This window comes from Coprococcus phoceensis, assembly GCF_900104635.1.
Lineage (GTDB): Bacteria > Bacillota > Clostridia > Lachnospirales > Lachnospiraceae > Faecalimonas > Faecalimonas phoceensis.
Genome location: NZ_FNWC01000007.1, coordinates 631,123 through 1,553,868, shown reverse-complemented (window position 1 = coordinate 1,553,868; position 922,746 = coordinate 631,123). Strand labels below are relative to the sequence as shown.

At 38.6% G+C, this 922,746-nt stretch carries 925 protein-coding genes, 6 tRNA genes, 1 other RNA gene and 9 pseudogenes (2 of these 941 cut by a window edge); 596 read left to right on the top strand and 345 right to left on the bottom strand.

What is annotated here, in order from left to right:
* From BQ5364_RS11310 to BQ5364_RS11290, 5 genes are all read left to right on the top strand, one after another.
* Nucleotides 1-590 carry the 3' portion of a carbohydrate kinase family protein gene (locus BQ5364_RS11310; protein WP_022250609.1) on the top strand. The gene continues 367 nt to the left of window position 1, outside the view, so only the last 590 of its 957 coding nucleotides appear in the window; its start codon lies beyond the left edge, outside the window; it ends in the stop codon at nt 588-590.
* 21 nt (nt 591-611) lie between these two features.
* Nucleotides 612-1,121 carry a YqeG family HAD IIIA-type phosphatase gene (locus BQ5364_RS11305; protein ID WP_044986652.1) on the top strand — a complete coding sequence of 170 codons (510 nt, stop codon included), beginning with the start codon at nt 612-614 and terminating at the stop codon, nt 1,119-1,121.
* Between the two features lie 194 nt (nt 1,122-1,315).
* A complete protein-coding gene (locus BQ5364_RS11300; RefSeq protein WP_071144291.1) occupies nt 1,316-3,319 on the top strand; it encodes an oxidoreductase in 2,004 nt (667 codons plus the stop codon).
* Nucleotides 3,320-3,535: 216 nt separating this feature from the next.
* Nucleotides 3,536-3,982, top strand: coding sequence for a regulatory YrvL family protein (locus BQ5364_RS11295; protein WP_004611366.1), 447 nt, complete (start codon nt 3,536-3,538; stop codon nt 3,980-3,982).
* A gap of 89 nt (nt 3,983-4,071) precedes the next feature.
* Nucleotides 4,072-4,431, top strand: a complete 360-nt coding sequence (locus BQ5364_RS11290; protein ID WP_004611365.1) for a hypothetical protein — start codon at nt 4,072-4,074, stop codon at nt 4,429-4,431.
* A gap of 25 nt (nt 4,432-4,456) precedes the next feature.
* Here the strand turns inward: BQ5364_RS11290 and BQ5364_RS11285 are convergent, their stop codons facing one another.
* Nucleotides 4,457-5,341 (bottom strand): LysR family transcriptional regulator, encoded by an 885-nt coding sequence (locus BQ5364_RS11285; RefSeq protein WP_022250612.1) that lies wholly within the window; start codon nt 5,339-5,341, stop codon nt 4,457-4,459.
* A gap of 183 nt (nt 5,342-5,524) precedes the next feature.
* Here BQ5364_RS11285 and BQ5364_RS11280 point away from each other — a divergent pair, with 183 nt between their 5' ends.
* The 11 genes from BQ5364_RS11280 (at nt 5,525) to BQ5364_RS11230 (ending at nt 14,339) form a co-directional block, all read left to right on the top strand.
* The gene (locus tag BQ5364_RS11280; protein WP_004611363.1) at nt 5,525-6,400 is read left to right on the top strand and encodes a shikimate dehydrogenase; all 876 of its coding nucleotides are present in this window, start codon (nt 5,525-5,527) and stop codon (nt 6,398-6,400) included.
* Between the two features lie 29 nt (nt 6,401-6,429).
* Nucleotides 6,430-7,617: an MFS transporter gene (locus BQ5364_RS11275; protein WP_022250613.1), complete on the top strand. Its 1,188-nt coding sequence runs from the start codon at nt 6,430-6,432 to the stop codon at nt 7,615-7,617.
* Between the two features lie 27 nt (nt 7,618-7,644).
* Nucleotides 7,645-8,406, top strand: a complete 762-nt coding sequence (aroD, locus tag BQ5364_RS11270; protein ID WP_022250614.1) for a type I 3-dehydroquinate dehydratase — start codon at nt 7,645-7,647, stop codon at nt 8,404-8,406.
* Between the two features lie 89 nt (nt 8,407-8,495).
* Entirely contained in the window at nt 8,496-9,008 is a 513-nt protein-coding gene (locus BQ5364_RS11265) for a TRAP transporter small permease (protein ID WP_004611360.1), read from the top strand.
* Entirely contained in the window at nt 8,996-10,285 is a 1,290-nt protein-coding gene (locus BQ5364_RS11260; protein ID WP_004611359.1) for a TRAP transporter large permease, read from the top strand. The genes BQ5364_RS11265 and BQ5364_RS11260 overlap by 13 nt, the downstream gene beginning before the upstream one ends.
* A 12-nt stretch (nt 10,286-10,297) precedes the next feature.
* Entirely contained in the window at nt 10,298-11,287 is a 990-nt protein-coding gene (locus BQ5364_RS11255; RefSeq protein ID WP_004611358.1) for a TRAP transporter substrate-binding protein, read from the top strand.
* A gap of 141 nt (nt 11,288-11,428) precedes the next feature.
* Nucleotides 11,429-11,986, top strand: coding sequence for an elongation factor P (gene efp / locus BQ5364_RS11250; protein WP_004611355.1), 558 nt, complete (start codon nt 11,429-11,431; stop codon nt 11,984-11,986).
* Nucleotides 11,987-12,229: 243 nt separating this feature from the next.
* Nucleotides 12,230-13,111 (top strand): DUF5688 family protein, encoded by an 882-nt coding sequence (locus tag BQ5364_RS11245; RefSeq protein ID WP_022250619.1) that lies wholly within the window; start codon nt 12,230-12,232, stop codon nt 13,109-13,111.
* An 86-nt stretch (nt 13,112-13,197) separates the two neighbouring features.
* A tRNA-Arg gene (locus BQ5364_RS11240) sits at nt 13,198-13,269 on the top strand.
* 42 nt (nt 13,270-13,311) lie between these two features.
* Entirely contained in the window at nt 13,312-14,016 is a 705-nt protein-coding gene (locus BQ5364_RS11235) for an AzlC family ABC transporter permease (protein ID WP_004611351.1), read from the top strand.
* Nucleotides 14,007-14,339 (top strand): branched-chain amino acid transport AzlD family protein, encoded by a 333-nt coding sequence (locus BQ5364_RS11230; protein WP_004611350.1) that lies wholly within the window; start codon nt 14,007-14,009, stop codon nt 14,337-14,339. The genes BQ5364_RS11235 and BQ5364_RS11230 overlap by 10 nt, the downstream gene beginning before the upstream one ends.
* 46 nt (nt 14,340-14,385) lie before the next feature.
* Here BQ5364_RS11230 and BQ5364_RS11225 read toward each other — a convergent pair whose 3' ends face one another.
* The 4 genes from BQ5364_RS11225 to BQ5364_RS11210 form a co-directional block, all read right to left on the bottom strand.
* Nucleotides 14,386-15,168, bottom strand: coding sequence for a hypothetical protein (locus tag BQ5364_RS11225; protein ID WP_004611349.1), 783 nt, complete (start codon nt 15,166-15,168; stop codon nt 14,386-14,388).
* On the bottom strand, nt 15,162-15,860 hold the full coding sequence (locus BQ5364_RS11220; RefSeq protein ID WP_004611348.1) for an ABC transporter ATP-binding protein: 699 nt from the start codon (nt 15,858-15,860) through the stop codon (nt 15,162-15,164). The genes BQ5364_RS11225 and BQ5364_RS11220 overlap by 7 nt, the downstream gene beginning before the upstream one ends.
* On the bottom strand, nt 15,861-16,229 hold the full coding sequence (locus BQ5364_RS11215; protein ID WP_004611347.1) for a GntR family transcriptional regulator: 369 nt from the start codon (nt 16,227-16,229) through the stop codon (nt 15,861-15,863).
* 88 nt (nt 16,230-16,317) lie between these two features.
* Entirely contained in the window at nt 16,318-17,193 is an 876-nt protein-coding gene (locus tag BQ5364_RS11210) for a deoxyribonuclease IV (RefSeq protein WP_004611346.1), read from the bottom strand.
* A gap of 209 nt (nt 17,194-17,402) precedes the next feature.
* Here BQ5364_RS11210 and argS point away from each other — a divergent pair, with 209 nt between their 5' ends.
* Genes argS through BQ5364_RS11195 form a run of 3 tightly spaced genes read left to right on the top strand, consistent with a single transcriptional unit; the run spans nt 17,403 to nt 21,160 of the window.
* On the top strand, nt 17,403-19,169 hold the full coding sequence (gene argS, locus BQ5364_RS11205) for an arginine--tRNA ligase (protein WP_004611345.1): 1,767 nt from the start codon (nt 17,403-17,405) through the stop codon (nt 19,167-19,169).
* Nucleotides 19,170-19,172: 3 nt separating this feature from the next.
* Nucleotides 19,173-20,357, top strand: coding sequence for an alanyl-tRNA editing protein (locus BQ5364_RS11200; protein ID WP_004611344.1), 1,185 nt, complete (start codon nt 19,173-19,175; stop codon nt 20,355-20,357).
* The gene (locus BQ5364_RS11195) at nt 20,318-21,160 is read left to right on the top strand and encodes a CPBP family intramembrane glutamic endopeptidase (RefSeq protein WP_022250626.1); all 843 of its coding nucleotides are present in this window, start codon (nt 20,318-20,320) and stop codon (nt 21,158-21,160) included. Before BQ5364_RS11200 ends, BQ5364_RS11195 begins: the two co-directional genes overlap by 40 nt.
* Before the next feature lie 71 nt (nt 21,161-21,231).
* Here the strand turns inward: BQ5364_RS11195 and BQ5364_RS11190 are convergent, their stop codons facing one another.
* Entirely contained in the window at nt 21,232-21,600 is a 369-nt protein-coding gene (locus BQ5364_RS11190) for a VOC family protein (protein WP_071144290.1), read from the bottom strand.
* A gap of 185 nt (nt 21,601-21,785) precedes the next feature.
* On the opposite strand from BQ5364_RS11190, the gene BQ5364_RS11185 reads away from it, so the two are divergent.
* The 4 genes from BQ5364_RS11185 (at nt 21,786) to tsf (ending at nt 26,039) form a co-directional block, all read left to right on the top strand.
* Nucleotides 21,786-22,826, top strand: a complete 1,041-nt coding sequence (locus BQ5364_RS11185; RefSeq protein WP_071144750.1) for a C40 family peptidase — start codon at nt 21,786-21,788, stop codon at nt 22,824-22,826.
* 123 nt (nt 22,827-22,949) lie between these two features.
* Nucleotides 22,950-24,128: a C40 family peptidase gene (locus tag BQ5364_RS11180; protein WP_044986648.1), complete on the top strand. Its 1,179-nt coding sequence runs from the start codon at nt 22,950-22,952 to the stop codon at nt 24,126-24,128.
* A 159-nt stretch (nt 24,129-24,287) separates the two neighbouring features.
* Complete coding sequence (rpsB, locus tag BQ5364_RS11175) at nt 24,288-25,034, top strand: 30S ribosomal protein S2 (protein ID WP_022250631.1); 747 nt, start codon at nt 24,288-24,290, stop codon at nt 25,032-25,034.
* An 84-nt stretch (nt 25,035-25,118) separates the two neighbouring features.
* Entirely contained in the window at nt 25,119-26,039 is a 921-nt protein-coding gene (gene tsf, locus BQ5364_RS11170) for a translation elongation factor Ts (protein ID WP_004611338.1), read from the top strand.
* 74 nt (nt 26,040-26,113) lie between these two features.
* On the opposite strand, the gene BQ5364_RS18935 is transcribed toward tsf, so the two are convergent.
* Nucleotides 26,114-26,278: a group II intron maturase-specific domain-containing protein gene (locus BQ5364_RS18935; RefSeq protein ID WP_154253351.1), complete on the bottom strand. Its 165-nt coding sequence runs from the start codon at nt 26,276-26,278 to the stop codon at nt 26,114-26,116.
* A 92-nt stretch (nt 26,279-26,370) separates the two neighbouring features.
* On the opposite strand from BQ5364_RS18935, the gene BQ5364_RS11165 reads away from it, so the two are divergent.
* Nucleotides 26,371-26,841 carry a GNAT family N-acetyltransferase gene (locus BQ5364_RS11165; protein ID WP_015554185.1) on the top strand — a complete coding sequence of 157 codons (471 nt, stop codon included), beginning with the start codon at nt 26,371-26,373 and terminating at the stop codon, nt 26,839-26,841.
* Nucleotides 26,842-26,890: 49 nt separating this feature from the next.
* Nucleotides 26,891-27,142, top strand: a complete 252-nt coding sequence (locus BQ5364_RS11160; protein ID WP_005335687.1) for a fatty acid kinase subunit FakA-related protein — start codon at nt 26,891-26,893, stop codon at nt 27,140-27,142.
* A 50-nt stretch (nt 27,143-27,192) separates the two neighbouring features.
* Here BQ5364_RS11160 and BQ5364_RS11155 read toward each other — a convergent pair whose 3' ends face one another.
* Entirely contained in the window at nt 27,193-27,501 is a 309-nt protein-coding gene (locus BQ5364_RS11155) for a hypothetical protein (RefSeq protein ID WP_006426016.1), read from the bottom strand.
* A gap of 113 nt (nt 27,502-27,614) precedes the next feature.
* Here BQ5364_RS11155 and BQ5364_RS11150 point away from each other — a divergent pair, with 113 nt between their 5' ends.
* The gene (locus BQ5364_RS11150; protein WP_005335690.1) at nt 27,615-27,830 is read left to right on the top strand and encodes a helix-turn-helix domain-containing protein; all 216 of its coding nucleotides are present in this window, start codon (nt 27,615-27,617) and stop codon (nt 27,828-27,830) included.
* A 192-nt stretch (nt 27,831-28,022) separates the two neighbouring features.
* Here the strand turns inward: BQ5364_RS11150 and BQ5364_RS11145 are convergent, their stop codons facing one another.
* On the bottom strand, nt 28,023-28,706 hold the full coding sequence (locus BQ5364_RS11145; protein ID WP_071143839.1) for a helix-turn-helix domain-containing protein: 684 nt from the start codon (nt 28,704-28,706) through the stop codon (nt 28,023-28,025).
* A 249-nt stretch (nt 28,707-28,955) separates the two neighbouring features.
* On the opposite strand from BQ5364_RS11145, the gene BQ5364_RS11140 reads away from it, so the two are divergent.
* The 14 genes from BQ5364_RS11140 to trpA all read left to right on the top strand — a co-directional run bounded on the left by BQ5364_RS11140 (nt 28,956) and on the right by trpA (nt 41,871).
* Nucleotides 28,956-29,285: a hypothetical protein gene (locus BQ5364_RS11140; RefSeq protein WP_005335695.1), complete on the top strand. Its 330-nt coding sequence runs from the start codon at nt 28,956-28,958 to the stop codon at nt 29,283-29,285.
* A gap of 58 nt (nt 29,286-29,343) precedes the next feature.
* A complete protein-coding gene (locus BQ5364_RS11135; RefSeq protein ID WP_207646119.1) occupies nt 29,344-30,453 on the top strand; it encodes a replication initiation factor domain-containing protein in 1,110 nt (369 codons plus the stop codon).
* Nucleotides 30,454-30,457: 4 nt separating this feature from the next.
* Entirely contained in the window at nt 30,458-30,637 is a 180-nt protein-coding gene (locus BQ5364_RS17475; protein WP_081445676.1) for a MerR family transcriptional regulator, read from the top strand.
* 82 nt (nt 30,638-30,719) lie between these two features.
* Nucleotides 30,720-31,922, top strand: coding sequence for a site-specific integrase (locus tag BQ5364_RS11130; RefSeq protein ID WP_004846338.1), 1,203 nt, complete (start codon nt 30,720-30,722; stop codon nt 31,920-31,922).
* A gap of 660 nt (nt 31,923-32,582) precedes the next feature.
* Nucleotides 32,583-33,503, top strand: coding sequence for a hypothetical protein (locus tag BQ5364_RS11120; protein ID WP_071144288.1), 921 nt, complete (start codon nt 32,583-32,585; stop codon nt 33,501-33,503).
* A gap of 61 nt (nt 33,504-33,564) precedes the next feature.
* The gene (locus tag BQ5364_RS11115) at nt 33,565-33,801 is read left to right on the top strand and encodes a hypothetical protein (RefSeq protein WP_004615568.1); all 237 of its coding nucleotides are present in this window, start codon (nt 33,565-33,567) and stop codon (nt 33,799-33,801) included.
* Nucleotides 33,802-34,030: 229 nt separating this feature from the next.
* A complete protein-coding gene (locus BQ5364_RS11110) occupies nt 34,031-34,927 on the top strand; it encodes an RpnC/YadD family protein (RefSeq protein WP_022250870.1) in 897 nt (298 codons plus the stop codon).
* 540 nt (nt 34,928-35,467) lie between these two features.
* The gene (locus BQ5364_RS11105) at nt 35,468-36,934 is read left to right on the top strand and encodes an anthranilate synthase component I family protein (RefSeq protein WP_004613994.1); all 1,467 of its coding nucleotides are present in this window, start codon (nt 35,468-35,470) and stop codon (nt 36,932-36,934) included.
* Nucleotides 36,931-37,509 (top strand): anthranilate synthase component II, encoded by a 579-nt coding sequence (locus tag BQ5364_RS11100; RefSeq protein WP_004613993.1) that lies wholly within the window; start codon nt 36,931-36,933, stop codon nt 37,507-37,509. Before BQ5364_RS11105 ends, BQ5364_RS11100 begins: the two co-directional genes overlap by 4 nt.
* Nucleotides 37,506-38,537 (top strand): anthranilate phosphoribosyltransferase, encoded by a 1,032-nt coding sequence (trpD, locus tag BQ5364_RS11095; protein ID WP_004613992.1) that lies wholly within the window; start codon nt 37,506-37,508, stop codon nt 38,535-38,537. Before BQ5364_RS11100 ends, trpD begins: the two co-directional genes overlap by 4 nt.
* Nucleotides 38,534-39,316, top strand: a complete 783-nt coding sequence (trpC, locus tag BQ5364_RS11090) for an indole-3-glycerol phosphate synthase TrpC (RefSeq protein WP_004613991.1) — start codon at nt 38,534-38,536, stop codon at nt 39,314-39,316. The genes trpD and trpC overlap by 4 nt, the downstream gene beginning before the upstream one ends.
* Nucleotides 39,313-39,921 (top strand): phosphoribosylanthranilate isomerase, encoded by a 609-nt coding sequence (locus BQ5364_RS11085; RefSeq protein ID WP_022250873.1) that lies wholly within the window; start codon nt 39,313-39,315, stop codon nt 39,919-39,921. Before trpC ends, BQ5364_RS11085 begins: the two co-directional genes overlap by 4 nt.
* Nucleotides 39,918-41,108, top strand: a complete 1,191-nt coding sequence (gene trpB, locus BQ5364_RS11080) for a tryptophan synthase subunit beta (RefSeq protein ID WP_071144287.1) — start codon at nt 39,918-39,920, stop codon at nt 41,106-41,108. Before BQ5364_RS11085 ends, trpB begins: the two co-directional genes overlap by 4 nt.
* Entirely contained in the window at nt 41,101-41,871 is a 771-nt protein-coding gene (gene trpA, locus BQ5364_RS11075; RefSeq protein ID WP_071144286.1) for a tryptophan synthase subunit alpha, read from the top strand. Before trpB ends, trpA begins: the two co-directional genes overlap by 8 nt.
* A gap of 23 nt (nt 41,872-41,894) precedes the next feature.
* Here trpA and BQ5364_RS11070 read toward each other — a convergent pair whose 3' ends face one another.
* Nucleotides 41,895-42,338, bottom strand: coding sequence for a MerR family transcriptional regulator (locus tag BQ5364_RS11070; protein WP_004613988.1), 444 nt, complete (start codon nt 42,336-42,338; stop codon nt 41,895-41,897).
* Nucleotides 42,339-42,456: 118 nt separating this feature from the next.
* Between BQ5364_RS11070 and BQ5364_RS11065 the strand changes: the two genes are divergently transcribed.
* The 5 genes from BQ5364_RS11065 to BQ5364_RS11045 all read left to right on the top strand — a co-directional run bounded on the left by BQ5364_RS11065 (nt 42,457) and on the right by BQ5364_RS11045 (nt 46,145).
* Nucleotides 42,457-43,668 (top strand): iron-containing alcohol dehydrogenase, encoded by a 1,212-nt coding sequence (locus tag BQ5364_RS11065; protein ID WP_071144285.1) that lies wholly within the window; start codon nt 42,457-42,459, stop codon nt 43,666-43,668.
* Between the two features lie 87 nt (nt 43,669-43,755).
* Nucleotides 43,756-44,178, top strand: a complete 423-nt coding sequence (locus tag BQ5364_RS11060; RefSeq protein WP_004613985.1) for a GNAT family N-acetyltransferase — start codon at nt 43,756-43,758, stop codon at nt 44,176-44,178.
* Nucleotides 44,179-44,194: 16 nt separating this feature from the next.
* Nucleotides 44,195-44,752, top strand: a complete 558-nt coding sequence (locus BQ5364_RS11055; RefSeq protein ID WP_004613984.1) for an HD domain-containing protein — start codon at nt 44,195-44,197, stop codon at nt 44,750-44,752.
* 5 nt (nt 44,753-44,757) lie between these two features.
* Nucleotides 44,758-45,378 carry a uridine kinase gene (gene udk / locus BQ5364_RS11050; protein ID WP_004613983.1) on the top strand — a complete coding sequence of 207 codons (621 nt, stop codon included), beginning with the start codon at nt 44,758-44,760 and terminating at the stop codon, nt 45,376-45,378.
* Nucleotides 45,375-46,145, top strand: a complete 771-nt coding sequence (locus BQ5364_RS11045) for a Cof-type HAD-IIB family hydrolase (protein WP_004613982.1) — start codon at nt 45,375-45,377, stop codon at nt 46,143-46,145. The genes udk and BQ5364_RS11045 overlap by 4 nt, the downstream gene beginning before the upstream one ends.
* Before the next feature lie 3 nt (nt 46,146-46,148).
* On the opposite strand, the gene BQ5364_RS11040 is transcribed toward BQ5364_RS11045, so the two are convergent.
* The 3 genes from BQ5364_RS11040 to BQ5364_RS11030 are packed head-to-tail and all read right to left on the bottom strand — an operon-like array spanning nt 46,149 to nt 48,024.
* Nucleotides 46,149-46,799 (bottom strand): ABC-2 transporter permease, encoded by a 651-nt coding sequence (locus tag BQ5364_RS11040; RefSeq protein ID WP_071144284.1) that lies wholly within the window; start codon nt 46,797-46,799, stop codon nt 46,149-46,151.
* A gap of 3 nt (nt 46,800-46,802) precedes the next feature.
* The gene (locus BQ5364_RS11035; RefSeq protein WP_004613980.1) at nt 46,803-47,648 is read right to left on the bottom strand and encodes an ABC transporter ATP-binding protein; all 846 of its coding nucleotides are present in this window, start codon (nt 47,646-47,648) and stop codon (nt 46,803-46,805) included.
* Between the two features lie 4 nt (nt 47,649-47,652).
* Nucleotides 47,653-48,024 carry a GntR family transcriptional regulator gene (locus BQ5364_RS11030; protein WP_004613979.1) on the bottom strand — a complete coding sequence of 124 codons (372 nt, stop codon included), beginning with the start codon at nt 48,022-48,024 and terminating at the stop codon, nt 47,653-47,655.
* Between the two features lie 175 nt (nt 48,025-48,199).
* On the opposite strand from BQ5364_RS11030, the gene BQ5364_RS11025 reads away from it, so the two are divergent.
* The 8 genes from BQ5364_RS11025 to BQ5364_RS10990 all read left to right on the top strand — a co-directional run bounded on the left by BQ5364_RS11025 (nt 48,200) and on the right by BQ5364_RS10990 (nt 54,699).
* Nucleotides 48,200-48,409: a hypothetical protein gene (locus tag BQ5364_RS11025; protein WP_004613978.1), complete on the top strand. Its 210-nt coding sequence runs from the start codon at nt 48,200-48,202 to the stop codon at nt 48,407-48,409.
* 16 nt (nt 48,410-48,425) lie between these two features.
* The gene (locus BQ5364_RS11020) at nt 48,426-48,815 is read left to right on the top strand and encodes a BlaI/MecI/CopY family transcriptional regulator (RefSeq protein WP_004613977.1); all 390 of its coding nucleotides are present in this window, start codon (nt 48,426-48,428) and stop codon (nt 48,813-48,815) included.
* Between the two features lies 1 nt (nt 48,816).
* Nucleotides 48,817-49,407 carry a GNAT family N-acetyltransferase gene (locus BQ5364_RS11015; RefSeq protein ID WP_004613976.1) on the top strand — a complete coding sequence of 197 codons (591 nt, stop codon included), beginning with the start codon at nt 48,817-48,819 and terminating at the stop codon, nt 49,405-49,407.
* The gene (locus BQ5364_RS11010; RefSeq protein ID WP_004613975.1) at nt 49,404-49,877 is read left to right on the top strand and encodes a pyridoxamine 5'-phosphate oxidase family protein; all 474 of its coding nucleotides are present in this window, start codon (nt 49,404-49,406) and stop codon (nt 49,875-49,877) included. Before BQ5364_RS11015 ends, BQ5364_RS11010 begins: the two co-directional genes overlap by 4 nt.
* Nucleotides 49,878-49,892: 15 nt before the next feature.
* Nucleotides 49,893-51,308 carry a GH25 family lysozyme gene (locus BQ5364_RS11005; RefSeq protein ID WP_071144283.1) on the top strand — a complete coding sequence of 472 codons (1,416 nt, stop codon included), beginning with the start codon at nt 49,893-49,895 and terminating at the stop codon, nt 51,306-51,308.
* A gap of 103 nt (nt 51,309-51,411) precedes the next feature.
* On the top strand, nt 51,412-52,113 hold the full coding sequence (locus BQ5364_RS11000; RefSeq protein ID WP_004613972.1) for an ABC transporter ATP-binding protein: 702 nt from the start codon (nt 51,412-51,414) through the stop codon (nt 52,111-52,113).
* On the top strand, nt 52,106-53,731 hold the full coding sequence (locus BQ5364_RS10995) for a hypothetical protein (RefSeq protein WP_071144282.1): 1,626 nt from the start codon (nt 52,106-52,108) through the stop codon (nt 53,729-53,731). The genes BQ5364_RS11000 and BQ5364_RS10995 overlap by 8 nt, the downstream gene beginning before the upstream one ends.
* A gap of 17 nt (nt 53,732-53,748) precedes the next feature.
* A complete protein-coding gene (locus tag BQ5364_RS10990; RefSeq protein WP_022250882.1) occupies nt 53,749-54,699 on the top strand; it encodes a tRNA-dihydrouridine synthase family protein in 951 nt (316 codons plus the stop codon).
* Between the two features lie 39 nt (nt 54,700-54,738).
* Here BQ5364_RS10990 and BQ5364_RS10985 read toward each other — a convergent pair whose 3' ends face one another.
* Nucleotides 54,739-55,410, bottom strand: coding sequence for a C39 family peptidase (locus tag BQ5364_RS10985; RefSeq protein WP_235837162.1), 672 nt, complete (start codon nt 55,408-55,410; stop codon nt 54,739-54,741).
* A gap of 494 nt (nt 55,411-55,904) precedes the next feature.
* On the opposite strand from BQ5364_RS10985, the gene BQ5364_RS10980 reads away from it, so the two are divergent.
* The gene (locus BQ5364_RS10980; protein WP_004613967.1) at nt 55,905-58,148 is read left to right on the top strand and encodes a DUF4125 family protein; all 2,244 of its coding nucleotides are present in this window, start codon (nt 55,905-55,907) and stop codon (nt 58,146-58,148) included.
* Between the two features lie 13 nt (nt 58,149-58,161).
* On the top strand, nt 58,162-59,730 hold the full coding sequence (locus BQ5364_RS10975) for a chloride channel protein (protein ID WP_022250885.1): 1,569 nt from the start codon (nt 58,162-58,164) through the stop codon (nt 59,728-59,730).
* Between the two features lie 41 nt (nt 59,731-59,771).
* Here the strand turns inward: BQ5364_RS10975 and BQ5364_RS10970 are convergent, their stop codons facing one another.
* Entirely contained in the window at nt 59,772-60,167 is a 396-nt protein-coding gene (locus BQ5364_RS10970; protein WP_004613965.1) for a hypothetical protein, read from the bottom strand.
* Nucleotides 60,168-60,338: 171 nt separating this feature from the next.
* Between BQ5364_RS10970 and pyrH the strand changes: the two genes are divergently transcribed.
* From pyrH to rseP, 6 genes are all read left to right on the top strand, one after another.
* Complete coding sequence (gene pyrH / locus BQ5364_RS10965; protein WP_022250886.1) at nt 60,339-61,034, top strand: UMP kinase; 696 nt, start codon at nt 60,339-60,341, stop codon at nt 61,032-61,034.
* A gap of 23 nt (nt 61,035-61,057) precedes the next feature.
* Nucleotides 61,058-61,609, top strand: coding sequence for a ribosome recycling factor (gene frr / locus BQ5364_RS10960; protein WP_022250887.1), 552 nt, complete (start codon nt 61,058-61,060; stop codon nt 61,607-61,609).
* A 97-nt stretch (nt 61,610-61,706) separates the two neighbouring features.
* On the top strand, nt 61,707-62,420 hold the full coding sequence (locus tag BQ5364_RS10955) for an undecaprenyl pyrophosphate synthase (RefSeq protein ID WP_071144280.1): 714 nt from the start codon (nt 61,707-61,709) through the stop codon (nt 62,418-62,420).
* On the top strand, nt 62,421-63,224 hold the full coding sequence (locus BQ5364_RS10950; RefSeq protein WP_004613961.1) for a phosphatidate cytidylyltransferase: 804 nt from the start codon (nt 62,421-62,423) through the stop codon (nt 63,222-63,224).
* Nucleotides 63,225-63,239: 15 nt separating this feature from the next.
* A complete protein-coding gene (gene dxr, locus BQ5364_RS10945) occupies nt 63,240-64,385 on the top strand; it encodes a 1-deoxy-D-xylulose-5-phosphate reductoisomerase (RefSeq protein ID WP_004613960.1) in 1,146 nt (381 codons plus the stop codon).
* A 1-nt stretch (nt 64,386) separates the two neighbouring features.
* On the top strand, nt 64,387-65,415 hold the full coding sequence (gene rseP, locus BQ5364_RS10940; protein ID WP_004613959.1) for an RIP metalloprotease RseP: 1,029 nt from the start codon (nt 64,387-64,389) through the stop codon (nt 65,413-65,415).
* A gap of 78 nt (nt 65,416-65,493) precedes the next feature.
* On the opposite strand, the gene BQ5364_RS10935 is transcribed toward rseP, so the two are convergent.
* Nucleotides 65,494-66,759, bottom strand: a complete 1,266-nt coding sequence (locus BQ5364_RS10935; protein ID WP_071144279.1) for a peptidoglycan-binding protein — start codon at nt 66,757-66,759, stop codon at nt 65,494-65,496.
* Nucleotides 66,760-66,836: 77 nt separating this feature from the next.
* Between BQ5364_RS10935 and BQ5364_RS10930 the strand changes: the two genes are divergently transcribed.
* The 7 genes from BQ5364_RS10930 (at nt 66,837) to BQ5364_RS10900 (ending at nt 74,020) form a co-directional block, all read left to right on the top strand.
* A complete protein-coding gene (locus BQ5364_RS10930; RefSeq protein ID WP_071144278.1) occupies nt 66,837-68,033 on the top strand; it encodes a transglutaminase domain-containing protein in 1,197 nt (398 codons plus the stop codon).
* A 45-nt stretch (nt 68,034-68,078) separates the two neighbouring features.
* Nucleotides 68,079-68,753, top strand: coding sequence for a response regulator transcription factor (locus BQ5364_RS10925; protein WP_004613956.1), 675 nt, complete (start codon nt 68,079-68,081; stop codon nt 68,751-68,753).
* Nucleotides 68,750-69,745: a sensor histidine kinase gene (locus BQ5364_RS10920; RefSeq protein WP_071144277.1), complete on the top strand. Its 996-nt coding sequence runs from the start codon at nt 68,750-68,752 to the stop codon at nt 69,743-69,745. Before BQ5364_RS10925 ends, BQ5364_RS10920 begins: the two co-directional genes overlap by 4 nt.
* Nucleotides 69,746-69,768: 23 nt before the next feature.
* Nucleotides 69,769-70,674 carry a DNA/RNA non-specific endonuclease gene (locus tag BQ5364_RS10915; RefSeq protein WP_071144276.1) on the top strand — a complete coding sequence of 302 codons (906 nt, stop codon included), beginning with the start codon at nt 69,769-69,771 and terminating at the stop codon, nt 70,672-70,674.
* A 149-nt stretch (nt 70,675-70,823) separates the two neighbouring features.
* Nucleotides 70,824-71,591 carry an ABC transporter ATP-binding protein gene (locus BQ5364_RS10910; protein ID WP_071144275.1) on the top strand — a complete coding sequence of 256 codons (768 nt, stop codon included), beginning with the start codon at nt 70,824-70,826 and terminating at the stop codon, nt 71,589-71,591.
* Nucleotides 71,575-73,551 carry an FtsX-like permease family protein gene (locus BQ5364_RS10905; protein ID WP_318261218.1) on the top strand — a complete coding sequence of 659 codons (1,977 nt, stop codon included), beginning with the start codon at nt 71,575-71,577 and terminating at the stop codon, nt 73,549-73,551. Before BQ5364_RS10910 ends, BQ5364_RS10905 begins: the two co-directional genes overlap by 17 nt.
* 124 nt (nt 73,552-73,675) lie before the next feature.
* Nucleotides 73,676-74,020: a cupin domain-containing protein gene (locus BQ5364_RS10900; protein WP_022250894.1), complete on the top strand. Its 345-nt coding sequence runs from the start codon at nt 73,676-73,678 to the stop codon at nt 74,018-74,020.
* A 64-nt stretch (nt 74,021-74,084) separates the two neighbouring features.
* Here BQ5364_RS10900 and BQ5364_RS10895 read toward each other — a convergent pair whose 3' ends face one another.
* Nucleotides 74,085-75,185 carry a pyridoxal phosphate-dependent aminotransferase gene (locus tag BQ5364_RS10895; RefSeq protein ID WP_071144273.1) on the bottom strand — a complete coding sequence of 367 codons (1,101 nt, stop codon included), beginning with the start codon at nt 75,183-75,185 and terminating at the stop codon, nt 74,085-74,087.
* 108 nt (nt 75,186-75,293) lie between these two features.
* Here BQ5364_RS10895 and BQ5364_RS10890 point away from each other — a divergent pair, with 108 nt between their 5' ends.
* The 15 genes from BQ5364_RS10890 to BQ5364_RS10820 all read left to right on the top strand — a co-directional run bounded on the left by BQ5364_RS10890 (nt 75,294) and on the right by BQ5364_RS10820 (nt 91,588).
* Nucleotides 75,294-78,584, top strand: a complete 3,291-nt coding sequence (locus BQ5364_RS10890) for a DUF5717 family protein (RefSeq protein ID WP_071144272.1) — start codon at nt 75,294-75,296, stop codon at nt 78,582-78,584.
* Nucleotides 78,585-79,880 carry a DUF5716 family protein gene (locus BQ5364_RS10885; protein WP_022250897.1) on the top strand — a complete coding sequence of 432 codons (1,296 nt, stop codon included), beginning with the start codon at nt 78,585-78,587 and terminating at the stop codon, nt 79,878-79,880.
* Nucleotides 79,855-80,631, top strand: coding sequence for a hypothetical protein (locus BQ5364_RS10880; protein ID WP_022250898.1), 777 nt, complete (start codon nt 79,855-79,857; stop codon nt 80,629-80,631). Before BQ5364_RS10885 ends, BQ5364_RS10880 begins: the two co-directional genes overlap by 26 nt.
* A gap of 123 nt (nt 80,632-80,754) precedes the next feature.
* Nucleotides 80,755-81,561 carry an amino acid ABC transporter substrate-binding protein gene (locus BQ5364_RS10875; protein WP_004613944.1) on the top strand — a complete coding sequence of 269 codons (807 nt, stop codon included), beginning with the start codon at nt 80,755-80,757 and terminating at the stop codon, nt 81,559-81,561.
* Between the two features lie 79 nt (nt 81,562-81,640).
* Entirely contained in the window at nt 81,641-82,291 is a 651-nt protein-coding gene (locus BQ5364_RS10870; RefSeq protein ID WP_004613943.1) for an amino acid ABC transporter permease, read from the top strand.
* Nucleotides 82,292-82,303: 12 nt separating this feature from the next.
* Nucleotides 82,304-83,068, top strand: a complete 765-nt coding sequence (locus BQ5364_RS10865; protein WP_004613942.1) for an amino acid ABC transporter ATP-binding protein — start codon at nt 82,304-82,306, stop codon at nt 83,066-83,068.
* The gene (locus BQ5364_RS10860) at nt 83,058-83,834 is read left to right on the top strand and encodes a threonine/serine exporter family protein (protein ID WP_004613941.1); all 777 of its coding nucleotides are present in this window, start codon (nt 83,058-83,060) and stop codon (nt 83,832-83,834) included. The genes BQ5364_RS10865 and BQ5364_RS10860 overlap by 11 nt, the downstream gene beginning before the upstream one ends.
* Complete coding sequence (locus BQ5364_RS10855) at nt 83,831-84,301, top strand: threonine/serine exporter family protein (protein WP_004613940.1); 471 nt, start codon at nt 83,831-83,833, stop codon at nt 84,299-84,301. Before BQ5364_RS10860 ends, BQ5364_RS10855 begins: the two co-directional genes overlap by 4 nt.
* Nucleotides 84,302-84,430: 129 nt before the next feature.
* Nucleotides 84,431-85,723, top strand: coding sequence for an aspartate aminotransferase type Ic (locus tag BQ5364_RS10850; protein WP_022250899.1), 1,293 nt, complete (start codon nt 84,431-84,433; stop codon nt 85,721-85,723).
* A 65-nt stretch (nt 85,724-85,788) separates the two neighbouring features.
* The gene (locus BQ5364_RS10845; RefSeq protein ID WP_004613938.1) at nt 85,789-86,172 is read left to right on the top strand and encodes a CidA/LrgA family protein; all 384 of its coding nucleotides are present in this window, start codon (nt 85,789-85,791) and stop codon (nt 86,170-86,172) included.
* Entirely contained in the window at nt 86,153-86,845 is a 693-nt protein-coding gene (locus BQ5364_RS10840) for an LrgB family protein (protein WP_004613937.1), read from the top strand. Before BQ5364_RS10845 ends, BQ5364_RS10840 begins: the two co-directional genes overlap by 20 nt.
* A 66-nt stretch (nt 86,846-86,911) precedes the next feature.
* Nucleotides 86,912-87,733, top strand: a complete 822-nt coding sequence (locus tag BQ5364_RS10835; RefSeq protein ID WP_022250900.1) for a threonine/serine exporter family protein — start codon at nt 86,912-86,914, stop codon at nt 87,731-87,733.
* The gene (locus tag BQ5364_RS10830) at nt 87,730-88,170 is read left to right on the top strand and encodes a threonine/serine exporter family protein (RefSeq protein ID WP_004613935.1); all 441 of its coding nucleotides are present in this window, start codon (nt 87,730-87,732) and stop codon (nt 88,168-88,170) included. The genes BQ5364_RS10835 and BQ5364_RS10830 overlap by 4 nt, the downstream gene beginning before the upstream one ends.
* A 72-nt stretch (nt 88,171-88,242) precedes the next feature.
* Nucleotides 88,243-89,700, top strand: a complete 1,458-nt coding sequence (gene gltX / locus BQ5364_RS10825; protein WP_004613934.1) for a glutamate--tRNA ligase — start codon at nt 88,243-88,245, stop codon at nt 89,698-89,700.
* 55 nt (nt 89,701-89,755) lie between these two features.
* A complete protein-coding gene (locus BQ5364_RS10820) occupies nt 89,756-91,588 on the top strand; it encodes an ATP-dependent helicase (RefSeq protein ID WP_004613933.1) in 1,833 nt (610 codons plus the stop codon).
* Between the two features lie 72 nt (nt 91,589-91,660).
* On the opposite strand, the gene BQ5364_RS10815 is transcribed toward BQ5364_RS10820, so the two are convergent.
* Complete coding sequence (locus tag BQ5364_RS10815; protein WP_004613932.1) at nt 91,661-91,996, bottom strand: DUF1292 domain-containing protein; 336 nt, start codon at nt 91,994-91,996, stop codon at nt 91,661-91,663.
* 143 nt (nt 91,997-92,139) lie between these two features.
* On the opposite strand from BQ5364_RS10815, the gene BQ5364_RS10810 reads away from it, so the two are divergent.
* From BQ5364_RS10810 to BQ5364_RS10795, 4 genes are read left to right on the top strand one after another with little or no spacing between them, the layout of a single operon-like run.
* Nucleotides 92,140-93,132 carry a sugar ABC transporter substrate-binding protein gene (locus BQ5364_RS10810; protein ID WP_004613931.1) on the top strand — a complete coding sequence of 331 codons (993 nt, stop codon included), beginning with the start codon at nt 92,140-92,142 and terminating at the stop codon, nt 93,130-93,132.
* Nucleotides 93,133-93,160: 28 nt separating this feature from the next.
* Nucleotides 93,161-94,828, top strand: a complete 1,668-nt coding sequence (locus tag BQ5364_RS10805) for an alpha-amylase family glycosyl hydrolase (RefSeq protein ID WP_004613930.1) — start codon at nt 93,161-93,163, stop codon at nt 94,826-94,828.
* A gap of 3 nt (nt 94,829-94,831) precedes the next feature.
* Entirely contained in the window at nt 94,832-95,494 is a 663-nt protein-coding gene (locus BQ5364_RS10800; protein WP_004613929.1) for a TraX family protein, read from the top strand.
* Nucleotides 95,495-95,510: 16 nt separating this feature from the next.
* Nucleotides 95,511-96,041, top strand: a complete 531-nt coding sequence (locus tag BQ5364_RS10795; RefSeq protein ID WP_004613928.1) for a DUF5662 family protein — start codon at nt 95,511-95,513, stop codon at nt 96,039-96,041.
* A 25-nt stretch (nt 96,042-96,066) separates the two neighbouring features.
* Here the strand turns inward: BQ5364_RS10795 and BQ5364_RS10790 are convergent, their stop codons facing one another.
* Nucleotides 96,067-96,546 carry an S-ribosylhomocysteine lyase gene (locus BQ5364_RS10790; protein WP_004613927.1) on the bottom strand — a complete coding sequence of 160 codons (480 nt, stop codon included), beginning with the start codon at nt 96,544-96,546 and terminating at the stop codon, nt 96,067-96,069.
* A 96-nt stretch (nt 96,547-96,642) separates the two neighbouring features.
* Between BQ5364_RS10790 and BQ5364_RS10785 the strand changes: the two genes are divergently transcribed.
* From BQ5364_RS10785 to BQ5364_RS10775, 3 genes are all read left to right on the top strand, one after another.
* Nucleotides 96,643-97,266 (top strand): histidine phosphatase family protein, encoded by a 624-nt coding sequence (locus tag BQ5364_RS10785; RefSeq protein ID WP_004613926.1) that lies wholly within the window; start codon nt 96,643-96,645, stop codon nt 97,264-97,266.
* An 81-nt stretch (nt 97,267-97,347) separates the two neighbouring features.
* The gene (gene trpS / locus BQ5364_RS10780) at nt 97,348-98,352 is read left to right on the top strand and encodes a tryptophan--tRNA ligase (protein ID WP_004613925.1); all 1,005 of its coding nucleotides are present in this window, start codon (nt 97,348-97,350) and stop codon (nt 98,350-98,352) included.
* Between the two features lie 103 nt (nt 98,353-98,455).
* On the top strand, nt 98,456-99,766 hold the full coding sequence (locus BQ5364_RS10775; protein ID WP_022250904.1) for a hemolysin family protein: 1,311 nt from the start codon (nt 98,456-98,458) through the stop codon (nt 99,764-99,766).
* A 72-nt stretch (nt 99,767-99,838) separates the two neighbouring features.
* Here BQ5364_RS10775 and BQ5364_RS10770 read toward each other — a convergent pair whose 3' ends face one another.
* The gene (locus tag BQ5364_RS10770; protein ID WP_004613922.1) at nt 99,839-101,476 is read right to left on the bottom strand and encodes an ABC-F family ATP-binding cassette domain-containing protein; all 1,638 of its coding nucleotides are present in this window, start codon (nt 101,474-101,476) and stop codon (nt 99,839-99,841) included.
* A gap of 167 nt (nt 101,477-101,643) precedes the next feature.
* On the opposite strand from BQ5364_RS10770, the gene BQ5364_RS10765 reads away from it, so the two are divergent.
* Nucleotides 101,644-102,501 carry a patatin-like phospholipase family protein gene (locus BQ5364_RS10765; protein WP_004613921.1) on the top strand — a complete coding sequence of 286 codons (858 nt, stop codon included), beginning with the start codon at nt 101,644-101,646 and terminating at the stop codon, nt 102,499-102,501.
* Nucleotides 102,502-102,552: 51 nt separating this feature from the next.
* On the opposite strand, the gene truA is transcribed toward BQ5364_RS10765, so the two are convergent.
* Nucleotides 102,553-103,296, bottom strand: a complete 744-nt coding sequence (truA, locus tag BQ5364_RS10760) for a tRNA pseudouridine(38-40) synthase TruA (protein ID WP_022250905.1) — start codon at nt 103,294-103,296, stop codon at nt 102,553-102,555.
* A gap of 86 nt (nt 103,297-103,382) precedes the next feature.
* Between truA and BQ5364_RS10755 the strand changes: the two genes are divergently transcribed.
* On the top strand, nt 103,383-103,859 hold the full coding sequence (locus BQ5364_RS10755) for an acyl-CoA thioesterase (RefSeq protein ID WP_004613919.1): 477 nt from the start codon (nt 103,383-103,385) through the stop codon (nt 103,857-103,859).
* Between the two features lie 54 nt (nt 103,860-103,913).
* Here BQ5364_RS10755 and BQ5364_RS10750 read toward each other — a convergent pair whose 3' ends face one another.
* Entirely contained in the window at nt 103,914-104,198 is a 285-nt protein-coding gene (locus BQ5364_RS10750; RefSeq protein WP_004613918.1) for a hypothetical protein, read from the bottom strand.
* Nucleotides 104,191-104,715 (bottom strand): hypothetical protein, encoded by a 525-nt coding sequence (locus BQ5364_RS10745; RefSeq protein ID WP_004613917.1) that lies wholly within the window; start codon nt 104,713-104,715, stop codon nt 104,191-104,193. The genes BQ5364_RS10750 and BQ5364_RS10745 overlap by 8 nt, the downstream gene beginning before the upstream one ends.
* A gap of 100 nt (nt 104,716-104,815) precedes the next feature.
* Here BQ5364_RS10745 and BQ5364_RS18460 point away from each other — a divergent pair, with 100 nt between their 5' ends.
* A complete protein-coding gene (locus tag BQ5364_RS18460) occupies nt 104,816-104,941 on the top strand; it encodes a hypothetical protein (RefSeq protein WP_004613916.1) in 126 nt (41 codons plus the stop codon).
* Nucleotides 104,942-104,983: 42 nt separating this feature from the next.
* Here BQ5364_RS18460 and BQ5364_RS10740 read toward each other — a convergent pair whose 3' ends face one another.
* Entirely contained in the window at nt 104,984-105,244 is a 261-nt protein-coding gene (locus BQ5364_RS10740; protein ID WP_083382817.1) for a chorion class high-cysteine HCB protein 13, read from the bottom strand.
* A 149-nt stretch (nt 105,245-105,393) separates the two neighbouring features.
* Between BQ5364_RS10740 and BQ5364_RS10735 the strand changes: the two genes are divergently transcribed.
* The 18 genes from BQ5364_RS10735 (at nt 105,394) to BQ5364_RS10650 (ending at nt 117,077) form a co-directional block, all read left to right on the top strand.
* The gene (locus BQ5364_RS10735) at nt 105,394-106,305 is read left to right on the top strand and encodes a S8 family peptidase (RefSeq protein ID WP_004613914.1); all 912 of its coding nucleotides are present in this window, start codon (nt 105,394-105,396) and stop codon (nt 106,303-106,305) included.
* A gap of 102 nt (nt 106,306-106,407) precedes the next feature.
* On the top strand, nt 106,408-106,983 hold the full coding sequence (locus tag BQ5364_RS10730; RefSeq protein WP_004613913.1) for a xanthine phosphoribosyltransferase: 576 nt from the start codon (nt 106,408-106,410) through the stop codon (nt 106,981-106,983).
* Between the two features lie 71 nt (nt 106,984-107,054).
* Nucleotides 107,055-107,405: a YlxM family DNA-binding protein gene (gene ylxM / locus BQ5364_RS10725; RefSeq protein ID WP_022250909.1), complete on the top strand. Its 351-nt coding sequence runs from the start codon at nt 107,055-107,057 to the stop codon at nt 107,403-107,405.
* A gap of 1 nt (nt 107,406) precedes the next feature.
* Nucleotides 107,407-108,756 (top strand): signal recognition particle protein, encoded by a 1,350-nt coding sequence (ffh, locus tag BQ5364_RS10720; RefSeq protein WP_004613911.1) that lies wholly within the window; start codon nt 107,407-107,409, stop codon nt 108,754-108,756.
* A gap of 48 nt (nt 108,757-108,804) precedes the next feature.
* Nucleotides 108,805-109,050, top strand: a complete 246-nt coding sequence (gene rpsP, locus BQ5364_RS10715) for a 30S ribosomal protein S16 (RefSeq protein ID WP_004613910.1) — start codon at nt 108,805-108,807, stop codon at nt 109,048-109,050.
* 23 nt (nt 109,051-109,073) lie between these two features.
* Entirely contained in the window at nt 109,074-109,301 is a 228-nt protein-coding gene (locus tag BQ5364_RS10710; RefSeq protein ID WP_004613909.1) for a KH domain-containing protein, read from the top strand.
* 48 nt (nt 109,302-109,349) lie between these two features.
* Nucleotides 109,350-109,856 carry a ribosome maturation factor RimM gene (gene rimM / locus BQ5364_RS10705; RefSeq protein WP_004613908.1) on the top strand — a complete coding sequence of 169 codons (507 nt, stop codon included), beginning with the start codon at nt 109,350-109,352 and terminating at the stop codon, nt 109,854-109,856.
* Between the two features lie 3 nt (nt 109,857-109,859).
* Entirely contained in the window at nt 109,860-110,594 is a 735-nt protein-coding gene (gene trmD, locus BQ5364_RS10700) for a tRNA (guanosine(37)-N1)-methyltransferase TrmD (protein ID WP_004613907.1), read from the top strand.
* 96 nt (nt 110,595-110,690) lie between these two features.
* Entirely contained in the window at nt 110,691-111,038 is a 348-nt protein-coding gene (gene rplS / locus BQ5364_RS10695; RefSeq protein ID WP_004613906.1) for a 50S ribosomal protein L19, read from the top strand.
* Nucleotides 111,039-111,102: 64 nt separating this feature from the next.
* Nucleotides 111,103-111,675 (top strand): signal peptidase I, encoded by a 573-nt coding sequence (gene lepB, locus BQ5364_RS10690; RefSeq protein WP_004613905.1) that lies wholly within the window; start codon nt 111,103-111,105, stop codon nt 111,673-111,675.
* A gap of 11 nt (nt 111,676-111,686) precedes the next feature.
* Entirely contained in the window at nt 111,687-112,538 is an 852-nt protein-coding gene (gene ylqF / locus BQ5364_RS10685) for a ribosome biogenesis GTPase YlqF (protein WP_004613904.1), read from the top strand.
* 25 nt (nt 112,539-112,563) lie between these two features.
* The gene (gene lepB / locus BQ5364_RS10680) at nt 112,564-113,109 is read left to right on the top strand and encodes a signal peptidase I (RefSeq protein WP_004613903.1); all 546 of its coding nucleotides are present in this window, start codon (nt 112,564-112,566) and stop codon (nt 113,107-113,109) included.
* Nucleotides 113,102-113,860 carry a ribonuclease HII gene (locus tag BQ5364_RS10675; RefSeq protein WP_004613902.1) on the top strand — a complete coding sequence of 253 codons (759 nt, stop codon included), beginning with the start codon at nt 113,102-113,104 and terminating at the stop codon, nt 113,858-113,860. The genes lepB (BQ5364_RS10680) and BQ5364_RS10675 overlap by 8 nt, the downstream gene beginning before the upstream one ends.
* Nucleotides 113,861-113,896: 36 nt before the next feature.
* On the top strand, nt 113,897-114,250 hold the full coding sequence (locus BQ5364_RS10670) for a YraN family protein (RefSeq protein ID WP_004613901.1): 354 nt from the start codon (nt 113,897-113,899) through the stop codon (nt 114,248-114,250).
* Nucleotides 114,251-114,260: 10 nt separating this feature from the next.
* Nucleotides 114,261-115,112 (top strand): peptidoglycan editing factor PgeF, encoded by an 852-nt coding sequence (gene pgeF, locus BQ5364_RS10665; protein ID WP_004613900.1) that lies wholly within the window; start codon nt 114,261-114,263, stop codon nt 115,110-115,112.
* A 9-nt stretch (nt 115,113-115,121) separates the two neighbouring features.
* A complete protein-coding gene (locus BQ5364_RS10660; protein ID WP_004613899.1) occupies nt 115,122-116,036 on the top strand; it encodes a mechanosensitive ion channel family protein in 915 nt (304 codons plus the stop codon).
* A 71-nt stretch (nt 116,037-116,107) separates the two neighbouring features.
* Nucleotides 116,108-116,180: transfer RNA gene (locus BQ5364_RS10655), tRNA-Thr, on the top strand.
* A 105-nt stretch (nt 116,181-116,285) separates the two neighbouring features.
* Nucleotides 116,286-117,077, top strand: a complete 792-nt coding sequence (locus tag BQ5364_RS10650) for an HAD family hydrolase (protein ID WP_022250913.1) — start codon at nt 116,286-116,288, stop codon at nt 117,075-117,077.
* A 65-nt stretch (nt 117,078-117,142) separates the two neighbouring features.
* Here BQ5364_RS10650 and BQ5364_RS10645 read toward each other — a convergent pair whose 3' ends face one another.
* Complete coding sequence (locus tag BQ5364_RS10645; protein ID WP_004613897.1) at nt 117,143-117,940, bottom strand: ABC transporter permease; 798 nt, start codon at nt 117,938-117,940, stop codon at nt 117,143-117,145.
* On the bottom strand, nt 117,933-118,700 hold the full coding sequence (locus tag BQ5364_RS10640; protein ID WP_022250915.1) for an ABC transporter ATP-binding protein: 768 nt from the start codon (nt 118,698-118,700) through the stop codon (nt 117,933-117,935). Before BQ5364_RS10640 ends, BQ5364_RS10645 begins: the two co-directional genes overlap by 8 nt.
* A gap of 118 nt (nt 118,701-118,818) precedes the next feature.
* Between BQ5364_RS10640 and BQ5364_RS10635 the strand changes: the two genes are divergently transcribed.
* From BQ5364_RS10635 to BQ5364_RS10570, 14 genes are all read left to right on the top strand, one after another.
* Nucleotides 118,819-119,454: an epoxyqueuosine reductase QueH gene (locus BQ5364_RS10635; RefSeq protein WP_044987825.1), complete on the top strand. Its 636-nt coding sequence runs from the start codon at nt 118,819-118,821 to the stop codon at nt 119,452-119,454.
* Nucleotides 119,455-119,472: 18 nt separating this feature from the next.
* Nucleotides 119,473-120,867 (top strand): argininosuccinate lyase, encoded by a 1,395-nt coding sequence (argH, locus tag BQ5364_RS10630; protein WP_004613894.1) that lies wholly within the window; start codon nt 119,473-119,475, stop codon nt 120,865-120,867.
* Between the two features lie 79 nt (nt 120,868-120,946).
* A complete protein-coding gene (gene asd / locus BQ5364_RS10625; protein ID WP_022250917.1) occupies nt 120,947-122,032 on the top strand; it encodes an aspartate-semialdehyde dehydrogenase in 1,086 nt (361 codons plus the stop codon).
* A 96-nt stretch (nt 122,033-122,128) separates the two neighbouring features.
* Nucleotides 122,129-124,129, top strand: a complete 2,001-nt coding sequence (gene topB, locus BQ5364_RS10620) for a DNA topoisomerase III (protein WP_071144271.1) — start codon at nt 122,129-122,131, stop codon at nt 124,127-124,129.
* A gap of 6 nt (nt 124,130-124,135) precedes the next feature.
* A complete protein-coding gene (locus tag BQ5364_RS10615; RefSeq protein WP_004613889.1) occupies nt 124,136-124,807 on the top strand; it encodes an acyltransferase in 672 nt (223 codons plus the stop codon).
* An 88-nt stretch (nt 124,808-124,895) separates the two neighbouring features.
* Nucleotides 124,896-125,591 (top strand): ABC transporter ATP-binding protein, encoded by a 696-nt coding sequence (locus tag BQ5364_RS10610; RefSeq protein ID WP_022250919.1) that lies wholly within the window; start codon nt 124,896-124,898, stop codon nt 125,589-125,591.
* Nucleotides 125,591-127,159 (top strand): putative ABC exporter domain-containing protein, encoded by a 1,569-nt coding sequence (locus BQ5364_RS10605; RefSeq protein WP_004613887.1) that lies wholly within the window; start codon nt 125,591-125,593, stop codon nt 127,157-127,159. Before BQ5364_RS10610 ends, BQ5364_RS10605 begins: the two co-directional genes overlap by 1 nt.
* Nucleotides 127,160-127,177: 18 nt before the next feature.
* Nucleotides 127,178-127,657 (top strand): methylglyoxal synthase, encoded by a 480-nt coding sequence (locus tag BQ5364_RS10600; protein ID WP_004613886.1) that lies wholly within the window; start codon nt 127,178-127,180, stop codon nt 127,655-127,657.
* A gap of 110 nt (nt 127,658-127,767) precedes the next feature.
* Nucleotides 127,768-129,318, top strand: a complete 1,551-nt coding sequence (locus BQ5364_RS10595; protein ID WP_071144270.1) for a sodium:solute symporter family protein — start codon at nt 127,768-127,770, stop codon at nt 129,316-129,318.
* A gap of 232 nt (nt 129,319-129,550) precedes the next feature.
* Complete coding sequence (gene recA / locus BQ5364_RS10590) at nt 129,551-130,573, top strand: recombinase RecA (RefSeq protein ID WP_022250921.1); 1,023 nt, start codon at nt 129,551-129,553, stop codon at nt 130,571-130,573.
* A gap of 1 nt (nt 130,574) precedes the next feature.
* The gene (locus tag BQ5364_RS10585) at nt 130,575-131,189 is read left to right on the top strand and encodes a regulatory protein RecX (protein WP_004613883.1); all 615 of its coding nucleotides are present in this window, start codon (nt 130,575-130,577) and stop codon (nt 131,187-131,189) included.
* A 72-nt stretch (nt 131,190-131,261) separates the two neighbouring features.
* Nucleotides 131,262-132,815: a ribonuclease Y gene (gene rny, locus BQ5364_RS10580; protein ID WP_004613882.1), complete on the top strand. Its 1,554-nt coding sequence runs from the start codon at nt 131,262-131,264 to the stop codon at nt 132,813-132,815.
* Between the two features lie 73 nt (nt 132,816-132,888).
* A complete protein-coding gene (locus BQ5364_RS10575; protein ID WP_004613881.1) occupies nt 132,889-133,425 on the top strand; it encodes an NUDIX hydrolase in 537 nt (178 codons plus the stop codon).
* Between the two features lie 64 nt (nt 133,426-133,489).
* Nucleotides 133,490-134,032 carry a hypothetical protein gene (locus tag BQ5364_RS10570; RefSeq protein WP_022250922.1) on the top strand — a complete coding sequence of 181 codons (543 nt, stop codon included), beginning with the start codon at nt 133,490-133,492 and terminating at the stop codon, nt 134,030-134,032.
* A gap of 14 nt (nt 134,033-134,046) precedes the next feature.
* Here the strand turns inward: BQ5364_RS10570 and BQ5364_RS10565 are convergent, their stop codons facing one another.
* Nucleotides 134,047-135,378, bottom strand: a complete 1,332-nt coding sequence (locus BQ5364_RS10565) for a putative polysaccharide biosynthesis protein (RefSeq protein WP_044987736.1) — start codon at nt 135,376-135,378, stop codon at nt 134,047-134,049.
* Between the two features lie 136 nt (nt 135,379-135,514).
* Between BQ5364_RS10565 and BQ5364_RS10560 the strand changes: the two genes are divergently transcribed.
* The 10 genes from BQ5364_RS10560 to gpmI all read left to right on the top strand — a co-directional run bounded on the left by BQ5364_RS10560 (nt 135,515) and on the right by gpmI (nt 145,299).
* Nucleotides 135,515-135,970 carry an RrF2 family transcriptional regulator gene (locus tag BQ5364_RS10560; RefSeq protein WP_004613878.1) on the top strand — a complete coding sequence of 152 codons (456 nt, stop codon included), beginning with the start codon at nt 135,515-135,517 and terminating at the stop codon, nt 135,968-135,970.
* An 11-nt stretch (nt 135,971-135,981) separates the two neighbouring features.
* Entirely contained in the window at nt 135,982-137,163 is a 1,182-nt protein-coding gene (nifS, locus tag BQ5364_RS10555) for a cysteine desulfurase NifS (RefSeq protein WP_071144269.1), read from the top strand.
* A 31-nt stretch (nt 137,164-137,194) separates the two neighbouring features.
* On the top strand, nt 137,195-137,635 hold the full coding sequence (nifU, locus tag BQ5364_RS10550) for a Fe-S cluster assembly scaffold protein NifU (protein ID WP_004613876.1): 441 nt from the start codon (nt 137,195-137,197) through the stop codon (nt 137,633-137,635).
* Nucleotides 137,636-137,657: 22 nt separating this feature from the next.
* Entirely contained in the window at nt 137,658-138,746 is a 1,089-nt protein-coding gene (gene mnmA / locus BQ5364_RS10545; RefSeq protein ID WP_004613875.1) for a tRNA 2-thiouridine(34) synthase MnmA, read from the top strand.
* Nucleotides 138,747-138,749: 3 nt separating this feature from the next.
* Nucleotides 138,750-139,556 carry a histidinol-phosphatase HisJ family protein gene (locus BQ5364_RS10540; protein WP_071144268.1) on the top strand — a complete coding sequence of 269 codons (807 nt, stop codon included), beginning with the start codon at nt 138,750-138,752 and terminating at the stop codon, nt 139,554-139,556.
* Between the two features lie 143 nt (nt 139,557-139,699).
* Nucleotides 139,700-140,713 carry a type I glyceraldehyde-3-phosphate dehydrogenase gene (gene gap / locus BQ5364_RS10535; RefSeq protein WP_004613873.1) on the top strand — a complete coding sequence of 338 codons (1,014 nt, stop codon included), beginning with the start codon at nt 139,700-139,702 and terminating at the stop codon, nt 140,711-140,713.
* Between the two features lie 139 nt (nt 140,714-140,852).
* Nucleotides 140,853-142,046 (top strand): phosphoglycerate kinase, encoded by a 1,194-nt coding sequence (locus BQ5364_RS10530; protein ID WP_071144267.1) that lies wholly within the window; start codon nt 140,853-140,855, stop codon nt 142,044-142,046.
* 120 nt (nt 142,047-142,166) lie between these two features.
* Complete coding sequence (tpiA, locus tag BQ5364_RS10525; protein ID WP_022250925.1) at nt 142,167-142,916, top strand: triose-phosphate isomerase; 750 nt, start codon at nt 142,167-142,169, stop codon at nt 142,914-142,916.
* A gap of 111 nt (nt 142,917-143,027) precedes the next feature.
* Nucleotides 143,028-143,657: an NUDIX hydrolase gene (locus BQ5364_RS10520; protein ID WP_022250926.1), complete on the top strand. Its 630-nt coding sequence runs from the start codon at nt 143,028-143,030 to the stop codon at nt 143,655-143,657.
* 103 nt (nt 143,658-143,760) lie between these two features.
* On the top strand, nt 143,761-145,299 hold the full coding sequence (gene gpmI / locus BQ5364_RS10515) for a 2,3-bisphosphoglycerate-independent phosphoglycerate mutase (RefSeq protein ID WP_071144266.1): 1,539 nt from the start codon (nt 143,761-143,763) through the stop codon (nt 145,297-145,299).
* Nucleotides 145,300-145,385: 86 nt separating this feature from the next.
* On the opposite strand, the gene BQ5364_RS10510 is transcribed toward gpmI, so the two are convergent.
* The gene (locus BQ5364_RS10510) at nt 145,386-149,633 is read right to left on the bottom strand and encodes a 2-hydroxyacyl-CoA dehydratase (RefSeq protein ID WP_071144265.1); all 4,248 of its coding nucleotides are present in this window, start codon (nt 149,631-149,633) and stop codon (nt 145,386-145,388) included.
* Nucleotides 149,634-149,890: 257 nt separating this feature from the next.
* Here BQ5364_RS10510 and BQ5364_RS10505 point away from each other — a divergent pair, with 257 nt between their 5' ends.
* The 31 genes from BQ5364_RS10505 (at nt 149,891) to BQ5364_RS10360 (ending at nt 183,280) form a co-directional block, all read left to right on the top strand.
* On the top strand, nt 149,891-150,757 hold the full coding sequence (locus tag BQ5364_RS10505) for a rhomboid family intramembrane serine protease (RefSeq protein WP_004613867.1): 867 nt from the start codon (nt 149,891-149,893) through the stop codon (nt 150,755-150,757).
* A 25-nt stretch (nt 150,758-150,782) separates the two neighbouring features.
* Nucleotides 150,783-152,219 (top strand): pyruvate kinase, encoded by a 1,437-nt coding sequence (gene pyk / locus BQ5364_RS10500; protein ID WP_004613866.1) that lies wholly within the window; start codon nt 150,783-150,785, stop codon nt 152,217-152,219.
* Between the two features lie 208 nt (nt 152,220-152,427).
* A complete protein-coding gene (locus BQ5364_RS10495) occupies nt 152,428-154,518 on the top strand; it encodes a polyribonucleotide nucleotidyltransferase (RefSeq protein WP_071144264.1) in 2,091 nt (696 codons plus the stop codon).
* 92 nt (nt 154,519-154,610) lie between these two features.
* Nucleotides 154,611-155,564 carry a stage III sporulation protein AA gene (gene spoIIIAA, locus BQ5364_RS10490; RefSeq protein ID WP_136017820.1) on the top strand — a complete coding sequence of 318 codons (954 nt, stop codon included), beginning with the start codon at nt 154,611-154,613 and terminating at the stop codon, nt 155,562-155,564.
* A 20-nt stretch (nt 155,565-155,584) separates the two neighbouring features.
* A complete protein-coding gene (locus tag BQ5364_RS10485) occupies nt 155,585-156,103 on the top strand; it encodes a stage III sporulation protein AB (protein WP_022250932.1) in 519 nt (172 codons plus the stop codon).
* Nucleotides 156,104-156,115: 12 nt separating this feature from the next.
* Nucleotides 156,116-156,310, top strand: a complete 195-nt coding sequence (gene spoIIIAC / locus BQ5364_RS10480) for a stage III sporulation protein AC (RefSeq protein ID WP_022250933.1) — start codon at nt 156,116-156,118, stop codon at nt 156,308-156,310.
* 11 nt (nt 156,311-156,321) lie between these two features.
* A complete protein-coding gene (spoIIIAD, locus tag BQ5364_RS10475; RefSeq protein WP_004613861.1) occupies nt 156,322-156,708 on the top strand; it encodes a stage III sporulation protein AD in 387 nt (128 codons plus the stop codon).
* The gene (locus tag BQ5364_RS10470; protein WP_004613860.1) at nt 156,705-157,880 is read left to right on the top strand and encodes a stage III sporulation protein AE; all 1,176 of its coding nucleotides are present in this window, start codon (nt 156,705-156,707) and stop codon (nt 157,878-157,880) included. The genes spoIIIAD and BQ5364_RS10470 overlap by 4 nt, the downstream gene beginning before the upstream one ends.
* 10 nt (nt 157,881-157,890) lie before the next feature.
* Nucleotides 157,891-158,220, top strand: coding sequence for a stage III sporulation protein AF (locus BQ5364_RS10465; protein WP_004613859.1), 330 nt, complete (start codon nt 157,891-157,893; stop codon nt 158,218-158,220).
* Entirely contained in the window at nt 158,210-158,767 is a 558-nt protein-coding gene (locus BQ5364_RS10460) for a SpoIIIAG-related protein (protein WP_004613858.1), read from the top strand. The genes BQ5364_RS10465 and BQ5364_RS10460 overlap by 11 nt, the downstream gene beginning before the upstream one ends.
* A gap of 13 nt (nt 158,768-158,780) precedes the next feature.
* Nucleotides 158,781-159,452, top strand: a complete 672-nt coding sequence (locus BQ5364_RS10455) for a SpoIIIAH-like family protein (RefSeq protein ID WP_004613857.1) — start codon at nt 158,781-158,783, stop codon at nt 159,450-159,452.
* Nucleotides 159,453-159,529: 77 nt separating this feature from the next.
* Nucleotides 159,530-161,119, top strand: coding sequence for a peptide chain release factor 3 (locus BQ5364_RS10450; protein WP_004613856.1), 1,590 nt, complete (start codon nt 159,530-159,532; stop codon nt 161,117-161,119).
* A 106-nt stretch (nt 161,120-161,225) separates the two neighbouring features.
* A complete protein-coding gene (locus BQ5364_RS10445; RefSeq protein ID WP_004613855.1) occupies nt 161,226-161,603 on the top strand; it encodes an Asp23/Gls24 family envelope stress response protein in 378 nt (125 codons plus the stop codon).
* A gap of 134 nt (nt 161,604-161,737) precedes the next feature.
* Nucleotides 161,738-162,136, top strand: coding sequence for a transcription antitermination factor NusB (nusB, locus tag BQ5364_RS10440; protein WP_004613854.1), 399 nt, complete (start codon nt 161,738-161,740; stop codon nt 162,134-162,136).
* Nucleotides 162,137-162,145: 9 nt separating this feature from the next.
* Nucleotides 162,146-163,366 carry an exodeoxyribonuclease VII large subunit gene (gene xseA / locus BQ5364_RS10435; protein ID WP_044987730.1) on the top strand — a complete coding sequence of 407 codons (1,221 nt, stop codon included), beginning with the start codon at nt 162,146-162,148 and terminating at the stop codon, nt 163,364-163,366.
* Entirely contained in the window at nt 163,350-163,568 is a 219-nt protein-coding gene (gene xseB, locus BQ5364_RS10430; RefSeq protein WP_004613852.1) for an exodeoxyribonuclease VII small subunit, read from the top strand. The genes xseA and xseB overlap by 17 nt, the downstream gene beginning before the upstream one ends.
* Complete coding sequence (locus tag BQ5364_RS10425; protein WP_004613851.1) at nt 163,558-164,448, top strand: polyprenyl synthetase family protein; 891 nt, start codon at nt 163,558-163,560, stop codon at nt 164,446-164,448. The genes xseB and BQ5364_RS10425 overlap by 11 nt, the downstream gene beginning before the upstream one ends.
* Nucleotides 164,449-164,461: 13 nt before the next feature.
* The gene (dxs, locus tag BQ5364_RS10420) at nt 164,462-166,330 is read left to right on the top strand and encodes a 1-deoxy-D-xylulose-5-phosphate synthase (protein WP_071144263.1); all 1,869 of its coding nucleotides are present in this window, start codon (nt 164,462-164,464) and stop codon (nt 166,328-166,330) included.
* A gap of 19 nt (nt 166,331-166,349) precedes the next feature.
* Nucleotides 166,350-167,159, top strand: coding sequence for a TlyA family RNA methyltransferase (locus BQ5364_RS10415; RefSeq protein WP_071144262.1), 810 nt, complete (start codon nt 166,350-166,352; stop codon nt 167,157-167,159).
* A 16-nt stretch (nt 167,160-167,175) separates the two neighbouring features.
* Nucleotides 167,176-167,988: an NAD(+)/NADH kinase gene (locus BQ5364_RS10410; RefSeq protein WP_004613848.1), complete on the top strand. Its 813-nt coding sequence runs from the start codon at nt 167,176-167,178 to the stop codon at nt 167,986-167,988.
* Between the two features lie 4 nt (nt 167,989-167,992).
* Nucleotides 167,993-168,442 carry an arginine repressor gene (gene argR / locus BQ5364_RS10405; RefSeq protein WP_004613847.1) on the top strand — a complete coding sequence of 150 codons (450 nt, stop codon included), beginning with the start codon at nt 167,993-167,995 and terminating at the stop codon, nt 168,440-168,442.
* 37 nt (nt 168,443-168,479) lie between these two features.
* Entirely contained in the window at nt 168,480-170,156 is a 1,677-nt protein-coding gene (gene recN, locus BQ5364_RS10400; protein ID WP_071144261.1) for a DNA repair protein RecN, read from the top strand.
* An 82-nt stretch (nt 170,157-170,238) separates the two neighbouring features.
* Entirely contained in the window at nt 170,239-171,303 is a 1,065-nt protein-coding gene (gene spoIVB, locus BQ5364_RS10395; protein ID WP_004613845.1) for a SpoIVB peptidase, read from the top strand.
* Between the two features lie 112 nt (nt 171,304-171,415).
* Nucleotides 171,416-172,207, top strand: coding sequence for a sporulation transcription factor Spo0A (gene spo0A / locus BQ5364_RS10390; RefSeq protein ID WP_022250941.1), 792 nt, complete (start codon nt 171,416-171,418; stop codon nt 172,205-172,207).
* Between the two features lie 84 nt (nt 172,208-172,291).
* Entirely contained in the window at nt 172,292-173,728 is a 1,437-nt protein-coding gene (gene glgA / locus BQ5364_RS10385; protein WP_044987726.1) for a glycogen synthase GlgA, read from the top strand.
* A gap of 29 nt (nt 173,729-173,757) precedes the next feature.
* Nucleotides 173,758-174,624: a methylenetetrahydrofolate reductase [NAD(P)H] gene (metF, locus tag BQ5364_RS10380; RefSeq protein WP_004613842.1), complete on the top strand. Its 867-nt coding sequence runs from the start codon at nt 173,758-173,760 to the stop codon at nt 174,622-174,624.
* Nucleotides 174,625-174,642: 18 nt separating this feature from the next.
* Nucleotides 174,643-175,287: a vitamin B12 dependent-methionine synthase activation domain-containing protein gene (locus BQ5364_RS10375; protein WP_004613841.1), complete on the top strand. Its 645-nt coding sequence runs from the start codon at nt 174,643-174,645 to the stop codon at nt 175,285-175,287.
* Between the two features lies 1 nt (nt 175,288).
* A complete protein-coding gene (locus tag BQ5364_RS10370) occupies nt 175,289-177,682 on the top strand; it encodes a homocysteine S-methyltransferase family protein (protein ID WP_004613840.1) in 2,394 nt (797 codons plus the stop codon).
* A 52-nt stretch (nt 177,683-177,734) separates the two neighbouring features.
* The gene (locus BQ5364_RS10365) at nt 177,735-179,243 is read left to right on the top strand and encodes a 4Fe-4S dicluster domain-containing protein (protein ID WP_004613839.1); all 1,509 of its coding nucleotides are present in this window, start codon (nt 177,735-177,737) and stop codon (nt 179,241-179,243) included.
* Between the two features lie 81 nt (nt 179,244-179,324).
* On the top strand, nt 179,325-179,453 hold the full coding sequence (locus tag BQ5364_RS18455; RefSeq protein ID WP_022250944.1) for a hypothetical protein: 129 nt from the start codon (nt 179,325-179,327) through the stop codon (nt 179,451-179,453).
* 206 nt (nt 179,454-179,659) lie between these two features.
* Nucleotides 179,660-183,280, top strand: coding sequence for a LamG-like jellyroll fold domain-containing protein (locus BQ5364_RS10360; RefSeq protein WP_235837161.1), 3,621 nt, complete (start codon nt 179,660-179,662; stop codon nt 183,278-183,280).
* Between the two features lie 35 nt (nt 183,281-183,315).
* Here the strand turns inward: BQ5364_RS10360 and aroA are convergent, their stop codons facing one another.
* Genes aroA through aroB form a run of 4 tightly spaced genes read right to left on the bottom strand, consistent with a single transcriptional unit; the run spans nt 183,316 to nt 187,745 of the window.
* Nucleotides 183,316-184,584: a 3-phosphoshikimate 1-carboxyvinyltransferase gene (gene aroA / locus BQ5364_RS10355; protein WP_004613836.1), complete on the bottom strand. Its 1,269-nt coding sequence runs from the start codon at nt 184,582-184,584 to the stop codon at nt 183,316-183,318.
* Nucleotides 184,574-185,599, bottom strand: a complete 1,026-nt coding sequence (gene aroF / locus BQ5364_RS10350; protein WP_022250947.1) for a 3-deoxy-7-phosphoheptulonate synthase — start codon at nt 185,597-185,599, stop codon at nt 184,574-184,576. Before aroF ends, aroA begins: the two co-directional genes overlap by 11 nt.
* A gap of 19 nt (nt 185,600-185,618) precedes the next feature.
* The gene (gene aroC, locus BQ5364_RS10345; RefSeq protein WP_071144259.1) at nt 185,619-186,740 is read right to left on the bottom strand and encodes a chorismate synthase; all 1,122 of its coding nucleotides are present in this window, start codon (nt 186,738-186,740) and stop codon (nt 185,619-185,621) included.
* A 15-nt stretch (nt 186,741-186,755) separates the two neighbouring features.
* Nucleotides 186,756-187,745: a 3-dehydroquinate synthase gene (gene aroB / locus BQ5364_RS10340; protein ID WP_071144258.1), complete on the bottom strand. Its 990-nt coding sequence runs from the start codon at nt 187,743-187,745 to the stop codon at nt 186,756-186,758.
* Nucleotides 187,746-187,934: 189 nt separating this feature from the next.
* Here aroB and BQ5364_RS10335 point away from each other — a divergent pair, with 189 nt between their 5' ends.
* On the top strand, nt 187,935-188,711 hold the full coding sequence (locus BQ5364_RS10335; RefSeq protein ID WP_071144257.1) for a shikimate kinase: 777 nt from the start codon (nt 187,935-187,937) through the stop codon (nt 188,709-188,711).
* An 86-nt stretch (nt 188,712-188,797) separates the two neighbouring features.
* Here the strand turns inward: BQ5364_RS10335 and BQ5364_RS10330 are convergent, their stop codons facing one another.
* A complete protein-coding gene (locus BQ5364_RS10330; protein WP_022250951.1) occupies nt 188,798-189,667 on the bottom strand; it encodes a shikimate dehydrogenase in 870 nt (289 codons plus the stop codon).
* Between the two features lie 153 nt (nt 189,668-189,820).
* Here BQ5364_RS10330 and alaS point away from each other — a divergent pair, with 153 nt between their 5' ends.
* The 17 genes from alaS (at nt 189,821) to BQ5364_RS10245 (ending at nt 216,664) form a co-directional block, all read left to right on the top strand.
* Nucleotides 189,821-192,460, top strand: coding sequence for an alanine--tRNA ligase (gene alaS, locus BQ5364_RS10325; RefSeq protein WP_044987719.1), 2,640 nt, complete (start codon nt 189,821-189,823; stop codon nt 192,458-192,460).
* A gap of 131 nt (nt 192,461-192,591) precedes the next feature.
* On the top strand, nt 192,592-192,768 hold the full coding sequence (gene rpsU, locus BQ5364_RS10320) for a 30S ribosomal protein S21 (RefSeq protein ID WP_004613829.1): 177 nt from the start codon (nt 192,592-192,594) through the stop codon (nt 192,766-192,768).
* A gap of 299 nt (nt 192,769-193,067) precedes the next feature.
* Entirely contained in the window at nt 193,068-197,627 is a 4,560-nt protein-coding gene (locus BQ5364_RS10315; protein ID WP_235837160.1) for a sialidase domain-containing protein, read from the top strand.
* 189 nt (nt 197,628-197,816) lie between these two features.
* Nucleotides 197,817-198,872: a peptidyl-prolyl cis-trans isomerase gene (locus tag BQ5364_RS10310; RefSeq protein WP_071144255.1), complete on the top strand. Its 1,056-nt coding sequence runs from the start codon at nt 197,817-197,819 to the stop codon at nt 198,870-198,872.
* A 21-nt stretch (nt 198,873-198,893) separates the two neighbouring features.
* A complete protein-coding gene (locus BQ5364_RS10305; RefSeq protein WP_004613825.1) occupies nt 198,894-201,566 on the top strand; it encodes a discoidin domain-containing protein in 2,673 nt (890 codons plus the stop codon).
* Nucleotides 201,567-201,582: 16 nt separating this feature from the next.
* Nucleotides 201,583-205,365, top strand: a complete 3,783-nt coding sequence (locus BQ5364_RS10300) for a right-handed parallel beta-helix repeat-containing protein (RefSeq protein WP_044987717.1) — start codon at nt 201,583-201,585, stop codon at nt 205,363-205,365.
* 156 nt (nt 205,366-205,521) lie between these two features.
* Complete coding sequence (locus tag BQ5364_RS10295; protein WP_044987715.1) at nt 205,522-206,115, top strand: putative ABC transporter permease; 594 nt, start codon at nt 205,522-205,524, stop codon at nt 206,113-206,115.
* A 95-nt stretch (nt 206,116-206,210) separates the two neighbouring features.
* Nucleotides 206,211-207,416, top strand: a complete 1,206-nt coding sequence (locus tag BQ5364_RS10290) for a D-alanyl-D-alanine carboxypeptidase family protein (RefSeq protein ID WP_004613822.1) — start codon at nt 206,211-206,213, stop codon at nt 207,414-207,416.
* Between the two features lie 107 nt (nt 207,417-207,523).
* The gene (locus tag BQ5364_RS10285; RefSeq protein ID WP_071144254.1) at nt 207,524-208,396 is read left to right on the top strand and encodes a metallophosphoesterase; all 873 of its coding nucleotides are present in this window, start codon (nt 207,524-207,526) and stop codon (nt 208,394-208,396) included.
* Nucleotides 208,393-209,358 (top strand): GTP 3',8-cyclase MoaA, encoded by a 966-nt coding sequence (gene moaA, locus BQ5364_RS10280; RefSeq protein WP_044987713.1) that lies wholly within the window; start codon nt 208,393-208,395, stop codon nt 209,356-209,358. The genes BQ5364_RS10285 and moaA overlap by 4 nt, the downstream gene beginning before the upstream one ends.
* Nucleotides 209,359-209,375: 17 nt before the next feature.
* Nucleotides 209,376-210,173 carry a molybdate ABC transporter substrate-binding protein gene (gene modA / locus BQ5364_RS10275; RefSeq protein ID WP_022250416.1) on the top strand — a complete coding sequence of 266 codons (798 nt, stop codon included), beginning with the start codon at nt 209,376-209,378 and terminating at the stop codon, nt 210,171-210,173.
* Nucleotides 210,174-210,176: 3 nt separating this feature from the next.
* On the top strand, nt 210,177-210,848 hold the full coding sequence (gene modB / locus BQ5364_RS10270; protein ID WP_004613818.1) for a molybdate ABC transporter permease subunit: 672 nt from the start codon (nt 210,177-210,179) through the stop codon (nt 210,846-210,848).
* A 1-nt stretch (nt 210,849) separates the two neighbouring features.
* Nucleotides 210,850-211,884, top strand: coding sequence for a sulfate/molybdate ABC transporter ATP-binding protein (locus tag BQ5364_RS10265; protein ID WP_022250415.1), 1,035 nt, complete (start codon nt 210,850-210,852; stop codon nt 211,882-211,884).
* Nucleotides 211,885-211,972: 88 nt separating this feature from the next.
* Nucleotides 211,973-212,758 carry a segregation and condensation protein A gene (locus BQ5364_RS10260; RefSeq protein ID WP_004613816.1) on the top strand — a complete coding sequence of 262 codons (786 nt, stop codon included), beginning with the start codon at nt 211,973-211,975 and terminating at the stop codon, nt 212,756-212,758.
* Complete coding sequence (scpB, locus tag BQ5364_RS10255; protein ID WP_004613815.1) at nt 212,748-213,317, top strand: SMC-Scp complex subunit ScpB; 570 nt, start codon at nt 212,748-212,750, stop codon at nt 213,315-213,317. Before BQ5364_RS10260 ends, scpB begins: the two co-directional genes overlap by 11 nt.
* A gap of 10 nt (nt 213,318-213,327) precedes the next feature.
* Nucleotides 213,328-214,569, top strand: coding sequence for a D-alanyl-D-alanine carboxypeptidase family protein (locus tag BQ5364_RS10250; protein ID WP_004613814.1), 1,242 nt, complete (start codon nt 213,328-213,330; stop codon nt 214,567-214,569).
* A 103-nt stretch (nt 214,570-214,672) separates the two neighbouring features.
* Nucleotides 214,673-216,664, top strand: a complete 1,992-nt coding sequence (locus BQ5364_RS10245) for a 2-isopropylmalate synthase (protein ID WP_022250412.1) — start codon at nt 214,673-214,675, stop codon at nt 216,662-216,664.
* Nucleotides 216,665-216,726: 62 nt separating this feature from the next.
* On the opposite strand, the gene BQ5364_RS10240 is transcribed toward BQ5364_RS10245, so the two are convergent.
* On the bottom strand, nt 216,727-218,100 hold the full coding sequence (locus BQ5364_RS10240) for a peptide MFS transporter (RefSeq protein WP_004613812.1): 1,374 nt from the start codon (nt 218,098-218,100) through the stop codon (nt 216,727-216,729).
* Between the two features lie 27 nt (nt 218,101-218,127).
* A complete protein-coding gene (locus BQ5364_RS10235) occupies nt 218,128-219,915 on the bottom strand; it encodes an aminopeptidase P family protein (protein WP_071144253.1) in 1,788 nt (595 codons plus the stop codon).
* 227 nt (nt 219,916-220,142) lie between these two features.
* Between BQ5364_RS10235 and BQ5364_RS10230 the strand changes: the two genes are divergently transcribed.
* The 5 genes from BQ5364_RS10230 to BQ5364_RS10210 are packed head-to-tail and all read left to right on the top strand — an operon-like array spanning nt 220,143 to nt 225,344.
* Nucleotides 220,143-221,579 carry an acyl-CoA carboxylase subunit beta gene (locus tag BQ5364_RS10230; RefSeq protein WP_071144252.1) on the top strand — a complete coding sequence of 479 codons (1,437 nt, stop codon included), beginning with the start codon at nt 220,143-220,145 and terminating at the stop codon, nt 221,577-221,579.
* Between the two features lie 26 nt (nt 221,580-221,605).
* Entirely contained in the window at nt 221,606-222,358 is a 753-nt protein-coding gene (locus tag BQ5364_RS10225; protein WP_004613808.1) for an OadG family transporter subunit, read from the top strand.
* Nucleotides 222,359-222,385: 27 nt separating this feature from the next.
* The gene (locus BQ5364_RS10220; protein WP_071144251.1) at nt 222,386-222,754 is read left to right on the top strand and encodes a biotin/lipoyl-containing protein; all 369 of its coding nucleotides are present in this window, start codon (nt 222,386-222,388) and stop codon (nt 222,752-222,754) included.
* An 11-nt stretch (nt 222,755-222,765) separates the two neighbouring features.
* A complete protein-coding gene (locus BQ5364_RS10215) occupies nt 222,766-223,917 on the top strand; it encodes a sodium ion-translocating decarboxylase subunit beta (RefSeq protein WP_004613806.1) in 1,152 nt (383 codons plus the stop codon).
* Nucleotides 223,918-223,934: 17 nt separating this feature from the next.
* Complete coding sequence (locus tag BQ5364_RS10210) at nt 223,935-225,344, top strand: oxaloacetate decarboxylase subunit alpha (RefSeq protein ID WP_022250408.1); 1,410 nt, start codon at nt 223,935-223,937, stop codon at nt 225,342-225,344.
* A gap of 57 nt (nt 225,345-225,401) precedes the next feature.
* On the opposite strand, the gene BQ5364_RS10205 is transcribed toward BQ5364_RS10210, so the two are convergent.
* A complete protein-coding gene (locus BQ5364_RS10205; protein ID WP_022250407.1) occupies nt 225,402-225,593 on the bottom strand; it encodes a hypothetical protein in 192 nt (63 codons plus the stop codon).
* Between the two features lie 226 nt (nt 225,594-225,819).
* Between BQ5364_RS10205 and ahpC the strand changes: the two genes are divergently transcribed.
* From ahpC to BQ5364_RS18095, 34 genes are all read left to right on the top strand, one after another.
* Entirely contained in the window at nt 225,820-226,386 is a 567-nt protein-coding gene (gene ahpC / locus BQ5364_RS10200; RefSeq protein ID WP_071144746.1) for an alkyl hydroperoxide reductase subunit C, read from the top strand.
* A gap of 11 nt (nt 226,387-226,397) precedes the next feature.
* Nucleotides 226,398-227,066 (top strand): thioredoxin family protein, encoded by a 669-nt coding sequence (locus BQ5364_RS10195; RefSeq protein WP_022250405.1) that lies wholly within the window; start codon nt 226,398-226,400, stop codon nt 227,064-227,066.
* A gap of 196 nt (nt 227,067-227,262) precedes the next feature.
* Entirely contained in the window at nt 227,263-227,799 is a 537-nt protein-coding gene (locus BQ5364_RS10190) for a TetR family transcriptional regulator (RefSeq protein WP_004613800.1), read from the top strand.
* 132 nt (nt 227,800-227,931) lie between these two features.
* On the top strand, nt 227,932-229,428 hold the full coding sequence (gene glpK, locus BQ5364_RS10185) for a glycerol kinase GlpK (RefSeq protein ID WP_022250403.1): 1,497 nt from the start codon (nt 227,932-227,934) through the stop codon (nt 229,426-229,428).
* Between the two features lie 31 nt (nt 229,429-229,459).
* A complete protein-coding gene (locus BQ5364_RS10180) occupies nt 229,460-230,170 on the top strand; it encodes an MIP/aquaporin family protein (RefSeq protein ID WP_004613798.1) in 711 nt (236 codons plus the stop codon).
* 130 nt (nt 230,171-230,300) lie between these two features.
* Nucleotides 230,301-231,737: an NAD(P)/FAD-dependent oxidoreductase gene (locus tag BQ5364_RS10175; protein WP_071144250.1), complete on the top strand. Its 1,437-nt coding sequence runs from the start codon at nt 230,301-230,303 to the stop codon at nt 231,735-231,737.
* Nucleotides 231,738-231,754: 17 nt separating this feature from the next.
* Nucleotides 231,755-233,017, top strand: coding sequence for an NAD(P)/FAD-dependent oxidoreductase (locus BQ5364_RS10170; RefSeq protein WP_004613796.1), 1,263 nt, complete (start codon nt 231,755-231,757; stop codon nt 233,015-233,017).
* 8 nt (nt 233,018-233,025) lie between these two features.
* Nucleotides 233,026-233,391, top strand: coding sequence for a DUF1667 domain-containing protein (locus BQ5364_RS10165; RefSeq protein ID WP_004613795.1), 366 nt, complete (start codon nt 233,026-233,028; stop codon nt 233,389-233,391).
* Nucleotides 233,392-233,503: 112 nt separating this feature from the next.
* A complete protein-coding gene (locus BQ5364_RS10160; protein WP_004613793.1) occupies nt 233,504-234,430 on the top strand; it encodes a MurR/RpiR family transcriptional regulator in 927 nt (308 codons plus the stop codon).
* Nucleotides 234,431-235,657, top strand: a complete 1,227-nt coding sequence (locus tag BQ5364_RS10155; protein ID WP_004613792.1) for a BaiN/RdsA family NAD(P)/FAD-dependent oxidoreductase — start codon at nt 234,431-234,433, stop codon at nt 235,655-235,657. It begins immediately after the preceding gene.
* Nucleotides 235,658-235,673: 16 nt separating this feature from the next.
* Nucleotides 235,674-236,330: a (d)CMP kinase gene (gene cmk, locus BQ5364_RS10150; protein ID WP_022250401.1), complete on the top strand. Its 657-nt coding sequence runs from the start codon at nt 235,674-235,676 to the stop codon at nt 236,328-236,330.
* A gap of 8 nt (nt 236,331-236,338) precedes the next feature.
* On the top strand, nt 236,339-236,827 hold the full coding sequence (locus BQ5364_RS10145) for a VanZ family protein (RefSeq protein ID WP_071144249.1): 489 nt from the start codon (nt 236,339-236,341) through the stop codon (nt 236,825-236,827).
* Nucleotides 236,817-237,671 (top strand): 4-hydroxy-3-methylbut-2-enyl diphosphate reductase, encoded by an 855-nt coding sequence (ispH, locus tag BQ5364_RS10140; protein ID WP_004613788.1) that lies wholly within the window; start codon nt 236,817-236,819, stop codon nt 237,669-237,671. The genes BQ5364_RS10145 and ispH overlap by 11 nt, the downstream gene beginning before the upstream one ends.
* Entirely contained in the window at nt 237,652-238,737 is a 1,086-nt protein-coding gene (gene rpsA, locus BQ5364_RS10135) for a 30S ribosomal protein S1 (protein WP_004613787.1), read from the top strand. Before ispH ends, rpsA begins: the two co-directional genes overlap by 20 nt.
* A 109-nt stretch (nt 238,738-238,846) precedes the next feature.
* Nucleotides 238,847-240,166, top strand: coding sequence for an electron transport complex subunit RsxC (gene rsxC, locus BQ5364_RS10130; RefSeq protein WP_044987710.1), 1,320 nt, complete (start codon nt 238,847-238,849; stop codon nt 240,164-240,166).
* A 27-nt stretch (nt 240,167-240,193) separates the two neighbouring features.
* On the top strand, nt 240,194-241,123 hold the full coding sequence (locus tag BQ5364_RS10125; RefSeq protein WP_022250398.1) for an RnfABCDGE type electron transport complex subunit D: 930 nt from the start codon (nt 240,194-240,196) through the stop codon (nt 241,121-241,123).
* Nucleotides 241,123-241,731 carry an RnfABCDGE type electron transport complex subunit G gene (locus BQ5364_RS10120; RefSeq protein ID WP_004613784.1) on the top strand — a complete coding sequence of 203 codons (609 nt, stop codon included), beginning with the start codon at nt 241,123-241,125 and terminating at the stop codon, nt 241,729-241,731. Before BQ5364_RS10125 ends, BQ5364_RS10120 begins: the two co-directional genes overlap by 1 nt.
* Nucleotides 241,724-242,422 (top strand): RnfABCDGE type electron transport complex subunit E, encoded by a 699-nt coding sequence (locus tag BQ5364_RS10115; protein WP_004613783.1) that lies wholly within the window; start codon nt 241,724-241,726, stop codon nt 242,420-242,422. The genes BQ5364_RS10120 and BQ5364_RS10115 overlap by 8 nt, the downstream gene beginning before the upstream one ends.
* A 14-nt stretch (nt 242,423-242,436) precedes the next feature.
* The gene (locus tag BQ5364_RS10110) at nt 242,437-243,012 is read left to right on the top strand and encodes an electron transport complex protein RnfA (protein ID WP_004613782.1); all 576 of its coding nucleotides are present in this window, start codon (nt 242,437-242,439) and stop codon (nt 243,010-243,012) included.
* 13 nt (nt 243,013-243,025) lie between these two features.
* Entirely contained in the window at nt 243,026-243,817 is a 792-nt protein-coding gene (locus tag BQ5364_RS10105) for an RnfABCDGE type electron transport complex subunit B (protein ID WP_004613781.1), read from the top strand.
* 46 nt (nt 243,818-243,863) lie between these two features.
* Nucleotides 243,864-244,322 (top strand): DUF2752 domain-containing protein, encoded by a 459-nt coding sequence (locus BQ5364_RS10100; RefSeq protein ID WP_071144248.1) that lies wholly within the window; start codon nt 243,864-243,866, stop codon nt 244,320-244,322.
* Between the two features lie 62 nt (nt 244,323-244,384).
* Nucleotides 244,385-244,834 (top strand): hypothetical protein, encoded by a 450-nt coding sequence (locus tag BQ5364_RS18330; protein ID WP_004613779.1) that lies wholly within the window; start codon nt 244,385-244,387, stop codon nt 244,832-244,834.
* Nucleotides 244,835-244,956: 122 nt separating this feature from the next.
* Complete coding sequence (locus BQ5364_RS10090) at nt 244,957-245,325, top strand: NusG domain II-containing protein (protein ID WP_004613778.1); 369 nt, start codon at nt 244,957-244,959, stop codon at nt 245,323-245,325.
* Nucleotides 245,326-245,335: 10 nt separating this feature from the next.
* The gene (locus tag BQ5364_RS10085; protein WP_022250395.1) at nt 245,336-245,827 is read left to right on the top strand and encodes a Gx transporter family protein; all 492 of its coding nucleotides are present in this window, start codon (nt 245,336-245,338) and stop codon (nt 245,825-245,827) included.
* Nucleotides 245,828-245,837: 10 nt separating this feature from the next.
* The gene (ruvA, locus tag BQ5364_RS10080; protein WP_004613776.1) at nt 245,838-246,449 is read left to right on the top strand and encodes a Holliday junction branch migration protein RuvA; all 612 of its coding nucleotides are present in this window, start codon (nt 245,838-245,840) and stop codon (nt 246,447-246,449) included.
* An 18-nt stretch (nt 246,450-246,467) separates the two neighbouring features.
* Nucleotides 246,468-247,469 carry a Holliday junction branch migration DNA helicase RuvB gene (gene ruvB / locus BQ5364_RS10075; protein WP_022250394.1) on the top strand — a complete coding sequence of 334 codons (1,002 nt, stop codon included), beginning with the start codon at nt 246,468-246,470 and terminating at the stop codon, nt 247,467-247,469.
* Nucleotides 247,470-247,537: 68 nt separating this feature from the next.
* On the top strand, nt 247,538-247,948 hold the full coding sequence (locus BQ5364_RS10070; RefSeq protein ID WP_004613774.1) for a cell division protein ZapA: 411 nt from the start codon (nt 247,538-247,540) through the stop codon (nt 247,946-247,948).
* Between the two features lie 40 nt (nt 247,949-247,988).
* Nucleotides 247,989-250,361, top strand: a complete 2,373-nt coding sequence (locus BQ5364_RS10065) for a U32 family peptidase (protein ID WP_022250393.1) — start codon at nt 247,989-247,991, stop codon at nt 250,359-250,361.
* Nucleotides 250,362-250,369: 8 nt separating this feature from the next.
* Nucleotides 250,370-251,905, top strand: coding sequence for an FtsW/RodA/SpoVE family cell cycle protein (locus BQ5364_RS10060; RefSeq protein ID WP_022250392.1), 1,536 nt, complete (start codon nt 250,370-250,372; stop codon nt 251,903-251,905).
* Nucleotides 251,906-251,942: 37 nt separating this feature from the next.
* Entirely contained in the window at nt 251,943-253,277 is a 1,335-nt protein-coding gene (locus BQ5364_RS10055) for a peptidoglycan D,D-transpeptidase FtsI family protein (RefSeq protein ID WP_083382964.1), read from the top strand.
* Between the two features lie 17 nt (nt 253,278-253,294).
* On the top strand, nt 253,295-253,633 hold the full coding sequence (locus tag BQ5364_RS10050; protein ID WP_004613770.1) for a hypothetical protein: 339 nt from the start codon (nt 253,295-253,297) through the stop codon (nt 253,631-253,633).
* A gap of 8 nt (nt 253,634-253,641) precedes the next feature.
* The gene (locus BQ5364_RS10045; RefSeq protein WP_004613769.1) at nt 253,642-254,538 is read left to right on the top strand and encodes a DUF2953 domain-containing protein; all 897 of its coding nucleotides are present in this window, start codon (nt 253,642-253,644) and stop codon (nt 254,536-254,538) included.
* Between the two features lie 22 nt (nt 254,539-254,560).
* On the top strand, nt 254,561-254,947 hold the full coding sequence (locus BQ5364_RS10040; protein ID WP_004613768.1) for a GerW family sporulation protein: 387 nt from the start codon (nt 254,561-254,563) through the stop codon (nt 254,945-254,947).
* 54 nt (nt 254,948-255,001) lie between these two features.
* Nucleotides 255,002-255,139, top strand: a complete 138-nt coding sequence (locus BQ5364_RS18095) for a hypothetical protein (protein ID WP_022250390.1) — start codon at nt 255,002-255,004, stop codon at nt 255,137-255,139.
* 56 nt (nt 255,140-255,195) lie between these two features.
* Here BQ5364_RS18095 and rpmB read toward each other — a convergent pair whose 3' ends face one another.
* Entirely contained in the window at nt 255,196-255,384 is a 189-nt protein-coding gene (gene rpmB, locus BQ5364_RS10035) for a 50S ribosomal protein L28 (RefSeq protein WP_004613766.1), read from the bottom strand.
* 207 nt (nt 255,385-255,591) lie between these two features.
* Here rpmB and BQ5364_RS10030 point away from each other — a divergent pair, with 207 nt between their 5' ends.
* The 7 genes from BQ5364_RS10030 to BQ5364_RS10000 all read left to right on the top strand — a co-directional run bounded on the left by BQ5364_RS10030 (nt 255,592) and on the right by BQ5364_RS10000 (nt 261,858).
* Nucleotides 255,592-255,951 (top strand): Asp23/Gls24 family envelope stress response protein, encoded by a 360-nt coding sequence (locus BQ5364_RS10030; RefSeq protein ID WP_004613765.1) that lies wholly within the window; start codon nt 255,592-255,594, stop codon nt 255,949-255,951.
* Nucleotides 255,952-255,969: 18 nt separating this feature from the next.
* Entirely contained in the window at nt 255,970-257,628 is a 1,659-nt protein-coding gene (locus tag BQ5364_RS10025; RefSeq protein ID WP_071144247.1) for a fatty acid kinase ATP-binding subunit FakA, read from the top strand.
* A 59-nt stretch (nt 257,629-257,687) separates the two neighbouring features.
* On the top strand, nt 257,688-259,748 hold the full coding sequence (gene recG, locus BQ5364_RS10020) for an ATP-dependent DNA helicase RecG (RefSeq protein WP_071144246.1): 2,061 nt from the start codon (nt 257,688-257,690) through the stop codon (nt 259,746-259,748).
* A 128-nt stretch (nt 259,749-259,876) separates the two neighbouring features.
* Entirely contained in the window at nt 259,877-260,083 is a 207-nt protein-coding gene (locus BQ5364_RS10015) for an alpha/beta-type small acid-soluble spore protein (protein WP_004613760.1), read from the top strand.
* 92 nt (nt 260,084-260,175) lie between these two features.
* On the top strand, nt 260,176-260,766 hold the full coding sequence (gene rsmD / locus BQ5364_RS10010; RefSeq protein ID WP_004613759.1) for a 16S rRNA (guanine(966)-N(2))-methyltransferase RsmD: 591 nt from the start codon (nt 260,176-260,178) through the stop codon (nt 260,764-260,766).
* Between the two features lie 3 nt (nt 260,767-260,769).
* Nucleotides 260,770-261,261 carry a pantetheine-phosphate adenylyltransferase gene (gene coaD, locus BQ5364_RS10005; protein WP_004613758.1) on the top strand — a complete coding sequence of 164 codons (492 nt, stop codon included), beginning with the start codon at nt 260,770-260,772 and terminating at the stop codon, nt 261,259-261,261.
* A gap of 3 nt (nt 261,262-261,264) precedes the next feature.
* Complete coding sequence (locus BQ5364_RS10000; RefSeq protein ID WP_004613757.1) at nt 261,265-261,858, top strand: hypothetical protein; 594 nt, start codon at nt 261,265-261,267, stop codon at nt 261,856-261,858.
* On the opposite strand, the gene BQ5364_RS09995 is transcribed toward BQ5364_RS10000, so the two are convergent.
* On the bottom strand, nt 261,845-262,783 hold the full coding sequence (locus BQ5364_RS09995; RefSeq protein WP_022250386.1) for a hypothetical protein: 939 nt from the start codon (nt 262,781-262,783) through the stop codon (nt 261,845-261,847). The two genes, BQ5364_RS10000 and BQ5364_RS09995, sit on opposite strands and share 14 nt — an antisense overlap.
* A gap of 107 nt (nt 262,784-262,890) precedes the next feature.
* Between BQ5364_RS09995 and BQ5364_RS09990 the strand changes: the two genes are divergently transcribed.
* From BQ5364_RS09990 to BQ5364_RS09900, 19 genes are all read left to right on the top strand, one after another.
* Nucleotides 262,891-264,339: an aminoacyl-histidine dipeptidase gene (locus tag BQ5364_RS09990; RefSeq protein WP_071144245.1), complete on the top strand. Its 1,449-nt coding sequence runs from the start codon at nt 262,891-262,893 to the stop codon at nt 264,337-264,339.
* Nucleotides 264,340-264,395: 56 nt separating this feature from the next.
* Entirely contained in the window at nt 264,396-265,238 is an 843-nt protein-coding gene (locus BQ5364_RS09985) for a M23 family metallopeptidase (RefSeq protein WP_071144244.1), read from the top strand.
* A gap of 60 nt (nt 265,239-265,298) precedes the next feature.
* The gene (locus BQ5364_RS09980) at nt 265,299-266,681 is read left to right on the top strand and encodes an RsmF rRNA methyltransferase first C-terminal domain-containing protein (protein WP_071144243.1); all 1,383 of its coding nucleotides are present in this window, start codon (nt 265,299-265,301) and stop codon (nt 266,679-266,681) included.
* The gene (locus tag BQ5364_RS09975; RefSeq protein WP_181989657.1) at nt 266,681-267,385 is read left to right on the top strand and encodes a pseudouridine synthase; all 705 of its coding nucleotides are present in this window, start codon (nt 266,681-266,683) and stop codon (nt 267,383-267,385) included. The genes BQ5364_RS09980 and BQ5364_RS09975 overlap by 1 nt, the downstream gene beginning before the upstream one ends.
* Nucleotides 267,379-268,050, top strand: coding sequence for an HAD family hydrolase (locus BQ5364_RS09970; protein ID WP_004613751.1), 672 nt, complete (start codon nt 267,379-267,381; stop codon nt 268,048-268,050). Before BQ5364_RS09975 ends, BQ5364_RS09970 begins: the two co-directional genes overlap by 7 nt.
* On the top strand, nt 268,047-269,951 hold the full coding sequence (locus BQ5364_RS09965; RefSeq protein ID WP_004613750.1) for a YgiQ family radical SAM protein: 1,905 nt from the start codon (nt 268,047-268,049) through the stop codon (nt 269,949-269,951). The genes BQ5364_RS09970 and BQ5364_RS09965 overlap by 4 nt, the downstream gene beginning before the upstream one ends.
* Before the next feature lie 27 nt (nt 269,952-269,978).
* Complete coding sequence (locus BQ5364_RS09960) at nt 269,979-270,737, top strand: SDR family NAD(P)-dependent oxidoreductase (RefSeq protein ID WP_071144242.1); 759 nt, start codon at nt 269,979-269,981, stop codon at nt 270,735-270,737.
* Nucleotides 270,738-270,753: 16 nt separating this feature from the next.
* On the top strand, nt 270,754-271,329 hold the full coding sequence (locus BQ5364_RS09955; protein ID WP_071144241.1) for a hypothetical protein: 576 nt from the start codon (nt 270,754-270,756) through the stop codon (nt 271,327-271,329).
* 9 nt (nt 271,330-271,338) lie between these two features.
* Complete coding sequence (locus BQ5364_RS09950) at nt 271,339-272,310, top strand: RluA family pseudouridine synthase (RefSeq protein WP_004613747.1); 972 nt, start codon at nt 271,339-271,341, stop codon at nt 272,308-272,310.
* A gap of 4 nt (nt 272,311-272,314) precedes the next feature.
* Nucleotides 272,315-272,848, top strand: coding sequence for a Holliday junction resolvase RecU (locus BQ5364_RS09945; protein WP_004613746.1), 534 nt, complete (start codon nt 272,315-272,317; stop codon nt 272,846-272,848).
* Nucleotides 272,849-272,918: 70 nt separating this feature from the next.
* A complete protein-coding gene (hisZ, locus tag BQ5364_RS09940; protein ID WP_004613745.1) occupies nt 272,919-274,175 on the top strand; it encodes an ATP phosphoribosyltransferase regulatory subunit in 1,257 nt (418 codons plus the stop codon).
* Nucleotides 274,172-274,816 carry an ATP phosphoribosyltransferase gene (gene hisG / locus BQ5364_RS09935; RefSeq protein WP_004613744.1) on the top strand — a complete coding sequence of 215 codons (645 nt, stop codon included), beginning with the start codon at nt 274,172-274,174 and terminating at the stop codon, nt 274,814-274,816. The genes hisZ and hisG overlap by 4 nt, the downstream gene beginning before the upstream one ends.
* 1 nt (nt 274,817) lies before the next feature.
* Entirely contained in the window at nt 274,818-276,110 is a 1,293-nt protein-coding gene (gene hisD / locus BQ5364_RS09930; RefSeq protein WP_004613743.1) for a histidinol dehydrogenase, read from the top strand.
* A gap of 11 nt (nt 276,111-276,121) precedes the next feature.
* Nucleotides 276,122-276,715, top strand: a complete 594-nt coding sequence (hisB, locus tag BQ5364_RS09925; protein WP_071144240.1) for an imidazoleglycerol-phosphate dehydratase HisB — start codon at nt 276,122-276,124, stop codon at nt 276,713-276,715.
* Entirely contained in the window at nt 276,715-277,998 is a 1,284-nt protein-coding gene (gene hisIE / locus BQ5364_RS09920) for a bifunctional phosphoribosyl-AMP cyclohydrolase/phosphoribosyl-ATP diphosphatase HisIE (RefSeq protein WP_004613741.1), read from the top strand. Before hisB ends, hisIE begins: the two co-directional genes overlap by 1 nt.
* 70 nt (nt 277,999-278,068) lie before the next feature.
* Complete coding sequence (locus BQ5364_RS09915) at nt 278,069-278,365, top strand: hypothetical protein (RefSeq protein WP_004613740.1); 297 nt, start codon at nt 278,069-278,071, stop codon at nt 278,363-278,365.
* 58 nt (nt 278,366-278,423) lie between these two features.
* Nucleotides 278,424-279,284, top strand: a complete 861-nt coding sequence (rfbD, locus tag BQ5364_RS09910; RefSeq protein WP_044987799.1) for a dTDP-4-dehydrorhamnose reductase — start codon at nt 278,424-278,426, stop codon at nt 279,282-279,284.
* Nucleotides 279,277-280,578 (top strand): dicarboxylate/amino acid:cation symporter, encoded by a 1,302-nt coding sequence (locus BQ5364_RS09905; protein ID WP_071144239.1) that lies wholly within the window; start codon nt 279,277-279,279, stop codon nt 280,576-280,578. The genes rfbD and BQ5364_RS09905 overlap by 8 nt, the downstream gene beginning before the upstream one ends.
* Nucleotides 280,579-280,584: 6 nt before the next feature.
* Nucleotides 280,585-281,859, top strand: coding sequence for a redoxin family protein (locus tag BQ5364_RS09900; protein WP_022250373.1), 1,275 nt, complete (start codon nt 280,585-280,587; stop codon nt 281,857-281,859).
* Nucleotides 281,860-281,907: 48 nt separating this feature from the next.
* On the opposite strand, the gene BQ5364_RS09895 is transcribed toward BQ5364_RS09900, so the two are convergent.
* The gene (locus BQ5364_RS09895; protein ID WP_004612736.1) at nt 281,908-282,861 is read right to left on the bottom strand and encodes a phospho-N-acetylmuramoyl-pentapeptide-transferase; all 954 of its coding nucleotides are present in this window, start codon (nt 282,859-282,861) and stop codon (nt 281,908-281,910) included.
* 212 nt (nt 282,862-283,073) lie between these two features.
* Between BQ5364_RS09895 and BQ5364_RS09890 the strand changes: the two genes are divergently transcribed.
* The 12 genes from BQ5364_RS09890 to BQ5364_RS09835 all read left to right on the top strand — a co-directional run bounded on the left by BQ5364_RS09890 (nt 283,074) and on the right by BQ5364_RS09835 (nt 300,328).
* Nucleotides 283,074-284,225: a double-cubane-cluster-containing anaerobic reductase gene (locus tag BQ5364_RS09890; RefSeq protein WP_004612734.1), complete on the top strand. Its 1,152-nt coding sequence runs from the start codon at nt 283,074-283,076 to the stop codon at nt 284,223-284,225.
* Between the two features lie 151 nt (nt 284,226-284,376).
* Nucleotides 284,377-285,984: a hypothetical protein gene (locus BQ5364_RS09885; RefSeq protein ID WP_022250372.1), complete on the top strand. Its 1,608-nt coding sequence runs from the start codon at nt 284,377-284,379 to the stop codon at nt 285,982-285,984.
* Nucleotides 285,985-286,331: 347 nt separating this feature from the next.
* The gene (locus tag BQ5364_RS09880) at nt 286,332-286,937 is read left to right on the top strand and encodes a hypothetical protein (protein ID WP_022250371.1); all 606 of its coding nucleotides are present in this window, start codon (nt 286,332-286,334) and stop codon (nt 286,935-286,937) included.
* The gene (locus tag BQ5364_RS09875; protein ID WP_083382813.1) at nt 286,897-288,159 is read left to right on the top strand and encodes a hypothetical protein; all 1,263 of its coding nucleotides are present in this window, start codon (nt 286,897-286,899) and stop codon (nt 288,157-288,159) included. Before BQ5364_RS09880 ends, BQ5364_RS09875 begins: the two co-directional genes overlap by 41 nt.
* 131 nt (nt 288,160-288,290) lie before the next feature.
* Complete coding sequence (locus BQ5364_RS09870) at nt 288,291-288,653, top strand: hypothetical protein (RefSeq protein ID WP_136017819.1); 363 nt, start codon at nt 288,291-288,293, stop codon at nt 288,651-288,653.
* Between the two features lie 11 nt (nt 288,654-288,664).
* Nucleotides 288,665-289,213: a hypothetical protein gene (locus BQ5364_RS09865; RefSeq protein ID WP_022250368.1), complete on the top strand. Its 549-nt coding sequence runs from the start codon at nt 288,665-288,667 to the stop codon at nt 289,211-289,213.
* Between the two features lie 28 nt (nt 289,214-289,241).
* Nucleotides 289,242-290,222 carry a hypothetical protein gene (locus BQ5364_RS09860; RefSeq protein ID WP_022250367.1) on the top strand — a complete coding sequence of 327 codons (981 nt, stop codon included), beginning with the start codon at nt 289,242-289,244 and terminating at the stop codon, nt 290,220-290,222.
* A 23-nt stretch (nt 290,223-290,245) separates the two neighbouring features.
* Nucleotides 290,246-291,661: an ERF family protein gene (locus BQ5364_RS09855; RefSeq protein ID WP_071144237.1), complete on the top strand. Its 1,416-nt coding sequence runs from the start codon at nt 290,246-290,248 to the stop codon at nt 291,659-291,661.
* 83 nt (nt 291,662-291,744) lie between these two features.
* On the top strand, nt 291,745-293,067 hold the full coding sequence (locus BQ5364_RS09850) for a hypothetical protein (protein ID WP_071144236.1): 1,323 nt from the start codon (nt 291,745-291,747) through the stop codon (nt 293,065-293,067).
* Nucleotides 293,068-293,180: 113 nt separating this feature from the next.
* On the top strand, nt 293,181-298,583 hold the full coding sequence (locus BQ5364_RS09845) for a SpaA isopeptide-forming pilin-related protein (RefSeq protein ID WP_071144235.1): 5,403 nt from the start codon (nt 293,181-293,183) through the stop codon (nt 298,581-298,583).
* Nucleotides 298,584-298,809: 226 nt separating this feature from the next.
* Nucleotides 298,810-299,544 (top strand): SPL family radical SAM protein, encoded by a 735-nt coding sequence (locus BQ5364_RS09840; protein WP_235837159.1) that lies wholly within the window; start codon nt 298,810-298,812, stop codon nt 299,542-299,544.
* Nucleotides 299,545-299,614: 70 nt separating this feature from the next.
* Nucleotides 299,615-300,328, top strand: coding sequence for a class B sortase (locus tag BQ5364_RS09835; RefSeq protein WP_022250362.1), 714 nt, complete (start codon nt 299,615-299,617; stop codon nt 300,326-300,328).
* A 233-nt stretch (nt 300,329-300,561) separates the two neighbouring features.
* On the opposite strand, the gene BQ5364_RS09830 is transcribed toward BQ5364_RS09835, so the two are convergent.
* The 3 genes from BQ5364_RS09830 to BQ5364_RS09820 all read right to left on the bottom strand — a co-directional run bounded on the left by BQ5364_RS09830 (nt 300,562) and on the right by BQ5364_RS09820 (nt 303,098).
* Entirely contained in the window at nt 300,562-301,755 is a 1,194-nt protein-coding gene (locus BQ5364_RS09830) for a site-specific integrase (RefSeq protein WP_055221872.1), read from the bottom strand.
* 78 nt (nt 301,756-301,833) lie between these two features.
* Nucleotides 301,834-302,037 carry an excisionase gene (locus BQ5364_RS09825; RefSeq protein WP_002610247.1) on the bottom strand — a complete coding sequence of 68 codons (204 nt, stop codon included), beginning with the start codon at nt 302,035-302,037 and terminating at the stop codon, nt 301,834-301,836.
* Nucleotides 302,037-303,098 carry a replication initiation factor domain-containing protein gene (locus tag BQ5364_RS09820; RefSeq protein WP_328585598.1) on the bottom strand — a complete coding sequence of 354 codons (1,062 nt, stop codon included), beginning with the start codon at nt 303,096-303,098 and terminating at the stop codon, nt 302,037-302,039. Before BQ5364_RS09820 ends, BQ5364_RS09825 begins: the two co-directional genes overlap by 1 nt.
* Before the next feature lie 495 nt (nt 303,099-303,593).
* Between BQ5364_RS09820 and BQ5364_RS09815 the strand changes: the two genes are divergently transcribed.
* The 4 genes from BQ5364_RS09815 (at nt 303,594) to BQ5364_RS09800 (ending at nt 306,483) form a co-directional block, all read left to right on the top strand.
* Nucleotides 303,594-304,229 (top strand): type II toxin-antitoxin system RelB family anti-toxin, encoded by a 636-nt coding sequence (locus BQ5364_RS09815; protein ID WP_071144233.1) that lies wholly within the window; start codon nt 303,594-303,596, stop codon nt 304,227-304,229.
* Between the two features lie 198 nt (nt 304,230-304,427).
* Nucleotides 304,428-305,156, top strand: coding sequence for a helix-turn-helix transcriptional regulator (locus BQ5364_RS09810; protein ID WP_083382807.1), 729 nt, complete (start codon nt 304,428-304,430; stop codon nt 305,154-305,156).
* A 216-nt stretch (nt 305,157-305,372) separates the two neighbouring features.
* Nucleotides 305,373-305,612, top strand: coding sequence for a DUF6061 family protein (locus BQ5364_RS09805; RefSeq protein WP_071144232.1), 240 nt, complete (start codon nt 305,373-305,375; stop codon nt 305,610-305,612).
* A 316-nt stretch (nt 305,613-305,928) separates the two neighbouring features.
* The gene (locus BQ5364_RS09800; protein ID WP_071144231.1) at nt 305,929-306,483 is read left to right on the top strand and encodes an ABC transporter ATP-binding protein; all 555 of its coding nucleotides are present in this window, start codon (nt 305,929-305,931) and stop codon (nt 306,481-306,483) included.
* A 3-nt stretch (nt 306,484-306,486) separates the two neighbouring features.
* Here the strand turns inward: BQ5364_RS09800 and BQ5364_RS09795 are convergent, their stop codons facing one another.
* Entirely contained in the window at nt 306,487-307,878 is a 1,392-nt protein-coding gene (locus BQ5364_RS09795; RefSeq protein WP_207646118.1) for a recombinase family protein, read from the bottom strand.
* 242 nt (nt 307,879-308,120) lie between these two features.
* Here BQ5364_RS09795 and BQ5364_RS09790 point away from each other — a divergent pair, with 242 nt between their 5' ends.
* Nucleotides 308,121-308,318, top strand: coding sequence for a helix-turn-helix domain-containing protein (locus tag BQ5364_RS09790; RefSeq protein ID WP_055296883.1), 198 nt, complete (start codon nt 308,121-308,123; stop codon nt 308,316-308,318).
* A 249-nt stretch (nt 308,319-308,567) separates the two neighbouring features.
* Here the strand turns inward: BQ5364_RS09790 and BQ5364_RS09785 are convergent, their stop codons facing one another.
* Nucleotides 308,568-308,951, bottom strand: a complete 384-nt coding sequence (locus tag BQ5364_RS09785; protein WP_071144230.1) for a helix-turn-helix domain-containing protein — start codon at nt 308,949-308,951, stop codon at nt 308,568-308,570.
* Between the two features lie 148 nt (nt 308,952-309,099).
* Here BQ5364_RS09785 and BQ5364_RS09780 point away from each other — a divergent pair, with 148 nt between their 5' ends.
* Complete coding sequence (locus tag BQ5364_RS09780; protein WP_071144229.1) at nt 309,100-309,486, top strand: hypothetical protein; 387 nt, start codon at nt 309,100-309,102, stop codon at nt 309,484-309,486.
* Here the strand turns inward: BQ5364_RS09780 and BQ5364_RS09775 are convergent.
* Nucleotides 309,481-309,747, bottom strand: coding sequence for a hypothetical protein (locus BQ5364_RS09775; RefSeq protein WP_071144228.1), 267 nt, complete (start codon nt 309,745-309,747; stop codon nt 309,481-309,483). The two genes, BQ5364_RS09780 and BQ5364_RS09775, sit on opposite strands and share 6 nt — an antisense overlap.
* A gap of 332 nt (nt 309,748-310,079) precedes the next feature.
* Here BQ5364_RS09775 and BQ5364_RS09765 point away from each other — a divergent pair, with 332 nt between their 5' ends.
* The 48 genes from BQ5364_RS09765 (at nt 310,080) to BQ5364_RS09545 (ending at nt 344,561) form a co-directional block, all read left to right on the top strand.
* On the top strand, nt 310,080-310,265 hold the full coding sequence (locus BQ5364_RS09765) for a hypothetical protein (RefSeq protein ID WP_071144226.1): 186 nt from the start codon (nt 310,080-310,082) through the stop codon (nt 310,263-310,265).
* A 382-nt stretch (nt 310,266-310,647) separates the two neighbouring features.
* On the top strand, nt 310,648-311,604 hold the full coding sequence (locus BQ5364_RS09760) for a rolling circle replication-associated protein (RefSeq protein WP_071144225.1): 957 nt from the start codon (nt 310,648-310,650) through the stop codon (nt 311,602-311,604).
* Nucleotides 311,561-312,283 carry a lytic transglycosylase domain-containing protein gene (locus BQ5364_RS09755; protein WP_071144224.1) on the top strand — a complete coding sequence of 241 codons (723 nt, stop codon included), beginning with the start codon at nt 311,561-311,563 and terminating at the stop codon, nt 312,281-312,283. The genes BQ5364_RS09760 and BQ5364_RS09755 overlap by 44 nt, the downstream gene beginning before the upstream one ends.
* A complete protein-coding gene (locus tag BQ5364_RS09750; RefSeq protein ID WP_071144223.1) occupies nt 312,280-312,588 on the top strand; it encodes a hypothetical protein in 309 nt (102 codons plus the stop codon). Before BQ5364_RS09755 ends, BQ5364_RS09750 begins: the two co-directional genes overlap by 4 nt.
* Nucleotides 312,585-312,728 carry a hypothetical protein gene (locus BQ5364_RS17940; RefSeq protein ID WP_159431684.1) on the top strand — a complete coding sequence of 48 codons (144 nt, stop codon included), beginning with the start codon at nt 312,585-312,587 and terminating at the stop codon, nt 312,726-312,728. Before BQ5364_RS09750 ends, BQ5364_RS17940 begins: the two co-directional genes overlap by 4 nt.
* The gene (locus tag BQ5364_RS09745; RefSeq protein ID WP_071144222.1) at nt 312,700-313,152 is read left to right on the top strand and encodes a VRR-NUC domain-containing protein; all 453 of its coding nucleotides are present in this window, start codon (nt 312,700-312,702) and stop codon (nt 313,150-313,152) included. The genes BQ5364_RS17940 and BQ5364_RS09745 overlap by 29 nt, the downstream gene beginning before the upstream one ends.
* Nucleotides 313,153-313,314: 162 nt before the next feature.
* Complete coding sequence (locus BQ5364_RS09740) at nt 313,315-314,094, top strand: ParA family protein (protein ID WP_071144221.1); 780 nt, start codon at nt 313,315-313,317, stop codon at nt 314,092-314,094.
* Between the two features lie 3 nt (nt 314,095-314,097).
* Entirely contained in the window at nt 314,098-315,081 is a 984-nt protein-coding gene (locus BQ5364_RS09735) for a DNA cytosine methyltransferase (RefSeq protein ID WP_071144220.1), read from the top strand.
* 22 nt (nt 315,082-315,103) lie between these two features.
* Nucleotides 315,104-315,499 carry a hypothetical protein gene (locus BQ5364_RS09730; protein ID WP_021925166.1) on the top strand — a complete coding sequence of 132 codons (396 nt, stop codon included), beginning with the start codon at nt 315,104-315,106 and terminating at the stop codon, nt 315,497-315,499.
* An 18-nt stretch (nt 315,500-315,517) separates the two neighbouring features.
* A complete protein-coding gene (locus BQ5364_RS09725) occupies nt 315,518-316,849 on the top strand; it encodes a ParB/RepB/Spo0J family partition protein (protein WP_071144219.1) in 1,332 nt (443 codons plus the stop codon).
* A 70-nt stretch (nt 316,850-316,919) separates the two neighbouring features.
* On the top strand, nt 316,920-317,255 hold the full coding sequence (locus BQ5364_RS09720) for a hypothetical protein (RefSeq protein WP_071144218.1): 336 nt from the start codon (nt 316,920-316,922) through the stop codon (nt 317,253-317,255).
* 6 nt (nt 317,256-317,261) lie between these two features.
* A complete protein-coding gene (locus BQ5364_RS09715) occupies nt 317,262-317,873 on the top strand; it encodes a type II toxin-antitoxin system PemK/MazF family toxin (RefSeq protein WP_207646117.1) in 612 nt (203 codons plus the stop codon).
* Entirely contained in the window at nt 317,870-318,448 is a 579-nt protein-coding gene (locus BQ5364_RS09710; RefSeq protein WP_021925170.1) for a hypothetical protein, read from the top strand. The genes BQ5364_RS09715 and BQ5364_RS09710 overlap by 4 nt, the downstream gene beginning before the upstream one ends.
* Nucleotides 318,441-318,593, top strand: a complete 153-nt coding sequence (locus BQ5364_RS17935; protein WP_158574746.1) for a hypothetical protein — start codon at nt 318,441-318,443, stop codon at nt 318,591-318,593. The genes BQ5364_RS09710 and BQ5364_RS17935 overlap by 8 nt, the downstream gene beginning before the upstream one ends.
* Complete coding sequence (locus tag BQ5364_RS09705; RefSeq protein WP_071144217.1) at nt 318,568-318,996, top strand: single-stranded DNA-binding protein; 429 nt, start codon at nt 318,568-318,570, stop codon at nt 318,994-318,996. Before BQ5364_RS17935 ends, BQ5364_RS09705 begins: the two co-directional genes overlap by 26 nt.
* 23 nt (nt 318,997-319,019) lie before the next feature.
* On the top strand, nt 319,020-319,394 hold the full coding sequence (locus BQ5364_RS09700) for a hypothetical protein (RefSeq protein ID WP_071144216.1): 375 nt from the start codon (nt 319,020-319,022) through the stop codon (nt 319,392-319,394).
* Nucleotides 319,363-319,806, top strand: a complete 444-nt coding sequence (locus tag BQ5364_RS09695; protein WP_071144215.1) for a hypothetical protein — start codon at nt 319,363-319,365, stop codon at nt 319,804-319,806. Before BQ5364_RS09700 ends, BQ5364_RS09695 begins: the two co-directional genes overlap by 32 nt.
* Before the next feature lie 227 nt (nt 319,807-320,033).
* Nucleotides 320,034-320,543 (top strand): hypothetical protein, encoded by a 510-nt coding sequence (locus BQ5364_RS09690; protein ID WP_235837158.1) that lies wholly within the window; start codon nt 320,034-320,036, stop codon nt 320,541-320,543.
* Nucleotides 320,544-320,620: 77 nt separating this feature from the next.
* Nucleotides 320,621-321,160, top strand: a complete 540-nt coding sequence (locus BQ5364_RS09685; RefSeq protein ID WP_055287242.1) for a phage terminase small subunit P27 family — start codon at nt 320,621-320,623, stop codon at nt 321,158-321,160.
* A 3-nt stretch (nt 321,161-321,163) separates the two neighbouring features.
* On the top strand, nt 321,164-322,963 hold the full coding sequence (locus BQ5364_RS09680) for a terminase large subunit (protein ID WP_071144214.1): 1,800 nt from the start codon (nt 321,164-321,166) through the stop codon (nt 322,961-322,963).
* Nucleotides 322,964-324,355: a phage portal protein gene (locus BQ5364_RS09675; RefSeq protein ID WP_071144213.1), complete on the top strand. Its 1,392-nt coding sequence runs from the start codon at nt 322,964-322,966 to the stop codon at nt 324,353-324,355.
* Between the two features lie 2 nt (nt 324,356-324,357).
* A complete protein-coding gene (locus tag BQ5364_RS09670) occupies nt 324,358-325,185 on the top strand; it encodes a head maturation protease, ClpP-related (RefSeq protein ID WP_071144212.1) in 828 nt (275 codons plus the stop codon).
* Between the two features lie 20 nt (nt 325,186-325,205).
* Nucleotides 325,206-326,438: a phage major capsid protein gene (locus BQ5364_RS09665; protein ID WP_071144211.1), complete on the top strand. Its 1,233-nt coding sequence runs from the start codon at nt 325,206-325,208 to the stop codon at nt 326,436-326,438.
* 50 nt (nt 326,439-326,488) lie between these two features.
* Entirely contained in the window at nt 326,489-326,797 is a 309-nt protein-coding gene (locus tag BQ5364_RS09660; protein WP_071144210.1) for a head-tail connector protein, read from the top strand.
* Nucleotides 326,794-327,111, top strand: coding sequence for a phage head closure protein (locus tag BQ5364_RS09655; protein ID WP_071144209.1), 318 nt, complete (start codon nt 326,794-326,796; stop codon nt 327,109-327,111). Before BQ5364_RS09660 ends, BQ5364_RS09655 begins: the two co-directional genes overlap by 4 nt.
* Before the next feature lie 29 nt (nt 327,112-327,140).
* Complete coding sequence (locus BQ5364_RS09650) at nt 327,141-327,590, top strand: HK97-gp10 family putative phage morphogenesis protein (RefSeq protein WP_055287256.1); 450 nt, start codon at nt 327,141-327,143, stop codon at nt 327,588-327,590.
* A 9-nt stretch (nt 327,591-327,599) separates the two neighbouring features.
* Nucleotides 327,600-327,962, top strand: coding sequence for a hypothetical protein (locus BQ5364_RS09645; protein WP_071144208.1), 363 nt, complete (start codon nt 327,600-327,602; stop codon nt 327,960-327,962).
* A gap of 2 nt (nt 327,963-327,964) precedes the next feature.
* Nucleotides 327,965-328,600, top strand: coding sequence for a major tail protein (locus BQ5364_RS09640; RefSeq protein WP_071144207.1), 636 nt, complete (start codon nt 327,965-327,967; stop codon nt 328,598-328,600).
* Between the two features lie 29 nt (nt 328,601-328,629).
* On the top strand, nt 328,630-328,947 hold the full coding sequence (gene gpG / locus BQ5364_RS09635) for a phage tail assembly chaperone G (RefSeq protein ID WP_071144206.1): 318 nt from the start codon (nt 328,630-328,632) through the stop codon (nt 328,945-328,947).
* Nucleotides 328,944-329,471, top strand: a complete 528-nt coding sequence (locus tag BQ5364_RS09630) for a hypothetical protein (protein ID WP_071144205.1) — start codon at nt 328,944-328,946, stop codon at nt 329,469-329,471. Before gpG ends, BQ5364_RS09630 begins: the two co-directional genes overlap by 4 nt.
* A 16-nt stretch (nt 329,472-329,487) precedes the next feature.
* On the top strand, nt 329,488-332,853 hold the full coding sequence (locus tag BQ5364_RS09625) for a phage tail tape measure protein (protein WP_235837157.1): 3,366 nt from the start codon (nt 329,488-329,490) through the stop codon (nt 332,851-332,853).
* Nucleotides 332,854-332,862: 9 nt separating this feature from the next.
* On the top strand, nt 332,863-333,558 hold the full coding sequence (locus BQ5364_RS09620; RefSeq protein WP_071144204.1) for a phage distal tail protein: 696 nt from the start codon (nt 332,863-332,865) through the stop codon (nt 333,556-333,558).
* A 12-nt stretch (nt 333,559-333,570) separates the two neighbouring features.
* Nucleotides 333,571-335,841 carry a phage tail protein gene (locus BQ5364_RS09615; RefSeq protein ID WP_071144203.1) on the top strand — a complete coding sequence of 757 codons (2,271 nt, stop codon included), beginning with the start codon at nt 333,571-333,573 and terminating at the stop codon, nt 335,839-335,841.
* Nucleotides 335,834-336,088, top strand: a complete 255-nt coding sequence (locus tag BQ5364_RS09610) for a hypothetical protein (RefSeq protein WP_071144202.1) — start codon at nt 335,834-335,836, stop codon at nt 336,086-336,088. The genes BQ5364_RS09615 and BQ5364_RS09610 overlap by 8 nt, the downstream gene beginning before the upstream one ends.
* Before the next feature lie 2 nt (nt 336,089-336,090).
* Nucleotides 336,091-336,387 carry a hypothetical protein gene (locus tag BQ5364_RS09605; protein ID WP_071144201.1) on the top strand — a complete coding sequence of 99 codons (297 nt, stop codon included), beginning with the start codon at nt 336,091-336,093 and terminating at the stop codon, nt 336,385-336,387.
* A gap of 28 nt (nt 336,388-336,415) precedes the next feature.
* Complete coding sequence (locus BQ5364_RS09600) at nt 336,416-337,477, top strand: BppU family phage baseplate upper protein (protein ID WP_071144200.1); 1,062 nt, start codon at nt 336,416-336,418, stop codon at nt 337,475-337,477.
* Between the two features lie 90 nt (nt 337,478-337,567).
* Complete coding sequence (locus tag BQ5364_RS09595) at nt 337,568-337,999, top strand: alanine-zipper protein (protein WP_055287276.1); 432 nt, start codon at nt 337,568-337,570, stop codon at nt 337,997-337,999.
* Nucleotides 338,000-338,002: 3 nt separating this feature from the next.
* Entirely contained in the window at nt 338,003-339,298 is a 1,296-nt protein-coding gene (locus BQ5364_RS09590) for a hypothetical protein (protein WP_071144199.1), read from the top strand.
* Nucleotides 339,299-339,662: 364 nt separating this feature from the next.
* Complete coding sequence (locus tag BQ5364_RS09585; protein WP_071144198.1) at nt 339,663-341,048, top strand: RNA-directed DNA polymerase; 1,386 nt, start codon at nt 339,663-339,665, stop codon at nt 341,046-341,048.
* The gene (locus BQ5364_RS09580; protein WP_136017817.1) at nt 340,957-341,283 is read left to right on the top strand and encodes a hypothetical protein; all 327 of its coding nucleotides are present in this window, start codon (nt 340,957-340,959) and stop codon (nt 341,281-341,283) included. Before BQ5364_RS09585 ends, BQ5364_RS09580 begins: the two co-directional genes overlap by 92 nt.
* Before the next feature lies 1 nt (nt 341,284).
* Nucleotides 341,285-341,437, top strand: a complete 153-nt coding sequence (locus tag BQ5364_RS17470) for an XkdX family protein (protein ID WP_083382803.1) — start codon at nt 341,285-341,287, stop codon at nt 341,435-341,437.
* Nucleotides 341,434-341,679 carry a hypothetical protein gene (locus BQ5364_RS09575; protein WP_071144196.1) on the top strand — a complete coding sequence of 82 codons (246 nt, stop codon included), beginning with the start codon at nt 341,434-341,436 and terminating at the stop codon, nt 341,677-341,679. The genes BQ5364_RS17470 and BQ5364_RS09575 overlap by 4 nt, the downstream gene beginning before the upstream one ends.
* Nucleotides 341,669-341,974: a hypothetical protein gene (locus tag BQ5364_RS09570; RefSeq protein ID WP_071144195.1), complete on the top strand. Its 306-nt coding sequence runs from the start codon at nt 341,669-341,671 to the stop codon at nt 341,972-341,974. The genes BQ5364_RS09575 and BQ5364_RS09570 overlap by 11 nt, the downstream gene beginning before the upstream one ends.
* A gap of 51 nt (nt 341,975-342,025) precedes the next feature.
* Complete coding sequence (locus tag BQ5364_RS09565) at nt 342,026-342,379, top strand: hypothetical protein (RefSeq protein WP_226972216.1); 354 nt, start codon at nt 342,026-342,028, stop codon at nt 342,377-342,379.
* On the top strand, nt 342,376-342,750 hold the full coding sequence (locus tag BQ5364_RS09560; RefSeq protein WP_071144194.1) for a hypothetical protein: 375 nt from the start codon (nt 342,376-342,378) through the stop codon (nt 342,748-342,750). Before BQ5364_RS09565 ends, BQ5364_RS09560 begins: the two co-directional genes overlap by 4 nt.
* The gene (locus BQ5364_RS09555; protein WP_136017816.1) at nt 342,725-343,099 is read left to right on the top strand and encodes a hypothetical protein; all 375 of its coding nucleotides are present in this window, start codon (nt 342,725-342,727) and stop codon (nt 343,097-343,099) included. The genes BQ5364_RS09560 and BQ5364_RS09555 overlap by 26 nt, the downstream gene beginning before the upstream one ends.
* Complete coding sequence (locus tag BQ5364_RS09550; RefSeq protein ID WP_021925226.1) at nt 343,096-343,902, top strand: SH3 domain-containing protein; 807 nt, start codon at nt 343,096-343,098, stop codon at nt 343,900-343,902. The genes BQ5364_RS09555 and BQ5364_RS09550 overlap by 4 nt, the downstream gene beginning before the upstream one ends.
* Before the next feature lie 11 nt (nt 343,903-343,913).
* On the top strand, nt 343,914-344,561 hold the full coding sequence (locus BQ5364_RS09545; protein WP_071144193.1) for a hypothetical protein: 648 nt from the start codon (nt 343,914-343,916) through the stop codon (nt 344,559-344,561).
* Nucleotides 344,562-344,625: 64 nt separating this feature from the next.
* Here BQ5364_RS09545 and BQ5364_RS09540 read toward each other — a convergent pair whose 3' ends face one another.
* Both BQ5364_RS09540 and BQ5364_RS09535 read right to left on the bottom strand, forming a co-directional pair.
* Nucleotides 344,626-345,027 carry a type II toxin-antitoxin system HicB family antitoxin gene (locus tag BQ5364_RS09540; protein ID WP_071144192.1) on the bottom strand — a complete coding sequence of 134 codons (402 nt, stop codon included), beginning with the start codon at nt 345,025-345,027 and terminating at the stop codon, nt 344,626-344,628.
* A 33-nt stretch (nt 345,028-345,060) separates the two neighbouring features.
* A complete protein-coding gene (locus BQ5364_RS09535) occupies nt 345,061-345,243 on the bottom strand; it encodes a type II toxin-antitoxin system HicA family toxin (RefSeq protein ID WP_055055841.1) in 183 nt (60 codons plus the stop codon).
* Nucleotides 345,244-345,604: 361 nt separating this feature from the next.
* Here BQ5364_RS09535 and BQ5364_RS09525 point away from each other — a divergent pair, with 361 nt between their 5' ends.
* Both BQ5364_RS09525 and BQ5364_RS09520 read left to right on the top strand, forming a co-directional pair.
* On the top strand, nt 345,605-347,932 hold the full coding sequence (locus tag BQ5364_RS09525) for an ABC transporter permease (protein ID WP_071144190.1): 2,328 nt from the start codon (nt 345,605-345,607) through the stop codon (nt 347,930-347,932).
* Between the two features lie 13 nt (nt 347,933-347,945).
* Nucleotides 347,946-348,824, top strand: coding sequence for a helix-turn-helix transcriptional regulator (locus BQ5364_RS09520; RefSeq protein ID WP_071144189.1), 879 nt, complete (start codon nt 347,946-347,948; stop codon nt 348,822-348,824).
* A gap of 84 nt (nt 348,825-348,908) precedes the next feature.
* Here the strand turns inward: BQ5364_RS09520 and BQ5364_RS09515 are convergent, their stop codons facing one another.
* A complete protein-coding gene (locus tag BQ5364_RS09515; protein ID WP_071144188.1) occupies nt 348,909-349,364 on the bottom strand; it encodes a hypothetical protein in 456 nt (151 codons plus the stop codon).
* Between the two features lie 65 nt (nt 349,365-349,429).
* Between BQ5364_RS09515 and BQ5364_RS09510 the strand changes: the two are divergent.
* From BQ5364_RS09510 to BQ5364_RS09385, 26 genes and pseudogenes are all read left to right on the top strand, one after another.
* A pseudogene (locus tag BQ5364_RS09510) lies at nt 349,430-349,825 on the top strand (helix-turn-helix domain-containing protein); the annotation flags it as partial.
* Nucleotides 349,826-349,845: 20 nt separating this feature from the next.
* Entirely contained in the window at nt 349,846-350,454 is a 609-nt protein-coding gene (locus tag BQ5364_RS09505) for a GyrI-like domain-containing protein (RefSeq protein WP_009009524.1), read from the top strand.
* 234 nt (nt 350,455-350,688) lie between these two features.
* Nucleotides 350,689-351,108: an RNA polymerase sigma factor gene (locus BQ5364_RS09500; protein WP_020994416.1), complete on the top strand. Its 420-nt coding sequence runs from the start codon at nt 350,689-350,691 to the stop codon at nt 351,106-351,108.
* Between the two features lie 40 nt (nt 351,109-351,148).
* Nucleotides 351,149-351,352 (top strand): helix-turn-helix domain-containing protein, encoded by a 204-nt coding sequence (locus BQ5364_RS09495; protein WP_235837202.1) that lies wholly within the window; start codon nt 351,149-351,151, stop codon nt 351,350-351,352.
* A gap of 592 nt (nt 351,353-351,944) precedes the next feature.
* Nucleotides 351,945-354,341, top strand: coding sequence for a hypothetical protein (locus BQ5364_RS09490; RefSeq protein ID WP_071144187.1), 2,397 nt, complete (start codon nt 351,945-351,947; stop codon nt 354,339-354,341).
* A 55-nt stretch (nt 354,342-354,396) separates the two neighbouring features.
* Nucleotides 354,397-354,699, top strand: coding sequence for a WXG100 family type VII secretion target (locus tag BQ5364_RS09485; protein WP_004612715.1), 303 nt, complete (start codon nt 354,397-354,399; stop codon nt 354,697-354,699).
* Between the two features lie 58 nt (nt 354,700-354,757).
* A complete protein-coding gene (locus tag BQ5364_RS09480; RefSeq protein WP_004612714.1) occupies nt 354,758-355,213 on the top strand; it encodes a type VII secretion EssA family protein in 456 nt (151 codons plus the stop codon).
* Nucleotides 355,182-355,418 (top strand): hypothetical protein, encoded by a 237-nt coding sequence (locus tag BQ5364_RS09475; protein ID WP_004612713.1) that lies wholly within the window; start codon nt 355,182-355,184, stop codon nt 355,416-355,418. The genes BQ5364_RS09480 and BQ5364_RS09475 overlap by 32 nt, the downstream gene beginning before the upstream one ends.
* A gap of 28 nt (nt 355,419-355,446) precedes the next feature.
* Nucleotides 355,447-355,731 (top strand): TIGR04197 family type VII secretion effector, encoded by a 285-nt coding sequence (locus tag BQ5364_RS09470; RefSeq protein ID WP_004612712.1) that lies wholly within the window; start codon nt 355,447-355,449, stop codon nt 355,729-355,731.
* A 1-nt stretch (nt 355,732) separates the two neighbouring features.
* Nucleotides 355,733-356,032, top strand: a complete 300-nt coding sequence (locus BQ5364_RS09465) for a hypothetical protein (protein ID WP_044963412.1) — start codon at nt 355,733-355,735, stop codon at nt 356,030-356,032.
* A gap of 4 nt (nt 356,033-356,036) precedes the next feature.
* Nucleotides 356,037-357,494 carry a T7SS effector LXG polymorphic toxin gene (locus tag BQ5364_RS09460; protein WP_004612710.1) on the top strand — a complete coding sequence of 486 codons (1,458 nt, stop codon included), beginning with the start codon at nt 356,037-356,039 and terminating at the stop codon, nt 357,492-357,494.
* A 25-nt stretch (nt 357,495-357,519) separates the two neighbouring features.
* A complete protein-coding gene (locus BQ5364_RS09455; protein WP_004612709.1) occupies nt 357,520-357,780 on the top strand; it encodes a DUF4176 domain-containing protein in 261 nt (86 codons plus the stop codon).
* 88 nt (nt 357,781-357,868) lie between these two features.
* Nucleotides 357,869-358,423: a hypothetical protein gene (locus tag BQ5364_RS09450; RefSeq protein WP_235837156.1), complete on the top strand. Its 555-nt coding sequence runs from the start codon at nt 357,869-357,871 to the stop codon at nt 358,421-358,423.
* A gap of 28 nt (nt 358,424-358,451) precedes the next feature.
* Nucleotides 358,452-358,907, top strand: coding sequence for a hypothetical protein (locus tag BQ5364_RS09445; protein WP_004612707.1), 456 nt, complete (start codon nt 358,452-358,454; stop codon nt 358,905-358,907).
* A 30-nt stretch (nt 358,908-358,937) separates the two neighbouring features.
* Complete coding sequence (locus tag BQ5364_RS09440; protein ID WP_004612706.1) at nt 358,938-360,089, top strand: type VII secretion protein EssB/YukC; 1,152 nt, start codon at nt 358,938-358,940, stop codon at nt 360,087-360,089.
* Nucleotides 360,086-364,252, top strand: a complete 4,167-nt coding sequence (gene essC, locus BQ5364_RS09435; protein ID WP_071144186.1) for a type VII secretion protein EssC — start codon at nt 360,086-360,088, stop codon at nt 364,250-364,252. The genes BQ5364_RS09440 and essC (BQ5364_RS09435) overlap by 4 nt, the downstream gene beginning before the upstream one ends.
* Before the next feature lie 10 nt (nt 364,253-364,262).
* Nucleotides 364,263-364,697: a DUF5082 domain-containing protein gene (locus tag BQ5364_RS09430; protein ID WP_022250351.1), complete on the top strand. Its 435-nt coding sequence runs from the start codon at nt 364,263-364,265 to the stop codon at nt 364,695-364,697.
* Nucleotides 364,698-364,751: 54 nt separating this feature from the next.
* Nucleotides 364,752-365,573: a DUF5037 domain-containing protein gene (locus tag BQ5364_RS09425; protein WP_022250350.1), complete on the top strand. Its 822-nt coding sequence runs from the start codon at nt 364,752-364,754 to the stop codon at nt 365,571-365,573.
* A gap of 14 nt (nt 365,574-365,587) precedes the next feature.
* Nucleotides 365,588-367,000, top strand: a complete 1,413-nt coding sequence (locus BQ5364_RS09420) for an Mbeg1-like protein (RefSeq protein ID WP_022250349.1) — start codon at nt 365,588-365,590, stop codon at nt 366,998-367,000.
* A gap of 15 nt (nt 367,001-367,015) precedes the next feature.
* Entirely contained in the window at nt 367,016-367,576 is a 561-nt protein-coding gene (locus BQ5364_RS09415) for a T7SS effector LXG polymorphic toxin (protein ID WP_022250348.1), read from the top strand.
* Nucleotides 367,577-367,613: 37 nt separating this feature from the next.
* A complete protein-coding gene (locus tag BQ5364_RS09410; protein ID WP_235837155.1) occupies nt 367,614-367,919 on the top strand; it encodes a DUF4176 domain-containing protein in 306 nt (101 codons plus the stop codon).
* Between the two features lie 33 nt (nt 367,920-367,952).
* Nucleotides 367,953-368,378 carry a DUF5082 domain-containing protein gene (locus BQ5364_RS09405; RefSeq protein ID WP_021739116.1) on the top strand — a complete coding sequence of 142 codons (426 nt, stop codon included), beginning with the start codon at nt 367,953-367,955 and terminating at the stop codon, nt 368,376-368,378.
* Between the two features lie 16 nt (nt 368,379-368,394).
* Nucleotides 368,395-368,649 carry a hypothetical protein gene (locus BQ5364_RS09400; protein WP_004612655.1) on the top strand — a complete coding sequence of 85 codons (255 nt, stop codon included), beginning with the start codon at nt 368,395-368,397 and terminating at the stop codon, nt 368,647-368,649.
* A 59-nt stretch (nt 368,650-368,708) separates the two neighbouring features.
* The gene (locus BQ5364_RS09395) at nt 368,709-370,484 is read left to right on the top strand and encodes an LXG domain-containing protein (protein WP_071144185.1); all 1,776 of its coding nucleotides are present in this window, start codon (nt 368,709-368,711) and stop codon (nt 370,482-370,484) included.
* Nucleotides 370,485-370,498: 14 nt separating this feature from the next.
* Nucleotides 370,499-370,846, top strand: a complete 348-nt coding sequence (locus BQ5364_RS09390) for a DUF7957 family protein (RefSeq protein ID WP_071144184.1) — start codon at nt 370,499-370,501, stop codon at nt 370,844-370,846.
* A 194-nt stretch (nt 370,847-371,040) separates the two neighbouring features.
* Entirely contained in the window at nt 371,041-371,625 is a 585-nt protein-coding gene (locus tag BQ5364_RS09385; protein ID WP_136017815.1) for a hypothetical protein, read from the top strand.
* A gap of 12 nt (nt 371,626-371,637) precedes the next feature.
* Here BQ5364_RS09385 and BQ5364_RS09380 read toward each other — a convergent pair whose 3' ends face one another.
* Nucleotides 371,638-373,017, bottom strand: coding sequence for an IS4 family transposase (locus tag BQ5364_RS09380; RefSeq protein ID WP_071143765.1), 1,380 nt, complete (start codon nt 373,015-373,017; stop codon nt 371,638-371,640).
* A 641-nt stretch (nt 373,018-373,658) separates the two neighbouring features.
* Between BQ5364_RS09380 and BQ5364_RS17465 the strand changes: the two genes are divergently transcribed.
* The 7 genes from BQ5364_RS17465 (at nt 373,659) to BQ5364_RS09345 (ending at nt 379,919) form a co-directional block, all read left to right on the top strand.
* Entirely contained in the window at nt 373,659-375,476 is a 1,818-nt protein-coding gene (locus BQ5364_RS17465; protein ID WP_083382795.1) for an AHH domain-containing protein, read from the top strand.
* Nucleotides 375,477-375,495: 19 nt separating this feature from the next.
* The gene (locus BQ5364_RS09370) at nt 375,496-375,951 is read left to right on the top strand and encodes a DUF4274 domain-containing protein (protein WP_071144182.1); all 456 of its coding nucleotides are present in this window, start codon (nt 375,496-375,498) and stop codon (nt 375,949-375,951) included.
* A gap of 152 nt (nt 375,952-376,103) precedes the next feature.
* Nucleotides 376,104-377,909: a glycohydrolase toxin TNT-related protein gene (locus BQ5364_RS09365; RefSeq protein ID WP_071144181.1), complete on the top strand. Its 1,806-nt coding sequence runs from the start codon at nt 376,104-376,106 to the stop codon at nt 377,907-377,909.
* A gap of 1 nt (nt 377,910) precedes the next feature.
* Nucleotides 377,911-378,141, top strand: a complete 231-nt coding sequence (locus BQ5364_RS09360; RefSeq protein WP_004612644.1) for a hypothetical protein — start codon at nt 377,911-377,913, stop codon at nt 378,139-378,141.
* Nucleotides 378,142-378,182: 41 nt separating this feature from the next.
* Complete coding sequence (locus BQ5364_RS09355) at nt 378,183-378,596, top strand: hypothetical protein (protein WP_004612643.1); 414 nt, start codon at nt 378,183-378,185, stop codon at nt 378,594-378,596.
* A 149-nt stretch (nt 378,597-378,745) separates the two neighbouring features.
* The gene (locus BQ5364_RS09350) at nt 378,746-379,447 is read left to right on the top strand and encodes a hypothetical protein (protein ID WP_022250345.1); all 702 of its coding nucleotides are present in this window, start codon (nt 378,746-378,748) and stop codon (nt 379,445-379,447) included.
* 280 nt (nt 379,448-379,727) lie between these two features.
* On the top strand, nt 379,728-379,919 hold the full coding sequence (locus BQ5364_RS09345; RefSeq protein WP_071144180.1) for a hypothetical protein: 192 nt from the start codon (nt 379,728-379,730) through the stop codon (nt 379,917-379,919).
* On the opposite strand, the gene BQ5364_RS09340 is transcribed toward BQ5364_RS09345, so the two are convergent.
* From BQ5364_RS09340 to BQ5364_RS09320, 5 genes and pseudogenes are all read right to left on the bottom strand, one after another.
* Complete coding sequence (locus BQ5364_RS09340) at nt 379,909-380,673, bottom strand: ATP-binding protein (RefSeq protein ID WP_071144179.1); 765 nt, start codon at nt 380,671-380,673, stop codon at nt 379,909-379,911. The genes BQ5364_RS09345 and BQ5364_RS09340 overlap by 11 nt on opposite strands.
* Complete coding sequence (locus BQ5364_RS09335; protein WP_071144178.1) at nt 380,670-382,226, bottom strand: Mu transposase domain-containing protein; 1,557 nt, start codon at nt 382,224-382,226, stop codon at nt 380,670-380,672. Before BQ5364_RS09335 ends, BQ5364_RS09340 begins: the two co-directional genes overlap by 4 nt.
* Before the next feature lie 150 nt (nt 382,227-382,376).
* Nucleotides 382,377-382,691: pseudogene (locus BQ5364_RS09330) on the bottom strand (winged helix-turn-helix domain-containing protein); the annotation flags it as partial.
* Between the two features lie 14 nt (nt 382,692-382,705).
* Nucleotides 382,706-385,369, bottom strand: a pseudogene (gene mgtA / locus BQ5364_RS09325) (magnesium-translocating P-type ATPase).
* Nucleotides 385,370-385,648: 279 nt separating this feature from the next.
* Nucleotides 385,649-386,500: an AraC family transcriptional regulator gene (locus tag BQ5364_RS09320; RefSeq protein WP_016438570.1), complete on the bottom strand. Its 852-nt coding sequence runs from the start codon at nt 386,498-386,500 to the stop codon at nt 385,649-385,651.
* Between the two features lie 162 nt (nt 386,501-386,662).
* Here BQ5364_RS09320 and BQ5364_RS09315 point away from each other — a divergent pair, with 162 nt between their 5' ends.
* The 16 genes and pseudogenes from BQ5364_RS09315 (at nt 386,663) to BQ5364_RS09245 (ending at nt 406,456) form a co-directional block, all read left to right on the top strand.
* Nucleotides 386,663-389,728, top strand: coding sequence for a glycoside hydrolase family 2 TIM barrel-domain containing protein (locus tag BQ5364_RS09315; protein ID WP_071144177.1), 3,066 nt, complete (start codon nt 386,663-386,665; stop codon nt 389,726-389,728).
* A 6-nt stretch (nt 389,729-389,734) separates the two neighbouring features.
* A complete protein-coding gene (locus tag BQ5364_RS09310; protein ID WP_071144176.1) occupies nt 389,735-391,114 on the top strand; it encodes an MFS transporter in 1,380 nt (459 codons plus the stop codon).
* Between the two features lie 167 nt (nt 391,115-391,281).
* The gene (locus BQ5364_RS09305) at nt 391,282-392,073 is read left to right on the top strand and encodes a helix-turn-helix transcriptional regulator (RefSeq protein ID WP_022251080.1); all 792 of its coding nucleotides are present in this window, start codon (nt 391,282-391,284) and stop codon (nt 392,071-392,073) included.
* Nucleotides 392,074-392,749: 676 nt separating this feature from the next.
* A complete protein-coding gene (locus tag BQ5364_RS09300) occupies nt 392,750-393,013 on the top strand; it encodes a hypothetical protein (protein ID WP_235837153.1) in 264 nt (87 codons plus the stop codon).
* A gap of 950 nt (nt 393,014-393,963) precedes the next feature.
* Entirely contained in the window at nt 393,964-394,116 is a 153-nt protein-coding gene (locus BQ5364_RS17930) for a hypothetical protein (protein ID WP_159431683.1), read from the top strand.
* A gap of 414 nt (nt 394,117-394,530) precedes the next feature.
* A complete protein-coding gene (locus BQ5364_RS09295; RefSeq protein WP_008975335.1) occupies nt 394,531-395,715 on the top strand; it encodes an ATP-binding protein in 1,185 nt (394 codons plus the stop codon).
* Complete coding sequence (locus BQ5364_RS09290; RefSeq protein ID WP_071144175.1) at nt 395,708-396,451, top strand: PD-(D/E)XK nuclease domain-containing protein; 744 nt, start codon at nt 395,708-395,710, stop codon at nt 396,449-396,451. The genes BQ5364_RS09295 and BQ5364_RS09290 overlap by 8 nt, the downstream gene beginning before the upstream one ends.
* 176 nt (nt 396,452-396,627) lie before the next feature.
* A complete protein-coding gene (locus BQ5364_RS09285) occupies nt 396,628-397,038 on the top strand; it encodes a YkgJ family cysteine cluster protein (RefSeq protein ID WP_235837152.1) in 411 nt (136 codons plus the stop codon).
* Nucleotides 397,039-397,062: 24 nt separating this feature from the next.
* A complete protein-coding gene (locus BQ5364_RS09280; protein WP_071144174.1) occupies nt 397,063-398,316 on the top strand; it encodes a Rho termination factor N-terminal domain-containing protein in 1,254 nt (417 codons plus the stop codon).
* A 340-nt stretch (nt 398,317-398,656) separates the two neighbouring features.
* Nucleotides 398,657-399,283 (top strand): RelA/SpoT-related domain-containing protein, encoded by a 627-nt coding sequence (locus BQ5364_RS09275; protein WP_071144173.1) that lies wholly within the window; start codon nt 398,657-398,659, stop codon nt 399,281-399,283.
* Nucleotides 399,252-399,476 (top strand): DUF6718 family protein, encoded by a 225-nt coding sequence (locus BQ5364_RS09270; protein WP_071144172.1) that lies wholly within the window; start codon nt 399,252-399,254, stop codon nt 399,474-399,476. Before BQ5364_RS09275 ends, BQ5364_RS09270 begins: the two co-directional genes overlap by 32 nt.
* Before the next feature lie 505 nt (nt 399,477-399,981).
* Nucleotides 399,982-400,238: pseudogene (locus BQ5364_RS09265) on the top strand (IS66 family transposase); the annotation flags it as partial.
* A 300-nt stretch (nt 400,239-400,538) separates the two neighbouring features.
* A complete protein-coding gene (locus BQ5364_RS09260; protein WP_071144170.1) occupies nt 400,539-401,489 on the top strand; it encodes a ComEC/Rec2 family competence protein in 951 nt (316 codons plus the stop codon).
* Complete coding sequence (locus BQ5364_RS09255; protein WP_071144169.1) at nt 401,489-402,859, top strand: S1 family peptidase; 1,371 nt, start codon at nt 401,489-401,491, stop codon at nt 402,857-402,859. The genes BQ5364_RS09260 and BQ5364_RS09255 overlap by 1 nt, the downstream gene beginning before the upstream one ends.
* Entirely contained in the window at nt 402,856-403,386 is a 531-nt protein-coding gene (locus tag BQ5364_RS09250; RefSeq protein ID WP_071144168.1) for an ABC-three component system middle component 1, read from the top strand. Before BQ5364_RS09255 ends, BQ5364_RS09250 begins: the two co-directional genes overlap by 4 nt.
* A complete protein-coding gene (locus BQ5364_RS09245; RefSeq protein WP_071144167.1) occupies nt 403,370-406,456 on the top strand; it encodes an AAA family ATPase in 3,087 nt (1,028 codons plus the stop codon). Before BQ5364_RS09250 ends, BQ5364_RS09245 begins: the two co-directional genes overlap by 17 nt.
* Nucleotides 406,457-406,812: 356 nt before the next feature.
* Here BQ5364_RS09245 and BQ5364_RS09240 read toward each other — a convergent pair whose 3' ends face one another.
* The 9 genes from BQ5364_RS09240 to BQ5364_RS09200 all read right to left on the bottom strand — a co-directional run bounded on the left by BQ5364_RS09240 (nt 406,813) and on the right by BQ5364_RS09200 (nt 416,911).
* Nucleotides 406,813-406,992 (bottom strand): hypothetical protein, encoded by a 180-nt coding sequence (locus tag BQ5364_RS09240; protein ID WP_071144166.1) that lies wholly within the window; start codon nt 406,990-406,992, stop codon nt 406,813-406,815.
* Between the two features lie 12 nt (nt 406,993-407,004).
* Nucleotides 407,005-409,770, bottom strand: coding sequence for a magnesium-translocating P-type ATPase (gene mgtA, locus BQ5364_RS09235; RefSeq protein WP_071144165.1), 2,766 nt, complete (start codon nt 409,768-409,770; stop codon nt 407,005-407,007).
* Nucleotides 409,771-409,935: 165 nt separating this feature from the next.
* The gene (locus BQ5364_RS09230; protein WP_071144164.1) at nt 409,936-410,247 is read right to left on the bottom strand and encodes a DUF3784 domain-containing protein; all 312 of its coding nucleotides are present in this window, start codon (nt 410,245-410,247) and stop codon (nt 409,936-409,938) included.
* A 15-nt stretch (nt 410,248-410,262) separates the two neighbouring features.
* On the bottom strand, nt 410,263-410,502 hold the full coding sequence (locus tag BQ5364_RS09225) for a conjugal transfer protein (RefSeq protein ID WP_235837201.1): 240 nt from the start codon (nt 410,500-410,502) through the stop codon (nt 410,263-410,265).
* 166 nt (nt 410,503-410,668) lie between these two features.
* Nucleotides 410,669-411,172 carry a winged helix-turn-helix domain-containing protein gene (locus BQ5364_RS09220; protein WP_071144163.1) on the bottom strand — a complete coding sequence of 168 codons (504 nt, stop codon included), beginning with the start codon at nt 411,170-411,172 and terminating at the stop codon, nt 410,669-410,671.
* A gap of 14 nt (nt 411,173-411,186) precedes the next feature.
* On the bottom strand, nt 411,187-413,850 hold the full coding sequence (gene mgtA, locus BQ5364_RS09215; RefSeq protein ID WP_071144162.1) for a magnesium-translocating P-type ATPase: 2,664 nt from the start codon (nt 413,848-413,850) through the stop codon (nt 411,187-411,189).
* A 480-nt stretch (nt 413,851-414,330) separates the two neighbouring features.
* A complete protein-coding gene (gene tnpA / locus BQ5364_RS09210) occupies nt 414,331-414,672 on the bottom strand; it encodes an IS66 family insertion sequence element accessory protein TnpA (protein ID WP_071144161.1) in 342 nt (113 codons plus the stop codon).
* Nucleotides 414,673-415,165: 493 nt separating this feature from the next.
* Nucleotides 415,166-416,236 (bottom strand): acyltransferase family protein, encoded by a 1,071-nt coding sequence (locus BQ5364_RS09205; protein ID WP_071144160.1) that lies wholly within the window; start codon nt 416,234-416,236, stop codon nt 415,166-415,168.
* A 27-nt stretch (nt 416,237-416,263) separates the two neighbouring features.
* Complete coding sequence (locus BQ5364_RS09200; RefSeq protein WP_071144159.1) at nt 416,264-416,911, bottom strand: 4'-phosphopantetheinyl transferase family protein; 648 nt, start codon at nt 416,909-416,911, stop codon at nt 416,264-416,266.
* A gap of 651 nt (nt 416,912-417,562) precedes the next feature.
* On the opposite strand from BQ5364_RS09200, the gene BQ5364_RS09195 reads away from it, so the two are divergent.
* Genes BQ5364_RS09195 through BQ5364_RS09180 form a run of 4 tightly spaced genes read left to right on the top strand, consistent with a single transcriptional unit; the run spans nt 417,563 to nt 421,151 of the window.
* The gene (locus tag BQ5364_RS09195) at nt 417,563-418,540 is read left to right on the top strand and encodes a radical SAM protein (RefSeq protein ID WP_071144158.1); all 978 of its coding nucleotides are present in this window, start codon (nt 417,563-417,565) and stop codon (nt 418,538-418,540) included.
* On the top strand, nt 418,509-419,459 hold the full coding sequence (locus BQ5364_RS09190; protein ID WP_071144157.1) for a radical SAM protein: 951 nt from the start codon (nt 418,509-418,511) through the stop codon (nt 419,457-419,459). Before BQ5364_RS09195 ends, BQ5364_RS09190 begins: the two co-directional genes overlap by 32 nt.
* Nucleotides 419,437-420,690, top strand: coding sequence for a DegT/DnrJ/EryC1/StrS aminotransferase family protein (locus tag BQ5364_RS09185; protein WP_071144156.1), 1,254 nt, complete (start codon nt 419,437-419,439; stop codon nt 420,688-420,690). The genes BQ5364_RS09190 and BQ5364_RS09185 overlap by 23 nt, the downstream gene beginning before the upstream one ends.
* On the top strand, nt 420,681-421,151 hold the full coding sequence (locus BQ5364_RS09180) for an NUDIX hydrolase (protein ID WP_071144155.1): 471 nt from the start codon (nt 420,681-420,683) through the stop codon (nt 421,149-421,151). The genes BQ5364_RS09185 and BQ5364_RS09180 overlap by 10 nt, the downstream gene beginning before the upstream one ends.
* A 183-nt stretch (nt 421,152-421,334) precedes the next feature.
* Here BQ5364_RS09180 and BQ5364_RS09175 read toward each other — a convergent pair whose 3' ends face one another.
* Nucleotides 421,335-421,598, bottom strand: coding sequence for a CD3324 family protein (locus BQ5364_RS09175; RefSeq protein WP_071144154.1), 264 nt, complete (start codon nt 421,596-421,598; stop codon nt 421,335-421,337).
* Nucleotides 421,599-421,994: 396 nt separating this feature from the next.
* Between BQ5364_RS09175 and BQ5364_RS09170 the strand changes: the two genes are divergently transcribed.
* From BQ5364_RS09170 to BQ5364_RS18930, 27 genes and pseudogenes are all read left to right on the top strand, one after another.
* Nucleotides 421,995-422,711, top strand: a complete 717-nt coding sequence (locus BQ5364_RS09170; RefSeq protein ID WP_083382791.1) for a thioesterase II family protein — start codon at nt 421,995-421,997, stop codon at nt 422,709-422,711.
* Complete coding sequence (locus tag BQ5364_RS09165; RefSeq protein WP_071144152.1) at nt 422,698-424,134, top strand: class I adenylate-forming enzyme family protein; 1,437 nt, start codon at nt 422,698-422,700, stop codon at nt 424,132-424,134. The genes BQ5364_RS09170 and BQ5364_RS09165 overlap by 14 nt, the downstream gene beginning before the upstream one ends.
* A complete protein-coding gene (locus BQ5364_RS09160; RefSeq protein WP_071144151.1) occupies nt 424,127-424,885 on the top strand; it encodes a hypothetical protein in 759 nt (252 codons plus the stop codon). Before BQ5364_RS09165 ends, BQ5364_RS09160 begins: the two co-directional genes overlap by 8 nt.
* An 8-nt stretch (nt 424,886-424,893) precedes the next feature.
* A complete protein-coding gene (locus BQ5364_RS09155; protein WP_071144150.1) occupies nt 424,894-426,594 on the top strand; it encodes an ABC transporter ATP-binding protein in 1,701 nt (566 codons plus the stop codon).
* The gene (locus tag BQ5364_RS09150; protein WP_071144149.1) at nt 426,594-428,153 is read left to right on the top strand and encodes an ATP-binding cassette domain-containing protein; all 1,560 of its coding nucleotides are present in this window, start codon (nt 426,594-426,596) and stop codon (nt 428,151-428,153) included. The genes BQ5364_RS09155 and BQ5364_RS09150 overlap by 1 nt, the downstream gene beginning before the upstream one ends.
* Nucleotides 428,146-429,141, top strand: coding sequence for a BtrH N-terminal domain-containing protein (locus BQ5364_RS09145; RefSeq protein WP_071144148.1), 996 nt, complete (start codon nt 428,146-428,148; stop codon nt 429,139-429,141). The genes BQ5364_RS09150 and BQ5364_RS09145 overlap by 8 nt, the downstream gene beginning before the upstream one ends.
* Nucleotides 429,134-430,081: a phosphotriesterase family protein gene (locus tag BQ5364_RS09140; RefSeq protein WP_071144147.1), complete on the top strand. Its 948-nt coding sequence runs from the start codon at nt 429,134-429,136 to the stop codon at nt 430,079-430,081. The genes BQ5364_RS09145 and BQ5364_RS09140 overlap by 8 nt, the downstream gene beginning before the upstream one ends.
* An 8-nt stretch (nt 430,082-430,089) precedes the next feature.
* A complete protein-coding gene (locus BQ5364_RS09135; RefSeq protein ID WP_235837200.1) occupies nt 430,090-430,827 on the top strand; it encodes a PHP domain-containing protein in 738 nt (245 codons plus the stop codon).
* Nucleotides 430,820-432,169, top strand: coding sequence for a class I adenylate-forming enzyme family protein (locus BQ5364_RS09130; protein ID WP_071144145.1), 1,350 nt, complete (start codon nt 430,820-430,822; stop codon nt 432,167-432,169). Before BQ5364_RS09135 ends, BQ5364_RS09130 begins: the two co-directional genes overlap by 8 nt.
* A gap of 1 nt (nt 432,170) precedes the next feature.
* A complete protein-coding gene (locus tag BQ5364_RS09125; RefSeq protein ID WP_071144144.1) occupies nt 432,171-432,809 on the top strand; it encodes an acyl carrier protein in 639 nt (212 codons plus the stop codon).
* Between the two features lie 279 nt (nt 432,810-433,088).
* Entirely contained in the window at nt 433,089-433,844 is a 756-nt protein-coding gene (locus BQ5364_RS09120; RefSeq protein WP_071144143.1) for an SDR family NAD(P)-dependent oxidoreductase, read from the top strand.
* A gap of 39 nt (nt 433,845-433,883) precedes the next feature.
* A complete protein-coding gene (locus tag BQ5364_RS09115) occupies nt 433,884-434,933 on the top strand; it encodes a hypothetical protein (protein ID WP_071144142.1) in 1,050 nt (349 codons plus the stop codon).
* Nucleotides 434,930-436,156, top strand: coding sequence for a beta-ketoacyl-[acyl-carrier-protein] synthase family protein (locus tag BQ5364_RS09110; RefSeq protein ID WP_071144141.1), 1,227 nt, complete (start codon nt 434,930-434,932; stop codon nt 436,154-436,156). The genes BQ5364_RS09115 and BQ5364_RS09110 overlap by 4 nt, the downstream gene beginning before the upstream one ends.
* Nucleotides 436,157-436,178: 22 nt before the next feature.
* Complete coding sequence (locus BQ5364_RS09105) at nt 436,179-436,613, top strand: hypothetical protein (RefSeq protein WP_159431681.1); 435 nt, start codon at nt 436,179-436,181, stop codon at nt 436,611-436,613.
* Complete coding sequence (locus BQ5364_RS09100) at nt 436,594-437,037, top strand: ApeI family dehydratase (protein ID WP_071144139.1); 444 nt, start codon at nt 436,594-436,596, stop codon at nt 437,035-437,037. Before BQ5364_RS09105 ends, BQ5364_RS09100 begins: the two co-directional genes overlap by 20 nt.
* Nucleotides 437,030-437,515 (top strand): nitroreductase family protein, encoded by a 486-nt coding sequence (locus BQ5364_RS09095; RefSeq protein ID WP_071144138.1) that lies wholly within the window; start codon nt 437,030-437,032, stop codon nt 437,513-437,515. Before BQ5364_RS09100 ends, BQ5364_RS09095 begins: the two co-directional genes overlap by 8 nt.
* A 19-nt stretch (nt 437,516-437,534) precedes the next feature.
* Nucleotides 437,535-437,957, top strand: a complete 423-nt coding sequence (fabZ, locus tag BQ5364_RS09090; RefSeq protein WP_071144137.1) for a 3-hydroxyacyl-ACP dehydratase FabZ — start codon at nt 437,535-437,537, stop codon at nt 437,955-437,957.
* Between the two features lie 13 nt (nt 437,958-437,970).
* Nucleotides 437,971-438,534, top strand: a complete 564-nt coding sequence (locus tag BQ5364_RS09085; protein WP_071144735.1) for a nitroreductase family protein — start codon at nt 437,971-437,973, stop codon at nt 438,532-438,534.
* Nucleotides 438,535-439,050: 516 nt separating this feature from the next.
* Entirely contained in the window at nt 439,051-440,550 is a 1,500-nt protein-coding gene (locus tag BQ5364_RS09080) for an acyl-CoA carboxylase subunit beta (RefSeq protein ID WP_235837151.1), read from the top strand.
* Nucleotides 440,531-441,466 (top strand): ACP S-malonyltransferase, encoded by a 936-nt coding sequence (fabD, locus tag BQ5364_RS09075; RefSeq protein WP_083382782.1) that lies wholly within the window; start codon nt 440,531-440,533, stop codon nt 441,464-441,466. Before BQ5364_RS09080 ends, fabD begins: the two co-directional genes overlap by 20 nt.
* A gap of 446 nt (nt 441,467-441,912) precedes the next feature.
* Entirely contained in the window at nt 441,913-442,263 is a 351-nt protein-coding gene (locus BQ5364_RS09070; RefSeq protein ID WP_071144135.1) for a helix-turn-helix transcriptional regulator, read from the top strand.
* 2 nt (nt 442,264-442,265) lie between these two features.
* Nucleotides 442,266-443,000 carry a LytR/AlgR family response regulator transcription factor gene (locus BQ5364_RS09065; RefSeq protein ID WP_071144134.1) on the top strand — a complete coding sequence of 245 codons (735 nt, stop codon included), beginning with the start codon at nt 442,266-442,268 and terminating at the stop codon, nt 442,998-443,000.
* Entirely contained in the window at nt 442,993-444,276 is a 1,284-nt protein-coding gene (locus tag BQ5364_RS09060; protein ID WP_071144133.1) for a sensor histidine kinase, read from the top strand. The genes BQ5364_RS09065 and BQ5364_RS09060 overlap by 8 nt, the downstream gene beginning before the upstream one ends.
* Before the next feature lie 146 nt (nt 444,277-444,422).
* A complete protein-coding gene (locus BQ5364_RS09055; RefSeq protein WP_071144132.1) occupies nt 444,423-444,920 on the top strand; it encodes a transposase in 498 nt (165 codons plus the stop codon).
* A 15-nt stretch (nt 444,921-444,935) separates the two neighbouring features.
* Entirely contained in the window at nt 444,936-445,184 is a 249-nt protein-coding gene (locus BQ5364_RS09050) for a hypothetical protein (RefSeq protein ID WP_071144131.1), read from the top strand.
* Nucleotides 445,185-445,277: 93 nt separating this feature from the next.
* Nucleotides 445,278-445,703 (top strand): transposase, encoded by a 426-nt coding sequence (locus tag BQ5364_RS09045; protein WP_071144130.1) that lies wholly within the window; start codon nt 445,278-445,280, stop codon nt 445,701-445,703.
* Between the two features lie 255 nt (nt 445,704-445,958).
* Nucleotides 445,959-446,171 (top strand): annotated as a pseudogene (locus tag BQ5364_RS18930) (transposase); the annotation flags it as partial.
* Between the two features lie 134 nt (nt 446,172-446,305).
* Here the strand turns inward: BQ5364_RS18930 and BQ5364_RS17785 are convergent.
* A pseudogene (locus tag BQ5364_RS17785) lies at nt 446,306-447,502 on the bottom strand (IS256 family transposase).
* Nucleotides 447,503-448,189: 687 nt separating this feature from the next.
* Here BQ5364_RS17785 and BQ5364_RS09030 point away from each other — a divergent pair.
* The 10 genes from BQ5364_RS09030 (at nt 448,190) to BQ5364_RS08990 (ending at nt 453,475) form a co-directional block, all read left to right on the top strand.
* Nucleotides 448,190-448,603 carry an accessory gene regulator B family protein gene (locus tag BQ5364_RS09030; protein ID WP_071144128.1) on the top strand — a complete coding sequence of 138 codons (414 nt, stop codon included), beginning with the start codon at nt 448,190-448,192 and terminating at the stop codon, nt 448,601-448,603.
* 540 nt (nt 448,604-449,143) lie between these two features.
* Nucleotides 449,144-449,281, top strand: a complete 138-nt coding sequence (locus BQ5364_RS17925; protein WP_159431680.1) for a hypothetical protein — start codon at nt 449,144-449,146, stop codon at nt 449,279-449,281.
* Nucleotides 449,282-449,287: 6 nt separating this feature from the next.
* Nucleotides 449,288-449,842, top strand: a complete 555-nt coding sequence (locus BQ5364_RS09025; protein ID WP_071144127.1) for a hypothetical protein — start codon at nt 449,288-449,290, stop codon at nt 449,840-449,842.
* A 36-nt stretch (nt 449,843-449,878) separates the two neighbouring features.
* Nucleotides 449,879-450,826 (top strand): ParM/StbA family protein, encoded by a 948-nt coding sequence (locus BQ5364_RS09020; RefSeq protein ID WP_071144126.1) that lies wholly within the window; start codon nt 449,879-449,881, stop codon nt 450,824-450,826.
* A gap of 11 nt (nt 450,827-450,837) precedes the next feature.
* Nucleotides 450,838-451,191 (top strand): hypothetical protein, encoded by a 354-nt coding sequence (locus tag BQ5364_RS09015; RefSeq protein WP_071144125.1) that lies wholly within the window; start codon nt 450,838-450,840, stop codon nt 451,189-451,191.
* A 14-nt stretch (nt 451,192-451,205) separates the two neighbouring features.
* Complete coding sequence (locus BQ5364_RS09010; RefSeq protein ID WP_071144124.1) at nt 451,206-451,607, top strand: hypothetical protein; 402 nt, start codon at nt 451,206-451,208, stop codon at nt 451,605-451,607.
* Nucleotides 451,608-451,791: 184 nt separating this feature from the next.
* Nucleotides 451,792-452,235, top strand: coding sequence for a sigma-70 RNA polymerase sigma factor region 4 domain-containing protein (locus tag BQ5364_RS09005; protein ID WP_071144123.1), 444 nt, complete (start codon nt 451,792-451,794; stop codon nt 452,233-452,235).
* Nucleotides 452,216-452,461, top strand: coding sequence for a helix-turn-helix domain-containing protein (locus BQ5364_RS09000; protein WP_071144122.1), 246 nt, complete (start codon nt 452,216-452,218; stop codon nt 452,459-452,461). The genes BQ5364_RS09005 and BQ5364_RS09000 overlap by 20 nt, the downstream gene beginning before the upstream one ends.
* Nucleotides 452,462-452,635: 174 nt before the next feature.
* The gene (locus BQ5364_RS08995) at nt 452,636-452,869 is read left to right on the top strand and encodes a hypothetical protein (protein ID WP_071144121.1); all 234 of its coding nucleotides are present in this window, start codon (nt 452,636-452,638) and stop codon (nt 452,867-452,869) included.
* Nucleotides 452,870-452,980: 111 nt separating this feature from the next.
* Nucleotides 452,981-453,475 carry a hypothetical protein gene (locus BQ5364_RS08990; RefSeq protein ID WP_071144120.1) on the top strand — a complete coding sequence of 165 codons (495 nt, stop codon included), beginning with the start codon at nt 452,981-452,983 and terminating at the stop codon, nt 453,473-453,475.
* Between the two features lie 271 nt (nt 453,476-453,746).
* Here the strand turns inward: BQ5364_RS08990 and BQ5364_RS08985 are convergent, their stop codons facing one another.
* On the bottom strand, nt 453,747-454,193 hold the full coding sequence (locus tag BQ5364_RS08985; RefSeq protein WP_071144119.1) for a hypothetical protein: 447 nt from the start codon (nt 454,191-454,193) through the stop codon (nt 453,747-453,749).
* Between the two features lie 405 nt (nt 454,194-454,598).
* Between BQ5364_RS08985 and BQ5364_RS08980 the strand changes: the two genes are divergently transcribed.
* The 81 genes from BQ5364_RS08980 to BQ5364_RS08595 all read left to right on the top strand — a co-directional run bounded on the left by BQ5364_RS08980 (nt 454,599) and on the right by BQ5364_RS08595 (nt 541,553).
* Nucleotides 454,599-455,000, top strand: a complete 402-nt coding sequence (locus BQ5364_RS08980; protein WP_328585594.1) for a hypothetical protein — start codon at nt 454,599-454,601, stop codon at nt 454,998-455,000.
* A gap of 52 nt (nt 455,001-455,052) precedes the next feature.
* Nucleotides 455,053-456,999 (top strand): hypothetical protein, encoded by a 1,947-nt coding sequence (locus BQ5364_RS08975; RefSeq protein WP_071144118.1) that lies wholly within the window; start codon nt 455,053-455,055, stop codon nt 456,997-456,999.
* Nucleotides 457,000-457,011: 12 nt separating this feature from the next.
* The gene (locus BQ5364_RS08970) at nt 457,012-459,141 is read left to right on the top strand and encodes a transglycosylase SLT domain-containing protein (protein ID WP_071144117.1); all 2,130 of its coding nucleotides are present in this window, start codon (nt 457,012-457,014) and stop codon (nt 459,139-459,141) included.
* Between the two features lie 7 nt (nt 459,142-459,148).
* Nucleotides 459,149-459,895: a hypothetical protein gene (locus BQ5364_RS08965; RefSeq protein ID WP_136017814.1), complete on the top strand. Its 747-nt coding sequence runs from the start codon at nt 459,149-459,151 to the stop codon at nt 459,893-459,895.
* 10 nt (nt 459,896-459,905) lie between these two features.
* Nucleotides 459,906-460,394, top strand: coding sequence for a hypothetical protein (locus BQ5364_RS17780; RefSeq protein ID WP_071144115.1), 489 nt, complete (start codon nt 459,906-459,908; stop codon nt 460,392-460,394).
* 364 nt (nt 460,395-460,758) lie between these two features.
* Nucleotides 460,759-463,035, top strand: a complete 2,277-nt coding sequence (locus BQ5364_RS08955) for a VirB4 family type IV secretion system protein (RefSeq protein WP_235837199.1) — start codon at nt 460,759-460,761, stop codon at nt 463,033-463,035.
* 108 nt (nt 463,036-463,143) lie between these two features.
* Complete coding sequence (locus BQ5364_RS08950) at nt 463,144-463,692, top strand: DUF5697 family protein (protein WP_235837150.1); 549 nt, start codon at nt 463,144-463,146, stop codon at nt 463,690-463,692.
* Nucleotides 463,693-463,765: 73 nt separating this feature from the next.
* Entirely contained in the window at nt 463,766-464,395 is a 630-nt protein-coding gene (locus tag BQ5364_RS08945) for a DUF6100 family protein (RefSeq protein ID WP_083382774.1), read from the top strand.
* 178 nt (nt 464,396-464,573) lie between these two features.
* On the top strand, nt 464,574-465,614 hold the full coding sequence (locus BQ5364_RS08940) for a hypothetical protein (protein WP_071144732.1): 1,041 nt from the start codon (nt 464,574-464,576) through the stop codon (nt 465,612-465,614).
* Nucleotides 465,615-465,659: 45 nt separating this feature from the next.
* Nucleotides 465,660-466,637 carry a DUF6017 domain-containing protein gene (locus BQ5364_RS08935; RefSeq protein WP_071144111.1) on the top strand — a complete coding sequence of 326 codons (978 nt, stop codon included), beginning with the start codon at nt 465,660-465,662 and terminating at the stop codon, nt 466,635-466,637.
* Nucleotides 466,621-468,573 (top strand): VirD4-like conjugal transfer protein, CD1115 family, encoded by a 1,953-nt coding sequence (locus tag BQ5364_RS08930; RefSeq protein ID WP_071144110.1) that lies wholly within the window; start codon nt 466,621-466,623, stop codon nt 468,571-468,573. The genes BQ5364_RS08935 and BQ5364_RS08930 overlap by 17 nt, the downstream gene beginning before the upstream one ends.
* A 6-nt stretch (nt 468,574-468,579) precedes the next feature.
* Nucleotides 468,580-468,867, top strand: coding sequence for a hypothetical protein (locus tag BQ5364_RS08925; RefSeq protein ID WP_083382770.1), 288 nt, complete (start codon nt 468,580-468,582; stop codon nt 468,865-468,867).
* A 171-nt stretch (nt 468,868-469,038) separates the two neighbouring features.
* On the top strand, nt 469,039-470,004 hold the full coding sequence (locus BQ5364_RS08920) for a S1 RNA-binding domain-containing protein (protein ID WP_180958654.1): 966 nt from the start codon (nt 469,039-469,041) through the stop codon (nt 470,002-470,004).
* Nucleotides 470,005-470,093: 89 nt separating this feature from the next.
* On the top strand, nt 470,094-470,612 hold the full coding sequence (locus tag BQ5364_RS08915) for a zinc-finger-containing protein (protein ID WP_071144109.1): 519 nt from the start codon (nt 470,094-470,096) through the stop codon (nt 470,610-470,612).
* Entirely contained in the window at nt 470,563-471,219 is a 657-nt protein-coding gene (locus BQ5364_RS08910; protein ID WP_071144108.1) for a hypothetical protein, read from the top strand. Before BQ5364_RS08915 ends, BQ5364_RS08910 begins: the two co-directional genes overlap by 50 nt.
* A 56-nt stretch (nt 471,220-471,275) precedes the next feature.
* The gene (locus tag BQ5364_RS08905) at nt 471,276-471,767 is read left to right on the top strand and encodes a hypothetical protein (protein WP_136017813.1); all 492 of its coding nucleotides are present in this window, start codon (nt 471,276-471,278) and stop codon (nt 471,765-471,767) included.
* Nucleotides 471,768-471,843: 76 nt separating this feature from the next.
* Nucleotides 471,844-472,083, top strand: a complete 240-nt coding sequence (locus BQ5364_RS08900; protein ID WP_272112042.1) for a cold shock domain-containing protein — start codon at nt 471,844-471,846, stop codon at nt 472,081-472,083.
* Nucleotides 472,084-472,422: 339 nt separating this feature from the next.
* Entirely contained in the window at nt 472,423-473,028 is a 606-nt protein-coding gene (locus BQ5364_RS08895; protein WP_136017812.1) for a hypothetical protein, read from the top strand.
* Complete coding sequence (locus tag BQ5364_RS08890; protein WP_083382768.1) at nt 472,988-474,250, top strand: hypothetical protein; 1,263 nt, start codon at nt 472,988-472,990, stop codon at nt 474,248-474,250. Before BQ5364_RS08895 ends, BQ5364_RS08890 begins: the two co-directional genes overlap by 41 nt.
* Nucleotides 474,251-474,279: 29 nt before the next feature.
* Entirely contained in the window at nt 474,280-474,801 is a 522-nt protein-coding gene (locus BQ5364_RS08885) for a hypothetical protein (RefSeq protein ID WP_071144105.1), read from the top strand.
* Nucleotides 474,802-474,812: 11 nt separating this feature from the next.
* Entirely contained in the window at nt 474,813-475,361 is a 549-nt protein-coding gene (locus tag BQ5364_RS08880) for a hypothetical protein (RefSeq protein ID WP_071144104.1), read from the top strand.
* Between the two features lie 28 nt (nt 475,362-475,389).
* Complete coding sequence (locus BQ5364_RS08875) at nt 475,390-476,370, top strand: hypothetical protein (RefSeq protein ID WP_071144103.1); 981 nt, start codon at nt 475,390-475,392, stop codon at nt 476,368-476,370.
* Nucleotides 476,371-476,393: 23 nt separating this feature from the next.
* Nucleotides 476,394-477,803, top strand: a complete 1,410-nt coding sequence (locus BQ5364_RS08870; protein WP_071144102.1) for an ERF family protein — start codon at nt 476,394-476,396, stop codon at nt 477,801-477,803.
* An 82-nt stretch (nt 477,804-477,885) separates the two neighbouring features.
* Nucleotides 477,886-479,208 (top strand): hypothetical protein, encoded by a 1,323-nt coding sequence (locus BQ5364_RS08865; protein WP_071144101.1) that lies wholly within the window; start codon nt 477,886-477,888, stop codon nt 479,206-479,208.
* A gap of 208 nt (nt 479,209-479,416) precedes the next feature.
* A complete protein-coding gene (locus tag BQ5364_RS08860) occupies nt 479,417-484,726 on the top strand; it encodes a SpaA isopeptide-forming pilin-related protein (RefSeq protein ID WP_071144100.1) in 5,310 nt (1,769 codons plus the stop codon).
* Nucleotides 484,727-484,949: 223 nt separating this feature from the next.
* On the top strand, nt 484,950-485,684 hold the full coding sequence (locus tag BQ5364_RS08855) for a radical SAM protein (RefSeq protein ID WP_226981672.1): 735 nt from the start codon (nt 484,950-484,952) through the stop codon (nt 485,682-485,684).
* Nucleotides 485,685-485,755: 71 nt separating this feature from the next.
* Nucleotides 485,756-486,460: a class B sortase gene (gene srtB / locus BQ5364_RS08850; protein ID WP_071144099.1), complete on the top strand. Its 705-nt coding sequence runs from the start codon at nt 485,756-485,758 to the stop codon at nt 486,458-486,460.
* 58 nt (nt 486,461-486,518) lie between these two features.
* Complete coding sequence (locus tag BQ5364_RS08845; protein WP_071144098.1) at nt 486,519-486,704, top strand: hypothetical protein; 186 nt, start codon at nt 486,519-486,521, stop codon at nt 486,702-486,704.
* Nucleotides 486,705-486,992: 288 nt separating this feature from the next.
* Nucleotides 486,993-488,420, top strand: a complete 1,428-nt coding sequence (locus BQ5364_RS08840) for a type II toxin-antitoxin system RnlA family toxin (protein WP_071144097.1) — start codon at nt 486,993-486,995, stop codon at nt 488,418-488,420.
* A gap of 27 nt (nt 488,421-488,447) precedes the next feature.
* A complete protein-coding gene (locus BQ5364_RS08835; protein WP_071144096.1) occupies nt 488,448-488,813 on the top strand; it encodes a type II toxin-antitoxin system RnlB family antitoxin in 366 nt (121 codons plus the stop codon).
* A gap of 338 nt (nt 488,814-489,151) precedes the next feature.
* On the top strand, nt 489,152-491,419 hold the full coding sequence (locus BQ5364_RS08830) for a YhgE/Pip domain-containing protein (RefSeq protein WP_071144095.1): 2,268 nt from the start codon (nt 489,152-489,154) through the stop codon (nt 491,417-491,419).
* Nucleotides 491,420-492,085: 666 nt separating this feature from the next.
* Entirely contained in the window at nt 492,086-492,364 is a 279-nt protein-coding gene (locus BQ5364_RS08825; RefSeq protein ID WP_071144094.1) for a WXG100 family type VII secretion target, read from the top strand.
* Nucleotides 492,365-492,436: 72 nt separating this feature from the next.
* On the top strand, nt 492,437-492,859 hold the full coding sequence (locus BQ5364_RS08820; RefSeq protein WP_071144093.1) for a hypothetical protein: 423 nt from the start codon (nt 492,437-492,439) through the stop codon (nt 492,857-492,859).
* Nucleotides 492,831-493,085 carry a hypothetical protein gene (locus tag BQ5364_RS08815; protein ID WP_071144092.1) on the top strand — a complete coding sequence of 85 codons (255 nt, stop codon included), beginning with the start codon at nt 492,831-492,833 and terminating at the stop codon, nt 493,083-493,085. The genes BQ5364_RS08820 and BQ5364_RS08815 overlap by 29 nt, the downstream gene beginning before the upstream one ends.
* A gap of 16 nt (nt 493,086-493,101) precedes the next feature.
* Nucleotides 493,102-494,346, top strand: coding sequence for a type VII secretion protein EssB/YukC (locus BQ5364_RS08810; protein WP_159431679.1), 1,245 nt, complete (start codon nt 493,102-493,104; stop codon nt 494,344-494,346).
* Nucleotides 494,347-494,376: 30 nt separating this feature from the next.
* Entirely contained in the window at nt 494,377-494,772 is a 396-nt protein-coding gene (locus tag BQ5364_RS08805; protein WP_071144090.1) for a hypothetical protein, read from the top strand.
* A 12-nt stretch (nt 494,773-494,784) separates the two neighbouring features.
* Nucleotides 494,785-495,072, top strand: coding sequence for a hypothetical protein (locus BQ5364_RS08800; RefSeq protein WP_071144089.1), 288 nt, complete (start codon nt 494,785-494,787; stop codon nt 495,070-495,072).
* An 11-nt stretch (nt 495,073-495,083) separates the two neighbouring features.
* Entirely contained in the window at nt 495,084-495,380 is a 297-nt protein-coding gene (locus BQ5364_RS08795) for a hypothetical protein (RefSeq protein WP_071144088.1), read from the top strand.
* 18 nt (nt 495,381-495,398) lie between these two features.
* Complete coding sequence (locus BQ5364_RS08790) at nt 495,399-500,486, top strand: DUF6531 domain-containing protein (RefSeq protein ID WP_071144087.1); 5,088 nt, start codon at nt 495,399-495,401, stop codon at nt 500,484-500,486.
* A 177-nt stretch (nt 500,487-500,663) separates the two neighbouring features.
* A complete protein-coding gene (locus tag BQ5364_RS08785) occupies nt 500,664-501,128 on the top strand; it encodes a hypothetical protein (RefSeq protein WP_071144086.1) in 465 nt (154 codons plus the stop codon).
* Entirely contained in the window at nt 501,128-501,595 is a 468-nt protein-coding gene (locus BQ5364_RS08780; protein ID WP_071144085.1) for a hypothetical protein, read from the top strand. The genes BQ5364_RS08785 and BQ5364_RS08780 overlap by 1 nt, the downstream gene beginning before the upstream one ends.
* 86 nt (nt 501,596-501,681) lie before the next feature.
* The gene (gene essC, locus BQ5364_RS08775) at nt 501,682-505,893 is read left to right on the top strand and encodes a type VII secretion protein EssC (RefSeq protein WP_071144084.1); all 4,212 of its coding nucleotides are present in this window, start codon (nt 501,682-501,684) and stop codon (nt 505,891-505,893) included.
* Between the two features lie 185 nt (nt 505,894-506,078).
* Nucleotides 506,079-507,383, top strand: a complete 1,305-nt coding sequence (locus BQ5364_RS08770; RefSeq protein ID WP_071144083.1) for an AAA family ATPase — start codon at nt 506,079-506,081, stop codon at nt 507,381-507,383.
* Entirely contained in the window at nt 507,383-508,021 is a 639-nt protein-coding gene (locus tag BQ5364_RS08765) for an RloB domain-containing protein (protein WP_071144082.1), read from the top strand. Before BQ5364_RS08770 ends, BQ5364_RS08765 begins: the two co-directional genes overlap by 1 nt.
* Before the next feature lie 307 nt (nt 508,022-508,328).
* Nucleotides 508,329-513,482 (top strand): DUF6531 domain-containing protein, encoded by a 5,154-nt coding sequence (locus BQ5364_RS08760; protein WP_071144081.1) that lies wholly within the window; start codon nt 508,329-508,331, stop codon nt 513,480-513,482.
* Nucleotides 513,475-513,879, top strand: coding sequence for a hypothetical protein (locus BQ5364_RS08755; protein ID WP_071144080.1), 405 nt, complete (start codon nt 513,475-513,477; stop codon nt 513,877-513,879). Before BQ5364_RS08760 ends, BQ5364_RS08755 begins: the two co-directional genes overlap by 8 nt.
* Nucleotides 513,863-514,297: a hypothetical protein gene (locus tag BQ5364_RS08750; protein ID WP_071144079.1), complete on the top strand. Its 435-nt coding sequence runs from the start codon at nt 513,863-513,865 to the stop codon at nt 514,295-514,297. The genes BQ5364_RS08755 and BQ5364_RS08750 overlap by 17 nt, the downstream gene beginning before the upstream one ends.
* A gap of 22 nt (nt 514,298-514,319) precedes the next feature.
* On the top strand, nt 514,320-516,314 hold the full coding sequence (locus BQ5364_RS08745) for an RHS repeat domain-containing protein (RefSeq protein ID WP_071144078.1): 1,995 nt from the start codon (nt 514,320-514,322) through the stop codon (nt 516,312-516,314).
* A gap of 216 nt (nt 516,315-516,530) precedes the next feature.
* The gene (locus tag BQ5364_RS08740; RefSeq protein WP_083382764.1) at nt 516,531-517,268 is read left to right on the top strand and encodes a hypothetical protein; all 738 of its coding nucleotides are present in this window, start codon (nt 516,531-516,533) and stop codon (nt 517,266-517,268) included.
* 170 nt (nt 517,269-517,438) lie between these two features.
* Entirely contained in the window at nt 517,439-517,897 is a 459-nt protein-coding gene (locus tag BQ5364_RS08735; protein WP_071144076.1) for a hypothetical protein, read from the top strand.
* A 16-nt stretch (nt 517,898-517,913) separates the two neighbouring features.
* Nucleotides 517,914-518,348: a sulfate permease gene (locus tag BQ5364_RS08730; RefSeq protein ID WP_071144075.1), complete on the top strand. Its 435-nt coding sequence runs from the start codon at nt 517,914-517,916 to the stop codon at nt 518,346-518,348.
* Between the two features lie 250 nt (nt 518,349-518,598).
* Nucleotides 518,599-518,793 carry a hypothetical protein gene (locus BQ5364_RS17770; RefSeq protein WP_136017811.1) on the top strand — a complete coding sequence of 65 codons (195 nt, stop codon included), beginning with the start codon at nt 518,599-518,601 and terminating at the stop codon, nt 518,791-518,793.
* Between the two features lie 260 nt (nt 518,794-519,053).
* Entirely contained in the window at nt 519,054-519,713 is a 660-nt protein-coding gene (locus tag BQ5364_RS08725; protein WP_235837149.1) for a hypothetical protein, read from the top strand.
* A 51-nt stretch (nt 519,714-519,764) separates the two neighbouring features.
* Nucleotides 519,765-520,478 (top strand): DUF6710 family protein, encoded by a 714-nt coding sequence (locus tag BQ5364_RS08720; protein WP_071144073.1) that lies wholly within the window; start codon nt 519,765-519,767, stop codon nt 520,476-520,478.
* Nucleotides 520,479-520,495: 17 nt separating this feature from the next.
* Nucleotides 520,496-520,636 (top strand): hypothetical protein, encoded by a 141-nt coding sequence (locus BQ5364_RS17920; RefSeq protein ID WP_159431678.1) that lies wholly within the window; start codon nt 520,496-520,498, stop codon nt 520,634-520,636.
* Nucleotides 520,637-520,764: 128 nt separating this feature from the next.
* A complete protein-coding gene (locus tag BQ5364_RS08715) occupies nt 520,765-521,484 on the top strand; it encodes a hypothetical protein (RefSeq protein WP_136017810.1) in 720 nt (239 codons plus the stop codon).
* Nucleotides 521,485-521,767: 283 nt separating this feature from the next.
* On the top strand, nt 521,768-522,445 hold the full coding sequence (locus BQ5364_RS08710; RefSeq protein WP_071144071.1) for a response regulator transcription factor: 678 nt from the start codon (nt 521,768-521,770) through the stop codon (nt 522,443-522,445).
* Nucleotides 522,429-523,832, top strand: coding sequence for a HAMP domain-containing sensor histidine kinase (locus BQ5364_RS08705; protein WP_071144070.1), 1,404 nt, complete (start codon nt 522,429-522,431; stop codon nt 523,830-523,832). The genes BQ5364_RS08710 and BQ5364_RS08705 overlap by 17 nt, the downstream gene beginning before the upstream one ends.
* A gap of 609 nt (nt 523,833-524,441) precedes the next feature.
* Entirely contained in the window at nt 524,442-525,002 is a 561-nt protein-coding gene (locus tag BQ5364_RS08695; RefSeq protein WP_071144068.1) for a radical SAM protein, read from the top strand.
* A 219-nt stretch (nt 525,003-525,221) separates the two neighbouring features.
* Complete coding sequence (locus tag BQ5364_RS08690; RefSeq protein ID WP_083382947.1) at nt 525,222-525,881, top strand: C39 family peptidase; 660 nt, start codon at nt 525,222-525,224, stop codon at nt 525,879-525,881.
* 89 nt (nt 525,882-525,970) lie between these two features.
* Nucleotides 525,971-526,456, top strand: coding sequence for a hypothetical protein (locus BQ5364_RS08685; protein ID WP_071144067.1), 486 nt, complete (start codon nt 525,971-525,973; stop codon nt 526,454-526,456).
* 44 nt (nt 526,457-526,500) lie between these two features.
* A complete protein-coding gene (locus tag BQ5364_RS08680) occupies nt 526,501-527,688 on the top strand; it encodes an ABC transporter permease (protein WP_235837148.1) in 1,188 nt (395 codons plus the stop codon).
* Nucleotide 527,689: 1 nt separating this feature from the next.
* On the top strand, nt 527,690-528,148 hold the full coding sequence (locus tag BQ5364_RS08675) for a hypothetical protein (RefSeq protein ID WP_071144065.1): 459 nt from the start codon (nt 527,690-527,692) through the stop codon (nt 528,146-528,148).
* Between the two features lie 15 nt (nt 528,149-528,163).
* Entirely contained in the window at nt 528,164-528,823 is a 660-nt protein-coding gene (locus BQ5364_RS08670; protein ID WP_071144064.1) for an ABC transporter ATP-binding protein, read from the top strand.
* Nucleotides 528,824-530,266, top strand: coding sequence for an ABC transporter permease (locus BQ5364_RS08665; protein WP_083382762.1), 1,443 nt, complete (start codon nt 528,824-528,826; stop codon nt 530,264-530,266).
* Between the two features lie 119 nt (nt 530,267-530,385).
* Nucleotides 530,386-531,822, top strand: a complete 1,437-nt coding sequence (locus tag BQ5364_RS08660; RefSeq protein WP_071144063.1) for an ABC transporter permease — start codon at nt 530,386-530,388, stop codon at nt 531,820-531,822.
* 32 nt (nt 531,823-531,854) lie between these two features.
* On the top strand, nt 531,855-533,396 hold the full coding sequence (locus BQ5364_RS08655; RefSeq protein WP_071144724.1) for a RumMC family radical SAM sactipeptide maturase: 1,542 nt from the start codon (nt 531,855-531,857) through the stop codon (nt 533,394-533,396).
* A 65-nt stretch (nt 533,397-533,461) separates the two neighbouring features.
* Nucleotides 533,462-533,653, top strand: a complete 192-nt coding sequence (locus BQ5364_RS08650; RefSeq protein ID WP_071144062.1) for a RumC family sactipeptide — start codon at nt 533,462-533,464, stop codon at nt 533,651-533,653.
* A 16-nt stretch (nt 533,654-533,669) separates the two neighbouring features.
* Nucleotides 533,670-533,861 carry a RumC family sactipeptide gene (locus BQ5364_RS08645; protein ID WP_071144061.1) on the top strand — a complete coding sequence of 64 codons (192 nt, stop codon included), beginning with the start codon at nt 533,670-533,672 and terminating at the stop codon, nt 533,859-533,861.
* 185 nt (nt 533,862-534,046) lie between these two features.
* Nucleotides 534,047-535,855 (top strand): ABC transporter ATP-binding protein, encoded by a 1,809-nt coding sequence (locus BQ5364_RS08640; RefSeq protein WP_071144060.1) that lies wholly within the window; start codon nt 534,047-534,049, stop codon nt 535,853-535,855.
* A gap of 5 nt (nt 535,856-535,860) precedes the next feature.
* Nucleotides 535,861-536,949 carry an insulinase family protein gene (locus tag BQ5364_RS08635; RefSeq protein ID WP_071144059.1) on the top strand — a complete coding sequence of 363 codons (1,089 nt, stop codon included), beginning with the start codon at nt 535,861-535,863 and terminating at the stop codon, nt 536,947-536,949.
* A gap of 141 nt (nt 536,950-537,090) precedes the next feature.
* Nucleotides 537,091-537,282 carry a RumC family sactipeptide gene (locus tag BQ5364_RS08630; protein WP_071144058.1) on the top strand — a complete coding sequence of 64 codons (192 nt, stop codon included), beginning with the start codon at nt 537,091-537,093 and terminating at the stop codon, nt 537,280-537,282.
* 20 nt (nt 537,283-537,302) lie between these two features.
* A complete protein-coding gene (locus BQ5364_RS08625; RefSeq protein ID WP_071144057.1) occupies nt 537,303-537,494 on the top strand; it encodes a RumC family sactipeptide in 192 nt (63 codons plus the stop codon).
* Nucleotides 537,495-537,703: 209 nt separating this feature from the next.
* The gene (locus tag BQ5364_RS08620; RefSeq protein ID WP_071144056.1) at nt 537,704-538,273 is read left to right on the top strand and encodes an RNA polymerase sigma factor; all 570 of its coding nucleotides are present in this window, start codon (nt 537,704-537,706) and stop codon (nt 538,271-538,273) included.
* A gap of 73 nt (nt 538,274-538,346) precedes the next feature.
* A complete protein-coding gene (locus BQ5364_RS08615; RefSeq protein WP_136017809.1) occupies nt 538,347-538,967 on the top strand; it encodes a hypothetical protein in 621 nt (206 codons plus the stop codon).
* A complete protein-coding gene (locus tag BQ5364_RS08610) occupies nt 538,964-539,380 on the top strand; it encodes a hypothetical protein (RefSeq protein ID WP_071144054.1) in 417 nt (138 codons plus the stop codon). Before BQ5364_RS08615 ends, BQ5364_RS08610 begins: the two co-directional genes overlap by 4 nt.
* Nucleotides 539,381-540,370 (top strand): alpha/beta fold hydrolase, encoded by a 990-nt coding sequence (locus BQ5364_RS08605; RefSeq protein WP_071144053.1) that lies wholly within the window; start codon nt 539,381-539,383, stop codon nt 540,368-540,370.
* Nucleotides 540,371-540,456: 86 nt separating this feature from the next.
* Nucleotides 540,457-540,618, top strand: a complete 162-nt coding sequence (locus tag BQ5364_RS18325) for a hypothetical protein (protein WP_235837147.1) — start codon at nt 540,457-540,459, stop codon at nt 540,616-540,618.
* A complete protein-coding gene (locus BQ5364_RS18320) occupies nt 540,590-540,769 on the top strand; it encodes a hypothetical protein (RefSeq protein ID WP_235837145.1) in 180 nt (59 codons plus the stop codon). The genes BQ5364_RS18325 and BQ5364_RS18320 overlap by 29 nt, the downstream gene beginning before the upstream one ends.
* A 297-nt stretch (nt 540,770-541,066) precedes the next feature.
* Nucleotides 541,067-541,288, top strand: a complete 222-nt coding sequence (locus BQ5364_RS08600; protein WP_071144052.1) for a sortase family protein — start codon at nt 541,067-541,069, stop codon at nt 541,286-541,288.
* 67 nt (nt 541,289-541,355) lie between these two features.
* Nucleotides 541,356-541,553, top strand: coding sequence for a hypothetical protein (locus tag BQ5364_RS08595; protein WP_071144051.1), 198 nt, complete (start codon nt 541,356-541,358; stop codon nt 541,551-541,553).
* Between the two features lie 352 nt (nt 541,554-541,905).
* On the opposite strand, the gene BQ5364_RS08590 is transcribed toward BQ5364_RS08595, so the two are convergent.
* Genes BQ5364_RS08590 through BQ5364_RS08570 form a run of 5 tightly spaced genes read right to left on the bottom strand, consistent with a single transcriptional unit; the run spans nt 541,906 to nt 544,871 of the window.
* Entirely contained in the window at nt 541,906-542,247 is a 342-nt protein-coding gene (locus tag BQ5364_RS08590; protein WP_071144050.1) for a response regulator, read from the bottom strand.
* A gap of 56 nt (nt 542,248-542,303) precedes the next feature.
* Complete coding sequence (locus tag BQ5364_RS08585) at nt 542,304-542,600, bottom strand: hypothetical protein (protein WP_071144049.1); 297 nt, start codon at nt 542,598-542,600, stop codon at nt 542,304-542,306.
* 6 nt (nt 542,601-542,606) lie between these two features.
* Entirely contained in the window at nt 542,607-543,371 is a 765-nt protein-coding gene (locus tag BQ5364_RS08580; protein WP_071144048.1) for an ABC transporter permease, read from the bottom strand.
* Nucleotides 543,372-543,384: 13 nt separating this feature from the next.
* Nucleotides 543,385-544,110, bottom strand: coding sequence for an ABC transporter permease (locus tag BQ5364_RS08575; RefSeq protein WP_071144047.1), 726 nt, complete (start codon nt 544,108-544,110; stop codon nt 543,385-543,387).
* The gene (locus tag BQ5364_RS08570) at nt 544,107-544,871 is read right to left on the bottom strand and encodes an ABC transporter ATP-binding protein (RefSeq protein ID WP_071144046.1); all 765 of its coding nucleotides are present in this window, start codon (nt 544,869-544,871) and stop codon (nt 544,107-544,109) included. Before BQ5364_RS08570 ends, BQ5364_RS08575 begins: the two co-directional genes overlap by 4 nt.
* A gap of 148 nt (nt 544,872-545,019) precedes the next feature.
* On the opposite strand from BQ5364_RS08570, the gene BQ5364_RS08565 reads away from it, so the two are divergent.
* The 24 genes from BQ5364_RS08565 to BQ5364_RS08455 all read left to right on the top strand — a co-directional run bounded on the left by BQ5364_RS08565 (nt 545,020) and on the right by BQ5364_RS08455 (nt 570,543).
* Nucleotides 545,020-545,721 (top strand): response regulator transcription factor, encoded by a 702-nt coding sequence (locus BQ5364_RS08565; protein WP_071144045.1) that lies wholly within the window; start codon nt 545,020-545,022, stop codon nt 545,719-545,721.
* A gap of 88 nt (nt 545,722-545,809) precedes the next feature.
* Complete coding sequence (locus BQ5364_RS08560; RefSeq protein WP_328585592.1) at nt 545,810-547,105, top strand: sensor histidine kinase; 1,296 nt, start codon at nt 545,810-545,812, stop codon at nt 547,103-547,105.
* Nucleotides 547,106-547,273: 168 nt separating this feature from the next.
* Entirely contained in the window at nt 547,274-547,417 is a 144-nt protein-coding gene (locus BQ5364_RS08555) for a lacticin 481 family lantibiotic (protein ID WP_071144043.1), read from the top strand.
* A gap of 18 nt (nt 547,418-547,435) precedes the next feature.
* Nucleotides 547,436-547,579 carry a lacticin 481 family lantibiotic gene (locus tag BQ5364_RS08550; RefSeq protein WP_071144043.1) on the top strand — a complete coding sequence of 48 codons (144 nt, stop codon included), beginning with the start codon at nt 547,436-547,438 and terminating at the stop codon, nt 547,577-547,579.
* Between the two features lie 18 nt (nt 547,580-547,597).
* Nucleotides 547,598-547,741 (top strand): lacticin 481 family lantibiotic, encoded by a 144-nt coding sequence (locus BQ5364_RS08545; protein WP_071144043.1) that lies wholly within the window; start codon nt 547,598-547,600, stop codon nt 547,739-547,741.
* Between the two features lie 181 nt (nt 547,742-547,922).
* Entirely contained in the window at nt 547,923-550,667 is a 2,745-nt protein-coding gene (locus BQ5364_RS08540) for a type 2 lanthipeptide synthetase LanM family protein (RefSeq protein WP_071144042.1), read from the top strand.
* Nucleotides 550,668-550,673: 6 nt separating this feature from the next.
* Nucleotides 550,674-552,752: a peptidase domain-containing ABC transporter gene (locus tag BQ5364_RS08535; RefSeq protein WP_083382759.1), complete on the top strand. Its 2,079-nt coding sequence runs from the start codon at nt 550,674-550,676 to the stop codon at nt 552,750-552,752.
* 994 nt (nt 552,753-553,746) lie between these two features.
* Nucleotides 553,747-554,379, top strand: coding sequence for a DUF6973 domain-containing protein (locus tag BQ5364_RS08530; protein ID WP_136017808.1), 633 nt, complete (start codon nt 553,747-553,749; stop codon nt 554,377-554,379).
* Nucleotides 554,380-554,641: 262 nt separating this feature from the next.
* Nucleotides 554,642-555,022, top strand: coding sequence for a helix-turn-helix domain-containing protein (locus tag BQ5364_RS08525; protein WP_071144039.1), 381 nt, complete (start codon nt 554,642-554,644; stop codon nt 555,020-555,022).
* A gap of 19 nt (nt 555,023-555,041) precedes the next feature.
* Nucleotides 555,042-555,767 carry a LytR/AlgR family response regulator transcription factor gene (locus tag BQ5364_RS08520; protein ID WP_071144038.1) on the top strand — a complete coding sequence of 242 codons (726 nt, stop codon included), beginning with the start codon at nt 555,042-555,044 and terminating at the stop codon, nt 555,765-555,767.
* Nucleotides 555,760-557,082 (top strand): sensor histidine kinase, encoded by a 1,323-nt coding sequence (locus tag BQ5364_RS08515; protein ID WP_071144037.1) that lies wholly within the window; start codon nt 555,760-555,762, stop codon nt 557,080-557,082. Before BQ5364_RS08520 ends, BQ5364_RS08515 begins: the two co-directional genes overlap by 8 nt.
* Before the next feature lie 70 nt (nt 557,083-557,152).
* Nucleotides 557,153-557,305, top strand: coding sequence for a cyclic lactone autoinducer peptide (locus BQ5364_RS17435; protein WP_136017807.1), 153 nt, complete (start codon nt 557,153-557,155; stop codon nt 557,303-557,305).
* Nucleotides 557,298-557,912: an accessory gene regulator ArgB-like protein gene (locus BQ5364_RS08510; protein ID WP_071144036.1), complete on the top strand. Its 615-nt coding sequence runs from the start codon at nt 557,298-557,300 to the stop codon at nt 557,910-557,912. Before BQ5364_RS17435 ends, BQ5364_RS08510 begins: the two co-directional genes overlap by 8 nt.
* Nucleotides 557,893-558,276, top strand: a complete 384-nt coding sequence (locus BQ5364_RS08505) for a response regulator (RefSeq protein WP_071144035.1) — start codon at nt 557,893-557,895, stop codon at nt 558,274-558,276. The genes BQ5364_RS08510 and BQ5364_RS08505 overlap by 20 nt, the downstream gene beginning before the upstream one ends.
* 367 nt (nt 558,277-558,643) lie before the next feature.
* Complete coding sequence (locus BQ5364_RS08500) at nt 558,644-559,618, top strand: GmrSD restriction endonuclease domain-containing protein (RefSeq protein WP_071144034.1); 975 nt, start codon at nt 558,644-558,646, stop codon at nt 559,616-559,618.
* 292 nt (nt 559,619-559,910) lie between these two features.
* Nucleotides 559,911-560,693 carry a DUF4313 domain-containing protein gene (locus BQ5364_RS18315; protein WP_226971469.1) on the top strand — a complete coding sequence of 261 codons (783 nt, stop codon included), beginning with the start codon at nt 559,911-559,913 and terminating at the stop codon, nt 560,691-560,693.
* 18 nt (nt 560,694-560,711) lie between these two features.
* Nucleotides 560,712-561,260 carry a hypothetical protein gene (locus BQ5364_RS08490; protein WP_071144033.1) on the top strand — a complete coding sequence of 183 codons (549 nt, stop codon included), beginning with the start codon at nt 560,712-560,714 and terminating at the stop codon, nt 561,258-561,260.
* Nucleotides 561,261-561,356: 96 nt separating this feature from the next.
* Entirely contained in the window at nt 561,357-562,121 is a 765-nt protein-coding gene (gene ssb / locus BQ5364_RS08485) for a single-stranded DNA-binding protein (RefSeq protein WP_071144032.1), read from the top strand.
* 32 nt (nt 562,122-562,153) lie between these two features.
* Entirely contained in the window at nt 562,154-562,801 is a 648-nt protein-coding gene (locus BQ5364_RS08480; protein WP_071144031.1) for a hypothetical protein, read from the top strand.
* A 4-nt stretch (nt 562,802-562,805) separates the two neighbouring features.
* Nucleotides 562,806-565,019 (top strand): SF1B family DNA helicase RecD2, encoded by a 2,214-nt coding sequence (gene recD2 / locus BQ5364_RS08475; protein ID WP_071144030.1) that lies wholly within the window; start codon nt 562,806-562,808, stop codon nt 565,017-565,019.
* A gap of 171 nt (nt 565,020-565,190) precedes the next feature.
* Nucleotides 565,191-566,138, top strand: coding sequence for a hypothetical protein (locus BQ5364_RS08470; RefSeq protein ID WP_071144029.1), 948 nt, complete (start codon nt 565,191-565,193; stop codon nt 566,136-566,138).
* Nucleotides 566,139-566,246: 108 nt separating this feature from the next.
* Nucleotides 566,247-566,447, top strand: coding sequence for a hypothetical protein (locus tag BQ5364_RS08465; RefSeq protein WP_071144028.1), 201 nt, complete (start codon nt 566,247-566,249; stop codon nt 566,445-566,447).
* A 360-nt stretch (nt 566,448-566,807) separates the two neighbouring features.
* Nucleotides 566,808-567,728: a tyrosine-type recombinase/integrase gene (locus BQ5364_RS08460; protein WP_071144027.1), complete on the top strand. Its 921-nt coding sequence runs from the start codon at nt 566,808-566,810 to the stop codon at nt 567,726-567,728.
* Nucleotides 567,729-568,026: 298 nt separating this feature from the next.
* Nucleotides 568,027-570,543, top strand: coding sequence for a hypothetical protein (locus tag BQ5364_RS08455; RefSeq protein WP_071144026.1), 2,517 nt, complete (start codon nt 568,027-568,029; stop codon nt 570,541-570,543).
* On the opposite strand, the gene BQ5364_RS08450 is transcribed toward BQ5364_RS08455, so the two are convergent.
* Together BQ5364_RS08450 and BQ5364_RS08445 are read right to left on the bottom strand one after the other, a co-directional pair.
* Nucleotides 570,534-571,586 carry a D-alanine--D-alanine ligase family protein gene (locus BQ5364_RS08450; RefSeq protein WP_071144025.1) on the bottom strand — a complete coding sequence of 351 codons (1,053 nt, stop codon included), beginning with the start codon at nt 571,584-571,586 and terminating at the stop codon, nt 570,534-570,536. The genes BQ5364_RS08455 and BQ5364_RS08450 overlap by 10 nt on opposite strands.
* Nucleotides 571,587-571,588: 2 nt before the next feature.
* Complete coding sequence (locus BQ5364_RS08445; RefSeq protein ID WP_071144024.1) at nt 571,589-572,722, bottom strand: GNAT family N-acetyltransferase; 1,134 nt, start codon at nt 572,720-572,722, stop codon at nt 571,589-571,591.
* A 594-nt stretch (nt 572,723-573,316) separates the two neighbouring features.
* Between BQ5364_RS08445 and BQ5364_RS08440 the strand changes: the two genes are divergently transcribed.
* The 53 genes from BQ5364_RS08440 (at nt 573,317) to rsfS (ending at nt 624,087) form a co-directional block, all read left to right on the top strand.
* Nucleotides 573,317-573,523: a hypothetical protein gene (locus BQ5364_RS08440; RefSeq protein WP_071144023.1), complete on the top strand. Its 207-nt coding sequence runs from the start codon at nt 573,317-573,319 to the stop codon at nt 573,521-573,523.
* Between the two features lie 372 nt (nt 573,524-573,895).
* Nucleotides 573,896-575,683 (top strand): hypothetical protein, encoded by a 1,788-nt coding sequence (locus BQ5364_RS08435; protein ID WP_071144022.1) that lies wholly within the window; start codon nt 573,896-573,898, stop codon nt 575,681-575,683.
* 14 nt (nt 575,684-575,697) lie between these two features.
* Nucleotides 575,698-577,782: a VWA domain-containing protein gene (locus BQ5364_RS08430; RefSeq protein WP_071144021.1), complete on the top strand. Its 2,085-nt coding sequence runs from the start codon at nt 575,698-575,700 to the stop codon at nt 577,780-577,782.
* A 49-nt stretch (nt 577,783-577,831) separates the two neighbouring features.
* Nucleotides 577,832-578,248: a hypothetical protein gene (locus BQ5364_RS08425; RefSeq protein ID WP_071144020.1), complete on the top strand. Its 417-nt coding sequence runs from the start codon at nt 577,832-577,834 to the stop codon at nt 578,246-578,248.
* A gap of 12 nt (nt 578,249-578,260) precedes the next feature.
* The gene (locus BQ5364_RS18180; protein WP_071144019.1) at nt 578,261-579,520 is read left to right on the top strand and encodes a hypothetical protein; all 1,260 of its coding nucleotides are present in this window, start codon (nt 578,261-578,263) and stop codon (nt 579,518-579,520) included.
* Nucleotides 579,521-579,571: 51 nt separating this feature from the next.
* Entirely contained in the window at nt 579,572-581,734 is a 2,163-nt protein-coding gene (locus BQ5364_RS08415; RefSeq protein ID WP_071144018.1) for a hypothetical protein, read from the top strand.
* Nucleotides 581,697-584,126, top strand: coding sequence for a hypothetical protein (locus BQ5364_RS08410; RefSeq protein WP_071144017.1), 2,430 nt, complete (start codon nt 581,697-581,699; stop codon nt 584,124-584,126). Before BQ5364_RS08415 ends, BQ5364_RS08410 begins: the two co-directional genes overlap by 38 nt.
* A 25-nt stretch (nt 584,127-584,151) precedes the next feature.
* The gene (locus BQ5364_RS18310) at nt 584,152-585,132 is read left to right on the top strand and encodes an Rpn family recombination-promoting nuclease/putative transposase (protein ID WP_235837144.1); all 981 of its coding nucleotides are present in this window, start codon (nt 584,152-584,154) and stop codon (nt 585,130-585,132) included.
* A gap of 95 nt (nt 585,133-585,227) precedes the next feature.
* Nucleotides 585,228-585,419, top strand: a complete 192-nt coding sequence (locus BQ5364_RS17915) for a hypothetical protein (protein WP_159431677.1) — start codon at nt 585,228-585,230, stop codon at nt 585,417-585,419.
* The gene (locus BQ5364_RS08395; RefSeq protein ID WP_071144015.1) at nt 585,416-585,598 is read left to right on the top strand and encodes a hypothetical protein; all 183 of its coding nucleotides are present in this window, start codon (nt 585,416-585,418) and stop codon (nt 585,596-585,598) included. Before BQ5364_RS17915 ends, BQ5364_RS08395 begins: the two co-directional genes overlap by 4 nt.
* 34 nt (nt 585,599-585,632) lie before the next feature.
* Nucleotides 585,633-586,610, top strand: coding sequence for a hypothetical protein (locus BQ5364_RS08390; protein WP_071144014.1), 978 nt, complete (start codon nt 585,633-585,635; stop codon nt 586,608-586,610).
* An 18-nt stretch (nt 586,611-586,628) separates the two neighbouring features.
* Nucleotides 586,629-586,943 carry an LPD28 domain-containing protein gene (locus BQ5364_RS08385; RefSeq protein WP_071144013.1) on the top strand — a complete coding sequence of 105 codons (315 nt, stop codon included), beginning with the start codon at nt 586,629-586,631 and terminating at the stop codon, nt 586,941-586,943.
* A 257-nt stretch (nt 586,944-587,200) separates the two neighbouring features.
* The gene (locus BQ5364_RS08380) at nt 587,201-587,839 is read left to right on the top strand and encodes a TetR/AcrR family transcriptional regulator (protein ID WP_071144012.1); all 639 of its coding nucleotides are present in this window, start codon (nt 587,201-587,203) and stop codon (nt 587,837-587,839) included.
* An 85-nt stretch (nt 587,840-587,924) separates the two neighbouring features.
* Nucleotides 587,925-588,650, top strand: a complete 726-nt coding sequence (locus BQ5364_RS08375; protein WP_071144011.1) for an ABC transporter ATP-binding protein — start codon at nt 587,925-587,927, stop codon at nt 588,648-588,650.
* On the top strand, nt 588,647-589,354 hold the full coding sequence (locus BQ5364_RS08370; protein WP_071144010.1) for an ABC transporter permease: 708 nt from the start codon (nt 588,647-588,649) through the stop codon (nt 589,352-589,354). The genes BQ5364_RS08375 and BQ5364_RS08370 overlap by 4 nt, the downstream gene beginning before the upstream one ends.
* Nucleotides 589,355-589,653: 299 nt before the next feature.
* Nucleotides 589,654-590,796 (top strand): ThiF family adenylyltransferase, encoded by a 1,143-nt coding sequence (locus BQ5364_RS08365; protein WP_071144009.1) that lies wholly within the window; start codon nt 589,654-589,656, stop codon nt 590,794-590,796.
* Between the two features lie 11 nt (nt 590,797-590,807).
* Nucleotides 590,808-591,701, top strand: a complete 894-nt coding sequence (locus tag BQ5364_RS08360) for a hypothetical protein (RefSeq protein ID WP_136017805.1) — start codon at nt 590,808-590,810, stop codon at nt 591,699-591,701.
* A 22-nt stretch (nt 591,702-591,723) separates the two neighbouring features.
* Complete coding sequence (locus BQ5364_RS08355; protein WP_071144007.1) at nt 591,724-592,650, top strand: ABC transporter ATP-binding protein; 927 nt, start codon at nt 591,724-591,726, stop codon at nt 592,648-592,650.
* Nucleotides 592,640-593,401, top strand: a complete 762-nt coding sequence (locus BQ5364_RS08350; protein ID WP_071144006.1) for an ABC transporter permease — start codon at nt 592,640-592,642, stop codon at nt 593,399-593,401. The genes BQ5364_RS08355 and BQ5364_RS08350 overlap by 11 nt, the downstream gene beginning before the upstream one ends.
* A 295-nt stretch (nt 593,402-593,696) precedes the next feature.
* The gene (locus BQ5364_RS08345; protein ID WP_235837143.1) at nt 593,697-594,803 is read left to right on the top strand and encodes a DNA methyltransferase; all 1,107 of its coding nucleotides are present in this window, start codon (nt 593,697-593,699) and stop codon (nt 594,801-594,803) included.
* Nucleotides 594,804-594,816: 13 nt separating this feature from the next.
* Entirely contained in the window at nt 594,817-595,059 is a 243-nt protein-coding gene (locus BQ5364_RS08340) for a hypothetical protein (RefSeq protein WP_071144005.1), read from the top strand.
* Nucleotides 595,060-595,124: 65 nt separating this feature from the next.
* Nucleotides 595,125-595,724, top strand: coding sequence for a hypothetical protein (locus BQ5364_RS08335; protein WP_071144004.1), 600 nt, complete (start codon nt 595,125-595,127; stop codon nt 595,722-595,724).
* 18 nt (nt 595,725-595,742) lie between these two features.
* Nucleotides 595,743-596,129 carry a hypothetical protein gene (locus BQ5364_RS08330; protein ID WP_071144003.1) on the top strand — a complete coding sequence of 129 codons (387 nt, stop codon included), beginning with the start codon at nt 595,743-595,745 and terminating at the stop codon, nt 596,127-596,129.
* Between the two features lie 45 nt (nt 596,130-596,174).
* The gene (locus tag BQ5364_RS08325) at nt 596,175-596,840 is read left to right on the top strand and encodes a Cas9 inhibitor AcrIIA9 family protein (RefSeq protein ID WP_071144002.1); all 666 of its coding nucleotides are present in this window, start codon (nt 596,175-596,177) and stop codon (nt 596,838-596,840) included.
* Nucleotides 596,827-597,366, top strand: a complete 540-nt coding sequence (locus tag BQ5364_RS08320; protein WP_071144001.1) for a DUF7666 domain-containing protein — start codon at nt 596,827-596,829, stop codon at nt 597,364-597,366. Before BQ5364_RS08325 ends, BQ5364_RS08320 begins: the two co-directional genes overlap by 14 nt.
* Nucleotides 597,367-599,517, top strand: a complete 2,151-nt coding sequence (locus BQ5364_RS08315; protein WP_071144000.1) for a PcfJ domain-containing protein — start codon at nt 597,367-597,369, stop codon at nt 599,515-599,517.
* A 15-nt stretch (nt 599,518-599,532) separates the two neighbouring features.
* The gene (locus BQ5364_RS08310; RefSeq protein ID WP_071143999.1) at nt 599,533-600,036 is read left to right on the top strand and encodes a hypothetical protein; all 504 of its coding nucleotides are present in this window, start codon (nt 599,533-599,535) and stop codon (nt 600,034-600,036) included.
* A gap of 154 nt (nt 600,037-600,190) precedes the next feature.
* Complete coding sequence (locus tag BQ5364_RS08305; protein ID WP_071143998.1) at nt 600,191-600,904, top strand: hypothetical protein; 714 nt, start codon at nt 600,191-600,193, stop codon at nt 600,902-600,904.
* 284 nt (nt 600,905-601,188) lie between these two features.
* Nucleotides 601,189-602,298, top strand: a complete 1,110-nt coding sequence (dnaN, locus tag BQ5364_RS08300) for a DNA polymerase III subunit beta (RefSeq protein WP_071143997.1) — start codon at nt 601,189-601,191, stop codon at nt 602,296-602,298.
* Nucleotides 602,299-602,326: 28 nt separating this feature from the next.
* Entirely contained in the window at nt 602,327-602,620 is a 294-nt protein-coding gene (locus tag BQ5364_RS08295; RefSeq protein WP_071143996.1) for a hypothetical protein, read from the top strand.
* Between the two features lie 26 nt (nt 602,621-602,646).
* Nucleotides 602,647-602,988, top strand: a complete 342-nt coding sequence (locus BQ5364_RS08290) for a hypothetical protein (RefSeq protein ID WP_071143995.1) — start codon at nt 602,647-602,649, stop codon at nt 602,986-602,988.
* The gene (locus BQ5364_RS08285) at nt 602,969-605,044 is read left to right on the top strand and encodes a PcfJ domain-containing protein (protein ID WP_071143994.1); all 2,076 of its coding nucleotides are present in this window, start codon (nt 602,969-602,971) and stop codon (nt 605,042-605,044) included. Before BQ5364_RS08290 ends, BQ5364_RS08285 begins: the two co-directional genes overlap by 20 nt.
* Before the next feature lie 87 nt (nt 605,045-605,131).
* Nucleotides 605,132-606,106, top strand: coding sequence for a hypothetical protein (locus BQ5364_RS18030; RefSeq protein ID WP_162493661.1), 975 nt, complete (start codon nt 605,132-605,134; stop codon nt 606,104-606,106).
* Nucleotides 606,106-609,099, top strand: coding sequence for a DEAD/DEAH box helicase (locus BQ5364_RS08275; protein ID WP_071143992.1), 2,994 nt, complete (start codon nt 606,106-606,108; stop codon nt 609,097-609,099). The genes BQ5364_RS18030 and BQ5364_RS08275 overlap by 1 nt, the downstream gene beginning before the upstream one ends.
* A 185-nt stretch (nt 609,100-609,284) precedes the next feature.
* On the top strand, nt 609,285-609,506 hold the full coding sequence (locus tag BQ5364_RS08270) for a helix-turn-helix domain-containing protein (RefSeq protein WP_071143991.1): 222 nt from the start codon (nt 609,285-609,287) through the stop codon (nt 609,504-609,506).
* A 111-nt stretch (nt 609,507-609,617) separates the two neighbouring features.
* Nucleotides 609,618-610,850 carry a site-specific integrase gene (locus BQ5364_RS08265; protein ID WP_071143990.1) on the top strand — a complete coding sequence of 411 codons (1,233 nt, stop codon included), beginning with the start codon at nt 609,618-609,620 and terminating at the stop codon, nt 610,848-610,850.
* Nucleotides 610,843-612,195, top strand: a complete 1,353-nt coding sequence (locus tag BQ5364_RS08260) for a tyrosine-type recombinase/integrase (RefSeq protein WP_071143989.1) — start codon at nt 610,843-610,845, stop codon at nt 612,193-612,195. Before BQ5364_RS08265 ends, BQ5364_RS08260 begins: the two co-directional genes overlap by 8 nt.
* A 379-nt stretch (nt 612,196-612,574) precedes the next feature.
* Nucleotides 612,575-614,440 (top strand): TIGR03960 family B12-binding radical SAM protein, encoded by a 1,866-nt coding sequence (locus tag BQ5364_RS08255; RefSeq protein ID WP_071143988.1) that lies wholly within the window; start codon nt 612,575-612,577, stop codon nt 614,438-614,440.
* Complete coding sequence (locus BQ5364_RS08250) at nt 614,406-615,116, top strand: TIGR03936 family radical SAM-associated protein (RefSeq protein WP_004612613.1); 711 nt, start codon at nt 614,406-614,408, stop codon at nt 615,114-615,116. Before BQ5364_RS08255 ends, BQ5364_RS08250 begins: the two co-directional genes overlap by 35 nt.
* On the top strand, nt 615,116-616,300 hold the full coding sequence (locus tag BQ5364_RS08245; RefSeq protein ID WP_004612612.1) for a ribonuclease E/G: 1,185 nt from the start codon (nt 615,116-615,118) through the stop codon (nt 616,298-616,300). Before BQ5364_RS08250 ends, BQ5364_RS08245 begins: the two co-directional genes overlap by 1 nt.
* Entirely contained in the window at nt 616,297-617,079 is a 783-nt protein-coding gene (locus BQ5364_RS08240; protein WP_004612611.1) for a hypothetical protein, read from the top strand. The genes BQ5364_RS08245 and BQ5364_RS08240 overlap by 4 nt, the downstream gene beginning before the upstream one ends.
* A gap of 13 nt (nt 617,080-617,092) precedes the next feature.
* Nucleotides 617,093-617,575 (top strand): Cys-tRNA(Pro) deacylase, encoded by a 483-nt coding sequence (ybaK, locus tag BQ5364_RS08235; RefSeq protein WP_022251074.1) that lies wholly within the window; start codon nt 617,093-617,095, stop codon nt 617,573-617,575.
* Between the two features lie 111 nt (nt 617,576-617,686).
* Complete coding sequence (locus tag BQ5364_RS08230; RefSeq protein ID WP_004612609.1) at nt 617,687-619,006, top strand: aspartate kinase; 1,320 nt, start codon at nt 617,687-617,689, stop codon at nt 619,004-619,006.
* Between the two features lie 17 nt (nt 619,007-619,023).
* Complete coding sequence (locus BQ5364_RS08225; protein WP_022251073.1) at nt 619,024-619,443, top strand: CBS domain-containing protein; 420 nt, start codon at nt 619,024-619,026, stop codon at nt 619,441-619,443.
* A 38-nt stretch (nt 619,444-619,481) separates the two neighbouring features.
* Entirely contained in the window at nt 619,482-619,745 is a 264-nt protein-coding gene (locus BQ5364_RS08220) for a hypothetical protein (protein WP_022251072.1), read from the top strand.
* A gap of 130 nt (nt 619,746-619,875) precedes the next feature.
* Nucleotides 619,876-620,184: a 50S ribosomal protein L21 gene (rplU, locus tag BQ5364_RS08215; RefSeq protein WP_004612606.1), complete on the top strand. Its 309-nt coding sequence runs from the start codon at nt 619,876-619,878 to the stop codon at nt 620,182-620,184.
* A gap of 12 nt (nt 620,185-620,196) precedes the next feature.
* Nucleotides 620,197-620,529, top strand: coding sequence for a ribosomal-processing cysteine protease Prp (locus tag BQ5364_RS08210; protein ID WP_004612605.1), 333 nt, complete (start codon nt 620,197-620,199; stop codon nt 620,527-620,529).
* A gap of 4 nt (nt 620,530-620,533) precedes the next feature.
* Nucleotides 620,534-620,818, top strand: coding sequence for a 50S ribosomal protein L27 (rpmA, locus tag BQ5364_RS08205; protein WP_004612604.1), 285 nt, complete (start codon nt 620,534-620,536; stop codon nt 620,816-620,818).
* Between the two features lie 114 nt (nt 620,819-620,932).
* The gene (obgE, locus tag BQ5364_RS08200; RefSeq protein ID WP_071143987.1) at nt 620,933-622,216 is read left to right on the top strand and encodes a GTPase ObgE; all 1,284 of its coding nucleotides are present in this window, start codon (nt 620,933-620,935) and stop codon (nt 622,214-622,216) included.
* Between the two features lie 15 nt (nt 622,217-622,231).
* On the top strand, nt 622,232-622,522 hold the full coding sequence (yhbY, locus tag BQ5364_RS08195; RefSeq protein ID WP_004612602.1) for a ribosome assembly RNA-binding protein YhbY: 291 nt from the start codon (nt 622,232-622,234) through the stop codon (nt 622,520-622,522).
* A 23-nt stretch (nt 622,523-622,545) separates the two neighbouring features.
* Nucleotides 622,546-623,178 (top strand): nicotinate-nucleotide adenylyltransferase, encoded by a 633-nt coding sequence (gene nadD, locus BQ5364_RS08190; protein ID WP_044987140.1) that lies wholly within the window; start codon nt 622,546-622,548, stop codon nt 623,176-623,178.
* Nucleotides 623,156-623,734: a bis(5'-nucleosyl)-tetraphosphatase (symmetrical) YqeK gene (gene yqeK, locus BQ5364_RS08185; protein ID WP_004612600.1), complete on the top strand. Its 579-nt coding sequence runs from the start codon at nt 623,156-623,158 to the stop codon at nt 623,732-623,734. The genes nadD and yqeK overlap by 23 nt, the downstream gene beginning before the upstream one ends.
* Before the next feature lie 2 nt (nt 623,735-623,736).
* Entirely contained in the window at nt 623,737-624,087 is a 351-nt protein-coding gene (gene rsfS / locus BQ5364_RS08180) for a ribosome silencing factor (RefSeq protein WP_004612599.1), read from the top strand.
* Between the two features lie 36 nt (nt 624,088-624,123).
* On the opposite strand, the gene BQ5364_RS08175 is transcribed toward rsfS, so the two are convergent.
* Both BQ5364_RS08175 and lexA read right to left on the bottom strand, forming a co-directional pair.
* The gene (locus tag BQ5364_RS08175) at nt 624,124-625,581 is read right to left on the bottom strand and encodes an NADP-dependent glyceraldehyde-3-phosphate dehydrogenase (protein ID WP_071143986.1); all 1,458 of its coding nucleotides are present in this window, start codon (nt 625,579-625,581) and stop codon (nt 624,124-624,126) included.
* Nucleotides 625,582-625,915: 334 nt separating this feature from the next.
* Nucleotides 625,916-626,533: a transcriptional repressor LexA gene (gene lexA / locus BQ5364_RS08170; RefSeq protein ID WP_004612597.1), complete on the bottom strand. Its 618-nt coding sequence runs from the start codon at nt 626,531-626,533 to the stop codon at nt 625,916-625,918.
* A gap of 204 nt (nt 626,534-626,737) precedes the next feature.
* On the opposite strand from lexA, the gene BQ5364_RS08165 reads away from it, so the two are divergent.
* Together BQ5364_RS08165 and BQ5364_RS08160 are read left to right on the top strand one after the other, a co-directional pair.
* Complete coding sequence (locus BQ5364_RS08165; protein ID WP_071143985.1) at nt 626,738-627,088, top strand: LysM peptidoglycan-binding domain-containing protein; 351 nt, start codon at nt 626,738-626,740, stop codon at nt 627,086-627,088.
* Between the two features lie 179 nt (nt 627,089-627,267).
* Complete coding sequence (locus BQ5364_RS08160; RefSeq protein WP_071143984.1) at nt 627,268-628,338, top strand: tyrosine-type recombinase/integrase; 1,071 nt, start codon at nt 627,268-627,270, stop codon at nt 628,336-628,338.
* Between the two features lie 54 nt (nt 628,339-628,392).
* On the opposite strand, the gene dtd is transcribed toward BQ5364_RS08160, so the two are convergent.
* Complete coding sequence (gene dtd, locus BQ5364_RS08155) at nt 628,393-628,839, bottom strand: D-aminoacyl-tRNA deacylase (protein ID WP_004612594.1); 447 nt, start codon at nt 628,837-628,839, stop codon at nt 628,393-628,395.
* A gap of 154 nt (nt 628,840-628,993) precedes the next feature.
* Here dtd and BQ5364_RS08150 point away from each other — a divergent pair, with 154 nt between their 5' ends.
* On the top strand, nt 628,994-629,728 hold the full coding sequence (locus tag BQ5364_RS08150; protein WP_004612593.1) for a tRNA 2-thiocytidine(32) synthetase TtcA: 735 nt from the start codon (nt 628,994-628,996) through the stop codon (nt 629,726-629,728).
* A 45-nt stretch (nt 629,729-629,773) separates the two neighbouring features.
* Here the strand turns inward: BQ5364_RS08150 and BQ5364_RS08145 are convergent, their stop codons facing one another.
* From BQ5364_RS08145 to BQ5364_RS08110, 8 genes are all read right to left on the bottom strand, one after another.
* Nucleotides 629,774-630,418 (bottom strand): cytidylate kinase-like family protein, encoded by a 645-nt coding sequence (locus tag BQ5364_RS08145; protein ID WP_004612592.1) that lies wholly within the window; start codon nt 630,416-630,418, stop codon nt 629,774-629,776.
* A 102-nt stretch (nt 630,419-630,520) separates the two neighbouring features.
* On the bottom strand, nt 630,521-631,438 hold the full coding sequence (locus BQ5364_RS08140; protein ID WP_004612591.1) for an RluA family pseudouridine synthase: 918 nt from the start codon (nt 631,436-631,438) through the stop codon (nt 630,521-630,523).
* Nucleotides 631,439-631,440: 2 nt separating this feature from the next.
* Nucleotides 631,441-631,983, bottom strand: a complete 543-nt coding sequence (gene lspA, locus BQ5364_RS08135) for a signal peptidase II (RefSeq protein ID WP_022251066.1) — start codon at nt 631,981-631,983, stop codon at nt 631,441-631,443.
* Between the two features lie 22 nt (nt 631,984-632,005).
* Entirely contained in the window at nt 632,006-632,761 is a 756-nt protein-coding gene (locus tag BQ5364_RS08130) for a YlmH family RNA-binding protein (RefSeq protein ID WP_022251065.1), read from the bottom strand.
* Nucleotides 632,762-632,771: 10 nt separating this feature from the next.
* Nucleotides 632,772-633,314: a cell division protein SepF gene (locus BQ5364_RS08125; protein ID WP_071143983.1), complete on the bottom strand. Its 543-nt coding sequence runs from the start codon at nt 633,312-633,314 to the stop codon at nt 632,772-632,774.
* 26 nt (nt 633,315-633,340) lie between these two features.
* Nucleotides 633,341-634,036, bottom strand: coding sequence for a YggS family pyridoxal phosphate-dependent enzyme (locus tag BQ5364_RS08120; RefSeq protein WP_004612587.1), 696 nt, complete (start codon nt 634,034-634,036; stop codon nt 633,341-633,343).
* A 15-nt stretch (nt 634,037-634,051) separates the two neighbouring features.
* Nucleotides 634,052-635,434: a biotin/lipoyl attachment domain-containing protein gene (locus BQ5364_RS08115; RefSeq protein ID WP_071143982.1), complete on the bottom strand. Its 1,383-nt coding sequence runs from the start codon at nt 635,432-635,434 to the stop codon at nt 634,052-634,054.
* Between the two features lie 11 nt (nt 635,435-635,445).
* Nucleotides 635,446-636,393, bottom strand: coding sequence for a tRNA modification radical SAM protein MnmL/YtqA (locus tag BQ5364_RS08110; protein ID WP_004612585.1), 948 nt, complete (start codon nt 636,391-636,393; stop codon nt 635,446-635,448).
* Nucleotides 636,394-636,477: 84 nt separating this feature from the next.
* On the opposite strand from BQ5364_RS08110, the gene BQ5364_RS08105 reads away from it, so the two are divergent.
* On the top strand, nt 636,478-636,684 hold the full coding sequence (locus BQ5364_RS08105) for a DUF378 domain-containing protein (protein ID WP_022251062.1): 207 nt from the start codon (nt 636,478-636,480) through the stop codon (nt 636,682-636,684).
* Between the two features lie 17 nt (nt 636,685-636,701).
* Here BQ5364_RS08105 and BQ5364_RS08100 read toward each other — a convergent pair whose 3' ends face one another.
* The 56 genes from BQ5364_RS08100 to BQ5364_RS07825 all read right to left on the bottom strand — a co-directional run bounded on the left by BQ5364_RS08100 (nt 636,702) and on the right by BQ5364_RS07825 (nt 696,246).
* Nucleotides 636,702-637,676 (bottom strand): D-alanyl-D-alanine carboxypeptidase family protein, encoded by a 975-nt coding sequence (locus BQ5364_RS08100; protein ID WP_022251061.1) that lies wholly within the window; start codon nt 637,674-637,676, stop codon nt 636,702-636,704.
* Entirely contained in the window at nt 637,660-638,055 is a 396-nt protein-coding gene (locus BQ5364_RS08095) for a methylglyoxal synthase (RefSeq protein ID WP_022251060.1), read from the bottom strand. Before BQ5364_RS08095 ends, BQ5364_RS08100 begins: the two co-directional genes overlap by 17 nt.
* A 12-nt stretch (nt 638,056-638,067) precedes the next feature.
* Complete coding sequence (locus tag BQ5364_RS08090) at nt 638,068-639,183, bottom strand: FtsW/RodA/SpoVE family cell cycle protein (protein ID WP_004612581.1); 1,116 nt, start codon at nt 639,181-639,183, stop codon at nt 638,068-638,070.
* Entirely contained in the window at nt 639,180-639,410 is a 231-nt protein-coding gene (gene minE, locus BQ5364_RS08085) for a cell division topological specificity factor MinE (protein ID WP_004612580.1), read from the bottom strand. Before minE ends, BQ5364_RS08090 begins: the two co-directional genes overlap by 4 nt.
* 14 nt (nt 639,411-639,424) lie before the next feature.
* Entirely contained in the window at nt 639,425-640,216 is a 792-nt protein-coding gene (gene minD / locus BQ5364_RS08080) for a septum site-determining protein MinD (RefSeq protein WP_004612579.1), read from the bottom strand.
* Between the two features lie 92 nt (nt 640,217-640,308).
* Nucleotides 640,309-643,227 carry a penicillin-binding transpeptidase domain-containing protein gene (locus BQ5364_RS08075; protein WP_207646116.1) on the bottom strand — a complete coding sequence of 973 codons (2,919 nt, stop codon included), beginning with the start codon at nt 643,225-643,227 and terminating at the stop codon, nt 640,309-640,311.
* Nucleotides 643,208-643,726: a rod shape-determining protein MreD gene (gene mreD, locus BQ5364_RS08070; RefSeq protein WP_022251057.1), complete on the bottom strand. Its 519-nt coding sequence runs from the start codon at nt 643,724-643,726 to the stop codon at nt 643,208-643,210. The genes BQ5364_RS08075 and mreD overlap by 20 nt, the downstream gene beginning before the upstream one ends.
* Before the next feature lie 17 nt (nt 643,727-643,743).
* Entirely contained in the window at nt 643,744-644,607 is an 864-nt protein-coding gene (mreC, locus tag BQ5364_RS08065) for a rod shape-determining protein MreC (RefSeq protein WP_022251056.1), read from the bottom strand.
* 1 nt (nt 644,608) lies between these two features.
* On the bottom strand, nt 644,609-645,631 hold the full coding sequence (locus tag BQ5364_RS08060) for a rod shape-determining protein (protein ID WP_071143980.1): 1,023 nt from the start codon (nt 645,629-645,631) through the stop codon (nt 644,609-644,611).
* Between the two features lie 18 nt (nt 645,632-645,649).
* Nucleotides 645,650-646,348, bottom strand: coding sequence for a RadC family protein (radC, locus tag BQ5364_RS08055; RefSeq protein WP_004612574.1), 699 nt, complete (start codon nt 646,346-646,348; stop codon nt 645,650-645,652).
* Between the two features lie 34 nt (nt 646,349-646,382).
* Nucleotides 646,383-646,643: a DUF4321 domain-containing protein gene (locus tag BQ5364_RS08050; protein WP_004612573.1), complete on the bottom strand. Its 261-nt coding sequence runs from the start codon at nt 646,641-646,643 to the stop codon at nt 646,383-646,385.
* Nucleotides 646,644-646,751: 108 nt separating this feature from the next.
* Nucleotides 646,752-648,353, bottom strand: coding sequence for an NAD(P)/FAD-dependent oxidoreductase (locus BQ5364_RS08045; RefSeq protein ID WP_004612572.1), 1,602 nt, complete (start codon nt 648,351-648,353; stop codon nt 646,752-646,754).
* Nucleotides 648,350-649,585, bottom strand: a complete 1,236-nt coding sequence (locus BQ5364_RS08040; protein WP_004612571.1) for a BaiN/RdsA family NAD(P)/FAD-dependent oxidoreductase — start codon at nt 649,583-649,585, stop codon at nt 648,350-648,352. Before BQ5364_RS08040 ends, BQ5364_RS08045 begins: the two co-directional genes overlap by 4 nt.
* A complete protein-coding gene (locus BQ5364_RS08035) occupies nt 649,582-650,865 on the bottom strand; it encodes a methionine gamma-lyase family protein (RefSeq protein ID WP_004612570.1) in 1,284 nt (427 codons plus the stop codon). The genes BQ5364_RS08040 and BQ5364_RS08035 overlap by 4 nt, the downstream gene beginning before the upstream one ends.
* A complete protein-coding gene (gene miaA / locus BQ5364_RS08030) occupies nt 650,853-651,809 on the bottom strand; it encodes a tRNA (adenosine(37)-N6)-dimethylallyltransferase MiaA (RefSeq protein WP_071143979.1) in 957 nt (318 codons plus the stop codon). Before miaA ends, BQ5364_RS08035 begins: the two co-directional genes overlap by 13 nt.
* Nucleotides 651,810-651,817: 8 nt before the next feature.
* Nucleotides 651,818-653,809 carry a DNA mismatch repair endonuclease MutL gene (gene mutL / locus BQ5364_RS08025; RefSeq protein ID WP_071143978.1) on the bottom strand — a complete coding sequence of 664 codons (1,992 nt, stop codon included), beginning with the start codon at nt 653,807-653,809 and terminating at the stop codon, nt 651,818-651,820.
* Nucleotides 653,810-653,830: 21 nt separating this feature from the next.
* The gene (mutS, locus tag BQ5364_RS08020) at nt 653,831-656,482 is read right to left on the bottom strand and encodes a DNA mismatch repair protein MutS (protein WP_331463014.1); all 2,652 of its coding nucleotides are present in this window, start codon (nt 656,480-656,482) and stop codon (nt 653,831-653,833) included.
* Between the two features lie 174 nt (nt 656,483-656,656).
* Nucleotides 656,657-657,073: a putative ABC transporter permease gene (locus BQ5364_RS08015; protein ID WP_022250123.1), complete on the bottom strand. Its 417-nt coding sequence runs from the start codon at nt 657,071-657,073 to the stop codon at nt 656,657-656,659.
* 72 nt (nt 657,074-657,145) lie between these two features.
* On the bottom strand, nt 657,146-658,651 hold the full coding sequence (gene miaB, locus BQ5364_RS08010; protein WP_071144720.1) for a tRNA (N6-isopentenyl adenosine(37)-C2)-methylthiotransferase MiaB: 1,506 nt from the start codon (nt 658,649-658,651) through the stop codon (nt 657,146-657,148).
* On the bottom strand, nt 658,623-658,805 hold the full coding sequence (locus tag BQ5364_RS08005) for a DUF4250 domain-containing protein (RefSeq protein WP_004612562.1): 183 nt from the start codon (nt 658,803-658,805) through the stop codon (nt 658,623-658,625). Before BQ5364_RS08005 ends, miaB begins: the two co-directional genes overlap by 29 nt.
* Nucleotides 658,798-659,346, bottom strand: coding sequence for a 5-formyltetrahydrofolate cyclo-ligase (locus tag BQ5364_RS08000; RefSeq protein ID WP_004612561.1), 549 nt, complete (start codon nt 659,344-659,346; stop codon nt 658,798-658,800). Before BQ5364_RS08000 ends, BQ5364_RS08005 begins: the two co-directional genes overlap by 8 nt.
* The gene (locus BQ5364_RS07995) at nt 659,324-659,545 is read right to left on the bottom strand and encodes a DUF896 domain-containing protein (RefSeq protein ID WP_004612560.1); all 222 of its coding nucleotides are present in this window, start codon (nt 659,543-659,545) and stop codon (nt 659,324-659,326) included. Before BQ5364_RS07995 ends, BQ5364_RS08000 begins: the two co-directional genes overlap by 23 nt.
* Nucleotides 659,546-659,634: 89 nt before the next feature.
* Nucleotides 659,635-660,000 carry a hypothetical protein gene (locus BQ5364_RS07990; RefSeq protein ID WP_004612559.1) on the bottom strand — a complete coding sequence of 122 codons (366 nt, stop codon included), beginning with the start codon at nt 659,998-660,000 and terminating at the stop codon, nt 659,635-659,637.
* Nucleotides 660,001-660,046: 46 nt separating this feature from the next.
* Nucleotides 660,047-660,868 (bottom strand): pyridoxamine kinase, encoded by an 822-nt coding sequence (locus tag BQ5364_RS07985; protein WP_071143976.1) that lies wholly within the window; start codon nt 660,866-660,868, stop codon nt 660,047-660,049.
* A gap of 1 nt (nt 660,869) precedes the next feature.
* Nucleotides 660,870-662,534 (bottom strand): putative polysaccharide biosynthesis protein, encoded by a 1,665-nt coding sequence (locus tag BQ5364_RS07980; protein WP_004612556.1) that lies wholly within the window; start codon nt 662,532-662,534, stop codon nt 660,870-660,872.
* Nucleotides 662,535-662,555: 21 nt separating this feature from the next.
* Nucleotides 662,556-663,050 (bottom strand): rRNA maturation RNase YbeY, encoded by a 495-nt coding sequence (gene ybeY / locus BQ5364_RS07975; RefSeq protein ID WP_004612555.1) that lies wholly within the window; start codon nt 663,048-663,050, stop codon nt 662,556-662,558.
* The gene (locus tag BQ5364_RS07970) at nt 663,050-664,036 is read right to left on the bottom strand and encodes a PhoH family protein (RefSeq protein ID WP_022250118.1); all 987 of its coding nucleotides are present in this window, start codon (nt 664,034-664,036) and stop codon (nt 663,050-663,052) included. The genes ybeY and BQ5364_RS07970 overlap by 1 nt, the downstream gene beginning before the upstream one ends.
* A gap of 53 nt (nt 664,037-664,089) precedes the next feature.
* Entirely contained in the window at nt 664,090-665,298 is a 1,209-nt protein-coding gene (locus BQ5364_RS07965) for a sporulation protein YqfD (RefSeq protein ID WP_071143975.1), read from the bottom strand.
* 12 nt (nt 665,299-665,310) lie between these two features.
* A complete protein-coding gene (gene yqfC / locus BQ5364_RS07960) occupies nt 665,311-665,595 on the bottom strand; it encodes a sporulation protein YqfC (protein WP_004612552.1) in 285 nt (94 codons plus the stop codon).
* 40 nt (nt 665,596-665,635) lie between these two features.
* Complete coding sequence (locus tag BQ5364_RS07955; RefSeq protein ID WP_004612551.1) at nt 665,636-666,973, bottom strand: MATE family efflux transporter; 1,338 nt, start codon at nt 666,971-666,973, stop codon at nt 665,636-665,638.
* Nucleotides 666,948-669,638 carry a translation factor GTPase family protein gene (locus BQ5364_RS07950; protein ID WP_004612550.1) on the bottom strand — a complete coding sequence of 897 codons (2,691 nt, stop codon included), beginning with the start codon at nt 669,636-669,638 and terminating at the stop codon, nt 666,948-666,950. Before BQ5364_RS07950 ends, BQ5364_RS07955 begins: the two co-directional genes overlap by 26 nt.
* Nucleotides 669,639-669,642: 4 nt before the next feature.
* Entirely contained in the window at nt 669,643-670,932 is a 1,290-nt protein-coding gene (locus BQ5364_RS07945; protein WP_004612549.1) for an amidohydrolase family protein, read from the bottom strand.
* A 24-nt stretch (nt 670,933-670,956) separates the two neighbouring features.
* Nucleotides 670,957-671,661, bottom strand: coding sequence for a 3'-5' exonuclease (locus BQ5364_RS07940; protein WP_071143974.1), 705 nt, complete (start codon nt 671,659-671,661; stop codon nt 670,957-670,959).
* On the bottom strand, nt 671,661-672,344 hold the full coding sequence (locus BQ5364_RS07935) for a YkgJ family cysteine cluster protein (protein ID WP_004612547.1): 684 nt from the start codon (nt 672,342-672,344) through the stop codon (nt 671,661-671,663). The genes BQ5364_RS07940 and BQ5364_RS07935 overlap by 1 nt, the downstream gene beginning before the upstream one ends.
* A 14-nt stretch (nt 672,345-672,358) precedes the next feature.
* Complete coding sequence (locus tag BQ5364_RS07930; RefSeq protein WP_022250112.1) at nt 672,359-673,222, bottom strand: MerR family transcriptional regulator; 864 nt, start codon at nt 673,220-673,222, stop codon at nt 672,359-672,361.
* A 61-nt stretch (nt 673,223-673,283) separates the two neighbouring features.
* On the bottom strand, nt 673,284-674,057 hold the full coding sequence (locus tag BQ5364_RS07925; protein ID WP_022250111.1) for a class I SAM-dependent methyltransferase: 774 nt from the start codon (nt 674,055-674,057) through the stop codon (nt 673,284-673,286).
* A gap of 73 nt (nt 674,058-674,130) precedes the next feature.
* Complete coding sequence (locus BQ5364_RS07920) at nt 674,131-676,182, bottom strand: transglutaminase domain-containing protein (protein WP_071143973.1); 2,052 nt, start codon at nt 676,180-676,182, stop codon at nt 674,131-674,133.
* Between the two features lie 115 nt (nt 676,183-676,297).
* Nucleotides 676,298-676,774, bottom strand: coding sequence for an NADH-quinone oxidoreductase subunit NuoE family protein (locus tag BQ5364_RS07915; RefSeq protein WP_207646115.1), 477 nt, complete (start codon nt 676,772-676,774; stop codon nt 676,298-676,300).
* The gene (locus BQ5364_RS07910; RefSeq protein ID WP_022250108.1) at nt 676,758-677,615 is read right to left on the bottom strand and encodes a DegV family protein; all 858 of its coding nucleotides are present in this window, start codon (nt 677,613-677,615) and stop codon (nt 676,758-676,760) included. Before BQ5364_RS07910 ends, BQ5364_RS07915 begins: the two co-directional genes overlap by 17 nt.
* A gap of 16 nt (nt 677,616-677,631) precedes the next feature.
* Entirely contained in the window at nt 677,632-678,111 is a 480-nt protein-coding gene (gene rlmH, locus BQ5364_RS07905) for a 23S rRNA (pseudouridine(1915)-N(3))-methyltransferase RlmH (RefSeq protein ID WP_004612541.1), read from the bottom strand.
* Nucleotides 678,112-678,126: 15 nt separating this feature from the next.
* On the bottom strand, nt 678,127-678,963 hold the full coding sequence (locus tag BQ5364_RS07900; RefSeq protein ID WP_071143972.1) for an MBL fold metallo-hydrolase: 837 nt from the start codon (nt 678,961-678,963) through the stop codon (nt 678,127-678,129).
* Between the two features lie 10 nt (nt 678,964-678,973).
* Nucleotides 678,974-679,723, bottom strand: coding sequence for a ZIP family metal transporter (locus tag BQ5364_RS07895; RefSeq protein ID WP_004612538.1), 750 nt, complete (start codon nt 679,721-679,723; stop codon nt 678,974-678,976).
* Between the two features lie 106 nt (nt 679,724-679,829).
* Nucleotides 679,830-681,218 carry an NADPH-dependent glutamate synthase gene (gene gltA / locus BQ5364_RS07890; protein WP_022250105.1) on the bottom strand — a complete coding sequence of 463 codons (1,389 nt, stop codon included), beginning with the start codon at nt 681,216-681,218 and terminating at the stop codon, nt 679,830-679,832.
* Nucleotides 681,218-682,108 (bottom strand): sulfide/dihydroorotate dehydrogenase-like FAD/NAD-binding protein, encoded by an 891-nt coding sequence (locus BQ5364_RS07885; protein WP_004612536.1) that lies wholly within the window; start codon nt 682,106-682,108, stop codon nt 681,218-681,220. Before BQ5364_RS07885 ends, gltA begins: the two co-directional genes overlap by 1 nt.
* Nucleotides 682,109-682,262: 154 nt before the next feature.
* Nucleotides 682,263-683,444, bottom strand: a complete 1,182-nt coding sequence (locus tag BQ5364_RS07880) for an iron-containing alcohol dehydrogenase (RefSeq protein WP_004612534.1) — start codon at nt 683,442-683,444, stop codon at nt 682,263-682,265.
* Between the two features lie 125 nt (nt 683,445-683,569).
* On the bottom strand, nt 683,570-684,409 hold the full coding sequence (gene folD, locus BQ5364_RS07875; protein WP_004612533.1) for a bifunctional methylenetetrahydrofolate dehydrogenase/methenyltetrahydrofolate cyclohydrolase FolD: 840 nt from the start codon (nt 684,407-684,409) through the stop codon (nt 683,570-683,572).
* A gap of 11 nt (nt 684,410-684,420) precedes the next feature.
* Nucleotides 684,421-686,091, bottom strand: a complete 1,671-nt coding sequence (locus tag BQ5364_RS07870) for a formate--tetrahydrofolate ligase (RefSeq protein WP_004612532.1) — start codon at nt 686,089-686,091, stop codon at nt 684,421-684,423.
* Nucleotides 686,092-686,109: 18 nt separating this feature from the next.
* Nucleotides 686,110-688,584 (bottom strand): DNA translocase FtsK, encoded by a 2,475-nt coding sequence (locus BQ5364_RS07865; protein WP_071143971.1) that lies wholly within the window; start codon nt 688,582-688,584, stop codon nt 686,110-686,112.
* A 64-nt stretch (nt 688,585-688,648) separates the two neighbouring features.
* A complete protein-coding gene (locus tag BQ5364_RS07860) occupies nt 688,649-689,323 on the bottom strand; it encodes a ClpP family protease (protein ID WP_022250104.1) in 675 nt (224 codons plus the stop codon).
* 118 nt (nt 689,324-689,441) lie between these two features.
* Nucleotides 689,442-690,725: an O-acetylhomoserine aminocarboxypropyltransferase/cysteine synthase family protein gene (locus BQ5364_RS07855; protein WP_022250103.1), complete on the bottom strand. Its 1,284-nt coding sequence runs from the start codon at nt 690,723-690,725 to the stop codon at nt 689,442-689,444.
* Nucleotides 690,726-690,753: 28 nt separating this feature from the next.
* Nucleotides 690,754-691,485 (bottom strand): YebC/PmpR family DNA-binding transcriptional regulator, encoded by a 732-nt coding sequence (locus BQ5364_RS07850; RefSeq protein WP_004612528.1) that lies wholly within the window; start codon nt 691,483-691,485, stop codon nt 690,754-690,756.
* A 39-nt stretch (nt 691,486-691,524) separates the two neighbouring features.
* Nucleotides 691,525-692,373, bottom strand: coding sequence for a hemolysin family protein (locus BQ5364_RS07845; RefSeq protein WP_004612527.1), 849 nt, complete (start codon nt 692,371-692,373; stop codon nt 691,525-691,527).
* An 18-nt stretch (nt 692,374-692,391) separates the two neighbouring features.
* Nucleotides 692,392-692,739, bottom strand: coding sequence for a type II toxin-antitoxin system PemK/MazF family toxin (locus BQ5364_RS07840; RefSeq protein WP_004612526.1), 348 nt, complete (start codon nt 692,737-692,739; stop codon nt 692,392-692,394).
* Nucleotides 692,740-692,822: 83 nt separating this feature from the next.
* Nucleotides 692,823-693,989 carry an alanine racemase gene (gene alr / locus BQ5364_RS07835; protein WP_004612525.1) on the bottom strand — a complete coding sequence of 389 codons (1,167 nt, stop codon included), beginning with the start codon at nt 693,987-693,989 and terminating at the stop codon, nt 692,823-692,825.
* A 17-nt stretch (nt 693,990-694,006) separates the two neighbouring features.
* Nucleotides 694,007-695,491, bottom strand: a complete 1,485-nt coding sequence (locus tag BQ5364_RS07830; RefSeq protein WP_004612524.1) for a bifunctional ADP-dependent NAD(P)H-hydrate dehydratase/NAD(P)H-hydrate epimerase — start codon at nt 695,489-695,491, stop codon at nt 694,007-694,009.
* Nucleotides 695,492-695,595: 104 nt separating this feature from the next.
* Nucleotides 695,596-696,246, bottom strand: coding sequence for a redox-sensing transcriptional repressor Rex (locus BQ5364_RS07825; RefSeq protein ID WP_022250101.1), 651 nt, complete (start codon nt 696,244-696,246; stop codon nt 695,596-695,598).
* Between the two features lie 143 nt (nt 696,247-696,389).
* Between BQ5364_RS07825 and BQ5364_RS07820 the strand changes: the two genes are divergently transcribed.
* Nucleotides 696,390-698,312 carry an ABC-F family ATP-binding cassette domain-containing protein gene (locus tag BQ5364_RS07820; protein ID WP_071143969.1) on the top strand — a complete coding sequence of 641 codons (1,923 nt, stop codon included), beginning with the start codon at nt 696,390-696,392 and terminating at the stop codon, nt 698,310-698,312.
* Nucleotides 698,313-698,379: 67 nt separating this feature from the next.
* Here the strand turns inward: BQ5364_RS07820 and BQ5364_RS07815 are convergent, their stop codons facing one another.
* The 29 genes and pseudogenes from BQ5364_RS07815 to mgtE all read right to left on the bottom strand — a co-directional run bounded on the left by BQ5364_RS07815 (nt 698,380) and on the right by mgtE (nt 726,014).
* The gene (locus tag BQ5364_RS07815; RefSeq protein WP_004612521.1) at nt 698,380-699,576 is read right to left on the bottom strand and encodes an NADP-dependent isocitrate dehydrogenase; all 1,197 of its coding nucleotides are present in this window, start codon (nt 699,574-699,576) and stop codon (nt 698,380-698,382) included.
* Nucleotides 699,577-699,594: 18 nt separating this feature from the next.
* Nucleotides 699,595-700,248 (bottom strand): GntR family transcriptional regulator, encoded by a 654-nt coding sequence (locus BQ5364_RS07810; protein ID WP_004612520.1) that lies wholly within the window; start codon nt 700,246-700,248, stop codon nt 699,595-699,597.
* 12 nt (nt 700,249-700,260) lie between these two features.
* Nucleotides 700,261-701,649: a hydroxymethylglutaryl-CoA lyase-like TIM-barrel protein gene (locus tag BQ5364_RS07805; protein WP_071143968.1), complete on the bottom strand. Its 1,389-nt coding sequence runs from the start codon at nt 701,647-701,649 to the stop codon at nt 700,261-700,263.
* A 132-nt stretch (nt 701,650-701,781) separates the two neighbouring features.
* Nucleotides 701,782-702,069 carry a hypothetical protein gene (locus BQ5364_RS07800; RefSeq protein ID WP_004612518.1) on the bottom strand — a complete coding sequence of 96 codons (288 nt, stop codon included), beginning with the start codon at nt 702,067-702,069 and terminating at the stop codon, nt 701,782-701,784.
* A 52-nt stretch (nt 702,070-702,121) separates the two neighbouring features.
* Entirely contained in the window at nt 702,122-702,667 is a 546-nt protein-coding gene (locus BQ5364_RS07795; RefSeq protein ID WP_022250098.1) for a Uma2 family endonuclease, read from the bottom strand.
* A gap of 4 nt (nt 702,668-702,671) precedes the next feature.
* Nucleotides 702,672-703,280, bottom strand: coding sequence for a hypothetical protein (locus BQ5364_RS07790; protein WP_071143967.1), 609 nt, complete (start codon nt 703,278-703,280; stop codon nt 702,672-702,674).
* Entirely contained in the window at nt 703,277-704,224 is a 948-nt protein-coding gene (locus tag BQ5364_RS07785; protein ID WP_052536484.1) for a hypothetical protein, read from the bottom strand. The genes BQ5364_RS07790 and BQ5364_RS07785 overlap by 4 nt, the downstream gene beginning before the upstream one ends.
* Before the next feature lie 3 nt (nt 704,225-704,227).
* Nucleotides 704,228-704,350, bottom strand: a complete 123-nt coding sequence (locus BQ5364_RS18450; protein WP_268874310.1) for a hypothetical protein — start codon at nt 704,348-704,350, stop codon at nt 704,228-704,230.
* A complete protein-coding gene (locus tag BQ5364_RS07780) occupies nt 704,331-705,491 on the bottom strand; it encodes an ABC transporter substrate-binding protein (protein WP_071143966.1) in 1,161 nt (386 codons plus the stop codon). The genes BQ5364_RS18450 and BQ5364_RS07780 overlap by 20 nt, the downstream gene beginning before the upstream one ends.
* A gap of 348 nt (nt 705,492-705,839) precedes the next feature.
* A pseudogene (locus BQ5364_RS07775) lies at nt 705,840-706,622 on the bottom strand (ATP-binding cassette domain-containing protein); the annotation flags it as partial.
* A 100-nt stretch (nt 706,623-706,722) separates the two neighbouring features.
* Nucleotides 706,723-707,082: a hypothetical protein gene (locus BQ5364_RS18305; RefSeq protein ID WP_235837141.1), complete on the bottom strand. Its 360-nt coding sequence runs from the start codon at nt 707,080-707,082 to the stop codon at nt 706,723-706,725.
* Entirely contained in the window at nt 707,055-708,950 is a 1,896-nt protein-coding gene (locus BQ5364_RS07770) for an ABC transporter permease (protein ID WP_235837140.1), read from the bottom strand. The genes BQ5364_RS18305 and BQ5364_RS07770 overlap by 28 nt, the downstream gene beginning before the upstream one ends.
* Nucleotides 708,951-708,965: 15 nt before the next feature.
* The gene (locus BQ5364_RS07765; protein ID WP_071143965.1) at nt 708,966-710,207 is read right to left on the bottom strand and encodes a hypothetical protein; all 1,242 of its coding nucleotides are present in this window, start codon (nt 710,205-710,207) and stop codon (nt 708,966-708,968) included.
* A gap of 100 nt (nt 710,208-710,307) precedes the next feature.
* A complete protein-coding gene (locus BQ5364_RS07760; protein WP_022250090.1) occupies nt 710,308-710,661 on the bottom strand; it encodes a hypothetical protein in 354 nt (117 codons plus the stop codon).
* Between the two features lie 52 nt (nt 710,662-710,713).
* On the bottom strand, nt 710,714-710,998 hold the full coding sequence (locus BQ5364_RS07755) for an accessory gene regulator B family protein (protein WP_022250089.1): 285 nt from the start codon (nt 710,996-710,998) through the stop codon (nt 710,714-710,716).
* 92 nt (nt 710,999-711,090) lie between these two features.
* Entirely contained in the window at nt 711,091-712,119 is a 1,029-nt protein-coding gene (locus BQ5364_RS07750; protein ID WP_159431676.1) for a sensor histidine kinase, read from the bottom strand.
* Between the two features lie 272 nt (nt 712,120-712,391).
* A complete protein-coding gene (locus tag BQ5364_RS07745; protein WP_004612506.1) occupies nt 712,392-712,949 on the bottom strand; it encodes a LytR/AlgR family response regulator transcription factor in 558 nt (185 codons plus the stop codon).
* Nucleotides 712,950-713,131: 182 nt separating this feature from the next.
* The gene (locus BQ5364_RS07740) at nt 713,132-713,608 is read right to left on the bottom strand and encodes a DUF1653 domain-containing protein (protein WP_071143964.1); all 477 of its coding nucleotides are present in this window, start codon (nt 713,606-713,608) and stop codon (nt 713,132-713,134) included.
* Between the two features lie 24 nt (nt 713,609-713,632).
* On the bottom strand, nt 713,633-714,847 hold the full coding sequence (gene ilvA / locus BQ5364_RS07735) for a threonine ammonia-lyase (RefSeq protein ID WP_022250084.1): 1,215 nt from the start codon (nt 714,845-714,847) through the stop codon (nt 713,633-713,635).
* 26 nt (nt 714,848-714,873) lie between these two features.
* Complete coding sequence (gene ftsY, locus BQ5364_RS07730; protein ID WP_004612503.1) at nt 714,874-715,803, bottom strand: signal recognition particle-docking protein FtsY; 930 nt, start codon at nt 715,801-715,803, stop codon at nt 714,874-714,876.
* Nucleotides 715,804-715,814: 11 nt separating this feature from the next.
* Nucleotides 715,815-719,375, bottom strand: coding sequence for a chromosome segregation protein SMC (gene smc, locus BQ5364_RS07725; protein ID WP_071143963.1), 3,561 nt, complete (start codon nt 719,373-719,375; stop codon nt 715,815-715,817).
* 7 nt (nt 719,376-719,382) lie between these two features.
* Complete coding sequence (gene rnc / locus BQ5364_RS07720; RefSeq protein ID WP_022250082.1) at nt 719,383-720,078, bottom strand: ribonuclease III; 696 nt, start codon at nt 720,076-720,078, stop codon at nt 719,383-719,385.
* Nucleotides 720,079-720,134: 56 nt separating this feature from the next.
* Complete coding sequence (gene acpP, locus BQ5364_RS07715; RefSeq protein ID WP_004612500.1) at nt 720,135-720,365, bottom strand: acyl carrier protein; 231 nt, start codon at nt 720,363-720,365, stop codon at nt 720,135-720,137.
* Between the two features lie 29 nt (nt 720,366-720,394).
* Nucleotides 720,395-721,420: a phosphate acyltransferase PlsX gene (gene plsX, locus BQ5364_RS07710; protein WP_022250081.1), complete on the bottom strand. Its 1,026-nt coding sequence runs from the start codon at nt 721,418-721,420 to the stop codon at nt 720,395-720,397.
* Nucleotides 721,421-721,537: 117 nt separating this feature from the next.
* Complete coding sequence (gene rpmF, locus BQ5364_RS07705; protein ID WP_004612498.1) at nt 721,538-721,717, bottom strand: 50S ribosomal protein L32; 180 nt, start codon at nt 721,715-721,717, stop codon at nt 721,538-721,540.
* Nucleotides 721,718-721,720: 3 nt separating this feature from the next.
* Complete coding sequence (locus tag BQ5364_RS07700) at nt 721,721-722,248, bottom strand: YceD family protein (RefSeq protein WP_004612497.1); 528 nt, start codon at nt 722,246-722,248, stop codon at nt 721,721-721,723.
* A 77-nt stretch (nt 722,249-722,325) separates the two neighbouring features.
* On the bottom strand, nt 722,326-723,516 hold the full coding sequence (locus tag BQ5364_RS07695; protein WP_004612496.1) for an acetate kinase: 1,191 nt from the start codon (nt 723,514-723,516) through the stop codon (nt 722,326-722,328).
* A 22-nt stretch (nt 723,517-723,538) separates the two neighbouring features.
* A complete protein-coding gene (gene pta / locus BQ5364_RS07690; RefSeq protein WP_071143962.1) occupies nt 723,539-724,534 on the bottom strand; it encodes a phosphate acetyltransferase in 996 nt (331 codons plus the stop codon).
* A gap of 148 nt (nt 724,535-724,682) precedes the next feature.
* Nucleotides 724,683-726,014 carry a magnesium transporter gene (gene mgtE, locus BQ5364_RS07685; protein ID WP_004612494.1) on the bottom strand — a complete coding sequence of 444 codons (1,332 nt, stop codon included), beginning with the start codon at nt 726,012-726,014 and terminating at the stop codon, nt 724,683-724,685.
* Between the two features lie 144 nt (nt 726,015-726,158).
* Between mgtE and BQ5364_RS07680 the strand changes: the two genes are divergently transcribed.
* Nucleotides 726,159-727,385 (top strand): nucleotidyltransferase, encoded by a 1,227-nt coding sequence (locus BQ5364_RS07680; RefSeq protein ID WP_004612492.1) that lies wholly within the window; start codon nt 726,159-726,161, stop codon nt 727,383-727,385.
* Nucleotides 727,386-727,411: 26 nt separating this feature from the next.
* Here the strand turns inward: BQ5364_RS07680 and BQ5364_RS07675 are convergent, their stop codons facing one another.
* From BQ5364_RS07675 to gpr, 38 genes are all read right to left on the bottom strand, one after another.
* Nucleotides 727,412-728,269, bottom strand: coding sequence for a DegV family protein (locus tag BQ5364_RS07675; RefSeq protein ID WP_004612490.1), 858 nt, complete (start codon nt 728,267-728,269; stop codon nt 727,412-727,414).
* 19 nt (nt 728,270-728,288) lie between these two features.
* Nucleotides 728,289-729,653: a PFL family protein gene (locus tag BQ5364_RS07670; RefSeq protein ID WP_071143961.1), complete on the bottom strand. Its 1,365-nt coding sequence runs from the start codon at nt 729,651-729,653 to the stop codon at nt 728,289-728,291.
* Nucleotides 729,654-729,721: 68 nt separating this feature from the next.
* A complete protein-coding gene (locus tag BQ5364_RS07665; RefSeq protein WP_004612488.1) occupies nt 729,722-729,994 on the bottom strand; it encodes an ACT domain-containing protein in 273 nt (90 codons plus the stop codon).
* A gap of 16 nt (nt 729,995-730,010) precedes the next feature.
* Complete coding sequence (locus BQ5364_RS07660; RefSeq protein ID WP_004612487.1) at nt 730,011-730,808, bottom strand: MBL fold metallo-hydrolase; 798 nt, start codon at nt 730,806-730,808, stop codon at nt 730,011-730,013.
* Nucleotides 730,805-731,407, bottom strand: coding sequence for a dephospho-CoA kinase (gene coaE, locus BQ5364_RS07655; RefSeq protein ID WP_004612486.1), 603 nt, complete (start codon nt 731,405-731,407; stop codon nt 730,805-730,807). The genes BQ5364_RS07660 and coaE overlap by 4 nt, the downstream gene beginning before the upstream one ends.
* A complete protein-coding gene (gene polA / locus BQ5364_RS07650) occupies nt 731,407-734,025 on the bottom strand; it encodes a DNA polymerase I (protein WP_071143960.1) in 2,619 nt (872 codons plus the stop codon). Before polA ends, coaE begins: the two co-directional genes overlap by 1 nt.
* Before the next feature lie 41 nt (nt 734,026-734,066).
* Nucleotides 734,067-734,519: a DUF1893 domain-containing protein gene (locus BQ5364_RS07645; protein WP_071143959.1), complete on the bottom strand. Its 453-nt coding sequence runs from the start codon at nt 734,517-734,519 to the stop codon at nt 734,067-734,069.
* Nucleotides 734,509-735,054 (bottom strand): ECF transporter S component, encoded by a 546-nt coding sequence (locus BQ5364_RS07640; RefSeq protein ID WP_071143958.1) that lies wholly within the window; start codon nt 735,052-735,054, stop codon nt 734,509-734,511. Before BQ5364_RS07640 ends, BQ5364_RS07645 begins: the two co-directional genes overlap by 11 nt.
* Before the next feature lie 17 nt (nt 735,055-735,071).
* Nucleotides 735,072-735,548, bottom strand: a complete 477-nt coding sequence (locus BQ5364_RS18300; protein ID WP_235837139.1) for a 4Fe-4S dicluster domain-containing protein — start codon at nt 735,546-735,548, stop codon at nt 735,072-735,074.
* Entirely contained in the window at nt 735,545-736,123 is a 579-nt protein-coding gene (locus BQ5364_RS18295) for an aldo/keto reductase (protein WP_235837137.1), read from the bottom strand. Before BQ5364_RS18295 ends, BQ5364_RS18300 begins: the two co-directional genes overlap by 4 nt.
* A gap of 63 nt (nt 736,124-736,186) precedes the next feature.
* Nucleotides 736,187-737,902, bottom strand: coding sequence for an asparagine synthase (glutamine-hydrolyzing) (asnB, locus tag BQ5364_RS07630; protein WP_235837136.1), 1,716 nt, complete (start codon nt 737,900-737,902; stop codon nt 736,187-736,189).
* A gap of 95 nt (nt 737,903-737,997) precedes the next feature.
* Nucleotides 737,998-739,689 carry an AAA family ATPase gene (locus tag BQ5364_RS07625; protein WP_004612479.1) on the bottom strand — a complete coding sequence of 564 codons (1,692 nt, stop codon included), beginning with the start codon at nt 739,687-739,689 and terminating at the stop codon, nt 737,998-738,000.
* Nucleotides 739,690-739,876: 187 nt separating this feature from the next.
* The gene (locus tag BQ5364_RS07620) at nt 739,877-740,494 is read right to left on the bottom strand and encodes a DUF5028 domain-containing protein (protein WP_004612478.1); all 618 of its coding nucleotides are present in this window, start codon (nt 740,492-740,494) and stop codon (nt 739,877-739,879) included.
* 19 nt (nt 740,495-740,513) lie between these two features.
* Complete coding sequence (locus BQ5364_RS07615; protein ID WP_004612477.1) at nt 740,514-741,161, bottom strand: ABC transporter ATP-binding protein; 648 nt, start codon at nt 741,159-741,161, stop codon at nt 740,514-740,516.
* Between the two features lie 2 nt (nt 741,162-741,163).
* On the bottom strand, nt 741,164-741,994 hold the full coding sequence (locus tag BQ5364_RS07610) for a hypothetical protein (protein WP_004612476.1): 831 nt from the start codon (nt 741,992-741,994) through the stop codon (nt 741,164-741,166).
* A complete protein-coding gene (locus tag BQ5364_RS07605; RefSeq protein ID WP_004612475.1) occupies nt 741,981-742,844 on the bottom strand; it encodes an ABC transporter permease in 864 nt (287 codons plus the stop codon). Before BQ5364_RS07605 ends, BQ5364_RS07610 begins: the two co-directional genes overlap by 14 nt.
* A 16-nt stretch (nt 742,845-742,860) precedes the next feature.
* A complete protein-coding gene (locus BQ5364_RS07600; RefSeq protein ID WP_159431675.1) occupies nt 742,861-743,349 on the bottom strand; it encodes a DUF5027 family lipoprotein in 489 nt (162 codons plus the stop codon).
* Nucleotides 743,350-743,586: 237 nt separating this feature from the next.
* A complete protein-coding gene (locus tag BQ5364_RS07595) occupies nt 743,587-744,006 on the bottom strand; it encodes a DUF2712 domain-containing protein (protein WP_004612473.1) in 420 nt (139 codons plus the stop codon).
* A gap of 12 nt (nt 744,007-744,018) precedes the next feature.
* Nucleotides 744,019-744,585, bottom strand: coding sequence for an accessory gene regulator B family protein (locus tag BQ5364_RS07590; RefSeq protein WP_004612472.1), 567 nt, complete (start codon nt 744,583-744,585; stop codon nt 744,019-744,021).
* A complete protein-coding gene (locus BQ5364_RS17760; protein ID WP_117787599.1) occupies nt 744,582-744,734 on the bottom strand; it encodes a cyclic lactone autoinducer peptide in 153 nt (50 codons plus the stop codon). Before BQ5364_RS17760 ends, BQ5364_RS07590 begins: the two co-directional genes overlap by 4 nt.
* Nucleotides 744,735-744,954: 220 nt before the next feature.
* Nucleotides 744,955-746,202 (bottom strand): sensor histidine kinase, encoded by a 1,248-nt coding sequence (locus BQ5364_RS07580; RefSeq protein WP_071143957.1) that lies wholly within the window; start codon nt 746,200-746,202, stop codon nt 744,955-744,957.
* Nucleotides 746,203-746,206: 4 nt separating this feature from the next.
* Nucleotides 746,207-746,911, bottom strand: coding sequence for a LytR/AlgR family response regulator transcription factor (locus tag BQ5364_RS07575; RefSeq protein ID WP_071143956.1), 705 nt, complete (start codon nt 746,909-746,911; stop codon nt 746,207-746,209).
* Between the two features lie 72 nt (nt 746,912-746,983).
* Nucleotides 746,984-747,066 (bottom strand) — tRNA-Leu (locus BQ5364_RS07570).
* A gap of 182 nt (nt 747,067-747,248) precedes the next feature.
* Complete coding sequence (locus BQ5364_RS07565) at nt 747,249-748,517, bottom strand: diaminopimelate decarboxylase (protein WP_044987112.1); 1,269 nt, start codon at nt 748,515-748,517, stop codon at nt 747,249-747,251.
* A 158-nt stretch (nt 748,518-748,675) separates the two neighbouring features.
* Nucleotides 748,676-748,942, bottom strand: a complete 267-nt coding sequence (gene rpsO, locus BQ5364_RS07560) for a 30S ribosomal protein S15 (RefSeq protein ID WP_004612466.1) — start codon at nt 748,940-748,942, stop codon at nt 748,676-748,678.
* 134 nt (nt 748,943-749,076) lie between these two features.
* On the bottom strand, nt 749,077-750,012 hold the full coding sequence (locus BQ5364_RS07555) for a bifunctional riboflavin kinase/FAD synthetase (RefSeq protein ID WP_071143955.1): 936 nt from the start codon (nt 750,010-750,012) through the stop codon (nt 749,077-749,079).
* Between the two features lie 17 nt (nt 750,013-750,029).
* Nucleotides 750,030-750,941 carry a tRNA pseudouridine(55) synthase TruB gene (truB, locus tag BQ5364_RS07550; RefSeq protein ID WP_071143954.1) on the bottom strand — a complete coding sequence of 304 codons (912 nt, stop codon included), beginning with the start codon at nt 750,939-750,941 and terminating at the stop codon, nt 750,030-750,032.
* 13 nt (nt 750,942-750,954) lie between these two features.
* The gene (locus tag BQ5364_RS07545) at nt 750,955-751,896 is read right to left on the bottom strand and encodes a DHH family phosphoesterase (RefSeq protein WP_071143953.1); all 942 of its coding nucleotides are present in this window, start codon (nt 751,894-751,896) and stop codon (nt 750,955-750,957) included.
* A 1-nt stretch (nt 751,897) separates the two neighbouring features.
* Nucleotides 751,898-752,269, bottom strand: a complete 372-nt coding sequence (gene rbfA, locus BQ5364_RS07540; protein ID WP_022250063.1) for a 30S ribosome-binding factor RbfA — start codon at nt 752,267-752,269, stop codon at nt 751,898-751,900.
* A gap of 16 nt (nt 752,270-752,285) precedes the next feature.
* The gene (gene infB, locus BQ5364_RS07535; protein ID WP_022250062.1) at nt 752,286-754,763 is read right to left on the bottom strand and encodes a translation initiation factor IF-2; all 2,478 of its coding nucleotides are present in this window, start codon (nt 754,761-754,763) and stop codon (nt 752,286-752,288) included.
* A 14-nt stretch (nt 754,764-754,777) separates the two neighbouring features.
* Nucleotides 754,778-755,107: a L7Ae/L30e/S12e/Gadd45 family ribosomal protein gene (locus tag BQ5364_RS07530; protein ID WP_071143952.1), complete on the bottom strand. Its 330-nt coding sequence runs from the start codon at nt 755,105-755,107 to the stop codon at nt 754,778-754,780.
* The gene (gene rnpM, locus BQ5364_RS07525; RefSeq protein WP_004612459.1) at nt 755,088-755,342 is read right to left on the bottom strand and encodes an RNase P modulator RnpM; all 255 of its coding nucleotides are present in this window, start codon (nt 755,340-755,342) and stop codon (nt 755,088-755,090) included. The genes BQ5364_RS07530 and rnpM overlap by 20 nt, the downstream gene beginning before the upstream one ends.
* 38 nt (nt 755,343-755,380) lie before the next feature.
* Nucleotides 755,381-756,502, bottom strand: a complete 1,122-nt coding sequence (gene nusA, locus BQ5364_RS07520; protein WP_022250059.1) for a transcription termination factor NusA — start codon at nt 756,500-756,502, stop codon at nt 755,381-755,383.
* Between the two features lie 18 nt (nt 756,503-756,520).
* On the bottom strand, nt 756,521-756,988 hold the full coding sequence (gene rimP, locus BQ5364_RS07515; RefSeq protein WP_071143951.1) for a ribosome maturation factor RimP: 468 nt from the start codon (nt 756,986-756,988) through the stop codon (nt 756,521-756,523).
* A 141-nt stretch (nt 756,989-757,129) separates the two neighbouring features.
* Nucleotides 757,130-759,364 carry a DNA gyrase/topoisomerase IV subunit A gene (locus tag BQ5364_RS07510; protein WP_071143950.1) on the bottom strand — a complete coding sequence of 745 codons (2,235 nt, stop codon included), beginning with the start codon at nt 759,362-759,364 and terminating at the stop codon, nt 757,130-757,132.
* Between the two features lie 13 nt (nt 759,365-759,377).
* Nucleotides 759,378-761,300, bottom strand: a complete 1,923-nt coding sequence (locus BQ5364_RS07505; protein ID WP_004612455.1) for a DNA gyrase/topoisomerase IV subunit B — start codon at nt 761,298-761,300, stop codon at nt 759,378-759,380.
* 73 nt (nt 761,301-761,373) lie between these two features.
* Entirely contained in the window at nt 761,374-762,555 is a 1,182-nt protein-coding gene (locus BQ5364_RS07500) for a stage II sporulation protein P (protein ID WP_004612454.1), read from the bottom strand.
* A 57-nt stretch (nt 762,556-762,612) separates the two neighbouring features.
* Nucleotides 762,613-763,581, bottom strand: coding sequence for a GPR endopeptidase (gpr, locus tag BQ5364_RS07495; protein ID WP_004612453.1), 969 nt, complete (start codon nt 763,579-763,581; stop codon nt 762,613-762,615).
* Nucleotides 763,582-763,756: 175 nt separating this feature from the next.
* Between gpr and rpsT the strand changes: the two genes are divergently transcribed.
* Together rpsT and BQ5364_RS07485 are read left to right on the top strand one after the other, a co-directional pair.
* Nucleotides 763,757-764,020, top strand: coding sequence for a 30S ribosomal protein S20 (rpsT, locus tag BQ5364_RS07490; protein WP_022250056.1), 264 nt, complete (start codon nt 763,757-763,759; stop codon nt 764,018-764,020).
* 85 nt (nt 764,021-764,105) lie between these two features.
* Nucleotides 764,106-764,606 carry a DNA-deoxyinosine glycosylase gene (locus BQ5364_RS07485; RefSeq protein ID WP_004612451.1) on the top strand — a complete coding sequence of 167 codons (501 nt, stop codon included), beginning with the start codon at nt 764,106-764,108 and terminating at the stop codon, nt 764,604-764,606.
* A gap of 41 nt (nt 764,607-764,647) precedes the next feature.
* Here BQ5364_RS07485 and ilvC read toward each other — a convergent pair whose 3' ends face one another.
* The 9 genes from ilvC to BQ5364_RS07445 all read right to left on the bottom strand — a co-directional run bounded on the left by ilvC (nt 764,648) and on the right by BQ5364_RS07445 (nt 772,009).
* Nucleotides 764,648-765,664 carry a ketol-acid reductoisomerase gene (ilvC, locus tag BQ5364_RS07480; RefSeq protein WP_004612450.1) on the bottom strand — a complete coding sequence of 339 codons (1,017 nt, stop codon included), beginning with the start codon at nt 765,662-765,664 and terminating at the stop codon, nt 764,648-764,650.
* A 66-nt stretch (nt 765,665-765,730) separates the two neighbouring features.
* On the bottom strand, nt 765,731-766,234 hold the full coding sequence (ilvN, locus tag BQ5364_RS07475) for an acetolactate synthase small subunit (protein WP_004612449.1): 504 nt from the start codon (nt 766,232-766,234) through the stop codon (nt 765,731-765,733).
* Between the two features lie 109 nt (nt 766,235-766,343).
* Nucleotides 766,344-768,131, bottom strand: coding sequence for an ABC-F family ATP-binding cassette domain-containing protein (locus BQ5364_RS07470; protein WP_004612448.1), 1,788 nt, complete (start codon nt 768,129-768,131; stop codon nt 766,344-766,346).
* 60 nt (nt 768,132-768,191) lie between these two features.
* Nucleotides 768,192-768,350, bottom strand: a complete 159-nt coding sequence (locus BQ5364_RS17910) for a hypothetical protein (RefSeq protein WP_004612447.1) — start codon at nt 768,348-768,350, stop codon at nt 768,192-768,194.
* Between the two features lie 116 nt (nt 768,351-768,466).
* Nucleotides 768,467-768,928: a low molecular weight protein-tyrosine-phosphatase gene (locus tag BQ5364_RS07465; protein ID WP_044987106.1), complete on the bottom strand. Its 462-nt coding sequence runs from the start codon at nt 768,926-768,928 to the stop codon at nt 768,467-768,469.
* Between the two features lie 166 nt (nt 768,929-769,094).
* The gene (locus BQ5364_RS07460; RefSeq protein WP_071143949.1) at nt 769,095-770,333 is read right to left on the bottom strand and encodes a site-specific integrase; all 1,239 of its coding nucleotides are present in this window, start codon (nt 770,331-770,333) and stop codon (nt 769,095-769,097) included.
* Nucleotides 770,334-770,413: 80 nt separating this feature from the next.
* Entirely contained in the window at nt 770,414-770,620 is a 207-nt protein-coding gene (locus BQ5364_RS07455; protein ID WP_071143948.1) for an excisionase, read from the bottom strand.
* A 169-nt stretch (nt 770,621-770,789) separates the two neighbouring features.
* Nucleotides 770,790-771,215: a hypothetical protein gene (locus tag BQ5364_RS07450; RefSeq protein ID WP_071143947.1), complete on the bottom strand. Its 426-nt coding sequence runs from the start codon at nt 771,213-771,215 to the stop codon at nt 770,790-770,792.
* A 230-nt stretch (nt 771,216-771,445) separates the two neighbouring features.
* Nucleotides 771,446-772,009, bottom strand: a complete 564-nt coding sequence (locus BQ5364_RS07445) for a hypothetical protein (protein ID WP_071143946.1) — start codon at nt 772,007-772,009, stop codon at nt 771,446-771,448.
* A gap of 322 nt (nt 772,010-772,331) precedes the next feature.
* Here BQ5364_RS07445 and BQ5364_RS07440 point away from each other — a divergent pair, with 322 nt between their 5' ends.
* Nucleotides 772,332-772,763, top strand: a complete 432-nt coding sequence (locus tag BQ5364_RS07440; protein ID WP_071143945.1) for a helix-turn-helix domain-containing protein — start codon at nt 772,332-772,334, stop codon at nt 772,761-772,763.
* Between the two features lie 190 nt (nt 772,764-772,953).
* Here the strand turns inward: BQ5364_RS07440 and BQ5364_RS07435 are convergent, their stop codons facing one another.
* The 11 genes from BQ5364_RS07435 to BQ5364_RS07385 all read right to left on the bottom strand — a co-directional run bounded on the left by BQ5364_RS07435 (nt 772,954) and on the right by BQ5364_RS07385 (nt 787,060).
* On the bottom strand, nt 772,954-773,568 hold the full coding sequence (locus BQ5364_RS07435) for an HNH endonuclease domain-containing protein (protein ID WP_136017803.1): 615 nt from the start codon (nt 773,566-773,568) through the stop codon (nt 772,954-772,956).
* Between the two features lie 129 nt (nt 773,569-773,697).
* Nucleotides 773,698-774,057, bottom strand: a complete 360-nt coding sequence (locus BQ5364_RS07430) for a hypothetical protein (protein WP_071143943.1) — start codon at nt 774,055-774,057, stop codon at nt 773,698-773,700.
* Between the two features lie 15 nt (nt 774,058-774,072).
* The gene (locus tag BQ5364_RS07425) at nt 774,073-775,224 is read right to left on the bottom strand and encodes a cysteine desulfurase family protein (RefSeq protein WP_071143942.1); all 1,152 of its coding nucleotides are present in this window, start codon (nt 775,222-775,224) and stop codon (nt 774,073-774,075) included.
* Nucleotides 775,225-775,228: 4 nt separating this feature from the next.
* Nucleotides 775,229-775,609, bottom strand: coding sequence for a DNA sulfur modification protein DndE (gene dndE, locus BQ5364_RS07420; protein ID WP_071143941.1), 381 nt, complete (start codon nt 775,607-775,609; stop codon nt 775,229-775,231).
* Nucleotides 775,606-777,558: a DNA sulfur modification protein DndD gene (dndD, locus tag BQ5364_RS07415; RefSeq protein ID WP_071143940.1), complete on the bottom strand. Its 1,953-nt coding sequence runs from the start codon at nt 777,556-777,558 to the stop codon at nt 775,606-775,608. The genes dndE and dndD overlap by 4 nt, the downstream gene beginning before the upstream one ends.
* Nucleotides 777,559-777,561: 3 nt before the next feature.
* Nucleotides 777,562-779,058, bottom strand: coding sequence for a DNA phosphorothioation system sulfurtransferase DndC (gene dndC / locus BQ5364_RS07410; protein ID WP_071143939.1), 1,497 nt, complete (start codon nt 779,056-779,058; stop codon nt 777,562-777,564).
* A 3-nt stretch (nt 779,059-779,061) separates the two neighbouring features.
* Entirely contained in the window at nt 779,062-780,138 is a 1,077-nt protein-coding gene (dndB, locus tag BQ5364_RS07405) for a DNA sulfur modification protein DndB (RefSeq protein ID WP_071143938.1), read from the bottom strand.
* 81 nt (nt 780,139-780,219) lie between these two features.
* Nucleotides 780,220-780,903, bottom strand: coding sequence for a hypothetical protein (locus BQ5364_RS07400; protein ID WP_071143937.1), 684 nt, complete (start codon nt 780,901-780,903; stop codon nt 780,220-780,222).
* Nucleotides 780,904-784,011 carry a hypothetical protein gene (locus BQ5364_RS07395; protein WP_071143936.1) on the bottom strand — a complete coding sequence of 1,036 codons (3,108 nt, stop codon included), beginning with the start codon at nt 784,009-784,011 and terminating at the stop codon, nt 780,904-780,906.
* A complete protein-coding gene (locus tag BQ5364_RS07390) occupies nt 784,011-784,799 on the bottom strand; it encodes a hypothetical protein (protein WP_071143935.1) in 789 nt (262 codons plus the stop codon). The genes BQ5364_RS07395 and BQ5364_RS07390 overlap by 1 nt, the downstream gene beginning before the upstream one ends.
* Nucleotides 784,800-784,807: 8 nt before the next feature.
* Nucleotides 784,808-787,060, bottom strand: coding sequence for a helicase-related protein (locus BQ5364_RS07385; protein WP_159431674.1), 2,253 nt, complete (start codon nt 787,058-787,060; stop codon nt 784,808-784,810).
* 129 nt (nt 787,061-787,189) lie between these two features.
* Here BQ5364_RS07385 and BQ5364_RS07380 point away from each other — a divergent pair, with 129 nt between their 5' ends.
* Nucleotides 787,190-788,569 (top strand): IS4 family transposase, encoded by a 1,380-nt coding sequence (locus tag BQ5364_RS07380; RefSeq protein ID WP_071143765.1) that lies wholly within the window; start codon nt 787,190-787,192, stop codon nt 788,567-788,569.
* 32 nt (nt 788,570-788,601) lie between these two features.
* Here BQ5364_RS07380 and BQ5364_RS07375 read toward each other — a convergent pair whose 3' ends face one another.
* Genes BQ5364_RS07375 through BQ5364_RS07355 form a run of 5 tightly spaced genes read right to left on the bottom strand, consistent with a single transcriptional unit; the run spans nt 788,602 to nt 798,214 of the window.
* Nucleotides 788,602-788,826, bottom strand: coding sequence for a hypothetical protein (locus BQ5364_RS07375; protein ID WP_071143933.1), 225 nt, complete (start codon nt 788,824-788,826; stop codon nt 788,602-788,604).
* Complete coding sequence (locus tag BQ5364_RS07370) at nt 788,823-792,197, bottom strand: SNF2-related protein (RefSeq protein WP_071143932.1); 3,375 nt, start codon at nt 792,195-792,197, stop codon at nt 788,823-788,825. The genes BQ5364_RS07375 and BQ5364_RS07370 overlap by 4 nt, the downstream gene beginning before the upstream one ends.
* A gap of 11 nt (nt 792,198-792,208) precedes the next feature.
* Nucleotides 792,209-794,866, bottom strand: coding sequence for a hypothetical protein (locus tag BQ5364_RS07365; protein WP_071143931.1), 2,658 nt, complete (start codon nt 794,864-794,866; stop codon nt 792,209-792,211).
* Complete coding sequence (locus BQ5364_RS07360; RefSeq protein WP_071143930.1) at nt 794,866-797,976, bottom strand: UvrD-helicase domain-containing protein; 3,111 nt, start codon at nt 797,974-797,976, stop codon at nt 794,866-794,868. The genes BQ5364_RS07365 and BQ5364_RS07360 overlap by 1 nt, the downstream gene beginning before the upstream one ends.
* Nucleotides 797,977-797,995: 19 nt before the next feature.
* Complete coding sequence (locus tag BQ5364_RS07355) at nt 797,996-798,214, bottom strand: helix-turn-helix domain-containing protein (RefSeq protein WP_071143929.1); 219 nt, start codon at nt 798,212-798,214, stop codon at nt 797,996-797,998.
* Between the two features lie 348 nt (nt 798,215-798,562).
* On the opposite strand from BQ5364_RS07355, the pseudogene BQ5364_RS18920 reads away from it, so the two are divergent.
* Nucleotides 798,563-798,811, top strand: a pseudogene (locus tag BQ5364_RS18920) (plasmid mobilization protein); the annotation flags it as partial.
* 34 nt (nt 798,812-798,845) lie between these two features.
* Here the strand turns inward: BQ5364_RS18920 and BQ5364_RS07350 are convergent.
* The 3 genes from BQ5364_RS07350 to BQ5364_RS17415 form a co-directional block, all read right to left on the bottom strand.
* On the bottom strand, nt 798,846-799,358 hold the full coding sequence (locus BQ5364_RS07350; RefSeq protein WP_117787842.1) for a DUF3991 domain-containing protein: 513 nt from the start codon (nt 799,356-799,358) through the stop codon (nt 798,846-798,848).
* A gap of 81 nt (nt 799,359-799,439) precedes the next feature.
* A complete protein-coding gene (locus BQ5364_RS07345) occupies nt 799,440-799,946 on the bottom strand; it encodes a hypothetical protein (RefSeq protein WP_022250030.1) in 507 nt (168 codons plus the stop codon).
* 98 nt (nt 799,947-800,044) lie between these two features.
* A complete protein-coding gene (locus tag BQ5364_RS17415; protein ID WP_235837135.1) occupies nt 800,045-800,506 on the bottom strand; it encodes a TnpV protein in 462 nt (153 codons plus the stop codon).
* Between the two features lie 192 nt (nt 800,507-800,698).
* Between BQ5364_RS17415 and BQ5364_RS07335 the strand changes: the two genes are divergently transcribed.
* The 3 genes from BQ5364_RS07335 (at nt 800,699) to BQ5364_RS07325 (ending at nt 802,216) form a co-directional block, all read left to right on the top strand.
* Complete coding sequence (locus BQ5364_RS07335) at nt 800,699-800,983, top strand: hypothetical protein (protein WP_071143927.1); 285 nt, start codon at nt 800,699-800,701, stop codon at nt 800,981-800,983.
* Between the two features lie 74 nt (nt 800,984-801,057).
* The gene (locus BQ5364_RS18290; protein WP_071143926.1) at nt 801,058-801,405 is read left to right on the top strand and encodes a transposase; all 348 of its coding nucleotides are present in this window, start codon (nt 801,058-801,060) and stop codon (nt 801,403-801,405) included.
* On the top strand, nt 801,356-802,216 hold the full coding sequence (locus BQ5364_RS07325; protein ID WP_071143925.1) for an IS3 family transposase: 861 nt from the start codon (nt 801,356-801,358) through the stop codon (nt 802,214-802,216). The genes BQ5364_RS18290 and BQ5364_RS07325 overlap by 50 nt, the downstream gene beginning before the upstream one ends.
* A gap of 548 nt (nt 802,217-802,764) precedes the next feature.
* On the opposite strand, the gene BQ5364_RS07320 is transcribed toward BQ5364_RS07325, so the two are convergent.
* The 8 genes from BQ5364_RS07320 to BQ5364_RS07285 form a co-directional block, all read right to left on the bottom strand.
* On the bottom strand, nt 802,765-803,223 hold the full coding sequence (locus BQ5364_RS07320; protein WP_117787844.1) for a M48 metallopeptidase family protein: 459 nt from the start codon (nt 803,221-803,223) through the stop codon (nt 802,765-802,767).
* On the bottom strand, nt 803,168-803,509 hold the full coding sequence (locus BQ5364_RS07315) for an arsenate reductase family protein (protein WP_004612392.1): 342 nt from the start codon (nt 803,507-803,509) through the stop codon (nt 803,168-803,170). Before BQ5364_RS07315 ends, BQ5364_RS07320 begins: the two co-directional genes overlap by 56 nt.
* A 19-nt stretch (nt 803,510-803,528) precedes the next feature.
* Nucleotides 803,529-804,257 (bottom strand): DUF3307 domain-containing protein, encoded by a 729-nt coding sequence (locus BQ5364_RS07310; protein WP_004612391.1) that lies wholly within the window; start codon nt 804,255-804,257, stop codon nt 803,529-803,531.
* The gene (locus BQ5364_RS07305) at nt 804,251-805,090 is read right to left on the bottom strand and encodes a SatD family protein (protein WP_044987090.1); all 840 of its coding nucleotides are present in this window, start codon (nt 805,088-805,090) and stop codon (nt 804,251-804,253) included. Before BQ5364_RS07305 ends, BQ5364_RS07310 begins: the two co-directional genes overlap by 7 nt.
* A 228-nt stretch (nt 805,091-805,318) precedes the next feature.
* Entirely contained in the window at nt 805,319-806,050 is a 732-nt protein-coding gene (locus BQ5364_RS07300; RefSeq protein ID WP_004612389.1) for an ABC transporter ATP-binding protein, read from the bottom strand.
* 4 nt (nt 806,051-806,054) lie between these two features.
* Nucleotides 806,055-806,981 carry a glycine betaine ABC transporter substrate-binding protein gene (locus BQ5364_RS07295; protein ID WP_004612388.1) on the bottom strand — a complete coding sequence of 309 codons (927 nt, stop codon included), beginning with the start codon at nt 806,979-806,981 and terminating at the stop codon, nt 806,055-806,057.
* Between the two features lies 1 nt (nt 806,982).
* Complete coding sequence (locus BQ5364_RS07290; protein ID WP_022250267.1) at nt 806,983-807,627, bottom strand: ABC transporter permease; 645 nt, start codon at nt 807,625-807,627, stop codon at nt 806,983-806,985.
* Nucleotides 807,628-807,713: 86 nt separating this feature from the next.
* Nucleotides 807,714-808,610 (bottom strand): LysR family transcriptional regulator, encoded by an 897-nt coding sequence (locus BQ5364_RS07285; RefSeq protein ID WP_071143924.1) that lies wholly within the window; start codon nt 808,608-808,610, stop codon nt 807,714-807,716.
* 162 nt (nt 808,611-808,772) lie between these two features.
* On the opposite strand from BQ5364_RS07285, the gene BQ5364_RS07280 reads away from it, so the two are divergent.
* Nucleotides 808,773-810,215: a pyridoxal phosphate-dependent decarboxylase family protein gene (locus tag BQ5364_RS07280; protein WP_071143923.1), complete on the top strand. Its 1,443-nt coding sequence runs from the start codon at nt 808,773-808,775 to the stop codon at nt 810,213-810,215.
* Between the two features lie 3 nt (nt 810,216-810,218).
* On the opposite strand, the gene BQ5364_RS07275 is transcribed toward BQ5364_RS07280, so the two are convergent.
* From BQ5364_RS07275 to BQ5364_RS07220, 12 genes are all read right to left on the bottom strand, one after another.
* On the bottom strand, nt 810,219-810,863 hold the full coding sequence (locus tag BQ5364_RS07275; RefSeq protein WP_004612384.1) for an HAD family hydrolase: 645 nt from the start codon (nt 810,861-810,863) through the stop codon (nt 810,219-810,221).
* The gene (locus BQ5364_RS07270) at nt 810,841-811,623 is read right to left on the bottom strand and encodes a YibE/F family protein (RefSeq protein WP_004612383.1); all 783 of its coding nucleotides are present in this window, start codon (nt 811,621-811,623) and stop codon (nt 810,841-810,843) included. The genes BQ5364_RS07275 and BQ5364_RS07270 overlap by 23 nt, the downstream gene beginning before the upstream one ends.
* Nucleotides 811,620-812,717: a YibE/F family protein gene (locus tag BQ5364_RS07265; protein ID WP_071143922.1), complete on the bottom strand. Its 1,098-nt coding sequence runs from the start codon at nt 812,715-812,717 to the stop codon at nt 811,620-811,622. The genes BQ5364_RS07270 and BQ5364_RS07265 overlap by 4 nt, the downstream gene beginning before the upstream one ends.
* Nucleotides 812,701-813,510 carry a Cof-type HAD-IIB family hydrolase gene (locus BQ5364_RS07260; protein WP_071143921.1) on the bottom strand — a complete coding sequence of 270 codons (810 nt, stop codon included), beginning with the start codon at nt 813,508-813,510 and terminating at the stop codon, nt 812,701-812,703. Before BQ5364_RS07260 ends, BQ5364_RS07265 begins: the two co-directional genes overlap by 17 nt.
* A gap of 8 nt (nt 813,511-813,518) precedes the next feature.
* Entirely contained in the window at nt 813,519-814,757 is a 1,239-nt protein-coding gene (locus BQ5364_RS07255; RefSeq protein WP_004612380.1) for an MFS transporter, read from the bottom strand.
* A 12-nt stretch (nt 814,758-814,769) separates the two neighbouring features.
* Nucleotides 814,770-815,561 (bottom strand): zinc dependent phospholipase C family protein, encoded by a 792-nt coding sequence (locus BQ5364_RS07250; RefSeq protein WP_004612379.1) that lies wholly within the window; start codon nt 815,559-815,561, stop codon nt 814,770-814,772.
* 94 nt (nt 815,562-815,655) lie between these two features.
* Nucleotides 815,656-816,996, bottom strand: coding sequence for an MATE family efflux transporter (locus BQ5364_RS07245; RefSeq protein WP_004612378.1), 1,341 nt, complete (start codon nt 816,994-816,996; stop codon nt 815,656-815,658).
* Nucleotides 816,997-817,111: 115 nt separating this feature from the next.
* Entirely contained in the window at nt 817,112-817,690 is a 579-nt protein-coding gene (locus BQ5364_RS07240) for a dipicolinate synthase subunit B (protein WP_004612377.1), read from the bottom strand.
* Nucleotides 817,691-817,711: 21 nt separating this feature from the next.
* Nucleotides 817,712-818,581, bottom strand: coding sequence for a dipicolinate synthase subunit DpsA (locus BQ5364_RS07235; RefSeq protein ID WP_071143920.1), 870 nt, complete (start codon nt 818,579-818,581; stop codon nt 817,712-817,714).
* Nucleotides 818,582-818,677: 96 nt separating this feature from the next.
* A complete protein-coding gene (locus BQ5364_RS07230) occupies nt 818,678-819,478 on the bottom strand; it encodes a RelA/SpoT-related domain-containing protein (RefSeq protein ID WP_004612375.1) in 801 nt (266 codons plus the stop codon).
* A gap of 104 nt (nt 819,479-819,582) precedes the next feature.
* Nucleotides 819,583-820,212: an SdpI family protein gene (locus BQ5364_RS07225; protein WP_004612374.1), complete on the bottom strand. Its 630-nt coding sequence runs from the start codon at nt 820,210-820,212 to the stop codon at nt 819,583-819,585.
* Nucleotide 820,213: 1 nt separating this feature from the next.
* Nucleotides 820,214-820,480, bottom strand: a complete 267-nt coding sequence (locus BQ5364_RS07220; protein ID WP_071143919.1) for an autorepressor SdpR family transcription factor — start codon at nt 820,478-820,480, stop codon at nt 820,214-820,216.
* Nucleotides 820,481-820,679: 199 nt separating this feature from the next.
* Here BQ5364_RS07220 and BQ5364_RS07215 point away from each other — a divergent pair, with 199 nt between their 5' ends.
* Genes BQ5364_RS07215 through BQ5364_RS07205 form a run of 3 tightly spaced genes read left to right on the top strand, consistent with a single transcriptional unit; the run spans nt 820,680 to nt 823,087 of the window.
* Nucleotides 820,680-820,907 (top strand): hypothetical protein, encoded by a 228-nt coding sequence (locus BQ5364_RS07215; RefSeq protein ID WP_004612372.1) that lies wholly within the window; start codon nt 820,680-820,682, stop codon nt 820,905-820,907.
* 16 nt (nt 820,908-820,923) lie between these two features.
* Nucleotides 820,924-821,826 (top strand): radical SAM protein, encoded by a 903-nt coding sequence (locus BQ5364_RS07210; protein WP_022250275.1) that lies wholly within the window; start codon nt 820,924-820,926, stop codon nt 821,824-821,826.
* 7 nt (nt 821,827-821,833) lie between these two features.
* The gene (locus BQ5364_RS07205; RefSeq protein WP_004612370.1) at nt 821,834-823,087 is read left to right on the top strand and encodes a coproporphyrinogen-III oxidase family protein; all 1,254 of its coding nucleotides are present in this window, start codon (nt 821,834-821,836) and stop codon (nt 823,085-823,087) included.
* Between the two features lie 101 nt (nt 823,088-823,188).
* Here BQ5364_RS07205 and BQ5364_RS07200 read toward each other — a convergent pair whose 3' ends face one another.
* From BQ5364_RS07200 to BQ5364_RS07165, 8 genes are all read right to left on the bottom strand, one after another.
* A complete protein-coding gene (locus BQ5364_RS07200) occupies nt 823,189-824,199 on the bottom strand; it encodes a GGGtGRT protein (protein ID WP_004612369.1) in 1,011 nt (336 codons plus the stop codon).
* 19 nt (nt 824,200-824,218) lie between these two features.
* Nucleotides 824,219-824,911, bottom strand: a complete 693-nt coding sequence (locus tag BQ5364_RS07195) for an iron-sulfur cluster assembly scaffold protein (RefSeq protein ID WP_004612368.1) — start codon at nt 824,909-824,911, stop codon at nt 824,219-824,221.
* Nucleotides 824,912-825,094: 183 nt separating this feature from the next.
* Entirely contained in the window at nt 825,095-825,565 is a 471-nt protein-coding gene (locus BQ5364_RS07190) for a CinA family protein (protein ID WP_071143918.1), read from the bottom strand.
* Nucleotides 825,566-825,572: 7 nt separating this feature from the next.
* Nucleotides 825,573-826,118 carry a CDP-diacylglycerol--glycerol-3-phosphate 3-phosphatidyltransferase gene (gene pgsA, locus BQ5364_RS07185; protein WP_071143917.1) on the bottom strand — a complete coding sequence of 182 codons (546 nt, stop codon included), beginning with the start codon at nt 826,116-826,118 and terminating at the stop codon, nt 825,573-825,575.
* Nucleotides 826,118-827,440 carry a 30S ribosomal protein S12 methylthiotransferase RimO gene (rimO, locus tag BQ5364_RS07180; protein ID WP_004612365.1) on the bottom strand — a complete coding sequence of 441 codons (1,323 nt, stop codon included), beginning with the start codon at nt 827,438-827,440 and terminating at the stop codon, nt 826,118-826,120. Before rimO ends, pgsA begins: the two co-directional genes overlap by 1 nt.
* Before the next feature lie 70 nt (nt 827,441-827,510).
* Nucleotides 827,511-827,753 (bottom strand): DNA-directed RNA polymerase subunit omega, encoded by a 243-nt coding sequence (rpoZ, locus tag BQ5364_RS07175; RefSeq protein WP_022250277.1) that lies wholly within the window; start codon nt 827,751-827,753, stop codon nt 827,511-827,513.
* 3 nt (nt 827,754-827,756) lie between these two features.
* A complete protein-coding gene (gene gmk / locus BQ5364_RS07170) occupies nt 827,757-828,389 on the bottom strand; it encodes a guanylate kinase (protein WP_004612363.1) in 633 nt (210 codons plus the stop codon).
* 18 nt (nt 828,390-828,407) lie between these two features.
* The gene (locus BQ5364_RS07165) at nt 828,408-829,286 is read right to left on the bottom strand and encodes a YicC/YloC family endoribonuclease (RefSeq protein ID WP_071143916.1); all 879 of its coding nucleotides are present in this window, start codon (nt 829,284-829,286) and stop codon (nt 828,408-828,410) included.
* A gap of 329 nt (nt 829,287-829,615) precedes the next feature.
* Here BQ5364_RS07165 and BQ5364_RS07160 point away from each other — a divergent pair, with 329 nt between their 5' ends.
* Complete coding sequence (locus BQ5364_RS07160; RefSeq protein ID WP_071143915.1) at nt 829,616-831,352, top strand: Rqc2 family fibronectin-binding protein; 1,737 nt, start codon at nt 829,616-829,618, stop codon at nt 831,350-831,352.
* Nucleotides 831,353-831,397: 45 nt separating this feature from the next.
* Here BQ5364_RS07160 and BQ5364_RS07155 read toward each other — a convergent pair whose 3' ends face one another.
* Complete coding sequence (locus tag BQ5364_RS07155) at nt 831,398-832,684, bottom strand: ATP-binding protein (RefSeq protein ID WP_022250279.1); 1,287 nt, start codon at nt 832,682-832,684, stop codon at nt 831,398-831,400.
* Between the two features lies 1 nt (nt 832,685).
* On the bottom strand, nt 832,686-833,834 hold the full coding sequence (gene pheA, locus BQ5364_RS07150) for a prephenate dehydratase (RefSeq protein ID WP_071143914.1): 1,149 nt from the start codon (nt 833,832-833,834) through the stop codon (nt 832,686-832,688).
* Between the two features lie 143 nt (nt 833,835-833,977).
* Here pheA and BQ5364_RS07145 point away from each other — a divergent pair, with 143 nt between their 5' ends.
* The 3 genes from BQ5364_RS07145 to BQ5364_RS07135 are packed head-to-tail and all read left to right on the top strand — an operon-like array spanning nt 833,978 to nt 835,921.
* Nucleotides 833,978-834,514, top strand: a complete 537-nt coding sequence (locus BQ5364_RS07145; protein ID WP_004612358.1) for a nitroreductase family protein — start codon at nt 833,978-833,980, stop codon at nt 834,512-834,514.
* Between the two features lie 14 nt (nt 834,515-834,528).
* Nucleotides 834,529-835,449, top strand: coding sequence for an aspartate carbamoyltransferase (pyrB, locus tag BQ5364_RS07140; RefSeq protein ID WP_022250280.1), 921 nt, complete (start codon nt 834,529-834,531; stop codon nt 835,447-835,449).
* Between the two features lie 34 nt (nt 835,450-835,483).
* On the top strand, nt 835,484-835,921 hold the full coding sequence (locus tag BQ5364_RS07135) for an aspartate carbamoyltransferase regulatory subunit (RefSeq protein WP_004612356.1): 438 nt from the start codon (nt 835,484-835,486) through the stop codon (nt 835,919-835,921).
* A 66-nt stretch (nt 835,922-835,987) separates the two neighbouring features.
* Here BQ5364_RS07135 and BQ5364_RS07130 read toward each other — a convergent pair whose 3' ends face one another.
* From BQ5364_RS07130 to der, 13 genes are all read right to left on the bottom strand, one after another.
* A complete protein-coding gene (locus BQ5364_RS07130; RefSeq protein WP_071143913.1) occupies nt 835,988-836,257 on the bottom strand; it encodes a hypothetical protein in 270 nt (89 codons plus the stop codon).
* Nucleotides 836,258-836,433: 176 nt separating this feature from the next.
* An RNA gene (gene rnpB / locus BQ5364_RS07125) (RNase P RNA component class A) lies at nt 836,434-836,785 on the bottom strand.
* Between the two features lie 47 nt (nt 836,786-836,832).
* On the bottom strand, nt 836,833-837,309 hold the full coding sequence (gene rnhA, locus BQ5364_RS07120) for a ribonuclease HI (protein ID WP_004612354.1): 477 nt from the start codon (nt 837,307-837,309) through the stop codon (nt 836,833-836,835).
* Nucleotides 837,310-837,325: 16 nt separating this feature from the next.
* Nucleotides 837,326-839,020: a MutS-related protein gene (locus BQ5364_RS07115; protein ID WP_004612353.1), complete on the bottom strand. Its 1,695-nt coding sequence runs from the start codon at nt 839,018-839,020 to the stop codon at nt 837,326-837,328.
* Entirely contained in the window at nt 839,002-839,718 is a 717-nt protein-coding gene (locus BQ5364_RS07110) for an MBL fold metallo-hydrolase (RefSeq protein WP_004612352.1), read from the bottom strand. Before BQ5364_RS07110 ends, BQ5364_RS07115 begins: the two co-directional genes overlap by 19 nt.
* Entirely contained in the window at nt 839,719-840,162 is a 444-nt protein-coding gene (locus BQ5364_RS07105) for an MOSC domain-containing protein (protein ID WP_004612351.1), read from the bottom strand.
* 6 nt (nt 840,163-840,168) lie between these two features.
* Nucleotides 840,169-841,194, bottom strand: coding sequence for a molybdopterin-binding protein (locus BQ5364_RS07100; protein WP_004612350.1), 1,026 nt, complete (start codon nt 841,192-841,194; stop codon nt 840,169-840,171).
* 3 nt (nt 841,195-841,197) lie between these two features.
* Nucleotides 841,198-842,178 carry a bifunctional molybdenum cofactor biosynthesis protein MoaC/MoaB gene (gene moaCB / locus BQ5364_RS07095; RefSeq protein ID WP_004612349.1) on the bottom strand — a complete coding sequence of 327 codons (981 nt, stop codon included), beginning with the start codon at nt 842,176-842,178 and terminating at the stop codon, nt 841,198-841,200.
* 11 nt (nt 842,179-842,189) lie between these two features.
* Nucleotides 842,190-843,227, bottom strand: a complete 1,038-nt coding sequence (locus BQ5364_RS07090; RefSeq protein WP_004612348.1) for a threonine aldolase family protein — start codon at nt 843,225-843,227, stop codon at nt 842,190-842,192.
* A gap of 108 nt (nt 843,228-843,335) precedes the next feature.
* Nucleotides 843,336-844,808, bottom strand: a complete 1,473-nt coding sequence (spoIVA, locus tag BQ5364_RS07085) for a stage IV sporulation protein A (protein WP_004612347.1) — start codon at nt 844,806-844,808, stop codon at nt 843,336-843,338.
* Nucleotides 844,809-844,891: 83 nt separating this feature from the next.
* Complete coding sequence (locus tag BQ5364_RS07080; RefSeq protein ID WP_004612346.1) at nt 844,892-845,902, bottom strand: NAD(P)H-dependent glycerol-3-phosphate dehydrogenase; 1,011 nt, start codon at nt 845,900-845,902, stop codon at nt 844,892-844,894.
* A gap of 17 nt (nt 845,903-845,919) precedes the next feature.
* Nucleotides 845,920-846,561 (bottom strand): glycerol-3-phosphate 1-O-acyltransferase PlsY, encoded by a 642-nt coding sequence (gene plsY / locus BQ5364_RS07075; protein ID WP_004612345.1) that lies wholly within the window; start codon nt 846,559-846,561, stop codon nt 845,920-845,922.
* Nucleotides 846,562-846,565: 4 nt separating this feature from the next.
* Entirely contained in the window at nt 846,566-847,894 is a 1,329-nt protein-coding gene (gene der / locus BQ5364_RS07070; RefSeq protein WP_022250285.1) for a ribosome biogenesis GTPase Der, read from the bottom strand.
* A gap of 155 nt (nt 847,895-848,049) precedes the next feature.
* Between der and BQ5364_RS07065 the strand changes: the two genes are divergently transcribed.
* Nucleotides 848,050-849,228: a ribose-phosphate pyrophosphokinase gene (locus BQ5364_RS07065; RefSeq protein ID WP_022250286.1), complete on the top strand. Its 1,179-nt coding sequence runs from the start codon at nt 848,050-848,052 to the stop codon at nt 849,226-849,228.
* A gap of 46 nt (nt 849,229-849,274) precedes the next feature.
* Here BQ5364_RS07065 and BQ5364_RS07060 read toward each other — a convergent pair whose 3' ends face one another.
* The 9 genes from BQ5364_RS07060 to BQ5364_RS07020 all read right to left on the bottom strand — a co-directional run bounded on the left by BQ5364_RS07060 (nt 849,275) and on the right by BQ5364_RS07020 (nt 860,926).
* A complete protein-coding gene (locus tag BQ5364_RS07060; protein ID WP_022250287.1) occupies nt 849,275-850,702 on the bottom strand; it encodes a polysaccharide deacetylase family protein in 1,428 nt (475 codons plus the stop codon).
* A gap of 178 nt (nt 850,703-850,880) precedes the next feature.
* Nucleotides 850,881-852,044, bottom strand: coding sequence for a phosphoglycerate dehydrogenase (locus BQ5364_RS07055; RefSeq protein WP_004612341.1), 1,164 nt, complete (start codon nt 852,042-852,044; stop codon nt 850,881-850,883).
* Nucleotides 852,045-852,046: 2 nt separating this feature from the next.
* Entirely contained in the window at nt 852,047-853,129 is a 1,083-nt protein-coding gene (gene serC, locus BQ5364_RS07050; RefSeq protein ID WP_004612340.1) for a 3-phosphoserine/phosphohydroxythreonine transaminase, read from the bottom strand.
* A 22-nt stretch (nt 853,130-853,151) separates the two neighbouring features.
* Nucleotides 853,152-854,828, bottom strand: a complete 1,677-nt coding sequence (ilvB, locus tag BQ5364_RS07045) for a biosynthetic-type acetolactate synthase large subunit (RefSeq protein ID WP_004612339.1) — start codon at nt 854,826-854,828, stop codon at nt 853,152-853,154.
* An 18-nt stretch (nt 854,829-854,846) separates the two neighbouring features.
* Entirely contained in the window at nt 854,847-856,514 is a 1,668-nt protein-coding gene (ilvD, locus tag BQ5364_RS07040) for a dihydroxy-acid dehydratase (protein WP_022250290.1), read from the bottom strand.
* 17 nt (nt 856,515-856,531) lie between these two features.
* Nucleotides 856,532-857,617 (bottom strand): 3-isopropylmalate dehydrogenase, encoded by a 1,086-nt coding sequence (gene leuB, locus BQ5364_RS07035; RefSeq protein ID WP_004612337.1) that lies wholly within the window; start codon nt 857,615-857,617, stop codon nt 856,532-856,534.
* A 156-nt stretch (nt 857,618-857,773) separates the two neighbouring features.
* Nucleotides 857,774-858,055: a preprotein translocase subunit YajC gene (gene yajC, locus BQ5364_RS07030; protein WP_004612336.1), complete on the bottom strand. Its 282-nt coding sequence runs from the start codon at nt 858,053-858,055 to the stop codon at nt 857,774-857,776.
* A gap of 90 nt (nt 858,056-858,145) precedes the next feature.
* A complete protein-coding gene (gene tgt, locus BQ5364_RS07025) occupies nt 858,146-859,279 on the bottom strand; it encodes a tRNA guanosine(34) transglycosylase Tgt (protein WP_004613545.1) in 1,134 nt (377 codons plus the stop codon).
* A gap of 18 nt (nt 859,280-859,297) precedes the next feature.
* Nucleotides 859,298-860,926, bottom strand: coding sequence for a L,D-transpeptidase family protein (locus tag BQ5364_RS07020; protein ID WP_071143912.1), 1,629 nt, complete (start codon nt 860,924-860,926; stop codon nt 859,298-859,300).
* Nucleotides 860,927-861,176: 250 nt separating this feature from the next.
* On the opposite strand from BQ5364_RS07020, the gene BQ5364_RS07015 reads away from it, so the two are divergent.
* Genes BQ5364_RS07015 through BQ5364_RS06995 form a run of 5 tightly spaced genes read left to right on the top strand, consistent with a single transcriptional unit; the run spans nt 861,177 to nt 866,456 of the window.
* Nucleotides 861,177-861,716, top strand: coding sequence for a type II toxin-antitoxin system RelB family anti-toxin (locus BQ5364_RS07015; protein ID WP_071143911.1), 540 nt, complete (start codon nt 861,177-861,179; stop codon nt 861,714-861,716).
* Between the two features lie 17 nt (nt 861,717-861,733).
* Nucleotides 861,734-862,807 (top strand): ABC transporter ATP-binding protein, encoded by a 1,074-nt coding sequence (locus BQ5364_RS07010; protein ID WP_022250295.1) that lies wholly within the window; start codon nt 861,734-861,736, stop codon nt 862,805-862,807.
* Nucleotides 862,779-863,615 (top strand): ABC transporter permease, encoded by an 837-nt coding sequence (locus tag BQ5364_RS07005; RefSeq protein ID WP_044987609.1) that lies wholly within the window; start codon nt 862,779-862,781, stop codon nt 863,613-863,615. Before BQ5364_RS07010 ends, BQ5364_RS07005 begins: the two co-directional genes overlap by 29 nt.
* Nucleotides 863,615-865,519 (top strand): extracellular solute-binding protein, encoded by a 1,905-nt coding sequence (locus BQ5364_RS07000; protein ID WP_071143910.1) that lies wholly within the window; start codon nt 863,615-863,617, stop codon nt 865,517-865,519. Before BQ5364_RS07005 ends, BQ5364_RS07000 begins: the two co-directional genes overlap by 1 nt.
* 28 nt (nt 865,520-865,547) lie before the next feature.
* Nucleotides 865,548-866,456, top strand: a complete 909-nt coding sequence (locus BQ5364_RS06995; protein ID WP_071143909.1) for an RluA family pseudouridine synthase — start codon at nt 865,548-865,550, stop codon at nt 866,454-866,456.
* Nucleotides 866,457-866,484: 28 nt separating this feature from the next.
* On the opposite strand, the gene BQ5364_RS06990 is transcribed toward BQ5364_RS06995, so the two are convergent.
* From BQ5364_RS06990 to pap, 7 genes are all read right to left on the bottom strand, one after another.
* The gene (locus BQ5364_RS06990) at nt 866,485-868,152 is read right to left on the bottom strand and encodes a nucleoside kinase (protein ID WP_071143908.1); all 1,668 of its coding nucleotides are present in this window, start codon (nt 868,150-868,152) and stop codon (nt 866,485-866,487) included.
* 20 nt (nt 868,153-868,172) lie between these two features.
* Nucleotides 868,173-868,949, bottom strand: a complete 777-nt coding sequence (locus BQ5364_RS06985) for a Nif3-like dinuclear metal center hexameric protein (RefSeq protein ID WP_022250299.1) — start codon at nt 868,947-868,949, stop codon at nt 868,173-868,175.
* 13 nt (nt 868,950-868,962) lie between these two features.
* Nucleotides 868,963-869,652: a tRNA (adenine(22)-N(1))-methyltransferase gene (locus BQ5364_RS06980; protein ID WP_071143907.1), complete on the bottom strand. Its 690-nt coding sequence runs from the start codon at nt 869,650-869,652 to the stop codon at nt 868,963-868,965.
* A 9-nt stretch (nt 869,653-869,661) separates the two neighbouring features.
* Complete coding sequence (gene rpoD / locus BQ5364_RS06975) at nt 869,662-870,774, bottom strand: RNA polymerase sigma factor RpoD (RefSeq protein WP_004613558.1); 1,113 nt, start codon at nt 870,772-870,774, stop codon at nt 869,662-869,664.
* Nucleotides 870,775-870,813: 39 nt separating this feature from the next.
* A complete protein-coding gene (gene dnaG, locus BQ5364_RS06970) occupies nt 870,814-872,589 on the bottom strand; it encodes a DNA primase (protein WP_022250300.1) in 1,776 nt (591 codons plus the stop codon).
* A gap of 66 nt (nt 872,590-872,655) precedes the next feature.
* On the bottom strand, nt 872,656-873,663 hold the full coding sequence (locus tag BQ5364_RS06965; RefSeq protein WP_071143906.1) for a deoxyguanosinetriphosphate triphosphohydrolase: 1,008 nt from the start codon (nt 873,661-873,663) through the stop codon (nt 872,656-872,658).
* A gap of 1 nt (nt 873,664) precedes the next feature.
* Nucleotides 873,665-875,161: a polyphosphate:AMP phosphotransferase gene (pap, locus tag BQ5364_RS06960; RefSeq protein ID WP_071143905.1), complete on the bottom strand. Its 1,497-nt coding sequence runs from the start codon at nt 875,159-875,161 to the stop codon at nt 873,665-873,667.
* Nucleotides 875,162-875,331: 170 nt separating this feature from the next.
* Between pap and BQ5364_RS06955 the strand changes: the two genes are divergently transcribed.
* Nucleotides 875,332-875,416, top strand: a tRNA-Leu gene (locus tag BQ5364_RS06955).
* Between the two features lie 111 nt (nt 875,417-875,527).
* Here BQ5364_RS06955 and BQ5364_RS06950 read toward each other — a convergent pair.
* From BQ5364_RS06950 to BQ5364_RS06895, 12 genes are all read right to left on the bottom strand, one after another.
* A tRNA-Pro gene (locus tag BQ5364_RS06950) sits at nt 875,528-875,602 on the bottom strand.
* A 40-nt stretch (nt 875,603-875,642) separates the two neighbouring features.
* Nucleotides 875,643-875,717: transfer RNA gene (locus BQ5364_RS06945), tRNA-Pro, on the bottom strand.
* A 237-nt stretch (nt 875,718-875,954) separates the two neighbouring features.
* The gene (gene rplT, locus BQ5364_RS06940) at nt 875,955-876,311 is read right to left on the bottom strand and encodes a 50S ribosomal protein L20 (protein WP_004613562.1); all 357 of its coding nucleotides are present in this window, start codon (nt 876,309-876,311) and stop codon (nt 875,955-875,957) included.
* Between the two features lie 34 nt (nt 876,312-876,345).
* On the bottom strand, nt 876,346-876,543 hold the full coding sequence (rpmI, locus tag BQ5364_RS06935; RefSeq protein WP_071143904.1) for a 50S ribosomal protein L35: 198 nt from the start codon (nt 876,541-876,543) through the stop codon (nt 876,346-876,348).
* A gap of 34 nt (nt 876,544-876,577) precedes the next feature.
* The gene (gene infC, locus BQ5364_RS06930) at nt 876,578-877,072 is read right to left on the bottom strand and encodes a translation initiation factor IF-3 (protein ID WP_071143903.1); all 495 of its coding nucleotides are present in this window, start codon (nt 877,070-877,072) and stop codon (nt 876,578-876,580) included.
* Nucleotides 877,073-877,579: 507 nt separating this feature from the next.
* Nucleotides 877,580-878,617, bottom strand: a complete 1,038-nt coding sequence (locus BQ5364_RS06925) for an IS30 family transposase (RefSeq protein WP_004612335.1) — start codon at nt 878,615-878,617, stop codon at nt 877,580-877,582.
* Between the two features lie 20 nt (nt 878,618-878,637).
* Nucleotides 878,638-878,991, bottom strand: a complete 354-nt coding sequence (locus BQ5364_RS06920) for a hypothetical protein (protein ID WP_044987085.1) — start codon at nt 878,989-878,991, stop codon at nt 878,638-878,640.
* Between the two features lie 169 nt (nt 878,992-879,160).
* A complete protein-coding gene (locus BQ5364_RS06915; RefSeq protein WP_136017801.1) occupies nt 879,161-880,150 on the bottom strand; it encodes a ParB/RepB/Spo0J family partition protein in 990 nt (329 codons plus the stop codon).
* Nucleotides 880,151-880,264: 114 nt separating this feature from the next.
* Nucleotides 880,265-881,077: a ParA family protein gene (locus BQ5364_RS06910; protein WP_071143902.1), complete on the bottom strand. Its 813-nt coding sequence runs from the start codon at nt 881,075-881,077 to the stop codon at nt 880,265-880,267.
* Nucleotides 881,078-881,225: 148 nt separating this feature from the next.
* Nucleotides 881,226-884,000, bottom strand: coding sequence for a MobP2 family relaxase (gene mobP2, locus BQ5364_RS06905; protein WP_071143901.1), 2,775 nt, complete (start codon nt 883,998-884,000; stop codon nt 881,226-881,228).
* 1,125 nt (nt 884,001-885,125) lie between these two features.
* A complete protein-coding gene (locus BQ5364_RS06900; protein WP_004613499.1) occupies nt 885,126-885,482 on the bottom strand; it encodes a hypothetical protein in 357 nt (118 codons plus the stop codon).
* Complete coding sequence (locus tag BQ5364_RS06895) at nt 885,472-885,756, bottom strand: hypothetical protein (RefSeq protein ID WP_004613500.1); 285 nt, start codon at nt 885,754-885,756, stop codon at nt 885,472-885,474. The genes BQ5364_RS06900 and BQ5364_RS06895 overlap by 11 nt, the downstream gene beginning before the upstream one ends.
* A gap of 429 nt (nt 885,757-886,185) precedes the next feature.
* Here BQ5364_RS06895 and BQ5364_RS18915 point away from each other — a divergent pair.
* Nucleotides 886,186-886,257, top strand: a pseudogene (locus tag BQ5364_RS18915) (hypothetical protein); the annotation flags it as partial.
* Here the strand turns inward: BQ5364_RS18915 and BQ5364_RS06890 are convergent.
* From BQ5364_RS06890 to BQ5364_RS06735, 35 genes are all read right to left on the bottom strand, one after another.
* Nucleotides 886,255-887,280, bottom strand: a complete 1,026-nt coding sequence (locus BQ5364_RS06890) for an LPD29 domain-containing protein (RefSeq protein WP_004613504.1) — start codon at nt 887,278-887,280, stop codon at nt 886,255-886,257. The pseudogene BQ5364_RS18915 and the gene BQ5364_RS06890 overlap by 3 nt on opposite strands.
* 205 nt (nt 887,281-887,485) lie before the next feature.
* The gene (locus tag BQ5364_RS06885; RefSeq protein WP_004613505.1) at nt 887,486-887,614 is read right to left on the bottom strand and encodes a hypothetical protein; all 129 of its coding nucleotides are present in this window, start codon (nt 887,612-887,614) and stop codon (nt 887,486-887,488) included.
* Nucleotides 887,615-887,945: 331 nt separating this feature from the next.
* On the bottom strand, nt 887,946-888,068 hold the full coding sequence (locus BQ5364_RS18440; protein ID WP_004613507.1) for a hypothetical protein: 123 nt from the start codon (nt 888,066-888,068) through the stop codon (nt 887,946-887,948).
* A 25-nt stretch (nt 888,069-888,093) separates the two neighbouring features.
* Nucleotides 888,094-888,477: a hypothetical protein gene (locus tag BQ5364_RS06880; RefSeq protein WP_004613508.1), complete on the bottom strand. Its 384-nt coding sequence runs from the start codon at nt 888,475-888,477 to the stop codon at nt 888,094-888,096.
* A gap of 101 nt (nt 888,478-888,578) precedes the next feature.
* Nucleotides 888,579-888,770 (bottom strand): hypothetical protein, encoded by a 192-nt coding sequence (locus BQ5364_RS06875; RefSeq protein ID WP_004613509.1) that lies wholly within the window; start codon nt 888,768-888,770, stop codon nt 888,579-888,581.
* Between the two features lie 12 nt (nt 888,771-888,782).
* Entirely contained in the window at nt 888,783-889,022 is a 240-nt protein-coding gene (locus BQ5364_RS06870; protein WP_044988540.1) for a type II toxin-antitoxin system RelE family toxin, read from the bottom strand.
* A gap of 135 nt (nt 889,023-889,157) precedes the next feature.
* A complete protein-coding gene (locus BQ5364_RS06865; protein ID WP_071143900.1) occupies nt 889,158-890,048 on the bottom strand; it encodes a DUF5688 family protein in 891 nt (296 codons plus the stop codon).
* Nucleotides 890,049-890,341: 293 nt separating this feature from the next.
* Nucleotides 890,342-890,632: a winged helix-turn-helix transcriptional regulator gene (locus tag BQ5364_RS06860; protein WP_235837134.1), complete on the bottom strand. Its 291-nt coding sequence runs from the start codon at nt 890,630-890,632 to the stop codon at nt 890,342-890,344.
* Nucleotides 890,633-890,769: 137 nt separating this feature from the next.
* Entirely contained in the window at nt 890,770-890,940 is a 171-nt protein-coding gene (locus tag BQ5364_RS18090; RefSeq protein WP_004613511.1) for a hypothetical protein, read from the bottom strand.
* Between the two features lie 57 nt (nt 890,941-890,997).
* A complete protein-coding gene (locus BQ5364_RS06855) occupies nt 890,998-891,294 on the bottom strand; it encodes a hypothetical protein (protein ID WP_235837133.1) in 297 nt (98 codons plus the stop codon).
* On the bottom strand, nt 891,284-892,204 hold the full coding sequence (locus BQ5364_RS06850; RefSeq protein ID WP_071143899.1) for a 3'-5' exonuclease: 921 nt from the start codon (nt 892,202-892,204) through the stop codon (nt 891,284-891,286). Before BQ5364_RS06850 ends, BQ5364_RS06855 begins: the two co-directional genes overlap by 11 nt.
* 5 nt (nt 892,205-892,209) lie before the next feature.
* The gene (locus BQ5364_RS17750) at nt 892,210-892,386 is read right to left on the bottom strand and encodes a DUF3970 family protein (RefSeq protein WP_004613517.1); all 177 of its coding nucleotides are present in this window, start codon (nt 892,384-892,386) and stop codon (nt 892,210-892,212) included.
* A gap of 122 nt (nt 892,387-892,508) precedes the next feature.
* Entirely contained in the window at nt 892,509-892,952 is a 444-nt protein-coding gene (locus BQ5364_RS06845) for a DUF6075 family protein (RefSeq protein WP_004613518.1), read from the bottom strand.
* Nucleotides 892,953-893,038: 86 nt separating this feature from the next.
* A complete protein-coding gene (locus BQ5364_RS06840; protein WP_044987622.1) occupies nt 893,039-893,452 on the bottom strand; it encodes a single-stranded DNA-binding protein in 414 nt (137 codons plus the stop codon).
* A gap of 611 nt (nt 893,453-894,063) precedes the next feature.
* Nucleotides 894,064-894,963: a hypothetical protein gene (locus BQ5364_RS06835; protein ID WP_071143898.1), complete on the bottom strand. Its 900-nt coding sequence runs from the start codon at nt 894,961-894,963 to the stop codon at nt 894,064-894,066.
* 164 nt (nt 894,964-895,127) lie between these two features.
* On the bottom strand, nt 895,128-897,755 hold the full coding sequence (locus BQ5364_RS06830; protein WP_004613522.1) for a DUF3991 domain-containing protein: 2,628 nt from the start codon (nt 897,753-897,755) through the stop codon (nt 895,128-895,130).
* 20 nt (nt 897,756-897,775) lie between these two features.
* A complete protein-coding gene (locus BQ5364_RS06825; RefSeq protein ID WP_235837132.1) occupies nt 897,776-898,009 on the bottom strand; it encodes a hypothetical protein in 234 nt (77 codons plus the stop codon).
* A gap of 55 nt (nt 898,010-898,064) precedes the next feature.
* Nucleotides 898,065-898,367 carry a hypothetical protein gene (locus BQ5364_RS06820; RefSeq protein WP_071144717.1) on the bottom strand — a complete coding sequence of 101 codons (303 nt, stop codon included), beginning with the start codon at nt 898,365-898,367 and terminating at the stop codon, nt 898,065-898,067.
* Nucleotides 898,368-898,382: 15 nt separating this feature from the next.
* The gene (locus BQ5364_RS06815) at nt 898,383-899,438 is read right to left on the bottom strand and encodes a hypothetical protein (RefSeq protein ID WP_071143896.1); all 1,056 of its coding nucleotides are present in this window, start codon (nt 899,436-899,438) and stop codon (nt 898,383-898,385) included.
* Between the two features lie 38 nt (nt 899,439-899,476).
* Complete coding sequence (locus BQ5364_RS06810) at nt 899,477-900,271, bottom strand: hypothetical protein (RefSeq protein ID WP_071143895.1); 795 nt, start codon at nt 900,269-900,271, stop codon at nt 899,477-899,479.
* A gap of 4 nt (nt 900,272-900,275) precedes the next feature.
* The gene (locus BQ5364_RS06805; RefSeq protein ID WP_071143894.1) at nt 900,276-900,554 is read right to left on the bottom strand and encodes a hypothetical protein; all 279 of its coding nucleotides are present in this window, start codon (nt 900,552-900,554) and stop codon (nt 900,276-900,278) included.
* Between the two features lie 2 nt (nt 900,555-900,556).
* The gene (locus BQ5364_RS06800) at nt 900,557-901,105 is read right to left on the bottom strand and encodes a hypothetical protein (protein ID WP_071143893.1); all 549 of its coding nucleotides are present in this window, start codon (nt 901,103-901,105) and stop codon (nt 900,557-900,559) included.
* Nucleotides 901,102-902,166 carry a peptidoglycan DD-metalloendopeptidase family protein gene (locus tag BQ5364_RS06795; RefSeq protein WP_071143892.1) on the bottom strand — a complete coding sequence of 355 codons (1,065 nt, stop codon included), beginning with the start codon at nt 902,164-902,166 and terminating at the stop codon, nt 901,102-901,104. The genes BQ5364_RS06800 and BQ5364_RS06795 overlap by 4 nt, the downstream gene beginning before the upstream one ends.
* A gap of 5 nt (nt 902,167-902,171) precedes the next feature.
* Nucleotides 902,172-904,100 (bottom strand): putative type IV secretion/conjugal transfer ATPase, encoded by a 1,929-nt coding sequence (locus tag BQ5364_RS06790; protein ID WP_004613530.1) that lies wholly within the window; start codon nt 904,098-904,100, stop codon nt 902,172-902,174.
* Nucleotides 904,101-904,138: 38 nt separating this feature from the next.
* Entirely contained in the window at nt 904,139-904,699 is a 561-nt protein-coding gene (locus BQ5364_RS06785; RefSeq protein WP_004613531.1) for a TraC-like domain-containing protein, read from the bottom strand.
* Nucleotides 904,635-904,985 carry a DUF5592 family protein gene (locus BQ5364_RS06780; protein WP_071143891.1) on the bottom strand — a complete coding sequence of 117 codons (351 nt, stop codon included), beginning with the start codon at nt 904,983-904,985 and terminating at the stop codon, nt 904,635-904,637. The genes BQ5364_RS06785 and BQ5364_RS06780 overlap by 65 nt, the downstream gene beginning before the upstream one ends.
* Nucleotides 904,986-906,905, bottom strand: coding sequence for a pLS20_p028 family conjugation system transmembrane protein (locus BQ5364_RS06775; RefSeq protein ID WP_071143890.1), 1,920 nt, complete (start codon nt 906,903-906,905; stop codon nt 904,986-904,988). It lies immediately after the preceding gene.
* Between the two features lie 8 nt (nt 906,906-906,913).
* On the bottom strand, nt 906,914-909,160 hold the full coding sequence (locus BQ5364_RS06770; RefSeq protein WP_004613535.1) for a VirD4-like conjugal transfer protein, CD1115 family: 2,247 nt from the start codon (nt 909,158-909,160) through the stop codon (nt 906,914-906,916).
* A gap of 54 nt (nt 909,161-909,214) precedes the next feature.
* On the bottom strand, nt 909,215-909,445 hold the full coding sequence (locus BQ5364_RS06765; protein ID WP_004613536.1) for a hypothetical protein: 231 nt from the start codon (nt 909,443-909,445) through the stop codon (nt 909,215-909,217).
* Entirely contained in the window at nt 909,433-910,470 is a 1,038-nt protein-coding gene (locus BQ5364_RS06760; RefSeq protein WP_071143889.1) for a hypothetical protein, read from the bottom strand. The genes BQ5364_RS06765 and BQ5364_RS06760 overlap by 13 nt, the downstream gene beginning before the upstream one ends.
* Nucleotides 910,454-911,164 (bottom strand): hypothetical protein, encoded by a 711-nt coding sequence (locus BQ5364_RS06755; RefSeq protein WP_071143888.1) that lies wholly within the window; start codon nt 911,162-911,164, stop codon nt 910,454-910,456. The genes BQ5364_RS06760 and BQ5364_RS06755 overlap by 17 nt, the downstream gene beginning before the upstream one ends.
* Entirely contained in the window at nt 911,145-912,014 is an 870-nt protein-coding gene (locus BQ5364_RS06750; RefSeq protein WP_071143887.1) for a class C sortase, read from the bottom strand. The genes BQ5364_RS06755 and BQ5364_RS06750 overlap by 20 nt, the downstream gene beginning before the upstream one ends.
* Nucleotides 911,983-916,227, bottom strand: coding sequence for a SpaA isopeptide-forming pilin-related protein (locus BQ5364_RS17745; RefSeq protein WP_136017839.1), 4,245 nt, complete (start codon nt 916,225-916,227; stop codon nt 911,983-911,985). Before BQ5364_RS17745 ends, BQ5364_RS06750 begins: the two co-directional genes overlap by 32 nt.
* Nucleotides 916,228-916,290: 63 nt before the next feature.
* The gene (locus BQ5364_RS06740; protein ID WP_071143886.1) at nt 916,291-917,046 is read right to left on the bottom strand and encodes a hypothetical protein; all 756 of its coding nucleotides are present in this window, start codon (nt 917,044-917,046) and stop codon (nt 916,291-916,293) included.
* Nucleotides 917,047-917,317: 271 nt separating this feature from the next.
* Nucleotides 917,318-917,698 (bottom strand): helix-turn-helix domain-containing protein, encoded by a 381-nt coding sequence (locus BQ5364_RS06735; protein ID WP_004613544.1) that lies wholly within the window; start codon nt 917,696-917,698, stop codon nt 917,318-917,320.
* A 272-nt stretch (nt 917,699-917,970) separates the two neighbouring features.
* On the opposite strand from BQ5364_RS06735, the gene BQ5364_RS06730 reads away from it, so the two are divergent.
* Nucleotides 917,971-919,326 carry a sodium-dependent transporter gene (locus tag BQ5364_RS06730; RefSeq protein ID WP_071143885.1) on the top strand — a complete coding sequence of 452 codons (1,356 nt, stop codon included), beginning with the start codon at nt 917,971-917,973 and terminating at the stop codon, nt 919,324-919,326.
* Nucleotides 919,327-919,366: 40 nt separating this feature from the next.
* Here the strand turns inward: BQ5364_RS06730 and BQ5364_RS06725 are convergent, their stop codons facing one another.
* From BQ5364_RS06725 to BQ5364_RS06710, 4 genes are all read right to left on the bottom strand, one after another.
* Nucleotides 919,367-920,233: a putative manganese transporter gene (locus tag BQ5364_RS06725; RefSeq protein ID WP_004613567.1), complete on the bottom strand. Its 867-nt coding sequence runs from the start codon at nt 920,231-920,233 to the stop codon at nt 919,367-919,369.
* Nucleotides 920,230-921,093 (bottom strand): DegV family protein, encoded by an 864-nt coding sequence (locus BQ5364_RS06720; RefSeq protein WP_071143884.1) that lies wholly within the window; start codon nt 921,091-921,093, stop codon nt 920,230-920,232. The genes BQ5364_RS06725 and BQ5364_RS06720 overlap by 4 nt, the downstream gene beginning before the upstream one ends.
* A 121-nt stretch (nt 921,094-921,214) precedes the next feature.
* The gene (locus tag BQ5364_RS06715) at nt 921,215-922,585 is read right to left on the bottom strand and encodes a spore germination protein (protein ID WP_004613569.1); all 1,371 of its coding nucleotides are present in this window, start codon (nt 922,583-922,585) and stop codon (nt 921,215-921,217) included.
* Between the two features lie 70 nt (nt 922,586-922,655).
* On the bottom strand, nt 922,656-922,746 hold the final stretch of the coding sequence (locus BQ5364_RS06710; protein ID WP_004613570.1) for a dCTP deaminase/dUTPase family protein. It continues 422 nt past the right edge of the window; only the last 91 of its 513 coding nucleotides appear in the window; its start codon lies beyond the right edge, outside the window; its stop codon occupies nt 922,656-922,658.

Here is a 922,746-nt window from a genome sequence, read left to right as displayed (position 1 = left end):
AAGAATTTGTAAAAAAGGCAAAGATATTCCATTTTGGAACATTGTCTATGACTCATGACGGAGTGAGAGAAGCCACAAAAAAAGCATTGAAAATTGCAAAAGACAATGGGCTGGTCATTACATTTGACCCGAATCTTCGACCACCTCTTTGGAGCTCATTAGAGCTTGCAAAAGAGCAGATGGAGTATGGATTCGCATATTGCGATGTTTTGAAGATTTCAGATAATGAGATTCAGTTTATCTCAGGAAAAGAGGATTACGATGAGGGAATCCGGTATCTGCAGGAGAAATATCAGATCCCGCTCATTCTTCTGACTATGGGGAAAGATGGAAGTCGTGCTTACTACAAAGATATGAGAGTGGAAGTTGCCGGACGCGTTGTGAAGGCAATCGAGACGACAGGTGCAGGAGATACTTTCTGTGGAAGCTCGATCAACTATGTATTAGAACATGGACTTGAGAATCTGACAGAGGAAAATTTAAAAGAGATGCTTTCGTTTGCAAATGCGGCAGCAGCATTGATTACGACTAAAAAAGGCGCGATTCGTTCAATGCCGGAAAAAGAAGATGTGCTGGCATTTATGGAATAAAAAGAGAAATGGATGAAGATTATGTTTGAACGTTTTTTTCCGGATGACTATGTCGCATCGACCTATGTTATTCCGTTTGAAAAATTATATGAAGAAGGCTATCGGGGACTGATTTTCGATATTGATAACACATTGGTTCCGCATGGTGCACCGGCTGATGAGAGGGCAAAAGCGCTGTTTGCGAGACTGAAGGCGATTGGATTTTCCAGTTGCCTGATTTCGAATAATCAGGAACCCCGCGTAAAGATGTTCAATGAAGAGATTCAGACGAACTATATTTTTAATGCTCACAAACCATCTACAAAAAATTACAAAAAGGGGATGGAGATTATGGGCACAACACCAGAGAATACAATTTTTATCGGGGACCAGCTGTTTACTGATGTCTATGGCGCAAAACGGGCGGGAATCCGAAATATACTTGTGAAGCCGATTCACCCCAAAGAAGAGATTCAGATTGTTCTGAAACGATACTTGGAAAAAATTGTATTACATTTTTATCGAAAAGAGAAAGACAAACGGAAAAAGTAACTGTTCTTTGAGCAGTTACTTTTTTAAATCTATAGAGAAAATTTATCAAAAATGATGAAAATACCAATTTGTTTTATGGATGAAGAGTGCTTATAATAGTAGCTAAGAAAAGACAGAGGCCGGCGCCCAAGGCAATGTCAACAACCTCGTTTCACATGGATCTGAAACAATCATTTAGAAGGAGTTAGGAAAAAATGCAAAGCAAATATACACATATTTTTGAACCGCTTACAATTAAGCACATGACACTGAAAAACAGAATTGTTATGACACCAATGGGAACGAACTATGGAGAACAGAATGGAGAAATGAGTTTTCTTCATATCAACTATTATGAACAGAGAGCAAAAGGCGGAACAGGTCTTTTGATCGTAGAAAATGCAAGTGTAGATTCACCGGAAGGATCTAATGGAACAACACAGCTTCGTATCGACCACGACAGCTATATTCCAAGATTATTCAAATTGAGCGAGACAGTACACAAACATGGTGCCTGTATTGCAATCCAGATCAATCATGCTGGAGCTTCTGCGCAGTCTGCAAGAACAAATATGCAGCCGGTTTCTGCGTCGAATATTCCGTCAAAAGCAGGTGGAGAGATTCCAAGACCGCTTGAAAAAGAAGAGATTTTACGCATTGTAAAAAAATACGGAGAAGCTGCAAAGAGAGCACAGATCGCAGGATTTGATGCAGTGGAGATTCACGCCGGACACTCTTACTTACTCAGCCAGTTCTTGTCACCGATAACAAATAAGAGAACGGATGAATTTGGAGGTTCCCCAGAGAACAGAGCACGTTTTGCAAAAATGGTTATTGAAGAAGTACGTGCACAGGTAGGTCCATTCTTCCCGATTTTTGTAAGAATCAGTGCAGATGAATTTTTAGAAGGCGGAAACACATTGGAAGATACTTTGGATTATCTTCAGTATTTTGAAAAAGAGGTAGATGTATTTGACGTTTCCTGTGGTTTGAATGGCTCTATCCAATATCAGATTGATGCTAACTACCTGGAAGACGGATGGCGTTCTTATATGGCGAAAGCAGTCAAAGAAAGATATGGAAAAATTTGTATCACAATGGGAAATATCAGAGACCCACAAGTTGCAGAAGATATTTTAGAAAGAGGAGATGCAGATCTCATCGGTATGGGACGTGGTCTGATTGCGGATCCGGAATGGGTAAACAAAGTAAGCTTTGGCGATGAAAAAGAAATCCGTAAATGTATCTCATGTAACATCGGATGTGCAGGAAACCGTATCGGAGTAAACCGCCCAATCCGTTGTACAATCAATCCGGCTGTGAATGAAGGAGAAGGATACAAAAAACTTCGCGTGAAGAAATCTTGCAATGTTGTTGTAATCGGTGGAGGTACTGCAGGACTGGAAGCAGCATGTACAGCAGCTGAAGTTGGATGTACAACATTCTTGATCGAGAAAAAGGCAAATCTTGGAGGTCTTGCAGCGGAGATTTCCAAGATTCCGGATAAAAAGAGACTGTCAGATTTCCCGAATTATCTGATTCACCGTGCAAGCAAGCTGAAAAACTTATTTATCTTTAAAAATACAGAAGCAACAATTGAGTTGGTTGAAAGCCTGAATCCGAACATTATTGTCAATGCGACAGGATCGAATCCACTTCTTCCGCCAATCAAAGGATTACACGAAAATATTAACAAAGAAGGCGGAAAAGTATCTTCTATCACAAATATGATCAACCACATTACAGAATATCCGGAAGACTTGACTGGAAAGAAAGTTGTAGTCATCGGTGGAGGAGCAGTTGGTCTTGATGTAGTGGAATTCTTCGCACCAAGACATGCGGATGTGAGTATCGTAGAAATGATGCCGGTTATCGGAAATGGAATTGACCCTGTTTCTAAAGTTGGAACATTTACGATGATGGATCAGTATGGAGTACAACAGCTTCCAAACACAGCTTTGTTAGAAGTAAAGAGCGATGCATTCCTTGTGAAAATGCCGGATGGAGAAGAGAAAGATCTCGCATTTGATTACGGATTTGTATGTCTTGGTATGAGAGCAAATGCTCCGATCTTAGATGCGTTGTATAATACATTTGGACACAGCGGAGATGTAGAGATTATGAACATCGGTGACAGTGTCCGTGCAAGAAGAATTATTGAGGGTACAACGGAAGGGCGTAATATCCTTGAAGTTTTGGAAAAAAGAGATTATTTATAGAATTTAACGCCTGTTTATGAGCAAAAATAGCTGCTTGCAGCGGAAAAGCACTGAAAGTGCGTTTCGCGAATGGCGTGGAGTGAACTGTAACATATAGCCTAGTAAATTGCAAGAAATATTGGACATAATTTAAAGAACAGATTAAAATAGATGTATGAGGTAGAAGTTGAAATAGTATACCTTGTACATCTTTTTTTGTTTGGAAAGGCGTGAAAAATGAGAAAAAAAGTATTAGATTTTTTGGGCTTTATTATTTGCGTGGCAGTTGTTTTAGGTATTGTTTCGGTAATCGCTCTTGTCGGTGGTTCTATTATGAAAATCTTTGGGTTTCGATATGAATCGGTTGGCAAAATTATATTGTTTTTTCTTATTTTTGCAATTGTAGGATTTCCGATGGAAGTGTTTGCACAGGCGTTGCCGAATGCACTGCTGTCATTAGACAGGATTTCTTTTATGAGTGCGAAAGTTTTGTTTGTTTTTTTAGACACTACAGCAACTACGATTGCAATGGTAGTTGTTGATCATTTTATGAAAAGTGTGTCTGCCTCGTTATTATCTATACTTGTGGTCGCATTTTTATTTGCAATCACATCTTTGGATGAGGTTAAGCGAGATTGCGATTGTAAAGATGAGAAGGAAAGATGGGAGGAAAAAGAGTCATGAGAAGTGTTAGGAATCGGAAGTTGTATTGTTGGATTATTATTAGTTGTTTTCGGTAGCATAATGAAAATGAAGGGTTGGAGGTGTATCAAATGAGAAAAAGATCTGTTGTATTAGGTGCCTGTATTTTTGCTGCGTTTTCATTAACAGGATGTAAAGATACGGAAACGCCGAAAGGGAATCCGACATTTAACGCAACTGTTTTGGAAATAGGTGAAAATACGATTTCAGTCGAACCTTTTGAAAATGAAGAGATATCAACAGGTGAAATTACGGTTACAACGGATGTTGTATCAAAGATTGAAGTACCGGAACTTGAAGAGGGAACAGAGGTATGTATCGTATATAATGGAGAAATTTTGGAGACTTATCCGGCTCGGATTAAAACCGTTTTTGCAATTTACCTGTTGGATGAAAATGGCGAAGCAATTATACCAAAGGACAGTGATTAAAGGAAGGAGCGCAAGTTAAAGAATATTAGGTCAGACCGGAATCTTTTTTGATAAATTTGACAAACCGGTTTGTGGCGGGAATCATATATTTGTCTTTCATATGAGCCATGTAGACCGTGTGGATGAGTTCTTCGCCGGCAACCGGAATTTTGGCAATCTTTGCATCGCGTATCGTGTCAACATCGGCAACGAGTGCGATTCCAAAGTCTTCTGCCACAAGTGCTGCGATAGAATATTCGTCTGGACAGTCGATGACAATATCCGGCTGGATCTGGTGCTTACGATATAATTTGTGAGTGTAAAGTCCAAGACCTGAATCACGGTCATATCCGATCACCGGATAATCCTGCAGTACTTGAAAAGGTACTTCTTTTTCATTTGCGAGCGGATGGTTTAACGAGGTGATGAGTAACATCTCCTGATGCAGGATTGGAGTAAACTGTACGGAAGGCTGATCTTCCACATATGCGCCAAAAACAACGTCATACATGTCGTTTTTCAGCCCGCGGATCAGGTCAATTGTATGTGCCTGACTGAAACTGAACGTCACTTGTTTATTTTCCGGAAGATTCAAAAAAGTACGCACCGTGTGCGGAATATAGTGGTTAGCGAGAGGGGATACATAGGCGATGTCGATGTGTCCCCCTTCTTGTGTCAGATGGTACATTTTCTGTTCCGCAGTGCGAACCTCTTCTAAAATGCGGTCAACGTGTTCTAAAAACATCTTACCGTATTTGGTGAGTGTGATGTTTCGTCCGTTTTTTTCAAAAAGAGGAATACCGAGTTCATTTTCTAGCGTATCCATAGAACGACTGAGACTTGGCTGGGAAATATTCAGTTCATTGGCGGCTAAGCGGAAATGTTCCAGCTGGGCAATTTTTTGAAAATATGTTAATTGATTTAATGTCATAGCATGTACTCCTTTCTCTACCTTACAGTATATCACAATTGATAGAAAAAAACTATCAAAAAATAACAAAAGATGTATTGGAAGTATTGATTGAAATCGTATATAATCACAGTAAAGAGGTTGTTTAAAATTTAACAAATGGGCAAAAGAAAAAACAATTCAAATTAAAAGGAGAGAAAAATCATGGCAGAAAGAATTACAGGTCACACAGAATTAATCGGTTTAATGGCTTACCCAATCAGACATTCAAGTTCACCGGCAATGCAGAATGAAGCATTTGCAAAATTAGGATATGACTATGCATACCTTGCATTTGAGGTGGACAACGATACATTAGAAGATGCGATCAAAGGACTTCGTGCATTAAAGATGAGAGGCTCTAACGTATCTATGCCAAACAAAACAGTGGTACATAAATACTTAGACGAGTTGTCACCGGCAGCGAAAATGTGTGGTGCAGTCAATACAATCGTAAATGACAATGGACACCTGACAGGTCACATTACAGATGGTATCGGTTATATGGCAGCATTAAAAGACAACAACATTGATGTTATTGGCAAAAAAATGACAATTGTCGGAGCGGGTGGAGCTGCAACAGCAATTGAAATTCAGGCAGCGCTTGACGGTGTGGCAGAGATGTCTATTTTTAACATCAAAGATAAATTCTGGGCAAATGCAGAAGAGACAGTAAAGAAAATCAATGAAAATACAAACTGTAAAGCGACATTATATGATCTTGCAGATCTTGACAAATTAAAAGAAGAGATTGCAGACAGCTATTTATTTGCAAACGGAACAGGCATGGGTATGAAACCATTAGAAGGTCAGACATACATTCCGGACAAATCGTTCTTAAGACCAGACCTGATCGTAACAGATGTTGTATATGCTCCAAGAGAAACAGCGCTGTTGAAGATGGCAAAAGAAGTCGGATGTAAGACAATGAACGGTCTTGGAATGATGTTATTCCAGGGTTCAGCCGCATTTGAATTGTGGACAGGAGAACCAATGCCGATCGAATATATGAAAGAAATCTTAGATATCAAATACGACTAAAAGAAAAAAGGAGTGCAGAGGAAAAGACGATGAATAAGAAATATTTACCAAGTGCATTGATTTTGTACTTAAACTATTTTATCCATGGTATTGGATGTTCTATATTGAGCCAGCAGGTTGTAAAAGAGATGCTGGCAGATCAGTGGGGAATGAACGATGCGATGAAAGTAACTGCAATCGCAGCCGCATTGGGATTGGGACGTTTGATCTCACTTCCGTTTGCAGGACCGTTATCGGATAAGCTTGGAAGAAGAATTTCGGTATTGATTGGTGTGGCATCTTATGTTATTTTCTTCGTAGGGATTGCTTTTTCACCAAACGTACAGGTTGCATATGTTGCAGCAGTTCTCGGAGGTATCGCAAACTCCTTCTTAGATACAGCTACATATCCGGCAGTTGCAGAGATTATGTACAAGTATACAGGTATTGCGACAATGGGAATTAAGTTATTTATTTCCGTAGCACAGCTTTTAATGCCATTCTTCTTAGGACTTGTGGCAGGAACATCTATGTCATACCTGACACTTCCACTTGTAGCAGGTATTATAATCGCAGTGCTCGGTGTGCTGGCAATTTTTGCACCGCTTCCGGCAGAGTCTGAGAGCGGAAAATCAGAGTCATTTATCAGTAACCTGAAAAATGCAAATTTCTCATTGGAAAGTGTAGCCTTGATTTTAATCGGTTTCACAAGTACAGCTACATTCCAGTTATGGTTAAACTGTGCGCAGACATTCGGAAAAGAAATCGCAGGAATCCCGTCTGAATCGGTATCTGTAATGCAGACATACTACTCAGCAGGAACTTTGGTTGCGTTGTTTGTGACAAGTATTTTGATCACAAAATTCAAACAAGTACGTTTTCTTGTTATCTATCCGGCGATTGCGACAATCATGTTGGTGTTAGTATATTTGATCAAGACACCTGCAATCTGCTACATCGGTGCATTTGTAATCGGTTATGCAGCAGCAGGAGGAGTTCTTCAGATGGCAACAGCTACTGTAAATGAACTGTTCCCGAAGATCAAAGGAACAATCACAAGCCTTGTTATGATTGCATCAAGCTTATGTAATTATACAATTTTAAGTGCGGCTGCCAATATGTCCGCAACAGGCGTTCTTGTAATGAACATTGTCATTACTGTAATCGGTGTGTTGCTTGCGCTGTTGGTAAATGCAAGATATGGAAAATTAGTAGAAAAAGTAAATACAGCAAAATAAATTTTAAAAATCTGTAGGAGGAAGTTTATGAATCCGGTAATCGTAAGAAATGTAAAGATCGGAGAAGGAGTACCAAAAATCTGTGTGCCGATCGTAGGAGTGACAAAGGAAGAAATTATCAATGAAGCAAAAACATTTGAAAATATTCCGGTAGATGTAGTAGAATGGCGTGTAGACTGGTTTGAACATGTTTTTGAATTTGAAAAAGTAGAAGAGGTTTTAAAAGAGCTGAGAGAAGCTTTGGGAGAGACACCATTGTTATTCACATTCCGTACTTCAAAAGAAGGTGGAGAGAAAGCAATCGAGGCAAAAGAATATGCAGAATTAAATAAGAAAGCTGCTGCGACAGGATATGTGGATTTAGTAGATGTGGAAGCATTTACAGGAGATGAGGTTGTAAAAGAAATCATCGAAGCGGCACACGAAGTGAATGTAAAAGTAGTTGCGTCTAACCATGATTTCGACAGGACACCTGAAAAAGATGAGATTGTCTCAAGACTTCGCAAAATGCAGGACTTAGGAGCAGACATTCCGAAGATTGCAGTAATGCCGAACAACAAAAAAGATGTTCTTGTATTGTTATCTGCGACAGAAGAGATGGCATCTGAGTATGCGGACAGACCGATCATCACAATGTCAATGGCAGGAACAGGCGTGATCAGCAGACTTTGCGGAGAAGTATTCGGTTCAGCTTTGACATTTGGAGCAGCAAAAAAGGCATCTGCACCAGGGCAAATGGAAGTGAATAATTTGGAAACTGTATTGCAATTGTTACACAAAAGCCTATAATAAGTGCAAACAGGCTTGACAGCGAGACTGCCAAGCCTGTTTTTAAATCCGTGTTGTGTTAAGAAATAAACGAATGAGAGGAGCAGGCTATGAAAAGAGTATTCACATGGTTAAATAACAGTCTGGAAGAATTTCTAATGGGAGCAGGTCTTATCATGATGACTGCCATTATGGGAATTCAGGTGGTTTTTCGATATGCATTTGGCATGTCTTTGTCATGGTCGGAAGAGATCACAAGATATATTTTTATTTGGGAAGGATTTTTGAGCATCAGCTATTGTACGAAAAAATGTATTTCTATAAAAGTGGAGCAGTTTGTGGCGATGTTTCCGAAACGAGGAAAAGCGTTGTTTAAGCTGGTGAATCATACGATTGAACTAGTATTTTTCTGCTATATGATACCGTATGCCTTTTTGTATCTGCGCTCTGCGATTGAGAGCGGACAGGTCAGTCCGGCGTGTGGAATTCCGATGTATTACATTCAGGCAGCGCCGTTTGTATGCTTTATTCTGGCTGCATTTAGAATTGTGCAGAGATGGTGGATCGAGCTTCAGGTTGTAAGGGCGAAAGAAAAAGGAGGGGAAGAATCATGCCAATCGTAGTTGTATTTTTAATATTTGTAGTTTGCCTGGTGATTGCGATTCCGGTATCGATATCACTTGGGATTGTATCGGTATTGCCGGGAGCATTTGACCCTTCTTTTACGGCGAGCGCCCAGTTTGTCATTCGTTCTATGTTTGGTGGAATCGACAGTTTTCCACTTCTTGCAGTGCCGATGTTTGTGTTCTCCGGAATCGTTATGGCAAAGGGTGGAATCTCGAAAAGGCTGTTTGATGTTTTCGCGTATTTTCTTGGAAAAAGAACTGCGGGAATGCCGTGCGCAGTGATTATTACATGTTTGTTTTATGGTGCAATATCAGGTTCGGGCCCGGCTACTGTAGCGGCGGTTGGAAGTATGACAATACCGATTTTGATGGAACTTGGATATGACAAGAAATTTGTGACAGCAGTGGTTGCTGTGGCGGGAGGACTCGGTGTGATCATACCGCCAAGTATTCCGTTTATCATGTATGGAATGGCGGCGGGAGAATCCGTGAGTGATCTGTTTATCGCGGGAATTATTCCGGGACTTTTGATTGGCGGCCTGCTGATGATCTATGCAATCTATTACTGTAAGAAATATGGAGAAGACAAAGAAAAGATTGCAGAAGAGATTGGAAAATTACATGCGAAAGGCTTTTTGAAAGTGTTAAAAGAGAGCTTTTTTGCCCTGCTTAGTCCGGTTATTATTTTAGGGTGCATTTATTCGGGAATTGCTTCACCGACAGAGGCTGCGGTTATCTCGGTTTTCTATGCGTTGATTATCAGTCTTTTTATCTATCGCACGATTCAGGTGAAGAACATTTGGGGAATCATTGTAGAATCCACAAGAACTTATGCGCCGCTGTTATTTATACTTGCAGCGTCAATTGCGTTTTCGCGGGTGCTTACACTGATGCAGGTGCCACAGGCAGTCAGCGAATGGATTTTGACACACTTTAGTAATCCGATTGTCATTTTAATTGTGATTAATATCTTTTTACTGATTGTGGGAATGGCGATGGATACGACACCGGCGATCTTGATCTTAAGCCCGATTTTATTGCCGATTGTAACAGAAATAGGAATGGACCCGATTCATTTTGGTGTGATGATGGTTGTAAACCTTGCAATTGGTTTTGTGACACCTCCGATCGGAGTCAATTTGTTCGTGGCAAGTTCACTTACGGAGATACCGATTATGGAAATTGCAAAAAAAGCATTTCCGATGATTGTGTTCTTCTTGATTGCGTTACTGCTGATTACATTTATACCAGGTATCAGTCTTGTGCTATTGTAGGAGGGAAATCTGATGAAGAAAAAAATATATATGGCAACAGCGGTGCTGGCTGCTGTACTCTTGTCCGGGTGCGCCAAGGAGAGCGATGTGCAAAGATACGCTTGGCCGCTTGCGACATCCAGTCCGGAAGATACGGTGACACAGTTGTTCTCGGAAAAATTTGCAGAAGAGGTGGATCGGCTAAGTGATGGAAAGATGAAGATTCAAGTATATCCAAACAGTACGCTTGGCGGAGACCGTGAATTGTTAGAAAGCTGTAAAGACGGAGATATTCCGTTTGTCGTACAAAATACAGCGCCGCAGGTTACGTTTATGAAAGATGTCGCGGTATTTGACATTCCATGTGTGTTTGACTCTATTGAAGAAGTCCGCAACAAAGTGGATGATGCGAAGTTCTATGGTCTGATGGAAGATGTTTACAAAGATGCGGGCTATAAGCTGTTGGGGTATGCGGATCAGAGGTTCCGTGTCATGTCCACGAACAAAAATATTACTTCCCTGTCGGATTTTAAGGGGCAAAAGATCAGAACAATGGAGAATCCGTATCATATGGCTTTCTGGAAGTCGCTCAAAGCGAATCCGACACCTATGACTTTCAGTGAGGTGTACATCGGGCTTCAGCAGGGAACAATCGATGCACAGGAAAACCCATATGAGGTTATTGTTTCCAGTCGATTATATGAACAGCAGGATTATGTGGTTGAGACAAATCATCTGCCGCATTTGATTTCTTTGATTGTCAGTGATGAATTTTTTGAAGGGCTTTCAAAGAAAGAGCAAAATGTGATCACAGAGGCTTCTGAGATTGCAAAAAAATACGCAAGAGAGCAGTCGGACACCCGCATTGCGGAAAAAATCAAGGTGATTGAGGAAAGTGGAACGAAGATTGTTCCTATGAGTGAAGAACTAAGACAAGAGGTGCGGGATGCCTCAAAAGGAGTGACAGAAGAGATCTGTCACAGTGTGTCAAAAGACATTGTAGATGCGTATTTGGAACAATAATTAAGTGGATAGAAAAAAAAGGTTGAAAAATCGTACAAACTATTATAGAATGGATAGAAGTGAAGAAGAATATTTATGCTTAAAGGAGCATGTCCCGCAAGATGTAGTGATACATGTGGGAATAATTAAGGAGGATAACAGATGATTTCAGCAGGAGATTTTAAAAATGGTGTAACCCTTGAAATTGACGGGAATATTTATCAGATTTTAGAATTCCAACATGTAAAACCAGGTAAAGGTGCAGCGTTCGTTAGAACAAAATTAAAAAATATTATCAGTGGTGGAGCTGTAGAAAAAACATTTAGACCTACAGAAAAATTCCCAAAAGCTCATATCGAAAGAAAAGATATGCAGTACTTATATTCTGATGGAGAATTGTATCACTTCATGGATGTTGAGACATATGATCAGATTGCATTGAATGAAGATGCAATTGGTGATTCACTCAAATTCGTAAAAGAGAATGAGATGGTGAAGATTTGTTCTCACAATGGCAATGTATTTGCTGTAGAGCCACCATTGTTCGTAGAACTTGCGATTACAGAGACAGAGCCAGGATTTAAAGGAGATACAGCACAGGGTGCGACAAAACCAGCTACTGTGGAGACAGGAGCAGTTGTATACGTACCGTTGTTTGTAGAACAAGGCGATGTTCTGAAGATTGATACACGTACAGGAGAGTACTTATCAAGAGTATAATGGATTCTGTTCAGATATCTGATAACGGAGAGGATGAGTTTATTTATAGGATAGCTCATCCTTTTTTTGTTACAGAGGAAATGTTAGCGTATGGATAAAAATTTCAAAAAGGCATTGTATTTTTCAGAAGCTTCGGTTATAATCAAAAAACCATAATATATTTCAAATCTATTTTCTTTGACAGGTTCATGTCAATTTTTCAAGAGGGATAAAAAGAAAGCAACTCACAGGAAAGGAGTTTATATGAATTATCAGCAATTTGTGAGTGCAGTAGAAGTAAGAATAAAGCAACAGGTGAAAGAAGGGATGTCAGTATGTATTCAGACGACGATGAAAAATAATGGAAAAAACAGAGTCGGAATCATGGTCAGTGAAAAAGGAATCAATGTATCGCCGACGATTTATCTGGAAGAATATTTTGAGCAGTATCAGAAACATCAGTCACTTGACCGGATTGTAAAGAGCATTTTAAAATTGTATCAGGAAGTGCGCATAGAGCATGCGTGGGAGACTTCGGTATTGCAGAGCTTTTCAAAAATGCAGCAAAAAATTGTGTACAAACTGATTCATGCAGAGGAGAATGCAGAACTTCTCGAACAGATTCCACATGTGTGCGTGTTGGATTTGGCGATTGTATTCTATGTGCTGCTGGATGTCAGTAAATCAGGAACAGCCACCATATTGATCACAGATGATATTGTGAAAATGTGGGGTGTGGAAAAAGAGAAAATCTATAACATTGCACATCAGAACACGAAAAAACTCCTGCCGCCGGAATTTCAAACAATGCACTCCGTGGTGGCTGAATTGCTTGGCGAAGAGACAAACGATGAAGAGGAAGAAGATTTTATGTATGTGCTAACCAATGAAATCCGAAGCTTTGGTGCTGCGTGCATTTTGTATGATAAGGTGCTTGAGGATATTGGAAATCAGCTCGGAGAAAATTATTATGTACTCCCAAGCAGTATACATGAAGTGATTATCGTGCCGGAGAGTAAGAGCCCGAACCGTATCGATCTGGAGGATATGATTGAAGAGATCAACGATACGCAGGTGGAAGAGGAGGAAATCCTCTCTTACAGAGCATATTATTTCAGCAGAAAAGAAAACCGACTAATTTTGTGATTTTGTAAATCCAGACAGAATTTCTTTACTTTTGGAGAAAAGTGTGATATTATTTAAAAGTCGTTTACGATGTAAACGACTCTTATACACCTATAGCTCAGGGGATAGAGCACCGCCCTCCGGAGGCGGGTGCGGCGGTTCGAATCCGCCTAGGTGTGTATATTTGAGAATGGTATAAAGTGTAGGATAGAGGAAGAGAAATGTCACAACATAGGCAAGCATTTAAGAAAGCATTTCCTTATACAATTCCGGTGTTGACGGGATATTTGTTTATAGGAATTGCGTTTGGTGTGATGTATGCAGAAAAGGGATATTCTTTCGTATGGGCGATATTAATGAGTCTGCTTGTATATGCAGGTTCTGGACAATACCTGGCAGTGAATTTTTTCGTGCCGGGTATTTCTTTTTTACAAGTCATTTTTTTGACATTTATGGTGAATGTCAGACATGTGTTTTATGGAATCTCTCTTTTGGAAAAATTTAATAAAATGGGCAAATCAAGATGGTATATGATTTTTAGCTTGACGGATGAGACGTACTCATTGCTTTGTACGACAAAAGTGCCTCAGGGAGTAGCGGAAGAAAAGTTTCTTTTGGCGATCGCACTTTTGAATCAATCTTATTGGGTGATTGGTTCTGCAATCGGTGGTTTGGTGGGAAGTCTTCTTCCGATCAATTCAGAGGGAATTGATTTTGCAATGACGGCATTGTTTGTTGTGATCTTTATTGAACAATGGATGGAGAAAAAGAACCGGATACCGGCGGTGATCGGTGTTGTGGGAGCGTTTGTTTGTCTGCAGATTTTTGGCGCGGACAGTTTTGTATTGCCGTCGATGCTTTTGATTGTTCTTATATTGTTTGTGGGGGAAAAGAGATTGGATAAGGAGGAAGAAGGATGCCGGTAAGTGCGGGAATTTCGATTTTGATTATTTTGGCGGTTGCACTGACTACATTTGCAACGAGAGTTACTCCTTTTTTGGTCTTTCCAAAAGGAAAAGAGATTCCAGAGACGATACAGTATCTTGGAAAAGTATTGACACCGGCAGTGATCGGGATGCTTGTTGTATATTGTTTAAAAAGTACACCGGTGCGGGAGGCGCCGCATGGTGTTCCGGAGTTGATTGCTGTGGCCACGGTTGCGGCACTGCATGTGTGGAAACGAAACAATCTGCTCAGTATCGGGGCTGGAACGGTGCTGTATATGTTTTTGATTCAGGTTGTATTTTGATAAAAATAGGGACGAGGGTTTCAAAAAGAACCCTTGTCCCTGTTTTTTAGTTGAGATTTGTTTTTTTCTTTAGTAAGTAGTATGTACCACCGAAGAACAGGAATGTTTCCAGGATACATAGGATGGCGCTTGCCTTATAAGAACTTAAGAATGCTGTTGTGGCAAGCGAATCAGAGGAAGCGCTCAAAAATGGATCATATCCAACTGCAAACATGACGATCAGCATCAATACAGAAAAAACTGTTGAAATTGCAAAGTAAGCAATGATTGCTCCGAGCACTCTGTGCGAAGAAAGGAGCTGCCCGATAGATACTGAAAAATAGTAAAGTGCCACATTCCCAAAACATCCGACAACAGAGATTCCGACAGTTGACCAGAAAAACAGGCTTGGTGACATCTCCAATGCTTTTTCTAGCTCATTAAGCGCCTCTGCAGAGTTTTGATAAACCTGTGGTATGATAACCACGATTGCAAGTCCTGCGATGACGATTGCGAGATCTAAAATACTCCAGACGCATGCTGCAAATGCTTTGGAAAACAGAAGCTGTCCTCTTGTCGCCGGAAGTGTCAGTGTCAGATATCCTTCGTCGGTATACAGGCTTTTATAATAGCGTACTACAATTAAAATAGATGTCGCACATGGTACAACGATCCAGATGGAGATCAGGAATACAAATGAGACAATCAATATCACATTTGGCAGATCCATCATGGCCATCGCCTGAAACATAAATCGTCCAATCAGACAGGCAACCAGCAAAAGAATATGAATCGGAAGTAAAAATCGGGAGAGTGCCCGAAATTCGTGTTTAATTAATTTACTTAACATCTGAATACCTCCCTGAATAATGTATCTACGGATTTTCCGTGCTCAATTCGGATGTCATCTACACTTGTATTGAGTGCAATGTGCCCGTTTTGAAGAAAAAGAACACGGTCTAAAATGTTTTCAATATCTGTGATCAAATGTGTAGAGATCAATATTGTAGCATTTTCATTATAGTTTGTAAGAATGGTGTTCAGTATATAATCACGTGCTGCCGGATCAACACCGCCGATTGGTTCGTCCAATACGTACAAATCTGCATTGCGGCTCATGACTAAAATCAATTGTACCTTTTCTTTTGTCCCTTTGGAAAAGGTGCGGAGTCTTGCATTTGAATCAATCTGCAAATGTGCAAGCATCTCATAGGCACGTTTCTCATCAAAATTCTCATAAAAGTCTTTGAAATAAGAGACAATCTCTTTTACTTTCATCCAGTCGCTTAAGTATGTCCGTTCCGGAAGGTAAGAGACAATATTTCGTGTGGTGACAGATGGTTCTGCCCCGTCGATCAATATGCGTCCATCTGTTGGAACGAGCAGACCGTTGATGAGTTTGATCAATGTTGTCTTTCCGCTTCCGTTTGGTCCTAAAAGACCGATAATCTGTCCTCTGTCCAGAGATAGATTTAAGTTCGATAATGCAGTAAAGCTTCCGTAATTTTTGGTAAGTCCTCTGCACTCCAAAATAGGATTCATCTATTTTTCCCCCTTTATTCTCTCTTCCATAAGTTGTAAAGCTTCTTCTTCTCGAAAACCGAGTTGTTTCATTTTTTCGAAAAATTCTAAGATATGTTCATTGGCAAGATGCTGTTTTAGTTCTTTTATCATAGTTGCGTCCTCCGTAATAAAACGTCCACTCGTTCTCTGTGAGTATACCAAACCAACACGTTCCAGTTCTGATAAAGCTTTTTGCATCGTGTTTGGATTTACAGCAGCTTCTATTGCGAGATCGCGTACAGAAGGAAGCTTGTCACCAGCGTGGTATTTGCCCGATACAATATCCATTTGTATACGTTCCATAAGCTGCAGATAAATAGGTCGGTCATTGCTTAGTTCCCATGGCATTTAAGAATCACCTCACTTTGTATTAAATATATAATACAATATTACAATTAGAAGAAGAGAAAGTCAAGAGGAAGGTAAAATAATCATCTTAAAGGATAGAAGAGAATGTCTTGGTTTTTAACATTTCAATTTCGTGTTTGTAAGGTGCGAAAGATTTTTTGGGATTCTCTGTAGATGGAATATAAGGTGTCTCCAAAATCTTTGGCACTGTTTTGAAGTCTTTGTGATGCACGATATAGGAGAGTGCATCAAAGCCGATTTCGCCGAGACCTATGTTGGCATGGCGATCCTTGGAAGCACCGCGTATATTTTTGCTGTCATTAATGTGAAAGACGGCAATCTGCTCTTTGCCTATGAGTTTGTCAAAATGGTTGATGACTCCGTCAAAATCGTGAATGATATCATAGCCACTGTCATGTGTATGGCAGGTATCAAAGCAGACGCGCAGCTTTTCGTTGTGGACAACACCGTCGTAGATGCGTGCAAGTTCTTCGAAAGACCGTCCGATCTCGGTTCCCTTTCCTGCCATCGTCTCTAAGGCAATATTACAATTCGTGTCCTTGGTCAGGACAGTGTTTAATCCCTTTACGATTTGTGCAATTCCGGCATCTGCTCCAGCGCCTACGTGTGCGCCGGGATGGAGAATCAAAGTGTGACTTTTACAGCTTTCTGTTCGCTCCAATTCTAGCTGCAAAAATTCTACTGCCAGCTCAAAGGTTTCCGGTTTGATTGTATTTCCAAGATTGATGATATACGGTGCATGCACAACGATTTCGTCAATTCCGTGAGCGGACATGTAATCCCATGCCGCGTCAATATTTAATTCACTGACATCTTTTCGGCGCGTATTTTGGGGTGCGCCTGTATAAAACATAAAGGTATTGGCGTTGTATGAGACGGCTTCTTTTGCTGAACCAAGCAGCATCTCTTTGCCACTCATACCTACATGAGAGCCTATTTTCATAATGTTTCCTCACTTTCATAATATAGTATATTTAAGTTTCAATAATAGTAATCGTTCCTAAATATATCATGGAAGAAAAGAAAATACAATAACGAACGAAATCTTTTGCAAATATATGGTTGTTGCAATGAAATCCTTGTGCTAAAATAAGGAAGTATAAGAAAAAATATGAACGAACGAAATAGAGCAGATGCAAAGCAGGAGGAACTATGAAAAAAATAGCAGATATTTTAACATTTGAATTGGAAGCTGCCTTTGAGAAAGCAGGATATGATAAACAATATGCAAAGGTTACATTGTCAAACAGACCGGATTTGTGTGAATATCAGTGTAATGGCGCGATGGCGGCGGCAAAAGCTTATAAGAAAGCACCGATCATGATTGCCAATGATGTGGTTGAAGTATTAAAAGAAAGTGTTTGCATTGAGCAGGTGGAGGCGGTCAATCCAGGATTTATCAATATTATTCTGGACGGTGAGTTTGTCGCTTCTTATTTAGGAAAAATGTCAGAGCAGGAAAAACTTGGTGTGGAAGAGCCGACAAAGCAGAAGACGATCATTGTGGATTACGGCGGAGCGAATGTTGCAAAGCCGCTTCATGTAGGACATCTTCGCTCAGCGGTAATTGGGGAAAGTGTAAAACGAATCGGGAAATATGTCGGACATAAGATGATTGGAGATGTGCATCTTGGAGACTGGGGATACCAGATGGGACTTGTCATCACCGAGCTGAAAAAGAGAAAACCGGAGCTTCCATATTTTGACGATCAGTTTGAAGGAGAATATCCAGAAGAATCACCGTTTACGATCACCGAGTTGGAAGAGATTTATCCGACAGCGAGCGCATACGCAAAAGAACATGAAGATTATAAAGAAGAAGCATTGCAGGCGACATTCTTATTGCAGAACGGGCATAGAGGATACACTGCAATCTGGAAACACATTATGAATGTTTCTGTTGCGGATTTAAAAAAGAATTACGGTGCATTGAACGTGGAATTTGATCTTTGGAAAGGCGAGGCAGATGCGCAGCCATATATTCCGGAGATGGTAGAATATATGAAAAAAGAAGGTTATGCACATATTGATCAGGGAGCGCTTGTCGTAGATGTCAAAGAAGAGAACGATACAAAAGAGATCCCGCCGTGTATGATCTTAAAATCTGACGGAGCGGCATTGTATGATACGACAGATCTTGCCACACTGATCGAACGTGAGAAACTGTATCATCCGGATGAGGTGATCTACCTTGCAGATAAGCGTCAGGAACTGCATTTTGTGCAGGTATTCCGTTGCGCGAAAAAGACAAAGATCATCAATGAGAATATGGAATTGAAGTTCATTGGATTTGGTACAATGAACGGAAAAGACGGAAAACCATTTAAGACGAGAGACGGCGGAGTGATGCGTCTGGAGAGTCTGATCAATGACATCAATGAGGAGATGTATAAAAAAATTGCAGAGAACCGTACGATGTCCGAAGAAGAGGCGAGAAAGACAGCACAGATGGTTGCGCTTTCTGCCATGAAATACGGAGATTTGTCAAATCAGGCTGCGAAGGATTATGTGTTTGATGTGGAAAGATTTATCTCGTTCGAGGGAAATACAGGACCGTACAATTTATATACGATTGTGCGTATCAAATCAATTCTTGCAAAATATGCAGAAAGTGGAAAAGATGCAGCCAAGTGCAAGATGAAAAAACCTCAGACACAGAGTGAAAAAGCATTGATGCTGGAGGTTGCAAAATTTAATAATGTCATTGAGACAGCATTTGAAGAACTTGCACCACATAAAATCTGTGCATACATTTATGATCTTTCGAATGCATTCAATCGCTTCTATCATGAGACGAAGATTCTTTCAGAAGAGAATGAAGACCGAAAAGCAGGATTTATCGCATTGTTGCTGATTACAAAACGGGCATTGGAGGCATGTATTGACATGCTTGGTTTTGAGGCTCCGGAAAGGATGTAGGATATGACAGAAAAGTTATTTTATGAAGATAGTCATATGGTAACCTTTTCGGCAACGGTTGTCTCGTGCGAACAATCAGGGGAAGTATATGAGGTGGTTCTTGACAGAACTGCCTTTTTTCCTGAGGGAGGGGGACAATACGCAGATACCGGGAGACTAGATGATGCAAAAGTGACAGATGTGCAGGAAAAAGCCGGAATCATTTACCATAAGACGAACCAATCTTTGGAAATAGGAAAAACAGTACAGGGCACGATTGACTGGGAAGAACGGTTTTCCAAGATGCAGCAGCATTCCGGAGAACATATTGTATCAGGGATTGTACATGCGGTATATGGCTATGACAATGTCGGGTTCCACATGGGAAAAGATGCCATTACAATGGATTTCAACGGCAGCATTTCTAAAGAAGAATTAAAAGTGATCGAGCGAAAAGCCAATGAAGCAGTGGTGAAGAGTCTGGATATCAAGGTGTTGTATCCCGCTAAAGAGGAATTAGATTCAATTGCTTACAGAAGTAAGATTGAGATTGAAGGGCAGGTACGCATTGTGGAGATACCAGGATATGATGTGTGCGCCTGTTGTGCACCGCATGTCAAAAAGACTGGGGAGATTGGATTGATCAAGCTTTTGAATGTGCAGAATTATAAAGGTGGCGTACGAATTTCCATGCTCTGTGGATTCCGGGCACTTCAGGATTATGAGCAGAAAGCAGAGAGTGTGAAAAAAATTTCTGTTTTGCTGTCAGCCCCGGAGGAGGAAGTCTTTTCAGAAGTCACCAGATTAAAGCAAGAGATTTCATCTGGAAAAGCGAAGGTTTCACAGCTTCAGCAAAAGCTTCTTGTCTATAAGGTGGAGCAGATTCCACAATCCCAAGAAGTAGTCGTTTGGTTTGAGGAAGAGCTTGAGGGAAATGCGCCGAGAGAATTGACAAACCTTATCATAGAAAACGGTGCTTCGATTGGAGCTGTATTTGCGGGAGATGAAAAAGATGGCTATCGCTATGTGATTGGAAGTAAAAGTTGTGATACACGAATATTTTCAAAACGATTAAATGAGAAATTCGGCGGAAGAGGCGGTGGAAAACCAGAGATGGTACAAGGTTCTTTGGCGGGAAGAGAAGAAGAAATTCGAAAGGAAGTGGAACTGTGCAGCAAAGAAGTCCTGGACAGCGGATTTGGAGACTGATCGGTCCGATTATTGTAAAAATGGCGGTTGCATTTGTGGTGGAGGCAGTTGTGATTTTTCTGTATGCGATATTTGTGCATCCGGAGACATTTCAAGCGGTGTCCAGCCAGGAAGAGTTGATGCAAAAGACGGTGGAGCTGACAGATGGTGTTTTGAAATATGCAACACAGATTAGCGCATTGGCTGCGCTTTGTACGATACCGATTCTTGCGTGGATGTTTCGAAAAGACCGGAAGCTGGAAAAAGAAAGTGGAGTTACACCGCAAAAAAAAGCGGCTTTTGGAAAATATATTTTGATTGTCGGAATCAGTATACCGGTTGCGCTAGGGGTTAACAATTTGTTGCTTTTGAGCAATCTCTCAGAAGTGAGTGAGGGCTATAAACAGGCGTCGGAGATGTTGTACACTCCGTCTTTACCGGTACAGATCATATGTCTTGGCATTGTTATTCCGATCATGGAAGAGTTGATTTTTAGAGGACTGCTCTTCAAGCGTCTGAGAGAAGTTATGCCGATGGTTCCGGCAGTGATTTATTCTGCGCTGTTTTTCGGATTGTATCATGGAAATCTGGTGCAGATTATTTATGGAACAATATGCGGTCTTCTTTTGGCATATGTCTATGAAAAATTCGGCTCGTTAAAAGCGCCGGTTTTGATGCATATGACCATGAATATATTAGCTTGTGTAGTGACTGAACTGAACGGATTTGCGTGGATGCTGGAGCAGCCGATGCGAATGGGAATTATCACTGTACTCTGTGCACTAGTGGCATCAGGCATGTTTGTTTTGATAAAAGATATGTAAAATAGAAAAATACAAATTGGGAGCTCTCGTTCATAGCAAACGTGCGCTCCCGATTATTATGGTGTTTTCCGTTATTCGGCTGGAATGATCTCGATCCAATATCCATCCGGGTCAGAAATAAAGTAGATTCCCATATCCGGATTCTCAAAACAGACACATCCCATCTCTTTGTGATATTTGAATGCAGCATCAAAATCAGATGTCTCAAATGCCAGATGAAATTCATTGTCTCCAAGATTATAAGGACGGTCCCAGTCACGAAGCCATGTCAGTTCGAGCTTCTGAGTAGAAGTCTTGTCGCTTAAGAATGCAAGGATAAAACTTCCGTCAGAAGCTTCTTTTTTGCGAACAACTTCAAGACCAAGCGCTTTCTTGTAAAAATCCAGCGATTTTTCCAAATCTAATACATTTAAGTTGTTGTGATTGAATGTAAAATTCATAATTGACCTCCTGATATGTGTTTTTTTGTTTAAATATAGCATATCATATATTACGAAGAAAAGGCAAAAGGAAAATGAATATTACAAAAATATTAAAAAATATTGCAAAAATGTATGAAGTGTTATATAATCGGGGTAATGAGGATTGTAAAGAAAATACTAAAAAATTCAGGATAGGTGGAATAATGAACAAATTTGGAAAGACTTTATTGACCTCTCTACTGGTAAGTTCTCTCACAGTGAGTTCTGTTTTTGCGGCGCCGTCAGTCGATGATTTAAAGCAGAATAAGGAAGCAGCGGAGAAGAAAGTAGAGACATTGCAAGATGAGATGGCAAGTCTGATGGCAGAGATTAATACGTTGGAGGAAGAGCTCGTTCAGACAGGAAAAGAGATCATAAAAGCAACAGATGATCTGCAGAAAGCAGAGGAAAAAGAAAAGACGCAATACGAAGAGATGAAAGCTCGTATTAAGATAATGTATGAGAATGGAACAGGTTCTATGCTCACAAAAGTATTTGAATCAGGAAGTATTGCTGAGATGCTGAAAAAAGCGGAATATGTTCAGGCAGTTCATGATAAAGACAGAAAGTGTCTGGAAGACTATGTTGAGACGAAAGAAAAGATTGCTGACTTAAAAGAATCTTTGGAAGAAGATCAGAAAGAACAGCAGAAAAAGCAAAAAGAATTTGAAAGTCAAAAAGAGACTTTGAATGCGACGATTGAAGAAGCAAAAGCAGAAGTTGATGATTTTGATGCACAGATTCAGGAAGCTGCACAGAAAGCAGAACAAGACAGACAGCGAGCATTGGCAGCAAGCTCTGGTAATCGTGGGAATTCCGGAACAACCTCCAATGGAGGTGGTAGTGATTATGTACCGCCTAGCAACTCTGGCGGCGGACAAGCAATTGTAGATGCGGCATATAGCTTTATCGGAGTTCCGTATGTGTGGGGCGGTGAAAGCTACAGCGGAGTGGATTGTTCAGGACTAGTGCTGATGGCGCACAAGGCAATTGGAGTAAGTTTACCACATAGCTCAGGATCTCAAGGAAGTGGTGGAAAAGCAGTTGCCAATATGGCTGCCGCATTACCTGGAGATGTTGTGTGCTATTCTGGACATGTAGGGATTTACATAGGCGGAGGACAGATGATTCATGCACCGGACTTTGGTCAGACAGTAAAAGTTTCGAGTGTATACGGATCACCTTGGTTCAGAAGATACTGGTAGGAAGAGTGAAAGGGTTATGACTATGTCATAGCCTTTTTTGTTTGGAGAAAATGATTGAAAAGGGGAGGTATTTATAGTATATTAAACTATATAGGGGGAGAAAAAATAGAGAAAGGGACTAAGATGAAAAGAATTACAAAAATACTTGTATCAGCGATTACAGCAAGCAGTTTGATTGTATCACCGGTTTTTGCGGAACCGAGCAGTGTGGACAATCTCGAGACACAGAAAAAGGCAGTACAACAAGAAGTAGACACGCTTCAAGCAGATTTGACAAAGATATTGACAAAGATCAATGACATAGATGCACAGATGACGACAAAGGGGGAGGAGATCATCCAGGCAAAGTCAGATTTAGAGACTGCACAGGAAAAAGAACAGAAGCAGTATGCAGAAATGAAGCATCGCATTAAAGTCATGTATGAGAATGGAACAGGCGCTATGTTGACAAAAATTTTCCAATCAGGCAGTATTGCAGAGATGCTAAAACAGGCAGAATATGTACAGGCAGTTCATGACAAAGATAGAGAATATTTGGAAAAATATATAGAGACAAAAAATGAGGTAGCTTCCTTAAAAAGTAGTTTGGAAAAAGATATGGATAAGTTGAAAGAATTGAAGGCGGAGTCTTCTACCCAGAAAGAAAATTTATCCAAGACATTGGAAGCAAAAAAGACGGAAGTGGCAGATTTAGATGAGCAGCTTCAGATAGCGGCAAAGAAAGCCGCAGAGGAGGCGGCAAAGAAAGCGGAAGAAGAAGCAAAAAAACAGCAGCAACAGGTGGCGTCGAATACAACGTCTGAGAATAGCCAGTCCGGAGGAACATCCAGTGGAAATTCAGGCGGTGGAAACAGTCAGTCAGAAGAAAAACCAAGTCAGCCGGATTCCGGAACTTCGGGTGGCGGAAGCAGCAACAATGACAGTAATAACAATACAGGAAATGGTGATGTAAGTGTCGGACAGGCAATTGTGGCAGCCGCAAGAAGTTATATCGGAACACCGTATGTATATGGTGGGACAAGTTATAATGGCATCGACTGTTCCGGACTTACCATGAGAGCCCATCAGGCAGTGGGAATCTCGATTTCGCGTACATCAGCAGAACAGGCAGTAGGTGGAAAAAGTATAGCAAGTCTTGCAGATGCACTTCCGGGAGATATTATCTGTTATCCTGGACATGTGGCGATATACATAGGCGGTGAGCGTGTAATTCATGCACCGACAGAAGGGCAGACAGTAAAAGAGGCGAGTGTATATATGGGGTCATCACAGCCGATTACAGCAATCAGAAGATATTGGTAAAAAAGACTTGCCATGCATCATTTAGATATGTTATACTATTAACGTTGCAAAAAACACATATATGGTTATCCTTGCAGGTGCCAAACTCTTTTTATGAAAAAGAGCGGTTGCAAGGCGGGAAGTATATGGAAGTAAAAAAACCAAATGGAGGAAAAACACATGAGCGTTATTTCAATGAAACAATTATTAGAAGCAGGTGTTCACTTTGGACATCAGACAAGAAGATGGAACCCTAAAATGGCTGAGTACATCTACACAGAAAGAAACGGAATCTACATTATCGATTTACAGAAATCTGTAGGTAAAGTAGACGAAGCTTACAAAGCAATTTCTGATATCGCAGCTGAAGGTGGTACAATTCTTTTCGTTGGTACAAAGAAACAGGCACAGGATGCAATCAAAACAGAAGCAGAACGTTGCGGAATGTTCTACGTAAACGAGAGATGGTTAGGTGGAATGTTGACTAACTTCAAAACAATCCAGAGCAGAATCGCCCGCTTAAAAGATATCGAAAGAATGGCTGAAGACGGAACATTCGACGTATTACCTAAGAAAGAAGTTATCGAAATCAAAAAAGAATGGGAAAAACTTGAAAAGAACTTAGGTGGAATCAAAGACATGAAGAAAGCTCCAGATGCAATCTTCGTGGTTGACCCGAAAAAAGAAAGAATCTGTGTACAGGAAGCTCACACATTAGGAATTCCGTTGATTGGTATCGCTGATACAAACTGCGATCCAGAAGAATTAGATTACGTGATTCCAGGTAATGATGATGCAATCAGAGCTGTTAAATTAATCGTTGCTAAGATGGCAGATGCTGTAATCGAAGCAAACCAAGGTGTAACAGGTGCTGAGGAAGTATACGAAGAAGTTGCAGAAGAAGTAGAAGCAGCTGAAGAAGCGTAAGATTTCGAACATGAATGCTTCAGCCTTAAGAACAGGTTGAAGCATTTTTTAAAAAGAACACACAATTTTATGGAGGAATGAATCATGGCAGTTACAGCAAAAATGGTAAAAGAATTAAGAGAAATGACAGGCGCAGGAATGATGGACTGTAAAAAAGCTCTTAATGAAACAGATGGAAATATGGATGCAGCAATCGAATATTTAAGAAAAAATGGTCAGGCAAAAGCTGACAAAAAAGCTGGAAGAATCGCTGCAGAAGGTATTGTAAAAGCAGTTGTAAAAGACGATAAAGTAGCAGCAATCGTTGAAGTAAACTCAGAGACAGACTTCGTTGCTAAAAATGCTGATTTCCAAAGCTACGTAGAAGAAGTTGCTAATCAGGCATTAAACACAGAGACAACAGATATCGAAGCTTTCTTGAGCGAAGCATGGGCAGCAGACAACTCTAAGACAGTAAAAGATGTTTTAACAGAAAAAATCTCTGTAATCGGAGAAAACTTAAACATCAGAAGATTTGAAAAAGTTACAACAGATGGTTGTGTAGTATCTTACATCCACGGTGGCGGAAGAATCGGTGTATTAGTAGAAGCTGATACAGATGTTGTAAATGATGAAATCAAATCATGCTTAAGAAACGTAGCTATGCAGGTTGCAGCTATGTATCCAAAGTATGTATCTCGTGATGAAGTAGATGCTTCTTACATCGAACACGAAAAAGAAATCTTATTAGCTCAGGCTAAGACAGAAAATCCAGAAAAACCAGAAAACATCATTGAAAAAATGATTATCGGACGTTTGAACAAAGAGATGAAAGAAATCTGCTTATTAGATCAGGTTTACGTTCAGGACAGTGATTTAACAGTTGCTAAATATGTAGAAAAAGTAGCTAAAGAAAACGGTGCTAACGTAACAGTTAAGAGATTTGTTCGTTTCGAAACAGGTGAAGGATTAGAAAAGAAAGAAGAAAACTTTGCTGAAGAAGTAGCAAAACAGATGGGAAACTAATTTATCAATCGCAAGACTGGTAAAAAGCAAATTAAATAGCGTATTTAAGCGGTTTCTGCCTATTTTGACAAGTGTTATGAACTACTGTAAAATCTCACAAAATATCGTGCTATTTTGGGTACAGATTGGGTAGGGTATTGGGTAAAGAAATTTACCCAACCTCTTAACGAGGAATTTACTTGTTGTTTAAAAATAGAAAGGGAACGCTGTGAGTGTTGAGGGTGTATTGCATTTTGCAATATGCCCTCAAATTTTTTAAAAAAATAATGTTAAAGATTGGGGAATATGCTAGAATAAGAGAAATAAACAAATTAGAATTTGAGGTGGAGATATGTATGAAATACGAAAAATACATAGCAATGAAGTAATGGAAGCCCTTGCTTTAGCATTAGAAGTGTTTTTACAATTTGAAGCACCGGACTATAAACCGGAGGGAATTGAAACATTCAAGCGAGATATAGTTGAAAATGATGAATTTATTTCAAAATGTCAACAAGGTATCTGCCCTATATATGCGGCGTTTGACAAGGGTAAAATGATTGGAATTATCGGTATGTATTCAAACAGGAAGCATATCAACTTAGCATTCACAAAGAAAGAATATCATCGTCAAGGTGTAGCTACTTCAATTTTTCAGTATCTTTTAGCAGATATTTTGAAAGATGCTCCAAAGTTGCACGAGATTACTTTAAATTCGTCACCATACGGTAAGCCATTTTATCTTCATATCGGATTTAAGCCACAATCAGACGAGCAAGAAATAGACGGGATTAGGTTTACCCCTATGAAGTACACAATCTGATAAACTTCAGTTTGTAAAATTGAAAAATGTGAATTTGGAGGATAATAGGATGTTAGAATTTAGATATGATACTCAACTTTTGATTGAAGGCGAAAATCTTGATGAAGATAAAATAAATGAATATTTCACAAATAATTTTAAAGGAGATTGCTTATTGGCGGTTGGAGATGAAGAATTGATTAAAATTCATTTTCATACAAATGAGCCATGGAAAGTGTTAGAATATTGTTCTCAAATCGGAGAAATCTATGATATTGTTATTGAAGATATGGATAGACAGGCGAGAGGGTTAAAGGGGTAAATTCCATATTATTGCAGACAGTTTTTTTATTGACTGTCTGCTTTTTCTTTTTAATTATAATTGATAGTGGTACTATAAAATGGTTCATATCCATTGCGAAAAGACCATTTAGAGTGATACAGATTGATTGTAAGAATAGTAGGAGTTCCGTTGATTTGATTATGTTCTGCTTCGATTTCCGCTATTACTTCATCTGTATTCCAGTATTGATATACAATAACTTGTAGTTCGGTATCACGATTAGCCCCATTGCTGAATGACATACTGTTAAATACAAGATAATCGGGCAAGCTAATGTAATAGAGAATGCCTGCAAGCAAGACTAGAATAATAGTGGCAAATAACAATTTCTTTTTCATTTTGATATACCTCTGTTTCTGTATAGTTATAGGGATAAGTATATAGTACCTCACTATATAGTGAATTACTACATAAAGATTTATTGAATATACTTTTATGTAGAGGTGAGGCAATGAAGTATGGACATTTGGAACTTCACATAGAGGAACTGCTGAAAGAAAAAGGAATTAGTAAGAATACCATTTGTAAGGAATTGGATATACCGAGGTCTAATTTTAATCGTTATTGCAGAAATGAATTTCAGAGATTAGACGCACAACTAATCTGTAAACTGTGCAGTTACTTGGAGTGTGGAATAGAAGAACTGATAGAGTATGTGAAAGAATGAGAGCCTGTCGGATTGAAGAAAATTCGTGCAGGCTTTTGTTGTGGCAAGAAAAAAAGAAAACGTAGTGAGGTCAAGGAACAAGGCGAAGCCGATACGCCGTAGGGCAGTCCTTGACGGAACGGACACAGCCAACAGCACCATGATACAGCAGAGGACTTGAAAGGTCAGAAACCTTGCAAGTCCTCTTGTTTGTTACTGGGCGTTATGTTTTAAGTAAAGTGTTTCTTTCTCCAGTTCCTTTTCAAATGCTTTTATGTGACCGTCTTGTATTCCGTTGTCGATATGAAAGCAGTCGTCAGTCTGTGAGTAGGAGAGCATGGTAACTTTCGGTTCATAGGTTGCTGTATCAATTCCATAATAGTAAATCGTGGCGGTTGTTAATACCATGTGAATGCTTTCAAAATCTCTTGTAAAAATTGTATGCCTGTCGGAATAAAAGAAATCAGACGGGCATTCATAGAATTGGGAACTATCCTCTTTCAAAAATAGTGGCAGTATGTGCATTGCATTTCCAGCACGATTGACAAGGACATAAAAGCGTGGAATGAGGGCGGCATATTGTGTCATCATGGCGATATATATATCATCTAAATCATCAAGAAGATACTCAGAGCAGGAGTTGTTATAAAAGACATATTGCAGGGCGTTATCGTTTTGACTTGTATGTTCCATAGGCACATTTTGTCCGTAAAGCCAACGCAAATCTACATCTAAGGAGTCGGCGATCAGTTCCATTTTATCGGCTTTGGGGTTGTATTGTCCCGAAAGATAGGAACTAAACGCCCCTTTGCTGATACCTGTATCTTTGACTATATCTACTTGTTTTTTATTTTTTGCTTTCATGGCAAATTTAATCCGTTCTGCGATTGTATTCATCTGAAAACCCTCTCTTTCCATATCTCGTTATAACTTTTCATATCTTATCGTCTAAGGACACTATACCACAAGTTCAGAAAAAAGAAAATAAAAAGTTTATAAAAAACTAAACTTCCTATTGCAAAACAAATATGTCTGTGCTAATATACAATTAAGTTCAGAAATAACTGAACCACAAACGACGTCGTAATAAGAAATTGAAAATATGAGAAACTGACCTATCGGTTCAACGGGGAGAAAGGAACGTGTATGCAGATTACATTGACAAAAGAACAGGTAAAAGAAGCATTTGGAGAACTTCGTTTCATGGGTGCGGATAACTGTTACCGCTATGATAAAGACAGTAAGAAGAAAACAGAGGAAGTGGAAGCCTTAAAACTTCATCTTGGAAGCATGAAGCTTGGGAACAGCGTGGATATTCGCTTGGAAGCAACGGAACTTCCGAAGATTGAGCCTTATGCGGTGGTGGAACTGGAAGAACCAGTATATGCCCCTTATGTGCAGAGAGGAAACTTTCCTGTATTAGTGGAGAAGATTACCTGTAAGGGTATCCGCCCTGTTGCAAACAAAAATATGTAGGCGGTCAAAGTTCCTGTCCTCGTTCTGACGTACCAAACGGCAGGTTGAGGGCAGGGCAATGGCAACGCCATTGCAGATAGGAGGTATGGTAAATTTGGAAGAAAGAAGCGGAAGTTTTCTTCCAGAACTCCCCTACACTAACAGGGGAGTAATACGACAGAAAGAAAAATTAAGTGCCTTGATAGACTGGTGTCAGATAACCGTTAAGGAAGTTCCGTTAGAAGCAGTTATAGAAGATGTACTGAGAATACCTTTGGAACTTATGACCGTAACGGGCTATGAAAAGGGGATTGCAGGACATGAGGTTGTGGCAATCTTCGATAATATCAAGGTGCTAAAGCCGACAGGAAACGCACAGTATCAGGGCTTTCAGATTTTGATGAGTGGGAAAGGCTGTCGCAACTATGAGAATTTTTTACAACTCAATGAGGAAACATGGTTTGATTTCTTAAACAGAGTTTGCCAGTATCATATCAATGTTCCTCGGATTGATTTGGCGATCGACGACAGAAAACCGTATTTGAGTATTCCCGATTTGATTGTACGGACAAAAGAGGGATTGCTTTCCACAAAACTAAGGGAGATAGATTTTCACGACTCGGGAGAACTGAAAGAAGAAGTGTTTCAGAGTAAAGGTGGAAGTCTTTATCTCGGCAGTTCAGCCAGTAATTTGAGATTGGTATTTTATGAAAAGGGATATGAACAGAATAAAAAATATGGAACAGAATTAGATGAAAATTGGAACAGATATGAATTGAGATTTCGGCAGGAAATGGCAGTAAGTGTAGTACAGGAATTATTGAAATATAGAGATGTGGCAGGACTGGCAATGGAAATATTGAACAGCAAAATACGATTTTTAGAAAAGCCGACAGATAGCATGACAACACGAAAAAGACTTTATCCAACCTATCAAGCGTGGGCGGAACTGATGAAAGATATAGGCAAGGTGAAACTTACCATGCAACCACAGAAGAAAAGTTTACAAAAGGTGTGGGAGTGGTTGGAAAAATATGTTGCCCCGTCTTTGAAACTGTTTGCAGAGGTTGGGAAGATAGAGCAGAGAGATTATATCGGTAATCTTGTGAAAAATGGAGAAATGAATATCACACAGAAGCAGTTGTATGATGATTACATAAAAGCAAGAAAATTAGGCGAAAGGGGGTAATCGTATCGAGAAAGCATTACTAAATATAAATGAATTTTGTGAGTATATGGGGATTGGGAAAACAAAGGCAAGAGAACTGTTGAACAATCCGAAAAATAGATTTACAGTACGCATTGGTAATCGGTTGTATGCAAATAAGAAATTACTTGATGAATGGCTGGAATATCAATGCAAAAGGGCTTGAAAAGAAAATGGGGTGTGGATATAATGAAAATTGAAATATTTACTTTACCATATTTCTTTCAGTAGAAGAAAGGAAAGTTGGTATGGGTAAAGATTTAAAAGGAAAAGAACTCGGTAAGGGAATTTCACAGAGAGCAGATGGACGCTATATTGCAAGATTTACAAGCAAAACAGGAAAACGTAAAACGCTTTATGATTTTAAACTGAATGAATTAAAACGGAAGTTGCGAGAAGCTGTTTATGAAGATGAACATGGTTTGAATGGCAACGGCGAAAGTATCACTTTAAACGCATGGTATGTAACGTGGACGGAGTTGTATAAGAAGAAAACAGTTAAAATGACTACGATATATAAAAACCACAGTTACTATAACGCAAGAGTGAAGAACTCTATCGGAAAGATGTATTTGCAGGACATTAAAACATATCATGTTCAAAAATTCATAAATGAATTGATAGATAGCGGTCTTGCACATGGAACGGTGTCGAACATCAGATTTATGCTGAGTGATATGTTTGATAAAGCAGTATTGAGTGAATATATTAGAAAAAATCCCTGTATTGCTGTGGAAATGCCCCCAAAAGTGAAAAAAGAAAGACGTGTATTAACAAGAGAGGAACAGAAGAAATTCTTTACATTTGCTTCTTCTTATATACATATCAATGTTCTAAAATTTGCTGTGACAACAGGTTGTCGGATTGGAGAAGTGCTTGGGCTGAAATGGGAAGATTGTGACTTTGAAAAAAGAGAAATTACAATCAATAAGACAATCCATTATTCAAAGGCTTCCAGTCCCGTTGAGGGTTCAAAGTTTTTCTATACGACTGCAAAAACCATATCCAGTAATCGTGTCATTCCTATGACAGATGAGGTGTATGAGATTTTGCAAAATCAGAAGATAAAGCAGACAGAACAGAAGATGTGGAAACGCTCGATATGGAAACAGCATAAAGAATTTCAAAATTTGGTATTTACCTGTTCGGACGGTTCGCCAGTTTATTATTACAACGTCAATAGTGCAATCAAAGACTATGTGGCAAAAATCAACGTGATAGAGATTGAACTGGCAAAGGAAGAAAAGAGAGAGCCGAAGATATTTGAACTGTTTACCTGTCATACTCTGCGACATACATACGCTACAAGGTGTTATGAAAATGGAGTAGACCAACAGGTAGTGCAGAAACTCTTAGGTCACTCTACGTTGGCAATGACAACCGATTTATACACGCACGTTTCAGAAGAAAAGAAAAAAGAAGAAGTAGCCGAACTGAAAATATTGGCTTAAAATTGGAGTAAAAATGGAGTAAATTAGAAGATAGATAGCGAAAAACAGCGTAAAATCAACATTTTCGAGTAGATATAAATATTGTGCAGAAGTAAGCCGTGCGAATAGAAATAAGACAGGACTCCCTATGCTTGCATAAAGGGAGGACTGTCGTTTTCTATTCATAGGGCGACGCCCGTCAACCGACATGAAGCGAAGCGGAATGGAGGTTGAGCGCACGGCTTATGTAGAAGTGTTATATTTTATGGAAAAATGTTTGGAAATATTGAAAAGTTCGCTGAAAATCAAGGTTTACAGGCATTTTTCTTCAAAGAAAAGGTATCGCAGAATACCGCAAAATATCGTAACAGATATTAAAAACTGCTACTTTTTTGAGAGTTAGAGAAGAAGTAGAAACAAATTTCATTTAGCTAGAATCTGTTATTGTGAGCTTATTATATAATTTTTGATTGAAGTTCACATTACATTGTGTTAAGATCAATGTCACAAATCAAAACTTCTAAGAAGTTTCTATTATTTCTAATTTTGTGTGACAATCGTCACAAATAAAATCCAACCTGTAAGATACAAAAGAAAGCCGGTGATGCCTATGGGAGTATTTTCTCTTTTTGTTGATTGATTCGTAAAATGATGTTTGATACAATGAAGGAGGAACAAAGATTGACATTACATAAAATAAATAAGAAGTATAAAGACAGACTATTTCGCCTTATTTTTCAGGACAAGAAAGATTTGCTGGAGCTTTACAATGCGATAAATAACAGTGATTATACCAATCCGGAAGATTTGACAATTACAACGATTGAAGATGTTGTATATATGGGGATGAAGAATGATTTGTCATTTCTGATTGATGATGTGCTGAATCTTTATGAACATCAAAGCTCGTATAGCCCAAATCTGCCATTACGCGGGCTGTTTTATTTTTCATCTCTGTATCGGGAGCAGATTGAGTCGGTAAAACAGCGGTTGTATACGAATTCACCACTTTATATTCCGTTTCCACAGTATCTTGTTTTTTACAATGGGACGAAAGAAGAACCGGAACGGCAGGAGCTGAAGCTGAGTGATTTGTTTATCACAAATGGAAAGGTAGTAACACCAGCATTAGAATGTACTACGTTAGTTCTTAATATTAATCTTGGGCATAACCGAAGGTTGATGGAAAAGTGCAAAGCATTGAAGGAATATGCTCAATTTATTGCGATTATTCGTGAAAATATAGCGGTGGGAATGATATTTGAAGATGCTGTAGAAAATGCTGTGGATGTCTGTATTAAGAAGGGAATACTGTCTGAGATACTTCGAAAAAACCGAGCGGAGGTTATTGAAATGATTTTGACAGAGTATGATGAGAATGAATTTCGAGATTTTTTGAAAGAAGAGGCATGGAATGAAGGTCATAAGGCTGGAATGGAAGACGGAATAGAGCGTGGAATGCGAACTGGATTGATTGAGGGGACGATTAAGACCTGCATAGATTTTCAGATATCCAAAGAACAGACAATGGAGAAACTTAAACAAGATTTTTCAATGTCGGAGGAAGAAGCAGAGCAGTCTGTAGAAAAGTATTGGAAATAAAAATGTAGGCGAAGGAATACTGTCTGAGGTACTTTGGAAAAACCGAGCGGAGGTTATTGAAATGATTTTGACAGAATGTGATGAGAATGAATTTCGAGATTTTTTGAAAGAAGAAGCATGGAATGAGGGGCACAAGGCTGGAATAGAGCGTGGAATGCGAACAGGACTGATTGAGGGAACGATTAAGACCTGCATGGATTTTCAGGTATCCAAAGAACAGATAATAGAGAAGCTTCGAAAAGATTTTTCGATATCGGAGGAAGAAGCAGGGAAGTTTGTAGAAAAGTGTTGGAAATAAAATTGAAGAGAGGTGAGAATTGTTTGGTAGAATTAGAGGGCAGTTCTCTACCTTCAAAATTTTAACATCTAAGAAGTTTTTAACATTTCTAAAATTCTGTGGCGGTCGTCACAAATAAAATCCAACTTGTAAGATACAAAAGAAAGTCGGTGATGCCTATGGGAGTATTTTCTCTTTTTGTTGATTGATTCATAAAATGATGTTTGATACAATGAAGGAGGAACAAAGATTGACATTACATAAAATAAATAAGAAGTATAAAGACAGATTATTTCGCCTTATTTTTCAGGACAAGAAAGATTTGCTGGAGCTTTACAATGCGATAAATAACAGTGATTATACCAATCCGGAAGATTTGACAATTACAACGATTGAAGATGTTGTATATATGGGGATGAAGAATGATTTGTCATTTCTGATTGATGATGTGCTGAATCTTTATGAACATCAAAGCTCGTATAGCCCAAATCTGCCATTACGCGGGCTGTTTTATTTTTCATCTCTGTATCGGGAGCAGATTGAGTCGGTAAAACAGCGGTTGTATACGAATTCACCACTTTATATTCCGTTTCCACAGTATCTTGTTTTTTACAATGGGACGAAAGAAGAACCGGAACGGCAGGAGCTGAAGCTGAGCGATTTGTTTATCACAAATGGGAAGGGAGCAACACCAGCATTAGAATGTACTGCGTTAGTTCTTAATATTAATCTTGGGCATAACCGAAGGTTGATGGAAAAGTGCAAAGCATTGAAGGAATATGCTCAATTTATTGCGATTATTCGTGAAAATATAGCGGTGGGAATGATATTTGAAGATGCTGTAGAAAATGCTGTGGATGTCTGTATTAAGAAGGGAATACTGTCTGAGATACTTCGGAAAAACCGAGCGGAGGTTATTGAAATGATTTTGACAGAGTATGATGAGAATGAATTTCGAGACTTTTTGAAAGAAGAGGCATGGAATGAAGGACATAAGGCTGGTCGAGAAACTGGATTGCTTGAGGGGATGATTAAGACCTGCATGGATTTTCAGATATCCAAAGAACAGACAATAGCGAAACTTAGAAAAGATTTTTCAATGTCAGAGGAAGAAGCAAAGCAGTCTGTAGAAAAGTATTGGAAATAAAAGTAGCGAAATTATGTTGATCGGAGCAGCACTGTCATGCTTTGTGGTATCATATATGGCAATTTTACATGAAGGAATTTACATGAATTTTCAAAATTGTCTTGACACAAAAAAAATCATGTGCTATTGTAATAAAAAATTTAATACGTCAAACCGTTGAAGCGGAGATAACGGCAATGATGCCTTTACAGAGAGTTTGGGATGCTGAGAACCAGATGAGAAACAAGTTGTCAAATGGACCGCGGAGGGTGCAGTCAAATGTAAAGTTTATATTTACAGAGTATTCTGCAACGTGTAGGCATACGTCAGTTGCCGAGGGTATGTTTGTATCCTGCTAAGAGCACGGAGATTCCGTGAATTCAAGGTGGCACCGCGGATTGTGTCGTACCTGTTATACATGTACACTATTCGTCCTTGACAGAAACTATCATTCTGTCAAGGACGTTTTTTTGTGGTATAAAAACGCTATTCAAGAACTGAAAAAATTTTGACAGAATGTAATTGTGACTTGAACAAAGTGTGTAAGAGGAGGTCGTGATTATGAAAATATTACCGGAATTTCGTGAAGTGAAAAAGATTGCAGAGAGCGGACAATACAATGTTGTGCCAATCAGTTGTGAGATTTTATCTGATTTTACAACACCAATTGAGACGATGAAAATATTGAAAAATGTATCCACACATTGTTATATGCTGGAGTCGGCTGTGGCAGATGAACAGTGGGGACGTTATACCTTTCTTGGATTTGCGCCCAAGTTAGAAATCACCTGTATTGACGGGGAAATGCAAATTGGGAATGTCAAAATTGAGACGGAGAATCCTTCAGAGCATATCAGACAGATTCTTGCAGATTACAAAAGTCCTCGATTTGCGTATCTGCCTTCTTTTACAGGAGGACTAGTCGGTTATTTTTCTTATGACTATCTGGGATACAGTGAACCATCTGTGAGATGCAGGGTGGAAGACAGTGAGGCATTTAAAGATGTGGATTTGATGCTGTTTGATAAAGTCATTGCATTTGATCATGTTCGTCAGAAAATCATTTTGATTGTAAATATGTCTCTGGACGATATAGAAGTTGGTTATAACAAGACGGTGCTGGAGTTAAAACAGCTTGTAGAATTGTTGAAAAAAGGTGAAAAAAAGCAGGAAACAAAAGGATGTTTGATGGGAGAAGTCATACCACTGTTTGAGAAAGAGCAATTCTGTGGCATGGTAGAACAGGCAAAACAATATATCCGGGAGGGAGATATTTTCCAGATTGTACTTTCTAATCGTCTGAGTGCCCCGTTTGAAGGAAGTCTGCTGAATACTTACCGCATGCTTCGGACAATTAATCCGTCGCCATATATGTTTTATTTTTCCGGTACGGATGTTGAGGTTGCCGGTGCATCGCCGGAGACTTTGGTGAAACTGGAAAATGGAATTTTGCATACATTTCCGCTTGCAGGAACGAGACCGAGGGGGAAAACAAATGAGGAAGACAGAGCCCTTTCGCAAGAACTGCTTGCAGATGAAAAGGAACTTGCAGAACATAATATGCTAGTTGATCTTGGAAGAAATGATCTCGGAAAAATCAGCAGATTTGGAACGGTGAAGGTAGAAAAGTTTCATACTATCGAATACTTCTCGCATGTCATGCATATCGGATCGACTGTGCGTGGGGAAATTTGCAAGGGAAAAGATGCGCTTGATGCAATCGAGGCGGTACTGCCTGCCGGAACGCTTTCAGGTGCTCCGAAAATCAGGGCGTGTCAGTTGATCGGAGAGTTGGAGAATAACAAACGTGGCATTTACGGAGGGGCAATCGGGTACATTGATTTTACCGGAAATATGGATACCTGTATTGCAATTCGCATTGCATATAAGAAAAACGGAAAGGTATTTGTAAGGTCAGGAGCGGGAATTGTCGCCGATTCTGTTCCGGAAAAAGAATATACAGAGTGCATCAATAAGGCAAAAGCTGTTGTGGATGCATTGAAATTGGCAGAGGAGGGAGAAATATGATTTTACTGATTGATAATTATGATAGTTTTTCTTACAACCTGTATCAGCTGATCGGTGAGATGGAGCAGGATATTCGGGTGATTCGAAACGATGAGATGACAGTGGAAGAAATCAGAGCGTTGAATCCCAAACGCATCATTCTCTCGCCCGGACCGGGAAGACCAGAGGATGCAGGTGTTATTATAGAAGTGGCAAAGACACTTGGAAAAAAGATTCCAACATTTGGTGTCTGCCTTGGGCATCAGGCAATCTGTGCAGCGTTTGGAGCAACGGTCACCTATGCAAAAGAACTGATGCACGGGAAACAGTCGCAGATTACATTTGACAAGGACTGTTTGCTATTTCAAGCTTGTCCGGAAAATATGCAAGTGGCGCGCTATCATTCACTTGCGGCTGAGATGAAAACGATGCCGGAATGTCTGAAAGTGACAGCGAAAACGGAAGATGGAGAGGTCATGGCAGTACAGCATAAAGACTATCCGATTTACGGGGTGCAGTTTCATCCAGAATCAATTATGACGCCAGATGGAAAAACCATGTTAAAAAATTTCTTGCAGGGGGGTATGAGCAGATGATCAAAGAAGCAATTGTAAAAATCGTAAATAAAGAGGATCTTACTTATAAAGAGGCATATGCGGTGATGAATGAGATTATGAGCGGAGAGACAACTGCCACACAGAATGCGGCGTTTCTTGCGGCGCTTTCCACGAAGAGCGCAAGGGCCGAGACGACAGACGAGATTGCCGGCTGTGCGGCGGCAATGCGGGCACATGCCACAAAGGTGGAGACAGATATGGAATTGTTTGAGATTGTAGGAACAGGTGGAGACAATGCCCATAGCTTTAATATTTCGACTACATCGGCGCTTGTCGCAGCTGCCGGTGGAATGAAAGTGGCAAAGCATGGAAATCGGGCAGCATCTTCCCAGTGTGGAACAGCAGATTGTCTGGAGGCGCTTGGTGTGAACATTCAGCAAAGCCCTGAAAAATGCGTGGAACTTTTGCGGGAAGTGGGAATGTGCTTTTTCTTCGCACAGAAATATCATGCATCTATGAAATATGTGGGAGCGATTCGTAAGGAGCTTGGTTTTCGCACAGTGTTTAATATTTTAGGACCACTTACCAATCCGGGGACACCGTCTATGCAGCTTTTGGGAGTATATGACGAATATCTTGTGGAACCACTTGCTCAGGTGTTGATCAATTTGGGAGTGAAACGAGGAATGGTTGTGTATGGGCAGGATAAATTAGATGAGATTTCTATGAGTGCTCCGACAACTGTTTGCGAGATTCGGGACGGATGGTTCAAGTCTTCTGTAATCACTCCGGAAATGTTTGGGTTTGAGCGTTGTACAAAAGAAGAGTTAAGAGGTGGAAGCCCAAAGGAGAATGCGGATATTACGCTCAGTATTTTAAACGGAGAACGCGGACATAAGAGAAATGCAGTTCTGATGAATGCTGGAGCATCATTGTATATCGGGGGTAAGGCGGAAAGTATGGAGGAAGGAATTGCACTTGCAGGCAGACTGATTGATTCCGGAAAAGCACTCGAGACTCTGCGCAGACTGATAGAAATAAGCAATCGTCAGGAGGTGAAAGAATGACTGTTTTAGAAGAACTCGCAGATTATGCAAAAGAGCGTACCAGGCAGGCAAAAAGAAAAATATCGCCTGAACAGATGAGGGGGAGAGCACTGGAACTGCCAAAGGGAATATTTGCATTTGAAAAAGCACTGAAAAAGCCGGAACTCTCTTTTATTTGTGAATGTAAGAAAGCATCTCCATCGAAAGGAGTGATTGCTTCTGATTTCCCGTATCAGAAAATTGCAAGGGAATATGAGGCGGCGGGAGCTGACTGTATCTCAGTGCTGACGGAACCCAGATGGTTTTTAGGAAGTGACAGGTATCTGGAAGAGATTGTAAGTATGGTTAAAATTCCGTGTATCCGCAAGGATTTTACAGTGGATGAATATATGATTTACGAGGCGAAGGTGCTTGGGGCATCCGCAGTACTTTTAATCTGTTCGATTCTTTCAAAAGAACAGATTCGTGAATACATTCAGATTTGTGATATGCTCGGGCTTTCCGCTTTGGTTGAGGCACACGATGAACGGGAAGTGCAGATGGCGGTGGACGCAAAGTCACGCATTATCGGTGTCAATAATCGGAATCTCAAAGATTTTTCGGTGGATACGGACAACAGTCGCAGGCTGCGGGAACAGATTCCAACGGAAATCTTGTTTGTGTCGGAAAGTGGTGTTCAAAGTGCAAAGGATGTAAAAAAACTTCGTGAGATTGGGGCGGATGCTGTACTGATCGGTGAGACACTGATGCGTGCCGCAGATAAAAAGGCAAAGCTGAGAGAACTGCGAGGTGTGATATGACGAAGATAAAACTGTGCGGTTTGAGGCGGGTTTGTGACATTGAGGCAGCCAATGCCCTGCATCCGGAGTATGTTGGGTTTGTATTTGCAGCGAAAAGCAGGAGATATATAAGTCCTGAAAAAGTAGCGGAACTTAGAAAATATTTGCAGACAGGGATACAGGTGGTCGGTGTGTTTGTAAATGAAGAGCCAAAGCAGGTTGCAGGACTTCTAAACAGCGGTGTCATAGATATAGCGCAGCTTCATGGTGAGGAAGACAACGCATATATAAAAATACTTCGAAAGATGTCTGACAGACCGATCATTCAGGCATTTCGCATAAAGATGGAAAAAGATGTTAAGAGGGCAGAGGAAAGTGAAGCGGATATGCTCTTATTGGATTCCGGAGCGGGGACAGGAAAAGTGTTTGACTGGAAGCTGATCCAAACGATAGAAAGACCTTATTTTCTTGCAGGAGGCATTACAAGCCACAATGTATCCGAGGCGATACAAAGATTGCATCCGGATGGCGTGGATGTCAGTTCCAGCATTGAGACAGATGGGAAAAAAGATCAGAAAAAAATGGCGGCATTTGTCGCAGCAGTAAGAAGGGAAGAGAAAATATGACAAATCAAAATGGACGTTTTGGCATTCACGGTGGACAGTACATTCCGGAAACCTTGATGAATGCAGTGATTGAATTGGAAGAAGCGTATAATTATTATAAAAACGACCCGGAATTTAACCGGGAACTTACGGAATTATTAAACGAATATGCGGGGAGACCGTCAAGACTTTATTTTGCACAGAAGATGACAAAAGATCTGGGCGGGGCGAAGATTTATCTGAAACGTGAAGACTTGAATCATACTGGTGCACATAAAATCAATAATGTGCTTGGTCAGGCGCTTCTTGCAAAGAAGATGGGAAAAACACGTTTGATTGCAGAGACCGGAGCCGGTCAGCATGGAGTTGCCACTGCTACGGCAGCTGCGCTTTTAGGAATGGAATGTGTGGTGTTTATGGGAGAAGAAGACACAATCCGGCAGGCGCTCAATGTGTATCGGATGCGGCTTCTTGGAGCGGAAGTGATACCGGTCAGAACAGGAACTGCCACTTTAAAAGATGCGGTCTCTGAGGCAATGCGGGAATGGACTTCACGCATCAGTGACATACATTATTGTCTCGGCTCGGTGATGGGACCGCATCCGTTTCCTACGATTGTGCGTGACTTTCAGGCTGTCATTTCCAAGGAGATTAAGGAGCAGATACTGGAAAAAGAAGGGAAACTTCCGGATGCAGTAGTTGCCTGTGTAGGAGGAGGCTCAAATGCGATTGGCAGTTTTTATCACTTTATTGACGACAAAGAAGTTCGGCTGATCGGCTGTGAAGCGGCTGGAAGAGGAATTGATACGCGCGAGACCGCAGCGACAGTCAATACGGGAACACTTGGAATCTTCCATGGTATGAAATCATATTTCTGCCAGGATGAGTATGGGCAGATCGCGCCGGTATATTCGATCTCTGCAGGGCTTGACTATCCGGGAATCGGGCCGGAACATGCACATCTGCACGATCTTGGGAGAGCAGAATATGTTCCGGTGACAGATGATGAGGCGGTGGATGCATTTGAATATCTGGCAAAGACGGAGGGAATCATTCCGGCGATTGAGTCTGCACACGCAGTTGCCTATGCCATGAAACTTGCACCTGAAATGAAAACAGATCAGATTCTTGTCATTACTGTATCGGGCAGAGGAGATAAAGATTGTGCTGCAATTGCACGCTATAGAGGGGAGGATATCTATGAGTAATATTCGAAAAGCATTTGAACAAGGAAAAGCATTTATTCCGTTTATCACCTGCGGTGATCCGGATCTGGAGACAACCGGGGCTGTAGTTCGGGCAGCGGTGGAAAACGGGGCAGATCTGATTGAACTTGGCATCCCATTTTCAGATCCTACCGCGGAGGGAAATGTAATTCAGGGGGCAAACTTGAGGGCATTAAGTGGTGGTGTGACAACAGATAAAATATTTGCATTTGTGAAAGAGCTGCGAAAAGATGTGAAAGTGCCGATGGTATTTATGACATATGCAAACGTTGTATTTTCTTACGGTGCAGAACGGTTTCTTTCTTCCTGTAAAGAGTGTGAGATTGACGGATTGATTCTGCCGGATCTGCCATTTGAAGAAAAAGAAGAATTTTTGCCGGTTTGCCATCAATATGGGGTAGATTTGATCTCGCTAATCGCTCCGACTTCTGCAAACCGTATTGCAATGATCGCAAAAGAAGCAGAAGGATTTTTATATATCGTGTCAAGTCTTGGAGTGACCGGAGCGAGAAGTGAGATCAAGACAGATTTAGCATCTATTGTCGAGGTAGTACGACAGAATACAGATATTCCTTGTGCAATTGGATTTGGAATATCAACTCCAGAGCAGGCAAAGAAGATGGCGAATATTTCAGACGGTGCGATCGTCGGCTCGGCGATTGTTAAGCTGCTTGAGACATATAAAAAAGAGGCGCCCGAATATGTCGGAGCATATGTGAAAACAATGAAAGACAGCCTGAGATGATTTAGAAGGGAAACATTTCCCTTCTATTGATCATTGTGAGAACGATTGTATATTTTCTGAATGTCTTCTGGGAGACGATCGGGCAGAATGCTTTGGATTCGGTCTTCGTTCCCGTCTTTGACTGCCTGATCATAGTACCAGCATTTGAATTGAAGCATATCCAAAACCTTTTCCAATTTTGCGATTTCTTTTTGTACAATTTCTTTTTGGCGCTCAAATAGTTCTTTGCGTCTTTGGTAGGTAGCGCTTCCTTCAGAACACCATTCCATAAATAATTTTATGTCTTTGATTTCCAGCCCAGATTTTTTCAGACATTCAATCACGCGAAGCGCTTCGATTTCTTTTTCGCTGAACCTGCGAATGCCGGAAGAACGCTCTAAATCCGGAAAAAGTCCTTCTTTATCATAATAGCGAAGTGTGGAAATCGGCAGTTGAAACATTTCAGATATTTGTCCGATTGTATACATGTGAAAAACCTCCTGAAAATTTTGAAAAACCTCTTGACCTAAAGTTAAGTTTAGGTATTAATATGACAGTATCACAAGAAAATAATAATGTCAATGAATTGTTAGGAGGATAAATGTTATGTTAGGTAATTTTTCGTATTGTAACCCTACAAAGCTCTATTTTGGAGAGGACTCTCTGAATTATCTGAATGAGGAGCTCCAAAAGTATGGGAAAAATGTTGTTTTAGTCTATGGTGGCGGTTCAATTAAGAAGAATGGAATCTATGATGAAGTGATCGAAATTCTGAAAAAGAATGGAAAGAATGTGGCGGAAATCGCCGGAGTTATGCCAAACCCAACACTTGCAAAGTTGTATGAGGGTGTTGAGATCGCTAAGAGCCATCAGGCGGACTTGTTGCTGGCTGTCGGTGGAGGATCTGTCTGCGACTATTCTAAGGCAGTATCGGTTTCTGTCAATTGTAAGGAAGATCCGTGGGAAAAATATTTTATCCGTTTTGAGGAGCCGGATTGTGAAGTGATTCCGGTTGGTTGTGTGCTGACAATGGTTGGAACAGGCTCTGAGATGAACGCTGGTTCTGTGATTACCAATCAGGATACAAAACAGAAAATCGGACATGTATTTGCAGATGAAAAAATTATGCCGAGATTTTCAATCTTAAATCCGGGATATACAATGACTCTTCCAAAATATCAGATGGTATCCGGTATTTACGACATATTCAACCATATTTGTGAGCAGTATTTTTCGGGAGAAGATGATAACACCAGCGATTATATGAGTGAAGGGCTGATGCGTTCGCTGCTGAAATCCAGCCGTGTGGCAGTGAAAAATCCACAGGATTATGAAGCGCGAAGCAATATTATGTGGACCGCAACATGGGCATTGAACACGTTGGTGGCAATGGGAAAAAGTGCTGATTGGATGGTGCACATGCTTGGTCAGGCAGTAGGTGGCTACACAAATGCGACACATGGTATGACACTTGCAGCGGTTTCGCTTCCGTATTATCGGTATATCATGCCATATGGTCTTGAAAAATTCAAACGTTTTGCAGTGAATGTGTGGAATGTATCACCTGAAGGAAAGACAGATGAGCAGGTTGCCAGGGAAGGTTTGAAAGCGATGGAGAACTGGATGAACGAACTAGGTTTGGTTATGAATATTTCGGAACTTGGAGCAAATGAAGAGATGCTGGAAAGCATTGCAGATGTAACGTTTCCAATGTCAGGTGGATATAAAGAGTTGAATCGAGACGAGATCCTTAGAATCTTTAAAGAAAGTTTACAAAGAAAGTTTACAAAAAAGTCTCATCAAGAAATGTCTGTATAGACAAAAAGTTCTTGATGGGACTTTTTTATTCAGAAAATATTCCACTTCTTGTGACTTTCGTGGTAAACTAGTCACGGAGGAAAAACTATGATTCGAAAATTAAGGAAAACAGATCTTGACGAAGTGGCGTATATCTGGTTGCATACGAATAAAAAAGCACATGATTTTATTGCGGAAACGTACTGGGATGAGCATTTTGAGATGGTCGAGGGAATGCTTGGAGATGCAGAGATTTATGTGTTTGAAGAGCAGGGTCAAATCAAAGGATTTGTAGGCTTGGATGGCGAGTATATTGCGGGAATCTTTGTAAGAGAGAAAGAACAGTCTTTGGGAATTGGAAAACAGCTTTTGGATTTCGTAAAAAGTCTGAAAGGACAATTGAAGTTGAATGTTTATCAAAAAAATGAACGGGCGATAAAGTTTTATACACGTGAGCAGTTTGAGATACAGGATGAGCAGACAGATGAGGCGACAGGGGAAGCAGAATATCTGATGCTATGGAAGAAATAATAAGGAGGAAGGCTGGATGCAGGCACGAGAACTATTGAATTTATTGACAGTGGCGGAACGACTAAAAGATACAACGAGGCACTGTTACACGTCAAAAGGAAGACGGGAAAGTGTTGCGGAACACAGCTGGATGATGACATTGATGGTGTTTTTTATGAGGGATGAATTCCCGGAGGCGGATATGGACAAGGTCATTCGGATGTGTATCATTCACGATTTGGGGGAAGCATTCACGGGGGATATTCCGGCGTTTGAAAAAACAGCAGAAGATGAAAAAAAGGAAGAAGAACTGTTGTATGACTGGGTGAGAAGTCTTCCGAAATCCTATGCGGAAGAAATGCAGCAACTTTATAAAGAGATGGAAGAACGAAAGACTTTGGAAGCAAAGATCTACAAGGCAATTGATGGTCTGGAAGCCGTAATACAGCATAATTTTTCAGATTTGTCTACATGGATTCCAAAAGAGTATGAGATGAATCAGACATATGCAAATGACAGAGTTACATTTTCGGATTATCTGACAGTGTTGAGGGAAGAAATCAGAAAGGATACGATAGAAAAAATAGAAAGGTAAGAAAAATGAAGAATATCATTATAGGAATCGCCGGAGGAACCGGCTCAGGAAAATCAACATTTACTAGAAAGCTAAAGAAAGAATTTAAGGATGATGTAGCGGTGTTGTATCATGACAATTATTATCGTGATCAGAGTGATATACCATTGGAAGTACGTAAAAAGACGAACTATGATCATCCGGATGCGATGGAGACCGAACTTTTAGTGCAGCAGTTGATGGAATTAAAAGAGGGAAAGGCGATTGAATGTCCGGTGTATGACTATACATTGCATACACGCTCTAATCAGGTCGAGCGTGTAGAGCCAAAAAAAGTGATTCTTCTGGAAGGGATTCTTGTTCTTGCGGATGAGCGACTGCGGAATCTGATGGATATTAAAGTGTATGTAGAGGCGGATGCGGATGAACGAATTTTAAGACGTCTTATTCGTGATGTGAAAGAGCGCGGACGTGACATCGAAGGTGTTGTAGAGCAGTATCTCACAACGGTGAAGCCAATGCATTATCTCTATGTCGAACCGACAAGAAGCACGGCAGATATCGTCATTAACAGTGGAATGAATCCGATTGCGTTTGAACTGGTAAAAAATATGATTCAGAAAATATTGGATGAGGAAAAAAGATGATAAAAGCAGTTTTTTTGGATATGGATGGCACAGTGATATCACATAAACAGGGGAAGGTCCTGGAAAGCACAAAAGATGCCATCTGTCAGCTGCGGGAGCGGGGAATTAAAGTTTTTGCTGCGACAGGGAGGCATATACTGGAGATGGAAGAACTTCCGGTAAAGGGAATTTCATTTGACGGGTATGTGATGCTGAACGGACAGATTTGTCTGGATGGAGAGAAAGAACTTGTGTATGATTTCCCGATTGCTGCGGAAGATACAAAGAGAATGATTACTGTGTTTGAGGAGAAAAAAATTCCTGTTATGCTTGTTGGTCTGAACAGGATGTATATTAATTTTGTGGATGAAAAAGTTCGGGCAGCTCAGAAGGCAATCTCAACAGCGGTGCCGAAGGTAGGCTCGTACAATGGAGAAAATGTGTACCAGTTTATTGTGTATGACAGCGAAGGCAAGGTACAGCAACTGATGGAAAACCTTACAGATTGCAAAGAAAATGTATGGAATCCAATGGCATTTGACATTATTCCGAAAAGAGGAGGAAAGGCTGCCGGTATCAGGCAGATATTGGAGCATTTTAAGATTGGACAAGAGGAAATCATGGCATTTGGAGACGGAGACAATGACATCGATATGCTTCGGTATGCGCACATTGGAGTTGCTATGGGAAATGCCGGTGAGCATGTGAAAACGCATGCAGACTACGTGACTGCATGCGTGGATGATGACGGCATCTATAAGGCGTTAAAAGTGTATGGTCTTTTGTGATGGTTAAAATTCTTTTTTCTCTACAATTTTTATGGCAGCCTGCATAGACAAGAAAAGAAATATAGCTGCAATCAGTGTGATGGCGGCAGCAAAGATCCCGACATGGAGTGCAGAAAGTTTTGCAAGGATGACGGTACCAACGCCTGCGGCTTGAGTGAGCTTGACAAAGATCACTCCGGCTACAAATATCAGTCCGAATGTTCCCATCAGTGCGATTCTTGCCTTTTCAGGACCATATTTTAGCTGAAACGGGAGCATAATCGCCTGTATTATGATGAGGCTTGATAGGATTATCAGTGCAGCCCAAATGATATCCGCAGGAATCGTGTCTCCTTTTAGAAAGCTAGCCACACAGATGATCAGAAGGCCCAAGATCAGAGCACCAAAACCAAGCAGGAAAGAAAGCAGATATTTTTCTTTCACATAATCTTTTCTGCTGATTGGAAGGCTGAATAAAAATGCATTTCCATTGTCAAACTCGTCATAACTGATCGTACTCAAAGAAAAAAGTGATATGACAAATGGCAAAAATCCTAGTGGAAATGATATCTCATTTTGAAAAAACGAGATTGCTATGACGATTGCAATCATCATGAGAAAAAAGTTTTTCTGCATTTTCATTAATTTAAAATCTTTTATGAGTAATCCTTTCATTCTTTATTCCCCCCTGATCATCATTGTAATAACAGCATCAATGGTTCCCTTTTCAATCGTGATATCGGGATAATTTTCTATATAATACTGTTTTTGGTCTGTGAGACAGCTGTATCCGAAAGGCTCTTTTTTGGAGCGCAGAAGATATTGTTTGTCCAGTGCATGATATTGTGTATCATCTAGTTTTAACAGCGCATAATCACCCAATAATACATCGGTATCTTCGTGAAGAATAATTTTTCCGTCATGGATCATATAGAGATCATCACATAGCGTCTCCAGATCACTGGAAATGTGAGAGCTGATCAAGATTGCACGGTCTTCATCTTTTTCCATAAATTCTCTTAACAACTCAAGTAGTTCATCTCTGGCGATGACATCCAATCCGGCAGTTGGTTCATCTAATATCAGCAGTTTTGCATGGTGGGAGATAGCCACAAGCACTTTTAATTTTGCTTTCATACCGGTTGAAAATTCTTTGATTTTTTTATTCAGTGGAAGGTTGTATTTTTTGACCTGTTCCAAAAAGAAATATTTGTCAAATTTATGGTACAAATGTTCCAAAACCGGAACGATATCTCGGATTGTCAGATATCCGCTGAAACCGGAGTCGGATAGGACAACACCCAAAGCTTCCTTGTCTTTTGCTGTAAAATTCTCAATCTCTTTTCCGAGAAGTGTAATGGCACCGCCATCAATAGAAATCAATCCTAAAATAGCCTTAAATGTTGTACTTTTTCCGGCACCGTTTTGTCCTATTAGTCCGGTTACATAGCCAGATTTAATCTCCAAAGAACAATTGAGAGAAAACTGTTTGTATCGTTTTTGCAAATGTTCTACTTTTAACATTGTTTTATCCCTCCATAATTAATTCAAATAAATTTTTCAAATCTTCATCACTAATTCCGTATCGTCTGCCTTTTAGAATTGCCTGTTCGAAATCAGTCTCCACCTCTTTCTTTTGTTCTTCTAATAAAAGGTCGGTGTTGACTGCTTTTACATATGTTCCTTTTCCGTGTACGGTTACGGTAAAGCCTTCACTCTCTAATGTGTCATAAGACTTTTTGACGGTCAGTGCACTGATTTTTAATTCTTTTGACAGTGCGCGGACGGATGGCAGGATATCATTCTCTCTCAGTTCGCCACTTCGAATGAGCAATTTGATCTGATCTACAAGCTGCTCGTAGATGGGAACCATAGAGGAATTGTTTATGATAAGTTTCATACTTGTGTTCCTCCTTTGTGCAAACAGTATATAACAGTTAAAAGCTGTTGTCAAGTGTTATATACTGTTTGCATTGCTGCGATGGGAAAATATTGAAAGCAGAAAAAATAATTGACTTTTTGTTCTACATATGTAGTATGTAAATATACTACATATGTAGAAAGTGAGGGGTTCTATGTATCAGAAACTATTTTTTGATGTGTTGGAAGTATCTATAGATGAAGTGGAAGAGAGAATGTATATCAGAAAAAAAGATGGAAGTTTTTGGGTATGTGGTGAGGAAGTCGGCGCAAAGAAAAAGAAAATTTCTTATGGTCCGGAGGGCGGTGTAAAAGAGCGTATCTGTACAGAACAGCTCATGCCGCTTATTTTAAAAACAGAGTAGAAACGGAGAAGTGAAGATGAAAAAGATTTCAGAGTCAGAACAGGAAATTATGATGGCAATATGGAATGCGGAAAATAAGAATTCCATTACAGCATCCTATCTTGAGGAGGTATTTGGAGAAAAAAAAGGCTGGAAAAAGACGTCGATTTTGACGTTTTTGTCAAGGCTTGTAGAAAAAGGATATCTCTCCTGTGAAAAAAACGGAAAATCTAATTTTTATGAACCGATTGTATCTTACGAAGAATTTTCGAGAAGAGAGAGTAAACATATTTTAGATAAACTATACCGTAATTCCTTAAAAAATTTTGTCGTATCACTATATGATGGCGACGAACTTTCCAGACAGGATGTAAAGGAACTGAGAGAATTTTTGGATGAGATCAGTACAAAATCAGAGGAGGAGTGATATGTCAAAGAGTGTTATCAGAATTGCGAAACCCGAAGATGCAGAGGAACTTTTGAAAATTTATGCACCATATGTGAAGCACACTGCGATTACATTCGAGTATGAGGTTCCGACGGTGGAAGAGTTTCGAGACAGAATAGAACATATTTTAAAGAGGCATCCCTATTTGGCAGCGGAGAGAGACGGAGAACTGATTGGATATGCTTACGCGGGGGTGTTCAATGAGCGGGCAGCATGTGACCGGTCTGTGGAGACAGCCATTTATGTTCGGCAGGATGGGAGAAAAGATGGAATTGGAAGAATGCTGTATGAGGCGTTGGAGAAAATTTTATCGGAACAGAATATATTGAATCTGAATGCCTGCATTGCGTATGTGGATGATGATGATCCTTATTTGACCAAAAACAGTGTAGAGTTCCACAACCATATGGGATATCGATTTGTGGGCAGATTTCGTAGATGTGGGTACAAATTTGGACGCTGGTATGACTTGGTGTGGATGGAAAAATATATTGGGGAACATGTGGAAAAACCGGAGAAAGTTATATGGTTTGATGAGATGAAATATGATAAAATGAAAAGAGGAATATGATGAGAAGAAAAGACAGAGAGATCACAGACATAGAGGAAATCAGAGATATCATAGAGAAATGTAAAGTATGCAGACTTGCCATGCAGGACGAAGAAGGCTTGTATCTGGTGCCGTTAAATTTTGGTTATGAATTTGAAGAAGAATCTTTAGCGCTCTATTTTCACAGTGCAAAGGAAGGAAGAAAGCTGCGTGCAATTCAAAAAAATTTGAAGGTGTGTTTTGAGATGGACTGTGAACATGCGCTGATTGAGGCAAATACACCTTGTGCATATGGTTATGAATATGCTTGCGTGATGGGAAACGGAAAAGCGACGATTCTTGAACATACAGAGGAAAAGCGTTTAGCTCTTTCCAAACTGATGTGGCATCAGACCGGAAAAGAGTTTGAAATCTCAGAACAGATGGCAGATAGTGTGGCTGTGATAAAAGTAATTGCAGAGTCTTACACCGGAAAGACGTGCAGAAGATAAGAGGAGGATACAAAGATGCAGAAAAATTTTTTCAACAAAGACCGTAAAAACAAAAAGATGATCATCGCGATTTCTGTCAGTGTGGCAATCATTGTAATCGGATTGGCTGTTTTTTGTTACTTTCTGTTTGCGAATGAAAAAGAGAACAACGCAAAAAACAAAGCGGAGAATGCGCAGGAAGATCCGCAGGCAAAGATCGAAGAAGAAAAAGAGGAAGCAAAAGTGCAGCTTCCGGACTTGAAGGCATCTCAATATGAGACAGATGAGATCACAACCGGAATCGATGTCTCTGAATTTCAGGGGAATATCGACTGGAAGGCAGTTGCGGACAGCGGAATTGATTTTGCGATGATCCGTGTGGGATATCGTGGTATGAAGAACGGGGAGATTAAAGAAGATGCCTGTGCGAAATACAATCTGCAGGAAGCATCCAAAAATGGGCTGAAAATCGGAGCTTATTTCTTTTCCACGGCAGTGACAGAGGAAGAGGCAAAAGAGGAGGCAGAATGGACGAAGAATCTGCTTTCAGGATATCCGGTGACATATCCTGTTGCTTACAATTGTGAAGGTTTTCAAAATCCGTCCAGCAGACAGTTTGAGCTTTCGGTTGAGGAGCGGACAAAACTGGCAGATGCATTTCTCAAATCTATTGAAGAAGGATCTTACACAGGAATGTTCTATGCAGCGAAAAATGAACTGGATGACAATAATTTGTGGAATGCAGATGATCTTTCTTTAAATTATCGTATCTGGGTTGCACAGTACTCGGATCAGACATGGCCGGAAAAAACAAAATCTGACTATACAGGTGACCATGTAATGTGGCAGTACACCAATCAGGGAAAACTGGACGGAATCAAAGGTGCGGTTGACTTTAATGTCGCTTATTTCGGATATAGTCAGTCCCAGCAGGCGGTAGATGAAAACGGAGCAGAGCAAGTGGAAGCTAATGTAGAGGTGGGAGTCAATTTTACAGAAGTGGAAGAGCAGGTGACGGCAAAAGACGAGGTGAATCTTCGAAGTACGATGGAACAAGGAAGTGATGATAATATCGTAGGAAGCATGAAAAACGGAGAGACAGCAGTTCGAACAGGAGTGGGAAATAACGGCTGGTCGAGAATAATCTACAATGGGCAGACTGTGTACTGTGTCAGCAATTATCTGACAACAGATTTGAGTTATGTGACGCCGCGGGAGACTGAAAGTGAGTTTAAGACAAAGTTTACGGATGTATCTGAAAATGTGACGGCAAAAGAAGTGACAAATCTTCGCAATCGTCCTAGTGTGGAGTCGCCATCAGAAGTTATTGCAGAATTAAAAAATGGGGAAGTCATCGTGCGTACCGGCGTGTCGAACGAAGGGTGGTCCAGAGTAGAATATAATGGACAGACTTTATATTGTATCAGCAGCTATTTGGAAGTTGTACAATAGAGTCGGTACAAAAGAATATATTGACAAATAAAAGAAGAAAAAGTAATATTGTATTAAAATAATAATACAATATTACTTTTTTATTTGGAGAGGAAGTGGAGATATGAGGTTGGAACTCAGAGAAGTGCAGAAGGCATTTGATCAAAAACAAGTTCTGAAAGGTGCAAGTTTTGTGTTTGAAAAAGGAAAGATATATGGTCTGTTGGGAAGAAACGGGGCAGGAAAGACAACACTTTTCAATTGTATCAGCAAAGAGATTTCCTGTGACGGTGAGATTGCGTTATATGACGGAGCGGATGATATTTTGGACTTTTCACAAATCGGATTTACATATGCGCATCCGATTTTACCAGAATTTTTGACAGGATATGAATTTCTCAAGTTTTATATTGATATCAATAAAGATAAGATTAAGGATAAAAAGTCAATTCCGGAGTACTTTGATATGATTAAGATCAAAGAAGAAGACTGGTACCGTCTGATTAAGGATTACTCGCATGGAATGAAAAATAAAATGCAGATGATCTGCTTTTTGATTACGAAGCCTCCGGTGATTCTGCTGGATGAGCCTTTGACTTCTTTTGATGTCGTTGTGGCGCATGAGATTAAGCAGATGTTAAAAGCGATGAAGCAAGATCACATCATTATTTTTTCGACACATATTTTGGAACTTGCAGAGGATCTATGTGATGAGATTGTCATTTTGAATCAGGGAAAACTGGAGGCAATTGACCACAATATGATTGGGGCGCCTGAATTTGAAGAGAAGATTTTTGAGGCGCTGAAGGAGGAACAGCATGATTAATACCATCATTCAGGGAAGGATGCTTGTCTTTGTGCAGCAGGTCAATGTTCTGCTCTATTATGTGAGAAAATTACCGCTTGTCGGAGAGAAAATACCGTACCGTCTGTATGGAGAGACGGATATCAAGAAGGCGATTGGTGCCATACCGGTTGTGTTTTCCGTGATAGGTGCATTTGTTGGTACATTTTTGTACTTTTTGCTGATGATTAAGCTGCCGGCGAATTGGATTCAGGGATTTTGGGAAAAAGAAGGGATTTTTGTAGATCAAAAAGCAGTAATGGTCTACTTGTTTTTAATTTTCTCTTTTTTGCCGGGAAGTTTTTTGGTGTCAAACCTGACGGAAGGGGCAAAAAAGGATTATGTGTTGCTGCATGTGATGCGGATTCCGGCGGCACAGCATTATCGCTCCAAGATGGTACTAAAAGGAGTGAAAGATACCATCTGCTTTTTAGTACCGCTATTGTGGTTTGGATTTGGAGCGGAATCTGCGTTGTTTGTTGTATCATTGTTTTTTACACGATACATTGGGCATGCCGGAATTTTACAACACTATCGACATTCCGAGAAAAAAGGGAAAAAAGTATTTTGGAAATCTTTAGGAAAAACATTTTTAATGTTTGGAATCATATTAGCACTCGGATATGGAGTGGCGGCAGCAGTCCCAAGGTTGTTTTTTGATAGATATGTGATGGCAGAAGTTGTTGTCTTTTTGAGTTTCACGTTAGTAGGAATGTTTTGTTTCTCGAAAGTGTGGAAGTATGGGGGATATACGATTTTTGCGAAAAAGATGGTCAGCCTGAAAGATTTTTTAGAGCAGGATGATGCGGTAAAAGAGGCTCGGGCTGCAGATGTGCAGATTCAGGATAAGGATATTTCCAAAGAGGAACTGCGCTCGAGAAAATACGAGGAAAAAGAAGGGTATGACTATTTGAATGCCATTTTCTTTGAACGCCATAAAAGAATTGTTTCAAGAGCGGTCAAAAGCAGAATCATCATCATCTTGGCAGTTGGACTGATTGGGGCAGTGGCATTGTTATTTGTGGGAGAGCAGATGAAACAAAAGACATTTGAGGCGATGACGCAGATGATGCCGGTCATGGTATTTGTCATGTATTTGGAGTCCACAGGTGGAAGAATTTGTAAGGCAATGTTTTTTAACTGTGATATCAGTCTGCTGAAATATGGATATTACCGGGAAGCAGATGCAATCTTGAAAAATTTTAAGATACGCCTTAGAAAATTATTGATGCTAGATGCAGTTCCGGCGGCTATAATCTGCGGGATGCTTCTTCTTTGGACTCTTCTGTGTGGTGAGATACTAGCTGTTTGGAAAGTGATACCGTTGATGGCAGGCTCCTTGCTATTATCCGCATTTTTCTGTCTGTTTCATCTGTTTATGTACTATATCACGCAGCCATATACAGAAGAAAAGACGGTGAAAAGCCCTATTTTTTCGGTGGTAAATGCACTGGTGTATTTTGGATGCTATCTTTGTCTGCAGATACAGACAGGTTCATGGCTGTTTACATTGGGAGTGCTTGCTGTGACAATCATCTTTATTCCGCTGTCATATTTTTGCGTGTTTCGGTTTGCACCGAAGACATTTAAAATTCGTTAGAAGAGGAGAAGACAATTATGAAATTTTATCTGGCGCCGTTGGAGGGGCTGACGACATATGTTTATCGGAATGTATACCATCATTTTTTCCATCCAATGGATAAATATTTTACTCCGTTTATCGTACCGCATCCAAATCGTGGATTCAAACCGAAAGAGTTGAAAGAAATTCTGCCACAGCACAATCAAGGGCTTTGTGTGGTCCCGCAGATTCTGACTAATAATGCGGAGGATTTTATCCGGACGGCACAGGAGTTTCGGGAGTATGGATATGAAGAAATCAATTTGAATTTGGGATGTCCGTCTGGGACAGTTACCGCAAAGAAAAAAGGATCCGGCTTTTTGGGATATCCGGATGAGCTGGAACGCTTTCTATACGAAATTTTTGAGCGGACAGAATCAAAGATTTCCATCAAGACAAGAATCGGGGTGGAGCATCCAGGAGAATTTGAGCGGCTTTTAAACATTTATAATAAGTTCGAGATGGAAGAACTGATTATCCATCCGAGGGTGAGGGCAGATTTTTATAAGAACAAACCAAATATGGAAGTATTTGGACAGGCAGTGAAAGAAAGCAAAAATCGGCTTTGCTATAATGGGGACCTGTTTATTAAGTCGCATTTTGAAGCGTTTGAAAAGGAGTATCCGCAGGTGGAGCGTGTGATGCTTGGGCGCGGGGTGATGGTAAATCCAGGACTTTTGAATCTGATTTGTGAGGGTAAAAGCTTAGATAAAGAAGTATTGCGTGCATTTCATGATGAATTTTACAGGAAGAATCAGGAAGTTCTTTCGGGAGACCGGGCGGTTCTTTTTAAGATGAAAGAATTGTGGTTTTTCATGATACATTTATTTGAAGGAGCAGAGAAGGCTGCCAAGAAGATCAAAAAGGCAGAAAAACGGCATGTGTATGAGGAATGTATCGAAAGGTTGTTTTCAGATTACCCGCTGAATCAAAAATTAGTAAAATAAAGAATGGAGTCAGAATCAAATTGATCTGGCTCCTTCTTTTTAAATAGAAAATGCCCAAAGATTATTAATCTGTGGAGAAAGTCGTTCGTAGCTCCACAACTTTTCGCTGTTTGCATTGCTGTTTGGGTCCAAGACATGAAACTGTCCATTCTCATATCCGTTCAACACAATAAAGTGTCCGGTAGTAGTAAAATCTCCGGGACGCATACTACAGATAATCGGGTGCCCAGAAGCGAGTTGGTTTGCCATAACAGATTCATCTAATACAAGTTCCTGAGAGGTGATTCCATATTGCTTGGCGCCTATCCGCATCAGTTCCCAGCTGGAACCGGATTCCGGAACATAGAGTCCGTTGGAAGCTGCATATTGTGCAATCTTATATGGGGTGATCGTATTGTCTCCGGTCAGTCCGGAAACTACCATTGCAAGGGAAGTTGGTCCGCAGCCGTTGATGGCTAGAAAATTATCCCCGTAGATTCCGTAGCCCCATCGTGTATCCCATTGAAGAAGGTGCGGAATTACCCCTTTTGTGACATCGCCGATTGTATCGGCGCAAGGCTTGTCCTTTTCAGATGGGTAATTTAGAACGAAATCAGTTGCCTCGGTATTTTTTGAGAGCAGTTCCAGCAAATCAGCAGGATACTGGTCGTAGTGGTTCACAATTTCTGCGACACGCTTGTCGCTTGCGGCCATGTTATTCAAGTTTGTCACGACATCGGAAGGCAATGAAGCAGTGTCAGATGGGATCGGTGTGAATTCAATTTTTTTCTTTGCTTTATTTGCAGAAGTATTGTTCCCTTCGGAAGACGTTATCTTTGGAAATAATTTTTCTTTGATAGAGAATACTGTTTTTCCCAAGAGTATCAGAAAAAGCAGGGCGATGAGAAAAAAGACGCATCTTTGTATGAGAAGCTGCTTTCTTCTGCGTTTTTTTAGCGCGTTTCTTTTAGCGCGTTCTGAATCAGTGTAACTGTAATTTATATGATCTAAATTTCTTGAATCCATAAATAAAATCCTCTCTTGTACATAGTAAAAATATTATAACGCACGTAACAAAAAAAGTGTTTAATGAAAAGTGATAAATTTATTAAAATAAATTAAGATTACATTGCAGAATTTCTGCAGGTTGTGTTACTGCATGAAATTGGCTATAATAAAAAATAGTGTAAAAGAATGCCGAAAGGGGCAGGAAATGAGGAAACAAAATGCAGGAAGAAAACAAACAGATAGATCCAGGAACAATGGAAAGATTGGTTCAGGGAAATGAACAGATTGGTTACTATAGAAGTATCAGCAACTATGAGGAGGCGCTAAAGATTTCAAAAGAGATGCTGGAACTGGTGAAAGAGCTTGGTTTACAGGAGAGTGAGGCGCATGGGACGACACTTTTGAATGCGGCGACCGCATATCGAGCAGCAGGTATGTGCGAAAAGGCGATTGCGATGTACCGGGCAGCGGAACAGATTTTCAAAAATCTTGGAATTCAAGATGAGCGTTTGGCGGGACTTTATAATAATATGAGTATGGCATTTCAGCAAAAAGAAGACTATGGGACGGCAGAGAGCTGTCTTTTGCAGGCGCTTGCAATTGTTAGAAACCTTCCGGATCATAAAGTGGAAGAGGCGACAACCTATGCAAATCTGGCGTCAGTCTGCTATGAAAAGGAAGAATTTGCACAAGGGATTGAATATGTGCAGAGGGCGATTGAACGATTTGAGGAATGTGAAGAAAAAGATGCGCACTATTGCGGTGCGTTGGCACTTCTTGCACAGGGGCACTATGAGCAGGGAGAATTGGAAAAAGCAATTTCGGCCTATACAGAAGCATTGCGGGAGATTTTGGCGCATTTTGGGAAGAATGAGTCTTATGCAATGACTTGTGAAAACTGCGCAATTGTGCTTTCGAAAGCTGGATTTGCAAAAGAGGCAGAGTATCTGAAAAAAGAGGCGAAAGAAACTTATGAGAACATACGAAGACCGAAAAAAGAGATTTCAGGTCTCGAATTGTCAAAATGCTACTATGAGACTTACGGGAAAGCGATGCTAAAAGAGCAATTTCCAGAATATGCAGATCGTGTGGCAGCAGGTCTTGTTGGGCATGGCTCAGAGTGTCTCGGGTTTGACGACATGTGGTCAAAGGATCATGATTTTGGACCGGGATTCTGTCTTTGGCTTACGGAGAAAGACTATGAAAAAGTAGGTCAAAAGATGCAGGAAGCATATGAGGCGCTCCCGAAGGCTTTTATGGGTTATCCGGCACGGAATACTTCAAAGCGAGGAGGCGGACGTGTGGGAGTGCTAAGTATTCCTGAATTTTATGAAGAGTTTACCGGAAACGGTGCATGGAGTGAGATGGAAGACGAAAAACTTGCCATGGCAGTGAATGGGGAGATGTTTGATGACCCATTGGGAGAATTTTCGGCAATTCGGGAACAACTGCAAAATGGAATGCCATTTGCTGTCTGGAAACGAAGACTTGCAAATGCCGTTGCGCTGACAGCACAAGCCGGGCAGTATAATTATGGAAGATGTAAAAAACGAAATGATATTGTAGCAGCAAATCTTGCGCTAGACGAATTTGTGCGGGAAGGAATGCGGACAGCATATCTTTTGAATCGAAGGTATATGCCGTATTATAAATGGGCGTGGAGAGGTCTTGAAAATCTAGAACGCTTAAGTGAATTGAAACCGCTGTTTGAACAGGTACTTTCTTCAGAAGGAGAACGGGAGAGCGTGGTGGAAGAAATTTGTGCAAGGCTGTTAGAAGAACTGAAACGACAAAACCTGACATATGGGGAGGAGACGTTTTTGGAATTGCATGTGGAAAGAATTTTGGAGGCGAAAGAAGAGATGAATCCGATAATAGAACAAATTGTAGAAATGGAGTGGGAGATGTTTCAAAATGTGAGAAATACAGGCGGGCGTGCTGCGTGTCAGGATGATTTTGAGACGTTTGATGTGATGCGCAAAAGCCAGTTTTTGATATGGGATCTGCCTCTTTTGGAGAGTTACTGGCAGGATCTTCAAGAGGGAAAAGCGCAGGGAAGAAATCTGGTGATGGAAAAGTATGCTTATATGATGGAGTCTACAGCTCCAAAAGAATACGAAGCGATTGCCACGGGACTTCCGAAGATTTCAGAAGAAAAACAGGCTATGGTTGAGCAGATTGTGGCGATTCAGGTTGGATGGCGAGAGGAGTTTGCTGAAAAATATCCGCACCTGTCCGGACAGGCAAGAATCATCCACACATCGGAAGATACACTGTATGATATTTCTTTTGAGACTTATCTGCGGGGAGAACTTAAGACATATTCTATGCAGACATTGGTGCTCTATGGAAGACGTATTGTGGCGTTTGTGCAGGAACAAAAAAATATGACAGAAGAAATCATGCGCTATACAACGGCATTTTATGGCTATAAAACGTTGGAAGATGCAGAAATAAAATAGGAGTGAGAGAAAAGTGAAAAAGGATACGTCGTACGTTCTAAACAGAGCGGAACGATTTCATATGGTGTTGATTGGAGAAGGTCTTCTAGTTGGAGCAGTGGCGGGGGGAATTGTGCTGCTATACCGGCTTGTGCTGGCATATGCAGGAGAGTGGCTGCAGATGATTTTGCATTATGCAAAAGGTTCTCCGGTCAAGATGTGTTTGTGGTTCGTTATTTTGGTACTGTTTGCGGTTATTGTAGGCTTGCTTGTGAAGTGGGAGCCGATGATCTCAGGAAGTGGAATTCCACAGCTTGAAGGAGAGATGATCGGGAAACTGAATCAGCGGTGGTATAGAGTGCTGCCAGCAAAGTTCTTAGGAGGATTTTTATCTTTGTTTGCCGGACTTTCTCTTGGAAGAGAGGGCCCGTCCATTCAGCTTGGCGCAATGACGGGAAAAGGAATTTCCAAAATGCTTGACAGGGGAAAGACAGAAGAAAAATTTTTGCTGACTTGTGGTGCCAGTGCGGGACTATCTGCGGCATTTCATGCACCTCTTGCAGGGGTGATGTTTTCACTTGAAGAAATTCATAAGAATTTTTCAGTGTCTGTGCTCGTGTCTGTCATGACCTCATCGATTACGGCAGATTATATTTCTTCAAAGGTATTTGGACTGGATCCGGTATTTCAATTTGATATTGGGCATGCATTACCACAGAGTTATTATTGGATGATTCTGCTGCTTGGTGTCATCCTTGGTGTGATGGGAGCTTTTTATAATTGGTTTACGTTAACTGTACAAGGACTTTATAAAAAGACAAAAGGATTAAACGAAATCACAAAAGTTATGCTCCCATTTTTGTTAGCGGGTGTTTTGGGATTTATCATGCCGGAACTTCTTGGAAGCGGGCATAATCTGATCGATGCTTTGACCCATGGAGAGTTGGCTCTTACAAGTGTTGTTTTTTTGCTTGTCGCAAAGTTTGTGTTCTCTGCCATTTGTTTTGGCAGTGGTGCACCTGGAGGAATATTTTTTCCGCTTCTGGTGTTAGGGGCATTTATCGGCGGTATTTTTGGAATGGTCGGAACGACATATTTCGGAATGAGCCCGGAGTATATCAATAACTTTGTCCTGCTTGCTATGGCCGGGTATTTTACTGCGATAGTAAGAGCGCCGATTACCGGAATTATCTTGATTTTTGAGATGACCGGATCGCTAAGTCAGATGCTGTCGCTGTCAGTTGTCTCGATTGTGGCATATGTGGTCGCAAGTTTGATGAAATCAGAGCCGATTTATGAAAGCTTGCTGGGCAGACTTTTGAAAAATCGGGGGGAAGAGCAGGTGAAAACAACGGGTCAGAAGATATTATCTGAGCATGTTATCATGCATGGCTCTTTGTTGGTACATAAAGCGGTAGCGCAGATTGACTGGCCAAAACACTGCCTTTTAGTTGCGATTAAGCGTGGCGAAAAAGAGATCATCCCAAAAGGAGGGACTATTTTGTCCGCAAGCGATGTGATTGTTACGATAAATGACGAGAGGGATTTTTCTTATGTACATGAGAAAATGGAGGCGTTGTGTGCAGAACAAATACAGGAGTAAAAATAGCATCGGTTCACAGAGTTGTGTACCGATGCTGATTTTTAACTTGTCCGTGTGAATTCTGTCTTACATTTTGGACAGGTAATGCAGATACGTCCTTTTCCTTTTGGAATACGGATCTTTTGTTTACATGTCGGACAAGTATAAATATGATGTGTTTTCCGCTGCTGCATGTGTGATTTTTCACGCTGGAATCTTGCTAAAAGCTTATTCTTTATCTGTAAGAATCTCATATTTTCCTGATACCGTTTGCTATGGTTCTTTGAGAACACACGGTAATAGGTATAAATGAGTAAAAGCAGTGTCCAGGAATTCAAAACGACGCTATGAAAAAACAAATCTATGGCACAGAAGAAAACAGTCACTCCAAGCAAAAATTTGGAAAATGAATCGATGCCATAGCGTCCCATCATAAAATGTTGTAATTTTTCCTTCATATTGTTCACCTCTGAAAGTATCATAGCATGTTTGGATGGGAAAAAATATGGTTTAAATATAAATAAAAGTTAAAATTTTCTAAAAGGATAGCAAAATAGACTGTGCACGAAGAAAGCTTTATGATATAATAATGAAACACAAGAGGAAAAAATAGAATAAGGAGCAGACATATGAAAAGAGTGTTATTAAAGCTGAGCGGGGAAGCTTTAGCAGGAGATAAAAAGACTGGTTTTGATGAGGCAACTTGTATCGGGGTTGCCAATCAGGTAAAGCAGCTGGTAAACGATGGGATCCAGGTCGCAATCGTGACAGGCGGCGGGAACTTCTGGAGAGGAAGAACAAGTGAGACGATCGACCGCACAAAGGCAGACCAGATTGGAATGCTTGCAACGGTTATGAACTGTATTTACGTATCTGATATTTTCAGACATGTTGGAATGAAGACAGAGATTTTCACACCGTTTACATGCGGCGCATTTACAAGTCTGTTTTCAAAAGACGCAGCAGTTGAGGCGTTAAACAGTGGAAAGGTTATTTTCTTTGCAGGAGGAACAGGACATCCATATTTTTCAACAGATACAGGAGCAGTTCTTCGGGCGATTGAGATTGAGGCGGATGCAATGCTGCTTGCAAAGGCAATTGACGGTATTTACGACAGCGATCCGAAGTTGAACCCGGATGCGAAAAAATATGATGAGATCACAATTCAGGAGACGATTGACAAACGTCTTGCGGCTGTAGATCTTGCGGCGTCTATTTTATGTATGGAGAATAAGATGCCGATGTTAGTCTTCGGATTGAATGAAGAAAACAGTATTGTTGAGACAATGAAAGGTACATTCACAGGAACAAAAGTGACAGTATAAGAGAGATTTTGGAGGATATGATTATGAACGAAAAATTACAGGTATATGATACAAAGATGCAGAAAACATTACACAGTCTGGATGCAGAGCTTGCAACAATCCGTGCAGGGCGCGCTAACCCACACATTTTAGATAAGCTGACAGTAGATTATTATGGTTCAGCAACACCGATTCAGCAGGTGGCAAATATCTCTGTTCCAGAGGCTCGTATGATTCAGATTCAGCCATGGGAAAAGAGTATGGTAAAAGAGATTGAAAAAGCAATCCTGACATCAGATATCGGAATCAATCCGACAAATGACGGTACAGTAATTCGCCTTGTGTTCCCGGAACTGACAGAAGAACGAAGAAAAGAACTTGTAAAAGATGTTAAGAAAAAAGGTGAGGCAGCAAAAGTTGCAGTCAGAAATATCCGTCGTGATGGAAATGACGCATTTAAGAAGTTAAAAGGAAGCGATGTTTCTGAAGACGAGATCAAAGGATTAGAAGAAGAATTACAAAAATTAACAGATAAATACATCAAAGAAGTAGATAAATCAGTAGAAGCAAAATCAAAAGAAGTTCTTACTGTTTAAGAGATAAGATGAGCAAGAAGATAAGTGAGGAATGCTAAGATGCAGACTTTGCTTATCTTCTTTGACAGTATGCACCAAAAGAAAAGGAGGACGTTGTATGAACGTACCACAGCACGTGGCGATTATTTTAGATGGAAATGGTCGTTGGGCAAAGAAAAAAGGGATGCCAAGAAACTATGGGCATGCACAGGGAAGCAAGAATGTGGAGCGCATCTGTGAAGAGGCATATAAGATGGGAATCAAATATCTGACAGTCTATGCGTTTTCGACGGAGAACTGGAGCAGACCGAAAAGTGAAGTGGATGCATTGATGAAACTTCTCAGAAATTATATGAAGACCTGCCTGAAAACGGCAGAGAAAAACCGTATGAAAGTCCGGGTGATTGGCGACAAGACCGCCCTGGATGATGATATTCGAAAAAGAATCGATGAGCTTGAGGAAGCGTCAAAGAATAATGATGGATTGAATTTTCAAATTGCATTAAATTACGGAAGCCGTGATGAGATGATCCGTGCGATGAAAAGGATGTGTACAGACTGTGAGGACGGACGCTTGCATGCAGACGAAATCAGCGAAACAGTATTTGAACAGTATTTGGATACACATGATATTCCGGATCCGGATCTTCTGATCCGCACAAGTGGGGAACAGCGGTTATCGAACTATTTGTTATGGCAGCTTGCGTACAGTGAATTTTATTTTACAGATGTATTGTGGCCGGATTTTACGAAAGAGGAATTGAAAAAAGCCATTGAGCATTATAATAGTAGAGACAGACGTTTTGGGGGCGTGAAGGAAGGAGAAGAATAGATGTTTAAGACAAGATTACTGAGTGGAATTTTGCTTGTCCTAATCGCATTGGTGACAATCATCAGTGGAGGTGATATCCTGTTCGCAACAGTGCTGCTGATCAGTCTGATTGGAATGAGTGAATTATATAAAGTGCTGAAAGTGCACAACACATTACTTGGTGTGGTAGGTTATGCGGCGTGTATCGTCTATTATGGGATGATCCGTATGGGAAGAGCTGATATGGTGACATTACTTACGATTGCATTTTTAGTTGCCATTATGGCGGTGTATGTATTTTCATATCCGAAGTATCGATCAGAACAGATTATGATTACGTTTTTCGGACTGTTTTATGTGGCAGTGATGTTATCTTATGTTTACCAGACGCGAGAGCTTACACAGGGGGCATATTTAGTGTGGCTCATTATCCTTTGTTCATGGGGATGTGACACTTGTGCTTACTGTGTCGGAATGCTGATTGGAAAGCATAAGATGGCGCCGAAGCTCAGCCCGAAAAAATCTATTGAGGGCGGTATCGGGGGAATTCTCGGGGCAGCACTTTTGGGAGTAATTTATGCACTTGCAATCAATCAGTTTGCATCAGGAGCGGACGCAAATGCGTTAGAATATGCGGTTATTTGCGGTGTTGGCGGAATGATTTCCCAGGTGGGAGATTTGGCTGCATCTGCTATCAAGCGTAACCATGATATTAAAGATTACGGAAAACTGATTCCTGGACACGGTGGAATTTTAGACCGATTTGACAGTGTGATCTTTACAGCACCGATTATTTATTATATGGCGGTCGCATTGATGCGATAAAAGAAAGGATGTTTCATGAAGAAAATAGCAATACTGGGATCTACAGGATCCATAGGAACACAGACGTTAGAAGTTGTCCGAGAAAATAAGGATATAGAGGTACTTGGACTTGCGGCAGGGAATAACATCAAACTTTTGGAGAGACAGATTCGGGAATTTCATCCGAAGATGGCGGCAGTATGGAGCGAGGAACGCGCAAAAGAGCTGCGTGAGAATGTGAAGGATCTGAATATCAAAATTGTGTCAGGCATGGAGGGACTCATTGAACTGTCTGTTATGGAAGAGAGTGAGATCCTTGTGACTGCGATTGTGGGAATGATTGGGATTCGACCAACAATTGAGGCAATCAAGGCAGGAAAAGACATTGCACTTGCGAACAAAGAGACACTGGTGACAGCGGGACATATCATTATGCCGCTTGCAAAAGAATATCAGGTGGCGATTCTTCCAGTGGACAGTGAACACAGCGCCATTTTTCAGTCTCTTCAGGGGGGACAGGAGAAAGCGCTTCATAAGATTCTACTGACGGCATCGGGCGGACCTTTCCGCCAAAAGACAAGAGAAGAACTTCTCAATATTCAGGTCGAAGATGCACTGAAACACCCCAATTGGGAGATGGGAAGAAAGATTACAATCGATTCTTCTACATTGGTTAACAAAGGTTTGGAAGTCATTGAAGCAAAATGGCTTTTTGATGTGTCACTTGATCAGATTGAGGTCGTTGTGCATCCGCAGAGTATCATTCATTCGATGGTGGAATATGTGGACGGCGCGATCATTGCGCAGCTTGGAACACCGGATATGAAACTGCCGATACAGTATGCATTATATTATCCGGAGAGAAGATTTCTGCCGGGAGACAGATTGGATTTTGCAGCATTGTCAAAGCTGACATTTGAAAAACCGGATATGGAGACGTTCTATGGACTTCGTCTTGCATTTGAAGCGGGAAAAGAGGGAGGGTCACTTCCGACGGTATTCAATGCGGCGAATGAACTTGCAGTTAGTAAGTTTTTGGAGCGAAAGATTAAGTATCTGGAGATACCAGAGATTATCGAGCATTGTATGCAGGCACACAAAACGATAGCAGATCCATCGGTAGATGAGATTTTACAGACGGAACAAGAAGTATATGAACAGATAGAAAGCAGGTGGTGGTAAAATGGGAATTATACTTGCAATATTGGTGTTCGGACTGATTGTGACAATCCATGAACTGGGACATTTTTTGCTGGCGAAAAAGAATGGAATCCATGTGGAGGAGTTTTCTATCGGAATGGGTCCCCGCCTGTTCAGCAAAGTAGCCGGAGATACAAGGTATTCGATCAAACTGCTTCCAATCGGAGGCTCCTGTATGATGGGCGAAGATGATGTAGAGGATATGTCCGAGGGAAGTTTTAACACAAAGCCTGTCTGGGCAAGAATTTCTGTTATTGCAGCCGGACCGATTTTTAATTTTATATTGGCATTTATTTTTGCGGTAATACTGGTTGCGTGGGTTGGCTATGATAAACCGGTGATTTCCGGTGTGACACCAGGATATTCTGCGGAGGTAGAAGGAATGCAGGCTGGAGACCGGATTCTTAAGATGAATGGAAAGAAAATTAATGTTTGGCGTGAGGTGCTTTACTTTAATGTATTCCATCCGGGAGAAACGGTAGACCTCACATATGAGCGAGATGGGGAAAAACATGAGGTGACAATTACGCCTCAAAAAGATGAAAACGGAGCATACAAACTAGGGTTGATGTCTCCTGGCAAGAACGAAGAGGCGAATTTGTTCACGGCGTTGCAGTATGGGGCTTATGAAGTGAAATTTTGGATCTGTACCACTTTAGAAAGTTTGAAGATGCTTGTCACCGGGCAGGTGGGAGTTGATCAGCTATCCGGACCCGTTGGTATCGTTGACATGGTCGGAAATACGTATGAGCAGAGTAAATCATATGGATTATCGGTTGTGATTATAGAATTGATGAATATTGCCATTTTATTATCAGCAAACCTTGGTGTGATGAATCTGATACCATTTCCGGCATTGGATGGCGGAAGACTTGTGTTTTTGTTTATTGAGGCGATACGAGGCAAACGAGTGCCGCCGGATAAAGAAGGTATGGTGCATTTCGCGGGATTGATGCTGTTGTTTGCGCTGATGATATTCGTGATGTTTAACGATATAAAGAGATTATTTTAACAATTGGGGACGTAGTAAAATTGAATTTTACTACGTCCCCAATTGAACATACCCCTGTCCCTAATTGAAGGTGTTGCCTTACACGAGCTCAGCAATTCTGGAGACTCCTACGTAAATTTCGGAGATTTTATACCATGTGCGATAATCGACTGTTCCCGTTTCAGGGAGTCCAAAGACGGATTGGAATTTTCGCACAGAGGCAGCAGTCGCAGGACCATAGATGCCGTCCACAGCAACTTTTGGAATTGCAGGATAGGCACCGGCAATCACATTGAGTTGTTCCTGCATCTGACGAACTTTGTCCCCGGAAGAACCATTGGAAAGGGTATAGCCAGGCCACGAGGAAGGTACGCCGGAAATTTCCTGAGCAGTATTAATGTACATATTGTCACCGTAGTAGTAGCGCAGAATTTCAATAGGTGAGTATCCTTGGTCGCCGAGTGCCTTGGAACCCCACTGTGTCATCCAGTTCGGACATTGGACACGCCTGCCGTCACAGTATTGAGTCAAAATTGGCTGCCTGACATTTGGACGGGACAGATAGCTTGCAAACTGCTCATCTACGATTTCTGAGATTGTATCAAAGACGTTACGCTCCGGAATCCATTTGTGGTCGAAGGCAGTTGAGGAAGTGATTGTAAAGTCGTATCCTTGATTTCTGTACCATTCAGTATAGACGCGGTTTAGTGTAAATGACATAATCGCGAGCACATTTGCACGGATAGTATCCTGTGGCCATGTGGCATAAATTTCGCTGGATGCCACATTTTTGATATAATCTTTATATTTGACATAGTAGTTTTTTGCAGTGCTGTCTCGCGGAGAGCCGTCGTGAACGACAATGTATTCCGGTACGACAACCCGGCTCAGTACAATTTCGCCGGTTTCCTGCAGAGGCTTGATTTCATCTTCTGGAATTTTAGGTGGATATTCTCCATATAATGTGTGAGCGGGAATAACAAATACATCCTCCGGAGGTTCTGGATCGGTCATCGGGTGCATAGTAATATTCTGGATGGCGGTGACGTCCGGAAGGATTTCTGCCCCGGCAATACTTAGTGGTTCGAAACCAGGAGCAGACACGTTCAGAGTGTATTCGGAATATGGCTGGTATTCGATAGTTGGATTTAGGCTGTATTCAAGTGGTGGTGTATCTAATTCCAACACTTCGGTCTGTCCTGAGGAATCGGTTGTCAATTCTTCAATCGGAGATTCTGGAACGCCGGTATAAGTAATGGATATTTTAGCCTCTGAGATTGGATAGGAATTTATGTCGGAGGTGACATTGATCTGAAGTTTTCCTTTATCAGCGTTGTCAATCTGTGCGGTAGTGATACGGTTCATAAAAATACCTCATAGGAAATCTATTACTGTTATGATATTCTGAAAAAAAGGGATCGTGAATAAAAGAGGAGAGAAACATGGCGAGAAAAAAGAAGAGAGGTTGTCTCGGAATGATTTTGGGCATTGGAATGAGTGCAGCGGTCGTTGTTGTTCTGGGGATGGTTGGAACATATGGATTAAAATGGGAAAGAAGCTATGAAAAGCGAAATGAAATTCCGTATCAAAAGGTCAATTTGAAAGAGACGAATCCGGCACAAAAATATTATTATGAATCGTTGTCTGAAGAAGACAAAGTGGTGTATCAGCAAATTTTGCAAGGAGTGTTGGATGGAAATGGAGAAATTTATCTGCACAGTGCAGATGCAAAAAAGAACAATCAGTTGTTTCAATTTGTGCTCAATGATTATCCGGAGATTTTCTGGTGTGACGGAAGAGGGAAGACAACGATTTACCAAAAAGGAACAGAAAGCTATTCTGTTTTAAACCCTGAATATCAGTATGGACAAGAAGAGCGGGAGCGCAAACAAAAAGAGATTGATGCAATAACACAGGAAGTGCTTGATGGAGCGCCGAAGGATGGGGCAGAGTATGAAAAAATTCAATATGTATATGAATATGTGATCAACCATACGGATTACAGGGAAGGAGCCTCAGACAATCAGAATATTTACAGTGTATTGGTTAACGGGGAATCTGTCTGCGCAGGCTATGCGAGAACGACGCAGTATTTATTGGAGCGGTTGAATGTATTTTGCACTTATGTGACAGGGACAGCCAAGCGTCCTGAATCAAGTGAAGAGGTGCCGCATGCGTGGAATTTGGTCTCTTGTGGAGAAGACTATTACTATGTGGATACAACATGGGGAGACCCGGTGTATTTGGAGGAAGTGGACACAAATATTGTTTATGATTACCTCTGTATCTCGGAGGAGGAATTGTTTCAGACCCATAAGCCGGATGATGTGATCGCACTTCCAAAATGCACGGCTAAAGATGCGAATTATTATGTGTTGAATGGGATGTATTATGAGACATATGAAAAAGATACCATTCTTGCAAAGATGAAAGAGAGCATTCAAAATAAGCAAAGCCAGGTCGTTTTTAAATTTGCAAATGAAGCGGTATATGCAGAAGCAAAAGAGCCGATGCTGGAAGAAATGGTGAAAGAGGCCGCGGAGTATTTGGGAAAATTATATCAGTTATCCCGTGTCAAATATTCTTATAAAGATGAAGAAATACTGCATAAAATCAGCATTTTCTGGAGCTATGAATAATCTGTTTTTATGTGTTACAATAGAGAGCGAAGAAGGAGGAGTACCATGTATAAGATATTGATTGTAGAAGATGATATGATGATTGCGAAGACACTGAGCAGTCATTTGGAAAAATGGGACTATGAAGTGCGCTATGTCAAAGATTTTAAAAATGTGATGAATGATTTTTTGGAGTTTGATCCGCAGCTGGTGCTGATGGATATTATATTGCCACTGTTTAATGGGTTTCACTGGTGTACGGAGATACGAAAAATAGCAAAGACACCGATTGTATTTTTGTCGTCGGCATCCGATAATATGAATATTGTGATGGCGATGAATATGGGCGGCGATGATTTTATTGAAAAACCATTCGATCTGAATGTTGTGACAGCCAAAGTGCAGGCAATGCTGCGAAGAGCCTACTCATTTCAGGGAAATTTAAATGTTCTGGAGCATCAGGGACTGTTGCTGAATCTGAATGATGGGATTGTAAGCTATAAAGAAAAAAAGACGGAATTGACTAAAAATGAATTTAAGATTTTGCAGGTTTTGATGGAGCATGCAGGAAAAATTGTGACAAGAGAAGAGTTGATGACGGCACTTTGGGAGAGCGATGCTTTTGTGGATGACAATACACTGACAGTCAATGTCACAAGGCTTAGGCGGAAACTTGCTGAACTTGCTGCTGTAGAGTTTATAAAGACAAAGAAAGGGATTGGATATATTATAGAGACATGAAAGAATTCAGATCATACTGGAAGAAAAATAAAAGATGGATAGGAATTAGCTTTAGTTTCGCTGTGATTTTTACAGTCATTTTAATGTTGTATGATATATCGGCAGACACCGTGTGGTATGCATTTGCACTTTGTTTTAGTGTGGAGGTGATTCTTCTTGCTGTTGATTTTGTGAAATATTATGGAAAATGTAAGCGGATGGAGGAACAGTATCTCAATATCAATATCTGTGTCCCGGAGGATGGAGAACCTGAGGATCTGGTGGAGAGGTATTATCAGGAGATGGTTAATACACTGTTCGAGGGGAAAGCGAAAATAGAGTCTGATAACAATATCGCTAGAAAAGAAATGCTTGATTACTACAGTCTTTGGGTGCATCAGATAAAAACACCGATTGCCGCAATGCGGATTTTACTTCAGGCTGCTGAGGAGATTTCATTTGAAAAACGCACTGAGCTTGAGATGGAGCTATTTAAAATTGAACAGTATGTGGAGATGGCACTGTCTTATATCCGTTTGGGGAATATGGCATCAGACTTAAAGCTGCAGTGGTACCCGATGGATGAGATTATCAAACCTGCAGTAAAAAAATACTCTAAGTTATTTATTCTCAAGAAAATAAAACTGAAATATGAGCCGATTGAGAATAAGATACTGACAGATGAAAAGTGGCTTGGCCTTGTTGTCGAACAGATTTTATCCAACGCACTGAAGTACACGAATGAAGGAACGATTTCTATTTATTTAGAACCAAAGAAAGAGAATGTACTGGTGATAGAAGATACCGGAATTGGTATTTGGCAGGAAGATCTTCCACGTGTGTTTGAAAAAGGATTTACCGGGTATAACGGAAGAACAGATAAGAAATCGACGGGAATCGGCCTATATCTTTGCAAAAGCATCGTCGATAAATTAAATCATAGAATTTATATATCATCGGAAGTGTCAAAAGGAACAAAAATCTTTTTGAATTTGAACCGTGATGATTTTTGATTAGAGTAAAAGGGAGAAGTAAGATGAGTAACATAAGAAAAAAAATAGCGGCTTGTCTGGCAGTAGTACTGGTGTTTTCTGTGACAGGCTGCGAGAACTTGAATAAAACCGTACAAAACGATGGTAAGCAGATTGAAGTGACAAAGCATATTGAGGTTGAGTCAGTACCGGAATATGCGGGAGAACCCTATGTCACGATTCATGATAACAAACCGGATTTTACGGAGGCAGAACTTGATGAAGATGTGTTTGAGTCCTACAGTGAACTGGATGCAAAAGGCAGATGTGGCGTGGCGGAAGCGATGATTGGAAAAGAGTTGATGCCAAATGAGGAAAGAGGAAAAATCGGGCAGATCAAACCATCCGGATGGCATACGGTCAAGTATGATAATGTAGATGGAAAGTATTTGTATAATCGGTGTCATTTGATTGGCTATCAGCTCACTGCGGAAAATGCCAATGAAAAGAATCTCATTACGGGGACAAGATATATGAATGTGGATGGAATGCTTCCATTTGAAAACATGGTGGCAGATTATATAAAAGAGACAGAACATCATGTCCGTTACCGTGTAACACCGATTTATGAGGGGGATAATCTTGTTGCATCCGGCGTGGAAATGGAGGCAGAGTCTGTGGAAGATGAAGGAGAAGGACTTTCTTTTCATGTGTATGTGTACAACGTACAGCCTGGGATTGAGATTGATTATGCAACCGGAGACAGCCATGAAACAGATACAGAACAAACAAATCAGGCTTCAGATAATCAGGTAGAGAGTTACGTTTTGAACACGAACAATAAGAAGTTCCACAAACCAACCTGTTCAAGCGTCAAAGATATGAAGGGAAAAAATAAAGAGACCTATGAGGGAACCAGAGAAGAATTGATTCAAAAGGGATATGAACCATGTGGCAGATGTAAGCCATAAAAAAGCAAATCAAACCAGTCATTTTGAACCTTACAAAAGTGTAAGATTGGATTGCAAAATTGTCACCTGAAATTATGGCAGGGAAAAATCTTTTCTTATACAATAAAGGAGCATTCAAGAAAGAGACAAAGTAGAAAGGTGGAAATGATATGGCATTATTAGAAGTAAAAAATGTAAAAAAAATATATACGACCCGTTTTGGAGGGAACCAGGTGCAGGCGCTCGCGGATGTGAATTTTTCGGTGGAGCCGAGAGAGTACGTGGCAATCATGGGAGAATCTGGTTCTGGGAAAACAACTCTTTTGAACATTTTGGCTGCGTTGGATAAACCGACAGGAGGAAAGGTTCTTTTAAAAGGAAGGGACTTAACTACGATCAAAGAACGTGAGATGGCTGCATTCAGAAGACAGAATTTGGGCTTTGTATTTCAGGATTTTAATTTATTGGATACGTTTTCTTTGAGAGACAATATTTTCCTTCCACTTGTATTGGCAGGGAAAAAATATCCGGAGATGGAAAGCAGACTTCGCCCGATTGTAGAGCAGCTTGGCATCACACATTTGTTGAACAAATATCCATATGAGGTGTCCGGGGGACAGAAGCAAAGGGCAGCAGTTGCAAGAGCGTTGATCACAAAACCACAGTTGATTTTGGCAGATGAGCCGACAGGAGCTTTAGATTCGAAGGCATCGGAAGAACTTTTGAGATTGTTTAACACAATCAATACAGATGGGCAGACGATCTTGATGGTTACACATAGTGTAAAAGCGGCAAGCACGGCAAACAGAATACTATTTATCAAAGATGGAGAAGTGTTCCACCAGTTATATCGCGGAAACCTTTCCAATGAAGAACTTTATCAGAAAATTTCTGATACGTTGACGGTGTTGACAACAGGGGGTGACGGCATTGAGTAGTTCAATTTATGGAAAACTGGCAGTCACAAATTTAAAGAAAAACCGGAAAAGTTATGTGCCGTATATATTTACCTGTGTGGTCACGATTGCAATGTTCTATATCATGCATTCTCTTCTATATAATGAAGGAATCCGGCAGATGCCGGGGTCAGACAGCTTAATGATTATTCTTTCATATGGAACATGTGTAGTTGGAATCTTTGCAGTGATCTTTCTGTTTTACACGAATAGTTTTTTGATGAAACAGCGAAAAAAAGAAATCGGACTTTACAATGTGTTGGGTCTTGGAAAGAGCCACATCGCCAAAATGCTTATATGTGAGACACTGATTGTGGTTGCGATCAGTCTGATTCTTGGACTTGGCGGAGGGATTCTCCTCAACAAACTGATTTTTTTGTTTTTGCTCAAAATGTTACATTTTGACGTAGCGCTGAAGTTTTCAATAGAAATAAAAGCAATTAGCGGGACATTATTTTTGTTTAGTGGGATCTTTGCGGCGAATCTGCTCTTTAATTTGATCCAGATCAAACTTGCCAATCCGATTGAATTGCTCCATGGTGGAAAACAGGGCGAGAAAGAACCAAAAACAAAAGTCATTATGACTATTATCGGCGTGGCTGCACTGGGAGGCGGATATTATATCGCACAGACAACGGAATCACCGCTTACAGCAATGGGTCTGTTTTTTGTCGCCGTGATACTTGTTATCATCGGAACATACGCACTTTTTACAGCAGGAAGTATTGCTTTATTGAAACTGTTAAAGAAAAATAAAAAATTTTACTACAATACGAAACATTTTACATCTGTTTCAGGAATGTTATATCGTATGAAACAAAATGCGGTGGGACTTGCCAACATTTGTATTTTGAGTACGATGGTGCTTGTTATGGTCTCCACAACAGTGGCATTGTATGTTGGGATGGAGGATATATTAAAGACAAGATTTCCGCATGATGTGACAATTTCCGGAACGGAGTTGTCGGAGGAAGAAAAAGCATCCATTGATCAGACCATCACAGATATAGTAGAAAAATATGGGCTTACTTACCGGAATGATGAGCAGTATGAGGCGACACCATTTGCGGTCAACCGAGTACAAAATAAGTTTATCTTGTCTAAAGATGATATGACTTCTGTCAAAGAAGGGTCTTATGGAAGCATGTATTTGATGACTCAGGACACTTATAATAAACTGGAACACAAAAATGTTGAGCTATCTGAAAATGAAGTGCTTTTATACTCAACGAAAAGTAAGAGCAAACCGTCCGAGATCGAGATAGATGGAACCACATATCAAGTCAGAAAAAACCTGAAAGATATGAAGGTGGATAAAGAAACATATATGATGATTGATATCTATTATTTGATAGTACCAAACCAGTCGATAATCGATCATCTCTCAGAAACTTACGCAGACAATATGGGAAATCGTTATTATCGAAATATTGATTTTCGTGAGAGTGTGAAAGACCAGCTTCCGGCATTGGAAGAGATTCGTAATTCATTGGGAAAAATCGATGCATTATCCCCGGTAGAATGCAGGGAATTAGAGCGCGACATGATGTATTCATTTTATGGATCTTTCTTATTCCTTGGCATCTTTTTAGGAGCACTGTTCCTGATGGCGATGGTACTGATTATCTACTACAAACAGATTTCAGAAGGATATGACGATAAAGAGCGATTTGCGATCATGCAGAAAGTCGGTATGAGCAGACGTGAGGTAAAACAGTCGATCCGAAGTCAGGTAATGATCGTATTCTTCCTTCCGCTTGTAGTTGCGGTTGTGCATATAGCGGTGGCGTTTAAAGTAATCACAAAACTTCTTTCACTGATGAATTTGACAAATGTGTCATTGTTTATGACATCCACGATTATTACAGTGATTGTGTTTGCAGTATTTTATGCGATTGTATTTGCGATTACCGCAAAAGAATATTACCGGATTGTAAAATAAATATTGTGAAAAGGCGCAGTGAAATGAAAGAGGTTTTGCTGCGTCTTCTCTGCGCAAAGACATTGTCAAATTGGCTGGAGGGTGCTATGATAGCAAGTAGTGAAATGAAATGGAGGGAACAGTTATGACGACAAAAGAGGAAAGAATTGTAGAACGAATTGAAGGTGCAAGCGGTGGAAAAGGTATTCTCAGAAAAGAAGTTCTCATTGACAAGGAACAGATGGGAGAACACTGTGGATTGTTCGGAGAGGTGACGCTGGAACCAGGAGCGGTACTTGGATATCATGAGCATCATGGAGAGACTGAGACATATTATATCCTTTCCGGAAACGGGGTGTATGTAGACAATGGAGAAGAGATTCCGGCGAAAGAAGGAGATGTATTTTTCTGTAAAGATGGTGATGGACATGGATTGAAAAATACAGGGGAAAGAGATTTGGTGTTTGTTGCACTAATCTTAAAAAAATAGGAGAAAAGACCGGATACGCAGCCGTTTTATAACGAGATGCACATATCCGGCCTTTTTGTATTACTTAGTTTTCCGAAAAAAATGTCTTGAGTGCATGCAGCAGTCGTGTATTCTCTTCAGGACTCATGATACAGAAGCGGATAAATTCGCCATCTAACTGTTCAAAAGAAGAACAATCTCGAATCATTAATTTTTGACGGATCAGATTGTCGAACACATCAAATGAAGTTACGCCTTCATTTAAAATCTGCACCAAAACAAAATTTGCCGAAGGTTTGAATGCTTTCAGTTCTGGTATCGTCTGCAAGGTTTCATATATTCTTGTCCGTTCTGTTTCAATCAATTGTCTTGTCTTTTGAATATAGTCGGTATCTTGTAAGAACAATTCTCCCGCGAATGCCCCGATGCTGTTTAACGACCACGGATTCTGATACTCTTTCAGAATGTTGCGAAAATCTTCATTGCTTGTCATGCCATATCCAAGTCTTAAGCCCGGTGCCGCAAAGAACTTGGACACACCTCTTAATACCATCAGGTTATCGTAATCAGGGACAAGGCAGACAGCGCTGAGCGCTGGAATGGAGGAGGCAAATTCAATATAAGTTTCATCGATCATCACAAAGATATCCAACTTCTGACAGGTCTGAACGATAGTTTTCAAATCTGACACAGAGATTGCAGAAGAAGTAGGGTTATTGGGGTTGCATATGATCAGCAGATCAATAGTATGATTGAGATTTTGACAAAAATCTGATACATCCAATTGAAAATCCTTTGCAGCAGAGAGCGTATAATAGGAAAGCTTGCCGCCGCAAAGAGAGAGCTCTCGTTCATATTCCGAATAGGTTGGACCGAGCAGCAACGCGCTTTTAGGTGTGCGATGTTGAATCAAAAGAGAAATCAATTCGGTGGAGCCATTTCCTACTACGATATAGTTCGGATCGATGTCACAGTATTGCCCGATTGCCTGACGAAGAGAACTGTACTTCCTGTCAGGGTAAGCGGTGATGATATCAAGGTGCTCGGAAAGTTGTTTTTTTACTTGTGCGGACAATCCAAGCGGATTGACATTAGCACCAAAACAGACAATCTCTTCTTTTGGTATATGGTAAATTTTTTCTATTTCTTCTAGATCACTTCCGTGAAATTGTGCATGTTTCTTCATAAAACCCTCCTTTATATTCGCTTGCCAGAAATAGTAGAATGATGCTATAATTTATTATAATGATATTTGGAGAAAATGCAACGAAAGAAACATAAAGCAGGTGACTAGATGAAGAACAAGATAAAGAAATTTTCGAAAGGAGATTTTCGAACCGAGTGTCCGGAGATCGTCTTCCCGGAGACTCATATCCGCATGATGATTGGAGAAGGGGAAGTTTACAGCGGAAGTTTTATGATACAGAATCAAAAAGAGGGGGATATCCGAGGGATTGTCTATCCGTCTTCTTTTCGTATTCAGTGCAGTGAACAAGGATTTGAGGGAAATCCGGTGAAAGTGAATTTTACATACGATTCTGCCGGATTAAAGCCGGGGCAGACAGAACATGGGAAATTTACTGTGATGTGCAACGGCGGAGAATATGATCTTACGTTCACGGCGATGATTGAGAAGCCGTTTATTATGACTTCCTATGGAAAGATACAGAATGTGGAAGACTTTAAGCGGCTTGCGATGAAAGACTTTTCAGAGGCAAGAAGGCTGTTCCGTACGAGACAATTTTATGACGTATTAAAGTATGAAGAATTGAGAATTAAGAATCTTTATGACAATATGCGCAAATGGGCGCTCGATGAGGAGGCATTAGAAGAATTTCTTGTCGGGATCAAGCAGAAAGAAAAGATCTTCCTTACACTTTCCGATGAAGAACGCCAGTTACATGATGTTTTGGAAGAAAAGAAAGACTGGATTGAGATCACGAAAAACACGTGGGGCTTTGTTCCAATCCGAATTTGGGCAGATGGAGCATTTATTCAGATTCGAGATGAGGAGATTACAACGGATGACTTTGTGGGGGACAGTTACCGGCTTGAATACAGTATAAAAGAGAAAAAACTACATGCAGGAAAGAATTATGGACGTATTTTTATAGAGACACCATATGAAGTTTTGCATGTGGATGTTTTGGTATACCAGCATATTTCGAACAGTGGTGCGGGAAGAGAAAAAGAATTACTGGAGGCACAGGGATTAAAAGAATATCTTGCGTACATTTCAGGAAAACTTGACCGAAATGAGTGGGTGGAAAAGGAGATTGAGAAAGCAAAGCAGCTTCGGGATTTGGAACCTGAGAACGAATACTACCTGTTGATACAGGCTCATATTTATTTATATGGAGAGAAAAAAGAAGAAGCAAGATGGATTTTGGAGAATTTCAATTACAATCGATTTGCAATTGGAAAGAAACCGGAGATCAGTGCTTACTACCTTTTCTTGACTGCATTGCTCAGAGAGGATACAAGTCATACGAACCGAGTGCTGGAAGAATTGAACCGACTCTACATTAAATATCCGTATTCCTGGCAGCTTCTCTGTATGCTGGTGAATTTAGATCCGAAATACAAAAGTGACAGTGAACGGTTCCGGATGCTGGAAAGACAGTTCTATAATGGAACGAACCATGTCCTGTTTTATGCAGAGGCATATCTCTGCCTGAAAAACCAAGTGATTCTCCTCAGAAAACTGGGAGATTTTGAGATACAGGTGCTGAATTTTGCAATCAAGTATAAGCTGATCACACGAGAGCTTGCAGAGTATGCGGCGGAACTGATTAGCCATCAGAAAGATTATGATAAACGTCTGTACTATATTTTGGAGCGGCTTTATAAAACTTATGCAGATCAGAAGGTGCTGAATGCAATCTGCATGCAGCTGATCAAAGGAAACCAGACGGGAATTTCCTGCTTTAAATGGTATGAAAAAGCGGTGAAACAGGAACTGAAGATCGCACAGCTTTATGAGTATTATATGATGTCGATTGATGGAAGAAGGCTGCGAAAGGCACTGCCGAGAATTGTATATCTGTATTTTATGCACGGAAATACTTTGGATGAGCAAAAAGCAGCGATTTTGTATGCAAATATTTTAACCTATGAGGATGAGCAGAGTGAGATTTACAGGCACTATCAAGAGGAGATGGAGACATTTGCGTGGGATCAGCTTATAAAAAGACAGATCAGCGAGGAGTTGAGAATTATCTACAATCGCTTTTTGGTGGAAGAGAAGATGACACCGGAGCGATTAGATGCATTATATGATATTTGCCATGCATACTGGGTGAGAGTAAAAAAATCCGGAGTCAAATATGTACTTGTCATTGAAGAGGATGGTTCGATTAGACAGCGAGTTGCGTATTCCAAAAAAGGAGCTAAGATTTATCTTTATGATGAGAACGCACGGATTGTGTGGGAAGCAAAGAATGGACGACACTATACAGAGTCGATTCCGTATGATGCGAGACGTATGTTCTATGAGATCCGTTTTCTGGAGATGTGTAAGAAACGCATGACGGACAGAACACAGAAAGAGCAGGGAAAGAGATCCATACCAGTTACTTTTGAAAATTTGAGGACATATGGGATTGAGGCGTTTGACGAGCAGGAAGTATTCCTGATGTGTACGAAGAAAATTCGTGAAGAGGGGCAGACGGAAGATGATTTCCTTCTGTATCTTACCTTTGAGGTGATGAAACGAGGATATTATGACAAAGCGCTTTTGACCTACCTTGCAACTTTTTATTGCGGGGCAACGCGCGACATGAAATTAGTCTGGAAACGGGCGAAAGAATATGAGGTGGAGACACATGCGCTTTCCGAACGAATTATTTCTCAGATGCTGTTTTCGGAGATGTTGTTTTCGGAGGAAGCGATTTTTCAGGATTATTACGAAGGAAATCCGTATTTCCGCTTAAAACAGGCATATCTTGCCTATGTGGCAAAAGAATTTGTGGTGCATGATCGAGTGACAGGACAAAATGTACTTGCAATTATTATGAAGGAATATCAGGAAAAAGAATATCTTGCGGATATTTGTAAAGTGGCAGTGCTGAAATTTTATGCCGACAGACTTCCTGATCATATGGAATATGAGGAGATACTCCGAGAATTTTTGAGAGAGATGTGCGAAAAGCGACTGGTATTTTCGTTTTATCTGTCGTATCCGGAAAGCTGGCTTCGGGAGGTGCAGTTGTATGATAAGGTGATTGTAGAATATCATGCAGCACCGAACAGCAAGGTAAAGATTGCATATCAGATCAATCGAGGAGAGATGGAGAAACTGGACTATCAGAGTGAATCACTTCTTCCGATGTATGACACTGTCTTTGCAAAAGAATTCATTTTATATAAAGATGAGACATTGAGATACTATTTCAAAGAGACACGAAAAGACAGAAAAATCGTAAGTGAAAAAATGAATGTAAAGCTGGAAAGAGACGTTTGTCCGGTTGGGAAGTTTGGACAGTTGAATGCTATACTTGATTTGAACGAGGAAGAAAAGAAAAGGGCAATGGAAGCATATCAGCAGGAAGAAGAGATTGCCGGGCAGATATTTCAGGCATATTAAATGGGGGATGACAGCGTGACAGGAAATATTTTAGGGTATGATTTAAATGAAAAGAACTGCCAGATCAGTTTTTACAGTGAAGCACAGCAGGAACCGCAGACGATGGAGCTTGTGGCAGATAACTACCAGATTCCACTTGTGCTTGGGCGGAAGGGAGATGTGTGGCTCTTTGGAAATGATGCCAAGCGTCCCGACGTGTTAAAAGAAGGACATACAGTGTCCAATCTGCTTGTGAGGTCGCTTGCAAAAGAAAAAGTTTTGCTGGATGAGGAAACTTATGAGGCAGTCTGGCTTTTGGCAAAATTCATAGAGCTGTCGTTGGACAAGTTTGAACACATTGAGCAGATTGTGTTTACGGTTCCGCGTATGAGCGTGGATATCGGAAAGATCTTAAAAGGAATCGGACAGCGCATCGGCGTGGCAAAAGACTGTATTTATGTGCAGGACTATAAAGAAAGCTTTTGTAATTATATGCTCTATCAGCCAAAGGAATTATGGCATTATGAGGCTGCTTTGTTTCACTGTGACCGCCATGAGGTGAGAGCGTATATGCTTCGAAAGCTCCGCATGGGGATTGGAAAAGGAGCAGATACGTTTGTGACGGTGGATGAAGTGGCAAGCGCACAGATGAAAGAGCTGGCAGCGGTGTATCCGGTTCTGAATGTAGATCGGGCAAAGGCAGCAGACAATCGATTTAAACAGTTTGTGCAGGGAGTGTTTGATAAAAAGCTTGTTTCTTCTGTGTTCTTGACCGGAGAGGGATTTGAAAACAATTGGTATCCGCTCTCTTTGAAAGTACTGTGCAATGGAAGAAGGGCGTTTTTAGGAAACAATCTTTATAGCAAGGGAGCATGTTATACCGCATACAGAAAGAGTTTGGATTATAAAGAAGGTCCGATATATCTGGATGATACAAAGATGACGGAGCAGATCTGTTTGAAGATGCGTATCAACGGACAGGATGAATGGTATCCGATCGTTCCGTGGGGGACGAGATGGTATGAGGCTGATATGCAGTTTGAAGTGCTTTTGGAAGATGCGGACGATATTGAGATGCATATCGAATCACTTACGGGGAATCAGATGCGTGTGGAGACGATATCAATGGCAGGGCTGCCAAAGAGAAAAGATTATGCATTGAGGCTTCAGGTCAAGACGGTGTTCCTGAATGAAAAGACATGTAAGATCAGTTTCCAGGACATCGGATTTGGAGAATTTTTCCCGGCGACAGATTTTTATGAAGAAAAAGAGATACATTTAGGAGGAAATGATGGGCAGTTTAATTCTTTGTTATAAAAAGAAAGCGAAGCAACCATATGAGATTACAAGGATACATCGGAAAATTTATACAATCGAAGAATTGTGTTATTATCTGTGTAATAATTTGTATCTCATCGATTATACGATTATGAATGAACAGCTTTGCGACTGGCTGGAAGAAGAACTGTCATTGACGGAACTTGCCCAGAATTTAAGACAATCCTTAAAACAGCATGGGTCTGTGGAGCAGTTTGTCGTGACAATTCTCGCTTATGCTTCCATTTATACAACTACAGAACTTCGACGGATTCAAAATGTGTTAGAACAGTTGAAGAACCAAAAAGAGATTGAGAGAAAGAAATATAAAGCAGATAATCTTTTAGAGAGCGGCGCAGTGAAACCGGCAATCCTGATCTATCAGTCCATCATACACGGCGCTCATGATGACAGTGTGGATGGAAAATTTTACGGAAGAGTATATGGCTGCCTGGGAGCTGCGTATGGAAAAATATTTTTATATGAAGAGGCCGCTAAGATGTATGAGGCAGCATTTCAGATTTGTGAGGAAGAATCAATGCGCAGGGCATATCTTTATTGCTGTAAAAAATCTATGAGCAGTGAGAAGTATGCAAAGCTGCTTGAAAAAAATGAAATCTATCAATTGGTCGATCAGGAACTGCGCAATGAGATAGAAGAGCTGAAAAAACAGTCAAGACCGATATTGAGCGAAGAGATGCTGGGGGAATGGAAAGAACAATACAGAAGACTTGGGACGGGAGAGATTTAACTTCCGTCTTTTTTTGTGTGCAGGAATTTCTCGTTGACACGTATTGTTTTCTGTGCTATCATTACAAAGTAATTTAGTGTGGTAGAGTAATAATATGATAAAGTGAATGGGAGGATATAAATTATGAAAAAGAAAATAGCACTGATAATGGCTCTTGCGCTTTCTGTGACAACAGTATTTGCAGGATGTGGAGCAAAGGACGATCAGAAGCAAAGAGAGAGTGGGAGTGGTACGCAGAAGACATTTACGGTTGGGTTTGATCAGGATTTTCCGCCGATGGGATTCGTTGGAGATGACGGAGAATACACCGGATTCGATTTGGATCTGGCAAAGGAAGTTGCAGACAGGCTCGATATGAAATTTGTTCCGAAGCCGATTTCCTGGGATGCAAAAGATATGGAATTGAGCTCAGGAGGAATTGACTGTATTTGGAATGGATTTACAATGACCGGACGTGAAGATAAGTATACATGGAGTGAGCCGTATCTCAATAATGAGCAGGTGTTTGTTGTAAAGAAAGATTCCGGAATTAAAACACAGGCAGATCTTGCGGGGAAGGTTGTCGATGTACAGACAGATTCTTCGGCTCAAAAAGCACTGGAACAACAGGAAAAGCTTCAGAAGAGTTTTAAGGAACTGAAGATTGTCGCAGACTATAACACTGCGTTTATGGATCTGGAATCAGGGGCAGTTGATGCGATCGCGATGGATATTGTCGTCGCAAAATACCAGATTGAACAGAGAAAAGCAGACTTTGTACTTTTGGACGATGCATTGGCATCAGAGGAATATGCAGTCGGATTTTTGAAGGGCAATGATGAACTGCGAGACAAAGTACAAAAGACATTAGAAGAGATGGCAGAAGATGGTACAATAAAGAAGATTTCCGAAAAATGGTTTCAGGAAGATATCACGACAATCGGAAAATAATAAAAAAGATAGAGGGCTGTCAAACATGATGGTCCTCTTCTTTCGCAGATAGAATACGAGAAAAGAGAGGTTTTAGATTATGAGTATAGGAATGATGCTCAGCATGATGGCGCAGGGGATGATAAAGTCGTTTTGGATCTTTGCATTCACACTGATTCTTTCGCTGCCGCTTGGAATTGTTGTGTCCTTTGGACGAATGTCAAAAAACGTGGTGATTCGCACGATTGTGAAAGTGTACATATCGATCATGAGAGGGACACCGTTGATCTTACAACTGATGTTTATTTATTTTGGAAGATATTATGTACTGAAGATGCAGATGACACCGGAGTGGATGAACACCGCAGTAATCCTTGGATTTGTGTTAAATTATGCCGCTTATTTTGCGGAAATTTATCGTGGCGGAATTGAATCTATGCCGATTGGGCAGTATGAAGCGGCTGAGATTCTTGGATATACAAAAGTACAGACATTTGTGAAAATTATTTTTCCACAGGTGATGAAACGGATTTTGCCATCGATTACGAATGAGGTGATCACGTTAGTGAAAGATACATCCATTGCTTATGTATTGAGTGTGCAGGAGATGTTCACGGTGGCAAAGGCAATCTCGGCGTCTCAGGCAAGTGTGTCCCCGCTGATTATAGCGGCAGTATTTTACTATGTGTTTAACTTTATCGTGGCATTTGTGATGGAGCGCATTGAAAAGAAGATGGACTATTATCGTTAGGGGGAAGAGCAGATGAATTTATTGGAGATGAATCATATCAGAAAAAGCTTTGGAGATTTGGAAGTGTTAAAAGATATCTCTTTGACAGTAAAAAAAGGAGAAGTCGTCGCAATCATAGGACCTTCCGGTTCGGGGAAATCCACGCTTCTCCGGTGTGCGACAATGCTTGAGACGATGGACAGTGGCGAGATGAGTTATATGGGAGAAAAAGCAGTTTCTATAGGAAATGATGGAAAATCAGTCTATGCAAAAGCCGATCAGCTGAAAAAAATCAAAAGTTATTTTGGGCTGGTGTTTCAAAACTTTAATCTGTTCCCGCACTATTCGGTGATGAAAAATATTACAGATGCACCGATTAAGGTACAGAAAAGAAAAAAGGAAGAAGTGTTTGCCAAGGCAAATGAACTGCTTTTGAAGATGGGGCTGGAAGGACGAGGAGACGCCTATCCATATCAGTTATCCGGCGGGCAACAGCAGAGAGTATCCATTGCGAGAGCGTTGGCTATGAATCCGGAGATTCTGTTTTTTGATGAACCGACTTCTGCGCTTGATCCGGAGCTGACAGGAGAGATTTTAAAGGTTATTCGCAACCTTGCGGCAGAACATATGACAATGGTAATTGTAACTCATGAGATGAATTTTGCAAAAAATGTTGCAGACAAGATCATTTTTATGGATAATGGATATATTGTGGAGCAAGGGACACCGGATGAGGTGTTTGGCTCGCAAAATACGAGGATGAAGGAATTTTTAGGAAAGTTATCAAATGAATCATAAATTACTATTGGATACGGCTGTGCTGGCGGGAGAGATTATGCTGTGTAGCGGTGCGGAGACTTATCGTGTGGAAGATACGATGTATCATATTTTGAAGACCTCAAAGGCAGAGTCGATTGAGGCGTTGGCACTGATGACAGGAATCATGGCAACGATTAACAGTCCGGATATGGAACAGCCCATGACGGTTATAAAGGCGGTCAATAACAGAACGACTAATCTGAATCATGTCATTCAGGTCAATGATATTTCACGAAGATATTGTGGCGGGGAACTTACATTGGAGGAGACCTACCAGGCTCTGAGAAAGATAGGCGGGATGCAGTATAATCGGACACTTTGCAATGCCGCACTGGTAGGAGTCGCAGCAGGATTTGCAATGATGTTTGGGGGAAGTTTTCTGGATGTCGCGGCTACTGCTGTGGTGGGAGTTCTTTTGGCCGCGATCATCACGCTTGGAGAGAAAGTGAAGATGAATGTGATTATCATCGATATTTTGTCTTCGATAGGAATTGCGATACTTGCAATTGCAATGAAAACATATGGAATGAAAGAGATCAACATGGACACTGTAATCATCAGTGCAATTATGCCTCTTGTTCCGGGGGTGGCGATTACGAATGCGATCCGTGATACCTTGCAGGGGGATTATCTTTCAGGAGGGGCTCGTGTTTTGGAGGCCTTTTTAAAAGCGGCATCGATAGCCCTTGGAGTGGGAATCGGTATGGCGTTATTTGGAGCAGTTGCGGGAAGGAGTTTCTTATGATTGTACGAGTATTAGGGGCATTTATTGCAATTTTTACATTTGCAGTTCTGCAGGAGACACCAAAAAAATATCTTGGCTGTGCGGGAATCGTAGGTGCAGTTGGCTGGCTGGCGTATCTTTTGAGCGAACATGCGGGAGCGGATACAGTTCTTGCCACCTTTATATCGGCGATGACGATTACCTTAATCTCCCACACCTTTGCAAGAATTTTTAAAGCACCGGTTACGGTGTTTTTGATTGCAGGTATTCTTCCGACGGTGCCGGGAGCAGGCATGTATCGGATTGTATATTACATTATTCAGGGAGATCGTGCGATGTCCAGCTATTATCTGACAAATACGCTGGAACTTGCCGGAGTGATTGCGATTGCAATCTTTATTATGGACACGTTGTTTCGTCTTTTTCAGAAAGGATGGAAACAAAATTCTTTGAAATATAGTATAAAAATGAATGAAAAGAAAAAGTGAAATTCATAAATACAATTAAAAACTACTAAAAAATAGGAAAAACACAAAAAAATGCAAGAAAGCATTGAAGAAAAATCAAAAATCGTATAGAATAGCAGATAGTGATGAAAATAACAGGAGGTTTTGCAGATGGCGGCGTACAAAGACTTAAGCAGAGATGAATTATTAGAAATGAAAAATGAATTGGAGACACGTTTTGAGGATGTGAAATCAAAAGGACTGAAATTAGATATGTCCAGAGGGAAACCATCCGCAGCGCAGCTTGATTTAGCGATGGGGATGATGGATGTTTTGAGAAGCGATTCTGATTTGAAATGCGAAGAAGGTGTGGATTGCAGAAATTATGGTGTGCTTGATGGAATCCGTGAAGCAAAACAGCTTCTTGCAGATATGATGGAAGTACCGATTGACAATGTTGTTATTTTTGGTAATTCAAGTCTGAATATTATGTACGATACTGTGGCACGTTCTATGACACATGGTGTTATGGGCAGCACTCCTTGGTGCAAACTTGACAAGGTGAAATTTTTATGTCCGGTACCGGGATATGACAGACATTTTGCAATCACAGAACATTTCGGAATTGAGATGATCAATATCCCAATGCATGATGACGGACCGGATATGGATATGGTAGAACAGCTGGTAAACACAGATCCGGCAGTGAAGGGAATTTGGTGTGTACCGAAATATTCCAACCCACAGGGAATTACATACTCTGACGAAACGGTGAGAAGGTTTGCAAGATTAAAGCCGGCTGCAGAAGACTTCCGTATTTATTGGGATAATGCTTATGGAATCCACCATTTATATGAAGATAAGCAAGATTCCCTGGTGGAGATTTTCATGGAGTGTAAAAAAGAGGGAAATCCGGATATGGTATACAAATTCTGTTCTACTTCAAAAGTAAGTTTTCCGGGTTCCGGAGTTGCAGCTATTGCGGCATCAACAGAGAATCTGGTTGCTATTAGAGAACAGATGCAGATACAGACAATCGGACACGATAAACTGAATCAGCTTCGTCATGCGCGCTATTATAAAGATATTCATGGAATGGTTCAGCATATGAAGAAGCATGCAGATATTTTAAGACCAAAATTTGAGACAGTTTTGAATGTGTTAGAAAAAGAATTGGGTGGTTTGGAAATCGGAAGCTGGATTCGCCCAAGAGGTGGCTATTTCATCTCGTTTGATGCGATGGAGGGCTGTGCGAAAGCAATCGTGGCGAAAGCAAAAGAGGCAGGTCTTGTAATGACCGGAGCGGGGGCAACATTCCCATATGGAAAAGACCCAAAAGACAGCAACATCCGTATTGCACCATCGTATCCGACACCGGAAGAACTTGCAGTTGCAGCAGATATTTTTGTACTTAGTGTAAAATTAGTAAGTATTGATAAATTATTAGAAGAGAAATCAGCATAGTAACACAAGCGTGACCGGATTTTGGGTCACGCTTTTCTATGCCGTAAAACGGGAGGAAAAGAAAAATGAAATTGTTGTATCAGTTTGGTGTGATTTTAGCGGTTACTTTTGTGGGGGAACTATTGTATGCTCTGCTCCCACTGCCTATTCCCGCAAGTATTTATGGACTTATAGTGATGCTTATTTGTCTTGGAACAAAAGTTGTGAAACTAAGTCAGGTGAAAATTGCCGCTGATTTTTTGATTGATATTATGCCGCCAATGTTTATTCCGGCGGCGGTTGGTTTGATTGTTGTTTGGGGGGATCTGAAAGAGATTTTGATTCCGGTTGTCGTGATCACCTGCCTGTCGACGGTGATTGTGATGGTATGTACCGGAAAGGTGACACAGACATTGATTCGACGAAAACAAAAGACAGGAGAAATGAAAGATGAAAGAGTTATTAAATAGTTCGCTTTATTTTGGGGTGACAGTCAGTATTGCAGGGTATGGGATTGGATTGTTTTTAAAAAGAAAATTTAAGTGGGGATTTTTAAATCCGCTTTTACTTGCTATTATTTTTGTGATTATTGTATTGCAGGTGTTTGGAATAGATTATGAAGTCTATGATGAGACGGCAAAGTATTTGAGTTATCTGCTGACACCTGCAACGGTCTGTCTTGCAATTCCGCTCTATCAGCAGATTGAGTTGTTGAAAAAGAATTTGACAGCAGTGGTTTTAGGAATTGTGGCAGGAGTGTTCTCAAGCCTTGGGAGTGTATTTGGAATGGCATATCTGTTTGGACTTAGCCATAAGGAATATGTTACATTACTCCCAAAATCAATCACAACAGCAATCGGAATTGGAGTTTCGGAGGAACTCGGAGGGTTTACAACCATTACTGTAGCAGTGATCATCGTGACCGGAGTACTTGGAAATGTGATAGGAGAGCAGATTTGTAAAATATTTCGGATACAGGAACCTGTCGCAGTAGGCTTGGCGCTTGGTACGTCGGCGCATGCGATAGGAACAACAAAAGCTTTGGAGCTTGGTGAAGTACAAGGAGCGATGAGCAGTCTTTCTATTGCAGTTGCAGGTCTGATCACGGTGGTCGGCGCATCGGTATTTGCAAATTTTATGTAGTATGATTGACAAGTGGACAGAGGGAATAGTATCATAGCATTACGATACAAAGGGGAGGCAGAGAAGATGTCTGAAGTGGAAGTAACACAGGTAGATCAGGAAGAATATCCTGAGATGCACAGAGTATTGGAACTTGCGTTAGAAGCAGGGCGTATTTTGTTGAGAAACGGAGCAGAGATTTTCCGTGTAGAAGAGACAATAGAACATATTTGCAAAAGATTTGGTGTGGAAGCAGTGGATTCCTTTGTACTGAGTAATGGAATTTTTTTGACAGCATACAGCAAAGGAAAAGAGAACTTTGCCAAGGTGAAGCATGTGCCAATGGCAGGGATACACCTTGGGATTGTCACGGAAGTCAACGATTTGTCGAGAGAGATCTCAGCGGGAAGAGTTGGGATTGATGAAGCTTTCCGGCGTCTGGAAGAGATTGAGAAACTCCCTCCAAAAAAAAGCTTGTACCTCGTTTTGGCGGCTGGGCTTGGAAGCGGTTCTTTTTGCTATCTGCTGAAAGCGAATATATGGGAGAGCTTAATTGCATTTGTCATAGGGACGCTTTTGTATGTGCTGGTGATTTTTGCACAGAAACACACGATGTCAAAGATTATCATTAATATCGTGGGCGGAGGATTTATTACGATACTGGCACTGATTGCCTCGAATATTAATTTTCCTTTTGCGGTGAGTCTTGATAAGGTGATCATTGGCTCGATTCTGCCTTTGGTACCCGGAGTTGCGTTTACCAATGCGATTAGAGATATTGCCAACAGTGATTTTATTTCCGGAACGGTCAGAATGATCGATGCGCTGCTTGTGTTCGTATATATTGCAATCGGTGTAGGAACAGTGTTGTCGGCCTATAATAGTATTTTAGGAGGTATGGCATTATGATTGCAAATATGTTGTGTTCGTTTTGGGGAACGGTCGCATTTTCCATTCTGTTCAACGTACATAAGCGGTTTTATTTTTGCTGCGGACTGACCGGTATGGCTGGGTGGCTTTGTTACTGTGCGCTCGCACCGCTTGGGTCTGCGCCGATGGCATGCTTTGCGGGCACGATTGTTGTTGTGCTGCTGTCGCGGATTTTCGCTGTGTGGAAGAAATGTCCGATCACGGTATTTTTAGTATCCGGGATATTCCCGCTTGTGCCGGGAGCCGGTGTCTATTATACGGCGTATTATTTTGTTACAGACAGTCTGAGGCTTGCATCTCAGAAAGGAATCGAGTCATTGAAGATGGCGTTTGCCATCGTGCTTGGAATTGTATTTGTGGTATCAATTCCAAAACAATGGTTTCAAGTAAGTTACTGGAAGAATAAGAGAAAATAGAGTTGTAAATACACTGCAACTTGTTATATAATAAAATTTAGCGAAAGCAAAAGAGAATAGGAGTGTTAGAATATGAGTAAAGTAAGAACAAGATTTGCACCAAGTCCAACTGGAAGAATGCACGTCGGAAATCTGCGTACAGCGTTATATGCATATTTGATCGCAAAACATGAAGACGGCGATTTTCTTCTTCGTATCGAGGATACAGATCAGGAACGTTTTGTCGAGGGTGCACTTGAGATTATATACCGCACTTTGGAAAAGACAGGACTGATTCACGATGAAGGTCCTGACAAAGACGGTGGAGTCGGTCCATATGTGCAAAGCGAGAGACAACAGATGGGATTGTATCTGAAATATGCAAAACAGCTGATCGAGCAGGGAGATGCTTATTACTGTTTCTGTGACAAAGAAAGACTGGAATCTTTGAAAACTGAAGTGACAGAGGGAGGAGCAGAGATCGTAGTATATGACAAGCACTGTCTGCATCTGAGCAAGGAAGAGATTGAGGCAAATCTGGCGGCAGGAAAGCCATATGTTATTCGTATTAATATGCCGACAGAAGGTACAACGACATTCCACGATGAGATTTACGGAGATATCACAGTTCCGAATGCGGAGTTGGATGACATGATTTTGATCAAATCAGATGGATATCCGACCTATAATTTTGCCAATGTAATCGATGACCATTTACAGGGAATCACACATGTAGTTCGCGGTAATGAATATTTGTCATCTGCGCCGAAGTACAATCGTCTGTATGAAGCGTTCGGATGGGAAGTGCCGACTTATGTACACTGTCCGTTGATCACAGATGAGACACACAAAAAACTGAGCAAGCGATGCGGACATTCTTCTTATGAGGATCTCATCGAACAGGGATTTTTGACAGAAGCAGTTGTGAATTACGTGGCATTACTTGGATGGAGTCCTACAGATAACAGAGAGATTTTCTCTTTGGAAGAATTGGTGAAAGCATTTGATTATCATCACATGAGTAAGTCGCCTGCAGTGTTTGACACAGTAAAATTAAAATGGATGAACGGCGAATATCTCAAAGCAATGGACTTTGAAAAATTCTATGAATTGGCAAAGCCATACATCAAAGAAGTGATTACAAAAGATTATGACCTGAAAAAAATTGCAGCGCTTGTGAAGACAAGAATCGAGATTTTCCCAGACATCAAAGAACATATTGATTTCTTTGAAGAACTTCCGGAGTATGATACTGCAATGTATACACACAAGAAGATGAAGACGAATGAGGAGACTTCTCTTGAGGTGTTAAAAGAGATTCTTCCTCTTTTTGAGGCGCAGGAAGATTACAGCAATGATGCGCTGTATGCTGTGCTGAAAGGCTATGTAGAAGAAAAAGGATACAAGAACGGTTACGCAATGTGGCCGGTGAGAACAGCTGTATCCGGAAAGCAGAATACACCTGGCGGTGCAACGGAGATTATGGAGATTTTGGGAAAAGAAGAGTCTTTAGCACGTATTCGCAAGGGAATTGAATTGTTAAGTAAATAGTGGGAGAGGGACGGGAATCTGCCCGTCCTTCACTTATCTGGAAAGGAGAAAACGTATGAGTTTGAATCCGTCTCAAGTTCAGGCAGTCATCCACAAGGATGGTCCATGTATGGTTCTCGCAGGTCCCGGTTCCGGGAAAACACTCACAATCACGAAACGAATTGAATATCTGATTGGAAAGCATCACGTGAGTCCGGAAGAGATTCTTGTGATTACATTTACAAAAGCGGCATCAATTGAGATGAAAGAGCGTTTTGTGCGTTTGTGCGGACAGAAAGCAGGTCCTGTCACATTTGGAACGTTTCATGGTATTTATTATGGTATTTTAAAATGGGCATATAGGATGAATGCGTCAAATATTCTTTCTGAGGAACAAAAATACCAGCTGTTAAAACAGGTCATTGGCAGAATGGAGATTGATATTGATGATGAGAAAGATTTTTTGCAAGGGATTGCAGGGGAGATTGGAAATATCAAAAATAATCAGATTCCATTGGCGGAATATGAGTCTTTGAACTGTTCAGAAGAGGTTTTTCGGGAAATTTTCGAGCAGTATGAGAAAGAACGGAAGCGGTTAAAGAAAATCGATTTTGATGATATGCTTGTGCTTGTCTATGAATTGTTCAAAAAGAGACCGGATATTTTGAGCATGTGGCAGAGAAAATTCCGGTATATTTTAATTGATGAGTTTCAAGACATCAATCAGGTACAGTATGATGTGATTCGAATGCTGGCGGCGCCGGAAAACAACTTATTCATTGTTGGAGATGATGATCAGTCAATTTATCGATTCCGCGGCGCAAGACCGGATATCATGCTTGGGTTTAAGAAAGATTACCCTGATACAAAGGAGATTTTGCTGGATGTGAATTATCGCTCTACAAAAGCGATTGTAAATGGGGCGGCACGGGTGATCCGGCACAATGTAAACCGTTATCCAAAGCAGATTATCACAACGAACGAGCAGGGAGAGACCGTCCACATTCAGGAGGTCAGACATCCGATTGAAGAAAGCAAGTATGTGGTCAGTCAGATTCAGGAGGCGAAAAAAAGAGGTATCCCGTCTTCGGAGATTGCGGTTCTGTTTCGCACAAATGTGGAGGCACGTGCATTGGCGGAGACATTTATGGAATACAACATGCCGTTTCGGATGAAAGAACGCATGCCGAATCTGTATGAACATTTTATTGCACAGGATTTGACTACGTATTTGAAGATGGCGTTAGGAGACCGTTCGCGAAAATCATTTTTGGCGATTATGAATCGTCCGAACCGCTATATCGGGCGAGACAGTGTGGAAGGAACCACGATTTCATTTGAGAGTTTGCGAAAATTCTATTGTGACAAAGACTGGATGCTCGACCGGATCGATCAGCTTGAGGTGGATTTTAGAATATTAAAAAATATGGCGCCGTACGGGGCAATCCAGTATATTCGAAAACATATCGGATACGATGAATTTTTAAAAGAATATGCGGCATTTCGAAAAATCAACATGGAAGATTTAAAAGAAGTACTGAGAGAGATTGAAGAGCGGGCAAAAGCCTTTCGTACGATTGAAGAGTGGTTTACACATATTGAAGAATATTCAGAGGAATTAAAGAGACAGTCGCAGCAAAAAGAGACAGATCCGGAGGCAATCACGTTTATGACAATGCATGGATCGAAAGGATTGGAGTTTGATCTGGTATTTATTATCGGGGCGAATGAGACGATTACCCCATATAAAAAGGCGGAGACAAAAGAAGAAGTGGAAGAAGAGCGCAGGATGTTCTATGTGGCTATGACGAGAGCACGAAAGAAATTGATTATCTCTTATACAAAAGAACGTAATGGGAAGTCGATGGCACAATCCCGGTTTGTGGGGGAGCTGTTGACAAGAGGGTAAGGTCATTCAATTTCCTATGTAATAAAAAACAGGCAGCAACATTACGTCACTGCCAATTTAAGGTCTGTTAGATTAGTCTTCTAATTCTTCAAAGTCTTGTTCGTCCAGCCATTCGTCGAAAGCATCGGCAGCCAACTCGTACTCATCGTCATCTTCGATGTTGTCTAAAGTTGGTTCGCCGTTTTCATCTTCTTCAAAACGGTAGATGAATACGTCACCTTCCTCTGTGTCTTCTGCATCCTCTAATGGAAGCAATGCGATATACTGTCTGTCACCAGCTGAGAAAATTGTGAGAACTGCACATTCCAGTACCTCGTCGTTATCAAGTGTCAATGTTACAGTAAGGTTTTCTTCGCCGCAGTTACAGTCGTCATGTCCGCAGCCACAATCATGATTATGTTCACTCATAGTTTTTATCTCCTTTTTTATTGATATACTAACTCTATCAGACTGTGGCAAGAATTGCAAGAGGGAAAACTATTGACATTATTAGAAAAAGGGCTAAAATAAAGGGATGGAATTCATAAGAAAACAGATTATGGAGGAAGCAGATGAAGAAAAAAAGAGTATTAGCATTAACAGCGTTGCTGCTGGTCTGTGTATTTGGCATATCGGCATGTAAAAAAAATGTAGGGACACCGGAGGATAATCCACAGGTGAAAGAGGAAACGGACGAAGAAGAGCAGGAAAAATATACATTTGGATTCAGCGGAATTACGATGGAGAATCCATATTTTATTACGCTTGAGTCGTCAATTCGTGAGACGCTTGAAAAGGATGGACATACATTGATTACAGAAGATCCAAAGCAGGATCCGGATGTACAGGTTGAGCAGATTGAAGATATGATCGATCAGGGAATCGATGCAATTTTTCTGACACCGGTTGACTGGGAGGCAATCACACCTGCATTGGAAGAATTGAAAGAGGCAGATGTGAAGATTATCAATGTGGATACACAGGTAAAAGAATTTGACTATGTGGATGCATATATTGGATCTGATAATAAGAATGCAGGATATTTATGCGGAAAAGACCTTGTTGAAAAACTTCCGGAAGGCGGAAAAGTATTGATATTGGAGTGTCCAACAATGAATTCTATCAATGAGCGCATTACGGGATTTGAGGAGGCAATTGCGGATAAAGGATTTGAGGTTGTCGGACGAAGTGATACAAAAGGAGATTTAAATACGGCGCTGAGTGCGGCTGAGACACTTTTGAAGGAGCATCCGGATGTGTCAGCAATTATGTGCGGCAACGATCCGACAGCGCTTGGCGCACTTGTCGCAGCGAATGCGGCTCAATTACAGAACGTCTATATCTATGGCGTGGATGGTTCACCGGAGATTAAAAAAGAGTTGGAAAAGGAGAACTCTCTCATAGCGGCAACCGGAGGACAGTCTCCGATTGAGATTGGAAAAGAGTCTGCAAAAGTGGCGTTAAGTGTTCTGAACAAAGAGAAATATGCAAGAATTACATATGAAGAGACATTTTTGATCAATAAAGATAATCTCGAGATGTATGGTGTAGATGGCTGGCAGTAGGAAAAGAGAAGATTAGGAGATTGAAGGCATGAGAGAAAAAAAGGGGCATCCATTGCCGCTTGGAGTGACAGAAAATAATGGGTATGTGAATTTTTCTGTAGCTGTAGAGCAAGGAAAACGCTGTTTTTTGTTGATATATGAGAAGGGGGCTAAGCTGCCTTGCCAAAGAATCGAGTTTTTAGAGAAAGACGCGGTGGGAGAAGTTCGATTTCTTGCATTACAAAAAAGCACGATTGAGAATTGTGAGTATAACTATGAAATAGAAGGTAAGGTTGTGACAGACCCTTATGTGAAAGAACTGGTATTACAAGCAGATGGCAGCGAACGAGGAAGAATTTCCATGGAAGCATATGATTGGGAAGAAGATACACCGCTTGAGATTCCCTATCATGAGGTGATTGCCTACAGTCTCCATGTTCGAGGATTTACAAAACACAGCAGTTCGAAAGTAAAAAAAAGAGGAACATTTGCGGGTGTGATGGAAAAGATTCCGTATCTCAAAGAATTGGGTGTGAATCAGATCCAGTGTATGCCGGTATATGACTTTTTGGATAATAAAAAATATACGAATTACTGGGGATATGGAGATGCCTATTGCTTTGCACCAAAAAGACTTTATGCATCTCAAGAAAATACGGGGAAAGAACTTAAAGATATGGTGAAGGCATGCCATCGTGCGGGGATAGAAGTGGTTTTAAATCTTCCATTTTCGGAACACATTATGCCGCAGATGATGGAGGAGTGCCTCCGTTATTATGTGCTGGAATATCATATTGACGGATTTATTTTAAATCCGGTGCTTGCTCCAATGGAAGCAATTTTGGCAGATCCACTTTTAAAGCGAACAAAAATCTTGCAAAACAAAGAAGATTTTCAGATTACGATGAGACGTTTCCTGAAAGGAGATGAAGGGATGGTACCAGGAGTGATGTGGTGGCTGAAACAGCAGTCAAAGGAACAAAGAAGCTGTAATTATATTACGAGCCATAATGGATTCACTCTGGCAGATCTCGTGTCATATGATGGAAAACATAATGAGGCAAACGGCGAAAATAATCAGGACGGTCCGGATTACAATTACAGCTGGAACTGTGGTGCAGAAGGAGCGACTCGCAGAAAAGCTGTTTTGGAACTTCGGAAGAAACAGATGAGGAACGCATTCTTTCTGTTGCTGATGGCGCAGGGGACACCATGCCTGCTGGCAGGAGATGAGTTCGCAAATTCTCAAAAGGGAAATAATAATGTGTATTGTCAGGATAATGAGACAGCATGGCTGAACTGGAAGCAACTTGAAAAAGAAAAAGAATTATTTGATTATGTGAGGAATCTGATCGCGCTGCGTAAGCGTCTGCCTATTTTGCACTCCGAAAAGCCTTTGCTTGGAAGAGATGAGATGAGCTGTGGGGTACCGGATGTCTCCTATCACGGAGAGAGTGCATGGCAGATCCCGCAAAATGTGGCGAGCAGACAGCTTGGTGTATATTATCACGGGGAAGGCGAGAGTGAAGGTGACTGCTTTATTGCATATAATATGCATTGGACAGAGCATAAATTTGCACTTCCTGCACTTTCGAAAGGAAAGAGATGGTATCGCGTTTTTTCGACGGAAGAAGAGTTGAAAGAAGAAATGCTTGTGGAAAATCAGAAAGAGACTGTTGTCAATGAGAGAACGATCATAATGTTTTTAGGAAGGTAGAAGATGGAAAGAATAGCAGAAAAGATAAAGATAGATTCTTTTACACTAAAGATGATAGCGATGCTGTCGATGCTGGCAGATCATATTGGAGCAGTTTTGTTTCCTGAGCAGATTTTATTTCGTGTGATTGGGCGACTGGCGTTTCCAATTTTTGCATATACATTGGTGGAAGGTTTCTTCTACACACATGATATCAAAAAATATATGTGCCGGATTGGTATTTTAGCATTATTATCAGAGATTCCATTCGACCTTACTGTCAGTGGAAAGATTTTGGAATTCGGACACCAGAATATATTTTTTACTTTGTTTATCGGTCTTGTAATGATGTATTTTTTGATGAAATCATCAGGAAAATTTGAGATGGTGACAGTATCTTTGGTATCGTTTTTAATTGCTGATTTACTGAGAACAGATTATGGTGGAGTAGGAGTTCTGATGATATTATGTTTTTATCTGTTCCGGGATGATATGCTTTGGAAAACGATCAGTGTCTTATTTGTTAATATTGCCTTGATGGGCGGAGTTCAAGTGTTTGGGGTACTGGCATTGATTCCGATCTATCTTTACAATGGCACACAGGGAAAGAAGATGAAGTGGCTTTTTTACGGATTTTATCCGGTGCATCTGCTTGCCTTGTTTTTAATAAAAATGATTTTGAGTTAGGTAAAAGGAGAAGCGAATGAAAGCGTGGCAGCATTTTTGTACGATTACACATCATAAAATTCTTGTTATGAAAGGATGTTTCCGAGTAGGGTTGTACAGACAGGGATTGATGCATGATTTGTCGAAATATGGATGGACAGAGTTTCGTGTCGGGGCAAAGTACTATCAAGGGACGAGAAGTCCGAACAACGCCGAGCGTGAAAAGCTTGGATATTCGTCTGCATGGCTTCATCATAAGGGACGCAATAAGCATCACTATGAGTATTGGATTGACTATGGACTGGGCGAACAAAAAGGACTGATTGGGATGTGCATGCCAAAAAAGTATGTGGTTGAGATGTTTATTGATCGAATTGCGGCGTCTAAGATCTATATGAAGGAGATGTATGATGACGGTCAGCCACTTGCGTATTATCAGAGAGGGCTTCCATATACGATTTTACATAAAGATTCCAAGGCGCTGTTGGAGACCCTGTTATATATGTTGGCTGAAAAGGGTGAGAACGCAACCTTTTCATATATAAAAAAAGAAGTTTTAAAACGATAAAAGAAGTTCCCGTGGGAACTTCTTTTTAGTCCGGATAATAGAGTTGATTTTTTTTGATATCTAAAAGGACATCGTTTAGATATTTTTTTGCAAGGTATCTTGCCATTGGAAGATTCATATCCAGATAATTGCCACAGTCTTTTGCAGAAGCACCAGGAATCTCATCATTGAATTCTGCGATAAATGTAAATAATTCTTTCAAAAGCTCGATGATATCTTCTGAGCAGTAGTCACCCGCCAATAACAAATAAAATCCGGTGCGACATCCCATTGGTCCAAAGTAGATGATCTTATTTCCAAATACAGGATGATTCCGTAAAAATGTGGCGGCGAGATGTTCAATCGCATGCATCTCTGCGGTGTTCATAACTGGTTCGTCATTCGGGCTTGTCATGCGAAGATCGAAGGTTGTGATGATTTCATTGCCGATCGGATCTTTTCTGGAAACATACACGCCAGGAACCAATCTGATGTGGTCTATTGTAAAACTAGTGATTTTCTCCATTTTCTTCTCCTCCTAAAAACTATGCATTCATTATACTGATTTTCGTTTCAAAAAACAAGCCAAAGTGTGGTAAAATAAATGTAGGAGGTTTTAGGTATGAAGTTATATATGATTCGACATGGACAGACAGAATGGAATAAAGAAAAAAGGTTGCAGGGAAGAGCGGATATTCCTCTTAATGCATATGGAATACAGCTGGCAGAGGAGACACGGGACGGACTTTTGGGGGTAAGGTTTGATATAGCATTTACAAGTCCGCTTAAGAGGGCGAAAAAGACGGCTCAGATTCTTCTTGAAGGACAGGAGGTTAAGTTGATAGAAGATGAAAGGATTATTGAGATTGGTTTTGGGTCTTATGAGGGACTTTGTTATGCAGAAGAAAATTATAATATACCAGATCCGCATTTTATGAATTTCTTCGAAAAGCCCGAGGTATATCAACCGGCAGCAGATGGGGAGAGTTTTGAACAGCTTCGTGCACGTGCAGCATCTTTTTTGAAAGAATTGAGCAAAAAAGAAGAATATGAGGATAGCACGATTCTTGTTTCTACACATGGTGCCTGTTTGTGCGCACTCTTAAATGTGATCAAGGACAGTACGATCGATCAGTTTTGGGCAGGAGGACTTCATAAGAATTGTGGGCTTTCAATTGTAGAGATAAAAGATGGAAAAGCAGAGATCTTAAAAGAGGCAATTGTATTGTATCCGGAAAACAAATAGGAAAAGAAAAATCGTTATCTTGACGGGAAAGATGTAGAAGTGATACACTAGAAAGAAGATTAGACTTGGAGGAATGGAATCATGATCAATGATAAAAAAGTATTATTCAGTGGGATGCAGGCAACGGGAAATTTGACACTTGGAAACTATCTTGGGGCATTAAAGAACTGGATTACACTGAGTGATGAATATGAGTGCTTTTACAGTGTGGTCGATATGCACTCGATTACAGTGAGGCAGGATCCGGCCACATTGAGAAAACGTGCAAGAGCATTATTGACATTATATATTGCGGCAGGACTTGATCCGGAAAAAAATTGTATTTATTATCAGTCTCATGTCTCAGGACATGCGGAGCTGGCATGGATTTTGAATTGCTATACATATATGGGTGAACTGAATCGTATGACACAGTTCAAAGACAAGTCTGCAAAACATGCGGACAATATCAACGCAGGATTGTTTACTTATCCGGTATTGATGGCGGCAGATATTTTGTTATTCCAGTCAGACGTTGTTCCTGTAGGAATAGACCAGATGCAGCATTTAGAACTGACACGTGACATTGCACAGCGATTTAATGGTGTCTATGGGGATGTATTTACAATTCCGGAAGCATATATCGGAAAAGTGGGAGCGAAGATCATGAGTCTTCAGGATCCTGCAAAGAAGATGTCAAAATCAGATGAGAATGTAAATGGAAGTATTTATCTGATGGATGATCCTGACACGATTATGAGAAAATGCAAGCGTGCAGTTACAGATTCGGAAGCACAGATTTTATATCGTGAAGAGCAACCCGGAGTGAAGAATCTGATTGATATCTACAGTGCATGTATGAATGTGACACCGCAGGATGTTGTCAAAGAATTCGATGGAAAAGGATATGGAGATTTTAAAACGGCAGTCGGAGAGGCAGTTATCTCAGTGCTGAAACCATTGCAGGATGAAGTTGCCAGACTGGAAAAAGATAAGGCATATATTGATTCTATCATCAAGAACAATGCAGAAAAGGCGAATTATTATGCGACAAAGACCTTGAGAAAGGTGCAGAGAAAAGTGGGATTTCCGGATCGTATCCGCTAAATATAAAATAATTATAAAGTATCTTGTAAGTAGAAGCAAAAGATGATATAATCCTCCTAAAATTATGTCAAAAGGCATAGATTAAAGGAGGATTATTTTTACTATGGAAACAGACCCTGACGGGACACAGATTTTAATGCAACTATTCATACTGGTGCTTCTGACACTGGTGAATGCTTTTTTTGCCGGAGCCGAGATGGCAGTTGTCTCTGTCAATAAGAACAGAGTCAAGGTGCTGGCTGAGGAAGGAAATAAAAAGGCGTTACTCATTCAATCTCTTTTTGAGGATTCTACAAAGTTCTTGTCGACGATACAGGTGGCAATCACATGTGCGGGATTTTTCTCAAGTGCATCGGCTGCAACCGGAATATCGCAAGTGTTAAGTCGCTGGCTGGAACAGTTTCAGATTCCGTATTCCGGAACGATTTCTTTTTTTGGAGTGACAATCTTATTAATGTATTTTAATCTTGTATTTGGTGAACTGGTGCCGAAGCGGATCGCACTGCAAAAAGCGGAGGCTTTCTGTTTTTTTACGGTACAGCCGATTTATACGGTTTCAAAAATATTATCGCCGTTTATTAAGTTACTTTCTGTATCAACCAATGCATTTTTACATTTAATTGGTATGAAGACGGAGGATTTAGAGGAGGCGGTCTCAGAAGAAGAGATTAAAGCTTTGCTGGAGATGGGAAACAGCCGTGGGATTTTTGAGGAACACGAGTATGAGATGATCAATTCGGTATTCTCTTTTGATGATAAGAGTGCAAGAGATGTAATGACACCGAGAAGAGAAGTGTTTACGATAGATATCGCTGATTCGTTTGAAGACAATATTGAGGCGGTTTTAGAGTCAAGACATTCTAGAATTCCTGTTTATGAAGAAAGTATAGATAATATTATCGGAATTTTACATATGAAAGATCTTATGATCGCAATGCAGAAAAAGCTTGTGGATCAAGAAGATATACGACCGTTTTTGGAAAAGCCATTTTTTGTGCCAGATAGCAAGGATGCTGATGAATTGTTTCGGGAATTGCAAAGAACACAGAATCATATGGCAGTTTTGATTGATGAGTATGGAGGATTTTCAGGAATTGTCACTGTGGAAGATTTGGTTGAAGAGATTGTAGGAGAGATTAATGAAGAGCATGACTGTGTGACACCGGAGATTGTGCAGATTGAAGAGAAGAGATATATGGTAGATGGAACAATGCTGATTGAAGATTTGAATGAAAAACTAGATTTGAATCTGAAGACAGAGAATTATGATACCGTTTCCGGATTTTTGATTGAAATTTTGGGATATATTCCGGAAAGCTTAAAACATGAAAAGGTTGTTGTGGAGAATGTTTCTTTTGAAATTCGAGAGCTAAAAGATAACCGCATCTCAAAAGTATTGCTGACAATTGAATAGAGATGATCCCAAATAAATAATGGAGCTGATGCAATGCGGATAAAAAATATCCGCAGAGCACCAGCTCTGTTTTTAGTTGTCTTCCTCTGAATTGTCCATAGTGTAAGTCTGACGTTTTCTAGCCATCTCATCACTCTCTAAATATTCATCGTAAGTTGTAATCTTATCAATTAATTTTCCGCCCGGAACAATCTCCATGATACGGTTTGCAGTTGTCTGTACAACCTGATGGTCACGGGATGCGAATAAAAGTACCCCTGGGAATTTGATCAATCCGTTGTTCAGTGCAGTGATAGATTCCATATCAAGATGGTCAGTAGGCTCGTCAAGTACCAATACGTTAGCGCCTGAGATCATCATTTTAGATAAAAGACAACGTACTTTTTCTCCACCGGAGAGTACTTTTACTTTTTTGACACCGTCGTCTCCGGCAAATAACATTCTGCCGAGGAAACCACGTACATAAGTGACATCTTTCTCTTCGGAATACTGTGTCAGCCATTCAACGATTGTATCGTCATTGTCAAATTCACGAGTACTGTCTTTCGGGAAATATGCCTGAGAAGTTGTCACTCCCCATTTGTATGTTCCTTCGTCCGGCTCCATTTCGCCCATTAAGATTTTAAATAAAGTTGTCTTTGCAAGTTCATTGCCTCCGACAAAAGCGACTTTGTCTTCACGGTTGATTGTGAAAGAAAGGTTGTCTAACACTTTTACACCGTCGATTGTCTTAGATAAACCTTCCACAGAAAGCACTTCGTTTCCGATTGTACGGTTTGGACGGAAATCGATGTATGGGTATTTTCTGCTTGATGGTCGGATATCATCTAACTCGATTTTTTCAAGGGCACGTTTACGAGAAGTTGCCTGTTTTGATTTGGAAGCGTTGGCGCTGAATCGAGAAATAAAGTCCTGCAGCTCTTTGATTTTTTCTTCTTTTTTGCGGTTCGCTTCTTTCATTTGACGAATGATAAGCTGGCTTGACTCATACCAGAAGTCATAATTTCCGGCGAATAACTGAATCTTTCCGTAATCAATATCTGCAATCTGTGTACATACTTTATTCAGGAAGTAACGGTCGTGGGATACGACAATTACTGTGTTATCAAAGTTGATCAAAAATTCTTCCAGCCATGCGATGGCATCTAAATCCAAGTGGTTTGTAGGCTCGTCCAGAAGAAGAATATCCGGATTTCCAAATAAAGCCTGTGCAAGAAGTACTTTGACTTTTTCTGAACCAGTCAGATCTTTTAAGTATTTGTAATGCAGCTCGGTATCAATTCCGAGACCATTCAATAATGTAGCGGCATCAGACTCTGCCTCCCAACCGTTCATTGTGGCAAATTCGCCTTCTAATTCACTTGCTTTGATTCCGTCCTCGTCAGTGAAATCTTCTTTTGCATATAACGCTTCTTTTTCTTTCATGATTTCATACAGTCTCTGGTTTCCCATAATAACGGTATCTAAAACAAGGTATTCGTCATATTTGAAGTGATCCTGTTGCAAAAATGAGAGACGTTCTCCGGGAGTGATGATAACCTCTCCTTTTGTCGGCTCTAACTGTCCGGATAAGATTTTTAAAAATGTGGATTTACCGGCGCCGTTGGCACCAATCAAACCATAGCAGTTGCCTTCTGTAAATTTTACATTTACATCTTCAAACAATGCCTTTTTGCCGACACGCAATGTAATATTACTTGTGCTAATCATATATGCATTCCCTCCATGAGATTTCTTTTCTTATTTTAATAAGTTTTCGGTGTTTTCCACCGCCTATCTTACCACGGGAAAGGGAAAATGGCAAGACGAGAACATCTTAATCTGTTAATTTGCGGAAAATAGGTATATAATAAAGAACGGAAAGCGAGGGAAACAGTATGACAAAGGCTAGTTTAGTTTTAGAAGGCGGAGCAACAAGAGGAGTGTTTACATCAGGAGCGTTGGATTATCTGATGGAGAAAAATGTGTACCTGTCACATGTGATTGGGGTATCTGCCGGATCCTGCAATGGAGTCGATTATGTCTCGAAACAGATAGGAAGAACAAGAGACTGTATGATTCACAAAGAAAAAGAGTATGATTATTATATGGGAATCCGAAAATTTATCAAAGAAAAAAGCTTGCTGAACATGGATATGATTTTTGATAAGTATCCGAATGAGATTTTTCCATTTGACTATGATACGTATTTTGCGTCAGATATGGAGTTTGAAGTTGTGACGACGAATTGTATTACTGGAAAGGCAGAATATATGAAGGAAAAAAGTGATAAGGAACGACTGATGAAGATCTGCCGTGCATCCAGCAGTATGCCACTTGTCTCCCCAATCGTCAATGTAGATGGAGTTCCGTATCTGGACGGAGGACTTGCAGATTCCATTCCGATCAACAGAGCAACAAAGCTTGGCAATAAAAAGGTTGTGCTGATACTTACAAGAAATATGAAATACCGAAAGAAACTGATGACAAGAGGGGAACATCGCCTGTATCAGTCTGCATATAAAAAATATCCGAAACTGGTGGAAAGTATTCGAAGAAGACCGATTGTGTACAACCGGACGATGGATTGGGTGGAAAGTTTGGAAAAGAGAGGAAAAATTTTTGTGCTGCGTCCTCAGATCAAACCGGTATCTCGGTTGGAAAAGAACTATGATTCTCTGATGAACTTTTATGAGCATGGATATCATCTGATGGAACGACAGTATGATGCACTGATGGAATATTTGGAAAAATAAAAAGAAGGATGGGATTATGAAAAAACATAGTCCTGTCCTTCTTGACTGTCCCTATTGATAGAGTACTTCCTGAAGGTATAATCCTTTCGGGTCAGCAGGTGCACTTGCTGCCACGTCTGAGTTTGAATCAAAAATCAGTTCAATATCTTCTTTTTTTCGATTGCCGACACCGATATCGAGAAGTGTGCCAAGTATCATACGCGCCATGTTATGGAGAAAATCATTGCCGTGCAGCGTGATCTGAAGTTCCTCTCCGTCATCGTAAACGTCAATGTCATAAATTTCTTTGACAGTAGATTTATTTTTCTTTACCGTAGAAAATTTTTTGAAATCATGTTTCCCAACAAGCAGAATTGCTGCCTGTTTCATCAGATCCACATCAGGTCTTTTGAAAGAGTGATAAACGTATTTGCGTTCGAATACACTTGGAACTTCGCTGACAGAGATGCGGTACATGTATATTTTGGAAGTTGCATTCAGGCTCGCATGAAAGCGCTCAGGTTTCTCCTCAATATCAGTAATCGCAATATCCATCGGAAGATAGCGGTTCAAGTAATGCTGAATCTCGATCAGGGTCATATCTGTTGTAGTCTTAAAACTTGCGACCTGACCGTACGCATGCACGCCAACTTCAGTTCTTGATCCACAGAAAAGCTCGATATCTTCGTTTGTCATCTTTTTGATCACTTCTGTAATCTTGTTCGCAATAGTGTTGGTTGATTCGTCTTTGCCAAGGCGCTGCCAGCCTTGATAACGGCTTCCGTCATATTCGATTGTCAATTTTATATTTCGCATAATGTTCTCCTTGTGTTATACTATGTTTTGTTCAGTATAGCAAAAAATAAGAAAGAAGAAAAGACGTTTGCAAGAAAGGAATCAGGATGAGTATAGAAAAGAAAAAAGTAGAAGATTCTAGAGTGGAGACAGTGCACATTGTAAGACCAAATCATTTGAATGGAGCAAACCGTCTGTTTGGCGGAATTTTGATGCAGTGGATTGATGAGGTTGCGGGACTTGTCGCAAAAAGACATGCCAAAACGAATGTGATAACTGCATCTGTAGATAACTTGAGGTTCCTGAAGGGGGCTTATCAAAATGAAGTGATTGTTTTGATAGGAAAACTTACGTATGTTGGAACTACTTCTATGGAAGTGCGGGTGGACACTTATGTCGAGGATGCAGAAGGTATCCGTCGTCCAATCAACAGAGCATATTTTTGTATGGTGGCATTGGATGAAAATGATAAGCCGGTTAAAGTGCCGGGATTGATTTTGGAGACGGAATCGGAAAAGGCAGAATGGGAGAGTGGAAAAAGAAGGCGACAGATGAGAAATATTCGAAAAATGGAAGGATTTTAAACGAGGACACGAGCCTGGCTTGTGTCCTCATTTAAACATGCGCTGTGAGGAATCTTAGGGATTCTGTTTTTTCAGCATGGACATTACCATTTGAATCGTCCGGTCAATCTGTTCCTTTTCTTTCTGCGTTTTCCCCTCTTTTATCAATTCTAGAATCAATGAAATTTCATCAGGGGAAAACCGGATTCCTTTTTTATTTGCGTTTGTGATAAGTGTCATCAAAACAGGGGCGAGTGCACGACCGGATTTTCCGGACGTCTGGGCGGCAGCTGTCTTGATCAACTCTACCTTTATCGGATCCATATTTTTTAGCATAGGGTCATTTAACCAATCAATCATGTTCTTGTTCTCCTTCTTTGTTTTGGGTTTCGTTTTGAGGTTCTGTTTCAGTTTCGCTTTGGGTTTCTTGTGAAGACATTGTGTTGTACATATCAAACATAGCCTGCTGTTCTGGCGCAAGCATATTTTTCATCATGGCCATCGGATCAAAGTCCGGGTCTGTGTTCCCATCAGAATCTGCAGTTTCATTCATATTTTGAAACACCTCCATCATATCCATCATATTCATGAGCATGTCAAATGTTTCTCCAAACTGTGCAGGAATATAAGGTCGGATTTCCTGAATGATATGAAAAGGAGAGAATGTTTTCTTTTTAAAATCCTGTGAGTAGACATCGCTGTGAAAGCGTTGAAAAAAATCTATGGTGTGCTGCAGTTCCAAAAATTTTGTGTATACAGCTAGAAAGCGTTGGTTTTCCGGAGGGGTATATGGAATCAGCAGCTTCAGGATTTGCAGACTTTGTGTGGAAATCAGTTGATCAAAAGGGGTCATTTTTTCAAAATCATGATCTTCCATAGTCACTCCTAAATCTAACGTTGTAAATATATATGAGGAGAAGGGCGAAATTATGAAATGAACATATAATATAACATAGAATAACTGGAGGTATAGGCAAATGAAACATAAGCTCATTATAGATGGAAATGCAGTTTATGAACTGGATTTGAAATGTGCAGCAAAAAAAGCAGGAAAAAAAACTGTGAAAACAAACAAGGACAAAAATAGGGAGACGAAAAAATAAAATTCCGGCCGGGTTTAAACCAGCCGGAATTTTTTGGAAGGATTAGCAGCAGCCATCTCCGAATCCATTGCCACAGCCACAACCGTTGTTGGATCCGCTTCCAAATCCGCCACAGCAGAATAACAGAAGGATAATCCAGATACAGCTGTCTCCACAGCCGTTGTTGTTGCCGCTAAATCCGTTGCCGCATCCGCCGCAGCAGAATAAAAGTAAAATAATCCATAAGCAGGAATTGTTTCCAAATCCAGATCTTTCGTTTCTTTCACAGCCACATCCACAGTTTGTTGCACTTAAATCACTCATAATTGAGCCTCCATATAATTTGTTTACACTTCATAATATGTAGCAGGGCTTATTTATGTTTCCTGAAAAAAGAAAATATTTAGAGGGGAAAGAAAACGAACAAAAAAAGGACTGTTTCATATTTTAAATTAAAAAGGAAACAGATCCTTATGAAACGGGTAAAGCAAATCGTTCAATATTGGTGTGATGATGTTATAAAGGGAAAATATCTTGGGAAAGGGGTGGTGGCAGTAGTGCTGGATACAGGGATTGCTCCCCATCCGGATTTTCAGAATAAAGTGCTGGCATTTCGAGATTTTGTAAATGGACAGGAAGTCATCTATGATGACAATGGTCATGGGACGCATGTGTGCGGAGTCCTGGCTGGGAATGGAAATTCCTCTGAGGGAATATACGGGGGAATTGCTCCGGAGTGTGATTTGATCGTCTTAAAGGTATTAGATCAAAAAGGAAATGGTAATGTGACGGAAGTGATGAAGGCGTTTCGATGGCTCTTAGAAAATCAAAAAAGATATCATATACGTATTGTAAATATTTCTGTGGGAATGCTGCCGCAATCAGACGAGAGAGAAGAAGAAAGATTAATCAATGGCGTGGAGGCGCTTTGGGATGCGGGGTTGGTTGTCGTGGCTGCTGCGGGAAACTTAGGACCGAAGGAGGGGACGATTACAACACCGGGGGACAGCAAAAAGATTATCACGGTTGGAGCTTCTGATGACCAGTATTATATAGACCAAAGGGGAAGCACGAAGAAACACTATTCCGGGAGAGGACCCACAAAAGAATGTGTATGTAAGCCGGATGTTGTAGCGCCAGGCTCCTATATTCGCTCCTGCAATGCGAAATTTGCGAGGCAGAGAGGACAGCCGTATGTGGTGAAAAGCGGCACATCGATGGCAACACCAATTGTATCCGGTGCGATTGCGGATTTATTGAGTAAATATCCGGAGATGTCCAATGTGGAAGTCAAGCTCAAACTTCGCGAGAGCAGCAGTGATATGGGGGCAGATTACAATCGTCAGGGGTGGGGGCAACTAAATATAAAAAAACTTTTAGAATAATTCCAGTTTTAAATTGACAGTAAAAACATTTTTTTATATGATAGATAGAAATACTTAAAGAAAGTAAGCGAATAAAAAGACAGGTCGAGGAAGGTATCCGATATGAAACTATTAGAAGAAAGAATCAAAAAGGATGGAATAATAAAGGAAGGAAATGTTCTGAAAGTAGACAGCTTTTTGAACCATCAGATGGATATTGATTTGTTCAATGAGATGGGAAAAGAGTTTAAACGTCTGTTTGCAGACAAACCAATCAACAAAATTTTGACAATTGAGGCTTCGGGAATTGGGATTGCCTGTGTAGTAGCACAGCATTTTGGTGTTCCTGTTGTGTTTGCAAAAAAGACACAGAGCATCAATATTGACGGAGAAGTGTATTCTACAAAGATTGAATCGTTCACGCATAAAAAAGTATATGATGTCATCGTATCAAAAAAATACATTGGTCCGGAAGATCATATTTTAATCATTGATGATTTCCTTGCAAATGGGTGTGCAATGGAGGGGTTGATTGACCTGGTACAAAGTGCAGGAGCGACTGTTGAGGGAATTGGAATTGTGATTGAAAAAGGACAGCAAAAAGGCGGGGATATGATTCGAAGCAAAGGGCTGCATTTGGAATCGCTTGCAATCATAGAAGATATGGATTGTGTAAATAAAACGATTACATTTCGTTAAAAAGTAAAGGTGTCAAGAAAAAAAGCTTGACACCTTATTTAAAATCGTTTATGATAGCAAAGGTGATGAAAATGAATGAGATTCTAGAACAGGCACTATTATATGATTTTTATGGTGAACTGCTTACCAGTCACCAAAAAGAAATATACGAGCAATTCGTATTGGAGGATTTATCTCTGAGTGAGATTGCGGAAGATGCAGGAATCAGCAGACAGGGTGTGCATGACCTGATTAAACGTTGCAACAAGACGTTGGAAGGTTATGAAGCAAAACTGCATTTGGTAGAAAAGTTCCTGTCAATCAAAGAAAAGGTTCACCGCATGAATGAGCTTTTGGAAAAGGAAGATGTGAGAAACAGCGGGGAAGACCAATTGATACAGGAAATCAGAAAGATTTCAGGAGAGATAATAGAGGAGTTATAATATGGCATTTGACAGTTTATCAGAAAAACTACAGAATGTATTCAAAAATCTTCGGAGCAAGGGACGTTTGACGGAGAATGATGTCAAGGCGGCGCTCAAAGAAGTGAAGATGGCTCTCTTAGAAGCAGATGTTAACTTTAAAGTAGTGAAAGGCTTTGTGAAGGATGTTCAGGAACGTGCAATAGGACAGGACGTTATGAATGGACTGAATCCGGGGCAGATGGTAATCAAGATCGTAAATGAAGAGTTGATCAAGCTGATGGGCTCTGAGACGACAGAGATTAAGCTGGAACCTGGACAGGCGACAACCGTGATTATGATGGCGGGTCTGCAAGGTGCCGGTAAGACGACAACAACTGCTAAGATTGCCGGAAAGTTAAAATTAAAAGGGAAAAAGCCATTGTTGGTAGCGTGTGATGTGTACAGACCGGCTGCGATCAAGCAGCTACAGATTAACGGTGAGAAGCAGGGTGTGGAAGTATTCTCTATGGGAGAAAATCACAAACCGGCGAATATCGCCAAGGCAGCTTTGGAACATGCGGCGAAGAATGGTAACAATATAGTAATTTTAGATACGGCGGGTCGACTTCATATTGATGAAGATATGATGGCAGAGCTGCAGGAGATTAAAGAAACTGTGACGGTGCATCAGACGATTTTAGTTGTGGATGCCATGACCGGACAAGATGCGGTCAATGTGGCGAGCAGTTTCAATGAGAAAATCGGAATTGACGGTGTGATTGTTACAAAGCTAGATGGTGATACAAGAGGTGGTGCTGCACTTTCCATCAAAGCAGTTACCGGAAAACCGATTCTTTATGTTGGTATGGGTGAAAAGCTTTCCGATTTGGAACAGTTTTATCCAGATAGAATGGCTTCCCGTATATTGGGTATGGGAGATGTCTTGAGTCTGATCGAGAAGGTCGGAGAAGATATTGACGAAGAGAAAGCCAAAGAGATGTCGCAGAAGTTGAAAAAAGCACAGTTCGATTTTGAAGATTACCTTGAGAGTATGAAGCAAATGAAGAAGATGGGTGGCCTTGCGAACATCATGAGTATGATGCCGGGACTTGGCGGAGCTAAGATGAAAGACATTGATTCAGAAGAGAGTGAGAAAAAGATGGCGCAGATTGAGTCCATTATCTACTCGATGACGATCAAAGAACGCCGGAATCCGGATATTTTAAATCCATCCAGAAAGCGCAGAATTGCGAAAGGCGCAGGGGTGGACATCAGTGAAGTGAACCGGCTCGTGAAGCAGTTTGAGCAGTCTAAGAAGATGATGAAACAGCTTCCGGGTATGATGGGTGGCATTGGTGGTAAAAAAGGAAAGTTCAGACTTCCTTTTTAACACATAGATAAAAAAGAAAAAGAAAGTTAAAAGAAGAGGTGACTACAAATGGCAGTAAAAATTAGATTAAAAAGAATGGGACAGAAAAAAGCTCCTTTTTACAGAATCGTTGTTGCAGATGCAAGATCTCCAAGAGATGGTAAATTTATCGAAGAAATCGGTACTTACGATCCAAACCAGGAACCAAGCGTATTCAAAGTAGACGAAGAAGCAGCTAAAAAATGGTTAAACAACGGAGCTCAGCCAACAGAAATGGTTGGTAAGATTTTCAAAGCAGCTGGTATTGAAAAATAGGCTGTACCACGGAGGTGGGTGTAATGAAGGAATTAGTAGAAGTAATTACAAAAGCATTAGTAGATGATCCGGAAAGCGTTGTCGTTACGGAAAAAGTGGAAGGAAAAACTATTATCGTTGAAGTGCGTGTGGCAGATTCTGACATGGGAAAAGTAATCGGCAAGCAAGGAAGAATCGCGAAAGCAATTCGCTCCGTCGTAAAGGCAGCGGCTGCTAAAGAAGATAAAAAAGTAATCGTAGACATCGCGTAATTGCGGTGTCTATTTTATCATAAAACGTAGAGTGGAAAGGAGAATTTCATGGAGCAGTTATTGCAGGTGGGAGTGATTTCCTCCACACACGGTGTGCGTGGAGAAGTAAAAGTATTTCCGACAACTGACGATGTGAAACGATTTAAAAAGTTAAAAAAAGTAATTTTGGATACAGGAAAAGAACAATTGCCGTTGGAAATTGAAGGAGTTAAATTTTTTAAACAATTTGTAATCCTGAAATTCAGAGGGATTGATAATATAAATGATATTGAAAAATATAAAGGGAAGCGTCTTTTGGTTGACCGTGAACATGCAGTGAAATTAAAAAAAGATGAATATTTTATTGCTGATATGATTGGGATGGACGTATTCACGGAAGATGGAGAACTGTTTGGAGCGCTGAAGGATGTGATGGAAACAGGAGCAAATGATGTCTATATCATCGAGATGTCAGATGGCAAAGAAGTTCTTGTCCCTGCAATCAAGCAGTGTATTTTAGATGTAGATATTGAGAATAGAAAGATGGTAATTCATTTACTGGAAGGGCTGGTATAGAGGATGCATTTTCATATATTAACATTATTTCCGGATATGGTGATGAACGGATTGAGCACGAGTATTATCGGGAGAGCAATGGCAAATGAGCTTTTGACGATTGAAGCAGTGAACATCCGAGATTTTGCAGAAAACAAACATAATCGTGTGGACGATTACACATACGGTGGAGGAGCGGGAATGCTTATGCAGGCAGGACCTGTCTACGGCGCTTATCGGTCAGTGGCAGAAAAGGCAAAGAGTAAGCCCAGAGTGATTTATCTTTCACCACAGGGACAGACATTTTCGCAGAGTATGGCGGAAGAATTCGCGCAAGAAGAAGAGCTTATCTTTTTGTGTGGACATTATGAGGGGATTGATGAACGCGTTCTGGAAGAAATAGTAACAGACTATGTATCAATCGGGGACTATGTGCTGACAGGAGGGGAACTTCCGGCGATGGTAATGATCGATGCGGTATCACGATTGATTCCCGGGGTGCTCCATAATGATACATCTGCGGAATTTGAAAGCTTTCAGGACAATCTGTTGGAATATCCGCAGTATACAAGACCGGAAGAATGGCATGGAAAGAAAGTGCCGGAGATTCTGCTTTCCGGACATCATGCAAATATTGAGAAGTGGAGAAGAGAACAATCTGTGATTCGTACAGCGGAAAGAAGGCCTGATTTGTTAGAAAAAGCAGATTTGACACAAAAAGAAAAAGAATTAGTAAAAACACTTGTCAAGGAAAACTAAGTATGGTAGAATAAAGAGCGTTGTGAGAAGAAAGAGATGGTCCTCTGATACAGAATATGTATTAAGAACGTCCAAATTATAAGGAGGTCACACAAGATGAACGATATTATTAAAAAAATTGAAGCTGAACAATTAAAAGCTGAAGTACCAGAATTTAACGTTGGTGATACTGTAAAAGTTTACGGTAAAATCAAAGAAGGAAACCGTGAAAGAATTCAGGTTTTCGAAGGTACAGTGCTTAAGAAACAAGGTGGAAGCACAAGAGCAACATTTACAGTTAGAAAGAATTCTAACGGAGTTGGTGTTGAAAAGACTTGGCCATTACACTCACCAAACGTAGAAAAAGTAGAAGTTGTTCGTAAAGGTAAAGTAAGAAGAGCAAAACTGAACTACTTAAGAGGACGCGTTGGTAAGAGAGCTAAAGTAAAAGAATTAGTAAAATAGTAAATGTGAGGAAGGGACAAGTACATACTGTATATTGTCCCTTTTGTGTTATTAGGGAGAATAGATGGGTCGTTTAAAATTTGGAAAAGAAAAGAAGAGAGTGAATTTTGATCTGCTTCGTGTAGTGGGAATATGGACTTTTCAGATTGCAGTTGTATGTCTGATCGCCTTTGTATTTGTGTGGTATTTTGGACAGAGAGTGAGTACGATCGGAGATTCTATGAAACCGGTATTAGAAAATGGAGATATCACACTCATCAATCGGATTATATATAATGCAAGCAGTCCGAAACGAGGGGACATTATTGCGTTTAAACCGAATGGAAATGAAAATTCGCATTATTATATCAAGCGAATCATTGGGCTTCCGGGGGAGACGGTAGAGATTAAGGACGGAGAGATTCTGATTAACGGAGAAAAGATTGAGGAAGACTATAAGACGACGAAAATCGATGATCCGGGAATTGTAGAAGAGCCAATTACATTGGGCGGTGATGAATTTTTTGTTTTGGGAGATGACAGACAGAATAGTGAAGACAGCCGTATGGCGGATATTGGCAATGTGAAAAGAACAGAGATTGAAGGAAAAGTGTGGTTTGTAATAGCGCCAAAGGATCACTTTGGTTTTGTGAAATAGAGGAGGATAATATGCATTTTCAGTGGTATCCGGGTCATATGACTAAAGCAAAGCGTATGATGCAGGAAAATATAAAGCTGATCGATCTTGTGATTGAACTTGTGGATGCAAGAGTGCCGATCAGCAGCAGAAATCCAGATATTGATGAATTGGGAAAAAATAAGGCAAGATTAATTTTGCTGAATAAATCGGATCTGGCAGAAGATAAACAGAATGACGCATGGGCAGAATACTTTAAGAAAAAGGGATTTGCAGTTGTAAAAGTAAATTCTAAGAAGGGCGGTGGAATCAAATCCATTCAGGGAGTGATTCAGGAAGCCTGTAAAGAAAAGATGGAAAGAGACCGAAAACGCGGTATCTTGAACCGTCCGGTGCGCGCCATGGTTGTTGGAATTCCGAACGTAGGAAAGTCTACATTTATCAACTCGTTGGCGGGGAAGGCGTGTGCAAAGACTGGAAATAAACCGGGAGTTACAAAAGGGAAACAGTGGATCCGTTTGAATAAGAATGTAGAATTATTGGATACACCTGGAATTTTGTGGCCGAAATTTGAAGATCAGACAGTAGGACTGCGACTTGCATTTATCGGCTCTATTAAAGATGAGATTTTAAATACCGAGGAGTTGGCAGCAGAACTGATTCAGTTTATGAAAAAGCATTATGCGGGTGTTTTGGCAGAAAAATATGCTATTACCGAGGTCGAAGATCCGTATGCATGTCTGACTGATATTGCGAAAAACAGACATTGCCTGTTGAGGGGAAGCGAGCTGGACACGAATAAAGCAGCAATGCTTTTGATTGATGATTTCAGAAACGGAAGACTGGGAAAGATTACACTGGAATTTCCGGAAGATTATGAATAGGACAGTCAGAAAAGAGGAGTATTAGATGGAAGAACCAAAGGGAATCTTAAAAGAATTATTAGGTTGGATTGTGTATATCGCGGTTATTATCGGGTTGACATGGCTGATTATAACGTTTGTAGGGCAGCGTACACGAGTAAGCGGGCACTCTATGGAGGCAACTTTACATGATGGGGATAATCTCATTGTGGATAAGCTGTCTTACCGTTTCCGGGATCCGAAGCGATTTGAAATTATTGTATTCCCATATAGACATAAAGAAAATACATATTATATCAAGAGAATCATAGGGCTTCCGGGAGAAACAGTTCAGGTGAAGGACGGATATGTTTATATTGACGGAGAGAAGCTGGATGAAAATTATGGGCTGGAAGTGATGGAAGATGCCGGGATTGCGGCAGAGCCGATTGAACTTGGTGAGGATGAATATTTTGTGCTTGGCGATAACAGAAATCATAGCTCAGACAGCCGTGATCCAAGCGTTGGAATTCTTCACATAGATGAGTTGATTGGAAGGGCATGGATTCGGATCTGGCCATTAGACAGTATTGGGGTGATTCCTCATGAATAAAAAAATTAGTGAAATCAAAGCAGAATTTGAAGCTACAGATAAAGTGATGCTGAACGAGTTGTATGCAAAATATGAGAAGGATGAGCGTACAGGAGTAGTCAATCTGATTCAAAAATATAAAAAACAGGAACAAAAACTTTGTATGGAGCGAGAACGAATTGAGAATATGCGTATTTACGAAAGAAAATACGCACATTTTTCATATATATGCGGCATTGACGAAGTGGGGAGAGGACCGCTTGCGGGACCGGTGGTTGCCGGTGCGGTGATTTTGCCGAAAGATTGTGAGATTCTTTATCTGAATGACTCGAAAAAGCTTTCGGAAAAGAGACGAGAAGAGTTGTATGATGAGATTATGGAAAAAGCGATTGCGACAGGAATTGGCATTGTGAGTCCGGCACGAATTGATGAGATCAATATACTGCAGGCGACTTATGAGGCAATGCGTATAGCGATTCAACAATTAGAGACAGAGCCTGATCTGTTGTTGAATGATGCTGTGACGATTCCGGGAGTGACGATTGATCAGGTGCCAATTATCAAGGGTGATGCGAAAAGTGTTTCTATTGCAGCGGCAAGTATCATTGCAAAGGTTACAAGAGACCGTCTTATGGTTCAGTATGATGATGTGCTGCCTGGATATGGATTTGCGAGTAACAAAGGATATGGTTCTGCGGAACATATCACGGCGTTGAAAACGCTTGGAGCTACACCGATTCATAGAATGAGCTTTATTAAAAATTTTGTTTGAGACTGAAGTGTTAAGTTATAATAGAAGAGATATATAGTGGAAAATAGACGAAAAATAGGAACGAACTATGAGAGGCTTGCAGGAAAATATCTGGAAGCACACGGATATCAGATTATAGAATATAATTTCAAATGCAATGCAGGGGAAATTGACATCATTGCAAAAGATCAGGAGTATCTTGTCTTTTGTGAAGTGAAATACAGAAGGACGGCGAGAGCAGGTTACCCGATGGAAGCAGTATCACTGGCGAAGCGGCGAAGAATTTCAAAGTGTGCACAGTATTACGTTTATAAAAATCAGTGGCATGAGATGCCGTGCCGTTTTGATGTGGTAGGTATTTTGGGAACAGAAGTACAGCTTTTAAAGAATGCATTTGATTTTGTGGAGTGAAAGATAGAATATGAGTATAGGGTTTTCATATAAAAACGATGAAAAAATTTTTACGGAAAAAGTAGAAAATGGTGTTCCGTATTTGGAATACCCACTTCTGGCAGACACCGGATTGGTCCGTCATGGATTTTCGACAAGACTTGGGGGCGTCAGCGAAGGTGTTTGCAGTACGATGAATTTAAGCTTTTCAAGAGGGGATGACGAGTCGGCTGTCCGGGAAAACTATCGGAGGATGGCAAATGCAATCGGTGTAGAGGATGATAGTTTTGTGTTTTCCATGCAGACACACACGACAAATATTCGCGTTGTCACGTCAAAAGACAAGGGAAAAGGCTTGACTACACCGCTTGACTATTCGGATGTGGATGGTCTTGTGACAGATGAACCGGGACTTTGTCTGACAACATTCTATGCGGATTGTGTCCCTTTGTTTTTCTTGGATCCGGTGAAAAAAGTGATCGGTCTAAGTCATTCCGGTTGGAGAGGAACTGTCGGGAAAATAGGGAAAAAGACAGTGGAAGTGATGCGAAGCGAATATGGATGTCATCCAGAAGATATCTTGGCGGCAATCGGACCGTCTATCTGTCAGACGTGTTATGAAGTAAGCGAGGACGTCATTGATGCGTTTAGACAAAATTTTCACCAGCAGTACTGGGAGAAACTGTTTTATAGGAAAACAAATGGCAAATATCAACTGAATCTTTGGAAAGCAAATGAGTTGATATTGGAGGAAGCTGGGATTTTGAAAACACATTTGGCTGTGACGAACTTGTGCACGTGCTGCAACCATGAACTGTTGTTTTCACATCGGGCATCCAATGGAAAGAGGGGAAATTTAGCAGCATTTTTGGCATTGAAATAGGAGGTATATATGATATTACTGGCAGATACAGTAGGAGATGGGGCAGTTACAAAAGAAGTGACGGAAGCTACATCGGAGGCAGTACAAGAAGTCGGAAAGTTTGCGGAATATGTGAATGATAATATTCCGGAACTGATTGGTTTTGGAGTGCGCGTGCTTCTTGCGCTGGTTGTATTTTTTATTGGAACAAAAATTATCAAGCTGCTTCGGAAGATTGTCAGACGCTCTTTACAAAAATCAACGGTAGACAAAGGAGTAGAGCAGTTTGTCGATTCGATGTTAAAGTTTGTATTGTATATTATTTTGATTTTTTCAATTGGAAGTAATTTTGGCATCGACACGACATCGGTAGCGGCATTGCTGGCATCCGGAGGTGTGGCAATTGGTCTTGCTCTGCAAGGCGCACTATCGAACTTTGCAGGCGGTGTTTTGATTTTGATTTTGAAACCATTTGTAGTGGGAGATTATATTATTGAAGACACGAATAAGTGTGAAGGTACTGTAAAAGAAATCCAAATTTTTTATACAAAACTTTCCACTGTTGACAACAAGACTATTGTAATTCCGAATGGTGCATTGGCAAATAACAGTCTTACCAATGTGACTGCAAAGAATGAGCGGAGAATGGATCTTTTGATAGACATATCCTACGAAGCAGATCTTAGAAAGGCAAAACAGTTGATTGAGCAGATCCTAATGGAAGAGGAAGCGGTATTAAAAGAGGAAGAAGTGTTAGTGTTTGTAGATAGTCTTGGGGCAAGTTCTGTAGTGATTGGAACAAGATCATGGGTGAAGACGGAGGAGTATTGGCCGACGAGATGGAGGCTGCTAGAAAGAATTAAGCTGACAATGGACGAAAATGGTATTGAAATACCTTATCAGCAGATGACTGTGCATTTACCGAAAGAAGAGGCTAAACAGTAAATTTTTGAAAAAAGTGTTGCATATTTTTGAAAATGCGATATAATAAAGCTTGTGATTTGTTTTAATCACTTGCTGAAATAGCTCAGTTGGTAGAGCACTTCACTCGTAATGAAGGGGTCGTCGGTTCAAGTCCGATTTTCAGCTGACTAGATTAGAAGTACCGTAACTTCAAGGGAAATCAGTATTTCCAAGAGGGTGCGGTACTTTTTTGTTTAAATGTTTACATGAATGGAGAAGGAGGCAAACAATATGAGTCGAAAAATGCTTTTTTTTGACATTGACGGAACACTTGTGGCAGAGGGAACACATTACCTTCCACAAAGTGCGGTGAATGCAATTCGCAAGGCAAGAGAAAATGGGCATTTGGTGTTTATCAATACGGGACGAACGAGATTTAGTATTGATGATTTTTTAGAAGAGATAGGTTTTGATGGTTATGTCTGTGGATGCGGAACGGCAATTTATGTTGGAGAAAAGACGATTTTTAAAAATACACTTACAAAAGAATATTGTAGGGAAATTATTAAGATGTTAAGAACATGCAATATCACAGCGGTGTTTGAGGAGGAAAATCGTGTGTTCTTTGATGAAGAGCTTCCAGATCATAAAATTCTTCATGATTTAAGAGCAAGGTTCGGTACGAAAGCATTTGATATTCCAAAGTCGCTGGAAGATGGAGAAATTTTATTTGATAAATTTGTAGTATGGGTGAATACAGTGAGTGACTATAAGATGTTCTACAACTATATTTCAGAGAAATTTGATTGTATAGACAGAGGCGCTGGAATGTATGAGATTGTTCCAAAGGGGATTTCGAAAGCGTCCGGTATTCAGATGCTTATGGATTATTATGGAATTTTGCTGGAAGATTGCTATGCGTTTGGAGACAGCACGAACGATCTTCCGATGCTTCAGTTTGTACCAAACAGTGTTGCGATGGGGAATAGCATGAAAGAGATTTTTCCATATTGTGCGTACCGGACTGCAGATTTGGAAGATGACGGGATCGAAAAGGCATTAAGACATTATGGAATTATTTAAAAAATAAGATGAAAAAACAGAGTGCAAGAAGTTGCAGAAATACTTCTTGCACTCTATTTTGATAGTTAGAACTTTTTTAAATACCATTTTTCCAACAGATTAATCAAAGCATACAGCCCCATAGCCATAATACACAAAAGTACAATTGACATGAGTAGCCAGTCTAGCTTAAAGACCTGACTGGAGTAGATAATCAGGTATCCGAGACCATTTCTTGCCGCCAGAAATTCTCCGATAATGACACCCACAAGACATAGACCGATATTGACTTTCATATTGCTGATGATAGCGGGAATGGAGCTTGGCAGTACTACTTTCATCAGTGCATGGAATCTGTTCCCGTGGAGCGTGTAGATCAGTTTGATTTTTTCTTTGTCAGCGTTGATAAATGTTGTGTATAGGTTCAGGATGCTTCCAAAAATTGCGACAGACATGCCGGCGACAATGATTGTAGTGCGAGTTGCACCAAGCCACACAATTAAAAGTGGTGCAAGCGCAGATTTTGGTAGACTGTTTAAAACGACAAGAAACGGTTCTAATATTTCGGAGAGTTTTGGACTGAACCATAAAAGAATTGTCACAAGAAGACTGCACAAAATGACGAGAAAAAAGCTGACAAGTGTCTCGTAAAGTGTGACTGTGATGTGCAGAAAAATACTTTTATCACAGACCATAGACCAAAAACAGGCTGCCACTTTTGACGGACTGCTGAAAATAAAGGAATCAATAAATCCTTTTGAGGCAGTGAATTCCCAAATTCCCAAAAACAAGATGAGAATGAGAAAACGGGAACTGTGAACAATGCGCTTATGCTGTCTCTTTTTTTGCAGAAAATTTTGTTGGGAGACAGAAGTCTCACTCATTGCGGTTCAACTCCTTCCAAATGAGATTAAAATAGGTTTTGAATTCGGGTGCATTTCGTCTGTGGAGCGGCGTGTCTTCTTCGAGAGAGAAGGACAAAGGGATTGTCTGTTGTACGGTGGCAGGTCTTTCGGAGAGAACGATTACCCGGTCTCCCAGGCTGATTGCCTCGGAAAGATCATGTGTGACGAGGATGGCTGTTTTTTGTTCTTTTTTGATAATCTGTCCAATGTCATCTCCTACAGTGAGCCGAGTCTGATAATCAAGAGCTGAGAAGGGCTCATCTAATAGAAGAAGATCCGGTTCCAACACGAGAGTACGGATTAAAGCAGCGCGCTGTCTCATGCCTCCGGACAGTTCAGATGGTCTTGCGTTTGCGAAAGATTCCAGACCATATTGTTCCAACAACTGATGTGCTTTTCTGCGTGTGCGGGCGGTGAGCATATGCTGGATTTCTAAACCTAGAATGACATTGTTATAAATCGTTCGCCATTCAAACAGATGATCTCTTTGTAACATGTATCCAATATTTGTAGTGCTTTCTTTTAATTGTTTTCCATTGATTAGTATTGTTCCGCTTTCCGGAACGAGCAATCCTGCAATGAGTGACAGCAACGTGGATTTTCCACAGCCTGAAGGACCGACAATGCTTATGAATTCCCCCTTTTTCAGGAAGAAAGAAAGGTCTTTTAGTGCAGGTGTTTCTCCTTCTGTATTATGATAAGAATGACTGATGTTTTTCAGTTCAAGAACATGTTCCATAATGCGCCTCCATTTCATATATATCTATTTTATGTGAAAAGGGGAAAAGGGTGCTTGCTAGAAGTAAGAGAAAATAGTATAATCAAGCCTGTGAGGTTACGTGGAAAAGGTGAAAAAGATGAATTATCAAAAAGAACTGGAAAAGCTGATTGTAAAGCTTGAAAAAGAAGAAAAAGTGCCGAGGCTTTTGCTGCACAGCTGCTGTGCACCATGTAGCAGTTATGTCTTAGAGTATTTGAGCAATTATTTTGACATTACTGTTTTCTATTATAATCCTAATATTTTTCCGGAAAGTGAATATACAAAAAGGATTTTAGAACAGCAGATGCTGATCGGAGAGATGAAAGGAAAGCATCCAATCTCTTTTGTTGCGGGCAATTATGACAGGGAGAAGTTTTATGAGCTCGCAAAAGGCTTGGAACACTTGAAAGAAGGCGGAGAGCGGTGTTTTAAGTGCTATGCGCTCCGATTGGAAGAGACAGCGAGAATGGCAAAGGAAGCGGAATTTGATTACTTTACGACGACGCTTACAATCAGTCCAATGAAAAATGCGGAAAAGCTGAATACGATTGGCGCAAAAATAGGTGAAAAATATGGCGTGAAGTATTTACAGTCAGATTTTAAAAAGAAGAATGGATACAAACGTTCCATTGAGCTTTCCAATGAATTTGGACTTTACAGACAAGATTACTGTGGGTGCGAGTTTTCTGTCAGAGACAGGAAACAAGAAAGCACCGGAATCAAGAAAAAATAAACGAAAGAAGGGGACAATATGGCACAGTTATGGGGCGGTCGTTTTACAAAGGAGACGGATCAGCTGGTTTACAATTTCAATGCATCGATTTCGTTTGATCAGAAATTCTATGCACAGGATATGAGAGGAAGTATTGCGCATGTGAAGATGCTCGCAAAACAAGGGATTTTGACCGAGGATGAGCGAGATCAGATCATTGCGGGAATCGAAGGGATTTTGAGTGATGTGGAACGAGGCGTACTTGAAATTTCGGATAAATATGAGGATATTCACAGCTTTGTGGAGGCAACACTTATTGATCGTATTGGAGAACCGGGCAAGAAACTGCATACAGGAAGAAGCCGGAATGATCAGGTTGCACTGGATATGAAACTGTACACAAGGGATGAGATTCAGGTGTTGGATGGACTTTTAAAAGAATTACTGGAAGTTCTTCTTCATATCATGGAAGAAAACACCGAGACATTTATGCCGGGATTCACACATCTTCAAAAAGCACAGCCGATTACACTTGCGCATCATATGGGGGCATATTTTGAGATGTTCCGACGTGATCGTTCCAAACTATACGATATTTACCAAAGGATGAATTATTGTCCGCTTGGTTCGGGAGCACTCGCCGGAACGACATACCCTCTTGACAGAGAGTATACTGCCGAACTTTTGGGATTTGCCGGACCTACATTGAACAGCATGGATTCTGTTGCGGACAGAGATTATGTAATTGAGCTGATGTCAGCATTGTCTACGATCATGATGCATTTGAGCCGTTTTTCGGAAGAGGTGATTATTTGGAATTCGAACGAATATCAGTTTGTGGATATTGATGATGCCTACAGTACGGGAAGCAGCATTATGCCACAGAAAAAGAATCCGGATATCGCAGAATTGGTTCGAGGAAAGACAGGACGTGTCTATGGGGCATTAATGTCGATTTTGACAACGATGAAAGGAATTCCGCTTGCTTATAATAAAGATATGCAGGAAGATAAAGAGTTGGCATTTGATGCGATTGACACAGCAAAAGGATGCCTTGCATTGTTTACAGGGATGCTTCGAACGATGAAATTCCGCAAAGAGAATATGGAAAACAGTGCAAAGAATGGGTTTACCAATGCGACAGATGCAGCGGACTATCTGGTAAATCATGGTGTTGCATTCCGCGATGCACACGGAATTGTAGGACAGCTTGTGCTGTACTGCCTGGAAAAGGATATCGCGTTGGATGACATGACACTAGAAGAATTTAAGGCGATTTCACCGGTTTTTGAGGCGGATATCTATGAGGCAATCAGCATGGAGACATGCGTCAATAAACGTATGACGATTGGCGCGCCTGGAAAAGAAGCGATGGAAAAGGTAATTGCCATCTATGCAAAATATTTGCAGGAATGCGAAAAAACACTTGCATAATCAATTAAAATGCGATAGTATATTTCGAGTAAACACATTTGTTTGCGTGAGAAAGACTTTTGGAAATGAGGAGATAATTATGGAACAGAAATTGAGAGTTGGAATTTTAGGAGCAACAGGTATGGTTGGACAACGTTTTATTTCTCTGTTGGAAAATCATCCGTGGTATGAAGTCGTGACAGTGGCAGCGAGCCCGAGATCAGCAGGAAAGACTTACGAAGAAGCGGTTGGGGATCGTTGGAAAATGAAGACACCAATGCCGGAGGCAGTGAAAAAATTAGTTGTTGCCAATGTAAATGAAGTAGAGAAAGTGGCTGCAGATGTTGACTTTGTGTTCAGTGCGGTGGATATGACAAAAGAAGAGATCAAAGCGATTGAAGATGCATATGCAAAGACAGAGACACCGGTTGTTTCAAACAATAGTGCGCACCGTTGGACAAAGGATGTGCCGATGGTAGTTCCAGAGATTAATCCAGAACATTTTGAAGTAATAGAAGCTCAGAAAAAACGTCTTGGAACAGAAAGAGGATTTGTGGCGGTAAAACCAAACTGTTCGATTCAAAGCTATGCTCCGGTTCTGACAGCATGGAAAGAATTTGAGCCGACAGAAGTAGTGGCAACTACATATCAGGCAATCTCAGGGGCAGGAAAGACATTCAAAGACTGGCCAGAGATGGTAGAAAATATTATTCCGTTTATCGGTGGTGAAGAAGAAAAAAGTGAACAAGAACCACTTCGTATCTGGGGAAAAGTAGTTGATGGAGAGATTGTAAAAGCGGATGGACCGGTAATTACAACTCAGTGTATCCGCGTACCGGTTTTGGACGGACATACAGCAGCTGTATTTGTGAGATTTGCAAAGAAGCCAACGAAAGAGCAGCTGATTGAAAAGCTTGTGAACTTTAAGGGACTGCCGCAGGAATTGGAGCTTCCAAGTGCGCCGAAGCAGTTTATTCAATACTTAGAGGAAGATAATCGTCCACAGGTACAATTGGATGTCAATTTTGAAAATGGTATGGGAATTTCGGTAGGACGTTTGAGAGAAGACAGTGTATACGATTTTAAATTTGTCGGACTTTCTCATAACACAGTACGTGGCGCAGCAGGTGGTGCAATCCTCTGTGCAGAGACACTGACTGCAAAAGGATATATCAAAGCAAAATAAATAAAAATAACATTTGGCGGGGAAGAAGGTTCTTCCCTGCCTTGTTTCTCTTTTTATCCACGGGAGAGGCATTGACGGCAGAGAAAGGAAACCAGGATGGGAAAATCAGTATACATAGCGGAGAAGCCAAGCGTGGCACAGGAATTCGCAAAAGCATTAAAATTGAATACGAGAAAAAAAGACGGATATCTGGAATCTGATGAGGCGATTGTCACATGGTGTGTTGGACATCTTGTGACAATGAGTTATCCGGAGGTGTATGATGAGAAATATAAAAGATGGAGTCTTGAGACGTTGCCGTTTATGCCAAAAGAGTTCAAATACGAGGTGATTCCGAACGTAAAAAAGCAGTTCCAAATTGTGAGTGGCGTGTTGAATCGACAGGATGTGGATACGATTTATGTGTGCACTGACTCCGGGCGTGAGGGGGAATATATTTACCGTCTGGTGGAACAGATGGCAGAGGTGAAAGGAAAGAAAAGAAAACGTGTGTGGATTGATTCCCAGACAGAAGAAGAGATTCTTCGTGGAATCCGTGAAGCGAAAGATCTGGAGGAATATGATAACTTATCCGCATCAGCGTATCTGCGGGCAAAAGAAGATTACCTGATGGGAATTAATTTCTCTAGACTTCTGACGCTGAAATACGGCAATAGTATCTCAAATTATCTTGGTCACAAATACACAGTCCTTTCTGTCGGGCGTGTTATGACATGCGTACTCGGTATGGTAGTGAGAAGAGAGCGGGAAATTCGGGAATTTGTAAAGACGCCGTTTTACAGAGTGCTCAGCAGCATTTCACTGGAAGAAAAGAATTTTGATGGTGAATGGAAGGCAGTGAAGGGTTCTAAATATTTTGAGTCATTGGATCTTTATAAGGAAAATGGCTTTAAAGAGAAGGTGAAGGCAGAAGAACTGATTGCCTATTTAAGCGATGGAGAACCGCTTACTTGCACAGTCACTGCAATTGAAAAAAAGAAAGAAAAAAAGAATCCGCCACTCCTTTATAATCTGGCAGAGCTTCAGAATGAATGTTCCAAACGATTTAAGATCAGTCCGGATGAGACACTTCGGATCGTCCAGGAACTGTATGAAAAGAAACTGGTGACGTATCCGAGAACGGATGCCAGAGTGCTTTCGACAGCAGTGGCAAAAGAGATTCACAAAAATCTGAACGGTCTGTCCAAATATGATATGGTATCTCCTTATCTGAAAGATATTGTTGCGTTTGGAAGTCATAAAGGCTTAGAAAAAACAAGGTATGTCAATGACAAGCAGATCACAGATCACTATGCAATCATACCGACCGGTCAGGGGCTGCAGGCATTGAATAGTGTATCACATACTGCAAGGCAGGTATACGACACGATTGTCAGAAGGTTTTTGAGTATTTTCTATCCTCCGGCTGTTTATCAGAAAGTCAGTATTACAACCAAGATCAAAGAGGAAAGCTTTTTCTCCAATTTCAAGGTTTTGGCAGAGGAAGGATATCTGAAAGTGGTCGGGACCGGAAATGCGGGTAAACAGGATTCGGAAAGTGACATGGACATGAACTTTTTTGAACTGCTTCAGACAGTGAAAAAAGGAACGGTGTTACCGGTAAAGGAATTGACAATCAAAGAAGGAGAGACTTCGCCACCGAAGAGATACAATTCGGGGTCGATTATTCTTGCGATGGAGAATGCGGGGCAGCTCATTGAAGATGAGGATTTGCGCGCCCAGATTAAAGGAAGTGGTATCGGAACGAGTGCAACCAGGGCAGAGATTCTGAAAAAGCTGATTCATATTAAATATTTGATGTTAAATAAAAAAACACAGATCATTACACCGACGCTGCTTGGAGAAATGGTTTTTGATGTAGTGGAACATTCAATCCGCTCACTTTTGAACCCGGAACTTACTGCAAGTTGGGAAAAAGGACTCACCTATGTGGCAGACGGCGAGATTACATCGGATGAGTATATGATGAAGCTGGAACATTTTATTAACAGTCGTACGCAAGGTGTTTTGCGGTTGAGTAATCAGTATCAGCTGAGAGGCTGTTACGATAAGGCGGCAATATTTTATAAAAAAGAAAAACAGACAAAGAAGGGGTAAATTGAAATGGAACAATTAACAGTAAAATCACTTTATAATTTGAAGGAGACAATTGCGAGAGATATTTTTGAAGGAGTGACTTATCCATGGGAGGTTCTTCCGAAAATCAGTTCTTTTATTTTAGAACTAGGAGAGACGTTATCGGAAGAGGAGTATGAAAAAGTCGGTGAGAATGTATGGATTGCAAAATCGGCGACAGTAGCGCCGACAGCTTACATCAATGGACCGGCAATTATTGGGAAAGACGCAGAAGTGAGACATTGTGCGTTTATCCGCGGTAATGCAATTGTTGGGGAAGGAGCTGTGGTAGGAAATTCTACAGAGCTTAAGAATGTAATTCTGTTTAATAAAGTTCAGGTTCCACATTATAATTATGTAGGGGACTCTGTGCTTGGATATAAGTCTCATATGGGGGCTGGCTCGATTACTTCTAATGTGAAATCGGATAAGACATTGGTGACGGTAAAGACACCAAAAGGAGCGATTGAGACCGGACTTAAGAAATTTGGTGCCATGCTTGGCGATGAAGTCGAAGTGGGATGTGGAAGTGTATTGAATCCGGGAACAGTTGTGGGAAGTCATACAAATATTTATCCGTTGTCTATGGTCAGAGAATTTGTACCTGCAGGCAGCATTTATAAAAAACGTGGAGAAGTAATCGAGAAATACGAAAAATAAATATTGACAGTCGGAATAGTCTTGTGTATCATTGTATTAAATCTATAGTACAGATATACAAGACTATTTTTGATGAGGAGGAATGAAGATGCTTGAGATACAAGGACTGAGTAAAAAATATGGTGATTATCTGGCGGTGGATCATGTCAGTTTCACGGTGCCGACGGGAAAGATAGGAATTTTGCTGGGACCAAACGGAGCAGGAAAATCTACGATTATCAAAAGTATTGCAGGTTTGCTCAGGTATGAAGGTGGAATCGGAATTCAGAAGATGGAAGCACATAGCATGGAGGCGAAAAAGATTTTCGCCTATGTTCCGGAATTGCCGGCAATGTTCGATGCATTGACTGTAAGAGAGCATATTGAGTATGTAAGAAAAGCATATGACAGCAACATAACAGACCAAGAGGTGGAAGCAATTCTGACACGATTTGAGTTGGAGGATAAACAGGACAAATTAGGGAATGAGCTTTCAAAAGGAATGATGCAGAAAGTTAGTATTTGCTGTGCGCTGTGTATCAAGCCACAGGTGATTCTTTTAGATGAGCCGATGGTTGGACTCGATCCAAAAGCGATCAAAGAATTAAAAGAAGTGATTTTAGAATTGAAAGAAAACGGAGTTACGATATTGATCAGTACTCATATGCTGGAGATGGTAGAGAATATTTGGGATGTGATGTTTGTGATGGAAAAAGGCCATATTATTGGTTCTTACAGCAAAGAAGAAGTCGGGGATAAAGAACTCGATGCGCTGTTCTTTGAATTGACGGGTGGTGAAAAATAATGAAAGCATTATTGTATATGTCAAAAAGAAAATGGATCAACAAATTAAAGCAGTTAAAGAAAAAGCCGGTGAACCTGATACTTAGCATTGTTTTGGCAGCCTATTTTATTTTTTTGATCACAGTTTCAGTTACGGCTTTAGTAAAAGCAGATTTTCAAACACCATATTGGCTGCTGGCGGCATTGACGGTATGGGGACTTTACAATTTTTTTATTAACTTTGCGACTTATGCAAAACGAAAAGGTGTCATTTTCTATCCAAGCCATGCACATTTTATTTTTACGGCGCCGATTCGCCCCAAAATAATCTTGCTCTATGGCGCAGGATATAATTTTTTGATGACTTTGATTGTGAGTATGGCATTTGTACTTGCTGCAATTCTTGGATTTCATCTTCCGCTTTGGAAAATCGTATCACTGTTTATAGTTCTTGCAGGGGTTGAGTCGGTACTGGAAGGCAGTATTATTATTGGTTTATATGCCAATGAACGATTTTCGCAAAAGACGACTGTTATGCTTACGCGCATGATCTATGTTTTACTTGCAGGTATTACGCTGTTTGGAATTTGGTATTTTCGAACAAAAGGATTTTCGCTGGAAAGTATTATCAATCTGATTGATTTTCCGGGATTGCAGATGCTGCCGATCATTGGATGGAATATTGCAGTTTTTCGACTGATTTTGCTTGGACCTACAACTCTTAATCTTGTATGCAGTGGTTTGTATCTTTTGACTGTAATTGTTATGGCTGTAGTGGCAGTCAAAATGAAATGCAATGGTGGATATTATGAAGATGCGGCAAAATTTGCGGATGATTATGCAGAGATGAAAGCGCGAAAAAATAATGGTGAGATGGTTATGTCCATCGGCAAAAAGAAGAAATTCAAAAGAGCCTCAGTCGAATATAAAGCGTCCGGAGCAAAGGCTATTTTTTACAGACAGTTATTGGAGTATAAAAAAGAAAAATGGTTTATCTTTTCATATATGACATTGTTTTGCATTGGTGCGGATATTTTGTTTTTAAAGGTGATTGATGTTTCGGAATTTGGATCAAAAAGTGCAGTTCTTTTGGGAATTGTGGCCTATCTTGCCATTTTGACAGGAGGATATCTTGGGAAATGGGATAAAGAATTGAAAAATCCGTATCTGTTTCTACTCCCAGATTCTCCGGCAAAGAAAATGTGGTATGCGACTGTGATGGAACATGTGAAAGCGGCGATTGATGGAGCAATTTTGGTGCTTCCGCTTGGGATTGCATGGAAAGTTCATCCGTTTCACATAGTCAGCTGCTGGCTGATCTATGTGTTCCTTCAGGCGATTAAGTTATATACAAAGGTACTGATCGATTCGTTTTTGAGAAACTCTTTGGGAGAAACAGTAAAGCAGCTAGTTCGATTGGGAGTCCAAGGGGGAATTATAGGGATCGGAGTGCTCCTTGCTGTGGTTGCAGTTGTCTTACAGAATTTCAATTTTGCCTTTTTCGTAATTTTAATTTATGGTATGATAATGGCAGTGGTGATTGGACTGTTGACAGTGTCAAGGTTCGCCATCATGGAACAATATGATTAAAAGAAAGAAGGGATCATTGTGTTACAAGATAATTATGTTACATTTGAAATTGGAAAAGCAAAGCATATTGCACTGGTTGCTCATGACGGAAAGAAGAAAGAGCTGGTAGAGTGGTGTGATCAGAATAAGGAGATTTTAAAAAGTCACTTTTTATGTGGAACAGGAACGACATCCCGACTGATTGCGGAAAAAACAGGATTACCTGTAAAAGGTTATAACAGTGGACCGCTTGGAGGAGATCAGCAGATCGGAGCAAAGATTGTGGAAGGACAGATTGATTTTATGATCTTTTTATGGGATCCATTAGAAGCACAGCCACATGATCCGGATGTGAAAGCGTTGCTTCGAATTGCAGTCGTGTATGATATTCCGATTGCAAACAATCTGGCAACGGCAGATTTTATGCTGCATTCTAAATATATGAGTGAGCCATACTGCAGAAAAGTAGAAAATTTTAATAAAACAATTCAGGAACGTGTAGAAAAGATGAAAGAATAAACTATTTGTTGACATCCATATTCGCGTGTGCTATTCTTTAATTATTAAGAAACTTTAGCAGTTTAAAGCGTAACACTTTAAACTGCTAATTTAAAAGAAGGGGGAAGAAGATGGGTGTAAAAGTAATTCTGCTGGTGATTTTTTTTGCAGTGATGGCAGTGGTTGGGATTTATTCTCGGAGACATACAAAAAGTGTAGACGCGTTTGTGCTGGGTGGACGTTCCGTTGGACCCTGGCTCACTGCATTTGCGTATGGGACTTCTTATTTTTCGGCGGTTGTATTTGTCGGATATGCGGGTCAGTTTGGATGGAAATACGGAATTGCATCCACATGGATTGGAATTGGGAATGCAGTTCTTGGAAGTCTTTTGGCCTGGGTTGTGCTAGGGAGAAGGACAAGGGTTATGAGTCAACATTTACGGTCAAAGACGATGCCGGATTTTTTTGGTGAGAGATATCAGAGCAAGAGTCTGAAGATTGTAGCATCGGTCATTGTATTTGTATTTTTGGTTCCATATACCGCATCCATTTACAACGGTCTGTCCCGTTTGTTTGAGATGGCATTTCATGTCCCGTATACATGGTGTGTAGTGACTATGGCAGCATTTACCGCTATATATGTAATTCTTGGAGGGTATATGGCAACTGCGATCAATGACTTTATCCAGGGAATCATTATGTTGATAGGGATTGTAGCAGTTATTATGGCAGTGTTAAACAATCAGGGAGGATTTGTAGAGGCGATTAGAAAGCTTGCACAGATTGAAAGTGATGTGGCATTGACAGCCGGACAACCTGGTGCATTTACATCCTTCTTTGGACCAGATCCAATGAACCTTTTGGGAGTTGTGGTACTGACCTCTCTTGGAACCTGGGGATTGCCCCAGATGATACATAAATTTTATGCTATTAAAGATGAAAAATCGATTAATACAGGAACGGTAATTTCGACAATCTTCGCCATTGTGGTATCGGGAGGATGCTATTTTCTTGGAGGTTTTGGACGTTTGTTTGATGGAAAAGAATTATACGATGAATCCGGAATGATTGTGTTTGACAGCATTATTCCACATATGTTATCTTCTTTACCTGATATTCTGATAGGAATTGTCGTCGTGCTTGTCCTGTCGGCATCGATGTCTACACTGTCCTCACTCGTACTAACATCCAGTTCAACATTGACTTTGGACTTTCTGAAAGATAATATCATAAAAAATATGAGTGAGAAAAAGCAAGTTATTACTATGCAGATTCTGATTGTGTTTTTTATTGTCGTTTCAGTGCTGCTTGCACTTGATCCACCGACTTTTATTGCGCAGTTGATGGGCATCTCCTGGGGAGCGCTCGCTGGAGCATTTCTAGCTCCGTTTTTATATGGGTTGTATTGGAAAGGAGTCACAAAGGCTGCGGTGTGGACAAGCTTTTTTTCTGGAATTGGAATTACAGTATCTAATATGTTCTTTCAATATATCTCATCACCAATCAATGCGGGAGCAATTGCTATGGCAGCAGGTCTTGTCATCGTCCCGATTGTCAGTGTCCTGACTCCCAAAATGGAGAAAGATACGTTAAAGCAGTTATTTGCATGCTATGATGAAAAAGTAGTTATCAGCAAAAAACGTTCGTTAGAAGCCGGAAATAGAGAAAGAAAAGAATCCTGAAAATGGATTCTTTTCTTGTGCAAAGATGAGAATTATGATATTCTAAAAGTGTTCATTCAATAGAGCGTTCGCTCATTATATACATTCATTGGCAGATTCGCTGAAATTACCCACATGGAAATTTGTAAGCAGGAGGTGAGAATAAAAGTATTGACATTTTGAGACAAGTATAATAGTATATTAATTAGAAAAACGAACATAAGTTCGCGGTGTGAAGAAGGAGATACGTAATATGGCAAATGAAGATAAACAAAAAGCGCTGGATGCAGCGATTTTAAAGTTGGAGAAGGATTTTGGAAAAGGTACGGTGATGAAGCTTGGTGATGCAGGGGCGAATGTCTCTGTGGAGACGGTGCCGACAGGTTCTTTAAGTCTTGATATTGCACTTGGTCTTGGGGGTGTACCGAAGGGAAGAGTAATTGAGGTATATGGTCCTGAGTCAAGTGGTAAGACGACGGTTACGTTACATATGATTGCAGAGGTACAAAAAAGAGGCGGAATTGCGGGATTTATTGATGCAGAGCATGCGCTTGATCCTGTCTATGCAAAAAATATTGGTGTAAATATTGATGAATTATACATTTCACAGCCGGATAGTGGAGATCAGGCACTTGAGATTGCCGAGACGATGGTTCGCTCCGGCGCGATGGATATTATTGTAATTGACTCGGTCGCAGCACTTGTTCCGAAACAGGAGATAGAAGGAGACATGGGAGACAGTCATGTCGGTCTGCAAGCGCGTTTGATGTCGCAGGCACTCAGAAAGCTGACTCCTGTTATTAGCAAATCAAACTGTGTTGTGATTTTTATCAACCAGCTTCGAGAGAAAGTTGGTGTGATGTTTGGAAATCCGGAGACGACAACCGGTGGACGAGCTTTAAAATTCTATGCTTCCGTGCGTATGGATGTCAGAAGGATTGAAACTTTAAAACAGAATGGTGAGATGGTGGGAAATCGTACACGTATCAAGATTGTGAAGAATAAGATTGCACCTCCGTTCAAGGAAGCAGAATTTGATATCATGTTTGGAAAGGGAATTTCCAAAGAAGGAGATATTCTGGATCTTGCAACAAAACTTGATCTTGTGAATAAGAGTGGGGCATGGTATGCCTATAATGGAGATAAGATTGGACAGGGAAGAGAGAATGCGAAGATATATCTTGGACAGCATCCGGAAATTATGGAAGAGTTGGAAGAGAAGATCAGAGCGCATTATCATTTGGACGGTTCCGTAGAGAAGGAAGAGGAAGAATAGAATGTATGTCACGAAGATTGAGCCAGTGACAAAGACAAAGTATAAGGTATTCATAGACGGACAGTTTGCCTTTGTATTATACAAAGGAGAGCTGTCCCGATATCATATCGCGCAGGACACAGAGGTGGACGAGAGGCTGGTCAGTCAGATTCTCAGTGAGATTGTGTTAAAACGTGCCAAGCTGCGGGCAATGCATCTGTTGACAGACATGGATCGCACAGAATCGCAACTTCGCACGAAATTAAAGCAGGGATTATATCCGGATGATATTATTGAACAGGCGATGGCTTATGTAAAATCCTTTGGATATGTGGAAGACGAAAATTATGCAAGGCGATTTGTGCTCAGCAGACAGAACAGCAAGAGCAAAAAAGAAATTTATGCATCACTCTGTCAGAAAGGTGTCGCAAAAGAGACGATTGACAAAGTCATGGAAGAGTGTTATGAGATGGAAGAGGAACGGGGAGCAATTCAAAAAATTCTTGAAAAAAAGAGATTTTGTGCAGAGAAGGCGACAGAAGCAGAAAAAGCGAAGATTTGCGGGTATCTGCTAAGAAAAGGTTTCCGTTACGAGGACATCCGTCAAGTAATACAAGTTTCTGAATGGAATACTTGACATAATTGTGAAAAGAGTATAAAATTTAAGTGTTGTATTTGTACAATGAAAATTAAATAAGGAGGTGCTCCTGTGCCAACAATAATTACTATAATTATTGCTGTAGTTGCATTCATTGTTGCAGCGGTCATCACTCGTTTCCTGACGATTTCAAGCCTGACAAAAGACGCAGATTCGAAGATCGGAAGTGCGGAGACTCGGGCGAGAGAAATTATTGATGATGCATTGAAAACTGCTGAGACAACGAAAAAAGAAGCGCTCTTGGAAGTAAAAGAAGAGTCTATCAAGACAAAGAATGAACTCGAAAAAGAGACAAAGGAAAGACGATCTGAATTACAACGCTATGAGAAAAGAGTGTTATCCAAGGAAGAAGCTTTAGACAAAAGATCAGAAGCAATTGAGCAGCGTGAAGCAAACTTTACGGCGAGAGAAGAGCAAATTAAGCAGCGTGAAGCGAAAGTAGAAGAGCTTAATCAGCAAAGAGTACAGGAACTAGAAAGAATCTCAGGATTAACCTCCGAACAAGCAAAGGATTATTTGTTAAAAACTGTTGAAGATGATGTCAAACATGACACTGCGAGGATGATCAAAGAATTGGAAACGCAGGCAAAAGAGGAAGCTGCCAAAAAGGCAAGAGAGTATGTCGTAACAGCGATTCAGAAGTGTGCGGCAGATCATGTTGCGGAGACTACAATTTCGGTTGTACAACTTCCAAGTGATGAGATGAAGGGAAGAATTATTGGTAGAGAGGGACGAAACATTCGTACACTCGAGACAATGACAGGAGTAGAATTGATTATAGATGATACTCCGGAAGCTGTCGTTTTATCAGGATTTGATCCGATCAGAAGAGAAGTTGCGAGAATTGCTCTCGAGAGATTGATTGTAGATGGAAGAATTCATCCCGCAAGAATTGAAGAAATGGTAGAGAAAGCACAAAAAGATGTGGAATTGATGATTCGTGAAGAGGGAGAGGCAGCAGCTTTAGAAGTTGGAGTACATGGTATTCATCCAGAACTGATTCGTCTGTTAGGAAGAATGAAATTTAGAACCAGCTATGGGCAGAATGCATTGAAGCATTCCATGGAAGTAGCGCAGTTATCCGGACTTCTCGCAAGTGAGATTGGTTTGGATGTCAGGGTTGCGAAGAGAGCTGGTCTTTTACATGATATCGGAAAATCAATCGATCACGATGTGGAAGGCTCCCATATTCAGATTGGTGTGGATCTTTGTAGAAAATACAAAGAGTCGCCGGTTGTGATTAACGCGGTAGAAGCGCATCATGGTGATGTAGAGCCGGAATCGTTAATTGCATGTATCGTTCAGGCGGCAGATACAATTTCTGCAGCAAGACCTGGCGCAAGAAGAGAGACATTGGAAACATATACAAACAGATTAAAACAATTAGAAGATATCGCCAACCAATTTAAAGGTGTCGATAAATCTTTTGCTATTCAGGCAGGTAGAGAGATTCGTGTCATGGTAGTTCCAGAACAAGTGTCTGATGCAGACATGGTACTGATGGCTAGAAATATTTCAAAACAAATTGAGTTTGAATTGGAATATCCTGGACAGGTTAAAGTGAATGTGATTCGTGAATCACGTGTTACAGACTATGCAAAATAGTCACAATAAATGAAAACGATTCCCATATATCAAGTTGATATATGGGAATTTCTATATATTGGAGGGATATGAGATGGGTGAAAAAGTAAAAAGGATTAAACGAGAACTGAAATACAGAGGAACGATATTGGATATGTATTGTGATCATGTTGAGGTGAACGGACATATTGCAAAATGGGACTATCTGCAGCATAAAGGTGCAGCTGCGGTGATTCCTGTTACAAAAGAAGGAAAGATTTTGATGGTAAGACAGTATCGAAATGCGTTGGACAGGTATACATTGGAGATTCCGGCCGGAGCTTTGGATACACAGGGGGAACCCGGCAAAGAGTGTGCGGCAAGGGAATTGGAGGAGGAGACGGGATTTCGCTCAGAAGATTTGGAATGGCTGATTACATTGAGAACAGCGGTGGCGTTTTGTAATGAGAGAGTGGAAGTATACGTCGCAAAAAATTTGATACCATCCAAGCAGAATTTAGATGAAGATGAGTCGATTGACGTAGAGGCTTACACAATGGAGGAGTTAAAAGAGAAAATTTTTTCCGGAGAGATTGAAGATTCTAAGACGATTGCTTCGCTGATGTCATATGCAGTAAAAATAAAAGCATAAACGGATGGACCTTGCATATAATGAAATATCCTAAGTTGAAGTGTGAAAGACGGGAGGTAGATATGTGAGGTCATACAGAAGTAAAAATCAATTTTTTGCAATGTTTCTGCTGGGTGGTTTTTTAATTGGTATTTTGTATGCGAATTTGATTTCTGACAGGTATATTATGTCGGGCGGAATTTTCGATGACGGTTTCTTGAAGCAATATGCTAAAACCGATATTGTGGCAGAAGAATATTTGTGGTATATCCTGCGAGCAAGACTTGTCCCTTTTTGTGTGATATGTATTTTAGGATGTATGAAATGGAAGAAAACAGTTGTTGGACTGTGCATTGGCTGGACAGGCTTTTCAGGTGGCGTTGTAGCAGTTTCTTCTGTAATTTCTCTTGGAATGAAAGGAATTCTATTGTGTATTGTGGGAATGTTGCCGCAGATTCTTTTTTATGGGTTCGCATACGTGATTCTGCTATGGTATCTGTACACATATCCGAACGGGAGATGGAATATAAAAAAGACGGCAGCAGCAGGAATTTCTATGGCTGTTGGGATGATTTTAGAAGTGTATACGAATCCCATATTAATGAAATTAGTTATTGGATTATTGTGAAACGAGAGTTTGCCTTAGGTTGCAAACTCTCGTTTTTTTAAATGACAGCTTAAATACAGGATGCTTAGAATACTGACAGAAAGTTGACTTGCAAGGAGTCCCCAAAGATAACCATTCAATCCAATCTGTGGGATAAAAACAATCACTCCGATAATGCGTATGAAGAGTCCAAAAGTATTTATCAGAAAAGAGATTGTTGTATTTCCAAGTCCGTTTATGATACTGATGAGCGTAGAATTTGCATATAGAAATGGACAAATCCAGGAAAGGGTCAGTAAAAAATTTCCGGCAAGCTGACTGTGGAATAAGATGGTTCCAATCCAGTTCCCGAATAGGAGAAAGAGTATACAGCAAAAAAAACCAAGAGAAAAACAATAAAGTATAACCTTTTGGATGAGTTTCTTTAGCTGTTTCCAGTTGTTTGAAGTTTGAATCTCTGTAACTGTAGGAAGAAGCATCGTAGAGACAGCGTTTGTAATTGCGGATGGAAACAGAATACACGGCAAAGCCATTCCAGTGAGAACTCCATAGGCACTGAGTGCATCAGAGGAAGTGTACCCATACTGTTGTAAACGTATGGGAATGGAAATTGCCTCGATGCTCTGTAAAATATTCAGAAGAATACGGTTGGCAGTGAGAGGCACGGAAAGTTTTAGAAGTTCTTTTAAGTGAGAAAAATTGTTTTTTAAGATAAAGTGAATACGGGCAAAGACTTTTCCGTATGTAAAACATTGTATACAAAAGAGTGAAGAAACGATTTCTCCAATGACAAGACCGATTACCGCAAACAGTATTGTGACTGGTTGCTCTTTTTTTAGTGCAATCATATATATGACATATACACTGAAGACTCGTGCAATTTGTTCGATAAGTTGTGCGAGTGCCGGAATTTTTGTCTGCTTTCGCCCGAGATAGTATCCGCAGATACAACTGTGGACAGATGCGAAAGGAAGCGAATAAGAGATCGCAATGAGTAATGGTTCACAGCGTATATCGCCAAGGATATAGATGGAAAAAGCAGAGGCATTTGTCTGTAATATAGCTGCGGTGACCGTAGAGAGCGCAATGGAAAGGAAAAGCCCGACATACAAAAGTTGTCTTGCTTCTTTGTGTCTGGAAAGAGCTACTTTTCTTGCGACGCACCGGGAAAGAGCAACTTCGATTCCGGCTGTGGTGAGCGAAAAGCAAAGTGCGTAGATGGGGAAAATCAGTTGGTAGAGTCCCACGCTTTCCTCCCCGAAAGTATGGCTTAAGAACATACGGTAAAAAAAGCCAATGAAACGGCTTAGAAAGCCAGTGGCAGTGAGAATGAATGTACCTTTCAAAATAGTGTGTTTTTCAGACATGTCTTCTCCTGAATTTTTTGTCTTTATAACATATTCCCAGAATGCCCTTGACAGAACTTGAAGAGAGTGATATTCTACAAAAGAAATAAACCCTAGTAATTCACTAGGAATTAAATAGACCAAAGAAGGTGAAGTTTTGAAAATATCAACAAAAGGGCGCTACGGTCTTCGTGCTTTGATTGATATTGCTCAATATAGTGAGATAGAGCCCGTTCCAATCAGCAGTATTTCGGCGAGACAGGACATATCCGAGCGATATTTGGAGCAGCTGATGGCTTTGCTGAAGAGAGCCGGATTGATTAAAAGCATACGGGGAGCCGGCGGAGGCTATGTGCTTGCGAAAGATGTCAGTGAGATTTCAGTCGGAGATGTATTAAGAGCGTTGGAAGGAAATTTGGAGCCGGTAGAGTGTGCGGCTTTTCACGAAGAAGAATCATGCGAGGCAGCAGGAGGCTGTGTCACAAAGTATGTTTGGAAGAAGATCAATGAAAGCATTAATCGAACAGTCGATGAGATTGATTTAAAGCAGCTCGTAGAAGAAAGTAAGCAGATTCAACAGAATTTGACCATACAGAAAAATTGCAATAATTAGGAGGAAAGAACATGGACAGACTTATTTATTTAGATAATGCGGCGACAACAAAAACAGCACCGGAAGTAGTAGAGGCGATGCTTCCGTATTTTACAGAAAATTATGGGAATCCATCCAGCGTTTACAGTTTTGCAGCAAAGAATAAGGATGCGATTACAAAACAACGCGAGATTATTGCAGACGCACTGGGTGCAAACGCAAATGAAATTTATTTTACTGCAGGCGGTTCCGAATCAGATAACTGGGCGCTGAAAGCAACAGCAGAGGCTTACAAAAATAAAGGAAATCATATTATCACAACAAAGATTGAACATCATGCAATTCTTCACACAGGCGATTACCTGGAGAAAAACGGATATGAAGTGACATATTTGGATGTGGATGAGAATGGCGTGGTAAAACTGGAAGAACTGAAAGCTGCAATCAGACCTACGACTATTTTAATTTCTGTGATGTATGCTAATAATGAGATTGGAACGATTCAGCCAATCAAAGAGATCGGTGAGATTGCACATGAACACGGAATTTTATTCCACACAGATGCGGTGCAGGCATTCGGGCAAGTACCGATTAATGTAGACGAATGTCACGTTGATATGCTGAGCGCAAGTGGACATAAGTTAAACGGTCCAAAAGGGATTGGATTTTTGTATATCCGAAAAGGAGTAAAGATCCGTTCTTTTGTGCACGGAGGAGCACAGGAAAGAAAACGTCGTGCAGGAACAGAGAACGTACCTGGAATTATCGGACTTGGAACAGCGGTTGAAAGAGCGGTGCGCACAATGAAAGAGCGTACATCGAAAGAGATTGAATTGAGAGATCATTTGATTGAACGTGTGCTTGCAGAGATTCCGTACTGCAGGCTGAATGGACATAGAACAGATCGCCTTCCGAACAATGCAAATTTCAGTTTTCAGTTTATTGAAGGGGAATCGCTTTTGATTATGCTCGATATGAAAGGAATTTGCGGTTCCAGTGGATCAGCCTGTACATCAGGGTCTTTGGATCCTTCGCATGTTCTTTTGGCAATCGGTTTGCCACACGAAATCGCACATGGATCGTTAAGACTGACGTTGAGCGAAGAGACAACAAAAGAAGAGATTGACTATGTGGTAGATTGTCTGAAAGAAATTGTGGCGCAACTTCGCAGCATGTCGCCACTGTATGAAGATTTTGTGAAAAAACAGAAATAAATAATAGAAATGAATAAAAGGAGAATCAGATATGTATACAGAAAAAGTAATGGATCATTTCCAAAACCCAAGAAACGTAGGAGAAATTGAAAACGCCAGTGGCGTTGGTACAGTAGGGAATGCAAAATGTGGAGATATTATGAGAATCTATCTTGACATTGATGATAACCAGATCATTCAAGATGTGAAATTCAAAACATTTGGCTGTGGAGCAGCTGTTGCTACAAGCAGTATGGCGACAGAACTTGTAAAAGGAAAAAGCATCTACGACGCACTTCAAGTCACAAACAAGGCGGTTATGGAAGCGCTGGACGGACTTCCGCCTGTAAAAGTACATTGTTCACTGCTTGCAGAGGAAGCAATCCATGCTGCGCTTTGGGATTATGCCGAAAAACACGGAATTAAGATTGAAGGTTTGGAAAAACCAAAATCAGATATTCATGAAGATGAAGAAGAGGAAGAAGAATACTAAGAGGTAGAACAGAGGGAGCCAAATGGAAAAGAAGAAAGTAGTTGTCGGGATGTCGGGCGGTGTAGACTCATCGGTTGCGGCGTATCTTTTAAAAGAAGAAGGATATGATGTGATTGGTGTGACGATGCAGATTTGGCAGGATGAAGACAGAGCCATACAGGAAGAAAATGGAGGATGCTGTGGCTTGACAGCGGTAGATGATGCCAGAAGAGTTGCGAGTGATCTGGGGATTCCTTATTATGTTATGAATTTTAAGAAGGAGTTCAAAGAAAATGTAATTGACTATTTTGTTGATGAATATTTAAATGGAAGGACACCAAATCCATGTATTGCATGTAACCGCTATGTGAAGTGGGAGTCGCTCCTGAAAAGAAGTATGGATATCGGAGCAGATTATATTGCAACAGGTCATTACGCCAGAATTGAAAAACTTCCCAATGGAAGATATAGCCTGAGACGTTCAGCCACACTTGCAAAGGATCAGACATATGCGCTTTACAATCTGACACAGGAGCAGTTGAAGAGAACACTGATGCCGGTCGGCGCTTATGCGAAAGAGGAAGTACGGGAAATTGCAGAAAAAATTGGGCTTCGAGTGGCGAACAAACCAGACAGTCAGGATATTTGTTTTGTGCCCGACGGAAATTATGCGGAATTTATCGAGGAGACAATTGAGAAAAAGATTCCGGAAGGAAATTTTGTGTTGTCGGATGGAACTGTTGTCGGAAGACATAAAGGAATTACCCATTACACAGTTGGACAGAGGAAGGGACTTGGTCTGTCGCTTGGACATCCTGTTTTTGTCTTGGAGATCCGCCCGGAGACGAATGAAGTTGTGATTGGCAGCAATGAGGAATCACTTACGTATACATTGCGGGCAAATCAATTGAATTTTATGTCCATTGAAGATCTGAAAGAGGGAGAGAAAATCCGTGTATTTGCCAAAATACGCTATAATCACAAAGGTGCTTGGTGCGAAGTGGAACGTATTGGAGAGGATGAGGTACGTTGTACATTTGAAGAACAGCAAAGGGCTGTGACACCGGGGCAGGCTGTTGTTTTTTACGATGGAGATTATGTTCTTGGCGGGGGTACGATTATAGGAGAATAGAATATGATAAAAGCAGATTTTCATATGCACACATCGTTTTCGTCTGATTCGGAGACGATGCCGGAAAAAATGGTTGAAGAGGCAATAAGAATGGGACTTAAGACAATCTGTTTTACGGATCATCAGGATTTTGACTTTCCGGGAGAAGAAACTCTCTTCTTATTTGATACTGATACCTATTTTCGGAAAATGAAAAAACTACGGGAAATGTATCAGGACAAGATTGATATTCGAATTGGTGTGGAGATTGGACTTCAACCGCATTTGGGGAATGCATATAAAGAGTATGTTTCGTCGTATCCGTTTGACTTTGTGATTGGATCTGTACACGTTGTGAATCGGATGGATCCGTATTACGGAGAGTTTTTTGAAGATAAGACAGATGCAGAAGCTTACCGTCAGGCATTTTTGGAGACACTGACGGACATTCGGGCAATTAAAGATTTTGATGTACTGGGACACATTGACTATATTGTCCGATACGGAAAAGAAAAAGAAAAATATTATTCTTATACAAAATTTTCGGATGAAATTGACGAAATTTTAAAATATTTGATCGCACATGGAAAAGGGATTGAACTCAATACAGCAGGGTTTAAATATGGATTGGGCTTTTGTCATCCGCATCCTGACATTTTAAAAAGATACTGTGAGCTTGGAGGAGAGATCATCACAATCGGGGCAGATGGACATAAGCCTGAACATATTGCATATGATTTTGAAAAGGTGGCTCCGATCCTGAGAGAATGTGGATTCAAATATTATACAGAATTTAAAGAAAGAAAGCCAGTTTTTAAGCATCTTCCATAAAATTCAAAAATAGACTTGAATTTTTGTACTATCTTTAGTACAATCTTAAATAGGTTGATGATTCTTTAACATAGTAAAGAATATCACTATAGACGCTGTGAAACAGTAATTAATAATTAATTAAACTTTAGGAGGAATTAATCATGGCAGTAAAAGTAGCGATTAATGGATTTGGACGTATTGGACGTCTTGCATTCAGACAAATGTTCGGAGCAGAAGGATATGAAGTAGTTGCAATCAACGACTTAACATCTCCAAAAATGTTAGCTCACTTATTAAAATACGATTCATCTCAGGGAAAATACGCTTTAGCTGATAAAGTAACAGCAGGTGAAGATTCTATCACAGTAGATGGAAAAGAAATCAAAATTTATGCAAAAGCAAACGCTGAAGAACTTCCATGGGGAGAAATCGGTGTTGACGTTGTATTAGAATGTACAGGATTCTATACATCAAAAGCAAAAGCAGAAGCTCATATCAAAGCAGGTGCAAGAAAAGTTGTTATCTCAGCTCCAGCAGGAAATGACCTTCCAACAATCGTTTACAATGTAAACCATGACACATTAAAACCAGAAGATACAGTAATTTCAGCAGCTTCTTGTACAACAAACTGCTTAGCACCAATGGCTGATGCATTGAACAAATTAGCTACAATCAAATCTGGTATCATGTGCACAATTCATGCTTACACAGGTGATCAGATGACACTTGATGGACCACAGAGAAAAGGTGATTTAAGAAGATCTCGTGCAGCAGCTGTTAATATCGTACCTAACAGCACAGGTGCAGCAAAAGCAATCGGTTTAGTTATTCCAGAATTAAACGGAAAATTAATCGGATCTGCTCAGCGTGTTCCAACACCAACAGGATCTACAACAATCTTAACAGCAGTTGTTGAAGGAAACGTAACAGTTGATGAAATCAATGCAGCTATGAAAGCAGCAGCTAACGAATCTTACGGATACAACGAAGATGAAATCGTTTCAAGCGATATCGTTGGTATGAGATATGGTTCTTTATTCGATGCTACACAGACAATGGCTCTTCCATTAGACAATGGTACAACAGAAGTACAGGTTGTTTCTTGGTATGACAATGAAAATTCTTACACAAGCCAGATGGTAAGAACAATCAAATACTTCTCTGAATTAGCATAATCTTATTCTATTCAGAATTATTTAAGATCCAAAAAAGGGGTCCGGTCTTATTGGGGACCGGGCTCTTTTTTTAGAAATAATGGTACATATATGTATAGTTATTTCAATGATAAAATCATATTTTTAAGGAGGCAATACTATGCTTAACAAAAAATCAGTAGATGATATCAATGTAAAAGGGAAAAGAGTTCTTGTAAGATGTGACTTTAATGTGCCATTGATTGATGGAAAAATCACAGATGAGAACCGTCTTGTAGCTGCTCTTCCTACAATTAAAAAATTAATTGCAGACGGTGGAAAGGTTATTCTTTGTTCACATCTTGGAAAACCAAAGGGAGAGCCAAAACCAGAATTATCATTGGCGCCAGTTGCAGTGAGATTATCTGAGTTATTGGGACAAGAAGTAAAATTTGCAGCAGATGCAACTGTTGTTGGTGAGAATTCGAAGGCTGCAGTAGCAGCAATGAATGACGGAGATGTTATCCTTCTTGAAAATACTCGTTACAGAGCAGAAGAAACAAAAAATGGAGAAGAATTCAGCAAAGAGTTAGCTTCTTTATGTGATGTATTTGTAAATGATGCATTTGGTACAGCTCACAGAGCACACTGCTCAAATGTAGGTGTTACGAAATATGTAGATACAGCGGTTGTTGGTTACCTGATGCAAAAAGAAATTGATTTCTTAGGAAATGCAGTAAATAATCCGGAAAGACCATTCGTTGCAATTTTGGGTGGAGCGAAAGTATCAAGCAAGATTTCTGTAATCGAAAACTTACTTGACAAAGTAGACACATTAATCATCGGCGGTGGAATGTCTTACACATTCAGCAAAGCTATGGGCGGAAAAGTAGGTATCTCTTTATTAGAAGAAGATTACTGTGATTTTGCTTTAAACATGTTGAAAAAAGCAGAAGAAAAAGGTGTAAAATTATTACTTCCAGTAGACCATGTTATTGCAGATGATTTCTCTAATGATGCAAATATTCAGGTTGTGAGCAGAGGAGAAATCCCGGATGGATGGGAAGGTCTTGATATCGGACCAGAGACAGCAAAATTGTATGCTGAAACTGTAAAAACAGCAAAAACAGTTGTATGGAATGGACCAATGGGATGCTTCGAGATGCCAAACTTTGCAAAAGGTACAGAGGCAGTAGCAAAAGCATTAGCAGAGACAGATGCAGTGACAATCATCGGTGGTGGAGATTCTGCAGCGGCAGTTAACCAATTAGGATACGGTGATAAGATGACACACATCTCTACAGGTGGCGGAGCTTCTCTTGAATTCTTAGAAGGTAAGGAGTTACCTGGGGTAGCAGCTGCTAACGATAAGTAATAGCATGCATATATGACAAAATGACTGCGTTAGATGCGGCTTGACGTACTTTTTTGTACGACGGCGCCACATTGAACAGTTACAAATAATAAATGAAATAGTAATTGGGAGACGATAAAAATGGCAAGAAGAAAAATTATTGCAGGAAACTGGAAAATGAACAAAACTCCAAGTGAGGCAGTTGCGTTGATCAACGAATTAAAACCTTTAGTAGCTACAGAAGATGCGGACGTAGTATTTTGTGTACCGGCAATCAGCATTATTCCAGCAATCGAGGCGGCAAAAGGAAGCAACATCGAAATCGGTGCTGAAAATATGTACTTCGAAGAAAGTGGAGCATATACAGGAGAGATCGCACCAAATATGCTTACAGATGTTGGGGTAAAATATGTTATCATTGGACACTCTGAGAGACGTGAATATTTTGCAGAGACAGATGAGACTGTCAATAAAAAAGTAAAAAAAGCTTTTGAACACGGAATTACACCAATTGTTTGCTGTGGAGAGACATTAACACAGAGAGAACAGGGTGTTACGATTGATTTCATTCGTCAGCAGATTAAAATTGCTTTCTTAGATGTGACAGCAGATCAGGCTAAGACTGCGGTAATCGCTTACGAACCAATTTGGGCTATTGGAACAGGAAAAGTAGCTACAACAGAACAGGCACAGGAAGTTTGTGCAGCAATCCGTAAATGTATCGGAGAAATCTATGATGAAGCTACAGCAGAAGCTATCCGTATTCAGTACGGTGGTTCTGTTTCAGCCGCAAGCGCTCCAGAGTTATTTGCCCAGGCAGATATCGACGGTGGACTTGTTGGTGGAGCATCATTAAAACCAGATTTTGGAAAAATTGTAAATTACAAATAGTATTTGAAATTTAGTAACTAACAGGGGGTCATTGGCTAGAACAGTCAGTGACTCTTTGCTGTTTTCTGAAAAACAGTGTGATACAAATTTTTAGGGGAGAGTGTGTTTAGCATGCGAAGAGTAGAAAGTATTAAGCAGACAACACAAAACAAGTTTTTGAACATGTACGAGCTAGATATGGAAAGTGATACAGGGAAGCACAGTACCTATTTTGTGGCATCCAGAGCAAAGACGATAGAAGAGTTGAAGATTAAGACAAGAGAAAACAAGGCAGATGGAGTGATTATATATAGTGTCTATCGAGATGAAAAAGAGAAAAAAGAAAAACTGGTCTTAATTCGTCAGTATAGATGTCCTTTGGATGATTATATCTATGAGTTTCCAGCGGGACTTGTGGATGAAGGGGAAGACTTTAAGATGGCTGGCATGAGGGAACTAAAAGAGGAGACCGGACTTGATTTTCAACCGATTGATGCGGCGGATATGTATACAAAGCCGTATTTTACGACGATCGGCATGACAGATGAATCTTGTGGGACTGTGTATGGATATGCGAGCGGAGTTCCTTCCAAAGAAGGGCAGGAGGAGAATGAGGTGATTGAGATTGTACTTGCAGATAAAGCGGAGGTGCGAAGAATCTTAAAGGAAGAGAATGTGGCAATTATGTGTGCATATATGCTCATGCATTTTTTAAATACACCAGAAGGACATGTATTTGATTTTTTACAGGAACGCATCTGAGCTGAGAAATTCATGGGTAAAAACTTGCAACGACAAGGAAAATCATGTAAAATAATTCAGGTAGGATAAAAGATAAAAGTTTAACATAAAGGAGAATGAAAAGATGAGTAAGAAACCAACAGTTTTAATGATTCTTGATGGATATGGTCTGAATGATAAGCATGAGGCAAATGCGGTATTTGAAGGTAAGACACCTGTAATGGATAAATTGATGGCAGAGTATCCGTTTGTAAAAGGAAATGCCAGCGGTATGGCAGTGGGACTTCCGGAAGGTCAGATGGGAAACTCAGAAGTTGGCCATTTGAATATGGGAGCAGGTCGCATCGTATATCAGGATTTGACAAAAATTACAAAGGCAATTCAGGATGGAGATTTCTTTGAAAACGAGGCATTGTTAGAAGCATGCAAAAACGCAAAAGAGCACGATTCAGCGCTCCATATGTTCGGACTGGTTTCAGACGGTGGAGTACACAGCCACAACTCTCACATCTATGGATTGTTAGAACTTGCAAAAAAACAAGGGCTTTCAAAAGTTTATGTACACTGTTTCCTGGATGGACGTGATACACCGCCGGCATCTGGAAAAGACTATGTACAGGAATTAGCGGATAAGATGAAAGAAATCGGAGTAGGTGAGATTGCATCTGTAATGGGACGTTACTATGCGATGGACAGAGATAACAGATGGGATCGTGTAGAATTGGCATACAATGCAATGGTAAAAGGTGAAGGTGAGACTGCAGAGTGTGGACCATGCGCAGTTCAGGCGTCTTATGATGCAGAAAAAACAGATGAATTTGTGTTACCGACAGTGATTGTAAAAGATGGAGCGCCTGTTGCGACAATTAAAGAGAACGATTCTATCATCTTCTTCAACTTCAGACCGGACAGAGCAAGAGAAATCACAAGAACGTTCTGTGATGACAACTTTGAAGGATTTGACAGAGGAGAAAGAGTTAAGACAACATTTGTATGCTTTACAGAGTATGATGTGACAATTGAGAATAAATTAGTTGCTTTCCATAAGACGGAGATTACAAATACGTTTGGTGAGTTCCTTGCAGTAAACGATATGACACAGGCAAGAATCGCTGAGACAGAAAAATATGCACATGTTACATTCTTCTTCAACGGCGGTGTCGAAGAGCCAAATAAGGGAGAAGACCGTATCTTGGTGAAATCTCCAAAGGTTGCTACATATGACTTACAGCCTGAGATGAGCGCATTTGAAGTGTGCGACAAGTTAGTAGATGCAATCAAATCTGAGAAGTATGATGTGATCATTATCAACTTTGCAAATCCGGATATGGTAGGACACACTGGTGTAGAAAATGCAGCAATTAAGGCAATTGAAGCAGTGGACTCATGTGTGGGAAGAGCTGTTGAAGCAATCAAAGAAGTAGACGGACAGATGTTTATTTGTGCAGACCACGGAAATGCAGAGCAATTGGTGGACTATGAGACAGGAGAGCCATTTACAGCTCATACAACAAATCCGGTTCCGTTTATCTTAGTAAATGCAGATCCTGCATACAAATTAAGAGAAGGCGGATGTCTGGCAGATATTGCTCCGACATTGATTGAATTAATGGGAATGGAACAACCAAAAGAAATGACAGGAACATCACTTCTTGTGAAATAATTATAGAGAACATAAAAGACCTTGCATGGAGCGTGAAGCTTTGGCAAGGTCTTTTTTGAATTAGAGGAAATTCCTTTGGAATCCTATTAGTTGTTTTTGCTTAAGTTTTTATTTGCAGTTGACAGCATCAATTTGATACGATTCAACTGGTTTACTTCGCTTGCGCCAGGATCGTAGTCGATGGCAACGACGTTTGCGAGCGGATAACGCCGTCTCAGTTCTTTAATCACGCCTTTTCCGACAACATGGTTTGGAAGGCAGGCAAATGGCTGGGTGCAGACAATGTTTGTCGTGCCGTTATGAATGAGTTCCAACATCTCTCCGGTTAAGAACCAGCCTTCTCCGGTCTGATTTCCGAGAGAAACAATATCTTTTGCCATATCTGCAAGGTCTGTAATCTTCGCCGGCGGATCAAAGTGCTTACTTTGCGCAAATGCTTTTGCGGCAGGGGCGCGGAACCATTCCAGTGCTTTGATTCCCAAGTTTGCCTTGTAGGCAGTTGCTTTTTTCATGCCCAGTTTTTCTGCTTTGAAGTTACTATTGTAGAAACAGTATAAGAAGAAATCCAGCAGATCAGGAACGACTGCTTCGGCACCTTCTTGTTCCAACAGCTCTACAAGATAGTTGTTTGCTGCAGGAAGGAATTTTACAAGAATCTCACCAACGATTCCAACACGCGGCTTTTGGATATCTAACATCGGAAGATTGTCAAAGTCCTCAATGATCTCCTTGCACATTTTGTTGAATTCACGTCTGCCAGGATGCTTTTTCTGTACGAATGCAATACATTTTTTCTTCCATTTTTCATGGAGAGCATTTGCAGAGCCAGGAACCGCCTCGTATGGGCGGACACGATAGAGCGCTCTCATGAAAATATCTCCAAATACAACCGCATACATCCCTTTTAAAACGAGTGGAAGCGTAATCTTAAAGCCGGGGTTTTCTTCCAGTCCGCTTAAATTGATGGAGATAACCGGAATATGTGCATAACCAGCCTTTTCCAATGCACGTCGTATAAATCCGATGTAGTTGGAAGCACGACATCCTCCGCCTGTCTGGGAAATGATCACGGCAATCTTATCTGTGTCATACTTTCCGGAAAGAATGGCCTCCATAATCTGACCAACTACCATCAAGGAAGGGTAGCAGGCATCGTTGTTTACATATTTTAATCCCACATTTACCGCGGATTTATTATCATTTGCAAGCACTTCAATATTGTAGCCGCAAGAGCGGAATGCGGGTTCTACAAGCTCGAAGTGAATCGGAGACATCTGCGGGCAAAGTATTGTGTAGTTTTTTCGCATCTCTTTCGTAAATGGAACCTTCACAATAGAGGATGGCTTGATCTCGCGTGAAGTATGTTTTTCTTCTCTGACGCGGATGGCAGAGAGAAGAGAACGAATACGGATTCGCGCGGCACCTAAGTTATTCACCTCGTCGATTTTCAGTGAAGTGTAGATTTTGCCGGACTTTGTCAAAATATCTGCTACTGCGTCGGTTGTTACTGCATCCAAACCACAACCAAAAGAATTTAATTGAATCAGATCTAAATTATCTTTTGTCTTTACATAGTTAGCGGCTGCATACAATCGTGAGTGGTACATCCATTGATCCATTACGATAAGCGGGCGTTCTACTTTATGTAAATGAGAGACAGAGTCTTCTGTCAGTACGGCAATTCCATAAGAATTGATCAGTTCCGGAATTCCATGGTGTACTTCCGGATCGATGTGGTATGGGCGCCCTGCAAGGACGATACCACGTTGACCGGTCTTATCCAAATATGCAATGGTTTCTTCTCCTTTTTTGCGAATGTCTTCGCGACATTTGGCGAGCTCTGTCCAAGCGAGGTGAACTGCCTGTCGGATCTCATCAGCCGGAATTGAAAATTCTTTGGAAAGCTCCTCAATCAGGCGGGTTGATAAGGTGTCTTCGCTTTTAAACGACATAAATGGATTCTTGAAATTAACCTTTCCGTTTGTGATCTCATCCATGTTATTTTTTATATTTTCGGCATAAGAAGTAACAATCGGACAGTTATAATGGTTGTTGGCATCTTCAAATTCCTGTCGTTCATAAGGAATACAAGGGTAGAAGATAAAAGGAATTCCCTGCTGAATGAGCCATTCTACATGTCCGTGAGCAAGTTTTGCCGGATAACACTCGGATTCACTTGGGATTGATTCAATGCCAAGTTCATAAATTTTTCGATTGGAAGCCGGAGAAAGTACTACGCGGAACTTCAAAGTATTGAAAAATGTAAACCAAAACGGATAGTTCTCATACATATTCAGCACACGTGGAATGCCAACAGTTCCCCGGACTGCTTCAGATTCCTCAAGCGGCTGATAATTGAAATAACGCTGCATTTTGTACGCAAACAGGTTTGGCATACCGTTGTCAGATTTTTCTTTTCCAAGACCACGTTCACAGCGGTTACCGGTAATGAATTTGCGCCCGCCACTGAATTTATTGATCGTCAGACGACAGTTATTCGTACAGCCTTTACATTTTGCCATGCTGGTACTGTACTCTAGATGCTTAATCTCTTCAATGGAAAGCATCGTAGTTCCTTTGCATTCGCTGAAACGTTCGCGCGCAATGAGAGCTGCGCCAAATGCCCCCATGATTCCGGCAATATCCGGTCGCACTGCCTGGCAGTCGGCGATTGTCTCGAAACTTCGAAGAACAGCATCATTATAAAATGTACCGCCCTGCACGACGATCCGCTTCCCAAGTTCAGAAGCATCGGATACTTTGATAACTTTAAACAGTGCGTTTTTGATAACAGAATATGCAAGTCCGGCAGAAATATCAGCGACGGAAGCCCCTTCCTTTTGCGCCTGTTTTACTTTTGAGTTCATAAATACGGTACAGCGTGTGCCGAGGTCGATTGGATGGTTGGCGAACAATGCTTCATGAGCGAAGTCCTCCACGCTGTAATTCAATGATTTTGCAAATGTTTCAATGAAAGAACCGCATCCGGAAGAGCAGGCTTCGTTTAGCTGAACGCTGTCGACGGTCTGATTCTTAATTTTAATGCATTTCATATCCTGACCGCCAATGTCGAGGATACAGTCTACATCCGGCTCGAAGAAAGAGGCGGCATAATAATGAGATACCGTTTCCACTTCGCCTTCATCAAGAAGCAAAGCGGACTTGATCAGTGCTTCGCCATATCCGGTAGAGCAGGAGTGCGCAATCGTGACTCCTTTTGGAAGCTGACGGTAAATATCTTTGATTGCTGTGATTGTCGTACCAAGAGGATCTCCATCATTGCTGTGATAGAAGGAGTAGAGTAAAGTTCCGTCTTCTCCGACTAAAGCAGCCTTGGTAGTAGTGGAACCGGCATCAATTCCAAGGAATGCTTTTCCTTTATAAGAGGAGAGATCAGCAACAGGTACTTGATGTTTTGTGTGTCTGCTTTGAAACTCATCATAGTCTGCTCTGCTCGAAAATAGTGGGGTGAGTCGTTCAACCTCAAAGTCCATGTGGATATGTCCGGCAAGGCGCTCCTGCAACTCCTGAAGAGAAACACTCAGATTTCGCTTGGAGTTCAGTGCAGAACCAATTGCAGCAAACAGATGAGAATGTGTCGGAGCAATAATATGCTCATCATCTAATTTCAATGTTCGGATAAACGCCTCCCGCAATTCAGAAAGGAAGTGAAGAGGTCCCCCTAAAAAAGCGACATGCCCGCGGATTGGCTTCCCGCAGGCGAGTCCACTGATCGTCTGATTCACAACAGCCTGAAAAATAGAGGCGGACAAATCTTCTTTCGTAGCCCCTTCGTTGATCAATGGCTGGATATCTGATTTGGCAAATACACCACAACGTGCAGCAATAGAGTAGAGAGCTTTGTAGTTCTTTGCATATTCATTCAGACCGGTTGCGTCTGTCTGTAACAGAGAAGCCATCTGGTCAATGAAAGAACCGGTACCTCCGGCACAAATCCCGTTCATGCGCTGCTCTACATTACCGCCTTCGAAATAGATGATTTTTGCATCTTCTCCACCAAGTTCGATTGCGACGTCTGTCTGTGGAGCATAGTCTTGAAGTGCAGTAGATACTGCAATGACTTCCTGAACAAATGGTGTCTCTAAGTGTTTTGCAAGTGTCAGTCCACCGGAACCGGTAATGACCGGCGATACGTGGATGGCTCCCAGTTTGTAAATTGCACGTCCGAGCAAATCGGAAAGAGTCTCTTGAATATTTGCAAAATGACGCTCATAGTCAGAGAAGAGCACCTCGTTTTGCTCGTTCAAAATCGCAATTTTTACAGTAGTGGAACCGATATCAATTCCTAAAGTATATAAATTATTGTTACTCATATCTATCTCCTTTTTATGGATAAGAAACAGATAGTTTCTTATTAAAATGGATTTCGTTTTTTTGACAACCTACATTATACGATAAGATGTCGAAAAACACAATTTGAAAATATGTGGAATATTTTAAGCTTTTAGGGTTGAGAAATTGTTAAAATTATGTAAATATAAATAGCCCGATTGACAAACCGAATTAGTGAGGATACAATTACTACTAGTTGTTGAGAAAGTAAAAAAAATAATAAAGGAGCTATATTTTTATGAATTGGATTAGCAAGTTAGAACGGAAGTTTGGACGATATGCAATTCAGAATCTGATGTTTTATGTGATTGCGTTGTATACCGTTGGCTTTGCACTGAGTTTGGTTGCTCCGGAATTCTATTATCAGTATTTGTCACTGAACATAGAAGCGGTGTTTCACGGGCAGATCTGGAGGTTAGTTACATTTTTGATGCAGCCGCCAAATTCGAGTGCGTTGTTTATGGTGTTTGCATTGTATTTATATTATATGATCGGACGTCAGCTTGAATACGCATGGGGAGCTTTTCGATTTAATCTGTATTTCTTTACGGGAGCACTGTTCCACATATTGGCAGCGATTCTCGTGTATGTGATAGCGGGAGTATCCTTCCCACTTGGGACGTTTTACTTGAATTTGTCACTGTTTTTTGCGTTTGCTGCGCTGTATCCGAACGAACAGTTCCTGTTGTTTATGGTGATTCCGATTAAGGTGAAATATCTGGCGTGGCTGGATGCGGCTTATTTTGGATATGCGATTCTGCAGGCATTTTTGCCGGCATATGGAGGAAGCGTATTTGGAATTGTCTATAAGGCAAATGCATTGGCTGCAGTGGTATCCATTTTGAATTTCCTGATTTTCTATGTTTCGACAAGAAATATGAAACGGTATTCGCCGAAGGAAGTTCGTAGGAAAAAGGCTTATAAAAAAGCAGTATATGAGGCAAAAAGAGAGCAGCACTATGAAGGTGGTGCAAAACATAAATGTGCAGTCTGCGGACGCACGGAACTTGATGATGAAAATTTGGAATTTCGTTATTGTTCAAAATGCAATGGGAACTACGAATATTGTCAGGACCATTTGTTTACGCATGAACATGTGAAATAGAAATAAAAAGGCAGGAGAGAACGAGATGAAGAAGACAAAAATTATTTGTACCATGGGACCAAACACAAACGACAGAGAGTTAATGAAAAAATTAGTCGAAAATGGAATGGACATTGCCCGTTTCAATTTCTCACATGGAGATCATGAAGAACAGAAAAGCAGAATGGATATGCTCAAAGCAATTCGTGAAGAAGCTGGAAAACCAATTGCGATTCTTTTGGATACAAAAGGACCGGAGATTCGTACAGGTGTGATAAAAGATGATAAAAAAGTGACACTTGTAGAGGGACAAAAATTCACATTAACTACAAAAGACGTGGAAGGCGATGCAAATCGAGTTTCCATCACATATGAAGGTCTTGTAGAAGATGTTGAAATCGGAAAGAAAATTTTGATTGATGACGGCTTGATTGAGCTGGAAGTAAAGAATATTACGGATACGGATATTATTTGCCGTGTAATTAACGGTGGTGAACTGGGACAGAAAAAAGGTGTGAATGTGCCGAATGTACCGGTGAGACTTCCTGCACTGACAGAAAAAGACCGTCAGGATATTATTTTTGGTGTGGAACAAGGGGTTGACTTTATTGCGGCGTCGTTTGTGCGTTCGGCAGAAGGCGTTCTTGAGATCAAAGCATTGTTAAAAGAGTGTGGAGCACCACATCTTCCGGTTATTGCCAAGATTGAGAATGCAGAAGGAATTAAAAATATTGATGAGATTATCCGCTGTGCAGACGGAATCATGGTTGCACGTGGAGACCTGGGAGTGGAGATTCCGGCGGAAGAAGTTCCATATCTTCAGAAGATGCTGATCCAAAAATGTAACAGTAACTATAAACCGGTTATTACAGCGACACAGATGTTGGATTCTATGATGAGAAATCCAAGACCGACAAGAGCTGAGGTGACAGATGTTGCCAATGCGGTATATGATGGAACAGATGCGGTGATGCTCTCAGGTGAAACTGCACAGGGAAAATATCCTTTAGAAGCACTTCAGATGATGGTTCACATTATCGAGAATACAGAAGAGCATTTGGATTATGAGACACTTCTTGGAAAAGCACAGGCACATCGCAAAAAAGGAATTTCCAGTGCGATCGGCTACTCATCTGTTGCAACAGCAGCAAGCCTGAATGCAAAATGTATCGTCACACCGACGGTATCCGGTGCAACAGCCAGAGTGGTATCAAAATTCAGACCGAAAGCACCTATTATCGGAGTGAGCCCAAGTGCGCTGACGCTTCGCAAAATGCAGCTTTACAGAGGCGTATATCCAATCAAATCAATTCAGTTGGAGACGACAGAAGATATTTGTGAAGAGGCTATTAATCTTGTAAGTGCAAAACAAATTGTGGAACCGGGAGACATCGTTGTATTGACAGCAGGAATTCCGGCAAGAAGCGAAGGAATGGCAAAAGAGGGAATAAGCAATATGATGCGTATTGCCGTTGTAGAGTAGAATAAGTGATCGTATTACAGGGACAGGAGTTTTTTAGAACACCTGTCCCTGATTGACATTTGCCCTGTCTATATGATACAATATTACAGATTACGGACAGGGTAGATTAGCCGAGACCACTGAAAAGGATATTTATCAAAACAAAAAAGTATATTTTTCAGTAGTTTCGGAAAAACCCGTTCAATGTGTAAAGAAAAAGGAGAAGAATATGTTTAAAAAATTTGAGATGGAATTAGCTGGCAGAACACTTCGTGTAGATGTGGGAAGAGTTGCTGCTCAGGCAAATGGTGCAGCACTGATGCACTATGGGGAGACGGTTGTATTATCAACAGCGACAGCTTCAGAAAAACCGAGAGAAGGAATTGACTTCTTCCCACTCAGTGTTGAATATGAGGAAAAATTATATGCGGTAGGAAAGATTCCGGGAGGATTTAACAAAAGAGAAGGAAAAGCCTCTGAGAATGCAATCCTTACTTCGCGTGTCATCGACAGGCCGATGAGACCGTTGTTCCCGAAAGATTACAGAAATGATGTGACGTTGAACAACCTGGTATTATCTGTTGATCCAGATTGCAGTCCGGAACTGACGGCGATGTTAGGATCTGCAATCGCAACAGCAATTTCGGATATTCCGTTTGACGGACCGACTTCCACTACACAGGTTGGTATGATTGACGGAGAGTTTGTATTTAATCCGAATGCCGCTCAGAGAGCAGTATCAGATATGCAGCTTACAGTTGCTTCCACAAGAGACAAAGTAATCATGATTGAGGCAGGAGCAAATGAGGTTCCGGAAGCGAAGATGATCGAAGCTATTTTTGCAGCTCATGAAGTGAATCAGGAAGTGATTAAATTCATCGATACGATCGTTGCGGAATGTGGGAAAGAAAAACATGCTTATACAAGCTGTGCAGTACCGGAAGAGCTGTTTGCGGCTATGAAAGAGATTGTAACTCCAGAAGAGATGGAAGTTGCAGTGTTTACTGATGAAAAACAAGTAAGAGAAGAGAATCTTCGTGTAATTAGAGAAAAATTAGAAGAAGCATTTGCGGAAAATGAAGAATGGCTTGAAATTTTGGGAGAAGCATTGTATCAGTACCAGAAGAAAACAGTTCGTAAGATGATCTTAAAAGATCACAAACGTCCGGACGGAAGAGCAATCGATCAGATCAGACCGCTTGCTGCTGAGACAGATATCATTCCGAGAGTACATGGTTCTGCTATGTTTACACGTGGACAGACACAGATTTGTACAATCACAACACTGGCACCTTTGTCAGAGGCTCAGAGAATTGATGGGCTGGATGAGGCAGAGACTTCAAAAAGATATATGCACCACTATAACTTCCCGTCATACTCAGTTGGAGAGACAAAACCATCAAGAGGACCGGGACGCCGTGAGATCGGGCATGGAGCACTTGCGGAAAGAGCACTTGTGCCGGTACTTCCGACAGAAGAAGAATTTCCATATGCAATCCGTACTGTTTCTGAGACATTTGAGTCAAATGGTTCTACTTCACAGGCAAGTATCTGCGCATCTAGTATGTCACTGATGGCGGCAGGTGTACCGATCAAATCAGCTGTTGCGGGTATCTCAGCAGGTCTTGTAACAGGTGATACAGACGATGATTATCTTGTGCTTACAGATATTCAGGGATTAGAAGATTTCTTTGGGGATATGGACTTTAAGGTTGCAGGTACACACAAAGGTATCACAGCAATTCAGATGGATATCAAGATTCATGGTTTGACAAGACCGATTATTGAAGAGGCGATTGCTCGCACAAAACAGGCAAGAACTTATATCTTAGATGAGGTAATGGCAAAGACAATTGAACAGCCAAGACCGGAAGTTGGACCGTATGCACCGAAGATCCGTCAGATGCAGATTGATCCTGCAAAGATTGGTGATGTTGTCGGACAGCGTGGTAAGACAATCAATGCAATTATTGAGCAGACAGGTGTGAAGATTGATATCACAGATGAAGGTTCGGTATCTGTATGTGGTGTTGACGCACAGAAGATGGACGAGGCGATGAAGATGATTGCAACGATTGTGACAGATTTTGAGGCTGGACAGGTATTTGAAGGAAAAGTTGTAAGCATCAAAGAGTTTGGCGCATTTATCGAATTTGCACCGGGAAAAGAAGGAATGGTTCATATTTCTAAAATTTCTAAAGAAAGAATCAAACATGTGGAAGATGTTCTCACACTGGGAGACAAAGTAAAAGTGGTTTGTCTTGGAAAAGATAAGATGGGAAGAATCAGCTTCAGCATGAAAGACGTTGTAGAAGAATAGAATAAAAGTTAAAAAGAGTTTTCAGTGATGAAAGCTCTTTTTTTGTACTAATTTTGGAACTTGTTCATATACTGTCTAAAGAGGTGAGATGAATGGAGGATATGAAAAAAAAGAATCAAAAAAAGCAGATTATACGAGTGCTTTCGGAATCGGTACAAAAGATTATTGAGCAGGAAAGAATGGACTTTTCAGAACTACAGGAGATACGTTTGAGGATAGGACAGCCTGTGACTGTGCTGTATCAAAATGAGGAACTGATTTTACCGACGATGTATTCCGAGAAAAAAAGGCTCGGGAAACAGGAAATGAAAGAGACGATAGAGCATATCAGTAATTATTCACTTTATGCGTATGAGCATGAATTAAAACAGGGATTTATCACGATTGAAGGAGGACACAGAGTGGGAATGGCGGGACAGGTAATTATGGAAGGGGGAAAAATAAAGAACATGAAGTATATTTCTTCGATTAATATTCGAGTATCACATGAGGTTTTGGACTGCGCAAACAAGATATTTCCCTATATTACATATAATAAACAGATGTATCATACATTGATTATATCACCGCCAAGATGTGGTAAGACAACACTGCTAAGAGATGTGATACGGCAGATTTCTGATGGAAACCGTTGGATTAAAGGCTGTACAGTCGGAGTGGTAGATGAGCGTTCGGAGCTTGGCGGCTGTTATCTTGGAGTCATACAGAATAATCTTGGGATGAGGACGGATATTTTAGACAGGTGTCCGAAAGCGGATGGTATGATCATGCTGATTCGTTCAATGGCGCCACAGGTGGTGGCTGTAGACGAAATCGGTGCGAAGGAAGATGTGCATGCGATTGAGTATGCAATGCACTGTGGGTGCAAAATGTTGGCGACAGCACATGGGGATTCTATGGAAGAAATTTGCAAAAAACCTATTTTTGAAAAATTGATCAGGGAAAAAAGATTTGAGCGCTATGTCATCTTAAGCAACCGATACAGACTTGGATGGATTGAGGCGGTCTATGATGAAAACGGAGATTTAATTTATCGAGAAGCGTGAGCTTAGAAGGAGGAGGCTTTGTGCAAAAAATTATTGGAGCAATCTTGATCATTCTGGCAAGTGGAGGAATCGGAGTGACAAAAGGACTTGAGCTACAAAAGTATTTGAGAGAACTGGAACTGCTAAAGCAGTTGTTTTGGATGCTGAAAAGAGAAATCCAATATACGAAAGCCCCTTTTTCGGAAGCGTTTTCTCACATTGGAAGGCGCATGGAAGGAGCGCAAGGCGAATGGCTGCTCTATTTGGCGGAGCAGATAGAAGAAAAAGCAGGAGCTACCTTCTTTGAGTTGTGGACAGAGTCAATTGACCGTTGTCTGATAAAGTCGCAGTTAAAAAACAAGGATAAGGAAGAACTGAAAGCAATCGGAATGCAGATGGGGTATTTAGATGAGCAGATGCAGCTGGGGACAATTGATTTGTATTTGGAACAGCTTTCGTTCGTAATTCAAAAGACGAGAGAGGAACTGGTTATGAAAAAGCGACTATGTAACTGTCTTGGTGTGATGGGGGGAATTTTCCTTGTAATTATTCTGATATAAGTGGAGGCGAAGATGAGTGTAAATTTAATTTTTAAAATTGCTGCTGTGGGAATATTAGTCTCGGTTCTGAGTCAGGTATTAAAACATAGTGGGAGAGAAGAACAGGCATTTTTGACAAGCTTTGCAGGACTTTTACTCGTGCTGTTTTGGATTGTTCCTTATATTTATGAACTATTTGAATCGATCAAGAGACTGTTTTCATTATAGGGGTGTTTTTAATGAGTATTGTACAAGCCGGGGTTCTTGGAGTGATGGGTGCGCTTCTTGCAGTCCAATTCAAAAATGGAAAAACAGAATATGGAATTTATATGAGTGTGGCAATCAGTGTTTTTATTTTTTTGAGCATTGTCGGACGATTGGAAGAGATTATTAATACCATAAGGCAGATTAGTGGGCACATTAACATGGATACCTCTTATATTGCAACCTTGATCAAGATGCTCGGTGTTACTTATATCGCAGAATTTGCTTCGGGGATCTGTCGGGATACCGGATATCAGACAATTGCTTCTCAGATTGAGATTTTTGGAAAACTGACCATTCTGGTCATGAGTCTTCCTGTTTTACTTGCCCTGCTTCAGACGATACAGGAATTTTTGTCATGAGAGGGAAAGGAATAATACTCTGTATTTTTATAGTGATTTTGGGTTGCTTTTTTTCTCCGCGAACGGTCTATGCGACAGAAATCCGAGACAAGGACGAGCAAGCTGAACTTCAGAAAGAGGCGGAGGAAACAATTTGGAAAGAATTTGAATTCTCAGAGATTGAAGATTTGCTGGATGATATTTTCCCGGAGAAGAAAACAGACTTCCAAGATTTGATAAAAAAGATGTTAAGTGGACAGACTGAACCTTCGCTGCAAGTGATTGGTGAAATGATATCGGATCAATTTTTTTACGAATGGAAGAGCAGCAAAGCGGGAATGGTACACATTCTCCTGATTGTGATTGTGGCGGCAGTATTTACTAATTTTTCCAATGTATTTCAGAATCAGCAGATATCAGAAATCAGCTTTTACGTATTATATCTGCTTTTGATCACAATCGGGCTTAATTCGTTTCGTATTTTGATCGTGTCGGCAAGTGAGAATCTGGAGCGCCTGATCGGGTTTATGAAAGTGCTTGGACCTGTCTACTTTCTGGCGGTCGCTTTTGCGGCAGGAAGCAGCACTTCCATTTTGTTTTACAACCTGGTATTGCTCTTGATTTATCTGGTTGAGCTTGTTATTTTGAATTTTTTGATTCCATTTGTACAAGTCTACATTGTGGTAAAAGTTATGAATAATTTGTCGGAGGAAGACTATCTTTCTAAATTTGCAGAGCTTTGCGAGACGGTGATCGCATGGACGTTAAAGACACTGCTTGCGGGAGTGACAGGGGTAAACATTATACAGGGACTTTTAAGTCCGGCAATTGACTCACTGAAAAGAAGTGTGGTGGGAAGAAGCGCGGAGGCGATACCGGTTGTAGGTGATGCAATCGGAGGGGTGACGGAGGTGATGCTAGGGACCGCAGTATTGATTAAGAATGGAATCGGAGTTGCAGGAGCATTGGTCTGTATTGGAATCTGTCTGGTTCCGATTATACAGATGGCAGTAGTGACCCTGCTCTATAAATTGATTGCCGCAATGATACAACCTGTTTCGGATAAGAGAATAGTAGGCTGTATCAGCAGCATCGCAGATGGATCTCAGATGCTGCTTCGTATTATATTTACGACGGGGGTGCTTTTTTTATTGACAATCGCAGTAGTGACAGCGACCACTATGGCAGGTTAGGAGGGAAAAATTGATTGCGTTTTTTTATCAATGGCTGCAGAATATTGCGTTTTATCTGATTTTGATTACAGCCATCATTCAAATTATTCCGAATCACAGCTACAAAAAGTATATTCGTTTTTTTACCGGATTGATTCTGATCGTGATGCTTTCAGAACCAATCATGAAGGCAATCGGAATGCAGACGACATTTTCGGAATTGTATCATAATGCCTCATATCAGCAAAAGATCAGGGAAATCGAAGAGGCGACCAAGTATCTGGAGGGAATGTCGCTTGAAGATGTAGGAAAAGAAGAGACAGATGAAATCGAGGTGGAGGAGATTCAGATTGAAAACTAAGTTTGAATGGAAACTAAAAAAAAATCAATTGATGCTCACGCTTTTGGTGGGGATTCTTCTGATTGTCATTGCAATGCCGGTAAAAAAGACAAAGACAAAAGATGTGCCTGTCGAGGCGGGAACAGAAAACAGTTATGAAGATGAGTACGAAGAAGCGGTGGAGAGGAAACTAGAAGAGGTGTTGCGGGAAGTAGAGGGGGTGGGAAACGTAAAGGTGATGGTGACGTTTCAGTCTTCATCGGAAAAAATTATTGAAAAGGATCAGGCGACAAACAGTCAGACTGTAACAGAGAGCGACAAACAGGGAGGAAAACGCGAAACAAAGGAAGCGCAGGACAGTGAGGCGACAGTGTACAACAGCACGTCCGGAGGTGAGCAGACACCGTATGTAACAAAAGAAGTCAACCCAAAAGTGGAAGGGGTTGTCGTCATTGCAGAAGGGGGTGGAAATGCAGTAGTCATAAAAAATATTACAGAAGCAATCCAAGCATTATTTGATGTAGACACGCATAAAATTAAAGTAATGAAACGAAATCAAACAAATTAGGAGGAGTTACATTTTGAAACGTCTATTCAAGAAAAACCAGATTATTATCACAACACTCGCGATTATGATTGCGGTTGCCGGATACCTGAACTATTCCGGTCGCATTTTTGGCGAGTCAGGAAAAGCAGAGGCGACAAATGGTGAACTTGCAAATCAGGAGCTGCTTGACATTACTTCGGAAGACGGAGCGCAAGAAACTGCCGGTGATATTGAAAGTCAGGATCAGGAAGTGGCAGACGGAACGGTGGAAGGAACGCCGGGAGAAGCAGTGCTTACCAATGGAGATGTGACAGGAGTTGTTGCGGAAGCGAAGGTGACAAGAGAGCAGGTGCGTGCAAAAAATAAAGAAACTTTGCTTGAGATTATAGATAACACAAATTTGTCAGATGAACAGAAACAAGATGCGATCAACCAGATGATTGCGATGACGGAACTTGCGGAAAAAGAGGCTGCGGTTGAGACGATGCTTGCATCGAAAGGGTTTTCAGATACCGTGGTAAGTCTGACGGCGGAGACAGCTGACGTGGTAGTAAACAGTGCGGAACTGACAGATGCTAACCGTGCCCAGATTGAGGACATTATCACAAGAAAAGCAGAAATCGCTCCGGAAAATATTGTCATCACACCGATATACAGTAAAGACAGTGCGCAAAAAGAGACAGAGAAAAATTCTGAGAATGAATAGATTTTTGTTTGCAGAGAGATATTACTTGTGATAGACTAAATAAGTATGTATAGAATAATAAAAAACAGGAGATTATTATGTCAGGAATTACAGATGAGATAAAGAAAAGAAGAACATTTGCGATCATATCGCATCCCGATGCAGGAAAGACAACGTTGACGGAAAAGTTTTTATTATATGGTGGTGCAATCAATCAGGCAGGTTCAGTGAAAGGAAAAGCGACTGCCAAGCATGCGGTGTCGGACTGGATGGAGATTGAAAAAGAAAGAGGTATCTCGGTCACTTCCTCCGTGCTCCAATTCAACTATGATGGATATTGCATCAATATTTTGGATACGCCGGGACATCAGGATTTCTCGGAAGATACTTATCGTACATTGATGGCGGCAGATTCTGCCGTCATGGTTATTGATGCATCGAAAGGTGTGGAGGCGCAGACGAGAAAATTGTTCAAAGTATGTGTGATGCGTCATATTCCGATTTTTACATTTATCAATAAAATGGATCGTGAGGCAAGAGATACGTTTGATCTGTTGGACGAGATTGAAAAGGAACTTGGAATTGCGACATGTCCAGTCAATTGGCCGATTGGTTCCGGAAAAGAATTTAGAGGTGTATATGACAGGGAACACCGGGAGATAGAGTTATTTTCCGATACACAAAAAGGAACTTCTATCGGGGAAGTAAAAAAGATCGCATTGGATGACCCGTCGGTGGAGACAATGATCAGTGAAGAACAGCTGGCTCAGCTTACGGATGAAGTGGAACTGTTAGATGGTGCAAGTGCGGAGTTTGATATGGAACTTGTGAGCAAAGGAGAATTGTCGCCGGTATTTTTTGGATCGGCTCTTACAAACTTTGGTGTGGAGACATTTCTTCAGCATTTTCTTCAGATGACAAGCTCTCCCCTTCCGAGAATCTCGGATAAAGGAGTTATTGATCCTATGACAGAAAAGGAATTTTCCGCATTTGTATTTAAGATTCAGGCAAATATGAATAAGGCTCACCGTGACAGAATCGCGTTTATGAGAATATGTTCCGGAGAATTCGAAGCTGGAATGGATGTGTTTCATATTCAGGGTGGGAAAAAAGTGAGACTTTCTCAGCCACAGCAGATGATGGCAAGTGAAAGAAAAATGATCGAAAAAGCATACGGTGGAGATATCATTGGTGTGTTCGACCCGGGAATTTTTTCAATTGGAGATACGCTTACCAATTCTCCTGAGAAATTTGCATACGAAGGAATTCCGACTTTTGCACCGGAGCACTTTGCCAGAGTTCGCCAGGTGGATACGATGAAACGTAAGCAGTTCATCAAGGGAATCAATCAGATCGCACAGGAAGGTGCAATCCAAATTTTTCAGGAATATAATACCGGTATGGAGGAAATTATAGTAGGTGTGGTAGGTGTCCTGCAATTTGATGTGTTAAAATACCGTTTGGAAAATGAATACAATGTGGAGATTCGAATGGATACGCTGCCATATGAACATATCCGCTGGATCGAGAATAAAGAAATTGACTTAGATAAAATTGTGGGTACTTCTGATATGAAGAAGATTAAGGACTTAAAAGACAGACCGCTTTTATTGTTTGTGAACAGCTGGAGCATACGTATGACACTGGAGCGCAACGAAGGGCTGGAGTTATCTGAGTTCGGAAAATAGTTTACAAATTTCCCTATTTGCAAACGGATATAAATTTGTTATAATAACAGGAGATAATTCCATCTCTTGGCAAGAGACGGCAATCCAGACTAGGAGGTTTTGAATCATGGGAAAAGACGAAAGAAATAGTTATACAATAAAGGCAGATGATAATCTTGGAGAAGTACAGATTGCAGATGAGGTTGTTGCAATCATTGCAGGGCTTGCAGCTATGGAAGTGGAAGGTGTCGCTTCGATGGCAGGGAATGCAACGAGAGAACTGATCAGCAAGCTTGGAATGAAATCTTTATCCAAAGGTGTGAAAGTAGATGTGCTTGAAGGTGTAGTGACAGTTGCGCTGGCGCTGAATTTGAAGTATGGCTACAGCATCATGGATGTTTCTGCCAAGGTACAGGAGAAAGTAAAAGCTTCGATTGAGAATATGACAGGTTTGACAGTTGCAGATGTGAATATTCGTGTAGCTGGAGTGGACATGGAAAACTAGATCTGTGAAGACAGAATGGGAATCAGAGTGGAGTTTTAGCTCCACTCTTTTTGGTTGCCAAGAGGGAATCACATGTAGTATAATAATCAATAATGCAAAAAAATAGAAAATCCAAAGAATAAAGAGGTAGAAAAATGAATAGATCAGAACTTAGAGAACATATTTTTAGAATGTTATTCCGTATAGAATTTAACAGCGAAGAAGAGATGAAAGAACAAGAAGACCTCTACTTTGAATTGCTTGGCGAGACTGACGAACAGGATAAGACTTATATTTTGAATAAATATAAAGCTGTTGTCGACAAAAAAGAAGAGATTGATGGACTTTTGAATGAGTATACAACAGGCTGGAAGACATCTCGTATGAATCGGGTAGATCTGACAATTTTAAGACTTGCGGTTTATGAGATGAAATGGGATGAGGAAGTTCCGACCGGTGTGGCAATCAATGAGGCGGTAGAACTCGCAAAGAAATACAGCAGTGATGAAGGCCCTTCGTTTGTCAATGGTGTGCTGGCAAAGCTGGCGGAATAAGGTGATATGATGCGCAATGTGTATTCTGTTGGACAGGTCAATGCCTATATCAAGAATATGTTTACACAGGATTTTATGCTGAACCGGATTTATGTGAAAGGGGAAGTGTCAAATTGTAAATATCATACGTCCGGGCATATTTACTTTTCACTGAAGGATGAGTCCGGGATGATCGCATGTATTATGTTTGCAGGACAGAGAGGCGGTTTGCCATTTCGGATGCGGGAAGGACAGCAGGTAATTGTGCTTGGCAATATAACCACATACGAGAGAGATGGGAAATATCAGCTCTATGCAAAAGAGATTATTCTAGATGGAGCCGGAGCACTTTATGAGAGATTCGAGGCATTGAAACAGGAACTGGGCGAGATGGGAATGTTTGCCGAGGAGTACAAGCAGCCGATTCCGAAGTTTGCAAGAACAATCGGCGTTGTGACGGCGCCTACAGGCGCGGCGATTCGGGATATTATCAATGTTGCAGGCAGAAGAAACCCGTATGTGCAGTTACTCTTATACCCTGCATTGGTTCAGGGAGAAGGGGCGGCTGCAAGTATTGTAGAAGGAATTGCGGCGCTTGAAAAAAAAGGAGTAGATTTGATCATTGTAGGGCGCGGCGGTGGTTCTATAGAAGATCTTTGGGCGTTTAATGAAGAAATTGTTGCGAGAGCTATTTTTGAATGCCGGATTCCGGTTATTTCAGCGGTGGGGCATGAGACGGACACAACTATCGCAGATTATGTGGCAGATTTGCGGGCGCCAACGCCTTCTGCGGCGGCTGAACTTGCGGTGTTTGAATATGAGACATTTTTAAACGGAGTTGAAGAATATCGAATAAAGATACGTAAAGCAATACATCAGAAAGCAGAATGGGAAAAGATAAAAACCGGGCAGTATGCATTGAAATTAAAGTATCTGCATCCGCAAAATAAACTGCGGGACAAACAGCAAAGAACGGTGGAATTGGAAGAGCGGCTCAGACAGACAATGGAAAGAAAGATTGACGATAAAAAACGCCGATTTGGTTTTTATATCGAACGTATGAAAGGACTTTCGCCGCTGGCAAAGCTGAATCAGGGATTTGCTTATGTATCAACGGAAAATGGCAAAGTGGTGAAGACAATCGCAGATACGGCAAATGGAGAGACACTGAATGTATATGTGACAGACGGTGTGATCAAAGCAAGAGTAGAAGATACGCATAAGGAGGAACATTGTGGAAGCAGAAAATAAAAAAGATCAGACTCTGGAGGACGTATTTGAACAGTTAGATGAAGTAGTAAAAAAATTAGAGGGAGAAGCTGTTTCGCTTGAGGATTCTTTTCAATTGTATCATGAAGGAATGGAATTGCTGAAGATATGTAATGATAAGATTGAGACGATTGAGAAAAAAGTAATGATATTGGATAAAGATGGTGAAGAGCATGAATTTTAAGGAAGAAAGAATCGGAAAAATAACAGCGATAGAACAGATTTTAAAAAAATATCTGCCGGTCAAAGAAGGTCTCCAAAAAGAGATCATGGAGGCGATGGAGTATAGTCTTCTAGCCGGTGGAAAACGTCTCCGGCCGATGCTGATGAGAGAGACATATGTATTGTTTGGCGGTGATGAGGAACTTATTGAGCCGTTTATGGCAGCGATTGAGATGATTCACACGTATTCACTTGTACATGATGATCTTCCGGCGATGGACAATGATGACTACCGCAGAGGGAGAAAGACTACACATGTTGTGTACGGTGAGGCAATGGGGATTCTGGCGGGAGATGCACTTCTTAATTTTGCCTTTGAGACGGCTGTAAAGGCGTTTGCAATGTGTCCGCAAAAGAGCATAGAGATTGGTCAGGCGATGAGAATCCTTTCTGAGAAAGCTGGAATTTACGGCATGATCGGGGGACAGGTAGTCGACGTCAAGAGTGCAGGACAAGCTGTTTCCAAAGAAGTGTTGGATTTTATTTATGAGCTGAAGACAAGTGCTCTGATCGAGTGTGCTATGATGATCGGAGCGGTGCTTGCCGGCGCTTCTGAGACAGAAGTGCAAAAGATAGAACAGATTGCAAAATATGTGGGAGTCGCTTTTCAGATACAGGATGATATTTTGGATGTGACAAGCACGGTGGAAGTGCTTGGAAAGCCAATTCACAGCGATGAAAAGAATGAAAAGACGACATATGTGACGTTGCTTGGAATTGAAAACGCAAAGGAGGCTGTGGAGAGCCTTTCCATGGAAGCGATTCATTTATTACACAGCATTTCAGGGGAAAATCAGTTTTTGGAGATGCTTTTAAAAGAATTAATTTACAGAGAAAAATAAAAGGGGTGCTCTTATGGTATTGGAGCGAATTCAAAAAGAAGATGATATTAAAAAACTAAAGGAAAGTGAATTGGATACGCTGGCAGAAGAGATTCGTCAGTTTTTGGTTGAAAAGATCAGTAAAACGGGAGGACATCTGGCTTCCAATCTAGGTGTAGTGGAACTGACGATGGCGATGCATTTGGCGTTTTCACTTCCGAAAGATAAAATTATATGGGATGTGGGACATCAGGCATATACACATAAGATTCTAACAGGAAGAAAAGCAGGATTTGATGATCTGCGTAAGTACGGGGGGATGAGCGGTTTCCCGAAACGAAAAGAAAGTGCATGTGATGCATTTGATACGGGACACAGTTCTACTTCAATCTCGGCAGGACTGGGATATGTGGAGGCAAGAGAGATACTGAGAGAAGATTATCAGGTCATCTCAGTGATCGGAGACGGTTCTCTGACCGGAGGTATGGCTTATGAAGCGTTGAATAACGCGTCTCATCTGAAGAGCAATTTTATTATTGTATTAAACGATAATCGGATGTCGATTTCTGAAAATGTCGGAGGAATGTCGAACTATCTGGATGGAATCCGCACAGCACATGCCTATACAGATTTGAAGAAAAATGTAGAAAAGACATTACAGAAAGTGCCGTGTGTTGGAGATCAGATCGTGTCACATATTCGAAAGACAAAAAACAGTATCAAGCAATTGCTTGTACCTGGGATGTTGTTTGAAGATATGGGAATCACTTATCTGGGTCCTGTCGACGGTCATGATATCAAAAAATTATATAAAATTTTTCAGGAAGCAAAGAAGATTGACCATGCTGTGCTTGTCCATGTCTTGACAGAAAAAGGAAAAGGATATCTTCCGGCGGAAAAGATGCCTTCCAAATTTCATGGGACAGGTCCGTTTGATATTGCCACTGGACAGCAGAAATCTTCTGGTGACAAAGACACATATACCGATGTTTTTGCAAAGGTGATGTACAGGATGGGAAAAGAGGAGCCAAAGCTTGTTGCAATCACTGCAGCGATGAAAGACGGGACGGGTCTGACACCGTTTGCAAAGAAATATCCGGACAGATTTTTTGATGTCGGAATTGCAGAAGAGCATGCGGTTACTTTTGCAGCAGGACTTGCAGCAGCAGGGCTAAAACCTGTATTTGCTGTATATTCTTCCTTTTTACAGAGAGGGTATGATCAAATGATACATGATGTCTGTCTGCAAAATTTGCCGGTCGTCTTTGCGGTAGATCGGGCGGGACTTGTCGGAAATGACGGGGAGACACATCAGGGACTGTTTGATCTTGCATATTTAAGCGGAATCCCGAATATGACAGTGATGTCCCCGAAAAATAAATGGGAGTTTGCGGATATGATCCGGTTTGCAATCGAATTTCACGGACCGATCGCCATCAGATATCCAAGGGGAGCGGCGTATGACGGACTGCAGGAATTCCGGGAGCCGATCGTATATGGGAAAAGTGAAGTTATTTATGAGGAACAGGACATCGCAGTTTTTGCTGTTGGGCATATGATGGAGACTGCGGAGGCAGTGTGTGCGCAGCTAAGAGAAAGAGGATATCATTGCAGTCTGATCAATGTGCGCTTTGTCAAACCATTTGATCAGGATATCCTGAAACAGATGAGCAGAGCACACAGACTTTTTGTGTCGATTGAGGAAGGCCTTTTAGATGGCGGATATGGCGAGAAAATTGCCAATTATGCTGCAAGAGAAAGAATGGATGTCTGCGTATTGCAAAATGGTATTCAGGATGAATATGTGGAACATGGTAATGTGGAGTTGTTGAGAAAAGAAGTGCATCTGGATGCGGATTCGATTGTTGAGAAAATTGTTGCAACATATGACGCATTGAAATGAAGATGATTTAGGAGAGTATATGAAAGAACGATTAGATGTATTACTGGTAAAAAGGAATTTAGCAGAGTCCAGAGAAAAGGCAAAGGCGATCATTATGTCCGGTAATGTGTTTGTGGAAGGACAAAGAGAGGATAAAGCAGGGACAACATTTTCGGATGAAGTGCAGATTGAGATTAAAGGGCATACGCTTCCGTATGTCAGCCGTGGAGGCTTGAAGCTTGAAAAGGCAGTTGCCAATTTTGACGTCTGTCTGGAAGGGAAAGTCTGCACGGACGTGGGCGCTTCGACTGGTGGTTTTACAGACTGTATGCTGCAAAACGGGGCAAGAAAAGTGTTTGCCATTGATGTCGGAAAAGGACAGCTTGCGTGGAAATTAAGACAGGATGATCGTGTTATCTGCATGGAGAAGACAAATATCCGTTATGTGACACCGGAGGATCTGGGAGAAGAAATTGATTTTTCTTCGATTGATGTCTCCTTTATTTCACTTACAAAGGTATTGCTTCCGATTCGGAATTATTTGAAAGAGGATGGTCAGATCGTGGCACTGATCAAGCCGCAGTTTGAGGCTGGAAGAGAAAAGGTAGGAAAGAAGGGTGTAGTACGTGAAAAAAGTACGCACTATGAAGTGATTGAGATGGTGCTGTCCTATGCACTGTCTATCGGATTTTCAGTGCTAAATCTTGACTTTTCTCCAATCAAAGGTCCGGAAGGAAATATCGAATATCTTGTGCATTTGCAGAAAACAGAACAGACAGATAGAATCGAACACGTGGAGATTGACTGGAAGCAGATTGTGGAGAATGCCTTTTCCACATTGGCAAAATAAAAATAGAGGATAGAAGATGGATAAGTTTTATATCATTACAAACCAAAGCAAAGACAGGGAGCTTGTGACAACACATCGGATTCAACGATATATCGAACAGCATGGCAGACAGTGTATTGTAGCGTCAGATGGTAAGAGTGTGCCAAAGGATACGGAATGCGTCCTGGTACTTGGCGGCGATGGAACTTTAATTCGTGCTGCAAGAGAATTGCGTACCTGCAAAGCACCGCTTCTTGGGATTAATTTGGGAACGCTTGGGTATTTGACGGAAGTGGAAGTGCAAAATATTGAGCAGGCACTGGAGCAGCTTTTTGAAGAGACTCCGGAGATTGAGGCAAGAATGATGCTCAAAGGAGTTCTGAATAAAGGTCAGGAAGATGTAGCACTCAATGATATTGTTGTGGGAAGAGCAGGAGCTCTTCGGATCATTCATTTTAATATTTACGTGAATGGAGAACTTTTGAATTCATATCAGGCGGATGGAGTGATTATTTCTACCCCAACCGGCTCGACCGGATATAATTTGTCTGCCGGTGGTCCGATTGTAGAGCCTACCGCATCTATGATTGTTGTGACACCAATCTGCTCTCACGCCTTAAATACAAGAAGTATTGTGCTGTCGGCTGAGGATGAGATTGTTGTGGAGATTGGAAAAGGAAGAGATAACCGGACAGAGATTGCAGCAGTTTCGTTTGATGGAGAACAAACAATTGAAATATATACAGGGGATCAGATTGTCATAAGAAGGGCGGAAGATACCACGAAACTTTTTAAGCTGAGCAAAATAAGCTTTTTAGAGACGTTGAGGAAAAAGATGAAAGGAAGCTGAAAAAATGAAGGGAAAAAGACATGCAAAAGTAGTTGAGCTCATCAATAAGCATAATATAGAGACACAGGAGGAGCTGGCAGAGCGCTTGAATCAGGAAGGATTTCAGGTGACACAGGCAACAGTTTCCAGAGATATCAGAGACCTGAAGCTGACAAAGGTTCCAACTGAGGGCGGAAGACAGAAATATACGATTTTGAAGACACCTGAAACGGCGATGAGCGAGAAATATATGAGGGTTTTAAAGGACGGATATGTTTCCATGGACATGGCTCAAAATATACTGGTGATCAAAACTGTTTCCGGCATGGCAATGGCAGTGGCGGCGGCAATTGACGCGATGAATTGGAATGAAGTAGTCGGTTGTATTGCAGGAGATGACACGATTATGTGTGCAATACGGACGACAGATGATACAGTGAACGTGATGGACAAAATCAGAAAAATTGTAATGTAAGACAAGATGTGTCAAAAGAGAGTCTGGGAGAAAGAATATGTTACATAATTTGTATGTGAAAAATCTTGCATTGATTGATGAGATTGAAGTGGAATTTACAAAGGGGCTGAATATTTTGACAGGGGAGACAGGCGCCGGGAAATCAATTATTCTTGGTTCTGTCAATCTTGCATTGGGAGGAAAATATTCCGCTGATATCATACGAAAGGGTGCAGAATATGGATATGTGGAACTAACATTTTTTGTGGAAAATAAGACACAGGAGGAGGCGCTGAAAAGAAAAGATATTTTCCCGGAAGATGGAGTCGTTGTTCTTAGCAGAAAACTTATGAGTAAGAGAAGTATCAGTAAGATCAATGGCGAGACGGTTCCGATTGCGCTTTTAAAAGAAGCAGCGTCGATTTTAATCGATATTCATGGACAGCATGAGCACCAGTCCCTGCTCTATAAAAAAAATCATCTGACAATTTTAGATGCATTTGCAAAAGAGAACATTAAGCAGGTGAAAGAAAAGCTTGCAAAGGCTTATTTGATTTACAAAGAGCAGAAAGAAGAGCTTGAAGAGGCGTTGACAGATGAAAAGGAACGCAATAAGGAGATCGGGTTCTTAGAGTTTGAAATTCAGGAGATCAGACAGGCGAAGCTTTCAAGACAGGAGGATGAGACACTGGAGGAAACATATCGCCGGATGACGAATGGAAAGAAAATCGTGGGAAATTTGGAAGAGGCATATGAGTACACCGGTGGAACGAACTCAGAGACGGCAAGCGAGGCAATCAGCAGGGCGCTTCGTTGTATGCAGGAGGCGGCAGGCTGCGATGAGCAGGCACAGGATATGTTTCAGCAGCTTGCGGAGATAGATAGTCTTTTGAATGATTTTAACCGAGAATTGTCAGACTACAAAATGTCCTTTGATTTTTCGGAAGAGACGTTTTTTGAAGTGGAGACACGATTGAATGAGATCAATCGTTTGAAGGCAAAATATGGAAATTCTATTGAAGAGATTTTAGAATATTGTGATAAAAAAGAGGAAAGGCTATTAAAACTGCAGGATTATGATGCGTATCTGGCGCAGTTACAAAAAAAAGTGGAAGAGACCGAAGCAGAAGTAAAACACTATTCTAACCAGTTGTCTTTACTGCGGAAAGAAGAATCCGTAAAGCTTGCAGAAGCGATTCGAAAAGGGCTTCGAGATCTGAATTTTTTAGATACGCAGTTTGAAATTGTGTTTCGTGAGCTTGGGACTTATACAGTTCAGGGGACAGATGAAGTTGAATTTATGATTTCCATGAATCCCGGAGAACCGGTGAGAGCGCTCGGCGATGTTGCATCGGGAGGAGAGCTGTCAAGAATCATGCTCGCAATTAAAAGTGTGATGGCTGAGAAAGACCAGATAGAGACATTGATCTTTGATGAGATTGATGTGGGAATCAGCGGAAGAACCGCTCAGAAGGTTTCTGAAAAGATGTCTTTTATCGGACGAAATCATCAGGTGATTTGCATTACCCATCTTGCGCAGATTGCAGCGATGGCAGATGCACATTACGCGATTGAAAAGCAGGTGGAGGATGGTGTCACAAAAAGTAAAATTTTCCGATTAAGTAAAGAACAGGAAATTGAAGAGCTCGCCAGAATTCTTGGAGGTGCAAAGATTACAGATACTGTTATGCAAAGTGCAGCTGAGATGAAAGAATTGGCAGAACGTACAAAATAATACCAGAGTGAAAAAAAAGAGAATATCACATACTAAAACAGATGCATTTTGCATCTGTTTTTTTAGCAGGAGGACATGTGATATGAAAAAACGCTGGTATAGAAGATTTTTAATAATGGTATTGTTGTTTGGCCTGTTTGTGGGAGGCGGATTTAGTATACGGAATGCAAAACAGATGTATTCTAAGGAAGAAGTCAGCGCAAAAGCGGCATCCGGTGATCTGTTGATACCGGGTGGAATGCCCATTGGCATTTATATGGAGACAGATGGTGTAATGGTTCTTGGAACAGAAGCGCTTGAAGGGCTTGACGGATTGAATTATGAACCGGCCAAACATCTGGTAAAGGCAGGGGATTACATTGTTGGTATCAATGAAAAGCCGGTTGCAAATAAAAAAGAATTGCTGGAGGAAATAAAGAATCTTACATCTGAGGAAGTGATACTGAAAGTGCGAAGAAAAGAGGAAGTAATTGAGGTAAAGATGAAACCGGTAAAAGTGACTGAAAAAGAATATAAGCTCGGAATTTGGGTAAGAGATAACGCGCAGGGACTTGGCACCATCACATTTTTGACTGGGAACAGCGAATTTGGAGCATTGGGACACGGAATTCATGATGTGGATACAAATGAGCTGCTCGATATTACGGATGGCACATTATACGAGACGAGTATAAAAGATATTCAAAAGGGAGAAAGTGGAAATCCGGGCGGCATGGAAGGGATTATCGTCTATAACCGCTATAATATATTAGGGAAAATTGCAAAAAACACAGAGGCGGGAATTTATGGAACCGTAGATAAGATTGACGCTCTGTTTGCCGAACAGACACCGATGACAATTGGAAAGAAAGAAGAGATACAGACAGGGGATGCCTTTATTCGCTGTGCGGTGGATGGAACTGTGAGAGATTATCAGATAAAAATTACAAAAGTAGACTTATTTTGTAAGGAAGTGAACAAGGGAATTGTGCTGGAAGTCACAGACCCTGAATTGTTGGATCTGACTGGGGGAATTGTTCAGGGAATGAGTGGCAGCCCAATCATACAGAACGGAAAACTTGTCGGAGCAGTAACTCACGTGTTTGTACAAGATGCGACAAAAGGATACGGAATATTTATAGAGAATATGTTGAAAAATATAGAATAGAAAGAGAAATGTCGAAATATTACGACGACATTCGCTTGCACGCCAAAATGACGGAAGATATAATAGGATTTGTGATTGAAAACAGAGATTAAGAGTGTAGGAGGACAATAAAGTGGGACGGTTAAACGTGGCAATTGCTGATGATAATGAGCGGATTTTGAACATTTTGGAGGAAATTGTAAATAATGACGAGGAATTGACACTTGTCGGAAAGGCTGATAATGGAGAAGATATGTATCATATCATAAAAAATAAGGAGCCGGATGTCGTATTATTAGATCTGATCATGCCGAAAATGGACGGTTTAAGTGTCATGGAACTTGTACAGGAGGATAGAAACTTAAAAAAAATGCCAGATTTTATTATCATAACAGCAATTGGACAGGAACGAATTACAGAAGACGCCTTTAAAAGAGGGGCAAGCTACTACATCATGAAACCGTTTAACAATGAAATGGTATTAAACAGAATCAAACATACACACAGAGAAATACAATATGAAAAGACGCCCGTGGGAAATATTTCCGAATGCAGAAGAGAGATTGACGAAGAAAGTTTGGAGAGTCGTGTGACAAATATGATTCATGAAATCGGAATACCGGCACATATCAAAGGATATCACTATTTGCGTGATGCGATTATGATGGCTGTGGAAGATATGGATGTACTGAACGCGATCACGAAAATACTGTATCCGACAGTGGCGAAGAAATATCGTACAACATCAAGCAGAGTAGAACGTGCAATTCGACATGCGATTGAGGTGGCTTGGAGCAGAGGAAAACTAGATATTTTAGATGACTTGTTTGGATATACTGTCAGCAATGGAAAAGGAAAGCCGACGAACTCAGAATTTATCGCTTTGGTATCCGATACAATCCGATTAGAAAAAAAGCACGCATAAATATACAGGAGTTTTTATTGACCCTTTGGGCTGCACTCGGTATAATAGAAAGAAAGTGCTATAAAAATGAGTGGAGGGAAGGTCATGAAAAAAATATTATTTGCCGCTTCAGAATCAGTGCCGTTTATTAAAACCGGTGGGTTAGCCGATGTTGTCGGATCCTTGCCCAAAAATTTTGACAAAGAACAGTATGATGTCAGAGTAATACTGCCAAAATACATGTGTATAAAAGAAGAATGGAAGAATCAGTTGCAGTACAAGACACATTTTTACATGGATTTTTACTGGCAGAGCCGTTATGTAGGTGTTCTGGAGCTTGAATTGGACGGAGTGACATTCTATTTTGTAGATAATGAGGAATATTTTGCGGGGTTCAAGCCTTATGGTGATATGCTTTGGGACATTGAAAAATTTGCGTTCTTCTCAAAGGCAGTGCTCAGCATCTTACCGTTGATAGATTTCAGACCAGATATCATTCACTGCCATGACTGGCAGACTGGGTTGATTCCGGTATATCTTGACAATTTCCGTTATGGTGGAGAATTTTATCGGGGGATTAAGACTGTTATGACGATACATAATCTGAAATTCCAAGGCGTGTGGGGAACCGATAAAGTAAAAGAGATTACAGGGCTTCCGGATTATTATTTTGTGCCGGACAAGATGGAGGCATATAAAGATGCAAATCTGTTGAAGGGAGGTATTGTATATGCAGACCGCGTGACGACAGTGAGCAATTCTTATGCCGAAGAGATTAAGACACCATTTTACGGAGAAAAACTGGACGGACTTATGAATGCAAGAAGTAACAGTCTGTCCGGAATTGTCAATGGTATTGACTATGAAGAATATAATCCTGGCACGGATATCCATATTGCAAGAAATTATACAGTAGAGAACTTTAGAAAAGAAAAGGTGAAAAATAAACTTGCACTTCAAGAGCAGCTTGGGCTGGAAGTTGATGCAAAGAAGATGATGATCGGTATTGTCTCCAGATTGACTGACCAGAAAGGATTTGACCTGATCGCATATGTGTTAGACGAATTGTGTCAGGACGAGATTCAGATCGTTGTACTTGGAACCGGTGAGGAGAGATATGAGAACATGTTCCGGCATTTCGCATGGAAATATCCGGGAAAAGTATCGGCTCAGATTTATTATTCCGAACCAATGTCTCATATGATTTACGCTGCCTGTGATGCATTTTTAATGCCGTCCTTATTTGAGCCTTGTGGACTTAGTCAGCTGATGAGCCTTCGATATGGAACAGTTCCGATCGTGAGAGAGACCGGAGGATTAAAGGATACAGTTGAAGCTTATAATGAATATGAAAAGACGGGAACAGGATTCAGTTTCTGCAATTATAATGCGCATGAGATGATGCATACTGTGCGGTATGCAGAGCAGATTTATTACGATAAAAAACGCGACTGGAATAAGATTGCAGAGCGGGCGATGCAGAAAGATTTCTCATGGAAAAATTCTGCAAAACAATATGAGGATTTATACAACACTTTATAGACAAAAGAAGAGACCGGAGGAGATTGGACATGAAAATTAAAGACAGATTATCAGAAAACAGAGTGAATATTTCGTTTGAAGTATTTCCCCCAAAAACAGATGCCGGATACGGAAAAGTATTGGAAGCAACAGAAGAGATTGCGGCTTTAAAGCCTTCCTTTATCAGTGTGACTTATGGAGCCGGCGGCGGGACAAGCAAGAATACAGTCAAGATTGCATCTCATATCCAGAATGATCTTGGGGTGGCAAGTCTTGCGCATCTGACTTGCGCTTCTTCCACAAAAGAAGAAGTAAGACAAGTCATTGAGCAGTTAAAGGAACAGGGAATTCAAAATATACTGGCACTTCGCGGAGATATCCCAAAAGATGGAGCTTTTCCGATTCCCAACCACTATAAATATGCAAGTGAGCTGATTGCAGATATCAAATCACAGGGAGATTTTTGTATCGGGGCAGCATGTTATCCGGAAGGACATGTGGAGAGCGAGCACAAATCAGAGGATATTGCGCACTTGAAAGAAAAAGTGGATGTCGGCGTAGATTTTCTGACGACACAGATGTTTTTTGACAATTCGATTTTATACAATTTCCTGTACCGGATTCGAGAGAAAGGAATCACAGTTCCTGTTCTTCCAGGAATTATGCCTGTCACGAATGGAAAGCAGATCGCTCGTATCTGTGAACTTTCGGGAACAATCCTTCCTGAAAGATTTCGTGCCATAGTAGACCGGTTCGGAGATGATCCAAAAGCGATGCAGCAGGCGGGAATTGCCTATGCGACAGATCAGATTATCGATCTGATTGCAAATGGTATTCAGAATATTCATATTTATTCTATGAATAAGCCGGAAATTGCAGCTGCAATCATGACAAACTTATCAGAGATTATCAAATAAACGAAATTAGAGGGTATTATGGATATACGAACGAGAGAAGCCGTTCGGTATCTTGGATATGGAAGACATGCGATAGATGAACGAACATTACAGCTGGTGGAAGATTCTTTCAAAGAATTGGAACACATCGTAAATGCAAAATTCACCTATCGCATTTTTGAAACTACTTTTCCGGATACGAATGAGCTTAGCATAGGAAAAATGAAAATTAAAAGTAAAAATCTATATAAGAACTTGAAGGGCTGTTCTCAGGCAGTCGTATTTGGAGCGACACTCGGGACCGGTGTGGATGTGCTTATGAAACGATACAGTCTGACGGATATGGCGAAGGCAGTTGTTCTGCAGGCGTGTGCAGCTGCGATGCTGGAGGAATATTGTGATAAGGCACAAAATGAAATTGCCGAAAGTCTGCGCAAGGAGCAGTTATATCTTCGCCCAAGATTCAGTCCGGGGTATGGAGATTACTCCATTTTACATCAGGATGATATCTTACGCATGCTTGATGCTGCAAAGACGATAGGACTGACGATGACAGAGAGTTATATGCTTACCCCGACAAAGTCTGTGACGGCTGTGATTGGGATCAGCAGCACACAGGAGCCATGCCATATCAAAGGCTGCGAAGAATGTCAGAAATTAGATTGTATATACAGAAGGAGTTAATATGTTACTGGAAAGATTAGGAAAAGAGCTCTTATTTTTTGACGGAGGGATGGGGACGCTGTTGCAGGCAGAAGGACTTCAGCCTGGCGAACTCCCTGAGACCTGGAATATAGAGCGAAAAGAAACGATACGAAAAATTCATCAGTCATATTTTGAGGCTGGAAGTGATATTGTGCTTACGAACACATTTGGAGCGAACGCATTGAAGTTTCATGACGAAAATTGTTCCTTAAAGGCTATCATTGATGCGGCAGTTGAAAATGTCAGATTTGGAGCAAAGGCGGGGATCAGAGATGGGCGAGACTATTATGTTGCTTTGGATATCGGACCGACTGGAAAATTGTTAAAACCTTTGGGAGACCTGTCTTTTGAAGACGCCTATGAAGCATTCAAAGAAGTTGTGCAGTATGGGGAGAAAGCAGGGGCAGATTTGATTCATATCGAGACAATGAGTGATACTTACGAGGTGAAAGCGGCAGTCCTTGCAGCAAAAGAAAACACAAATCTCCCTGTATTTGCAACGATGATATTTGATGACAAAGGAAAACTTCTGACAGGAGGAGATGTGCCGTCTGTAGTGGCGCTTTTGGAAGGTCTCAGAGTGGATGCACTTGGGATTAACTGTGGAATGGGACCAAAACAGATGCTCCCTATTTTGCAGCAGATTGCGCAATATACTTCACTGCCAATCATTGTAAAGCCGAATGCGGGACTTCCAAAGCAAAGAGACGGACAGACCTACTATGATGTCACACCGGATGTTTTTGCCAAACAGCTCCAGGAGATTGTAAAAGCAGGTGCCTGTGTGATCGGCGGATGCTGTGGTACAACTCCAAAGCATATCCGCGCGATGATTTCAGCTTGTAAAGACTTGGAGATGACAAAGCCAACCTTCAAGAATCACACGATTGTCTCCTCCTATGGAAAAGCAGTGGAACTTGGAGATATGCCTGTTATTATTGGAGAGCGTATCAATCCGACAGGAAAGAGTAAGTTTAAGCAGGCTTTAAAGGAACATAACCTGGACTATATTTTAAAAGAAGGAATTACACAGCAGGATAAGGGGGCACATATTTTAGATGTGAATGTGGGACTTCCGGATATCGATGAGGTTGTAATGATGAAAGAGGTGGTCAGAGAACTTCAAAGTGTGACAAGTCTCCCTCTTCAGATTGACACAGTCGACACAGAGGCAATGGAGCAGGCGATGCGTATTTACAATGGAAAGCCAATGGTAAATTCAGTCAGCGGAAAACAGGAATCCATGAATGCAGTTTTCCCGTTGATTCAAAAGTATGGTGGAGTTGTTATTGGACTTACGCTGGATGAAAATGGGATTCCAAAGACAGCAAAAGGGCGTCTTGAGGTTGCAGGCAAGATTATCGAGGAAGCAAAAAAATATGGTATTGACAAAAAGGATATTGTCATTGATGTGCTTACCATGACAATCAGCTCAGAGCCAAACGGAGCAAAGACAACATTGGAAGCGTTGAAAATGGTACGGGATACATATGGAGTCCGGACTGCTCTTGGTGTGTCTAATATCTCTTTTGGACTTCCAAGTCGTCCGGTCATCAATGCGAATTTCTATACTATGGCAATGCAAAATGGATTGACGGCGGGGATTATCAATCCGTCTTCAGAGGATATGATGCGCTCGTATCATTCCTACTGTGCACTGATGAATTATGACACAAACTGCGAGAACTATATTGCACATTACGGCAATCAGGAACCGGCGAAAACAACAGTGCCGGCAGGGCAGCAAATTGATCTGAAGACAGCTATTGAAAAAGGATTGAAAGAAGATGCATACCAGACAACGGTTGCACTTGTAAAAACAAAGGAACCGCTTGAGATCATTAATACCTATCTGATTCCGGCGCTTGACACGGTCGGAAAAGGTTTTGAAAAGGGAACTGTATTTCTTCCTCAGCTACTGATGAGTGCAGATGCGGCAAAAAGTTCTTTTGCGGTCTTAAAAGAGGAGCTTGAAAAGAACGGCGGAGAGGAAAAAGAGAAAGAAAAAGTCATTCTTGCAACCGTGAAAGGGGATATTCACGATATCGGAAAGAATATTGTGAAAGTACTTTTAGAAAATTACAGTTTTGAAGTAATCGATCTGGGAAAAGATGTGGCGCCAGAATGTATTGTTGAGACGGTGCTTGAAAAAGAGGTGAAGCTTGTAGGGTTAAGTGCTCTGATGACGACTACTGTCGTAAGCATGGAAGAGACGATCAGACAGCTTAGAGAAAAAGCGCCGGATTGTAAAGTTATGGTCGGCGGAGCTGTTTTGAATCAGGAATATGCGGATATGATCGGAGCGGATTTCTATGGAAAAGATGCAATGCAATCCGTCTATTACGCACAAAAAATATTGACAAATCACAGATAGGTTTCTATGATAAATAGAGAATGCATTTTACAGAGATAAAGGAGAAAAAGCCATGAGAGGATTGGAAACACCAATTAGAAGAATCAGAAGACAAGTGTTCACAAAGGTAGCAAAGCTGGCATTTGAATCGACTCCGGAGACGCTGATCGACGATATTGAGGCTGTTCCTTATGAACTGATTAATGAGGATACGGAGAAATACAGAGAGAGTATTTACCGTTCGCGTGCAATTGTAAGGGAGCGTATGCGCCTTGCGATGGGAATGTCACTTCGCCCGGAGGATAAGCCGGTACATCTGACAGCTGGGATTGAAGAAAGTAATATTTCAGAAAAATATTATGAGCCACCGCTTATGCAGGTTATCCCATCTGCCTGTGCGGCATGCGAGGAAAAGGGATATGAAGTGAGTGACATGTGTAAAGGCTGTGTGGCACATCCTTGCCGCGAAGTCTGTCCGGTGGGAGCTATTTCCATGAAAAAGGGACGTTCCTACATTGATCAGGAAAAATGTATTAAGTGTGGGAAATGCAAATCTGTCTGTCCATATGATGCAATTTCAAAAAAAGAGCGTCCATGTGCGAAAGCATGCGGGGTGAATGCGATTGGTTCGGATAAGATGGGAAGAGCTCATATTGACAATGATAAATGTGTATCTTGCGGAATGTGTATGGTAAGCTGTCCGTTTGGAGCAATTTCGGACAAATCCCAGATCTTTCAGCTTGGAAGAGCGTTGAAAGAAGGTGGGGAGATTATAGCTGAGATCGCACCTGCATTTGTAGGACAGTTCGGACCGAATATTACACCGAGACATATCAAGGCTGCACTGCAGGAACTTGGATTCGCGGAAGTGTATGAGGTGGCGTTGGGTGCAGATATCGGCGCGATTGCGGAGGCACATCATTATGTAGAAAAAGTAGTTACAGGAGAACTTCCGTTTTTACTGACTTCTTGTTGCCCGGCATGGTCAATGCTTGCTAAAAAATATTTTCCGGATCTTGCAGATCAGGTATCACAGGAATTGACACCGATGGTTGCAACAGCAAGAACAATCAAATTAGAGCATCCGAATGCAAAAGTGGTATTTATCGGACCATGTGCATCGAAAAAGCTGGAAGCTTCCAGAAGAACTGTGAGAAGTGATGTAGATTTTGTCATTACGTTTGAAGAATTACAGGCAATGTTTGATGCCAGAGAGATCGATCTGACAGAATATGAGGCTGAGTCATCGTTCCATGACGCAACCGGTGCAGGGCGTGGATATGCTGCGGCAGGCGGTGTTGCGAATGCCATCGAAAAATGTGTCAATGAATATTATCCGGATGTGGAAGTGAAGATTGAGCATGCGGAAGGTCTTGCGGAATGTAAGAAGATGCTGACACTTGCGAAGATTGGAAAGAAAAATGGATGCCTGATTGAGGGGATGGGATGCCCGGGAGGTTGTATTGCCGGAGCCGGAACGAATATCCCGATTCAAAAAGCACAGAAAGAATTGAAGGATTTTGTGGCACATTCTTCAAAGATGCTGCCGCCAAAAGAATTAGAAGAGATTGAATTAAAATAATGCTACCTTTACGATACATAAATTCTATGATATGATGTACTATAAGCTAAGATAAAAGAATATGTGTGCGGAGGTATGTATATGGGATTTTTTGCAGCATTTGTTCAAACGATTATAAAGATGGTGATTGTCGGTGCATTTGCGTTTGGCGGAATTAAGCTTGGACGTTATTTGCGAAAACGAAAAGATGATAAAGAGGCGAATGCCTAGAAGTAGTGGGGTAAGATGAAGAATCTTACCTCATTTTTGTTCTGAAAAGAAAGGTTGATACAATGTTCAATCAATTAGTATCGGAAAAATATCGTATTTTAAACTAAGAATTGAAAAGATTAAACCGATTAATGTTGCAAAAAAAACAAAACAATGATAAAGTGTCAATATACATATTGTAAAAATAAACAAAAAGGATGGGGAAAATGAAAAAGAAAACATTAAAAATGGCGTTATGCTCGATCATGTCCGCCGTGATGCTGGCATCTGTTATCGATCCAGTGCGGGCGGCAGAAGAGCCGAGTTGGAAGACCGACATGAAAGATCATTGGAATTTTGATTCATTACAAAGCGATCAGGGTGAAAAGACGACAGCTACATTAAATGGTATTAGTATTGTCGACAGCAAAAATCCGGTATTCGGAAATGTTTTAAGATTTGGAGGCGGAACAGACAAATATTTGAAACTGGAAAATTATATCAATACCGGTAAGGATGCGACTTCATTCTCTATGTGGTATCGTTACGACACAAAAATTACAGGAGATGGAGCTGATAAGTCAGCAGTATTGCTTCAACATGAAGACGATGGACGTTCGTTGCTTACATTGCAGGCAAGTGGACAATATAATACTTATATTAATGCACAGAATGTGGCTAGTAACAAGGCGGTTCAAAAAGGTGACTGGCAGCATGTTACGGTAGTGTTTGACCAGGCAAAAAATGAAGTAACCTATTATATCAATGGAGAATTGGACAGCACAAAAAATATGGGAACTTCAAAAGTAAATAAAAAATTATCTCTTCGTCTTGGAGCTCATAAGACAGCCGGAAATACAGATCCACACCCAATGCGCGGAGATGTAGATGAATTTTATGTGTATGAAAAGGCATTGACAGCAGATGAGGCGAAAGCAATCTACGAAGATAAAGCTACTGAGTTGTACAATCAGGAATTGAAAAAACTGGTTAAAGAAGGAAAAGAGGTTATAGAGAATCAGAAACTTCCGGAAGATAATGAAAAAGCAAAACAATTAAAAGAAGCACTCAAAAAAGCAGAGGATGCTACGACTTTAGATGAAATGAAAGCAGCGTATACGGCTCTTGAAAAAGCAATTGCAGAGTATGAAGCAGAAGTTCCAGTAAAACTATCGATAGATACCGAGAAAACAATACAAACAATCGAACCGGATTCTATTTTCGGAATTAATCATCGCTATGCATTCAATGGATATGGCACATTTGATTCAAAAGAGATGAAGATGAAAGATGATTTCACAGCGTTGTATGAAAAAGCAGGATTTGGTTCTATACGCTATCCGGGAGGAACGATTTCTAATTTGTTTAACTGGAAGACAACATTGGGAGATAAAAAGGATAGAAAAAAACAAATTCATGGTTTCTATAATAATGATGGACAAGGAGGTATTGAGCCTAATTTTGGAATTAAAGAAATTGCAGATTTTGCAGATCAGGTAGATTCAGAAATCGTGTATGTGTATAGCCTTGGACGTGGAAATGCACAAGACGCAGCAGATTTGGTGGAATTTCTGAATGCAAAAGTTGGAACGAATCCAAATGGCGGAATTGATTGGGCACAAGTTCGTGCGGATAACGGACATAAAGAGCCTTATCATGTAAGATATTTTGAAATCGGAAATGAGATGCAACAGGCATGGGGAGGTTCTGATGGTACAGCTTCTCAAGGCTATTGGACAACATATGTGGATGGTGACGCTGGTGCAGAGAAAGCATACACAGAAGGTGGACAGGCAAAATTCGTACAGAAATATGCTGTAGCAGAAGAAGACTGGAATAAGAAGGCATCGCAGAGTGATGGAAAGCCGAACTTAGTGCGTTATTTGCGCTATGCGAACCAAAATCCAGGAAAACTGGTTGATGGAAAAATTGTAGAAGATCCAAGTTATAAAGCAGTTAATGATGGTGTAAAAGTGTATGTTGGTACAGATGGAAAGTTAGACGAATGGACAGTGGTATCTGATTTTGAAAACTCAAAAGCAACTGACAAACATTGTGTAGTTGACTATAGTACAGGAAGCATTACTTTTGGTGATGGGATACATGGCATGATTCCAGAAAAAGGAAAAAATATTTATGCAACTTACACAGTAGACAGAGAAGGATTTATTGATGTATCAAAAGCAATTAAGCAGACAACAGAGAAAATCAATGAAATAGAGAAGACAAATTACGAAGCAAATGTATACACGAGTTTTGAATCAAGCGGATTTATTAAACGAATGAGTGATCTTGATGCAAATAAATGGTATGATGGCATGACCATTCATCCGTATTCAGGAAGTGTGAGCGGCGGAACGAATGCAGATACATTTTATGATGATGCAATGAAGAAAGCGGAGAATGTTGGGATTCAGAAAGTGAGAGAATATGTAGAACAATTGCCGGAAGGAAAAGTTCCGGTCATCAGCGAGTATGGTATTTTTAGAAATACAGAATCTCAAGTTCGTTCTCAGACACATGCACTCTACATTGCAAAAGTAATTACAGAATATGTAAAACTTGGAAGCCCGTATATTCAGAAACACTGTTTATCTGACTGGTACAGCTCAGGAGCAGACTCTTTGGGGCCTACACAGCAGGCTGTGATACAGGTTGTGCCTCAGGAAGGAGCAGATACAAAAACAGGCGAAGGAAACTTTGCATTTTTCTCAACGCCTTCTGCACATGTATTTCAGATGTTAAATGCAGGATTTGGAGAAAATGTTGTGGAAGCGACATTCGAGAAAGAATCAACGATGAGTAATGGCGTGAAAACATTATCTTCACTTGCAAGTGTGGATAAAAAGGGAAATATGTATGTTGCGCTTGTGAATGTAGATCGTGAAAAAGATCAAAAGATAATGTTAGATGTAAAAGGTGTAGATGTAAGTGGACGTGATATTGAAATTCAGAGATTAGAGTCTGAAGCGATTACAGATGAAAATACATTAGAAACACCAAATAAAGTAACTGTTCAGACAGAGAAAACAAAGATGCCAAAAGGACAGATTATCAACTTGAAAAAACATTCTTTTGCTATTGTTAAGATTTTAACTGAAGAACAGGTAGTGGAAAAGGCAGATTACAGTAAAGTAGATGCGGCAATTTCAGCAATTCCAAGCGACTTAAGTATTTACACAGAAGAGTCTGTAGCAAACTTAAATGCAGCAAAAGAAGCAGTTATACGTGATTTAGATATCACAAAACAGGCAGAAGTAGACAAGATGGCAGAAGCGATCCAGAATGCAATCAAAGCTCTTCAGTTGAAAAAAGCAGATTACAGTAAAGTAGATGCAGCACTTGGAAATATTCCAAAAGACTTAAGCGTTTACACAGAAGAGTCTGTAGCAAACTTAAATGCAGCGAAAGATGCGGTTGTACGTGATTTGGATATTACAAAACAGGCAGAAGTAGACAAGATGGCAGAAGCGATCCAGAATGCAATCGAAGCTCTTCAGCTGAAAAAAGCAGATTACAGCAAAGTAGATGCAGCACTTGGAAATATTCCAAAAGACTTAAGCATTTACACAAAAGAATCTGTGGCAAAATTAGAAGAAGCAAAAGAAGCAGTTGTACGTGATTTGGATATTACAAAACAGGCAGAAGTAGATAAGATGGCTGAAGCAATCCAAAAGGCAATTGATAATTTGAAAAAGAAAGCCAACGTGCAGCCAACTCCTGATAACAAACCTAACAATAGTGTTACAACAGGAGACGGAACAATGATTTTATTGATGATCATGTTGGTAGTTGTATCAGGCGGTACTATTTTAATCGCAGATAAGAAGAGAAGAAGAAATTCATAAAAAAAGGCGGAGAAGATGAAAAATCTTCTCCGTTTTTAATTTGCAAATTCTATAAAGATTCCACAGGAAGCTAAATCTTTAAAAAATCCCGGATAACTTTTGCTGATTGCCTGTGCGTCATCAATTGTTATTGGTTCGTCAGCAATTGTGGCAAGTATAGAAAGAGCCATTACAATCCGGTGATCGTTGTGTCCGTGAAGTGTTACATTTCCTTGAAGTTTGACAGGACCGGTTATTGTGACTGTGCCAAAGGTAGAAGAGATGGAGCAGCCAAGTTTTTTGAGTTCTGTTTCCATTGCCTCTATCCGATCAGATTCTTTGATGCGGAGTCTTCCGGCATTTTGGAAAGTCGTTTTTCCATTTGCCTGTGTTGCAAGTGCAAAAAGCATCGGTCCGAGGTCCGGACAGTCATTGAGGTCGATGACTGTGCCATTTAATGTGCCAGGACAGAACTGATATCCGTCATCTAAAACTTTAATGCCGGCGTTCATGCTTTGGAAGATGTCGATTGTTTTTTTGTCACCCTGCAGGGAATGTAAATCTAATCCATGTGTCTCGACAGAATGGTTCAAAACGCCGAGAGATGCCCAGAATACAAGCTGAGAGTAGTCTCCTTCTACAAGTACATCTGTCGGCTGGTACTGTTGGTTTCCTTTGATCGCTAATGTGTATGCATCTTCGTATTCCACAATAATTTGGAAACGTTTCAACATTTGGATAGTAAGATCAACATAAGAGCGAGATTCAAATGGCGGCTCAATATGAATTTTTGAGTCTGCTTCCAAAAGTGGGAGGGCAAATAAAAGTCCTGTTATAAATTGCGAAGAAACATTTCCTTTTAAAGTCAGCTCTCCCGGTTTTAGTCTCCCGTCGATTATAATATTGGGATATGTCCGTACAAAGTCAATCCCCTGTTCTTGAAATAACATCTCGTAGACGTTTTGCGGGCGTTCGATGAGACGTTTGCTCCCTGAAAAAGTTGCTCTCTTTCCGGTTAGAGAGAAGAGCGGAAGGAAGAAGCGAAGTGTGGAGCCGGATTCATGGCAATTTACAACGTCTCCATCATATTGGAATGTCTCAATGCCGTCGATGAAAAGCGTATCTTTGTCTTCTTTGATACTGGCACCAAGATGGCGCATGCCCTCTATGGTTGCCCGAATATCTACGCTATAATCAATGTTGGAGATTACACTTCTGCCAGGAGCAAGGCAGGCGCAGATAATTGCACGGTGCGCCAAAGACTTGCTCGGCGGAATAGTGATATTTCCTGAGTCTATCTTTGCAGGGGTGATTCTAGCCCTCATAGACACTTCTTCCTACAGACTGGGCAACCAGCTTGGCTTTCTCAATTACATTCTTGAATTTCTCTGGTTTTAGAGACTGCATGCCGTCGCTCCATGCACATTCTGGATTATTGTGTACTTCGATGATAAGACCGTCGGCGCCTGCTGCGATTGCGGCAAGAGACATAGATTCTACAAGTTTCCAGTCTCCGGTTGCGTGGGATGGATCGATGATCACCGGAAGGTGAGTTTTTTCTTTCAGAATAGGAATCACACTCAAATCCAAAGTATTTCTCGTATATTTTTCAAAAGTACGGATACCACGTTCGCAGAAGATGACATTTGGGTTTCCGCTTGCCATAATGTATTCTGCTGACATGATCCATTCTTCGATTGTTGCACTCAAACCGCGTTTTAATAAGATTGGTTTTGTCATTTTACCAACTGCTTTTAACAGATCAAAGTTTTGCATATTGCGTGCGCCAATCTGAACCAGATCTACGTGTTCTTCAAATTCTTCGATTTTGTCTGCGCTCATAAGCTCAGAGACAATCGGAAGTCCGGTTTTGCTGCGGGCATTTACCATGCACATGATTCCGTCATATCCCATTCCCTGAAAAGCATAAGGAGATGTTCTGGGTTTGTAAGCGCCGCCGCGGAGCATAGAGCCACCGGCGTTTTTGACATCGACTGCAATTTCTTCCATCATTTCTCTGCCTTCCACAGAGCATGGTCCACCGATGATGACAATCGGTTCCTGTCCGCCGACTTTGATGCCGCCCACATCAATAATAGAATCTTCATGATGAAACATTCTGTTTGCCATCTTATATGGAGCAGCGATTCTCTGTACATTTTCTACCCATTCATTTGCAAGGATTCTTCTTTCATCTAATTGTGCAGTGTCGCCGACCAAACCAAATACATTGTAATTTTCTCCGGTAATCAGGCTTACTTTCAGGTTTTGTGATTCAAATTGCTGAATTAAGTGGTCTACTTCTTGATTTGGTGTGTTTTTTTTCAGTGTAATAATCATTGTCTTTCCCTACTTTCTATTAAAAATTTTCTTTTGGTTCGCTCTGGAAATAGAGTTGTCCGTATCTGGTCAGAAGAAGATCGACCAGTCCAATTGCTACCACGCTGTCGATGACTACACGCGCACGGTGAGCGATACAAGGATCATGTCTTCCCTCGATACAGATCTCCTCATCGGAACGTTCACGGAAATTGATGGTATCCTGCTTTTGATAAATAGAAGGCGTTGGTTTGATTGCCGTTGTGATGATAATTGGCATTCCGTTCGTAATACCGCCGTTGATACCGCCATTGTGGTTAGTTGAAGTGATGACTTTCCCATCTTTCATGCGGAAGCTGTCATTCGCCTCTGAGCCGTACATCCGGCTGATTGGGAATCCGGTTCCAAATTGAACTCCCTTTACGGCACCTACAGAATAGAGTGCGTGGGAGAGAATACTCTCAACGGAGTCAAAATACGGTTCACCTACGCCGGCAGGCATATTGATAATTGCCGTCTCAATCGTGCCGCCGACAGAGTCCAGACTGTGAAAGGCATCTTCAATCACTCGATTCATCGGTTCTTTGACGGCATCATCAATCGTTGCAAAATATTCGTCGTTGACTTTGTCCATCTGTTGTTTCAGCAGTTCTTCATCGGAAGAAAAAGAAACATCTTCGATATCCTTAATGCTTTTTAAATGGGAGGCAACATAAATACCCTTGCTTGCAAGCATATCAAGGCAGATGGCGCCGACCGCGACAAGCGGTGTCGTCAGCCTTCCGGAGAAATGTCCTCCTCCGCGGTAATCCTGAAATCCGAGGTATTTGCAATCTCCACTGTAGTCTGCATGAGATGGGCGGGCGAGCGCTTTTGTTTTGTTGTAATCTTTAGAGTGCTGGTTCTGATTTTGAATCAGAAGGCAGATCGGTGTTCCGCAGGAATAGTCTTCAAAGACGCCGCTTATAATTTGAACCCGGTCACTCTCGACACGTGCTGTAGAAATCTTTCCCTTTGGTTTCCGCTTGTCCAGCTGTTTTTTGATAAAGCCGGAATCAATTTTGATTCCGGGAGGCATCCCGTCAATAACTGCGCCGATGGCAGGACCGTGGGATTCCCCGAAAATCGTAACAGTAATGTTATTTCCAAATGTATTCTTCATAGTAATCAAATCCTTTTATAAATAAGTTCTTAAATCTGTGATTGGAATATCTTCCAATTCTGCATGACCGATTTGTTCTACTTTTACAATCGTAATCCGGTCATGGTCAGCTTTTTTGTCTTTGCCAAGATAAGTAAAAACTTTGTCTTTCTCGGCATCACAGGTTGTCTCAATCTGAAGGCGTTCCAGTATTTTGGAGAGTCTTTCTTTAATCTCAGGATTCTTGAGAATTGCCATCATACCGAGTGCCACACATTCTCCGTGGTAATAGTCGCGAAGGTGATAATAGCTTTCATATGCATGACCAATCGTGTGACCAAAGTTTAAAATCTTTCGCAAACCCTGTTCTGTCTCATCCTGCTCTACAACATACTTTTTGACAAGCAGTGAACGGTAAATAATCTGCTCAATATCAAGTTCTTCCTGCTCAAATAGTTCAAACAGTTCTTTATCCTGAATCAATCCTGCCTTGATTGCCTCCACAAGACCATTATAAAAATGTCTTTTTGGCAAAGTATTCAATACAAGGGGATCAATGAGGACCATCTCTGGCTGATAGAATGCACCGACACAGTTTTTGATCCCATCTAAATTGATTGCAACCTTTCCACCGATGCTGGAGTCTATCTGAGATAATGTCGTGGTCGGTATATTTATAAAATCGATTCCTCTCATATAACTGGCTGCCACGAAGCCGGCAAGATCTCCGATGACACCGCCGCCGAGGGCGATAACCAGATCTTTGCGAGAAAAGTTTCGCCGCAGCATTTGTGTTAAACAATCTTCCAGTACTGCAAAACTTTTTGCACCTTCTCCATGTTTTACAATGTGAAGATAGGAATTGGGAAATTGTTTTGATACCGTCTGCTGATAACATTCCGGTACATTGTCATCAGATATGATAAATATTTTCCGCTGACAGTCGATATAATCATGAAGCTGTTCCAAAAGCCCTTTTTCAAGATAGATATCATAATCTTTACTGCATGTTACGTGAATTTTCATGGTAGCTGTCTCCTTATATTAATATTAAACACTTTATCACTTTAAATTCATGATGCATATATATTACACCTATTTGCACGTGATGTAAACAAGAAATTTTTAGAATATTCATATTTCTTCTTGCATTTATACAGAAAAAAGCATAAAATAGCATTTGAGAAACTTTTGCACTTTAAAGGGGGAAAGAATATGAATGATTTAGAATTATACAGAGAACAGTTAGCAGAATGCGACGACAGAATCATTGATGCTTTGGTAGAGCGTAATTCTATTATAGAAAAAATTATGGCGTATAAAGAGGAGTATGGGATTCCAATTTTACAACCACAGCAGGAGAAGAAACAGCAGCGCCAGATTAAAGAAAAACTGCAGGACAATCGTTATGAAAAAGAGATCGAAGATGTGTTCCACTGTATTGTAAGAAACAGTAAGCGGATTCAGGCGCAAAAATTATTCTCTTACAACATTATCCTGATTGGGTTTATGGGGGCCGGAAAAAGTACGGTATCACAGTATTTAAAAGATGTATTTGCCATGCATGTGGTTGAGATGGATCAATTGATTGCAGAGCGGGAGGATATGAGTATTCCGGATATTTTTGCAACTTATGGGGAAGAGTATTTCCGCAATTTAGAGACAAATCTTTTGATTGAGATGCAGGCAACGAAAAATACGATTGTTTCCTGTGGTGGAGGTGCTGCACTTCGTGAGCAGAATGTAAAAGAGATGAAGAAAAATGGAAAGGTTGTTCTTTTGACGGCAGCTCCAGAGACAATTTTAAATCGCGTGAAAGACAGCGACGATCGTCCGCTTTTAAATGGCAATAAAAATGTGGAGTTTATTGCGAATATGATGGAGCAGCGAAGACAGAAATATGAGACAGCGGCTGATGTGATCATACATACGGACAACAAGAGTGTATTGCAGATCTGTGAGGAGATGATTGCAAAACTGAAAGAAGCTTAGTGACAGTTGTTAAAAGAAAAGCGATATCTGCCCGAGAGGGTAGGTATCGCTTTTCTTTTTCTATATCAGTTTTCCGCCATTCTTAACTATCTTGAAAAATATTTTTCTTTAATGACTGGAATTGGCATTTCTTTCCCGGTCCACAGGCGAAATGCCTCTGCGCCCTGGTATAAAAGCATATACAGGCCGTTGAATGTCGGACACCCTGCTTCTTTTGCAAGTCTTAACAATTTTGTCTCTTCCGGATTGTAGATGACATCAGAGACAATCAGATCTTTGTGGAATACGGAAGTATCTTTGATGATGCAGGCGTCGGTGTCAGGAGACATGCCTACAGAGGTTCCGTTTGTCAAAATTGCGCTTTCAGAGATTTCTCTTTTTAAAATATCAGGATTTTCAAAATCAAATAATCGTACTTTGCAGTTTGTCCGTTCGTTTAAATCAGCGACTGTTTTTTCGGCACGTGCGAAAAAATCGTCCCGCACATTGAATACGGAAATTTCAGACACACCATCTAGTGCAGCCTGCACTAAAATTGCAGTTGCGGCGCCGCCGGCACCGAGCAGTGTCATTTTTTTGCCGATGATGTTGTGACCGGCATCCTTCACTGCGTGCATGTAACCGACTCCGTCAGTTGTATATCCGATCAGAACGCCATTGTCATTTACGACAGTGTTGACGGCGCCGATGATCTCAGCAGCAGGAGAAAGCTTGTCACAAAGAGAGCACATCAGGTTTTTATCCGGCATTGTCAGATTAAATCCGCGCACATTTAAGGTGCGAAGCCCTTCTACAGCCGTTTTTAATTTGTCAGTTCCAACATCAAAAGCGAGGTATGCATAGTCAAGCCCTAATTGTTGAAATGCTTCGTTGTGCATCATTGGTGAGATGCTGTGTTCGACCGGGCTTCCTAAAAGACCGGTCAGACGTGTATGTCCGGTAATTTGATTTGTCATAGTATTCATCCTTTCTTTGGTTTACTTTTATGATTCTACACTTTAAAGCAAAAAAGTAAAAGTGTCAACAGTTTTTATGCCATTGATTGACAAAGAACAGAAATCTATTTATAATAAATTATTAGCGAATTTAAGATGCTGAGGAGGAAAATCATGCAACAATATGGAGTAAATGAACTGAGAAAAATGTTTTTGAACTTTTTTGAGAGTAAAGAACATCTTGTGATGAAAAGTTTTTCGTTAGTTCCAAATAACGATAAAAGTTTATTATTGATCAATTCGGGTATGGCACCGTTGAAACCATATTTTACAGGACAGGAGATACCACCGAGAAAAAGAGTGACAACATGCCAAAAATGTATCCGTACAGGTGATATTGAAAATGTCGGAAAGACAGCTCGTCATGGTACATTTTTTGAGATGCTTGGAAACTTTTCTTTTGGAGACTACTTTAAAAGAGAGGCAATTCACTGGTCATGGGAATTTTTAACAGAAGTAGTAGGACTTGATCCGGACAGACTGTATCCGTCTGTATATGTGGACGATCAGGAAGCATTTGATATTTGGAATAAAGAGATGGGAATCGCACCGGAGAGAATTTTTAAATTTGGAAAAGAAGATAACTTCTGGGAACACGGCTCCGGTCCATGTGGTCCATGTTCAGAGATTTATTATGATCGCGGAGAAAAATATGGATGCGGAAGTCCGGACTGTACAGTTGGGTGCGAATGTGACAGATATATGGAAATCTGGAACAACGTATTCACACAGTTTGACAATGATGGCAATGGCAATTATGAAGAGTTAGAGCAAAAGAATATTGATACTGGTATGGGATTAGAAAGACTTGCCTCTGTTGTACAGGATGTAGATTCTATTTTCGACGTAGATACAATCAAGGCTCTTCGTGACAAAGTATGTGAATTTGCAAGTGTAGAATACAAAGCAGATGCAGATAAAGACGTATCTATCCGTTTGATCACAGATCATATTCGTTCTGCAACATTCATGATTTCAGATGGAATCATGCCGACAAATGAGGGAAGAGGATATGTACTTCGCCGTCTGATCAGACGTGCGGCTCGTCATGGACGTCTTCTTGGAATTGATGGGAAATTCCTTGCAAAATTAAGTGCAACAGTAATCGAAGGATCCAAAGATGGTTATCCGGAGTTGGAAGAAAAGAAAGAATTTATCTTTAAAGTACTGACACAGGAGGAAGATAAATTTAACAAGACAATCGATCAGGGACTTAGCATTTTGGCATCTATGCAGGATGAGATGAAAGAAGCTGGAAAGACAGTTCTTTCAGGTGCGGATGCATTCAAGCTATATGACACATATGGATTCCCGCTTGATCTGACAAAAGAGATTTTGGAAGAAGCAGGATATACAATCGATGAAGAAGGCTTTAAGGCTTCTATGGAAGAGCAACGAGTAAAGGCGCGTAATGCCCGTGAAGTGACGAACTATATGGGGGCGGATGCCACTGTATACGATGAGATTGAGGCATCTGTGACATCAGAATTTGTAGGGTACGACAGACTGACACATACTTCAAAAATCAGTGTTCTCACAACAGAAAGTGAGATTGTGGAGGCAATTACTGAGGGACAGAATGGAACAATTTTTGTCGATGAGACTCCGTTTTATGCGACGATGGGTGGTCAGGAAGGTGATACAGGTATCATCTGTACTGAGGATGCAGAATTTACTGTGAGCAATACAATCAAATTACTAGGCGGAAAAATCGGGCATGTCGGTAACGTGACAAAGGGAATGTTCAAAGTGGGAGATTCTGTTACATTGGAAGTTGCAGAAAAAGAAAGAGCAAACACATGTAAGAATCACAGTGCAACACACTTGTTGCAGAAAGCATTAAAGACAGTGCTTGGTTCGCATGTAGAGCAGAAAGGTTCCCTTGTGACACCGGACAGACTACGTTTTGACTTTGCACATTTCTCAGCGATGACGCCAGAAGAATTAGAAAAAGTGGAGAACATTGTAAATACGGAGATTGCTAAAAACGTTCCGGTTGTAACAGAAGTTATGAATATTGAACAGGCAAAAGCAACAGGGGCTATGGCATTGTTCGGAGAAAAATATGAAGAAGATGTAAGAGTCGTATCAATGGGAGATTTCTCCAAAGAGCTCTGTGGAGGTACACACGTAAGCAATACAGGAAACATTACAACATTTAAGATTGTTTCGGAAGCAGGTGTTGCGGCAGGCGTGCGCCGTATTGAAGCATTGACAGGGGACGGTGTATTTTGTTATTACAAAGAAGTGGAAAAAGAACTCGCAGAAGCTGCAAAAGCTGCGAAATCAACTCCTGCCAACTTAAAAGAAAAAATTGAACACATGCAGGCTGAAATGAAAGCATTGCAAAGTGAGATCGAATCACTGAAGAGTAAAGCGGCAAAAGATGCTTTGGGTGATGTGATGAACCAGGTAAAAGAAGTGAATGGAGTGAGACTGCTTGCCACAGCTGTTGAGGACGTTGATATGAATGGTCTTCGTGATCTTGGTGACCAGTTGAAAGAAAAATTAGGAGAAGGCGTTGTTGTGATTGCATCTTCAGCAAGTGGAAAAGTAAACTTGATTGCGATGGCGACAGATGAAGCAATGGAAAAAGGCGCTCACGCAGGTAATCTAATCAAAGGAATTGCAGCACTTGTAGGCGGTGGCGGCGGTGGCCGTCCAAATATGGCTCAGGCAGGTGGAAAGAATCCGGCAGGAATTCCGGATGCGATTGCCAAAGCAGCAGAGGTTCTCGCAGAGCAGATTAAATAGTTGCGTATTTTTGAAAAAAATAGTTGACGAATGAAAAAAATATGCTATAATTCTATATAGTGCAATAAAAAAATACCCGAACAGTCGTATGATGCACAATATAGGACTGGAGGGAGGTTAGGTGTGAGACTATGTCAAATGTAATCGTAAAAGATAATGAGACGTTAGATAGCGCTTTACGCAGATTCAAAAGAAACTGTGCAAAAGCTGGTATTCAACAAGAAATTCGTAAAAGAGAACATTACGAAAAACCAAGCGTAAGACGTAAAAAGAAATCTGAAGCTGCTAGAAAACGTAAATTTAACTAATATGTGCAAGATAAAGGAAGTGTTTAACAGACACTTCCTTTTTAGTGCATCTCTTTATTGTTCTCGTAATGTGTTTTGTATATGAAGAGACAGTGAAAAATACAAGTGTGATGTTTTGTGAAAAAATGTTAATTATAACTGCGATTTTGGTGTGTATTTTGACTTAATTGTGTAAAAACGACATTGCTTGTTCCGTATTGTACAAAAATAAAAACAAAAGTGACGCTTTTATACAAGAAAAAATTATAAAAATATGCTACAATTTATAATATATTTCATTAAGAGAAGGAGAGATGAGCATGAAGAAAAAAATAGTGGCAGCTCTTTTGGTGCTTACGATGGTGATGCAAGGAGCCATGCCTGTTTTTGCTCAAGATGAAAGTGCGGGAAGAGTTGAGACAACAGTAGATACAGAAACAACAAAAATTTTGTGCAAGGAATATTTAAGTGAAGAAAAGCAGATTCAAGGTATTGAACAGCGTTTTTCAATACCGCAGGAGGATGTGGCTTTTGTAAAAGGATTGGGAAGCGGTACGATTACACTGAGTTTTAGGACGGGAAGTACCAATTTACAGGCGTTGGCTGCAATTAATGGAAGTACACATACGAATCATTATATGTCTTTGTACATTAGTGGCGGGAATAAAATCGGTTTTGAATTCCGCAAAAATGAGACGGTAAATGATCACAAAAACTTTACGGTAAATGATGTGAATCTTGCGGATAATCAATGGCATACGATTACGCTTGTAACAGAAAAGGACAGCTATTATAAAGTATATTTGGATCAAAAACTTGTACAGCAGTGGGATGTGAGTGAGACTAATTTTGTCGACAAAATGGAATGGGAACCGACTTCTGTGACATTTGGAGGCGCAAATCGAATTTCAGGAAATAGTTATCCGTTTACCGGAAGCATCAAAGAAGTGAAATTGTATAATGGAGCAGTTTCCGAAGATCAGATTATGGCAGACCATGGTGCTGTGTCTGTAGGAACACCGATTTTTACTTACCAGAGAAAAATGTTTGACGGAACAGAAGGAAAGATGATTCAACTGCCGGAGCAGAAAGAAAAAATTTCCGGTTTGACAAAAGGAACGTTTTCTTTTGCATATCGCTTAAATGAGGCGGCTGTAGGCAAAACGATTTACGGATTGTTATCTCTGTCGAACAGCAATGCAGATAGAGAGTACGGAGCTCTTTATATTAAGCCGAAGGATAACCGAATCGGATATGAGGTGCAGGGCAAAGGAGATAAGTATATTACAGTCCGCAATGGAAATTCTGTCAATAATGCAGAGTGGCATACGGTGACATATGCATTTGATGGGACACAGGCAGAGTTTTATTTAGATGGTGTATCCATCGGAAAGTTTGCGACAACGCATTTGCTGAAGGGTGATTGGACGCCGGATATGGTTACGCTTGGCGGAATCAGCAGAACGAATACGACACCGGGTTCAAAATGGCCATTCTACGGAATCATTGACAGTGTCAATGTGTTTGATGAGACGTTAAATGCGGAACAGGTTATGGAACTTCATAAACGCACCTTACCGCAAGATGAACCGGAATACGGGAAAGATGTATATAAGACAGGTGAGTATGGTATTTATGATATGGGTGATTATGATTCTTATAATTACCGTATTCCAGCAATGGTTACAACGAGTAAAGGAACTGTAATCGCAGCAGCTGATCAAAGAAATACACATTGGTCTGACTGGGGAAATATTGATACGGTTGTCAGAAGAAGTACAGATAACGGTTTGACTTGGGAAGATCCGATTGATGTAATTGATTTGAAATCACAATCTTATTTCAGTGGCACACAATCTGCTTACACAATTGATCCGGCGATGATTGCAGAAGATGAGAATGGAAAGAATCCGGGACGTGTGTGGATGCTTGTAGATATGTTTCCAGAATCAACGAATGGAAGCCAAGGAACATGGTCAATCAAAGAAACCGGAACAGGTTATGTGAAAGTAGATGGAAAAGATTATCTGTCGCTTTATGATAAAGATAATAATCAATATACACTTCGGGAAAATGGAGAAGTATTTGACAAGGATAATCAAAAAACAGATTATGTAGTAAAACAGTTTGAAGGAAATGATGAACAAGGCTACCATGAAAAAGGTGATTTGTATAAATCCGGTGAATATGTGGGAAATATTTATTTGAGAAGTGCCTCTAAGAACAACGATTCAGCACCTCTTCATCCGACTCAGACATGCTATTTGTGGCTGAGCTATAGTGATGATGACGGTGTGACATGGAGTGATCCGGTAGATATCACACCACAGGTAAAAGCAGACTGGATGAGATTCTGTGGAGTTGGTCCGGGATTTGGAGTTCAGCTTCAGTATGATGAGGAACATCCGGGAAGACTTGTATTTCCGATTTATTATACAATTGCAGGAAGTGGTATAGGATTCCAGTCTTCTGCTTGTATTTACAGTGATGACGGCGGAAAAACATGGCAAAGAGGAGAGTCTCCGAATGATGGACGAATTAACAAAAACGGACAGGTGACATCTTCGCAAAATCCGGTTGGAATCAGTGAGCTGACAGAAAGTCAGATTATTGAATTGAGCAGCGGCAACTTGCTTCAGTTTATGAGAAATACAGGTGGAAACGGAAAAGTTGTTGTTTCTAGAAGTACAGACGGTGGAGCAACATGGAGTGATCCGATTGATACAACAGCGCCGGAAGTATACTGCCAGTTATCTGTATTGTATTATGATAAAAACGGAACAGACGGAAAAGACAGAGTGATTATGTCAAATCCGGGAGGTTCAGGAAGAAATAACGGAACATTACGAATCGGTGAAGTGACGGAGACAGAGGATAGTTTCTCTGTGGACTGGGTAGAAGAAAAAATGTTCTGTCCAAATAATTATGCATATTCATGTTTGACAAAAATGAGAGATGGAAATATGGGACTTCTCTATGAACATCAGAATACGATTAAATTTACTGCATTTAATTTGGACTATATTAAAGATGAAGTGAATTTATTAAGCCCGACGATTACATCTGTTACATACAAAGTGGAAAAAACAGACGATCATGCTTATACGCTGCCGGGAGATAAATATGTGATTACAGTGAAAACAGATCAGAATGTTACGGCAACAGGAACACCGAAATTCAGGTTTATGTTAAACGGCAAAGGTCGTTATGCGAATTATGTATCCGGCGGAAATGATGACAAAACATTAGTGTTTGAATATGTATTACAAAAAGGTGATGAAGGAACGATCCAATTCAAAGGACCAAAGATTATCTGTGATGAAGCGGGAGCAGTGAAAAATGCGAATGGACTGTGTGTAAGTTCCGGTGATATGGATGTCAATATGGGATACATTGGAGTAGATCCTTCAGATGCTGCAAGAGATATTGCGACAGAACAGATGAGTGCAACAGCCGGTGCGGCTCAATCAGGTCAAGGGGCAGCGAATGTTTTAGATGGAAGAGCAGACACATTATGGCATACTACATGGGGTGGTGGCCATGGACGCGAAAATCATTGGATTCAATTTGAACTGAAAGATTTCTATATGGTAGATGGAATCCGTTATCAGCCAAGAACTTCCGGGGGCGTAAATGGTATTATTACAGAATATAAAGTGGAAGTAAGTAATGACGGTGTTCATTTTGATCAAGTTGCAACAGGAACATGGGCGGGAAATACTGCTTGGAAGATGGTTTCATTTGAGCCGGTGCGTGCAAAATATGTGCGTTTGACATCTTTAGATGCACTCAGCGTGGAGGCAGATAATGACTATGCATCAGCAGCAGAAATTCGTCTTACAGGAACAAAAACGGAGGCGCCTCCGGTTGTGGAAGCGGATAAGAGTTCGCTGGAAGCTGCGATTGCATATGCGAAAGATGTGAAGACAAAACCGGAATATCAATATGTTGTACCAATTGTAAAACAAAAATTAGATGAGGCGCTTGAAGCGGCGGAAACTGTTTTTGCGAATGCAGCTGCAACACAGGAAGAAGTTGACAAAGCAAAAGATGAACTTGTAAAAATGTTCCACTATTTATCATTTACAGGAGATGCAAAATCACTGAGAGATTTGGTAGATATCGCAAAAAAACTCAATACAGATATTTATACAGAACAAAGTGCGAATGTATTCAAAGAAGCACTTGCAGAAGCAGAGACTGTACTTGCCGATGAAAATGCGCTGCAGAAAGAACTTGATGCGGCTCAGAAAAAATTAAAAGAGGCAATGGATGGATTGCAAGTGATATCTGTAGATAAGTCAAAACTTCAGAAACTTGTAGACAGTTCACGAAAATATGTAGAAAAACTGGATGAGTATACAACTCAAAGCGGTGAGATTTTCATGGGAGCATTTGAAGCGGCTGAGAATATTTTAGGAAAACAGGATGCGACAAAAGAGGAAGTCGATCAGGCGTATGCAAATCTTCGAAATGCAGTCTTTGGTTTGAGATTATTGCCGAATAAAGATAAATTAGAAGAATTAATCCAAAGTGCAGAACAGATTGATGTGAAGCTTTACTCAGAAGAAAGTGCAAAAGAATTCATGTCAGCATTGTCAAAAGCAAAAGCTGTATTTGCAGATTCAGAAGCATCGACACAGGAAGTGGAAGATGCAGAACGTACACTTGCAAAAGCAATGGATGGATTAAAAGAAGTTGGAAAAGCAGAAGAACAAAAAGTACCAAACAAAAATACAACAGCGGAAAAGAACGATGATAAAGAAAAGAATACGAGTCCTGTCAAAACAGGAGATCGTTCAACACCGATTTTATTTGCGCTGATTGCAGCTTTAAGTGCGGGAACGGTATTTTCTGTACGGAAAAAAGAAGAAAATTAATAGATGAAGAAAGGGTCTCCTGAATCGGAAAAAGGTTCGGGAGACCTTTTTATATATAGTGTAAGAGTTCCTGATTATACAAATAAATGGAGAAATCAGATACATTTGTACAAGTATTGATGTTGTATATATGATACAATTAAAGAAATGTGAGAAATCTATTTTTGTGTAATATGACGGAGGAAAAGAATGAAAAAGAAAATAGTATGCCTAGTAGCAACAGTGTTGACGGCTGGAATTTTTGTGGCAGGTGCATTTTTTATAAAAGGGAAATTTGAATTGAATATTCATGAAAAACCAATTAGTAAAGAAGAATATTTGTATGTGATGAATCAACAAATTTATGATGTTTCCAATGAGCTGACAGAAAATCGAGACATTCAGATTGATGAGAAATTTTGGGAGACGGAAATTGAGGGAACTGTTCCATATAAAAAATTGGCGGATCAGACAATAGAACAATTGAAATATTATCGTGCGGTTTATGAAACGGCAATTGAAGAAGGTTACGTGGAATATGCAGATTATGAACATATGATAAAGCGTATGGAAGAAGAGAATAAAATGAGGGCAGAAAAAATCGAGAACGGAGAACCGGTTTTCGGATTGTCCAAATTTACTACAGAATTGTATATGGAATATGAGATGGATTCTTTTCAAAAGAGATATTGCGAGAATCTGAAAAATGAAGGAATGGAGATCACAGAAGAAGAAAGAGTACAGTATTATGAAAAAAACAAAGATGCACTCTTTCAAAAAAATGATGATATCACACTGGATTATATAAAAATCCCATATCTTTCAGAAAATATGACGGAAGATCAAAAAGAGTTACTGGAAAAAGAATTGATATCTATTTATAAAAGCATGGATGGCTCACAAACATTACAGAAACTTGTGGCAGAAAACGAGATGCTGAGTCCGTATTTTTCCCATGAAGAACTGCTTTCCAGTGAGGTTTCTTCGAAGGCGAAGGAAATCGGAGATGTTTTGGAACTGGGATATGAATTAAAGATTGGAGAATCGACACAGGTAGTAGATGAAAATGGGGCGCTGTATCTTGTGCAGTGTACGGCTAAGAACGATTATGATTATTTTACTGTTGATGAAGTAAAGGATAATATCAATAAAGAGTTAAGAGAACAACATTATAATTCTATGATAGAAAAAAAAGCCGAGGATTTGGAAGTCGACGGCGATATGAAGAAAGTATATGATTTTACAAAAAAACATATAAAAAAATAAAAATGAGGAGGAATAAGAGCTATGAAGAGAAAAATTGTAGCGGCAATGTGTGCACTTGCTGTATTGTGTACGTCAGCGAATGTTTTCCCGATGTCGAGCGTTAGTGCGGCTCGAAAGGAAAAAGCAGTTGGAACGACATATTACATCAGTAATCGTGGAGACAATCAAAACAGTGGAACTTCAGAAGGAGAAGCATGGCAGACTTTAGATAAGCTTAAAGATGTGAAACTTCAGCCGGGTGACAGCGTACTTTTTGAAGCGGGATCTGTTTTCCAAGGATTTCTTCATCTGCAGAATGTACACGGAACAAAAGAAAATCCGATTCGGATCGGAAGCTATGGGGAAGGTAATAAACCTATCATTAATGCAAGAGGAGAAGGTGTCTGGTATCAGGATTATGGTACACCGATGGATAACAGTGGACACCGTTCAAAAGGATATGTGTCTTCTGCCATTTTGCTCTACGATGTTGATTATGTAGAAGTGAAAGGTTTGGAATTGACAAATGAATCTGATGATGCACAATACATTCAAAATGGTTTGGCAAATACATCAGCACGTATGGACCGCACCGGAGTTGCAGGAATTGCAAAAGACGGAGGAACCATGGACCATGTCTATTTAGAAGACCTTTATATCCACGATATTGACGGAAATCTTCAAGATAAACATATGGACAATGGAGGAATCCAGTTCAACGTATCAAAACCGACAGATGAATCTAAAACAGGGATTGCAAGATATAATGATGTAAAAATTACAAACTGTTATGTCAAAGATGTAAAACGTGCCGGAATTGTAGTTGGCTATACATATCAGCATTCTAAATTCAATGGAGCACAGATTGCAGATGAGACAGTGCAAAAATATGGACACACAAACATTTATATCGCAGACAATTATGTACAGAATTCTGGAAATGATGCGATTGTTGCAATGTATGCATATCGACCGGTAATTGAAAGAAATATTTCGGATACAGCCGGCGTTGATTTGGATGATGGATATGCCGGTTATTGGCAGTCTTTCTGTGCGACAATCTGGCCATGGAAAACAAAAGATGCGGTATTCCAATATAATGAGGCGTTTGATACAGTCGGAGAAGGCAATGGTGACGGACAGGCGTGGGACATTGACTGGTCAGACGGCACGGTTTACCAGTATAACTATAGTCATAATAATGGTGGAGGTTCTATGCTGATTTGCTTAAATGAGGCTTATAATGGTACATTCCGTTATAATTTAAGCCATAATGATTTAGGCTGTCTTATTACATTCCAAGGAAATCCGGAAGCAAAGATTTATAACAACGTCTTTTATGTGGACGGGGACAGAGCAACAAGAGTACACCACAATGCGAGTGGAAAACGCAGCGGTTCCGGTGTGATTTCAAATAATATTTTCTACAATGCAAGTACAGCGAACCCGAACGATGAGTGGGAACCAAATGGAAATAAAAAATTCAGCAATAATCTTTATTATGGATATACTTCTACTCCATCTACAGATAAACATGCGGTAGTTGTTGCAGAAAGTGAAAAAGACCAGATTTTTGTCGGACCACTGACTGCACCGGACAGCACAGATGGAACGATTCATAGACACGATGATCCGGAAGCAAAGACAGTGTTTGACGGATTTAAAATCAAAGAAGATTCTGCAGCAGTAAATGCCGGTGTATATATTCCAAATAATGGCGGAAAAGATTTCTTTGGCAATAAACTTGGAATGACACCTGATATCGGTATGCACGAGACAAAAGCAGAAGATGGAGAAATCGTGGAAGAAATTTATTCAGATGTTTACAAAGTGACAGAGAATGAAATCAATGATGTCGAAGTCGGAACTACTGTCGATGAGATGAAAGAAAATCTTGTATATGACAAGCGGGTTACTTTGGAAGTGTACAAGGGAGAAGAAGCTGCAGCGGGCGATGCAGCTGTGGAAGACGGTATGATTTTGAAACTGAAAAATGGAGATACGGTAAAAGAGTATACAATACATACAGTCCTTCGTCTGTCAACGCTTGTTTACGAGATAGAAGGAACAACAATCCGTGAAGTTCCAAAAGGAACAACTGTTGGTACTTTTAAAGAAAATTTAATTCATCATAAACGTGTCAATGTAGACGTTTATAAAGGAGACAAAAAGGTAGAAGATTCTGAAGTTATCGAAGAAGGAATGACACTGAAAGTATCTTATAAAGAAGTTTCCAAAGAATTTAACATTTCACTTGTGAAAGTATATAAAGAGTATGCAGCAACAGGAATGACAGCAGAGGCGGGAAGTTTCCAGCCAAATAATAATACAGAAGGAAACGGAAATCTTGCATTGGATAACAACTTGAATACAATGTGGCATACAAACTGGAATGGCTGTCAACGTTCAGAAACATGGATTACGATTGATATGAAGAAAGAACAAAATGTTGCAATGTTAAAATATACTCCAAGACAAGGCGGCGGAACAAACGGTAACATCACAGCTTATGAGATTTATGTAAGTAAAGACGGACAGACTTGGGGAGAACCGGTTGCAACGGGAACATGGGCAAACAATAATGTTGTGAAATATGCAAGATTTGACACTGTTTTAGGACGTTATGTGAAATTAGTAGCAACAGACTCTGCATCGCAGGAAGCAAGTAAAATTTTTGCTTCGGCAGCAGAAATTCGTTTAGGATTTGAAGAGTAGAAAGGAGGGTGTGATTATGAAAAATAGAATTCTGGCTATGTTTATGGCGGCTGCAGTTGTGGGTACGACAGTTTTACCGGGAATGACAGTAGATGCCGCAAAACAGGGAAAAACAACAGGAACAACGTATTATGTAAGTACAGTTGACGGAAACGACAACAATGATGGAATGTCTGAGGGGAAAGCATTTTACAGTTTAGACAAAATCAATGAACTGACATTGAAGCCGGGAGATAAAGTTCTTTTGGAGCGTGGTTCTGTATTCCAAAATGGTTTTCTGCATTTGAAAGGAGACGGTTCAGAAGAGGCGCCAATCGTTGTTGACTCTTATGGAAAAGGAAATTTACCAATCATTGAAACAAACGGACAAGGAATCTGGTATCAAAACTATCGCGCTCCTTTGGGCAACGCAAAACATAAATATCAAGGATATGTTTCTTCTTCTGTACTTCTTTATGATGTAGAATATGTAGAAATCAAAAACTTGGAAATTACAAACAAAGCTCCAAAGATTGAAACAGCATATAATGCAGAAGATGTTATGAACCGTACAGGAGTTGCGGCAGTTGCACAAAATGAAGGAACGTTAAATCATATTTATCTGGATAATTTATATGTTCATGATGTAATTGGAAATGTATATGACAAACATATGAACAACGGAGGTATCTATTTTACAGCTTTCCAGCCGATGGATGCATCAACAGGAATTGCAAAATATGATGATGTAAAAATTGAAAATTGTTATGTAGAAAACACAAACAGATGGGGAATTGCAGTTGGATACAGTTATACCCATGGTCAGTTCCATGGCGGTGTGATTTCAGATGAAAAGATTAGTACATACGGCTCTACCAATGTTGTGATTCGCAATAACTATGTGAAAGATGCAGGTGGAGATGCAATTACATTGATGTATTGTGACCGTCCGCTTATTGAGTATAACGTATCAGATGGTGCGGCAAGACAGATTAATACAAAAGACTATAATGCGACCGGATTTGGACGAGTTGCAGCCGGAATTTGGCCTTGGAAATGTAAAGATGCCATTTTCCAGTACAATGAAGCATTTGATACTTGCCAAAACCAAGATGGTCAGGCGTGGGATGCAGACTATGGTGATGGAACTGTTTACCAGTATAATTACAGCCATAATAACGGTGGCGGAAGTGTTATGTTCTGCGGAGGAGAAGCAATCAATAATATTTTCCGGTATAATATCAGTCAAAATGATTTAGGCGGTGTGATTAACCCAGCAGGACAACCTGATGCACATGTGTATAACAATACATTCTTTGTAAAAGAAGGAATTGATTTTATTCGTACAAATATGGGCGGTGGTCCAATGGTAGTAGAGAATAATATCATTTATTATAATGGCTCTGCACCAAAAGAAGAAAACTGGTTCAAACATACGAATGAAACAAAAACAAAATATGACAATAACCTTTATTACAATTATGCAAATGTTCCGGCAAATGATGCGAATGCGATTGAAGCAGATCCGAAATTTGCAGATCCGGGTAAAGCGCCAACAGCACCTTTGGCCGGCGTGGAAGCAGGAAACATAAAAGATTCAATTGTTCATGAAAGAACAGCATTTGATGGATATAAACTGGCATCAGATTCTCCGGCAGTTAATGCAGGTAAAGTGATCAAAAACAATGGTGGAAAAGACTTCTTTGGAAACAAAGTGACAGGAACACCGGATATAGGAGCATTTGAAAGTGATGCGGTTTCTCTTGTTTTAACATCTGATGTATATGATATTAAAACAGCAGAAAAAACAATTGGAGGAGTAGAAGCAGGTACAACAGTTGCAGATTTCCTTAAAAATTTGAAGTACGATTCCGGATGCACAATCAAAGTGATGAATGGCAAAGAAGAAGTGGAAAGCGGAATTGTAAAAGGCGGTATGAGTGTTGTATTGTCTGACGGAAAACAAGAAGTAGTGTATACGATTGTTGCATCAGCTGACAACGCAATCAAAGAGGCTGTCTATATGATGAAAGATAAAACTGTATTTGTTCCGATGCTGGAAAATAATCCGACAACTGTGAAAGAGTTAAAAGAAGGTGTGAAAGTTCACAGCACAGCGGAAGTCAAAATTGTAAATGCAGAAGGAAAAGAAGTTACGACAGGAAATATTGCAGAAGGAATGAAACTTGTCGTTCAGGCAGAAAATGGAGATCAAAATGAATTTACAATTTCTGCGAAAAACAGTTATCAGTGGGCGCTTGATTATGCCGGACCACAGCAGGGTAATGTCTGGTTTGGTCAGATGAAAAAATCTGCTTCAGAATATGAGAATTTGACAGCATACGATCCGGTATATCCAAACTGGGCAGTGGATACATATTTTGGGCCAGGTGTAGCTTTGCCAAATCATCAGACACCGACAACAGAGACAACACATGGATTGCTTTCCGATACAACCGGAGCATCTAAAAAAGAAGGTATGGCAATGGCATTCCGCGTACCGAAGAGCGGAAAAATTACCTTGGCTGTGAAAGACGATGAACCGTATCTGCGTCAGGCAGGAAACAAAAACGGAACGGTTACTTTAAGCTTTACGAAAAATGGAGAAGTGCTTGGCGATTCTTATGTACTTGAAGTAAGTAATCAAAAAGCAGATGTGGGAATCCGTGAGATTGAAGTCAATAAAGGCGACTGGATTCGTGTGGAAGCGAAAAATAACGGAGCTCCGACAAAACCATCTATCCACGTAACACCAATCATTACTTATGTTGATGAGGCTATGGTGGAACCTGAACAGGTAAATAAAACATTGTTGAAAGACACAATTGATTATGCAAAATCTGAGCAGGAAAAACCGGAGTATCAGTACGTTGTACCGATTGTGAAACAAAAATTGGAAGAAGCATTAGAAGCAGCCGAAAAAGTATATGCAGATGAAAATGCTACACAGGCTCAGGTAGATACTGTATGTGATAAACTGTTGGAGATGATTCATTATCTTTCTTACACCGGAAACAGCAAGTCGCTGCAGGCGTTAGTAAAAGCAGCAGAGGATATCAATGTTGATGTTTATACAGAAGAGAGTGTGAAAGCATTTAGAGCAGCATTAGAAGAAGCAGTAGAATTGTTGAAAGATGAAAATGCACTTCAGTATGAATTAGATGCTGCACAACAGAAATTACAGGAAGCAATGGAGGGATTGACTATAATTCCGGTTGATAAATCCAAACTTGCAAAAGCTGTGAAAGAGGCACAAAAGTATGTTGAAAAATTAAATGAATATACACCTCAGTCTGCTGAACTTTTCCAAGGAGCTTTAGATGCGGCAAAAGCTGTTTTAGATGATGAAAAAGCAACACAAGAACAGGTAGAACATGCATTTGTAAATCTGCAAAATGCAATCTTCAACTTGAGACTGATTCCGAATAAAGACAAATTGGAAGAGTTGTTAAGCAAAGCAGAAAATATTGATTTGTCATTGTATACAGAAGAGTCCGGTAATGTTTTGAAAGCAGCAATTGCAGATGCCAAAGCGATTTTTGAAGATGAAAATGCAACAGAGAAGCAGGTTGCGTATGCGTCAGATTTATTGGCAAAAGCAATGGATGGATTGAAAACAGCGGAATCAAAAGAACCGACAGATGATAAAAAGCCATCTGCTGAACAGGGAAATGCACAAGCAAGTAAAGAAAATGCATCAGAGAAAAAACCAACGGCTGCGAAGACAGGGGATACAACAATGATGTTTGTATGGATTCTTGTTATGATTGCCGGAGTAAGCACAGTGACTGTGATTTATAAAAAAAGAAAATATGAATAGTAGAATGAAATAGTTGCAATTGGGGGCGTAGTAAAATTGAATTTTGCTATGTCCCCAATTGACGTGAATCATTAAGAATTTCTGAAGAAAGTGGATATTCTCAAGGAACTATGCTACAATAGGGCGTACATTTTTAGAGAAGGAGAGAGTACGGTTATGTGGTGGAATAGAATGATTTTGGGGTTTGACAGTTACCATGTGATTTTATGGTTTTTGCTATATAGTATTTTAGGGTGGATTGTAGAGTCGATTTATATGTCAATCTGTAATAGAAAATTGACAAACAGAGGATTTGCAAAAGGCCCGTTTTGTCCGATTTATGGTGTTGGGGCATTGACGGTATATTTTGTGTTGAGACCATATAGCAGTAATGGATTTCTGCTGTTTTTATTAGGGTCTCTGCTTGCTACGGCGCTTGAGCTTTTGACGGGAATTATCATGAAGCGTATCTTTGGAGAAATTTGGTGGGATTACCATGAAAAGCCATTTAATTACAAAGGAATTTTATGTCTGGAAAGTTCAATCGCATGGGGCTTTTATACCCTTTTTCTGTTTTTATTTCTGCAAAGATTTGTGGAGGGAGTTGTGGCGAGAATACCGTTTTTGGTCGGGAAAATTGTGGGCAGTTTTCTGATTGTTGTATTTACAATAGATTTTCTTCATTCATTGTATGTGGAGAAAAAGGAAGATATACCGGAACGTGTATGGAGGATTAAAGATACATTGATTGAGAAAATTTCACGTTCTTAGTAAAATGGAGATGAAAGTAGAGAAGGTTGCATATTTTTTAAAAACAGTCATTACAATGATAGTAGACGAAAAATATTATAAAGGAGCAAGTTGCCATGAAAAGGTTTCTAGCACTGATGGTAAGTCTGGTATTATGCGTTACAGATGTGTGTGCAATGTCAGAGAGCGAAGGAATACTTTACGAGGAAACGAAAGCCGGAACAGAGGAATCTGCTTTTGGGGAGCTGGAAATCAGCACACCATCGGCTGTTTTGATGGAGGTGTCTACCGGAAAGGTAATTTACGAGAAGGCGGCAGATGAACAACTTCCGCCGGCGAGTGTCACGAAGGTAATGACATTATTGTTGATTTTTGATGCGTTGGAAGATGAGAAAATAAAGCTGACTGACATAGTATCCGTATCGGAGTATGCGGCGTCCATGGGTGGCTCGCAGGTGTTTTTAGAGCCGGGAGAGACACAGACTGTGGATACGATGATAAAATGTATTGCGGTGGCGAGTGCGAACGATGCTTGTGTGGCAATGGCAGAGCACATATGGGGCAGTGAGGAAGAATTTGTAGCAAAAATGAATGCAAGGGCAAAGGAACTCGGTATGGAACACACGAATTTTTTGAACTGTAATGGACTTGATGCAGACGGACATGTGACGACAGCGCGGGATATTGCCCTGATGTCGAGAGAATTGATTACGAGATATCCGAAAATTCACGACTATTCTACGATATGGATGGAAAACATTACACATACGACCAAGAAGGGGACAACGGAGTTTGGCCTTGCGAATACCAACAAACTGATCAGACAATATCAGTATGCGACAGGACTAAAGACCGGCTCGACAAGCAAGGCAAAATTTTGTCTGTCAGCAACTGCAAAGAAAGATGATTTAGAACTGATTGCAGTAATCATGGCAGCGCCGGATCCGAAGGCGAGATTTAAAGATGCGACAACGCTTCTAAATTATGGATTTGGAAAATGTACGAAATACAAAGATACCACTCCGTTTGAATTAGAGCCTTTGAAAATAAGGGGTGGAATTGAAAAAGAGATGCCTGTCGCTGTGGAGACGGAATTTCAATATATTGACACAACAGGAGCCAATTTATCAGGGATAAAGCGAAAAATCGAAATCGATCAGGAAAAACAGGCTCCGGTAAAAAAAGGAGAAAAAGTCGGAACGGTTACATATCTGTTGAATGGAAAGAAAATTGGGGAGATTTCGATTCAGATACAAAAAAGTGTAGGGAAAATGCAGTTTAAACATGCATTTGCAGAGATATTTCAAAATTTTCTATTGTAGAATGAGTTAAAAAATTATATAATGCTAGAGAAATAATAGTACAGGTTCAGATTTGGATCTGTACTGTTTTATGGAATGGAAAAGAAAAAGAAGGCGGGAGTGGCGGTATGGGAAATGTGATTATTGTACTTGGAATCGTGTTATTGACCGTGCTTATGGAATCTTGGCGGGAGAATCATGTATTTAGAACGACCTATTACAATATACAATCATCCAAACTGCAAAAGCTGAAGAGGAAACGGAAGGTTGTTGTGCTAAGTGACTTGCATAACCAATGTTATGGAAAGAATAATCAGAAGCTTTTGACGGCAATACGAAGAGAAAACCAAGATCTGATACTGATTGCCGGAGATATGTTGATTGGGAAAGAAGGAGTTTCGCCAAAGCCAGCAAAAGAATTTGTCTCTGCACTTCCTGCTATTTGTGATGTATATTATGCCAATGGGAATCACGAACAGCGGATGAAGGAAAATACAGAAAAATATGGTGAGACTTATGCGGTATATCAAGAACAGTTAAAGCGTGCAGGAATTCACTTTTTGGAAAATGAAGGAGTCAGATTAAGCTGGGATGGACAGGCTGTTGATGTATATGGGTTGGAAATTCCGCATCGATATTATAAAAAATTTGAAAATATAGAACTTCCGGTGGAAGAAGTAGAAAGCTGTATCGGTGAAGCTTTTGAGGGACATTATGAGATTTTGCTTGCGCATAACCCGGTGTTTGCAAAGACCTATCTGAAATGGGGAGCAGATTTAATTTTGTCCGGACATTTGCATGGAGGGATTGTGAGAGTTCCGAAGCTTGGCGGTGTCATTACGCCTCAGGCAAGGTTATTTCCGAAATATTCAGGCGAATTGACTATGGAAGGAGAAAAGGCTGTTGTAGTAAGCAAAGGACTTGGAACGCATACGTTTCGGTTTCGTCTTTTTAATCCGGCGGAGATGATTGTTCTTCAGATAGGAGGAGAAAAATCATGAAAGACCAGTATGGAAGATTGATTGATTATCTTCGAATATCTGTCACAGACCGATGCAATCTGCGTTGTGTGTATTGTATGCCGGAAAAAGGTGTGACGTGGATTCCTCACAGTGAAGTGCTGACTTATGAGGAACTGTTAACAGTGGGTAAGGCAGCGGCAGCACTGGGAATCAAACACATAAAGATAACTGGAGGCGAGCCTCTGCTTCGAAAGAATGTGACGGAATTTATTGCAAGATTAAAAAAGACCAAAGGAATTGAGACGGTAACGCTTACTACGAACGGTATTCTGCTTCCAAACTACATTGAACAGTTGTCGAAAGCGGGAATTGATGGAATCAATATCAGTCTGGACACATTGGAAGAGAAAAAATTTCGAAAACTGACACGAAATGGTGAGGTAAAAGATGTGTGGAAGGGAATTTCTTCGGTTATTCCCTATGATCAGATCAACATGAAGATAAATTGTGTTCTGGCTGGAAAAGACTGGCAAAAAGATGCCGTACATGTGGCAGAAATCGCAAAGAAATATAGAATTCATGTGAGATTTATTGAACTGATGCCGATTCAGAATCAAGAGGAAAAGGGAAATCTGGAAGAAGAAATAAAGGCATTGCTAGAAGATGTTTATGGTCCTATGAGAAGGTGCGAGGAGCGAATCGGATTTGGTCCGAGTGTCTATTATGAATTGCCTGAGTTTTGTGGAAAGATTGGCTTTATTAGTGCAGTCAGTCACAAATTCTGTAATCAGTGCAACCGTATACGTCTCACTTGTGATGGAAAACTACGGTTGTGCCTGCAATCAGAAAATGCGGTAGATCTAAAGAGCGCCTTGCGTCAAGGTGCCTGCGAAGAGGAATTGAAGCAATTATTGGAAAAGGGATTACTTGAAAAACCAAGAGAACATCGATTTGGATGTGATTGCATAGAGGGAGAGGCAATGTCCAGAATCGGAGGATAAAAGAAAGGATAGACAAAATGAAAAGAAAAAAGTTAGTGTGTTTATTAACTGCGTTTGCGGTTATGATTGGTATGGCGGGATGTATAAAAGAAGAAAAGAAAGCAGAAAAGAGGAAACAAGAAGTTGAATTGCACATATTGGCGGCAGCCAGCATGACAGATGCATTGACGGAGATTTCTAAGACATATAAAAAAGAACACGAAAATGTAAAGTTTGTGTTTAATTTTGATTCTTCCGGTACATTGAAAACGCAGATTGAAGAAGGCGCTCCGGCAGATATTTTTATTTCTGCGGCGATGAAACAGATGGATGAATTGGATAAAGGTGGATTTATTAAAAAGGACAGTATTGTGAAACTTTTGGAAAATAAGGTTGTCTTGATTCAGCCAAAAGATGCGAAAACAGAGATCAGCTCTTTTGAAGACGTGGCAACAGATAAAGTATCCATGGTTGCAATTGGAAATGCTGATGTTCCGGTAGGACAGTACACAGAACAAATTTATAAAAATTTGGGATTATGGGATCAGGTCGCAGCGAAGGCGAATTTGGCGACTAATGTCAGACAGGTACTGGATTGGGTTGCCACAAACAATGTAGACTGCGGAATTGTTTATGCTACAGATGCGATGATAGAAGAGAATGTGAAAGTAATCTGTGAAGCACCGCAAGGGACATGTGATCCGGTAATCTATCCGGCGGGAGTTGTCAAATCCAGTGAGAATGCCAAAGCGGCAGAACAATTTATGGAATACTTGAAAACGGATGAAGCAAAATCTGTATTTACAGCGTATGGATTTACGAATTATGAGGAGTAATCAATGGATATCTCACCACTTCTTTTATCGTTAAAAACAGCGTGTCTGGCAACAGTCATTACATTTTTTGCCGGACTTTGGATTGCCTATAAAGTGATAAAAATAAAGCATGGAAAAGCGGTATTGGATACAATATTAACATTGCCGATGATACTGCCGCCGACAGTCGTCGGCTTTTTTCTATTGCTTTTTTTTGGAAAAAGCAGTCCGTTGGGAGCGTGGCTTTCCGAACATGGAATGCCGATTGTATTTTCATTTGCAGGTACGGTGATCGCATCTGTGGTTGTATCGTTTCCATTGATGTACCGAACTGCACGCAGTGCATTTGAACAGATGGATCAGAATCTAGTGTATGCGGGACAAACGTTAGGCCTTTCTAATTACACGATCTTTTGGAAAGTTATTTTCCCGAACTGTTTTCCGGGAATTGCAGGGGGAACGATTCTGGCATTTGCAAGAGCTCTCGGAGAATTTGGCGCAACAATCATGCTTGCCGGAAACATTCCGGGAAAAACACAGACAGTGGCGATAGCGGTATATTCTGCCATGCAAAACGGAAACCGCACACAGGCATATCAATGGGTTGGGGTTATCATGCTGATTTCTTTTTTGTCAATCTTGCTTATGAATCTTGTAAACAGACAGCAGATGAAATATGCAATTAGGAGGAAATAAGATGTCTCTTTCGGTAAATATTAAGAAAAAAATAGAAGGATTTACCTTGGATGTGGCTTTTGAGGCAGAGAATGAATTTTTTGCTGTTCTTGGGGAAAGCGGTTGTGGAAAAAGTCTGACACTTCGATGTATCGCAGGGATTGAGAGACCGGATACGGGAAAGATTGTGTTGAATGGCAAAGTGCTGTTTGATTCGGAAAAACATATTAACCTGCCGCCTCAGAAGAGAAAAATCGGTTATTTATTTCAAGATTATGCATTGTTTCCAAACATGACTGTTGAAGAAAACATCGGAATCGGTATTGAGAAAAAGCGAAGAAAAGAAGAGGTCGCGCGTTTTGTGAAGATGTTTTTTCTGGAAGGGTTTGAAAAAAAATATCCGTATATGCTTTCAGGTGGACAAAAACAGCGAGTGGCCATTGCGAGAATTCTCATTCTCAATCCTGAGATGATACTTTTGGACGAACCGTTTTCAGCAGTTGACAGCTATTTAAAATGGAAATTGGAACAGCAGATCATGGAGCTTGCAAAATTATATAACAGCACAATTCTCTTCGTTTCTCACAACAGAGATGAGGTTTATCGGCTCTGTGATAAAATGGCGGTGATTCATAACGGAAAAGTAGAAGTGACAGGTGAAAAAAAGGAAATTTTCAAAAATCCAAGGACGGTTTCAGCAGCAATCCTGACGGGGTGTAAAAACATAACAGAGATGGTAACAGAGGGGCAATATATATATTGTAAGGACTGGAACATCAGAAAAAGAATTGTATGTTCAGAAAAAGTGATTGGAAAAGCACTTGGAATCCGGGCGCATGATATAAAAGTAATCAAGGAAAGAGAATATGCGGATGCAAAATGTGTTGTGGAGGATGTGATTGAGTCGACCTTTGATATGATTTATCTTCTGAGACCGGATGGGGCGAAAAAACCTCTGCGCATGCAACTTCCAAAAAGCCAGGTTTTGGTTTATCATGAAAAGGAAGAAGTGTATATTTCTCTTTGGGAAGAGGCACTTTTATTTTTGCAGCAGTAATAGCGGAATCCTTGAGAAAGAACTTGTCGAAAAGTGTACTATCCCGTATAATAAATAGCAGTGAGTAAGGGAAAAGGAAGACAGATAAATGGGAATACCGGTGAAATTGCAAGTGTTTGAGGGACCGCTTGATCTGCTTTTGCACTTGATTGAAAAAAATAAGATTGATATCTATGACATTCCGATTGTGGAGATTACCAATCAGTATATGGATTATATCCGTGAGATGCAGAAGAAGGACTTGAATATTATGAGCGAATTTCTTCTGATGGCAGCAACACTGTTGGACATTAAATGCAAGATGCTTCTTCCGAAAGAAGTCAACGAAGAGGGGGAAGAGGAAGACCCAAGACAAGAGCTTGTAGAGCAGCTTTTGCAATATAAGATGTATAAATATATGTCATATGAGCTTCGGGATCGTCAGATTGATGGTGAGCGTATGATGTTCAAAGGCCCGGATATACCGGAGGAAGTCAAAACCTATCAACAGCCATTTGATTTGGATGAGCTTTTGGATGGACTTACTTTGGCAAAACTGAATCGGATATTTAAAGATGTCATGAGACGTCAAAATGATAAGATAGATCCTGTAAGAAGTATATTTGGTAAAATTGAGAAAGAAGAAGTGACCGTGGATGATAAGATGGAATATCTGAATGAGTATATCAGAACACATCACAAATTCAGCTTTCGTAATCTTTTGATGCACCAGAAGTCAAAACTGCACATTGTAGTTACATTTCTTGCTGTTTTGGAGATGATGAAAATCGGAGCGATCACGATTGAACAGGAGCATACATTTGGAGAGATTATGATTACTTCTCGACAAGATTCACAATCCGGTGAAAGGTGGAATACAGAGAATGAAGATTAAAAAGATGGAAGGGATTATAGAAGCAATTCTCTTTACAATGGGAGAATCGGTTGAACTTGATAAGATTGCAAGAACATTAGAGCAGGATGTGGAGACAACACGGAAAGTAATACACAATATGATGGATCGATATGAAAAAGAAGATAGGGGAATTCATATTATTGAATTGGAAAATGCATTTCAAATGTGTACCAAAAAGGATACGTATGAGTATTTGATCCGAATTGCCAAACAGCCTAAACGTCATGTTCTGACGGATGTTGCACTGGAGACGCTCTCGATTATTGCGTATAAACAGCCCATTACAAAGCTTGAGATTGAAAAGATCCGTGGGGTGAAATCAGACCATGCAGTTAACAAGCTGATTGAATATGATCTGGTTGCGGAGGTCGGAAGAATGGATGCGCCTGGAAGACCGCTTTTGTTCGGCACCACAGAAGAATTTCTTAGAAGATTCAGTGTGCAGTCTGTCGATGAGCTTCCGAGTATCAATCCGGAAAAAATGGAGGATTTCAAAGCGGAGGCAGAAGATGAGGTACAGTTGCGTCTGAACCTCTAAATAGGAATGGATGTTTCGTGCATTGCATATATTGAACAAAAGAATCAATAGGCGGGACATCGTGAAACGGATATTAGTATTTATATTGACATGTGCGCTCCTTTTTGGGATAACCTCATATGCAAAAGAGGAGGAGCCAAAACAATTATACGCCCAGTCAGCGGTCCTTATGGATGCGGACAGTGGGCGTGTTTTGTTTGAAAAGAATGGATATGAACAAAAAGCAATGGCGAGTACGACAAAGATTATGACCTGTATTTTGGCGTTGGAAAAAGGAAAACCAGATCAAATTGTCACAGTGTCAGAGAATGCGGCAAGACAGCCGAGAGTACATTTGGGAATGGCAAATGGAGAACAATTCTATCTGCGTGATCTTTTATATTCTTTGATGTTGGAGTCACACAATGATTCGGCAGTTGCAATTGCAGAACAGGTGGGAGGAACAGTAGAGGGATTTGCTCGAATGATGAATGAGAAAGCAGAAAAAATCGGATGTAAGGATACATATTTTATAACACCAAACGGTCTGGATGCTTCTGATGAAAATGGGAAACATTCTACAACAGCGGAAGAACTGGCAAAAATCATGCGGTATTGTATTAAGCTTTCACCTCAAAAAGAGCTGTTTTTGGAGATAACCCAGACGCAGAACCACACATTTACAGATGTAGAAGGAAAGCGACAATTTTCCTGTAATAATCATAATGTGTTTTTAGGGATGATGGATGGAGCACTGTCTGGGAAAACTGGTTTTACAGGTGATGCGGGGTATTGCTATGTTGGGGCTTTAAAGCAGGGAGAAAGGACATTTATCGTGGCACTTTTAGGGTGTGGGTGGCCAAACAATAAAGGTTATAAATGGAAAGATACGAAAGCATTGATGGAGTATGGACTTCAAAAATATGAATACGAGAATGTATTCCAAAAACAGGACAGCTCTTGTATCATCGTTGAAAATGGGATTCCGGAAAGTGATGATATTTTTGATGTGGCGATGGCAGAGACAAAAATCAAAACAGATACGCAGGAACTGCCATTTTTGTTGAAGGAGGGGGAAACAGTAGATATCAAGACTGATATTAAAAAGACATTGAAAGCGCCCGTCCAGGCAGGAGAGACTGTAGGGAGTGTTACATATTATCTGAAAGATTTTAAAATAAAGGAATATCCGCTTGTAATTACAAAGTCAGTGCCGCAAAAAACATTTATATGGTACTTACAAAAGCTCTTTACTATGTATATGTTAAAATAAATCAATAAAAATGATTAAATTTGTCACTGTTGCGTGATGGATAAATATGGTAGGATAAATAAAGATAATAAAATTGATTTATTTTAACAAAGGGGTAAGAAAGATGAAGAATTTTGAAAAATATGAGAGAAGTTATTTTATGCCGCCTGAAATCAGCTATGATTGGGTAAAAAAAGATTATATTGACAAAGCGCCGATTTGGTGCAGTGTGGATCTGCGAGATGGAAATCAGGCACTGATTGAGCCGATGAGTTTGGAAGAAAAGATAGAATTTTTTCAGATGCTTTTAGCAATTGGATTCAAAGAGATTGAAGTTGGTTTTCCGGCAGCTTCAGAGACAGAGTATCAGTTTCTGCGAACCTTGATTGAGCAGAATATGATTCCGGATGATGTGACGATTCAGGTTCTGACGCAGGCGCGTGAACATATCATCAAGAAGACATTTGAGGCAGTCAAAGGAGCACCGCATGCAGTAATTCATTTATATAATTCGACATCGGTAGCGCAACGAGAGCAGGTGTTCAAAAAATCAAAAGAAGAAGTAAAGCAGATTGCAATCGACGGTGCAAAACTGTTAAAAAAACTTGCGGATGAGACAGAAGGAAACTTTACATTTCAATACAGCCCAGAGAGCTTTCCTGGAACCGAGGTTGATTATGCATTGGAGGTGTGCAATGCAGTGTTGGAAGAGTGGAGACCGACGAAAGATAATAAAGTCATCATCAATCTTCCGACAACTGTTGAAAATGCAATGCCGCATGTGTTTGCAACACAGGTAGAGTATATGAGTAAAAATCTGCTGTACAGAGAGAATGTGATCTTATGTCTGCATCCACATAATGACAGAGGATGCGGAGTCTGTGATGCAGAACTTGGTGTGCTTGCAGGAGCTGATAGAATCGAGGGAACCTTATTTGGAAATGGAGAGCGAACAGGAAATGTGGATATCATCACACTGGCGATGAATATGTTTTCTCATGGCGTGGATCCAAAACTTGATTTTTCAAATATGGGAGAGATTTGTGAAAAATACGAGAGACTGACAAGAATGCATGTGTACGAAAGACAGCCATATGCTGGAGAATTGGTATTTACTGCATTTTCGGGATCGCATCAAGATGCAATTGCGAAAGGAATGGCATATAGAGAAGAAAAAGAGCGCGCCCATTGGACAGTTCCATATCTTCCGATTGACCCAAAAGATGTTGGAAGAGAATATGATTCAGATGTGATTCGCATTAACAGCCAGTCAGGAAAAGGCGGCGTAAACTACATATTAAAACAAAGTTTTGGAATTAGTCTTCCAGAAAAAATGCGGGAGGAAGTTGGTTATCTTGTGAAGGATGTGTCAGACAAGGCGCATAAAGAACTTACTCCGGAATGGATTTATCATATTTTTGAAGAGAATTATATTCATGTCAAAAATACGTTTGCAATTGATGAATGCCATTTTGAACAGGGAGATGGAATGAAAGCAGATGTGACTATTGGCTATGATGGCAGAAAATATGTGATGATGGGTGTTGGAAATGGACGGTTGGATGCTGTCAGCAATGCAATCAAACAATATTTTAATATCGGTTACGAGTTATCTTTTTATGAAGAACATTCTCTTACTAAAGGCTCGTCGTCAAAGGCAGTGGCATATGTAGGGGTAAACTGTAAAGGAAAGGTATACTGGGGAGTTGGAATTGATGCAGATATCATCAAGGCATCTATAGAGGCATTGACCGTTGCGGTAAATAAAATTGAAGAGATACAGCATGCTAACGACGAAAAAGAGGAGAGAATGATAGAAATTTTGAATTATATCCAGGCGAATTATTTGCATGTGACTTTAGATGATCTTTCTGAAAAATTCTTTTTATCAAAGCCGTATTTGTCAAAATATATTAAGGAAAAATCAGGTATGACATTTGGAGAAATCGTTAAAAAAGCAAGAATGAAAAAAGCAAAGAATTTGTTGAAGACAGGAAACATGACTGTAGAAAAAGTAGCATTGGCAGTTGGATATCAGAATGTAGAGCATTTTAACAGATTATTTAAAAAGGCATATGATATGACGCCTGTGCAGTATCGGAATCGAAAGGAATAAATCAAAAATATGAAAAAAACTGGTTTGAATTTTATTTTCAAACCAGTTTTTTGTATGGAAACTTATTCTTCTGTTAACTTGTTTAATGGTTTTGTCAGTAAGAACATAACAACCGCACAGATGAATGCAACGATTGCAAATGTTACGAATACTGGCATAATACCCATTTTTTCAACGATTTTCTGGAATTGACCGTTGATTAAGTTTGCAAAGAATGTTGCTAAAGTCCAAACACCCATCAATACAGATAAGTATTTCTTTGGAGCATACTTACTTACGAAAGAGTTTCCAAGTGGGGAGAAGCAAATCTCACCGATTGTAAGGAAGATTCCGAATAAGAAGATCCACATTACATTACCTTTTACAGAAGATGGAGCACCAACACCTCTTGTTAACTCTGTCATTACAAGCATAATGTAAGAGATTCCCAAGAATACAAATGCAAGAGTGATTTTGCTGAACATTGACAAGTCACCTTGAGGTCTTTTTGCTAATTTTGCCCACAATTTAGCAGCTGCCAAACTGAGAACGATACATAACAGACCATTCCATGTTGTTGTTAAGTGAGCTGGCGAAAGTTCGAAGAAACCAAGGTCTCTGTTTACATAATCCTGTAAGTAGAATGTAAGAACAACGTCCTGCTGATAGTAAGCCAGCCAGAAAATAATTGAGATGGCAGATACCAAGACGATAGCCCATACGTTTTTCTTCTCTTTTGATGTAAGTGGAGCTGTTGATTTTTCTTTCTTTTCTTTCTTTACTTCACCGATTACATTTCCGTTTGTATCTGTAAGATATTTAAATGGCTTGATACCCTGTCCCTGTAATTTTCCATAGCAAAGTGTAAAGAAAATACCACCGATGATTACAAGAATACCGCTAAGTAAGAATACCTGACGGAAACCTAACATCTGTCCTTGCTTAAATGTGTACATATATAATGTTGCACAGATCATAGATCCAAAGAAAGAACCAATGTTAACGAATGAATACTGGATAGAAAATGCTGAATCCAGTAAATCCTGGTCATCAAACAGACGTCCGATAATAGCAGCAAGGTTTCCCTTGAAGAATGCAGTACCGATAGATACGACTAAAATCATTACCCATACCATAGGTACGCTGTGTGCCTGCCATCCGCAGAAATATCCAAGACCCATGATGATACATCCAAGTGTAACGGCATATCTGGCACCTAAGAAACGGTCGCTTAACCATCCTCCGATAATTGGTGTGATGTATGTAAGTGAAGTAAGCCAAACTGCGATTTCACCAGCCTGTGCTTTAGTTACTCCGATACCGCCTTCTGCTACAGATGCAGCAAGGAATAAGGCTAAAAGCGGTTTTGTACCATAGAACGCAAAACGTTCAAATGTGTAAGTGATACAACAAATGTAAAATCCAATCGGATATTTTGCTTTTTTTGCTGTTCCCATAAATAAAGTCCTCCAAATAAAGTTATTTTAAATTTCTCTCGTGTAGATGCGAAGCCATTCTTCTTCCTCTTTTGTCAGATGAGGAGCGATGATATCATAAACTTGCTTATGATATGCATTCAGCCAGGCTTTTTCATCTTCCCTCAGAAGATCTGGATTGATTGCATCCAAATCAATAGGTACATAGGTGATTGGCTCAAAGTACATGAACTGTCCATACTCAGTCTCTTCACCTTTTCGTACTACTAATTCATTTTCGGTACGGATACCATGAGAACCCTCGATATAAATACCAGGTTCATCTGTAATCACCATGCCGGCTTCCAACGGATGCGCTTCATGTCCGCGAATGCGCCATCTAAAACCGGTAGGTCCTTCGTGGATATTTAGAAGATAACCAACGCCGTGTCCGGTACCGTGATTGTAATCAAGACCTAATTCCCACATTGGCTGACGGGCTAATACATCAAGATTATAACCGCAGCAGCCATACAAAAATTTGGCTCTTGACAGGTTCATCATACTTCTTAAAACTGTTGTGAAATGAAGTTTCAACTCATCATTGATCTCTCCTAAAGCAACAGTTCTTGTAATATCTGTGGAACCTTCATAGTAATTTCCACCAGTGTCTGTTAAGAACAGATTTCCGGCTGTCAACTCACAGTCTGTCTCTGCGGAAGAAGTGTAGTGACACATTGCAGCGTTTGCCTTGAATGCGCAGATTGGCTCAAAACTAGGCCATAAGAAACCTTCCTGTTGGGCGCGCAGATTTTCAAGTTTGTCTGATGCACTCATCTCAGTCATCTTTTCTTTGCCAAGGCTTGTTTTTAACCAATACATGAATTTCGTATGAGCAACGCCATCCTTTACATGTGCTTTTTTGATGTTTTCAATTTCTACATCATTCTTCATTGCTTTATATAAAATAGTAGGATTGGTCTTTTCAACTTTTTTTGTACTATCCGGGATATTATTATACAAAGCATAATTGATTCTTGCAGGGTCAATCAGGACTGTGTTATTAGAATCAAAGTCTTTTACAAAAGTATAAATGTCATTATATGGATGGAAAACAACATTATCCTTTTTAAGTTCTGATTTTACATGTTCATCTAGTCTGCTTTCATCTATAAATAAATGTACTTCATTCATTGTGATTACAGCATAACTTAGAACAAGAGGAGAATACATTACATCGTTTCCTCTGATATTAAGAAGCCATGCAATATCGTCCAATGTAGTTAAAACATGTACGTCAGCACCGTTTTCCTTCATTGCATCTCTCAAGCGAGAGAGTTTGGAAGTTGTGGCTTCACCGGAAAATTTTTCATCCAGTAAAAATACAGGTTCGGCTGCAAGGCTTGGCCGTTCTTCCCAAACGGCATCCACAAGGTCGTAAGAGTATTCAATACGGATATTCTTATAAGAAAATTGTTCTGCGAAATCTTTTCCTTCCTGCATAGCGATGACACGTCCGTCAAATCCTAAAGTCCCATTTTCAGGGAGTACAGAGTCAAGATACTCCGAGACAGTTGGAACTCCCGCGTTACCCATGCGATAGAGTGTTACACCACTCCCGGCAAGCTGAGCTTCCGCCTGAATAAAATAACGTCCGTCTGTCCAAAGACCTGCAGCATCTTTTGTGATTACAGCGGTTCCCGATGAACCTGTAAAACCAGTGATAAATTCTCTGGATTTAAAATGTTCACCGACATATTCACTTTGGTGATTATCTGCAGATGGCACAACATAAGCATCGATATGTTTTTCTTCCATAAAGGAACGAAGCTTCGCTATTCTGTCTGATACGTTCAATCCGAATACCTCCTTAAAGTAATTTAGTAAATTATTATCCCGTAAGTTGAATTGTAGCATAAACGAAAGACAGGTACAAATGTTTTTTTTAGAAAGTAGGGTATGTGAAAAAAATATCAAATATTATGGAAAAAGAATTGCTATTTCTAAAAATATAAGATATAATTAAAATTGGCAGAAAATTGGTTTAACTTTTAAAAAATATATAAAAATGGAGGACTAGATTTATGAGCAACACAATATCTAAAAACCTCGCAAGTACAAGAATTGCCACTTTACTTGACGAAGGAAGCTTTGTTGAAATCGGTGGCGCAGTTACAGCAAGAACAACCGACTTTAACATGCAGGAGAAAGAGACTCCGGCTGATGGTGTCATCACAGGTTATGGAGTGATTGATGGCAATTTGGTGTACGTATACAGCCAGGATGCTTCTGTTTTAAAAGGAGCGATCGGAGAGATGCACGCAAAGAAGATTGCCAATATTTATGATATGGCAATGAAGATGGGAGCACCGGTTATTGGTCTTGTAGACTGCGCAGGATTAAGACTTCAAGAGGCAACGGATGCATTGAATGGATTTGGCAGCCTTTATATGAAACAGGCTATGGCATCTGGGGTGATTCCACAGATTACAGCAGTTTTTGGAAAATGCGGTGGTGGACTTGCCGTTGCATCTGCGATGACTGATTTTACTTTTATGGAAGGAAATGGGAAATTATTTTTAAATGCTCCAAATGCAATTGCAGGAAATGAGGTTTCAAAATGTGACACTTCATCTGCAAAATTCCAAAGCGAAGAATCCGGTTTGGTTGATGGAGTTGGAACAGAGGAGGAGATCCTTGGACAGATTCGTTCTTTAGTATGCATGCTTCCAACAAACAATGAAGATGATGCGTCTTATGATGAGTGTCTGGATGATTTGAATCGTGTTTGTGAAGGTATTGACAATGCAGTCGAGGATACTTCTATCGTTCTTGCTTTAGTATCTGATGACAATGTATTCTTTGAGACAAAGAAAGAATACGGAAAAGATATGGTGACCGGTTTTATCCGCTTGAATGGAATGACAATCGGAGCCGTTGCAAATCGCGCGAAGATATATGATGAAGAAGGCAACGCCGTGCAGGAATTTGGCGGAACATTGTCTGTACGCGGATGTAAGAAAGCGGCTGATTTTGTGAACTTCTGTGATGCATTCAATATCCCGGTTGTAACCCTTACAAATGTGACAGGATTTGAGGCGAGCAAATGTTCTGAAAAATCGCTTGCAAGAGAAGCGGCAAAATTAACTTATGCATTTGCAAATGCAACAGTACCAAAAGTAAATTTGATTATTGGAAAAGCATATGGAAGTGCTTATGTGACAATGAACAGCAAATCTATCGGGGCTGATATGGTATACGCATGGCCAACAGCAGAGATTGGAATGATGGATTCGACATTGGCAGCAAAAATTATGTATGCGGATTCGGATGCAGAGACAATCAATGCAAAGGCTTCAGAATACAGAGAGATTCAGTCAAGTCCGATATCTGCGGCAAGACGTGGCTATGTAGACACGATCATTGAACCTGCAGATACAAGAAAATATTTGATAGGTGCATTTGAGATGCTGTTCACAAAGAGAGAAGACCGCCCGGCAAAAAAACACGGAACGGTTTAGTGAGGTGAGGCAAAGTGAAGAAAAGAATGAGCTTAATAGTATGTGTTTTGGCAGCATCGCTTAGTTTTGCAGGGTGTTCCCAGAAAGCAGACACCGAATATGATGAATCTGCAGCACAACAGATAACAGAGACACTTATCACTAGTTTTTCCCAGATGGGAAAAGAAGGGTTTGAGCAATTTAGATCTCTTTCAGACTACCAGCTGGATTACACGATGATGCAGTCAGGACTTCCAATTGAGGGGGATAATTTCCTGTCTATGCTTGATGCGTGGGAGGGAGCTGAAAAAGAGTGTGGCTCTTATGTAAAACATGGTGAATATGAGTTTGAAGCATCCGATAAAGAACTTTCTGTTTCTACATTGGCAGAATATGAAGACAGAGATGCGACGATTGAATTTAAGTTTGATGAAGACTTGAACTTAGAGTCTATGGATGTTTCAGCAAAATACACGACAGCAGAGATTTTAGAAAAAGCAGGATTGAATACGGTATTAGGTATGGGAACAGTATTTGTTGTCTTGATTTTCCTGGCATTTTTGATTTCGTTGATCAAATATATTCCACCATTTGTGGAGAAATTCACAAAGAAGAGTCCGCAGCCGGTTCAGACAGCGACACCTGTAGTTGCAGAGACGGCAGAAGAAGATACAGAGTATGTAGACGATTTGGAATTAGTGGCAGTGATTACAGCTGCAATTGCAGCACAGACAGGCACATCGACAGATGGTTTTGTAGTGCGCTCTATCAGACGTCGCCCGTCAAATAATTGGAATTAAGTAGAAGAATTTAGGAGGAAAATAAAAATGAAAAGCTATACAATCACAGTAAATGGCAATGTATATGATGTAACAGTAGAAGAGAACGGAGCAGCAACACCGGCAGCGGCAGCAGCACCGAGAAAGGCAGCGCCTGCACCGAAGGCACCGGCGGCAGCACCAAAAGCAGCGGGAGCAGCAGGCGGAATCAAAGCAGAAGCAGGAGCAGCAGGTAAAGTATTTAAAGTAGAGGCAAGTGTTGGACAAAAAGTTTCCAAAGGAGATACAGTAATCATTCTGGAAGCAATGAAGATGGAAATTCCGGTTGTAGCTCCGGAAGATGGAACAGTTGCAAGTATTGATGTGGCAGTAGGTGATGCAGTAGAAGCAGGAGCAGTAATGGCTACATTGAACTAGGGGGTCAAAAAATGGAATACATTACAAGTACATTAGGAAACCTCATGGATCAGACGGCATTTTTTAACCTTACAGTAGGAAATTATGTCATGATTCTGGTAGCATGTGTGTTTCTATATTTGGCAATCGCAAAAGGATTTGAGCCACTTTTATTGGTTCCGATCGCCTTTGGTATGCTGTTAGTTAACATTTATCCGGACATTATGATGTCGATTGAAGAATCTTCAAACGGGGTCGGCGGATTATTACATTATTTCTATTTATTAGATGAGTGGGCAATTTTGCCATCTCTGATCTTTATGGGGGTTGGTGCGATGACGGACTTTGGACCATTGATCGCTAACCCAAAGAGTTTCCTTCTCGGTGCCGCAGCGCAGTTTGGTATCTTTGCGGCATACCTTGGAGCAATGGCAATGGGATTCTCTGACAAAGCGGCAGCAGCAATTTCAATCATCGGTGGAGCAGATGGACCGACATCTATTTTCCTTGCCGGAAAATTGCAGCAGACTGCAATTTTAGGACCGATCGCAGTGGCGGCATACTCTTATATGTCACTCGTTCCTATCATTCAGCCTCCGATCATGAAGCTATTGACAACAGAAAAAGAACGTAAAATCAAAATGGAGCAGTTAAGACCTGTTTCCAAACTGGAAAAGATTCTGTTCCCGATTATTATCACAATCGTTGTTTCTTTGATTCTTCCTACAACAGCTCCGCTTGTTGGTATGCTGATGTTAGGTAACCTGTTCAAAGAATCAGGTGTTGTAAGACAGCTGACAGAGACAGCTTCCAATGCGTTGATGTACATCGTAGTTATCTTACTTGGTACTTCGGTTGGTGCTACAACAAGTGCAGAAGCATTCTTAAACTTGGATACAATCAAAATCGTTGTGTTAGGTCTTGTAGCGTTTGCGTTCGGTACGGCGGCAGGTGTACTGTTCGGTAAATTGATGTGTAAGCTGTCGGGCGGAAAAGTAAACCCTCTGATTGGTTCGGCAGGTGTGTCTGCGGTTCCTATGGCAGCCAGAGTTTCTCAGAAAGTCGGTGCAGAGGCGGATCCTACCAACTTCTTGCTGATGCATGCGATGGGACCTAACGTTGCCGGTGTAATCGGTACTGCGGTAGCAGCCGGAACATTTATGGCAATCTTTGGAGTGAAATAAATATGGAGGACAATAGAATGGAAATCACAAAAAAACCAATTAAAATTACAGAAACTATTTTACGTGATGCTCATCAGTCTCTGATTGCGACAAGAATGACAACAGAGCAGATGCTTCCAATCGTAGATAAAATGGATCAGGTAGGTTACCACTCAGTAGAATGCTGGGGGGGAGCTACATTTGATGCATCACTTCGCTTCTTAAAAGAAGATCCATGGGAGAGACTTCGTAAGTTCCGTGATGGATTTAAAAATACAAAATTACAGATGTTATTCCGTGGACAGAATATCTTAGGATACCGTCCATATGCAGATGACGTAGTAGAATACTTCGTTAAAAAATCTGTAGCAAACGGAATTGATATCATCCGTATTTTTGACTGCTTAAATGATATCCGTAATCTTCAGACTGCTGTAAAAGCTGCAGTAGCAGAAAAGGCAGATGCACAGGTAGCACTTTCTTACACATTGGGAGATGCTTATACATTAGATTACTGGATGGATATTGCAAAGAAAATTGAAGACATGGGTGCGACATCAATCTGTATCAAAGATATGGCTGGACTTTTGGTTCCTTATAAAGCAACCGAATTGATTGAAGCGATGAAAGATGCAACAGATCTTCCAATTCAGCTTCACACACACTATACTTCAGGTGTGGCTTCTATGACATATTTGAAAGCAGTTGAAGCGGGAGTAGATGTAATCGATACAGCAATTTCACCATTTGCAATGGGAACATCTCAGCCGGCTACAGAAGTTATGGTGGAGACATTCAAGGGAACACCGTATGACACAGGACTTGATCAGAATCTGTTGGCAGAGATTGCGGATTACTTCAGACCAATTCGTGATGAAGCCTTGGATTCCGGATTGTTAAATCCAAAGAACCTCGGTGTAAATATCAAGACATTGCTTTATCAGGTACCAGGTGGTATGTTGTCGAACCTGACATCTCAGTTAAAGGAACAAGGTGCAGAAGACAAATTCTACGATGTGCTTGAAGAAGTGCCGAGAGTTCGTAAAGATCTTGGCGAGCCACCACTTGTAACACCGTCTTCACAGATCGTTGGTACACAGGCTGTATTTAACGTATTGATGGGTGAACGTTACAAGATGGCTACAAAAGAGACGAAAGATATCTTGAGCGGAAAATACGGAGCAACTGTAAAACCGTTTAACAAAGAAGTTCAAAAGAAATGTATCGGTGATACAGAAGTGATCACATGCCGTCCGGCAGATTTGATTCCGGATGAATTGGATACATTAAAAGGAGAAATGGCACAGTGGTCACAGCAGGATGAAGACGTATTATCATATGCGTTATTCCCACAGGTTGCAACAGACTTCTTTAAATACAGAGAAGCGCAGCAGACAGGTGTTGATCAAACTGTTGCTGATACAGAAAACGGAAGTTATCCGGTCTAAGATAAAAGACGAAAAAGAGGAACTGCAGATAAAAAGCAGTTCCTCTTTTTGCGTGGATTATTCACCTAAGCAGTTCATGTCGTTGATGCCGCAGGTTGTATCCTCGTCCTCGGCGACACAGTTCATATCATTGATACCGCAAGTCGTATCTTCATCTTCTGACAAGCAGTTCATATCGTTAATGCCGCAAGTTGTATCCTCATCTTCTGTAACACCGTTCAAATTTGTGATACTCAAATTGTCTGCCATAATATATTTCCTCCTTTCGCATGGTCGAACATTTATCTGATTTCATTATAGCAAAGCTTGCTGAAATGACAAGCATAAGAAATCTTCTTTTTACAGATTTTATCGAAAAACTATACAATACGCAAAAATTGTACAAAATAAGTGAAGGATCGAGAAAACAGCTTGAACAGTAGATAAGAAATATCTATAATAAATGTAACAGTATTAAAGAAAGGTGTGTGAAATGATGCGAAGTTTGATTAATGAAGAAGTAAAAGCGTTCAAAGTACAGGCTTATCACAACGGGGCATTTGAAGAAATTACCAGGGAAGATATACTTGGGCATTGGTCTGTATTTTTCTTTTATCCGGCAGATTTTACATTTGTATGTCCTACGGAGCTTGGCGATTTACAAGATTTTTATGAAGCATTTCAAGAGTGTGGCTGTGAGATTTATTCCGTATCCATGGATACACATTTTGTGCATAAGGCATGGGCAGACGCATCGGACACGATTAAAAAAATTGAATATCCGATGTTGGCTGATCCGACAGGAGAGCTTGCAAAATTTTTTGGCGTCAGACTCAAGGAAAAAGGTCAGGCACTGAGAGGAACTTTTATTATAAATCCGGATGGAAAAATCAAAGCATATGAAGTACATGATCTTGGAATTGGAAGAAATGCAGAAGAACTTCTCAGAAAAGTTCAGGCAGCTCAATATGTAGAAGAGCACGGAGAACAGGTGTGCCCTGCAAACTGGAAACCGGGAGAAGAAACTTTAATGCCGAGTTTGGATTTGGTTGGAATGCTGTAAAAGGAGTTTTTATGGATCAGATGAAAAAAATTTCGGGACAGAGTAGATTGGTATCAGAAGAATTAAAACAACAGATTGCTCCTTTGTTTCAAAAGATGAGACGAACTGTCGTTTTGCATGCAGTTTTAGACTTCGAAGATGAAAAGAGTCTGGAACTTGGTTCCTTTTTAAAAGCAATTGCCTCTGTGAATGAACAAGTACAGGTGCATTTTTGGGGAAAGAATGAGAATGAAGTTATTTTCCAAGAACTTCATGGAGAACATTTGCCGGTTGTTGGAATTTATGATGAATCGGGAGTATATTCGGGAGCGTGTTTTCATGGAGTGCCGGGAGGAAAAGAGATCAATTCTTTTTTGGCGTCAATTTGTAATGCAGGAGGTGACGGACAGAAACTAGAACGAAAAACAAAAAAAGAAATTGAGAAAATTGATTTTTCGGTTGCAATCAAAATTTTTGTATCCTTATCCTGCCATCACTGCCCACATGTAGTGGCTGCATGCCAAAAGATTGCGATGGAAAGCGACTATGTCACAGCGGACATGTATGATGCAAAATTGTATTCGGATCTCATTGAAAAGTATAAGATTGGGCGTGTTCCAATGACCGTTATCAATGATGAAATTGTCGTGATGGGGCAGAAAACAATTGATGAAATTGTGAAAAGTTTGACAACTATGTAAAGTGTATAAAACTGATAGCTAAATATTATGAGTTTTCTACAAAATTAGTTGTTTTGTGGGAAAAGAGATTGAAATGAGAATTTTTGTGTGATATGATTTTACTAACTTAAGAACGACCATGAGAGAAGAGCGAGGTAAAAAACAACAGAAATGTTGTAGTTTGTCTTGCTCTTTTTTATAGTCAAAGGAGGTAAGTATGTCAAAAACAAAATGGAAGCTTGCAGAGGCATTAAAGAAACTGATGAAAGAGAAAAGCCTTCATAAAATTACGATTCAAGATATTGTGGAAGAAAGTGGACTGACAAGACAGTCGTTCTATTATCATTTTCATGATATTTGTGAAATTATTGAATGGATTTGTAAAAACACTCTTTTAGAAAAGTGTGATGTGGAAGAAAAAACGCCGGATTGTTGGATCTATACACTTTTTGAAAATGCACATGCAGACAGAAATTTTTACAGGAAAGTGATTCAGGAATTTGGTCGGGAATTGTTGGAAAAAGCAGTTATAACTGATGTGGAAGAGCGCATGAAAAGAATGCTCTCTGTTTATAAAATAGAAGAAAATGAAGTGCTCACTTTTCTGACGACATCTCTTTTGAATTATGTGATCATAGTAGCGGAAACGTATGATGATAAGATTGGTCATGAGCAGATCGAACATATTCTTCTGTTTTTGAAAAATGGGATGCAGGAATATTGTCACAATCAGAATAATGTGCAATGTGCATAAAAATAAATTTTTAACAATCTAAAACTATACAAAATATATAAAATGTATAATGACAAAAAATAAAAAAGGTGGTAATATGATTACAATAAGTAATGTGAAAAATGCTAAAAAGAAAAAGGAGGATGTATTCACATGGCAAAATATGTAATGGCACTAGATGCAGGAACAACGAGCAACAGATGTATTTTATTTAATGAAAAAGGCGAGATGTGCAGCGTGGCACAACGGGAATTCACGCAGTATTTTCCACAACCTGGATGGGTGGAACATGATGCAGATGAGATTTGGGCAAGCCAGCTTGGCGTAGCTGTGGAAGCAATGAATATGATCGGGGCAACCGCAGAGGAGATCGCAGCAATTGGTATCACAAATCAGAGAGAGACAGCGATTGTGTGGGATAAGAACACAGGGGAACCGGTATATCACGCAATAGTATGGCAGTGTAGAAGAACTTCTGAATATTGCGACTCTTTGAAGGAGAAAGGGCTGACAGAAAAATTCAGAGAAAAGACAGGACTTGTCATCGATGCTTATTTTTCAGCGACAAAGGTAAAATGGATCTTAGATAATGTACCGGGAGCAAGAGAACGGGCGGAAAAAGGAGAGTTATTGTTCGGTACAGTTGAGACATGGCTGATTTGGAAATTGACGAAAGGCGCTGTGCACGTAACAGATTATTCAAATGCGTCACGCACAATGCTCTTTAATATCAACACACTTGAATGGGATGATGAGATTTTAGCAGAATTGGATATTCCAAAATCAATGCTTCCGGAAGCTAAACCTTCAAGTTGTATTTATGGAGAAGCAGATCCATCATTTTTAGGAGGACCAATTCCAATTGCGGGTGCTGCGGGCGACCAGCAGGCTGCTTTGTTCGGACAGACATGTTTTACTGCGGGAGAAGCAAAAAATACATATGGTACGGGATGTTTCTTATTGATGAACACAGGCGAGAAACCTGTTTTTTCAAAGAATGGTCTTGTAACAACAATTGCATGGGGATTAGACGGAAAAGTTAACTATGCGTTGGAAGGTTCGATTTTTGTGGCAGGTGCGGCTGTACAATGGCTTCGTGATGAGATGCGAATCATCGATTCTTCACCGGACTCTGAATATATGGCGAAAAAAGTAAAAGACACAAATGGATGTTACGTAGTACCGGCATTTACTGGTTTGGGAGCTCCGCACTGGGATCAATATGCAAGAGGAACTATTGTAGGAATTACACGTGGTGTTAATAAGTATCATATTATCCGTGCTACTTTGGAATCATTGGCATATCAGGTAAATGATGTTTTAGATGCGATGAAAGCAGATTCGGGAATTTCACTTGCAGCGTTAAAAGTAGATGGAGGAGCAAGCGCAAATGATTTCTTGATGCAGACACAGGCTGATATTATTGATGCGCCGGTTAATCGTCCGCAATGTGTAGAGACAACTGCTATGGGAGCTGCTTATCTTGCAGGTTTGGCAGTTGGATATTGGGCAAACAAAGAGGATGTAATAAAGAACTGGGCGATTGATAAGACGTTCAAACCATCTATTACGGAAGAAGACCGTATGGCTAGAATCAAAGGCTGGAATAAGGCTGTAAAATATGCTTACGGATGGGCAAAAGAAGATTAAGGATTGTGAAAAGTGAAAGGGGGATCTTTATATGTTACCATATATAGCTGAATTTTTAGGAACAATGATGCTGATCTTACTTGGAGATGGTGTTGTAGCCAATGTAACATTGAATAAATCCGGAATGAAAGGTGCGGGTTCGATTCAGATCACATTTGCCTGGGGTCTTGCAGTTATGATACCAGCTTATATTTTTGGAGCGGCTTCCGGTGCATCTTTTAATCCGGCGCTCACGCTGGCACTGGCGATTGATGGAAGCTTTGACTGGGCATTGGTACCAGGATATATTATTGCTCAGTTTGCAGGTGCGTTTGTAGGCGCCTGTCTGGTATATATTTTATTCAAAGAACAGTTCGATGCGACACCGGAACCTGCTGCAAAATTAGGAGCATTTTCTACAAGTCCATCAGTTCCGAATCTTCCACTAAATATTTTGAGCGAAGCAATCGGAACATTCGTATTAGTGTTTGCTATCAAAGGAATCGCAAACGTGGATGGAATTGCAGGTGGATTGGATAAATTCTTAGTATTTGGAATTATTGTATCAGTTGGTATGTCACTAGGTGGGCTTACAGGATATGCCATCAATCCGGCACGTGATATCGGACCTCGTTTGGCACACGCTATACTGCCGATTAAAGGAAAAGGATCTTCTAATTGGGGATATGCAATTGTTCCATTGGTAGGACCGATTATCGGTGCGATTGTGGCAGTGCTTTTGTATGGAGCAATTCCATGGTAAAGATAAGAAAAATTGAATACCGCAAACGATAGGAGAAAAGAGTCAGGCGTTTTAGAATCGGGTAGTGCCCGGGTCTTTGCCTGACTCTGTCTTATTTTAAGTAAATTATAATTAAAAAGGAGATAGAAAAATGTATGATGTTATGATTGTAGGTGCAGGTGTTGTAGGCTGCGCAATTGCAAGAGAATTATCAAAGTATCAGGTGAATGCCTGTGTGATTGAAAAGGATGAAGATGTATGTAACGGAACATCGAAGGCGAACAGTGCGATTGCGCATGCCGGATTTGATGCAAAGCCGGGAACACTGAAGGCGAAGCTGAATGTGGAAGGAAATCTAATGATGGAACAATTGTCAAAAGAATTAGATTTTCCGTTTAAACAAACAGGAGCGTTTGTTGTCTGCGTGCGTGAGGAGGATAAACCAAAGTTACAGGAACTGCTTGACAAGGGTGTCAAAAATGGCGTGAAAGGGCTTCGTATCCTAAATAAAGAAGAAGCGCATGAGATGGAACCAAATCTTACAGATCAGGTTGTTGCTACACTCTATGCACCGACATCCGGAATTGTATGTCCGTTTAATATGACGATCGCCTTTGCGGAAAATGCAGTTGAAAATGGCGTGGAATTTAAACTGAACACAAGTGTAGAGAACATTAGTAAGACGGAGAACGGTTATCTTGTCGAGACGTCGAAAGGAACATTTGAGACAAAAGCGGTTGTGAATGCTGCTGGTGTCTATGCTGATGAAATTCATAATATGGTATCCGAAGATAAGCTGAAAATCGTGGCAAGACGAGGGGATTACTGCCTGTTAGATAAGACGGCGGGAAATCATGTAAGCAGGACAATTTTTCCATTGCCAAATGAATTGGGAAAGGGAGTATTGGTATCTCCGACAGTACATGGTAATCTGATTGTAGGACCGACAGCTATGGATGTAGAAGACAAAGAAGCAAACAATGTGAGACAGGAAGGAATTGATTTCCTGATGGAAAAAGCAGGAGAATCTGTTGCAAATCTTCCGATGCGCCAGGTGATCACTTCTTTTGCAGGATTGAGAGCTCGCGAGAGTAAAGGAGACTTTACAATCGGAGAGGCAAGGGATGCGAAAAACTTCTTTGATGCAGCAGGAATTGAATCACCGGGACTTACAAGTGCTCCTGCAATTGGAGTGATGGTTGCAACTATGGTGAAAGATGCACTGCAGCTTCCGGTAAATGAAAAATTCGTGGCACAGAGAAAAGGTGTCTTGAATCCGCAGACACTTTCGAAGGAAGAACGGGCGGCATTGATTAAAGAAAATCCAACATACGGAAACATTATCTGCAGATGTGAAACGGTGACAGAAGGAGAAATTATTGACGCAATTCAGCGTCCTTTGGGAGCACGTTCATTAGATGGTGTGAAACGTCGGACAAGAGCAGGAATGGGACGTTGCCAGTCGGGCTTTTGCTCACCGAAAACGATGGAAATTCTTTCGCGCGAACTTGGAATTGATATGGCGGAAGTGACAAAATCAGGCGGCGAATCAAAAATTATCGTAGGAATCAATAAAGATCATCTGTAGAAAGAGGAGGCATATACATGAAATCATATGATATTGTGATTGTAGGAGGAGGACCGGCAGGACTTGCTGCTGCGGCTTCTGCAAAGGAACACGGAATTGACAGCATCTTAATTTTAGAAAGAGACAAGGAACTTGGTGGTATTTTAAATCAGTGTATTCATAACGGATTTGGACTTCATACATTTAAAGAAGAGTTAACAGGACCTGAGTATGCAGGAAGATTCATAGAAAAAGTGGAAGAACTTGGAATTACATATGAACTTAATACGATGGTGATGGATATTTCAAAAGATAAGGTTGTCACAGCGATGAACCGAGAGGAAGGGCTGTTTGAGATTCAGGCAAAAGCAATTATTTTGGCAATGGGATGCCGCGAACGTCCTCGAGGTGCGCTAAATATTCCGGGGTATCGTCCGGCTGGAATTTTTTCTGCAGGAACGGCGCAAAGACTAGTTAATATGGAAGGATATTTGCCGGGAAGAGAAGTTGTGATATTGGGCTCCGGCGATATTGGACTTATTATGGCAAGAAGAATGACGCTGGAAGGGGCTCATGTGAAAGTGGTTGCAGAGTTAATGCCATATTCCGGCGGGCTGAAAAGAAATATTGTGCAATGTCTGGATGATTATGGAATTCCTTTGAAATTAAGCCATACGGTTATTGATATTGACGGAAAAGAGAGAGTCAAAGGTGTCACACTTGCTCAGGTAGATGAAAAAGGCAAACCGATCAAAGGGACAGAAGAATATATTCCATGTGATACATTGTTGCTGTCAGTTGGACTTATCCCGGAAAATGAACTTTCAAGAGGACTTGATATCGATATGGAACGAGTGACTTCCGGACCGGTAGTAAACGAGAGCCTTGAGACAAGTATGGAAGGTGTTTTTGCATGCGGAAATGTACTTCATGTACATGATCTTGTCGACTTCGTGTCAGAAGAGGCTGCTATGGCAGGGAAAAACGCAGTGAAATACATCAAGGGCGAGCTGGCAGCCGCTGACAAGAAAATTGATCTTGTACCGGAAGATGGTGTTCGATATACAGTTCCGAAATATATCCGTCCGGAAAATATGGATGAGAAACTGACGGTTCGTTTTCGTGTCGGAGGCGTGTTCAAAAATTGTTATATCAGTACATATTTTGATGGGGAACGTATTATGAGAAGAAAACGTCCGGTTGTAGCGCCTGGTGAAATGGAAGAGATCAAACTTACAAAAGAGCAGTTGAGCCAATATCCGGATCTGAAGAAAATAACCATAAAGGTTGAAAAGGAGTAGTGATAAGGATGGAAAAAAGAGAATTGATTTGTATCGGATGTCCTTTGGGATGTATGATTTCGGTGGAATTGGAAGGAAAAGAGGTAAAAAATGTGACAGGAAATACTTGCCCAAGAGGAAAGGTGTATGCGGAGAAAGAAGTAACGAATCCTATGCGGATTGTGACAAGCAGTGTGCGGGTAAGCGGAGGGGATAAAGTGTCGGTCTCCGTAAAAACAAAAAGCGATATTCCAAAGGGGAAAATTTTTGATGTGGTGCGGGACTTGAAAGATGTTGTGGCGAAAGCACCGATAAAAATCGGAGACATATTAGTGAAAGATGTAGCTGAAACAGGGGTAGACATTGTTGCAACTGCAAATGTGAATCAGAAATAGAAATAAAGTCAGGGACGGAGTTTTTGCTTCGTCCCTGATTACGTCTTGAATAAAAAATATAAGTCGTGTATAATGAATTCGCATATTGATAGTAAGATACCGGAGGCAAATTGTGAATAATAAAAACGCAAATGAATTGTTAAATAAAATAGATAAAAATTATGAACAGATGAGTAAAGGACAAAAACTGCTGGCAGATTATATTTTGAAAAATTATGACAAAGCAGTATTTCTTACCGCAGCAAAACTTGGGAAAGTGGTGGGGGTCAGTGAGTCTACTGTTGTCAGATTTGCAACGCAGTTGGGGTATCAAGGGTATCCGGGATTTCAGAAAGCACTAGAAGAGCTTGTGCGGAATAAATTAAATTCGATTCAGCGCATGGAAGTGACGTATGGTCGGATCAGTCAGTCGGAAATTTTGGCATCGGTTCTTCAGTCGGATATTGAAAAAATCAAGCTTACACTTGCCAATATGGATCAGAATGCATTTGAGCTTGCCGTGGACACTATTTTGAATGCAAAACGTATATATGTGGTGGGAATTCGAAGTTGTGCACCGCTGGCTAATTTTCTGAGTTTTTATCTGAATTTGATTTTCGATAATGTGACATCGGTTCACACAAACAGCTCAAGCGAGATTTTTGAACAGCTTATACGGATCGGGGCGGAGGATGTGATTATCGGCATCAGTTTTCCGCGATATTCAATGCGTACGTTGAAGGCGCTGGAATTTGCGAGCAACCGGAAAGCAAAGGTGATCACACTGACAGACAGTGTACATTCTCCAATGACATTATATTCATCCTGCAATCTGATTGCGAGAAGCGATATGGCATCTATTGTAGATTCGCTGGTTGCTCCGTTAAGTGTTGTGAACGCACTTGTGGTGGCATTATGCATGAAAAAACAGAAAGACGTCATTGCCACCCTTGAGACACTGGAACAAATCTGGGATGAATATCAGGTATACAGCAGCGATGAATTGAATCAGGTAGACGATTCGGTGTCGCTTAATTTTAAAGAAAATGAGGAAACGTAGATGAGTAAAGTACTTGTGATAGGAGGCGGTGCGGCAGGAATGTTTGCCGCAATTTTTGCCGCTTATAATGGAAATGAAGTTCATATTTTTGAAAAGAACGAAAAACTTGGAAAGAAGCTGTTTATCACAGGAAAAGGGCGCTGTAATATTACAAATGCAAGTGATATGGATACTTTGTTTGCCTCTGTGGTGACAAACCCTAAATTTTTATACAGTAGTTTTTACGGTTATGACAATCAGAATGTGATTGAATTTTTTGAAAGAATCGGTGTGAGAACAAAGGTTGAGCGTGGGAATAGAGTGTTTCCGGTGTCAGATCACTCGTCGGATGTCATCGGCGCATTGACAAAAGAATTACATCAGCTTGGCGTTTCGATTCATCTGCATACAGAAGTGAAAAGGGTTGTCGGCGAGGGCCGATTTGAATACTTGGAAACGAAGGATGGGAAAAAGATTACGGGAGACGCATGTATTGTTGCGACAGGTGGATTTTCTTATCAGACGACCGGATCGACGGGAGACGGATATCGTTTTGCAGAAGAAACAGGACATCAAGTTACTGATATTATGCCGGCGCTTGTCCCGTTGGAGCTTAAAGAAACCTACGTAAAAGAACTTCAGGGGTTGTCGCTTCGGAATGTGACTGCAGCGATATATGATGGAAAGAAAAAGTTGTATGAAGATTTTGGTGAGATGCTGTTTACGCATTATGGAGTGAGCGGACCTTTGATGCTCAGCGCGAGCAGTTATATCGGAAAACAGTTGAAAAGAAGTGAACTGAAATTGGTTATTGATTTGAAGCCGGCATTGTCTTTTGAACAGCTGGACCAAAGAGTGCTCAGAGACTTTGAAGAGAATAAGAATAAGCAGTTTAAAAATGCTGTTACCAAGCTGTTTCCGGGAAAACTGCTCCCGGTGATGCTTAAGTTAAGCGGTATTGATGTTGAAAAAAAGGTGAATCTGATCTCGAAAGAAGAGCGTCACCAATTTGTGCATTTGATGAAAAATTTTACGTGGACTATCACAAGGCTGAGAGATTTCAACGAAGCGATCATCACAAAGGGCGGAGTGAAGGTGAAAGAGATCAATCCTTCTACAATGGAGTCAAAACTGGTGAGCGGACTTTATTTTGTGGGGGAAGTATTGGATCTGGATGCGCTGACAGGTGGATTTAATTTACAGATTGCATGGTCGACAGCGTATGCAGCGGGAAGCAGCATTTTTTAAAACAGGAGGAGAAAGAATGGGATATAATATAGCAATTGACGGACCAGCTGGTGCGGGAAAAAGTACAATAGCAAAAAGAGTGGCGAAAGAGTTGGGATATGTATATGTAGATACCGGGGCAATGTACCGGGCGCTTGCAATCTATTTTCTCAATCAGGGGCTTGGCACAGATGACACAGAAAAGATTGCGGAAGCATGCAAGCATGCGGAAGTGACTCTGCAGTATGAGAACGGCGTACAGCAGGTGTATTTGAATGGTGAGAATGTGACTGGTTTTCTGCGGGAAGAAGCTGTCGGAAATATGGCTTCCGTCACATCGGCAATTCCGGAAGTACGGGCACAACTTTTAGAATTACAAAGAGAGATGGCAAGAACAAAAGATGTTGTCATGGACGGAAGGGATATCGGTACAAATGTGCTGCCGAATGCAGAGGTCAAAGTATACTTGACTGCAAGCGTGCAGACAAGGGCGAACAGAAGATATCTGGAGCTGTCAGACAAAGGACAGGAGTGTAGCCTTGAAGATATTGCTCGTGATATCGAAGAACGAGATACAAGAGATATGAACCGCGAAACTGCTCCATTGAGACAGGCGGAAGATGCTGTGTTGATCGACAGTTCCGATATGAGTATTGATGAAGTGGTAGAAGCAATCAAAAATCTTTGCAAATAGAGGTGTTTATGACAAGGCAAGACGGAAAGAGGATGCTGCTTTTTATCCTGCTCATTTTCTGGATGGGACTGATTTTCTTTTTTTCAGCGAAACCAGCGGTACAGTCTGCAAAGATGAGCACCTCGGTAGGAAAAATGATCGGGAGAGTGGTGGTACCGGAATTTGAAGAGTGGAGCGACACGAAACAAGATGCATTTGCAAAGAAGATCGATTTTGCAGTGAGAAAAAGTGCCCATGCATGTGAATATGCAGCGCTTAGTGTATTGTTTTTTGTGAACTATAAAAAGAAGAGCAGAAAGATAAAACAGATAGTGGGAATGAGTGCGCTAAGTACTGCTCTGTATGCAGTGACAGATGAGATTCATCAGTTATTTGTGCCGGGAAGGAGCGGGCAGATTACAGATGTGATCTTAGACAGCTGCGGTGGATTGATCGGAGCGGTTCTGTCGGCAATCATATTATACCTGATAAGAAAGAGGAAAAAAGATGGAAGTTAGACTTGCAAAAACAGCAGGATTTTGTTTTGGGGTAAAAAGAGCTGTGGAGACGGTGTATGAACAGGCTCAAAAACGAAGCGATGTGAAGATATATACTTATGGTCCGATCATCCACAATGAAGAGGTCGTCAAAGATATGCGAAGCAAGGGTGTTGAGGTGATTTATACACAGGAGGAACTGATGCAGCTGCAAAGTGGTGTGGTGATCATTCGCTCTCATGGTGTCGCGAAAGAAATTTATAAAATTTTAGAGGAACGGGGGCTGAGCTGTGTAGATGCAACCTGTCCGTTTGTAAAAAAGATTCACCGTATTGTTGAAAAAGAGAGTATGGAAGGAAAGCATATTGTAATCATAGGTGATGAGTCACATCCGGAGGTGCAGGGAATCAAAGGATGGGCAGAAAATGACGTCACAGTGATTAAAACAGTGGAAGATGCACAAAAATTTCATGTTTCCTCTGATGTAAAAGTGTGTGTTGTATCTCAGACGACATTTAATTACAATAAATTCAAATATTTAGTTGAAATTATTTCTAAAAAGAGTTATGATATAAGTGTTTTAAATACAATTTGCAGTGCAACGAAGGAAAGGCAGGAAGAAGCTGATCAGATTGCAAGAAAAGTGGATGCTATGATCGTAATTGGAGATAAACATAGTTCCAACACGCAAAAGCTATTTGAAATATGTGATAAAGCATGTAACAATACGTACTATATACAGACACTTGACGATTTGAATATGAATCAATTAAAGTCGGTAAAAACGGTAGGTATTACAGCTGGGGCATCAACGCCCAAGAATATAATTGAGGAGGTTCAAAATAATGTCAGAATTAACTTTTGAACAAATGTTAGAAGAGTCTTTTAAAACAATACGTAATGGAGAGGTTGTAGATGGAACTGTCATTGATGTGAAACCAGATGAGATCATCTTGAATATAGGCTACAAAGCAGACGGTATCATTACTCGCAGTGAGTATACAAACGAACCAAATGTTGATTTGACTACAATTGTATCTGTAGGTGATACAATGACAGCAAAAGTATTGAAAGTAAATGACGGCGAAGGACAAGTGTTGTTAACATATAAGAGATTAGCAGCAGAAAAAGGAAATGAAAGATTAAAAGAAGCTTTTGAGAACAAGGAAGTATTGAAAGCGACAGTAGCTCAGATTCTTGGAGGAGGATTAAGTGTTGTTGTTGATGAAGCAAGAGTATTTATCCCTGCAAGTTTAGTGTCTGACACTTACGAAAAAGATCTTAGCAAATATCAAGGTCAGGAGATTGAATTTGTTATCAGCGAATTCAATCCAAGAAGAAACCGTGTGATCGGTGACAGAAGACAACTTTTAGTAGCTGAAAAAGCAGAATTACAGAAAGAATTATTTGCAAAATTAAAAGTCGGAGATGTTGTGGAAGGTACAGTGAAGAATGTTACAGATTTTGGTGCATTCATCGACCTTGGCGGAGTAGATGGATTACTTCACATTTCTGAAATGTCATGGGGAAGAGTAGAGAACCCGAAAAAAGTATTCCAGGTTGGAGATACTGTAAAAGTTCTTGTGAAAGATATTAACGATACAAAAGTTGCATTGAGCTTAAAATTCCCAGAGACAAATCCATGGGCAAATGCTGCCACAGATTTTGCAGTAGGAAAAGAAGTGACAGGAAAAGTTGCAAGAATGACAGATTTCGGTGCATTTGTAGAATTGGCTCCAGGTGTAGATGCATTATTACATGTATCTCAGATTTCGAGAGCACATGTTGAAAAACCTTCAGATGCATTGTCAGTAGGTCAGGAAATTACAGCAAAAGTAGTTGATTTGAACGAAGCAGAGAAAAAGATCAGCTTGAGCATGAAAGCACTTGAGCCTGAGACAGTTGAAGCAGAAGAAGAGACAGCAGAATAAGGATATCAGTAAATGAATAATGTATAAATAGAGACTACTTGTAGTCTCTATTTATTTGCATGTGTTTATGTGAAAAAAATGTCAAAAAATGAAAGGAAGGAATGTGCGAATGGGATTACTAACATTCAAAGGCGGTATCCATCCGAATGATGGGAAAAGTCTTGCAAAAGACAAGGCGATTGTTACAGTGATGCCGAAGGGAGATTTGATTTATCCGCTTTCCCAGCATATTGGTGCACCGGCAAGTCCGATTGTGTCAGTAGGAGACCATGTGCTGAAGGGACAAAAAATTGCGGAAGCAGGGGGCTTTGTTTCTGCTCCGATACATGCTTCGGTATCGGGAACAGTGAAAGCAATTGAGCCACATTTTAATCCAACAGGTTCAAAAGTGAACTGTATTGTTGTAGAAAATGACGGAGAGTATCAAGAAGTAGAATATACTCCGTCGAAACCACTTGATGAGCTTACAAAAGAAGAAATTTTAAATTTGATCGGCGAAGCCGGAATTGTTGGTATGGGTGGTGCAGGTTTCCCGACAAAAGTAAAACTTTCTCCAAAAGAACCTGAAAAAATTGAATATGTGATAGCAAACTGTGCCGAGTGTGAGCCGTATATCACTGCAGATTATCGAAGAATGCTTGAGAATCCGGAAGAACTTGTCAGTGGAATGAAGGTAGTATTAAAGCTGTTTGACAATGCAAAAGGAATCTTTGGAGTGGAAGATAATAAACCAGATTGTATTGCAAAATTAAAGGAACTTACAAAAGATGAGCCTCGTATGGAAGTCCTTGCGCTGAAAACAAAGTATCCACAAGGTGCAGAACGTCAGCTTATTTTTGCAACAACAGGAAGAGCCATTAATTCCAGTATGCTTCCGGCAGACGCAGGATGTGTAGTAGACAATGTTGAGACATTGATTGGAATTCACTATGCAGTGATAGATGAAAGACCGGTTATGGAACGTATCGTAACGGTCAGCGGAGATGGCGTTAAAGCTCCTGGCAACTTTAAAGTGCTGTTTGGAACAAATCAAAGAGAACTTGTAGAGGCTGCGGGAGGATTTTTGGGTGAGCCGGAAAAAGTGATTTCGGGGGGACCAATGATGGGATTTGCCATGTTTACGCTGGATACTCCGATCACCAAGACTTCATCCTCTATTCTTTGTCTGACAAAAGATGAAGTTGCTGCAAATGAGCCGAGCGCATGTATTAATTGCGGACGTTGTGTAGAAGTCTGCCCGAGCCGTATTATACCGTCAAGACTGGCTGATTTTGCAGAACATCATAATGAAGAGGCATTTACGAAATGGGAAGGACTTGAATGTGTAGAATGTGGTTCATGTAGTTATGTCTGTCCGGCAAAGCGTCAGTTGAAGCAGGCAATTGGTTCCATGAGAAAAATTGCACTCGCAAACAGAAGAAAAAAATAAGAAAAATAAAGGAAGAGGTGAACTAAGGTGAGTGAACAGTTTAATATATCGTCTTCACCACATATACGTTCCAAGGTTACTACGAGCAATATTATGATGTTGGTAACAATTGCCTTGTTGCCGACAACTATATTCGGTGTATATAACTTTGGATTATCAGCGCTAGGTGTAGTGTTAATAACAACAGGAACAGCGGTGCTGACAGAATATCTTTATCAAAAATTAATGCATAAAAAGGTGACTATCCAGGATTTTAGTGCGGTAGTGACAGGACTTCTGCTGGCACTGAACTTGCCGCCGACAGCACCTTGGTGGATGTGCGTACTCGGAAGCGTGTTTGCTATTTTAGTTGTAAAGCAACTGTTTGGCGGATTGGGACAGAATTTTATGAACCCGGCGCTTGGCGCGAGATGCTTCCTGCTGATTTCGTTTACAGGAAGAATGACAACATTTGTATATGACGGTGTATCCGGTGCGACTCCGCTTGCACAGTTAAAAGCAGGCGAAAGTGTAAACACATTTGATATGCTGATTGGAAATACTGCAGGTACGATTGGTGAGACATCTGTAATTGCGATTATGATCGGGGCTATTTTCCTTCTTTTAATGGGGGTGATTGACCTTAGAATTCCAGGTACATATATTGTGACATTTGTTATTTTTATTATCTTGTTTGGCGGACATGGACTAGACCCACAGTATATCACGGCACATCTTTGCGGTGGAGGTCTGATGCTTGGAGCCTGGTTCATGGCAACGGATTATGTGACGTCGCCGATTACAAAAAAGGGACAGATTGTATATGGTGTCTGTCTTGGATTGCTAACTGGTTTGTTCCGTTTATTTGGCGGTTCGGCAGAAGGTGTGTCTTATGCGATCATCTTTAGTAACCTTTTAGTACCATTGATCGAGAAGGTTACTCTTCCAAAACCGTTTGGTAAAGGAGGAGAAAAATAATGAATAAAATTATTAAAAACACATTGATTCTTACTGCGATAACGTTGATTTCCGGTTTGTTGCTGGGAATGGTCTATGAGATTACAAAAGATCCAATCGCGGCATCTCAGGAGAAAGCAAGACAAGAAGCGTACAAAGCAGTTTTAAAAGAAGCGGATAGCTTTGCAGACTACGCTGATTTTGATGAGAAAGAAGCGGCAAAAGCAGTGAAAGATATTTCAGGATGTACGGTAAATGGAGTTGCAGAAGCAAAAGATAAGTCGGGTGAGACAATCGGCTATGTCGTGACGACGACATCCAGTGAAGGATATGGTGGAGATATTCAGATTTCGGTCGGAATCGGAAATGACGGAGTTGTGGAAGGCGTGGAAATTTTAAGTATCAGCGAGACAGCGGGACTTGGAATGAAAGCGACTGAGGCGAAATTCCGTGATCAGTATGTCGGAAAAACTGTGGAAGCTTTCACAGTTACAAAAACAGGTGCAAGCTCAGACGAAGAAATCGATGCGCTCAGCGGAGCTACAATCACTTCAAATGCGGTGACAAACGCAGTAAATGCAGGACTTGCATATTTTAATCATGTAATAGGAGGTAGTGCAAATGAATAAATGTGTGGAAAGACTTTACAATGGTCTGGTAAAAGAAAATCCTACCTTCGTTTTGATGTTGGGAATGTGTCCTACATTGGCTGTTACAACATCTGCAATCAATGGTGTGGGAATGGGTCTGACGACAACGGTCGTTTTGGTGATGTCAAATATGCTCATTTCTATGCTTCGTAAAATTATTCCGGATTCGGTTAGAATGCCGGCATTTATCGTTGTCGTTGCATCTTTTGTTACAATTGTACAGTTTCTTTTGGAAGGGTTCATTCCGAGTCTTTATGACTCACTTGGACTTTATATTCCATTGATTGTCGTAAACTGTATCATCTTAGGACGTGCAGAAAGCTATGCCTCTAAGAATCCGGTTCTTCCATCTATCTTTGATGGAATCGGTATGGGACTTGGATTTACGATTGGACTGACGAGTATCGGAATTGTCCGTGAAGTAATCGGGGCAGGACAGATTTTTGGGAAACAGATTATGCCGTCTTCCTATGAACCTGTGACTATTTTTATTTTGGCTCCTGGGGCATTTTTTGTTCTGGCAGGGCTTGTTGCAATTCAAAATAAAGTGAAGAGAAATGCAGCAAACAAAGGAAAAGAAACAGTGAAAACCGGATGTGGTGAAGGCTGTGCTTCATGTGGAAACAGTTCATGTGGAGGCAGAATATTTCCAACAGGAAATGAAGAATAGGAGGAGTACAGGAAATGAAAGAATTACTTATTATAGCAATTGGTTCCGCATTTGTGAATAATGTTGTACTTAGCCAATTCTTAGGAATCTGCCCATTCCTTGGTGTATCGAAGAAAGTAGAGACAGCAAGTGGTATGGGGGGCGCGGTTATTTTCGTTATTACGATCGCATCATTTTTTACAAGCTTGATTTATAAATTTATTTTAGTGCCAACACATTTTGAATATTTACAGACCATTGTATTTATTCTTGTAATTGCAGCTTTGGTACAGTTTGTGGAGATGTTCTTGAAAAAATCAATGCCTTCTCTTTACAAAGCGCTTGGTGTATATCTTCCGCTGATCACGACAAACTGTGCAGTGCTTGGTGTTGCCCTGACCAACGTTCAAAAATCTTACAGTATTTTGGAAGGTGTTGTGAATGGATTTGCAATTGCTGTTGGGTTTACGGTATCTATTGTAATTATGGCAGGTATTCGTGAAAAAACGGAAAACAATGATGTTTCCCCATCATTTCAGGGGACGCCGATTGTTCTTGTTACAGCAGGACTGATGGCGATTGCGTTTTTCGGATTTTCAGGACTGATTTAAGGAGGACGAAAAGATGAGTGTAACAGGGATTATAATAGCTGCAGTCATTGTGGGCGGTACTGGCTTGTTCATCGGCGCCTTCTTAGGAATTGCAGGCAAAAAATTTGCAGTTGAGGTAGATGAAAGAGAAGAGGCAATCACAGGCGTACTTCCTGGAAACAACTGTGGTGGATGTGGATATGCAGGCTGTTCAGGACTTGCCGCTGCAATCGTTGCAGGGGAAGCAGAAATTGGAGGATGTCCGGTCGGCGGTGCTCCGGTTGCGGCAAAGATTGGTGAAATTATGGGACAGGAAGCAGGAGAACAGGTACGTATGACTGCATTTGTAAAATGTGCAGGTACTTGTGATAAGGCAAATCAGGATTATGAATATTATGGAATTGAAGATTGTAAAATGATGGATTTCATACAAAATGGAGGTCCGAAGTCTTGTAATTATGGCTGCCTTGGGTTTGGAAGCTGTGTAAAGGCATGTCCATTTGATGCGATTCACATTGTTGACGGCGTTGCGGTCGTAGATAAAGACGCTTGTAAGGCATGTGGAAAATGTGTTGCAGCCTGTCCGAAACATTTGGTTGAGTTAGTACCATATGAACAGAAGCATTTAGTGCAGTGCAGCTCGAAGGACAAAGGAAAAGATGTACTGTCTGTCTGTAAAGTTGGTTGTATCGGATGTAAAATGTGTCAGAAAGTTTGTCCGTCTGATGCTATTGTTGTGGAAGATAATATCGCACATATTGACCCTGAAAAATGTACGAACTGCGGTCTGTGTGCAGAAAAATGTCCAAAGAAAATCATTATGTAAATATCAAGGTTCAGCTTACGGCTGAACCTTTTTGAGAGGAAGAGAAATGAAACGTTCTGTGAAAACAATTTTGAAAGAGGCAGCTGCTTTGCTTTGGCAGGATATTAAAAATATGAGAATTGCGATTTTGCTCATTGCAGTTTATTTGGGATTGAATCGCATAGTATTTCCGGTCAGTTGTATCTGGGTAGCAATTACTGGATTTCCCTGCCCGGGTTGTGGACTTACGAGGGCAGGAATAGCACTTTTAAGAGGTGAGTTTAAGGAAGCGTTTCAGATTCACCCTTTTATCTATGTAATTGCAGCATTACTGGTTCTTTTTTGTGTTTATCGATATATCCTGAAGCGGAGTCAAAAGGTGTTTGTAAAGTATGTGCTTGTAGTTGTCATTGCAATGCTTTGCTTTTATGTGTACCGTATGATATTTTTGTTTCCGGGAGAGCCGCCGATGTCATATTACCGAAATAATTTGTTGAGTACTTTTTTCGATAAAGTATTAAAATAAATTGTGAGCGCAGCGAAAATATGGTATGATATCAATGTATAAATCTGATAAGGAGGCACACTATGGAAAATAACTATGAAAATGCACCACAGGAAGAAACACAGTCAACACAGCCGGCTCCTCAGAACGAGGAAAGTACAAATTCAGAGTATTCAAACTCGAACGAAAACATGAATCAAAATTATCAGTATTCATATGGAAATAACGAATACCAGCCAAATGGATACGATAATCAGAATGGATCGAATCAGTATAATCAACCGGACAAAAGCGTAATGTCAATGGGAGATTGGCTGATTACATTGTTAGCTCTTTTAATTCCTTGTGCTGGAATTATTTTATATTTTGTATGGGCGTTTGGAAAAAACGAGAATGAAAACCGTAAAAACTATTGTAGAGCATACTTGATTTATTGGGCAATTACTACTGTGCTTGGTATCATTGTATTCATTTTCTTTGGAGCAATGATATTCAATATGATCAGTGGAAGCGGATATTACGGATATTATTAAAATGTGGACAGGACTATTTTCGGTAGTCCTGTTTTTTCGCAAAAGAAAGTATGAAATCGAACGTGTGGTTGCATAAAAGAATGTGATATGCTAAAATAGACGGAAAGAAAGGAACAAAAACAATGAAGATAAAGAAAAGTGATATTGTATTGATTCTGGTTGTTGTGTGTGTGGCGGCTTCCTGCTTGCTTTTATATATGAGATTCGGAAGAGAGAGCGTTGGAAAAGTGGTAGTGACTGTTGATGGAAAAGTGAAAGGGACTTACAGTCTGTCGGATAACACGGAAGTGCAAATTAACGATACGAATACATTTGTCATTGAGAACCGAGAAGTAAAGATGAAGGAAGCTAATTGTCCGGATCAGATTTGCGTACATCATAAAGCAATTTCGAAAAACAAAGAGACGATTGTTTGTCTGCCAAATAAGGTGGTGATTGAGATTACTACAGGAACAGGAGAAGAGGCAGAGATGGATTCGGTTGCAAATTAGGAGGCACGTTTTGAAATCAAAGGCAGCATATTTCGGAGTATTTATCGCACTTGCATTGATTTTCAGCTATGTGGAGACACTGATACCGATTCAAGTCGGAATACCTGGGGTGAAGCTTGGTCTGGCGAATCTTGTGGTTGTAGTCGTTTTATATAAGATGGGAGTCAAAGAGGCTTATACTTTGGCAGTTGTGCGGGTGATTTTATCAGGTTTTTTATTTGGTAATTTATTTAGCATTGTGTATAGTTTGGCCGGCGGACTTCTCAGTCTGACGGTGATGGTCGCTTTAAAAAGGACAAAAGCGTTCAGTTTGCTTGGAATCAGTGCGATGGGAGGCGTTTTTCACAATGTTGGCCAGTTAATCATGGCTGCTCTTGTATTGGAGAGTTTGAGCATTGGATATTATCTTCCGGTTTTACTTATATCGGGGCTTGTGACAGGAATTTTGATTGGTATCATCTCTGGTGAGATGTTAAAAAGATTGAACAGAATAGAAATGTAATGGAGGAAATATGATTTCGTATATAAGAGGAGAACTTTCTGCAATTGAAGAAGATAAGATTATTGTAGATGTGAATGGAATAGGATATGGAATTTTTATGCCGGGGCAATCTATGGGAATGCTCCCGCCGATTGGCGAGGAAGTGAAGATTCACACCTATTTGAATGTACGTGAAGATGCGATGCAATTATTTGGATTTTTGACGAGAGACGATTTAAAGATTTTTAAACTGGTGATCGGTGTAAGTGGTATCGGTCCGAAAGGCGGATTGAGCATTCTGTCTCAGCTGAGTCCGGATGATTTGAGATTTGCCGTGCTGGCGAATGACGCGAAAGCGATCTCGGCGGCGCCGGGAATCGGAAAGAAAACGGCGGAAAAACTTATTATTGAATTGAAAGATAAACTGAGTGTGGAAGACATCTTGGAAAAAAATTCGGAGACAGTTGAATATGCAGGTGTGGCAGATACTGCGAATGAAGTACAGGCAGAGGCAGTTCAAGCACTGACTGCCCTTGGATATGGAAGTACAGAGTCTATGAAAGCTGTGAAAAAAGTGACAGTCACAGAGGAGACTACTGTGGAAGATGTACTGAAACAAGCGCTGAAGTACATGATGTTTTAACAAAGGCGGAGAATGAAAATGGGAAAGAGAATTATTACAACAGAAAATCTGGAAGAAGATGTAAAGATAGAAAATCATCTTCGCCCACAGCTGTTATCTGATTATATTGGTCAGGAGAAGGCCAAGCAAACATTAAAAATTTATATTGAGGCGGCAAAATCCAGAAAAGAATCTTTGGATCATGTTCTTTTTTATGGACCTCCGGGGCTTGGAAAGACTACATTGGCGGGAATTATTGCAAATGAGATGAATGTGAATTTAAAAGTCACCTCGGGACCGGCGATTGAAAAGCCGGGGGAGATTGCAGCTATTTTAAACAATCTTCAGGAAGGAGATGTCCTTTTTGTAGATGAGATACATCGTTTGAACAGACAGGTGGAGGAAGTGCTTTATCCTGCGATGGAAGACTATGCGATTGATATTATGATCGGTAAGGGAGCAAGCGCACGTTCCATCCGTTTGGATCTTCCGAAGTTTACCTTGGTGGGAGCGACAACAAGAGCCGGTATGCTCACAGCGCCGCTGCGAGATAGGTTTGGTGTGGTCAATCGTCTGGAATTTTATACAGAAAAGGAACTGCAGACGATTATTATGCGTTCAGCAGATGTTTTAGGCGTTGAGATTGAACCGAATGGTGCGCTGGAGATGGCGAAAAGATCTAGAGGAACACCACGTCTTGCCAATCGACTTTTAAAGCGAGTGCGGGATTTTGCACAGGTGAAGTATGATGGCGTCATTACGGAAGAGGTGGCGATGTATGCACTGGATTTACTGGAGGTGGACAGATATGGGCTTGACCACATTGACCGGAATATTCTTCTTACAATTATAGAAAAATTTCAGGGAGGCCCGGTGGGGCTTGACACACTGGCGGCATCTATTGGAGAAGATTCAGGGACAATAGAGGATGTTTATGAGCCATATTTACTGAAGAATGGATTTATCCAGCGGACACCGAAAGGAAGAGTTGTCACAGAATTCGCATACCATCATCTTGGAATTCATTATGAAAAAGAATAAAAGAGTTGTTTTTTTTCATAGATGGTTTATAATAGAAAGATAATTAGGAAAGTTTCAAGGAGGTTTCCATGACATCTTCAAAAAATTACACAGAAGTTATCATAGACGGAAAAGTTTTTACATTGAGTGGATTTGAGAGCGAAGAATATCTGCAGCAAGTATCTACATACTTAAATCATAAGATTTCAGAGTGTGCGAGCAGTGAAGGATATGGAAGACAGAGTGCAGAGACAAGGAATATTTTGTTGGCGCTGAATATCGCAGATGATTATTTTAAAGAAAAGAAGCAGAGCATTGCGCTTGAAAGTGATGTGGAAGAAAAAGATAAGGAAATGTATGATTTAAAGCATGAGCTGATTTCTACACAGATCAAGTTCGAGAATCTGGAGCGTGATCTTGAAAAAGAAAAGAATGAAAATCAACAGCTGCAGATGAAAATTGTGAAGTTGGAAGCAGAGATGAAGAATCATAAAAAATAGGCTGTCATGGGACAGCCTTTTTTAAGGGATAAGGAAATATATGAAAAGAAAAATTGAAATTTTATCGCCGGCAGGATCTTATGAAAGCATGAAAGCGGCAATTGCGGCAGGAGCAGATGCAGTCTATATTGGCGGCAGTCGATTTGGTGCAAGAGCATATGCTGACAACCTGACCGAAGAACAACTATTAGAAGCAATTGATTATGTGCATCTGCACGGAAGAAAGATTTATCTGACAGTAAATACTCTTTTGAAAGAGAAAGAATTAAGGGAGTCATTTTATGAATATTTGCGCCCATACTATGAGAGAGGGCTGGATGCGGTCATTGTACAGGATATCGGTGTTCTGCAATTTGTAAAGGAACATTTTCCGGATTTGCCGATTCATGCAAGTACACAGATGACGATCACGAATGCGCTCGGCGCCCGTTTTTTGGAAGAGCAGGGAGTAGAGCGAGTTGTGACAGCCAGAGAACTTCAGCTGGAAGAGATTAAAAATATCAGAGAAAAGACTGACGTCGAGATTGAGAGTTTTGTACACGGAGCACTTTGCTATTGCTATTCGGGTCAATGCTTATATAGCAGTATGCTTGGAGGGCGAAGTGGAAATCGCGGTCAGTGTGCACAGCCTTGCAGACTGCCGTATAAAGTAAATGGCAGCAAGGAAAGCTCATATGTGCTGAGTCTGAAGGATATTTGTACTTTGGAGTATATACCGGAGCTTGTGGAAGCGGGAATTGATTCGTTTAAAATCGAAGGACGCATGAAAAAGCCCGAATACGTTGCGCTTGTCACTGCAATGTATCGAAAGTATACAGATCAATATTTGGAACATGGGGAGAAAACGTTTTGTATAGATCCCAAAGACAGACAGATGCTCATGGATTTATACAACCGTGGAGGCTCTCATGGTGGCTATTATCATACAAGAAATGGACGCAAGATGCTGTCCTTGGACAGACCAAACCATGCGGGAGTGCCGGCACTGCAGGTAGTTTCACAGAGTGGGAAGACTGTGACGGCAAAAGCAATTACGGACATTCATGCAGGAGATGTTGTGGAGCTTCCGACACAGAATGAGAATTATACATTTTCTGATAGTACAAAGAAGGGGCAGACAATTACGTTTTATTCTCATAAACGCCAGAATATGAAAAAAGGGCAGATTTTGAATCGAACACGAAACGAAAGTCTGATAAACAAAATCCATGATACTATCATATCAAGAAAAGTAAAAGAAAAAATCAATGGAAAATTAATACTTTCTGTTGGAGAACCTGCTAAACTAGAAGTGGTCTATCAGGATTGTACAGTGGATTTGACTGGGGAGCCCGTACAGGAGGCTTTGAATCAGCCGATGCAAATAGAAAGAATTGAAAAGCAGATGCGAAAAACCGGGAACACGGAGTTTGAATTTGAACATTTGCAGATAAATCTTTTGGGGAATGTGTTCCTGCCGATGCAGAGTCTGAATGAACTTAGAAGGAAAGCATTAGATACATTGGAAGATCAGATTCTGCAAAAGACAAGAAGAAAAAGTTCTGATGCTCCAAAATATATGGAAAAATCAGTCGCTGCAGACACAAAATGCAATTGCTTTTATGTTTCTGTAGAAACGAGCGAACAGCTTTTGGAAGTTTTAAAAGAGTCTTCTGTGCAGAGAATTTATCTGGATTGTAATCTTGCGGAGCGCATATGGGAAAATCCGAATCTGAATGACATGATTCAAAGTGTGCATGAACGGGGAAAAACAATTTATCTTGGAATGCCACATATTTTCAGGACAGATGCAAACGTAAAGTATGAAGCTTGTTATGCCCATATTTTTGAAGCGGCTTGGGATGGTGTGCTGATACGAAATTATGAGAGTTATCAGTTTCTGAAGGCACATGGCTACCAAGGCAACATTGTCACAGACTATAATCTGTATCAATTCAATCGATATGCAAAGAAATTCTGGATGGAAGAAGAGGTGGAGGCAACAACAGCGCCACTGGAATTAAATTATAATGAATTAAGAGAAGTAGGGCTGGAAAGCAGTGAACTGGTCGTCTATGGACATGTGCCGATGATGGTGTCAGCACAATGTGTGACAAAGACGGTAGCAGGATGTCGAAAAGAAAAAGGAATACTTGTGATGAAGGACCGATACCAAAAAGAGTTTTTTGTGAAAAACAATTGTGATTATTGTTATAATATCATATATAATTCCTTGCCGGTCGTTCTGACAGATCAAAAACAAGAAATTGAGGACTTGATGCCAAAGGCTATGCGTCTCCAGTTTACAGTTGAAAAGAAAGAGAACGTAAGGAAAGTATTGGACTTATATCGAGCCGTCTTTTTGGAAAATCAGGCAGCAAGAGAACCAGATATGGAATTTACAAGAGGACATTTTAAGAGGGGAATAAAGTAGGTGAGAAATTGGCAAATATTATAGTAGAATGTGCGAAATACCTCATGATCATTTTGATTACGATGTATACATACGAATGCTTCACTGTCTTCGGATATGCGGACGGAGACAAAAAGCGGCGTATTTTGCGGAACCAGAATAAATTGATGTTTATGATACATTTTCTTGCGTTTGCAGGAATGTATTTGAAAATCGGAGAAATAAAGATTTTGATATTTTATGCGGTACAGGTAGTACTGCTTTTGGCAATCATACTGCTGTATACATGGATTTATCCAAAGGCTTCACGCCTTGTAGTCAATAATATGTGTATGCTTATGACAATCGGTTTTATCATGATCACAAGATTGTCTTATAATAAGGCGGTGAAGCAATGTGTTATTGCAGCGGGCGGTGTGGCAATCAGTCTGGCAGTTCCGGTGATCATCCGGAAAGTGAAACAACTCTCCGAGTGGAGATGGCTGTACTGTGGTGTGGGAATTGTTGCATTGGCTGCAGTTGTTGTTGTGGGAACTGAACAATTTGGAGCAAAGCTGGGATTTATGGTGGGAGGTGTTGGAGTCCAGCCTTCCGAATTTGTAAAGATATTGTTTGTGTTTTTTGTTGCATCCAGCTTTTATCACTCCAGAGCATTTAAAGATATTGTGATTACAACGGCATTAGCGGCTTTTCATGTGTTGATTCTGGTCGCATCTAAGGATTTGGGTGCGGCATTGATTATTTTTATTGTGTATCTTGTTATGCTGTATGTGGCCACAAGCCAGCCGTTATATGTATTTGCCGGCCTTGGCGCGGGAGCGGCAGCGTCTGTCGTGGCTTATTATTTGTTTAACCACGTTCGTGTCCGTGTGATCGTATGGCAAGATCCTTTCGCTTCTTATCAGAATGGTGGATATCAGGTGGCACAGTCTTTGTTTGCGATTGGAACAGGGAGTTGGTTTGGAACCGGATTGTTTCAGGGAAAGGCAGATGCGATTCCGGTAGCGGAGACGGATTTTATTTTCTCAGCAATTTGCGAAGAGATGGGACTGATTTTTGCGCTTTGCATCATATTAATTTTCCTAAGCTGTTATGTGATGTTTTTGAATATTGCAATGCAGCTTCATAACCGCTTTTATAAGCTGGTGGCACTGGGACTTGGAACTTGTTTCATTTTTCAGTCATTTCTGACTATTGGCGGTGTGACAAAATTTATTCCGTCAACAGGTGTGACACTTCCTCTGATCAGTTATGGAGGAAGTTCTGTATTGAGCACTTTGATTATGTTTGCAATTATTCAGGGATTGTATATTTTAAGAGAAGACGAGGAAGAAGATATTGAGAGAAGAAAAGAACAACAATTACGAGCACAGAAAAATCAGACAAGACGGCAGGAGACGACAGGAAGACGAAAGAGTCCGCAAGACACGCAAAGGACAACAATCAAGAGAAGAAGTACCGCCGGTGAAAAAAAGAACGAGCGCGAAAAAGATGCAGCAAGACGGCCGCAGAGAAGAGAAAAAACGAACAAAGAAAAAGAAATCAACAAACAAAGAATTCGCTAGGGTGACATATTTTTTTGTGACACTTTTTCTGGTAATGATGGGGTATCTTGTATATTTTAATGTTGTGCGAAGCAAAGAAATTATCAACAGTCCTTATAATGTGCGTATGGATTCCCTTTCTGACCGAGTTGTAAGAGGAAGTATTTTAGATAAAAACGGAGAGGTGCTGGCTGAGACAGTAGTTGCGGAGGATGGAACCGAGACAAGAAATTATCCTTATGGAGATGTGTATGCACATGTAGTAGGATATGATTCAAAAGGGAAGTCAGGACTGGAATCCGTGGAAAATTTTGATTTGCTGACATCAAATGCTTTTTTTGTAGAGAAGATTGTAAAAGAATTTAAAGAAGAAAAAAATATTGGCGACAATGTAGTTACAACGCTTGAGAGCAAACTTCAGCAAGCAGCCTATGATGCATTGGGAGACCATAAGGGGGCAGTTGTTGTCATGGAAGCAAGCACAGGAAAGATACTTGCCATGGTGTCCAAACCGACATTTGATCCAAATACCATTTCGGAAGACTGGGAATGGCTTACTACAGATGAAAACAGTTCGCTTCTGAATCGTGCGACACAGGGAGCGTATGCGCCGGGATCTACCTTTAAGTTAGTCACAACATTAGAGTATATGCGTGAATATTCGGATTTTGAAAATTATAGTTATTATTGTGAAAGTGAGATCACCCATGAAGGGACGACGATTCACTGTGCGGGAAACAGGGCGCATGGTGAGGAAAATTTAGCGGATTCGCTTGCCAACTCCTGTAACGCATCTTATTCTAATATTGGTCTGATGTTGGATAAAGAAGCGTACAGAAAAACGGCAGAAGAGTTGTTGTTTAATAAAAAGCTTCCGTCTGTACTGCCTTACAGCCAAAGCAAATTTCGTGTGGACAAAAACACAACAGACAGTGAAATTATGATGACAGCAATTGGTCAGGGAAAAACACAGATTAGTCCGTACCATATGACGCTTATTTCGGCTGCAATTGCAAATGGAGGGACATTGATGAAACCATATTTGGTTGATCATACCGAAAATTATACAGGAACGACAGTTAAGAAAAATGTTCCGGAGATATACGAAACGCTTATGACTTCGGAAGAAGCAGCAAAACTGAAAGAGTATATGGAAGGTGTTATCGATCATGGAACGGGGACGGCGCTTAGCGGAGAAAGCTATACGGTAGCCGGAAAAACAGGGACAGCAGAATACAGCAGTGATAAAGAAAAATCCCATTCGTGGTTTACAGGGTTTACCAATGTAGACAATCCAGAACTTGTAATCAGTGCGGTGGTAGAAAGTGCAGACAATTCCGGAATGAGTGCAGTATCGGTTGCAAAACAGGTTTTGAATGCGTATTACTATTAAATAATTGAGGGATCCATATGAAATATTATCATAATCTGTATTTAAGTGATGAATTAAAAGAAAAAAAAGAGGGAATCATATATAAGTTAGAGCATGATAAAATACAGTTAAATAAATATGTGATTGTTCTTGCAGAAAATGCGAATAATAATCTTGAGTTTTACGATACGGCATTGTTGCTGCAAAGGGGCTGGAAAAAGCGAAGGCTACTTGTGGTTGGCATTGCAGATGGTTTTGAAGAGGCACTGTACTTAGTGGAAAAGATTGCACAGGAAGTGTATGATGTGACAGGAGATATGAAAATACGCAAGTATTTGCTAGAACAGCAAAAAAAGTTTGAAGAGGGAAAAGTGTAGGTGCAGACATGTTCCAGATTATATTATGGATTTTGAAAATCATAGGAATTCTTCTGGCAGCAATACTGGGAATTGCAGTATTGCTCATTTGCATTGTGCTTTTTGTGCCTGTCCGGTATCGAATTGAGGCGGAAAGTGCAGGGACATTTGAAAGTATCGACGCGCATGCTCGGTTTTCGTGGCTTTTACATTTGTTTTCCGGATATTTTAAATATCAAAATGGCGAATTTTGCTGGCAGATTCGAATCGGCTGGAAAAAACTGAACCAGACAGAGCACATTGAAACGCTCCAAAATGAGACATACAGAGAAAAAGAGTCTGAGAAGGAACAAGAAAAAAGAGACGAAGAAGTGCCTCAGAAAGCAGAGCCGACAAACATTCCAACGAAAAAAGAACCGCAGGAAAAGAAAGTGAAAAGAAACCGCACAGCAAAGAAGTGTGGAGAAACGGCAGAAAGTGAGAAAAAGGAAAAACAATCTTTGCTTCAAAAGATAAAATATACATATCAGACAATGTGTGATAAGATAAAAGTGCTTTTGGAGAAAAAAGAAAAATTAACAGAGTTTCTTGCGGAGCCCATTCACAAAGCGGCATGGGGGCGTTTGAAAAAAGAATTGTTCAGAATTCTTCGGCTTTTAAGACCGAGGAAATTTACAGGCGCTGTGCGATTTGGATTGGAGGATCCCTACGATACGGGGAGGATACTGGCTGTGCTGAGTATGCTTTATCCGTTTTATGGAGAACATATAGATATCTATCCGGATTTCGAATATCGGATTTTAGAAGGGCACCTTCTGATTAAAGGGCGTATCCGAGGAATTTATGCAGTGATTGTTTTGTGGAATTTATTTTTTGATAAACAGGTCAGAACCACATATGAACATATAAAAACGTTTAAATTATAAAATATGCGAGGAGGAATACAAAATGGAGGATAACAAATTTAATGCAACAGTAGAAGCTTTATTTCGTGGGATGGACAGTGTTGTTTCGTCAAAGACTGTTGTCGGTGATGCAATTCACATTGGCGATACTATCATTTTACCATTGGTAGACGTTTCATTTGCGGTGGGAGCCGGTTCATTTCAGGGAGATAAAAAGGAAAAAGGCGCCGGTGGACTTGGCGGAAAGATGTCACCGTGTGCGGTGCTTGTGATTCAAGACGGAAAGACAAAACTTGTAAATATCAAAAATCAGGATACGATTACAAAAATTTTAGATATGGTTCCTGATGTGGTTGATCGGTTTTCTTCTAAAAAAGAGGAGAAAGTAACGGAAAAGGATGTTGCGGATATGTTGAACGACGCAGAATAATTTGGAAGAATGAGACATATAATAAAAAGAGGATACACTACATGGAGTAGAGCAATGAAAAAAGTAATTGGGTTTGCATTATTTTTTATTGCAGTTGGAATGCTGATTATGCTGATGCTGCCAAATGTCTTTGTTGGTCTTGTGTTGATTTTTATATGTCTCATAGTTGGATATAATTTATTTTGTGGATAATAATAGATGCACAAAAAAACGAGATGATTCTTCATCTCGTTTCATTCTGTGTAAAATTAAGCACGTTCAACTCTGCCAGATTTTAAACATGAAGTACATACATACATTTTCTTTGTATTTCCGCCTTCAGCTTTTACTCTTACTGATTTTACGTTTGATTTCCACATCTTTGGTGTTTTTCTATGAGAGTGACTTACGTTATTTCCGAAATGAGCACCCTTTTCACAAATAGCACATTTAGCCATGATTGCACCTCCTAACGATATTAATAGTCATACCAGACTCACAACACAAATTATTTTAGCAGAAAAAAGTTTAATTTGCAAGTACTTATTTAACAATTTGAAGAAAGGTTTTATAAGTTGTTGTAAAAACTGGCAAAACAGAGTATAATATAAACGTTAAGTATGCATAAAAAAGAAAATCCATAACAAAAATTGGAGGGAATAGATATGAAAGGATGTATGAGTACAGAATTAGGAATCATTACAATTGCACCGGAAGTCATTGCAAAATATGCGGGAACTGTAGCTGTGGAATGCTTTGGAATCGTTGGTATGGCGGCAGTAAGTGTAAAAGATGGTCTTGTAAAGCTTTTGAAAAAGGAAAGCCTGACACATGGAATTCAGGTGGAAATTTCAGAAGATAATAAGATTACTTTGAATTTCCATGTAATCGTATCCTATGGTGTGAGTATTTCAGCCGTTACCGATAATTTAATCAGCAACGTAAAATATAAAGTAGAAGAGTTCACCGGAATGACAGTGGATAAGATTAACATTTATATTGAAGGCGTAAGAGTAATCGATTAATTTAAGGAGGAAGTGATTGTGGCAACGAAGACAATAAATGTAGAGATGCTCGCAAAGATGTTTTTGGCAGGCGCCGGAAATATCGAGGCAAAAAAAGAATTTATAAATGAATTGAATGTTTTTCCGGTACCGGATGGGGATACAGGAACGAACATGTCGCTTACGATCATGGCAGCGGCAAAAGAAGTTTCGGCATTGGAAAAACTTAATATGAAGGATTTGGCAAAGGCGATTTCATCTGGGTCTTTAAGAGGAGCCAGAGGGAACTCAGGAGTAATTCTTTCACAGCTTTTCAGAGGATTTACAAAAGCAATCAAAGAAGTCAAAGAGATTGACTGTTTGATTCTTGCGAACGCACTTGATAAGGCAAAGGAGACTGCCTACAAAGCGGTTATGAAGCCGAAAGAGGGAACGATCCTGACTGTTGCACGTGGAATTGCAGATAAAGGCTGGGAACTTGCAGAAGAGACAGATGATTTGGAAGTGTTCATTCCAGAGATTATCAAGCATGCAGAACATGTGTTATCGAAGACTCCGGATATGCTTCCGGTATTAAAAGAAGCTGGGGTGGTTGATTCCGGCGGACAGGGACTTTTAGAAGTGTTAAAGGGTGCATATGACGCATTTTTAGGGAAAGAGATTGATTACAGTGCGATTGCTTCCAGCACAGGTGCTGCTGTGACAAAGGTCAGCGCAGAGGCGGCAACAGAGATCAAATTCGGTTACTGTACAGAATTCATCATTATGGCAGAGAGAGAATTTACAGAGGAAGATGAGAAAACGTTCAAGGCATATCTGGAGTCTATCGGTGATTCAATCGTATGTGTGGCAGATGATGAAATTGTAAAAGTACATGTACACACCAATGACCCTGGACTTGCAATTCAAAAGGCACTGACATATGGGCAGCTTTCTCGTATGAAGATTGACAATATGCGCGAAGAGCATGAAGAAAAATTGATCCGCGATGCGCAGAAGCTTGCGAAAGAACAGAAAGAAAAGAAAAAAGAGGCTCAGAAAGAGTTTGGCTTTATTGCCGTTTCCATCGGAGAAGGTCTGAATGAGATTTTTAAAGAGCTTGGAGTGGACTATATCATTGAAGGTGGTCAGACAATGAATCCAAGTACAGACGACATGTTGAATGCGATTGATGAAGTCAATGCAAAACATGTATTTATTTTCCCAAATAACAAAAATATTACATTAGCGGCAAACCAGGCAAAATCTTTAGTGAAAGATAAGGAAGTAATTGTTATTCCTACAAAGACGGTTCCGCAGGGAATTACTGCAATCATTAATTTTGTTCCGGATTTATCGGCAGAAGAAAATGAAGAAGTCATGTTAGAAGAGATCAAGAATGTCAAGACCGGACAGGTAACATATGCAGTGCGAGATACACATATCGATGACAAGGAGATCCACAAAGATGATATCATGGGAATTGGTGATTCCGGTATTATTGCAGTGGGAACTGATATCGCAGCGACGACAAAAGAGATGCTGGAAACACTTGTGGATGAGGATTCGGAATTGATCAGTATCTACTATGGAGCAGATGTCAGCGAAGAAGACGCAGAAAAACTGACAGCGGAGATTGAAGAAAAGTATCCAAGTGTAGATGTGGACACACATTTTGGAGGTCAGCCGATTTACTATTATGTATTGGCAGTAGAATAAGAGTGACAAAAACGGGAGAAGTGATATCTCCCGTTTTTTCTGAAACAGGAGACAGAAATATGAATGAGCAATCAACGATCAGCTCACTGAAAGGGATTGGCGAGAAGACAGAAAAATTATTCCAAAAATTAAATATTTTTACGATTGGAGATTTGCTTCGACATTTTCCGAAAGGATATGAAGTGTATGAGGAAGCAACCCCGATTGCAGAGATAGACGAGGGCAGAACTGTGACGGTCACAGGTGCGATTTACGGGAAAGTACAGGTCTCTGGCAGAACAAGTATGCAGGTTACAACCATTTATGTGAAGGATATCACTGGAACTTTGCGTGTTGTCTGGTTCCGAATGCCTTTTTTGCGAAATACGTTTCAAAAAGGGGGTGTGGTCACACTACGTGGAAAAGTCGTGCGGCGAAAAGGAACACTTCTTATGGAACAGCCGGAAATTTTTTATCCGAGTGAGTTGTATGAGGAGAAGATAAACACGTTGCAGCCCAATTATGCATTGACAGCCGGACTTACGAACAATGCTGTCGTCAAAGCGATGAAACAGGCAATTTCCTATTTGGATTTGAAGCAGGATTTTCTTCCGCCGGATGTTCGAACCCGCTATCATCTTGCGGAATATAATTATGCGATACAGGGAATTCATTTTCCGGTAGACAAAGAGGAATTTTATACTGCCAGAGAGCGTCTTGTGTTTGAAGAATTTCTTGTGTTTATTTTGGCACTGCGGCAAATGAAGGAGAAAAATGAAAAAAGTAAAAATACATTTTCATTTGCGATTGCCGAACCGGTGGAACAATTCATGCATAAACTGCCATATGAACTGACAGGCGCTCAGCAAAAAGTCTGGGAGGAAATCAAGGCAGACCTAAACGGAGCGCATGTGATGTCAAGGCTTGTGCAGGGGGATGTCGGCTCCGGAAAGACGATTATTGCCTTGCTTGGTCTTTTGCTTGCCGCTGTCAACGGCTATCAGGGAGCATTGATGGCGCCTACAGAAGTGCTTGCAAAACAGCATTTTGAGTCTATTTGTGAAATGTTAGAAAAACATCAGATTCCGGTTTGTGTGGAACTTTTGACAGGGTCTATGACTGCAAAAGAAAAAAGGATGGCATATGAGCGGATTGCATCAGGAGAAGCACAGATTATTGTTGGAACGCATGCACTGATTCAGGAAAAAGTAAAATATCATTCTCTGGCGTTGGTAGTGACAGATGAACAGCACCGATTTGGCGTGAAACAAAGAGAAAAGCTTGCTGAAAAAGGAAACACACCACATATTCTTGTGATGAGTGCAACTCCGATTCCGAGGACTCTTGCAATTATCCTGTATGGGGATTTGGACATCTCTGTCATCGATGAGCTTCCAGCCAACCGTCTACCGATTAAAAATTGTGTGGTAGATACTAATTATCGAAAGACGGCCTATCAGTTTATGAAAAAACAGGTGCTGGAAGGACGACAGTGCTATGTCATCTGCCCAATGATAGAAGAGAATGAAAATCTGGAGGCAGAAAATGTAATAGATTATGCGAAGACACTGCAAGAAGAGATGGGGGAGAACATTCAGGTGGCATATCTGCACGGAAAGATGAAGCAGTCAGAAAAAGATGTGATCATGGAGCAGTTTGGGAAACGGGAAATTCAGATTCTTGTCTCTACGACCGTTATTGAAGTAGGAATCAATGTTCCGAATGCGACGGTGATGATGGTGGAAAATGCAGAACGTTTTGGGCTTGCACAGCTTCATCAGCTTCGAGGACGTGTGGGGAGAGGAAAATATCAGTCATACTGCATTTTTATGAGTGCATCAAAGTCGAAAGAGACGAAAGAGCGTCTTTCTATTTTGAATAAATCGAATGATGGATTTTTTATTGCGAGTGAAGACTTGAAGCTTCGCGGCCCGGGAGATTTGTTTGGTATTCGTCAAAGCGGGATTTTGGATTTTAAATTAGGTGATGTATTTCAGGATGCAAAGATTTTGCAGCGTGCAAGCGAGGCGGCGGAACAGCTGATTTCGGAAGATGAAAACTTGGAAAAGCAAAATCACCAGAATATTAGGGAGTATTTACAGAAATATATCCGGGAAGGAATGCTTGAAACAACGCTTTAAATCACATGACAGAATTTGTCAAAAAAAGAAACTATTTCTAGTGTAAGTTTATGAATTCTCCATATACTATCCTTGTAACAAAACAGTTACAAAATAAAAGGAAAGAGATTTAGAGGAGGAAATGAATTATGGCAAGTCGTTCATCAAACAGAACAGCAGTACCGGAAGCAAAAGCAGCTTTAGACAAATTTAAATATGAAGTGGCAAGTGAGCTCGGAGTACCTTTGAAAGAAGGATACAACGGAGACTTAACATCAAGACAGAACGGATCTGTTGGTGGTTATATGGTGAAAAAAATGATCGAGCAGCAGGAAAAACAAATGTCAGAGAAATAATTGGCAGATGTAATTAGAAAAACGTGCAAATCAGAAAAGGTTTGCACGTTTTTTCTGTGCAGTAATTGACAAGTTTCGAGGGAATTCGTATAATGAAAAATGATATTTTTATTCAGGAAAGGAACATTATGAGAGTTATAGCAGGAAGCGCAAAACGCTTACAGTTAAAAACAATAGATGGGCTTGACACAAGACCGACAACAGATCGTATCAAAGAAACACTGTTTAATATGATTTCGCATGAGATTGCAGATTCCTGTTTTTTGGATTTGTTCAGCGGAAGTGGAGCAATCGGAATAGAAGCCCTCAGCAGAGGAGCAAAAGAAGCGGTGTTTGTAGAACAGAACCGTAAGGCGATGGCTTGTATTCGCGAGAATCTTACATTTACAAAGCTTGCAAAACAATCGGTGCTTTTGGAGATGGATGTTTTGAGCGCGCTAAAACGTCTGGAAGGAAAGTATCAGTTTGACTATATTTTTATGGATCCACCGTACCGTAAGATGCTGGAAAAGCAGGTGTTAGAATATCTTTCTGAATCAACTATTCTTTCGCAAGATGCTGTCGTGATTGTGGAAAGTTCTTTGGATACAGAGTTTTCTTATGTGGAGGAACTTGGTTTTTCTGTTATTAAAGAAAAGATATATAAGACTAATAAACATATATTTTTAGAAAGAGAGGCTTAAAGAATGCTAAGAGCCATTTATCCGGGAAGCTTTGATCCGGTGACGCTTGGTCATTTGGACATTATTCGACGTTCCGCCGCCATCGCGGATGAGTTAATTGTCGGAATATTGAATAATAAAGCGAAAACGCCGTTGTTTTCTGTAGGAGAACGTGTTAAAATGTTAGAGGAAGTGACAAAAGACTTCCCAAATGTCAAAATCATTCCATTTGAGGGGTTGTTAGTAGAATTTGCAAAGCAGATGGATGCGAAAGTGATTGTTCGGGGATTGCGTGCAATTACAGATTTTGAATATGAATTACAGATGTCACAGACGAATCACAAAATTGAACCGGAGATTGAGACCTTGTTTTTGACGACAAGTCTGGAGTTTTCCTTTTTGAGTTCGACAACGGTAAAAGAAGTTGCGAGCTTTGGGGGAGACATTACACAGTTTGTACCGGAAGTGATTGTGAAAAAAATAAAAGAGAAGATGGAAGAAAGAAAAGGAGTGTAAATTATGAGCAGTCGTATTGAACAAATTATTGAGGAAATTGAAGAATATATTGACAGTTGTAAATTTCAGCCATTATCTACAACAAAGATTATTGTAAATAAAGATCAGATGGACGAGCTTTTGCGTGAACTTCGCATGAAGACGCCGGACGAGATTAAGCGTTATCAGAAGATCATTGCCAATAAGGATGCGATTTTAGCGGATGCACGCGCGAAAGCCGAGAGTATGCTGGAGGAAGCTCAGATTCATACAAACGAACTGGTAAGCGAACATGAGATCATGCAGCAGGCATATGCTCAGGCGAATGATATCGTGACAGCAGCGACAGAGCAGGCGCAGGAGATTTTGGATAATGCGACAAATGATGCGAATGATATCCGAATTGGTGCGATGCAGTACACAGACGATATTATGTCGAACGTGGAAAATATTATCGGGCATACTTTGGACAGCTACACAACAAAATACGATGGTCTTGTGAATTCTTTGAGAGAGTGTTACGACATCGTCAAGACTAATCGTGCGGAGCTGGAAGTGCCAGATAAGTCTGACCGTGGTATGGAAGCGGAATTCGGCAGCGATTCTATGGATGAATAAACGTCATATAAAAGAAAGCTAACAAACTGGTTACCAATGCGGTGACCAGTTTTTCTGCTATGTAAGGGACAATAGAGAGACCGGATTGACGAATCATGGATTTTGTCTGTGCGACAGAACAGAATCCGCCAAAAGAAGTCAGTGCAAGTATAGAAACATATTTTTCTGTTTGGGACAGTATGTTTTTAGATAACATAGGTATTCCATTGGTGATTTCCAGCATCGGGAGGCATATGTTTGATATCAAAGCTGATTTTACCGGAAGCATCTGCAAAAGAGATAACAGAACAGAAAATAATAGGATATATCCTCCGACTTTCGTTATGGTTTCGAACCCATCCATGATGCAGGTATCAACGATCTCAAAGTTAAAATGGATGCGGGAAGATATACTGGTTTTTCCCGCTGTTTTGGCTGGCAGATTTTTTTTATAAATGTTTCGAAAAACAAAACTGCACAATATCGGTGAGGCAAACAAAATCAGTAAGGATGGAAAAAGCAGAGTCTGATCGTACAGATTTTGCCAGATTACATAGCTTATGATAAACATGGGGCTTGTGTTGTTGCAAAAAGAAAGCAGATAGCTGCCTTCACTTTTGGTTATACGTCCTGCCAAAATGAGATCTGAGGTCACTTTAGCGCCCATCGGATAACCACAGAGAAATCCTGCAAGTACCACAAAGCTTCCGTCAGTTGAAATACGGAAGATTTTCTGAAAAGCAGGACCAAATATGTGGGATAACAAGGAGATAGAATTTGTTTGTATCAGGATATTTGAGATGATAATAAACGGAAGTAAAGTAGGGAGGACAATCTGAAACCAAAGCAGTAATCCTTCGCTTGCTCCGTCGAATACTTCCTGTGGGAAAGAAAGCATAATAAAAAATAATAAAATCACACTGAATGGGAAGGCATAGCGTCTCATAACAGACCTCCAATTTGTTTTTATAATATATGGATATGCTTGATTTTTTATGTCTGATGTGACACAATAGATTATAGGAAAATTTTAAAGGAAAGAGGGAATTTATTATGTCAGCATTAGAACATTTAGAACCAAAATCGGTTTTTCATTTTTTTGAAGAACTTTGCCGGATTCCGAGGGCAACATTTGACACAAAAAGAGTCAGTGATTATTGTGTAGACTTTGCAAAAGAGCGAGGCTTGGAATGCATTCAGGATGAGGCGAACAATGTGATTATTAAAAAAGCCGGAACAGCAGGATTTGAAAACAGTGAACCGGTGATCATTCAGGGACATTTGGATATGGTATGTGAAAAGACGGATGATTCTGCACATAACTTTGACACAGATCCAATTGAAGTATATGAGGAGAATGGATTTTTAAAGGCGAAAGATACCAGTCTTGGGGGAGACGACGGAATTGCCATCGCATATGCACTTGCAATTCTTGACAGTGACACGATTGAACATCCGCCGATTGAAGCAGTCTTTACCACAGATGAAGAAGTTGGAATGGGTGGCGCAGGAGCAATCGATCTTTCTGTATTAAAAGGTCGTATGCTGATCAATATTGACTCCGAGGAAGAGGGAACATTACTGACAGGATGTGCAGGCGGTTTCCGCCATACGATTACGCTTCCGCTGGCCAAAGAAGAAAAAACAGGGGTTGCGGCTGAGATCGTTGTGAGAGGATTGAGAGGCGGACATTCTGGAATCGAGATCAATCAACAAAGGGGAAATGCTAACAAAGTACTCGGAAGAATTTTAAACAGTCTTAAAACACAATTTTCATATGCACTGATTGAGATGAATGGCGGAACAAAAGACAATGTTATCACGCCGTTATCGAAAGCAAAAATCTTAGTGGACGCAACACAGAAAGATGCCGTCAAAGCATATGTGGAAGAACTTGCAGAAACTGTGAAAACTGAATTTGGAAAAGACGAGCCGAATTTGGAAATTTCAGTTGTACTTTCTGAAGAAACTACACTGAATGTATGCACAGCAGATACAACAGATAAAGTTGTATTCCTGTTAATTTCTACACCATATGGAGTGCAAGGATTGAGCCGTGAATTGAAAGGACTTGTAGAGAGCTCTTTGAATCTTGGAATCGTATCTACAAAAGAGGATAGTATCGAGTTGATCTTTATGGTGAGAAGTTCTGTGGAGAGTAAAAAGAAAGAACTCGAAGAGATGCTGAATGCGTATGCTGTTTTCACAGGAGGAAAAGGAGAAGTATCCTGTGACTATCCGGCATGGATGTACAAGTCAGATTCAAAACTTCGCCCGATCATGATCGATACTTATGAGCAGATGTTCGGAAAAGCTCCTGTAGTTGCTACAATTCATGCAGGGTTAGAATGTGGTCTCTTATCCGGACAGCTTCCGGAACTGGATTGCGTATCTTTTGGTCCAAATATGTTTGACGTGCATTCTGTGAATGAAAAACTGGAAGTTGCATCTGTGCAGCGCATGTGGGATTATCTGCTTGCAGTTTTAAAAAATTGTAAATAAAACAATACATATTTGAAGATAAGAAAAACATATAGTAATACAAAAAGGAGTTTGTCGTGAAAAAGAGACAGGCATATCAATTACTTCTTTTTGTATTACTATTTTCTTTTGTTACAGAAATATGGATTGGCAGACTGCTGTCGATAAGCAGAATGGAACGGTTGCATGAAAATACAGTTATGAAGATGGAATTTCGAGATCAGCAGTTAGGTGAAAAAATGATCAATAGTTTTTGTGATGATCAGAGCAAAGGGCTGCAGGCAGGAATCTATCTGTTGGAAAGCAAGTTTGGCTATCAACCGTTTCCGTATACATGTACAGAAAAAACGTTTTGCGAACGAAAGAAGACATGGGAACAGAAAAAGGCATGGAATACTTATCTGAAAATCAATCAGGCAATCTGGGATGATGTGAAATATTTTCCAGTACCAGAATCAACGACGGATGAAGATGCAACGGTGGTCTTTGAAAATGGATGGATGAAAGAACGAAACTATGGTGGAAAACGCGGACATGAGGGATGTGATTTGATGGCAAAAAAAGATGTCCCAGGATATTATCCGGTCGTCAGCATGACGGACGGTGTCATACAAAGTAAAGGGTGGCTTCCGAAAGGGGGATACCGTATCGGTATTCTGGCGCCTTCCGGTGGATACTTTTATTACGCACATCTGGATTCCTATGCGGATATTAAAGAGGGAGACCGAGTGAAAGCCGGGGATGTGATTGGATTCATGGGGGATACAGGCTATGGAGAGGAAGGTACAAAAGGGAAATTTCCGGTGCATCTGCATGTGGGAATTTATGTGTATCCGAACGGTCAGGAAATGAGTGTCAATCCATATTGGGTGATGCGGTATCTGGAACCGCATAAGCTGAAATGTGCGTATTCTGACTAATATTTGTGGAGAAAATAGTATGGCTATGGTATAATATGAAATTGACATGGAGGATGAAAAATGAATTTACCAATTGCGTTTGAAAAAAAGATGAGAGAACTGCTTGGAGCAGAGTTTGATGATTATATAAAGTGTTATGAGGAGAAAAGACTTTATGGTCTCCGCGTAAATACAAAAAAAATCAGTGTGGAAGAATTTAAAAAGATTTGTCCGTTTGAGATTCAACCGATACCATGGATTGAGAATGGATTTTATTATGATGGAGAGCACGTGCAGCCGGCAAAGCATCCATATTATTTTGCCGGACTTTTTTACTTACAGGAGCCTAGCGCCATGACACCGGCAAACCGCCTTCCGATTGAACCGGGGGATAAGGTGCTGGATGTCTGTGCAGCACCGGGAGGAAAGGCGACTGAGCTTGGAGCAAAACTTTGCGGGGAAGGTGTGCTTGTGGCAAATGACATCAGCAATTCCAGAGCAAAGGGCTTATTAAAAAATATTGAAGTGTTCGGCATCGGCAATGTGCTTGTGCTCAGTGAGGAGCCAGGTAAAATTGAAGAGTATTTTACGGAATATTTTGACAAGATTTTGATCGATGCACCATGTTCCGGCGAAGGAATGTTCCGAAAAGATAAAAAGATGGTGAAAGCCTGGGAAGAACATGGACCGGAATTTTTTGCAAAGATTCAGAGAAGTATTGTCACGCAGGCTGCAAGAATGTTAAAACCGGGTGGAATGATGCTCTATTCTACTTGTACATTTGATCCGGAAGAGAATGAGGGAACAATTGAATATTTAAGACAACAATATCCGGAATTTGAGATAAAAGAGATTCGGCCATATGAGGGATTTGCAAAAGGAATGCCGCAAGTGACTGAATCAAAAGAGCCTGCATTTGAAAAAACAGTCCGTATCTGGCCGCATAAGATGCACGGAGAGGGACATTATCTGGCATTGCTTCAAAAAGGGGAAAAGTCGGAGAAACTAGTGGTCAAAGAAAAGAAAAAGCGCGCGAAAAAAGTGCCGGAAGAACTGCTTGCATTTTTTGAGGACATCACATGGGAGATGGACTGGAGCAGACTGGAGATTTACAGCGAGAAAGTCTACTATATGCCGGAAGATATCCCGAATGTAAAAGGTATTCGTTTCCTTCGGACAGGACTGTATCTTGGAGATGTGAAAAAGAACCGGTTTGAGCCGAGTCAGTCACTTGCGATGTGTCTGAAAAAAGAAGAATACCGCCGCACAATCTCACTTTCCGTGGAGGATGAGCGTGTGATCCGCTATCTGAAAGGTGAGACGATCGAAGTTGACGATCTTGTTGATCACAAAGAAAAAGGCTGGCAGCTTGTCCTTGTGGACGGCTATCCGCTAGGCTTTGGGAAACTTGCAAACGGAACTTTGAAGAACAAATATTTACCTGGATGGAGATGGCAGTCATAATGATACGATTAGATAAATATCTCGCAGATATGGGCGTTGGGACGAGAACAGAAGTAAAAAAACTGATCCGTCAGGGAAAAGTAACAGTGGATGGAAGTATTGAAAAATCTCCAGAGCGAAAGATTGACATTTCACATCAAAAAGTGTGCTGTATGGGCGAAGCGGTCTCCTATGAAACGCACGAGTATTATATGCTAAACAAACCAGCAGGAGTTGTCTCAGCCACAACAGACAGGCAGGATAAGACAGTAGTGGAGTTGATTTCCTCAAAAAAGCGCAGAGATTTGTTCCCGGTAGGAAGGCTTGATAAAGACACAGAAGGTCTTCTTTTGATCACAAACGATGGAGAGCTGGCGCATCGGCTTTTGTCACCGAAAAAACATGTGGATAAAGTGTATTATGCAAAGGTGCAGGGGATTGTAGATGAGGTCGATCAAGAAATCTTTGCCGTAGGAATGTCAATCGGAAACGGCGAGACTGCACTTCCGTCAAAGCTTGAAATTTTGTATTCCGGAGAGATTTCTGAGATAAGAGTTACGATACAGGAAGGAAAATTCCATCAGGTGAAGCGGATGTTTCATGCCGTGGGGAAAGAAGTAATTTATTTGAAAAGGCTTTCTATGGGAACACTTCTGTTGGATGAGACATTAAAGAGCGGTGAATACCGGGCTCTTACGAAGGAGGAACTTAAGCGATTATGTTAGAGAATATAGAGGCGATTATTTTTGATCTGGATGGCACACTGGTGGATTCCATGTGGGTCTGGACTGCAATCGACGATGAATTTTTAGGAAAATATGGTTTGACACAGCCGGAGAATTTTCATGAAGGAATGGAAGGAAAAAGTTATTCGGAAACAGCAGCATATTTTCTGGAATTGTTTCCAAACCTTCCACACACATTAGAGGAATTGATGGAAGAATGGTATGGAATGGCATATGAAAAATATGCAAATGAGCTTATACTGAAAAAAGGAGCATTTGACTTTTTACAGGAAGTTCATCAAAGAGGGATTAAGCTTGGAATCGCTACAAGCAATAAACGCGAGCTTGCAGAGGCAGTTTTAAGATCAACAAAAGTATTGCCGTTATTTGATTCTATATGGACATCGTGCGAAGCAAAAGCAGGGAAACCGGCTCCTGATGTGTATTTAAGAGTTGCACAATCTTTGCAGGTGGAACCGAAACGTTGTCTTGTCTTTGAAGATGTGCCAAACGGAATTTTGGCAGGTGTCAATGCCGGAATGAAAGTCTGTGCAGTGGAAGACGATTTTTCAAAAAATCAGGATGAAAAAAAACGTGCGCTCGCAGACTATTATATAAAAGATTATGAAGATATTAAAAATAACACCTATGAGGTACTGAAATGAGAAATGGATTTTTACCGATTTGCAGAAAAGATATGGAGGAGCGAGGCTGGGAACAGTTGGATTTTGTCTATGTTTCCGGAGATGCTTACGTGGATCATCCGTCTTTTGGGCATGCGATCATCACACGCCTTTTGGAGGCGAATGGATATAAAGTTGGGTTGATCTGTCAACCGGACTGGAAAGATAAAAGCAGCATTACAGAATACGGTGAACCTCGCCTTGGATTCCTTGTATCCAGTGGGAATATGGATTCTATGGTGAATCACTACTCTGTGTCGAAAAAGAGACGTCAGACAGATGCATTTACGCCGGGCGGCGTTATGGGAAAACGTCCGGACTATGCGACGGTCGTCTACAGTAATTTGATTCGTCAGGTTTATAAAAAGACGCCGATCATTATTGGTGGGATTGAGGCGAGTCTGCGCCGAATGGCTCATTATGATTACTGGTCAAATAAATTAAAACGTTCGATTTTATTGGATTCGGGTGCAGATATTCTTTCTTATGGAATGGGAGAACGCTCGATTCTTGAGATTGCCGAAGCGCTGGAGAGTGGTATTGCAGTGGAGGATATCACATACATCGACGGAACTGTCTGTAAGGTGAAGTCTTTAGACAGTGTCTACGATGCGATCATGTTGGAATCTTACGAACAATTAAAGCAGGACAAGCTAAACTATGCGAAGAGTTTTTATACGCAGTATTGCAATACAGATCCTTTTTCAGGAAAACGACTTGTGGAACCATACTCGGACCATTTATATGTAGTCCAGAATCCACCGTCCAAACCGCTTAGCCAGTCGGAAATGGATCGCACTTACAGCTATCCTTATATGAGAACATACCATCCGTCCTATGAGGCGCTTGGAGGAGTTCCGGCAATCGAGGAGGTAAAATACAGTCTGATCAGCAATCGTGGATGTTTTGGCGGATGCAATTTTTGTGCTCTTACGTTTCATCAGGGGAGAATCATTCAGACGCGAAGCCATGAATCTTTGGTCGCAGAGGCAGAAAAATTTATTTGGGATAAGGATTTCAAAGGCTATATTCATGATGTTGGAGGACCGACTGCGAACTTTAGAGCACCTTCTTGTGATAAGCAGCTCACAAAAGGAGTGTGCAAGCAAAAGCAGTGTCTATTTCCGCGGCCGTGTAAAAATTTGAAGGTGGATCATAAAGACTACCTGAAGCTTTTACGAAAACTTCGTACACTTCCGAATGTAAAGAAGGTATTTATTCGCTCAGGTATCCGATTCGATTATCTGATAGCAGATAAAGATGATACTTTTTTCAAGGAACTGTGTGAGTATCATGTAAGCGGACAGCTAAAAGTAGCCCCGGAGCATGTAGCAGATCCTGTTCTTCAAAAGATGGGTAAGCCGGAAAACAGTGTCTATCAGGCATTTTCGAAAAAATATAAACAGATCAACGAAAAACTTGGGAAAAAACAGTATCTGGTTCCGTATCTGATGTCTTCGCATCCGGGTTCAACGATGAAAGAAGCCGTGGCTCTTGCAGAATACTTAAGGGATCTTGGCTATATGCCGGAGCAGGTACAGGACTTCTATCCGACACCGTCGACGATATCGACTTGTATGTACTATACGGGAGTGGATCCGCGGACGATGGAACCTGTATATGTACCGAAAAATCCACATGAAAAAGCGATGCAGAGAGCGTTGATCCAATATCGGAATCCGAAGAATTATCAGCTTGTCATGGAGGCTCTTCGCATGGCAGACCGAATGGACTTAGTTGGATTTGACAAACATTGTCTGATTCGTCCGAGACAGGAGAAGAAATATCAGGGCAAACCGGATTATAAAAGGCAGGAACAGAAAAAACCTGCTGCAAAGAAGAAAAAAGCAATCCGAAACGTACACCGGAAAAAGACAAAATAAAAACAGCATCAGAAAGAAGTGAATAAATTGAAAATTGCGATTGTAACAGGCGCATCCTCTGGACTTGGAAAAGAGTTTGTAAAACAGATTGAGCACTTGTATAAAGAATTAGATGAGATATGGGTGATTGCCCGCAGAAGAGAACGGCTGGAAGAATTAAAAAGCTGTATGTTTACCAATGTGCGTATTTTAGAAGGTAATTTGTGTGAGCAAAACATTTATCAAGAACTAAAAGTTCTCTTGAAAGAAAAAGATCCGGATATCCGTATGCTTGTGAATGCAGCAGGATTTGGTAAAATTGGGGAAGTGAAAAAACTTTCTGCTGAGGATCAGTTAGATATGATAGAGTTAAACTGTAAAGCACTGACTCATATGACAAAGATCTGTATTCCATATATGACAAGAGGAAGCAGAATTGTGAACGTTGCCTCGGCGGCAGCATTTTGCCCGCAGCCGTCTTTCAGTGTCTATGCAGCTACAAAATCCTATGTGCTTAGTTTTTCCAGAAGTCTTCGCACAGAACTTTGCGATGAAGAGATTTTTGTGACCGCAGTTTGTCCAGGACCGGTTGAGACAGAGTTTTTTGAAATTGCCGGACAAAAAGAAAAAAATCAAATGAAGGCTGCGGTGATGGCAAGACCGGAAGCGGTCGTAAAACAGGCGCTTCTTGATGCACGAGAGGGCAAAGAACTGTCTGTGTACGGGACGGCGATGAAGGGAGCAGAGGCGGCAACAAAGCTGCTTCCGCACAGTGTGATTCTAAAAGCGATGAAAAAATTCTGGTAAGGAAAGGAACGAAGAAATGAAAGCTACAAAAGGAGAAGCCGGCTATATTCAGGCGCGAAAAAAACAACTGATATTGAAAGCGGTACTGGAATTTGGAATTGTCATCGCGCTTTTGATACTTGGTATCTGGCAGACGCATACAAGACTGAATCTTTTGACAGTTGTCGCCGTACTTGGATGCCTTCCGGCGGCAAAAGCGCTGGTGGAGGTAATCACAATCTCTCCGTATCACTCGATTGCAGAGGAACGAGCGAAAGAGATTCAGAAACATGCAGAGGATTTGACGGTTGCATTTGATCTGGTATTTACGAGTAAGGACAAATTTATGCCCATTGACAGTATCATTATATTGGACAATACGATCTGTGGGTATTCTTCCGGGAAAAAAATAGATCCTGTCTATACCGGAAAACATTTACGTCAGATGCTGGAGCAAAATCAGTATACAAAAGTGTCTGTGAAAATTTTTACGGATTATACTGCATTCCTTGCAAGGGCAGAAAGTATGCAGCATATGGCGGAAACAAACAGACCTGACACAAAGAAAAAAGAAGAAGGAATTCGACATCTGTTATTTCAGATTTCATTATAGAGGAGTACTATGCAGGAAATTATTGTAGCGGCAAATGAGGCCGGCCAGCGACTGGATAAGATGCTGGCGAAGTATTTAAACGAGGCACCAAAGAGCTTTTTATATAAAATGCTGCGAAAAAAAAATATTGTATTGAATGGGAAAAAGGCAACCGGAAACGAAAAGCTGGCGGTCGGTGATTCTGTAAAATTGTTTTTGGCTGATGAGACGATTGCAAAATTTTCCAATATCCATGCAGTTCATACCAATGTAACGCTTGATATTATCTATGAAGATGAGAATGTACTGCTGATCAACAAACCGGTTGGGATGCTGTCACAAAAGGCAGCGGCCGATGATGAATCGCTTGTGGAACATATTATTTCATATATGCTTGAAACAAGACAATTGACAGAGGAAGAACTTAGAAAATTCAGACCGTCTGTCTGCAACCGTTTGGACCGCAATACGAGTGGACTGGTGGCAGCAGGGAAAAGTCTTGCAGGGCTGCAGGAGATGGGAACACTTTTTAAAAATCGTTCTCTGAGAAAATATTATCGCTGTCTTGTGGCAGGTGAGGTAAAACATTCTCAGTCGGTGAGCGGATATCTTGTAAAAGACGAAAAGACAAATAAAGTAACGGTGTCAAAGGCAGAAAAAGGGGATTGCCTGCCGATTGAGACAGAATATGAGCCTTTGTGGAGCAATGGAAAATATACATATTTGGAAGTGCATCTGATCACCGGTAGAACGCATCAGATCAGGGCACATCTGGCATCGATTGGATATCCGATTATCGGAGACTACAAGTATGGGAGCAAAAAGGTCAACGATAGACTAAAAGAGCAGTATGGACTGAAAAGTCAGTTGTTACATGCTTATCGGCTGGAAATGCCAGCCTGTACAGGTGAGTTGTCGAATCTAAGTGAAAGAAAATTTGTGGCACCACTTCCAAAATTGTTTCAGAATATTTTAAAAGCAGAAAAATACAGTGAGGAATAGAAAAATGGGGACATGGAATTCAAGAGGACTTCGCGGTTCTACACTGGAGGATATGATCAACCGGACGAATGAACGTTATCTGGAAAAGGGACTGGCGTTGATTCAAAAAATTCCGACGCCAATCACTCCTGTTCGGATTGATAAGGAGCATCGTCATATCACGCTGGCATATTTTGATCAGAGAAGTACTGTTGACTACATTGGGGCGGTACAGGGGATTCCGGTATGCTTTGATGCGAAGGAATGTAATACAGACACGTTTCCGCTGCAAAATATTCATGAACATCAGGTGACGTTTATGAGTAATTTTGAAAAGCAGGGAGGAATTGCATTCTTGATTATCTATTACAGCACCAGAAACGAGTTATATTATATGCGTTTTTCTGAAATTCAAAAATTTTGGGAACGCGCAAAAACAGGAGGCAGAAAAAGTATCCGATATGAAGAGCTTTCTCAGACATTTTTTATCCAGTTAAAAAATGGATGTCTGGTATCATATTTGGAAGCATTGCAGCAGGATTTGGATCTCAGGGATTGACAATCTTTCAAAAAATGTTATAATAAGCATTATTTTAATATGGTAGCGTAATAAAGTATTGGAGGAGATTATGAGACAGCAGATTTTACATACTCCGGAAGGAGTTCGGGATATCTATGGGATTGAATGCAGAAGAAAGCTTATGTTGGAGGAAAAATTACAAGAGATTCTGCACTTATACGGATATCAAGATATACAGACACCGATGTTCGAGTTTTTTGATGTTTTCGGAAAAGAGATTGGTACAATCTCTTCAAAGGAACTTTATAAATTTTTTGACAGAGATGGGAATACACTTGTGTTGAGACCGGATATTACGCCGTCAATCGCAAGAGTTGCAGCAACTTTTTTGGATTCAAAAGGACTTCCGGTCCGTCTATGTTATAATGGAAACACATTTATCAATCATTCAAGCTATCGTGGAAAATTAAAGGAAAGTACGCAGATGGGTGCGGAACTCCTTGGAATTGATTCTTTGGAGGCGGATGCGGAGATGATTGCATTGGCTGCAGACTGTCTGAAGGCAGCCGGATTAAATGAATTTCAGATTTATATCGGAAATGTTGATTTCTTTGAAAGTCTGTTGGAGGATGCAGGTCTGGAAGAAGAAAAAGAGGCAAGGCTTCGTGAATTGATTGCAAACAGGAATTATTTCGGTGTGGAAGAGCTGCTGGATAACTGTGGTGTAAAAGAAGAGACAAAGGCGGCTTTCCGAGTGCTGGAGGAGCTGACAGGTGGAATCGAGATCATGGAATGCGCAAAAAAAATCGTTTCTTGTGAGAAAGCGTTGCGTGCAGTGGAACGCCTGTCAGAGACATATGAGATTTTGGTTTCATACGGAGTTGAAAAATATATCACCTTTGATCTCAGCATGAGCGGCACCTATGGGTATTATACGGGCATTATATTCCGCGGTTATACATATGGTACGGGAGATGCAATTGTGAAAGGTGGACGCTATGATCATCTTGTAGAAAAATTTGGAAAGGAATTCCCTTCCATCGGATTTGCAATCGTTATTGATGAACTGATGGGCGCAATTTCAAGACAGAAACTGGAGATACCGTATCATCAGAAAAATACGTTGATCTTGTATGAAGAAAGTGAGCGCAGCAGAGCAATTGCGCTGGCAAAAGAATTTCGGCTTGCCGAGAAACCGACAGAGCTCGTGAAAAAATCAGATGACAGATTTTTGGATGAGTATGTGTCATATGCGAGACAGAACTTCTGTGGAGGAATGTTCTACCTGAAGAGAGAAGACGAGATTTTAATGACGAATCTTTTGACAGATGAGAAAAAAACAGTCGGTTGGGAGGAAATCATATGAGATATTTAACATTTGCATTGACAAAAGGTCGGCTTGCGAAAAAAACACTGGAATTGTTAGAGCAGCTTGGCATCACTTGCGAGGAGATGAAGGACAAAGATTCCAGAAAATTAATTTTTGTAAATGAAGAACTAAAATTAAAATTTTTTCTTGCAAAAGGTCCGGATGTTCCCACTTATGTAGAATATGGAGCAGCTGATATTGGTGTGGTTGGAAAAGATACGATATTAGAAGAAGGACGAAAAACATATGAGGTACTAGATTTACAGTTTGGAAACTGCCGAATGTGTGTGTGTGGTCCCTCAAGAGCAAAGGAGCTTTTAAATCATCATGAGCTGATTCGTGTTGCGACAAAATATCCGAATATCGCGAAGGATTATTTTTATAACAAAAAGCATCAGACAGTCGAGATCATTAAGCTGAACGGCTCGATAGAACTTGCACCGCTTGTAGGATTGTCGGAAGTTATCGTAGATATTGTGGAGACCGGATCTACACTTCGGGAAAATGGTTTGGAAGTGTTAGAAGAGGTATGTCCATTGTCTGCAAGAATGATTGTCAATCCGGTTAGTATGCGAATGGAAAATGAGCGGATCAAAGAATTGCTGACAAAATTGAGAATGATTTTACAGGAGGCATGAGATGAGAATACAAAAATTGAACTATGAGACAAAGACAAATCTGCTGGAAGATTTGTTGCAAAGAAGTCCGAACCAGTATACCCAATACGAATCCCGTGTTTTGGAAATTTTGGAACATGTAAAAAATGAAAAGGATCAGGCTGTTTTTGATTATACAAAACAGTTTGACGGTGCGGATATTACAGCGGATACAATTACTGTGACAAAAGAAGAGATTGCGCAGGCATATGATCTGGTAGATGAATCTCTTGTGGAAATCATACGAAAAGCAAAAGAAAATATTCGTATCTACCATGAAAAGCAGAAACAGTATAGTTGGTTTGACAGCAAACCAGACGGAACCATGCTTGGGCAAAAGGTAACTGCGCTGCAAAGGGTGGGTGTCTATGTACCAGGCGGAAAAGCAGTCTACCCGTCTTCTGTACTAATGAATGTCATTCCGGCAAAGGTAGCAGGAGTGGAAGAAATTGTGATGGTCACTCCCCCTGGGAAAGATGGGAAGATCAATCCGAACACACTGGTGGCAGCGAATGAGGCAGGAGTAGATGTGGTTTATAAGGTCGGCGGTGCGCAGGCGATTGCAGCACTTGCTTACGGGACAGATTCCATTCCAAAAGTTGACAAAATTGTAGGACCTGGGAATATTTATGTAGCATTGGCAAAAAAAGCGGTATATGGTCATGTGAGCATCGACTCAATTGCAGGACCAAGCGAGATCCTTGTCATTGCAGATGAGACAGCGAATCCAAGATATGTGGCGGCTGACTTGTTGTCACAGGCAGAACATGACGAACTGGCATCGGCAATTCTCGTGACGACAAGTGAGACACTTGCCAAGGAGGTGTCCAAGCAGGTAGAAGTATTTGTGGAAGAATTGTCCCGCACAGAGATCATGAAAAAATCTTTGGAAAATTATGGTTACATTCTCGTTGCAGATACGATGGAGGAAGTGATCGATATTGCGAACGAGATTGCCTCGGAACATTTGGAGATCATGACAGCGAACCCGTATGATGTGATGATGCGGGTTCGCAATGCAGGTGCGATTTTTATCGGAGAGTACAGCAGTGAGCCGCTTGGTGATTATTTTGCAGGACCGAATCATGTATTGCCGACGAACGGAACTGCAAAATTTTTCTCGCCGCTTGGGGTGGATGATTTTATTAAAAAATCAAGCATCATCGCATATTCGAAAGAAGCGCTGGAGGCAATTCACAGCGATATAGAGCAATTTGCAGAGGCAGAAAAACTGACGGCACACGCTAATTCGATCAAAGTCCGATTTGAAAAATAGAGGAAAAAGATATGGAAGAAAGAATAGTTACTTGTACAAGAAAAACAAAAGAGACAGACATCTCTTTGACGCTGAATCTTGACGGTTCTGGGAAAACAGACATCCATACCGGCATTGGATTTTTTGATCATATGCTGGATGGGTTTGCAAGACATGGTCTGTTTGATCTCAGTGTTTCTGTAAAAGGTGATTTAGAGGTTGATTGTCACCATACGATAGAGGACACGGGCATTGTGCTTGGTCAGGCAATTCTTCAAGCACTCGGCGAGAAAAGGGGGATCAGAAGATATGGAAATTTCATGCTGCCGATGGATGAAACGCTTGTCCTATGTGCAATTGATCTTTCCGGAAGACCGTATCTGAATTTTTCAGCAGAGTTTACGGCAGAGAAAATCGGTGCGCTTGACACAGAGATGATTCGGGAATTCTTTTATGCAGTCTCCTACAGCGCGGCTATGAACCTGCATCTGAAAGTAATCGATGGTGGAAATAATCACCATATGGCAGAGGCTTTGTTTAAAGTATTTGGAAAAGCACTGGACGAGGCAGTGATGAAAGAACCTCGTATAAAAGAAGTTTGGTCTACGAAAGGAAGTTTGGCATAATGAATTATAAAAGGTTGATTCCTTGTATTTTTATCTATCAGGGGAAAGCAGTAAAATGGTTTGACAATTTGGAAATACTTTCCGATGATGTAGTGAAACTTGCAAAAAAATATAATGACATGGGGGCAGATGAATTGCTTGTGTTTGATTTGTCTACCACAGATGAGGAACATGATCATGCAATTGATCTTATGAAAAAAATGAATCGGGTAATCCGAATTCCAATGGTTGCCGGAGGAAACATAAGACGTCAGGAAGATGTGAAAAAGATTTTATATACCGGTGCAAAACGGGCAATTTTGAATTTTTCAAAGGCATTATCTGTAGAGTTGATTGAGGATGTCTCAAAACGTTTCGGGAAAGAAAAGATAGCAGTCTCCTTAAATGACTTCGATGCCTTATTTAAGCAGCAGCACCTGATTGAAGAGTGTTCCAGCTCGATCTTATTTATGCACAGGCTGGATTTGGATTCTGTGATGAACATTACAGATATTCCAAGTGTTGTATTGACAGATGCGATGGAGGAGGAAGAGATTCTCCAAATTTTGAAGTGTCCGGGAATCAAAGGCGTATCTGGAAAATTTATCAGCCAGCCGGACCTGGATTTTGCAGAATTTAAGAAGAAATGTTCTCAGGAAAATATCAAGATGACTTCTTTTGAAAGCATCATGGAATTCACAGAGTTTAAGCTGAATTCAGACGGACTGATTCCTGTCATTGTTCAAAACTATAAGACCGGAGAAGTTCTGATGCTCGCATATATGAATGAAGAGGCGTTTGATCATACAATTAAAACAGGCAAAATGACTTATTACAGCAGGAGCCGTAAAACGCAGTGGGTGAAAGGTGAGACATCCGGGCACTATCAATATGTAAAATCATTGACTATTGATTGTGACAGGGATACGTTGCTCGCAAAAGTAGATCAGGTGGGACCGGCGTGCCATACTGGCAATCCGACTTGTTTTTTCCAGCCTTTAGTCGGAACGGATTATGATGAGACCAATCCGCTGCAGGTATTTGAGACAGTGTACGAGACAATTGTGGATCGGAAAAAGAATCCGAAAGAAGGCTCGTATACGAATTACCTGTTTGACAAAGGAATTGATAAGATACTGAAAAAAGTCGGTGAGGAAGCGACAGAACTTGTCATTGCCGCAAAGAATCCGAATCCGGAAGAAGTAAAATATGAACTGTCTGATTTTCTGTATCATGCGATGGTGCTTATGGTGGAACGTGGTGTGACATGGGAAGATATCATTAAAGAACTTGCAGACAGATAGGTGTCTAAAAGACCTTCGGAAAGCATACATTAGAATAAATGATGTATGCTTTTTATAATGGAGAAAAAATATGACGGAATCCGAAAAAAGGAGAGAGGAACTGCTTAGGCGGGCAAGGACGATTTACAGTGACAAAAAAATCCCGCCTGCGGTACATCCAAGATATCAGTCGTTTTATACGAAATTGTATGATACACAGGAGGAACATGAGATGACAGGATCACACAGTACATTTGGAGTGCGCATGTTTATTGCTATTTTGTTGTTTGCCCTGTTTGTTGCAATGGACTATAAAGGAGCGCAATACGCGGCAGTTGACAGCAAAAAGATTATTCAGGAGATTGAACGTCAAATTGACATAGATTAGTTCTATTTGTTATACTGAGAATAGTTATCATATACAAGGAGGAAAAAACATGAGAGCCATGATGAAAATTTGGGTTTCAGGTGCAAGCGGACAAGTGGGAACTGCAATTACAGATGTCGCCGATCCACTTGCATTTGAATTGTTAAACACAGATGTGGAAGAATTAGATATTACAGAGATTGACGAGGTGTTGAATTTTGCAGAGCTCAACAGACCGGATGTGATCATCAACTGTGCGGGAATTACCGATGTTGCTTTATGTGAGAAAAATCCGGAGCTGGCATATAAAGTCAATGCACTTGGAGCAAGAAATTTGAGTATTGCAGCTAGAAAGATTGGTGCAAAATTAGTTCAGATTTCTACAGATGATGTGTTTGACGGGCAGAGTAGTGAACCATACTGCGAGTTTGACGATACAAATCCTAAAACGGTTTACGGGCGTTCAAAGCGTGCCGGTGAAAATTATGTAAAAGAGTTTACAGAAAAGCATTTTATTATTCGAAGCAATTGGATTTATGGAAAAGGCAAAAATTTTGTGAGCAATCTATTGGAGCGCGTAAAGACAGAGCATGTGCTTCCGGTTGCATCAGATCAGTTTGGTTCGCCGACAAGTGCCAACGATCTCGCAAGATTGTTATTGGAACTTATGGATACCAACGAATATGGCACCTACCATATTACGGCGAAGGGAACCTGCAGCCGGTACGAGTTTGCAAAAGAGATTCTGAGGTTGACAGATCATGACGTGACGATTCAGCCGGTACCGACAAAGGAATCCGAATTTTCTTCTGTCCGCCCGGCATATGCGGTGCTCGATAATTTTATTTTACGAATTTTGAATATGCAGGAGATGCCAGAGTGGAGGGAGTCTCTAAAAATATTTTTGAAAGAGAATTATGGAGGTACACGGGATGAGTAAAACAGAGAAGAAAAAGGTTGGATTGACCACACGTATTTTCATAAGTCTGATTCTTGGCGCGATTGCAGGTGTTCTTCTGCACTATTTTGTGCCGTCTGGGCAGATTCGAGATGACATTATTATCAATGGAATATTCTATGTAGTAGGACAAGGCTTCATTCGATTGATGCAGATGCTTGTCGCACCGCTTGTGTTTTGTTCGCTTGTCTGCGGAAGTATGTCTATCGGGGATACAAAAAAACTGGGACAGGTCGGCGTAAAAACAATGCTGTTTTACCTTGCTACAACTGCTTGTGCGATTGCGTTGGCGCTCTCGGTTGCCAATGTGATCGATCCGGGAATCGGGTTGGATATCTCATCCATTGAGGCGGCAAAAGATGTCGGAAGCGCAGAGGCAACCAATTTTGCAGATACGCTGCTAAACATCATTCCGACGAACCCATTTTCTGCACTTGCCAATGGTGAGATGCTGCAGATTATTGTATTCGCCCTAATTGTGGGAATTATTCTTGCAAAGCTCGGAGATCGGGTGGAGACTGTATCGAATTTCTTTGGTCAGTTCAATGACATTATGATGGAAATGACAATGATGGTTATGGCAGTTGCACCGATTGGTGTATTCTGCTTGATTGCAAAGACATTTGCGGGCATCGGATTTGATGCGTTTATCCCGATGTTAAAATATATGCTGGCAGTACTGGTTGGACTGGCGATGCAATGTTTTATCGTTTATCTTGGAATGCTTAAAATTTTTACTGGTTTGAATCCGATTATTTTTATCAAGAACTTCTTTCCGGTTATGGCGTTTGCTTTTTCGACAGCGACATCCAATGCAACGATTCCGTTGTCGATTGATGCGTTGGCAAAAAAGATGGGTGTATCCAAAAAAATCTCTTCTTTTACAGTGCCGCTTGGTGCGACCATCAATATGGATGGAACCGCGATCATGCAGGGAGTTGCAGTTGTGTTTGTCGCACAGGCATTTGGAATTCAGTTGGATATGATGGATTACATGACAGTCATCGGAACAGCAACGCTTGCATCAGTCGGAACAGCCGGTGTTCCAGGAGTTGGTCTGATTACGCTTACTATGGTATTTAATTCAGTGAATCTCCCGGTGGAGGGTATTGCCTTGATTATGGGAATTGACCGAATTCTGGATATGACAAGGACTGCAGTAAATATTACCGGGGATGCAGTCTGCACAACAATTGTGGCACATCAAAATAAGATGCTGGATCGTGAGGTGTTTAAAAACTCCGTTTCAAAATCAAATATATCAGGAAAGGAATAGAAAAGTATGAATTTTTCACTGGATGTCAGTGTTCCTGCATTAACTGTATTTTTTCAGGGACTCCTTAGTTTCTTCTCCCCATGTGTATTGCCGTTGATTCCGCTTTATATCGGCTATCTGTCAGGAGGTACAGGAAAACGGGGAGCGGATGGGAAAATACACTATCAAAAAAGCAAAGTAATGATTCATACGCTCTGCTTTGTCATAGGCGTCAGTTTTGCTTTTTTTGCGCTTGGTCTTGGGGTATCGGCACTTGGAAGTTTTTTAAATAAAAATCAGATGCTATTTGCCAGAATCGGTGGTGTTATTATTGTATTATTTGGGTTCTATCAGCTTGGCGTATTTGGAAACAGCCGTGTGCTTGGAAAAGAGCGCAGACTTCCATTTCATTTGGACAAGCTGGCGATGTCTCCGCTCACTGCATTGATCATGGGATTTACATTCAGCTTTGCGTGGACACCATGCGTGGGTCCGGCGCTTACCAGTGTTTTGTTAATGGCGGCGTCTGCAAACACAAAGGTTATGGGTTTTATGTTAATCGGCGTATACACGGTAGGATTTGTACTTCCATTTCTTGCCGTTGGTCTGTTCACAACAACGCTTTTGGAATTTTTTAAAAGTCATATGAATGTAGTCAAATACACGGTAAAAGTAGGTGGCGCGCTGATGATCCTGATGGGTGTTTTGATGTTTACCGGAAAAATGAATGCATTTACCGGCTACTTGTCCGGAGGCACAAATGCAAATTTAGAATCACAGGAAGAGACAGAGAAGGAATCAGAGGATGCGTCGGAAGACAAAGAAGAAAATAAGGAAGAGGAATCCAAAGAAACTGTCGTTCCGGCAATTGATTTTACACTGAAAGATCAGTTCGGAAATGAGCATACGCTTTCTGATTATAAAGGAAAGACTGTATTTTTGAACTTTTGGGCTACCTGGTGTGGACCGTGCCGAAGCGAGATGCCGGATATTCAAAAGCTTTATGAGACCTATGAGACGGAAGGGGACAATGCTGTCATCATTCTAGGTGTAGCTGCACCCGGACTAGGCCAGGAAAAAGATGAAGCAGGCATTAAAGCATTTTTAGATGAAAGTGGTTATACGTATCCGACACTTATGGATACAACCGGAGATCTTTTCTCGGAATATGGGATTTCCTCTTTCCCTACTACGTTTATGATTGACCGAGAGGGGAATGTTTTTGGATATGTGAGTGGCGCTCTGAATGAAGATATGATGAAAAATATCATTGAGCAGACGCTGGAGGGAAAACGCAAATAGAAAAAATAGAATGTGCCAATGTGGTCACATTCTATTTTTTTATATACGTTATACAAGCAAAAGAAATGCAAGTACAGAGCAAATCACTTGGATGATAATAAATCGAATTACGACTTGCGTATCAGACCAGTTGTGATTTTTTCTCAAGTGGTCATGAATCGGAGTACGAGTATTTTTTAAAATTGATATTTTTAAAAAACGTTTTAAAAATATCTTCACAAGTCCTAGTCCACCGTCAACAATTAACACTGCTGCCAGCAGGATGTAAAGGAATGGATGTCCTGATTTGACTGTGATGATTGCAAGATAAAACCCAAGCGCACGCGATCCGGCATCTCCCATAAGCATACTGCTCGGAGAGGTGTTGAAATACAAATAGGCAAGTAAAACTGCGACAAATAAGAAGTTTGCATTTGTATACATACCAAGTACATCTTTAAAGATCAAACTGAAAGAAATCAGTGATACAGTACACAGACTTGCGCAAAGTCCGTCCACTCCGTCAGAGCAGTTTGTCACATTGATCGATACCCAGATCAAAATAATTCCAAGTATGACATACACCGCTTTCGGAATGACAAGTTCTGTCTCGAAAAAGTGGATCACCGTAGTATTATAATTTACGAATGTCAGCATAGTCACGATTGAGATGATCAGGTCTATGAATCCCTTTTTGTAATCACTCCATGGGGTGTCCGCTGCATCATCCAGATATCCGCTTAGCATGACGCAGAAAAGTAATATCAGATAGATGATATACTCACGGTCAATTGGCAGAAACAATATACTACTGATGATAAAACAGAGTACAAAAGTCAATCCCACGCCTCGAATCTTTCCTTTTGAAAGTTTTCCGTTGATTGCAAACTCGCGTCCCTGATCCACCGGCAAAAAAGGAAGTGGAAACTTCAGCGCGAGAAATGTAATGAAAAACGTAAAGAGAATACCGGTCATGATCAGCTGAGTGGTATTCAAATAGTTGTTAAATAATTGATACATCATTTTCTCTTTTGTCCTTAATAGGCAATCCTTTCTTTGGTTTTTTCTTTATTTTAACATATTTTGTATGGAAAGTCATTCTGAAAAAATGAATACGAGAATGTAAAAATATATTCAAAATTCCTATAGATTTATCGGGAAATTCTATTTGCTTTGAAAATTCCGTTTTGCTACAATCATTTTATAAGATTTCAGCACAAGAGAGGGAAAAAATCATGGAAATTATTAAAGAATTACCAGAAGTATTTGAGGAATTTGCAGAACAGAGAAAAAATTCATTTTTGGCAGTAAAAGAATTAAAAGACAAAGGTGTTCCGGTTGTGGGGGCTTATTGTACCTATTTTCCGCAGGAGATTGCACTTGCAATGGGCGCTGCAACAGTGGGATTATGTTCTACGTCTGACGAGACTATTTCAGAAGCAGAAAAAGATTTGCCGAAAAACTTATGTCCATTGATCAAATCCAGTTATGGTTTTGCAAAGACAGATAAATGTCCGTTCTTCTATTTTTCTGATGTTGTTGTCGGGGAGACAACCTGTGATGGGAAAAAGAAAATGTATGAATATATGTCAGAATTCAAAGATGTATACCTGATGGAACTTCCAAACTCGCAAAGTGAGGATGCATTAGAGCTTTGGAAGAAAGAGATTATCAAATTCAAAGAATATTTAGAGAAAAAATTCAACACTACGATTACAGAAGAGCAGATTCGTGATGCGGTGAAGATGAATAATGCAGGAAGACGTTCTTTAAAAAGGCTGTATGAAGTAATGAAACATGATCCGGCTCCGATCAAAGGTCATGATCTTTTTAAGGTATTGTATGGAAGTACATTCAAGTTTGACCGTTCTCAGATTCCGGCAGAAGTTGACGCACTTGTCGCTAAGATCAATCAGGAGTATGCAGAAGGGAAGATGGAAGAAAAGAAACCGCGTATTCTTGTGACCGGATGTCCAATTGGCGGAGCGACAGAAAAGGTCATCAAAGCAATCGAGGAGAATGGCGGAATCGTTGTTACATACGAAAGCTGTACAGGTGCAAAATCTATTGATAAGCTGGTAGATGAAGAGAATCCGGATATCTATGATGCTCTGGCAAGACGATATCTAAATATAGGATGTTCTGTGATGACACCGAATCCAAATCGTTTAGAGCTGCTCGGAAGACTGATTGATGAATACAAGGTAGACGGTGTTGTGGAGATGATATTGCAGGCCTGTCACACATATAATGTGGAGTCGCTTGGAATCCGCAGATTTGTAAACGAGAAAAAGAATATTCCATATATCAGCGTGGAGACAGATTACTCACAGGCAGATATTGGTCAATTGAATACAAGGATTGCAGCGTTTATTGAGATGCTGTAGAGTACTGTGAGAAAAGGGTGGAATGTGTAAGTTCTGTCCTTTTTCTTTACTTGAAGTTTTCTCTTGAAGTGTATATAATATGGTAGGTTAGTTATAAGATGAAAGTCTTAATTTGTGAGTGAAAAGAAATAACTTACAGAATGGAGGATAAATGGAATTTCTTAAGAATCAGGATATGCTGATGGATATCATTGATAAAACAGATATTATCAGCAAGATGAAAGTTGGTTTCTGGGTCATTGAGTATCCCGAAGAAGGACAGCCGAGAATGTATGGAGATCCGATGATGCATTTGATCATGGGGAATGACAAGGAAATGTCACCGGAAGAGATGCATCAATTTTGGTTTGAAAGAATTGATTCTACCTACGTTCAGATGATAGAAGAAGCTATAAATAATCTGAAAAAAAATTATACAACAGAAGCGCGATATCCTTGGTATCATCCGAAAAAAGGATGGACTTTTGTTCGATGTGGTGCTTTCAGGGATGAATCGTATAAAGCGGGAGTAAGAATAAAAGGATTTCATAAAGATGTAACAGAGCAGATGGAGTTGGAAATCCGGGAGGATGACAAACACAAGGTTGTTGATTTGAAAAAATTGAAAATGTATTCTCCTTATTTCATAGAGATGTGTGATGAACTATTTGAGATAGATGCAGTCGACCTCACAATCCGCACTATTTTTTATAGAAAAGATAAATATTCGGAAATAACAGAGGAGACAGATATCTTCTCTGTCATTTCAAGATTCGTGCATCCTGATGATATACAGAAAGTGGAGGCAGTATTTTCTGAGAGAGGACTTACACAGATTGTAGAAGAGAATCAAATTGTTAAAATAGAATTTCGTACGAAAACACGTTTTGATACGTATACATGGGTGGAAGGAAAAGCTCTTTATGTAAAGACAGGAAATTTAAAAAAAATATTGTTTATCACTTATGATATTGAATCAAAGAAACAAATGTCTTTGCTTGCAAAAGAAAAAAATGCAATTTTAGATGCTTTTATTAATTTATATAAAGCAATTTTAGAAGTTGATCTGCTCACTGAAAAAGTGCAGGTTTTGAAGACGATGGGCGTTCAAACACAATTGTATCAAGACAATACGCTTCAACTAGCGGATCAGTTGCCCAAAATGTTAGAGCAGTTGGATATAGAATCAGAAAGACAGGAGTTGCTTGAATTTTTTGAAATCAAACATTTGAAAGAAATGGCAGCACTAAAAAAGGAGCAGAGTTTGGATTTACGTTTTGAAAAAGAAAATAAGCAGTTTGAATGGATCCAGATTAAGATCTTATACTTGCCAGGGCGAGAAGACAAAATATATGTTGTATTTGGAAACAGCGATAAGGAACATGTATTAAATTCAATCGCAGAGAAGTTTGTATACAAAAACAGCGACTGGTTCTACTATTTGGATTTGAAAAATGACTATTTTATCCGATATTCAGGAAACGCAGATGAACATACGCTGCCACCGGAAGAAGGATGGGATTATAGAAACGCAATGATTGAGTATTCCAAAGAATGTGTTGTTTCAGAAGATCAGGACTGGGTAATCGCATGTATGGAGCCGGAGTACATGATAAATCGCCTTGACAAAGAAGACGGTGAATATCAAATTTCTTTTGGAGTGTCAGATGACATGGGCGGATATAGAAGAAAAGAGATTGTCTGTCGATATTATGATGAGGAGAACAAGATTGTATTGGTTCAAAGAAATGATATCACAGAAGACTACGAGAGTAGTTGAACGAAAAGGAGCAGATGCTGAATGCCTCTGCTCCTGAATGGGAAAAATTAGGCAAGTATATGGGATAAGAAAGAAGTTTCATGTTAAATACTAAATATGCACATAGAGAGATTGACACATACTATATATTGTGTTAATCTTTAGGTGACTTCATTTTATATGGAAACAATATAATGATTTCCATAAGTCAAATTTTGTTCCGGATTTGTTTCCGGAAGAGAACTTTTAACAATCGTTTTAAAACGCATAGATAGACAGACACAAAAAGACAATGGTTCTTCTTTGTGTCTTTTTTTGTGCGTGAAAGGAGGAACACATGAAAAAACGAAAAGAAAGGAGAAAAAGGAATGTGTCAAAGGAACGATGTAGAGCAGCTAAGAAAACAACAGAAAACAGGAAGATTATTTGAAACACTTACTTTTTTAGAAAAGCAGATGAACGATGAAGCGGTCATTCAGGATGCAGACACAGTGCTGGCAGATATTTTAGAAGAAGCAGATTTTGAAATTACCGGAATTGCAGCTGATCTTTTAAAGATACATCAGAACAGTAAAGACCGGGAATCAGTGGAAACTTGTTTTGAAGTCTTGACAGGATGGACAATACCGGATTATCTGAAGAAATGCATTGCTACAATCCTCGAACAGAAAAATAAGGCAGTTTCAAATTCGAAGGAGTGTCTGCTGTATCAGGGAATGCACCTTTTTCCAGTGGGAAAGAAGGAAGAAAAAGAAGGGGAAGGCTATCTTCCTATGAAAAAGATTTTAAATGATGAGAAAGAAATCGACAGGCTGCAGAAAGTACAGGAACAGACAGGACTTGATGTTTTTCTTTGTCTGGAAAATTACCAGTTGTATTTTATACGGAACAGAGAGATTTTTGTATATCAGCCAAATGGAAGGAGGCGAATGTATGCAGACAAGTATTCTATGGGAAGGGAGTCTGCCAAGTAAGGAGGAAATAGAACACATGAAACGGGAAGGCTATCAGTTCCGGTCAGTAGACGGTGGATGGAAGATTTGCCTGAAATTGCATAATACACCTACGGGACGATGGTTTGCAGACAGTTTCTCAAAATCATTTTCGAAAGAAGTGGAACTGCATCGATATCTGGAACAGGTTGAAAAGCATGCAATATGGTTTGAAGTTCCAAGTAAAAAACTGCGTGTATATGAAGTAGGACAACTATTAGAAAGTCCTAAAGGTGAGGATGAATGTATCTGTATGGAAGTATTAAAAGATACAAAAAACCATTCACACCTTTTGCTGAAAACGGATAAGGAAGAAGTTTACCAGTTGGGAAGTTCTGCAATCTCGACTTTAGAAAACAGGGCACGAATCAGCGGTGCAGCATTGTCAAATGTAAGGCCTGCCGTACTTGCAGAAATATTGAATCAGTGTCTGAAAGTTGCTAAAGGGAAAGCATTACTTCGTGTTTCAGAAGGAAAGGTACGTGCAGTACACTCTGCGGAAAAAAATGGGTATCAAGTATATCCCTTACCAGAAGTATTTATGCTTGCCAGTGTTTACATACGCGGAGAGTATAAAAAGAGCACCTTTTTAGAGGGCTATGCAGACCAGACTATGGTATCAGCAACTTGGCAGATTGAAGACAAGCGGTTGGAAGAGGTGTATGAAGAAATCATGGAAAAGTATGGAAAGCAGGTAAAGGAAAAGCTCACAGCGACTATACGCATTACATCTTCTGATGTAGCAGCATCAGGTGCGAATATCTTTTACAGCCTGATGGAAGGAAAACGAAAGATTGCATTGGGTTCGGATATGCGGATGCGACATAATAATTCCGTAGAATTTCAACAGTTTACAGAAAATCTGCTTTCGACCTTCGAATGCTATAAAAATGCATTGAAAGGAACTGTGGAAAAATTGTGTGCTATTTCCATAGAGTATCCGGTCAATACCATAATCGGAATCATGACAAAACAAGGGTTTGGAAAAAAGAATGTTGCAGAGATTGTGGATCGTTATAAAGCAACCTTTGGTGATGTACCATGTACGGCATACGAAGTGTATTGTGGGATTGGAGAAATTCTTTTTCTTGCTCAGAGTAAAGGGGTATCTGGTAGAGCTATGGTGGAACTGGAAGAAAAAGTTGCCAAATGTCTGAGTGTGAAGTGGAGAGAATATGACATTCCAGGTGATCTTGTATATTAAGAGTCAGCAGAAGAAAGGAGAAAGAACTGTATGGAAATAAAATGGAATGGGCAGACAATAGAAAATCTGTTGGTAGGAACTTACTTGAATACCCTGTTTGTGACAGGTTTACATTTTTATGTCTGAATTGGATGAAGGAATTATCTGCTTTTACAACAACAGATGCAAGAAACGAAGCATCAGTCATACTTGCGAAAAAAATTTTTGAACATGACATAGAGTTTCCGGTACTAGAAGAAAAACAAGGAGAAACAAGAAAGTATCCTGAACTGAACGGGTTAAATGCAAATGAGGTAGCTGCTGTTTTTTCCGTATATCTGGAAGAAGATGCGGTAAATGGGTATCAGGAATTTCTCTTAAAACTTCGGAAGGAACATCGTACTTTACAACAGAATTTTACCAGATTTGCAATGAGGTGGCTTCGGGATGCAGGAAAGAAAAATCCGAAACTTTCCTGGATTAGAGAAATTAAAATTTGGCTGCCATGTATATAGGAGAAAAGAATATGGGTTACAAAAAGGGAAAGAAAGAACTTGGCATTTATTATGCAAAGACGCTGGTTTCCATTGCAGAAGAGATTTCTGCTAAAAATGCCGGTAAAGAGAAAGCGGGAATACAGAAAATCTTTTCTGCTTTGCAAAGGCGTGGAGGGACAGTCAGAAAAAATATGGCCTATCTGGTTACACACTGGATCTACAGGCTGTCGTTATTCACACCATGGGACGATGAAGAATTGTGGGCAGTAGATATGGCAAAAGAAGCATTCTCCTGTCCTATGACGCTTCCAACATGCAGAAGAAAGCGTATTTTCAGAATACGGAAAATCAAAGGAGAACCAGAAAAGCAGCTGGAAATCATTTTAGGTCAATTGACAGATTCTGAAAAAGATCGGTTTATGAAAGCTTTCTGGTTAGAACTTGTAACTATGGATAAGGAGAAACAGCAAATACTCACAGAATTTCTATTGGAGTGGCTGTGGGTGGAATGTGAGAAAGAGCAGACAATGGAAAAGATACGGTATTGGGCATCTTCATACTGTCTTCCATTTGTATAAAAAACAAACAGAAAAGGAGAAAAAGAATATGAGAAATGTACCAAAGTGGGCAAAGGGCAATGCATTTGCAAAACGATTTTTCAAATGGCTTAGAAAAAAGAACAATCCAGCTCTTCTGACAGGAGATGCGGTGTTTACTAAGGTTTCCAGTCGAGGTTTTACTTTTGTGTATATGGGACCAGACATGGAAAATAGAGCTAGTCACTTATATCAGGGCATGGATTTTGTCGGACTTTTTAACCAGAAGACTTTTGAATTTACAGATGTTGCATATTCTCTGCGTACTTTGCTAAATATCCCAGAAGGGAAAAAATTCCGCTTCCAACGTGGTTGTATGCATTGTTTGGAACATAAAGTTCAGGAGTATGCACAAAAGAAACTGGAGAAGGAAAACAAGGAGATTTCAATTACCGCAGTTGAAAGAGCAGCAGTTGCATGGAAATACCGGGAATTGATCGAACAGGCTGCAGGAGATGTGATCTTTGAAAAAACATCTGTGGCAGACCAGCTGATTCCACAACCGGAATTTGCATTTAATGGAGAAACGTATGTGTTCGATAACCGGCTGTATTTTCGTTATTTAAAAAAGCGTAAGACTGTTATTCGAAAATTAGGAAAAGCCTGGGCGAGAGAACTGCAGCATCGGGAAACCATGCGCCGGATTTTTGAAACAGAAGTAAACAGTAAAGTGCAACTTTTATTGAAGAAACAGCCAGAACGGATTGAAAAAATCAGGACACTGAGAAATGCGTTGGAAAAAGTACATCATACCGTAATCGTAGTTGTTAGAGGGAAACAAGGTGTTTTTGAATATTTCCATATCGATGCAGAGGTGTTAAAAAATACAAACGGAAAGTACCCGCTTAGTCAGATATCCGGACAAGAAAGGAAACGTCTGAAAGAAAAGTATGGGGTAGATAAAATCTGGGATGTAGAAGAGATTTATCAGGTAGGGGCAAGGAATATCTGGTATTACAATGTTATGGCCGAGCAGAAACAGGCTGCTTAATGAAAAGAATAGGAGGACAAAGGATGGAAAACAAAGAAACGATGAATTTACAGCAAAAATTGATTGCAATATCAAATGAAATGCCCAAACTATTAAAAAAGCATTATTCAGACGAAGTAGATTACGATTTTGTAAAGATTGATGATATCTTTGAACTTTTAAATCCAGCGTTTACAAAGTATCACATCTGTTTGCAGGAATTGGAAGAAACAGATGCAACTTACAGCAAAGTTGATGGCAGTTGGATTTATACGGCAAAACTTACCTTCTTTATTGTCAATGCAGATTGTCTGAATGAAAAAGAACGGGTGAGTATCCAATTGGTAGGCGATCATCTGGATTCACCTGCAAAAGCGAAAGGGGCAGCATGGACGTATGGGTTTAAATACTTCTTTTTATATAAATTCCGTATGAAACAGGAAACAGAAGATCCAGATATGAAAGGTACACCACCAAATGGGCCGGACAAATCGAAAGGAAATGCAGAACAGAAAAAAATAGAAGTGCCGGTAAAACCACAGAAATCAGCGAAAGAGTCTTCTGATGTAATAGCAGACAGCCCTTTATCACAACCACCAGTGACAGATATGAATCAAAAGAAGGAAAACATCAAACAAGTAGATTTTCTTCCAGATCCTGCAGATTTTTTGAAAGAAAACGAAGCAGAAGATACAGGAGAAGATGCAGAATATCACGAGGTGGAGAGGGAAGAACAACAATACTTGGAACTGTCGGAAACATTGGAACCTTTGAAAACAGAAGAAGAGACAAAAAAATCAGAGGCAGGGGATATACAGCCAGAATTTTTAGGGAAAGATGGAGAAGGCATATCTGAGCATCTTTCTACAAAAGATTTGAAAGCCGACAAAGCAGTACAGGAACCTGAGAAAAAAGAAAATGTTTCAGGAGAAAAGATAAAAGAAGAGAAGAAGAAAGAAACAAAAAGTTCTTCTTTAAAATCTCAAAAAAATGAGGAGGATTTTGGACAGATGAATCTTTTGGATTTTTCAGCACATCAGCCAGAATCATCCGAGAAACAGGAAACAAAAACCAATGAGACAAAAACAGCAGATGAATCTCAAGAAATTGATAAAGAAGAGGACAGGAAAGAAGAATCGGTTATTTCCGAGCAGTCAGAAGATTTTGAAGCGGTAAAAGAAGAGGTTCCCTTTGAAGAGGTAGATGAAGATGACTTTTTCTTGCAGTTACAAAGAGATATGGAAAGTGAAACAGAGAAGAAACCTCTGACGGTAGAAGAAGCCAAAAAAGTAATCTGCCCTTATGCTTTGTTTGAAGGAAAAACATTTGGGGAGATGCTTGAAACAGAAGCGGGTTACCGGCAGTTGCAATGGTTTGCGAAGGAATACAGGGGGTCAGATTTTAAAATGAAAGAAGCTGCACAGCTTTTATTGGAAAGCTGTGAACAAAAAGCTGCTTAGAAAGTTAAAGAATAAGGAAGAGGCGTGCAGGTCATGCCTTTTCCGTTTTTATAAGGGGATATTTCCAGAAAGGTTAAAATGGTATGAAAAAAAGAAAGTGTACAGAATCTGATCCGGTTGCCCCGTTCACTATTTTTGATGTAGCAAAGATGCTGGATATGGAATTTTTAGAAAACTGTAAAAGTGGATACCAGGTAAAAGATACCCAGAATGCAGCAAATGTTGTATGTCCATTTTGTGGTGATGCAAGAGGAAAGGCAAGCATCTGTATCTGTGCAGAGGGAAAAATCATGAATGTCTTTCATTGTTTTGATTGTGGAACCGGCCATAATATGCTGACACTTTATGCGGAACTTTGTCATCTGACAGGAAAAGACCGGTATAAAAAGGCATACCGGGAAATTTATAGAAGAAAGCAGAAAGAACCCGGCAGAAAGAAAAAGACGCGGCAGGCAATGCAGGAAGAAAGCCAGGGGATTAAGAAACGGGCGAGAAAACAGAAAGAATATCTGGCTGAACCAGTGAATCTGGAACAGCGGCATCAGGTTTATAAAAAAATGCTCTCTTATCTGGAACTGAAGGAGTATCATCGCAAAGATCTGGAGAGAAGAGGGGCAGATAGGGAGATGATCCTGCACATGGAAGAAAAGGGATATAAAAGTACCAGTGAGGAGGATTCGCAACAGATCGCGAGACGGCTGATAAAAGAAGGATTCCGATTGGAAGGTGTTCCAAGTTTTTATATTAATTGGGAAGGAAACTGGGATCTTAATTTTTATGAAGGAAACAGAGGATATCTTTGCCCTGTTTATACGGTAGATAAATATCTGGCAGGATTTCAGATACGTTTGGATCATCCCAAAGGAAAAAATAAATATGTATGGCTTTCTAGTGCAAACCAGAAGAAAGGGTGTGGAATCAGCAGTATTGTAGGAGTATCTGAAAAAACTGAAGGCAGTGAGATTTATGTAACGGAAGGAATTTTAAAAGCAGAGATAGCCCATCAGGTATCCGGAAAAACATTCCTTGGAAATCCGGGGATTGGAAATTGGAGAGATTTGTATGAGGTTTTGCAAGTATTAAAAAAACGTGGACTTTCTTATGTGGAGGAAGTATATGACATGGATAAGCAGCTTAGGCTTGTCTGCGACCAAAAGTATAGTGAAATCTGTGAGGAGTGTGAAGACAGGAAGAAAAAAGGGAATCCGGATTTTGAATGTCCGAAAAAAAGATTGAAACGGGATACTATACGAAAAGGCTGTAACCATACATACCATATCTGTGAGGAACTTTCTCTATCCTGCAACCGTAATCAGTGGGACCTGGATCCGGACGGTTTATGGGCAGAACATGAAAAAGGGATTGATGACTGGCTGACAAAGGAAATCAGGGAAAATAGAAAATAGCTATTTTTAAAATGTGCAAAAGAGGAATTGCAAAAGCAGTTCCTTTTTTGCATGGTTTAAAGTGCCATGAGAAAGGAGAGAAGTGGATGATTCGGGATAGACCTTAAAGAAAAATGGGAAGCAGGGCAGTTTTTGATATGCAGCATATTCCCGAAAATGGAACTGCCCATTTGAAAAAACAACAAAGAGAAAGGAGAGATTGTTTATTGAAAACAACATGGAAAAACCGATGCACAGCAGGTTTTTTAGCAGTTTTATTAGGGTGTTCTTCCCTTTTGACAGGGGCAAGCAGTACTATGGCAGCATCAATAGAGCAGACAGAGAGTAAAGAGGAAACACAGGCAGAGGACATTACCATCAAGCAGGGGGAAACTTTTGACCCGGATTCAGACTTTACGGGTATTTCTGTAAAGGAAGGCGAAAAAATTTCCTTTGTTTTGGCAGCAGATAAAGATGGAAAATTGTTTGATGCAGATAGACCTGGAATGTATGACTGCATTTATCAGGTGCATAAACCTTCCGGGGAATCTTATGAGATTACACGAAAAATCATTGTAAAGGAATCGGGAAAAGAAGGAGAGAGTCCGAAAAAGGACAGGAAACAGAAGAAAGAACAAAAAAGCGGGGAGGAAGATACAGAGCCGGATGGCGCCAATATTGATACCAGTGCGTTAAAGGAAGAAACGGGGGTTTTATTTTCTGTTGTACCATCTTCCATAGAACAGGCGAGAGAAAAAGCTTCTTTAGTGAAAGGAAAGAAGATTGTATATCCAAGTGATTTAGGTTCTTACAGTACCTGTTATTTCTATGTCAATGACCGGATTGCATACTGTCTGGAATCAAACTTACAGTCCCCGCCTTCTTCCGATTATGTTGCTGAACTTTATGAAAGCAATTTAAACTTACAGAAGGTTTTGTATTACGGATATGGAGGACCGGGAGATTTAACTGGGGAATATCTAAAGAACTACAGCAATGACATCAAATATGTCCTGACACATTTAGCAGCAAGTTATTGTTACGGCGGAGCGGAGGTGGCATTCGTGGGCTGCACGCAGGACGGATTGAAACGCTATAGCGTCATGGAATATATCAATTACCTTTGCGGGCAGGAAGCACCGCCAAGTGCTGCCATCAGCCTTTCTTCCACAAAAGAAACAGCTTTTTTGGAAAGAGATATGCAGAAGACAAAGAATATTACATTGAATGGAGACCATAGAAATTATATCACCTTGCCTTTGCCAGAAGGAATTACCTATCATGATACAGCCGGAAAAGAACAAACAGGTGGCACAGTCAAAATCCATGGAGGAACCACTTTTTATTTTACAGCTTTAAAAACGGTACATGGAACATGGGAAAGCGGTAATCTGGGTGGCCAGGTAGGGGCACAATGGAAAACGTTGGTTGTTTCAACTGGATCTGGAAATCAGGATATTGGATATGGGGATTTTTATGAAGAACCGAGTGCATCGGTTTCCTTTTCCATTCAATGGATGGATATCGCTTGGGTTGAAGTGATCAAAGAAGACGCAAAGAGCAGTGTAAAACTTGCAGGGGCTGTTTTTGGAATTTATAGAGATCAGGCTTGTACAGATCTGATACTGAAGATGCCTCCTACCAATGAAAAAGGAGCAACCAAAGCGGAACTGACAAAGACACAGGATACGGTGTATATCAAGGAAATCACTGCACCGAAAGGGTATAAACTGAATACGAATTCTTATAATGTCAATCTGGAAGTGGCAAAAACACAGATGCTGACTGTGAAAAATGAGGAACAGAAAGGGAAAATAGTTGTACATAAGCAGGGAGAGAAACTGACTGGAGTATCCGGAGAGGAAGGAAACCTTCAGTTCCTTTATACAAATGCAGCATTTGCAGGAGCAAAATATAAGATTTATGCCGCTGAAGATATTTACAGTCAGGATAAACAGACAAAAATCTATCAAGCAGGAGATTTGGCAGCAGAAATGGAGACGAAAGAAGATGGAAGCTGTTCTTCGGGTATGCTGTACCTTGGAACTTATAAAGTAGTAGAACAGCAGGCACCAGATACGCTGACCATAGGGAAAACGGAAGAAGAACGTACCCATGTAGTAACCATTTCTTATGCGGGGCAGACAGTAGAAGTCGTTGAGGAAGAAACGCAGTATGAGAATGCTAGACCGAAGGTATCTGTGGAAGTACTGAAACAATCAATCAATGATGAGGCGGCTCTGAAAGGGGCAATTTTTGGTCTGTATGCAAAAGAAGATATTACCGGTGCAGATGGTTCTGTTCTGGTCACAAAGGGAACTTTGATCCAGAAAGCAGAGTCCGGCGAGAATGGAAAGGCTATATTTACTGTGGATATCCCAATCGGTTTTCATTATGAAGTAGAAGAAATTCAGGCTCCTTCGTTGTACTTCAAAGGGAATGGCAGTTATGAATTCTTTTATGAATATAAAAATGACAAAACGTATACATACACCTTTACACATACCTTCCAAAATAAAGAGGTACGTGGAGAAGTCCATATCAAGAAAATAGACAAAGATACACAGGACTCAGTAAGCCAGGGAGACGGAGATTTAAATGGGGCAGTTTATGGATTATATGCTGCAGAAGATATCCAACATCCAAATGGAAAGACAGGACTGCTTTATAAAAAGGATCAGTTAGTCATGCAGGGAACTATAGAAAAAGGTGTCCTGCATTTCAAAGACTTGTATCTTGGAAAATACTATGTACAGGAAATATCTGCACCGCCGTCCAATGCATATCTATTGGATAAAACGAAATATCCGGTGGAACTTGCGTATGAAGGACAGGATGTGGAAATCGTAAAGAAAAATGTAACGGTTTTGGAGACCATAAAAAAACAGGCATTCCAATTGATTAAAATCAGTGATGACGGAAACCAGACAGAAACAGAATTACTGGAGGGTGCCGGATTTAAAGTGTATCTGATCAGCGAGCTTTCAAAAGTAAAAGATGGTACCCTAAAACCAGACAATGGAGCAGAATTTGTTCCACAGGATTTTATTGGATATGATTTTAGTAAAGAGGAAACTGCTTCTTATTATCAAAATGGAGAGAAGATACAGACAGAAGAAATGTTTACGGACAAAAAGGGATATTTATGTTCCCCGGAACTTCCGTATGGAAAATATGTATGTATCGAAAGTACCGTTCCGGAAAATATGGAAGAGATTCAGCCGTTTTTGGTTACCATTGATGAGGACAGCAGAGAACCACAGGTATGGCGTGTCTTTAATGACCGTCCAATGCAATTCTATTTTAAAATCATCAAAAAGGATGCTCAGACTGATCTCCCGATTTTAAAGAATAGTGCCCATTATAAAATCTATGATGTGGAGAAAAAGAAATATGTCACGATGAAAGTACGGTATCCAAAACCGGAAACCATTGAGGTGTTTGAAACAAATGAGGAAGGCTATCTTCTGACACCAGAACCGTTAAAAATGGGTACCTACCGGATTGAAGAAGTAAAAAGCCCAGAACTGTTTGTGCAGACAGGATTTGAGCAGGTGTTAAAAAAGGGAGAGGAAATACTTCCTTTAAATGAGGTGACAAAAGAAGGAACTTATGAAAAAGCTCCAAGAAAATCCATTACCATCAAAGTAGACAGCAATACCGTACATGAGGTGGAAGAAGAAACTGGAAAGTATATTGTAGTCGTGGAAGTAAAAAACGATGAGGCAGTAGGAAGCCTGACAATCCAAAAAACAGGAGAGGTGCTTATAGGTGCCGAAAAAATAACAGACCAGATACTGACAAAATTAAAAAATGGTCTGGCAAAAGTAGTCAATAAAGTGTCCAACCTGTTTACTGGAGAAGATGCTATGGAAACGGAAAAAGGATATGAGTTTGAGTATGAAGAACAGGGGCTTGCTGGGGCAGAATTTTCTATCCATGCAAGAGAAACCATTTATTCGCCAGATGGGCAGATGGACAGTGAGGGCAACCGGATCATACGTTTTGAAAAAGATGCATTGGTTGGAACAATTGTAACAGATGAAAAAGGAAAGGGAACTTTAAATAATCTTCCGATTGGCAAATTCTATATCAAAGAGACTAAAACAGGAGATTCCTTTGTGCTAGATCCAGCCGAACAGGATTTTGAAATCACCTATAAAGGACAAGAAGTGGCAGTTGACTATGTAACAAAGGAAATCAAGAATCAACGGCAGAAAGTGGAAATTGAAGTGCTGAAAAAATCGGAAGCCACAAAAGAGCCACTGGAAGGGGTTTCATTTGGATTGTATGCAGGAGAAGATATTGTAAATGCAGCAGGAAAAGTTGTGGTGAAAAAAGATGAACTGGTAGCAGTTGAAAAAACAGATCAAGAAGGAAAATTGAAGTACTCGGATACCATTCCACACGGGAAATATTATCTGAAGGAACTGGAAGGTCTGCCAGGATATCTACCATATGAAGAGAAGATTGAAATTGATGCTTCTTATACGGATCCGGAATTGGAAGTGATTTCTATACAAAAAGAAGTGGAGAACCAGCCGACGAAAGTTGAAGTTACAAAAACAGACATTACTGGAGAAAAGGAAGTGGAAGGTGCCAGACTACAGATTCAAGATGAAGAAGGCAACGTAGTAGAAGAGTGGACTTCTACAAACGAATCGCATATCATTTATGCATTAAAACCGGGTAAGTACATACTTCACGAAGAGCAGGCTCCAACAGAAAACGGATATGTGAAAGCAGAAGATGTGGAATTTACCGTAGAGGAAACCGGAGAAATCCAGAAAGTTTCCATGAAAGACGATCATAGCAAGATTGAAATTACAAAGACGGATATTACCGGAGAACAAGAAATCGAAGGTGCTAAGCTGCAAGTACTGGATGAAGAAGGAAATGTGGTAGAAGAATGGATCTCTACCAAAGAACCATATCGTATCGAATATCTGCAGCCGGGGAAAACCTACGTCCTTCATGAAGAAGCTGCACCGGAAGGATTTTTGATTGCAGAAGATGTAGAATTTACCGTAGAGGAAACTGGAGAAGTACAGAAAGTTTCCATGAAAGATGAAGTACCAATGGGACAGTTGGTGATTAAGAAAACAGATGCAGAAGATCAGACGTCACTTGCCAATGTAGAATTTGAACTGAAAAATAAAGAAACAGAAGAAGTAGTTGGAAAACTTACTACAGATAAAGATGGCGTTGCAACCAGTGAACTGCTGCCAATTGCTACTTATGAAGATGGGAAGGCAGTAGCACCGATCACTTATGTATTATCGGAGACAAAACCATTGGACGGATATGAAAAACATACGGAAACTTATGAAATCACATTCAGTTATGCAGATGCCAAAACAAAAGTCATAGAAGTGGTAAAAGAAATCCAGAACAAGAAACTTCCAAAGACACCGGAAAAATCAGAGGAAGTAAAAACAGGAGATACTACCATGATTCTGTTACCGATTGGTATTGCAGTACTGACAGTAGCTGGTATCGGTATTGTCCTTTGGAGAATCAGACGCACTAAGAGATAAAAAGTATTTGGAAATGATAGAACACTAGACCTGCGGGGTGGTGTAAAGAACATTTCTGGATGCTTTACCAGAAGATTTCGGGGGCGGTACCGGACCCCGCAAGTGAAAGGAAAGGTGATGCAGAAGCGAAAGAAAAGAATTTAAAAGTTTTTATAAAAGAGTAAGTGGGAATGAAGCGGAAAAATGCAAATATCCGATCAGACTGGATACCTATGGCTGTGGCTGTATGCACAATTGTTCCTATTGTTATGCACGCAGCCTTTTGGATTTCCGCGGGCTTTGGAATGCAGAAAATCCGAGAGTGGCAGATATCCAGAAAATCCGGAGAAAATTGGAAAAAGTGCCACCGGGAACCATTTTAAGACTTGGAGGCATGACAGATTGCTTTCAGCCGGTGGAACGTCAGGAACAGGTTACCTATCAAACCATAGAACAGTTAAATGAATATGGCATTGGGTATCTGATTGTGACAAAATCCCATCTGGCAGGAGAGGAAAGATACCGGAAACTTTATGATCCGAAACTGGCACATATCCAGATTACCATTACCTGCTTTGATGATAAAAAGGCGCTTGGATATGAAAATGCAAGCAGTCCGTCAAAGCGGTTAAGGGCATTGTTAAAGCTACAGGAAGAGGGCTTTGATGTTACGTTACGATTGAGTCCTCTGATTGAAGAATATTTGGATTTTGATTACTTAAATAGGCTACCGGTAAATAAAGTTTTGGTAGAATTTCTTCGGGTAAATGGGTGGATGAAAAAATGGTTTCCGGATCTAGACTATCAGAACTATGTTTTGCGTCAGAGTGGATACTGGCATTTACCGTTGGAAGAAAAAATCAGGATATTGGAAAAAATTCATCTTCCGTTAACGGTCTGTGAAGATGTCACAGAACATTATGAATATTGGAAGCAGCATATCAATCCAAACCCAGTGGATTGTTGCAATTTAAGAAAATAAGAGACATAAGTGTAGGCGGTAGTATATCAATTTTGGTATGCTACCGCTTTTTTACGTTGGAGGTAAGCAGATGAAAAAAGAATACTTTTTACTTGGGATATTAAGCGTGATCTTGCTGGTAGCAGGAGTCTGGATTTGTCAGATTATCAGTGAATACCAAAAATCAGAACAGGAATATGAAAAGTTGCAAGAATATGTGAAAGTAGAAAAGAATACAAAAGAACCAGAAGATATGAAGCCGGAAACTACAGAAGATGATAAGGAAAAAGAAAAGCCGGAAGAAACCGTAACGGTCGATTTTGCAGCTTTACAGGAAATCAATCCAGATGTTGTAGCATGGATCAGAATTCCAGGGGTACTGGAATATCCAGTGGTAAGAGGGGGAGACAATTCCTATTATTTGAACCATACGGTGCAAAAAACTTACAATATTGCGGGCAGTATTTTTTTAGATTACCGGAATGAACGGGACTTTTCAGATAGTAAGAATATTATCTATGGCCATAATATGAAAGATGGAAGTATGTTTCATGTATTGAGAAATTATCAGGATATTGATTTTTTCCAGAAGCACACGGATATGGAGGTTTATTTACCGGATGGAAGAACTTTGAACTATCAGATTACAACTTGTGAACAGGTGTCGGCAGATAGTGAGATTTATCAGATAGAAAGAGGATATGTTGAGGATAATAAGGGAAATGAAATCATATTGTCTACCTGTAGTGCAAAAGCAAATGTCAGAATTATTATAAAAGCATATTTGAAAGAAAAAACATCATGAAGATACCAGAAACAAGATATTAAAAAAGCAGATTGGAAAAGGAGGATACTAGGTGTATTTAATTGAAATTATATATGTCTTTTTGACTATCTTTTTATATCTTCTTAAATGTCCGCAAAGCCTTATTTTATCGGCTCTACGGGCATTTTGCTTTTGTGGTAAACCTCACATATCTAGGTCTATCTTCTTATATTTTCGCTATCAAGCGTGGTTAAAATCGTGGTAAATACTTTTTATGCAATTAGACGCTGAACCTCTGATTTTGCAGTATCTATGGACGCATGAGCATACCAGTTCATTGTGATACTGATATTTGAATGCCCCATGATATACTGTAAATCTTTCGGGTTCATGTTCTTGCTTGCCAGCCTTGTGCAGAACGTATGACGTAGCGTATGCGGTGTGATATGTGGCAAGGGGTTATCCTTATGGTGCTTGTTGTATTTCTTTACCATACGGACAAATAAGGCGTTGTAATCAATCGCAACTTTGGGCTTGCCCTTATGATTGACAAATAGAAAGTTGCTCCGTCCGTCTATCACAAATGGTTCTGCCTTTGGGCGTTTCTTCATAACCCGTTGAAATGCTTGTATCGTTTCCTTGCTTAATGGCACTTGCCTTGTTCCGCTCTTTGTCTTAGGCGTTTCAATATAGTAGCCCTGTTCCTTGCTCTTTAATAACTGGTGGTCGATAATCACAACTTCATTCTTGAAATCAATATCGGCTACTGTCAGTCCGCACAGTTCCGAGATACGAAGTCCAGTCTTTAACAGTATCAGCACATCATCATAATACTTGTGATACACATTGTCCGTCTTGATGAATGAGAGTAGGGCTTGTTCTTGCTCCTCTGTCAATGCCACTTTCTCTTTGGTATCATTTTCTAGGACTTCACTTAACTTGAAATCAAAGGGATTTTTCCTTACACAATCGTCTTGTATGGCGATATAGAATGACGCTTTTAACGAGCGTTTATGGTTGTTAATGGTATTGTAGGAAAAGCCTTTGTCTTTCATGCGTAACGCCCATTCCTTAGCGTCAGAGGGTTTTATCATATCAATGCTCCTAGCACCTAACTTATCCTCTTTCAATAACCGCATGAGTTGTTCCCGTTGTTTTATTGTGCTTTTCTTCACGTTTGCCCTCTGTGCGTTCTGTTTGGCGTAGAGTTGGCAAAGCGTCATTTTCTTGCCTGTGCTGTCGATACCGTCCTCAATATCCCGTCTTATCTGCTGTTCCAGTTCACGAAGTGAGGGTTTTTCCCGTTTTCCCTTTGGTGTCGGGTCTGTGGGTGTCAATCTCCAAGCATACACATATTTTGTGTTTCCAAATGCGTCTACATATTTATATAAGTATTTTCCGTCTGTTCGTTGGCTCTCTCCAGTATGCAGGATACGTCCTTTGCTATCCCGTCTTTTTTCTTTCATGGTGTCTGCTCCTTTCCTTGTTGGAAAGAGCCTTGATATGACTTGTGTTCATCATAACACATACAAGGCTCATTTGCATTAGATTGCGTCCAATTTGTCAATGACCTTTTCAAACTGTCGGCGTTTAATCTGTATGCGGTTGCCATTCATAATGAGCCAGCCAGCGTCCTTGTTTTCCTCTGCCAATCGTCTTAACTTGTTTTCTCCGATACGGAAATACTTTGACGCTTCTTCAATGGTAAGGGTGTATTTTTCCCATACAGGAATATCGTTGTTATTCATCAGATACCCCCTTTCCCATGTTTCGTGTCATACTGGATATAGGGGATAAGGTCGGTGCGGTCTATCCTCTGTAAGTGGGCGGTTAGTTTACTGGAAAGGGAATTGCTGTATCTTGCCTTATCAAGCATAGTTCCCACTTTTTCCAGTCCACCTAATGCGTCATGTTCTTCCAAGAAGTAAAAACTTTTCACAGCGGAAATCACGCCACCCTCTGTGAGCCATTGCTGTGTTTCTTCAAGAGAATTATGTAGTTTCGGTACTTGCAGTTTTAAGACTTCCACAGCCCCTAAAAAGCGTTCCCAAAACCGACACGTTTTCCATCTGCTCTTATTACTTTCATTTCTGTTTGGCACGACAAAGCGTAGGTTGTTTGCCAATAGCCCGAAAGCCAGTTCTCCCAGTTCCAGCGGTCTGTCCTTGAATGTCATGGCAAAAGCATGAGCCTTATCATCACGCAGTTGCATTTCTGTCCGTTTCCAACTGCCGACTTCATCAAGTGTCTTATTATGTTTTGAACAGACTTCCTTATCTTTATCATAAAAGCGGTAGGACAATCCCGATTTACCAGCACCGATATAAACAGTCTTTGCGGTGTCGAAATCATCAAACTTGCTTTCGTCAAAGTGGTAGCCCTCACTATTCGAGATAAATTCCTCTTTTTCGCATTTCTTCTTTATCTGCTCTATGGTAAAGAATGGCTTTTCGTTCTTATCATCAATGGCAATATCAAGTCTTGTGAAATGGAAATTATCCAGTCCGTATCTTCGCTCACAGCGTCGGAACATATCTCCAAAGGTACTATTCCTACTGTCGAGAATACGGAAAATATCATCACAACCTCTGCCAGTCATAACAAGATAACAGCCTAGCCCTTGTTGGTTGTCCTCTGTCTTTCTTGCGTCCCCCGATACATAAATATCTCCAATCTGCCAGCGTGCTTGATAAGTCTTGAATTTTATCGTTGCTGGATAAACATTGAAAATGTCAGTCGGTAAACCTAAAATGTGCATGATGACATCTTCGGCGGTTGCAGTATCAAATACAATGCTGATGTAATCAATCTTAACGGATAAATTTTTGTGTGTAGTTATAGTGCATTGCTCCTTTCGTATGCCCCATTTTTTGCGGGGTAAAAATTGTGTTTTGTCCTTTATTTATCACAGTTTCTAGGTACTATGACATGTATGCGCAGGGCGGTGTTACATATACGCCCTCTGCGAACGCCGAAAGGCGTTCCCTTTCTTCCTGTGTCTGCTCCGTTCTTAACGCTCACGTGCCTTTGGAGGCACGTGGCTAAACGAAACAGCCCCAGTCAGAAACCTTATTTTCGGTCTGATAGTCCATGCTTATTCATGCTATCAAAGTGAAAATATATCTTTTCTGTGCTTACTCAAGCGTGTGATTGACCCTAGCGTGCTTAATCATTCTATCCGATACGATAATAACGCCATTAGAATTACTTGTCAAGAAGTTTTTGTTGACTTTTTGATGTATATTAAGTATGATATGCTTATAAATACCAAGAAAAGCAATGAAAGGAGTGTTTATACTAAGTCATGGAGCATTACGAAAAGAAAATCAGTTTCTTAGGAGAGAACATACAGACCATAAGAAAACACAGGAAAATGAAACAGCAGGAGCTTGCGGACAAAATCGGTATCAATATGCAGAGCCTTTCCAAGATTGAAAGAGGGGTAAACTATCCTACCTTTGATACGCTGGAAAAGATAATGGACGTGCTGGGAGTAACGCCCAATGAATTATTGTCGGGAAAATGGAAGTATGTTAATCAAGCCGAAAAGGAAGTCTGCCAGTTTTTAAGGACGGAAGAACGCCTAAATGCAGAGTTGAAACACGGACATTATGACAACTTCTTTGACAGCGAAGAAGAATGGCTGGAATATGAGTTAGAAAAGTTAAGGGAGTATATTACCGATTATATTAACGGAAAGAGCATTGAAGCGTCAGACCTTTACCAAATCAAAGAATTTATCCAGCATTTGAAATTCCAAAAACTACTAGACCGCTATGATGATTTATACAGTATGGATATGTTTGGGGAAAGCACAGAGGGACATAAGTATAAAACTCCTTATCAAGTGGTAAAAATGATAAACCCCAATTCAAAAGAAGATATGGAATTATTACGGGAAGTATTGAAAAATAACCATTTTGATGATGAGGACGAGTAACTTTTTTCCTCTTTGTAGAAGATACAGCAAACAAAAAGCCCAGTAAAGAGTGCAAAGCACCACCAATGGTGGCAAGGCTCTTGACAGGGCTTTTCCTTTTCTGTGGTGGGTAATCAAGAGGAAGAAAGAGCAGGTATATTTTATTCTTGACATTATAATGTCATGTTTTATATGATGAATTAGAGGAAGTGAAAGAATATGCAAGAAAGCAGATTATTTAGAATTGTTTATTACTTAATTGAAAAAGGGAAATCAACAGCCCCAGAATTAGCCCAAAAATTTGAAGTATCAGCAAGAACAATTTATCGAGATATTGATGTTATTAGCAGTGCAGGTATTCCTATTTATGCTACACAAGGCAAAAACGGCGGAATTATCATTGATGAAAATTTTACTTTAGATAGGTCAATGCTATCAAAAAAAGAAAAAGAGCAAATATTAAGTGGTTTGCAGGCATTGTTTGTCGCAAATAGCAACAATACAAATGAATTATTAACAAAATTAGGAGCACTTTTCCATCTAAAAACAACGAACTGGATTGAGGTTGATTTTTCGGACTGGATACAAGGACAACCTGCACAAAACATTTTTAATGATATTAAGACTGCTATTTTGGATAAGTATATTATTTCTTTTGAATATTGTAGCAATAGAGAGCATACTGTTTTCCGTTACATACAGCCTCTAAAACTTATTTTTAAAAGCAAAGCGTGGTATGTGTATGGATTTTGTATGCTTAGAAAAGACTACCGCCTTTTTAAACTCACAAGAATTGAACATCTTAAAATTACAGAAGAACACTTCACACCACCCGATACTATTCCTTCAGTCGATACATCTATAAAGCAAGAAGACATTATTACTGTAACTTTGAATTCTCACTTGAGGTATTTTAAGGGATTTAATAACTGTTATATCTTGTTATAAAAATCTCGTCAAAACCTTGAAAATACTAAAGTTTTTGTGGGTGTCCTCTCCGTCACATCTTGTATCGTGTTATATCGTTTTACCCTTGGTTATGAACTCTGATAAGGGAAAAAACAATGGAAAGAAAATCTGGTAACAACTTATAACAAATTATAAAAATGGCAGTTGGAACTGGATGAAATGCTTATAATACATTTCTATGAAAGGAAGGATAAGATGAGATTGGTATATGCAGATTATAACCCTCTTACAAATAGTATTGATGTAACTACATTTGAGAATTACATATTGCGAATTGATTGTAATAAGGCAGAGGATGGATTAAGAACTACTCTTTGCTCACAAAATTCACTTAATGCTTTGGCGATAGATGAGCCATTGGAATATGCTCGCCTTGCTTTGGACGGTGAAATGCAGGCATGGGTGGATGCGATTGATAGTTTGGCAGTCTGGTGATTTCTATAAATGTTTTTTGATAAAATGTTGGCAGAATATCTAGGCTTGGTGTGATAAAATAAAAGAAATTAACTTACTAGAGAATTATCGAGTAGGAGATATTTGGCAATTTAATAGCTTTGCCTACTATGTGCGTGACAAGGCTATTCTTGGAGAGGAGATTTATTCAGGGATTATAAGTTGAAAAACTTGATTTTAAGCGGATGCTACGGAAAGTAGCGTCCGTTTTTTGATTTGTAAACAGGTGTTGGTGGTGCTACTTTTTCATTTTGTGTAAGATGCGAGTGTAAATCAAAATACTGATGGAGGCATTGTTATGAGTAACAAAAAAGAAATCATTATCAAGGCAACTAAACTTAAAAAGAGTTTTATCACAGGTGACACAGAGCAGACAATTTTTGAAAATCTAGACCTTAATATATATAGGGGTGACTTTACTGTGATTATGGGTAGTTCAGGTGCAGGCAAGTCCACACTGATGTACTCCCTTTCGGGAATGGACAGGCCCAGCTCGGGCGAGGTTGTTTGGAACGACAAAACAATTACATCTTTAAGTGATGATAGGCTGGCAATTTTCAGACGAAAGAACTGTGGTTTTGTTTTTCAGCAAATCTATCTTCTTGATAAGATGAGCCTTATGGATAATGTACTTACGGCGAGTGCATTGTCAGGAGCAAGCAAAAAGGACTCAGTGAAATATGCCAAAGAGCTTTTCGAGCTTGTTAATATTCCTGAGATAACACGCAAAAAGTTCCCATCTCAGGTGTCGGGCGGTGAGGCTCAGCGAGCAGGCATTGTAAGGGCAGTTATAAATAAACCCGAGATTCTCTTTGCCGATGAGCCCACCGGAGGGGTTCAGTTAGTAGTATAACAATCACAAAAAAATAATATGAATGTTTTTGTCATGGTCAACACGGATTTCCTTGACAATGGAACGCCACAATTCACGCCTCTCCGGTATAGACAAAGAATCATACACACTTTCAAAATCCATTTTCAAAAAGTTTTTCAAATACGATAAATCCTTGACAGGTCGGGAATCCTCTGCATTTATTTTCTCAAGCTGCATCAGCAGTTTTTCTCTATCAAGTTTGAACTCGTCCATTGTTATGAGGTCGTTCAAATATAGGTCTTTCAATTTCTGCATTTTTCCCTCAACACTCCGGCGTTTGGCATCGGTACGCAATGCCGGAAGATTTGCAACCTCGTATTCTGCAATATATTTCTCAAGTTCCGGACGGATGCGGTCAAGCAACATACTCTCAAGAGTTGTCTCAAAGACGAGTTTTCGGTTCGGACAGCGGTGCAGATTCACACCCTGCCGACAGCGATATACACTATATTTGTATGTGATGCGTGTTCCGTCTGCACGAACACGACCTCTTGCACGTTGCTGACATCCGCTCATGATGTGGTCGCAGTCATCGCAGACAACAAGACCGCTGAAAATATAATCGTGCTTTTTCCCGCTCTTGATGTTGATTTTGAGAAGTCTCTGCACATCATAGAAAAGGTCATGGTCGATGATAGCAGGACAATACTCTTTGTTGTCACGAAACTCACCGATGTATTTCGTATTTGTGAGCATATTTTTGAGACTGGCAGCAGAACGGACAAGTCCGAACTCACTCTCCATGTACCGGAGTGTCATGCTCAAGTTTCCGGTCTTACGGTAGTATTGGAAGATAGCAACGGCGGTCGGAGCGTCGTCATCCGGTACAAGGTGTTTATTTACAATCTTATATCCGAGAGGGGTTGAGCCGGAAAGAACCTCCCCGTTGTCAACTTTGTCATCGAACACGCCGAGGATTCGGTCGGAATCATTTTGAGCCTCAAGTTCTGCCCATATCATTGAATTATTAACGAAAGCACGACCGTGAGGGGTTGAGGTGTCAAAATAAGGCTGCTCAATGGCAGTCCATGAAACACCGTGCTTGTCAAGAATGTCCTGCGTGTTCAGATAATGACGGAGGTTTCTGAACCAACGGTCAAGACGGGTGAAAATAATGAGGTCAATTCTACCTGCACGGACATCATCAATGAGGCGTTGAAAGTCGTCTCGTTTCAATTTCTGTCCGGAGATTCCGTCATCAATGTATGTGTCAACGAGAATCATGTTCTCATGACTGTCTATGTATTTTTGACCTGTCGCTAATTGGTCACGCATGGAATCTCCGTCCTTGACCTGTTTGTCAGTTGAAACACGGATATAGATTGCCACACGGAGCAGGATTTTCTCGACAGGAGCGGTTGTTTTACGTCGCATTTTATCAACTCCATTCAAAAAAGGTATAAAAATAAAACCTATGCACAAGCACGGTTTTATGATAAAATGAGACTTGCGGGTGACATTTTATCAATCGTGCTTGTACGATAGATATATGTTATCAAAGAGCGGTTTCCATTGGCGTGGAGGCTGCTCTTTTTTATTACAAAAATTCGATAACGACATCAAATCAGTGCGAAATTTCATTCTGTACACTTTCCTTGAGAAAGGAGGTGAGCAGGATGAAAATTCTCGTTTGGGAAATGAGAACCTCAAAGGGGTTCACATTGATGGAGTTATCGAAGAAATCCGGAATCGGAAAATCTACGATAAACAACATCGAAAACGGTAAGGTGTCGCCGACATTATTTCAGCTTGAAATGATAGCGATTGCATTAGGCGTGAAAATCACCGACCTGTTTGAATCCGAATACAAATAATTGTATCACATTGCAGCGGGATTCCGGCAGCAGGAGGAGCGATTTCCACGATTATGGAAATCAACCTCGATATTTCCACAATGATGGAAATATATGATACACTGTAATCGGAAAGGGGGTGTTCCCCTTGAATTACAAAGAGGCTATTGTTGAAATAGTCGGGAAGATACAAAACGAACGCATCCTCAAGAGGATATATAAATTCGTGGCGTATCTATACACCCATGAGGCTGACAGTTGAAAAGACTGTCAGTCTTTTTCTTTATTATTTTGTGTGAACTCAATCGCTTTTTTCATTAAGTGGTCGAGTGCAGCGATGTCCTCGTCGCTCAACTCAAGCATGAATTTGAAAAGGTTTTTTCGTGCCTCGTCCTCACCCGCCATGATGCGGTCAATGCGTTCGATGAAATCATCGTCGCTGTCGATGAACATTTCTCCCTCACCAGTGGTCAACCACATATAATCAACACTGAACTCACGGCAGATAGATTTTGTCATGTGTTCGGAGAAAGACCTGCGACCGTTTTCTAAATCAGATACAGTCGACTTTCCAACACCTATACGCTGACCGAATTTCTCAAGGGTAAGGGATAAAGTCTTTCTTAATTCTTTGACACGTTCGCCTTGCGTCATACTGAATCACCTCCTCTGTTTTCTAAAGCATAACACCCAACGAAACAAAAATCAATAAAAAAGTTCGCAAAAAGGAAAAAGTGTATTGACAAAGTTCTGAAATAGGAATATGATGTACGCAAAGAGAACAACAGGGAGGTAAAACAGGATGGTGAAACACATTAAAGTGAACAGCATATCAACAGCGTGGGAAGTCGCAGCGAGCATTTTCCCGACAGACTACAAAAAAGACGAGGAAAGCAGCAAAAGAGCAGGTTATCCGATTTACACAACAACCTCACCGGACGAGAGTTTTTCCGGATTCCACATTTCAGACCTCAACACTCGATTAGAGGTAAGCATGGGAGCAGAAACGGCGATGATTTGGGTTGAGGAAAACGAGGAGGAGACATTTGAAATTGTAGTAAAAGGATTGACCGAGGAGGAAAAAGAAAGCCTCAAGGAAGTGGTTGACAAGGAAATCCGCAGAATCAAATACCGGAGACATAAGGCAGAAACCTCAAATCTCCGGTACGTGATAGACCTAAATTTATAACAGATTAGAACTCATGTGAACAGCAGTTGCGATTTGCTCATTGAGTTCGGATTCATTTTCGGGTGCATAGATATTTTCAAACTCTATGCACTCCGAAGAATCAAAAGCACAGAGAGAGAGTTCTGCGGGAACAGGCTCTCCACCGTCGGAATCGTCAAGAGGCTCAAGAATGGAAAGTTGCACATATTGTTTTCCGGTGCGACGAGCATCTTGAACGAGGGAACGGAGTTCCGAAATACTAACAATGATTGAATCTCTCATGAAATCACCTCCTTGCAATGATTATACAATGCAGGGCGGGAAAATAAAAGCCGAAACGGGGCAGCAGTCGCCCCGTCAGCGTCCGGATGGCGACCGACGCTCTGACGATGGCAAGCCGAGAGACAGCGTCAGCGATACCGTGGGAAACATGGCAGCGGGTGGACTTGCTAAAAGGTTCACGGTTGGTCAACAGGTTTTCAATGATTTTTTAAGGTGAAAAGTCATAACACGGTAGACATAGCCGGAAAGCAGGTGGACGAGATGCAGAGACCGAGAGAACCACCAGTGCAGGAAATCACATAAAACACTATCAACAGAGGAGGTGTTGAATCATGACGAGAAACGAGAAAAAGACGGCAATCGAGAACATGGCAGAAAGATTCATGAATATTTCTGACCTTGAGGGAAAATCAATGGCAATCATGGTCATGTCTGCATACGCAGAGGGCAAGGCAGCAGGAAAAGTCGAGGAGCGTCGCAGATGGGAACAGAAAGAGGCGGTTGCAACGACCGCCTAACCGAACACGAAAACAACAGGCAAGAGCCTTTTTAATAGATTGGAGGTGCAGCAGGTGAGTGAACAGAACATCAAGAAATTTTATGAGACATTAGCGAGAATCATTTCTGAACGTGAGCAGGTGAAAATCACCGTGAGCGTCTCAAAGAAAGAAAAAGCAGCATAAAGACAAAAAAACGGATGACCGCTGCGAACGGTCATCCGTGTGTCAATCGGTGTCGATTGATATGTTTCAAACTAAGAATATTATATCAAATCTGACACGAAAAAGCAACTCAAAAACGACCGGAAAGGTCGGGAAAACAAAGGGTTTTCGGAGGTTTTGTCGTCCTTGTAATAGATACTAACAAGTCTACGAAAACATAACAGGAGGATTGTGTCAGATGGCAAGAAAAAGAGGGATGCAGTTTATCCCGTATGATTATGAGGCAGCATATAACAAGGCGATGGAGGACATGCATGAATGGTTCATTGAGAACCTGTTCCAACATCGAAAGAAAGTGATATATGCACTCAAAGAGATAACAGCAGGAGACCAGTTTGAAATTGAGATATATCCACAGTTCCGGAGTATGGATGAAGTACCTCCGGAGGGGAGGACAATCAAGAAAGACAACAACAAGGCTCAAAAGAATCTGAATGACAAGAACGCAAGGAAATACGTTGAGAGGTTAATCAACGAGAATTTCAGCGACTGTGATATTTGGATGACATTGACCTATGATGACGCACACCTCCCGCCGGACGGGGATGTTGATGCAGCAATCAAGAATGTGCAAAAGTACATCCGACGCATCAACTATCAGAGGAAAAAGAGGGGTCTCCCGAACGCAAAATATGTCTATGTGACCGCATACAATCCGGATGCGGAAATCAGATGGCATCATCACATTGTCATGGATGGTGCTTTAGACATGGAGACGGTTGAATCCTGTTGGAAACAGTCAAGCAGGAATGAGGTTCGCAGGTTGCAGACGGACGAAAACGGTCTGTCCGGTATGGCGAATTATATTGTCGAAGAAAAGAACCGTGTTCCGTCAGAAAAGAGATGGAACAGTTCGCAGGGATTGAGAGACCCACGAATCAAGGTCGTACACTCCAAACGTCCGGCAGCAGGAGGCAGCTATAAAAAAATAGGGTCATTTGTTGACGGTATGGTCAAAGATAGGGATTCAATACCGGAGATATTAAAAAAGTGGTATCCGGACATGGATTTCACGAACGCAAATGTGTACTACAACGATTTTAACTGCATGTTTTACATACATGCACGAATGAGGAAAAGGAGGATACAAAGTGAAAAGACGGAAAAGACAGGCAAGACATGCAGGACGACGTGATGCGTTCCATTTGACAATGATTGCGGTATTGATGACGGTGTTGTGCTTGATGATAGTGAATATCAAAGAACCGGAGCAGACCGAGGAGGAGCAGCCGGAGACGACACATGCGGAAGTGGTACAGAATCCGGAAACAATCGTGCAGACAGCAGAGGAGACCGAAAGCAAATACAAGGTTTTCGATGGTATGTCCGAGGACTGGGGGAGCGATGACCTTGAGGGATTCGTGCTTTATAAGTTACCGGAACAGTATGCGGATAAAGGCTATTTTCCGGAAAAAATGCAGATATACACAAGATGTCTATGCAAGCAAAATGACGTTCCCTATGCCCTTGTACTGGCAATCATCGAGCATGAATCCGGATATGAATTTGACAAGGTCGGAGACGGCGGGCAGTCAAAGGGATATATGCAGATATATGAGAAATGGCACACTGACCGGATGAAACGGTTGAACTGCACCGACCTCATGAACCCATATCAAAATGTGAGGGTCGGGATTGATTTCCTGTCGTACCTGCTCAAGAAATACGGCACGGTGCAGGATGCACTTGCAGCGTACAACTACGGTGAAAAGGGTGCGAGGGAACATTTGTGGAGCAATGGCGTGTATGTCTATTCATACAACAGTGCAATCATGCAGAGAATGAAAGAGATTGAGGAGGTGGTCGGGAAATGAGTTTTGACTGGCGACCGGAATCAAAAGACAGGTATTTCAGAAAAGCCGAGGCAGCAGTCAAGGCAGCGGGATTCGATGACATCCTGCAAATCAGCAAAGAACAGTTTGCAATCACGAAAAGCACGGTCAAGGTGTATTTCAAGCCGATTCCGAGAGAGGGAAAGACCCGCCGATGGTGGGAGGCAAAGAAAAGCATCACAGGGATGCAGGAGCAGTCCGGAGGGCGTGACGAGTTCGGCAGGAAAAAGAAAACCATTTTTATTCATGCCTATATGGTTTTAGAAATGGAGGAACAGGACAGGTGAGGGCAGGAGAAATCATTGAAAGAATCAGATACATGCTCAAGGTCAAGGACTGCAAACATGTATGTCTGTTCTGCGAATATTATGACATGTGCAAAGAGGAGGCGAAAGCGAATGAACATGAGATATGCAAAGAGAAGTGAGGATACGGAGCAAATCAACGTCGTGTCATGGGCGGGATGGAACATGAGCCGTTATCCGGAATTAAAGTGGTTGTTCCATGTACCAAACGGAGGAAGTCGAAACAAGCAGGAGGCAGTCAAATTCAAACAGATGGGTGTCAAAGCGGGTGTTTCTGATTTGTGCCTCCCATATCCGAAAGGCTCATACTGCGGGTTATTCGTTGAAATGAAATTCGGGAACAACAGACAGCAGGACACGCAAAAAGAGTTCCTTGCGGATATGGCAGCAGCCGGACATTTTGTTGCAACCTGCTATTCAGCAGAGGAGGCAATCAAGGTCATTGAGGAATATCTGAATTTGTCGGATGCGGTACATATGGAGAGAAATCTGAACATGAGCATCCCGAACAACAGCATCCTCAAGGACGGGAAAATCAAGAATTGAGGAGAAAAGCGATGAAAGTATTGATTGCGTTAGGTATTGCAGCGGTTGTCATGCTTGCGATGGTATTTCTTGCGGTGATTTTATTCGTGGCAGCAGTTGCGGTCGATATAGCGTCCGAATTTATGGACTAAAAAATATAACAGGATAACAGGAGGAAACAACATGAGAATTATTGCAGTAATGTCACCAAAGGGAGGAATCGGAAAAACGACGACATCCGATTCAATCGCCTATATGTTGGGCGAGGAGCAGGGAAAGAGAGTGCTTGTGTTAGACGGAGACCCGCAAGGCGATACATCAAAGACGTTCGGGGTATTTGAACCGGACGGAATCGGAATGAGTGAGCTGCTTGAGAAACATGAATGTGTCGGCGGTACATACAAAACGGGTGATTTGATTCGCCCGACGGAATACTCACACGTTGACATCATTCCGGCGAACGGCTATCTCATGAAAACGGACATGAATCTGCTGCTCAAGTCGGAGGACAATCAAGTCACAAGGATGCGTGAGGCGTTGGAGGAGGTCTCCGATGCATACGATTATTGCATTTGTGATTGTGGTCGACTGCTTGACATGGTAGTCATCAATATTCTGATTGCAGCAGAACTCGTCATCGCTCCGGTAAAGGTCGGAGGATATGAAATCGAGGCATTGCAGAACCTTGAGGAACAGATTGAGGACTTGAGAGACATCAATCCGGATTTGAGAATCAAGGCACTCATGACAATGCGACAGAAAAACAAGACCTCTCTTGAGGTTGAGGAATGGTTGAAAGCAGAATCCGGATTTGACATGTTTGTCACGCCGATTCGCCGTTCCATCATCGCAGAGAAATCCACAACAGCAATGATACCGCTCCCGAAATTTTCAAAGCGTGGGATTGTGTCTCAAGATTACAGATGCGTTGTGCATGAGTTGCTCAAGGAAATGGAGGGGTAAGGCATGGAAAACGAGACAATACAAATCCTTGAATTGTTCGGAGGAATTGGGTCGCCTCGATGTGCCTTGAGAAATTTGAACATTCCAACGAAAGCAATCGACTATGTGGAAATCAATGAAAAGGCGGTGCGTTCGTACAATTCAATGTTCCGTGAGGAATTGGCATATAAAACACAAACGGTTGCCGGATGGAATCTGAAACCGGACATTCTGATTCACGGTTCGCCCTGTCAAGATATGAGCATTGCAGGGCATCAAGGAAAAGCCACAGGCGAGGGCAGAATCAACAGAGGAAAAGGTTCAGACGAGGGGAGCGGAACACGTTCCTCCCTCATGTGGGAGACAATACATATCATTGAGAACATGGGCGAATGGCGACCTCGTTATGTAATATGGGAAAATGTGAAGAATGTGAAATCAAAGTACATGAGACCGAATTTTGACAGATACATGGTTGAAATGGAGCGGTTAGGATATACGAATAATTTCGAGACACTGGATGCAAGAGAGTTCGGATTGCCACAGGCAAGAGAGCGAGTGTTCACGGTTTCTGTTCTGAATGGAGAAAGATTTGAGTTCGATGACCTTATAAGAACACCGATGCGAAACTTGCAGGAATTTCTTGAGGATGATGCAAGTGTTCCGGATGTCTACGATGTGACGCAACCGTCCGTCCTTGCGTGTATCGGAGAAAAGGGCATCCGCAGGGCAACGGTTATCACAGATTGTGCATATACCATCACAACAAGACAAGACCGGACACCTGCACAAGTCATTGACCGAGGCGGTGGACGCTATCGTTATTTGACCGAGCGTGAGTGTTGGCGATTGATGGGGTACACGGACGAGGATTTTGACAGGGCGAAAGCAGTACAGGAAAGAAACGGCAAGTATTACAAAGCATTATACGACCAAGCAGGAAACAGCATCGCCGTTCCAATATTCGAGAGCATATTCAGAAAAATAATTTTGCATGAGGTCGCATGAGACCGGAAAGAGAGGAAAGCACATGGGAAACATCGTGAAAACAGCAAAATGCAGATTCTGCGGTCAGATGACGCAGATTGAGGCAGATGAAAAACTGACAGCAGCACAAGCAGAGGAACAGGCAACAATGACATGTAACTGCACCGAGGCGGTCGAGTATCAGAAAGAGAAACAGAGGAAAGAAAAGGCAATGATGAATGTGTCTGCCTTGTTTGGAGAGAACGCAGCACCGGACAAGAGATGCGGTGAGGGCATCGTGAACATCTTAAAGGCAGCAGTCGAGGAGATTTACACCGGAGGACTTGCGAAAGTCACATTGAACCTCCGAGGGGGGGTCAAAGCATCAATTTCACAGAATGCAAAGGGTGAAATCAACGTCGAACGTACAGAGACAAAGAAACAGAAACTCACAGAGTAATAACAGGAGGTTGAACAGATGGCAGCAGGATTCAGCGTGAAAGACGCACTCAACAAGAACAGCAAAGCGGGGATTGATGAATCTCCGAGAGCGAGATTCCGGACAAAGGACATTTCAATTTTCAAGATGTACCGGAACGATATGAATTTTTACAGTGTAGAGCAGATTGAGGAACTGGCAGGAGACATCCTCATGTATGGGTTGAAACAGAACCTTGAACTTGTATATGCACCATGCGACAAGGGCGAATATAGAATCGTAGCAGGTGAAAGACGGTGGGAGGCTCTCAAGTACCTTGTGTCAAAGGGATATAAAGAATTTGAACTTGCAACCAGTAAATTGACAACGCCACAGGATAACGACGAGGAGCAGGTTGAAATCATAATTGCGAACGCATACCGTACAAAGACGACCTCCGACATGATTGAGGAGGAAACACGCCTCAAGGCATCTCTTGAACGCATGAAAGCAGCGGGAAAGAAAATCAAGGGATATGACCTGCAATCCGGACGATTGAGGGATGTGATTTCCTCAATGCTGCATGTGAGCAAAACAAAGATTGCACAAATTGAGGCAGTCAACAACAATCTGATTCCGGAATGGAAAGAGGAACTCAAGGGAGAACGCCTCACATTTTCCGCAGCTTATGAATTGAGCGGTATGACAGCAGACGAGCAGCGGGAGGCACTGGGGAAATTCACAGAGACCGGAGAACTCACACACAAAGATGTGAAAGATATGAAAGCAGAAAAGGCAGCAGGGCAGCAGGTGTCAGAATCCGACACAGAGACAGAAAACGGCATGAACACGCCGGAAGTGAGAGCGGGCGACGATTATGAGACACCGCATCCGGAGGGAATCACATCAATCTGTTATTCCTGCACCGAATATGAGACATGCAACGTAAAAACCGGAACATGCACCTCATGCGACCAGTACAAGAACCGTACAGAGGCATACAAGACCGACGAGCAGAGATATTCAGAGGAACAGGATGCAATCGACCGTGAGACAAAGAAAAAACTCCGTGAGATGGAGCAGGAGGAGAAGATGCAGAACCTCCCATCAGACACACAGGAGACCGGACAGAAAGTGCATCAGATACGCCTTGCAAAGTCTTATTTCGATGATGTGGCAAACGGAATCAAGACATTTGAACTCCGAAAGAATGACAGAGGATATAAAAAAGGCGACATCCTCGAAATGATGGAATTTGCAGACGGAAAGAACACCGGACGCACGGTCAGAGTGCTTGTGACATATATCCTTGAGGACTACACAGGAATTGAGGACGGATATTGCATCATGGCAACCAAACTCATGAAAGACGGTGAGGAACATGAGTTATAAACAGAGACACCCGTATTTGATGCAGATTGTATATATCATCAAATACAGATTGAAGAATTGGAGGAAATAAGTGAAAACAGTATATGTCAGAGTAAAGACAAGAGACGAGGCAAGAAAGAGAGCGGAGTGGCTCTATATGATATTAAGGGATTGCACTCCGGTTATTGCAGATTTACACACATCAAAAGCACAGGTTGTGACTGAATCAATGGTTATCAAGTATGTTCCGGGAAACTACACAATGGACGGAATACGATGCGACATTGCAATCGGGTTCGGGCAATTAGGAAAAATCATCGCAACAGGGGACACTCGTGATGATTTGATGGACGAAAGAGAACTTGCAAAGTATATCGTTGACAATGAAACGATTTCAGAAAATGAAAATATTGAATGCAGGAGGTAAAAATCAATGAATGACATCAAAAGAGGCGAAATGTTCTATATCAGCAGAGGGGGGGCATCCTACAACGGGAGCGAACAGCACTCCGACCGTCCGGCGGTAGTTGTGAGCAACAACAAGAACAATGAGAACAGCAATGTTGTTGAAATCGTATATATGACGACACAACCGAAAACAGACCTCCCGACACATGTGACAGTGAGGTCAACAGGGAGAATCAGCACGGTATTGTGTGAGCAGGTCTATTCGGTATCAACGGAGCGTGTAGGAACATACATCGGAGAGTGTACAGACAAGGAAATGGAGAACATCGACATTGCTCTCATGATTTCCTTGCAGCTTGACGGCAACATGAAAACCTCAAAGAAATACAATGAGACAATCAAAGAGCAGCAGGAGGAAATCGACAGTCTCAAGAAAGAAATTGAGATGTTGCAGCAGGAGCATGAGGACGCAATCGCAGAGATTGAACAGGATGCAGCAGTCTATGTTGAGGAAAACAAGAAGATTGCAAACATGGAAAAGACAGAGGACACAATCAGATTACAGACAGAAAGAGACACATACAAGACCATGTATGAACAGTTACTCAACAGATTAGTGAATGGAGGAGCAGCATGAACAAAAGCGAATTAAAAGCAATATTTATCAATGCAAAGGCAACAGATGCGAAATACATCGGCGTGAGCATTCAGACAGAGGGCAGCAGTCAACCGGAAATTATCATCAATCCGAATGCGAATTTTGATGCGAAATTTGACTATTACATGGAGGCATACGACGACGATTTGATTCTGATTGCAGCAAAGGGCAAAAAGGACATCAGAATCACGGCAGCAGGGCAAGGAAACCGTTTCGAGGATATTGAATGTCAGCTATTAGGAGAGCGGGGCAAGGGTTGGAAAGAACTCATTGCAGGAGCGATTGACAATGCGTATGAGAAAATGATTGCAACCACACCTCCAACGACAGAGGAGGAACAGACCCATTGTGAAATGATAAAAGAGGCAGTCAAGGGAATGTTCATCAATGAGAGCAGGACGGCAGCAGAGGCAGAGTTCATCAAGACACACATTGTCGACTATGAGAAAATATTCGATGTGTGCATGAATGGTGATGACCTTGAGTTCAAAAAAGGACTTGTCAGATTGCAGAAAATGCAAAATGAATATGTTATGCAGCGGGAAAATGACTGATAGAGAAAAAGAGGCGTTCATCGGCGGGATAGAATTTGCGAGAGACTGGAATCTCGACATCCCGCCGGATGATTTGCGTTTATACGAGAGATTGATTCAAGAAAGGACAAAAAAAGAGAATGAACAAAGTCATATTGATGGGTAGGCTCACGAGAGACCCGAATGTCAGATACACACAGCAGAACAGTTCACAGGAATCCATGTGCGTGGCACGGTACACACTGGCGGTCGACCGCAGAGGTACAAGAGACGGGCAGCAGTCAGCGGATTTTATATCTTGCGTCGCATTCGGCAAAAATGGCGAATTTGCAGAGAAGTATTTGAAACAGGGAACGAAAATTGCAGCAACAGGCAGGATTCAGACAGGCTCATACACCAACAGAGACGGTCAAAAGGTATATACGACCGACGTTGTGATTGAGGAACAGGAATTTGCAGAAAGCAAGAAAGCAGCGGGAGAACAGGAGCAAAATGCGGGTTATACGGATGCAGGTGACGGGTTCATGAACATTCCGGACGGCGTTGACGAACAACTCCCTTTTGCGTAAATGGAAAGGAGGAGCGTGATAATATGGGAATTATGAGCATCGTGAAAAATGTGATTGAGCATTTCAGAAAAGCCGGAAAGACAGAAAATGAGATTTCGGGCATGATTGAACAGGCAGCAGACAGGGCGACAGTCAACAAAGGCGTTACAGAAAAAAAGGAATATAAAAGACCGGAAATCAAGGTCGAAACATCGGCAGAACAGTTCGTCGAGGCAGTCATGCAAACGGGTGTCACAGCGGAGCAGGTAAAAACGGCAATTATGAAAATGTGCGATTCGCAAAGATGCACAAATCGCCAAAACACGAATAACTGGCGTAAAATGCACGGTCTGCCTATGAGAAGAAAGCAGAAAGCGAGGAAAAAGCATGAAAGAGGAAAAAGAGCAGACAGTCATTGACAAAACCCTGCTATATCTCGAAAACTATCGTGAAATGGAGCGGTACATCAAAGAGGCGGTATCAGAGACCTCTCAAGTGCCGGATATAGGCAAATACAACATATCAGCAGAAAGAGCGTTCCTGCAATCGGTTAGAGAGTGCCGTGCAGAGACGGTCATTCTGTTCGAGCATCTCAAACAGGCTCTTGCATCACTCAAAGAGGATGCAGAGGCAGCAGGTGAGGGGTACAAGTACGACGCACTTGAGGCAGTCTATATCAAGGGCAAGACATACGAGGATATAGTGAGGGAGACAGGATGCGGACGCAACTCACCGAAAAAGTGGTGCAGGGTGATGATTCAGCGGTTGTCAATCAAGTTATTCGGTGCAAAAGCGATTGAAAATGATAAAAACGGAGTGAAAACAGGGTGAAATGAGGGTGAAAACAGGGGTAAAAAGTGGGTGAACAAAAGACAAAATAAACGTGATAATATGTTAGCGTGAACAGTTGAGACGAGCGATTGCAGATGTGCAGTCGCTTTTTTCTTGCCTGTTTGCCCTCCTGTTATATGCGGGTGGTATATACACAGTCATGTGCATAACTGCCCGCCTCTTGTGGATAACACAGCAGGAGAACACAGCAAGAGAGGAGAACACAGATGCTATTGAAATCATGCAGGTGTGGGAAGTTGATTCCGCAGTCAATGAAGATGTGCGAGGAGTGTGAGCATCGGCAGCAGTCGAGACACATGATATACAACAACACACGGCGAGACGAGAGAGCAGCAGAGTTCTATGTATCAAAGGAATGGCGGGCAATGCGGGAGCGTATCATTGAGGTCTATGACAATGTAGATATATACGCACTATATGTCGAGCATGAGTTGCTCACATGCAATCCGGTTCACCATATCATTGAACTTGAGGACGACTGGGAACAGCGATTGAATCCGTTCAACCTCATACCTCTCAACCATAAGACACACAACACAATCACTGCTCTGTATAAGCAGAGCAAAGCAAGTATGAGAGCAACACAAAAACAGTTGAGGTCACTGATTGAGTACCACTTTCGAGAGGCAGGGGGATATAAAAAAGTTTTGTGCGATTCGTTTTTAGTCGCACCCCCTCTTTTCCTTGGAGAAAACTCCCCACGAGAATTTCAGTAGATGGGTATATCCGAAAGAGGTGTCAGAATGTGACACAAAAGCACTGAAATACTGACGGAAAGGAGGTTTGTTGCATCATGGCAGGACAAAGACAACCTACAGATTTGGTTGTGATGAACGGGCGAAAACACCTAACAAAAGCCGAGATTGAGGCACGAAAAAACGCCGAGGTCACAGCACCATGCGACAAAGTGAGACCTCCGTCATATTTGACACCGGAACAAAAGAAACAGTTCCGGAAGATTGCAAAAGAATTACTCGAAATCAAACTGATTTCAAACCTTGATTGCGATGCACTGGCAAGACTACTCATTGCACAAACGCAGTACATCGAAATCACAGAGCAAATCAGAGCAACTCCATTGATGGAGGATGTTCCAGTCTATGAGATGCGGGAAAATCCGGACACGGGCGAAAAAGAACGTGTGCAGGTCGGTACAAGACAGGTCGTTTCCGGAGAAAGAGAACGCCTCATGATTATTCAAGACCGCTGCATGAAACAGTGTAGGCAGGGAGCATCAGATTTCGGACTGACAGTTTCCTCCCGCTGCCGTTTGGTCGTACCGAAACCACAACAGCAAAAGCCGGAGAACAAATTTGCGAAATATGCAAATTAAGGCATGGCAAAAGCAGGAGAAACACAAGACCGCTGCACACAATACGCCCTTGATGTCGTATCGGGCAAGATAACAGCCGGAGAATATGTCCGTCTTGCATGTCAGAGGCATCTTGACGACATCGAAAAATCGAAAGCAGCACCGTACAAATACTATTTCGACGTTGAAAAGTCGGAGGAAATCATCAATTTCGCAGAGGAATTGACCATTGCAGAGGGCGAGGAAAATGAGCATGTGACGGCATATCCGTTCCAGTGTTTCATTTTAGGGTCGCTCAATGGATGGAGAACAAAGGAAAAGTCATACAGACGATTCAGAACATCCTATGTGCAATTAGGACGACAGAACGGAAAATCGTTCATCAATGGTATTTTGGCGTGTTATTACGGCAATTTTGACGGGTACAAGTACGGAAAAATATTTTGTACGGCTACAAAGCAAGACCAAGCGAACATAGTTTTTGACGAGGTCGCAAAATTCATCAATTCCGACGAGGATTTGTCAGAGTGGTTCAAGGTTCACGACCACAACCACACGATTGACTGTTTGCTGACACATTCGGAAATCAAAGCGTTGTCCGGAGACACAAAGTCACTTGACGGACACCGTGCATATTTGGGAATCGTCGACGAGTATCACGCACACAAAACAAATCAGATGTACAAACTGCTTGAGGGCGGTATCAAGAAACTCAAGTCGGCGTTGATTTCAGTCATTACGACAGCAGGGTTCGACCTCAAGTCGCCGTGCTACAAATTGTATGAGTATTGCTGCAATCTACTCAAGGGCGTTTTCGAGAATGACAGTCAATTTGTCTACATCGCACAGATGGACGAACACGATGACAGGTACACACCGGAAAACTGGATAAAAGCGAACCCGATTCTTGAGTTTGACAGGGATGCACTTGAGAACCTCATTCCGATTGCACACACTGCCCGTGATATGGGCGGGGAGGACTTGAGAGATTTCCTTGTAAAGCAGTTGAATATGTGGATGCAGTGGTCAAATTCACTGTACATCAAGGACATTGCATCATGGAAAGCATGTGCCGTTCTGAAATCACTCAAGGATTTCAGAGGGTCAAAGTGCTATGTCGGAGTTGACTTGTCATCCGGAGGCGACTTGACATCAATCGCAATCGTGATTCCGTTCATGGTGGAGGACACGAAAAAATATTTTGTTCACACACATTCATTCATTCCGTCCTCAAGGGTGGATGAACACATCAAGACCGACAAAGTACCATACGACGTATGGATTGAAAAAGGTCTTGTGACGGTAACGGAAACACTGGGAGGAATCAAGACAGATTACAAATATATCATCAAATACCTTGAGGATTTGGTGAGAGAATACAACCTCAAACCGCAGTTGATTTGTTACGACCCGCACAACGCATCGGCGTTCCTGTCAGACCTTGAGGCGATGGGATTCGATTCAATCTCTGTCACGCAGACAGCAAAAGAGTTGAACGATGCGACCGTTGATTTCAGACTTGAAATCCTTGCGGGCAATGTGGAGATTGAGGGAATGGAAGTCGGCAAAGAGGGCAACAAGATAGTTGTTCCGGTCGACAGTCTGCTTGTTTGGTCGATTGCGAACGCAAAGACCATTTCAAACAACTACGGCGAAATAAAGATTGATAAGGACATCACGACAGAACGAATCGACCCGATTGACGCTATCATCGACGCATGGAAACACGCAATGAAAGAGGAATACCGCCCGGACGTGAACGAAACTGTCAATGAATGGCTTGAGCAATATGAAAAATACATGAAGAAAGGCGGTGAGAAATAAATGAATCCGTTTCAGAGATTAGGAGTAAAAATTTCAAATTGGTGGAGAGGCGAACCACAGAACGACGGAGGGAAAATGACATTGAACTCACCGTCGTTCCTTGAGCGAATAGGATTGAAAAGAAAAGGAAAACCGACATCAGAGGTCACATATTTCACTTGTCTCAAGATGCTGTCGGAGACCCTTGCGAAAATGCCTATCAAATATTATCAGAAAACGGACAAGGGAATCATTGAGGCAGAGGCGACAGATACATCGAAACTGCTCTCAAAAAGACCGAATCCGTTCATGACACCAACAACATTTTGGAACACGGTTGAAATCAACCGCAACCATTACGGAAACGGCTATGTGTATATGAGAAAGAAGTTTGACCGAAAGAAATTCGGCGGTGAAATAAAAATCGTTGATTTGTGGGTCATGCAGTCAAATTGTGTGCAGATAGTCGTTGACGATGCAGGGATATTCGCAGGAGTGGGGCGTTTGTGGTACGTCTACACAGACCCGACATCCGGTCGTCAATATGTGTTCAGCACGGACGAGGTGATGCATTTCAAAACATCATTCAGTTTCGACGGAATCACAGGACTACCAGTGCAGCAGATTTTGAGAGACACGGTTGCAGGTGCATCCGAATCACAGGCGTTCATGAATAACTTGTATGAGAGTGGTCTGACAGCAAAAGCAACACTCGAATACACGGGAGAGTTGAACGAAAAGGCAAAAGAGGCACTTGTCAAATCGTTTGAGGAGTTCGGCAGCGGGGCAAAGAATACAGGAAAAATTCTGCCTGTTCCGTTAGGAATGAAACTCACGCCCCTCGACATCAAACTGACTGATTCACAGTTCTTTGAACTGAAAAAATATAATGCCCTGCAAATCGCCGGAGCGTTCGGAGTGAAACCGAATCAAATCAACGACTATTCAAAGTCGTCATATAGTAACAGCGAAATGCAGCAATTATCGTTCTACGTTGACACAGAACTGTTCATCATCAAGCAGTATGAGGAGGAAATCAATTTCAAAATGCTGCCGGATGAAGATGCAGACGACGGATATTATTACAAATTCAACGAAAAAGTATTATTCCGAACCGATTCAAAAACACAGATGGAATATTTGAGAAACGCTGTCAATGGAATGATTATGAAACCGAATGAGGCAAGACGTAAACTCGACATGGAAGATGCGGAGGGAGGCGATGTCCTACTTGCGAACGGTAGCATCGTACCGTTGACGATGGCGGGTGCAGCATATTTGAAAGGCGAATCCGAACAGGAGAACGCCGATGAACCGGAACAGCCGGAGGAAGAAACAGAGCCGGACACAGAAACAGAACCGGACGAAACCGACGAGGCAGAGGACGAGGATGAACAGGAGGGAGGTGAATAATCATGCCAAAAAAGAGACGTTTTGATTTTACAAAGAAGAATAAACGCAGCGGGAAAGTTGAAAATGTCGGATATTTGGATTTAGAGCAGGACGAGGAGCAGAGCAGATGTTCCTTGTATTTCTACGGTGACATTGTATCAGCGACATGGGAATCCATGTGGTACGAGGAGGACAGATGTCCGCAGGACATCGCAGATTTCCTCAACCAGTTAGATGGATATGAGGACATTGACATCTATTTCAATTCCGGCGGTGGAGATGTATTTGCAGGACTGGCAATCTACAACCAGTTAAAGCGATATGACGGACACAAAGTCGGATATGTTGACGGAATGGCTGCATCCATTGCATCAGTCATCATGTTTGCATGTGACGAACTGCATTTTGCAACAGGTGCTCAAGCAATGATTCACAAACCGTTGTGCATGGCATACGGAAACGCAGATGATTTCAAGGCAGTCATAAAACAGTTGAATCTCTGCGAGGATTCAATTCTTGATGTCTACATGGAGCATGTGCAGGAGGGTGTCACAAGAGACAAAATTCAATCTCTCATGAGCAATGAGACATGGTTCGACAGTAAGAAGATGCAGCAGTATTTCAATGTTGAAATCGAGGAAAAGGCAGCAGTTGCAGCGTGTGCATCTGACTTTTTCGAGAAATACAACAATATTCCGGAGGCACTCAAGGGAATCGACACAAAGGACATTGTCGATGCGGTAATTGCGGAATTGGAAAACCGGAACAATGCAGCAGCAGAGGCAGAGAAACAGAGAATCGAGGCAGAAAAGCAGCAGATTCTTGATGATTTATACCTTTATGGTATGTAAGAAATGGAGGACAGAAAGTCATGAATAAGGAATTACAGAAGTTATTAAAGCAGATTAACGACAAGAAAAATGAAGTCAAGAGCCTTGTGAACGATGGAAAACTCGACAAGGCAAGAGCAGCAAAGGAGGAACTCGTAGAATTACAGAACAGATTCGACCTCCTCTATGATTTGGACGAGGACGAGCAGGACGGCATCGAGAACAAGGTCAAGGATGGAACTGCAAAGCAGGTCGGCGAGGATGTCAAGCCGGACAAAAAGAACATCGTGAAATCATTTGTCAACATTGTCAAAGCCGGATTCCTGCACAAAGAGGCAGACGAGGCAGACATCAAGGTGTACAAGGATGCACTCACATCCGACACAACCGCAGGAAGTGAGGGAGAGGTCGGAATCGGCGTGACAATTCCGGAGGACATCAGAACAGACATCATCGAGTTGCGTCGTTCATCCGACAACCTTGAACAGTATGTCAATGTCGAGGGCGTAACAACTAAGACAGGAACACGAAACATTGAGGTTGATGCAGAATCAACACCATTTGACAATGTTGACGAGGCTGCGGATTTTCCGGAGATGGACGAACCGGAATTTTTACCGATTGAGTACAAGGTAAAGAAAAAGGGTGGAATCCTCAAGATGACAGCAGAGTTACTTGAGGACACAGCATCCAACATCATGGCATACATCAACAAATGGATTGCCAAGAAAACAAAGGCAACCCGTAACGCAATGATTCTCAAGGTACTCAACGAGATGACAAAAGGGAAAGAGGTCACAGTCGAGAACCTTGACAGCCTCAAGGACATTTTCAATGAGCAGTTAGACCCTGCAATCGCTGACAATGCAGTTGTTATCACAAATCAGAGCGGTTTCAACTACCTTGACAAGTTAAAGGATAAAGACGGCAACTATATTTTACAGAAAGACCCGACACAGCAGACAAAGGGAAAGATGCTTTTCGGTGAATATCCTATCATCAAATTATCAAAGAAAACTCTTGCATCCGAGAAGATTATGAACACCGATGGTCACACAATCGACGGGTACAAGCATCCTATTTTCTGCGGTGACTTAAAAGAGGCAGTCACACTCTTTGACAGAAATGTCCTCACAATCGACCTCAATGACAAAGGTGCGGGTTTATGGGATAAGGACATGACCGGAATCAAGGTGCGTGACCGTTTCGATGTGCAGCCTGTTGACAAGGGAGCAGTCATCAAGGGTCAGATTACAGAAGTTATCAACGGGTAATATGGCAGCAGGGCGGTGAATCCGTCCTGCTATTGAAAGCAGGTGAGAACATGACGGATGAAGAAAAAGAGAAGTACAGAGGCGGTCTGATTGCTACATGCAAGACATATTGTCACATCGACTATGATGACGACATCGAAATCCTTGAATTGATGTTTGACACGACACTGGATGAAATGACGGAACTGATTCCGAATTTCGACCGGAACAACCTCACAAGCCGTCAAAAACTGCTTGCATTTATGTCCGTGAAAGAACTGTACGACAACCGTGACAAGTACCGGAGCGACACGAAAACGCTCTCTGCTGCCGTTTCCTCCATGCTATTGAAAGAAATATACGGAGGTGCAGCAGAATGACAGGCAGAATCAAGATAATTCGCAAGACAACAAGCGTTGTTGATGGCAGACGGCAGCAGGAGGAACAGGATTTTTTCTCATGTTGGTGCGATGTCAAGAGTTTGGGAACAAACGAGAAATACAATGCGTTGCAGATAGGTCTTGAGAACACGATTGTGTTTGAAACAAGAGCCTGCGACAAGATGGAGGAAATCAGATTGAATCTGAAAGAGTTCTATGCAGTGTATAAAGGCGTTGAGTTCAAGATATATGATGCGTGTCCGATGTTCACAGACGACAGGAAATATCAGTTGAAATGCAGAGCGGGAGCGTAGTGTCATAATCTGACACCGGAGGTGATGCAGTGAAAATTGAGATGGAATTTCAAGGCTTGAAAGAACTCATGAAAGCATTTGAGGACGCAGCAAGCGACGAGGACATAAAAGAGGTCAATCAAAAGATTGTAAAGCAAAGCGAACCAGTCGTGAAAAACATCATGTCCGGCAAGATTCCGAAATCTGCGGACATTAAATTGTCCGGTCGAGGATTTGGTTCAAAGTCATCCGTGACATCACATGCAGCGGACAGCATACCACTAGGAGCGGTCAAGGTGAAAGACACCGGAGCGTCTGCGGATGTTGGATGGGAAAAGTCGGACAACAGCGAACATTTTTATGTGAAATTCATAAACTGGGGAACTATCTATCGCCCGCCTCAAGAATTTATCTATGCAACAGGGCGTGAGGCAGATGCGGAACTGCAAAAAATCGCAGAACAGGAATATCAATCATATTTAGACAACACATTGAAATGAGGTGAGAGCATGAGCAGCAGTCCGGACATCATCAAAGATGCATCCGACGCATTGAAACCAATATCAGACAGGAGAATCATTGTGATGCAAGGATGGTATAACAAAAACATCCATGACAGACATGTGACATTGTGGGATTTGGGAGAAAACGACGAGAATTTTTCGGACGACGATGCAGAGGGAGTGACGCTGTCAGTGCAGGTCACTATATTTTCAGAGAATGACGAGGTTGAACTTGCGAGGGAAATCAAGTCACTCATGAAAGAAAATGATTTCTCATTTGACGGCAGGAATGGAGACGATTCAAAGCCGGAGGACGGAATCTATATGAAAGCACAAAGGTTTTCAAAGTTTTATGAAATGGAGGAATAGACATGAGCGAAACAGTAACACAGGTCAGCGAAACAGAACAGAAGATTGTCAGAAGTAGAACTTGCGGTTGTAGAGATTTCTACATCGCAAAACTCACACAGAACGATGCGAAAGCATACGTTGCAGAAACTCCGGTCAAACTGGCAAGAGCAATCAAAGCAAAAGTTGATGAAAAATGGAGTTCGGAGAAAATCTACTCTGACGACGGAACAGAGGAGGTCATCAATTCATATGAGGGAACTGAAATCGAACTTGAGGTCAACGCCCTTGCACCACAGGACAGACAGATTCTTTTCGGTCAGTTGTATGAGAATGGTTTCCTCGTAAAGACGGCAGACGACAAAGCACCGGAGGTCGCTGTCGGATGGAGAGAAAGAAAACTCAACAGAAAGTATGATTTCAAGTGGTTGTATGCCGGAAAGTTTGCAGAGGGAATCAGCGAGGAGGCAAGCACAAAAGAGGGAAAACTGTCTCCGAAAACAAAGAGCGTCAAGGGTTCATTCTATGAGAGAAGTCTTGACAATGCATATGAGATTTCTGTTGATGAATCAAACCTTGTAACAGAAGATACAAAGGCAGCAGAGGCAATCAAGAATTGGTTCAGCAAAGTGCAGGAGAAAAACGGCGGTTTAGGCTAATAAGAGGATATATAACAGGAGGATAAATCATGAAAAGAAAAATTATAGTCAATAACAAAGAGTTTACAATGCCGAAAATGTCAATCGACACATACACGGAATATCTCGAACTTGCAGAGGTTATCGACGCAAAACAGAGATATTCAAAGCAGGACATTGAGGCGATGGGTCTTTTTATCTGCAAAGCATACGGAGACCAGTTCACCGTTGAGGAATTAAAGAATCCGGAGACCGGACTTGATGCAGCAGGTTTGATTCTTGAGTTCCAGTTCATCGACATGGGAATCGCCGACGACCTCACCAAACGTATGGAGAAGATAGAGAAAAATTTTCAGAGTGGCAAGTGATACCGGAAATCGAGGTCACTTGCAGAGGTGAGAGACTTTTCATCAATTCCGTAACGGTAGAACAGTATAAAAAATACATCAGTCTCATGGAAAAGAATGACACGGAGAAATTCTCCGGAGTGATGTTTTTCAACAAAAAGATAATGCAGGAGATGTTCGGGAATGAATTGTCGCTTGCAGCAGTTGGGGAGATTGATGCAGTTGAATTTCTGACGGCAATCAAGACGGTTCATTTCATCATGCAGAACATTGTTGCAGAGAAGATGTTGAGCATTGTCGAGGTTGAACAGGTAGAAAAAGAGGCATCCGCATTCGATGACTATGACCGTGAAAACGGATATGAGGACGAGGATGAACAACCGGAGGAAAATCAATGGAAAGTCTGCGGGGAAATTGTTGACCGTGTTGTGAAAATTGCGATTCGGCTATTGAAAAACTCATACAGTCAATGCATGAAAGAGAACATTGTCACGTTGTTGGACTACTTAAAATTTGAATTAGATACAATCAACGAAAATCAGTAAGAGAGGAGGCGACCGAATGGCTTATACAAGCGTCAAAATATCGGCAGATTCGAGCAGTTATCAATCACAAATGAAATCGGCAGCATCGCAGATGAAAGTCTTGTCTGCGGAATATACGACGGCAGCGACGAAAGCAAAGTTGTTCGGGTCAGAAACAGACAGCCTCAAGGCAAAAGCCGAATCGCTCACTCAAAAAATCACGGTGCAAAAGAACATCGTGCAGTTGAACAGTGAGCAGCAGGAGAAGTTGACAAAGAAACTGTCAGACCAAAAGACAAAGCAGGAGGAACTCAAAACAAAGATTGATGCTGCGAAAGAGGCTTATGAGAAATCAACGGCAGAGACCGGAAAGAACTCCGAGCAGTCAAAAGCACTCAAGGATGAACTCGACAAGTTAGAGAAAGAGTTCACCGCAAATGAGACAGCAATCGGAAAGACAGAGACCGCACTTGCAAATCAGACGGTAAAGACGGAAAAGTCAAAGACTGCCCTCATGAACATGGAGGCAGAACTGAAAAATGTTAATGACCAGTTAAAAGATAATAAACTTGAAAAATTTGCGACCGCTTGCGATACGGCGGGAACAAAGATGGAGAGTTTCGGAAAGAAAATGTCGGTTGTCTCTGCCGGAATTGCGGGTATTGGTGCAGCATCAATCAAAGCATTCACGGAACTCGACGAGGGTTATGACACCATAGTGACAAAGACCGGAGCAACCGGAGAGGCACTTGAGGGATTGACAAAGTCTGCGGATAATGTTTTCGGAACAATGCCGGAGGATATGTCAACGGTAGGAGAGGCAATCGGAGAAGTCAACACAAGATTCCATACAACCGGAACGGAACTTGAAAAGACCTCTAAACAGTTCATACAGTTTGCAACAATCAACGGAACAAACGTCACACAGTCAGTTGACCAAGTTGACAAAATCATGAAAGCGTGGAACGTCGATGCATCACAGACAGGGAATCTATTAGGATTGCTCACGGCAAAGGCACAGGAAACCGGAATCTCTGTTGATACATTAGAGGGATATGTCCTCGACAACAACGCTCAATTCAAAGAAATGGGATTGTCATTGCCTCAAGCAATCAATTTGATGGCTCAATTCGACGCAAACGGTGTTGATTCAACTCAAGCAATGGCGGGTCTGAAAAAAGCATTACAGAACGCCACATCAGAGGGAAAATCAATGGACGAGGCGTTGTCAGATACTATCGGCAGCATCAAGAACGCAAAGACAGAGACCGAGGCGATGCAGATTGCAACGGAATTGTTTGGAAAAAAAGGTGCTGCGGAAATGACAAAGGCAATTCGTGAAAACAGAATTGACCTCACCAGTCTTTCGTCATCAATGGAGGAATACGGTTCAACAGTCGAGGACACCTACAACGGAACACTCGACCCGATTGACAATGCAAAGGTTGCGATGAACAACGCAAAACTGGCGTTGTCGACACTGGCATCCACAGCACAGACATCCGCAGCACCTATGATTGAAAAATTGACCGGAAAGATTCAAGAGTTGACACAATGGTTCACGTCGCTCTCTCCGGCACAGCAAGAAACAGTTCTCAAAGTTGGTCTTGTGGTCGCTGCTATCGGTCCGTTGTCAATCGGATTCGGAAAAGTGGCAAAGGGAATCTCTGACACGGTAACGACCGGACAGAAATTTGTGTCCGGAGCTGCAAAGATAATTGCAAAGATTACGGCAAAGACAGCAGCCACGGCAGCAGGAACGGCAGCAGATACGGCAGGAACAGCAGCCACGGCAGCACATACGGCAGCTACAACAGCAGCCACGGCAACAACCGGAGGAATGACGGTGGCACAAACGGCACTCAATGCAGTCATGAACTTGTGTCCGATTATTCTGATTGTGACACTGATTGCCGGACTGATTGCAGCAGGTGTCGCCTTATACAAAAACTGGGATACGGTCAAGGAAAAACTGTCCGAATTATGGGGCAACATCAAGGAAAAATTCAATGCAATCAAAGAGACCATCACGGGAGCGTTCACGAAAGCGAAAGAGGCGGTCACAAATAAGGTCAAGGAAATCGGTGACAGCATAAAAAACAGCACAATAGGACAAGCAGCCTCGAAAGTATTCAACGGCGTAAAGGACACAGTTCATAATGTCATGTCGGCAGCGACCGAAACGGCAAAGGAAAAACTGGGGAACATGAAAACCGCCTATGAAGAAAACGGAGGCGGTATCAAGGGCGTTGTCGCTGCCGGATGGGAGGGAATCAAAGGATATTATTCAGCAGGATTCACATTCGTTGATAATTTATCCGGAGGAAAACTCTCTGAAATCAAATCAAAATTCTCTGAAAAGACATCGGAAATCAAAACAAAGGTTTCCGATGGTTGGGAAAATATGAAAACTACCGTCACGACAAAAATGACGGAATGGAAAACCAACGCATCGAACAAACTGAATGAAATCAAGTCAAATTTTTCGACAAAGGTTTCAGACATCAAGTCCAATGTCTCGACAGGTTGGGAGAATATGAAAACCACCGTCACGACAAAAATGACGGAATGGAAAAATAATGCAACGAATAAATTGACGGAAATCAAATCCGGATTCTCCTCAAAAGTTTCGGAGATAAAATCAAAATGGTCGACTGATTTCACGAATATAAAGGACAAAGCGACCTCCCTCATGGAAACAGCAAAGTCCAATGTGTCAACAAAACTCGACCACATGAAATCCGCATACAGTGAAAAAGGCGGGGGAATCAAGGGAATTGTGTCTGCTACGTTTACGGGCATAAAAGACACAATGAACTCTCTCATGGGTACGGCGAACACTCTGACAGGTGGAAAACTTGACAGCATCAAATCGGCATTCTCAAGCAAATTAGCGAGTGCGAAATCGACCGCATCGTCTGCGATGGAGAGCATCAAATCATCATTCTCCTCAAAGATGGAATCCGCACACGGAGCGGTGACAGGTGCGTTGTCAAGAATCAAATCGGCGTTCAATTTCAAATGGTCATTGCCACACTTGAACCTGCCTCATATTAGCGTGAGCGGAGGGAAAGCACCATACGGAATCGGAGGAAAGGGTTCACTCCCGTCATTCTCGATTCAGTGGTATAAATCCGGCGGTATCATGACAAATCCGACTGTGTTCGGAATCAACGGCAGCAGCCTCATGGTAGGAGGCGAGGCAGGCGACGAGGCAATCTTGCCACTTGCAGAATTTTATAACAAATTGAACAACATCCTCGACAAGAAACTGGATGCAGTTCAAAAATCAAATATTGTGTATGTGACGAATCACACATACATCGACGGAGACGAGGTTGCAAGCAGAACCGTGTCAAGGGTTGATGCACAGATGGTCACAGACAAAAGGAAAGGGAGGTAAAACAAGGCGATGAAGATAAACGGAACAGACATCAGAGCGTACAACGCAAAACAGTTGACCGCCGATGTGCAGCCTCCCTCAATCATGAATAATTATGAATGGTTGTCGGGAGCAACACTCCCGACAGAGCTTGAGACAGATGTTCAGATGGGTCATTTGAAACTGTCAATCTATTTCAAGGGCAAGGACAGGAACAGCATCATCCGTTCTGCATCAGAATTTATGATGAATTTCACAAAGCCGTGCAGGTTGGAACTTGACGGCTACAAAGGAACATATATCGGGTTCATCACATCAAATGACTATGAGAAAAAGAATGTGAAACAGAGGTACGTCGTAAACGTGGAATTTGACGGCTTTTTCGTCGATGACGACCTCTCAATCACATTCGACGGGAAAACCTCCGCATCGTTCTATAAAGTGGGTACAAGAGACACTCCGTGCGTTGTGGAGGTATATGCAAAAAGCACCTTGACGAATTACACAATCACCGGACTGGGAGAGGACATCATTGTTGAGAGCCTTGCAGCAGGAAAAACGGTTGTGATAGATGCAAAAACCGGACTTGTGACGATAGACGGGGCGAACGCATTTGACAAGGTGGATTTGTGGGAATTTCCGGTATTAAAGGCAGGAGAAACGGCACTCATATTCTCCAACACAAAGGCAAGAGTGACGGTCAGATATACTCCGATGTGGATTTAGGAGGTGAGAGCGTTGCAGATTTTTGATGATAAAAAGAAAAGAATCGGAACACTGTCCGGATTCAAGGATAGGGCAATCACCACGACACTGGATTCCGGAGATAAGGAATTGACGTTTGACTATCCTGCATCGGGAGCGTTGGTTGACCTGCTCAAAGAAGAATATTATATACGCACTAAAACGGACGAATTTGTTCTCAAAGCAGTCGAAAAAGGGGAACAGTTCAACAAATACACCGCCGTCCTCAACGTGGAGGAATTGGAGGGAACGGCGTTCCCGTATGGGTTTGAATCGGATGAACAGACAATCAAAGCGTGTCTTGAGTTTGCGTTCGAGGGTACGGGGTGGCATGTCGGAACATGCACAGTCACAAAGAAAAGAACCATTGACGAGCAGGAAAGTGTCACGGCATGGGATGTCCTGCAAAAGTGCCTCACGACATACCGTTGTGAGTGCATCATTCGCTCACTGACAAAGACAATCGACATTTATGACAGGATAGGAAGTGACAGAGGGTGTTATTTCATGGAGGGATTGAACCTCCGGAAAATATCTTTGAAATCCGACACCTATGATTTTTATACAAGAATCTATCCGATAGGCAAGGACGGCATCACGCCGGAATGGTTGACCGGAAAAGATTACATCGACAATTTTCAGTATAGTTCCAAAATCAAGGCGTATGTGTGGAAAGATGAGCGATACACCAACACCACAAGTCTGATTGAGGATGCGACGGCAAAAATTGAGGAAATGTCACGACCATACAAGGCATATACTGCGGAGGTGGTCGACCTTGCGAAAGCGTCAGAAAAATACAAAGACATTCTTTCATACGGAATCGGAGACACGGTCACACTTGTGTCAAAGAAAACCAGAACGAAAGAAAAACAGAGGATTGTCAAAATCACGGAATATCCGGAGACATCGGAAAAGAACATGGTTGAGATTTCCAATGCGAGAAAGACATTCGCAGAGATTCAGAAAGAGGAGACGGCAGCAGCCACAGAGGAGGCGGTCTCCATCTCCAACAGGGCAACCAAGAAAGTCCTTGAGAACTATTCGACCACGGAGGAGATTGAAACCAAAATCACGGCATCGAAAGAGGCAGTCGAGGCAGGTGTTGCCTACACTCTGAAAAATTATTATACATCCGTGCAGATGGATTCCTTGATAAAAGCCACGAAAGAGGAGATTTCTCAAGAGGTAAAGCATGTTGAGGAAAACTCAATGCACAACTATGTTGTGAATGGAGATTTTTCAAACGGACTTGATGATAATTGGTACAACAGCAATGAGACGAACAATGCCGTGATGGATGTGTCCGGATTGGGAACGGTTGCGAAAATACTGAAAACATCCTCAAGCGGTTCGTATATACGGCAGAATTTAGGGAAAATACCTGCGGGAACATATCGTGTGAGATATAAGGCAGCAACAGCAGCAGGGTACGAAAGCACGGCAAGGGTGCAGGTGGGAGCGTTGGGAAGTTATTCAACAACATCATCCGGAGCGTTAAAGAGTAAAGAGTTCACAACGATTGAGCGTGAAATCACGGTATCAGAGGGAACGAAATACGTTTACATTTACGCATATACTCAAAATGCACCAGTGTACATTACAGATATTGAGGTGTTGGGTCTGTATTCGTTGTATGCGGATGCAAAAATTCAAGTGACTGCGGAGGAAATCACCTCCGAGGTCAACAAAAAGGTGAACGAGGATGATTTCGGAACACTTATCACACAGAATGCATACAATGTCCGAATTGCATTCAACAAAGGCAGTTCGTACATGCAGTTTGATTCGACCGCAATCACAATGTACACCGGAACGATTACGGATAACCAAAAAAGAACACGATTTGACTACAACGGAACTCATTTCTATCGTGACGGATATTATGTCGGGAAAATCGGAACGAACACTATGAAAGACAACGACAGTCAGAGAGGACTTGTCTTTGATATAGAGAGCAACACCGCCTATATGTCATGGTCAAACAAAGAAAGTGCAAATGCAAGTGTGTACACAATGAAATGGTCGTACTGCACACAGCAGTGTGGAAATTACGAGGCGAACATGCTACATGCAGGGGCAGACATCAACATGCATTTCTTCACATTAAGGAATGTAAGTTTTGAGGATGGCTCAATAAGTGGAACGCTAACATTCAAACAACCTTTAGAAGTAGGCAGCGACGGGAAACTGACAAAGTGGTCAACGGCGACGCTTGAGTTCAAAAGAGGAATATTAGTGTCCGGAACATGGAGCAATGGATAAAACAGGAGGAAAAGAAATGCAGATGAATGACGAAAATATTCAGACGGAGGAAGTCAAACGAGCAGCAGAACCGGAGTATAAAATTCCGGAAGATGCTGCCGACAACTCAAGACCAAACGAAACAGCAGAGGTTGTGACGAGGGAATCAACAGAGGAGACAAACACAGAACTCTTGCAGAGTATTGACAAGAAACTTGACATGCTACTTGCAGCACAAACAGCGACACAGGCAGCAAAGGAGGAATAATCATGAATACACCGCTTGCAGTAAGAATTGAATGTGCAAAGGGAGAAATCCTCAACGCTATGGAGACGATACAGAAAAGACATGCATTGCCTCCGTGCATCATGGACGGAGTTTTGTCCTCCGTACTGGCAGAGGTAAGGAGTGAGGCAAAGATTGAACTCATAAACTCAACAAATACAATGATGGCAGAAAAAAACGAGGAACTTGAAAAGGCAAAGAAAGCAGCAAAGAGAGTTCTGAAAACAGAACCGGACGAGGAACATCCGGAGCAGGATGAACCGGAGAATCCGGAGGAATAAGAAGTAAACACCGAGAGGAGGTGAGAGCATGGCAGCATTGACGAAACTGACAACGAACATCAATCTTGAAATGTCCGGAGACACTAAAAGATATTTAGTATCTGCAAAGCAGGGAGACAAGGCAACACGATTCATTGTCGCAAGGTTACTCAACAACGGTGAACCATACACAATCCCGACGGGTGCGAGAGCAGTCATCAACATTGTAAAACCGGACGGAAAACATGTATATAACACATGTTCATATTCCGGTTCGGATGTGACGGTCGAATTGACGAATCAAGCACTTGCAGCCTCCGGAACGGCGTATTGCGACATTGAAATCCGGACAAGCGATGATTCACAGGTTATTACATCCGCATCATTCACAATGGAGATTGAACCGTCACAGAGAAATGAAAATGCTATCTTGTCAGCGAATGAGTTCACAGACCTTGAGAACCGGATTGCAGGACACATCAAGAATATTGATGACACGGATGCAGCAGTCAAGAAAGCGGAATCCGCAAGAGTGGTCGCAGAGAATGCGAGAGTGAAAGCGGAATCCGCAAGGGAGACGGCAGAAAATAAACGACAGGAAAATGAGAACACCCGCATCCAACAGGAGCAGCAGAGGCAGCAGGACACCTCACAGGCGGTCAAGAATACGAATGATGCAACGGATGAATCCAAGAGGGCGACAACAGCCTGCAAAGAGGTCACAGAGCGGGCAGAGGACGCATTGCAGAATCAAGAGCAGCTTGAGGCGACATTGAACACGGCGACACAGATTCGACAGGATGTGTCACAGATGCAGACGGCAGTTGCAGAGGCAAAGAAACAGGTCGAGCAGGACAAAAAGGATATTGATGACACGATTCAAAATTCACTGCTTGCATCAGCAGAGAAAATCCTTGAGAGCGTGCAGGACTATTTCAACCGTGCAGAGGCGTTATATTCGAGCATGTATCTTGATTGTGACGGAGAAACGCCGTATCTGCGAACGGTGACACCAGTATTCATTGACGGAGCAACGCCACAGGTCAGAAATGCGAATGAGGGCGTTGATTTTGACGGAGGAACGCCGACCTCCCGACAATTAGCAGTATAATTCCATGATACTGGAAACAGACGGCGAAACGAACACAAAGGAGTGATTGTGTGATATATTCCATAATCACGGAGCAAAGGAGGTTGAACAATGGCAGCAATCAGACCATGCACCGGAACAACGGCAGACTGGAAAGCAGTTGAGGACACTCTGATTCTCAAGGAAAGAGAAATCGGAGTTGAACTTGATGCATCCGGTCATTATCAAATCAGACAGGGAGATGGTAAAAAGAAATTCTTTGACCTGCCGATTATCGTCAACAATGCCCGTTATGAGGAAATACTGACATTGACACAGGGATATATGAACACCGTGAACAATTTCAGCAAGAACATGACAGAGGCGACGAACAGTGCAAACGGTGCAGCAGCAACGGCAAACAATGCAGCGTCGACAGCGAGTGCAGCAGCAAAAGCGTGTCAAGGCATTGTGAACGGTCTCAACACTATGGTTGACACCGTCACAAAGAAATCATGTGTCCTCACGGTTGAGGATGGAATTTTGACGATAAGGGAGGCGTAAAAAATGGCAAGTGGAGACTTGATTGTAAAAGTAGCAGACAAAGACACACTCGACCGCACATATGCGAATACAAACGCTATACTGGCAGCAGTCGGGGAAGATGTAAGAATAAAGGGTGTAAAGCGTTACGGAATGAAAATCAACAAAAATGACAGCAATCCGGCGACACGATGCACATATCTTTTCGATGCGGTGGGAATGACACCCGCTGCGATGAATTATTCTGCCGGACGGTTCGATTTTGGAGACTGGGGAAACGTCTTTTTTGTAAAGAACAATTATCCGGCAATGGTCAAATATGACGGTACAGAAGATTATAAACTCGACCCGAACGACCACACAAAGAAAGCAGACGGAAAAACGGCATCCGATGTCTCAAACACGGCATACGGAGGAAATGCAATGAGTGTATTCGATGGCAGCGGTGACAAGGGCAAGATTTGGCTCTCACAGTTTGAAGTCGGAAACTATGAGTACATGATTATTTCAAACGTCCAGTACGATGAATCATACAACGATGACGCATATGTCAGAGAGGACGGTTCACATGCGGACAAACTCTATTTCCCGATGTTTGGCGGTTCGTATGATGGAACACGCATCCGCTCACTTGCAGGACAGGCACTCATGTATAACACAAACGCATCAACAGAGATTGCAAGAGCAAAGGTAAACGGTGCGGGATGGAATATCGGCTCATGGAGCAAACGAAACCTGTTGAATTGTATGCTCAAGATTATGTCAAAGACAGACAATTCACAGACTGCATTCGGACAGGGTCAGACATCCGGATATGTGAACGACGCATCACAGAATTACGGGCATCTTGCAACCGGAACACTCAAGGACAAAGGACAGTTTTTCGGTTATAAGGACACGACCCATGAGGTCAAAGTGTTCTACATGGAAAAACCGTGGGGCAACCGTTGGGATAGAATCAACGGTCTGTTGATGGTAGGCGGTGAAATCCTTGCAAAGATGACACCACCGTACAATCTGACAGGAAAGGACTTTGAAAAGGTCGGAATCACATTCACATCATCCGGCAACGGTTATCAGAAAGGAACAAAGTCAAGCAGATTCGGACGCATTGTCAATTCAATAGGTGGCAGCAGTAGCACATACACATGTGACTATTTTTGGTGGAATGCCGGAATTACTGCGGTCGCCCTTGTCGGCGGTTACTGTAGCAATGGCGATTGTTGCGGTGCGGATTCCTTGAATTTGAACGGTTCTGCGGGCAATGCGTACTGGGGCATCGGTGCGTCCGTTTTCTTAGAACAGCCTATCGCTGCGTAAGCAGCAGGGGGAGGAACGGAGGGGGAACGCCTCCGCTATTCCCGCCGTTAGGCGGTGTGGTCGTTTTTAGAAAAATGAATATAGGGATATAGGGTGCGGTGTCGGGCGGTGTTCCTGCTCCCTGCGGTCGCCCTTGTCGGCGGTAACTGTAACAATGGCGATTATTGCGGTGCGGATTACTTGAATTTGAACAATTCTGCGGGCAATGCGAACTGGAACATCGGTGCGTCCAATTTCTTCTCATATCGGAGCGTTTAATCAAATGCAGCCTATATCCCACGCCACAAGGCGAAAATCATTCCGGATATAGGGTCGGTTGAGTAAGCATCCGCACAAAAACCGATAGGAGATAAGAAAATACTATATGAGAAGCTACAACAACCTATATGAACCAATGTTACAAGACGACTACATAAAACAGTGTTTTATAAATGCATCCAAAAAGAAAAAGAACAGGAATGATGTGCGGGAGGTATTAGAGAACCTCGATGAACACACAGAACTCTTGAAAAAGATGTTGACAGAGGAATTGTTCATTCCGGACTATCACAAACCAAGCATCATCAACGAGAGCAGCAGCAAGAAAACACGCCGTATATTGAAACCACATTACAAATATGAGCAGGTTATTCATCATTGTGCAATAGGTCAGTTCAAACCGATTGTGATGAATGGATTGTATGAATTTTCATGCGGGAGCATTCCGGGCAGGGGTGTTCATTACGGAAAGAAGTACATGAGAAAATGGCTTGATTCCTACGACGGAAAGAAATTCTTTGTTCTCAAGATGGATGTTCACCATTTCTTTGAATCCATAAACCGGAGAATCCTCAAAAGGAAACTCAAAGAGGTAATTCGAGATAAACGGTTTTATAGATTACTCTGCATACTGATTGAACATGACAAAATAGCACTCGTTGCAAAGATTTTGACGGATGCAGGTGTTGAGATAGATGCAGAACAGACGAAAACGCTTGTCGGATGCATAGCATTTGACGACATCTCCGGAGCGTTGGAGATATTGCAGGAAATCGGCATCACAGGAGCGATGTTCGATGAACTGAAAGAAATTATTGAGGAGATGCGAAAAGGCGTTCCGTTGGGATATTTCACATCACAATGGTTCGGCAATTTTTACTTGAAAGCACTCGACCATTACATCAAAGAGGAACTCCATGCAGAGCATTACATGCGATATATGGACGACATGGTGATACTGGGAAAGAGCAAAAAGAAACTGCACAAAATACATGCAGCAATCGAAACATATCTGAATGACAATCTCGACCTTGAAATAAAAGGTGATTGGCAGGTGTTTAGATTTGAATATCCGGTATTTGATAAAGGCGGGAATCCGGTACTCGATAAAGACGGAAAGCAGGTCACAAAGGGTCGTATGCTTGATTTTATGGGATTTCAATTTCACCATGACCGGACAACCATCCGGAAATCAAACATTGAGGCTGCGAGACGCAAGGCAAACCATATCTCAAAGCAGGATAAAATCTCATGGTATAACGCATCGGTGATGTTGTCATATATGGGATTGTTCAAACACACAGACACATACAACTATTACATTGATTACATCAAACCAAAAATCAACGTCAAGAAACTCAAGAGGATAGTTTCAAAGCATAGCAGAAAGGAGAATGAACATGACAGACTGGAAAAAGGTGACAGGAACACAGCCGGACAAGCCGGAGGAGGTCGACAGGACATCGTCGCCGTCAACGGTTTACCTGCGTAAGAACATCGAACAGGTGACAAGAGAGGTTGAGGGCAGCGACGGAAAGATGCAGACAGTGACCGAATGGCAGTACGACGAGAAAGAAATGACAGTCAAGGAATATGAGAACATGGCACTCATGAAGTCAGTCGTTAAGGAGAACACATCCGGAATCGTCGAATCAGTGACACAGTTTCAGAAAGATGCGGTCATTGACGAATACACACAGCAGTTGATTGAGGAGGGGTTGATTTAGTATGAAAATACTTGTTGAAAGTCTCAAAAGAATGTACAAAAAAGGCACTCTCACAAAGGAACAGATTTCCGAGCGTGTCGCAAAGGGCAGTATTTCAGCGGATGAATATGAATATATCACAGGAGAAAAATTCTCCGGCGGTGATACAGAATGAGTCCGCTTGAAATAATATCACGATTGTGCGATGTGACGGAAAATCTATCGGCAATCGTGAAAAAACAGCAAACAATCATTGAACAGTCGAAAATCGAGGAGACGGTCAGAGCGGAACTCCGGCAGGAGGTAGAGGAGACAGACAGGGAGATGGATGTTCTCGAATATCACATGCGGAAATACTGCGACACCGACGACATCGAGGCGACAGAGTTCGGAAAGGAGAACGCCGTTGACGATTGAGATTTCCCTGTTGCTCTCCGGAGTATCTGTTGCGTTTGCGATTTTTTTCGGTATCTGCTCAAAGCAGAGAAATGAGAAAAAGGACACACAGGAAGATGCGGAACAGAGAGCAACAACCGACACGATGGTGATGGTGAAACTTGAGAACATTGCAGACGACCTCAAAGACATCAAACGGGAATCGAGAGAGAACCGTGAGGAGATGAAAACATTGAGAGAGCGTGTTGTCATTGTGGAACAGTCACTCAAGAGTTATCACAAGAGACTGGACGGAGAACAGCATTCCGACCGATAACAGGAGGGCAGGAAACGGGCAAGAATCAACCTCACAGAAAAGAGGCAATACATGAGAATGACAGAACAGGAACGTCGCATCAGAATCCGGCATCTAAAAAGAATGTATCGGATAAGAGAGCGAAAAGAGAGACATGACAAAAAGGTGTCCGGTCTGTTCATGAAACGTGTTGTATTCACTTTGATTCTTGCAGCATTTATCTTTACAGTCGTGATGATATTTGTGTTTTTGCGGATGGGTTCAGAACCGTCGACACTGATTGAGAATGTATTCAGATTTCTTTCAGTTGAGGGCGGTGCAATGGCACTCATTAAGTCCGTGAAAACGGTCAAGGGAACAAAGTCAAACGGAGAAATACAACACAATGACGAACCGGAACAGGATGACGAGGAGGTACAAGGATGAAATACATCGTCGAGAATTGGTTTGTGATTGTGGGTCTGATTGCAGTATGTGCAGCGGGAGGATATGCAGTATATGTTTTCGTGAAAATGCCGTCAGACAAACAGTTGAACAAAGTGAGAGAATGGCTGCTCTATGCAGTCACAAAGGCAGAAAAGGAACTGGGAGGCGGTACAGGTCAAATCAAACTGCGATATGTATATGATATGTTCGTCGCACGGTTCGCATGGCTTGCGAGAGTGATTTCTTTTGAGGCTTTTTCGATGATGGTCGACGAGGCACTTGAGAGAATGAAAAAGATGCTTGAGAACAACAAAGCGATGCAGACGCTTGTGAGCGGTGAGGCAGGTGAAACGGTTGAAAAGGATATGTGATTTCGCAACCGGAAACGCACACACAATCGTGCTGATATATGCAATCGTCGCTGTCATCGTATGGGTGGCGGTAAATCTGTATTTTTGGAAAATTTCTTTTGATTTAGACAGAGAAATTCGGGAAGAAATGAGAGAATACGGGGATTGCTATTCTGACACGGACGAGGCAAAATTCGGGAAACACATAACAAGGTTGACCGGATTCATCATTTCAATTCCTGCTGCGGTGATGTGGTGGTGTACACCTCTAATCGTGGCGGGATTGATGATATATGACAAGATACAAGAAAAGAATCCGGAATTGTGCGGATTCAAAGCAGACGATTTTGACAAGGAGGAAAACAAATGATTTCAAATTGCGGACATGACGAAAACGGAAGATACTCCGGAGGAAAAGCCGGAGACCAAACAGGTACAGAGTGGCAGGTTATAAATTGGTATAGTAGACCGTGGAAATGCGTTCTCCGTCACCCGAACGCAAAAGTGAGAGCGATGATTGCGAGCATGGCAAAGGCAGCAGCAGTCAATAATAAAATCGGATATTGTCAGTCTCACAGGGGTACATTTTGGACGAATCTTGCAGATTCAAATTTCGACCCTGCACAGATTACAGTTGCATGTGAGGCAGACTGTTCATCCGGTGTCGCTGCAATCGTAAAGGGTGCAGGTTACAGACTGGGGATTGACGCACTGAAAAAGGTGAGTACGGCATGTTATACCGGAAACCTGCGAGCAGCACTCAAGGCAGCAGGATTCGAGGTACTGACAGAAAACAAATATCTGACATCGGATGCGTATTTGCTTGCAGGAGATATTCTGTTGAATGATGGTGCTCACACAGCAACAAACCTCACAGACGGTGCAAAGTCATCCGGAGCGGGAGCATCCAACACAACACCAGTCAAGAGCAACACAAAGGTTGATGTTGCACACGGATTCGACAAGAGCCTTGCAGGAACATACAAGGTGACTGCATCCGGATTGAACCTCCGTGCGGGAGCAGGAACAGGAAAGTCAATCCTTGCGGTAATGGAAAACGGCGAGAAAGTCCAGTGCTATGGATATTATAACGACCACAACGGCGTGAAATGGTTGTATGTGGTTTATAAGAATATCGTCGGTTATGCATCAAGTAAATATTTGAGCAAATAGGAGGGATAATCATGTTATACTATTTAGGCAAAGGAACGGAGTTCAAGAAAGAGGACTGCAAAGAGTACAAGAAACTTGATGCAGCACTCAAGGCAGCAGCAAAGGACGAGAGCCTCGTCGTTTGGGATGAAACCGGAAAGGTCATCGGTTCGCTCACGGATGACGTTCCGGAGGGAGCGTTGCAGACGAATCCGGACGGCAGCATTCCGGCGTTCAATGAGGACGGAACACCTGCGGGAACAGTAGACAGTGAGACCGTGGCAGCAGTCACCGGAGACAATGAACAGGAAACACAGCAGGAGAACGCAGAGGACGACGAGAACGCCTCAAACGAGGACAAGGCGACAAATCCACCGACCGAACAGGAAAACGGCGAAAATGGAGCGAATACAGAGGCAGGCGAGGCAACAGAGGACGAGCAGGAGGACAAGGTCATCATCCCGCAGGGCAAAATGAGAGTGACTGTTATTTGTGACGGCTCACTCAATATCAGACGTTCGGCAGAGTGGGGCAATGATAACATCTGCGGTCGTGCTATCAGAGGACAGTCATATTATGTGAAAGAGATTCATGTTGTAGACGGAAAGAAGATGGTCAGAACAATCGGCGACCTTTACCTCTCCGGAGAATCGGAGCATGTACAGTTTGAACAGTTATAAGAGCATACAGACAAAAAAGAGGACGGCATCCGGAAACGGGTGTCGTCCTTGTGCTATAATGGATTTATGAACGTGCTTGAATTTTGGCAATCAACGCATCCTGCAAAACTTTTGAATAGTTGATACCGTAATTTTCACATGCAGTATTGAGCCATGCAGGAATACTCAAAGTTTTCTTGACCGCTTTGTCATTGTACGCACGGGCGTATTCGTCGAGGTTGACACAAATCAAATTGACAAGTGCTGCATCCTCGTCCTTTTCAACTGCATCAAGAGGGGTCGGAGCGGGAAGAACATCACCATCACGCAAGGATGTGAATAAATACTGACCGCAAGCCTCTTGAGCCATTGCGAAAGCGTCCGCAAGGTTATCTCCGTAAGTTGCTAAATCATTGAGGTCGGGGAAAATAACTGAATATTTCCCGTCGCCCTCCGGATAAAAAACAGCAGGATAAATATAATTCATGATAACGCTCCTTTCTTTAATGGGTGGCAGGTCTCATTTGAGACCCGCCTGTTTGAGTATGGAGTTGACAACCCTTTGAGGAATGTCGCCTCGATGATTTGGGATTGTAACTTTTCCCGTTTTGGTTGGGTGTTTGTATTGGTGATGTGAACCTCTCACATCTACTAACTCCCATCCGTCATTGAGGACTATTTTTTCAATTTCTCGAAATCTCATTTGTATTGTTTCCTCCTTACAAGTATATAATAACACGTGTTTTACGTAATGTCAATAAAAATATACGTAAAATACGTAAAAAATAACAGAGATTTTCATACTACTAAATTGAACCTACCGACAGGTGCACTGAACTCAAATAACTCAACTGCGGTTCTTGATGTTTTTACAAAGCTTCATAATGATGGTCAGAGCATTATATTGGTAACTCATGACAAGAAAACAGCCTTAAGAGGCAACCGTGTGTTATATGTTAAGGACGGCATGATCTACGGTGAGTGTGACCTTGGGGGTTACACAAATGAAAGTAAAGACCGTGAAGTAAAGCTAAACAACTTTTTAACAGAGATGGGATGGTAATATGAAAAAAATAGCAAATCAGATTTTATACAACTTAAAAAAAGAAAAAACCTCCTTTATATCATTCGGCGTTATCATTCTGATAACTGCTCTAATATTAAATTGTGCAGCGGTTTTGCTGTGTCAGGTAGATAGGGCTTATGATACAAAGTTTGAAAAGTTAAGCACCGCAATGCTCAACGCAATTGTTCCTGAGGTCCAGAACAGCAGTGAACTTGAAAAAGCAATTGATGAAATCGAAAAGGTAGAGAAAATCGAAAGCTATACTGCTATTATGACAGAAGCTACTGTCAAGGATTTCAATGGTGCGGATTTTTCAATGAACACAGTGTTTTATAACATTGACGACAAGCGTACTCTTAACAATTATGAACTTGTGAGTGAAAGCAAAAATAATGTTGACGATCCAATCTATATCCCACTTTATGTATCCAACTTTGGTGGATTTGCTTTGAATGACGAAATCGTTTATGCAATTGACGGCAAGTCCCATAGTTTCACTGTGGCAGGTGTGATTGAAGAAATGCAGTACGGCAACTATGGTTCGGGTTTGCTGTGTGCCTATTTACCAAAAGAAGAGTTTGCAGAGCTTGCGGATTCTTATAGTGACAAGGCTGTGGTTGAATATTCAATGAGCGTAAAGAGCGATGCAAGCCTTGATGAAGTGAAAGATGATGTCAGCAAAGCAATTGAGAACAAAGGTGTTATGGCTTTATCAATTCTTGACAGCGAAAGCGTAAAGGGTACACGGACAATGGTTACGGATCTGCTTGTACTTATTTTAACCGCTTTTGCACTAATCATCCTTGCAGTTAGCGTATTCCTAAGTAACTTCAAAGTTAAAAATGCTATTGAGTCCGAAATTACAAATATGAGCGTGCTTAAAGCTCTGGGTTATACAAGTGCTCAGATTGTAGCGAGTATCACACTGCCTTATGCTATTGTTTCGCTATTGTTTGCAATTCTCGGCATTGGTCTGTCTTACACTTTACTTCCCGTGCTTTGCTCAATGCTTACTGTTCAGTCAGGTTTTTCGTTTGCTGTTAGCTTTGATTTGCTGAGCTTTGTATGTGTGGCTTGTATTCTTTGCGGTGTTGTTTCGTTCTTCACATATATATCCGCACGAAAAATCAAGAAAACTCAGCCTATTGACGGCTTAAGAGGTAATACAAGTTCAAAGCACACAAAGAAAAATTATTTTCCGTTTGAAGAAACCAGAGGCAATACAAAATTCCTGCTTGTCTTAAAGCAGATGATAGCTTCTACAAAACAGAATATAATGCTCTTTCTGGTGTCTTTTGTGCTGACGGTTCTCATAGCATTTTCAGGCACACTGTTCTACAATGTAGTAGTTGAGCCGGATAATTTTATGTCTGCTTTGTCAGACGAAGTAGCAGATGTGATTATTTATCCTAAAAGCGACAGCATGAGTGAGCTTGAGTCAAAACTTGGTAACGATAATCGTGTGCAAAATTCATTGAAATATATGTCTGCAATTGTTAAAATTGAAGAGAAAACAGTGACTGCTTTTGCCTGCGAGGACTTCTCAAAGGTGAGAAATGATGTATGTTATATGGGTGAAAATCCGAAAGATGCAGATGAAATCGCTTTGGGCAGTGCTTTTGAAGAAAATTTTAAAATCGGTGATACAGTCAGCGTGACGGTGGACGGTATCACAAAAAGCTTTCAGGTTACAGGCTTTGTGCAAAGCGTAAATTTACAGGGCGAGCTTTGTGAACTGAGCATAGAAGGATACAACAGTCTCTTTAACCAAAATCAGACTCCATACCTCTATGTGTATCTTGAAAATGCTGAAAATGCCGAAAAGATTACAAAGGAATATAAATCCGATTACTCTGCATTGGTAGCAGACACAGTGAATTCTTACAAGCTTCAAACTGAAGCACAGGATATGTATATGGGTATCACTGTGGTGCTTGTAGTATCAATTTGTGCGGTAACAATTCTCGTTGTGTTATTTATTTTATATATTGTTATCAAGTCTCTGCTTGTAAAAAGAAGACAGGAGTTAGGTATTTACAAAGCAATGGGCTACACAAGTTCACAGCTTATTTTACAGACAACAGGTTCATTTATGCCTGTGTCGATGGTGGCAATTGTGATTTCAAGCTTTTTGGCAATTTATTATATGCCGGCTATCTATCAATTTATTTTTGAGACTTTGGGTGTCATGAAAAATAACATTGAGATTTCATTTGGCTTTTTAATGCTATTTGCAGTAGCTCAGATTTTAGTAAACATTATGATAAGTATTATTTTGTGTATGCCGATAAGAAAGATTTCAGCATATGTACTCATTAAGGAATAAGGGAGAGACAAAAATGGATTTTGGTGATAAATTAAAGCAGTACAGATTAAAAGAGGGACTTTCTCAGGAACAGCTTGCTGAGAAAATAGGAGTAAGCCGTCAAGCTATAACAAAATGGGAGACCAAGCGAGGTCTCCCTGATGTTGAAAATATGATTATCCTCGCAGAGCTTTTCAATCTCACTCTCGATGAGCTTGTGCTTGAAGAGGTCAAAAAACAGGAAGAAAAGCCGGTGGTTTTCGAAAGCGAAACAGTTTATGACATCGACACCGGCAAGCATTTTGATATAAACTTGGGCGGTGCAAGGAAAATTACTATCAAAACAGGTGTGGATGAAAAAATCCACATTGTGCTTTCTTCCGAAATACTTGCTGAAATTGGCTCTCTTTTCAAGGTGAAACTTGACGAAAAGCGTAATAAGTTGGATGTTGAACTTGTAAATAAAAAGGGCGTCAGCCGTTTTGAAGCACAGGAAAGCGTGGATATTACTCTTTTACTCCCTGAAAAGTTTACCGAGCATACAGAGGTTTCAGCAAGCGTTAAGGAACTTCTTATTGAGGATTTACGCCTCAGCCGACTTGAGTACGACGGCGACGCAGAAAAGGTTTTTATCCGGGACACAGAGGGAAGTCTGGAGTTTACCGCAAAGACTGACTACGAAATTTTTATTTCAGGTAACTGCACAAAACTTGATATAAACCAGTTCAAAGCGAAAGCGATTGTTCACCTTGAAAATGCAGATAACTACAAACTCTCAAATAACGGCAGAAAATGCAAGCTCATCACCCGCAAAAACGGAGAAATTGTTGAGCTTGAAGAAAACGAAACTGCCGAAAATATAATCAACATATCAGGCATATTCTCCGAGCTGATTGTTGAGGTTGAGAGATAAATTTCAGCTTTACGCATACTATGTACTTCAAATAGCCGCATCCATTATGTGTATGGATACGGCTATTTTTGTGGCATGGGGCGATTATCTCGCCCCTTTATCTCTGTTTCGGTGAGGTTGGTTGGCATTCTGTCTGTCAGCCTTTTCCTGATATCGCTGTAACTTTTCGTGCACTGATTCGGCTTTGGGAGTGGCTTTCTCTCCATAGACTTCCTCCCGCTTGGCACATTCTTTCTCATATGCGTCGTTGGCACGCTGTGCGGTATAGAATGCTGTGTAGAAATCCTGCACCGTTGCAAATCCATGCTGTTTGACGATACCGGATAGTCCGGCTTTGAAGGTTCGGATTTCCTCGGTTTTGGTGGCAATCCTGTTTTCAAGCTCCTTCTTCTTGGTAAGCCTTGCAAGTCCCTTTAAATCGCTTAATTCAATCTCCAGTTTATTCCGTTCACGCTCTGCTTCAAAGATAAGATGATTTTGCTTATCAAGAGTAACCTTGATTTTTTGAAGTCTTGGGAAAGCGGCTGCTTCCGGTGGCATAACCGGTCTTGGAGGTATCTGTGGTTTGGGCTGTTCAGCAATCCTGCCACGGACATTGTGGAGCTTATGTCGCTGAAAAGATGGGAGTCACAGCTTCCACCATTCAGAGATATGAAGCCGGAACAATCGACAACACCAAGAAGCTGGTGCTGGATGGACTTTCAGAAGCACTTCATGTATCCGTGGAATGGCTCAAAGGCGAAGCAGAGGAATACGAAACAGACATTACGGATAAAAGGGAATTACAGATTCGTGATGCAATGAGCAGTATTTTAAACCGCTTACCCCTTGACCTTAATAATGAGGAAGCTGACTTCTCGAAAGACCTACTGCTACTGATGTTACAGGAGTATGAGCTGTTTATGGATTCCTTCCAGTTTGCCTGCAAGAACTTTAAGGGCAACACAGAGAATGCGGACATAGCAGCCACCATAGGTTTTGAATCGAATAAGGAATACAACTAAGATAAGGAGAAACGAATATGAAACATGAATGGAAAAAACACGAAAAGAATTTATACGGAGTGAAACAATCCCCACGCATAGTAGATATTCCTATGCAACAATTTATTATGATTAAAGGAGAGGGAAACCCAAACGACAAAGAATTTTCGGATAAAGTATCCGCTTTATATTCATTGGCTTATGGCATCAAAATGATGTATAAAAATACTATTTCTACCAATGAGATTAGCGATTATACCGTATATCCATTAGAGGCTATTTGGAAAGATATAGGAGATACCCAACAGTTAGATAAGAACCAGTTAGAATACACAATTATGATACGTCAACCTGATGTTATTACAAAAGACATAGTTTTTGACGCATTAGAACGAGTGAAAATCAAAAAGCCGAATAGTCTATATGAACAAATATTTTTCGACACAATGCAGGACGCAAAAAGTATAGAAGTTCTACATATAGGTGCATATGATGATGAACCTATATCTTTTCAAAAGATGGACTTGCTTGCCAAAGAAAATGGTTTAGTGCGTTCAACGAATTATCATAGAGAGATTTACTTGAATAATGCTAATCGTGTTCTAAAAAGCAAGTTAAAAACGATTTTACGTTATTGTGTTAAATAAAGAAAAATGCTATAAGGGGGGACTTGTGTTATGGAACATTTTAAGCATAATTCTATATGGTCAATCAAAACCTAATAGGATTTTATTAAAAACTGAATATTTTTGCAATGTTAATGCTCGTACAATAGGTTATTTTGTATGGGCTTTTTTAATGCTCACTTTTTCGTATTTCTAAAAGGTATAGGCGGTATTTCCGTTTATATATTTCAGCATATGCGGAAAGGAGGTGAGATTATGAACACATCTTCTTTCGAGCATATCGTTAGAATACAGTTTAATGCTTTGATGATGACTGTTATTAAATGCACAGTAAAAAGTAGAAACAGACAGTTTGCAAGACATTCCAAATGTGAAGTTTTATTCTGTGAATTATCAGATACGAAAAATCTTGAATGTGTAACTAAGGATAAATATTCTTGTGATTACATTTCTTTTGAAGTCTTGAATTTCACAATTCAAATATCAAATGAGAAACTTGCTGTTGCTTTATATAAGTTATCGAGTAAAGAGCGTGATGTAATTCTATTACGCTATTTTCAAAGCATGAGCGACCAAGAAATAGCAGAATTATATCATGTATCACGTTCTGCTATTTATCGCAGAAGAAGTAACGGATTGAAGAAATTAAAAACAGTATTGAAAGAAAGGAATTGAACCAATGAAAAAAGAATACGACTACCCTACATAAAAAGTAATATGTCAAGCGTCTGCTGGAAATGAAACTGCCATAAGAGAGATTTTGAAGTTTTATGACGCTTATATCTGTAAATTATGCTTGCGTCCGTTTTACCACTCTGAAAGTGGTAAAATCACTATGCAGGTTGATGAAGAATTAAAAGGTCAAATTCATACAGAAATGATGAAAGCAATCTTGAAATATGAAATCAGAGTGAAGTAATCATATTACATGAAAAAAACGGGAGATACACAGACGTTTGTGCTATCTCCCATGTTATTTTTTGTGTCATATCAAGGCTCATTCAATCGTGGTAAATTCGTGGTAAAATGAATGGTTTTCTATATTTCAAAATGCTTAAAGGTATAGTGTTTATGCGGATAATCGAAAATTAGATATAAAATTTACTTGAAATTGATACAAGAAAATTTGATTTTCAAGGAATATCACATGAAGAATATCTGGAGTTTTTTGGATATCGAGGCATTAAAAAAATAAGTAGTTGTATTTACGCAGTAACAAAAACAGGACTGACTTTACCAACAATTAGAATTATTTCGGATAATTATAAAGATTAAAACGATGAATCAAAATAGACAGGATGTGAGCAGAACCATTTTATCACTAAGTTTTTTTGATGATGTGCAGTTTTCTAGAAAAGTAAATGAATTCCTTCCTTTATTGTGAAAAAAATATCCATTCTGTCAAAAAAATATTGTGAGAAATGGAAGATTATGGTAAAATGGGCTAAATGAAAAATGTATTAAAAGCATTTGAAATGTAATTCCAAAGATAAGGAGGGGAATGATTTGTAATGAAATATAAAAAAGTCGTTGCAGTTCTGCTTGCTGTTGGATGTATCGGGCTCGTAGGAACTTTGGGATATTTCCTTGGACAAACAAATCAAAAAGGACCTGATGTAAAACAAGTAGTTGCCCCAGTTGCTGAAACAGAAAACACAAAACAGGAATCAAGAAAAATTGCGGTAGTCAATCTTGATGAAGGGACAACATCAGCAGAGGAAAAGATAAATTATGCAGATAAGATTGTTCAATTTCCCAGTTCTTCGTTTGAATATTCATCATTAGAGGAAGCAAGAACAGGATTAACAAACGGAAAATATGGTGCTTACATAATCATACCAGCCGGATTTTCACAAAATGTGGTCAGTCTTAATACAACACCACAAGCTGCTCAACTTGAATATGCTTTAAATAAAAATTTTTCAGGAGAGTCCCAGTATCATTTGTTATATGATGTGATGAGCTTTGGGAATTCTTTGAATGATAGTTTGAGTTATATGTATTTGAACAATATTCTTTCTGAGTTTCATAAGGCTCAAGATGGTGCGACTACGGTTATGAATAATGATTTAAAAGATAAAGATGCTATTGAGAGCATACAGTCGCATGATTTGGTACAATTAGTTGAAATTCCAGAGTTAAAAAGAGAAGAAAATACAACAGAGCCATTAAATGTAGAAGATTATGTAGAAAAAAATACTGCTTTAGCAACAGATCTTGACTCACAGTACAAAAAGTGTGTAGAAGAGGCACAATTACAACTGCAAGATATGCAGACGGAAGGAGGAAGCCTTTCAGAACAGCTTACGTCCTTAGCTGAATATACGGAACAGTTAGATGTGTTTAAAGATGAAGATGGAAATTCCGTAGTTGATTCTGCAAATAACAAACTGGACGAAGTTTTGAACAAAAAACCAGGAAATACAGTTGATACTATGCTTGAAGATTTGAAACGGCAACCGGAAATTATAGCAGGTGAATTAGGGAAATCGATAGAGATTTATAATCAAGGATTACCAAAGCAGTTGACTGACCGATTAAATGAATTTGCAAATAAAATAGAAGCAGCAAATCCGGGATTGATTTTGGAAAAAACAAGTGAAGGGGGGTTAGAATTACATTACGCTACTTCGGATTCACCAAGAGTATCTATAACCCTTGCAGATGCTCCAAACTCTGAAGAAAATCAACAGGCAAATATGACAAAGCAGTTATGGAGTGCCATTACCAGTAAACTTGCAACGGCAGCAAATGAACAGGAAACTATTGAAATTATAGAGAAAGATCCTGATTTGGGTATAGAAATTCCGAAAGTATATACAACTGCAAAATCGGTGCAGACAGCACTTGCGGAATGTGAGCAAGATCCGAATATGATAGCTATGTGTAATAGTCTTGGGTATTCTTCTATAAGTGCTTTTGTGAGTGACGCAGGAAATGGAAGTTTGGCGCTTGACAAAACTCATGAAATTGTGTTTGATGGTGATTTGAATGCTTTTCAGCAGTACATTAATTCCGTGATTGAAAATGTACCGCGAGAGGTGACTGCATTGCAGGAATATAAAGATTATCGATATGATGAAGCAGGGAATATGATTATTGATCCAGGGACAAATCAACCTACTACAATTCAAGAGAGACTGGAGCATTATGGAAAGCAGGTGAAAGCCTTTGAAACAGAACTTGGGAATGAGCAGACAACAAATGGGCAGGAAATAAAAAATGTATTCCAGGATTTTTATGTAGATCCAATGCAGAAGAACCAAGAAAACTTCAATGGTATCCTGCAACAAAAATATGAGGCTGAATCAGTCTATATCCACGAGTTTAATGAAAAGCTGAAGTCATTTGCACCATCTGTACAAGATGAATATATTGCAGAAAATGTAAATGGAATAAAACAGAATAACGGACTGCTTCAGAAGAGTTTGATAGAAAATAATATGTCTTATGTGGATTATGCAAATAAAGTCTATACTACAACAGAAGAAAATATCAATACTCTTCAGAAAGGTATTCAGGATGCAAAAGACGCCTCAAATCAAGCGGTGGAAGACGGCTTGAGTGCAGCAAAAAATACCAAGACAACCACCAGTAAAGAAAATCAAAATATATTAGCTGACTTTTCAGCAAAGCTTCCATATACAAGATTGGGAAGTATGGAATATACACAGGCTTATCAATTTATCGCTAAGCCAGTAGCTTTAAATGATGTTTCAAAAGAAAAGGAAAAGATAGTGGGCGGAGAAGAAGTAAAAGAATCTTCGGCAAAAGCAGTTTCTGCGAATACAGAAAAGGAAAGTAATATAACATCGTATTTCATTTATATTGTTTTTGCAGTACTTTTAACAGCACTTATTATATTCTTGATTTTGAGATACTTTAGAAATAAAAAACCAGAGCAATAAGCTGTTTGGCAGCATTGCATATAAAAAAAGGAGAAGCATTCAAAGGAGGTACATTATGGCAGATGTAAACAACATTAAATTAAGCCCGGAACAGATGGAGGCAAAGGCAGCAGAATTTAATACCAGATGTGAGGAGTTCAACCAAGTGGTTTCTACGATGAGAAACATGGTAACATCCTTATGTGATGAATGGGCCGGTCACAGCAGCCAGGCATTTTATGACCAGTTCCAATCTTTAGAACCAAGTTTTACAGCTACATCAGATCTTATCACATCAATTGCACAGCAGTTACGTGATGTATCCGCAGCAATGCAGAGCATCGACCAGGAAATCGCAGGGAAAATTGGAGCGATGTAGTAGCAGAGAGCCGTCGGGATTTTCCCGACGGCTTTTTGAAAATATGAGGAACGTATGTATGGGAAAAATGGATGACACAGGAAAAGCACTTGAAAAAAATATTAATAGCAACATTGAGTTCGATACCTCTGTATTACAGGAAAAGAATGAAACCTATTCTTCCTTAACGGATACTTATGGAATAGATTTGTTTACAGATCAATATGAAGAGAAAATTGAAAAGGTGCATTTAAAAGAATATGATGCCTATCAGAAAATAGAAAAAAAGTTGTTTGAAACAGATTTAGAAAGTGGAAAAGATGAATACGAAAGAATACAGGATCAACTGTTTTTATATACAGGTTCAGAAGTAAAGAAAGAAGAAATTGAGAAAGAAGATAATGCGTTGGGCGTAAATATTGCCATAACAGGTATTATGCTCATACTTTTCTTTTTTATTTTCTTCCTGATTTTTGACAAAAGAAGGAAAAGGAGACGTGAAGATGCAATTAACAATTACACTTACGAGTACTAAATATCAAATCAATAAAGATATTATGGTCAATTCTGAACAAAAGATTTGTGAAACCTTACAGATTTTAAAGGAAGCAGGTCAAATAAATATAGCTGTTGGTGATGAAGTCAAATTAAGATCTATGCGTACAGGGATGTTTGTGCCGCAAGAATTTACTTATGAAGAAGCTGGGATATTCTATGGTGATATATTGCAAATATTATAAAATAAGAAATGGAAAGGGGTAATGAGATATGAATAACATACAAAGCAATACGCAGGTTGCTTCAAGCAGTTCAGATACAATTTCAGCAAGTGCAAATAGTTTACAGGAGAAAGAAATATCAAAAGATACAGAGTCAAATATTACTGCCAAAGGAAATTCTATTACGGCATATGAAACAAGCCAGACTCAAAAATCAGCTTATAGATATGCGTTAGAGCAAGATGCACAACATATAAAAACTTTAGGTAAGACATTTGAGCAAGTGGATCAGAGTATTGCTAATATATTAACTGCTGGTTTATTAGGTGATTAATATGGAAGATAATGAAAAAAGACAGTTACAGGATAAAATTGACGACTATAAAAAAGCGATAAGAACATTAGAAGAAAGTAAAGATGAAATCAATTATCAGGATAAAATAATAGAAAATATTTTTTCAGATATGTTTCTTCAATTTAAGCATGATACAGAATTTTGCAAGAGTATCTCTAAGCTTCAACAATCGGTATGGGAGGCAAAGACATTTAAAGATTCAAAATTTTCAGAAATAGAAAGTGATTTGAAAAGTAATCTAAAAAAACTAGAGAAAGAGCAGGAAAACGAGGAGTGGTAAAAGTATGGGATTAAAACTTTATCCATCAGCTTTAAAAAAACAGGTAAAATCTATCGCTGATAGTTTGAAAGATGATAATGAAAACTTAGTTTGTATCTTGGAGGTAATTGGCCATTTTACAGGAAACCCAAATTTAAAAAGCGAAGCTTGGGATAGTATGAAAGCACATATGGATGATCATGAAACTGTTATTCAGGGATTAATTTGTGCAAACGATATTGTCATTCAAAATAGCGAAACTCTTTGCGTATCTATTGGAGAAGAAAATATAGATGAGGATGAGTTAAATGCACAAATAGTAAGCCTTAAAAATTTAAATAATAGTTTTGAAACTATAACTAAAAATTTAGAATTATGCTTGAATAATGCAATTTTATCAGGAACAGAAAGTTTTAATTATTTTAATTCTATTTCATATTATGAATCTTGTATCCAGGCAAACATACTTAAAATTAATGAGTTGACAGGAAAAATTGAAAAGTTGTATCAAATTGAAGGACAAACAAATTCATTATATTCGGAAAGCAAAGGTTTGTATGAAGCAGTTGAATCAGGTCTTTTGTCTATTCAAACTGCATGGAATGCAAGCACTGGTCAATTTGATGTGTCTAAAATTAATAAAAAATGGCGGAATGTAATCAGAAACGAATGGAAGGAAAGGAAAGAAAATATAGAAAATAAGTATGTAACGCCAAGCATCATAACAGAACTTTTAACAATGAGTTCACTGAATATTGACACATCTAGTACACTGTGGACGACGATTAAAGCTTTAGCAACAAAATGTGATTTAGTAAGAGAGGGTGACTATATCATTGTAAAAGGTACAGTTGGCTTGAGGAAGGATATTGAGGTGTTAAAAGATATTAAAGGCACTAGATATAAAATTAATAGTCCGGCGTATTTTAATGCTCATCTAAATCAATTTTTGCCGAAAAATGAAAGAAATTTTTCAAAAATAATATCAAAAACTACGTCTAATTTGCGGGAAAATGGATTTCCAACGCTAAAAGGAACTGGATTTTTAAAGGAAACTTTTACATTTCAAGAAAAAGACATACTGGGTAATGCAGGACGTGCAGTGGGATACCTTTCTGTTGTTAGTAATATTGGGGAGGAAATGTATGATAATTATTTAGAAGGTGAAACAGAAGTTAGTGAATATATATCTGACGCAGTTGTAGAAGGTGTAGCAGGCATTGGGAGTATGGCTGTTAGTGCAGGATGTGCGAAAGTTGGAGCAGCACTTGGAACGGCTATTCCGATTCCGGTGGTTGGTACAGTAGTTGGTGCAGTAGCTGGTTTTGGGATAGGATATATAGGAGCTAAAGTTTATGATAGTATAGTTACAGAGGATTTAAAAGAAATGGCTAGCGAATTTGTGGAAGAAGGTGCAGAATATATAAAAGATTGTGTTGGTGGGTTTTTCTCAAAAGTAGGTGAGGCAATAGGTACATGGTAAAAAAATGAAAAAGGAGAATTAAAAAATGAAAAAATATAAACCATTGGGTAGCGTAGTATTATTAAAAAATGGAACAAAAAGAGTTATGATTTATGGAAGAAAACAAATTTTAGCTTCTACAGGTGAATTATTTGATTATGTGGCCTGCCTTTATCCAGAAGGAAATATAGGCGCGGAATATACATTCCTTTTTAATGATGACGATATTGAAGAGGTTATTTTTGAAGGATACAGCGATAAAGAAGACTTAGAATTTATTAAAAAGTTTGGAGAAGAAAATGATTAAAAGAATATGGACATTTAAAAGAATTATATTAGCAATAATTATATTTATGTGTACTATAATTTTCGCAATCTCATTGCAAAAAAGTATTATGGGAACAGATAAATTACAAAGAGATTTTAGAGTCGCATTTTTTTTCATTGTTGTGCTTATTTGTTTCCTTTACCTTTTATATAAACTATTAATACCTAAAAGTTTTAGGTGTATGACAGTAGTAAAAAAATATTTATCTTTCAGAGAATTGAAAAATCGAATTAATAATGAATCGTTTTCAAAAGTCGTTATTGACGAGAAGAAATCTGGAAAGATTGAAATATATTATTCCTCTAAATGGATTTATGCTGATGAAGTTTATATACCAAGAAAATTAGTTTTGGATTTGATAGAAGAACGCAAATCTTTATATTCATCATTTGAAAAATTATCAATAGCAACAAAAAATGGAGAAAATATTGTATTTGCCATGATTGATATTGAAGAAGCAGAAAAAATCATAAATTCTTTGCAAGAAATTTTTGAAGAGTTTACATTGGATTTTAATAATATGAGAAAAATTCAAAATAGAATTTTAAGAAAAGAAATAAAACAAGAATTTTATAAACGGGTTATAAATAAAGAAGACTTTTTGAAAGAAAGCGGTTTATAGAACATGTTAAAATAGGAGGTTTGTGTTTATGATGACAATGAATGAAAAGGACAAAAATGAAATGTTAGGAGCAATTTTAGCTGAAGGAGAAACTTATCAATGCAAATTATGGGGAACTATTATGGCTGATGCGAAGACATATGCAGCTATTGGTGGGATATCACTTATTGCTGGAAGTGGAGCAGCGGCCTTAGGTGCTTTAAGTAATGCTTATTGCTATTTGGGTATGACAGAAAATAATATCAATTTTGTAATTGTGGACTCAGTAAATGTAAGCAAAATTAAAAACAGCATATCTATTCCGAAAAGCAGTATTACAAAAGCAGAAGTGAAAGGTGGACTTCTTCCGGGAAGGAAAGTAGTTTTACTTCATTTTGGAAAAACAAAAATGAAAATTTCATTGATGAATAATGCGATTGGATCAGATATACAGAATCAAAAAGAGAATGTAGAGAAATTTTGTCAGGCGGTAGCTCTTATATAATAAAAAAGAAACTTGAAGGTGAGGAAGGTTATGGAAGATACAGTAATAAAAGAAGTTATTAAAAAATCAGAACTTGCAGCAAAAGATGCATATGAATATCAATGGATTACCTATCCGGAATATGGCTTTTTACAGTCACATATAGAGGAAAAGACAGAAGAATTAGAAATTACGTATGATTTAGAAAACCGAAGATCGTTCACGGAGATTCGAAAAGAAGACCTTCCTGATATCCTTTTAGTTTTAGACGATATTGGAAATCTTAAAAAATACATAGAAAAATATTCTTTTTCTTTGCAGCCCCAAAATCTGTTTTACGATCTTCATGGAAGTGTGAAAGCGAAAAGCAGAGATGTTCTGTCTGCAAGTACAGAGCAGGAGGAACAGTTCTTAAATGCCTATAAAGCGGTTATCGGATTTGCTTTGCAGAATAAATATACATTTGAAGATTATTTGCAGGGAGGTATGCAGCTTTTAGGGAAAGAAGGAGTGTTAGGACAGGTACAGTCAGGAACATCAGTAGAGGACATACAAAAGATACTTTGTGAAGAATATGAACGAATTAAGAAAGACCGGAGAGAGAAGAAAGTTCTGATACCAAAAAACAAAGTGACAACATTAAAAATAACAGCAGCAATTCTAGGCGCTGTATTGTTGGGAACAGTTGGATACATAGGCTATGACCGTATAGTAAAAGAACCTTATCAAAGAGCCGTTATAGAGCTTAGTGATGCCTATGTGCAGTCAGATTATGTTGCATGTATAGACTGTATGAGAAATGTCAAGGTACAGAAGATGACGTCTCCACAGAAATTTATGCTTGCGAATGCATATGTCCGTAGTGAAAACCTTACACAAGAGCAAAAAGATAATATTTTAGCTAAAATGACATTGAATGATACGGAGTCGAAATTAGATTACTGGATTTATCTGGGAAGAAGCGATACAGAACAGGCTGCTGATATTGCACTACGACTTTCGGATGATCAATTACTTTTATATGCATATATGAAAGAAAAAGCAATAACAGAAGAAAATACAGAATTAACAGGTGCAGAAAAATCCGATAAGCTGAATGAAATTACAAAGAAAATGGAACCCTTGATGGAAAAATATGAAACGGAAGCTACAAACAATTATGAAGGTACAGCTACAGGGGATACTGAGGGGGATGGAGAATGAAAATGGAAACAGGAAGAATAAGATTATTTCGTCCCGATTACTTTACGATAGGTTCAAGGAAAGCAGATATCGTTTTTCCACAGTGTAAGGTCGATATTATTGTAAAAGGGAAAGAAATTTCCATTCATAAAGAAACGGAAGATGTTTTGCTTATCAATGATAAGGTGATACAGCAAGACAAGATATTTCTGGAAAATGGAGATGTTTTAACAATTGGAGATATTTCTGTCATTTTAGTGGAAAATGCAATTCTTATAGAAGGGAATATTGCTGAAATACATACACAGCTTCCTGTTATAAAAGATTCCAGAGTTCCCTTTGAAGGTTTTCCGAAGTATAAACGTTCTCCAAGAATTATCAAAAGAGTACAGGAAGAAAAAATTCAATTAGAGAAGCCAAAAGAATTGATGGATCGTAAAAAAGGCGGACTTGTTCAGCTAATATTGCCACCTGTGATTATGATTTGCATTACCATTGCAATTAGTGTGATTATGAAGCGTGGATTATTTGTAGTGATGGCGGTTGCCGGTACGGGGATGTCTTTAGTTGTTTCCATTATGCGTTTTTTCAGTGATAAGAAAGAATTAAAAGAAAACAAAATTCTGAGAGAAAAAACCTATAAGCAGTATCTATTGCGGAAACGAAAAGAAATCTATCATGCCTATTGTAAAGAAAAAGAAGCCTATGAATATAATTATCCGTCTGTATCTGAAATCCGGAATATGATTGAAGAATACAGCCCTAGAATTTATGAGCGAAATTATAATGACGAAGATTTTCTAAAAGTATCATTGGGAGTAGAAAAAACACATCCACAGCTTCAAATTCAGCTGAAACTTGATGAATTAAAAACGAAACCAGATATATTGGAAGATGAGGCAAAAGCGATTCAAAAAGAATTTTCTGTCATTGAAAAACCGGTAGTTATCGATTTGAAAAAGGCTCATCTTGGCCTGGTAGGAGAAAAAAGTGTAATACATGAGCAAATAAAGGCACTCATTTGCCAGCTCACGTTCTTTCACAGTTATCATGATTTGGAAATTATTGCAATCTATGATGAAGCTTATCAGGAAGATTTCCAGTGGATGCGCTGGTATCCGCATTTTAAAATCCATACGGTAAACAGCGTTGCAATGATCAATTCAGAAAACAAAAGAGATCAGATTTTAGGAAGTCTATATCAGATTTTAAAAGACAGGAAGCAAAAAGAAGAGGAAAGCAAAAAAGAGAGTACTTTTCTACCACACTTTCTCTTTCTGATTGATGAGCCAAAATGGATTATGGATCATTCCATCATGGAGTATTTGGAAAAGGAAGGGTATAATTTAGGATTTTCTATCATTTATACCTCTCATTTAAGGGCAAATCTGCCAGAAAATATAGGAACTATTGCAATGCTGAAAAACTCAGAAGATGGACTTCTGCTGATTGATGAACGGGAAGAAAAGCAGGAAAAGTTCAGGCTTCATAATATGCAGGAAATTCCTTTAGAGTGGCTTGGAAGAAATCTGGGTGTGCTAGAACACATGCAGGGGATTAGTGCACAGATACCGAACAGTATTACTTTCTTCCAAATGTATCAGGTGGAACGACCATCACAACTTCGGATTGAAGAAAGATGGAGAAAAAATAATTCTTCAAAATCATTGGCAGTACCGCTTGGTGCAAGAGCAGCCGGAGATTATGTGTATTTGAATCTTCATGAGAAAGCTCATGGACCGCATGGTCTGGTTGCAGGTACAACAGGTTCCGGAAAATCAGAAATCTTACAATCGTATATTCTTTCACTTGCTGTAAATTTCAATCCTTATGAGGTTGCCTTCCTTTTGATTGACTATAAGGGAGGCGGTATGTCTAAGATGTTTACAGCCCTTCCACATTTATTGGGGACGATTACGAACTTGGATGGTTCCCAGAGTATGCGTGCGTTGGCATCTATCAAAAGTGAACTAGCAAGAAGACAAAGTATCTTTAATCAATATGATGTGAACCATATCAATAACTATAATAAGTTATTTAAAAATGGAGAGGCAGAAGAACCTCTTCCACATTTATTCCTGATCAGTGATGAATTCGCTGAATTAAAAAAGGAACAGCCGGAATTCATGTCAGAGCTGGTATCTGCTGCCCGTATTGGACGAAGCCTTGGTGTACACTTGATTTTGGCAACTCAGAAACCTACAGGTGTAGTAGATGATCAGATTTGGTCAAACTCAAAATTTAAGTTGGCACTTAAAGTACAGAACGAAGCAGACAGTAAAGAAATTTTAAAAACGGCAGATGCAGCAAACATTACGCTGCCTGGACGTGCCTATCTGCAAGTGGGTAATAATGAAATCTATGAATTGTTCCAATCTGCGTGGAGTGGAGCTGCTTATAATGAAGAAGAACAGAAAGAAAAAGTCGATGACCGGGTTTATGTACTCAATGAAATCGGACAAGGGGAATTGGTAAATCAAGATTTAAGTGATACGAAAGAAAACAACAAAGTAGTAAAAACGCAGTTGGACGCAGTAGTACGCTATATTCACGAGTATTATGAAACACAAGATGTAAAAGAGGTGAAAAAACCTTGGCTTCCACCACTACCGGAACAACTTGTAAGCCCACAGGAACTGATTCGTGCAACCCCAAAAGAATTGAACATGAAAATTGCTATGGGACTCATTGATATTCCGGAAAAACAGGAACAGATTCCATATGATGTTGATTTTATCAAAGATGGGAATTTGCTGTATATTGCTTCAGCAGGATATGGGAAAACCGTCTTTTTGACAACTGCGGTTTTGTCCTTGGCTATGCAGAATAGCGTGCAGGATTTGAATTTTTATATTTTGGATTTCGGAAACAGTGGTCTGATGCCATTAAACAAACTTTCTCATGTGGCAGATTATATTGTATTTGATGACTCGGAAAGATTCCAGAAGTTAATGGGGATTTTGCAGAAAGAAATCAGAGAGAGAAAGAAAAAACTGGCAGATGAAGTAGTACAGAATTTTGAAGTTTACAATCAGGTTTCTGCAGAGAAAATGAAAGCAATTGTTCTTGTGATTGACAATTTTGATGTAGTAAAAGAACTTGGATATGAGGCTGAAGAATTTTTCCAAAAGATTTCCCGTGATGGTTATGGACTTGGGATTTTTGTGATTGCAACTGCTACCAGAAGCAATAGCATGAAATATTCTACCTACAACAATTTTAAAAACAAAGTGGCGGGATATCTGTTTGATGAGTCAGATGTAAATTTAATTGTTGGAAGAAGCACTTATAAACAATCAGAAACAAAAGGACGAGCTCTTTTGAAATATGACAATATGATAAGTGTAATGCAGCTTTACAGCATGGTCAAGTTTGAAACAGAATTGGAATATAAGGATAAAATTAAAGAATTGATACAGAATATTGATGCTCTGTATCCAGGTGAACAAGCTCCAAGAATTCCGGTTCTTCCAGAAAACTTGTTCTTTGCAGATATGAAAGAATATCCTCATACAGAGCAGGATATTTATGTTGGACTCGAAAAAGAAGCTGTGTGTGCCTGCGGATTCCAGCTTGGAAATACACCATTTACGATTCTTGGTGAAGCAGCAAGAGGTAAGACAAACGTATTGAAGGTCATTCTCGATCAGATGCTAGGAAAAGGAAAAATCTATCTGGTAGATTCCAAAGCTATGGAACTTTATTCCTATAAAACATCAGAAAAAGTTGTTTATATAGAAAATCAGGCAATGGTGCCACTGCTCATAGATGCACTCAAGGCAGAGATCACAGAAAGAAATCAAAAAGTCAAGGAATCATTAGAAATGGATCCGACGTTAAATCCAAAGGAAATCTGCCGGGAATTGCAGCCGTTTAGCTTGATTGTAGACGATTGGGATAATTTTGTGGAATTGACCAAAACACAGGCGATAACTTTGGCTCCTATTCTGAATGAGGCAGCAGGTGTTGGTATCAGTATCATTTTGACTGCACATTCCGGAAAGATGAAAGGATTTGACGAAGTGACGAAATTTGCGAAAAACACAACAGAAGGTTTACTTCTTGGAAATCAGGGAACAACAGCAATATTCCCGATTAATTCAGCCAAGGAACTTCCACAGTTTAAAGATGGTTTATTGTTCCATAATGGAGCTTATGTTAAAGTGCGGGTTCCAAAATATTAGGGAGAATTTTATGGATAAGGATAAAAATGGGGCAGAAATTGCTGAATGTAAGCAAAGAATATCAAAATGTAATGCGCAAATAGCAGATAACAGAATAACTATCGAAAGTTTAGAAGAAAAAATTGAAAGACTTAAAAGTGTAAGGGATGCAGTAAGTGCAAAAAAGGAAGAAATAGGTACGACAATCAGTAACATGGCGGGAACTATTGAATCTATGAATTATTTTACATGGTGTGGAAGCAATAGAGAGTCTTTTGATGGGGAAGTAATAAAAGTATTGGAAGATTGTGATGCTTTCAAACAGGATGTAGATAGCTTACAAGATGCATTGAATGATGAAATTACACAATTGGAGAACAAACGATATGAGCATGAAGGCATCATTGGACAATTGAAGATGGTACTTAATGATTTGGATAATTGGCTTACAAAACTACTAAATTAGCAAAAGCCGTGTAACTATTCATTAGAAAAGTGCCACAGATAGGAGGGAATCGGTTTGAAAAGAGGAGGATATAAATCAGCACTATTAGTGAGTCTTTTCTTAATCATGATGTTGGGAGGATGTGGAATGGATACGAAAAAAGAAGTTATAACAAAAGCGATAGAGAGTCATTTACAGGAAAAATACGGAGAAGAATTTGAAGTACTGTCTTGGAATCAACCTAAACTGTTACCATCAGATAATGGAGCAATTTATGCAACATGTATTGCAAAAAGTGATCCAAAACATCCATTTGAAGGAAGCTATTTTTATCCAGAAGAGAAAAATGCAAAAATAGAGGTTATTGATGATGGATATGCAGAACGTCTTTTGGCAAAGCAGATGGAATCCAAGGTAGAGAAAGCAGTTTCACAGGTGGCAGAGAACTACTATATCCAAGGAGACATTATTGTGCCAGAAGAATGGCAAGATATACCAGTAGAAGAAATTTCACAGTGGGAAAACTATGTTGCGCTTCGTAATCAAAGCGAACCAGATTATAAAACACTAGGGAGTGTTTGGGTTTATATTGATGCCACCACAATGACAGGAAAGACGGACGAAGAAGAGTATGGGATGTATGAAGAAGTATTTCGAGAGGAGATGGGTGGAGAAGCACTATTTTATATCTATTATCTAGACAAAAAGAACTTTCAACGGGCGGAAGAAAGAATGGAAAATAGTGCATTTGGGAATGGAGGAAGTATACTGTCAGAAGCCAGAGCAAACCAACCTTACTTTGGAACGATTATGCGAAGTGGTTCAAAAGTATTTGATGATTCTTTAGACGTGTTCAAAGCCGCAAAACAGGGAGAAGAACAAGAAAAATATAAGTAAAGAGGAGGAGTTGCATGAATCCGACAACAGATAAAGATGCATTGGTAGCCTCACAGATAGCATATATGAATATTAAAGAAGAATATATACATAAGGCTGAAGATAAATATGGTTCAACAACACTAGAAAATATTTTTAAAGTATCTAATGGTGAAGTAGTACGGGGTTATATTAATCGAGTATATGGAAATAAAGATCCAAAGACGACAAAATTGAGTGAATACGAGCAGATGCGCTTAGAGGAAGCAAAGGCATTTATAGAGGAGATAAAAAATTCAGAGTATGCACAGTGGGAAATCGTAGAAGTAAAAGATGATAATGCAAATTCGGGATTTTATGGATGCATGATTGATTGTGGAGAAGGCCAGTCGATATTCGGTTTCCGAGGAAGTGAAAGTGACACTACGCATCAGCTACGTCAAGACTGGATCAATGCAGATATCGCTTTATTCAATAATATTTTAACGGAGCAGCAGAAAGCAGCACAGAACTTTGTGAAAGATATGAATAAAAAATATGGGGATAATTATACAACATTTGATTTTTCGGGGCATTCTCTAGGTGGAAATCTGTCACAGCATGCTGGAATTACAGTGCCTGCAAACATGCAGAACAAAGTGGGAACGATTTACAATTTGGACGGACCAGGATACTCCGATGAATATCTTTTGTCACATGCTTTAGAAATTGATAATATGGCTTCCCATGTGAAACACTATCAATGGTCTTTTATCGGAAATTTACTTAATCAAATGCCAGATGAAATGTTCCAATCTATACGAACAGACGATAGGGTTTATGAAATATATGATTTGGAAAAATTGACAGATGGCGCTCTGTTTCAAAAACATGATACCGGTTTTGTCTGGCGCTGGATGATGGAACACGATACAGAATTTTTCCAAAATGGTAAGATGGATGACTTTGCAAAAACGGTTGGTGTAGTCATAAGAAAAATAGAAAATGAAGCCCCTGGAGTAGTACGGAATTTGGCTGTAGATGGAATCTTCTTAATAAATCTTTTTCTTTTGGCAAAAGAATCCGAAAATACAAAGGAATTTGGAAAGAAAGTATGCAAGTACTTTATAGATACATTTCAAAATGGCGTCCATATAGGAATGGAAATTTGGGATTCCATTGAAAGAGGAATTTCTAAATGGGCGGCAGCAGGTGTGGATTTTATTGCACTATTTAAAAATCCATATTTTAGACAAGTAAATGATTTCAAAAAGAAAGCGGGGAGGATTACAAGTACTTATGGGCATTTGGATATGGAAAGTAAACTTATATCTCTTAACAATATGACAGAAACATATCAGAACCTGGATCATTTGATGAAAATGTATAAAACATTTCTTATAGCAAGTGCAGACTCTTATAGAGAAGCGGGAAAACTTATGCTTCTTAAAGAAAAAGATATATTATAAGAGAGGGGGAAGAATGTGGGATATTATCTTAGAATGGAAGAAATTTTAAGCTTACAGCTTAAATCGCAGGAACAAATTGAGCGTTGGAAAGAAGAGCTACAAGAGGTTGGAAAAACTCTGGAAGTTTTAGGAGATACAAACGAATTGCAAGGTGAAGCTGGTACAAAATTAAAAGATAACATAAAAAATATTCATATGCCAATAAAAACAGAGATAGAAGCTCTTCTAGATCTATTCCAAGAAAATTATTCTAAATACGTACTAGGATTTATGGAACTTGAGGAGTCAAATACAGCAATTATTAAACAAGATGTGTTAGAAAGACAGCAGAAACAATTAAACTTATATAAAGAAAGTTATACTGACATTTATGAGAATATCGTAGATGAACTTAGTAAAGTAGATGATTTATTCAGTTATTCCATCGAGTTTCAAGTTCCAGAGAAAATTGATACACTTATGGTTACATTGACAGACATTAACGAAAAAATTGGAGAATATGATGTGTCACATGCGAATGATATGAGTTTACTTGATGAAGGAATAACTTTAATGCGAATGAAATTTTCTAAATAATTAAGAAACGTTCTGTTTTATTTTAAATATGAGAGGTATGAATGCAATGAAAGAAGAAAAGTTTTTACCATTAGGTTCTGTAATTATTGTAAAAGGAAGTGTAAAAAAGCTTGTTTTGATTGGAAGAGGTGTTGTAGCAATTTTCAAGGGGGAGCAAAAATATTTTGATTATGTTGCTTGTACTTATCCAGAAGGCTTGATTGGAGAAAACGTGTTATATCTAAACCACGAGGATATTGAAGAAGTAATTCAAAAAGGGTTTCAAGATGAAGATGATTTCAGAATGCAAAAAAGTTTAAAAGAACATTTGGATGGATTATTAAAAATAGAAAATGAGTCATAAAACTTTTGCTTTCTGGACAGGGAGGTGTGATTCATGGCAAATAAAAATCAAGCTGCTATTTCATCTGCAAAATATGAAATTAATCAAGCAAACTATAGGATTTCAGAGTGTCAAAATGAAATTCAGGGATTAGAAAAGAAAATTGAGCGTTTGGAAGGTGCAAAACAGAAACTGCAGACTTATAAACTCAATATAGAGTCGGAGAAATTTGACATTACGCAAAAACTTTCATGTAGCAGTTGGAAAGGATCTAATAAAGAAGAGTATGAAGGAATTGCTGAGGAACAGCTTAAACCTTGTTATCAAACATATTATGATGAAACTGATCAAGCCGTAGATGCGATTATGGATGAAATCACAAGATTGGAAAATCAGATTTATGATCAAGAAGGAGTGATTGGCTGGCTAAAAAGTCAGATTAACTCTTTGGGAAATTATATTGAAACATTGCTTAATTAGGTAAGGGGGACTGTCAATGATTGAATTAAATAAATTAACTTATAATTCGAATGTGTCAGCGTTATCTGTAGCCAGCCAAGGTATTAAAAAAAGTAAAGAACAACCGGAAATTACAGGAAATATGAAATCTTTAGCAGCATTTTTAGAAACCTATCAGACTTTATCAGAACTGTTTGGAAGTTATAAAACTTTATTGCAGGAAGATGTGGGAAAACTACAAGATGTCAGTACCTGTATGACTTATGCAGAACAATCCTTAATAAAACGATAGACATTTAGCGGTTGGAACATATAGAATTTGAAAAGAAGCACCCAAGGAGGAGGTGTGTTATGGGATACCATGTGAAAATCGAAGAGTTGTTGGAAGTACAAAATCAGATGATTAGTCAGTTGAGTGAATGGGGAACACAATTAGAGACGGTTTATCAGGCATTAGAAACGATTGTAGTAACACCATGCATCCAAGGGGAAACCGGGAAAAGCATACAGAATTATATACAAGAAGTACATATTCCTGTGATTGGATCACTACAGCAACTCTTAACTGAGTTTCAGGTACGTCTTTCGGTATATGCAGAGGGATATTATGGAATTGATTCTTCTTATGAGGCTGAGATTCCACAAGAAATATTGGAGGAACAACAGCAAGTATTGGAGAATGGACGGGAGGACTTTGAAAATTTACGGGAAGAAATTAATAGCGTCATTTCCAGTGTTAGTGATATTGTTTCAGTTGTCCAGCCTTCAGGTTTGGCATTAGTACTTTCTTATCAGTTGATGGAAAGTCGTGTTAAAACTTTAAACAGTGACATTGGTGATTATGAGGAAACACATCAAAATGATACGCAGAATATGAACTCTATGCTGGAGTCTATAAGGTCTATTTTGATAGCAAGAACAGGAAGTCCTGCTATATCAGTAACCAATTATCAGGCTGGTTCTATTGCAATGCTACCGTCATATCAAAGGCTGCAGATGGAATATGAAGCAAGTGGAAATTTTGTAGCTCAGAACATAGCTCAGTACGAAGCTGCAATGAAAAAGTTTGAAGATAAAATGAACGATAAACTTGCTGATGATAGGAAAGCAGAAGGATTAAAACAATTTCTTTCAGGTATCGTATCTGTAACGGTGGGAACAGCACTGATTTTCGCAACTGCGGGTGCGGCTACCCCTATTGTGCTTAGTGCAGCTGTTGTAGGAGGAACATCTACATTATATGGATTATCGAATGCAACAGAAGGAATGAACAATATATCCCTGGGTTTTTCCGGTGATGGATTTGCAGTAGCAGAAAACCCTATCCGTGATACACTGTTTGCAGGAAATCCGGAATTATATTATACTATAGGAAATGCCAGTACTATGATTTCGGCAATGGCATTACCGATGAGTGGTATTTTAAAAGGGGCAACAGGTGCTGCAAAATTTAAAACTATCGCCGTAGATGGTGGAAGGATATTGATTGGCAATGTGGCAGAAGATAAGGCTTATGATGTAATCTACCAAAGTACAGACAGCCGTATATTGGCAATGCTGGGAAGCAATGTGGTAGAAGGGGTTCTATCAGGAAACCCAGTGAATAGTTCGGTATCGGAAATTGGAGATGTGGCGAGAAAACCGGATATTATAAAGCAGACAAGTAATAAAGTAGATAATCTATCTAATTATATTACTGAGGAAATTCGTAAATCTGACAATTTTACAACATTAAGAAAAGTCACAGCCGAAGAAACTAATTCTTGGTGGAAAAATGTAATGGGATATGATAATCCACCATATAAACCAGGGACAATTGTTAAAGAAATAGAATTAACAAAAGATTCAACATTTGTTAGAGTGTATGATGGAGAAGTATCAGGTATGTATGGAGGCTGGGTTATGAAAGCAGAAGATATTGCAGGATTAACACCTAAGCAAATACAAGATAAATTTGCCTTACCATCTGTCCCTAAATATGTAGTAGATGTAAAACTCACAAAAGGAACAACTATTAGAACGGGAATAGTTAATCCGCTTGAAGGATGGGGAAATGGTGGAGGAGTACAATATGACTTAATGGGAAAAAGAATAGGTGAATTTTTAAATCCACGAGAATTACCATAATAGGAGTAGAAGAAATGAATAATATAATTAAAATTAACAAAAATGAATTACGTATTGATAAAAAAATAATGGAATTTAAGTATGATATTAGAGATGCTAAGGTGATTGACAATCAAATCATTGTATTATTATCAATACCATTTAATGTTGATGAAATAGATAATATATATGCAGTATCGTTAGATTGTAAAATTACTTGGAAAGTAGAAAGTTTAAGTATAATAAATCCTAACGGAAATAATCTACCATATGAGAATATGTTTTTTAATAATGGAGAGTTAACGGCAACAGATTTTTATGGTAGAAGATATTTTATAAATATTGCAGATGGAACAATAGAAAAAAGAGATATAGTGAAGTAAAATCTACAAATGTCTCTTTGAAGACTATAAGGAATATCGGGGATAAAACGGTCTAAACAAATGTCCGTATCCCAGTAGGGCCACAGACACCGGATTATTCAAGAGGTTGAAATAAGTATATTATAGCGGTATCAAACCATGATATCAATAGAAAGGAAATGTGAGATAACTAAATGTCCAATTATTCTACAAGAATGTTACAAATGTTAAAGTTTTTAAAAGCGAATATGTGCATTTTTATAAGGAAAAACAAATTGATTTTTTCTTTTTTTATAATATCTATAGTGGTTATTTCATCATATTTTTTAACGATGGATTGGCCTGAAATTTTTAAAGGAGCAGAACTATGGTTTGACTTTTTATTCCAACTATCTGTTGGTTATATAATAAATTTCATGTTTTATGTGACACAAGTTTATGTCCCTAATAATAGGAAAGAGGCTGTTGCAAGAAAAAATGTTTCTGTGCGATTGGAACAAATTGTAAGGTATATGCGAGATAATATATCGTCTCTTTCAAAGATTTATTTAGAAAATCATAAAAGTGATACTTATACAGAGGAAGAATTATTTAACGTGCTGTGTAAATTACGATTTTCAGATAATGTTAAGGTATTAGATACTGCCAGAACTACTCGAGAGAACCTTGTTTATTTTACGGTAAGAGAGTGGATTAGAGAATGCATTTATAAAACGGAAGATGAGATTGATAAATTATATACTAAGACTTCCCATACCCCAAATGGGACTTGTTCCTTGAAAATTCAATATTTCAGCTAACAAAATAGCGATTTATGCCACAGTAGCCAGTGGATGGAGTGCATTACGCAGATATTCCGGCAGTCTGGACTCAAAATCAGCAGTAAATCTAGCCAACTGTTCGTCACTAAGCTTCAGAAGTTCCTGAAGGCTTGCCATGAAAGCATCCATCAGGATGCTAAGTGAACGGTAGAAAGTGATATCTGCCATTTCATCTACCAGAAAAAAGAACAGTTCCCCTAGGGTTCGTTGATCTTCATTCTGTCTCTGCTCCATTGCAAGTAACATGTATCTGGTAAACACGATTGCTACGTGAGCAGTCAGTGCATCATAAGATAAGCTATGACATTCACCAATCAGATTCAGCATAGACTTGCAGGTCTTGAAAAAGACCTCGATTTTCCAGCGTTTGCCATAGATGCGGATGATTTCTTCTTCGGAGAGCGATGTATCTGTGCATATGAAAGCAAGCCAATCCTTACGATTGGCCTTGTTTCTTACGCAAACGATTTTTGCTGGAATGGGATTCTCTTTCCCTACCATCACATCAACAGAAAGAAGATACCTGGAACGGCCACGACGTTTCTTGTTCCTGGAATATATTTCCTTGATATTAAGCTGGTCCTCACCATAAGTGTACTTGATGCGGCTGCTTTTCTTGATCATGGCAATGACATCCATTCCTCTAGACTTAAGCGCAGTTATCTGTGCAGGATTGGAAAACCAGGAATCAAAAAGCACATATTCTGCAGAAAGCCCCGCAGATACAGCGGTATCAAGGAGTGTAAGCATTGCCTCCGGAGCTTTTGTCTGTGCAAGCTTACGACGCTTTCCGGCAAGAGTTCTCTTATCAAATGCCTTCACAGGGCCGATGATGTTCGACTCTTTGGATGAAGCCAGGAGACAGCTGTTTACAGGAATCAGCGTATTCCCATCGCTCCAGCTTACGGTCAGCATACGGAAGCCTTTCTTGTAGTTCATTCCCGTATGATCAAAGACTTTAGATCCCAGTTCTGTCTTTTTGCAGCTTGTACGATGGAACAGACTGTCGTCGATGATAAACACGTTCTTACGGGAGTCATCAGTAAGGTGCTTTAGATCATTCTTCACGATGTCAGCAGCAAGAAGTGATGTAAAACGGAGCCAGTTGGTTTTCGTAGAATTCAGAAAACGATAGAAGGTGTTCTTGGAAAACGCTTCTTTGAAGGAACCTGTTTTCTGTTGCATATACATACTTCTTCCAGTGAAAATGTTCCCCATCTTATACTTAAGCAGAGAAACAGAGGAAACGCCTTTCTCTTTGGTGCCGTTGCATTGCTTCAACAACCTGCCAACGTGATGCTTGATAAAAAACTTCTGGACACAATCAAGTAATGCTACCTCATTGCTATTGTTCTGTGATATACTGGACATGGCATAAATCCCCTTTTCTATTTTGGTTTTTCGACAATTCTATTATACCAAAGGAACGTATTTATGCCTTTTTAATTGGCTGAAATATTGAATTTTCAAGGTTAATCACACCTTATTGGTGTGGGAAGTTTGAGTTATATAGATATTATTCATTCTATATTTCCGAAGAACTCATGAGAATTCTTGAAAAAATTTTACATTCAAATTATCATTCGTTTATGAGAACATTGTTAGTTGCTCCTAATGACGTTGATTTTAGTCAATGCACTAATTTTCTTTTTGAATATTATATGTTAATATGCGAATTAGAAAACGTTAATAAGAAAGATTATTTAATAGATGTAAAATAGAGAGTAATGCGAATGGAATGATTAATGAGTAATCCAATGCAATAGTGTTTCTCTAAAAGTAGGATAGCATATACAGTCGCTCATATTTTTTCAACGCCGAATGATAAGAAAAAAATACACCAATTTCCTGTTCTTGGACGGAAATGCAACCATAGATGATCTACTAGATGAGATTAAAAATATGCTAAATTAAGCTTTATTACATAAATAGAAATGGATCTAACCAATCTCTGAGTATAACGGTTGAAAAATACAGAGTTTGAAAAGAAGCACCCAAGGAGGAGGTGTGTTATGGGATACCATGTGAAAATCGAAGAGTTGTTGGAAGTACAAAATCAGATGATTAGTCAGTTAAGCGAATGGGGGACACAATTAGAGTCCGTTTATCAGACATTAGAAACGATTGTAGTAACACCATGTATCCAAGGAGAAACAGGGAAAAGCATACAAAATTATATACGAGAAGTACATATTCCTGTGATTGGATCACTACAGCAATTATTAACAGAGTTTCAGGTACGTCTTTCGGTATATGCGGAGGGATATTATGGAATTGATTCTTCTTATGAGGCTGAGATCCCACAGGAAATATTGGAGGAACAACAGAAAGCATTGGAAAATGGGCGGGAAGACTTTGAAAATTTACGAGAAGAAATCAATAGCGTCATTTCCAATGTTAGTGACATTGTTTCAGTTGTACAGCCTTCAGGTTTATCTTTAGTACTTTCTTATCAGTTGATGGAAAGTCGTGTTAAAACTTTAAACAGTGATATTGGTGATTATGAGGAAACGCATCAAAATGACACACAGAATATGGACTCCATGATGGAGTCTATAAGGTCTATTCTGATAGCAAGAACAGGAAGCTCTTCTGTATCAGTAACTAATTATCAGGCTGGTTCTATTGCAATGCTGCCGGCATATCAAAGGCTGCAGATGGGCTATGAAGCAAGTGGAAATTATGTAGCCCAGAACATGGCTCAGTACGAAGAGGCAATAAAAAAGTTTGAAGATAAAATGAACGACAAACTTGCTGATGATAGGAAAGCGGAAGGATTAAAACAGCTTCTTGCAGGCATCGTATCTGTAACGGTGGGAACAGCACTGATTTTCGCAACTGCGGGTGCGGCTGCTCCTATTGTGTTTAGTGCAGCTGTTGTGGGAGGAACATCTACCTTATATGGATTATCGAACGCAACAGAAGGAATGAATAATATATCCCTTGGCTTTTCCGGGGACGGATTTACAATGGCAGAAAACCCTATCCGTGATACACTGTTTGCAGGAAATCCGGATTTATATTATACTATAGGAAATGCCAGTACTATGATTTCGGCAATGGCATTACCGATGAGTGGTATTTTAAAAGGGGCAACAGGTGCTGCAAAATTTAAAACTATCGCCGTAGATGGTGGAAGGATATTGATTGGCAATGTGGCAGAAGATAAAGCTTATGATGCAATCTATCAAAGTACAGACAGCCGTATATTGGCAATGCTGGGAAGTAATGTGGTAGAAGGAGTCCTGTCAGGAAACCTAGCAAATAGTTCAGTATCGGAAATTGGAGATGTAGCGAGAAAGACAGATATTGAAGAACTGGGGGATGACTTGATAGATTTGCGGAGAAAAGGCTTTGAGGGCGTAAGTAACCCTGAAAGACTTATTCCAGGAAAACCTGGAGTAGTTACAGGTGGTGATTCTACTAAGCTAGGTAAAAATATAATGGAATCAATGGGATTAAAGCGGTCAACTAAATGGACTGGACATCAAGCACAACATATAATCCCAGCAGAAATGGCAGATAATCCAATACTTCAAAAAATAGGAATGAATTTAGATGATGCAACAAATGGAATATTATTAAGAACGCCAGATGCTGAATTAAGTGCTATGTCAAGGCATAGAGGCTACCATTCAGTATATAATAATGTAGTAAGAAATCAACTGAATAAGATGGATATCAATCAGAGTGTGGACGTACTTCAAAAGCAAGTATTTGACTTGCAGAGTGATTTACGAAAACTACAAGAAAGTGGATTGCCATTGTATCCAAATCAAGGAGCAACGGTAGAATTATGGGAAAGAAGTTTAAGTAGAATTAGAAAGTAACAATTAAGGAGGAGTTCAAATGAATAATTCTAAAAAGGAATATGTACATAAATTGCTCTATAGTGAAAATAAAAAAGATACTATAGATGAAATTAAAAGTATAACAGATTCAGAGCTACTGCATATAATAGCAGGAAATTATAACTGGGACAATGGTTTTGAGATCCCATATAATATAATAAATAATAAAAACTGTGATTTAGGGACTGCTTTAATGATTTTTTATGATGCTGATGGATATAGAGCTTTAGAAAATAAGGAAGAATTAAAGAATCCGAATTTAAAGGAATGGGCTAGCTTTATTTCAGAAATAGAGGAGCATATTTTAAAAAATGAGTTTAAAGTTAATCACATTAAGTTTATTCCGCCATTAACAAAGGTTCAAATTTTTAAATTAAAGAAGAATAATCCTAATATAACTAAGGTGTTTATAGAAGAAACTGATGGCGATGTAGTAGAGATACCTAATATATAATAGTGAATGCATATATCCCTTGGCTTTTCAGGAGACGGATTTACAATGGCAGAAAATTCTCTCCGTGATACACTGTTTGTAGGAAATCCGGATTTATATTATCCTATAGGAAACGCCAGTACTATGAGAAGCACCCAAGGAGGAGGTGTGTTATGGGATACCATGTGAAAATCGAAGAGTTGTTGGAAGTACAAAATCAGATGATTAGTCAGTTAAGCGAATGGGGGACACAATTAGAGTCCGTTTATCAGGCATTAGAAACGATTGTAGTAACACCATGTATCCAAGGAGAAACAGGGAAAAGCATACAGAATTATATACAAGAAGTACATATTCCTGTGATTGGATCACTACAGCAACTCTTAACTGAGTTTCAGGTACGTCTTTCGGTATATGCAGAGGGATATTATGGAATTGATTCTTCTTATGAGGCTGAGATTCCACAAGAAATATTGGAGGAACAACAGCAAGTATTGGAGAATGGACGGGAGGACTTTGAAAATTTACGGGAAGAAATTAATAGCGTCATTTCCAGTGTTAGTGATATTGTTTCAGTTGTTCAGCCTTCAGGTTTGGCATTAGTACTTTCTTATCAGTTGATGGAAAGTCGTGTTAAAACTTTAAACAGTGACATTGGTGATTATGAGGAAACACATCAAAATGATACGCAGAATATGAACTCTATGCTGGAGTCTATAAGGTCTATTTTGATAGCAAGAACAGGAAGTCCTGCTATATCAGTAACCAATTATCAGGCTGGTTCTATTGCAATGCTACCGTCATATCAAAGGCTGCAGATGGAATATGAAGCAAGTGGAAATTTTGTAGCTCAGAACATAGCTCAGTACGAAGCTGCAATGAAAAAGTTTGAAGATAAAATGAACGATAAACTTGCTGATGATAGGAAAGCGGAAGGATTAAAACAATTTCTTTCAGGCATCGTATCTGTAACGGTGGGAACAGCACTGATTTTCGCAACTGCGGGTGCGGCTACCCCTATTGTGCTTAGTGCAGCTGTTGTAGGAGGAACATCTACATTATATGGATTATCGAATGCAACAGAAGGAATGAACAATATATCCCTGGGTTTTTCCGGTGATGGATTTGCAGTAGCAGAAAACCCTATCCGTGATACACTGTTTGCAGGAAATCCGGAATTATATTATACTATAGGAAATGCCAGTACTATGATTTCTGCAATGGCATTACCGATGAGTGGCATCTTAAAAGGAGCAACAGGTGCTACAAAATTTAAAGCTATCGCCGTAGATGGTGGAAGGATATTGATTGGCAATGTGGCAGAAGATAAGGCTTATGATGTAATCTACCAAAGTACAGACAGCCGTATATTGGCAATGCTGGGAAGCAATGTGGTAGAAGGAGTTCTATCAGGAAACCCAGTGAATAGTTCGGTATCGGAAATTGGAGATGTAGCGAGAAAGACAGATATTGAAGAACTGGGGGATAACTTGATAGATTTGCGGAGAAAAGGCTTTGAGGGCGTAAGTGAAGCTGATAAATTAAAATTAAGTTCTTGGAAATACGCTCCAGATGAAGAACTATATTTAAAGTATAAAGATGTATTTGATAACCCTAAGTATTACAATCAAACAACAGGTGAAATAAATTGGCCAGGTCAACATGGAGATAAAAATACAGATGGATTTCTTAATGGTAAATTCGATGAGGTAACTTTAAAACCAGGAGAAAAAATTGATAGATATGGAACTGATTATGGTTCTTTCGCTTCGTCAGAAGGAATATCTTATGGTCAGAGAGCATTAGCACCAGGAACAGATTTAAAACCATATAGTGTATTTGAAGTTCTTAAGCCAATGAAGGTAAAGGCGGGTGAGATTGCACCGTGGTTTAATGAAACTGGTGGAGGTATACAATATGTGTTACCAGATATAATAGATGAGTTATTAGATGCGGGAATAATAAGGAGAGTAAAATAAAATGACAATAGTTGAGTTGGAAAAAGAATTAAATAAAATAGGAGTTCCCAAAGAGTTATACTCTTTAATGATAGGTGGGTTTCCTAATGAAAAGTTATGTATTGTTAAGGAAGAAACATGGCAAGTTTATTATAGTGAGAGAGGTCATAAATCTGGATTAAAGGTATTTGATACAGAAACAGAAGCTTGTGAGTTTTTTTTGAGAAAAATGAAACGTTATTCAACCATATAATATTTATCATTATAAAAAGTATAGATGCATATAGAAGGAATATGGATTCTTGGAAGGTTAAAGGAACATATACAGAGAGAGGGGTATACAGACTGTTTCGCAAATATGTCGATAAACAGGAATATCCTTCCTATCAAGGTTGGAAACAGGACATGCTGAAAATGGGGATTTTATTAAAAAATCCTAAAACAGAGCAGACAGTAAAAAGAAAGGCTGAGCATATAGTAACAGAAATCTGTATTTCGGTGAAGACGATTGAAGATGCCTGTAACCTTGTGAAACAAGCATATAAAGATTCCGATTTATGCTTGGGAGAACTTTTTCGGAATATAGAAATTCAAGGATTGAGCATTCAGGAAGTCGTGGAAGTATTTTCTGTATTGTATCGTGAACTAGAAAATGACAGAGTCTGTCGTGTGAATGTGGAAGAAAATTTTTTTACATTTATATCATAGAAATTTGATGACGGTTGGGGTATGTCGGTGACATGCCCCTAAAAAATACCGTTGACAGCCAATTACGCAATAAAAAAGGCAATTTATACAAAAAACCTTGTAGTTTTACCGGGGTATATTATTCTAAAAGAAAAAGGGTGGGAATACCAATGATAAAAATTGCGATATTTTACCAAAAAGAAAGTAAGCTCCTGGATGATATCCGAAAGGAAGCGTGTCAGTCAGATAACGTATATGCAATCTACGAGTATTCTACGATAGATGCTTTTCGCAAAGCAAATGAAGAAAGCCCTATGGATATTGTGTTTGTGGAAGATACTACAGATAATTGTGGACTGGCGGTCGCCAGGTATATCAGAGAGAAAGAACAAAGAACTTCTTTCTACTTTTTCGGGAAATCTGCTAATCGGGCTTTTTACGGTTATGAATATAGAACGGCATATTATTTGACGGAAAAAGAACAAGTGGAAAGTTTAAATATCTATCAGCACTTTTTCAAAAAGTATTTTCCAAGGAAAACGATTTTCCTGTTTGATCAGGGCATGGATTCTGCATGGGCTATGTGTTTGTCTGAAGTAGTTTATATTGATTTAAGAACAGGGGATATTTATACAGAAAAAGGAGAGAAAAAATCGGGTTATATACTGACAGAAAAAGTATTGGAAACAATACGAAAAAATCCCTCTTTTTTGAATGTTTCCGGGGAATATCTCGTCAATCAGGATTTTATTATAGGCGTGGTTGGACTAATAATTCATTTGTATCAGAATAAGAGAATTTTATGCAAAGAAAAGGAGATAGATACGCTTAAAGCCTTTCTTTGGAATATGGGACAAAAAGAAATTTTATAAGAAACATCACACATACAATATATAGAAAAATGGATTGTAAAACGCTATATATTGTGTTATTATAATAACGAATATATTTTTACAAATGGAAAGATTTGTAGTTAGTATTTCATTTTGGCAGAAGCCAAAAGCAGTATTTTAAGGAATATCCTAAGAAATATAAAGAGAGACATGAAAAATCGTATGGTTTTTTGTGTCTTTTTTTGTATGTAAAAAAGAAAGGAGGAAAAATTTAGTTTTTTATAGTAAACATTACAGTTGTATGAAAGGAGAATAACCTATGAAAATTATTTGTAAAAAGGCAGATTTAGTAAAAGCAGTTCAGACAGTATCAAAGGCGGTTCCTATGAAATCATCCACCACTATTTTGGAATGTATTTGCACATTTCGGATAAACGGAGCCCCTTTCCCGCGTCAGCGGTGTAAGAGGCTCGCACCAGCGGTGCGTTATCAGTTTGTTGTTACTTGTTAATAGGTTCCATATCTCTCATGTTCTTACCATTCATCTCCAAACGATAGGCTCCACTAAGCATGCGTGCAAGGCACGCCTCTGCATAAGTATGATCCTGAAACATGTCATACCAGGCAGGTACAGGGAACTGAGAGATTACAAGGATGGATTTATGAGGATCTCTGCTGTCGAATACCTCAAATAAGTTTCGGCACTTATTAACATCCATGTTCATCAATCCAAAATCGTCAACGACAAGAAGATCATAGCCAGCGAACAGATTCAGTTCTTCTTGATAAGTGTCGAGTTTTTCTGCTTTGGACAACTCATTTATCAACTGGCTAGCCTTCATGTACCGGACTGTCTTGAACTGCCGCAAGGCACAAATACAAAGTGCATTGGCAAGGTAGCTTTTACCGGAACTGGTTTTTCCTGTTATGACAAGATTTTTTCCCTGTTCAATCCATTCACATTTGGAAAGTTCCTCTATGATGCGCACATCCAGCTGTCGTTCCGGATTATAAAGCGTTTCATCCAGATCAGCAGCGGGATATTTCAAGGTTGCCTTTTTGATAAAACGATTCAGTTTCTTGAAATAGCGCAGATTCCATTCAGCATCTACGATACGCTGTATTTTTTCTCTGAATGGAAGAAGTTCTGCATTGGGATCTGCAAACACTTCCTCCAATGCTTCTGCCATACCGGAGAACCGCATACTTTTAAGCTTACTGCAGATTTCGTAGTCCTCTGTGGAAAGTTGGTTTTTATTTATCATCGATACTCCTCCTTCCCTCGTAAGTTACTATGCTCTGGAAGTGAGGATGTAGTCGGTACCGAATGATTGTCCTGCATATTTTTCAGGAGCTTTTTGAAATAAGAATACCTACAGGCATTACTTTCCACGCATGTTTTTGCGATATCTTCCAGCAAAAGTCTGGATTGATTCTTACACATATGAAGAATGCCGTTACAACTATTATAGGCTTGTTCTTCGTGCTGAGGTGTAAGAAGCACGGAATCAATAAGTTTACCCATATATGGACCGATACTCGAGGCCCATCGTCTGTAATAAGCGCCATCTTTAGAATTCACTTCTTTGTAGTATTGATGCTCTAGAGCCATGTGCTCCGGCTTGGTGATGTATTTGGGAAAGTCTTTGTAGGACCTTCTATGGGTACAAATCAGCTTGTTATTCCGGTCGCAGATTCGTACCTCTGCCATTGTAGCCTTAAGAATTGCAGGCTGATTATAATACGTGTACAATACTGAATAATAGTGGTCATCATACAACAGATGGTAATTATTCGGTACACGGGCAAAGTATTTATAATCACACAGCGAGAAGGATTCACCGGCAAGTGGCTTCATCTGTGGTTTGTCATATCGAAGGAAACTTTCCATTTTGGAAAGGGACTGGGAGGTCCTTTTCTCGTTGTTGATGTCCGCTATTTTTTGCCGTACATCACGATTGATATCTTCGATACTGTAGTAAACTTTTTCTTTCAGGTCTTCCAACAGATGTGTCTCCAGAAACTGAACGTACTTCTCCACCGTTGGTTTTCCCTTCGGCTTGCGAGGCGGTGGTGGAAGGATTACTACATCGTAGAAATTCTCTAAGTCCTGATAGACACTATTGATTACCAGTTCATCCTTGGTATGCTTGGTGATTGCAGTTTTTAAGTTGTCTGGTACGAGATATTTAGGCACTGCACCATAGGACTCCAATGCATGAACAGTACCGGCAATGAAGTTGGGCAGTTTTTCATCCTCAAAGGCTTCCGCATAAATAAGGTTGCTTACTCCAACAGTTGTAACAAAAAAATGTACCTTTTTTATTTCACCAGTTGATGAATCCACAAGAATTTCCGGTTGATCACCGACCCAGTCGATGTAAACCTTTTCTCCTGGAATCCGTTCCACGACCATGCTGACAGCTTCCGAGCCGTAATGCTTTTCAACGAAGCGTTTAAAATACAGGCAATACTGTGTATATTGATAACCGGAAGGACAGTCCTTCTTGTATTTCAGCCACAGATAAAAGAGATTTGCTTTGCTTCCTGGCATAGTTAGCCGCTCATAGACGGCTTGGTAATCAGGCATAACGGAATCATCTTTTCTGCGGAGGTTTTCGGGTGGAAAGAATAGATGTTCCACTTCCTCTGCCGACATTTGTTTCAGCGTATCAAGATCTTTGCCGGATTCTTTGAAGCGGTTCATGATCAGAGTAATTGTGCTGCAGCCAACTTTGTATCGGCTACGGCAATCATCATAGGATATGCCACGTTGACGCATATCGATGATTCCAAGAATTGTAGTACAGTTTTGCATAATTGTATGCTCCTTTCTCATTTGTTTTTACCACGAGAAAACTATACCACAATAAGTCTCACACCGATATTCCGAGCAGGTACACCGGTGGAACAATGTGCTCACACCGTTTCAAACGAAATATTCACACCGGTCGGGCGAAATTTGCATCTTAGCAAGAAAATATAAAATATCGAATTCCGTTGGTGTCAGGCTGATTTCAGAACCTTTCATTAGGATTTTCCGACTCCTTGGATGAATTTCCAGATCACCGATCAGAAGTTCATCCGAGTGTACACCAATAGCCACCTCTGTATCTTCTAAGGCTCCTAATAACAGCGAGGATACTTCACCGCTTATCATGTCCTGAATACCGGAAATCAGTTCTTTTGTATAAGCACTTTCCGGCGGTTCCCTTAATAATTTTTCCAAGAGCCAGATTTCAAGGGTATGATCCATGGGAATATAACTGATATTCTTTTTCATCATGAACGCCTCCTTTAAATTAACTCTTGATATTTGTTCTTATAAAAATATTTGGTTACGGAACTTAGCAGCATATAGAAAAATGCCACATGCAGCAAAAAGGCAAAATACCAAAGCGGTAATTTTGTCAGTCCAAACAGTGATGCCCCGCTGGTAAAAGTAAGGGCTGTAAAAGCAAGAATCCCTACCAAAGTAATAGAGATGACCGGTGCAGATGCCCTGCTTTGGAGAAACGGGATTTTGGCAGTACGCAGGAAATGCAGGATCAAAACCTGTGTCCACATGGACTCCAAAAACCAGCCTGTCTGGAATAAAGCAGCGTACTGAAGTTTCAGGGAAGGATCGGTAAGCTGCAGGTAAGTTGCCCCTCCGCACAGTGCAGGGCATAGGAAATAATACAAAAACAGGAAAGTCACAATATCAAACAGGGAACTGATCGGTCCGAAAGAAAGCATAAACTGCTTCAGTGTGTTGCCGGACCAGTCTCTTGGGGACAGTATCTCTTCCTCATCTACATTGTCTCATGGAAGTACGATACACAGCGTATCATATAACAGATTCAGAAGCAGGATCTGGATGGAGGTCATAGGAAGAAACGGTAAAAATGCACTGGCACAAATGATGGAAAAAATATTTCCAAAGTTGGAACTTGCGGTGATTTTAATATACTTCAGCATATTGGTAAAAGTCTTTCGCCCTTCCAGGACACCCTGTTCCAATACATTTAAGTCTTTTTGCAGCAATACAACATCAGCAGCATCTTTGGTGGCGTCCACTGCTGTATCTACAGAAATCCCTACATTTGCCTCATTTAGTGCAGGAATGTCGTTGACCCCATCCCCAAGAAATCCAACGGTATGACCATTCTCTTTGAGTGCAGAAACCAGACGCACTTTCTGACCGGGAGTAAGCTCTGCAAAAACATGGGTTTCTTCTACCACCTTTTTCAGTTCACAGTCTGTCATTTCATCCAGTTGGGTGCCAGTTAGGATATGTTCGGCAGAGATTCCAACCCGGCGGCAGACGGATAGTGCAATGGCTGTCTGATCTCCGGTCAGGATCTTCGGGATTACTTTTAATCTCTTCAGTGCTGTTACGGATTCGCCTTCCGTCTGTTTTGGGGCATCGAAGAAAAACAGATAACCAACCAAAGTCATATCCTTTTCATCGTCAGGTGTGGTTTTCTTTCGTCTTCCCACTTGTTTCCGAGCCACAGCAATAACCTTCATCCCATCCTGCAGCATTTCCCCTACCACACAAAATACGCTTTGTCTGGCATCTTTTTCCATAGGAAGTCATGTTCCACGATATTCTACATGACTGCATCGGGAAAGGATGTGTGCAATATCTCCTTTCATAATCAGATGGCTGTTTCCGGTACTGTCCTGCACAAGGGTACTGACAAACTTACGAGTATAGTCAAAGGGGATTTCATCTTCCTTCTGGTATTCTGTCAGAAGCTTGGCATAATGGATTTCCCTGCCTGGCATGGATTTACAGGCAAGAATGGCATTGTCAATGGGATTACGGACGCCGGAATGATAGGAACTGTTCAGATAAGCCAGATCTAGGACATCTGTATTTTCATTGCCCAGAATATCCATATAATATTCCAGCAGGACACTTTCATTGGTCAGTGTTCCTGTTTTATCCATACAAAGCACATCCATGCTTCCAAAGCTCTGCATGGCGTTCAGATCTTTGATGATGGTCTGTTTTTTACCCATAGCAAGGCTTCCTTTTGCAAGGCAGGCGGTGATGACCATGGGGAGCATTTCCGGCATCAGCCCTACCGCTACAGACAGTGCGAATGCAAAGGATTCCAGCCACTTTCCACCTGTGATCCCCAATATAAGAAATACAATGGGAACCAGAACCGCCATAAACCGGATCATGACCCAGGCAATGGAATTGGCTCCTTTTTGAAAAGCATTTTTATCTTCAGAATTAGGTTTGGTAAATCCACCGTATAGAGTATCCCTTCCTACAGCCAGCACGATGCCTTCCCCTTTTCCACTGATAACTGTGGTCGCCATAAACGCAAGATTTTCCAATTGTGTTATGGGTTCCTGCTCTTTGTAACAAAGTGTACAGCAGCTTTTTTCCAAAATGGCGCTTTCTCCAGTGATAGCGGCCTGGGAAATAAATAGATCGGTTACCTTTGTCAGCCGGATGTCCGCTGGAACATGATCACCAGCAGAAAACAGAATCAGATCGCCTACTACTAATTCTTCACCGGGAATTTCCCGTAGTTCCCCATTCCGTCTTACGGTAACCTTTTCGTGAATCAAACGGTCAAGCTGTTCGGCTGTGCTTTTCGCCCGCAGCTCCTGAATTAAACGGATGATACCGCTGATTACAATCATGGAAAAAATGATAAGGGCAGTAGTAGCATTCCGTGTAAAATTAGAGGCCATAAAAACATCGGTAACAAGAGAAACAATACCTAAAATAAATAGAATCACATGAAATGGATTAATAAACGCTCGCCGCAATCGCTGGATGGTGGTATCTGTTTTACGTTCCTGAAAACTGTTTTTGACATATCTTTCCCGCATTGCATCCACCTGTTCTTTGGATAGCCCAAGGGCAGATGTACCAAGATCCCGGTAGATTTCTGGCGGCTTACAGTAAGCGTACTTTTTGATACGGCTGTCAAATAGTGTTGCTTTCGACAAAAATAGATTCCTCCCTTCGCAGTATAAATAAGAATATTTTAACATAGAGTTGTGAAAATGACAGATTTATATTCTTGCTTTTTTCTTGCGATTCGTCGGAGGGATATATTTTAAACGCTACGACCTTTTCAGAACAGGTAAAGTATGGCAGAATAAAATTTTTTTAGGAGAAGCATTATGGCAAAACAAAAAACGGGAAATACATTTTTGGAAGAACAGATTGGATATAAAGAAGTTTTACGTCTATAATATAAAATTGATTTGAAACTATGCGCTTTCCTAAATCTTATTATTCCGAAATTCCGATGGAGGAAGTCCCGTCTGTTTTTTGAACAGTCTGCTGAAATACAGCGGATTATTATACCCAACGATGGATGCCACCTCGGATACAGAATATGTAGTAGTCCGGAGCAGTGTCTTTGCATTTGTGATCCGGAGATTTAGTATATACTGCATGGGAGTTACGCTATTGTAACGTTTAAAGCTTCGGATAAACCAGCTGATACTGAGGTGTTTGTCCATGGCGTACTGCTCAATCGATATTTCTTCTGCAAAATGTTCATTAAAATACTGTGTAGCTTCTTCCATTTCTTTTTGCAACATCCGGTTCTGGGAAGAGATGCCCATGGGAGCCTGGCGGCTAATCAGAAGGAACAGTTCCCTGAGCAGGAGAGATAAGTATTCTTCATAATGAGGACGGGTAAGCTGGAGTTCCTGAATCATTTTTCGGAAAATCTGATGATATTCCGTAGAGTTTCCAGTCTGGATAATCTGTCCGGATTCAAACAAATGGTATTCTCTTAAAATATTTTTTACATTATTACCGGTAAAATGAACCCAGTAAACTTCTGTCTGGTCTGTCCCATAATAAACATATCTTTGCATTTCCCGTGGCTTGTATAAAATCATATGTCCGGCCTCTATAATCTCTTCCTTGCCATTCAAAAAGAAATGACCTTTCCCTGCAGCAATATAAAGCAATTGATAGTCAATCCTTCCTCGGGGGCGATACGTGGGAAGCTTGGGCTGGTGGATCAGCCGGTATGTCCCACAGCTTCCCACTACTAGTGGTTTGCTCTTATCTTTGAAATCCAATAATGAATTATGCAGATAACCAGAGTTGATATACATGATGCGTCTCGCACCTCCTTTAAACAAGTAGGCTTCTGTTAAAGATAGTGTATCATTTTGTGCATGTTTTGTCCAATAGAGTTTATGGACGAATAGTGTAAAAATAGCGTAAAATAATGATAAACCAAAGGAAAAATCATAAAAATAAAGGGGGAAAATATTATGATCGTGCCAAGACATTACGAGGACTTAAAAATAATGCATGAAAACACCATGCCCAGCAGAGCATATTATATGCCAGCTTCCCATGATATGGGACCACTGGTAGAGGATCGTTTTTCTTCAGATCGGGTTATCTGTATGAATGGAACATGGGAGTTTCAGTATTTTAACAGTATCTACGATTTGCAGGAAAAATTTTACGAACAAGGATATGACTGCAGCAGATTTACACAGGTAGAGGTGCCGGGGGTGTGGCAGAATTACGGGTATGACAGCCACCAGTATACTAACGTGAGGTATCCGATTCCACTGGATCCGCCTTATGTTCCACAGGAGAATCCATGCGGAGCCTATGTCAGGAAATTTTACTATGAAATACCAGAGGAGGCGCCCAGAGCATATCTGAATTTTGAAGGGGTGGATTCCTGCTTTTATGTCTGGGTAAATGGAAAGTATGTAGGTTACAGTCAGGTTTCCCATGCCACAAGTGAATTTGATGTGACGGAAGTTCTGAAAAATGGGGAGAATACGCTGGCGGTACTGGTTCTGAAATGGTGTGATGGAACTTATCTGGAAGATCAGGATAAATTTCGAATGAGTGGAATCTTCCGGGATGTGTATTTTGTGAACCGCCCGGAAAATGTGGTCTATGACTATTTTACAACTACCGAAATCCAGGAGGAACAGGCAGTAATTACAGTACAGGCTAGTTATCAGGGAAAGGCAGTGCCAACAAAACTTACTTTGTATGATGCAGAACATAAGGAGATTGCTTCTCAGGTATTTCAGGAAAATATAGGTACTGTTTATACACATAAAGCAGTAATTCTTGTAAAAGAGCCAAATCTGTGGAATCCGGAACAGCCGTATTTATATACTCTGGTTCTGGAAACGGAAGGGGAAGTGATTACAGACCGGATTGGCCTCCGGGAAATCTGTGTCAAAGATGCAGTCCTTTATGTAAATGGAACCGCCATCAAATTCAAAGGGGTGAACCGTCATGACTCCGATCCAGTAACAGGGTTTGTGATTGGACTGGAGCAGATGAAGAAGGATCTGCAGATGATGAAAGAAAGCAACTTCAATGCAGTCCGTAGCAGCCATTATCCGAATGTGCCTTATTTTTACCAGCTCTGTGATGAATATGGATTCTTTGTGATTGCAGAAGCAGACAATGAAAGTCATGGAACCCAGTCCCAGTATTTAAAAGATTCCAATTGGGAAAATGTAAGCAGGAAATGGAATGAACGGATCTCGGACAACCCGGAATTTATCCCGGCAACTCTGGATCGTACACAACTTTGTGTACACAGGGAAAAGAACCGCCCTTGTATTATTATCTGGTCTATGGGAAATGAATGTGGTTATGGCTGTACTTTTGAGGAAGCTTTAAAATGGACAAAAGGGTTTGATTCTACAAGGCTCACCTGTTATGAAAGTTCTTTTTATCGCAGCGACAGAAGGAAATATGATTACAGTAACATTGATATTTTCAGCCGGATGTATCCTTCCCTGGAAGAAATTCAGGAATATATGGACAAAAAACCGGACAAACCTCTCCTGTTGATTGAATACTGTCATGCCATGGGAAATGGACCGGGAGATTTAGAAGACTATTTTCAAATAATTTATGAGTATGATGTCCTCTGCGGCGGCTTTGTGTGGGAATGGTGCGACCATGCCATTTATCAGGGACAGGCTGCTAATGGAAAAGAAAAGTACCTTTATGGAGGTGACTTTGGAGAAGAAGTCCATGATGGGGATTTCTGTATGGACGGCCTGGTATATCCGGACAGAACACCCCATACAGGGCTTTTGGAATACCAGAATGTGTATCGCCCGGCAAGAGTGGTGTCTTTCTGTCAGAAAACAGGGGAGCTGTGTCTGGAAAACTATATGAACTATGTGGATTTAAAGGATTATATCTATTTGGTATACGAAGTAAACTGTGACGGAAAGCTGCTGGAGAAAAAACAGTTCATTTTGCAGGAGTCTGTACTGCCTCACAAGAAAGGAACTATTTTGTTGGATATTGCCGTTCCAGACAGCGGAAAATGTTATTTGAAAGTATCTTATCATTTAAAGCACGGTACCAGTGTTATGGCGCAGGGCAGTAGGATGGGATTCGATGAAATCCTTTTGAAAAATCAGGATGGAAGAAACCAGCAGGCAACAGCTTTGTTGGAAACTCAGGAACAGAAAGAAGCAGAGGTACAGGTTTCTGAAACAGATCGTTTTCTTTCCGTCCGGTCAGATACATTCTTCTATGTTTACAATAAACTTTCGGGTTTATTTGAACAATTAAGTGTAGATGGAGAGGAACTTCTGGAAACCCCTATGGAACTGAATATCTGGAGAGCACCTACGGATAATGACCGGAAGATCAAACAAGAATGGATAGATGCCGGATATGACCGGAGCAAAGCCAGGGCTTATGATACTCATTGGGAAATGAATGGGGAAGGAATTCGGATTTACAGTACGGTGTCCGTGGCTGCAGTAGCAATTCAGAAGGTTTTGGATATAGAGGCCGTATGGAAGATTTACAGGACAGGAGAAATATCTGTCAAAATGCACGTCAAAAAGGATAGGGAATTTCCGCAGCTTCCTAGATTTGGCATCCGCCTGTTTTTGAGGGGAGAATATGAAAATCTGAAATTTTATGGATTGGGACCGCACGAAAGTTATCGAGATAAATGCCGTTCCTGCAGCCATGGATTGTATGATACAACGGTAGAGGAACAGCATGAAGATTATATCTGCCCGCAGGAGAATGGAAGCCATACAGATTGTGATTATCTGATGTTGGAAAAGGAGAATCAGACCGTTACAGCAGTATCTTCCAGGCCGTTTTCCTTCAATGTGTCTTATTACTCACAGGAAGAATTGACGAGAAAGGCACACAATTTTGAGTTGGAAAAATCGGGAAGTACCATTGTCTGTCTGGATTATGCACAGAACGGCATTGGTTCCAACAGCTGTGGTCCGGAACTACGGAAAGAGTACCAGTTTACAGAAGAAACCTTTACGTTTGATATGAAGTTTTTATTTGGGAAGGAATGGTAGGAACACATGAAAGAGAAAACGTATTTAAAATGGTATAACAAAGTTGGGTATGGCTTTGGGGATATTGCAGGAAATGTCGTGTATGCGTTCCTGTCCTCTTTTGTCATGATTTATCTTACCAATACAGTAGGATTAAATCCGGGAATTATTGGAACCTTAATTGCCGTATCTAAGTTATTCGATGGAATTACGGATGTTTTTTTTGGAACCCTGATTGATAAAACAAAGAGTAAAATGGGAAAAGCAAGACCTTGGATGCTCTATGGCTATATTGGCTGTGCTGTAACCTTAGTCGCTATTTTTGCAATACCTGCAAATATGGGAGAATTTGCACAGTATGCCTGGTTTTTTATTGCGTATACACTGTTAAATGCAGTATTTTATACAGCGAATAATATTGCGTATTCTGCTCTGACAGCCCTGGTAACAAAGAATAGTAAAGAATGTGTACAGATGGGTTCTTATCGCTTCATTTTTGCTTTTTCCACAAGTCTGTTGATTCAGTCTCTGACCATTGGCTTTGTAGAATGGATGGGTGGCGGAGCTGCCGGCTGGAGAACGGTTGCGATTATCTATGCAGTAATTGGATTGATTGTTAATACGATTTCTGTACTTTCTGTAAAGGAATTAGCGGAAGAAGAATTAAATGATGGGAAACAATCCGGAAATGATGAAAAATATTCCCTTCTGGATGCTGCAAAACTGTTGTTTACCAATAAATACTATGTTATGATCTGTGCTACCTATATCCTTCAGCAGATTTATACTGCTATGCTGAATATGGGTATTTACTATATGACGTATATCCTGTTCAATGAAAATCTGTATGGTGTATTTTCCTGGGCCATTAATATTCCACTGATTATTGCATTGCTCATTACACCGATGCTGGTGGAAAAGTGGAGAGGAATGTATAAACTGAACCTTACAGGATACGTGATTGGAACGATTGGAAGAGCCCTGGTCGTAGTAGCCGGTTATCTGGGAAGTGTGCCACTGATGCTTTTATTTACTGGCATTGCAGCTTTTGGTATGGGACCATGGCAGGGGGATATGAATGCTGTGATTGCCTCCTGCTCAGAATATACATATCTCACAAAGCATAAAAGAGTAGACGGAACCATGTATTCCTGTACTTCTCTTGGTATTAAGCTGGGCGGTGGAATTGGAATTGCCATTACCGGCTGGCTTCTGGATTTCAGTGGCTTTGACGGCACACTGGCTGTACAGTCTGATTCCTGTATCCAGATGCTGCAGATCATGTATTTATGGATTCCAGTAGTAATCACGCTTATCATTACCGTTATTATGGCAAAGATGAATGTAGAGAAGGCAAATGAGAAACTTTTACAGGAAAAGTCTATGAAAGACGGTATGCATGATTGAAGTAAACCGCATAAAAATTCATGACTTTCTGTAAGTAATTCATCAGTTTTTTCATTCTGGTTTTCCTCCTTTCCTAATTACTGAGTTTATTATATCGGATGGGCAGAAAACCTGCGTGCCATATCAAAAAGAAATGTAGCCAATTCTTGAGAGGGGAAAGAAATATCATGCAGCCGTCTTATGAAGAGAAAAAAGAAAAGTTCAGTATGATAAGGAAAAAACCACATCATGTTCCCCCTCACCTTCACAATGCCATAGAACTGGTATATGTAACAAAAGGGGAGGTGGAGCTTGGCATTGGATATGAGTTGTATCATATGGAAAAGGGGGATTTTGCTATTGTTTTTCCAGATTTGATTCATCATTATCAGGTGTTTTCAAAGGGGGAAAATGAGGTGTACCAGTTTTATGCTTCTTTGGAACTAAGTGGTCCGTTTATGGCGCTTCTTCAGAAGAAATGTCCGGAAAACCCGGTGATTGCCAGCGCAGATTTACATAGAGAAGTTAAAAACGCCCTGAGTTGTCTGATAAAAGATCAGAAAGTCAGTGAGGTTGTGGGGCAGGCTTATTTGCAGATTATATTATACCGGTGCAGGGAAACATTCCGATTCATAGAAAAAGACAGTGTGGGGAGTAATGATCTGATATATGCAGCGATGACCTATCTGTTGTCACATTTTCAAGAGGAACTTACACTTGGGAAAGTGGCATCAGCTCTGGGAACTAATAAGTTTGCCCTATCAAAAATTTTTTCAGGTATTTTTCATACAAATTTCAACCAATACTTAAATGAAATTCGTTTAAATTATGCGACCTCTTTGTTGGAAAATACGGATAGAAGGATTACAGATATTTATCTGGAAGCTGGATTTGAAAGCCAGAGGACATTTAATAGAGTTTTTCGACAAAAGTATGGGCGGACGCCTAGTGAATATCGAAAAACATGGTGGGAAAAATAGAACATGTCTCATTATTACTTATAGAAAAGAAACATATCGACAAGTAAATTTAAAGGATATATTCAAAGAGAAGTATTATATTTCCATCAAAGATTAAATGGAAAAATTTTAGAGGTAGGAAAAATACGATTATAATGAATGGTCGATAGATTCCTAAATTTAGATGTAAAGTAGGATTTATTAAATGATTTGGCACAAATTTCGTCATATGATGAAGAAGTGTTTAGACGAATAAAAATTCTGAACGCTTTGTGTTATAAATATAAGATTAAATTATTTCGAAAAGTTTTTCTCTTTTAAGGAAAGATGATTTTAAATAGAACTATATTGTATGTAACCGTTATGTTCAAAAAATGATATTACGATGCTATTGTTTGAATTAGTACATACTTTATAACAATTACAAGGACAAAGATAGTTTGATTGGGAGAATAGTTTAGAAGTAATATCTCTATTTCTAAATCGTGGAGTGACAAGCCGATACGTTCTGTTTCAAAAAAATTTCAAAGATGTTGACGACAAGATTTTTCGGGAGTATCAAAAACTAGAAAATAAAATGGAAAGAAAAAAACAGATTCGGATACTCCTTTTTTACTGTTGACTGGAGAGGAGGGAAGATTGTGCAATGAAAGGGGGAAGGGAGGATCCATTATCCACAGGAAATGGTAGAATTTGTTTGCTTAAGATAATAGCAACACAGGCAGAGGGATTAGAATATTCTTCTGCCTTTTCTTATAAAGAAAGGAGCAGAATTGATTATCCACTTACTGTAGATGATATTTTTTCTTGTCTTGGTGATTTTTGTTTTCAAGAAAAGGTGGAACAGGAGATTAAAGCAAATGTGAAAGCAGGATTATCCTACGTAGAATATAATATGCAAAGCAAAAACGGACCATCAAAAATCTGGTCTACAGCAAAACATATTTTGGGGAGAATATGAAATTTGTCTGGATAGTGAAAAATATAAGGGCGTTTTACGGGCATTGGCATTTTTGACTTTGGGAAAAAACAGTTTAACATTTATGATGGGTGGTTGGAAAGATTTTTTAGGTTTTAATAAATTCAATTCAGATTAACCATTCAAAGTTATAAAAATTGGAAATATTTATCGTATTCCCAAGTCTTTCTTCGCCCATTGGTTAGATGAAGGAAACTAAACCATGTTTACAAACATAGATGCAGGTATTGACACACACAAATCAATTATGTTACGGTGCTTTATGGCGAAAGAAAGCATATAAGCACCTACCAAATAGGTACTTTATTCTAAAAAGCAGATACGGACATTGCTTCAAGCGGCGTAAGAATACCATTCTGTTTATTTAGAGATTTTACTGGCTTTGTTTGTAGGTTTACGCAAGGGTGAAATTTTAGGGTTAAAATATTCAGAATTTTTCAAGAATTAGAAATTCGAAAAAAGGAAAATATGCAGTTGTTTGAAAAACTTGGAGAAGATAAACCAAAATTTGCTTGAACTCCTTCTGCAAAAAGCATATAATATGATGGGTTAGCATGCTGTCTCAGAATGTTGTCTGCTGCTTTATATCAAATAATATCATATTCTCATATAGGGTGTTAAATGATAGAAAAAGCAGGACAAAATTTTTAAGAATTTAATTGCAAAATAAGTGATTTATAGTATTGAATTATGTTATGCAGTGCTATGTATTTTATGCAAGACTATGAAAATGGTGTATAATTATGCATAGTGCTGCACAGTAGAAAAAAAGTAAATTTGTTACGCAAGGGCAAAAATCAGATGAAAAACAGCATTTTTCATACTGAAAAGCGTCCCTGAAAATCATAAAAAAACAGCTATTTTTCGTGAAAATCGAAAAAGAAAATAAGATTACTTTTTTGTATATATTAAACAAAAACGAAAGGAGAAATATGAGAAAACTAGCTTTAAATGATGAAATATTACTAAAAATCGAGAAGCCGGCCCGGTATATCGGGAACGAAGTGAACTCGGTGATGAAAAACAAAAATGAGGTGGATATCCGTTTTGCCATGTGCTTTCCGGACGTTTCTGAAGTGCTATAATGTAGCAGTGCTAAAGAACAATATATAGTGTTGTTCTGTGATTTGAAGTACGAGATGTATGGATTGGATGAAACTAAACGAAACTGAAAATGAAAGAATGATATTGTTACGAAATTGAATTTGTTACGCAAAAATGGTAATTTGGAGTGAATATCATTCAGAATAATTAAATATAAATGCAAGGGTTATATGTTTTCTTTTGTCGAGAGAAATTAAAGGGTTGGAGTCGCATCATGGGCTTCAGCCTTTTTGTTTTCTATTAAGTATGCTAGAGAACAAAATCATTTGTGCTGGAGTATAACAATGAAGTTATATTATGGTCAAATGATATTTAGACCAATAAAAAGTAATAAAATATTTAAAAAGTAATAAAATGTGTTATAATTAGAGTAATTAATATTTGGAGGTGCTAATATGAGACTAAAAGCAGAAAATGTATTTAAACCTGGAGCGTATCCGGAATATACATATGTCTCCAGGAATTATGAAAATACAGGTATATCATATGAATTACGTTTAAAGCAGGCATTGAGAACAGCAGGTTGCCTTACATCATTAATTGGACCATCAAAAATGGGAAAGACAATCTTATGCGAGAAGGTAATTGGATTTGACAACATTGTTGAAATTTCTGGTGCGGATTTTAACAGCAACACAGATTTTTGGGCAATTGTTGCTGCAAAAGTGGGGTTGCCTTATAAAGGAGAATTGACAACAGAAAGAGAGGTTAATGAAGGAAATAGTAAGGAAACAGATAGTAAAAGCGAAAAGTATGTTCTAGCGAAAGATACCGTTATTCAATATTATAAAGAGCACGATAAAGTATTAGTAATTGATGATTTTCATTATGCTTCAAAAGAGATGCAGACAAAAATGGCACAACAGCTCAAAGATGCAATTAGAAGAGAATTAAAGGTAGTCGTAGTTTCTCTTCCGCATAGGGCAGACGATGCAATTCGCCAGAATGCAGATTTATCGGGAAGATTGAGTTTAATTAATATTGAAGCGTGGGAAAAAAAGGATTTAAAAGAGATTGCTTTAAAAGGATTTAAACAACTTGATATTAAGATAACAGATGAAGTTGCAGAACAGTTGGCAGTTGAATGTCTTACATCACCACAGTTAATGCAGTATATTTGTCTGAGCATTTGCACATTGTTGGAAGACAAAAATGAGCATATTGTAAATTTTGATATGTTGGAAATGGCATATAAATTTACAACGGTTAACTTTAACTATTACGATGTGGTAAATGTAATGTCTAAAGGTCCAAATCCGCGTGGAAAGAAAAGAAATTTATACAAAACATTAGATGGAAAAGAATTGGATTTGTATGGACTGATCGTGGAATCGTTAGCCAAAAATCCTCCGATTATGGAATTGGATTTTGACACAGTTTATGACAGAATCATAAACCTTATTCCTAAAACAGAAGGAAAACCGGATAGAAATTCTGTAAAAAGTCATTTAAATAATTTACAAACAATCCTAAAAGAAAAAGAAGAAATTTATAAAGCAATAGAATGGAAAGACGGAAAAGTGTATGTTTTGGATCCACTATTTTTGTTTTATCTGAGATGGGGGAGAATGAATGGATAATATGCTGAAAGAGTATATCGAAAAGTTGAAATTAGTGGATACTGTAGAGGAATATGAGGAATTTATATCGAAGCTGCACCAGATGATGAAACAAGAATCATATAAGAATGATATTGTTCAAAATATTAGAAATAAACAGAAATATATGGTGAACAAATTTTCAAAAGAATCTACCCGTGAAAATATGTTAAAGGCAAAAGAAAATCTGTTGATCTATTTGGACAGTATTTTATGTGAAGAATATGAGAAGTCATCACAATTTATTCAAAAGGGGATTGAAAGGTATCTGCGAAATTTTTATTTCTTCTTAGAAGCGTTTAGGGAAGTAAAACCAGATAAGAGGGCATCACTTACGTCTGAAAACTTGAAAAAAATACAGATTGAAAATGAATATGATTTACAGCATTTGCTTTATGCAGTTATAAAGCCATTGTATCCGGATGCCAGAAGAGAGGTAAGTGATGATTCGGGAGTTGGAACTGTTAGAAGCGATATAAAAATTTTTTCTTTAAATACAATCATAGAAGCAAAGTGTACAAGAACATCAACAAACTTAAAAAAGCTGACAGAAGAAATAGAAGCTGATATTGTACATTATAAGGCGGATTATATATTCTTTTATATCTACGACAAAGAAAAAATTATAAAAGACAGGCATGCTTTTGAATCAAATTTTAACAGGAGTTTTGATGGAAAGGAAGTCAGGATTATTATTTTGCAACCTGTCAATATGTAAAGGATAAATTTGACGGGACAGAGTTGGGTGAGAAAAGGCTCAATGTCAGCAAAAGATGAGAAAAATGAGGTGATAATATGATTGCACCAAGAAAAGTAAAATTTGAAGCGAAGAAAAAGGAAAATGAAAATATTGAATTCCGTACATTCTAAAAATGTAATGCGGATGAAAAAGAATTGGACGAGCAGTTCAAAAAATTTCATGAAGAGTTGTTTGCAAATTATGACTGTAGCAGATGTAGGAACTGTTGTAAGATGTACTGCGGAAGTATTCCAGAAGAAGATTTGGAGAAAGATGCAGAATATTTGGGAATTACGAAAGAAGAGCTTATAAAGTCTTATTTGATAAAAAAAGAAAGTGAAAATACATATGTAACTAAGCATCATCCGTGTGATTTTCTGGAAGAAGACGGAAACTGTAAGCTGGGAGAATATAAACCTGAGAATTGCAGGAAATATCCATATACGGATCAGCCAGAGAGGTTACATAGTTTGTACAGTGTATTGGAAACAGTAGAAGTCTGTCCGATAGCATTTGAAATATATGAGAGATTAAAAATAGAATATGGATTTCGTTATGGAAGATGAAATATGAGTAGATAGGGAGCAGAAATGTTATTAAGAGAATATTTGACAGAATATACAAAAGAAGAACTATTAGATCAGGCAAGAAGTTTTGAAATCAGAAAGTGTTCAGGACTCCGAAAATCTGATTTAATAGATAGAATTGTTGATAATTTTTGTACAGAGGAAATGCTTAGAAGCAGATTAGCATGCCTTACAAAAGAACAGATGGACTTATTTCGGAAAGCTTGTATTTCTCCTACAGCTGTTTCTGTAAATGAAGTGGTAGATGCGATGCAGCTTTACAGATACTGGATTGGATATTTTGAAGAGCCTACTGACAGATTTTGTGTATTTGAAGATGTTGCTGTTGCCTTTTCCAAAGTAGATGATGAGTCATTTCGACGGAAGCAATGCAGAAAAGGCTGGATGGTAAAGTGCATACATTTTTTTATACAATATTATGGAATAGCACCGATCGAAGTTATCTATGAAATGTATAGGCAGAAAGTGAAGTGCTCTATAGATGAAATGATAGAAATGCTTTGGGAAATGCCGGTTGATATTGTGGAATCATGTCTTTTTACAATGGACAGACTTGGGATGAAAGGATGTCCAAAAGAGGATCCGTTATACTCAGAAAAAGGAATATTTGTGCATTTACAGTTGTTTGAGGATGAGGAATTTGGTTACTTGCTTCGACAACAGATGGATAAAGATTTTTATATTCCATCGGCACAGCAGATAGATGAGATATGTAGAACTGGATATGAGGCAAGTTCCTCTGAATATAAAAAGTTGGAATCTTTTTTCATTAAGAAATTAAGGCTTCCTTATGAACAAGCAGTGACATGGTGTCTGCAAGTATGGGCAAATAGTTATGAAAGCGAATCGCCATCAAAGATTATCAATAAAATGACGGAAGCCAATATTGAATTTGAAGAGAAGATGATAAATGAATTGCTAGAGTTACTTGTGGTGGCACACAACAATACCCGAATGAAAGAGAACAGAGGGTACAAACCAAGTGAAATGGCGAGAAAAATGCCTATCGATAAAATGCCAACAATGGTTCCGGCTAGTTCTAATGCGGCTGCGATTTTAAAGGGTACTGTACCACAGTTGCAGGCTATGGGGGTGCCGGTTGACTTAAATGGAAATACAAATGTTATTCAAACAACAATGTTTCCGAGAGGGCTGAACGAGGAACCAATACGAGTAGAAAAGAAAATATATCCAAATGATCCATGCCCATGTGGCTCAGGAAAGAAATATAAAAAATGCTGTGGAAAGAAGAATTGATGCTAAGAAATGTTTTGGATCAGTTACGAGAGTGGAATATTTCGTGAGTTACTATTTATAAGGCAGAAAACGAGTGATATTGAGTGCTGTTTTTTGTGTTTTTATGCTGTTTCTGCGGACTGTGCAGACAGAATAACACTCGATGAAATAGGTAAAAAAGATGGACGAGTGACCTAATTTGTACATATAGGTGATTGCTTTTGTGTTCGCAGGATGAGTTTTGAAGAAAAAGTAGAGTGACTTTTCTAAAAGACAGTTATAGTATTGTTGCAAAAAAATTACTTTGTTATAATGAGAGAAAGTTTGATGTATATAAATAATTAGAAAGAGAGACAATGGTATGTCGGATATATTAGAAAGAGATAGTTTGACAACTGATATATTGAAAAAATTGTCCTATCAATCAAAATTGGGAATTAATTTAAAAAAGAACTTGCACTATTTTAATAAAGAGAAACTGATTAAAGAACTTATAGAAGTGAATGAGTGGTATGATTCAGCAGAAGGATTGGACGATTTGGCATTAGATTATAGAATAAAGAGTGTTCAATCCGCAATACTAAAATATAAACGATATTATCCGGATCATCAAGCAAGAAAAGTATTTGATGATCTGTTAGGATTTCGTTCTCTATGTGATAATTATGAAGAAGTCTTGCAACTGAAAAAAATTGACAAATTTAGGATTGCAGATATGACAAATGGAAAAGCGAATGATGATGGCTATAGGGGGATTCATGTGTATTTTCAGCTTGATGGAAAACACTATCCTATTGAAATTCAGTATAATACATATTATGACAGACAGTTTAATAATTGGCTTCATAAATATGTGTATAAGAAAGAATATGATAATTCTGTAGGCTGTTACTTGAGAAAACGATATGAGAGTGCTAAAATTTTATCAGAGAAAGAGTTTAAGGAGGAATTAGACCATGTGCTATTTGATAGCGAAACATATAGATGAAGTCGGTTGTATTGCATTAAAGACAATACATGGACAACACCTTTCGGACTTTAAAAGAAGAATTGAAAAAAAAGTTGGATATGAAAAAATACAGCTTGTTACAATAAGCAGACCATCTGCTTTTGGAGAGTATGAGCCATATCATTTTGTTGATTCAGAGGCAGAGTTTGAAAAGAAAGTTATAAATATGTAGGAAGAGATTCCGGTAAATCGGGAAGGGGATTTTGCACTAAATAATTAGTGTGAAGCTTCTTTTCTGCGTGAAAAGAAAATGGGCGTTCGGTTATGAAGCAGATATAAGATGAGCAGATAAAAGGTCTGAATTGACAAAACTTTTGTATCGGGATTATAGAGATAAATTCTTTAGAAATAATGAGGAAGAGACAGACGAATGAGCAATAGAAAATAATAAATTTAGTAGAAGGCAGTGATTATGTAGATAATTATTGCCTTTTTGTGCAATTTTCTTGGTAAAGTTTGAATACAAACATTTTTTATAAAAAATGAAGTAATGTTAAATGGAGTATTTGCGTTTGATTAGTTGGGAGAAGAAAAGTTTTGGCTGCTCTGACAGAAAACGGATGTGGATTTTTGGGCTCTAAGTTAATCGAAAGATAGATAAATAGAAAATAGAGGGTAGAGTCATTAGATAAAGGCTTGATTATACTACGATATTATGAAGGACTTAGGGCAAGGTCCATATCAGGAGATACCTGACAGATGCTATTCTCAAAGGAAAGAGCTGGCTTATACGCAACCTTCCGCACAGGGCATGATGTATATCAACCAACTCTTCCATCTGGAAGATGGTATTAAAGCAAAGTACATATCCTTTGATACTATCAAAAAGGCTCGTTTTGAAAAAGCAAAGCCGATAGTAGAAGGCTTTTTGTCGTGGCTTGATAAGAAAAAAACTTTCAAAGGTACCAGAATGGATAAGGCTGTGACTTATATCTAGAACAGATGAAACTAAGTTGGATAATCTTCGCTCGTATTACTACTTTAAATATATTCTTACGGAATTACCTAATTTTTGTGATGAACAAGGAAATATAGATTCTACAAAGTAGGAAAATTTGATAACTTGGTCAGAGAAACGGCCAGAAGAGTGTAGAAAACCACGCCGCTCAATAAAGAGGCGTTAATTATAACGCCAGGCGTATGATTTGACGTTTACACTGATACTAAATGTCTTTTACAATAGTAAAAATAGAGAAAATATGTTAAAGTATATCTGATAAAGGAGAAAACAAGAATGATAGAAATAGAAGTACAAAAAGCTTTTCAGGGAGATTGTATTTGGATACGATGTATTGCGAAGAAAAATGTAAATATCGTGGTAGATGCAGGTCCTTCAACATTTGCATCAGGCTTCATCAATTTAACAAATAAAATCATCGAAAATAAAGAAAGAATAGATTTACTGATTTTTTCTCATATAGATGATGACCATATAAAAGGTTGCATTCAATATTTGAAAAATGAAAACGAAAAAATTATTGACAAGGTTTGGATAAATGGATTTGGGACAAGTGTATATTTCAATATGCAAGAACATTCACCCAATAATGTTTCATCTTTAGTTTCCTTGATGAAGGAAAAAGGAATTCCAGTAGAATATCCTATTTTGGAAGGGAAGGAGTATTGCTTTTGCGATGGAACAGTTAAAGTGATTGGACCAACTGAACAAGAGGTTTTGGCCGTAGCAGAAAAGATAGAAAAAATAGATGCTTTTCAGGAACATGCGTCAAATTTATTCTTTGGTAATATTGATGATGCTATAGATGAATACAAGTCTGACACATCTGAAAGTAATAGAGCATCAATTATATTTGTTCTAGAATTTGATGATAAAAAAATACTATTTTCAGGAGATAGCACATCCGAAAATATATTACGAGCTATTAATAAGTATTATTCTGATACAAAGTTTGAAATAGTGAAATTACCTCATCACGGAAGTCCAAGAAATATATCAAGAGAATTAATAAGAGGGCTAGACACAGAGCGGTTTATTGTTTCAACTAATAAAAAAATTGATAAAGTTACCCTCCGGCGTTTTGGGGAGGAGCAGGATCACACTGAATTACTGCTTAATTATGATTGGTGGTCAGATGAATATTTCACAATTAATGACCAGCAAAAATATATTGATACTAATAAAATTATAATGAGTTACATAGGAGAAGAAAAAATAATTTTGTAATGGGAAATCATAGTGAAGATTTAAAAAAATATGCTGTCCGCATAAAAGCAGGGGATCAAATGTTAGGTAGTGGAGTGTTATGGAAACCAACGGACTGTGAACATAATAGACTATATGTATTTACGGCAGCACATGTTATTAAAGATCGTGAAAATGTGGAAGTTGAATTTCAGTATCAAGGAAAAGAAGTAAATGTCCTAGTTGAAAAAAATATGATTGCTATATCTGAAACATATCAGCAAAAAGGAGATTTTGGTGATGTAGGAATTATTAGATTGAATTATGTATATGACGATTTCCAAAGTTATAAATTTGTAACTTTTCAAGGTGAATCAGAAAATATTTGTCAAGATAAAAAGCTAATTATGGCAGGATTTCCAATAGAAGGATATAGTAAGCAATCTTACTTAATATCTATAGATACAATGAATTTAGAATATGCTGGCATTGATAATAGAATATCGACATTAAAATATAAAATTTGCTCAGGTGACATCAATTCATCAGATAGAAATTCTGAAATGCAAGGGTTTTCAGGAGCAGGTGTTTTTTGTGATTTAGGAGTAGAATTCGCATTGGTCGGAATACATAAGGGAGCTGTGGGTAATAATGCAGCAAGAGGAAATTTGATGGGAACAACATCTGATTTTGTTAGGATGATGTGTTGCGAAAAGAAGTATGATATTCCAGAATTAATAAACAAAATAAATGGAAATTTGTCAGATCAATTAGAATATTTCAAAGAAGAAATAGTAGAAGACTTAGGCGAAAATGATTTGCCAAAGATGCTATTTTTGCTTGATAAAGTAGTTGAAGAAGATATGGCAGAAGCTATTAAAGGAACTTTTTATGATTTCTGTGACGAATGTAGATATAGCACAAGTTATTATCAGTGTGTCTATTTTAGAGGTTTCTTATTGGTACTTGCTGTTTTCTTAAATGCAATAAACAAAAATGTTGACTTGAAGATGCCTAAAATTACAGTTCCTAAAGAGATACCTATATATTTTATTTGTAGTGAAGGAAAAGGGAGAAATACACAAGCACAATTAAAATTAAGTCATTTTATTTATGCACTAAAATCGGAAAAAGAAATAGCACATAGATTAGAGGATGGCTGTATCATTATATGGGGATCGGAGCAGAAACCAAGAGATAATCAGAAAAAGTGTACATATTTGGAATATGAAAGTGTTTTAGGAGATATTACACGTATACCAGGGAATGAGTTGGATATAACAAGTATTTTTAAAGATCCCAAGCCAAAAGCAATTATACATATTGATGAAATTATCAGTATGCTTAGAAGTGGAAATACGCAACAATTAGATGAAAAATTTGCTGATTATATTAAGGAATTAGAAAAATGAAGGATTATACTTATATTGAGGATATAACAAGTTTAAAAGATAACATTTTAGATGAAAAATGTAAAATTATATATATGAAACGAAAAACCGAAGACTATTTTATACACATTGTTTGTTGCGAATTTTCTGATGTGAATTCACTAAAAGCAAATTGGAAAGAATTAACAAACAATGTGTCAGATGTAATTCAAAAAGGTTTAAGTGATTTAATAGAAATTTATAATATATATATTGTTTTTTTTCAACCTAATATAAAAGGGAATTTAATATATAATATTGAGCAAAATAAATTTTCTTCTAGAAAAATTGTTTTGCAATCAGAAATGCCTAAGAATAAAAAAAATCTAGAACAAATTATAAACTCAAAACTATTTGATTTGCAAATTGAAAAGGAAACCAGTGATCAACCTTGTTTTATAGAAGGAATGGATTTTATAACAAATCTTAATGATTTGAATTTTATAACAGAACTAAAAAAATATATTAAAAGGTGTGCTCAGGAGGAAATAAATGAAAAAAATAAGTAAGATCACTTTAGAAAATTTTAGGGTTTTTTCAGGAAAGCGAGAAATTAGTTTTAATAATTCAAACAATCAGCCGGCAGACTTTATATGTATATATGGCAAAAACGGATTTGGGAAAACATCTCTATTTGATGGGTTTGAGTGGTTTTTTACTGGTGAAATTCATTTATTACAAAAAGATTTGAAAAACAATATTACAAGATATGAGGGAAATGTCTTAAAAAATCGATATGCTTCTGAGAATGAAGGTGCAAGTATTAGTGTAGAATTTTCAGATGGAAAATGTGGTCGCCGTACTGTAGTTAAAAGATACGATTCTATAAATGATTATAATAAAGGTAAGCCAAGTGGTGAATGCAAGGAGCTTATAAATAAAAAGCAGATTTTGCCTCATAGTAAAATAGATAGTTTTATTTATGCAAGTAAGCCAGAATCTATGTATAATGAATGGGGAAATTTCTGGGATCCAAATAATAAGCAAAGAAATCTTTTTCAATCAATTTATAATGTATATAAAGAAATAGATAAAGAAAAACAGGATTGTAATGAACAATTATATTTATTATCGGTACAATTATCGGATATAAATATAGAAGAAAAAGTAGTCGAATATAATAAGACAGTATCAGAATATAATCGGTTATTTATACCTAAAATCGGAAAGCTAGAATCATTACAATATCGCAAAAATGAAAAAGTAAATATTGATAGCATTTTGTCAGGAGAAAAATTTTTACATTCTTTAAACAGTTATATTTCAGAACAACGATATTTAAGTGAGCAATGTTTGTATTTGGAAAAACATTTTAACGAGTATGTAGAGTTTCAGAAATATGAACAAGAATTATATTCTAGAAAGAAAAGATGGAGCGAAATAATTAGAAAGTGTTATGAGAAAAAAGAATTAATAGAGAAAAAACAAAATTTACTTAAAAAAATTGATAGAATAACCCAAAATAAGAATGATATAGAAATTTTACTTGATCGCCAGTGGTTTATCCAATACGAAAAATACATAGAAACAAAAGCAACTTATACAAAGATTAATGAAGATTTGCAAAATAATGACTTACACAAACAAAAAATATGTAGTCAACTTGATATATGTAAAGAAAGCCAAAAATCTTATATTGCAAAATTAAAGAATTTATCAGACAACTATATCCAATGGATATCTAAAATACAGGAGTTAGAAGTACAAGAAAAATCTATACTCAATAAAAATCAGCAGAATATCCTTATTGAAAAAATAAAAGAAAATCAGGAAACGATCGAGCAGTATGAAAAAGAGCGACAATATTTGTTAAAGGCATCGGGAGAAGATTATGATAAATTTGTGCTGTCTTTAGAAAAAGATGAAATATTGCTGTATAATTGGATTATGCAATTTTACGAAAGAATTAAAAAAATTAAAGATACCATAAATGATTATACAGAAAAAGAAAAAAAATCCAAATATGTTTATCAAAAAATGAAGGATGACATAGATAATTTAGATGAACTACTAACTTTAGCAAAAAAGGAAATACAAAAAGAAAATATGAATATCTGTCCAGTCTGCAAAAGTACTTTTACTAATACTCAGGAATTGCTAAAAAAAATTGATTTATCTGCTCAGCAGGAAATGTTATCATTAAAAAAAGAAGAATGGGATAGTAATAGAAAGGTATTAAAGGAAGTACAAGAAAATTATAAGAATGAAAATCAAAATATAAGTGAAGATTTAGAAAATATGCTATATAAAAATCAACAGCTAATTATAGATTTTCAAAATAAGATTGCGGCATATAAAAAACAGATTAAAGATAATGAACTATACTGTCAACATATAGAAGCTCAAAAAGAAATAATAAAATCTATAATCTGTAATAGTATAGAGGAAGATACTATTGAATTAACAGAACCTTATGTTAAGGAGGCATATGAAAAAAGGAAAACAGACTTAAGTGCAAAAATAGATAAGTATAATAATAAGATTGGTGAGATACAAAAAAATATAGATAAACTCTCGAGAATAATTGACTCAGAAAAAGAAATTTTAGAAGATTTAGAGAAAAATAAAAAATGCTTTTATGATGATATAAATAATAAGCAGAAATTAGATATTTTAGCCAAGAGAAATTTGTTTTCATATGATGATTATTTGTCATTGATAAAGGAATATAATTATGAAATCGAAAAATATTTATCTTCAATTAAGGAAATAGATAAATTACTTCAGGTATATAAAATATACCATTACAAAAATGTAGAGCAATATTCTTCGCTTGTTAGTAAGTTAAATATACCTGAAGAAGGATGGGTAGATATTTTTAGAAAATATAAAAATAGTGTGTTTAAGAAAAAAACTATTTCGCATAAAACTATTCTACATTTTAAAATGAAACTTGATTCTAAAGTTGATATGGCTCAAAAAAAAATAGAGGCACTAAGTCGATGCTTGAGTGATTTATCAATAAAGGAAAGTATAAATACTTACAATCGGCTAGAAGAAGAACGAATAAAATTACAAGAAAAAGAGCATTTTGTAACGCGAAAATTAGAGATTGCCGAAAAAATCTTTTTTTCGGCGCAAAGACAACTAGAAGAACATATAAAAAATGTATTTGGCGGAATTACAATTAGCCATATATATGAAAAGATAGAGCCTCATAAACGCTTTAGACAATTAGAATATCAAATTGGTTTTAATAATGATGGAGTACCAGAGTTATATATAAAAGTTTTGAATGATAAAGAAGAGGGAGTAATACCAGAATTGTTTTTTAGTTCGGCTCAACTTAATACAGTTGCGTTAAGTGTGTTTTTGGGAGGTGCCCTCACAGCAATTAATCCTAAAATTAAAACTATTTTTATTGATGATCCTATTGGACATTTTGATGATTTAAATGTATTATCATTTATTGATGTTTTAAGAACTATAATAAGCGAAACAGACTGGCAGTTAATCATTTCAACTCATGAAGAAAATTTTTATGAAATAATGAAAGTTAAATTAAACCCAAAACATTATAATTCTAAATTTTTAGTTTTTGAAGATGAAGCAACCTTGAGAGAAGACAACAGATTATAATTTGGATTCGGCTGTTTACAATCTTCATATGCAGAACCATTTGAATAGTGTTTTTAGGCGTTAATTGAAAAATGGTTAAGAACAAAAAAATGGGATAGTAGTTTCAAAAGTTTTGCGCTTGTTTATATAATAATTAAGTTTTCAAAAAATATTTTACATGGAAATGAATCTGATTGCAGTTCTTCTGGTGTCCTAATCCAATTTCGAGTAATATCGATTATGGGCAGATGCAGTATTAAAAAAAACGGTCATACGAGAGAAACCCGTTTTGGATTTTTTGACTTTCCAAAACGGGGATTAAATTTTTCAACTGTGTTGTTTTTAAAGGTCCGGTGTAGTGAATTCCTATGTTTCTTTTATGCCTCTTTTTTATTAGTACAGTTTTTGGTGTCTGTTTTCGGCTTCATAGACCAAAATAGAACGTTCATAAGAATTACAATCAGTAATACGGCAGCTAAAGCTACCCAGAATCCTATGTTCAGACCAAGCCATTCCGTAGTTCCAAAAAGTGTCATCCAAAGTTCTTTCCAGTTCATTGTTGCACCTCCTTAAAGCAATTCGCCAAAATGACGGACATAAGCCTTTTTCAAGCTTGTTGCCAAAACCATATACAATAAGATGCACGGAAGCAGATATGCAAAGTATGCTGCTGGCAGTGCCACAAACCCAAGAAGTTTTCCAAATATCGTAAATGGTATGACGGTTAGAATCGTAATCCCTGTCATTGTAAGGAATGTCACAGGAGCAGATGCCCGGCTCTGGATAAATGGGAGCTTCGGTGTACGAATCATGTGGATCACTAATGTCTGGCTCCACATAGATTCTACAAACCAGCCAGCCTGGAACATTCCGATATACTGTGTCTGCATCGCCGTCAGCTCTGTTCCGCTAAAATGAGCCGGCAGGTCATTGAACAGGATACCCTTGGATACAAAGAATGGGCAGAATACAAAGTACATGAAAATGTATGTGGTAAAATCAAAGATGGAGCTGGTTGGTCCGATCCAGATCATAAAACTGCCTACACTGGAGGCATCCCATTTCCGTGGTTTGGCAATAAACTCTTCATCTACATTGTCCCATGGGATTGCCGTACAGGACAGGTCGTAGATTAGGTTCAGGAAAATCAAATGTACACTTTCCATTGGCAGGAATGGCAGAAGAGCAGAAGCAGCCAGTACGGAGAACATATTTCCAAAATTGGAGGAAGCAGTCATTTTGATGTACTTGATCATGTTGGAATAGGTTTTCCGCCCTTCAATGATGCCCTGTTCCAAAACCATCAGATCTTTTTCTAAAAGAATGATGTCTGCTGATTCTTTCGCCACGTCTACCGCTGTATCTACGGAGATTCCGATGTCCGCAGATTTCATGGCAGCAGCATCATTGATTCCATCACCCATAAATCCAACCGTATGACCATTCTCACGAAGAACAGAAACAATACGGGCTTTCTGCTCCGGTGTCAGTTTCGCAAATACCTCGGTGGTTTCTGCCGCCCTGGCAAGTTCAGCATCACTCATGTGTTCCAGATCAGAACCCAGGAGCATATTGCGGACTTTCAGCCCCACCTGTTTACAGATGGTCCGGGTTACTTTTTCATTATCGCCTGTGAGGATTTTGGTAAGGACCCCATGGTTTTTCAATGCCTGGATAGCATCGGCAGTAGATTCTTTCGGTGGATCTAAAAATGCCAGATAACCAATCAGCACCATATCGCATTCATCTTTGACACCAAAAGCTCCCACTGGAGATGGGTTGCTCTTTTGGGCGATAGCCAAAACACGAAAACCTTTTTCATTTAATCCATCTACAGTTTTCAAAATCCGGCTCCGCACTTCATCACGCAGAGGTTGTACATGCCCGTCACATTCTGCAAAGCTACAGATTGAAAGCATCTCTTCCACAGCACCTTTTGTTACCATCTGTGTCTTTCCGTTTTTATCCTGTACCACAGTGGATAAACGGCGGCGTTTAAAGTCAAAGGGAATCTCATCCACCTTGACGTAGGTTTCTGACAGGTCAATCAGACGCTTATCTTCCGCCTCCATCTCCTCTGTTTTATGGATAATAGACAGATCCATGAGATTTTTATATCCTGTCTGAAAGTAACTGTTCAGATAGGCATGGCGAAGGACTCTGGTATCATCTTCTCCATTTACATTGAGATGATATTCCAATACCACCTTATCCTGTGTCAGTGTCCCCGTCTTGTCTGTACAGAGGATATCCATAGCACCAAAATTCTGAATGGAATTAAGGTTTTTTACAATGGTTTGCTTTTTACTCATGGAAACAGCGCCTTTTGCAAGGCAGGTGGTTACAATCATCGGAAGCATTTCCGGTGTGAGTCCCACTGCAATGGAAATCCCAAATAGGAAAGCCTCCAGCCAATCCCCCTTTGTAAAGCCATTCACAAAGAATACCAGAGGAACCATCACCAGCATAAAACGGATCAGTACCCATGACACAGCATTGACACCTTTCGTAAAACTGGTTTCCACAGCTTCTCCGGCAACAGCAGCGGCCATAGAGCCAAACAGCGTATGATCACCGACACAGATAACGACAGCCGTTGCACTTCCGGAGATCACATTACTGCCCATAAATGCAATATTGGTGTAATCCGTTACACTGTCCTTATGTGGGCTTACATGAGGGAGCTTTTCAACCGGCTCACTTTCTCCGGTAAGGCTTGCCTGGCTGACAAATAGATCTTTTGCATCCAGGATACGGACATCTGCCGGAATCATGTCCCCGGCAGATAAATGGACGATATCACCTACCACCAGGTCATCCATGGGTATCTCTGTTTTTTCCTGTCCTATGCGGGTGACGGTACAGGTGGTTGTGATCATTGCAAGCAGCTTTTCCGCCGCATTTCCGCTGCGGGATTCCTGCACAAAGCGAAGGGTACCGGAAATAAATACCATAGTTAAAATGATAACGACTGTCAAAAAATCAAAGTCCTCTGGTACGCTTCCAAAGAGTGAAAAATACGGGAAAATCATATCCGTAATCGTGGAAACAAAAGCAAGGCAAAATAAAATAGCAGTAAAAGGGTTGATAAATGCACCTGCCACACGTTTTGCCAGGGATTTCTTTTTTTCGTGGGTGACTTTGTTCGTACCGTATTTGGAACGGTTTACGGATACGGTATCTGCTTCTAACCCCCTAAGTGTGGTATGAAAGATTTTTAAAACCTCTTTTACCGGGTTGGTTGCTGCAGATTGGATGCGACGGTTCTGTTCGTCACGGATGACTGCCTTTTCTACAGTCTGGCGAACAGCCATACGATTTTCTTTTTTGTTCATTAGTCTTACCTCCTTGAATGTTTGTAGGGGCAAGGAAAATTCTATGAGGGACACGGAATCTGTGGACACTCATACAATATTCTCTGCCTTCGTGGACTGTCTTCAGAGTCCATGTCTTTCACCTCACAATCTTTAAAAGCTATCTATGTAAAACCGCAATGGGAATTACGGTCTGTGGTATCGGTTGCTCTTTTCGATATACCAGACATCTAAGCCGGCAAGTATCATCCATACAATCATTGCAGATACAAACCAGTGGTTTGAAAATAAGGGCAAAAATCCTTTTACCAGAAAGATGACACCGTTTAAGGTAATGATTCCTCCGATATTGCGGCAAAGAGGGATAATTCGGAGTTTATCCTTCTCTTTTTGCGGCATATTTTTCCATAGGGAAAGATGGAAGTAGCCTTTTCCAAAGGCAAACCAAAGACCGGCAAGGGTAAATAGGATTCCAAAAAAAATGCAGGTAAAGTCCATTGTCTGCTCCTCCTTTTAGTGATAGAAGCGGCTGCTTCGTTTCGTCAGTTTCAAAAGTTTGGTGATAAGCACAATCATGGTGGTAGCAAGAATAACCCAGACCACAGCACTTACCTGATACCAAAACTGAAAGATAATCATTCTATATTCAGAGAAATGCCAGCCCAGATAGCTGCATAGGATTGTAAATATGGGGTAGGGAGCAAAAAGGATTGCCCCTTTCAAATCTTTTTGTTTTCGCTTCAATTGCAACACCTCCCAATTGGTATGAATCATTACCGTATTTGTGGTACGTTTCTTTGACCACGAAAAGTATATAAAAAACAGCCGGGGAATCCTATGGCTAAAGTCTTGCGATTTTCTTGCGATTTGGCAAGAAAATAGACGGGCTGAAACTAAAAATGGTCTCAGTCCGCCTTTCTCATAACTCATCATTAAATTTGTAACCAATCCCCCAGATGGTTAAAATGTATGTGGGAGAATCCGGGGCAGGTTCAATCTTTTTTCGCAGTTTCCGGATAAAAGCCATGATGTTACTGTTATCCAGAAGATAATCTTCCTCCCATACTGCACGGTAAATCTGTTCTTTTGTAAATACTTCTCCACGATTTTTAGCCAGAAAATACAAAATATCGAATTCCTTTGGTGTCAGGCTGATTTCAGAACCTTTCATCAGGACTTTCCGGCTCCTTGGATGAATTTCCAGATCACCGATCAGAAGTTCATCCGAGTGTGCACCAATGGCCACTTCTGTATCTTCTAAGGCTCCTAATAACAGCGAGGATACTTCTCCGCTTATCATGTCCTGAATACCGGAAATCAGCTCTTTTGTATAAGCACTTTCCGGCGGTTCCCTTGATAATTTTTCCAAGAGCCAGATTTCAAGGGCATGATCCATGGGAATATAACTGATATTCTTTTTCATCATGAGCGCCTCCTTTAAATCAACTCTTGATATTTGTTCTTATAAAAATATTTGGTTACGGAACTTAGCAGCATATAGAAAAATGCCACAAGCAGCAAAAAGGCAAAATACCAAAGCGGTAATTTTGTCAGTCCAAACAGTGATGCCCCGCTGGTAAACGTAAGGGCTGTAAAAGCAAGAATCCCTACCAGAGTGATAGAGATGACCGGTGCAGCTGCCCTGCTTTGGAGAAACGGGATTTTGGCAGTACGAAGGAAATGCAGGATCAAAACCTGTGTCCACATGGACTCCAAAAACCAGCCTGTTTGGAATAAAGCAGCGTACTGAAGTTTCAGGGAAGGATCAGTAAGCTGCAGGTAAGTTGTCCCTCCGCATAGTGCAGGACATAGGAAATAATACAAAAACAGGAAAGTCACAATATCAAACAGGGAACTAATCGGTCCGAAAGAAAGCATAAACTGCTTCAGTGTCTTGCCGGACCAGTCTCTTGGGGACAGTATTTCTTCCTCATCTACATTGTCCCAGGGAAGTACGATACACAGCGTATCATATAACAGATTCAGAAGCAGGATCTGGATGGAGGTCATAGGAAGAAACGGTAAAAATGCACTGGCACAAATGATGGAAAAAATATTTCCAAAGTTGGAACTTGCAGTGATTTTAATATACTTCAGCATATTGGTAAAAGTCTTTCGCCCTTCCAGGACACCCTGCTCCAATACATTTAAGTCTTTTTGCAGCAGTACAACGTCAGCGGCATCTTTTGCGGCATCCACTGCTGTATCTACAGAAATCCCCACATTTGCCTCATTTAGTGCCGGAATGTCGTTGACCCCATCCCCAAGAAATCCAACGGTATGACCATTCTCTTTGAGTGCAGAAACCAAACGCACTTTCTGACCGGGAGTAAGCTCTGCAAAAACATGGGTTTCTTCGACCACCTTTTTCAGTTCACAGTCTGTCATTTCATCCAGTTGGGTGCCGGTCAGGATATGTTCCGCAGAGATTCCAACCCGGCGGCAGACGGATAGCGCAATGGCTGCCTGGTCTCCGGTCAGGATCTTCGGGATTACTTTTAATCTCTTCAGTGCTGTTACGGATTCGCTTGCCGTCTGTTTTGGGGCATCAAAGAAAGACAGATAACCAACCAAAGTCATATCCTTTTCATCGTCAGGTGTGATTTCCTTTCGTGTTCCCACATGTTTCCGAGCCACAGCAATAACCTTCATCCCGTCCTGCAACATTTCCCCTACCACAGAAAATACGCTTTGTCTGGCATCTTTCTCCATAGGAAGTCGTGTTCCACGATATTCTACATGACTGCATCGGGAAAGAATGTGTGCAATATCCCCTTTCATAATCAGATGGCTGTTTCCGGTACTGTCCTGCACAAGGGTACTGACAAACTTACGGGTATAGTCAAAGGGAATTTCATCTTCCTTCTGATATTCTGTCAGAAGCTTGGCATAATGGATTTCCCTGCCTGGCATGGATTTACAGGCAAGAATGGCATTGTCAATGGGATTACGGACGCCGGAATGATAGGAACTGTTCAGATAAGCCAGATCCAGGACCTCTGTATTTTCATTGCCCAGAATATCCATATAATATTCCAGCAGGATACTTTCATTGGTCAGTGTTCCTGTTTTATCCATACAAAGCACATCTATGCTTCCAAAGCTCTGCATGGCGTTCAGATCTTTGATGATGGTCTGTTTTTTACCCATAGCAAGGCTTCCTTTTGCAAGGCAGGCAGTGATGACCATGGGGAGCATTTCCGGCATCAGCCCTACCGCTACAGACAGTGCGAATGCAAAGGATTCCAGCCATTTTCCACCTGTGATTCCCAATATAAGAAATACAATGGGAACCAGAACTGCCATAAACCGGATCATGACCCAGGCAATGGAATTGGCTCCTTTTTGAAAAGCATTTTTATCTTCAGAATCCGGTTTGGTAAATCCTCCGTACAGCGTATCCGTTCCTACAGCCAGCACGATGCCTTCCCCTTTTCCGCTGATAACTGTGGTCGCCATAAACGCAAGATTTTCCAATTGTGTTATGGGTTCTTGTTCTTTGTAACAAAGTGTACGGCAGCTTTTTTCCAAAATGGCGCTTTCTCCAGTGATAGCGGCCTGGGAAATAAATAGATCGGTTACCTTTGTCAGCCGGATATCCGCTGGAACACGATCACCAGCAGAAAACAGAACCAGATCGCCTACCACTAATTCTTCACCGGGGATTTCCCGTAGTTCCCCATTCCGTCTTACGGTAACCTTTTCGTGAATCAAACGGTCAAGCTGTGCGGCTGTGCTTTTCGCCCGCAGCTCCTGAATTAAACGGATGATACCGCTGATTACAATCATAGAAAAGATGATAAGAGCAGTAGTAGCGTTCCGTGTAAAATTAGAGGCCATAAAAACATCGGTAACAAGAGAAACAATACCTAAAATAAATAGAATCACATGAAATGGATTAATAAACGCTCGCCGCAATCGCTGGATGGTGGTATCTGTTTTACGTTCCTGAAAACTGTTTTTACCATATCTTTCCCGCATTGCATCCACCTGTTCTTTGGATAGCCCAAGGGCAGATGTACCAAGAACCTGGTAGATTTCTGGCGGCTTACAGTAAGCGTACTTTTTGATACGGCTGTCAAATAGTGTTGCTTTCGACAAAAATAGATTCCTCCCTTCGTAGTATAAGTAAGAATATTTTAACATAGAGTTGTGAAAATGACAGATTTATATTCTTGCTTTTTTCTTGCGATTCGTTGGAGGGATATATTTTAAACGCTGAACATCAAGTATAGAGACTTGAAAATCAGACATAACTTTATTGCTTCGGTAAATAAAGTTTTGTCTAAGAACTTTCGTAAAAAAATAAAGGCTATAGAAATCTATAAGCGAACTGGATGTAAAATCAGCAGTATTGCAGAAATGCTTAATCCTTTAATGTAAGCGCTTAGTTACAGGGTGGATATAAAACAGAAATCCTAGCATCTACTACCAGACGCTAGGAAAGCGAGCGTTTTACTCCATTTTATTTACACATCTCCTGAACACGTTCGTTCCAAGGAGCGAGATTTTCGAATTCTTCATCTGTCATGTCCTTGTTTGGTCGGTGTTCAAAAAGGAATTTCAGGTATTCTTATAAATTTAAGTTATGGTAGAATTATCCATTACGATTTCCATAGCAACACTAGCATCAGTAGAGGGCATTGCTAGAATGCGAGTATTTTGCTTCATTATTGTAGTAGATGGTACTGGATTTGAAACCAGATCTACTTTGACAACTTCCTGATGAACAGGGGTTCCCAAGTGCTTACTCTCAGAATCAGGAAGTGTTACGTCGGCTTTGCGTAGCTTACTAACCCAGTTGTAAAAGGTGCCAGGATGAATCCCATGTGCTTCACACCACTGATAATCGGAAAGGCCGCTGGAACGGCATTCCATAATAAGTTTCAATTGTTCTTCGCGATTGACACGTTTTGCTTTCATAATTCCTAGTCTCCAAGTAAAGTAAAACGCTTGCGTTCTAGTCTCATAATGGAGCAAAACGCTTGCATTTCCTAGCTGCAATTATAAAGCACAAACGGAGTGGATAAAATCCACCCCAAAACTAAGCGCTTACCCTTTAATTCAAAGATGGATGAATTATTTTAGAAAGTTCAATCCATCGGCAATGAGAGGAACACTATAATGTACCGAATGAGGATTGATTAAATGAGCAATGTGAAAATATAAGAATTTTCGTGGCAAACGGAGCGGAAAAATGGCTCTGCACTGTAAGGCAGTGAGTGCTAGAACTGTTTGCTTATTGGAGCAATTTGTATTCGTATTGTTCAATGATAAGATCCGTACGAAAGGAGACTTTCACGTACGATTCTGTGAGAAGTTTGAAGTGAAAGTCCTCTTACATACTCAACTGAGAGGTCGAGATTTCTCATTTAGAGAAATCTCGCCTACTTGATTAATTACATTTTTATTTAGTTCATCTACTTTTAGTGAGATTTTTTTGGGGGAGTTGAAGAAAAAATAAGTCAAGTACTGTTGCAGTTATTAAACATACTATAGTAGTTAGTATAAAACAAACATCAAAAGATATTGGCAATAAATTTAAAAGATATAGAATCAATGAACCTACAGGTATATGTATTAAATATAGAGTATAACTATGTTTAGCAACTAATTTCAAAAATTTAAACCGTTTGTTAGAATATAAGCAAAATAATAAAAATATTACAACGGCAAAAATTAATGAGTAAATAAAATAATCAGGTGAAGTGAAAATTCGTCCTGGATAAATGTATTCATGATAGTTGATAAAAAGGAAGGAAATAACAGCACCTTGAATTAAAGCTTGTTTATGACTTACGATATTGTGTATAGCCAAATAAATAACTCTCCCTAATAAAACAAAAAGAACATAATTAGCATAATAAGCTAAAGCATTGGTAAAGGAATTATGTGGAGATAATGTTGTAATGCAACATACGGATAAAATTATACAAAAGGTTGCTTTATTTGGAGAATTTTTATTAATAGGTAAAAAAATAAAGCAAAGAATATAAAATATAACTTCTACTAGGAGTGTCCAAGTAACAACTAACAACTCAGGAGAACCAACTAGTCGATCAACTAGGAAAAATGTCAATAAGTAGTCTTTGATAGAATTTGATGAGACATTGCCAAGTGATACAGGATAAAGAAAATAACTTGAAAGTTTGTTAATTATGTACATTATTAATAGGCTGATAAACAAGGTTGGGACAATTCTAAAAAATCTTTTTCTAAAAAAAGTATGTCTATTTTCATTTTGCATAGTATGAGTAATAATAAAACCGCTTATTAAGAAAAAAATCAGTACAGCAAAGTATCCTAAATCTCCACTTAAATGAAGTGGAATACAAAATATTTTATCCACAAAATTCTTTAGATATGAAACTTTATGATTTGCTGAAGACCACCAGGCACATAAATGAGTATATATAACTATTAATGTCGAAAGACCTCTCAAATTTTCAATAAAATAAAAAAATTTTTGTTGATTTTGTGTGTTCATAGTAGATATCCTTTCCTAAAAAATAAATTATTGATCCATATGTAAATAAAAATTTTCTAAATCTTTATTACAAATTTTAGAGAAATTAATTGTTTCTGTATACATGGATGCGATTGAGTAAATATAATTTTTGTATTGCCCGCAAAAAAGTGGAAACGAATAGGATAACGTATTGAGTAAATTTAGTTTTTTACTAATTCCTATACCTTGCATTTTTAAAATAGCTTCTTTTTTAGTCCATATTTTGAAAAAATCAATTGATAAATTTGGTGAATGAATTACACTTCGATATTCTTCATCATGTAAACAATGAGTTAATAAGCTACGTGATGGAGATTTCAGTGTTTCTACATCTACACCAATTGGTGAACGAAGACTTGTGCCAAAGACTAAAAAATTATTTGTATGTGAAACATTAAAATAAATAGGATATGAATTTACAATATATGGCTTTCCAAAACTTCCGTGTTTGATTTGTATTTCAGAAAGAGGAATACCATAAAAAATATTGATTCCCATTTTGGTTAACAATTCACTGTATAATATACTCTCTTTTTTTTCTGTACGATATATATTTCGTAGAAATGTTCTTCTAGATTGTGATAAATATTTTTCTAAAATGTTAAAAGTATTTTGAGTCATTGAACTTGAAATTTCTAAAAAAATTATCTTCATTTTTCATCTATTGTTTATTGGATTAAACAATTACCCCTCCTTTTTAAGATTATATCTTCTCGGAATCTTCAGCCCTTATTTCATAAGCCTTTTAGAATTCCTATTTTAAAAGTCACCCACTTTTTGCTAAAAGCACTTGAAAAATTGTCAAAAATTTGCGGCAAAGCCCGATTGATTATATTTTATTTCAATCGACTGGAGGTGATCTTTATGTTAATTGTTAATACTGGCGACACGCTGCCTATCAAGATATTTTTATAGCTGATTTTCTAAAATTTTATCCAGATCTTTTTACACTCCCGAAGAACACCTGGGACAATATCGTGTAGTTCTAGTATCTGGATATTTCTATGAAGAAGTTCATTTTGTACGAGTGTTATTCTGACTTTAAAGCTGAACCAAGGATTCCTTCCTGTATGCTATGTTTCGACCTGCTTGTTTTACTGCAAACGGGAGAACATTGTATGTAATATTACAAACAGTATCACAGATATTAAATAAAATAATATTTTAAAATCTATAATCCATTTTAAATTAAATTTCTGGCTATATGTGTATATAAAATTATTATAATTATCTTTTCTATATGCAATGTTCAGATAAGGCGATTAAATTAAAGATACAAATATATTACAGAAAGAGGGTATAAAAATGAGTGAAATTAGGCTATGTGTTTCCAAGGATTGCAATTTTAAATGCAGTTACTGTAATTCTGGAGGAGAAGGTATATTTACTCAGAATCCGCCTATGACAGTTAAAGAAATTAGAGACTGCGTTGAATTTTTAACTTATATGGGTGTTGATTCTGTTAGAATCACAGGAGGCGAGCCATTTATCAGGAAGGATATAATTGATATTATTAAAGAATTAAGAAAAATTAAAAAGATTAAATATATATCGATAGTTACAAATGGTAGTCTTCTTACAAAAGAAAAAATTGAAATACTTGAAAAACAAGGGATTAATAACATAACAGTAAGTTTAGATACACTTGACGAAAATGAATTCAAGAAAATTATTGGTGTTGAAAATATTACATTAAATAGTATTTTAAACAATATTATTTTACTTTCCAAAAGTACGATTAACGTAAGAATAAATATGGTAGTGACTAAAAGTACAATCAAACATTTACAGAATATGATTGACTTTTGTAACAGATATGGAATTGACCTTAAATTGCTGGATTTAAATAATTTAAATTTAAACGATTGGAAAGATAATTATGTTGAACTAGCTTCAGTTAAAAAGAAGTTGGAAAAACAGACAAAAAGAATTGAATATGAAAGTGTTAGAGGAAATTATGGTACACCAATGGAAATATTAGTATTTGATAATTTTAAGCTAATATTTAAAGATAGTACAGACGGAACTTGCTATAACTCTAGGTGTAAGAGTTGCAAAAATTATCCATGCCAGACAGGAATTTCTAGCTTTGTTGTTACACATGATGGACAAATAAAATTATGTGAATTAGGAAAACCATATAATTTCAATTTGAATATTTTGGTTAAATATTTTCGAGAATATGAACGAATGAAAGAAGAATTTTGTAATGTTACATTCCAAAAACTATGGAGAAAGGATGATAGTGAGAATGAAAAACACTACTTGGGAAAAAAAGAATGAATTAAGACTTATATTGACCCATTCTTGCAACTTCCATTGCCCGTTTTGCCATAGAGAAGGTGTGCATGGTAAGACAAGATATGAGGAGCATGAAATTTTAAAAATAGATGATTATGTATACCTTTACCAAATATGCAGTAAATATTTGGGGTGGGATACAGTAACATTAACAGGAGGAGAACCTTTAATTAGAGAGGATATTATTACACTTTGCAAAAAATTGCATATGTGTGGCGCAAAAATAACAGTAGTAACAAATGGTAGCCTGTTGAAGAATAGACTTGAAATTGGAAAATATGTATATCAATTAAATATTTCAGTACTTTCTGTTGATAAAAAAATATCGGCCAAAATGACGGGGGTAATAGATTCGTTAGAAGAACAGTTAGAATCAATTAAGTTGTTTAGAGATATGTATCCAGATGTAAAAATAAGGATTAATTCGGTGGTTACTAAATCAACTTTTAAAAAAGAAAATGTAATGAATTTGATGAAATATGCAGAAAGTATTATGGCATCAATGAAATTTATAGAGGTTTATCCAGTTGGCTCAAGCGAGTATTTGGATATAAAACAAATGGAAGAAATTTTGCAAGAGTGGAATTTCATCAAACAAGATTGCAAAGACAATATAAATATATATTCTAATGGAAATGAAGAAATTGCATTATATAGGTTAAAATGTTCAGTTGCTTGTGAAAAAGAAGATGCAGAAAGATATTGTCGAGCAAATCGTGATGTTTTCTTAACGCCACATGGAAAAGTTAATCTGTGTATGAAGACTAGTATTTTAAAAGATATATATTACGAGATAGTAGGCAAGAAAGAGGAAAAGCTGATTAAAAGCATAGAAGACATAATGAACTATAAAATTTTTGAATGTACGGAGGAAAAAAATGAAAGAAAAACTTGCAATTAATGGTGGAATAAAGTCTGTAACAATAGAGCATCCTCACGAAATTTGGCCACCATTGGCAGGAGAGGATGAGTTGAAAGAATTAGCAGAACAAAGAAATTTAGATATCTCAATTAGAGGAAAATCGGGTCCAATAAAAGAGTTAGAAGATGACTTCAAAAAATTTATGGATAATAAGATTAAATATACGGTGACATTCAACTCTGGTACTAGTGCATTATTAGCAGCATATTTCTCAGTTGGAATTGATGAGAATTCTGTTGTAATTGGACCAGCTACTACATATCATGCTGCATTAAGTCCGACTTATTTGTTAAAAGGAAATGTTAAATTAGTAGATATTGATAAGGAAACAAGATGTATTGATGTGAATCAAATCGAAAAAGCGATTACTTCTAAAACAAAAGCCATAACAGTTGTTCATCAGTGGGGTTATCCATGTGATATGGAAGCTATAATGAGACTAGCTAGAAAGTATTCTTTAAAAGTGATAGAGGATTGTTCACATGCACATGGAAGCAGACGTGATGGACAGTTATGTGGAACATTTGGGGATGTAGCTGTATTTTCATTACAGACAAATAAAGCAGTTTTTGCCGGAGAGGGTGGAATTTTAGTTACAAATAACGAGGAAATTTATAATAGAGCTACATTGTTAGGGCATTACAGGGAACGCTCTAGGGATGAAATAAATGATTTGAGTTATCAAAAATATTGGGTTACAGGTTTTGGTCTGAAATTAAGAATGTCACCATTTAACGCTATAGTAGCAAAACATTCGTTGAAAAAATTTGAAGCTATAAAAAGAGAGCGACATATGTGTTTGGAATATTTTAATGAAAGATTAAAAGAAGTTTCATATATCGAACCGCTTAAATTTGAAAAAAATATAGATATGGGAGCCTGGTATGGATTTAAACCATTAGTAATTCAAGAAAAGCTAGGAAAATATACCAAAAGTGATTTGATTGGCATGCTACAAGCGGAAGGAGTAGAAGTATCTAATCCTTCGAGCCCATGCTTGGCTACATTACCATTATATAGTGAAACAAAAGGGATGATGTTCCCCAATATTATAAAGGAAAGAAATGACATTAATGATTATCCTGTGGCAAGATATGTACAGAATAACGCATTATCATTGCCTACATTTAGTAATTTTTCAAGAGATAAAGAAATTATTGATCAGTATATAATAGCAATGAAAAAAGTTGGAGAGTGGCTATGTGTGTAATAAGGGATAAAAAATTAATTAAAGAAGCTCAGCTTAAAGGGATTTCACGATATTCAGTTGGAATAATAGTAGTTTGTTCAAAAGGATTATTAGTTTTGCAACGAAAGGATGAAGATAGTTTTGGAGGTATGTATGAGTTACCAGGCGGTAAAGTTGAAGAGGGTGAAAGCCTCGAATCTGCAGTTCGAAGAGAGTTATTTGAAGAAACTGGGTTAGTATGTAAAACAGTTAATATGTATACAAATTATTTTGATTATATTGAAAACGAAAAAACTAGACAATTTAATTTTTGGGTTTCGATAGAAAATATAGAAAAAATTGTACATCCTGAACACCAAGCCTACAAATGGATTTGGGATACAAAAAACTTAGAAACTTCAAGCGAAATGCAAAGTATGTTAGAGGATATTTTACACTTAGAATTTGTAAAAAGTTTGTGTGACAGTAATAATCATAATTGAAACATTAATATTTATTTTTAGAACAAAACGGATACAACTATTTTCAGATACGATAATACTTTGTAAAAAATAAGATTAACGCCGCATTTATGAAATCCTATTATATCATAAATGCGGCGTTTTATAGAGAATTGAATACCCGAGAACAGGTATTTAATCTAAAATATCCTTTTCTAAACTGCTTTATTTAGAATAAACAATTTTTTTGATACTACTAATAGATAAGCAATATTCATCTGCTAATTGATCAATGTTTTTTCCATAACTAAAATCTCTTCGAATGTTCATGTTACGCTCTATTATGAGTTGTTTTGAATTAGTGTTTGTACCCCATGATTTTTTATGATTCGACTTTAATGGTATGTATACAATATCACCTTCTATATAGTTTTGAATAGCTTCTAGCAATGTAGAAGGAAGGATATCCCGACCGTTTACATATTTCATGAAATAACCTCCAATACAATTTTAAATAAAATTGTATGTCGGTAGAATTAGGTGTTATTAAACCATACACTAGTAGAATTCTATCGACATAATGTATGGTTATATACTTGTGTTTTCATAGCTCATCCTCCTTTATACTAGCATAATACGACTAAATTATATCCAATTTTGAAATGAAATTGTTTAACATGTCAAAAAAACAAAGGTAGATGTAATTTTTAATATAATATCACAATTTTTTATTATATTCAAACAAGATTTTACCTTATGTACTTTATCATTATAAACAAGTTTGGAATAACTTTTTGCAAAAGTAAGTAGTAGAATAAAATTAAAATAAAGTATTGTAAAAATTTACGAAAGGAAAAGTGTACAAAGGTATCACTGCAAGTAAAAATGATATTGTTTTGTTTTTCGTATGCTGGAGGATCAGCTATGTTTTATAAAAAATGGCAGAAATATTTGGGCGAAGAAATTAAAGTTGTACCAGTAGAGTTGCAGGGCCATGGTATTAGATATAAGGAAAAGTTAGTAAACAATCTAGAAGTTATATGCGAAGATATTTATAAAATTGTAAAAGCACATATAACAAATGACAAATTTATGTTTTTGGGTCATAGTTTAGGAGGATTGATTGCATTTGAGTTTTATTATTATTTAAAAAAGAGAGAAAAAAAACAACCAACAGCGTTATTTATTTTGGGGTGTAAGGCGCCAATGTATTTAAAACTACCATTTGCACTCAGTTCTGATGATGAAAAACTTTGGAAAGATATTAATAGTTTGGGTGGAATACCAGATAAAGTAAATCGAAACGAAAGTTTAAAAAAATTCTTTTTGCCTGTATTAAAAAATGATTTTTCTATAATAAAGAACTATATATTTAATAAGAATAGAACCTTAGTAAGTTCAAAAATGGTTCTTATTAGTGGGGACAAAGATCCATTAAGCCCCAATTCTAAAGAAGAGTGGCAACTGTTATGTAAAGACAAAGCAGATATATATTTTTTGGAAGGCAATCATTTTTTTGTTTTAAATAATGGAAAGTCTATTTCGGAAATTGTTAAAAAAATAATGAATAAAATGGAGGTAGAGAAAAATGGAATTTCTTAATTTAGTTAGTTGGAAAGACAATAATAATATTGCTTTTTGCTGTGATAACGAAATCATTAGTTATAGTAATTTGCTAAACGATATTATTAAGATGAAGAATAGTAATAAATTAGAAAATTATAAAAATATTGCAATATATTTACCTAATTCTATAGATTATTGCAGGGTGTTCTTGTCACTAATTATTGCTGGGAAAAGAGTATTTTTGTTAAATTATGCATATACATACAGTGAAGTTAGACAACTTGTTGTTGAAAATGGAATAGAATGTGTAATCACCAATAGTGAAAAGAAAGGATTACTCGAAATTATTCAACCGGTTATGTATGTTGATAAGATAGGCATGCAAGATCAGAACTTTGATTTATTAAATACTGAGTTATTAAAACAAAATGAAGCATCTATAGTAATTTTTACGTCAGGAACAACAGCCAAAAGTAAAGGGGTTGAATTGACCATAGTAAATATAATAAATAATATTGAAAGTTACAAAAAAGTTATTAAATACCGTGGTGATGAAAAAGCATTAGTGACTGTTCCTTTGACGAGTAGTTATGGAAATTTTATGTTATGTGCATATTTAAGAATGGGAGTAACAGTTAAATTTTTGACTCAAAGTGGTGCATTAAAAAATATAATTGTAAGTTTGCAAAAGGATAAGATAACTCATCTTATTACTATTCCTACAGTTTTAAATCTGTTAATGAAAATGGAAAAGAAGCTAGAGGCGGAAAATTTAAAATTCATAGGATTTTCTGGGAGTGCTATATCTGGAAAAGTTATTCAAGAGTTAATAGAAAAATTTAATGATGTGAGTATAGTACAAGGATATGGAATGACGGAAGCAGGTCCTGTAATCGCGATGATGGATGAAGACAACTATAAAACGAAGATTGGTTCTGTGGGAAAGGCTTTGCCAAATCAGACGGTTATGATTGCATGTGATAATAAGTACAGTAAGACACCGTGGAAAGAAGGAGAAATTGTAGTATCAGGACTTAATGTAATGAAAGGGTACTATAACAATCAAGTGTCAACGAGTAAAGTGTTATATGATGGGTATTTACATACTGGGGATATAGGTTATTTAGATTCTGAAGGATATTTGTATATAAAGGGAAGGATAAAAAATTTAATCATTACTGGAGGATATAATGTAAGTCCTGAGGAAATTGAAAATGTTTTAAATTTGTATCCAGGTATAAAAGAGTCCTTTGTATATGCAGCCAAAGATGCAGTTGTGGGAGAAAAAATATGTGCGCAAATAGTTTTGCATAGTACTATAGAAAAAGATTTTTCTTCAAATGCATTCTTGAGGTTTTGTCAACAGAATATGGCAACATACAAAATTCCTAAAAAAATAGAGATTGTTTCTGAAATTATAAAAACAAAAAGTGGAAAGGTAAAGAGGAATTATGAATAAGGAATTAATTAGAGAAAAACTAAAAGATATTTTTAAAAAAACAGACATATTTCAAGTGGAAATTTTTGAAGATGAATCAATCGATATTGAACAATTAGATTCTATAGAATTTGTACAATTATTATTAATTTTAGAAAAAGAATTTTCGATTGAGATAGAAATAGAAGAATTTGACATTTCATACATGAAAAATCTTGATGAGATTGTAAGTTTTATCTACAGAAAAAGCAATGGGTTACAAGAAGAAAAAACAGTTTATTTTTATCAACGATGTTTAAATAATACAGATGTTGTACGAGATATTTTGAAGAAAGAATATTTAAATGGATCTGATGCTGGATTAATAATCGCAAGTACAACAGGAGAAACTGCTCAGAAAATTTATTCTTCAGTCAGTGAATACGATATATCCATTATCGTGTGTAAGCAAAATCTCAATGAAAAATTATACATGACAAAAGAAATGGAAAGTAGAATTTCAAGCTTTGCAAAATTATACGATATTCCATCAAAGTATTTAAGAAAAAAAGTAGGGAACTTGGGTGTTGAAATATTACGTTCTACTAGTCAAGGTTATAAAGTGTGTTGTGAAATGATGGAATATTTGAATGAAAATAATAAGTTGGAACTATCTAAATCTTATTTGGTAGTTGCAGGAACGGTAAAAGGTGCAGATACTGTAGTAGAATTTTTTGTGAATAAGAACGGAAAAATAAAATTACAGAGATTTTTAACCATTAATAAGCGTTAGGAGAAAAGATGAAAGAGCTAATAAAAAACATACAAATTTATTTTAAAAATTATTTGAGTAAATATAAGAAGGAAGTAGTTGAAATATCAATTTTATTGTTTTTTTCCATAATGATCAACGTTTTTTTACCAATTATTATTGGAAATTTAATTGATGGTTTAGGAAAGGGACATAGTATAATATTTTTTCAAATTTGTATTGCAATCTATATAGGGATTTTATTGCTAAAAATATTTATTGACATTGTGAACAGTTATTTAGGAGAAAAACTGGGATGGACTATTAGTAATAATTTGCGTGAGAATTTACTTAAGCATTGCGTGGAAAATTTAAATTATGAATTTTATAATAAACACTCTCCAGGAGAACTTATAGAAAGAATTGATGGAGATGTTACCTTTTTGGCAAATTTTTTCTCGACATTTATTATAAATATTGTAGGAAATACTTTTTTTATAGCATGTATTATTATTGTTTTTTATAAAAATAACTTATATGTAGGGTTAGCATACAGTGTAATTGCAGTTTTGGCTTATTTGGTATTTTTATCGCTCCAAAACAAAATTACAATTTTGTGGAGAAGATTTAAAGGAAATGAGGCAAGATTATATGGTTCTATAAATTCTTTCGTGAGTAATCAAGCTGACATAAGAGGGGTAAATAAAAGCAAGTATATTGAAAGAAAAATAAAAAAAAGAACAAACAGTATGAAAAAAAGTTTTGCAAAAGCGACATTTGTTGGAAATATACCAACTGCAGGTTTCTTTTCTCTATTGAATATAGGAGATGTTGTTGCTTTGGGAATTGCGGTTTATTTTTATTACAATTCTCAATTATCACTTGGAACAATTTATTTAATAAGTAATTATGTTGGTTTGTTAAATAGACCATTTATTGCATTACGATATGAATTTGAGAATATGCAAAAGATTGGTGCAGCTCTAAACAGAATATCAGAAATATTCAATATAAAAAAAGAGAAAAATAATGAACAGTTTCATTTTAATGATACTTCTGATATTGAGTTTAAGAATGTCTGCTTTTCATATGAAAATAAAGAAGTGTTGCATAATTTGAATTTTACAATATCATGTGGATCGGCTTTAGGAATTATTGGAAAAACCGGAAGTGGAAAAACAACTATAGTAAGAATGATTGCAAATTTATGCAATCCGACTAGTGGAGAGATAAAAATTAATAACCAAGACATAAGTTTGATTTTCAAAGAAGAATATTGGAAAAAAATTTATATGGTTAACCAAAATAGTAAGATATTATTTGGAACAATCTATGAAAATATTACAGATTTTACCTGTGATATAAGTAAAGAGGAGATAAAAAGTACATTAAAAAAATTCAATTTGTATGATTGGATTGAAGAAAAAGAATGTGGTTTAGACACGGTTGTTACTAACGAAACGTTGTCATCTAGCCAAATTCAGCTGTTAAATATTTTAAAAGCTCTTTTTTCTAAGGCAAAAATTTTTATCTTCGATGAAATAAATGCGAATTTAGATTATCAAACGGAAGAACTCATAATTAAAGCTTTATATATATTAAAAAGACAATGTACCTTAATTATAATTGCACATAAACTAAATATTTTACAATTGGCAGATTATATTTTGATTTTGGACAATGGTAAGATACAGGAATTTAACGAAAAAGAAAAAATAGCTAATAAAATAATAGAGGAGAATATAGAGTAATGAAAAATTTAATAAAAATTGCTCTTAAAGATACGCTGATTTTATATATCTTTGTAATAATTATTGATTCAATTTTTTATACTTTTAGTTTTACATTTGTTGGATTAGTAAAGAGAGATATATTTAATAAACTTCAAGGGCAAAATACACTGTTTGGGCAACCGATATGGATGTTGGTTATACTAGCTGCATTAACCCCGTTAATTATAAATGCTATAAAGCAATGTAATTCGTATATTGTAGCGAAGGTGCAACAAAATATTAACTGTAATTTAAAGTTGTATTTATTTAGAATATTAATCAACAAAAAAATTAATAGAAATCAGAGCAAAGATAATGGAAATATTATAGTTTGTTTTAGAGAAGATATCAATGATATTGTTTCTTTTTTTTATGACATATATATACAAATGCCAAAATTATTGCTGTCGATTGTAGCTTTGATAATCTTGTTTAAGATAAACCTTTTGTATAGTTTAATAAGTGTGGTTCCTTTGCTATGTATAATTTTTGCTATTCATGCTATTCAAAAGAAGTTAATTAATAATAGGTATGAAATGCGATGTGCCGTTGATCAATCGACAATATATCTTCTTAATATTTTTGAATCTATAGAGAATATTAAGATGTCAAAAAATAAAACGGCTATTATAAAAAAGTATCATAGATTAAGTGAAGAAAGAGCAAAAAAATCTATTAAAGATTTTACATTGCAAAAAGTATTAGAGATTTTTGCATCAAATTTTATGTATATTGCATTAGCCGTTGTTTTATTGATAGCGTGTTATGAGATGAATTCTAATACTTTTTCTGTTGGTGATTTTGTTCTTTATGAATATTATTTTTGGTTTTTATCAGATTTACCTACGGTATTTAGTAGTGTATTAAGCAAATATCGTCAGATGGCCGTATCTATTGGAAGAATCCAAAAACTATCAGAAGAAGATTCCATGGATATTTGTTCAAATATATATGTGAATAGAAAAAAAGAAAATATATACATTGATAATCCAATTGTTGCAGTTTGTGGAGAGAATGGAGTTGGAAAAAGCATACTGCTAAAAGATTTTTTTGAACATGAAATCAGTAGATGGAATAATGATATATGTACTTTGTTAGATGAACAGTATTTGATGAAAAAAAATATAGTATATATATCTCAGAATCCAATATTATTTGAAGGCACTATTCTAGAGAATATATGTATGGGAGAAGAACAAAATAACAATCTTTTAAAAAAGGTTATAAGGATATCTGCTTTAGAAAATGATATCGATAAAGGCAAGCTGAATTTAAATGATGTAGTGGATAGTATGGGAAAAAATTTGTCTGGAGGAGAAATAAAAAGAATAGCATTGGCTAGGGCTTTGTACCAAAATCCAGATGCACTACTATTGGATGATATCACAAGCGGGCTGGATCTACGTACAGAGAAGAACGTCTTAATGAATTTTAGACAATTAAATATACCAATTTTCATTGCTACTAGCAGTGAAAAAGTTATTCGAAGATCTGACATAGTTATACGAATGGAAAAAAGAGGTAAGAGTTATGCTTAAAGACTTGAAACCATATTTTAATGCAGAACGAACTTGCATGGAAAATTTATTTATATCACTTATTCAAAAATATGGAAATGTAGAGAAACTATATTTGTACGCATGGAATTTTGGATATTTGAATAAAAAGAATATCAATTTTGGGGAAAGAATAATGCCTTCAAGAGAAGGAGAGGGGTTAAATAAAGAGATAGAAAAAGCACTTCAAGAATTTTTTGGGATAAGAGTTATATGGCATTTAAATTATGCAAAAAATGCTATTAAAGTCATTAAAGATGAATTGGAACGAGGAAGACCAGTTATAATTGGAATTGATATTTTTGAGTGTGAATGGCATAAAGTCTTTCAAAAATACCATTCAGTACATTATTGTTTAGTAATTGGAGTGACAAATGAAGAATTAGTTTGTATTGATGATACTTTGGCTAGTTGTAACGGAAATTTACGTTTAGTTCATAGACCTGAATATATTACAATCCCATTCCAAAAATATCTTCAATACGGTTTTGGGTTAGTTACATTGGAAATAAGTGACAATAGGAGAAATCCAGAAAATTCATTATATAAAAGTGCTTTAAAAACATTAACAGGTTTTAGAGGAGTAACTGATTTTGATCAAATGAGGCAGCTTAGAGCAGATATAGTAACTGAATTTGATATTAAAAAAGAAATAAATGGATTTGAAGACGCATGGGCCCTAGATATTGTTAGAGCATTGGGGTATATAGTTTGGAATAGAAAAAATTTTTTGACTGCCCAAAAAATTTTTTCTAGAGAAACTGAGAATATATATATGTATTGCAAAAAGATGGAGTCAATAATCATAAAATGGGAAAATATAAAGAATTATATATTGAAATATGCCCTAGAAAATAGTAAAAATGCGTTCGATATAAATTATATAGCAACTACATTAGATAAAATAATCTATGAAGAAGAAAGTTTAGCGATTTCTATTGTAGACGAATATGAGGCGAAAAATGATTAGTACAGTAACTGGAAAAATAGAAAAAACAGAATTAGGTCAAACATTGATGCATGAACATATTATTTGTTCTAGTTCCTCAATGAAAAAAGCATATAAAGATAATTGGTATAACGAGCGAGATATAGTTGAAATGGCTTCCAAAAAATTGAGGGAGGCAAAAGAAAGGCATAACATACAGACGATTGTAGATGGAACTCCTATAAATTTGGGAAGAGATATATCAGTATTAAAAAAAGTATCTATAAAATCGGGGGTAAATATTTTAGCTTCTACAGGTTTCTACTATACTGAAGAGCCATTCATGGAAGCAATGAGTACAGAAAGTTTTTTTGAACTTTTGTTATATGAATGGGAAAACGGAATAGAAGGAAGTGGGATTCAACCAGCTATGTTGAAATGTGCAACTAGCATTAATGGTATAACTGAAACAAATGAAAAAATACTAAGAGCAACCGGTTTAGCTGCTGTAGTCACAAAACTACCCATTTTTGTACATTCAATACCTAAGGAAGAGATTGGATTAAGACAGCTGGAAATCTTGTTAGATTGTGGCGTAGATCCCCAAAAAGTCATTATGGGACATTTAGGGGACAGCGATGATATAAAATACATAGAAAAAATTTTAAATTATGGTTGCTATATAGGATTGGATAGATTTGGAGTTGGAAAAAACATAATATCTAGAATAGAATGCTTGTTAATGTTATATAAACGAGGATGGACTCCCAAAATAATTTTATCTCACGATTATTCTGTATTTATTGATTATGGATTTGATATAAGGAACAGAAAAAAAAGTATAGTCGATGGTAAGCAAGTTAACTATGGATTTTTACATGAGAATATTTGGGAAGAACTACAAAAATCAGGATTTGCCCAAAAAGATTTTCATACGATATTTGTAGAAACACCAAAAAAAATACTAGATATGGAGGAGTAAAAGTGAAAATGTTAGTGGACACACATGTCCATACAAATTTATCAAATCATGCATATAGTACAATCGACGAATGTGCTCGCTATGCTCGTCTACATCAATTAGAAGGGATTGTAATGGCGGATCATTTAAATGATGATATTAGCTATGACATTCTTGCGAGTTTATTAAACAGAGAAGTGTTGCCATCAAATATATATGGCGTACAGTTAATAAGAGGAATAGAAGTGGATATTATTGATGTGAATGCTCATTTATCGGGTGAAGATACTAAGTGTTTGTTTAATACCGAAAAAAATGTATGTGAAGCAGTTTTGGATACAAGTGATATTGTTATAGCAAGTGTACATTCGACATATAAGGGGGGCAATCTACTAGCTAATACAAATATGTTTATAAAAATTTTGGAAGATCCAAGGGTTAATATTATTGGACACTGTATAAAGTCAAATATTTCTTTTGAGATAAAGGAGGTAGTGAATGCAGCGAGAATATTTGGAAAACCGCTAGAGATAAACGAAAGTACATTCGGCAATAAAGAAAAAATAAAATATATTTATGAACTTCTTGAGTGTTGCGCAGAAGAGGATACTATGATAGCTATTGGCTCTGATGCACATTGTGCCTACGATATAGGACGATTTCACAAAGTAAATTCCATACTTTCAGAAGTAGAATTTCCTGAAACTCTTATAGTAAATAAGAAACTTATAGAATTTTTAAAGTACATGGGAGGAAGGTATGAATAGAAGAATTGCTATTATTTCGGATAACAGTATAGAATATGTGAAAAAAATTATTGAAATATGGAATAATGGAGATTCAGTAGTATTAATGGATTGGAGAATTCCATTTCCAACTATTATAAAAAATATTAAATTGGCAAATGCAAAATTTTGTTATATTGAAAAAAAGTTTGCAAGTAAAATATTTGAATATCCGGAAATTAAGTTTAAAGTTATAGAAAAAACAACAGATAGTTGTGTTGTTATGAAAGAAATAGTAGACAAATATCAAGACAATTATAGTACAAAAGAGGCTGTTATTTTTTTTAGTTCTGGAACAACTGGTCCAGCCAAAGGAATAAGATTATCGCATAAGGCTATATCTCAAAACGCAGATGCTATAATTGATTATTTAAAAATGACACCCAAAGATAATTTATTTATTACTAAAACGTTAGCGCATTCATCTACATTTGTGGGAGAGTTGCTACCCGCATTAAAATTAAAGTGTAAATTAGTTGTTGTGCCGACTATTATGTCGATTAGGAAGGTGTTTAATGTTCTACACAATCATGACATAACTATGCTAGGGGTTAATCCAACTTTATTGCAATTATATGGAGAAGTTGCAAAGAAACACCATGTGGAATTTCATAGTCTGAGAGTAATTAGTTGCAGCGGATCTAATTTGAGTAAAGAATGTCATAGTAATATAAAAAGAATTTTTCCTAATACTAAAATTTTAAATGTATATGGTTTGAGTGAATTAGGACCACGTGTTGCAGCCCAAAGATATGATGATTATAGATGGACTGAAGGATCTGTTGGTGTTGCGATTAAAGGAGTTAAAATAAAAGTGGTAAGTTGTGAAGGAAAAGAGGTGAAAGATGGAGAAAAGGGGTGTATCCATGTAAAATCAGAATATAAAATGATGGGATATTTAGAAGGTAAATCAGCAAGGAAATCTTATTATCAAGGATGGTTCAATACTGGGGATATAGGATATGTAAAAAATGGTGAGTTATTTGTTACAGGTAGAGAAGATGACATGATTATATGCGGTTCACATAATGTATATCCAGCATCAGTGGAGGAAGCTATATTAAAGCATAAGAATATAAGGGAATGCGTTGTATTTGGTTATCCGGATAAGTTATTTGGAGAGAAAGTAATATGTTTTTATGTTACCAATGACAGTGAAATAAAGGAAAGCGAACTGCGAGAATTTGTTAATAAGAGTCTTGCCGAATATGAAGTCCCAACAGAGTTTTTAACTGTACAGGTCTTACCATTAACTGAAAATGGTAAGATATCTAGGCGGTTAGCTCAAAAATTGTATGGCAAATTAAAGGAGGAATATATGTAAAATGAAAGAAAACATTGATGAGATTATAAAAAAAATGATTGGAAAATGTATAGAAAAAAAAGATGAAGAATTACTGGAAAATTTTAAAAATTTGAAATATGATCTTGGATTTTCTTCAATTAATATTATGCAATTAATTTATGAACTTGAAGAAAAGCTAGGTATTACTTTAGAAGGAGAAGTAGAAATAGAAAAATTTTATGACTATGAAAGTTTGTTGCAAATAGTAATGAATACATATAAGGAGGAAAATGACATGAATACAAGTGAAATTAGAGGAACAATTAAAAGTATTTTTGAGGAAGTATTAGATGAAGAAATTGATTTTTTAAATGACGGAGATTATGTATTTAGAGATTTTAATTTTGAGTCAATGGATATTATGGATTTATCGTTTCGTATAGAAGAAGAGTTTGATATTTCTATTGAAGACGATGAACTATGGAACTTGCCAGGATATATTATAAACAAAGAACTTTTAGTAAATGGAAAAATGAATCAAGAGGCATTGGCTCTTGTGAAAAAAGAATTTGAACTGCCAGAAGAAGAGATCGTGGATTTAGAAAGTCCATTTGAATTAAACGATTTCATAACGATTGGTATGTTAATTAATTATATAGAAAAAAAGCAGAGGGGATAGAGTGATTTGCTCTTGCATATTAGTGAGGGAACAGTGCTTGTAAAGACGGTTAAGGTTATGATAAAGCGTATAGACTTATACAAGCACTGTTTTAAGTTAAGCTATGTCAATTGTAAATAGTTGCGTTTCTGTACCAGTGAAATAGTGGTATTGTATCTATAGGATAAGATAATTTGTTATAAAATTTTTGATAGTTAACTTCATAAGTCAGTGTTATATCATGATAAAGAGAACATTTTTAAATGATTTATTTATGTGAGATTGAAAGGAAAGTGTAAAATGGAAATAAATTTAAATGGAAAAGTGGTTGTAATTACTGGAGGAACAGGATTAATTGGGGAAGGACTTGTGAAACGATTTGTAAATGAAGGATGTAAAGTATATTTCACATATCTGAAGAGCAAAGAAAAAGCGAATGTACTGGAAAAAACGCTAAAGGAAGAAGGAAAAAACATAAAAGGTATTTGTGTTGATGGAGTAGATTTAAAAGCAGTAGAAAATTTTATAAAGGTAGTAATTAATGATGAAAAAAAGATAGATGTTTTGATAAATAATGCGGGGTATATTCCAAGAGAATTGTTTTCAAATACAACAATTGAAACATGGGACAGAGCAATGGAAGTAAATGTTAAGTCTGCATATAATTACTGTAAAACAGTATTGAAACATATGGTAAATAAGAAAAATGGGGTTATTATAAATGTTTCATCTCTATCAGCTGATCGTCCATCTATCGGACAGGCCGCTTATGCTGCTTCTAAGGGGGCTATAGAATCTTTAAGTAAAGTTTTAGCCATTGAAAATGGTAGAAAAAATATTAGAATTAACACTATTGCTCCAGCTTTAGTATTAGAAGAAGCATTTCATAGAAATATCCGGGAAGAAAAATTAAAGGAGATATTGAGTAAAACTCCGTTACATAGATTTGCATCGGTAGAAGATGTTGTAAATACTGTAGTTTTTTTGGTAAGTGATGAGGCAAAATATTTAACCGGAATTCAAATTCCAATAACTGGAGGAAGACACTTAATCTAGGGTGGTATAACATCTTGATTAAGATATGGAGGGTTTAATATGAATAGAGTAGTAGTAACAGGTACAAGAATCATTACTTCTTGGGGAAATGATCCGCATATTGTGTGTGAGCAGGCTCTTCTTAATCCACAAATAGAAGATTATGCAAATTTTCAAAAAAGGTGCAACTATGTTGAGAATATTAAATTTAATGGAAAAAAATTAATGAATAATGCAAATTTTCTAGAGGTATCTAATGTACTTTCTATGATGAATGAAATTTATTTGTCACATGAAGAAAAAATGCAGTGTGCAATTTATTTAGGTAATCAATTGATACATCCCAGTCAAGAAATGATAGATATATTTCTAAAGTATTGCTACGAAAATGATATGCTTTCTTTGGAAAAGATAGGTAAAAATATAAAAAAAATTCCTCCGCTAAATGGAATAAGAATACTTTCCACTATTCCTTCAAATTTTATAGCGGAGAATTTAAATATTCATGGTAGTGGAGAATTGCTTTATACAGGTGAAAATTCAGGATTAACTAATTTAATTATGGCATCAAAAAAAATAAGATATGGTGAATTGAAACAAGCTATTGTAGCATCTTCATATTCAGAATTTGAAAAATGTGTGTATTTTTGGAATGATGAAAAAGAGCTTAAAAAAGGAGAAGGTACTGTCGCTTTGTTTTTAGAAAGTGAAGAAAGTGCCAAATCAGCCAAAAGAAAAATCTTGGCATATGTAGGTGAGACTGCAATCAATACATTTCCGGATGAAACTCCATTTAATATTTCTGATGAAAATATTCTTAGAAATATACAGATTTTATTGAAAAAACATACCGAATTAGGCGATAACATCGATTTCTTAATTCACAGCAAACTGCATAATAAAGACAATGTGAAAAAAAGATATAAAATAGAAACATATAATATGAGAGAACGCATAACTGGAAAATTAGAATATTGTGGCGGTTTATTAGATTGTGTTTTAGGAATTGCTTTAATGGAGAAAAAGAAAGAAAAAAGTTGTATTATTGGTGATTGTGGGATTGGGGGACAATATAATTCAATGATTTTGTATAGGAGGAATGATGAATGAGTAGCAAGGTTGTAGTAACTAAAATGGCAGGAGTAACTCCTATAGGGAATAGTGAAAATGAAATTACTTATAATTTATATCATGGGGTAAGCGGTATAGATAAAATTACACGTTTTGAAACAAGTGATTTTGCTATTAAGCATGCTGCTGAATCAAATATAAATTGTATTATTCAAGATAAAGACTATAATTTGGAAACTTATCAATGGCAAATAGTTGATTATACTCTTAGAGACATACTACCTAGTATATGTAAAAAATATAAATCAACAGAAATAGGGGCGATAATAGGAGTTGATCCGAATATAGCCACTAAAGAGAATTTGGAAAAATTGTTATTAGAATATAAAACTGGTACAAATCAAAGAACAGAAATTCGACAACAGTTGTTTCATACTAATCCAGTATCGTTACTCTATTATTTGGCAAAGAAGTATGAAATTCAAGGACCATGTCTAGCCAACCTAGGAACTTGTGCAGCATCTACACAAGCTATAGGAGAGGCTTATAAAATGATTGAAAGGGGAGAAGTTGAGGCAATGCTTGTTGGGGGATTTTCCTTTAAAATAGAACCAACGACTATTGCGCGTCTAGAACGGCTGGGGGCGTTAGAAAAAACGAAAGAAAATATAGCAGAAAATTGTAGACCTTTTGACAATAATAGAAGTGGTTTTACGATAGGGGATGGAGCAGTCTTCTTTGTTTTGGAAAAAGATGAAAATGTTGATTTACAAAAGGAAAATGTTTTATGTTCAATAAAAGGATATGGAAGTGCATTAGATGGATATTCTATGACAGATCCTCATGTGGATGCATTAGGAATGACATTAGCAATGGAAAGGGCATTGGAAGATGCTGCAATGCAAAGGGAAGAGATTGACTATATAAATGCACATGGTACAGGTACGATTAAGAATGACTTGTACGAAACAGTTGCAATAAAAAATGTGTTTAAATCATATTCAAAAAAGTTGAAAATTAGTAGTACGAAGTCTATGCATGGACATCTTCTGCCAGCATCAGGGGCTATGGGAATGATGTGTAGCATAATTGCAATGCAAAATGGTTTTTTTCCACCAACTATTAATTATCATGAAAAAGATGCAAAATGTGATTTGGATTATGTTCCAAATATTAGAGAAACAGGTAATATTAAAAATGCAATGATTAATTCTTTTGGATTAGGTGGTCAAAACGCAACTATTATTGTGGGAAAGGAATAAAATGAATTATATAAGAATGATAATGAAGGAGAGGATTGAAAACAAAAATATAACTACAAAATTTGTTTATAAAGAGTGTGAGGAACAGACACTTATAGACAAGAATACATTTGTACCAATATATATCATGTTTGAAACTATTTTTCAAACTTGTGGTAAACTTGCAAGAAGTATGTTTGATAACAAGTACGGATCATATATTGCAAATGTAAAGCAAATAAAATTTAACCAATATGCTGTTGTTAATCAAATGATAGAAATAATGGCGCAAATGAAATATTATAACGATAAATTAGGATGTTATATTTTTGAAGTTAGTGTTAATAGTGAAAATGGATTGATAGTGGAAAGAGGAGAAATAATGATGAAAAAAACTACAGAAATTGATGTGAGTCAGCTAAGTGATTTAGATTATAATAAAGAAAGGAAAAAATCAAATGAGATTATTATTGATTGATAAAATTGATTCAATAGATAAAAATTGTATTGTTGGGGAAAAATATGTTAGTTTTAATGAAGAGATTTTTGAGTATCACTTTTTGAGAAATCCAATTATGCCAGCAGCTATGCAAATTGAAATGGCAATTCAGCTAATTAGAGTACATAATTTATATGTTTCAGACTGTAAGGATTCATTTTTACCTATAGAAGTAAAAAACTTTAAGTTTTATGATGTTGCAGTGCCAGGGGAATATATTATTGTAAAGTTAAAATTAAACGATAATTGTCCAGAATGCTATCAAGTAGAAGGTCATATTGGAGATAGAAAGATATTTAGCGGTAAAATTGTAGGAAATAAAATTCAAGCTAAAAAAATTCATAATATGGAGTTTATGAGAGAATATTATGAATTTCTTGTTAAGGAGACTAGAAATGCTTAGTATAGATGCTATTGAAAGGCGACACAGCACCAGGCTTTTTAGTAAAAAAAAGGTCAGTAATGAAAAATTGAACAAATTTATTTTTGCTGCATCACTAGCACCATCTAGTCACAACAAACAGCCGTGGTTTTTTCAGAAAGTAATAAATAAAGAATATATTGACAAAATAGCTGATTTAAATGAAAAGAATAAATGGGTTAGAACCTGTGAAAATATGATTGCTATTTGGTCAGGAGAAAAAGAACTTTCAGACAATGATTTGCTTTCGCTTGGAGCAGCAATAGAAAATCTCTTGTTAGAGGCGACAGCTAATGAAGTGCAAAGTTGCTGGATAGGTGGAGTTCAAAAAAAAGAAGTTGCAAAGATTCTAAAAGGTAAAGATGTAGAATATGAACTGATTGCCTTAATTGCTTTGGGATATGAAAAAATCAAACTACAACCCAAAATGAAGAAGAATATCGAAGAATTAATTATATGATAAAGGAGAGGAAATAACTATGTACGAGATAGACTGGATTAAAAAAACTATTCCTCATAGAGAACCATTTTTATTAATTGATTCTATATATGAGCTAGAAGAGGGGGAAAGATGTATTGCAGTAAAAAATATCACAGAAAATGACTTTTGGGTTAAAGGGCATTTTCCGAATAAGCCAATTACACCAGGAAGTTTAATGATTGAAATGTTAGCTCAAACAGCTGGTGTTTGTTATGGGAAGTTAAATGAAAAAGAAACAGGAGTTTTAGTTGGATTGGATAAAGTTCGCTTTTATAAAAAGGTAACTATTAATACATTATTAAAGATTACGGCAAAATTGATTCGTGTTTGTGGAAAAGTGACCTTTTTTGATGGAGAAATATCTGATGAAGTAGACAAAGTGCTAACATGTCAAATGATATTTTCCAAAGAGAAGATTTAGGATGGTATTGGATATGGATGTTTTAGATATAATTAATAAAAGAAAAAGTATAAGAAAATACAAAAATCAGAGTATTCCTCCAAAATATCTAGATAAAATTATTGATAGTGCAAGAAAATGTCAATCGGCAAAAAACAGACAACCATGGAAATTAATGATTATTGAGAAACAGGATAAGGATATGATTGCTAAGATAATGCTAGACACATTTTTAAATGCACCTAGCCTAGAAAAAAAATATATGGCAAGTTCCGTTATGTCTTCTAAAGTAATCAAAAATGCTCCGATAGCAATTGGGATATTTAGAGATAACGAAGAAATACAATGGGAAAAAGAAGATTTATTGTCAATAGGAGCTGCTATTGAGAATATGTGTTTGGAAGCAACAAGCTTAGGATTGGGCTCAGTTTGGATTCGTGATGTTTATTATTCTGAAAAAGAAATAGTGAAACAATTATCAGTGAATAATTTCCAATTAATATCTATATTAGTAATTGGAATTCCGGATGATGAAAGTCCTTGTACGTCCAGAAAGGAAATGAAAGAAATTATATTTGGAGATTATATGAGTAATTAGTTTAGCAATCCTAAATGTTTTTGAAGTTTAATTTTGGGATAGAGTCACAAGAGAAGTTATTGTATGTCATACTCATTAATGGCGACTTTATAAGAACTGCATAATATTTAATGTGTTTAAAACTGTATTTAGGACTCGCACTAGATAATCTATGTTTTTGAAAGACTGAGTTGCTTGAAAAATTAGTGTAATATTAGTACTGTTTATTATAACCTTTTATAAATGGATTTTTTAAAGGTAAGAGAAGTGGAAAAATTGATATAGGAAGTAAGCGCCTAATTTAAGGGACGTAATTTATCCTAAAATTAGGCGCTTATCTATATATGGTGTGAAATGCTACTGTTTTAGCATTTCCTACCAATCATTATAGAGCGAATATCCGGTGAATGCATTCACCCTAAAATTAGGCACTTACAAATAAAAGGAAAAATAGCATGATTTTCAGGATTTATTACTATATATCTTTTCAGATGAATTTTCGCTATATAATTATTTATATTCAGAAAGGAGAAAATCGTGAAAGGGATAAAGAATTATAATGTAGAGAAACAACATAAAAAGGGGAAGCTACATGCAATTGAGCGGATTGAAAGAATATTGAACAAAGATACTTTTTTTGAATTTGGAAGTAATGTGGGTTCATATAAAGAGGAGTACAAAGAACAAAGTTTATTAGATTATGATGGCGTAATTACAGGTTATGGTTATATTGGCCGTAAGCTAGTATATATATATTCGCAAGATTTCACTGTATGTGGTGGAACAGTTGGGAAAAAACACGGAGAAAAGATAGCTTTAACAATTAAAAAGGCTATAGAAAATAAATGCCCAATTATCGGAATAAATGATTCGGGTGGTGCACGTATACAGGAAGGAGTTAATGCATTGGCAGCTTATGGAGACATTTTTTATTATAATACATTGGCTTCTGGATATATACCACAAATATCAGTTGTTTTAGGTCCATGTGCCGGAGGAGCGGTATACTCGCCAGGAATAACGGATTTTGTATTTATGGTTGATGAGATTAGCCATATGTTTGTTACTGGACCTAAGGTTATTCAAGAAGTTACAGGTATTTCTTGTAATGAGGATGAGCTAGGAGGGACAAATATCCATAAAAAGATTTCAGGTGTTTCTCATTTTGTCTTTTCAAACGAAGATGATTGTTTCGAGAAATTAAAAAAGTTGATTTCAATAATTCCTACTTCAGTTTATGATACAAAAATAAAAAATGTAAAGTATAATAAAAAATTCTTTACAAATATACAGAATATTGTTCCTAAAAATCCAAGGAAAATTTATAACATAATTGATATAATCAATGAAGTGGTGGACGTAGATAGTTTTTTAGAAATTCAAAAGGAATTTGCTACCAATATAGTGGTTGGGTTTGGAAAAATAAGTGAGATAACAGTTGGAATTGTTGCAAATCAGCCGAGTGTCATGGCAGGTGTACTAGATTGTGATTCTAGCGATAAAGCGGCTAGGTTTGTACGTTATTGTGACTCTTTTAATATACCAATTATTACATTAGTAGATGTCCCGGGGTTTCTGCCTAGTGTAGAGCAAGAAAAAAAAGGAATTATTAGACATGGTGCAAAACTATTATATGCATATGCAGAAGCTACGACAATAAAGATAACAATTATTCTTAGAAAAGCGTTCGGTGGTGCCTATATTGCAATGGGAAGTAAACATTTAAGAACAGATTTTGTATATGCGTGGCCTCAAAGCCAAATATCAGTAATGGGAGCTGAAGGGGCTGTAAATGTCATTTACGCGCAAGATCTTAAAAGACTTAGTGGAATGGAAAGAGAAGATTTTAGAATAAAAAAAATGCAAGAATATGAAAACATTTACATGTCTTCTTTAATTGCTGAAAAAGAAGGTTATATAGATGAGATATTAGATCCTAAAGAAACGCGATTACGTATCTTTAAAGATATAATGTGTTTGCAAAATAAACAAGAGATAATACACATTTCTAAAAAACATGGAAATATTCCATTATGATATAAGAAATTTAAAGAAAATTAAAGAAAATGGAGTTAATATTGTTAGAAAGTTTGAGGTGTTTTTAATGAGAGTATGTATGTTCCCCGGGCAAGGATCACAGAAACATGGGATGGGAAAATCTTTATTTAGTAAGTATCCTGAGTATGTTAAAAAATCAGATGAAGTTTTAGGGTATTCGATTGAAGAATTGTGTTTAAATCCGGAAAAAATAAATTATTTGAATATGACAGAATATACACAACCTGCTTTATATTTAATTAATACATTAAATTATATGGAATTTCTGAAAGATAATCATTTGCCAGAATACTTTATAGGTCATAGTTTGGGAGAATATAATGCGTTACAAGCAGCGAGGATTATTGATTTTGAAACAGGAATGCGTTTAGTTCAAAAAAGGGGAGAACTAATGGGGAGAATTAAAGATGGTGCTATGGCAGCTATTTTGAATATGCCTTTATTACAAATTAAACAAATATTAGCAGAAAATAATTTATCAGGAATTGATATCGCTAATATAAATAGTAATACTGAAATAGTCATTTCTGGACTTAAAAATGAATTAACTAAATGTACAGAAATTTTAGAAAAACATGGAGCTTATATAATAAGACTAAATGTAAGTGGGGCATTTCATTCTCGATACATGGAAATAATACTAGAAGAATATAAAAAGATATTATCAAAGACAAAATTTGCTGAACCTAAAATACCTGTTATTTCAAATTATAGTGTATGTGAATATACTAAGGAGAATGCATTGGAAAATTTATTATTACAAATTGTAAAGCCTGTTCGCTGGGTTGATACTATAGAATATCTAAAAAGAAAGGGATGTTGCGATTTTATACAAATTGGTTCAGGGCGAGTTTTAATTAAATTGTGTAACAATATTTTAAATACACCTAAATAGTTTTTGAAATATTTATTGAATGGATTTGAAGTCCTTAATAATGATTTTATTTACAAAGTTGATGACGACATTTGCTTCAGAAAATTACGACAACAACAGATTGATAGCTGTCTGTAGAATGGGTGTGCGATGTATGAAGGAAGTGATGCTTGATTTATTAGATGTATGCCTAAAATCTAAATTTGCCTAAAAAATTTTATAATAAAATAACTGTTGTATAAAGATCAAACTTGGTGTTACAGTATTAGTTCAATCTAATAACTCAGTCGGAACGTCTGCAAAATGTTTTACTGGGTAACTATATAAAATATTGGAAATAGATGTCTTGCATAATCGTTAAATACATAAAACAAGTGATACAATAAAAATTGTTTCCATGTACTCTGAACAGAGTATAGAAGGGTCTATTTTTGTATAGAATACAATATAAAAGGAGTAAATATTGTATGAATACAAGAGTAAAAGAATTGCGAGAGAAAAAAAATCTAACACAACTAGGACTTGCAATAAGAGCTGAAACATCACAACAGACAATTAGCAAAATAGAAAATGGAACATGTATCCCTAAAATTGATTTAGCTATACGTTTAGCTGCTATATTTAATGTATCTTTGGACTATTTGTTTGAATTATCAAATTCAAAGCGAAGTATTGAGTCACAAATTTTTTGTAATAAGAAGTTGGAAAAATATTTTGATTTAATTGTAGATTTTGATAAATTGAATGATGAAAATAAGGAAACTATAGAGATAATTTTAGGAAGGTTTCTTGATATTCAAGAAAAAGATAATGGATAAATATGAAATCATTAAAAATAGCTATATGTGATGACGACCGTATACAAGCATCAATTATTGAAAAATTAATTGAAAAAATAGCAGTTACCAAATTTATAAATGTTGATATTTCAGTTTTTTATGATGGCATGACCCTGAAAGACTACTATAAATGTCATAATAGTTTTGATATTGTATATTTAGATATAGAAATGACTAGAATGGACGGCATAAAAACGGCACAGCATATAAGGGCAATTAATTCAGATGTTATTATCATTTTTATATCAGGATATGAGAATTATTTTTTGCAATTGTTTGAGGTAGAGCCATTTAGGTTTATAAAAAAACCAATCGATCCCGCAAAATTTGAAGAAGTATTTTGTAAAGCATATGAACGAATTATGCAACAGCCTATTTATTTTACATACAAATATAAAAAGATGATACATAAAATTTTATTAAGGGATATTTTATTTTTTGAAAGTAAAGGGAGAATTGTTAACATAATATTGAATACTGGAGATAAAAAAGAGTTTTATGGGAAATTGGATAATATAGAAAAAAACTTGTGTAATACAAGGATCCCCTTTTTAAGAATTCATCAATCATATTATGTAAATTTTATTTATATAAAAGACATGAGTTTTTCTAAAATCGTGTTAAACAATGGTATGATTCTTTCTATTAGTGAGGAACGCCAAAAATTTGTTAGAGAAACATTTTTGGGGATTTTAGGAGCAGAATATAATGGATAGCGTTATATCATTTATGGATTTTTTATTTCCAGGATTCTTTATCTTGATTTTAAAAGAATACTTTGAACTATTTTTAGAGAATAGATTTAGTAAAAAATGGATTCCATATGTATTTTTTTGTATGTATTGGTTAGAAGACTATATTATAAGTAATAGTATTGTATTAGGAGTACCATATAGTTTATTCTTTACAATATTTAATTTGTTCCTTTTATGCAAATTAATTTACAAAGATTCTATAAAAAATATTCTATTTTCTGTATTTTTAATAGAATGTTTGGGATGTATTTCTGAAATGCTCATTAGCATTTTTCTAAATAAAACAATTAGTGATAAGTTTGTAGGGGGAATATGTTCTAAAATTTTACTTTTGATTTTTATTAGAATAATTAAGCTTATGAAAAAACAAACAAATTATGAGTATATATCATTAAGAGATTGGATTATTAATATTTTAATTTCTCTTTCAAGCATTTATATTATATATTCATTTTATTTAGAAACTAATTCTGACGGCAAATATGTCAATAGGGTATCAGTGATGTTAGCGGTGATGCTAATATTATTGATAAATGTATTGTCATTCAATATGCTGAATAGGATTGCTAAAAATTTTGAGGTTTTACATGCAAATACTATATATAAAAATCAAATAAAACTATTAATGACAAGAGAAAATAATAGACGTGAAATTTCTTCTCAGATGCAAAAGAATATTCATGATTTTAAAAATCATTTGATTTGTATTAAAGAGTATGCTGAAAGAAAGAATTATAAAAAAATTATAGATTACATAAATATATTACAAGGACATAGCTGTGAAAATACATTTTTGAAAAAATATAGTGGAAATGAAATTATAGATTATCTTATATCGGAAAAAGTAAATATAGCAAAACAAAAAGGAATTAATGTTTTTACAGATATTTCTATCCCTGAAACTTTTGAGTGTTCAGACTTTGACATATGTATTATATTAACTAATGCCATTGATAATGCAATAGAAGCAATAATCGATATAGAAACAAAAATAGATAAAAATATTCATTTAATAATGAAATATGCTAAGGGTAGTTTATATATATGCGTAACCAACCCGTGTCTGAAACAAGTAGATATCTTAGGAAATGGTATGATACGAACAACGAAAAAGTCACCATATGGACACGGAATAGGAATTTCTTCGATTCAAAAGGCAGTGGAAAAATATAATGGTTTGGTTAAAATGGGAATTGAGAAAAGTATATTTAAGATAGAAGTTATTCTTTATATGTAGTCTTTTAAAGTTGGAATTAATTACATTTAAATTCAAGACTTTACTCTTAATGTGAGAGTGGAATCAATTGGACCTGTTGACAAACTAAAGAAAAATGGCTTTCTGTATGGTATACTTATTATATCAATTGCAGGAGGTCTTTTTTTATGATGGGAAAACAAAGCGGACAAATCCAGATGGTAATCCTTGACATAGATTCTATGATTCCAGAGAATCATCTTCTGAGACGGATTAAAAACTGTGTAAATTATGATTTTATATACGAAAAGTCGGCCTCCTATTATTCTCCTGTTGGCAGAAAATCGATTGATCCCGTTGTTTTGATAAAAATGCTGCTGATTGGTTATCTTTATGGGATCAAATCAGAACGAAGACTTGAGGAGGAAGTATCTCTTAACCTTGCTTACCGCTGGTTTTGTGAAATTGATCTGATGCATAGAGTACCAGACCATTCAATATTTAGCCAGAATAGAAGAAGACGTTTTCAGGATACCGGCATATTCCAGGAAATTTTTAATGAGATCGTACTGAAGTGTATAAAGTTTGGGATCGTATCGGGAGAAACCGGTGTTGCGGATGGTTCATTCCTTCCGTCCAATGTATCCTGGGACAGCCTCTATGAGGCAGTTGAAACGGTCCAATAATCCATTGTAAAATATATGGAAGAACTGGAAGTAGAGCTTTCATCCATGCCTGGATATAAAGAACCGGAAAATGTAAAAAAAGAGAAAGGGTCTTTAAAAAGCCGGACAGATCCAGAGTGTGGTTATATCTATCAGGCTCGTAAAAAAGGGATGGGTTATCTGACGGAAATGACAGTGGATACCAGTCATGGAATTATTACCGATGTGAATTGTTATCCTGAAACCGGAGGGAAAGTGATATTATCTATCAGGAAATTGGATTAGATGGCGGATATGATATAGGAGCAGTACACAGAGGGCTGGAGTTATTAGGGGGGGCAAGGTTATACAGCTATCCGTGAATATCAGAACAATGCAATGAAAAAGGGATTCTGTTATGAGGAAGAAACAGATCGCTTTGTATGTAGACAGGGAAAACATTTTGCATTTCAGAAATTAATTTATAAAAAGTCAACACAGAACTATTACCGTTTATATAGCCGTTCAAAGAAACAATGTAAAAACTGTCCGGATTTTGCATCTGGTGCTACAGATCTCGGTACAGTCAGGATCAATGCAAATGCTTATTATCCCTCTTATTTTCGAAACAGCAAGAAAGTGGGGACCAGTGATTATTTGAGGGTCATGCGTCTTAGGAAGATATGGGCAGAAGGAACATTCGCAGTTTTAAAGAGAGAACATAAATTGAATAAAATCCAAAAAAGAGGCCTTCAGAAAGCGACAGAAGAATGCCTCTTATCGGAAACGGCATTATATCTAAAACGACTGGTAAAAGTGGTTTGAATAACTGAATTTACCAGCCGTTTTATGATATTTCAAAAAGATATGTAGAAATAAACGCTGAAAAAGTGAGTTTATCAACAGGTCCTCAATTCTGTGTAAACTCTAAATGAGCTATATATTCTCTTAGATTGATGTTAAAATAAATATCAATTTAAGAGGATTTTTTGTGACCGAAGAGGAAATGAATCCAGACACAAAATGTTCATCAGTAGATTATTAGAAAAATGCGAACTGAAAGATGATTAAAATATGTAGAAAGATTTATTAGGGGATACTCTATTGGGAGTGCTTGAAGTTGAAATGGATGATAATCTTAGCTATCCCAAGTATGATTACAAAAATAAAGAAACCGACAATAACCAGAACGGTTATATTCCTAAAACGGTTACATCTTTCATGGAAAACATTACTTTAGATATTCCAAAGGATAGGAAATGCATTTTTGAACTACAGAGTGTAAAAAAGTCTAACTGTTGTAGTTCTTAATTGAGACTATGAAGAAAAGTCACTAAATAAGATCTTCTATGATAATGATAGGTGAAAGGTTTGAATAAAATTAGCGTTTTACCTTGATTTATATATGGCAGTTATAAAATTACATGTCAAGATCGGGTGATAAATTCGCCCGTCTTTCTAACCTTTTTATTATTCTGGTAAGCGTCCCTCATACATGAATATAGCGCTTTTAAAAGGGCTGTATCGCTCGGAAATATGCTTCTCTGACGATTCAGATTCTGATAGGTAGAATTCAGGGATTCAATGGCATTTGTTGTATAAATGACTTTTCTAACGGTTGATGGAAACTTGAAAATCGGGGAAATGGCATCCTAGTTATCCTTCCAGCGTTTCATGGAACTCGGATATTTGTGAGTCCATTTTTCCGTTACCCAACCCAAAGCTTTCTTTTCATCCGCTGCCTGATATATCGTCTTCAAATCTGCTACAAATGCTTTTCTGTGTTTATCCGGAACATACTTCAAGGTATTTCTCACCTGATAAACGATACATATTTGATATTCTGTTTTAGGAAATGCTGCAGCAATCGTTTCTTTGATACCGGTTAGTCCATTTGCATAGATGTACAGGATATCTTTTACACCACGATTTTATAATTCGTTTAAAACAGAGAGCCAATACTTTGAACTTTCATTTTCTCCTACACTGATTGTAAGTACTTCTTTTTTATCTTCCGCATTAATCCCAAGAATCACATACGTAGCAAGATTCCGAAACACTCCATTATCACGAACAGAATAATGAATCACATTAATGTACAGGACTGGATAAACTTCATCTAAAGGTCGATTCTGCCAGACTTCAATTTGTGGAAGAATCTTGTCTGTAACGTCTGATATAAAACCTTCTGATGTTTCAAATCCATAAATATCTTCGATAGTTTCTGAAATTTTCCGGGTTGTCATACCTTTTGCATACATAGAGATTATCTTCTGATTGATATCTGAAATTTCTTTCTGCTACTTCTTTATTACTTGAGGTTTAAGGATTAATTTTCTGTCTTGTGAAATTTCAATTTCCATAGGACCATAATGGCTATTTATTCTTTTTTGCTTATAACCATTGTGATAATCATCGCTATCAGAACGTTCTAATTTTTCATATCTCAAGTGGTTGTCCAATTCCGTTTCCATCATCTCTTTGATGGTTCCGTCAAGAAGATGTTTCAGAGCTTCCTGGATGTCTTCTGCTGATTGGATATCGTATTCTTCCAAGAGCTGGTGAATGATATTACGTTTTCCTTCTGTCTTTTGTACTCTGTGTACAGTTTTTTCTCTTGCCATAATTAAAATGGCCTCTTTATGATAAAATATTTACCATAGAAGACCCTCTAAAGCATTATTTACAGAAAAAGTTTCACTCTTAATTTGAACTGCCCACTGTTACAATTGACAATTCTTAATGGCCAAATTTCTTTGAAAACTATAGTCTGACTTATATTTAGTTTCAAAATATGAACATTAAACTTTTGATATTATTATTTGTTAAACATAAAAAGTTGATTACTAAAATTCAACCTGATAACTTCTTGATTTTCCGAAGATGTGCAACTGACTAAAGCTATAAAATCTTTTTTATAGTTGCATTATCTGATTATAAAAGATATAGGTGGTATTGTGTTTTACTTACTATTGGTGAATAGTCAATCACTAAAATATTAGAAAATGATCATAGAAAAGAACCACTATATAACACTTTTTAAGCATCACCTATTGAAAGAATGCGTGATTTTTACATCTAACTACGGATTTATTACAAGATGTGGCATTATTCCTTTTAATATGATATGAAAAAGTAAATAAACATTGGGAGGAATAATAATGAGAATTAAAAATGTTATTATGAGGTCTTTTATGAAATCTATTGTCATTTTTTCAACTTTAATTTGTATAATTTCAAGAGAAGGAATTTGTTTTTTCATATATCATGAAAATGATTTTCCAGATGAATTGAGGAAATATTAAATAAAGATGAAAAAAATAGTTGATAGAATAGTAGAATTACTATTAAAAGAAGAGTGCATTGATACAACACAAATTATAAAATTATCATATGGATTGGAAACTGGATTAGAGATAATAGTTAGTTCAGCGTATATATTTTTAATTATGGCATTGATAAATCAAAAAACTTTTTTTGCTACATTTCTAATTGCATTTTCTTTGTTAAGATTTTTTACAGGAGGAGTACATTTAAACAAATTTATATCGTGTTTTATATTTTCAAATATAGTTTTAGTTTTGGTTATTTATAATGCTAAAATATTTGAAAATTTACCATATGCTATTACTATAATTCCAGCACTAGTAGTTATATGCATCCTTTCACCGCAATCAAGTTTAAAACGGAAATTGTCATATAAAGAAAAAAAATTTTTTCACTAAAAAGAAATGTGGTACTCATTGTACTTATTACTGTGGCATATGTTAATAAACAATCTAGCATAATGTGTGCGATTCAATGGGCAATCATAGTTAATGCAATTTCGTTGGTAATAGGATACATAAAAAATGAAAAAATTATATCTTATTACAGGATAAATAAAGATGCTGTCTGATGCCAATTTAAGCATAAATAAAATCTGATGAAGTAGTTATGTTTCTGTTTGGATTTATATTATATGCTTTATGATAATTTTCAAGTCCATTGGCTTTACGTATTATCAAAAACTTTATAAAGTAAATAAATTTAAATAGAGAAACTAGATTGGAGAAGAAGTGCTAGAGATATAAATGATACAGAATTTTGTACTGTATCATTTTTTTTTGCTTTTTTACAGAAAATCCATGAATTTTTAGTTGGTATATAGTAGGAGCACCTTGATAATTTCATAGAGTAAATTTAATTCTGTCAAGAATAATAGCAGTGATCCATCAATTTCCAGGTGGAAGATTTAAAACATGAGGGACATAAGGAGAATGAAAATGATTAAAATAGCAGTTATCATTTTAGGTATTATAACAATCAGTATGATTGCTTGCATCTTATGTACGTCTGTTATAGCAGGCAAGAGAGCAGATGAAAGTATAGAAAGATATTTTAAGGAACAGAAGAGAGGGTAGAATTATATGAGAAAATCGGGTGTGGTATCAAAAGATGTAAAAGGAAAAGATAATGAAGTTTACCATGATATTATATCGCTATTTAAAATATACAGATCTGTCAATTGGAAAATGCAGATTAAAATCAATCAAGTAAAGCAATGCTTTCATACAGAATATGGCACCGATGTAGATGAATTTTTAGATAGTGTTTATCAGGCAGGAATGGATATCAATCTGGATATGGAAGATATGAGGGAGAGGATCGAATCTATCAATCAGGCGAATAAATATTTGAAGTTGATTGATGAGGCGGTAGAGTTAATGAGAAAATATCACCCGCAGGGAGAAAAGTATTATTGGGTACTTTATTATACCTACATGTCTGCTTATAGAGCAGAGAATACAGATGAAATTCTAGATAAACTGGAACCGCATTTTCCACGGATACCAAGAATACACAGAGCCACTTATTTTAGATGGAGGGATAAGGCGTTTGAGGCAGTCAGCAACATCCTATGGGGATACGAAGCAAAAAATCAGCAAATATTGAAGCAGGTAAATCAGAACTATCAAGAATAGGTAAATAAAATAGCCAAAGGGCTGGAAAGGAGAAATATGGGATTTGTTATGAGTATAGATACAGGCAATAAAATGATGAAAACCAACCATTTTATTTTTCATTCGGGAATAAAAAGGAAGGAACAAAAAATCCTTCCTGGAGAAGAAGGAATTTTTTTTAAAGGGATCAACTATTTGGAGAGTAATCAGAGAATTTCCTATTTGGAAGATAAAACAATTGATGATAGGTACTATATTTTGACATTACTTGGAGTGGCAAAAGAACTGGAAAAAGAAGGGATAGAAACTGGTATTCATGAAGGGGGAACAATTCCAATCCAGTTATTAGTTGGACTTCCGCCGGGAGATTATGGAAAACAAATCCGGAAATTTCGGGAATATTTTTGGCGACAAGGAAAAACAGTTTATTTTTCTTATAAAGGGAAACCATACAGAATACGATATGAAAGTGTAAAGGTATATATGCAGGGATATTCTGCGTATATTTTAGTGGCAAATCAGCTTCATTTACAAGAGCAGCCAAAGGTTTTGCTGATAGACATTGGAGGATTTACAGTAGATTATCTGTTAGTCCGGTATGGAGTAGTAGACAGGACAAGAATTGATTCCCTTCCAGAAGGGATTATTATGCTCTATAAAAGAATTATGGTAGGAATAAGGCAGCGTTTTAATCTTTATCTCGAAGAAATAGACATTGATAATATTCTTTTTAAAAGGAAAACGCCATATTCAGAATTGGTTATTCGAAGGACATTTGAAATTGCTGCAGAATATATGAGTGATTTATTAGGTTCTTTTTTAGAATTTGGTATTGATTTTCGAACAACAGTGACTGTTTTCGTGGGAGGCGGAACGGTTCTTTTAAAGGATATTATTGATGAGGTGTGGAAAAGATATCATTCAACATATTATGTTTTAGACGATCCGAAAGCAAATGTAAAAGGCTTTATCAAACAATATATGGCAGAAAAGGCAGGATATTAAAGGGAGGACGTATGACAAAACAGAATCCGTACAGATTTTCCCTGGGATTTGATGAAGAGGATCCGGAACATCAAGAAGTTGCAAAAATACTAAACCAGTTAGGTCATAGAAAAGCAAAGTTTGTTGTAAAGGCGGTTCTTGCATATCATAAAAACATAGAAGGAAAATATTCAAAAGAGCTGGCGGTGATAGACAAGAAGCTGGATACACCAAAGAAAAACAGAGTTATACAATTACAAGAGGAATTTCTTCCAACTCTGCAAGAGGAGGATATTCTCATGATACAGAAAAATAAAGAATTGCTTCAGGAAATGGAGAAAGAGGAATTAGAGGAAAATAAAAGTTCCTATAAAGAAGAACTTTAGAAAGAGAGGAAAAAATGCGGAATAGAGTAGAGTATATTTTAGGCGGAATGACAATTTTACAAGGACTGCTTGTGGGGGTGGCATGGAATGGAAAGAAATGGGCATTTCTGCTGTTGACATTATTGTTATTTTTACAGGAAATGGTTCTTATTCTTTTTTTAGTTAGGAAGAGATATCAAAAAAAGTTTTGTCCAAAATGTGGAATTGAAATTATTATTTGGTATCGGATTTGTCCTAATTGTGGATACATATTCAAACCTGGATGTAAAAAAGAAGATTTAACAGAAATGATTGAAGATGCCTTGGATCAAGAGGAAATTGAAGAGTTTGATCATTTGGAAAATTCGATAGACAGAATGGAGGAAATAGAAGAATGCATGATTGAAAGATATATACATAATGAAAAGAATATATAAGTTTATTTATGCTGTCTTTTGCTGCGAAAACATAATCAGAGTAGTAAATGAATATTGTGCTGTTAGAAGAACTCTAGCAGCTTTTTTGTAATTATTACTTAAAAGTAAGTAATAGTAACATAGAAGTAAAACTCTCCACCTGGAAACGGATTATAGATTAAAAACAGATTTCAGGAGGAGATTTATGGATAAACAAAAACGAACTACCATAGATGAATTTAGTGCATACCTACAGAGTGCAGTAAGAAATACCACTATCAACTATATGAATGATAAAAGTAAGATCAAAGAGCATGAGATCACTTTAGAAGAGGATTTAGAAGAGTTAGAAGGAAGTGTAACAGAATGGAATGAGATGATGGAAGCACACAATATTTTTTCGGGAAAGATTGATCCGGAAAAATTGTTTGCTCAGGTAACAGATAATAAACTTTTACATATATTGAAAAGTTTTTCGGCATTGCATATAAAGGTTCTCTGTCTGCGAATATTGTACGAAAAAACCTTTGATGAAATAGGAATGGTTATAGGAATATCCGGGAAAAAGGCTGAAAACACCTATTACAACATAATAAAAAAAATTCGTAGAGAGTTAGGGGAAGGAAAAGATGCAGGAAAGAGAATTTGAGGAATTATTATGGAAAGCACGAAATAAAGATAAAAAAGCAGTATTCGAAATTATAGAAATGTACCGTCCTTTGCTATTAAAATACGCAAAAAGTAGTGGGAAATTTGATGAAGATTTATACCAGGAATTGGTATGTGCAGTTTTAAAAAGTATTATAAAATTTCCTATGAAAACAGAAAATACAATAATTTGTGCATTAAGTATTGATGAACACAATATATTGTGATATGATAATTATGTAACTATTTATGATATCAGCATAGGCTGACATCACAAAGGTATAGTCCTATTTTAAATAGGAGAAGAAATTTAGGATAGGGATATATCCATAAGAAAAAGAATGGCATTGATTGTTATTGGGCAGTCAGTGCCTTTTTTATGTTGAAAAGGAGGAACAAGGATGGTAAAAAACAAGAAAATCAAAAAAATGATATGGACGCATGGCTGGGTGGTATTTCCAGTTGTTACGGGTAGACCACTGCACTATTATTGGAAAGGGAAAAAATTCCAAACAGAAGTAGTTAAAAAAATTATTGCTTTGGATGCAAATCATATTGTAGTAGAAGGAGAAGAAAAGACCTATTATATACAGTTTTTTGCAGATGAAGCAGGAAGTTTAAAAGCAACAGCGTAGCAAATGGCAGGATCAAGAAAGGGATTATATTTCTTGTTCCTGCTTTTTAAAAGTAAAAAAGATGAGGTGACTTAGACGAGTTGGATATGTTTTCATATAGAAAATGAAAGATTGTTAAAAAATTCTGTTTCAGAAGAAATAAGAGTAGAGTGTGATAAACTTTTCAGGCAAAGGGGATACGAAGAAAGAGGAAGATGGATACCGGAGAAAGAAGTAATCTTGTCTTATATTGTAGAAGGGGTATATTATGCCGCAGTCAGGACAACGGACCGATTTGGGAAAAGCTTTGTGTATGCAGCAATTTTTCCATTCTGTCTTCAAAAAGAGAAGTATTATAATTTGTTATGTAATGAACAGTATGAAGGAGAGTTACCGCAGGAATGTCAGTGCCCGATGGAAATTTTATTATTGCTGAGTTCGACGGCTTCTGCTCTCGCTAAAAAATGGAGAAATAACTGTTGGAGTTATCATAAGAAAGAACATTATCAGGAATATAAAATGAATATAAGAAAACAATCGTCAGAACATAGAAAAAAAGAAAATTATAAAAGGGATTCCAGGAGAAAGATAACAACACGGCCATGGTATAAAGCGGCAAATGCATAAGCAGATCTAGTAGAAATAGAGGCCTAATCATTTATCATAAAGAGGAGTACACAGAGTCGGAGCAATAAGGATATGCTCTCGAATTTCTGGTACTCCTTTTTTGTATTCACATTTTTGAATGAAGTTTAAATATAATCTTTAATTGTGTTATTCCACAGCCAAATCCCAACTTGCCCAAAATGCTTGAAGTTTATATTCGTTAGGGTATTTACTCTAATCTAAATAAGTTATTCTTTCTTATTCAAAATCATTGAAATTCTATAAAACTTATTTATTGTAAGTCGGAGGTATCCCCTGATTCATCGCCACTTATATCTGCATTTGTACACCATACAAGTGTATATTTATCATCATGACCGGTTGTGTTACAATTTTTGCATCTCCAGTAGGTTGTTGTTTTTACTTGACAATATCCTGGGTGCGTTTTTCCATGGATACGTGTGGTGTCTGGTGTTCCATTGCTGACGATATTGGTGTGATGACCAGTTGAACATCCGCCTGCTTTTAAATCAGATGAGATTGGCTGATATTCAAATGTTACTAATCCTGCTTGTGTGATCGTGCCGTCTGCATTTTTCTCATTAATAATTTTTTGATTTGTAATCACTTCTTTGCATTCATTTGTTTGGTTAGTGTCGGTGTCACTAGCATAAACTGAGAAAGGAATTACACCTAAAGCTGTGACTGTCAATAATAATGTGAGTATTTTTTTCTTCATTATAGTACCTCCTAGTAAATGACTTGTTTTAAATTTCAGTATTAGAATATCATAGGGGTGTAAAAACTATATTCTTTATTCTATAAAAATATTGTTAAATGAATTTTATGGAATAGAGAGCTAGAAATTACTATAGATACAAAAGGAATAGATTTTTCAAAAATCATATCATTGTAATGTTTATATGTTTTTGCAAAGGATATAAAAATAATATTGGATTACTATAACATTGCGACCGCTCTGAAATTGACATCGGATTCTTAAAGATTTACAATGGTAACGTAAAGTTTTGTGCATGTGAGTATCTACATGGAGGGCCGCAGAACTAAATAATCAGGAAAAAGAGCAATCAGAAATGGTTGCTTTTTTTGTTGCCCTGAAATAAAGAGGAAGGGAGGATGATGTTTGTTTCATAAAAAAATACAAGTACATATTGTAGAAAAATTGAGGAAACCACAGTTTAAAATGACGACTGCCTGGATTCCTCAATTTATGTTTATGGGATTTTTCATGATTACCATGCTGACGTGGTTTACACAGCCGGTATATGCTGCAGATATCTTTTCTATGGCGAAAGATGCCATGCAGAAGGTGTATAACGATGTAGTAGGAATTGCTACTGTTGCAGCAGTCGTGTGTTCAGCAGTATGTTTGTTTTTGATGAATTTTTCAAAAAGCGGAAAAACCGTTGATGAGTCAAGGACGTGGCTAAAACGCATTGTCATTTGTTGGGCAGTACTAATGGTACTTGGAGCAATTGTAAACTACATGGAAGTTCTTGTCCCACAGCAAAATTTTACTGGTTAAAAAAACAGAATATACCGGAGCCCTCCCGGACAAAGGAGGTTGATGAAGTTAGTTGGGCTGGTTATTAGAATTACTGATTGAAGGTATTCGGGAAATTTGTTCACAGTTTTTAGTAGACATGATGGATCTCATTACCGGAATGTTCACAGACTTATTATCCTGTAATTTAAGCCTGTTTGAAGACTTATTCACGGTAGTAAAAGATTTGTATGAAAACGCCATTCTTCCTATGGGCATAGCAATCTTATTGCTGATTTTAGTCTGGCAGTTATTTAAAACGATGTTTGGAAGAGGTGGTGTTGAAGCAGAAGATCCGGTGGAGTTGGTATGCAGGAGTTTCTTGTGCTTTTTTATGTTGCTATTTGCCAGACCGGTAGCAAATTATATTTTGGAAGTGGCAGGCACGCCTTATCAGTGGGTGGCAGGAACGGAAATTGAAGTGAAGAGTTTTTCTGATTTTGTAACTTCACTGGATCAGGCGTCGGCAAGTCTTGGAATTGATGGACTGAGCATTTCTATTTTGCTGTTAATCATGCAGTTTGTGGTTGCATGGAATTATTTTAAAATGCTGTTCATCATCGCAGAGCGCTATGTTTTGTTAGGCGTTTTTTCTTATACAGCACCTTTGGCATTTTCAACAGGTGGCTCTAAGGCAACCAATAACGTATTAGCATCTTGGAGCAAGATGTTTGGCGGGCAGGTTGTGCTGATCATTATGAATGCGTGGTGCATGAAAGTCTTTTTGAGTGGATATGGAAACCTGACGGCAAGTCATTATGGATTTACAAAATTTTTTATTGCAACATTGTGTTTGATAGGATTTACAAAAGTTTGCTTCAAAATGGATTCTTATATGGCTTCACTTGGAATTAATCTTGGAAGAATGTCAAATGGAATGGGAGCTTTGGGTTTGATGATGGCAGCCAGCCGATTATTCTCGTTTGGGCATAGCAGTCATAGTTCTTCTGAAAGAATGGAGAGCGGAGAGCATACAGGAACTGGAAATGGAGAAGCAATGGGAACGGCTTCTGGTATGGGAGATGGAGCAGGTCCGATTCCAATGAGTGCCGGAAATCCGATAGATATGGAAGACATAGGCGAGGATTATATGGAAGGAAGGCAGCAGGAAGAAGGATATCCAGATAGCACAGGTGATGGTAAAACAGCAGATATGGCTTCAGAAGAAGAAAATATTCTGGCAGAAATGGGAATTGTTCCAGAGCAGGAGGAAGTGGAAAATTCAGAAGGTTGTGCAGAAAATTATGGAGTTGGAGTGGGCAGTGAACCGATTGGTAAAGAGGAAACAGAAGAAACTGAATCCACACAGGAACAAGAAAATATTTCTGACCTGCCCAATAATCCAGTACCAGATATTTCTGATTTGGAAGCTGAAACGACTGGAAATAATTATGCAGATGGTATGTTGGAAGCAGATGGTATTCCAGTAGAAACTGAAAATGGAGAAATATCCAATGCAGAGGGAGTTTTTGATTATCCGAGAGAAGAGGAAACAGCAGCTTCTGCTGGTATGGATTTGGAAACAGGAAGCATCGGTGAAAGTGAAATGGATCTGGAAGGTGTGACAAGCGGAAGTGCCGGAAGGGAATATTCCGCACAGGAAATTTCAGGTGGAATGGAAACTTCAGGAGCCGGTATCTTAAACGAAATTGGAGAGAGTAGTGTCCCTACATCGAAAGGAAACTCTACGATTTCAGAATTTTCACAAGAAACAGGACAATATTCAACGGGAGATCCTATTGCTGGTGAGAATGAGTTTGGTCAAAGTGTGGAAGGAAGAATTTCAGATGCACCGATTACGGAGGAAATGGAAGGAGGTCATGTTACAGGAAGAGATATGCTGCTGGACGGACAAAATGTAAGAGAAAGAGCATTTTCTGATGAAGCAGAAAGGATTTCAAAATCGGAAGAAGGAATTCCAGATATTCCAAAGTCACGACATGAATTGAGGCAGGGATATGATAATCGTGAAGACTGGTAGGGAGGTGTAAAAATGGCAGAAGAAAGGCAGGATACCTCGCCTCTTGACAGTACCGCAAATGCTGCAATGCAGACTGCAAAAACAGCAAAACAAGCAAAGCAGATTGCAGATGGTGTAAAAAGTGCAAAAAATGCAGCAAAAGGTACTCAGGCTGCTTCCTCTATAGCCACAGCAAGCGGTGGCAGCGTGGCAGGAAGTACGATTGGAACGGCAGTTGCAGGCCCTCTTGGAACAGTTATTGGATTCTTGGTAACAAATAAGACTTTCCAAAGAATTGTTGCAGGAGTTATGGCTGGAATTTTAATGTTCCTGTTCATCATTGTGAATTTTATTGGTATTCTTTTTTCCTATCTTGGATTTATGGATGCGAATTCATTTGTAAATGAGGCTCAGTCAAAAGAACTATCTGCAATCAGAAGCAGGATTGAACAAATATTGGAAGTAGAGGAATATCAGACAGAATTGCTATCTATTATTTCACAGGAACATGGGAAAAAACTACAGGAGATACAGGCAGATTATGAGGCAAATTATAAAGAGCATAAACTGACAATCATAGATGAGTATGAAACAAGATTAAAAGAAAACCTTCCGTATTACATAGGAATTTTGTTAATGCAGAAGTTGGATAGTACCACACAGAAATCTTTTCTTGGATATTCAGGTGGTTTTGATGCAGATTTAGATACAGATTTAAGTAGTCCGTATGATGCTTTTTTTGAGGAGGCGGCAAATACCTATAATGTGCCAGTAGCATTATTGATTGCAATGGGAAAAGTAGAATCCAACTTTGATCCTAATGTAGAATCCAGTGCAGGAGCAATTGGTATTATGCAGTTGATGCCGGGAACTGCGGCTTCCCTGGGAGTAACAAACCCTTATGATCCAAAACAGAACATCATGGGGGGAGCAAAATATGTGGCAGAACTTATAGGAATGTTTCAAGGACATGCGAATGCATTGGAATTAGTAATTGCAGGGTATAATGCAGGACCGCAGGCAGTTATCAATGCGGGATACCAGATACCACCCTATGCGGAAACCCAGAACCATGTAAAAAAAGTGATGGGATATATTCAGATATTAGAACAGCCAGGGGGAACGGGTAATTCGTCTGATGCAGAGGAAAGTCCAGAAGAACTGGAAAAAGCCTATCAATTATTAAAAAATGCAGTGACAGAATATGCACCGCAATTTTTTTCATGGTCTGTAACAAATACAACAGAGCAGTCCTCTGTGAAGACAATTTATTACATTGTAACAGAAGTTGGAAGGACAGAGATTACAAAAGAAACATATCTAGCTTTAACGGAAAGTGGGCAGAATGTGCAGATGGAAGAAGAAGTGCAGGAGTCTACGGTGGAGTATACATTAGCCCTGTTATTGAATTCTCAATTATCCCAGAATGGCAGCCGGTATGAATATAAATATGTACTGGATCAGGGGACATTTGAAATAGTTTTACGCGTTCTTCAGATCATGCAGGATGGAATTGATGCATTAAAGAAAGCTATTTTTTCGTTGTTTTCATGGACTGATTTTGTGACAGGAGGAGGCATTGATGACTCAATCACTGGGAATATCGATGTTACTGGCGATAAAATACGGTATGATACAGTCGAAGACTGTGTGAAGGAAGTCACTTATTTTAACCAGACAGAAGAACCATGGGCAAGTCTTCCTTATGGGACAAGCAATGTTGGCGCCGCCGGATGTGGTCCTACTTCTCTAGCAATTGTAATTTCTACTTTCACTGGCCAAAATGTGACACCGGAAATTACGAAAACTTTTGCAGAACAGAATGGGGAATATGTTCCCAATGTAGGTACCAGCCATTCTTTTGTGAAAAATGCGGCCACGCATTGGGGATTGACTTGTGAACGGGTTGGAAAGGATCGCATGGATTATGTAGTGGAGTCCTTAAAAGATGGAAAACTGGTTGTTGAGATTTGTGAAGCCTATACGATTACCGGTGGAAGCAGCGGGCATTTTATTGTTCTTACCGGAGTGACTGCAGATGGATATATTACAATTGCAGATTGTGCAAGTAGAGAAAGAACCGGAAAACTTTACAGTGTGGAAACAATAAAAAGTTACGGAAGAGATTTGTCGGAAGGAGCCTTTTGGATTATTGGAAAATAAGAATAAAGTGAGAAAAAGAGTTATTTTTGTGCTCACATGTACAATTTTTTGGCTTGTGTTTTCTGTTTCGGTTCTGGCTGTGACTATAGAAGAGTTACCTGTCATTAGCCGATGGGAAAATGGGAATGGTTATGACGAAGATGGAAATCGCTTGGAAGATACATGGGCATATGATTCGCTACATGAAGCTGGGAGATACGTTTTGTTTGGAAAGACTGGAGAAGTATTGCAAAAAGCAGAAGAATGGGAAAAGAAGGAGCAGGTAAGCGAAAACTTTACAGTGACGAATCAAAATACGGGAACTGTAGCGATACGCGCAAAAGTTTTTGAAGATTTTGCAGGAACTGTAGAGGGAAGTGTAAAAGAAAAACATGGGGTAGAATATCTGTTTGAATTGTGTGAAGCAAATCAGTATAGCACCAATTTGGAGTTATCACCTGGAAATTATCAATTATCCATAGATGCGATAGAGAAAGATCGTCGATATAAGGTGTTCTATGATACTGAAGAATTTACTCTGAAAGAATCAGAACTGAAAATGGAAAATCTTCAGGTGATAGAAGAATGTATCGGGACAATTACAGAAGAAAAAGCAATACAAGAATCTGAAAATGTGTCGCAAACAGAACAACTGAAAACAGATAACGTCTCAAAAGAAGTTTTAGAATTCATAGGGAAGCTGAGCATTCCATTATTGATTATTTCCCTTGCAGGCTATCTGTTTGTACACAGGAAAAAGCAACCATATACATAGGAGGCAGAAAATGTCAGAAAGAGAAAAAGTAGATACTTATACCATACCGCCGAATTTTGCAGAATCAGGGAAATGGTTTTCTGGAAGAGTAAGTGCGGGCAATGTAATTGAAGCGGCAGTTATGTCGCTTATTTTATTGAAAATTTTGCTGCAGATACCAGTGGAGGGGAGAACGAAAATCTATTTGGGCATTATCTTTATTCTTCCAGTTGCTATTTTTGCAGTCATTGGTGTGCAAGGAGAGCGTTTGACTTCTTATCTGTTTCATATCTTATGTTTTCTGAAAAATAGAAGAGTGCTTACAACACCAAGCGGAAGATACCAGTTAGAGAGAAAGCGGCGGATAGAAAGAAAAGAACATAAACGCCGTAAGAGAGGAGGAAATCATCATCAGTCAGGAAATAAAGGAACTGGAAGAACGGTTAAAAGAGGCAAAAAAGGAAGAAAAGCGTCAGCAAAAAGAGCAGAAAATACTGGAGTTGGAGCGGAAGAAAGCTGAGAGAAAGCAGTTATTGGAAGAAAGTAAGGTGCGAAAACAGCAGAAGAAAGAAGAACACAGACTGCAAAAACAGCTCAGTCAGGCAGAATACCAAAGAAAATCAGTAAGAGAAAATGCACAGTTAGAGTCCGGAGGAAAGAGAAAATCAGACGAAGTTGAAGAAAAACATGATTTTTTACCAGTTACCTGGGCGTCTTCTTACTTGCCAATCCAGAAAATCAAAGATGGAATTATTTATACAACAGATCATCGGTATGTGAAAATTGTAGAAGTCCTGCCGATTAATTTTTTACTTCGGTCACCAAACGAACAGAGAAATGTTGTATTTTCTTTTTTGAGTTATTTGAAAATTGCACCGGTAAAAATGCAGTTTAAAGTTATTTCTAAAAAAGCAGATATTTCAGAATATCTGGAAAAAATACAGCAGGAGATTGCAGCAGAAGAAGACGAACAATGCAGAGTTCTTCAAGAGGATTATGCACGGCTGATCCGATCTATTGGAACAAAAGAAGCGGTGACAAGACGATTTTTCCTGATTTTTGAATTCCAATCTTATGATGGAAATCGGAAACCAAAGGAAAAAGAAGTCTATCAGTATATGCGAACAACCGTGCAGACAGCTAAGAAATATTTAGCATTATGTGGCAATGTAGTCTTAGAACATGAAAACGAGTCACGTTTTTGTGTAGAATTGTTTTACCAGTTGCTGAACCGCAGAACCAGTGTGACTGTACCTTTTTCAGAGCGGATTAAAATGGTTACGCAATGGTATCAGGAGGAAAATGGAAAAGAAAGCCTTCCTTACATTCCAGTAACCGAATTGTTTGCTCCTAAAACGTTGGATTTTAAACACAGAAACTGTGTGGTCTTTGATGGTGTCTACCATACGTATTTATATATTCCTTCCGGAAAATATCGTATGAGAGTTCCAGCTGGCTGGATTTCCCTGATTATCAATGCAGGGGAAGGGATTGATGTTGATATTTTTTTCTTTAAACAGGATAAAGGAAAAAGTATGGAACGCATTGGGCGAAGGATACGTTTGAACCGATCAAGATTAAAGGAAACTTATGACACCAATAGTGATTTTGATGATTTGTCAGAATCCATACGTGCCGGCTTTTATCTGAAAAGAGGACTTAGTGGGAATGAGGAACTGTATTATATGTCCATGCTGATTACCATTACTGGGTATACAGAAAAAGAAGTAGAGTGGCGTGCAAGAGAAATGGCCAAACTGTTAAATTCACAGGACATTGGAACTGCCAAATGCACATTTTCTGAAGAAACGGCATTTTTATCTTCCCTTCCAATTTTGAATTTAGATAAAAACTTATACCAGAAATCGAAAAGGAATGTTTTGACTTCTGGTGTTGCATCCTGTTATCCCTTTGTAAGTTATGAAATGTCAGATCGTGATGGAATATTGATGGGAGTGAATAAAGCAAACAATTCTCTTGTAATCGTTGACATTTTTAATAGTGAAATTTACAAAAATGCAAATATTGCGATTCTAGGAACCAGTGGCGCAGGAAAAACCTTTTGTCTGCAGCTTATGGCTCTTAGAATGCGTAGGAAAAATATTCAGGTATTTATCATTGCTCCAGAAAAAGGGCATGAGCTGGCAAGGGCGTGCAAAAATATAGGCGGGGCATATTTGAAGATTGCACCAGGATCCAAATATGGCATTAATATCATGGAGATACGACCAAGTGATCAAAGTGCAAGAGTAATTTTAGACGGACAGGCTTCAGAGCGTTCAGAACTTGCTATGAAAATCCAGAGTTTGCATATTTTCTTTACCATTTTAATTCCAGATATTACCCATGAAGAACGTCAGCTTTTAGACGAGGCATTTATCATTACCTATCAGAAGAAAGGGATTACTCATGATAATGCAAGTTTGTGGGATCAGATTCACCCTGGAAAGTATAAAGAAATGCCAATTTTGGGAGATCTTTATCAGGTGCTTTTGAAAAAAGAAGAAACCAGACGTATGGCGAATATTTTAAATCGTCTGGTCAATGGTTCTTCTTCCAATTTTAATCATCAGACAAATATAGATTCTGATAACAAATATATGATACTGGATATTTCAGAAATGCAAAGCGACTTGGGACTTGCTACTTTTACAGCCTTGGATTTTGTATGGTCAAAAGCAAAAGAAGACCGTACAAAAGAAAAGGCTATTTTTATTGATGAATGCTGGGCACTTTTATCAACGAATGAATTGACGGCAAATTATATTCTTGAAATTTTTAAGACCATACGTGGGTATGGAGGAGCTGCGGTATGTGCTAGCCAGGATTTAGAAGATTTCTTCTCTTTAAAAGGCGGAAAGTATGGCAAGGGTGTTTTAAATAATACAAAGACAAAGATTATTTTGAATTTGGAACATAAGGAAGCAGAAGTCGTTAAAAAGGAATTGGATTTGTCAGAAGCAGAGATGCTTGCAATCACTAGATTTGAAAGAGGAAACGCTTTGATTTCTACCAATAATAACAATTTGTTAGTAGAATTTAAGGCAAGCCGGTTAGAAAAGGATTTGATTACCACAGACCGCAAGGACTTAAAAGAACTTAAGGAACGGTTGGAAAAATACGGGGAAACAGCCTATGAGAAAGGGGGGATGGCAAAATGATTGTAACAGTATAGTAACTATTGAATGCGTATAGATTACGCAATCAGAAAAATCATTTGATGAAATACGCAATTTATGCGCAATCCAAAAATAGAAAGGAGAAAAACTTTGGAATATGTAACAAATCAAAAGCAGGTAGAACGACAGATACTGGAACTTGTTAAAACCTATAATGTCTTATATAAACGACAGATTTATGCTTTTTTTGCAGTAGATGGAAAGGAAAAATTTGTGGGAAAAGCGTTACATGCATTGCTGAAAGAACGTTTGATTTATATGAATGAAGTCACAAAAACAGTATCCCAGCATGAAGATGCCTATCAGTTGCGGGAAAAAGGTACATTAAAAGCATTCTGGGTTCTTCTTTCTTTGATGGAACAGAAAAAAATTGAACGACATTTCCTGGCAGAAAAGGAAGAGTATCCTGTTCGTATTGTGTTTGTGGGAGATGCAGAAATTTACGATATTCTTTATATTTCGGAAGCAGAAATACAACTGGTAAATCAACTATTTTCCAGACAAAACACAGATGGATGTGGTCATGTTGTTATTGTGGAAAATCCAGAGGAAATCCCACAAATACAAATTCCAAATGTAATCGGTTTTTGCACAGTGCAAGAAGAGGAAGGAGGGGTGGAATATTATAGGAGGGAATAGCGAAAAAGAAGGAATACAGAGGTTAAAAGAGCAACTAGACGCAGGACAGAAAACAGCAGGTCATGTGGAGTCTATGCTTGCAGAAGCACGAAATTTACTGCAAGCCTATGCCAGAAAATGTGTCAATATTCATTTTGAAAATCTAAATGATATGGTGTTGGAAGCAGCCAAAAGTTCTGAAATCCTAACAGAAAAGATGCGAAATCTTGTCCTTCAGATGACGCTTGATAAGAGAAAATATGAACAGTATCAGTCGGATCTGGTATTGATACATGGAATTGAGATTGCGTATGAGGAGAATATTTTAAGTATTTCCTTGCCTGCATTGATACCGCATCGGAAAACAGAATATACAAACTATATTTATAAGCCATTGTATACTGCCTTTCAGCACTGGTGTATGGAGCGGGCAGAACAGAATAAAGAAATACCGGAATACAGAACATGTACGGTCTGTTTTTCTCATATTTATGACTGTAAACGTCCAATATATAGGGTACGGGATCATGACAACATTGAGGAAAAACATGTATTAGATGTGATATCTAATTTCTTTCTGACCTCTGATAGCGGGTGCTACACAAATGTGTATCACGAAACAAGATTGGAAGACGTGGAACGTACCATGATTTACCTGCTGTCACCGGAAAAATTTCCGTTATGGCTTTATGAAAAACAGCAGAATTTGGTATCGAAAAACTGACAGGAAAACGATACGGTTTTTTCGATAAGGAAATAGAGGTGTTTTTTCCGTAAATTACAGCAATAGAAAGGAAAAAGGAAAGGAGGAAAATACCCAGGTATGAGAAGGATAGGGTATAAAGATGGATAGATGGGATAACGTGGAGAGGAAAGAAAAAAAGAGTGACCTACTCTTGAAGATGGTTGCAATTTCAGGAGAAATACCGGCAAATTTACCAGAGAAAATTGTGGGATCTAAATCCTATGCTACCAGTCTGATCACGGATTTAAAGAAAAAAGGTTATCTTCTCTTACGGTATAGAGATGGTGTGCGCGGATATGTTCTGGGAAAAAGAGGAAAAAATTATCTTTTGCAGCATTATCATCAGGACGTGGACCGTTATCTTACAGGTGCAAGCGAAACAAACCATGTGAAATCAGAACGGGAAAAACGACTGCGGTTGCACCGTATGAGCCAGATATGGACTTACTTTTTTGTCCATGGGAACCTGATTTTTGCAACAGAGAAACCTAAGATTTTTACACGGGAATGTTACGTGGAAACTTCTTTGGGAATCTATTATGGAAGCCAGGAATTAAAACAGAGCTCAGATCAGGTGAAAGGCTCCAGGACATGTGGGCTTTACATAAAGAAAAGGGAAGTTTTTGTTGTTTATAACAGCATGGGGAATCTTATGAAATGGTCAAAGAAAATGGAAATAGCCATGCGGTGTTGGGTAGAACGAAATTTGCTAAGGGCAGGAATTACATGGAAAGGGAAAGCAATTTTCTTTGGGGACTCCATGGAAGTATTGGAAAAGATACTTCTCAGTACAGGCGGCATGAAACAGGAATTGTTTCAAGTTGATGATGTATATGAGCAGTATTATTTTGTGCCGGGAAATAGGGAAGATGCAGAACTTCAAATAGAGTTATTTGTAGACTGGAAGAAAAACACTCTTTTTTTGGCCTTTTTAGAGAATATGCTAGATGAAGTAGAACGAAATGAATTTCCAATTTATGCAGGGATGAAGAAGGGGGTTCCTGTTTATTTTGTATATGAGTTGGAACTAAGAAAACTTCAAATGGTAAAGCAGGATATGGAAAGGCATGGAAGCGGGATTGTAGTATGCTTTGATTATCAGCAAGGCATGTTACAGGATTATTATGGGAAGGGGGTGGAGCTGATGGTACTGGACTGTAAAAAAGTAAAGCAGTATTTATTGTCTATGGAAGAATAGACAGGTATGGTTTCTAGGGTAGCACTATAGGAGGTGACGGAGACCATGCAAGATCAATTTCAAACCGGAAGTGTGACGGTAGATAAAATGAGTCGCCTACACATTTCAGGAAATATTGTACCTGTTACTTGGTATAAGACTATTCGGAAATCAACAGGGAAACCAAACCTAAATGCGATTATCATTTTGGCGGATATTGTATATTGGTACCGTCCGACAGAAGTGCGTGATGAAATGACAGGAGAACTTATAGGGCTGAAGAAAAAATTCCATGCAGATCTTTTGCAAAGAAGTTATCAACAGATTGCAGACCAATTTGGGATTACGAAAAGAGATGCAACAAACGCAGTCGTTGAACTGGAAAAATTGAAAGTAATACGGCGTGTTTTTCGAACACTTCATGTAAATGGGCAACAGGTGCCGAACGTATTGTTTTTAGATTTGAATGTAGAGGTGCTGGAAACACTTACCTATCCAGAACAAGAGCAGAGGTGTCACTTAAATAAGGGATACCACTCCCTGAAAAAAGAGAGAGGTATTACCGATATGGTGGAGAAGGAGTCACTATTTAGGGAGAGAACTATAACAGATACGGGTGATACAAATACAGAGAATACAGACATAAACTTTGATACAGAAAATTCTTATCTGATTCGAATCGAAAAGGAAGTCAAGGAACAGATTTCGTATGAGGTATTAAAGCATGATGATCCTTACAATATGCAGATTGATGAACTGGTAGGTATTTTGTTAGATGTAAAAACCTGTTCGGCAAAGACCATTCGTGTCAATCGGGAAGATAAACCAGCAGAGATTGTGAAGGCACAATTTCAGAAAATCAGCATGGAGCATATTCAATTTGTTTTAAACTGTATGGAGAAGAATACAACAAAAGTTACGAACATGCGTGCTATGTTAATTACTGCTCTTTACAATTCTGTCAATACGATTTCCAGTTACTATAGTAGTCTATATAACTACCATAGGTCATACGGTGTATCAGAAAATGAAGAGGAGGAATAGGACGAAAGAGAGAAAAGAGAAAGAAAGCAGATATAAAAAAATTGGTTTTAGTATTCTTCTGATTCCCTTGATTTTTTATTTTGGCGGTTTTTTGGAAAGGCTTTCTCATTCAGTTGTTGTACTAAATCCATTTGTATGTATTTGGAAAGGAATCACCACAGCAACAGGACTGCAAAGTTCCGTAGTAGCATGTCTGGGTATGCTGCTTTTTGGTATGCTCATTATCTGGAGAGGAAAGGAAAAAGATATTTTAGAAACAGATGAACGGAACTTTGATTATTCCGTAAAGGGAACTTATGGTACAGCCGGATATATGAAACCGGAGGAACAAAAAGAAATTTTAAACGCAGACCAGAACTTACAAAACGTTATGGGAATTATTTTCGGAAAAGATTTAGAAAGTGGAGAATATGTAAGTCTTCCGGTAGATTCCAGACTAAATAGAAATCTGGCCGTCTGCGGAAGCCAGGGAAGTATGAAATCAAGGGCATTTGCAAGAAATATGGCATTGCAGTGTGTGCGTCGTGGAGAGTCCATGTATCTTACCGATCCCAAATCGGAGTTGTATGAAGATCTGGCAGGCTATCTGAGGGAAGAAGGGTATGTTGTAAAACAATTAAATCTGATTGATCTTGTAAATAGTGATGCTTGGGACTGTCTAGCAGAGATTGATGATGGAAGTCTAATTGATGTCTTTGTTGATGTGGTGATCCGCAATACAACCGACAAATTCGACCATTTTTATGATAATGTAGAAATGGATTTGTTGAAAGCATTGTGCCTATATGTATATGAAGAATATCCACCCGGTAAAAAGACATTTCCAGAAGCCTATAAACTTTTGCTGAATAAATCTGTAGAGATGCTGGATGCTATTTTTGAACGCCTGCCCACCACACATCCGGCAAGAGGACCGTATCAGCTTTTTTCAAAGGCAGAAAAGGTAAAAGGAAATGCAGTATTGGGACTTGGAACCCGTTTGCAGATTATGCAAAATAAACTGGTACAGCAGATAACAAGCCACGCAGATTTTGATCTGACACTTCCCGGAAAACAAAAGTGTGCTTATTTTTGTATTACCTCAGATCAGGACTCTACCTATGATGTTTTGGCGACATTGTTTACCTCGTTCCTTAGTATCAAGTTGGTGCGGTTGGCAGACAGAATGGAAGATCGGAAACTTCCGGTTCCTATGTGCTTTATCTTAGATGAGTTTCCAAATATCGGAGTCATTCCCGACTTTAAAAAGAAATTGGCAACTGCACGAAGCAGGGGAATCGGTATGAGTATTATCTTCCAAAATATTCCACAGATGATGAATCGTTATCCAGAGGGGCAGTGGGAGGAAATTCTTGGTGGCTGTGATATGTCTTTGTTTTTAGGCTGTAATGATATGACAACTGCGACTTATTATAGTTCCCGCTCTGGAGAGATTACAGTTTCCGTTGCATCTATGCGGAAAAGCTATTATACTATACGCATGACAGATTATGTACCGGAATACTCAGAAACTTCTTCCGTAGGCAAACGAATGTTGCTGCTCCCAGATGAAGTGCTACGTTTTCCAATTGATCAGATGCTTTTGATTATCCGGGGACAAAAAGTGCTAAAGCTTCAGAAAATGGATTATACCGAGCATCCTGATGCAAAGTATTTGAAACTGGAAAAAACAAATGAGCATATTCCAAACTGGTACCGGGAGATGGAGGCAGAAAAAAATCAGTTTCAGGTATTGGAAAAGGAAGCGGAAGATACAGAACATTTTGAGAGAGAGCTGGCAGAGGGAAGGAGAAAGGAGCTGGAACTAGAACCTTTGACACTACAAGAGGAGCCTGCAAAAAAGCTTGCGGGGAAAAAGGAAAAGCTCAACAGCCAAGCGATTGTATATAAAGTAGAAGATTTGTTTCAAAAGAATAGAGATGGAGGTGGAAGTTAGAACTGTATGAATATGGAGGAAAACGCATTGGTAAAATACACTTTTTTAAAGCTGTTGTTAAAGGAATTTGATATTCATATCAAGGAAACAGAAGAAGATAAAATTGCACTGGCAAAACAATGTGTAGAGATTTATGATACACCGGAAGAATTTTATGAGAAAACCAACTGGGATAGAGATAATCCGGAACAAAGCAGTTTTCAGTATTTGGAAGAAAATAAAATCTGCCGGAGAATCCAAGGTAAAATCTGGTATTTTTCTCGTATCCGGTGGGAAGAAGGATTAAAAAAATGAAAAATTGAAAAGCGATTATAAGATTATGAAATTGCGATAACATTGCAACACCATCGGAATTGACAGGCAAAAAGGAATGTTTTATGATGATAGTGTAAATAATCAGGCACATCAAAGCAGCCAAAGGGCTGTTTTTTTGTGCTTTTTTTGATGAAGAAAAGGAGGCTATATATGGCAGAAACAAAAACAACAATTACAGAAGAAATGAAAAATGAAATTCCAAGAGCAGTTACACAAAATTCAATTCTGACAATTGAAGTGGATGCAGCTGTTGAAAGTACCCAAGAAAAAGAAGAAGCAAAATGGCACCAGTTGCTAAATGCACAGAGAACCCGAAAAATACTGACTGGTCCGTTAAGCGGTATCGAAAAACTGGAAAGCGGTTGGACAGTAGCAGTTACCTATTTCAACGGTTATCGAATTTTAATCCCCATGTCTGAAATGATGATTAACTTAAAAGGAGATGGAAGGGAGAATGCAGACACGCTGAACCGTCAGGTAAGGATTGCCAATAACATGCTTGGGGCAGATATTGATTTTATCATTAAGGATTTAGATGAAGCGTCTAGAAGTGTAGTTGCTTCCCGAAAGGATGCGATGATGCGGAAACGACAGATTTTCTATTTTACAGATAATGAAGAAGAGCAGCCAATGGTTTATCCTGGAAGGATTGTGGAAGCAAGAGTGATTGCGGTAGCGCCCAAAGCAGTCAGGCTGGAAGTATTTGGCGTAGAATGTTCTGTACGTGCAAGAGATATGGCTTGGGAATGGATGCCGGATGCTACAGAGAAATTTCAGGTAGGAGATCTGGTGCTTGTCTGTGTGAATAAAATAGAAATGCCAGATGCTGAGAATATGACTGTATCTGTAGACGCAAAGGGAGCAACGGAAAATACCAATAAGGACAATTTAAAGAAATGTCACCGTCAGGGAAAATATTCTGGTATTGTGGTTGATGTTTATAAGGGAACATATTTTATCCGATTAGATCTTGGGGTAAATGCTATTGCTCATGAATGCAATATGGCTTCTCTGCCGGGAAAACGGGACAAAATTGGATTTGTGGTGACACGAATTAATGAGACATCTGAGGTAGCAGAAGGTATTATTACAAGATTAATAAAAAAATATTCTTAAAAATGAAAAAATTTTGAAAACCTATTGAACCAGGAAAACCAAATTTTTTATAATGCATGATATAGACTAAAACAGAAAGGGGAAATTCGATGAAGCGAAAGAAAAATAGAAAACAACTTCCAGAAGTAATCTGTCCATATTGCGGGAAAAAGGCAGTTTTAAGACCAGCTTCCTATCTATATGGAGAAAAAAGAATTTTCACCCCGGAAACAATGTTTTACGTGTGCAGCGGTTATCCAGACTGCAATGCTTATGTTTCGGCGAACCAGAAAAATAACAGACCACTGGGGACTATGGCAGATGGGGAACTTCGAAACCTTCGGATACAGGCACATCGTGCATTAAGGGAAATTTGGACACAGGGATATATGACAAAAAACAGTACTTATCATTGGCTAAGTGGAAAACTAGCACTTCCAGAGAAGGAAACACATGTTGCTATGTTTAGTACATATCGCTGTATGGAAACCATACGCTTAGCCAATGAACTGCTGGAAGAACGAAAAGAGATGGAAAAAAGAGAACAAAAAGGCAAGCCGAAAGGAGAAACAGAATCGCATGATATTAAAAGCCACGGAACACGATATGTATCGGCTTCTGGACTATAAAGAAAAATGTCTGATAAAAGCAGGGATTTGTTTGGAAATTTCTGGATTTCTTGGACTTTTCCTGCTTTTTACCCATTGCCTTTGGGAGAGCATCTGCGTATTCCTGCTTTTTATGAGTTGGGGATTTTATCTGGTTAAGGAAGCACTGGAAGCAAATGGAAGGATCATGCAGACGAAAGGCTGTTATATGAAACTGGAAGAGGACTGCCTGGTAATCCGACAGCCACAGAAAAATGAACATTACGAAGTCTGTCGGATTTTTTACAGGGAAATGGAAAAAATCGTTGAAGGAAGCCGTAAAGGGATTCCAGAATTTTATATAGTAATCCGAAAAATGAAAGAGGAAGAACAGGATAGTTTTATTTTACTTGACAAAAAAGAAAAGGAAACCCTTATTTTTCAGGTGCGTTCTTTTGGATATGATAAAGAAGAATTTCAGAAATTTTATTTAAAACTGCGGTGGCTTGTACCTGGAAAAGTACGGATTATTGGAACAAAAAAGCAGACTGTATGGAAACAGAAACCCAAAAAGCATTTACTAGGGCCGGCATTTGCCGGCTTTCTTTTTTATTTGTTACCTAAAGTTGCTATGTGTTTCCTTTTATAGTCAAGAAATACGAAAAAGAAATGGAGATGGATATGCAAAAAAAATGGAGGCATCATTTGGAAAACATAATGCAATATGTGATAAAAAAATCAGAGGGGACAGGAGAAATCCCTTTTCTATTTCGAGAGAAAATGTGTAAAGCAGGACTTTTCTCTTTTTTTATTGCCGTGGTTGGCACATATATGGGGCTGCAGTTTGATGAAATAAGCTTTTTGATTTTGACCTGGATATTGGCAGTGCTTTCTTTTTGGCAGATTTTTCGGTTTTTAAAGATTGGAAAAACAGAGAAATATGAGATGTTGGAAGCACAGGTTCTTGCAATTAAGGGAAAACACTATCCGTGCAGGAACTATCAGGTAATTGTCCAGGATAAAGCAGGAAAAAGTATCCGGATTTGGATTCCAAAGGAAAAGCATTTTATGGTGGGAAAGACTTACCGTTTCTATTTCAATAAAATGGAGCAGATTCCGGAAAAAACAGACCAAGTAAACGAGTGTAGATATGAAATTTTTTATGGGATGGAAGAAATCCAACAGGAAGAACGGTGAAAAAAGTGTGGTTCGAATCCACACTCTTCCTTTCGTGTCGCCATGCACGAAATAATTTAGAAAAGGAGAGATGACTATGGCAGGAAAAGAAATGAAAGGAACTGTAAAGTGGTTTAGTGCAAAGAGAGGATATGGTTTTCTTGTAGATGCAGATGGCATCGATTACTTTGTACATTACAGTGAGATCCAGTCAGAAGGTTTCAAGACCTTGAAGAACAATATGGAGGTATCTTTTGTAGCGGAAGAAGATGAAAAAGGACGAAGCCTTGCAAAATGTGTGGTTCCACTTTTGGAAGAATCACCAAAAGAAGAATAACTGACTGGAAAGGAGCAGATACAAAATGTTTCTGCTCCTGATTGAAAAAATGAAGTGTGTAAATAAGAAGAATTCGTATTTACTACTAAATATATGAATGTATAGATTGACATATACCATATATTGTGTTAATCTTTAAATGACTTCATTTTATATGGATAACACAAAATTTCCATAAGTCAAATTTTGTTCCGGAACCAAAGCCGGAAGAGAGCTTTTAACAATCGTTTTAAAACGCATAGATCGACAGACACAAAAAGACAATGGTTCTTTTTTGTGTCTTTTTTTGTGCGTGAAAGGAGGAAGACATGAAAAAAACAAAGAGGAAGGAGAAGAGGAATGTGTCAAAGAAACAATGTACAGCAACCAAGAAGCCAGCAGAAAATAAGAAACATGTTTGAAACGCTTATGTTTTTAGAAAAACAACTGGAAGGACAATCTGTCATTCAGGATGCAGATACGGTGCTCGCAGATATTTTAGAAGATGTAGATTTTGAAATTACCGGAATTGCAGCCGATCTTTTGAAGATACATCAAAACAGTAAAGACCGGGAATCAGTGGAAACTTGTTTTGAAATCTTGACAGGATGGACAATACCGGATTATCTGAAAAAATGCATTGCTACAATCCTCGAACAGAAAAATAAGGCAGTTTCAAATGCGAAGGAATGTCTGCTGTATCAGGGAATGCACTTTATTCCAGTAGGGAAAAAGGAAGAGAAAGGAGAAGAACGCTATCTTCCCGTGAAGAAGATTTCAAATGATGAGAAAGAAATAGACAGGCTGCAGAAAGTACAGAAACAGACAGGCTTTGATGTGTTTCTTTGTCTGGAAAATTATCGGTTGTATCTTATAAGGAACAGAGATGTTTTTGTATATCTGCCAAATGGAAGGAGGCGAATGTATGCAGACAAGTATTCTGTGGGAAGGGAGTCTGCCAAATAAGGAGGAAATGGAACACATGAAACGGGAAGGCTATCAGTTCCGGTCAGTAGACGGTGGATGGAAGATTTGTCTGAAAATGCATCATACACCTACGGGACAATGGTTTGCAGACAATTTCTCAAAATCATTTTCGAAAGAAGTGGAATTGCATCAATATCTGGAACAGGTTGAGAAACATGCAACATGGTTTGAAGTTCCAAGTAAAAAGCTGCGTGTATATGAAGCAGGACAAATATTAGAAAATCCGAAAAATGAAGATGAATGTATCTGTATGGAAGTATTGAAAGATACCAAAAAACATTCACACCTTTTGTTGAAAACGGATCAGGAAGAAGTTTACCAGCTGGGAAGTTCTGCAATTCCGACCTTAGAAAACCGGGCACGAATCAGCGGTGCGGCATTGTCAAATGTAAGACCTGCTGTACTTGCAGAAATATTGAATCAATGTCTGAAAGTTGCAAAAGGGAAAGCATTACTTCGTGTTTCAGAAGGAAAGGTACGTGCAGTACACTCGGCAGAAAAAAATGGGTACCAAGTATATCCCTTACCAGAAGTATTTATGCTTGCCAGTGTTTACATACGTGGAGAGTATAAAAAGAGCACCTTTTTAGAAGGCTATGCAGACCAGACCATGGTATCGGCCACCTGGCAGATCGAAGATCAGCGCTTGGAGGAAGTGTATGGAGAAATCATGGAAAAGTATGGGAAGCAGGTAAAGGAAAAACTGACAGCGACCATACGCATTACGTCCTCTGATGTAGCAGCATCCGGTGCTAATATTTTCTACAGTCTGATGGAGGGAAAACGAAAGATTGCACTTGGAACAGATATGCGGATGCGGCACAACAACTCCGTAGAATTTCAACAATTTACGGAAAATCTGCTATCAACCTTTGAATGCTATAAAAATGCGCTGAAAGGAACTGTAGAAAAACTGTGTGCTATTTCCATAGAGTATCCGGTCAATACCATAATCGGAATCATGACAAAACAAGGGTTTGGAAAAAAGAATGTTGCAGAGATTGTGGATCGTTATAAAGCAACCTTTGGTAATGTACCCTGTACGGCATACGAAGTGTATTGTGGGATTGGAGAAATCCTTTTCCTTGCACAGAGTAAAGGGGTATCTGGCAGAGCTATGGTGGAACTGGAAGAAAAAGTTGCCAAATGCCTGAGTATGAAGTGGAGAGAATATGACATTCCAGGTGATCTTGTATATTAAGAATCCTCAGAAGAAAGGAGAAAAACTTTATGGAGATAAAATGGAACGGGCAGACAATAGAAAATCTGTTGGTAGGAACTTATTTGAATACCCTGTGTATTTCATTAAAAGAGAAAGAACTTTTGGTGGAAATGGAAAAATGGGAAAAGTCTATTTGTGACAGATTTACATTTTTGTGTCTGAGTTGGATGAAGGAATTATCTACTTTTATAACTACAGATGCAAGAAATGAAGCTTCCGTCATACTTGCGAAAAAAATTTTTGAACATAACATAGAATTTCCGGTACTAGAAGAAAAACATGGAGAAACAAGAGAGTATCCTGAACTGAAAAGTTTAAATGCAAATGAGGTAGTAGCTGTTTTAGCCGTATATTTGGAAAAAGATGCAGCAAATGGGTATCAGGAATTTCTCTTAAAACTTCGGAAAGAACACCGTACTTTGCAACAGAATTTCACCAGATTTGCAATGAGGTGGCTTCGGGATGCAGCAAAGGAAGATACGAAACTTTCCTGGATCCGAGAAATTAAAATTGGGCTGCCATGTATATAGGAGAAAAGAATATGGGTTACAAAAAAGGAAAGAAAGAACTTGGCATTTATTATGCAAAAACGCTGGTTTCCATTGCAGAAGAAATTTCTGCTAAAAATGCCGGGAAAGAGAAAGCGGGAATACAGAAAATCTTTTCTGTTTTGCAAAGGAGTGGAGGGATAATCCGCAAAAATATGACCTATCTGGTTACACACTGGATCTATAGGCTGTCGTTATTCACACCATGGGAAGAGAAAGAATTGTGGGCAGTGGATATGGCAAAGGAAGTATTCTCCTGTCCTATGACGCTTCCAACATGCAGAAGAAAGAATATTTTCAGAATACGGAAAATCAAAGGAGAACCAGAAAAGCAGCTGGAAATCATTTTAGGTCAGTTGACAGACTCTGAAAAAGATCGGTTTATGAAAGCATTCTGGTTGGAACTCGTAACTATGGATAAGGAGAAGCAGCAGATACTCACAGAATTTTTATTAGAGTGGCTGTGGGTGGAATGTGAGAAAGAGCAGACAATGGAAAAGATACGGTATTGGGCATCTTCATACTGTCTTCCATTTGTATAAAAAACAAACAGAAAAGGAGAAAAAGAATATGAGAAATGTACCAAATTGGGCAAAGGGCAATGCATTTGCAAAACGATTTTTCAAATGGCTTAGAAAAAAGAACAATCCAGCTCTTCTGACAGGAGATGCGGTGTTTACTAAGGTTTCCAGTCGAGGTTTTACTTTTGTGTATATGGGACCAGACATGGAAAATAGAGCTAGTCACTTATATCAGGGCATGGATTTTGTCGGACTTTTTAACCAGAAGACTTTTGAATTTACAGATGTTGCATATTCTCTGCGTACTTTGCTAAATATCCCAGAAGGGAAAAAATTCCGCTTCCAACGTGGCTGTATGCATTGTTTGGAACATAAAGTTCAGGAGTATGCACAAAAGAAACTGGAGAAGGAAAACAAGGAGATTTCAATTACCGCAGTTGAAAGAGCAGCAGTTGCATGGAAATATCGAGAACTGATTGAACAGGCTGCAGCAGATGTGATCTTTGAAGAAGTATCTGTGACAGACCAGATGATTCCACAACTGGAATTTGCTTTTAATGGAGAAACATATGTATTCGATAACCGGCTGTATTTTCGTTATTTAAAAAAGCGTAAGACTGTTATTCGGAAATTAGGAAGAGCTTGGGCGAGAGAACTACAGCATCGGGAAATCATGCGCCGGATTTTTGAAGCAGAAGTAAACAGTAAGGTGCAATTTTTATTGAAGAAACAGCCAGAGCGGATTGAAAAAATCAGGACACTGAGAAATGCGTTGGAAAAAGTACACCATACCGTAATCGTAGTTGTCAGAGGAAAACAAGGTGTTTTTGAATATTTTCATATCGATGCAGAGGTGTTAAAAAATACAAATGGAAAGTACCCGCTTAGTCAGATATCCGGACAGGAAAGGAAACGTCTGAAAGAAAAGTATGGGGCAGATAAAATCTGGGATATAGAAGAGATTTATCAGGTAGGGGCAAGGAATATCTGGTATTACAATGTTATGGCTGATCAAAAACAGGCTGCTTAATGAAAGGAATAGGAGGACAAAGGATGGAAAATAAAGAAACGATGAATTTACAGCAAAAATTGATTGCAATATCAAATGAAATGCCAAAGTTATTAAAAAAGCATTACTCAGACGAAGTAGATTATGATTTTGTAAAGATTGATGATATCTTTGAACTTTTAAATCCAGCGTTTACAAAGTATCACATCTGTTTGCAGGAATTGGAAGAAACAGATGCGACTTACAGCAAAGTTGATGGAAGCTGGATTTATACGGCAAAACTTACCTTCTTTATTGTCAATGCAGATTGTCTGGATGAAAAAGAACGGGTGAGTATCCAATTAGTAGGAGATCACTTGGATTCACCTGCAAAAGCAAAAGGGGCAGCGTGGACCTATGGGTTTAAATACTTCTTTTTATATAAATTCCGTATGAAACAGGAAACAGAAGATCCAGATATGAAAGGTACACCACCAAATGGGCCGGACAAATCGAAAGAAAAAGCAGAGCAGAAAAAAACAAAAGTGCCAGTAAAACCGCAGAAACCAGAGAAGGAGTCTTCTGATGTAATAGCAGACAGCCCTTTATCACAACCATCCGTGACCGATATGAATCAAAAGAAAGAAAACATCAAACAAGTAGATTTTCTTCCAGATCCTGCCGATTTTTTGAAAGAAAACGAAGCAGAAGATACAGGAGAAGATGCAGAATGTCATGAGGTTGAGAGGGAAGAACAACAATCCTTGGAAGTGACGGAAACATCGGGATCTTTGAACACAGAAGAAGAGACAAAAAATTTAGGAGATATGCCGACAGAATTTTTGGAGAGCGATGATGAAGGAACATCTGAGCATCCTCCTACAAAAGATTTGAAAACCGATAAAGCAGTACAGGAACCTGAGAAAAAAGAAAATGTTTCAGGAGAAAAGATCAACGAGGAAAAGAAGGAAGAAACAAAAAGTTCTTCTTTGAAGTCTCAAAAAAATGAGGAAGATTTTGGACAGATGAATCTTTTGGATTTTTCAGCACATCAGCCGGAACCATCCGAGAAACAGGAGACAAAAAGCAATGAGGCAAAAACAGCAGAAGGGTCCCGAGAGACTGATAAAGAAGCGGATAGGAAAGAGGGCTCTATTATTTCCGGGCATTCAGAAGATTTTGAAGAGGTAAAAGAAGAAGTTCCTTTTGAAGAGGTAGATGAAGATGACTTTTTCTTGCAGTTACAAAGAGATATGGAAAGTGAAATGGAGAAGATCCCCCTGACGATAGAAGAGGCAAAAAAAGTAATCTGTCCTTATGCGTTGTTTGAAGGAAAAACATTTGGGGAAATGCTTGAAACAGAAGCAGGTTACCGGCAGTTGCAATGGTTTGCAAAGGAATACAGAGGTTCAGATTTTAAGATGAAAGAAGCAGCACAGCTTTTATTGGAAGGCTGTGAACAGAAAGCTGCTTAAAAAGTTAAAGGATAAGGAAGAGGCGTGCAGGGCATGCCTTTTCCGCTTTATAAGGGGATACTTCCAGAAAGGTTAAAATGGTATGAAAAAAAGAAAGCGTACAGAATCTGATCCGGTTGCCCCGTTTACTATTTTTGATGTAGCAAAGTTACTGGATATAGAATTTTTAGAAAACTGTAAAAATGGATACCAGGTAAAAGACACCCAGAATGCAGCAAATGTTGTATGCCCATTTTGTGGTGACGCCAGGGGAAAGGCAAGCATCTGTGTCTGTGCAGAAGGGAAAATCATGAATGTCTTTCATTGTTTTGATTGTGGAACCGGCCATAATATGCTGACACTTTATGCGGATCTTTGTCATCTGACAGGAAAAGACCGGTATAAAAAAGCATATCGGGAAATTTATAGAAGAAAGCAGAAAAAACCTGGCAGAAAGAAAAAGACGCGACAGGCAATGCAGGAAGAAAGCCAGGGAATTAAGAAACGGGCAAGGAAACAGAAAGAACATCTGGCTGAACCAGTGGATTTAGAACAGCGACATCGGGTTTATAAAAAAATGCTCTCCTATCTGGAACTAAAGGAGTATCATCGTAAAGATTTGGAGAGAAGAGGGGCTGATAGCGAGATGATCCTGCACATGGAAGAAAAGGGATATAAAAGTACCAATGATGTGGATTCGCAGCAGATAGCGAGACGTCTGATAAAAGAAGGATTCCGATTGGAAGGTGTTCCGGGCTTTTATATCAATTGGGAAGGAAACTGGGATCTTAATTTTTATGAAGGAAACAGAGGGTATCTTTGCCCTGTTTATACGGTAGATAAATATCTGGCAGGTTTCCAGATACGTTTGGATCATCCTAAAGGAAAAAATAAATATGTATGGCTTTCCAGTGCAAACCAGAAGAAAGGGTGTGGAATCAGCAGTATTGTAGGGGTATCTGGAAAAGCAGAAAGCAGTGAAATTTATGTGACGGAAGGAATTTTAAAAGCAGAGATAGCCCATCAGGTATCCGGAAAAACTTTCCTTGGAAATCCGGGAATTGGAAATTGGAGAGATTTGTATGAGGTTTTGCAGGTATTAAAAAAACGTGGACTTTCCCATGTGGAAGAGGTATATGACATGGATAAGCAGCTTAGGCTTGTCTGCGACCAAAAGTATAGTGAAATCTGTGAGGAGTGTGAAGACCGAAAGAAAAAAGGGAATCCAAATTTTGAATGCCCCAAAAAAAGATTGAAACGGGATACTATACGAAAAGGCTGTAACCATACATACCGTATCTGTGAGGAACTTTCTCTATCCTGCAACCGTAATCAGTGGGACCTGGATCCGGACGGTTTATGGGCAGAACATGAAAAAGGAATTGATGACTGGCTGACAAAGGAAATCAGGGTAAATAGAAAATAGTTCATTTTTAAAATGTGCAAAAGAGGAATTGCAAAAGCAGTTCCTTTTTTGCATGGTTTAAAGGACCATGAGAAAGGAGAGAAGTGGATGATTCGGGATAGACCTTAAAGAGAAAGGGGAAGCAGGGCAGTTTTTGATATGCAGCATATTCCCGAAAAATGGAACTGCCCATTTGAAAAAACATCAAAGAGAAAGGAGAGAATGTTTATTGAAAACAACATGGAAAAAACGATGTACGGCAGGCTTTTTGGCAATTTTATTAGGGTGTTCCTCCCTTCTGACAGGCACAGGCAGTGCTATGGCAGCACCATTAGAGCAGGCAGAAAGTAAAGAGGAAACACAGGCAGAAGACATTACAATAAAACAGGGAGAAACGTTTGATCCGGCTTCCGATTTTAAGGGGATTACGGTAAAAGACGGGGAAAAACTCTCTTTTGTCTTATCTGCGGATAGAGAGGGAAAGCTGTTTGATGAAGACCGACCAGGAACTTATGACTGTATTTACCAGGTGCAAAAACCTTCTGGAGAAACTTATGAGATTACACGAAAAATCATTGTAAAGGAAAATGGAAAAGAAGGAGAGAGTCCCCAAAAGGACAGAAAACAGAAGAAAGAACAAAAAAGTGGCGAAGAAGATGCAGAGCCGGATGGCGCCAATATTGATACCAGTGCATTAAAGGAAGAAACGGGAGTTTTATTTTCTGTTGTACCATCTTCCATAGAACAGGCAAGAGAAAAAGCTTCTTTAGTGAAAGGACAGAAGATTGTATATCCGAGTGATTTAGGTTCTTACAGTACCTGTTATTTCTATGTCAATGACCGAATTGCGTACTGTCTGGAATCAAACTTACAGTCCCCGCCTTCCTCTGATTATGTTGCAGAACTTTATGAAAGCAATTTAAACTTACAGAAAGTTTTGTATTACGGATATGGAGGACCAGGAGATTTAACCGGGGAATATCTAAAGAACTACAGCAATGACATCAAATATGTCCTGACACATTTAGCAGCAAGTTATTGTTACGGCGGAGCGGAGGTGGCATTCGTGGGCTGCACGCAGGACGGATTGAAACGCTATAGTGTCATGGAATACATCAATTACCTTTGCGGACAGGAAGCACCACCAAGTGCTGCCATCAGCCTTTCTTCCACAAAAGAAACAGCTTTTTTGGAAGGAGATATGCAAAAGACAAAGAATATTACATTGAATGGAGACCATAGAAATTATATCACGTTACCTTTGCCAGAAGGAGTTACCTATCATGATACAACTGGAAAAGAACAAACAGGTGGATCAGTCAAAATCCATGGAGGTACTACTTTTTATTTTACAGCTTTAAAAACGGTACATGGAACGTGGGAAAGTGGTAATCTGGGCGGTCAGGTAGGTGCACAATGGAAAACGCTGGTTGTTTCAACCGGATCCGGAAATCAGGATATTGGGTATGGGGATTTTTATGAAGAACCGAGTGCATCGGTTTCTTTTTCCATTCAATGGATGGATATTTCTTGGGTTGAAGTGATCAAAGAAGACGCAAAGAGCAGCGTAAAACTTGCAGGAGCTGTTTTTGGGATTTATAGAGATCCGGCTTGTACAGATTTGATACTAAAGATGCCTCCTACCAATGAAAAAGGAGCAACCAAGGCGGAACTGACAAAGACACAGGATACGGTGTATATCAAGGAAATCACTGCACCAAAAGGGTATAAACTGAATACGAATTCTTATAATGTCAATCTGGAAGTGGCAAAAACACAGACACTGACTGTGAAAAATGAGGAACAGAAAGGGAAAATTGTTGTACATAAGCAAGGCGAGAAACTGACTGGTGTATCCGGAGAGGAAGGAAAACTTCAGTTCCTTTATACAAATGCAGCATTTGCAGGAGCAAAATATAAGATTTATGCAGCTGAAGATATTTACAGCCAGGATAAACAGACAAAAATCTATCAAGCAGGAGATTTGGCAGCAGAATTGGAGACAAAGGAAGATGGAAGCTGCTCTTCCGATATGCTTTATCTTGGAACTTATAAAGTAGTGGAACAGCAGGCGCCTGATTCCCTGACCATAGGGAAAACGGAAGAAGAACGTACCCATATAGTAACCCTTTCTTATGCGGGGCAGACAGTAGAAGTGGTTGAGGAAGAAACACAATATGAGAATGCCAGACCGAAGGTATCCGTAGAAGTACTGAAACAGTCAAGTAATGATGAGGTGGCTTTAAAAGGAGCACTTTTTGGTCTGTATGCAAAGGAAGATATTACCGGTGCAGATGGTTCTGTCTTGGTCACAAAGGGAACTTTGATCCAGAAAGCAGAGTCCGGCGATAACGGAAAGGCTATATTTACTGCGGATATCCCAATTGGTTTTCATTATGAAGTAAAAGAAATTCAGGCTCCTTCGTTGTATTTCAAGGGAAATGGCAGTTATGAATTCTTTTATGAATATAAAAATGACAAAACATATACCTACACCTTTACACATATCTTCCAGAACAAAGAGGTACGTGGTGAAGTCCATATCAAGAAAATAGACAAAGATACACAGGACTCATTAAGCCAGGGAGATGGGGATTTAAACGGGGCAGTCTATGGATTGTATGCTGCAGAAGACATCCAGCACCCAAATGGAAAGACAGGACTGCTTTATAAAAAGGACCAGTTAGTCATGCAGGGAACTATAGAAAAAGGTGTTCTGCATTTCAAAGATTTGTATCTTGGAAAATACTACGTACAGGAAATATCTGCACCACCATCCAATGCTTATCTATTGGATAAAACGAAATATCCGGTAGACCTTGCGTATGAAGGACAGGATGTGGAAATCGTACAGAAAAATGTAACAGTTTTGGAGACCATAAAAAAACAGGCGTTCCAGTTGATCAAAATCAGTGATGACGGAAGCCAGACAGAAACAGAATTACTGGAAGGTGCCGGATTTAAAGTGTATCTGATCAGTGAACTTTCAAAAGTAAAAGATGGCACCTTAAAACCAGACAATGGAACAGAATTTGTTCCACAGGATTTTATTGGATATGATTTCAGTAAAGAGGAAACTGCTTCTTATTATCAAAATGGAGAGAAGATACAGACAGAAGAAATGTTTACGGACAAAAAGGGATATTTATGTTCCCCGGAACTTCCGTATGGAAAATATGTATGTATCGAAAGTACCATTCCGGAAAATATGGAAGAGATTCAGCCGTTTTTAGTTACCATTGATGAAGACAGCAGAGAACCACAAGTATGGCGTGTCTTTAATGACCGTCCAATGCAGTTCTATTTTAAAATCATCAAAAAGGATGCACAGACGGAACTTCCGATTTTAAAGAACAGCGCTCATTATAAAATTTATGATGTGGAGAAAAAGAAATATGTCACGATGAAAGTACGGTATCCAAAACCGGAAACCATTGAGGTATTTGAAACAAATGAGGAAGGCTATCTTTTGACACCAGAACCGTTAAAAATGGGTACTTACCGTATTGAAGAAGTAAAAAGCCCGGAACTGTTTGTGCAGACAGGATTTGAGCAGGTGTTAAAAAAGGGAGAGGAAATACTTCCTTTAAATGAGGTGACAAAAGAAGGAACTTATGAAAAAGCTCCAAGAAAATCCATTACCATCAAAGTAGACAGTAATACCGTACATGAAGTGGAAGAAGAAACTGGAAAGTATATTGTAGTTGTGGAAGTAAAAAATGATGAGGCAGTAGGAAGCCTGACAATCCAAAAAACAGGAGAGGTGCTTATTGGCGCTGAAAAAAGAACAGACCAGATGCTGACAAAAATTAAAAATGGTCTGGCAAAAGCAGTCAATAAAGTGTCCAACCTGTTTACTGGAGACGATGTTATGGAAATGGAAAAAGGATATGAGTTCGAGTATGAAGAACAGGGGCTTGCAGGAGCAGAATTTTCTATCTATGCAAGGGAAACCATTTATTCGCCAGATGGGCAGATGGACAGTGAAGGCAACCGGATCATACGTTTTGAAAAAGACGCTTTGGTTGGAACGATTGTAACAGATGAAAAAGGAAAGGGAACTTTAAATAATCTTCCGATTGGCAAATTCTATATCAAAGAGACCAAAACAGGAGATTCTTTCGTGTTGGATCCAAAAGAACAGGATTTTGAGATTGCCTATCAGGGACAAGAAGTGGCGGTTGATTATGTGACAAAAGAAATCAAGAACCAGCGGCAGAAGGTGGAAATTGAAGTGCTGAAAAAATCAGAAGCCACAAAAGAACCGCTTGCTGGGGTTTCGTTTGGACTGTATGCAGGAGAAGATCTTTTAAATGCAGCAGGAGAAATTGTGGTGAAAAAAGATGAACTGGTAGCAGTTGAAAAAACAAACGAAGAAGGGAAACTGAAGTATCAGGATACCATTCCGCATGGGAAATATTATTTAAAAGAACTGGAAGGACTGCCGGGATATCTTCCGTTTGAAGAGAAGATTGAAATTGACGCTTCCTATACAGAGCCGAAACTGGAGGTGATTTCTATACAAAAAGAGGTAGAAAACCAACCGACAAAGGTGGAGATTACAAAAACAGATATTACAGGAGAAAAAGAAGTAGAAGGCGCTAAGTTACAGATTTTAGATGAAGAAGGAAATGTAGTGGAAGAATGGACTTCTACCAAAGAACCGCATCTTGTTTATGCATTGAAACCGGGCAAATATATCTTGCATGAAGAGCAGGCTCCAACAGAAAATGGATATGTGAAAGCGGAAGATGTAGAATTTACCGTAGAGGAAACCGGGGAAATCCAGAAAGTTTCCATGAAAGATGATCATACCAAGATTGAAATCACAAAGACGGATATCACCGGAGAACAGGAAATCGAAGGTGCTAAACTGCAAGTACTGGATGAAGAAGGAAATGTGGTAGAAGAATGGATCTCTACCAAAGAACCATATCGTATCGAATATCTGCAACCGGGGAAAACCTACGTCCTTCATGAAGAAGCTGCACCAGAAGGATTTTTGATTGCAGAAGATGTAGAATTTACCGTAGAGGAAACTGGAGAAGTACAGAAAGTTTCCATGAAAGATGAAGTGCCGATGGGGCAACTCATCATCAAGAAAACAGATGCAGAAGATGAAACACCACTTGCCAATGTAGAATTTGCACTGAAAAATAAAGAAACAGAAGAAGTAGTCGGAAAACTCACGACAGATAAAGATGGCATTGCAACCAGTGAACTGCTGCCAATTGCTACTTATGAAGAAGGGAAGGCAGTAGCACCGATCACTTATGTATTATCGGAGACAAAACCATTGGACGGATATGAAAAACATACGGAAACTTATGAAATCACATTCAGTTATGCAGATGCCAAAACAAAAGTCATCGAAGTGGTAAAAGAAATCCAGAACAAGAAACTTCCAAAGACACCGGAAAAATCGGAGGAAGTAAAAACAGGAGATACTACCATGATCCTGTTACCGATAGGCATTGCGGTACTGACAGTAATTGGTATCGGTATTGTCCTTTGGAGAATCAGACGCACAAAGAGATAAAAATATTTGGAAGTTATAAAATACTGGCCTGCGGGGTGGTGTAAAGAACATTTCTGGATGCTTTACCAGAAGATTTCGGGGCGGTACCGGACCCCGCAAGCGAAAGGAAAGGTGATGTGGAAGCGAAAGAAAAGAATTTAAAAGTTTTTATAAAAGCGTAAGCGGTAATGAAGCGGAAAAATGTAAGTATCCAACCAGATTAGATACCTACGGCTGTGGTTGTATGCATAACTGTTCCTACTGCTATGCACGCAGCCTTTTGGATTTCCGCGGGCTTTGGAATGCAGAAAATCCAAGAGTGGCAGATATCCAGAAAATCCGGAGAAAATTGGAAAAAGTGCCGCCGGGAACCATTTTAAGACTTGGAGGCATGACAGATTGCTTTCAGCCGGTGGAACGTCAGGAACAGGTTACCTATCAAACCATAGAACAGTTAAATGAATATGGTATTGGGTATCTGATTGTGACAAAATCCCATTTGGCAGGAGAAGAACGATACCGGAAACTTTATGATCCGAAACTGGCACACATTCAGATTACGATTACCTGCTTTGATGATAAGAAAGCTTTTGGCTATGAAAAAGCAAGCAGTCCTTCAAAGCGGTTAAAGGCATTGTTAAATCTACAGGAAGAGGGTTTTGATGTTACCTTACGATTAAGTCCTCTGATAGAAGAATATTTGGATTTTGATTACTTAAATAGGCTGCCGGTAAATAAAGTTTTGGTAGAATTTCTTCGGGTGAATGGGTGGATAAAAAAATGGTTTCCGGATTTGGACTATCAGAAATATATTTTGCGTCAGAGTGGATACTGGCATTTACCGTTGGAAGAAAAAATCAGGATATTGGAAAAAATTCATCTTCCTTTGACGGTCTGTGAAGATGTCACAGAACATTATGAATATTGGAAGCAGCATATCAATCCAAATCCACTGGATTGTTGCAATTTAAGAAAATAAGAAACATAAGTGCAGGCGGTAGTATATCAGTTTTGGTATGCTGCCGCCTTTTTTACGTTGGAGGTAAGCAAATGAAAAAAGAATACTTTTTACTTGGGATATTAAGCGTGATTCTTTTGGCAGCAGGAGTCTGGATTTATCAGATTATTAGTGAATATCAAAAAGCAGAACAGGAATATGAACAGTTACAAGAATATGTAAAAGTAGAGAAGAATACAAGGAATCCGGAAAATGCGAAACCAAATGTTGCAGAAGATGATAAGGATGGAGAAAAGCAGGAAGAAACTGTAACGGTGGATTTTGCGGCTTTGCAGGCAATTAACCCAGATGTTGTAGCGTGGCTTCGGATCCCAGGGGTATTGGAATACCCCGTAGTGAGAGGGGAAGATAATTCCTACTATTTAAACCATACCGTACAAAAAACTTATAGCATTGCAGGAAGTATTTTTCTTGATTATCGGAATGAACGGGACTTTTCAGATAGTAAGAATATTATCTATGGCCATAATATGAAAGACGGCAGTATGTTTCATGTATTGAGAAATTATCAGGATATTGATTTTTTTCAGGAGCACACGGATATGGAGGTTTATTTACCGGATGGAAGAACTTTGAACTATCAGATTACAGCTTGTGAACAGGTACCGGCAGATAGTGAGATTTATCAGATAGAAAGAGGATATGCTGAGGATAGTAAGGAAAATGAAATCATATTGTCTACTTGTAGTGCAAAAGCAAATATCCGGATTGTTATAAAAGCGGATTTGAAAAAATAATTTAAAACAATAACTGCAAGATATTTTGAAAAATCAGATAACAAAAGGAGGGCACTAAGTGTATTTAATAGAAATTGATACCGAAAAATTTGATTTTCAAGGGACATCACATGAAGAATATTTGGAGTTTTTTGGCTATCAGGGCATACGAAAAGAAAAAGAAAATTTATATACGGTAACACAACTGGGAACCATACTTCCAGCAGTAAAAGTCCTTTGTCAAAAAGACAACGAAAAATTTTAGTTTTATCATCTTAATTTCAGATTTTAGGTGAAAGATATGAAGTGATTGGTTGTTTCTAATTGATAAAAATTCTTCAAACTGCAAGAAAAGTAATCCCTTCTGGAAGTTTGGTAGTTAGGAAATTTATTGACGGAAAACACAGGAAAAGGTATAATGAGCATAGAATAGTATGCATATGCGACGATAGAGGCGTTATAAATCTACTATTTTTTGCACAGAAGCAGTGTTATGTTTTTATTGACAAGCAGAAAGTTCTGTGATAAAATGCGGAAACTTAGAGGAGGACATATGGCTAAAAAGAAAGTTTTTGCCGTAAAAAGGGGAAAAACAACAGGTTTGTTTTATTCTTGGGCTGAATGCCAAGAGTCGGTCGATGGATATCCTGGGGCAGAATTTAAAGGCTTTTCTGCAGAAGAAGAGGCCAAAGCATATTTGGAGGGTAAAGAAACAGAAAAGATTGCGTCAAATACTCATGAAACTTTGGAAGAGGGATTAATTGTATATGTAGATGGCAGTTTTGATGAAAAAATAGGAAAATATTCGTTTGGATGTATTATTCTTACTCCAAATGGGGAGACTATTAAAGAATCCGGAAATGGTGATAATCCAGAATCATTAGCAATCCGAAATGTTGCCGGCGAAATGCTTGGTGCTATGTATGCTGTGAAATGGGCTATAAAAAATGGATATATCAGTCTGGATTTACGGTATGACTATGAAGGCATTGAGAAATGGGCAACTGGTGAATGGAAGGCAAAAAATACATTAACTCAAAAATATGCAGAGTTTATGAAAGAACATCAGAAACATTTGAATATTAAATTTACAAAAATAAAAGCTCATACGGGTGATTTTTATAATGAAGAAGTTGATAAGCTGGCAAAAGCAGCATTGACAGAAGGAAAAGGAATTCCTAAAATTAAACGTGGTGATTTTTGGTTTACGGTTGAAGGGATTACAGAAGATGATTTGATTGCCGTTCTTGGATTAGTAAAAGAAGAGATAGGTTCTGATAAGATAGCAGAAGAGGAAAAAAGCATAGCCCATGGTAAATCCATATCTCTTAAGATCAGCAATAAAGATAGAGTTGTGGTATCTCATTATAGCAAAAGCAATACAGTGGTTATGCAGGGAAAACCGCAACTGCTTTTTTCAACAATCATAAGTTATATTACAGAGTTGGTAGATATCGAAGAAATTCCTAAAATATTCAATAATACATACAATGTTAGTATTGATAAAGATGAGGTTTGTTCAGAATTTCAATTCTATATGCCAAATTCTTTCGACAAATTTTCATCTAAAATGGAAAAAGCGCTTCTCCAGGCAGTGTATAACTTAAAATTAAATGGCAAGATGTTTGATGGAACATTCCTTGCGCATCCGGCAATGAGAGTCGTAGAAGCACATTTGAAGATTTTATTGGTGAAGTACGAAATTATTCCGGATGCAAAATATATTAAAGATAATGGCTTTAATATGTTTGATAAGCTTGGAGCAAAATACAAACTAAAGATGGATCAACATGGAACGGCTACTGAAGATAAAGCAAAGTATATTGGTAATCTTTATACGTTTTATCATAATAACCGGCATGTATTGTTCCATTGGGATGATCCGACAGGACCTTTAGATACTACAAAATTATTAAGTGTCGAAGATGCACATGATAAAATCAAAAGAGCACTGGCAATTATTGATGAATATTATGAGTAGTGTAAAAAAGAGAAAGGAGAAAGTTAGATGAATAACTTTGAGATTATTAAATTAAATAATGTAGAAGATAATATACTTATTGTTATGAAAACTAGCGAGCCTCCTTTTGACTTTCTTAGTGAAATGGAGGAAGCACTTCGTAATATACAGTATTTGGGGTATGTTACGATTGATGAACTATTACACAGTGGGAATACGGAAGAACGGTTTATTCAGGGCTTTTTTAATGGGAATTCTTTTGAAAATGGAAAATTCAAATTTACTGTTATTGAAAAGAAGAGTAAATTAAGAGAGTACGCTTGTGAGTTTTTGCGTAAAGATATAGAACTTCTTCATTTTACAGGCTTAACAGGCAGACAGCAAAGATTAATTGAATGTGGTTGTGTAATCTAAATACCTAATACGGAATTATGATAACATAATAGTAGAAAATTTGATGAACTTATAAGAAGGCATTATCGCTGAGTCGGTAGTGCTTTTTTATTGGAAGAATTAAGGATATTTTTTCCTGCTATAAAAGTTATCAAAAAGTGATCTGTATTCTATAATATCTTGAGTAAAAAAGTGGATGAAAAAAAGGAATTTTTCACAAAAAATATTGCACATATCATATTGACGGTGTACAATATAACGAAAGATACTTTAGCGCTCTGATTGAGTAAGGGTGTATGTAAGTTAAGAAAAATAGAACAAAATTTTTTCTTGGAAAAACAAATGAAGGAGGAGCCCATGTGAAAAATAAGATTGTTAAAGCAGGAGTAGGAATACTGATTCTTGGATGTTGTTTGGGTGGAGGCTATTATGCAGGGAGTAAAACAAATTCTGATGACATAAAACCTGTTGCTGTAGTAAAAGAAGATAAACCTGTAAAAGAAAAATTATACGATACAAATTTAATTGCGATTGTTAATGCTGACGAAGGAATTCAAAAAGAGGACAAAGTGGTAAGTTACAGTCAGTCTTTGCTAGGGACATTAACTCTCCCATATGAAATAACAGGTATTGAAGATGCAAAACAAGGATTAGAAAATGGAAAATATAGTGCATACATGATTTTACCTGGAACATTTTCAGCATCTGTTGAGTCTATCAATACAACACCACAAAAAGCAGTTTTAGAATATGCAATTGCTCAAAATCTCACGCAAGAGGCTCAGGCAAAAGCTATTTATTCAGTTGGAAATACTTTTACAACCTTAAATAATGGTATTAGTGAATTATATCTTTCTTCCGTTTTAAGTGAAGTGCACAAAGTACAAGATGCTGCAGGCATAATTAAAGAGAATGATATTCGAGATTTAAAAGCTCTAGGGGAGGTAAGTGGAGATGATTTGACAGAAGCAATTCAATTACCAGAACTAGCATCTGTAGATAAAAAAATTGAAATCTTAGATCTTATTCCACATTATGAGGAAGAAGATAAACTTCTTGCTGAAATTGATAAAACCTATCAAGATTCTTGGTCAAAGGGAGAAGAACAATTTAACAATACCATCAAAACACAGTCTAATGGTTTGACAGCAAGTCTAAATAATAATGATGGTGTGAATGCAGAATACGAAAAAATGTTAACAATGCATGGACAGGAAATGGAAATCCCGAAATATGAGGATGATACGGAAGCCGAAAAAACTGAAGTTTCAGGTCATGTTGACAGTATTCAAAAGAATTTGAATGAAATCGAAAAGATAAGTGCACTAAAGAAAGATTTCGATGAACTAAAGGGAAAACAGTCTGTGGCAGATGAGAAAAATGGCAAAATTCAAACTTCTTATGACGAGATAAAAGAGAAGTTAAGAGAGTCCATTGTACGTGAATGGACTGAAGAAGAAGGAAGAGTTGCTTGGACGGAATACCAGGTTTATAGCAAACAAAATGTGGATGCTTTTTTACAGGGACAAGAAGCGGCAAAAATTGCATATGCAAACCAGAAGCTACGAGAATATTATGATAGTCTTCTGCTAAGTGAAAGTTTTCTTGATTATAAGGGTTCCTGGATTGATATGTATAAAAAATTGAGTGCTTTGGACCCTGATACATATCCTGCAAAAAGCGACGAAGAATTGAATGTGATGGTAGATAGTTCGATTAATTTACCAGAAGAAGAGCCGATTCCACCTGCTGAAACAGTATCGTTAAATCCAATTACATTCCGTGCAATTGGATATACTGCAGGAATTGAAAAACCTGATTGGGACACACTTCAATTTCCAAACTTAGAGCAGACTACAATCATGGATGATGTCAATGGTATATTAAGTACTTCTAAAAAATATACAGACAAAAGAATGCAAGAGATAAATAACTCTAGAGACCGGTTGGTCGAAAAGGATGCGTCTGTTCGTGAATCATTAAGTACATTTGATAATGCCTATAGCAGTATGCTTATTGCACAAGGTGCTTTGGAAAAATCAATTAATGATTATTCACCAAGTCAATACTTAGAAAACGAGATAATTCAGGGGTTGCAACAATCTTTAGGTAAAAATCAAAATACTATTCAAGAGAAAATAGAAACTCAGAATAAACAGTATGAAGATTATGTAGAAAAAGTTTACACAACATCTGAAGAAAACACAAAGAAACAAGCAGAAAGTATTGAAGCTGGGGAAAAAGCATCTAATGAAAAATTGGAGACTAATCTTGCAAATGCAAAAAATTCAAAACAGACAAGTTATGAAGATAATAAAAGAATGCTAAACGATATTGGTGGTATACTGCCATATTCTAGACTTGGAACACAGGAAAATATTTTGGCATACCGGTTTATGTCAGAGCCGTTGGCTGTAAATGATTTAACGGTTGTCAAAAATGATCCTATTGAAACAGAAGAGGTAAACAATAATATACCAGAGAGCAAGATGGAGAAGGAAAAACCAGAACAAAAAAATATTTCTGTAATGGTAATTGCGATTCCAATTGTACTTATTTTGCTTTGCGTGGGAGTCTATATAGTTTTAAGAAAAAAACATAGTGATTCCCAAGAGGATCATTTATAAATATGTAAAAACAGGTTGATTGTAGTACGCAATAGGAAACAGCCACAAGAACAGATTCTGGCTATGCAGTGTACAAACAGGAAAGGCAAGGAAGATGGTTACTTTATATATAGAGCCATTTTCCTTGCTTTTCTTTTGTTAGGCGATATCGGTTAATACTTTACTGATTTGCAGGGAACCCACTTTTTCCAGTAAATCAGTATGTTCTATCTGGATTTTTGAAACATGATCAATTAGTTTCATCACACGTTATAAAGACGAAAATGTTTCCGCAACATATATAAACAAAGGGGAAATATCTATTTACAGTACATTAAAGGTATGATACGAATAAGCTATATTCAAGTTTAGAGATGTATCAGAACTGTTCGGCATTTCCAATATGTTTGATTCGTTTATCTATTTTGTAGCGCCCTTTATATATATTGGAAAAGAACGCAAAATTTTGTTGTTTTTTTGGAATTATAAGAAAAAGATACGAAATAAGAGCTGAATATATCAAAAAAATAGTTGATTTGCACAAAAAATCTTTAAAAATATATTGTCAAATAGAGGAAAAAAGTGTAAAATATAGAAAAAAATACTTGCGAAAATCGCATTAGACCTGAAGGCATAAAGTTCTTTGAACTTTATAGTTTTTCATTACTTTCAAAGGAGGAAAAAAATATGTTACGTGTGGATTATGAAGCATTAGCAGCTGGCTCAAAAACTTTGCAGGATCAGGGAGCAATTTTTGAAGAATGTATTGACAGAATGCGTCAAGTGATCGAAGGACTTCCAGATGTTTGGGAAGCAGATACAAGTAAACGTTATGTGGAACAGTTCCAAGAAGCAGAACCGGGACTTAGAAATGTTAGACAGATGATTGAAGATATGGCCATTCAGATGCAGAAAATTTCTGATAATTTTGCACAGGCAGATAGTGATATGGCTGGACAAATGTAACATCAGTAATAGAGTAAAAGAGGAAGCCGCCAAAAATGGCGGCTTTTCTAAAAGGAAGGGAGGAAAATGCATATGGAAGGACAGGAAAATATGCAGTCCCAACCAGGGTTAAATTTAGATACAGAAATATTGCAAAAAAAAGAAAACATAAGCACATCGTTATGTGACCGTTTTGGCATTCATATGTACACATTGGAATTTATGGAACATGAGAAAAGATACCAAGAAAAACAGCAAGAAAAAGAAGATGAGATTTTTTCCAATGTTTTAAATAATCCAGAAAAGGAAATGACAGATACTGCATTCAAAAGAGTCATACAGGCTGAAACAACCGCAGTAATTAAAGCAGAATATAATGAGAATAAGGCAACCAGTAATCCATATATAAATATAGCCTATGGAATCTTAGGAGCGATACTGGCAGGAACAGTTCTCTTTTTAATAGAAAGATATAGGAGAAAACGGAATGAAAATTACCATAACTATCAAAAATGAACAAGATGGAAAATCTTATGATGTTTCTCTAGATAATCGGCAAAAAATTGCAACCACATTGAAAGTAATGAGCGAAAATCTCCCGGAGTTCATGAATGGAATCGGAACCAATCCGGCGGTACAGTCTGAACGGACAAGTCGGCACTTGAAGTTAGAATCCACCTATGAAGAATCTCATATTTATACAGGCGATATAGTGGTGATTTCACAAAGAGAAAAAGAATAGAGAGGGACTGATGAAGATGGGAAAAAAGAAGGATGAAAAAACATGGATCAAAGGTGAAGAGACGCAGCAGAAGGCTACCTATTTGAAGGAAGAAATTAAAAAGTCTTCGATGCATGCAAAAGATAGTTATGATTATAAAAAACTTTGTGTGGATCGAAGGGGGCTTCTGCCTTGTAAATATGAAGAGGACAGAGAAGATTTATATTTTTATTATGATATAGAAAGAATGAGTCCTTTTCAAGATGTAAAAGTAGAATCACGAGAGAAAAAATATCAAGTATTGATTAACTTTTGCTTGCTGAAAGAGCTACAGACAGATTTTGTTTTGAAACTGACTGTAGATAATCTGTATTATGATGAAAATGGATTATTATATCTGAAAGAACGAGACATTTATGGACGTGGCGAAAAACCAAGTGATCTACAATTTGTTAATGCCTATAAAAGCTTTGTTGCAGGTGTTTTGGGAAGTAAATATTCTGTCACACAAATCCAGGAAAGTGGGATTGAAATCTGCAGAGAAGAAAAGTGGTTTGAACCCATCTATCGTTGTGAAACATCAGAAGAGATTGCAGATATCTTGCGAAAAGTGAGAGAAGATTATCTTTTAGAACAAAAGCGGGAGATGCAGAATGTAAAGAAATCTACGTATTCAATATGGAGAATTGTAGCCGTTATTACATTGATCGGAACCTTGCTTGGCGGTGGATATGCAACATATCTTTCTATTAAAACTGTTCCCGAGCAGAAACAATTGCTTGCAGCAAATGAGGCTTTTATTCAAAAAGATTATAGAACTTGCGTGGATAGCTTACGAAATGTGGAACCATCTGAAATGGAAAAGAATACACTTTATATTTTAGCATATTCTTACGCCAATATGGAAAGCTTTCGTCAGGATGAAATGAGAAATATTATTGATAACCTGTCGATAAGTAGCAATTCGAAGATTTTAGAGTATTGGATACGGATAGGAAGGCTGGAAACAAAAAAAGCGGAAGAAATTGCCCTATCGCTGTCTGATGATAAATTACTAATTTATGCATATATGAAAGAGGCAGACGATTTAGAGAATAATACACAGATAGATGGTTCAGAGAAGAAACAGAGGTTGGATGAATTAGAGGGGCAGATAGAAAAACTTGGCGATAAATATGAGCCTCAAGAGGAAGAAAATGTAGAGAATATTAATAAAAATGTGCAGGAGGATACTTCCATAGAAGAACAGCAGACACAGGATACCACAGATACTGCACAGTAGTGTGTTCTAGATGTTACAGGAGGAAAAAGTATGGGAAGTCTTTCAGATGATAGGAAAAAAAGAGATGAAGAACGCAGAATTGCCGGACTCAAAAAAGAGATTCAAGATTTAGAAGTAGAACTAAAAGAATATGAGGCCGCAAAAGAAAAAGTACAGAATGCAAAAGCTAATTGTAATACAGAGGTTACCAGTTGGCAGGAAACCGTTGGAAAATTTGCGCAAAAAGAAATAAAGCAGCCGGATGTTTTTGAAGGCGAGATGGCGAACAAATTAGAAACATACATAGACGATGCGAAGGAGGAAAATGATAAGGGCATTGAGAAAGCAGCGGAGTTGGTAACAGAATTAGGTACACAAATTGATAAAATAAATGAAAAAATTTCTTTCCTTAATAATAGTATTGACTATAAAAGAAGTTTGATATAAGGAGGTAGAGAGATGGCTAATAAAATTGCAATAAATGATGAGGACTTTACTTCATTAGAAGAAAATTTAATAGCAAAGCATAAAAGTATAATTGAATTAGTCGGAAATGTTGTAAAACAACTCCAAGATTTGAGTAGAAGAGATGGCGAATTTTATACGGACTCTATCTCTCCTAAAGTACAACTTTTGTGTGATGAATTAAATGATGCCAAATCATCTATGGAAGAAATCTATTCTGCACATACAGACATTATTTCCAGTTTTAAATCCGCGGTTGCAGATTTGGATACATGTTGTTAGGAGGGAAAACAATGACAAACAACATTCATGTAAATTCGGATAGTGTTATATCCATTGTGGGTGCAACAATAAAAGGTATTGAAAATATACAAGAGGACGTAAATGATGCATATTCATCACTTATAGATTTATTATCCGATGCATCTGGCGAAGAAGTGGATGCATTGCGTGAACAATTAGAAACAGAAAATAACTTAGCGATTGCGCTGTGTAATACTTTGACAAAATTTTCGAACAGTATCCGTTTTGCTGCTTCTGAATTTACAGAACTGGATTCCACAGGAGCTAGTCAGATGGGAAATAAATAAAAAGAGAGGTGGAATAGAATGAAACGAGTGTTCCAGGTAAGCGAGATCACAACGCTGTGCAATGAACTGAAAACATTGTTAAACGGGTGCAAAACCCATATTTCGAACATGAAAACTTATGCAGAGCAGGCAGATGAGGCACTTGCAGAAGTGCCTGGCGAAGTACGTCATTATGGGGCAGTTTCCAGTGTTTCCGAACTTCGCAGTGCCTTAAAAACAGAGAAGATGGAAGAGGCACTGACCAAACTGGAAAACTGCAGACAAAGAGCCTGCGAGCTGATCCCGGCAGCGGATACAGACTATGCAGCCCAGACCAGGGAGCTTATGGGGGTCACGAAAAACCTGCAGACACTTTTGGAGGAAATGGAGCAGTTTTTGATCCATACTCCGCTTACCACCGATTATTCCGCCTTTAAAAAAGCCTTTGAGGAAGTACAGGCAAGATGGAACAAGGTAACGGAAAATGCAGAGAAGGCAGTGGAGAAACTGATGGCGAACATTAAAGGAGCGGAAACCATCTGCCATGCCTTTTCCAAAGACCCGGTAAACCTAAGCACCGGAAACTTTATCTATGACCGAACTGATCTGGAGGTTGGCGGAAGGGAGCCGTTTGTGTTCCGCCGGTTTTACAATGCCATCAACGGTCGAGAGGGTGTGCTTGGAAAGGACTGGAACCATAATTATGAAGTACATCTGGAGTTTACAGATGGGGAAGCGGTGCTTCTCAGGGAAGACGGGAAAGAGGAACGTTTTTTCTGGGAGAAGGACCGCTATCTTTCTTTGTTTGCCAGTGAGGGAACATTGGAGAAAGCAGAAGACGGATATACGTACCGTACCAGGGAACAAAAAGTCTATCGCTTTGACAGGGAAGGAATGTGTCTGGAAACGGAGACCCTTTTGGGCGGCCGAGTAACATTTACGTATGAAACGGAAGCACCTTTCCATCTGGTAAAAGCGGAAAAGGACACCGGGGAATTCTTTGCCTTTTCCTACGGAGCAGATGGCATGCTGGAACGTGTGGAAGACCATGTAGGAAGATGCCTGTCCTATCAGTATCAGGGGGGACTTCTGAAGGAAGTGACGCTTCCGGATGGGAACACTTTCCGCTATGGCTATACCCCGCAGGGAAAACTGGAGCAGGTGGAGAACCAAAGGGGAATCGTGACGGTGGAAAACTTCTTTGATGAGGAACACCGCACCACCTTACAGAAGTTCCCGGACGGGACACGGATGTCTTATGTATATGATGCAGAAAAGAAGGCCGTAGAACTTACGGAACGGAATGGCAGCCGGGTGATCTATGTCCATGATGACAAGTACCGGGATGTGAAGCATATCCACAGCAACGGGGAGGAACGTTTTGCCTATAACCAGAATAACCAGAAAACTCTGTATGTGGACCGGCTTGGAAATAAGACCCAGTATGCCTATGATCCGGCAGGAAACCTGGTGCGCGTGATTGATGCCCTTGGGAACAAGACGGAGATCCGGTATGGGGAAAAGAACCAGCCAACCGGGATCAGGATAAATGGAAAGGATAAACTGTGCGGGGAATACGACGCACAGGGAAGGCTTGTAAAAACCAGGGATGCCCTTGGAAATGAAGTGGAGATCACCTATACGGAAGCAGGGTGGCCGCAGACCATCCTGCAGGCAGACAAAAGCCGGATCACACTTTCCTATGATGCAAAGGGAAATATCACAGCGATCGAAGATGCACAGGGAAATATGACCCAGTATGGGTATGATACCCTGAACCGGATGGTGGAAAGTACCGATGGAAAAGGGAATGTCACAAAGTATGCGTATGATGTGATAGGAAATGTGACCTGCGTGGAAAATGCGGAGGGAAACTGCCAAAGCTATGAATACAATGCAAGTGGAAAAGTAACGAAGGTGACAGACTTTGACGGGGCGAGCATCCAAAGGGAATACAATGTCTTAAACCGCCCAAGCAAGATCATTGATAAAGAAGGAAGGGAAACCCTCCTGACTTATGACAGCATGTGGAACCTTGCAAGGGTGACAGCACCGGACGGTGCAAGGACTACCTATCTTTATAATGAAGAAAACCTGTTATCCCGGATCAAATATGCAGACGGGGCAGTGGTACGCTATACCTACGATGGAAACGGGAACCGGACCGGGGAAGAAGATGAAAACGGGGCGAAGACCACGTTTGTTTATGATGCCCTTGGAAGAGTGGTGGAAGTAAACGGAGAAGAAGGACTCCATTATGCCTACCGGTATGATGGGGAAGGAAATCTCATAGAGGCAGAAGATGCCCTGGGCAATACCGTATCCATGGAATACGATGGAAACGGGAACCTGGTGAAAGAAACCAACGTCCTTGGGGAGAGCAGACATTATACTTATACCCCGTTAGGCGATGTGGAGAGCATCACCGATGAGGCAGGGCGTACTACTTGTTACCAGTATCAAAAAGGCGGACTATTAGAAAAAATCCAATACTCAGATGGTACAGAAGAAGCCTTTACCTATGATGCCAACGGAAACCTGGAAACCCATACCCTTGCCACCGGGTTTGTGCTGCGTTATGGATATGACAGCATGGACCGGATCACGGAGATCACAGGAAGTGAAGGGGAGAAGAAATCCTATACTTATGATGCCCTTGGAAATGTGACTTCCATGACAGACGGGGAGGGAAACACCACCCGGTATGCCTATACCTTAAGCGGGCGGCTTGCAAAAGTAACGGATGCCCTTGGAAATGAAACCGAATACCAGTATGATGCCTGTGACCGGCTCATCGAGATCCGCCAGTATGGTGCAGAGGGAAGCCTGAAGGAAGATACAGAAGGATCCGGTATGGATACAGACCTTCTGGAAGCAGAGAAACAGAATGGAAGAAACCGGCTGTGCCAGGTCACCCGTTATACAAGGAATCTGCGGGGACAGGTCACAGAAACCATGGATGCCCTGGGACAGAAGGAAGTTTATACTTATGATAAGAAAGGGCAGCTCCTTAGCAAACTGGATAAGGAGGGTTACCTGACAAAGTATGCCTATACAAAACAGGGAGATTTATCCGGTATCCAGTATGCGGACGGAAGAGAAGTGAAACTGTCCTATAACCCGCTCCGGCAGCTTTTGGAGGTGCAGGACTGGTTAGGAAGTACAAAGATCACTCCCGATGCACTGGGAAGAGCACAAAAGGTACAGTACCCAGACGGAAGGGAAGTATCCTATACCTATGGAAAAGCAGGAGAAAGAAAAAGCATGACCTATCCGGATGGAAAGACGGTCTTCTATGGTTATGATGAGCAGCTCCGTCTTTCAGAGTTAAAAGAAGGGGACAGCGTCATCACGTATGCGTATGACCCTCTGGGCAGGCTGTGTGAAAAACAGTTCCCCAATGGAACAAAGACCACCTATGCTTATGACAAAAAAGACCAGCTGACAGAACTGGTACATCAAGACCAAGAAGGAGTCATTGACCGTTATACTTATCTGTATGACCTTTTGGGAAACAAGAGTGGCATTACAAAAGAGAGAAGAGGGCTGGAGCGTGAGAGCGGACACTACCGCTATGGTTATGATGCACTGGGCAGGCTGGCAGAAATCCAAAAGGACGGGCAGATGCAGACCCAGTATGGGTATGATGCCTTTGGAAACCGGACATGGAAAGAAGAAAGCGGGGAAAGGACTTCCTACCAGTACAATGTCATCAACCAGATGGTAAGCGAAAAACATGGAGAGCTCTTAAAAGCATATAGCTACGATAAGAGAGGAAACCTAACCGGCATCCAAGAAAATGGGGCATGGAAAAAACAGTATGTCTATGGTGCAATCAACCGTCTGGAAGAAGCGGTGGATGCGGCAGGAAAACAGGCAAGGTATCAGTACAACGGACTGGGACACCGGGTAGGAAAGCAGGAAGGTGTCCTTCCAAAAGAGAAGCTGGAGAAACTGGATCCGCAAAGCAGGATTGGCATGGAAATCGGAAACAGCCGGCAGATCACCTATACCCTGGACCTGACCAGACAGTATTATAACCTCCTGGAGCGGACAGAGGAAAACCGAAACCAGAGATACTTCTGGGACGGGAACGTGGCAGCGTATGAAGAAAATGGGGAACGGAACTATTACCTTCAGGACGAACTGGGAAGTCCGCTTCGGATTGAAGACAGTGCCGGAATTCTCAAAGAGAGTTATGGATACGGAGCCTTCGGGGAAGACCTGTATCAGAACCAGGGGAAGATACAGCCGTTTGGCTATACGGGATACCAGAGAGATGAGATTGCAGGGACGTATTATGCTCAGGCGCGAGAATACCTAGTGGAGAGCGGTAGATTTTTAGCTTGTGATAGAGTAAAAGGTTCATTTATAGAACCCATAACTTTAAATGAATATGTATATTGTTATAGTAATCCATTTTATTTTGTGGATCTAAATGGTTTATGGATTACAGCAGTAATAGGAGGAATAGCAGGAGGAATTTTTGGCGGTATTTCTCAGATAGTTACAGACATTGCTACAGGAGAAAAACCGTCCTTGAAAAAAACAGTATCAGCTACAATAGGAGGTGCAGTAGGTGGTGCGGTTGCAGGGACTGGTGCAGGAGCAGCTTGGGCGGGAGCAGCGAGTGGAGCCACATCAACTTTTGTTGAGGGGATTTGGGACATGGCAGACGGAACCACTAGTTTTACGGTGGACTCAGTGCTAACACTTATGATAAGATCAGGAATAAGTTCAGGAATAGCCAGTGCGTCAGCAGGAATTTTTGATAAATTTACAAGTAAGTTTACAAATAAAATGGGAGAGAAGTTATTAACTAAATTTTCGCTTCATGATTGGAAATTTAAATATGAGTATCATGATAAAAGAATACGGGCGGGTTCTTTTAAAGTTTTAACTAGTTTAAAAATGTATGGAAACAAATTTTTCATGGTAGAGAGTATAAAAGGAATGCCAGACACAATTCTAGGTGCTTTGAAAGATGCAGTGACTAAATGGAGTGAAAAAATGGGAAAGGAAGTGGATTGGAAGAGCGTTGTTCAAAATATAAAAAGTAATATGAATAATATATGGGAAAATATATTGAAAATCAAAGAGGAAATAATAAATTGTGATATAGCATAATAATATTATTTAATTTAAATGATAAAGATGTTATTATGGGTGAAAAAATATCAATCAGAGAAAAAATTATATTTATAAAGCGTATTTGAAATATTATAGTAAGATTTGTACTGTGTATGAATCATTTAGAGAGAATATTAGGAGAAATATAAAGTAAGAAAGTGCAGGGAAAGAATTATGGATGAAGTAATTGTGAAATTGTATGTAGAAACTTTATTGATAACGGTTATGGTTGCTATTTATTTAATCTCAGCGTTGAAAAAAAAGAGGTGGATTTGCTGGGAAAAAATGGCACCAGATATAAAGCAAATGGTTAAAAGAAATGAGAAAAGAATTAATATAGTATTGAAATGCACAATAGGATTATTTTTGGGGATTATATTTATGTGGCGTGTGATTCCAGCTATAAAAGATTTTCCTAACGTGATGCAAGAAGAATATTTAGAAGCAGAGGGAGAAGTAATAGAATGGGATTATGGTAGAGAGACTAGAAGAAGATCAAGAAGTATTGCAATTATAGACTCTAAAACAAATAGAAAAGTAAATGTGGTGGTTTATAGTACTGGAATTTATGAAGGGGAGCGTTTAAAAGTGACATATTTACCTAATAGTAAATTTGGAATTGTGGAGGAGAGAAAATAATGAGAATAGAATGGTTGTTTTTTATGACATTGGTATTTGGAATTATATCGATGGTGACAAGAAAAAAATATGAAGTAAAAGACAAGGAAAATCAATTATATTTTCCACCAGTTTTTTGGAAAATTCTGTATATTTGTTTTGTGATTACAATAATTTTCTCGGCTATAATGATGTTTATGTACAAAGATGTAGGGATATCTGTTTTTCTTATTATAATGGGATTAATTAGTGTTTCAGCAGGATGGGTGATAGGGAGATATAAAGTAATATTAGAGAAAGATGAACTAATTATTATGCATCCTATAGGTAAAAAAAGATGTATTCCGGTTTCAAAAATTAAATCTATAGAAAGAAATTCTAATGGTGGATTTAAACTTATTATAAAAGGAGAAAAGACGATAACATTAGACGCTATGCTTATAGGAATTGAAGGCTTTATAGAGGAACTTTACAAAAAATGCAGTTAAAAGTGTATTATACATAAAGTAAAGTAAATATGATAAATTTCTATAAATGATATTAGAAGACACCATACGAAAGGAGAAAGAAATACATGGAGAGAAAGAATACATCCATCAGAACATACAAAAGAAAGCCGCAGATTTGGTTTGGGACAGAAGCGGATTCATTTTCTTACGACTTTGTATGGCATCTTCCAATACAGATGTGCCTGGATGGAGAAATCTTGAACTTAAAAAGAGAGGGAAATATCAAAGTTTTTCTGAATAATCAGATTGTAAGTGGCAATCAGATGATCATCAAAAACGGAGACCAGATACATATTGAAGATTTTAGGATTACATTTTTCAAAGAAAAACTGGAAGTTCAATCAGATATAGAGTATTTTGAAACAACCTTACTTCCAGAACGACAGGAAGAAGAATATTTTGAGGGATTTCCTTTTTATAAACGTTCTCCAAGAGTTGTATATCAGAGAAAAGAGGAGAAGGTAGAAATTAAAGCTCCTCCAAGAAAAAAAGAGATGTCAAAAGGGAGTCTGGCACAGTTGATCATCCCGCCCCTTTGCATGATGGCACTTACGATTGCCATGGGCGTATTGATGAAACGTGGTCCTTATATGTACATGACGGCAGGAATGACCGCTATTACCCTAATTTTTTCTATTCAGAGATATGTAAGTGAAAAACGGAATATCAAGCAGGAAAATAAAGACCGGGAAGTGATGTATGATGAATATCTTCTTCGGAAACGAAAAGAAATCAAAAAGTTGAGGGAAGAAGAACGGGAAGCGATTGATTATCAGACACCGACACTTTCTATGCTGCAAGATATGGTATTGGAATATAGTAGCCGTATTTACGAACGTTCCATCTTAGATGATGACTTTTTAAAAGTAAATTTAGGATACCGGAAAGGCGAGTCCCAGATAGAAGTTTCTTACGAAGATAAAGAACTGGATATGACAAAGGATGAACTGATTGAATGTGCCAAGAAAATTCCAAAAGAATTTAAAAAAGTAGAACAGATTCCCGTAGAGATTGATCTGAAAAAAGCACATTTAGGTCTGGTTGGAAGTAAACGGAATATCCATGATCAATTAAAATATATGCTTGCCCAATTAACTTTTTTCCAAAGTTACCGGGAGTTACAGATTGTTTTTATCCATAGCGGAGCATATACCGAAGATTTCCAGTATATGCGCTGGTATCCGCATCTGCGGTTGGAATTTATCAATGTAATCGGAGAAATTTATTCGGAGCAGATCAGGGATCAGATATTGGGAAGTATCCAGCAGATTTTAAAAGAGAGAAAACTAAAACAGGAAGAAGAGAAAAAAGCACACATTTTCCTTCCGTATCTGCTGTTTATCATTGATGAACCAAAACTGATTTTAAATCATGCTATTATGGAATACTTGCAAAGCAGGGAAATGGAATTAGGGTTTAGTATGATTTATACTACCGATCAGAAATCGAATCTCCCTGAAAACATCAGAACAATCTGTATTTTAGACAACTCAGAGGAAGCTCATCTTTTATTAGAGGAAGGGGAAAGGAAGAACCTTCGGTTTGAAGTACAACACACAAAAGGAATTCCTCTAGAAAGAATGGCAAGGGCATTAAGTCCTTTGATCCATGAGCAGGGGATTACTTCTCAGGTGCCTGATAAACTGACATTTTTTGAAATGTATGGTGTCGATACGCCGACTCAACTGGAAGTAGAAAAACGGTGGGAGTCTCATAGTGCTTATAAAAGCCTGGCAGTTCCGATTGGTGCAAAAGCGGAGAATGATTTCACCGAACTGAACCTGCATGAAAAGGCACATGGACCGCATGGTCTTGTGGCAGGTACAACAGGTTCCGGTAAATCAGAAACCATTCAGACGTATATACTTTCTCTTGCTGTGAATTTTCATCCTCATGAAGTCGGTTTTCTTTTGATTGACTATAAAGGTGGAGGAATGGCAAACCTGTTTGCAAATCTTCCGCATTTATTGGGGACAATTACAAACTTGGATAAAGCAGAGAGTATGCGGGCGATGGCATCCATTAAAAGTGAACTGGCACGCAGACAGCGTATTTTTGCAGAGTATGGTGTAAACCATATTAATGATTATCAGAAATTATTCCGTATGGGAAAAGCAGAAGAACCTCTTCCGCATCTGTTTATCATCAGTGATGAGTTTGCAGAGTTAAAGAAAGAACAGCCGGAATTCATGGCAGAACTGGATTCCACTTCACGTATCGGACGAAGCCTTGGAGTGCATTTGATTCTGGCAACACAAAAACCATCAGGAGTAGTAGATGATCAGATTTGGAGTAACTCAACATTCCGTTTGTGCTTAAAAGTACAGAATGCAGCGGACAGTAAAGAAATGCTTCATACGGCAGATGCTGCAAACATCACACAGGCCGGACGTGGATACTTACAGGTTGGTAATAATGAGATTTATGAATTGTTCCAGTCCGCATGGAGTGGCGCTTCCTACGGAACAAAAGAGGAACAAAAAGAGGAAGACGACAGGGTATATCTGCTGAATATGCTTGGACAGGGAGAAGCCTTAAATAAGGATTTCAGTGGCAGAAAGGAAAGCCAGCAGCTCAAGAAAAGTCAGTTGGATGTTGTAGTAGAACACCTTCAGCAACTTTACGAAGAAGAGCATTGTGTCAAAGTGAAAAAGACCTGGCTTCCATCTCTGGCATTTCAAATTGCATCTCCATATTTGATGGAAATTCAGGACAGTGCCGGTTTCAAGAAGGTTGATTTGAAATTAGGGATTGGTATGATGGATATCCCTGAAGAACAGGCACAGACGGAATATGTCCTTGACTTTGAAAAAAATGGACATCTTTTATATCTGTCTTCCAGCGGATATGGAAAAACGATGCTGCTGACGCAGATTATTTTAGGATTATCTGCAAAGAATGCAGTGAAAAATCTGAATTTCTATATTTTGGATCTCGGTAACAGTGGAATGATCCCATTAAAACAGCTTCCCCATGTTGCGGACTATATGAATATAGACCATGAAGAAAAAATCGGAAAATTCCAAAAATTGATTTTAGAGGAAATCAAAGAGAGAAAGAAGAAACTGGCACGTGCTATGGTACAGAACTTTTCGGTTTACAACGAAACACAGGCGGAACCATTAAAAGCCATTGTGATTGTCATAGACCAGTATGAAGTGGTAAAAGAACTGGGAGAAGCTGTTGAATCTTTCATACAAAAAGTATCTAGAGACGGGGCAGGGCTTGGTATTTATTTGGCAGTAACGACTTCCAGAGATGGGGCTATGAGAAGTGCAGCCAGAAACAATTTCAAAATGAGAATCGGTGGTTTCAATTTTGATGAAAGTGAACTTTCTTCTTTTGTTGGACGGAGTTCCTATAAGCTGCCGGAAGAGCATAAAGGAAGGGCGCTTGTAAAAACAGACAGCATCCATGTGATGCAGCTATATACTCCCGTTGTGTTTGAAACAGAAAAAGAATACAATGAAAAACTGAAAGCACTTATTTTTGAACTGGATCAGAAGTCTTCGGAAGAAAAGGCAAAAGAAATTCCAGTTATGCCGGAAGAACTTACGGTGTCAATGCTTCCATCCTACCCAGGATATGAAAAGACAAACCGGAAAGTACCAATTGGATTGGATACGGATACTTTACAGATGTACTATCTTTCCATGGAACAGACACCAGCCTTTGTAATTGGAAATGCAAAAACAGGCAAAACAAATGTAATCAAAAATATGCTTTCTATGGTTTCGGGTGAAAAGGTATATCTCTTTGATAATAAGAGTCATGAACTTGCTGCTTACCAGTCAAGAGAGAATGTAGTTTATGCAAGTGATAAGAGTACGGTTGCAGATGCCTTAAAGCAGATTGAGGAAGATATTTTTGAAAGAAAAGAAGCGTATGAAGAAGCCAAATTGGATGATGTTTCTTTAAGCATCGAAAGCTTTGCCAAAACACTTCCGCCAATTTATGTCATGGTAGACATGCTTCAGGAATTGTATGATAATGTGGCGGAAGATAACAGTATGATTGATATTTTGGAAGAAGCTGTCCGTTATGGTATTTATGTCCTTGTAACTTCAGAATTTAAGGTAAAGAAAATGACAAGAAGCAAGTTCATAGAAATGCTCTTGGCAAGCAGGGAAGTCCTGATTCTTGGAAATATCAAAGATCAGTTACTGTTTAGTTATACGGGAGTTCGGGAAGAAAATCGGAAAGTGGAATTTGGTTATTACCACAATGCAGGAGTTAATCGGAAAGTGAAATTAATCCTGCACAAAGAAATATCATAAGGATAAGAAAGAAACAGGATATTGCATACAGATATGAAGTTGCAGTATCCTGTTTTGTATATATAAAAACAAATGGTATGATATAAAACAAAGAAATTAAATAAAAATAATCAAAAACAGCAATTATTTTCCTTGTATTTCTATCAGATTATGGATATACTATATCATATAAGGAGGGATATGATATGCTGATTAAATTTGAATTTGAAAATTATCGTTCATTTAGGGACAAAAGCATTTTGTCTATGGAAGCAAAAGGAAATGCAGAATATAAAAGTTGTCTTTTACCGTATAAAAAGAAAGGAGTTCTTCCAGCTGTAGCTATTTTGGGGAAAAACGGTGGTGGAAAAAGTAATGTAATTCGTGCTTTCTGGTTGGGTGTGCAATTTATAAGAAATGCACAAAAAACGCAGCATGAAAAAGCAGAAATTCCAGTGCGTGCTTTTTCATTAAATGATTATTCGGAACAGTGTCCAACAGGATTTGAATATGAATACATTCAGGATGGTGTCAAATACATTTATGGATTTTCAGCCACAAAAAAAGAAATTGTAAAAGAATATTTGTATTCGGCACCAAAAGGACAAAAAGCAGAAATATTTTCAAGAAATTATCAGGAGTTTTCATTCCCTTCAAATGGCGAAAAAAGGAAAAAGGAAATGATAGCAGAAGCAGTTGCATCAAATCAATTATTTTTTTCAATTGCATGTGTGATGAATTACCAGCCATGTATTGATGCTATGAGATGGTTTAGGGAAAGTATTTATTTTTCAAAAGATTATACAGATATACCAAGTCAATTATTGGAACATGCAGAAGATGTGAATATGCTAAAAGCAATTGTGTCTTATGCAAAGCAGGCAGATGTTGGGATAGAGGATATGTCTTTTGAAATTAGAAATGAAGAATTATCTGCAAATGATTCGCTTCCTAATAATCTTCCGGAGGGAATTGTTGCTGCGTTAAAACAATTTACTCTGGCATTAAAGGATTCTTCAGAAGCTGCTGAAATGAACTTAAAAATAGGAGAAGTGAAAACCTCCTCCATTCATCGTGGATTAAATCAAGCAGGAGAGGAAGAACTATTTACATTGGAACTTTCGGATGAATCTGATGGAACAAGAAGACTCATGTCACTTGCCCCAGGAATTGAACGTGTGTTACAAAAAGGTGGGATATTGATGGTAGATGAGATTGATCGGGAATTGCACCCATTATTAGTCGAATTTATCATTTCTAAATTTCAAAGTCCAGAAACCAATCCAGGTCATGCACAGATTATTTTTACAACACATGATACGGAATTATTGAATATGGAGATATTAAGAAAAGATCAGGTATATTTTGTTGATAAGAATAAAAGAAACGGTGTTTCGGAATTGTTCAATTTAACGGAACTTCCAGTAAGAACAAATGATAATATCAGAAAAGCATATCTTGTAGGAAAATATGGTGCGGTTCCAGATGTAGATACCATGGAGGTTGAATAATGGCACGAAAGATAAAACCTCTTATTTACGTCTTTTGCGAAGGCGAAAGCGAAATCGAGTACACTAAATATTTGAAAGAAAAATTTGAAGATGTTGCAGTGATTCAAAAACCAGTAAAAGGTCTGTTTGAAGTAGCCGATAAAAAATTTAAAAAAGATGCGAAGTATCGGAATAATGCAGAGGTGACAGATGAAATATGGTTTTTCTTTGATGTCGATGACGGACAGACGGGAAGCTGGGATAGGATTCAGAAAATTGTTTCTACATTAAAAAAGTTACGTAAGAAACCGAACATACGTGTAAGATTGTTAATGACAACAGGCTGCGTTGAATTTTGGTTTTTATTACACTATAAAAAAGTGGTTCCATCTATTCAAACGGTTGCGGAAAAAGAGAATGTTCTAAGATTGTTACAGAATGAATGTCCTGGTTATGTAAAAGGAGATTCTAACACAACGAGGAAAATAGCAGATCATTTTAAACAAGCTTCTATAAATGGAGATTGGGTATTAGGGCAAATAGAAGGTTTACCTACGTTAGAAGACTCTGATGTAAGGAATCGATGGTTATATCAATCATCACGTACATTTACAACGGTACAAGAAGCAATTAAACTTTTGGAAAATTTAAAAAACTAAAAAAGTGGCTAAAAACTCTCTTGTGGTTTTTGCTATATAGAAGGAAAGACAATCTTTGGTATAGCAGAATGCAAAGGAGTTTTTTTATTATCAGAAAAAATGTTATCCCGAAAACTTAGATGCTTTCAAATTGAGAAGTGCTAGGTTATGATGCACAAAAAAACTTTTATAAATATTGAAAATTAGGGCAAAATCATGTAAAATGAAGGAAAAATCACGAAAAGTAAACAACTCTTTAAAAGTAAATATATGGAGAAATCATCAACAAAGGAGAAGTTATTCATTATGAAAGAAAGGTGGGAATAGAATGAAACGAGTGTTCCAGGTAAGCGAGATCACAACGCTGTGCAATGAACTGAAAACATTGTTAAACGGGTGCAAAACCCATATTTCAAACATGAAAACTTATGCAGAGCAGGCAGATGAGGCACTTGCAGAAGTGCCTGGCGAAGTACGTCATTATGGGGCGGTTTACAGTGTTTCTGAACTTCGCAGTGCCTTAAAAACAGAGAAAATCGAGGACGCACTGACCAAGCTGGAAAACTGCCGCGTAAGAGCCTGTGAGCTGATCCCGGCAGCCGATACGGACTATGCTGCCCAGACCAGGGAGCTTATGGGGGTCACGAAAAACCTGCAGACACTTTTGGAGGAAATGGAGCAGTTTTTGATCCATACTCCGCTTACCACCGATTATTCCGCCTTTAAAAAAGCCTTTGAGGAAGTACAGGCAAGATGGAACAAGGTAACGGAAAATGCAGAGAAGGCAGTGGAGAAACTGATGGCGAACATTAAAGGAGCGGAAACCATCTGCCATGCCTTTTCCAAAGACCCGGTAAACCTAAGCACCGGAAACTTTATCTATGACCGAACTGATCTGGAGGTTGGCGGAAGGGAGCCGTTTGTGTTCCGCCGGTTTTACAATGCCATCAACGGTCGAGAGGGTGTGCTTGGAAAGGACTGGAACCATAATTATGAAGTACATCTGGAGTTTACAGATGGGGAAGCGGTGCTTCTCAGGGAAGACGGGAAAGAGGAACGTTTTTTCTGGGAGAAGGACCGCTATCTTTCTTTGTTTGCCAGTGAGGGAACATTGGAGAAAGCAGAAGACGGATATACGTACCGTACCAGGGAACAAAAAGTCTATCGCTTTGACAGGGAAGGAATGTGTCTGGAAACGGAGACCCTTTTGGGCGGCCGAGTAACATTTACGTATGAAACGGAAGCACCTTTCCATCTGGTAAAAGCGGAAAAGGACACCGGGGAATTCTTTGCCTTTTCCTACGGAGCAGATGGCATGCTGGAACGTGTGGAAGACCATGTAGGAAGATGCCTGTCCTATCAGTATCAGGGGGGACTTCTGAAGGAAGTGACGCTTCCGGATGGGAACACTTTCCGCTATGGCTATACCCCGCAGGGAAAACTGGAGCAGGTGGAGAACCAAAGGGGAATCGTGACGGTGGAAAACTTCTTTGATGAGGAACACCGCACCACCTTACAGAAGTTCCCGGACGGGACACGGATGTCTTATGTATATGATGCAGAAAAGAAGGCCGTAGAACTTACGGAACGGAATGGCAGCCGGGTGATCTATGTCCATGATGACAAGTACCGGGATGTGAAGCATATCCACAGCAACGGGGAGGAACGTTTTGCCTATAACCAGAATAACCAGAAAACTCTGTATGTGGACCGGCTTGGAAATAAGACCCAGTATGCCTATGATCCGGCAGGAAACCTGGTGCGCGTGATTGATGCCCTTGGGAACAAGACGGAGATCCGGTATGGGGAAAAGAACCAGCCAACCGGGATCAGGATAAATGGAAAGGATAAACTGTGCGGGGAATACGACGCACAGGGAAGGCTTGTAAAAACCAGGGATGCCCTTGGAAATGAAGTGGAGATCACCTATACGGAAGCAGGGTGGCCGCAGACCATCCTGCAGGCAGACAAAAGCCGGATCACACTTTCCTATGATGCAAAGGGAAATATCACAGCGATCGAAGATGCACAGGGAAATATGACCCAGTATGGGTATGATACCCTGAACCGGATGGTGGAAAGTACCGATGGAAAAGGGAATGTCACAAAGTATGCGTATGATGTGATAGGAAATGTGACCTGCGTGGAAAATGCGGAGGGAAACTGCCAAAGCTATGAATACAATGCAAGTGGAAAAGTAACGAAGGTGACAGACTTTGACGGGGCGAGCATCCAAAGGGAATACAATGTCTTAAACCGCCCAAGCAAGATCATTGATAAAGAAGGAAGGGAAACCCTCCTGACTTATGACAGCATGTGGAACCTTGCAAGGGTGACAGCACCGGACGGTGCAAGGACTACCTATCTTTATAATGAAGAAAACCTGTTATCCCGGATCAAATATGCAGACGGGGCAGTGGTACGCTATACCTACGATGGAAACGGGAACCGGACCGGGGAAGAAGATGAAAACGGGGCGAAGACCACGTTTGTTTATGATGCCCTTGGAAGAGTGGTGGAAGTAAACGGAGAAGAAGGACTCCATTATGCCTACCGGTATGATGGGGAAGGAAATCTCATAGAGGCAGAAGATGCCCTGGGCAATACCGTATCCATGGAATACGATGGAAACGGGAACCTGGTGAAAGAAACCAACGTCCTTGGGGAGAGCAGACATTATACTTATACCCCGTTAGGCGATGTGGAGAGCATCACCGATGAGGCAGGGCGTACTACTTGTTACCAGTATCAAAAAGGCGGACTATTAGAAAAAATCCAATACTCAGATGGTACAGAAGAAGCCTTTACCTATGATGCCAACGGAAACCTGGAAACCCATACCCTTGCCACCGGGTTTGTGCTGCGTTATGGATATGACAGCATGGACCGGATCACGGAGATCACAGGAAGTGAAGGGGAGAAGAAATCCTATACTTATGATGCCCTTGGAAATGTGACTTCCATGACAGACGGGGAGGGAAACATCACCCGGTATGCCTATACCTTAAGCGGGCGGCTTGCAAAAGTAACGGATGCCCTTGGAAATGAAACCGAATACCAGTATGATGCCTGTGACCGGCTCATCGAGATCCGCCAGTATGGTGCAGAGGGAAGCCTGAAGGAAGATACAGAAGGATCCGGTATGGATACAGACCTTCTGGAAGCAGAGAAACAGAATGGAAGAAACCGGCTGTGCCAGGTCACCCGTTATACAAGGAATCTGCGGGGACAGGTCACAGAAACCATGGATGCCCTGGGACAGAAGGAAGTTTATACTTATGATAAGAAAGGGCAGCTCCTTAGCAAACTGGATAAGGAGGGTTACCTGACAAAGTATGCCTATACAAAACAGGGAGATTTATCCGGTATCCAGTATGCGGACGGAAGAGAAGTGAAACTGTCCTATAACCCGCTCCGGCAGCTTTTGGAGGTGCAGGACTGGTTAGGAAGTACAAAGATCACTCCCGATGCACTGGGAAGAGCACAAAAGGTACAGTACCCAGACGGAAGGGAAGTATCCTATACCTATGGAAAAGCAGGAGAAAGAAAAAGCATGACCTATCCGGATGGCAAGACGGTCTTCTATGGTTATGATGACCAGCTCCGGTTTTCGGAACTAAAAGAAGGGGACAGCATCATCACCTATGCGTATGACCCTATGGGCAGGCTGTGTAAAAAGCAGTTCCCGAATGGAACAAAGACCACCTACACTTACGACAGAAAAGACCAGCTGACAGAACTGGTACATAGCGATCAAGAAGGCGTCCTTGACCGCTATACCTATCTGTATGACCTTTTGGGAAATAAAACCGGAATTACAAAAGAGCGGCGTGGCTTAACCGAAGAAAGTGGCAGCTACCACTATAGCTATGATGCACTGGACAGGCTGTCAGAAATCCAAAAGGACGGGCAGATGCAGACCCGGTATGGGTATGATGCCTTTGGAAACCGGACATGGAAAGAAGAAAGCGGGGAAAGGACGTCCTACCAGTACAATGCCCTGAACCAGATGGTAAGCGAAAAACATGGAGAGATCCTAAGAGCATACCGTTATGATAAAAGAGGAAACCTAACCGGCATTCAAGAAAACGGGGCATGGAAAAAACAGTATGTCTACGGTGCGATCAACCGTCTGGAAGAAGCGGTGGATGCGGCAGGAAAACAGGCAAGGTATCAGTACAACGGACTGGGACACCGGGTAGGAAAGCAGGAAGGTGTCCTTCCAAAAGAGAAGCTGGAGAAACTGGATCCGCAAAGCAGGATTGGCATGGAAATCGGAAACAGCCGGCAGATCACCTATACCCTGGACCTGACCAGACAGTATTATAACCTCCTGGAGCGGACAGAGGAAAACCGAAACCAGAGATACTTCTGGGACGGGAACGTGGCAGCGTATGAAGAAAATGGGGAACGAAACTATTACCTTCAGGACGAACTGGGAAGCCCGCTTCGGATTGAGGACAGTGCCGGAATTCTCAAAGAGAGTTATGGATACGGAGCCTTTGGGGAAGACCTGTATCAGAACCAAGGGAAGATACAGCCATTTGGATATACAGGATATCAGAGAGATGAGGTATCAGGAACCTACTATGCCCAGGCAAGGGAATATCTGGTGGAAAATGGAAGATTTGCAGGGCAGGATTTGATTGTTGGTTTTGTTGAGTATCCGGAAACACTTAATAGATATGGATATTGTTGGAACAATTCCTTAATATATGTAGATTCTGATGGAAAATTAGCATTTTTAGCTACTATTGGAGTCGGAGCATTGATAGGTGGAGCTATTGGGGGAATCGGCTCTATTATTTGTGACGTATCCAAGGGAGAAGATATTGATTGGGGAAAAGCAGGGAAAAATGCCTTAAAAGGAGGCGCAGCCGGAGCTCTTATAGGAACAGGAGTAGGGGCGGTAGGAGCATTATCATCTGCTGGAGCAGCTGGTATAGCAGTTAATACAGCAAAAGCCGCTACATTTGGAGCGTCTGCTAGAGGTGTTTTTGATTTATTAACAAGTATAAACACGAAAGAAATGACAATTTCACCACTCAAGAGATATGCATCATCTGCAATGGGAGGTGTGGCAATATACCATTCGTGGAAGATTTCGAAAAGGGCTACTGTAGCTGGGGGATTAGTTCAAGGGATCTCTGATTTTGTGGCTGGAGATCTTTCTTCTATGGAAACCTACGCTGGAAGTATGCTATCAACAGCACTTGCAGGAAAGTTTGCAAAAAGTCCTAGTTTTATACAGGCACTTATTACAATAGTAGGTGTGGGAGGAACTCAAGCACTGGAACAGATAGGAGGAGTAGAACAGTATACCGCATTAGATTATATTGTTGGACCAGCTAGAAATTTGATTCTCTCTCTTGGAGCACGGTTTGGGGCTCAAAAGTTGAAAAATGAATGGATAGGTGAAGATGAAATTACGGCAATTTTAGATGGGCTATATAGAAGAATTGAGGAGGCATGTAATGGATAAAGAGGTAAAGATATTTTTTATTATTATATTTATCTGTATGATAGTTATTTCTATCATATCTGTTGGACTTATATTAAAAAGAAGAAAAGTACTAGTAATAGTAGGGCTTGTTATTCTTACAGTAGAACTTATTGTTGCAATAATACCGTGTGTTCTAGATTATGGTAACGCATTGAATAACAGGTATGAAGTAACTTCAGGGATTGCATTAAATAATAGTAAAAGCTCAAAAGTTCCGTGGAGGACTGCTGAAATTTTAGAAGATACATCAGGAAGAAAAATTACACTTATGTTTTTTTCAGAAAAAATCAATAAAGGCGACTATTTGGTGGTAAAGTATCTTAAACATTTAAAATTTGGAATTTTAATGGAGAAAACAGATGGAAAAAATGATTAGAAAGATATTAAAAATCGATAAGACAATAAGACAGCTTTATTATATTTATATAGGAGTATTTTGTGGAATATTTATGTTTTTTCTTTTGGCCCTTGTATTATGGACATGGTCAATAAAAGTTTTGTTATTATTTTGGGTTTTGGTTAGCTATTGTTTACTTTTACACCCTTGTATAAAAGATATTTCTAATGCGATAGAAGGAAAATATCATATTATAGAGGGAAAAATGATAGAAAATAGCAAAGCGATAGAATCATGGCAAGAGGGAAGTATAATTGATAAAAACGGAAAATATGTAAAAGGTATTAATTTTTTTTACAAGAAAAATTTAAACAATCAATATGTCAAAGTTGCGTATCTCCCACATACTAGATTTGGAAGAATTATAGAAGTTTATCCTTTATTCAACATAGATTAACAAAGAGGATAGGGCAAAGTCCATGTTTGTTTATGATGCACTGGGAAGAGCACAAAAGGTGCAGTACCCGGATGGAAGGGAAGTATCCTATACCTATGGAAAAGCAGGGGAAAGAAAAAGCATGACCTATCCGGATGGCAAGACGGTCTTCTATGGTTATGATGACCAGCTCCGGTTTTCGGAACTAAAAGAAGGGGACAGCATCATCACCTATGCGTATGACCCTATGGGCAGGCTGTGTAAAAAGCAGTTCCCGAATGGAACAAAGACCACCTACACTTACGACAGAAAAGACCAGCTGACAGAACTGGTACATAGCGATCAAGAAGGCGTCCTTGACCGCTATACCTATCTGTATGACCTTTTGGGAAATAAAACCGGAATTACAAAAGAGCGGCGTGGCTTAACCGAAGAAAGTGGCAGCTACCACTATAGCTATGATGCACTGGACAGGCTGTCAGAAATCCAAAAGGACGGGCAGATGCAGACCCGGTATGGGTATGATGCCTTTGGAAACCGGACATGGAAAGAAGAAAGCGGGGAAAGGACGTCCTACCAGTACAATGCCCTGAACCAGATGGTAAGCGAAAAACATGGAGAGATCCTAAGAGCATACCGTTATGATAAAAGAGGAAACCTAACCGGCATTCAAGAAAACGGGGCATGGAAAAAACAGTATGTCTACGGTGCGATCAACCGTCTGGAAGAAGCGGTGGATGCGGCAGGAAAACAGGCAAGGTATCAGTACAACGGACTGGGACACCGGGTAGGAAAGCAGGAAGGTGTCCTTCCAAAAGAGAAGCTGGAGAAACTGGATCCGCAAAGCAGGATTGGCATGGAAATCGGAAACAGCCGGCAGATCACCTATACCCTGGACCTGACCAGACAGTATTATAACCTCCTGGAGCGGACAGAGGAAAACCGAAACCAGAGATACTTCTGGGACGGGAACGTGGCAGCGTATGAAGAAAATGGGGAACGGAACTATTACCTTCAGGACGAACTGGGAAGTCCGCTTCGGATTGAAGACAGTGCCGGAATTCTCAAAGAGAGTTATGGATACGGAGCCTTCGGGGAAGACCTGTATCAGAACCAGGGGAAGATACAGCCGTTTGGCTATACGGGATACCAGAGAGATGAGACTGCAGGGACGTATTATGCCCAGGCGAGGGAATATCTGGCAGAGAGTGGCAGGTTCGCAGGACAGGATTTGATTGCAGGCTTTCTGAATCTGCCGTTCAGTATGAACCGTTACAGTTACTGTTATAATGCACCGATGGTATTGGTAGATTTGGATGGTGCATTACCGAAATGGGTTAAAGAGATTGGAAGCATTGTAAATGATGGAATAGAAGCAGTTAAGGATGCGTGGCATTGGATAGATGAAAGTGTAATACATAAATATATTATAGGTAATGATATTACGATATATAAAACAGATTTATACGGAGGAACATATGAAGTAACTGCACATGAAGGAGGAAATTTGCTTGTGTTTAAACATGGTGCTGGGACGGGTACCCAAAGTTGGACACTAAATTTAGGACAACTTATTCCTAACTCAAACCTTTCATTGTCAGGGGAAAATGCAAATATTTCCACATGGAAATTGAAATCAGGGATAAAGTATACAGATAATGATAGAAAAATTTCAGCATCAGGAGGACTATATATTAATAGTTCAGGTTTAGGAATGCAAGGAGGATTTAATGGGACGTCGGAGAATATGCCTTTTGAACTTCCGAATGACATAGTAATCACAAACCATGCAAATTTAAAGTGGTCTTACTCTTTAGAGCGTCACATTGCAAACTGGAAACAAATTGGAGAGGGTGTGGTATCGTTAGCTGCTATAATTGCAATTATATTACTTATAGCGGACAATACAACAGGAGTAGGTTTTGCTGACGATGGAGCTTTAGCACCTTTATTTGCATATGTGACTAGTAAGCTACCTGCTTTAGGAGATATGTTACAAAGATTATTTCCTAAACTTGGAGAATTATGTACTGGATAAGGAGGCATTAGTGTGAAAGAATGTATGTTAAGCCAAAATCGTGGAATGGATACAAAAAATAGGCGCACAAAGTGAACCGATTTTAAGAGTATTCCCATCTAAGCAGAGAGGCGCACCTGCACATCAATAAACAAACGGGTGGGTGCATCTGATACTGATGCTGGGATGCCTTAATAATTAAGTCGCCAACTGAAAGGCGGCGGAATGGAGATTAAAATGAAAAAGATAATAAAAATTTTAAAGGTTATTATTTTTTTAGTAGTATTTGTATTTTTGATACTTTTTATTATTGGAATTTTTTCAAGGGGTTGTAGGGAAAAAAAACAAGATAGGATTTACACATATAAACCGGAAGAAACAAAAGAATATGTTCCGCTAGATATTGTAAATCCAATGGGGACAAAAGTAGATGAAGAAAGCATCCCTGATGAGGAATATTCTGATACATTGGAACAGGCAATGAAGAATCCTAATATTGATATTCCGCCTGAAGATGATTACATGCGAAATATAGATAAAATTATAAAGGAATTCAAAAGCGAAGAATATATTGCTATCTATTTTATATCAGAAAAAGGAAAAACGGAAGCAGCAACAACATTTGCTAAATTTAAAATCAAGGAACTCGAAGGAAAACAAAAATATGTTTTTTTAACAAAAGTATCCGATAAAGTTACAAAAGATACAAAATACGGATTAAAGACAAGTAAAGGCATTAAACTTCAACTTACTCTTAGTGATACGTTGCAAGATTTAAATGTAAATCCCAAGAATACAAGATTTGTATATGGTGTGGTGCCAGATGATAATATATATAGTTTGAAAATAGAAGAACAACAACCTGATGAAATTGTACATTTTGAATTATTGGGACAAGATTTTTATTTGTGGTATTATTTAAATCTTACTAGTAATCATTCAGGAGATACATTATCTTATGAAATAAGAGAATAGAAAATTTTTGTTAGCATATAGTTTTTTCAAGATTCACAATCAATAAAGGGATTCAAAATGTAGGAGATGCAATAGGTAGAGTTGATGAATGGATAGATGATCATAAAAAAGATATTGGAAAAGTTTTCATAACAGCCACTGTTGTAACAGCTGCAGTCGCTATTTCCGCAGTGACAGCAGGTACAGGTATTGCAACTCTTGTGGGAGCTACAGCTTTAATCGGTGGTGGTATAGGTGCTGGAATTAATGCAGCAACAGGTGGAAATGCATTAAATGGATTTTGTAGTGGGGCAATAAATGGAGCAATTTCTTCTTTCATCCCAATTCCATTTATAAATGATTTTTTAGGTGGTGTAGCAGGCAGCGTAGTTGCAGATGGTTTTGAAAATATGGATAATCCAGGATTATATGATGGAATAACTATGCTAGGACATGCATTGATTTCAGGAGGAATTCAATTAACAATAGGAGGTCCATTCAATTACGGAGTCAAAATAAGCGGCAATGTAGTTGGTTTTGAAAAATGGGCATTATTTAGTGGATCAACTATTTTTTCGATGGGTTCAAGTTTATCAGGTCTAGCAGCTATCAAAAATTATGATGTCATAAGTCAGCCATGCTCAGAATAGGAGAGGAAAAATATATATGAATGCAAATAGAATATTAATGTTTTGGATGTATTATATTATTAGTATATTTGTAGTTGTTTGTTTGGCGTTTATATTAAAAAAAGTAAAAATTGTACGATGGCAATTTTTTTATCCAGGACAACAGGAATGGGCAAAAAGAAATGAAGAAAAAATTGATAAATTATGTAAAAGATTTTTGCTATTAATATGTATAATATATTCGTTGTTGATAATAGTGCCATCTACGTTAGATTTACCGTATGTTTTATCAAAGAATTATAAAACTGTACAAGGAGTAGTTAGTGAAAAAAAAGGTATGTTTATTTGTGTTAATGATAATAATAAAAAATACCGTGTTGGAAGAGTTGATTGGCTAAAAGAGGGGGATGCAGTTAACATAATATATTTACCATTCACCAAATATGCAACAATTACAAAGTGGAAACAGTAGTAAATATAAGAAATTTCTTTGGAGAATATGTTTCCGAAAGAGCATTATCAATATGACCACAGTCGTTACGACATTATTATCTTTAGGATGAAGTGTGAATCCCTCTGAAGATTGAAGTCAGTTCTGGAACGCTTTTTCAAAGTTATGGATACGGAGATCTATATCAGAACCAAGGAAACAGGAGAACAGACACTACCGCTATGATTACGATGCACTTGGAAGGCTGTCTGAAATCTAAAAGGATGGGCAGATGCAAACCTGGTATGGGTATGATACTTTTGGAAAACGGACATGGAAAGAAGAAAGTGGGGAAAGGAACTACACCTACCATATGAACTGGGAAGCCCGCTCCGGATTGAGGACAGTGCCGGAAACCTTAAGGCGAGTTATGGATACGGATTCTTTGGAAAGACCAGTATCAGAACATAGAAGATATATAGAATAGGATTTGATTGCAGGCTTATAGGTCTATCATTCAGAATGAAACGATGTAGTTACTGCTTCAAAGCACCAATGGTATTGGTGCTTTGAATGGTGCATTTCCAAGTTAGAGTGATATTAAAAAGGGATAAGTTGGTACATTGAATGAAAATATTCTTGAAGAGTTAATGGTAAACTACACGAAAAGATTTGGTGACCAGTTGAATAATTTTTTTGGAATATTAGACAATTTCCTTTTAGATATAACGATGGGAGGGTGCTATAATGAATAAAAGTTATGATTATATCATGGGGGGTAGTAAATTTTCCAATTTGTTTGATTTTATATCAGGAATAATTATATGTATATTATTTTCTTTTTGTTTAAGTGAACTTATTTTTTCATTTGATTTTAAAATATATCCTAAAAAAATAATATTTTTTATAGGCAGTCTAATTGTACTTCTTTTTATTTTTTATTGCTTTCTTAGTCAACGGCGATATAGATTATTAGAACAAAAATTGGTTTATGGTGTTAGAAAAAAAAACATACTATATAAAGATATTAATACGCTGATTTTTACACTTTCAACTACACCAAGAGGAATCTATAATATTGGTTTAACTGAACCATATTTTTATACAAAGAAAAAAGGAAGAAAGGAATATATAAGCAATATAACAGTTTATATAAACGAAGTGAAGAATATAAAAGAACAATATGATAAGAAAATAACAAATGGAAATTTGAAGAGCACGCCTTCTTATAGTTTTAATTGTCATGACAAATTGAGTATTTATCACTTAATTAAGGAATCAAATTCCGATGTATATGTAACTAGAAGTTTTCTAGTCTATAATAATTGGACCATTAATGAATTTTCTAGGATATACAATATTCCTATCGAAAAAATACAACTTATAAATGATATGTGTAAACAGTAAAATTTTCCGATATAATATAAAAAAGTAATAAACAATTTAACAGGAGGTAGTATGTTTTTAAAAAAACAGAAGAAAAAACAACAAGAGGTTACGATTGAGGAGAATACACAGATATTCATCGAAGATTTTAAAAAATTGGTAAATGAAGGTAAAAAGGAATCTGTGCGTTCGGTAATTAAATTTATGGCAAATTCTATACAAAGTGAATTACTTACGAAATGTATGTATAATGATAGGAATTATCAGGAAATAGATTATATGAGAGCTATTTTGAATAGTTTTTTACTGGATTTGTCGTTTGATTTTTGGCAAAAATGTAACATATGTTTAAAGGTTCAAAATACTCCTATTATATCATGTGTTTGGAATCATTCTCGTATGATTGACGGATTGATAGGACTGGGAGAGATAAATAAGAATCCCTTTAATGGGATTTCGTTTGCATATAATATTCAGGCAGTTTTAATAGAACCATTAGGTCTGGTAGTCGTTGATAATGGAAATCATTCTGTGAATGCGGCTATTATCTATGATGAAGGAGAAATAATTGTAAATACGGTTATTGATATTTCTGAAGTTCTTGAAAGATATAGATTTGATGGAAAAAAATATGTGAGTGTAGAAACGAATAAAATAGTAAATATTGAGAATTTAAAAAATAATTCAGAACCATTCACATATACGTTTGGACTTTTGTTTGAAATGGCAAGAGTTTTGAAAAATGCAAAAGATGAAAACGGATATGTGTACTATGATGTTAATTAGATGGGAAGGTGATAGTGATGGAGAATACAGAGAACTGGGTAGAAAAATATAAAGAAAGAATGGATAAGAATAAACCTTCTGAAAAATTAGTGGAACAGACTTTAGAACTGATGAAACATCAGATTGAGTTACAGAGAAAAGATAAGAAAAAATGTTAAAAAATAGAATATAATTTATAGCATTGACTCTTGTGTTTGCTTTTCTGCTGTCGGGCTGCTCTACAAAGAAAACTGGACAAGAATGGAATAGTTACAATGAAAATAGCGAATGGTCCTATTTTATGCCTATGGATGTAGATAGAGATGTGGTTCCCTTTGTATTTCCAGGAAAGTATGTTGTAGATATTGAAATCGAAACTCAAAATGAATTCAAAACCTACATTGAACGATATACAGAATTAGAAACCTGTAAACTTTTGTTTTATGATATAGATAGAGGAACTGTTCAAAAGAAAGTGGACTGTAAAAGAATTTTGGAAGAATATCTCCAGGATTACCAGATTGCAGAAGAACAGATAATACCATGTTTATATCAGCAAAATAACTGTGTCTGCGTCATTTTAGAAAAAATCGGGTATCGGAAAAGTTCTGGAGATCCTTTGCCAAAAATCGGAATTATAATTGATGTAGATACTGAAAAAATTATAGGTGAAGTTTCAGAAATGAATTTTGAAAAAAATCATTTACTATATAAAAATGAAGAAACAGAATCCATTACAGAAGAATTTCTGGCAGCAAATGATCTTCCTTCTATGAAGGTTGTATATTATCACGATTTCAATATTTACGCAATGCAAATGCACTTGGCGGATATTTCTTCTGATGCAGAAATTTTTAAGATTTTTCCAACATTGAAGGGGGGTTCTGCTGAAAAGAATAAAACTATTTGTTTTTATGCAGAAGAGTCTAAAATAGAAAAGATAATGAAGCAATTTCTTCCAAAGGAACAAGAAATAACATGGCCAAAAGCAAACACGAATGAAATGAAAGTGATACCAAGAGTATAAAGTCTATTGAGTAATAAAAAAGGCGTGTGTTATTGAATACTTTTGGAGACGTTACAAGATATTATGTCTTTTGAAAACAGCATATAAATGTAGAGTTATAGGATTGCTGGGATTTAAGTAAATAGGAACGTGTGGGCGGCAGTATATTAGTTTTGATATGCTGCTGCCTTTTGGGTTGGAGGTTCGTAGGTGAAAAAAGAATACAAAAGAGCCAGAAGATATGAAAACTACACACAAATTACAAAGTAAGCTGATAAAATAGAATTATTTAGGAGATGATATTATGCAGAAAATTTTGATTGTAGAAGATGATTTGGATATACAAGAAATGATACAATTTTTTTTAGAAGATCAAAACTATCAAGTATGTGTTGCAGAAGATGGTGTAGAAGGGGTGGCAGTTTTTAACAAAGAACATCCGGATATGGTACTTTTGGATATTATGTTACCTAAGATGGATGGATATGCTGTATGTGAAATTATCCGGCAAAACTCAAACGTCCCAATTATTATGATCAGTGCATTAAGTAGCGAAGCAGATCAAATTAAAGGATTTGAATTGCAAATAGATGATTATATCCCGAAACCGATTTCTTTACCACTTATGATAAAAAAAATAGAAGCGATATTTAGAAGATATGATAAAAAAGATGAAACAGAAAATAATGAGATGTGGTATCGTGAAATCTGCCTTATCATTGGTAATTATCGGGTAATTATAAAGGGAGAAAGCATTGATCTGACACAAAAGGAATATGAGATATTAAAAGAACTAATGGAACATCCGGGAGCAGTAATTTCAAGAGAGAGCTTTCTAAATCGGTTATGGAAATATGAATTTTATGGTGATGAACGTGCGGTAGATAATCATATTAAAAATTTAAGAAAGAAATTAGGCGCTTTTGGAAATTATATAGAAACAGTAAGAGGAGTGGGATATCGTCTTGAGAAAGTACATTAAAGAACACTTAACGATCAAAGTGTTTTTAGTAACAATCATGCTATTATTGACATTAAGTGCAGCAATTTATGGAATGATTACTTTTGGTATGTCTAATTTTTATTTGACGGAATTAAATAAAAGCCTTGAGAAAGAATTAGATACCACAATTGAACAAATAAGTAATATGACAAATGAGGAAACTCAGAAGACCTTGGAACGATTTGCGATAGAATATGGAATATCTATCATTGTGAAAAATCAAGAAGGAGAGGAAATAGGAAATTATGGGGGAATATCTTATTTTTTAGCTCCAGATGCGAATAGTTCCAAGGCACAAAATAGTAAAGGAATTACCAAAAATTATATTGTAAAGTCTAATGAAGGTACAGTTTATAAACTTCAAATATTTGGAACAAAGGAGTCGGTTAATATAGGACTAAAAGTTCTAAATAGAATTTTACCGTCTTTGGGAGTTATTACGGTGATAGTCTCTATTTTAATTGCCTTATTTTTTGCCCGTTATATTACAAGACCAATTCTAAAGGTAAATGAGGCATCAAAAAGAATGGTAAAATTAGATTTCCGTAAACCATATCCTGAAAAAAGAAGCGATGAGATAGGCATTTTAGGGGAAAACTTAAATCAATTGGCAGAGCACTTAGAAGATACATTACAAGAATTGAAAGAGAAAAATCAAATATTACAAGATGAAATACAAAGAGAACAAGAAATGGAACGGAAACAACTCTCTTTTTTTGCGGCAGTTTCACACGAACTAAAAACCCCCGTTACCATATTGAAAGGTCAAATTCAGGGAATGATTTCAGGAATTGGTGGATATAAGGATCGGGATAAATATTTGAAAAGATCATACGAGGTAGTTTTTTCAATGGAAGGATTAATTCAAGAGATATTAGATGTTTCCAGAATGAAATCTGCAGGTTTCTTACTCAATTTTTCGACTATATCTTTAGACAGTATCGTAAAAGGAATTATACAAGAATGGGAAGATATTGCGACAGATAGAGGTGTGACCTTGCATACAGAAATAGAAGAGAAAACAGAAATTTGTGCGGACAGAGTACTGTTTCAGAAAGTAATTGGTAATTTAATTAGCAATGCCGTAAAGTATACGCCGGATAATGGAAATATTTGGTGTAAGGTGTATAAAAATGAAGAAGGTGTAATATTTTCAGTTGAGAATAATGCTGAACATATTTCAGAACAGGAGATCCCAAAACTATTTGATGCATTTTATAGACGAGAAAAATCTAGAAATAGAAAGGCAGGAGGAAGTGGTTTAGGTCTTTATATTGTAAAAATGATTGTAGAATTACATCATTATGAGTGTGACTTTAAAAATACTAATCAAGGGATAGAAGTGAAAATAGTATGTAAAGAATAGAGAAACATCCGTTTGTGATTACAGGCGGATGTTTTTTGGCTCTAAAATAAATGCAGTTGGTACAATCTACGCAAAAAACATACAAGAACAACAAGAAAATCATAAAAAACTGCTTTAAACTATACATTACAAAGTTAATAAAAACCACATGAAATTGATAGGAAATATTAGAAGTAAGAATATTTTTGAGAGGAGAAAAAATGAAAGAACATTTGAAAAAGATCAAAGAGACCATTGATGTAGAGCATGGATACAGCCTGGGAACTGTTTTCACTACCAGAAATAAACAGTATATGTATGATACAGGAACCGGAAAAGTGTTTGAGTGCGGGGTAAATGAATACCAGATCTTAAAAAGCCTGTTTGAACAGACAAAACTTCCGGATGAGGAGGAGGGGGCTTCAGAAGAAGAACTGGAGGCTGCATACAGAAACATCTGGGAGATGGTAGAAGCAGAGCATATCCTGCAGGTTTCACCGAATTTAAAGTTTGTAAGGGAAACAGATGAAACATTAAGGGACTTGCTCCGGTACGATCTGCAGCAGGTCATCCTGGAACTGACAGAACAGTGCAACATGAGATGCCGCTACTGTATTTATAACGAACATAATGAAGGNGTATATGTATGATACAGGAACCGGAAAAGTGTTTGAGTGCGGGGTAAATGAATACCAGATCTTAAAAAGCCTGTTTGAACAGACAAAACTTCCGGATGAGGAGGAGGGGGCTTCAGAAGAAGAACTGGAGGCTGCATACAGAAACATCTGGGAGATGGTAGAAGCAGAGCATATCCTGCAGGTTTCACCGAATTTAAAGTTTGTAAGGGAAACAGATGAAACATTAAGGGACTTGCTCCGGTACGATCTGCAGCAGGTCATCCTGGAACTGACAGAACAGTGCAACATGAGATGCCGCTACTGTATTTATAACGAACATAATGAAGGGTACCGGAATTTCTCGCCAAAAGCTATGACTTGGGAAGTGGCAAAACGTGCTGTGGAGTATGCAAGGGATAACAGTGGAGCTAAAGTGGCGATATCCTTTTATGGAGGAGAGCCACTGGTGCAGTTTGAACTGATTTTTGGAGATAGGAAAGAATTTACTATGCAAGAATGCTTTGCTTGTTTCACGGATATGAAATATAAGAATGTTATTAGTAACACTAAATAAGGTGATTTTATAAAGCTGAAGGGAGGTTAAATAAGAATGGTACGAAAGAGCAGAAAAAAGAGAAAAATACGAGTAATAAAAAGGATAGCTTTTTGGGGAATTATTGTTTTTATAAGTTGTACGGGGATGTATTTCTATAGAAAATACAAGGATATACAATTACAAAATATTGTGAGTCACACTGCGGAAAATGAGGGCATAGAGGAAAGATTGCAAAAAATGTCAAATTATGATTTTCGTATCAAAGATATCGTAGAAAATAAAAGTCAGTACCCAGAAGAACTTTTGGAACTGCTCACGACAAATATAGAAACTATAGAGTTTGTATTGAATTATCCTGAAAAGAAAAATAATTCACCAGCGGAAACAGTAGGGGAAACAAGGAGTGGAGAAATTCCATTACTATTACAATGGGATGAAAGATGGGGCTATCAAAATTATGGAGATAGCATGTTTGCAGTAAACGGGTGTGGTCCAACAGCACTTTCTATGGTTATAGTGGGACTTACAGAGAATAAGCAAGCAACACCTTACCAAGTAGCGCAGTATGCAGAAAAAAATGGATATTATGTAGAGGGGGTAGGAAGTAGTTGGAACATGATGACAGATGTAGGAAGTTATTTTGGGATACAAGGAAGTGAGATTCCATTAGGCAAAGATAGTATTCAGACGGAATTAGAATTAGGACATCCGATCATTTGTGCCATGCGTCCAGGAGATTTTACAACAACCGGACATTTTATTGTCTTGACAGGAATGAAAGATGGAAAGATTTGTGTCCATGATCCCAATAGTAAAAAAAGAAGCGAAAAATTATGGAACTATGAAACTTTAGAAAGTCAAATCAATAATTTGTGGAGTTTTACAACGCTTTTTTAAATTCTACACATAAATTACACATAAAAAACGTGATAAACATAAAAGAGATTTTTATAATAAAAGTATCAAAATATTGGAGGATATAATTTATGAAGAAAAAAATTGCAACGGTAATATTAACAGTTTGTTTATTTGGAACTTTAATAGGATGTGGAAATGATAGCATGAATAAACCAGAAGTTCCTTCGACAGAAAATTCAACAGATAGTATGAACCAAACTGAAAATAACGCAGAGAACAGCGAAGGAACAAGTGCTTTAAAAAATGCTAATTTGGTTGGAACAGTAATTGATTTTACAGAAACAGGCTGCACACTCGGAAAAGGAAGTGCTACAGAAGATACTATGACTGCACCAGCAGGTGGAGAGAACACAGAAGGTGTAGAAAAAATTTCTGTACAGTATGCTGATAATACACAATTTCAAATTTCAAATTCCACAATTACGAATGTAACTTTGGAGGCGGGAACAAAAGACGATGTAAAAAAATCATCAGCAGTCTTTCTGTATGGGGAATATCAGGAAGACGGAACCTTCTTGGCCACTCGTGTAATTATAGATCATTTTCAAAAATAGTAGGAGGAAATAAATTGGGAAGTGCGAAAAGAGCAGTTCGGTATTTGATAAGAAAAAAATCAAAAACAGTAATTTTGTTTTTGGTACTCTTGATTTCAGAAGCGATGATTTTAAGTACAGGGATTATTTTAAAAGCTTCAAATGAGGCAAAAAGCGAACTGCAGAAAAAAACAAAGACAAAAATATTAGCGGGAATTATGGAAAATAACAATCCGATCACAACGGAAGACATAAATAGAATACAGGACTTGAAGGGCATAGATAGGATTAATAAAAATACCACATTGCCTGTATATCCGTCAAATTTTCAAACGGTAACAGAAAACCAAAATACAAATACAGAAAATCTTCAGGTTCGATTGGTCGGTTATGATGATTTAAAATTAGACGGTGCTTTTGCAGATTCTGAAGTTCGAATTGTAAAAGGAAAGTATCCAAAAGAAAAAAATGAAGTCCTCGTAAATCAAATATTAGCAGAGACTAATAAGTTAGAGATTGGAGATGTACTCACTTTAGAGACAGATGATGGGAAGAAACTGGAAGGAGTTATCTCAGGGTATTATTTGTCAGGTTCGGAAAGAAAACAGTCGAAGGAAATGGCATCTGTTTATCGGATTGAAAATACTATCTATGCAAAAACAGAATCCATAATAACATTGCAGGATACAAGCGGATATGAAAGTGTTTTTGTATATTTAAAAAATCCAGAAAATCTAGAAAAGATAGAAAGGGAAATGAAAAATATTTTAGGAGATAAAGTTGAACTAACAAAATCAGATATGCTATTTCGACAAATGAAACAACCACTCGAACAGGTTATGCAAGTTGTAAAATTAATGTTATATCTGACATTAGGAACATCTGCAATTGTTATAACACTCCTTTTATGCATGTGGATGAGAGTGAGAAAAAAGGAAATAGCAGTTTATATTAGTTTGGGAAAAACGAAATGTTCAATACTGTCGCAGCTATTATTGGAGAGTTTTTTGGTATTTGCAGCTTCTTCAGTATGTTCTATTGCTATAGGAAATATTTTAGCAGAAAAATTGAAAGACCTATTATTTGCAGGAAAAAATATTTCTACATTGGCAGTAAAAATTAGCCCACAGTTATCAGATGTAGGAATACTTATTATGAGTGGTGCTATGATACTTTTTATTGGAATTGGAATATCAGTGATCCCTGTTTTACGGACAAATCCTAAAGATACACTATCAGAGATGGAGGGATAGCATGAAAAGAAATAATAAGAATAGTGTTTCTCAAATAGAGAGCCAAAATTGTTTGGGAAATAAGATAGAAGTTGTTGTACCAATATTAGAATTATATGAATCTGTAGAAGATGATTTACGGAAAATTGGAATTCGAATCAGACTGGATTTGTATGATGGAATGGATAGTTGTATATATGCAAATAAAAATGCACTCAAATTATGTCTGACAAATACTTTGTATTATTTTGTTGAGAAATGTGTGGAACTTTCCATCCTAGAAATAAGCTTAAAATATTATGAGGGAAGAATATGGATAATTTTTAGAAGTGCAGAGAAGCTGAACAACTCCGAATGGAAAATGCCTAGTCGCAATTTAGAGATGGAAGTGATAAGGGGATATTTTAAGCAAAAAAACATTTTATTTCAAGAAGAAAATTTACCAGATAAAGTAGAAATTGGGTTTGAAACTGTTAATTGATTAGGAGGCGATACAGTGGTTTTAGAAGTAAAGAATGTAGTTTACCATTATAAAACAAATAAAAACAAAAATGTTTTGAACGGGATTAGTTATGAATTTGAAGAAGGCAAGGTATATGCTATTTTAGGAGCAAGTGGATCAGGAAAAACAACATTTTTGTCATTGCTTGCAGGCTTGGATGTTCCTGTATTTGGAAGTATTTTATATGAAGGAGAGGATATTTTAAAAGGTGGATTAAATCATCATCGAAAAGAACATGTTTCTTTGGTGTTCCAGAACTACAATTTGATTGATTATTTAACACCGCAGGAAAACGTTATGCTTGGAGGAAATGGAAATCCCGAAGAATTATTAGCTGCAGTTGGAATCCCGAAGGAAGATTGGAATCGAAGAGTCTTACAACTTTCCGGAGGACAACAGCAGAGAGTGGCTATTGCAAGAGCTTTAGCAAGTCCGGCTAAAGTATTACTGGCGGATGAACCAACCGGAAATCTCGATGAAGATATTGGCAGAGAAGTTACTGAAATTCTTCAGGAAACAGCACATAAATTAGGAAAATGTGTAATTGTAGTAACCCATAGTAGAAGTATGGCAGAAACAGCAGATGTTGTTATTAAAATAGAAAAAGGGAAAATACACGAAGAAAGTATAAAAGAAAAAGGAGAGGATTCATAAATGAATGTGTTACGACGTGGTGTTTATTCAGTATTTAGAAAACCCATAAAAAGCATTCTTCTCCTATTAGTCGTTGTGGTGATTAGCAGTTTTTTCATGGCAGGATTGGCAAGTCAGTCTGCGAGTGTCAACGTACAAGATTCTACGCGGCAAGCAGTAGGGGCTACCTTTAGGCTGGAGTTAAGTGAGGCGAACCGACATACTCGTCTTGAAGAAGCAACAGAAAAAATTGGAGAAGAAAATGAAGGGACTTACAGGGGAGTAACAACAAAAAAGTATGAAGATGGATCCTATGGGGTTTCGACGGATAATTCTTTTGAAACAGTTATCCCGGAAGATGCAGAAAAGATAGCAAAAGTAAAGGGAATTGAAGAATATAATCTGATTACAGTGGCAACTGTGGTAAATCCTGTAAACTTTAAAAGGATTGAAGACCCGGATATGGATCAGAGCCAGGACTTCGGAGGTGTCAATTTAAGAGGCAACCGAATTATGGAAATGGATATGGATGTTGCAGCTGGAAAGATTAAATTGGTAGACGGGCGTATGACAACCAAAGAAGACAAAGATGTTTGTGTGATTTCAAAAGAACTGGCGGAATTAAACGGGCTGCAAGTCGGTGACAGTCTACAGTTTAATCAGTGGGATGATAAGGAAAATTCGAAAGTTTATAGTGCTAAGATTGTAGGGATATATGAAGCGGTGCAGAAGCTGGAACCGGTTATGTCTGGAGATACTTACCGTTCAGAAAATACGATTTTTACCGATATGAATTTTCCAGAGAAACCATCTGGTGAAGAGGGAAATCCGCTGTTCCGATATGCGATTTTTAAAGTCGCCAATGTAGATCAATATGATGCAGTAAAAAAGGAAATTGAAAAAGTAGATATTGACTGGAAGCGATACGATCTGATTGATAGTAATGGAAATATTCAGAGCATGGCTGAAAATTTTAATAATATGAAGCAGTTAAGTGAAATGCTGTTAATCGTAGTTTCCGCAGCAAGTTTTATCATATTCAGTCTGATCTTTTTATTCTGGATGAAGAACAGGACACAGGAAATCGGTATTTTTATGGCATTGGGAGAAAGTAAGAAGAAAATCTGGAGTCAATTTCTCTGGGAAGCCATGCTGATTGGAATTTTGGGATTGGTATTATCTTTTCTGATATCCCCCGCACTTTCTAAATTGACGGCATCTTATATGGCACAGCAATCTCAAAGCCAGGCAGACGAACAGAAAGAAGCAACACAAAATCAAGTGTTTGCAGATGGATATATTGCACCGGACTTGGAATTTCAGACGATAGAAATAGAAATTACATCAGATATGTTAGTAAAAGATACAATTGCAATTGGCGGTTTGCTATTTGTTTCAGTTTCGGTAGCAGGAATTATGATTATGAGGAAAAAACCAAAGGAGATTTTATCTGAAATGAGTTGATAGCTTGTTCAAACTTATTATGCAAGAAAGATCATTGGAGTAAGTAAGCTTTATAATCGAAAAAATGGTATAAGAATTATGGAATATAAAAAAGCTTTATAGAAGGAGAAGAATAAAAGATGAATATTTTACGACGAGGAATGTGTTCCATTATACGAAAGCCTATAAAAAGTCTTCTTCTCCTGTTAGTCGTTGTGGTGATCAGCAGTTTTTTTATAGCAGGGTTAGCGAGCCAGTCTGCCAGTGTCAATGTACAGGACTCTACGCGACAAGCAGTAGGAGCAACCTTTAGGCTAGAATTAAGTGAGGCGAATCGACATGCTCGGCTTGAAGAAGCATCAAAGATAACAGGGGCAGAAGGAGATTATGAAGGAGTTCATAATTATCGCTTAGAAAATGGAGCCTATGGGGTTTCGACGGATAATTCTTTTGAAACAGTTATCCCGGAAGATGCAGAAAAGATAGCAAAAGTAAAAGGAATTGAAGAATATAATCTGATTACAGTAGCGACTGTGGTAAATCCTGTAAACTTTAAAAGGATTGAAGACTCGGATATGGATCAGAGCCAGGACTTCGGAGGTGTCAATTTAAGAGGCAACCGAATTATGGAAATGGATATGGATGTTGCAGCTGGAAAGATTAAATTGGTAGACGGGCGTATGACAACCAAAGAAGACAAAGATGTTTGTGTGATTTCAAAAGAACTGGCGGAATTAAACGGGCTGCAAGTCGGTGACAGTCTACAGTTTAATCAGTGGGATGATAAGGAAAATTCGAAAGTTTATAGTGCTAAGATTGTAGGGATATATGAAGCGGTGCAGAAGCTGGAACCGGTTATGTCTGGAGATACTTACCGTTCAGAAAATACGATTTTTACCGATATGAATTTTCCAGAGAAACCATCTGGTGAAGAGGGAAATCCGCTGTTCCGATATGCGATTTTTAAAGTCGCCAATGTAGATCAATATGATGCAGTAAAAAAGGAAATTGAAAAAATAGACATTGATTGGAAACGATACGATCTGATTGATAGTAATGGAAATATTCAGAGCATGGCTGAAAATTTTAATAATATGAAGCAGTTAAGTGAAATGCTGTTAATCGTAGTTTCCGCAGCAAGTTTTATCATATTCAGTCTGATCTTTTTATTCTGGATGAAGAACAGGACACAGGAAATCGGTATTTTTATGGCATTGGGAGAAAGTAAGAAGAAAATCTGGAGTCAATTTCTCTGGGAAGCCATGCTGATTGGAATTTTGGGATTGGTATTATCTTTTCTGATATCCCCCGCACTTTCTAAAATGACGGCATCTTATATGGCACAGCAATCTCAAAGCCAGGCAGATGAACAGAAAGAAGCAACACAAAATCAAGTGTTTGCAGATGGATATATTGCACCGGACTTGGAATTTCAGACGATAGAAATAGAAATTACATCAGATATGTTAGTAAAAGATACAATTGCAATTGGCGGTTTGCTATTTGTTTCAGTTTCGGTAGCAGGGACTATGATTATGGGGAAAAAGCCAAAGGAGATTTTATCTGAAATGAGCTGATGCATTGGGAGAGAATGTTAGGAGGAAGAAAAATGAATGAACACCTGAAAAAGATCAAAGAGACCATTGATGTAGAGCATGGATACAGCCTGGGAACTGTTTTCACTACCAGAAATAAACAGTATATGTATGATACAGGAACCGGAAAAGTGTTTGAGTGCGGGGTAAATGAATACCAGATCTTAAAAAGCCTGTTTGAACAGACAAAACTTCCGGATGAGGAGGAGGGGGCTTCAGAAGAAGAACTGGAGGCTGCATACAGAAACATCTGGGAGATGGTAGAAGCAGAGCATATCCTGCAGGTTTCACCGAATTTAAAGTTTGTAAGGGAAACAGATGAAACATTAAGGGACTTGCTCCGGTACGATCTGCAGCAGGTCATCCTGGAACTGACAGAACAGTGCAACATGAGATGCCGCTACTGTATTTATAACGAACATAATGAAGGATACCGGAATTTCTCGCCAAAAGCCATGACCTGGGATGTGGCAAAACGTGCTGTGGAGTATGCAAGGGATAACAGTGGAGATAAAGTGGCGATATCCTTTTATGGGGGAGAGCCACTGGTGCAGTTTGAACTGATGAAAAAGACAATAGATTACAGCCGGCAGATCATAAAAGGAAAAGAACTGACCTTTTCTTTCTCTACCAACCTGACACTGGTAACACCGGAAATCGCTGCATATGTGGCAGGAGTGGAAGGAATGAGTGTTCTGGCAAGTATAGACGGACCAGAAGGAATCCATGATGCTTACAGAGTGATGAGCGGAGGAAAAGGAAGTTTTGAGAAAGCAATACAGGGATTAAAATATCTGGTAGAAGCTTTTGGAGAAAGGGCAAAGGAAAGTATTGTGATCAATACGGTGGTCTGTCCGCCATTCAGTGCAAAGAAACTGGATGCGATTAAGGAGTTTTTTGAAGGTCTGAGCTGGCTGCCAAAAGAAATGGTAAAGAAATGTGATTACGTAGAATACGGAAGCGTAAAAGAAGAAGATATTTCCATGGAGTATGCTGGAGACGGGGAGTTTATCGGAGAGGAACTGGACGGTTTCAGGTTAGATGCCATCGAAGGCTGGGCACTGGCAAGGGATTTAGAAGAAGAGGATCCAAAAAGTTATGTGGCAGGGATTGTAGCGGATAAACTGGTGCGGATACATAACCGAAGACAGACACAGGAACCATGCAAAGATCTCAGAAGAAACGGCTGCTGCATTCCGGGGAACCGGAGGGTCTATGTGAAAACGGATGGGAAATTCCTTTTGTGTGAAAAGACCGGAGATGCACCGGATATAGGAAATGTGTTTGAAGGAGCAGATCTAGAAAAAATAAAGAAATATTATATGGATGAATACGATGAAAAATCCATCGCAAGATGCAATGAGTGTTGGGCAAGAAACCTGTGTGGACTTTGTTATGCAGCCTGCTATGAAACAGAAGGAATTGATATGGAAAGAAAAGAGAAGGTCTGCGGAGCCCATAGGTATGCCACAAAAGGAGAATTGATCTCGTATTACAGCATTCTGGAAGAGAAACCGGAAGTAATCGAAGAGATAGATGCGGTACCGTATTATTAAGGAAAGGTTTTAGATTATCAAAGATAATTTAAAATAAAAAAACAGACAGAAAGGAGGCGTTGGGCATGAGAAAAATCGTAGCAGGAAAGTTACAGACAGGAGCAGACTTTGAAGGTAGCAGAGGTGATTGTATTTGCAGTGGTACTATAGCTGTGAAAAATTCCCATTATGCAGGACCAGCGTATTGCGTGGGATACTGTGGAAACAACGGAATAGTGACTAGAAATGCTAATGCGAATCTTGCAAAAACAAAATAGTAGGAGGTATTGGATTATGAAATTAGTAGAAACAAAAACAACAAAAACAGGAACAGACTTTGAAGGGAATAGGGCTGGATGTATTTGTAATGGTACTGTAGCAGTGGCAAATTCTCATAATGCAGGACCAGCATATTGCGTGGGATATTGTGGCAACAGTGGAGTGGTGACAAGAAATGCCAATGCAAATCTTGCAAGAACTGCGTAAAAGATGTATTTTAAACAGAACGTGCCAGTCTGGAAAAGAAAAATAACTCTGTTCAATACCAAGCAAATTCTATAAAAATAGATATATGAACAGAGTTAAAAGGCTTAATATTATGTTATAAGAAAAGAAGGAGACTGTCAAGTAGGTACGGTCTCCTTTTATAAAAGTAAGTGGAGTGAAAGTTTATGAAAAGATTAAAGAGTTTAATCAAAAAAAGCAAAGAATTTTTTTTGATAATAAGCAGAGTAGTTCAGTTATTATGGAATAGCTCGAAGTCCAATTTTATTAAAACAATGATAGTGAGTATTGTTTCAGGTATTACGATTCCATTTACTTTGGTTATTTGGAAATATCTTATTGATGATATGAGTCGATCGATTATATCAGGAGACATTGCACCGGTCTTATTTTGGTTAATATTCTATTTTATATTCAATTACTTACAGAGTGTACTGATGAGAATAAAAGATTATCAACAGAATATTTTATCAAGTTACTTAAATCGTTATACAAGTGATTTGATTTTGAAAAAGGTAAAAGATACGGATTTAAAGTATTTTGACAGTTCAATGATTTATGACAAAATTAGGAAAGTCAATGAAGAATCGACAGGGAGATCCATCAGTTTATTGGCGACATTAACAAACTTTATTCAAAGTTTTAGCAGCTTGATTGGAACCATCACAGTGTTAGCAAGTCTTAATGTTGGAATTATGCTATTGTGTATTTTTATTTGCATACCAACGTTAATCGTTAGTATGAAGATGGCAGTTACACAATATGAAATTTATACTAAGCGATTTGAAGGATTACGCTTTATAGCATATTTGAAAGATATTGTAACTGATTATGAAAATATAAAGGAAATGAAAATTTATCATGTACATGATTTTTTTCGGGGGCACATACTGAAACAATATGATGGATATATTCAAGAAGATAAAAAAATCAGAAGTAGTTTCTGCAAAAAATTATCCTTGACAGATTTGGTAGAAGAGGCTGCAATCTTATTTTTTAAAATATATATTACTTTAAAGGTTATTTTAGAGAAAAGAACCCTTGGAGATTTTTCTCTTTATATAAATTCCATTGATAATTTTAGAGGTTCAGCTACGACAATATTAAATACAATAGTCACAATTTTTGAAGATGGTCTTTATATACAAAACCTATTTGAATTTTTAGATATGAAAACAACGGAAAGGATAGAGAACTCGTTATCGTTTAATAAAAATTTTCAAAAGATAGAATTTAAAAATGTATGGTTTCGATATCCTGAATCAGAAAAATATATATTAAAAGGTATTTCTTTCACAATAAATGCTAAACACTGTTATTCTATTGTGGGATTAAATGGATCTGGCAAGACCACTATAATTAAGTTGTTATTAAAGTTATATGTTCCAGATAAGGGGGAAATTTTAATTGATGGAGTTAATATATGTGATATTGATACAGAATCTTATCAAACAATGATAGGGGCAGTCTTTCAAGATTTTGTGAAATATCCATTGACAGTTAGAGAGAATATTGGTTGTGGAAATGTGGAAGAAATGAAAAATATTGATCAGATTTACTGTGCGGCAGAGAAAGCAGGGGCAGCAGAATTTATTTCTTCCTTGCCGGAAAAGTATGATACACAGTTACACAGAGAATGGAGTGGAGGGATCCAATTATCTCTAGGGCAATGGCAAAAAATTGCAATCAGTAGAATTTTTATGAAGGATTTTCCACTTGTAGTGTTAGATGAGCCAACAGCCTCATTAGATCCTAAGGCAGAATATGAGATTTATAAACAATTTAGGGATTTAATGGAAGGAAGGACAAGCATATTAATTGCACATAGATTTTCTACAGTAAAATTAGCAGATGAAATTTTAGTTTTACAGGATGGGAAAATTATAGAGAAAGGGAATCACAGAGATTTGATGAAATTAGACGGAGAATATGCAAAGCTTTATAGCATACAAGCAGAGGCTTATAGAGAGGAGTGACTGGGTTGGGAGAGAATAATTTTTTTTCAAAATGTGAAAATCAAATAACAAAATGTGTGTTTCCACTAGAAAACCTTCAAGGAATGAACTATATAGCGCTAACAATCAATGTAGGTTCTTCTTCAGAAGATATAGAAAATGCAGGAATTGCACACTTTTTGGAGCATGTACAAATGAATTTTTTTGATAAAAATGAGAAGAGGTATCTTTGTTCAGCCTATACGGATTTTTATTCAACAACCTATTATTTTGATGTAAAGGATACATCGTTAGAGTGTGTAATAGATATCATACAGAATATTTTAAAAGGTAAGTATTTAGAAATGAAAGATGTTGAGAAGGTAAGATCAGATATTCTTGAGGAATATAAAGCATATGAAGTGAAAAATAGAAACTCAGATTTTCGTATATTATTAAATGGAACTAATTATGAAAACCATTTATCCATAGGAACCCCAAAAACGATTCGTTCCATATCAAATGACGAAATCAGAACATTTTTCAAAAGATTTTATTTTCTAGAAAATGTATGTATTATTTGGATTACATCAACACAAACGTTGGAGAACATTGGAGACGGATGGATTGCAAATCTTAGTGGAGAGCATGGGAAGATTGAAGAAAAGATTTTGTCTTATGCGGAAACAGGTGGATTTGCCATCAAAAATCAACAGGGTAATGCATCATACTATTTATATAGGGAGAGAAAATCGGATGCTGAGTCAATAAATGAAGATTTACTTTATGTAATACAAGAATTTTTGAAAGAAAATGTAGGTAAGGTTGGTGTGGAAAAAATATTTTTATCTCCTAAGCAGGAATTTATTAAGGTAACGATAGAAGAGAGTTTAGAATGGAAAGACATTTGTAGAGAAATAGAAAATTTGCCAGTAACGGAGATAGAAAAGAGATATTTGAAGTTTTTAAGGGAAGAACCAATAGGTTATAATTGTAACTCTTTGAGAGAATATTTTATAAATGCTTTTACTTTTAAGGATATGCTTTCAAAAGAAGAAAGAAATGTTCAAAAAGACATTTATGACATTAAGAAATTGTTTGCCAAGGAGAATATAATAACAAATATGAGAAAATAGGTTTCTACACAAAAACTACACAGAAAAGACGAAAAAATCATACGAAGTGTGTATATACTATACATTGTGAAACGAAATAAGAATTTTAAATCTATTTTGAAGGATTTAAAACAAAAAGTTACAGAGGAAGGAGGGAAAAACATGAGATTAGTACAGTCTAAAAAGATCGCAGTAGGTTCCAATTTTGAAGGGAATAAAGCGGGTTGCATTTGTAGTGGATCTGTAGCAGTAGCAAATGCTCATGATGCAGGACCAGCATATTGTGTTGGTTATTGTGGCAATAATGGAACAGTAACCCGAAATGCAAACGCTAATCTGGCACGAACATCATAACAAGGAAAGGAAGATACAGCATGAAATTAGTAAAAACAAAAACAATGAAAACAGGATCGCATTTTGAAGGAAGTAAAGCAGGTTGTATTTGCAGTGGATCTGTAGCAGTGGCAAATGCTCATAATGCAGGATCAGCATATTGTGTTGGTTATTGTGGCAGTAATGGAACAGTAACCCGAAATGCGAATGCAAATCTTGCACGAACAGCATAGAGATGTATTTACATAGCAAATAGAATAATAAAGAATAAGGAGGCTGTTAAGTCTTCTTATTTTTTTATTCAAAAGTGTTGTTAAGATTTAAGATAGATTGAAAAATAAATAATCTTTGAAAAAAATATTATAAAATATCTCCTCTTTTTTGAAACCTGAATTATGAATTTTACGTATTGATACAAAAACAAAAATCAGGATTCTTACGAATGAAGGAAAGAAAGTTATTAAAACAACTACAGAGAAAGAACGAAAAGGCTTTAGAAGAGATTATGAAGAAATATGGTGCATATGTCACTACGATTTCAAAAGAAATACTTGCGGGGAAAGGTACAAACGAAGATGTGGAAGAAGTAGTATCAGATGTATTTATCTCTTTATGGAATACTGCTGAAAGAATTGATTATGAAAAATACACCAGTATTAAAGCATATATAGGTATGATTGCAAGGAATAAGGCAAAAGATAAAATACGTGCAATTAAAAATTGGAATCTGGAACTTTATGATGATGTGGTTTTAATTGATAACCAGGCCGAAAAACTCATGGAGCAAAAGGAACAACAGAGGATTATTCAGAAACTTCTTCAGAAATTAAAGCCGATGGATCAGGAAATCTTTCTTTTATATTATTATAGATATTTTAAAATAGAAGAAATCGCATTACAACTTAATATGAATCCGCAGACCATAAAAACCAGACTTCGAAGAGGCAGGGAAACTTTGCGTCATGCTTTGCGTGAGGAGGGGTATACGGTTTATGAAAATCAAGATAAGTGAGATGTTGGATAATTCGGTTGAGATATTAACAAAGGAAAGAACTGACATAGACAATCTCACAGATATTCAGGATATGGTATATAAAAAGATTATTCGTCGAAAAAAACAGTCCTATTTTTTAAAATCAGTAGCTGCAGTTAGCATAATATGTTTGGTGACCGGCAGCATTGTTTTGGCGAAAACGCTTTTGGATCCAGGTGGGAAAGTAGAAAAAATAGAAAACCTGGAAGAAGAGCATACGCTCTACGAATCAGATACAGAAGAAGAGAAGATAGTGATTGATATTCAAACAGAATTGCTTAATAAAGACTGTTTATATCAAAATGGTATTCCTATTGCAAAACATATTTTAGAAATACAGATAGATTTTTATACAGCTGATCAACAAATATATGTAGAAAATGGTACAATGCTGATTTTACAGGATCAAGGAAAGGGGATTTTTCTAGAAGAGAATGAAAAGGTCAAAATAAGTGTCAAGCAGGAGAACATGAATAAACAGCCTGGACATACGTTTGAAATAGGATATATTGAAAATGGAAAGCCATTTAAAGTAGATACTGTTGAGGTCGAACAGTATGAAGTTTGGCTGAAAGGGGGAACGCAGAGAGAATATTTTCCATATTTCAAAAATATATCAAGCGATCGAATTATTCTTAATTATCATATAGTAAAGGAGAGGATGGAGAAATGAAGAAAGTAAAAAAAGTAATAGCAATAATGGCTCTTTTGGTTATGACAACAAATAGTACTTCTGTACAGGCAGCGGAACCTCAATCAAATACTATGCATCAGCAAAGTGAGAGGATGGGAATTTCAAGTACAGCGTTGAGTGCAGGAGAAACCATTAATATTATTGATAATGATGGGATGGCATTTTACGTTCCGGGTGGGACTAAGATAAGTTTTTCTATTAGTTTGAAAGCATCAGGAAGTGTTGAAATGGGATATAAAAATTCAAATGGTGTCAGAACAAAAAAGTATAGTGGAACAGGAAAAAGTCACAGTACCACATTTACAATTAGAAGTACAGGATATTATAAATTCTATATAACAAATAAATCTTCTAGTACAATTAGTATTACAGGAGGGAGTTTGAATTTTTAAATGAAGCGAAAGAAAAAAATATGGATCATTATAAAATGGATTATAGGTATTACCATTATATTCATTTTATTGGGAATTATATGGAACACTATATGTAAGAAAATAGATGAATACAAAATAAAAGATGCGTATGGAAACAGTGTGCAAATAGATGGAAAAAGTATGGTTGTGGAGATTGCCGGAGCGGAACATGACGGTCCTCCGATTATCTTGCTTCCTGGTTTGGGAGAACCGTCGCCTATTTTAGAATTTAAACCTTTAGCAAGTGAATTAGCTAAAAAATACAAGGTGATTACGATTGAGCCATTTGGATATGGATTATCTGATGGAACAAAGCGTGACCGGACGATTGAAAATATCGTAGAAGAACTTCATGAATGTGTAAAAAACTTAGGAGAAGAGGAATACTATCTAATGGGGCATTCCATATCAGGGATATATAGTTTGTATTGGAGCCAGATATATCCAAATGAAATTAAAGGAATTATAGGGATTGATCCATCAGTTCCGAAAATGACAAGTAAAGAAAATAATCCTTTTCCAGTCAGTGTACAGTTGCTCAACCAAATATCTGCGTATACTCAGAAGATAGTCAATATAACGGGAGTTACAAGGTTACTTTCTATAAACAATCCAAAGAAAGTTGTGTATGCAGATCCGCAGTACCTATATTCAGAGAAGGAATGGGAAGTTTTCCGCATATTAACGCTGGATAAAGGATATAACGCAACGGTTATGGCAGAAATGAAAAATCTTGAAAAAAATATGGAAGTAGTGGAGGATATGAAGATTCCAAGAGAAATACCAATATTGGAATTTGTTTCAAAAGAGAATTGCAAGACTATGCCACAGTGGGAACAACTACATAGGGATATTATAGCAGATAAAGAAAATGGAAAAGTAATTTTGCTAGAAGGTTCTCACTATTTACATTTTGAACAGAAGAAGGCAATTGTTGAAAGAACTACACAGTGGATAGGAAGCAGATAACTATTATGATTTTAAAAGAATATCAATATATCTTTACACTAGTGGGATTAGAGGTCATGGTATGGGAACTAGAATAATTAAATATTATGGAAGGAGAAGAACGATACCGAAAACTTTATGATCTGAGACTGGCACATATCCAGATTACGATTACCTGCTTTGATGATAAAAGGCTCTTGAATATGAAAAGTAAGCAGTCCGTCAAAGCGGTTAAGGGCATTGTTAAAACTACAGGAAGAGGGTTTTGATGTTACTTTACGACTAAGTCCTCTGATTGAAGAATATTTGAATTTTGATTACTTAAATGGGCTACTGGTAAATAAATTTGGGGTGGAATTTCTTCAGGTTCCGTTGACGGTCTGTGAAGATCCCACAGAACATTATAAATATTGGAAGTAGCATATCAATCCCAACTCAGTGGATTGTTGCATTTTAAGAAAGTAAGAGACATAAGTGTAGGCGGTAGTATATCAGTTTTGGTATGCTGCCGCTTTTTTTTACTTGGGATATTAACCGTGATCTTCCTGGCAGCAGGAATCTGGATTGATTAGATTATGAGTGAATACAAAAAAGAGAACAGGAATATGAACAGTTGCAAGAATATGTGAAAGTAGAAAAGAATACAAAAGAACCAGAAGATATGAAGCCGTAAACTACAACAGATGATAAGGAAAAGAAAAGCCGGAAGAAACCGTAATGGTTGATTTTGCAGCTTTACAGGAAAGCAATCCAGATGTTGTAGCATGGGTCAGAATTCCAGGGGTACTGGAATATCCAGTCGTAAGAGGGGGAGATAATTCCTGTTATTTAAGTCATGCGGCGCAAAATACTTACAATATTGCTAGCAGTATTTTGGGGATTATCGGAATGAATGGGATCTTTCAGATAGTAAGAATATTATCTCTGGGCATAACATGAAAGATGGAAGTATGTTTAGTGTATTGAGAAATTATCAGGATATTGATTTTTTCAGGAGCATACGGATATGGAGGTTTATTTACCAGAAGGAGTAATATTGAACTATAAGATTACAGCCTGTGAACAAGTGTCGACAAATAGTGCAGTGTATAAGATAACGGAAGAAGGACATGAAGCAGAACCGGAACCGGAGAAGGAGTTTCTTTTATCTACCTGTAGTGCTAAAAAGCATTCGGACTATTATGATGCGCGGTTAGAGCCTTAAAATTATTAAAATATGCGCTATTTACTATCATGGACAGTGGGTGAGGTATGAGAGTATCAAGAGTGTCTTTGGTTTTCAAGAAATTTTAGCGTGAAGGATTGGTAGGAAAGATAAAAGGGTTGTATGCAAAAAGGAAGTAGAGAAAATCCCTACTTCCCAATCATACAGTTTTTCTTTATGATGTTAGTTGCGAGACAAACAGATGAAGGAGGCTGTGTGATGAAATATATAAAGTAATTTTGGTCATTGTTTGACAGTCTGAGCTGGTTTTACTGTTCATAAAAGCCTCTTTTCTTTATATTCTGAGTATGTTTTTGTTGACGCATCTCCTACATTGAAGGTTAAAATTATTTTATTCAGAATATCCAATATCACAGAGTTTTGATAGCGATTCAGGATTTGTTTTACAATAGAACATCGCATGGTATGACTCTACTTTTTGAATAAGTGTTGAATCTTCGAGCCCAGACAGAATAATGAAAGGAATAGCGATATTTAGAGAATTTACCTTTTTTAAGATATCAAATCCCGTTCCATCGGTCATAAAATAGTCAGAACAAATCATATCTATATAAATTGATTCAAAAATTTGCATTGCTTCTTTTACGCCAGTTGCCATATATACCTCAAATTTTCTCTGAAGCAAATTGGACAGTAGTTTTAAAAAGTTGATATTATCATCTCTAAGAAGCATTTTTTCAAAAAATGCACCTCCTAGTGTAATAATAGTTTCAGAGAAACAGGTTGGCATTACGATTTAAAAGTTAGTAATACTGCGAATGCGATAATTCCGACCATTAACAATAACCAGAAAATACTGATTATTGTTGAAAGAATGTTTAATGCTTTCCTGTTTCCAGCATGACGCACACAAATAATAGAGAGTATTAAACCGACTAGAACAAATAAGATATTTGCACCTGCCCATGCAGTTTGTATTCCATTTGCGAGTGTGACACCAAGGAATGTTGGAATAAGTGTTGCAAGAGGGAGCAGACTAAAAACTAATGCACATATACTAAGAACTTTGAGCTTTTTTTCTTTCATACTTAATTACCTCATTTCTTTTTTTCCAAAGGTTTTAATAGATACAGTTAAAACAAGTACAAATACAATTATTGCACATGGCAAGAATGGCATAAGTTCAAATGCGGAATCAGAAGAAACCGCAGTAAAGTCATGTAATGAACAGGATACGAGATATCCGCTGTAACAGTAAGGATAAGCAATCCATAGTGGTGTATTTGCAACTAAGATACCAGGAATTACAAGTAATAGATTTAAACCAACGGAAAGTAATGGCTTTTCAAATAAAACAGTAATTGCCCACATAGTTGCTACACATGGAAGCATAGTAAGAAAAAGTCCAATACACCATTTGAGTAGGTATAGTACTGGTAGCGTTTCGGTAATTCCCATAGTGGTTGTTGCAATAAGACCTGCAATAATAAAAACAGCCATGAAAACAGCCATTTCCATAAAGAGGTAAAAAACAAGAACACAAAATTTGGCCAGAGAAAGGGATTGCCTGCTGACAGGTAAAGCCAACATTTTCAAAATACCGTTGTTTTGTGTTTCGCGTCCGGCAATCATTACACAAACTACGATCATACTAAAAGGAAGCAGATAGTAGGCATAAACAAGAGCACTTTGGATAAACATAGCTGGCCAGGCATTTGTGTATTCCGGAGTGAAATAAGTACTTAGGTTTGCAATTCCAGAAATAATTACCAAGATAGGAGCGATAAAAATAAGTGGAATAATTTTAGAGCGCTTGACTTTCATAAATTCGATTTTTAGTAATTCTGAGAAATTCATTTGTTTGACCCTCCTATTCATAATGATGATTTTTGGTAAGCCATAGTCCAACTCCGAGGAAAGTGAAAGTTTCTATTAAAGAGAAGATTATGACAGTAGGATTAGGTGAGGCATTAAGTGCAACAGCTGGTTTTAACATTAATACAAATGGATGAACCATAAATAATGTGAATTTGGAATTGGCTATTGCCATTCCACTTAGGAAGCCACCAACGCCTATCCCGAGAGAAATCCACATATTTTCAAAATGGGAAGAAATTAATAACATGAATGAGAGTACTGGCATGGATGTAATAAAGGAATATCCGGTGAATACAATTAGCACATTCAAGTTAAATGTTCCTACAGGTAAATCAGTAATGCCTATTTTTAGTAGTGCAAGGTTTTGTATTAAGACAGCAATTAGGAGTAACCCAGTCAAGATAACAAACTTGCAAAGATACATGGAAGACACATTTATAGGTAGCATATACATTTTCTTGATTGCTTCGCCCTTAAATTCCATATTATAAATCATGCATGTTGCAACAATAATTCCAAACATGTTTAAAACCATGAGCATTCCATAGAGTTGTGTTAATAATATGTCCATTGGAGCTAGCGGCAAGCTTAATAACGTATCCTTTCTAATTATGAAATTAAGAAAAGCGTAAGCAGCTCCAAGAACCCCCATAGCTAAAAGAATTGGTATTACGCCAGTTCTTTTTTCTTTACGCAGTTCAATCATAAGTGTTTTCATAATTGAGCCCTCTTCTTTCTGGAAATATTGTCGTTTTCAATCATGGAAAGAAACATATCTTCCAGATTGTCAGTAGCAAATCCAGACTGCAAAGCATTTTGTTTTAAATCATCTAAACTACCTTCAAAAAGCATTCTTCCATGGTTAAGAATCCCAATATCGTCAGCAATCAGTTCAATTTCAGAAAGCATATGAGAAGAAATTAAAACAGTACAATCATAAAAGGTAGGAAGACACTTTATTAAATTACGAATCTCGTGGATGCCAGAAGGATCTAAACCGTTAGTCGGTTCATCCAAAATCAAAATAGGTGGTCTTCCGAGTAATGCACCGGCTAATCCTAAACGTTGTTTCATGCCTAATGAGTATTTTTTTGCCAGTCGATCACCAAACTCACTTAATCCAACTAAATCTAAAGCATCTTCAACGGTATTTTGGGGCAATCCCAATATTCTGCGAATTATATCGAGATTTTCTCTACCTGTTAGGTTAGCGTAAAAGGATGGAGCTTCAATGAAGGATCCAATTTCCTTCAAAATAGCAAGCCGATCATTTGGAAATTGTTTTCCATCAATTTGGAAACTTCCGCTTGTTGGAGCAGTTAGTCCTAAAAGCATTTTCATAGTGGTTGATTTTCCTGCACCATTTGGTCCGAGAAAGCCATAAATGCTCCCCTTTTTGATATGAAGTGAAACTTTGTTGACAGAAGTAAAGTTTTTATATTTTTTCGTCAACTTTTCTGTTGTTATAATGTATTCCATATAAACATCTCCTTTCGTTAATCATATGGTACACTACAAACCTAACATTTACTTTCTCGTATCCTTACTTTTACCTTACTTTTTGTAAAAAGTGATCAAGAAATAAGAAACTGTGTTATAATAGGCGCATAGATAGGAGGTAGTTAATATGGACAATTCATATTTAAAAAGCAAAAAGTTGTTACTGGTAGATGATGAACCAGAACTATTAACAATGTTAACAACTATTTTGTCTGATGATGGATTTAATTATATTGTGATGGCAAGTACTGTACAAGAAGCAGTTTCAAAAGTGCACAGCGAAAAACCGGATTTGATTTTTCTTGATGTTATGTTGCCTGATGGAGACGGCTTCAGTTTAATGCAGCAATTACGGAAGTTTACAGACGTACCAGTGATTTTTTTGACTGCGAAAGATGAAGCTACTGCTAAATTGTCTGGTTTGGGGTTAGGTGCAGATGACTATATAGTGAAACCATTTATGCCACAGGAGCTGTTGTTCCGCACGTATGCAGTTTTAAGGCGATGTTATAAAGGCGAGGCACTAACAGTTTCATTAGATGGATGTATTATAGATTTCGGACGTGCAGAAATAAATAAAAATGGCGAAATTCTCGCTTTAACAGCTAAGGAACATATTTTATTGGAAACACTTGCTAGAAATGAAGGAAAGATTGTTACTGTAGACGTTTTGTGTGAAGCATTGTGGGGGGATAATCCATTTGGATTTGAGAATAGTTTAAATGCACATATTCGAAGAATTCGAGAAAAGATCGAAGTGGATCCATCAAAACCTGTATCGTTGATTACAATAAAAGGACTTGGTTACAAATTAAATACAAGGAAGTAAAATAATGAAATCGTTTAGGATATATATATCGAAACAGCTGTCTGTTTTTTTGGGATTGATTTTTGTCTTGATATTTTTGAATAGTATAATGTTTGGATGGACATTTTATAATATCATGCATAAAGATTATGGTTCAGAGTCACCGCGGACTATGCTAGAAGAAACAGCTTCTTCTTTTGATGGAACAGACATTTCAAGCAAAGTTGCAGAAAAATTAAGCCGTAACAATATTTGGGCCTTTTTTCTTAATGAAGATGGAGTAGTAACGTGGTCGTACAATAAGCCTAAGAAGGTTCCGAATACTTATAAGATAAAAGATGTTGCAGTATTTGCAAAAGGATATATCCAGGACTATCCAGTTTTTACTTGGGAATGTGAGGGCGGGATTATAGTTTTAGGGTATCCAAAAGATAGTTATATGAAGATTACAAGTAACTATTTTTCTCTTGATGCGATAAGAAAACTACCTATTTTTATTTTAATTATGTTTTCTTTGGATATATTTCTTTTATTTATAGCATATTTCTTATCAAAGAGAAAAATTGTAAAAACTACAGAACCAATAATCGCTGCAATTAAAAGCCTTTCAGATGGAAAATCTGTTTCAATTTCTGTTGATGGTGAACTGGCAGAAATTGCAGAAGGGGTAAATCGAGCGGCAATTATTTTAGATAGGCAAAATCAAGCCAGAGCAAATTGGATAAGTGGAGTTTCTCACGATATACGAACACCTCTTTCTATGATAATGGGATATGCACAACGGATTTCAGATGAAACAGAGGGAGAAAGTTTAATTCATAACGAAGCAGTAATTATCAGCAAGCAGAGTATGAAAATAAAAGAATTAGTGCAAGATCTGAATTTGGTATCACAGTTAGAATATTCTATGCAACCGTTAAAAAAAACAAAGGTTCGATTTTCGGTTTTGTTACGTAGTTATGTGGCTGAATTATTAAATGAAGGTATTCCTGAAAAATATTCTATTATTCTTGAAGTTTCTTCATCTGTAGAACAGTTTTTGATAGATTGTGACGAACGCCTTATAACACGAGCAATAGGCAACTTGGTACAGAATAGTATCCGACATAACCCAAAGGGCTGTGAAATTGTAATTAGATTAGATTATGTAGAACATGGGTTTGAATTGCAAATAAAAGATAACGGGGTTGGATTATCTGAAAAAAGGTTACGGGAATTACAAGAAATTCCTCACTATATGGAGAGTACAGACGAGCGTTTAGATTTACGCCATGGGTTGGGGTTGATTATTGTAAGACAAATAATAATAGCACATGAAGGAAAGATAAAAATTGATAGTGAACCTAATAGGGGATATGCTACTACTATTTTTCTTCCAATTAGTGTTCCAATAAAAAATAGATAAATAAAAAGGCAGTTTCAGGTTGTGAACTGCCTTTTTATTTGGGAAAATTTAGAAAGATGGTAAATATTACATGGAGATAGGGGGAATTTTACAAGGCAGAAATATCAAGAGAAATCCATGATAGTATATTACCATAATCTTATTCGAGAAAAGAAAGGAGAGAAAAACATGAGAAATGATGTATTAACATTAACAAACCCAATGGAAGAAAAAGAATTGGAACAGATCTTAGGTGGCGGCAATGGTGTGTTAAAGACAATCAGCCACGAATGCAATATGAACACATGGCAGTTCCTGTTTACTTGCTGCTAAAAAAGGAGGATAAATGATATGAGAAATGACGTATTAACATTAACAAACCCAATGGAAGAGAAAGAACTGGAGCAGATCTTAGGTGGCGGCAATGGTGTGTTAAAGACAATCAGCCACGAATGCAATATGAACACATGGCAGTTCCTGTTTACTTGTTGCTAAAAAAGGAGGGTAAATGATATGAGAAATGATGTATTAACATTAACAAACCCAATGGAAGAAAAAGAACTGGAGCAGATCTTAGGTGGTGGCAATGGTGTGTTAAAAACGATTAGCCACGAATGCAATATGAATACATGGCAGTTCTTGTTTACATGCTGCTAATTTTACATGCTGTTAATTACAATTTTAATATTAATGCTCGAATAAGATTTACTGTACAGGCTGCTTAGGTTATTCTGAGTAGCCTGTTGTTATAAGTTATAAAAGGAGATTTCCTCAAAATACATTATGATGTATTGAATAATATATGAGGAATTCAAAATAAATATTACAGGAGGTAAGTATGCATAAAAAGTTTTGTGGTCTTTATATTGAATATATTTTTGAATACATCATAGAGACATTAAAAGAGAAAGAGGATTATCATTTTGATAGTGAAAAAATTGAATATGTAAAAGAAATTATTGAAAAGGAGATTTTTCAAAGAGTTTTTAAATCGCTGTTATATTGTATGAATGTAGAAAGGTTAGATGGAAATCTATATGGAAATACTTCTGAAGAACGTTATGAAATGTTCAGTAATACGAGATACTGTATAGAGGCGATGGGTAAGAATTTTCCAACAATAAAAGATCAAATATACGATGAGATGGCACATAAATGTGTATATGTAATGGAAGTAATTGACGAACTTGAAAATAACAAGAATAAAATTGGTAGATATTTTGGAATTAACCCAGAAGAAATCGTACAAGTGCAAAATAGTGGAGATTGGCACGATAGTGAATGTGTCTTAATCTTTACATTCAAATCTCAAGATAAAATTGTATACAAACCAACCCGAGGAGAAAATTTACAATTTATGAAAGGGCTTATGGATTATTTTTTTGAACCGGCATATGCCGAACAATACATAGGTTTGTGTATTCGGGAAGGTACTTGGGTAAAGTTTGTTAAGCATATCGAACTAACAAATCCAAGAAAAGTGGAGCAGTTTTATTATAATTACGGAAAAGTGTTATTTGTCGCATATATTTTAGGAATGAATGACATTCATTATGAAAATCTTATTGCCTGTGGGGAATACCCGGTAATTACAGATGTGGAAACAATTTTTTCTTCATACTTATTTTTTGATACACATACATTCTTTTATGATGCACAGTATAAAGCTGTAAAAGAATTGCTCTACGGTACAATGGCGACAGGAATGCTGCCAATTTTTTCTATGACTGATTATTTTGGTGGAGATGTGAGTTGTTTATCAAATAAAGGAATAAAGTTGATCGTAGAAAAAATTCAAAATGAGTATAGAGATGATATGTATATTTGCACTGCACCAGAGATGATAGTAGAGCATAAACATTTGCCAAATCATAAAATTGATCCTTTGATGTATGGAAAACAGATTGTGCAAGGATTTGAGAAAGCAGAAAATAATTTTGGTGAGAAAAAGGTAGAAATCATAAATTATATTTTGAATAACATGGAGAAAGTTGAGTCGCGAATTATTTTGAATATGACAAAAGGTTATTCAAAAATCGTTCGGATTAAAAGTGATCCAAGATATCGTTATGATCCAGAATTATTTGGACATTTGTTAACAACTTTAAAAAGGAGCAATCAATTTAATCCTGAGGTATATGAACAGGAAGTTACTGAACTTTGTCGTAGTAATATACCTAGTTTTTATTGGAAGATGGATATGAATTGTGTATATGGTTTGAATTCGGGACAGAAAAAAAAGATATTGGATCTTTCTATTTTTACAAAAGAGAGATTATCAGAAATTCTTGAATATCAGGTCAATATACAAATGTTAAAAAAACAGAAACAGTTAATATATGATGCTATTGCTTCTAATATAGCATTAGGTATTGAATATGAAAAGTTGAAAATAAGTATGAAGCAATATAGGGATATTCATGTAAAAAAAATGCTTCGGAGCAATATTGACCGGAATTGCATTATAGGTTCAGATGGAACCATTAGCTGGCTTGGACTTATGGTAAATGATAAAGAACAGTTAGAATATGCTATGCTAGATTGGTCTTTATACTCTGGAATCATAGGAATTGGATATATGTATATTTCCGAATATGATAAAGAGCAAGATGTATTGGCAAAAGATATGATACAAAGAATATTTTGTACGCTGGCAAAATCATATGATTTAGGTATTTTTAAAGAATATGATATTTCCTATTTTTGCGGATTAACAGGAATTTATGCGTTCTTGAAACAAATTAAAGACCGAAATATAATTGAGCCGGATATCACAGAAAAATATATAAGAAATATTGAAGAAGTAATAAGAAATAATATTGTTAAAACTAGCAGCTATGATACTTTGGCAGGAATTCATTCAGCAGTTATTTATTATTTTGGGTGTTGTAAACAAGACGCATTTTCTAGAGAAATTTTATCATCTATAGAAAATTATTTTTTAAATAGTTTTAAAATTGATGATATGAAAAGAAATTTTAATTATGCAAGTTTTGCACATGGGTATTCAGGAGTTATGACATCAATTATGTGTATGCTTCAGCATACATCTGATGTAAAATTAGAAAAAATTTTATGTGAACTGTGGAAAGAAGAAAAAAAATTGCATGTTGAAAAATTTATATGGAAAGATATGCGAACTCATCATATCGTACATTCACATTACTGGTGTCATGGTTCAGTAGGCATTATGATGGCAAGATTGATTTGGATAAAATTGGGGTTTGATAAAAAATTTGCTAAAGATATAGAAGAAGAAAATTTAAAAGAAATATTGTCTAAATATAAGGAAGAACTTCTAAATAAAAAATTTCAATCTAAAAATTACTCTTTATGCCATGGAAATTTTGCTTTGATCGATTTTCTTATTTCTTATAGAAAAATTTTGGGAACCGATGAAAGAATAGACACATATATAGGGGAAATTATTGAGAATGGTAAAGAAAACGGCTACAGTTGTGTTGGAGCACCAGGAGCTATAAACTCAATAGGATTTATGGTTGGAGAAGCAGGCATTCAATATACAGAAAATAGAAGTAAAAATTCAAAGTTGTACTCTGTTTTAATGCTTGAAACTGTGTAAGAAAGTGTGGTGATATTAGTGAAAGTTATTTTACAAACTAATCAATCGGACTGTTTACTGGCATGTGCTGCTATGATTATGAATACGCTTGGATGCAAGGTACCAGTATATAAATTGATTGAGAAGATAGAATTATCTATGGCTGGAAGCAATATATTGCAGTTAAAAGAAGCATTGGGAGAATATGGGTTTTCAGTGGAAGGATATAAGATTGATATACAGAGCCTCAACCAGACAATAATGCCAGTCATTGCTTATGTAAAGAATGGTCATTTTATTGTTCTTGATAAAATGAGTAAAAATCACTTTGCCGGAGTAGATCCAGCAATTGGACGAATTAAGTATTCTTTTGATGAATTTCAGAAGATATATAGTGGTGTAATTGTAAAAATCAAAAGAGTAGATGCGGGGATAAAATCTGAGAAATTAACCAGAAAAGGGTTGCTAAGTTTCTTATCAGATAAAAGATTGTTTCGGATTTTGGCTGGTTTACTTGTAACCTCAGTTTTTACACAGGTTGTAGCAATGAGTTATTCTTATATGTATTCCATGGTTGGGAATGGTGAAGCATATAAGAAAGTCATGCTATTACTATGTGGGGCAGTTATTTTACTAGGGATAGGAAGTATCATGCAAGGTGTATTGACTAAAAAATTTAATATTTTGTATGAGCAGATATATGGAAACAGGCTAGTTGACAAACTGATGAGTAAAAATTACAAATTTTTTTCCTTTAGAAGCAATGGTGATTTGTTGTATAGGATAAACGCACGAGGAATGATTAAAGATGCACTGTTGTTAAAGTTGGTACCTTCTTTCATTTCGCTATGCACAATTATTTTTGTTCAGATTTTGTTGCTAGTACAAAATATTCTTCTGGGTATATTATTTTTAGGAGCAATTATTTTATATTTAGTCGTATACATAGGAACAAGCAAAATAGCATATATGGAAAGCAACAAATATACGCAAAAAATTATACAGTTAAATACAACAAGTGAGAATATCATACGATCAGTTTCAACCATAAAAGTTTTGGGTGTTAGCTCGATTTTTACTAAAAAGTGGCATGAAGAAAATCAGCAACAGGCAGAGAGCTATGGAGGATTAGTTGTTATTCAAAGCTTTCAGAATGTTTTAACTAATGTATTTACATATATTGTTCCGATCGCAGTGAGTATACTGAGTATTGCGTGTAATGAAGAAATTAATATTTTTAGTCAAATGGCACTTCTTCCATTGTTATACCTAGTAGTACAAAATGTAGTAGTGATTGGGCAAGCTTGTAATTCGGTTTACACAGTTTTACCTAATGTAGATAAAGCAACAGAGTTGTTAGATGATGACTTTATGCAGGACAATGAACGAAAATTTGCAAAACTTGATGGCAATATGGCGATTCAAGTCAAAGATATGTCCTATCATTACGGAAGTTTGCAATGTCTGGAGAAGGTTAATATAAGAATTGAAAAGGGGAAAAAATATGCTGTTGTAGGAGTTTCAGGAAGCGGTAAATCTACAATGCTTAAAATCTTAGCAAATCTCTTAAATGATTATCAGGGTGAAGTTGTATTTGATGAGCAATGTAGAGAAAAACCTATTTATTTAGATCAGGATACAACCATTTTGGATGGTAGTATATTAGAAAACGTTCTTTTTGGACAGACATGCACAAATGAGAGGTTAATTCAGATAAGCCAGGCGATCGGTCTTGATGATGTAGTAGGTCGACAGCCACAAAACTGGGGAACCGAAATTGCAAAGGGAAAGAATTTGTCCAGAGGACAGGAACAGAGGATTTGCCTTGCGAGATGTTTGATCAAAGAGGCAGATACATACCTCTTAGATGAGGCGACTAGTAATATTGATGTGGTAGATGAAGACAAAATTATGAAGGCATTGATTGGAAATCAAGGAATTTTAGAAGAAAAGACTGTACTTATTTCTACTCACAAGTTGAGCATGATTGATTATGTAGATGAGGTTATTTATATAAAAAATGGACAGGTTTACCAAGGAACACATATGCAATTGCTCAAAAAAGAGAAATCGTATGCAGCTTTTTTTGAAGGAAAAGTTACATAAAATAGCCGAATAATTACATGGGAAAATTTTAGGGCATAAAAGATGATATAGTGTAAAAAATAACTTATCGGAATCTCAATAAATGAAATTACACTTGAAAATTGACAATTGAATATGGGGGTGCAGAAAAGAAAGTTAAGAAAAATGGATATAAACAAGTGGCAAAAACTAATAATGATTTTAAAACACATCGGCTGATGGCATTACTCAAGCATCAAGATGTTGCAACTACATGATACTGCAGAGGAGGCAGTACCATCTTTTTACAGAGCGGTGCTTATCATCTTCTAATTTATGGTTTGTTTTCTCACTCTTGTTTGTGTATCCTACAGAAGCAGATAGGAATGTAGCATACAGGAAAACAGTCTTGGCTTTAGTCCGAAGATAGAATAACGTTCATGCAGGATAGAAACTATTAAAGAAAGATTAGGTGTTGATCAGCACATTATAATATGCCATTTTCAGAAAAATAAATAGTGCAGAAATAATACGGGGATCTTCCATCCCCGAACCCCTGGAATCCTTGTTATAACAGTAATAGAAAAAATTATTACCGTTATAACAAGGCTAAAAATGGGATATTTTAATTTTCCGAATTCTGCAAATTATGGCATCAAATAAAATGCGTTGTAACAATTAGGATATAAAACTGCACGGTATAATCCCAAGTGCTCTTAAGGAGAGAAAAAGATACAGATAAAATTAAAAAGAATCAAATACGAAAAGTGTTCTGATAGGAGGTGCATCTACTAGGATTAGCGGAAATATAAAAATCACCTCCAGTTAATTGAAATAATATATCATCAACTGGCTTCATTACAAAGTTCTTTTGATTTGTCAAGTACTTTTTGATAAAAAGTGAGTGATTTTTAAAATATGGACTCTGTAAGCCCTGGAAAACAATAACTGAAGATTCCGAGAAGATATAAAGTGAAAGTGAGGTAAAAAGATGAAATATAGCTTTTTTAAAGCAACAGTATTATGCTGTGCATGTATGATGGTATTGGGTAATACGATAGCAGTTTACGCAGAAGAACCACAAATGGTAATAAGTGAACAGATTATTACCTCTTCTGAAATGGAGAAATTGGTTGAAATGGTATTGGATATCAAGAATGCTAATCCGGGAAAATCAGAACAGGAAATTTCTGATATTATTTCAACAATTTTAGAAAATGATAGAAAAGAAGCAAGAGGAATTACGGATATTTGGAATGCTTTGACTGAAACAGAAAAGAAGTTACTGATTAAATATCCGTTTGCTGCTCTGAAAGTTAATGATGCCAAGAACATAGCTACAAGACAGACTGAAAGAAAGTTTGGACATAATGGATTAGGAGATCGAAGTGATGCGTTTAGGCATGGTATCTGGAATGCAGAAATGACAATTCTAATAGGTTCAGAAAAAGCGGAACTATTTGCGACTGCACACGAAGAAAAAGATACAACAGGCGTAGAATCGGATGGTCACACTAAGCTAGAACATAAGAATATGGATCTACATAATAATAGTGTTGGAAGAGAAATAGGACTTGCTCATTCGAGCTTATCTGAAGAACAAATGGCAGATTATATATATGATGTGATTTATCAAGAAAATACACCATTTGTATGGCTGAATGATTGACGTAGAAACGAAGGTGGTGCTGAAGATTGACTTTAGTACCGCCTTTTTACAATATTGGTTACTAAAATAATGTTTTTTAATAGATTAATAGGTTTAAAAATTAAATAATTGAGAAAGACTAGTGCTGTATTCAGTGTCATACTATCAAAAAAGAACCTAAACAAGTCGCATATATTCTTAAAATAGGTCGCATTCATGTGTTAATAAGTCGCTTTTATATGTGTATGATATAGATATATATGATTATTTACAGAGGTGAGCTATGGAATTTAAAGAGGATATACACAAAAATAAAAAAGTAAAAAATGCTTCACCTAAAGCGTTATACGTGGATATAGGAAAAAGACTAAGAATGTTGCGTTTTGAGCTGGACTACACGCAGGAGCAAATGGCAGAAACTTTAGAGATGAGTCTTGCATATTATGGAAAAGTTGAAAGAGGAGTATATGGTCTGTCACTTGAAAAACTTGTAATAGTCAATTCTAAATTTGATATGGATATTAATTATTTGCTAACGGGGAACAAAAGAAATGAAATTTCTTTGAAGGATATTGTTGAAGGATGTCCGAGTGAACAGAGATATAACCTTGAACAATTGATAAAGTATGCAATAAACTTAGCGAAAGGTAACAAAGAAGATTGATTTACTAAGGGTGAAAGGCATGTTAGAAATTGCAATATGTGATGATGAAACTTTAGTGACTGCTCAGATTGAGAAAATGCTGGAGGAAGTTACAGAAGAGAGCGTTACGAAAATAGAAGTAGATGTTTTTTATGATGGCAGTAGTTTAGTGGAGCATATAGAACGTGGAAAAAGATATGATATTATCTATCTTGATATTGAAATGGCCAAACAAAACGGAATAGATGCAGCTAGGAATATTCGAAAGATGGATAAAAAAGTACTAATTATTTATGTTACGAGTCATGAAAGCTTTGCCAAAGAAGTTTTTGAAGTTTCCGCATTTAGGTTCATTACAAAACCAATAGAACCACAAATTTTCAAAAAGTATTTTAAAGATGCAGAAACTGAGATTGTAAGACGACCAAAGTATTTTCAGTATCAGTATAATAAAATATCATACAGATTGCCGATTGAGGATATTCTATATTTTCAGAGTGATCGTAGGGTTACCTACATTATCACAAATGATGGAAGTAAAAAATGTTATGGAAAACTAAATGATATTGAAAGACGTCTGGTAGAAGCTGATACATATTTCTATAGAACACATCAGTCTTTTTTAGTGAATCCTAAATATGTAGCTGCATATTTTTATGACTCAATGGAACTGGTTGATGGGACTACACTATCTATTAGTGAAAATAGAAGAAAAAAAGTAAGTGAACTTTTTTGTATGTTAAAAGGAGAGGATATTATTGTTTAATTATGGTAATGCTCTAATTGCAGACACTACTTTGGCTATATTTTCTCTGTTTATTTTAAAAAAGTATTTTGAAATCTTTTTTATCAAGAAAGATCGTAAGATTGTAGGATGCTTTTGTTGGGCATTATATTTTATCTGGCAGTTAATTATTGGAAGTATTAATATACTTCCAGCATACATAAATGTCATAATTAGTATTATTTTAGTTAGCATAGTCTGCATAGGTGTATTTGAAGGGAATATTTTACAGAAATTTGTATTTTCTGTCTTAATTAACGCCATTTGGATGCTGGCAGAGTTTCTGGTAGGATATGGATTTGTTCTATGTGGAATAGATTATATGATTCCTCAATTTTGGGGTTCGTTGTTATCTAAATTAGTAGCACTAATTTTGATTGTGTGTCTACAGAAATTTTTTCATGATGAGAATATCAAGAATCTTCCAAATAAGTATAATTTCATCTTGTTGCTGATACCTATAGGGAGTATGTTTGTAGTCTACAATATTTTTATGCTTAGCATAGAAATAAATCAGAAAATATATATTAGCGAATCATGGACAAGTTTAATTATAATTTTGCTTATTAATATTGTTACATTTAAACTCTATTTAATTTTGTCAAAAGAAAAAGAGTTGCAAAAATACAATACGGTATATGCTCAACAGTTAGAGTTGTGTAATCAACATATGCGTGAAAAAGAAACTGTTATGATGGAGTTTCGCAATGCAAGACATGATATGAAACAACACTTTATTGTTTTGATTGAATTACTTGCTAAAGAGGATAATCAGAAGGCTATAGAATATTTGAGAAAGCTCATAAATATAGAGCCTTTAAGTAAACTTGGAATTTCAAGAACGGATAATATTGTTGTTGATTCTTTGGTAAACGCTAAATATGCTGTGGCAATAAAAGAACAGATTAAATTTGAAATAGATATTCATATACCAATGCAATTACCATTTAGAAGTGCGGATTTATGTATCTTATTAGGAAATATTCTTGACAATGCTATTGAAGCATCAATGATGTTAGATCAAGAAAGAAGATATATAAAGTTCTTTATGAAGTACGAAGGAAATACTTTAATAATAACAGCCATAAATGCGTATAATGGAGAATTATTAAAAAATAGAAGTGGAAAAATTATTACAAACAAAGGGGATTCGGGAAACCATGGTATTGGATTGGAATCAGTAAAGAAAGTTACCAGGAAATATCATGGTTCAGTTGTTATCGAACCTGATACACAAAAATTTACTATAAAAATAGTTTTGTGCGATTTATCGCAAAAGTTACAAGGAACTTCGTAGAAATTACATTATAGCAAGGAAAAACTTTTTTTGAGGTATACTAATAAAAAACAAAATGGAGGTAAAGATAATGAAAAAAATTAGTTTCTTTATTCAAAAAAGCGCAAAAGTTATGGCAAGCTTTGCAATGCTATTTAGTGTAATAGCGGTAAATAGTAGGTGTGTATGTATTTATCATCAACCGAAAATGCCAAAAGAAATGAAGCGACTTAAAAATGATTAGTACAGAAAAAATTGCAGATTCACTAACAAATTACATTGTGGAAAATAAGGTCATTCAAAAGGACGATTCAGAGATATATAAATATGGTTTTTGGACTGGCATAGAAATGATTATCTATATTGCAACTTGTTGCTGTATAGCAACACAAATGAACATGCTTCAAGAATGTCTTGTATTTTTTTTGGTTTTTTTCTCATTAAGATCGTTTGTTGGTGGTATTCATATGAGCAATTACAGAAAATGTTTTGTTTGTTCGTGTATAGTATTTATACTAATACTTTTAGCTGTTGATAATATTCAATTGACAGATATATGGGCACTGAGTATTTCTACTTTTGAACTTTTGATTATATTTTTCATGAACCCTGTGGAAAATATAAATCGCCCAGTAGACAAACATGAAAAGAAATTGTTTGCATATAGAATAAAACAAATTATAGCGATTATATTAGGGATAATCATATTTCTATTTATAAAAGGTTGTAATAGTTATTTGCGCACAATCACATACACGCTTGGAATAATTATTATATCTATGCTTTTAGGAAAGATAAAAATGACAGAAAACCATAGGAGGATAACAAAACGTGAAAGTTCTTTTGGTTAGCAATACTTTGGACATTTATTATCAAACTCAAAAACTGATGAAAGATCAAAATGAACTGCAATTACTATCTTTTGAGGCATTTAAGGATGCAGAGGCTATAGAGTGCGATATATTAGTAATTAATTTTGAATGTGCTATGGTAACTACAAAAGAATTTAAAATAATTTTAGAAGCAAAATGCAAAAGTAACATTCCTATTCTTGCACTTTTAGAAAACAGTAGTATTTCTGATCAGTTTGAGGTACTGTCAGCGGGAGCACTTGACTATCTTGAATGTCCTGTTACAGATGAGTTATATGAGCAAAAGTTAAATGAGATGTCCAAATGGAAGTGGTATTACGATTGGGAAGAAATGAAGCAATAGTTATAAAAGCAAATACGATTGGCAGATATTCTAATCTGTCAATCGTATTTACTTTTATAACAAAGGGATTAGATAACAGTTAGATTTTTGAGTGAAAGTAATGCACTGTACAGAAAGTCTGTGAAACACCTTGAATGGACATTATCTGTATAAGCTTTGTAAAGGCAATAATAAAAGGTTCTCACTATTTACATTTTGAACAGAAGAAGGCAATTGTTGAAAGAACTACACAGTGGATAGATAATAGATAACTATTGTATGTGTGGTAAAAATAGGAAGTTAAGCAGATATTTTAATTTTTGAGGTGTTTGCAATGTACGGTATATCGTGATAGAATGATAAAAAAGTTAAGGAGTGGTGTTGGAAAATGGAATCTACATGTAAGACTAAAATTGTATCATCATTGTTGCGGGAGTCCGGAAAAGGAAAGCTTGATTTTTCTCATCCTTTTCAGAGAAAGGAGGGACAGTGGACTCGGTATATGGAATCGTTGGAAGTGGATTCGCTGCTAAGAGGATATTCTATCAATTTAGTTTATATTTGGAAAAAAGACAATAAAAACTATGTGATAGAAGGAAAGCAGAGGATTACTACCCTACAGAAATATAAGGGGGACAAATTTCCACTTTCTAAGAAACTTGATCCGGTTACGATTGATGGGGAAACTTATGAAATTGCAGGTAAAAGGTTTTCTCAATTAGATGAGATTGTACAAGACAAACTATTGAATGCAGAAGTCTTGATTTTTGAAATGTGGGACTGCACAGAAAAAGAAGTACGGGATATGTTTGTGCGTTTGAATAGTGGAAAGCGATTGAACGGAGCACAGATGCTGACAGGCCTTTTAAATCTTGACATTAGTACAGAACTTTATAAAATTATGGAGCATCCATTTTGGGCAAAGACTGGAATTACAAAAGGTGATATCAGATCAGATAATATGCGTAAAGTAGCCTGCCAAATACTAATGCTTATTTCTGGATACGAATATACTGCTTTTGATCAAAAGAATATTGAAAAGTATGTTGAAATATTGAATAGTGATTCTGAGGAAAGTATCCGTTTGATTGGACATGCCTTGGAGGTTCTTGACAAGTTAGATGAAAAGATTGTGGATAAAATGGATAAGATGAAAAAGTTATCCATTCCAATGGTAGTTGCAGCAATGGATGTAGTGTACGGAGATGAAGAAAAAGAAAACAGTTATCTGTTATGGCTGAAAGACTTTTTTGAAAATTATGATAATCAGACAAAATATCTGGAATATTGTGGAAGAAGTACGGACAAAGGTGAAAATGTAAAAGGACGTTGGGAAATCTTTTCAAAAGTTGTATCAGAGTAATAAACATAACGTAGTAAATTGTTAAATTACTTAGATATTGACACATACAATATCTTATGTTAGAGTGAAAATGAATTAACATTTATACTCATAAAAATCAAAGATGAGTACAAAAATTTTTTCCGATAAAGAATCGGAAACAGATTTTGGAAACAGGTGGCTGTTTCAATAAGAAATAAAGAATTATTAGGCATTTAGAATGAAAAATATTCTAGGTGCCTTTTTTTATTTCAATCAACGAAAAAGGAGGATAGAGTTAAGCCACAAAAGAAAGAAAAATAGGAGGAAAATCATGAACCAAGAGTACTTAAAAGGAATTCACAGTGAGATGTGTGGAAAAGATGCAATTATTTTTCAGGCAACAGAAAATAATATAATCAGCTTTTTAAAGAATAGTCTATCTGCAGAACGTTCAGAAATCAGAACATTGGATGGGAAACGCTTTCTTACAACAATAAAAGGGAAGTGGATTGATATTTGCCCAGATCGAATGTACCTGGAAGAGAAGTTAAAACCATTGCTTCTGGCTGTGAAGGAAGGTAAAAAAAATCTGATACCATTAAAACAAATAGGTGCAGAACAGTTAGAAGGATATTGTCCGCCAATGCCAGACTGGAACTATTTTTTCTGGTCAGGTTATAGTGATGAAGATTATGACAACTTCAGAAAACAGGAAGAACCCAAAACGGTTTTCTATGAAGCTTTTGGAGAAAAATTTCCGATACAGCTAATAGTAAAAGGATATTCCTACACCGGAAATTTAGAAATTGAAATGGTGAACTGGAAATACCAATATCCTTCACCATGGGCAACCCTGACCGTTGATTTGCATGAGGTGTGCGAAAAGGACTGTACCTATGTAGATACGAACCATCATGGAAGAAAAATTTTGTCCTGGATTTCAGAAAGCGGATTAGGAGAAGTGACAGGAGAAATCAGCAGAAATGGATATTGTACTTATGAGAAAGTTCGTTTCTATCCGGAACGATTAAAGTATTATGATCTGGAAGGGTATCGCAGATATGAAGCAAAATATGAAGAAATACACAAAACATCACTGAAAAGAAATAATTAAAGAACAGGAGGAAGCAGGATGAAAAACTATGAGTATGAACAGAACAAAAATTATGAAAGTACAAAGCAGATGTTTGAAGAATGTCGAAAAGATGTGGGCGTTTCCAAGGGTGTAAAAAGGGCAATTCCGGTGGTTGATGATGAGATTTGCTTTTCGGATATTCCGGAAAATGGAGTGTGTATTACGTCGCAGTTTGAAAACGGACTTTGCGGAGAAATTATCTGGTGCCGGAACGGAGAAGACATCTATATGCTGCACAGCAGTATTCGTCTTGCCGATCATACAGTCTGGCTTCAGATGGACAAGAAAGGCAAAAGTGAGGCACTACATCTAAAATTATTTTCCGAAGAAGGAACTACAAAGAAAATGAAAAATGAATTTCAGGGGATTTTTATTTCACCTTCTATGCAGGTGAAACGATTTTACGAATATTGTTTTTGGCCAAATTATGTAAAAGGTATAAGACCGATACAGGAAGACAGCCTGAATTTTTATGAGATTTTAAAAAAGATTGTAAGATGTATTGGATCTGATTTTCAGTATGATTTAGAAACAATGCGTATATAGAATAAGGCATTTTGAATGGAAATTCTAAGTGTCTTTTTTTATACCTATCAGGCAGGAAAATAATTTCCTGCCTACTTTAAAAAGGAGAGAAAGAGCATGAATAAAGTAATAATGACCGGATACGTTGTAAAAGATCCGGAAGTAAATGAATTTAAAAGGAAGAGGCGCAGAAACAAAAGGGCATCGAAATACGGATTAGTTGCAAGTTTCCGATTGTCTGTAAGGCGTCCTTTTAAAACGAAAGACGGAACAAAATATGATTATTTTTCCTGCTCTGCATTTGATAAGAGTGCAGAATTTATAGAAGAGTATATCGAAAAAGGAGATTGCGTTGGAATAGAGGGAATCCTTTTAAATGATAATTATGAAAATGAGGATGGAATGACGATGTATAGAGATAAGATAAATCTTGATAAAATCGAATTACTCCGCAAGCGAAAAGACGAAGATGAGAACGATTACGAAGATGAGGAAGAAGAGGATTACGATGACGAATTTTATGATGAGGATGATTATGAGGACGACGAAGATGACGACTATGAGGAGGAATATCTAGAAGAGGATGACGAAGAAGAGGATGACGACGAAGATGAGGAAGAAGATGGATATCATCGAAGTATAAGGAAAAGCAGTCAGAAAAAAGGAAACTCTGATCCCCGTAGAAGAAATAGCAGGATAAAGAAACCTAGTTCCAGGAAAAAGTCAGAGCAAAGGAAAAGAGAACAGCCGGAAAGGAGAAATCGGCAGTCGAGAAAAAGTGTGCCTGAAAGAAGAAGGAATGAAAATAAAAAAAGAAACCTGGTGGACGAAGAATTTGAGCGTGTACAAGAATCAGAATATAACAATTATGGATTTGACTAAAAATACTCGAAGAGAAAGGAAATGGTACTGTTATGAGCGGTAAGTGGAAATATTTTGTGAAAAAGTATCAAAACTTTTGCATTGTGTCGGGCATTGCAGGATTTTTGTTAGCTCCGTTCTTATGGCCCTTTTTTCTTGCAATTCTAGTTAATACATTATCCCTTACAGTGCCGGTTTTGTTGGTGTATCTGTTGGTCTGTCATTTGAAAAAGAAGCCCCAAGAAGTGAAGGGAGAAACCTTAGCGGAGCATAAGGAAAGAGATAAACCGAAAGCAACAGTGACGGAAGAGGTGCCAAAAAAGAAGGAAGCACCCATTTATCAGAAAGCAAAACAGCAAATAGAAAAGGCGATAGAAACTGAAAAGAAGACAGAAACAATTCTTGATGTTCCCCAAGAGCAGTGGAATGAAGCAGACATAGCAGCAAAAAAATGGTATCTTGGAGAAGGAAGAGAAAAATTTCTTCGTATTTCGAAGAAACTGGCGGCAGAAGGTATCTATTCTTTTTCTATTGGGAAAGACGGATTATGTACTATCCGAACAGAGAAAGGATTTCGCAGAGTTGCTGCAATTCGGGATTTTCCGGCAGATAAAAGAATACTCATCAAAAAGGAGTTGGAAAAAGAAGGCGGTTACTCTGTAAAAATTTCTGGTCGTTATATGTGGATTACAAGGAGGTAGTGACTTGTTAGAGTGCAGATATGCTTCTTCCATTTATTATAATCAGGAAAACGGATATACTGTGGCAGTATATGAAACAGAGGAGAACATTCCTGAAGGGAAGAATGGAATTGGAAAAAGGCAGTTTGTGGCAGTTGGCTGTGAATTGCCCAGAAACGAAGGGATTGGTATCTCTTTAAAAGGACAGTGGAAAGAATCAGAGAAATATGGAAAACAGTATTATGTGGCATCTTTCCAAATTCAAATGCCGACAACAGAAGAGGGGGTAAAAGCGTACCTTTCTTCAGGATTGGTGAAAGGAATTGGGCCTGTTATCGCAGAAAGGGTTGTAGAACGATTTGGGAAAAATACCTTCTATGTTTTTGAAGAATGCCCGGAACGATTGCTTGAAATTCCTGGAATTACACAAAAAAAACTGGAGCAGATTTTAGATGGCTATTATCAAAGTGAAAATATCCGTCAGCTTTCAATTTTTCTGTCTTCTGCGGGAGTAACACCAAAGAAGATAGAAAAAATCCAGGAACATTTTGGACACAAGGCAGTCAGCATTATTAAAAAGGATCCATTCCGGTTGTGTGAGATAGAAGGGTTTGGATTTAAAACAGTGGATCCGATAGCAAGGAAAGTAAAACATTTTCAGGCAGATAATCCTTTACGAATAAAAGCAGCTATATTATATGTTTTAAAAGAAGCAGAAGGGGAAGGGCATCTCTATTTAGAGGTGTCTGACATTTTAACAAGAGCCAAGCCGTTGTTGGTGCGTGGAGATAAAAAAGGCAGTGTAACAGAACGGAAAATTCGTGATGCTGGCAATTCTCTGATCAAAGATGATAAAGAACTAATCTGTAGTTATACAAAGATTTATTCTAAGAAAAATTATGAGTCAGAACAAAAAGCTGTTATACAACTTGCCACGCTAAGCAAGTATCCGATAAAAAGGTATGATGTAGAGAAATGGATTTCCAATTTGGAAGCCAAAGAACACATAAAATTAGCGGAAAAGCAAAGAAAAGGGATTGAAATGGTTTTTCAAAATTCAATTTCCATTATAACAGGAGGACCTGGAAGTGGGAAAACAACCCTGCTGCGTTTTATTGTTATGATCCAGGAAAAATTGAATATGGATAGTATGATTTTATTGGCAGCACCTACCGGAAGAGCGCGACAGAGAATGTATGAAGCAACGGGGTATCCGGCACTGACGATACATAAAAGTATCGGACTTACAGGAGCAGAAGGTGAAGGAGCATGGAATGCTGGAGAAATGCTTTGCGATGATTTGATCATCATTGATGAGTGCAGCATGGTAGATATGCATCTGTTTACAAGTCTGATGATGAAAATAAAGACCGGAAGTCGGATTGTTTTTGTGGGAGACAAAGACCAGCTGGAATCAGTAGGGCCTGGAAATGTATTTAAAGAACTCATTGACTCCAGAGTCATTCCAGTTACTGTTTTAGATCAATGTTTCCGGCAGGAAAACCCTACTATTTTGGAGAATGCGATAAAAATCAACTGTGGCAAACAAAATCTGGTATATGATAACAGTTTTTCCTTTGTAGCAGCACATGATGATGAAGAAGCCGCGAAAAAGATTATGAAACTTTTTGATATGGAGTGGAAGTTGCAAGGGAAAAATGTAAATGCAGTTCAGGTATTAACACCTTTAAGGGAAGATACGAAGGTAAGCGCAAATGCTTTGAATCTAAAAATCAAAGACAGAATCAATCCTTACCAGAGAGGACAACAGGAAATCAAAAATGGAAACAAAATTTTTCGTATACAGGATAAAGTGATGCAGACGAAAAATGAAGATGAAATTTCCAACGGAGATATCGGGATTGTACGAAAAATAGGAAAGGTGAGCGGTAAGAAATATATGGAAGTAGATTTTGGAGAAGAGCGGGTTATGCGATATCAGGAAGGAGAATCTTGGAACCTTGTTCATGCGTATGCAATTACTGCACATAAGGGACAAGGCTCCGAGTATCCGGTAGTCATCATTCCGATTTTGTCATGTTTTCGGCGGCATACCTTAAAGCGAAATCTATATTATACCGCAATTACAAGGGCAAAAAGAAAAGTCATTCTTGTGGGAAGCAAACAGGCATTTTCCCAGGCAATACGGGCGGGAAGATCCAAAAAAAGAAATACGTTGTTATCTTATCGGTTAAAAAAAGCATTTGCGGAGGTTTCGGATAAGAATGAAGCGGCATAAGAAAATAGTGGTAAACTGCTTATAAAAGCAGAAAGAGATTTAATGCGAAAAGAACATAAACAATTCTTCCTTATCATACGGAAGGAGGATGATCTGGTGAGAAAAATAAGTGGCATCTTTTTTTCGTGTGTGATAAAATAAGAAAAAGAGGAATAGGCAGGTGAATATAGGTTGAAAGTTGAAAATATACTGGCAAAGAATATTAGTTCTGCAGGAGAGAAAGCCTCCTATGATGCAGCATGTAAACGCCTTCTGGCAAATAAGGTGATCTTGGCATGGATTATGAAAAGTTGTATAGAGGAATATAGAGATTGTGAGATTCAGGAAATTGTAGAGAACTATATAGAAGGAGAGGCAGATGTTGCAGACGTACCCGTAAATATAGATGAACAGGTATCAGAAGAACAAATACAAAATGGAGCAACCGAAGATGCTTCTATTTATGAAGGGGTGGTTACATACGATATTCGCTTTTGTGCGAAGGCTCCGGTGTCGAAAGAAAAAATTCGATTGATCATAAATATTGAAGCGCAAAATGATTTTTATCCAGGCTACCCGATTATAAGCAGAGGAATTTATTATTGCAGCAGATTGATATCTTCGCAGTATGGTGTTGAATTTTCAGATGCACATTATGAGAAGATAAAGAAAGTCTATAGCATTTGGATTTGTATGAATCCACCGAAATATCGGGAAAATAGTATAAACAGATATTCTATTACAGAAGAACAGTTAATTGGTAGTTGTTCGGAAAGAAAAGAAAATTATGATTTACTAACGGCAATTATGATATGTTTAGGGGACTCTGATGATGAAAATGCTTCAGGTATCTTAAAGTTACTGGAAGTTTTGCTTTCTTCGGATCGTGAAGTAAAGGAAAAGAAAGAGATATTACAGAATGATTTTTCAATTGAAATGACAAAGACATTAGAAAGAGAGGTGTCTACTATGTGTAATCTGAGTAAAGGCGTTGAAGAAAAAGGAATTCAGAAGGGAATTCTTCTTTCAATTAGAAACCTTATGGAAACAATGGGGTGGTCGGTAGAACAGGCAATGGAAGGCCTGAAAATTCCCGAAGAAGAAAAGAGCAAGTATTTAGATGAATTGAAAAAAATGTAAAAGTACAAAATATATAAATTTTGAAAATAGAGGTGAGCAGTATTATTGTTGTTCACCTTATCGCATGGTTTGTCTGAAACGCAAAGACATTAGAAAGAGGTGCCTATTATGTGTAATCTGAGTAAAGGCGTTGAAGAAAAAGGAATTCAGAAGGGAATTGAAAAAGGAATTAAACAAGGAATTGAGAAGGGAATTCTTCTTTCAATTAGAAACCTTATGGAAACAATGGGGTGGTCAGTAGAACAGGCAATGGAAAGCCTGAAGATTCCTGAAGAAGAAAAAACGAAATATTCAGATGAATTAATATAGGTTTTTTTATGATGAGTGTGGGCAGAAAGCTTGAGTAAAATCAGCTTTCTGCCCGTCTTTTATATATAACAGTTACAAAAAATATGATACAAATAATAGGAGATATCACAGTATCTTACATACCATAAGTGTTTTGCTTGCAAAATGGTGAGTTGCTTTTTAGATGTCATAAAGATACGTTGTGCTATTTCAATAAAAAGTAAAGCATGAAGGAGATGCAGAATAGGTTCTACGCATGCGTTTTTTGTGCACTGAAATGAAGAGAAAATTCCTTAGTTCCAATGAGAAACATAGGGAATATCGAATGTATCTTGTGAAGAAATATGCTACACTACCGAAAAAGGCATGGAGGACAGTAGAATGAATTATAAAGATCAAGTAAAGAAGTATCTTGAATATTGCGAATATAGGAAAGAATTGGATTGGAATACGCTGAAGGCATACAGAATTGATTTAAGACAGTTTTTTGAGTTTGCACAGGAAGATGTCCCAGAAAAAAGCAAAATAGAAGGCTATATAGTGGAATTACATAAAAAATACAAGCAGAAAACAATAAAACGTAAAATTGCATCCATCAAAGCATATTATAATTATTTGGAAGAGTGCGAAATTATCGATGATAATCCGTTTAGAAAAATCAAAGTAAAATTCAAGGAAACGACAATTTTACCTAAAATAATCCCGCGTGAAGAAATTGAATCTCTCTTGAACTATATGTATTCGCATGAGCATAGAAATAGTAATGAAAAGATGTACAAATACTGGCTGAGAGATATATCTGTAATAGAAACTTTGTTTGCCACAGGAGCCAGAGTGTATGAAGTATCAAATATAAAAATAGACTGTATAAATTTGAATACAGGTCTAATCAAGATCATGGGAAAAGGCGGTAAGGAAAGATATATTCAGATTGCTTCCGCTGAGATTTTGAATATTCTAAAAAAATATTACAAACATAATTCAGAAGCAATTAAGAAAAGTGGATTTTTCTTTGTAAACAGCCGGGGGAATAGATATACGGAGTATTCCATTAGGTTAATGCTCAAAAAGTATACAAAATTAGCAGGTATTGAAAGAAACATAACTCCCCATATGTTCCGTCATTCATTTGCTACATATCTCATAGAAGAAGGCGTTGATGTTAGTTGTGTACAACAAATTCTAGGACATAGTTCAATAAAAACTACTCAGATATATATTCATATTGCAGCAAAAAAGCAGGCTGAGATTTTAAGAGAGATGCATCCCAGAAAATACATGAATATACTTAGAGTAGCATAAAAATATTTCTTTTAATTCATTACAGCTATAGATTACGATCAGCTTGATTTAAGGTGGTCTTTTTTGTGTGCACAAAAAGCAGATTGGGTAATGGTTATATTTATTGTACAGGTAAAATAGGGATTTATCTGTATTATTTAAAAAGCTAATCTGGAGATTATGAAGAAAAATATGGAAAAAAAAGTAAGTATTTGTTATAATTAAAATGATAATTAGGAGTTATCCGGTATCGAAATGATATTAGATAATACCTTATTATCCTATATTATTTTATTGAAGGTCTATTTGTAATAAAGATATGAAAGAAAATAAGTATAAAAATTTAGAAGGTAGAAATAAGTTAATAGAGAAATTGACTCAAGAATATATTACTGCATCAGCCTCAGAGGCTACCATTATTTTAGGTAATCATGGATCAGGAAAATCACATGTAGTATTTGAAGTTATCAATAGAATACATAGCAAAAATAGACAAAATAACAAATTGCAAGTATATATTGCTGAAGGAGACAAATTATCTTTATACGAAAATTCTTCTAAGAGTTCCGTAGATAATATTGAAACTACTATTTCATTACCAATACGCTGGGGGATTGGAGTTGATATAGCGGCATCGGTATCAACTAAAAAAAATGATAGCCAATTTAATCAAATATCTAATCTTCTTAAAAAAAGATTTTCTTCTGATTTATTAATTTGCCTACCCGATTACTCTAAATTAGATAATAAAGTAAAATATCTGATTGAAATACTAATGAAGAATATAACCACTCTTGAAAGTACCTTTAGACATCATCTATATTTTCTCATAAGTGATGTTGATGATTCATGCATAAAGGATTTTCTATCTTGTTCTACAATCGAAAAAAATGTATTGGAAGACTATGATGAAAATGATATTTTACAATATCTAACTGAAAAACATAAAATAATTGTAAAGAAAAAGGACATAGAGGAAAAGATTAAACAAATCAAAAAAATTTGTGCGTCTAATTTAAAATTAGTCGATTTTCTGTATATAGATTTAGTAGAGCAAAATGTTGATTTTTTTAGAGCCTTAGATTCAGTGGTTACATACAGATTGGGTGAACTTAAAAAGAAAGGTCTAACCAGAAATGTAAATGAATATGATATGGAAGACATCATTTTGTCTTCCTCAATTAGCCTAAAAAACTTTGGTAGTCAAGAAATTGCAAGCATAACACATAAAGAAACAAACACTGTTCGAGAGAGTCTATATCTAGCTCAAAAGCAAGCGTTGCTGAAAAAAAACTCGTTGAACTTTTATTCTTTCGCTTGTGATGAAATACAAAAAATTCTGAAGAAAGAACTAAATGATAAGAATAAAGAAAGATATTTAGATTATTACAATTATTATAGTAACAAGGAACAAGATCAATATTTTTTAAGAGCATACTATTTATGGGCATACAATGGATATTTGAAAGATGACATTTTTGCCCTTCTTATACTTTCCTATTCAGAAGCACTTAGTTTTAATAATTTGGAACAAATTAAAAAAATTGAAAGGTTGATTGGAAAAGAAAAAGATTCCTATTACTATGATGATTTTGAAGCAATAAAATCATTTTACAATACCCTACGTGAAGGGGGATCGGATTATGATAAACTTAATGGGATGTACCATAATTTACAAAAAGATTATTTCGAGATTCCCTTAAAGGCAGAACTGGCAAGAGCTTATTTCCATTTTATGTATAGGAATTATAAACCTTGGTATTTACAATTGAAACAAATATTAAGTCAGCTCGTTCAGTATGCTGAAGAACCTATATATTTAGTCCTATTACAATATCCTATAGAGATGCCTATCGTTGATGAAACTGTTTTGAAACTTAGGATTATCTATGATATTGCACCCTATATCTTAGATGTTTTGAACAACACAGAGTTATTTAAACGGATCTATGATCTTAGCCTTTCACTTAGCAGGAATATACAAACTTCTCAATCTAGTAAAAGCATTGCTAAATATATGGAGAATGTATTTAATCGGAAAGCGTTTCTGTTTGTAAACCAGACGCAATGTAATATTTATTATGACAAAGCAAAAAAGTATTTTTATGACAATCAGATCTGGGATGAATATTGTATCACATTAATCTGTGAAGCAGGAACAGACATAGTTATACAAAAATATAATGAAGCTATACAGGCATGCAGAAAAGCTATGCAAGTTTCTATAGAAAATGAAATATCAATACCATACCCACAGAAAATACTAAATAACATGATAATAGCAGATTTTCTTAGGTATGAACAATCCCATACAAAAAAATATTGCTTTAGATATGCAAAGAAAACCGTCAAAAAATTAAGGAAACAATTACAACGTATCTCATGTGCAACAGAATTTGTTATTCTCACTAATATATGTTCGCTAAGTCTTTATTACGGTAATATTTCAGAATATCTCAAATTCAAAAAATATTTGGAGCATCTAATGGATTGCGATGATGTGTCAAATATTGAGGATGATGATGTGGATGACTTTTATCGTTATTATTTTGCTTGGTTCGAAGTATATAGATATATATTAGATGAAAAATGGGAGAGTGCAACAGAAATTACTAATTTATTAGGTGATTTTGTTCCATCATTATTTCAAAAGCAAGAAGTTTTTTGGGATAAGAAACTTCTTGCTTTAAAAGAGATTATTTTGAATCGTCAAATATTAGATGGATATGATTTTTGTAATAATCTAGTACCTTTGAAACGACGATCTAGCGAATTGGCTTCTTTTTTCTGCCGGGGGCTTATGCTATCTGATTTGCAATATACATCTTATGATTGAAGTATATCATAATTTGAAAAAGAACACGCCATTATTGTCTTATAAATATCTTTATAATCTAAATGCATTATATTCTCAAACAGAAACGCTACCGAGCTATGTTTTATAGTATATGGTGTTCCAGCTATATCGATAAGATATGGCTGGTCTTTTTCTATACGGAAATCAAATCTCGCATAGTCTTTAATGCTTAAAATTTGTGCAGCTTTAACTGCTTGCTTTTTAATTTGTTCTATTACTGTTGGACTCAATCTATCGGATAGTTTTCTAAACGAATAGTTATATAGGTTTGATGTTAAGGAATCTAAAAAATCATTACCATTTATAACAATTTCCACTGGCTCAAGTGCATAATACTTTCCCTTAAACTGTATTACTAAAACTTCACATTCTAGGCCGCTAATATATTCTTGTATGAGTAGTTGTTTAGTGTTCATCCGTTGTAGTGTCATATCAACTGTTTTCAAATTTTCTTTTGTTAAATATATTTTATTGTCTGTAAGCAAGCCTATACTTGCTGATTCATGAATATTCTTTAAAAGTATTGTCGTATCCAAAAAAGGTTCTAATATATTATGATTATTAAATGTATAAAGAACAGACTTTGGTGTTAATATCCCCATATTAGAAAGTACCTGTGTAAAAATCCATTTATTTCTCAATAAGGATATGGTAAAAGCATTTGATCCAGTATATTTAAGACCGCATAAATCGCAAAAAGCAGGGATTAATGATTTTTTTCCCTCAGCAATTCCGTCTCTGCTAAAATTATATATGTAACATTCTGTGGATGAGGGATGCTCATCCATCACAAATTTTATGAAATCCAATTCTGAGTAAAAAACTTTGGCATAACCAAAAATATAAAATAATGTCGAAGCAATTTCAGCAAATTCTCTTCTAGAAAAAAACTCACTTTCATCAGTATGAACAATATAGTTATTGTTCTTTGTAGTTTTATTTTGTGTGTCAGCTATTATTAGCAAATCGAAATTTATATCTATATTCTTAAAATAAGCTAAACACTCTTGAATTATATCCATACTCATTGTCTCCTTATTACGTAATTTGTAAAATTTTTTCTAAATCCAAGACGTTTATAAAATTTTTCTGCCTCTTCATCATAAACGTTTACCCGTAATTCCTTGTTTGTGAGTTTAGAAAATGTAATTATATTTTCTAAAATTTGAGTTCCTAATCGTTGTCTTCGATAAGATTTATCAAGATAAATTCTTCTCAGCAGAAAAAAATTTTTTTCAATAGCTATATCTATAAACCCAATGCTTTTCTTTTCTTTTTGTATGATATAAGGATATTCATTATTTTCAAAGTATGATGGTTTAGTTAAACTAAAGTTTTCGTCAGGATGCTTATAGATATACTCTTCCAAAAGTTTTTGGGTATAACTTAGTGCTTGAGATGTATTCATTATATACGAATACTCATTTTTATTATTATGCCAGTTTATAAAATATTGTTTTGGATTAGAATAATACTTTTGGCACATTGTTATGGCCATATCATATTCGATTATATTGTTCATTTCTGATGCAACATAATTGGGTATTTCTAAAGTGTGAATTTGGATTTCGTCCAAAAAATCATTAAAATAGTCATCCCAGAAGTTTTCGCTATTAGATAAATTTTCAGGAGTACTGATATCAGCAATAATTTTTTTGAAAATTTCTGCATCAGATTTACTCCAAAAAGATACTCCAAAAATGCATGGTTCTGAAAAGCAACCAATTTCAAAGGAAATTATTCGCCCATTTTTATCAAGAATAGGTTTCCAAGCGTCAAATTCCGGATTTAAATATTTCATTACATAATAATAGCTATAAGGTTTGTTAATAAAAATATTCTCTGCCAAAACAACATCACCTTCAATGATGAAAGTATCACCTATAATATTAACAATACTGTATATCCCATAGAGCGTAGATACTGAACAATTGGGATCAGATACGATGGTACAACCATATTTTTCTTGTAAAAATGTATATTGATCTGCATATATTCCTGCAATTATAACAATATCATTTATTCCAAAGTCATTTAAAATTAGAATTGTTCTCTCAATATTGGGAAGCCCAAGAATTGGTAATAAAGGCTTATGGGTATATTGTTTTTCCTCAATCATACGGGAACTATGTCCAGCAGCTAAAATTATTGCATTCAAAATATATTCTCCTACATTATTCTCTTTGTACTTCGATATGGGATAATAAGGTATTATCTAATATCATTTCGATACCGGATAACTCCTAAATATCCTTTAACATTCATAAAACTAAGAATGAGAAGTACTATTTTCATATGAGAAGATTTGATTTTACGTTCAATTGAAACCTTATGGAAAAGAGGGGATGATCAGTAGAACATGCAATGGAAGGGCTAAAAATTCCTGAAAAAGAAAATAGCAAATATTTAGATGAATAAGAAAGCATTAAAGTACAAAATATATGAATTTTGAAAATAGTAAGGTGAGCTGTGCTCTGGCTGTTCCCTTATTGTATGGTATGGATAACTACGCATACTCTTTGAATAAAATTCTAAAGCTGTTTAGTACTAGAAAAGATATAGACGAAAATAAAGTAAAATCACAAGTAGAGTTGGGGGAAGAAACAAATCTTCTTTACTGTTGAAAGAGAAGGCTTATTCAGTAGAAAATAGTCCGATTTTACGTTAAAAAATTGTGTACAAGATTGCATATAGTTGTAAAATTTAGTATAATATCAGTTATTAAAGACGGAAGCAAAAAAGGAGGAATTCCATGAATAAACGTATCGCAAAGAAGAATTTAAAAAAAGCTTTTAAAGAAATGGAAAGTAGCCGTGGAAATGGCGTTTCAGTTATTATAAAAACACAGGCATACGTAGATAAAAATGGAAAAGAATGCGATCCATTAGAAGCACCAAATGCCAGATTTATCCAGTTAAAACGTCCTAAAATTCAATATATTAGGAATACGGAGAAATAAGAATACTATCTATATTAGAGAAATTTTTTGCATTGAAAGGATCTATTTACTTTCGGTTTCTTATATTTTGTGTAAGGAATCGCTTCGTATGAAGAACAATAATTTCAAAAAACAATAAATTTCTTATGATCCTAAAACTGTTGTTGACAGTTTCTCTATCTAATGCTAGGATAAAGTTGTATTCATTTATGCACAAGCAAATTTGTGCAATTAATTTTTATTCTGCATGGTAGCAGAAGATTTATTTTGGCATAGTCTGCAATAAAATATAGGAATAAGTTTAAGACAAGGTATAGAAAGACAAATACCTTGTCTTTTTTGCGTGTAGAAAGGAGGAACATACCTAAAATTTGCAGACAGAAAGGAGAGAAAATGGCAGAGATAAAATTATTTGATACCTGGACATTTCAGGAACAAATGCCGGAACCATTCAGCCAGTTTTTACAAAAAGAAGGATTACGAAAAACTACTACTATGGTGGAATGGCTTTCCCAGTATAATCAGGGAAGACAGGCAACACTGCATCCCCCTACATTGAGGGCAATGCTCAATATTGCAGGGATTTATTTGAAGCAAACAGAAGGAGCCCTTGGATTTCAAAAAGGAAATTATGATTTGTTGAACTTCTATTGTATGGAATATGTAAAGGGAAATCAACGCCACGCATTGGTTTATAATCCGATCAGTGCAAAAATACGCGGTGTCTGTAAAACAGAAAAACAAACATATAAAGCTCTGGATTTTGTTGAAAGAAACGTCAGTGACGGAGAGGAAGTTCTGGCAATGCTTATTTATGTCAGTCTGGAAAAGAAAGAAGCATTATATAACCTGGAGTTTGCTCAAAATTTTATTTTATTCATGCAGCAAATGAAAGAAGGCTGGAAAAATGGAAAACTTGCATTAAAAGCTGCTTTTCTTTGTTGTGATAACCTGTACCGGAGAGTAGAAAATGTACAGGATTTCAACAATGAAGGAATTCCGTTGGAGAAAAGTCAGCTTGGAAAGAATGGTATGGAACAACTTTCGAAACTTGCAATCGAAAGCGAACTATACGCACCAAACGATGCGATTAAAGGTAAATTTCAGATTTTTGGAGAAACGAAGAAAGCAAGAGAATGGACGTTAAAAGAATTAAAGAAGATTTACGGGCAGCACTGGTCGTTTCCAAAGGATTATGAGGATCGTATTCCACAGTTTCCAGGAGATATGAAAGTTGGGGAATATGCGCAGGATATTCTTTCTGCAATTGTAGAGTCACCTTTCCGGAAATTTATGATCACCGGAAATGCAGGAACAGGAAAAACGACAGATGCACAGATGATTGCCCAGATTTTAGGTGTTCCTTATTTTGCTTTAAACTGTGGACCGGAAACCGATGAAAGTACACTGGTGGCAGGGATTTATCCAAATTCCAGGAAAAAGGCCGAAGACCATATGAAGTTTCCTTCTTTACAGGAATTTGTTGCAGATCCGATGCAGGTATTGGAAGATGTAGCCTATACAAGAAAAGAAGGGATTAGCAAAAGCGAAGCCTTTCGAGAACTGTTAGATGCAGTGTACCAGTCCGGTTACCAGAAAGCAAAAAACGAAGGGGATTTTGTAATGCAAGAATCGGAAATCATAAAAGGCTGCCGAATGCCTTCGGTGATTGAAATTATGGAGGCTTCTCTTATTGTAGAGCCGGGGACACTTGGAAAACTTAACCGGTTATTAGATGACTCCAGGAAATTGGACCTTCTGTACGGGGAAGTCGTAGAACGACACCCAAATGCAATTATCATCATCACGACCAATCTAAATTATGTTGCAAATAGGGAATTTGATTTTTCCGTAGTATCCAGAATGAATAAGGTACAGCATCGCAAAGACTTAACAGAGCAGCAGTTGGCAGAACGTGCCATGTTTCGGACAGGCTGCAAAGATATGGAAGTTTTAAAACAGATGGCAAAGGTAATGAAACGACTGGATGCAGTCGTAAAAGAAGAATTTGGAAAAGCCGGACTTTGTGGCTACAGGGAATATGAAAACTGGGTATATGAATATATGCGCACCCAAAATCTTGTAAAGGCTGCAGAAGATACGGTATTATCCAAGCTTGCTTCTGATGAAGAAGACAGGAATCTGCTCCGGCAGGTCTGTATGGAGATTTATGTAGCGTGAGGAAAGGAATCTGTATGAGAAGCGAAAGAATAAGAAATAGCAGGCAGACAGAAAAGCGTTTGCTACGGGACATGGAAGTATTTTTTTCTCCTCAATTTTTAAGGTTAGTGCAACGGATTGGAAAAGAGATTACAGATAAGCATGATGCACAGATCCGATTTTATTCCGATGCAACGGATCACAGAGCCGGTTATTTTGAAGGGCGCTATATATATATCAATACTATGAATATGCTTACACAAAGTTTTCCGACTTTGGATTTGAGAAGTAAAAGTCTGATAGGTGTAGAAGGACATGAATGCGGACATCAGAATTACAGCAGTATCTATCTGAGACGGAAATATATAGATGGAATTGCAAATGGGATTTTATATCCAGCCTGGCCTATACCGGAAACGGAGCAGGAAACCCAATTTTTACAAAGTATGAAAGAGGGTTTCCAAAAGAAAGATGCGGTTCTTTTAGGAATTTATCTGCAAACAGCCGGAAGGCTGCATGGATATCTAGAAGATGCCTTTATTGAAGAACAGATGTGCAGAAGATTCCCGGGCAGTATCAGGCAGGGAATTTTGCAAAATCGTAAGAGGAATATGGAGCAGATTTCCAGTCTGAAAAGCCAGATAGTACAGGAGAAATCAAAACTAAAGATTATGTTACTTTTGTTGGTGCAATATATGTTTACCCACAAGGTCAACGTGTGGGACGGAGAAGTTACAGAATATATGGAACTGCTTAGAAACTGTATTCCGGTTCTTTCGAAAGCAATTGCTGATATGGGGGAAAGCACAAGGTATCTTGCAACAAATCAGATTTTATTGAAGTTGTGGCCTTTGTTTTTAGAAGAAGCGGAGGGCATGGAAAGAAAAATAAAATCGGCAGGAGAAAACAAAGAAAACGTATTAAAACAGACTTTTGATGAGTGGAAAGAAGATCTGCCGCAATACTCGGAAGAACCTTCCTGCAGGGAAATCCGCATGGAGCGAAAGGAAGCTTCGGATGTTCTTTGGAATGGAGGAGAACTGAAACATACTGTTTCAGAAGAAATACAATCCGTTCAAATGGAAGGAGAAAGTGCAACAAAAGAGCAGGAAAGCCTGACAGAAGAAAAAACAGAGCCCTTACTTTCTGAATTGCAGCAAGAAACGGTAAAGATAATTGATATTGGAAGAGAACTTCAAAACATCTGTCTGGAATTAAAAAGAGAAGCACGGGAAAAGAGATATGAGGAATGGATGCGGGAGCGTTTGAAAGAGATTTTAGAAAATACGGAGTTTACACCTGTGAACCAGGAAATCAAAAAGCATATTTTCCGAAAAGAAATCATTTCGCAAGCGGCATATCAAAAACACAGAAATCTTAAACCGCAAATAAAACATATCCAAACGAAAATGAAGCAGGATCTGCTACCAGTTCTAAAAAGGAAGAAAACCTATATTCTGCGAGAACAGCATATGGGAAAAGGATTGGACATGGCACATCTGTGGAATCCTGAAAAAAGAATTTTTAAGACCAAAATTCCTTCCAGAAATATGGATACAGCGATTGGATTTTTATTGGATCAGTCTGGCTCCATAGATAACAAGCGGTGGGAAACTTCGGTTTTGACTTCCCTTTGTGTCGTGGAGTTTGCACAAATACTTGGTATACCCATCTGTGTAAATGGACATTGTACAGGGACGGAACAGACAGGTAGAAGGCAGGAGGAAATCGTGTGTTTGCATTCTTATTTGGAGTTTGAAGAAAAGAAAGAAGGAAAGTATCGGATTTTAGATATGGAAACCAGTGGAGCTAATAGGGACGGAGCAGCGCTTCTTTACATGGCAGAAAAAATGGCAAAAAGAACGGAGAAGATGAAAATTTTGATTTTTTTCTGTGATGGGCTTCCGAATGCACAAGGATATGGCGGAAAAGTGGCAAGAGAAGATTTGCAGAACGTACAGAAGCGGTTGAAACAGAAACAGATTACACTGCTTGTAGCAGCGATTGGAACGGATCAGGAAGATATCCGAAAAATTTATGGAAATGCCTGTATCAATGCAGAGGATCTGGAAAGGCTTCCGCAGCAGATTGTAAAGAAACTTTTAGATTATATGGGATAAAAACGGCAGAAGGGACTTTTTTAGGTTCCTTTTTTTGATGGGAGGATTTATGGAACAGAACAAAGAATGGGTTGAAAATTTTTGGAGTACAGGATATGTCATCCGCCTGGGAAAAGACCAGTATTTTCAGAAAATTAAAGATAAACGTATTGTGACGGCGAAAATTTGGAAAGCAGCTTTCTTCCAAAGCTTAAAGGAAGCGGAAATGTTTGCCCAAAGGTATCTTTGGTATGCCGGTATGGACCCGCAGATTTGTTATCGTGGGTGGATACTGGTATCTGTCGAAAGTGAAGAAGAACAGGAATTGTTTTGGAATGGAAAGCAGTTTGTTCCGGAAGTTGAAAAGGCAAAACTTTTTTCCAGTTCCCGGGAAATGCAGATTTATGCAAAACGTTTGGGATTATCGAGAGAGACTTATCCGGAATTATTGCCGGTATGGAAAAAACAGATGAAAAATGCTGCGTAAGGAGGAAACAGGATGGAAATTAAAAACTTAGCACAATTAAAACGAGTAATACAAGAGAAGAGAGAATTTATTATCAGAGCACATCGATTGAATAAATTTTTAGGACAGAGGAGAATACCCAACGTGGTACAAAGTAATGGATTTTATTCGGTTATATCTGGACAGCCGGAGCATGAAGTCAGTTGTGCTAACAGGGGAAAAGGAAGCTGGATTGATTTTGGAAAAGCAACTCAATGGGAATTTCAAGATGGAAAATGTAGCATGTATTTTCCAGAAATGGAGCATATACCTGACAATCTAATCTGGTCGATTGAATTTTGTGAGGATGGAAGCAATATCCGACAAAAGCTTTCCTGTTCTATTCTCTGTAATGCCTATTATCATGGAGAACTCTTGCTGCCAGAAACCATAAAAACATTCTCAGAGGCACTGGAATATGCGAAAGAACATTTGGATGAAATTCCATTAGGTGAAATGAATTATATAGAAAACAGTGATGTACTCGATGAGGAAAATTGTGAAATAGAGGATACTATTGTGGAAGAAATATCAGAAGATAGTGGCAAAGAAAATGGTTCCCCAAATTCCAAAGAGGAATGGTGGAGGCTTATAGAAGGAATTAAAGAATATGAAAGCAGATTGGTAGAAAAGGGAAGGAGAGAAGATGCAGAAAAGATTGCCAGATGCATGGATTCCTTCTATCCAAATGATGTTGTAAAGGAGATTTTAAAAGATGGAGAAGGAAGTGTTTCTGAAGTAAAAAGAGGAGGAATTTCTTTGCTAGATGACGATTATTATTTGGCAGAGACGAAGCAACCTTATTCCTTCCGACAGGTTACTTGGGAGGATATTCTTGGAATATTGGAGGAATATTCCCAAAACGGTTATTTGGTACCCAGCTTTTCAAAGGAAACAGTTATCTGGCTTTCGGAAGAACATGAAAACAATTCCAAAACATCAAGATTTTATTATCCTGTGCAGCTGTCGCCATGGAGAAGCCTACAAATGATTCGACAGTTGGATTGCTGGTATGCAGATACCGATTTGGATTGTCGGGAATATGCAGAAGAATACCAAAGGATCGTATCTGGCATTTTGCATGGTCTTGTGATTTTAAACCCGAAAAAACTCGCATTAGAAGAGGTGATTGCAGAATGGGAAGTAAATTTTACAGAACCTGAAAAGAGCGGGTATCGGACAGCTTTTGATGAAATTCGTAAGGGTAAAATTCCAATTATCCGAGACTGTAATTATACGACAGATGAACGATAAAAGAGAGAAATAAAGGGCTGTGTTAGCAGCCCTTTCCAGAAAGGAGAACAAATGGATATCTTAAAAGAAAAAATAGATGCAAACAGTTTTCAGACTATGAAGCATATCATTTTTCTTACATCAACAAAGAATGATAAGGCGTGGAGATTTGAAAAAGAAGAGGATAAACGTTTTCTTCCAATGGGGAAAGAACAGAAGGAGGAAGATGCGTATACCTTTCAGTATCCGGGTGAGATGCTGGAGCGGTATAAAGAAAAGATAGGGGATAGTATCCAAATACGCAGGGCGTTGGCATTTGCTCTTGTAACTATGTCTGATTTTTATGAAGCACAAATGTATGTGGGAACACAATATGAAAACTTTCTGAAACGGATCGAACGAGAAGCGGAAACTGATATTTATCTAGCAGGGGCGATGTATTTTCTGACATCTTCTAAAAAGAAAAAAGAACTCTATCATGAAAGGATAAAGAACTACGCATACAAAGAACTTGCAGAATGTATGTGTATCTTATTTTTAGGCAAAGGTGAAAAAGAAATTTGGGAAATCTTAAAGGAGCTTGTATGCAGCTTCTTCGAAAAAGAAAGAGAAGTGAATATTTTTCAAAATACGGAAATGTATATCTGGTTTTTCAGAGCCTATGAAACGGAAATTAAAAAGGAGAGAAAAAAGATATTTTCGAGATTAAAACTTTTGATAAAGATGCAGCATACTCATGTAAAAGAACGTTCAGAGTTATTGCAACAGATGCAAAAGGCAGGTTATCAAAAAGAAGAAATTTTTTATTTAAACCTGCGGATGCTAAAAGCAGCTAAAGAGGATCGGATAGAAACAGTAAGTCAGATTACTTGGGAGAGGGCTTCGGAAAGTTTTTGTGCTTTTATCTGTAATCAGAAGAAATCATATCCGAAAGAAATTTACAAGTTTTGCGGGGAACTGCTCAAAGAGCATTTTGTTTATGGAATTAAAATTGGAGGATACAATGGAATTTTAGAAGCTATGAGGTATCAGGTCACTGTTAAAAATTCCAAAGTATATGCGTTGCTTTATCCCTATGCAGGAAAACAACAGGCAAATCCAAAATGGTTTTTTATTCCATTATGTAAAACACAGGCAAAAGAAATTCTGCTATTCTTGGGAAAAAAAGATTTTGACAAGCAAATCCGGGAAACTTTGTATAACGAAACATTTACAGAACAGGAACTTCGGGAGTATCTAAATATGTATAGGGGACTGACAAAGGTGGATTATATCCAACAGATGCTACAAGAAGAAAACTATCAAAATCATAATATTTTTGAAACATTTGCAGAAAAGAATTTCTTAGATCCCCGACAGATTATAAAAGAATTGCTTACAAAGGGAGAAGGAAAAGTGATTTCTGAATGGGAAGAACCGGAAAAAAAGAAGTATGGCTATATTCTTTCCTATATCGAAGAAATGGATACGGATTTAAAATTTCAGACTGCAAAACTTCTTTTGGATAACCGCTCCATGGAAGAAATCAGAAAAGCAGGGAAACGGAATTTCTTATGGAAAAGTGTTGGAATTCAGGAATACTATTACAGACGAGAATACGATGAAATGAATTTTATGAAACCCCATTTGAAACCAAATCAGGTTCTTCAGTTGTTTTTCTGGGTAGAAGAATCTATTTATCGGTTTCAGCCACAAAAATACTTTGATTTTCTTTTAAATGTTTTGGGAAAAGAGGAAAATCTTATTTGGCTTCCGAAAGAACAGGCACAGAAATTTTGGGAAAAACTTATAGCGCTTGAAATAGAAGGCGCCGGAAGCAAGAAACTGAGAATGCTATACATGGGGAAAGAAGAACGGGAGCGGTTTTATAAGGAACAGGAAGAAGCCGCAAGGCAGAAAAAAGAGGCTGAACTGGAAAAGCAGACAGCAGAAGCATACCAAAAGTTTTTGAAATTGCAGGAAGAAAAAACAGCAGAAGATCTTTTTTCTAAAATCAATTTACTCTCCTATTCTTATCAGAAAGATGCCTATGTAAAAGCAGTAGTTTGGTTTTTGAAGAAGTATTTGGAACAAATAGAGTGGAAATTATCACAAGAAGCCTTTTGGGAATATTTAGAACTGCTATTAAACTTAGGAAAAAAGAAAGGAATAGAGGTAGCAGCGATAAAAGAATGGTTGATAAAGACGGAGGTAGAAGATGTTTACAACAGTGAAGGAACACATGGGAATTGTTAAGGGTCTGGAAGGACTTGGCTGGCAGGAGATTTTAGGATTTTCTAATCAAGAGCTCCTTCCTTTTACGAAAGCAATTGATACAGATGAAAAAAGAAGCATACTGAAACAGCTTCCGATTGAGTATGGAAAGAAATTGGTGGTTTATCCGGAATTTCTTTCAAAGATCATAAATCTGCAAAAAGCAGGAATCTCAGCTTACAGAATAGAAAGTTTTATCGGTGGTGCAGAGGGAACACTACTGGACTCTTCTTATGAGGAATTGGAAGCAGCTTTAAAAACAGAAGAAATTTCAGACAGATATGTAGCCATATATCTGCAATACTATTTTTCCAGCCATTTGTCTGGAAAAGAGTGCAGTATATTAAATGCAAATCTGGAGTTTTTCGAAACATATGGTGATAAAAAGTTACAAGATTTAAGTTATTCAGAAAGAATGTTTTTGAAAGAACCGATTTTTTCTGGGGACTTTTTCTGCGAAGTGATTGCAGAGAAAGATTTCTTTCAGGATTTAGGGAAAGCGAATGTATTGAACCTTTTAAAATATTTGACAGAGTTTCCATTGCCGATGTTAAGCAAAGAGGCATACAGACAGATTGTAAAAAATGCAGAAGAACTTTATCCGTTACTAAGAAAAATTATGCTGCGCTTACATAAAGATATACAATCCTGTTTTTTAACAAGATGGCTGGAGAATAAACAGTTATTGTTTGATTTAAACAGATTTGTAAGACAAGGATGGATTTCACAAGGAAATTTCTATACAAGAGCAGGGTATGTACAGGAGGTTTATCGGTATGCCATAAAAGCGATGGATCGATTGGAATATTACCAAGAGTCAGTACTTCTTTATGCAGTCAAACATCAGAAAAAACATTTTTTGAAATTGTATGAAGAAAATACAGAACTGTTTCTTGAACTTCCGTGGAATTCTATTTTATTTGAAAAATCATTTTATGAAGAGTATGTCAATCTAAATACATTAAATTTTCAAAATTTAAAGGAATGCAGAAAAATAAAGGAATGCTCTATTATAGAAAAGACAGATATGACACAAAAAGAGTATACTTTTGCGGAAATAAAATTATTTACTTCCTGCCCTGACAGGGGATATATCCGCTTATACCACAAACTAAATTCTAGACGGGTTGATGACCGTTTGAGAGTCATGCAGGAAGTGGTGAAAAAAAGGCTCTTGGAGAAAGAAAACAGTGAAGAAACTTTGGAAGCAGTTGCTGCTTTTTTGTCCCACAAAGCGTTATCTAAGTGGATGAAGGAAGAACTGGGAAATATTTCTAGTTTAGAGGGAACGGATATACCGAAGTTGTTTCTTTCCTGGGAAAAAGTTGTACGGTTTCTTCCAGAAGTGAAAAACAGTTTCCAACTGCGGTATTTGCTAGTAAATAAAGAAAAATTAAGTGGGTACAAAAATTTTCAGGCTGTCTATGACGATTTAATAAAAAATGATCCAAACTGGGAATGGATGAAGAGCACCTTTGCTATCTCCGATTCGTTTATCCGAGAGTATGAAGCAAATATCAAGGCATTCCTGGAACAAGGCGGTTCTGAAATTTTGTATGAATTTTATAAAGGAGATACCGGACAGACAGAAATGTTGCGCAGATTATTAGTGGCAGAACTAATGGGGAAATTTAAAGATTTAAAATACCACGAGGCAGATCTGGAAAAAGAACTTGCTTTTCCAATTTTGGAAAAACAGATGAAACTGTGGGCAGAAAATCTGCAACTTCAAAAAAAGGAATGGAAAATCTGGGAAGAAGACCGTTTTCTTCCGGTGATGCAAATTGGGGAACTGCCGGATAAAACCTGTCTAAGTTACAAGACAGGAATGTATCGGAAGTGTCTGTTATCCTGCTTTGACAGTAATAAGAAAATTATATATATTTCTTATCAAGGCAAGATTGTCCTTCGGGCAATTCTTAGGCTTACCAAAGCATCTGAAGAAAAAATGGAAAGGGAGAACAAAGAATTTGAATTTGTAGATTTCACAAAGGATAATAAGGAAGAGAAGACAGAGCAACTGGTTCTGTTTTTGGAAAGAGCCTATGTGAAAGGAATTTCGGAAAAACTGGAACAGGAGATGTTTGAACTTCTTCTTGATATGGTAAGAAAGAAAGCGGAAAATCTCTGTATCCCTTTGCTACTTAGTTATGATTACATTGATGATATACCAAAGGAAAAGTTCCAAAAAGAGAGCAGATATATTTATATTTCAGCCACGAAGGGAAACGAGCAATATTTGGACTCACTGGGAGGAAAACATGGGATTGCTTCAGAAGGAAAGTACCTGAAAACAACAGTCTATCTTCCGATATTTCAGAAAGATTGTATGCATGGAAGATGTGAAAGAATAGGATTTATGGAAGCACCATAGGAAAATTCGTTTGTCAGTTCTTTTGATGTCTGATATAATAATTGTAACAAGAGAGTCAGTGATTGCAGAAGAGAGAGGAATTTACGTGGAACATACAAAAGCAGATATTATATTTAAAGATTTTTGGCGGAATAATGAACGGTTCGCTGATCTTTTTAATGTAGTTGTGTTTGGCGGGAAAGAGGTCATTAAGCCAGAGACATTGCATGAAATGGATACAGATGTTTCTGGTGTCATTCAATTAAAAGATTATAAGGAAACCTTATCCAGAACAAGAGATGTGATTAAAAAGACTGCTTATGGAGTGGAATTTGTTGTTCTTGGAATTGAAAGTCAGCAGCATATTCATTATGCCATGCCGCTGCGTCATATGGTGTATGACGCAATGAGTTACCTGAAGGAATATCAGGAAATTACACGCAAATACAAAGAAAGCCCAGAGAAAAAGACAGAAGATGAATTTCTATCGAAAATGAGGAAAGATGACCGGCTTCATCCCGTTATTACATTGACGGTGTATTATGGTGAAAAACAATGGGACGGACCGTATTGTCTGAAAGATATGATTGTAGAAATGCCGGAAGAAATTGCCGTTATTTTCTCAGATTACAAAATGAACCTTTTGGAAGTACGGGATTCAGACCGGTATGTGTTCAATAATACAGATGTGCAAAGTGTTTTTGAAATTACCAGGGAAATCTTTGCCGGGCATTTTGAAAAAATTCAGGAGAAGTATGGAAACAAGGAGATGGGCTCAGATCTATTAACAGTGGTCGGTCAGATGACAGGATCAAAGGAACTGATTCGTATGAGTAGAAATATGGAGGTAAACAGTATGTGCGAGGCATTAGAGAAGTTGAAAGAAGAAGGCGAACAGAAAGGTAGAGAAAAAGAGAGAGAAGCAGTCATTCTTACCATGTTGCAGAATAATTATCCGATTTCAGAGATTTGTAAACTTTTGAATATCTCCGAAGAAGAGGTATTAGAAATAAGGGATAAAGAATAATATCGTTTTTCCCAAAATGAAGTAAAAAGAATAGTGGTATGTACAAAAAAGGCATCAAAAACAAAGGAGTTTTGGTGTCTTTTTTGTACCCAGAAATGAAAGGAAAAAATATGAACAAGCTGATATGTAAAAAATGCGGAAGAGAAATTCTACCGGAGAATGATAATGCATTAAAAAAGGAATATCCATATTATTGCAGTTTTTGTGATGAGAACAAATATGCATTTGAGTGTATATGTGTAGAAAAAAGAGAAACGGAACATAAAAGGGATAGGGTACTGATATGACAGACGAAGAAAGAGTATTATCCTGCCAACGTGAGATCCGAAGACTTCGAAGTGTTGTCAGGGAGTATGAAGAAGAAAGAAGAGTGTTTCTTGCATGGTTAGAGGTGGAAAGCAAAATACCATCTGAAAACCAGGCTGGATTGAATATGGTGAAACAATATGGGGATACATATTTATAGTAAAGTTAAAAAATAAAACGATTTAGGAGAAATTATGACAAACGGATATTTTGTGATAGAAGAAAAGGGAAAAATTAAAAAGGTAGTTTACTTAATGTCAGATGCATATTTAGACAATGGATATGGAGAAAAGATTATCCGGGCATTTGCAGAAAAACAGGAATTAAAACTTATGGAGAGAATATATCAAAATTTAGATTTGATGGATAAAAAGAATATACGATCCATAAAGCCGGAATGGTACCGAAAGACAGTACATTCCGATAAAGGGGACATTTTTTCAGAGTATGCTTATGTAGTCAGGGGTGAGAAACTGAGAGTGTATCACTATGGAAAATCACTTTTTTGTCTGAAAAGAGAAGATGTGGAAATATGGCTGTACTTATTGAAAAATATGCAAAAATTGATAGATCATTTTTTATATTCAGAAGAACTGTTGGAATATCAGTGGAAAAATTATTTCCCCATGTTCCAATTTTTACAGAAAAAAATAGAAGAAGGGTTCGGCAAGCAAGAGTTTCAACAGTATATGTTAAGGGAAGAACTCCCTCTTGCTTTTTTTAGAGATGATCATTTAGTAGATGTATGGGATAGATATGATAAACCTGCGTATCAAAAAATATGGAAAAAAGGGACGCAGGAAGTCTTATTTATTGTGACAAAGCATGAGCGTAGCTGGAGGGCATACATACAAGGCCCGTATAGTCGAATTGCGGTATTTCAAAAATGTTCCAGTGAGAAAAAAATGTGTGACATGATACGGTTAGAACTTAGAAAAGAAAGCCTTAAATTTGAACAGTATGCAAAAATAACTGCTTATGTGAGTAAAATAGCAAAGGAATTGTTCAGACAGAAAATAAGTCTAGAGGAGATACAACAATATTTACAGGAAGAACAAGAAAAGTCACCTTGGTATCTTTGTGAAAGTGATCTTTCTGTTATAAGCATTATCAATTACTTAAAAATGGATTTACAAAATAAACAATATAGACAAAAAAGGAAAAAACAGTAGAAAGAAGAGGTACATAATATGGAGAGATATGATGCACGAAAAGAAACTTACGAAGAAATAGAGATCTTTGATACCTTGGCACTTTTTTCTTCGGGAAGAATTCAAAAGGATAGTGTTCCAGAAGGTTTTTATTGTTATGAAGTTCGGCATGATGATGAGTGTATGGGAATTCCATGTGAATTAAGCTTTCATATCTTGGTAAACTTTTGGGGGACGGTAATATCCAAAGTTCCGCTTATAAGGGATGAAGAATGTAGGAGATATATTGAAGTTGAAGAGTGGGGGTATACAGGTAATGTAGAAATACAACTGGAATCATGGATTGATGTATAGGACATAATTATAAGAATATCAGGCGGGTCAACAACATAATGCTATATGCTGTTGACTTGCCGATAAATTACATTTTAATAAAATGGCAATCTAAGTTTTATCCGTTATGAAGAAGTGAGATGTTTTTCAGAGGAGAGAGTATCATATATGAATATTAGGGAAGTTAATCATTAAAAAAGTAATAAGATATACTTGACAAAATGCTCAAATTGTTTTAGTATATATACATACCAAAAGAATGAAAAAGGCGGTGAAGAATGGCAAGGAATAAGTATCCAGAGTTGACTGTTGAAAAAATTCTTGATGTAGCACAAAAATTGTTTTTGGAACAAGGATATGAACAAACTACTATACAAGATATTGTTAATAATTTAGGTGGTATGACAAAGGGTGCAGTATATCATCATTTTAAGTCAAAAGAAGAAATAATAAATGCACTGGCAGATAAAATGTTTTTGGAGAACAATCCATTTAGTATTGTTAAAAACAGAAACGATTTGAATGGTCTTCAAAAGATCCAATTAGCAATTATGTTAAATCAAGATGAGAGTGATAAAACAGAGCTATCTAAACAGGCAGTTCCATTATTAAAAAATCCAAGAATATTGGCTGGAATGATAGAATCGCAAAAAAAATATTTTACCCCTGCTTTGAGAGAACTTATTGAGGAAGGGAAAAATGATGGTTCAATTAAAACAGAATATGCAAAAGAGATATCAGAGATTATACCATTGCTAGAAATATGGCTTATGCCATCTGTTTTTCCAGCAAATGAGGAGGAATTTCATCATAAATTTGTATTTATTAAAAAAATTTGCGAATTTGTTGGGGTTCCTATATTTAATGAACAAATATCAAATATGATTGATGATTGGTATGAAAAGACCGAAAAATAGAGTTGCCGCAAAAGGCAATTTTATTTTAGAGATATACATACATTTGCAATGTATGTATATCTCTAAAATAAAAAGGAGGGAATTTATGAACGAGAATTATGCAATTGAAATACATGATTTATACAAAAATTTTAATGGCAGAGAAGCGATTTGCAAATGGAATTTGAAACTTGAAAGAAATGCTATTCATTGTGTTCTAGGAAAAAATGGTGCTGGAAAAACCACTTTTTTTAAATTGCTTATAGGTCTTGTGAAACCAACAGCTGGAACAATTACTGTATTAGGTTATGACAGCGTGAAAGATAGGCTGAAAATTTTAGAGGAAACGGGGAATATCATTGAAAAACCTATTTTTTATGAGAATTTATCTGCCATTGAAAATTTAGAGATACACCTTGAGTATATAGGGATACATGTTCAAGATATTCAAAGCATATTAAAAATGGTCGGTTTAGAAAATGTAGAGAAACAACCAGTAGGTACTTTTTCAATGGGAATGAAACAAAGGCTTGCAATAGCAAGAGCCTTAATAGGTAATCCTAATTTGTTAATTTTGGATGAACCACTTAATGCAATGGATCCTTTGGGAATAAAAGAGATGAGAGAATTATTCTGTAAGCTAGTTAAAAATGGTATTACAATAATATTTTCTAGTCATATCCTTTCAGAAGTGGAGCAGGTTGCAGATCACATTATTTTTATAGACAATGGTAAAATTTTAGATGAAAAATCAATAAATGAGATAAAGAGTTTGTATCCTCAAGGACTTGAAGAATATTTTATAAATATGTCTAAAGGAGTACTGGAATGAAAAAACTAATAAGACTTGAGTTACAGAAAAATAATTGGAAACCGTATTGGATAACAACAAGTATTACTACTTTAGTTATGCTAGGGTTTATCTATTTAATAGTGCTAATACCTTATTTGGAACCAAGAGATGATGATGCTGTACTATTTGGTACATATAATTTTGTGATTGGTTTAAGCATAGATGTTATGACGGGAATATTTACAATTATGTCAACTACAATGTTAGCTAAGATTATTGTTGAAGAATATGAGAAAAAAGCAATAGTTTTCTTCTCATATCCAATTGCAAGGAAAAAATTTTTAACAGCAAAAATCATAACCTGTTTGTTGTATACCTGTTTTCTAATGATTATTAGCGGGACGATAGTGTTGTCTATTTTTATTGGAACAGAGAAAATGTTTCCTTTGTGTATATCAGATGTTATTTCTATACAACTTATACTAAGATGTTTCTTTCGATTGGTATGTTATACAATGGTAACTGTTTTTTGCAGTACTGTATCGTTATGGATAGGCTTCTATAGAAAATCGGGCATTGTTACAATAGTGGCAGCGTGCATTATAGTGGTATTTATTTGTCAAATAATCACCATGACATTTTATTCCGATATGTTGTTATTTGTACTATTATTGGTTTTGATTATGTTGTCTTTTATTGCAATTAAAAGTATGCAAGATAGAGTAGAAAAAATGGAAGTATAAAAGAATGTCATTTTTATATTAGAAAATTTTTTCTCTGTTTGTGAAAGCAAACATAGAAGAAATTTATATAGGATAGTCTTGAAATTCAGGATTTATTCAATTACATATGAGAATGAGGTGACACATTATGAAGAATATTACAGTTCGTCGTGCTGTCAAAGTTGACGCAACAGCATGGTGGATCGTCTTCTAAGACAGTCCAATAAAAAAACTGAGATCAAGCCAGAGATATTCACTGAATATACTCTGGCTTGATACTATCAGGAGCAATTATATAGTTATATTACAGGAGGAGAAAAATGAATACTTTATATAATAGACCTAGAATTAAACCTATTTATCCCTTATACAGACTTAATAAGAAAGAATTTAGAATTGGAGCACAACTGGGAATTACTGCTGAATTTGGCGATCCTGAAGGGCAGTTGTGGGAATTGGCAAGTAGGTTGAATGGACGTCCTGTTAAAGAAGTTATCCTAGAAATGAGAAATTTATTTCCAGAATTATCAGAGGAAGACATTCTAGAGGGAATAAAAATATTAGAAAATGAAGGGTTCTTAGAAGAAACACTAGAAGAACAAGGAAAAGATATAGCGGAGAGATATATTGCCAATGTGAATTATTTTAGTAGATATGCCAATATTGATGAAAATAGATATGAATATCAAAAAAAGATAAGACAAACAACCATTTTGCTTTTGGGACTGGGAGGCGGAGGTTCTAATATTTTAACGATGTTAGCAGGGCTAGGACCAAAGAAAATTATAATTGTAGACTATGATAATGTTGAATACAGTAATTTAGGAAGACAATTATTATATACCGAATCAGATATCGGAAAGCCTAAAGCGGAGACAGCAGCAAAAGCCATTGAAAAAATGAATTCAGACATTATGATTGAGGCACACAATAAAAAAATAGAAACCCCAGAAGATGTATTGGAATTTATTGAAGGTGTAGATTTGGTGATATGTGCTATTGATGAACCACCATTTGTTGCACAACGTATTGTGAATAAGGCAATTATTGAGGCAAAAGTACCTTGCGTTTTCGGAGCATCACAGGTTAGTAGAGGAAGAGTATTTACAGTAATACCTGGAGAAACAGGATGTTTTGATTGTCTAAATTTACATTATAGTATGCACGACCCTCAATTTGTTGAACAATTTGTGGCATTTAGAAATATTAATTTTAATCCGCCAACGATTGCATATGCACCTGCAATTTTTCAACTTACGGCAGCAATTGTAGATGAAGCAGTACGTGTTATAACGGGGTATGCAAAACCAAGAAGTTTAGGCACTCAGTATGAAATAAATTTTGAGGATGGCTCATCATTTACCCATCCGTCTTGGCCACGTTATACAAAGGAGTGTCCAACTTGTGGATGTGGAAAAAGTGAAGATTGGGAAATATTTCAGTATTACGAAAACAGAAAGTAAGGTCTGAGGAGATGACAAATAAGCCATTATATTTAAGAAAGCTAAAGGATGGAAAATGGATTGTCTTAGCTCTTGATTCAGAGGCGTTGGTTATTGATGAAGATCTTGCAGAAAGTTTTCTTCAGGGGACTAGTATAAATGAAAAGTGCAATGATGAAACAATAGAAATTTTTAGACAAAGTGGATTTTATAATAATGAACAAAATGCATCGGCAGTAATTCCTGAAGAAAAAGATAACAAAAAATGGAAAATAGCGAGATATGCTTTGCTAATAGGGGGAGTGCTTGCACTTTTGATAACTATATTTTTTACTTTAGCAACAGGGATTCCTACTGGGAGCATGATTATTCCTCCCAAAATAGATTTATGGAGATCCATTTCTTTTGCAATAGCTTTCGCTGCTACTACAACAATGATTCATGAATTATTCCATATTATATATTCAAGAAATTGGAAAAATCTATCAAGATCTTTCCATATTTCTTTAAAAAAATCTGTTGTAACAGTTTCAATGACATATATATGGGTTTGGTCATTACTTGCAAGAGTGTGTGCAGTTTTAGCTGGAATAATTTTGGACGTAATTTTACTAGCAGTTTTTTCTATAAGCAGGCTTTTATTTGATAACTGGATAGTACTATCAGCTATATCTATTTTATGGGTAAGAGTGTTATGGCAGTTACGTTTTCATAAAAATTGTGATGGGCGGTTATTTGCAATGTTGTTATTAGATACACCATTGATTGACGATATGGAAGAATATGCGGATAATGCTGTTTATAAAAAGACAGTATTTATATGGAAAATATTGAATTATGTAGGGAAAATAGTGAATCTTGCAATCGTAGTTTTTTGGATTATTCCAATTATAGTAAATATTTTTATTTGTTTCTTTCGAATATAACTAATATGGAAGGAGGGGATTTATGGGATCTTCAGAATTGCAGATTGTAAATCTTAGCAAAACATATAGGAAAGGAAAAATTAAAGCCAATGATAATATCACAGTGACCTTAATGCCTAATGAAGTCACTGCTTTAATCGGTCATAATGGCGCTGGAAAGACTACTTTGTTAAATCAAATTGTAGGCAATGTAAAACCAGACAGCGGAACAATAACTTACAATGGAATATCATTTATAGATAATACAAAATTAGCTAGAAATTATGTATCAATGATGCCACAATTTCATGCTCCGCTTGTGGGAGTTACATTGCGTCAAGCAATAGAATCGGTTCTACGCATTAGAGGGGCTTCTGGAAAGATAATAGGTTCTTATACGAATCAAGTGATAAAAGATTTGGATATTGGGCAATGGGCAGATCAACCAGGGGATAAATTATCAGGAGGCTTACAAAGATTAACTTCATTTGCAATGTCAGTAGTATATCCAGCACAGATAATATTATTGGATGAACCAACAAATGATATTGACCCAGTGCGTCGAAAATTAGTTTGGCAATATATGAAAAAATTAGCTAAAGAAGGGCACATTATTTTAGTAGTTACGCATAATTTATTAGAAGTCGAACAATATGCAGATAGATATATTTTAATGGATAGCGGACAAATTATCCGTGAAGCACCTACTTCAACTTTTAATAATAATTTTGCGGCAAGTGTTTTATCAGTTAATTTTGATAATTTTAATGATTGGGAAAATATTCCAGATTCAATGGAACATAAATTTATAAAAGATGAAATGAAAATGATATTTACATTATCTTCAGAACAAATTTTAGATGCTATTCAATGGGTTTTGGATTTGATGAAAGAAGGAAAGATATTAAATTACAAACTTACATCAGCAATATTAGATGTTTCATATGGAGGGTTGGTCAATGAGAAATAAAGTACAACCTAATAATTCAATAGTAGCCTTAAAAAAACTGTGGGGAATAATTCATTGGAGTCTGATCCGTCATAAGTATTTAATTCCAACTTTTAGCATTGTACAAGGTATTTTTGCTGTTGCAATTATATGCGGAATGGCATTGCTGATACCTGAAATAGATGAAGTGACTGCGGTATATTTATCATCAGGAGCTTTGACTTTAGATATTATCGCAATTGGGTGTGTATTGGCTCCGCAGATTGTTAATGAGTCTAAACAAAATGGAGTGTTTAAATATCAAAAAACCCTTCCCGTTTCTAGAAGTATTATCCTTTTATCAGATATTATTATATGGGGGATTGCGTCATTACCAGGAATTTTGATGGGGTGCATAGCGGCAGTCTTAAGGTTTGATGTAGACTTACAAATCAATTTTGGTAGCATAATGATTATTTTAATTTCACAATTCTCCATGATTTGTATTGGATTTTGCATTGCATATTGGTTTCCACCTAATATGATGGCATTAGCAACACAGGTAATAATGATTGGTGGCCTTCTATTTTCCCCAATAACATACCCGGCAGAACGTTTGCCCAGGTGGACAGAATATATTTATAAAATTTTACCGTTTGTACCGACAAGTGACTTAATAAGGACATCTTTTTTCGGTGGAAAAGAAATTTCATATTACGATTTGTTTATAGTTCTATTATGGGGAATACTTGCTTTCTTATTAGCACTATGTGCCTTAACCAAGAGGGAATGATTAAAATGGAACTAGAAACTGCGAAAAATTATGAAAATGTTTATTTCTTAATAATAGTAAAATATTGACTTAAAATATTTATTATGTTACCATAAATTTGTAGTTCAGTTTTATTCTTCATAAAGAAGAATTGCTATTTTTTTCTGACCATAAGGTTAGAATGAAGTTTTAAAGTATTGATACTTAATTAAAAAGTGCGTATATCAAAAGCATTCAGGAAGAATTTCTTTGAGTGCTTTTTTTATTGCCTTTTGGAAAGGAGAAGAAAGAAAAAATAAAAAGCAGAGAGAACGATATGAAAACCAGAATGGATTTTTGTATCGTTTTTTGTATGTGCAGAAAGGAGTATGATAGTGTGCAAGAAAGTGATTTACAGCGTGCAAGTAAAATTCTACGCACAGAATTTGGTTCCGATTGGAAACAAATTGTACAGACGTTAGGGACAAGAGAACTTACACATTGCGTAGGACAAGATCTGACTTCTTTTATGGCATTTCCGGAACGGGCAGAAGGAGGCAACAATCAGTGGAGAGGAAATTGTTCCCCACAGGTTGTAGCAAAACTCATTCAGTTTGTAAAAAAATGCAGGCAGTATGAAAAGAAGAAGGATTTTTTGTTTCTGGATCCCATGAGCGGTTCCGGAACCAGCCAAGATGTGGCAGAAAAATTGCATATTTCCTCTGTCTTATATGATTTAAACCCGCATCCGCCAAAGGGGATTGGAAACTGGAATGCATTAAAAGATGAAGTAATGCACAGTGCAGATCTAATTTTTTTCCACCCACCTTACCATGACATTATCCGGTATTCCGGAAATATGTGGGGAAGACCGCATGAAGATGATTTGAGCAGATGTGAAAACTATGAAGATTATATTGAAAAACTGAACTATGTGATCAAAAAACTATATTTTAGCCTAAGACACAATGGATATCTGGCAATCCTGGTAGGAGACATCCGGCAGAAAGGCATCTTCCATTCTATTGCAGCAGATATGCTCCATATTGGAAATATGAAGTCTTGGATTGTAAAGGGCCAGTTTCATTGCACTTCCAATAAGAAACAATATTCAGGAAAACCTTTTATTCCTATTGTGACAGAAACATTGGTACTTTTTCAAAAAGAAGAAATTTTTCTTGTACCATTTTCAATCAGAAAGGAAGGGACATTCCAGATACATGAACAGGATTCTATTGCACTGACGTGGTTTCATTTATTACGAATGACAATGGAACATCTAGATGGACATGCAACGCTAAAGCAGCTATATCAGGAATTAAGAGAGCACCCAAAAGCCAAGAAGAATAAAAACTATGAGGCGAGAATTCGGGCAACTTTATATGAACATGCCGATTGTTTTCTGCCTTTAGCAAGAGGAACTTTTCGGCTAAAGTACCGATAGGAAAGAGGTGTGCATGAAAGATGAAACAATGGCAGGATATTATCAGTTACTGATTGCAATCTTTTGCAACCTGAATGCAAGAGAGGCAAGATATCTTTATGACTATGGACCGGCTCACCCTATTTGCAGAAGAATGATGCACAGAAAATTAAAGCATCAGAAACAGGGGGATTGTTTTTCAGAAAAAGAAATTTTAGACAGGCTGGAACAGTTGGAAAAGAATGGATGTTTTTACAGAGAAAAGAAAGGTACATGAGGATATGTATCTTCATAAACTGGCGGATTTTCGATTATTTCAGAAGATGGGAGTTGGTAAATACTATGGAACAAATAGAGGAAAAGAGACCAGATTCTTTAAAAGAAGGAGAAGATGTTTGGCACAAGAAACTGTATGATTGGAAAAAGGTATATCAGTTTGGAGCAGAAGAACACCTAACCACAGACGGAGAAGTACTAAATCAAATCCGAAGGGAATTATTGCAGGTTTGCGAGAACTATTTTTCTGGTACAACTGCTTATGACGGGTATAAGAAGAAAATTCCGCATACTGTTAAAGAGGATTATATGGCAGGAGAAACGGAAATTCTTGGAACTGCGCAAAGACTGGTAAAGAAATATACGCAGAGCCAGAAATTCCGATATATACTTGTGAAGCGTCCTTGGCTTAGAAGAGCAGACCGGAGAAAACTTCAGGTGGATCTTTTAGTAGGAAGAATCCGGAAATTAGAGATTTGCGTAAAAAGGAAAGATATTCTTGGAATGCGTATCTTTTCAAAAGAAGATGAACTGGATAAAATGCTGACAGAAGTTTATCAAAAAATAAAAGAACTTCCCAGAACAAGTAACAGTGTAGAAGGCACCGGAAATAAGAAACGGTCCAGTTGGAAAAATCAGATGACATTAGAAGAATTTATTTGTTAATTGAAAGGAGGAAACAGGGTGACAGATCAAAAAATGATTGCAAGTATGGTAGGTGACTTTTATGGCGTATATCTTGGAAAATCCATGTTGGGAATTCAGGGACTTCTAAAGAAATACCATAACCATAAATTTATTATTACCTTGATTTCTAATTTGGAAACTACAGTAGAAATTGATATGCATAAGGCAATGCATGAAATTTATGATTTCTATAAGAAACATAGAGGAAAAGGACAAAGAGCGGACAGCGAATGGGAACAGATCATTGAAGAAGCAGGTAAGATAGGAAAGAAGTATGAAGGAAATACTTGGTGTAAGCAATTCCTGATTCAAATGATCAGTATTATTGAGGAAGAGGACAAGGAAATCAGAGAAAAAAGAGAGGAATTAAAAAGAGCAGCATAACGGGAAGGGGGTAACCCCTTCCTGATTTTATAGGAGGAAATAAGAATGCTTGAGACAATGATAGAAAATACGAAAGATTTGAATATGGTTGCAGACCGTTTAAGAGCAAGAGGTGAAATTTCACGTTTGCAGGAACTTTGCAAAGAAAGGCTGATACCAGAAAATGATATGCAGGATTTTTTGCAGGGAAAAAGACTTCGGCTGGCAGAAGTGCCGTTGGAAGAAAAGAAATTTTCTACTGCTTCTGAAAAGATTGCGGAAGAAATGTATCAGTTTGAAGGACCAGGGCTGGCAGTGGCTTTAGGGCAGTATCTCTTGGAACGCTGTGAAAATGAAATCCTTAGTGCACAGATACTGCTGCCTCATAAATCTTTGGAAAAAGGAATCAATTTCATTCTGCAAAGAGTATATGAAGAGTCAAAAGACTACTTGCAACAGAATCGAAATGGACAAAATGGTGCAGGAGTCGCAGTTAGTTCAGAAAAAGTGTACCATTGGTTGGAGGAATACTATGCATTAGATGATGCTGAGGAAGAACGGAAAAAGAAAGAGGAAGAACGGGAACGAAAAAGAAAAGCACAAGAAAAACCTGCTGTAAAAGATGTAAAGACTTCTATCAGAGAAAGCAAGCCAAAAGCAGACAGTCAACTCTCTCTTTTTGATATGCTGGAAAATGGAGAAAAAACGGAGGAAGAAAATGATTGCGTATAAAGCATTCCAGAAAGATTTGAGTTGTTTGGGATATCAATATCAGGAAACAGAATGGAATTATACGGAAAAAGCCGCCTGCAGAAAAACGGGCTTTCATTGTGCTGAAAATCCTTTGGACTGTCTGATTTACTATAGTAATCCGTCCTTGGCACAATATTGTGTGGTTGAGGTCGCAGGAGAACGTCAGGAAGAAGGAGATGACAGTAAAATCGCCTGCACACAGCTTCGGATTGTCAGAAGACTGACGTTATTGGAGCTTTTAGTAGAAGGGGTTGCCTATATGCTCCACTATCCGCAAAGAAGGTTGAGCAAAATTGTACAGATAGAAAAAGGTAGTCCCATGGGGGGATTCACAGTAGTACGTGGGAAACATCCCATCGGAAAAGGAAGTGACGATACAATCCTCCTTTTTATTAGGGAAGACTACACAGGAAATATCACTGATTTTTCAGTAATCATGATTGACGGAAAAGAATATATCCCAAATGTTTATTATGATTTTGATGGAAGAAAGGTAGAAGGATAGATGAGGAAAAAAGAATTATTGACAATCGGCTGCTTGCAGGCAACAAGGAAAATGCTAAAATTTGCGAAAAAAGAAGAAAAAAGATACCGGAAACAGAGGGTGCAAAAGAAAATGCAACAGTTTGACCGTGAAGTATATGTTAGGATTTGTAAAAAGGGAGAAATTTTAGCAGTTTCATTTTTTAGGGTAAAAGAAATGCTTAATAAACAGATACAGCCAGAACTCGTTGTATTCTTAAATAAAAAAGAGTGTACTTACCTTTCTTATATTCCAAGAGAAGCGAAATGGAGAACAGCCACGATTATGAATATTATTGGTTATTCTTATTGGAGCTTTTATCACTGTACCAAAAGGGATTGGGCATTATTCCGGAAATATTTTGACACAGAATGTAGCAGATGGACACCTTTGAAAGTTAATGCTATCAGAAGTATTATACAAGAGTTTCAAACGGATATTTTATGGGATAAGATAGAGGAAAAACGCAGACAAGAAACTGATGAATGGGATCAGGTAATGTCCCAGATTCCAGCCCTTCCAAAGGATTGGGAAAGGTGGTGCAGAAAGTCGGTCATTACACAACACTATATTTTCTATAAACCGGAAAGAAAAGGAGAAGGATACTGCAGCAGATGTAATACTAGGGTGCAGGGGATTTCACCAAAGCATAATCAATATGGTATCTGCCCGAAGTGTAGACAGCGAATACAATATAAATCCATGAAAATGCAAAAAAGGATTATTCCCAAAGCAGAGCATACTTATTTGCTACAGAAGTTCGGAGTTGATCAAATGGTAATCAGAAAGTTTGCTGTTTATGCAAATTTCCATCAGAATAATGGTTTCATTCCGGAAATAAGCTGGCTTGAAACCAGAAGGGTAATCGTGGAAGAAGATTTTTCTCAAACAGCATATTATTACGGAAAATATAAAGATGACTCCTATCGATGGAGAGAATCTTTGTATGCGTATTACCACTATGATTTTGAGGGAAATAAAGGCACGATATATCAGAGAACCTTATTTTCCCTAAATCAAGGTATTTTGAAGAAATCAGGGCTATACGAATTTCAAAAAAACATGAGGATGGTAGAGCCGGAAACATATTTGTTATACCGTTATAACTGCCCTGCCATCGAGAAAGTTGCAAAGGCGGGGTTGAAAAAAATTGTAGTTCAAAGCATTCAAAGAAAGAGCCAGCTTCCAAATTACAAAAAACTGGTAGAAATCTTGGGGATAAACAGTTGCCTACTAAAGCAGTTGGTGAAAGTGGATGGAGGAAGATCTAGCTTATCCTGGCTACAAAAAATGAAGGATACACAAAAATGGATTCCAGAAAATATACTTCAGTATTTTGAAACACATAATATTTCCACAACGGATGTTACCTTTATTGAAAAGCAAATGTCACCACAGCAGATTTATCATTATTTAAGAAGAATGGAAAAGGAAAGTGGACTATCTGCAGAAAAGGTTTTAACGATATGGAGAGATTATTTATCCATGGTAAAGAAATTAGGAAAAAATCTAGAGGATTCTATCATTTATAGACCGAGGGCGTTAGAAAGAAGGCATGATGAGGCAGTAAAATCTCTACAGGAAGTAGACACAAAGAAGAGAGCGGCAGAACTGCGAGAGAAATTTCCAAATTTGGAAAAGATTTGTAAGGAAATCACACCTATCTATCAATTCCTAAAAGATGAGAAATACGCAGTACTGGTTCCTCAGAAGATCGAAGATATCATAAAAGAAGGAGAAGCATTACACCATTGTGTAGGAACACAGGAATGGTATTTTGATCGGATCAGCAGAAAAGCCTCTTATATTGTTTTCTTACGCAGACAGGAAAATCTTGAGAAAGAATTTTATACCATGGAAATTGAACCAAATGGAAATGTTGTACAAAAAAGTAAGGAATATAACAGAACGGGAGAGGATTATGAAGAGGCAGAAATATTTTTAAAGAAATGGAAAAAGAACGTATTGAAAAAAATAGAAAAACAAGAAAAAGTTCCTGAAAAACCACAGGTTACGCTGTGGACTGCAGAACTTTCTGCTGCTTATAAGGATCATGTGGTGATAAAAGGTGGAAAACATCAGGGGCAGTATCTGACAGATGTGTTGGAAGCAGAACAGAGAACAGCCGCTTAGAAGAAAAGGAGAAACATGGAAAAAGAATATCAAATAGTAACAAAGAATATGCGGGATAAGGATTTCCAGAAATTAAAAAAGGGTCGAGGGAAAAACCAGTATGGCTGTTATGAGGAGAACCTGGAAGGAACATATACAGAGAGAGGGGTATACAGACTGTTTCGCAAATATGTTGATAAACAGGAATATCCGTCCTATCAGGGTTGGAAACAGGACATGCTGAAAATGGGGCTTTTACTAAAAAGTCCTAAAACAGAGCAGGCAGTAGAAAGAAAGGCTGAGCATATAGTGACAGAAACTTGTATTTCGGTAAAGACGATAGAAGATGCCTGTAAGCTTGTGAAACAAGCATATAAAGAACATTATTTGTGTTTGGGAGAACTTTTTCAAAACATAGAAATTCAAGGATTGAGCATTCAGGAAGTCGTGGAAGTATTTTCAGTTTTGTATCGTGAACTAGAAAATGACAGAGTCTGTCGTGTGAATGTGGAAGAAAACTTTTTCACATTTATACCATAGAAACTACTTAATGATCGTTGGGGTATGTCGGTGACATGCCCCTAAAAAGATATGATTAACGGCTAATTACGCAATAAAAAAGGCAATTTATACAAAGAACCTTGTAGTTTTACTGGGACATGATATGCTAAAAGAAAAAAGGGAGGGAAGACCAATGATAAAAATTGCAATAGTTTACCAGAAAGAAACTAAGCTTCTGGAGGATATCCGAAAGAAAATCCGAAAAGAAGCATATCAGTCAGATAACATATCTGCAATCTATGAATATTCTACGATAGAGGCTTTTCACAAAGCAAATGAACGAAGCCTTATGGACATTGTGTTTTTGGAAGATACGATAGATAATTGCGGATTGACAACCGCCAAATATATCAGAGAAACCGGACAAGAAACTTCTCTCTACTTTTTTGGAACATCCATAAACCGGGCTTTTTATGGCTATGAATATAAGGCGTCACATTATTTGACGGAAAAAGAACAGGTAGAAAGTTTAAATATCTATCAGCATTTTTTCGGAAAATATTTTTCAAAGAAAACGATTTTCTTGTTTGATCAGAACATGGATTCTGCATGGGCTATGTGTTTATCCGAAGTAGTGTATATTGATTTAAGAACCGGAGACATTTATACTGAAAGAGGCGAGAAAAAATCAGGTTATATACTGACAGAAAAAGCATTGGAAACAATACAAAAGAAGCCCACTTTTTTGAAGATTTCCGGAGAATATCTTATCAATCAGGATTTTATTATAGACGTGATTAAACCGATGATTTACCTATATCGGAATAAAAATATTCTATGTGTAGAAAAAGAACTGGATACACTTCAAGAGTTTCTTTGGAACATGGGACGAAAAGAAATATTATAAAAACTAAGAAAGCATCATACATGCAATATATAGAAAAAACAGATTGTAAAATACTATATATTGTGCTATTATGATGTTGAATATATTTTTACAAATGGAAAATTTGTAGTTAGTATTTCATTTTGGCAGAAGCCAAAAGTAGCATTTTGAGGAACATCCTAAGAAATATAAAGAGAGACATGAAAAATCGTATGGTTTTTTGTGTCTTTTTTTGTACGTAAAACGGAAAGGAGGAAAATTAAGTTTTTAGAAGCAAATATTACAGTTGTATGAAGGGAGAATTTATGAAGATTATTTGTAAAAAGACAGATTTAGCAAAAGCAGTTCAGACAGTATCAAAGGCAGTTCCGACAAAATCATCTACCTCTATTTTGGAGTGTATCCTGCTTCGAGCGGAAAAGGAAGAAATTACCCTCACCGGAAACAATTTGGAATTAGGAATTGAAACGGTGATGTCAGGAAATGTTGAAGAAGAGGGAAGCATTGCAATTCAGGCAAAAGTATTTGGCGAGATTGTACGAAAGCTTCCAGAGGGAGATGTCGTCATAGAGACTGGAGAAAAAGATCAAGCGACTGTGCGCTGTAAAAAAACGAAGTATAATCTTTCAGTAAAATCAGCATTAGAGTATACCTGTATACCAGATGTGGAATGGAAAAATCGTGTTATGATCTCAGAGTTTGAGTTAAAAGAAGCAATCAGACAAACGATTTTTTCAGTAGCAGATACTTCTTCTAAGAAGGCAATGACAGGAGAATTGTGGGAAATTAATGGAAAGGAGTTGAAAATTGTTGCATTGGACGGACACCGTATTTCACTCAGAAAAGTCAAACTGAAAAAGGAATACGAACCACAAAAGGTCATTGTTCCAGGAAAAAACCTTGCAGAAATGATTAAGATTATTGGCGGGGATCCAGAAAAGGAAGTTGCAGTTTATTTTACAGAGAACCATATTCAGTTTGAGATTGAAAATACAAGAGCAATCTCCCGGTTGATTGAGGGAGAATATTTAAAAGTGGAACAATTGTTATCAAAGGATTATGGAACAAAAATAAAAGTGCAGAAAAAAGAATTACAGGAATGTATTGACAGAGCAGGTTTATTGTTGAAGGACGATACGAAAAAGCCGATCATTCTAAATATTGAAGAAAACATTTTATCGTTAGAAGTAGCCTCAAACATGGGATCTATGAATGAAAGTATGTTCATTGTAAAAGAGGGAGAAAAATTACGAATTGGGTTTAATCCGAAATTTTTATTAGAGATGCTACGGGTGATTGATGATGAGGAAGTCTTTATGTATTTTACAAGTGCGAAAACCCCATGTACTGTAAGAGATGAAAAAGACAGTTATGTGTACCTAGTCCTTCCGGTCAACCTTAGTACCGCAGCATAAAGTGAGAAAAGAGGGTGAATAAAAGGGTATGGAAATTGTTCGAAACGGGCAGAAAATTCTGCTGACAGAATGGGAATTATTTCAGGCGTATGAAGAACAAAAATATTTGTACTTAAAGGAGAACGTCCTGGATAATATGGAAGACTATCTTCCCCAAAAGGTATATAGCAAATTGAAAGCAAATGAAGACTATAGGGAAAGATGTATCTCTTTATTCCAGAAATATTATGAGGACTATCGTATGGAATATGAATTGGCACTAAAAGAGGCGATACGCGATTCTGCAAAAGTGTTTCTTGATGCAGCAAAACGGAACTTGTAAAAGAAAGAAGGAAGGAATAGTAAAGGATGAAAAGAGAAAATTATATTATTACGGTAAAAAGCATCTATATACGTGATGCAGAGATATTCTGCCCAGAAGATATGACGGAACAGGAAATTTTGAGCTTAGACGATATAGATATTTTTCAGTCCTGCGAGTTTGAAAGATACTGGAAAAATGCAGAGGTTTCTGCTTACTTATGTCAGATGGCTTGTGCAGAAGAAGAATGTGAAAAAGAACTGCAGAAAATTGCAGAGCATTTTAAGATACCTGCCTGTTTTTTGGAAGCAATTCCTATGAAAAAAGGCTCTGGAGATGATGAATTTTATAATGATGGAGAGAAGGAAAATGAAGAAAGCATTACTTAAAAAGATACCGGTTGTAGAAGCCGGTATTAAGGATAAGCAATATATGGAACTTTGCAGACAAAACTATCTGCTGAAAGTACAAAAGGCTACGGTAGAGCATAAACGGACTTTAATTCTAAATCTTTATGATGCTGAAGACATCAAAAATGAGCAATACCTTCCGTTCTGTCGCATTTTCTTTTTCAGTGGAGACTTTATTACATATTTTATAAGAGAAAACCGTTGGTCTGTAAAACCGTTGGATATATTGGAAGCTAAAAAGGGAAACTTTATATCTCAGATTGCGATACGAACATGTAAGGAAAAAAAGAGTATTAAACAATTTTTTCATCGCGCAGATGATGCAGTAGACAGCATAGAGTTGATAGAAATAGAACAGTATAAAATAAAAGAAGAAAAGGCATTAGAAAGAAAAAAAAGAATGACAAAAGATATAGAGTATCTATTTCGCAGTGTGAAACCAGTGACTAGAAAATTTGAAAAATGGCTGGAACATGAGGTACTAAAAGAAAGTCAGTACATTTTCTATCAGTATTCTAGAAAAAAAATGATAGATTGCACATGTAGTCACTGTAAATCTGAGTATCAATTGGAGAAATCCATACCAAGGCATAACAAAGAATACATATGTCCTATTTGCAAACGGAAATCAATTTTTAAAGCAAACGGAAAGGCAGGATATTTTGTTGATCAAGCAGAAGCTGTTAAAATTGAAAAAGCATCAGATGGAATCATATTACGCCATTTTGAAGTAAGAAAATCTTATGCTGCACATGGTATGGGAAAATATACATTATCTCATCAAGAAGACTATCGGGCTGTATTTCACGAGAAATTTCGCTTTTATTACCCTGTGTATAGCTGTCTTGTTCATAAATATGTATGGAAAGAGAAATATATAGATCCTTATTTCTATTATAAATACCATATGAATTATACCATAAAGGTCTATCAGACGATAACTCAAATGCCCGGAATGGTGTATCCATATAATTTGAAAAATATTTTTAAAGGGACTCCATTTGAGTATTGCTCTTTAGATTATTTTGTTAAACATAATCGTTCTGTAGAATTCCCAGTTGTATATTATTTGAAGACATATTTAAAATTCCCATTGCTTGAACAATTGGTGAAGCAGAATATGTTTTATTTTGCTTTGGAATGTTTATATCACCTTCCAAGTGAGTGGAAAGAAACAAAAGAAACAAATATCAGGCATCTATTAGGAATAAATTCACGTTTTTGTTCTATTATGATCAAGTATAATATGGGAGCAAAGGAATTGGAAGTTTTGAAAAAAATGGAGAAACGAAACATCCATTTGTCTGAACAGGAGATTCTTGGGTATTGTAAAATCTTTGAGAGTAATAAAGATTTTTTGGAATTACATCAGTATGCATCTATTCGAAAAATTGTGAATTATTTGGGAAAACAGATTTCAAAAGATGTGAAAGGAAAGGCATATAAACTGTCCAGTGATGTATCTGGTATCAGTAGTGCTGAAATGAAATACTATCAGACATATATAAGAAGCTGGAAAGATTATATTGGATGGGCAGAAAAATTGGAATATGATCTGAAAAGCCGATACATTCTGTTTCCAAAAAATTTCAAAGATGTTCACGACAAGACTTTTCAGGAGTATCAAAAACTAGAAAATAAAATAGAAAGAAAAAAACAGGCAAAAGAAAGGCGAACAGTGAACAAACTTTTAAAGAAAGATATAAAATTACTGGATACACAAATTCAGGATAAAGACTATCTCTTAAAAGTTCCTGAGAATTATCAGGAAATCCAAAAAGAAGGAGAGACGTTAGGACATTGTGTAGGAAGCTATATCCCACATATTGCCAATCGGAAATGTGATGTGTATTTTATCCGGAAAAAAACAGATCCGGATACTCCTTTTTTTACTGTTGACTGGAGAGGAGGGAAGATTGTGCAATGTCAGGGGAAAGGGCGGATCCATTATCCGCAGGAAATGGTAGAATTTGTTTGCTATGCAGAAGAAAAATTAAGGTTTCTAAAGGGAGAAGAAGAGAAAAAGGCTGCGTAGGAACATGGGAATTTTAAGATAATAGCAACACAGGCAGAGGGATTAGAATATTCTTCTGCCTTTTCTTATAAAGAAAGGAGCAGAATTATGAATGATGTATTAAAAAAACTGCAACGTGTCAAAATCCAAAATAACACTAGACTTTCTATGGAAGATCAAAAATTTTGTGAGATACAGCAAAAATTATATGACAGTACCAGAAATCATTTTTTGAGTATGTTTGTAGATATGGAAACTCTGCATCAACAGGAACTGACCTTTTATGGGAGGATGCAGAAATATGCAGATAGGGTGTACCAACAGAACTTAATTAGCATGGATAAGAAGAAACAAACAGAAGTTATGGAAAAGGTACATAATCATTTTATTAAAACAATCATTTCTTTCTTTAATCGGAAATATGGTCTTGCTATACAGATACATTCGTATGAACGCTATATTTCCCTGCAAAATTCAGCAGAACCCGTATTATATAACCGGATTTCTTCTTTAACAGAAGAAGAGAAACAAATTTATCGGGAAGAAATGAAGAGGTGCCGTAAACAGAAAGAAAAAAATCTTTATGAAGTTTTATTTGCCAGAATTGATTATCCGCTTATTGTAGATGATATTTTTTCTTATCTTGGTGGTTTTAGTTTTCAAGAAAAGGTGGAACAGGAGATTAAAGAAAATGTGGAAGCAGGATTATCCTATGTAAAATATAATATACAAAGCAAAAAACTGACCATCAAAAATCTGGTCTACAGCAAAACAGATCTTTGGGGAGAATATGAAATTTGTCTGGATAATGAAAAATATAAGGCCGTTTTACGTGCATTGACATTTTTTGACTCTGGAAAAAAACAGTTTAACATTTATGATGGGTGGCTGGAAAGATTTGTAAGTTTTTCATACATCGGGAAAAAAGAAAAAGAAGGGATTTTTGATGAGCACCTCGCACTTGGTAAGAAAGTTGTCAAATTTAAGTATTTTAAAAATGGTAGATGGGATATCGTTTTTGACAGCGGCGTACATGCATTGTCTTTTGCAAAAGAGTACCTAGGCTATAAGGAGGTAATCTAATGGAAAAATACAAAAAAGATACGGAACTTCAAATACCAATAGAGCAAAGGCAAAAATTGAATGAAAAAATCTTGTATCTAGTGGAAAACCATGAAGCAGAACTATATGGGATCACACCAGAGGATATTTTTAATGTATACACGGGAAATGGTGGGCTACATGGACTGGACAGGAAGGACTTTCAAAATTTTCATGCTTATACAGAAGCGAAAAAAGAAATCGAGCAGGGACAATTTTTTACACCAGCGGAAGTATGTGAATTTCTTGTTTCCTGTGTCAAACCGGAAGCAGAGGATATTATTTATGATTTGACTTATGGAAAAGGAGATTTTTTTAATTATCTCCCTACAGAAAGTAATATCTATGGGACAGAACTTGATATGAAAGCAGTGAAGATTGCCCAGTACCTCTACCCAAAGGCAAATCTGCAATATGGCGATATCCGGCAGTATTCCCCTGTTTTAAGCGGAGATATTGTATTTGGAAATCCGCCTTTTCATTTGGAATGGGGAACAAAAGAAGCACCGGTATCTTCCCAAATGTATTATTGCAAAAAAGCATATCAGGTACTGAAAAACGGAGGCCTTTTGGTTTTGCTGGTTCCGGAAAGTTTCCTTTCAGATGATTTTTCAAATAAAGGGGATATTGAAGAAATCAATCAGATGTTTAATTTGATTGTACAATTTTCTTTGCCAGCAGATGTATTCAAAGAGTATGGTGTGACATCTTTTCGGACAAAAGCCATGATCTTACAGAAAAAGAGTCAATATGTAACAGAAAGACCTTACACCACAAAGAAGGAGGTTCTGAAACATCCCCAAGAAATTTATCAAACTTATGTGTTACCGGTTCTTCAGGAACGGAGAAAAAATGCTGCAAATATTTATTTTGAATGCCAGAATACAGACTTAGAGGGAAGGCAGAAACAGGCATTTCAAGAAAAAACAGTGAAACTGTTGTTTGATATCAAAAGAAATCGAAAGATTACTCATAAAGCGGGACAGGCAGAGGGAATTTTGCAAGAGTACCTGAAACAAACAAAACCAGAGGAACTATCCTGGCAGGAGTGGGAAAAAATCAAGATACAGCCGGAAGATGTTTTACGGAAATTAAAGGAAATTTTATCTTCTGCGAATAAGACTTACAGGAATGAAACTCGGATTGTAAAGACAAATTATAGATTTAAAGTAAAGGATTATCGCGAAAATGGAAGTGATGTAGAGTTAGGTTCTATCCATTCGTTTGTTTTAACAAAAGCGGAAGTTCCAGGATTTGAAAAATTTTTGAAAAAGAAACGACAGAACTTTGAACTACAGGAAATACCATTAAAAAAAATAAAACAGGATCAGAAAATTGCAGAATATCTGGAAAAGTGGCATGTAAAAAGCCAGATGACAGGAGAAGTCAAATATCTAAATCCTATACAGAAACAAGAAGTGAATAAACTGTTGCAGAAACGATATGCCGCCCTACAGTTTTCTATGGGAACCGGAAAAAGCCTTTGTACGCTGGTGATGGCACAGTACAGAATAAAATATAGCGCTGTTCGGAATGTGTTTATTGTTAGCACAGCTCTGGCAATCAATAATACATGGGAAGAAATACTGACAGACTATCAGATTGATTTTTACCGTATCCGAAAAAGAAAAGATATCAAAAGGGTGCAGAAAGGGCAGATTGTACTTTTGACAGTCAACTTACTGACAGACTTAAAAAGAGAGATGAAAAAACTGGTCCGTATCCGTTGTCAGAAGGTCATGTTGATTTTCGATGAAAGCGATACAATCAGCAATGGAAGTTCCAAGAGGACAAAAGCAATGCTTTCTGTCTTCCGAAAGTGCAGATATAAAGTGCTGGCGACTGGAACAATGACGCGAAACAATGTTGTAGAAGCTGCTCCACAATTAGAGCTGCTTTATAATAATTCGATTCATTATCTGGCAAAAAATGAGTGGATTTTCCGATTCAGGAATGGACAGATGGAAAAATATGCGAACCCTTTTTTTAATCAACCATTTCCTGCCTATAAAAAGGGCTATGAACTATTTTCTTTCTCTTATTTGCCAAAGAAGATTACGGTGTTTGGCCTTGAAAAGGCAAACCAAGACATTTATAATTCCTCATTTTTAGATGAATTATTAGAAAAAACCGTAATAACAAAAAATTTTGAGGAAGTAGTTGGTAGAAAAATTTATAAAATTTATCAAGGAACTTGCTCTTTTAATCAGACAGAAAAGGAAGTCTATCTGACTGCCATAAAAGAATTTGATAAAATCCGCAGGAAATACTTTATGGCTTGTAAAAACGCAAGAAAAGATGCTATGTTTCGGATTTTACAACAATTGATGTTGCTTCTGAAAATATGTGCAGATCCCTCTCTTGCATACGAATATAACAGTAATGAACCGCCTACAAAAGTTAAAAAAGCAATCCATCTTTTGCAGATGTGGGAAAAAGAAAGAGTTGCCATTGGAGTTCGCAAGATAGAAGTAGCGGAGTCCTATTACCACTATTTAAAACAGGCATTTCCGAAAAGACCAATTTTTATGATCACAGGAAAGAAAAATCCTTGTAAACAGCGGCAGCGGATTGTGGAAGAACTGAGAAAGACAGAGAATGGAATTTTGCTTTCTACACAGCAAAGCTTATCAGAGTCCATGAATATTGATGATGTGGATAAAATTATTTTGCCGGAACTTCACTATAACCATGCAGCTATGGAACAATATTATTTTCGGTTTATTCGTTATACATCTCAGAATTTTAAACAAGTGGTATTTTTGATTTACGAAAATTCTATTGAAGTGAATCTGCTAAAAATGATATTGGCAAAGGAGAAAATTAATTTGTTCATGAAAAATCAATTGATAGCGAGCGGAGAATTATATGAAAAATTCGGTATCAACCCTCAGATATTTTCTCTTTTAATGACAACTGGTGTAGATCAGGAAGGAAAACTTCAAATTCAATGGGGTGAGCAGAAAATCCGTTAGAATCGTTATTTTACTATTTGTAAACTCTTAAAAGCGGGAACAGAGAAAGGGTTATTTAACTATTTTTAGGTTTTAATAAATTCAATTCAGATTACAAATCTTACAGAAAGAATTCATGTCGTCTAAATGTATCTAAAATAAAATCCAATTATTTACAAGTAACTAAAATCAGAAAATTAAATTAAATGAGAAGCTTAGGAGGTGAGCATATAGGTACACATTCAGAAGAAAAACGTGTATACGAAGTAGAAGATATTCAGGAAATCTTAAATATTGGACGTACAAAAGCCTATGCTTTTATACAAGAGGTGTATGTAAAACAAAAACCATTCAAAGTTATAAAAATTGGAAATATTTATCGTATTCCAAAGTCTTCATTCGACCATTGGTTAGATGAAGGAAACTAAACCATGTTTACAAACATAGATGCAGGTATTGACACACACAAATCAATTATGTTACGGTGCTTTATGGCAAAAGAAAGCATATAAGCACCTACCAAATAGGAGGTACTTTATATGGAAAAATCAATGACTAATAAAGGAGCTGTATTTTATGAAAATGGCACATGGAGTTTTCTGACAAAGACAGTTAACTGTAATACCTATACAATAGAATATGAGAAAAAAACAGGATTTTGCTCTGTCGAAGAGGCAAAGCAGGCACAAGAGCAAGAAAATGAACGATATCAAAAACAGATGAAACGAATTAAAAGTTTAACAAATATGAGATATACGTTCTTTGAATATTTAGATTACTGGTGTCAAAAAATTTTTCTTCCTAATGCAGACAGTTCTATAAAAGTGGGGTATTCATGGACGATTTATAAAATCATTATTCCAAATACACCGAAGGATATTTTAATAGGCATGGTATCTTCCGATTATCTAAATGAAATTTTAGAGAATTGTAAAGACTATTGTAAAAGTGCAGGGCGAATGATAAACAAAGTATTTAATGTAGCCTTGAAAGATGCTCTTGATGATGGCTATCTTGAGACCAATCCGTTGCTAGATATGAAAAAGTATTATTGGGACGTTCCTGCAATGGTTGTATATTCTAAAAAGCAGATACGGACATTGCTTCAAGCGGCGTATGAATACCATTCTGTTTATTTAGAGATTTTACTGGCTTTGTTTGTAGGTTTACGCAAGGGTGAAATTTTAGGGTTAAAATATTCGGATTTTAATTCGGAAAATCAAACGGTTAAAGTAGAACGGCAGGTTACGAGAGACTATGAAATTGTTGTAAAAGGGAATTTATCTTATAAGGTATTATCTTCAAAGCAATCTGTAAAACCGCCAAAATCATTATGTAGTTATCGGACACTGCGTATCCATAACATTATTTTTCAAGAATTAGAAATTCGAAAAAAGGAAAATATGCAGTTGTTTGAAAAACTTGGAGAAGCTGAACCAAAATGGAGAGATTTTATCTGTATTGGACCAAAAGGAAATATAAAAGGAGAAACTACCTGTAACGCTGCTTTAGAGCGTATGTGTGAAAGAAACTCACTTCCCAAAATCGGTATGCATGATTTGCGTCATATATTTGCAACAATTTTAATTGAGCAAGGAATGCAGTTGGAAGAAATTTCTAAAATAATGGGGCATAAAAGCATTGCAACAACCTTTGAAATTTATTGTGGCATTATTGAAGCGAAAGGGAAAATTTCAGCATTGATTGATTCCTCATTTGATCCAATTAATGCCGCTTCCAAATCTGCTGCGGGAGAGTGTGCACATGAATAAAAAGCCAATTATAAAACCTGATGTTAAAGAAAGTTTTCAATATGGTGATATTGTTTCATGGAAATTTAGAGATACAATTACTCCTGTAAGAGGAAAATTTGCATACCGTTTTTCTCTGACGTTTTCCACTGAAATTGTAATTCCTATGCAAAAAGGTGGATATAGTACGAAAACAGAAGCGCTGAAAGCAAAGGAATTTGCGATTGCTGAGTTGCATTCAAAAAGGTTTATTCCTTTTGAATACACGCTAAAGGAATTTTTTGACTACTGGCTATATTATTACATGATTGATGAAAGAAAGATATCCTATCATACATTTTGTAGTTATCGCAATGTAATCTACAATTACTTTTTAAAAACATGGGATCCAAACAGCAAAATTACAGATATCGAGCGTAACGATATTAAAAAAGGGCTGGATTCTATTGAAAAAGTGAGTGTTTTGCGTTTATCCTATACTGTTTTGAAAGGTGCTTTTACATACGCAAAAAACCATCAGATGATACGAATAAATCCTGCTCTAACTGCAATTCGTATGAAAAAAAAGGCTGTGAAAAAAGCTTATAATCAAGCGTTAAGAGAAGGCACTATAAAACATCAAAAAAAGGAGTATCCCATTCTTTCCATTCCGCAAATTTCATTATTGCTGTTAAAATGTAAAGAAACCAGAACAGAAATGTATATACCATTACTTTTGACGTTAACAACCGGTCTTCGAATATCTGAAGTGATTGCAATCAAATTCTCGGATATTGATTGGTGGGAAGGGGAATTACATGTCAGACGACAGTTAGGGAGAACAACTTCAAATGATGGTGAGGCAGACAACCGATTATGTACACAAGAGGTGAAAACAAAATCTCATTCAGGAGAACGTGATATTCCTTTAGGCGATTTTGTTATAGATGAATTGATTGTGGCACGCCATAAGTATGAAACAGTGCAGAAATCCAATCCCCAATTTCAGGATCTGGACTTTGTATGTTTTAGAGAAAACGGTTTGCCCTATAACAGGGGTAGTTTGGGGAAATCTTTTAAAGAACTGTTGGCAGATTGCAATTTGCCCAAAATGCGATGGCATGATTTGAGGCATACATACGCAACTGTTTTAAAGAAAAATGATATTAGTTTGAAAGCGATATCTGTCTGTATGGGACATAATGGAACAGGGGTTACAAAGGATGTTTATATCAATCTTCCTGAAGAAATATATGACTGTGAGAAGGTGATTGGCAATTTTATAATAGATATTCTGCCTCAAACAGATTTTGTATTCGACATTCAGATATCTGAGAAAGATTTGCTTGAACTCCTTCCGCAAAAAGTATATAATACGGTGGGTTAACATGCTGTTTCAGAATGTTTTTTGCTGCTTCATATCAAATAATATCATATTCTCATATAAGGTGTTAAATGATAGAAAAAGCAGGACAAAATTTTTAAGAATTTAATTGCAAAATAAGTGATTTATAGTATTGAATTATGTTATGCAGTGCTATGTATTTTATGCAAGACCATGAAAATGGTGTATAATTATGCATAGTGCTGCACAGTAGAAAAAAAGTAAATTTGTTACGCAAGGGCAAAAATCAGGTGAAAAACAGCATTTTTCATACTGAAAAGCGTCCCTGAAAATCATAAAAAAACAGCTATTTTTCGTGAAAATCGAAAAAGAAAAGAAGATTACTTTTTTGTATATATTAAACAAAAACGAAAGGAGAAATATGAGAAAACTAGCTTTAAATGATGAAATATTACTAAAAATCGAGAAGCCGGCCCGGTATATCGGGAACGAAGTGAACTCGGTGATGAAAAACAAAAATGAGGTGGATATCCGTTTCGCCATGTGCTTTCCGGACGTCTATGAAATCGGTATGTCCCATCTTGGAATTCAGATATTATACGATATGTTCAACCACAGAGCGGATGTATGGTGTGAACGTGTCTATTCTCCATGGACGGATTTGGACGAGATTATGAGAAAACAGAATATCCCATTGTTTGCATTAGAGTCTCAGGATCCTATCAAAGAATTTGATTTTCTTGGGATTACAATTCAATATGAGATGTGTTACACGAACATTTTACAGGTGCTTGACTTAAGCCAGATTCCACTGTTTGCAAAAGATCGTGGAAATGATGATCCGATTGTCATTGGCGGTGGTCCGTGTACATACAATCCGGAGCCTTTAGCAGACTTTTTTGATATTTTCTATATCGGGGAAGGCGAGACCGTTTACAATGAACTGTTGGACGCTTATAAGGAGTGGAAAGCTTCCGGCGCACCTAGAAAAGAGTTTTTGGAGCGTGCAGCAGAGATTCCGGGACTTTATGTGCCGGCTTTTTATGATGTGACTTACAATGAAGATGGAACAATTGCATCTTTTGAGCCGAACAACGTACATGCAAAACGTACGATTGAAAAACAGATGGTGCTGGATATCACAAATACTTACTATCCGGAGAAACCGGTCGTGCCATTTATCAAAGTGACACAGGACCGTGTTGTACTGGAGATTCAAAGAGGTTGTATTCGCGGATGTCGTTTCTGTCAGGCGGGTATGCTTTATCGCCCGACGCGTGAACGAGATTTGGAGAGACTAAAAAAATATGCGTATCAGATGCTAAAAAGCACTGGACATGAGGAGATTTCTTTGAGTTCATTAAGCTCCAGTGATTATTCACAGCTCCAGGGAATTGTAAATTTTCTGATTGATGAATTTAAGGGAAAAGGGATTAACGTATCACTTCCATCGCTTCGTATCGATGCCTTTTCGCTGGATGTTATGAGTAAAGTACAGGATGTTCGAAAGAGCAGTCTGACATTTGCACCGGAAGCAGGATCTCAAAGATTACGCGATGTTATCAATAAAGGGCTCACCGAGGAGATTATCTTAGAAGGTGCCGGACAGGCATTTGAGGGCGGATGGACTCGTGTAAAATTATACTTTATGCTCGGACTGCCAACCGAGACGGAAGAAGATATGAAGGAAATTGCTCATCTCGCAGAAAAAGTAGCAAGACGCTATTACGAAATTCCGAAAGATCAAAGAAATGGAAAATGTCAGATTGTGGCAAGTACTTCATTCTTTATTCCGAAGCCATTCACTCCATTTCAGTGGGCAAAAATGTGCAACAAGGAAGATTACATTCAAAAAGCACATATCGTAAATAACGAGATGAAAGCACAACTCAATAAAAAAAGCTTGAAATATAACTGGCATGAAGCGGATGTCACAGTTCTGGAAGGAGTATTTGCCCGTGGAGACAGGCGTGTCGGCAAAGCACTTTTGGAGGCGTACCGACTTGGTTGTCTATATGATTCCTGGAGTGAACATTTCCGGAATGACCTTTGGCTTCAGGCATTTGAAAATACGGGAGTAGATATCGCTTTCTATAATTTGAGAGAGCGTGATCTGGATGAAATCCTGCCGTGGGATTTTATCAATATCGGAGTGACAAAGAAATTCCTGCAACGTGAATGGAAAAATGCATTGGAAGGAAAGGTTACACCAAACTGCCGGATGCAGTGTTCCGGATGTGGCGCGGCAATCTATGGAGGAGGTGTTTGTTTTGAAGGCAAGAATTAAATTTCGTAAATATGGGGTGATGAAATTCATCGGACATTTGGATATTATGCGTTTCTTTCAAAAAGTAATGCGCCGTGCGGATATTCCGATTGCGTTTACAGGTGGATACAGCCCACATATGATCATGTCCTTTGCCAATCCGCTCGGGGTTGGTTTGACAAGCGACGGAGAATATTTTGATATTGAACTTACAGAGCCGATTGACTTTGATGCGGCTGTTGAACGGATGAATGCAACGATGGTAGAAGGCATTGAGGTGGTCAATATGGTAGAGATTTCTGATGATAAAAAGCGTACAGGAATGTCCATTGTGGCGGCAGCAGATTATTTGTCCTTTGCAAAAAATCATGCTTTTCCGGATGACTGGAAGGAAAAAGCAGACATCTTTTTGGATCAACCGCAGATTATGATTGTGAAAAAGACGAAGAAGAGTGAAAAGGAAGTGGATATCAAACCGATGATCTATCAGTTTGAAGCGAGAGATGAAGAAATCTACATGCAGGTTGCCACAGGAAGTGTGGAAAATCTGAAACCGGAACTTGTTATGCAGGCATTTTCGCAATTTTTAGGATTGAATGCGGAAGAAATCACATTTGTACATCACCGTCTTGAAGTGTACGCAAATATCGGAACAGAGGATAACCGAGAACTAGTGAGTCTCGATCAGGTGTCATAATGGAGCGGAAATTAATCATTACAAGATGGAAAGAACAGGTCCTGACTTCGCTTCTGGAAAATGGAGAAATTGTAGAGTTCCATTGTTCTCCGAATGAGACGAAAGAACAGGCAGTGCTTGGAAATATTTATGTTGGAAAAGTAAAAAATATTGTTCCGAATATCGGTGCGGCTTTCGTGGAAGTTGCCAAAGGTGTAGAATGCTATTATGCCCTTGATGAGAATGAAACGCCGATCTTCACTCAGAAAATTGGGAAAAAACCACTTTGCATCGGTGATGAATTGCTTGTTCAAGTCTCAAAGGAGGCGGTCAAGACAAAAGTACCTACCGTCAGCGGGAAACTTAGTTTTACAGGGAAATATGCAGTTTTGACAACCGGAGATACCAGAATCGGAATTTCGTCAAAGCTTCCAAAAGAATCGAGAGAACATTTTCAGAAACTGGCAGCTTCTTATCAATCAGATGCATATGGCTTTATCATTCGTACAAATGCAAAAGATGTAGCGGAAGAAGTGCTGAAAGCTGAACTTGAACAATTAATTCAAGAGTATAAAGAACTCGTAAAAATTGCAGGGACGCGTGTATGCTATTCCTGTTTAAAAAAGGCGCCGAAGCAATATTTGAGCGAGCTGAAAAATATTTACCAGGACGGTTTGAAAGAAATTGTGATAGAAGATCCAATACTTTACGAAGAGACCATCGCTTATCTGAAAATGTATCAACCGGAAGATCTGGGAAAAGTACATCGTTATGAAGATACTCTGCTTCCTTTAGATAAGCTGCATAATATTGAACGGAAGCTGGAAGACGCACTAAAAGAACGCGTGTGGTTAAAGTCGGGAGCTTATCTTGTCATACAGCCGACGGAGGCATTGACTGTGATCGATGTAAACACCGGGAAATGTATCAGCAAGAAAAGAGATGAACGGACCTACTTAAAAATTAACATAGAAGCGGCGAAAGAAGTGGCAAAACAAATACGTCTTCGCAATCTTTCTGGAATCATTTTGGTGGACTTTATTAATCTTTCCGGAAAAGAGCTGATGGCTGAGCTGGTCGATGTATTTCAAAAGGAACTTCGGAAAGATCCGATTTCTACTACACTTGTGGATATCACGAAGCTGCAGCTTGTGGAAGTGACACGGAAAAAGGTAAGAAAACCGTTAAAAGAGGCGATAAGATGAAAAAGAGATTAAAAGATGTTTGGAAACCGATGTTGATTGTTGCTTTTTTATTTATTCTGGGCAGTTTCCTTCCAAATGGGAAACAGATTTTATTTTATATGGCAGCAGTCTGCCTGATACTGCTGATATGTTTTCTTGCGGCAATGTTTTTGCTCGACCGCTATCATAAGTCGAAAACTCCGTACATGTCAGACTATCTGAAGACCTGCGATGCGAAAAAATTTTTAGAGCAGTGTGAACAGTTGGAAAGAAAGAAAAAGGCAGATACAGACAGCTATTATGCTCTCGTGCAAGATCTAATCAGCGCATATCTTGTCAATGGAGATTTTGCTTCTGCGAGGAAATGGCTTGCTTACATGGAGAGCAAACAAAAGCTTGCAGGCAAATATAAAGAGAATGTAAAAAATCTGGGAGTTCTGTGTGCAGTGATGGAAAATGATTATCCAAGAGCAGCACGATTGATAGAAGATATGCGTGATATGGTTCGAAAAAAACCGAAAAATAAGCATCTCAGACAAAAACTTGCCAATGCTGTTCTTGTATTAGACGCAAGGACAGGCGAACAGAAAGTTGCAAAAGAATATTATGAGAAGCTTTTTACAAAAGGAACCAGAAATCTTTCTGAAAAAATATGGTGCAAATATCATTTACTTGCAGCTTATGAGCTTGAACAAAATGAGGACAAAATAAAAGAATGTCTGGTGTATTTGGATCAGCATGGAAATAACACTTATATGGCGAAGATTGCAAGAGAGAAACGTAAGAGCATGGATATTTAAGGAGGGGATAACCTTGTCTAAAAAGGAAACAAAAACAAATGCAATGCGGATTTTGGAAAGAATGAAAATTCCATATGAAATGCGGACTTATGAATGTGACGAATTTACAGACGGTATTCATGTCGCGGATCTTCTTGGAATTTCATATGAAACAATGTATAAAACACTTGTGACAGTTGGAAAAAGTAAAGCATATTATGTTTTTGTCATTCCGATTGCCGAAGAAATTGACTTTAAAAAGGCTGCAAAATCTGTTGGAGAGAAATCGCTTGAGATGCTGCCTTTAAAAGAACTCACTGCTGTGACAGGATATGTGCGAGGTGGATGCACCTCCATTGGGATGAAGAAAAAATTTAAGACAATCATTCAGGAGGACGCACAGAAGTTAGACAAAATCATTGTAAGCGGTGGGAAAATCGGCCTGCAACTCATACTGCTTCCGGAAGATTTAAAACGAGCTGCCGATGCAGAATATGCAGATATTATCCACAGATGATCTTAAAAAATGTAAAAGAATGTAAAAAAGCATTGTTTTTTGTAAAGATAGATTGTAATATACAAACAGCAGAATAATTATGCAAGATAAGACAGATGGAGGAGTGCGAAGATGAAAAAAGTAGTAAAATTTGGCGGAAGCTCACTTGCGAGTGCAGAGCAGTTTAAAAAAGTGGGAAATATTATCCGTGCAGAAGAAAGTAGAAGGTATGTCATTCCATCAGCGCCAGGAAAACGATTTTCAGACGATGTAAAAGTGACAGATATGTTATATAAATGTTACGGAGCAGCTGTGAAAGGGAAAAAATTCACAGATTTACTGAAAGATATTCAGGAGCGATACAATGAGATCATTGAAGGATTAGGGTTGACGCTTTCACTTGAAAAAGAGTTTGAGATAATCCGTGATAACTTTGCAAAAAAAGCAGGCAGAGATTACGCTGCTTCACGTGGAGAATATTTGAATGGGATTATCATGGCAAACTATCTTGGATATGAATTCATTGATGCGGCAGAAGTTATTTTCTTTGATGAAGAAGGAAAATTTGATGCAGATAAGACAGATGAAATCCTGTCAGAACGTTTAAATAAAGCCGAACGTGCAGTAATTCCAGGATTTTATGGTTCTTTACCGGACGGGACAATCAAAACATTCTCAAGGGGTGGTTCGGACGTGACCGGTTCGATTGTTGCGAAAGCGGCAAAAGTAGATCTTTACGAGAACTGGACAGATGTGTCCGGTTTTCTGATTGCAGATCCGAGAATTATCTCGAATCCGAAGTCTATCGAAGCAATTACATATAAAGAATTAAGAGAGTTATCTTATATGGGAGCTACCGTTCTTCATGAGGATGCTATTTTCCCTGTTCGAAAAGAAGGAATTCCAATCAACATCCGCAACACAAATGCACCGGAGGATAAAGGTACGTTGATTGTTGAAGCTACTTGCAGACATCCAAAATACACGATTACCGGAATTGCCGGAAAGCAAGGATTTGCTTCTATCACAATCGAGAAGGCAATGATGAACTCAGAAGTTGGATTTGGAAGAAAAGTGCTTCAGGTATTTGAAGATAATCATATTTCATTCGAGCACATGCCATCCGGCATTGATACGATGACAGTTTTTGTACATCAGTCGGAATTTGAAGAGACAGAACAGAAAGTACTTGCCGGAATTCATCATGCAGTACAGCCAGACTCCATCGAATTGGAATCAGATCTTGCATTGATTGCTGTTGTTGGTCGGGGAATGCGTGCTACAAGAGGTACAGCAGGCCGTATTTTCTCTGCACTTGCGCATGCAAATGTAAATGTAAAGATGATTGATCAGGGTTCCAGCGAATTGAATATTGTAATTGGTGTGCGCAATCATGATTTCGAAAATGCGATTAAAGCAATTTACGATATTTTTGTGACAGCAAAACTCTAGTTGGAAAGGTGAATGATATGAATATCATGTTTTTCTTAAAACCTAAAAGTGAGGTTGCCCATATCTATGATGACGATACGGTCAGACAAGTTCTGGAACGTATGGAATATCACAGATATTCGTGTATCCCAATGCTCAACAGACAGGGGAAATATGTTGGGAGCATTACGGAAGGCGATTTACTTTGGTGGCTCAAAGGAAATCACAATCTAAATTTAAAACTTGCAGAGATGGTTTCCATACAGGAAGTTGGAAGACGCCTTGACTACAAACCGGTTCGAGCAGAAGCAAAAATGGAAGACCTAATGGAAAAAGCAATGGAACAGAATTTTGTTCCTGTAGTTGATGATCAGGGAAATTTTTCCGGAATTATCACGCGAAAAGATATTATCGGTTATTTCTATGACAAATTAGTAGTTTCCGATAAAGAAAAATAAAATTTTCAAAACAATATTTTGAAGGATTAGGAGAAAAAATGACAAGTATTCTGATTTTAGCAGTTATATGTATACTTATAGGTTTGTATGCAATCATAAAGGGAGATATGCCTTTGATTCGGAAAAAGGATATTAGAGATGTAAAAATGTACGCCAGAATCAATGGCGCTGCCGGCATTGCATTAGGAATCTTTTTCATCAGTTACTATTTTTTACAGTTCAGTCCTGTAAAGTTGTTTATCGGTTTATTTGTAATCTATGGAATTACGGTACTAGCTGAACTTTTTACAAAATCTGTCTAAAATAGTATAAAAAATAGTTGACGCCTATAAAGTCACATGTTATAATACAACGGTATGCCGCACAATGAGGTTTGCAAGTTCTGCAATGCAGACACCGTAATTGGCGAGTAATGATAATAGGAGGTGCCATATGTACGCAATTATAGCAACAGGTGGTAAACAGTACAAAGTAGCCGAAGGCGATATCATTAAAGTAGAAAAACTTGGTGTAGAAGCTGGAGAAACTTTTACATTTGACCAGGTACTTGCAGTTAGCGATTCTGAATTAAAAGTTGGAAATCCAACAGTAGAAGGTGCTACAGTTACAGCTTCTGTAATTGGAGACGGAAAAGCAAAAAAAGTAATCGTTTACAAGTATAAAAGAAAAACTGGATACCATAAGAAAAACGGTCACAGACAGCAGTACACAGCTGTTAAGATTGAAAAAATCAATGCTTAATCTGGTGTCGGAATGATTAGGGTAACCATTTATAAAAACGAAAAACATGAATGTGTTGGTTTTAAGGCGTTGGGTCATGCAGGTTACAGTGAGAATGGTCAGGATGTTGTCTGTGCAGCTGTTTCTGTGCTGACAATCAATACTGTGAATGCAATTGAGATTTTTACTCAGAATGAAGCCTCACTTGTATCTGATGATGAGCAGGGCTTAATCGATTATAGAATATCGGGAAGACCTACTAAAGAGACGACGCTGTTGTTGAAAGCTATGATTCTTGGTTTAGAGGAGATGGCTGATGACGAGAATTACGAGAAATATATCGATTTAACATTTGAGGAGGTGTAAGACCATGATGAAATTAAACCTTCAATTTTTCGCTCATAAAAAAGGAGTTGGTTCTACAAAGAACGGTAGAGACTCTGAATCTAAGAGATTAGGTGCGAAAAGAGCTGACGGACAATTTGTAAAAGCTGGAAATATCCTTTACAGACAACGTGGAACTAAGATTCACCCAGGTACTAACGTAGGACGTGGTGGAGACGATACTTTATTCGCTTTAGTTGACGGTGTTGTAAGATTCGAAAGAAAAGGAAGAGATAAGAAACAAGTTTCTATCTATCCAGTAGCTGAATAAGAATTTTACGAATTATAAAAGATTAGGCTTCAAATCTTATTGGTTTGAAGCCTTGTTTTTTTCCATCGGTTTATATTATAATAAAAACAATGTATAGAAAAGTAGGTGAGAAAGATGTTTGCAGACAGAGCAAAAATATATATCCGCTCAGGAAAAGGCGGAGATGGTCATGTCAGTTTTCGACGTGAACTATATGTACCAAACGGCGGTCCGGATGGTGGTGACGGAGGACGCGGCGGAGATGTTATCTTTGAAGTGGATGAAGGATTGAATACCCTTGCTGATTACCGACATAAAAGGAAATTTGCGGCAAAGGACGGCGAGCAGGGCGGAAAAAGACGCTGCCACGGGAAAGATGCAGAAGATATCATTTTGAAAGTTCCTGAAGGAACTGTGGTGAAAGAAGCGGAATCCGGGAAAGTTATCGCAGATATGTCAGGTGAGAACCGCAGACAGGTCATCTTAAAGGGTGGAAAAGGAGGTCTTGGTAACCAACATTTTGCAACTTCTACCATGCAGATTCCAAAGTATGCGCAGCCAGGACAGCCAGCTCAGGAATTGAACGTACAATTAGAGTTGAAAGTGATTGCAGATGTTGGGCTTGTCGGATTTCCGAATGTTGGGAAATCAACCTTTTTATCCCGTGTTACAAATGCAAATCCAAAGATTGCCAATTACCATTTTACAACATTAAATCCAAATCTCGGAGTTGTAGATTTAGGAGATGGGGAAAGTTTTGTTATAGCTGATATTCCCGGACTGATTGAAGGGGCTTCAGAAGGTGTTGGACTTGGACACGAATTTTTACGCCATATCGAGCGTACAAAGATGATGATTCACGTAGTGGATGCTGCATCGTCAGAGGGACGTGATCCGGTTGATGACATTTATAAGATTAATGAAGAATTAGAAGCATATAATCCTGAGATTGCAAAACGGCCTCAAGTCATTGCAGCAAATAAGACAGATTTGATATACTCAGAGGACGAAGATCCAGTTGAGCGTATCCGGGCAGAATTTGAACCAAAGGGAGTAAAGGTATTCGCAATTTCCGGGGTATCCGGCGCAGGAATCAAAGAGCTTTTGTATTATGTAAATGATCAGTTGAAACAATTAGAACAGGCTCCGATTACTTTCGAACAGGAATACTTCCCAGAAGAGGAACTCATTCATATTGATCTGCCATATACGGTTGAAAAAGAAGATGGCATGTATGTAGTGGAAGGGCCTAAGATTGAAAAGATGCTTGGATACACAAATTTAGACTCAGAAAAAGGATTTGCATTCTTCCAAAAATTCCTAAAAGATACAGGAATACTAGATGAATTGGAAGCTGCAGGAATTGAAGAAGGCGATACAGTGCGCATGTACGGGTTGCAATTCGATTATTATAAATAAGAGAGGAGGAAAATTATGACATCAAAACAGAGAGCGTATTTGAAAAGTCTTGCAATGGTTATGGATCCGATTTTTCAGGTTGGAAAATCAAGCATGACGCCAGAACTTACCAATGCAATTGCAGAAGCGTTGACAGCCAGAGAATTAATTAAAATCAATGTACTTCAAAACTGTGCCGATGATCCGAAAGAAATTGCACAGATCTTGGCAGAACGTACCCGCTCCCAGGTTGTTCAGGTAATAGGCAAAAAGATTGTGTTATACAAAGAAGGAAAAGATGATAAGAAGAAAATCGTACTTCCTTAGTGAATCATGAAAGAGGAAATAATATGAAGATTGGAATTATGGGGGGGACATTCGACCCCATTCATAATGGACACTTGATGCTTGGAAATTATGCATATAAACTTTTTCGACTCGATCAGGTATGGTTCCTGCCAAACGGAAATCCACCGCATAAGTCGAGTGCTGCCATTGAGTCCATGACTGTGAATCGGGTAGAGATGGTGCAAAAAGCAATTCAGCCATATGCGTATTTTCGTCTGGAAAAATATGAAGTAGAAGGAAAAGAGATTTCCTATTCCTATCAGACGATGCAGTACTTTCAAGACCGATATCCGGAACATGAATTCTATTTTATTATTGGTGCAGATTCTTTATTTTCTATTGAAAAATGGGTACATCCGGAGAAATTGCTGAGAACCTGTATCCTTTTAGCGGCATATCGCAATGGCAAAGGAACACAGGAGATGCTAAGTCAGATTCATTATTTAGCAAGAAAATATGAATGTGATATCCGTCTTATGAATACTCCGGATTTGGAGGTTTCTTCCAGTGATATTCGAAAAAGAATCAAAGAAGGACTTCCAATCAGCGAATTTGTACCAGAGGCAGTTGAAAAGTATATTGCAGAAAAACATTTATTTGAGGAAGAACAAAATGAAGCAGTTGACAATACGTAAAATAAAGGAAGAAGTAAAGATGCATTTGGATCAGAATCGGTATGAGCATACGCTTGGTGTTATGTATACTGCAGGCGCACTTGCGATGCGGTATGGGGCTGATTTGGAAGATACTATGATCGCGGGGCTTTTACATGATTGTGCGAAATGTATTCCATCTGCTCAAAAAATAGAATTGTGTAAAAAATATAATTTAAACATTTCTGAGGCAGAGCAGAAAAACCCTGGACTTTTACATGCAAAATTAGGAGCATATTTGGCAAAAGAGATATATCAGATAGAGAATACAGAAATTCTTGATGCGATTTCCTGCCATACAACCGGTCGCCCACATATGACACTGCTGGACAAGATTATTTATATTGCGGATTATATTGAGCCAGGAAGATGCGAGGCGCCTGATTTGCAGGAGATTCGACGTTTGGCATTTACAGATATCGATGAGTGTCTTTATACGATTCTTCATGCCTCATTAGAGTATTTGAAGAGCAAAAGTGAAGTGATTGATCCACTGACAGAACAGACTTATCTGTACTACAATGAAAGGAGAATTTAAAGATGGAAGAGTCAAGAAAAATGGCAAAAATAGCCTGTGCAGCATTAGCTGATAAAAAAGGAGAAGATATCAAAGTCATTGATATCTCAAATGTATCAGTTTTGGCAGATTATTTTATTATCGCAAACGGAACCAATGACAGCCAAGTACATGCTATGGTAGATAGTGTAGAAGAAGAGCTTGAAAAAGCCGGATTCACATTAAAACAAAGAGAAGGCTATGGACTTGGAAGCTGGGTGTTATTGGACTTCGGCGAAGTGATTGTTCATGTCTTTGACAAAGAAAATCGTCTTTTCTATGATTTGGAAAGAATCTGGAGTGACGGAAAGATGATAAATATTGAGGAATTATAATTTATAAACGGCATCTGAGCAGATGCCGTTTGTTTTTTAATTAATATTGATTACAGTCACTTTTTCACGTGTCATAGATTCAATGCTGCGACGAACACCTTGTGTTCCCATACCAGAGCCCTTTGTTCCGATAAATGGGAAGTGGTCTGGACCGCGTTCTGTTCGACCGTTAATCTGTACAGAACCTGCTTGTATTTTTTCTGCAATTATGAATGCCTGATCAATATCCTGAGAAAAGATACTTGCCTGTAATCCATATTCCGATTGATTGCTCATCTCAATGGCTTCATCGACTGTTTTTACACGAATAATCGGCAATACTGGACCAAATGGTTCCTCCCAAGCTAAACGCATATTTGGTGTCACATGGTCAAGCAGCGTAGGATAGATTAAATTTCCTTCTCGCTGATTTCCAGTAATTAATGTTGCATTTTTCTCAAGTGCATCATCAATCAGACTCTGTACAAAATCAGCTGATTTCTGATCGATCAGTGGTACAATCATTTTATTTTCTTCTGGAGAACCAATTGTTACATTTTTTAATTCTTCAGATAATTTCTCAATTAATTCATCAGCGATCATCTCGTCAACGAAAACACGTTTAATAGCAGTGCAGCGTTGACCGGAGTAAGAAAATGCACCGGATACAATTTGTTTTGCTGCCAAATCTAAATTTGCATCTTTTACAACAATGGCAGGGTCTTTTCCTCCCAATTCCATGACAAGTGGAATCATGTTTGCCAATTTTGCGATACGTTTTCCTGTACCGCTTCCACCCGTGAAAGAAATCATGTCAATCCCTTGATGTTCGATCAGATAATTTCCTATCACAGAACCATGACCTGTCACCACATTTAGAACACCTTTTGGAAGACCAGCCCGATCTAGCGCTTCAATCATTTTGATTCCGCTGATCGCACCTTGTGTTGCCGGCTTGAAGACAACGGCATTTCCACTTATCAGAGCCGGAGCAATTTTTGCTGCTGATAGATTAACAGGGTAGTTAAACGGAGAAATAGCAAGCACAACACCTAGAGGAACACGGTGACTAATGGCAATTTTAGAACGATTTCCCCCAGGAAAATTTTCTCCGAGCATACTTTCACCATATAAATGAATTGCTTCTTCAATTGTAAAACGAATCAAATCAATTGTGCGCTCCACTTCTTTGACGGCATCCTGAAATCCTTTACCGACTTCTTGCATAATAGTCGTTGCAATATCTTCCTTTGATTTTTCAAGCTCTTCAATCCAATGATATAAATAGTTACCGCGATCTCTGATAGAAAGTTTCTCCCATTCCTTTTGTGCAATTTTTGCACTTTGGATAGCTTTATCTGCCTCGTCTTTTGAAATCGCCTGTACCGTACCGACAAGTTCATCTTTATAAGGTGACATGATTTTAATAACTTCTTTGCTTTTGCTTTCTTCCCACATACCATCAATATAAAATCTATAGTTTTTGTTCAAATTCAAATAAATCCCTTCTTTCATTTAATTTTATTCTTTTCTTTAACTATATTTTAATAATAGTAATCATTATTAGTCAAGAGGTAAATTTTAGAGTAAAAAAATGAGACAGAAACAACTTATGAAAAAAATATATATTATTTAGAAAATTGAGAAAGAATTTTTGACTGTTTACAATGAAAAACAAGATACAATCTAAAAATATATTATATTTTTATAATTTTTATGAGAATTATGAAAGAATTTTGGAAATATGATGAATAAAACTCAGGGAACAGAAGAGGAGAGAAATAAAAATTAAAAGAAACATGTGATAGCAGACTGACAGATGATTAATCTGCCAGTCTGCAAAAATATCTTATTGAAAGAAACGAAATACACCAATCACTTTTCCTAAAATCTCTACTTCTGATACAATAATAGGCTCCATTGTATCATTCTCAGGCTGCAGACGGTATATACCTTCTTCTTTATAAAAAGTCTTCACCGTTGCGCTGTCATCTACAAGCGCAACAACCATCTCTCCGTTAGAAGCGACAGAAGTAGATTCTACCAATACCATATCACCATCTAAAATACCAGCATTAATCATGCTTTCTCCTTTTACAGTCAGTAAGAATGTTTCATTATTCGGCATAAATTCTATCGGAATAGGAAAGTAGTTGGTAATGTTTTGTTCAGCAAGAATTGGTTCTCCTGCAGCTACTTGACCTACAATTGGCACGTTTACCATCTCTCGCCTTGTGAGATTAAATGTATCATCTATAATCTCAATTGCACGTGGCTTCGTAGGATCTCGTCTGATATATCCATTTTTTTCTAAAGTTTCAAGATGAGAGTGGACAGATGATGTCGATTTTAAATTTACGGCTTCACAAATCTCACGTACGGCAGGAGGGTAACCGATTCTTAATATTTCAGATTTTATGTATTCTAATATTTCTAATTGTTTTTTACTTATTTTTCCATATGCCATTTAGACGACCTCCTAGAATGAAGTTATTTTAATTAAAAATATTTTACCATAAATACACAAAAAAGGCAAACAAATGTTTAGAAAATATGTTCGTATTTTTCTTCAAATCTATTGACAAACATTTGTTCTTGTTTTATAATTCGATACAAGAACAGTTGTTCGAAAAATACGTTCGCATATAGTGGAAGAGAGGTATATGAGATAATGACAAAAGAGAAAAGATATTATGAGAAACAACGATTTGCACAACGGAGAATGTGGATGCTCTTGGCAACTATTTTATTTATAACCATTGGAAGTGCCGTATTTGGAAGTTCCTTTTCCGATGCACATGGGAATGCACAGGAAAGCCCAATTACTTATAAGTACTATAAAAGTATAGTAATTCAACCAGGAGACACTCTTTGGGATATCGCTCTTGAATATAAAACAGATGATTACGGAAGCACTCAGGAATATGTAGATGAGCTGAAAGAAATTAATTCCTTAGAATCTGATTCGATACAGGAAAGCCAATATTTAATGATTGCATATTACGACGAAGAGTTTCGATAAAAGATACCATGCCGATATAGCAGCGAGTCTTATTAGTGAAAATAGATGCTATATCGGTCTTTTATAATAGAAATATATCTATACGACAAATACTGATTTTTCCAAAAGACATAGACATTTACTGCCGTATAGTGTAAAATATACTTAAAATCCAGTATTTACGAAAGGAATCTTGTTTCATGGCTAAAGACATAAAAACATATTATGAACAATCTTATATTGACAATACACTTCGATTACGTGAAGTTTTACAGACATTACCATCATTTACAAAAGATTATTTTCGTGCTGTAGAACCGACTACATCGGCTAAGACAAGAATTTCTTATGCTTATGACATCCGTGTATTTTTTCATTTTTTAATTGAGAACAATCCAATTTATCACGATTATACGACAACCCAGTTTACCCTTCAGGACTTAGAACGTGTTGAACCAATCGATATCGAGGAATATTTAGAGTATTTAAAGGTATATAAAGCGGATGATAATCAGGTGATCACAAATGGAGAAAAAGGACTGGCACGAAAATTTTCTTCTCTCAGGAGCTTTTACCGGTATTTTTACCGTCATCAGATGATTGAAAAAAATCCGACTATTTTTGTGGATATGCCAAAGTTACATGATAAAGCAATTATACGTTTAGATATTGATGAGGTTGCTTTGCTGCTTGATTATGTAGAAAATTGTGGGAAAGAATTGACGGGTCAAAAAAAAGTTTATTATGAAAAAACAAAAACTCGCGATTTGGCTATTTTGACATTATTGCTTGGAACGGGGATTCGTGTTTCAGAATGTGTAGGTCTTGATATCAATGATATTGATTTTAAGAATAATGGCATTAAGGTGACTAGAAAAGGTGGAAGTGAGATGGTTATCTATTTCGGTGAGGAAGTACGTAATGCTTTGGAGAATTATCTTGAGACAACAAGAGCCAGCGCTACTCCCCTACCCGACCATGAAAATGCTCTTTTTTTATCGACCCAAAGAAAAAGAATGGGAGTTCAGGCAATTGAGAATATGGTGAAAAAATATGCTAGACAAGTGACTCCAAACAAAAAAATAACACCTCATAAGCTTCGGAGTACCTATGGAACGTCCTTATACAAGGAAACAGGCGATATTTACCTTGTAGCCGACGTGTTGGGGCATAAGGATGTAAATACGACAAAAAAACACTATGCGGCTATTGATGATATGCGGCGAAGACAGGCAGCCAGTGCTGTAAAATTAAGAGAAGAGCGAAATTAACTCTGCTCTTCTCTCCTGAATTTCCCAATGCTCAATGTCTATTTTTGCTTTTGGTTACATACAATCAGAATCCAATACAATTGTGAATGGACCATCATTAATCAGGCTTACTTTCATGTCCGCCCCAAAACTTCCTTTTTCAACAACTGGTACATTTTCTTTGCATTTGGAAATAATATATTCATAAAGTTCTTCCGCTAATGCAGGATCTCCAGATTCAATAAAGCTTGGACGATTTCCTCTTTTACAATTTGCATATAGTGTAAACTGTGAAATCAATAAAAGCTCTCCATTCACATCAGCAAGTGAAAGATTTGTTTTTCCGTTTTCGTCTTCAAAAATGCGAAGTCCGATCATTTTTTTAATCAGTTTGTCCGCAATTTCTTTTGTATCCTCCTGCCCGACTCCAATTAGGACCATAAATCCTTTTCCGATTTGTCCGATTATTTTATCATCTACTTTTACAGATGATTCTGTAACACGTTGTATCACAAATTTCATGTTCTTCCATCCTCCTAAATCTCATCTAAAACTATTCTACATGATTCTGATAGATTTGTGAAGTTGTTTATTTTCCTATTGTAAAAATAAGAAAAATATAATAGTATTAAGCAGGTAGAAACAGTAAAATAGAATGTAAGAAAGGATTTTATAGATGAAATTACAACAGTTATTGAGTTTTACGAGAAAAGCAGTGGATGAATACCAGATGATCCAGGAAGGAGATCATATTGCAGTTGGAATCTCTGGCGGAAAAGACAGCTTGACACTGCTCTATGCACTTCATGGATTAAAACGGTTCTATCCCAACAAATTTGAATTGAGTGCCATTACAGTTGATTTAGGATACGAAGAATTCGATTTAGATCCAGTACATGAATTATGTCAAGAACTCGGAGTGCCGTATAAGGTAGTGAAAACGGATATTGCTCACATTTTATTCGAAGAGAGAAAAGAAAGCAATCCTTGTTCTCTCTGTGCAAAGATGCGAAAAGGTGCATTGAATGATGCTGTAAAAGAAATGGGCTGCAATAAAGTTGCTTATGCGCATCACAAAGATGATATTATTGAAACAATGCTTCTCTCTCTGATTTTTGAAGGAAGATTTCATTCATTTTCGCCGAAAACATATTTGGATCGTATGGATTTGACAGTTATTCGTCCAATTATGTTTGTAGATGAAGCAGATGTTATTGGATTTAAGAATAAATACAATCTGCCGGTTGTAAAAAGTAAATGCCCAGTTGACGGCTACACCAAACGCCAGTATGCAAAAGAACTTGTTAGACAATTAAATACTGAGCACCCAGGGGCAAAAAACAGAATGTTCACTGCAATTTTGAACGGTGATATCGAAGGATGGCCAGAAAGAATCTTACATAAAAGATAATTTTACAAAACAGGGACATGAGAAAAATTCCCATGTCCCTACCGTTTATAATTTTGCATCTGTAATATTATTTCTAAGTGAAACATAATCTTTGATGGCTTTTGCAGTTCCTTCTACACCGAGCTTTCCGCTATTTAGACATAAATCATAACTCTTCGCTTCTGCCCATTCTTTATTCGTGTAATAATTGTAATAACTTGCTCTTTTTTTATCCGTTTTTAAGATCATATCTTTTGCTTTTGCATCAGTCAAGTTATAGAGTCTTGCAATTCTTCTGACACGAATGTCCAAATCAGCATAAATAAATACATTTACAACATTGTCATAGTTTTCCAAAGCATAGTCGGCACATCTTCCTACAAGAACACAAGGTCCTTCGTCAGCAATCTTCTTTATAGCATCAAATTGAGCCAAAAAGATCTTATGATTAATCGGCATATCTGAATAACTTCCAGAAGAATATCCAAGAGAGTAAGTATCCATCACTAATGAATAGAGAAAACTATTCGTAGGTTTTTCATCATGTGTCTCAAATAATTCTTCACAGATACCGCTTTCTTTTGCCGCTCTCTTTAACATCTCTTTGTCATATAATTTGATACCATAATCTTTAGCAATGACATTCCCGATCTCACGCCCAGCACTTCCAAATTGTCTTCCGATTGTAATAATTGTATTAAATTCACTCATATCTGTCACTCTCCTTTAAGTCTGAATACGAATTGTTTTAACATATAATTATTATACAACAATTTGTGAGAAAAGTATATATTTTTATATGAATTTTACAGTTTAAGACGTTTGTTTTAGTTTGTTTAGCAGAGAGATAAAATAATCCGGAAGTGGAGCATCCACCTCAATATACTCATGCGTACGTGGATGAACAATACCCAATGTTTTTGCATGTAATGTCTGTCCCTGTAATTTGAAAGGACATTTTGCCGGTCCATAGACAGCATCTCCTAACAGAGGATGGCGTATATGAGCCATATGTACTCGTATCTGGTGTGTTCTACCTGTCTCCAATCGACATTTTATGTATGTATAATTTTTAAATCGTTCGATTACTTTATAATGAGTGACTGCATGCTTGCCGTTTTTATAGTTGACACTCATTTTTTTTCGCTCAATCGGATGTCTTCCAATTGGAGCGTCAATTGTCCCTTCATCTTCTTTTATAACCCCATGTACGATTGCGTGATATATTCGTTGTATGGAGTGTTCCTTTAGCTGTTCTGCTAAATCCTGGTGGACAAAATCATTTTTACAGACAAGCAGTGATCCGGTTGTATCCATATCTATTCGATGTACAATTCCAGGTCGCATTATTCCATTGATTCCAGATAATTGATCTTTGCAGTGATACATCAGGGCATTTACAAGAGTGCCGGAATAATGTCCTGCCGATGGGTGTACCACCATTCCTTTTGGTTTGTTAACAATCAAAATATCTTCATCCTCATATAAAATATCAATTGGGATATTCTCTGGCACAATATCCGGCTCTTGAAGCTCTGGTTTATCCAGAGCCAATGTATCAAGTGCGTTAAGTTTGTAGTTTGCTTTGACTATTTTCCCGTTTGCAGTCACATGTCCATCTTTAATTAATTTTTGAATATAAGAACGAGAAAGATCTGGAAATTGTTCTGAAAGAAATTTATCTACTCGGTTTCCAGAAAATTCTTTTTCTACAGTAACGGTCTGTATCATAATTAACTCTCCTGTTCCTTGTTCTTTTTACGCGAGAATAGCTTAAACAGCATTTCAAGATCATCTTCTTTGTAATAGAATAAAATTAATACGATAAGAAGTCCAGCTGACAATGTTACATAAATATCTGCCACATTGAAAATTGGGAAATCGATCAATTCGAAATAAAAGAAATCAATTACATAATTCAAACGTATCCGGTCTATCATATTTCCAATTGCCCCGGATGCAATCAGAAGCAGACAGATTCGCAATGGAATAAAATGTCTCTCGTGCGGCATTTTTAAATAGAAAAAAAGTGCTACAATCAGAATTATAATACCGATAATAACAAAGAAAATTTTTTGGTTTTGGAGTATCCCAAAAGCCGCTCCACGATTTTCCAGATAGTGAAGCTGGAAAACATTTTCTATGATATCAATTGGAGCTTGATTTTTCAAATTTTCCACTGCAAGTAGTTTTGTGTATTGATCTAAAAAAATTGCAAAAATCATACTTAAAGTAGCTAATAAATAGCTGAGGTAATGAGTTGTTTTCTTTTTCATAAGATTCTCCCTTCCTGTTTCATTATATGTATAGATGTATCGTCACTAAATAACGTCCCCTTTTTGTCTGAGAAAGCATTTCTTTATATTGAAAACGTCCAAGTCCTCGAACAGAAATAATATCGTCTTGTTTAATTTGGTATCCATTGGATGTGATTAATTTTCCGTTTACAAATACTTTTCCATTTTCAATGTATGGTACCAGTTTTGTTCTGGAAGAAGAAAATGCAAGAGCTAAAAGACTGTCTAGCCGCAAAGACGACACGGTGCCTTTTTTTTCTTCTATTTGAGGAGTATAAGAAAACTTCTCAAAATTTTCCGGCTCTGCCATAACAGAAGTATGACGTATTCTTTTTAATTCATCTTGGATGAATTGTTCCAGAGACTGATGAACAAACAGAATTGCAGAATCTTCCTGTACAAGGATATCACCGATTTTGCTACGTTCAATACCAAGATTTAAAACAGCGCCTAAATAGTCTCTGTGAGAAAGTGCCTCAGAAAATTTTTTCTGCAACGGTCTGATTTTCAAAACAGAAATTGGATAAAAATACTCATAACAAAAAGCATCAGGTAGAAATGCAACCATCTGACGCTCTGAGAAATCATAACCGCCAAAAACTTTGTATGTTGTATATAATTCTGTCTTTGGCATTGTATGAAGAATATTTAATTCATTCAAATTTAAAAAATCAGAATATGTAACAATTCCGCGTTGATAGGATAGCCTTGAAAGCTCAATCAATCTCTTTTGTAACATAAGTTCTTCTTTTTGCATAATACTTGTCCTAATATCTTGTCTTAATAGATGGAACATCAAAAGATGTATTCAATAGATCCTGTAAATCACCGGAGATATCTACGTTAGCCGGTGTAATCAGAAAAATATAATTTGAAATCTTTTGCAGATTTCCATCAATAGCAAATGTCGCACCGGAAGTAAAATCTATCAAGCGCTGTGCCACTTCTAAATCTAATCCTTCCAAATTCAGGATAACAGTGCGTCCACTAAGCAGAGTCTCTGTAACTTCTCTGGAATCGTCAACATTTGTCGGCTTAATCACACAGACTTCCATTCCGGCTGTCTTTCTTGCAGGCTGACGCATAGGTGTTACTTTGCTGCTTGCTGGTTTTGCATGCTGGCTATGCTTCTCTTCTGGAACATTGTATTGTTCTTCATTTTCTTCCATCTGCTTTTCTTTCTTGAAAAAATTTCTTTTTGGCTTCTCTTCTATATCATCGTATTCTTCATCATCAAAGAACTCTTCATCGTAATCCTCGTCCTCATCACTCAACTTCAAAATATCTAAGAATTTGTCTAGTACGCCCATAATTATTTTAATCTCCTATCTTACTTCTATACTGTGGTATAATTTCGTTCACCAAAAATCCCGGTTCCCACACGAACCATAGTTGCACCCTCTTCAATAGCAACTTCATAATCATTGGTCATTCCCATCGAAAGAATACTCACATTAACATTATCAATGTTTTTGGCGTTGATGTCAACAGATAATTTGCGTAAACGTCTAAAAATAGGTCTGTTTTCTTCTGGATTTTTCACATATGGGGCAATTGTCATAAGACCTTTGATTTGAATATTTGGAAATAATGCAATTTTCTCAATCAAAGGAAGTACTTCCTCTACTTTTACTCCAAATTTACTCTCTTCTTCCGCCACATTTACTTCGATTAAAATGTTGGAAACCACGTCTTTTTTAGCTGCTTCCTGATTGATTGTCTCTGCCAATCGCAGAGAATCCACAGAATGAATCAATTCTGTTTTATCGACGATATATTTTACTTTGTTTCTTTGCAAATGACCAATCATATGCCATTTGATGTCTGATGGAAGCTGCTCATATTTTTCAGTCAGCTCCTGTACTTTATTTTCACCAAAACATCGTATTCCTTCGTTATAAATTTCTTGCAGCATAGAAATTGGTTTTGTCTTGCTCACGGCAATCAAAGTGACTTCACTTCGTTCTCTTTTTGCTCGTTTACAAGCATCTGCAATTTTTTCTTCTACTTGTTGTAAATTCTCTGATAACATGATTAAAAACTCCTTTTAAAAAACAATATCATTTTCTTTGATTCCGGTACTGTCTAATGCAATCCGATCATAATTGGAAAGCCCATAGCTGTTTCCCTCTTCGACAATGTAATATTCTTCACTTTCACTTAAGATATTAATCTGCTTAAACATTGCATATCCTTTGTTGATATTATAAACGCCTTTTAATGATTTTTTCTCTTTTAGCTGATAAGTTTCTGTAGACTCCGGTTTAATGATCACATCATTTTCTTGAAATACATTCGGATCTAAATATACCGTTTCGTTTTCTTCATAATAAATATTAACCGGTAAAAATTCGGTAATACTTTCCCCATTTTTATCTGTAGTCTGCCGGAGTACCCCCTGCTCAGAGCTATTGCCGCCCTGTGTAATATAAGATTTAGGAACTACGTAAAAATCTTTTTTTGTCTCAGCAGATTTTGGAATCTTAAGCCCGGATTGGTCTTCCAAAATCAATTCAATATCCAAATAACGTTCGTTTGCATATCGAATCATGGAGTTGTCAAATCCGAGATAAGCCAAAATATGTCCGTCAAGCTCTTTAATTTCTAAATTTCCCCATAATGTCTGATTATCTTTTGAAAAACGGACTTTTACCGATTTTTTTTCTTTTAGTACATCATAGGTTTCTTTTGAAATCTCTGTTACTAATGTCCATGATTCATCCGTAACCAGCTTATAAACAGGATCGCCGGCATTCACTTTCGTATTGTTGGCAAATTCTGTTTTTTGGTAATTACTCTTATCAAGAGGTTCCAAAGTTACCGTGTCTTTTGTCAACCCTTCCATCCCATCTACAGAATATACTACAATCCCATCCTCGGCAGTTGAATACAGATTCATGTCTGAAAGAGTTCCATTGCTCAAAGCGCTATTCAGTTGATCCATCTTACTTTGACTGGAAATACTCTGCAGAGAACTTTCCATTTCATTCTTAAATAAATACATGTCTGAAAAAGAAGCATCTTTAAAGCTTTCACTAAATGTCTGTATTTTTAAAGACAAGGCATTTTTTTGTTCTTCACTTAATGTGACATTATCCTCAGAAGATCCATTGGAAAATGTTAGTTTTTCGTTGGACAGTGTATAAATATTAGTTCCTGCACGTACTTTACTATTATCCGTCGTATAATAATTGATATATCCGCTATTATCAGCATAGGTTACGTTTTCCGTACGAATAGCGATTCCAGTGTATGCATTATCCTTTAGAATTGAACCTTCCCGCACCTCATAGGGAGTAATGCGAGGGGCTGTCAGGTACAGAATAATAGTCACGATCAGATACAAAAAAATGATTCCAAAAATAATCAATCCGATATTTATATATTTCTTTTTTCGATAAGTTCTGATATTTGATGTATATGATGACAAAACCAATCCTCCTAAGATAATTTTTTCATTGCACTACCATTAAGGTAACAGAAGCATTTTCCTTGATAAGACTCCTGCTCGTTCATTTTAGCAATCACTTCATCCTGCAGTTTCCACCAGCTGGTATTCCAATTAGAAAAAAGAGAGTCTTTTTCCGGAACACGACTGAATAAACGTTCTACAACAATTTCCGGTGATAAATGTTCTAAAAAAGCAATCAGTCTTTGGATATACTCTTCTTTGCTGCATATTTTGATTGTACCACTTTCATACTCATAGGACAACTTTGTATTTTTTGCAATATATAAAGAATGAATTTTTACAATATCTATTTTTAAAGCAGATAATATTTTTGCACTTTCAATTGCATCTCGCATCGAATCTCCCGGAAGATTCAAAATAATATGTGTGCAGATTGGAAAGGCATATGACTGTATCATAAGTACTGCATCAATATATTCGGCTAATCCATGACCGCGGTTAATAGTATCCAATGTATGGTAATTAACTGTCTGCAAACCTAGTTCAATGCTGATAGCAACTTGATATTTTTCACTTATAGATTTTAAGACATCTAAATATTCTTTTTGAATGCAGTCAGGTCGTGTGGAGATTGAAATTTCCACAATATCCAGACAGGCTGCAGCCTCGCAAATATATGCCTGAAAGACATCCAATTTCATAAATGTATTTGTATAATTCTGAAAGTATGCAATATATTTTTTTGCCTTATATTTTTTTTCAATAAGTATTTTGGTACGTTCAAGCTGTTCTGTCACAGAAACCTGAGAAGCTAGTGCTTCAAATCCAGTTCCTACTTCAGAACAAAAGCTGCACCCGTTGCCGTCTAAACGGTTAGGACAGGTGATTGGAAGATTGATAGGCAATTTATAAACTTTTTCGCCATATTTTTCTTTTAAGTAATCTGAATATTTATAATATAATCTTTGTTCTTTCATCTCTAAATAGTTCCTTTCCGTCTGTATATTTTTTTATCAAAAGTGAATACTACTGTATAGATGATAAATAAGGAGGAAATATACATGAAATGGTTTGATAACACAAGTCTGACACTTGTCATTATCGGTGCAGTCAACTGGCTTCTAATCGGTATTTTTCGATTTGATTTAGTTACATTTCTTTTTGGAAATTTAAGCTGGATTTCAAGAATCATCTATACTGTCATTGGTCTGTGTGGTCTGTATCTGATCAGTCTTTATGGCAGAATTGGCAATATGGGAGATTCTTAACTATATAAATAGGGCTCTCATTGTGAGAGCCCTGGTATGGTAGATAGTAATGAATCCATTGTAGTATAAAGTGCATTTTTCGATTCGGCTCCCATGACAACAGAAATATACGGACGCGACTGACTATCCTGTTCATATAAAACAAGACATGCTCCGGCCTCATCTGTAGTTCCGGTTTTCCCACCGACCACTGTCACATTCTCCGGTGCCGTTCGGGTTCCGTTCACAAATAAATTGGATTGTCTCCAAGTCACGCTTCTTACAGAACCGTCTGGTTCCTTGATGTCTGTAGTGTAACTTGGCGAAGATATAATATCAACGAATTTCTCATTCTGAATTCCCTGATTAAAAATTAAATACAAATCATATGCAGTTGTATAATGATCTTTATCATGATAGCCATGCGGATTCACAAAATGTGAATTTGTAGCCCCCAATGCATTTGCTTCCTGATTCATCAACTGTACAAACGCATCGACGCTGCCAGAAATATGTTCCGCAATTGCAACAGCACTGTCATTCCCAGATGGAAGCATTAGTCCATACAATAAATCTTCTAACGTAAGCTGTTCGCCCTCTCGAAGACCTGCTACAGAAGAATCAGATGGTACAGATACTGCATTTTTACTTACCGTAACCTCATCTGAAAGTGTGCCGTATTTCAATGCTAAATACAAAGTAAGAATCTTCGTTGTACTTGCCGGAAACAAACGGTCATGCATGTGTTCCGACAAAAATACTTTCTTCTGATCTACACCGAATAATGCAGCTGCATGCAAAGAAGAAGCTACTTCGAAGTCATTCAGCGAAACATTTTCATTGGAAACACATAATTGATTCGCAAACAATTCCCCTTCATACAAATATCGATCATAGTTTGTAGTTTCATATTCTGTTACAATTTTTTCTTTTTTTGAAATACACCCAGCTGACAATATCGCAATGATAAGAATGATGGACAGTAGGCGTCTTTTTTTATCTATACATCTCACGCCAGTCCAAATCTCCTCTGTCAAGTGCAAGTACAATCAATTCAGCTGTTGCCAAATTAGTCGCCATAGGAATATTGTGCATATCACACAAACGCACTACATCATTTACATTCGGTTCATGCGGTTTTGGCGCCAATGGATCTCTCAAGAAAATCAGCGCATCAATATCATTCTGGCCTACCTGACTTCCAAGTTGCTGCATTCCACCTAAAGGTCCTGCTAAATACTTGTGAATAGACAGGTTCGTCACCTCTTCAATCAATCGTCCTGTTGTGCCTGTTGCAAACAAATTGTGTTTACTTAGAATTCCTCTGTATGCGATACAAAAATTCTGCATTAAAGTTTTTTTAGAATCATGTGCAATTAATCCTATATTCATATTTCCCACTCCTTACTGGTATTTTTTCGGTTGTAATCCTACATTTAAAACAAATCCAATTCCCATATAAAAACATACAATAGATGTCAAACCTGCACTGACAAACGGAAGAGAGAGTCCGGTATTGGGCAATACTCCTGTAGCCACACCGATATTGATAAAACTTTGAATCGCTATCAGTGCGGCAACTCCCCCGCAAATAATCCGCCCCGCAAGGTTCTGGGCTCGGAGCCCTATTAAAATGCATTGTATTACAATTAATAATAACAAAATTATGACGATACAACAACCCACAAATCCTAATTCTTCACCAATAATTGCAAAAATAAAGTCTGTATCAGCCTCCAAAAGGAAATTTCCGTTCTTTACAGAGGTTGTCGTATTGTTATTTAGTCCCTTTCCTTTCAGCTGTCCGGAACCGATTGCCATAATAGAATTCTGTTGCTGATAAGCAGTATCATCCGCATATTTTTCCGGTTCCAGCCAGGCAAGAATACGTTTTTGCTGGTATTCTTTCAAAAATGGCTGGTTTGGCATAACAGCGATGCTGACAACAATGATTGCTGCCGGAATTGCAATTGCAAGTGCAGTGCCAATGAACTTGTAACTCAATCCACCGATGTACATCAAAATACAAAACAGCGCCGCAATACAAAGTGTATTTGAAAGGTTTGGCTGTTTATAAATTAAAAGCAGAGAAGGTGCAATCAGTAAAACAGACTTTACAATTGTAAGTGGTTCCTTCATACGCGCTTCATGATTCATCAAAAATTTTGCGAAAAACAAAATCATAAAAATTTTAGTAAAATCAGAAGGCTGCAATGTTGTAAAACCTAAATTGATCCACCTCTTTGCACCATTTAATTCCATTCCCAAAAAGTGTACATATAACAATAAAAGCAGATTAAAACCATAAATCAGCCAATATAGATTTAATAGCCATTCATAATCAATCATAGAGATTATCACCATAACAATAATTCCCATTATGATACCAATAATCTGTTTCATCTGCGATGATGGCTCGGCACTTCCGACAGCTAAAACGCCAATTATGGAAAGTGCAAGCACCGACAACACTAATAAAAATTTAAAATCTTTTATATGATAGGGTTTCGATAGTTTCACGATTCTTCTCCTGTAAGTTTAATAAATATTGTTGAACGTGTAAATTGAACGTCAAACGTCTCCGGAGTTACTTCCATGTATTTTGAAATTGTCTTATACAATTCCAATTGTACTTTTTCTAATGCATCGGGTGTACAGTTTACGCGGTCTGAAACAAGTAATACTTTCAGCCTGTCTTTTGCAATTAAAACAGAAGGTTTTCTTTTAATTGTTTCAAATACGGCCATCTTTGCAGCACCTCCTAATGTTTCTGAAAAATACGAGTCAGTTTGGTGAAGAAACCGGTATTGGAATCTAAATTCAGGAACGGAACTTCTTCACCTAAAAGCCGCTTACAAATATTAAAATATGCTTTTCCTGCCATGGAGTCAAGTCCGATAACAGGCTCTCCCTGATTTGTTCCAATCACAATCTGTTCGTCATCCGGAATTGCTCCCAAAAGATTGACTGCTAAAATCTCAGTAACATCCTCTACTGACATCATATCTCCTCTTTTTACCATATCCATTCGGATACGATTGATGATCAGGTCAATTTTTTTTATCTGATTTTTTTCCAGCAATCCGATAATGCGGTCTGCATCACGGATTGCTGATACTTCCGGAGTTGTTACAATGACTGCGTGATCTGCTCCTGCAATTGCATTTTGAAATCCTTGTTCAATTCCGGCAGGACAATCCAAAAGTATGTAATCATATTCTTCTTTTAATTCTTCCGTCAGTTTTTTCATCTGCTGTGGAGAGATTGCAGACTTATCTTTTGTCTGCGCTGATGGCAGAAGATAGAGATTGTCATATCGCTTGTCCCTGATCAACGCCTGTTTCATACGGCAATTTCCCTCAATGACATCTACCAGATTATATACGATACGATTTTCAAGTCCCATGACAACATCTAAGTTTCGAAGTCCTAAATCCGTATCAATCACCACAACTTTTTTGTCTAATTTTGCAAGCCCTGCTCCTAGATTGGCAGTCGTTGTTGTCTTTCCAACGCCACCCTTCCCTGATGTAACTACAATAACTTCACCCATTTTAAATTCCTCCTACATGCTTTTTTATATCTGCGGGTCTGTTTGACATTTTTCTTTTGTGCTTTAAAAAGGGTTCTGAACGTATTTTCCGGTTAATCTCCTCGTATCTCTGAACCAAGTGAAGAAGCAGTTCCGGTTACAAGATCGGCATCATCTGCCAGATTAAAATATTTTCTAACCATATCTCTTCCGATCTCAGCAGGATAACCAGAATTATATCCATATGCAATACGTGCACTGACTGCAATCTGCGGTTCATCAGCTGGTGCGTATCCCACAAACAATACGTGGTCCGCATGCGCTTTGCTATGCTGTGCAGTACCGGTCTTTCCTGCCATTTGGATTCCGCCATCCCGCACGCTTTTAAAGCGGCTGTCGCGTTCTACCATCTGTTCCATACCTTCTTCAATCAAATCAAAGCTACTACTGCTAATTTCACTTTCCTCAATCTGTTTATATAATGTAGGCTCAAACTCTTTGACAAGATTACCGTCAACATCTTCAATTTTACTCAAAAGTGTAAGATCATACACGGTACCTCGATTTGCAATAGCTGTCACATATTTTGCAAGCTGGCTTGTTGTAAAGAGGTTTGTACCCTGTCCGATTGCAGAACGGACAGCATCCTCATCACTGACACGAGGTTCAGATTCTGGAATTTCAAGACCGGAAGTCTCTCCAAGACCAAACATCTCCGCGTATTTCGCAAGTTTGTCAGTTCCGACATCCGAAGAGTAATTTCCTTCAGATGATAAACCAAGACGATATCCGACATCAAAGAAAAAGTTGTTACATGAATGTGCCAGCGCACCGGTTACGGTTAAGTTGCCGTGCCCTCCAGGATAAATCCAACATTTCGGACTAGGGGTAATATTTTTATATGGTCCATAACATCCAATCGTAGTACTTCCGGTAATAATACCTTCTGAAAGCCCCGCCGCTGAGGATACCATCTTATAGGTAGATCCAGGTGCGGTTGTCTCTTGAGTAGCTTTATTGTAAAACGGCTGTGAAAGATCTACATACAATTTATTGTAGTAGTCTGAATCCATTGTATTGGCAAGTCGATTGTTGTCATATCCCGGATAAGAGACAAGTGCAAGTGTTTTTCCTGTCGCAACTTCAGTCATAACAAATGATCCGGTGGACGGTTCAACACCTAACTGCCCTGGGGTAATTTCCAGACTTTCAATCTTGCTGCGAATGAAATCATACGCCGATATTGATCCTGATGCAAGTCTGTTATATTGATCCTGTTGTTCATCAAGCGGAAGTACATTTTGTTCATATAACAGCATACATACCTGACTTCCACGAAGCGTTCCATCTTTGATCATGTACTGGTAAATAAGTTTTTCAAAATTGCTGTCTGTTTTCAGATAGTCATTGATAAACGTTAATATTCCCTGGTACAGTTCTCCGGCATTTGAATATTTTTCGTCGGAAGATACGTAATCCTGAATGACAGAAGTATCAATCCAGTTCTTTGAAATGGCATAATTCAAGTACTCTTTCAAACTGATTGATTCATCTGTTTTCCAAGCTTTATAGGTCTCATCGTTCGTATCAATTTTATCTTTCATAATAATTTCCGTCTTGGAAGTAAGTAGATCCGCCTCAATATAATTCATATATGCCTGCATCTCTTTCGACAGATCTTCATATGGTTCTGCTGATGAAGATTGCAGCTCTGTTATAATCTCATTAATGGCAGTATCCAGTCTTTGACTGTATGCAGCATAGACCTCCTGCTCAGTCGCCTGTGCCTCACTCGTCGCAAAGTGATCAATATCTAAAATCTCATTTGCAAAAAATGCATTATAGATATCACCGACCGGAATAATAATATCGGAATTTCCCTCTGGATCTCTGGTATAATCAAGAGCCGTCGTCATTTTTTTCAAAATAATACCTGCAAGCTTTTCCTCTATTAAATTGTACGCCGTAATCTGCAGATTCTTATCGATAGAAAGATAAAGGTTATTGCCTGCCTTCGGCTCCTTATCTTTCTTGCTTTCAATAACTTTTCCCACACTGTCGACATATACCGTTTCTTTTCCTTTTTCACCTTGCAGATATTCATCCATTGTCTGCTCGATACCTGATTTTCCTACAATATCTGTCAGAGAATACGATTTCTGCTGTTCTTCGCTCAGATCGTCGTACTCTTCCTGAGAGATCTTTCCGGTGTATCCAAGAATGGATGAAAAATATTTACTGTCCGGATATTCTCTCAGAGATTCCTCTCCGATACTGATTCCTTGAAGATCAGATAGATTTTCCATGATAACCGCCACTGTCTGGTCACTGACATCAGAAGCAATGGTTGTTGGAATATACTTCTGGAAACTGTTTAAATGCATTCCATATCGGATTGTCACAAGCTGAAGGACACGGGATTTTCCATATTTTTCTTCGTATTTTTCCTGATCAATACCAAATCCCCAAGATTTTCCACGCTTATTCGCACAGAGAAAATCCATGACTTCCTGCGGCGTAGAATTTTTTTCATCTTCCGATAACTTATCAATTGTTGTATATCCATAAATATCGGCAAGAAAACGCAGTCTTCTGGTACCTTCCGAGTAAAGAAATTCATATTCATTATTAGAGTTTAGAATAATTCCAAAATCATTTACAATCGAATCTCCATTTTTTTCTACCATATCAATGACGCTATTGATTGTTTTATTAATAAGTTTATTTTTCTGTTTGGTATCTTCATAAGAACCATTATCTTCAATCTGTACGGAATAAGCGAGCTTGTTTGTAGCAAGCACCTCCCCGTTGCGGTCATATATAACTCCTCTAGTTCCTTGGATGGTTTTTGTCTTTTGAATCTTCAATTTGTAGTTGTTCAGGTAATCTTCCCCTTTTACAATCTGTAAATAGAATACACGCTGAATCAAAATTGCAGATAAAATACAAAAAACAACAATCAAAACAAATAATCTTGACTTTAATACTTCTAGAATAGAATCTTTTAGACGATTAAACAAATTTACTTGCACTCCTTTTTTCTTCTGCTTCTAATTTTTGGTTAATATGCAAAATAAGCTGGTATAAAATTAATGTTACTAAAATAGTATATATTAATTCCGGCATAATGATATGGTTCAAATAATATAGATAATTGAACCGACTTCGAATAATGAACATGAAAATACACACAATATGTCCATAAATAAAGTCACTTGCCGCAATCAAAATCAATGGAAGTTTAATATCCTCAGCGTAAAAAATCCGCTTGAAGAAACCATTTACATAGCCAATCAGCATAAAAACTAAAGCGTAAAATCCAATCAGCTCACTAAAGAATATATCGACAAGCAGACCGGAAAGAAAGCCGACAAACATACCTTCCTTTTTACCGCGCATGAATCCAAATGCTGATGTGATTACAATCAAAAGATTCGGTGTGATGGATGCAAATGCAATTTTTTGAAAAACGGTACACTCTAATAAAAAGCATACAACAATAATTAAAACAGTGATGACTCTTCTTTTCAAAACAGTACTCCTTTCTACTATTCTTCTTTCTCCAGCATCTCCTCTTTTGTAGTTGTAATGACAAGTACTTCCTGTAAATGTTGAAAGTCAACAGCAGGTGTAATATATCCCGATCTTGTAAGGTTGTTTGCATCCGTTGTGATTTCACTGACATACCCGATCAAAATTCCCTGCAGATATTTGCTGCTGATATGTGAAGTAACAACCTGTTCTCCTTCTTTTATTTCGGAACCATTATTTGCAAGCTGTTCAAAACGAATTTTCCCATCGTTCATCAGCGTTAAATCCCCTTTTACAATACATTTATCCGAAGTCGACAAAATCAGCGCGCTGACATTGCTGGAATCATCTATGATCGAGCGTACACGTGCCCAATTCGGTCCGACTTCTGTCACAATTCCCACAAGACCGGTTCCAGCCATGACATTCATATCCTTTTTGATACCATCTTTTTCTCCTTTATCAATGGTAAAAGAACTGAACCAGTTACCGGAATCATTCGCGGTGACATGTGCACCGACTTTTTTATAATCCGCATAACTTTGGTCAAGCGCATAAAGTTCCTGAAGGCGTTCTAATTCATAACGCTCTTGCTGCAGACGATTGTTCTCAATCGTTAATTCGTCCACAGTTTTCTGCAGTTTCTCATTTTTGCTTTTTACTTCTTTTAATGTTTCAAAATTTTGAGTTAGATCGCTCATCCACAATCCAATATTATTGATTCCTTTCTGCATCGGAACAATCGTGTAATTTGCCACTGTCCGAAGCGGCCCATTCACTTTATCTGTCACAAGTGACAGTCCCATCAAAATGATACAGATTAATGAAAGAATCAATAACCAATATTTACTTGCTAATGTCGTTTGATTTTTTGTTTTCATATTATCCCATCCACCTATAATTTTCATCTAACATTGAAAATGTCAATTTTCTCAATTCTTTTGATTGAATGATCTGTTTGAGACCTTCCACCACACAAACATCAGGATTCTTGACAGCTTGTGCTTTAATACCGGTTCTTCCTTCTATGTATTCGGCAAGTCCTTTCATATGAGCGAGCCCGCCTGTAACATAAATCCCGTTCATCTCAATTGATTTTCGGACTTCAGGCGGTGTTCGTTCCAATAGGAGGTCAATCTCTCGAATACAGGCAGCCAAAGGCTCTTTAACCGCCGCTCTTACAAGATTGACGGAAATCTCTTTCTGCTGTGGAACACCGGTAATCAAATCCCTGCCGGCAACCTCCATGGAAGTGTCCGTCTTTTCATCGAAGACATCAAAATGCTGCCGTAATTTTTCCGCAGTCAGTCGTCCGATCAAAAAATCTGTAGTATGACGTACAAGGCTGCTGATTGCATTGTCAAGCATAGCACCTCCGGTCTTTACTAATTTATTCAAGACCATACCGCCTGATGCGAGGACGGACAGCTCTGTTGTCTCACCACCGAAATTGGAAATAAATATTCCAGGAGAATTCTGAATATCCAGCCCAATCCCGATCGCATCTGCGACTGCCCGCTCTACAACATTGACTTCTTTTGCCTTTGCAGTAGAATGTACAACCAAATCAAAGAATGCCTTTTTTTCAACTTCCGTCACATCAGTCGGAACGGCTACTATATATTTTGAGCCACGTGCAAAATGGCGTTCCTTTTTCAGCAGATTGTTCAATAAGTACTGCATATCATAAAAGTGAGAAATCACGCCTTCTTTCATCGGAAAGACGACTTCTATATTGTCAGGCGCTTTTTCAAACATCTCATATGCCTCGTCACCCACAGAAAAAATCTCATCTTCATTTGCAATAGCAATTGTATTTTTTTCTCGCCATATGGCATTCTTTTTTTTATCATAAACTTTGATCTCATAAGTGCCAAGATCCAGTCCATATATATTTCCAAACATTGTATATCCTTTCGATTGTCATAAAAGCCTCTGTTCAGCAAAGCTGATATAACAATTATTGCCAATAATAATGTGATCTAATAATTCAATTCCAATCAGATTACCTGCATCTGTCACTCTTTTAGTCAGCAGTATATCATTTTTACTTGGTGTCGGATCACCGCTTGGGTGATTGTGCATCAGTATAATGGAAACTGCATTTTTCTCAAGAGCTTCTATAAATAATTCTCTTGGAGAGACTAAAGAAGCGTTAACTGTTCCTTTTGAAATATCAGTCTCACCAATGAGTTTTGATTTCGTATTCAGCATCAGAAGTTTCATGTGTTCCTGCTTCCGATGACGCAGATCTTCCATATAATAATCTGCGATTGTAGACGGAGACGTAAAAATCAGACTTTCTTTTACACTGGCCTTCGAAAGACGCTTTGCCAATTCCGAGAGGCATAAAATCTGAGTTGCTTTTACTGTTCCGATTCCTTTGATTGCCTTCAGCTTTTCCATTGTAAGCTGGTGCACTGCCAAAATATTGTCCTCTTCCTGCTCCGATGTGCGTAAAATATTACGCGCCATCTCCAAAGAGTTTGTACCTCTTGTCCCAGTTCTCAAAAGAACCGCGAGCAGCTCTGCGTTTGACAAGTTCTCGACTCCATAGCGGAGACACTTTTCATACGGCCGCTCATCTTCCAACATTTCTTTGATTGTGCATGTTTGATTCATTCTCTTGTACAGACTCTTTGACACGATAGCATTGCTATAAGAAGCGATAAATAATTGCAGATATAACAAGTCCAATAATGCTTGCGATTGTTATTTTGATATTTAATGCGAATGTAATAACCAATATACCGAGATTTAACACAATTGGGTTATCAAATCCAAAAGACTGCCCATAGTTCAACCAGGCAAATCCAGGCATATCTGCTGTAAGCGTTCCTATAAACCCGCCAAGAACAATCCCTGCCAACATTAAGAGAAATAACGCCCAGGAATTCTTCCCTCCTGCCCTCTTCATTTGTACTCCACCTCGTTTCTTACTCCACAAACTTTACTTATTTTACCACAATTTAAAATTGGTGTACATAGTTAACACATTAAATTTTTCTGAATAAATTGTGACGAATCAGTCGAAAAATGTAAATTCCTTTGCGATCATTTCAGCCACTTTTATTCCATCCATCGCTGCCGAAGTGATTCCGCCTGCATATCCTGCACCTTCTCCACACGGGTAAATCCGCAGATTTTCAAGGTGAAGTTCCTGATTTCTAGGAATTCGAACAGGAGAAGATGTACGGCTCTCCACGCCAGATAACACCGTGTCATCTTTTGCAAAACCATGTATTTGTCTGTCGAACACTTTTATTCCTTCTTCAATAGAATCACCAATTTCTTTTGGAAAAATTGCACGAACATTCGCAAACGTGTACGCTCCCTTTATCTGAGGTTCAATTTTTCCGAAATGCTCTGTAACTTTATTCTCACAAAAATCTCCAAAGCACTGTACCGGGACCGCTCCTTTTCCCACCTGATACGCCCGTTCTTCCAGCAATTGCTGAAATCTAACGCCAGCCAGTGGATGCTCCGAACCATAATCTTTAGGTGTTACTGTCACAATGATCGCACTATTTGCATTTTTCCCATCCCGCGCATGATAACTCATTCCATTTACGGCGAGCCGACCTTCCTCAGAGGAAGCATTGACGACATATCCTCCCGGACACATGCAGAACGAATAAACACCTCTTCCATTTTCCAAATTTGCTGCCACTTTATATGGAGCGGCAGGGAGATCGTAAGGTACATTTTCACCATACTGAGCACAATTTATCATTTCCTGGTCATGCTCAACTCTGACACCTACTGCGAATGATTTAGCGATCATCGGAATCTGTCTTTCATAGAGCATGGAAAAAGTGTCTCTGGCGCTGTGCCCGATTGCCAGTACAAGTATCTCTGCCGGGCAGCGGATACTTTCAGCATCAGTTGTCACCGTGATTGCCGTAAGCTTTCCGTCTTCCACATGAATATCCGTCATCTGACTGTGAAAATGTACTTCACCGCCCCAATCTAAAATCCGCTGTCTCATATTTTTTACAACTGTAATCAAAAGATCGGTTCCAATATGTGGTTTATGACTGTACAGGATGTCCTTTGGCGCACCGTTTTCCACAAAGATTTCCAGCACTTTCCGGTTCCTTCCAACTGGATCTTTGACAAGTGTATTTAGTTTTCCATCTGAAAATGTTCCTGCACCGCCCTCTCCGAACTGTACATTGGAGTTCGGATTTAGAATCTGTTCGTTCCAAAATCGTTCCACATCTTTTTTTCGTTCCTCTACAGAAGCGCCACGTTCATATACAACCGGACGATATCCATGCTCGGCAAGCAAATATGCGCAAAATAATCCTGCCGGTCCGCTTCCGATGACCACCGGTCGGTGTTCCATCTTCTTGGTACCGGAATTTGGAAAGTCATAAGGTGTCTCGTGGATGAGTGTCACCTGATTTCCTTTTTGACGTCTCATAATCTTTTGCTCATTTGAAACCTCCACATCCACGGTGTAGACATACATAATATTGGGTTTCTTTCGGGCATCAATGGACTGTTTGCGAATTTTTAAAGATAGTACCTCTTTTTCAGAAATACGAAGTATTTTTGTTGCCTTTTGAACCAACTCCTCTTTGCCCTTATCTGGAGTCAGTTTTATCTGATTGATTCGAATCATCTTTCCATTCCTTTCGCCGCGTGCTTCCCGGCAAGAAAACCAGTTGCCCACGCCCATTGTAAATTATATCCTCCGCAGATTCCGTCAATATCCATCAGTTCTCCTGTGATATATAAGTCTTTCACAAGAACAGACTCCATCGTAGCCGGATTTATCATATCTGTGCGTACTCCACCGGCACAAACCTGTGCCTGTTCAAAAGGATTTGTCTCCTCGATCTCCACCTGAAAATGCTTACACAGAGAAAACAATTTTTCCCATTTATCAGATCGGATTTCGGAAGCTTTTATATGCAATGGGATATACGCCTGCTTTAAAAACAACTCGCTTAGCTTACGATTAAATATCCCTACAAAGAAATCCTCTGCCGTTCTATCAGCATGTTGTCGTTTTCGTTCTTCCATCAATATGCAAAACTCGTTGTCATCAGCCTCAGGGAAAAAATCAATCTCTGCTTCTACCAACTTCTTCTCTTTGAGCGCCTTTGCTGCAAATCTGCTGATCTGAAAAACAGGAATGCCGGAAATACCGTAGTTTGTAAGCTGAAGCTCTCCTGTGTCAGCAGCCTGACAATCTCCGTCGACCAGCACGGATACCTTCGCATTTGTGCGAACGCCCGCCACCTGTTTAAAATAGGTGCCTTTCCCGCGAAGTTGTACAAGTGCAGGGACAACCGGAGAAATCGTATGACCAAATTGTTTTGCCAATGCATAGCCACTTCCGTCAGACCCCAATACTGCGGCTGCCTTACCACCTGTCGCCAAAATTACCGCATCCGCACAATATTTTTTGTTTCCCGCCACAACTGTAAATTGCTCTTTTTTTTGTGAAACGGAAGTTACATGCTCATTTAGAATAACATCGACTGAAAGTTTTTCCAATTCCATCACAAGGACATCCAACACTGCGGATGCCTGTTCTGAAACAGGGTAGATATACCCCTGTCTGCTTTTTGTGAGAACACCTAACGACTCAAAAAAGGAAACTGTCTCTTTATAGCCAAATTTCTTTAACACAGTATCGACAATCGAGAGATCTTCACCGCGGAAACATTCTGCTACCATATACTCATTGGTCAAATTACATTTTCCGTTTCCGGTAGATAAGATTTTTTTTCCGAGTTTATTCTGATGTTCTATAATTGTCACCTTCGCGCCTTCTCTTGCGGCCGAAATTGCAGCGACCATTCCGGAAGCTCCTCCGCCTACGATGATTACATGTCTTTTTTTCATAACTGTACGATTCCTTTTCTCACTAAATGTTCCAAAGACATGAGAATCCCAAGTTTTGCGTGCGGCCAGGTAAGTCCTCCCTGAAAATAAACTGCATATGGAGGTTTGATCGGTCCGTCGGCACTTAGTTCAATAGATGAACCTTGTACAAATGCTCCGGCAGCCATGATCACATCACTGTCATATCCAGGCATTGCCCAAGGTTCCGGTGATACATAGCTGTCAACCGGTGCGGCAGCCTGAATTCCCTGACAGAATGCGATAACACCTTCCGGTGTGCCAAGTTCCACTGCCTGTATAATGTCATGCCTGCTTTCTGTGCTGTTTGGAATCACAGAAAAGCCAAGTTTTTCGTAGATGTTTGCCGCAAAAATGGCGCCTTTTAATGCGCTTCCGACAACCGTTGGTGCAAGGAAAAATCCCTGATAAAAAGACTGCATCACCCCAAGTGAAGCCCCTACTTCTTTTCCAAGTCCCGGCGACGTCAAACGATAAGCACAGTTTTCAATGTATTCCTCTTTACCGGCTATGTAACCGCCAATCGGCGCCAGTCCGCCACCTGGATTTTTGATAAGTGATCCGACAATCAAATCTGCCCCCACATCACTTGGCTCGATTGTCTCCACAAACTCTCCATAACAGTTGTCGACCATACAGATTACATCTGGTTTAATCTTCTTCACAAATGAGATCAATTGTCCAATCTGTGCAACGGAAAAGCTTGGACGTGTCTGATATCCTTTCGATCTCTGAATTGTGATCAGTTTTGTTTTCTCATGAATTGCTTTTTTGATATTTTCATAGTCAAATGTGCCATCCTCTAACAGATCTACCTGTCGGTATGTGATTCCATATTCCGAAAGAGAACCCTTTGATTTGCGAATCCCAATTACTTCCTCCAGTGTGTCATACGGTTTTCCAACAGGAGAGAGCAATTCATCTCCCGGTCTTAGATTGGCGCTCAGTGCAAGTGCAAGTGCATGTGTCCCACAGGTAATCTGCGGACGTACCAAAGCAGATTCTGTGTGAAATGTTTTTGCATAAACTTCTTCCAGCGTGTCACGTCCCTGATCATTGTATCCGTATCCGCTTGCATAATTAAAGCAGGCTTCATTGACACGACTTTCCTGCATCGCGCGAATCACTTTCAATTGATTAAATTCTGTCACCTTGTCAATCTGATCAAAACGATCTTCCAGTGACTTTTCTATTTCTTTTCCAAACTGATATACTTTTTCTGAGATTCCAAGCTCTCTATACATCTCTGTCATTTCAAACATATATAAGGTATCCTTTCTTGTATTTTCGTAATCATCATATCTACAACTTTGGCTTCATTATGATCATATTGACTTTTATCGATCCAGATCACATCACGTTCTCTTCGAAACCAAGTGAGCTGCCTCTTTGCAAAATGCCGTGTGTCTCGTTTTAAAATATAGATTGTTTCCTCAAGCGTGCAATCGCCGTCAAGATAGTCCAAAATCTCTTTATAACCAAGTCCTTGCATGGAGACCATATCTTTTGTATATCCCCGTTCTTTTAACGACTGAACTTCCTCCAATAATCCATCCTGCACCATCTGATCCACACGCAGATTGATGCGGTCATACAAAAGTTTTCGATCATCTGTCAAAACGAAGTAGCAGAAATCATAAGGTGACTCCTTTGTACGTTCTGTCTCATTATGCTCGGAGATTTTCTGTCCGGTCTGCTTGAAAAACTCCAATGCCCGAATAACACGTTTTACATTGTTTGCATGAATCGTTTCAGCAGATTTTTCATCCACCTTTCGAAGTTCTTCATGGAGATATTGGGCACCTTTTTCTTTTGCAAGCCGTTCTAATTCTTCTCGGTAAGAAGAGTCTTCATTGCTTTCTGTAAAGTCAATGTCATAGAGTAATGCCTGAATGTAAAATCCGGTTCCACCTACCACAATTGGAATATGTCCATTTGCGTAAATCTTTTCCATTGCCTGTTTTGCCATCTCCTGAAAACGCACTACATGAAATTCTTCATCCGGTTCTAGCTCATCAATCAAATAATGAGGTACTCCCTGCATCTCTTCTGAGCGGATCTTGGCGGAACCGATGTCCATATATTTGTAAACTTGCATGGAATCGGCTGAAATGATCTCCCCACCGATTTTCTTTGCAAGCTCGATAGACGCTTTTGTTTTGCCGACTGCCGTCGGTCCTGTTAAAATAATAATTGGTTTCTTCATAGTTATCCCTACACAATTCTTTTGAATTTCTTTTCCAGTTCTCGTTTTGTCATGGCGATAATCGTCGGTCTTCCATGCGGACAGTGATATGGATTTTCAAGCTCCAAAAGTTCGCCGATCAAAGTTTCTACCTCAGCGGCAGATAGACGGGAATTTCCTTTCACTGCTGCCTTACAGGACATCGATGCAACTTTTTCAGCAACAATATCCGGTGCAAGAGACGAATGAATTCCGTCGACAAGCTGGTCCAGCATCTCTGTAAACAATTCTCTTTTTGCAATGCTGAACAGATTGTCAGGAACCGCTCGAATTGCGTATGAATCTCCACCAAACGGCTCAATCTCAAATCCAATATTTGTAAAAATATCCATATGTGTATTCAGCGCTTCTTCCTCCTGCATGGAAAGATTCAGGATGATAGGCGGACTTAAATATTGAGAAGTAAACTCCCTGTCTTTCATGCCGCGAAGCGTCTTTTCATACAACACGCGTTCATGGGCTGCATGTTGGTCAATGATATAAAGCTGTTCATGAAACTCCACAAGCCAGTAAGTCTCAAATAGCTGTCCGATAATCTTGTATTCCTGTGCTGCTTTTTTTGTAAGCAGCTTCTCCTCGAAGAAATCCAACTGCTTTTCTGTTACAACCGACTTCTGCTCTCTTGGCGCAACCGCCTGTTCAGGCATTGGTTCTTTTGCAACTGTCCGCTGTTCAGGCACCGGTTGTTTTACAGCTGCCACTTGGCTTGCAGGCAAAGCTTCATAGTTCACGTTTTCTTGAACGACTGATGGCGCAGGAGTTGGTTTTACTTTCGTCACTTGCTGATGGTATGCTGTTACCCTCTCCCGCATTTTTTTCATAAAATAATCCAGATTTTTTTCTTCCTCTATAACCGGTGTTTTTCTTTCTTCTCTGACTGGCGTCATTGGTTGTTCTTGTTTTCGCTCGACAATTTTTTCTGCTTTCACAGGAACTTCTTTTGCCTCAGGAAGCTCCACTCTTGGAATCAGTTCCGGTTCACTTAATGTCTGCTTCAGAGCATTGTAGATAAAATTGTACACGCCCTGCTGATTGCTGAAACGAAGTTCCATCTTCGTCGGATGCACATTGACATCCAAGTCGGTTCCGTCCATTGTAAAGTGCAACGCCGTAAACGGATACTTGTGCTGCATCGTAAAATCTTTATAAGCATCTTCGATTGCCTTTGCAATGATGTTGCTTTTGACATAACGTCCGTTGATAAAATAGTTCTCGTAATTTCGATTCCCGCGGGAGATGATCGGTTTTCCGATGAATCCCTGTACCTGTATTCCGTCAATCCTTTCGTTGGTTTCCAATAGATTATTGGCAATATCCCGCCCAAATACATGATAAATAATATCTTTTAATTTCCCGTTTCCGGAAGTGTGCAGTTTTTCCTGACCATTGTTGATGAATTGTATAGATACCTCCGGATGAGACAATGCAAGTCTTGTCATCAGTTCACTGACATGACTTGCCTCCGTCATCGGAGTTTTTAAAAATTTTCTTCTTGCAGGTGTATTATAAAAAATCTGATGTACAAGAAAAGTCGTTCCATCCGGTGCACCCGTGTCTTCTATAGATTTTTCTGCGCCGCCCTCAATCCGATAACGGGTACCGGTAACTTCATCTTTTGTCTTTGTAATCAGTTCTACCTGTGCGATCGCAGCAATACTTGACAGCGCCTCTCCTCGGAATCCAAGTGAAGCCACCGTGCTCAGATCGTCTACAGAGCGGATTTTGCTGGTAGAATGACGCAAAAACGCAAGCGGAACTTCTCCTTTTGGAATACCGCATCCATTGTCTGTAATGCGTATAAAAGAAATGCCACCCTCTTTAATCTCCACAGTGACCGCACTTGCCCCTGCATCAATAGCGTTTTCTACCAACTCTTTTATAATAGAAGCAGGACGCTCAATTACCTCTCCCGCTGCAATTTTATCGATTGTAATTTGATCTAAAACTTGAATATTTACCATAAATGCTTCCTCTTTTCACAATTACCATCTGTTCTTCAGCTTGTTCTGCAGACGATGAATCGTATTCAGTGCATCCATCGGAGTCAGATGTGCAACATCAAGCTCTTCCAGTTCTTTTAAGACATCATCATCCTTTACCGTGTCAAACAGCGACATCTGTGCCAGATCCACCTCATCGTATTTTTTCATTTTCTTTTTCGTATCCGCAGACTGCACGGAAATGTCACGTACTCTTGTTGTGATATCAGCCTCACTTAGTTCACTTACAATTTCTTTTGCCCGTGCAATAACAGATTCCGGCACGCCGGCAAGCTTTGCAACTTGAATTCCATAGCTTTTGTCTGCTCCGCCTTTCACAATTTTTCGCAGGAAAACAATATCGTCTCCTTTTTCTTTGACGGCGATACAATAGTTATTCACACTGTCAATCTTTCCTTCCAGTTCTGTCAGTTCGTGATAATGTGTTGCAAAAAGTGTCTTTGCCCCCAACAGTTTACCGTTACTGATATGTTCCACAACTGCCCAGGCAATACTAAGACCGTCAAAAGTACTTGTCCCACGTCCGATTTCATCTAAGATTAAGAGACTTTTGCTTGTGGCATTTCGCAAAATATTTGCAACCTCTGTCATCTCCACCATAAATGTACTCTGTCCGGATGCAAGATCATCAGATGCTCCCACACGGGTAAAAATACGATCTACAATTCCGATATTCGCTGTCTCCGCAGGCACGAAAGAACCGATCTGTGCCATGAGAACAATCAGCGCTGTCTGACGCATATAAGTGGACTTTCCTGCCATATTCGGTCCTGTAATAATGGACACACGATTCTTTTTATCATCCAGATAGGTGTCGTTTGCAATAAACATATCATTTGGAATCATCTTCTCCACAACCGGATGACGTCCGTTTTTTATGTCGATGACGCCCTTTTCGTTAATCTTCGGACGCACATAGTTGTTGCGTTCTGCGACGAGTGCCAATGATGCAAACACATCGATCTGCGCGATTGCCTTCGCTGTCTTTTGAATTCGAACGACCTCATCTGCAATCGTGTCTCGAACATTGCAATACAGTTCATATTCCAACGCATACAGCTTATCTTCTGCGCCTAAAATAGTATCTTCCAATTCTTTCAATCTCGGAATGATATAACGCTCTGCATTGGCGAGTGTCTGTTTTCTTGTATAGTAATCCGGGACAAGTTCCTTGTAGGAATTCGTCACCTCTAAATAATAGCCAAATACTTTATTGTACTTGATTTTTAAATTTTTGATGCCTGTCTTTTCCCGCTCTTCTGCTTCCAGCTCAGCAAGCCAGGTCTTTCCTTCCGTCTTTGCATTGCGAAGCTTATCTACATCCGGGTGATAGCCTTCTTTGATAATACCGCCCTCTTTCATTGCAAGCGGCGGTTCCTCGCAGATTGCATGCTGAATTAACTGGCACAACTCTTCAAGTGTATCCAGCTCTTCATATAATTCTTGCAAAAGTGGAGTCTTCATATCTCCCAAAATATATTTGATATGCGGAAGCATCTCCAAAGAACTTTTAAATGCAATCAAATCTCTTGGATTTGCTGACTGGTAACTGATCTTGCTGATCAGACGTTCCAGGTCATATACCGGTGTTAAATATTCCCGGATCTCTTCTCTGGAAATCGCATCATCTTTTAGCTCACCTACTGCATCTAGTCGCTTTATGACCTCTTCTCTATGAATAAGTGGTTGCTCCACAAAACTTCTAAGTGTTCTGGCTCCCATTGCAGTCTTCGTCTTATCAAGCACCCATAACAAAGATCCTCTTTTTTGCTTTTCGCGCAAAGTCTCACACAGCTCCAGATTTCGTCTGGAGGAGCTGTCAAGGAGCATGTATTTTCCGGTTGTGTAGCTGATGATGCCTGTCAGATGTGCAAGTGAAGTCTTCTGCGTCTCATACAGATATTGAAGCAGTGCACCGGCAGCGATCAAACCACAGTTATAATCTGTCAGTCCAAGTCCTTCCAACGAAGATACTTTAAAGTGGTCTTTTAATACTTTTGTACACATCCCATCATCAAAATACCATGCATCTAATGAATAAATCGTGATTCCAAGCCGATTTTTCAGATCCTCAAGATCTAGTCCGCTCATATAAAGTGATTCATTACAGATGATTTCAGATGGAAAAAACTTTGCAATCTCATCTAAAAGCTTTCTCCCGCTGTCGAGTTCTGTCACAAAATAATCTCCGGTGGAGACATCTGCTACCGAAAGTCCATAGCGGTCGGCAATGTAAACAATACACATAATATAATTATTTTTTGTCTCATCCAACGCCTGTGTGTTAATATTCGTCCCAGGAGTCACAATACGAACCACTTCACGCTTTACGATACCTTTTGCAAGCTTTGGATCTTCCACCTGCTCACAGATTGCAACTTTATATCCCTTTTGTACTAATCTTGTGAGATATCCCTCTACAGCATGATAAGGAACGCCGCACATCGGTGCCCGTTCCTCAAGTCCACAGTTTTTTCCGGTTAATGTAATGTCCAGTTCTTTGGTGACGGTAAGCGCATCATCAAAGAACATTTCATAAAAATCACCTAATCTATAAAATAAGATGCAGTCTTTGTACTGTTCTTTTGTCTCCATATATTGCTGCATCATTGGAGTTAATGTACTACTACTCATATTTTCCCCTTAACATTGTTTTTCTATTAGTAAATCTTCCTATTTAAATTACATCAACAATGATAACAAACTTTAGCAATCTTTTCAATGAAAAAAGCAGTCTCCTACATACAATCATTACTGCTGTACCAAAAACCTTATCTCAATTCCAAAACAATTCGTTTCAATGCTTTTCTAGAGCACATGATATTTCGGTTTCTCCTCTCCATAAATCCAATACAGCAGATAACCGCTCAAAAAAATCCCAAGTGCGCACAGCCCGGAGAAAATAATTGTAAACGGAAGACAGATTTGACCGAACAGCTGAAATGGCTGATCACTGTAATCCCAGACAGCCCAGCCCAACCATTTATTGACGATTATTCCTGTGATAAACTCTCCGGCAGTCACGAATATCGTGCACCGAAGTACCTGCATCCAAAGTGGATCACTCCATTTTACTGCCATCCCCTGTACTCCAAAAAACAACAGACAAAATCCTCCAAGCAAAAACATAGACCAATGCGAAAAACCGCGAAAAATCATCTCAAACGTGTAGTAAAGGGTCCCTCCAAGCGTCCATAAAAATAAATATTCACTGAGTTTTTTCATTAAAAAACGTCCTTCCCATGTAATTTCCATATTACATAGTTTGGACGCTTTTTCAAAAATTATAGTTGGAAGTTATTTCATTTCTCCAAGATAATAAAATCCTTTACATTCCTTCAGGTTCACATCAACAATTTTCCCGATAAGACTTTCATCTCCCTTAAAATGAACCAAGATGTTATTGCTCAGACGACCTGTCACAAGTGAGTCGTCATGATCGTTCATGGATTCTACCAAAACAGGCTGTGTAGTTCCTGCGTGTACACTGCACACCTCTGCGGAAATCTCCTGAACTTCTTTTAACAGACGGTCAAAACGATTTTTCACAACATCGTCAGATATCTGATTCTCCATAATAGCAGCAGGTGTTCCGGTCCGTTTAGAGTAGATGAATGTAAATGCACTGTCATAGCGAACCTTTTTCACGACATCCATTGTCTCCAGAAAATCTTCCTCTGTCTCGCCTGGGAATCCGACAATGATATCAGTTGTCAGCGAAATATCCGGCACTGCTTCTTTAATTTTGCGTACCAACTCCAAATACTGCTCTTTTGTATAATGCCGATTCATCTTTTTCAGAATCTCAGTACTTCCTGACTGAACCGGAAGGTGCAGATGTTTACAGATCTTCTTAGAGTGACGCATCACCTCAATCAATTCATCGGATAAATCTTTTGGATGGGAGGTCATGAAACGAATTCGTTCCAACCCTTCAATTTTTTCAATTTCCTGTAAAAGCTCTGCAAAAGTCATCGGCTCATCCAAATTTTTCCCATAAGAATTGACATTCTGTCCAAGCAGCATCACTTCCACAACACCGTCGGCAACAAGTGTTTCAATCTCCCGGATAATATCTTTTGGATTTCGGCTCCGCTCACGTCCGCGGACATATGGAACGATACAATAGCTGCAGAAATTATTACATCCAAACATGATATTGACTCCGGATTTGAACGAAAACTTGCGCTCACTTGGAAGATCTTCTACGATCTTATCTGTGTCTTTCCAGATATCAATGACCATTCTCTCTGACTCGAAACGAGTGGCAATAAGTTCTGCAAATTTATAAATATTATGTGTTCCGAAAATCAAATCTACAAAGCGATAACTTTTCTTTAATTTTTCTACAACTTCCGGTTCTTGCATCATGCATCCGCAAAGTCCGATCATCATGTGTGGATTGGATTTTTTGACATGTTTCAGCTGACCAAGACGTCCGTAAACACGCATATTTGCATTTTCACGTACTGTACATGTATTGTAAATGACAAAATCCGCTTTGTCTTCATCAGGTTCCTCCACATATCCAATCTGTTCGAGCACACCGACAAGTTTTTCTGAATCCCTTGCATTCATCTGACATCCGAATGTTGTCACACAAAACGTCAATGGTCTTTGCAGTTCATCTGATATCTGTTTCACATAAGCACGTGCCTTTTTCATAAAATAATATTGGCGCTCCGGCTCATTAACCGGCGCCTCATTTGTTATATCGATTGTCTCTAAATAAGTCTCTATATTTTTCAATGTATATGTATCCTTTCGTAATTTATTATATGAACCGATTCTGTGCCGGATCATATTCATAGTCAATCTCTGCAAGTCGCTTTGTCAAGGTTTTCCGGTCAATCTGAAGTTCCTCACAAAGCAAATCCAAATTGGAATAATAATCCCGCAGTTTAGTGTTGATTACACTCAACAGGAGCATAGGGTCTTTTGGTAATTCTTCAAACATAATAAGTCTCCTCCGTAATAATTCCGTCCGGTCGAATATCATAACTGTCTGTGGGAATGGAATCCACTACCTGAAATTCAAACGCAAGAGCAAGTGTTCGATATTGCTGATGCTTTATGAGATATTTATCATAAAATCCTTTTCCATATCCGATCCGGTTCCGATTCCGGTCAAACGCACTTCCAGGTAAGAGCACAAGCACCGAGTCACCTTTCGCCTTCTTTTTCGTGACAGGTTCCCAAATGCCTGAATATCCTTTTTCAAGCTCATCAAACCTTTGCACATAATAGAATTCCATATCATCTCCACATACTTTCGGAACTGCTGTCTTTTTGTTCAGTTCCCATGCTTTTTCTATGATACGGCGAGTACCGACTTCACGACGGTAATCCATGTAGCAATAAATCTCTCTTGCTTCCACAAAGAATGGGTGTTCCATCAAACGTTTCACAATGAGATCGCTTTTGAACTCCCATTCTTCCTGCGTCATATGCGTTCGTTTTTCTAAAATGCGTGCTCTAATGTCCCTTTTTGTTTCCATATTTCTCACCAAGATTTGTAATCGAACCGTCCAATTCCTGGATAGAGATATTATCTAACTGTCCCCGCAGATTTCGCTTGAAAGAATCAACAAATTCTCTTCTTAACACTTTCTGCTCTTTTTTTTCTGCATCGGTCAGTCCGACTGTTTTGGATTTTTTATATAGTTCATTAATTCGCTGAATTTTTTCGTCTGTCATTTTCTTTTGTTCCTTCCTTCTAATACTTCTCTTATATTACACTATATTCTTTTTGAAGTCTACCATCTATTCCAGGGCAGTAAAATATTTTAACTGGAATAATTTTCTAAGAATCCGTAAACTTCTCCGATAGTATCTGCCTTTTTCCCTTTTTTTACTTCCTCTTGAATCCGCTCCGGCAGATACTGTATTTCAATTGTCGTATATTCATAGACCGTCTTTTCATCGGATAAATATACGATAATATAGCCGTCTTTCTCTTTGATAAAATACCCTTCTTCTTTTTGAGCAGATCCTTTTGTCTCTATTACGTTTTCCTGCTTTTTCTGAATCGATTTTTGTTTTGCCTCCAATTTACGCATTGCACGATCATAACTCAACTGATATGCACATACAAGAACTAACGTAAACACGATCATTCCAATCAAAAAACCAATACCATATCTTTTTTTCATAAGGACAACTCCTTTTTATTATACAGTATTGGTTTTCTTTTCTATTTTATACAAGCATATAGAGATTTCTTTCTATGATCAATCCTTCTCGTTCTTCATAATCATAACGCTCGCTTTCTTTCATACATGCATATACAAATGCATGAGCAAGCTCTAATGATTCTTCAAGTGACTTATTGTTTAAATATGCCCCCACAAATACACCGTCAAACGTATCCCCGGTTCCGTGGTATTCACAGGCAAGGCACTCTTTTTCAAACAGTTGCATCTCTCCGTTCTCGTAGAGGACAATTCCCTTTCTTCCAGAAGCGCAGGGAACGCTTGTCATAACAATTTTTTTTGCTCCGGCTTTTTCCAAATCCTGACAAATTGTAAGAATTGTTTCCTGTATCATATTTTCTGAGCAGGAAGTTTGGGTGAGAAGACATCCTTCTGTAATATTCGGCATGATAATACTTGCATACGGAAGGAGCCGTCTCATAGATTCGCCATAAGAGCTGTCAAAATTCGTATAATATCTGCCGTGATCTCCCATGATCGGATCAATAATAACTTCTGTGTCGGGAAAGCAGGAAAGAAAATATTCAACTGCCTCAATCATACCCTCACTGCCTAAATATCCGACAAATATCAAATCGAACGTCACCTGATTTGCAACATAGTGATCCGCACATTCCCGAATATATGTTGTCGATATCTTTTCCATGGCAGGTTTTCCATATCCCCCTGTATGGGTGGATAGTAAAATCGTCGGAATTGGGCAAGCCTCAATCCCCATGACACTCAGAACCGGAACCATATTGGTCAACGCCGCTTTTCCGACGCCGCATAAATCATGTAACAATGCCACCTTTTTTACTGGTCTCATTTTATGCATACTCCTCTTTTACCAAATGTAATTTTTGAAACAAGGAAAGCAGTGTGCTTCCTTTTGGAAGTGCTAAGATCTCTTCTTGGGAAAGACCTCCAAACTTCAGCAATGACACACCATATACAACCACAGCTACAAGCAAAGCAATGATCACCGCAATATTTTGACTCATCACAAGATTACACAGGAAGTAGATTACTAATGCCACAACTCCCATAACAACTGCTGCAACAGCAGGAATCAGGAATGTCTTCTCCACCTCCTGATGATAAGCAGCCTCGCGCTTAAGTGCACGTGCATTTAAAATACACATTGAAAGCGAGAAGATGATATTACTTGCCACAACCGCATAGATTCCCATCTTAAAAATCACAAGCATGATAAACAGACCGGCCAAATGGATACAAAGGGAAATCGCGCCATGTTTTACCGGTGTTGTCATCTTGTTTAATCCCTGCAGAATTGCATTTGTCACAGTAGACATGCAATAAAATACAACTGTGATTGCTCCAAGTCTCAGCATGTTCGCTGAAATATCGATATTTCCGTTAAATAACAACGCTAAAATCGGGTTCGCCAATACAAGGAATCCTACAAAACTCGGAATGGCAATCATCATGGAAAATCGAATAGACATTGAAATCTTACTGTGAATCTGTTTTTTATCTCCGATTGCCACCGCAGCTGTAAGACTTGGAATCAAAGATGCTCCTAGTGCGTTTGCCACTGCAAGCGGAATGTTGATCAACACATTGTAATGTCCACTGAAACGTCCCAATAAGTCCGAACGTTCTGCCAATGAATGTCCCTGTGCCGCCATGATGCTTCCAAACATCCCTATGTCAATTGTCTCACTGATATTGTAAATTGCCGTACTCAAAATAACAGGAGCAATTGTCATCAGGAGAATTTTGTAAATCTCGCTATACCCTTCTGTTTTAAGGCTGCGATCTCGTTTGAGTTGCTTTTTGATTGTCGGCGAATAAATTTTCAAGACAAACAGTAAGAACAATAATCCAAACAGCGCTCCGCACACCGTTCCAAGCGTTCCTCCTGCTGCTCCATATGCATATGCCACAGAGTCATTGCTCGCTTTTTCTGCCACTTTTTTCCCCATCTCAAGCAGATAGCTCGCCCCGATAATACTGATGACAGCATTGACAATCTGTTCTAAAATCTGTGAGATTGCAGTTGGCATCATCGTCCCCATTCCCTGGAAAAATCCACGTAAGACTCCCATTACAGCTACAATCAGAAGTCCCGGTGCCAACACACGAAGTGCATAGGCGCTCAGTTCCATGGACATAATCGTTTTCGCAATAAAATCTGAGAAAAAGAAAACGATGCAGGCAACAACACTCCCGACGATAAAAGCAAACCAAAGTGCACCTTTAAAAATACGCATAGCATTTTTCCGCTCACCTTTAGACACCCTTGCAGAGATCAGCTTTGAAACTGCTAACGGAAGACTGTAGGAAGTCAGAAGCAGTGCAATGTTGTAAATAGAAAACGCAGTGGCATAAAATCCCTGTCCTTCTGTCCCCAAAATATTTGTTACCGGAATGCGATATGCAATCCCGATGATTCTTGTAATAATTCCTGCAACAGCGAGAATCATTCCCTGCATTAAGAAACTATTGTTTTTCTTTTGTTTTTCTATCATAAATCTCCTCACTACCTTCTGCTAACGCAATATTTGCAGACGTTCTAATATTTCCGCCTGCTTTCTTTCCATCACCGCCCGCTCTTCTTCTTCCATATGATCAAAACCAAACAGATGAAGCATACTGTGCGCAATCAAGAAAGCGTATTCCCGTTCAATGGAATGTCCGTATTCTTCTGCCTGTGAAACTACTTTTTCTTTTGAAATGACAATGTCTCCAAGCATCAGCTCTCCGCTCTCCGGATTAAAATACTCAAGGGCATCTTCCAGAAAAGAAAATGATCCTGCTGTCTCATAGTCTACCATCGGGAAGGAAAGTACATCCGTCGCGCGGTCAATTCCACGAAAATTACGGTTCATCTCCTGAATCTCATCATTCATTGTCAAAAGCAGATTCACCTCTGCCTCATACGGGCATTTTGCATAATCCAAAGCCATCTCAATTACTTTTACCGCAAGTTCTTCGCAAGGAAGCGAAAGCTTCAAACTGCCCTCTTCTTCAAATAATAAAGTCATTATTTTCTCCTTTTGTCTCTCGGACGTTCTTTCTTTTGTTCAAATTCTTCGTACGCTTTTACAATCTTCTGCACCAAAGGATGTCTGACAACATCTTTGCTGGATAAATTACAGATTGTAATATCATCAATATTGCGAACTACTTTTGTCGCAATATCCAATCCGGACACCATTCCGGATGGAAGGTCTTTTTGTGTGGAGTCTCCTGTAATTACCACTTTTGAGCCAAAACCGATTCTGGTCAGAAACATCTTCATCTGAGCAGGTGTCGTATTTTGTGCCTCGTCCAAAATAATAAATGCATTGTCTAGCGTACGCCCTCTCATGTACGCTAAAGGAGCCACTTCAATCAACCCTTTTTCGGAATTTTTGATAAAACTCTCTGCCCCCATAATTTGATACAGAGCATCATACAATGGTCTTAAGTACGGATCAATCTTACTTTGCAGATCGCCCGGAAGAAAACCAAGTTTTTCTCCCGCTTCAATAGCCGGACGTGTCAAGATGATTCTTCCCACTTCGTTGTTTTTAAACGCCGTAATTGCCATTGCCATCGCAAGGTATGTCTTTCCGGTTCCCGCAGGTCCAAGTCCGAATACGATCATTTGCTTTCGGATTGCATCCACATATTTCTTCTGCCCGAGCGTCTTCGGCTTAATTGGTTTCCCCTGCAAAGTATGACAGATAATATCCTTATCAATCTCTACGATTCCCTTTTCATTGTCCTCAAAGACCAGTGAAATCGCATAGTCTACATTCTGTTCTGTAATGGTGTTGCCTCGCTTTGACAGCTCCGCAAGCTGCTCCAGCACTCGTTTTGCCTGATTCACACGCTGGGCTTCTCCTAAAATTTTCGTATGTCCATCCCGTGCGATTAATGTCACTTGTAAAGTACGTTCTATCTTCTTTGCAAATGCATCAAACTGCCCGAATATATTCTTTTCATGTGCAACAGGTATTTCAATGAATTCTTCCAGTATACTCATTTGCCTATCCCTTTCTATTTTCATAATCTTTTTTATTGTATCACAGAAAATCACTAGAAATCAATCATTTCCGTTTCGTTGTGTTGACCAATTTTCTCCTGAATTCGGAGCGTTCCTTTGGCTTTTGCACTATTTTCTTGTAAATAAATCTTCACATCTTTCTGCAATATCTCTATTTTCTTTTCTTCCAGTTCCTTGCAGAACAACTGAAACTCCTCGCTTAAAAGTATCCTCATTTCTTCTTGTGTGTATACTTTTTCTTTTGATTCATACTGGCGGATTTCTTTAACTCCAAATGATATGGGAATGTAAAAATGCTCCCCGATTTTCAAACGCCACTCACTTGTATAGATCTCCGCTTCCTGATAATGGTTCTTCCACCCTCCCAAAATGCCGAAATAGTTTCCGATCTTGATATAAAAAGCTTTTTTCTTAGCATCCGTATACTTTTTTTCCGAGTGAGAGAAACGATGCTCATTTTCATATTCCAGAGTAGTTTCCGCCTCAATATCTGCATCTGCATTCTGGTAGTGATAATTGACAACTTCTCCTGCATCATTTTTTACTTCGACTTTTCCGGAGACTAATATGTCCCCCTTTTTTACTTCATCGCCCGGCTTGACAAGAGGAACTCCATTTCTTGTGACGATACTCGTAATCCGTCCGTCCTTCTCGGCCACAATGTCATTCGGCGGCTCTTCTTTTGCAGCCTCCATCGGGAATGTGTCTGTATTTTCTTTGACCTGAATCATCAGTCTGGTTCCGGTCACATATGCGGACACCCACACGATATCATCAAATTCTTTTCTGATATCTTTTACGATACGCTCACAATTCACTTTCTTTTTTAACATTCCATGTTCAATGTGTTTGGACTCCAGAAACTCCAAAATAACCTCATCTGTCCTTGTGAAATTTCCTTCAATATGTATATTCCATACAAATAAAGACATGACATAAATAAATATCACACAAAAGAGTATCCCGAAAAAAAATACCTTTCGTTTTCGATACTTGTGAAAAAAAAACGGCAGTCCAAGCCGATTTAAAATTGTCACCTTTGTCCTTGTCTTTTTCAGGATCGGTTTTAATTTTCTAAATCCCCGGATAGTAATAAACATCTCATAGCTGTTTTCTTTTGGCTCAAGCCCCCACAGATAGATTTGCTTACGGCTGCACAAATTTAAGAATCGCTCCGGGGAATATCCGGTTACCTGTATAAGCAGATACCCTTGTATATATCGAATGATTGTATTTAACACTCCTTATCCCCCTTAATGATATTCTATTGAAGTGATACGACCGGTAATTTTCATCTCATCATTTGTGTAATAGTCAATTTGAAGTGATTTCCCAATAATTTTAATCTGACCGATTTTTGTCTGTATGCGAATTAATAAGTCGGTGTATTCAATAATGCCTCTATAATTTTCCACACTCACTTCGTTCTGTCCGGTCATGGTGAGAATCGGGACACCCAGCACTACATCTTTCGGCATATTTGCCGCATCTGCCATGCGATTTATGAATGTTTTCTTTTCCATAAAAATGCCACACATATACTTTTATAGTAGTATATGTGTGGCTCCTGAAAAATATCTATTTTTTCATAAAATGATAATAGAGAAACCCGACTGTATCTGCAAGGAACCATCCAATTGGGATTGCCCACCAGATTCCCACAATTCCGACTGCCGGGATTGCAGAAAGGACGTATGCTAAAAGGACACGTGTCCCCAGCGAAATTATTGTCAATACAATAGAAAACTGTGGTTTCCCAATTCCTCTGTAAAGACCATACAGTAAAAATAAAAATCCGATCAGACAGTAAAAAGGAGATACAATCCGCAAATAGCGAACCCCTTCAAAAATGACCTGTGTCTCAGATGCATCAATAAATAAACGCATGAGAGGTCCCGCAAACAGGACAACCAGTGTGGAAATGACCACACAGGAACCGACAATCAATTTCAATGCAGAATTTTTCCCTTTTTCGATACGTTCCATCTTTCCTGCTCCACGGTTTTGTGCCACATAGGTGGAAAATGCATTCCCAAAGTCCTGCACCGGCATGTATGCGAAACTGTCAATTTTCACAGCAGCTGCAAAACCAGCCATGACAATCACGCCGAAACTGTTCACCAAACCCTGTACCATCAAAATACCGAAATTCATAATCGACTGCTGCACGCTTGTCAAAAGTGACTGATTCACGATCATACAGAACAATTCTCTCTCGCCTTTTAGCATCCGCTTGGAAATACTTACCTCTTTTACCTTCCACAGTGTATAGACTGCAATTCCTGCTGCCGATACTGCCTGCGCGATGACCGTGGCATAAGCTGCTCCGGATACTCCCATCTGAAGCGGAACTACAAATATATAATCCAATACGATATTGATCACCGACGAAATCACCAAAAAAATCAGTGGCGTAAACGAATTTCCCATACTTCTAAGTACGGCGGTGAAATAATTATATAAAAACACAAATCCCATACCACAGATAATGATAAATAAATATGCTCTTGTCATCTGAAAGATACTCGATTCGATATTCAAAAGATGCAGCAGCTGGTCAAGAAATAAAAGACTGGCACCCGTGATCATTACAGTAACCGCCAAAATAAACAGAAAAGACTGAAACATACTTTGTTCCAGCTTTTCTCTCTGTCTTGAGCCGTAAAACCAGGAAAATACAATCCCGCTCCCCATACAAAGTCCGATAATGATTGAAGTAAGAAAGTTCATCGTCATATACGAAGAACCGACTGCGGCCAGCGCATCTGCACCGATAAATTTTCCCACGATCATCGTATCCATCAAATTATATAACTGTTGAAATAAATTGCCTGCGATCAAAGGCAGTGCAAATACTACAATCGCTCTCATCTCATTGCCTGTTGTCAGGTCAATTGCCCCTGTTTTTTTCCTCATATCTCTTTCCTATCTCATCAAATTCAATTCTTCCAAGCCTTACCTCGTCCATCAGATTTGCCATCTCCTCCGGAAGACTCTCAAACAAATATTGTGATGCCGTATTTTGCTGACGATTCAAATGCTCTCTTCGAATCTCTTGATTGACTGTCAAAATTTCCTCCAACAGCCCTTTCGCTGAAATTCGTTGCGCTCCCTGTCCGAGAATAATCATCTGCTCCAACGCATCGGATGTCGCCACTGTCACATGATATTTCTTCCCGATTTCCTGTACTGTCTTCTCAATATACTGATCGGCAGTTTCTGCTTCTTTCGTATACACCACATGAATATTGTGATATTTTTGAACTTCTCCCACATTCCCCGGTACCTTATAAGCATCGAACACCAGAATCAATGTCTGTTTCCGATACCCCTGATAGTTGCTCAGGATATCCATCAATTTCATTCTGGCAGCTTCAATATTAATTTCTGACAACTCTTTCAAATCTTCCCACGCAAAGATGATATTATATCCGTCCACCAACAGATATTCTTTCTCATCCGTCTGCTTTTTGGGGCGTTTCACAGAAGGTTCCGGTGCCTGCACACGTTTGGCAAACACATTCCTCTCCCGTTTCATCGGACCATATGTCCTCTCAAAAATCATTCTTAATTCTTCTTCGTCAATCACAGGAGGCAACTCATAAACAACTGTCTGTTTTTCTTTTGACACTGCTTTTTCACGGCTTTCCGTGTGCATATATTCCTCGACCTGATTCCATTTTACATAAAATCCGGATCCGTGAGAACAAAATACAGACCCTGTCGGTTCTTCCGTATCCGCCTCCGAATCATATCCACAGGAATCGATAACCTCTTCTGCATTGTGACACGGCTCATAGCCTTTCAGAGAACAGAACAACCTTCCATGTCCCCTTGTATACACAATCATCTCCCGCTGATAATCCCGCATAGTGACAACCGGAGCCGTCCCTTTTAAGATTGCCATATCCACTTCCATCTTTGGCGGTTCAAAGACGGCATGCATTCTCTGCAAATCTGTCATAGCACGTCCAACCTGATCTGCCGGAATTTCCAACTGATATTCATAAACCGGTTCCAGTAAAATGCTCTTTGCTTTCTTCAAACCTTGTCGTACAGCACGATACGTTGCCTGCCTGAAATCACCACCTTCTGTATGTTTCTGGTGCGCCCTTCCATTAATCAACGTAATCTTCATATCCGTAATCTCAGAACCGGTCAGAACTCCCTTGTGCGCTTTTTCTTCCAAATGCGTCATAATCAGTCTCTGCCAATTGCGCTCTAGCACATCCTCACTGCAATTCGATGAAAAAACAAGTCCACTTCCGGAGGGAAGCGGTTCCAGTACAAGACGGACTTCTGCATAATGGCGGAGCGGTTCAAAATGTCCTGCCCCCTCCACCGGTTCTGCAATCGTCTCTTTATACACAATATTTCCCGTTCCAAATTCTACATCAACTTGAAATCGTTCCAAAATCATGCTTTTTAAAATCTCAATCTGTACCTCTCCCATAACCTGAGCATGAATTTCATTTAATTGTCTGTCCCAAACAATATGCAGCTCCGGAATCTCTTCTTCCAACTGTTTTAACTTTAAAAACATACCATGGACATCACAGCCCTCCGGCAGTTCAATCTGATAATTCAGCACTGGTGTCAGCATCGGAGCTGCTGCTTCTGATTCTGCACCAAGTCCTTCTCCGGCACGAGTCGTATCCGGTCCGGTAATCACACAGATTCTTCCGGCTTCCACCTCCTCTGTTGTCCGATAAGACGAACCGGAATAAATACGGATTTGATCCACTTTTTCTTCTTCTTTTAAAACCATCTTTACCCGCAGCGAACCACCTGTCACTTTCAGATGTGTCAACCGCATTCCTTGTGCATCTCTTGATATTTTATATACTTTTGCACCAAATGTATCCGCATATTCCGGACAGATTGTATACCGGTCAAACGCTTCTAAAAAGGTATCAATTCCTTCCAGTTTTAAGGCAGAGCCAAAATAACAAGGGAAAATTTTTCGTTTTTGAATCAATTTACGAATCTTGCAGTCTGTAATCGGTTCTCCTTCCAGATAATTTTCCAATACCTCTTCATCACACATAGCGACCGCTTCCAAAAAAGCCTCGCTATCCTTCTCACAGGTAAAATCTATACAGGAAGCAGAAAGACGATTCTGAAGTTCCGCAAGTAACGTTTCCTTATCTGTTCCGGATTGATCCATCTTATTGACAAACAGAAACGTTGGAATCTCATATCTCTTTAAAAGATGCCACAATGTCTGCACATGTCCCTGTACGCCATCTGCACCGCCAATGACAAGAATCGCATAATCCAGCACCTGCAGTGTCCGCTCCATTTCCGCAGAAAAATCGACATGTCCCGGTGTGTCTAAAAAGGTGACCTCCTTCTCTTTTAGATCTACCTCTGCCTGTTTTGCAAAAATCGTGATACCTCTTGCACGTTCCAGCTCAAAGGTATCTAAATATGCATTCCCATGATCCACTCTCCCAAGTGTTCTCGTCTTTCCGCTTACATACAAAATACTTTCTGCAAGGGTTGTCTTTCCGGCATCTACATGGGCCAGCAAACCAACACAAATATGCTCTTTTTTCCCCTTTTTCTCTGTATTTTTCATCAGACTACCCCTTCTTTACTCTCTCAACTTCCGGAAAAGGTTTCGGAAGTTGTTTCCCTTGGCAATAACGGTCTATAATGTTCCGATCATCACCATCATAGAAAAACTGTTCCAATTTTTCTGTGACAGTTCTCACAAATAAATCGCCCATCTCATCCATATCAATTACGAGAGCATCAAATTCATATCCGGATTCAAAACTTCCGACCTTTCCCCAAAATGTACCTGCGCCTTTTGTCGCAAGATAAAATGCTTCCGGAAGTGATAACGCCGGCTCATCTTCATGGAACAAAGCGTTGATTTTAGAAATTTCCACGCTCATCACTGCATTCTGGTTCATTGCAGGCGTATGTCCTCCTGCTACATCACTTGCGATAACACAGTTCAATCCACTCTCCAGATTTTTTCTAAGGCTCATGACTCCACTCGATAGATTTGCATTAGAGTGTGCACAATGTGCAAGAAATACTTGTTTCTCTCTTAACAATTCTTTTTCTTTCTCTCCCAAATAAATCGCATGCGCCATAATTGTCTGATTTTTTCGCAGCAGTCCATAGTAATCATATACTTCCGTATAAGAATTGATTTTCGGGTGCAGCTCTTTTACCCATGCAATTTCATTTCGATTCTCAGACAAATGAGACTGTACCGGCAAATTATATTTCTCACACAATTTTCCAATCCCAACCATCATCTTTTCTGTCGTGGACGGAACAAATCTCGGAGTCGCAATATAACGCACATGCTGTAACTCCTCTTTTGCTCGTAAAATCAAAGCTTCTGTTTCCTCCAACGCCTTTCCCGTATCTTCCATCAGATAATCCGGCGCATTCCGGTCCATATTGACTTTTCCGATAAATGCATGTAATCCCGATTCTTCTGTGAGCCTCATCAACTCCCATGTCGCATCATGATGCAGCGTTGCAAATGCCGAAAACCGCATCGTTCCGGATGCCCAAAGTCTGTTGAGAAACAGCTTGTACGCCCTCTTGGCAAACACAGGATCCTTGTATTTTCCCTCCACAGGGAACGTATATGTTTCAAGCCACGGCAGCAATTCTTTGTCAAAACCGATTCCTCGGTTCAAATACTGCGGAGCATGCACATGCAAATCACAAAATGCCGGAATAATAATAGCATCTCCGTAATCTTTCACTTCCTCCTCGCAAAATTGCTTTGGAAGTTCTGTATAAAACGACTGTACAATTCCATCCTCAACATGCAAAAACTGTTGTTGTCGAATCTGCATATCCGTTCTGGAAGTCATATATATAAAATTACCTTTAATAATCATATTTCACTCTCCTCATCATAAATATTACTTTCCATATTGCAAAATAATCCGGTCAATTATTTTAGAAGCTTCGCTTCTTGCCAGTTCTGTGATTTGCTTTTCTAACGGAAAAGGATGCTTTAAAAGAAGTGATTCCAGATATGTTTTTTGCTTTGGTGTAATTGGCTGTACTTTTTTAGGACGATACAATAATGGTTCCGGCTCAAAAACTGTTGGTCCTTTCTCTTCAAAATAATGCGCCATCATATGATATACTTTTGCAGTTGCCAAAGCATCATGATAAGCCCTGTGTGCAGCAGTATTTGCAATTTGATAATGCTCGCACAAGGCTTCTAAACTTTTCGATTCCAAATCTTTATGTACTTTTCTGGCTATTTTTAGTGTATCAATTCCCTTTTTTTCAAAAGACTCGCCGTATTGTGATGCATACTTTTTCATAAATTTGTAATCGAACATAATATTATGCCCCACTAAAATATGGTCCTCACAAAAATTTACAAAATCACGTATAACTGTTTTCGTATCCCTTGCATTTTTAACCATCTCATTCGTAATTCCTGTAATTCCGGTAATCATAGGGGAAATCGGCATATCCGGTTTCAGAAACTCCATAAAGCGGTCTGTTACTTTTCCTTCTCTTACCTTCAATGCTCCAATTTCAATAATATTGTCATTCTCCACATCCAATCCGGTTGTCTCCAAATCAAATACTACATATGTTTTTATCATTATTTTTGTCCTTTTTGCAATTGTCGAATCACGGTTTTTGTCTTTGCAAGCCGATTCTCAAACTGTATATAAAAATCAGTCTGCATATCGTACGGCTCTACAAAAAAAGATTGCAGCACAAATAGATTTATCTTTTTGCTATAGGATTCATCTGTCATTTTCATGAGCTGCTCCTGTAATTCTATCACAAAATCATGCCATTCTAAAATATATTTTTCATTCCGTTTCAAATCCGGCGTATCAATCCATTTTTTTACTTTTACTTTTGTACGATTTTCTTTCTTACATTCATGTACCTGCAAAAAATACTGAAAACTGCCATTGTTATAATACCTTCCAAGCGGAAACAATCGACAAATCCCCGGACGAATTTGATGAATGCCGCATCTCCCATTTTCATCTAAAAATGCGCATCGTTCCTCTGTACCGCACATTTTTAAATTTGGAAGAATCAGACCGTCGACTACATTCAATTCAATTTTCTCTGCTAAAAGCTGTTCAAAACTCACGTTTAAATATTTCGTTAATCTATAAATATCGAGGGGATCCAATACAATTGATTGTCCCATTTTTTGACAACACGCAAAACAGCCGTGGCAATCGCCACAGTCTGCTTTGACAAGATCATTGGGACCATATAACTTCCCGTCTGATATTTCTCTCATATCTATTTCACGTTTCATAAATACCTCTCTTTTTACTCTTCCATATTATAATAGTATCGGTGAAATACGAATATTTCAACCAACGCTCCTATTATAATGACTGATTTATCTGCCCAATTCCCAACATCTTCAAATCTTATTATGACAAGCAGCACTAAAACAATCGCTACGATGGCAAGGGGCAGCAGTTTATGAAACATACTCATTTGTTTGTACTTTTTCTTCGGCATCTCCAAAGGTACAATTTCATCGAAATATTTCATATGACAATGTATTACTGCACCATATCTGGAAAATTCTCGTTCCGCTTCATACTCTATTCCATCGATTGTAAATTCCGGATACATTCCTTCTTTTGTAATAACTAAATTCAAATGCTTTTTATTCGCAAATTTACACAATTCTTCTGTAAACTCGGAAGGATTCATACACATCGAATCCGGCATAAATCGAAATTCTCTCATTTCTTCCAATTGTACTACTTTTTTATAATCATTCAGAAGATTTGCAAATACAGCACCTCTTTCTTCTGCATTTTTCATTTTCAACAAACAATCATCTACATCTAACTGTTCTAATTCTTTTTCATTGATTTGACTGCAAAATTCCAAAGCATCTTCCAGTCTGTTTCTTTCTTTTTCCAACCGTTCTTTTTGAAGTTCCATCGCATCAGAAAGAATAATATCATGATGTAATAATCTCCGAATCTCTTCTATTGGCATATCCAGTTTCCGTAGAATTTTGATTATTTTCAGTTGGCGAATATCCTGTTCTGAATATTCTCTATAATCATTTTCCGGATTCCTCTTTGGAAAAATCAGTCCCTGCCGCTCATAATAACGAATATTTTGTTTTGTAATGTTTGTTAATTTCTCTACTTCTTTGATATTTAACATTGTTATCGCCTCCTCTTACCTCTCTTATAAAGGATATAGCAGGTATAATGTCAATCATTTTTCATACTTTTTTTAAAATATCCAACGTATGTGCTGATGCACCAAGCAATTCCGGACGTTCACACGTTGATAAATGGTATTCTATAAAAAGTCGGTAAGTTTCTTCATCCATGGCATTTAAAATTTGTCTCATATAATTTGCCGGTCCGTCTGCAGCAATCAACTGAAGTCTTTCTAAACCTGCTTTTTGCCGAATCGCATCAATGTCTTCCACTCGAACATAGTCGTATAAATCTTTTGGCTCTGCCACAACGTGAAAAGTTTGATCTACCTTTCCGTTTTTCAGACTTTCACAAATGTGGTTTTCTTTAAAACCATAAGTCAAAATACTATACTCATTCATACAATATGCAACAAGAATGATACCATTTGTTTTTGTGACTCGTTTTGCTTCCTCAAGCGCTTTTACCTTATCTTCAAACGTATATAAATGATACATCGGTCCGAAAACCAGTGTCACATCAAAGGTTTCTTCTTCAAAGCGCGACAAATTCAAAGCAGTTCCTTGATATGCTTTCACACTGCTTCCTTTTGATTTTAAAATTCCCAGATTATATTTGACTAATTCAACTGCGGTAACATCATAGCCTTCCGTGGCAAGTTGAACGGAATATCGCCCCGTTCCTGCTCCAACATCTAATATTTTTGCATTTTTATCTTTTAAATATTTGTGAATGTATTTCATAGATGTAATATATTCGACATTACCATGCCGTCTTGTTAGTCGTTTTTCTTCGCAAAACTTATTATAATATTTTTCTAATTCATTGGACATATTAATCTTGTATCCTTTTATTTTTATTTCATAGGAAAGCACGACATTCCGTCGTGCTTTTTTACGCAGTAATTTATTTTTTCTTTTTAGAAAGCAAGAGTGCGATTGCTCCACTTAAAGCCAGCCATCCTGCTGGCAAACCAGGAAATGCAACATCACTTGTCACAGGTGCCGGTTTTTTCCCGTTTTCTTTTTCTGTTTCTTTCTCAGTTTCTTTTTCAGGAGCTTTTATTACTTTTTTCTCTAAAGTACGCATTGCTTTTTGAAGCGCTTCGATTGCTTCCACAACTTCTTCTTTTGTCACCTCTTCTTTCGCTGCAACTGCTCTTGCTGCTTTTAATGCCTGATTGAATTTTGCAACGCTTTCTTCTGTATAAAGAGTCACATCTACCTTCGCTGCTTTCGCAATCACAGCGTTTAATTCCTTCAATTCTGCTTCCGGTTTTTCCGGCTTCGGTGCAGGTTTTTCTTCCAAACCTTTCATTGCTTTCTGAAGTGCTTCGGTTGCTTCCACAACTTCTTCTTTTGTCACTTCTTCTTTCACAGCAACTTCTTTTGCTGCTTTTAATGCCTGATTGAATTTTGCAACGCTTTCTTCTGTGTAAAGAGAAACGTCTACTTTTACCGCTTCTGCAATCACTTCATTTAATGTTTTTAATTCTGCTTCCGGTTTTTCCGGCTTTGGCGTTGGTGTATCTAATGCTGAAAACTTAATATTATGGTTCTTTGCATAAGTTTCTGCCTCTGTTCCGGATCTACCTAAAATTGTAAGTTGATTCAAATTAACATTAGTAAATGCCCATTCATCAATTTTATTTACACTTTCTGGAATTGTGATTTTTTGCAGTCCTGTACAACTATTAAAAGTATCTGCCGGAATTTCTTTAATTCCGTCTAAAAGAACAATTTCTTCTAGATTCCGCTTAGAGTTAAACGGACTCAATTCGCTTTTACTAAAATCGACATTTCCCAATACAGTTACCGATTTTTTCCCTTCAGGAATAATAATCAATTCTGTCTTATCTTTATTGTATACAGCACCCTCATAAGACGAATACTTTTCATTTTCTTTTTCTACATATATATTTTCCAAATAAGGACTGATAAATGTCTGTTTTATATCGAAAGATATTGTTTCTTTTGGTATCGTAAACAGTTTCGACGTATTTTTCATTGGATAATGTAAAATTTCCGAATAATCTTTTGTAAAGAGTACACCGGCCGCAGATGCATATACAGTATTGGCTGAATCTACCGTAATCTCTTTTAACTCTGTTGCGTTAGACGCTCCTTGCGCATCTATTATTGTAACATTCTTTGATACCTTCAACTTCTCAATTCCAGTTCCGTTAAAAATATCACTGGAAATTGCGACAATATCCAAATCCCTAAATTTTTCCGGCACAATAACGTCTTTTACATTCTTTTCGACATCGACAACCGCAACGCCTTCCCAAAATCCGATAATTGTATTGTTTTCGCCTTTCTGGGTAACAGCAACAAGTCTTTGCACCCGATGCTCGTTAGAAAAATCTTCTAATGTTTTATGGAAATAATCCATGCTGCTGGCACCCCATGTACTATCAGAATAAAACCATTCTTTATCTGCATATACAAGATTCCATTCGTGCGCTCCATACGGTGTGTTTCCGGCAATTGTGACAGCCGGAATTCCCGCTAAATTCAGCATTGCTTTATAAAGTCTTGAAAATCCTCCACATACAGCTTTTTTTGTCGTAAATACTTCATATGGATCCAATCCCGGAGTTTCGGTTGGTTGCGCATAACGAATATTTTTAACAATCCATTCATATATTAACTTTGCTTTTTTATAGTCTTCTGTCTCGCCTTTAACGATATCTTCTACACATTTTTCAATTTCTTTCGCGTCTTCGTCTTTCAGCGCTCCAAGCGACTGATCCCATGTTCTAAATTGATTTTCGTCACAGTAAGAAATAAAATCAATAGCTGTCTGGTTATGTTCTAAATCACGCTCTTTTTGTTGTAATTCATAAGCACTTACCGACTTTTGAGGGCTTGCTTGTACTACTTCAGGTTTTGTAATGGTTGAAAATGCCATTGCGGAAATCAAAATTCCTGTTATTAATTGTTGTCTCTTTTTCATTCTCTTATCCTCTCGATAATTTTTTTATATATATTTTAAAATTCTATCACATTTTTTTGTTTGTTACAACATTTCGGGACAAATCGCACAACAAAAAAATAGTTTCTCCTACAATTTACATAAATTTTTCCAATAATTTTTTTAAATCTTTCAGCTCGCTCCCAGAATATACCACATCATCAATTATAATATTGGGAGCTGTTCCGCACTTTTTGAGGCAGTTTTGTGTTCGAAGTTTAAATTTTCCATCGATAGATACTCCATTTTTTTGAATCCGGAGTTCTCTTTTTAATGCGTTTAAAATCGCTCCGCCCTCTTTTTCCCCACATCGCTCCCCTGTACAGGCAATTATTTCATGTACTGTATTTTCCTCTTTGAGAGTTGGATACATTCTTATCAAACATTTTAGATAATTGGGAGAAACACCTGTTACCTGTTCCACACGTTCTTTTAATTCCAAGGATATAAATCCATGAGCATCTTGCAGCTCTCGTAAAAGAGCTACAACCATCTCCTGGCTTCCTTTATCCGGCTGTTGACTATAATATGAAAAAATCTCTTCTATTTCATCACTTTTATTCTGCATGTCCATCAATAAATAACACCCCCAATGTTCCAGGACCACAATGACTAGAAATAACACCGCCAGCTCTTGTGATAACAATTTCCTGAAAAATATTTAAGTTTTTTAAATAATCATATATTTGCTGAATCGTTTCCGCATCACATCCGGAATGTGTAATAAATACACGTTCTTTCTTTGCATGCCGCAAATCCATTTCCATTTCTTTCACATATTCCAAAAGAACTTTATTCATTTTGCCTCGATACTTATTTTTAGGTAACATTTTTCCGTTTTCCACGACAATTTTAGGATGTAACTTTAAAACACCGCCTGCCATTGCCGCAAGGCCGCTGCACCTTCCACCTCGATGAAGATAAGTAAGCGTATCTACAACAAAACTTGCACGCACAAATGGTCTCAGTCGTTCAATATATTCTACAATTTCTTTTGCGCTTTTCCCTTTGTTTGCCATAATTGCCGCTTCTATTACAAGAAGCCCAATACCTGTAGACAAATTTTCTGAATTAATCACAAAAACAGTCTCTTCTGCTTCCAAATCGCTTGCTGCCAAACGAAATACATTTGCAGAAGTAGACATCTCTCCGGAAATTGCAAAACAAATAACTTCTTGCCTTTTCTCAACATAAGGCTGTAACAAATCAACCGCCCTATCCATTGCCGGAGCAGAAGTTTTCGGTGTCATTTTATGCTCTTCTGACCAGTTATAAATCTCATCCGGTGTAATATTGATGCCATCTTCACACTCTGTATCTCCCAACAAAATATGAAGCGGCAAAATAGAAATTTCATATTTGTCCAATAGCTCCTGAGACAAATCACATGTACTATCTGAAATAATTTTAACCATTTTCAATCTTCCTCCACTATTTGTGATAAGGTGCACCTTCAATGATCCGATAGCCACGATACACCTGTTCTAATAAAATCACCCGCATCAATTGATGTGGAAACGTCATCTTTGAAAAACTCAATGCATAATCGGAACGTCTCAATACTTCTTCTCCCAAACCAATGGAACCTCCAATTATAAAAATCAAATGACTTTTCCCTTGTATTCCCAAGGTTTCCATCTTTTTTGCAAATGCGACCGAATCCAGCATAGTTCCACCGATTTCTAAAGTAAATACATAGGCATCGTCTTTCACATAACGTAAAATACGCTCCCCTTCTTTTTGACGAATTTGACGTTCCACATTTTCACTTGCTTGATCCGGTGTCTTTTCGTCTGCCACTTCCACGATTTCGAGTTTACAATATTTGCTCAAACGTTTGCTGTACTCTGCAATTGCATCTTTCAAATACTTTTCTTTTATTTTACCGACTGTAATTAATGTAATCTTCATTTACTCCCCTTTTCCTTAAAACGTAATTGTTGTTCCCGTACACAAATATTGGACTTTTTCACCAAATTCACGTTTTAAAATATCAAAAGCCGGACGTCCTGTGCAGTGTCCTGTATAAATATAGGAGACTCCCCGTTGAAACAACGATGCTCCTATGTCTATTACTTCCTCTTCTGTAACAGACAAAGAATCTACCCCGTGAATTCCTTTCAAATGGAAACCTCCCACAACAGCATAAACCTGTTCGTTAGGAAATGCGTGATGTACTTCATCTACAATATTGACAATTCCTCCGTGAGAACAACTATTGAATACAATCAACCCTTTTTGAGATTCTATTACAATACTTTGTTCATGCGCAAAATCATCAACCACATACCCCTCTCCCTGTTTGCGATACATATGTGCACGTTTTCCATATTCCTCCAATCCTTTTGTACTATGCGGTACAATCCAAACTCCATCATCTACCTGACATTTTTTTGTCACATATACAAAACGGTCAGAATATCTTTGTAACAAATCTTTCGGAAGCCCTATATATTTTTGCACACCATCTACATTTTTGTAACAAAGTTCTTTAGAACTCTCCTGTAAGTAAACTTTTGCGCTCTTGTTTTTCTCAAAGAACGCCTCAAAGCCTCCTGAATAATCATAGTGTCCATGCGATAAAAATGCCGCATCTACATTTTCCAATTTCGTTTTCAAAACTTCTGCATTATCCATAAAAATATCGGAAGAACCAGTGTCAAGCAAATAGCACTTCTCATTATATGCTATATATATCGACAATCCATGCTCACATTTTAAGTACTCCGGAGCCGTATTTTCAATCAAAACAGTTATTTTCATAGACACACTCCTACCCAATATAAAAATCCATAATCAACATCGTAAGAAACCCGATAATCAATGAATACGTTGCCATACGTTCATATCCATGACTATGCGTTTCCGGAATCATCTCATCACTCACAACATAAAGCATCGTTCCTCCGGCAAACGCCAAAGCAAAAGGTAAAATTACTGTTGCAATAGAAACGGCTCCAAATCCGATCATCGTTCCGACAATCTCCACCACGCCTGTAAAACAGGCAATAAAAAAGACTCTTTTCCTGGCAACACCTGCCATAATCAAAGGCGATACAATTACCATTCCTTCCGGAATGTTTTGTAAAGCAATACCCAGCGCAACTGTAATTGCATTGCTGATATTTTCACTTCCAAATCCAACACCGGCCGCAATCCCTTCCGGAAGATTATGGATTGCAATTGCCATGACAAACAACATCACTTTGTTCAAATTACTTTGTCTGTCTGCATGCGTTTCATGATCTACTCCTGTGATATGATGCAGATGTGGAGTCAGCTTATCTGCCAAATTCAAAAAAATGGCGCCTGCAAGAATACCGACTGCTGTCACCCACACATTTCCTTCTTCAAGGGATGGGATAATCAGTCCTAAAATTGCAGCTGAAAGCATGATTCCTGCCGCAAATCCAAGAATCGCATCGTTAAATTTGTGTGGTACTTTCCGAAAAAAGAAACCGATGATAACACCAACGATAGTCGCACCACCTACACCAAAAGCCGAAATCAGTGCCAATTCCATAAACAAAACCTCCTAGTCATAATTTGTTCGTAGGAGGTATTATAACATATTTTTTACAATTTGGGGACGTAGTAAAATTGAATTTTACTACGTCCCCAAATGAAGTTTATTTATCTTTTAAGTACTCATGAATACCTCGTGCCCCTGCTTTTCCTGCTCCCATAGCAAGAATAACTGTCGCAGCACCTGTTACGGCATCACCGCCGGCATAAACGCCTTCTTTTGTTGTTTTCCCAAATTCTTCATCGGCAACAATACATTTCCATCTGTTTACTTCTAATCCTTCTGTAGTAGAAGAAATCAATGGATTCGGCGAAGTTCCAAGTGACATGATGACTGTATCCAGTTCCATCTCGAACTCAGAACCTTCAATTACAACCGGACGTCTTCTTCCAGAAGCATCTGGCTCTCCCAGTTCCATCTTCACACATTTCATACCTTTTACATAGCCATTTTCGTCCACAAGAATTTCTGTAGGGTTTGTCAATAGATCAAACACAATTCCTTCTTCCTTTGCGTGATGGACTTCTTCCACTCTGGCAGGAAGTTCTTCTTCACTTCTTCTGTAAACAATATGTACATCTGCACCAAGACGTACTGCTGTTCTTGCTGCATCCATCGCAACATTACCGCCGCCGATGACAGCTACTTTCGTGCCTGCAACGATTGGTGTGTCATAAGAATCATCAAATGCTTTCATCAGATTACTTCTTGTCAGATACTCATTTGCAGAAAATACGCCGTTCGCATTTTCCCCTGGAATTCCCATAAATTTCGGAAGTCCAGCTCCGGATCCGATAAATACTGCCTCGAATCCTTCTTCTTCAATCAGCTGATCAATTGTCGTAGATTTACCGATTACAACGTTTGTCTCAAATTTTACGCCGAGTTCTTTTACTTTTTCGATCTCTTTTGCCACAACTTTATGTTTTGGAAGACGAAATTCCGGAATACCATACACAAGAACGCCTCCAAGTTCATGTAATGCTTCAAACACAGTTACCTCGTAACCAAGTTTCGCAAGGTCTCCGGCACAAGTAAGTCCTGCAGGACCGGAACCAATCACAGCTACTCTATGACCATTTGTTTTTTCTGCTTTTTCCGGTTTGATGTCATGCTCCAGTGCATAATCTGCGACAAATCGCTCCAATTTACCGATGGAAACAGGCTCTCCTTTAATTCCACGGATACACTGACCTTCACACTGAGATTCCTGTGGGCATACACGTCCGCAAACTGCCGGAAGCGCAGAGGATTTTCCAATTACTTTATAGGCTTCTTCGATATTTCCTTCTTTTACTTCTTTGATAAATGCTGGAATATTGATAGAGACTGGACAGCCCTGAATACATTTTGCATTTTTACAATTAATACATCTTGTCGCTTCTTCCATCGCTTCTTCCTGATTGTATCCAAGACACACTTCCTCAAAATTCGTTGCACGTACCTTCGGATCCTGTTCTCTTACAGGTACTTTTTTTAATACATCAGCCATTAGTTGTCACCTCCACAATTTCCGCATCCGCCGTGATGTGTATTGCCTTCCTGAAGTTTTAACATCGCACGGCCTTCTTCTGTTTTATACATCTGTTGTCTTTTCATTGCCTGATCAAAATCAACTAAGTGTCCATCAAATTCCGGTCCATCTACGCATGCAAATTTGATCTCATCTCCAACCTGAAGTCTGCATGCCCCGCACATACCGGTTCCATCTACCATGATTGGATTCATACTTACAATAGTTGGAATCTCCAATTTTTTTGTTAAAAGACAGACAAATTTCATCATGATCATCGGACCGATTGCCACGCAGACATCATACTTTTTGCCTTCCTCTTTCACTAACTGCTCAATCTTTGTTGTAACCATTCCGGCATGTCCATAAGAACCGTCATCTGTACAAGGATAATAGTTCCCAGCAACTGCTTTCATCTCATCTTCCAGAATCAACATGTCTTTTGTCTTAGAACCAACGATAACATCCGCTTCAATTCCATGCTCATGGAGCCATTTTACCTGCGGATATACAGGAGCTGCACCAACACCACCGGCAACAAACAACATCTTCTTGCCCTTTAAACTTTCTATATCTTCATGAACGAACTCCGAAGCACATCCAAGAGGTCCTGTGAAATCGCGGAAACTGTCTCCTGCTTTTAATTCTGCCATCTTTTCTGTAGATGCACCAACTGTTTGGAATACAATGGTAATCGTTCCTGCTTCTCTATTATAATCACAAATCGTGAGAGGGATTCTTTCACCTTTCTCATCCATCTTTACAATTACAAACTGTCCCGGTTCGCAATGCTTTGCTACCCTTTTTGCTTCTACATCCATGAGAAAAATTTTATCTGCTAACTTTTCTGCTTTTTGTATCTTATACATTTTACGCCTCCCATTTTCTTTTATACTTCACTATGATAAAGCAAAACTTTGAAAATTTCAAGCGGTATTCTCAATTTTGCTTCACACTCTATTATATTAGATAAAAAGCGAGTGCACAATACACCCGCTTTTTGTAAATTTATGTATATTACTTCTAGAAGTCCACTTCTGTTCCGTAGTAAACGCATGTAAATAGTCTTTCCATAGTAGCCGGATCAATTGCACGTGGATTAGAACCTGTACAGGCATCGCCAACTGCAAGCTCTGCAATAGATGCAATTTTTTCTTTGAATTCGTCTTCTTTGATACCGAATTCTTTCAAAGTAGCCGGAATTCCAAGGATCACGTTAAAGTCGTCAATTTTCTTACATAAGCTGTTGATAAGTGCTTTCTCGGAAGCTCCTTCCAATCCTACTCTGCGAGCGATTTCTGCATAGCGTTTTGCTGCAACAGGATCCTTCGCATTGTATTTAATTACATATGGCAGATACATGGCATTTGCAAGACCATGTGTAATGTGTCCTGTTGAGAATGCTGCACCTGTTTTGTGTGCCATAGAATGTACAATACCAAGTAATGCATTGGAGAATGCCATACCTGCAAGACATTGTGCATCATGCATATGTGCTCTTGCATCCATGTTGCCTTTGTAAGAAGCTGGCAGATAATCAAACACCATCTCGATTGCCTGAATTGCAAGTGGGTCTGTATATGCACAGTTCAGTGTAGAAACATATGCTTCAATTGCATGTGTAAGTGCATCCATACCTGTGTAAGCTACTTGATGAGCAGGAAGCCCTTCTACTAATTCTGAGTCAACGATTGCAACATCTGGTGTGATATTAAAGTCAGCTAATGGATATTTGATTCCTTTCGCGTAATCTGTGATAACAGAAAATGCAGTTACTTCTGTTGCTGTTCCTGATGTAGAAGGAATTGCTGCAAATTTTGCTTTCTGTCTTAATTCCGGGAAGTTAAATGGGATACATAAATCTTCGAATGTTACATCTGGATATTCATAAAAAGCCCACATTGCCTTTGCAGCATCGATTGGTGATCCACCGCCCATTGCTACAATCCAATCTGGTTCAAAAGCACGCATTGCTTCTGCACCTTTCATAACAGTCTCCACAGATGGATCTGGCTCGACACCTTCAAACAGCTGTACTTCCATTCCAGCCTCTTTCAGATAATTCACTGCTTTATCTAAGAATCCTTGACGTTTCATGGAGCCGCCGCCAACTACAAGAATCGCCTTTTTCCCTTTCAGATTCTTTAATTCTTCTAAACATCCTTTTCCGTGATAAATATCTCTTGGTAAACAAAATCTACTCATTTCAATCTCTCCTTTTGCATATGTATTGTTAACCTTTTAACAGTATTCTAACTCTGTTAATTATTTAACGCAACAGATTTAGAGAAAAAAATTGTATTTATTTTAGTACAAATTATCTATCAAAATTACTTTCGAACAGCTTCTATACAATTGTTCATAAGCATGGCAATCGTCATTGGTCCAACCCCACCCGGAACCGGTGTGATTGCACTCACTTTCTCAATCACATCATCAAAATCTACATCTCCGCAAAGTTTATTTTCTGCATTGCGGTGGATACCTACATCAATCACAACAGCCCCCTCTTTTACATAGTCAGATGTAATGAACTTTGGTTTTCCGATTGCCGCAATAAGAATATCTGCACGTCCTGTAATTTCTTTCAAGTCCCTTGTTCTAGAGTGGGTAATCGTAACCGTTCCATTTTCACGGAGTAACAGCAATGCCATCGGTTTTCCTACAATATTACTTCTTCCGACAACCACACATTCTTTTCCTTCAATTTCAATTTCGGAACGTTTTAAAAGTTCGATAATTCCTGCCGGAGTGCAAGGAAGAAAACCATTTCTTCCAATGCACATATTTCCCACACTTTCCGGGTGGAACCCATCCACATCTTTTTCCGGAGCGATCGCCTGAATCACAGCATCCTCACGAATATGAGCAGGCAGTGGAAGCTGAACTAAAATTCCGTTTACTTTTTCATCTTCATTCAATTTCTGAACAAGTGAAAGCAGTTCTTCTTCTGTCACAGTCTCATCCAGCTCATATGATAAAGACTCTATTCCGATAAACGCACATGCCTTTTTTTTATTATTTACATAGACAGATGATGCCGGATCTTTTCCAACTTGCACAACTGCAAGACATGGAACAATTCCTTCTTGTTTTAATTTTGCCACTTCTTCTTTTAATTCTTCTTTAATTTGTGTTGATATCAGTTTTCCGTCAATTAATTTTGCCATTCAATCTCTCCCTAAAATAATCCTGTAATAGTTCCTTCCTCATTCACATCAATGCCATTTGCCGCCGGCACCTTCGGAAGCCCAGGCATCGTCATCACTGCACCTGTAAGTGCGACTACAAAGCCTGCTCCCGCATTGACATACACTTCACGGATATGGATCTTAAAGTGTTCCGGTCTTCCCAGAAGTGTCGCATCGTCAGAGAGGGAATACTGATTTTTTGCCATACAGATTGGAAGCTCTCCATATCCAAGCTCCGTAATCTTAGCAAGTTGTTTTTCCGCTGCCGGAGTATATTCCACACCGTCTGCGCCATAGATTTCTTTTGAAATCGTCTCGATCTTCTCTTTCAGAGAAAGACTGTTTTCGTACAATGTATGGAAATGGCTCTCTTTTGTCTCCAATGTATTCAAAACTTTTTCTGCTAATGCGATACCGCCTTCGCCACCTTTTTCCCATACTTCTGAAAGTGCAAATTCGCAGTTTCTTTCTTCGCAAAATTGTCTGATAAACTCATTTTCTGCATCGGTATCTGTCACAAATGAATTTAGTGTCACAACAACCGGAACACCAAATTTTTGAACATTTTCAATATGTTTTTCCAGGTTCACAATACCTTTTTTCAATGCTTCCAGATTCTCTTCATTCAGGTCTTTCTTAGCAACTCCACCGTTGTATTTCAAGGCCCGCACAGTTGCGACAATCACTACCGCATCCGGTTTCAGGTTCCCCATTCTGCACTTAATATCCATGAATTTTTCTGCACCAAGGTCAGCGCCAAACCCTGCTTCTGTAATTGCAATATCGCTTAATTTTAATGCCATTTTTGTTGCGCGGATACTGTTACATCCGTGTGCGATATTTGCAAATGGACCGCCGTGTACTAATGCCGGTGTATGCTCTAATGTCTGAATCAGATTTGGCTTGATGGCGTCCTTTAGCAGAGCTGTCATCGCACCTGTCGCCTGTAAGTCATCGGCAGTCACCGGCTCTCCCGCAAAGTTATATGCAACAACAATCTTTCCAAGGCGACGTTTCAAATCTTTGATGTCATCAGCCAGGCAGAGAATTGCCATAATCTCAGATGCAACCGTGATGACAAAATGATCCTCACGAACCATACCGTCCATCTTATTCCCAAGGCCAACTACAATATTGCGAAGCACACGATCATTCATATCAAGACAGCGTTTCCATACAACCTGTCTCGGATCAATCTGAAGCACATTTCCTTGTTGGATATGGTTGTCCAAAAGAGCCGCTAAAAGATTGTTTGCCGAAGTGATTGCATGAAAATCTCCTGTGAAATGAAGATTCAAATCTTCCATCGGTACAACCTGTGCGTATCCGCCGCCTGCAGCACCACCTTTGATGCCGAAACAAGGTCCCAGCGAAGGCTCACGCAACGCAATCAATGCTTTTTTATTCAACTTTGCCATAGCTTGTCCAAGTCCCACAGAGGTTGTAGTCTTCCCCTCCCCTGCAGGAGTTGGGTTGATTGCAGTTACAAGTACAAGTTTCCCATCCGGTCGGTCTTTTACTGCCTCCCACAATTCATCAGAAAGCTTGGCTTTGTATTTTCCATACAATTCCAAATCATCCTCCTGAATCCCAATACTTGCAGCCACCTCTTTGATTGGTTTCATCACTGCCTCCTGTGCAATCTGAATGTCTGTTTTCATCTTTCTTCCTCCTTTGAATTATACATGTTCTTCAATATATTGCTCAAATTGTTCCATTGACATCAATACTTTTCTTGGCTTCGTGCCTTCTTCTTCTCCTACAACACCTGCCTCTGCCAACTGATCCATAATTCTTGCTGCACGGTTAAAGCCAATTTTAAATACGCGCTGCAGCATTCCAATGGATGCCTTATCTTTTTCAATAATAAATTTCCCTGCATCTACAAAATAGGCATCCCGGTCATCCGCACCGCTGTTTCCGGAAACCGTGCCTCCCGCAGCGACACTGGCACTATTTACATGGTTTGTAATCTCCTCATTATACTGAACACTTTCACTGTTCTTTACCAAAAAGTCTACAACAGCCTGCACCTCTTTATCTGACACAAATGCTCCCTGTACACGCGCCGGTTTTTGATATCCTGCCGGATAGAAAAGCATATCACCCTTTCCAAGCAGCTTTTCCGCACCGTTCATGTCAATGATCGTTCTGGAATCTACACCTGACGAAACAGAAAATGCGATTCTCGACGGCATATTTGCCTTGATCAGACCGGTGATGACATTGACGGATGGTCTCTGTGTGGCAAGAACAAGATGAATTCCGGCGGCTCTTGCAAGCTGTGCAAGGCGACAGATAGATTCTTCTACTTCTCCCGGTGCGACCATCATAAGATCCGCAAGCTCGTCCACGATAATAACGATCTGAGGTAATTTTTCTGGTTTTCCTTCTTCCTCAATCGCTTCGACTGTCTCAACTTTTGCATTGTATCCTTTCAAATCACGCACATTGTACTGTGCAAACAGATCATACCGTTTCATCATCTCAGCGACCGCCCAGTTCAGGGCACCTGCCGCTTTTTTGGGATCTGTCACAACCGGAATCATCAGATGCGGAATTCCATTATAGACACTTAACTCAACGACCTTAGGGTCAATCATAATTAACTTCACATCTTTTGGATCGGCTTTATATAAAATACTCATTATCAGCGTATTGATACAGACAGATTTACCAGAACCTGTCGCCCCCGCAATCAATACATGCGGCATCTTCATAATATCTGCCACGACAACTTTTCCTGCAATATCACGTCCCGCAGCAAACGCAATCTTCGATTCATGGTTTTGAAATTCGTCCGTCTCTAAAAGATCTCGGAGCATAACAGCCGTATTCTCTTTGTTCGGGACTTCGATTCCAACAGCCGCCTTTCCTGGGATTGGTGCCTCGATACGAATATCCGCAGCTGCAAGGTTCAATTTGATATCATCTGCAAGACCGACAATCTTGCTGACTTTTACCCCCTGCTCCGGCTGAAGTTCATAGCGGGTCACCGATGGACCACAGCTTACATTAGTCACAGTTACATTGACATTAAAATTTTGAAGCGTCTGCTGAAGTTTCATTGCAGTCTGACGTAAATGAGCATCGGAATCTCCTCCGCTTTTCTTTCCATGTTTCAGCAAAGACAGTGGCGGAAATACATATTCTTTTGCCCGTTTTTCCTCGCTCTTTTTAATCTCTTGTTCCACGTTTGCTGTCGCCGTCTCAACTTGCTTTTTACTTTCTTTTGTCTTTCGTTTCTCAGGAACAGGTTCCGGAATCGGAGCCTCTTCTTCCATAATGGGCTGTGCCCGATTGATCGTAATATCGTCCGGGACAGTATTTTTTGAAACTTCAGCTTCTCTTCCATCATATGACGATATTTCTTCCGCAAATAAATCCGGTACATCTTCCGGAGGTGTAATCTCTCTCATCTCCGGTGACTTTTTCACCAGTGTTGTGTCAAACGATACCCCTGAGACCGTATTATCTTTTCGCCTGCGTTCTTTCTCAGCTGCTTTTTGTTCCCTCTCCTGTGCTCTTTTTTCGCGTCTCAATTCTGCCTGCTCTTTTCGTTTCTTTGCATCCTGCTTTGCGGAAGAATAGGCTTTTTCACTGCCTTTTTTCACCCCGCGTATAAATGACTTCTCTGTAATGATGACAAGACAAATGATGCAGAGAATGATTACAATCACATATGTACCGATGACACCGATTGCAGGACAGAGCGCAGAAACAACAATTCCTCCCAAAAGACCACCGCCGTCTTTATGCATACTGGAAATTTTATAATAAGAGAACAATCTTGTGCCTGCTGTATATTCATTCATGATCAACTGAAACAATGTGCAGACCATCAGTGTGAATCCCGTTCCTGCTGCAGTCTTTATGTACGCGATAGAATTCCCTTTATTTGAAATTACAAAAGCAATTCCTATAAACAACAGAATCGGTATGATATATGCGATTGTCCCAAAAAGTCCAAATAATACGGAAGAAACGGCATCGCCTACAAAGCCCCCAATTCCAAAATTGCTTATCAATAGTAAAATACCGGCAGCCAAAGCTGATAAAATGATAATCTCATCTTTCAAAAAACTTTGGCTGTCCTGCTTCTTTTTCGTTTGTTTTTTGTTTCTTTTTCTGCTAGTATTCTTCCTTGCTGCCATGAAACTCCCCCTTGTATCTTAAACATACTATAATATAGTATATCATCAATAAAATCTCATGTCATCATCTATTTTTATTGATCTTTTTTTCTATCATCTCATGTAATTTCGTCAAAGCATCGCTCATCCCGCCAACGGCATCAATCAGTCCCTCTTTTACGGCCTCTTCTCCTTCTAAAAGCGTGCCGACATCTTTGACAAGTTGTGTAGAATCAAGCATCAGCTCTTCAATACGTTCCTGGGTCATATGAGAGTGTCCTGCCAGAAAGCGTATAATACGATCCTGAGTTCGTTCCATATTCCGATAGCTTTGAATCACTCCGATAAACATCCCATTTGAACGGACCGGATGAATGATCATCGTCCCACTGGGAACAATAAAAGAATAATCGGCTGAAACAGCAAGCGGCCCTCCGATGGAATGACTTCCGCCAAGAACCAAAGACACAGTCGGCTTGCTGAGTGATGCAATCATCTCTGCAATCGCAAGTCCCGCCTCCACATCACCTCCAAGTGTATTTAATAAAATGAGAAGTCCTTCGATTTCTTCATTATCCTCCACTTCAGCAAGTTTTGGCAGCAGATGTTCGTATTTCGTCGCTTTTGTGTTGCCGGACACCGCCTCATGCCCCTCAATCTCTCCGATAATTGTCAGTAACTGAATATTGTGCTTTCTGTTATTGTGTGTCAGTTCAATACTTCCGGTTTCGTTAATCTCTTCTCTTTTTTCTTCCTCCATACGCCTGCTCCTTTTCATTGTTTTCTTTTAGTATGCAGCAGTTTGAAAGAAATATACAAAAATCTCTTCACAAAATAAGGCGAGAGCATTTCCTGCTTCCCGCCTTATATCTTTTCATCTAAATTGTGGCAAACGCCTGTTCTAAATCTGCAATGATATCATCTGCGTTCTCGATTCCGACACTGAAACGAATCAAATCCGGCTGTACTCCGGCCTCTAATAATTCCTGCTCATTCATCTGGCGGTGTGTGTGACTTGCCGGGTGCAGCACAGAAGTGCGCGCATCTGCAACGTGTGTTACGATTGCGGCAAGTTTCAATTGATCCATCATTTTTACAGACGCATCCCGTCCACCTTTCAAGCCAAAGGAGATAACACCACAAGTGCCGTTTGGCATATATTTTTGAGCCAGCGCATGATATTTGTTATCCGGAAGCCCTGCGTAATTCACCCACGCAACTTTTTCGTGATTCACAAGATATTCCGCAACCTTTTGTGCATTTTCACAATGTCTCTGCACACGCAAATGCAGTGTCTCTAGACCAAGGTTCAATAAGAACGCATTCTGCGGAGACTGAACAGAACCCAAATCTCTCATCAGCTGCACTGTCGCTTTTGTGATGTAAGCACCTTTACCAAATTTTTCAGTATATACGATACCGTGATAAGTCTCATCCGGAGTCGTCAAACCTTTGAATTTATCACCATATGCTTCCCAGTCAAAATTTCCACTATCCACAATACAGCCGCCGACACATGCCGCATGTCCGTCCATGTATTTCGTCGTAGAATGTGTCACAATATCAGCTCCCCACTCAAACGGACGACAGTTGATTGGTGTCGCAAATGTATTGTCTACGATTAGAGGCACTCCATGTTCATGAGCAACTTTTGCAAATTTCTCAATATCCAGAATCACCAATGCCGGATTGGCGATCGTCTCTCCGAATACTGCTTTTGTATTCTCCTGAAACGCAGCATGCAACTCTTCTTCACTTGCATCTGCATCCACAAACGTAGCTTCGATTCCCATCTTTCTCAATGTGTGAGCATATAAGTTATATGTACCGCCGTAAATTGCTGCAGCGCACACAATATGGTCTCCTGCTTCTGCAATATTCATAATAGCATAGAAATTTGCTGCCTGACCGGAAGATGTCAGCATAGCTGCCACACCGCCCTCCAGATCACAAATCTTCGAAGCGACTGTGTCGTTTGTCGGATTTTGGAGTCTTGTATAAAAATATCCATTATCTTCAAGATCAAACAGTCTTCCCATCTGCTCACTTGTCTCATATTTGAATGTCGTGCTCTGATAAATCGGAAGCACTCTTGGTTCTCCTTTTTTCGGCTGCCATCCTGACTGGATACATTTTGTTTCAATTTTGTAGTTACTGCTCATAAACACTCCTCCTCATATCACTTACTGTCTATTCTTCCCAGTTATGGTAAACCTCTTGTACATCGTCATCTTCTTCTAACAGATCAAGTGTTTTTTGAATATTTTTCAGATCTGTCTCGTCTGTTAGCTGTACCCATGTCTGTGGAATCATAGTTACTTCTGCGCTCGCCATAGGAATGCCTGCTTCCTCCAAAGTCAGACGCACCTCACTGAAAGAATCTGGATCTGTCAGAATCTCAAAGCTGTCCTCTTCCTCTACAAAATCTTCTGCCCCCGCATCTAGTGCTGTCATCATCAAATCATCTGCATCCATCTCGCACTCTTCTTTTGCAACGATAATCTGTCCTTTTTTGTCAAACATGAATGACACACATCCAGGTGTTCCGACATTACCACTTCCTTTTGTAAATGCATTTCTCACATTGGAAGCAGTACGGTTCTTATTGTCCGTCAGTGCATCTACAATAATTGCAGTACCGTTTGGTCCATATCCCTCATATGTAACATGTTCATAGTTGGAAGCATCCGCATCTCCGGCTGCTTTTTTAATACTTCTCTCGATGTTGTCATTCGGCATATTGTTTGCCTTTGCTTTTGCAATTACATCACGCAGTCTGCTGTTGTTGGCCGGATCCGGACCGCCTCCCTCTTTTACTGCAACGGCAAGTTCTCTACCGATCTTCGTGAAAATCTTTCCTCTGACCGCATCATTTTTTTCCTTTTTATGTTTAATATTCGCAAATTTTGAATGTCCTGACATTTTTATTCCTCTCCTTGTTTTCTTTTAAAAATCACTTGTCTATTCTAGCACTCTTTTTTTTATTTGTACAGTTTTTATAATATTATTTTCCATGGACAGCACTTGAAAATCATAACCTCCATAGGATACAACACAATTTTCCTCCTCTGTCGGAATTCTTTCTAAATGAAAGATAAGGAATCCATTAAGTGTCTCATAGTCCTCTTCCTCAAATTGAATTCCAAGCAGTTCTTCCAAATCTTCAACTTCTGTCATTCCATCTGCAAGATAGCTTCCATCTGCCTCCTGCCTGATCAGTTCTTCTTCCTCGTCGTATTCATCCTGAATGTTTCCGACAATTTCTTCTATGATATCTTCCATTGTCACAAGTCCTGCAGTCTGACCATACTCATCAATGACAATCGCCATATGATATTTCCCTTCCTGCATCTTTTTCAGCAGTTTATCAATACTTCTCGTCTCCGGTATAAAGCTTACTGGTCTTATGTATTCCTCCAGCTGTTTAATCGGAATATGACGAAGCTGTTCGTTAAAGTAGCATTTCATTGCATCCCGCAGATGAATCGTTCCGATGATAGAATCAATATCTTCTTCATAGACCGGAAATCTGGATTTATTCTGCTCTAATATAAACGTCAACGCATTTTCAAGCGTCTCTTCGCCATCCAACGCAACCATATGTTTCCGGTGCGTCATAATACTTTTCGCATCCTTTTCCCCATATGCGAAAATATTTCGTATCATCTGAGCTTCACTGCTCAGGAACACACCCTGCCGATACCCCTCATCGACCATATCCATCACAGCCTCCGCCGCATCTTCTCCCTCTTCCATCTCTCCTGAAAATATTTTTCTCATTCGCGATAATAGATTACCCTCATCTTCCATTTCTTTTTTCTCCTTTTATTATGTATGAAGCTCCAAGCTGATTCTCAACGCTTCATCAACTTTTGTCATCAGTTTTTTGTCCACGTGACAAACCATGTCTTTTAGCCTCTGCTTGTCAATCGTGCGAATCTGTTCCAACAGCACCACTGAATTTTTTACAATCTGATATTTTCCTGCATCAATTTCAACATGTGTCGGCAACTTTGCCTTGTTCATTCTTGATGTAATCGCAGCACAGATCACAGTCGGGCTGTGTCTGTTCCCAATGTCATTTTGTATGATCAAAACAGGTCGTATTCCACCTTGTTCTGAACCGACTACCGGACTTAAGTCCGCATAAAATATATCACCACGTCTAATCTGCACTCTATTCACACTCCGATTTTTTAAGATAAAATTAGTATTTCCATCTTTTTCGGATGTATTCCAGTTAGAACCTGAATTCTCGTTTATGCAAAATAGTCCACCTGCTCTGCTATTTTCCCATCCCGCACATATACACGCGGAATACGTTTTCCAAGGTCGCACACAAATTCATAATTAAATCGCCCGGAAAGTTCGCTCAGCACTTCCACCGGCAAAATCTCATTTCCGTCTTTTCCAATCATTGTGACTTTATCGCCAAAGCTTACGCCTTCAATCTGTGTCACATCCACCATAAACTGATCCATGCAGACCCGCCCGAGAATAGGTGCTTTCTTTCCACGGATCAACACGTATCCTTTATTTGATAAGCTTCTTGGATATCCATCTGCATATCCGACCGGAATTGTTGCAATCTTCATTTTCTCTTTGGCCACGAACGTGCCTCCGTAGCTCACAGGAGTCCCTCTCTCTATCTCCTTTACAAATGCCACATGACTCTTTAATGCCAATGCCGGTTTTAATTTTACGTTTGTCTTGTCTACCTCTTCCGATGGATAGAGTCCATATGTAGAAATTCCTGCTCTTACAATATCGAAATTCGCCTCCGGGACATCAATGATGCCTGCACTGTTGGAGCAGTGCTCATATGTAAACCGGACATTTTTTTCTTTCAGGCGTTCCGTCATCCATACAAATTCCTGTATCTGTTTTTTTGTAAAGCTTTTATCTTTCTCATCTGCTTTGGTAAAATGTGTAAAAATCCCTTCCATATTGACATTTGGCATCTTGCTGATTCGCTTGATTGTCTCTGCTGATTGTTCATTGATTCCAAATCCCAGCCGCGACATTCCGGTATCCAGTTTGATGTGCATATAAGCTGTTTTCCCCTCTCTTGCCGCCATTCGAGAGATTGACTCTGCCATCTCTTCTGTGTAAATATTCATTCGAATCTCATGCTTTAACATCTCCATGTACTGATCTGGGAACACACATCCAAGCACCAGAATCGGTTTTTGAATCCCTTCTGTGCGAAGCACAACTGCCTCGTCTAAAGTCGCTACCGCAAAGCCCCATATGTAGTTCCAACGCTCCATCATCTCCGCAATCTGAACGGCTCCATGCCCATATCCATCCGCTTTTATGACCGCCATTACTTTCGTCTCAGGTCTGATGTTTTGTTTCATCTGTTCCATATTATATGCAATTGCATCCAAATCAATCTTTGCATATACTCTGCTATAAGTCTTCATCTGTTCTGTCGCCTCTCTTATATATTCTTTAATACACTGCTGATTTCCGCAACCAAATCACTTGCCAGTACACTGTATGCTCCCTTTTTGTCCCGGGCCATATCACCTGCAAGACCATGGAGGAACACCCCAAGACATGCAGATGTATACGGTTCACACTGTTGTGCCAAAATCCCCACAATAACTCCCGCAAGCACATCTCCGGAGCCTGCCTTTGCCATCGCCGCATTCCCGGACAAATTCAAATATGTATTTTGATGCTCTTTCGCAACAAGCGTTCTCGCATCTTTTAGCACGCAGACAACCTTATATCGTTCCACAAACGCATGCAGCTTTTCCATTCGCTGTTCTATCAGTTCTTTTACACTGCACTGCAGCATTCTGGACATCTCTTTCATATGTGGTGTCAAAACAATCAGAGCATTCGTTTCTTCAATCCATTCCATATGTTTTGACAGGATATTGATACCATCTGCATCCACCACACAAGGAACCAGCGCACGTTTCAACGTATATTGCATCACTCGTTCTGCTGTGTCACTTTTCCCAAGTCCGCATCCAATTCCAATCAAATCTGCCCATTGAATCAATTTTTCTAATTGCTCAGAATCAAACGTGTCATATGTTGTAATAATCGCTTCCGGTAAAAGCTGTTGTAATATCACACGGTTTTCTTCGTGTGTATAAATCTGCACAAGTCCTGCCCCCACTGCATAAGCGGCTTTTGCACTTAAATAAGCAGCTCCTGACATCCCTTTGCTGCCTGCAATCATCAACACTTTTCCATAGCTTCCCTTATGTGAATTTTTCTTCCTTTTTGGAAATCCCAGAAATAGGTCTTGTTTTTCATAGCCAAATGTAACTGTTCCTTCTGAGAATGTTTCCGAGGAAATGCCGATGTCACCTGTGAGAATCTTTCCTGCACACACATTTCCCTCCTGTAAAAACAGACCTCTCTTTGGAAAGGCAATTGCAACTGTCAGATCTGCACAAAAAGCAATCCCCATCCGGGCTCCGGTCGTATCATGAATTCCCGATGGCAGATCAACCGCCACCTTCTTGCCGGCCATCTGATTGACAGAACAAAGAACCTCCCTGTAATGGCCTGTAACTTCACGTTTCAATCCGGTTCCAAAGAGTGCATCTATAATTACACTATATTCCTCTGTACCCAGATTGGTTATCACCGGAATTTCATAATGTGCTGCAATTTTTGCCTGCTGTGCATTTTCCTCGCTTCGTTTTTGAGAATTCCCGGCAAAAAAAATAGTCACATCATGCCCCTTTAAGTGTAACAGGCGGGCAATTGCATATCCATCTCCACCATTGTTGCCGCTCCCACAGATTACAAGCACCTTGCGAAAATCCAGTTGTTCTTCTTCCATGCATCTTACCACTTCCAGTGCCGCACGTTCCATCAAAACCATAGACGGAACTCCGATTTCTTCAATCGTATACAGATCCGCTCTTCGCATCTGTTCGCCGGTTGGCAAATATATCATTTTTGTTCACCTTCTATTCTTGAAAAAAACGTGTAAAGGAAACCTGCCTGCTGCATGCCTCCACTACACGTCTCTTTTATCTTATTTCCCGCAAAAGCAGGAAATTATTCTTCCGTCGTATGCTCCACATGATAACGATTGACATTATAAGAAAGTCTCATCAAACTTTCTGAAAGATGTACATTCTCAACAATCACATCCTCCGGAAGTTCTAAATCTGTATGCGCAAAGTTCCAAATAGCTTTGATACCGCTTTCCACAAGCATGTCTGCAACTTCAATTGCTTTTGTCTTTGGAATAGTGAGCACTGCAATCTCGATATTATTCTCTTTGATAAAGTCGCTTAACTCATCCATCATCCGGATCTCAATACCTCGAATTGTAACGCCCTCAAGTCTTGGGTTCACATCAAAAATTCCTTTTAAGACAAATCCGCTTCGCTCAAAAGCAGCATAATTGGCAAGTGCCTGTCCTAAATTACCTGCTCCGAGTATAATCATATTATGATTGACATCCAGACCTAAAATCTTTCCAATCTCTGTATATAAATACTTTACATTATATCCATAACCTTGTTGTCCAAAGCCACCAAAATTATTCAAATCCTGTCTGATCTGGGAAGCTGTTACATTCATCCTTTTACTTAATTCATTAGAAGAAATACGCTCCACACTATTTTCCAATAACTCACCTAAGTAACGATAATAGCGGGGTAATCTTCTGATAACTGCCTGGGAGATTTGTCTTTCTTCCATTTTTTCTTCACCTTCCTCTGTTTTCCTGTCCATTCTAAGAATCATTATATAGAATCACCGCATCAAAGTCAAACTTTTAGTTGTATTTTCTTACATTTTAGTTATAATAAAATTATTGTACCAAAAAGGGAGGGGTTATATATATGATTCTCGCATGTCATAATATTTCAAAAGCATTTGGAGAACAAGTGATTGTCAAATCTGGTTCTTTTCATATAGAAGATCGCGAAAAAACGGCACTGATCGGACCAAATGGTGCCGGAAAGTCTACTATTTTAAAAATGATCATGAAAGAACTCGATACAGACAGTGGCGATATTATCCTGACAAAAGGAAAGACAATCGGTTATCTGTCACAGCATCAGGAGCTTTCAAGCGGAAACACAATTCTGGAAGAGTTAAAGACTGCCAAAGCAGATATCATTGAGATGGAAAAACAGATTCGCACGATTGAGATGGAATTGAAACATCTTCACGGCGAAGATTTAGAAAACCGGCTTCAGACATACCACCGACTGACAGAGCGTTTTGAACACGCCAACGGATACGCCTATCAGAGTGAATTGGTCGGTGTCTTAAAAGGACTTGGCTTTCGTGAAGATGAATTTTTAAAAGAGGTGGACACGCTCTCAGGAGGGCAAAAGACCCGTGTGTCCCTCGGAAAGCTTCTTCTTACCAAACCAGATATTTTATTGCTCGATGAACCGACAAACCATTTGGATATGAACTCCATCTCATGGCTCGAGACCTATTTGCTCAACTATGACGGTGCTGTCTTAATCGTATCCCATGACCGTTATTTTCTGAACCGTGTTGTCACAAAAGTGGTAGAGATTGAATACGGCAGCATTATGACTTACATGGGGAACTATTCAGACTATGCACAAAAGAAAAAGATGATTCGTGAAGCAAAATTAAAAGAATACTTAAATCAACAGCAGGAAATCAAGCATCAGGAAGCAGTAATCGAAAAACTTCGCTCTTTCAATCGAGAAAAATCAATTCGTCGTGCAGAAAGTCGTGAAAAGATGCTTGAAAAAATGGACGTCATTGAAAAGCCGATGGGGGATCCACAAGAACTCCACTTTTCATTAGAGCCATCTTGCATCAGCGGAAACGATGTGTTAGAAGTTGAACATTTAAGCAAGGCATTCGGAAACCACAAACTATTTCAGGATATCAGCTTTGAGATCAAGCGTGGGGAACACGTTGCCATCATCGGAGACAACGGAACCGGAAAGACAACACTTTTAAAAATACTGAATCAGGTAGTCGCCGCTGATAGCGGTTCTTTCAAGCTCGGCTCCAAAGTACAGATTGGCTATTATGATCAGGAACACCACGTGTTACATATGGAAAAAAATATTTTTGATGAAATCTCAGATGATTATCCAAGTCTTAACAACACACAGATTCGAAATACACTCGCCGCATTTTTATTTACGGGCGATGATGTCTACAAACTGATCAGTGATTTAAGCGGTGGCGAGCGTGGTCGTGTTTCTCTTGCAAAACTTATGCTGTCTGAGGCAAACTTCCTCATCCTCGATGAGCCAACGAACCATTTGGATATTGCTTCCAAAGAGATTTTGGAAAAAGCGCTGAATGATTACATCGGGACTGTACTTTATGTGTCCCACGACCGTTACTTTATTAATCAGACGGCGACACGTATTTTAGATCTTGTCAATGGCACATTTGTTAATTATATCGGAAACTATGATTACTACTTGGAAAAGAAAGAAGAATTGACAGCAGCGTATGCCGGCATTTCTGAAATTTCCACTCCTTCCGTCTCTTCCACGTCTGTGGAATCCGACACAAAGCTGGACTGGAAAGCCCAAAAAGAAGCACAGGCAAAAGAACGGAAACGTCAAAACGATTTAAAAAAGACTGAAGATGCAATTGCGAAACTGGAAGAAAGGGATTCTGAAATTGATGAGTTAATGACTCAGGAAGAAGTCTTCACCAACTCTGTGAGATGCCGTGAATTATCTGAGGAAAAAGCAAAAATCGCTGAGGAATTGGAAACACTTTACATGCGTTGGGAAGAACTCGCGGAATAAAAAGTATGCTAAAAAAGAAAATGCCCGAATTTCCTGTGTCTCAGGTCATTCGGACATTTTACATTCATTACAATAATTCCGCAATTGCTTTGATAAATTGTTCGCTGTTCAATACCGTTGGATTTTCAATACTTGTAATCAAAGCAAGGTCTTTTGTCATCTTACCGCTCTCGATCGTATCGATAGTTGCTTTTTCCAGTCTGTCTGCAAAATCCATCAATTCTTGATTGCCATCTAATTCACCGCGTTTACGGAGTGCACCGGTCCATGCAAAAATGGTTGCAACAGAGTTCGTAGAAGTTTCTTCACCCTTTAAGTGTTTGTAATAATGACGCTGCACTGTTCCGTGAGCAGCTTCGTACTCATAATATCCCTGTGGAGATACCAACACGGAAGTCATCATCGCAAGAGAACCGAATGCGGAAGAGACCATATCACTCATTACATCCCCATCATAGTTCTTACAAGCCCAGATAAATCCACCTTCCGCTTTCATGACACGCGCTACTGCGTCGTCAATCAGTGTATAGAAATACTCAATTCCGGCAGCTTTGAATTTCTCATCATATTCTTTATCATAAATCTCTTGGAAAATATCTTTAAATGTATGATCGTATTTTTTAGAGATTGTATCTTTTGTTGCAAACCACAAATCCTGTTTGATATCAAGCGCATAGTTAAAACAACTTCTCGCAAAACTTTCAATAGAAGCATCCAAGTTGTGCATCCCCTGTGCGATTCCGGCTCCTGTGTAATTATGTACCAACTCTCTTGTCTCTGTTCCGTCTTCTGCCGTATATACCAGCTCCACTTTTCCCGGTCCCGGAATGATCATCTCTGTATTTTTATAGACATCTCCATATGCATGTCTTGCAATTGTAATTGGCTTTTTCCAGTTTTTCACACATGGCTCAATTCCCTTTACAATAATCGGTGTACGGAAAACTGTTCCGTCTAACATCGCACGGATTGTTCCATTTGGGCTTTTCCACATCTCTTTTAAGTCATATTCTGTCATTCGTGCAGCATTCGGAGTGATGGTCGCACATTTTACAGCGACTCCATATTTCTTCGTTGCATTTGCAGAATCAATGGTAACCTGGTCATTTGTTTCGTTGCGGTACTCCAATCCCAAATCATAATATTCTGTTTTCAAATCAATAAATGGTAATAACAGATTCTCTTTGATCATCTTCCAAAGGATTCTTGTCATCTCATCTCCGTCCATCTCTACAAGTGGTGTTGTCATCTTAATTTTATCCATCTTCCATTTCCTCCTGCTCTACGCTTCGATATTTAAATTTTGCATTACTTTCAAAATGTGTTCATTGGCAAGTTGTTCTGCTTTATCTGCATCTTTCTGTTTGATTGCTTCCAAAATCTCTTTATGTTCTTTGATTGATTTTTCTGCCCGATGTTCTCTTGTAACAGATGCCTGCCTTGCCATCTGGACATATTTATGAAAATCGGATAATACATGTTCTAGTATACGACTATTTGATGCTTCGTACAATACTTCATGGAATTTTCCATCAAGTTCTACAACCTGACCCGATTTTTCTTTTTGATTTTTGTTTGCATGAAATTCTGAGAGTAAAACAATCTCTTCTAGTTTTTCTATCTGTTCTTCTGTAATATGCTCGGTCGCCCATCTGGCGCAAAGTCCTTCCAGGAGGGAGCGTACCAAATAGATATCCTTCACATCTTTCCCTGTAATTCCGGTCACATATGCGCCTTTGTTTGGTACGATTTTTACAAGTCCCTCCAGTTCAAGCTGTCTTAACGCCTCTCTCACCGGAGTTCTGCTCACCCCAAGCTTTTTCCCGATTGTGCTTTCCCGCAATTCTTCATTTTCTTTGTATTCGCCCTTCAAAATACCATCTCTGATTTTTTGAAAGACTCTTCCACGGAGCGAATACTCCTGATATTCTTCCATCTTCTGCCTCCACTATAAAATTATCTGCAACTCATGACAGGCATCTGTGATCACACGTACCAATTCGTCATCTGTCAAAACAGTCACACGTCCGGATTCATACTCTGCATCTACCCATTCTTTTACCTTCGCTACCAATGGTGAATTTTTGTCAATAGCACGGTCACCTTTCAACTTGTAATATGCATTGATCCAATGTGCAATTCCCGCAAGCCCCGATGTGTTGGATACCGCAACAAGAACCGGACGGTTCAGGAATTTATCCGTATCAAAAATATTGTAAATCTCCTCATTTTTCAGAAGTCCATCGGCGTGAATACCGGCTCTTGTCACATTAAAGTTCTTTCCGACAAACGGAGTTCTTGACGGCACACGATATCCAATCTCTTTCTCGTAATACTCCACCATCTCTGTGATGACTGTCGTATCCATTCCGTCTAAAGTTCCACGAAGTTGCGCATATTCAAACACCATTGCTTCAAGCGGTGTATTTCCTGTACGCTCACCGATTCCAAACAAAGAACAGTTTACGCCGCTTGCACCATACAGCCAAGCTGTCGTGGAGTTGCTGACCGCCTTATAAAAGTCATTATGTCCGTGAAATTCAATCAACTCACTTGGCACACCTGCGTGAACCATCAGACCGTATATGATTCCCGGAATTGATCGCGGAATCACAGCCCCCGGATAATTGACACCGTATCCCATTGTATCACAAACACGCACCTTTACGGGAATTTGATATTCCTCACGCAATTTCATCAATTCCAGACAAAACGGAATGACAAATCCATAAATATCCGAACGTGTAATATCCTCCAGATGACATCTCGGACTGACACCAATTTCCAAACATTCTCTTACAATCGAAAGGTAATGCTCCATCGCCTGTCTTCTTGTCATATTCAGTTTGTAAAAAATATGGTAATCAGAACAGCTGACCAAAATCCCAGTCTCTTTCATTCCGATATCTTTTACAAGTTGAAAATCTTTCTTGCTTGCACGAATCCAGCTTGTCACCTCCGGAAATTCGTATCCTCTCTCCATACATTTGTAAACTGCGTCCCGGTCTTTTTTACTATATAGGAAAAATTCGCACTGGCGGATCTTTCCTTTCGGACCACCAAGTCTGTGAAAATAATCATACAATGTGACAATCTGTTCTGTAGAATAAGGCGCTCTCGACTGCTGTCCATCACGGAATGTCGTATCGGTAATCCAGATTTCATCCGGCATGTGATGAGGCACGATTCGGTCATTGAAGGCAATCTTTGGAATCTCATCATACGGAAATAGATTGCGGAAAATGTTCGGTGTCTCCACATCCACCAGAGGATACATATGTTCCTCAAGTTCTAACAGATTATTATGTTGATTCATAAATACTTTTCTATTCTCCATGGTCATCCTCTTTTCTTTATTCCAGTTTTGTATAATTGTATACAATTATACATTTCGTGTCAATACTTTACCGAAATAAAATAACAGAGTGAGAATATTTTTTCCCACTCTGCTACTCTTATTTCGCCACATTTATATAAAATTGTCCTTTTTGCGCATTTTATCTAAACAGTATTTGACACTCTCTGTCTCAAAAGAGTCTAGTGCAAACAAAGATTCATTATATTGAAAATTTCTCTCTTTTTCTCCATCAGAAAGCAGTTGTTTTTCCGAAAACCAAAGTGATACTTTTTCTATCTGATCTCCAACTGCCTTATAACTGATCGTGTACAGATAATCCTCTCCTGATCCTTTGCAAAATATCTGTTCCCCTTCTTCACTTTCATATTTCAGAGAAATACTCCTATAACTTATTTCCATTTTTTCTTGTATGCATCATCCATATTCTGTAATAAACCTTTCCTTTCAATACCTATTTTAACAAATCAGAAATGCAGATTTGAAAATCCTCATATACTTTTAATTTAATTGTATCGCCAAAAGGAATGATAACAGGCGCGACATCTTCTTCGTAACGATATATGGTAGTGCGTTCTCTAGCCGGATCGACAATCCAGTATTCTCGAACTCCTGCATCTGCATAAAGCGCATTTTTTGTAGAATAATCCATTTTCCGACTGCTTGGAGAAACAATTTCAATAATAAAGTCAGGCGCTCCTTCACAGCCACGGTTTGAAATTTTATTATGGTCACATACCAAACTAATATCCGGTTCCACATAATTAGAATCATCCTCTTTGATAAACACTGCAAATGGCGCTGGATAAACTTTGCAGTTCCCATGTTTTTTTGCAATGTAGTTTTGCAGCGAAGTTGTCAGTACTGCAACAAGTTCCTGATGCAAAGGAGAAGGGGGCGCCATGTCATAAATTCTCCCGTCAAGCAATTCCGCTCGCTTACCATCCGGAAGGGCATAAATATCATCGATTGTATATAGTTTTGTTTTTAATAATGGCATCGTATCATATCCTTTCTTGCTTTCTTTGTCTTTTAGTATAACATGAGTTTCCGCAAAACAAAAGTATTGCTGCCGTATTACAGAACACAATCTGTCTCATCGCCCTCACCAATCGCATATCGAGTAACGTTTTTCTCATCTGAATCAGTCTTTCCAGATTTTCGCGCTGATAACTCACATAATCTGTCCAAAACTCAAAATCAGACCAGCGCTCCGGAATCATTAACAAGTACAAATCTAAAATCATTTTCAGCCATGTGTAATCCAATACTTTCCCTGGCCCAAATTTCATCTGAAGTGTCTCTTCCAGTACACGCATGGATTCATATTCATCTTCTTTCACTTTGGTAACTACCCGCTGAAACGTAGCCGTTTCTCCCTCTTTTGGCTCGTATACAAACAAATTTTCCTTATGTTCGATCACTCCCGCAATCTCATATTGCTTTTCCTCTTGATATTCCTGTACCGGGATCCCACCTTCTGTTGTCTGAACAAACGATACAAATTGCATCTCCTCTTCCAACCTCTGCATAGCATGTACCGCCAATATATAGAAACAGGCTATCAGTGCAATTGCCAGAACACCAACCACCTGCTTTCTATGCGCTTTCACTGCTTCTGCGGCTTGATGCGGCCGCCATCAGAAATCTGTTTTGACGAGGATAGGATAATGTTCTGATTGACACTCAGACCTTTCACTGCTGCATATCGATCTCCTTTGTATTCGACAGTCACATCCACACGTCTTGCAATGACTTCTGTTCCAAGGATTGTTTTCTTCTCATCGGTGGTATACACATAATATTGATTTCCCTCTTCTTGATGCAGCGCTTCTAAAGGTATACACCCTGAATACATTTTTTTGCTTGTCTCTATTTGCACACCTACTGAGGTGCCAATCGGAAGCGTATTTGGTGGAATCCGTATACTTGCCTCTACCCCTGCCCCCGTTTCTGTATTTTGCTGTATCGCTGTAATTTTTAATTTCCCAACTGCATTTTTCTCTGTTTCCATAAGCACATCAGAAATCAGCTTTACATTTGCACCGACTATCACATGTTCTTTATTCTCTTCCGAAAACTGTACTTTCAGCATCATTTCAGCAGATATATCAGCAATTAAAATATCTGCCGTTCCAGAAGTCATACCACCTACCTGTATATTCACAGCTGATACAACTCCATCCATAGGAGACACTACCTTCCCTTCTGCACTCTGGAGCTCTTTTAACGCTGAAAGCTGCTTTTCCACAAATCCAGTTTTTAAAATTTCCGCATACGCAGTCTGTTTTGCGAGGGACACCGCAATTCCTAATGATAAGACAAACAAAACAGGAATACAGACTCCCACAAAACGTCCCGTATTTGTGAATGCCAACAAAAACGCTTTATTGTGTAAGATAGATTTAAAATTCAAAAGACCTACAAACTGACCGGAAGCAGTCTGCATAAATGCTCTCCTTACGACATCAATGTACGGAATCAACACAAAGAGCAATACACCGACAAAGCTTGGCAGGATAAACAGATATCCCACCCACATTTTTCTCTTTCTCATCACTTATTCCGCCTGATAAATCTCTACTTTTTCTACAATTGCATTCACAGCAGATTCCAACGATTCTTCTCCATACACATAATGCTCCGCCTGTGTCAGAATCTCCTCAAACAGTGCCTGCTCCACTTAAGAAATTTACAAATTCCTCCGCTTCCTCTGCATTTAATTTCTGAATGCGAATCCCTTCTGCACTATCCTGTTCCGGATACATGACTGTCATCTGTTCCTTTGTCTCTGATATCGGAAGCGTCTTTCGAAAGCTTGTCTTATTCACACTCAATGTCCAGTCATACTGATCCATATTCTCGGAAGATAAAAAGTACGATAGGAACGCTTTCGCAGCTTCTTTCTTCTCACTGGACGCAGTTATGCCAAATATCCATTTCGGGATAAACTTTTTCCCACTTTCGCTGTTTAAATAATCATAGAACACGGGACTATTCGCACTCACACTTTCCAATTGCGCCAGCGTCTGCCCCATATCCATTTCATCAACCGACAAAATATCCTTTTGAAATGCCATTGTTACCCCGGCGTCTCCGGAATAGTACGGCAATTCCAAATCAATCTCAGATGCATCAAAAAGCATCCTTGCCTCTTCTAAAAATGTGGACAGTGCCTCTTGATCTACCACACTCTCTTCTGAAATAATATCGTTCCAAAAAGTCAATAGAAGTAACGGAATACTCTTCGTTGCATTCCGTGCGATCCCTTTTATCTGCTCTTCCGTCCGTGTTTTCAATGTGCCTGATAGAGTTTTTACTTCCTCTGGTGTCACCGCACCTTCTTTTCCAATAATAATCGGAACGGAAAAACGGGATGGGATTGCATACACTTTCTCCCCTTTTTCATATGAGGAAAGTACGTTTTCAAAAAATTCTTCCCCATTTTCTTTCACACTCTCCACCATGTCACTTAAGTCTTCCAATCCCCCTTTTTCGATATAGTCCTCAATTGGAAGTCCATCCATCAAAATGATATCCGGTCCATTTCCCGCCATAATCTCGGTGTTCAGACTTCGGATTGCATCGGATACCGTCTTTCCGTCTTCCTCTGATATCCCCACCTCTATCACAACCGGATACTTAGGATATTTCTCCATAAATAACTTTGCGCTTTGCCACAAATTCTCATTTTCTTTTAGGGTATACAAACGTAGCACTGCATCTTCTTTCTTTGTTTGTTCATTTTGTTTCTCCATCGGCTTTCCCACACAACCGGATAAAAACACCACCCATGCCAGTAAGATTCCGATTTCTTTTCTCATTGCTATCCCTCCTTGTATTGTTTTCTAATATGACTATACCGGAGAGATGCATCTTATTTGCATCAAAAAAAAGAGCTTGCGCCCTTTTTTTAATTTCTATTTCTAATATCTCTTATAACTATCCCCACGGTTACCAATATCAATTATACAAACTTTTTATGTCTTCACTTTCCGCTTTCAGCCCCATTGTATCATATTATATAAATAAATTGGATATATTTTCAAAATTTCCTTACTCCCAAAGTTATAATCTACATATATTTTGGTTCATCTAAAATAATGAGCTTTGAATTTCCAATCAAAACCATAACAATCGATACTTTCATTATGCTTCTTTTTCAGCTTATTTTAAGCATCCCTGCACAGGCACTCAAATTCATACAGATAGACGTCTTCAAGTGTCGGGCTGACTTCTGTCCACCGGTATTTTTCCGGGTGCTGCTCTGAGATAACACGCACGACAATCTCCCCGTCCGTCCGAAATAAGTTACTGATTTCAAATTCTTGTTTTACCTGATTCAATTCATCCTGTGAAATCCTGATTTCAAATACTTTCCCAGCAATTTTTTTCTGCAATGCCTCCGGGCAGTCTTTGTCCACAACCTTTCCGTTTTTCATCAAAAGAATTTCTTTTGAGATAAACTCAATGTCAGACACCACATGAGTAGCAATCAGGACAATTTTGTCGCCGCTCAAATCCGAGATCAGGTTTCGGATACGGATACGCTCCTTTGGATCCAAACCGGCAGTCGGCTCATCTAAAATCAGAATCTGTGGATCATCCAAAAGAGCCTGCACAAGGAGAACCCTCTGTTTCATCCCGCCGGACAGTTCTTTTATCTTCTTTCTTCTCACCTCGCTTAAATTCAAAAGTGGAAGAAGTTCCTCCATGCGCCTCCTGATTTCTTTTTTATCCATACCGCGCAGTGTTCCCATGTAGCTGATAAAATGATTTACGGTGAAAGAATCATATAATTGTTGCTGCTGCGGCTATACCCCATGATTTTCCGATACTGTGCTTTCATCTTCGTAATCTCTGTTTCATTGCACAGGATTCTCCCCGAATCACGCAGCAGGTTATCCGTCAATATATTCATCAATGTACTTTTCCCGGCTCCATTTGGACCTAATATCCCATAAATTCCATTTTCAAATACTGCATGGAAATCCTGCAACGCAACTTTTGCCCCATAGTTTTTGTTGAGTCCTCTTATCACTAATTTCATCCGTCTCACTTCCTTTTATCATAGATTTCATAGAGAATATAACAACTCGCAGCAGGGAGATAAATCCAAAAAACCAGCACCTGCAACACAATCATATCCCACCGCCCCTGTAACAGTTGATGCGCATCCAGCAGCGCGTTCATGCTCCAAAAATGTATTTTATAAAGCCCGCCCCATTCCATGACAAGCGGTCCTATAAAGATTACAATCCCTGAAATATTTGTCAAAATCGTATCTTTTAACAGTGCAGACAGCGCCACAGCCGCCAGTGCAATAACAAACAGCGAAAGAAACTGGGAGAGTGCCAGCAAAAAAACATATTCCCCAATCGTGCAGTTTAAGACTGACTCTCCTGCGAACGGCATGGAGCGCACTTTCGCCCCCCCCAGTTATCCATCGGATACGACTTCACTATTTTCAAAATGAAAGGGAGGTGAATCAAAACTGCCATCAAAAATGTAATTTTGAATACCGTGCCTATCTTCGTAGTCAAAATCGGCAGCCGTCCCCGCTTTGTACTCCGAAGCAAATTCATCACTTTCAAGTCATATTCCATGCCAAGCGCCGAGGATGCGCTGTAGACGGCGACAAACACACACAGGCTGAGTAGAATCAGGCGGCTTCTTGCGAGGCTGCTGCCGAACATCTTTTCATACCCGGTGTCATATACGAGTTCCTGCTCATTGACGCCGCGCATGGAATTGTTGCCCACCACATATTGAAGCTGGGCATAAGCCCTCCTGAAACCTGCATATGGATAGCGGATATTATTCTGTTTTTGTGCAATCTCCTGTTCCGAAAGTCCCGATTTTTCCGGGGTCAACGCCATGATTTCCTCGTATTTTTTCTTTTCTTCCGAAAAGTATTTCAGCTTGTCCTCCGTAATGTGCCCCTGCTGTTTCGCCACATACATTTGGTAGTACTCTTCCTCCACATCTTTGTAAAACTTCATGCCATTTCCAACTAAAACAGCGCCATATAGAACAGCGGCACAGAGCCATATTGTTTTGTTCGTGAACAGGTTTTTAAACAGCTCATGCAGACACAATTTATCCGTCACAAATGCAGGTACGCTCTTCGGCTTCTTCCTTCTCCATCGCGCCTTTACTTTGTCGCAGTGGGAAAATTTTCGGATGTTGACAGCCAAAAGCAGCAACAGGCATACTGGCAGAAGCGCCAAAAATATGTGCATTGCGTTGACCGGATATCCGAAGACGTCCAAATTATGATATTGGGATAACAGTGGATATACCTTGATATACTGCGCAAGATTTACATATTTCAGCACGTCCATATAAGAGACAGACGGCAGCAGCAGACAGAGCAGATACTCCCCAATCCCAATAAATCCAATTCCTAAAACTGCACCCGAAGAACTGCCCGCCTTTTGCGCCAGCCACATCATAGCCAGTGCAATCACATAACAGACAAACATTTTTAAAAGCAGATAAAGCATCAAATATTCGCCAACCGAAAGCATGTATGGACTTTCATACATTGCAGTCACGGATTGAACCGGTCTTTCCAAATCCCCAAATCCATATTGATGCATGGAAAACAAGTAATTTCCGCCATATAAAAACAAGACAAGAAAGCATGTAATTCCGGCTGCAATCAGCAATTTTGCCCGAATTACATACTTCCGTCCTTTATATGTAGATTTTAAAAGCCGGTATAACTGATTCTTTTTCTCATAAATCACCAAAAAATATGTCATTGCAGTCAGCAAAAGAACCATGCAGACGTCCGTAAATTCTGTCTGTGCTGCAAAAATCACACCATCCGAAATATCCACCGCCAACTCTAAACCATGCAGCTTTTCAAATGCTTCCGGTGTTTTCTGTGCATTCCGATATGCAAAAGAACTTTCTTCTGAGAAAATCGCACTCGACATATTTGTGCTTTTTTGCTCAATCTCATCCAAATAAGATTCATACTGTCCAGCCTGCACATACTCGTGCAGAACTTTTTTATACAGTTCCTCCTCCGCATAAGGGTTGCCGGTGTATGATGATATTTTATTCTCCTTCAGCTCCTTAAGCCAACGTTCCCGCTCTTCCTCCGGCTGTCGTTTCAAATCCGCGTACAGCTCTTTTACTGCCTCCGCCGGAGGCCAGCTCATCTTTGCCTGCTCAGAAAGATTCCACAGATTAAACAGGAACGCCACCACGCACAGCAGCCAAAAGAAACGAAATGCAATGAACTTCTTCCACTCATACCTTACACATTCCATACTGCCTCCATCTTTCTAATCCCCAATCAGCTTCCCATCCTTATCCACTAAATTTCCCGTTGAAGAGACACTTGGCTTCAAAACAACTTCCACATCGTTCTTTCCACTCAACAAATCCTCCCAGCGAATATATCCATACCATTCAATCAAGTCGCCTTCCGTCTCGCCGATAGTGTAATAATTCAGATATACTCCTTCTTCTGTCTGGCAGATAAAGTTACTCAGTACAGCCCCCTCCGCCGGAAGGTTCTGCGGCAGAGACAACTCCCGGATTGCCCCGCTTTCTTTCTCTTTAAAGAACATCCATTGCTTTGGATAATCAGACAAACGGAAAACAACCCCTTCCTCTAAAATACCATCCAGTGACAGATAGCCTGTTTCTTCGCCAACAAACTCTTTCAGTTCAGACCGGTTCAGATATATTTCATTTTCGTTCGTATCAAGATGATATTGATAAATGGTATCCAATTCGTTTTTCTCCGTTCCGGCATAGTAAAAACTGCTTTTGTCAGGACTAAAGTATATCAGCTCATACCCACTATTATGCAGCACAATCTCTTCTGATTTTTTTGTTTGATACTCAAATTTATAAAACAATGGAGTGTCTCCATTTATCAGAGAATAAATCAAATAGTCCTTTGTTACCCCAAGAACGTTCACAAAATCGGCTTCTTCTGTGAAAATCTCCTCCTGTTTCATGGAATCCAAATTCAGCACATTAAAATGACGTTGGTATTTTGTATCCTGAATATTCTCTTCTTCTGCCGCATCCAAAATATCAGAATAAAAATAGTATAATTCATCTCCGACAACAACCCCCGCATGAAAGACACAGCCTGCATCGATAAAATAATCTTTTTCCTTCCGGTTGCTTCCGTCAAATTCTGACACAACAAGCCTCGTTCCATCTTCATCACTCATCATTCCATATAGCTTCCCTTTATATGGAAATATATTGTTGGAACCTTTTGCGGCATTGCAGGCAGTCTCTGCATCCTCATAATTGGAAAGATGGCGGCAATCCGGTTTATTACAGATTGGAACGGCTGTATTCGTCTTAAAATCCGTAAAATATGACATTCCATGAATGGCACTGAAAAATCCACCGTTCACTTTTATATCCCTCCCGGAAATGTCAATGTAATCAGACTGGAATTTTTCTGATTTGGAACTTTCACCATCTTTTTTTTCGCTGCAGCCGATAAGTGTTACTGAAAATAGTAAGAGCAATAACATTTTCCATCTGTGTTTCCGCATAAACATTCCTCCAATCTCATAAATTAATAGTTTATCTGTTTCACTTGCACGAGAAATAGAGTATAAAATACTCTATTTCTCGCATGTCATTAAACAGTTTTTATGAATGAGCTGTCAGATTACTTGTTGCGCCTTCATATGTATGAAAACTTGTTGCAGTACCTATATCCCATCCATTTGGAGCATATACAGTCAGTTCATTTGCTCCGGTTTGGGTCGGCATCGCAACCATTTGATTCATACTTCCACCCGTCACATATCTTTTTGCTGCAATGGAAGTCTTTGCATTGTTACCGCCGGTGGAAGCATAAGCATGCCTGACTGTTACATTCAAATGTGTTCTTTGCTTACCAACATATCCACTTGCCGTTCCTGCATACACACTCATACTACTTCCAATTACCATACATCCAGCTAGCAAAGCTGCTACTCTTTTTCTTTTGTTTCTTAACATATTCAGTCCCTCCTGACATTTTGACTTTCTCTTGTTGATTTTATATTCATTTTTAGTCGTCAACAATTTCTATACTGGTTGATAACAAGATACATCTAAAAGGTGTTTTTGCATGATAACCGTCACTTTTTCTCCGCAAAACCTCAAAATTCAATAAATACAAAATCACTTGTACTGGCGTAGCGATATAACATCCGATAAAATATAATATGGTATAGCTTACAGTATTTAATATCCACTTTTGAAATAAATAGACACACCATCTTATATCCTCTTTCTGTATTATTTTCTTATCATATAAAAAAAATGCTATTCTTTCTGTTACTCTTAGAAGCATATGTTCTTCTCCTTCGTAACACTGGAATAACATTTTTTTGACTTTTATCAAGTGTTTTGTTCCCAAACGACAGTTTTTGTTCCCAAACGACCTCAATTCCAAATAGCAGTAAATTGAAACACACCATTCTCACACGATACCTCTCCCATTCCACCACTATCTTCCACTGTATGCAATGCATTTTTCAAACCATACCCATGAAGTATCTGATTCTCCTTTGTGGATGTAAATGTTTCTAAGTTACTGGACTTCTTTAAACTCGCTGTATTTTGAACTGACAAAATCGTTCCGAGATCATCCATCAAAAACTTTACTTTGATATACCGCCCCGTATTCTGCTTTCTGCAGGACTCAATTGCGTTATCTAAAATATTCGATAAAATCACGACAATTTTTTCCTGACTGAGATGAAGCTTCTGCAAATCGCTTACTTCAAAGAAGATAGGAATCCGTTCTCTTTTGCAGACATCATACTTTTGGTTCAATAATGCGTCAATGACTGCGTTCTTTGTATGGACAATTTGTATTCCTGATTCATTTTTCCCTGTTAATTTCTGAATATATTCCAAAGCTTCTTCCGTATGATTTTTGTTTTGCAATAATCCTCGCAAGGTATATAAATGGTTTTGGAAATCGTGGGTCAACTTCCTTTGTTCTTGTAAGTGGTTTCGCACTAATTCAGCTTGTTTTTCCTCTGCCTGTATTTGTTTGGTGAGAATCAGATTTTGGATTTCCACTTGTTTCTTTTTTTCCAGTTCTGTCTCTAAATATGCATAAATAAATGTTCCTAAGAGCAATAATCCAATATCCAAAAATAGGACAAACGTGAGATTATTATTTTGAATCAGATCATACACAACAATCGTCAAATTCAAAATCATACAAATCGGAACAATTAAAAGTTGTCCCCATTCTAAAATAGAAAATTTTTCATGTCTTCTACTGGCTTCTATCTTTTTTGAAAACATGATACAACTATAAAGCAATATACTTTTTGCCAAAAGTGCCGCCACAACATATGCATATTGGCTGTTATATAATACACTTATATCTATCTGTAAAAACAATAAACTGCCCGCAATCACAAGATAATCGATTGTATATAACAAAATATAAAACATCGCGACAAAAAACAGTTGTCTTATCTTTCTCCCTTGATATAATAAAATAATCAAAAAATAGAAAGTAATCACAACTATTATAGATTTTATCGTTGTTGTTCCAATCAAATTTAAAAATTGACCGAGCAACTGAAAACAAAAGACATAACCTGCTATCACAAATAGCATTGACTTTATCCTTTTGAATTTTCTCTCAAAAAATACATCCGCAATAATAAAAAGTCCAATAATTTCTATTGTAAGAAGTATACAATCAAAAAATATGTCCAATACTAACATCCCCTCCAAATCACATACCGATGTACAATTTCTGAATACCGCTCTTTGCTGCATGGTACTTCCTCTCCATTGTCCAAAAAGAGTATCCGGTTTTTGATTTTTACCACATGGTCTAAATTGACGAGATAACTTTTGTGTACCCGCAAAAATTCTTTTTGACAAAGCATTTTTTCCATATCGGATATCTTGCCATATTGCTTATATTCGTCCTTCTTCGTATGTATCAGCACATACCGTTTATAGCTTTCCACAAATACAATATCAGAAAGCCGAAGCTCTATCTGCACATTTTCTGTCCGTACTTCTATTGTTTCTAAATGATGTTTTAATTCTTTCATCACATCATCCATCGCAAAACAAAATGTCTCTTCCAAATCGTTTTTTAGCAAATATCGGAATGCATTGACTACATATCCATACGGCGCCATTTCTATATATGCGGAAATGTAAATAATCGGTGTCTCTATCTTTTGGCTGCGCAACTCTTTCGCCACTTCAATCCCGTTTTTCTCCTGCATATTCATATCCAGCAAAATCAAATCATACTCCACAAGATTGCTCTGCAAAAAAGCATCTGTATTGTCGTAACAATGGATTTATGCCTGTATATTTCTTTCAGAATAATATTGTGCTGCCAACTGTTGTATCTTTTCTAAAAATACAGTCTCATCATCACAGACTGCAATCTTCCATACTTTATCTCTCATTTTTTATTCCCATTTTCTCCAGTCTATTACCGTAATCTTCCGCTCTCATACCGCATCACAGTCCGCAAATACTGCATCACTGCTTCATACCGCTCCTCAACCGTTCCGTCATTCTCCACAAAATCAAGGCTCTGTGCTGCGATTCCGATAAACTCTTCCGTAATCTCAGATTTCTTTTTCTGCAGGAAGTCCATTTTTTCTTTTGACGAAGACAAGTCTAAAAACTCCCAGATAAGAGAACGGTCATCTTCTCTTTGACCGTCCTCCTCTCCCTCTAATTCAAATCGGTATTCTTGTTCTACCTCTGGATATTTTTCTTTATCCACTTTGTTTATAAACATCTCCAATGGTCTCACATACAGCTCCTGTTCCCCATACAGTTGTCTGTATACGACTAATTCCTCCATCGTCTCCGAATGCTTTGCGATTCCAATGACCTGATACCGTCTTCCTTTAAAGTGTCGGTAGCATTCCCCTTCTTTTGGTCTTCTATTATACTCCATATATCTTTCCTTTCCGGATGATTTCTAATATAATTTTGCACTGATGCTCTTTGGTTTGTATCCATTATCTTCCAATGCTTTTAAGATTTCTTTCTTATGCTCTGTACCGAATGATTCCATCGTAATACGAAGCTCCACTGCTGCATTACGGTTTGTGCTGACAAACTGATTGTGCTCCAATTTGATGACATTTCCCTGTGCCTTTGCGATTGTGTCTGCAACACGTACCAATTCACCCGGCTTATCCGGAAGCAGTACAGATACAGAGAAAATTCTGTCTCTTTGGATCAGACCGTGCTGCACGATTGAGGACATGGTAATGACGTCCATATTTCCGCCGCTTAGGATCGATACGACTTTCTTTCCTTTCAAATCAAGCTGTTTTAAAGCGGCAACAGACAACAATCCCGAATTCTCTACAATCATCTTATGGTTTTCAACCATATCAAGGAATGCTCCGATTAATTCATCATCCTCCACAGTCAGAATCTGATCTACATTTTCTTTCACATATTCTAATGTATTTTCACCGACTGTTTTTACAGCAGTACCATCTGCAATTGTATTCGCGCTTGGCAGAGTCACAACATGTCCGGCTTTGAGTGCCGCTTTCATGCTTGCTGCCTCCGCAGGTTCTACACCGATGACTTTAATTTTGGGATTCAGCATTTTTGCAAGTGTTGACACGCCTGTGATCAGACCGCCACCACCGATTGGTGCCAAAATATAGTCAACAGTCGGAAGTTCCTGAATAATTTCCATTGTGATCGTTCCCTGTCCGGTTGCAACGTCCAAATCATCAAACGGATGTACAAATGTATATCCGTGTTCTTCTGCCAGTTCATATGCTTTTGCACAGGCGTCATCATATACATCCCCATGCAAAATCACTTCTGCCCCGTAACTCTTTGTACGATTGACTTTGATAAGTGGTGTCACAGTCGGCATAACAATTGTAGCTTTGCAGCCAAATGCTTTTGCCGCATACGCGACGCCCTGTGCATGGTTCCCGGCAGAAGCTGTAATCAGACCTTTTGCTCTTTCTTCTTCAGACAAGGTGCTGATTTTATAATATGCACCGCGCAGCTTATATGCTCCGGTATATTGCATATTCTCAGGTTTTAAATACACTTTTCCGCCTGTCTGCTGACTTAAGTAGTCACTGTATACCAGCTTTGTTGGATTCGTTACTCGTTTTACAATTTCACTTGCCTGCTCAAATTTTTCTAATGTCAACATATGGATTCCTTCTTTCTTTATTTTTATTACTCTTTGGTGAGAAACAGTGCATCTACAAAATCATCGGAGTTAAATTTCTGCAGATCATCAATACTTTCCCCGACACCGATGTATTTTACAGGGATACCAAGTTCTGATTGAATGGCTACTGCAATTCCGCCTTTGGCTGTTCCGTCCATCTTTGTCAGCACGATACCTGTGATATCTGCAACATCTTTAAATTCTTTTGCCTGTGCTAACGCATTTTGACCAGTTGTTCCATCCAACACAACCAATGTCTCACGATACGCATCCGGATATTCTCTCTCCAGGACACGGTTAATTTTTCGAAGTTCTTCCATCAGGTTCTTTTTATTATGAAGACGTCCTGCCGTGTCCACCAAAAGAACATCTGCTTTTCGTGCCTTAGCCGCTGCAACCGCATCATATACAACCGAAGCCGGGTCAGATCCTTCCTGACCGCCAATCAATTCTGCCTCCGCACGGTTTGCCCATTCTTTAAGTTGCTCTCCTGCTGCCGCACGGAATGTATCTGCTGCTGCAAGTACAACTTTCTTATTCTGCGCCCGTAGTTTCCCGGCAAGTTTTCCGATGGTCGTCGTCTTTCCGACACCATTTACTCCAATGATCAATACAACCGATGTACGATCCTCGAACTCATATGCGGCTTCCCCAACATCCATCTGTTCTTTGATGCTGTCAATTAAAAACTGCTTACAGTCTGCTGGCTCCTTAATATGGTTTTCTTTGACTTTTTTCTTCAGATCCTCAATAACTTCCATTGTCGCATGGACGCCCAAATCTCCCATAATAAGAATCTCTTCGAGTTCTTCATAAAAGTCATCGTCGATGTTTGAAAATCCATTAAAAATACTGTCAATTCCGGAGACAATATTGTCTCTTGTCTTGGTGAGTCCTTCCACCAGTCGTTTAAAAAATCCCTTTTTTTCTCCCATAAGTTCCTCCTCTAATTCGTCAAATCTTTATCTAATAAATCTACCGACACGAGTGTCGATACCCCTTTTTCCTGCATCGTAATTCCATATAGTCTGTCTGCCGCAGTCATCGTTCCTCTACGATGCGTAATCACGATAAACTGCGTGTTTTTTGTCAGCTTATGCAAATATCTCGCATAACGGTCGACATTCGAGTCATCCAATGCCGCCTCGATCTCATCAAGCAGGCAAAACGGAGATGGTTTTAAATTCTGAATTGCAAACAACAGCGAAATGGCTGTCAATGCTTTTTCACCACCCGAAAGCTGCATCATATTCTGCAGTTTCTTTCCGGGAGGCTGTGCAATGATGCGGATTCCCGCCTCCAGGATATCTTCTTCCTCCTGAAGTTCCAATGTCCCTTTTCCGCCTCCGAATAGCTGTTTGAACACTTTATCGAATTCCACACAGATTTCCGCAAAACGTTCTCTGAACTGCTTTCGCATGGCTGCATCCAGCTCCTCGATAATCTGTTTTAATGTTGCTTCCGCCTCAATCAAGTCGTCATGCTGATTCTTTAAAAATGCATATCGCTCTGATACTTCTTTAAAATCCTCAATCGCATTAACATTGACATTTCCAAGTAAACGAATCTCATTTTTCAAAGCTTGTATCTGTTTTTTGATAAACGTAAGATCCGTCAGGTTCTCATCTTTGATCTTCAGCGCCATATTGTAAGTCAGCTCATATTCTTCCCACATATAGTTGATCTGCTTTTCAGAAGCCTGCTCAAACGCCTCTTTCTGGCTGTTCAAACGAAAGGATTCTTTGTCCAGATCCGACATGTGTTTGGAAAGTGCTTCTCGCTCTGCAAGAAATGCTTTATGTTTCTTTGTGAGTTCTTCTTTCTGACTGCTATAAGATGCAATCTCTTTTTGAATCTCCTCAAACAGTTCTTTCGAATTTGCAATCGTCAGCCGAATATCTTCAATCTGGGTCTCTTTTTTCTGAATCTCTTCGGATGTATCCCCTTTATTGGCACGAAGTGCAGACAATTCCACGTTGAATTTTGTGATCTCTTCCTGAATACGCTGCTCATTTTCCAACAGAAACTGATATTTCTGTTCCATTGCAGCATAAGCGAGATGCACTTTCTCAGATTCTAAAAGCTGTTTACTTTCTCGTTCACGTTCCTGATCTAACTCTTTTTGATAGCTTGCAATCTGTTCCGTCAATTCTTGTTCTAATTTTTCAGAAGTTTCCAATTCTACCTGAATCGATTCATGATTTTCCCGAATTTCCCTTATCTGTTGTTCCAGCTCAGCTCCTTCTTCATGAATCTTGCTTGAAACCGCCTTCGCATCTGCTTTCTTTGCCTTAACCTGCTCTGCATTCATCTTTGCCGTATTCTGAATGACATAAGCCTTCTGAAGCTGCTGCTTGATAGTCTCTATCTTACTGTAGTAGTCCGCTCTTGCCTCTTTTTCGTGTTCCACTTCCTGCTCCATCTGATCCATTTCGCTTTTCAGCTTCTCGACAGTCTTTTCAAATTCTTCAATCTCACGACGTCTGCTCAAAAGATTGCTGGAATTGCGGAAGGCTCCACCGGTCATTGCTCCGCCTGGATTAATCAACTCCCCTTCTAAAGTGACAATGCGAAGTGTCTGCTTATATTTTTTTGCCAGCGCCACCCCGTGGTCAATATGCTTTACAACAACTGTTCTTCCCAACAGATGATTGGCAAGCCCCCTGTATATTTCTTCCACCTTAACAAGTGTATTCGCAAGCCCGATCACCCCCTCCTCTTGAAGAGCCTCGTTTTGCCGAATACCGGCAGTTCCATTGATACTCGTCAGCGGAAGAAATGTCGCCCGACCGAATTTATTCTGCTTCAAAAACGTAATCATCCGTTTTGCCGTCTCTTCATTATCTGTTACGATGTTCTGGATACTTCCTCCAAGGGCAGTCTCCACCGCAATCTCATACGCTTTGTCCACTTTGATCAGATCCGCAACAACACCTAAGAGTCCTTTTTCCTGTTCTTTCTTTTCCATGACTTTTCGGATGCTGTTCCCATATCCGTCATAGCGTTCTGTAATATTCTTTAACGACTCTAATCTAGATTGTTCCCGGTGAAATGCCGTCTGTCCAATACGCAGCTGTTCGTTCTTTTTGGCAATCGTCTGCTGTAGGGCGGCTATCTTTTCTTCATATGTCCTATTCTCTGTGACATATCCGGAAATCGTCTGTGCAATTTCCTGAAGCTCTGCCTCAAACTTTGCGATGAGCTCATCCTGTTCGGACGCCTCGCTTTCCACCGCGATTAATTTCTGGTGCATTTCCGAACGGCGCACCTGAATCTGTTCCAGCATCGAATCATAACGCTGCTTCTTTACCTTCGTAGCTGTGCGATTATTCAAAATCTCCATGATCTGATTCTGATTTTCATCAATCGCCTCTGTAAGTTCCGCACTTTTTGTTTGGATTTTCAAAAGCTGTTGCTGTGCTGCCTTCTCCTGCTCCTCCTGCTCTGACAACTTTTCCTGAATCTGAAACTTATCTTTTCCCATCGCCGAAAGATTCTTTTCCCTCTCAGACATTTCGTTATAAATCGTCTTAGAGCGCTGTTCAATGTGCTCATCATTCATTCGTGCCGTGTTAATCTGCTCTTTCAGGACCTCAATCTGACCTTCCAGCTGCTGCTTTAATAATGTGGTCTCATTCAACTGACTCTTAGCCTTCTCCATCGCAGCGTCAATCTCATCAGTCTTTAGTTCAATCGCCTCATATTCTGTCTTCGTATTTTCATATCGTGTCGTTGCATCCGCAAGCTCTCTGGTCGTATTTTCTAAATTATGATCAACCGCAGCAATTTCCTTTTTGAGCCGCTCTGTCTCCAGCAAAAACAAATTGATATCATATGTCTTCAAAGATTCTTTCTTTTTCAGATATTCTCTTGCCACTTCGGATTGTTTTTCCAAAGGTCCGATCTGTTTTTCCAGTTCCGCAAGAATATCATTTACACGAACGAGATTCTGCCTTTCTTCCTCCAACTTTTTCACGGACATATTTTTCCGCTTTTTGAATTTTACAATTCCTGCTGCTTCGTCAAACAGCTCTCTTCGTTCTTCCGGCTTTCCACTTAAAATCTTATCAATCTGCCCCTGTCCGATAATTGAGTATCCTTCTTTTCCAATTCCGGTATCGTAGAACAATTCATTGACATCCTTCAACCGGCACGGACTTCCGTTGATCAGATATTCACTCTCACCGGAGCGGTAAATCTTACGAGCAACTGTCACTTCCTCAAAATCAATCGCAAGCTGATGATCTGAATTGTCCAGAGTGATTGCAACAGATGCATAGCTTAATGGTTTTCGATTCTCAGTGCCTGAGAAAATAACATCCTGCATGTTCCCACCTCGAAGCTGCTTTGCGCGCTGTTCACCAAGCACCCAGCGCACGGCATCTGCGACATTACTCTTTCCACTTCCATTCGGCCCTACAATTCCGGTGATTCCATTGTGGAACTCAAATAGAATTTTATTCGCAAAGGACTTAAAGCCCTGTACTTCAATACTTTTTAAATACATCCTACACCTACTTTATGTTCTTCTCATGCAACTTTAAAATCGCATGGTATGCCGCTTCCTGCTCTGCCGCTTTCTTCGTTCTTCCGGTTCCCTCTCCATAACACTCCTCGCCAATATGAACAGCAACCGTAAACGATTTATTATGATCCGGTCCCTCCTCTTTTATAAGATGATACACCACTCCATACGGAAAATGTGCCTGCACAATCTCCTGCAGGATAGTCTTGCTATCATAAAAGAGTTTTTTATGCTCCAGATCATTCAGGACAAATTTTAAGATAAACTCTTTTGCATTAGCAAAACCACCATCTAAATAAATCGCACCGATGAGTGCCTCCAGCGCATCGGATGTGATGGAATCCCGCTCTCTTCCACCTGTATTCTCTTCTCCTCGTCCCATAAACAAATATTTGCCAAGCTCAATCTCTCTTGCACAGAACGCAAGTGAAGGCTCACAGACCATACTTGCTCTCGTCTTTGTCAATTCTCCCTCCGGCATCTTTCGATCTGCAAAAAACAAAAACTCGCTGGAAACAAGTTCCAATACCGCATCTCCCAAAAATTCCAGACGTTCATTGCACTTATATTTCGGCAAATGTGTCTCGTTCGTATAAGAACTGTGCATCAATGCTGATTTTAACAACTCCTGTCTGCGGAAAGTATATCCGATTCTTTCCTGTAACTCTCTCATTGTCTGTTCCATAAACTCTCCCTTTCTAAACGCGAAAAAGCCCTACGCAGGGCTTTTTCATAATTCGATTAATTAATTGCATTCTTAATCTGTTCTACTGCGTCACCAACTGTAACGATTTTTTCAGCTTCTTCATTGTCGATCTCAATGTCAAATGCTTCTTCAATTCCCATGATAATCTGGAAAATATCTAACGAATCTGCGCCCAGATCATCCACAAATGTTGTATCCATTGTGATATCTTCTGCTCCTACATTTAATACATCCACAATAATTTCTTGTAATTTTTCAAATTCCATTTCTTTCTCTCCCTTTGTCTCAGAATCTTTTATTCCTGATTCTCATTTTCTTGTTTTTGTATACGTTCTTTTATTTTTTCATTAATTCCCTGCTCTTTGAACGTTACACATTGAATAATTGAGTTGGATACCTCTTTTGCCTTGGAACTTCCATGCGTCTTTACTACAAGTCCGTTCAGTCCAAGCAGCGGCGCACCTCCATGTTCACTTGCATCAAAGCTTTTTAATGTCTCCTTCAGTGCTGGTTTCACTAGCAAAGCACCAATCTTACTCCGCAGCGAAGTCATCATTCCTTTTTTCACTTTGCTGATCAGTACTGCGCCGACTCCTTCATAGAGTTTTAAGATAACGTTTCCGACAAATGCCTCACATACTATTACATCTGCCATTCCATGTGGAATCTCACGGGCTTCAATACTTCCTATAAAGTTGATATCCTCACATTCTTTCAGCAGCGGGAATGTCTCTTTTACAAGTGCGTTCCCTTTTTCCTCTTCTGCACCAATATTCACAATCGCAACCTTCGGATTCTTCACGCCCATAACGTGCTCCATATAGATAGAACCCATCTTTGCAAATTGTACCAAGTGAGAAGGTCTTGCATCTACATTAGCGCCACAATCAATCAACAATGAAACGCCTTTTTCTGTCGGCAATAATGGTGCAAGCGGTGGTCTCTCCACGCCTTTGATACGACCGACTAAAAGCTGTCCTCCGACAAGAATTGCCCCTGAACTTCCGGCAGAGACAAATGCATCCGCCTCTCCTTTTTTTACCATATTCATTGCGACTACGATTGATGATTGTTTTTTCTTACGAATTGCCATGACCGGCGGCTCTGCTGTCTCGATCACTTCTGGCGCATCTACAACTTCAATCTGTTCTTTATCGTAAGTATATTTTTCTAATTCTTTTTGTACAACATTCTCTTGCCCTACAAGAAAGATCTTAATATCTTTTCTCTTGCTGATGGCATCCATTGCACCTTTTACAATCTCTACGGGTGCGTTATCTCCACCCATGGCATCTAATGCTACTTTTGTAATTTCTGACATGCTATTACCTCCTGCACTGCTAACAGTAATTTTACTAGACATCACTCTAAAAATCAATATAAACTTTTTTCAAAAAAAGAAAGCCGTCAACAGACGACTCTCTTTCTTCGCTTTTCATTAGTCAACGCTAACAATCTCTTTTTTGTTGTAAGATCCGCAAGCTTTGCATACTCTGTGTGGCATCATTAATTCTCCACATTTGCTGCATTTCACTAAATTTGGAGCGCTCATTTTCCAGTTTGCTCTTCTTTTATCTCTTCTAGCTTTAGAAGATTTATTCTTTGGACAGATTGACATAGATTACACCTCCTTAAAATTCTTAAAAACATCGCGGATAACTGACATTCTAGGGTCAAGGCTTGTATCTTCACAGTCACAAGTTCCCTTATTTAGGTTTTGACCACACATGTTGCAAATTCCTTTACAGTCTTCGCGACACAGAATTTTCATCGGCCATCCTATCAAAATCTCATTATAGAGTAATTTGTCTACGTCAAGATTATATCCGTCAATATAATTTTTTTCATCTAATTCCATTGCCTGTTCTTCACTCGACTCATCTAAGTCTACATTCTTCGTAAATTCCAAAATAAATTCTGTTGGAACCGCTTCTAAGCAACGGTCACACGGAATCTCCAGCACCAGTCTTCCCTCTCCGGTAATCATAAGTTCGCGATTCTTCACGTGTTTTACAACAATGTGAACATCCTCTTTCTCAAGAACCGGAAAACGTCCTAATTCTGAATGAAATTCTGTCATCTCTACCGAAGTAGTCTTATCAATTGTCTTGTGATGTTCAGACAATACGTCTGATAGGTTTATTAACATATTGTTACTCCTATTCATACCTAAACTATTATAGCATGTAAATGATATTTGTCAACACTTTTATCAGAAAATTCTATTTACACTAAAGCAACTGTCTCACGTGCAATGGCAAGTTCTTCATTTGTAGGAACAACCATGACTTTTACTTTTGAATCTGGTGTAGAGATTGTAACTTCTTCTCCTTGCTTTGCATTTGCTTCTTTATTAAGTTCTACTCCTAAGTATCCTAAGTAAGCACATACTTTTTCTCTTACGATGCATACATTCTCACCGATACCTGCCGTAAATGCAATTGCATCTACACCATTCATTGCTGCGACATAGCTTCCTACATATTTTGCCACACGATAGCAGAATACATCTAAGGCGATCTGAGCCGGTTTATTTCCTTGTGCTGCTCCGGCTGTCAAATCTCTGAAGTCGCTTGACAAGTTGTTGGAAAGACCATATACACCTGATTTTTTATTTAACATTGTCATCAGTCCGTCAATATCAAGATCTTCTTTCTTCGCAATGAACTCTAAAATTGCCGGATCGATATCTCCCGAACGTGTTCCCATTACAAGTCCTTCCAATGGAGTAAGTCCCATAGAAGTATCTACAGATTTTCCATTTTCTACTGCGCAGATACTTGCGCCGTTTCCTAAGTGGCAGACAATTGTCTTTGTTTCTTCGTAAGGTCTGTCTAACAATTCTGCTGTTCTTTTTGAAACAAAGCTGTGGCTTGTCCCATGGAAACCGTAGCGTCTTACTTTGTATTTTTCATAGTATTCGTATGGAAGTCCATACATATATGCTTTTTCAGGCATTGTCTGGTGGAATGCAGTATCGAAAACTGCAACCATAGGTGTTCCAGGCATCAATTCCTGACATGCACGAATACCGATCAAGTTTGCAGGATTGTGAAGTGGTGCAAGGTCATTGCACTCTTCTACTGCTTTGATCATCTCATCTGTGATCACTGCTGAACTTGCAAATTTCTCTCCACCATGTACAACACGATGTCCAACAGCACCGATCTCATCGAGGCTTCTCACAACACCTCTGTCCGCATCTGTCAATGCATCGATCACGAACTGAATTGCCTCTGTGTGTGTAGGCATTGCCTTATCTTCTGTTTTCTTTTCTCCGCCTGCCGGTTGATAAGTAAGACTTCCGTCAATTCCGATTCTCTCGCAAAGTCCTTTTGCCAAAACTGCTTCTGTATCTGAATTAATTAATTGGAATTTCAAAGATGAACTTCCACAATTGATTACTAAAACATTCATGTTTCTTTCCTCCGTACTTTTATTATTGAGCCTGCGCCTGAACAGCTGTGATTGCTACTACACCTTCGATATCAGCAGCACTGCATCCACGTGACAAATCGTTAACCGGTTTTGCAATTCCCTGTGTCAAAGGTCCGTACGCTTCCGTCTTTCCAAGTCTCTGTACTAATTTGTATCCGATATTTCCTGCATCCAAGTCAGGGAAGATCAGTACGTTAGCATGTCCTGCAACCTTGCTTCCAGGAGCTTTTGATTCTCCGATTTCCGGAACGATTGCAGCATCTAGCTGAAGTTCTCCGTCCAACTGAAGTTCCGGTGCCATCTCTTTTGCAAGACGTGTAGCCTCTACCACTTTGTCAACGTCTGCATGTTTTGCACTTCCCTTTGTAGAATGAGAAAGCATAGCAACTTTTGGCTCTTCCCCAACCAACAATTTGAATGATTCCGCTGAAGAAAGCGCAATTGCAGCTAATTTTTCCGGATCCGGATTCTGCTCTAACCCTGAATCACCAAAGATAAATGTTCCGTTTGCTCCCATATCACAATCCGGTACTACCATTACGAAAAATGCGGATACTAATTTTGTTCCAGGCTTTGTTTTTAAGATCTGTAAGCATGGTCTCAATGTATCTGCTGTTGAATGACACGCTCCGGATACCATACCGTCAGCATCTCCCATTTTCACCATCATAACCCCATAGTACAGATAGTTTGTAAGCAGCAATTCTCTTGCCTGCTCTTCTGTCATTCCTTTTTTCTGTCTCAATTCTACCAATTTTGCAATATATGCTTCTGTTTTTTCATATGTTGCCGGATCAACAATCGTTGCTCCGCTGATATCAAATCCCGCTCCGTTTTTCTCAATCTCTTCTTTGCTTCCCACGAGAACAAGATTAGCTGTACCTTCTTTGAGCACTGCCTCTGCTGCTTCGTAAGTTCTCTTGTCTTCTGTCTCCGGAAGTACAATTGTTTTTTTGTCTGCTTTCGCTTTTTCTTTAATTACATCAATAAATCCCATGATTTAAAGACTCCTTTCCATCTTTCCATTTTTCTCACATATTTGTATTATAACGCAAACGTATTTTGTATACAAGAGGGTTTCATGTCTCTTTTTAAGTACAATACAAAGACAGGCAGTTATCACACTGGATAACTGCCTGCTGTCATTATATATGAAAAATTCTCGTCACAATCGTAAAGTATACAAAAATTGTTCCCGTATCCACAAGTGTTGTGATCAGAGGGGCTGCCATAATCGCCGGGTCAAGACCGCATTTTTTCGCAATTAGCGGAAGCGAACATCCGATTGTTTTTGATAAGATTACGGTGCACATCAAAGTGAGTCCTACTGCAAATGCAAGCATTGTATCTTTGTACATTAAAACAATACGAATTCCATTCACAATCGCAAGTAAAAATCCAGCTAATAAAGCAATCCGAATTTCTTTAAACAACACTTTAAAAATATCGCCAAACTCAATCTCGTCGACAGCAAGACCACGGATGATCAACGTCGAACTCTGCGAACCACAGTTTCCGCCGGTTCCGGTAAGCATTGGAACAAATGTATTTAAAATCGGCATCACTGCCAGCGCTCCTTCATAATGTCCCAGTAAAAGACCTGTCATTGTTGCTGACAACATCAGAAATAAAAGCCACGGGAAACGGTTCCTGACATGCTTCCAAACGGATGTCCCAAAGTAAGAGTCCTCACTTGGCGCAATACCGGCCATCATGCTCATATCTTCAGTCGCCTCTTCCTGCAAGACTGCCATGGCATCGTCTACCGTTACAATACCGACCATACACATCTCATAATCCACAACCGGAATTGCGATCAGACCGTATTTATTGATCAGACTTGCCACCTCTTCCTGATCATCATGTGTATTGACATAGAGCATGTTCGTCTCCATAATCTCTTCAATCAGACGATTCTCACCGGTTGTCAGCAGATCTTTCACATCGACAACACCAATCAGTTTTCGCTTTTCCGTCACATAGCATGTGTAGATTGTCTCACGGTTGATTCCAACCTGACGAATCTTTAATATCGCATCTGCGACTGTCATCTCTTTTCGGAGAGCAATATACTCCACATTCATGATACTTCCCGCACTATCCTCCGGATACTGCAAAAGCTCATTAATCTGTTTACGTGTCTCCTCATCTGTCACCATCAAAAGTCTGTCGACCACATTCGCGGGCATCTCTTCCAGCACATCGACCGTATCATCCAGATACATCTCGTCCATCACTTCTTTGATCTCCGAATCTGTCAAAGCGTTGATAAGCACTTCTCGCATGTCACTGTTAAGATACGTAAAGGTATCTGCCGCAGATTCTTTTGACAAAAGACGAAATACGATGATTCGCTGTTTCTCGTCAAATTCTTCCAGCAACTCAGCCAAGTCGACGGGATACATTTTCTCTAATTCTATTTTTAATTCCTTATATTCTCTGTTTTCAAGCATCTCTAAAATCTGCTCTTCATTCATCAATAATTACCTCCCGTCTCCAAACGCTATTTTTAGTTTAACCTTTTTTCATTCTTTTTGTCAAATAAAATAACAGAATATTTTGCGATTTTTTTGATTGTATAGTATAATACACCTACAAAATCTGATTGTGAGGAATTTTTTATGAAAATCACAGGGTTAATTACAGAATATAATCCATTTCACAATGGACATCAGTACCATATTGAAAAAGCAAAAAAATTGACAAAAGCAGACAAAGTGGTTGTCGTTATGAGTGGAAACTTCGTACAGCGTGGTGCTCCTGCACTACTGCCAAAGCACCTTCGCGCAAAGATGGCTTTAAAATCAGGCGCAGATTTGGTCATTGAGTTGCCGGTTTTTTATGCCTGTGCCAGTGCGGAATATTTTGCATACGGTGCTGTCTCACTCCTTCATGCCCTCCGCTGCGTGGACAGCATCTGTTTTGGAAGTGAATGTGGAGACCTTACACTTTTGCAAAAAGCGGCAGATATTATGGCGGAGGAACCAGACGCATACAAGCATAGCCTTCAGTCCTACCTTAGGGATGGCTATCGTTTCCCGCTTGCACGTCAAAAAGCCTTTCAGGATTTCACGAAAGAAGAAGGGATTGCTTCTATTTTAGAACAGCCAAACAATATTTTAGGGATTGAGTACTTAAAGGCGCTCTCTAGATTAAACAGCTCAATTCAGCCATTTGCAATCTCACGAATCGGTTCCGGTTACCATGAGACAGATCTTCACAAAATATACAGCTCTGCCTCAGCCATCCGAAAGACAGTGTCAACAACAAAAGAACTGGAATCTCTTTCCGGACATGTTCCTGATTCCGCCCTTACTCTTTTAAAAGAAAATTATCAGGTTCGTTTTCCTGTATTTTTAAATGATTTTTCTCTATTGCTGAAATACCGTCTGTTAAGTGAGACTGCTGACACACTCACGCAATATCTCGATGTCTCTGTCGAGCTTGCCAATCGGATTATCCGATGTCGCAGTCAATTTCGCAGTTTTGAGCAATTCTGTCATCTTCTGAATACAAAAGAATCGACTTACGCAAGGGTCAGCAGAGCACTCATGCACATTCTGCTGCAGATTCAAAAGGATGATTTTTCTTTGTGTACCGCCAAAGCTCCTTTTTACTTTCGTATATTAGGATTCCGAAAAGAGAGTGCTGCTGTTTTGTCAGAGATCAAAAAATGTGCAGACGTTCCACTCCTGACTAAACTCACCGCGAAAGATACCCTCTCTTTACCTGGACAGAAGATGCTTAATGCTGACTTATTTGCAGCAGATCTATACGAATCTGTCATTACAGAAAAATTCGATACACCATTTCAAAACGAATATGAGCAGCAGATTGTACGTATCTAGTACATCTGCTGCTCATATCTATGTTTCTATAAGTCTACTTCTTTTGCACACGCTACCGCCAGTGCTCCCGGTCCGATGTGGCACGCCACGCTCAGTGATAACGGATCCATATCAATTGTATAATTCGGGAAACGATCCTCCAATTCTTCTTTCCAGCTTTTCGCTTCCTCGGCGCTGCATGTGTAAGCGGCAAGCAAGGACATCTTTTTACCGCCAAAACGATGCAGCAGATCTTTTTCCATCGCATCCAGCATCGTCTTTTTCGCCTGCTTCCAACCTCTTACTTTGGCAAATGCATCCAGCTTTTCCCCCTGGATCTGAAGCACCGGCTTTAGATTGAGCACTGTTCCGATCGCAGCCGCAGCCGGTGTGATTCGCCCGCCCTTTTTCAGATATTTTAAAGTGTCAACAGTAATATAGATACTGGCTTCCAGCTTCTCAGCTTCCAGACTCTCTTTAATCTCCAGTGCACTTTTCCCTGCTTTTGCCAGTCTCACAGCATCTAGCACAGAAGTCTTTTGCGTCACGGAAATTCTCTGGTTATTTACCACTTCTACTTTGCCGTCATAGTCCTTTGACAGCATAATCGCCGTCTCGCAGGTGCTGCTTAGCCCACTTGACATCGGAATATGCACAATCTCATCATATTCTTTCAACAGTTTGTCCCAAAATTCCATCACTTCTCCCGGAGCTGGCTGAGAAGTGCTGATCTCACAGTCACTGGCAAGCTTTTCATAAAACGCTTCCTGTGTCAGCGTGATATCCTCCAAAAACAATTCGCCATCAATATAAAACGGCATCGGAATAACATGAACACCCAGTTCTTTTCCTTTTTCCTGTGTAATTCCACTATTGCTGTCTGTTACTACCGCTATCTTTCCCATATTGCTTTTTACTCTCTTTCTAATTCTTAAAGCTGTGAATCGGAGCTGGAATTCTACCGTTACGATTCACAAAATCACTGCAGTCAAATTCATTCACCGGCATAATCGGTGCATAGCCGAGCAGACCACCAAATTCAGCTACTTCTCCAACATCTTTTCCAATGACCGGAATCACTCTCACTGCTGTTGTCTTTTGATTCACCATACCGATTGCCATCTCATCTGCTATGATTCCTGAGATTGTTGTCGCCTTTGTCTTTCCTGGAATCGCAATCATATCAAGTCCTACCGAACATACGCAAGTCATCGCTTCTAATTTTTCAAGTGTCAGCGAACCGGCATTCACAGCATCAATCATTCTCTGATCCTCGCTGACCGGAATAAATGCACCACTTAGTCCTCCCACATAAGAAGATGCCATGACACCGCCTTTTTTCACCTGATCATTCAACATGGCAAGTGCCGCTGTCGTACCCGGAGCTCCAACTCTCTCTAAACCAATCTCTTCTAAAATCTCAGCTACGCTGTCTCCCACTGCAGGAGTCGGAGCAAGTGACAAATCAATAATACCAAATGGAATTCCAAGACGTTTGGATGCTGCCCCTGCGACAAGCTGTCCGACACGAGTCACCTTAAACGCTGTCTTTTTAATCGTCTCGCAGAGCACTTCAAATCCTTCTCCACGCACTTGTTCGATTGCATGTTTCACAACACCCGGTCCACTGACTCCTACATTGATCACTGCATCTGCCTCTGTCACTCCCAAAAATGCACCTGCCATGAACGGATTATCATCCGGCGCATTACAGAAAATCACGAGCTTTGCACATCCCAGCGAGTCATTCTCTTTTGTCGCTTCTGCTGTCTCTTTTACAATCTCTCCACAGAGTCTGACTGCGTCCATATTGATTCCTGTCTTCGTAGAACCTACATTCACAGAGCTGCAGATACGCTCTGTCACAGAAAGTGCCTCCGGAATGGAACGGATCAGATTTTCCTCACTCTTTGTCATTCCTTTTGACACCAAAGCAGAATAACCGCCGATAAAATTCACACCCACTTCTTTTGCAGCCCTGTCAAGCGTTTTTGCAATTGTAACAAAATCTTCCGGTGACTTGCAGGCAGCTGCACCGATCAGGGAGATCGGTGTGATAGAAATACGTTTGTTTACAATCGGGATACCAAATTCATGCTCAATCTCGTCCCCTGTCGATACGAGATTTTTTGCCATTGTCGTAATCTTGTTATAAATATTTTCATTCAGTTTTTGCAGATCAGAATCGATACGGTCCATCAGGCTGATACCAAGCGTAATCGTACGCACATCTAAATTTTCCTCTGCAATCATCTGATTCGTCTCGGTTACTTCATAAATATTAATCATCGTCTTCTTTCGCCTTTCTCTTCTAAAAATTAGTAACAGTTCAGCCATGAAAGCTCGAATTGGCTGTTTTACAGTCTGTGCATTTTTTCAAAAATCTCAGATCTCTGGCAACGGATAGTAACACCGATTTCTTCACCGATTTTATTCAGTTCCTCAGAAACTTCTCTGAATTCCTCTTTCGCCTCATTCATATCCACGATCATCATCATATTGAAATATCCCTGAACGATTGTCTGGGAAATATCTAAAATATTAATATTGTTCTCTGCAAGGTATGTACACACCTTTGCTGTAATTCCTACGGTATCTTTTCCTACAACTGTTATAATGCTCTTCTTCATCTTCTACCTCCTGTGATTAAATCTGTAATATATTTGAAATAGTATCTCTATTTGCAACCATAAGAGGAATATCTTCTCCTCTGTATGGATTGTCACCCATTGTCACTTCCAGCTTCACGGTCTCATAGGCAAGCTCTTCATAATTATTTTCCTTACTTAAGTGCCCGAGCATGATATATTTCATATTGTCATGTAGTATATCACAAAGCAGGCGTCCTGACAATTCATTCGATAAATGTCCACGATTTCCAAGCACACGTTGTTTTAAATAATACGGGTATGCTCCCACTTCCAGCATATGTACATCATGGTTTGCCTCAAGCAATATCGCATCCAGCCCTTTTAAATTCTCGACTGTATACGCATCATAAATGCCAAGATCTGTCGCAACGGCCAATGATTTTCCGTCATGTTCAATTCGAAATCCGGATGGTTCATTCGCATCATGCGAGATTGCAAACGGTCTGATATCAAGATTTCCAATGGAAAACATCTGATCCACTGTGACTTCTTTCAGGAGACCTTCCGGCATTTTCCCGATTCCTTTATATGCCTTGATTCCCTCTATAGTTCCTCTCGTCGCATAAATCGGAATTTCGTATTTCCGGCTGAACACTCCGAGCCCCTGAATATGGTCTGAATGTTCATGGGTAATCAAAATACCTCCAAGTTCTTCCCCTTTGATTCCAATCTCATGTAGCCCTTCCTCAATCCTCTTTTTGCTGATTCCTGTATCGATCAGCAAATGTGTCTTATCACTTCCTGCGTAAATACAGTTTCCACTGCTGCCGCTGGCTATGCTGCATAATCTCATTTTCTCTTCTCCTGCCTGTTCATTGCTTTTTCAATCTCTCTTTGTGTCATCTCAAACGAGTTACTGTTGTTGATCACAACCTGACACTTCTGTCGGAACACATTTTCCGGCATCTGCGAGGCTATCATCGCTGATATTTTTTCGTCACTGTATCCTCTGGATTCTTTCAGGCGAATTCGCCGAACGGACTCTTCCGTATAAATATACCAGAGTTCATGACAGATTTCATCATAGTGATCTTCCAATAAAAGCGCCGCTTCCAACACAAAACATGACGTGCCCATGTTTTTTTCTGTCGCTATCTTTTCTTTGATATGTGCTTTCACTTCTGGATGCACAATGCCATTTAGCACTGCCATTTCTTCAGCATTTCCAAAGACGATTCCGCCTAGAATTTCTCGGTTAATCGTCCTATCTGTCCGCAAAATATCTGTTCCAAAATGTGCGACGATTTTTTCATAGCACACACTTCCCGGCTCCTGCAATTTCCATGCCACTTGATCTGCCTGACAGATAACAGCGCCATATCGTTCTTTCATAAAGGAGAGGACCTGACTTTTTCCAGATCCCACTCCTCCTGTAATTCCAATAATTCTCATTATTTTGCCTCGTACCAGTTCTTTCCGGTATGCATATCCACTTCCAATGGCACATGAAGTTTTGCCGCATTCACCATCTCATGGGAAAGAATCTCCTTTACATCTTCCAACTCTTCCTCATATGCCTCGATCAGAAGTTCATCATGCACCTGCAATACCAGTTTTGATCTCATATTGTTTTCTTTCAGTCTTCTGTTTACACCATTCATGGCAATCTTCATAATATCCGCTGCTGTCCCCTGAATCGGAGCATTCATAGCGACACGTTCCCCGAACGAGCGCTGCATAAAATTGCTGGAAGATAACTCCGGTACCGGTCTTCGTCTGCCAAACACCGTTGTCACATATCCGTTTTCTTTTGCATGTTCTACCGCATCGTCCAAAAATCCCTTGATGCTCGGATATGTCTCAAAATAACTTTCGATATACTGAGCTGCCTCTTTTTTTGTGATGCTCAAATCCTGACTCAATCCAAACGAACTGATTCCATATACAATTCCAAAATTGACCGCCTTGGCATTTCTTCTCTGAAGATCAGTTACTTCCTCAAACGGCGTATGGAACACCTGAGAGGCGGTAATTCTGTGAATATCTCTCGCCTCTTTGTAGGCGTTGATCAGCTGCTCATCGCCGGAACAATGTGCCAATATGCGAAGTTCAATCTGCGAGTAGTCCGCATCCACAAACACATAACCGTCTTCCGGAATAAATACTTTTCGGATCAGACGTCCCAATTCCATGCGAACCGGTATATTCTGTAAATTCGGCTCTGTACTGCTGATTCGTCCTGTCGCCGTGATCGTCTGATTGAATTTTCCATGAATTCGTCCGTCATCTTTAATATATCCCGCAAGTCCATCTGCATAGGTGGATTTCAACTTTGTAAGCTGGCGATATTCCAAAATCTTGGATACGACCGGATACTCCGGCGCCAGTTTGTCCAAAATATCCGCAGAAGTCGAATATCCTGTCTTTGTCTTTTTACCATGTGGCAGTCCAAGCTTTTCAAACAGAATCACGCCGAGCTGCTTTGGCGAATTGATATTAAATGTCTCTCCGGTCAGTTCGTAAATGTCTTTTTCCAAATCTACAATCTTTTGGCCTAATTGCTCTCCGTAGATATGAAGTGCCTCTGCAGCCACTTTTACACCATTTTGTTCCATGTCATAGAGTGTAAATACAAGTGGCATCTCAATCTCATCAAAAAGCTGCTCCATTTCTGTCTCTTTGAGTCTATCACGTAAAATCTTGCTGGATTCATATGCCGTATACGCCTCATAACAGCTTTTCTGCGCCTCATCAATCTGGTTGTCATCAATTAATATATCCAGATATTCTCTTGCAATGTCTGCAGACTCATAGTCGTTCTTCAATGGATTCAACAGATATGCCGCAACAATCGTATCAAAACAAACAGATTGATTCACATTCGGAATATACTGCATCGCATTCTTTACATCGGCGATTGCAAGCACATCTACCTCTTTTGAAAGCGTTTCCACCTGTTCTAGCAGCTCGGAAATCTCCATTCCCTGTTCTGTTGTAAACACATAGATATCTTCTTTCCCAAAGGCAATCCCGACTCCGGTAAGCCCTGCCTCATTCACAAACAACGGCAGCACATTCTTCGTATCCTTATAAAAAGAAACACCGACACACGTTTGTTTCTTTGCCGTTTCAAATATCTTCTTCGCCTCATTTTGATCTGTAACAACCCGAAAGGCATCTTCGATACGATTTGCCGGCGCTGTCACCTCAAAACGAGACAACAGGTTTTTAAACTGCAAACGCTGAAAATACACATATGCTTCCTCCGTGTAAAGATCTCCAAGCTTTGCATCCGCAATCTCATACTCGAAATCTGCATTCACATGAATCGTTGCCAGCACCTTACTCATCTGTGCAAGATCGTAATGCTCGGAAAGTGCTTTGCTTGCACGAGGTGGTTTTAGCTCTGTCACATGTGCGTATGCATTCTCAATTGAACCATATTCTGTAATAATCTTTGTCGCAGTTTTTTCTCCGATACTTGGGACACCCGGAATATTATCCGACGTATCTCCCATCAGCGCCTTTAAATCAATAAACTCTTCCGGAGTGACCTGGTAACGTGCTTTGACATCTGCCGCATAATAATCTTCAATCTCTGTCTTCCCCTGCTTCGTCTTTGGAATTCGAATCTTTACATGCTCTGTCGCAAGCTGCAAAAGGTCGCGGTCTCCTGAGATCACAGACACTTCCATGCCCATCTCCTCACATCTTTTTGCAAGCGTTCCAAGTAAATCATCGGCTTCCAAACCCGCTTTTTCAATCGTCTTGACTCCCATTGCCTGCAGCACTTCTTTGATAACCGGAACCTGCTGACGCAGCTCATCCGCCATTGGTTTTCTGGTTCCTTTATACTCCGCGAACATCTCATGCCGGAATGTCGGCGCATGCACGTCAAACGCCACTGTCAGATACTCTGGTTTTTCTTCCTCTAAAACCTTGAACATAATATTCAAAAAACCATACACTGCATTCGTGTGAAGCCCCTCGGAATTCGTCAGATCCGGAACCCCGTAAAATGCCCGATTTAAAATACTATGTCCATCGATTAAAACGATTTTTTCACTCATTTCGTCTCTCCTGTCTGTTACATACTAAGCAATACTATACACTATTTCGCCGGTCTTTGGAAGTTCTTTCTCATCAGTCCTGCAATCGTTTCCTCCAACACTTCAAATGCTTTTTCTGGATCATCCACAGAAATCACCGACTCTTCCAATGGACATTGTCCCGTTTTTGTGCGGTTTTCAATGTAGGGAACCTTTTCTTCATAAGCGTATTCAATCCCATATATCTGTAGGATTTTTTCTGCACTTTCACTTAAAACCTGCCCGTAAACTGCCTTTGCACCACCTAAAATAGCCATAAGCGCCGCCGCTTTTCCTACAACCTTATCCGCGATCACGCCGTGCTCAAAGGCATGTCTTTCTTTTCGAAGTTCTTTCATCAGCGGTTTAATCCCGATTTCATCCGAAAGAATCGGTTCCTTTCCATCTATCCATATGACACAGCTCACTTGCTTTTCTTTTAAAAGTGCTACCGCCTGTTCTAATCTATCGTTCAAATGTCAGACCTCCTCGCTTTAACGTCAGGTACAATACCGGAAGAATCACAATCTGAATCAGCATTCCCGGTACTCCGGAGACAATCCCCGATAAAAATGCCGCCCGATTTAGGAAGGGCGCCTGTATATGCAAAAACTGCGCTCCCACGATTAAAGAAATACCATACGCCGCTCTCCCTAAAATCATTGCCGTAAGGAGACTTGCATATACATTTGTTTTCTTAATCATCCATCCGGTCACAATCCCGTATGCCATCAACTCCGCAAACATAAAATAAACCTTCGGCACCGGTGGCATCCCTGTCAGTACAGAACTGAAAAGAGGTACCAGAATTCCGATCAGTCCTCCATAATACGGTCCAAGCAACATCCCTGCAAACAGTACCGGAATCTGTATCGGTAAAAAAATCATTCCTGCATTCTGTCCGAAAATATGGAACGCCTGCGGCAGCAAAATTCCAAGTGCCACAAGCAGCCCGCCATACGCCAGTTTCAACACTCTGACATTCGCTTTTGTTCTCTCTTCTGTCATCATTCTTCTTCCTTTTGTCTTTATTTTGATGCAATCTCTTTCAATCGTTCAATGATTGGCAGATGCTGTGTGCATGCGCGCTCACATTTCCCACATGCGATACATTCGGCTGCGTTCTTTGCATCCAGTCCCCAGTGATTGTTCAGACGCTCTTTTGCCGCTGTCTCCTTTCCCGTCAAAATCTGCTGATTATAGGCGTCCATGAATTTTGGAATCTCGATTTCCTTCGGACAGCCTTTGCAGTAAGCGCATCCTGTGCAGAGATTGTTCAGTGCAACTCCCTTGTCCTCATACAATTTTACGATCTCTTTTGCCGGACGTTCCTCTAAGTTTTCTACCGCTTTTACTGCATCATCCACATGTGCTTTTGTCGTACATCCGGCAAGTGTAATCGTAATTTCCTTATGGGATGCCACAAACCGAAGCGCTGCCTGCGGTACAGTCAGATCAGTTCCTTCTGCCAGATACGAAAATGCTTCCGGATTCTGTGGAATCATTCCACCGCCAAGCGGAGGCGGAATCGATAATTCAATGCACTATATCCTATCAGCATCCCTTTGAATTTTCCGGTCTCTACCACTTTCTCAATATCATTTCCCTCCATATGAGAAGAAAAAACAATATTTCGAATCAGTCCTTCCGCCTTTGCCTCCTCAAAAAATCGGTAGATCACTTCCATATGTCTCTCCCAGGATTCCAGATTCAACATACACCACATATGATAAAAATCAATGTAGTCTGTCTGAAGGCGTTGCAACGACATCTCCAGTCTTCTGCGGAAATCATCTCTCGTAGGGTTCTGACCAATCGTATTAAAATTCGTCTTAGATGTCACATAAACATCACTTCTTTTCACCTGAGAGAGTGCGATTCCCGTCACAATCTCACTTTTATCATCACAATAAAATGGTGCGGTATCCCAGTAGTTAATGCCCTTCTCAAATGCATACAACGGAATCTCCGCACATTTTTCCAGTCTTCCCGCAGCAATATCTTCCTCATCATAGCGCATCGTTCCAAGTCCGATTGCGGACACTTTCATATCAGTATTTCCATATTGTTTATAATACATGCTTTCTCCTCCGTTCTTCCAAACTCTCTTATCTTTTTTATTATAAACGATTTTCTGCTTAGGTTAAAGTTCTATTTTTATATGATATTTTTCAAGCCAGTAATTTACCTGAATGAGGTAGGCAATCATCTGTGGCGCCGCCATCAACTGACCATACCACGGTTTTCCATAATCAGATGGACTGGAAAGAAATCTTTCTACCTTTTTTGTATCCAAAAATTGACGGATTGGCGAGTCGGTCTCTGCCATAATTGCACGCATTTTCTGCACCAGGATTGCTTCATATGCTTTATCGTACGTCTTTGGATAAGGAGATTTCTTTCGGAATAAAATGTCATCCGGAAGCAATCCTCTTCCTGCCTCCCGAAGCAATCCCTTTACAACGCCTCCCTTTGCCTTCATCTCCCATGGTACATTCCACAAGTACTCCACAATCCGATAATCCGCAAACGGCACTCTCGCTGACAAACCATAACGCGTACTCGTTCCGCCCATTCTGTCTAAGAGTGTCTGCATAAACCATTTCTGATTCAGATAGGAAATCTCTCTTCTTCGCGTTTCCAAAGCTGACTCTCCTGCAAGCCTTGGTGTTTCAGCCACTGATTTTGCATAAGTCTCCTGCACATACGCATCCATTTTTAGCGCTTCCAAAAATTCATCGGAAAGCATTGCTTTTCTCGGCGCTAAATCCATCGTCCACGGAAACGTATGCGCTTCCAGACATTCTTTTTTATGAAACCACGGATATCCGCCAAAAATCTCGTCCGCGCATTCACCGGTCAGCGCCACTTTATATTCCTTTGACACCTCCGAGCAAAAATAAAGAAGCGAAGAATCTACATCTGCCATTGCCGGCAATCCTTTCGCATCAATTGATGCATAAAGATAGTCCGCCTGTGTGCGAGAGTCACATTCTAAGTAGTGATGTTCTGAATCCAGAAAAGTTACCATTTTTTCCACATATGGTCTGTCCTGTGATGGTTGAAACATATTCGCTTGAAAATTCTTGTCATTCCCCATAAAGTCAAACGAAAACGTGTGCAGTCTCTTTCCCTCTTTTCTCAACTCCCTCGCACAGATTGCGGATACAAGGCTGCTATCCAACCCTCCCGACAGAAAGGTGCAAACGGGCACACCTGAAATCATCTGATTCTTCACTGCATCCTCCAACAGAAACGCTGTTTTCTCAACAGTCTGCTCATAGTTGTCCTCGTGTACCTTGCTTTCCAACCTCCAATAGCAGGAATTTTTCATTTCTGCCCCCGTATAGCTTAACAGGTGTCCCGGAAGTACCTCATCAATCCCTTTAAATACACCGCAGCCATATGTCTTTGCCGGTCCGATACTGAATACTTCATTTAATCCCTTCCGATCCAGTACCGGTTTCACGCCCGAATTGGCTAATAGCGTCTCTATCTCTGATGCAAAAAAAATCGTATCTCCCTGCCTTGTATAAAATAAAGGTTTCACTCCAATGCGATCCCGAAACAGATGCAACACTCCCAGTTTTTCATCATAAAAGGCAAACGCAAATACCCCATTCATTTGTTTTACGAAATCCGTTCCGTATGTAAACAATCCATTCAGAACAACTTCCATCTCACTTGTCGTCTCAAAACGCTGCCCCCTCTTTTCCAACTCTCGCCTTAGTTCTCCACAATTATAAAGTTCTCCGCTGTATACAACTGTATATCTTTTTTCACCAAAGGTTCTTGTCACAGACTGCTCTCCGACAAATCTTTTTTCATATGAATCATACCACCCAGAAATCCCACTCATCCTATATCCTCCTGCTGTTTTACGACACAAAAAACTCTTATGCTCATATCTATCAATATAGTATATGAACATAAGAGCTTTTCGGTGACAGAATTCTATTTTCCTATCAGAACCCGTTTGCCGCAAAAAGCAAATCCATACTTTCTAATATGGCTTTCCGGCACTCCTTTTTCAATTAATGATACCGCATATTGCTTCTCATCAATTTGTTTCAACGCTGCTTTGACTGTATCTTCTAAAGATTTTTCGTCACTGTCCTGCACTTTAAATTCCAATATCATCGCATCATCTATCTTATTTCTCGGCTCCAACATTACATCGTAGCGTCCAAAACCGCTTTCTCGGTTTGAAGTGATCATATATCGATTTTCAAGTTCCACCATCAGTCCCAAGACGAACCCATGATAAAATCGTTCCGGTTCTTCCCCGGATGGTCTGCTCCCACTGTCAAAAAAGCTAAACGTTGCCAGCGCTGTTTTATTCATATATGCGTTCATCGCTTTCAAGTCATCCTGCAAAAACGCTCTGATAAATGCATTATAGTTAGATGCCGTCAAAGCAAACCAATCACGCACGATATTTCGGAACATAACCATAACCTCAAAGTTTGTTATTGATAACTCATACAATTCCTTCCACTCATTGCTCGATGCATCGCACTTCACTTCGTTTACAATCTTAAGATACCCACTTGCCAAAAAAAGACTCCAAATTGCATTTTCATCTAAATCCAGTCGATTATACACAATTTGTTCATCAATCTGCGTGATAATATTTCTCCCGGCAAGTAATTCTTCAAAAGACTCTTTCACTTGGCAGGAACCCTCACGAATTATTTTTCCGATTAAACTGTTGCTGCTTGTATTCGCCCAGTATGTCCCTACTTTTTGTTTGTCAAGATAATGAAGAATAGACCACGGATTATAAATATCTTTCTTATGTCCAAATGTAAATCCATCATACCAGCGTTTTACCTCACTGCTCTTATCAGATAAATTGTACTCTTCCAATGCAGCAAAAACCTCTTCTTCCGTAAACCCAAACGCGTCTGCATATTTTTCTGAGATAGTAGTGACAACCTCTAAATTATTCAAGTCTGAAAAAATAGGTTCTTTACTGACACGTGTTATCCCAGTCATAATTGCACGCTCCAAATATGGATTTGTTTTAAATGCTGCATTCAATAAACTTCGCAAAAATGATGATAACTCATCCCAATATCCATTTACATAAGCTTCCTGCATAGGAGTATCATATTCATCCAACAAGATAATCACTTTCTTTTCATAATATCTGCTAAGGAAATCCGACATCTTATGAATAGCCAATGTGGCAATTGTTTCATCCATATTCATGGTAACACTTTTGAAAAATATCTTTTCTTCTTCCGTTAATAAATCTCCACCCAGCAAAAAAATGTGTTTATTATATAAATCCGTCAAAATCTGATTAATCCTTTGCTTTGCCATTTGAAAAGTGCGTTCTTTCACATTTGCAAAAGTAATGCTGATCACCGGATATGTCCCCTGCAGTTTTTGATAGGACTCCTCTTTCCATATATTCAAATGGTGAAATAAACCCGCGTTCTTCTTATGTGTTATAGAAAAAAAATTCTCTATCATACTCATTGTCAACGTCTTCCCAAAACGCCTTGGCCGAGTAATCAATGTGACATAATCTCTTCTCTCCCACCATTCCTTTATAAATAATGTCTTATCTACATAGAATAGGTCGTTTGATATAATGTCTGCAAATTCCTGATATCCGATCGATACCCTTCTTGACATAATACGAACCTCCTTGTCGTCACTTTGGATTTATTATAACAGATTTCAACAGATGCGCCTATACCATAAAACATTTTTATATTTACAAAACTCCCGCATTCATATCTATTCATATAGCACATGAATGGGAGAGTTCTCAATTGCTTCTAGTAACATTATAATTATATCAGAAAAGGCACTTTTGTCCTCATTTTGTCTCAATTAATTTTTTAACCGGATAAGAAGTTATTTGAAACATTGGTGGATTTTCCTTCAATGTTTCATATGCCTTCTTTTCATTTGCTGCTATATTATCAGGAATAATTGCATAAGGTATAAGAACTTCCCTAGAAGTGCCTTGCAAAAGAGAAAAACCCAAACCTTTCGGCATATCCGGATTGATTAATTCATACGACATTTGATTAACCACAGCACTATAATCAGTCCCTACCAATGTCATGGCACTCAAGTTAACTCCCACTTTTTCCACATCTTCATTATCTTCGTTTGAAAATAACGCTTTCACTACATAATAATATTTTACAGCTGTGTCTTCCGCCAATTCTTCATCTTCTGAAACAAGATTATAGTTCTTATAAAATTCTTTCATTGAGAAAAGCTCAGCACCTAACACTTTTACAGTATAGCCGTCAATAATACTATCCGAACTATTGTTAAAATCTCGACCAAACTCCACTGTCTCATTTACTTGAAAATATTCTTTTTTCTGTCTCTCAGCCTTCTTATTCAAAGCATAAATCCGAATTCCCGAGCCTATCAAAAGACATATCATTATACCTATCACTATTTTTTTCTTACTTATCATCTATTATTCACATCCTTATTTAAGCCCTACCTATGTGTTCAATTACTTTTCCGCTTTCCAATTTAATAATCTCATCTGACAATTCCTCCAAAACCGCAAGATCATGGCAGGAAATGATAACTAATGCACCTCTTTTTTTCTCCCCTCGAACAATTTCTTTTACTAATTCCACACCAGAAGTATCCAGGGCATTCGTCGGTTCATCCAATATCACTATATCTGGTTTTTCCATAAGTGCTGCTGCAATTCCCAAACGTTGTTTCATTCCTAATGAATATTTTCGGTATTTCTTTTTTGCCGCCTCTTCATCCAAACCAACCAAACACAGAACTTTATTTATTTCTTCGTCAGATATTATTTTCTTTACAGATGCTAGCATCTTTAAATTTTGATATCCTGAATATCGATCTAAAAATGTCGGATTTTCTAACAAAAACCCTATGCTTTTAGGAAATTCCAACTCTTTTCCCAATTCTTTTCCATCTATCAATACCTTTCCTGATGATGGATGAATTAATCCAATCAGCACTCTCATCAACATTGTCTTCCCTGATCCGTTAATGCCCTGTATTCCATAAATTTTCCCTGAGTGCATAGAGCAGCTTACTCGATCTAACACCGTATGTTTACGAATTACCTTTGATACTTCTATCACTTCCATTCTCATTTTTAGCCTTCCTCCTTATTCAAAATATCATATCTACGAAATTTCATAATTCCACATATGAATGCAATAAATAAAATTCCAAACGAAAACAGTAATCCTTTTTGATAACTAACGCCATTTTCTATTGCCCATTCATACCGAATTGGCATTGCGAAATTCCCTATCATTATATCGGATAAGAAATAAGCTGAAGACAGCATCATAATACATATTACCAAAAAACTGAACACAGGTTTTGTAAAAAGCAATAATACCATCTGCAATAAATTAATTGCAATCGACAATATCACTGGTGTTAGAATCACAGCGATTGGAATCACTCCACCCCCTCGAAACTCTGATACCCACAAGCCAAACATCGTTGCAATACTGTCTGCATGTGCTTCAAACGAGAGTGGTTCTTGAAAACAAATACATAGAATCACTAATACCAATAAAATAATTCCATGATACAAAACGGTAGATAAAACATTCCACAAACATTTTGATATCCACCATTTTGTTCGTCCTTGAACATGTACCAAAATCTGTGTTCCCATGTTTTGTAAATCTTTCATCGGATAATTTAGAACAGCAAACGAACTAAACAAAAAAACAGCAATCCACATAGTTGGAAATTGAAACGGATTACCTGTAGTCGGTATATATTCTTTCATTCCGCCATACAAATACATCCAATAGTCTCCTAATGCCACTTCTGTTCCCCATATCGCAATTCTTCTATGCAACTCAAAAAAACCAATAATTGCAATAAATAACGGAAAAATATAACATGATACTCCTTTAAAATATCCGTTTTTCAAGTCAAACCACAATACTTTAATAAATTTCATTCCGATACTCCTTTATAATACCAATTAGAGAAATCACCAATAATCCAATCGCAAACAAAAGAATAATACTTCCTGAAAAAGAATACCTAACTTCTACACCTCGCAAAAAATATAATGGCGAAAGCTCCTTATATGCAACAGATGGATCACTATAAATATAATCTGTAATCACATGTACAAATAGCAACAACAAAAACGGGATAAGTACGACTCCCCACTTTTGTCGCACAATTCCAGATACTGCCATACAAATACAAACCAAAAAACCACAGTATACAAAGTCTATAAACAAATATATTGCCACATACAAAAAAGGTACTGTATAATATAATTCAGCTAAAAAAGAGCCTCCAAACACACCATAAAACATATTCATAGTCACATCAGGCAAAATAGCTGGAACAACCAGTAAAGTCATCCAAAAATTAAAAATCAGCGGAAGAACCATTGCAACTCCCCCCGATAAAAATACTGCTACATATTTTGCACAATAATATTTTTTCTTTCCTGTCTTTGTGATCATCATTCTTCGATATCCGCATTTCCTTTCTTCACTATATGACCAGCCATAAGGCAATGCTATCAACAACGGAAATACAAAGAAATAAATAGAACTTCCTAGCGAAAATGGTTCGCCTCCTATCCAGCAATTGAACACCGTATTAATCCCTATATGAGGATCGTATATGATATCCGTTGAATTACCAGATATAGCAGACATTCCCTCATAATACATATTTACCATATGTTCAAAACTCAACAAGGTAATAAGACACCCTAAAACAACAGATATCCAAAAAAATTTATTTTTGAAAGCTTTCTTAAGCTCTAATTTCAATACTGAACACATATTCTCACTCCCTACTTTACAATTTCAAATTCACATAAGAAGTATATTCTTCTCCTCCATTTAAATTATCTGTCAAATATATTTTCCCCAGATCACAATCATCCGGATTAATATACCAACCAATTTTCATGTTTACACTCTGTGCCGGAAGCAACGGAAAATGATAATATTCAGGACTTTCCACATCTTTACCTTCCGAATAATAACACGGACTTCCAATCCATATAACTTCATTGTCTTTTCCTTTTTCAACTAATTGAAAAATAGATATATTGCAATCTTCAGAATTTACATTCGTCACCATCACATCCAAAATCAACATAGGACTATTCATCGCCTCATCTACCGACACCAAAACTCCACTTTTGGGATATTCAATAATTGGCATAATCTCTTCTTTCCGCACACTCGCTTCTGTCGGATTATTATACAAAGTCGCCTGATTTACTGTATATCTTATCGAAATATTCTCTTCATTTCCCTGAAGAGGCTCCTTCTTCTCCACGATGTCCCCCAGTTGGAATTCCCGTTCTTGATTTACATAATATTTTTGTTCAATTGTTTTACCTTTCCCTTTTGATATTTTTGAACATCCTGTAATTGATATTAAAATTAAGGCAATACAAAAAATAAAACTATAATTTCTATGGAACATCCCTTATACTCAACCTCCAACTCTCTTATATTATTAAGAAGGTTAGTGTTTCTTCTGACCTTCCCTTCTTATTGTTTTTCATTCATACTATGGATTTGCCACAGGATAGTTTCCAACACTGTCCGGACTCCATAATCCTCTTAATGTCCCTGACACACCCGCTCTTGCGGTCGTAATATCAAGTTTACAACTGGAATAACCATTTTCTTTAACTTTATTGTATATAAACCATTCACCACCTTTTACAATTGCATGATCTCTAAGTGTACAATTCACATTTGATGAACTAAGAGAGCGCACCCATAAATCGAACCCCGAGTTATTTTTAATATAATGAGAAGTTTTATCTTCTTTTGTCCGTAACGGTGTCTGTGCCGCTTTAGAATAAGCAAATTCTATTTTCTTTGTCGGCAATGCTGTATCCGAAACGTTCCCAGCCGCTTGAGCCGAGATACCTGCACAACCAATACCTATAACCATCAATACTGCCAATACTTTTTTCTTCATAACATATTCCTCCTAATTTCTTCTTTTCAGAATCACACCTAACATCAATGAAAAACTAACCACCAACACATTTACCGCCAATATCCTACATAATTGCTCTCCACCCAAAATCAAAGACAGAAAATACAATATCAATTGTATACTAAGAATCATTCTGGTTCTTTTCCGATATACACGAACCTCCTCTTCATCCAACTGCTTATTATGTGTTCCTACAGGTGCAAGGCAAAAGATACACCCACTTCCGATTACCATAATCCACGTATATACACCTATTATCCATCCTGCTTTCAATAGGAATTCGAAAGCAACAAACAACAATACTACGGACATCATCAGACATCGAAATTTTGTCTTCGCATGAAATCCACCTGCATGCTTTCGCAGTGTCCAAAAGGAAATCCAAAACACGCAACTTTCAAATACACAATCACAAAAGATACCAACAGTTACTGTGATGAAAATCCCCAACAGATTATTTAAAATACCTTCTACCCCATATCTTATAACCTCACGCTCACTATCAGGTATATTTTTACCATCTGCTAAATAATCTGTCAGATATGTTGTCAAACTCAAAACTTCCGCAACTTCTTAACACTTTCAACTTCTTTCGGTTGATAAAAAGTGAACGTACATGTTGTATTTGCTTCCATTTCTGCAACTTTTCTTGATAATTTGACAACTGCTTTTTTTACTTTCTCCGAAGCTCTTTTTTTCTTCTGCATTGCTATCTCCTCCCTTCTCTGTTTTTCTAAGTGCATCATATCACATAAAATCTCTCTGTGCCGAAACATGTCATAATTCATATAGATTTTTGTCATAACTCATACTTTGTCGGATGAAGTCCGCACGCCGAAGGCATGTGTTACGGGATGCTCGGATGAGTATAGTTTTCCGTAAAACAAAAGACACAGACCTCAAAAAGTCCATGTCTTATCCATCTTATTATATGTACAACATCAATTTTACACAAAAATGTGCATCCTGTACTTTTATACTCATATCTCCATGATATTTTTCTACCATTCGTTTTACACTTTTTAACCCGATACCGTGGGACTCCGAATCTTTTTTTGTTGTAAGAAAATCGCCGTATTTATCTTGTCTTATTCTCTCTGACAAAAAACTATTTTCTATCTTCAAAACAAGAATTCCATTTTTCAAAGAAAACTCAACACCCAAGAATTTTTCTTCGGTCTCCACTGCTGCATCTATCGCATTTTGCAACAAATTTCCAATGATGATATTCAAATCAAAGGAATGTTTCATATCTTCCGGTATTGCAACTTTTACAGTTGTATTCAACTGCATTTTCTTTGCCTTCTGAAGCATATAGTTCAGAACACTATCTACTTCCATATTTCCGGACGATACAATCTCACTCGGCTTCTCAAAAAATTCTTCCATAGCATTCAGATATCTCCGAAATTCCGAAAAATCCTTTCTCTCTGCCATAAATCTCAGTTCCGCCAAATGATGTTTCATATCATGCCGAAACATCTTCATTTTTTCTACACTCTCCAACATTACATTTATCTGATTCCGATATGCCATCATCTGATATTCCAATAGCTCTGCCTCATGCTTTTCTTCTGACAATTTCAAAAACAGGCTGTAAAAATAAAACATCAAAAAATTAATCAAGAACAATCCCAAGCATATAATAGTAATCCCTCTATAAGTGCTGCTTTTTGTATAAATCAATATCGTTACCAATAAAATACTGCATAATGGTATACAAATCAAAGATAAATGATAAGTTCTTGTCCTGTTTTTTTGTCCGGATACAATTCTTCCTGCAATCAACTCACAAACAAACATCAATAATATTCCGATTGCCCCATACACTTGATTATACATATTTCCGTCTTTATATGGTATGAAAAGAAATGTAACAAAAGCGTCGCATATCATACCAACCACATAAATTGAAACTGTCACAAAAATATTCTCTTTCCATACTTTTGTATACATTCTTACTAGCAAAGCAATGCCCACTAGATTGCACATAATATTTATCCAAACACGTTGAAACAATAAATACAATGCCGTATTCACAATCCAAAAGAGCAAATAGCATGCAACTTCTTTCACCCTGCTTAACTTTGTCTCTTCCAAAAAGATGCGGATAAATCGATACGTCACATACATTCGAAATAAATTCGACCCCGCACACACAATGATATCCATCATATTTTTATAATTCCTTTAACAATTTTTCTCTGACCTGTTTTCGCTGCGCCTGACTGATCGTCAGTACTCTCCCATTGTCCAATTCCACAGTTTCATATGTATACCGTGCGATACGCTGCTTATTTACCACATACGATTTATGAATTACAAGAAAATCTTCCGGCAATTCCTTGATAATATTTTTCAGCTTTCCGTAAAATTCCTTTTCGCCGCTTGTAGTGAGCAATCTAACTTTTCGTCCATCACTCACAAAGCAAAGAATATCTCCATAAGACACATAATAATACTCTTTACCCAATTGGAATTCAAAGCGCTTTGTGTTTCGCCCGACAATCTTTAGTGCTAATGCAAGCGTCTCTTCAATCTTTTCTTCCTCAATCGGCTTTACAAGGAAATCCATCGGCTGCACCTTAAACAACTGCTGTGCATACGACTGTTTCCCCGATATATAGATAATCTGCATCGTATGGTTTTCCATCTGCTTTCGGATAAATATCCCCGCATCGATTCCACTCACTTCAAACAATTCGATATCCAAATACAGAATATCCAACTGTTTTCCCGTTTCTAAATAAGCACAAAGTTCTTCCCCGGAATTCCAGACTTGGATATTCATCTTTACATTTCTCTTTTTCCCATACTTCAAAACAACATCTTCTATAAAAGCACATGTATTTTTTCCATCATCACATATTCCAATCTGATACATTTCCCACCTCAAGTATATACACCCAAATTTGCCAAAAAACTCTTTAGAATTTTCTAAAGAGTTTACATCAAATGCAGGTGGTGGGACTTGAACCCACACGAGGTTGCCCCCGCAAGATTTTGAGTCTTGTGCGTCTGCCATTCCGCCACACCTGCTTACCCAAGAAGCATTTTCACTTCTTTTTATTAAGTTGTTGTCTCAACAAAATATATATTACCATATGCTACTATAAAATACAAGCTTTTTTTTGAAATTTTTTCAATTTTTTTAACAGTTGCTACTGTTCACCCAAATAAGCATCTCTGCACACAGCAGTGAACAGCAGCTGACATTTCCCTTATTTCAATTTCTGACCAATCTCAAAGCAATCAAATGTTGCAAAGTAATCTGCCGGTGTTTCGGCTCTTCGAATCAGCTTCGGCGTACCGTCTTCCTGCAGTAAAATCTCTGCCGATTTCAATTTACCATTATAATTATATCCCATCGCAAATCCATGTGCTCCTGTGTCATGGATGACTAGCAAATCTCCGATATCAATCTTTGGAAGCATACGATCTACTGCAAATTTATCATTATTTTCACAGAGTGAACCTGTGATGTCATATTTGTGGTCACAAGGTGCATCTTCTTTTCCCATAACTGTGATATGATGGTACGCTCCGTACATCGCAGGACGCATTAAGTTTACCGCACATGCATCACAGCCGATATATTCTTTATACGTGTGCTTCTCATGAACTGCTTTTGTCACAAGGCAGCCGTAAGGTCCCATCATGTAACGCCCAAGCTCTGTGTAGATTGCCACATCACCCATGCCAGCCGGAACAAGCACTTCCTCGTATACCTTTCTGACTCCTTCTCCGATTGCTCTGATATCATTCGGCTCTTGATCCGGTCGATACGGAATTCCGATTCCGCCTGACAGGTTGATAAATTTAATGTGCGCTCCTGTCTCTTTTTGTAATTTCACTGCAACTTCGAACAAAATCTTTGCGAGCATTGGATAATATTCATTTGTTACAGTATTACTTGCCAAAAACGCATGCAGTCCGAATTCTTTTGCCCCTTTTGCTTTCAGAATCTTAAATGCCTCAAACAACTGCTCCGTTGTCATCCCGTATTTGGCATCCCCAGGATTATCCATGATGTCATTGCTGATTTTGAACAATCCGCCCGGATTGTAACGGCAGCTGATCGTCTCCGGAATATGCCCGATTGCATTCTCCAAAAATTCAATATGTGTGAAGTCATCTAAATTGATAATTGCCCCCAGTTTGTCTGCATAGACAAACTCTTCTGCCGGAGTTGCATTGGAAGAGAACATGATATCTTTCCCTACTGCTCCAAGCGCCTCAGACAGCATCAATTCTGTATAAGAGGAGCAGTCACAGCCACAGCCGTATTCTCTTAAAATATTAATCAAAAATGGATTCGGAGTTGCTTTTACTGCAAAATATTCTTTATAACCTTTATTCCATGCAAAAGCCTCTTTCAATGCTTTTACATTTTCACGAATTCCCCTTTCATCGTACAAGTGAAACGGTGTCGGAAATTCTTTTACAATCTCATCTAATTTTTCTTTTGTAACAAACGGTACTTTATTCATCAATGGCTCTCCCTTCATACGTCAAATTAGAATCACTATACCTTTTTTCTTTTTATTTGTCAAGAAAAAGGATAACCCCAACTTGTAGCAAAAAAGGAACAGGCGATATTCGCCTGCCCCTTTGCATTGTTGTGTTGTGGTCTGTATAAAACTTTTAACTATTTTCTTAATCCTAATCTCTCGATTAATGTACGGTATCTTTCAATGTCAGTTTTCTTTAGGTAAGCCAGTAAACCTCTTCTCTGTCCTACCATTTTAAGAAGACCTCTTCTTGAATGATGATCCTTTGGATTAGCTTTGAAGTGTTCTGTCAACTCATTGATTCTTGCTGTTAATACAGCGATCTGAACTTCCGGTGAACCTGTGTCGCCTTCTGTTCTGGCATATTCTGCCATAATAGCCTGTTTCTTTTCTTTTGCGATCATGCTATGACCCTCCTGTTTTTCTTAAATTTAACACCTGACATTAAGTGACGGTTGGAGTATCCGGTCACCGAACATCGGTTTTTTCATACTTGATGAGTATATCATACTTTTCCACCAGTGTAAACTACTTATTTTTAAAAATTACTGTTGAAACCTTGAAGCCACTTACGCCCATATGCGATATCCTGTTCCACCTGCTTGCGAAGCATCTCTACAGAATGGAATTTTTTTTCCGGTCTCACATACTCGTAAAGCGCTACCTCAATTTTCTTTCCATAAGCGTCCCCGTGATAGTCAAATACAAATGTTTCAATTCCCATCTGTTCTTTCTCTGAAACTGTCGGTTTGCAGCCGATATTAGAGATTCCTCCATAAAGCATGCCATCAATGCGAATTGAACTGACATAGACTCCGTTAGGCGGAAGCAGTTTCTCTTTTTCTGCAACAATGTTCATCGTCGGAAATCCAAGCTTTCTCCCAAGCTGCTTACCATATTGTACTTCTCCTGTGACGGTATACGGGTATCCAAGAAGCTGTGTAACCAGTTTCATATTCCCTTTTTTCACTTCTTCTTTAATGTAAGTACTGCTTATTTCTCTATCTTCATAGCACTTCTTTTCAATCACTTCCACCTCATACCCGTATTCCCCACTATACTGCTGCAACATATGATAATCACCTTTTTTCTGATATCCAAAGTGAAAATCCGTGCCAACTACAATATACTCGGCATGAAATTGTTTCACCAAAATTTCTTTTATGAAAGTCTCCGCCTCAATTTTCGAAACTGCCTCGACAAATGGGCATTCCACCAGATAATCCACCCTGCCAAAAAGGCGTCCTGCGCGTTCTTCGTTCGTAATCAGACTTTCTTTTTTCTTTTTTATTTTTTCGTACAAGGGTGCCATGTCAAATGCAAACACAACGCTGTCTACACCGTCATTTTTCTGATGCTCAATGACCCGCTCGATCAATGTCTCATGTCCTTTGTGAAGACCATCAAATTTCCCCAATGTAATTGCAGTCTTTTTGTCATTTTGATAGAACTGCATTCCCTTGATATATTGCATGTTTTTTCCTCTTATCGTTACTCATTTTTATCAAAAAACATTTTGACTATTTTAAACATCTTTTGTTTCTGCTGATATGCGTAAATCGCAATGAACTGTCCGGAATTACTGTAAACTCTCACATATTCCCCGTCAATCAGATCTTTTGACTCATTGATATGCTTTTCAAAAAACATATTCCCATTACACACAAGCGCTTCATAAGGGCGTTTAAGTGTCACCGCCTCGTACTGCCCAAACATTTCATCAATTGGAACTAATATCTCTGAAAGTAATCCCGCTTCCTTTTTCTGTCTGACTTCCTCCAATGTATAGCTGTCTTCCAAAGTAAACCTGCTTACTTTTGTGCGGGTGAGTTCCTCCATGCAGCCACCACAGCCGAGTTTCTCTCCGATATCATGGCACAATGTGCGGATATAGGTTCCTTTAGAGCAGGAGACTTCCATCCGCACGCGCGGAAGCGAAATCTCTTTAATCCGAATCTCGTAGATAATAACCGGACGAGCTTTTCTCTCAACCTCAATTCCTGCTCTCGCCAGTTCATATAATTTTTTCCCATTGACTTTTAACGCAGAATACATCGGCGGTACCTGTAAGTATTCTCCTACAAATTCCCCGATGCATCTTTCTACGGCATCATTGTCAATTCCATCCATCGCTTTTTCGGATAACACTGTTCCGGATATATCCTGAGTGTCCGTTGCCTTTCCAAGTAAAAGTACTGTCTTATATGTCTTATCCTTATCCGTCAGCATATCGCATAATTTTGTCGCTTTTCCAAGGCAGACCGGAAGAACGCCCGTCGCATCCGGATCCAATGTACCGGTATGCCCGATTTTTTTCTGTCCGATAATTCCCCTTAGTTTTGCGACTACATCATGTGATGTAAATCCTTTTTCTTTACGTATATTAATGACTCCGTGTACCATATTTTCTTCCTTTTTATAGTTGTAAATGAATCTGTCCGGACAGATTGTTGATCACATCATGTACCGTTCCTTTCATCGTCACACCGGCTGCTTTTTTATGGCCTCCTCCACCGAAATACTGTGCGATTCTGCTGACATCCACATCACCAGATGCACGCAGGCTCACTTTGTACTCATGCGGAGCAGTCTCATATAAAAGAACGGCAACTTCCACACCTTTCGTAACCCGAAGCTGGCTGACAATTCCTTCTAAATCTTTCGGTGTGACACCATGAAATTCCATCATACGCTGTGTAATATAGGATACAATACATTTTCCATCCATAAACAGAAAACTTTCAAACAATGCCCTCCCCAAAATCTGGTTCTGAGCAAACGTCTTTTCATAAAATGTCTTTTCGATGATTTCAGAGGCATTGATCCCTTTCCGCATCAGGTTCGCTGCCACCTCCATCGTCTCCGGCGCCGTACATGAATACTGGAACACTCCTGTATCATGCACAATTCCAAGATACAGACATTCAGCCGTCTCTTTTGTGATCTTTTCTAAATCCAAAAGCCGGTATACAAGCTCCGAAGTAGAACTTGCTTCCGGGAAAATATAATTTTGATCTGCAAACGCAAGATTACTGATATGATGGTCTACGCAGAACGTCTCTTTTGCATGTTCAAAAAGCTCCTTTGAAAATCCGAGACGTTCTTTATCACCACAGTCAAGCACAATAAACAGATCATATTCTTTTTTGTCCGGCACCTCGTGACGAATCTCTTTCGCCGCCTTGATAAAATGAAAACTATCTGGTATGTCTTCCAGATAGACATCCGCCTGAATCTCTTCATAGTTTTCTTTGATGTACTGGTACAACCCAAGACAGGAGCCGACACAATCACCATCCGGACGCACATGACCGCCAATGGCGACTGTTTTTACATGTTTCAAGACTTCCTTTAACATCTTATTCTTCCTCTTCTTTTAAATCCTTTGTCACATCATCAATCATTTTCGACATTGCCACACCATATGCGATAGACTGATCCATCACAAATTTTATTTCCGGCGTGTTTCTCATATTCAGCTTCCTTGCCAGCTCTCTTCGGATATATCCTTCTGCGCTCTGAAGACCTTTGATTGTGTCTTCCTGCGCTTTCTCATCACCGAGCACACTGATATATGCTTTGCATGTCTTCAAATCCGGCGCTACTTCCACCGCCACAACGGAGGTCATTGGTGCAACACGAGGGTCTTTGATGCCCCCGCGGATAATGTTGCTTAATTCTTTTTGCACCTCTCCGTTTACTCTTGTATTTTTAATACTGTTTTTTCTCAATTCTTTTCCTCTTTTCTTATCTTGGTATCTCTACCATTTTATAAGACTCTACCTGATCGCCTTCTTTTACATCATTAAATTTCTCGAAGACAAATCCACATTCATAACCTGCTTTTACTTCTTTTACATCATCTTTAAAACGTTTTAACGAAGCAAGACCTCCATCAAAGATTACAACTCCATCACGGATAATACGTGCAGAACATCCTCTCTCAAATGTACCGTCAAGCACATATGCACCAGCAATCGTACCTACGCCTGAAGCCTTAAATGTCTGACGAACCTCTGCATGACCGAGTACTTTTTCCTCAAACACCGGATCTAACATACCTTTCATGGCAGCTTCCACGTCTTCAATCGCATTGTAGATGACACGATATAATCTTACATCCACACCTTCACGCTCCGCAATCTCTTTCGCAGTTGCATCCGGTCTTACATTGAATCCGATGATGATTGCGTTGGATGCAGATGCAAGTGTGACATCAGACTCGTTGATTGCACCGACACCACCGTGGATGATCTTTACAACGACCTCGTCATTTGACAATTTCAAAAGACTCTGTTTTACTGCTTCCACAGAACCCTGTACATCTGCTTTTACAACAATACCAAGTTCTTTGACATTTCCTGCCTGAATCTGGCTGAACAGATCATCTAAGGACATCTTTGATTTTGTATCGTCTAACAGTTTCATTCTTCCCTGTGAAATGAATGTCTCTGCAAAGTTTCTTGCTTCTTTGTCATTGCCGCATCCGACAAATACTTCTCCGGCATTCGGCACATCATTCAGACCAAGGATCTCTACCGGAGTAGAAGGACCTGCCTCTTTTACTCTTCTTCCTTTGTCATCCATCATCGCTCTTACTTTCCCGTAAGCAGAACCTGCTGCGATGGCATCTCCGACACGAAGTGTACCTTTCTGTACCAGTACTGTCGCCACAGAACCTTTTCCTTTATCAAGCTCTGCCTCGATCACAAGACCTCTTGCGCGGCGGTTTGGATTCGCTTTTAATTCCAATACTTCCGCTGTCAGAAGGATCATCTCCATCAAGTCTTCAATTCCTTCTCCTGTCTTTGCAGAAACCGGTACAAAGATTGTGCTTCCACCCCAGTCCTCTGCAATCAGCTCATACTCTGTCAATTCCTGTTTTACACGATCGATATTTGCACTAGGTTTATCAATCTTGTTTACTGCAACAATGATTTCAATTCCAGCTGCTTTCGCATGGTTGATTGCTTCTACAGTCTGAGGCATTACGCCGTCATCTGCCGCAACAACAAGAATCGCAATATCTGTGGAATTAGCGCCACGCATACGCATTGCTGTAAACGCCTCATGTCCAGGTGTATCTAAGAATGTAATCTTCTCTCCGTTTACTGTCGCCACATATGCACCAATATGCTGTGTGATACCACCTGCTTCACGGTCGATCACATTTGTATTACGGATTGCATCCAGAAGGGAAGTTTTACCATGGTCAACATGCCCCATAACACACACAACCGGCGGACGTTTTTTCATCTTGCTTTCGTCTTCTTCATCTTCTTTTAACAATTCTTCAATGACATCTACTACTTCTTCTTTTTCGCAGAGCACTTCAAATTCCATTGCGATTTCCTCTGCAGTATCGTAATCAATTTCTTGGTTTACTGTCACGATTTTTCCCTGTAAAAACAATTTTTTTACAATTGCAGACGGCTGAATCTTCATCGCATCTGCAAGTTCTTTGATTGTAAGTACTTCCGGGATCGTGATCATCTTAATCTTTTCTTCCACTTTTTCCTCTACCTTTGGCTGCGGCTTTTGCTGCAACGGCACATTTTTTGTCTTTTTCCCTTTTGGTCCTCTTTCCTCATGGTCATCTTTGCGATAATCTTTTTTCTTATTAAAATTATCTTTTTGTTTCTGACGCTGTGGCTTCTGCTCAGGAACTACCGGTGCCGGAATTGAAGGCGCGCTCTTTCTGTTATCGTTTCTTCTGTCGTTTCTTCTATTATCATCTCTGCGGTCATCTCTTCTGTCATCACGTCTGTTGTCATCGCGTTTTTGACCCTGATAATTGTTGTTCGGTCTTTGATTATTATTTGCTCTCTGCGCATTATTATTCTGTCTTTGTCCCTGACCTGCGTTGTTGTTTCTCTGACCCTGGTTATTATTTGGTCTCTGACCATTCTGTCTCTGACCCTGATTGTTTCCGTTTCTCTGTCCTTGATTGTTGTTCTGTCCATCTCGTCTCTGTGTTGGACGATTGCCTTGACGGGAACCATTTTGAGAATTCTGCGGTCTGAACACCTGCACAATATGCTTTTTCTTCGGTTCTTCTTTTGTATCCCCACCGCCAAAGCTACTTTTTACAGCCTCAATCTGCTCATCACTCAATGAACTCATATGGCTGGTTACCTCTATATTTTTTTCTCTCAGAACATCAAGTACTTCTTTGTTTGTTTTATTTAGCTCTTTTGCTAATTCATGCACTCGCACTTTTGTCATACTAACTACCTCCTCTATGCAATCGTATATCCTTCTGTTTCCAAATGTTTCTTGATCCCTTTTGCAAACCCTGCATCTGTCACTGCAAGTGTCGCCCGGAATTCTTTTCCCATTGCATGCCCCAAGGTATCTTTATCCCCATAAAAATAAATTGGCACTTCATAGAAATCACACATATTTTTAAACTTCTTCTTTGTATTCGCCGATGCATCCTCCGCCACAATCACAAGCTCTGCCATACCGGTCTTTACTTCTTTTTCGGTACAGAATTCACCGCTTGCCGTCTTTCCTGCTTTCGTGGCAAGGCTGACTAACGATAATGCTTTACTCGATTTCAAGCGCATTCATCTCCTTTTCCAGCTTTTCATAAACTTCTTTTGGAATTGCCTGCTTAAAAGACCGCTCTAACCCTTTGTTTTTCACCGCTTTTTCAAAACATTCTTTTGAAAAACAAAGATATGCTCCGCGCCCGTTCTTTTTTCCTGTCGCATCCAGTTCAAATGTATCTTCGGAAGTTTTCAAAACACGCATCATTTCTTTTTTACTTTTCATCTCTTGACATCCTACACATTTTCGCATAGGAATCTTTTTGTTATTACTCAACAAATCACTCCTGACTACACTAATTCATCTGGCATCTCTTCATCTGCTTCCTCAGACACTTCTGTGGAAAGATTCATATAATTTTCCGGAAGTTCACCGGCTTCAATCGCCTGTGTCTCGCTCTTGATATCAATCTTGTATCCTGTCAGACGTGCAGCCAGTCTCGCATTCTGTCCTTCTTTTCCGATTGCAAGTGACAACTGATAATCCGGCACAATCACACTTGCTGTCTTTTCATCCGGATCAGCCATTACAGAGATGACTTTTGCCGGACTAAGTGCATTCTCAATCAAGATCGCCGGATTGTCGCTCCAGTTGATGATATCAATCTTTTCTCCGCGAAGCTCACTTACGATTGCATTGACTCTCGCACCGTTCATACCAACACATGCTCCGACCGGATCTACATCCGGGTCATTTGACCACACTGCAATCTTTGTACGGGAACCGGCTTCTCTTGAGATGCTCTTAATCTCAACAATTCCTTCTTTTACTTCTGCAACCTCAGACTCAAACAGACGTTTCACCAGTTCCGGATGTGTACGGGAAACTAAAATCTTTGGTCCTTTTGTTGTATTCTTCACTTCTACGATATAGAGTTTGATACGTTCTGTAGGCTTAAACACTTCGCCTTTTACCTGCTCATTCTCAGTCAGCATCGCATCTGCTTTTCCAAGGTTAATACTTACATTCTTGCCAACATAACGCTGCACGATACCAGTCACGATATCTTTCTCTTTTTCAAAATACTGATCGTACACTACTTTTCTCTCTTCTTCACGGATTTTCTGAAGAATTAAGTTCTTTGCATTCTGTGTTGCAATACGTCCAAATTCCTTTGACTCCACCGGAATCTGAACAATATCGCCGAGCTCAAATTTTGAGTCGATCATTTTTGCATTTGCAAGGCTGATCTCCATCACATCGTCTTCCACTTCTTCTACAACTGTCTTTTCCGCAAACACAGAGTAGTCACAAGTCTCACGATTCATCACTACTTTGATATTATCTGCTTTTCCAAAATGATTTTTACATGCGTTAATCAGAGAATTCTCAATTGCATCTAATAAAGTCTCTTTACTGATATCCTTTTCCTGCTCAAGAATTGTCAACGCTTCTAATAATTCTGTGTTCATTTTTTCTTTCCTCCTGATTTAAAAATCCAATGCCAAACGAATCAAAGCGATCTCGCTTCGTTCAAATGTCTTTGTTGTCTCATCTTCATATTCAATCGTCACGGTATCCTGATCGTATTCTTTTAGAATTCCGATAAATTCTTTCTGTCTGTCAATCGCACGGTAAGTACGGATCTCCACTTCTTCTCCGATACTTCTTGCAAAGTCTTTCTCTTTTTTCAAAGGTCTTCCAAGTCCCGGAGAACTCACTTCAAAGATATACGTATCTTCGATATAGTCTTTCTCATCCAAAATATCTGAAAACGCTCTGCTTACCACTTCACAATCGTCTACCGAAATTCCTCCCGGTTTATCAATATATGCCCGAAGATACCAGTTTCCTCCCTCTTTTACATACTCAACGTCCACCAACTCAAATCCATTGCTTTCAATGATTGGTAATAGAAGTTCTTCTGTTTTTTGTTCGTATACTTCTCTTTTAGACACTGTCAACCTTCCTTTCTTATACCAACAAATAAGAGTGAACATTACGTCCACTCTTCTGCCGATTTCTTATGTAACTAACATACACTATAGCACTCATTCTCAATAAATGCAAGGGTATTTTCAAAATTTCTCATTTCAGGGTTATCGTTTTGTTCCGATTCCATCACGTCTTGCCAGTTTCAGACGATTCAATGTCACTTCTTTTTCTTTATATAGAACCTTTTGCTCAACTCCTTCTTCAAGCAGATATACCTGTTCCAGTTCATCTTTTTTTTGTAGTTTGATTCCGCGCACTCCGACGGCACCTTTTTTCTTTTCCGGCACCTCTGTCGACGCAAACCTCAGAAAATATCCATTCATCGTCTGAAGCACAATGCTTTGTCCCTCTGTCACAACCTGTACACAGATCACTTCATCCTCTTCTAAAAGCTTTGTCGCTGCGATGGTTCGTTTTGCCACCTGAAATTCACTTCCATCCACCTGCTTTAACATACCTTGTTTTGTCGCAAACAACAGCTTTGCCATAGAGAGACTTCCCTCATCACACACAAACACAATCTGTTCTTCGGTGCTGTTGTAATTACTCAAATTATCAATCGGAGTTCCTTTATCCCTGAATTTTCCATATGGAATATCCGGCACCTTCACCTGATGCATCTTTCCTGCATTCGTAAACAAACATATTTTTCCGGTATTGAGACAGGAAACTATATATTTATTCTCCGAGTCTGCTGCTTCCCTGTTTCTTTCATAGGTCGACACATCCACCGTTCTCGCATATCCAAAACGATCCATCAAAAATACAACTTCCTGCTCTTCGATTTTCTTTTCTTCAAACACTGCTTCTTCTGCATTTTCGACAATCGTCCGTCGTTTTCTTGCATATGTCTTTTTAATCGCATCCAAATCTTCTATAATTACTTCCGCCATCGAATCATAATTATTCAAAATATCTTCATAGCGGGCAATACTTTTAAGTGTCTGCTCATGTTCTGCCTGCAATGCCTCAATCTCCAGACCAATCAGTTTGTACAGGCGCATCTCCAGGATTGCTGTCGCCTGTCTTTCTGTAAACCGGAGCATCGAGGCCATCTTTTTTGAAATATTAGATTTGAATTTGATATTCTCTGTGATACCGTCAGTCAGACACGCTTTTGCCTCTTTGATCGACTTGCTGCCACGCAAAATTTCAATAATCAAATCAATGACATTACATGCCTTGATCAAACCTTCCTGAATCTCTTTTTTATCCAACTCTTTTGCAAGCAGTGTCTTGTATTTTCTCGTCGCAACATCAAACTGAAAATCTACATGGTGCTCGATAATTGATTTCAGTCCCATCGTCTCTGGTTTCCCATTTGCAACGGCAAGCATATTCACTCCAAATGTATCTTCCAGACGAGTCTTTTTGTAAAGCATATTCTTTAAGTTTTCCACATCTGCATCTTTTCGAAGTTCGAGCACAATCCGAATTCCTTCTTTGGATGACTGATTGGAAATATCTGTGATGTCATTCGTCTTTTTGCTCTCCACAAGGGACGCCACATCGTTTAAAAATTTTCCGATTCCTGCACCGATCATTGTGTAAGGAATTTCTGAAATCACAAGACGTTTCTTTCCGCCTTTCAATTCCTCCACTTCCACTTTTCCGCGAATCTTAATCTTTCCGGATCCCGTCTCATAAATGTTCAAAAGATCGTCTTTGTTGACTACGATACCGCCCGTCGGAAAATCCGGTCCTTTGATATGTTTCATCAACTGCTTTGTCGTGATCTCACTGTTTTTCATATACGCTTTCACCGCATCGATCACTTCGCCTAAATTGTGTGTTGGAATACTTGTCGCCATTCCGACTGCGATTCCCTCTGCACCGTTTACCAAAAGATTCGGGATACGTACCGGAAGCACCTCCGGTTCTTTTTCCGTCTCGTCAAAGTTCGGAGCAAAGTCCACAACTCCTTTGTCCAAGTCTGCAAGAAATACCTCCTGTGTCAGTTTTGCAAGACGAGCCTCCGTGTAACGCATCGCAGCAGCGCCGTCTCCCTCGATAGAGCCGAAGTTTCCATGTCCGTCCACAAGAATCATTCCTTTTTTGAATTCCTGTGCCATTACGACAAGTGATTCGTAGATGGAACTGTCTCCATGCGGGTGGTATTTACCCATCGTATCCCCGACGATACGCGCACATTTTCGATATGGTTTATCATAGCGGATACCAAGTTCATGCATATCGTAAAGTGTTCTTCTCTGCACCGGCTTCAGACCATCTCTGACATCCGGCAACGCTCTTGCCACAATGACACTCATCGCATAATCGATATATGATTTTTTCATGATATCCGAATATTCGGTTCTTATAATTTGTGAATCCTGCATCTTTTGTTGCCTCCTATATATCTAACTCTGCTTCTGTCGCATTTTCATAAATAAACGCACGTCTCGGAGGCACTTCACTTCCCATCAGCATCTCCGTCACAGAAGATGCCATTCTCGCATCTTCAATCTCGACAAGCTTTAGCATTCTCGTCTCCGGATTCAGCGTTGTCTCCCACAACTGGTCTGCATCCATCTCGCCAAGACCTTTGTATCTTTGCAGCGTAAATGGTCCTTTCTGACGTTTGCGATAGCGCTCCAGCGCTTTGTCGTCGTACAGATATTCCTCTTCCCCTTTTTTCGGCATCGCCTTGTAAAGCGGAGGCATCGCAATATAGACATGTCCTTCAAAAATCAATTCCGGCATAAACCGATAGAACAATGTCAATAATAATGTAGAAATGTGAGCGCCATCCACGTCCGCATCAGCCATAATGATGATCTTGTTATAACGGAGTTTTGTGATGTCGAAATCATTACCATACCCTTCCGAAAATCCACAGCCAAAGGCATTGATCATCGTCTTGATCTCCGCGTTGGCAAGTACCTTATCGATACTTGCTTTTTCCACATTCAAAATCTTTCCGCGGATTGGCAGGATTGCCTGATAAGAGCGGTCTCTCGCCGTCTTTGCGGAACCTCCCGCAGAATCTCCCTCCACGATAAAAATCTCACATTTGCTCGCATCTCTGCTCTCACAGTTCGCAAGCTTTCCATTGCTGTCAAACGAATATTTCTGCTTCGTCAACAGATTCGTCTTTGCCTTCTCCTCCGTCTTACGGATTTTTGCCGCCTTCTCCGCGCAGCTGATTACTTTTTTAAGCGTATCCAGATTCCGGTCAAAATAGCGCACAATCTCCTCCCCGGTCACCTTTCCGGTCGCCTTTGCTGCATCCGGATTGTCCAGCTTTGTCTTCGTCTGCCCTTCAAAACGCGGATCCGGATGCTTGATTGAAACAATCGCCGTCATCCCGTTGCGAATATCCGCTCCTGTAAAATTGCTGTCCTTCTCTTTTAAAATGCCAAGTTCTCTCGCGTACTGGTTCATCGCCGTCGTAAACGTCGTCTTAAATCCCGTCAAATGTGTTCCACCCTCTGCATTGTAAATATTATTACAAAATCCGAGTACGTTCTCATGGAACTCATTTACATACTGGAATACAACTTCCACTTCAATTCCTTCTGACTCACCTTTAAAATAAATCGGCTCATGTATCGCCTCTTTCTTCTGATTCAGATCACGGATAAATCCAAGTATTCCGTCTTCCTCATGATATTCAATATGTTCTGTCTGCGCTCCGCGTCTGTCCTCAAAAATAATCGTCAGATTCGGATTCAGATACGCAGTCTCATGGAGACGACTTTTTACTTCCTCCGCCTTGAATCTCGTCTTCTCAAAAATCGTGTCGTCCGGCAGGAAATTCACTTCTGTCCCCGTTTTTCTCGTCTTTCCAATAACCGGAAGCAACCCGTTTTCAAGCTCTACAACCGGAATCCCCCGCTCGTATCGGTCGTGATGAATTGCACCTTCCCTGCTGATCTTGACGTCCATATAAATAGAAAGTGCATTTACAACCGAAGAGCCAACCCCGTGCAGCCCGCCGCTTGTCTTATAAGCTGTATCATCAAATTTTCCACCTGCGTGAAGTGTCGTATATACAATACGCGCTGCGGATACCCCTTTTTGGTGCATCCCGACAGGGACACCTCGCCCATTGTCGATCACCGTTGCAGAACCATCTTTTTCCAGTATGACCTGAATCTTGTCACAGTACCCCGCAAGATGTTCATCTACCGCATTGTCCACAATCTCATAGATCAAATGATTGAGCCCCTTCGTAGACACACTTCCAATATACATTCCCGGTCTTTTTCTGACCGCTTCCAGTCCTTCTAATATAGAAATACTATCTGCATCATATGTATTTTGTTTCGCCATTTACTTAAAACCCTCTCTTTTTCATACTGCACCCATCATAACACAAACAAAGGTTCGTTTCAAATAAATTCTTCTACCCCATGATGACTTTTGCTAAAACGTCTGACAACAGCTCCATCGCATTTCGCATTTCCTCCACAGTGTTTGTCTGGGCACCTGCCTCGATCAAAAGAGATTTTGGCATCATATGGAGACTGTAACGGTACCCTTTCAGATAGATTTTCCTTGCAAATCCCGGATACATACTCTCTGATGCAAGCTGCATCTGTAGAGAAAACGACAGATTATCCTGAATATAAGGATTTGGAAGATATGCGATATCTCCATTGGCTTTTGTTCTGCTAAGTCCATTGAAAAACATGATCTTTGCCGCCTGTTTTCCATTTGCCTCCGTCACCAGATGTGTATCATTGCCGACCCCATCACGGTGCAGATCAATCACAACCTCAATACTTGGATTTTCTTCCAATATTTTTCTGACCCCCACTTCCGAAAATTCGTACGCTTTGCTTCGGTCTAATTTCCCGTCGATCAAATCATACACGCCGTCATGATGGATGGTTGAAATTCCCTTCGCATTCAAAAGCTCTGACAAATATGCTCCCATCCCGACGATACTTGTTCCGACATCTCCCTCGACAGAATCCACAAAAGTCTCCTGCGAGTGAGTATGAAAGATAAGTACTTTTGGTCCTTCCCCACTTGTGTCAATATGCATATCTTTTGCGAGAAGCTCATCCACATTTAACTGCTCCTGCCCGATCATCGTTGTACTGTCCACCGTATAGTAATGGCTCACCAGATAGTTAAAATCTCTCAGCTGCTCTATTGATACGGTCACTGGTTCCGTTTTCACTTCCTTGGCATCTTTTTCTGCGTGACTTCCGTCCCCGTTGATCAGATTTCCATTCTCGTCCACCTCATTTTCATCTGCCGCCTGCCTTGCCATGATCATTTCATAGGTCGCAGTATCTTCAATTTCAGATTCATAAGTTCCTTTCCCTTCCACATAACTTCCAAGCGGAATCATCTGCATCGCTTTTTTTGCAATCCATGTATTCCAATCTGTCTTTTCTTCTTTTTCCGCATAAAAAAGTCCTGGCATAAAAGACCTTTCCGTCATTCTCACAAGATTTTCCCGCAGACTCCCCTTCCATTCTTCCGTAATCTGCGTTCCACCTTGAAATAATATATATATGCCAAGACAAAAGATCAAACTGCCCGACAATATTGCTAAACTCCTATTTTTTCTCATATTTCTCTCCTAACAGAATCTTTAGAGCTTTAACAATATATGTTGCCTTTTTGATAATTATGAGCATGTCCTCTCCGAAAACAAAATATTTAATCCCTCAGAAATCGTATATCCGATTCGTTTGATTGTCTCATCAATATCTTTCGGGGTCACAAACATTCCATTTAAATGCGGAGAGATCAGTTCTTTGATCAGTTCATATTTCTCCGTCGCATTATATCCCTGCAAAACGACCCCGACGCCTTTTAGTGTCTCGGATGTCTCCAGTGCCGCAATCAAATTTTCCATCGTGTCATTGACAATCGTAGCTGCATCTACAACCGTCGGCACACCAATGGCAATGACCGGAACCCCGATTGTCTCTTCTGTAATTCCGTTTCTGTGATTTCCCACACCGGAGCCCGGATTAATTCCCGTATCTGCAATCTGAATGGTTCGATTCAGTCTCTTGCTGTTCCTTGCGGCAAGCGCATCCACCGCAATGACCAAATCCGGTTTTGTCTCTTTTACAATCCCTTTGATGATCTCTAATGTCTCCATACCGGTCTGCGCCATAACCCCTGGAACGATTGCGCTTGTCATGTGCACAGCATCTTCCCCCATTGCGTATTTACCATACTCTTTTACAATATGTCTTGTAATTGCCAGATTATCGACTACATGTGGTCCTAATGCATCCGGTGTCACCTGACGGTTTCCAAGACCTGCCACCAATACAACATAGTCCTCTTTTTCGATTTTTATGAGCTCTTTGATATATTTTGCCAGTTCTTCTGAAATTTCCCTGTGATATTCCTCGTCTGGGACGGCCATATTCGGTGCTTCCATCGTAATATATGTGCCGACAGGTTTCCCCATCGCGCGAGCCCCTTTTTCCGTCTCAATCTTTACTTTCGTGATTCGTATCTCCCGCTCTTTGTCATACTCCTCTTCCAAGATAACTCCCTGAACTTCCACATGATCCGATTCAAATCGCTCTTTTTCCTCCAATGCTAAATCTGTATGAATACTATACTTTTCCAACATCTCAACTTCTCCTTGTAACTTTATTTTTTAGTTTTCACAAAAAAAAGAGAATTATGTATTGACAAGCCACAATAGTTATTTTACAATGAATGAGTATGTTTCAGTAGAACGTTCCGTGTCCGGGTCTGCTGAACAAAAGATGAATTTTATATCACATATATTGGAGGTGTTCAGATTGGCTAACATTAAATCTGCAAAAAAAAGAATTTTAGTAAACGAAACAAAAGCTGCTAGAAATAAAGCAATTAAATCAAGAGTAAAAACTTCTATTAAAAAAGTAGATGCTGCTGTTGAAGCAAAAGATCAGGCTGTTGCTGTTGAAGCATTAAAAGCTGCTATCAAAGAAATCAACATGGCTGGAAGCAAAGGTGTTTACCACAAAAATACTTGTGCTAGAAAAGTTTCTCGTTTAACAAAAGCTGTTAACGGAATTGCTTAATTTTTATTAGGAAATATATTATAAGACAACCATACCGTCATGTGGTTGTCTTTTTGATTGCACTTTAAAAATAAAGGAGTTTTTTATGGACACTGTTTTTCACGAAATCGAACCGATTTTTAATAGGGACTCAAAAATATTGATTCTCGGCTCTTTCCCATCTGTAAAGTCACGGGAAGGACACTTCTTCTACAACCACCCACAAAATCGTTTTTGGAAGGTGCTCGCAAAAATTTTCAACTGCGAAGTACCTCAAACAATCGAAGAAAAGAAACAATTTTTGCTGAATAATCAGATTGCGGTCTGGGATGTGATTGCTTCCTGCGAAATCAAAGGCTCCAGCGACAGCAGCATCAAACACGTCGTTCCCAATGATCTGAATCGAATCTTGTCTGTCTCCCATATCGAGCAGATTTATACAAACGGCAACGCCGCATTCCAGCTTTATGAAAAATACTGCAAAAGCCAGACACATATGGACGCAATAAAACTGCCATCCACAAGTCCCGCAAACGCAGTCTATTCACTGGAGAAACTTGTAGAGATTTGGAAAAGCATCACCCAATATACTGCACACAAAAAGTAGGTAGCGCATTTAATGCATCTACCTACTTTTCATTATAACGACTAGTTATTGATCAATTTATCCTCGTCGCTCCAGCTGTATAATTTACGGATTTCTTCTCCGACAATTTCTGATGGATGTTCTGCCGCAAGTTTTCTCATTGCTTTGAAGTGTACCTGGCTTCCTGCTGATGACATATCTAATAAGAAGTCTTTTGCAAATGTACCATCTTGAATATCTGATAAGATTTTCTTCATTGCTTTCTTTGTATCTTCTGTGATGATCTTTGGTCCTGTAATGTAATCACCGTATTCTGCTGTGTTTGAGATAGAGTATCTCATTCCGGCAAATCCGCTCTGGTAAATCAAGTCTACGATTAATTTCATCTCGTGGATACATTCGAAGTAAGCATTTCTTGGATCATATCCTGCTTCTACCAATGTCTCATACCCTGCCTGCATCAATGCGCAAACACCACCACAAAGTACTGCCTGCTCACCGAAAAGGTCTGTCTCTGTCTCTGTACGGAATGTTGTCTCAAGCACACCTGCTCTTGCTCCACCGATTGCAAGCGCATATGCAAGTGCGATATCCTGTGCTTTTCCTGTCGCATCCTGTTCTACTGCCACAAGACAAGGAACACCTTTTCCTACTTGATATTCGCTTCTTACTGTGTGACCAGGTCCCTTTGGCGCTACCATTGTAACATCTACATTCTTTGGAGGTACGATACATCCAAAATGAATGTTAAATCCGTGTGCGAACATTAACATATTTCCTTCTTCAAGGTTTGGTTCAATATCGTTTTTGTATAATGCAGCCTGCTTTTCATCATTGATCAAAATCATAATAATATCGGCTTTTTTTGCCGCCTCTGCCGCTGTGTATACCTCAAATCCTTGTTCTTCTGCTTTTTTCCATGATTTGCTGCCTTCGTAAAGACCGATAATGACATTGCATCCGGATTCTTTTGCGTTCAATGCATGCGCATGTCCCTGACTTCCGTAACCGATTACCGCAATTGTCTTTCCTTCTAATAATGATAAGTTACAATCTTCCTGATAATAAATTTTTGCCATAGCTGTTACCTCCTAAACCCTTCTCATGAATATATAGTTAAGGACCTTTGCCCCTAGCTTTCTACATTAATCATCAATTACTTTGATACCTTTTGACCCTCTTGACAAGGCCGTGATTCCTGTTCTTGCAAGCTCTAAAATCTTATATCCCTGCAGGAGATTCAAAAAAGCTTCTACTTTCGACTGATTTCCTGTCATCTCAAGCATCAGCGACTCTCTCTCCACATCGACAATCTTCGCTCTGAAAATATCAGCAACAGAAATAATCTCTGCTCTCTCAGATGCATCTGCCATCACTTTGACCATAATAAGCTCCCTGCAAACCGACTCTCCATCCGCCAAAATCTTAATATCAACGACATCTTCCAATTTGCGAAGCTGCTTCTCAATCTGAGACAAGATCAACTCATCCCCGCTTGCAACAACCGTAAGTCTTGTAAACCGTTCATCCGTTGTAATTCCCGCTGTGATACTGTCAATACTGTATCCTCTTCTGCTGAATAATCCGGCAACGCGACTTAACAACCCCGCATTGTTATTTACCAATAATGAAAATACTTGTTTCCTCATAACATCCCTCTACTTTCTTATTTTTAAAAAACAGAGTGCGTTCTGTTTTTATATATTATCAACTAGAAACCTATTTGTCAATACTTTTTCTAAATGTCACTTTAACTTTTTACTGCGCTGCAATGCGCTCTGCCAGATCATTCAGATAAACCCACCGTTCCATCTTTTCTTCCAACTGTTTTTCTGCGAACTCTTTTTCTAAAGTAAGTTCCGAAAGTTTCGCAGAGTTCGTTGCATTCGCCATCATATCCGCATCCAGCTTTTCGAGTTTTTCCTCCAGCTTGGCAATGTCTTCATCAATTGTCTCAAACTCCTTCTGCTCCATATATGAAAATTTCAACTTTGTCGGACGATTCTGTTTCCAATCATTTTTTCCGGTACTCTTTTTCGCCTTCACTTCCTCTTTTGGCACTTCCCGCTTCTGCTTCGCCTCTATGTAATCCGTGTATCCGCCCTCGTACTGCTGCAAATGTCCATTTCCATCAAATTCAAAAATGCGGTCCACCACGTTGTCCAGAAAATAGCGGTCATGCGATACCGTGATCACAATTCCCTGAAACGAGTTCAGATAGTCCTCTAAAATTGTCATTGTCGGAATATCAATATCATTGTTCGCTTCATCAAATATGAGCACGTTAGGCGCAGCCTGCAGGACACTTAACAGATAAAGTCTCTTCTTTTCACCGCCCGATAATTTTTCAATCGGCGCATACTGCATATCCGGTGTAAATAAAAACCGCTCCAACATCTGCGAAGCCGTAATTCTTCCATCCTTCGTCGGAATATACTCGGCGATGTCTTTCACAAAATCGATTACCCTCTGGCTCGTATTCATTTCCGGAAGTTCCTGTGCAAAATAGCCGATTCGAATCGTCTCACCAATCTCAATCGTTCCCTCATCCGGCTCAACAAGTCCCGCAATCATTTTTAGCAGTGTCGACTTTCCGCAGCCATTCGGACCCACGATTCCAAGATTCTGATTTTTCAATACAATATAATCAAAATCGTCAATCAGCTTTCGCTCCCCGTAGCTCTTGCTGACATGGTGGAGCTCAATCGTCTTCTTGCCCATTCTCGTTTCCACAGAATCAATCTCTGCCAAACGATCCGTCTCCGGAGCTTTTCCGTTTTTCAAAAGCTCTAATCGCTCCAATCTTGCCTTTTGCTTTGTTGTTCTTGCTCGGCAGCCGCGCTTTGCCCATTCTAATTCCATTCTCAACACACTTTGGCGTTTTCGCTCTGAAGCAAGCTCCATCTCTTCCCGTTCTGCCTTCATTTCCAAAAATTTCGAATAATTCGCCTCATACCCATATAATTTTCCACGGCTGATTTCCAAAATTCGATTTGTCACTTTATCTAAAAAATAACGGTCATGCGTTACCATAATCACAACACCTTTATAACGTTTCAAATAATCTTCCAGCCAGGAAATCATCTCTCCATCTAAATGGTTCGTCGGCTCGTCCAAAAGCAAAATTTCAAACGAAGATGTCAGCGTTTTCGCAAGCGCTACTTTTTTCTTCTGCCCGCCGGAAAGATGCTCCATTTTCATATCATGATCCGTAATTCCAAGTTTATTGAGTGCACTTTTCACTTCACTTTTCAGCGCCCAGTCATTCTCCGCAATTCCGTCAAATGCATACGAAAGAACAGTCGCTCCCTCAGGAAACGAAGGATGCTGCGAAAGATACGCCAATCGAATCCCATTCTGTTTTATAATCTGTCCGCTGTCAGGCTCTTCCACTCCCGCAATCATACGCAACAGCGTTGTTTTCCCTGTACCATTAATTCCTATAATGCCAATTTTGTCTCCTTCTTGAATCCCGAATGAAACATCATCGAAAATTGTCTTCTCGCCAAATACTTTACTGACGTGTTCTATATTCAATATATTCATTTTCAACACTCCTATTTTTCGTAACAGTTCAGCCGTGCACAAAGTCACAAAAAACTGAGTTCAAACTAATTTGAAAACGAAGATTTTTTGTGGACTTTGTATATAGCGTTCTTCCATAAGCAGGATTTCAGCTTCGTTAGCATCGAAAAAGGCTGTGTAACAGCCAATTTGAGCTGTTATGGCTGAACTGTTACTATTTTTCTTCTTCCAAAATATCATAAAGGATTTTTCATTTCCCGTCAATTTTGAAAATCAATCTATAAGGACAACAGATAACAAAACAGTCCCTCCAACCGGAACTTTTATTCCGTTTTGGAGAGACTGAAAAATCGTCCTTACAAATCATGTTGTTTAATATAAACGAGTAGCGCTTCACAGCCTTCTTTCACATCCCGATAGGTAACATCAAAATTTCCGGTATACCATGGATCTGCAATCGCTCTTGGAGCTTTTCCAAAATCAAGAAGCATGTGGATCTTTCCATCCGGATCACCACCTGCGATTCTTGTCATATTGCGAATGTTCGCTTCGTCCATTCCTATGAGATAATCATATTTCTCATAGTCTTTTTTTGTCATCTGTACAGCGCGATGCGGAAGTACCGGAATCCCTACTTCCCGCATCTTGTTTACCGTTCCGTAATGTGGACCGTTGCCGATTTCCTCGCGGCTTGTTGCCGCGGAATCAATATAAAATTGGTCGGTGAGACCTTGCTTGTTAATCATGTCTTGGAATACAAATTGGGACATGGTGCTGCGGCAGATGTTGCCGTGGCAAATAAAAAGTACTTTAATCATCTTTTTATATCTCCTTAAATCTTCTTAAAACCCTTTATTTACAGGCTTTTGGGGATTTCTGTTCTTTTCCTAATTTCTTATAAATTCTTATATTTTCTTATATTTCTTTGGTCTATTGGTCTACCAATTGGTCTATTTTTAAAATTCGTAGACCAGCACTTTTTTATCAGTTCAAGCCTACAATCTTGCGAGATTTATGTCTGTCTGATGTACCAGCTAAATGTAATCTCTCTAATTCGGCTCTTGCATCTGTAGCTCCAAGATGTGTGTAAGTGTTCATCGTTACACCAATATCACTATGCCCCATTAAATACTGTAAAGTCTTTGGATTCATTCCAGCCCTTGCCATATTACTGCAATAGGTATGTCTGCAGATATGAGGTGTAATCTTTGGTAACTGCAATCTATAGGTTCTGTTATATCTTCCAATTGCATAGTGAAAATACTTCTCCCAATGCAACGCCACCATAGGTCTGTTGTTTTTATCGTAGAATAAAAAACCTGTATAACCATCAATGATTGGCTCTACCTTAGGATGCTTACGATTCGCAACTATTCTCTCAAGACACTCTCTAACCTCTTCTGTCATCGGAATATCTCTTGTACCAGAAGTTGTCTTTGTCTCCTCAATACTATATTGCATATCGCGTTTTCTCTGTAACTGATGAGTGATATGAAGCATGTTATTTTCAAAATCAATATCGTGGATTGTCAAACCACAAAACTCACTTACTCGAAGTCCAGTTTTAAACAAAAGAAACATTCCATCATAATACTTGTTATAATGACTATCTTCTTTAATAAACTTTAGAAATTTCCTTTCCTGTTCCTGTGTAACAGCTTCCTTTGTAACAGAGTCATTCACAACAACCGTAGCTAACTGAAACTCAAAAGGATTTCTAAGAAGCAAATCATCATCCACAGCCGTCTGAAAAGCCGGTCTAAGAACGCCTCTGATTGAATGGATAGAACTATATCCCCTGCCATCCTTTTCCTGAAGTTTAATCAAAAACAATTTAGCATCTGATAGTTTTACCTTGTCAATTCGTTTTGCACTGAATTCTTCTTTCGCCAAAACATTTCGAACAAATTTATAATTTGCTGCAGTGTTATGGCGCACGCCTCTCTTTAAGCTAAGATATCGATCTACCAATTCCATTACTGTCATATCATTACTGCACACACCATTCAATACTTCCTTCTGAATAATCTGTTCTTTTTCTCGCAATGATAAATCTGGTTTTTTACCTGCAGGAAATGGATCTGTACTGGTTAATCTCCAACTATAAACAGATTTTCTCTTTCCATTGGAATCTGTGTAACGATATTTGTATCTTCCGTTTTGTTCCTGAACTTCTCCTTCCCAAAGAAGTCTCTTTTTATTGTCACGTCTCTTTTCGCTCATATTGCTCCTTTCCAAGAGCCATGACTCGTTCATACTGTTAGTATATCACGACCAGACCCTAAGTTGTACTAAAATTTTCCCTAGATGGTTTCCAATTCATCAACAAATCGCTCGAATTTTTCTCTTTTAATCAAAGCTCTGCTACCATTCCATAGCAGATAGTCCGCTGATTTATTTTCGTTAATTAAACTTCTCAGTTTATTTTCTCCAATACGGAAATACACTGCAGCTTCCTCAACTGATAATGTATATTTCTTCCAAATTGGAATTTCATAAATATTTTCCATACTGTGCTATCCTCCATCTTTATGTTGTTAACTTATCCAGACCATACACAATCCCACACATTGCATATGGTCTGGCAATCATCTGAGAGAATTCCCCTCCCACTATTTAGATGTGGACAGCTTTCTGCCATTTGCTGAATAACTTTTTAAATCTTTTTATAATTTCTTATTACTCCTCAAATCCCTGACGAAGTTGCTCTAAAAGTTTCTTTCTCTTGTACTGCATCTGATTACGTTGAAGACCATACTTCTCACAGATACGTTTCTCCAAATCCTTTTCTCCAGAGAAACAATTATATAAGAACTCTTTGTCCACTGGATCAAGCTCTGCCATCAGTTCTCCTAAACGCTGAAGCTCCCAATTATGGATGAAATCTTCTTCAATATTTGCTCTTGGATCTGCAATCTCACAGTCAAAACCATCGCCATCACTTGTTATAATAGATAAAGATACTGAAGAAAAGCCTAGCTTATCTTTTCTCTTATTTTCTCTGCTAAGACGTTTGTAATCAGCGTCAAACTCTCTGCGTAATGCCTGGATATCCTCCTCTCTCATTCCTGCTTCTTTGCATGCCATTTCATACTTGTAATTCATGTGTGTTTTCCTCACTTCCGTTTTTTGTCCGGAAGAGTCAGCACACCGCAAAGTCAAAAAGGGCATAAAAATAGCCCTGCACCCAATTAAGGGCACAAGGCTAAAACTATTCTTTATTCATTTTTAGTATGCTGCTCTCCCAGCATACCAATCATAACTGATACAAGGTCGGACTTTCAGTAGGATACCCGTCGTACCCTTATCGTAAATCCGTCGGAAGTTTGTCGGACTTAAGTCGTACTCATCACCGCCAGGCTTTCATCAGGTTCCTCCTGTAGAAATTCCTTCACCTTAGGCAATTCTGCTCCCCAAAGAGCAAGGCCAAACACCATAATGGCTTCTTTCTTTTTGTCGTAATAGCGACTTCGTTCAAGATTCAGCATCTCCAACATCTCACTTTCTGTACATTTGTTTTTCCATAGATAGGCCTTATTAAGAATGTCATAAAACAGATTCCCGCCATCAGGGAACTCATACACCCTGCTCATGGCTCCTTCCATCATCTCCATCATCCATCTTGATTCAAATAAAGACTGGATTCTGACCTCAAAACGGGCTTTCTGCTCATCTGGTGCAAAGGTCTCTAAATAAATAAGTGCTCCATCTACATCCGATCCACAATAACAGCATATGTCCTCTGATACTGCTTCCGCACGACCAACAGTGGACCAACAAACACGGCGATAGATACTTAAAAGCATCTTTGCCTTCTGATATAATGCCTCTTCATTGATGTCCTGCATTTCACACATGGAATGAATTGCTTTCCATGCCCCTGTATTCTTTCTGCTCATATATAACATACTCCCTTCGTAAAAGTTCTAATTATTTCATCCATTACGCTTTCAGGTAAAGGGAAAGAAACCTGTAAAATGCTCTATAAATAAAGCACATTCTCATCTGTCCTATAAGCAGTTTCCTCCTCTGCCCAAACAAGATGCTTCATTATACATTCTTATATGCAACTTTCGGCAAGTTTCTGTTGACTTATTCAGCAACTCTCGCTATAATTTGCTTATATTTGCTGATTTGAATTATAGCAACTGTTGGCAAGTGTGTCAATAGATTGTCGCAACTATCGGCAACTCTTTACAAAATTTGATTGGAGGAATGGTTATGAAGACCTTTCGAGACAAAGTAATTGAACACCGGGCAGCCCTAGGACTTTCACAGCAACAATTGGCTGATAAAGCCGGAATTGGTGTCCGCACTATCGGTAACTATGAATCAGGAGCACGTTTACCATATGCTGCACAGCTCTATAAATTAGCTAAAGCACTTGGCGTTTCTACTGAATACTTAAAAAATGATGAAATTGAAGATCCAAGCTATGGATTAGATCGTATGGATTATGTTGAAGAAATGCGTGCTACTACTGGCACTAAAACTTCTCAGAATTTAGAAGAAATGCTAAAGGCAAATAAAGAGATGTTTGCCGGTGGTACTGTAAGCGAAGAAGCTAAAGATGCTTACTTCCGCGCTCTTATGGATGCTTATCTTGAATGTAAGCAGATTGCCAAAGATAAATATGGCCGTAAAAAAGATTAATCGAGGGAGTTTTTTCGCCACTTAGATTTGGTAGCATAGAGTTGAATTAATCTAGACTATTACACAAGGGGAGTGAATCAACCTTGAAGATTGAATATATTGCTAATCAGGTCCGTGAGACTGTTAAGAAATATGATGAGACTGATCCAGTTCGCCTTGCAAAAGCAATGAATATATATCTCCGTTTTGATCATTTAGGAACAGCTCCAGGATGTATCAAAGGATTCTTTGCCTGCATTGATATTAATTTACGACACTTTTCAAATGATTTAATCAATCGATCCGATTTGTTTTCTATATCATTAGGAAAGATAAGATTGTAAAGGTAATATTGATATCTTGCAAAAGGTTCAAAGAACTTATCCCATTCCGGTAGTTTATTGTTCTTACTTGAATTTAGAGCTTTCTTCATAGGAATTAAGTTCCACAATTCATCATTAGAAATATATGATCTAGGAACAAAATGATCTATGGACAATTCTTTTATTTCAATTTCATCACCTGTATAGATTTCTCTTATTGGTTTGCCTGTAATATCAACAGTCAGTTTCCATAAGTCTCTTGCCTGGTCCAATTTACGTGCATCAGAGTTATCTGGTCGGCACAATTTATATATAATACCAGGAACACCTGGATTACGATCCTGTAAAAACTGTGCCTTATTATACTGAACCCAACTTCGAATCACAGAATAATTTTTAAGTAGCAATTCTCGCCAATATCGGTTTAATCTAATTGTTTTATTCTGTCCAGATCCATCAAGAATCGTGTAAAACACATTTTCATTTCCAGACAACTTTGCCATATATGCGATCAAACGGCTGTGTTTATCATTTTTTATGTATTCTAGACCATCTTTTAAATCTTCTGTATCAAAGAATGGATATAAAAGCTTATAAGGAACATAGTCTGTAAGTCTAGTTTTATCTTTTTTTTAATCAGCACCGCATTCACTAATTGCTCTTAGCAATTCATCTCTAGAAGGGTTTTGTGATATCCAATCAATTTTCTCGTTTAAAATATTAATTGCATGCTCTAAAAAATTTTCTGCATTTCCATCAACTGTTGGACCTAATCGTAAATGGTAATGTGTAACTGTATGCCATGCTTCACATATCATCTCATCGATAATTTTTTCAAATGATAAATCTTCATCTGTTTCCTTTGTAAGGTTCAATATAGCCTCAAACCAATAGAATTTGTAACTTTGAGATGTGTTGTTGAACATACGGGCAAATTTCTGCATATCTAAATTATTTTCGTAAACGATTTCAAAATCAAAATCAGCCCCCATGGCTGCACCTCCACCTTAATTCGCTATCAATTTTGCTACATCTAACAATTTTCTGAAGTTATCTATTACTTCATTTAATTCAGAGTTTGGTCCCCAACTTAATCTTAAAGATGATTCTATACGTGAAACATCAAGTCCCATAGCAACTAAAACATAGCTTGGAGAATAATTAGATGATGTACATGCTGAACCATTGGATATACCACAATATTGCTTGCTAGAAATCATTAGCGCCTCTGAAGAAACACCATCTATTGCAATGTTCAATGTACTAGATATACAAATATCCTGATTTCCATTTATTTGATACTTCAATCCAGATTCTTCTAAAGTGGATAATATTGCAAGCTTAATCTGACGGGAATGACTCTCGTTCTCTTTATATTCCTGTTCTGCGATTTCGCATGCTTTACCGCATCCAACAACTAATGCTACAGGAATTGTACCTGGTCGTATTCCTTGTTCCTGCTGACCTCCATACATAATCCCTTTAACCGGTGGACGCTTATATGCTTTTCTCTTTAGAATCAACGCTCCTACACCCTGTGGTCCCATTAATTTATGAGCACTGAATGACAACATGTCATATTTCAGACTTCTAATTTCCTCCACTAACTTTCCACAGCTTTGTGTCGCATCGATATGGAAAAGCACACCTCTTTTTTGCAACTCATCACCAAGTTCTAGTACTGGCTGAATTGCACCCGTTTCGTTGTTGACATGCATAACACTTACCAAAAGTGTATCCTCACGTAATTTTTCTAACACAGACTCTACACTTACTTGACCAGATTCATTAGGATTAACAAAGTCCACTTCATATCCATCAATTGCCATATGTTTTGCTGTTTCAAGGATAGTCTTATGTTCTATACTAGTGGTTATAATATGCTTTTTTCCTGTTTTTTCAGCATATTCTTTTAGTCCTTGTAACGCAATGTTATTGCTCTCCGTTGCTCCGCTAGTAAAAAACACTTCACTTGAAGATATTCCTAATAAACTGGCCACCTGTTTTCTTGCATTTTCTACTACACTTCTAGCCTCTTCACCAAAAGAATGTGTTCTACTATCCGCATTTCCCGCTTTATTTTGATACGCAATGATCATCTCATCCAACACTCTCTGGTCAATTGGAGCTGATGCATTATAATCTAAATAAACACTCATACAACTACCTCTTTATTGCTAGTTTTACTAAATCATCCAAGCTTTTTATAAACCCAGTACCACACAAATGTGCAATGCCTCGTTCTAAATTAAGTCTGAAATATTTGGAAACGGTTTCATCATCTGTTGGCAAATTCATTTTTATACACCATGCCTTAACAAGAGCTTCATATATTTCATAATATTCTCCACCAAATGTAAACCAAGACATTTCAAGATTACTATCTGCTACTATTTGAATATCTGTGGGCAATGTTTTTTCACTGAGAGAATAACATAATGCCCATCTACATAAGACATTCCAATTTTTGATTCCTGTTTTTCCTTTAAGACGAGATAATTGATCCTTCGCCTGTTGGGAAACCCTTACCTGTTTTATAATCATATATTTGCTCCAATCAAATATCCTTTTTTAATAGAAGTACTCTTCGAAATTTCATCATATTCCAAAGTAAATTCATCTCCTACGTTATCTTTCATTAATTCATAATAACTTGCATCTATTTCAGAATCTGTAGATAGAATAATAGTCTGTTCTCCTGCATTAGGGAAATATGTTGTAATCAATGCTGTTCTATGTAAAGAATCCAATCTAGATAATGGTGTATCAATAATTACTGGCAATTTTTTCTTTGAGCAAATTGCTAATGCCCAAAGTATCGAAATAACCATTAACTGCTGTTCTCCTGCTGAAAGCGATTCCCTTGGTACCTCATGACCATTTTCAGATAAATATTTGACATTAAGGGTTTCAGCATCCATTTCGATTTTGCTAATCAGATTCTTCTTATTTGCAAGCTGTTTATAACATTTAGTAATTGTCTTAGACAGAACACCAGCTTTTTTCTTCTGTAATGCGACCTGGTACTTTTCAATTATTTTAAGTGCCATATTGGAGTATTTAACAGTACGATCTACACTATCTCTTAATTCTGCTGTAGCCAAATATGCTTCCACATATTTGTTGAATTCAGATGTGGCAGAATTCAGTTTGGATGTGGCCTGCGCGTGTTTCTGCTCTAAGTCTGAAATAACTACCTTATCTTGAATAATCTTTTCTTCTGCTTGTTTTATTTTCTTGTAAATACGTTGTAATTCTTTATCATTAATGTCTAGGGTTAAATAGCTGTCTAATTCAGCAATTTGCTTAGCAAGTACTTTCTTTTTGTTAAAGATAGCTTTCATTTCAGTACAACTATTATCAAGCGTGCCTTCATTTAATGTATTTACCTGGAAAAGAGCATGATCCGACAGTTCATAAATTGGATCTTCTTGATTACTTTGAGTTTGTTCTTTTACAAAATCAATGAAATCAATACTTGCTTTTGTATCACCGTCATAAATCGCAGAAAAATCTTCCAATAACATATCAAATTGAAGAATCGCTTCTTGCATAATGGTTTCTGTATGCTCATCTACTGCCTGCAATTTAATATCTTGAATTAAATCAGCAACAAGAGCTAGTGGTAATTCATTAGCTGCAATTTCATAAGCTTTATTTTCCTCTGCTTCTAATTCAGACTTAAGCTTTGCACGCTTTTGAATAGTTTCTTGCTTCTTTTCTACTGCATCACCGCCTTTTGCAGTATATAATTGATGCAATGACTCTAATTTATTATTGTGTTCTTCCAAGATAGCCGCTGTTTTTTCTAGTTTTGCAGTAATCTGTTCTAACTCGATAGCTGCATTATCTTTTTCAGTTCTTAAAGCTTCTAGTTCTTCAGATGTCTTATTATCTGCATCCTGTTTGCTGACTTTCTTTAGGTTTCTTAAAATATCATTTTCAAGAACATCCAGCACATTAATTCCCAACATAGAGCGAATAGCATTTTTTAATTGTACATTCGTGCTATCAACAGCCATTTCAGCAATCTTTTCTCCGTCAAAGAAGAAAAAACTAGATAAAGCACTTGGTAAAATATTCTCAACGAACATTGGCCAGTTGTTAGTTAAAAATTCATTGAACTCGCCGTCTTTATATACGAATATCTCTTCTTTAGTTTTCTTTGTTAAAATATCCCATCTTCTTCTAACAACGTAGTTTTCCTTAATTCCATTATCTATTTCAAACTCTAATTCAACACTACATTCTTTATCATCCGCATTTCTATTTACAAAGGATTTTAGATACTGTAAATATGATCTATATTCACTTTCAGAGTATGCAAAGGAGTTAGAACCATAAAGTGCTAATAGCACAGCCTCTAAGAAAGTTGTTTTTCCTCTACCATTCATACCACCAACTAAGACAATCGGTTTATTTCCTTCAAAGAGAAATCTATTGTCTCCTGCATATACACCGAAATTATGTAATTCTAGTTTTTTTATAATCATCGACTATTCTTCCTCTTCATCAAATTCAGATTCTAATGGCTGATAATCCAAGAATTTTTCATTGTACTTACCACCATTTTCTTTTTTTCGATGCATCATATCTGTGTAATACTGAGTAGCATCCTCTTCGTTTTTATAGCAAGTTTTTCCTATAATACTATTTACACTATCAAGAATACCTTTTCTCTGGTTAACACCAGAAGACTTGCTCTCAACGTCTACCAGTGAATACATCATTTCAAACGCAAGTTCTTCATCTGGAAACATTTCTTCACAAACTTCTTTTAGTATATTCCACTCTTCAGCCTCAAAATTTTCATAATGAATCCATTCAGGATCCTCAAATTCTTTTCCAACTACTTTCTCATATATTTTAGGTAATGAATCATCAAATTCATGTTTATCATTAACCCAAATTCTACGAATGGCTTGTAGCTCTGGAATACGAATCAATTCAAGATCTGAAAACTCTTCAGGTCCATTTTCTTGAATCTCCTTTTGAATATTTAGAAGTCTTTCTAACCAATATTCTCTAACTTCCTTCTTATATGGTCCATGGAACAGCTTACCGTAATTTCCTTGAAGATTTCCTCTCATTCTACGGAAGCTTCTTCTCTCACGATCCCCCTCCTCATTTCCAAATTCATTTCTAAATTCTAAAAGAATACTCATCCATTCTTTTTCCTGGTCATTAAGAATCATTGCCTCCATAGATTTATCTTTTTCAACCATGGTACATACCCAACAACCAAATCGACTTTTTCCACAAGTTGGAGCTGACTTATCTACTTGTAAAGGACATTCGTTATCAGCAGTTGCACCTCTATACATAGTCATTAAATCCATATTTGAATAATTCCATGGATTCTTGTATTGCAATAAGAAAGACCATACATCATCATCTGACCAATCTTCCATTGGCGAAAACACAAGTTCATTTGCCAACGTAGGATTAGGACTTAATAATTCACGTACTCTTCTCTTTTCTAGATTTGTCATTGTTCGATTACGTCTGGTACTTTCCTGTTTTCTAGTTCCTAAAACAAGGATTATTTCTCCATGTTCCGCAATTTTATTCTTGATAAAATTGTTCACTGGCTGAATTTTTAATCTGTCAGTACACCATCTATACTTCATTCTTGGAAATGGATATCCTCTACCAATTAAATTAACCCAAAATGTATTATTGTAATCCGGAATAAGCTTAGTTGGAACGAATGGTAATCCTTTTTTCTCTGCTTCATCCTTCATGGATTTAAGAGACTTATCAACCCATTTAGATACAACTGGTGATTCTACAAGTGTATCTGTATTCATAATATGAATTGTTTTCTTTCTATCGCGTTCAGGAAGTTGTTCAATTGCCATCCACACTAACTGTACCGCTGCTGTACTATCTTTTCCTCCTGAATATCCAATCATCCAAGGAATATCATCTGCCAAATATAAATTTTGAATTGTGACAATAAGGCCATCTATTAAATCTTTTGTAATTGCCATTTTCTATCCTCTATTTTCTATAGTTTTCTTTAATTGAATTTCAGCATCCTCTTCTTCTTGAGAAAGTGGAATGCCGATTTCTTTTTTTATAACATTGGAAATCAGTAATGCTGCCTTTTTATTTGTAATAATACGTCCATTCTTACCTATAGCACGCATATACCATTGTTGTGCGTTTCTACTCCAATTTATTTTTTCCAATTGTTGTAAAATCACATCCATATTATTGGGGTTAGTGTAAAAATAATTACCAATTCTACCAAAAGCTTGTATTACTATACTCTGAGTTGCTATAAAGTTTTCTCTCAAATCTACCTTAGTTATTTCTCTGCTCTGCAACTCCTGCCACTGTTTCATATATTTTACAATTAAATTCCAATACTTTAGTAAAAACTCTTCTGAATTTGGCTCTATGCTTCTTCCTACAATAATTTTGTTTGCAGTATAAAAAGTATTTAGCGTAAATAAACTTGAAGAGTATTTACCTAAAATATCCTTTTCTTTGTCAGTATACGTATTTAAAAATTCAATATTCCAAATCACATTTCTAGTTAATACAGCCATTACATCTCTTGAGTCATACAATTCTGAAATTGAATTTGACGTTTTAACTGCATTCTTGTTTAAATCTGTAAAAATCTGCTGGCTTCTTTTGAGACCTTGATCTGCATAAAAAACAATAGAAATAGTCTCGTCTCCCAATGTTGAATCTTCTTTTAAAGCAGCCATTATTGCCGATTTTCTATGTTGTCCATCATTAATTAAGAAATGCGCATCCATAGACACTTCTAACACTCCTGTATCTGCATTATCTGCAGTAGACTTAAAAGAAAACTCTCCGTCAATTGATGCAGCTAATGCTGAAAAAACATAACTATCTCTGTTTTCTAAGATATATTTGCTTATAACCGGAATTCTTGTTTCATTTAGTTTTCTTTGAGCTCTATATTCAGGTAAAACAAACTCTTCATCGTCTACCGGGAATAATCTTGCTAACATTTTAAGTGGAACCATCGCAATATAGTATTCTGTTCCAGCCTGTGTTCCTCTAACTACAGGAAATCTATATATATAATCCATAATGCCTCCAAGCAACAAGAGATATACTTAAGTACCTACTTAAGTATATCTCCATTGTGCTATAGTGTCAATTTATTATCTTTAATTTTTGAAATTGATAACGAATTTTTCAATTAAATTTTCTTTAATAATCCAATTGATAATGTTTTCATTAACATCAGTAGCCCTAGCTTTTCCACTTGTTACTTTTACAAGAAAATCTTTTATTTCTTCGCTAAGGTTTAAGTTCTGTTCCAACTGATTGACTTGGTCTATTCCATCTTTTAATAATTCTAATCTTGTATGAACACCATCATCTTTTAACAGCAATCCAGCCCATTCGCTTCCGTTATTAATATTGGTTCGAATGGTATCAATTTTATTTTTATCTGACACAAGACTACCTATTGATGATAGTTTTCCAGACAACCCCATTGTCTTTGTTTTATGAAACGCCTTCCATTCCTTTGATAATGCTGGATTCACCTTTTTTGTAATATGTTGTTTCACTTCATTCAATGCCGATTCGTCTACTACCATTGAACTAATTACATTCTCTAATCCGTTTACACCGTCATTTAAGTATTGAATGGTCTCATCAGTTAATTTAAATACAAGTACATTTTTAGCCTCTTTTATTTTTTCTACAGAAGCTGTAAATGCAAGTACTAAAGAGGTGAAATCTGCATCGTTTTTTTGTCTTCTTTCAGCATCTTGCGCAGCTGACTCGATTGAATCTAATTGCTTCATACTCTTAATTTCTTGTTTAATATCATCAATTAGCATTTATTTCACCTCCGCAATTATTTTTTTGCATTCCTGCAGATTTTCTTTATCAGTATTATATTGATCTGTATTATTTCCTCCACCAGCTGAAATAACATTGTTCATTCTATTTGCAACTTCCTGTTTAGCTATAACCAAATCACTATTAGTCAAAGTAAGCAGTTTTGCAAAATCACTTAATGCAAATACTGGGTCTTTACTAAATTTCAATAACAATTCTTGTGTATCAGTAGTTTCTTTTATCTGATTTGCTGTTTTGATAGCAGACACTATTGCTCCTGCATTTTTATTACAACTGTTAATTAAAGAAACATCATAATGTATTGCTACGCTTATATGACTAATCTGAGCTTGATTATAAAACTTTTTAATTGATGTAATAATTTCTTTGATATCTTCTTCGTCATCAATATCATCTAAGTCAACCACTTTTCCTAATACATCAATAACCTCATTTAAAGCATTCTTTTCCCCAGATACAACAGTATCAATTCTGTCGAGGATATACTTCAAATACTCGCTCATGAGACGTCTTTTTCTAACAGGGTCTTCTAACTGTAAATCATCAATACCATACTTTAGTCCTGTATTTATAACTTTTCTTACAGCTTTGTTAAATGAAATATAATCAAACTCATAATTCGTAGACGTAACTGCAGTACCTTGTGGTAGATTGTAATATTGTAGCACACAATTTCTCGCATCATTACCATCCGAACCATTCATTTTCTTTAAAAGATCATTCCAATTCTTTGTATGACCATTACTAGCATTATCTACTACATTTTTTTTCAAAAGCATTTCCACATTAAAGTTTTGTGGCTTTTGAAAACTCTTACATTGTCCATTAAAAATCAATCGATAGAACTCTGCAGCTGCTGCAAATGAAAAGTAGTCTATTTCTGTTTCTTCATATCTCATAATTGATTTTACAATTATAGGCTTAATACTCTCTGTCCATTTTTGCACTCTAAACAAATAATCTGTAGAGCCTTCAAAGTTCCATGATTTTCCACCAATTTCACTCCAACGTACAAATGCTTCTATGATTTTTCTAGATTCTATGGATGCTGGCAAAACAACAACCGAATCACTCTTCATTGTTTGTCGTTCAAATGAAACTAAAAACTTGTTACTTGTATCTCTAACTCTAACCATTGCATCAATAGGAACCCCTTCTGACGCCCAGTCTATTACTGCATATAAATATGCATTCATATTCTTTCTGGCTTCATTTAAAGCTCTTACATTTGCTGTAGTCTGTCCTATATTTAATTTATAGTCTACATTCTCTATCCATTTATCTACTTCTTTTAATGCAATGGCCACCTGCTCATTTTCTTTAACTATCTGTACAACTGGATCTGGTGTAACTGGCTTTGGAGGATCAATTTGTGTAAGATCTTCATCTTCGCCAGTCGGCGTTTCAACCTGTTTTCCGTCAAGTAATGGTAATCCTAATTGTTCATAAACACAATCTGCTATTCCACCAATATATCTAACTCCATCTTTAGAATATACATTATTAGTACCATCACCCCATATATACATAAACTGTGTCAACCTGATTTTTGTGTTATCATCAAGATCATTTCGATTGTATATGGTATTTTGTAATGTAGGATCCATTCCCTCAAGCGATGATCTTCTTTTTGGATAATCTTGTAAATCTTCTAACGAATTTTTGATATACGGTTCCAAAATATCTCTCATCAATGCTCGTGGATGTCGCATATTCGAATCCTGTTTTTTATACAAAAATGTAATTGCTCTAGATGAAAAAGGAAATAGATTAATATGAGAATTCCCCAATTTAAATTCATCCCATCCATTGCCGATAGTCACCTCATGCACTGGATATAAATCTGGGTCAGCTTTATTGCCTAACCACTTATCAATAGCATCTTCGGGCAATGATATTGTATTCAAGTATCTTGCAAAAAACTCTACTAGTCCATTTACATCATTATTAAACATATCATCTGATACATTAATAAAATTTTCAATTCTAGCTTTAGTATTTACACGAAATTTATCAACATAGTAACCGTCTGTAGAACCTACTATAGAATTGATCCTACACAGATTCTTATCAGGATATGCAACCTTATTAGTCAATAACGCGTCTAATAACGAGTCATCAACTCCAGATGCTGCCGTAATATCCTCAATTAAAATAGTTAATGTTTTTCCTTGTTTATAAAGTTCTTGTCGTATTTCTTGTATTACTAGCCCTAAATCTCCCGGTTCTAAGCCAGCACATCTCTGAATCACTTTTTCTACAAATAAGTTTATATAATCCACAATTTTTTTCACAAAAGCGTCATTATCAATAAGTTTATTTGCAATTTTTCTAGCTTTTTCATCTGCACCAGAATTCAATAACTCATTAAAAAAATTCGAGTCTAGTTCAAAATCTGCACTTATGAATTCTGCAGCCTTGTCATTAACTTCCGTAGTCTTATTTTCTGCAAATTTACAATAGATTCTTTCGATTGGTCCATCTTCTAACATCAACCTTTCTTTAAACAAAGAATTCTGAAGAAGTGCTACTAAATGTTGGCGATTCACACGATTTATCATTCTCTCAGTATCTTCGCTAGCTTTCCCATCATCACTCTCAATCAAATTTACAAATGTATAGTAAATTGTGTTTTTTAATTCTATTTCAGGCATAGTTGTTGATGCAGATGCCAATTTCTTGTAAAGATTCTTATTGGGCATATTTTGAACTTCTGGCATATCTATCAGCTGCTTTATAGTTCCTTTTAACGTGTTATCAGCTCTTTTAATAGGTAATACTATTTCTCTTTCAGTTTTACGAAGCTCCAACATTGTGTAAAACCATCTAATCAAATGAGACTTACCAGCACCACTTGCTCCTTTTACTAATACAAATTGATCTTCCTCACTTGAAGCGAAAAATCTATCAAAGACCTCTTCCTCCGTCATCGGATGTTTTTTATCTTGTAGAGTAACATCCGCATGAGAAATTACATATAAATTTTTCATTGGCACATGGGTTGCCAAAAAGTCACCTTTTGTGTTATTAATTACGTCAGGGCGAAAAACACTTTTATATCTTTGCTTTGCTATCTCAATATTCATTATTTAACCCCCTTATAAATAATCGCGCCTATAGGATCATTGAACGCCTCATTAGATGGATATAAAATCCACTTGCTACCCTTATCAGAGACATATTTCAAAGATATTTCTCCATTTTCATGTAGTTGTCTTAACGCACTTGAAAACGCAATATTTAGGTTTTTCTCTCTTTTGGGATTGCCTGACAGTATTTTTCCATATTGGTTAAATCTTGTCATAAAATCATCAATTTGATATTCTTTCTTTTTTTCTAAGTCCATAAGTTTTATTACATCTTTGACAAACACATAAGCATTTGGAAGGAAAACAAAACCATTCATATATCCAAATCCCAAAAATTGTGCCCAAAATCTCCATCCTCTGGCCATTGGTGCAGTAATCTGTTGATCGGATTTTTCTGATAAATAATTCAACATTTCATTATCTGAAATCGAACTGTATTTATATATTTTCTCATCTAGATTCACAATCGCATTTGTACATTTATAAAACTGTTCTTCTTCATAATTATCCAACTTAGAAATTATATACGTTCTTAAATCTTCTATTGTTTTTAACTCCTCTTTTGGAACAATAGCTGTTACATAATTATCCTGAATATCAACTAGTTTTAATTCAGTTGCTGTTTTTAATATTGTAGAAAAATAAGAAGTGCCTTCATATATTTCTTTTGGTTCCATTAATTCTTGTAAATCAGATCGAGAAATATTTTTCTTAGATGTTACAATTCTGTACAAAGCAAAAACCCTTGTAGGTATTGCTTCTGTAACCATTTTCCCAGTAAACATTTTTCCTCCTATCTAATTACAGTCCCATCAATTTGATCTGTAATCATTTTTCCTGTATTGTTTGACACACAAAAATCATGTTTAGAAACATGTATCACATATCTTTTTTTATTTAAATACTTATAAATAGTTTGATACTCTGCTTTAGCTTGATCTTTATCATCATCATCATATATTGCCATTACTAATCCTGAAATGTAAAAACCATTATCATGAACTTGAAGAGCTCTTAATTCTTGAAAATTCATATAATTAATTCCAACGATATTTGATTCTCTTATATTGTCTAGAGAACTACTTACCACAACATTAGGTTTATATTTTTGTATTAATTCACCTGGATCTTCATCTGTGATAATCAATGCTTCATTTGTATTTGCAAAAAAATCAACCATTTCATCTGTCAGATTTTTCTCTGGTCCTTTCACATCAACAACCAGTGGGAAACGATTGTTTTCTGTAATTATCATATTTTCATGACAATTGCAGCCTGGACAACATTCAGATACTAAAGGATACGTTTCAAAAAACATTTCCGACCAACATAATCGATCAGATTTATCAATTGCATTCTTTATTGTAAAAAAAGCATTTTGAGATTTCATTGCTTCTTCATCTCTTATTTTTTCAAAAACTGCTTTAGCTTCACTCGTTTCTTGTGTAATAACATCATTTAATATCTTCACAGTGAAAATATATCTATTTTCCGCATCCAAATCTAACCCTGTTATTTTGATTTGTTTTTTTCTATTCAACAGAAGTAATACATTGATATTCCACTTTTCATCGGTATCATTGCCTTCTTCAAAATAATTAATTTTATTATAATTAGGCTTTGTAGAAGCCATAATTGCAATATTACCACCCTGCCACTGATTGTTTGGGTTTCGATACATACTCCACCATCGTCCCCAAAACTTATCCGTTGTTAGAACTTTGCTCACATGATTAAAAGCTCTTGAAATATCATCTTCATCAATACACATGGCACTAATACAAGGAAGACCATCTCTTCCGCCTCTTCCCAATTCTTGATAATATGTATCTGGACTCTCAGGCATATAAAGATGTACTACACTTCTAACATCTGGCTTATCTACACCCACGCCAAATGCAGATGTCGCTATCATTAAATCAAATTTGTTATTGACCCAATCATCAATTAGATTTCTTCTTTCGTTTGACTTTGTGTCACCCGTAAAAGTATTAATATTTGAATACCCTTTATTTTCTAGATACTCTTTCCATTTATCTGCTTCATATGGAGCATTAACATATAAAATCATTGGATGTGGAAGCAAATTCACCATATCTAAAACTTTTTTTCGTTTATCAGAATAATTTTTAGCTTTACTATAAATAAAACGTGGTTCTTTTCTCAATGAATCGCATCTTATTTCTAGCCAATCGTTATTTATTGCAAAAAGATGTTTTAATGATAATACCGTTTCGTCACGATATGTTGCTGATAACAAATATGTTCTCAACTCTGGATTAACCTTTAATAGCTCATTTCTCCACGGACTTATGCACTGATAATCAACCCTGAAAAAGTCACCCCAAGCCACTACTATATGAGCTTCATCAATAATAATATTTTTGAGATATCTGTCCATATTTGCTTTTGAAATTAATTCACTAAATTGCTCGTTCTTTATCAATGCTTCTGGAGATATGAAGAGTAATCTTACTGTTCTTTGTTCTATAGCTGTTTTTATTTCTTTAAAATTTTTTGTTCCACTATAATAACAGTAAATTTCTCCTTCCTTATAACACTTAATATTTGTTCGTGCTGCTCTTTCCTGATCTATTGCCAAAGAAACAGTTGGAACAATTACAACCGATAAGCCATTTTTTTCATATCCTAGAACTTGAGTTACTAGGCTTTTTCCTCCACCTGTTGGCATCGAAATTAATGATGTGAATCCCCTCGGCGTATTAAGTGCTCCATATACACACAATTTTTGTTCAAATGATTTAAAACTTTTAAATCCTGTTGTCTCTTCTATAAATAAATTTGCCTTAAGACTATATTTCGAATGTATTGCAGGAATATCTGTACTCGATGTAATGAATGAGTCAGATACAAATTTCTTATGCATTATAAATTCCGGAATATCAAATACCGCATAGTATTTTCTTCCCAATGAATCATAATAGATTCCATAATCAGATAAATTCGAAAAATTTTGTGCGTTATCAAATCTAAGTGAAACTTGATAAGTTAACATAAATCCGCGAATAGCAACTAAATAACTCAAACTTCCCACACCAATAAGGTGTGATTAACCTTGAAAATTCAATATTTCAGCCAATTAAAAAGGCATAAATACGTTCCTTTGGTATAATAGAATTGTCGAAAAACCAAAATAGAAAAGGGGATTTATGCCATGTCCAGTATATCACAGAACAATAGCAATGAGGTAGCATTACTTGATTGTGTCCAGAAGTTTTTTATCAAGCATCACGTTGGCAGGTTGTTGAAGCAATGCAACGGCACCAAAGAGAAAGGCGTTTCCTCTGTTTCTCTGCTTAAGTATAAGATGGGGAACATTTTCACTGGAAGAAGTATGTATATGCAACAGAAAACAGGTTCCTTCAAAGAAGCGTTTTCCAAGAACACCTTCTATCGTTTTCTGAATTCTACGAAAACCAACTGGCTCCGTTTTACATCACTTCTTGCTGCTGACATCGTGAAGAATGATCTAAAGCACCTTACTGATGACTCCCGTAAGAACGTGTTTATCATCGACGACAGTCTGTTCCATCGTACAAGCTGCAAAAAGACAGAACTGGGATCTAAAGTCTTTGATCATACGGGAATGAACTACAAGAAAGGCTTCCGTATGCTGACCGTAAGCTGGAGCGATGGGAATACGCTGATTCCTGTAAACAGCTGTCTCCTGGCTTCATCCAAAGAGTCGAACATCATCGGCCCTGTGAAGGCATTTGATAAGAGAACTCTTGCCGGAAAGCGTCGTAAGCTTGCACAGACAAAAGCTCCGGAGGCAATGCTTACACTCCTTGATACCGCTGTATCTGCGGGGCTTTCTGCAGAATATGTGCTTTTTGATTCCTGGTTTTCCAATCCTGCACAGATAACTGCGCTTAAGTCTAGAGGAATGGATGTCATTGCCATGATCAAGAAAAGCAGCCGCATCAAGTACACTTATGGTGAGGACCAGCTTAATATCAAGGAAATATATTCCAGGAACAAGAAACGTCGTGGCCGTTCCAGGTATCTTCTTTCTGTTGATGTGATGGTAGGGAAAGAGAATCCCATTCCAGCAAAAATCGTTTGCGTAAGAAACAAGGCCAATCGTAAGGATTGGCTTGCTTTCATATGCACAGATACATCGCTCTCCGAAGAAGAAATCATCCGCATCTATGGCAAACGCTGGAAAATCGAGGTCTTTTTCAAGACCTGCAAGTCTATGCTGAATCTGATTGGTGAATGTCATAGCTTATCTTATGATGCACTGACTGCTCACGTAGCAATCGTGTTTACCAGATACATGTTACTTGCAATGGAGCAGAGACAGAATGAAGATCAACGAACCCTAGGGGAACTGTTCTTTTTTCTGGTAGATGAAATGGCAGATATCACTTTCTACCGTTCACTTAGCATCCTGATGGATGCTTTCATGGCAAGCCTTCAGGAACTTCTGAAGCTTAGTGACGAACAGTTGGCTAGATTTACTGCTGATTTTGAGTCCAGACTGCCGGAATATCTGCGTAATGCACTCCATCCACTGGCTACTGTGGCATAAATCGCTATTTTGTTAGCTGAAATATTGAATTTTCAAGGAACAAGTCCCATTTGGGGTATGGGAAGTCTTAGTAAATAATCTGCTGTCCCACACTTTCCCTCGTTATACCTTGCGTAAGTATTCACCAAGCGATATGCCGTATTTAACAAAAACTCTTCAACTGATGTTTTGGGAGAAGCATTGACAAGCAGCTCTAGGTCATAAGGCTCATTATTTATTAATTTTTCAATTAAATCTACTATAAGTTCTTTTTTCATTTTTTCACCAACCACATAAAGCAAGCAGATTCCAAACGAATAATAGGCTTGGACAAGCTCTCAAGTATTACTTCATACTGTTTTCTCAGTTCTTCTATAGATTCGTTTCCTTCAGTTCCATAATATTTTTTTCTAGATTCTTTCATGGATAAAATCTGATCAATCATTTCTTTTGCGCCAAGCAAATTAGAGTCTTTTTGAAATCCTGTTCGTGCTTTTTTTCGAGCTATTTGGCTACTTTGTTCAACAAGACTTTCCCATTTTTCCTCGGAATATTGACTTCTAAACCAATCAAGATTACTTGCTCGATACCTAGAAGAAATACCTAAAAAACCATTTTCTTTTCCTCTTCTTCCCAAATGATCAATTGAATCTGAACGATTAAAATATCCCATTTGTGATAATCTTCTATGCTCAGATATTACCGTTTTATCTGGAACTTCACTAAATGATGAAAAACCAACGGGAATAACCTGTATTGCTGATGCCAAATACTGTCTAAACATTCCAAGTGAATATAGTGACATTCCAGCATCGAGCAAAAGTCTTTCGTTAGGTTCGATTGAATAAGTATAGATAAATCCCTTCCAATTTACACTTGATTCTGCAGCCAAAGCTGTGCACATACCTTTATATGAACCCATAGCATTTTCAACGATACAATCAAAAATCTCATCACCTGGTGCATAAAAATGAATATAATCATTTTTTATTGCCACTTGCCTGTCGAATGACCCCATTATCATTCTATTATTATGATTTATATTCTTTTTTGATTCCTCTTCAAGACCTCTCTGCGCTTTTATGGCAATCTCATTTTGTTTTTTTGACATATAATGATCCCAGTTTGGCGGAATCAAAAATGAATTCTGTGCAGATCTTACTGAAAAATTATGCTCATCAAATGCAACAAAACCATCATTTGCGCCATGTTCTAGTTCTCCAAATCCAGCAAGTGACGCCCAACTCATCATTGTTTCTGCAAATAATTTATTTTCATTGAATTGATAATTATGCAACAACTTTTCCAATTGCAAATAAAGCGGCCTAAATCTCATTGCAGCGGTATCAAATATTTGTTCACGCTGTACAGTTTCACGCATTTTTTCAGCTTCTTTAATTAATTCCGGAATCAAACGATATAATCCAAATTCAAAATCAGTTTTAATAGATTCAGTTATTTTGTTATTTATATCATTCATAATGATTTCTAGACCACTCAATGATTGACAAAATACATTTAGTCCATCATTCCAAAACTTAAAAAGTTGTTCTTCATAACTATCTACTGAATGAATAACAACAGAAGTCACAGGTTTTTTTACATTTCTTCCCATTCTATCTAATCGGCCAATTCGTTGTTCAATAGTATTGATGTTCCATGGCAAATCTAAATGTATTACATAATCAGCAATTTGTAGGTTTCGGCCTTCACCACCTGATTTGTCGCAAATCAACATTTTACAATTTGGATCCGACTGGAATCTATATATATTAACCTCCGCCTTATCTCTATTGATTGATTCAGCAAATCCAGTAACTTCATCTCCAAACACATCTTTAAAAACCTTATAATATGCATTAAAGGTTTCTATCTGATCTGTAAAAATAACTATTTTTTCGCCAAATAGTTCTTGATCAATGTAATTAATCAAATTGACTAATCTTGATGGGTGACTTTCAATATCATCCATTACATCTGCAATATTATTAATTGCTGTCTCTTCTTCTTCGAGCCATCTTGAAGCTGTTTTAATTACATCTAAAGGGATTGCATATTTATCCCCTAATTCTGTAAGTCGTGCTTTATAAGCCCAAGGTGAACTGAAAAATGCTTCTATCAGAGGTTGAATAATATCTTTTACATTAGAGTCTCCTAGATTTCCTTCTTGAGACAAAATCCACTCTTTAAGTTGACGATATGCCTCATTTTCGTAATAATTCTTTTCTTCTGAAATTTTGTATGTAAGTTCATGAACTGCTCTTTCAGCAAATTCACCATCTTCGTTTTTAGGATACACACCTAAAACTGCTCTTCTTCCACGAATAATATTTCGTTCTAATTGGAAGTTATCACAAATATAGGAAACTATGACTTGTATATCATATATTCCAAAATCTTCTTTTGAAGTATCAACGTCAGATACTAACTCAAATAATTTTGCATCATCAATTTCGTCTGCTAAATCATTTAGATTTTCTTCAATTACTTCTAATTCATCTTGAACATCTTCATCTTCATGTGGATTTTCTGTTTCAATTTCAGGCAACAATTCATTTTTAAAACTGTCCACCTCATCTAAAAGAGAATATGTTAATCGAGAAATTCTATTCTGTTTACCTACCAATTCGCTAAACTTCTCAATTGACATATCATCATATTTTTCAGGAAGAATCAGTCTTAATAAATCCAAATACTCTTCTTGTCTTTGCTGAATTGGAGTTGCACTGAGTAAAATGATGTTTTCCGAATGACGACTTATTGCGTGAATAAATCCATATCTTCCTTTTCGATCTAAATAATTATGAACCTCATCAACAATAACAAAATCCCAATCTACGACACAATCTTCTCTCGATAAGCTTTCTACTGGAAGAAGTTTAATTGAATTTCCATTTTCATCATTTCCTTCTAACAATCCAAATTTAAATAATAATTCCGTTCTCCACTGAGCAATTAATGCTCTAGGTACTGTTATTAAAACCTGTTTTTCTGCATTATTAGACAAATAAATTTTTAAGACAGAGCAAGCTTCAATTGTTTTTCCCAAACCAACCTCATCTGCCAACATATATCTACAGCGTTCGCTTTGTAAACATTGCATTATCGTATTAAGCTGGAAGGCTTTTAAATAAATTTTACATCCCGCTAATTCTTTAAATCCTAAAATTGAATTATCTAATACATTCATGGTGTCTTTTACTATCTGACGTCCTAAATACCAACAAGGATTCTGAAACTCATATTTTTTTAATTGCTGTATAGGATTCGCACTACCGGAAATAAAAGATGTAACTAAATCCACCTCATTCACACATCTATATTCTTTAGTTACAGTATCCTGTAAATAATATTCATAAAAGTCCCTATCATTACCTTTATATTCAACTATCCTAGATGTTTTTCTCCCCCATTTCACAAAAGATCCTTTAAACAAATGACAATGATCCAACGCAGCTAATGGCGCTTCCTTAACTTCATCTGGAATATATTCAAAATATTTTTTTTGATCAAATGGATCTGAAAATTTGATATGAGCTGTTTCATTAAACTCATTTATACTCAATACCTTACCTGTTGCAAATATTCTAGGATCATGCGGATGTTCTCTGTCTATTGGACATCTCACAAACATTCCTTCCTTAATCACAGTAATCCCCCCTATGCCTTTTTGGATTTAAAGGACTCTAAACAAATGTCTTTTTCTGAACATGTTGAACACAAAGGATTTAGCATTTTCTTATAAGCAACTTCAAGTAGAGTATTTTCATTAAGTATAGCATTTACCTCTTGTTGTGTAGAATTCTTAAAAATTTCTTTGGTATCTACTTTTGAAGCTGTATTGATTTTTGCTGTAAGAAAATCTTCTCTTTTAATCATGTGATCAAAATCTTTTTCTTTTAAATTCATAAACTTCCCATTAAACAAAGCATACTTTTCGATGTATGCGAAAGCAGTCCTTACAATATCTATTGCTTCTGCATAATTAATAAATACAAACTTTTCTTTAAGATCGTCCATTTGAGTATTTAAGTAATCAAATACAATATTCTTAACAAATACTTTTCCTTCAAAGTGTCTTCTAGCTCTGTGTTCTAATACAATTGTTAGATATTTTTTTAATAAGAACTCATCCTTATATACGCTTTTTCCCTCTATTACTGATTCCATTAAAAATCTATATTTACAAAGTCTGTATCTCATAAGATCATACTGATTAAACTCATTCATTTTAAATCCTTCAATCTGAATGTAATCAGCCTTTTTCCGATAATCATCTTTTATTTCCGGTTCATATGGTGATACTTTTGCACCTAATATTCTTAATAGATAATATAACTCGGATTCTCCATCTCCTTCATTTTTTATATAGCTTAATTTAATTGCACATTTACTAAATGCTAATCCGTATATCAATGCATATCGTCTAAAGTTCTTATACTCTAATCTTGATGTTACGAAAACCTGATATTTCCAATCTACTGGTGCCTGTGCAACTTCAAAAAAATTAATGTCTAATGGCCATGGAAACTCATCTTTTCTTGTAATACTCATATCTCGATCTGATAAACAAGCAAAATGGTATACTTTATTCTGGTTATTCTGATTTTTTCTTAAAACGTCACCATCAATCTGTTCAAAATTTCTAACAATCCAATTTGCACCTTTTCCCTCAGAAGGAATTTGCTGAAGATATAATTGCATCGTTTCTCTTAAACAATCAAATGACGCATTGGCTTCTACATCTTTTACTTCATTTAATCTTTGCAATACTCTTTCTACAATATCCTTAAATTCTGAATCTATCTCTTGAACATCTAACACTCTTGAAACAAGTACGTCGCTGATTTTTTTATAGAATGACTTGAAATCATTTCTTTGATCACTAAAATCATCATAAAAATATTTTGTAATATCATTCAATTCTTTTAATGCATTTATCAAAGTATCAATTTCTGAATCAGAGATATCAAAGTATTCAACACGTTGAAATTCCACTTTTTCATTATCATCATCTGCAATTTCATCTATGCGATTTTTCAGTTTCCTCAACTTCTTAATAATTCCTTTTATTGAAGTTTCTTTACCATAATAAAGCTTTGTCTTATCTAGTATTGAAATTAATTCCCCGTGCTTTTGTTCGACTATAATTCCACAAGATAAACACTCATACAGATCATTTATTTCTCTAATACATAATGATTGTGTATCGGGATCCCACATATTAGTTATTGATAAGAAAAAATGTCCTATAGGATAGTCTAAAAAAGCCCTTTCTCCAAATTGTTCAGGGAAATAAATTTTTAAAATACTATTTACTTCACTATTTGCTGCATATAACTGTTCATCCATATAATACAATGCTGAATGAATATAGTTATCATCTTTTCTTAATGCTTCTGCTGTTTCGAATTTCTTTGCAATATATCCAGCAAATTCAGTGGCATTGTCAAATTCCGTCACTTCAATTTTATTTGAAAAGTCTATAACACTTGTATTTCCAGCAATTAGTGCAGCAATGTTATCTGCAATCTTTCCACCTTCGAAATATTGAGTATTATTATTCAAATTTTTGGGTGAAAAAACAATTTTTGATTCAAACGAAGAATACACATCCAACCATGTTTGATATACATTTTTATAATCAACTTGATAATTGAAAAGGATTACTACTAATTTATATTTGCTCAACTCTTCTATCATTTTTAACATGATAGGTGTGAACTGATGAATTCCATGTACTATAATTGAGTCTTTTCTTATTTTTGTAGAATCACATTTTTCTTTGGAAACCTCCTGAATAGTGTTTTCAATTGCAGTGTCGATTTCTTCTTCTTTAAAGCTTTCCTTAATTTTAAAGAACTTGTTGTTCGTCAAAATTAATTCCTTATATATTTCAACAATACACTTCTGATCATATGATAATTTTTCATCTCTGATATTAGCCGGATCCATCCCAAGTCCAAACATAGTTCGAACGCTTTCAACAACTTCGCTTCTATTTCTCTTAAGTGAAGAAATAATATCTGCAGCATCTATATCCTGTACTATTGCAGAAAAATCCATGCACTCGATCAAATTATCAATAGCAGCGCGTTGACTAATTGCAATTGAATCACTTTCCCAATCTTCATATAGTGTATTAATAAATTTTGTCACCGTAGTGAGTTTTCCTTTATAAAACTCTTTATATTGGTCACATAATCCGTTTACTAATGTTTGTGATACACACAAATGAAAGCAATTTTGAATAGATGCCCAATACGGTTCCTTATGTATTTCATATGGATTGCTATATGTATATATTGTAATTGCCATTATTCAATAACCTCCATAAAATTACCCCAGCACTGCTGTACTGTGCTATCTAAATCTTTTACCCATACTAAATTTCGAATTGCTCTTGTTAATGCAACATACAAAATTCTAGATTCTTCTTTCTCTTGTTCCATTGATTCAGTATCAATTATGTAACCATCACTATAGTCCATATTTCCATGACCAGATCCATAACTATAAATTAATTTACCATTCACACAATTTACACTGAGACCAGAATGATATGTACTGGAAATATCACCAGATGTATAGGGGAGAATTACTGTTCCATATTCAAGACCTTTTGATTTATGTATTGTCGTACATATAATACTAACCTCATCTGTTTCGATCTCTTTGCTTCTAGATGCCTCTTCCTGATAAGTGGTTATATTGATTTTTAAATATTCTCCAATCATATTAACCGTCAAATACTCTCTAGAATACTTTTGTGTTATTTTTTCAAGCAAGCATTCATAATTACTTTTATAATCCAACTGCAATTCTTTATTATTAGAATAGGTAATCCATGGTTTGATCGCTTCATATATTTCTCTTAATACCACTAAAACCGGTCTTGTTTCAAAATCCGATATTATCTCATTCCATTTTTTCCCAAGAAGCAACATGAAATATTCATCCAATATCCTAACTAATTCGTCTAATTTTTCTTCCGACTTATACCCTTTAAAATTTGACAACTGTATTTTCATAGAAACATAATTTGATTCTATTAAATTAACTAGATAAACCTTATTGTATGGATGTGTAATCGTAAGAACTAGTTTATATAAATCTCTAGTAGATGGTAATCTAAACAGATTTCCACCTTCTGTAACTTTAATAACTAGCTCGGTATCTTCTGCAGCTTTTACCAAATTTGAAATCTGATAGTTATATCTTACTAAGATGGCTATAGTCATTTCTTCTTTACTTAATTTGTTTTGTTTAGAAAGCTTTTCAATTTCTTCTTTTTGGAAACGAATTTCATTGAACAAATCTTCAATAAATTTATCTTTATCTTTTCCATGTGTTTCCACTTTTCTAACTAAAAGGTCATCTGTGTATTCTTTTATCACTCGACTTTTTAAATGATCTTCATCTTCATAAGGAAGCAATTCCTGCGCTCCCATTTCAGTAAAGACCGCATCAAATATATCTAGTAATCTTCCATCTGTTCTATAATTCCTATTTAATGAATACTCTTTCCATAAGTCACTACTAGCCCCCACTTTTTCAAAAGCACTTAATGTAGCACCTCTAAATCTGTAAATACTTTGTTTAAGATCTCCAACAACAAACAATCTACAATCATTTCCAAACATTTTTTGAAGACCTAGAATTGTTTCAATTTGTACATCATCCGTGTCCTGAAATTCATCAATAAAAACATATTTGTAGTTAATTCCAGTACCTCTAATGCTGTTATTTTCCACAAACTTATGAATGTTTATCATGCAATCTCTTAAACTAATCAAGTTCTTTTCTTTTAAATCATTTGCATATTGTATTTCAGATGGAATAACAACACGTTCTATTAATTCATTAAAATATGGGATTGACCCTATTGGATTTCCTAATGATGATGTATCAACAGTTTTAATATCAATGCTGCGATTATATAACTGATCACAAAATCCAATTAACATACTTTCTAGTTCATATGATGGAATAGTTAGCTGATGTACAAAATTTGGATTTTCCTCCGTTTTTTCGCTCAAGTATATATCTAGTTTTGAGTGATAAATATTTCTTCGCTCAAATGTTTCACTTGATATTTGGCTGTCAAAACCGATGCCCATTCGCATACATTCTTTACGTAATAATGAAATTGCAAATTTATGAATTGTAGAAATTTGAATTTGACTCATATCCTCAATCAAATGCATATATTTTTCATTAGACGTGAGCACAAAATAGTTCATAAACATACGTTTCAATCTACTATTCATGTTTTCAGCAGCATCTTTAGTAAAAGTAATCATTGCAATATCACTAACAATATCGACTACAGCGTCTGCTGTTCTATTACATAAATACGCCACTCTAGATACCATGGAATAAGTTTTTCCAGTTCCAGCTCCAGCTGCAACCATAATATTGCTCGACGATGGTGCATGTTCTATTTCAAATTGTTGAAAATTAAAAGGTGTCACTTCTGCTAATGACTTCAACAAAGTTTTTTGTTCATCATCAAACAAACCTTCTTCAATCAGGATCGAATCATTTACATACGATTCGATATCATTAAGAACGTAAACTTCAAAATTAAAAATGGAATACAAATCTTTTAGAGTTGAGTCGTCAAATTTTCTAGTTCCAACCGCTAAATTTCCCTTTACTGGTGCTAATTTCTTCTTGAATAAAATTGATTCCACCTTATTCGCCAATAAACACATGGATTCTCGTGAATCAACAAAAACTATTTCTTTTATTCCCTTAAAATATTCTTCAACAATCTCATCTGCTTTATCATTACTTAATAAGTTTTTTTCGATTCGCAATCTAGAATATCCTGGATTTAAGTTTTCTTCACTCTCTTTCAAATCAAAGTTAGGTTCAAAATGGTGTCTAATAAGTGCAAAGCGTTTTGCATCTAAAATATCATGTGGTGTACTCTTGTTAATATTGTAACGCCCCATTAGTTTTTGAAATAATAAAGCAGGATCTTCTAAATCTTCTTTAAAAATAGTTTCAGTCTCATCTGAAACAACATCTAACCGTTTTTCCAAGTATTCATTTTTACTAATCATTGGATAACAAACTAAATCCATAACTAATGGATTCATTCCTAGCTCCTGCTTCAACAAATTAATCATATTAAATCTGTATCCACGCGCTTGTTTTCTTGGACTAGCTTGTGGCTGTTCCTCTCCCGACAGGATTATGGCATCCTCACTTACAACATTAAATATATTTTGTGGTAACCACCCTTTTACCTCAATAATAAATAATCCAACATTTTCTGCCATTACACAGAAATCATATTCCCACCCCTTGATTGAGCGATTATTATACACTACATATTGTTGTGGAAGATTCTTCGAAAAGTATTCCCATACCTTCTTTTCACCTTCATATTCTGGTAATTTATCAATCATTTTAGCCATATCTTTATCCCCATAAACTTTATTTCATTATTTCTTCATCTGGTAAAACTTCTACAATTTCATCCATAGTACAATTTAGTGCATTACATATTTTAGCCATCACGTCCATGGTAACATTTTCATCTTTGGCTAATTTAGTCATAGTACTATTACCTATTGATGCCATTTCCTTTAAGTCTTTCTTTTTCATGTCACGATCAATCATCAATTTGAATAATTTTTTATATGATACACCCATTTGTTTTCCTCTTTCTTTTAAAGAAACGTGTAATATTCTGTTAATCTAAGTATACCATATATTTCTTATTTGGGGGCATTTTTCTTGCGGATTGGGTATTGGGTTTTATGAGATTTCTACAAATTCTATAATTTCTTTTACTATTTTTTCAGCATTCCACTCATTTCTGTCCACATCTAAATAATAGAAGGCTTTCTAAGTAACTAAGAGCAAGTTTCGCCTTGGGACCCGATAATTACTTTCATAATTATCTTGCCAGGCAACTTGTTGGGGATGATGATTCCCCAAACCCTCATTTGGTTCCTTCGTCACGGCTTTTGAAAGTCTTCGACTATTCAAAGAGGAGGCATGCTACCTATGGCAAGACCAAAAAAATCTATTCCACCGGCTAAAAACCGGGAAATCAAAATTCGTTTTACTGAAGAGCTTTATAATGTACTTACCAATGAGGCATTGGCAGCTCGCATCCCACGAACTGAGTACATTCGTCAGCTCATTCTAGATCATCATCCTGTAATTAAGCAGGAAGTTGTTTTCGACTGCACTAAAGTCTTAGAAATCTTTCGTGGACTTGGTAACTGTCGTGGTAATCTTAATCAGATTGCAAAACATCTGAATCAAGGTGGTGAACCTAATGGACAAGTTCGTAAACAAGTCCTTGTTTCCAGTTGCGTCCTTCCTGCAATTCCAACGTTGCAAAACTCAGTAGATCAATTGCCGACTCAAACAAATGCGCATGCTCTGCATTTGTCGTTTCAGATATGGAAAAAGAGAATCGTTTGTCACTGCCGGTAACTTCTCCCTTGTATGCTGATTTCGTCCCTCGCATGGCAGCATACTTTGCAATGCCTTGCTTGTCGTAACCAACGAATACTACATTATGGTATTTGGCAGTCTCAAAAAGCAAACTATTATCAATGCAGTACTGAATAATTTCCGGATAAATTCCTCTTTCTCTTAGATATTGTTTTGCACGATAAGGTTTATCCGTCAATTCCGGCATCAATAGTTTTTTGACTGGTTTTGTTTTAAATTCATATTCTTTGGTTGGTAGTTCCTCAATCGCATCACGACCAACGATTAATTCCACTGCTTCCGGCAGGGAATACTCTTTGACCTTCATTAAATAGTCTAAGGCACTCACACCACCGATTCCTCTGGAAAACTAGTACCATTTCCCGTTACTGATTTTTAAAGAATCATGTTCTCTGGTGCAGTAATTGTTTCATGAAATGTGAACCAGATTTCCCGGCTCACAACAGGATAGATAAGTAAGAAGGTCTATCCTTCGGGCCTGTTCAATGGCCTCTGCTTTGGTTTCCGGATAAGCTGTTATCGTAATTGTTTTGGTGTTCCAATCAAGTGTGTAACTGTCCGTTGCAACATTGGTAATATGATGCTCTGCTAAGAAATCTCTCAGATTCTTCATAGCTTCCAGATTGTCCGACATGATTACATTGACGTACGTTCGATCCTTGGAAAGCTTGTCATTCATAAAACATGCAAGAGAACAACCGACACCGCCAGCAACTGCTACAATCAGCATGGTCAATATGTGATCGGAAGTCACCACGTTTCGCATGATCCAGAAATAAATAAAGTCGGAAAGTATCACTGCAATTCCTGCAAGTACCCACCGACTTCTCTGGATCATAATTGTTTTTGTTGTATTAATGGCATTGTCTATCACTTTGGCGATAAACAAGATTTCCAGATAGATAATGCTGTGCATTTCTTTTCACTCCCTTCAAATAGAAAAAGCCGCAGAGTTTTACGCTCTACGGCCATCACATATTTCTATTTATCTTTGTTTTTATCGACTGAAATAGTTTATAAAAAGCGATATTTACCCTTTCCATGTCCACTTACAGGAACAATTATATTACTATCAAGTAATAATTTTATCAACTTAGATGCCCCTGAAGCTTTCAAACCAGTAATCTCTTCTATAACAGTTCTTCCAAAATATTCTTTTGTTCCACATTTCAAAAAAATGTTAATTGTGTGATTTATTGTTTTTTCCGAAATTCTATCCGAAAAACTCATTATTTTATTTCGAATATCCACTTTTACACTTTCAATGTCCACTTTTTTATTGAAAGATCCACTAATATGCATTGATCGATTATGAAGCTCATTTCTTTCGTCTAACTCTTGTTGGGTGTGTTCTCTCAGCAGATTCATATGTCTTACCCATGCCATAGCGTCTGTTTCCTTATCCGGTGTCAGATTCTGTTTCTGCAGAAACGCTCTGCGCATTCTGCCATACTTATTTAAAATCTTATCTTCCACTGGCTTTAATACAATTTCTTGGACAAAATAGTCCCCACCTGTATATTCCATTTAAGTAGTGCACTTTTTCCGGGAATTCAGAGCACCTAAATCCGATATTTCAGAGCAGGTATTTCCGCCCTATAGTGCAATCATCTATAATGAATCCATACACATAAAAATGTGTAAATTCATTACAGGAGGTCGATAACCATGACTGATTATCGAGAAATCATCAGACTACATAGTCTGAAGTTCAGCAATGTATCTATTGCCAACAGCTTATGCTGCTCACGCAACACAGTTTCAGAAGTGCTGAAGCTTGCTGAAACACATTCTCTGGAATGGCCTATTCCAGAAACTCTTTCCAACAAAGATATCGAGTATCTGTTTTATCCAAACAGAGGCAATAATGAGGGAAGAAGACTCCCTGATTATGAGTATGTTTACAATGAGCTGGCCAAGCCGGGTGTAACGCTCTCTATAATGGTATCGTAATTTAAGACACTTCAAGAGACATTTCTTAATGAATCTGATATACTGTAAACACTACAGAAAGAAGGATTATTATTATGTCTCGAACAAGAAGAAATTTCTCTGCCAAATTCAAATCAGAATTAGTGATTGAACTGCTCAAAGGAGAAAAAGACTTAAATACAATCGCAACCGAAAACAATATTCAGCCGAATCTTCTCCGCAACTGGAAGAAGGAGTTCCTCGATAAAGCATCCGTGGTTTTTGATGACACACGAGAGGATAATCTGAAAGAAAAACTCGCTTTAGAACGCAAGGAAAAAGCTGAATATGCGAAAAAAGTTGGCCAGCTCACCATGCAGGTGGATTGGTTGAAAAAAAAATCTGAAGAAACACTTGGACCTGACTACGAGAGTAAATTTAGTCCAAAACCTTTTGAAGACTAAAGAACTTCCAGTTAAAACAGGAGCTGCACTTCTTGATATCAATCGTACCAGTGTTTATTACAAGGGCATGCCCATATCTCAGGAGGAGTTGGATTGCAAATCGATCATAGATCGATTACACACGGATAACCCGGCCTGGGGAGCACGACAACTGTCTGCTCAACTGAAGAAGCGTGGGCATCAGGTTGGTCGCCGGAAAACGCGCCGTTATATGAATGAAATGGGGATTGATCCAATTTATCCAAAAATGAACCTTTCTAAACGTATGCAACAGGCTAAAGTCTGCCCGTATCTGCTACGTAACGCCGTTATCGACCGTCCAAATCAGGCATGGTCAATCGACATTACATACATCCCCATTAAGCGTGGATTCCTGTATCTGACTGCTGTGATTGACTGGTACAGCCGCTGTATCGTTGGCTGGGAAGTCGATGATACTCTGGATACCAGAATGGTCATAACTGCGTTAAAAAAGGCATTTATAGTGGCAAAACCTGTTATCCTGAATTCAGATCAGGGCTGTCAGTTTACAAGCAATGAGTACATGAATTTCCTCAAAGAGAACCAGATCCGTCAAAGCATGGATGGTAAAAGCCGGTGGGCTGACAATATCATGATTGAACGATGGTTCCGAAGCTTCAAGTACGAGGAAGCATATCTGACCCAATATAACAATATCAGAGAAGCACGGAAGGCAATCGGTAAATATGTGCACACTTACAACTTTGAACGTTGTCATTCTGCACTCAATAATCAAACACCGGCATCCTGCTATTATCCGATTCTGTTACTGGATGATCATGCAGCCTAAGGGGGGGATTTTCTCCCCTACCCAGTTACATATATCAGTTCATTATAAAAATCTAAGGTTTTTATAATGAACTGATATGATTGGTAGTTACCTGGAATCAGAGAAAAGTTCCCTGATCCATATATGCATTAAGCTATGCCTGAAACTTATACATGTTAAATGAACCAATTCTGTATATCACCCTTTTCCTCTCCCTTCTCATCAAACTATCAATCATTACGTCTGATATAACTCAAGCATTTTTTATCTCTTACCAGTCATCTCTATAAACATTAACCCAAAGCAAAGTCATATTTAACTTTTGAATTTCTCAATATTACAAAATATAATCTTGTCTTTTTCTAATTTCTAAAATCTTCTTTTTCCACTTTATCTCATATCCAATTTTCAAACCGATATACCTCATTTACCTTCTCTTCTGCCATGCTATTAGCCTGTGCCTGATGGACTACAATAGCCCCTACTCCAGTAACGATGATTTGATAATTTTCTTTCAATAAATAACCCATGGTGCCTATAATTTAATCTCAAGCGCTAATAGTACCTTTTCAACTCATCCGTTCCATTATTTCATTCCCATGATCCTTAAGCCATTTCCTATGCTTCTTATAATCCGGCATCATCTGCTCCACCTGTTTCCAAAATGCTTTGGAATGATTCATTTCTATCAAATGACACAATTCATGTATCACCACATAATCTACCACTTCATCCGGCGCCAACATCAATAAACAATTAAAATTCAGATTCCCTTTGCTGCTGCAACTTCCCCATCTGGTTTTCTGATTTCGAATTGTAATTCGCCCATACTGAACATTCATCAAACCGGCATAATGCTTTACTTTCACTGAAATGACCTTTAAAGCAAGATCAGCTAATTTATGAATCTCTGTCATAGATAGTTTTTCGATGGTTTTCAGTTCCTTTCGTCTTTCTTCAACTTTTTCCAATCTATTTCCACTCTTTCCAAACTTCCGGCTGATATCCAACTGTTGCCTGTTTCCCATTCCTTACAATTGGCGTCAATAAAACTTTCTGATTCTCTAACACCTTCTCATCTTTATCTTCATCTGCAATGTACTGAATCATTGCCAGTGCATCTTTGTCCTTACATTTAGGATTCAGCATTTTTTCCAATCCGCCTACTGCCTGTTTGATACTATTATATTCTCCCTTACTAAGTCCCTTTTCTTTCATATCAACAAATTGATACTTAATATTCCGTTCCTTAAAATAGCGCATCGCTTTTTTTGTATCAAAGCATTTATTAGTTCCAAATATTTGAATATTCATAATTTCAATCCTCTCTTTTCTACAATAATTTATAAATGATAAAAATCACTAGAGCTAAAACCATACTTGTTAAAGTTCCCAATAAGTATTTATTTCTGAACTCTGACTCTTTAAGATCATTTGTTCTAGCCCAAGTTTTTATTGTAATAATAATTGCTACTGCCGGAAAATTGTCAAAATACGCGAAAATTACAGTCAGAATTCTTTCCATAATTCCAATCATAGATCCAATATCAAATATCCCCATCTCCTCACTCTCTAGATATATATCTTGCAGCAATTTATTAATTAAAATCGAACAAGGCATCAGCAGCATAAGACCTACAAACACTACTTTTAAGGCCACATAATAATCGTCAATATAATAACTGAATGTTACAAATCGAAGAAGCAGACATATCATTCCGATATGTAATGCCTGATCAGCCAAAAACACTAACGTTTGCTTATTCTTTCGATTAAAATAACAAGTTCCGGTATCAATCAATATATGTGTTACCCATAATACAGTAATCATAGCAGTTGCATATACAGCCCCCATAATAAAGTATAAAACAACAAAAGGTGCTATGTATAACAACGAATGCAGCATCAGATACTTCCAGTTTACCCATGAGTGTTTTCCACATTTCTTACATTTCCCGCAAGCCGAGCTCTTTTTCGCATTTTTGCACCGTGCAACCTTAGTTGTCTGCAAATAAAAATCACCTAACAAATGCAAAACTATCAAGAGTAAATAATTTACCATATATCCTCCCCAAGCAATTCAAATATCGCTTTATCCATTGTTCTACTTTCTTTTATCTTTCCCGAAGAAATATATCTATCGATATTTTGACGTGTTGTATTCATAATTCGGGCAATCTCTGTCGCCATTCCAAATGCCCAGAATTCATCCATACAAAACGTTACTTCTTTCTTCATATAGTGCTCCCTGTTTTCAAAAGCAAAAGCATACTCTACGTTTAAGATCATATTTTCTCTATATTTGTCTTTCCCCTTATTTTTCTGCCCTTGTTCTATCAAAATCTGCCTGCTTTCCAATATGAATTCATAAAATTTTTTATCTTCTTCCCGATAGACAAGCGGTAACATAATATCTGCAACAAGTTCTATGAGCTGCGCAGTCTGTGATTGACTTGTTTTCACCTGCATATCTGAGGAACACAAAACATTTAAATATTTGTCATATAAAGATTTTGTATGAAAACATATCGCATTATTTTTTTGTTTGCCAATTGAAACAATTGCAGCCCTTGCCAGATAATATGCTTCTCCATCAAATGCAGCCGATGTCCATTCTTCCACATCATACTTTATTTCTCCATACCCTATTCCACATCTTATTTTAATTGGATAAATCAAAATCTGTAGTTTTCGAATATATACAAATGCCGATTGCAGATCTAAAAATAATCCTTGGAATTCATCTCCCGCACTAGATACCACTTCTTTTTTTATGCTATCGCGATATATACCATTTAGATAATCGATACAATTCATTAACATCTGTTGCACTTCATATCGCTCACTATATTTTCGTGATTCTATCACATCAAACATAACAGCAGCATATCTCATACAAATCACCCCCTTTTCTACGTAAATCATATCGCATTTACAGTACAAAAGCAACTGATTTTAATTGCTTTTTTAAATAGCAATCTTTTTTCATTGCTTTTTAAATTTGCAACTCTATTATAATGCTTTTACAGAATCAAAAAAGACAAATTCAAAACACACCACTCAAGTATATCTGAATCTGTCTCTTTCTTTTTCAAACTTTCACCACATAGACCTTCTAATTTTTTACAACAAATTCTGTCCCACTAACTGATAAACAAACTCATTCGCCGGTTCTTTCTTTATCTTCTCCGGTGTATCAAGCTGAACGATTTTCCCTTGATCCATCACAAGCACCCTGTCACCAAGTTTCATCGCTTCTCTGATATCATGCGTAATAAAAACAATCGTAATACCAAGTTTACGATGAAGTTTTAAAATTTCGTCCTGCATTGCCTGTTTGGTAATTTCGTCCAAAGCTCCAAAAGGCTCGTCCATCAGCATAATTCTTGCATTTGCTGCAAGAGCACGTGCAATCCCAACTCTTTGCTGCTGTCCTCCCGACAGTTCAGAAGGGTATCTTGAGAGCATCGATTGATCCAGCCCTACTGTCTCAATCAATCTGCACGCCAATTCATGATTTGTCTTTTTATCTTTCTTTCCACTAATTACCGGAACATACGTTATATTCTTTTCCACTGTCATATGAGGGAACAGCCCCTTATTTTGAATCACATAGCCAATCTTTCTCCGAAGCTCAATGATGTTCTCTTCGCCAATATCTTTTCCACCAATATAAACTTTCCCTTTTTCCGGACAATTCAAACCATTGATCATTTTTAACATCGTAGTCTTTCCGCAGCCAGAACGTCCGATTACCGTTAAAAACTCACCTTCCGGAATAGAAATAGAAAAATCATCTAATACCGTATGCTCTCCAAAGCTTTTTGTTACATGTTCCAGTCTTATCATTTCCATAGTTCTACTCCTCGATCAGTCCTTTTTTGATAAGGAAATCTTTTGCAACAACCGCTTCATCTTTTCCATCTATTTCCACCTGATAATTCAATTCTGCCATCTCCTGATCAGATAAAATTCCGTTCATCAACATAAGCGTTTTCTCTAAATCAGGATATTTTTCTAATGTCTCTTCTCTTACAACTGTAGAACAAAAATAGTTCACTTGATATCCTTTGTCATCTTCAAGCACCACTATATTATCTTTAGAAATCTGAGCATCTGTCGTAAATCCATTCGTCACCTGAATGTCATCATTTTCCATTGCTTTATATTTCAATCCGATATCAATATCTTTTACATTTTTAAATTCCAATCCATATGCTTTGCACACACCCGGAAAACCATCTTCTCTTTCAATATAGTCCGGATTTCCTCCAAACACCAGATCTTTTGAAACTTTCGCAAGATCAGAACAGTTCTTTAACTGATATTTATCTGCAACCTTTTTGCTAACTGCAAGAGCATATGTGTTATTAAATCCGTAAAGTCCAAGCCATGTCATTTGAAACTTTTCCTGATATTCTTTCTGTAATTTTTCAAGTATTTCGTCATCTGACACCTCGCCTGCCTGATTTCCCAGTACCATTACCCAGCCACTTGAAGTATATTCCGGATACAGATCAAACTCACCTTTTTCCATTGCCGGATGAATATTACTCGTTCCTCCTCCAATTCCTTTTGTCACTTCAACTTTATAATCCGTTTTGTTTTCAATCAATTGCTTTAACATTTCCCCTAAAATATACTGCTCTGTCATCGGTTTAGTAGCAATTTTTATCGTTCCTGTTATCCCCTTTCCTGTTTCTTTTTTTTCACTTCCACATCCTGCTGCCGAAACTGTCATCACTACAACTAACAGACATGCAGCCACTTTTTTTAATATTCTCATTTTACATTTTTCTCCTTCTTTTAATATATTTTTCTAATTGTCCAAGTAGTAAATCACTTAGCAAAGCAACTGCGGCAATCACAAGGCTTCCTCCAAAAGTCATCGCCGTGTCATACATCGTAATCCCGCGATAAATGGCAACTCCAAGCCCGCCTGCTCCAATAAACGATGCAATCGCTGCAACTGAAATAGTCATAACAACCATATTGCGAATCCCTGCAATAATCACATCTAGTGCGAGCGGAAGCTTAATTTTCATCATCAATTGAAGCTTTGTGCTGCCCATTCCTTCTGCCGCGCTGATTATTTCGCTGCTCACACCTTTCATTCCTGCATAGGTGTTTCTTACCATCGGCATAATTCCATAGAGTGTCAGTGCAATCACTGCCGTAGTATTTCCAATCCCAAATAATGGTATCAGCATTCCTAAAAGTGAAATAGCCGGAATTGTATAAAATATATTGGCTATACCTAAAATTGGAGCTGCTGCCCATTCATGCTCGGAAATCCATATTCCCAAAAGCAATCCAATAATTCCGGCTAAACAAATAGCTGTCATAGACAAACCAATATGTTCTAAAATCAACTGGATAAACCATTCTTTTCGCTCTCCATAAAGTGAAAAGACCTCTTTTAAAAATTCCAATTCTTTTCTCCTTCTCTTAACTTCTTAATTCCTGTCTCTCATTCTTTTATAAAGACATGATACAGAACGAATGTTTTATTGTCAATCTATTTTGTTTTCTGCCCTTCATATTGTTTTACCAGTTCAATAAATCTTTCCATCTCCTGTGTTACCCATTTATTTCGACAGTATAACAACTGACTATACATCTCAACTGTAGGAATATCTGTCTGAATTTCTGATAAACGCTTTTTCCTCAATTCTTCTCTGACTGTAAATTCCGGCAAAAAAGAATACCCCATTCCTTTTTTTAACAGATGGATAATCGTTTCTGTATTTCCAATTTCTAAAATCGGAAAAATTTCTAAATCTCGATCGGCTAATAATCTCTCAAGCTCATATCGATACGCAGCTCCCTGTTCGGTTAATAAAAATGGTTTTTCTACGAGTTCTTGAATCGTCATCTGTTCTTTCTCATATGTTCCCTCTTCAGTTAAAGTCACAAATGATATTCTTTCTTTTTTCTGCACTGCTTTTACCCATTCCGCACTGCATATCTTTCGATCTAGGGTAAATACAAAATCAATCGCATTACTTTTTGCCATCTCCATCAATTTTTCTGTTGTCCCTGATTTTATAACCGTTTTCACTTTCGGATATTGTTTGTGAAAAGAAAGCAATAGTTCCGGAAGCAATGCTGTGCAGACAGATTCCACCCCTCCAATCCGGATTGTTCCGCTCACTTCTTTTTTATCTTTGGCAAACAAAGAAGCCCGACTTGTCACTCGCATAATTTCATTCGCATAAGAAGTAAATTCCGCACCTCTTTCTGTTAAATACACCCGTTTTCCAATCCTTTCAAACAGTGATATCCCAAGTTCTTTTTCCAATTGCCGTATTTGAATCGTCACAGCAGATTGAGAGTATCCCAATTGTTCTGCTGCCTTTGAAAAATTTTGTGTTGCTGCCACTTTTAAAAATGTATTGATATTTCTAAGTTCCATTCAATCCCTCAATTCTTTACATATCTATTCAAAGATAAATAAATATTTTTTATATATATAATGAAATTTATGAATTTAACAAATATATGAAAGTAGTATACAATAATCTCTCGTAAGCGTAAAGCTTTTGATTATATAAAATTACAGAAAGGAACGATACCTATGATTAACAGCGAAAATGTATTAAATAGTACGCAATTAGAAGAAGCAATTCAAAAATTTGTACATACTTTTTGTTTAGAAAAACACGATATACATTCCCAAAAAGTAACATGGCATACCGACGAAGGACAGGCAGAAAAAATCAAGCAAATCGGAATCCCGAAAGACGGACGCCCTGTAGATGATGTGATTACAGAAATGGTGAAAGAAGTTTACCGTTACCGAGGAGATGCTAACCACCCTCGCTTTTTCGGATTTGTTCCGGGGCCTGCCTCTTCCGTATCCTGGCTTGGAGATATTATGACCTCTGCATATAACATCCACGCCGGCGGAAGTAAATTGGCACCAACCGTCAATTGTATTGAGCAGGAAGTAATCCAATGGCTTTGTCACCAAGCCGGTTTTTGCGAAAATCCGGGTGGTGTGTTTGTCAGCGGAGGTTCTATGGCAAATATTACTGCTTTAACTGCCGCACGAGACAATAAATTAAATGAGGAGACACTGCATCTTGGGGTTGCGTATATCTCAGATCAAACACATAGTTCTGTTGCAAAAGGTCTTCGTATTATTGGAATTCCGAATACAAGGATTCGCAAAATCCATACCAATTCCAATTTCCAATTAAAAACAGACCTTCTTGAATCCCAAATTCAAAAAGATCTCGAAAACGGTTTACTCCCTTTTGTCGTCATTGGAACAGCCGGAACAACAAACACCGGAAGCATTGATCCTTTGGAAAAAATCTCCCAAATTTGTTCCAAATACAATCTATGGTTCCATATTGACGGCGCCTATGGTGCTTCTGTCTTATTAAGTCCAAAATACCGCCATTTATTGAAAGGCACAGAACTTGCTGACAGTATGAGCTGGGACGCACACAAATGGCTGTTTCAAACATACGGCTGTGCAATGGTTCTTGTCAAAGACATCAAACACCTTTTTAAAAGCTTTCATGTAAATCCGGAATATTTAAAAGACATCGAAGGCGATGCGGAACACATCAATCCATGGGATATCGGAATGGAACTCACCCGCCCTGCGCGCGGTTTAAAATTATGGCTGACTCTTCAGGTTTTAGGAACAGATTTAATTGGAAGTGCAATTGAACATGGTTTTGAACTTGCCACTTGGGCAGAAGAAACTCTCCGTGAATTAGATCACTGGGAAATTGTCTCTAAGTCTCAGCTTGCTATGATAAATTTCCGTTATACTTCCGATGAAATAAGCGAAGAAGCTTTAGATTTGTTACACGAACGTATTTCTGAACGCATTCTCGCAAGCGGATATGCTGCCGTATTTACAACTGTCTTAAATGGGAAAAAAGTATTGCGAATCTGCGCACTCCATCCCGAAACGACTCGAGATGATATGCGCACAACGATTCACATGCTTGATACATTTGCCAGAGAAATCCTAGCAGATATGAAAAAACAAAATAGCTAAGTCTTAATCAATATATTTAAGCACACCACACAATGTGTCTGCTACGCCAACAACTCTTTTCTGGCTTTCCGCATCAGGTTCTGTCAAATCCGGTACCATTACCGTTTTACACCCAGCATCTGATGCGGACCGAATCCCATTCGGCGAATCTTCTACCGCCATACATTCTTCCGGACGATATCCGATTTTTTCACACGCGTAAAGATATACATCTGGAAACGGTTTTCCCCGTTCTACCATCGTCGCACAGATAATCGAATCAAACCAATCGTAAATTCCGATTTCTGTCAAATATTGTTTGGTCCGCTCTTCATCTGTCGCCGTTACAACTGCAAGCTGCAGTCCTTTTTCCTTGAGCTTTTGAAGTGTCTCTTTCACTTCCGGTTTTATCTCAATCCCATTCTTCTCAATATGGTCTTTCATCAATTTTTTTCTTCGTGCACGAATTGAAAAATAATCATATTCTTTTCCGTATTTTTCCTGAAACGCCACAGATGCGAACTTACTTGCAAAACTTCGAAATTGATAACAGTCTTCCATCGTCAAAGACAATCCTGCTTCTGCTGCCGCCTGCTGCCAGAACTGCGTCAAATATTTCTCTGTATCAATCAAAACTCCATCCATATCAAACAGCACTGCTTTTATCATTTTTTTCCTCCTCTTTTGTCAACATCTGAGACACCGTCCAGGCAGAAATCGGAACTGCCAAAAGACATGCGATTACCCCGACAAACATCATCGCCAGACCTTGAAATAAAAATTTAGAGTTTAGAACCATTTCTAAATTATATTTCCCCTGTTGTAAATACGCAAACATCATCATCGACTCCCCAAAATATGCAAACAGCAACGTATTAACGGTTGTTCCGATGATGTCTTTTCCAACTTGAAGTCCGGAATGAAAATATTCCCTCCGGTCAAGCCCGCTTTTATGCACAGACACTTCATAAACAGCCGAAGTCACAGAAAGCGCTGTATCCATCACAGCTCCCAATGCACTTAAAATAACAATGCCTGCTGCAATCTGCTGCATATGAATATCAATATCCATCGTATAATAGAGCTGAACATCTTCCTGTATCATTTGAATCTCGTTTAGTCCACCGCTTCCTGTTTTCCATACACCCAGATAAATACAGATGGATAAAGCAAACATAATCAAAGCAACCGACAACAATGCCGAACGAGTTTTCAAATTATTTCCATTCTGTTTCAGCAAAGTAATATAACTGATGCTGAGTGTCGCCGCAAAAATCACCAAAAACGGAGGCGCTCCATTTGCCAATAATATCACGGTAAACGCAAGTACAGCAATATTGCCGCACAGTGCAAGTACAGCCACCGCGCCTCGGTCTCCTCCGATTAAAATCAGGAGAAGGAACAATACAAGTGCAAGTACTCCTATCATTTTTCTCTCCCCTTTCTAATCTGCAGTTTGAACAAAGCGGAAGCAACTACGATTGAAATCGGTATCGCTGCCACAATTCCGATACTCTCAATCAAAAATCTTGAAATCTCAAACGGAATATACAATCTTACATTTGTGAAAAACGCAACTTCGTTGTTCATGCGAATCAAAAAAGATGGAATCAAACCAGCTGCAAACGTAAATAGAAGAACACTGATCATAGTTCCCATGATATCGTATCCTACTTCCCTTCCGGAAAGATACAGTTTTTTTATAGAGATATCCGGCTTTTTCCGAATCAGTTCTCCCATTGCCGCCGACAATGTAACAGCAACGTCCATAATAGCACCAAGCCCCGCAAACAGAACTTCTGCGACAAACACATCTTCCGGATGCTCCGTACTTCCAAGATACTCCATCATGGAATAATCAAGCGCCGCGGTATGATTCATAGTAAATAGGAAAATTCCCATAATCAGCGCCAGAACACAAAGCGTCGATAATATAGCCGCCACTGTTTTTCTGTCCAGTCCGGTTAAAAAAAATATCGTGACCAGTGTAAACACAACCGCAAGCACATTGCAGACTCTTAAAATATCATATCCCCGCAAATACAACAAAAATCCGGCGCTATAAATCACCAGATTGACAATCATTGTAAAGATCGTTCGCAGCCCTTGCTTTTTTGTAATTCCAATAAGCAAGAATAAAATCACACCGAAAATTGCCGCCAGATACGTATCTCTCTTTAATGTTTTAATCGTGCCGGTTGCCTTCCCGCCATTTGAATTAAGCAGCACCTTGTCCCCTTTATGATACTTTTGTCCGGTAATCATCGAAGAGGTATATGTATTTTTCAATACGATATTCTGTCCTTTTTCTGTTCCATTTAGTATTCTGGCTTCCATAGTCTGTTTATAATAGAGTTCTTTTCCGCCCCGCACTGCCTTTCTAGATGCGGTCTGTTCTTCTTTCACATGCGTGATTTTTGCAATCGGTGTTTTATAAATCCACGCATCATTCGCAACAAACAACAATACCAAAATATACAAAAGAACTCCAAGGCACCACTTTTTCCTATAACAATTTTTCATAAATCGCTTTGGCAACCCCGCTTTCATCATTACTTGCCGTCACATATTTTGCAATCTTCTTGATTTCTTCATTGGCATTTCCCATCGCAATTGGATATCCGGCTCTCACCAGCATAGAATGATCATTCTCATTATCACCAATTGCCATCACTTCCTCCATGTGGATTTCCAAATATCTGCAAAGATGCTCCAACGCTTTCCCTTTTTGTGCATCTTTCTGTGTAATTTCTATATAGCCACTGGTAGAAATCGCCAATTCCAGATCATCAAACGGCTCCAATTTATTTTTGATACTCTCTAATTTTTCTTTCTTTCCAGAAAATACTTGAATCTTCTCAATCGGCTTTCCGCTTTTTTTCACAAACCCACACAAATCTTTGATTGCCTCACGCATTTTAAAATCTCCGTGATATGCCAGCTTTCGATAAAGCGCCTGCACTTTGGAATTGTCATAACATTTCCCCTCCTGATGAATGGCAATCCCAAGTGCGTCTTGTTGACAAATTTTCAAAACATCACACGCTGTTTCATTGGAAATAAGTTTCCGGTATAAAACCTCTTTCTCTTTCCAGTCATAAACTTTTGCACCGTTTGACGTAATAATATACGAAAGTTCCTCCATTCCCCGCATATTTGCAGGCAGCCCTTCCAGACATCGTCCGGTTACCGGAACAACGTGGATTCCTTTCGCATACACCTCACGCAAAGCCTCTTTCGTTACCTTTGTCATTCTGTGTCTGCTATTTACAGCAGTCTCATCCATATCCACTGCAAGTAATTTAATCATTTTCATCAACCCTCTTATTTATTCAATTTTGCAGCTTTGCAGAATAATATAAAACCAATGACAAACAAAATCGTAATCATGGCAACTCCCGCATTCGCTGTGTTTGTAAGCTGAGCAATCACTCCCACGAGCGTCGTCCCAAGAAAAGACGCTCCTTTTCCGCAAATATCATAAATGCCGAAATACTCCCCTGCTTTTTCAGCCGGAATGATTTTTGCAAAGTAAGAACGTGACAATGCCTGAATTGCTCCTTGAAACATTCCTACCAAAACAGCAAGAAGCCAAAACTCCCACTGCTTATCCAATTGAATCGCAAACAATGCAATTCCCGTATACGCCAAAATACAAATTTTAATCAATAAATCAGTCGCATATTTCTTAGAACATTTTGCAAAAATAAGTGCAAACGGAAACGCTACAATCTGTGTAACTAAAAGTGCAAGCAGCAATCCGGTAGAATCAAGTCCCAACGCACTTCCATACGCAGTAGCCATCTCAATGATCGTGTACACCCCATCAATAAAGAAGAAAAAAGCAAGCAAGTATAAAAAGATATTTTTTTCTCTCTTAATATCTTTTAAAGTATGACCCAATCGCTGAAAACTGTCACTCACCGGATGCGCCGGCATCTGTGCAAAATTCACCTGTTCATAATTTTTCAGCAGCGGAATCGTCACGATAAACCACCATGCGGCATTTAAGAAAAAGGCAATCATCATAGCTGTCCCCATCGTAATTCCGATTTTATCGTACATCAGCACGAAGACAAGCGAAATAATAAACGGTACACAGCTTCCGATGTATCCCCACGCATATCCGTAAGAAGATACCACATCCATTCGGTCATGCTCTGTAACATCAACCAGCATAGAATCATAAAAAATTAAACTTGCATTATATCCGACTTTTGCAATGACAAAAACAGCTAAAAACACAACCCACGAAGTCGGAAATGCTAACGCCGCACAACCAATCACACCGACCATCATACTGATCGTAAACAGCGGCTTCTTATAATTCTTTGTATCTGCAATTGTTCCAAGAATCGGTCCAATCAATGCTACTATGATAGTTGCCGCGGAAGCCGCATATCCCCAATAAGCCAAAGAATTAACTTCTGATACGCCTGCAGTTCCGGTCAAATAATTAAAATAAATCGGTATGATCGTGGAAACAAGCAATACAAATGCAGAGTTTCCCACATCATAAAGAATCCAATACTTTTCCTTGTTCGTCAGTTTTTGTTTTTCCATACGCTCTCCCTTTTACTCAAATGTACGTTCGAATCGCTCATCCAGTTCCTTTCCCATTTTCACACTCTCATCAAAACTTTGTATCATCTGAACCGCCACAGAAACAGCATTGTCAAATCGACGCAAAAGTCCTATATTACTCTCAACACATTTTTGATTGTCAATCCGCTGGTTCATAATTCCTTTCAGCGAAGCATACTTTCCGGTAAGCTTTAGCACCGAATTAATTGCTGTCTGCTTAACTGCTCCAGGCGCTGTGAAAAGGTGCTTTAAACCTTTTAAATAAAACAACGAATTTCGAATCTGCTTTTTATCAACTGCCGGATGAAATGGCGCAATTGCTTCCACCGTATTCCAATCTGTTGGAACAAGTTTTGCAATCGGATAAGCAAGTGGATCTTTGTTATCAATACGAAGCAGTTTCTTTTCAAACTCTTCTTCGATTTCCACATGTTCCACTCCCGTCTTTCGAATCATCTCATCTACATAGGAGTGGCTTTCGCTGTCTAAAATATAATGGCAAAGAAAACCTAAGAGATATGCATATTCTTTCGTCTCTCTCCCTTTTCGGCGCACGATTTCCAACGCTCGTAAAAAGAATGGGTATGCCGAAACCGCATGCATATCTGTTCCGTATTTTGAAACTTTATTATTCGTATATAAACGATAAAAGAAAAAAATATCCGGACCTTGAAGTCCAATCCGGAACTGCGGATAATGACTCCGAATAATTTCCTTAAGATCCCCCTCTGTCTGCTGCCAGACTTTTTTCCCGAATCGTTCGTGTGCATAAAATGCAGGCATATGATCACTCCTCACTTGTTTTTATTATAAAAGTATATCACTGAACAGTAAAACTTGTATATACCTTCTGTAAAAAAAGCGTAAGTGTCTTCACTTATTTTTTCGCGCCTGACGTCATTTTCCGCACATACCAATAATAATACGGGATAAGCGGAATCAATGCACTTACCCATGCAGCCGGATCGCAGATACAGATTCCGGTAAACTGAAGCGGTTCAAACAGTAAGAATACAGCAAGTCCCCTTGCAAGTAATTCAAACACACCTCCAAGCATCGGCACCAACCCATTTCCAATACCCTGAAGTGTATTTCGATATAAGAAAATAAGCCCAAGCGGGAAATAAAACCAAAGACTGATATGAAACATCTGCTCCGCAATCGCCCGAAGTTCCCCCGTTGGATCTGCCACAAATATCTTGACAAAAGAAGGCAGCCAGAAAAATGCCACGACCATAATGACAATACTGTAAACAGCAGTCACGCCAATACTGACATTCAATCCTTTTTTGATTCTGTCAACTTTTCCCGCTCCATAATTCTGTCCTGCATATGTAGCAAGCGCTGCTCCCAACGCCATATATACCTGCATTACAATATTCTGAATCTTACTTGTTGCAGAATAAGATGCAATGTACATAGAGCCTAGCAGATTCAACGAAGACTGTACAATCATCGTTCCAATCGCTGTAATAGAAAACTGCAGTGCCATCGGAACTCCCATCGCCAAAAGTTTCAGAATACTCCGCAATGAAATCGCTCTCTCCTCTTTTCCGAAATGTACAATCTCATATTTTTTCCATACATAAACCAAACACAAAACACCAGATACTGCCTGAGCTGCGACTGTCGCATAAGCAGCGCCTGATACTCCAAGCGGAATTACCGCCACCAAAAGAAAATCAAGCCCGATATTTAAAATAGAAGATAACACAAGAAAAACAAGCGGTGTCTTGCTGTCTCCCAAAGATCTTGCAATCGCAGCAAGCATATTGTAAAGAATCGTTGCCGGAAGTCCCGCATAAATAATCGCAATATATTTCCATGTATCTGCATAAATTTTTTCCGGTGTATTCATTGTCGTCAAGATCCAGCCATTCGCCAGCAGCAATCCTGTTGTCATAATAATTGCCAGTATTACACACAAATAAGTCGACATCGCCACATAATGTCTTAACCGTTTTTCATCTTTTGCACCATACGCCTGTGAAATCAAAATTCCAAAGCCACTCGTCATTCCGGTAATCCAGCCGACTACAAGAAAATTTAAAGAAGTGGTGCTTCCAACTGCCGCCAGCGCATCTACTCCTAAAAATCTTCCGACAATCATTGAATCTACAATATTATAAAAATTCTGAAATAGATTTCCGCATAAAACCGGAAACATAAAAGCCAGTATCAATTTTAAAGGTTTCCCTTCTGTCATATTTTTCGCCATCGTATTCCCCCTTTTTTCATATGTATTTCATTATATCGCTCTCTTTTCATTTTTTCTAGTACAAAATATGTAAAATGCCCTGAACTGCAGCGAGTTTTTCAGAGCATTTCCAACCTTATTGAAGAATCGGCTGGTACTGTTTCCCGTCCAATGCCGCTTCCGCCGCTTCACGCAGTAATTCGGTATGTGCAATCATCGAATTTGGCTTCTTTTCCGGATTATCCTGCCCAAACGGCACAAAATAAACGTGTTTCGCATTCAAGAGCAGACCGATATTTTTCATGTTCATACCAAGTGCATCGTTGGTAGATATAGATAACAGCAGTGGTTTTTCGCTTCGAAGATGCGCCTTTGCCGCCATCAATACCGGCGTATCGGTGATTCCATTTGCAAGTTTTGCAATCGTATTTCCTGTACATGGCAAAACAATCAAAAGATCCAAAAGACTTTTGGGCCCAATCGGCTCCGCTTCTGCAATTGTAAGCATTGGTGTTCTTCCGGTCAGAATCTCCGCTCTTCGCACAAACTCCTCTGCCTTTCCAAACCGGCTGTCAATCGTCTGAGCCGCCTCTGAAAAAATAGTCTGCACCTTTGCCCCCGCCTCCACCAGTTTCTGAAGTTCCTGAAATGCATTCTCATAAGTACAAAAGGAGCCACTCATGGCAACCCCTATCGTTTTTCCGGCCAATTCCATTATATCTCCTCCCTCAATCTTCTATTGAGCAACAGACTCTCTCAATTTTTGAAAAATCGTATCCGCGATAATCTGGGCAGAAGTATACGGTGCATATTTTCCCGGAAGCCCCGGAAGTTTCACCGCCTGCACGCCCATTTTTCGTGCAGCCGCATAATCCACTCCACCATCTCCAGAAGCAATATCCAAAATCCATGCACTCTTTCTCACATACGACAGTTGTTTTGCCGATAAAATCCTTTCCGGAATGGTATTAAAAATAATATCTGCTGTTTTCATTTCCTGCAAAAAACGATCTGTTTCTACAACATACATTCCATCAGCTCTTGCACAGGCGCAGGCTGTTTGGCTTTTATCTACGACTCCGACTTCACATCGAATCCCTTTCAAATAAGAAGCAAGCATTCTTCCGCAAACTCCATATCCCAATATCAGACACCTGCTCCCCCGAAGATTTTTAGGACTTCGTATCATCGCTTCTGCTATCATTCCTTCTGCTGTTGCAACACTATTTTCCACTGCCAGACAATGGTCTTCCATCAAGTCAAAAACACGAACTTTCTGACTTTCCATTTGTTGCATGACCGTTCTTGGAATGCACCCCGCAAAAAAAATCTGTCCTTTCCGAAGGCAGGACAACATTTCCTTTCGCTCTTTTAATTCTGCCCCAGACATTCGATTTGGACTCAAAAAGGGAATCGGATACACTAATACCTCTGCTTCCTGTATCAGTTCTTTTACCGATGAAACATATTTTACATTTTCAATCTTCTCATCTTTACACAAACCATATGCCAATACACCATGCCCTTTTGAAGCCAAAATATCCGCAAGATACCACTGCCGCAAATCTCCTCCCACAACAGCAAACTGATATAAATCTGTTCTCAACGATCAAATTTCCTTTTTTGTTTATCATATGCACAAATTTCTTTATCGGTGTAAAAAGAATTTCCTCTAATAAAATAGAATGTAGTTTCCTACATCCTATTCTTTCTCACGCGCTTTTTCACGCTCCATATTTACTTTTTCTTCTTTCATTCTTCGAAAATAAGAACTCATCTCGTCCGCCATTCCGGACAAACGGTTCAGCAATGTTGAAAAATCACACAACATTGGATCATTTTTAAAATACGGATAGACAATATCATGGTCAATCTCACTCCAGCCCTCTTCAAACAGCGTTCTTCCCTGCACTTCCACATAATATCCTTTGTACTTAATAATGTAGTGAAGAGACCGATAAATTCCTCCCGCTTTAATATCGATTAATCGTTCATCATAAATCTTACTGTCCCCTGAACGTTTATATACCTTCGGCCGCTCTGCAATATAATAATGTGCCGGATTTTCATCAAAATCCTCTAATCTGTTCTCCACATAGATATCCGGATTATTCTCAAACACCTTTGTAATATAATTGTGAAAATAAATCCAATCCTCACGATATAGGAAAAACACACGTATTCCGATTAAATCGGTAAAATATTTATAGTAGTTTTCATGATTCAAAAACGCAAATTTTTCCGGAGCTTCTCTTCGTTTCCGAATGACTTTTTCAATCAGATGCCCCGGCGCTTTCGTTCGATAACGATAAGAATGGATTCCCGCTTTTTCGATATCATACAGGTAGTCATCTACAAAATCCTTTCCGATATCTCGCAAATCCCCCTCAATCTTCTGATAGCTCTCATAAATTTTCGCAAGTTCTTCCCATTCAATATCTGCTTCCCGAAAAGCTTCTTCTGTAATATTATATTCTTCCAAAAATCTCTTTTTATCCAGCATAATTACCCCTTACTTTTTCACAATATCTCTGCTTTCATTATATCCTATCTGTTTCGATTTTACCAGCAAAAATGTCTGTGCCATTCTTGGCACAGACATCTCTTTTAAATTCCCTTTTTATATAATACAAATGAATAAATGACAGGAGCAACCCCAATCACAACAATCATTCCAATCAAAATTGCAGTTTGATTCAAGAATATGTTGACAAGCATAATAGCACCTGCTACCAGCCATAATCTTCCGGCAAACCGGTTTGTCCGATTCCAGTTTTCCGTACTGTTCAAAGTCCACGGAAGCTTGATTCCGACTGTATAATTTTGTCGATTCTTAGACATATAATTTCCCGTAACAAGAAAAATCGTACCGACCAAAACTCCCGAAATCATGCTGATATTAATTGACATATTTAATGCATTTGTATAAATAGACAAAAACATAACCCACGAAACAATCGGTACAATCCAAAATACAACCGAAAGCATCTTTCCGCCAATATTTTTTCGCTTCGGATCATTTAACGAAACTGTCACTGCAACCAAGTGAAGTACTGTCAAAATAATTGGAAGGCCCAAAACAGTAAATGGCTTACTGCTCCACCCATTTGCGACATTATCAAACGTAAAATGCGTCGCTATCGTATCCGGAAGCCGGTTCCATAAAAGCAATCCGATTACAATCGGAAGAACCGTCACTACACTTGTTAAAATAATTTTTCCTCTGTACTCTTTCACACTACACCTCTCCTTTCAAATCTGCCAGCCAGAGCATAATGTCTTCCACTGCTGAAATATTCAACTCATAATACACATAGTTTTTATACTTTGTCTCACATATCAGATCTGCCTTTTTCAAAATTCCCAAATGATAAGAAATAGTTGCACCTGTCATATCAAAATGACTGCCGATTTCTCCGGCGGATAATGTTCCTTTCTTCAACAATATTAAAATTTCTCGTCGAACAGGATCTGAAAGCGCTTTGAATGTTTCTGCAAAACTCATGACATCCCACCTTTCTTTCGTAAGCATTTAGATTTTTTTCTAAATAGCTTACGAATACAATAACACCTTTTCGTTTCATTTGCAATAGGTATTTAGAAGTTTTTCTAAATACTTTTTCTTGTTTTCTTTCTTGAAATCTCCTATAATTTATTTATATGCATCTTCAATGCCAAACAAAAGAGAAAGAGGACTATTTTATATGAGACGAAATCACACACCTTTTAATGGAAAACAATTTATTTTAAACAAAAACACCGGAGAAATCCATGATCTGGACCGTGAGACACCGGATTGCCATATCGATGAAATTAATCCAGAACATATTTTTAGCTGCGACACCTATACAGAAGCGGTTCTTTTTGCGTCCATGCTTGCTGTAACCAGAAACGATTGTCCGCACTGTATGCCTGAACGAAACAGACACTAAGAAAGCGAGAAATGATATGAAACTTTCTTCCTTTATATATTTCGCAAATTTTGGTATCAAAACTATCCTATTCAAGAAAAAAGAGCCTATCCTCGGCACGATTATTGTTACAGATAAATGTAATTTAAAATGCAAACATTGTTCTGTCAATAACGTCACAGCAATCATTCATCCTTACTCGCAAATTCGAAAGGAAATGCAGCAGCTGTATGATATGGGAATCCGTATACTTTTTTTCTGCGGAGGAGAAACATTTCTGTGGAAAGACGGAACCCGTTGTTTGCGGGATTTAGTCATAGAAGCAAAGGAAATGGGATTCTTAATTGTAAACGTAGTTACAAATGGAACATTCCCTTTAGATTTGCCGGAAGCCGATTTAATTTTACTCAGTATTGATGGCGATAGAGAACACCATAATGCAATTCGCGGGAACACTTATGACATCATCATGGAAAATATTAAAAATGCAACTTTCGACAATATCTGCTTTTATATGGCAATCAACCAAATAAACAAAAATACGGTGCAAGATGTTTGTATTGCCGCACGCGATACTAAAAATGTCCGTGCGGTTTCTTTTAACTTTCATACACCGTATCCTGATACAAAAGAATTGGCTCTTTCCAAAAAAGAAAAAGCAGACTGCTGTGAAGTCATTAAAAAAATGATGAAAGAAAACGTGCCCGTATTTAATTTACAAAGTGCCTTTCCATATTTAATCAACAATAACTTTCCAACACCGTGCGACCAATGTGTTGTCATAGAGAACGGCAAACTTTCAACCTGCGGACGCTGTATTGATATTCCGGGACTTTGTAACGAATGTGGATATTTCTTTGTTGCAGAATACACTCTTTTATTTAAAGGAACACCAAAAATTATTTTTGAAATGCTGAAAACTTATTTAAAATATATTTAGGAGTAATATGAAAACAATAACAACCCTCACCAGAATGTGGCTGACTCGGTCAACAAAACCATTTATCTTTCAAAATGAGTATGATCAAAAGCTACCCTATTCTGACTGTCAAAATTTAGGACTATACGTACATATTCCATTTTGCAGAAGCATTTGCAATTTCTGCCCTTATTGCAAAACTCTGTATTCAGCAAAACTATGTGACCGGTATATCGATTCTCTGCTCCATGAAATTCATCTTGTCGGAAGTCAACATATCGGAAGAAAAAAGGCTACCAGCTTATACTTTGGTGGCGGCACACCGGCTCTTACAGTAGAACGGATCAAAGAAATCATTGATGCTGTCCAAGAACATTTTATCATCACAGAAGGAATTGGCGTCGAATTACATCCTGATAATGTAACTCCGACAGTTTTACAGACTCTAAGAGATGCCGGAGTAACAAAAATCAGCATTGGAATCCAATCCTTCCAAAATAAATTCCAAAATATTTTAGGTCGAACAACTGTTGATGCTGTCAAACTAAAAGAAACACTATCGGAAGTTCCATTTGAAACAGTTTCAATGGATTTTATTTTTGCACTTCCAAATCAAACGTTTGATGATTTAAAATCTGATATCGACAAAGCATTTCAAAGCGGAGCGAATCATATAGCCATTTATCCATTCATTGATTTTGCTTTTACGTCAAGTTCAGTAGCAGCGATGTCTAAAAAGGAAAAACAACTACTTTTAAATGCTGTTACACATTACTGTTTAGACAAAGGGTATATCCGCACTTCCATTTGGACATTCTCAAATGAGAAAAAGGCATCCTATTCTTCCATGACCAGAGATAATTTTTTAGGCTTTGGGTGCTCTGCCGCAACTTTATTAGATGACCAATTCAAAATCAACACGTTTTCTGTAGAAGCTTATTGCGAAAGATGTAAAGAAAACAAACTTCCAACTTCATTAACAACTCGATTTTCTTTGCGTCAACGAATGCTGTATTATTTATTTTGGACTGCCTACAGTACCAAAATAAATCCCAAAGATTTTGAAAACTTCTTTGGTGTATCCCTAAAAAGTGTCTATGGGATTGAATTGAACTTAGCAAAGCTTTTAGGTTTTCTTACAGAAGAAAACGGTATTTACACGATGACTTTAAAAGGAGCCTTTTATTATCATTATTATGAAAATTTCTATACACTTTCTTATATTGAAAAAATGTGGGGAATTCTAAGAGAAGAAGCATTTCCTGAAAAAATAGAGCTATAATCGACTGAAAAGATATTGAAAAGCAAAGCAGGCAGAGTTTATCACTCTGCCTGCTTTATCACTTTTTATTGCATTTAAGAATCCCGTATTTACGCGGTTTCTTAGAATTTTCCGCTTTCTGCTGCTTCCTGGATAGAAACTGCAACAGCAACTGTCATACCAACCATTGGGTTGTTACCAGCGCCGATTAATCCCATCATCTCTACGTGAGCAGGAACTGATGAAGAACCAGCAAACTGTGCATCAGAGTGCATACGTCCCATAGTATCTGTCATACCATAAGAAGCTGGACCAGCTGCCATGTTATCTGGGTGAAGTGTACGTCCTGTACCACCACCTGAAGCTACTGAGAAGTATTTTTTACCTTGTTCGATACATTCTTTTTTGTATGTACCAGCTACTGGATGTTGGAAACGTGTTGGGTTTGTTGAGTTACCTGTGATAGAAACATCAACACCTTCTTTGTGCATGATTGCAACACCTTCTGTTACATCGTTAGCGCCGTAGCAGTTAACTTTTGAACGAAGTCCGTCAGAGTATGCTTTTCTGAATACTTCTTTTACTTCTCCTGTGTAGTAATCCATCTCTGTCTCAACATATGTAAATCCATTGATTCTTGAGATGATCTGCGCAGCGTCTTTTCCAAGACCGTTTAAGATAACACGTAAAGGTTTTTTACGTACTTTGTTAGCTTTTTCAGCGATACCGATAGCACCTTCAGCTGCTGCGAATGATTCGTGACCTGCTAAGAATGCGAAACAATCTGTCTCTTCTTCTAATAACATTTTTCCTAAGTTACCATGTCCAAGACCTACTTTACGCTGGTCAGCAACAGAACCTGGGATACAGAAAGCCTGAAGACCTTCACCGATTGCTGCAGCAGCATCAGCAGCTCTTCTGCAGTCTTTTTTGATTGCGATTGCAGCACCTACGATGTAAGCCCAGCAAGCGTTTTCAAAACAAATTGGCTGGATTCCTTTGATCTGATCGTAAACGTTCAGTCCAGCGTCTTTTGTGATTTTTTCAGCTTCTTCGATAGAAGCGATTCCATAGCTATTTAACACGCTATTGATTTTATCAATACGTCTTTCATATGATTCAAATAAAGCCATTTTTTACGTCCTCCTTCTCTTACTCTGCTCTTGGGTCAATAATCTTAACAGCGTCATCTACGCGGCCATATTGTCCTTTAGCTTTTTCCCAAGCTGTGTTAGGGTCATCACCTTTTTTGATGAAATCTGTTAATTTTCCAAGACTTACGAATTGGTATCCGATGATCTCATTGTCTGCATCTAAAGCGATACCTGTTACATATCCTTCAGCCATCTCAAGGTAACGAGGACCTTTTGCTAATGTTCCGTACATTGTACCAACCTGTGAACGAAGTCCTTTTCCTAAATCTTCAAGACCTGCTCCTACTGGAAGTCCGTCTTCTGAGAACGCACTCTGTGTTCTACCATATACGATCTGTAAGAATAATTCTCTCATAGCTGTATTGATAGCGTCACATACTAAGTCTGTATTTAAAGCTTCCAAAATTGTTTTTCCTGGAAGAATCTCAGATGCCATAGCTGCTGAGTGTGTCATTCCTGAACATCCGATTGTCTCAACCAATGCTTCTTGAATGATACCATCTTTTACATTTAATGTTAATTTACAGGCTCCCTGCTGTGGTGCACACCAGCCCACACCGTGTGTTAAGCCTGAGATATCTTTTACTTCTTTTGCTTTTACCCATTTTGCTTCTTCTGGGATTGGAGCTGGTCCGTGATTAACGCCTTGAGCTACTGGACACATAGTTTGTACTTCATGTGAATAAATCATGATAAAACTCCTTTCAAATATGTATGATTTTTTCTCTATGGTGTTTGTTAGAACTTTAACGCCATATATATTCTTATTTTCTCACAAACTTCTCTTTTCGTCTATATTTTTTTTCATATTTTTTATAATTCGACATTATAAAAAATTGTTTTTCTGTAAAAACACTTTCCTTGTTGAATATGACTATAAATTTTCCTCCAACAATTTCAGCGCCGCTTCCACAGCCGCATTTCTGTTTTCTTCTCTTGTTCCATGAAAACGACATTCTTTGACATAGGTCTCTGTACCAATACAACATCCCACATAGATAAGACCAACCGGCTTTTCTTTTGTTCCGCCTCCCGGGCCCGCAATTCCGGTCGTGCTAAGTCCTATCTCTGCCTTCGCCGCCTTCGCCGCTCCACGTGCCATCTCCTCGGCCGTCTGCCTGCTGACCGCTCCGTACCTTACGAGTGTCCCATGGGAAACCCCCAACAGGCGCTCTTTTGCCTCATTGGAATAGGTAATGTGTCCTTCGTTATACACAGACGATGCCCCCGGAACATTCAAAATTCTTCCTGCCAGAAGACCGCCCGTACAGGATTCTGCCGTTGTCACTGTATACTGCTTTTCCAATAATTTTTTTACAATTTCTTCTTCCAACATGATCTTCATCCTTCTTTTACATTCCACCCTGTGTCAATACCTGTTTATTCTTCACAATGTAATCCACAAGAGAAACCACTGTCAAAATCAGTCCAATCCATACAACAACAGTTGTAATTGTCTGCATAATCGGATTTTGAATATCCAATATCAAGAGAATGATCATCGCCATATGAGATACTGTTTTAAATTTTCCCCAATAGCTTGCGGCAATAACAATCCCATTATCAGACGCTACAAGTCGGAAACCACTGATGATAAACTCACGTGCAATGATGATCAAAACAATCCATGCCTGCAACTTTCCTGTCTCAATCAGGCAGATCATCGCAGAACATACCAGTAATTTATCCGCAAGCGGATCCATAAATTTTCCAAAATTCGTCACAAGATTATGCTTTCTGGCAATCTTTCCATCCAGCATATCTGTCAGGCTTGCAATACAAAACAGTGCAAGTGCAATATACTTTCCATTCCCTTCTGCCAAAGGTGTGATCATAAATACAACAAAAAATGGAATCATTAAAACTCTCAGTACCGTCAGCTTATTTGGTAAATTCATTATATAATCTCTCCCATCAAATCATATTCTAATGCGCCGGTGATTCTGACACGTGCGAAATCTCCCGACATTAATTCCTCTTCTGATTCTACAAAGATAAGCCCATCTACATTTGGAGCATCCTTGTAAGTTCTTCCTACATATGCATTTTCATCTGCCACTTTTCCCTCGATCATGACAAGCACTTCCCGCCCGATCATCTCTTCCGCAAGATCAAACGCAATCTCCTGCTGCAATTCCATCAGTTCTGCCTGACGGTCTTCCTTGACGTCCTCTGGAATCTGATCCGGCATCACAGCAGCCGGCGTATCTTCTTCCGGTGAATATGTAAACACACCAAGGCGGTCAAATTCCATCTCATCTACAAACTCCATCAATTCTTCGTGTTGTTCCTGTGTCTCTCCCGGGAAACCGGTAATCAATGTAGTACGGATTGCGATATCCGGTATTTCTTTTCGTAGTTTTCCAATAATTTCAACCAGCTGTTCTTTTGAAGTCCTTCTGCCCATTCGTTTTAAGATTCCATCACTTGCATGCTGAATCGGAAGATCCAGGTAGTTACAGATCTTATCCTCTTCTTTGATTACCTGAATCAATTCATCTGTAATCTCTTCCGGATAGCAGTATAAAATACGGATCCAGCGTAATCCACTGATTTTGCAAAGCTCTCTCAGCAACTTGTGCAATGATTTTTCACCATAGAGATCTTTTCCATAAAGTGTTGTCTCCTGTGCCACTAGAATAATCTCTTTTACTCCCTGTGCCACCAGATCTTCCGCCTCTTTCAGAAGTCGTTCGATAGGAACACTTCTAAAGTTTCCGCGGATTTTGGGAATGATACAATATGTACAGTGTTTATCACACCCTTCTGCAATCTTCAGATAAGCAAAATGTCCTCCTGTCGTCACAAGGCGCTTGCTCTCCACAAGCGGAAGCGCATCAATGTCAGTCATCTCCACACTTGTGTGCCCTGCAAGTGCCTCGTCAATCGCTTCCACAATCTTATCGTAAGAAGTCGTTCCAAGCACTGCATCCACTTCCTCAATCTCATCGATGATCTCCTGCTTATATCGCTGTGCAAGACAACCTGTGACAATTAACGCCTTGCATGAACCGGCTTTCTTATATTCTGCCATCTCAAGAATCGTCTGGATACTCTCCTCTTTTGCATCGTGGATAAAGCAGCATGTATTAATGACAATGACATCTGCGATCTCTTCGCTGTCCACCATCTGGTGTCCTCTAGACGCCAACAGTCCAAGCATCACCTCCGTATCGACAAGATTCTTATCACATCCTAGTGATACAAATAATATATTCATAGTCTCATTTCTCCTATATAGTTATTGAGGCAGATACTCCACTACGCATCCGCCTCATCATATCTTTTATCTATTCTTCTGTATCTTCTGCAATGATCTTAATCTTTCCATTATTCAATTCATCAATTGCAATCGAAAGTGGTTTCTCACCATGCTTTGTTGGTACTAAAGGTAATTCTCCGCCGATAATCTGTCTTGCTCTTTTTGAAGTTGCCAAAACAATCGAATAACGGCTGTTTACAATCTTAGTTGCCCCTTCCTCTACGTCTTGATTGACTACTTTCATCAAATCTGTGTAAGATGGATGTAACATGTATTATTCTCCTTTCAAATTCCCATTTAATTCTTCTTTTATCTGACACATAAAATTTCCATTGCGGAAACTTCTGTTGTGTTCACCCTCAATAATATTATGCATCTCCTGCACGCAGGTATCCAAATCATCGTTGATGATCAGATAGTCATACTCCTGCATTCCCTCAGCCTCTTCTGCTGCTCTTTGCATTCTGGATTCAATGACATCCATCGTCTCCGTTCCTCTTCCAATCAAACGCTCTCTCAAAATCGAAGCATTCGGTGGAGTTATAAACAACAACAGTGTCTGTGGAAATTTTTCTTTCACTTTCAAAGCACCCTGAATCTCAATCTCCAGAATCACGTCTTTTCCGGCTGCAAGCTGTTCTTCCACATAGGCTTTTGGTGTGCCATAATAATTATTCACGTATCTAGCATACTCTATTAACTCATCTTGTGCAATCATTTTTTCAAATTCTTCTGTCGTTTTGAAAAAATATTCCCTTCCATCTACTTCTCCTTCTCGCGGATTTCTTGTAGTTGCTGAGATAGATAATGCGTAATTATCATATTTTTCAAGCAGCGCTCGCATCACAGTCCCTTTCCCTGCTCCTGAAAATCCTGAGACTACGATCAAAATTCCTCTCTTTTTCATCCTTCTTATCCTTTCCCTTTATTCGATATTCTGAATCTGCTCTCTGATCTTTTCAATTCCTGTCTTCAGATCAATCGCATGATTCGATACTTCAATATCATTCGCCTTTGACAAAATCGTGTTCGCTTCACGGTTCATCTCCTGTGCAATAAAGTCCAGTTTTCGACCGATTCCCTCTCCCGCTTCTAATGTGGTTCTCATATGTTCAATGTGACTTCTCAGTCTGACCGTCTCCTCATCTGTGCAGATCTTGTCCGCAAACAGAATCACCTCGGCAGCCAGTCTGCTCTCATCCATCTGTACATCTTCCAAAAGTTCCTTCACTTTCAATTCCAGCTTCGCACGATATTCAGAAATGATCTCCGGTGAGCGCTCTTCGATTGCTTCAACTAATGCAAGCAATTCATCCAATTTCACATTAATGTCTTTTTTCAGATTCTCGCCTTCCACAATTCTTGTCTCCACAAATTGTGTAAACGCTCCTTCCAAGGCCTTCTTCAATCCGTTCCAAAGTTCTTCCTCATTCTCCGGTTGCTCTTCCATCGTAAGTACTTCCGGACAACGCGACAAGGTAGAAACACGAATATCATTCTCCAATGAAAATGCCTCTTCCATCTGCTTAAAATACTGCAGATACTCCTCAGCCAATGCAGCGTTATATTTTAATGCGGCCTGATTCTCTGACATGTCTTCATATGTAATAAAAATATCTACTTTCCCTCGCTGTGCATACTGCTTCAGCAGGCTGCGGATGGAGGCATCAAAAAAATTCAATTTCTTCGGCATACGGATATTGACATCTAAGTATCTGTGGTTCACGCCCTTTAGCTCTACCGTAAATTTACGTTGTCCTTCAGACACCTCACATCTTCCAAAGCCTGTCATACTTTTCATCATATTGTTAACCTCTTTGCTTGTCTTTTTATGTTACATTTCATTATAAGTCATTTAAAAACAAACGTCAATTGAAACTCCCCTTCATTTCGTGTATACTAACATCTATATGGTTACTGTTCACTCCGCAGCTAAAACAGAGATTTGCATTGTCATGCCTGCATGTAAAAGGCGAATTTCTGTTTTTGCTACGAAGTGTAACTCGTAACCGCCACCCAATAAGCAGTCTTAGCACAAAGTGCGGGACTGGAGTGCGAAAGCACGACGAGTGCGCATATGGTGGTGGTTAGGAGTGAACAGTACCTCTAAAATATGAAAGGACGATTTACATTATGGCTTTTGACGGAATTACAATTGCAAATATCGTACATGAATTAAGAGAGAACCTATTAGACGGCAGAATCAATAAGATTGCACAGCCTGAGACCGATGAGCTTCTTCTGACAATCAAGACACCCAAAGGGCAAAAGAGGCTTTCCATATCCGCAAGTGCTTCACTTCCGCTTATTTATCTAACTGAGACCAACAAGCCAAGTCCAATGACCGCACCGAATTTCTGTATGCTTTTAAGAAAACACATTAATAACGGGCGAATTACGGCAATTACACAACCTAAATTAGAACGTATCATTCGGTTTGAAGTCGAACATCTGGATGAACTTGGTGATTTGTGCAAAAAATATCTGATCATTGAGATTATGGGAAAACATAGCAACATCATTTTCTGTACGGAAGACAACAAGATTATCGACAGTATCAAACACGTCTCCGCACAGATGAGTTCTGTTCGCGAAGTACTTCCGGGGCGCGAGTATTTCATTCCGGATACGATGGAAAAATCAGATCCACTGGATATTTCTTTCGCCGACTTTGTATCAACTTTGATTGCAAAACCTACCCCTCTTGGAAAAGCGATCTACACAAGCTTTACCGGCATCAGCCCTGTTGTAGCAGAAGAAATCTGCTATATTGCCAGAATTGATTCTGAAGTCACACCAAAAGAGCTGTCAGAAGATGTATTGATTCATTTATATAAACAATTTACTTTATTTTTTGACCCGGTAATCAAAGGTGATTTTCATCCGGTAATCTACTATAACGGTGCGGAACCAAAAGAATTCTGCGCACTGCCATTATCGCATTTTCCGATGTATGAGGCAAAAACATTCGACTCCATGTCAAACGTCTTGGAGATTTACTACGCTTCCAGAAATACATTGACACGGATTCGCCAAAAATCGGTAGACCTTCGGAAAATTGTGCAGACCGCATTAGAACGAAACCGGAAAAAATATGATTTGCAGTCCAAACAACTCAAAGACACTCTGAACCGTGATAAATACCGCATATACGGAGAATTGATCAACACCTACGGCTACAATTTAGAGCCCGGTGCAAAACAGCTGGATGCTTTGAACTACTATACAAATGAGATGGTGAAAATCCCACTTGATCCTACAAAGACACCTGGCGAAAATGCGCAAAAATATTTTGACAAGTATAATAAACAGAAACGAACTTTCGAGGTGCTTTCCTCTCTAATTCAGGAAACGCAGGAAGATATCACTTATCTTGAATCTGTCAGCAACGCACTTGACATTGCATTGAGTGAAGACGATCTGACTCAGATTAAAGAAGAATTAATCGGCGCCGGATATGTAAGGCGAAAATTCACAAAGAAAAAAGTAAAGATTACAAGTAAACCATTCCACTATATTTCCAGCGATGGCTATCATATGTATGTTGGAAAAAATAATCTGCAAAACGACGAACTGACTTTCCATTTCGCTGTTGGAAACGACTGGTGGTTCCACGCAAAAGGCTGTCCGGGATCTCATGTCATCGTGAAAACCAATGGCGAGGAGCTGCCAGACCGGACTTTTGAGGAAGCTGGAAAACTTGCGGCCTACTACTCTAAGAACCGCGGAAATGAAAAAGTAGAGATTGACTACATTGAGAAAAAACATGTCAAAAAACCGTCCGGTGGAAAACCTGGATTTGTCGTATATTACACCAACTATTCTCTGATGATCGATTCCGATATTTCCGGAATTCAACAGATTGATTAAAGCATTTAAAAGGGTGAAAGTCATTCGAAACTTTCACCCCTTTCTTTATTTTCCAAGAAGATAATCTATGAACTGCTGCGCGGTTCTGCCTGACAGACCGCCGTGACTTAACTCCCATTTATTGGCTTCTAGAAGAAGCTCTTCCTCCGGCATATTAATTTGATTTTTCTGAGCTAATGTCTTCACAATCTGCTGAAATTCTTTCTTACTTGGACCTCCAAAATAGATTGTCACTCCAAATCTTGCCACCAGTGATAATTTTTCCTGAACAGTATCGTTCGTATGCAATTCCTCATCTCGGTCAGACTTATCGCGAAATGTTTCCCTCACAAGATGCCGCCTGTTTGAAGTCGCATAGATTAAAATGTTATCCGGTTTCTTTTCCAATCCGCCCTCAATCACTGCTTTGAGATATTTATATTCAATTTCAAACTCCTCAAAAGACAGATCGTCCATATAGATAATGAACTTATAGTTTCTGTTTTTTATCTGAGCAATCACATCGTTTAAATCCTGAAACTGATGTTTATACACCTCAATCATTCGAAGTCCCTGATCATAATACTGATTCAATATTGCCTTGATTGAAGTAGACTTTCCTGTTCCTGCATCTCCGAACAGCAGGCAGTTATTCGCCTTTTTCCCTTTCACAAATGCCTCTGTATTCTCAATCAGTTTCTTTTTTGCAATTTCATATCCCACAAGGTCATCCAGATGTACATGGGCAATCTTCGTGATCGGGACAATATCTGCCCCAGCTTCTGTATGCTCGATACGAAATGCCTTGTGCAGCCCAAACTTACCCACTCCGAATTCTTTATAAAACTGTGTCATCGTACATTTGAATTCCTCTGCATTCTCACATGTTCCAAGCTTTTCGCTCAGCTCACAGATACGGTCTCGGATTCTTTTATTGAATACCTTCCCATGTCCTTTGACATTCTCATAGTGCATCAGTACAGAAAGGCACTTCACCCCCAGTGCCTTCTCTAAAATAGTAAAATCATATGCAAACAGCTCTCGGAAAATCTCAAAATCATGCAGCGTGATCGTGTTGATGCTTCCCTCAATTTCGCCTACAATCTCACACTCTGTACTGTATGCATTCTCGTCATTTACCAAAAGAAATGTCAGGTAATTATGCCAAAGGTTTCCTTCAAACCCATATCCCGCTGCCAGCTCCAGCAGTTCATTCACACATTCAAATAAAAGTCCTGCCATATCTTCTTTATTGTAATATTCGCTGTCACAATTTTCCATTAAAAATGTCATATCACGCAAAAGCTCTTCATGTTCCATATGTTTGTATAGCATCAGTTCCTTTGTTCTCATTTTATACGCCTTCTTTCGATGAATAGTTTCCTAAAATTTTCAAGCTTTTAGACTCCTCGCGCAATCCCCGGATCGCATTTTTCACAGCCCCATCTGCCATATTTCCTTCAAAATCCACAAAGAACCGATATTCCCAGGTACGTCCTTCCACCGGTCTTGACTCAATCTTTGTCATGCTCAGATTATTATAAATAAAATGAGATAACAGATGATACAGCGTTCCGCTTTCATGTGACACTTCAAAGCAAATACTGATCTTCGATGCATCCTTCAAAAAAATCTTTTGGTTCGTCACGATAATAAAACGCGTGGAATTATTATCATTATGATTAATCTTCTCCTCCAAAATTTCCAATCCATACAGGCGCGCTGCATATTCGCTGCAAATTGCAGCCTTTCTCTGATCTTGATCTTCCAATACTTTTTTTGCGGCAACAGCAGTATTTGCCACGCTGATCTGCTGCCAGTCTCTGTGTGCGTCCAAAAATTTTGCACTCTGCATCAATGCCTGTGGATGAGAATATACACGTTCAATCTGGTCTAATGTCGTTCCCTTCACTCCTGATAATGTATGATTGATTGGGAGAACCACTTCTCCTACGATATAATTTTCAAATTCCACAAGCAGATCATACACCTCATTGACTGCACCCGCAGAAGAGTTCTCAATCGGAAGTACCGCAAAGTCGGCCGATCCCTCTTCGATTGCCTCCATCGCATCTCGAAAAGTCTGCACATGAAAACTATTGGTATCTTTTCCAAAATACATCTCCATCGCCGCCTGGCTATATGCTCCTTCCGTTCCCTGAAAGACAATTCTCGAATTCTCCCAATCTAATTTGTCCACGCCGATAAACGGCAGTCTTCCTAGCGCCCCCCGTTTTGTCAAAAGCTGATACTGCAGCTTGCGGCTTAAAGACATCAATTGTTCAAACAGTTCCTGCACTCCTTTTTTGTGAAACTCCTCCGTCACCTTTGCGGCAACTGCTGCCAGTTTTTCCCGCTCCCTTTGCTTGTCAAACACTTTATTGCCCGCACTGATCTTGATGTCTCCAATCTCCATACAGACATCCATTCTCTTTTTATATAATTCGATGATCTCATTATCAATTCCATCTAACTGTGCTCTTAACTCTTCTAAAGTCGCCATCCTTCTCTCCTCCTGCCCAAATTAAAAATTATTATAATACATTTTTCAGACAAAATCTATATTTGATAAATATAAGAGTTGAAAAAAAAATCTGTTTATTATATGATAATAAAAATAGATTTTCAAATAGGAGGATATTTTATATGAACGCAACAGAATGTATTAAAGGGCGAAGAAGTATTCGTAAGTACAAGAAAGGCTGTATTGACCATTCATTATTAGAATCTATTATCTCTACAGCATCTTATTCTCCTTCCTGGAAAAACACTCAGATTACTCGTTACATCGCAATTGAAGACACTTCTATTCTCAATAAAATTGCCGATGAATTCACCCCAGACTATAACTCGAATATTATCAGACAAGTTTCAACATTAATTGCTGTAACTTTTATCAAAGGGCGCTGCGGTTATGAGCGAGATGGTTCTTTTTCAACCAAAAAGGAAGACCGTTGGCAGATGTTCGATGTCGGTGCTGCCTGCCAGACATTTTGTCTTGCTGCACATGAAGCCGGTCTTGGCACTGTAATCATGGGAATCTGGGACGAAGATGCAATCACAGAATTGTTGGACATCCCGGAAGGACAGGAACTGGCTGCCTTGATTGCCATCGGTTATCCTGATGTTGCTCCCGAAGCTCCAAAGCGAAAATCTGTACAAGATTTATTAACTTATCGATAAACTAGGAGGTTACCATGAGACACTTAATGAGTCCATTAGACTTTACAGTCGAAGAATTAGATGAAATTTTGGATTTGGCAGACGATATTGAAGCCAATCCTGAAAAATATGCACACGCCTGCGACGGCAAAAAGCTTGCAACTTTATTCTACGAACCGAGCACTCGAACAAGACTTAGTCACGAAGCCGCAATGTTAAATTTGGGGGGAAGTATTTTAGGATTTTCTTCCGCGAATTCCAGTTCCGCCGCCAAGGGGGAGAGCGTATCTGACACAATCCGCATGATTTCCTGCTATGCAGACATCTGTGCGATGAGACATCCAAAGGAAGGTGCGCCTATGGTTGCCTGCAGACATTCTTCTATCCCTGTCATCAATGCCGGTGACGGCGGACATCAACATCCGACACAGACTTTAACCGACCTTTTGACAATCCGTTCTTTAAAAGGCAGACTTGACAATCTCACAATCGGTCTTTGTGGTGATTTGAAATTCGGACGTACGGTTCACTCTCTCATTCACGCACTGGTACGTTACCCGAACATCAAATTTGTTTTGATTTCACCGGAAGAGCTGCGTCTGCCAAGTTATATCCGCAAAGATGTGTTAGACAAACAAAACGTGCCTTACAAAGAGGTAGTTCGTATGGAAGAAGCGCTTCCGGAACTGGATCTGCTCTACATGACAAGGGTGCAAAAAGAACGTTTCTTTAACGAAGATGATTACGTTCGTATGAAAGATTTTTATATATTGGATGCGAAAAAGATGGAACTTGCACCAAAGGATATGCTTGTGCTTCATCCACTTCCACGTGTCAACGAGATTTCTGTCGAAGTAGACAAAGACCCACGTGCCGCTTATTTTAAACAGGTACAATACGGTGTGTATGTACGTATGGCACTCATACTCACTTTGCTGGAGATCAAAGTTTCATAATAATAATTAACCATAGAGAGAAAGGAAATATATCATGGTAAAAAATACATTGAATGTCAGTGGTATTTCCGAAGGCTTTGTACTTGACCATATTCAGGCCGGAAAAAGCATGGACATCTATCACTATTTGAGACTGGATAAATTAGATTGCTGCGTTGCAATCATCAAAAATGCAAAAAGCAATAAGATGGGGAAAAAAGACATTATGAAAATCGAATGCCCAATCGACGTAATCGATTTGGATATCCTCGGCTTTATTGATCACAATATCACAATCAACATCATTCAGGATGAAAAAATTGTTGAGAAAAAACGTTTGAAACTTCCAAAAGAAATCACAAACGTAATCAAATGCAAAAATCCTCGCTGCATCACTTCTATTGAGCAGGAACTGGATCACGTGTTCGTGTTGACCGATCCTGAAAACGAAGTATACCGCTGCAAATATTGTGAAGAAAAGTATAGCAGATAATAAAGACAAGCATTATTTAAGGACTGGATGGCTAATTTGCCACCCAGTCCTTTGCTAAAAAATATTTTACATATTCGCTAAATTTTCTTTTTCCCTACAGTCCCCTCCTCTGTATAAACTACACACATTTTCAATCTCTGTTTCCGGCAATTGTTTTCCATGTTCTAACACTTTTCTGAAAAAATAATTCTTGAAAATCAATCGGTTGAAAACACCTTCTCTAATCATGTTGCGGTAGAAAGCAGGCATTTTCGGTACTTTTCCAACTTTAATCAATCCTGCTGCAACAACAAAAACTGTGACAATTGTTAAAAAAATCATGAAATACGTTGTCATAAAAAACGCCCCTTTCTGTTTACTTCTATTGTTATCTTTATACTACTCCTTTCAAATTTATCAGTCAATAGTTTGTTTAAATTTAATATTTCTGATTATAGTATATGTAGCAACTTTTAATAGCAAAAAGACAATCACTTCAAAGCGATTGTCTCATAAATTCTAAAAATATATCGTGTAAAAGCAAAACGATAAGCCGGGTTATGTCGTTGAACGGTCATCTATCTAGCCTTACTGTCGCCAGTAAGATCAAGCAACCTACCTAAAACGTGACGGGCCGCCACATCGTTTTCGTTCGGTCTTGCTTCGAATGGGGTTTACATATGCCCCCTTTGTTACCAAAGGGGCGGTAGTCTCTTACACTGCCCTTCCACCCTTACCCAGAGTCAATCTGGGCGGTACATTTCTGTTGCACTAGCCTTGGAGTCGCCTCCACCGGACGTTATCCGGCATCCTGCCCTATGAAGCCCGGACTTTCCTCACCTGCGGTCTTTCGACACTTGCAGCTGCGACCGTCTGTCTTACTTTTACACCTCTGTGATTTTATCATTTTCTTCAAAACTTGTAAAGTACTTTTATCCCCCGATTACATCATCCAAAAGATTTCCGCCGTCCGCCGCTGTCGTTGCAAGTGTATCACAGCGCTCATTCTGCGGATGTCCATCATGTCCTTTTACCCAAATAAACGTAATCTGATGCGGTTCTTTCGCCTTTAATAATCGTTTCCACAAATCCACATTTTTGACCGGTTCGTTTTTTCCGCGTTTCCAGCCTTTTTTCAGCCAGCCATCAATCCAGTGCTGATTAAATGCATCGACCACATATTTTGAATCCGAATATAACTCAATCTCACAGGGACGGTTCAACGCCTCCAGCCCTGCGATCACCGCCATCAATTCCATACGGTTGTTCGTCGTCTTCTTATATCCGCAGGACAACTCTTTTGTATGAAGCTGCCCTTTTGAATCTATAAATTCCAACACAGTGCCGTATCCTCCCGGTCCATCCGGGTTTCCTCGTGCCGCACCATCTGTATAAATCTTTACTTTCATATCGCTCTCACTTTCTCTACAAACTCCATATTCCGGTATTTACAAAATTCTCTGCCGTCTTCTCAGCCTCTTTGATAATTTCCCCGTCATATCCGATAATCCCAAGCAGCTTAATAGCATTTCTGGATACCGCTCTTCCTCTGTACAACATGTAATTAAACAAAATATCATTTTCTTTTACCTCTTCCTGAAAATGATAATTACTATAAAACTCTTCCAAAAGATGTGTCAACTCAATATCATGTGTTGCCGCAAAACACATTACATGCACTTTTGCCAGACTCTTTAAAATCTGAGCCGATGCTGAAATACGCTCAATCGTGTTCGTTCCCCGAAGCACCTCATCCACAAAACATAAGAGCGGTGTCTTCTCCTCTACGCGGTTCAAGATTCTTTTTAAAGATTTGATTTCCACAATGTAGTAGCTCTCATTCCCCTGAAGATTATCTTTGAGCGCCATAGATGAATAAATCTGAAAATAGCAGGCGCGATACTGTCTTGCCGGGCAGGTGTGGATCGTCTGTGCAAAAACCGCACTGATTGCCACCGTCTTTAAAAATGTTGATTTTCCAGATGCATTGGAGCCCGTCACCAACACGCCTCGTTCTTCTTTGATCGTATTTGCAACCGGATTCTCAAGCATAGGATGATACATGTCTTCACTTTCTAAAAATGCCTTTTCCTGCTTCACAAGTTCCGGCACAGAATAATATGACAATGACTCCCGATAAGAGGCGATTGCGATCATACTGTCCAAAAGTCCAAGATTTTCCATCATACACTCAATCGCATCCAAATTTTTTTGAAACTCTTCCAGCATCGAATTGAATTTAATTAAATCCACATGAAACAGCATACGGAAATAATCCATGATGGATTCTGTAACAGATGCTCCCATATGCCGTCCGGACACCACCAAAGAGGAACCCTTTTTGAACTTGCCAAACTGTTTCTTTGCTCTGATAATCTCCTGCACATATTGTTCCACTTCAGGAATATCAACATGTTCAAACTGATCGCTGATATCAAGCAGTTTCATGATATAAGAAAATGTACTGATATACGCCTCGATTTCTTTCTTCTCTCTATAATAACTGTTGATATTTACACCCATCACCACAAGTAACGCAATCACTCCGGCAGTAATGTTGAAAATTGCCAAAACAATGGCGGCAAAAATCCCTCCAATCGCCAGATAGTGCGGTGTGTTGCTTTTCTTTTTCACTTCAGATAAACGGTAAATATAATCACTGACCGGAACTTTTAATAATTTCCCAATTTCATAGAATTTGGTCTGAAAAATTCTGCGTTCTTTTTCATGCTCTGCAAAATAAGTAATCAGACGCTCTCGCTCTCTCAGCACAGATTCCTCCGTTTGTGGTCTCCTCAAAAGATCATACAAATAGTCCTCGCCAATATTGGAATAAGTATGATTTAACTTTAAGAATACATCATCCATCTCCAGATCATTCCATGTGATATCATCGATAAACGCCCCTTTGGCACATCTTCTCTCCTGTCGGTTCTTGTAATAATGTGAAATCCATTCAAATTCCTCATATGTATATTCTTTTGGATGTCCACTGCCCCACTCTTCTTTCAGCATTGCCTGTATACATCCCATTCGATTTTTACGACTTACCATGTTCACCACCCAAATGCCGGCAAGAACAGCAAACAATCCTGCTACGACTATGATATCTTGAGACATATTTCCTCTCCTTCTTTTGTGATCGGATAAATCCGCTCTCGATACTCCTTTGTCTCCTCCTGATGCATCAGTTTTTCACAAACTGTATAGTCCCCCCAGCAATGCATCGGAATCAATGCTTTTGCATCCACCCGTTTTGCAAATCCATCTATTCCATAATAATACTGCTCGCCAAGCCTTGGATCTACGGGCACAAATGCCACATCGATCGGTGTGTCCTTCAATTTTTCAATTTCCTTCAGATATGCCATCTTCATATGTTCATTATACGCATCCGGCTCTCCTTCCCAATGCCACCAATTTAAATCTCCTGCATGGTAAATTGTTCTTCCTTCGCACTCCACCAAAAAAGCAACACCTGCATCTGTTGACTTCAAAGTCTGAATCCGCACCTTTCCCAGTTCAAGCTCCTGATGGATTCTCAAAAAAGAGACCTGAGCTTCGATTTGCTTTTCTTCCAAAATTTTTTTCGCTGACCTTCGAATATCCGAAGACAGAACATAGTGCACATCCGGATATTGTTCTCTCAATTCAAAAATTTCTTCTACATAATGATCATGATGGACATGGCTTGCAAATACAACTATACTTTTTTTCGGATCAAACTTTGGTATCTCCCCTTTGTAATAATCAAACAGAAAAATATGGTTTTCCAGTTCCACCGCAAACCCACTGTGTGAAATATATGTGATTTTCATTTACTCCTCCTTATCTGTCAAAATCTCTATACAGTCACCCTCTGAAATCTCCCCGCCGTGAATTACAACTGCAAACACACCTTCTCTTGGCATGATGCAGTCTCCCATCGTCTGAAAAATCCTGCACCCGTGATGGCATTCCTTTCCTATCTGCGTCATCTCAAGAATCACATCGTTGCAGCGAAATCTTGTTCCAATCGGAAGGGTTTTTAAATCAAATCCCTCTACGACAAGATTCTCTCCAAACGCACCGAATTCTATCTGTGCCCCTCTTTGCCGAAACGCTTCTATCTGCTCATAAGACAACAGACTCACCTGTCTATGCCAGTTACCTGCATGCGCATCTCCTTTCAGACCAGAATCCGCAACCAGCTTTGCCTTATGTACATTTTGCTTTTCTGTTCCTTTCTTTTCACTGATACAAACAGCTCTCACAACTCCCATAAATCTCTATACTCCTTTTCCAAATCCACAGTTCGGATACGTACAGATATCGCAGCCAAGACATAAGCCTCCTGCTCCCATCTTTGCCAAATCCTTCTTCGTAATCGGTACATCTGCAAGTATCCGTGGAAGAAGCAAATCAAAAATGGTCGCTTTTGCATACATCACGCATCCTGGCAGTCCTATAACCGGTGTTCCATCCGAAAAACAGCCAAGCAGGAACATCGCCCCCGGAAGAACCGGAGCCCCGTAGGAAATAATCTGCGCTCCACTTTCTTTGATTGCACTCGGTGTCATATCATCCGGATCGACACTCATTCCTCCGGTACAAAGTACCATATCTACTCCTTTGCCTTTTATCTCCCGAATTGCTTCCACAATCTTTTCTCTTTTATCCGGTACGGTTTTATGAACCAACACTTCCACATCATATGCTTTCAGTTTTTCTCGAATAACCGGAGTAAATGTGTCCTGTATCCGCCCATAGTACACTTCATTTCCAGTCGTCACCACTCCGGCTGTTTTTCGCTTATATGGTAAAATCCGAAATAATGGCTCTTTTCCACCGATTTCTTTAACTTGCTTCATCTTCTCTTCCGAAATGACCAGCGGAATCACCCTTGTCCCAACCAGTTTGTCCCCGACATTCACCGGCTGGTTATGATGTCTGGATGCAATCATGATATCTTCCAGCTCATTGATGGCAGAAAGCTTTTCCAAATCAATTTGAAAAAGTCCTCTCTGTGTTGCCGACAACTCAATCTTTCCTTCTTTTACCGGGCTCCGCTTCATATATGCGCTTTCGCATACAGATGCCAGAATCTCTGCCGCCTCATTCTCGTGCAGCATTCCCTCTTCTTTCTCCCACACATAAAGATGGTCTTTTCCAATAGATAACAGTTTGGGAATATCTTCTTCCCGCACAATATGTCCTTTTCGAAATGCAGTATCTTTAATCTGATCTTTTACAATAATTGTAATATCATGACAAATCACATGACCTACCGCATCTTTTGTCTCAATCTTTTTCATCTTTTACGCTTCCTTTGGAGCTGCACACTCTTTCGCAATTCCCTGTAAAATCTCTACGCCGTGTATTAGTTCAGGCAAAATATATTCCAGTGATTCTTTCAGAGATTTCGGACTTCCCGGAAAGTTTACGATCAATGTCTGTTTGCGGATTCCAGCCGCGGCCCTTGACAGCATTGCCCGTTTTGTAAACTGCATACTGTAGGCACGCATTGCCTCCGGTATTCCAGGCACCTGTCGCTCTACAATATCCAACGTCGCCTCAGGTGTTACGTCGCTTTCTGAAAATCCAGTTCCACCTGTCGTGATGATTAAGTCGACAATATTACTGTCTGCCAGCCGTTTCATCACTTCTCCCAAAATCCTGCGGTCATCCGGAAGCACCTTCATCACCTTTACTTCAAATCCTGCATTTTCTACGACTTTTTTAATATATGGTCCGCTTTTGTCTTCTCTTTCCCCTTTGTATCCTAAAGTACTTGCTGTTATAATTGCAACTCTCATATTATTTTCCCTCCTAAAATGTCCGCTTTTTCCGCCTTTTTTTTCTTCCAAATGTATCTCTGACAATTCCATGGTACGATCAATTGCCTTGCACATATCATAAATCGTCAACAACGTGACACTGACTCCGGTCAGCGCTTCCATCTCAACTCCGGTCTTCCCTTCTACTTTCACAGTACATCTTGCCAGAATTTCCAAAGTATCTTCTGAAATCTCATAGGCAATCTCGCATTTGCTGATCAGAAGTGTATGACACATTGGAATCAGATTCGCCGTCTGCTTGACCGCCATGATTCCCGCCACACGTGCCACCCCAAGCACATCTCCCTTTTTGGAAGTACCCTTTTTAACCGCCTCCATCACCTTTGCATTGACACGGATCTTTCCAGACGCCACCGCGACTCTTGATGTCACCTCTTTTTCTGAGACATCTACCATCACTGCATTTCCTTTTTCATCAAAATGTGTCAGCTTTTCACGCATCTTTTGTCTCCCTACCTCATATCCTCTAGTAATTGATAAACATCTTCCTCTTTTGTCGCCCAGCTTGTGCAAAGACGAATCACGCTGGATGTCGCATCGTATCGCTGCTGATATGTATATGCATATTTTTCTTTCAGCTGTTCCAATTTTTCATCAGACACAATCACGAACTGCTGGTTGGTTTCACTGTCGATGAAAAATGAATATCCGGCTTCCTCAAGTCCTTTTTTCAGGATCATTGCCATTCGGATTGCATGCCCTGCGATTTCAAAATACAAGCCATCTTTTAAAAGTTCTAAAAACTGGATTCCCAGCAATCTTCCCTTTGCAAGCATACCACCCTTCTGCTTGATCAGATATCTAAAATCTTCCTGAAGCGCTTTATTGCAGATAACAACCGCTTCTCCGAACAATGCTCCCACCTTCGTTCCGCCGATGTAAAACACATCACAATTCTCTGCCAATACTTCCAATGTCAGATCATTTCCTTCTGCCATCAGCCCATATCCAAGTCTTGCACCGTCTAAAAACAAATACAGCCCACATTCATTGCATGCATTTCGTATTGCTTCCAGTTCCGCCTTGCTGTACATCGTTCCAAGTTCTGTCGGGTTGGAAATATACACAAGCTTTGGCTGTGTCATATGTTCATGTGAACTGTCGGACCAGTGCTGTGTATATACTTCTTTAATCTGTTCTGCATCAATCTTTCCATCTTTCCCCGAAACTGTCATTACCTTGTGCCCACATGCCTCAATAGCTCCTGTCTCATGCACATTGATATGACCTTCTTCCACACAAAGCACTGCCTGATACGGGCGAAGAATTGATGAAATTACCGTCAGATTTGCCTGTGTGCCTCCCACAAGAAAATGCACTGCTGCATCTTCCTTTTTACACAAATCCTTGATTACTTTTGCTGCCTTTTCGCAATATGGATCTTCACCATATCCCGGTGTCTGCTCCATATTAGTTTTTACAAGTGCCTCTAAAACACGAGGGTGTGCTCCCTCATTATAATCACAATTAAAACGAATCATCTTTTTCATCCTCCTGTTTTTATAGTATAACACACTTAAAGACGGGAGAAAACTTTTTTCCCCCGTCTTTAAGTGTGTTTTTTTACTTTTATTGCCGCAAACGTCAAGAGCTTTATCTCAAATGATAATACAAACCATTCCCCCATTGCTGTCGTTTACAATTTTCTGCATTGTATCCTGCAATTTCGACTGGCTCTCATCGTTGATTGCGATAAGCTTATTACGCATGCCATCCGTCACAAGCTCTTCAATGGATTTTCCGAAAATGTTAGTGCCCCACACACCTTCTTCTGTTGCACTTGCATCTTTGATATAATTGACTAAATCATTTGCCTGCTGCTCACTGCCCACAATCGGTGCAATCTCCGTCTCTATATTTGCCCGGATCATATGAATCGACGGTGCTTCGGAATGAATTTTCACACCATATTTATTCCCCTGCTTGATAATAACCGGTTCCTCCAATTGGATTTCTTCTTTTCTCGGGCTCACCACGCCATAACCCTTCATTTTTACCGATTCCATCGCATCTTTTACGCCTTCATATTCTTTGCGAAGAGCCGCCATCTCCTTCATCGTACGGATCAGTTCGTATTCTCCTTCAATAGACGTTCCAGTCAACTCACTTAACATCTCGTAGTAATAATTATCCGCCACCTGAATCCGTACTTTTACACATCCGGTATCCAACGCCACATCATCTACCTTCATCTCTTTTATGTACATGCTGTCTGGTCTTGCTATTCCTCTTACCGCATCTTTGATTTCCGAAAAATCTTTCATCATCTCTTTTATATGCCAAAGCAGATCCGCTTTGATCTTATGTTCCCGAGACAACATCTCCACCCACTTTGGAATATAAAACTCCACTTCCGAAATAGGAAATTCAAACAGTACATTTTCCATGATCCGGTGAATATCCTCCTCCCGCAGTTGTTCACAGTTAAGCGCCATCGCCGTAACCCCATGCTTTTGCCTTATACTTTCCGCCGCCTGCTTTGCCTCTTCCCCATATGGTCTTTTTGAATTTACAAGTACGACAAACGGTTTCCCGATAGATTGCAGTTCCCGGATTGTCTTATCTTCTGCCTCGATATAATTCTCTCTCTTAAGATCACAGATTGTTCCGTCTGTTGTGATTATGATTCCAATCGTGGCATGATCATGAATCACTTTCTGTGTTCCAATGCTTGCTGCTTTTGTAAATGGAATCTCATAGTCAAACCACGGTGTCTTTACCTGGCGTTCTTCCTCATTCTCTGTGTGTCCCGCCGCACCTTTCACCATATAGCCGACACAGTCTATCAGGCGTACTTTTACTGTCACATCATCCATGAGTGAAATTTCCGCTGCCTCTTTCGGTACAAATTTCGGTTCCGTCGTCATGATTGTTTTCCCGGATGCAGACTGAGGCAACTCATCTTTTGTCCGCTGTCTACTATGTTCATCCTCTATCTTTGGCAAAACTAACAAGTCCATAAATCGTTTGATAAAAGTAGATTTTCCGGTTCTTACCGGTCCCACCACCCCAAGATAAATTTCTCCGTTGGTTCTCGCCTGTATATCTTTATAAACATCGAATACTTCCATATGATCCCTCCTGCTATTCACTTGTACAGTGTATGCAGCCAATTGGTTTGATATGTACTATATTCTCTTGTTTTTAATTCCTTTTACTCCCACGGCAAGTCACTATGTTCAATTTTTCCATCTCTTAACATCAATTCGTTAACTGCCTTTGCGGCATCTTTTCCTTTAAAGAGCACTTGATTTACCTGCTCAATGATCGGCATGGACACCTCATATTTTTCTGCAAGTTTCATTGCTGCCTTCGCAGAATAAACACCTTCCACGACCATCTTTACTTCGTCCATTGCTTCCTGCATCGTCTTTCCCTGTCCAATCAGGTATCCGGCTTTTCGGTTTCGACTGTGTACACTTGCACAGGTCACGATCAAATCTCCAATTCCGGTAAGTCCGGTAAAGCTTTCCATCTTACCGCCCATCTGGATACCAAGTCTTCCAATCTCCGCAATTCCACGAGTGATAAGCGCCGCCTTTGTATTATCACCGTATCCGAGACCATCCGCAATTCCAGCCGCGAGTGCAATGACATTTTTCAGTGCTCCACCTACCTCTATTCCGAGAATATCCGGGCTTGTATACACACGGAATGTTTCGTTCATAAACATCTTCTGAAGATATTCAGCTGTCTCTTTTGTCTTCGCGCCTACAACACATGTTGTCGGAAGTCCTCTGCCCACTTCCTCTGCATGACTCGGTCCTGATAACACAGCTACATCCGCCATCGGAAGTTCTTCCTCAATCTGTTCCGAAAGGGTCTTAAGCGTCGTCTCCTCAATTCCTTTTGCCACATTGATAAGCTTTTGATGTTTAACCACATACGGCTTCATATTTCTCGCTGTGCTTCGGATAAATGGTGAAGGTACTGCAAGGACAACAAAATCCTTCTCTGCAACGGCTTCTTCCATACTGTTTGTAATCCTCAAATCTTCTGGAATCTTCACCCCCGGCAATTTGCTCTTGTGTTCCCTTTCTTTTTTTAATTCCTCTACCTCGTCATTGTTGATTGACCACAAAGTAACCTCATGCCCATTTTTATACAGTAATAACGCCAACGCTGTTCCCCAGCTTCCGGCTCCCATGATGCCTGCTTTTGCCATGCCATATCCTCCTGCCTCTATTTCGTTTTCCTGTCTGCTCCAAATTTATTTTCCGTCCCGTTCAAAAGACGCTTGATGTTTGCACGATGTCTGTAAAATGCCATCAGCATCAAAACAAACGCAATCATATACATTTCATATAATTCTGGCTGTGTCAGAGAAAATCCTCCCATCTGACCATACACAATCACTTCAGCCAAAAACAATACCACTAGAATAAGTGACCCCAACGAAACGTATCGGGTCACTGCCACAACCAAAATAAATACAATAGCCGCAATCAGCATCATAATCGGATTCGTAGCAAGAATCAATCCTGCTGTCGCCGCAATTCCTTTTCCTCCTTTGAATTTTAAATAAAAGGGAAAATTGTGTCCAAGTACTGCGCCCATCCCGGCATACATTGCAAGCAGACTGATATTATCATGTGTAGAGCCGTACAGCCAGTACACAACTGCAACTGCTGCAACACATTTCAGGCAATCGCCCAAAAAGGTGATTGCCCCCGCGGTCCATCCTAACGTTCTGAGAGCGTTTGTCGTCCCGGCATTGCCGCTTCCATGTTGTCTGATGTCAATGTGTTTTAATTTTCCATAAAAGTACCCTGTCTGAAACAAGCCAAACAGATATCCGATTACAACACAAATCAAACGTTCCATACTACTAACGCTCCTTTTCCTTTCGCTCGCGGATGAAAAATTTCAGTGAAGTTCCCTTAAAGCCAAACGCTTCTCTAATCTTATTCTCCAAATATCTTGTATATGAAAAGTGCATCAATTCCTTATCATTCACAAAGATAACAAATGTCGGCGGTTTTACCGCTACCTGTGTAATATAGTACAATTTCAAACGCTTTCCTTTATCCGACGGCGGCTGCTGCATCGCAACTGCCTCTGCCATGATCTCATTGAGAACACCTGTAGCCACACGAAGCGTCTGATTCTCCATCACGACATCAATCATCTCATAAAGCTTGTTCAGGCGCTGTCCTGTCGCTGCAGACACATACATAATCTCTGCATATGGCATATACGCCAATGTCTGACGAATCTTTTTCTCATACTCGTACATTGTCTTATCATGTTTCTCAATCGCATCCCATTTATTGACAACAATGATAATTCCTTTTCCTCTTTCATGGGCAATTCCGGCGATCTTTGCATCCTGCTCTGTGATTCCTTCTACCGCATCGATCACCATTAAGACAACGTCGGCACGTTCCACCGCTGTCACAGTACGAATGATACTATATCGCTCCAGCTCTTCTTTAATCTTATTCTTTCTTCGCAGACCTGCTGTATCAATAAACACATATTCTTTTCCATGATATTTGATTGCAGTATCAATTGCATCACGTGTCGTGCCTGCAACATCGGATACAATCACACGGTTCTCACCAAGCAATTTATTGACAATAGAAGATTTTCCAACATTTGGTTTACCCACAATTGCAATTCTTGGTCTTTCATCCTCTTCTTCCGTCGCATTTCCCTCCGGGAAGAATTTCACTACTTCATCAAGCATATCACCGATACCAAGTCTGGATGCTGCCGAAATCGGGATTGGGTCACCGATTCCTAAATTATAAAATTCGTACACATCCGGCATAAGCTTCTGGAAGCTGTCCACTTTATTGACAACAAGCACAACCGGCTTTCCGGAGCGTCTTAGCATATCTGCAACCTTGGAATCTGCATCTACAAGTCCCTGTCTCACATCTGTAATAAAAACAATGACATCAGCTGTATCAATGGCAATCTGAGCCTGTTCTCTCATCTGCGATAAAATAATATCTTTGCTGTCCGGTTCGATTCCTCCGGTATCAATCATTGTAAATTCTTTATCCAGCCATGTTACTTCTGCATAGATTCTATCTCTTGTCACACCCGGCGTATCTTTTACGATGGAAATCATCTCTCCCGCCAGTGCATTAAATAATGTCGACTTCCCTACATTCGGTCTTCCGACGATTGCTACAATTGGTTTACTCATATTTTTTCTCCTATTAATTACTATTTATACTAATTCTAATCTCTATCATACTAAATTTTTCGAAAAAAAGCAATTTCCACATGAAATTCTTGAAGCAAATGATTTTTTTTGCTAATATGGGTATGTTAAAAGAATTTATTTTTATGGAGGCCCCTATGGCAAATATCACATTATTAGAAAAAGCACTTCCAATTGCTCCTCTTAAAATAGCCGCATTGGATAGTTGCAAAGAACTTGGTCAAAAAGTAAATGACTACATCGTTTCCTTTCGCCAGAATGCAGTTGAAAAATGGCCGGATTCCGCTTCAATTGCAAATTACCGTCTGGAGAACTATTTAGTCGACAGCGCGTGCCCTCGTTTTGGTTCAGGTGAAGCAAAAGGTATGCTTCGCGAATCCATCCGCGGCACAGACTTATTCATCATGGTAGATGTATGTAACTACAGCCTTACATACTCTGTAAACGGACATAAAAACCACATGTCACCAGATGACCATTATCAGGATTTAAAACGTATTATCTCGGCTGCTACCGGAAAAGCACGCCGCATCAACGTTATTATGCCATTCTTGTATGAAAGTCGTCAACACAAACGGACAAAGAGAGAGTCTCTTGACTGTGCATTTGCATTAGAAGAACTTACAGCAATGGGTGTATCGAATATCATCACATTTGATGCGCACGACCCACGTGTACAAAATGCAATTCCGCTCAAAGGATTCGATAACTTTACACCGCCATATCAGTTTATGAAAGCTTTGCTCCGCGCAGAGCCGGATTTGAAAGTGGACAAGGATCACCTGATGATCATCAGTCCGGATGAAGGCGCTATGCACCGTGCCGTTTATTTTTCAAACGTTTTAGGCGTAGATATGGGTATGTTCTACAAACGTCGCGACTACTCTACAATTGTAAATGGAAAAAATCCAATCGTGGCACATGAATTTTTAGGTGATGATCTTGCCGGAAAGAATGCAATCATTATCGATGATATGATTTCTTCCGGAGAAAGTATGTTAGATGTTGCAAAACAGATTAAAGAACGCGGCGCTAACCGTGTATTTGTCTGCACAACCTTTGGATTATTTACAGATGGCTTTGCAAAATTTGACGATTATTACGAAAAAGGCTACATCGATCGTGTCATTACAACGAACTTGACATACCTTCCATCCGAATTATATGAAAAACCATATTTTGTTATGGCAGATATGAGCAAATTCCTTGCACTTATCATTGATTCTTTGAATCATGACATTACCATCGGTTCTGTCATGAATCCAACCGATAAGATTCATAAATTGCTTGAAAAACATCAGAAAGATCAACAATAATTAAGCAAAAGCTTGTAAGTACCTCAAACATACTTACAAGCTTTTTCTATTGTTTATAAAACTGTGAATAACGCACTCCATTTTCCAGCGAGATTCCTCTTGCTTCTGCAAGCTCACTCACTGTCACCAGCTGATATCCTTGTTCAATCAGTTTTGGGATTAACTCAAATGCCGCATTTACGGAAAAGTCATGTATATCATGAAGCAAAATCACATCTCCATCACTGACCGTCTCAAGGACGTAATCTCTAATCAATGCCGCATCCTTTTTCTTCCAGTCAAGCGTATCTAAAGACCACATGATGACCGGCTTTCCTGCCAAACTCTTCACCTTGTCGTTATAAGAGCCAAACGGCGGACGCAACAGACTTGCTCCATGTCCCACTGCTGCCGCAATCGCTGCATCTGTAGACTGAATCTCTTCTTTGACACTTGCATCATCTAGTTTGACGAGATTTTTATGATTCGTCGTATGATTACCAATTTCGCATCCAATCTCTTCCATTCGCTTAATGGTATCCGGATACTTCGCCGCATTCGTTCCAACCATAAAGAAGGTAGCCCTTGCACCATACTCCTCCAATTTATCCAAAAGAGAATCCGTGTATTTTCCCGGTCCATCATCAAATGTCAACGCAACCATCGGTTTCTCCGGATCCACCTTGCTCGCCTTTGACTGTAATTTCCCATCTTTGCCAAATACGCAGTCCAACTGAAATACTCTCTGCTTTCCTGTCAGCATCTTTCCCTCTTTGTCAAAGTAATAAGTATCTTCCCCTATCTTTTGCCAGCCAACACTCATCTTCCCATCTTCCTGAAAATAGTAAGTACCTTCCTTTGTCTCTTTCCAACCAATACTCATCTCTCCATTCTCATCGAAAAAATAGCGGAAATTATCGATATCTTTCCATCCTGTTACCATCTCTCCATTCTCATCTATGTAATATGTCTTCTCTTTTGAAAGAACAAATTCTGATGCCGCATAGGTACCGTCCCACTTTTTAAATTTTTTATCTTCCCAAGTCCCGTATTTATTCTTAACTTGGCAAGTGCCGTTTTTCACCTGAACCTTTAGCTTTTTTCTCCATTTCTTATCTATTTTTTTCTTCAAATCTTTTTCAAAAGAAATGGTAATTGGATACTCTCCTTCTTTTGTCTGATCAATCTCATATGTTAGCCGATATCCTTTCCCCGCATTCAAATCCTTCACAAAATCTTTCACAGTATATCCTTTTTCCAGTTCTTTCTCACTGTATTTTTCGTCCTTACAAGAAGCGGCAGCCTGAATCTGCGGAATCTCCTCATCTTGAAGAATTGACACATTTTTCACTTTTAAAATCACTTCCGGAATCGTTCTCTTTGCGATTCTAAAAATCAGTCCCCCTAACAAGATAAGCAATATTGTAACCAATACAATCCCAACTGCAATCTTTTTTCTTCTTCTGTACCTTATTCCTTTTCTCACCCTAAACATATCACTCGTACTCCTACTTTTGTTTGCAAAATTTATTATAGTCCACTTCTGTTTGTATTGCAATGTTTCTGCCCTTAAGAACCCCTTAAAAAAATGTTACGTATTTGCTACGTTTTGCTACAATTTTGTTGTAAAAAAAGAAGACTGCAAATCCATCTCTGAACTTGCAGCCTTTTTCCTATTCAATCACACGAACTCTTAAAACATCCTTTATCGTGCCCAATTTTTCTTTAATCTCTTCGTTCAATCCGCCTTCAATATCAATCATCGTATAAGCGTATTCCTTCTTACTCTTATTTGTCATGTCAGAAATATTCACTCCTGCCTCTGCAAGCAAGGTTGTGAACTGACCAATCATATTCGGTACATTGTGATGGAGAATCGTGATTCTTGTCTTTCCATCACGGTATCCCATATCGCAGTTCGGATAGTTGACAGAATTTCTAATATTCCCGTTTTCCAGGAAATCCATCACTTCTTTTACTGCCATCTTTGCACAATTATCCTCCGATTCCTCTGTAGATGCCCCTAAATGCGGAATCACAATCGTTCCTTTCACGCCTGCTACCAATGGATTCGGGAAATCTGTGACATACCGTTTCACCTTTCCGCTTTCCAGTGCGTCGATCATATCTTCTTCGTTCACAAGCACATCTCGTGCGAAGTTCAATACAACCACATCTTTTTTCATCAAACTGATCGCATCTTTATTGATCATTCCTTTTGTGCTCTCCAGTGCCGGAACATGAATTGTAATGTAATCACATTCTTTATACAATTCATCCACTGTTTTTGCATGGTAAATATTTCTTGATAATTTCCAGGCTGCATCTACCGAAATATAAGGGTCATAACCGTATACATCCATGCCAAGATGAGCTGCTGCGTTTGCAACGAGAACACCAATTGCGCCAAGACCGATCACTCCAAGTTTCTTTCCTTCCAATTCACAGCCCGCAAATGCCTTTTTTTGTTTCTCCGCATGTTTTGCCACATCACCGTCTTCTTCGTGCTCCTGCACCCAGTTGATTCCCCCGATAATATCTCTGGATGCGAGCAGCATACCTGCAATCACAAGTTCCTTTACACCATTTGCATTTGCTCCCGGTGTATTAAATACAACAATTCCTTCTTCTGCACATCTGTCAAGTGGAATGTTATTCACGCCTGCTCCTGCACGTGCGATTACTTTTAACTCTTTATCAAATTCCAACTCATGCATTGCAGCGCTTCTCACAAGCACTGCGTCTACACCTTCTAACTTTCCTTCAGCTTCATACTCGCCTGTAAACTGGTTTAAGCCTACTTCTGCAATTGGATTTAAACAATGAAATTTATACATATCTACAGATTCTCCTCCTCAAATTTTTTCATAAAGTCCACCAGTGCCTGAACGCCTTCTTCCGGCATCGCATTATAGATACTTGCTCTCATACCTCCAACACTTCTGTGACCTTTTAAATTCTCAAGTCCTGCCGCCTTTGCTTCTTTTACAAATTTTGCATCTAACTCGTCACTTCCTGTAACAAACGGCACATTCATAAGAGAGCGATCTTTCTTTTCCACTGTTCCTTTGAACAATTTACTTTGATCAAGAAAATCGTAAAGAATCTTTGCTTTTCTTTCATTTCTCTCTTTCATCGCTTCCAGACCACCCATCTCTTTCAGCCACTGAAATACTTTTCCACAGATATAAATTCCATAAGCAGGCGGAGTGTTGTAAAGAGAATCTGCATCAGCATGTGTCTTATATGTGAGCATCGTAGGTGTTCCCGGGAGCACATCTTCTGTAATCAAATCTTCGCGGATAATCACAATAACTACACCTGCAGGTCCGATATTCTTTTGTACACCACCATAAATAATTCCATATTTGCTGACATCTACCGGTTCTGATAAAAAGCAGGATGATACATCGGCTACAAGTGTCTTTCCTTTTGTATTTGGCAGTTCCTTAAATTTGGTTCCATAAATCGTATTATTTTCACAAATATACACATAGTCTGCATCTTCTGAGATTGGAAGATCTGAACAATCTGGTATGTAAGAAAATGTTTTATCTTCTGAAGAAGCAATTTTATTGACCTTACCATATTTTGCTGCTTCCTGGTATGCTTTTTTTGCCCATTGTCCAGTCACAATGTAGTCCGCCACCTTGTTTTTCATCAAGTTCATCGGAATCATCGCAAACTGCTGTGACGCTCCTCCCTGCAAAAACAGCACTTTATAGTTATCCGGAATATGCATGAGCTCTCTTAAATCCGACTCCGCCGTTTTGATAATCTCCTCAAATGCTTTCGATCTATGACTCATCTCCATAACCGACATTCCGCATCCCTTGTAATCTAACATCTCTTCTGCTGCTGATTTTAGAACACTTTCTGGCAATACTGCCGGTCCTGCTGAAAAATTATACACTCTGCTCATTTTTTATTCCTCCACTTCATTTTTATTTTTCTAAATCTTCTTCACTAAATGCCTCGCTGATCGCAGCCCCTGGTGCAACCATCGGCCATACTTTTTCATCACTGTCGATCTGGCAGTCAATCACAACCGGTCTCCCCATAGCCAGCGCCTCCTGGAAAGCTTTTTGAAACTCTTCCCGTGTCGCCGCACGTATTCCGACCGCCCCCATTGCTTCTGCCAATTTTACAAAGTCTACCGCATCATTTAACACGGTTGCAGAATAACGCTTTTCATAAAACAGCGTCTGCCACTGACGCACCATGCCAAGTACATGGTTATTTACCACGACTTGAATAATCGGAATATTGTATCTTGCCGCTGTTGCAATCTCATTCATATTCATTCGGAAACATCCATCTCCGGCAACATTGACCACGGTCTTGTCCGGCATCCCCATCTTTGCTCCGAGCGAAGCGCCAAGTCCATAGCCCATTGTCCCAAGACCTCCCGAAGTTAAAAACGTTCTCGGTTTTGTGTATTTATAAAATTGTGCAGCCCACATCTGATGCTGTCCGACTTCTGTTGTAATGATTGCGTCTCCGTTAGTCTGTCTGTATATTTCTTCCACAATATACGGTCCTGTAAGTCCTTCCGGATGATACGTCAGAGGATGTTTTTCTTTATATTCCTCAATCTGCTGTTTCCATTCCTCATGACTTTGCTGTTCCACCTTTTCATTCAGGATTATCAGAACTTCTTTGATATCTCCGGTCACACTCGCATCTGTGAGAATATTTTTATCTATTTCTGCCGGATCAATATCAATTTGCAGAATTTTCGCATGATGTGCAAATTTCTTTGCATTTCCAGTCACACGGTCACTGAACCTTGCACCGACCACGACCAAAAGGTCACATTGGCTCACTCCAAAATTCGACGCTTTCGTTCCATGCATTCCAAGCATTCCAGAGTACAGCTCATCTGTTCCCGGAAATGCTCCTTTTCCCATCAGAGAATCCGCCACAGGCGCATCAATTTTATGTGCAAATTCCACTAAAGACTCACTTGCTCCTGACAAAACTGCCCCGCCACCCACAAAAATATATGGTTTCTTGGCTCTCTGAATCATTTTCACCGCTGTTTCAATCTCATCTTCATCGATTTTCTTTCTCTGAATATCTGTGACGTCAATTTCTACTTTTTGATATTCACTCAGATTTGCAGTCACATCTTTCGGAATATCGATCAGAACTGGTCCCGGTCTTCCTGTCCTTGCAATCAAAAACGCTTTTCGAATCGTATCCGCCAATTTATCGACATCTTTGACGATATAATTGTGCTTTGTAATCGGCATTGTAATGCCTGCGATATCTATTTCCTGAAAACTATCTTTTCCAAGCAGGGAAACACCTACGTTACAGGTAATCGCCACTACTGGAATGGAATCCATATACGCCGTCGCAATCCCGGTCACAAGATTCGTGGCTCCCGGTCCACTTGTTGCAAGGCAGACACCTACTTTCCCGGTTGCTCTTGCATATCCGTCTGCTGCATGTGCAGCTCCCTGTTCGTGGGAAGTCAATATATGACAAATCTCATCGCTATGTTTATATAACGCATCGTATACATTTAAAATCGCACCTCCCGGATATCCAAATACAGTATCCACTCCCTGCTCTTTCAAACATTCGATCACGATTTCTGCTCCTGTTAATTGCATCTGTCTTTCTCCTTCTCTTTATCTTGGGATTTCTAATACAGCTCCTCTGTTTCCGGATGTCACCAGCGCCGCATATCTTGCCAAATAACCTGTTGTAACCTTTGGTTTTCTTGGTTTCCACTCTGCTTTCCTTTTTGCAAGCAGCTCATCCGAAACAGCCAGCTCTATTTTATTTTCCGGGATATTGATCTTAATGATATCGCCTTCTTCCACTAACGCAATTGGACCTCCCACTGCTGCTTCCGGAGACACGTGTCCGATGGATGCACCTCTTGATGCGCCACTGAAACGCCCATCCGTAATCAACGCCACACTGGAGCCGAGTCCCATACCGGCAATTGCCGATGTCGGATTGAGCATCTCCCTCATTCCAGGTCCTCCTTTCGGTCCCTCATAGCGAATGACAACCACATCACCTGCGACAATTTTTCCGCCTTTGATTGCGGCAATCGCATCTTCCTCACAGTCAAACACTCTCGCCGGACCTTCATGTACCATCATCTCTTCCACAACCGCCGAACGTTTTACAACGCCGCCATGTGGTGCAAGGTTTCCTGTGAGCACTGCAAGACCACCTGTTTCACTGTATGGATTTTCAATTGGTCTTATGACATCCGGATCTTTGTTGACACATCCCTCAATGTTCTCACCAACTGTTTTTCCAGTTACGGTCATGCACTCTGTATATAAAAGATTCTTTTTATTTAACTCATTCATCACTGCATACACACCGCCTGCCTCGTTCAGGTCTTCCATATACGTGTGTCCTGCCGGTGCGAGATGACAGAGGTTCGGGGTCTTTGCACTGATCTCATTTGCAAATGTGATATCAAAATCCATTCCAATCTCATGTGCAATCGCCGGAAGATGTAACATACTGTTTGTCGAACAGCCCAGCGCCATATCCACAGTAAGTGCATTCAAAATCGCCTTTTCTGTCATAATATCTCTTGGCCTGATATTTTTCTCCCACAGCTCCATCACTTTCATTCCTGCGTGTTTTGCAAGGCGGATTCGTTCGGAATACACCGCCGGAATCGTTCCATTTCCTTTCAATCCCATACCAAGCACTTCCGTCAGACAGTTCATGCTGTTTGCCGTGTACATACCGGAGCAGGAACCACAAGTCGGACATGCTTTGCTCTCAAATTCCTGTACATCTTCTGCAGTCATCGTTCCCGCCGCATAGGAACCAACTGCCTCAAACATACTCGAAAGGCTTGTCTTGCATCCCTTCACTCTCCCCGCTAGCATCGGACCTCCGCTCACAAAAATCGTCGGCACATTGATTCTTGCTGCTGCCATCAAAAGTCCCGGTACATTTTTATCACAGTTCGGAATCATGACAAGCGCATCAAACTGATGTGCCATAGCCATCGCTTCCGTGGAATCTGCGATCAGGTCTCTTGTGACAAGAGAATATTTCATACCGATATGCCCCATTGCAATTCCGTCACAGACTGCAATTGCCGGAAACATAACAGGCGTTCCACCAGCCATTGCCACACCCATTTTTACCGCATTGGCAATCTTGTCAAGATTCATATGCCCCGGCACAATCTCATTGTAAGAACACACGATTCCCACTAACGGTTTTTCCAACTCTTCTTCTGTATATCCTAATGCATTGAACAACGAACGGTGCGGTGCCTGCTGCATTCCTTTTGTTACTGTATCACTTCTCATATCTGTCTCTCCCTTCGTTACGCAATTCTTTCACAGATCAGATCACCGATTTTCGCAGTGCCAACCTGTTCTTTTCCTTCTGACATGATATCGATGGTACGGTACCCATCTTTTAATACCTGACTGACTGCTTTCTCAATTGCATCCGCCTCTTTATCTAAGTCAAATGAAAATCTTAACATCATCGCCGCAGACAGTATTGTGGCAATCGGATTAGCAATTCCTTTGCCTGCAATATCCGGTGCCGAACCGCCGCTTGGCTCATATAGACCGAATTTTGTATCGTTCAAACTTGCCGAGGCAAGCATTCCGATTGAACCTGTCACCATGCTTGCCTCATCGGACAAAATGTCTCCAAACATGTTTTCTGTCAAAATCACATCAAACTGCTTTGGATCTTTTACAAGCTGCATCGCACAGTTGTCGACAAGCATATGTTCCAAAGCAACTTCTGGATATTCTTTTGCAATCTCCTCAACAATCTTTCTCCATAATCTGGAAGAATCAAGGACATTCGCTTTATCCACACTGATCACTTTTTTTCTTCGTTTCATCGCGATCTCAAATGCTCTCTTTGCAATTCTTCGAATCTCATTCTCATTGTAGGTAAGTTCGTCACATGCGGTCATAACACCATCTATCTCTTCCGTCTTTCGATTTCCAAAATACAATCCACCCGTTAGTTCTCGCATGATCATCATATCAAATCCACCTTCGGTAATCTCTTCTTTTAACGGGCATGCTCCTTTCAATTCATCATACAGCACTGCCGGTCTTAAGTTTGCAAAGAGATTCAATTCTTTTCGAATCTTTAAAAGTCCTGCCTCCGGGCGTCTGTTTGGTTCCAACTGATACCACGGTGAAACTTTTGCATCTCCTCCGATAGAGCCCATCAAAACAGCGTCACATGATTTTGCTTCCGCTACAGTCTCATCTGTCAATGGGATCCCATGTACATCAATCGAGGCGCCTCCAAGCAATAACTCTTTATATCTGTATGTATGGCCGTACACTTCTCCGACCTTATCTAATACTTTCATTGCCTCTTCTACAATTTCAGGACCAATCCCATCCCCTTTGATAATTCCAACTTTCAATTCCATATATCTCTTCCCTTCTCTTGCAAAAGTTTATAGGTCTAATCATATCGTATTTTTATTCACGTTTCAACCCTTTAATACGGAAAAGTGTATTTTTTTAGAGTATACTCTGTTTTAAGGCCAAAAAAAGAGAAGGCTAAGCCTTCCCTTTACATTCACTTATTCTTCTGTATTTGCTTTTTCTACCTGCGTAATCGCTGCTTTCTGCATCGGAATACGGCAGTTCTTGTTATTACCAAACTCTACAATTACATCCTCGTCTGTAATATCAATGATTACTCCGTAGAATCCACTTGTTGTCAACACAGTATCACCTACTGCCAGTTCAGATAACATCAACTGTATTCTCTTCTGTTCTTTCTTTTGCGGACGCATCAGTAAGAACCAAAATCCCCCAAGAATTACTGCATAAAAAATAAGCAAAAATATTGGATTATTCATCTTATTTCCTCCTACTATTTTTAAACACTATGACCATCATACACAATCTATAGACATACATCAAGTGTTTTTTTAGATTTCATAATTTTTTTATACTTCCTGAATTCCCATTCCTGCAAGTTTTTCTCTTTTGTATTCTTTATAGCGTCCTGCTTCAATCGCAGCTCTGATCTCTTCCATCATATTGTTATAGAAATACAAATTATGCAGCACACAGAGTCTCATTCCAAGCATCTCTTTTGCTTTCAAAAGATGTCTGATGTACGCTCTGCTGTATGTGCGGCATGCAGGACACTGGCAGCCCTCTTCAATCGGCGCGTCATCCAGCTCATATTTTGCATTGAACAAGTTTAATTTCCCCTGATTTGTATATACATGTCCATGTCTTCCGTTTCGGCTCGGATATACACAGTCAAAAAAGTCAACACCCCTGTCAACCGCTTCCAAAATATTTGCCGGAGTCCCTACACCCATCAGATACGTAGGTTTCTCAATCGGAAGATACGGCACAACCGCCTCCAAAATGCGATACATCTCCTCATGGGATTCTCCTACCGCAAGCCCTCCGACTGCGTATCCATCCAAATCCATCTTTGCAATCTCTTTCGCATGTTCAATACGAATATCTTCATAAATTCCGCCTTGATTAATTCCAAATAGCATCTGGTGCTGGTTGATCGTATCCGGAAGCGTATTCAATCTTGCCATCTCGGCTTTGCATCTTGCAAGCCATCTTGTTGTACGTTCCACTGAGTTCTGAATATATTCTCTTGTCGCCACACTGGATGGGCACTCATCAAATGCCATTGCAATCGTAGAAGCCAGATTGGACTGAATCTGCATACTTTCCTCCGGTCCCATAAAGATTTTTTTGCCATCAATGTGAGAGTTAAAGTACACACCTTCTTCTTTAATCTTACGAAGTCCCGCAAGCGAAAACACCTGGAACCCACCGGAATCTGTCAGAATCGGCTTATCCCATACCATAAATTTATGAAGACCGCCTAACTTTTTCACCACTTGATCTCCGGGTCTCACATGCAGATGATACGTATTGGATAACTCTACCTGCGTCTTAATTCCTTGTAAATCTTCTGTAGATACGGCGCCTTTGATTGCCGCCGCAGTTCCTACATTCATAAATACAGGGGTCTGAATGACCCCGTGCACTGTATGGAACTCGCCTCGTTTTGCGAGTCCATCTCGTTTTAATAATTTATACATGTCTTTACCTCTTTACTTTTAATAATGAATCACGACCGGGCACCCCACTTGAAGCATATCATACAATTGTCCTGCCAAAGCCGGCGGCATATTGATACAGCCGTGAGAACCTTTTCTCGTCTTATAAATCTCACCGCCAAACGCTGTCTGCCATTTGGCATCATGGAACCCAATTCCCGTCCATGTAACTCGCATCCAGTACTCTACCGGTGTCTCATATTCATAAGTTCCATCCGGTTTTTTGTCACCGCGAAGTGTTTTATTTCTCATCTTCTCCAAAATAGTATATGTACCCTGTGGCGTCACACGTTCCGGCACTGGGATTCCGGTCACTACATCCGTCTCAAGCTTCACAGTTCCATCCACGATATACCACATATGTTGTGTCGTCAAATCTACTTCCAAATATGTCGTTCCAAAATCTTGTGCTCCATGTGATGCCGCTGTCTGCGAATACACCGGCTCTCTTTCTACCGCTTCACCGGACTTGATATTATTCACCAAAGTCTCGTATTCCGCGTCTTTATCAATCTCCCAGCCATATCCTCCGCCGGACACCTCTGCAGTCTTTCCCGTCGGCGTTGTAATCGTTCTGACTTTTCCAACCGTATTATACTGATTGCACAGTTCATCAATGTACGCTCTCATCGCATCTTCCGAGAATGTGACATTCATATTCTCATCTACCGTCATCCACTGTGAGATCAGAGATTTATCTACAACTGTTTTCGGTTCTACCGTATATGTAACAGAAGCGTTCAAATAACTATTCATGCTGTCTTTTGCAGAAATAACTTCTTTTGATTCCGTAGTGAACTTCGGTGCCACATAGCACTTCTCTTTGTCCAAATCTAATGTTGCTCTAAATTGTCCTACATAATCATGTAAAACTTTTGAAAATGTTTCCTGATCAATCTGCGTTCCAAGCGTCTCAGCCTGAATCTCAAACTGCTCCCCGTTAAAAACCGGCTGTGCCGAAACCGGCGCTGTCTGGTTCTCTTCTTTCAAACAGTCCAGAGATGCCATTGCCTGGTTCAGCTTGTCTTCATTGTAGCTTACTTCCACCGTTGCCTGTGCGCTGTCATTTCCAAAAAATGCCGTAAACCATAAAAATGGATTCTGATTCTCCTTTACTTCTTCGACACCTTTTCCATTCTTGTATTGCAGATCAATCGCACTTCCCTGAATGGTCTCGGTCTTTCCATCTCTTTCTTTTAATGTCAGCGTATAATCACTCACCTGTTTCTTCATATAGTTTTCTACGTCTTTCACAGTCTTTCCTGAAAAACTGACATCATTGATCTTTGTTTCAAAGTAAAAATGGTTGATAAAAAAGAGGGAAAATCCCAAATAAATAAGACCTATTGCTCCTAAGATGCCTGCGATAATGATTCTGCCACGTTTCTTTTTTCCATGCTTTTTGACTTCCTTATCGAAGCTTGTGTCATCATTCAAGAAGAAAATCTCACTCTCCGTCTCTTCCTCTGATTCTTCCTCTTCTTTCGACTCGGCAGTCTCCTCTGATTCCGAAGCTTTTGGCGTCTCTTCGTCCTCTGAGTCAGCAATGCTTTCCATGATTTCTTTCATAGTTTCTTCTACGATCTCGTCTGATGATCTTTCTTCTTTTTGTCGTTCTTTATCGCTCATTTAGTATAACTCCTCTTATCCTTAATCCATATGTTGATATTATAATACGAACATATGGAAAAGTACAGTACAAAATCATTAATAATACTTAATAAAATTGTTACATTTCACGAACAACAATTGCTTTTTTCTCCAATTCATGTATAATAATATTTGTGTGCCTTCAGTTAAGAAATACTAAACTTTTTGTTTATTTTTACTTTTACAGGCGCACTCTACTACTCTGTTGCAGATTAGAAAGGATTACTTTATGAATATCGGAAATAAGATCAAAGAACTTCGAATCGAAAGAAATTTGACACAGGAAGAATTAGCTAATCGAGCAGAACTGTCGAAGGGATTCATCTCACAGTTAGAGCGAAATCTGACTTCCCCTTCTATCGCAACTTTAATTGATATTCTTCAGTGCCTCGGTACAAATCTGACCGAATTCTTTGCCGAAGAGTCCGATGAACAGATCGTCTTTCGCAAAGATGATTTTTTTGTAAAAAAGGACACAGAACTTCGCAACACCATTGAATGGATCATTCCAAACGCTCAAAAGAATATGATGGAACCAATCCTGCTTACATTGGAAGCTGGAGGCTCCACTTACTTAGACGTCCCCCACGAAGGGGAAGAATTCGGTTATGTTCTGCAGGGAAGCATTCAGATCCATGTGGGCAGGAAAGTACACACTGCCAAAAAAGGGGAATCTTTTTACTTCATTCCCCATTCGGAACATTATATAACAGCAAATAAAACAAACGGTGCAAAGATTATATGGGTGACAACCCCACCGAGTTTTTAATACAAGGAGGATTTTATATGGCGAGAAAATTAATTGACATTTCACACATTTCGAAATCGTACGGAGACAACCTTGTGTTGGACGATTTGAACCTATATATTAATGAAAACAAATTTTTAACACTGTTGGGACCAAGCGGCTGCGGAAAGACTACACTGCTCCGTATCCTGGGAGGATTTGAGACTCCGGACAACGGGAAAATTATTTTTGACGGAAAGGATATCACCAACCTTGCCCCAAATAAACGCCAGCTTAATACGGTATTTCAAAAATACGCATTGTTTTCCCATATGTCTATTGCTGATAATATTGCATTTGGATTGAAAATCAAAGGCAAATCAAAAGCTTATATCAACGATAAAATCAAGTATGCATTAAAACTTGTAAATTTAGATGGATTTGAAAATCGAACTCCGGATTCTCTAAGCGGAGGTCAGCAGCAGCGAATTGCCATTGCACGGGCAATTGTAAACGAACCGAAAGTACTACTGTTGGATGAGCCTTTAGGCGCACTGGATTTAAAACTTCGCCAGGATATGCAGTATGAGTTAATCCGCTTAAAGAACGAACTCGGCATAACATTTGTCTATGTCACACATGATCAGGAAGAGGCGCTTACGATGTCTGACACTATTGTCGTCATGAATCAGGGTTACATCCAACAGATCGGGACACCGGAAGACATCTACAACGAGCCGGAAAATGCATTTGTTGCAGATTTTATTGGTGAAAGTAATATTCTCCCTGCAATCATGGTTGAAGATAAACTGGTAAAAATTCTCGGCGTGAATTTTCCATGCGTGGATACTGGGTTTGGAAAAAATAAACCGGTAGATGCGGTCATCCGTCCGGAAGATATTGATTTAGTCAAGCCGGAAGAAGGTATTTTGGAAGGAATTGTCACACATTTGATTTTCAAAGGTGTCCATTATGAGATGGAAGTCACTGCAAATAATTTCGAATGGCTGGTGCACAGTACAGATATGGTTCCTGTCGGAACACCGGTCGGCATTAAAGTGGATCCGTTCGATATCCAGATTATGAAAAAACCAGAATCCAAAGATGAGGAGGCTGTTATCATTGAAGAATAAGAAAAAACTTTTGACAGGACCTTACTTATTCTGGGCTGTCTCATTCATTATCATTCCATTGTTTATGATACTTTATTATGGTCTGACAAATGAAAAGAAAGAATTCACCTTACTGAATCTTGCAAAAATAACGACTCCGGAAAATTTAAAAGCACTTGGTCTGGCGCTTCTGCTGTCGCTTGTCAGCACTGCGATCTGTCTGATCCTGGCGTATCCGCTTGCTATGATACTCGCTTCAAAAAGCATGAATCAGACAAGCTTTATCGTCTTGATCTTCATCCTCCCGATGTGGATGAATTTCCTGCTTCGTACCCTTGCATGGCAGACATTGCTTGAGAAAAACGGAGTTATCAACAGCGTATTGTCTTTTTTACATCTGCCGACGCAGTCCATGATCAATACGCCTTCTGCGATCATTCTTGGTATGGTATATAATTTTTTGCCGTTTATGGTGCTTCCAATTTATAATGTCATTGTAAAAATTGACAAAGATGTCATTTCTGCGGCAAAAGATCTAGGCGCAAACAATGTACAGACTTTTTTGAAAATCATACTGCCGCTTACTACTTCTGGGATCATCAGTGGGATTACGATGGTATTTGTGCCTGCTCTCACTACCTTTGTTATCTCGGATTTGCTCGGCGGAAGTAAGATTCTGTTGATTGGAAATGTCATCGAGCAGGAATTTAAGCAGAGCAGTAACTGGAACGTCGGTTCCGGGCTTTCACTTGTGCTGATGATATTCATTATCGCAAGCATGGCACTGATTGCCAAATACGATAAAGATGGAGAGGGAACCGCATTCTAATGAAAAAGACATTACAAAATATTTACTTATCACTAATCATCTTTTTGTTATACGCCCCAATCGTGACACTTGTTGTTTTGTCCTTTAACAACTCAAAGACACGTGCAAAATGGGGAGGCTTTACCGGAAAATGGTATATTTCCCTTTTCCAAAACGAGCAGATTATGAGCGCTCTTTATACAACGCTTGTCATCGCACTGTTGTCTGCTCTTATTGCAACCCTGATCGGCACTGCCGCTGCGATCGGCATTCAGGGAATGAAGAGAAAATCCCGCACGATTGCAATGGGAATCACCAATATTCCGATGTTAAATGCAGATATCGTGACCGGTATCTCATTGATGCTTTTATTTATCGCTGTCGGATCCGGCTTAAAATATCTGGGTATTAATTTTTCACTGGGATTTGCAACTGTGCTGATCGCACACATAACGTTTAATATTCCATACGTCATTTTGAGTGTTATGCCAAAGCTCAAACAAACCAAACGCAGCACTTATGAAGCCGCACTCGACCTCGGCGCATCTCCGATTTACGCCTTTTTTAAAGTTGTATTTCCGGATATTCTGCCGGGCGTGTTCTCAGGATTTTTGCTGGCATTTACCATGTCTTTGGACGATTTTGTCATCACCCACTTTACAAAAGGTCCGGGTGTCGATACGTTATCAACCAAAATTTACAGTGAAGTCCGCAAAGGAATCAAACCGGAAATGTATGCACTTTCCACTTTGTTGTTTGTGTCCGTGCTGATTCTGCTGATTCTGATCAACGTATCACCAAACAAAAAAGGCAGCACCGACAAAACACTGAATGTGAAAAAATCTCAGAAAGCCGTTCACTTTGTACTTCGCAAAGTTGTTCCGGCGATTATGGCAGTCGTGGTCATTGCCGGTGGAATTTTCTATAGTTCCAAAGAAGATTTAAGCGGAACCAATCAGGTCATCGTCTATAACTGGGGAGAATATCTCGATCCGGAAGTTATCACTCTGTTTGAAAAAGAGACCGGGATCAATGTCGTATATGAAGAATTTGAGACAAATGAGATCATGTACCCCAAAGTACAGTCCGGCGCTATCGCATACGATGTGGTATGCCCATCTGACTATATGATCCAACGTATGATTGAAAATGATCTTCTAGCAGAACTGAACTTTGATAACATTCCGAACGTCAAAAACATTGGTCAAGAATATTTCAAGCAATCCAGACAGTTTGACTCCGAAAATAAATATTCGGTGCCTTATTGCTGGGGAACTGTTGGAATTCTCTACAATAAAACAATGGTTGATGAGCCAATCGACAGTTGGAGCGTTCTGTGGGATGAAAAATATATAGATAACATTTTAATGCAGGACAGCGTCCGTGACGCCTTTGCTGTAGCTCTTAAATATAAAGGGCACCCTTTAAATTCGACAGATCTCGACGAATTAGAGGAGGCAAAAGAACTTCTGATCGAACAGAAACCACTCGTGCAGGCTTATGTAATCGATCAGGTTCGCGACAAAATGATTGGAAACGAAGCGGCTATCGGAGTAATTTATTCCGGCGAAGCAATTTATACACAACTGGAAAATCCAAATTTGGAATATGTCATTCCAAAGGAGGGTTCCAATGTTTGGATCGACTCCTGGGTAATTCCAAAAAATGCTAAGCACAAAGAAAATGCAGAAGCTTTCATCAACTTTTTATGTCGACCGGACATCGCCAAAATGAATTTTGATTATATTACCTATTCCACACCAAACACCGCTGCTCGAGAACTGATCGAAGATCCGGCTATCCGAAACAGCAAAATCGCATTTCCTGATGCAAGCGAACTGGAACGCTGCGAGACCTTTCAGTTCCTGGGAGATAAAAACGATGCCATTTATAATAAGCTTTGGCGCGAAATCAAATCCCAATAGCTTCTTTTGAGGCAGAAAGAGAGTTTTTATGAAACGAATTTTTTCCTATACCATCTCGGCTAAATACAACAATTGTACCCTGATTTCTTTTCTAAAGGAATCAGGGTATTCCAGTCAGGTGATCACACATTTAAAACACACAGAGAACGGAATTTTATTAAACAAGACCTGGGCAAGAGTCCGCGATATCCTGCACACAGATGATATTTTAACCATCACATTAGAAGAAAAGACTTCTTCTGAAAATATCGTTGCATCGCCTCTTCCACTTCATATCGTCTATGAAGATGAAGATTTGATGGTTATAAATAAACCGGCAGATATGCCGATCCACCCTTCACAGGGCAATTACGACAACACGCTTGCCAATGCAGTCGCTTACTATTATGCACAAAAAGGGGAGCCTTTCACTTACCGCTGTATCAACCGCTTAGATCGTGATACAACCGGACTTTTAATTCTCGCAAAACATATGTATAGTGCCTCCCTCCTCTCGGACATGGTAAAAAACCGAAAAATCCACCGGGAATATCTCGCAGTTGCGGAAGGCAAGACCCCTTCATCCGGCATCATTGATGCGCCAATCAGAAGAGTAGACGGTTCCACTATCGAGCGTCAGGTTGACTATGAACAAGGTGACTATGCCTGCACTCATTACAAACGTCTTTGCTATAAAAACGGATATTCACTTGTATCCCTGACATTAAAGACCGGCCGTACCCACCAGATACGCGTACATATGAAACACATTGGTCATCCGCTTCCCGGTGATTTCTTATACAATCCCAACTACCACGTCATCAAACGTCAGGCGCTGCATTCTCACTGTCTGTCATTCGAACATCCAATCACCAAAGAACCGCTGACATTCTCCTCTCCTCTTCCAGATGATATGGCAATTTTTTTCAATAATACAAATCAGGAGACAGTCAATTGACTGTCTCCCAACTATATTTCTTATATTTTTATACGTTAAAACATCCTCCACCAACAAATTCCCGCAAAAGAGAATTCGCCGGAATATTTTCACTTCCCACACCAATAAAATAGTCCAAAAACTTCAACAGACGTTTCGCTTCCACATATTCCTCGCAGTCTTTCTCAATTCCAAACAAAATCGGTTCCGCATATAATTTCAACACTGCCAACTCATAAATGAGCGCAGAATTAAACATTACATCTGCATCCTCCTGATAAGGAAAAATATTCTCTTCCTCCCCTTTTCTCACGGAAGGCCACATCGCGATTGTCTGTTTTGCAGAAGCGCCACGGGTTCTTGCATCTCTGACCATGCGCCGTATCAGGCGCCCATCCGTTGTCGGAATGCGATTGTGTTCATCGATATTCAACTGTGTCAATGCACTGATATAAATCTTAAACTTATTTTCTTTGGAGAGTTTATACGTCATGGCATCATTCAGACAATGAATCCCCTCAATCACAAGCACATCCTGTTCCCCAAGCTTTTTAGTCTCGCCGGAATATTCTCTTTTTCCTGTTTTAAAATTAAATGTAGGGAGCGCCACTTCTTTTCCTGACAAAAGATCTAACATATCCTGATTGAACAATTCCGCATCAATCGCTTCCAAACATTCAAAGTTATAATTGCCATCTTTGTCTTTCGGAGTCTTTTCCCGTTCAACAAAATAATTGTCTACGGCGATTGGATGCGGAACAAGTCCGTTCGCCCGCAGCTGAATCGAAAGCCGATGCGAAAAGGTTGTTTTTCCTGAAGAAGACGGCCCTGCGATCAGCACAAATTTGATGTCTGATTTATTTGCAATCATCTCCGCTATCTCCGCAATCTTCTTCTCCTGCATCGCTTCCTGCACAAGGATCATATCCTGAATATCCCCATTAGTAATCTTGTCATTCAGCGCGCCTACTGTCTCAATATTTTGTATGTCTCCCCACTTGGTCGATTCTTTCAGAACCTGAAATAATTTATGCTGTGGTCTGAAAGGCGGAACGACTGTCGGCGCATCTTTTTCCGGCATCTGAATTACAAAGCCTTCATCATACAGATGCAGTTCAAAGTATGGCAGGTACGATGCATCCGGCACCATATATCCATAATAATAGTCCTCAAACTCATTCATACTATAAATATTGACTTTTGACACTCTTCGGTATTCAAAAAGTCTTTCTTTATCGTGCATTCCATGTTTGTGGAATAAAGCAATTGCCTCATCCGTATGAATCGTACGTTTGTCAATCGGCATCTTTTCCACAACCATCTCTAACATGCGGCTCTTCACCTTGTCAAGGAACCGCTGATCTACTGCGACATCCCCTTCGATTGTGCAATAATACCCCTTGCTCAAAGAAAAATGAATACGTACCTTCCAAATATCTTTATGTTCACAGACATCATAGATTGCTTTTACAAGCATCAAACACATGCTTCTTCGATATGTCTGGTTTCCCACGGAATCCCCCGTCGTAACAAATCGTAAAGTACAGTCTTTTGTGACTCCTTTTCTTAACTCCTGAAGCTTTTTATCTTCAAACACTAAGACAATCTCATTTTCATATTGTTTTTGGTATTCCTTTGCAATTTTCGCAAAAGTCGTCCCTTCCTCATACTGCTTTACTTCATTCCCTACTTTTACCTGATATACCTTTCTATCCATGTGCTACTCCTTTCTTACAGCTATACTGTCTGAAACGGCTGTACAATCTCTGCTTTTTCTATCTTAACGCACGACAGATGACTCTCTAAAAACATCGCCATATCTTCTATGAAAATATGCTCCAATCCATAGTGCCCTGCATCTATTATGTCAAGTCCTCTTGCAACTGCGTCAATTCCCTCATGATGTCCAATATCTCCAGTCACAAGTACCTCTGCTCCCGTCTGAAGTGCAGTGTCAATCATACTCTTACCCGACCCCGGAGAAATTGCTGCACGTGTCACTTTCCTTTCTATATCACCAAATACCTTTACATCAGGCAGATGAAACTTCTCTTTTACCAGTTCACAGCACTCACCCAAAGTCATCTCATGTTTTAAAAGCCCTACTCTTCCAATCCCCTGATTATTTTCCGGAATCGTCACCTCCAAAGGCTCCGCCTGCACAAGTTCCATCATTTTTCCCGACAGCTCCGCCATGCCAAGCACATCGTAATTCGTGTGCATTGCATAATATGATATGTCATGCTGTAACAATTTCACAACGCGATTGCTGATAAAATGCTCATCCGTAACCGTTTTCAACGGCGAAAAAATAAGTGGATGATGCGTGACAAGCATATCTGCATTTCCCCTTATCGCCGCCTCAATAATCTCATCGGTCGCATCCAGCGCCACATAAATACGCTTTACTTCTTTTTCAGTGCGTCCCACCAAAAGTCCGACGTTATCCCAAGCCAACGCTGCCTCTTTTGGATATGTACCCTCAATCACATCAATTATCTCTCTACAAAGCATATGTTTCCCTCTCTTAATAAATTCCAAGCGCCTCTTTTGTCTGTGCTGTCTCATTTTCAAGTTCCGCTATCCGGGATGCAATATGTATTCCTTCTTCCTTCCTTAGCTGTCTGCAAATTTGCTCTTTTGTCTTTTCTTCCTTTTCTAAAAACAATTTTAAAACAGGATGTTTTTCTCTGAGTAACAACTTCCCATACCGCAGTTCTAATGTACTGTATTCCTCAGCAGACCCGTTTGCCACCTTCATCATCGGATAAAATTTTCCATCCTCCAAAACCATATCTTCTGCTATAATGCGGTAATTATGTTCACACAGATACTGGCGCACCTTTGCAATTTCAGACTGTGGCTGCAGAATGAATTCCGTCAGATTTCTGAAAATCTCTTCTCCATCCTCCATGATCTTTATGACAAGACCACCACCCATTCCGGCGACAATGACACAGTCACATTCTCCTATCTGTAGTTTTTGAACCCCGTCTGACAGTCTAGTCTTAATCTGCTCCCCCAAACCGTGCATCCGAATATGTGCTTCTGCACGGTCCAAAGGTCCCCGATTGATATCCATCGCAATCGCGCATTTATTTTTTCCAGACTCTACCAGATAGATTGGAATATAACCATGGTCTGTTCCGACATCCGCGACTGTCACTCCATTGCTCACAAGATCTGCAACTGCCTGTAATCTCTTTGATAGCTCCATACAAATACCCTAATCCAAATAATCACGAAGTTTACGGCTTCTGCTTGGATGACGGAGTTTTCGAAGCGCTTTCGCCTCAATCTGACGGATTCTTTCACGGGTGACGTCAAATTCTTTTCCGACTTCTTCCAATGTACGTGCACGTCCATCGTTCATACCAAAACGAAGACGCAATACTTTCTGTTCTCTGTCAGTCAACGTATCCAACACTTCTCCCAATTGCTCTTTCAGCAACGTTGCTGCTGCTGCCTCAGCCGGCACCGGAACATTGTCATCCTGAATAAAATCTCCCAAATGACTGTCCTCTTCTTCACCGATCGGTGTTTCCAAAGATACAGGTTCCTGAGAAATCTTCAAAATCTCGCGTACTCTTTCCACCGGCATGTCCAGTTCTTCTGCAATCTCCTCCGGCAACGGCTCACGCCCCAATTCCTGCAGCAGCTGTCTTGATACGCGAATCAATTTGTTAATTGTCTCCACCATATGAACCGGAATACGAATGGTTCTCGCCTGATCTGCAATCGCTCTCGTAATTGCCTGTCTGATCCACCATGTCGCATACGTACTGAATTTGAATCCTTTCTGATAATCAAACTTTTCAACCGCTTTGATCAATCCCAAATTTCCTTCCTGAATCAAGTCAAGAAATAACATTCCACGTCCCACATAGCGTTTCGCAATGCTGACAACAAGACGAAGATTTGCCTCTGCAAGCCTCTTTTTCGCATCTTCATCACCTTCTGCCATCCGTTTCGCCAGTTCAATTTCTTCCTCTGCACTCAACAATGGCACTTTACCGATTTCTTTCAGATACATACGCACCGGATCTTCGATGCTGATTCCATCCGGCACAGACAAATCAATCTTTTCCATGTCAACTTCATCTTCATCCGTCAACAAAATCTCCACATCATCTGCATCATCCGTGTCCGGACTGATTCTGAGTACATCAATATTCTGCGATTCCAAATACTCGAATATTTTCTCCATCTGTTCTGCTTCCAGCTCCATATCTGAGAAAACTTCATTGATCTCCTGTATCTCAAGAATACTTTTCTTCTTCTTCCCTAAAGCAACCAGATTTTTCAATTTTTCCTCAAATTTTATAGCTCTTTCTTCCATGTAGTGTCCATCCTCTCATAGCTTGTTTATATTTTATCCTTAATCAATAGAAATATGCATTTTTTGCAAGTCCTGAAGAGATTTCTTTGCCTCCATCAGTCTCTGCAGCCCCACAATATCCGTAGGGTTCAACATCTTTGTCGCAAACTCGATGCTGTTGTATTTTACGCGGATAATCGTCTCCTTCAACGCTTTCTCCTGCTCTTCTTTCGTGGTGAGTTCTCGAATCTTCGTATGGAACAACTCTGCCACTTCCCGGTGTTCTTCCTCATCTGTAAAATGATTCATCACCTTTGCCGGATTGACCTCTCCCGCTTCATACTGCTCATACAGAATCTCAGCAACTGTGCGGTAAAGTTCTTTTGTAAAATCTTCCGGTACAATATACTTTTTAATCTGTGCAAACAACGCCTCATTCTCTATCAGCCACGTCAGTAATATCTTCTGAGACTTCAGATTCCCATCTTCTTTTTGCTTTTCCCTGTTCGCCGTCTGTTTTGGCCGCTCCGCAGGTGTCGCCTGCCCCATTTGGATCGCCATCTTACCCACCAGTTTTTTCAATTCCTCATATCCAATCCGATATTTTTCAGCAACTGCTTCTATGTAATTGTTGCGCTCAATCTCTTCCTCAAACATGGTGAGACGTTTTGCTGCTTCTTTATGAAACGCAGTCTTTCCCTCCGGTGAGTTCATATCATACTCTTTTTCCAGAATCTCCAGGGAGAACAAAAATCCATTTCTTGCTTTATTGATCCTCTCCTCAAACGCCTCTGTTCCAAGATTCTTGATAAACTCGTCCGGGTCTTTATACGGCTCCATCCGGATAATCTTAGCTGTAATGCCTGCTTCTTTTAAAATCGGCATTGCACGAAGTGCTGCTCTTGTTCCGGCCTCATCGCTGTCATAGGTCAGATAAACTTCATTCACATACCGCTTGATCAGCGATGCATGTCCGGTAGTCAGCGCTGTCCCAAGCGATGCAACCGCATTCGTAAATCCTGCCTGATGAAGCGAAATCACATCCATATATCCCTCACAGATCAAAAAATAAGGTTTTCTGGATGTTCTGGCGCGATTCAATCCATAGAGATTCCTGCTCTTGTCAAACACTTCCGTCTCCGGCGAGTTCAAATATTTCGGCTTTGCATCTCCCATAACTCTTCCGCCAAATCCAATCACCCGGTTATTGACGTCCATGATCGGGAACATCACACGATTCCAAAATTTGTCGTGTGCCCCATGCCTTTCATCAACACTGATTAACCCCGCTTTTACAAGCAGTTCATCTTTATAGCCTTTTGTCTTTAAATACCGATACAGATCATCACTGTATTTATTCGAATATCCCAGACCAAAAGCGGTGATCGTCTCCTCACTCAGTCCTCTGCCAGTCAAATAGGTATGTGCCAGTTTCCCCTGCTCGGTCTTTAACTGGGCATAAAAATATTTTGCAGCAAGCTTATTGATCTCCAGCAGTGTCGCCTTCAGATCAGCTCTCTCTTTTGCTTCTTTAGAATACTCCACTTCCGGAATATCCACTCCTGCCCGCTCAGCAAGCATCTTAAACGCTTCCACGAAAGAATAATTCTCATATTCCATAATAAACGTAAATACATTGCCTCCCGCACCACATCCGAAGCAATAATACATCTGCTTTCCGCGGCTGACTGAAAAAGATGGGGATTTCTCATTGTGAAACGGACAAAGTCCAAAATAAGAACTTCCTTTTTTCTGTAACTTTACATATCCGGAAATGACGTCCACAATATCATTTTTTTGTCTTACTTCTTCTATTAAGTCTTCTGAAAAGTACATGTTGTCCTTCCTTCCAAATAAATTCCCCTACATTTATACTTATTCGACAAATCCTTTTGATTTCCTTTAAATTTTCCAAGATTCCGGCACAAAAATTTCCTGAAACTTTTTTACCGCATAATTATCGGTCATCCCAGCTATATAATCACAGATAATCTGTTCTTTGCCGTCACCTCTCAGCACTGCACGTTGCAACTCCGGCTCAGGAAGTTTTTCGAAATGCTCCGAATAGTACTCATAGAGATTCTGTACCAATTTGATTGCTTTTTCCTCCTCGCTTTTTGCGAGAGGATTCCTGTAGACATTTTCAAACATAAATTTACGCAGTCCCATAAGTGCCGCTTCTACTTCTTCTGACATCTGAATCTTTGGTTGATCCATACTATGTATGATCACATCGTGTATCATCGTATTTAATCTTGCTCGGGTTGTGTTCCCTAATATTTTCCGATATTTTGGCGGAATGTCTGCTTCACTCAGTATCCCGCCGCGTATCGCATCATCAATATCATGATTGATATATGCAATCTTATCAGATAATCTCACAATCTGCCCTTCCAAAGTAAATGGCTTTCCCGATGTCTGATGATTTCGAATTCCGTCAACAACCTCCTCCGTCAGATTCAGTCCCTCTCCTCGTTTTTCTATGCATTCTACAACACGAACACTCTGCTCATTATGCTTGAACCCAAGCGGACAGATCTGGTTGAGCGCCCGCTCTCCGGCATGACCAAACGGGGTATGCCCAAGGTCATGTCCGAGACTGATGGCTTCTGCCAAATCTTCATTTAAGCGAAGTGCTTTTGCAATCGTGCGGGCATTCTGCGAGACTTCCAGCGTATGCGTCAGTCTCGTCCGATAATGATCTCCTTTCGGGAGCAAAAACACCTGTGTCTTTTGTTTCATTCTTCGAAATGCCTTACAGTGCAAAATTCGATCCCTGTCTCTTTGAAATACCGGTCGGATATCACATTCCTCTTCTTTTGCCTTTCTTCCTTTGGAATCCTTGCTCAACGTCGCATATGGACTCAAATATTCAATTTCTCGTAATTCTAATTGTTCTCGAATCGTCATCTTACTCTCCCTTATTTTTCAGTCGTTCCTCTATCGCATTTACAACCGTCTCAAGCACCTTGATTCTCGCATAATACTTGCAGTTTCCTTCCACTACAATCCAAGGTGCTTTTTCTGTGGAAGTTCGAATCAGCATCTCATTTACAGCTTCTTCGTACTGATCCCATTTTTCTCGGTTTCTCCAGTCTTCCTCCGTGATCTTCCACTGCTTGTCCGGATTTTTCTCACGTGCCCTGAACCTTCTCTCCTGTTCTTCCTTATCAATATGAAGCCAGAATTTCAGGACAACCGTACCGGCATTCACCAAATCCCGTTCCATGTCATTGATTTCCTTATACGCTCTCTGCCACTCTTTTTTACTGCAAAATCCTTCAATCCGTTCCACCAGTACCCTTCCGTACCACGTTCTGTCAAAAATAGCAATATGCCCTGCTTTTGGCATTGCTCTCCAAAATCGCCAAAGATAATGATGTGACCGCTCCATATCATTCGGTGACGCTGTCGGATGCACCACATATCCTCTCGGATCCATTTTTTCCGTCAGTCTCTTGATTGCGCCACCCTTGCCAGCCGCATCCCACCCCTCAAATCCTAATACAACCGGAATACCTTTCCGGTATAGTTCTCCATGCAGTTTTTCTATCTCTTTCTGCAGTTTCTTTAATCTCTTCTTATATTCCGCCTTCGTATAAGAACAATCCAAATTGGCTTTTGCCAAGACTGTCTCCGATATTTCATTGTTTACAAGCACCTTATCCGGCATGATTTCTTCTTGTTTTTCCTGTTTTCTTTTCTCTATTTCCGCCGAAAGGCAATTGATTACTGTCGTGTAGATTTTTATTGTTGCAAATCTTCGGTCTGTCGCTTCCACGATTGTCCACGGTGCATAGTCTGTATCGGTTTTCTGCAGCATCTCCTCATTCATTCTTTTATACTTTTTAAACTCTCGATTCCGCTTCAGATCTTTTTTGCTCACTCGCCACGCTGTCTCTTTCCTAGCCAATAATTTATCGAATCGCTTTTTCTGTTCCTCTTGGCTGATACACAAAAATATTTTGATCAAAACCATACCATCGTCTGTCAACTGCCGCTCAAAAGACTGAATCGAATCATACGCAGACAGAACCTCTTTTTCTCCTGCTTTCTTTTCAAACCGATCAATCAGGACTTTACGGTACCAACTGCTGTCATAAATTGCGATTCTTCCTTTTTCCGGCATTTTTGTCCAAAATCTCCATAAAAACGGATATTTCTTTTCTTCCTCACTTTCATTCTTTACTGCATACACTTCAAATCCTCTCGGATCTAATGGACGAATCAATTCTGCAATCTGAATTCCTTTTCCAGATGCGCCAAATCCTTCAAAGGCAATCATAATCGGAATATTTAAATTTCTGCACACTCGTTGTAACTGTGCAAGCTTTCTCTCCAGCACACTGATTCTTCTTTGATATTCGTCTTTCTCCATTTTCTTTGTCAAATCTATCTTTTCCAGCATAAATATTCCTCCCATTACAGATATTTTTATGCAATTACGCGATTTATTATACAATTATATAACAATTATCTTTTCTTTTCCATAATTATCTATATTTAATAAATTTTAAAAAAAGTGTTGACATTTCACACAAATCATAGTATTATAATCAAGTAGCAAGGAGCTGTTACGCAGGAGTGTCGGAACTGGCAGACGAGCAAGACTAAGGATCTTGTAAGCAATGCGCTTGTGTGGGTTCAAGTCCCATCTCCTGCATCTTAAAAGAAATCTTTCGTTGGAAGATTTCTTTTTTTGTACTCTCTTTTAACTGATACTATTTTCCCTTTTTATAACTCAAAAAGAATAGCATTCGCTATTCTTTTTTAATCGGGGTGACAGGATTCGAACCTGCGACCTCCTGGTCCCAAACCAGGCGCTCTAGCCAAGCTGAGCCACACCCCGTTACTTTATTGAATTTTCATTACAATTATTAATCTTCCAATCGGGGTGACAGGATTCGAACCTGCGACCTCCTGGTCCCAAACCAGGCGCTCTAGCCAAGCTGAGCCACACCCCGTTATCATTCTTTGTATCTCTCAAAGACAAGTACAAGTATAACCAATTCTTTCCTTTTTGTCAAGCAATTTTGTTATTTTTTTCACTTATTTTGCTATTTTTCTTATTTTTTCTATTTCCCACACATTATACACATTTATTCACCAGTATATTACCGCAAAAAATCAGTACGTTTTCAAGCCATTTACGCATAAAAGAATCCCCGAAAACTCAAGGTTTCCGGGGATATGATTTTTTCCTAAGCTAATTTAGACTTTGCAACTTCTGCTAATGTAGCAAATCCTGCTGCATCATTTACTGCCATATCTGCTAAGATTTTTCTGTTCATCTCAACACCTGCTAATTTTAAACCGTGCATCATCTTACTGTATGATAAACCATTCATTCTAGCTGCTGCATTGATACGAGCAATCCATAACTGTCTCATCTGACGTTTACGTTGTTTTCTACCAGCATATGAAGATGTTAAAGCTCTCATTACTGATTGTTTTGCAACTCTATATTGTTTTGATCTGGCTCCTCTGTAACCTTTTGCCAGTTTTAATGTTCTGTTGTGTTTCTTTTTAGCGTTCATTCCGCCTTTAATTCTTGCCATGTCCTTCTAATCCTCCTTCAATTCTTCCAAAATCTTACAGATATGGTAAAACTTTTTTCATGCTCTTTACATTTGTAGCATCTGTAATAGTTGCCTGTCTAAGATTTCTTTTTCTTTTTGTAGATTTCTTAGTTAAGATATGGCTCTTGTAAGCTTTGTTTCTTTTTAATTTACCTGTAGCTGTTTTTTTGAAGCGCTTTGCAGCAGCTCTATTTGTTTTAATTTTTGGCATGATATGTTCCTCCTTAATATTTAGGTATTTATTTTTAACGTTTTTCAGTTAAAACCATACTAATGCTTCTGCCTTCGAGTTTTGCAGGTTTTTCAATGGCTGCAACATCTTTTAACATCTCTGCAAAATCATCCAGAATATGTTTGCTCGTCTGCATATGAGCCATCTCTCTTCCTCGAAAACGTAAAGTAACTTTTACTTTATTTCCTTTTTGGATAAATTTCTTTGCGTTGTTCACTTTCGTGTTCAAATCATTCGTATCGATGTTCGGCGAAAGACGCACTTCCTTTACCTCAACAGTTTTTTGTTTTTTCTTCGCTTCTTTTTCTTTTCTCGCCAGTTCATATCTGTATTTACCATAATCAATAATCTTACAAACTGGTGGTTTTGCTGTTGGAGCAATTTTAACCAAATCCAATTCTGCCTCTTCTGCCAGCTTCAAAGCTTCCCTTGCAGACATAACGCCTAACTGGTCACCATTCTCTCCTATTAAACGTACTTCCTTGTCTCTGATTTGCTCGTTGATCATTAAATCGCTAATTGTAGTGCACCTCCATAAATAAAATAATCTTTACTTTACTCTAATTTTTTCATATAATTGATGCGTAAAAAAAATGAATAGCTCACAGCTATCCACTCCATTTCTGCACACAAAATAGAAATTCTATTTTTATGCTTCAATATCAACCATTAGTCACCCACTTGTGCTAAGGTGAGAGTGGAACTCTGCTTTCTTTTTGCCTTACGTATGTATTAGCATATCACAGCTCACCATTTTTGTCAACGTTTTTTTCATTTCTTCTTATTATTTGCAAATGTCAATAGTTAGCGCACTATAATTTCAAAAAAATAATTTTTCTCTATTTTTCACAAATCAACCTAGTGATTTTTATTAATTTTACTGCTAAGTATTTTTTTCTTCCAAAAGAACAGTAAATATATTTATATTACATCTTAATAAGTGTACTCTTAACTAAGCCATATTACATCATTGAATATAGCTTGGTTAAAAATACACTCTTCCTAATTGTGTTTCCTATATTCCTAACTTTTTTAATTCTTCTTGAAACAAAACATCTGAATATAACCCGCCAAAAATCTCTCTCGGATATTCATTAATCCATGCTTCTATTTCTTTGACTCTCTTCTTACTGATACAATCTAAATCTGTACCCTTGGGGACATGTCTTCGGATCAAACGATTTTGGTTTTCATTACTTCCCCGTTCATAACTACTATAGGGGTGGCAATAAAACACAGACGTTCTTGTCTTCTTCCCTCTACGTGCCCTTTCCAGTCCCTTTGCATCTGAAAACTCAGTGCCATTATCAACTGTAATGCTCTTAAAAATTTTCCTAAAGTTTGCTCCCCACTGTCGCTCAATTTTATCTACTGTACGAACCACTTCTTTTGCTGTATGTTCTTTCAAAATTTCAATAATCTCTTTTCTTGTTTTTCTTTCCGTTAAAACCAAAAAAGATTTTTTAGATACACCTTGCTTCCCAACAACTGTATCCATTTCCCAATGTCCAAATTCTTCCCTTGTTTCAATAGACTCTGATCGTGTCTCTATGCTTTTTCCTGCACTGGCACGCTTACGTCTTTTTTCTCTTTTCTTTCTTTGCTTTACATGTCCGCCTAGTGGCAGATTTTCTTCTGTCAAATTCAAAAAAATCCCTTTTTTGATGTAATTATAAATAGTTGCTCTGCTGATACTTACTGTGAACTTTTTTCCCTCTTGCTTCATTTTCTGAATCACAGCATAAGGAGAATATTTCTCTTCAACTATTTTTTCTTCTAAGTACGCAGCTAGCTTATGGTCTTTACCGAGTTTTATATCTTTTCCCTTTTCCCGCAAATGTTTCTGATAATTCTCCTCTGCAAGTTCCGGACTATATCTAATTTCCTCTGTCCAGTCAGAATTTCGATGTACATATTCACCTCTTTTTAATTCTCTTGATACAGATGTCCGATGCTTACCAATCAACGCTGCTATTTCTGTTTGATTATGCCCGGCTTTTACAAGAACTTCTATTTTCAGCCTATCTTCCCAGTGTATTCTTGTGTAACTCATATTCCGTTCTTACTCCTTTATCAACTATCTAACACTACCGGAGCCATCACTACACAGTATGTCAATAATGCTTGGAAAAGTACTATATTTATTCCGCACTTCTTTTGATAAATTTTTTCTTGTTCCTCTGCTACTTCTAAAAGTAACTGTTCTCTTTTTTCATCCAAATATATCTGTTCCATTTCATCTTTTTGAATATAATTTGGGTCTGTCATTTTCCGGATCAGAAGCTGCGGTTTTACAGTACGATCGTATTCTAAGTAATAGTCTATCATTCGTCTATGAAATGTAGTACGTGGAATATCCATTTTTTGAATCAATACGTTTTCGAGTTCCAAAGTTGCCTTGGTAACTCTAAATGATGTTTTTTTCATTACTTCTCCCTCATTTTTTAAATTTTTCAACTTTTTTTGCAAAGTAGCGTTAGTTTTTATCAAGTAAAGTGTATATATTAGTAGAGGAGAAATTTTTTATATGAGGTCAGAGCGCTGGCACTTAAGACCACGCTCTGCTGTCCTCTACCTCATTTAAAGTTTTTCGCCCCTACCATAATATTCTTTCAAGCTGGTTTAAAGCGTGCAGATACTTTTTATATTCCTTGCTTCCAAGTTCAACCTCTTGTGAACATCGTTCCAAAATCTTTTTCAAATCAGACTCTACCTGTTCTTTTGAAATAATTTTCTTTTTTTCAATTTCCTCTATTCTTCTTTCAACTTCCTTAACTTCAATCTTTTCTCCTGTTGTTTCTTCAATCAATCTATTTTGCTCTTCTTTAGGCATCTCCAGCATTTTTTCTGCCGCAGCAAATGACACCTCATTTTTCAACAATTTATCCATCAGCTCATCACTTGCGTTTTTTTCCACTTTATTAATCTGCTGTACTTTACCTTCTGATATTCCAGCATGAGCAGATACTAAAGTTTTCATTTTCTGACCCACAAGACGTTCCGGTTCATATTCTCCATTTTCTCCATATCTCGCTGTTCCAGCCAAAAGAGCCAATTGTTCCGGGATATACTCTTCTCCATTCTCTTTCAGTTCCTGAAAAATACGTGTCCAGTTTTTTACTTCCATTAATTGATCTGCTTCTTTTTTATGACGATATTGGTTTGTAACCATTATGGAAAATAATTCTTTTGTATCATTGGACAATGGTAATTTAATTTCTTTGGGGTCTTGGAAAATACATGGTACTGTGTTCTTATACTTCGCCGGATATCTCCCCTGCTCCTTTAATAGCTTTGCAGCTCTCCATCTTCTTTCTCCTGTCGTAAGCGTATACATTCCCTGTGGATTTCTTTCCGGTAATAAAATCAATGGCTGTAAAATACCATCTGACATTACAATCAATTCCGCCAGCTCGTCTAATTCATCGATTGAAAAATCGTTCTTTTCATTCGGAACGATTAAATCCATATCTATATTTACAACTTCATAACTAGATACATCTGCTGTTTTTGAAACTGGACTGAGTAGTCCAGCTCCAACTTTTAACTCCTCTTCTCTTTTTTGTTTAAATTTATTTTTACTCATAGTCATATTACTTTTACCTCATCTGTACTTTAAATTTTTCAGACACTATAATATTGTATTATAACATATACTTTCTACTCTCTGCAAATGATAATAACCTTTATTCTGAATTTTCTAATTATTTATTATATATTCTGCTAATTTCTCATATTGTTGCGTAGCCTTTCCATATGTATCTAACACAAGTAACGGTTTCTGCTTTAAGCCTGTCTGTTCCATTTTTGTGCATACTGGAATTGAACACTCTTTTAAAAATATATCTCCAAGAGCTTCTTCACAATCTTTTTCTGCATCTTTGCAAATATTTTTTCTCACATCATACTGTGTAAGAAAAACGCCTTTCAGTTCAAGCTTTTGATTATACTCCTGTACTGTTTTCATCAAACGAATAATATTCGCAACCCCCACCCTCGAATCTTTATCACATCGAGACGGAATATAAATCCCATCACATGCTGCCAATGCATTTACATTCAACAACGAGACACTCGGTCCACAGTCAATCATACACAAATCAAATTCACCTTTTACTTTATCCAATTGTTTTTTTAAACGGAATTGCTGTGGCATTGTAACATTTCCAAGCAATTGATTTTCTACACTTGATAAAGTAATATAGGATGGTATTATAAACAAATTCTCATATTCTGTCTCGTAAATACAATCCCTAATATCCTTTTCTGAATCGAGAAGAATATCTTCCACCGTGTTCTCTACTGGATACACTCTCCCATTCAAAAGCTCTGTCAATGAATATTCCTGTTCGTCCCCACTAAAACCAAAAAGCTGACTTGTGTTTGCTTGTGGGTCAATATCTACAACTAATACTTTCTTTTCATATTCGGTTGCAATCATGTGTGCCAATGTCGTGATACTTCCTGTTTTTCCTACTCCACCTTTATTGTTTAAAAATCCTATTACTTTCATTCTAATTTCCTCCTTTGAATCTCTCTTTTTCTATGTTTATATTATATTATAATCTTTATTCTTTTTCAATAAATTATAATATACAATACACATTCATTTTTCTTTTTTGAGGAAATTATTTAGGGGACAAATTTGTCCCCTAATAAAATCATAGACTGATTTCATCCAACACATATTCCTGCTCCAAATTGTACTCACGTATGTTTTTCATGCTCTGTATCATTTCTGTCCGGAAAGATTTATTTAGTTGCATCAATGCTTTATCTAGTTCCCCCAATGGGCTTCCCATCCGTCGCTTTGTCCTCTCAGTAGAAAGATCCAGCATCATATTTTCCGCTAATTGATTTCCCTGTGCTGCCGCCTGCGAAAAATAATTGTACGATGAAAATATATTCCTTTCCACATTTTCCCCCTTCAAATACTCAAAACCAAGTTTCAGCTGCGCATATTCATTTCCTGATTCTGCTAGCTCTGTCATATACTGCAGCCCAAGTTCGGGACTATATTCTGAACTTATTTTATCTAAATAAATTTTACCAACAAAATACTTTGCCCTATCATTCCCTTGCTCTTTCGCTCTTTCTAAATATTGGACTCCTTTTGCTTCATTGTAGTATGGAGATTCTTTTCTCACATACTCTTTTCCAAGATAATAGCAAGCATATTCATTTCCCGCTTCCACTAATTCTGTCAGATATCTTACGCCTTGTTCCACATCATATATTCCACTATCTAAATCAAGATACACTTTCCCCAAAAGAATTTTTGCGTATGTATTTCCTTTTTCTTCTGCAGCTTTTAAATATCCTACTCCTTTATTGATATCTTTTAATTTTTCATCCGATATGAAAAGTTTTCCCAATGCATACTGGGCGATTTCATTATCTCCTTTCTCTGCCAGTTCTGTCAGATACCCAAGTGCAACTGGCAACTTTTCTCTTATGTCGTATTTAATATAAATCTGACTCAGCAACAACTGTGCCGGAACATTTTTTCCTTCTGCTGATTTTTCTAAATATGAAATTGCTTTTTCTGTGTTTTGTTCACATCCCTTTCCAGTATACAACATCTGTCCAATCTGATATTGTGATAGCGGATCTCCTTCCAATTTTCTATCCATAGATAGGAATCCATCAAAAGCATTTTTATAACTATTTTCCGCTGCTCCTAAGTTTATTTCTGTTCCCTGTCCACATTCATACATTACTGCTTTCTTCTGTTCTGCAAATGCTGAATTTGAAATCCCCTGAAATATCTGAAATGCTTTTTCGTAATCTTGTTCCACATCATCTCCACGATAGTAAATATTTCCTAATGCATATCTTGCATAATCTGTGTCTGAATTTTCAAACCACTGGATTGCCTCTTGAACATCTTTTTCTGTTCCCCATCCTCTGTTATACTGTTTCCCGATTCGGTACTGTACGTAGCTCTTCAGATCAAATGAATTGGTTTCACTTCCCTTAATATAAGGCTCTGCCTGTTCAAACATCTGTAAAGATTTTTGAAAACATTCTTGGGATTTCTCTAAATCAATTTCTGTTCCTCTGCTATACATTGTTATCTCTCCAATGAAGTACATCACAAATGGATTATCCTGATATTTTTTTTCAAGCATATCTGCCAAATTTTTTTCTTTTGCAAAATCAATCTGTTCTTGAAGATCTTTCCACTCCTTAAAATAGTCCATATACGACCCTGAAGATTTATTTTGCTGAGAACTTTTTTCAAATAAGTTCCCAGCCTTTTCAAATATTTGTTCTGTCTGTTGAACTTCTAAGGTTTCTATATTCGATTCTTCTTGTTGTAGCAAATCCGGCTCCTTTAAAATCATATCTTCTTTCAAGTTTTCTGTAATCTTTACTTTTTCTTCTCTGTATCCGCTACCCAAATATGTTTTTTCAAGTTCAAATGAAGTTTCTTTTTTTGAAATGCCAACCTCATATGCCCTAATTTCACGCAACACGAAATTTCCCATGCGCCTATATAGATCTTCTTTTTTCGTCTGTTCAAAATCCTCCCAATTCCCTCCGCCATATGCCTCCGCATATAATTTACTTTGCCTTTGCAAAATTTCTGTAAACTTTTTATATTCCTCTTTACAATACTTTTGTATATAAGCCTCACTAATGCCATCTATTTGTTCCCGAAGTGGTTTTATTGCATAGCTATTATAATTTTGTTTATGTTTAGGAACTCCCTGTAAATTTTCAAATAGTTTCAAAAACTGTTCCCGGATAACCGGATCCTCTCGAAAATTTCTACTTTCTGCTGAAGCAATAATATCTTTCCGGATAATGTTATTGATTTGTAGATTAATATCTTTCGTTCTCATAATTTCATTTACAACGGCACTTTTACAATTATTGATATTCTGAAGCTTAAATTTTCCTCGTACCTCTTTTTTCCCATTGTACATCATTTTTTCTCGCATCGGGTACGGCTCTACTGTCGCAATATGCACATGCAAATTGTCTGTATTGTAATGGATACCGGCACTCCATACAGCATGTTCTAAACCTTCACTTTTTAATAATCGGTTCACTGCAAGACGGGTTACTTCTTTTAATTTTTGTTCATCCAAAATTTGCTTTTGAGAATCATATATCCCATTTTGTTCCAGCCACCGATTGTCAAAAGAAATAACGGTCTGCCACATAACACTCTCGTTATCCTGAGCTGTTTGAAAAACATCTTTTAATTCTCTTTTTTCAGAATGAGTTAAGTTATCTTTTTCGTTAGTAAACAGTCCTGTTGATTTTTCTGGATTTCCCATATAATCATTAAACAGATTAAAGGTTTGTATCGCATGATTTCTTTGTGCTTCCTCCCGATCCAAATAATCTATGTACCCTGAATATGCATCTGAATTAGGTCTACAAAAATCTTGCATCAAAGTAACTCCTGCCTTTATATCTCCCAACCTTATACCTCCTTTTCCGGAAACATTTTTGTCTTTCTCTGTTTAGGGGACATTTTTGTCCCCCTCTTTTTCTTCCCTGCTTAGGAGACAATTTTGTCCCCCTCTTTTTCTTCCCTGCTTAGGAGACAATTTTGTCCCCCTTCAGTTCTTCTCTTCTTAGGGGACATTTTTGTCCCCTCCAGTTCTTCTCTTCTTAGGGGACATTTTTGTCCCCTCCAGTTCTTCTCTTCTTAGGGGACATTTTTGTCCCCCTCTGTTCTTCTCTGCTTAGGGGACAATTTTGTCCCCTCTGGTTTTTCTCTGCTTAGGGGACAATTTTGTCCCCCTCTGTTTCTTCCCTGCTTAGGGGACAACTTTGTCCCCCCTCAGTTCTTCTCTTCTTAGGGGACAATTTTGTCCCCCTCTGGCTCTTCTCTTCTTAGGGGACAATTTTGTCCCCCTCTGTTTCTCCCCTGCTTAGGGGACAATTTTGTCCCCCTCCAGTTCTTCTCTTCTTAGGGGACAATTTTGTCCCCCTCTGTTCTTCTCTTCTTAGGGGACATTTTTGTCCCCCCTCAGTTCTTCTCTTCTTAGGGGACATTTTTGTCCCCCTCTGTTTCTTCCCTGCTTAGGGGACAATTTTGTCCCCCTCCAGTTCTTCTCTTCTTAGAGGACATTTTTGTCCCCCTCTGGCTCTTCTCTATCTAGGAGACAATTTTGTCCCCCTCCGGCTCTTCTCTATCTAGGGGACAACTTTGTCCCCCTCTGGCTCTTCTCTATCTAGGGGACAATTTTGTCCCCCTCCGGCTCTTCTCTATCTAGGGGACAACTTTGTCCCCCCTCAGTTCTTCTCTTCTTAGGGGACATTTTTGTCCCCCTCCAGTTCTTCTCTTCTTAGGGGACATTTTTGTCCCCCTCTGTTCTTCTCTTCTTAGGGGACAATTTTGTCCCCCTCTGTTCTTCTCTTCTTAGGGGACATTTTTGTCCCCCTCTGTTTTTTCCCTGCTTAGGAGACATTTTTGTCCCCCTCTGTTTTTTCCCTGCTTAGGAGACATTTTTGTCCCCCCTCCAGTTCTTCTCTTCTTAGGGGACATTTTTGTCCCCCTCTGTTCTTCTCTGCTTAGGGGACATTTTTGTCCCCTTCTCTTAAACCCCTTTCTTTTTATTTTTGTAATCTTTTTTCTGCTTCAAATTAGCTAACTTTTTCTTTCTATGATCTTTTAATTTAATAAGAACTTCTGATTCCTCCTCGCTTACTGGATAACACACATCAAATCTACTATCTATTAAAATTGTATTTAAAATATCCAATGTCAGTTCTTGCATTTCTTCCATTTTCCGAAACACTTCCATTGATATTCCATTAACAGTTTTTTCATTTTTACTATATTGCCGTAAAATATACCGCAATGCTGCCGCCTCACTTTTTAGTCCTTGTTCTTCTTGCACTTTCTGAATTATTTTCTCATCTTCCTCTTCCAATCTAAAAGGTTTAACTTTCATTAGCTCTTCTCCATTCTTCTTCTAAATATTTCTCCATCAAAATCTCCTGTTTCAACATCTCTAATGTTTCAGAGTTATGCTGTATAACTTCCATGTTCGTTTTGATTAAATTCACATAGCGTTCCTCGACCTCTTTTATTTCTCCAGCTATCACATGATTCTTTAAAATACCGATTAAATATTTATTACGACTCATCCCATGTTCTTTTGCCATCCTATCAATCGCAAGCACAACTTCACTTTCTAATTTATATATTTTTATATCCTGCTTCATATTAACTTCCACCTCTTAATCATTGTTTTAATATTTATATATTAATATATAAAACTCAACTTATCAAGACCGATATCGCTTGTATTCTCCAAAAAAGAAAAATCACCCCATGAAAACCCTAGGCTTTGCCTAGCCCCAAAGCCATTTTGGGGTGGGTTTTCCCTTATGCTCTTTCCCTAGATGTTTCCAATGATTTTCCGGGCATCCATTGTTCCAGGTATTTCATTTCATACAAAAAACAGCGTACAGAACATTTGTTCTTGCTGCTGTTTTTTTGTGCAACGTATTTCATTTATGCTACAAATAAAAATTTTGTGTTTCTAAACAATTCCTTGTTTGATTGCTTTTTTATAACATTTAATTATCCAGTTGATATCTCTTGTTTGGTGCTTTGTGTGCCACTTGAAAAGACTTTGAAAGCCGGCTTCAATATCTCCGGCTTTCTTCGCTCTCTTAACTGCTATTTTAACGGCTGCTATTTCGTCTGTATACATCATATTATATAACCTCTTTCAGCACTTCGTAAGGCTCAAATCTGAAAATAAATCCGTGTTTAAATTTTGAGTAATAACCACCCAAGTCTTTTATAATTCTTTTGATTCTTATATATTCTTCCTTGGGCAATGTCTCTTCAATTCTTACAACCCATAGTTCGGAGCCGTCGCGTGTATCTTCGCCGTGTGTAACTTTAAAAGTATATGTTTTCTTTCCTTCGATTGCGGTGGCGTCTGTTTCTTCCGACTGTGTTTTTGCATTGCTCTGCTTCGCTGGTGCTGTGCTACGATTTTTAATTCTTGCTGTCTTTGGTACAATTTTTATATTTTTGCCGTTGTCCTTACAGCATCCAAAATAGTAAAAATCTACATGGAAATAGTCAATCATTCCGTCGCAATCTTCGTAGTTATAAGATTTTACAAAATTATCTACATCCTGAATAACCGCCCTCGTAGCTTCATTCAAAACATTTTTATATACATTTGTTGAATCTCTAATAATTTTTTCTTTTTCTTCTCTTGATGCATTTAGAAAATTCATTCTTTCATCAACAACCCAATTCCATGGAAATAAACTTTTTCCAATTTTTTCAAAATCCTCACTTGTCAATTCTTCAAAAGGTTTATAAATTTCAATTGGACTTTCTTTCAGTGCAACATGTAACTCTTGACACATAGAAGCATATGTTGTACGTACACTGAATTTATATGTTGGATATTTTTCTTTTACATATGTACGCACAATCTGAGCAACTTCTTTTAGAGTCCTGCTCCAGCTGTGATTGCTCCCCTCCCATCCAAACTGTGTGTAAAACTGATTTCTAACACTATCCGCTGTTTCTTTAACGGGTTCTTTCATTTTCGTTCCTTTTCGCTCTTTCCAAATCGGAAAAAGAGAATCAAATTCAACATTGATGTTTTTCATTTCTTCAAGATCGCCACCATTGTCCGGGTGGTATCTTTTAAGCAATTCTTTGTATTGTTTCTTTAAATCCTCATAACTCTTTACATTTTTAAAATATTTTGCCATAATATAATTATCTCCTTTCTTTGGGGTGCCGGTTTCGTTTCATTGCTAGTGTGTGCGATTCCGGCTTTTTTGTTTGCATTTCTGATAATTCTCTTTTCTTTCTGTCTTGCGTGTGTTATTATTTTATCACAGGCTGTCGCAAGACAAACCGCCTGTGATTCGTTGGGTAATGACTGTCTTTTATAAGACGGTCATTTTAATTTATTTATTGGAGCAGTGCCTTAATCTTGGCTTTTGCCTCTGCTAAATCTTTACACTCTTCTAGAATTGTTAAGATTTTTCTCTGCTCATTTTCTCTTGCAAGTCTTTCTATGACTTCACTTGCATTCGGCATTTTCACATTTACCACCCTTTCTGCCTTGCATATTTCAAAAGTTTTTGTTTTGATACTTATATTATAATATATTTACACTTCTTTTTCTTCTTTTTTCAGCTTTTCCTACACCTAATTTTTCTTTTTTGCAGAAAAATTTGTTGCCAAAATGGCAACAAAAAAAGAGCCTCTCAGCTCCATATATCTTCACAGTTCCTTTACTCTGTTACTAAATTATTTAGGGGACAAATTTGTCCCCTTATTTTCTCCTTGAACATTCTATTCTTATCTGCTCCCATTTATTCCATACTACATTATTTTTTGGAGCATTGTCTATGAAGTGTAATATTTTTTAAATCTCATTTTGAGACTGATAATAAATCGCACAGGTTTTTCCCACATATTCTTTTCCAGAAATAACCACTTTATTTGTGATATACTGTATTTTCTTTGGTCCTGCCGAAACTATAGACATAATAAAGTTTAAACTTTGTATAATATTAACCTCTCCTTGATATATCCAAAGGTATCTGATATTCAGAAATCATTTCAAAATCATCAGCACTTACCTGTTTAACACATGGATTTTCGTTCACAAACATTTCAATAAAATAATATTTTTCCCCACTATTCTCTATCACTACTTTTTCAACTACATATTCTGTTCCATGTTTTATAAGTTCTGTTTCCGGCACTTCACTTTTTAATTGTACAACCATATTTTCCTTTGATTCTACAAGTAATTGCGATTCCTTAGATACACAATCTGATATGCTCCCGTCTGGAGTTGTTACAGCTTCTGTCCCCATTTCAATTATAGAAATAGTCATGGAGATAATTGAAATAATAATCGCAGCACAACTCAATATATATGTTTTCTTCATAACATTCCTTTCTGACTATCATCTTCTTTTCTGATTCTAATACTCGTTACCTCTCTTTAATTATCTAGGGGACAAATTTGTCCCCTACCTTTTTAATCTCATTAATCCCAATTTATAGAATCATGTAATACTGTTCCGTGCTGAGCAATGCTTTCATTTGCTCGTTCAATTGCCTCTATTTCATCCGGCAATGCTTTATCTTCCGGAACAAACCGAACCAACACTCTAAATATTGTTTCTGTGTCACTCTCATCAATTAAATCTATTAATCCTTTTAACATTTCTTTACTCATTGTCAACGCCTCCTATAATCGCTTGTATACCTGCCCTCTTGGTAAAACATCCTTTATGATTATTGTATCATTTATTACCGAAAAAATAACTCGCAAATCTCCAACTCGTAATCGGTAATCATCTTTAATTCCTTGTAACTTTTTTACATCACCCGCCGGAAGTTTCTCAATTGCTATCTTCAACCTCTGTTTTGTTGGTCTATCCATTTTACCAATGTGCTTCGCAGCCTCTTTTTCATACTCGATCCGCAACTTGACACCCCCTTTATTTCCCTATCAATACTTTAACATTTTTTTTCTTTAAAGTCTATTCTCTTTACAGACTTCCATTTATTTTTTGGAACTGTCCGCTATCAGCAGACAGCTCCTGACACATAAGAGATGCTTTTACAAGAATATTTTTCCCTCTTCTATCGAATAATAATATGCATGGTCTGAAAGCCTTTCTTCTTTGCTTACCTGTGTTTCATTCACTTCTTGTATCATAGTGTCCATCATTTTTCTATCTATATCTGCATAAGACGGAACAATAAGCACTTCATCAATGCTACTTGGAATAATGTAAAAATTTTGTTTTAATTTTTTGCCAATCTCTTCTAAAATTTCTGTTCTCAAAATTGCTGTAGCCCCCCAAAACTTTTCTTTGTTTGTAAGAACATACATAATTTCCTCTTCACACGATTTTATCAATCTTCTCTTTTCTTCTTCATCTATTGGCATCTCTTCAAATATCTCTATCATGTTATAAAACTTATATTCGAATTTGATTTCCATGTTTTTTAATGCCAACTCATATAATTTTTCCTCTCTTAAAGGTATCATTTTCAAAATATCATTTGTGATTAAAATTGTCATTCTTTCACTTTTATCTTTTAGTTCTCCGCCATCTAAATAATATATAACAGACAAGTCTAAAAAAGTCTTATGCGGTACTCTTTGCAACAATTGCGCGTTACTGTCCGTATGTATTAATTTACAAATTACATTTTCCTCTTTTCCCACTTTCTCTAAAATCTTTTTGCAACTGAAAGGAACGTCCCTGTGCTCGTTGTACACTTTTATTATTTCCTTTGCGATTGTTTCAATCGAGCAAATTTTTTGTTGATACTTATAAAAAAATTCTTCCAAATATATTATTGGCGAAATCTCTTTTTCCCCCATAATAATTCCGGCTCGCACAACACTATTATTTTTTGTGGTTTCGCATAATCTTACATCCTCTCCTGTTCTTCTTTTTACCTCTTCCAATACACTTTTTTGAAATACTTTGTAATTCATTTTCCATTCTCCTTTTCTTATTGTTTTTGTTTACAATATAATTATATTATATTAATGCCTAAAGTGCATCTTTTCAGAGATAATTAGAACGAAACTTTTTCTTTTTTGGGGAAAACTATTTGCTTTTATTATGCCAATATAGTATTATATAAATAACCTTTTAAGGTTGTTTTTGTTTACAAAATAAAAGCCTTTGGAACAGTTCTCCATTGGCTTTTATTCTACTATCAGCTCCACTATGCTCTTTTCTATATTCTATTGCACTTCCCTTTTCCCCAAAAAAAGAAAAATTTTTATTCGATATAATCCACTCCCTGCTTTTTTGCTTCTTTTATTCTTCGGAATAAAGTTGATCGACTTACACCTAATTCTTCTGCCACTTCTTTCGCAGTCGTTACATCAATCCATTTTTCAACCTCTTTAATTGAAATTTTCCGTTTCAACTTAATTGACTTTGCCCCAGCTTTTCTGCTTTTTATTTTTCTTATAGTCTCTTTGTCATAACGAATTTTCAAGAAGTTCTCTCCAGACTGTTCTTTTTCAAAAGAAGCATCCGCTCCCACATTTTTTAATATATCGTTCAAAATTTCCAGTCTTTTTATCTCTTCACAAGAATTTGTTATCTTTATTTCAAATAAAATTTTGTCCATAGCTTTCTTATTTTATCGTTTCACAATTAATATTGAGACTGTTTATAGACAAAATAAAAAGCGTCTCATTATTAATTATGAATCTCAATCTTTTTCCCCTCTTTCTTTACAACCTTATACCACTTCCCGCATTTTGTGCACCTGTATCTATAAATACGTCCAACAACACGTTGAAAATAGATATTGCCACATCTACAACTTTGGCGTTTTCCGCAGTCATCTCTTAACATTACCTTATCCATAATTCTCCTTCTTTTACATAGGGGACAAATTTGTCCCCTAACTTCAAACCCTATTCTTTAGTTTTTAATTTCCTTTAATATATTTTTTACTTCTTCACTTGTCAGCGTTCCTTTCCTCTGCAAGTTTTCAGATATAGCTTCAACCATTGTTCTGTTTTCCGAAAGAATCTTCTGTGATTCATTCCAAAATTTTTTAGATAGTAATATTGTTTTTTCTTCTAACTCCCAATCTAGTAAAGTTTTGCTTACACTTGAATCCGTCATAACAATATATGCTTTGATCCATTCTGTAGCTTGAAGAAAATCACTGTCTTTGCCTATAAAACTTCCTATATGCATTTTATCAAGTAGCATTTCTTCTGCAATGGCTCCTTTTACTTTTTTGAAACACCATTTCCGTGTAACAATGCAAGGTTGCACGTACATCTTCGGTTGCGTCATGCGCCGGGAATTCATAGTTGTAATACGCAGCACAATTAATCAGCTTGTGCCAACGCCAACTTTTATGATAATCATCCCATTCGTGCATAAGCCAGGCAAATTTTAACATCACGTCAAATTGCATCACGTCCGGAATTTCAATACCGGCAGCTTCTAAAAATGAATCATCAAAATGTATTCCATTATATGTAATTAGAATATCTGCAGCGTCAAATATTCTCTGAACTTCATCTCGATAAAAGGAAAACGGTTTTTCATTTTCGACTTTTTCTGGTGTGATGCCGTTAATGGCTGCAGCTTTTGACCACGATTCCGTATGCTCCGGTTTGAAATAATGTTCAAACAAAACACTGCCCTGCAGATCCATAATGCACATGGATAAGATTTCATCTCCCAGTTCTGGAGAAAATGGATACAGACCAGTAGTTTCTAAGTCATATACAATCCCATTCTTATATTTTTGGAATGTTTTAAAATAGCAATCTGCACACAATCCCTTTTCTCGGACAAATGGTATTTCATTGTTAACAATCTCTCTATAATGAAATTTCTTTCCACAACTTTGGCAAGTACGTTCCTTATCTCTACGCTTTCTCTCTGCATTTTTTCGGGCTTTTTCTTTTTTTGATTCGTGATATGGAATTGTTTTATTTATGTCATAAAGGTAGTAATCGCCATACGATCTACGTTTTACAATAGCACGTGGCTTCACATTGTATCCTGGCATCAAATTTATTTTTTGTAGTTCCGTTTTTGATTTTAATTCCGGATACTTTTCTCTTTCCCAAGGTTTCACATCTAATAATTCAATTTTTTTACTCATAAGCACTACCTCTTTTGTGCGTCTACATATACTCTTACATATTGTTTCTCTCCTTTATTTCTATCTGGATACGGCCTAGAAACAGAGAGCAGTTCAAAGTCTTTTTTCAAGACTTCTACTGCCTCCAGAACCTCTGTTTCCTCCCCATGAACTCTAATTTTTACCATTCCGTAACCGTTCATTTTCTGCTTTTAAATAAATTTCTCATTAAACTTTCTCCGTTCGGATTATTTCTTTTGCTTTCAGCTTATCTACTTTGAGCTTAGGGGGACAATTTTGTCCCCCTCCTCATAGCACCGCTACTCTAGTCTTCACTTCCAAACAATTCCGCATGTGCATTGTTATATACAGCATACTCCGGATATCTCAATTGGATTGCCTGCCAAAAGAATGGTGCATATTCACAAGCAAAAAGGTCTTCTACACTATAACGGCTGCATTCCTCAATCTTTTCCTTTGCATCCTTTTTTTGATTCACTGTAGGCGTTCCATTGCAGAATAAATTAAACGCCATACGTACCACTTTCAAACTGCCACTTGTCTGCCAGCCCTCCTGCAGACATTCCACTCTGACGCAATGAGTTTCTTCATCAAAAATATTTTTGAAATGAAATCTTGTGTCTACATTTACTCCAAGACAATAATATAGAGCCTGATGATACACATCTTTGAATTTAGAATTTTGCATTTTTTCCATGTAAAATTCCTGATGTTTTTCACTGATAAATTCTATCTTTTTTTCTGCCATAATCCTCTTCTCCTTTTCTTATCGCTGCATCACGTCCATCTTGGCCGGATGCAGCTTCAACTACCGTATTTTACCTGTCGCCCATTTTATGAAAATGGAAGTTCTCCATCAATTCCATCCGGAACATTCATAAATCCATCCCCTGCAGGAGCTTCTCCGCTCATATCATAGTTCTGACTTTTTTTACTTTCAGCAAACTCCTGCTCTTCTACAACAACATCTGTTGTGTAAACTTTCACACCATCTTTATTCGTATAACTTCCTGTTTGGATACGTCCAGTCACAGCAATCTTTACGCCCTGATGTAAATATTTCTCTGCAAATTCTGCCCCTTTTCCAAAAGACACGCAACTAATAAAATCCGCTGTCGCATCTCCTTCTCTCTTAAACCGCCGGTCAACCGCTAATGTATATCTAGCAACCGCACTTGCATTTTCCCCTTGTGAATATCGCACTTCCGGCTCTCTTGTTAAACGTCCTATCAAAATCACTTTATTCATGTTTTCTTTTCCCTCCACTTTCTTTTTTCTTTGTTTTATCTTTAATATAATTATAATATATTTGTATTTAAAATTCATTCAAATCAATATCGATTGCACATATAATTTTTCTTTTTTGGGGAATATTCTTTTATTTTTTATATACGTTTCTTTTTTTGCCAATAATCTTTTCATCTCCACAACTTGCTTGAAAAGCTCCTGTATTATTTCGGAGCAAGTAATGTCAATTATGGATTTTATATAAATTAAGATTATAAATAAATATAGATTTACTCTGTACTAAAAAGTCTCTACAGCCCTCTATTTTCAAGGGTTTTCCTGTTTTGCACATGAAGTAAAATTGTAAATATTTCCCCCTTTTCCTCTTTGTATCTTGAAAAAACTTCTCAACGGATTCCTGAAATTTGAAATTCCTCTAAAAATCTACCGTGATATTTGAAAAATTTTCCTACAATGACTCAAAAAAAACAGCCTCCTTCTCGATGCTGCATTGTTTTCCAAAAGTTTTCTCTTTATTTTCTCTTTTATTTTCATTTCTGTATCATTTCTTTTACGCAAACTAAACCTAAACTTCACTGTTTTTGTTTCCAGTAAGTATAGGCTCTTTTATTCTATGCAATTCCAAGATCTTCTCTTAATAGCTTGTGGAATAAAGATGCTTTCAGTCTCCGCATCCATTTCCTTGGATTCATTACCCTATCATTAATGATTCGGAGCATTTTAGGGAAAAGATCCAATGGGTTTATAAAGCTCTCCCACAGACGTTTTCGATAATTCAAAAGCAACTGCAAGATATCTTTATACTCTTTTTGATCCGGTTGTTTGATTTTATTTCTTCTGCAAGCAACCTGTAGCAAATATTCATATGTTTGCTTATGTTCCGATTGTACTACCTTCTCTGAAAATTGTTTTCTCAGCGTAATCAGATACATTCCATCCTTGATCCCAACATAAAAATACAGCTTCAGCATTTTTAGATAACTCTGAAGTGTTCTTGCATTGATATCAAGAAGTCCTTTCTTTACACTTCCATCTTCTGCTACTGTATTTGCATATTTTTTGATGAAATTTTCACGCTTGATTCTGTACGTACGAAATTTACCTGCTTCATTAATATTAAGCAGATCCATGATTAATAATTTTTGAGCTGGTTTTAATTTTTTCCAATTTACATCATAAAAAAGTTTTTGGTTTGTCCGGATATACGGCACATTTCCAGCCTTATAGTCTCGATCTGTATAAGAAGTAAAATCATTTCCGCACAAAACAATATCATAATCCTTCTGTCCTTTTGTCACTTGGATGACACCCTTTTGGGCAAGGCTTTTTTTGCAGTCATAGAACGCCTGCACAGAAATATCCATTTTCTCACACATTTCTTTGTAATGTACACCAAAAGCTTCCCCACGTCCGTTCTGCAAGTGAGTAAGTGCTATGATAAAATCAATTTCATTTCCGGTAAGTTCTTTCTCAAATAGACTGTGAAAAACATCTAATTTTATCCTTTGCATGATTTTTCTTCTCCTTTCTCTCCATAGTTATTGACAACATCAACTTTTTATAGTATATATATATTAAATGTTTGGCATCAGTTTTTTTCAGTTATATTTTTCTGATGTGCTTATGTTTCTAAAAACGGAGTAGGCTTGCTGGCTTGGGCTCCGTTTTTTGTTTTCTACAATTCCATTCCCATCATGGGAGTTGGCGCTGCTACTTGTTGGTTTTTACTCATTTCCTGCTGTTGCAACTGATTGAGGTAATTGTCTGTCCGGGTTGCTTTTTGTTCCTGACTTTCTTCACTCCGTTTCAATTGTAATATGGGAAGTGTTTCATCTAATTCATAATGATTTTCTTTCAGGAATGCTTTTAACTGTTCTACCTGATCATCTAGGAGCAAATGCTCTTCTAAGGTATTGTCAAGTCTCATTCCAGTGCAAATGTAAAACTTATCTTCTTTTTTCCATACTGCTTCTTCCAGCTCTTCTTCTTTGTATTTAATGTTTGCCATCAATGTATTTTGATCTTCCCTAAATCCTTCTACTAGCAGTTGTTCTGTTGCTTCTTCAGGCTGTTTTACCGGCGCATTCTCCGCCTGTTCCTGCTTTGCTTTATCTACTTCCTGCTTTATTTCTTCTGATACCTGTTTTTTCTTTTCTGCAGGTTCTTCCAAACGTAACTCCCCTGATTTCACAAGTTTTTGACGCTCCAGCAATTCCCCATACGGAAGTTTCTTGTACATATTGGGAATCCGTTTTTCTACGTCCTGTGCAGCAAAAAACATTGTATTTTGCTTTGTAAGTGCAACCGGTATTAAGTTTCCCTCTGCATCCAATTCTACAAGACGATATTGATGTTTTCCATTTCGCACTCGGAATCCCTGTTCTTCTATTTGTTTTGTACTTTGAATTGCACAATAATGGATTTCCGGAAGTCCTTCTTTTTCTAAAAAAGAAAGTTCTGCCACTGGCTTAAATTTCTTGGCATAATTCGTTAATGCTTCATTCCAATCCTTTGCGTTTTCCGGTACATGACAATGAATCTGTTCTGTCAGCATCCCTTCTTTTTTTAGGAGTTCTTGTATATGCTGCATACTTTCCACTCCACTTACATCATGGTCTTCCGCCAAATGAATTTCTTGTTTTGGATGCTCTTTCAAAAGATTTAATATTGGTTCATATTTCCCTGTTCCTCCCAAAGGAAGATAGTCATATGCTTTCCAGTCTTTTCCCTGCGCTTCTAGAATAGTCATCACACTCATTGCATCAATGACGCTTTCTGTTATAATCAGTTTTTGAGATTGATTGTTAATGTAAAAGCCTTGTTTATAATCACATCCCTCTAGATCTCCAAGAAAACGTACATCCGAAAGAGTTCCTCTAAAAGAAGCAAAGTTCGGTTTTCCTTCTGAATCGTAAGCAACAAACACACAATTCCCATTTATATCCTGATACAACATTTTTCGATCTACAAAATCCTGCACAATCTCAGGTGTAATATATCTGCTCTTTGTCAAGTAGGCGTACACCCGCCTCATATTTTCTCCCCTCTCCGGTAAGATCAATTCCTGCTTCTCCAGTTGTTTCTCTTTTACCTGTTCTTTTGGTTTTGGCGTGTAATATTCCGGAATATAAACTCTTTCTGTCAGCTCTTTTAATGCTTCATACAAATCCCCATTATGTACAAATTCTGCCGCAAATCCTATAATAGAATCGCCTTTCCCGACTCCTGATTTCCCAGGCATTGAATTTCTCCAATAATAATTTTTTGTTGTATCAATCCGGACGCTATCATGCTGTGCGAGAGTATAATATCTTCCCTTTCTAATCAAGGTAAATCCATGGTCTCTTGCATAGTCTGTAATTTGTATCTGATTTTTAATTTCGGTTAGCAACTCTTCATCGCTGATCCTTGGTTTTCTCCTTTTCTGTTCAGCAGGTTTATCTCCAACGCTGGAAACAGAAACTGCTTTTTGCGGACTTTTTAAGTATACTTCCAGCGTCTCTTGTATTTCCGGTATTTTTTTTCGACATAGTTTATAAGTCTGATTTAAAACACTAAACAATGACTGTTCCGGATTTATCTCTTTAATCTCTTCCCAATAAGATGCAAGAATGTCTTTTTTCGTTTGTGTACTTACAATTCCCAAATGATTTTCCAACATCATTCCAAAGGCAGCTTCCTGAAACTTTGTTTCCGGATTTTTTTGCAAATATTCTAATTCAAAAATTTCATGGGTAATGTGATAAACTAATTCCGAAACTGCCTTTTCGCCTGTTTCTTTCAACAGCACCTCTTTCTGCACCGCAGAAAGCTGTTCTGCATAGGAAAGCAATCCCTTCACGATTCTTGGATACATCTGTTCTGAATACCCTATTTGATAAAAATTCTTTCGAGCAAGCACTGGACAGGTTGTCTGAACAATATCAAACACCGCTTTTACCCCGTCATGCTTTTGTTGAGTGATACTTTCTACCTCTCCTGCCTGATATCTGATTTTTTCTTCCTGAGATACTTGTTCAAGTGGCACAAGATTTCCATCTATTTTGAGCAGCGTTGCTTGATATGGCACATATACCTTGATCCCTTTTGCTCCCTTTTTTACTTGATATCCTGCATCATTCCAAGCAGAAAAACTTTGACAATAAACTGCCTGCGGATTTTCCCGATAGATAAGTAAATTATTCTTTAGGCTGTATCTATAGAACCGACTTCCAAATTCCAAAAAATCAGCGATTTGTGCCGGTTCTTTTTCCAATGCATCCAGCATCTCTACAATGTTTTGATCCATTTGTTTTTGCTGCATGTTCTCATCCCCTGTCTGTTCTAATTTGCATATATTTTTAAAATCTCTTTCTGCTCTGTTTCTTCTAATTGATTCAATGGTTTTAATAAAACACGTTCTGCAAGTGTTCCAATCGGCAACTCATTTTCTTCACACTTCACAAAATAGAGGCTTCCATTTTCATCTTTTACAATGGCTTTTCCTCGATAATATCCGATAGAAAGATATAACTCGTGAAGTACCTCAAAATTTTTTGGTTCTTTTTTATATTCCATTTTCATCGCTCCTTTTCTTATGCTGCATCTAGTCCATCTTGGCCGGATGCAGCTCTCATCCTCTAATTAAATTTTTTCCCTCTGCTAAAACACCACCAAGAACTTGTAATAGCTCTTGTCGAATTTCCGGATAAATCAAAGCTGTTAATCCAATCGCTGCAAGGATAAATAGTATAATCACTGCCACTATTCTGATACATTTGCCTATTGTTTTTACAAAGAACTTCCCCATATTATTTCGTTCTACAATTCGGACATTCTCATTTATTCCATATTTTTCTTGTAATTTCTTCTGTTTCTGATTTTCTTCCTGTTCTATCCGGATTTTTTTTACTAATGATTCCTTATACTTTGCCATCTTTTTTTCTCCCATCTAGGCTTTTTTCCAGCGAAAAAAGAAACTTCTTTTTTCTTTCTGTGGCTTTTCTTTTTCTTTCAGCGGAAATAATTTTTCAAAAGCCGGATTATGAACATATTCAAATTGATCCGGAGAATATACTGTAAAAAATGTCCGTTCTGCTTTATCTTCCATGAACTCCAGTACGTCTTTTTTCTCACGTTCAGAAACAAAATTAAAAACATACATCACATCCGAATAGTATTCATTTCTTAATATCGTTTCTGTTTCGTCCATTTCAGATGCAGCCGTTCCGCTTACAAAAATCCGGACATCTTTTTCTAAAAATGAGGTTTTATTAAAATCTGCGTTCATGTAAGCACCAAAATCATAGATATAATAGTCATATTCCTGTTTTAGTACTTCCGGAAGATTTTCCGGCTTATAAAACATGTCCACATTTTCAAACCTAACCTTTCCAATATTTGCATCATGTTCTTCTGCATAAAAACGTGATTCATGCTTTTGTACAAATCCCGTATCATTCACTTCTAAATAACACGCTTTATAGCCCTTTAACTGTAAGTATTTCACGAACTGGATTGCAAATGTCGTTGTTCCCATTCGCCGGCACACCCCGGCAATTCCTATTTTAATTCCGGTTTTTAATTCCTCCGGAACTTCAGTTTCTTCCTGATACAAGTTTGTTTCCGGTTCTTTATAATATCCATACAAGCACCGTTCTAATTCTTCTCTTGCCTCTGTTTGGCTTACAGCGAATATGTAATATAAAATTCCCTGATTTTGAAGCTCCTGTATGATTTTACTTTGTCTGTCATATCCCGGAGCATAAATAATCACTTGACAGTTTTTTGCAACTTCTATACGTTTGATTTCCTCTGCTACTTCTTTCGCCGAATCAACATACTGCTCAATGTCAAAAATCAGATATTCGCATTGTCTGCTTAAAATATCATTGAGATGATTTTTGATTGTAAGACTTCCCTGTAAGTATTCCAAGTTCATCCCTTTAATAGCTGCTGTTTCCTGTACAAAAAATCCTCGCTCCTGCGAACCTGCAAAAAGTATCATGTTTATCGCACCTCTCTTTCCCCAAAAAAGAAAAATAATTATTTTAAATCTGTAATCTGTTGCTGAATATTTTTTGTTCTCTGCATAATGGTTTCTATTTCTTTTTCTATCTCTGCAACCTGATTTTGATTAACAGCAATTTGATTTTGTGCTTTTAAAATCGTATCTTCTGCCTTTTTAGTTTCCTCCTCAGACGGATATACTGCTTCTTTTAAAGATGCAATCCGTTTTTCCAGTTTCTTGTTTTCTATTTCATAGGCTTTTATTTTCTTTTCTTTTTCTGCAATCTGCACATCATCATATGTAATCTGCGCCTGAAGACGTTCTTTTTTACAATCTTTTTCCGTTATCTTTGTTTGAACTTTTCCATGCTCTACTTCATTTATATTGGTATAAAATCTTGCCGTTTTATCCTCTTTTCCAACACGGAAAGAAATCTCTTTCCAAATCTTTGGTATTTCTTCGATTTGCAAAAGCACAAATTCCGAATCTTGATACAGCACTTTCATTTTCAATGTTCCGCTGTTCCGTTCAACCGCCTCAAACTCTAATTTTTTATCCAATACTTCCTTATTTTCTAACTCAATAATCACTTGCATCCGGTCTGCCTTTTCATCATATTTCCACTGTGTCAAGTAAATATCATATGTTTCGTATACAAGTTTCTGATAATACTGTGTTGCACTTTTAAGTGTTCCGCTATCCGGAAGCCATATCTTTGAAGTAAAGAAAATAAAATATCCCGCAACAATCACTATCAGAAATCCTACAAGTTTCCTGCTTTTCTTTCCGATCCGTTCTTCCCTTGCTTCTCTTATCTTTCCTGTCTTCAAGTAATTACCCCTCCTTCAGCACACGCTCCATAGCGCCGACTGGAATAAAATTTTCAGATACAACGACTGCTTTGATCTGCATTTGATTTGCATCTTCTAAACATCTTGTTATAAATCCATCTTTAGAGGTTTCTACCGGTTGAATGATTACGATCATGTCTGTATCTTTTCCTATTTCGTCCTGTATACAAATATATTCTTTATAGATATCTTTTGCCTTTGCTTTAAAGAACTCTTCTCTTCCCTCTTCGCAACATATATAAAGATTTTTAGGTGCTGTCATCCTTATTCCCTCCCGGTCCCATATTGTATTTCAAATCCAAATCTCATCTGACCTCTTTCCTGATAGGTATCACAGACTGTTTTTATCGTAAGTGTGTCGGATGTATCTGTTCGATAATCAATATCAAAATATAAGTTTCTTTCATATTCATTTATGATCTGTATCGTGTCCGGATGCAGATTTACCGTTGTAACTGTTTCAAACCCTTTTACATAGAGATACTGTTTTACTTCTTCTTGGAAACGCTTCCAGTCTTCTCCTTGTAACCATATGAATTTTTCCGGATACTCTTCATATCCCTTAAATTGTACTTCTACTTTTCTTTCTTCCTTTTTTTCTGACGGAAGATTGTCCTCCAGTTTATCCTGCATATTGGAAATTCGGTCTTCATTCCATTTATGGATCTTTGCTTCAGGAATAGGTTGTTTCTCTGAAACATGAAACTCTCCCCGTGGGTTCTTTACAGAATTTCGGTTGCCGCAAAAGTTTAATAAAAGCGCAGCCCCTACGAGTAATAAAAGTAATATGATTTTTGTCTTATTCTCTTTCATTCTCCATCTCCTTTTAAATATTTGTCTGGATTTACTGGAACTCCATTTTCTTCCACCTGAAAATGCAAATGATTTCCGGTAGACTGTCCAGTAGACCCGACCTCACCGATCTGTTGCCCTTTTTTTACCGTATCTCCTGTTTTTACAAGTAATTTGGAATGATGCATGTATTTTGTTGTCAATCCATTCCCATGATCGATCACTACCCAGTTCCCAGCACTGTCTGACCAGCCGGCAATGGTAACTATTCCATCTGCGGCTGCAAGGGTAGGTGTCCCTGCAGGAGCTGCATAGTCATTTCCTTTGTGTCCTCCGGTTTCAAATTCCCGGATTTCTCCAAAATAACTAGATTGATATGTCATTCCCGGACAAGGATGGGTAAACATTCCATTTCCAATTTCTCCCAAACCGTTTTCTAAGTCTGCCGAGGTCATATAATTGAACCGATAAAGATTTCTGCCTTTCATCACTGCGATCACCTTACTTACATATGCCGGATCAGTTGCATATCCTGACTTCCACAATGCTGTAATAAAACTATCTGCATCATAATGTCCGGTCACAGGATCTCTCTTACAAGCAATGACATTGTCTACATAAGGCTGTCTTGTGAATTTATTTCCCCAAGCAAGCATACAGTCTACATAATTTGCAAATGTTGAAAATTCCGCTGTAACTGTTCCCCATGCTTCTTCTGTCCGCATCACGACTGTTCCACTTTCTTTGTAACAATGTGCTTTCTGTCCAAGACAATTATAGTAAGGCGGATTTGCAAGTTCAGAGCCATCTGCCCCAGCCTCTAATATCATTTGTCCTAATACCACAGAAGCCGGATATCCTGTCTCATTCATCATGTCGATGGCAGCTTGTACCATCTCCACAGTAATCCATGCCGGAAGTCCATCTAAATCTGATTGTACAATCTGTTTGTTTGCTTCTTCGCCAGCAATTGCTCTTACAACTTCTTCAATTAAGGTGGAAACAAATATGATTCCTAAAATTCCAATTGCAAAAGATATACCTGATATCAGCAAGTATTTTTTTACTTTTTTCCTAAGCATTGTTTTTATACACCGCCTTTGAAAAGACGTTTATCCGCTTCAGATAAGTACACTTTAAATTCAATATTTTGATCTCCGGAGATACACAGAATGACTTCTCCACGCTGCAGCCTTGGAATCCTTTCTTTTTGCGAGTATGTAAGTACATTGTTAAATACCCGGTCAATGATTGGAAGCACATTACTGTCCTGATGAAAGATGAATTTATACTGTGCCAGTTCAAAAATGGTTTTTAGTTGTCTTTCTCCTTCTTTAGTACTTCCATCCGGAACATAATCTCGGATAGATTGTGTCGCAAGCCATAATCCGGTAAAATATTTCGGACCTTCTCTTAAGTAGATTCCCAAAAGCTCTAATGCAAACAGTTTTTGAGCATTTACCCAACGATGACTCTCATCGACAAGCAGCAACGTATGTGTGACATCTTCCAACGCAATTTTTCCACTCTCCCATAATGTTTTCATAATGCTTCCATTTGTAATCGATTCATCCCATGAAATACAAAGAATATTGAAGAGCTGCAGATCAAATATCGCAGAATCCATATCTTTTAATGCTGTCATATTGTAAGACACTACCTTGACATCCATCAAATTATTAATAGAGGTATAACCATCAAATAGATATCCATAGGTATCTACTAAAATACGAAGCTGATCCCTTACTCTATCCAAATTGATTAATTTCCGGTCAATCAAAACTTTTTCTTGTTCTGTATATGTTTTTGACAATATCTCAGAAATCATCTCATTTACTAACTCTAGCAATTCTCGATATCTTGGATAACTTTTTGCCGGAAGCCCTGTAATCTGTTTCTGTTGTTTCACATCTCTTGCATAAGGAATCAGGTCATATCTACCATACAGTGCTTCCACAGCTTCAATATATACATTAACTTCATCCGATTCTGCCTCCGGCTTTAAAAAGCGATAAGACTTTCTCAATTTTGATAAGTGTCTCGTATAACTGATATTTTCGTTGTCTCCTGCCTTAAAAATCTCAAGCAGATTAATAATCCCATCACTTCCATCCATGTTTAAAACTCTTCCGCCAAGTTCCGTTGCCAATGTAGAATATTCTCCGGTCACATCGATCACCCGGACAAAATCCTCTCTCAATGCTCTATCCTTCATTTGGAGTTTTAGAAGTGATGATTTTCCGAAGCGCATATTTCCCATTAGCACTGCAGATGCATTTACACGGATTGCATTTGTTGTAAATGCATCAAATGTTACATTTCCACCGCAAGCAGTTTCTCCTAAGAATGATCCCAATGGGTCTTCCAAGCTGCTAAAATGAAACGGATTTCCCGCCGCAATGAGCTGTGACTTCATTGGAAATCCTGAAAGTGTATGTGGTTCTTTCATCTGCTCCTCTGCACTTTGATAAACACTTTTCCATTCTTTTCTTGTTTCATTTAAAAACACTGCGGAGCGATAAGTGTCCCCTTCTAATGACTTGATTACTTTTGCCACAGAATTTTCTAGACTTTGCTTTGTCGATTCTGCCGCAAAAATACGTATGGCAACAGATTTAATCACTTCTCCCATCGCATTGATTTCATCATAAAGTGCTTTCATTTCACTTTCTCTAGCGGCTGCATCGTAAAAATCTTTATATTCTTTTGCAAACTTTTTTCTTGAGCCCTGCTCTTCAATCGAGCGATTCAAATTCTTTTTTACTTCATTTTGATCCTCATTATGGATACTGATTGTTACAATCGTATTTTCTTGATTGCACGGCTTCGTCAGCCAATAATCATCCAGCACTTCCGGGTAATCCCAAATATGTACACAAGCTTCATAGCCTGTCCCTGTTCTTGAATACGATTCATAATGTAACAGGTCGCCTGCCGGAGATATTTCTTGTAACAATTGTTCATCTTCAACGATCTCTATTTTCTCTTTTTCTTTTTTTCTCCATCTCTTCCACATGATTTTCTCTCCTACTAGGGGACAATTTTGTCCCCCTCCTAAAATATCCGTGAATTTTTATTTCCCAATTTCTTATAAATCTGTCTTTTTTTCTTTTCCGGGATTTCTTCCAGCATTTCCATTCCGGTTCTTCTTTCCTTTTCCTGAATAATTCCCAAAATGCTGTCAATCAACCTTATAGATTCTTTCCTCTCATTATCATCTACAAAGAAAACCTGAAGAAAAAATTGTTTTGTTACTGCGTGTTTTTCCCGGTATTCTAATTCCGCAAGTTTTCGCTTTAACATTTCATGGTACAGCGGATTTTTATTACTTCGTATGCGTTTTTCCCAATATTCTTGCTGTGTATGTGTGTTGCAGGGAAACATCATCGATATGATCTCCATGTCTAATCCATAGGTTTTTAAAAGTTTCGCCCACCGAAAACAATCCATTTCAATCTCATCTACATCTGAATTTACCAAATCTCTTGGAATGATCTGATACAGATTGACATAACTTCCATCCTCCTTTTGGAAACACTTCTTCTGCTTATCATATCTTCGTATTGGAATATCTTCCCTGATATCTGTAATCTCTTGTTCCTGTTTCTTCTTCATGTTTTTTCTCCTTCTTCCGAAAACCAATTACTTTTTTAGGTTTTAATAGGTATAATGCAAGCGCCTGATATGTCCGGCGTTTCGGATTTCCAAGTGCTGGAATCATCAAACAGATTCCGACTATTCCGGAAAAAATCAAATATGGAATCTCTAAAGACTTATGTACATTTTCTTGCAAGTTTAAGCAAAGAAAGATCCAAACTGATAAAAATACAAAATCCTGAAGATATAATTTCCAAATCACTTGTGTTTCCGATTTAATCTCTTTTGTAACCAAATACCTCATTTATCGTTTCTTTCTCCTTTCTGTTTCCGGAAAATCAGACTTTCCTCTTTCTTTTCTTTTTGGGGAGTTTTCTGCATATTTCCTCTGTTCCTGCATTGGTGTTCTCTCTCTCATTGCAGACGTACTTGCTCTATTTACATCTGCATGATTTGAACTCTTCCTACTGTCCGTTTTATTTTCCCATTTCTCAAACATATTTTTCGGCTCTTCATAAGCGAATGGCTGCTTCCTGCTCGTCTGTTGTGATTCAAATCCATTTGCCTGCTTCTGATCCGCCTCATGCATATCATTCACATTATTCTTCTCCGGCTTTTCTTCCTGATCAGAAAAAGGTTCTTTCGATGTCACTTCTCCTGCAGATGTTAAATTCTCTGTTGTCCCTTTCTCTTCCATTCCGGAAACCTGATCTGTCTCATGTTCTTCTTGCTCCATATTCTGATGTAACATTTCATCACTACTATCATCCTGCATCCGGAACTCTTCATTCATATTGTTCATTTGTTCTGATTGCATCTCATTTTCAACGCTTTGTGACATCTCATCAAAAGAATTTCCTTGCCGATTCTCCATCCCCTCAGCTCCCTTTAAACTTTCTTCCATCTGCTGATTACTGTTGGAATTTTGGTTATGAGTACCGTTCTGTTCCATTGACTGTTCCATGTTTTTAAAGCTATCTCCTGCACTTCCACCAGTTCCACTGCCTTGGCTTGTTGCCTGCATATTTTTCATCGCATCTCTTTGCTCTTTCATCATGTGGAACTGTCTCGCCTGTTGGACAGTTTGTCCTGCGCCACGTATCATATGATATGCGGCAATCAATTTACCTGTCATGCTGCTTAAGCCAGCATCTACACCTGTTAATTTTTCTATGATATTCGCTCCATCAATGACACACCAAGCAATAAACAAAATGATGATTCCCCTTGCCAATCCGTTAATTTCTGTCTTGGAATTGAGATATTCCACAAAAAGAAAATAAGATTTCAAACTAATTACCGTAAAGCAGAGTGCAAAATAACTGTCACGAATACTCTCCAATATTTTTACCACTTTTCTTTCAGAAGAAAGGTTCGCAGCATATAAACTGACTAGAATACGACTTACAAAAATTTCATAAATGACTCGTGTGTTCTTATACGCAAGGCAGACATAAATCAAAATTGCTGCAGCCGCAGTTAAATAATATGTACCATAGTGAAACGTGTACCGGTAATAGTAGGTATTTCCAAAGTCTGTCCATGCGACTCCATCTTTTGCATCTATCAGTCCATATTCTCCATTTCCTATAGACATCAACCGTTTCTTTAAAATGCTTTCTGCATTTTTAGATAAGCCATCTGTCCCCGGATCAAGCACCTCGCCAATATTAATGTAATCTACATCTGTTTTACTCAAAGATGTCCCTTGTGGGATTTTCCCTTTACTATTCAAGTTTTCTAAACCAATTTGAGAATCAATATAATAAAGATCATACAAATTGGTACGGATTAATTCCGTTCCATTGACTGTACTTCCGCCGGATAATGCAGCATCTTTAAAAGCGATGGAAAATCGGTTTAATTCTGTAAAAATGGTTGTTGATGCCGACATTACTACTGCCAAAATCAAAACACTGTTAAGCACATTATGCTTTTTGTTCTTCCCAAACATATACATAAACCCAAGAATGACAAGAGAAGCCATCATAATTGCCTGTATCAGTGGTTTGTATTCACTCAGGTAGTTTTCTAACACCGACCATCTTGTAATATCAATCAGACCAAACGTATAATTGTACAGCGTAATACAACAATCAAGTAACAGAGAAAAACCCTTTACCAACAGCCAGCCAACCGTTCTCACTGCGGTAAGAATGATATCATTCGTACGGAAAAAATCAGAATTTAGTTTTAAAAATTCTATAATCTGTGCTTCTGACATAATGCCTCCTATCCTGCTTTTCCTGCTTTTTGTAGCGTTTCCAAAAAGAGTGTTTTCTGTATCTCCGGAAGCTCCATCCGGTTTAGACAATCTGCAAATTCTGCAATTGTCATTTCTCTTCCAATTCCATATTTTTCCTCCATATCTTTTCCAAACACATTATGGAGCAATGGTTCTAATTCTTCATAAGCAGGGAAATCAGACAATCTTTGAACTTTGTTTCCGTCTGTTTCTCGAAACATCTGAAAACTCTTTGCTATATCCCATACCCTTTCTTCCAGTCTGATCCCCACCCGGCTTTCTTTGCAGACATCCATAAAGTTCACATCGTTTGGATGTGGGTAGGTTTCTTTTGGAAAATATTCATATGCATACCAAAAATATCTTCCATTCTCTACAGAGTTAAAAATCGGTCTTGGTTTAATCTTGTTTCCTTTTAAATCTCTTCTTTTGGATCTCCGGAAGATAACACTCTCTCCTTCTTGAAGTTCCATAAGTTCGTTATAATTTAATAATGGTCGCTCATCAATCGATTCCGTATAATATTTGTGAAACGACAGCTTGCTTCCTGCTCTCTGCACGTTTACAATTGATTTGCTACCAATCATATTAGAAAAACTTTTTGACGTATCCTCAGAGTTTGTCTGTAAGTAGAAGTGATTTCCACAATTCCCTTTGATTGTCTCTGCTATCTGTTTTCCGTAAATATCTTCCAATTGTTCGTAATTCTGCAGATATAAATCAAATGAAATATTTTGTCCCAACCCCATAGTTGTCATCGTTTTCATCAACTCAATCTCCGGCATATTACCAGCTTCATCTATAATAACTTTTACCTGTCGGTCGCATTTTCCCTTTCCGTCATCGCACATTTTTCCAAGTACATAATACATCTGCCTTATAAAAATAGTTGGCAATTTGTAAAGCGAGCTATCATAGGATGGTGTTGCAAGAAATACCGCAATCGGACGTTCCCCAAATCCAAGTTCTTCCATATCTAAACTGCTCTCTGCCGTCATCATTGCGACATTCCGAAGCGTAAAGATATCTAATTCTCTTAACATTTCTGAAAAAACTCCTGATTTTGTTTTTCCCGGAGCAACTTTCACGCCTAAAAACTTCATTCTTGCCCGATCATCCACTGGACGTTCTTCAAAATAAACATCCAAAAGTGTACGAGCTCCAGTTTTATCAACAGGCTTTTCCACTAACTTCCCAAAATTTATTAAAATGCTGTAAAAATTAATAGTCTTTTCATTATCATTTCGATAATGAAATGGATGTTTTTTCTTTACTTCTTCGGTCAGATAAGACCATATTTCATACCGTTTCTGATTTTCTTCTTCATCTGCACGGAATGCATCTATGATACTTGCAAGTATCATCGCACTGCATAAAGCGGCGGCTGCACTGACAAAATACACCATATCGCCTTTTGCTCCATCCACATTAAAAAAGGAATGTGTCAAAGAATTTACAACCTGTTCTGCCATATCATAATCTTTCTGTTTATAGAACTTTACCGCAACAGAAAGTAAATTAAATCCCATAGAGTATTTCGGATTCGATGCATTTAACAGATACACTCCATACCCTCGTTTTTCCAATACTGGAGCAAATACTTTATAATGTTCCAACTTGGGGTCATTTATAATCAAGCTTGGTTGAAATTCAGCTCTTGAATAACTCTCGATACTGGACTTTACAAGTGTTTCCCCTTTTCCGGAACGTGTGATTCCAAGAATCAGGTTATTTACAACCGAATCATCTATATAAAATGTCTCCCCGATTCTCGAAATTAAGATACCCGGATTTCCCGGATAAGGAGTTTCAAGCGGCTCAATTGCCTTATATTGCTGCTTAATCTCATCTTCGTTTGTAAACCGAGAGACACCTTTTTGTCCTACATTAAAATGTGTTTCCGACCAGGATAACTTGATTCGGATAACCAAAACGGCATCCAATATTACCAAGCCTATCAACACTATCCCTACTTCCTGCATGGTTACTTCCGATAAATTCGGAATCATATGTACAAGGGAAAATATCCCTTCTAAATCCTGTCCCAGTAAAATAGCTGGCAACTGTTTCAATAAATGAATCAGATATGTTCCACCTAATATTACAAATAGATCTAACACAATCATCATTACAGTAAGTACATAATTATTTGACAAGAAGTATTCCAATTTCATTGTCCGCCCCTTATCTTTTAGGGGATTGACCAATTCATTTTTCCACTTATTTTTTCTCATATCTTTCCTATTTCTTGTTAGGGGACAAATTTGTCCCCCTTTCTTTGTCTGTTTCTAAAATCCAAAACTAGCCACAATATCTGCAGTTATACCTGAAGCCGTATAAATTAGTGCCGCTCCAAGAAGTAAACCCATTATATGTTCTTTTGCCCAATCCGTAAATTTTCTTCCCGGCACTGCAAGTGCAAATCCAATGAGAACAAGTCCTGCATATATTGCTACTGAGCCTAGCGAAACTACGTTATTGGAGAAAAAATCCTTAATCATTATTCCTAATTGCTGCATTCTTTTGTTTCTCCTTCCTTTTTCTTTTTGGCAAGTATCATTAAAATTGCTATGATTAAAGCTACACCTATCAAAATTCCAACTCCTGCAAGTATGTAAGGCAATTGGTTAGCAGCTCTTTGATAAAGTCCAGTAGCCTCTATCGTGTAAGTGATATCTGTTTTGCTTTCTACTTCCTGTTCTCCCTCATACAACGCTGTTTGTATAACATGCGGTGTGTTCATTTCTCCGATATATTCGGCACGATAAACAGGCACAAGTTTCTGTATATCAGCTTGAGCATTTCGACATACGACTCCATTTTCATTTGTATAAGAATCAGATGTATAGTATGTGTTTTTGATTTTTCCATTTGAACCATCCAGCCCAACTGATGCAAGAAGCTCTTTTTCATATCCTTTCAGGGGAGCACCTGCTCCTCTGTCATTCGGAAATACAATTCCCTGCCATTGAATTGCATTCCGGTCATATCCTTGGAATTTGATATCAATTGTGGAATCTACCCATTTCGTGTGTGTCATATGCACACGATTCAGAGTGCATTCTACAGTTTCTTCCATTCCTGTTTTTTCATTTTTTGCAGAAACCGTTTTTGTCTTAGGAACATTATTTTCAGAAACAACATATTCATATTCTGTATAACTTTCTACCCCTTGACGATACGCTTCTGCTTCTTCTTCTTTCACTTCTTTTAACTGATATACAACTTCATCTTTTTTTATTTCTTTTGGAAACTCAAAGGTTGTTCCTTTTAGAATTGCTCCTGATTGCTGTTCTAACATCACCTTCTTTTTTTCGATTTCCGGAGTTTCCTCCACAATCTCATAAGAAATCCCTTTGAGTTCATATTTCTTTCCATTTTTTTGGATTTCTTTATCCATTAGTTTTTGTTCATTTTTATTCTCAGTTGTATATGTCATTACATTTTCGTAGTAATCTGAAGCTTGTACTGGAAGTTGCATTTGTGAAAAAAGTAGACATATACTCATTGCACTTACTGCCAATATTTTATTTTTCATCTTCATCTTTTTTCACCTGCTCTCTTTTGTCGAGATAAATAATAGTAATTGTCAAACCGGCTGCAGCAATTAAAAAGATTGTGCTGAGAACTAAACGTACAGTTACTTTGTCTCCTGTCTTTACTCCTCCATCATTTCCATCCGGGGTATTTGTTATAATTTCTCCCGGTGGAACTGGTGTGTGCTTTGGAATCACTTTCACATCGTACATCATCGTTCCCTCTTCTTCTCCCCATGTAGGAATCGCAATCAGAAGCGGTGTGATGTCATCGTATCGTGTGTCATTTGATGCATATAGAAGATACACACCGACATTCAAATCTTTTATGATGGCTTTTCCATTCACGTCTGTCGTACAGTTTCCATCCGAAGTTTTGTAAGCACTCAATTCGATAGCTGCTTCTTCTAGCTGTATTGCTGTATCAATTGCATTTAAGTCTATCCCGCTTTCTTGGTAGGTATCCAGTAATTCATATTCTCCATCTACAACATCCGCTACCTTTGCATATTCAAAAATGACACCTTCTTTTGTTGTTCCAACTCCGCCGTCCGTTAATTCTATTTCAATACTTCCCTGCTCCTGTGAAATGTTTTCTAAATCATCCGGCAAAGCAATGTTTTCATTTGCATGTGCCGGAAAACTAAACAATAATGTTGTAAGAATCAAAGGAAGCCATTTCTTAATTTTTTTGTTTTTCACTGTCTTTCCCCCATTTCTTTTTAGCTACCACACTTCCGATTCCTATCGCTAAGTATAAGAATGGAAGTGCTGTAAAGACCAGCTCCCGGAAAGACATGCTTCCCGGTACAATTTCTTGTTCTTGTTTCTCTGTATAAGGAATCCGTTCGCCTGTGACTACCAGTCGTTTGGTATTTAGTCCATATGGCGTACATGTGATTAGAGATACCAAATCTTTTTCTGCCTGTATCCCCAATCCTTCTACATCCTCCGGATGAATGATATCAATTTCCGATACCTGATACGCTAACTTTTCGCCACAGACTGTTACGAAAAATAAGTCTCCTGTTTCCATTTCATCTAGCCTTGTGAAAAGCTTGGCGTTTGGAAGTCCTCTGTGTCCGGTTAGGAGACAATGTGTGTTTTCTCCCCCTACCGGAAGGCTGCTTTCCGGTAGATGTCCTACTCCATTTACTAAAACTTCCTCTTCTACCCCGTGATAGATTGGAAGATTCACATTGATTTTCGGAATAGAAATAGTTCCCATCATTCCGGTACCGGATAAGTTAAGCTGTTCCTGATAGCTTTCTTCTCCTAAAATTCCTTGTTCCATATTACCAACGATAATTCCATTGGCTTGCCATAGCATTTCATTGTATCGTATTGCTTCTTTTTTTGCTTCCTGCACTTTTGCATCACTCGTTTGGTTCATTTCGCCTTGATAGGTCTTTATCACACTCTGTTGATAGTTTTGATCCATCACGCTTGCAATTAACGGGTATGCACAAAGAAGTAATCCTGCGATAAATAAAATGGTTCTTATTCTTTTTTTCTTAGACTTATTCGTTTTCCTTTTTGCTGTGTTTTCCATATACAAATGCTCCTGCCACAAGTGCTGTTCCTGCCACAAGCATAATCAATGCCACAGATGATCCTGTAATTGGAAGTTTCTTTCCTACTGCATTAATAACAGTCAAGTTGGAAGAACCCTCTTCCACATCGGTTGTAAGGTCTACATCCGTTTCTTTATATGCTCCATTCAAGAACTCTTTAATATGTGCTGTTGTTTCTAGGTCCTGCAGCGTTTTATCCGTTGCTCCGTCCCCTTTTATATAATCATTTCTGTCATCTGTGAAAGTTGCTTTCAGATTTAACACGATTGGATCAAGCAATGGACGGTAGCCTGTCGGTGCTTTTGTTTCTTTCAAATAATATGTACCGCTGTCTAATCCATAGATGATGAACGTTCCCTCTGCGTTAGACACCATTTCCACTGCGTCTGCCGGCTGCTCTCCACCTGTATGATCTGTTCCTCCTACGCTGTCACGATTGATTACGTTGTATCCGTTTTCTGTTTTCTTTACATATACTTCATGTTTGAGTTCCGGATCGGAATACAAACGGAATTTTGCTCCTTCCAATTTCAGATCGTGATCATTTGTTTTTAAAACATTAATCTTATATGTGAAGCAGACAACCGTATCCCATGGTGTGTATCCGGTATCCCCAGCTCCATCTCCATCCGGATTGTTAGAAAATTCCAACCGAACATCATTTTCAAATCCCGGACGTCCTGTGTCCTCTGCAGCCTTATCATTTAAAGTTGCATTGTACCGTAAAACTACTTTTTGTCCATATACATTTTCGTCCAAAGCGTTCTTTTGGTCGAACTCACGATCCACGATTGCTTTAATATCCTGAACTTCTACTTTGAACGTTTCTCCATTTCCCGGATTTGTAATCACTTGAAATTCTTCTTTTGCAAGCTCATACATTTTATCTTCTGTCTGAATCTGAATTGTCACAGAATCCGGATCAAATGTTAAGGCTTCATCCATGATGTCATGCCATGCATAATAATATGTATCGTATCCGTTGATGTTTGGAATATTGGATTCAAATTTATAAGGTACTGTCTGTCCGATTTCATAATCTCCAATGTCGTTCCATCCGTCATTTCCGATTTCATCTTTGTTATCATCTTCCTGAATTTTCTTAATGACTGTCGGATAATCTGATTTGATGTTTACGTCTGCATCCGGATTCGCTGTATTTACGATACACATTGATGCTGCGGAATGAGTTCCTCCTACCTCGCTTACTTCATCTACGATGTAGTAGCCATATTCCAAGCCACTGATTTCAATGGAATTGTCTTCTTTGGTTTCCGTTGCAAGCACTACATCTGCAGCAACCTGATTTTTCACAATCTGATCTCTGAGCTCTTCTACAAAGTAGCGGAACTCACTGTAAGAACCTTCTACATTCTGTTCTGTCTGCGAGCCTTCCACTTGATTGTTATTCAAAGACTGAATGTAATCGATCACTTCATACTCTGTCACTTTCGCAGCGTCTTTTCCAAGTTTTTCTCCGACAACTGTTTTTAGCGAATCCTCATATGGCTCGTTGAATGTATAATTGATAGATTCTCCACCTACTGCGTTTTCAGCATCAAACAACTGATACACGTTGAATTTCTTTCCTGCTAAAGTCTGTCCTTCATTTCCTTGGATTGTAATACTCGCATCTCCACGTCCGAAATCTGCTACTCCATTCGGTGTATTCACAGTCGTACGTGTTTCTGCAGCTTGTACCTGCAGTGAACCGATGGAACTTGTTACTCCTCCCATTGCAACGATTGTCGACATTGCAAGTGCCATAAACATTTTTAAAGTTTTTTTCTTCATTGTCCTTCTCCTCTCTAATGTGTATCTAAACAACAAAATAATCCCAAGAATAAGCGCTGCCATCATCAAAAGCAATGTGGTATTGGATCCAGTGTTCGGAAGTTTCATACCAATATTATTTATGATAGTCATTTCTGCTACTCGGTCTGCTTTTGTACCGGTAACGGTAAACATGCCTTCCGAATCACTTGTGAACGCTTCTCCATTTACATAAAAGATAAATTCATCTTTTACCGGAGTGCTTTCTGTATAGACTTCATATGTCACTAGATTTCCATTTTCATCCAAAGGTAATCTGTATCCTGCCGGTGCTTTTGTCTCCTGCAGATAATACTTTTGTCCAACTTTTAGCTCATTAAAATTCAAAATTCCTTGATCGTCAGTAATTCCTTTTGTAACTTCTTGTGTACAATCCTGATCCGAGAATAATGTGAACTCAGCTCCTGCGAGAAGCTTGTCCTTATTGTTCAGCTTGTGAATTTTCAAACTGAATGGAGCAAGTAAATCTTCAACTGTTAAAGAAATATTTCCCTGAGCTGTCACTTCAAATTTGATATTTCCAAGTGTTGGATCAGTTGTAGAAGTCAATGTAACTTTGTTATCCTCTGCCACATCAAACTCAATAATGTTCTCATTCACTACATATCCATCCATGACTTCAAGCTCCGTAATCGCATGGTGTCCATGCTGCAGGGCTTTAAAAGTCAACGCTCCATTTTCATCTGTAGTTAATGTTTCCTTTGTACCATCCGGTTTCGTATGTTCAAATTTCGCTCCCGGAATTGGAATGTCAGTTCCTTCCTGTTCTTTTTTCAAATCGAGTTTGAAAATGTTTTCCGGAATGGTCGGTTTATTATAAGTGTTTACATTTTCTGTTGCTCCTGACGGTGTAATCTGCCTTACAAACACTTCCGGATTCAATAAATAACCTTCCGGTGCTTTTGTTTCTTGAATGGTAATCGTCCCTATTGGTATTGCCGGATGACCTGTAGAAGATAAATATAATTCACTTCCTGTTACTAAATAATTTTTTGAATAAGAAGTATATCCATCTTTATCCGTTTGAAATACCCATGTACGAGACGGAGTCTTTCCTAACGTAGCTGGGTCTTTATTTGCTTCCCATAATCCTGCATAGTATTTCACAGTAAATTGTGCTCCCTGTAGCGTTGCACTTCCCTGTGGTTTATTTTGATTGGTTTCTGCATCCACTTTTCCAAGTAAAATACCAACCGGATCCATCTGCGGTAAATCTGCAAAAGAAACGGATGCTGTTCCACCTGCCGGAATATACACCGATTTTGTCTCCGGATTCAATGCATAGCCTTTCGGAGCTACTATTTCTTTCACATAATAAGTTCCTGCATTAAGTTTTAGTGTATTGGAATTACCATTCGCATCTGTTGTAAGTGTCCCTACTCTTGATGCTCCTGAAAGTGATGAGCTACTATACACACCAAACTGAGCTCCTGCTAACGAGTAACAGCTATTCCCATTCGTTAAGCTTGGGTTCGCAGATACTTTTTTTAAAGTTACGTTTCCTTGTTTCGGTGCTGGTGGTATATATCCTAAAAATGCTACATCCTGATAATTGTCAGGAGTAATATCTGCAATATAAGCACGATAGCCCCAAGCAATCGGATCGGTCTTACCACTTAGAGAGGCAATATAACTTCTTGCTCTTCCTTTATTGTTACAGCTATCATTTTGATATCCAACTGCAAACGTGGCATTATCCATGTCATATCCTAAGTTTCCACCTGTATAACCAGGACCTCCCGGTGAGTAATATAGAATTTTTCTCACAATTGGATCATTCCATTCCTGAACCGGCCCATATTTGGTTTGATCATTGCCCCAAAATGATTTCTTATTCTGAGCACAATATCCGTAACTGTTAGCACCAGAAATTTCAAAATATCCATTTCCTGCACCGCTTACTCTTTTTCGTTGCGTAACACCTACGGTTTGTCCTGGCGTAAATCCACGCTCTACCAAAGTGCGATCATCTTCTTCATATGGCTTTGCTTGATTAAACTGACTCTTTTCCAAGATTTTTTCCATATCTTTTCGGGTTGCCATTTCTACCAAGATATTTAAATCCGGATCGGTAATATCTCCGTCTTGACCAATCCCATTTTCAAATCGATACTCTGGTGTCAGATATGACTTTTCGTCCAAATAAGCTTCCAGTCCAAGCCTTTTCGCTGTTTCTTTTCGATATACCACTGCTTCTTCTGCCATATCTTCGCCATTAAGATACATTTCTATGATTTTCTCATATTTGTTTTCTTCATTTTCTCTGATTCCTTGTGCTTGAACTGTTGAAGAAAACAAAACGCAGATAAGCACGAACGCTAAGATTTGTTTTAATTTTTTCACTGTCTTTCCTCCCATCTCACTCAAAAATGGTAATAAAAAAATAGAGCATCTTCTGTTGATACTCTACTTTCACGTTAATTATTTTTTTGCTCCACACTCACATTTGTAACCAGTTACTACTTCTTCACTCCAAGCCGGACTGTCTACCACCCATTTGGTTGTATATTCTGCCGGATGTATTATAGTTTCTGTTCCAGTTTGCTTTTGTACATATTCTGTATGCCATCCATATTTTCCAGTTCCATTAAGCATATGTTCTTTATTATGTCCAACTGGATCTGATGTACAATCCGCCCCACAATTATCACATACTTCAATTGCAACCGTTTCATAGATTGGTTTATATTCCGTCCAAGCCTCTTTTACAAGAACTTGCTCGTTATGTCCTGTTTCCGGATGCTGCACTGTAGTTTTCTGTGCAATCCAATTATGATTATGTGATGGTTTTGCAGAACTGGAATTTCCACTACTAGGTTTTTCCGAAGTGTTCTGATTCTTATTCTCAGAATTTGAATCGCTTTTGGAACTATTTGATTCTGATTTATTTTCTGTCGCAGTCGCAGATGCGTTTTCCGTCTCCTGCTTCTTATTTTCCGACTGTTTTTCCTTTTCTACTTTGGAAGAAGCTCCATCTGATTGTTTTTCTTCAGACTTTTTCTCCGGATTTTCCAAATTACTTTTTTTAATATTTTTCATCTTAGTTACATTTGCTACTTTCCTTGGGGTTTCCGCCCTGGATGTTGTTTCTGTATCCTGACCAAAAATCGTAACGCCTGTCAATGCTAGTAACAAAACAAAGGCTGCTCCTGCTCTTGCAATGTTTTTTTTCCTCATATCTTTCCTCCTTCCAAACATCCTCAAATCTGCCTTTATTATAGCTTACTTCCTTGTTGTTTACAATAAATCTTTAATCAACGTGAAAATTATTCAACATTTCGTAAAAGCTTTCTCATAAATTTTTCCTTTTTAAGTTTTCTGCCTCTTCCCCAAAAAAGAAAAATTTACATGGATTTTTAATCCACTACAGTTTTTTCATCGCCGTACCTGCAACGGCGTAAGAAAAATTTTTTCTTAAAAATATGTAATTGTAAATTTTTTCTTTTAGTTAAGAATTAGACTTAAATTCTCTTATACATCTAAACACGGTAGATTGACTGCAGCCTAATCTTTCTGCCATCTCTTGCCTATCAAGATTTGGCTCTTGCTTCCAAAGTTCATAAACCTTTTGGCGAGTGCTTGCACCTCTTGCAAGTTGCCCTGAAATATTTTTACTTTTGAAATTCTTTTTTGCTCGCCGCTGTGCATCCTTCGCATTGTAGGTTTTTCCATCCTCCGTGTTATGAAGTATCTCACGATAGATCGTAGTCCTATTCCTTCCAATCATGTCTGCAATTTTGTTCATGTCCGCCATAGTCATATTTTTTTTGTACAATTTTTCAATGATTAATCGCTCTTGAAACGATAATCGACTATAGCTTTGTCCCATCCTTGCTCTTCATCCCCCTTTCTAAATCCGTTGATTTTTCAATGATTTTTAAGGTTTTTAGGTAATAAAAAAAACGCCCCAGAGACTAACTAAATTTAGTCTCCGTGCGTTAAATTATAGACGTAACCTTTCTTCTTATTATTCTTACACCATTCTCAAAATTGTTCGCATTAAAAAACAGATTGCGCTCTTTTTTTCTTGCATTCTTTTCACTTTTATGCAATAATAAGGCTACTTAACTTAGTCTAAATGAATTTTGAGGAGGATTTTTTATGTCACAAAGAAGTAATTTTTCCAGCAAGATTGGATTTGTACTTGCTGCTGCCGGGTCTGCTGTAGGGCTTGGTAACCTTTGGAGATTCCCGTATCTCGCAGCAAAATATGGAGGAGGAACATTTCTTCTTGTATATCTGATTCTTGCAGTCACATTCGGTTTTTCATTAATGATTGCTGAAATCGCAATCGGAAGAAAGACAGGGCTCAGCGCAATTGGCGCTTTCAAAAAATTAGATAAACGCTTTGGTTTTCTAGGAGTACTCGCCGCAATCATACCGATTATCATCTTTCCTTATTATAGTGTAATCGGCGGATGGGTAATCAAGTATTTTGTTACATTTGTAACAGGTAATGTACAGGCAGCTGCCGATGATGCTTATTTTAATAATTTCATCGGCACTACAGGGGAACCAATTGGATGGTTCTGTCTCTTTATTGCATTCACTTCGATCATCGTTCTTCTCGGTGTAGAAAAAGGAATCGAGACAGTGAGTAAATTTATGATGCCTGTATTAGTTGTCTTAACTGTCATTATCGCAGGATACGGACTTACAGTGGACGGAGCAATTGATGGTCTGATTTATTACGTAAAACCAAGTATGGAAAACTTCTCCGGAATGACTGTCATAGCAGCAATGGGACAATTATTCTACTCAATGTCTCTTGCGATGGGAATTATGATTACATATGGTTCTTATATGAAAAAAGATAATAATTTGGAAAGTTCTGTTCGCCAAATCGAGGTTTTTGATACCGGTATTGCATTTATGGCAGGACTTATGATCATCCCTGCAGTATTCGCTTTCTCAGGCGGAACAGCAGAGCAATTGGGACAAGGACCTGGACTTATGTTTGTAATGCTTCCAAAAGTATTTAACAGCATGCCAATGGGTGGTGCAATCGGAACTCTTTTCTTTATTCTGGTATTTTTTGCTGCACTGACCTCTTCCATCTCACTGATGGAGACAATTGTTTCTATTTTAAGAGATAAATTCCACTGGAGCCGTAAATTTACTTGTATTATCGTTACGGTAATTGCATTGATAATGGGTATCCCATCTTCTTTAGGATTTGGAATCTGGAGCGACATCACATTCCTTAACTTGTCAATCCTGGATGCATTCGATTTCCTCAGCAACAGCATATTGATGCCAATCCTTGCATTCTTCACTTGTATTTTTGTCGGATTTGTCATCAAGCCAAAAGTTGTTATCGACGAAGTAAAAAGCTCAGACGGAACATTCAAAGGCGAGAAGTTATTCGTAGTTATGATCAAATGGATCGCACCGATTTGCTTAATTGCAATCCTTGTAAGTTCCGTAGGAAATGCAATGGGATGGTGGACAATTTAATATTCCATTAAAAAGGAGAAATTCATTTGAATTTCTCCTTTTAATATTTCATGCCGATAAATAAAATCTGTAAGATCACACCGATCACAATCGAACCAATATACAACATTGCTGTTATTTTTAAATTTTCTTTTTTGTCCCGATTATTTTTCCACAATACAATCAGTCCCATTCCGCCGCTTGCCAACAGTCCTGCCATCACAGCCGGAAGCGCAAGAACTCCTTTCATATATAGCTCTGTAATCAGTATCGATGAGGCACAATTCGGAATCAGGCCTACCGATGCGCTTAGAATAATCTGAAACGGCGAGTCATTCATCAAGATCTCTTGAATTCTTTCAATTCCAATTCCCTCGATAACCACATTCAATACCATCGAAAACAACATAATGTACAAAAGTGTTTTCAAAGAATGAGATACGACCGCTTTCAAGATTCCGTCATGTCCGCCACAGCAGGAACATCCCCGCTCTTCCCATACGCTTTCTTGTTTTACAGAAAAGCGCTTTCTTTTGCAAAATAAATCTACGAGATATCCAACAACAATTGCAATGACAACTTTGAGACCTAAAATTGTAAGAATCTTACCTCCACTCTTCGGATATCCCAACATAACAATGATTGCCTCATCTGATGTTGACATAAACACAGCAAGAAGCGTTCCAACCGAGACAAGCCGCTCTGCATACAGATTTGCCGCCACCACGGAAAATCCACATTGCGGTATACACCCAAACAGCGCTCCGATGATCGGTCCTGCTTTGTTTCCCTTCATCAGAATCCGGTCTCGTTTCTCTCCTGTATACTTTTCTACTAATTCAATCAGTAAAAATGCAAAAAGCAAAAACGGGATCATCCTCGCCCCATCAATCAGCACATCTTTACAGATTTCCCATACTGCACTCAACGCTTATCCCCCATAAAGAATACGGCCACAACACCGGCACCGGTGTGGCTTCCAATAACCGAACCGATTCCGTTAATCATCACGTTGTGAATCCCAAAGCGTTCTTCTACCTGTTTCTTCACAAATTCAGCGTCCTCTATACAATCACCATGCGTAATCATCACGATATCGTTATCATATCCCTGCATCTGCTTTTCCATACGGTCTACAATCGAAACCAATGACTTCTTTCTTCCTCGCTCTTTGCCAATGACAACCAGCTTTCCCTCATCGCTCATATGGATGATCGGCTTAATCTTAATCATAGAGCCAACAACCGCAGTCGTCTTAGAGATACGTCCTCCTCTGTGAAGATGATTAAGGTCATCCACAGTTACATTGTGACAGATATGAAGCTTATTCGCTTCCACCCATTTTGCAATCTCTTCCATTGACATCCCGTGTTCCTTCAATTCTAACGCTTTATATAGAAGTAATCCTTCTCCCATGCATGCACATAGACTGTCTATAGCAATAATGTTGATGTCCGGATATTCTTCTTTCAAGTCCTCTGCCGCCATCCGTACACTGTTATAACTTCCACTCAATCCGGAAGAAAAGCCGATATAAAGAATATCTTTTCCTTCTTTTGCAAACGGCTCCAGCGCTTCGCGCGCCTGTTCCGGATTAATCTGAGACGTTGTGGGAAGCGAACCCGCCCTCAGCTTTTCAAAAAATTCTTTATGCGACAGCCCATCCATCTCTTCATATGTAACTCCGTCCATAATGTAAGACAGTGAGATGATCGGAACTTGTTTGGACTGTAAATATTCTTTTGGTAAATCCACAGTACTGTCTGATACAATTACAAACTCATTCATCTTTTTCCCTCCTGTTTGCCAATATTTATTTCTCTATTCTATCACTTTTTCTTTTCTTTCGCAAAAAGTTTTTCATGGTGTAAATAAGAGATTTTCGCAAAAAGTACGCCGAAGCGTACTTTTAATTCAATTTAATATTCAAATAACTTCTTCCTGATAATGTTTTGTTAAATGCAATAGAGCAGATAATAATGATTGTTCCCGCCAAAAATCCAATCCAGTTAAAGCACGCTGTAAGAACCAAAAGCAACAGACGCATAAATTTCAACGCATATCCAAGCTCAAAATTCGGCTGTGTATAATTCGCCACAGCGACAAACGCCATATAGAGCATAACCTCTGAGTTGAACCATCCTGATTTGACCGAAAATTCCCCCATAACGATACCGGCAATTACACTGAGCGGCGTACTTAACATACTTGGCGTGTTCATCGCCGCAAGTCGAAGACCATCGATTGCAAGCTCCAATATCAGCAATTGGAAAATAAGCGGAATATTGACCGTATCTTTCAATGACACAAACTGAAATGCCTCCGGAAGCCAATTGAGATTTTGCATAAACAACAAAAATGCCGGTGTCAGAAAAACTGTTGCAAAGGTAATAATCGCCCTCGATACCTTCAAATATACATTCGTAAGAGTTGGAAAATAATAGTCGTTTGCCTCCTCAATAATGTCTAAAATCGAAGTCGGAAGAATCATCGCAGACGGTGAATTGTCAACTAAAAGTACGACTTTCCCTTCTAGCAAACACACGGACGCCGTATCTGGTCTCTCTGTAAACTTAAATTTCGGGAACGGGTTGAACCATTTTCGTTTGAACAATTCTTCCGCAAGACTTTGCTGATTCATCCGCAGCGCATCCACATTGATTGTATCAAGCCTTTTCAATAAATTGTCTAACAGTTCCTGGTCCACTCTGTCCGACATATAGCAGACTGCTACATCGGTTCGCGAACTATTTCCAATCTCTATCATCTTCATCACAAGATGAGGATCTCGTATTCTCCTCCTCATCAACGCCGTATTAAACACGATCGTCTCCACGAACCCATCTCTTGATCCACGGAGTGATTTATCCTTATCTGGCTCTTCTACTCCTCTTGCCGGATATGTGCGACAGTCAATCGCAATGCAAGCCTCATATCCGTCAATAAACAGACAGGTGACTCCGGACAATATATTTCGGATGATCATATCAAAATCAGCAATAATGTCCACTTCCACATACGGAAGCGCCATCTTTGAAAACCCGGTTGCATTACTTGGCATATCGTCTTTTTTCAACGCAAAAAAAGATGTCATGATTTTAAGCATTGTCTCATCTTTCGTAAATCCATCAATGAAGTAAAATGTACTCTGCTTTTCTCCGATAATCATATCACGCTGAATCAGGTCAAAACTTTCACTGACCGGAAGTATGCTGTTTAAATACGTCACATTTTCCTGAAGCGATGCTTTCACCTGTTTTGTCACTTTTTTATCTACCATACAAAAACCTCCACATTTGTCATCTCTTGGTTAGAATTCCCAAATGTGGAGGTTTTATACTGCATTCCTCTTATTTTGTTGTGCTTCCAAATCCACCGTTTCTTACTTCGGTCACATCATCATCTATTGTAATCCCATATTCTACGAAGATTCCCTGCATA

Excerpts from the sequence above, each read along its gene's own strand:
- BQ5364_RS11305 (WP_044986652.1), top strand. The coding sequence starts at position 612 with ATGTTTGAACGTTTTTTTCCGGATGACTATGTCGCATCGACCTATGTT.
- BQ5364_RS11300 (WP_071144291.1), top strand. The coding sequence starts at position 1,316 with ATGCAAAGCAAATATACACATATTTTTGAACCGCTTACAATTAAGCAC.
- BQ5364_RS11295 (WP_004611366.1), top strand. The coding sequence starts at position 3,536 with ATGAGAAAAAAAGTATTAGATTTTTTGGGCTTTATTATTTGCGTGGCA.
- BQ5364_RS11290 (WP_004611365.1), top strand. The coding sequence starts at position 4,072 with ATGAGAAAAAGATCTGTTGTATTAGGTGCCTGTATTTTTGCTGCGTTT.
- BQ5364_RS11285 (WP_022250612.1), bottom strand. The coding sequence starts at position 5,341 with ATGACATTAAATCAATTAACATATTTTCAAAAAATTGCCCAGCTGGAA.
- BQ5364_RS11280 (WP_004611363.1), top strand. The coding sequence starts at position 5,525 with ATGGCAGAAAGAATTACAGGTCACACAGAATTAATCGGTTTAATGGCT.
- BQ5364_RS11275 (WP_022250613.1), top strand. The coding sequence starts at position 6,430 with ATGAATAAGAAATATTTACCAAGTGCATTGATTTTGTACTTAAACTAT.
- aroD (WP_022250614.1), top strand. The coding sequence starts at position 7,645 with ATGAATCCGGTAATCGTAAGAAATGTAAAGATCGGAGAAGGAGTACCA.
- BQ5364_RS11265 (WP_004611360.1), top strand. The coding sequence starts at position 8,496 with ATGAAAAGAGTATTCACATGGTTAAATAACAGTCTGGAAGAATTTCTA.
- BQ5364_RS11260 (WP_004611359.1), top strand. The coding sequence starts at position 8,996 with ATGCCAATCGTAGTTGTATTTTTAATATTTGTAGTTTGCCTGGTGATT.
- BQ5364_RS11255 (WP_004611358.1), top strand. The coding sequence starts at position 10,298 with ATGAAGAAAAAAATATATATGGCAACAGCGGTGCTGGCTGCTGTACTC.
- efp (WP_004611355.1), top strand. The coding sequence starts at position 11,429 with ATGATTTCAGCAGGAGATTTTAAAAATGGTGTAACCCTTGAAATTGAC.
- BQ5364_RS11245 (WP_022250619.1), top strand. The coding sequence starts at position 12,230 with ATGAATTATCAGCAATTTGTGAGTGCAGTAGAAGTAAGAATAAAGCAA.
- BQ5364_RS11235 (WP_004611351.1), top strand. The coding sequence starts at position 13,312 with ATGTCACAACATAGGCAAGCATTTAAGAAAGCATTTCCTTATACAATT.
- BQ5364_RS11230 (WP_004611350.1), top strand. The coding sequence starts at position 14,007 with ATGCCGGTAAGTGCGGGAATTTCGATTTTGATTATTTTGGCGGTTGCA.
- BQ5364_RS11225 (WP_004611349.1), bottom strand. The coding sequence starts at position 15,168 with ATGTTAAGTAAATTAATTAAACACGAATTTCGGGCACTCTCCCGATTT.
- BQ5364_RS11220 (WP_004611348.1), bottom strand. The coding sequence starts at position 15,860 with ATGAATCCTATTTTGGAGTGCAGAGGACTTACCAAAAATTACGGAAGC.
- BQ5364_RS11215 (WP_004611347.1), bottom strand. The coding sequence starts at position 16,229 with ATGCCATGGGAACTAAGCAATGACCGACCTATTTATCTGCAGCTTATG.
- BQ5364_RS11210 (WP_004611346.1), bottom strand. The coding sequence starts at position 17,193 with ATGAAAATAGGCTCTCATGTAGGTATGAGTGGCAAAGAGATGCTGCTT.
- argS (WP_004611345.1), top strand. The coding sequence starts at position 17,403 with ATGAAAAAAATAGCAGATATTTTAACATTTGAATTGGAAGCTGCCTTT.
- BQ5364_RS11200 (WP_004611344.1), top strand. The coding sequence starts at position 19,173 with ATGACAGAAAAGTTATTTTATGAAGATAGTCATATGGTAACCTTTTCG.
- BQ5364_RS11190 (WP_071144290.1), bottom strand. The coding sequence starts at position 21,600 with ATGAATTTTACATTCAATCACAACAACTTAAATGTATTAGATTTGGAA.
- BQ5364_RS11185 (WP_071144750.1), top strand. The coding sequence starts at position 21,786 with ATGAACAAATTTGGAAAGACTTTATTGACCTCTCTACTGGTAAGTTCT.
- BQ5364_RS11180 (WP_044986648.1), top strand. The coding sequence starts at position 22,950 with ATGAAAAGAATTACAAAAATACTTGTATCAGCGATTACAGCAAGCAGT.
- rpsB (WP_022250631.1), top strand. The coding sequence starts at position 24,288 with ATGAGCGTTATTTCAATGAAACAATTATTAGAAGCAGGTGTTCACTTT.
- tsf (WP_004611338.1), top strand. The coding sequence starts at position 25,119 with ATGGCAGTTACAGCAAAAATGGTAAAAGAATTAAGAGAAATGACAGGC.
- BQ5364_RS11165 (WP_015554185.1), top strand. The coding sequence starts at position 26,371 with ATGTATGAAATACGAAAAATACATAGCAATGAAGTAATGGAAGCCCTT.
- BQ5364_RS11160 (WP_005335687.1), top strand. The coding sequence starts at position 26,891 with ATGTTAGAATTTAGATATGATACTCAACTTTTGATTGAAGGCGAAAAT.
- BQ5364_RS11155 (WP_006426016.1), bottom strand. The coding sequence starts at position 27,501 with ATGAAAAAGAAATTGTTATTTGCCACTATTATTCTAGTCTTGCTTGCA.
- BQ5364_RS11150 (WP_005335690.1), top strand. The coding sequence starts at position 27,615 with ATGAAGTATGGACATTTGGAACTTCACATAGAGGAACTGCTGAAAGAA.
- BQ5364_RS11145 (WP_071143839.1), bottom strand. The coding sequence starts at position 28,706 with ATGAATACAATCGCAGAACGGATTAAATTTGCCATGAAAGCAAAAAAT.
- BQ5364_RS11140 (WP_005335695.1), top strand. The coding sequence starts at position 28,956 with ATGCAGATTACATTGACAAAAGAACAGGTAAAAGAAGCATTTGGAGAA.
- BQ5364_RS11135 (WP_207646119.1), top strand. The coding sequence starts at position 29,344 with ATGGCAACGCCATTGCAGATAGGAGGTATGGTAAATTTGGAAGAAAGA.
- BQ5364_RS11130 (WP_004846338.1), top strand. The coding sequence starts at position 30,720 with ATGGGTAAAGATTTAAAAGGAAAAGAACTCGGTAAGGGAATTTCACAG.
- BQ5364_RS11115 (WP_004615568.1), top strand. The coding sequence starts at position 33,565 with ATGATTTTGACAGAATGTGATGAGAATGAATTTCGAGATTTTTTGAAA.
- BQ5364_RS11105 (WP_004613994.1), top strand. The coding sequence starts at position 35,468 with ATGAAAATATTACCGGAATTTCGTGAAGTGAAAAAGATTGCAGAGAGC.
- BQ5364_RS11100 (WP_004613993.1), top strand. The coding sequence starts at position 36,931 with ATGATTTTACTGATTGATAATTATGATAGTTTTTCTTACAACCTGTAT.
- trpD (WP_004613992.1), top strand. The coding sequence starts at position 37,506 with ATGATCAAAGAAGCAATTGTAAAAATCGTAAATAAAGAGGATCTTACT.
- trpC (WP_004613991.1), top strand. The coding sequence starts at position 38,534 with ATGACTGTTTTAGAAGAACTCGCAGATTATGCAAAAGAGCGTACCAGG.
- BQ5364_RS11085 (WP_022250873.1), top strand. The coding sequence starts at position 39,313 with ATGACGAAGATAAAACTGTGCGGTTTGAGGCGGGTTTGTGACATTGAG.
- trpB (WP_071144287.1), top strand. The coding sequence starts at position 39,918 with ATGACAAATCAAAATGGACGTTTTGGCATTCACGGTGGACAGTACATT.
- trpA (WP_071144286.1), top strand. The coding sequence starts at position 41,101 with ATGAGTAATATTCGAAAAGCATTTGAACAAGGAAAAGCATTTATTCCG.
- BQ5364_RS11070 (WP_004613988.1), bottom strand. The coding sequence starts at position 42,338 with ATGTATACAATCGGACAAATATCTGAAATGTTTCAACTGCCGATTTCC.
- BQ5364_RS11065 (WP_071144285.1), top strand. The coding sequence starts at position 42,457 with ATGTTAGGTAATTTTTCGTATTGTAACCCTACAAAGCTCTATTTTGGA.
- BQ5364_RS11060 (WP_004613985.1), top strand. The coding sequence starts at position 43,756 with ATGATTCGAAAATTAAGGAAAACAGATCTTGACGAAGTGGCGTATATC.
- BQ5364_RS11055 (WP_004613984.1), top strand. The coding sequence starts at position 44,195 with ATGCAGGCACGAGAACTATTGAATTTATTGACAGTGGCGGAACGACTA.
- udk (WP_004613983.1), top strand. The coding sequence starts at position 44,758 with ATGAAGAATATCATTATAGGAATCGCCGGAGGAACCGGCTCAGGAAAA.
- BQ5364_RS11045 (WP_004613982.1), top strand. The coding sequence starts at position 45,375 with ATGATAAAAGCAGTTTTTTTGGATATGGATGGCACAGTGATATCACAT.
- BQ5364_RS11040 (WP_071144284.1), bottom strand. The coding sequence starts at position 46,799 with ATGAAAGGATTACTCATAAAAGATTTTAAATTAATGAAAATGCAGAAA.
- BQ5364_RS11035 (WP_004613980.1), bottom strand. The coding sequence starts at position 47,648 with ATGTTAAAAGTAGAACATTTGCAAAAACGATACAAACAGTTTTCTCTC.
- BQ5364_RS11030 (WP_004613979.1), bottom strand. The coding sequence starts at position 48,024 with ATGAAACTTATCATAAACAATTCCTCTATGGTTCCCATCTACGAGCAG.
- BQ5364_RS11025 (WP_004613978.1), top strand. The coding sequence starts at position 48,200 with ATGTATCAGAAACTATTTTTTGATGTGTTGGAAGTATCTATAGATGAA.
- BQ5364_RS11020 (WP_004613977.1), top strand. The coding sequence starts at position 48,426 with ATGAAAAAGATTTCAGAGTCAGAACAGGAAATTATGATGGCAATATGG.
- BQ5364_RS11015 (WP_004613976.1), top strand. The coding sequence starts at position 48,817 with ATGTCAAAGAGTGTTATCAGAATTGCGAAACCCGAAGATGCAGAGGAA.
- BQ5364_RS11010 (WP_004613975.1), top strand. The coding sequence starts at position 49,404 with ATGATGAGAAGAAAAGACAGAGAGATCACAGACATAGAGGAAATCAGA.
- BQ5364_RS11005 (WP_071144283.1), top strand. The coding sequence starts at position 49,893 with ATGCAGAAAAATTTTTTCAACAAAGACCGTAAAAACAAAAAGATGATC.
- BQ5364_RS11000 (WP_004613972.1), top strand. The coding sequence starts at position 51,412 with ATGAGGTTGGAACTCAGAGAAGTGCAGAAGGCATTTGATCAAAAACAA.
- BQ5364_RS10995 (WP_071144282.1), top strand. The coding sequence starts at position 52,106 with ATGATTAATACCATCATTCAGGGAAGGATGCTTGTCTTTGTGCAGCAG.
- BQ5364_RS10990 (WP_022250882.1), top strand. The coding sequence starts at position 53,749 with ATGAAATTTTATCTGGCGCCGTTGGAGGGGCTGACGACATATGTTTAT.
- BQ5364_RS10980 (WP_004613967.1), top strand. The coding sequence starts at position 55,905 with ATGCAGGAAGAAAACAAACAGATAGATCCAGGAACAATGGAAAGATTG.
- BQ5364_RS10970 (WP_004613965.1), bottom strand. The coding sequence starts at position 60,167 with ATGAAGGAAAAATTACAACATTTTATGATGGGACGCTATGGCATCGAT.
- pyrH (WP_022250886.1), top strand. The coding sequence starts at position 60,339 with ATGAAAAGAGTGTTATTAAAGCTGAGCGGGGAAGCTTTAGCAGGAGAT.
- frr (WP_022250887.1), top strand. The coding sequence starts at position 61,058 with ATGAACGAAAAATTACAGGTATATGATACAAAGATGCAGAAAACATTA.
- BQ5364_RS10955 (WP_071144280.1), top strand. The coding sequence starts at position 61,707 with ATGAACGTACCACAGCACGTGGCGATTATTTTAGATGGAAATGGTCGT.
- BQ5364_RS10950 (WP_004613961.1), top strand. The coding sequence starts at position 62,421 with ATGTTTAAGACAAGATTACTGAGTGGAATTTTGCTTGTCCTAATCGCA.
- dxr (WP_004613960.1), top strand. The coding sequence starts at position 63,240 with ATGAAGAAAATAGCAATACTGGGATCTACAGGATCCATAGGAACACAG.
- rseP (WP_004613959.1), top strand. The coding sequence starts at position 64,387 with ATGGGAATTATACTTGCAATATTGGTGTTCGGACTGATTGTGACAATC.
- BQ5364_RS10935 (WP_071144279.1), bottom strand. The coding sequence starts at position 66,759 with ATGAACCGTATCACTACCGCACAGATTGACAACGCTGATAAAGGAAAA.
- BQ5364_RS10930 (WP_071144278.1), top strand. The coding sequence starts at position 66,837 with ATGGCGAGAAAAAAGAAGAGAGGTTGTCTCGGAATGATTTTGGGCATT.
- BQ5364_RS10925 (WP_004613956.1), top strand. The coding sequence starts at position 68,079 with ATGTATAAGATATTGATTGTAGAAGATGATATGATGATTGCGAAGACA.
- BQ5364_RS10920 (WP_071144277.1), top strand. The coding sequence starts at position 68,750 with ATGAAAGAATTCAGATCATACTGGAAGAAAAATAAAAGATGGATAGGA.
- BQ5364_RS10915 (WP_071144276.1), top strand. The coding sequence starts at position 69,769 with ATGAGTAACATAAGAAAAAAAATAGCGGCTTGTCTGGCAGTAGTACTG.
- BQ5364_RS10910 (WP_071144275.1), top strand. The coding sequence starts at position 70,824 with ATGGCATTATTAGAAGTAAAAAATGTAAAAAAAATATATACGACCCGT.
- BQ5364_RS10900 (WP_022250894.1), top strand. The coding sequence starts at position 73,676 with ATGACGACAAAAGAGGAAAGAATTGTAGAACGAATTGAAGGTGCAAGC.
- BQ5364_RS10895 (WP_071144273.1), bottom strand. The coding sequence starts at position 75,185 with ATGAAGAAACATGCACAATTTCACGGAAGTGATCTAGAAGAAATAGAA.
- BQ5364_RS10890 (WP_071144272.1), top strand. The coding sequence starts at position 75,294 with ATGAAGAACAAGATAAAGAAATTTTCGAAAGGAGATTTTCGAACCGAG.
- BQ5364_RS10885 (WP_022250897.1), top strand. The coding sequence starts at position 78,585 with ATGGGGGATGACAGCGTGACAGGAAATATTTTAGGGTATGATTTAAAT.
- BQ5364_RS10880 (WP_022250898.1), top strand. The coding sequence starts at position 79,855 with ATGGGCAGTTTAATTCTTTGTTATAAAAAGAAAGCGAAGCAACCATAT.
- BQ5364_RS10875 (WP_004613944.1), top strand. The coding sequence starts at position 80,755 with ATGAAAAAGAAAATAGCACTGATAATGGCTCTTGCGCTTTCTGTGACA.
- BQ5364_RS10870 (WP_004613943.1), top strand. The coding sequence starts at position 81,641 with ATGAGTATAGGAATGATGCTCAGCATGATGGCGCAGGGGATGATAAAG.
- BQ5364_RS10865 (WP_004613942.1), top strand. The coding sequence starts at position 82,304 with ATGAATTTATTGGAGATGAATCATATCAGAAAAAGCTTTGGAGATTTG.
- BQ5364_RS10860 (WP_004613941.1), top strand. The coding sequence starts at position 83,058 with ATGAATCATAAATTACTATTGGATACGGCTGTGCTGGCGGGAGAGATT.
- BQ5364_RS10855 (WP_004613940.1), top strand. The coding sequence starts at position 83,831 with ATGATTGTACGAGTATTAGGGGCATTTATTGCAATTTTTACATTTGCA.
- BQ5364_RS10850 (WP_022250899.1), top strand. The coding sequence starts at position 84,431 with ATGGCGGCGTACAAAGACTTAAGCAGAGATGAATTATTAGAAATGAAA.
- BQ5364_RS10845 (WP_004613938.1), top strand. The coding sequence starts at position 85,789 with ATGAAATTGTTGTATCAGTTTGGTGTGATTTTAGCGGTTACTTTTGTG.
- BQ5364_RS10840 (WP_004613937.1), top strand. The coding sequence starts at position 86,153 with ATGAAAGAGTTATTAAATAGTTCGCTTTATTTTGGGGTGACAGTCAGT.
- BQ5364_RS10835 (WP_022250900.1), top strand. The coding sequence starts at position 86,912 with ATGTCTGAAGTGGAAGTAACACAGGTAGATCAGGAAGAATATCCTGAG.
- BQ5364_RS10830 (WP_004613935.1), top strand. The coding sequence starts at position 87,730 with ATGATTGCAAATATGTTGTGTTCGTTTTGGGGAACGGTCGCATTTTCC.
- gltX (WP_004613934.1), top strand. The coding sequence starts at position 88,243 with ATGAGTAAAGTAAGAACAAGATTTGCACCAAGTCCAACTGGAAGAATG.
- BQ5364_RS10820 (WP_004613933.1), top strand. The coding sequence starts at position 89,756 with ATGAGTTTGAATCCGTCTCAAGTTCAGGCAGTCATCCACAAGGATGGT.
- BQ5364_RS10815 (WP_004613932.1), bottom strand. The coding sequence starts at position 91,996 with ATGAGTGAACATAATCATGATTGTGGCTGCGGACATGACGACTGTAAC.
- BQ5364_RS10810 (WP_004613931.1), top strand. The coding sequence starts at position 92,140 with ATGAAGAAAAAAAGAGTATTAGCATTAACAGCGTTGCTGCTGGTCTGT.
- BQ5364_RS10805 (WP_004613930.1), top strand. The coding sequence starts at position 93,161 with ATGAGAGAAAAAAAGGGGCATCCATTGCCGCTTGGAGTGACAGAAAAT.
- BQ5364_RS10800 (WP_004613929.1), top strand. The coding sequence starts at position 94,832 with ATGGAAAGAATAGCAGAAAAGATAAAGATAGATTCTTTTACACTAAAG.
- BQ5364_RS10795 (WP_004613928.1), top strand. The coding sequence starts at position 95,511 with ATGAAAGCGTGGCAGCATTTTTGTACGATTACACATCATAAAATTCTT.
- BQ5364_RS10790 (WP_004613927.1), bottom strand. The coding sequence starts at position 96,546 with ATGGAGAAAATCACTAGTTTTACAATAGACCACATCAGATTGGTTCCT.
- BQ5364_RS10785 (WP_004613926.1), top strand. The coding sequence starts at position 96,643 with ATGAAGTTATATATGATTCGACATGGACAGACAGAATGGAATAAAGAA.
- trpS (WP_004613925.1), top strand. The coding sequence starts at position 97,348 with ATGATCAATGATAAAAAAGTATTATTCAGTGGGATGCAGGCAACGGGA.
- BQ5364_RS10775 (WP_022250904.1), top strand. The coding sequence starts at position 98,456 with ATGGAAACAGACCCTGACGGGACACAGATTTTAATGCAACTATTCATA.
- BQ5364_RS10770 (WP_004613922.1), bottom strand. The coding sequence starts at position 101,476 with ATGATTAGCACAAGTAATATTACATTGCGTGTCGGCAAAAAGGCATTG.
- BQ5364_RS10765 (WP_004613921.1), top strand. The coding sequence starts at position 101,644 with ATGACAAAGGCTAGTTTAGTTTTAGAAGGCGGAGCAACAAGAGGAGTG.
- truA (WP_022250905.1), bottom strand. The coding sequence starts at position 103,296 with ATGCGAAATATAAAATTGACAATCGAATATGACGGAAGCCGTTATCAA.
- BQ5364_RS10755 (WP_004613919.1), top strand. The coding sequence starts at position 103,383 with ATGAGTATAGAAAAGAAAAAAGTAGAAGATTCTAGAGTGGAGACAGTG.
- BQ5364_RS10750 (WP_004613918.1), bottom strand. The coding sequence starts at position 104,198 with ATGATTGATTGGTTAAATGACCCTATGCTAAAAAATATGGATCCGATA.
- BQ5364_RS10745 (WP_004613917.1), bottom strand. The coding sequence starts at position 104,715 with ATGGAAGATCATGATTTTGAAAAAATGACCCCTTTTGATCAACTGATT.
- BQ5364_RS18460 (WP_004613916.1), top strand. The coding sequence starts at position 104,816 with ATGAAACATAAGCTCATTATAGATGGAAATGCAGTTTATGAACTGGAT.
- BQ5364_RS10740 (WP_083382817.1), bottom strand. The coding sequence starts at position 105,244 with ATGAGTGATTTAAGTGCAACAAACTGTGGATGTGGCTGTGAAAGAAAC.
- BQ5364_RS10735 (WP_004613914.1), top strand. The coding sequence starts at position 105,394 with ATGAAACGGGTAAAGCAAATCGTTCAATATTGGTGTGATGATGTTATA.
- BQ5364_RS10730 (WP_004613913.1), top strand. The coding sequence starts at position 106,408 with ATGAAACTATTAGAAGAAAGAATCAAAAAGGATGGAATAATAAAGGAA.
- ylxM (WP_022250909.1), top strand. The coding sequence starts at position 107,055 with ATGAATGAGATTCTAGAACAGGCACTATTATATGATTTTTATGGTGAA.
- ffh (WP_004613911.1), top strand. The coding sequence starts at position 107,407 with ATGGCATTTGACAGTTTATCAGAAAAACTACAGAATGTATTCAAAAAT.
- rpsP (WP_004613910.1), top strand. The coding sequence starts at position 108,805 with ATGGCAGTAAAAATTAGATTAAAAAGAATGGGACAGAAAAAAGCTCCT.
- BQ5364_RS10710 (WP_004613909.1), top strand. The coding sequence starts at position 109,074 with ATGAAGGAATTAGTAGAAGTAATTACAAAAGCATTAGTAGATGATCCG.
- rimM (WP_004613908.1), top strand. The coding sequence starts at position 109,350 with ATGGAGCAGTTATTGCAGGTGGGAGTGATTTCCTCCACACACGGTGTG.
- trmD (WP_004613907.1), top strand. The coding sequence starts at position 109,860 with ATGCATTTTCATATATTAACATTATTTCCGGATATGGTGATGAACGGA.
- rplS (WP_004613906.1), top strand. The coding sequence starts at position 110,691 with ATGAACGATATTATTAAAAAAATTGAAGCTGAACAATTAAAAGCTGAA.
- lepB (WP_004613905.1), top strand. The coding sequence starts at position 111,103 with ATGGGTCGTTTAAAATTTGGAAAAGAAAAGAAGAGAGTGAATTTTGAT.
- ylqF (WP_004613904.1), top strand. The coding sequence starts at position 111,687 with ATGCATTTTCAGTGGTATCCGGGTCATATGACTAAAGCAAAGCGTATG.
- lepB (WP_004613903.1), top strand. The coding sequence starts at position 112,564 with ATGGAAGAACCAAAGGGAATCTTAAAAGAATTATTAGGTTGGATTGTG.
- BQ5364_RS10675 (WP_004613902.1), top strand. The coding sequence starts at position 113,102 with ATGAATAAAAAAATTAGTGAAATCAAAGCAGAATTTGAAGCTACAGAT.
- pgeF (WP_004613900.1), top strand. The coding sequence starts at position 114,261 with ATGAGTATAGGGTTTTCATATAAAAACGATGAAAAAATTTTTACGGAA.
- BQ5364_RS10660 (WP_004613899.1), top strand. The coding sequence starts at position 115,122 with ATGATATTACTGGCAGATACAGTAGGAGATGGGGCAGTTACAAAAGAA.
- BQ5364_RS10650 (WP_022250913.1), top strand. The coding sequence starts at position 116,286 with ATGAGTCGAAAAATGCTTTTTTTTGACATTGACGGAACACTTGTGGCA.
- BQ5364_RS10645 (WP_004613897.1), bottom strand. The coding sequence starts at position 117,940 with ATGAGTGAGACTTCTGTCTCCCAACAAAATTTTCTGCAAAAAAAGAGA.
- BQ5364_RS10640 (WP_022250915.1), bottom strand. The coding sequence starts at position 118,700 with ATGGAACATGTTCTTGAACTGAAAAACATCAGTCATTCTTATCATAAT.
- BQ5364_RS10635 (WP_044987825.1), top strand. The coding sequence starts at position 118,819 with ATGAATTATCAAAAAGAACTGGAAAAGCTGATTGTAAAGCTTGAAAAA.
- argH (WP_004613894.1), top strand. The coding sequence starts at position 119,473 with ATGGCACAGTTATGGGGCGGTCGTTTTACAAAGGAGACGGATCAGCTG.
- asd (WP_022250917.1), top strand. The coding sequence starts at position 120,947 with ATGGAACAGAAATTGAGAGTTGGAATTTTAGGAGCAACAGGTATGGTT.
- topB (WP_071144271.1), top strand. The coding sequence starts at position 122,129 with ATGGGAAAATCAGTATACATAGCGGAGAAGCCAAGCGTGGCACAGGAA.
- BQ5364_RS10615 (WP_004613889.1), top strand. The coding sequence starts at position 124,136 with ATGGAACAATTAACAGTAAAATCACTTTATAATTTGAAGGAGACAATT.
- BQ5364_RS10610 (WP_022250919.1), top strand. The coding sequence starts at position 124,896 with ATGCTTGAGATACAAGGACTGAGTAAAAAATATGGTGATTATCTGGCG.
- BQ5364_RS10605 (WP_004613887.1), top strand. The coding sequence starts at position 125,591 with ATGAAAGCATTATTGTATATGTCAAAAAGAAAATGGATCAACAAATTA.
- BQ5364_RS10595 (WP_071144270.1), top strand. The coding sequence starts at position 127,768 with ATGGGTGTAAAAGTAATTCTGCTGGTGATTTTTTTTGCAGTGATGGCA.
- recA (WP_022250921.1), top strand. The coding sequence starts at position 129,551 with ATGGCAAATGAAGATAAACAAAAAGCGCTGGATGCAGCGATTTTAAAG.
- BQ5364_RS10585 (WP_004613883.1), top strand. The coding sequence starts at position 130,575 with ATGTATGTCACGAAGATTGAGCCAGTGACAAAGACAAAGTATAAGGTA.
- BQ5364_RS10575 (WP_004613881.1), top strand. The coding sequence starts at position 132,889 with ATGGGTGAAAAAGTAAAAAGGATTAAACGAGAACTGAAATACAGAGGA.
- BQ5364_RS10565 (WP_044987736.1), bottom strand. The coding sequence starts at position 135,378 with ATGTCTGAAAAACACACTATTTTGAAAGGTACATTCATTCTCACTGCC.
- nifS (WP_071144269.1), top strand. The coding sequence starts at position 135,982 with ATGGACAGACTTATTTATTTAGATAATGCGGCGACAACAAAAACAGCA.
- nifU (WP_004613876.1), top strand. The coding sequence starts at position 137,195 with ATGTATACAGAAAAAGTAATGGATCATTTCCAAAACCCAAGAAACGTA.
- mnmA (WP_004613875.1), top strand. The coding sequence starts at position 137,658 with ATGGAAAAGAAGAAAGTAGTTGTCGGGATGTCGGGCGGTGTAGACTCA.
- BQ5364_RS10540 (WP_071144268.1), top strand. The coding sequence starts at position 138,750 with ATGATAAAAGCAGATTTTCATATGCACACATCGTTTTCGTCTGATTCG.
- gap (WP_004613873.1), top strand. The coding sequence starts at position 139,700 with ATGGCAGTAAAAGTAGCGATTAATGGATTTGGACGTATTGGACGTCTT.
- BQ5364_RS10530 (WP_071144267.1), top strand. The coding sequence starts at position 140,853 with ATGCTTAACAAAAAATCAGTAGATGATATCAATGTAAAAGGGAAAAGA.
- tpiA (WP_022250925.1), top strand. The coding sequence starts at position 142,167 with ATGGCAAGAAGAAAAATTATTGCAGGAAACTGGAAAATGAACAAAACT.
- BQ5364_RS10520 (WP_022250926.1), top strand. The coding sequence starts at position 143,028 with ATGCGAAGAGTAGAAAGTATTAAGCAGACAACACAAAACAAGTTTTTG.
- gpmI (WP_071144266.1), top strand. The coding sequence starts at position 143,761 with ATGAGTAAGAAACCAACAGTTTTAATGATTCTTGATGGATATGGTCTG.
- BQ5364_RS10510 (WP_071144265.1), bottom strand. The coding sequence starts at position 149,633 with ATGAGTAACAATAATTTATATACTTTAGGAATTGATATCGGTTCCACT.
- BQ5364_RS10505 (WP_004613867.1), top strand. The coding sequence starts at position 149,891 with ATGAATTGGATTAGCAAGTTAGAACGGAAGTTTGGACGATATGCAATT.
- pyk (WP_004613866.1), top strand. The coding sequence starts at position 150,783 with ATGAAGAAGACAAAAATTATTTGTACCATGGGACCAAACACAAACGAC.
- BQ5364_RS10495 (WP_071144264.1), top strand. The coding sequence starts at position 152,428 with ATGTTTAAAAAATTTGAGATGGAATTAGCTGGCAGAACACTTCGTGTA.
- spoIIIAA (WP_136017820.1), top strand. The coding sequence starts at position 154,611 with ATGGAGGATATGAAAAAAAAGAATCAAAAAAAGCAGATTATACGAGTG.
- spoIIIAC (WP_022250933.1), top strand. The coding sequence starts at position 156,116 with ATGAGTGTAAATTTAATTTTTAAAATTGCTGCTGTGGGAATATTAGTC.
- spoIIIAD (WP_004613861.1), top strand. The coding sequence starts at position 156,322 with ATGAGTATTGTACAAGCCGGGGTTCTTGGAGTGATGGGTGCGCTTCTT.
- BQ5364_RS10470 (WP_004613860.1), top strand. The coding sequence starts at position 156,705 with ATGAGAGGGAAAGGAATAATACTCTGTATTTTTATAGTGATTTTGGGT.
- BQ5364_RS10450 (WP_004613856.1), top strand. The coding sequence starts at position 159,530 with ATGTCAGGAATTACAGATGAGATAAAGAAAAGAAGAACATTTGCGATC.
- BQ5364_RS10445 (WP_004613855.1), top strand. The coding sequence starts at position 161,226 with ATGGGAAAAGACGAAAGAAATAGTTATACAATAAAGGCAGATGATAAT.
- nusB (WP_004613854.1), top strand. The coding sequence starts at position 161,738 with ATGAATAGATCAGAACTTAGAGAACATATTTTTAGAATGTTATTCCGT.
- xseA (WP_044987730.1), top strand. The coding sequence starts at position 162,146 with ATGCGCAATGTGTATTCTGTTGGACAGGTCAATGCCTATATCAAGAAT.
- BQ5364_RS10425 (WP_004613851.1), top strand. The coding sequence starts at position 163,558 with ATGAATTTTAAGGAAGAAAGAATCGGAAAAATAACAGCGATAGAACAG.
- dxs (WP_071144263.1), top strand. The coding sequence starts at position 164,462 with ATGGTATTGGAGCGAATTCAAAAAGAAGATGATATTAAAAAACTAAAG.
- BQ5364_RS10415 (WP_071144262.1), top strand. The coding sequence starts at position 166,350 with ATGAAAGAACGATTAGATGTATTACTGGTAAAAAGGAATTTAGCAGAG.
- BQ5364_RS10410 (WP_004613848.1), top strand. The coding sequence starts at position 167,176 with ATGGATAAGTTTTATATCATTACAAACCAAAGCAAAGACAGGGAGCTT.
- argR (WP_004613847.1), top strand. The coding sequence starts at position 167,993 with ATGAAGGGAAAAAGACATGCAAAAGTAGTTGAGCTCATCAATAAGCAT.
- recN (WP_071144261.1), top strand. The coding sequence starts at position 168,480 with ATGTTACATAATTTGTATGTGAAAAATCTTGCATTGATTGATGAGATT.
- spoIVB (WP_004613845.1), top strand. The coding sequence starts at position 170,239 with ATGAAAAAACGCTGGTATAGAAGATTTTTAATAATGGTATTGTTGTTT.
- glgA (WP_044987726.1), top strand. The coding sequence starts at position 172,292 with ATGAAAAAAATATTATTTGCCGCTTCAGAATCAGTGCCGTTTATTAAA.
- metF (WP_004613842.1), top strand. The coding sequence starts at position 173,758 with ATGAAAATTAAAGACAGATTATCAGAAAACAGAGTGAATATTTCGTTT.
- BQ5364_RS10375 (WP_004613841.1), top strand. The coding sequence starts at position 174,643 with ATGGATATACGAACGAGAGAAGCCGTTCGGTATCTTGGATATGGAAGA.
- BQ5364_RS10370 (WP_004613840.1), top strand. The coding sequence starts at position 175,289 with ATGTTACTGGAAAGATTAGGAAAAGAGCTCTTATTTTTTGACGGAGGG.
- BQ5364_RS10365 (WP_004613839.1), top strand. The coding sequence starts at position 177,735 with ATGAGAGGATTGGAAACACCAATTAGAAGAATCAGAAGACAAGTGTTC.
- BQ5364_RS18455 (WP_022250944.1), top strand. The coding sequence starts at position 179,325 with ATGGGATTTTTTGCAGCATTTGTTCAAACGATTATAAAGATGGTGATT.
- BQ5364_RS10360 (WP_235837161.1), top strand. The coding sequence starts at position 179,660 with ATGAAAAAGAAAACATTAAAAATGGCGTTATGCTCGATCATGTCCGCC.
- aroA (WP_004613836.1), bottom strand. The coding sequence starts at position 184,584 with ATGAGGGCTAGAATCACCCCTGCAAAGATAGACTCAGGAAATATCACT.
- aroF (WP_022250947.1), bottom strand. The coding sequence starts at position 185,599 with ATGATTATTACACTGAAAAAAAACACACCAAATCAAGAAGTAGACCAC.
- aroC (WP_071144259.1), bottom strand. The coding sequence starts at position 186,740 with ATGAAGAATACATTTGGAAATAACATTACTGTTACGATTTTCGGGGAA.
- aroB (WP_071144258.1), bottom strand. The coding sequence starts at position 187,745 with ATGAAAATTCACGTAACATGCAGTAAAGATTATGATATCTATCTTGAA.
- BQ5364_RS10335 (WP_071144257.1), top strand. The coding sequence starts at position 187,935 with ATGAATGATTTAGAATTATACAGAGAACAGTTAGCAGAATGCGACGAC.
- BQ5364_RS10330 (WP_022250951.1), bottom strand. The coding sequence starts at position 189,667 with ATGACAAATCAAATTACCGGACATACACGTCTGACCGGTCTTTTAGGA.
- alaS (WP_044987719.1), top strand. The coding sequence starts at position 189,821 with ATGCAACAATATGGAGTAAATGAACTGAGAAAAATGTTTTTGAACTTT.
- rpsU (WP_004613829.1), top strand. The coding sequence starts at position 192,592 with ATGTCAAATGTAATCGTAAAAGATAATGAGACGTTAGATAGCGCTTTA.
- BQ5364_RS10315 (WP_235837160.1), top strand. The coding sequence starts at position 193,068 with ATGAAGAAAAAAATAGTGGCAGCTCTTTTGGTGCTTACGATGGTGATG.
- BQ5364_RS10310 (WP_071144255.1), top strand. The coding sequence starts at position 197,817 with ATGAAAAAGAAAATAGTATGCCTAGTAGCAACAGTGTTGACGGCTGGA.
- BQ5364_RS10305 (WP_004613825.1), top strand. The coding sequence starts at position 198,894 with ATGAAGAGAAAAATTGTAGCGGCAATGTGTGCACTTGCTGTATTGTGT.
- BQ5364_RS10300 (WP_044987717.1), top strand. The coding sequence starts at position 201,583 with ATGAAAAATAGAATTCTGGCTATGTTTATGGCGGCTGCAGTTGTGGGT.
- BQ5364_RS10295 (WP_044987715.1), top strand. The coding sequence starts at position 205,522 with ATGTGGTGGAATAGAATGATTTTGGGGTTTGACAGTTACCATGTGATT.
- BQ5364_RS10290 (WP_004613822.1), top strand. The coding sequence starts at position 206,211 with ATGAAAAGGTTTCTAGCACTGATGGTAAGTCTGGTATTATGCGTTACA.
- BQ5364_RS10285 (WP_071144254.1), top strand. The coding sequence starts at position 207,524 with ATGGGAAATGTGATTATTGTACTTGGAATCGTGTTATTGACCGTGCTT.
- moaA (WP_044987713.1), top strand. The coding sequence starts at position 208,393 with ATGAAAGACCAGTATGGAAGATTGATTGATTATCTTCGAATATCTGTC.
- modA (WP_022250416.1), top strand. The coding sequence starts at position 209,376 with ATGAAAAGAAAAAAGTTAGTGTGTTTATTAACTGCGTTTGCGGTTATG.
- modB (WP_004613818.1), top strand. The coding sequence starts at position 210,177 with ATGGATATCTCACCACTTCTTTTATCGTTAAAAACAGCGTGTCTGGCA.
- BQ5364_RS10265 (WP_022250415.1), top strand. The coding sequence starts at position 210,850 with ATGTCTCTTTCGGTAAATATTAAGAAAAAAATAGAAGGATTTACCTTG.
- BQ5364_RS10260 (WP_004613816.1), top strand. The coding sequence starts at position 211,973 with ATGGGAATACCGGTGAAATTGCAAGTGTTTGAGGGACCGCTTGATCTG.
- scpB (WP_004613815.1), top strand. The coding sequence starts at position 212,748 with ATGAAGATTAAAAAGATGGAAGGGATTATAGAAGCAATTCTCTTTACA.
- BQ5364_RS10250 (WP_004613814.1), top strand. The coding sequence starts at position 213,328 with ATGTTTCGTGCATTGCATATATTGAACAAAAGAATCAATAGGCGGGAC.
- BQ5364_RS10245 (WP_022250412.1), top strand. The coding sequence starts at position 214,673 with ATGAAGAATTTTGAAAAATATGAGAGAAGTTATTTTATGCCGCCTGAA.
- BQ5364_RS10240 (WP_004613812.1), bottom strand. The coding sequence starts at position 218,100 with ATGGGAACAGCAAAAAAAGCAAAATATCCGATTGGATTTTACATTTGT.
- BQ5364_RS10230 (WP_071144252.1), top strand. The coding sequence starts at position 220,143 with ATGAGCAACACAATATCTAAAAACCTCGCAAGTACAAGAATTGCCACT.
- BQ5364_RS10225 (WP_004613808.1), top strand. The coding sequence starts at position 221,606 with ATGAGCTTAATAGTATGTGTTTTGGCAGCATCGCTTAGTTTTGCAGGG.
- BQ5364_RS10220 (WP_071144251.1), top strand. The coding sequence starts at position 222,386 with ATGAAAAGCTATACAATCACAGTAAATGGCAATGTATATGATGTAACA.
- BQ5364_RS10215 (WP_004613806.1), top strand. The coding sequence starts at position 222,766 with ATGGAATACATTACAAGTACATTAGGAAACCTCATGGATCAGACGGCA.
- BQ5364_RS10210 (WP_022250408.1), top strand. The coding sequence starts at position 223,935 with ATGGAAATCACAAAAAAACCAATTAAAATTACAGAAACTATTTTACGT.
- BQ5364_RS10205 (WP_022250407.1), bottom strand. The coding sequence starts at position 225,593 with ATGGCAGACAATTTGAGTATCACAAATTTGAACGGTGTTACAGAAGAT.
- ahpC (WP_071144746.1), top strand. The coding sequence starts at position 225,820 with ATGCGAAGTTTGATTAATGAAGAAGTAAAAGCGTTCAAAGTACAGGCT.
- BQ5364_RS10195 (WP_022250405.1), top strand. The coding sequence starts at position 226,398 with ATGGATCAGATGAAAAAAATTTCGGGACAGAGTAGATTGGTATCAGAA.
- BQ5364_RS10190 (WP_004613800.1), top strand. The coding sequence starts at position 227,263 with ATGTCAAAAACAAAATGGAAGCTTGCAGAGGCATTAAAGAAACTGATG.
- glpK (WP_022250403.1), top strand. The coding sequence starts at position 227,932 with ATGGCAAAATATGTAATGGCACTAGATGCAGGAACAACGAGCAACAGA.
- BQ5364_RS10180 (WP_004613798.1), top strand. The coding sequence starts at position 229,460 with ATGTTACCATATATAGCTGAATTTTTAGGAACAATGATGCTGATCTTA.
- BQ5364_RS10175 (WP_071144250.1), top strand. The coding sequence starts at position 230,301 with ATGTATGATGTTATGATTGTAGGTGCAGGTGTTGTAGGCTGCGCAATT.
- BQ5364_RS10170 (WP_004613796.1), top strand. The coding sequence starts at position 231,755 with ATGAAATCATATGATATTGTGATTGTAGGAGGAGGACCGGCAGGACTT.
- BQ5364_RS10165 (WP_004613795.1), top strand. The coding sequence starts at position 233,026 with ATGGAAAAAAGAGAATTGATTTGTATCGGATGTCCTTTGGGATGTATG.
- BQ5364_RS10155 (WP_004613792.1), top strand. The coding sequence starts at position 234,431 with ATGAGTAAAGTACTTGTGATAGGAGGCGGTGCGGCAGGAATGTTTGCC.
- cmk (WP_022250401.1), top strand. The coding sequence starts at position 235,674 with ATGGGATATAATATAGCAATTGACGGACCAGCTGGTGCGGGAAAAAGT.
- BQ5364_RS10145 (WP_071144249.1), top strand. The coding sequence starts at position 236,339 with ATGACAAGGCAAGACGGAAAGAGGATGCTGCTTTTTATCCTGCTCATT.
- ispH (WP_004613788.1), top strand. The coding sequence starts at position 236,817 with ATGGAAGTTAGACTTGCAAAAACAGCAGGATTTTGTTTTGGGGTAAAA.
- rpsA (WP_004613787.1), top strand. The coding sequence starts at position 237,652 with ATGTCAGAATTAACTTTTGAACAAATGTTAGAAGAGTCTTTTAAAACA.
- rsxC (WP_044987710.1), top strand. The coding sequence starts at position 238,847 with ATGGGATTACTAACATTCAAAGGCGGTATCCATCCGAATGATGGGAAA.
- BQ5364_RS10120 (WP_004613784.1), top strand. The coding sequence starts at position 241,123 with ATGAATAAAATTATTAAAAACACATTGATTCTTACTGCGATAACGTTG.
- BQ5364_RS10115 (WP_004613783.1), top strand. The coding sequence starts at position 241,724 with ATGAATAAATGTGTGGAAAGACTTTACAATGGTCTGGTAAAAGAAAAT.
- BQ5364_RS10110 (WP_004613782.1), top strand. The coding sequence starts at position 242,437 with ATGAAAGAATTACTTATTATAGCAATTGGTTCCGCATTTGTGAATAAT.
- BQ5364_RS10105 (WP_004613781.1), top strand. The coding sequence starts at position 243,026 with ATGAGTGTAACAGGGATTATAATAGCTGCAGTCATTGTGGGCGGTACT.
- BQ5364_RS10100 (WP_071144248.1), top strand. The coding sequence starts at position 243,864 with ATGAAACGTTCTGTGAAAACAATTTTGAAAGAGGCAGCTGCTTTGCTT.
- BQ5364_RS18330 (WP_004613779.1), top strand. The coding sequence starts at position 244,385 with ATGGAAAATAACTATGAAAATGCACCACAGGAAGAAACACAGTCAACA.
- BQ5364_RS10090 (WP_004613778.1), top strand. The coding sequence starts at position 244,957 with ATGAAGATAAAGAAAAGTGATATTGTATTGATTCTGGTTGTTGTGTGT.
- ruvA (WP_004613776.1), top strand. The coding sequence starts at position 245,838 with ATGATTTCGTATATAAGAGGAGAACTTTCTGCAATTGAAGAAGATAAG.
- ruvB (WP_022250394.1), top strand. The coding sequence starts at position 246,468 with ATGGGAAAGAGAATTATTACAACAGAAAATCTGGAAGAAGATGTAAAG.
- BQ5364_RS10070 (WP_004613774.1), top strand. The coding sequence starts at position 247,538 with ATGACATCTTCAAAAAATTACACAGAAGTTATCATAGACGGAAAAGTT.
- BQ5364_RS10065 (WP_022250393.1), top strand. The coding sequence starts at position 247,989 with ATGAAAAGAAAAATTGAAATTTTATCGCCGGCAGGATCTTATGAAAGC.
- BQ5364_RS10055 (WP_083382964.1), top strand. The coding sequence starts at position 251,943 with ATGGGGTATCTTGTATATTTTAATGTTGTGCGAAGCAAAGAAATTATC.
- BQ5364_RS10050 (WP_004613770.1), top strand. The coding sequence starts at position 253,295 with ATGAAATATTATCATAATCTGTATTTAAGTGATGAATTAAAAGAAAAA.
- BQ5364_RS10045 (WP_004613769.1), top strand. The coding sequence starts at position 253,642 with ATGTTCCAGATTATATTATGGATTTTGAAAATCATAGGAATTCTTCTG.
- BQ5364_RS10040 (WP_004613768.1), top strand. The coding sequence starts at position 254,561 with ATGGAGGATAACAAATTTAATGCAACAGTAGAAGCTTTATTTCGTGGG.
- BQ5364_RS18095 (WP_022250390.1), top strand. The coding sequence starts at position 255,002 with ATGAAAAAAGTAATTGGGTTTGCATTATTTTTTATTGCAGTTGGAATG.
- rpmB (WP_004613766.1), bottom strand. The coding sequence starts at position 255,384 with ATGGCTAAATGTGCTATTTGTGAAAAGGGTGCTCATTTCGGAAATAAC.
- BQ5364_RS10030 (WP_004613765.1), top strand. The coding sequence starts at position 255,592 with ATGAAAGGATGTATGAGTACAGAATTAGGAATCATTACAATTGCACCG.
- recG (WP_071144246.1), top strand. The coding sequence starts at position 257,688 with ATGAATGAGCAATCAACGATCAGCTCACTGAAAGGGATTGGCGAGAAG.
- BQ5364_RS10015 (WP_004613760.1), top strand. The coding sequence starts at position 259,877 with ATGGCAAGTCGTTCATCAAACAGAACAGCAGTACCGGAAGCAAAAGCA.
- rsmD (WP_004613759.1), top strand. The coding sequence starts at position 260,176 with ATGAAAAATGATATTTTTATTCAGGAAAGGAACATTATGAGAGTTATA.
- coaD (WP_004613758.1), top strand. The coding sequence starts at position 260,770 with ATGCTAAGAGCCATTTATCCGGGAAGCTTTGATCCGGTGACGCTTGGT.
- BQ5364_RS10000 (WP_004613757.1), top strand. The coding sequence starts at position 261,265 with ATGAGCAGTCGTATTGAACAAATTATTGAGGAAATTGAAGAATATATT.
- BQ5364_RS09995 (WP_022250386.1), bottom strand. The coding sequence starts at position 262,783 with ATGAGACGCTATGCCTTCCCATTCAGTGTGATTTTATTATTTTTTATT.
- BQ5364_RS09990 (WP_071144245.1), top strand. The coding sequence starts at position 262,891 with ATGTCAGCATTAGAACATTTAGAACCAAAATCGGTTTTTCATTTTTTT.
- BQ5364_RS09980 (WP_071144243.1), top strand. The coding sequence starts at position 265,299 with ATGAATTTACCAATTGCGTTTGAAAAAAAGATGAGAGAACTGCTTGGA.
- BQ5364_RS09975 (WP_181989657.1), top strand. The coding sequence starts at position 266,681 with ATGATACGATTAGATAAATATCTCGCAGATATGGGCGTTGGGACGAGA.
- BQ5364_RS09970 (WP_004613751.1), top strand. The coding sequence starts at position 267,379 with ATGTTAGAGAATATAGAGGCGATTATTTTTGATCTGGATGGCACACTG.
- BQ5364_RS09965 (WP_004613750.1), top strand. The coding sequence starts at position 268,047 with ATGAGAAATGGATTTTTACCGATTTGCAGAAAAGATATGGAGGAGCGA.
- BQ5364_RS09955 (WP_071144241.1), top strand. The coding sequence starts at position 270,754 with ATGAAAGCTACAAAAGGAGAAGCCGGCTATATTCAGGCGCGAAAAAAA.
- BQ5364_RS09950 (WP_004613747.1), top strand. The coding sequence starts at position 271,339 with ATGCAGGAAATTATTGTAGCGGCAAATGAGGCCGGCCAGCGACTGGAT.
- BQ5364_RS09945 (WP_004613746.1), top strand. The coding sequence starts at position 272,315 with ATGGGGACATGGAATTCAAGAGGACTTCGCGGTTCTACACTGGAGGAT.
- hisZ (WP_004613745.1), top strand. The coding sequence starts at position 272,919 with ATGAGACAGCAGATTTTACATACTCCGGAAGGAGTTCGGGATATCTAT.
- hisG (WP_004613744.1), top strand. The coding sequence starts at position 274,172 with ATGAGATATTTAACATTTGCATTGACAAAAGGTCGGCTTGCGAAAAAA.
- hisD (WP_004613743.1), top strand. The coding sequence starts at position 274,818 with ATGAGAATACAAAAATTGAACTATGAGACAAAGACAAATCTGCTGGAA.
- hisB (WP_071144240.1), top strand. The coding sequence starts at position 276,122 with ATGGAAGAAAGAATAGTTACTTGTACAAGAAAAACAAAAGAGACAGAC.
- hisIE (WP_004613741.1), top strand. The coding sequence starts at position 276,715 with ATGAATTATAAAAGGTTGATTCCTTGTATTTTTATCTATCAGGGGAAA.
- BQ5364_RS09915 (WP_004613740.1), top strand. The coding sequence starts at position 278,069 with ATGACGGAATCCGAAAAAAGGAGAGAGGAACTGCTTAGGCGGGCAAGG.
- rfbD (WP_044987799.1), top strand. The coding sequence starts at position 278,424 with ATGATGAAAATTTGGGTTTCAGGTGCAAGCGGACAAGTGGGAACTGCA.
- BQ5364_RS09905 (WP_071144239.1), top strand. The coding sequence starts at position 279,277 with ATGAGTAAAACAGAGAAGAAAAAGGTTGGATTGACCACACGTATTTTC.
- BQ5364_RS09900 (WP_022250373.1), top strand. The coding sequence starts at position 280,585 with ATGAATTTTTCACTGGATGTCAGTGTTCCTGCATTAACTGTATTTTTT.
- BQ5364_RS09895 (WP_004612736.1), bottom strand. The coding sequence starts at position 282,861 with ATGATGTATCAATTATTTAACAACTATTTGAATACCACTCAGCTGATC.
- BQ5364_RS09890 (WP_004612734.1), top strand. The coding sequence starts at position 283,074 with ATGGAAATTATTAAAGAATTACCAGAAGTATTTGAGGAATTTGCAGAA.
- BQ5364_RS09885 (WP_022250372.1), top strand. The coding sequence starts at position 284,377 with ATGGAATTTCTTAAGAATCAGGATATGCTGATGGATATCATTGATAAA.
- BQ5364_RS09880 (WP_022250371.1), top strand. The coding sequence starts at position 286,332 with ATGTGTCAAAGGAACGATGTAGAGCAGCTAAGAAAACAACAGAAAACA.
- BQ5364_RS09875 (WP_083382813.1), top strand. The coding sequence starts at position 286,897 with ATGCAGACAAGTATTCTATGGGAAGGGAGTCTGCCAAGTAAGGAGGAA.
- BQ5364_RS09870 (WP_136017819.1), top strand. The coding sequence starts at position 288,291 with ATGAAGGAATTATCTGCTTTTACAACAACAGATGCAAGAAACGAAGCA.
- BQ5364_RS09865 (WP_022250368.1), top strand. The coding sequence starts at position 288,665 with ATGGGTTACAAAAAGGGAAAGAAAGAACTTGGCATTTATTATGCAAAG.
- BQ5364_RS09860 (WP_022250367.1), top strand. The coding sequence starts at position 289,242 with ATGAGAAATGTACCAAAGTGGGCAAAGGGCAATGCATTTGCAAAACGA.
- BQ5364_RS09855 (WP_071144237.1), top strand. The coding sequence starts at position 290,246 with ATGGAAAACAAAGAAACGATGAATTTACAGCAAAAATTGATTGCAATA.
- BQ5364_RS09850 (WP_071144236.1), top strand. The coding sequence starts at position 291,745 with ATGAAAAAAAGAAAGTGTACAGAATCTGATCCGGTTGCCCCGTTCACT.
- BQ5364_RS09845 (WP_071144235.1), top strand. The coding sequence starts at position 293,181 with ATGGGAAGCAGGGCAGTTTTTGATATGCAGCATATTCCCGAAAATGGA.
- BQ5364_RS09840 (WP_235837159.1), top strand. The coding sequence starts at position 298,810 with ATGCACAATTGTTCCTATTGTTATGCACGCAGCCTTTTGGATTTCCGC.
- BQ5364_RS09835 (WP_022250362.1), top strand. The coding sequence starts at position 299,615 with ATGAAAAAAGAATACTTTTTACTTGGGATATTAAGCGTGATCTTGCTG.
- BQ5364_RS09830 (WP_055221872.1), bottom strand. The coding sequence starts at position 301,755 with ATGAAAGAAAAAAGACGGGATAGCAAAGGACGTATCCTGCATACTGGA.
- BQ5364_RS09825 (WP_002610247.1), bottom strand. The coding sequence starts at position 302,037 with ATGAATAACAACGATATTCCTGTATGGGAAAAATACACCCTTACCATT.
- BQ5364_RS09815 (WP_071144233.1), top strand. The coding sequence starts at position 303,594 with ATGGAGCATTACGAAAAGAAAATCAGTTTCTTAGGAGAGAACATACAG.
- BQ5364_RS09810 (WP_083382807.1), top strand. The coding sequence starts at position 304,428 with ATGCAAGAAAGCAGATTATTTAGAATTGTTTATTACTTAATTGAAAAA.
- BQ5364_RS09805 (WP_071144232.1), top strand. The coding sequence starts at position 305,373 with ATGAGATTGGTATATGCAGATTATAACCCTCTTACAAATAGTATTGAT.
- BQ5364_RS09800 (WP_071144231.1), top strand. The coding sequence starts at position 305,929 with ATGAGTAACAAAAAAGAAATCATTATCAAGGCAACTAAACTTAAAAAG.
- BQ5364_RS09795 (WP_207646118.1), bottom strand. The coding sequence starts at position 307,878 with ATGCGACGTAAAACAACCGCTCCTGTCGAGAAAATCCTGCTCCGTGTG.
- BQ5364_RS09790 (WP_055296883.1), top strand. The coding sequence starts at position 308,121 with ATGAAAATTCTCGTTTGGGAAATGAGAACCTCAAAGGGGTTCACATTG.
- BQ5364_RS09785 (WP_071144230.1), bottom strand. The coding sequence starts at position 308,951 with ATGACGCAAGGCGAACGTGTCAAAGAATTAAGAAAGACTTTATCCCTT.
- BQ5364_RS09780 (WP_071144229.1), top strand. The coding sequence starts at position 309,100 with ATGGTGAAACACATTAAAGTGAACAGCATATCAACAGCGTGGGAAGTC.
- BQ5364_RS09775 (WP_071144228.1), bottom strand. The coding sequence starts at position 309,747 with ATGAGAGATTCAATCATTGTTAGTATTTCGGAACTCCGTTCCCTCGTT.
- BQ5364_RS09765 (WP_071144226.1), top strand. The coding sequence starts at position 310,080 with ATGACGAGAAACGAGAAAAAGACGGCAATCGAGAACATGGCAGAAAGA.
- BQ5364_RS09760 (WP_071144225.1), top strand. The coding sequence starts at position 310,648 with ATGGCAAGAAAAAGAGGGATGCAGTTTATCCCGTATGATTATGAGGCA.
- BQ5364_RS09750 (WP_071144223.1), top strand. The coding sequence starts at position 312,280 with ATGAGTTTTGACTGGCGACCGGAATCAAAAGACAGGTATTTCAGAAAA.
- BQ5364_RS09745 (WP_071144222.1), top strand. The coding sequence starts at position 312,700 with ATGAACATGAGATATGCAAAGAGAAGTGAGGATACGGAGCAAATCAAC.
- BQ5364_RS09740 (WP_071144221.1), top strand. The coding sequence starts at position 313,315 with ATGAGAATTATTGCAGTAATGTCACCAAAGGGAGGAATCGGAAAAACG.
- BQ5364_RS09735 (WP_071144220.1), top strand. The coding sequence starts at position 314,098 with ATGGAAAACGAGACAATACAAATCCTTGAATTGTTCGGAGGAATTGGG.
- BQ5364_RS09730 (WP_021925166.1), top strand. The coding sequence starts at position 315,104 with ATGGGAAACATCGTGAAAACAGCAAAATGCAGATTCTGCGGTCAGATG.
- BQ5364_RS09725 (WP_071144219.1), top strand. The coding sequence starts at position 315,518 with ATGGCAGCAGGATTCAGCGTGAAAGACGCACTCAACAAGAACAGCAAA.
- BQ5364_RS09715 (WP_207646117.1), top strand. The coding sequence starts at position 317,262 with ATGAATGACATCAAAAGAGGCGAAATGTTCTATATCAGCAGAGGGGGG.
- BQ5364_RS09710 (WP_021925170.1), top strand. The coding sequence starts at position 317,870 with ATGAACAAAAGCGAATTAAAAGCAATATTTATCAATGCAAAGGCAACA.
- BQ5364_RS17935 (WP_158574746.1), top strand. The coding sequence starts at position 318,441 with ATGACTGATAGAGAAAAAGAGGCGTTCATCGGCGGGATAGAATTTGCG.
- BQ5364_RS09705 (WP_071144217.1), top strand. The coding sequence starts at position 318,568 with ATGAACAAAGTCATATTGATGGGTAGGCTCACGAGAGACCCGAATGTC.
- BQ5364_RS09700 (WP_071144216.1), top strand. The coding sequence starts at position 319,020 with ATGGGAATTATGAGCATCGTGAAAAATGTGATTGAGCATTTCAGAAAA.
- BQ5364_RS09695 (WP_071144215.1), top strand. The coding sequence starts at position 319,363 with ATGAAAGAGGAAAAAGAGCAGACAGTCATTGACAAAACCCTGCTATAT.
- BQ5364_RS09690 (WP_235837158.1), top strand. The coding sequence starts at position 320,034 with ATGCTATTGAAATCATGCAGGTGTGGGAAGTTGATTCCGCAGTCAATG.
- BQ5364_RS09685 (WP_055287242.1), top strand. The coding sequence starts at position 320,621 with ATGGCAGGACAAAGACAACCTACAGATTTGGTTGTGATGAACGGGCGA.
- BQ5364_RS09680 (WP_071144214.1), top strand. The coding sequence starts at position 321,164 with ATGGCAAAAGCAGGAGAAACACAAGACCGCTGCACACAATACGCCCTT.
- BQ5364_RS09675 (WP_071144213.1), top strand. The coding sequence starts at position 322,964 with ATGAATCCGTTTCAGAGATTAGGAGTAAAAATTTCAAATTGGTGGAGA.
- BQ5364_RS09670 (WP_071144212.1), top strand. The coding sequence starts at position 324,358 with ATGCCAAAAAAGAGACGTTTTGATTTTACAAAGAAGAATAAACGCAGC.
- BQ5364_RS09665 (WP_071144211.1), top strand. The coding sequence starts at position 325,206 with ATGAATAAGGAATTACAGAAGTTATTAAAGCAGATTAACGACAAGAAA.
- BQ5364_RS09660 (WP_071144210.1), top strand. The coding sequence starts at position 326,489 with ATGACGGATGAAGAAAAAGAGAAGTACAGAGGCGGTCTGATTGCTACA.
- BQ5364_RS09655 (WP_071144209.1), top strand. The coding sequence starts at position 326,794 with ATGACAGGCAGAATCAAGATAATTCGCAAGACAACAAGCGTTGTTGAT.
- BQ5364_RS09645 (WP_071144208.1), top strand. The coding sequence starts at position 327,600 with ATGAGCAGCAGTCCGGACATCATCAAAGATGCATCCGACGCATTGAAA.
- BQ5364_RS09640 (WP_071144207.1), top strand. The coding sequence starts at position 327,965 with ATGAGCGAAACAGTAACACAGGTCAGCGAAACAGAACAGAAGATTGTC.
- gpG (WP_071144206.1), top strand. The coding sequence starts at position 328,630 with ATGAAAAGAAAAATTATAGTCAATAACAAAGAGTTTACAATGCCGAAA.
- BQ5364_RS09625 (WP_235837157.1), top strand. The coding sequence starts at position 329,488 with ATGGCTTATACAAGCGTCAAAATATCGGCAGATTCGAGCAGTTATCAA.
- BQ5364_RS09620 (WP_071144204.1), top strand. The coding sequence starts at position 332,863 with ATGAAGATAAACGGAACAGACATCAGAGCGTACAACGCAAAACAGTTG.
- BQ5364_RS09610 (WP_071144202.1), top strand. The coding sequence starts at position 335,834 with ATGGATAAAACAGGAGGAAAAGAAATGCAGATGAATGACGAAAATATT.
- BQ5364_RS09605 (WP_071144201.1), top strand. The coding sequence starts at position 336,091 with ATGAATACACCGCTTGCAGTAAGAATTGAATGTGCAAAGGGAGAAATC.
- BQ5364_RS09600 (WP_071144200.1), top strand. The coding sequence starts at position 336,416 with ATGGCAGCATTGACGAAACTGACAACGAACATCAATCTTGAAATGTCC.
- BQ5364_RS09595 (WP_055287276.1), top strand. The coding sequence starts at position 337,568 with ATGGCAGCAATCAGACCATGCACCGGAACAACGGCAGACTGGAAAGCA.
- BQ5364_RS09590 (WP_071144199.1), top strand. The coding sequence starts at position 338,003 with ATGGCAAGTGGAGACTTGATTGTAAAAGTAGCAGACAAAGACACACTC.
- BQ5364_RS09585 (WP_071144198.1), top strand. The coding sequence starts at position 339,663 with ATGAGAAGCTACAACAACCTATATGAACCAATGTTACAAGACGACTAC.
- BQ5364_RS09580 (WP_136017817.1), top strand. The coding sequence starts at position 340,957 with ATGACAGACTGGAAAAAGGTGACAGGAACACAGCCGGACAAGCCGGAG.
- BQ5364_RS17470 (WP_083382803.1), top strand. The coding sequence starts at position 341,285 with ATGAAAATACTTGTTGAAAGTCTCAAAAGAATGTACAAAAAAGGCACT.
- BQ5364_RS09575 (WP_071144196.1), top strand. The coding sequence starts at position 341,434 with ATGAGTCCGCTTGAAATAATATCACGATTGTGCGATGTGACGGAAAAT.
- BQ5364_RS09565 (WP_226972216.1), top strand. The coding sequence starts at position 342,026 with ATGAGAATGACAGAACAGGAACGTCGCATCAGAATCCGGCATCTAAAA.
- BQ5364_RS09560 (WP_071144194.1), top strand. The coding sequence starts at position 342,376 with ATGAAATACATCGTCGAGAATTGGTTTGTGATTGTGGGTCTGATTGCA.
- BQ5364_RS09550 (WP_021925226.1), top strand. The coding sequence starts at position 343,096 with ATGATTTCAAATTGCGGACATGACGAAAACGGAAGATACTCCGGAGGA.
- BQ5364_RS09545 (WP_071144193.1), top strand. The coding sequence starts at position 343,914 with ATGTTATACTATTTAGGCAAAGGAACGGAGTTCAAGAAAGAGGACTGC.
- BQ5364_RS09540 (WP_071144192.1), bottom strand. The coding sequence starts at position 345,027 with ATGAATTATATTTATCCTGCTGTTTTTTATCCGGAGGGCGACGGGAAA.
- BQ5364_RS09535 (WP_055055841.1), bottom strand. The coding sequence starts at position 345,243 with ATGAGATTTCGAGAAATTGAAAAAATAGTCCTCAATGACGGATGGGAG.
- BQ5364_RS09525 (WP_071144190.1), top strand. The coding sequence starts at position 345,605 with ATGAAAAAAATAGCAAATCAGATTTTATACAACTTAAAAAAAGAAAAA.
- BQ5364_RS09520 (WP_071144189.1), top strand. The coding sequence starts at position 347,946 with ATGGATTTTGGTGATAAATTAAAGCAGTACAGATTAAAAGAGGGACTT.
- BQ5364_RS09515 (WP_071144188.1), bottom strand. The coding sequence starts at position 349,364 with ATGCCACCGGAAGCAGCCGCTTTCCCAAGACTTCAAAAAATCAAGGTT.
- BQ5364_RS09505 (WP_009009524.1), top strand. The coding sequence starts at position 349,846 with ATGAAACATGAATGGAAAAAACACGAAAAGAATTTATACGGAGTGAAA.
- BQ5364_RS09500 (WP_020994416.1), top strand. The coding sequence starts at position 350,689 with ATGAACACATCTTCTTTCGAGCATATCGTTAGAATACAGTTTAATGCT.
- BQ5364_RS09490 (WP_071144187.1), top strand. The coding sequence starts at position 351,945 with ATGAAATATAAAAAAGTCGTTGCAGTTCTGCTTGCTGTTGGATGTATC.
- BQ5364_RS09485 (WP_004612715.1), top strand. The coding sequence starts at position 354,397 with ATGGCAGATGTAAACAACATTAAATTAAGCCCGGAACAGATGGAGGCA.
- BQ5364_RS09480 (WP_004612714.1), top strand. The coding sequence starts at position 354,758 with ATGGGAAAAATGGATGACACAGGAAAAGCACTTGAAAAAAATATTAAT.
- BQ5364_RS09475 (WP_004612713.1), top strand. The coding sequence starts at position 355,182 with ATGCAATTAACAATTACACTTACGAGTACTAAATATCAAATCAATAAA.
- BQ5364_RS09470 (WP_004612712.1), top strand. The coding sequence starts at position 355,447 with ATGAATAACATACAAAGCAATACGCAGGTTGCTTCAAGCAGTTCAGAT.
- BQ5364_RS09465 (WP_044963412.1), top strand. The coding sequence starts at position 355,733 with ATGGAAGATAATGAAAAAAGACAGTTACAGGATAAAATTGACGACTAT.
- BQ5364_RS09460 (WP_004612710.1), top strand. The coding sequence starts at position 356,037 with ATGGGATTAAAACTTTATCCATCAGCTTTAAAAAAACAGGTAAAATCT.
- BQ5364_RS09455 (WP_004612709.1), top strand. The coding sequence starts at position 357,520 with ATGAAAAAATATAAACCATTGGGTAGCGTAGTATTATTAAAAAATGGA.
- BQ5364_RS09450 (WP_235837156.1), top strand. The coding sequence starts at position 357,869 with ATGGGAACAGATAAATTACAAAGAGATTTTAGAGTCGCATTTTTTTTC.
- BQ5364_RS09445 (WP_004612707.1), top strand. The coding sequence starts at position 358,452 with ATGATGACAATGAATGAAAAGGACAAAAATGAAATGTTAGGAGCAATT.
- BQ5364_RS09440 (WP_004612706.1), top strand. The coding sequence starts at position 358,938 with ATGGAAGATACAGTAATAAAAGAAGTTATTAAAAAATCAGAACTTGCA.
- essC (WP_071144186.1), top strand. The coding sequence starts at position 360,086 with ATGAAAATGGAAACAGGAAGAATAAGATTATTTCGTCCCGATTACTTT.
- BQ5364_RS09430 (WP_022250351.1), top strand. The coding sequence starts at position 364,263 with ATGGATAAGGATAAAAATGGGGCAGAAATTGCTGAATGTAAGCAAAGA.
- BQ5364_RS09420 (WP_022250349.1), top strand. The coding sequence starts at position 365,588 with ATGAATCCGACAACAGATAAAGATGCATTGGTAGCCTCACAGATAGCA.
- BQ5364_RS09410 (WP_235837155.1), top strand. The coding sequence starts at position 367,614 with ATGAATGCAATGAAAGAAGAAAAGTTTTTACCATTAGGTTCTGTAATT.
- BQ5364_RS09405 (WP_021739116.1), top strand. The coding sequence starts at position 367,953 with ATGGCAAATAAAAATCAAGCTGCTATTTCATCTGCAAAATATGAAATT.
- BQ5364_RS09400 (WP_004612655.1), top strand. The coding sequence starts at position 368,395 with ATGATTGAATTAAATAAATTAACTTATAATTCGAATGTGTCAGCGTTA.
- BQ5364_RS09395 (WP_071144185.1), top strand. The coding sequence starts at position 368,709 with ATGGGATACCATGTGAAAATCGAAGAGTTGTTGGAAGTACAAAATCAG.
- BQ5364_RS09390 (WP_071144184.1), top strand. The coding sequence starts at position 370,499 with ATGAATAATATAATTAAAATTAACAAAAATGAATTACGTATTGATAAA.
- BQ5364_RS09385 (WP_136017815.1), top strand. The coding sequence starts at position 371,041 with ATGTTACAAATGTTAAAGTTTTTAAAAGCGAATATGTGCATTTTTATA.
- BQ5364_RS09380 (WP_071143765.1), bottom strand. The coding sequence starts at position 373,017 with ATGTCCAGTATATCACAGAACAATAGCAATGAGGTAGCATTACTTGAT.
- BQ5364_RS17465 (WP_083382795.1), top strand. The coding sequence starts at position 373,659 with ATGGGATACCATGTGAAAATCGAAGAGTTGTTGGAAGTACAAAATCAG.
- BQ5364_RS09370 (WP_071144182.1), top strand. The coding sequence starts at position 375,496 with ATGAATAATTCTAAAAAGGAATATGTACATAAATTGCTCTATAGTGAA.
- BQ5364_RS09365 (WP_071144181.1), top strand. The coding sequence starts at position 376,104 with ATGGGATACCATGTGAAAATCGAAGAGTTGTTGGAAGTACAAAATCAG.
- BQ5364_RS09360 (WP_004612644.1), top strand. The coding sequence starts at position 377,911 with ATGACAATAGTTGAGTTGGAAAAAGAATTAAATAAAATAGGAGTTCCC.
- BQ5364_RS09355 (WP_004612643.1), top strand. The coding sequence starts at position 378,183 with ATGGATTCTTGGAAGGTTAAAGGAACATATACAGAGAGAGGGGTATAC.
- BQ5364_RS09350 (WP_022250345.1), top strand. The coding sequence starts at position 378,746 with ATGATAAAAATTGCGATATTTTACCAAAAAGAAAGTAAGCTCCTGGAT.
- BQ5364_RS09345 (WP_071144180.1), top strand. The coding sequence starts at position 379,728 with ATGAAAATTATTTGTAAAAAGGCAGATTTAGTAAAAGCAGTTCAGACA.
- BQ5364_RS09340 (WP_071144179.1), bottom strand. The coding sequence starts at position 380,673 with ATGATAAATAAAAACCAACTTTCCACAGAGGACTACGAAATCTGCAGT.
- BQ5364_RS09335 (WP_071144178.1), bottom strand. The coding sequence starts at position 382,226 with ATGCAAAACTGTACTACAATTCTTGGAATCATCGATATGCGTCAACGT.
- BQ5364_RS09320 (WP_016438570.1), bottom strand. The coding sequence starts at position 386,500 with ATGTATATCAACTCTGGTTATCTGCATAATTCATTATTGGATTTCAAA.
- BQ5364_RS09315 (WP_071144177.1), top strand. The coding sequence starts at position 386,663 with ATGATCGTGCCAAGACATTACGAGGACTTAAAAATAATGCATGAAAAC.
- BQ5364_RS09310 (WP_071144176.1), top strand. The coding sequence starts at position 389,735 with ATGAAAGAGAAAACGTATTTAAAATGGTATAACAAAGTTGGGTATGGC.
- BQ5364_RS09305 (WP_022251080.1), top strand. The coding sequence starts at position 391,282 with ATGCAGCCGTCTTATGAAGAGAAAAAAGAAAAGTTCAGTATGATAAGG.
- BQ5364_RS17930 (WP_159431683.1), top strand. The coding sequence starts at position 393,964 with ATGAGAAAACTAGCTTTAAATGATGAAATATTACTAAAAATCGAGAAG.
- BQ5364_RS09295 (WP_008975335.1), top strand. The coding sequence starts at position 394,531 with ATGAGACTAAAAGCAGAAAATGTATTTAAACCTGGAGCGTATCCGGAA.
- BQ5364_RS09290 (WP_071144175.1), top strand. The coding sequence starts at position 395,708 with ATGGATAATATGCTGAAAGAGTATATCGAAAAGTTGAAATTAGTGGAT.
- BQ5364_RS09280 (WP_071144174.1), top strand. The coding sequence starts at position 397,063 with ATGTTATTAAGAGAATATTTGACAGAATATACAAAAGAAGAACTATTA.
- BQ5364_RS09275 (WP_071144173.1), top strand. The coding sequence starts at position 398,657 with ATGTCGGATATATTAGAAAGAGATAGTTTGACAACTGATATATTGAAA.
- BQ5364_RS09270 (WP_071144172.1), top strand. The coding sequence starts at position 399,252 with ATGTGCTATTTGATAGCGAAACATATAGATGAAGTCGGTTGTATTGCA.
- BQ5364_RS09260 (WP_071144170.1), top strand. The coding sequence starts at position 400,539 with ATGATAGAAATAGAAGTACAAAAAGCTTTTCAGGGAGATTGTATTTGG.
- BQ5364_RS09255 (WP_071144169.1), top strand. The coding sequence starts at position 401,489 with ATGGGAAATCATAGTGAAGATTTAAAAAAATATGCTGTCCGCATAAAA.
- BQ5364_RS09250 (WP_071144168.1), top strand. The coding sequence starts at position 402,856 with ATGAAGGATTATACTTATATTGAGGATATAACAAGTTTAAAAGATAAC.
- BQ5364_RS09245 (WP_071144167.1), top strand. The coding sequence starts at position 403,370 with ATGAAAAAAATAAGTAAGATCACTTTAGAAAATTTTAGGGTTTTTTCA.
- BQ5364_RS09240 (WP_071144166.1), bottom strand. The coding sequence starts at position 406,992 with ATGAACTGGAAAGAACTTTGGATGACACTTTTTGGAACTACGGAATGG.
- mgtA (WP_071144165.1), bottom strand. The coding sequence starts at position 409,770 with ATGAACAAAAAAGAAAATCGTATGGCTGTTCGCCAGACTGTAGAAAAG.
- BQ5364_RS09230 (WP_071144164.1), bottom strand. The coding sequence starts at position 410,247 with ATGGACTTTACCTGCATTTTTTTTGGAATCCTATTTACCCTTGCCGGT.
- BQ5364_RS09220 (WP_071144163.1), bottom strand. The coding sequence starts at position 411,172 with ATGAAAAAGAATATCAGTTATATTCCCATGGATCATGCCCTTGAAATC.
- tnpA (WP_071144161.1), bottom strand. The coding sequence starts at position 414,672 with ATGAAAGCAAAACGTGTCAATCGCGAAGAACAATTGAAACTTATTATG.
- BQ5364_RS09205 (WP_071144160.1), bottom strand. The coding sequence starts at position 416,236 with ATGAACACACAAAATCAACAAAAATTTTTTTATTTTATTGAAAATTTG.
- BQ5364_RS09200 (WP_071144159.1), bottom strand. The coding sequence starts at position 416,911 with ATGAAGATAATTTTTTTAGAAATTTCAAGTTCAATGACTCAAAATACT.
- BQ5364_RS09195 (WP_071144158.1), top strand. The coding sequence starts at position 417,563 with ATGAGTGAAATTAGGCTATGTGTTTCCAAGGATTGCAATTTTAAATGC.
- BQ5364_RS09190 (WP_071144157.1), top strand. The coding sequence starts at position 418,509 with ATGAAAAACACTACTTGGGAAAAAAAGAATGAATTAAGACTTATATTG.
- BQ5364_RS09185 (WP_071144156.1), top strand. The coding sequence starts at position 419,437 with ATGAAAGAAAAACTTGCAATTAATGGTGGAATAAAGTCTGTAACAATA.
- BQ5364_RS09180 (WP_071144155.1), top strand. The coding sequence starts at position 420,681 with ATGTGTGTAATAAGGGATAAAAAATTAATTAAAGAAGCTCAGCTTAAA.
- BQ5364_RS09175 (WP_071144154.1), bottom strand. The coding sequence starts at position 421,598 with ATGAAATATGTAAACGGTCGGGATATCCTTCCTTCTACATTGCTAGAA.
- BQ5364_RS09170 (WP_083382791.1), top strand. The coding sequence starts at position 421,995 with ATGATATTGTTTTGTTTTTCGTATGCTGGAGGATCAGCTATGTTTTAT.
- BQ5364_RS09165 (WP_071144152.1), top strand. The coding sequence starts at position 422,698 with ATGGAATTTCTTAATTTAGTTAGTTGGAAAGACAATAATAATATTGCT.
- BQ5364_RS09160 (WP_071144151.1), top strand. The coding sequence starts at position 424,127 with ATGAATAAGGAATTAATTAGAGAAAAACTAAAAGATATTTTTAAAAAA.
- BQ5364_RS09155 (WP_071144150.1), top strand. The coding sequence starts at position 424,894 with ATGAAAGAGCTAATAAAAAACATACAAATTTATTTTAAAAATTATTTG.
- BQ5364_RS09150 (WP_071144149.1), top strand. The coding sequence starts at position 426,594 with ATGAAAAATTTAATAAAAATTGCTCTTAAAGATACGCTGATTTTATAT.
- BQ5364_RS09145 (WP_071144148.1), top strand. The coding sequence starts at position 428,146 with ATGCTTAAAGACTTGAAACCATATTTTAATGCAGAACGAACTTGCATG.
- BQ5364_RS09140 (WP_071144147.1), top strand. The coding sequence starts at position 429,134 with ATGATTAGTACAGTAACTGGAAAAATAGAAAAAACAGAATTAGGTCAA.
- BQ5364_RS09135 (WP_235837200.1), top strand. The coding sequence starts at position 430,090 with ATGTTAGTGGACACACATGTCCATACAAATTTATCAAATCATGCATAT.
- BQ5364_RS09130 (WP_071144145.1), top strand. The coding sequence starts at position 430,820 with ATGAATAGAAGAATTGCTATTATTTCGGATAACAGTATAGAATATGTG.
- BQ5364_RS09125 (WP_071144144.1), top strand. The coding sequence starts at position 432,171 with ATGAAAGAAAACATTGATGAGATTATAAAAAAAATGATTGGAAAATGT.
- BQ5364_RS09120 (WP_071144143.1), top strand. The coding sequence starts at position 433,089 with ATGGAAATAAATTTAAATGGAAAAGTGGTTGTAATTACTGGAGGAACA.
- BQ5364_RS09115 (WP_071144142.1), top strand. The coding sequence starts at position 433,884 with ATGAATAGAGTAGTAGTAACAGGTACAAGAATCATTACTTCTTGGGGA.
- BQ5364_RS09110 (WP_071144141.1), top strand. The coding sequence starts at position 434,930 with ATGAGTAGCAAGGTTGTAGTAACTAAAATGGCAGGAGTAACTCCTATA.
- BQ5364_RS09105 (WP_159431681.1), top strand. The coding sequence starts at position 436,179 with ATGAAGGAGAGGATTGAAAACAAAAATATAACTACAAAATTTGTTTAT.
- BQ5364_RS09100 (WP_071144139.1), top strand. The coding sequence starts at position 436,594 with ATGAGATTATTATTGATTGATAAAATTGATTCAATAGATAAAAATTGT.
- BQ5364_RS09095 (WP_071144138.1), top strand. The coding sequence starts at position 437,030 with ATGCTTAGTATAGATGCTATTGAAAGGCGACACAGCACCAGGCTTTTT.
- fabZ (WP_071144137.1), top strand. The coding sequence starts at position 437,535 with ATGTACGAGATAGACTGGATTAAAAAAACTATTCCTCATAGAGAACCA.
- BQ5364_RS09085 (WP_071144735.1), top strand. The coding sequence starts at position 437,971 with ATGGATGTTTTAGATATAATTAATAAAAGAAAAAGTATAAGAAAATAC.
- fabD (WP_083382782.1), top strand. The coding sequence starts at position 440,531 with ATGGAAATATTCCATTATGATATAAGAAATTTAAAGAAAATTAAAGAA.
- BQ5364_RS09070 (WP_071144135.1), top strand. The coding sequence starts at position 441,913 with ATGAATACAAGAGTAAAAGAATTGCGAGAGAAAAAAAATCTAACACAA.
- BQ5364_RS09065 (WP_071144134.1), top strand. The coding sequence starts at position 442,266 with ATGAAATCATTAAAAATAGCTATATGTGATGACGACCGTATACAAGCA.
- BQ5364_RS09060 (WP_071144133.1), top strand. The coding sequence starts at position 442,993 with ATGGATAGCGTTATATCATTTATGGATTTTTTATTTCCAGGATTCTTT.
- BQ5364_RS09055 (WP_071144132.1), top strand. The coding sequence starts at position 444,423 with ATGATGGGAAAACAAAGCGGACAAATCCAGATGGTAATCCTTGACATA.
- BQ5364_RS09050 (WP_071144131.1), top strand. The coding sequence starts at position 444,936 with ATGGAAGAACTGGAAGTAGAGCTTTCATCCATGCCTGGATATAAAGAA.
- BQ5364_RS09045 (WP_071144130.1), top strand. The coding sequence starts at position 445,278 with ATGAAAAAGGGATTCTGTTATGAGGAAGAAACAGATCGCTTTGTATGT.
- BQ5364_RS09030 (WP_071144128.1), top strand. The coding sequence starts at position 448,190 with ATGAAAAAAATAGTTGATAGAATAGTAGAATTACTATTAAAAGAAGAG.
- BQ5364_RS17925 (WP_159431680.1), top strand. The coding sequence starts at position 449,144 with ATGATTAAAATAGCAGTTATCATTTTAGGTATTATAACAATCAGTATG.
- BQ5364_RS09025 (WP_071144127.1), top strand. The coding sequence starts at position 449,288 with ATGAGAAAATCGGGTGTGGTATCAAAAGATGTAAAAGGAAAAGATAAT.
- BQ5364_RS09020 (WP_071144126.1), top strand. The coding sequence starts at position 449,879 with ATGGGATTTGTTATGAGTATAGATACAGGCAATAAAATGATGAAAACC.
- BQ5364_RS09015 (WP_071144125.1), top strand. The coding sequence starts at position 450,838 with ATGACAAAACAGAATCCGTACAGATTTTCCCTGGGATTTGATGAAGAG.
- BQ5364_RS09010 (WP_071144124.1), top strand. The coding sequence starts at position 451,206 with ATGCGGAATAGAGTAGAGTATATTTTAGGCGGAATGACAATTTTACAA.
- BQ5364_RS09005 (WP_071144123.1), top strand. The coding sequence starts at position 451,792 with ATGGATAAACAAAAACGAACTACCATAGATGAATTTAGTGCATACCTA.
- BQ5364_RS09000 (WP_071144122.1), top strand. The coding sequence starts at position 452,216 with ATGCAGGAAAGAGAATTTGAGGAATTATTATGGAAAGCACGAAATAAA.
- BQ5364_RS08995 (WP_071144121.1), top strand. The coding sequence starts at position 452,636 with ATGGTAAAAAACAAGAAAATCAAAAAAATGATATGGACGCATGGCTGG.
- BQ5364_RS08985 (WP_071144119.1), bottom strand. The coding sequence starts at position 454,193 with ATGAAGAAAAAAATACTCACATTATTATTGACAGTCACAGCTTTAGGT.
- BQ5364_RS08970 (WP_071144117.1), top strand. The coding sequence starts at position 457,012 with ATGGCAGAAGAAAGGCAGGATACCTCGCCTCTTGACAGTACCGCAAAT.
- BQ5364_RS17780 (WP_071144115.1), top strand. The coding sequence starts at position 459,906 with ATGTCAGAAAGAGAAAAAGTAGATACTTATACCATACCGCCGAATTTT.
- BQ5364_RS08955 (WP_235837199.1), top strand. The coding sequence starts at position 460,759 with ATGCAGTTTAAAGTTATTTCTAAAAAAGCAGATATTTCAGAATATCTG.
- BQ5364_RS08945 (WP_083382774.1), top strand. The coding sequence starts at position 463,766 with ATGCTTGCAGAAGCACGAAATTTACTGCAAGCCTATGCCAGAAAATGT.
- BQ5364_RS08940 (WP_071144732.1), top strand. The coding sequence starts at position 464,574 with ATGGTTGCAATTTCAGGAGAAATACCGGCAAATTTACCAGAGAAAATT.
- BQ5364_RS08935 (WP_071144111.1), top strand. The coding sequence starts at position 465,660 with ATGCAAGATCAATTTCAAACCGGAAGTGTGACGGTAGATAAAATGAGT.
- BQ5364_RS08930 (WP_071144110.1), top strand. The coding sequence starts at position 466,621 with ATGAAGAGGAGGAATAGGACGAAAGAGAGAAAAGAGAAAGAAAGCAGA.
- BQ5364_RS08925 (WP_083382770.1), top strand. The coding sequence starts at position 468,580 with ATGAATATGGAGGAAAACGCATTGGTAAAATACACTTTTTTAAAGCTG.
- BQ5364_RS08920 (WP_180958654.1), top strand. The coding sequence starts at position 469,039 with ATGGCAGAAACAAAAACAACAATTACAGAAGAAATGAAAAATGAAATT.
- BQ5364_RS08915 (WP_071144109.1), top strand. The coding sequence starts at position 470,094 with ATGAAGCGAAAGAAAAATAGAAAACAACTTCCAGAAGTAATCTGTCCA.
- BQ5364_RS08910 (WP_071144108.1), top strand. The coding sequence starts at position 470,563 with ATGATATTAAAAGCCACGGAACACGATATGTATCGGCTTCTGGACTAT.
- BQ5364_RS08900 (WP_272112042.1), top strand. The coding sequence starts at position 471,844 with ATGGCAGGAAAAGAAATGAAAGGAACTGTAAAGTGGTTTAGTGCAAAG.
- BQ5364_RS08895 (WP_136017812.1), top strand. The coding sequence starts at position 472,423 with ATGTGTCAAAGAAACAATGTACAGCAACCAAGAAGCCAGCAGAAAATA.
- BQ5364_RS08890 (WP_083382768.1), top strand. The coding sequence starts at position 472,988 with ATGCAGACAAGTATTCTGTGGGAAGGGAGTCTGCCAAATAAGGAGGAA.
- BQ5364_RS08885 (WP_071144105.1), top strand. The coding sequence starts at position 474,280 with ATGGAGATAAAATGGAACGGGCAGACAATAGAAAATCTGTTGGTAGGA.
- BQ5364_RS08880 (WP_071144104.1), top strand. The coding sequence starts at position 474,813 with ATGGGTTACAAAAAAGGAAAGAAAGAACTTGGCATTTATTATGCAAAA.
- BQ5364_RS08875 (WP_071144103.1), top strand. The coding sequence starts at position 475,390 with ATGAGAAATGTACCAAATTGGGCAAAGGGCAATGCATTTGCAAAACGA.
- BQ5364_RS08870 (WP_071144102.1), top strand. The coding sequence starts at position 476,394 with ATGGAAAATAAAGAAACGATGAATTTACAGCAAAAATTGATTGCAATA.
- BQ5364_RS08865 (WP_071144101.1), top strand. The coding sequence starts at position 477,886 with ATGAAAAAAAGAAAGCGTACAGAATCTGATCCGGTTGCCCCGTTTACT.
- BQ5364_RS08855 (WP_226981672.1), top strand. The coding sequence starts at position 484,950 with ATGCATAACTGTTCCTACTGCTATGCACGCAGCCTTTTGGATTTCCGC.
- srtB (WP_071144099.1), top strand. The coding sequence starts at position 485,756 with ATGAAAAAAGAATACTTTTTACTTGGGATATTAAGCGTGATTCTTTTG.
- BQ5364_RS08840 (WP_071144097.1), top strand. The coding sequence starts at position 486,993 with ATGGCTAAAAAGAAAGTTTTTGCCGTAAAAAGGGGAAAAACAACAGGT.
- BQ5364_RS08835 (WP_071144096.1), top strand. The coding sequence starts at position 488,448 with ATGAATAACTTTGAGATTATTAAATTAAATAATGTAGAAGATAATATA.
- BQ5364_RS08825 (WP_071144094.1), top strand. The coding sequence starts at position 492,086 with ATGTTACGTGTGGATTATGAAGCATTAGCAGCTGGCTCAAAAACTTTG.
- BQ5364_RS08820 (WP_071144093.1), top strand. The coding sequence starts at position 492,437 with ATGGAAGGACAGGAAAATATGCAGTCCCAACCAGGGTTAAATTTAGAT.
- BQ5364_RS08815 (WP_071144092.1), top strand. The coding sequence starts at position 492,831 with ATGAAAATTACCATAACTATCAAAAATGAACAAGATGGAAAATCTTAT.
- BQ5364_RS08810 (WP_159431679.1), top strand. The coding sequence starts at position 493,102 with ATGGGAAAAAAGAAGGATGAAAAAACATGGATCAAAGGTGAAGAGACG.
- BQ5364_RS08805 (WP_071144090.1), top strand. The coding sequence starts at position 494,377 with ATGGGAAGTCTTTCAGATGATAGGAAAAAAAGAGATGAAGAACGCAGA.
- BQ5364_RS08800 (WP_071144089.1), top strand. The coding sequence starts at position 494,785 with ATGGCTAATAAAATTGCAATAAATGATGAGGACTTTACTTCATTAGAA.
- BQ5364_RS08795 (WP_071144088.1), top strand. The coding sequence starts at position 495,084 with ATGACAAACAACATTCATGTAAATTCGGATAGTGTTATATCCATTGTG.
- BQ5364_RS08790 (WP_071144087.1), top strand. The coding sequence starts at position 495,399 with ATGAAACGAGTGTTCCAGGTAAGCGAGATCACAACGCTGTGCAATGAA.
- BQ5364_RS08785 (WP_071144086.1), top strand. The coding sequence starts at position 500,664 with ATGGATGAAGTAATTGTGAAATTGTATGTAGAAACTTTATTGATAACG.
- BQ5364_RS08780 (WP_071144085.1), top strand. The coding sequence starts at position 501,128 with ATGAGAATAGAATGGTTGTTTTTTATGACATTGGTATTTGGAATTATA.
- essC (WP_071144084.1), top strand. The coding sequence starts at position 501,682 with ATGGAGAGAAAGAATACATCCATCAGAACATACAAAAGAAAGCCGCAG.
- BQ5364_RS08770 (WP_071144083.1), top strand. The coding sequence starts at position 506,079 with ATGCTGATTAAATTTGAATTTGAAAATTATCGTTCATTTAGGGACAAA.
- BQ5364_RS08765 (WP_071144082.1), top strand. The coding sequence starts at position 507,383 with ATGGCACGAAAGATAAAACCTCTTATTTACGTCTTTTGCGAAGGCGAA.
- BQ5364_RS08760 (WP_071144081.1), top strand. The coding sequence starts at position 508,329 with ATGAAACGAGTGTTCCAGGTAAGCGAGATCACAACGCTGTGCAATGAA.
- BQ5364_RS08755 (WP_071144080.1), top strand. The coding sequence starts at position 513,475 with ATGGATAAAGAGGTAAAGATATTTTTTATTATTATATTTATCTGTATG.
- BQ5364_RS08750 (WP_071144079.1), top strand. The coding sequence starts at position 513,863 with ATGGAAAAAATGATTAGAAAGATATTAAAAATCGATAAGACAATAAGA.
- BQ5364_RS08745 (WP_071144078.1), top strand. The coding sequence starts at position 514,320 with ATGTTTGTTTATGATGCACTGGGAAGAGCACAAAAGGTGCAGTACCCG.
- BQ5364_RS08740 (WP_083382764.1), top strand. The coding sequence starts at position 516,531 with ATGAAAAAGATAATAAAAATTTTAAAGGTTATTATTTTTTTAGTAGTA.
- BQ5364_RS08730 (WP_071144075.1), top strand. The coding sequence starts at position 517,914 with ATGAATGCAAATAGAATATTAATGTTTTGGATGTATTATATTATTAGT.
- BQ5364_RS17770 (WP_136017811.1), top strand. The coding sequence starts at position 518,599 with ATGCAAACCTGGTATGGGTATGATACTTTTGGAAAACGGACATGGAAA.
- BQ5364_RS08725 (WP_235837149.1), top strand. The coding sequence starts at position 519,054 with ATGAATAAAAGTTATGATTATATCATGGGGGGTAGTAAATTTTCCAAT.
- BQ5364_RS08720 (WP_071144073.1), top strand. The coding sequence starts at position 519,765 with ATGTTTTTAAAAAAACAGAAGAAAAAACAACAAGAGGTTACGATTGAG.
- BQ5364_RS17920 (WP_159431678.1), top strand. The coding sequence starts at position 520,496 with ATGGAGAATACAGAGAACTGGGTAGAAAAATATAAAGAAAGAATGGAT.
- BQ5364_RS08715 (WP_136017810.1), top strand. The coding sequence starts at position 520,765 with ATGGATGTAGATAGAGATGTGGTTCCCTTTGTATTTCCAGGAAAGTAT.
- BQ5364_RS08710 (WP_071144071.1), top strand. The coding sequence starts at position 521,768 with ATGCAGAAAATTTTGATTGTAGAAGATGATTTGGATATACAAGAAATG.
- BQ5364_RS08690 (WP_083382947.1), top strand. The coding sequence starts at position 525,222 with ATGTCAAATTATGATTTTCGTATCAAAGATATCGTAGAAAATAAAAGT.
- BQ5364_RS08685 (WP_071144067.1), top strand. The coding sequence starts at position 525,971 with ATGAAGAAAAAAATTGCAACGGTAATATTAACAGTTTGTTTATTTGGA.
- BQ5364_RS08675 (WP_071144065.1), top strand. The coding sequence starts at position 527,690 with ATGAAAAGAAATAATAAGAATAGTGTTTCTCAAATAGAGAGCCAAAAT.
- BQ5364_RS08665 (WP_083382762.1), top strand. The coding sequence starts at position 528,824 with ATGAATGTGTTACGACGTGGTGTTTATTCAGTATTTAGAAAACCCATA.
- BQ5364_RS08660 (WP_071144063.1), top strand. The coding sequence starts at position 530,386 with ATGAATATTTTACGACGAGGAATGTGTTCCATTATACGAAAGCCTATA.
- BQ5364_RS08655 (WP_071144724.1), top strand. The coding sequence starts at position 531,855 with ATGAATGAACACCTGAAAAAGATCAAAGAGACCATTGATGTAGAGCAT.
- BQ5364_RS08650 (WP_071144062.1), top strand. The coding sequence starts at position 533,462 with ATGAGAAAAATCGTAGCAGGAAAGTTACAGACAGGAGCAGACTTTGAA.
- BQ5364_RS08645 (WP_071144061.1), top strand. The coding sequence starts at position 533,670 with ATGAAATTAGTAGAAACAAAAACAACAAAAACAGGAACAGACTTTGAA.
- BQ5364_RS08640 (WP_071144060.1), top strand. The coding sequence starts at position 534,047 with ATGAAAAGATTAAAGAGTTTAATCAAAAAAAGCAAAGAATTTTTTTTG.
- BQ5364_RS08630 (WP_071144058.1), top strand. The coding sequence starts at position 537,091 with ATGAGATTAGTACAGTCTAAAAAGATCGCAGTAGGTTCCAATTTTGAA.
- BQ5364_RS08625 (WP_071144057.1), top strand. The coding sequence starts at position 537,303 with ATGAAATTAGTAAAAACAAAAACAATGAAAACAGGATCGCATTTTGAA.
- BQ5364_RS08620 (WP_071144056.1), top strand. The coding sequence starts at position 537,704 with ATGAAGGAAAGAAAGTTATTAAAACAACTACAGAGAAAGAACGAAAAG.
- BQ5364_RS08615 (WP_136017809.1), top strand. The coding sequence starts at position 538,347 with ATGGTATATAAAAAGATTATTCGTCGAAAAAAACAGTCCTATTTTTTA.
- BQ5364_RS08610 (WP_071144054.1), top strand. The coding sequence starts at position 538,964 with ATGAAGAAAGTAAAAAAAGTAATAGCAATAATGGCTCTTTTGGTTATG.
- BQ5364_RS08605 (WP_071144053.1), top strand. The coding sequence starts at position 539,381 with ATGAAGCGAAAGAAAAAAATATGGATCATTATAAAATGGATTATAGGT.
- BQ5364_RS18325 (WP_235837147.1), top strand. The coding sequence starts at position 540,457 with ATGGAAGGAGAAGAACGATACCGAAAACTTTATGATCTGAGACTGGCA.
- BQ5364_RS08600 (WP_071144052.1), top strand. The coding sequence starts at position 541,067 with ATGGTTGATTTTGCAGCTTTACAGGAAAGCAATCCAGATGTTGTAGCA.
- BQ5364_RS08595 (WP_071144051.1), top strand. The coding sequence starts at position 541,356 with ATGGAGGTTTATTTACCAGAAGGAGTAATATTGAACTATAAGATTACA.
- BQ5364_RS08590 (WP_071144050.1), bottom strand. The coding sequence starts at position 542,247 with ATGCTTCTTAGAGATGATAATATCAACTTTTTAAAACTACTGTCCAAT.
- BQ5364_RS08585 (WP_071144049.1), bottom strand. The coding sequence starts at position 542,600 with ATGAAAGAAAAAAAGCTCAAAGTTCTTAGTATATGTGCATTAGTTTTT.
- BQ5364_RS08580 (WP_071144048.1), bottom strand. The coding sequence starts at position 543,371 with ATGAATTTCTCAGAATTACTAAAAATCGAATTTATGAAAGTCAAGCGC.
- BQ5364_RS08575 (WP_071144047.1), bottom strand. The coding sequence starts at position 544,110 with ATGAAAACACTTATGATTGAACTGCGTAAAGAAAAAAGAACTGGCGTA.
- BQ5364_RS08570 (WP_071144046.1), bottom strand. The coding sequence starts at position 544,871 with ATGGAATACATTATAACAACAGAAAAGTTGACGAAAAAATATAAAAAC.
- BQ5364_RS08565 (WP_071144045.1), top strand. The coding sequence starts at position 545,020 with ATGGACAATTCATATTTAAAAAGCAAAAAGTTGTTACTGGTAGATGAT.
- BQ5364_RS08560 (WP_328585592.1), top strand. The coding sequence starts at position 545,810 with ATGTTTGGATGGACATTTTATAATATCATGCATAAAGATTATGGTTCA.
- BQ5364_RS08555 (WP_071144043.1), top strand. The coding sequence starts at position 547,274 with ATGAGAAATGATGTATTAACATTAACAAACCCAATGGAAGAAAAAGAA.
- BQ5364_RS08550 (WP_071144043.1), top strand. The coding sequence starts at position 547,436 with ATGAGAAATGACGTATTAACATTAACAAACCCAATGGAAGAGAAAGAA.
- BQ5364_RS08545 (WP_071144043.1), top strand. The coding sequence starts at position 547,598 with ATGAGAAATGATGTATTAACATTAACAAACCCAATGGAAGAAAAAGAA.
- BQ5364_RS08540 (WP_071144042.1), top strand. The coding sequence starts at position 547,923 with ATGCATAAAAAGTTTTGTGGTCTTTATATTGAATATATTTTTGAATAC.
- BQ5364_RS08530 (WP_136017808.1), top strand. The coding sequence starts at position 553,747 with ATGATGGTATTGGGTAATACGATAGCAGTTTACGCAGAAGAACCACAA.
- BQ5364_RS08525 (WP_071144039.1), top strand. The coding sequence starts at position 554,642 with ATGGAATTTAAAGAGGATATACACAAAAATAAAAAAGTAAAAAATGCT.
- BQ5364_RS08520 (WP_071144038.1), top strand. The coding sequence starts at position 555,042 with ATGTTAGAAATTGCAATATGTGATGATGAAACTTTAGTGACTGCTCAG.
- BQ5364_RS17435 (WP_136017807.1), top strand. The coding sequence starts at position 557,153 with ATGAAAAAAATTAGTTTCTTTATTCAAAAAAGCGCAAAAGTTATGGCA.
- BQ5364_RS08510 (WP_071144036.1), top strand. The coding sequence starts at position 557,298 with ATGATTAGTACAGAAAAAATTGCAGATTCACTAACAAATTACATTGTG.
- BQ5364_RS08500 (WP_071144034.1), top strand. The coding sequence starts at position 558,644 with ATGGAATCTACATGTAAGACTAAAATTGTATCATCATTGTTGCGGGAG.
- BQ5364_RS18315 (WP_226971469.1), top strand. The coding sequence starts at position 559,911 with ATGAACCAAGAGTACTTAAAAGGAATTCACAGTGAGATGTGTGGAAAA.
- BQ5364_RS08490 (WP_071144033.1), top strand. The coding sequence starts at position 560,712 with ATGAAAAACTATGAGTATGAACAGAACAAAAATTATGAAAGTACAAAG.
- ssb (WP_071144032.1), top strand. The coding sequence starts at position 561,357 with ATGAATAAAGTAATAATGACCGGATACGTTGTAAAAGATCCGGAAGTA.
- BQ5364_RS08480 (WP_071144031.1), top strand. The coding sequence starts at position 562,154 with ATGAGCGGTAAGTGGAAATATTTTGTGAAAAAGTATCAAAACTTTTGC.
- BQ5364_RS08465 (WP_071144028.1), top strand. The coding sequence starts at position 566,247 with ATGTGTAATCTGAGTAAAGGCGTTGAAGAAAAAGGAATTCAGAAGGGA.
- BQ5364_RS08460 (WP_071144027.1), top strand. The coding sequence starts at position 566,808 with ATGAATTATAAAGATCAAGTAAAGAAGTATCTTGAATATTGCGAATAT.
- BQ5364_RS08455 (WP_071144026.1), top strand. The coding sequence starts at position 568,027 with ATGAAAGAAAATAAGTATAAAAATTTAGAAGGTAGAAATAAGTTAATA.
- BQ5364_RS08450 (WP_071144025.1), bottom strand. The coding sequence starts at position 571,586 with ATGGATATAATTCAAGAGTGTTTAGCTTATTTTAAGAATATAGATATA.
- BQ5364_RS08440 (WP_071144023.1), top strand. The coding sequence starts at position 573,317 with ATGAATAAACGTATCGCAAAGAAGAATTTAAAAAAAGCTTTTAAAGAA.
- BQ5364_RS08435 (WP_071144022.1), top strand. The coding sequence starts at position 573,896 with ATGGCAGAGATAAAATTATTTGATACCTGGACATTTCAGGAACAAATG.
- BQ5364_RS08430 (WP_071144021.1), top strand. The coding sequence starts at position 575,698 with ATGAGAAGCGAAAGAATAAGAAATAGCAGGCAGACAGAAAAGCGTTTG.
- BQ5364_RS08425 (WP_071144020.1), top strand. The coding sequence starts at position 577,832 with ATGGAACAGAACAAAGAATGGGTTGAAAATTTTTGGAGTACAGGATAT.
- BQ5364_RS18180 (WP_071144019.1), top strand. The coding sequence starts at position 578,261 with ATGGAAATTAAAAACTTAGCACAATTAAAACGAGTAATACAAGAGAAG.
- BQ5364_RS08415 (WP_071144018.1), top strand. The coding sequence starts at position 579,572 with ATGGATATCTTAAAAGAAAAAATAGATGCAAACAGTTTTCAGACTATG.
- BQ5364_RS08410 (WP_071144017.1), top strand. The coding sequence starts at position 581,697 with ATGTTTACAACAGTGAAGGAACACATGGGAATTGTTAAGGGTCTGGAA.
- BQ5364_RS18310 (WP_235837144.1), top strand. The coding sequence starts at position 584,152 with ATGTCTGATATAATAATTGTAACAAGAGAGTCAGTGATTGCAGAAGAG.
- BQ5364_RS17915 (WP_159431677.1), top strand. The coding sequence starts at position 585,228 with ATGAAAGGAAAAAATATGAACAAGCTGATATGTAAAAAATGCGGAAGA.
- BQ5364_RS08395 (WP_071144015.1), top strand. The coding sequence starts at position 585,416 with ATGACAGACGAAGAAAGAGTATTATCCTGCCAACGTGAGATCCGAAGA.
- BQ5364_RS08390 (WP_071144014.1), top strand. The coding sequence starts at position 585,633 with ATGACAAACGGATATTTTGTGATAGAAGAAAAGGGAAAAATTAAAAAG.
- BQ5364_RS08385 (WP_071144013.1), top strand. The coding sequence starts at position 586,629 with ATGGAGAGATATGATGCACGAAAAGAAACTTACGAAGAAATAGAGATC.
- BQ5364_RS08380 (WP_071144012.1), top strand. The coding sequence starts at position 587,201 with ATGGCAAGGAATAAGTATCCAGAGTTGACTGTTGAAAAAATTCTTGAT.
- BQ5364_RS08375 (WP_071144011.1), top strand. The coding sequence starts at position 587,925 with ATGAACGAGAATTATGCAATTGAAATACATGATTTATACAAAAATTTT.
- BQ5364_RS08370 (WP_071144010.1), top strand. The coding sequence starts at position 588,647 with ATGAAAAAACTAATAAGACTTGAGTTACAGAAAAATAATTGGAAACCG.
- BQ5364_RS08365 (WP_071144009.1), top strand. The coding sequence starts at position 589,654 with ATGAATACTTTATATAATAGACCTAGAATTAAACCTATTTATCCCTTA.
- BQ5364_RS08360 (WP_136017805.1), top strand. The coding sequence starts at position 590,808 with ATGACAAATAAGCCATTATATTTAAGAAAGCTAAAGGATGGAAAATGG.
- BQ5364_RS08355 (WP_071144007.1), top strand. The coding sequence starts at position 591,724 with ATGGGATCTTCAGAATTGCAGATTGTAAATCTTAGCAAAACATATAGG.
- BQ5364_RS08350 (WP_071144006.1), top strand. The coding sequence starts at position 592,640 with ATGAGAAATAAAGTACAACCTAATAATTCAATAGTAGCCTTAAAAAAA.
- BQ5364_RS08345 (WP_235837143.1), top strand. The coding sequence starts at position 593,697 with ATGAAAACCAGAATGGATTTTTGTATCGTTTTTTGTATGTGCAGAAAG.
- BQ5364_RS08340 (WP_071144005.1), top strand. The coding sequence starts at position 594,817 with ATGAAAGATGAAACAATGGCAGGATATTATCAGTTACTGATTGCAATC.
- BQ5364_RS08335 (WP_071144004.1), top strand. The coding sequence starts at position 595,125 with ATGGAACAAATAGAGGAAAAGAGACCAGATTCTTTAAAAGAAGGAGAA.
- BQ5364_RS08325 (WP_071144002.1), top strand. The coding sequence starts at position 596,175 with ATGCTTGAGACAATGATAGAAAATACGAAAGATTTGAATATGGTTGCA.
- BQ5364_RS08320 (WP_071144001.1), top strand. The coding sequence starts at position 596,827 with ATGATTGCGTATAAAGCATTCCAGAAAGATTTGAGTTGTTTGGGATAT.
- BQ5364_RS08315 (WP_071144000.1), top strand. The coding sequence starts at position 597,367 with ATGAGGAAAAAAGAATTATTGACAATCGGCTGCTTGCAGGCAACAAGG.
- BQ5364_RS08310 (WP_071143999.1), top strand. The coding sequence starts at position 599,533 with ATGGAAAAAGAATATCAAATAGTAACAAAGAATATGCGGGATAAGGAT.
- BQ5364_RS08305 (WP_071143998.1), top strand. The coding sequence starts at position 600,191 with ATGATAAAAATTGCAATAGTTTACCAGAAAGAAACTAAGCTTCTGGAG.
- dnaN (WP_071143997.1), top strand. The coding sequence starts at position 601,189 with ATGAAGATTATTTGTAAAAAGACAGATTTAGCAAAAGCAGTTCAGACA.
- BQ5364_RS08295 (WP_071143996.1), top strand. The coding sequence starts at position 602,327 with ATGGAAATTGTTCGAAACGGGCAGAAAATTCTGCTGACAGAATGGGAA.
- BQ5364_RS08290 (WP_071143995.1), top strand. The coding sequence starts at position 602,647 with ATGAAAAGAGAAAATTATATTATTACGGTAAAAAGCATCTATATACGT.
- BQ5364_RS08285 (WP_071143994.1), top strand. The coding sequence starts at position 602,969 with ATGAAGAAAGCATTACTTAAAAAGATACCGGTTGTAGAAGCCGGTATT.
- BQ5364_RS18030 (WP_162493661.1), top strand. The coding sequence starts at position 605,132 with ATGAATGATGTATTAAAAAAACTGCAACGTGTCAAAATCCAAAATAAC.
- BQ5364_RS08275 (WP_071143992.1), top strand. The coding sequence starts at position 606,106 with ATGGAAAAATACAAAAAAGATACGGAACTTCAAATACCAATAGAGCAA.
- BQ5364_RS08270 (WP_071143991.1), top strand. The coding sequence starts at position 609,285 with ATGAGAAGCTTAGGAGGTGAGCATATAGGTACACATTCAGAAGAAAAA.
- BQ5364_RS08265 (WP_071143990.1), top strand. The coding sequence starts at position 609,618 with ATGGAAAAATCAATGACTAATAAAGGAGCTGTATTTTATGAAAATGGC.
- BQ5364_RS08260 (WP_071143989.1), top strand. The coding sequence starts at position 610,843 with ATGAATAAAAAGCCAATTATAAAACCTGATGTTAAAGAAAGTTTTCAA.
- BQ5364_RS08255 (WP_071143988.1), top strand. The coding sequence starts at position 612,575 with ATGAGAAAACTAGCTTTAAATGATGAAATATTACTAAAAATCGAGAAG.
- BQ5364_RS08250 (WP_004612613.1), top strand. The coding sequence starts at position 614,406 with ATGGAGGAGGTGTTTGTTTTGAAGGCAAGAATTAAATTTCGTAAATAT.
- BQ5364_RS08245 (WP_004612612.1), top strand. The coding sequence starts at position 615,116 with ATGGAGCGGAAATTAATCATTACAAGATGGAAAGAACAGGTCCTGACT.
- BQ5364_RS08240 (WP_004612611.1), top strand. The coding sequence starts at position 616,297 with ATGAAAAAGAGATTAAAAGATGTTTGGAAACCGATGTTGATTGTTGCT.
- BQ5364_RS08230 (WP_004612609.1), top strand. The coding sequence starts at position 617,687 with ATGAAAAAAGTAGTAAAATTTGGCGGAAGCTCACTTGCGAGTGCAGAG.
- BQ5364_RS08225 (WP_022251073.1), top strand. The coding sequence starts at position 619,024 with ATGAATATCATGTTTTTCTTAAAACCTAAAAGTGAGGTTGCCCATATC.
- BQ5364_RS08220 (WP_022251072.1), top strand. The coding sequence starts at position 619,482 with ATGACAAGTATTCTGATTTTAGCAGTTATATGTATACTTATAGGTTTG.
- rplU (WP_004612606.1), top strand. The coding sequence starts at position 619,876 with ATGTACGCAATTATAGCAACAGGTGGTAAACAGTACAAAGTAGCCGAA.
- BQ5364_RS08210 (WP_004612605.1), top strand. The coding sequence starts at position 620,197 with ATGATTAGGGTAACCATTTATAAAAACGAAAAACATGAATGTGTTGGT.
- rpmA (WP_004612604.1), top strand. The coding sequence starts at position 620,534 with ATGATGAAATTAAACCTTCAATTTTTCGCTCATAAAAAAGGAGTTGGT.
- obgE (WP_071143987.1), top strand. The coding sequence starts at position 620,933 with ATGTTTGCAGACAGAGCAAAAATATATATCCGCTCAGGAAAAGGCGGA.
- yhbY (WP_004612602.1), top strand. The coding sequence starts at position 622,232 with ATGACATCAAAACAGAGAGCGTATTTGAAAAGTCTTGCAATGGTTATG.
- nadD (WP_044987140.1), top strand. The coding sequence starts at position 622,546 with ATGAAGATTGGAATTATGGGGGGGACATTCGACCCCATTCATAATGGA.
- yqeK (WP_004612600.1), top strand. The coding sequence starts at position 623,156 with ATGAAGCAGTTGACAATACGTAAAATAAAGGAAGAAGTAAAGATGCAT.
- rsfS (WP_004612599.1), top strand. The coding sequence starts at position 623,737 with ATGGAAGAGTCAAGAAAAATGGCAAAAATAGCCTGTGCAGCATTAGCT.
- BQ5364_RS08175 (WP_071143986.1), bottom strand. The coding sequence starts at position 625,581 with ATGAAAGAAGGGATTTATTTGAATTTGAACAAAAACTATAGATTTTAT.
- lexA (WP_004612597.1), bottom strand. The coding sequence starts at position 626,533 with ATGGCATATGGAAAAATAAGTAAAAAACAATTAGAAATATTAGAATAC.
- BQ5364_RS08165 (WP_071143985.1), top strand. The coding sequence starts at position 626,738 with ATGACAAAAGAGAAAAGATATTATGAGAAACAACGATTTGCACAACGG.
- BQ5364_RS08160 (WP_071143984.1), top strand. The coding sequence starts at position 627,268 with ATGGCTAAAGACATAAAAACATATTATGAACAATCTTATATTGACAAT.
- dtd (WP_004612594.1), bottom strand. The coding sequence starts at position 628,839 with ATGAAATTTGTGATACAACGTGTTACAGAATCATCTGTAAAAGTAGAT.
- BQ5364_RS08150 (WP_004612593.1), top strand. The coding sequence starts at position 628,994 with ATGAAATTACAACAGTTATTGAGTTTTACGAGAAAAGCAGTGGATGAA.
- BQ5364_RS08145 (WP_004612592.1), bottom strand. The coding sequence starts at position 630,418 with ATGAGTGAATTTAATACAATTATTACAATCGGAAGACAATTTGGAAGT.
- BQ5364_RS08140 (WP_004612591.1), bottom strand. The coding sequence starts at position 631,438 with ATGATACAGACCGTTACTGTAGAAAAAGAATTTTCTGGAAACCGAGTA.
- lspA (WP_022251066.1), bottom strand. The coding sequence starts at position 631,983 with ATGAAAAAGAAAACAACTCATTACCTCAGCTATTTATTAGCTACTTTA.
- BQ5364_RS08130 (WP_022251065.1), bottom strand. The coding sequence starts at position 632,761 with ATGCAAAAAGAAGAACTTATGTTACAAAAGAGATTGATTGAGCTTTCA.
- BQ5364_RS08125 (WP_071143983.1), bottom strand. The coding sequence starts at position 633,314 with ATGGGCGTACTAGACAAATTCTTAGATATTTTGAAGTTGAGTGATGAG.
- BQ5364_RS08120 (WP_004612587.1), bottom strand. The coding sequence starts at position 634,036 with ATGTTATCAGAGAATTTACAACAAGTAGAAGAAAAAATTGCAGATGCT.
- BQ5364_RS08110 (WP_004612585.1), bottom strand. The coding sequence starts at position 636,393 with ATGAAAGAACAAAGATTATATTATAAATATTCAGATTACTTAAAAGAA.
- BQ5364_RS08105 (WP_022251062.1), top strand. The coding sequence starts at position 636,478 with ATGAAATGGTTTGATAACACAAGTCTGACACTTGTCATTATCGGTGCA.
- BQ5364_RS08095 (WP_022251060.1), bottom strand. The coding sequence starts at position 638,055 with ATGAATATAGGATTAATTGCACATGATTCTAAAAAAACTTTAATGCAG.
- minE (WP_004612580.1), bottom strand. The coding sequence starts at position 639,410 with ATGGCCGTATTTGAAACAATTAAAAGAAAACCTTCTGTTTTAATTGCA.
- minD (WP_004612579.1), bottom strand. The coding sequence starts at position 640,216 with ATGGGTGAAGTTATTGTAGTTACATCAGGGAAGGGTGGCGTTGGAAAG.
- mreC (WP_022251056.1), bottom strand. The coding sequence starts at position 644,607 with ATGAAAACAAAAAATCAAACGACATTAGCAAGTAAATATTGGTTATTG.
- BQ5364_RS08060 (WP_071143980.1), bottom strand. The coding sequence starts at position 645,631 with ATGTTTGGAAATATATATGGACTGGATCTTGGCACTTATGAGATCAAA.
- radC (WP_004612574.1), bottom strand. The coding sequence starts at position 646,348 with ATGAATCAAACATGCACAATCAAAGAAATGTTGGAAGATGAGCGGCCG.
- BQ5364_RS08050 (WP_004612573.1), bottom strand. The coding sequence starts at position 646,643 with ATGAAGAGGGCAGGAGGGAAGAATTCCTGGGCGTTATTTCTCTTAATG.
- BQ5364_RS08045 (WP_004612572.1), bottom strand. The coding sequence starts at position 648,353 with ATGATTCGAATCAATCAGATAAAACTGACTCCAGATAAGGGCAAAGAG.
- BQ5364_RS08040 (WP_004612571.1), bottom strand. The coding sequence starts at position 649,585 with ATGAAAAAAAGACATGTAATCATCGTAGGCGGAGGAGCTTCCGGAATG.
- BQ5364_RS08035 (WP_004612570.1), bottom strand. The coding sequence starts at position 650,865 with ATGTTTGAAATGACAGAGATGTATAGAGAGCTTGGAATCTCAGAAAAA.
- miaA (WP_071143979.1), bottom strand. The coding sequence starts at position 651,809 with ATGAAGAAACCAATTATTATTTTAACAGGACCGACGGCAGTCGGCAAA.
- mutL (WP_071143978.1), bottom strand. The coding sequence starts at position 653,809 with ATGGTAAATATTCAAGTTTTAGATCAAATTACAATCGATAAAATTGCA.
- mutS (WP_331463014.1), bottom strand. The coding sequence starts at position 656,482 with ATGAGTAGTAGTACATTAACTCCAATGATGCAGCAATATATGGAGACA.
- BQ5364_RS08015 (WP_022250123.1), bottom strand. The coding sequence starts at position 657,073 with ATGAAAAAACTCAGTGAATATTTATTTTTATGGACGCTTGGAGGGACC.
- miaB (WP_071144720.1), bottom strand. The coding sequence starts at position 658,651 with ATGATCCGGCACAGAATCGGTTCATATAATAAATTACGAAAGGATACA.
- BQ5364_RS08005 (WP_004612562.1), bottom strand. The coding sequence starts at position 658,805 with ATGTTTGAAGAATTACCAAAAGACCCTATGCTCCTGTTGAGTGTAATC.
- BQ5364_RS08000 (WP_004612561.1), bottom strand. The coding sequence starts at position 659,346 with ATGGAAACAAAAAGGGACATTAGAGCACGCATTTTAGAAAAACGAACG.
- BQ5364_RS07995 (WP_004612560.1), bottom strand. The coding sequence starts at position 659,545 with ATGACAGACGAAAAAATTCAGCGAATTAATGAACTATATAAAAAATCC.
- BQ5364_RS07990 (WP_004612559.1), bottom strand. The coding sequence starts at position 660,000 with ATGAAAAAAAGATATGGTATTGGTTTTTTGATTGGAATGATCGTGTTT.
- BQ5364_RS07985 (WP_071143976.1), bottom strand. The coding sequence starts at position 660,868 with ATGAGACCAGTAAAAAAGGTGGCATTGTTACATGATTTATGCGGCGTC.
- BQ5364_RS07980 (WP_004612556.1), bottom strand. The coding sequence starts at position 662,534 with ATGATAGAAAAACAAAAGAAAAACAATAGTTTCTTAATGCAGGGAATG.
- ybeY (WP_004612555.1), bottom strand. The coding sequence starts at position 663,050 with ATGACTTTATTATTTGAAGAAGAGGGCAGTTTGAAGCTTTCGCTTCCT.
- BQ5364_RS07970 (WP_022250118.1), bottom strand. The coding sequence starts at position 664,036 with ATGAGTATACTGGAAGAATTCATTGAAATACCTGTTGCACATGAAAAG.
- yqfC (WP_004612552.1), bottom strand. The coding sequence starts at position 665,595 with ATGTGTGGCATTTTTATGGAAAAGAAAACATTCATAAATCGCATGGCA.
- BQ5364_RS07955 (WP_004612551.1), bottom strand. The coding sequence starts at position 666,973 with ATGAGGAAAAAAACAGGGGCAATTGACCTGACAACAGGCAATGAGATG.
- BQ5364_RS07950 (WP_004612550.1), bottom strand. The coding sequence starts at position 669,638 with ATGAAAAATACAGAGAAAAAGGGGAAAAAAGAGCATATTTGTGTTGGT.
- BQ5364_RS07945 (WP_004612549.1), bottom strand. The coding sequence starts at position 670,932 with ATGATTATTAAAGGTAATTTTATATATATGACTTCCAGAACGGATATG.
- BQ5364_RS07940 (WP_071143974.1), bottom strand. The coding sequence starts at position 671,661 with ATGATAAAAACATATGTAGTATTTGATTTGGAGACAACCGGATTGGAT.
- BQ5364_RS07935 (WP_004612547.1), bottom strand. The coding sequence starts at position 672,344 with ATGAAACGTGAAATAGATATGAGAGAAATATCAGACGGGAAGTTATAT.
- BQ5364_RS07930 (WP_022250112.1), bottom strand. The coding sequence starts at position 673,222 with ATGTTAAATATCAAAGAAGTAGAGAAATTAACAAACATTACAAAACAA.
- BQ5364_RS07925 (WP_022250111.1), bottom strand. The coding sequence starts at position 674,057 with ATGTCCAATGAATTAGAAAAATATTATAATAAGTTTTGCGAAGAAAAA.
- BQ5364_RS07920 (WP_071143973.1), bottom strand. The coding sequence starts at position 676,182 with ATGAAAAAGAGACAACAATTAATAACAGGAATTTTGATTTCCGCAATG.
- BQ5364_RS07915 (WP_207646115.1), bottom strand. The coding sequence starts at position 676,774 with ATGGACATGCAGAATAAAAGTGATGAAATAGAAGAGATTTTTTCATAT.
- BQ5364_RS07910 (WP_022250108.1), bottom strand. The coding sequence starts at position 677,615 with ATGGTTAAAATTATTTCAGATAGTACATGTGATTTGTCTCAGGAGCTA.
- rlmH (WP_004612541.1), bottom strand. The coding sequence starts at position 678,111 with ATGAAGATTACATTAATTACAGTCGGTAAAATAAAAGAAAAGTATTTG.
- BQ5364_RS07900 (WP_071143972.1), bottom strand. The coding sequence starts at position 678,963 with ATGAAAATAACTGTTTTGATTGAAAATACGGCTCCGGAGTACTTAAAA.
- BQ5364_RS07895 (WP_004612538.1), bottom strand. The coding sequence starts at position 679,723 with ATGGAATTGGCACTGATTTCGGCTTTTGGTGTAGGTGGTGCGACTATC.
- gltA (WP_022250105.1), bottom strand. The coding sequence starts at position 681,218 with ATGGCTGATGTATTAAAAAAAGTACCTGTAAGAGAACAGGATCCGAAG.
- BQ5364_RS07885 (WP_004612536.1), bottom strand. The coding sequence starts at position 682,108 with ATGTATAAGATACAAAAAGCAGAAAAGTTAGCAGATAAAATTTTTCTC.
- BQ5364_RS07880 (WP_004612534.1), bottom strand. The coding sequence starts at position 683,444 with ATGAGTAGATTTTGTTTACCAAGAGATATTTATCACGGAAAAGGATGT.
- folD (WP_004612533.1), bottom strand. The coding sequence starts at position 684,409 with ATGGCAAAATTAATTGACGGAAAACTGATATCAACACAAATTAAAGAA.
- BQ5364_RS07870 (WP_004612532.1), bottom strand. The coding sequence starts at position 686,091 with ATGAAAACAGACATTCAGATTGCACAGGAGGCAGTGATGAAACCAATC.
- BQ5364_RS07865 (WP_071143971.1), bottom strand. The coding sequence starts at position 688,584 with ATGGCAGCAAGGAAGAATACTAGCAGAAAAAGAAACAAAAAACAAACG.
- BQ5364_RS07860 (WP_022250104.1), bottom strand. The coding sequence starts at position 689,323 with ATGGAGGAAGAAAAAAGAGAAGAGATTAACGAAACCGGAAGTATTGAA.
- BQ5364_RS07855 (WP_022250103.1), bottom strand. The coding sequence starts at position 690,725 with ATGAGCAGTAACTACAAAATTGAAACAAAATGTATCCAGTCAGGATGG.
- BQ5364_RS07850 (WP_004612528.1), bottom strand. The coding sequence starts at position 691,485 with ATGTCAGGACATTCAAAATTTGCGAATATTAAACATAAAAAGGAAAAA.
- BQ5364_RS07845 (WP_004612527.1), bottom strand. The coding sequence starts at position 692,373 with ATGGAAGATGAGGGTAATCTATTATCGCGAATGAGAAAAATATTTTCA.
- alr (WP_004612525.1), bottom strand. The coding sequence starts at position 693,989 with ATGAAGACTTATAGCAGAGTATATGCAAAGATTGATTTGGATGCAATT.
- BQ5364_RS07830 (WP_004612524.1), bottom strand. The coding sequence starts at position 695,491 with ATGATATATTTGCCAACCGGCGAACAGATGCGAAGAGCGGATCTGTAT.
- BQ5364_RS07825 (WP_022250101.1), bottom strand. The coding sequence starts at position 696,246 with ATGGAAGAAAGACAAATCTCCCAGGCAGTTATCAGAAGATTACCCCGC.
- BQ5364_RS07820 (WP_071143969.1), top strand. The coding sequence starts at position 696,390 with ATGATTCTCGCATGTCATAATATTTCAAAAGCATTTGGAGAACAAGTG.
- BQ5364_RS07815 (WP_004612521.1), bottom strand. The coding sequence starts at position 699,576 with ATGGATAAAATTAAGATGACAACACCACTTGTAGAGATGGACGGAGAT.
- BQ5364_RS07810 (WP_004612520.1), bottom strand. The coding sequence starts at position 700,248 with ATGGAAGAATATCAGGAGTATTCGCTCCGTGGAAGAGTCTTTCAAAAA.
- BQ5364_RS07805 (WP_071143968.1), bottom strand. The coding sequence starts at position 701,649 with ATGGAGAATAGAAAAGTATTTATGAATCAACATAATAATCTGTTAGAA.
- BQ5364_RS07800 (WP_004612518.1), bottom strand. The coding sequence starts at position 702,069 with ATGGAAATAAGTTATAGGAGTATTTCTCTGAAATATGAAAGTGAAGAA.
- BQ5364_RS07795 (WP_022250098.1), bottom strand. The coding sequence starts at position 702,667 with ATGCCATTATTAAAAACAAAACTATATACAATCGATGATATTTATGCC.
- BQ5364_RS07785 (WP_052536484.1), bottom strand. The coding sequence starts at position 704,224 with ATGAGAAAGAGAAAAATGTGGGTGGGATATCTGTTTATCCTGCCAAGC.
- BQ5364_RS07780 (WP_071143966.1), bottom strand. The coding sequence starts at position 705,491 with ATGAGAAAAGAAATCGGAATCTTACTGGCATGGGTGGTGTTTTTATCC.
- BQ5364_RS18305 (WP_235837141.1), bottom strand. The coding sequence starts at position 707,082 with ATGCCGTTCGCAGGAGAGTCAGTCTTAAACTGCACGATTGGGGAATAT.
- BQ5364_RS07770 (WP_235837140.1), bottom strand. The coding sequence starts at position 708,950 with ATGGAATGTGTAAGGTATGAGTGGAAGAAGTTCATTGCATTTCGTTTC.
- BQ5364_RS07765 (WP_071143965.1), bottom strand. The coding sequence starts at position 710,207 with ATGCGGAAACACAGATGGAAAATGTTATTGCTCTTACTATTTTCAGTA.
- BQ5364_RS07760 (WP_022250090.1), bottom strand. The coding sequence starts at position 710,661 with ATGTTAAGAAACAAAAGAAAAAGAGTAGCAGCTTTGCTAGCTGGATGT.
- BQ5364_RS07755 (WP_022250089.1), bottom strand. The coding sequence starts at position 710,998 with ATGCTTCTAAGAGTAACAGAAAGAATAGCATTTTTTTTATATGATAAG.
- BQ5364_RS07750 (WP_159431676.1), bottom strand. The coding sequence starts at position 712,119 with ATGTTTTATATTTTGTTATATACAATCGATTATCTTGTGATTGCGGGC.
- BQ5364_RS07740 (WP_071143964.1), bottom strand. The coding sequence starts at position 713,608 with ATGGAGTATAATAGAAGACCAAAAGAAGGGGAATGCTACCGACACTTT.
- ilvA (WP_022250084.1), bottom strand. The coding sequence starts at position 714,847 with ATGTTGACATTAGAAAAATTTGAGCAGGCAAGTGAAATTGTAAAACGA.
- ftsY (WP_004612503.1), bottom strand. The coding sequence starts at position 715,803 with ATGGGAGAAAAAAAGGGATTTTTTAAACGACTGGTGGAAGGACTCACC.
- smc (WP_071143963.1), bottom strand. The coding sequence starts at position 719,375 with ATGTATTTAAAAAGTATTGAAGTACAGGGCTTTAAGTCCTTTGCGAAT.
- rnc (WP_022250082.1), bottom strand. The coding sequence starts at position 720,078 with ATGGAACAGACAATGAGAGAGTTACAGGAAAGAATCGGATATACTTTC.
- acpP (WP_004612500.1), bottom strand. The coding sequence starts at position 720,365 with ATGGAATTTGAAAAATTACAAGAAATTATTGTGGATGTATTAAATGTA.
- plsX (WP_022250081.1), bottom strand. The coding sequence starts at position 721,420 with ATGTCAGAAATTACAAAAGTAGCATTAGATGCCATGGGTGGAGATAAC.
- rpmF (WP_004612498.1), bottom strand. The coding sequence starts at position 721,717 with ATGTCAATCTGTCCAAAGAATAAATCTTCTAAAGCTAGAAGAGATAAA.
- BQ5364_RS07700 (WP_004612497.1), bottom strand. The coding sequence starts at position 722,248 with ATGTTAATAAACCTATCAGACGTATTGTCTGAACATCACAAGACAATT.
- BQ5364_RS07695 (WP_004612496.1), bottom strand. The coding sequence starts at position 723,516 with ATGAATGTTTTAGTAATCAATTGTGGAAGTTCATCTTTGAAATTCCAA.
- pta (WP_071143962.1), bottom strand. The coding sequence starts at position 724,534 with ATGGGATTTATTGATGTAATTAAAGAAAAAGCGAAAGCAGACAAAAAA.
- mgtE (WP_004612494.1), bottom strand. The coding sequence starts at position 726,014 with ATGAATGAAGAGCAGATTTTAGAGATGCTTGAAAACAGAGAATATAAG.
- BQ5364_RS07680 (WP_004612492.1), top strand. The coding sequence starts at position 726,159 with ATGAAAATCACAGGGTTAATTACAGAATATAATCCATTTCACAATGGA.
- BQ5364_RS07675 (WP_004612490.1), bottom strand. The coding sequence starts at position 728,269 with ATGGGAAAGATAGCGGTAGTAACAGACAGCAATAGTGGAATTACACAG.
- BQ5364_RS07670 (WP_071143961.1), bottom strand. The coding sequence starts at position 729,653 with ATGATTAATATTTATGAAGTAACCGAGACGAATCAGATGATTGCAGAG.
- BQ5364_RS07665 (WP_004612488.1), bottom strand. The coding sequence starts at position 729,994 with ATGAAGAAGAGCATTATAACAGTTGTAGGAAAAGATACCGTAGGAATT.
- BQ5364_RS07660 (WP_004612487.1), bottom strand. The coding sequence starts at position 730,808 with ATGAGATTATGCAGCATAGCCAGCGGCAGCAGTGGAAACTGTATTTAC.
- coaE (WP_004612486.1), bottom strand. The coding sequence starts at position 731,407 with ATGAGAATTATTGGAATTACAGGAGGAGTGGGATCTGGAAAAAGTCAG.
- polA (WP_071143960.1), bottom strand. The coding sequence starts at position 734,025 with ATGAGTGAAAAAATCGTTTTAATCGATGGACATAGTATTTTAAATCGG.
- BQ5364_RS07640 (WP_071143958.1), bottom strand. The coding sequence starts at position 735,054 with ATGATGACAGAAGAGAGAACAAAAGCGAATGTCAGAGTGTTGAAACTG.
- BQ5364_RS18300 (WP_235837139.1), bottom strand. The coding sequence starts at position 735,548 with ATGATTCCACAGAATCCGGAAGCATTTTCGTATCTGGCAGAAGGAACT.
- BQ5364_RS18295 (WP_235837137.1), bottom strand. The coding sequence starts at position 736,123 with ATGTATTATAAACAATATGGAAATACTGATATGAAAGTGTCCGCAATC.
- asnB (WP_235837136.1), bottom strand. The coding sequence starts at position 737,902 with ATGAGTGGGATTTCTGGGTGGTATGATTCATATGAAAAAAGATTTGTC.
- BQ5364_RS07625 (WP_004612479.1), bottom strand. The coding sequence starts at position 739,689 with ATGTCAAGAAGGGTATCGATCGGATATCAGGAATTTGCAGACATTATA.
- BQ5364_RS07620 (WP_004612478.1), bottom strand. The coding sequence starts at position 740,494 with ATGATAAGTAAGAAAAAAATAGTGATAGGTATAATGATATGTCTTTTG.
- BQ5364_RS07615 (WP_004612477.1), bottom strand. The coding sequence starts at position 741,161 with ATGAGAATGGAAGTGATAGAAGTATCAAAGGTAATTCGTAAACATACG.
- BQ5364_RS07610 (WP_004612476.1), bottom strand. The coding sequence starts at position 741,994 with ATGAAATTTATTAAAGTATTGTGGTTTGACTTGAAAAACGGATATTTT.
- BQ5364_RS07605 (WP_004612475.1), bottom strand. The coding sequence starts at position 742,844 with ATGTGTTCAGTATTGAAATTAGAGCTTAAGAAAGCTTTCAAAAATAAA.
- BQ5364_RS07595 (WP_004612473.1), bottom strand. The coding sequence starts at position 744,006 with ATGAAGAAAAAAGTATTGGCAGTATTGATGGTTATAGGTATTGGTTGT.
- BQ5364_RS17760 (WP_117787599.1), bottom strand. The coding sequence starts at position 744,734 with ATGCAGAAGAAAAAAAGAGCTTCGGAGAAAGTAAAAAAAGCAGTTGTC.
- BQ5364_RS07580 (WP_071143957.1), bottom strand. The coding sequence starts at position 746,202 with ATGATGGATATCATTGTGTGTGCGGGGTCGAATTTATTTCGAATGTAT.
- BQ5364_RS07575 (WP_071143956.1), bottom strand. The coding sequence starts at position 746,911 with ATGTATCAGATTGGAATATGTGATGATGGAAAAAATACATGTGCTTTT.
- BQ5364_RS07565 (WP_044987112.1), bottom strand. The coding sequence starts at position 748,517 with ATGAATAAAGTACCGTTTGTTACAAAAGAAAAATTAGATGAGATTGTA.
- rpsO (WP_004612466.1), bottom strand. The coding sequence starts at position 748,942 with ATGATCGCAAAAGAAAAGAAACAGGCTATTATGGCAGAATATGCCAGA.
- BQ5364_RS07555 (WP_071143955.1), bottom strand. The coding sequence starts at position 750,012 with ATGCAATATATCAAGGGAATGCAGTTCTATCAAAATGACAAAAAGACT.
- truB (WP_071143954.1), bottom strand. The coding sequence starts at position 750,941 with ATGGTACACGGAGTCATTAATATACGTAAAGAAAAAGGATTTACATCA.
- BQ5364_RS07545 (WP_071143953.1), bottom strand. The coding sequence starts at position 751,896 with ATGTTAAAGGAAGTCTTGAAACATGTAAAAACAGTCGCCATTGGCGGT.
- infB (WP_022250062.1), bottom strand. The coding sequence starts at position 754,763 with ATGACAAAAGTGCGAGTGCATGAATTAGCAAAAGAGCTAAATAAAACA.
- BQ5364_RS07530 (WP_071143952.1), bottom strand. The coding sequence starts at position 755,107 with ATGCGCTTGAAATCGAGTAAAGCATTATCGTTAGTCAGCCTTGCCACG.
- rnpM (WP_004612459.1), bottom strand. The coding sequence starts at position 755,342 with ATGCGAAAATGTGTAGGATGTCAAGAGATGAAAAGTAAAAAAGAAATG.
- nusA (WP_022250059.1), bottom strand. The coding sequence starts at position 756,502 with ATGAACACAGAATTATTAGAAGCGTTGACAATTCTTGAGCAGGAAAAG.
- BQ5364_RS07510 (WP_071143950.1), bottom strand. The coding sequence starts at position 759,364 with ATGCAGGATTCACAAATTATAAGAACCGAATATTCGGATATCATGAAA.
- BQ5364_RS07505 (WP_004612455.1), bottom strand. The coding sequence starts at position 761,300 with ATGGCGAAACAAAATACATATGATGCAGATAGTATTTCTATATTAGAA.
- BQ5364_RS07500 (WP_004612454.1), bottom strand. The coding sequence starts at position 762,555 with ATGAGAAAAAATAGGAGTTTAGCAATATTGTCGGGCAGTTTGATCTTT.
- gpr (WP_004612453.1), bottom strand. The coding sequence starts at position 763,581 with ATGTTGGAAAAGTATAGTATTCATACAGATTTAGCATTGGAGGAAAAA.
- BQ5364_RS07485 (WP_004612451.1), top strand. The coding sequence starts at position 764,106 with ATGGACACTGTTTTTCACGAAATCGAACCGATTTTTAATAGGGACTCA.
- ilvC (WP_004612450.1), bottom strand. The coding sequence starts at position 765,664 with ATGGCAAAAATTTATTATCAGGAAGATTGTAACTTATCATTATTAGAA.
- ilvN (WP_004612449.1), bottom strand. The coding sequence starts at position 766,234 with ATGAGGAAACAAGTATTTTCATTATTGGTAAATAACAATGCGGGGTTG.
- BQ5364_RS07470 (WP_004612448.1), bottom strand. The coding sequence starts at position 768,131 with ATGAATATATTGAATATAGAACACGTCAGTAAAGTATTTGGCGAGAAG.
- BQ5364_RS17910 (WP_004612447.1), bottom strand. The coding sequence starts at position 768,350 with ATGATATTTTGGAAGAAGAAAAATAGTAACAGTTCAGCCATAACAGCT.
- BQ5364_RS07465 (WP_044987106.1), bottom strand. The coding sequence starts at position 768,928 with ATGATTAAAGTACTTTTTATTTGCCACGGCAACATCTGCCGCAGCACC.
- BQ5364_RS07460 (WP_071143949.1), bottom strand. The coding sequence starts at position 770,333 with ATGAGCGAAAAGAGACGTGACAATAAAAAGAGACTTCTTTGGGAAGGA.
- BQ5364_RS07455 (WP_071143948.1), bottom strand. The coding sequence starts at position 770,620 with ATGGAAAATATTTATGAAATTCCAATTTGGAAGAAATATACATTATCA.
- BQ5364_RS07450 (WP_071143947.1), bottom strand. The coding sequence starts at position 771,215 with ATGAATTACAAGTATGAAATGGCATGCAAAGAAGCAGGAATGAGAGAG.
- BQ5364_RS07445 (WP_071143946.1), bottom strand. The coding sequence starts at position 772,009 with ATGAGCAGAAAGAATACAGGGGCATGGAAAGCAATTCATTCCATGTGT.
- BQ5364_RS07440 (WP_071143945.1), top strand. The coding sequence starts at position 772,332 with ATGAAGACCTTTCGAGACAAAGTAATTGAACACCGGGCAGCCCTAGGA.
- BQ5364_RS07435 (WP_136017803.1), bottom strand. The coding sequence starts at position 773,568 with ATGGCAAAGTTGTCTGGAAATGAAAATGTGTTTTACACGATTCTTGAT.
- BQ5364_RS07430 (WP_071143943.1), bottom strand. The coding sequence starts at position 774,057 with ATGGGGGCTGATTTTGATTTTGAAATCGTTTACGAAAATAATTTAGAT.
- BQ5364_RS07425 (WP_071143942.1), bottom strand. The coding sequence starts at position 775,224 with ATGAGTGTTTATTTAGATTATAATGCATCAGCTCCAATTGACCAGAGA.
- dndE (WP_071143941.1), bottom strand. The coding sequence starts at position 775,609 with ATGATTATAAAACAGGTAAGGGTTTCCCAACAGGCGAAGGATCAATTA.
- dndD (WP_071143940.1), bottom strand. The coding sequence starts at position 777,558 with ATGATTATAAAAAAACTAGAATTACATAATTTCGGTGTATATGCAGGA.
- dndC (WP_071143939.1), bottom strand. The coding sequence starts at position 779,058 with ATGGCAATTACAAAAGATTTAATAGATGGCCTTATTGTCACAATTCAA.
- dndB (WP_071143938.1), bottom strand. The coding sequence starts at position 780,138 with ATGGATTATATATATAGATTTCCTGTAGTTAGAGGAACACAGGCTGGA.
- BQ5364_RS07400 (WP_071143937.1), bottom strand. The coding sequence starts at position 780,903 with ATGCTAATTGATGATATTAAACAAGAAATTAAGAGTATGAAGCAATTA.
- BQ5364_RS07395 (WP_071143936.1), bottom strand. The coding sequence starts at position 784,011 with ATGAATATTGAGATAGCAAAGCAAAGATATAAAAGTGTTTTTCGCCCT.
- BQ5364_RS07390 (WP_071143935.1), bottom strand. The coding sequence starts at position 784,799 with ATGTTTACTGGGAAAATGGTTACAGAAGCAATACCTACAAGGGTTTTT.
- BQ5364_RS07380 (WP_071143765.1), top strand. The coding sequence starts at position 787,190 with ATGTCCAGTATATCACAGAACAATAGCAATGAGGTAGCATTACTTGAT.
- BQ5364_RS07375 (WP_071143933.1), bottom strand. The coding sequence starts at position 788,826 with ATGAAAAAAGAACTTATAGTAGATTTAATTGAAAAATTAATAAATAAT.
- BQ5364_RS07365 (WP_071143931.1), bottom strand. The coding sequence starts at position 794,866 with ATGGCAATTACAATATATACATATAGCAATCCATATGAAATACATAAG.
- BQ5364_RS07360 (WP_071143930.1), bottom strand. The coding sequence starts at position 797,976 with ATGGCTAAAATGATTGATAAATTACCAGAATATGAAGGTGAAAAGAAG.
- BQ5364_RS07355 (WP_071143929.1), bottom strand. The coding sequence starts at position 798,214 with ATGGGTGTATCATATAAAAAATTATTCAAATTGATGATTGATCGTGAC.
- BQ5364_RS07345 (WP_022250030.1), bottom strand. The coding sequence starts at position 799,946 with ATGCACAGCATTATCTATCTGGAAATCTTGTTTATCGCCAAAGTGATA.
- BQ5364_RS07335 (WP_071143927.1), top strand. The coding sequence starts at position 800,699 with ATGACTGATTATCGAGAAATCATCAGACTACATAGTCTGAAGTTCAGC.
- BQ5364_RS18290 (WP_071143926.1), top strand. The coding sequence starts at position 801,058 with ATGTCTCGAACAAGAAGAAATTTCTCTGCCAAATTCAAATCAGAATTA.
- BQ5364_RS07320 (WP_117787844.1), bottom strand. The coding sequence starts at position 803,223 with ATGGGAAACAGGCAACAGTTGGATATCAGCCGGAAGTTTGGAAAGAGT.
- BQ5364_RS07315 (WP_004612392.1), bottom strand. The coding sequence starts at position 803,509 with ATGAATATTCAAATATTTGGAACTAATAAATGCTTTGATACAAAAAAA.
- BQ5364_RS07310 (WP_004612391.1), bottom strand. The coding sequence starts at position 804,257 with ATGGTAAATTATTTACTCTTGATAGTTTTGCATTTGTTAGGTGATTTT.
- BQ5364_RS07305 (WP_044987090.1), bottom strand. The coding sequence starts at position 805,090 with ATGAGATATGCTGCTGTTATGTTTGATGTGATAGAATCACGAAAATAT.
- BQ5364_RS07300 (WP_004612389.1), bottom strand. The coding sequence starts at position 806,050 with ATGGAAATGATAAGACTGGAACATGTAACAAAAAGCTTTGGAGAGCAT.
- BQ5364_RS07295 (WP_004612388.1), bottom strand. The coding sequence starts at position 806,981 with ATGAGAATATTAAAAAAAGTGGCTGCATGTCTGTTAGTTGTAGTGATG.
- BQ5364_RS07285 (WP_071143924.1), bottom strand. The coding sequence starts at position 808,610 with ATGGAACTTAGAAATATCAATACATTTTTAAAAGTGGCAGCAACACAA.
- BQ5364_RS07280 (WP_071143923.1), top strand. The coding sequence starts at position 808,773 with ATGATTAACAGCGAAAATGTATTAAATAGTACGCAATTAGAAGAAGCA.
- BQ5364_RS07275 (WP_004612384.1), bottom strand. The coding sequence starts at position 810,863 with ATGATAAAAGCAGTGCTGTTTGATATGGATGGAGTTTTGATTGATACA.
- BQ5364_RS07270 (WP_004612383.1), bottom strand. The coding sequence starts at position 811,623 with ATGATAGGAGTACTTGCACTTGTATTGTTCCTTCTCCTGATTTTAATC.
- BQ5364_RS07265 (WP_071143922.1), bottom strand. The coding sequence starts at position 812,717 with ATGAAAAATTGTTATAGGAAAAAGTGGTGCCTTGGAGTTCTTTTGTAT.
- BQ5364_RS07260 (WP_071143921.1), bottom strand. The coding sequence starts at position 813,510 with ATGAAAATGATTAAATTACTTGCAGTGGATATGGATGAGACTGCTGTA.
- BQ5364_RS07255 (WP_004612380.1), bottom strand. The coding sequence starts at position 814,757 with ATGGAAAAACAAAAACTGACGAACAAGGAAAAGTATTGGATTCTTTAT.
- BQ5364_RS07250 (WP_004612379.1), bottom strand. The coding sequence starts at position 815,561 with ATGCCTGCATTTTATGCACACGAACGATTCGGGAAAAAAGTCTGGCAG.
- BQ5364_RS07245 (WP_004612378.1), bottom strand. The coding sequence starts at position 816,996 with ATGGCGAAAAATATGACAGAAGGGAAACCTTTAAAATTGATACTGGCT.
- BQ5364_RS07240 (WP_004612377.1), bottom strand. The coding sequence starts at position 817,690 with ATGGAATTGGCCGGAAAAACGATAGGGGTTGCCATGAGTGGCTCCTTT.
- BQ5364_RS07230 (WP_004612375.1), bottom strand. The coding sequence starts at position 819,478 with ATGCTGGATAAAAAGAGATTTTTGGAAGAATATAATATTACAGAAGAA.
- BQ5364_RS07220 (WP_071143919.1), bottom strand. The coding sequence starts at position 820,480 with ATGAGTTTTGCAGAAACATTCAAAGCGCTTTCAGATCCTGTTCGACGA.
- BQ5364_RS07215 (WP_004612372.1), top strand. The coding sequence starts at position 820,680 with ATGAGACGAAATCACACACCTTTTAATGGAAAACAATTTATTTTAAAC.
- BQ5364_RS07210 (WP_022250275.1), top strand. The coding sequence starts at position 820,924 with ATGAAACTTTCTTCCTTTATATATTTCGCAAATTTTGGTATCAAAACT.
- BQ5364_RS07205 (WP_004612370.1), top strand. The coding sequence starts at position 821,834 with ATGAAAACAATAACAACCCTCACCAGAATGTGGCTGACTCGGTCAACA.
- BQ5364_RS07200 (WP_004612369.1), bottom strand. The coding sequence starts at position 824,199 with ATGGCTTTATTTGAATCATATGAAAGACGTATTGATAAAATCAATAGC.
- BQ5364_RS07195 (WP_004612368.1), bottom strand. The coding sequence starts at position 824,911 with ATGATTTATTCACATGAAGTACAAACTATGTGTCCAGTAGCTCAAGGC.
- BQ5364_RS07190 (WP_071143918.1), bottom strand. The coding sequence starts at position 825,565 with ATGAAGATCATGTTGGAAGAAGAAATTGTAAAAAAATTATTGGAAAAG.
- pgsA (WP_071143917.1), bottom strand. The coding sequence starts at position 826,118 with ATGAATTTACCAAATAAGCTGACGGTACTGAGAGTTTTAATGATTCCA.
- rimO (WP_004612365.1), bottom strand. The coding sequence starts at position 827,440 with ATGAATATATTATTTGTATCACTAGGATGTGATAAGAATCTTGTCGAT.
- rpoZ (WP_022250277.1), bottom strand. The coding sequence starts at position 827,753 with ATGTTACATCCATCTTACACAGATTTGATGAAAGTAGTCAATCAAGAC.
- gmk (WP_004612363.1), bottom strand. The coding sequence starts at position 828,389 with ATGAAAAAGAGAGGAATTTTGATCGTAGTCTCAGGATTTTCAGGAGCA.
- BQ5364_RS07165 (WP_071143916.1), bottom strand. The coding sequence starts at position 829,286 with ATGATGAAAAGTATGACAGGCTTTGGAAGATGTGAGGTGTCTGAAGGA.
- BQ5364_RS07160 (WP_071143915.1), top strand. The coding sequence starts at position 829,616 with ATGGCTTTTGACGGAATTACAATTGCAAATATCGTACATGAATTAAGA.
- BQ5364_RS07155 (WP_022250279.1), bottom strand. The coding sequence starts at position 832,684 with ATGAGAACAAAGGAACTGATGCTATACAAACATATGGAACATGAAGAG.
- pheA (WP_071143914.1), bottom strand. The coding sequence starts at position 833,834 with ATGGCGACTTTAGAAGAGTTAAGAGCACAGTTAGATGGAATTGATAAT.
- BQ5364_RS07145 (WP_004612358.1), top strand. The coding sequence starts at position 833,978 with ATGAACGCAACAGAATGTATTAAAGGGCGAAGAAGTATTCGTAAGTAC.
- pyrB (WP_022250280.1), top strand. The coding sequence starts at position 834,529 with ATGAGACACTTAATGAGTCCATTAGACTTTACAGTCGAAGAATTAGAT.
- BQ5364_RS07135 (WP_004612356.1), top strand. The coding sequence starts at position 835,484 with ATGGTAAAAAATACATTGAATGTCAGTGGTATTTCCGAAGGCTTTGTA.
- BQ5364_RS07130 (WP_071143913.1), bottom strand. The coding sequence starts at position 836,257 with ATGACAACGTATTTCATGATTTTTTTAACAATTGTCACAGTTTTTGTT.
- rnhA (WP_004612354.1), bottom strand. The coding sequence starts at position 837,309 with ATGAAAGTAAAGATTTATACAGATGGTGCGGCACGAGGAAACCCGGAT.
- BQ5364_RS07115 (WP_004612353.1), bottom strand. The coding sequence starts at position 839,020 with ATGTCTCAAGATATCATAGTCGTAGCAGGATTGTTTGCTGTTCTTGCC.
- BQ5364_RS07110 (WP_004612352.1), bottom strand. The coding sequence starts at position 839,718 with ATGAAAATCACATATATTTCACACAGTGGGTTTGCGGTGGAACTGGAA.
- BQ5364_RS07105 (WP_004612351.1), bottom strand. The coding sequence starts at position 840,162 with ATGGGAGTTGTGAGAGCTGTTTGTATCAGTGAAAAGAAAGGAACAGAA.
- BQ5364_RS07100 (WP_004612350.1), bottom strand. The coding sequence starts at position 841,194 with ATGAAAAAGATTGAGACAAAAGATGCGGTAGGTCATGTGATTTGTCAT.
- moaCB (WP_004612349.1), bottom strand. The coding sequence starts at position 842,178 with ATGCGTGAAAAGCTGACACATTTTGATGAAAAAGGAAATGCAGTGATG.
- BQ5364_RS07090 (WP_004612348.1), bottom strand. The coding sequence starts at position 843,227 with ATGAAAAAGATGATTCGTTTTAATTGTGATTATAATGAGGGAGCACAC.
- spoIVA (WP_004612347.1), bottom strand. The coding sequence starts at position 844,808 with ATGGAAGTATTCGATGTTTATAAAGATATACAGGCGAGAACCAACGGA.
- BQ5364_RS07080 (WP_004612346.1), bottom strand. The coding sequence starts at position 845,902 with ATGGCAAAAGCAGGCATCATGGGAGCCGGAAGCTGGGGAACAGCGTTG.
- plsY (WP_004612345.1), bottom strand. The coding sequence starts at position 846,561 with ATGGAACGTTTGATTTGTGTTGTAATCGGATATCTGTTTGGCTTGTTT.
- der (WP_022250285.1), bottom strand. The coding sequence starts at position 847,894 with ATGAGTAAACCAATTGTAGCAATCGTCGGAAGACCGAATGTAGGGAAG.
- BQ5364_RS07065 (WP_022250286.1), top strand. The coding sequence starts at position 848,050 with ATGGCAAATATCACATTATTAGAAAAAGCACTTCCAATTGCTCCTCTT.
- BQ5364_RS07060 (WP_022250287.1), bottom strand. The coding sequence starts at position 850,702 with ATGTTTAGGGTGAGAAAAGGAATAAGGTACAGAAGAAGAAAAAAGATT.
- BQ5364_RS07055 (WP_004612341.1), bottom strand. The coding sequence starts at position 852,044 with ATGTATAAATTTCATTGTTTAAATCCAATTGCAGAAGTAGGCTTAAAC.
- serC (WP_004612340.1), bottom strand. The coding sequence starts at position 853,129 with ATGAGCAGAGTGTATAATTTTTCAGCAGGACCGGCAGTATTGCCAGAA.
- ilvB (WP_004612339.1), bottom strand. The coding sequence starts at position 854,828 with ATGCAATTAACAGGAGCAGAAATCGTGATCGAATGTTTGAAAGAGCAG.
- ilvD (WP_022250290.1), bottom strand. The coding sequence starts at position 856,514 with ATGAGAAGTGATACAGTAACAAAAGGAATGCAGCAGGCACCGCACCGT.
- leuB (WP_004612337.1), bottom strand. The coding sequence starts at position 857,617 with ATGGAATTGAAAGTTGGAATTATCAAAGGGGATGGGATTGGTCCTGAA.
- yajC (WP_004612336.1), bottom strand. The coding sequence starts at position 858,055 with ATGAATAATCCAATATTTTTGCTTATTTTTTATGCAGTAATTCTTGGG.
- tgt (WP_004613545.1), bottom strand. The coding sequence starts at position 859,279 with ATGTATAAATTATTAAAACGAGATGGACTCGCAAAACGAGGCGAGTTC.
- BQ5364_RS07020 (WP_071143912.1), bottom strand. The coding sequence starts at position 860,926 with ATGAGCGATAAAGAACGACAAAAAGAAGAAAGATCATCAGACGAGATC.
- BQ5364_RS07015 (WP_071143911.1), top strand. The coding sequence starts at position 861,177 with ATGAATATCGGAAATAAGATCAAAGAACTTCGAATCGAAAGAAATTTG.
- BQ5364_RS07010 (WP_022250295.1), top strand. The coding sequence starts at position 861,734 with ATGGCGAGAAAATTAATTGACATTTCACACATTTCGAAATCGTACGGA.
- BQ5364_RS07005 (WP_044987609.1), top strand. The coding sequence starts at position 862,779 with ATGAGGAGGCTGTTATCATTGAAGAATAAGAAAAAACTTTTGACAGGA.
- BQ5364_RS07000 (WP_071143910.1), top strand. The coding sequence starts at position 863,615 with ATGAAAAAGACATTACAAAATATTTACTTATCACTAATCATCTTTTTG.
- BQ5364_RS06995 (WP_071143909.1), top strand. The coding sequence starts at position 865,548 with ATGAAACGAATTTTTTCCTATACCATCTCGGCTAAATACAACAATTGT.
- BQ5364_RS06990 (WP_071143908.1), bottom strand. The coding sequence starts at position 868,152 with ATGGATAGAAAGGTATATCAGGTAAAAGTAGGGAATGAAGTAAAGCAG.
- BQ5364_RS06985 (WP_022250299.1), bottom strand. The coding sequence starts at position 868,949 with ATGCTTTGTAGAGAGATAATTGATGTGATTGAGGGTACATATCCAAAA.
- BQ5364_RS06980 (WP_071143907.1), bottom strand. The coding sequence starts at position 869,652 with ATGGAGCTATCAAAGAGATTACAGGCAGTTGCAGATCTTGTGAGCAAT.
- rpoD (WP_004613558.1), bottom strand. The coding sequence starts at position 870,774 with ATGGAAGAAAGAGCTATAAAATTTGAGGAAAAATTGAAAAATCTGGTT.
- dnaG (WP_022250300.1), bottom strand. The coding sequence starts at position 872,589 with ATGTACTTTTCAGAAGACTTAATAGAAGAAGTAAGACAAAAAAATGAT.
- BQ5364_RS06965 (WP_071143906.1), bottom strand. The coding sequence starts at position 873,663 with ATGACGATTCGAGAACAATTAGAATTACGAGAAATTGAATATTTGAGT.
- pap (WP_071143905.1), bottom strand. The coding sequence starts at position 875,161 with ATGCTGGAAAAGATAGATTTGACAAAGAAAATGGAGAAAGACGAATAT.
- rplT (WP_004613562.1), bottom strand. The coding sequence starts at position 876,311 with ATGGCAAGAATTAAAGGCGGAATGAACGCTAAAAAGAAACACAACAGA.
- rpmI (WP_071143904.1), bottom strand. The coding sequence starts at position 876,543 with ATGCCAAAAATTAAAACAAATAGAGCTGCTGCAAAGCGCTTCAAAAAA.
- infC (WP_071143903.1), bottom strand. The coding sequence starts at position 877,072 with ATGATCAACGAGCAAATCAGAGACAAGGAAGTACGTTTAATAGGAGAG.
- BQ5364_RS06925 (WP_004612335.1), bottom strand. The coding sequence starts at position 878,617 with ATGAGTTACACAAGAATACACTGGGAAGATAGGCTGAAAATAGAAGTT.
- BQ5364_RS06920 (WP_044987085.1), bottom strand. The coding sequence starts at position 878,991 with ATGAAAAAAACATCATTTAGAGTTACCAAGGCAACTTTGGAACTCGAA.
- BQ5364_RS06915 (WP_136017801.1), bottom strand. The coding sequence starts at position 880,150 with ATGAGTAAAAATAAATTTAAACAAAAAAGAGAAGAGGAGTTAAAAGTT.
- BQ5364_RS06910 (WP_071143902.1), bottom strand. The coding sequence starts at position 881,077 with ATGAAAGTAATAGGATTTTTAAACAATAAAGGTGGAGTAGGAAAAACA.
- BQ5364_RS06900 (WP_004613499.1), bottom strand. The coding sequence starts at position 885,482 with ATGAAAGTTAAACCTTTTAGATTGGAAGAGGAAGATGAGAAAATAATT.
- BQ5364_RS06895 (WP_004613500.1), bottom strand. The coding sequence starts at position 885,756 with ATGAAGCAGGATATAAAAATATATAAATTAGAAAGTGAAGTTGTGCTT.
- BQ5364_RS06890 (WP_004613504.1), bottom strand. The coding sequence starts at position 887,280 with ATGGCAAAATATTTTAAAAATGTAAAGAGTTATGAGGATTTAAAGAAA.
- BQ5364_RS06885 (WP_004613505.1), bottom strand. The coding sequence starts at position 887,614 with ATGCCGAATGCAAGTGAAGTCATAGAAAGACTTGCAAGAGAAAATGAG.
- BQ5364_RS18440 (WP_004613507.1), bottom strand. The coding sequence starts at position 888,068 with ATGTCTATAGTTTCGGCAGGACCAAAGAAAATACAGTATATCACAAAT.
- BQ5364_RS06880 (WP_004613508.1), bottom strand. The coding sequence starts at position 888,477 with ATGAAGAAAACATATATATTGAGTTGTGCTGCGATTATTATTTCAATT.
- BQ5364_RS06875 (WP_004613509.1), bottom strand. The coding sequence starts at position 888,770 with ATGAGTAAAGAAATGTTAAAAGGATTAATAGATTTAATTGATGAGAGT.
- BQ5364_RS06865 (WP_071143900.1), bottom strand. The coding sequence starts at position 890,048 with ATGAATTACAAAGTATTTCAAAAAAGTGTATTGGAAGAGGTAAAAAGA.
- BQ5364_RS18090 (WP_004613511.1), bottom strand. The coding sequence starts at position 890,940 with ATGGATAAGGTAATGTTAAGAGATGACTGCGGAAAACGCCAAAGTTGT.
- BQ5364_RS06855 (WP_235837133.1), bottom strand. The coding sequence starts at position 891,294 with ATGCTACTTGATAAAATGCATATAGGAAGTTTTATAGGCAAAGACAGT.
- BQ5364_RS06850 (WP_071143899.1), bottom strand. The coding sequence starts at position 892,204 with ATGAGTAAAAAAATTGAATTATTAGATGTGAAACCTTGGGAAAGAGAA.
- BQ5364_RS17750 (WP_004613517.1), bottom strand. The coding sequence starts at position 892,386 with ATGAACGGTTACGGAATGGTAAAAATTAGAGTTCATGGGGAGGAAACA.
- BQ5364_RS06845 (WP_004613518.1), bottom strand. The coding sequence starts at position 892,952 with ATGGCAGAAAAAAAGATAGAATTTATCAGTGAAAAACATCAGGAATTT.
- BQ5364_RS06840 (WP_044987622.1), bottom strand. The coding sequence starts at position 893,452 with ATGAATAAAGTGATTTTGATAGGACGTTTAACAAGAGAGCCGGAAGTG.
- BQ5364_RS06835 (WP_071143898.1), bottom strand. The coding sequence starts at position 894,963 with ATGCAAAGGATAAAATTAGATGTTTTTCACAGTCTATTTGAGAAAGAA.
- BQ5364_RS06830 (WP_004613522.1), bottom strand. The coding sequence starts at position 897,755 with ATGCAGCAAAAACAAATGGATCAAAACATTGTAGAGATGCTGGATGCA.
- BQ5364_RS06825 (WP_235837132.1), bottom strand. The coding sequence starts at position 898,009 with ATGGAATATAAAAAAGAACCAAAAAATTTTGAGGTACTTCACGAGTTA.
- BQ5364_RS06820 (WP_071144717.1), bottom strand. The coding sequence starts at position 898,367 with ATGGCAAAGTATAAGGAATCATTAGTAAAAAAAATCCGGATAGAACAG.
- BQ5364_RS06815 (WP_071143896.1), bottom strand. The coding sequence starts at position 899,438 with ATGATACTTTTTGCAGGTTCGCAGGAGCGAGGATTTTTTGTACAGGAA.
- BQ5364_RS06805 (WP_071143894.1), bottom strand. The coding sequence starts at position 900,554 with ATGACAGCACCTAAAAATCTTTATATATGTTGCGAAGAGGGAAGAGAA.
- BQ5364_RS06800 (WP_071143893.1), bottom strand. The coding sequence starts at position 901,105 with ATGAAAGAGAATAAGACAAAAATCATATTACTTTTATTACTCGTAGGG.
- BQ5364_RS06795 (WP_071143892.1), bottom strand. The coding sequence starts at position 902,166 with ATGCTTAGGAAAAAAGTAAAAAAATACTTGCTGATATCAGGTATATCT.
- BQ5364_RS06790 (WP_004613530.1), bottom strand. The coding sequence starts at position 904,100 with ATGTGGAAGAGATGGAGAAAAAAAGAAAAAGAGAAAATAGAGATCGTT.
- BQ5364_RS06785 (WP_004613531.1), bottom strand. The coding sequence starts at position 904,699 with ATGAAGAAGAAACAGGAACAAGAGATTACAGATATCAGGGAAGATATT.
- BQ5364_RS06780 (WP_071143891.1), bottom strand. The coding sequence starts at position 904,985 with ATGAGGTATTTGGTTACAAAAGAGATTAAATCGGAAACACAAGTGATT.
- BQ5364_RS06775 (WP_071143890.1), bottom strand. The coding sequence starts at position 906,905 with ATGTCAGAAGCACAGATTATAGAATTTTTAAAACTAAATTCTGATTTT.
- BQ5364_RS06770 (WP_004613535.1), bottom strand. The coding sequence starts at position 909,160 with ATGAGAAAAAATAAGTGGAAAAATGAATTGGTCAATCCCCTAAAAGAT.
- BQ5364_RS06765 (WP_004613536.1), bottom strand. The coding sequence starts at position 909,445 with ATGCAGCAATTAGGAATAATGATTAAGGATTTTTTCTCCAATAACGTA.
- BQ5364_RS06760 (WP_071143889.1), bottom strand. The coding sequence starts at position 910,470 with ATGAAGATGAAAAATAAAATATTGGCAGTAAGTGCAATGAGTATATGT.
- BQ5364_RS06750 (WP_071143887.1), bottom strand. The coding sequence starts at position 912,014 with ATGGAAAACACAGCAAAAAGGAAAACGAATAAGTCTAAGAAAAAAAGA.
- BQ5364_RS17745 (WP_136017839.1), bottom strand. The coding sequence starts at position 916,227 with ATGGGAGGAAAGACAGTGAAAAAATTAAAACAAATCTTAGCGTTCGTG.
- BQ5364_RS06740 (WP_071143886.1), bottom strand. The coding sequence starts at position 917,046 with ATGAGGAAAAAAAACATTGCAAGAGCAGGAGCAGCCTTTGTTTTGTTA.
- BQ5364_RS06735 (WP_004613544.1), bottom strand. The coding sequence starts at position 917,698 with ATGGGACAAAGCTATAGTCGATTATCGTTTCAAGAGCGATTAATCATT.
- BQ5364_RS06730 (WP_071143885.1), top strand. The coding sequence starts at position 917,971 with ATGTCACAAAGAAGTAATTTTTCCAGCAAGATTGGATTTGTACTTGCT.
- BQ5364_RS06720 (WP_071143884.1), bottom strand. The coding sequence starts at position 921,093 with ATGAATGAGTTTGTAATTGTATCAGACAGTACTGTGGATTTACCAAAA.
- BQ5364_RS06715 (WP_004613569.1), bottom strand. The coding sequence starts at position 922,585 with ATGGTAGATAAAAAAGTGACAAAACAGGTGAAAGCATCGCTTCAGGAA.